The 922,746-nt window shown below is 51.3% G+C and carries 777 protein-coding genes, 17 tRNA genes, 6 rRNA genes, 1 other RNA gene, 7 pseudogenes and 2 riboswitches (2 of these 810 running past the window's edge); of the genes and pseudogenes, 324 read left to right on the plus strand and 484 right to left on the minus strand.

Annotated features, from left to right (window positions below; all coding sequences use genetic code 11):
• The 3 genes from N24_RS09495 to N24_RS09505 all read right to left on the minus strand — a co-directional run.
• Positions 1 to 910 carry the 5' portion of a hypothetical protein gene (locus N24_RS09495; protein WP_096456411.1) on the minus strand. It extends 1,223 nt beyond the left edge of the window, so 910 of the gene's 2,133 nt are visible here — the first part of the coding sequence; its start codon is at positions 908 to 910; its stop codon lies off the left edge, out of view.
• 14 nt (positions 911 to 924) lie between these two features.
• Entirely contained in the window at positions 925 to 1,158 is a 234-nt protein-coding gene (locus tag N24_RS09500; protein WP_096456413.1) for a hypothetical protein, read from the minus strand.
• A gap of 779 nt (positions 1,159 to 1,937) precedes the next feature.
• Positions 1,938 to 7,721 carry a hypothetical protein gene (locus tag N24_RS09505; protein WP_231910962.1) on the minus strand — a complete coding sequence of 1,928 codons (5,784 nt, stop codon included), beginning with the start codon at positions 7,719 to 7,721 and terminating at the stop codon, positions 1,938 to 1,940.
• Positions 7,722 to 8,144: 423 nt separating this feature from the next.
• Between N24_RS09505 and N24_RS09510 the strand changes: the two genes are divergently transcribed.
• Genes N24_RS09510 through N24_RS09520 form a run of 3 tightly spaced genes read left to right on the plus strand, consistent with a single transcriptional unit; the run spans position 8,145 to position 12,218 of the window.
• Positions 8,145 to 9,236: a DNA cytosine methyltransferase gene (locus N24_RS09510; RefSeq protein ID WP_197702389.1), complete on the plus strand. Its 1,092-nt coding sequence runs from the start codon at positions 8,145 to 8,147 to the stop codon at positions 9,234 to 9,236.
• 8 nt (positions 9,237 to 9,244) lie between these two features.
• Positions 9,245 to 10,318, plus strand: a complete 1,074-nt coding sequence (locus N24_RS09515) for a restriction endonuclease PLD domain-containing protein (protein ID WP_096456415.1) — start codon at positions 9,245 to 9,247, stop codon at positions 10,316 to 10,318.
• Between the two features lies 1 nt (position 10,319).
• Positions 10,320 to 12,218, plus strand: coding sequence for a Z1 domain-containing protein (locus N24_RS09520; protein WP_096456417.1), 1,899 nt, complete (start codon positions 10,320 to 10,322; stop codon positions 12,216 to 12,218).
• Between the two features lie 80 nt (positions 12,219 to 12,298).
• Here N24_RS09520 and N24_RS09525 read toward each other — a convergent pair whose 3' ends face one another.
• Both N24_RS09525 and N24_RS09530 read right to left on the minus strand, forming a co-directional pair.
• On the minus strand, positions 12,299 to 13,822 hold the full coding sequence (locus N24_RS09525) for a hypothetical protein (RefSeq protein WP_096456419.1): 1,524 nt from the start codon (positions 13,820 to 13,822) through the stop codon (positions 12,299 to 12,301).
• 227 nt (positions 13,823 to 14,049) lie between these two features.
• Positions 14,050 to 14,748 carry a G protein-coupled receptor family protein gene (locus tag N24_RS09530; RefSeq protein ID WP_096456422.1) on the minus strand — a complete coding sequence of 233 codons (699 nt, stop codon included), beginning with the start codon at positions 14,746 to 14,748 and terminating at the stop codon, positions 14,050 to 14,052.
• 338 nt (positions 14,749 to 15,086) lie between these two features.
• Between N24_RS09530 and N24_RS09535 the strand changes: the two genes are divergently transcribed.
• The gene (locus tag N24_RS09535) at positions 15,087 to 16,907 is read left to right on the plus strand and encodes a zinc-ribbon domain-containing protein (protein WP_096456424.1); all 1,821 of its coding nucleotides are present in this window, start codon (positions 15,087 to 15,089) and stop codon (positions 16,905 to 16,907) included.
• 62 nt (positions 16,908 to 16,969) lie between these two features.
• Here N24_RS09535 and N24_RS16605 read toward each other — a convergent pair whose 3' ends face one another.
• From N24_RS16605 to N24_RS09680, 29 genes are all read right to left on the minus strand, one after another.
• Complete coding sequence (locus N24_RS16605; protein WP_096456426.1) at positions 16,970 to 20,188, minus strand: type IV secretory system conjugative DNA transfer family protein; 3,219 nt, start codon at positions 20,186 to 20,188, stop codon at positions 16,970 to 16,972.
• Between the two features lie 103 nt (positions 20,189 to 20,291).
• Positions 20,292 to 22,817 (minus strand): hypothetical protein, encoded by a 2,526-nt coding sequence (locus N24_RS09545; protein ID WP_096456428.1) that lies wholly within the window; start codon positions 22,815 to 22,817, stop codon positions 20,292 to 20,294.
• Between the two features lie 140 nt (positions 22,818 to 22,957).
• Positions 22,958 to 24,745 (minus strand): AAA family ATPase, encoded by a 1,788-nt coding sequence (locus tag N24_RS09550; RefSeq protein WP_096456430.1) that lies wholly within the window; start codon positions 24,743 to 24,745, stop codon positions 22,958 to 22,960.
• Positions 24,746 to 24,816: 71 nt separating this feature from the next.
• A complete protein-coding gene (locus N24_RS09555) occupies positions 24,817 to 25,398 on the minus strand; it encodes an MFS transporter (RefSeq protein WP_096456432.1) in 582 nt (193 codons plus the stop codon).
• The gene (locus tag N24_RS09560) at positions 25,391 to 26,530 is read right to left on the minus strand and encodes a hypothetical protein (protein ID WP_197702390.1); all 1,140 of its coding nucleotides are present in this window, start codon (positions 26,528 to 26,530) and stop codon (positions 25,391 to 25,393) included. Before N24_RS09560 ends, N24_RS09555 begins: the two co-directional genes overlap by 8 nt.
• A 161-nt stretch (positions 26,531 to 26,691) precedes the next feature.
• The gene (locus N24_RS09565; RefSeq protein ID WP_096456434.1) at positions 26,692 to 27,537 is read right to left on the minus strand and encodes a hypothetical protein; all 846 of its coding nucleotides are present in this window, start codon (positions 27,535 to 27,537) and stop codon (positions 26,692 to 26,694) included.
• Positions 27,538 to 27,627: 90 nt separating this feature from the next.
• The gene (locus tag N24_RS09570) at positions 27,628 to 28,440 is read right to left on the minus strand and encodes a hypothetical protein (protein ID WP_096456436.1); all 813 of its coding nucleotides are present in this window, start codon (positions 28,438 to 28,440) and stop codon (positions 27,628 to 27,630) included.
• Positions 28,441 to 28,657: 217 nt separating this feature from the next.
• The gene (gene mobL, locus N24_RS09575) at positions 28,658 to 31,402 is read right to left on the minus strand and encodes a relaxase MobL (protein WP_096456438.1); all 2,745 of its coding nucleotides are present in this window, start codon (positions 31,400 to 31,402) and stop codon (positions 28,658 to 28,660) included.
• 93 nt (positions 31,403 to 31,495) lie between these two features.
• The gene (gene mobL / locus N24_RS09580; protein WP_096456440.1) at positions 31,496 to 32,104 is read right to left on the minus strand and encodes a relaxase MobL; all 609 of its coding nucleotides are present in this window, start codon (positions 32,102 to 32,104) and stop codon (positions 31,496 to 31,498) included.
• A gap of 88 nt (positions 32,105 to 32,192) precedes the next feature.
• Positions 32,193 to 33,446 (minus strand): hypothetical protein, encoded by a 1,254-nt coding sequence (locus N24_RS09585; RefSeq protein WP_096456442.1) that lies wholly within the window; start codon positions 33,444 to 33,446, stop codon positions 32,193 to 32,195.
• Positions 33,447 to 33,487: 41 nt separating this feature from the next.
• Positions 33,488 to 34,201: a hypothetical protein gene (locus N24_RS09590; protein WP_096456444.1), complete on the minus strand. Its 714-nt coding sequence runs from the start codon at positions 34,199 to 34,201 to the stop codon at positions 33,488 to 33,490.
• A 121-nt stretch (positions 34,202 to 34,322) separates the two neighbouring features.
• Positions 34,323 to 35,039 (minus strand): hypothetical protein, encoded by a 717-nt coding sequence (locus tag N24_RS09595; protein WP_096456446.1) that lies wholly within the window; start codon positions 35,037 to 35,039, stop codon positions 34,323 to 34,325.
• The gene (locus N24_RS09600) at positions 35,039 to 36,052 is read right to left on the minus strand and encodes a hypothetical protein (RefSeq protein ID WP_096456448.1); all 1,014 of its coding nucleotides are present in this window, start codon (positions 36,050 to 36,052) and stop codon (positions 35,039 to 35,041) included. Before N24_RS09600 ends, N24_RS09595 begins: the two co-directional genes overlap by 1 nt.
• A 129-nt stretch (positions 36,053 to 36,181) precedes the next feature.
• Positions 36,182 to 37,843 (minus strand): phage tail tip lysozyme, encoded by a 1,662-nt coding sequence (locus N24_RS09605; RefSeq protein WP_096456450.1) that lies wholly within the window; start codon positions 37,841 to 37,843, stop codon positions 36,182 to 36,184.
• Positions 37,844 to 37,871: 28 nt separating this feature from the next.
• Positions 37,872 to 39,275, minus strand: a complete 1,404-nt coding sequence (locus N24_RS09610; RefSeq protein WP_096456452.1) for a hypothetical protein — start codon at positions 39,273 to 39,275, stop codon at positions 37,872 to 37,874.
• A 236-nt stretch (positions 39,276 to 39,511) separates the two neighbouring features.
• Positions 39,512 to 39,871: a hypothetical protein gene (locus N24_RS09615; protein WP_011014646.1), complete on the minus strand. Its 360-nt coding sequence runs from the start codon at positions 39,869 to 39,871 to the stop codon at positions 39,512 to 39,514.
• Positions 39,872 to 40,110: 239 nt separating this feature from the next.
• The gene (locus tag N24_RS09620) at positions 40,111 to 44,736 is read right to left on the minus strand and encodes an ABC transporter permease (protein ID WP_096456454.1); all 4,626 of its coding nucleotides are present in this window, start codon (positions 44,734 to 44,736) and stop codon (positions 40,111 to 40,113) included.
• A 231-nt stretch (positions 44,737 to 44,967) separates the two neighbouring features.
• Entirely contained in the window at positions 44,968 to 45,789 is an 822-nt protein-coding gene (locus N24_RS09625; protein WP_096456456.1) for a hypothetical protein, read from the minus strand.
• A gap of 243 nt (positions 45,790 to 46,032) precedes the next feature.
• Complete coding sequence (locus N24_RS16365) at positions 46,033 to 46,872, minus strand: YPDG domain-containing protein (RefSeq protein WP_167382078.1); 840 nt, start codon at positions 46,870 to 46,872, stop codon at positions 46,033 to 46,035.
• A 194-nt stretch (positions 46,873 to 47,066) separates the two neighbouring features.
• On the minus strand, positions 47,067 to 49,496 hold the full coding sequence (locus N24_RS09635) for a hypothetical protein (protein ID WP_096456458.1): 2,430 nt from the start codon (positions 49,494 to 49,496) through the stop codon (positions 47,067 to 47,069).
• A 156-nt stretch (positions 49,497 to 49,652) separates the two neighbouring features.
• Positions 49,653 to 50,522: a hypothetical protein gene (locus N24_RS09640; protein ID WP_096456460.1), complete on the minus strand. Its 870-nt coding sequence runs from the start codon at positions 50,520 to 50,522 to the stop codon at positions 49,653 to 49,655.
• A 56-nt stretch (positions 50,523 to 50,578) separates the two neighbouring features.
• Positions 50,579 to 52,858 (minus strand): DNA topoisomerase, encoded by a 2,280-nt coding sequence (locus tag N24_RS09645; protein ID WP_096456462.1) that lies wholly within the window; start codon positions 52,856 to 52,858, stop codon positions 50,579 to 50,581.
• Positions 52,859 to 54,239: 1,381 nt separating this feature from the next.
• Positions 54,240 to 56,327, minus strand: a complete 2,088-nt coding sequence (locus N24_RS09650) for an AAA family ATPase (protein ID WP_231910963.1) — start codon at positions 56,325 to 56,327, stop codon at positions 54,240 to 54,242.
• 227 nt (positions 56,328 to 56,554) lie between these two features.
• Positions 56,555 to 57,334, minus strand: a complete 780-nt coding sequence (locus N24_RS09655) for a hypothetical protein (protein WP_096456464.1) — start codon at positions 57,332 to 57,334, stop codon at positions 56,555 to 56,557.
• Positions 57,335 to 57,561: 227 nt separating this feature from the next.
• Positions 57,562 to 59,385: an LGFP repeat-containing protein gene (locus N24_RS16610; RefSeq protein WP_231910964.1), complete on the minus strand. Its 1,824-nt coding sequence runs from the start codon at positions 59,383 to 59,385 to the stop codon at positions 57,562 to 57,564.
• Positions 59,386 to 59,513: 128 nt separating this feature from the next.
• Positions 59,514 to 59,807 carry a hypothetical protein gene (locus N24_RS09665; protein ID WP_096460030.1) on the minus strand — a complete coding sequence of 98 codons (294 nt, stop codon included), beginning with the start codon at positions 59,805 to 59,807 and terminating at the stop codon, positions 59,514 to 59,516.
• A gap of 81 nt (positions 59,808 to 59,888) precedes the next feature.
• Complete coding sequence (locus N24_RS09670) at positions 59,889 to 61,109, minus strand: hypothetical protein (RefSeq protein ID WP_096456466.1); 1,221 nt, start codon at positions 61,107 to 61,109, stop codon at positions 59,889 to 59,891.
• Positions 61,102 to 62,316 (minus strand): hypothetical protein, encoded by a 1,215-nt coding sequence (locus N24_RS09675; protein ID WP_096456468.1) that lies wholly within the window; start codon positions 62,314 to 62,316, stop codon positions 61,102 to 61,104. The genes N24_RS09670 and N24_RS09675 overlap by 8 nt, the downstream gene beginning before the upstream one ends.
• Before the next feature lie 5 nt (positions 62,317 to 62,321).
• Positions 62,322 to 62,654, minus strand: coding sequence for a hypothetical protein (locus N24_RS09680; RefSeq protein WP_096456470.1), 333 nt, complete (start codon positions 62,652 to 62,654; stop codon positions 62,322 to 62,324).
• 108 nt (positions 62,655 to 62,762) lie between these two features.
• Between N24_RS09680 and N24_RS09685 the strand changes: the two genes are divergently transcribed.
• Positions 62,763 to 63,401: a thermonuclease family protein gene (locus N24_RS09685; RefSeq protein WP_096456472.1), complete on the plus strand. Its 639-nt coding sequence runs from the start codon at positions 62,763 to 62,765 to the stop codon at positions 63,399 to 63,401.
• Between the two features lie 302 nt (positions 63,402 to 63,703).
• Here N24_RS09685 and N24_RS16265 read toward each other — a convergent pair whose 3' ends face one another.
• Positions 63,704 to 63,847 (minus strand): hypothetical protein, encoded by a 144-nt coding sequence (locus N24_RS16265; RefSeq protein WP_157736418.1) that lies wholly within the window; start codon positions 63,845 to 63,847, stop codon positions 63,704 to 63,706.
• A 175-nt stretch (positions 63,848 to 64,022) separates the two neighbouring features.
• Here N24_RS16265 and N24_RS09690 point away from each other — a divergent pair, with 175 nt between their 5' ends.
• The 21 genes from N24_RS09690 to N24_RS09785 all read left to right on the plus strand — a co-directional run bounded on the left by N24_RS09690 (position 64,023) and on the right by N24_RS09785 (position 79,829).
• Positions 64,023 to 64,589 carry a hypothetical protein gene (locus N24_RS09690; protein WP_096456474.1) on the plus strand — a complete coding sequence of 189 codons (567 nt, stop codon included), beginning with the start codon at positions 64,023 to 64,025 and terminating at the stop codon, positions 64,587 to 64,589.
• A gap of 98 nt (positions 64,590 to 64,687) precedes the next feature.
• The gene (locus tag N24_RS09695) at positions 64,688 to 66,148 is read left to right on the plus strand and encodes a hypothetical protein (RefSeq protein WP_096456476.1); all 1,461 of its coding nucleotides are present in this window, start codon (positions 64,688 to 64,690) and stop codon (positions 66,146 to 66,148) included.
• 26 nt (positions 66,149 to 66,174) lie between these two features.
• A complete protein-coding gene (locus tag N24_RS09700) occupies positions 66,175 to 66,636 on the plus strand; it encodes a hypothetical protein (protein ID WP_096456478.1) in 462 nt (153 codons plus the stop codon).
• Between the two features lie 130 nt (positions 66,637 to 66,766).
• Positions 66,767 to 67,909, plus strand: coding sequence for a hypothetical protein (locus N24_RS09705; protein ID WP_096456480.1), 1,143 nt, complete (start codon positions 66,767 to 66,769; stop codon positions 67,907 to 67,909).
• 199 nt (positions 67,910 to 68,108) lie between these two features.
• A complete protein-coding gene (locus N24_RS09710) occupies positions 68,109 to 69,539 on the plus strand; it encodes a hypothetical protein (protein WP_096456482.1) in 1,431 nt (476 codons plus the stop codon).
• 50 nt (positions 69,540 to 69,589) lie between these two features.
• Positions 69,590 to 70,183: a hypothetical protein gene (locus N24_RS09715; RefSeq protein WP_096456484.1), complete on the plus strand. Its 594-nt coding sequence runs from the start codon at positions 69,590 to 69,592 to the stop codon at positions 70,181 to 70,183.
• 64 nt (positions 70,184 to 70,247) lie between these two features.
• Complete coding sequence (locus tag N24_RS09720; RefSeq protein WP_096456486.1) at positions 70,248 to 70,646, plus strand: hypothetical protein; 399 nt, start codon at positions 70,248 to 70,250, stop codon at positions 70,644 to 70,646.
• Positions 70,643 to 70,879, plus strand: a complete 237-nt coding sequence (locus N24_RS09725; RefSeq protein WP_096456488.1) for a hypothetical protein — start codon at positions 70,643 to 70,645, stop codon at positions 70,877 to 70,879. The genes N24_RS09720 and N24_RS09725 overlap by 4 nt, the downstream gene beginning before the upstream one ends.
• A 519-nt stretch (positions 70,880 to 71,398) precedes the next feature.
• Positions 71,399 to 72,025, plus strand: a complete 627-nt coding sequence (locus N24_RS09730) for a single-stranded DNA-binding protein (RefSeq protein WP_096456490.1) — start codon at positions 71,399 to 71,401, stop codon at positions 72,023 to 72,025.
• Positions 72,026 to 72,119: 94 nt separating this feature from the next.
• Positions 72,120 to 72,329 carry a hypothetical protein gene (locus N24_RS16615; protein ID WP_231910965.1) on the plus strand — a complete coding sequence of 70 codons (210 nt, stop codon included), beginning with the start codon at positions 72,120 to 72,122 and terminating at the stop codon, positions 72,327 to 72,329.
• Positions 72,296 to 72,700, plus strand: coding sequence for a hypothetical protein (locus N24_RS09735; protein WP_231910966.1), 405 nt, complete (start codon positions 72,296 to 72,298; stop codon positions 72,698 to 72,700). Before N24_RS16615 ends, N24_RS09735 begins: the two co-directional genes overlap by 34 nt.
• 24 nt (positions 72,701 to 72,724) lie before the next feature.
• Positions 72,725 to 73,189, plus strand: a complete 465-nt coding sequence (locus N24_RS09740; RefSeq protein WP_096456492.1) for a hypothetical protein — start codon at positions 72,725 to 72,727, stop codon at positions 73,187 to 73,189.
• Positions 73,190 to 73,245: 56 nt separating this feature from the next.
• Entirely contained in the window at positions 73,246 to 73,764 is a 519-nt protein-coding gene (locus N24_RS09745) for a hypothetical protein (RefSeq protein WP_096456494.1), read from the plus strand.
• A 223-nt stretch (positions 73,765 to 73,987) separates the two neighbouring features.
• Positions 73,988 to 74,548, plus strand: coding sequence for a hypothetical protein (locus N24_RS09750; RefSeq protein ID WP_096456496.1), 561 nt, complete (start codon positions 73,988 to 73,990; stop codon positions 74,546 to 74,548).
• A gap of 117 nt (positions 74,549 to 74,665) precedes the next feature.
• Positions 74,666 to 74,938 carry a hypothetical protein gene (locus N24_RS09755; RefSeq protein WP_096456498.1) on the plus strand — a complete coding sequence of 91 codons (273 nt, stop codon included), beginning with the start codon at positions 74,666 to 74,668 and terminating at the stop codon, positions 74,936 to 74,938.
• A 13-nt stretch (positions 74,939 to 74,951) separates the two neighbouring features.
• A complete protein-coding gene (locus tag N24_RS09760) occupies positions 74,952 to 75,416 on the plus strand; it encodes a hypothetical protein (RefSeq protein WP_096456500.1) in 465 nt (154 codons plus the stop codon).
• Between the two features lie 56 nt (positions 75,417 to 75,472).
• Positions 75,473 to 76,045 carry a hypothetical protein gene (locus tag N24_RS09765; RefSeq protein ID WP_096456502.1) on the plus strand — a complete coding sequence of 191 codons (573 nt, stop codon included), beginning with the start codon at positions 75,473 to 75,475 and terminating at the stop codon, positions 76,043 to 76,045.
• A 216-nt stretch (positions 76,046 to 76,261) separates the two neighbouring features.
• Complete coding sequence (locus tag N24_RS09770; RefSeq protein ID WP_231910968.1) at positions 76,262 to 77,137, plus strand: trypsin-like serine protease; 876 nt, start codon at positions 76,262 to 76,264, stop codon at positions 77,135 to 77,137.
• Positions 77,138 to 77,205: 68 nt separating this feature from the next.
• Complete coding sequence (locus N24_RS09775; RefSeq protein WP_231910970.1) at positions 77,206 to 77,919, plus strand: Fic family protein; 714 nt, start codon at positions 77,206 to 77,208, stop codon at positions 77,917 to 77,919.
• A gap of 113 nt (positions 77,920 to 78,032) precedes the next feature.
• The gene (locus tag N24_RS16620) at positions 78,033 to 79,040 is read left to right on the plus strand and encodes a hypothetical protein (protein WP_231910972.1); all 1,008 of its coding nucleotides are present in this window, start codon (positions 78,033 to 78,035) and stop codon (positions 79,038 to 79,040) included.
• A 144-nt stretch (positions 79,041 to 79,184) separates the two neighbouring features.
• A complete protein-coding gene (locus N24_RS09785; RefSeq protein ID WP_096456506.1) occupies positions 79,185 to 79,829 on the plus strand; it encodes a hypothetical protein in 645 nt (214 codons plus the stop codon).
• A 44-nt stretch (positions 79,830 to 79,873) separates the two neighbouring features.
• Here N24_RS09785 and N24_RS16270 read toward each other — a convergent pair whose 3' ends face one another.
• Positions 79,874 to 80,032: a hypothetical protein gene (locus tag N24_RS16270; protein WP_157736419.1), complete on the minus strand. Its 159-nt coding sequence runs from the start codon at positions 80,030 to 80,032 to the stop codon at positions 79,874 to 79,876.
• Positions 80,033 to 80,194: 162 nt separating this feature from the next.
• On the opposite strand from N24_RS16270, the gene N24_RS09790 reads away from it, so the two are divergent.
• The 6 genes from N24_RS09790 (at position 80,195) to N24_RS09815 (ending at position 82,398) form a co-directional block, all read left to right on the plus strand.
• A complete protein-coding gene (locus N24_RS09790; RefSeq protein ID WP_096456508.1) occupies positions 80,195 to 80,560 on the plus strand; it encodes a hypothetical protein in 366 nt (121 codons plus the stop codon).
• Positions 80,561 to 80,631: 71 nt separating this feature from the next.
• Positions 80,632 to 80,907: a hypothetical protein gene (locus N24_RS09795; protein WP_096456510.1), complete on the plus strand. Its 276-nt coding sequence runs from the start codon at positions 80,632 to 80,634 to the stop codon at positions 80,905 to 80,907.
• Between the two features lie 28 nt (positions 80,908 to 80,935).
• On the plus strand, positions 80,936 to 81,196 hold the full coding sequence (locus N24_RS09800; protein WP_231910974.1) for a hypothetical protein: 261 nt from the start codon (positions 80,936 to 80,938) through the stop codon (positions 81,194 to 81,196).
• A 44-nt stretch (positions 81,197 to 81,240) separates the two neighbouring features.
• Positions 81,241 to 81,477: a hypothetical protein gene (locus N24_RS09805; RefSeq protein ID WP_096456512.1), complete on the plus strand. Its 237-nt coding sequence runs from the start codon at positions 81,241 to 81,243 to the stop codon at positions 81,475 to 81,477.
• A 40-nt stretch (positions 81,478 to 81,517) separates the two neighbouring features.
• Positions 81,518 to 81,754, plus strand: coding sequence for a hypothetical protein (locus tag N24_RS09810; RefSeq protein WP_096456514.1), 237 nt, complete (start codon positions 81,518 to 81,520; stop codon positions 81,752 to 81,754).
• A 368-nt stretch (positions 81,755 to 82,122) separates the two neighbouring features.
• The gene (locus tag N24_RS09815) at positions 82,123 to 82,398 is read left to right on the plus strand and encodes a hypothetical protein (RefSeq protein WP_096456516.1); all 276 of its coding nucleotides are present in this window, start codon (positions 82,123 to 82,125) and stop codon (positions 82,396 to 82,398) included.
• A gap of 63 nt (positions 82,399 to 82,461) precedes the next feature.
• On the opposite strand, the gene N24_RS09820 is transcribed toward N24_RS09815, so the two are convergent.
• The 9 genes and pseudogenes from N24_RS09820 to N24_RS09855 all read right to left on the minus strand — a co-directional run bounded on the left by N24_RS09820 (position 82,462) and on the right by N24_RS09855 (position 92,230).
• The gene (locus N24_RS09820; protein WP_096456518.1) at positions 82,462 to 83,622 is read right to left on the minus strand and encodes a tyrosine-type recombinase/integrase; all 1,161 of its coding nucleotides are present in this window, start codon (positions 83,620 to 83,622) and stop codon (positions 82,462 to 82,464) included.
• A gap of 876 nt (positions 83,623 to 84,498) precedes the next feature.
• Positions 84,499 to 85,696: pseudogene (locus N24_RS09825) on the minus strand (IS3 family transposase).
• A gap of 110 nt (positions 85,697 to 85,806) precedes the next feature.
• Positions 85,807 to 86,637, minus strand: coding sequence for an IS5-like element ISCgl6 family transposase (locus N24_RS09830; RefSeq protein ID WP_096456520.1), 831 nt, complete (start codon positions 86,635 to 86,637; stop codon positions 85,807 to 85,809).
• Between the two features lie 265 nt (positions 86,638 to 86,902).
• Positions 86,903 to 87,796 (minus strand): pentapeptide repeat-containing protein, encoded by an 894-nt coding sequence (locus tag N24_RS09835; RefSeq protein WP_053545074.1) that lies wholly within the window; start codon positions 87,794 to 87,796, stop codon positions 86,903 to 86,905.
• A 421-nt stretch (positions 87,797 to 88,217) separates the two neighbouring features.
• Positions 88,218 to 88,652, minus strand: coding sequence for a MepB family protein (locus N24_RS09840; protein ID WP_011014730.1), 435 nt, complete (start codon positions 88,650 to 88,652; stop codon positions 88,218 to 88,220).
• A 171-nt stretch (positions 88,653 to 88,823) separates the two neighbouring features.
• Positions 88,824 to 89,570, minus strand: a complete 747-nt coding sequence (locus N24_RS09845) for a hypothetical protein (protein WP_011014690.1) — start codon at positions 89,568 to 89,570, stop codon at positions 88,824 to 88,826.
• A complete protein-coding gene (locus tag N24_RS16625) occupies positions 89,567 to 90,529 on the minus strand; it encodes an LGFP repeat-containing protein (protein WP_231910976.1) in 963 nt (320 codons plus the stop codon). The genes N24_RS09845 and N24_RS16625 overlap by 4 nt, the downstream gene beginning before the upstream one ends.
• Positions 90,530 to 90,553: 24 nt before the next feature.
• Positions 90,554 to 91,462, minus strand: coding sequence for an LGFP repeat-containing protein (locus tag N24_RS16630; RefSeq protein WP_231910977.1), 909 nt, complete (start codon positions 91,460 to 91,462; stop codon positions 90,554 to 90,556).
• A 174-nt stretch (positions 91,463 to 91,636) separates the two neighbouring features.
• The gene (locus tag N24_RS09855; protein WP_227747653.1) at positions 91,637 to 92,230 is read right to left on the minus strand and encodes a hypothetical protein; all 594 of its coding nucleotides are present in this window, start codon (positions 92,228 to 92,230) and stop codon (positions 91,637 to 91,639) included.
• A gap of 830 nt (positions 92,231 to 93,060) precedes the next feature.
• Between N24_RS09855 and N24_RS09860 the strand changes: the two genes are divergently transcribed.
• Positions 93,061 to 93,276, plus strand: a complete 216-nt coding sequence (locus N24_RS09860) for a hypothetical protein (protein WP_096456522.1) — start codon at positions 93,061 to 93,063, stop codon at positions 93,274 to 93,276.
• A gap of 121 nt (positions 93,277 to 93,397) precedes the next feature.
• Here N24_RS09860 and N24_RS09865 read toward each other — a convergent pair whose 3' ends face one another.
• From N24_RS09865 to N24_RS09895, 7 genes and pseudogenes are all read right to left on the minus strand, one after another.
• Entirely contained in the window at positions 93,398 to 94,690 is a 1,293-nt protein-coding gene (locus tag N24_RS09865; protein WP_157736420.1) for a hypothetical protein, read from the minus strand.
• A gap of 794 nt (positions 94,691 to 95,484) precedes the next feature.
• A complete protein-coding gene (locus tag N24_RS16465) occupies positions 95,485 to 95,886 on the minus strand; it encodes a hypothetical protein (RefSeq protein WP_197702391.1) in 402 nt (133 codons plus the stop codon).
• A 421-nt stretch (positions 95,887 to 96,307) separates the two neighbouring features.
• A pseudogene (locus N24_RS16725) lies at positions 96,308 to 96,352 on the minus strand (hypothetical protein); the annotation flags it as partial.
• Complete coding sequence (locus tag N24_RS09875; protein WP_096456526.1) at positions 96,349 to 96,528, minus strand: hypothetical protein; 180 nt, start codon at positions 96,526 to 96,528, stop codon at positions 96,349 to 96,351. The gene N24_RS09875 and the pseudogene N24_RS16725, both read right to left, overlap by 4 nt.
• Positions 96,529 to 96,932: 404 nt before the next feature.
• A complete protein-coding gene (locus N24_RS09885; protein ID WP_167382079.1) occupies positions 96,933 to 98,648 on the minus strand; it encodes a hypothetical protein in 1,716 nt (571 codons plus the stop codon).
• Positions 98,539 to 99,948 carry a hypothetical protein gene (locus tag N24_RS09890; protein ID WP_096456530.1) on the minus strand — a complete coding sequence of 470 codons (1,410 nt, stop codon included), beginning with the start codon at positions 99,946 to 99,948 and terminating at the stop codon, positions 98,539 to 98,541. Before N24_RS09890 ends, N24_RS09885 begins: the two co-directional genes overlap by 110 nt.
• Before the next feature lie 592 nt (positions 99,949 to 100,540).
• A complete protein-coding gene (locus N24_RS09895) occupies positions 100,541 to 102,046 on the minus strand; it encodes an SLC13 family permease (RefSeq protein ID WP_096456532.1) in 1,506 nt (501 codons plus the stop codon).
• Between the two features lie 232 nt (positions 102,047 to 102,278).
• On the opposite strand from N24_RS09895, the gene N24_RS09900 reads away from it, so the two are divergent.
• The 8 genes from N24_RS09900 (at position 102,279) to msrB (ending at position 108,888) form a co-directional block, all read left to right on the plus strand.
• Entirely contained in the window at positions 102,279 to 103,193 is a 915-nt protein-coding gene (locus N24_RS09900; protein WP_096456534.1) for a LysR family transcriptional regulator, read from the plus strand.
• 102 nt (positions 103,194 to 103,295) lie between these two features.
• Positions 103,296 to 104,372 (plus strand): tartrate dehydrogenase, encoded by a 1,077-nt coding sequence (locus N24_RS09905; RefSeq protein WP_096456536.1) that lies wholly within the window; start codon positions 103,296 to 103,298, stop codon positions 104,370 to 104,372.
• Positions 104,372 to 105,499, plus strand: a complete 1,128-nt coding sequence (locus tag N24_RS09910; protein ID WP_096456538.1) for a glycerate kinase — start codon at positions 104,372 to 104,374, stop codon at positions 105,497 to 105,499. Before N24_RS09905 ends, N24_RS09910 begins: the two co-directional genes overlap by 1 nt.
• Positions 105,500 to 105,727: 228 nt before the next feature.
• Complete coding sequence (locus tag N24_RS09915; RefSeq protein WP_096456540.1) at positions 105,728 to 106,069, plus strand: hypothetical protein; 342 nt, start codon at positions 105,728 to 105,730, stop codon at positions 106,067 to 106,069.
• 52 nt (positions 106,070 to 106,121) lie between these two features.
• Complete coding sequence (locus N24_RS09920; RefSeq protein ID WP_096456542.1) at positions 106,122 to 106,460, plus strand: hypothetical protein; 339 nt, start codon at positions 106,122 to 106,124, stop codon at positions 106,458 to 106,460.
• A 38-nt stretch (positions 106,461 to 106,498) separates the two neighbouring features.
• The gene (locus N24_RS09925) at positions 106,499 to 107,197 is read left to right on the plus strand and encodes a pyrimidine reductase family protein (RefSeq protein ID WP_096456544.1); all 699 of its coding nucleotides are present in this window, start codon (positions 106,499 to 106,501) and stop codon (positions 107,195 to 107,197) included.
• A 45-nt stretch (positions 107,198 to 107,242) separates the two neighbouring features.
• Positions 107,243 to 108,481 carry an arabinofuranan 3-O-arabinosyltransferase gene (gene aftC, locus N24_RS09930; protein WP_197702392.1) on the plus strand — a complete coding sequence of 413 codons (1,239 nt, stop codon included), beginning with the start codon at positions 107,243 to 107,245 and terminating at the stop codon, positions 108,479 to 108,481.
• Entirely contained in the window at positions 108,478 to 108,888 is a 411-nt protein-coding gene (gene msrB, locus N24_RS09935; RefSeq protein WP_096456546.1) for a peptide-methionine (R)-S-oxide reductase MsrB, read from the plus strand. The genes aftC and msrB overlap by 4 nt, the downstream gene beginning before the upstream one ends.
• Positions 108,889 to 108,907: 19 nt before the next feature.
• Here msrB and N24_RS09940 read toward each other — a convergent pair whose 3' ends face one another.
• The gene (locus tag N24_RS09940) at positions 108,908 to 109,741 is read right to left on the minus strand and encodes an IS5 family transposase (RefSeq protein WP_096456548.1); all 834 of its coding nucleotides are present in this window, start codon (positions 109,739 to 109,741) and stop codon (positions 108,908 to 108,910) included.
• Positions 109,742 to 110,390: 649 nt separating this feature from the next.
• On the minus strand, positions 110,391 to 111,089 hold the full coding sequence (gene hemQ / locus N24_RS09950) for a hydrogen peroxide-dependent heme synthase (protein ID WP_096456552.1): 699 nt from the start codon (positions 111,087 to 111,089) through the stop codon (positions 110,391 to 110,393).
• 257 nt (positions 111,090 to 111,346) lie between these two features.
• Here hemQ and N24_RS09955 point away from each other — a divergent pair, with 257 nt between their 5' ends.
• Entirely contained in the window at positions 111,347 to 111,964 is a 618-nt protein-coding gene (locus N24_RS09955) for a DUF3000 domain-containing protein (RefSeq protein ID WP_167382080.1), read from the plus strand.
• 10 nt (positions 111,965 to 111,974) lie between these two features.
• Positions 111,975 to 113,183: a ribonuclease D gene (locus N24_RS09960; protein WP_096456557.1), complete on the plus strand. Its 1,209-nt coding sequence runs from the start codon at positions 111,975 to 111,977 to the stop codon at positions 113,181 to 113,183.
• Positions 113,184 to 113,189: 6 nt separating this feature from the next.
• Here N24_RS09960 and N24_RS09965 read toward each other — a convergent pair whose 3' ends face one another.
• The 7 genes from N24_RS09965 to dut form a co-directional block, all read right to left on the minus strand.
• Positions 113,190 to 113,450, minus strand: a complete 261-nt coding sequence (locus N24_RS09965; protein WP_157736421.1) for a hypothetical protein — start codon at positions 113,448 to 113,450, stop codon at positions 113,190 to 113,192.
• 5 nt (positions 113,451 to 113,455) lie between these two features.
• Positions 113,456 to 114,184: a hypothetical protein gene (locus N24_RS09970; RefSeq protein WP_096456561.1), complete on the minus strand. Its 729-nt coding sequence runs from the start codon at positions 114,182 to 114,184 to the stop codon at positions 113,456 to 113,458.
• A complete protein-coding gene (locus tag N24_RS09975; protein ID WP_096456563.1) occupies positions 114,181 to 114,855 on the minus strand; it encodes a hypothetical protein in 675 nt (224 codons plus the stop codon). The genes N24_RS09970 and N24_RS09975 overlap by 4 nt, the downstream gene beginning before the upstream one ends.
• Positions 114,856 to 115,195: 340 nt before the next feature.
• Positions 115,196 to 117,109 (minus strand): 1-deoxy-D-xylulose-5-phosphate synthase, encoded by a 1,914-nt coding sequence (dxs, locus tag N24_RS09980; RefSeq protein ID WP_096456565.1) that lies wholly within the window; start codon positions 117,107 to 117,109, stop codon positions 115,196 to 115,198.
• A gap of 190 nt (positions 117,110 to 117,299) precedes the next feature.
• Positions 117,300 to 118,538 (minus strand): class I SAM-dependent RNA methyltransferase, encoded by a 1,239-nt coding sequence (locus tag N24_RS09985; RefSeq protein WP_096456567.1) that lies wholly within the window; start codon positions 118,536 to 118,538, stop codon positions 117,300 to 117,302.
• Positions 118,539 to 118,621: 83 nt separating this feature from the next.
• Positions 118,622 to 119,458, minus strand: a complete 837-nt coding sequence (locus N24_RS09990) for a DUF3710 domain-containing protein (protein ID WP_096456569.1) — start codon at positions 119,456 to 119,458, stop codon at positions 118,622 to 118,624.
• A 97-nt stretch (positions 119,459 to 119,555) separates the two neighbouring features.
• On the minus strand, positions 119,556 to 120,005 hold the full coding sequence (gene dut, locus N24_RS09995; RefSeq protein WP_096456571.1) for a dUTP diphosphatase: 450 nt from the start codon (positions 120,003 to 120,005) through the stop codon (positions 119,556 to 119,558).
• 65 nt (positions 120,006 to 120,070) lie between these two features.
• Here dut and N24_RS10000 point away from each other — a divergent pair, with 65 nt between their 5' ends.
• A complete protein-coding gene (locus N24_RS10000) occupies positions 120,071 to 120,622 on the plus strand; it encodes a DUF3093 domain-containing protein (protein WP_096456573.1) in 552 nt (183 codons plus the stop codon).
• Positions 120,623 to 120,638: 16 nt separating this feature from the next.
• Here N24_RS10000 and N24_RS10005 read toward each other — a convergent pair.
• The 3 genes and pseudogenes from N24_RS10005 to N24_RS10015 all read right to left on the minus strand — a co-directional run.
• Positions 120,639 to 120,873 (minus strand): annotated as a pseudogene (locus tag N24_RS10005) (toxin-antitoxin system HicB family antitoxin); the annotation flags it as partial.
• A 186-nt stretch (positions 120,874 to 121,059) separates the two neighbouring features.
• Entirely contained in the window at positions 121,060 to 121,353 is a 294-nt protein-coding gene (locus N24_RS10010; RefSeq protein ID WP_003857344.1) for a DUF4193 domain-containing protein, read from the minus strand.
• A gap of 151 nt (positions 121,354 to 121,504) precedes the next feature.
• A complete protein-coding gene (locus N24_RS10015) occupies positions 121,505 to 122,347 on the minus strand; it encodes an inositol monophosphatase family protein (RefSeq protein ID WP_096456577.1) in 843 nt (280 codons plus the stop codon).
• Between the two features lie 69 nt (positions 122,348 to 122,416).
• Here N24_RS10015 and ppgK point away from each other — a divergent pair, with 69 nt between their 5' ends.
• Both ppgK and N24_RS10025 read left to right on the plus strand, forming a co-directional pair.
• The gene (ppgK, locus tag N24_RS10020) at positions 122,417 to 123,169 is read left to right on the plus strand and encodes a polyphosphate--glucose phosphotransferase (protein ID WP_096456579.1); all 753 of its coding nucleotides are present in this window, start codon (positions 122,417 to 122,419) and stop codon (positions 123,167 to 123,169) included.
• A 495-nt stretch (positions 123,170 to 123,664) separates the two neighbouring features.
• Entirely contained in the window at positions 123,665 to 125,161 is a 1,497-nt protein-coding gene (locus N24_RS10025) for an RNA polymerase sigma factor (protein WP_167382179.1), read from the plus strand.
• Between the two features lie 950 nt (positions 125,162 to 126,111).
• On the opposite strand, the gene N24_RS10030 is transcribed toward N24_RS10025, so the two are convergent.
• From N24_RS10030 to N24_RS10045, 4 genes are all read right to left on the minus strand, one after another.
• Positions 126,112 to 127,428 carry a DUF418 domain-containing protein gene (locus tag N24_RS10030; RefSeq protein ID WP_096456583.1) on the minus strand — a complete coding sequence of 439 codons (1,317 nt, stop codon included), beginning with the start codon at positions 127,426 to 127,428 and terminating at the stop codon, positions 126,112 to 126,114.
• Between the two features lie 88 nt (positions 127,429 to 127,516).
• Positions 127,517 to 128,020, minus strand: a complete 504-nt coding sequence (locus N24_RS10035; protein WP_096456585.1) for a hypothetical protein — start codon at positions 128,018 to 128,020, stop codon at positions 127,517 to 127,519.
• A 133-nt stretch (positions 128,021 to 128,153) separates the two neighbouring features.
• The gene (locus N24_RS10040) at positions 128,154 to 129,866 is read right to left on the minus strand and encodes a DEAD/DEAH box helicase (RefSeq protein WP_096456587.1); all 1,713 of its coding nucleotides are present in this window, start codon (positions 129,864 to 129,866) and stop codon (positions 128,154 to 128,156) included.
• The gene (locus N24_RS10045) at positions 129,863 to 130,102 is read right to left on the minus strand and encodes a DUF3039 domain-containing protein (RefSeq protein WP_003857359.1); all 240 of its coding nucleotides are present in this window, start codon (positions 130,100 to 130,102) and stop codon (positions 129,863 to 129,865) included. The genes N24_RS10040 and N24_RS10045 overlap by 4 nt, the downstream gene beginning before the upstream one ends.
• 57 nt (positions 130,103 to 130,159) lie before the next feature.
• Between N24_RS10045 and N24_RS10050 the strand changes: the two genes are divergently transcribed.
• The 6 genes from N24_RS10050 to galE all read left to right on the plus strand — a co-directional run bounded on the left by N24_RS10050 (position 130,160) and on the right by galE (position 135,862).
• Complete coding sequence (locus N24_RS10050; protein ID WP_096456589.1) at positions 130,160 to 130,663, plus strand: DUF3099 domain-containing protein; 504 nt, start codon at positions 130,160 to 130,162, stop codon at positions 130,661 to 130,663.
• Positions 130,650 to 132,185, plus strand: a complete 1,536-nt coding sequence (locus N24_RS10055; protein ID WP_096456591.1) for a DUF7782 domain-containing protein — start codon at positions 130,650 to 130,652, stop codon at positions 132,183 to 132,185. The genes N24_RS10050 and N24_RS10055 overlap by 14 nt, the downstream gene beginning before the upstream one ends.
• 18 nt (positions 132,186 to 132,203) lie before the next feature.
• Positions 132,204 to 132,638, plus strand: coding sequence for a D-aminoacyl-tRNA deacylase (dtd, locus tag N24_RS10060; protein WP_096456593.1), 435 nt, complete (start codon positions 132,204 to 132,206; stop codon positions 132,636 to 132,638).
• A gap of 126 nt (positions 132,639 to 132,764) precedes the next feature.
• The gene (locus tag N24_RS10065; protein WP_096456595.1) at positions 132,765 to 133,760 is read left to right on the plus strand and encodes a sigma-70 family RNA polymerase sigma factor; all 996 of its coding nucleotides are present in this window, start codon (positions 132,765 to 132,767) and stop codon (positions 133,758 to 133,760) included.
• Between the two features lie 425 nt (positions 133,761 to 134,185).
• Complete coding sequence (locus tag N24_RS10070; RefSeq protein ID WP_096456597.1) at positions 134,186 to 134,872, plus strand: metal-dependent transcriptional regulator; 687 nt, start codon at positions 134,186 to 134,188, stop codon at positions 134,870 to 134,872.
• Positions 134,873 to 134,878: 6 nt separating this feature from the next.
• Positions 134,879 to 135,862 carry a UDP-glucose 4-epimerase GalE gene (gene galE, locus N24_RS10075; RefSeq protein WP_096456599.1) on the plus strand — a complete coding sequence of 328 codons (984 nt, stop codon included), beginning with the start codon at positions 134,879 to 134,881 and terminating at the stop codon, positions 135,860 to 135,862.
• A 2-nt stretch (positions 135,863 to 135,864) separates the two neighbouring features.
• On the opposite strand, the gene N24_RS10080 is transcribed toward galE, so the two are convergent.
• Entirely contained in the window at positions 135,865 to 137,028 is a 1,164-nt protein-coding gene (locus tag N24_RS10080; protein WP_231910978.1) for a DUF4192 domain-containing protein, read from the minus strand.
• Between the two features lie 313 nt (positions 137,029 to 137,341).
• On the opposite strand from N24_RS10080, the gene N24_RS10085 reads away from it, so the two are divergent.
• From N24_RS10085 to N24_RS10095, 3 genes are all read left to right on the plus strand, one after another.
• Positions 137,342 to 138,301: a proteasome assembly chaperone family protein gene (locus N24_RS10085; RefSeq protein ID WP_096456601.1), complete on the plus strand. Its 960-nt coding sequence runs from the start codon at positions 137,342 to 137,344 to the stop codon at positions 138,299 to 138,301.
• Positions 138,302 to 138,432: 131 nt separating this feature from the next.
• Complete coding sequence (locus N24_RS10090; RefSeq protein WP_197702393.1) at positions 138,433 to 140,973, plus strand: DEAD/DEAH box helicase; 2,541 nt, start codon at positions 138,433 to 138,435, stop codon at positions 140,971 to 140,973.
• A 131-nt stretch (positions 140,974 to 141,104) separates the two neighbouring features.
• Positions 141,105 to 142,085, plus strand: coding sequence for a hydrogen peroxide-inducible genes activator (locus tag N24_RS10095; protein WP_096456607.1), 981 nt, complete (start codon positions 141,105 to 141,107; stop codon positions 142,083 to 142,085).
• An 83-nt stretch (positions 142,086 to 142,168) separates the two neighbouring features.
• Here the strand turns inward: N24_RS10095 and N24_RS16670 are convergent, their stop codons facing one another.
• Positions 142,169 to 143,248 carry a DUF2189 domain-containing protein gene (locus N24_RS16670; RefSeq protein WP_096456609.1) on the minus strand — a complete coding sequence of 360 codons (1,080 nt, stop codon included), beginning with the start codon at positions 143,246 to 143,248 and terminating at the stop codon, positions 142,169 to 142,171.
• Positions 143,249 to 143,373: 125 nt separating this feature from the next.
• Here N24_RS16670 and hrpA point away from each other — a divergent pair, with 125 nt between their 5' ends.
• Positions 143,374 to 147,282: an ATP-dependent RNA helicase HrpA gene (gene hrpA, locus N24_RS10105; protein WP_096456611.1), complete on the plus strand. Its 3,909-nt coding sequence runs from the start codon at positions 143,374 to 143,376 to the stop codon at positions 147,280 to 147,282.
• Between the two features lie 48 nt (positions 147,283 to 147,330).
• Here hrpA and nrdR read toward each other — a convergent pair whose 3' ends face one another.
• Together nrdR and N24_RS16640 are read right to left on the minus strand one after the other, a co-directional pair.
• The gene (gene nrdR / locus N24_RS10110; RefSeq protein ID WP_096456613.1) at positions 147,331 to 147,783 is read right to left on the minus strand and encodes a transcriptional regulator NrdR; all 453 of its coding nucleotides are present in this window, start codon (positions 147,781 to 147,783) and stop codon (positions 147,331 to 147,333) included.
• Positions 147,784 to 147,882: 99 nt separating this feature from the next.
• The gene (locus tag N24_RS16640; protein WP_231910980.1) at positions 147,883 to 148,305 is read right to left on the minus strand and encodes a hypothetical protein; all 423 of its coding nucleotides are present in this window, start codon (positions 148,303 to 148,305) and stop codon (positions 147,883 to 147,885) included.
• A 304-nt stretch (positions 148,306 to 148,609) separates the two neighbouring features.
• On the opposite strand from N24_RS16640, the gene lexA reads away from it, so the two are divergent.
• From lexA to N24_RS10130, 3 genes are all read left to right on the plus strand, one after another.
• Entirely contained in the window at positions 148,610 to 149,371 is a 762-nt protein-coding gene (gene lexA / locus N24_RS10120; RefSeq protein WP_096456615.1) for a transcriptional repressor LexA, read from the plus strand.
• A gap of 304 nt (positions 149,372 to 149,675) precedes the next feature.
• Positions 149,676 to 150,455, plus strand: a complete 780-nt coding sequence (locus N24_RS10125) for a DeoR/GlpR family DNA-binding transcription regulator (protein WP_096456617.1) — start codon at positions 149,676 to 149,678, stop codon at positions 150,453 to 150,455.
• Positions 150,452 to 151,417: a carbohydrate kinase family protein gene (locus tag N24_RS10130; protein ID WP_096456619.1), complete on the plus strand. Its 966-nt coding sequence runs from the start codon at positions 150,452 to 150,454 to the stop codon at positions 151,415 to 151,417. The genes N24_RS10125 and N24_RS10130 overlap by 4 nt, the downstream gene beginning before the upstream one ends.
• A gap of 88 nt (positions 151,418 to 151,505) precedes the next feature.
• Here N24_RS10130 and ptsP read toward each other — a convergent pair whose 3' ends face one another.
• Positions 151,506 to 153,203 (minus strand): phosphoenolpyruvate--protein phosphotransferase, encoded by a 1,698-nt coding sequence (ptsP, locus tag N24_RS10135; RefSeq protein ID WP_408607605.1) that lies wholly within the window; start codon positions 153,201 to 153,203, stop codon positions 151,506 to 151,508.
• Positions 153,204 to 153,637: 434 nt separating this feature from the next.
• On the opposite strand from ptsP, the gene N24_RS10140 reads away from it, so the two are divergent.
• The 4 genes from N24_RS10140 to N24_RS10155 all read left to right on the plus strand — a co-directional run bounded on the left by N24_RS10140 (position 153,638) and on the right by N24_RS10155 (position 157,919).
• Positions 153,638 to 154,432 (plus strand): DeoR/GlpR family DNA-binding transcription regulator, encoded by a 795-nt coding sequence (locus N24_RS10140; RefSeq protein WP_096456623.1) that lies wholly within the window; start codon positions 153,638 to 153,640, stop codon positions 154,430 to 154,432.
• Positions 154,429 to 155,421 carry a 1-phosphofructokinase gene (locus N24_RS10145; RefSeq protein WP_096456625.1) on the plus strand — a complete coding sequence of 331 codons (993 nt, stop codon included), beginning with the start codon at positions 154,429 to 154,431 and terminating at the stop codon, positions 155,419 to 155,421. Before N24_RS10140 ends, N24_RS10145 begins: the two co-directional genes overlap by 4 nt.
• On the plus strand, positions 155,414 to 157,477 hold the full coding sequence (locus tag N24_RS10150) for a fructose-specific PTS transporter subunit EIIC (protein ID WP_096456627.1): 2,064 nt from the start codon (positions 155,414 to 155,416) through the stop codon (positions 157,475 to 157,477). The genes N24_RS10145 and N24_RS10150 overlap by 8 nt, the downstream gene beginning before the upstream one ends.
• Before the next feature lie 172 nt (positions 157,478 to 157,649).
• The gene (locus N24_RS10155; protein ID WP_096456629.1) at positions 157,650 to 157,919 is read left to right on the plus strand and encodes an HPr family phosphocarrier protein; all 270 of its coding nucleotides are present in this window, start codon (positions 157,650 to 157,652) and stop codon (positions 157,917 to 157,919) included.
• Positions 157,920 to 158,857: 938 nt separating this feature from the next.
• Here the strand turns inward: N24_RS10155 and N24_RS10160 are convergent.
• The 3 genes from N24_RS10160 to hflX all read right to left on the minus strand — a co-directional run bounded on the left by N24_RS10160 (position 158,858) and on the right by hflX (position 162,335).
• On the minus strand, positions 158,858 to 159,385 hold the full coding sequence (locus tag N24_RS10160; protein WP_096456631.1) for a hypothetical protein: 528 nt from the start codon (positions 159,383 to 159,385) through the stop codon (positions 158,858 to 158,860).
• 78 nt (positions 159,386 to 159,463) lie between these two features.
• Entirely contained in the window at positions 159,464 to 160,753 is a 1,290-nt protein-coding gene (locus tag N24_RS10165; RefSeq protein ID WP_096456633.1) for a uracil-xanthine permease family protein, read from the minus strand.
• Positions 160,754 to 160,805: 52 nt separating this feature from the next.
• Positions 160,806 to 162,335, minus strand: a complete 1,530-nt coding sequence (gene hflX, locus N24_RS10170; RefSeq protein ID WP_167382081.1) for a GTPase HflX — start codon at positions 162,333 to 162,335, stop codon at positions 160,806 to 160,808.
• Positions 162,336 to 162,509: 174 nt separating this feature from the next.
• On the opposite strand from hflX, the gene N24_RS10175 reads away from it, so the two are divergent.
• Together N24_RS10175 and N24_RS10180 are read left to right on the plus strand one after the other, a co-directional pair.
• The gene (locus N24_RS10175) at positions 162,510 to 163,265 is read left to right on the plus strand and encodes a hypothetical protein (protein WP_096456635.1); all 756 of its coding nucleotides are present in this window, start codon (positions 162,510 to 162,512) and stop codon (positions 163,263 to 163,265) included.
• A 203-nt stretch (positions 163,266 to 163,468) separates the two neighbouring features.
• Positions 163,469 to 164,008: a hypothetical protein gene (locus tag N24_RS10180; RefSeq protein ID WP_096456637.1), complete on the plus strand. Its 540-nt coding sequence runs from the start codon at positions 163,469 to 163,471 to the stop codon at positions 164,006 to 164,008.
• Here the strand turns inward: N24_RS10180 and dapF are convergent.
• From dapF to N24_RS10195, 3 genes are read right to left on the minus strand one after another with little or no spacing between them, the layout of a single operon-like run.
• Positions 164,005 to 164,838: a diaminopimelate epimerase gene (gene dapF, locus N24_RS10185; RefSeq protein WP_096456639.1), complete on the minus strand. Its 834-nt coding sequence runs from the start codon at positions 164,836 to 164,838 to the stop codon at positions 164,005 to 164,007. The two genes, N24_RS10180 and dapF, sit on opposite strands and share 4 nt — an antisense overlap.
• Before the next feature lie 5 nt (positions 164,839 to 164,843).
• A complete protein-coding gene (gene miaA / locus N24_RS10190) occupies positions 164,844 to 165,752 on the minus strand; it encodes a tRNA (adenosine(37)-N6)-dimethylallyltransferase MiaA (RefSeq protein ID WP_096456641.1) in 909 nt (302 codons plus the stop codon).
• Positions 165,753 to 165,779: 27 nt separating this feature from the next.
• Entirely contained in the window at positions 165,780 to 166,391 is a 612-nt protein-coding gene (locus N24_RS10195) for a hypothetical protein (protein ID WP_231910984.1), read from the minus strand.
• 185 nt (positions 166,392 to 166,576) lie between these two features.
• On the opposite strand from N24_RS10195, the gene N24_RS10200 reads away from it, so the two are divergent.
• The 3 genes from N24_RS10200 (at position 166,577) to N24_RS10215 (ending at position 170,979) form a co-directional block, all read left to right on the plus strand.
• Positions 166,577 to 167,944, plus strand: a complete 1,368-nt coding sequence (locus N24_RS10200) for a DUF349 domain-containing protein (RefSeq protein WP_096456643.1) — start codon at positions 166,577 to 166,579, stop codon at positions 167,942 to 167,944.
• A complete protein-coding gene (locus tag N24_RS10205; RefSeq protein WP_096456645.1) occupies positions 167,945 to 168,970 on the plus strand; it encodes a GNAT family N-acetyltransferase in 1,026 nt (341 codons plus the stop codon).
• 1,193 nt (positions 168,971 to 170,163) lie between these two features.
• Positions 170,164 to 170,979 carry a class II glutamine amidotransferase gene (locus N24_RS10215; protein WP_096456649.1) on the plus strand — a complete coding sequence of 272 codons (816 nt, stop codon included), beginning with the start codon at positions 170,164 to 170,166 and terminating at the stop codon, positions 170,977 to 170,979.
• 88 nt (positions 170,980 to 171,067) lie between these two features.
• Here the strand turns inward: N24_RS10215 and N24_RS10220 are convergent, their stop codons facing one another.
• Positions 171,068 to 171,739: an Rv2732c family membrane protein gene (locus N24_RS10220; protein ID WP_096456651.1), complete on the minus strand. Its 672-nt coding sequence runs from the start codon at positions 171,737 to 171,739 to the stop codon at positions 171,068 to 171,070.
• An 80-nt stretch (positions 171,740 to 171,819) separates the two neighbouring features.
• Positions 171,820 to 173,400: a tRNA (N6-isopentenyl adenosine(37)-C2)-methylthiotransferase MiaB gene (gene miaB / locus N24_RS10225; RefSeq protein WP_096456653.1), complete on the minus strand. Its 1,581-nt coding sequence runs from the start codon at positions 173,398 to 173,400 to the stop codon at positions 171,820 to 171,822.
• Between the two features lie 352 nt (positions 173,401 to 173,752).
• Here miaB and gluA point away from each other — a divergent pair, with 352 nt between their 5' ends.
• The 4 genes from gluA to N24_RS10245 all read left to right on the plus strand — a co-directional run bounded on the left by gluA (position 173,753) and on the right by N24_RS10245 (position 177,250).
• Positions 173,753 to 174,481 carry a glutamate ABC transporter ATP-binding protein GluA gene (gluA, locus tag N24_RS10230; RefSeq protein ID WP_167382180.1) on the plus strand — a complete coding sequence of 243 codons (729 nt, stop codon included), beginning with the start codon at positions 173,753 to 173,755 and terminating at the stop codon, positions 174,479 to 174,481.
• A gap of 105 nt (positions 174,482 to 174,586) precedes the next feature.
• Positions 174,587 to 175,474, plus strand: coding sequence for a glutamate ABC transporter substrate-binding protein GluB (gluB, locus tag N24_RS10235; protein ID WP_096456657.1), 888 nt, complete (start codon positions 174,587 to 174,589; stop codon positions 175,472 to 175,474).
• Between the two features lie 142 nt (positions 175,475 to 175,616).
• A complete protein-coding gene (gene gluC, locus N24_RS10240; protein WP_096456659.1) occupies positions 175,617 to 176,303 on the plus strand; it encodes a glutamate ABC transporter permease GluC in 687 nt (228 codons plus the stop codon).
• Positions 176,304 to 176,428: 125 nt separating this feature from the next.
• Entirely contained in the window at positions 176,429 to 177,250 is an 822-nt protein-coding gene (locus N24_RS10245) for an amino acid ABC transporter permease (RefSeq protein ID WP_096460052.1), read from the plus strand.
• A 38-nt stretch (positions 177,251 to 177,288) separates the two neighbouring features.
• On the opposite strand, the gene recX is transcribed toward N24_RS10245, so the two are convergent.
• From recX to N24_RS10260, 3 genes are all read right to left on the minus strand, one after another.
• On the minus strand, positions 177,289 to 177,888 hold the full coding sequence (recX, locus tag N24_RS10250; protein WP_096456661.1) for a recombination regulator RecX: 600 nt from the start codon (positions 177,886 to 177,888) through the stop codon (positions 177,289 to 177,291).
• A gap of 86 nt (positions 177,889 to 177,974) precedes the next feature.
• Complete coding sequence (gene recA / locus N24_RS10255; protein ID WP_096456663.1) at positions 177,975 to 179,093, minus strand: recombinase RecA; 1,119 nt, start codon at positions 179,091 to 179,093, stop codon at positions 177,975 to 177,977.
• 271 nt (positions 179,094 to 179,364) lie between these two features.
• Positions 179,365 to 179,580 (minus strand): DUF3046 domain-containing protein, encoded by a 216-nt coding sequence (locus N24_RS10260; RefSeq protein WP_096460055.1) that lies wholly within the window; start codon positions 179,578 to 179,580, stop codon positions 179,365 to 179,367.
• Positions 179,581 to 179,774: 194 nt separating this feature from the next.
• Between N24_RS10260 and bioY the strand changes: the two genes are divergently transcribed.
• Genes bioY through N24_RS10275 form a run of 3 tightly spaced genes read left to right on the plus strand, consistent with a single transcriptional unit; the run spans position 179,775 to position 181,713 of the window.
• Positions 179,775 to 180,380, plus strand: a complete 606-nt coding sequence (bioY, locus tag N24_RS10265; protein ID WP_167382083.1) for a biotin transporter BioY — start codon at positions 179,775 to 179,777, stop codon at positions 180,378 to 180,380.
• 32 nt (positions 180,381 to 180,412) lie between these two features.
• A complete protein-coding gene (locus tag N24_RS10270; protein WP_096456667.1) occupies positions 180,413 to 181,105 on the plus strand; it encodes an energy-coupling factor ABC transporter ATP-binding protein in 693 nt (230 codons plus the stop codon).
• Positions 181,102 to 181,713, plus strand: coding sequence for an energy-coupling factor transporter transmembrane component T family protein (locus N24_RS10275; RefSeq protein ID WP_096456669.1), 612 nt, complete (start codon positions 181,102 to 181,104; stop codon positions 181,711 to 181,713). The genes N24_RS10270 and N24_RS10275 overlap by 4 nt, the downstream gene beginning before the upstream one ends.
• 78 nt (positions 181,714 to 181,791) lie before the next feature.
• On the opposite strand, the gene N24_RS10280 is transcribed toward N24_RS10275, so the two are convergent.
• The 4 genes from N24_RS10280 to pgsA form a co-directional block, all read right to left on the minus strand.
• Positions 181,792 to 182,622, minus strand: a complete 831-nt coding sequence (locus N24_RS10280) for a PspA/IM30 family protein (protein WP_096456671.1) — start codon at positions 182,620 to 182,622, stop codon at positions 181,792 to 181,794.
• Between the two features lie 242 nt (positions 182,623 to 182,864).
• Entirely contained in the window at positions 182,865 to 183,188 is a 324-nt protein-coding gene (locus N24_RS10285; protein ID WP_096456673.1) for a helix-turn-helix domain-containing protein, read from the minus strand.
• A gap of 57 nt (positions 183,189 to 183,245) precedes the next feature.
• On the minus strand, positions 183,246 to 183,752 hold the full coding sequence (locus N24_RS10290) for a CinA family protein (protein WP_096456675.1): 507 nt from the start codon (positions 183,750 to 183,752) through the stop codon (positions 183,246 to 183,248).
• 3 nt (positions 183,753 to 183,755) lie between these two features.
• Positions 183,756 to 184,361 (minus strand): CDP-diacylglycerol--glycerol-3-phosphate 3-phosphatidyltransferase, encoded by a 606-nt coding sequence (pgsA, locus tag N24_RS10295; protein WP_167382084.1) that lies wholly within the window; start codon positions 184,359 to 184,361, stop codon positions 183,756 to 183,758.
• A 212-nt stretch (positions 184,362 to 184,573) separates the two neighbouring features.
• On the opposite strand from pgsA, the gene N24_RS10300 reads away from it, so the two are divergent.
• Positions 184,574 to 184,861 carry a YciI family protein gene (locus tag N24_RS10300; RefSeq protein WP_096456679.1) on the plus strand — a complete coding sequence of 96 codons (288 nt, stop codon included), beginning with the start codon at positions 184,574 to 184,576 and terminating at the stop codon, positions 184,859 to 184,861.
• Between the two features lie 163 nt (positions 184,862 to 185,024).
• Here the strand turns inward: N24_RS10300 and N24_RS10305 are convergent, their stop codons facing one another.
• From N24_RS10305 to dapB, 7 genes are all read right to left on the minus strand, one after another.
• Positions 185,025 to 186,170, minus strand: a complete 1,146-nt coding sequence (locus tag N24_RS10305; protein ID WP_096456681.1) for a TerC family protein — start codon at positions 186,168 to 186,170, stop codon at positions 185,025 to 185,027.
• Between the two features lie 411 nt (positions 186,171 to 186,581).
• Positions 186,582 to 189,434, minus strand: a complete 2,853-nt coding sequence (locus tag N24_RS10310) for an FtsK/SpoIIIE family DNA translocase (protein ID WP_096456683.1) — start codon at positions 189,432 to 189,434, stop codon at positions 186,582 to 186,584.
• A gap of 200 nt (positions 189,435 to 189,634) precedes the next feature.
• On the minus strand, positions 189,635 to 190,270 hold the full coding sequence (locus N24_RS10315; protein ID WP_096456685.1) for a TIGR03085 family metal-binding protein: 636 nt from the start codon (positions 190,268 to 190,270) through the stop codon (positions 189,635 to 189,637).
• Positions 190,271 to 191,214: 944 nt separating this feature from the next.
• The gene (locus N24_RS10320; RefSeq protein ID WP_096456687.1) at positions 191,215 to 193,344 is read right to left on the minus strand and encodes a ribonuclease J; all 2,130 of its coding nucleotides are present in this window, start codon (positions 193,342 to 193,344) and stop codon (positions 191,215 to 191,217) included.
• Positions 193,345 to 193,346: 2 nt separating this feature from the next.
• Positions 193,347 to 194,252, minus strand: coding sequence for a 4-hydroxy-tetrahydrodipicolinate synthase (dapA, locus tag N24_RS10325; protein ID WP_096456689.1), 906 nt, complete (start codon positions 194,250 to 194,252; stop codon positions 193,347 to 193,349).
• Between the two features lie 190 nt (positions 194,253 to 194,442).
• Entirely contained in the window at positions 194,443 to 195,195 is a 753-nt protein-coding gene (gene thyX, locus N24_RS10330; RefSeq protein WP_096456691.1) for an FAD-dependent thymidylate synthase, read from the minus strand.
• Positions 195,196 to 195,246: 51 nt separating this feature from the next.
• On the minus strand, positions 195,247 to 195,993 hold the full coding sequence (gene dapB / locus N24_RS10335; protein ID WP_096456693.1) for a 4-hydroxy-tetrahydrodipicolinate reductase: 747 nt from the start codon (positions 195,991 to 195,993) through the stop codon (positions 195,247 to 195,249).
• A gap of 203 nt (positions 195,994 to 196,196) precedes the next feature.
• Here dapB and N24_RS10340 point away from each other — a divergent pair, with 203 nt between their 5' ends.
• Entirely contained in the window at positions 196,197 to 196,877 is a 681-nt protein-coding gene (locus N24_RS10340) for an AMIN-like domain-containing (lipo)protein (RefSeq protein ID WP_096456695.1), read from the plus strand.
• Positions 196,878 to 196,942: 65 nt separating this feature from the next.
• Here the strand turns inward: N24_RS10340 and N24_RS10345 are convergent, their stop codons facing one another.
• From N24_RS10345 to N24_RS10360, 4 genes are all read right to left on the minus strand, one after another.
• Positions 196,943 to 199,204 (minus strand): polyribonucleotide nucleotidyltransferase, encoded by a 2,262-nt coding sequence (locus tag N24_RS10345; protein WP_096456697.1) that lies wholly within the window; start codon positions 199,202 to 199,204, stop codon positions 196,943 to 196,945.
• A gap of 242 nt (positions 199,205 to 199,446) precedes the next feature.
• Entirely contained in the window at positions 199,447 to 199,716 is a 270-nt protein-coding gene (gene rpsO / locus N24_RS10350; RefSeq protein WP_003857482.1) for a 30S ribosomal protein S15, read from the minus strand.
• 158 nt (positions 199,717 to 199,874) lie between these two features.
• Positions 199,875 to 200,825 carry a nucleoside hydrolase gene (locus N24_RS10355; RefSeq protein ID WP_096456699.1) on the minus strand — a complete coding sequence of 317 codons (951 nt, stop codon included), beginning with the start codon at positions 200,823 to 200,825 and terminating at the stop codon, positions 199,875 to 199,877.
• 49 nt (positions 200,826 to 200,874) lie between these two features.
• Complete coding sequence (locus N24_RS10360) at positions 200,875 to 201,900, minus strand: bifunctional riboflavin kinase/FAD synthetase (RefSeq protein ID WP_096456701.1); 1,026 nt, start codon at positions 201,898 to 201,900, stop codon at positions 200,875 to 200,877.
• A gap of 31 nt (positions 201,901 to 201,931) precedes the next feature.
• On the opposite strand from N24_RS10360, the gene truB reads away from it, so the two are divergent.
• Entirely contained in the window at positions 201,932 to 202,825 is an 894-nt protein-coding gene (gene truB, locus N24_RS10365; RefSeq protein ID WP_096456703.1) for a tRNA pseudouridine(55) synthase TruB, read from the plus strand.
• Between the two features lie 18 nt (positions 202,826 to 202,843).
• Here the strand turns inward: truB and N24_RS10370 are convergent, their stop codons facing one another.
• From N24_RS10370 to rimP, 9 genes are all read right to left on the minus strand, one after another.
• On the minus strand, positions 202,844 to 203,497 hold the full coding sequence (locus N24_RS10370; RefSeq protein WP_096456706.1) for a 4'-phosphopantetheinyl transferase family protein: 654 nt from the start codon (positions 203,495 to 203,497) through the stop codon (positions 202,844 to 202,846).
• Entirely contained in the window at positions 203,487 to 204,293 is an 807-nt protein-coding gene (locus N24_RS10375; protein ID WP_096456708.1) for a metallophosphoesterase family protein, read from the minus strand. The genes N24_RS10370 and N24_RS10375 overlap by 11 nt, the downstream gene beginning before the upstream one ends.
• 82 nt (positions 204,294 to 204,375) lie before the next feature.
• Entirely contained in the window at positions 204,376 to 205,683 is a 1,308-nt protein-coding gene (locus tag N24_RS10380; protein WP_096456710.1) for an MATE family efflux transporter, read from the minus strand.
• On the minus strand, positions 205,676 to 206,674 hold the full coding sequence (locus tag N24_RS10385; RefSeq protein ID WP_096456712.1) for a DHH family phosphoesterase: 999 nt from the start codon (positions 206,672 to 206,674) through the stop codon (positions 205,676 to 205,678). The genes N24_RS10380 and N24_RS10385 overlap by 8 nt, the downstream gene beginning before the upstream one ends.
• Positions 206,675 to 206,678: 4 nt before the next feature.
• Positions 206,679 to 207,128, minus strand: coding sequence for a 30S ribosome-binding factor RbfA (gene rbfA, locus N24_RS10390; RefSeq protein WP_096456714.1), 450 nt, complete (start codon positions 207,126 to 207,128; stop codon positions 206,679 to 206,681).
• A gap of 207 nt (positions 207,129 to 207,335) precedes the next feature.
• Positions 207,336 to 210,296: a translation initiation factor IF-2 gene (gene infB / locus N24_RS10395; RefSeq protein WP_096456716.1), complete on the minus strand. Its 2,961-nt coding sequence runs from the start codon at positions 210,294 to 210,296 to the stop codon at positions 207,336 to 207,338.
• A 116-nt stretch (positions 210,297 to 210,412) separates the two neighbouring features.
• Entirely contained in the window at positions 210,413 to 210,751 is a 339-nt protein-coding gene (locus N24_RS10400) for a YlxR family protein (RefSeq protein ID WP_096456718.1), read from the minus strand.
• Between the two features lie 207 nt (positions 210,752 to 210,958).
• Positions 210,959 to 211,957 (minus strand): transcription termination factor NusA, encoded by a 999-nt coding sequence (gene nusA, locus N24_RS10405; protein ID WP_096456720.1) that lies wholly within the window; start codon positions 211,955 to 211,957, stop codon positions 210,959 to 210,961.
• Between the two features lie 33 nt (positions 211,958 to 211,990).
• Positions 211,991 to 212,527 carry a ribosome maturation factor RimP gene (rimP, locus tag N24_RS10410; protein ID WP_096456722.1) on the minus strand — a complete coding sequence of 179 codons (537 nt, stop codon included), beginning with the start codon at positions 212,525 to 212,527 and terminating at the stop codon, positions 211,991 to 211,993.
• Between the two features lie 54 nt (positions 212,528 to 212,581).
• Here rimP and N24_RS10415 point away from each other — a divergent pair, with 54 nt between their 5' ends.
• The 5 genes from N24_RS10415 to N24_RS10435 all read left to right on the plus strand — a co-directional run bounded on the left by N24_RS10415 (position 212,582) and on the right by N24_RS10435 (position 220,059).
• Complete coding sequence (locus tag N24_RS10415; RefSeq protein WP_096460058.1) at positions 212,582 to 213,403, plus strand: hypothetical protein; 822 nt, start codon at positions 212,582 to 212,584, stop codon at positions 213,401 to 213,403.
• Positions 213,404 to 214,564: 1,161 nt separating this feature from the next.
• Complete coding sequence (locus N24_RS10420; protein WP_096456724.1) at positions 214,565 to 216,166, plus strand: peptide ABC transporter substrate-binding protein; 1,602 nt, start codon at positions 214,565 to 214,567, stop codon at positions 216,164 to 216,166.
• Positions 216,167 to 216,375: 209 nt separating this feature from the next.
• On the plus strand, positions 216,376 to 217,302 hold the full coding sequence (locus tag N24_RS10425; RefSeq protein WP_096456726.1) for an ABC transporter permease: 927 nt from the start codon (positions 216,376 to 216,378) through the stop codon (positions 217,300 to 217,302).
• Positions 217,295 to 218,329 carry an ABC transporter permease gene (locus N24_RS10430; protein ID WP_096456728.1) on the plus strand — a complete coding sequence of 345 codons (1,035 nt, stop codon included), beginning with the start codon at positions 217,295 to 217,297 and terminating at the stop codon, positions 218,327 to 218,329. The genes N24_RS10425 and N24_RS10430 overlap by 8 nt, the downstream gene beginning before the upstream one ends.
• Complete coding sequence (locus tag N24_RS10435; RefSeq protein WP_096456730.1) at positions 218,326 to 220,059, plus strand: ABC transporter ATP-binding protein; 1,734 nt, start codon at positions 218,326 to 218,328, stop codon at positions 220,057 to 220,059. The genes N24_RS10430 and N24_RS10435 overlap by 4 nt, the downstream gene beginning before the upstream one ends.
• Before the next feature lie 81 nt (positions 220,060 to 220,140).
• Here N24_RS10435 and N24_RS10440 read toward each other — a convergent pair whose 3' ends face one another.
• Positions 220,141 to 221,907: a proline--tRNA ligase gene (locus N24_RS10440; RefSeq protein WP_096456732.1), complete on the minus strand. Its 1,767-nt coding sequence runs from the start codon at positions 221,905 to 221,907 to the stop codon at positions 220,141 to 220,143.
• A gap of 99 nt (positions 221,908 to 222,006) precedes the next feature.
• Between N24_RS10440 and yaaA the strand changes: the two genes are divergently transcribed.
• Complete coding sequence (yaaA, locus tag N24_RS10445) at positions 222,007 to 222,744, plus strand: peroxide stress protein YaaA (protein ID WP_096456734.1); 738 nt, start codon at positions 222,007 to 222,009, stop codon at positions 222,742 to 222,744.
• A 360-nt stretch (positions 222,745 to 223,104) separates the two neighbouring features.
• Here yaaA and N24_RS10450 read toward each other — a convergent pair whose 3' ends face one another.
• The 3 genes from N24_RS10450 to cobA form a co-directional block, all read right to left on the minus strand.
• A complete protein-coding gene (locus N24_RS10450) occupies positions 223,105 to 223,851 on the minus strand; it encodes a vWA domain-containing protein (RefSeq protein ID WP_096456736.1) in 747 nt (248 codons plus the stop codon).
• Positions 223,852 to 223,870: 19 nt separating this feature from the next.
• Positions 223,871 to 224,977 carry an ATP-binding protein gene (locus N24_RS10455; RefSeq protein ID WP_096456738.1) on the minus strand — a complete coding sequence of 369 codons (1,107 nt, stop codon included), beginning with the start codon at positions 224,975 to 224,977 and terminating at the stop codon, positions 223,871 to 223,873.
• 186 nt (positions 224,978 to 225,163) lie between these two features.
• Entirely contained in the window at positions 225,164 to 225,916 is a 753-nt protein-coding gene (gene cobA / locus N24_RS10460; RefSeq protein WP_096456740.1) for a uroporphyrinogen-III C-methyltransferase, read from the minus strand.
• A 55-nt stretch (positions 225,917 to 225,971) separates the two neighbouring features.
• On the opposite strand from cobA, the gene N24_RS10465 reads away from it, so the two are divergent.
• On the plus strand, positions 225,972 to 227,393 hold the full coding sequence (locus tag N24_RS10465) for a protein adenylyltransferase SelO (protein WP_096460061.1): 1,422 nt from the start codon (positions 225,972 to 225,974) through the stop codon (positions 227,391 to 227,393).
• A 12-nt stretch (positions 227,394 to 227,405) separates the two neighbouring features.
• Here N24_RS10465 and N24_RS10470 read toward each other — a convergent pair whose 3' ends face one another.
• On the minus strand, positions 227,406 to 228,308 hold the full coding sequence (locus N24_RS10470) for a VOC family protein (RefSeq protein ID WP_096456742.1): 903 nt from the start codon (positions 228,306 to 228,308) through the stop codon (positions 227,406 to 227,408).
• Positions 228,309 to 228,573: 265 nt separating this feature from the next.
• The gene (gene mqo, locus N24_RS10475; RefSeq protein WP_096456744.1) at positions 228,574 to 230,076 is read right to left on the minus strand and encodes a malate dehydrogenase (quinone); all 1,503 of its coding nucleotides are present in this window, start codon (positions 230,074 to 230,076) and stop codon (positions 228,574 to 228,576) included.
• A 387-nt stretch (positions 230,077 to 230,463) separates the two neighbouring features.
• On the opposite strand from mqo, the gene N24_RS10480 reads away from it, so the two are divergent.
• The 5 genes from N24_RS10480 to N24_RS10500 all read left to right on the plus strand — a co-directional run bounded on the left by N24_RS10480 (position 230,464) and on the right by N24_RS10500 (position 235,064).
• Positions 230,464 to 231,510, plus strand: coding sequence for an alpha/beta hydrolase (locus N24_RS10480; protein ID WP_096456746.1), 1,047 nt, complete (start codon positions 230,464 to 230,466; stop codon positions 231,508 to 231,510).
• Between the two features lie 117 nt (positions 231,511 to 231,627).
• Positions 231,628 to 233,025 (plus strand): mycothione reductase, encoded by a 1,398-nt coding sequence (gene mtr / locus N24_RS10485; RefSeq protein ID WP_096456748.1) that lies wholly within the window; start codon positions 231,628 to 231,630, stop codon positions 233,023 to 233,025.
• A gap of 418 nt (positions 233,026 to 233,443) precedes the next feature.
• Positions 233,444 to 233,791: a hypothetical protein gene (locus tag N24_RS10490; RefSeq protein ID WP_096456750.1), complete on the plus strand. Its 348-nt coding sequence runs from the start codon at positions 233,444 to 233,446 to the stop codon at positions 233,789 to 233,791.
• A gap of 55 nt (positions 233,792 to 233,846) precedes the next feature.
• The gene (locus N24_RS10495; protein ID WP_096456752.1) at positions 233,847 to 234,203 is read left to right on the plus strand and encodes a hypothetical protein; all 357 of its coding nucleotides are present in this window, start codon (positions 233,847 to 233,849) and stop codon (positions 234,201 to 234,203) included.
• Between the two features lie 129 nt (positions 234,204 to 234,332).
• Positions 234,333 to 235,064, plus strand: a complete 732-nt coding sequence (locus tag N24_RS10500) for a hypothetical protein (protein WP_167382085.1) — start codon at positions 234,333 to 234,335, stop codon at positions 235,062 to 235,064.
• Here N24_RS10500 and map read toward each other — a convergent pair.
• The 4 genes from map to N24_RS10520 all read right to left on the minus strand — a co-directional run bounded on the left by map (position 235,061) and on the right by N24_RS10520 (position 239,706).
• Entirely contained in the window at positions 235,061 to 235,936 is an 876-nt protein-coding gene (map, locus tag N24_RS10505; protein ID WP_197702394.1) for a type I methionyl aminopeptidase, read from the minus strand. The genes N24_RS10500 and map overlap by 4 nt on opposite strands.
• 61 nt (positions 235,937 to 235,997) lie before the next feature.
• Positions 235,998 to 237,890: a penicillin-binding transpeptidase domain-containing protein gene (locus tag N24_RS10510; protein WP_096456756.1), complete on the minus strand. Its 1,893-nt coding sequence runs from the start codon at positions 237,888 to 237,890 to the stop codon at positions 235,998 to 236,000.
• Between the two features lie 53 nt (positions 237,891 to 237,943).
• Positions 237,944 to 238,576 carry a LuxR C-terminal-related transcriptional regulator gene (locus N24_RS10515; protein WP_096456758.1) on the minus strand — a complete coding sequence of 211 codons (633 nt, stop codon included), beginning with the start codon at positions 238,574 to 238,576 and terminating at the stop codon, positions 237,944 to 237,946.
• Positions 238,573 to 239,706 carry a sensor histidine kinase gene (locus tag N24_RS10520; RefSeq protein ID WP_096456760.1) on the minus strand — a complete coding sequence of 378 codons (1,134 nt, stop codon included), beginning with the start codon at positions 239,704 to 239,706 and terminating at the stop codon, positions 238,573 to 238,575. Before N24_RS10520 ends, N24_RS10515 begins: the two co-directional genes overlap by 4 nt.
• Before the next feature lie 110 nt (positions 239,707 to 239,816).
• Between N24_RS10520 and N24_RS10525 the strand changes: the two genes are divergently transcribed.
• Complete coding sequence (locus tag N24_RS10525; protein WP_096456762.1) at positions 239,817 to 240,812, plus strand: ABC transporter permease family protein; 996 nt, start codon at positions 239,817 to 239,819, stop codon at positions 240,810 to 240,812.
• Positions 240,813 to 240,830: 18 nt separating this feature from the next.
• On the plus strand, positions 240,831 to 241,541 hold the full coding sequence (locus tag N24_RS10530) for an ABC transporter ATP-binding protein (protein WP_096456764.1): 711 nt from the start codon (positions 240,831 to 240,833) through the stop codon (positions 241,539 to 241,541).
• A gap of 896 nt (positions 241,542 to 242,437) precedes the next feature.
• Here N24_RS10530 and ispG read toward each other — a convergent pair.
• From ispG to dxr, 3 genes are all read right to left on the minus strand, one after another.
• Complete coding sequence (gene ispG / locus N24_RS10535) at positions 242,438 to 243,631, minus strand: flavodoxin-dependent (E)-4-hydroxy-3-methylbut-2-enyl-diphosphate synthase (RefSeq protein ID WP_096456766.1); 1,194 nt, start codon at positions 243,629 to 243,631, stop codon at positions 242,438 to 242,440.
• A 137-nt stretch (positions 243,632 to 243,768) separates the two neighbouring features.
• Complete coding sequence (locus tag N24_RS10540) at positions 243,769 to 244,983, minus strand: M50 family metallopeptidase (RefSeq protein ID WP_096456768.1); 1,215 nt, start codon at positions 244,981 to 244,983, stop codon at positions 243,769 to 243,771.
• 19 nt (positions 244,984 to 245,002) lie between these two features.
• Entirely contained in the window at positions 245,003 to 246,181 is a 1,179-nt protein-coding gene (dxr, locus tag N24_RS10545) for a 1-deoxy-D-xylulose-5-phosphate reductoisomerase (RefSeq protein ID WP_096456770.1), read from the minus strand.
• 253 nt (positions 246,182 to 246,434) lie between these two features.
• Between dxr and N24_RS10550 the strand changes: the two genes are divergently transcribed.
• The gene (locus N24_RS10550) at positions 246,435 to 246,878 is read left to right on the plus strand and encodes a DUF2631 domain-containing protein (RefSeq protein ID WP_096456772.1); all 444 of its coding nucleotides are present in this window, start codon (positions 246,435 to 246,437) and stop codon (positions 246,876 to 246,878) included.
• A gap of 191 nt (positions 246,879 to 247,069) precedes the next feature.
• Here the strand turns inward: N24_RS10550 and N24_RS10555 are convergent, their stop codons facing one another.
• From N24_RS10555 to rlmN, 3 genes are all read right to left on the minus strand, one after another.
• On the minus strand, positions 247,070 to 248,650 hold the full coding sequence (locus N24_RS10555) for a hypothetical protein (RefSeq protein WP_096456774.1): 1,581 nt from the start codon (positions 248,648 to 248,650) through the stop codon (positions 247,070 to 247,072).
• Between the two features lie 2 nt (positions 248,651 to 248,652).
• The gene (locus N24_RS10560) at positions 248,653 to 249,477 is read right to left on the minus strand and encodes an ABC transporter ATP-binding protein (RefSeq protein ID WP_096456776.1); all 825 of its coding nucleotides are present in this window, start codon (positions 249,475 to 249,477) and stop codon (positions 248,653 to 248,655) included.
• 172 nt (positions 249,478 to 249,649) lie between these two features.
• The gene (rlmN, locus tag N24_RS10565; protein WP_096456778.1) at positions 249,650 to 250,750 is read right to left on the minus strand and encodes a 23S rRNA (adenine(2503)-C(2))-methyltransferase RlmN; all 1,101 of its coding nucleotides are present in this window, start codon (positions 250,748 to 250,750) and stop codon (positions 249,650 to 249,652) included.
• Between the two features lie 92 nt (positions 250,751 to 250,842).
• Between rlmN and N24_RS16370 the strand changes: the two genes are divergently transcribed.
• Positions 250,843 to 251,343, plus strand: coding sequence for a LapA family protein (locus N24_RS16370; RefSeq protein ID WP_231910986.1), 501 nt, complete (start codon positions 250,843 to 250,845; stop codon positions 251,341 to 251,343).
• Positions 251,344 to 251,414: 71 nt separating this feature from the next.
• Here the strand turns inward: N24_RS16370 and N24_RS10575 are convergent, their stop codons facing one another.
• The 5 genes from N24_RS10575 to rpsB form a co-directional block, all read right to left on the minus strand.
• Positions 251,415 to 252,308, minus strand: coding sequence for a phosphatidate cytidylyltransferase (locus N24_RS10575; protein ID WP_167382086.1), 894 nt, complete (start codon positions 252,306 to 252,308; stop codon positions 251,415 to 251,417).
• Positions 252,309 to 252,495: 187 nt separating this feature from the next.
• Positions 252,496 to 253,053, minus strand: coding sequence for a ribosome recycling factor (gene frr / locus N24_RS10580; protein ID WP_096456780.1), 558 nt, complete (start codon positions 253,051 to 253,053; stop codon positions 252,496 to 252,498).
• Positions 253,054 to 253,132: 79 nt separating this feature from the next.
• On the minus strand, positions 253,133 to 253,864 hold the full coding sequence (gene pyrH, locus N24_RS10585; RefSeq protein WP_096456782.1) for a UMP kinase: 732 nt from the start codon (positions 253,862 to 253,864) through the stop codon (positions 253,133 to 253,135).
• A gap of 330 nt (positions 253,865 to 254,194) precedes the next feature.
• Positions 254,195 to 255,022, minus strand: coding sequence for a translation elongation factor Ts (gene tsf, locus N24_RS10590; RefSeq protein ID WP_096456784.1), 828 nt, complete (start codon positions 255,020 to 255,022; stop codon positions 254,195 to 254,197).
• 253 nt (positions 255,023 to 255,275) lie between these two features.
• A complete protein-coding gene (gene rpsB / locus N24_RS10595) occupies positions 255,276 to 256,064 on the minus strand; it encodes a 30S ribosomal protein S2 (protein ID WP_096456786.1) in 789 nt (262 codons plus the stop codon).
• Positions 256,065 to 256,437: 373 nt separating this feature from the next.
• Between rpsB and N24_RS10600 the strand changes: the two genes are divergently transcribed.
• Complete coding sequence (locus N24_RS10600; RefSeq protein WP_096456788.1) at positions 256,438 to 256,932, plus strand: M23 family metallopeptidase; 495 nt, start codon at positions 256,438 to 256,440, stop codon at positions 256,930 to 256,932.
• Here N24_RS10600 and N24_RS10605 read toward each other — a convergent pair.
• From N24_RS10605 to N24_RS10640, 8 genes are all read right to left on the minus strand, one after another.
• On the minus strand, positions 256,929 to 257,876 hold the full coding sequence (locus N24_RS10605) for a tyrosine recombinase XerC (RefSeq protein ID WP_096456790.1): 948 nt from the start codon (positions 257,874 to 257,876) through the stop codon (positions 256,929 to 256,931). The genes N24_RS10600 and N24_RS10605 overlap by 4 nt on opposite strands.
• Positions 257,877 to 258,050: 174 nt before the next feature.
• On the minus strand, positions 258,051 to 259,235 hold the full coding sequence (gene dprA, locus N24_RS10610) for a DNA-processing protein DprA (RefSeq protein ID WP_096456792.1): 1,185 nt from the start codon (positions 259,233 to 259,235) through the stop codon (positions 258,051 to 258,053).
• On the minus strand, positions 259,232 to 260,755 hold the full coding sequence (locus N24_RS10615; protein WP_096456795.1) for a YifB family Mg chelatase-like AAA ATPase: 1,524 nt from the start codon (positions 260,753 to 260,755) through the stop codon (positions 259,232 to 259,234). Before N24_RS10615 ends, dprA begins: the two co-directional genes overlap by 4 nt.
• Positions 260,742 to 261,110 carry a YraN family protein gene (locus N24_RS10620; RefSeq protein WP_096460073.1) on the minus strand — a complete coding sequence of 123 codons (369 nt, stop codon included), beginning with the start codon at positions 261,108 to 261,110 and terminating at the stop codon, positions 260,742 to 260,744. Before N24_RS10620 ends, N24_RS10615 begins: the two co-directional genes overlap by 14 nt.
• A 241-nt stretch (positions 261,111 to 261,351) precedes the next feature.
• Complete coding sequence (locus tag N24_RS10625; protein WP_003857573.1) at positions 261,352 to 261,657, minus strand: DUF2469 domain-containing protein; 306 nt, start codon at positions 261,655 to 261,657, stop codon at positions 261,352 to 261,354.
• Positions 261,654 to 262,322 carry a ribonuclease HII gene (locus tag N24_RS10630; protein ID WP_096456797.1) on the minus strand — a complete coding sequence of 223 codons (669 nt, stop codon included), beginning with the start codon at positions 262,320 to 262,322 and terminating at the stop codon, positions 261,654 to 261,656. Before N24_RS10630 ends, N24_RS10625 begins: the two co-directional genes overlap by 4 nt.
• A gap of 27 nt (positions 262,323 to 262,349) precedes the next feature.
• The gene (gene lepB, locus N24_RS10635; RefSeq protein ID WP_096456799.1) at positions 262,350 to 263,138 is read right to left on the minus strand and encodes a signal peptidase I; all 789 of its coding nucleotides are present in this window, start codon (positions 263,136 to 263,138) and stop codon (positions 262,350 to 262,352) included.
• Positions 263,139 to 263,273: 135 nt separating this feature from the next.
• On the minus strand, positions 263,274 to 264,686 hold the full coding sequence (locus tag N24_RS10640; RefSeq protein WP_096456801.1) for a S1C family serine protease: 1,413 nt from the start codon (positions 264,684 to 264,686) through the stop codon (positions 263,274 to 263,276).
• Between the two features lie 528 nt (positions 264,687 to 265,214).
• On the opposite strand from N24_RS10640, the gene N24_RS10645 reads away from it, so the two are divergent.
• Positions 265,215 to 266,177: an iron-siderophore ABC transporter substrate-binding protein gene (locus tag N24_RS10645; RefSeq protein WP_096456803.1), complete on the plus strand. Its 963-nt coding sequence runs from the start codon at positions 265,215 to 265,217 to the stop codon at positions 266,175 to 266,177.
• Between the two features lie 236 nt (positions 266,178 to 266,413).
• Here the strand turns inward: N24_RS10645 and rplS are convergent, their stop codons facing one another.
• A complete protein-coding gene (gene rplS, locus N24_RS10650) occupies positions 266,414 to 266,755 on the minus strand; it encodes a 50S ribosomal protein L19 (protein ID WP_096456805.1) in 342 nt (113 codons plus the stop codon).
• A gap of 269 nt (positions 266,756 to 267,024) precedes the next feature.
• Positions 267,025 to 267,137, plus strand: a riboswitch (TPP riboswitch).
• 1 nt (position 267,138) lies between these two features.
• On the opposite strand from rplS, the gene N24_RS10655 reads away from it, so the two are divergent.
• Genes N24_RS10655 through N24_RS10675 form a run of 5 tightly spaced genes read left to right on the plus strand, consistent with a single transcriptional unit; the run spans position 267,139 to position 271,002 of the window.
• Positions 267,139 to 267,804, plus strand: coding sequence for a thiamine phosphate synthase (locus N24_RS10655; RefSeq protein ID WP_096456807.1), 666 nt, complete (start codon positions 267,139 to 267,141; stop codon positions 267,802 to 267,804).
• Complete coding sequence (gene thiO / locus N24_RS10660) at positions 267,801 to 268,925, plus strand: glycine oxidase ThiO (protein ID WP_096456809.1); 1,125 nt, start codon at positions 267,801 to 267,803, stop codon at positions 268,923 to 268,925. The genes N24_RS10655 and thiO overlap by 4 nt, the downstream gene beginning before the upstream one ends.
• A gap of 17 nt (positions 268,926 to 268,942) precedes the next feature.
• Positions 268,943 to 269,140, plus strand: coding sequence for a sulfur carrier protein ThiS (thiS, locus tag N24_RS10665; RefSeq protein WP_096456811.1), 198 nt, complete (start codon positions 268,943 to 268,945; stop codon positions 269,138 to 269,140).
• A 1-nt stretch (position 269,141) separates the two neighbouring features.
• Complete coding sequence (locus N24_RS10670; protein ID WP_096456813.1) at positions 269,142 to 269,924, plus strand: thiazole synthase; 783 nt, start codon at positions 269,142 to 269,144, stop codon at positions 269,922 to 269,924.
• Position 269,925: 1 nt separating this feature from the next.
• Positions 269,926 to 271,002, plus strand: coding sequence for a ThiF family adenylyltransferase (locus N24_RS10675; RefSeq protein ID WP_096456815.1), 1,077 nt, complete (start codon positions 269,926 to 269,928; stop codon positions 271,000 to 271,002).
• A 538-nt stretch (positions 271,003 to 271,540) separates the two neighbouring features.
• Here N24_RS10675 and N24_RS10680 read toward each other — a convergent pair.
• The 7 genes from N24_RS10680 to trmD form a co-directional block, all read right to left on the minus strand.
• Positions 271,541 to 273,808 carry a Tex family protein gene (locus tag N24_RS10680; RefSeq protein WP_096456817.1) on the minus strand — a complete coding sequence of 756 codons (2,268 nt, stop codon included), beginning with the start codon at positions 273,806 to 273,808 and terminating at the stop codon, positions 271,541 to 271,543.
• Between the two features lie 10 nt (positions 273,809 to 273,818).
• On the minus strand, positions 273,819 to 274,796 hold the full coding sequence (locus N24_RS10685) for a LacI family DNA-binding transcriptional regulator (RefSeq protein WP_096456819.1): 978 nt from the start codon (positions 274,794 to 274,796) through the stop codon (positions 273,819 to 273,821).
• A 34-nt stretch (positions 274,797 to 274,830) separates the two neighbouring features.
• On the minus strand, positions 274,831 to 276,354 hold the full coding sequence (locus N24_RS10690) for an anion permease (protein ID WP_231910987.1): 1,524 nt from the start codon (positions 276,352 to 276,354) through the stop codon (positions 274,831 to 274,833).
• A 46-nt stretch (positions 276,355 to 276,400) separates the two neighbouring features.
• Positions 276,401 to 277,756, minus strand: coding sequence for a class-II fumarase/aspartase family protein (locus N24_RS10695; RefSeq protein WP_231910989.1), 1,356 nt, complete (start codon positions 277,754 to 277,756; stop codon positions 276,401 to 276,403).
• A gap of 485 nt (positions 277,757 to 278,241) precedes the next feature.
• Positions 278,242 to 278,613 carry a hypothetical protein gene (locus N24_RS10700; protein ID WP_197702395.1) on the minus strand — a complete coding sequence of 124 codons (372 nt, stop codon included), beginning with the start codon at positions 278,611 to 278,613 and terminating at the stop codon, positions 278,242 to 278,244.
• 21 nt (positions 278,614 to 278,634) lie between these two features.
• Complete coding sequence (locus N24_RS10705) at positions 278,635 to 279,327, minus strand: DedA family protein (protein ID WP_096456823.1); 693 nt, start codon at positions 279,325 to 279,327, stop codon at positions 278,635 to 278,637.
• A complete protein-coding gene (gene trmD / locus N24_RS10710) occupies positions 279,324 to 280,202 on the minus strand; it encodes a tRNA (guanosine(37)-N1)-methyltransferase TrmD (protein WP_096456825.1) in 879 nt (292 codons plus the stop codon). Before trmD ends, N24_RS10705 begins: the two co-directional genes overlap by 4 nt.
• Positions 280,203 to 280,229: 27 nt before the next feature.
• On the opposite strand from trmD, the gene N24_RS10715 reads away from it, so the two are divergent.
• Positions 280,230 to 280,850 carry a DUF4232 domain-containing protein gene (locus N24_RS10715; protein WP_096456827.1) on the plus strand — a complete coding sequence of 207 codons (621 nt, stop codon included), beginning with the start codon at positions 280,230 to 280,232 and terminating at the stop codon, positions 280,848 to 280,850.
• Between the two features lie 60 nt (positions 280,851 to 280,910).
• On the opposite strand, the gene rimM is transcribed toward N24_RS10715, so the two are convergent.
• Positions 280,911 to 281,426 (minus strand): ribosome maturation factor RimM, encoded by a 516-nt coding sequence (gene rimM / locus N24_RS10720; protein WP_096456829.1) that lies wholly within the window; start codon positions 281,424 to 281,426, stop codon positions 280,911 to 280,913.
• A 118-nt stretch (positions 281,427 to 281,544) separates the two neighbouring features.
• Between rimM and N24_RS10725 the strand changes: the two genes are divergently transcribed.
• Positions 281,545 to 281,880, plus strand: coding sequence for a cupin domain-containing protein (locus N24_RS10725; protein WP_096456831.1), 336 nt, complete (start codon positions 281,545 to 281,547; stop codon positions 281,878 to 281,880).
• 74 nt (positions 281,881 to 281,954) lie between these two features.
• On the opposite strand, the gene rpsP is transcribed toward N24_RS10725, so the two are convergent.
• Positions 281,955 to 282,458 carry a 30S ribosomal protein S16 gene (gene rpsP / locus N24_RS10730; protein ID WP_096456833.1) on the minus strand — a complete coding sequence of 168 codons (504 nt, stop codon included), beginning with the start codon at positions 282,456 to 282,458 and terminating at the stop codon, positions 281,955 to 281,957.
• Positions 282,459 to 282,773: 315 nt separating this feature from the next.
• Between rpsP and N24_RS10735 the strand changes: the two genes are divergently transcribed.
• A complete protein-coding gene (locus tag N24_RS10735) occupies positions 282,774 to 283,250 on the plus strand; it encodes an ankyrin repeat domain-containing protein (protein ID WP_096456835.1) in 477 nt (158 codons plus the stop codon).
• An 8-nt stretch (positions 283,251 to 283,258) separates the two neighbouring features.
• Here the strand turns inward: N24_RS10735 and N24_RS10740 are convergent, their stop codons facing one another.
• The 13 genes from N24_RS10740 to N24_RS10800 all read right to left on the minus strand — a co-directional run bounded on the left by N24_RS10740 (position 283,259) and on the right by N24_RS10800 (position 306,241).
• The gene (locus tag N24_RS10740) at positions 283,259 to 284,128 is read right to left on the minus strand and encodes an ABC transporter permease (protein WP_096456838.1); all 870 of its coding nucleotides are present in this window, start codon (positions 284,126 to 284,128) and stop codon (positions 283,259 to 283,261) included.
• Entirely contained in the window at positions 284,125 to 285,039 is a 915-nt protein-coding gene (locus tag N24_RS10745; protein ID WP_096456840.1) for an ABC transporter ATP-binding protein, read from the minus strand. Before N24_RS10745 ends, N24_RS10740 begins: the two co-directional genes overlap by 4 nt.
• An 86-nt stretch (positions 285,040 to 285,125) precedes the next feature.
• Complete coding sequence (ffh, locus tag N24_RS10750; protein WP_096456842.1) at positions 285,126 to 286,775, minus strand: signal recognition particle protein; 1,650 nt, start codon at positions 286,773 to 286,775, stop codon at positions 285,126 to 285,128.
• Positions 286,776 to 286,853: 78 nt separating this feature from the next.
• Positions 286,854 to 288,932, minus strand: a complete 2,079-nt coding sequence (locus tag N24_RS10755) for a [protein-PII] uridylyltransferase (protein WP_096456844.1) — start codon at positions 288,930 to 288,932, stop codon at positions 286,854 to 286,856.
• 5 nt (positions 288,933 to 288,937) lie between these two features.
• Complete coding sequence (glnK, locus tag N24_RS10760; RefSeq protein ID WP_059289479.1) at positions 288,938 to 289,276, minus strand: P-II family nitrogen regulator GlnK; 339 nt, start codon at positions 289,274 to 289,276, stop codon at positions 288,938 to 288,940.
• Between the two features lie 67 nt (positions 289,277 to 289,343).
• A complete protein-coding gene (locus N24_RS10765; protein WP_096456846.1) occupies positions 289,344 to 290,660 on the minus strand; it encodes an ammonium transporter in 1,317 nt (438 codons plus the stop codon).
• A 1,040-nt stretch (positions 290,661 to 291,700) separates the two neighbouring features.
• A complete protein-coding gene (locus N24_RS10770; RefSeq protein ID WP_231910990.1) occupies positions 291,701 to 293,581 on the minus strand; it encodes a choice-of-anchor L domain-containing protein in 1,881 nt (626 codons plus the stop codon).
• A gap of 369 nt (positions 293,582 to 293,950) precedes the next feature.
• Positions 293,951 to 295,657: a signal recognition particle-docking protein FtsY gene (ftsY, locus tag N24_RS10775; protein WP_096456848.1), complete on the minus strand. Its 1,707-nt coding sequence runs from the start codon at positions 295,655 to 295,657 to the stop codon at positions 293,951 to 293,953.
• Positions 295,658 to 296,118: 461 nt separating this feature from the next.
• Entirely contained in the window at positions 296,119 to 299,493 is a 3,375-nt protein-coding gene (locus N24_RS10780) for a hypothetical protein (protein ID WP_096456850.1), read from the minus strand.
• A gap of 153 nt (positions 299,494 to 299,646) precedes the next feature.
• Positions 299,647 to 303,120 carry a chromosome segregation protein SMC gene (gene smc / locus N24_RS10785; RefSeq protein WP_096456852.1) on the minus strand — a complete coding sequence of 1,158 codons (3,474 nt, stop codon included), beginning with the start codon at positions 303,118 to 303,120 and terminating at the stop codon, positions 299,647 to 299,649.
• Between the two features lie 14 nt (positions 303,121 to 303,134).
• Positions 303,135 to 303,419: an acylphosphatase gene (locus N24_RS10790; RefSeq protein ID WP_096456854.1), complete on the minus strand. Its 285-nt coding sequence runs from the start codon at positions 303,417 to 303,419 to the stop codon at positions 303,135 to 303,137.
• Between the two features lie 10 nt (positions 303,420 to 303,429).
• Positions 303,430 to 304,941, minus strand: coding sequence for an alpha/beta hydrolase family protein (locus N24_RS10795; protein ID WP_331713148.1), 1,512 nt, complete (start codon positions 304,939 to 304,941; stop codon positions 303,430 to 303,432).
• A gap of 418 nt (positions 304,942 to 305,359) precedes the next feature.
• Positions 305,360 to 306,241, minus strand: a complete 882-nt coding sequence (locus N24_RS10800) for a LysR family transcriptional regulator (protein WP_096456856.1) — start codon at positions 306,239 to 306,241, stop codon at positions 305,360 to 305,362.
• Positions 306,242 to 306,364: 123 nt separating this feature from the next.
• Here N24_RS10800 and N24_RS10805 point away from each other — a divergent pair.
• Both N24_RS10805 and N24_RS10810 read left to right on the plus strand, forming a co-directional pair.
• A pseudogene (locus N24_RS10805) lies at positions 306,365 to 307,165 on the plus strand (sulfite exporter TauE/SafE family protein).
• Positions 307,166 to 307,965: 800 nt separating this feature from the next.
• Positions 307,966 to 309,825 carry a tannase/feruloyl esterase family alpha/beta hydrolase gene (locus N24_RS10810; protein WP_157736423.1) on the plus strand — a complete coding sequence of 620 codons (1,860 nt, stop codon included), beginning with the start codon at positions 307,966 to 307,968 and terminating at the stop codon, positions 309,823 to 309,825.
• Positions 309,826 to 310,187: 362 nt separating this feature from the next.
• On the opposite strand, the gene N24_RS10815 is transcribed toward N24_RS10810, so the two are convergent.
• The 3 genes from N24_RS10815 to N24_RS10825 form a co-directional block, all read right to left on the minus strand.
• Complete coding sequence (locus tag N24_RS10815) at positions 310,188 to 311,192, minus strand: quinone oxidoreductase family protein (protein WP_096456860.1); 1,005 nt, start codon at positions 311,190 to 311,192, stop codon at positions 310,188 to 310,190.
• Positions 311,189 to 311,902 carry an NADPH-dependent F420 reductase gene (locus N24_RS10820; protein WP_096456862.1) on the minus strand — a complete coding sequence of 238 codons (714 nt, stop codon included), beginning with the start codon at positions 311,900 to 311,902 and terminating at the stop codon, positions 311,189 to 311,191. Before N24_RS10820 ends, N24_RS10815 begins: the two co-directional genes overlap by 4 nt.
• Before the next feature lie 179 nt (positions 311,903 to 312,081).
• Positions 312,082 to 312,858 carry an arginase family protein gene (locus tag N24_RS10825; protein WP_231910992.1) on the minus strand — a complete coding sequence of 259 codons (777 nt, stop codon included), beginning with the start codon at positions 312,856 to 312,858 and terminating at the stop codon, positions 312,082 to 312,084.
• 270 nt (positions 312,859 to 313,128) lie between these two features.
• Between N24_RS10825 and N24_RS10830 the strand changes: the two genes are divergently transcribed.
• A complete protein-coding gene (locus tag N24_RS10830) occupies positions 313,129 to 313,902 on the plus strand; it encodes an NADPH-dependent F420 reductase (protein WP_096456864.1) in 774 nt (257 codons plus the stop codon).
• 74 nt (positions 313,903 to 313,976) lie between these two features.
• Here N24_RS10830 and mutM read toward each other — a convergent pair whose 3' ends face one another.
• The 4 genes from mutM to N24_RS10850 all read right to left on the minus strand — a co-directional run bounded on the left by mutM (position 313,977) and on the right by N24_RS10850 (position 317,026).
• Entirely contained in the window at positions 313,977 to 314,837 is an 861-nt protein-coding gene (mutM, locus tag N24_RS10835; protein ID WP_096456866.1) for a bifunctional DNA-formamidopyrimidine glycosylase/DNA-(apurinic or apyrimidinic site) lyase, read from the minus strand.
• Positions 314,830 to 315,573, minus strand: coding sequence for a ribonuclease III (rnc, locus tag N24_RS10840; protein ID WP_096456868.1), 744 nt, complete (start codon positions 315,571 to 315,573; stop codon positions 314,830 to 314,832). Before rnc ends, mutM begins: the two co-directional genes overlap by 8 nt.
• Positions 315,570 to 316,106, minus strand: coding sequence for a YceD family protein (locus N24_RS10845; RefSeq protein WP_096456870.1), 537 nt, complete (start codon positions 316,104 to 316,106; stop codon positions 315,570 to 315,572). Before N24_RS10845 ends, rnc begins: the two co-directional genes overlap by 4 nt.
• Positions 316,107 to 316,210: 104 nt before the next feature.
• A complete protein-coding gene (locus tag N24_RS10850; protein ID WP_096456872.1) occupies positions 316,211 to 317,026 on the minus strand; it encodes a DivIVA domain-containing protein in 816 nt (271 codons plus the stop codon).
• A 218-nt stretch (positions 317,027 to 317,244) separates the two neighbouring features.
• Here N24_RS10850 and N24_RS10855 point away from each other — a divergent pair, with 218 nt between their 5' ends.
• Positions 317,245 to 318,879 carry an ATP-binding cassette domain-containing protein gene (locus N24_RS10855; RefSeq protein WP_096456874.1) on the plus strand — a complete coding sequence of 545 codons (1,635 nt, stop codon included), beginning with the start codon at positions 317,245 to 317,247 and terminating at the stop codon, positions 318,877 to 318,879.
• A gap of 17 nt (positions 318,880 to 318,896) precedes the next feature.
• A complete protein-coding gene (locus N24_RS10860) occupies positions 318,897 to 320,408 on the plus strand; it encodes an amino acid ABC transporter ATP-binding/permease protein (RefSeq protein ID WP_231910993.1) in 1,512 nt (503 codons plus the stop codon).
• A gap of 40 nt (positions 320,409 to 320,448) precedes the next feature.
• Here N24_RS10860 and gdhA read toward each other — a convergent pair whose 3' ends face one another.
• Positions 320,449 to 321,792, minus strand: a complete 1,344-nt coding sequence (gene gdhA, locus N24_RS10865) for an NADP-specific glutamate dehydrogenase (protein ID WP_096456878.1) — start codon at positions 321,790 to 321,792, stop codon at positions 320,449 to 320,451.
• A gap of 644 nt (positions 321,793 to 322,436) precedes the next feature.
• On the opposite strand from gdhA, the gene N24_RS10870 reads away from it, so the two are divergent.
• Entirely contained in the window at positions 322,437 to 323,546 is a 1,110-nt protein-coding gene (locus N24_RS10870) for a glycerate kinase (protein WP_096456880.1), read from the plus strand.
• On the opposite strand, the gene N24_RS10875 is transcribed toward N24_RS10870, so the two are convergent.
• On the minus strand, positions 323,543 to 323,941 hold the full coding sequence (locus tag N24_RS10875) for a hypothetical protein (protein ID WP_096456882.1): 399 nt from the start codon (positions 323,939 to 323,941) through the stop codon (positions 323,543 to 323,545). The two genes, N24_RS10870 and N24_RS10875, sit on opposite strands and share 4 nt — an antisense overlap.
• Positions 323,942 to 323,971: 30 nt before the next feature.
• Between N24_RS10875 and N24_RS10880 the strand changes: the two genes are divergently transcribed.
• Together N24_RS10880 and N24_RS10885 are read left to right on the plus strand one after the other, a co-directional pair.
• Positions 323,972 to 325,300: a DUF4921 family protein gene (locus N24_RS10880; RefSeq protein ID WP_096456884.1), complete on the plus strand. Its 1,329-nt coding sequence runs from the start codon at positions 323,972 to 323,974 to the stop codon at positions 325,298 to 325,300.
• 47 nt (positions 325,301 to 325,347) lie between these two features.
• Complete coding sequence (locus N24_RS10885; RefSeq protein WP_096456886.1) at positions 325,348 to 326,625, plus strand: amidohydrolase; 1,278 nt, start codon at positions 325,348 to 325,350, stop codon at positions 326,623 to 326,625.
• Between the two features lie 44 nt (positions 326,626 to 326,669).
• Here the strand turns inward: N24_RS10885 and glgP are convergent, their stop codons facing one another.
• The 16 genes from glgP to hisD form a co-directional block, all read right to left on the minus strand.
• Entirely contained in the window at positions 326,670 to 329,228 is a 2,559-nt protein-coding gene (gene glgP, locus N24_RS10890; protein WP_167382088.1) for an alpha-glucan family phosphorylase, read from the minus strand.
• A 40-nt stretch (positions 329,229 to 329,268) separates the two neighbouring features.
• Positions 329,269 to 330,171 carry a VOC family protein gene (locus N24_RS10895; RefSeq protein WP_096456888.1) on the minus strand — a complete coding sequence of 301 codons (903 nt, stop codon included), beginning with the start codon at positions 330,169 to 330,171 and terminating at the stop codon, positions 329,269 to 329,271.
• 306 nt (positions 330,172 to 330,477) lie between these two features.
• Positions 330,478 to 331,905, minus strand: a complete 1,428-nt coding sequence (gene pyk, locus N24_RS10900; protein ID WP_096456890.1) for a pyruvate kinase — start codon at positions 331,903 to 331,905, stop codon at positions 330,478 to 330,480.
• A 206-nt stretch (positions 331,906 to 332,111) separates the two neighbouring features.
• On the minus strand, positions 332,112 to 333,056 hold the full coding sequence (gene lgt / locus N24_RS10905; protein ID WP_096460091.1) for a prolipoprotein diacylglyceryl transferase: 945 nt from the start codon (positions 333,054 to 333,056) through the stop codon (positions 332,112 to 332,114).
• A gap of 111 nt (positions 333,057 to 333,167) precedes the next feature.
• Positions 333,168 to 333,953, minus strand: coding sequence for a beta/alpha barrel domain-containing protein (locus N24_RS10910; protein WP_096456892.1), 786 nt, complete (start codon positions 333,951 to 333,953; stop codon positions 333,168 to 333,170).
• Between the two features lie 79 nt (positions 333,954 to 334,032).
• Positions 334,033 to 334,692 carry a TIGR02234 family membrane protein gene (locus N24_RS10915; RefSeq protein ID WP_096456894.1) on the minus strand — a complete coding sequence of 220 codons (660 nt, stop codon included), beginning with the start codon at positions 334,690 to 334,692 and terminating at the stop codon, positions 334,033 to 334,035.
• Between the two features lie 28 nt (positions 334,693 to 334,720).
• Positions 334,721 to 335,077 carry a phosphoribosyl-AMP cyclohydrolase gene (gene hisI, locus N24_RS10920; protein ID WP_077312615.1) on the minus strand — a complete coding sequence of 119 codons (357 nt, stop codon included), beginning with the start codon at positions 335,075 to 335,077 and terminating at the stop codon, positions 334,721 to 334,723.
• Entirely contained in the window at positions 335,077 to 335,850 is a 774-nt protein-coding gene (gene hisF / locus N24_RS10925) for an imidazole glycerol phosphate synthase subunit HisF (protein ID WP_096456896.1), read from the minus strand. The genes hisI and hisF overlap by 1 nt, the downstream gene beginning before the upstream one ends.
• 1 nt (position 335,851) lies before the next feature.
• Entirely contained in the window at positions 335,852 to 336,679 is an 828-nt protein-coding gene (locus tag N24_RS10930; protein ID WP_096456898.1) for an inositol monophosphatase family protein, read from the minus strand.
• 3 nt (positions 336,680 to 336,682) lie between these two features.
• Complete coding sequence (priA, locus tag N24_RS10935; protein WP_096456900.1) at positions 336,683 to 337,423, minus strand: bifunctional 1-(5-phosphoribosyl)-5-((5-phosphoribosylamino)methylideneamino)imidazole-4-carboxamide isomerase/phosphoribosylanthranilate isomerase PriA; 741 nt, start codon at positions 337,421 to 337,423, stop codon at positions 336,683 to 336,685.
• An 18-nt stretch (positions 337,424 to 337,441) separates the two neighbouring features.
• Positions 337,442 to 338,077: an imidazole glycerol phosphate synthase subunit HisH gene (gene hisH, locus N24_RS10940; protein ID WP_096456902.1), complete on the minus strand. Its 636-nt coding sequence runs from the start codon at positions 338,075 to 338,077 to the stop codon at positions 337,442 to 337,444.
• Positions 338,078 to 338,592: 515 nt separating this feature from the next.
• Positions 338,593 to 339,861, minus strand: a complete 1,269-nt coding sequence (locus tag N24_RS10945) for an MFS transporter (RefSeq protein ID WP_167382090.1) — start codon at positions 339,859 to 339,861, stop codon at positions 338,593 to 338,595.
• Between the two features lie 49 nt (positions 339,862 to 339,910).
• Complete coding sequence (locus N24_RS10950) at positions 339,911 to 340,138, minus strand: hypothetical protein (RefSeq protein ID WP_096456906.1); 228 nt, start codon at positions 340,136 to 340,138, stop codon at positions 339,911 to 339,913.
• A 2-nt stretch (positions 340,139 to 340,140) separates the two neighbouring features.
• Positions 340,141 to 340,749: an imidazoleglycerol-phosphate dehydratase HisB gene (gene hisB, locus N24_RS10955; protein WP_096456908.1), complete on the minus strand. Its 609-nt coding sequence runs from the start codon at positions 340,747 to 340,749 to the stop codon at positions 340,141 to 340,143.
• Positions 340,750 to 340,766: 17 nt separating this feature from the next.
• The gene (locus tag N24_RS10960; RefSeq protein ID WP_096456910.1) at positions 340,767 to 341,867 is read right to left on the minus strand and encodes a histidinol-phosphate transaminase; all 1,101 of its coding nucleotides are present in this window, start codon (positions 341,865 to 341,867) and stop codon (positions 340,767 to 340,769) included.
• Between the two features lie 6 nt (positions 341,868 to 341,873).
• Positions 341,874 to 343,202 (minus strand): histidinol dehydrogenase, encoded by a 1,329-nt coding sequence (gene hisD, locus N24_RS10965; protein ID WP_096456912.1) that lies wholly within the window; start codon positions 343,200 to 343,202, stop codon positions 341,874 to 341,876.
• A gap of 258 nt (positions 343,203 to 343,460) precedes the next feature.
• Here hisD and N24_RS10970 point away from each other — a divergent pair, with 258 nt between their 5' ends.
• The gene (locus N24_RS10970) at positions 343,461 to 344,624 is read left to right on the plus strand and encodes a YbjN domain-containing protein (protein WP_096456914.1); all 1,164 of its coding nucleotides are present in this window, start codon (positions 343,461 to 343,463) and stop codon (positions 344,622 to 344,624) included.
• A gap of 386 nt (positions 344,625 to 345,010) precedes the next feature.
• Here the strand turns inward: N24_RS10970 and N24_RS10975 are convergent, their stop codons facing one another.
• Positions 345,011 to 345,613, minus strand: a complete 603-nt coding sequence (locus N24_RS10975; protein WP_096456916.1) for a hypothetical protein — start codon at positions 345,611 to 345,613, stop codon at positions 345,011 to 345,013.
• 68 nt (positions 345,614 to 345,681) lie between these two features.
• Positions 345,682 to 346,329, minus strand: a complete 648-nt coding sequence (locus N24_RS10980; protein WP_096456918.1) for a hypothetical protein — start codon at positions 346,327 to 346,329, stop codon at positions 345,682 to 345,684.
• 117 nt (positions 346,330 to 346,446) lie between these two features.
• Here N24_RS10980 and N24_RS10985 point away from each other — a divergent pair, with 117 nt between their 5' ends.
• From N24_RS10985 to N24_RS10995, 3 genes are all read left to right on the plus strand, one after another.
• Entirely contained in the window at positions 346,447 to 347,022 is a 576-nt protein-coding gene (locus tag N24_RS10985) for a TetR family transcriptional regulator (RefSeq protein ID WP_096456920.1), read from the plus strand.
• 6 nt (positions 347,023 to 347,028) lie between these two features.
• Complete coding sequence (gene glgX, locus N24_RS10990; protein ID WP_096456922.1) at positions 347,029 to 349,491, plus strand: glycogen debranching protein GlgX; 2,463 nt, start codon at positions 347,029 to 347,031, stop codon at positions 349,489 to 349,491.
• Positions 349,492 to 349,813: 322 nt separating this feature from the next.
• Positions 349,814 to 350,641: a class I SAM-dependent methyltransferase gene (locus tag N24_RS10995; RefSeq protein ID WP_096456924.1), complete on the plus strand. Its 828-nt coding sequence runs from the start codon at positions 349,814 to 349,816 to the stop codon at positions 350,639 to 350,641.
• Here N24_RS10995 and N24_RS11000 read toward each other — a convergent pair.
• Entirely contained in the window at positions 350,638 to 351,414 is a 777-nt protein-coding gene (locus N24_RS11000) for a TIM barrel protein (RefSeq protein WP_096456926.1), read from the minus strand. The genes N24_RS10995 and N24_RS11000 overlap by 4 nt on opposite strands.
• A gap of 2 nt (positions 351,415 to 351,416) precedes the next feature.
• Positions 351,417 to 352,451, minus strand: coding sequence for a Gfo/Idh/MocA family oxidoreductase (locus tag N24_RS11005; RefSeq protein WP_096456928.1), 1,035 nt, complete (start codon positions 352,449 to 352,451; stop codon positions 351,417 to 351,419).
• A 123-nt stretch (positions 352,452 to 352,574) separates the two neighbouring features.
• Here N24_RS11005 and N24_RS11010 point away from each other — a divergent pair, with 123 nt between their 5' ends.
• The 3 genes from N24_RS11010 to N24_RS11020 all read left to right on the plus strand — a co-directional run bounded on the left by N24_RS11010 (position 352,575) and on the right by N24_RS11020 (position 358,047).
• On the plus strand, positions 352,575 to 353,561 hold the full coding sequence (locus tag N24_RS11010) for a LacI family DNA-binding transcriptional regulator (protein ID WP_096456930.1): 987 nt from the start codon (positions 352,575 to 352,577) through the stop codon (positions 353,559 to 353,561).
• A 176-nt stretch (positions 353,562 to 353,737) separates the two neighbouring features.
• Positions 353,738 to 356,311, plus strand: a complete 2,574-nt coding sequence (locus N24_RS11015; protein WP_197702396.1) for an ABC transporter ATP-binding protein/permease — start codon at positions 353,738 to 353,740, stop codon at positions 356,309 to 356,311.
• Positions 356,308 to 358,047: an ABC transporter ATP-binding protein gene (locus N24_RS11020; protein WP_096456932.1), complete on the plus strand. Its 1,740-nt coding sequence runs from the start codon at positions 356,308 to 356,310 to the stop codon at positions 358,045 to 358,047. The genes N24_RS11015 and N24_RS11020 overlap by 4 nt, the downstream gene beginning before the upstream one ends.
• Positions 358,048 to 358,119: 72 nt before the next feature.
• Here N24_RS11020 and N24_RS11025 read toward each other — a convergent pair whose 3' ends face one another.
• Entirely contained in the window at positions 358,120 to 358,581 is a 462-nt protein-coding gene (locus N24_RS11025; RefSeq protein ID WP_408607595.1) for a winged helix-turn-helix transcriptional regulator, read from the minus strand.
• A 237-nt stretch (positions 358,582 to 358,818) separates the two neighbouring features.
• Here N24_RS11025 and N24_RS11030 point away from each other — a divergent pair, with 237 nt between their 5' ends.
• The 6 genes and pseudogenes from N24_RS11030 (at position 358,819) to N24_RS11050 (ending at position 366,413) form a co-directional block, all read left to right on the plus strand.
• Positions 358,819 to 360,228 carry an exonuclease domain-containing protein gene (locus N24_RS11030; protein WP_167382091.1) on the plus strand — a complete coding sequence of 470 codons (1,410 nt, stop codon included), beginning with the start codon at positions 358,819 to 358,821 and terminating at the stop codon, positions 360,226 to 360,228.
• Positions 360,229 to 360,322: 94 nt separating this feature from the next.
• Entirely contained in the window at positions 360,323 to 360,925 is a 603-nt protein-coding gene (locus N24_RS11035) for a hypothetical protein (RefSeq protein WP_231910995.1), read from the plus strand.
• A gap of 84 nt (positions 360,926 to 361,009) precedes the next feature.
• The gene (gene treY / locus N24_RS11040; protein WP_096456936.1) at positions 361,010 to 363,445 is read left to right on the plus strand and encodes a malto-oligosyltrehalose synthase; all 2,436 of its coding nucleotides are present in this window, start codon (positions 361,010 to 361,012) and stop codon (positions 363,443 to 363,445) included.
• Positions 363,446 to 363,488: 43 nt separating this feature from the next.
• Positions 363,489 to 364,514: a GTP pyrophosphokinase gene (locus tag N24_RS11045; RefSeq protein WP_096456938.1), complete on the plus strand. Its 1,026-nt coding sequence runs from the start codon at positions 363,489 to 363,491 to the stop codon at positions 364,512 to 364,514.
• A 140-nt stretch (positions 364,515 to 364,654) separates the two neighbouring features.
• Positions 364,655 to 364,786 (plus strand): hypothetical protein, encoded by a 132-nt coding sequence (locus N24_RS16675; RefSeq protein WP_003856460.1) that lies wholly within the window; start codon positions 364,655 to 364,657, stop codon positions 364,784 to 364,786.
• 579 nt (positions 364,787 to 365,365) lie between these two features.
• A pseudogene (locus N24_RS11050) lies at positions 365,366 to 366,413 on the plus strand (LLM class flavin-dependent oxidoreductase).
• Here the strand turns inward: N24_RS11050 and N24_RS11055 are convergent.
• From N24_RS11055 to N24_RS11065, 3 genes are read right to left on the minus strand one after another with little or no spacing between them, the layout of a single operon-like run.
• Positions 366,410 to 366,790, minus strand: coding sequence for an RNA-binding S4 domain-containing protein (locus tag N24_RS11055; protein WP_096456940.1), 381 nt, complete (start codon positions 366,788 to 366,790; stop codon positions 366,410 to 366,412). The pseudogene N24_RS11050 and the gene N24_RS11055 sit on opposite strands and share 4 nt — an antisense overlap.
• Before the next feature lie 9 nt (positions 366,791 to 366,799).
• Positions 366,800 to 367,033 (minus strand): hypothetical protein, encoded by a 234-nt coding sequence (locus N24_RS11060; RefSeq protein ID WP_096456942.1) that lies wholly within the window; start codon positions 367,031 to 367,033, stop codon positions 366,800 to 366,802.
• A gap of 30 nt (positions 367,034 to 367,063) precedes the next feature.
• The gene (locus N24_RS11065) at positions 367,064 to 367,717 is read right to left on the minus strand and encodes a YigZ family protein (protein WP_096456944.1); all 654 of its coding nucleotides are present in this window, start codon (positions 367,715 to 367,717) and stop codon (positions 367,064 to 367,066) included.
• A 54-nt stretch (positions 367,718 to 367,771) separates the two neighbouring features.
• Here N24_RS11065 and treZ point away from each other — a divergent pair, with 54 nt between their 5' ends.
• Entirely contained in the window at positions 367,772 to 369,496 is a 1,725-nt protein-coding gene (treZ, locus tag N24_RS11070) for a malto-oligosyltrehalose trehalohydrolase (protein WP_197702397.1), read from the plus strand.
• A gap of 235 nt (positions 369,497 to 369,731) precedes the next feature.
• Here the strand turns inward: treZ and ilvA are convergent, their stop codons facing one another.
• A complete protein-coding gene (gene ilvA, locus N24_RS11075; RefSeq protein ID WP_096456948.1) occupies positions 369,732 to 371,042 on the minus strand; it encodes a threonine ammonia-lyase IlvA in 1,311 nt (436 codons plus the stop codon).
• A 202-nt stretch (positions 371,043 to 371,244) separates the two neighbouring features.
• Here ilvA and N24_RS11080 point away from each other — a divergent pair, with 202 nt between their 5' ends.
• The gene (locus N24_RS11080; RefSeq protein ID WP_167382092.1) at positions 371,245 to 371,754 is read left to right on the plus strand and encodes a hypothetical protein; all 510 of its coding nucleotides are present in this window, start codon (positions 371,245 to 371,247) and stop codon (positions 371,752 to 371,754) included.
• A gap of 94 nt (positions 371,755 to 371,848) precedes the next feature.
• On the opposite strand, the gene N24_RS11085 is transcribed toward N24_RS11080, so the two are convergent.
• The gene (locus tag N24_RS11085; RefSeq protein ID WP_096456952.1) at positions 371,849 to 373,054 is read right to left on the minus strand and encodes a cobalamin-independent methionine synthase II family protein; all 1,206 of its coding nucleotides are present in this window, start codon (positions 373,052 to 373,054) and stop codon (positions 371,849 to 371,851) included.
• Between the two features lie 147 nt (positions 373,055 to 373,201).
• Positions 373,202 to 376,768 (minus strand): DNA polymerase III subunit alpha, encoded by a 3,567-nt coding sequence (gene dnaE, locus N24_RS11090; RefSeq protein ID WP_167382093.1) that lies wholly within the window; start codon positions 376,766 to 376,768, stop codon positions 373,202 to 373,204.
• A gap of 96 nt (positions 376,769 to 376,864) precedes the next feature.
• Here dnaE and rarD point away from each other — a divergent pair, with 96 nt between their 5' ends.
• From rarD to N24_RS11105, 3 genes are all read left to right on the plus strand, one after another.
• Positions 376,865 to 377,713, plus strand: coding sequence for an EamA family transporter RarD (gene rarD, locus N24_RS11095; RefSeq protein ID WP_096456956.1), 849 nt, complete (start codon positions 376,865 to 376,867; stop codon positions 377,711 to 377,713).
• A gap of 324 nt (positions 377,714 to 378,037) precedes the next feature.
• The gene (locus tag N24_RS11100) at positions 378,038 to 378,508 is read left to right on the plus strand and encodes a transporter substrate-binding domain-containing protein (protein ID WP_096456958.1); all 471 of its coding nucleotides are present in this window, start codon (positions 378,038 to 378,040) and stop codon (positions 378,506 to 378,508) included.
• A complete protein-coding gene (locus N24_RS11105) occupies positions 378,505 to 379,491 on the plus strand; it encodes a cation transporter (protein WP_096456960.1) in 987 nt (328 codons plus the stop codon). The genes N24_RS11100 and N24_RS11105 overlap by 4 nt, the downstream gene beginning before the upstream one ends.
• A gap of 34 nt (positions 379,492 to 379,525) precedes the next feature.
• Here N24_RS11105 and N24_RS11110 read toward each other — a convergent pair whose 3' ends face one another.
• From N24_RS11110 to lspA, 6 genes are all read right to left on the minus strand, one after another.
• Positions 379,526 to 380,413: an SDR family oxidoreductase gene (locus N24_RS11110; RefSeq protein WP_096460103.1), complete on the minus strand. Its 888-nt coding sequence runs from the start codon at positions 380,411 to 380,413 to the stop codon at positions 379,526 to 379,528.
• A gap of 149 nt (positions 380,414 to 380,562) precedes the next feature.
• On the minus strand, positions 380,563 to 383,235 hold the full coding sequence (locus N24_RS11115; protein WP_096456962.1) for an FAD/NAD(P)-binding protein: 2,673 nt from the start codon (positions 383,233 to 383,235) through the stop codon (positions 380,563 to 380,565).
• Positions 383,205 to 384,158, minus strand: a complete 954-nt coding sequence (locus N24_RS11120; RefSeq protein ID WP_096456964.1) for a pyridoxal-phosphate dependent enzyme — start codon at positions 384,156 to 384,158, stop codon at positions 383,205 to 383,207. Before N24_RS11120 ends, N24_RS11115 begins: the two co-directional genes overlap by 31 nt.
• A 105-nt stretch (positions 384,159 to 384,263) precedes the next feature.
• Positions 384,264 to 384,845 carry a hypothetical protein gene (locus tag N24_RS11125; protein ID WP_096456966.1) on the minus strand — a complete coding sequence of 194 codons (582 nt, stop codon included), beginning with the start codon at positions 384,843 to 384,845 and terminating at the stop codon, positions 384,264 to 384,266.
• Between the two features lie 3 nt (positions 384,846 to 384,848).
• A complete protein-coding gene (locus N24_RS11130) occupies positions 384,849 to 385,775 on the minus strand; it encodes an RluA family pseudouridine synthase (protein WP_096456968.1) in 927 nt (308 codons plus the stop codon).
• The gene (gene lspA, locus N24_RS11135; protein WP_096456970.1) at positions 385,775 to 386,356 is read right to left on the minus strand and encodes a signal peptidase II; all 582 of its coding nucleotides are present in this window, start codon (positions 386,354 to 386,356) and stop codon (positions 385,775 to 385,777) included. The genes N24_RS11130 and lspA overlap by 1 nt, the downstream gene beginning before the upstream one ends.
• A gap of 319 nt (positions 386,357 to 386,675) precedes the next feature.
• On the opposite strand from lspA, the gene N24_RS11140 reads away from it, so the two are divergent.
• Together N24_RS11140 and N24_RS11145 are read left to right on the plus strand one after the other, a co-directional pair.
• Complete coding sequence (locus tag N24_RS11140; protein WP_167382183.1) at positions 386,676 to 387,545, plus strand: hypothetical protein; 870 nt, start codon at positions 386,676 to 386,678, stop codon at positions 387,543 to 387,545.
• A 155-nt stretch (positions 387,546 to 387,700) separates the two neighbouring features.
• On the plus strand, positions 387,701 to 389,353 hold the full coding sequence (locus N24_RS11145; RefSeq protein ID WP_096456974.1) for an ABC-F family ATP-binding cassette domain-containing protein: 1,653 nt from the start codon (positions 387,701 to 387,703) through the stop codon (positions 389,351 to 389,353).
• Between the two features lie 3 nt (positions 389,354 to 389,356).
• On the opposite strand, the gene N24_RS11150 is transcribed toward N24_RS11145, so the two are convergent.
• Complete coding sequence (locus N24_RS11150) at positions 389,357 to 389,947, minus strand: hypothetical protein (RefSeq protein WP_096456977.1); 591 nt, start codon at positions 389,945 to 389,947, stop codon at positions 389,357 to 389,359.
• Between the two features lie 300 nt (positions 389,948 to 390,247).
• On the opposite strand from N24_RS11150, the gene N24_RS11155 reads away from it, so the two are divergent.
• Positions 390,248 to 391,225, plus strand: coding sequence for an asparaginase (locus N24_RS11155; protein ID WP_096456979.1), 978 nt, complete (start codon positions 390,248 to 390,250; stop codon positions 391,223 to 391,225).
• A gap of 503 nt (positions 391,226 to 391,728) precedes the next feature.
• Here N24_RS11155 and N24_RS11160 read toward each other — a convergent pair.
• From N24_RS11160 to N24_RS11285, 26 genes are all read right to left on the minus strand, one after another.
• Positions 391,729 to 393,129 (minus strand): DNA polymerase IV, encoded by a 1,401-nt coding sequence (locus N24_RS11160; protein WP_096456982.1) that lies wholly within the window; start codon positions 393,127 to 393,129, stop codon positions 391,729 to 391,731.
• A 65-nt stretch (positions 393,130 to 393,194) separates the two neighbouring features.
• A complete protein-coding gene (locus N24_RS11165; RefSeq protein WP_096460106.1) occupies positions 393,195 to 394,004 on the minus strand; it encodes an EamA family transporter in 810 nt (269 codons plus the stop codon).
• 135 nt (positions 394,005 to 394,139) lie between these two features.
• Complete coding sequence (locus N24_RS11170; RefSeq protein WP_096456985.1) at positions 394,140 to 395,156, minus strand: MerR family transcriptional regulator; 1,017 nt, start codon at positions 395,154 to 395,156, stop codon at positions 394,140 to 394,142.
• Positions 395,150 to 395,764 (minus strand): hypothetical protein, encoded by a 615-nt coding sequence (locus N24_RS11175; protein WP_096460109.1) that lies wholly within the window; start codon positions 395,762 to 395,764, stop codon positions 395,150 to 395,152. Before N24_RS11175 ends, N24_RS11170 begins: the two co-directional genes overlap by 7 nt.
• 105 nt (positions 395,765 to 395,869) lie before the next feature.
• Positions 395,870 to 399,034 carry an isoleucine--tRNA ligase gene (gene ileS, locus N24_RS11180; protein WP_096456988.1) on the minus strand — a complete coding sequence of 1,055 codons (3,165 nt, stop codon included), beginning with the start codon at positions 399,032 to 399,034 and terminating at the stop codon, positions 395,870 to 395,872.
• 301 nt (positions 399,035 to 399,335) lie between these two features.
• Positions 399,336 to 399,506: a hypothetical protein gene (locus N24_RS11185; protein ID WP_167381970.1), complete on the minus strand. Its 171-nt coding sequence runs from the start codon at positions 399,504 to 399,506 to the stop codon at positions 399,336 to 399,338.
• 118 nt (positions 399,507 to 399,624) lie between these two features.
• Entirely contained in the window at positions 399,625 to 400,713 is a 1,089-nt protein-coding gene (locus N24_RS11190) for a DivIVA domain-containing protein (protein ID WP_096456991.1), read from the minus strand.
• Positions 400,714 to 401,180: 467 nt separating this feature from the next.
• The gene (locus N24_RS11195; protein ID WP_096456994.1) at positions 401,181 to 401,468 is read right to left on the minus strand and encodes a YggT family protein; all 288 of its coding nucleotides are present in this window, start codon (positions 401,466 to 401,468) and stop codon (positions 401,181 to 401,183) included.
• Positions 401,469 to 401,708: 240 nt separating this feature from the next.
• Positions 401,709 to 402,167, minus strand: a complete 459-nt coding sequence (locus N24_RS11200; RefSeq protein ID WP_096456997.1) for a cell division protein SepF — start codon at positions 402,165 to 402,167, stop codon at positions 401,709 to 401,711.
• Positions 402,168 to 402,243: 76 nt separating this feature from the next.
• Positions 402,244 to 402,948: a YggS family pyridoxal phosphate-dependent enzyme gene (locus N24_RS11205; RefSeq protein ID WP_096457000.1), complete on the minus strand. Its 705-nt coding sequence runs from the start codon at positions 402,946 to 402,948 to the stop codon at positions 402,244 to 402,246.
• A 1-nt stretch (position 402,949) separates the two neighbouring features.
• Complete coding sequence (gene pgeF, locus N24_RS11210; RefSeq protein ID WP_096457002.1) at positions 402,950 to 403,690, minus strand: peptidoglycan editing factor PgeF; 741 nt, start codon at positions 403,688 to 403,690, stop codon at positions 402,950 to 402,952.
• Positions 403,691 to 403,717: 27 nt separating this feature from the next.
• Positions 403,718 to 405,016, minus strand: a complete 1,299-nt coding sequence (ftsZ, locus tag N24_RS11215) for a cell division protein FtsZ (protein WP_096457005.1) — start codon at positions 405,014 to 405,016, stop codon at positions 403,718 to 403,720.
• A gap of 249 nt (positions 405,017 to 405,265) precedes the next feature.
• Positions 405,266 to 405,934, minus strand: coding sequence for a cell division protein FtsQ (gene ftsQ / locus N24_RS11220; protein ID WP_096457009.1), 669 nt, complete (start codon positions 405,932 to 405,934; stop codon positions 405,266 to 405,268).
• 36 nt (positions 405,935 to 405,970) lie between these two features.
• The gene (gene murC, locus N24_RS11225; RefSeq protein ID WP_231911075.1) at positions 405,971 to 407,350 is read right to left on the minus strand and encodes a UDP-N-acetylmuramate--L-alanine ligase; all 1,380 of its coding nucleotides are present in this window, start codon (positions 407,348 to 407,350) and stop codon (positions 405,971 to 405,973) included.
• Between the two features lie 123 nt (positions 407,351 to 407,473).
• On the minus strand, positions 407,474 to 408,556 hold the full coding sequence (murG, locus tag N24_RS11230) for an undecaprenyldiphospho-muramoylpentapeptide beta-N-acetylglucosaminyltransferase (RefSeq protein ID WP_096457015.1): 1,083 nt from the start codon (positions 408,554 to 408,556) through the stop codon (positions 407,474 to 407,476).
• Positions 408,557 to 408,586: 30 nt separating this feature from the next.
• A complete protein-coding gene (locus N24_RS11235) occupies positions 408,587 to 410,197 on the minus strand; it encodes a peptidoglycan glycosyltransferase FtsW (RefSeq protein WP_231910997.1) in 1,611 nt (536 codons plus the stop codon).
• Positions 410,198 to 410,199: 2 nt separating this feature from the next.
• Positions 410,200 to 411,618 carry a UDP-N-acetylmuramoyl-L-alanine--D-glutamate ligase gene (gene murD / locus N24_RS11240; RefSeq protein WP_096457018.1) on the minus strand — a complete coding sequence of 473 codons (1,419 nt, stop codon included), beginning with the start codon at positions 411,616 to 411,618 and terminating at the stop codon, positions 410,200 to 410,202.
• Positions 411,619 to 411,625: 7 nt separating this feature from the next.
• Positions 411,626 to 412,726, minus strand: coding sequence for a phospho-N-acetylmuramoyl-pentapeptide-transferase (gene mraY / locus N24_RS11245; RefSeq protein WP_096457021.1), 1,101 nt, complete (start codon positions 412,724 to 412,726; stop codon positions 411,626 to 411,628).
• Positions 412,727 to 412,733: 7 nt separating this feature from the next.
• The gene (locus N24_RS11250; RefSeq protein ID WP_096457024.1) at positions 412,734 to 414,338 is read right to left on the minus strand and encodes a UDP-N-acetylmuramoyl-tripeptide--D-alanyl-D-alanine ligase; all 1,605 of its coding nucleotides are present in this window, start codon (positions 414,336 to 414,338) and stop codon (positions 412,734 to 412,736) included.
• Positions 414,339 to 414,347: 9 nt separating this feature from the next.
• The gene (locus N24_RS11255; RefSeq protein ID WP_096457027.1) at positions 414,348 to 415,913 is read right to left on the minus strand and encodes a UDP-N-acetylmuramoyl-L-alanyl-D-glutamate--2,6-diaminopimelate ligase; all 1,566 of its coding nucleotides are present in this window, start codon (positions 415,911 to 415,913) and stop codon (positions 414,348 to 414,350) included.
• Between the two features lie 124 nt (positions 415,914 to 416,037).
• On the minus strand, positions 416,038 to 417,993 hold the full coding sequence (locus tag N24_RS11260; RefSeq protein WP_096457030.1) for a peptidoglycan D,D-transpeptidase FtsI family protein: 1,956 nt from the start codon (positions 417,991 to 417,993) through the stop codon (positions 416,038 to 416,040).
• Positions 417,994 to 418,148: 155 nt separating this feature from the next.
• Positions 418,149 to 418,946 carry a hypothetical protein gene (locus N24_RS11265; RefSeq protein WP_096457033.1) on the minus strand — a complete coding sequence of 266 codons (798 nt, stop codon included), beginning with the start codon at positions 418,944 to 418,946 and terminating at the stop codon, positions 418,149 to 418,151.
• On the minus strand, positions 418,943 to 419,956 hold the full coding sequence (gene rsmH, locus N24_RS11270) for a 16S rRNA (cytosine(1402)-N(4))-methyltransferase RsmH (protein WP_096457036.1): 1,014 nt from the start codon (positions 419,954 to 419,956) through the stop codon (positions 418,943 to 418,945). The genes N24_RS11265 and rsmH overlap by 4 nt, the downstream gene beginning before the upstream one ends.
• A 246-nt stretch (positions 419,957 to 420,202) precedes the next feature.
• The gene (gene mraZ / locus N24_RS11275) at positions 420,203 to 420,634 is read right to left on the minus strand and encodes a division/cell wall cluster transcriptional repressor MraZ (protein WP_003856549.1); all 432 of its coding nucleotides are present in this window, start codon (positions 420,632 to 420,634) and stop codon (positions 420,203 to 420,205) included.
• Between the two features lie 1,233 nt (positions 420,635 to 421,867).
• Positions 421,868 to 422,260 carry a DUF3040 domain-containing protein gene (locus N24_RS11280; RefSeq protein WP_167382184.1) on the minus strand — a complete coding sequence of 131 codons (393 nt, stop codon included), beginning with the start codon at positions 422,258 to 422,260 and terminating at the stop codon, positions 421,868 to 421,870.
• 319 nt (positions 422,261 to 422,579) lie between these two features.
• Positions 422,580 to 423,005 carry an SAV_6107 family HEPN domain-containing protein gene (locus N24_RS11285; RefSeq protein WP_096457039.1) on the minus strand — a complete coding sequence of 142 codons (426 nt, stop codon included), beginning with the start codon at positions 423,003 to 423,005 and terminating at the stop codon, positions 422,580 to 422,582.
• A 212-nt stretch (positions 423,006 to 423,217) separates the two neighbouring features.
• On the opposite strand from N24_RS11285, the gene N24_RS11290 reads away from it, so the two are divergent.
• Positions 423,218 to 423,772, plus strand: coding sequence for a GNAT family N-acetyltransferase (locus tag N24_RS11290; RefSeq protein ID WP_096457042.1), 555 nt, complete (start codon positions 423,218 to 423,220; stop codon positions 423,770 to 423,772).
• A gap of 6 nt (positions 423,773 to 423,778) precedes the next feature.
• Here the strand turns inward: N24_RS11290 and metF are convergent, their stop codons facing one another.
• Positions 423,779 to 424,759, minus strand: coding sequence for a methylenetetrahydrofolate reductase [NAD(P)H] (gene metF / locus N24_RS11295; protein WP_096457045.1), 981 nt, complete (start codon positions 424,757 to 424,759; stop codon positions 423,779 to 423,781).
• A 110-nt stretch (positions 424,760 to 424,869) separates the two neighbouring features.
• Here metF and N24_RS11300 point away from each other — a divergent pair, with 110 nt between their 5' ends.
• Together N24_RS11300 and N24_RS11305 are read left to right on the plus strand one after the other, a co-directional pair.
• Positions 424,870 to 425,970 carry a polyprenyl synthetase family protein gene (locus N24_RS11300; RefSeq protein WP_167382094.1) on the plus strand — a complete coding sequence of 367 codons (1,101 nt, stop codon included), beginning with the start codon at positions 424,870 to 424,872 and terminating at the stop codon, positions 425,968 to 425,970.
• A 9-nt stretch (positions 425,971 to 425,979) separates the two neighbouring features.
• Positions 425,980 to 427,482, plus strand: coding sequence for an alpha-(1->6)-mannopyranosyltransferase A (locus tag N24_RS11305; protein WP_096460115.1), 1,503 nt, complete (start codon positions 425,980 to 425,982; stop codon positions 427,480 to 427,482).
• Positions 427,483 to 428,259: 777 nt separating this feature from the next.
• On the opposite strand, the gene N24_RS11310 is transcribed toward N24_RS11305, so the two are convergent.
• Complete coding sequence (locus N24_RS11310) at positions 428,260 to 428,631, minus strand: Rv2175c family DNA-binding protein (RefSeq protein ID WP_096457051.1); 372 nt, start codon at positions 428,629 to 428,631, stop codon at positions 428,260 to 428,262.
• A gap of 119 nt (positions 428,632 to 428,750) precedes the next feature.
• On the opposite strand from N24_RS11310, the gene pknB reads away from it, so the two are divergent.
• The 3 genes from pknB to N24_RS11325 all read left to right on the plus strand — a co-directional run bounded on the left by pknB (position 428,751) and on the right by N24_RS11325 (position 433,592).
• Entirely contained in the window at positions 428,751 to 430,943 is a 2,193-nt protein-coding gene (gene pknB / locus N24_RS11315) for a Stk1 family PASTA domain-containing Ser/Thr kinase (RefSeq protein WP_096457054.1), read from the plus strand.
• Positions 430,943 to 432,196: a glycosyltransferase 87 family protein gene (locus N24_RS11320; protein ID WP_096457058.1), complete on the plus strand. Its 1,254-nt coding sequence runs from the start codon at positions 430,943 to 430,945 to the stop codon at positions 432,194 to 432,196. The genes pknB and N24_RS11320 overlap by 1 nt, the downstream gene beginning before the upstream one ends.
• 154 nt (positions 432,197 to 432,350) lie before the next feature.
• Positions 432,351 to 433,592, plus strand: coding sequence for a glycosyltransferase family 87 protein (locus tag N24_RS11325; protein WP_096460119.1), 1,242 nt, complete (start codon positions 432,351 to 432,353; stop codon positions 433,590 to 433,592).
• 161 nt (positions 433,593 to 433,753) lie between these two features.
• On the opposite strand, the gene N24_RS11330 is transcribed toward N24_RS11325, so the two are convergent.
• A complete protein-coding gene (locus N24_RS11330; protein WP_167382095.1) occupies positions 433,754 to 435,142 on the minus strand; it encodes a class II 3-deoxy-7-phosphoheptulonate synthase in 1,389 nt (462 codons plus the stop codon).
• Between the two features lie 87 nt (positions 435,143 to 435,229).
• Positions 435,230 to 435,736, minus strand: coding sequence for a polyadenylate-specific 3'-exoribonuclease AS (locus N24_RS11335; RefSeq protein WP_096457064.1), 507 nt, complete (start codon positions 435,734 to 435,736; stop codon positions 435,230 to 435,232).
• A gap of 138 nt (positions 435,737 to 435,874) precedes the next feature.
• On the opposite strand from N24_RS11335, the gene N24_RS11340 reads away from it, so the two are divergent.
• Positions 435,875 to 438,307: a glycosyltransferase 87 family protein gene (locus tag N24_RS11340; protein ID WP_096457067.1), complete on the plus strand. Its 2,433-nt coding sequence runs from the start codon at positions 435,875 to 435,877 to the stop codon at positions 438,305 to 438,307.
• A gap of 86 nt (positions 438,308 to 438,393) precedes the next feature.
• Here the strand turns inward: N24_RS11340 and N24_RS11345 are convergent, their stop codons facing one another.
• The 13 genes from N24_RS11345 to ctaC form a co-directional block, all read right to left on the minus strand.
• The gene (locus N24_RS11345; RefSeq protein ID WP_096457070.1) at positions 438,394 to 438,573 is read right to left on the minus strand and encodes a hypothetical protein; all 180 of its coding nucleotides are present in this window, start codon (positions 438,571 to 438,573) and stop codon (positions 438,394 to 438,396) included.
• 138 nt (positions 438,574 to 438,711) lie between these two features.
• A complete protein-coding gene (locus N24_RS11350; protein WP_096457073.1) occupies positions 438,712 to 439,938 on the minus strand; it encodes an acyltransferase family protein in 1,227 nt (408 codons plus the stop codon).
• A 186-nt stretch (positions 439,939 to 440,124) separates the two neighbouring features.
• A complete protein-coding gene (locus N24_RS11355) occupies positions 440,125 to 440,862 on the minus strand; it encodes a lysophospholipid acyltransferase family protein (protein WP_096457076.1) in 738 nt (245 codons plus the stop codon).
• A gap of 137 nt (positions 440,863 to 440,999) precedes the next feature.
• Positions 441,000 to 441,971: an ROK family glucokinase gene (locus tag N24_RS11360; RefSeq protein WP_096457079.1), complete on the minus strand. Its 972-nt coding sequence runs from the start codon at positions 441,969 to 441,971 to the stop codon at positions 441,000 to 441,002.
• 79 nt (positions 441,972 to 442,050) lie between these two features.
• A complete protein-coding gene (pimB, locus tag N24_RS11365; protein ID WP_096457082.1) occupies positions 442,051 to 443,196 on the minus strand; it encodes a GDP-mannose-dependent monoacylated alpha-(1-6)-phosphatidylinositol monomannoside mannosyltransferase in 1,146 nt (381 codons plus the stop codon).
• Between the two features lie 24 nt (positions 443,197 to 443,220).
• Positions 443,221 to 444,240 (minus strand): C40 family peptidase, encoded by a 1,020-nt coding sequence (locus tag N24_RS11370; protein WP_096457085.1) that lies wholly within the window; start codon positions 444,238 to 444,240, stop codon positions 443,221 to 443,223.
• A 143-nt stretch (positions 444,241 to 444,383) separates the two neighbouring features.
• Entirely contained in the window at positions 444,384 to 445,016 is a 633-nt protein-coding gene (locus N24_RS11375; RefSeq protein ID WP_096457088.1) for a C40 family peptidase, read from the minus strand.
• An 11-nt stretch (positions 445,017 to 445,027) separates the two neighbouring features.
• Positions 445,028 to 445,182: riboswitch (cyclic di-AMP (ydaO/yuaA leader) on the minus strand.
• A 755-nt stretch (positions 445,183 to 445,937) separates the two neighbouring features.
• A complete protein-coding gene (gene qcrB / locus N24_RS11380; protein ID WP_096457090.1) occupies positions 445,938 to 447,557 on the minus strand; it encodes a cytochrome bc1 complex cytochrome b subunit in 1,620 nt (539 codons plus the stop codon).
• Positions 447,554 to 448,780, minus strand: a complete 1,227-nt coding sequence (gene qcrA, locus N24_RS11385; protein WP_096457093.1) for a cytochrome bc1 complex Rieske iron-sulfur subunit — start codon at positions 448,778 to 448,780, stop codon at positions 447,554 to 447,556. Before qcrA ends, qcrB begins: the two co-directional genes overlap by 4 nt.
• Positions 448,777 to 449,667: a cytochrome bc1 complex diheme cytochrome c subunit gene (qcrC, locus tag N24_RS11390; protein WP_197702398.1), complete on the minus strand. Its 891-nt coding sequence runs from the start codon at positions 449,665 to 449,667 to the stop codon at positions 448,777 to 448,779. The genes qcrA and qcrC overlap by 4 nt, the downstream gene beginning before the upstream one ends.
• A 71-nt stretch (positions 449,668 to 449,738) precedes the next feature.
• Positions 449,739 to 450,356, minus strand: a complete 618-nt coding sequence (gene ctaE, locus N24_RS11395) for an aa3-type cytochrome oxidase subunit III (protein WP_096460122.1) — start codon at positions 450,354 to 450,356, stop codon at positions 449,739 to 449,741.
• Positions 450,357 to 450,939: 583 nt separating this feature from the next.
• Positions 450,940 to 451,371, minus strand: coding sequence for an aa3-type cytochrome oxidase subunit IV (ctaF, locus tag N24_RS11405; protein ID WP_096457102.1), 432 nt, complete (start codon positions 451,369 to 451,371; stop codon positions 450,940 to 450,942).
• A gap of 18 nt (positions 451,372 to 451,389) precedes the next feature.
• Complete coding sequence (ctaC, locus tag N24_RS11410; RefSeq protein ID WP_096457106.1) at positions 451,390 to 452,469, minus strand: aa3-type cytochrome oxidase subunit II; 1,080 nt, start codon at positions 452,467 to 452,469, stop codon at positions 451,390 to 451,392.
• Between the two features lie 501 nt (positions 452,470 to 452,970).
• Between ctaC and asnB the strand changes: the two genes are divergently transcribed.
• Positions 452,971 to 454,893, plus strand: a complete 1,923-nt coding sequence (gene asnB, locus N24_RS11420; protein WP_096457112.1) for an asparagine synthase (glutamine-hydrolyzing) — start codon at positions 452,971 to 452,973, stop codon at positions 454,891 to 454,893.
• 552 nt (positions 454,894 to 455,445) lie between these two features.
• On the opposite strand, the gene N24_RS11425 is transcribed toward asnB, so the two are convergent.
• Complete coding sequence (locus N24_RS11425; RefSeq protein WP_096457115.1) at positions 455,446 to 455,790, minus strand: HesB/IscA family protein; 345 nt, start codon at positions 455,788 to 455,790, stop codon at positions 455,446 to 455,448.
• 345 nt (positions 455,791 to 456,135) lie between these two features.
• Between N24_RS11425 and N24_RS11430 the strand changes: the two genes are divergently transcribed.
• Positions 456,136 to 456,861: a DUF3043 domain-containing protein gene (locus N24_RS11430; RefSeq protein WP_197702399.1), complete on the plus strand. Its 726-nt coding sequence runs from the start codon at positions 456,136 to 456,138 to the stop codon at positions 456,859 to 456,861.
• Between the two features lie 296 nt (positions 456,862 to 457,157).
• Positions 457,158 to 458,228, plus strand: coding sequence for a nicotinate-nucleotide--dimethylbenzimidazole phosphoribosyltransferase (gene cobT, locus N24_RS11435; protein ID WP_096457120.1), 1,071 nt, complete (start codon positions 457,158 to 457,160; stop codon positions 458,226 to 458,228).
• 74 nt (positions 458,229 to 458,302) lie between these two features.
• Here cobT and N24_RS11440 read toward each other — a convergent pair whose 3' ends face one another.
• Positions 458,303 to 459,064 carry an SDR family NAD(P)-dependent oxidoreductase gene (locus N24_RS11440; RefSeq protein ID WP_096460125.1) on the minus strand — a complete coding sequence of 254 codons (762 nt, stop codon included), beginning with the start codon at positions 459,062 to 459,064 and terminating at the stop codon, positions 458,303 to 458,305.
• 138 nt (positions 459,065 to 459,202) lie between these two features.
• Entirely contained in the window at positions 459,203 to 460,306 is a 1,104-nt protein-coding gene (locus N24_RS11445) for a branched-chain amino acid aminotransferase (RefSeq protein WP_096457123.1), read from the minus strand.
• Between the two features lie 183 nt (positions 460,307 to 460,489).
• On the opposite strand from N24_RS11445, the gene N24_RS11450 reads away from it, so the two are divergent.
• Complete coding sequence (locus tag N24_RS11450; protein ID WP_096457128.1) at positions 460,490 to 462,031, plus strand: leucyl aminopeptidase; 1,542 nt, start codon at positions 460,490 to 460,492, stop codon at positions 462,029 to 462,031.
• A gap of 7 nt (positions 462,032 to 462,038) precedes the next feature.
• On the opposite strand, the gene N24_RS11455 is transcribed toward N24_RS11450, so the two are convergent.
• Positions 462,039 to 462,434 (minus strand): oxidoreductase, encoded by a 396-nt coding sequence (locus N24_RS11455; protein ID WP_096457130.1) that lies wholly within the window; start codon positions 462,432 to 462,434, stop codon positions 462,039 to 462,041.
• A 128-nt stretch (positions 462,435 to 462,562) separates the two neighbouring features.
• Between N24_RS11455 and sucB the strand changes: the two genes are divergently transcribed.
• The 6 genes from sucB (at position 462,563) to N24_RS11485 (ending at position 470,472) form a co-directional block, all read left to right on the plus strand.
• A complete protein-coding gene (gene sucB / locus N24_RS11460; RefSeq protein ID WP_096457133.1) occupies positions 462,563 to 464,593 on the plus strand; it encodes a 2-oxoglutarate dehydrogenase, E2 component, dihydrolipoamide succinyltransferase in 2,031 nt (676 codons plus the stop codon).
• Positions 464,594 to 464,718: 125 nt separating this feature from the next.
• Complete coding sequence (gene lipB, locus N24_RS11465; RefSeq protein ID WP_096457136.1) at positions 464,719 to 465,474, plus strand: lipoyl(octanoyl) transferase LipB; 756 nt, start codon at positions 464,719 to 464,721, stop codon at positions 465,472 to 465,474.
• 162 nt (positions 465,475 to 465,636) lie between these two features.
• Positions 465,637 to 466,683: a lipoyl synthase gene (gene lipA / locus N24_RS11470; protein WP_096457139.1), complete on the plus strand. Its 1,047-nt coding sequence runs from the start codon at positions 465,637 to 465,639 to the stop codon at positions 466,681 to 466,683.
• 106 nt (positions 466,684 to 466,789) lie between these two features.
• Positions 466,790 to 467,572, plus strand: coding sequence for a DUF4191 domain-containing protein (locus N24_RS11475; protein WP_096460128.1), 783 nt, complete (start codon positions 466,790 to 466,792; stop codon positions 467,570 to 467,572).
• Positions 467,573 to 467,770: 198 nt separating this feature from the next.
• Entirely contained in the window at positions 467,771 to 469,390 is a 1,620-nt protein-coding gene (locus N24_RS11480; RefSeq protein WP_096460131.1) for an aspartate:alanine exchanger family transporter, read from the plus strand.
• Positions 469,391 to 469,455: 65 nt separating this feature from the next.
• On the plus strand, positions 469,456 to 470,472 hold the full coding sequence (locus N24_RS11485) for a YdcF family protein (protein WP_096457142.1): 1,017 nt from the start codon (positions 469,456 to 469,458) through the stop codon (positions 470,470 to 470,472).
• Positions 470,473 to 470,573: 101 nt separating this feature from the next.
• Here N24_RS11485 and N24_RS11490 read toward each other — a convergent pair whose 3' ends face one another.
• Positions 470,574 to 471,047: an RDD family protein gene (locus N24_RS11490; protein ID WP_167382097.1), complete on the minus strand. Its 474-nt coding sequence runs from the start codon at positions 471,045 to 471,047 to the stop codon at positions 470,574 to 470,576.
• 283 nt (positions 471,048 to 471,330) lie between these two features.
• Here N24_RS11490 and glnA point away from each other — a divergent pair, with 283 nt between their 5' ends.
• Entirely contained in the window at positions 471,331 to 472,764 is a 1,434-nt protein-coding gene (gene glnA, locus N24_RS11495; RefSeq protein WP_096457148.1) for a type I glutamate--ammonia ligase, read from the plus strand.
• Positions 472,765 to 472,977: 213 nt separating this feature from the next.
• Here the strand turns inward: glnA and N24_RS11500 are convergent, their stop codons facing one another.
• From N24_RS11500 to N24_RS11510, 3 genes are all read right to left on the minus strand, one after another.
• Positions 472,978 to 473,145 carry a hypothetical protein gene (locus N24_RS11500; RefSeq protein WP_059289581.1) on the minus strand — a complete coding sequence of 56 codons (168 nt, stop codon included), beginning with the start codon at positions 473,143 to 473,145 and terminating at the stop codon, positions 472,978 to 472,980.
• 699 nt (positions 473,146 to 473,844) lie between these two features.
• On the minus strand, positions 473,845 to 474,246 hold the full coding sequence (locus N24_RS11505; protein ID WP_096457151.1) for a cupin domain-containing protein: 402 nt from the start codon (positions 474,244 to 474,246) through the stop codon (positions 473,845 to 473,847).
• Positions 474,243 to 474,779, minus strand: coding sequence for an NUDIX hydrolase (locus N24_RS11510; RefSeq protein ID WP_096457154.1), 537 nt, complete (start codon positions 474,777 to 474,779; stop codon positions 474,243 to 474,245). Before N24_RS11510 ends, N24_RS11505 begins: the two co-directional genes overlap by 4 nt.
• 112 nt (positions 474,780 to 474,891) lie before the next feature.
• On the opposite strand from N24_RS11510, the gene N24_RS11515 reads away from it, so the two are divergent.
• Positions 474,892 to 475,800: a TIGR03571 family LLM class oxidoreductase gene (locus N24_RS11515; protein ID WP_096457157.1), complete on the plus strand. Its 909-nt coding sequence runs from the start codon at positions 474,892 to 474,894 to the stop codon at positions 475,798 to 475,800.
• A 433-nt stretch (positions 475,801 to 476,233) separates the two neighbouring features.
• Here the strand turns inward: N24_RS11515 and thrC are convergent, their stop codons facing one another.
• Complete coding sequence (gene thrC / locus N24_RS11520; RefSeq protein ID WP_096457160.1) at positions 476,234 to 477,679, minus strand: threonine synthase; 1,446 nt, start codon at positions 477,677 to 477,679, stop codon at positions 476,234 to 476,236.
• A gap of 135 nt (positions 477,680 to 477,814) precedes the next feature.
• On the opposite strand from thrC, the gene N24_RS11525 reads away from it, so the two are divergent.
• The 3 genes from N24_RS11525 to N24_RS11535 all read left to right on the plus strand — a co-directional run bounded on the left by N24_RS11525 (position 477,815) and on the right by N24_RS11535 (position 480,749).
• Entirely contained in the window at positions 477,815 to 478,045 is a 231-nt protein-coding gene (locus N24_RS11525) for a hypothetical protein (RefSeq protein WP_096457163.1), read from the plus strand.
• A gap of 110 nt (positions 478,046 to 478,155) precedes the next feature.
• Entirely contained in the window at positions 478,156 to 479,481 is a 1,326-nt protein-coding gene (locus tag N24_RS11530) for an MFS transporter (protein ID WP_096457166.1), read from the plus strand.
• Positions 479,482 to 479,504: 23 nt separating this feature from the next.
• On the plus strand, positions 479,505 to 480,749 hold the full coding sequence (locus tag N24_RS11535) for an MFS transporter (RefSeq protein ID WP_231910998.1): 1,245 nt from the start codon (positions 479,505 to 479,507) through the stop codon (positions 480,747 to 480,749).
• A gap of 34 nt (positions 480,750 to 480,783) precedes the next feature.
• Here N24_RS11535 and N24_RS11540 read toward each other — a convergent pair whose 3' ends face one another.
• The 4 genes from N24_RS11540 to N24_RS11555 all read right to left on the minus strand — a co-directional run bounded on the left by N24_RS11540 (position 480,784) and on the right by N24_RS11555 (position 486,780).
• On the minus strand, positions 480,784 to 481,269 hold the full coding sequence (locus N24_RS11540) for a hypothetical protein (protein WP_096457172.1): 486 nt from the start codon (positions 481,267 to 481,269) through the stop codon (positions 480,784 to 480,786).
• Positions 481,270 to 481,404: 135 nt separating this feature from the next.
• Positions 481,405 to 482,067: a biliverdin-producing heme oxygenase gene (locus N24_RS11545; RefSeq protein WP_096457175.1), complete on the minus strand. Its 663-nt coding sequence runs from the start codon at positions 482,065 to 482,067 to the stop codon at positions 481,405 to 481,407.
• Between the two features lie 202 nt (positions 482,068 to 482,269).
• A complete protein-coding gene (locus N24_RS11550) occupies positions 482,270 to 485,407 on the minus strand; it encodes a bifunctional [glutamine synthetase] adenylyltransferase/[glutamine synthetase]-adenylyl-L-tyrosine phosphorylase (protein WP_096457178.1) in 3,138 nt (1,045 codons plus the stop codon).
• A gap of 32 nt (positions 485,408 to 485,439) precedes the next feature.
• Entirely contained in the window at positions 485,440 to 486,780 is a 1,341-nt protein-coding gene (locus N24_RS11555) for a glutamine synthetase family protein (RefSeq protein WP_096457181.1), read from the minus strand.
• Between the two features lie 195 nt (positions 486,781 to 486,975).
• Between N24_RS11555 and N24_RS11560 the strand changes: the two genes are divergently transcribed.
• On the plus strand, positions 486,976 to 488,073 hold the full coding sequence (locus N24_RS11560; protein ID WP_096457184.1) for a DUF2786 domain-containing protein: 1,098 nt from the start codon (positions 486,976 to 486,978) through the stop codon (positions 488,071 to 488,073).
• A 135-nt stretch (positions 488,074 to 488,208) separates the two neighbouring features.
• Positions 488,209 to 489,948: a CYTH and CHAD domain-containing protein gene (locus N24_RS11565; RefSeq protein WP_096457187.1), complete on the plus strand. Its 1,740-nt coding sequence runs from the start codon at positions 488,209 to 488,211 to the stop codon at positions 489,946 to 489,948.
• A 41-nt stretch (positions 489,949 to 489,989) separates the two neighbouring features.
• Here N24_RS11565 and N24_RS11570 read toward each other — a convergent pair whose 3' ends face one another.
• Positions 489,990 to 490,172: a hypothetical protein gene (locus N24_RS11570; RefSeq protein ID WP_096457190.1), complete on the minus strand. Its 183-nt coding sequence runs from the start codon at positions 490,170 to 490,172 to the stop codon at positions 489,990 to 489,992.
• Between the two features lie 139 nt (positions 490,173 to 490,311).
• On the opposite strand from N24_RS11570, the gene N24_RS11575 reads away from it, so the two are divergent.
• Positions 490,312 to 491,607 carry a galactokinase family protein gene (locus N24_RS11575; RefSeq protein ID WP_096457193.1) on the plus strand — a complete coding sequence of 432 codons (1,296 nt, stop codon included), beginning with the start codon at positions 490,312 to 490,314 and terminating at the stop codon, positions 491,605 to 491,607.
• Here the strand turns inward: N24_RS11575 and N24_RS11580 are convergent.
• The 5 genes from N24_RS11580 to N24_RS11600 all read right to left on the minus strand — a co-directional run bounded on the left by N24_RS11580 (position 491,604) and on the right by N24_RS11600 (position 497,020).
• Positions 491,604 to 493,013: a ribonuclease R family protein gene (locus N24_RS11580; RefSeq protein ID WP_167382098.1), complete on the minus strand. Its 1,410-nt coding sequence runs from the start codon at positions 493,011 to 493,013 to the stop codon at positions 491,604 to 491,606. The two genes, N24_RS11575 and N24_RS11580, sit on opposite strands and share 4 nt — an antisense overlap.
• Before the next feature lie 488 nt (positions 493,014 to 493,501).
• Positions 493,502 to 493,908, minus strand: an RNA gene (gene rnpB / locus N24_RS11585) — RNase P RNA component class A.
• A 49-nt stretch (positions 493,909 to 493,957) separates the two neighbouring features.
• Positions 493,958 to 495,106, minus strand: coding sequence for a bifunctional RNase H/acid phosphatase (locus tag N24_RS11590; RefSeq protein WP_096457199.1), 1,149 nt, complete (start codon positions 495,104 to 495,106; stop codon positions 493,958 to 493,960).
• A gap of 12 nt (positions 495,107 to 495,118) precedes the next feature.
• Positions 495,119 to 495,838: a zinc ribbon domain-containing protein gene (locus tag N24_RS11595; protein ID WP_096457203.1), complete on the minus strand. Its 720-nt coding sequence runs from the start codon at positions 495,836 to 495,838 to the stop codon at positions 495,119 to 495,121.
• Positions 495,839 to 495,868: 30 nt separating this feature from the next.
• On the minus strand, positions 495,869 to 497,020 hold the full coding sequence (locus tag N24_RS11600) for a Nif3-like dinuclear metal center hexameric protein (protein WP_096457206.1): 1,152 nt from the start codon (positions 497,018 to 497,020) through the stop codon (positions 495,869 to 495,871).
• 81 nt (positions 497,021 to 497,101) lie between these two features.
• Here N24_RS11600 and N24_RS11605 point away from each other — a divergent pair, with 81 nt between their 5' ends.
• Genes N24_RS11605 through N24_RS11615 form a run of 3 tightly spaced genes read left to right on the plus strand, consistent with a single transcriptional unit; the run spans position 497,102 to position 499,260 of the window.
• Positions 497,102 to 497,755, plus strand: a complete 654-nt coding sequence (locus N24_RS11605; RefSeq protein WP_096457208.1) for an HAD family hydrolase — start codon at positions 497,102 to 497,104, stop codon at positions 497,753 to 497,755.
• Positions 497,742 to 498,242 (plus strand): low molecular weight protein-tyrosine-phosphatase, encoded by a 501-nt coding sequence (locus N24_RS11610; RefSeq protein WP_096457211.1) that lies wholly within the window; start codon positions 497,742 to 497,744, stop codon positions 498,240 to 498,242. The genes N24_RS11605 and N24_RS11610 overlap by 14 nt, the downstream gene beginning before the upstream one ends.
• 34 nt (positions 498,243 to 498,276) lie before the next feature.
• A complete protein-coding gene (locus N24_RS11615) occupies positions 498,277 to 499,260 on the plus strand; it encodes an SURF1 family cytochrome oxidase biogenesis protein (protein ID WP_167382099.1) in 984 nt (327 codons plus the stop codon).
• A gap of 54 nt (positions 499,261 to 499,314) precedes the next feature.
• Here N24_RS11615 and N24_RS11620 read toward each other — a convergent pair whose 3' ends face one another.
• Entirely contained in the window at positions 499,315 to 499,707 is a 393-nt protein-coding gene (locus N24_RS11620; RefSeq protein WP_197702401.1) for an Lrp/AsnC family transcriptional regulator, read from the minus strand.
• Positions 499,708 to 499,902: 195 nt separating this feature from the next.
• Between N24_RS11620 and N24_RS11625 the strand changes: the two genes are divergently transcribed.
• Positions 499,903 to 500,538 (plus strand): LysE family translocator, encoded by a 636-nt coding sequence (locus N24_RS11625; RefSeq protein ID WP_096457217.1) that lies wholly within the window; start codon positions 499,903 to 499,905, stop codon positions 500,536 to 500,538.
• A 117-nt stretch (positions 500,539 to 500,655) separates the two neighbouring features.
• On the opposite strand, the gene N24_RS11630 is transcribed toward N24_RS11625, so the two are convergent.
• Positions 500,656 to 500,728, minus strand: a tRNA-Val gene (locus tag N24_RS11630).
• Positions 500,729 to 500,840: 112 nt separating this feature from the next.
• Positions 500,841 to 501,272 (minus strand): DUF3052 domain-containing protein, encoded by a 432-nt coding sequence (locus N24_RS11635; protein ID WP_096457220.1) that lies wholly within the window; start codon positions 501,270 to 501,272, stop codon positions 500,841 to 500,843.
• Between the two features lie 687 nt (positions 501,273 to 501,959).
• Between N24_RS11635 and aceE the strand changes: the two genes are divergently transcribed.
• Positions 501,960 to 504,728 carry a pyruvate dehydrogenase (acetyl-transferring), homodimeric type gene (aceE, locus tag N24_RS11645; RefSeq protein WP_096457223.1) on the plus strand — a complete coding sequence of 923 codons (2,769 nt, stop codon included), beginning with the start codon at positions 501,960 to 501,962 and terminating at the stop codon, positions 504,726 to 504,728.
• 71 nt (positions 504,729 to 504,799) lie between these two features.
• Here aceE and N24_RS11650 read toward each other — a convergent pair whose 3' ends face one another.
• Genes N24_RS11650 through N24_RS11660 form a run of 3 tightly spaced genes read right to left on the minus strand, consistent with a single transcriptional unit; the run spans position 504,800 to position 507,477 of the window.
• The gene (locus tag N24_RS11650) at positions 504,800 to 505,591 is read right to left on the minus strand and encodes an ABC transporter ATP-binding protein (protein ID WP_096457226.1); all 792 of its coding nucleotides are present in this window, start codon (positions 505,589 to 505,591) and stop codon (positions 504,800 to 504,802) included.
• A 3-nt stretch (positions 505,592 to 505,594) separates the two neighbouring features.
• A complete protein-coding gene (locus N24_RS11655; protein ID WP_096457229.1) occupies positions 505,595 to 506,488 on the minus strand; it encodes an ABC transporter permease in 894 nt (297 codons plus the stop codon).
• Positions 506,485 to 507,477, minus strand: coding sequence for an ABC transporter substrate-binding protein (locus N24_RS11660; protein WP_096457233.1), 993 nt, complete (start codon positions 507,475 to 507,477; stop codon positions 506,485 to 506,487). Before N24_RS11660 ends, N24_RS11655 begins: the two co-directional genes overlap by 4 nt.
• A 272-nt stretch (positions 507,478 to 507,749) precedes the next feature.
• Between N24_RS11660 and N24_RS16280 the strand changes: the two genes are divergently transcribed.
• Positions 507,750 to 508,541: a DUF1707 SHOCT-like domain-containing protein gene (locus N24_RS16280; RefSeq protein ID WP_157736424.1), complete on the plus strand. Its 792-nt coding sequence runs from the start codon at positions 507,750 to 507,752 to the stop codon at positions 508,539 to 508,541.
• 3 nt (positions 508,542 to 508,544) lie between these two features.
• Here N24_RS16280 and N24_RS11670 read toward each other — a convergent pair whose 3' ends face one another.
• Positions 508,545 to 509,513 carry an alpha/beta fold hydrolase gene (locus tag N24_RS11670; RefSeq protein WP_167382186.1) on the minus strand — a complete coding sequence of 323 codons (969 nt, stop codon included), beginning with the start codon at positions 509,511 to 509,513 and terminating at the stop codon, positions 508,545 to 508,547.
• A 93-nt stretch (positions 509,514 to 509,606) separates the two neighbouring features.
• Here N24_RS11670 and N24_RS11675 point away from each other — a divergent pair, with 93 nt between their 5' ends.
• Genes N24_RS11675 through N24_RS11685 form a run of 3 tightly spaced genes read left to right on the plus strand, consistent with a single transcriptional unit; the run spans position 509,607 to position 511,803 of the window.
• Positions 509,607 to 509,876: an acyl carrier protein gene (locus tag N24_RS11675; protein ID WP_096457239.1), complete on the plus strand. Its 270-nt coding sequence runs from the start codon at positions 509,607 to 509,609 to the stop codon at positions 509,874 to 509,876.
• Between the two features lie 36 nt (positions 509,877 to 509,912).
• A complete protein-coding gene (locus N24_RS11680) occupies positions 509,913 to 510,740 on the plus strand; it encodes an HAD-IIA family hydrolase (protein WP_096457242.1) in 828 nt (275 codons plus the stop codon).
• A gap of 25 nt (positions 510,741 to 510,765) precedes the next feature.
• Complete coding sequence (locus N24_RS11685) at positions 510,766 to 511,803, plus strand: App1 family protein (protein WP_096457246.1); 1,038 nt, start codon at positions 510,766 to 510,768, stop codon at positions 511,801 to 511,803.
• Between the two features lie 502 nt (positions 511,804 to 512,305).
• On the opposite strand, the gene N24_RS11690 is transcribed toward N24_RS11685, so the two are convergent.
• The 4 genes from N24_RS11690 to N24_RS11705 all read right to left on the minus strand — a co-directional run bounded on the left by N24_RS11690 (position 512,306) and on the right by N24_RS11705 (position 514,762).
• Positions 512,306 to 512,734, minus strand: coding sequence for a hypothetical protein (locus tag N24_RS11690; protein WP_096457249.1), 429 nt, complete (start codon positions 512,732 to 512,734; stop codon positions 512,306 to 512,308).
• 317 nt (positions 512,735 to 513,051) lie between these two features.
• A complete protein-coding gene (locus N24_RS11695; protein ID WP_167382100.1) occupies positions 513,052 to 513,861 on the minus strand; it encodes a serine hydrolase domain-containing protein in 810 nt (269 codons plus the stop codon).
• 81 nt (positions 513,862 to 513,942) lie between these two features.
• Positions 513,943 to 514,515 carry a DUF4274 domain-containing protein gene (locus N24_RS11700; RefSeq protein WP_231910999.1) on the minus strand — a complete coding sequence of 191 codons (573 nt, stop codon included), beginning with the start codon at positions 514,513 to 514,515 and terminating at the stop codon, positions 513,943 to 513,945.
• Between the two features lie 37 nt (positions 514,516 to 514,552).
• On the minus strand, positions 514,553 to 514,762 hold the full coding sequence (locus N24_RS11705) for a hypothetical protein (protein ID WP_096457259.1): 210 nt from the start codon (positions 514,760 to 514,762) through the stop codon (positions 514,553 to 514,555).
• Between the two features lie 24 nt (positions 514,763 to 514,786).
• Here N24_RS11705 and N24_RS16375 point away from each other — a divergent pair, with 24 nt between their 5' ends.
• Positions 514,787 to 515,596 (plus strand): hypothetical protein, encoded by an 810-nt coding sequence (locus tag N24_RS16375; protein ID WP_231911000.1) that lies wholly within the window; start codon positions 514,787 to 514,789, stop codon positions 515,594 to 515,596.
• On the opposite strand, the gene N24_RS16380 is transcribed toward N24_RS16375, so the two are convergent.
• Positions 515,593 to 517,107: a hypothetical protein gene (locus N24_RS16380; RefSeq protein ID WP_167382101.1), complete on the minus strand. Its 1,515-nt coding sequence runs from the start codon at positions 517,105 to 517,107 to the stop codon at positions 515,593 to 515,595. The genes N24_RS16375 and N24_RS16380 overlap by 4 nt on opposite strands.
• 163 nt (positions 517,108 to 517,270) lie before the next feature.
• Here N24_RS16380 and N24_RS11725 point away from each other — a divergent pair, with 163 nt between their 5' ends.
• Positions 517,271 to 518,518 (plus strand): MFS transporter, encoded by a 1,248-nt coding sequence (locus tag N24_RS11725; RefSeq protein WP_096457262.1) that lies wholly within the window; start codon positions 517,271 to 517,273, stop codon positions 518,516 to 518,518.
• A gap of 18 nt (positions 518,519 to 518,536) precedes the next feature.
• On the opposite strand, the gene N24_RS11730 is transcribed toward N24_RS11725, so the two are convergent.
• Positions 518,537 to 518,770, minus strand: a complete 234-nt coding sequence (locus N24_RS11730) for a hypothetical protein (protein WP_096457265.1) — start codon at positions 518,768 to 518,770, stop codon at positions 518,537 to 518,539.
• Positions 518,771 to 519,085: 315 nt separating this feature from the next.
• Between N24_RS11730 and N24_RS11735 the strand changes: the two genes are divergently transcribed.
• Complete coding sequence (locus N24_RS11735) at positions 519,086 to 519,412, plus strand: hypothetical protein (RefSeq protein WP_096457268.1); 327 nt, start codon at positions 519,086 to 519,088, stop codon at positions 519,410 to 519,412.
• A 65-nt stretch (positions 519,413 to 519,477) separates the two neighbouring features.
• On the opposite strand, the gene N24_RS11740 is transcribed toward N24_RS11735, so the two are convergent.
• Positions 519,478 to 519,551: transfer RNA gene (locus tag N24_RS11740), tRNA-Ile, on the minus strand.
• A 152-nt stretch (positions 519,552 to 519,703) separates the two neighbouring features.
• On the opposite strand from N24_RS11740, the gene N24_RS11745 reads away from it, so the two are divergent.
• The 5 genes from N24_RS11745 (at position 519,704) to N24_RS11765 (ending at position 523,836) form a co-directional block, all read left to right on the plus strand.
• Positions 519,704 to 521,254 carry an alkaline phosphatase D family protein gene (locus tag N24_RS11745; RefSeq protein WP_096457271.1) on the plus strand — a complete coding sequence of 517 codons (1,551 nt, stop codon included), beginning with the start codon at positions 519,704 to 519,706 and terminating at the stop codon, positions 521,252 to 521,254.
• 77 nt (positions 521,255 to 521,331) lie between these two features.
• Positions 521,332 to 521,404 (plus strand) — tRNA-Asn (locus N24_RS11750).
• Positions 521,405 to 521,534: 130 nt separating this feature from the next.
• A tRNA-Asn gene (locus N24_RS11755) sits at positions 521,535 to 521,607 on the plus strand.
• A 91-nt stretch (positions 521,608 to 521,698) separates the two neighbouring features.
• Positions 521,699 to 523,537, plus strand: a complete 1,839-nt coding sequence (locus tag N24_RS11760; protein ID WP_096457274.1) for a glycoside hydrolase family 15 protein — start codon at positions 521,699 to 521,701, stop codon at positions 523,535 to 523,537.
• Positions 523,538 to 523,593: 56 nt separating this feature from the next.
• Positions 523,594 to 523,836 carry a hypothetical protein gene (locus tag N24_RS11765; protein ID WP_096457277.1) on the plus strand — a complete coding sequence of 81 codons (243 nt, stop codon included), beginning with the start codon at positions 523,594 to 523,596 and terminating at the stop codon, positions 523,834 to 523,836.
• A gap of 2 nt (positions 523,837 to 523,838) precedes the next feature.
• Here the strand turns inward: N24_RS11765 and dnaG are convergent, their stop codons facing one another.
• Complete coding sequence (dnaG, locus tag N24_RS11770) at positions 523,839 to 525,740, minus strand: DNA primase (protein ID WP_096457280.1); 1,902 nt, start codon at positions 525,738 to 525,740, stop codon at positions 523,839 to 523,841.
• A gap of 52 nt (positions 525,741 to 525,792) precedes the next feature.
• Between dnaG and N24_RS11775 the strand changes: the two genes are divergently transcribed.
• Both N24_RS11775 and N24_RS11780 read left to right on the plus strand, forming a co-directional pair.
• On the plus strand, positions 525,793 to 526,266 hold the full coding sequence (locus N24_RS11775; protein WP_096457282.1) for a ribonuclease domain-containing protein: 474 nt from the start codon (positions 525,793 to 525,795) through the stop codon (positions 526,264 to 526,266).
• The gene (locus N24_RS11780; RefSeq protein WP_096457286.1) at positions 526,267 to 526,512 is read left to right on the plus strand and encodes a hypothetical protein; all 246 of its coding nucleotides are present in this window, start codon (positions 526,267 to 526,269) and stop codon (positions 526,510 to 526,512) included.
• A gap of 59 nt (positions 526,513 to 526,571) precedes the next feature.
• Here the strand turns inward: N24_RS11780 and glmS are convergent, their stop codons facing one another.
• The 5 genes from glmS to N24_RS11805 form a co-directional block, all read right to left on the minus strand.
• On the minus strand, positions 526,572 to 528,443 hold the full coding sequence (gene glmS / locus N24_RS11785) for a glutamine--fructose-6-phosphate transaminase (isomerizing) (protein ID WP_096457289.1): 1,872 nt from the start codon (positions 528,441 to 528,443) through the stop codon (positions 526,572 to 526,574).
• Positions 528,444 to 528,633: 190 nt separating this feature from the next.
• Positions 528,634 to 529,779: a mannitol-1-phosphate 5-dehydrogenase gene (locus tag N24_RS11790; RefSeq protein WP_096457292.1), complete on the minus strand. Its 1,146-nt coding sequence runs from the start codon at positions 529,777 to 529,779 to the stop codon at positions 528,634 to 528,636.
• Entirely contained in the window at positions 529,779 to 531,794 is a 2,016-nt protein-coding gene (locus N24_RS11795) for a PTS mannitol transporter subunit IICBA (RefSeq protein WP_096457295.1), read from the minus strand. The genes N24_RS11790 and N24_RS11795 overlap by 1 nt, the downstream gene beginning before the upstream one ends.
• A 342-nt stretch (positions 531,795 to 532,136) precedes the next feature.
• On the minus strand, positions 532,137 to 533,411 hold the full coding sequence (locus N24_RS11800; protein ID WP_096457298.1) for a deoxyguanosinetriphosphate triphosphohydrolase: 1,275 nt from the start codon (positions 533,409 to 533,411) through the stop codon (positions 532,137 to 532,139).
• Entirely contained in the window at positions 533,412 to 534,047 is a 636-nt protein-coding gene (locus N24_RS11805; protein ID WP_408607606.1) for a YdcF family protein, read from the minus strand. It lies immediately after the preceding gene.
• Between the two features lie 83 nt (positions 534,048 to 534,130).
• Between N24_RS11805 and N24_RS11810 the strand changes: the two genes are divergently transcribed.
• Positions 534,131 to 536,197 carry a TPM domain-containing protein gene (locus N24_RS11810; protein ID WP_096457306.1) on the plus strand — a complete coding sequence of 689 codons (2,067 nt, stop codon included), beginning with the start codon at positions 534,131 to 534,133 and terminating at the stop codon, positions 536,195 to 536,197.
• A gap of 317 nt (positions 536,198 to 536,514) precedes the next feature.
• Here the strand turns inward: N24_RS11810 and N24_RS11815 are convergent, their stop codons facing one another.
• The 3 genes from N24_RS11815 to N24_RS11825 form a co-directional block, all read right to left on the minus strand.
• Positions 536,515 to 537,003: a hypothetical protein gene (locus N24_RS11815; RefSeq protein ID WP_096457308.1), complete on the minus strand. Its 489-nt coding sequence runs from the start codon at positions 537,001 to 537,003 to the stop codon at positions 536,515 to 536,517.
• Positions 537,004 to 537,029: 26 nt separating this feature from the next.
• Positions 537,030 to 537,602, minus strand: a complete 573-nt coding sequence (locus N24_RS11820) for a hypothetical protein (protein ID WP_096457311.1) — start codon at positions 537,600 to 537,602, stop codon at positions 537,030 to 537,032.
• A gap of 122 nt (positions 537,603 to 537,724) precedes the next feature.
• A complete protein-coding gene (locus N24_RS11825; RefSeq protein ID WP_096457314.1) occupies positions 537,725 to 539,110 on the minus strand; it encodes a glycine--tRNA ligase in 1,386 nt (461 codons plus the stop codon).
• 238 nt (positions 539,111 to 539,348) lie between these two features.
• Between N24_RS11825 and N24_RS11830 the strand changes: the two genes are divergently transcribed.
• From N24_RS11830 to N24_RS11840, 3 genes are all read left to right on the plus strand, one after another.
• Complete coding sequence (locus tag N24_RS11830; RefSeq protein ID WP_096457317.1) at positions 539,349 to 539,720, plus strand: ArsR/SmtB family transcription factor; 372 nt, start codon at positions 539,349 to 539,351, stop codon at positions 539,718 to 539,720.
• 40 nt (positions 539,721 to 539,760) lie between these two features.
• Positions 539,761 to 540,195, plus strand: a complete 435-nt coding sequence (locus tag N24_RS11835; protein ID WP_096457320.1) for a Fur family transcriptional regulator — start codon at positions 539,761 to 539,763, stop codon at positions 540,193 to 540,195.
• A gap of 146 nt (positions 540,196 to 540,341) precedes the next feature.
• Positions 540,342 to 541,976 carry an HNH endonuclease signature motif containing protein gene (locus tag N24_RS11840; RefSeq protein ID WP_096457323.1) on the plus strand — a complete coding sequence of 545 codons (1,635 nt, stop codon included), beginning with the start codon at positions 540,342 to 540,344 and terminating at the stop codon, positions 541,974 to 541,976.
• 125 nt (positions 541,977 to 542,101) lie between these two features.
• Here the strand turns inward: N24_RS11840 and N24_RS11845 are convergent, their stop codons facing one another.
• The 11 genes from N24_RS11845 to hemW form a co-directional block, all read right to left on the minus strand.
• A complete protein-coding gene (locus N24_RS11845; RefSeq protein ID WP_096457326.1) occupies positions 542,102 to 543,175 on the minus strand; it encodes a VIT1/CCC1 transporter family protein in 1,074 nt (357 codons plus the stop codon).
• Complete coding sequence (locus tag N24_RS11850) at positions 543,175 to 543,906, minus strand: isoprenyl transferase (RefSeq protein WP_096460146.1); 732 nt, start codon at positions 543,904 to 543,906, stop codon at positions 543,175 to 543,177. Before N24_RS11850 ends, N24_RS11845 begins: the two co-directional genes overlap by 1 nt.
• Positions 543,907 to 544,002: 96 nt before the next feature.
• Positions 544,003 to 544,731 carry a DNA repair protein RecO gene (gene recO / locus N24_RS11855; protein ID WP_096457329.1) on the minus strand — a complete coding sequence of 243 codons (729 nt, stop codon included), beginning with the start codon at positions 544,729 to 544,731 and terminating at the stop codon, positions 544,003 to 544,005.
• A gap of 62 nt (positions 544,732 to 544,793) precedes the next feature.
• Positions 544,794 to 545,711, minus strand: a complete 918-nt coding sequence (gene era / locus N24_RS11860; RefSeq protein WP_096457332.1) for a GTPase Era — start codon at positions 545,709 to 545,711, stop codon at positions 544,794 to 544,796.
• 91 nt (positions 545,712 to 545,802) lie between these two features.
• Complete coding sequence (locus tag N24_RS11865; RefSeq protein WP_096457336.1) at positions 545,803 to 547,128, minus strand: hemolysin family protein; 1,326 nt, start codon at positions 547,126 to 547,128, stop codon at positions 545,803 to 545,805.
• A complete protein-coding gene (ybeY, locus tag N24_RS11870) occupies positions 547,129 to 547,704 on the minus strand; it encodes an rRNA maturation RNase YbeY (RefSeq protein WP_096457339.1) in 576 nt (191 codons plus the stop codon).
• Complete coding sequence (locus tag N24_RS11875; protein WP_231911076.1) at positions 547,701 to 548,678, minus strand: PhoH family protein; 978 nt, start codon at positions 548,676 to 548,678, stop codon at positions 547,701 to 547,703. Before N24_RS11875 ends, ybeY begins: the two co-directional genes overlap by 4 nt.
• Positions 548,679 to 548,782: 104 nt before the next feature.
• Positions 548,783 to 549,508, minus strand: coding sequence for a 16S rRNA (uracil(1498)-N(3))-methyltransferase (locus tag N24_RS11880; RefSeq protein ID WP_096457345.1), 726 nt, complete (start codon positions 549,506 to 549,508; stop codon positions 548,783 to 548,785).
• A complete protein-coding gene (gene dnaJ / locus N24_RS11885; protein WP_096457348.1) occupies positions 549,508 to 550,653 on the minus strand; it encodes a molecular chaperone DnaJ in 1,146 nt (381 codons plus the stop codon). The genes N24_RS11880 and dnaJ overlap by 1 nt, the downstream gene beginning before the upstream one ends.
• Positions 550,654 to 550,719: 66 nt before the next feature.
• Entirely contained in the window at positions 550,720 to 551,748 is a 1,029-nt protein-coding gene (hrcA, locus tag N24_RS11890) for a heat-inducible transcriptional repressor HrcA (protein WP_096457351.1), read from the minus strand.
• 21 nt (positions 551,749 to 551,769) lie between these two features.
• Complete coding sequence (gene hemW, locus N24_RS11895) at positions 551,770 to 552,912, minus strand: radical SAM family heme chaperone HemW (protein ID WP_096457354.1); 1,143 nt, start codon at positions 552,910 to 552,912, stop codon at positions 551,770 to 551,772.
• A gap of 86 nt (positions 552,913 to 552,998) precedes the next feature.
• Here hemW and N24_RS11900 point away from each other — a divergent pair, with 86 nt between their 5' ends.
• Complete coding sequence (locus N24_RS11900) at positions 552,999 to 553,517, plus strand: hypothetical protein (RefSeq protein ID WP_096457357.1); 519 nt, start codon at positions 552,999 to 553,001, stop codon at positions 553,515 to 553,517.
• Positions 553,518 to 553,815: 298 nt separating this feature from the next.
• Here N24_RS11900 and N24_RS11905 read toward each other — a convergent pair whose 3' ends face one another.
• From N24_RS11905 to N24_RS11915, 3 genes are all read right to left on the minus strand, one after another.
• The gene (locus N24_RS11905; protein ID WP_096457360.1) at positions 553,816 to 554,496 is read right to left on the minus strand and encodes a hypothetical protein; all 681 of its coding nucleotides are present in this window, start codon (positions 554,494 to 554,496) and stop codon (positions 553,816 to 553,818) included.
• A gap of 285 nt (positions 554,497 to 554,781) precedes the next feature.
• Positions 554,782 to 555,150 (minus strand): hypothetical protein, encoded by a 369-nt coding sequence (locus N24_RS11910; RefSeq protein ID WP_096457363.1) that lies wholly within the window; start codon positions 555,148 to 555,150, stop codon positions 554,782 to 554,784.
• Positions 555,147 to 556,994 (minus strand): AMP-dependent synthetase/ligase, encoded by a 1,848-nt coding sequence (locus tag N24_RS11915; RefSeq protein ID WP_096457366.1) that lies wholly within the window; start codon positions 556,992 to 556,994, stop codon positions 555,147 to 555,149. The genes N24_RS11910 and N24_RS11915 overlap by 4 nt, the downstream gene beginning before the upstream one ends.
• A 160-nt stretch (positions 556,995 to 557,154) precedes the next feature.
• Between N24_RS11915 and malQ the strand changes: the two genes are divergently transcribed.
• Entirely contained in the window at positions 557,155 to 559,278 is a 2,124-nt protein-coding gene (malQ, locus tag N24_RS11920) for a 4-alpha-glucanotransferase (RefSeq protein WP_096457369.1), read from the plus strand.
• A gap of 89 nt (positions 559,279 to 559,367) precedes the next feature.
• Entirely contained in the window at positions 559,368 to 561,236 is a 1,869-nt protein-coding gene (locus tag N24_RS11925; protein ID WP_096457372.1) for an ABC transporter ATP-binding protein, read from the plus strand.
• Between the two features lie 2 nt (positions 561,237 to 561,238).
• On the opposite strand, the gene N24_RS11930 is transcribed toward N24_RS11925, so the two are convergent.
• The 3 genes from N24_RS11930 to N24_RS11940 are packed head-to-tail and all read right to left on the minus strand — an operon-like array spanning position 561,239 to position 563,640.
• Positions 561,239 to 561,379: a hypothetical protein gene (locus N24_RS11930; RefSeq protein WP_096457375.1), complete on the minus strand. Its 141-nt coding sequence runs from the start codon at positions 561,377 to 561,379 to the stop codon at positions 561,239 to 561,241.
• Positions 561,372 to 561,578 (minus strand): hypothetical protein, encoded by a 207-nt coding sequence (locus N24_RS11935; protein ID WP_096457378.1) that lies wholly within the window; start codon positions 561,576 to 561,578, stop codon positions 561,372 to 561,374. The genes N24_RS11930 and N24_RS11935 overlap by 8 nt, the downstream gene beginning before the upstream one ends.
• Before the next feature lie 25 nt (positions 561,579 to 561,603).
• Complete coding sequence (locus N24_RS11940) at positions 561,604 to 563,640, minus strand: M3 family metallopeptidase (RefSeq protein WP_096457381.1); 2,037 nt, start codon at positions 563,638 to 563,640, stop codon at positions 561,604 to 561,606.
• A gap of 32 nt (positions 563,641 to 563,672) precedes the next feature.
• Here N24_RS11940 and N24_RS11945 point away from each other — a divergent pair, with 32 nt between their 5' ends.
• The 3 genes from N24_RS11945 to N24_RS11955 all read left to right on the plus strand — a co-directional run bounded on the left by N24_RS11945 (position 563,673) and on the right by N24_RS11955 (position 568,182).
• Positions 563,673 to 564,854, plus strand: a complete 1,182-nt coding sequence (locus N24_RS11945) for an alpha/beta fold hydrolase (protein WP_096457384.1) — start codon at positions 563,673 to 563,675, stop codon at positions 564,852 to 564,854.
• A 413-nt stretch (positions 564,855 to 565,267) separates the two neighbouring features.
• A complete protein-coding gene (gene treS / locus N24_RS11950; RefSeq protein ID WP_167382104.1) occupies positions 565,268 to 567,094 on the plus strand; it encodes a maltose alpha-D-glucosyltransferase in 1,827 nt (608 codons plus the stop codon).
• Positions 567,091 to 568,182, plus strand: a complete 1,092-nt coding sequence (locus N24_RS11955; protein WP_096457387.1) for a phosphotransferase — start codon at positions 567,091 to 567,093, stop codon at positions 568,180 to 568,182. The genes treS and N24_RS11955 overlap by 4 nt, the downstream gene beginning before the upstream one ends.
• A 21-nt stretch (positions 568,183 to 568,203) precedes the next feature.
• Here N24_RS11955 and idi read toward each other — a convergent pair whose 3' ends face one another.
• From idi to N24_RS11975, 4 genes are all read right to left on the minus strand, one after another.
• A complete protein-coding gene (gene idi / locus N24_RS11960; RefSeq protein ID WP_096457390.1) occupies positions 568,204 to 568,773 on the minus strand; it encodes an isopentenyl-diphosphate Delta-isomerase in 570 nt (189 codons plus the stop codon).
• Between the two features lie 26 nt (positions 568,774 to 568,799).
• On the minus strand, positions 568,800 to 570,452 hold the full coding sequence (locus N24_RS11965) for a hypothetical protein (RefSeq protein ID WP_096457393.1): 1,653 nt from the start codon (positions 570,450 to 570,452) through the stop codon (positions 568,800 to 568,802).
• The gene (locus N24_RS11970) at positions 570,449 to 571,015 is read right to left on the minus strand and encodes a DUF3558 family protein (protein ID WP_096457396.1); all 567 of its coding nucleotides are present in this window, start codon (positions 571,013 to 571,015) and stop codon (positions 570,449 to 570,451) included. Before N24_RS11970 ends, N24_RS11965 begins: the two co-directional genes overlap by 4 nt.
• Positions 571,016 to 571,127: 112 nt before the next feature.
• Complete coding sequence (locus N24_RS11975) at positions 571,128 to 571,652, minus strand: hypothetical protein (protein WP_096457399.1); 525 nt, start codon at positions 571,650 to 571,652, stop codon at positions 571,128 to 571,130.
• Positions 571,653 to 571,706: 54 nt separating this feature from the next.
• Here N24_RS11975 and N24_RS11980 point away from each other — a divergent pair, with 54 nt between their 5' ends.
• From N24_RS11980 to N24_RS11990, 3 genes are read left to right on the plus strand one after another with little or no spacing between them, the layout of a single operon-like run.
• Positions 571,707 to 572,813 carry a MalY/PatB family protein gene (locus N24_RS11980; protein WP_096457402.1) on the plus strand — a complete coding sequence of 369 codons (1,107 nt, stop codon included), beginning with the start codon at positions 571,707 to 571,709 and terminating at the stop codon, positions 572,811 to 572,813.
• Positions 572,814 to 572,818: 5 nt separating this feature from the next.
• On the plus strand, positions 572,819 to 574,099 hold the full coding sequence (gene brnQ / locus N24_RS11985; protein WP_096457405.1) for a branched-chain amino acid transport system II carrier protein: 1,281 nt from the start codon (positions 572,819 to 572,821) through the stop codon (positions 574,097 to 574,099).
• A 24-nt stretch (positions 574,100 to 574,123) separates the two neighbouring features.
• Positions 574,124 to 575,104: an LLM class flavin-dependent oxidoreductase gene (locus N24_RS11990; RefSeq protein WP_096457408.1), complete on the plus strand. Its 981-nt coding sequence runs from the start codon at positions 574,124 to 574,126 to the stop codon at positions 575,102 to 575,104.
• A gap of 390 nt (positions 575,105 to 575,494) precedes the next feature.
• On the opposite strand, the gene N24_RS11995 is transcribed toward N24_RS11990, so the two are convergent.
• The 3 genes from N24_RS11995 to N24_RS12005 all read right to left on the minus strand — a co-directional run bounded on the left by N24_RS11995 (position 575,495) and on the right by N24_RS12005 (position 578,979).
• Positions 575,495 to 577,342 (minus strand): BCCT family transporter, encoded by a 1,848-nt coding sequence (locus tag N24_RS11995; protein ID WP_096457411.1) that lies wholly within the window; start codon positions 577,340 to 577,342, stop codon positions 575,495 to 575,497.
• Between the two features lie 171 nt (positions 577,343 to 577,513).
• The gene (locus N24_RS12000) at positions 577,514 to 578,032 is read right to left on the minus strand and encodes a hypothetical protein (protein WP_096457414.1); all 519 of its coding nucleotides are present in this window, start codon (positions 578,030 to 578,032) and stop codon (positions 577,514 to 577,516) included.
• Positions 578,033 to 578,043: 11 nt separating this feature from the next.
• Positions 578,044 to 578,979, minus strand: a complete 936-nt coding sequence (locus tag N24_RS12005) for an AEC family transporter (protein ID WP_096457417.1) — start codon at positions 578,977 to 578,979, stop codon at positions 578,044 to 578,046.
• Between the two features lie 90 nt (positions 578,980 to 579,069).
• On the opposite strand from N24_RS12005, the gene N24_RS12010 reads away from it, so the two are divergent.
• Genes N24_RS12010 through N24_RS12030 form a run of 5 tightly spaced genes read left to right on the plus strand, consistent with a single transcriptional unit; the run spans position 579,070 to position 584,688 of the window.
• A complete protein-coding gene (locus N24_RS12010; protein WP_096457420.1) occupies positions 579,070 to 580,572 on the plus strand; it encodes an ABC transporter substrate-binding protein in 1,503 nt (500 codons plus the stop codon).
• Positions 580,569 to 581,549, plus strand: a complete 981-nt coding sequence (locus N24_RS12015) for an ABC transporter permease (RefSeq protein ID WP_096457423.1) — start codon at positions 580,569 to 580,571, stop codon at positions 581,547 to 581,549. Before N24_RS12010 ends, N24_RS12015 begins: the two co-directional genes overlap by 4 nt.
• Complete coding sequence (locus N24_RS12020) at positions 581,549 to 582,385, plus strand: ABC transporter permease (RefSeq protein WP_096457426.1); 837 nt, start codon at positions 581,549 to 581,551, stop codon at positions 582,383 to 582,385. The genes N24_RS12015 and N24_RS12020 overlap by 1 nt, the downstream gene beginning before the upstream one ends.
• Positions 582,378 to 583,814, plus strand: a complete 1,437-nt coding sequence (locus tag N24_RS12025; protein WP_096457429.1) for a dipeptide ABC transporter ATP-binding protein — start codon at positions 582,378 to 582,380, stop codon at positions 583,812 to 583,814. The genes N24_RS12020 and N24_RS12025 overlap by 8 nt, the downstream gene beginning before the upstream one ends.
• A gap of 52 nt (positions 583,815 to 583,866) precedes the next feature.
• The gene (locus tag N24_RS12030; RefSeq protein ID WP_096457432.1) at positions 583,867 to 584,688 is read left to right on the plus strand and encodes an SDR family NAD(P)-dependent oxidoreductase; all 822 of its coding nucleotides are present in this window, start codon (positions 583,867 to 583,869) and stop codon (positions 584,686 to 584,688) included.
• Between the two features lie 11 nt (positions 584,689 to 584,699).
• Here N24_RS12030 and N24_RS12035 read toward each other — a convergent pair whose 3' ends face one another.
• Positions 584,700 to 585,671: a LysR family transcriptional regulator gene (locus N24_RS12035; protein ID WP_096457435.1), complete on the minus strand. Its 972-nt coding sequence runs from the start codon at positions 585,669 to 585,671 to the stop codon at positions 584,700 to 584,702.
• 98 nt (positions 585,672 to 585,769) lie between these two features.
• Here N24_RS12035 and N24_RS12040 point away from each other — a divergent pair, with 98 nt between their 5' ends.
• From N24_RS12040 to N24_RS12050, 3 genes are read left to right on the plus strand one after another with little or no spacing between them, the layout of a single operon-like run.
• Entirely contained in the window at positions 585,770 to 587,068 is a 1,299-nt protein-coding gene (locus N24_RS12040; protein ID WP_096457438.1) for a CitMHS family transporter, read from the plus strand.
• A gap of 15 nt (positions 587,069 to 587,083) precedes the next feature.
• Positions 587,084 to 588,439 carry an acyclic terpene utilization AtuA family protein gene (locus N24_RS12045; protein WP_096457441.1) on the plus strand — a complete coding sequence of 452 codons (1,356 nt, stop codon included), beginning with the start codon at positions 587,084 to 587,086 and terminating at the stop codon, positions 588,437 to 588,439.
• The gene (locus tag N24_RS12050; protein WP_096457444.1) at positions 588,436 to 588,747 is read left to right on the plus strand and encodes an AtuA-related protein; all 312 of its coding nucleotides are present in this window, start codon (positions 588,436 to 588,438) and stop codon (positions 588,745 to 588,747) included. Before N24_RS12045 ends, N24_RS12050 begins: the two co-directional genes overlap by 4 nt.
• 14 nt (positions 588,748 to 588,761) lie before the next feature.
• On the opposite strand, the gene thpR is transcribed toward N24_RS12050, so the two are convergent.
• Positions 588,762 to 589,313, minus strand: coding sequence for an RNA 2',3'-cyclic phosphodiesterase (thpR, locus tag N24_RS12055; RefSeq protein ID WP_096457447.1), 552 nt, complete (start codon positions 589,311 to 589,313; stop codon positions 588,762 to 588,764).
• A 97-nt stretch (positions 589,314 to 589,410) separates the two neighbouring features.
• Here thpR and rbsK2 point away from each other — a divergent pair, with 97 nt between their 5' ends.
• Both rbsK2 and N24_RS12065 read left to right on the plus strand, forming a co-directional pair.
• Positions 589,411 to 590,316, plus strand: a complete 906-nt coding sequence (gene rbsK2, locus N24_RS12060; RefSeq protein WP_096457450.1) for a ribokinase RbsK2 — start codon at positions 589,411 to 589,413, stop codon at positions 590,314 to 590,316.
• Between the two features lie 223 nt (positions 590,317 to 590,539).
• On the plus strand, positions 590,540 to 591,910 hold the full coding sequence (locus tag N24_RS12065) for a PepSY-associated TM helix domain-containing protein (protein WP_096457453.1): 1,371 nt from the start codon (positions 590,540 to 590,542) through the stop codon (positions 591,908 to 591,910).
• A 286-nt stretch (positions 591,911 to 592,196) separates the two neighbouring features.
• On the opposite strand, the gene N24_RS12070 is transcribed toward N24_RS12065, so the two are convergent.
• Entirely contained in the window at positions 592,197 to 593,201 is a 1,005-nt protein-coding gene (locus N24_RS12070; protein WP_231911001.1) for a bile acid:sodium symporter family protein, read from the minus strand.
• Positions 593,202 to 593,357: 156 nt separating this feature from the next.
• Between N24_RS12070 and N24_RS12075 the strand changes: the two genes are divergently transcribed.
• On the plus strand, positions 593,358 to 594,125 hold the full coding sequence (locus N24_RS12075) for a D-hexose-6-phosphate mutarotase (RefSeq protein WP_096457456.1): 768 nt from the start codon (positions 593,358 to 593,360) through the stop codon (positions 594,123 to 594,125).
• Here N24_RS12075 and glcB read toward each other — a convergent pair.
• Positions 594,122 to 596,344 (minus strand): malate synthase G, encoded by a 2,223-nt coding sequence (gene glcB / locus N24_RS12080; RefSeq protein WP_096457459.1) that lies wholly within the window; start codon positions 596,342 to 596,344, stop codon positions 594,122 to 594,124. The genes N24_RS12075 and glcB overlap by 4 nt on opposite strands.
• A gap of 575 nt (positions 596,345 to 596,919) precedes the next feature.
• Here glcB and aceA point away from each other — a divergent pair.
• Positions 596,920 to 598,218: an isocitrate lyase gene (aceA, locus tag N24_RS12085; protein WP_096457462.1), complete on the plus strand. Its 1,299-nt coding sequence runs from the start codon at positions 596,920 to 596,922 to the stop codon at positions 598,216 to 598,218.
• A 216-nt stretch (positions 598,219 to 598,434) separates the two neighbouring features.
• Positions 598,435 to 599,010, plus strand: a complete 576-nt coding sequence (locus N24_RS12090; RefSeq protein WP_096457465.1) for a thiamine biosynthesis protein — start codon at positions 598,435 to 598,437, stop codon at positions 599,008 to 599,010.
• A gap of 53 nt (positions 599,011 to 599,063) precedes the next feature.
• Here the strand turns inward: N24_RS12090 and N24_RS12095 are convergent, their stop codons facing one another.
• On the minus strand, positions 599,064 to 599,654 hold the full coding sequence (locus N24_RS12095; RefSeq protein ID WP_167382106.1) for a metallophosphoesterase: 591 nt from the start codon (positions 599,652 to 599,654) through the stop codon (positions 599,064 to 599,066).
• Positions 599,655 to 599,826: 172 nt separating this feature from the next.
• Here N24_RS12095 and N24_RS12100 point away from each other — a divergent pair, with 172 nt between their 5' ends.
• Positions 599,827 to 601,728, plus strand: coding sequence for a BCCT family transporter (locus N24_RS12100; RefSeq protein ID WP_096457468.1), 1,902 nt, complete (start codon positions 599,827 to 599,829; stop codon positions 601,726 to 601,728).
• A 449-nt stretch (positions 601,729 to 602,177) separates the two neighbouring features.
• On the plus strand, positions 602,178 to 603,977 hold the full coding sequence (locus N24_RS12105; protein ID WP_096457471.1) for an IS30 family transposase: 1,800 nt from the start codon (positions 602,178 to 602,180) through the stop codon (positions 603,975 to 603,977).
• A 457-nt stretch (positions 603,978 to 604,434) separates the two neighbouring features.
• On the opposite strand, the gene N24_RS12110 is transcribed toward N24_RS12105, so the two are convergent.
• The gene (locus N24_RS12110; RefSeq protein ID WP_096457473.1) at positions 604,435 to 604,716 is read right to left on the minus strand and encodes a three-helix bundle dimerization domain-containing protein; all 282 of its coding nucleotides are present in this window, start codon (positions 604,714 to 604,716) and stop codon (positions 604,435 to 604,437) included.
• A 378-nt stretch (positions 604,717 to 605,094) separates the two neighbouring features.
• On the opposite strand from N24_RS12110, the gene N24_RS12115 reads away from it, so the two are divergent.
• The 3 genes from N24_RS12115 (at position 605,095) to N24_RS12125 (ending at position 608,259) form a co-directional block, all read left to right on the plus strand.
• Positions 605,095 to 606,117, plus strand: a complete 1,023-nt coding sequence (locus N24_RS12115; protein ID WP_096457476.1) for a hypothetical protein — start codon at positions 605,095 to 605,097, stop codon at positions 606,115 to 606,117.
• 109 nt (positions 606,118 to 606,226) lie between these two features.
• On the plus strand, positions 606,227 to 607,804 hold the full coding sequence (locus N24_RS12120) for a lamin tail domain-containing protein (protein WP_231911002.1): 1,578 nt from the start codon (positions 606,227 to 606,229) through the stop codon (positions 607,802 to 607,804).
• A gap of 68 nt (positions 607,805 to 607,872) precedes the next feature.
• The gene (locus tag N24_RS12125) at positions 607,873 to 608,259 is read left to right on the plus strand and encodes a hypothetical protein (RefSeq protein ID WP_096457482.1); all 387 of its coding nucleotides are present in this window, start codon (positions 607,873 to 607,875) and stop codon (positions 608,257 to 608,259) included.
• Between the two features lie 14 nt (positions 608,260 to 608,273).
• Here the strand turns inward: N24_RS12125 and N24_RS12130 are convergent, their stop codons facing one another.
• A complete protein-coding gene (locus tag N24_RS12130) occupies positions 608,274 to 608,786 on the minus strand; it encodes a CAP domain-containing protein (protein ID WP_096457485.1) in 513 nt (170 codons plus the stop codon).
• A gap of 1,341 nt (positions 608,787 to 610,127) precedes the next feature.
• On the opposite strand from N24_RS12130, the gene N24_RS12135 reads away from it, so the two are divergent.
• The 7 genes from N24_RS12135 to N24_RS16730 all read left to right on the plus strand — a co-directional run bounded on the left by N24_RS12135 (position 610,128) and on the right by N24_RS16730 (position 614,634).
• Positions 610,128 to 611,105, plus strand: a complete 978-nt coding sequence (locus N24_RS12135) for an NAD-dependent epimerase/dehydratase family protein (RefSeq protein WP_231911003.1) — start codon at positions 610,128 to 610,130, stop codon at positions 611,103 to 611,105.
• Positions 611,106 to 611,350: 245 nt separating this feature from the next.
• On the plus strand, positions 611,351 to 611,509 hold the full coding sequence (locus N24_RS16285; RefSeq protein WP_157736425.1) for a hypothetical protein: 159 nt from the start codon (positions 611,351 to 611,353) through the stop codon (positions 611,507 to 611,509).
• A 6-nt stretch (positions 611,510 to 611,515) separates the two neighbouring features.
• Complete coding sequence (locus tag N24_RS12140) at positions 611,516 to 611,995, plus strand: CinA family protein (RefSeq protein ID WP_096457488.1); 480 nt, start codon at positions 611,516 to 611,518, stop codon at positions 611,993 to 611,995.
• 27 nt (positions 611,996 to 612,022) lie between these two features.
• A complete protein-coding gene (locus N24_RS12145; RefSeq protein ID WP_096457491.1) occupies positions 612,023 to 613,234 on the plus strand; it encodes a zinc-dependent alcohol dehydrogenase in 1,212 nt (403 codons plus the stop codon).
• Between the two features lie 239 nt (positions 613,235 to 613,473).
• Positions 613,474 to 613,704 (plus strand): transposase, encoded by a 231-nt coding sequence (locus N24_RS12150; protein WP_096457494.1) that lies wholly within the window; start codon positions 613,474 to 613,476, stop codon positions 613,702 to 613,704.
• 354 nt (positions 613,705 to 614,058) lie between these two features.
• Complete coding sequence (locus tag N24_RS12160; protein ID WP_096457500.1) at positions 614,059 to 614,385, plus strand: DDE-type integrase/transposase/recombinase; 327 nt, start codon at positions 614,059 to 614,061, stop codon at positions 614,383 to 614,385.
• 108 nt (positions 614,386 to 614,493) lie between these two features.
• Complete coding sequence (locus N24_RS16730) at positions 614,494 to 614,634, plus strand: IS3 family transposase (RefSeq protein WP_408607607.1); 141 nt, start codon at positions 614,494 to 614,496, stop codon at positions 614,632 to 614,634.
• A gap of 255 nt (positions 614,635 to 614,889) precedes the next feature.
• Here the strand turns inward: N24_RS16730 and N24_RS12170 are convergent, their stop codons facing one another.
• The 4 genes from N24_RS12170 to lepA all read right to left on the minus strand — a co-directional run bounded on the left by N24_RS12170 (position 614,890) and on the right by lepA (position 619,981).
• Complete coding sequence (locus N24_RS12170; RefSeq protein ID WP_096457506.1) at positions 614,890 to 616,203, minus strand: TRAP transporter large permease; 1,314 nt, start codon at positions 616,201 to 616,203, stop codon at positions 614,890 to 614,892.
• A gap of 2 nt (positions 616,204 to 616,205) precedes the next feature.
• Positions 616,206 to 616,781 (minus strand): TRAP transporter small permease, encoded by a 576-nt coding sequence (locus N24_RS12175; RefSeq protein WP_167382107.1) that lies wholly within the window; start codon positions 616,779 to 616,781, stop codon positions 616,206 to 616,208.
• Positions 616,778 to 617,824 (minus strand): TRAP transporter substrate-binding protein, encoded by a 1,047-nt coding sequence (locus tag N24_RS12180; RefSeq protein ID WP_167382190.1) that lies wholly within the window; start codon positions 617,822 to 617,824, stop codon positions 616,778 to 616,780. Before N24_RS12180 ends, N24_RS12175 begins: the two co-directional genes overlap by 4 nt.
• A 309-nt stretch (positions 617,825 to 618,133) precedes the next feature.
• A complete protein-coding gene (gene lepA, locus N24_RS12185; RefSeq protein ID WP_096457509.1) occupies positions 618,134 to 619,981 on the minus strand; it encodes a translation elongation factor 4 in 1,848 nt (615 codons plus the stop codon).
• Positions 619,982 to 620,236: 255 nt separating this feature from the next.
• Between lepA and N24_RS12190 the strand changes: the two genes are divergently transcribed.
• A complete protein-coding gene (locus N24_RS12190) occupies positions 620,237 to 620,848 on the plus strand; it encodes a type II toxin-antitoxin system PemK/MazF family toxin (protein ID WP_096457512.1) in 612 nt (203 codons plus the stop codon).
• 198 nt (positions 620,849 to 621,046) lie between these two features.
• The gene (gene rpsT, locus N24_RS12195) at positions 621,047 to 621,310 is read left to right on the plus strand and encodes a 30S ribosomal protein S20 (protein WP_096457515.1); all 264 of its coding nucleotides are present in this window, start codon (positions 621,047 to 621,049) and stop codon (positions 621,308 to 621,310) included.
• A gap of 64 nt (positions 621,311 to 621,374) precedes the next feature.
• Here the strand turns inward: rpsT and N24_RS12200 are convergent, their stop codons facing one another.
• The 14 genes from N24_RS12200 to obgE all read right to left on the minus strand — a co-directional run bounded on the left by N24_RS12200 (position 621,375) and on the right by obgE (position 635,270).
• On the minus strand, positions 621,375 to 622,046 hold the full coding sequence (locus N24_RS12200; RefSeq protein ID WP_096457521.1) for a LysE family translocator: 672 nt from the start codon (positions 622,044 to 622,046) through the stop codon (positions 621,375 to 621,377).
• 4 nt (positions 622,047 to 622,050) lie between these two features.
• Complete coding sequence (locus tag N24_RS12205; RefSeq protein WP_096457524.1) at positions 622,051 to 622,452, minus strand: ankyrin repeat domain-containing protein; 402 nt, start codon at positions 622,450 to 622,452, stop codon at positions 622,051 to 622,053.
• Positions 622,453 to 622,483: 31 nt separating this feature from the next.
• Positions 622,484 to 623,479 carry a DNA polymerase III subunit delta gene (gene holA, locus N24_RS12210; RefSeq protein WP_096457527.1) on the minus strand — a complete coding sequence of 332 codons (996 nt, stop codon included), beginning with the start codon at positions 623,477 to 623,479 and terminating at the stop codon, positions 622,484 to 622,486.
• Between the two features lie 6 nt (positions 623,480 to 623,485).
• Positions 623,486 to 625,150, minus strand: a complete 1,665-nt coding sequence (locus tag N24_RS12215; protein ID WP_096457530.1) for a ComEC/Rec2 family competence protein — start codon at positions 625,148 to 625,150, stop codon at positions 623,486 to 623,488.
• Positions 625,147 to 625,797, minus strand: a complete 651-nt coding sequence (locus N24_RS12220) for a ComEA family DNA-binding protein (RefSeq protein WP_096457533.1) — start codon at positions 625,795 to 625,797, stop codon at positions 625,147 to 625,149. The genes N24_RS12215 and N24_RS12220 overlap by 4 nt, the downstream gene beginning before the upstream one ends.
• A 64-nt stretch (positions 625,798 to 625,861) precedes the next feature.
• Positions 625,862 to 626,686, minus strand: coding sequence for a DegV family protein (locus tag N24_RS12225; RefSeq protein WP_096457535.1), 825 nt, complete (start codon positions 626,684 to 626,686; stop codon positions 625,862 to 625,864).
• A 60-nt stretch (positions 626,687 to 626,746) separates the two neighbouring features.
• Positions 626,747 to 627,457 (minus strand): histidine phosphatase family protein, encoded by a 711-nt coding sequence (locus tag N24_RS12230; RefSeq protein ID WP_096457538.1) that lies wholly within the window; start codon positions 627,455 to 627,457, stop codon positions 626,747 to 626,749.
• Positions 627,458 to 627,468: 11 nt separating this feature from the next.
• Positions 627,469 to 627,942: a ribosome silencing factor gene (gene rsfS, locus N24_RS12235; RefSeq protein WP_096457541.1), complete on the minus strand. Its 474-nt coding sequence runs from the start codon at positions 627,940 to 627,942 to the stop codon at positions 627,469 to 627,471.
• Between the two features lie 149 nt (positions 627,943 to 628,091).
• The gene (gene nadD, locus N24_RS12240; RefSeq protein ID WP_096457544.1) at positions 628,092 to 628,754 is read right to left on the minus strand and encodes a nicotinate-nucleotide adenylyltransferase; all 663 of its coding nucleotides are present in this window, start codon (positions 628,752 to 628,754) and stop codon (positions 628,092 to 628,094) included.
• Between the two features lie 39 nt (positions 628,755 to 628,793).
• Complete coding sequence (locus N24_RS12245; protein ID WP_096457547.1) at positions 628,794 to 629,813, minus strand: PE-PPE domain-containing protein; 1,020 nt, start codon at positions 629,811 to 629,813, stop codon at positions 628,794 to 628,796.
• A gap of 291 nt (positions 629,814 to 630,104) precedes the next feature.
• Positions 630,105 to 631,403, minus strand: coding sequence for a glutamate-5-semialdehyde dehydrogenase (locus N24_RS12250; RefSeq protein WP_096457550.1), 1,299 nt, complete (start codon positions 631,401 to 631,403; stop codon positions 630,105 to 630,107).
• Positions 631,404 to 631,450: 47 nt separating this feature from the next.
• On the minus strand, positions 631,451 to 632,365 hold the full coding sequence (locus N24_RS12255) for a D-isomer specific 2-hydroxyacid dehydrogenase family protein (RefSeq protein ID WP_096457553.1): 915 nt from the start codon (positions 632,363 to 632,365) through the stop codon (positions 631,451 to 631,453).
• Between the two features lie 57 nt (positions 632,366 to 632,422).
• Positions 632,423 to 633,532 carry a glutamate 5-kinase gene (proB, locus tag N24_RS12260; protein ID WP_096460161.1) on the minus strand — a complete coding sequence of 370 codons (1,110 nt, stop codon included), beginning with the start codon at positions 633,530 to 633,532 and terminating at the stop codon, positions 632,423 to 632,425.
• Positions 633,533 to 633,761: 229 nt separating this feature from the next.
• Entirely contained in the window at positions 633,762 to 635,270 is a 1,509-nt protein-coding gene (obgE, locus tag N24_RS12265) for a GTPase ObgE (protein WP_096457556.1), read from the minus strand.
• 220 nt (positions 635,271 to 635,490) lie between these two features.
• On the opposite strand from obgE, the gene N24_RS12270 reads away from it, so the two are divergent.
• Positions 635,491 to 637,425: a solute carrier family 23 protein gene (locus tag N24_RS12270; RefSeq protein WP_167382108.1), complete on the plus strand. Its 1,935-nt coding sequence runs from the start codon at positions 635,491 to 635,493 to the stop codon at positions 637,423 to 637,425.
• 66 nt (positions 637,426 to 637,491) lie between these two features.
• Here the strand turns inward: N24_RS12270 and N24_RS12275 are convergent, their stop codons facing one another.
• On the minus strand, positions 637,492 to 638,409 hold the full coding sequence (locus N24_RS12275) for an aldo/keto reductase (protein ID WP_167382109.1): 918 nt from the start codon (positions 638,407 to 638,409) through the stop codon (positions 637,492 to 637,494).
• A gap of 78 nt (positions 638,410 to 638,487) precedes the next feature.
• Between N24_RS12275 and N24_RS12280 the strand changes: the two genes are divergently transcribed.
• A complete protein-coding gene (locus N24_RS12280) occupies positions 638,488 to 639,111 on the plus strand; it encodes a hypothetical protein (RefSeq protein WP_096457562.1) in 624 nt (207 codons plus the stop codon).
• 421 nt (positions 639,112 to 639,532) lie between these two features.
• Here the strand turns inward: N24_RS12280 and rpmA are convergent, their stop codons facing one another.
• The 3 genes from rpmA to N24_RS12295 all read right to left on the minus strand — a co-directional run bounded on the left by rpmA (position 639,533) and on the right by N24_RS12295 (position 643,407).
• Entirely contained in the window at positions 639,533 to 639,799 is a 267-nt protein-coding gene (gene rpmA, locus N24_RS12285) for a 50S ribosomal protein L27 (RefSeq protein ID WP_015651857.1), read from the minus strand.
• A gap of 49 nt (positions 639,800 to 639,848) precedes the next feature.
• On the minus strand, positions 639,849 to 640,154 hold the full coding sequence (gene rplU, locus N24_RS12290) for a 50S ribosomal protein L21 (protein WP_003859302.1): 306 nt from the start codon (positions 640,152 to 640,154) through the stop codon (positions 639,849 to 639,851).
• Between the two features lie 223 nt (positions 640,155 to 640,377).
• Entirely contained in the window at positions 640,378 to 643,407 is a 3,030-nt protein-coding gene (locus N24_RS12295; RefSeq protein WP_096457565.1) for a translation initiation factor IF-2 N-terminal domain-containing protein, read from the minus strand.
• A gap of 214 nt (positions 643,408 to 643,621) precedes the next feature.
• Between N24_RS12295 and N24_RS12300 the strand changes: the two genes are divergently transcribed.
• From N24_RS12300 to N24_RS12310, 3 genes are all read left to right on the plus strand, one after another.
• Positions 643,622 to 644,359, plus strand: coding sequence for a hypothetical protein (locus N24_RS12300; RefSeq protein WP_096457568.1), 738 nt, complete (start codon positions 643,622 to 643,624; stop codon positions 644,357 to 644,359).
• 78 nt (positions 644,360 to 644,437) lie between these two features.
• On the plus strand, positions 644,438 to 645,481 hold the full coding sequence (locus tag N24_RS12305) for a pirin family protein (protein ID WP_096457571.1): 1,044 nt from the start codon (positions 644,438 to 644,440) through the stop codon (positions 645,479 to 645,481).
• Positions 645,482 to 645,934, plus strand: coding sequence for a carboxymuconolactone decarboxylase family protein (locus tag N24_RS12310; protein ID WP_096457574.1), 453 nt, complete (start codon positions 645,482 to 645,484; stop codon positions 645,932 to 645,934). It abuts the gene before it with no gap.
• A gap of 57 nt (positions 645,935 to 645,991) precedes the next feature.
• Here N24_RS12310 and ndk read toward each other — a convergent pair whose 3' ends face one another.
• Positions 645,992 to 646,402 carry a nucleoside-diphosphate kinase gene (gene ndk / locus N24_RS12315; protein WP_003859294.1) on the minus strand — a complete coding sequence of 137 codons (411 nt, stop codon included), beginning with the start codon at positions 646,400 to 646,402 and terminating at the stop codon, positions 645,992 to 645,994.
• Positions 646,403 to 646,451: 49 nt separating this feature from the next.
• Positions 646,452 to 646,772, minus strand: coding sequence for a hypothetical protein (locus N24_RS12320; protein ID WP_096457576.1), 321 nt, complete (start codon positions 646,770 to 646,772; stop codon positions 646,452 to 646,454).
• A 76-nt stretch (positions 646,773 to 646,848) separates the two neighbouring features.
• Here N24_RS12320 and N24_RS12325 point away from each other — a divergent pair, with 76 nt between their 5' ends.
• Positions 646,849 to 647,193: a GNAT family N-acetyltransferase gene (locus N24_RS12325; RefSeq protein WP_096457579.1), complete on the plus strand. Its 345-nt coding sequence runs from the start codon at positions 646,849 to 646,851 to the stop codon at positions 647,191 to 647,193.
• 49 nt (positions 647,194 to 647,242) lie between these two features.
• Here N24_RS12325 and N24_RS12330 read toward each other — a convergent pair whose 3' ends face one another.
• From N24_RS12330 to N24_RS12345, 4 genes are read right to left on the minus strand one after another with little or no spacing between them, the layout of a single operon-like run.
• Entirely contained in the window at positions 647,243 to 647,668 is a 426-nt protein-coding gene (locus N24_RS12330; protein WP_096457582.1) for a DUF4233 domain-containing protein, read from the minus strand.
• Complete coding sequence (gene folC / locus N24_RS12335; RefSeq protein ID WP_167382110.1) at positions 647,665 to 649,188, minus strand: bifunctional tetrahydrofolate synthase/dihydrofolate synthase; 1,524 nt, start codon at positions 649,186 to 649,188, stop codon at positions 647,665 to 647,667. Before folC ends, N24_RS12330 begins: the two co-directional genes overlap by 4 nt.
• Complete coding sequence (locus tag N24_RS12340; protein WP_096457585.1) at positions 649,188 to 651,899, minus strand: valine--tRNA ligase; 2,712 nt, start codon at positions 651,897 to 651,899, stop codon at positions 649,188 to 649,190. Before N24_RS12340 ends, folC begins: the two co-directional genes overlap by 1 nt.
• Before the next feature lie 49 nt (positions 651,900 to 651,948).
• Positions 651,949 to 653,526, minus strand: a complete 1,578-nt coding sequence (locus N24_RS12345) for a peptide ABC transporter substrate-binding protein (RefSeq protein WP_096457587.1) — start codon at positions 653,524 to 653,526, stop codon at positions 651,949 to 651,951.
• 248 nt (positions 653,527 to 653,774) lie between these two features.
• Here N24_RS12345 and N24_RS12350 point away from each other — a divergent pair, with 248 nt between their 5' ends.
• On the plus strand, positions 653,775 to 655,229 hold the full coding sequence (locus tag N24_RS12350) for an Hsp70 family protein (protein ID WP_096457590.1): 1,455 nt from the start codon (positions 653,775 to 653,777) through the stop codon (positions 655,227 to 655,229).
• Positions 655,230 to 655,535: 306 nt separating this feature from the next.
• Here the strand turns inward: N24_RS12350 and N24_RS12355 are convergent, their stop codons facing one another.
• Entirely contained in the window at positions 655,536 to 656,123 is a 588-nt protein-coding gene (locus N24_RS12355; protein WP_096460169.1) for an LOG family protein, read from the minus strand.
• Between the two features lie 10 nt (positions 656,124 to 656,133).
• A complete protein-coding gene (locus N24_RS12360) occupies positions 656,134 to 657,120 on the minus strand; it encodes a malate dehydrogenase (protein WP_096457593.1) in 987 nt (328 codons plus the stop codon).
• Positions 657,121 to 657,430: 310 nt separating this feature from the next.
• On the opposite strand from N24_RS12360, the gene N24_RS12365 reads away from it, so the two are divergent.
• On the plus strand, positions 657,431 to 658,210 hold the full coding sequence (locus N24_RS12365; RefSeq protein WP_096457596.1) for a TetR/AcrR family transcriptional regulator: 780 nt from the start codon (positions 657,431 to 657,433) through the stop codon (positions 658,208 to 658,210).
• 7 nt (positions 658,211 to 658,217) lie between these two features.
• Here the strand turns inward: N24_RS12365 and N24_RS12370 are convergent, their stop codons facing one another.
• Positions 658,218 to 658,796 (minus strand): PadR family transcriptional regulator, encoded by a 579-nt coding sequence (locus tag N24_RS12370; protein ID WP_096457599.1) that lies wholly within the window; start codon positions 658,794 to 658,796, stop codon positions 658,218 to 658,220.
• 182 nt (positions 658,797 to 658,978) lie between these two features.
• Here N24_RS12370 and N24_RS12375 point away from each other — a divergent pair, with 182 nt between their 5' ends.
• Genes N24_RS12375 through N24_RS12385 form a run of 3 tightly spaced genes read left to right on the plus strand, consistent with a single transcriptional unit; the run spans position 658,979 to position 662,439 of the window.
• Positions 658,979 to 660,103: an aromatic ring-hydroxylating dioxygenase subunit alpha gene (locus N24_RS12375; protein ID WP_096457602.1), complete on the plus strand. Its 1,125-nt coding sequence runs from the start codon at positions 658,979 to 658,981 to the stop codon at positions 660,101 to 660,103.
• Positions 660,104 to 660,106: 3 nt separating this feature from the next.
• Complete coding sequence (locus tag N24_RS12380; protein ID WP_096457605.1) at positions 660,107 to 661,084, plus strand: PDR/VanB family oxidoreductase; 978 nt, start codon at positions 660,107 to 660,109, stop codon at positions 661,082 to 661,084.
• An 11-nt stretch (positions 661,085 to 661,095) separates the two neighbouring features.
• Complete coding sequence (locus N24_RS12385) at positions 661,096 to 662,439, plus strand: MFS transporter (protein ID WP_096457608.1); 1,344 nt, start codon at positions 661,096 to 661,098, stop codon at positions 662,437 to 662,439.
• Here N24_RS12385 and N24_RS12390 read toward each other — a convergent pair.
• Positions 662,425 to 663,357: an AEC family transporter gene (locus N24_RS12390; RefSeq protein WP_096457611.1), complete on the minus strand. Its 933-nt coding sequence runs from the start codon at positions 663,355 to 663,357 to the stop codon at positions 662,425 to 662,427. The genes N24_RS12385 and N24_RS12390 overlap by 15 nt on opposite strands.
• On the minus strand, positions 663,358 to 664,638 hold the full coding sequence (gene clpX, locus N24_RS12395; protein ID WP_096457614.1) for an ATP-dependent Clp protease ATP-binding subunit ClpX: 1,281 nt from the start codon (positions 664,636 to 664,638) through the stop codon (positions 663,358 to 663,360). It abuts the gene before it with no gap.
• A gap of 130 nt (positions 664,639 to 664,768) precedes the next feature.
• Here clpX and N24_RS12400 point away from each other — a divergent pair, with 130 nt between their 5' ends.
• Positions 664,769 to 665,857, plus strand: coding sequence for an SGNH/GDSL hydrolase family protein (locus tag N24_RS12400; RefSeq protein WP_096457617.1), 1,089 nt, complete (start codon positions 664,769 to 664,771; stop codon positions 665,855 to 665,857).
• Here the strand turns inward: N24_RS12400 and N24_RS12405 are convergent.
• Together N24_RS12405 and N24_RS12410 are read right to left on the minus strand one after the other, a co-directional pair.
• Positions 665,844 to 666,479, minus strand: a complete 636-nt coding sequence (locus tag N24_RS12405) for a CoA transferase subunit B (RefSeq protein ID WP_096457620.1) — start codon at positions 666,477 to 666,479, stop codon at positions 665,844 to 665,846. The genes N24_RS12400 and N24_RS12405 overlap by 14 nt on opposite strands.
• On the minus strand, positions 666,479 to 667,222 hold the full coding sequence (locus N24_RS12410) for a CoA transferase subunit A (protein WP_167382111.1): 744 nt from the start codon (positions 667,220 to 667,222) through the stop codon (positions 666,479 to 666,481). Before N24_RS12410 ends, N24_RS12405 begins: the two co-directional genes overlap by 1 nt.
• Before the next feature lie 73 nt (positions 667,223 to 667,295).
• On the opposite strand from N24_RS12410, the gene N24_RS12415 reads away from it, so the two are divergent.
• The 4 genes from N24_RS12415 to N24_RS12430 are packed head-to-tail and all read left to right on the plus strand — an operon-like array spanning position 667,296 to position 672,138.
• Positions 667,296 to 668,063, plus strand: coding sequence for an IclR family transcriptional regulator domain-containing protein (locus tag N24_RS12415; RefSeq protein ID WP_096457626.1), 768 nt, complete (start codon positions 667,296 to 667,298; stop codon positions 668,061 to 668,063).
• 16 nt (positions 668,064 to 668,079) lie between these two features.
• A complete protein-coding gene (locus tag N24_RS12420) occupies positions 668,080 to 669,306 on the plus strand; it encodes an acetyl-CoA C-acetyltransferase (protein ID WP_096457629.1) in 1,227 nt (408 codons plus the stop codon).
• A gap of 2 nt (positions 669,307 to 669,308) precedes the next feature.
• A complete protein-coding gene (pcaD, locus tag N24_RS12425) occupies positions 669,309 to 670,061 on the plus strand; it encodes a 3-oxoadipate enol-lactonase (RefSeq protein ID WP_096457632.1) in 753 nt (250 codons plus the stop codon).
• Positions 670,062 to 670,071: 10 nt separating this feature from the next.
• The gene (locus N24_RS12430; protein ID WP_096457635.1) at positions 670,072 to 672,138 is read left to right on the plus strand and encodes a helix-turn-helix transcriptional regulator; all 2,067 of its coding nucleotides are present in this window, start codon (positions 670,072 to 670,074) and stop codon (positions 672,136 to 672,138) included.
• On the opposite strand, the gene pcaC is transcribed toward N24_RS12430, so the two are convergent.
• From pcaC to catA, 8 genes are all read right to left on the minus strand, one after another.
• Positions 672,124 to 672,492 carry a 4-carboxymuconolactone decarboxylase gene (pcaC, locus tag N24_RS12435; protein ID WP_096457638.1) on the minus strand — a complete coding sequence of 123 codons (369 nt, stop codon included), beginning with the start codon at positions 672,490 to 672,492 and terminating at the stop codon, positions 672,124 to 672,126. The genes N24_RS12430 and pcaC overlap by 15 nt on opposite strands.
• A 3-nt stretch (positions 672,493 to 672,495) precedes the next feature.
• Positions 672,496 to 673,584, minus strand: a complete 1,089-nt coding sequence (pcaB, locus tag N24_RS12440) for a 3-carboxy-cis,cis-muconate cycloisomerase (RefSeq protein WP_096457640.1) — start codon at positions 673,582 to 673,584, stop codon at positions 672,496 to 672,498.
• Positions 673,585 to 673,592: 8 nt separating this feature from the next.
• Positions 673,593 to 674,207 carry a protocatechuate 3,4-dioxygenase subunit alpha gene (gene pcaG / locus N24_RS12445; RefSeq protein WP_096457643.1) on the minus strand — a complete coding sequence of 205 codons (615 nt, stop codon included), beginning with the start codon at positions 674,205 to 674,207 and terminating at the stop codon, positions 673,593 to 673,595.
• Positions 674,208 to 674,218: 11 nt separating this feature from the next.
• Entirely contained in the window at positions 674,219 to 674,911 is a 693-nt protein-coding gene (gene pcaH / locus N24_RS12450) for a protocatechuate 3,4-dioxygenase subunit beta (protein WP_096457646.1), read from the minus strand.
• 229 nt (positions 674,912 to 675,140) lie between these two features.
• Positions 675,141 to 676,304 (minus strand): HNH endonuclease signature motif containing protein, encoded by a 1,164-nt coding sequence (locus N24_RS12455; RefSeq protein WP_096457649.1) that lies wholly within the window; start codon positions 676,302 to 676,304, stop codon positions 675,141 to 675,143.
• A 166-nt stretch (positions 676,305 to 676,470) separates the two neighbouring features.
• Positions 676,471 to 676,764, minus strand: coding sequence for a muconolactone Delta-isomerase (gene catC, locus N24_RS12460; RefSeq protein WP_096457652.1), 294 nt, complete (start codon positions 676,762 to 676,764; stop codon positions 676,471 to 676,473).
• Between the two features lie 12 nt (positions 676,765 to 676,776).
• Positions 676,777 to 677,898 carry a muconate/chloromuconate family cycloisomerase gene (locus N24_RS12465; protein WP_096457655.1) on the minus strand — a complete coding sequence of 374 codons (1,122 nt, stop codon included), beginning with the start codon at positions 677,896 to 677,898 and terminating at the stop codon, positions 676,777 to 676,779.
• 74 nt (positions 677,899 to 677,972) lie between these two features.
• The gene (gene catA, locus N24_RS12470; RefSeq protein ID WP_096457658.1) at positions 677,973 to 678,830 is read right to left on the minus strand and encodes a catechol 1,2-dioxygenase; all 858 of its coding nucleotides are present in this window, start codon (positions 678,828 to 678,830) and stop codon (positions 677,973 to 677,975) included.
• 416 nt (positions 678,831 to 679,246) lie between these two features.
• Between catA and benA the strand changes: the two genes are divergently transcribed.
• The 7 genes from benA to N24_RS12505 all read left to right on the plus strand — a co-directional run bounded on the left by benA (position 679,247) and on the right by N24_RS12505 (position 689,210).
• Entirely contained in the window at positions 679,247 to 680,740 is a 1,494-nt protein-coding gene (benA, locus tag N24_RS12475; RefSeq protein WP_096457661.1) for a benzoate 1,2-dioxygenase large subunit, read from the plus strand.
• A 40-nt stretch (positions 680,741 to 680,780) separates the two neighbouring features.
• The gene (gene benB, locus N24_RS12480) at positions 680,781 to 681,287 is read left to right on the plus strand and encodes a benzoate 1,2-dioxygenase small subunit (RefSeq protein ID WP_096457664.1); all 507 of its coding nucleotides are present in this window, start codon (positions 680,781 to 680,783) and stop codon (positions 681,285 to 681,287) included.
• Positions 681,288 to 681,295: 8 nt separating this feature from the next.
• Positions 681,296 to 682,834 carry a benzoate 1,2-dioxygenase electron transfer component BenC gene (benC, locus tag N24_RS12485; RefSeq protein ID WP_096457667.1) on the plus strand — a complete coding sequence of 513 codons (1,539 nt, stop codon included), beginning with the start codon at positions 681,296 to 681,298 and terminating at the stop codon, positions 682,832 to 682,834.
• A complete protein-coding gene (locus N24_RS12490) occupies positions 682,831 to 683,661 on the plus strand; it encodes a 1,6-dihydroxycyclohexa-2,4-diene-1-carboxylate dehydrogenase (protein WP_096457669.1) in 831 nt (276 codons plus the stop codon). Before benC ends, N24_RS12490 begins: the two co-directional genes overlap by 4 nt.
• A 72-nt stretch (positions 683,662 to 683,733) precedes the next feature.
• On the plus strand, positions 683,734 to 686,421 hold the full coding sequence (locus N24_RS12495; protein ID WP_167382112.1) for a helix-turn-helix transcriptional regulator: 2,688 nt from the start codon (positions 683,734 to 683,736) through the stop codon (positions 686,419 to 686,421).
• A 146-nt stretch (positions 686,422 to 686,567) separates the two neighbouring features.
• A complete protein-coding gene (locus tag N24_RS12500) occupies positions 686,568 to 687,908 on the plus strand; it encodes an MFS transporter (protein WP_096457672.1) in 1,341 nt (446 codons plus the stop codon).
• 78 nt (positions 687,909 to 687,986) lie between these two features.
• Positions 687,987 to 689,210 carry a benzoate/H(+) symporter BenE family transporter gene (locus N24_RS12505; RefSeq protein WP_096457675.1) on the plus strand — a complete coding sequence of 408 codons (1,224 nt, stop codon included), beginning with the start codon at positions 687,987 to 687,989 and terminating at the stop codon, positions 689,208 to 689,210.
• On the opposite strand, the gene N24_RS12510 is transcribed toward N24_RS12505, so the two are convergent.
• The gene (locus N24_RS12510) at positions 689,207 to 690,685 is read right to left on the minus strand and encodes a PAS domain-containing sensor histidine kinase (protein ID WP_096457678.1); all 1,479 of its coding nucleotides are present in this window, start codon (positions 690,683 to 690,685) and stop codon (positions 689,207 to 689,209) included. The two genes, N24_RS12505 and N24_RS12510, sit on opposite strands and share 4 nt — an antisense overlap.
• A 156-nt stretch (positions 690,686 to 690,841) precedes the next feature.
• On the opposite strand from N24_RS12510, the gene N24_RS12515 reads away from it, so the two are divergent.
• From N24_RS12515 to N24_RS12540, 6 genes are read left to right on the plus strand one after another with little or no spacing between them, the layout of a single operon-like run.
• Positions 690,842 to 692,062, plus strand: coding sequence for an acyl-CoA dehydrogenase family protein (locus N24_RS12515; protein WP_096457681.1), 1,221 nt, complete (start codon positions 690,842 to 690,844; stop codon positions 692,060 to 692,062).
• A 28-nt stretch (positions 692,063 to 692,090) separates the two neighbouring features.
• Positions 692,091 to 692,453 carry a hypothetical protein gene (locus N24_RS12520; RefSeq protein WP_096457684.1) on the plus strand — a complete coding sequence of 121 codons (363 nt, stop codon included), beginning with the start codon at positions 692,091 to 692,093 and terminating at the stop codon, positions 692,451 to 692,453.
• Positions 692,454 to 692,509: 56 nt separating this feature from the next.
• Positions 692,510 to 693,787 carry an aromatic ring-hydroxylating oxygenase subunit alpha gene (locus N24_RS12525; protein ID WP_096457687.1) on the plus strand — a complete coding sequence of 426 codons (1,278 nt, stop codon included), beginning with the start codon at positions 692,510 to 692,512 and terminating at the stop codon, positions 693,785 to 693,787.
• Positions 693,780 to 694,304, plus strand: a complete 525-nt coding sequence (locus N24_RS12530; protein WP_096457690.1) for an aromatic-ring-hydroxylating dioxygenase subunit beta — start codon at positions 693,780 to 693,782, stop codon at positions 694,302 to 694,304. Before N24_RS12525 ends, N24_RS12530 begins: the two co-directional genes overlap by 8 nt.
• Positions 694,305 to 694,328: 24 nt before the next feature.
• Positions 694,329 to 695,078: an SDR family NAD(P)-dependent oxidoreductase gene (locus N24_RS12535; RefSeq protein WP_096457693.1), complete on the plus strand. Its 750-nt coding sequence runs from the start codon at positions 694,329 to 694,331 to the stop codon at positions 695,076 to 695,078.
• A gap of 34 nt (positions 695,079 to 695,112) precedes the next feature.
• Positions 695,113 to 696,060, plus strand: a complete 948-nt coding sequence (locus N24_RS12540) for a PDR/VanB family oxidoreductase (RefSeq protein WP_167382113.1) — start codon at positions 695,113 to 695,115, stop codon at positions 696,058 to 696,060.
• 399 nt (positions 696,061 to 696,459) lie between these two features.
• On the opposite strand, the gene N24_RS12545 is transcribed toward N24_RS12540, so the two are convergent.
• From N24_RS12545 to N24_RS12555, 3 genes are read right to left on the minus strand one after another with little or no spacing between them, the layout of a single operon-like run.
• A complete protein-coding gene (locus N24_RS12545) occupies positions 696,460 to 697,077 on the minus strand; it encodes a response regulator transcription factor (protein WP_197702402.1) in 618 nt (205 codons plus the stop codon).
• Between the two features lie 54 nt (positions 697,078 to 697,131).
• Positions 697,132 to 697,425, minus strand: coding sequence for a hypothetical protein (locus N24_RS12550; protein WP_096457698.1), 294 nt, complete (start codon positions 697,423 to 697,425; stop codon positions 697,132 to 697,134).
• Positions 697,419 to 698,747 (minus strand): amidase, encoded by a 1,329-nt coding sequence (locus N24_RS12555; RefSeq protein WP_096457701.1) that lies wholly within the window; start codon positions 698,745 to 698,747, stop codon positions 697,419 to 697,421. Before N24_RS12555 ends, N24_RS12550 begins: the two co-directional genes overlap by 7 nt.
• Before the next feature lie 231 nt (positions 698,748 to 698,978).
• Here N24_RS12555 and N24_RS12560 point away from each other — a divergent pair.
• From N24_RS12560 to N24_RS12585, 6 genes and pseudogenes are all read left to right on the plus strand, one after another.
• Positions 698,979 to 700,411 (plus strand): annotated as a pseudogene (locus tag N24_RS12560) (MFS transporter).
• 20 nt (positions 700,412 to 700,431) lie between these two features.
• Positions 700,432 to 701,619 carry a flavin reductase family protein gene (locus N24_RS12565; protein ID WP_096457704.1) on the plus strand — a complete coding sequence of 396 codons (1,188 nt, stop codon included), beginning with the start codon at positions 700,432 to 700,434 and terminating at the stop codon, positions 701,617 to 701,619.
• Positions 701,616 to 702,161, plus strand: a complete 546-nt coding sequence (locus N24_RS12570; RefSeq protein ID WP_096457707.1) for a nuclear transport factor 2 family protein — start codon at positions 701,616 to 701,618, stop codon at positions 702,159 to 702,161. Before N24_RS12565 ends, N24_RS12570 begins: the two co-directional genes overlap by 4 nt.
• Positions 702,162 to 702,374: 213 nt before the next feature.
• Positions 702,375 to 703,457: a TRAP transporter substrate-binding protein DctP gene (gene dctP / locus N24_RS12575; RefSeq protein WP_096457710.1), complete on the plus strand. Its 1,083-nt coding sequence runs from the start codon at positions 702,375 to 702,377 to the stop codon at positions 703,455 to 703,457.
• Positions 703,454 to 704,053 carry a TRAP transporter small permease gene (locus N24_RS12580; RefSeq protein WP_096457713.1) on the plus strand — a complete coding sequence of 200 codons (600 nt, stop codon included), beginning with the start codon at positions 703,454 to 703,456 and terminating at the stop codon, positions 704,051 to 704,053. Before dctP ends, N24_RS12580 begins: the two co-directional genes overlap by 4 nt.
• 4 nt (positions 704,054 to 704,057) lie before the next feature.
• Entirely contained in the window at positions 704,058 to 705,371 is a 1,314-nt protein-coding gene (locus N24_RS12585; RefSeq protein WP_096457716.1) for a TRAP transporter large permease subunit, read from the plus strand.
• Between the two features lie 55 nt (positions 705,372 to 705,426).
• On the opposite strand, the gene N24_RS12590 is transcribed toward N24_RS12585, so the two are convergent.
• The 5 genes from N24_RS12590 to N24_RS12610 all read right to left on the minus strand — a co-directional run bounded on the left by N24_RS12590 (position 705,427) and on the right by N24_RS12610 (position 709,422).
• Positions 705,427 to 706,053, minus strand: coding sequence for an ATP-dependent Clp protease proteolytic subunit (locus N24_RS12590; RefSeq protein ID WP_096457719.1), 627 nt, complete (start codon positions 706,051 to 706,053; stop codon positions 705,427 to 705,429).
• A 33-nt stretch (positions 706,054 to 706,086) separates the two neighbouring features.
• Positions 706,087 to 706,680 (minus strand): ATP-dependent Clp protease proteolytic subunit, encoded by a 594-nt coding sequence (locus N24_RS12595; RefSeq protein WP_003859220.1) that lies wholly within the window; start codon positions 706,678 to 706,680, stop codon positions 706,087 to 706,089.
• Between the two features lie 188 nt (positions 706,681 to 706,868).
• Positions 706,869 to 708,224, minus strand: a complete 1,356-nt coding sequence (gene tig / locus N24_RS12600; protein WP_096457722.1) for a trigger factor — start codon at positions 708,222 to 708,224, stop codon at positions 706,869 to 706,871.
• Between the two features lie 125 nt (positions 708,225 to 708,349).
• A tRNA-Pro gene (locus tag N24_RS12605) sits at positions 708,350 to 708,423 on the minus strand.
• A gap of 924 nt (positions 708,424 to 709,347) precedes the next feature.
• Positions 709,348 to 709,422, minus strand: a tRNA-Gly gene (locus N24_RS12610).
• 442 nt (positions 709,423 to 709,864) lie between these two features.
• Between N24_RS12610 and N24_RS12615 the strand changes: the two genes are divergently transcribed.
• Together N24_RS12615 and N24_RS12620 are read left to right on the plus strand one after the other, a co-directional pair.
• Positions 709,865 to 710,116 (plus strand): helix-turn-helix transcriptional regulator, encoded by a 252-nt coding sequence (locus N24_RS12615; protein ID WP_096457725.1) that lies wholly within the window; start codon positions 709,865 to 709,867, stop codon positions 710,114 to 710,116.
• A gap of 193 nt (positions 710,117 to 710,309) precedes the next feature.
• The gene (locus N24_RS12620) at positions 710,310 to 711,137 is read left to right on the plus strand and encodes a hypothetical protein (protein WP_096457728.1); all 828 of its coding nucleotides are present in this window, start codon (positions 710,310 to 710,312) and stop codon (positions 711,135 to 711,137) included.
• 78 nt (positions 711,138 to 711,215) lie between these two features.
• Here N24_RS12620 and N24_RS12625 read toward each other — a convergent pair whose 3' ends face one another.
• Positions 711,216 to 711,689, minus strand: a complete 474-nt coding sequence (locus N24_RS12625; protein ID WP_096460178.1) for a ribose-5-phosphate isomerase — start codon at positions 711,687 to 711,689, stop codon at positions 711,216 to 711,218.
• A 99-nt stretch (positions 711,690 to 711,788) separates the two neighbouring features.
• Positions 711,789 to 712,400, minus strand: a complete 612-nt coding sequence (locus N24_RS12630; protein WP_096457731.1) for a mycothiol-dependent nitroreductase Rv2466c family protein — start codon at positions 712,398 to 712,400, stop codon at positions 711,789 to 711,791.
• A 114-nt stretch (positions 712,401 to 712,514) separates the two neighbouring features.
• Between N24_RS12630 and pepN the strand changes: the two genes are divergently transcribed.
• Both pepN and N24_RS12640 read left to right on the plus strand, forming a co-directional pair.
• Entirely contained in the window at positions 712,515 to 715,118 is a 2,604-nt protein-coding gene (gene pepN, locus N24_RS12635; RefSeq protein WP_096457734.1) for an aminopeptidase N, read from the plus strand.
• Positions 715,119 to 715,483: 365 nt separating this feature from the next.
• On the plus strand, positions 715,484 to 716,566 hold the full coding sequence (locus N24_RS12640; protein WP_096457737.1) for a type I restriction enzyme HsdR N-terminal domain-containing protein: 1,083 nt from the start codon (positions 715,484 to 715,486) through the stop codon (positions 716,564 to 716,566).
• Positions 716,567 to 716,570: 4 nt separating this feature from the next.
• Here N24_RS12640 and N24_RS12645 read toward each other — a convergent pair whose 3' ends face one another.
• Positions 716,571 to 717,554, minus strand: coding sequence for a hypothetical protein (locus N24_RS12645; RefSeq protein ID WP_231911005.1), 984 nt, complete (start codon positions 717,552 to 717,554; stop codon positions 716,571 to 716,573).
• A gap of 231 nt (positions 717,555 to 717,785) precedes the next feature.
• On the opposite strand from N24_RS12645, the gene N24_RS12650 reads away from it, so the two are divergent.
• Together N24_RS12650 and N24_RS16385 are read left to right on the plus strand one after the other, a co-directional pair.
• The gene (locus N24_RS12650) at positions 717,786 to 718,454 is read left to right on the plus strand and encodes a hypothetical protein (protein ID WP_096457740.1); all 669 of its coding nucleotides are present in this window, start codon (positions 717,786 to 717,788) and stop codon (positions 718,452 to 718,454) included.
• A gap of 470 nt (positions 718,455 to 718,924) precedes the next feature.
• Positions 718,925 to 719,101: a hypothetical protein gene (locus N24_RS16385; protein ID WP_096457746.1), complete on the plus strand. Its 177-nt coding sequence runs from the start codon at positions 718,925 to 718,927 to the stop codon at positions 719,099 to 719,101.
• Here the strand turns inward: N24_RS16385 and crtI are convergent.
• The 8 genes from crtI to N24_RS12705 all read right to left on the minus strand — a co-directional run bounded on the left by crtI (position 719,093) and on the right by N24_RS12705 (position 729,185).
• The gene (crtI, locus tag N24_RS12670; RefSeq protein ID WP_167382114.1) at positions 719,093 to 720,613 is read right to left on the minus strand and encodes a phytoene desaturase family protein; all 1,521 of its coding nucleotides are present in this window, start codon (positions 720,611 to 720,613) and stop codon (positions 719,093 to 719,095) included. The genes N24_RS16385 and crtI overlap by 9 nt on opposite strands.
• The gene (locus tag N24_RS12675) at positions 720,610 to 721,434 is read right to left on the minus strand and encodes a phytoene/squalene synthase family protein (protein WP_096460185.1); all 825 of its coding nucleotides are present in this window, start codon (positions 721,432 to 721,434) and stop codon (positions 720,610 to 720,612) included. The genes crtI and N24_RS12675 overlap by 4 nt, the downstream gene beginning before the upstream one ends.
• Before the next feature lie 113 nt (positions 721,435 to 721,547).
• Positions 721,548 to 722,669, minus strand: a complete 1,122-nt coding sequence (locus N24_RS12680) for an MFS transporter (protein ID WP_096457751.1) — start codon at positions 722,667 to 722,669, stop codon at positions 721,548 to 721,550.
• Between the two features lie 71 nt (positions 722,670 to 722,740).
• Positions 722,741 to 723,976, minus strand: a complete 1,236-nt coding sequence (locus N24_RS12685; protein WP_096457754.1) for an alkylhydroperoxidase domain protein — start codon at positions 723,974 to 723,976, stop codon at positions 722,741 to 722,743.
• A 15-nt stretch (positions 723,977 to 723,991) separates the two neighbouring features.
• Entirely contained in the window at positions 723,992 to 725,635 is a 1,644-nt protein-coding gene (locus tag N24_RS12690; protein WP_096457757.1) for a dipeptide ABC transporter ATP-binding protein, read from the minus strand.
• A gap of 5 nt (positions 725,636 to 725,640) precedes the next feature.
• A complete protein-coding gene (locus N24_RS12695; RefSeq protein ID WP_096457760.1) occupies positions 725,641 to 726,525 on the minus strand; it encodes an ABC transporter permease in 885 nt (294 codons plus the stop codon).
• Between the two features lie 5 nt (positions 726,526 to 726,530).
• Positions 726,531 to 727,472, minus strand: coding sequence for an ABC transporter permease (locus tag N24_RS12700; protein ID WP_096457763.1), 942 nt, complete (start codon positions 727,470 to 727,472; stop codon positions 726,531 to 726,533).
• On the minus strand, positions 727,473 to 729,185 hold the full coding sequence (locus N24_RS12705) for a TIGR04028 family ABC transporter substrate-binding protein (RefSeq protein ID WP_096457766.1): 1,713 nt from the start codon (positions 729,183 to 729,185) through the stop codon (positions 727,473 to 727,475). It abuts the gene before it with no gap.
• A gap of 145 nt (positions 729,186 to 729,330) precedes the next feature.
• Between N24_RS12705 and N24_RS12710 the strand changes: the two genes are divergently transcribed.
• The 4 genes from N24_RS12710 (at position 729,331) to N24_RS12725 (ending at position 735,425) form a co-directional block, all read left to right on the plus strand.
• Positions 729,331 to 731,274 (plus strand): FAD/NAD(P)-binding protein, encoded by a 1,944-nt coding sequence (locus N24_RS12710; protein WP_096457769.1) that lies wholly within the window; start codon positions 729,331 to 729,333, stop codon positions 731,272 to 731,274.
• Between the two features lie 47 nt (positions 731,275 to 731,321).
• Complete coding sequence (locus N24_RS12715; RefSeq protein WP_096457772.1) at positions 731,322 to 732,692, plus strand: aspartate aminotransferase family protein; 1,371 nt, start codon at positions 731,322 to 731,324, stop codon at positions 732,690 to 732,692.
• Between the two features lie 167 nt (positions 732,693 to 732,859).
• Positions 732,860 to 734,503: an HNH endonuclease signature motif containing protein gene (locus N24_RS12720; protein ID WP_096457775.1), complete on the plus strand. Its 1,644-nt coding sequence runs from the start codon at positions 732,860 to 732,862 to the stop codon at positions 734,501 to 734,503.
• A 208-nt stretch (positions 734,504 to 734,711) separates the two neighbouring features.
• Positions 734,712 to 735,425 carry a DedA family protein gene (locus tag N24_RS12725; RefSeq protein WP_096457778.1) on the plus strand — a complete coding sequence of 238 codons (714 nt, stop codon included), beginning with the start codon at positions 734,712 to 734,714 and terminating at the stop codon, positions 735,423 to 735,425.
• Between the two features lie 12 nt (positions 735,426 to 735,437).
• On the opposite strand, the gene N24_RS12730 is transcribed toward N24_RS12725, so the two are convergent.
• On the minus strand, positions 735,438 to 736,148 hold the full coding sequence (locus N24_RS12730; protein WP_096457781.1) for an SDR family oxidoreductase: 711 nt from the start codon (positions 736,146 to 736,148) through the stop codon (positions 735,438 to 735,440).
• A gap of 132 nt (positions 736,149 to 736,280) precedes the next feature.
• Between N24_RS12730 and N24_RS12735 the strand changes: the two genes are divergently transcribed.
• The gene (locus tag N24_RS12735) at positions 736,281 to 737,021 is read left to right on the plus strand and encodes a TetR/AcrR family transcriptional regulator (protein WP_096457784.1); all 741 of its coding nucleotides are present in this window, start codon (positions 736,281 to 736,283) and stop codon (positions 737,019 to 737,021) included.
• Between the two features lie 3 nt (positions 737,022 to 737,024).
• Here the strand turns inward: N24_RS12735 and N24_RS12740 are convergent, their stop codons facing one another.
• Together N24_RS12740 and N24_RS12745 are read right to left on the minus strand one after the other, a co-directional pair.
• A complete protein-coding gene (locus tag N24_RS12740) occupies positions 737,025 to 738,185 on the minus strand; it encodes a cystathionine gamma-synthase (protein ID WP_096457787.1) in 1,161 nt (386 codons plus the stop codon).
• A 100-nt stretch (positions 738,186 to 738,285) separates the two neighbouring features.
• On the minus strand, positions 738,286 to 739,071 hold the full coding sequence (locus N24_RS12745) for an ABC transporter ATP-binding protein (RefSeq protein WP_331713133.1): 786 nt from the start codon (positions 739,069 to 739,071) through the stop codon (positions 738,286 to 738,288).
• Between the two features lie 60 nt (positions 739,072 to 739,131).
• Here N24_RS12745 and N24_RS12750 point away from each other — a divergent pair, with 60 nt between their 5' ends.
• Together N24_RS12750 and N24_RS12755 are read left to right on the plus strand one after the other, a co-directional pair.
• Positions 739,132 to 740,115 (plus strand): mechanosensitive ion channel family protein, encoded by a 984-nt coding sequence (locus N24_RS12750; RefSeq protein WP_096457793.1) that lies wholly within the window; start codon positions 739,132 to 739,134, stop codon positions 740,113 to 740,115.
• Between the two features lie 17 nt (positions 740,116 to 740,132).
• A complete protein-coding gene (locus N24_RS12755; protein ID WP_096457796.1) occupies positions 740,133 to 740,534 on the plus strand; it encodes a globin in 402 nt (133 codons plus the stop codon).
• Here N24_RS12755 and N24_RS12760 read toward each other — a convergent pair.
• From N24_RS12760 to N24_RS12780, 5 genes are all read right to left on the minus strand, one after another.
• A complete protein-coding gene (locus N24_RS12760) occupies positions 740,531 to 741,160 on the minus strand; it encodes a hypothetical protein (RefSeq protein ID WP_096457799.1) in 630 nt (209 codons plus the stop codon). The two genes, N24_RS12755 and N24_RS12760, sit on opposite strands and share 4 nt — an antisense overlap.
• Positions 741,160 to 741,624 (minus strand): acyl-CoA thioesterase, encoded by a 465-nt coding sequence (locus N24_RS12765; protein WP_096457802.1) that lies wholly within the window; start codon positions 741,622 to 741,624, stop codon positions 741,160 to 741,162. The genes N24_RS12760 and N24_RS12765 overlap by 1 nt, the downstream gene beginning before the upstream one ends.
• A 219-nt stretch (positions 741,625 to 741,843) precedes the next feature.
• Complete coding sequence (gene ettA / locus N24_RS12770) at positions 741,844 to 743,514, minus strand: energy-dependent translational throttle protein EttA (protein WP_096457805.1); 1,671 nt, start codon at positions 743,512 to 743,514, stop codon at positions 741,844 to 741,846.
• A gap of 185 nt (positions 743,515 to 743,699) precedes the next feature.
• Entirely contained in the window at positions 743,700 to 744,323 is a 624-nt protein-coding gene (locus tag N24_RS12775) for a single-stranded DNA-binding protein (protein ID WP_096457808.1), read from the minus strand.
• A gap of 177 nt (positions 744,324 to 744,500) precedes the next feature.
• Positions 744,501 to 746,675 (minus strand): cytochrome c oxidase assembly protein, encoded by a 2,175-nt coding sequence (locus N24_RS12780; RefSeq protein WP_096457811.1) that lies wholly within the window; start codon positions 746,673 to 746,675, stop codon positions 744,501 to 744,503.
• Positions 746,676 to 746,886: 211 nt separating this feature from the next.
• Between N24_RS12780 and N24_RS12785 the strand changes: the two genes are divergently transcribed.
• The 3 genes from N24_RS12785 (at position 746,887) to N24_RS12795 (ending at position 748,832) form a co-directional block, all read left to right on the plus strand.
• Positions 746,887 to 746,963 (plus strand) — tRNA-Arg (locus tag N24_RS12785).
• A 305-nt stretch (positions 746,964 to 747,268) separates the two neighbouring features.
• Positions 747,269 to 748,684: an alkaline phosphatase gene (locus N24_RS12790; protein WP_096457814.1), complete on the plus strand. Its 1,416-nt coding sequence runs from the start codon at positions 747,269 to 747,271 to the stop codon at positions 748,682 to 748,684.
• Positions 748,685 to 748,759: 75 nt separating this feature from the next.
• A tRNA-His gene (locus N24_RS12795) sits at positions 748,760 to 748,832 on the plus strand.
• A gap of 151 nt (positions 748,833 to 748,983) precedes the next feature.
• Here the strand turns inward: N24_RS12795 and N24_RS12800 are convergent.
• Both N24_RS12800 and N24_RS12805 read right to left on the minus strand, forming a co-directional pair.
• Entirely contained in the window at positions 748,984 to 749,253 is a 270-nt protein-coding gene (locus tag N24_RS12800) for a hypothetical protein (RefSeq protein ID WP_096457817.1), read from the minus strand.
• A gap of 182 nt (positions 749,254 to 749,435) precedes the next feature.
• Positions 749,436 to 750,344 (minus strand): helix-turn-helix domain-containing protein, encoded by a 909-nt coding sequence (locus N24_RS12805; protein WP_231911007.1) that lies wholly within the window; start codon positions 750,342 to 750,344, stop codon positions 749,436 to 749,438.
• Positions 750,345 to 750,485: 141 nt separating this feature from the next.
• On the opposite strand from N24_RS12805, the gene N24_RS12810 reads away from it, so the two are divergent.
• Together N24_RS12810 and N24_RS12815 are read left to right on the plus strand one after the other, a co-directional pair.
• Positions 750,486 to 751,931 carry an aldehyde dehydrogenase gene (locus N24_RS12810; RefSeq protein WP_096457820.1) on the plus strand — a complete coding sequence of 482 codons (1,446 nt, stop codon included), beginning with the start codon at positions 750,486 to 750,488 and terminating at the stop codon, positions 751,929 to 751,931.
• Between the two features lie 31 nt (positions 751,932 to 751,962).
• A complete protein-coding gene (locus tag N24_RS12815; RefSeq protein ID WP_096457823.1) occupies positions 751,963 to 753,063 on the plus strand; it encodes an NAD(P)-dependent alcohol dehydrogenase in 1,101 nt (366 codons plus the stop codon).
• Between the two features lie 61 nt (positions 753,064 to 753,124).
• Here the strand turns inward: N24_RS12815 and N24_RS12820 are convergent, their stop codons facing one another.
• Positions 753,125 to 753,466, minus strand: a complete 342-nt coding sequence (locus tag N24_RS12820; RefSeq protein WP_096457826.1) for a helix-turn-helix domain-containing protein — start codon at positions 753,464 to 753,466, stop codon at positions 753,125 to 753,127.
• 83 nt (positions 753,467 to 753,549) lie between these two features.
• A complete protein-coding gene (locus N24_RS12825; protein WP_096457829.1) occupies positions 753,550 to 753,966 on the minus strand; it encodes a hypothetical protein in 417 nt (138 codons plus the stop codon).
• Between the two features lie 121 nt (positions 753,967 to 754,087).
• Between N24_RS12825 and N24_RS12830 the strand changes: the two genes are divergently transcribed.
• Genes N24_RS12830 through larB form a run of 3 tightly spaced genes read left to right on the plus strand, consistent with a single transcriptional unit; the run spans position 754,088 to position 756,975 of the window.
• Complete coding sequence (locus N24_RS12830) at positions 754,088 to 755,416, plus strand: lactate racemase domain-containing protein (protein WP_096457832.1); 1,329 nt, start codon at positions 754,088 to 754,090, stop codon at positions 755,414 to 755,416.
• A 33-nt stretch (positions 755,417 to 755,449) separates the two neighbouring features.
• Positions 755,450 to 756,304: an ATP-dependent sacrificial sulfur transferase LarE gene (gene larE, locus N24_RS12835; RefSeq protein ID WP_096457836.1), complete on the plus strand. Its 855-nt coding sequence runs from the start codon at positions 755,450 to 755,452 to the stop codon at positions 756,302 to 756,304.
• Positions 756,304 to 756,975, plus strand: a complete 672-nt coding sequence (gene larB, locus N24_RS12840; RefSeq protein ID WP_096457840.1) for a nickel pincer cofactor biosynthesis protein LarB — start codon at positions 756,304 to 756,306, stop codon at positions 756,973 to 756,975. Before larE ends, larB begins: the two co-directional genes overlap by 1 nt.
• 91 nt (positions 756,976 to 757,066) lie before the next feature.
• Here larB and N24_RS12845 read toward each other — a convergent pair whose 3' ends face one another.
• Positions 757,067 to 757,447, minus strand: coding sequence for a VOC family protein (locus N24_RS12845; RefSeq protein ID WP_096457842.1), 381 nt, complete (start codon positions 757,445 to 757,447; stop codon positions 757,067 to 757,069).
• 81 nt (positions 757,448 to 757,528) lie between these two features.
• Positions 757,529 to 758,713: a nickel pincer cofactor biosynthesis protein LarC gene (gene larC / locus N24_RS12850; protein WP_096457845.1), complete on the minus strand. Its 1,185-nt coding sequence runs from the start codon at positions 758,711 to 758,713 to the stop codon at positions 757,529 to 757,531.
• A gap of 148 nt (positions 758,714 to 758,861) precedes the next feature.
• On the opposite strand from larC, the gene N24_RS12855 reads away from it, so the two are divergent.
• From N24_RS12855 to orn, 3 genes are all read left to right on the plus strand, one after another.
• A complete protein-coding gene (locus N24_RS12855; protein ID WP_096457848.1) occupies positions 758,862 to 759,614 on the plus strand; it encodes a hydroxypyruvate isomerase family protein in 753 nt (250 codons plus the stop codon).
• A 73-nt stretch (positions 759,615 to 759,687) separates the two neighbouring features.
• The gene (gene cmrA / locus N24_RS12860) at positions 759,688 to 760,488 is read left to right on the plus strand and encodes a mycolate reductase (RefSeq protein ID WP_096457851.1); all 801 of its coding nucleotides are present in this window, start codon (positions 759,688 to 759,690) and stop codon (positions 760,486 to 760,488) included.
• A 24-nt stretch (positions 760,489 to 760,512) separates the two neighbouring features.
• A complete protein-coding gene (orn, locus tag N24_RS12865; protein WP_096457854.1) occupies positions 760,513 to 761,148 on the plus strand; it encodes an oligoribonuclease in 636 nt (211 codons plus the stop codon).
• On the opposite strand, the gene N24_RS12870 is transcribed toward orn, so the two are convergent.
• Together N24_RS12870 and N24_RS12875 are read right to left on the minus strand one after the other, a co-directional pair.
• The gene (locus N24_RS12870; RefSeq protein WP_167382115.1) at positions 761,145 to 762,389 is read right to left on the minus strand and encodes an alpha/beta hydrolase; all 1,245 of its coding nucleotides are present in this window, start codon (positions 762,387 to 762,389) and stop codon (positions 761,145 to 761,147) included. The two genes, orn and N24_RS12870, sit on opposite strands and share 4 nt — an antisense overlap.
• A 187-nt stretch (positions 762,390 to 762,576) precedes the next feature.
• Positions 762,577 to 763,788: a L,D-transpeptidase gene (locus N24_RS12875; RefSeq protein ID WP_096457857.1), complete on the minus strand. Its 1,212-nt coding sequence runs from the start codon at positions 763,786 to 763,788 to the stop codon at positions 762,577 to 762,579.
• Positions 763,789 to 764,252: 464 nt separating this feature from the next.
• Between N24_RS12875 and N24_RS12880 the strand changes: the two genes are divergently transcribed.
• Both N24_RS12880 and N24_RS12885 read left to right on the plus strand, forming a co-directional pair.
• Positions 764,253 to 764,328, plus strand: a tRNA-Lys gene (locus tag N24_RS12880).
• 87 nt (positions 764,329 to 764,415) lie between these two features.
• Positions 764,416 to 764,488 (plus strand) — tRNA-Lys (locus N24_RS12885).
• 118 nt (positions 764,489 to 764,606) lie between these two features.
• Here N24_RS12885 and betT read toward each other — a convergent pair.
• The gene (gene betT, locus N24_RS12890) at positions 764,607 to 766,904 is read right to left on the minus strand and encodes a choline BCCT transporter BetT (RefSeq protein WP_096457860.1); all 2,298 of its coding nucleotides are present in this window, start codon (positions 766,902 to 766,904) and stop codon (positions 764,607 to 764,609) included.
• Positions 766,905 to 767,420: 516 nt separating this feature from the next.
• Here betT and N24_RS12895 point away from each other — a divergent pair.
• Together N24_RS12895 and N24_RS12900 are read left to right on the plus strand one after the other, a co-directional pair.
• Entirely contained in the window at positions 767,421 to 767,768 is a 348-nt protein-coding gene (locus N24_RS12895) for a hypothetical protein (RefSeq protein WP_096457863.1), read from the plus strand.
• On the plus strand, positions 767,769 to 767,963 hold the full coding sequence (locus N24_RS12900; RefSeq protein ID WP_096457866.1) for an SdpI family protein: 195 nt from the start codon (positions 767,769 to 767,771) through the stop codon (positions 767,961 to 767,963).
• Between the two features lie 249 nt (positions 767,964 to 768,212).
• Here N24_RS12900 and N24_RS12905 read toward each other — a convergent pair whose 3' ends face one another.
• Both N24_RS12905 and N24_RS12910 read right to left on the minus strand, forming a co-directional pair.
• Entirely contained in the window at positions 768,213 to 768,854 is a 642-nt protein-coding gene (locus N24_RS12905) for a hypothetical protein (RefSeq protein ID WP_231911012.1), read from the minus strand.
• A 41-nt stretch (positions 768,855 to 768,895) separates the two neighbouring features.
• Positions 768,896 to 770,137, minus strand: coding sequence for a glutaminase (locus tag N24_RS12910; protein WP_096457869.1), 1,242 nt, complete (start codon positions 770,135 to 770,137; stop codon positions 768,896 to 768,898).
• Positions 770,138 to 770,181: 44 nt separating this feature from the next.
• Here N24_RS12910 and N24_RS12915 point away from each other — a divergent pair, with 44 nt between their 5' ends.
• The 7 genes from N24_RS12915 (at position 770,182) to N24_RS12945 (ending at position 778,933) form a co-directional block, all read left to right on the plus strand.
• The gene (locus N24_RS12915; RefSeq protein WP_096457872.1) at positions 770,182 to 771,291 is read left to right on the plus strand and encodes a LacI family DNA-binding transcriptional regulator; all 1,110 of its coding nucleotides are present in this window, start codon (positions 770,182 to 770,184) and stop codon (positions 771,289 to 771,291) included.
• A 69-nt stretch (positions 771,292 to 771,360) separates the two neighbouring features.
• The gene (uxaC, locus tag N24_RS12920) at positions 771,361 to 772,779 is read left to right on the plus strand and encodes a glucuronate isomerase (RefSeq protein WP_096457875.1); all 1,419 of its coding nucleotides are present in this window, start codon (positions 771,361 to 771,363) and stop codon (positions 772,777 to 772,779) included.
• On the plus strand, positions 772,776 to 774,128 hold the full coding sequence (locus tag N24_RS12925) for a mannitol dehydrogenase family protein (protein ID WP_096457878.1): 1,353 nt from the start codon (positions 772,776 to 772,778) through the stop codon (positions 774,126 to 774,128). The genes uxaC and N24_RS12925 overlap by 4 nt, the downstream gene beginning before the upstream one ends.
• An 89-nt stretch (positions 774,129 to 774,217) precedes the next feature.
• Positions 774,218 to 776,323, plus strand: coding sequence for a cytidylate kinase family protein (locus tag N24_RS12930; RefSeq protein WP_096457881.1), 2,106 nt, complete (start codon positions 774,218 to 774,220; stop codon positions 776,321 to 776,323).
• A 153-nt stretch (positions 776,324 to 776,476) separates the two neighbouring features.
• Positions 776,477 to 776,980 carry a gluconokinase gene (locus N24_RS12935; RefSeq protein WP_096457884.1) on the plus strand — a complete coding sequence of 168 codons (504 nt, stop codon included), beginning with the start codon at positions 776,477 to 776,479 and terminating at the stop codon, positions 776,978 to 776,980.
• Between the two features lie 163 nt (positions 776,981 to 777,143).
• Complete coding sequence (locus tag N24_RS12940) at positions 777,144 to 778,304, plus strand: HNH endonuclease signature motif containing protein (RefSeq protein WP_096457887.1); 1,161 nt, start codon at positions 777,144 to 777,146, stop codon at positions 778,302 to 778,304.
• 68 nt (positions 778,305 to 778,372) lie between these two features.
• On the plus strand, positions 778,373 to 778,933 hold the full coding sequence (locus N24_RS12945; RefSeq protein WP_096457890.1) for an isochorismatase family protein: 561 nt from the start codon (positions 778,373 to 778,375) through the stop codon (positions 778,931 to 778,933).
• A 1-nt stretch (position 778,934) separates the two neighbouring features.
• Here N24_RS12945 and N24_RS12950 read toward each other — a convergent pair whose 3' ends face one another.
• Positions 778,935 to 779,210, minus strand: a complete 276-nt coding sequence (locus N24_RS12950; RefSeq protein ID WP_096457893.1) for a DUF3618 domain-containing protein — start codon at positions 779,208 to 779,210, stop codon at positions 778,935 to 778,937.
• Positions 779,211 to 779,380: 170 nt separating this feature from the next.
• On the opposite strand from N24_RS12950, the gene bcp reads away from it, so the two are divergent.
• Positions 779,381 to 779,857: a thioredoxin-dependent thiol peroxidase gene (gene bcp / locus N24_RS12955; RefSeq protein WP_096457896.1), complete on the plus strand. Its 477-nt coding sequence runs from the start codon at positions 779,381 to 779,383 to the stop codon at positions 779,855 to 779,857.
• A gap of 7 nt (positions 779,858 to 779,864) precedes the next feature.
• Positions 779,865 to 780,530: a TetR/AcrR family transcriptional regulator gene (locus tag N24_RS12960; RefSeq protein WP_167382116.1), complete on the plus strand. Its 666-nt coding sequence runs from the start codon at positions 779,865 to 779,867 to the stop codon at positions 780,528 to 780,530.
• On the opposite strand, the gene acpS is transcribed toward N24_RS12960, so the two are convergent.
• Both acpS and N24_RS12970 read right to left on the minus strand, forming a co-directional pair.
• The gene (acpS, locus tag N24_RS12965; protein ID WP_096457899.1) at positions 780,520 to 780,927 is read right to left on the minus strand and encodes a holo-ACP synthase AcpS; all 408 of its coding nucleotides are present in this window, start codon (positions 780,925 to 780,927) and stop codon (positions 780,520 to 780,522) included. The two genes, N24_RS12960 and acpS, sit on opposite strands and share 11 nt — an antisense overlap.
• 10 nt (positions 780,928 to 780,937) lie before the next feature.
• Complete coding sequence (locus tag N24_RS12970; RefSeq protein WP_096457902.1) at positions 780,938 to 782,374, minus strand: MDR family MFS transporter; 1,437 nt, start codon at positions 782,372 to 782,374, stop codon at positions 780,938 to 780,940.
• Between the two features lie 630 nt (positions 782,375 to 783,004).
• On the opposite strand from N24_RS12970, the pseudogene N24_RS12975 reads away from it, so the two are divergent.
• Both N24_RS12975 and N24_RS12980 read left to right on the plus strand, forming a co-directional pair.
• A pseudogene (locus N24_RS12975) lies at positions 783,005 to 783,340 on the plus strand (transposase); the annotation flags it as partial.
• Between the two features lie 790 nt (positions 783,341 to 784,130).
• Positions 784,131 to 785,357 carry a hypothetical protein gene (locus tag N24_RS12980; protein WP_096457904.1) on the plus strand — a complete coding sequence of 409 codons (1,227 nt, stop codon included), beginning with the start codon at positions 784,131 to 784,133 and terminating at the stop codon, positions 785,355 to 785,357.
• A gap of 201 nt (positions 785,358 to 785,558) precedes the next feature.
• On the opposite strand, the gene N24_RS12985 is transcribed toward N24_RS12980, so the two are convergent.
• The 3 genes from N24_RS12985 to N24_RS12995 all read right to left on the minus strand — a co-directional run bounded on the left by N24_RS12985 (position 785,559) and on the right by N24_RS12995 (position 796,211).
• Positions 785,559 to 794,537, minus strand: a complete 8,979-nt coding sequence (locus N24_RS12985; protein ID WP_096457907.1) for a type I polyketide synthase — start codon at positions 794,535 to 794,537, stop codon at positions 785,559 to 785,561.
• A 280-nt stretch (positions 794,538 to 794,817) separates the two neighbouring features.
• Complete coding sequence (locus N24_RS12990; protein WP_096460200.1) at positions 794,818 to 795,024, minus strand: hypothetical protein; 207 nt, start codon at positions 795,022 to 795,024, stop codon at positions 794,818 to 794,820.
• Positions 795,021 to 796,211 carry a PucR family transcriptional regulator gene (locus N24_RS12995; protein ID WP_096457910.1) on the minus strand — a complete coding sequence of 397 codons (1,191 nt, stop codon included), beginning with the start codon at positions 796,209 to 796,211 and terminating at the stop codon, positions 795,021 to 795,023. Before N24_RS12995 ends, N24_RS12990 begins: the two co-directional genes overlap by 4 nt.
• 176 nt (positions 796,212 to 796,387) lie before the next feature.
• Here N24_RS12995 and N24_RS13000 point away from each other — a divergent pair, with 176 nt between their 5' ends.
• Complete coding sequence (locus N24_RS13000; RefSeq protein ID WP_096457913.1) at positions 796,388 to 796,948, plus strand: M23 family metallopeptidase; 561 nt, start codon at positions 796,388 to 796,390, stop codon at positions 796,946 to 796,948.
• A gap of 343 nt (positions 796,949 to 797,291) precedes the next feature.
• Here N24_RS13000 and N24_RS13005 read toward each other — a convergent pair whose 3' ends face one another.
• A complete protein-coding gene (locus N24_RS13005) occupies positions 797,292 to 798,149 on the minus strand; it encodes a CPBP family intramembrane glutamic endopeptidase (protein WP_096457916.1) in 858 nt (285 codons plus the stop codon).
• 172 nt (positions 798,150 to 798,321) lie between these two features.
• Between N24_RS13005 and N24_RS13010 the strand changes: the two genes are divergently transcribed.
• Together N24_RS13010 and N24_RS13015 are read left to right on the plus strand one after the other, a co-directional pair.
• Entirely contained in the window at positions 798,322 to 799,377 is a 1,056-nt protein-coding gene (locus N24_RS13010; protein ID WP_157736426.1) for a sensor histidine kinase, read from the plus strand.
• Entirely contained in the window at positions 799,374 to 800,003 is a 630-nt protein-coding gene (locus N24_RS13015) for a response regulator (RefSeq protein ID WP_096457922.1), read from the plus strand. The genes N24_RS13010 and N24_RS13015 overlap by 4 nt, the downstream gene beginning before the upstream one ends.
• Before the next feature lie 48 nt (positions 800,004 to 800,051).
• On the opposite strand, the gene N24_RS13020 is transcribed toward N24_RS13015, so the two are convergent.
• Positions 800,052 to 800,133, minus strand: a tRNA-Leu gene (locus tag N24_RS13020).
• A gap of 111 nt (positions 800,134 to 800,244) precedes the next feature.
• On the opposite strand from N24_RS13020, the gene N24_RS13025 reads away from it, so the two are divergent.
• Both N24_RS13025 and N24_RS13030 read left to right on the plus strand, forming a co-directional pair.
• Positions 800,245 to 800,709, plus strand: a complete 465-nt coding sequence (locus N24_RS13025) for a hypothetical protein (RefSeq protein WP_096457925.1) — start codon at positions 800,245 to 800,247, stop codon at positions 800,707 to 800,709.
• A gap of 80 nt (positions 800,710 to 800,789) precedes the next feature.
• Positions 800,790 to 801,146 (plus strand): DUF3817 domain-containing protein, encoded by a 357-nt coding sequence (locus N24_RS13030; RefSeq protein ID WP_003857996.1) that lies wholly within the window; start codon positions 800,790 to 800,792, stop codon positions 801,144 to 801,146.
• Positions 801,147 to 801,219: 73 nt separating this feature from the next.
• On the opposite strand, the gene rdgB is transcribed toward N24_RS13030, so the two are convergent.
• From rdgB to murI, 6 genes are all read right to left on the minus strand, one after another.
• Positions 801,220 to 801,840 (minus strand): RdgB/HAM1 family non-canonical purine NTP pyrophosphatase, encoded by a 621-nt coding sequence (rdgB, locus tag N24_RS13035; RefSeq protein ID WP_011015172.1) that lies wholly within the window; start codon positions 801,838 to 801,840, stop codon positions 801,220 to 801,222.
• 26 nt (positions 801,841 to 801,866) lie between these two features.
• Positions 801,867 to 802,604: a ribonuclease PH gene (gene rph / locus N24_RS13040; RefSeq protein WP_096457928.1), complete on the minus strand. Its 738-nt coding sequence runs from the start codon at positions 802,602 to 802,604 to the stop codon at positions 801,867 to 801,869.
• Between the two features lie 167 nt (positions 802,605 to 802,771).
• A complete protein-coding gene (locus N24_RS13045) occupies positions 802,772 to 806,410 on the minus strand; it encodes an HtaA domain-containing protein (protein WP_167382117.1) in 3,639 nt (1,212 codons plus the stop codon).
• A gap of 130 nt (positions 806,411 to 806,540) precedes the next feature.
• Positions 806,541 to 807,041, minus strand: a complete 501-nt coding sequence (locus N24_RS13050) for a neocarzinostatin apoprotein domain-containing protein (RefSeq protein ID WP_096457933.1) — start codon at positions 807,039 to 807,041, stop codon at positions 806,541 to 806,543.
• 456 nt (positions 807,042 to 807,497) lie between these two features.
• Positions 807,498 to 808,265 (minus strand): 3',5'-cyclic adenosine monophosphate phosphodiesterase CpdA, encoded by a 768-nt coding sequence (gene cdpA / locus N24_RS13055; protein ID WP_096457936.1) that lies wholly within the window; start codon positions 808,263 to 808,265, stop codon positions 807,498 to 807,500.
• Positions 808,266 to 808,367: 102 nt separating this feature from the next.
• Positions 808,368 to 809,222 carry a glutamate racemase gene (gene murI / locus N24_RS13060; RefSeq protein ID WP_096457939.1) on the minus strand — a complete coding sequence of 285 codons (855 nt, stop codon included), beginning with the start codon at positions 809,220 to 809,222 and terminating at the stop codon, positions 808,368 to 808,370.
• 60 nt (positions 809,223 to 809,282) lie between these two features.
• Between murI and N24_RS13065 the strand changes: the two genes are divergently transcribed.
• Positions 809,283 to 809,936 (plus strand): hypothetical protein, encoded by a 654-nt coding sequence (locus N24_RS13065; protein WP_096457942.1) that lies wholly within the window; start codon positions 809,283 to 809,285, stop codon positions 809,934 to 809,936.
• A gap of 373 nt (positions 809,937 to 810,309) precedes the next feature.
• Here the strand turns inward: N24_RS13065 and N24_RS13070 are convergent, their stop codons facing one another.
• Genes N24_RS13070 through clpS form a run of 5 tightly spaced genes read right to left on the minus strand, consistent with a single transcriptional unit; the run spans position 810,310 to position 813,348 of the window.
• Positions 810,310 to 810,804, minus strand: coding sequence for a MarR family winged helix-turn-helix transcriptional regulator (locus tag N24_RS13070; protein WP_096457945.1), 495 nt, complete (start codon positions 810,802 to 810,804; stop codon positions 810,310 to 810,312).
• Positions 810,805 to 810,833: 29 nt separating this feature from the next.
• Positions 810,834 to 811,583, minus strand: coding sequence for a rhomboid family intramembrane serine protease (locus N24_RS13075; RefSeq protein ID WP_096457948.1), 750 nt, complete (start codon positions 811,581 to 811,583; stop codon positions 810,834 to 810,836).
• Positions 811,580 to 812,494 carry a P1 family peptidase gene (locus N24_RS13080; protein WP_096457951.1) on the minus strand — a complete coding sequence of 305 codons (915 nt, stop codon included), beginning with the start codon at positions 812,492 to 812,494 and terminating at the stop codon, positions 811,580 to 811,582. The genes N24_RS13075 and N24_RS13080 overlap by 4 nt, the downstream gene beginning before the upstream one ends.
• Complete coding sequence (locus N24_RS13085) at positions 812,494 to 813,033, minus strand: DUF2017 domain-containing protein (protein WP_096457954.1); 540 nt, start codon at positions 813,031 to 813,033, stop codon at positions 812,494 to 812,496. Before N24_RS13085 ends, N24_RS13080 begins: the two co-directional genes overlap by 1 nt.
• 12 nt (positions 813,034 to 813,045) lie before the next feature.
• Positions 813,046 to 813,348, minus strand: a complete 303-nt coding sequence (gene clpS / locus N24_RS13090) for an ATP-dependent Clp protease adapter ClpS (RefSeq protein WP_011897801.1) — start codon at positions 813,346 to 813,348, stop codon at positions 813,046 to 813,048.
• A 318-nt stretch (positions 813,349 to 813,666) separates the two neighbouring features.
• Between clpS and N24_RS13095 the strand changes: the two genes are divergently transcribed.
• From N24_RS13095 to N24_RS13105, 3 genes are all read left to right on the plus strand, one after another.
• A complete protein-coding gene (locus N24_RS13095) occupies positions 813,667 to 814,218 on the plus strand; it encodes a CAP domain-containing protein (protein ID WP_096457960.1) in 552 nt (183 codons plus the stop codon).
• On the plus strand, positions 814,215 to 815,555 hold the full coding sequence (locus tag N24_RS13100; protein WP_096457964.1) for a nicotinate phosphoribosyltransferase: 1,341 nt from the start codon (positions 814,215 to 814,217) through the stop codon (positions 815,553 to 815,555). Before N24_RS13095 ends, N24_RS13100 begins: the two co-directional genes overlap by 4 nt.
• A gap of 340 nt (positions 815,556 to 815,895) precedes the next feature.
• The gene (locus N24_RS13105) at positions 815,896 to 817,887 is read left to right on the plus strand and encodes an ATP-dependent DNA helicase (RefSeq protein ID WP_096457967.1); all 1,992 of its coding nucleotides are present in this window, start codon (positions 815,896 to 815,898) and stop codon (positions 817,885 to 817,887) included.
• 289 nt (positions 817,888 to 818,176) lie between these two features.
• Here the strand turns inward: N24_RS13105 and N24_RS13110 are convergent, their stop codons facing one another.
• The 8 genes from N24_RS13110 to nrdF all read right to left on the minus strand — a co-directional run bounded on the left by N24_RS13110 (position 818,177) and on the right by nrdF (position 826,580).
• Positions 818,177 to 819,043: a hypothetical protein gene (locus N24_RS13110; RefSeq protein WP_096457969.1), complete on the minus strand. Its 867-nt coding sequence runs from the start codon at positions 819,041 to 819,043 to the stop codon at positions 818,177 to 818,179.
• Positions 819,044 to 819,116: 73 nt separating this feature from the next.
• Positions 819,117 to 819,842, minus strand: coding sequence for an aminoacyl-tRNA hydrolase (locus N24_RS13115; protein ID WP_231911016.1), 726 nt, complete (start codon positions 819,840 to 819,842; stop codon positions 819,117 to 819,119).
• Positions 819,835 to 821,106, minus strand: a complete 1,272-nt coding sequence (gene serB, locus N24_RS13120; protein WP_231911079.1) for a phosphoserine phosphatase SerB — start codon at positions 821,104 to 821,106, stop codon at positions 819,835 to 819,837. The genes N24_RS13115 and serB overlap by 8 nt, the downstream gene beginning before the upstream one ends.
• A 292-nt stretch (positions 821,107 to 821,398) precedes the next feature.
• On the minus strand, positions 821,399 to 823,141 hold the full coding sequence (ctaD, locus tag N24_RS13125; protein ID WP_096457972.1) for an aa3-type cytochrome oxidase subunit I: 1,743 nt from the start codon (positions 823,139 to 823,141) through the stop codon (positions 821,399 to 821,401).
• A 726-nt stretch (positions 823,142 to 823,867) separates the two neighbouring features.
• Positions 823,868 to 824,233, minus strand: a complete 366-nt coding sequence (locus tag N24_RS16470) for a PIN domain-containing protein (protein WP_197702403.1) — start codon at positions 824,231 to 824,233, stop codon at positions 823,868 to 823,870.
• Between the two features lie 17 nt (positions 824,234 to 824,250).
• Positions 824,251 to 825,051 carry an ImmA/IrrE family metallo-endopeptidase gene (locus tag N24_RS13135; RefSeq protein WP_096457975.1) on the minus strand — a complete coding sequence of 267 codons (801 nt, stop codon included), beginning with the start codon at positions 825,049 to 825,051 and terminating at the stop codon, positions 824,251 to 824,253.
• Entirely contained in the window at positions 825,051 to 825,377 is a 327-nt protein-coding gene (locus N24_RS13140) for a helix-turn-helix domain-containing protein (protein WP_096457978.1), read from the minus strand. The genes N24_RS13135 and N24_RS13140 overlap by 1 nt, the downstream gene beginning before the upstream one ends.
• 198 nt (positions 825,378 to 825,575) lie before the next feature.
• Complete coding sequence (nrdF, locus tag N24_RS13145) at positions 825,576 to 826,580, minus strand: class 1b ribonucleoside-diphosphate reductase subunit beta (RefSeq protein WP_096457981.1); 1,005 nt, start codon at positions 826,578 to 826,580, stop codon at positions 825,576 to 825,578.
• A gap of 454 nt (positions 826,581 to 827,034) precedes the next feature.
• Between nrdF and N24_RS13150 the strand changes: the two genes are divergently transcribed.
• Entirely contained in the window at positions 827,035 to 827,523 is a 489-nt protein-coding gene (locus N24_RS13150; protein WP_096457984.1) for a ferritin, read from the plus strand.
• A gap of 193 nt (positions 827,524 to 827,716) precedes the next feature.
• Positions 827,717 to 828,469, plus strand: coding sequence for a FadR/GntR family transcriptional regulator (locus N24_RS13155; protein ID WP_096457987.1), 753 nt, complete (start codon positions 827,717 to 827,719; stop codon positions 828,467 to 828,469).
• Here N24_RS13155 and N24_RS13160 read toward each other — a convergent pair.
• The 6 genes from N24_RS13160 to ykgO form a co-directional block, all read right to left on the minus strand.
• The gene (locus N24_RS13160; RefSeq protein ID WP_167382118.1) at positions 828,466 to 829,125 is read right to left on the minus strand and encodes a metal-dependent transcriptional regulator; all 660 of its coding nucleotides are present in this window, start codon (positions 829,123 to 829,125) and stop codon (positions 828,466 to 828,468) included. The genes N24_RS13155 and N24_RS13160 overlap by 4 nt on opposite strands.
• Before the next feature lie 15 nt (positions 829,126 to 829,140).
• Positions 829,141 to 830,370: a sodium:proton exchanger gene (locus N24_RS13165; RefSeq protein WP_096457990.1), complete on the minus strand. Its 1,230-nt coding sequence runs from the start codon at positions 830,368 to 830,370 to the stop codon at positions 829,141 to 829,143.
• Between the two features lie 284 nt (positions 830,371 to 830,654).
• The gene (nrdE, locus tag N24_RS13170) at positions 830,655 to 832,760 is read right to left on the minus strand and encodes a class 1b ribonucleoside-diphosphate reductase subunit alpha (protein WP_167382194.1); all 2,106 of its coding nucleotides are present in this window, start codon (positions 832,758 to 832,760) and stop codon (positions 830,655 to 830,657) included.
• A gap of 100 nt (positions 832,761 to 832,860) precedes the next feature.
• A complete protein-coding gene (nrdI, locus tag N24_RS13175) occupies positions 832,861 to 833,307 on the minus strand; it encodes a class Ib ribonucleoside-diphosphate reductase assembly flavoprotein NrdI (protein WP_096457996.1) in 447 nt (148 codons plus the stop codon).
• 259 nt (positions 833,308 to 833,566) lie between these two features.
• Positions 833,567 to 833,800: a glutaredoxin-like protein NrdH gene (nrdH, locus tag N24_RS13180; RefSeq protein ID WP_096457999.1), complete on the minus strand. Its 234-nt coding sequence runs from the start codon at positions 833,798 to 833,800 to the stop codon at positions 833,567 to 833,569.
• Between the two features lie 586 nt (positions 833,801 to 834,386).
• Positions 834,387 to 834,509: a type B 50S ribosomal protein L36 gene (gene ykgO / locus N24_RS13185; protein ID WP_003857945.1), complete on the minus strand. Its 123-nt coding sequence runs from the start codon at positions 834,507 to 834,509 to the stop codon at positions 834,387 to 834,389.
• Positions 834,510 to 834,724: 215 nt separating this feature from the next.
• Here ykgO and nadE point away from each other — a divergent pair, with 215 nt between their 5' ends.
• On the plus strand, positions 834,725 to 835,558 hold the full coding sequence (nadE, locus tag N24_RS13190; RefSeq protein WP_096458002.1) for an ammonia-dependent NAD(+) synthetase: 834 nt from the start codon (positions 834,725 to 834,727) through the stop codon (positions 835,556 to 835,558).
• A gap of 52 nt (positions 835,559 to 835,610) precedes the next feature.
• On the opposite strand, the gene N24_RS13195 is transcribed toward nadE, so the two are convergent.
• Both N24_RS13195 and N24_RS13200 read right to left on the minus strand, forming a co-directional pair.
• Complete coding sequence (locus tag N24_RS13195) at positions 835,611 to 836,024, minus strand: pyridoxamine 5'-phosphate oxidase family protein (RefSeq protein ID WP_096458005.1); 414 nt, start codon at positions 836,022 to 836,024, stop codon at positions 835,611 to 835,613.
• Positions 836,025 to 836,109: 85 nt separating this feature from the next.
• A complete protein-coding gene (locus N24_RS13200; RefSeq protein ID WP_096458008.1) occupies positions 836,110 to 837,132 on the minus strand; it encodes an MDR family oxidoreductase in 1,023 nt (340 codons plus the stop codon).
• Between the two features lie 251 nt (positions 837,133 to 837,383).
• Here N24_RS13200 and N24_RS13205 point away from each other — a divergent pair, with 251 nt between their 5' ends.
• Positions 837,384 to 838,757 carry an MmgE/PrpD family protein gene (locus tag N24_RS13205; protein ID WP_096458011.1) on the plus strand — a complete coding sequence of 458 codons (1,374 nt, stop codon included), beginning with the start codon at positions 837,384 to 837,386 and terminating at the stop codon, positions 838,755 to 838,757.
• 22 nt (positions 838,758 to 838,779) lie between these two features.
• Positions 838,780 to 839,616, plus strand: a complete 837-nt coding sequence (locus tag N24_RS13210; RefSeq protein ID WP_003860265.1) for a phosphosulfolactate synthase — start codon at positions 838,780 to 838,782, stop codon at positions 839,614 to 839,616.
• Between the two features lie 46 nt (positions 839,617 to 839,662).
• Here N24_RS13210 and N24_RS13215 read toward each other — a convergent pair.
• From N24_RS13215 to pgm, 3 genes are all read right to left on the minus strand, one after another.
• Positions 839,663 to 839,735 (minus strand) — tRNA-Ala (locus tag N24_RS13215).
• A 645-nt stretch (positions 839,736 to 840,380) separates the two neighbouring features.
• The gene (locus N24_RS13225; RefSeq protein ID WP_167382119.1) at positions 840,381 to 841,106 is read right to left on the minus strand and encodes a DsbA family protein; all 726 of its coding nucleotides are present in this window, start codon (positions 841,104 to 841,106) and stop codon (positions 840,381 to 840,383) included.
• A 230-nt stretch (positions 841,107 to 841,336) separates the two neighbouring features.
• Complete coding sequence (gene pgm, locus N24_RS13230) at positions 841,337 to 843,001, minus strand: phosphoglucomutase (alpha-D-glucose-1,6-bisphosphate-dependent) (protein ID WP_096458021.1); 1,665 nt, start codon at positions 842,999 to 843,001, stop codon at positions 841,337 to 841,339.
• Positions 843,002 to 843,101: 100 nt separating this feature from the next.
• On the opposite strand from pgm, the gene N24_RS13235 reads away from it, so the two are divergent.
• The 3 genes from N24_RS13235 to N24_RS13245 are packed head-to-tail and all read left to right on the plus strand — an operon-like array spanning position 843,102 to position 844,521.
• A complete protein-coding gene (locus N24_RS13235; protein ID WP_096458024.1) occupies positions 843,102 to 843,392 on the plus strand; it encodes a fluoride efflux transporter family protein in 291 nt (96 codons plus the stop codon).
• Positions 843,389 to 843,715: a fluoride efflux transporter FluC gene (locus N24_RS13240; protein WP_096458027.1), complete on the plus strand. Its 327-nt coding sequence runs from the start codon at positions 843,389 to 843,391 to the stop codon at positions 843,713 to 843,715. The genes N24_RS13235 and N24_RS13240 overlap by 4 nt, the downstream gene beginning before the upstream one ends.
• Before the next feature lie 11 nt (positions 843,716 to 843,726).
• Positions 843,727 to 844,521, plus strand: a complete 795-nt coding sequence (locus tag N24_RS13245) for a putative hydro-lyase (RefSeq protein ID WP_096458030.1) — start codon at positions 843,727 to 843,729, stop codon at positions 844,519 to 844,521.
• Here the strand turns inward: N24_RS13245 and N24_RS13250 are convergent.
• The 8 genes from N24_RS13250 to N24_RS13285 all read right to left on the minus strand — a co-directional run bounded on the left by N24_RS13250 (position 844,518) and on the right by N24_RS13285 (position 856,955).
• A complete protein-coding gene (locus tag N24_RS13250) occupies positions 844,518 to 845,246 on the minus strand; it encodes a DUF1648 domain-containing protein (RefSeq protein WP_231911018.1) in 729 nt (242 codons plus the stop codon). The two genes, N24_RS13245 and N24_RS13250, sit on opposite strands and share 4 nt — an antisense overlap.
• Before the next feature lie 78 nt (positions 845,247 to 845,324).
• Positions 845,325 to 846,713 (minus strand): dicarboxylate/amino acid:cation symporter, encoded by a 1,389-nt coding sequence (locus tag N24_RS13255; protein ID WP_096458036.1) that lies wholly within the window; start codon positions 846,711 to 846,713, stop codon positions 845,325 to 845,327.
• Positions 846,714 to 847,384: 671 nt separating this feature from the next.
• On the minus strand, positions 847,385 to 849,946 hold the full coding sequence (locus N24_RS13260; protein WP_167382120.1) for an ABC transporter permease: 2,562 nt from the start codon (positions 849,944 to 849,946) through the stop codon (positions 847,385 to 847,387).
• On the minus strand, positions 849,946 to 850,800 hold the full coding sequence (locus tag N24_RS13265) for an ABC transporter ATP-binding protein (RefSeq protein WP_096458038.1): 855 nt from the start codon (positions 850,798 to 850,800) through the stop codon (positions 849,946 to 849,948). The genes N24_RS13260 and N24_RS13265 overlap by 1 nt, the downstream gene beginning before the upstream one ends.
• Before the next feature lie 181 nt (positions 850,801 to 850,981).
• On the minus strand, positions 850,982 to 852,643 hold the full coding sequence (locus tag N24_RS13270; RefSeq protein WP_096458041.1) for a (2,3-dihydroxybenzoyl)adenylate synthase: 1,662 nt from the start codon (positions 852,641 to 852,643) through the stop codon (positions 850,982 to 850,984).
• Between the two features lie 53 nt (positions 852,644 to 852,696).
• Entirely contained in the window at positions 852,697 to 854,499 is a 1,803-nt protein-coding gene (locus N24_RS13275) for an acetate--CoA ligase family protein (RefSeq protein ID WP_167382121.1), read from the minus strand.
• Between the two features lies 1 nt (position 854,500).
• Positions 854,501 to 856,027: an FAD-dependent monooxygenase gene (locus N24_RS13280; RefSeq protein ID WP_096460216.1), complete on the minus strand. Its 1,527-nt coding sequence runs from the start codon at positions 856,025 to 856,027 to the stop codon at positions 854,501 to 854,503.
• Positions 856,028 to 856,154: 127 nt separating this feature from the next.
• A complete protein-coding gene (locus N24_RS13285) occupies positions 856,155 to 856,955 on the minus strand; it encodes a PaaX family transcriptional regulator (RefSeq protein ID WP_096458047.1) in 801 nt (266 codons plus the stop codon).
• Between the two features lie 153 nt (positions 856,956 to 857,108).
• On the opposite strand from N24_RS13285, the gene N24_RS13290 reads away from it, so the two are divergent.
• Complete coding sequence (locus N24_RS13290; protein ID WP_096458050.1) at positions 857,109 to 858,470, plus strand: MFS transporter; 1,362 nt, start codon at positions 857,109 to 857,111, stop codon at positions 858,468 to 858,470.
• Between the two features lie 69 nt (positions 858,471 to 858,539).
• Here the strand turns inward: N24_RS13290 and N24_RS13295 are convergent, their stop codons facing one another.
• From N24_RS13295 to N24_RS13310, 4 genes are all read right to left on the minus strand, one after another.
• Positions 858,540 to 860,006 (minus strand): aldehyde dehydrogenase, encoded by a 1,467-nt coding sequence (locus tag N24_RS13295; protein WP_197702405.1) that lies wholly within the window; start codon positions 860,004 to 860,006, stop codon positions 858,540 to 858,542.
• 291 nt (positions 860,007 to 860,297) lie between these two features.
• A 5S ribosomal RNA gene (rrf, locus tag N24_RS13300) occupies positions 860,298 to 860,414 on the minus strand.
• Between the two features lie 121 nt (positions 860,415 to 860,535).
• Positions 860,536 to 863,628 (minus strand): 23S ribosomal RNA (locus tag N24_RS13305).
• Positions 863,629 to 864,051: 423 nt separating this feature from the next.
• A 16S ribosomal RNA gene (locus N24_RS13310) occupies positions 864,052 to 865,578 on the minus strand.
• Together the 16S, 23S and 5S rRNA genes form the textbook arrangement of a ribosomal RNA operon.
• A 786-nt stretch (positions 865,579 to 866,364) precedes the next feature.
• Between N24_RS13310 and N24_RS13325 the strand changes: the two genes are divergently transcribed.
• Genes N24_RS13325 through N24_RS13340 form a run of 4 tightly spaced genes read left to right on the plus strand, consistent with a single transcriptional unit; the run spans position 866,365 to position 870,314 of the window.
• A complete protein-coding gene (locus N24_RS13325; protein ID WP_096458053.1) occupies positions 866,365 to 867,207 on the plus strand; it encodes a sugar phosphate isomerase/epimerase family protein in 843 nt (280 codons plus the stop codon).
• A 12-nt stretch (positions 867,208 to 867,219) separates the two neighbouring features.
• On the plus strand, positions 867,220 to 868,245 hold the full coding sequence (locus N24_RS13330; RefSeq protein WP_096458056.1) for a Gfo/Idh/MocA family protein: 1,026 nt from the start codon (positions 867,220 to 867,222) through the stop codon (positions 868,243 to 868,245).
• A gap of 57 nt (positions 868,246 to 868,302) precedes the next feature.
• Positions 868,303 to 869,466, plus strand: a complete 1,164-nt coding sequence (locus tag N24_RS13335) for a Gfo/Idh/MocA family protein (protein ID WP_096458059.1) — start codon at positions 868,303 to 868,305, stop codon at positions 869,464 to 869,466.
• Positions 869,466 to 870,314 carry a sugar phosphate isomerase/epimerase family protein gene (locus N24_RS13340; protein WP_096458063.1) on the plus strand — a complete coding sequence of 283 codons (849 nt, stop codon included), beginning with the start codon at positions 869,466 to 869,468 and terminating at the stop codon, positions 870,312 to 870,314. The genes N24_RS13335 and N24_RS13340 overlap by 1 nt, the downstream gene beginning before the upstream one ends.
• A gap of 557 nt (positions 870,315 to 870,871) precedes the next feature.
• Here N24_RS13340 and N24_RS13345 read toward each other — a convergent pair.
• A complete protein-coding gene (locus N24_RS13345; protein ID WP_096458066.1) occupies positions 870,872 to 872,323 on the minus strand; it encodes an MFS transporter in 1,452 nt (483 codons plus the stop codon).
• A gap of 310 nt (positions 872,324 to 872,633) precedes the next feature.
• Here N24_RS13345 and N24_RS13350 point away from each other — a divergent pair, with 310 nt between their 5' ends.
• Positions 872,634 to 873,134 (plus strand): class I SAM-dependent methyltransferase, encoded by a 501-nt coding sequence (locus tag N24_RS13350; protein WP_231911019.1) that lies wholly within the window; start codon positions 872,634 to 872,636, stop codon positions 873,132 to 873,134.
• Between the two features lie 222 nt (positions 873,135 to 873,356).
• On the opposite strand, the gene rrf (N24_RS13355) is transcribed toward N24_RS13350, so the two are convergent.
• The 4 genes from rrf (N24_RS13355) to murA form a co-directional block, all read right to left on the minus strand.
• A 5S ribosomal RNA gene (rrf, locus tag N24_RS13355) occupies positions 873,357 to 873,473 on the minus strand.
• 124 nt (positions 873,474 to 873,597) lie between these two features.
• Positions 873,598 to 876,688: ribosomal RNA gene (locus N24_RS13360) — 23S ribosomal RNA — on the minus strand.
• Positions 876,689 to 877,113: 425 nt separating this feature from the next.
• Positions 877,114 to 878,641, minus strand: a 16S ribosomal RNA gene (locus tag N24_RS13365).
• A gap of 581 nt (positions 878,642 to 879,222) precedes the next feature.
• Entirely contained in the window at positions 879,223 to 880,479 is a 1,257-nt protein-coding gene (murA, locus tag N24_RS13375) for a UDP-N-acetylglucosamine 1-carboxyvinyltransferase (RefSeq protein ID WP_096458069.1), read from the minus strand.
• A gap of 60 nt (positions 880,480 to 880,539) precedes the next feature.
• Between murA and N24_RS13380 the strand changes: the two genes are divergently transcribed.
• The gene (locus N24_RS13380) at positions 880,540 to 881,112 is read left to right on the plus strand and encodes a cob(I)yrinic acid a,c-diamide adenosyltransferase (RefSeq protein ID WP_096458072.1); all 573 of its coding nucleotides are present in this window, start codon (positions 880,540 to 880,542) and stop codon (positions 881,110 to 881,112) included.
• A 50-nt stretch (positions 881,113 to 881,162) separates the two neighbouring features.
• On the opposite strand, the gene ramA is transcribed toward N24_RS13380, so the two are convergent.
• The gene (gene ramA, locus N24_RS13385) at positions 881,163 to 882,008 is read right to left on the minus strand and encodes an acetate metabolism transcriptional regulator RamA (RefSeq protein ID WP_096458073.1); all 846 of its coding nucleotides are present in this window, start codon (positions 882,006 to 882,008) and stop codon (positions 881,163 to 881,165) included.
• 666 nt (positions 882,009 to 882,674) lie between these two features.
• On the opposite strand from ramA, the gene cysK reads away from it, so the two are divergent.
• Together cysK and epsC are read left to right on the plus strand one after the other, a co-directional pair.
• Positions 882,675 to 883,610: a cysteine synthase A gene (gene cysK, locus N24_RS13395; protein ID WP_096458076.1), complete on the plus strand. Its 936-nt coding sequence runs from the start codon at positions 882,675 to 882,677 to the stop codon at positions 883,608 to 883,610.
• Between the two features lie 139 nt (positions 883,611 to 883,749).
• Positions 883,750 to 884,316 carry a serine O-acetyltransferase EpsC gene (gene epsC / locus N24_RS13400; protein WP_167382122.1) on the plus strand — a complete coding sequence of 189 codons (567 nt, stop codon included), beginning with the start codon at positions 883,750 to 883,752 and terminating at the stop codon, positions 884,314 to 884,316.
• A 367-nt stretch (positions 884,317 to 884,683) separates the two neighbouring features.
• On the opposite strand, the gene N24_RS13405 is transcribed toward epsC, so the two are convergent.
• From N24_RS13405 to N24_RS13480, 16 genes are all read right to left on the minus strand, one after another.
• Positions 884,684 to 884,974 carry a GNAT family N-acetyltransferase gene (locus N24_RS13405; protein WP_096458083.1) on the minus strand — a complete coding sequence of 97 codons (291 nt, stop codon included), beginning with the start codon at positions 884,972 to 884,974 and terminating at the stop codon, positions 884,684 to 884,686.
• 166 nt (positions 884,975 to 885,140) lie between these two features.
• Positions 885,141 to 885,216, minus strand: a tRNA-Phe gene (locus N24_RS13410).
• 32 nt (positions 885,217 to 885,248) lie between these two features.
• Positions 885,249 to 885,322 (minus strand) — tRNA-Asp (locus N24_RS13415).
• A gap of 120 nt (positions 885,323 to 885,442) precedes the next feature.
• Entirely contained in the window at positions 885,443 to 886,327 is an 885-nt protein-coding gene (gene sucD / locus N24_RS13420; RefSeq protein ID WP_096458086.1) for a succinate--CoA ligase subunit alpha, read from the minus strand.
• Positions 886,328 to 886,348: 21 nt separating this feature from the next.
• Positions 886,349 to 887,545, minus strand: coding sequence for an ADP-forming succinate--CoA ligase subunit beta (sucC, locus tag N24_RS13425; RefSeq protein WP_096458088.1), 1,197 nt, complete (start codon positions 887,543 to 887,545; stop codon positions 886,349 to 886,351).
• A 716-nt stretch (positions 887,546 to 888,261) separates the two neighbouring features.
• A tRNA-Asp gene (locus N24_RS13430) sits at positions 888,262 to 888,335 on the minus strand.
• 41 nt (positions 888,336 to 888,376) lie between these two features.
• A tRNA-Glu gene (locus N24_RS13435) sits at positions 888,377 to 888,449 on the minus strand.
• Between the two features lie 109 nt (positions 888,450 to 888,558).
• Positions 888,559 to 889,281: a DsbA family oxidoreductase gene (locus tag N24_RS13440; protein ID WP_096458092.1), complete on the minus strand. Its 723-nt coding sequence runs from the start codon at positions 889,279 to 889,281 to the stop codon at positions 888,559 to 888,561.
• A gap of 58 nt (positions 889,282 to 889,339) precedes the next feature.
• A complete protein-coding gene (locus tag N24_RS13445; RefSeq protein ID WP_096458095.1) occupies positions 889,340 to 890,164 on the minus strand; it encodes an alpha/beta hydrolase in 825 nt (274 codons plus the stop codon).
• A 10-nt stretch (positions 890,165 to 890,174) separates the two neighbouring features.
• Positions 890,175 to 891,116: a class C sortase gene (locus tag N24_RS13450; RefSeq protein ID WP_096458098.1), complete on the minus strand. Its 942-nt coding sequence runs from the start codon at positions 891,114 to 891,116 to the stop codon at positions 890,175 to 890,177.
• A complete protein-coding gene (locus N24_RS16390) occupies positions 891,113 to 892,744 on the minus strand; it encodes a SpaH/EbpB family LPXTG-anchored major pilin (RefSeq protein ID WP_096458101.1) in 1,632 nt (543 codons plus the stop codon). The genes N24_RS13450 and N24_RS16390 overlap by 4 nt, the downstream gene beginning before the upstream one ends.
• Positions 892,744 to 893,694: a class C sortase gene (locus N24_RS13460; protein ID WP_231911020.1), complete on the minus strand. Its 951-nt coding sequence runs from the start codon at positions 893,692 to 893,694 to the stop codon at positions 892,744 to 892,746. Before N24_RS13460 ends, N24_RS16390 begins: the two co-directional genes overlap by 1 nt.
• Before the next feature lie 78 nt (positions 893,695 to 893,772).
• Positions 893,773 to 895,248 (minus strand): SpaH/EbpB family LPXTG-anchored major pilin, encoded by a 1,476-nt coding sequence (locus N24_RS13465; RefSeq protein ID WP_096458104.1) that lies wholly within the window; start codon positions 895,246 to 895,248, stop codon positions 893,773 to 893,775.
• A gap of 79 nt (positions 895,249 to 895,327) precedes the next feature.
• Positions 895,328 to 900,136 carry a prealbumin-like fold domain-containing protein gene (locus N24_RS13470; RefSeq protein WP_231911021.1) on the minus strand — a complete coding sequence of 1,603 codons (4,809 nt, stop codon included), beginning with the start codon at positions 900,134 to 900,136 and terminating at the stop codon, positions 895,328 to 895,330.
• A gap of 679 nt (positions 900,137 to 900,815) precedes the next feature.
• A tRNA-Lys gene (locus N24_RS13475) sits at positions 900,816 to 900,888 on the minus strand.
• Between the two features lie 169 nt (positions 900,889 to 901,057).
• On the minus strand, positions 901,058 to 902,566 hold the full coding sequence (locus N24_RS13480; RefSeq protein WP_096458107.1) for an acetyl-CoA hydrolase/transferase family protein: 1,509 nt from the start codon (positions 902,564 to 902,566) through the stop codon (positions 901,058 to 901,060).
• Between the two features lie 563 nt (positions 902,567 to 903,129).
• Between N24_RS13480 and dusB the strand changes: the two genes are divergently transcribed.
• Both dusB and phoU read left to right on the plus strand, forming a co-directional pair.
• On the plus strand, positions 903,130 to 904,275 hold the full coding sequence (gene dusB, locus N24_RS13485; RefSeq protein ID WP_096458110.1) for a tRNA dihydrouridine synthase DusB: 1,146 nt from the start codon (positions 903,130 to 903,132) through the stop codon (positions 904,273 to 904,275).
• Positions 904,276 to 904,389: 114 nt separating this feature from the next.
• Positions 904,390 to 905,124 (plus strand): phosphate signaling complex protein PhoU, encoded by a 735-nt coding sequence (phoU, locus tag N24_RS13490; RefSeq protein ID WP_096458113.1) that lies wholly within the window; start codon positions 904,390 to 904,392, stop codon positions 905,122 to 905,124.
• Between the two features lie 782 nt (positions 905,125 to 905,906).
• Here the strand turns inward: phoU and pstB are convergent.
• The 5 genes from pstB to mshD form a co-directional block, all read right to left on the minus strand.
• Complete coding sequence (gene pstB / locus N24_RS13495) at positions 905,907 to 906,680, minus strand: phosphate ABC transporter ATP-binding protein PstB (RefSeq protein WP_066567834.1); 774 nt, start codon at positions 906,678 to 906,680, stop codon at positions 905,907 to 905,909.
• A gap of 38 nt (positions 906,681 to 906,718) precedes the next feature.
• Complete coding sequence (gene pstA, locus N24_RS13500) at positions 906,719 to 907,642, minus strand: phosphate ABC transporter permease PstA (RefSeq protein WP_096458116.1); 924 nt, start codon at positions 907,640 to 907,642, stop codon at positions 906,719 to 906,721.
• A 14-nt stretch (positions 907,643 to 907,656) separates the two neighbouring features.
• Positions 907,657 to 908,724, minus strand: a complete 1,068-nt coding sequence (pstC, locus tag N24_RS13505) for a phosphate ABC transporter permease subunit PstC (RefSeq protein WP_096458119.1) — start codon at positions 908,722 to 908,724, stop codon at positions 907,657 to 907,659.
• A 133-nt stretch (positions 908,725 to 908,857) separates the two neighbouring features.
• Positions 908,858 to 909,982, minus strand: a complete 1,125-nt coding sequence (gene pstS, locus N24_RS13510; protein ID WP_096458124.1) for a phosphate ABC transporter substrate-binding protein PstS — start codon at positions 909,980 to 909,982, stop codon at positions 908,858 to 908,860.
• A gap of 286 nt (positions 909,983 to 910,268) precedes the next feature.
• A complete protein-coding gene (gene mshD, locus N24_RS13515; protein ID WP_096458127.1) occupies positions 910,269 to 911,147 on the minus strand; it encodes a mycothiol synthase in 879 nt (292 codons plus the stop codon).
• Between the two features lie 59 nt (positions 911,148 to 911,206).
• Here mshD and N24_RS13520 point away from each other — a divergent pair, with 59 nt between their 5' ends.
• Entirely contained in the window at positions 911,207 to 911,992 is a 786-nt protein-coding gene (locus N24_RS13520) for an LmeA family phospholipid-binding protein (RefSeq protein WP_096458130.1), read from the plus strand.
• Positions 911,993 to 912,507: 515 nt separating this feature from the next.
• Here the strand turns inward: N24_RS13520 and N24_RS13525 are convergent.
• Entirely contained in the window at positions 912,508 to 913,626 is a 1,119-nt protein-coding gene (locus tag N24_RS13525; RefSeq protein WP_096458133.1) for a diacylglycerol/lipid kinase family protein, read from the minus strand.
• Here N24_RS13525 and N24_RS13530 point away from each other — a divergent pair.
• Complete coding sequence (locus tag N24_RS13530; protein ID WP_096458136.1) at positions 913,625 to 914,314, plus strand: FABP family protein; 690 nt, start codon at positions 913,625 to 913,627, stop codon at positions 914,312 to 914,314. The genes N24_RS13525 and N24_RS13530 overlap by 2 nt on opposite strands.
• Before the next feature lie 130 nt (positions 914,315 to 914,444).
• Here N24_RS13530 and N24_RS13535 read toward each other — a convergent pair whose 3' ends face one another.
• Positions 914,445 to 915,389 carry an aminodeoxychorismate lyase gene (locus tag N24_RS13535; protein ID WP_096458139.1) on the minus strand — a complete coding sequence of 315 codons (945 nt, stop codon included), beginning with the start codon at positions 915,387 to 915,389 and terminating at the stop codon, positions 914,445 to 914,447.
• An 89-nt stretch (positions 915,390 to 915,478) separates the two neighbouring features.
• Here N24_RS13535 and ygfZ point away from each other — a divergent pair, with 89 nt between their 5' ends.
• On the plus strand, positions 915,479 to 916,600 hold the full coding sequence (gene ygfZ, locus N24_RS13540; protein ID WP_096458142.1) for a CAF17-like 4Fe-4S cluster assembly/insertion protein YgfZ: 1,122 nt from the start codon (positions 915,479 to 915,481) through the stop codon (positions 916,598 to 916,600).
• 221 nt (positions 916,601 to 916,821) lie between these two features.
• The gene (locus N24_RS13545) at positions 916,822 to 917,037 is read left to right on the plus strand and encodes a DUF3073 domain-containing protein (protein WP_096458145.1); all 216 of its coding nucleotides are present in this window, start codon (positions 916,822 to 916,824) and stop codon (positions 917,035 to 917,037) included.
• Between the two features lie 649 nt (positions 917,038 to 917,686).
• Here N24_RS13545 and purM read toward each other — a convergent pair.
• From purM to N24_RS13565, 3 genes are all read right to left on the minus strand, one after another.
• Entirely contained in the window at positions 917,687 to 918,763 is a 1,077-nt protein-coding gene (purM, locus tag N24_RS13555) for a phosphoribosylformylglycinamidine cyclo-ligase (protein ID WP_096458151.1), read from the minus strand.
• A 61-nt stretch (positions 918,764 to 918,824) separates the two neighbouring features.
• Entirely contained in the window at positions 918,825 to 920,309 is a 1,485-nt protein-coding gene (gene purF / locus N24_RS13560; protein ID WP_167382195.1) for an amidophosphoribosyltransferase, read from the minus strand.
• Positions 920,310 to 920,433: 124 nt separating this feature from the next.
• Positions 920,434 to 920,811 (minus strand): sterol carrier family protein, encoded by a 378-nt coding sequence (locus N24_RS13565; RefSeq protein WP_096458157.1) that lies wholly within the window; start codon positions 920,809 to 920,811, stop codon positions 920,434 to 920,436.
• A gap of 37 nt (positions 920,812 to 920,848) precedes the next feature.
• On the opposite strand from N24_RS13565, the gene N24_RS13570 reads away from it, so the two are divergent.
• Positions 920,849 to 921,856: an acyl-CoA thioesterase gene (locus N24_RS13570; protein WP_096458160.1), complete on the plus strand. Its 1,008-nt coding sequence runs from the start codon at positions 920,849 to 920,851 to the stop codon at positions 921,854 to 921,856.
• A gap of 235 nt (positions 921,857 to 922,091) precedes the next feature.
• Here N24_RS13570 and trhA read toward each other — a convergent pair whose 3' ends face one another.
• Positions 922,092 to 922,746 carry the 3' portion of a PAQR family membrane homeostasis protein TrhA gene (gene trhA, locus N24_RS13580; RefSeq protein WP_096458167.1) on the minus strand. Its footprint extends 110 nt past the window's final position, so 655 of the gene's 765 nt are visible here — the last part of the coding sequence; the start codon falls outside the window, past its right edge — the gene reads right to left on this strand; it ends in the stop codon at positions 922,092 to 922,094.

The following is a 922,746-nucleotide window of genomic DNA, read 5'->3' on the forward strand; positions in this document are numbered from 1 at the left end:
GTTCCAGATCCTTGTTGATCTTGCGCTTCATATCCACATTGACACCGGTCATACGCGGACTCATACACCACATCACCGCAGCGGTCGTACATGCCGCCATCACAGTCTGGGTGTTGACACCTTTGCGTAGTGGCCCCATCGCAGCCTGTGCCATCTCTTGTGCAAAGTTATCATGAGCTGCATTGATCTTCCGCCTACGAGCAGCTGCATCTTTGGCATCCCGTGCTAGGTACGGATTATCACTTTTTGGTGGCTTCGCATACTTCTTTTCCGCTGCCTTGCGTTCCTTTTTGGCAATATCAATAGGGTCAAGACTCTGCGCATGGACTTCGCGCATATGTAGTTGCCCATCCACACCAGAAAGGTCAGCTTCATTATCGACCGCCTCTTGTGCACCACTGAGAGGCACACCAGCATCATCGACTAGTCGATCGCCATCGCTACGATCATCTTGCCCAGCACGCACCCAATGACTGGTATCAAATTCTTCAACGTCATTGAGATCATCAAAATCAGACGAAGCTGATTCACCAAAAATACTGCGCTGCTCACCGCCATCAACCTCATAGCTCTGTGTTATCTCAGATGGGTGAAGCTTTCGCCGAGGCAGCACATCACGCAGTGTTTCTGGTTCTGCAGGCTCACCATAAGCAACAGACTGTTGCTCCACACCAATAATAGAAGCCAAGTCGCTGCTACTCATGACATTTTTAGTTGGGTCATGCAGCTGCCCCAACGTCTTAGGCCGGGTTAATGACTGGGCCGAAGGTTCCTCGACACTAACCTCTTCTACCTGTTCACGCACCTGCGCACTTGCTTGTGTAGCAAGACTGATCTCTGCCTCTACGACCGCCTGGGCACGCCGAGCAACCTGCTCTTCTCGTACCTTATTGTTCTCATTCCCAGCCACTGTTCCCACACTCCTTAAAAGTCCATATCGTCAAACTGATTATTCTGAGCTGCTGCGCCTGTGCGTTCAAAGCGTCGCAACAATTCTGCGGCACCCATCCGTGCTGTTCGCACATGCGCCGGCACAGCAGCAGCTACTTCTTTGTCTGGTAGAGGTGACACAGGCTGCGCTGCAACCTCCGCCACGGGGTCAGAGACAACTACCTCACGTGCAACAGATCGACTCTGCTGTCGTGGTGTACTTTTCATGCTCTGACCCCGCGTTCCTTTTCTGCTGAAATCTACTGCCATTGTTTAGAGCTCAAACCCGCCATCCTGTTGTTGTGGTGGTTCCTGTTGGTTGTAACGGCTTGTATCAAATCGACCCATAAACTGATTGTTTGCACCACCGTTAGTAAATGGGTTTCCTGTACCTGGCTTCGGTGCAACCGGTGTAGGTGGAACAGAATTTTGTGGTACCGGATTATGCACAGGTGGAATATTCTGCTGCTGAGGCACAGCCGGTTGTTGCGCCCCCATTGCAGGTCCCTGATGTCCATAATTCCCGATTTTTCCACCCTGGTCGAATGGCTGACCAACGCCCCGGAAGTCCGTCTGAGCAGGTGAAACAGGCTGCTGTACTACAGGTGTAGCTGGTACCTCAGGTTGAGCTACAGGCGAGGTGGTAGGCAGCTGTTCATAATCAAACTGCCCAACTGCAACCCCAGATACCTCTGCTACATCAGCCACCGGTGCCGGCACCGCAGCTCCCGCACCGACCAACGCTGGTACACGCCGCTCAATACGGAAACCAGAGCGTTGCTGGACCCGCTCAAAGCTCGCCAATGACTGCTGTGCAGAGATCGACTGAATCTCTACATCAGGGATACCAAAACGTGCTGCATCCTCCATTGCCTTGATATTGGCTCGCACCACACGAGGAGCAAAGTCATAGGCATCACCGTCGTAGATGTTGACCTGCTGCTTTGCCATCTCACACAACAAATCAAAGCGATTCTTCTTATCGCCATAGGCAAGCTGATCAAGTGCTAGTGGCTTAATCTCAGTCGGCAGCTCATCGTGGCTGAGCACACGCATATAGCCCTGCTCATCAGAGAATTCTTCCGCGATCTTCTCCACCTGGTCAACGCCAACAGAAACACCCATGCCCTTGTCATCGGCGTACATCTCCATGTACTGCTGTACCCATTCATCCTTGGTGGCCTGAATAGGCTGGTGGTTGTCATCCTTGACCACCTCCCATTCATAGCGACCTTGCTCATTCTCGCTTCGACGCATCTTGTGACCTTGATAAAGATCACCCACGGGCCCATGAGAGTTTCTGCACGGTACAACGCATCAATGGGGTCATGCTTTGCCTGCAGAATTGACTGTTGCGCTGGTGCAGATGCAGCCATTGCTTCCTTGGTCAGACCTAGGTTGCGGCACAATGCCACCATTTCCTGTTCTTTTTTACCAGCCACACCGGTAAAGAGCACCTTGATGGCAGTTGCTTTCTGGGAACCCTCATAGTGGCTACGCAGTGCTTGCGCTGTTGGTTGACCTATATCCTTAAAGCCCTGCTCAGGGTCAGCGCCGATATAGGTGGCATATTCCTTCAGCTTGCCTGGTGAACCTTTCGCGCCCGTTTCAAAGCACTGTGCAACAGAAGACATATGGTTTTCCATGCCGTCAAAACGCAGGGTCACCAAACCATCACGGTTGGCAAAAGCCTGTGCATAGTGCTCGTTGAGATCATCCATGTGTGCACGGTTGACCTCTAGTAATTCTTCACGGCTAATCTCGCCGGCCTCGTACTCACGCTGGTAGCGGTTAAGCTCAGAGACAATGACCTTCATGTTCTCAGCCATTGCTGGATCATGATGCTGCGCTACCTGCACATCGAGACTGTCATGCAAGGTCAGCCCATAGAACATCGAGCCGTCCTCCATGCGCTTACCATCACCAAGATCGAGCATATTTGCCTCAACAGTCAGCCTCGACAGTGCTTCCTCATGCGCCTTTTTCGGCAGATTGCCGACTAGACCCACAGAGTCACCATCGAAGTCACCGTCAAAACTCTTCACCGACACTGGGTTAACTGCCACACCATGTAAATCTTCATTGATGACAACTCGCAAATAGCGCACACCACCATCGCGGATCACCGGATCACGCCACACCATCGCATAACCATTATCGAGGACACCCAACTCTCGTGCCATCGAAGAGTTCATGGCTACTTCATCAACTGCCAGGCGTGGGTCGCCTGTCCACACAGCAGTAGCGGAGTGTGACTGGCGTGCCGACATGAAGCCATCTTTGAACAGATTGTTCTTGGTCTCAATGCGGCTGGCAACAATATCATTAGCAATCCCGTCAAAGCTTGCCTGCACCTTTTTCTGTGCCTGATCGACAAACTTCTGTGACTCGCTCAGTCGCTTTTCCGCAGCACGGGGTAACGTGCCATGCTCAGCTTCCTCCTGGCGCAATGCATCAATCTTGGCTTGCTCTTCTGCCAACTTGTAGCACGTATCAAAAATGGACATGTATCGCGTGGTGTACTCATGTCGAGAGGTACTACCGTCCGCTAAATCTTCATCACTACGCAGATGCGGGCTGAGCAATGGCAGCTGATACATGCCTGGATTGTTGGGTGATTCTTCCAGCTGTGCGCCATTGCGCAGCTGCAGCTGAAAGGGAATCTCCATGACGCCACCTGCACGACTGATCTGCTCAACAAAAGCTTCTCGCACCTGTGCGCGATTAACACGATCGTTCAGGTTGCCGCCCTCATCGTAAATGCTCGGCATTTCGATGACATTGCGCTGCTCATTAGACTCACTGAGTCCCTCACGCAATTCACCATAGGGGGTGACATCAAGACCCGTGACCCGCAGATATTCCTGGAAGTTAGACAACGCAGAGACGTTGGTGCCATAAAAGTGCTCCATAATTTCATGGCATTCCTGAGCTTGGAGCACCCACGCTAGCTGTGAGGACGCTTTACGCCCCTGACCTTCACGAACAGCGTCTTCGTCATACACATTGGTTTTCGCATCAACAGCCATATGCGTGACGATGAAGTTGAGATCGCCAGATGCACCCGGCTGCACACGAGTAGAACCGTCATTGTTCCTAAACGTCACATCCTGTGGATCATTCATGAGCTCACGTGCCGTACCACCATTAAAACGAGAAATGGCAGAAAACGGACTCATGACAACCTCTAGATCGGGGTTGTCGCGGAAAAACGCCACCTCTGATTCCAGCCCTGCAGCACGTGCATCAGCATCACTCATCGCTGGATCAACAACAAGAGCGATCACGCCCTTATTACCGTGGAAGTCAGACAACTTATCACCGGCTACCAGTGGTCGCATCTTATCTTCCGTGTCGCGAATAACATGGGTATTCGCAAAATCAGCAGAGACAATAATGCCGTCTTCAAAATTCCAACCATGAAGCTGCGTCATAGCCGTACGTGCACCACCCGTAACAGCACTAGCCTGCATGATGTTCGAAAACGTCATGTTCTGACGATCATGGGGGTCAAAGCCCATCGCCCACGCCTCAGGATGTGCTGCAACAGGTACTCGATCAGCCGGGTCACCAGGGGTAATCATGCCATCAGCACCCACCTGCGCAGAGGGCAGCAAATAGCGTACTGAGCCCTGGTTTGCCGCCATACCGGTCATCATGGGATCAAAGAACCCTGCGCCGGCATCAACATCAAGCACAGAAATATTGCGCCCACCAGTCAGCACCAGTGCGTCACGAGAGTTATCGTTACGCGCATCAAAACCACGCTGCTGTGCCCGAATATCCTCCATCACATTGGCGCCATCACGAATTGAGTTGTCGTAACGCACACGCAAACTCGCAGTCTCAAGCAACGCAGCGCGCCACTCATCGCTCAAACCTTCTTCAGCACTACGCTCGAAAAAGTCCACTGGGAAGCGATTGTCATACAGTCGCTTATACGCACTGTTGATGCTGGTTGTAGCACCCACTCGGGAGCGTTCAGTAAACATCAAATCTTCTCGCACACGGTATGCTAACGCCTCTGACATCACCTGCTCATAGCCTTTGAGCTTGGTACGCTCTTCTAAACTCTTTGTCTCACTGGGTTTTTGTGGTACCACAGATGCGGTGTAACCAGGGGCGAACATATAGTTCTCGCTACCATTAAATTTGGTGACAATTTCACCATGCTCACCGCGAGTAAAAATCTGACCGATCTCGCCTTGCACATGGCGGGTGCGCTCACCGCGAACCTGCCCCTTACTATCTGTGACACGACTATCTTTCGCACCGACACGTCGCTGCGCAGACCACCGGACCACGCCGTTGTCATCAACAGCAATATCAACCACATCAGCACCGTTGCGAGAAATAGTCTCGGCAATAACGGTGCCGAATCGAGCCAACTGCGGGTCAAGATCCGGGTTGTTAATCATCTTCTGCGCAGTCTCAGGGTTAAATTTGAGCAGCTGCTGATTAATAACGTCATTATAAAATTCATCACCGCGCAGCTCATCGCCAGTAATCGAAGTTGCTCGCAACGCCGCGATAATATCGTCATGGTTTGACCACAAAGATTTAGCACTCGGCATGTGCTTCGCCACCGCCACCGGATCAAAACGCAAACCGGTAACCGGATCAGGCTCCACCGTTCCGACATAATCGTCAAGAACAAGTGCTGCGTGCGCACGCACACGATCCTCAACAGACGCAGCATTCATTGCTGAGGTCATCGCAGCGATCTGCTCATAATCACCATCGCGAATTGCAGCCATATAGTCGTCGCGATTGACACCAGGATTAAGCAGGTCGGTCTCTTCTCCACGCAGCATCGCCCAATAGTCCTGCTTTATCGCCATGAGCACATCGTCACCGGCAAAAGTTGGCGTGAAATCAGGATCTTCCGCATACTGTGCAGAAAGCGCAATCAGTTCTTCAACGCCAAGCTCCTCAGCCACACGTGCACGGGTGAGGGCAACACTGTCACTGAGCCATTTCAAGCCACTGTCCTCATCATCAAACCACTTTCCGGGACCAGCACCTCGATCACGTGCATCCTGAGCGATCGAAAGTCCTTCGCGCACCATAAAAGAGGAACGATTCTTAGTGAAATACGCATCCTGTGCCTGCTCCAACGCACGTGGATGGCGTTCATTAGGTACACCAACAAGACCCTTACCATCCTGTCGTTCAACCTCCCGACCGAGAGCAAATTTCACAAGATCGACAACTTCTGCCGGACTTGGCTCATAATCGGTAGCCGGTGTCCACGTTCCATCACCATTCTCCATGCGCTCACGAGCTCGCAGACGTTCTTCCGCTGTTTGTTCGGCGGAATACTTAATCACAGTGCCAGAATCATAGACACGACCCACCCACTGTTCATTGGCGCGAGTATCAGTGAGGCGAATATCAATACGGGTGCCCTCAATACGCACTTTGAGCTGCCCCGGCTCACGATCTGGCTCGATCCTAAAATCCACACCCTCATCGGACAGGTAGGTCAAAATAGCTTCCGAGCGTGCAATACCCTCGTCGGACATGACTTTATTGGGGTCAATTTTTTGGCTCGCAACATCTGCTGTATCAATCAACCCAGCACGCAACCAGGATGCTGCAGCTCGATATTCTTTCGCCGTCATAAACTGCCCAATATTAGGCAGTCGCATCTGGTCATTCTCGGTGATGGTACGCCAGGCAATAGCTTCGCCATTGACCCATTGAGTCAGCGGTCGCACACCACCTTTAGTGTCATCTTCTCGGTGAGTGCCCTCATAGACGTCATTATCCTGCAGATGAATGGTTGCTAGATCAAGATCCCTAATCATGCCAACGCTGTCCTCGGACAGCGACAGCAGCTTGGTTCCATGCACACGAACTACTTCACGGTCTGACCAGCGTGGATCATAAGGCGAAATAGGTAAACGACGACCACCCAGATCAGGACCCTCAGGCAAACCATTAGGTCCAATTGCAGCGCCGACCATCTTGTCGAAACGATGACGCAATGCCTGATAGCCCTTTGAGCTTTCACCATCGCGAGCAATCGCATTAAACATAGGTGCTGCGTGAGGCGCTACCTCAGCAAAGGCAGCATTGACAGAGGCGAAAAATGCCTGAGTACTCCCCCGCTGCTCTACTGGTTCGTAGGCTGCGAGATGCTCATCAACAAGCGCTCGGATCGCACGGCCATCAGAAGCACTAAGCTGCGACACCCCAGCATTAACGTGTGTACCCCAGGTACCAAACATCTCGACACCTTCATAGAAGGCGTATTCCTGAAAATAACTCTCCATCGGATCAATGTCAGGTAGCCCAGCACTTTCTGACTGACGGGCTGATTCTTGTGCAGACACCTGTTCTGCCTGCGCAGTAGCTTGGTCGCGTTCCTGGAAGATAGCTGCTTGTTCTTGTGCACGCTGTTCAGCTTCAACCTGTGCTTGTAACTGCTGCTGCACCAGCACATCATGTGATGTCTTAATAGAGATATAAGACTTTGAGTTAAGTATGTTTTGTCGTGTCACACCAGCAAACTGTGGTCGGTGCACACCGCCATGAGCTTGAGCATCAGCAGCAAAGGCATCATCGAAAGACGCAAACATGATGGCGCCATAGGTCGCTTCATCATTAAGGTCTAAGCCTTTATTATTTGCTGCGTGCTGGTTCGCAAAGGCACGTGCCAACTGATAGATACGCGCGGCATCCTGATCGCCCAGTGGAGACTTACCCCAGTGATCTTTTTGACCCCACTCTGAGCGCGCCATCTCAAGCGATCGCTCAAAAGCGTGTCGAAATAAAGTTTTGGACATAATAAAGTCCTCCCTTTTCTTTATTCTTTTGTCATATCACTAGTGGATATGCGGATGTGTGTTATTACATCCATAATCATACTCTAAAACTTAATTGTTTTTAAAGTACTTTTAGAACTAAAAATTAAAGTTGAAAACTTAGGTCTTCAGGTCACCGACAACCTCGCTTATGCCTAAAAATTTGTACTCACCCGCCCTTGCGCATTAGGATTCTCTCAGCTAAGACATGTTCACCACGGCACCTAAAAAGACACCATCTTGAGCCGCACATTCGTTCACTACATTCACTGAAAAATCTTGTTGACCACTGATAACTAACAAGAAGCGGCAAATATGTGCGGCTTGGCATAAACTGTGTCAATCGGTACCTGTGTAATAGACACACGGTAAACACGCACAAGATAAAACATTGCGAGATTTTTCATGAGTACAAAACCCACTATTGTGTCCACATTTTCTGGTTGTGGTGGTCTTGATCTTGGCCTCCAAGAGGTCGGCTTTGACCCCATTTGGGCCAACGACTTCTCAAAAGAAGCAGTCGAAACCTATAGGCACAACATCGGTGACCACATTGTTCACGGTGACATCACTGAGATTGATCCATTTACTGATGACACCATCCCTGACGGCGATCTTGTCACAGGTGGTTTCCCCTGCCAGGATTTCTCCATGATTTGGAAGCGCCCCGGACTCGACGGCAAGCGTGGCACCCTATACCAAAATTTTCGTGATTTTGTTGCAGCAAAAAAGCCTAAAGCCTTTATCGCAGAAAACGTCAAGGGACTCCTTACGGCGAACCAACACAAGGCTATTAAGACCATCATCGAAGACCTCGAAGCTGTAGAACCTGGCTACATCGTCAAGCCCCGCCTGTACAACTTCGCTGAGTACGGTGTCCCGCAATTCCGTGAACGTGTGCTCATTGTCGGCATTCGTCGTGATACTGGCTTTGACTTCAAACACCCCGCCCCCACCCACGGCCCTCGCGGTGACATGCCTTATAAGACTGCCGGCGAAGCGCTCACAGACGTTGAAAAAGTACCCTTCAACAACAACCACATGAAGATCATGCCTCGCACCATTGAAGTGCTTAAGCGCATCCCTGAGGGTGAGAACTTCACGGCTATCCCCAAGGATGACCCTTTCTACGTCAAGGGCATGATTAGCCACGTTTACCGTCGCTTGCACCGTGATGAGCCGTCCAAAACCCTTATCGCCGGTGGCGGCGGGGGTACATGGGGATACCATTATGAGGAAAATCGAGCATTGACCAACCGCGAGCGGGCTAGAATTCAATCGTTCCCCGATGACTTTGAGTTTTTGGGATCAAACACTGAAGTCCGCCGCCAAATCGGTAATGCGGTCCCTCCTGTGGGTATGCACGCTGTGGGTGAACGACTGATGAACTTGTACACCGGGAATTACACCCCCGTCGATCTAGAGGAACAGCACGCGTACTTGCAGACGCTCACCATTAAGGAACGTCTCGCGCTGGCTGATCAGGAAGCTGATTAAGTAGATATATGAAGCCCACCGTTAATGTTGTGTTCAATGCGCATCGACCTAACGATACGCAGCCGTTGGATAAGTTCTTTGATAAAGAACTCAAAGACACGCATCATCTCGATATAACGGTGGGCTATATCAGTGAGAAATCACTGCGGTATTTGCGCGATATTCTCGAAGAAAAGACCAACATCACCGCCAACCTCACGTGTGGAATGCACGCTTGTGAAGGCATGACTGCCCCGCAATTACATTACGCACGTGAATTACACACGTTCCTCAGTAACAACAATCGTGGCGGAGTTTTCGTACTTCCTCGCCTGCGATACCACGGTAAAATTTATCTTTTTCACCAACGCACAGCGCCAGATCCAAAAGCATATATCGGCAGTGCAAATCTCTCGGCCATCATTCCCGGCCACGCATCAACTTTCGAGACCGGTGTCATGCTTGACCCCGCGCCTACCGAACTCATCCAACATCTTCAACGTGATGTTGAGCCGCTTAAAGTACCCATCGACGAATATCACGTCCCCATTGTCGCTGATCAAAACGCCCTGATGCGGGGCGTGTCCAGGGCTGCACCAATGTCAACGTCCCATGTCGTTGCAGTCATGTCTAGCCCTGCTCAATACACCTTTGATCTTCCGCTAAAAGCCCACCCAAAAAGCAGCCTCAACGCTCACCTTGGCGGTGACGGTGGGCGAATGCAAAAAACCGGACGAAGACTTTCCCGCAAATGGTATGAGGGTGAGCTCATTGTTGATGAGAAATATCGCGATCTGCCTGGATACCCACAAAAAGGAGTGCCATTTACAGTCATCACTGATGATGGATGGACTTTTGAATGCAAGACCAGCGGTGACGGTGGTAAAAATCTTCGAAGTGTTGGCAGTCTTGAGACCTTCGGTGCCTGGATGAAGTCACGGCTTATCGACGCCGGTGCACTTGAGTTCGGTGAAACGGCCACCGAAAAAAACATCGAACGATTTGGACGATCCCATCTCACAATGAAGTACCACCCCGACTACAATGTCTGGTCATTCGATCTCAGCACTATTACGCCAATCCACCACACTGAACAGGACTAGTATGAGCGCACCATCACATCTTGAAATTTATACTCAAAGCATCAAAGACAATCCAGACCTCAATACCAAAGTCACACAAACTATCAACGCTTTCAACGAAACAGTTTTAGCGGACTACGATTATTTTGGTGATCGGCAGGTACTTCTTTACGGTGATGTCCAAAGTGGTAAAACGTCACACATGCTGGGTATTGTCGCTGACTGTTTAGACAAAAACTTCAACACAATTATCATTCTCACCTCGCCTAATATTCGTCTCGTACAACAAACCTATGACCGTGTATTCCAGTCTTTTTCCAACGTACTAGTGTGCGACAAAGATGACTTTAACGACTTCCGAGCTAATCAAAACCGAACCATTCCTCAAAAGTCAATCATCGTCATAGGAAAAATCCCGGCTGTGCTTGATAAGTGGATAGAGACTTTTGATCAAACACAAGCCCTTAGTGGGAACCCTGTACTCATCATTGATGATGAGGCGGACGCAACAAGCCTTAACACTAAAGTAAACAAAAACGAAGTATCCACCATCAATGACAACCTCAGAAGCATCCGTGAACTTGCTACTGGATGCGTCTATCTTCAGGTGACAGGCACACCCCAGGCTGTACTTCTACAAACCATCGAAAGCGGTTGGACTGCCGAACAAGCGCTGCATTTCGCTCCCGGTGATAAATACATCGGTGGATCACAATTTTTCAACGAATTCCCTAGCCCCTACACCCGACTATTCGCAAACACAGAACAAGATGAGCATCGCCACCTTATTGACGCTGTACACACATTTATGTTGACAGCAGCGATGTTCAAGATCAACGGTGAGACCCTGTGCAACATGCTGGTGCATCCCAGCCACACCGGTGCAATGCACGATGATTACAGCACCAATGTGAAAGCAATTATCGCAGATACATTCTCTCGTTTTGATGAGCTCGAAATTCAACAGTCTTTAAGACAGTCCTATGAGCAAATCTGCCAAACATATACCGAGGCACCGTCATTAAAGACCACCCTTGGCGTTGTGAAATTCATGGAAAAGGATTTCAACACCTACATCATTAACAGCAAAAATAAGACAGACGAATCTGATTGGGCTAGTGGTTACAACATTGTCATCGGTGGTAACTCCCTTGGACGTGGCTTAACATTCGACAACTTACAAACCGTTTTCTACGTGCGCGAATCCAAGCGACCACAGGCAGACACCCTGTGGCAGCACGCCCGCATGTTTGGCTACAAACGCCACAAAGACACCATGCGCGTGTTCATGCCGGCCACTATTGCTCAAACCTTCCAAGAGGTCTATCTCGGCAACGAAGCTATTAAAAATCAGCTCGATCATGGCACGCATATCAACGACATTCGAGTCATTTTAGGTGATGGTGTCGCACCTACTCGTGGCAATGTTCTCGACAAACGCAAAGTTGGAAAACTCAGCGGTGGTGTCAACTACTTTGCTGCTGATCCTAAAATCAAGAATCTCGAAGCGCTCGACAACAAACTCTTGGCCTACTTGGACAAGCACGGTGAGGACTCCACCATCGGTATGCGGGCGATGATCACCATTCTCAACGCCTTTACTGTAGACCCCAACGACCTCGATCTCGCTACATTCAAAGCCGCACTCCTTGACTTTGAGCGCAACCAACCTCATCTCACAGCGCGTATAGTGCTGCGAACAAACCGTAAGGTCAATCAGGGTACAGGTGCCCTGCTCTCCCCTACTGACCAAGCACTCAGCCGTGAAGAAGTCACACACCCATTATTGATCCTGTACCGCATTGAAGGTGTTAACGATGCTGCTGCGCAAAGAGGTGAACCTACATGGTCAAGCGATCCTATTTGGGTCCCAAACATTAAGCTGCCGGGTCAACGTCAATTCTGGCGCGTAGACAACTAAGTCTCACGCTATCACCAAAAACACACAAACACCGCTGTGGAATACTTTCCACAGCGGTGTTTGTTATCTCTCAACTACAACTAAACACCTTCAATGCGCCTAAAGGCTCGCGCGACTTCTTTATCAAAGTGACCTTGGGCAAGATCACGCCAATGCGGAAGCTTCACCAACATCATGCGGAATGCTCGGGTGGTCTTATATTTACCCATAGCAGACAGCGGATCATCGTCTGTACCAGATAGCGCCTCTTCCCCCTCAGCGTAGACACGCGACTGCTCCACCCCTGCCTGGGCACGCATAAGTGCAATATCTTCCTGCGACAACGCTTCGATCAGCACAGTGCCATCGACAGCATTAACCAAGCCGTTGTTAGCAGTCACCCGGAAATTCGGATCTTGAGCAAAGGCATGGACGCATTCATCATATGCGGCAGTGAGCTCATCTTCGAGTGAATCCTGCAGGATGCGGTCGAATTGATCAACCAGCATATCTCGTGACACCTTGCCTTCGGCATAACGCTTCAACTGCATGTCAGCGAGCTTATGTTCTGCATTCTCCTGATCATGGATGAACTCATCGTTGACCTCCGCTTCTTCTGCCAGAGACTTCTTTTCAATCTTCACGCCAGTAGCGACTGGAAAACCTTGTGAACTGTCTTCAAAATCATCATCAAAGTCGTCGTACTCTGATTCCATGAAGTCACGTGCGTTCATTACAGCTTCATTAGCCTCATCATAATCTGGCGCGTCATCGTACTCGTCTTTCGCAATCATCGTATCTACGATGTCCATGATTTCTGCCGAGTACACATCCATATCCAGGCGTGCAATATCTGAGTCATCAAGCCCAGTCGCCTTTTTGTAAATATCGACGGCACGCTGAGTACGAATCGACTGCGCCATACGCTTTTCCAGCATCGCCATAAAGTCCGGTGCATTTTGATTCACATCGAATTCATTGGCGCTCGACAGTGTTGGGATAGTCTGCAACGAGTATTCGCGACCCGGTTGGATAATCTGGTTAGCAAACAGCATGAAACTCATCGGCCAAATCGTTTCATTGCGTGACCACACCGGATACTGACCTGCACGGAAAACAACGGCATTCTGCGATGGCAGAGTATTTAGGTCATTATAAGACACCACCGGCTCTTTCTCAGTTGCAGACGTATACGACACTTTGCCCTCGGTGCGCATAACTAACTGAGCCAAGTCACGGGTCACTGTCTTTGAGTTCCTGCGTACAACATGCCGTTCACCTGACCAGTCCACCAACGTCTTAATCATTGTTTCGTCTGTGGATTTCAAGAAAATAATATTGGACGTGTTGTGGGTCGGGATCATATCGTCAGTGATGTAGAGATGGTCACGGTCGGCAATGCTGATGCATTGCACGGTGTCGCGACGAGAGAACTCTACAGAGACGATTTCGTTGTTTGCTGCCGGCACATCGAGGCGTGCCCGATCTGCTGGATCGAAGTTGTCTAAGATCTCTGGCGCCGGCGCTGTGACACCAGGTAGAAACACCCTATCCCCTCGTGCCAGCATCGCTTGAAGCTCTGCCGTGGTGACGATTCTGCGCTCGCCGGCAATTGTCTGCGTCATATTATAAACCCCTTCAATTAAATCAAGTAATTAATATACTAACTTAATTAAGTTTATTTTTTAAGATTTACTATGCTCTACGCAAACGCACCCAGAATCACCATAAGCACCGTTTCCAGACGCAGAAACTAATTGAGCATATTGTAAAATATAGCTATGCTGACAATGATTCCGCCACAACCATCTACACAGCTGGTAGATAGAAGCGTTGAGAAGTGCTTTAAGTGTTAGCGATTAAAGCGCCCACAAATATAACCAACAGCAAATCCAGCAAGAGCAGTTGTTGTTGCACTCTCGACAGGACGGGTGGCTATATCCTCGGCAGGACTATCGGGGCTATCAGCACTGCGCTCTTCAAGATCGCTATCATCTTTATCTTCGTCATGAAAATCAATGAGTATGCCATCAATAAAGTCATCCATGGTTGATGTGATGAAACTGGCGACTGCAATGAGCAGCAGCGCTACACACGTAATCCAAGCAGGTGTACCACTAGACGCATCAGGTGCGTTTGGAACGATGACTCCAAATGCAACACAGTAGACAACTCCAGGAATTAGTAGCCCATAAATAACAAATAGTACTGCATAAGCAATAGCAACACTGAGCCTAGAAGAAGTCTTGCTGACGTAAAGCGCCATGCGACGTGCAATATGCGCGAACTCATGGCGACCGTGCACTACTCTATACTTTGTTATCACCATGTAGATCACCAGGATTACTAAAGATATAATCATTGCACTGGAAGTTAGCCCTTCGGCCAATGGGAGTGGCGCAATCATCAAAGACAGCAACAGCGATCTAATTTTGCGAACGAATAATGTGCGTAACATGCTTCCTGCAATTTGCATATTGCTGGGATCATCTTTGGTTCTATCGCGTCCACCCTTGGGGTAGTGGTCTTCAATTCTATTGGTATTAGTCACTGGACTTTTTTCTCCTTGTGTAAATGTTCCCGAAAATAGTAGATTCATCCCGCTTTTAGGAACGGTAATTAACTCTGTCAATGAAACTGTGAAGTAAAAGCAGTTTCAATAAAAGCACATCTATACGTGCTCTCACTATCACTGTGCGCGCATCATAAAAACGCGCAAGCACTATATAAATATCAACAGTTTCTACACAATAATCAGAAAACAATAAATAAGCTGGTCACCGCAGCAACTCACCCCACCCGGCCCCCTTTTCCCTCGCTGACACCGGAGTCACCATAAACACCGTTTCCAGACACAGAAACTAATTGAGCATATTGTAAAATATAGCTATGCCAACAATGCTTATTGATACCCACCCACATCTTGCAGCACAACTTCTTGATCCTGATTTAGGCAAACTTCTTACCGCTGGCTCCAACAAAAAGGTCCAGTGGCAATGCCCTGAGCACGCTGATCATATCTGGACAGCCTCGGTGAATAACCGAACCAATGCGAAGAACCCGCGCTGCCCATATTGTGCCAGCACGCGAGTATTAGCTGGATTTAATGACCTTGCCACCACTCACCCACATCTCGCTGTGCAGCTGGTTGACCAAGATATTGCCCTCACCATTTCTGCTGGTTCTGGCAAAAAGCAACTGTGGCAGTGTGCAGTAAACCCCAAGCACCAGTGGTTGGCTACGCCAAATAATCGCACGAGTACTAAATCTGCGAGTTCGGGTTGTCCCTATTGCGCAAATCGAGCAGTCTTAGTCGGTGACAATGACTTTGCAACAACCCACCCCGAACTTGCAGCGCAGTTAGTAGATCAATCTGCAGCGACAACCTTTACAGCCGGCCACAACAAGCCTGTTGAGTGGATCTGTTGCAAACATGAGCCACCATTTATCTGGAAAACCTCACCAATTTTGCGTGTACGACAGAACACCCAGTGTCCTGTGTGCTCCGAACGAGCTGTGGCACCAACACTTAATGATCTTGCAACCACTCACCCTAAACTTGCCGAGCAAATCACAGACCCTCAACCAAACGGCATGAGTGCCACAACTATTATCCCAACCATCAGTAGGGGCTCCCATACGCAATTAACATGGCAATGTTCTAAAAATCATGACCATCAGTGGATCGCTACAGTGAAAGATCGAGTTCGCGGGACAGATTGCCCCACCTGCGCAAATACAGGGACATCACGTAAAGAAGCCGAGCTTGTTGAGGTCATCCGAGCATTGCTCCCAAACACTGATGTCCAGCAAGGTGCGCTCATTAATGGGCGTACTGGTAATCGAGGTGCATCGCCATCAACCGATGTACTCATACCGTCCAAAAATCTCGCTATCGAGTTCAACGGCCTGTACTGGCACTCTGAGCTTTTCCTCAAAGATAAGCATTATCATGCGAACAAATCGGCTCTCGCAGAACAAGCCGGCGTGCAGCTTATTCATGTGTGGGAGGACGACTGGAATCTTCGCCGCGACATTGTGATCCGCATGATCGCGCACAAGCTTCATGCAACCCATAATCTCGGCACCGTCCTACCAGCAGAAACCACTGACCCGCGTGTGTCCACCACAGCCTTTGCCCGCACACTCACACCAACTGCAGTCTCTGGTTCACATGCTGCTGCATTCTTGAACAGGAACCATATTCAGGGTGCTGTCTCGGCCACCAAGCATCTAGCCCTGTGCGATAACAACGGTGACATTCGAGCACTACTATCGGTGCGCTCACCAAAAAACAATGCCCGCATGTATCGCAAAAAAGGCACATGGGAGATCCAGCGCTATGCGACACTCGGTAACGTCCCTGGCGGTTTTACTAGGCTGCTAAAGTTTGCCGAACACACACTCAACGAACACGGCACAGTGCTCAAACAATGGATCTCGTTTTCTGCAGCAGATGTCTCTGACGGTGGTTTGTATCGAGCTGCCGGCTTTACTGCTGAGCAACAGCTTGCACCGGATTATCGCTATGTCGGTGGCGCAACAGGTTGGCGCCGAACACCCAAAGAAAGCTTCCAACGCAAGCGATTTAGAGACGACCCAGCGTTGCTGTGGAACGAATCTTGGACAGAGCACGAAGCAGCGCTCAACAACGAGCTGTACAGAATCTACGATGCCGGCAAAACCCGGTGGGTTAAAAATGTTGCTTGATTGTATACAACGAAAACAACCCCCTGAGGATAATCATCAGGGGGTTGTTCTGTTTCAACTCATTATGCTGCGCTTGCTGCATCCTGCTCGGCAGGAACCACAATCACTTCCCACAAATGCTCATCACACGCCTCTGTGGTTGAGCCATCTTTACGTGTCACTGTGAACACGTCCCGCTCACCTTGTGGGAACACGCCGTCAATCTCGCTGACCGTTCCCTTTGGGGTAAGCACCTTCATGCCCTCTTCTGCTTCGCCCATCGTGACCCATCCATCGGGTGTTGCGATCTTCGCCGTCAACGGCTGCGCATTACCTTGGAGAATCTTGTCTGAGGCTTCGCCATACACCTGCGTCAATTGCTGCAGTGTCTGCAGGATCAACGTAAATTGCTGTTCCTGACCCAAACCAATCGAAAGCATGGTTTCAAACCCTGCGATTCCGTGCCCTTCCGATTGCAAATTTCCCAACTCATCCAACATGAACCGAGTCTTATAATCCGGCTTCTGGTTCTCGCGTGTCATATACGACGAGTCAAAATTCAGATCCACTAGCTGTTTGATAAGAATCAAAATCAACTTCGCATATTTCATAAGATGCGGAGGCGTTACGAAAAACACTGCCTTAGGCTTCTCCGAATACCGCACACTCAGAGCCGACACCGCATCAACCATCGCATCAACCTGCTTGATCATGTCGTGACCAGGCATATTGATCTGCTCCTGCGTGAGCTGGTTAAGATTCAGTTTCTTCGTCTTAAACTGCACATGCCCTGGAACAAAGTCACCAGCATCGTTTTTCACCAGCTCAATCAGCAGACCATTCTTAATGATCTTCTCATCGGTCACCGGATCAGTAATAAACGCACGGCCTTTAAGGTTCGTTTGGTAGCCCTTGGTGAACTTGAAGAACAACGTCTTGATCAAAGTGCCAGAAGTGCCGTTGAGAATCCGCAAACGCAAGTACGCAGTATTACTCGGGAACGAATCCTTAATATAAAACCGCGCCCAACCCTCAACCGACAACGTGTCATCATGAACAAAATTCTTACCCAACGGCTTGGTGAACTTGGCGTCACTGTAGGCATCCCATTTCACCTGTGATCCAACCAAGTTGTAGCGCTTCACATAGGGGGCTGCAAAACGAACACCCATGCGCCGTGGAAACGACAATCCGGCCAAGTCAACATTCTGACTTAGTGTGCCTGAGGTTAACGTTGAAATTGTGGGGTCTGTAAAGAAGGACATCGCTGTAATCGCGATACCGTAGACCGACGCGATCATTTTTTCAGCGCCACCCATTGCTTTCAGGGCCTTATCTGCGTTGCCTACCAAAGTACGAACACTGGACTTTGGCAGACCGTCTGTGGCACTAAAGAACAAGGTGAGCATGTCTTTTTCTTTCTCACCCTCCCACAGAAACATTTCGTTCTCTTCGGCCTCTGTCACAGCATCCTGGAACATCATGGCTGCATTTTCATCAGTCTCTAAGTTACCGAATTCACCGGCACGTGCACGTTCATTAAGCCGCTCAACGGGGTTCTTCAGCTTCTTTGCCGAAAGCTGCACAAAGAGCTGGTAGCAGTTGTAGAGCGTTACTTTGCCCCACATCTGATCAATACGTGTATCGAGGACTTTGGCATCCCAATTCTCAGCTGCAGCCTGCTTGCGCATCTCGCGCTCCTCTTCCAAATAGAAGTCGATAAGACCATAGGCTGCACGCTTGAAGGCATTGTTGGCCGCATTCGGCCATACCGGATCATCGGCACCGTCCACCGGAAAGAACACCTCTGCGATATTTTCCACATAGGTTGCGCACTTCATCCCGTTACCTTCGCGAGCTGCTTCGGCTGCTAATCCCAACGGGTTATAAATATCAGTTTTCAGGTTGTTAATCAGGTTAAACTGAACAACCTGAAAACCGCGCTTAGACATCCGAACATAATTTTTCTTCAGCAACTCGCCTTTAGGGTCGTTGATACACATATTGTTCGGTCGAGTTTCCCGTGTCCACATGTCGATCATTGGCTCAATGTAGGTCTGACCCTTACCTGCACGAGTCATAGCCAGCACCAACGTGTTCACCGGAGCCTCATCGACGACATAGGCGCCAGCTGGTCGCTGCGGCTCATAATCGGGGAATTCCCAATCCTCATTGATGTGCTGCGCAACAGTATCCTGCTTACCAGTCTTGTCGCGATTACTACCGCCAGGGTTCCATTCAATCGTTGTCGGATTAAAAAACCGTCGCAGCTCAGGAAGGTTCGGCACGTCTGACTTATCAAAAATCGAGTGACTAAATTCGTTGTCAATCATCGGCAAACTCTTAGTCACCGGCTGTCCTGCATTGTCATAGAGCACCTCACCCTTTTCGGAGACAATTTCACCGGTGTCGTTGTCGATAATTGTCTCCTGCGCAAACTGTGTCACATCCACCTTTTTCAAACCCTTATTCGACAACATCACATGAGAAATCATGCTTGAGGGCTGGACTGGTGAGTGTGCACCGACATCAGGGAACAAGCTCAAATCGCGCACAATCTCCTGCGGAATAGCCAAACGCGCGTCATTAGTGTGCTGGTTAATATCCGTGGTGTCCACAGCAACATTCTGAGTCTCTAACTGACGCATCATAGCTGCACGTGACATCGCATACACACCTGTTGCAATAGCAATCACAAACATCACCCGAATAAGACTGGTGTGCCCAAATAACAGCCAGCTACCCACCGAATTATCAATAGGTTCTGGTGCATCAAAGCCATGTTCTGCGAACACACTAGCTACATAATCGGCGTACCACACTGGCTCTTTAGGCACGCTACGTGTACAGTCACCAAAATTATTGCCAAATTCATCAAGCGGTTGGTAGCACGTGGTGTGAGCACTACTGGTGCCAATTTGCTGTTCGACGGCAACGTAATAGGGCCTCACACCAAGCTCATCGAAAAGCTCTTCATCATAGGGTGAGCTAGTATTCATCATTGTCTGGACCAAAAGCCCGATGCCGCCCCAGACCAACCACATCACGATCAGTACAAACACACCCAAAATTGCAGCGCCCACCTCAACCCACATTGGTGAGCGCATTTCTCCAATTTCACCACGTGCTAATTGCTGCTCATTATGCACATCGCGGTTGCGGGCTTTATCTGTTACCCGCTGTTTTCGCAGCTGATCAAATGTGCGATCAGTCTGTTTCAGATCTTTGGTCCCACCACCTTTAAAGGTCTTGCCACCAGACACATTGTCATAGTCGCGTTTGCTTGAACCAAATAACGCCATTGTCCTTGCCTTTCTGTTGATTATTGCTATACAAATGCCCGCCACACAATTTCTTATGTGGCGGGCATCAACCTGACTACTTTGGAACCCACAATGCGATCTTTTAGAAGAACACTCCACCAGCGACCAAGCCGGCAATCAGCGCCGTAACAGCACTACCGACAATCATGAAAACGTAGCTTTGATCTTTCTGCTTCAAAGACTCAACAAAGCTCATCGAGTTCGCCTCAGCCTGATCCGAACGCTCACGCTCGGCAGCCATTTCAATCTCGTGTACTTCATTGTTTGCACGAATCTGTTCTTCCATACGCTTCAACGCCGCTTCAGCATCTAGGCGTGCGGTGGTAATTTCTCGCTCAGCACGTTCTTCCGATGCAGCGACAATAGTGTCGCGACGCTTAAGCTCTGCTGCAAACTCCTTCTCCTGGCGCTCAAGTGCCTGTCGCTGGGAGGCGATCATCTTGTCAGTCTCGACGCGGATACCCTCGATGCGCTCTTCGGCTTCCTTGGTTAGCTGTGCCACGCGATTATCCGCAGCAAGCTTCTGCTCATTCACCGATGCCAAACGCAGATCATCTTCGCGGTGATCAGCAATAAACTTGTCAAGGTCACCAATGAAACCGTCGAAAGTTGCTCGTTGCAGTTCCGCCTGGCGCTCCACAATGGGTCGCAGCTCGTCAATAATGCGAGATTCTGCAGCGTTAGCCCGTTCACCAGCACGTGCACGACGCAGTGTGTTCATGCGTGCTGTGTAATCCTCAATAGTGCGATCCCGCAGGCTCGTCAGCTCTCGACCTACTGCCTCAAGTGATGCAGTATGCCGTGGCATATGGCGGCGGTCGTACTCCACGCGCTGTTCTGCGATCTTTGCCATGACATATTCTTCACGGTTCGCCTCATACTCCTGCTGCAATTGCTGACGACGCTCTGACTCCACGCGCTGTTGATCACCAGCCATAACATCGCGGTCACGCTCAATGGCGCGGTAAACCTCGTAGAATTCGGAATCCTTATTATCCAGTCCAAGATCACGAGCGATCTCAAGATTAGAGCGATCGTTTAGAGCAATATACATCGCGCGTACTTCTTCATAATCACGCTGATGCTGGTCAAGCAGCTGACCATTAAATACCGTCACCAATGTACGAAGCTGATCACCTAACCACGGTGTAGTCTCCTGGAATTGCGGCATCGCTACCTGGAACGGTGCCCTAGTCAGAGCGTTATTGAAGTTTGCTTCATCGACATACAGCCCCAAGTCGTCATTAACATAACGTTTGGTGACAGCATCGCCCACTTGATCAGCGTCAAAGCTTCGGTCATCAGCTGCGTGCACCTGCGCCAATGCTGCCTGAGAATCCTGAACCGGATTGTAAGCCAGTGCTTGTGCAAGATCTTCTCGCAGAGCATTCAGCTCTGAACCAGTCTTTGCTTGCACGGACTCAGACACACCACGAATCAGCGCCTGGATCTGCTCATCAGACATACCGGCTACTGGTGCTGGTGCTACACCAGATGCACCAAAATCTGGCTCATCGTCACCGCCGAAAGGATCGTCTTCTACTACATCACCAAAAGGTGCCTCGTCATCGTCACCAAAAGGATCTGCATCGGCTACCGTTTCTGCAAGCGCCTCATCCGCGGACTCATCCTCAGGCTCGGTAGCCTCTACATCGTCAATACCAAAACCATCACTGAAATCCGGCGTATCCACCTGTTCTGCTAGTTCGGCATCATCAAGGCTCGCAATAACCACTGTGTCATGGGACTCCTGTGCATCAGCATCCACTACGTCTGCGCTGTGAAGCACCGGCTGTGGCGCTACATGATGCTTGCCCTGCAACTTGGTGAACACGTGCACAATATTGTCAATGATCTCTGCACTGCTCGGATAGGAGCCCGCATTAAGCTTTTCGCGAATGAGATCATCAGTGATAACTCCCGCTGCATTGACACCCTCAAGACCATAGGGCACGTCACCATCTTCGTCATCAATATCTACCTCCGAGGTCTCGTTCAATACCTCCAAGAACGTCGCGATAACCTCGAAATCAACCACGTCTTCGAGGTCAGTCGCACCACTAAGTACGTCACCAACCTCTGCAAAAATGTCACCGCGTGCCGAAGCGCTGTTTTTCGCTGGCACCTTGAACACCACCAGCTCACCCGTATCCGGTTCAATTGCAGCGACACCGTAGTGCCAGCGCGCCTTGTTGCGCAGCAGATCAAATTCATCCATACGATCAAAAGAGGCTTCATCTGGAATGACACCGAGTACATCATTATCGAGCAGTTCAGGCGTAACCACAGAATGAATATCATCGTTGATCACCAGATTGATGATCGTGCCCTTATCCTCATTGCTCTTTTCTTTGGCATTGAGCCCACCGAATTGTGGATCGTGAGTTGGTAGCAGCATGACTACCCAACCGGTCTCACCTGGCAAGGCGAATGCGTCATTGCGACGCATAACCTCGACTGCAGCACCTGGTTCGGTTTCCTGAATGACCGAAGCGAGTCGTTCTTCTTTGCGCAATGGCTTTAGTGCCGCATCGCCAGAAACAGCCCCCTCCCCCACTCCATGAGAGTTTTTCGCTTTGGTAAAGCGATTTTTCAATGAATCGAGCATAACCCCTGCTTTCCGCTGTATTTCGAGAATCTACATATGTCGAAAACTATTAAAGTCGCGTAATTAATATAACACTAATTACGCGACTTTAATATTGAGTTTCTTTGTGTTTATAACTTATTCAAGCGACCCCAGAGTAATTACCCCTCTACACGCTTAATCACCACACGTGCTGTAGACACACGGTTGGTCTTATTACGCATCTGACCATCGACATCAACGTAAATGTCACGCACCTCGGGGTAGGTATTAATAAAGGTTGCGACCTCGGTGACTACTTCCCGCTGCAAAGATCGCACCGCACCACGGGCACCACCGGACTCCGCACTTTCCTCCACCTGATCCACCAACAAGAACTCCATCACCTTGTGCGAACAGTGCATAACCACACCATGTCGTGCGTATACCTCACTAGCCACATCTTTGAGCTTTTTGGTGATAATCCTGTCCTGCGTCGTTTCCGATAGTGGTTGAAACGGCACAATCTCATCCACACGCCCAAGAAGTTCTGGTGGAAAGCCTTTATTTTTGATTGACGTATGAATGTTTTTAATAAAGTCTTTAATTGCTCGTCCATCACCTGTGTCATCAGTGGCGTAATTCGAAATAGTCTCGAAAATCTCAGAACCAGCGTTGGTTGTCATAACAATATAGGTATTAAGAAAACTCACCTCGCGGTTGTAATCATCAGATAATCGACCATCATCAAGTACTTGCAGCAAAAGCCGTGCAATAGCTCGGTCAGCCTTTTCTACTTCATCGAGCAGAACAATGGCATTACCCTGGTCTGCCACGCGGCGCGTGAGTTCAGACCTAAACAGATCTAGACTTGATTCCAAGGCAAATTCCGACATATCAAATCGAATAAGGCGCCCGGTATCATCACCAAACAGTACTCGTGCCAACTGCTTAACTAGCTCTGTTTTACCCACACCAGTGGGGCCAGTGAACAAAAAATTCGACAGTGGCCTGGACTTATCATGAAGATCGGCCACCACCAGCTGCAAACGACGTGCTACCACAGTCGTAGCGAGACTTTGCGCCATCACTTTCTCATCAAGCTTGTCTTTAATGCTCGTACCATCGACCTTGAAGGCAATATCCACACCAATAGCATCGTGGAGCACATCGCCCAGCAGATCCATATCCATCGGCTTGCCAGAGAGTCGATGCCAACCCACCATTGCATCAAGGACGCGAATTGATTTACGAGGCTGGACAGAACTCGGCATAAAACGCTCAGTGGTGGAGTAAATCTGCTCAAAAACGTGATCGTCATAAAACTGATCGCTTACACCATAACGATCCGCCATACCACGCAAAATCGCCACAGTGGTCTTCTGATCGGTCGGTGTTAGTCGAATTTCCTGCAAGCGCTCCGTCAATGCTTGGTTCGGCCTGATGTGCTCATGAAATTCTTCCAACGTGGTCGCAGCGATAACACGCACACCAAGCACGCCTGACATCGCCAAAATCGGCTTAATTGCCTCTACCGCAGCAGTAGACAGCTGCACAATTTGGTGAAACTCGTCAATAAAGAGCACCAGCTCATGACCCTCGTGCTTGCGATAAGCAATAGCGTCTTCAAACACACCTTTAATGCGTGCTGCCATCTGCGCCGGCGTGCTCAAATCCGCAACCATTTTCGCTACATCGACCTCGATATAGTTACGTTCTGGATCTTTCACCAGTGCTTGCTGCACCAACGTGGTTTTACCCGAACCCGCAGGACCAACGAGCATGACATTCGAGATCTCTGGTCGCATCAGCGCAGCCATAATCTTATTGACTTCTTCTTCGCGTCCAACAATCTCACGCACCGGTACGGCAACAGGTGCTGCATACGCGCTCAAATAGGGGTACTTGTCTTCATCAATCTCCCGATTAATCGACACACCTACCGACACACCTACCATACTCTGAGTCATGTCCCCACCTTTACAAAAAAGTTAATTGAGTTTAATAATCAATTAAATACTACACTTTATTAATTATTTTGTTAATGCAGATTATCCCCGTAAATATTGTCCCAGTGCGCAACAAAAGACTCCTCTGCCTGCTGCGCTGCACTCATGGCAGCACTCCATTGATCCAGAGACATATACACCCACGGCCCATCCATGTGCGGCGGGTACGCCTTCATGCGCATCAACCCAAAAGGGCCGACAATCATCGCAGCAGACGTGCCCAAGCACAGGCCAATAAGCACGCCGACAAAACCGCCAAAAATAAGACCTAGGGCCGGACCACCCACAATGAGTACACAGAGCGTAATAAATAGCGCCACCATGAGTTTTTTCATTGCCTCAAAGGGATACACCCGCTTCATGACCCATACATAGGGTTGTGACTCATCAGGTTGATAATGCACAAACTTAATCGTGTCTCCGCCACCACCACTATCGTCATCGCTGAAATTCACGAGCATCACCTCGGCTTCAATCTGACGTAAACCTACAGGTACATCCAACAACCGCGCTGTACCCGCATCAAGAGTGACCAGCTCAGTGCTGTCAAGCCCAAGACTGTGAAATTGCGCTTCGAGCTCAGCAATTTTTCGATCATCATGCGATTTAGACATCGCGAACACCTGCTGCCACGTCTATCTGGGCACCGTCTGCATCGACTGGGTTATCAGCGTCTCTCCGCTCCGAAATTCCGCTGGTTTTATTGACATAAGCCAACACCTCATCAACCGCAGAATTATCAACGACACTAACTTCTAGCGCATTCTTCTTGTGCGCAGCCTTCGCACGGTGGTTATCTTTCTTGCGCTGCACTTTCTCCTTGTGAGCAACCTGTTTCTGTGCAGCCAGCTCCGCGAGACGTGCTTGTTTTGCAGCCTTCTTCTCGGCACGCTGTGCAATGACAGCAGCTTTCCCTGACTGCTCTGCCACAAATTCCTGTGCTTTTCGCTTACGTTCTGCCTCTTTGTCGCGCTCAGCCTGAGTCTGCTTACGCTGTGCATCACGTTCTAGCTGTTTGGCTGCCCGAACTTTACGCTGAGATTCTTGCCTATGGTTCCACCACCCGGCGACATCGACGCCATCAGCTCGACCAATAATGAGGCGGTCTTTTTTACGAACACTTGCCTGTGCGACACCATGAGCCTGCACGGTGACATCAAGTTTGTCCGCCACAGCACACGCGCGACATTCACACCCGCGCAAGCCTGAACCATAATCCTCTAGCTGTGCGGGATTATTATGCAGCTCACGGCCAAGTTTGTGGTGATAGCGTCGTTGCGTTTCCACCAACATGTGCTGACGCAGTGACGCAATATAATTTCCAACTGCTGCTGCATCTGAGGCGACGGGCTTTTTAGCCTTCTTCGCTTCGGCTCGGGCCGCAATGTCTGCTGCAATATCGTTCTTGATACCCTCCCAGATCACCGAATCCATCTCCACAGGATCAGCTTCCTCATACACTGTGCCAGACATACGCTGCTCATAGCGCAACAGTGCGTAGACCACCATGACAATCACCGCCACAAAAATCGGCACGTACAACAACGGCAAACCGGCACCAATAATGAGCACCAATACGGCCAGCGCACTGAGAACCCCACTGACAATGATGTGTACTGTCCACCGGGACTCCGTTATTTCTGTGACTCGTACACGGTGATCGGCTGCATCCCGTGCTACTTCGCAGCGTGTGGTGCGATTCCAGGTGTGGAGAATAACCTCATTCTCCGGCGTTCCCATTTTCATAACTTATTATCTACTTTCCCAATCCGAAAATATACTAATTTACTCCCCTGTAATATTAATACTTTAAAAGTAGACTTTTAAATAGCGAGAAATGGACAACAACCCCGCTCCCAGCACAGCTGGAAACGGGGTTGTTGTTTCGCCTTGAGGTCTGAGGCCTACTAGACCTCGTAACCTTGGTCGTAGCTAGTGTCCACAGATCGCGACTCCTGAGGTAGCGCTACCTGTGCGATCTCAGCTCGCTGGGGCTGACCCAGATTCGCAAACTGCGGGATCTCGGTGCTGATCTCATTACTCACCTGGTTGGCACCAAACCCTGATGCAGATGTTCCAGCGTTGCTGTAGTCATCACCACCACCAAAGTAGTTTTGTGCCAGTCCTGCAAGACCGCCTGTTGCGCTACCAATGCCAGCACCGGTGAGACCACCAAGTGTCGAGTAACCAAGCCCGCCACCCTGAACGGCACCAGACAACGAGTCAGCGAGACCCTCGTGACCCGATTCGGCCAAACTATCGTGTATTTTATCGGCACCAAAGCCGGTCACACCGCTTGCCATCGCAGATTTCAGCACACCTGGACCACCATCTTTAAGATACGATCCCAGGCCACCGGCAATAGCGGAATATGCACTCGCCTTCATTGAGCCACCTTCGGCCTGAATCGCATCATTAGCAAGCTTGGTAAACACACCAGCACCTGCACCAGCGAGACCTTTGCCGACCATGTTGCGCGCTTTCGACGACAAACTCTGCCCGTCTTCAAAGTCGTTGTAGGCAAGCCCTGCACCTGCGGCTGCACCGGCAAGACCAGCGCCCATATTGCCATACCGACCCATGAAGCCACTATTCTCTGCAGAGTTCTGAGCAGTATTGTTTACCTGCCCGAAGCTCATCTGCTGGTTCTGAGCTTGCTGATTGTTCTGCGAATTGCCCAAAAACTTATCTTTCGCCCATCCCGCAGCAACAGGGGCGACTGTTCCTGCGACGGCCAGAAGTGGAATTGCCATTTTATTCTTCTCCCAAAATATCTAGTAAATGAGTCCCGAGACAAACACCCCAACAAATAAGTTTGCTGGGGTGTGTGTGTTAAAGAACTCTTAGAACGGTGGTTCGTTCTCAACCTGTGGTGCTACCGGCTGCTGAGCTGCCTGTGGCGCCAAAGCTGCGGCAACTGCCGGCGGCTGAGTGAAAGGGTTTCCGGCAGGTGCTTGCGGAACCTGAGCTGCGGCTGCAGCCTGCTGAGCAGTTGCCTGTGCTACCGCATCGGCATAGACCGGAGCGCCCGCATACGCTGGCTGCTGATTCTGCATAACTGGCTGCGGTGCCACCTGTGGTGCTTGAGCCTGGGTAGCTTGGGCTTGCGCAGCCTTCTGCGCTTCCGCTGCTTGGCGATTCATAGCCACAGCCATAAATTGCTGCTGCTGGATATTCATCGCGTCTGAGATGGGAACCCCGGATGGCTGCAAAGACTTAGTGTTCATGACCGGAGGAAGAGACTTGCCGTCCTTAGTCTTCGGGAACATGACATCTGCCTTGACCAACATGGAGTAACCGACCGTCTCACCGTCTTTACTCAAAAGCGGTGTCATCTGATTACGCCCCTGTGCAGCCACCGCCTGCATCGCCTGAATCTGCGCATCAGAATATGCAACGCCTGTGTTGCGCTGACCACCTTTAGTTTCAAGGTGGAGGTGAGGCATAGTCTGTGGCGCAAGATTCGCATTCGCACGAGTGCCATCAGCATCAATTGGGATCTGAGCTACCTGAACATCCGCAAAGTGAATAGTGTTACCCTTTTCGGTCACATGCTTGGCGCTGTCATAGACATTGACAACGAGATCTACACCCTTAGTGGACGCATTCGGGTTGATGACATTGCCATCTTTATCTTTACTTCGGAAATTCGCCATGATAAAAGCCCTTTCGCACTAGTTTGTTTGGGACTTTGTTTATGACTTCCCAAACAATTCTTATTAAGTATTAATGTGAAGCATAATCATCTTGTCAAATAAATGCAATACTTTTTTCGAAAACTTATGAAATTTATTTACACCTGTTTGAATAGATTTTTTAAACAAAAAAAGAACACATCGACTTAATACATGTCAAAGTTTTCTTTTTAATCAATTAACCTAAGCCACCATCCAGCACAGCCCGATCCACTGCATCGCGAATAAGTGGTTGTACCCGCTTATCCAGTGTGACTGTTCGACCTCGCTTGATCTGCACAGATTCTTGCTGCACACGTCGTTGCACCACCTCAAAAGCTGGCTGTACAGGTACCTGATCAATCTCTTGTTGTCGTTGCGCTGCTAATTCTTCTTCACGAAGAGCCTGCTCTTCTGCTGCACGCTGGGCACGCTGTCGCGCCTGCTCTTTGATCCTGGCAAGCATGGCGCTGCGTAAAATACCGGTGCGAGAAACCTCAATGCTCGTTGCTTCCATGCGTGAAATATCGGCATCCGCTACACCCAACTCTTCGACCACCGCCTCGGGCTCTTGCTGCGAGCTGATCATCCACTCCCGTGCACGCTCAAAGGCATACCGTCGCTGGGTGACAAGCTCTCCATAACTACGCACAATCGGTTGACTGACTTTTTGATCGCTAAACCAGTCATAATGTAGATCATGTAAATCAACCCCGCGCACCTGCTCAAAATCATGCTCCGGTCGGAACACCACCTGAAACCGGCCACGCAAATGATGCACCGGGTCATGAGTCTCACGCTCTGTACTATCACGTGACTCTTCCTCAAGATACGTGCGCACAGAATCAGATACATCAGCAGCCGGCAACTCAATTGTTTGCTGCTGTATATGTCGTTCATCTGCAACCTCTCCCCCAGCCTCGCGTGGATCTGCTGCGTCCATCAATACAGCATCCCCACCGACCTCTAAACGAGCTCCTAGCTGCGCCCATTCTCGACGCAGATCATCAATTTTTTGCCCATAGGTCACCATCATGCGCTCAATTCGACCATCTAAGACAGCACGTCCGGCTTTACCTTCAGCACCTGTGCGTGCAAGCAATCCACCGCCTGGTTGATCATAAAGTTGACGGCCTAAAGCCTCAGCAGCACGTTCATCGCTCATACGAGCCAACGAACGATCCGCACGCAGAGCACGCAGACCCACCACCTTTTTGCCGTAGTCTGCAACCTCAGCCCACTGTTTTTCCCACTGACCCACAGGTGGCGCAAAGGTTAAAAAGTGCTGGTACTTCGATTGGCACATTGCATGGTACTGCTCTTCGGCATCATAAAAACTCCACATCACCTGTGAGGTGGGATCTGCTAGACCTTGAGCATTAGCGTCCTCCCAGGATCGTTTTTTCGCAGCAAACTCATGGCGTTGTTCGCGGTGATGGTTCAACCGTGCAGAATACGAGCGCAAACGCAGCCCAAATTCCTCAATACTTGGCTCAGGCGCTTCCGCTTCTACTTCTTGTGTGCCACTACCACCCTGCTCGTCTAGATCCTTACTCTTTTTCCGTGCAATACCATCAAGCAAATCCTCATAGTCTTGACCCATGACAGTCAACATGGCTGTCGAGACATCGCGCTGCTCATCGGGGATCGCAGATAGGACACTGTAGACACCATTCATAGCCTGCTCAATGATCTTTTCCCGACCATTATCAATCAAACGCTGTGTGTCCTGCTTGCCTAAACCTTCTTTGACCCGGCGTTTTTGTGCATACTGATAAACCTGGGACATTGCTGCCGGCATGGGTGAATCTGATTCACCTAATCGCGCCTCCACCAACTCACGCACTAATCTATTCGGCTTATCCATTTCTTTGGCGTTGGTCGATGCGCGCCACAGGCGCTTATCCTCGGGCAAACAAGCGACTACAAATTGCGCAGCACTTTCTTGGGTAAGTTGATGAAACGCCCAGCGCTTGACATAACTGGTGACATTACGTTTTTCATACCCCACCGCTGCCGACAAGTGCGCCATATGCTGATGCTGATCAAGCCAGGCATCAATACCACGCCGCAGAACTGCTTTACCGGGTGCATTGATTTTGCCTTTTTGCGTGCCATCAGCTGCACGATTCCCATGACCGGCATCGACCAGAGTCAAGTGTGCGTGCACATGCTTCGTATCGACCTGGATCACGCCAACATAGCGTAGGTCATCATAATGGCGCTGCGCTAAACGATCGACACCGTGCATGACAGCCATCCGCAGCTTCATCTGATCGACCTGCCCGCGATAATCACCGGCACGCTTAATATCTAAATCCTCTGGAATAAGACCATGCTCTGCTAAATATTCTTGAGTAAAAGACAAAACCACTTTCATCACGGTGTGGCCGTCCTCGTAAAGCTCTTGCACATTGTTACTTGCTGCATGAAGATCATCGTGCGACAGTGAGACATCGCCGTAGCCAAAGGCCACACCGCCATTACCCTGAGCGCTCAGCATCAAATCATGTACGCGCTGCCCATCCTGGGTAGTAAATTCTGCGAGTTCCCTAGGGTGCACAGGTTGTGATGGGTTGGCGGTGTCGGGAGCTGTGTCCGCGCCCGCGCGCAGTGCTGCTCGCCGGGCGCTGCGTTCTTCACGACGTTGTTTCAAGGTGGTGCGGCGACCTTGCCGGCCACGACGAGGGCTCATTTCAGGCTGCTGGTCATAGCCTGTTTCGCTGTCCGTGGTGAGCTGCTCCACAGCGCTATCACGGGCCATATACCGCATGATGAAGTCATCTAGTTTGTTGCGCACAATCGGCGCCACTGTTTCTACCGCATCACTGCGTGCCATATAGCCAGAAATATATTTACCTGGTGATGATCCCCGAGAACCTTTACCATTTGCTTGTTTGATCGTGTATTCATTGCGCACGATAATGGCTTGTTTCAAACTCATTTTTCCCCACAGCTCTTTCGTTAACTACTACAACAACAGCGCCGCCACCAAAACGGTAACGACGCTGTTGCTTCTCCTGATGCCTCACCTTGCCTAAAGCACGACGTTGCGCGCCTCTTGATCCACAAGCCAGGCTTCAACACCACGTCTAAACAACACACGCTCGGTGTCCGTAATCTGCACCTGTGCGTTGCCACGTGCGTCATCGACACCAAAACCTGCATCGGCCATAATGATGTGCGCATACACATAGCTACGACTCACCTCGACAGATGCGACATAACGCACGTCCTCAAAAAACGTTCCCTCAAGCCCCATGAGCCCATTCATCACGGCTAAGCGTAATTCCATGAGATCAATGTCTGGATGAGTGTCCGCATAAATATCCTGACCAAAATAATTCAGGTCAAAGCCCATAACCCCATGCTCATGAAGATAGCTCTTATCAAAAACGACAATTGCCGAGATGACTGTATGCCCGCACGCAAACAGATCCTGAATATCTTCTGCAGCGGTTGCTACATCTTCATTACTGAGCGACGCGTCACCATAACCGAAGCACGAACCTCCGTCATCGGCTCTCAACCCTCGGGCTGCAATATTGTGCTGGATATGCTCATAGGGCTCTAGTTGTGTCTTGGTTGCACCGCGACCTTTGACCAGGCGCTGTTCAATCATGACCATAGCGTCATCGAGTTTCACTGTATTTCTCCTGTTGCCTTATGTGTGTATAGCTATGGAAAAATCGGCGCCACCAGCACAAACATGCTTAAAGTAGCGCCGATTCTCGTTATAGGTCTAGCCCGCGTTCTGCAATTTTTTCATCAAGCTCACGCTGCTCCACAGGCGTGGTGTCATATCCATGCTTTTGCTCGCGAATATATGCCTCACGCACAGATTCTTGAGTCTGGATCTTCTGTGCGACACGTCGGCTGGCTTCACGCTGTGCGGTCTTAGCGCGTGGCTCGCGATCAAAATCAAGCTCTGTCGCAGAAATCTCTGCAGCACTAATGCTCGCTGGTGCTTCTGCCTCAACGGTATCGACAACATCATCGGCATCAAGATCAATAACGTCATCGAATTCAAGCTCATCAAGATCATGAACAACATCGTCAATCTCTGCAGCACTAACAGTTGGTGCAGTATCAACCCCAGTCTCACGTTCGCTGTCCTGCTCAATTTCTCGCTCCACCACAGGCTCCTGGGTGCGAATCTTCTCGTTGTAGAACTCGGTGACTTCGCGCTCCCATTCACTCATACCAGCAGTGTCATCAAGATCATGGGTAAGGAACTGTTCAGCATCGAAGCTCTCTTCAGCACCAACAAGCACAGGCTCAGTCTGGAAGGAAATTCCAGCAAGTTTCGCCATCAACTGTGCCGCGCTCAGCGCTCGCTCCTGCTCAAGGCGCTGCGCATGTGCACTGACACCGGTACGGGTGCGGTTGGCATCAGCGAAAATATCCTTGCCCTCAATCTCTGCGCGAGAAATCGACTCAGATAGATCCGTGCCCGCCTCGCCCGCTTCACGCTGGCTACGGTAGTCCTCAAACATGCTGGTGAGCTCATAGCCAGAGGATTCTTGACTAAAATCCACACCATGAATCTCCGATAATCCCACAAGCACAATCGGTGGTGCATCCTGCGACTCTGGTGCCACGACAGTGACGTCGGCATTCATGGGCAACTCCCACGGCAGGCTCGTCATCATCTCGCGCGGTGGCTGGAAACCTTCTAGATACAGTCCTTTATCAATGAGATCTTTATGCTGCTGTGGACTGAATTTATAAAATCCACTAAAACGCTGTTGGTTTTCTGAATCAAACGTGATTTTTTGAATGTCGTACGGTAGCTGCGACAATGCGGTCACGCTGTCAATGGCACCCTCAACGTGCAATACCGGTTCATGCTGCGTGCCAATAAACTCAACTTCAACAACATCTGGGGTAAACACCGCGTATACCGGCGCATCAAGTTGTACTTTTTCACCTTGTTCAGCAACCCGCTGCGCTGCCGGTGAATTGGTGTTAAAACCTGCAAGCTTCATATCGTTTCTCTTTTCTCTACGTATCGTGATGGTCGCGTTAATTAGTAACGGACACTAATGCTGCGAGCTGCAACAACAGCGTCGTTGAGGGCGTCGTGTCGGTTCTTATCGTCTGACTCTTCTGACTCAGACTGCTCCTGGTGCGCCAGAGTCTCTTCGGCCTGTTCTGCCGAGTAGATGGCATCTAGTTTGCGCTGCTTCTGTGACTCTTTGGCCTGCTGCTTAAGTAGTTTCTTGCTTGCTCGGGCGCGCTTAGCTTCTTCACGGGAGACCTTTTCACGCCCCGCATACAACCCCTGTCGCAGAGTCATGGTAAAACGCCACAAGGCGCCGAAGATGAGATTAAGTACCTTCATCACAACAAGTGCCAGCACAATCATGAGGAAAAGCACCGGGATGACCCAGCTAAAGAGGAATCCATCAGTGGTGGAAACAATCACACCGGCAGAAGCGCCAATGCTAGAAATAACCAGACTTGGCAGCACTGATACCCCCCATGTGCCGATGATGGTGACCACAGTGCCAGCTGCAAGGATCGCTACCGGCCACACCGCGATGACAAAAACCAGGAAAGCAAACCAACCACCCAGTGAGCCGGTGAGGTTCCAGACCTTATCAACCCACGTAGGCCACCCACCGGTGCGCGCAGTGATCGGTTCCACCGTATCAACCGCCACCGCCTCTGCATTCTCAACCTGTACCACATCATGAGCGCGCTGCAATTGTCGCTGTTTCTTATTTTTCGCTCGTGCCATAGTGCTTATCCCAATTCCTTTTTAATACAAGTATGTTTGTCACTTTCTTTTTATAATATTAAAAGACAAAACCCCCAATAGCTAGTCACCGACTAACTATTGGGGGTTGCCCCAGAAACTTTTAACCTGAGTACTTCACACCACCGGGAACAGTGCGTGCTTCGAGGTTACGAATCTTGCCGTCAATCACGTCATAGGCAAGCCGTGATGTGGAGGTTGTTTCCGCCTCACCGCCAGATCGCTTCGACTTCATCGTCACCGTGGATACATAGCTGTACTCTGTGCCATTAATACGAGTGACCACAGATTCTAAGCTGCCAAAGCGGTTGGACAGATCCGCATCATAGGCGTAGTGCACTTCGCCAGTTGGGTCTGTGCGAGCAATACCTGCCATCTCACCAGGCATAAACACAGACATAAACTGTGATTCTTCATCCAAGTCATAAACACGCATCACCTGTTCACGCACGTCAAGGTAGTCGCGCACGCTGTCCCAGGTCAGCGCCATGGTCAAAAACTCCCGAACAACTGCGTCATCTGCAGCCTTATGTTCAGCATCCATACCGCCAGTAGCATCACGCACTACCTGCTCTAACTGACCATCGAGCTTACTGTTTAGCGCATCGCGCTCTTGCTGCAAGGCCATAATCTCGCCAGTTTGACGCTTTAGTACAGCACTGCGATCAGCAGAAGTACTGATAGCAACAATGATGACCACCACTGCCAAAATCAACGCAATAATCATGACAATATTTCGAACGAAAAAGCGCTTGACCTGATCAAGCATCGGCTCATCCTCAGTCACACCACTCTGGTTGTGTAGGTTTCGCGTCGTCATTATCGGTTCTCCTGTGCCTTGTTTAGCTCAGCGATTTCTAGCGCTCGCTGTAGTTCATCAACAAAAATATCTTCGCCCTCAAGCTCTCCGGCTTCACCGCCAGCACGCGCGGCACTCGCCTCGGCGTTTGTGCCATGAGCGCCAAATTCAGTTGGTGAAGTGGTTGCACCGATACGCTGATGTCCCTCATAGGTATGCGCCAACGCCAGCGAACTAAACACGCCGGTATTGATGTTGTAATCAGCTGTTACCCATGCCAACAGTGCACCGTCACGGTCTCCACCAGTCAAACGCGCCTCCCACATCACCACCACGTGCTCAGTATCAGACATCGACAGTGTGGGGATCACAGCCCATTCCCAGGACTCAGCACCCATGGGTGCCCAGGTGGGGCGATTATTATCTCCAACAACAACTTCTTGTGGCTGGTACCAACGACCTGCCGCCTGAAATTCACCTGTTGTACCAGCGGATACCGTGAATTTTGGCTTGAGCTCGTCAACAATTGCCTTAAACTGCTCGGTAGCCACATCATCATCGACACTGGTAATAATGCCGGCTAACTGATTCTGTAAATCAGCCACATTCTGTGCACGTGAGGCTGCTGCATCAAATTGACTAGCAAGAGTCTCTTTTTTAGGCATTGCCTCTGCAGTGTTTTTTAAGTCATTAACTTCATTACGCAGGGTAACAATCTGCTCATTGTTTGCGCTTACCTTGTCGTCAAAGCCACCTGAGGTGGTACTTATCCACAACGTTGTACCAATAAATACAGCGCCAGCAAGCACAGTGATCGCGATGCGACCCAAACCAAACAGCGGCTTTCGCTTACTTGCATCTTCTTGCGCTTTTGCTAGACGACGTTTACGGATTTGTTCTGCACGACGACGCAGATCATCACCGGTAATCTTCTCGAACGCTTGCTTTTCCTTATCGCTGCGCACTTCCCCATTGACGACCCCATCGACAGAGATGGGCTTAAGGTCATCCGACCCGCCATTATTCTCAGCCATATTAAACCCCTTTTAAAGTTACTAAGTTATTAAAGTTTCTAGAATATAAGTTATTACACAATAACGGGGCGCACAAGCGCCAACTAGCAGCTCATACGCCCCGTTAGACCAACCCAGCGTGAGAAAAACTTATCCCGAAGGAGTTGTCATCGTTGGGTTAGTCATCTCGCCAATTTCTTTGCCAGCAGGGATCTGCACACCGGAGAACACTGAGTTTGTCTCGGACTTGGTGTTGCGGAACACCTTGAAGTTCACACCCCAACCATCCAGGCTTAGGGTGTCCAACGCAGGCGAACGGTCATTCAACGATGCGTGACCAATAGCTGCATTAGGCTCTGAATTACCAGGGCCCAACATGTCCACAACAACCTCATTGCTGACATACATCGCCACGTGATTCGGTGCACCAAGGAGCACATCGCCAGGCAACAAATCGCTTTCTGACATAGTGGCAAGATTGCCGATTTCCTCCCAACGGCTCGATCCTGTGCCCACAACATACTCATACTGTGCTGCTGTTGGGCCTGCCGGGAACGTATCATCCGTACCCGACCAGCGAATAGCGGTGGCAACGCCACGGTCACAGGATGCGTAATACGGATCACCGGTCAGCACTTCATCATGGATATAGCGGTAAATATCGGTACCGTCATTGCCACGAGAATCAGCCAAATAAGGATGCGAAATCGTCACCATTGCTTCTGCTGCGGACGTGTTTCCACCTGAGGTGCGGTCCTCTTCAGGACAATCATTAAGAGCATCCTGCTCATCACGCGCCGTGGCTTTTGCTGCTGCACCATCAGCCATAGAGATCACAGACTCACCCAAGGTTGAGTTCTTTTGCCAACCACCCATCTGCGCGTACCACTTAGATGCTTGCTCTGCACGAATGGGTGCATTACCTGGGACATCTGCCGGACGCTCCCATTCACGCAGGAAATACTCGGACGCTGCGGTGGGGCTATTGCTACTGGCGTTTTTATTATCAACCATTTCCAAAAAAACCTTGCGATCGCTTTCATTGTCGCCACCAATAGCAAATGCAAGCTGCACGTCGATGTAATGCCAGTCTCGATTTCTATCGGCAGCAAAATCTAGCAACATCTGTGTGCGCCCTGCTGTCCACTGCCCAAGCCCAATACCCATCGGCTGAGGTTCAAAGTTCTTATCCCACGCAGCTCTCTTCCGGGGACCGATGGTATTTGGTTCATCAAAAATACCCTCCACCGAAGTCGGGTCGATACCTGATTCTGTCTCAAAGTTGCCCAAGATGCCGGCGATATTTTGATCATTCATCCCAAGATACGACAGCGCACCGTACACCAACTTCGCGTTCTCAGTCATATCACCTGCGTCAATGGTAAACGGGTTGGTCGTTACAGGTGTCTCACACAGCTCGATAATGCCGTCTTTTCGACCTGCCGGCACCACAATCATCGACACAATCAACGCAATAGTCGTCACCGACGACAACACCGAGCCTGTACCCGCCAGCATTGCGCCTGCACGTGCGGTGATCATGCCACCTGTAGCAGCAGAGATACCAGTACCGGCAGACAGGGCAAGCCCCATCATTCGTGTCCACAGGTTTTTAGCCAAATTACCCATAGAGCGAGCACCATTGGCTGCAAGTGCTGCAGTACCAAAACCTACACGTAGTGCACCATAACCTAAGCCTTGTGCAGCTGAGCGGGTCTTATCTTTTGCTTCATCAACAAACCCTGAGCCTCCCGAGTCACCATTATCAGGTGCATCGGGGGCATCATTTGGTTCTATAAAATCATTAGCCACAATGCACTCTCACAATCAATAAAAAAATCTAGAAACGGAATTCAACAGCGTCGGAACCTTGGGCAACCTGAGTATTTTCCACGGCCTGATCAAGCTGTGTTTCCGAGATCAACAGTTGTTGCAAAAGTTGTCGCTGGTAGCGCTGCTTTTCGTTGAAGTAGTCCTGGTATGCCTGTGCCAGATTGTTTTTCAGATCAATGAGCGGCTTTGCGCCTTCACTGAGCACATGATCTTCTAGGCGATCGCCATTGCTTAAGACCCACTCCATCTGGGTGGCATTCCACGTCTCTTTGGTTTGGTAAGCGTGATCAGTAATCCAGTCCATCGCGTCTTGTCCACCTGGAATAACACTGTCTAGATAACCGTCCAGTGTGGTGCGATTACGCCAATCAAAGTCATAACCGCCACCAAAAATATGATCGGTGACCAGGCGGTATGAATTGTATTGATAGCCCTCACTCATCAGATTATCCAGCGACGCAGCCATGAACGTCTTGTCCTCCCAACCTGGGACAGATTTCCCGGTGGGGTCCTCAGCGAGCTGCTTGGTAACATCGACACTTGCCAAACCTTCGATACGATCGCCGCGAATTGACTCATGCGGAATAGGCTCAATCAGCGACACGCGCTCACCCATAATGGTCGCGCTCGTAACGCCGAGCGCCTCCTTGTAATTCTCGATGCGACCAAGCAGTGCGTTCATACGTGAAAGTGACGTATCTAGTGCCTGTCGGTGACCCACCTCCGTATCTGTCATAGAGGTCTGCCAATACAACGCACGGAGATCAATCTGTTCGTCATTTAATGCCGGCAACGTCGCCAAAGTCTCTGCCGCTGGATTGAGCATGATGCGCCACTGGTCATGATCAATAAAGGAATCGTCATAGCCTTGAGCCTTCATATTCTCCGAGGTCAAGTTTGTACTATCGACTTCGACAAGCTCTTTCTTTGCACGCATTGTGATGTTGAGAACCTGCATATCAAAGCCCTCGGGGGCCTCAAGCATGAGCCCAATTCGACCATCACCAAAGCTATAAATGGAACCCACAGTTGCTTGAGAGACATCTGCTGCTTTGGGACTGGTGCCAAGGTCTTTCACACCGGTGACATAGGCAAAATAATCCTCAGCATTAGTGGACATATTGGCGGGAACAGCAAACTTAATAACAGCAAAAGCCCGTGTGCCCTCTACATTTTTCCAAAAGCCTGCGAGCTCGCTGACTTGGTTGGTTCGTGATGATCGAAACTCGACGTTGTACGTAGCTGTTTGAGAAAAATCAATGTTGCCGGCCTGCACTGCGTAAACAATTGTGCTGCCAAAAAGCAGTGACCCTGATACCACTGCTGCACCCGAAATAAGTGCTACCCGCTCGATCGTGTAGTGCTGCCCTAAACGAAAGCGACTGACAATACGATCGACTTTCTTCTGCATACCCTCTTTATTTGATGATGACTTTTTCTGCTTTGTTTTTCTCTGCACAGTATTTGTCATAGCTCTACCCCATTTCTTTAATGACAAACTTATTTTAACTATTTAAAGACTAATTAAATTTAACACAATTAAATAAACAAACATACTGCATTATTTAACTCAACTAACGCCCCCAAAACATACAAAAAGCACACCCTCAGACATCTGAGAATGTGCTTTTTGCGTGGCGCTAGATCTTAGCCACCTGTACCGAAACCGGTAACCGTATCGCCTGCACCAGACGCAAAGTTCAGCGCAAGTGTGATACCACCAACTAGGAACGCACCACCGACAATGATGAGCAAAATAGTGGTGAACCACTGAATCTGCTGACCACTCTGACCACCGAAGAGCTTGCGCATCACGTTGACAAAGCCCCAAATCACAGCAGCACCACCAACAAGTGCCAGCAGCGAACCACCAATAATCATGAGGTAGTCAGTCGAGTTTTCAAGGAACGACTGTAGATCCCAACTCTCACCCGTGGTGTACTGATCAGCACCATCCCAACCGGTGCCACCCTGTGCAACATAACTAACATTTCCAGGAATTGACATATTCACCCTACTTTCCACACTGTTCCCATAAGTAATAAACAACTTTTGTTACCAACCAATAATTTAGTCTGTTTCTTAATGGGTTTCAATTCCTTAAAACATTTATTACTTAAATAATCCTTAATATCTAACGGTCCCAGAAGAGAAGCAAAATACACCCTAATAAGACACAGGGAAACCCCTGAGAAACATCAATGTTTCTCAGGGGTTTCTTTACTTACTTAGTGGCTACCGGCTCATTACTGCTTCGAGCCAGTGTCACCGCCCTGTGGCTGTGACCCCTGATCACCGTGATCAGTCTTTTTTGCCTGCTGCTGTGTCTCGTTGCCGCCCATGCTTGCCATGCGGCTGCTTACCGCAGCTGATCGCATCGCTGCGTTCATCGCCTGACTGGTCGCAGAAGGCTTCTGGCTTCGCTGTCCACGAATGCCATTCTTGGCACTGACACCGCTACGCTGTGCACCTCCGCCGCCTTGGGTTGCTCCACCACGACCACCAGTGCGTCCGCTACCACCCATCGCGTCACGAACATTAGCACCCATCTGACCAGGCTGTCCGAAGCCTCGAACAGCTTGTGATGCCAGCGAGCCTGCGACGTTCGCACCCATAATCTGAGCTGATGACGGAGTACTTGTATTCGCTGTGTGTGCAGTATTGGCCTGGTTGTTCTGCACAAATGCCTGCGCATGTCCAGACTCTTGGTAGTGAGCCTGACCAGGTGCTACAGGTCCATGTGATGCGTTAACCACATGAGCAGCACCTGTAGAACCGGCAGCACCACCAGAAACAGCGTTACTGATAAATCCAGCACCTGTCGCAGCGTTACCCATTGCGCTTGAGACAGTGCCTGCGCCTTGTGCTGCGGAACTTGCTGCGCCCGCTGCACCGATCACACCTGCAACACCCGCAATGCCGGCTGCACCTTGTGCCATCTGACCAAAGCTTGCGCCAGAGGTACCTGCATCAGCATTAGTCACTGCATTCTGGATCTGACCAGGAACCTGTGACAAGTGCTGTGCCGCCTCAGTGAACTTACCGGCCACATCAACACCACCCATACCACCTGCTGCATAAGCACTGTTTACACTGTCGCCAACCTGCTGACCCATGGACGCCAGCTGAGTATTCAGTGCCGAGCCAGAAAGATCACCAAGCTGCTTACCAGCCTTTCCAACCGGTGCTTCAGTGGCCTGAGCATTAAGCGGCTCGACGCCACCGAGAGAACTAGCTGGTGCAAGACCCTGGGATGCTGCAACCTGAAGCGCTGCATCATTCACAGCCTGATCTGAACTCGACACAGACCCACCAGCGAGAGCACCCACTGGGGCACCACCCTGCAGCGCAGCCTCGCTCATATTCAGACCTGCACCAGAACCTGTCGCACTGTAATCAGCACCAGTGGTACCAACCGCACCCACAGCGCCAGAGACCTCTGCGCCGTAAGTGTCTGGAATCTTTGACAGACCAGACTCAGTGACACTGCTTGCCAGGGACTGATCATCCATGACATCAGCTGCCGTGGTAATGCCACTCGACTTCACACCAGATTTCTCCATCATGGTTCCTGACGAGCTCAGACCAGCCATCTTCGTCTCAGCTTCAGCAGCGCTCATTGGTGTGCCATCAGCATGAAGCGGGTTGCCCTGTGCATCGACGATCGCACCCTCACCGTCGAGGGTGGTTCCATCAGCACTGTACGCAGCATTGCTAAATGATGCCTGACCAGAGCCACCAACAGCACCGTCAACGAAATCAGCACTAGCATCCGCAGAAGCGGTTGTATCGCCATCTGCTACATAGTCACCATCGACCGTTCCTGAAGCAGAACCAGCTGTCGCATCGGCATCAACAGTAGCGTCGCCACCTGCTGCAAACGAGCCATCGCCGTCGCCGTCCATAATGCCCTCAGCTGCTTGATCAATGCCTTCCTTGGCGAGCCATCCAGCACCTGCAGCACCACCAACAATTCCAGCAGTAGCCAAACCGGTCTTAGCAAAGTCACCGAGCTTGCTTGAGCCAGATCCACCACCGTCAGCGCCGCCGCCTGAGCCAGAACCTGAATCAGATCCGCCATCATCACTACGAAGTAGTGCATGGGTGGCGCCAATACCGACACCAGTCGCAGCAGCACGACGCATCATGCCGTCACCAGAGGTAGCACCCGCAGAAGAAACCTGCGTATCGAGGAACCGGTTAACAACAGAGGTCACAGCCTCATCAACGCCAGATACCAGGGAGCTACGCACCTTCATCGCGATGATAGTGAAGACGATGACACCGAGCGAAGAGATCACCGTAATAACCAACGCTGCAACAGCCATGTTATTCGAGGCGCTCAAAGCCAAGCCAACAAGACCCATACCACCAGCAACCACCGCATCAGATTCAACATCACGAAGTGTCGATGCCAAAGGTTGCTCAAAAAGCGCCGGCACGGTCATGAGGAACTTGGTGATCAACTGGTACAAGAAAATGGTACCGATAATCTCAATGAACATCGCCACTGTGTACACAATGACCTTAGCGACACCGGCGATAAAGCCCATGGCTGCGAAAGGAACAGCGCCAATCAACGAAATAGAACGTCGAATCGAGTTAAACAGCATTGCTCCGGCATAACCGATACCAATAACAATAAAGCTACCCATGAGCGAGATCGCAGAGAACCAGTACACGATAGACATTGCACCAGTGCCGATGAGATTCACCGAGTTATGGGACGCACGTGAATAGGTGGAGGTTGATGTCGAGGCCGAGTAGACACCGGCGTCAGCAGGGTTGAAGGAGGTGTTGAGGTAGTTATACATCGTCAGCGGGGACAAGTTGCAATAACTGCGGTAGTCACCATCGAGAGCTGCGCCTAGATCACCTGGCAAGCCACCAACTAAGCCACCAAAAAGATCATCCCAAATTCCGCCAAGTCCACTCGCCGTAGAAACAACAGAATTAGTGCAACGTACAGTCGGATCAAGTGTCCTAAATCCGATTCCGCTATCACTGATCTGCGCACTTGCCAAGCCAGCCGAGTCATGAACCGCTAGCAGTGGATTTTTCGCCTCAGCAATGTCCTCTGCAGTCTTTTCCTTAATGGACGACTCAGTATTGTAATCGGTCACCCACGCCATCACATCTGACGCAGAAGTTGGATCATCCTTCGCCAAGTCCTCCATAGCACTTCGAATCGAAGTCTCAAAGCTACCCGAAGAGAGGCTCTCATTTTCAATATAACGAGTAAGCATATCCACAGTACGGCCAAAAATAGTCGTTGCTGAGTTTTGTGCAGCTGCGCCACCACCACCAACGATATTATTCATCTCCGAGGACTTAGGGTTAGACATCTTTGACATCCAGCCTGCATCTTCACCGTTTTGGAACTCTAAATCAATCGCTGCACCAGGTTCTTTAAAAGCACTGAAATAATAATTTGAGTTCGCATTAATTTCCAATGTTGTATTCCGTACCGTCCGCAATGATTGACCTGTCGGCGCCTGCTCATCCAGATCCCATGAGATCACATTGGCATTACCTACCTTCGACGGGATCTGTAAACGTGTATTCTCTGCCCACGACTGGAAATCAACATAGGTGGACAACACGATTTTTGTCGCGTTTGATCCCGCACCGGTCGAGCTACCAGCGCTCAACAAAGAATCGAGCGCGCCGGTGTAGGTCACACCAAGAAGTGGCAACCCAACAACACCATAAATAACCCGGATCGCGACCTTTTTAATTGCCGAACCCTTATCCATGCGGCGCATCATGAGAATACCCATCATGGTCAGGCCAAGTGAGACCGGGATAACCACAAGCCAACCAATGCTGACAGCCCAGTTATAGATCTGGGTAAAGAAGCTCGTCATGCCTTCAAATGGAGTACCTGCTGCGGTCTGTCCGCCTGCCATACCCTCAGTGAAAGTGGCATTAGTGTTCTGTGACGCCGGCGTCACAAGAAGGCGGAAGGGGTTAATAGTCGTCAAAACCTTTAGTACAGAGTTAAAGACAAGATCAATACCACCAGAAATCATGTACACAGCCATGATCGAGTAACCCATACCTTTACGCTGCGCCATATCAGTCGCAGAGTCTTGCGCTGCAGAACCATCGAGACCTAAGCCACTGAGTGTCGCGCCAAACAACGCATATTGGTAAGGACCCTTGTACGAATGCGTAGCCAAAGAGTCATAAGAATATGTCTTCTGGTTATTCGCATCACCAACACCGAAGAACCAACCAGAGTCTTCATTGTGCTTCGGATCTGAATAACCCAGCACGTCACCGCCATTAGCAGCCTTATTAAGAACACCACCCCACGCGCCAAGGCCAGCGTCCTCTACATCAGTGAACTCATTACCGTCACCTTCTTCAATACCTGCAGTTGCTGCACGGCCATTGGAGTAGAAGGACGCCATAGCAGAGGCCATGCGGTACATCGAGTAATCAGGCGCCTTGTCAAGGTTCTCCTCTTTGCGTGTTTCTTCGTTTTTTGCATCATAGAAACACTTAAGAACATCGTCAGCAGCCAAGCATTTCTCCACTATGTGAAGCTCGCCGAGATTCTCAGTAATGCACTTGAGCAACATTTCCGTGTCACCGTCACTGGGACAGATCGCTTCAAAAGCAACCTCGCCCATAGCACCAACGACCTGCGCGATAATTGCCGACGCAAAAGCGTCAGCCTCGCGCTCTTTGTTGCCAAATGCACCAAAACTAAAGCCCATGGCGACAATAAGTGTCAGCACAGCAACTATCACCCGGCGTTGCCAGGTTTTCCGCTGATGCTGCGCACGATCCATGCGTGCAATTTCTGCATCTACATCCAGACCATTGAGCTGAATGGTTTTTTGATCCAAGACCGCTGTGGTCACTTGCCCGCCACCCCCTCAATATTCGTTTTAAACAATTGCTTAAAAAGTTTCATTAATCCCCAATTCAAAGTTACTTTAGAATGGAATATAGAAACTTTAACACATTAAAATTGAATATTAAATGTTGTTTAAAGTCGAAATTGTGAATCCAGAATGACAGATATTTCCAGCTCACGACACAAAAACACCCTGTGCAGATTTAGCACAGGGTGTTTTTTATTCTAACGGGACTTAATTCTCACGTTCATAAAGAATTGGGCTTGATGGAACACCGTCAAAGAGTAGCCCGTAGCAAGTCTCGTCCGTACAGGTGACCCGAGAGAGCGACGAATCTATCTGAGCTTGTGTGAACCCATCTGCCAGAAGTTCCTTCGTCATATCCGAGGTGAACTCATCTAAATCATAACCATTTGAGAACATTGAGTTGCTCACCTCATAGGCCACAAGGTAATCGGCACCAGCTTGGAACTCATCGCTGAAAATCTCAACCGCTTTCTCCGCAGCAGAGTAACTAAAGCCCTTAGTAACCGCCTTATCTACCGCGCCTTTAGGTGAAGTAACATCGGCAATATCCTTGACATACAGACCAAGCATCGTGGAGAAGTCAACGTTATCGGCTACATAGTCGCTCACTTCTGAATCGTAGTCGCTAGCAAGCTTCGCTACTGCTTCAGGCCCCTTGGCATCGTCCAAACCCGTGCCATAAATCTGCTTCAGCACCACCTTGACACCATCTTCATTGTCTGCCCCAGCACCCATAGCAGCAATAGCAATGAGCTTCGATGAGACATGTCCATCAAAACGGTTGAGCGCTTCGAACGCAAGCGCAGACATACCCTCGCTGTCTGCACGAGCCTCTGCCTCAGTTGCGTCCTTGATGGTGTCAGCGGTGTACTTCGCAGACACAGAGCTATCAGAAGAGCCTGAATCACTGCTGCTTGAGGCAGATCCTGTACTGTCAGCGCCGTCAGCATCACCAGAGCAAGCTGCTAAGCCAAACATCAGCGTACTGACAGCCAGTACGGACAGGGCTTTAGTCTTAAACTTTTTCATGAGGAGTCAACTTTCTTTTATCAACGTTTGTTATGGTCATCTGCCACAATCGCTGTAGAAGTCTCCCCCTTGTGCACCTATGGCTTTTAGTATTTATAACCCAAACCATATTATTTCTTGCAACAGCGTGCAAGATCTACACAGCTCTATACCCCCGATCCCAGCGGTAAATCGCCACCACAAAAGCAAACACCGGCTCCACGTAATGCGAGAGCCGGGTAGCGCTTAAGTCTCAAGCAAAGATCAAGAACTCAGAGACGATCCGGCAGGACGAATGACATCCACAGGTTCAGGCTGATCCGTCACCTCGATGGAATAAGAGGCCGTCGCATATGTGCCGTCTGGATAAATTAATTCTACAGCAAACCATAGTTGACCAGTACGATCTTCCGATGCTGTGAAAGTAAGCTCACCGGTTTTCTCATCAATAACGACAATTGCACCCATCAACTCCGCATTGTCAATTGATCCATAACGATCACGAACAACCTTAGATCCCTGTGGGACTCCGCCAATCGCTCCTGTACCGTCCATCACCCTCAATGGAATCTTAATAGTCTGCCCTTTACGCACCCTCGGAATCTCTTCACTCTGGATGCTGTAATAAATATCATCTGCCACAGTGATCACTGAATGTGGTGTCACTATGTCACTAGAACCATCGGGGTAGATAGCCTTGACCGTCACTCGGTCAATGTAGGATCTGGTCATTTTTCCGGGGATAAAATAAATGACCTCTGAGCCAGCAAGAGTATGCCGAATCATACCTGTTCGTGAATCTACCCGAGAAGCAAGCAAACCATCATCAATGACATTGGTGAACGTATCACCATCAAGAACAAATTGAGTTCCTTCGGGTAATTCAGCGGAATTCTCAACGAACTGAAAAGCTGTGTTAGACAAACCCGTAGTATCCCACGGCGTACCAAGACGCGTTTCTAAGGGCTCATACTGTGGCTCATACTGAGCTGCCATAGATACATTGTCTTGTGCATTCGCAGCACCCGTGCCATTAACCGTTGCTCCGAATAGCAACGAACATGACAGTGCGACAGTGACCAACGTGCGTGAGCGTACCAACATACTTCTACACCACTTTCCAAATCAGAACTACTCTTTGCTCACTCATAATATAGGGACAGGATGCCCCAATATCTTTATGGTATCGAACTGATCCCCTTTCAGAAGCGTCTGCTGATCTGTTTTTTGTACGACACAAGAAAACACCGCCTCGATAATTCAAGACGGTGTTTTTTCCTCACCATGGTGACCAACAACTACCGCTTCGCCAGGCGCTTCTTTTCTACCTGTGCAAGTGCGTCGTCAAGATTCTTCGGCCCTGTTTTCGCAGCTAGTTCTTTCGCCTCCACATCATCAAGCTCCTTCATCTTGCGCGCAGCCTTCTCCTCAAAGCGCTCTTCGCGGTGCTCGGCCTTGGCCTGAATAGCCACCACATCCAAATCCGCTGTACCCACCATGGTCGTGCCACCGCCGTAGTGCTTATCTCGCTTGGATCGTCGCCTACCGCGCTGCGCTTCAATCTTGCGGCGCTGCTCCATATAAGGATTCACACCCAACGCAAGGTTGGTTTCAAACACCACATTGGTCGCACCTCGGCGCAAATAGCTCGCACCAGAATTCTGCGTTGTTACCAACCGCGCCAAGTCCATCGGAATCTGACTGTTAATCAGCGACTGATACATATCCACCGAGTCAACATTCATCGGGCCCAAAATGGTGTACGCAGCACGTTGGAACTGGTTGAAACCGACAGTGCCAAGCATGGCGTCCATCGAACTGTAGAGATAGGCCACTCGCCCACCACGCTCAGCCATGTAACCAAACTGATTCGCCAAATAATCCTGCACATCAACATCGACAATGCCATCAGCACCGTGGATAATAACCACATCACCTTGACCGAGCGTCTCCACGGCAAAACCAATGACGTTAACTAGCTGTGCCATCGCAACACCTGCGCCACGTCGCAGCAAACCAGAAAAATCATAGATCACGCGGCGTGCAGAGTTAACAGAGTCAATGCCATCTGCAGTGTGCTGATTAAACAAGTCACCGTGAGTATCGAGCAAATCTTTATAGGTCAATCGCAGCACAGAAATAGCTCGGAACATATCGGGGTCTTTCACACCCTCGAACTTCTGCCTCTCATACTCTTGATCAAGATAGGACACAAAGACAGAGAGCAGCGGGATCTGATCATGAGGAACCCCAACAAGTCGCAATTTGTCTCGGTTTTCACCAGCGTTAAGAGCCCACATACTCATGTCCACATAAAAATCTGTGATGATCTCTTTGAGCTTTCCACGCAATAGCGCCAGCTCAGAAGTCTTATCGCCCAGTGCTTGCTCGGTCATGAACACGATCTTGTCCATGTGTGTTGAATACAGCGACAGCTCATCTTCTTGCTTACCAAAAAGCTCAAACATGTTGAGATCACCGCTGGTCATGTCCACATGCGCGGTCATAGATTCTAACTTCGGCCCCATTTCATCAAGCTTGGCGCCATTGAGCACCAGATGCACCACGCGACGGTTGTTGAGCAACGCTGCCTGGGAGATCTTCGACCCCCACATATCAACCACACGTGGTCGATTCAGCAATGGCGAGGTGTTAATAGAATTATCTGCGCATACGACATGTCCAGACCAACGATCCACATCAAAAAGCACAGCGGAGTTGTTGACATCGCCACGCATGACACCGACGTATTCGCCGGCAACATCGTTAAGACCATTGGTGACCAAAGAATAAGAACCTGCAAATTCGGTCGAAGTAAAGTGGAACCCTTTACCTCGCTTTTTACTATTCTTGGTAAAAATCTGTGACAGCTCCTGGCGCTGCTCACCGTGGTGTGCAGCAATATCCATTCGCGATAAGTGCTCGATGAAACTGCGTCGAATCTTCTCTACAGTAGAATCCAAAATCTCAAGGCTTGGTCCGCGCAACAGCAGGCGGTTGTGCACAGTCAAATATGATGCACCGTCATCAAGTTCAGCAATCACTTCATCAAGATCAAGTCCACGTTTGACTGTCTTGCGACGATTCGACTTGGTGGAAGAATCTGCCAAGTCCGATTCCTCTGTCTTGGAAAGTCGGTCAGTGTTTTTTAGGTTGTCATCAATCCATGACTGCTTCATACGCTCCACCTGCTCAAAGAGCACAGCGGAAACACCCTCAGGAAGGTTACGCGGAATACGGTTCACTCCCCAGAAGGCACCGAATTCATCCTTGGCATCCTCATTGTGGAAAAACGACAAAATAGTGCCGATTTCATCATCCACCTCAAAATAATCTGAGTGGAAAACATAATGTTCCCGTGGCTTAATCACCATGAGGTGGCCATGATTTTCCATGGTGCCTAACGCTGCCTGCGCGTCCTTTTTCTGCTGGCGAGTCATCGTCTCGTCAGCAAGATCATCGCCAGACTCGTCCACATCATCCGTGGCAGCGCTGGTCGCACGATCGTCAAGGTCACCAAAACCAAATGATCCACTCAGGGTGCGCGCAGTGCGCGCAGGTACAGGTGTGGTTTCCTCGGGCGCGCGACCAATGATGCGAGCTCCCAGTGAGGGTGCTGGGAGTGGTGCTCCTGTGTCAGGTGTTGCATGAAGTGCATCAATCTCCGTAGCGGAGGTGTCTGCAGGTGTTTTCGACTGCTTTTTCTTGAGTCTGTTTAGAAGTTTCATCTATCCCCAATTCACTTTAAGAGAAATATATTAAACAAACTTTAACACAAAGAAAGTCTCTATTAAATGTCATTTCATTAGTGCAACCGCCACCCAGAAGACACGAAAAAGCAGGTTGTCGGATCTTCCGGCAACCTGCTTTAAAAAACGTCGCGACTACTTCTTCTTATGTCCGTAAATACTGCGCAACAGGTCATTAACCTCAAACCCGTTGAGTTGACGACACTGCTTGTACATCGCACTTGAGTTTTCTACCTCAGAGAGCAAAATCTCTTGTGCAGTATGCAGTGCGGCGTCATTCGGTGAATGCAGCGCCAAATACTGGTGAATTGAGCTGAATTTTCCACCTACGTCATAACGCAAAATATCAAGTGATTCCTCCATAAGCTTGGTGAGCTCAGGGTGTCGATACACCAGGTTCTGGTTTTTACGTTCGACGTTGGCGACCTGACTAAATACTGCTTGGGATTCCTTTGTCGTGATGAAATTCCACTGCGTGTCTGTTTCTACTTTTTGCCAAAAAGAATCTACGCGGTCAACAATCTGACTCCGATCGCCAGAGAACAACAACGCTGAGGCTGTACCCACAACCGAGTAGAAATAACCCACACTGCCATCCAAGTAGCGCACATAACCATCTTCATCGACACTTTTAATACCGACAAGCTGCATGAATGGGTATGGCGCAGTATCACGTCGTGTGGAAATTCTACGGTGTTGTTTCTGCAGATAGCCGAACAGAGCCGGCAGCTGCATAAACTTCATTTCCTTGGTTTTAGTCCACTGTCCGAAATAAGCAGCGAAACCAATGACCCACAACACAATGATGATTTTCAGCCACACCGGTGAGTGCTTGACCGGTGGTGTCATAATCACAGCTGCAGTGGAAATAAACACCACAAACCAAAACAGCAAAACTTTAACAGGGATAATGCCCAAGCTAAACGACTTGGTGGTAATCGGGATCTCATAATCCAGCACACTGCGCGCCAGGGATGGTGGAACTTTGTATTCTGCTTTTGCCATCTCACACCTTCTTTCTTCAATCTATCATTTGACTCTTGTGCTGCACATGCTCGGGGTTAGTCTCGCGGTGCCAGCTGGAAGCCGACAAAGGAGTTGCCGTTGTACTCGCCGCGCTGCAGCGATCCCCGAGCTGTGTACGGCTTCTTTGCCTTCGACATAGCATCGAAAGCAATCTCGCGACCTTCAAGCAGATCGGCGATCTCCTTGTCGGTGAACTTGTGACCACCCCATACGCGCTTGAAGCGAATCTTTTTACCCTCAACCTTCCACACACCCACCGCGTACACAGCTGGGTCTGCAGAGGCAATGCGATCAACCTGACCCTTAAACCCAAAGAAATTGATGGTCTTGCCGTCTTTGTTGAAGCTTTGATGCGCTAGCTTGCCGGTGACTGTCGTGATCTGCCCACCAATCATCGCATCGGTAATGGTGAGCTCCTCACCATTGAGCAACGCCTCACATTCAGCATCGCTAAATTCATGCCCGCAGTAGACCTTCTTAAAGCTCACCTGCTCGCCGTTCCAGATGCCGGAGTGCTTCGCAGTGGGGGTAAAAGTAGTAGTCATGAGTTTCTTTCCTAGTTCTTGGGGGATGTTTTTTGCGTTGCGGGTCATGGTGGCAATATCCTCTTCGACCCACTGTTTCACTGGCTCTAGTGCCTGCTCTGCGGTCTTTTCACCAGCAGCAACCGCAGCCATATCCGCATAAACGCGCTCGGTCAATTTGAGGTCGCCAATATGGGTGCCAGGAAGCAGCAGATAATTCAGTTGCCCTGCGTCAGTCATAGTGACTTTGCCGCGAGTTTCTTTGAGCAATGCTGACTTGCCGGCTGTGACCTCGGCATAAGTGCTCGTTCGTGTCGCACCGGTACCGACATCATGCTTATCGAGCTGTTTCATCAACCACGTCATCGACGGATGCGGTGGTCGCTGCGGAAAACCCTCAAACACCTCTGGCTCAGCACGGTTACCAATCCCCTGCTGTGCTGCATCACTGCCGGCAGCGGCATCATCAGTCTCGGCGTCTACGTCGAAAATACCCTTCCAACCCAAGGACTTCGGTACGTTCGCGGTACCGAGAAACGCTGGGTAATCCACGACGCGGCCTTTTTGGTGCTCATAGAGGTAATCCTCTGCCAGCATCGTGAGGTAGCTCTTAGCCAGCACTTCATAAATGCGCTGTCCGAGCACACCATAGGTGGTTTTCACCGCTGCAATACTGGCCGGCACATTAAATCCCGGACGGTTAGCACCGTGGGCACCCTTAGGCTTGACGTGGGTCGATCGTGGCTGCCTATGCGTAAGGTCAGCCGGATTCACACCGACCAGGCCGGCAATCTTATCTACCAGTGGCGCAAGTTCCTTAAACTGCTCAGGGGTAATCGTCTTATCCTCGGTACGCGGATAAGACACCACCTGTGCTTCATACATCTGCTGATAGGTCTTCAGCACGTTCTTTGCGCTAAAACCTTCTTTGGACAGCAATGCCGACAGGCTTGCCAAGTCAAGTAGACGTGGCGGCGCCGTCTTTTTCATGCTCTTCTCATAGCATTCGACAGCACTTGCTTTGTACTGCTGCGGTACCTCGTCGCGAGTCTTATAACGTGGCTCCTCGGGGTTGACGTAACTTACCCCGTGATCATCAGTGAAGCGGTTTTGATAAAAAGGAGTCTTTTTATAATCGTTGTACGCATCTAAGCCCTGCCCCACAATCGCAACCATGGCAGATTTCAGGCGCCCATTGCGCAAGACTGCACGCCGACCAGTGGCCTCCAACACTTTGGTGGCACCGCGAGTCCACTGCATCGACAGCAGATCAAAGCGTGATCGGAATTCCGCCTTAAGATAATTGGGCTCGTCATGCATGGAGGTCACATCGCGACGGTTGATAAACGCCTGCTGAATCGAGGCCGGCGCCTCATCAACAAATTCCATACGCTGAATCTTCTTGGTGTCTAACCCCAGCTCAGCGATAATCTCCCACGCCAACAGATCGCCTTCACCCGTGGGATCAATATCTGATCCGATCACAATGGTGTTGCAACTGCTCAAGGTTTTCTTAATGCGCGCAATCGTGTTGGCTGCGCCGTGCTTTTGCTCCCGTGACCACAAAAACTGCCTCTCGTCCCACGGCAGCTTAGCGAGATCCCAGTATCCACCGATTTCATCGGCATAGCTTGGCGGCACCATCTCTTCTGGTTCCACGAACTCATAAAGATGCCCACTGGCTGCAGCAATGACGTATTTCTCGCCGTTATAAGTACCAGAGGGTCCGCCGAGGGCTTTCGCAAAGTTTTTTGCAGCCGAAGCTTTCTCCGTCAAAATTCCAATTGTCAAAGTATTAACCTTTCTTACTTTTTTAATACTTTAACACGGTCAAGAAACTAATTGAATTAGTTATTTGGGTTATTCAACCACCCCAGCCGCATGGTCAGCGCCAACAACTCCCAACGAGCCACCATGACCGAATTTTCTGCTATCGCAGAACGGATTTATTTATAGGATTTGCACATAACTAGTGCCATCTAGGTCGCTCACTAAGTGAGACTGTAGTCCCACACGGTGAGATGACGGCTGAAAAACTGCACAAACGTGAATTTAATTCGAGCGTAACGTTACGTATCGTTACACTCCGTTACACAGCGTTACAGCACCAAAGATGCACGTCAAAGACCCTTTTATTATATTAAAGTTAATTATTAAAATAATATAAGCGTTACATTAAAGTTACATAAAAAATACACTGTGACCTGCATGAATGCAAAAGTGTAACGTTGTAACGATACTGTGCATGTTTTACGTACACGCGAGGGATCGCAATAATCCGTTATGGCTTTTACCTATCATCACCACCGTGCAGAGTAGTAGTGCTCATGTGCACGCTTATGGGGTGAAAAGTAGTAAAACGACATAGCATGATGCTCATATGCGCTTTTAAGTACTTATGTGTCCTATTTCACGTTTATGAGTTTTTACTCTTACTCTTCTGTCAATATTAAAGTTCCAAAAGTATCGTTACAACGTTACAAACCACAATTTTGTGACTATAGTTGCACGTCAAAGGATACTTTTAGGTGTAACTTTAGCTTTTTCGTATCGTTACACCGTAGCGCTACAAAACTACTGTTACAGCAGCTCAAGGCATGTTTTTGGGGTGTAACGATACTGTGGCTTTGTAACGTTACGTTCATAATTAAATTCATATATGTGTCTGTTATACGCACTTTCGTTCTATTTCGATAGCCAAGTAGTTACTGTGTTGATAATTAAAAACTTATGGGAATTTTGAGGTTCTGCACAGCGTCACTTTTTCCGGTATATTCGAAATCGTTGAAACTGTAGTCATAACACTGTTATGAGAATGTCAAAGGTGCACTAACAAGCCCCAGGGCATACATCAACCACTGCCCTACATCGTGCACGGCGGCGCCACGGTCTCTACGCACAGCAACAACTAAAGGCACTGTTTTTCATGCCCCTGTGCGTGTTTAAGCACCTCAACCATTGTGCACAGGCACAAACCAGCACAACACCACTCAAGCCGTTAAACAGACGCGAAAATACAACAGCGTCCTTCTTCTTAGGGGACACAAAAAAGCAGCTTGCTCCGGGGCACTTACACCCTCGAAACAAGCTGCTTTAATTCTTGGCGCTAATTGCTCAGCGCCACCATCACAGCAGTAGCAACGACCACCACTACCCCACACATCAACACCATCTAACGCGCGCCTCCACCAGTGCTGGGTAGATCGAAGTTACCGACCCGGTAATCCTGCTTGGAGACACACAGCACCACAGCATTAAGAAAACGCTTCGGGTCAGGAACACGCACCTGCCACGCCTCATCTGTCCGGGTGTTCCACAAAATACCGTCCTTCATCCCAGACATGACCAAATACATTGCCAGCTGCAAAAACATCGGATGGGTCAGCTCAGAAACGAATTTCAGCTCATAGAGCACATCCTTGTGCACCGCGTCTGCGACACCCGCAAAAGACATTGGCGTGCGCACTGCTTTACTCTGTACTGCCTCGCCGTCAAGGATCAGTGGAATCTGATTGCGTGAATCAGCATTCAGCCTCGTACCCAGTCGTGACACCAATGCCTTCTCTGCAGCAACCGGAATAGAGCTGCGCACCTGATCGACATACCGCATCTGCTCTGTAGACGCTGCTGTGACAATAAGGCAGTTACGCCATACGCTGTTGTTTTTCTTCACCAGGCGTTTGAGATTTTTCGCAAACGGTCTCGGGTACGCCGATAGTGCTGTATGGACGTTGTAGTCCTTGAAGAACACTGCCTCCTGAAAGTTTCCAACTGTGGGTGACAGATCAATAAGCCCGTCACTGCGATTGACCTCAATGGCTGCACCTTTGCCGTTGTCGAGACGCTTCACATCAAGCAGGTCAAAACATGCTTCGACATTCTCTGCGTACTTAAAATCAAAGGCTTCGGTCACAGAGATCGGGCGCTCATATTCACTAGGCGCCAACTCAGGTAGTTCTTTAAACACTGAGACAGGAATGAAACCCATGGTGCGCTCAATCTGTTGTTTCACCTCATCCACATCACCCTCGCTTTCTTCTGCCGACGCATGGACATCTACCTCAGGTGCAACCTCGGTATTGTTGTCCACCACACCCACAGCACGCCCTGCAGCCCAGTCCGCACCAGCCTCATACGCTGCTTGGAGAGAATCACTGCGTACAAAAACAACCTTGTTTTTGCCGCGTGATGCTGCCACCAAGAACACATTGCGCATGACTACGGGGTCAACATTGGGGTAACCAAGACGCATGTCCCAGAATTCTTCGTCATAGTCAAAGACCACGCAGGTATCGCGCTCTAGACCTTTACTGGAATCAAAGGTGGTAAACACCGCAGCATCATCTGGGTGTGCAATCTGGGAATCACCATCGCGAATAGAGGCGAACACAGTTTTCTTGTTGAACTTTGCCGGTGACTTCCTCTCCACGACATTAAGCGCATCCGACATCTGTCCATTGCGACTACCTAAGCACAGCAGGTTGCTCGGTTCAGTACTTTGAATCAGCACCACCGCTTCAGCAAAAGACTTGTATTCAATCTGCTGTGCGGTATTGACACCCACAATCGGTTTATTCCACGCATCAGACAATCCTGCTGCCATAGCCTCACCAATGCGAAACGACTGCGTAAACGGCGCATAGACTGGATCTTCACACAACTGTGCTGCAAATTCTTGTGGATCTAACGTGGTGTCAGATCGGACTTTCTGTTCCAAATCACCCACCATGACAATCTGCATGAGCGGGTTGACAGACTTAATGTTGCGCAGCAATTCTGCATAGTCCTCATTGATGTCCTGATACTCATCAATAACCATCAGGTCGTAGCTGGGGAACGTGCCAGAAATGTGCTTGAAGTTCTTGTTAAACTCCCGAATCGACTCGCTAATACCGCACTTAATGCCGGCCTTGAGTAGATGAGGATAGACAATGCCGTGATAGTTCTGCACCTTGGCACCACGAACACGCTGCTGTGCATCAATTTTCAACAACTTCGAATAGGTCAGATACAGCACCTCATGGTCTGCACCCATAATCGAGCACAGTCGTTGAATAGCAGTAGTTTTGCCCGAGCCCACGGTGGCATCAACAATGACGTCTTTGCCAGCAAGCACGTGATCAATCATGGCTTGCTGTTCGGCACTGAGTTGGACTTCGCCTGCACCGGTGCTCAACTGTGGCGGAGGTGCCACCTGCGTGCTGGTGTTGTACGCAGCGAGCATTGCTGCTGGATTATTTAGCGACATCATATTTGCCATAAACTTTCTCCCTAAATTAATGAGATATTAATGAGAGAAAATTATAACAATTACATTCTAATTCACCTAGACATTCAGACACAGCACAGCCCTTCCCGGAAAAACATCCCGAGAAGGGCTCGCTTTCATCCGATCTTTGAAAGGTGAGTGGTTTTGCTACAACTAAATACTCGCAATTTTCCATCCTTTCCTCAAGATTGAGCGTCCTACATCACGCTCGTCAATCCTTATATACTCCAACCTAAATCCTTGTACCACCACCGAGGTACTAAAGAATCCCCAAGAGTATCCTGATCAACGCCGTAGATAATCCCATCATTTACCTGACAGTTGACATATTGAGCTACAGCACCGGCCGGTAGTTCCAATGCAGAACCTTTAATAGTTGATTCTGTGAAGAAAAGGAAAACCTCTGCGCGAAAAACCTCAATAATTTGTATGAGACAGTTTCGGAAAATGAAGGAAGGTGCCCAATCTGAAGCTGGATCTGGTTTAGGAAAAGAGATCATACGAATTAAGAGTGATCCCTGGGCAATAAACTGAGTATTAGTCATTTCTATGGTGGTTGCGCAAGACACCGCAGTTAAATGGAATGCACTAGCAAAGATGCAGTCCGTAAAACGTAATTTCTCCAAATGGACGCTAGTTAGAATAAGCGGTTTGGTAAAGGAAATCCCCGTGAATTCAAGAGAGAAAGATCGTGAGGAGGACTCATTATGATTTTTTGAGAGCTGATAGATAATAAGGGAAACCGCTATTTCCTCTAATTCTTCGTGAAGATTCACATCAATTTCTTCACGTTTCAATAACCTGCTTGAGCTTTGTAAAATTTCAATCGCCAAGTAGATGATTCGTTGCGACAAAGGGAAACTAAATCCCGAAGGGTTCTCAACGTTAAAGAAGAAATCGTTTGACTCTCCCCGTAAGATTTGAACCACTGCCTGTAGCTGGTTCTTTGTGGGTTCTTGCAGCAGATTCTTTAACTTTAGTATTAATGCTTCATTCATTTTCTATCCCTCACTCAACTAAAAATACCCTCTTCTTCTATGCCTTCTCGTAGAAAATCTGGTAAAAAATCAATGATTCTTTCTCTCTTGTTTTAACGAATTCGTATTTTCCGCATAACTAAATCTCGCTTAATTAAGGGTTTGAACCAATGACAAAGTTCTCAGCTGTGGACCCACCGCTGAGAACTTTGATGATCTTCAGAACGAGAAACAAAGGTTATCCATAGTTACCGGTTAAAGATCCACCCGAATTTCTTCGTACTCCTCATACGCTCTGGGCAAAAGTTGGTAACGATCTCAGCATTTTTCTCACAAAATGCGTTCACTAAACCTAAATCTTCCGTATCACTTGCCCCATTTCTTCCGGGTGCACCTTTGAACCATTCTTGATTCACTGGAAGATAAATCTGGCGCAATGTGATTGGCGCGGCATACTCTTCGCAGTCAAGTACACAGCTTACAAAGTAAACAACAGTTTCCCATCCCTCGGCGCCCGGCTCAGTTGGGGTGAAATAAGTTGCTGTCGATGCATAGTAAGCAGCCTCCACCATATCGAGTCGAGTAATTCCGTGCTTATACCGAAGCTTATCTGCGCCAAAACCTACATCGGGTTTGTCATTTGGGTCCCAATATCCGCGACGAATTAGATAATCAATGTTGGTACCTGGGTTCTTTGGGTAAACAATATCTCCAGTAGGACTACCGCTGGCGAGTGTTTGCAGTTGACGATGAGGGTTTTGATTTACTGGGGCAAACTTCTCAGATTGACTATTCGAGAGGCTTCCGCTTCCCTCTCCACCCATGTACGCAAGACCGTCATCCGTTGCCCACAGAGATCCGTTTTCAAAGCGTTGAAGTAACGTCTCCTCAAATGGGTCTAAAGATACCCAGGGTAAGCCTAAGCCCTCGATACCACCGAGTTGCTTCCACAGGGCAACAGCTTCACCATTTAGCTCACGCGCCCCAATTCCCGCACCCCATAAAATCATGGAGTTTTCTCCAAAATCAACATGGTGTGCAACGCCCGGGACATAAGCTTCTTCATCTGCTTCAGGGAAGCCTAAACGACCCGTTTCCCGACCAAGTGCATCCCACACCCGCTGTGTAGCCAAATACATGAACCGAGTCTGACGATCATTTCGCCAGGAGATCGTTCCATTGGAGAAATTATTGTAAAAATACTCAGTACCGCTAGGTAGCTCATTAGTGATCGGGATGCCAATGGCATGATTCGAGCCGCCAAGTTCTTCGTAGCGCTGTTTAATATCGCCCCACACAGCACCGCCAGTCAATGGGTTGTAGTAGTTGTCACCACCTTGAAAAGTCTGTCGCTGAGTAAGGGGATAGTTTGTATCCATCGGACCAGAGGTTGGGTACCCCAATGGCCCTGATTCCCAGTTCAAGGTCCCCCACTGTCGCAAACCGTCCAAGGTCACTGCATAAGCGCCTGTGTCTGGGTGCCAATAGATGGCTCCACCAAAAAATTCACTTCTTTTACCAACACCGTCAGGATTGGTCAACTCGTTTGACTTCGGTGGTCCAAGCCATGACAACTGACCTCCAACCTGACGATAAGCGTCAAGAATCCGGCCACACACTGAAAAGCCCGTCGGCCACATAACTTCACACCCGGTGGTTGCCATCAGTCGTGCACCCTCGTTAAGTCGTGCTTCTGCGACTTCTACCTGGTCAGCTTTGTCCTTGCTTACCCCCTCCGGTAACTCGATGACATCTGAACGCATGTCCCCTGCAACGATGTCCCGCTTAGGTGGCGGGAGTTCCTCGACATTGTCTTCACTATCGTTGACTTGCTCGTGATACTCAACGACTACTTCTGGATGTGCTGTTTCGTAATCCTCAAGTTGTTCCTCAACTGTTGGAGCATTCCTATTGGGGACATAATCAACACCGTCATCAGCAAACTGCTCATCAGTGATTTCTTCTACAAGCTCAAATTGATCGTCCACCTGTGCTTGAGCCACCGGAGATGCAACCCCGATGGCCAGCAACATGACAGCGGAAACCCCCACCAATCTTCGTGTCAACCGCATATATCAAACCCTTACCTGTCGGAAAAATGTGTACAAACTGAGGATAGGCATAGATTTAATTAAAAGTTGGATGGAAGAAAAAATACATAATTTTTACCCAAAAAAAGGGGTGAAGATTATGTTGTACTTTAGGGCGCAATAGGTTCCCCGGTCGCCGGATCAACACCGTACACAGTCTTAAACATCTCCGGTGCCACTGCTGCCTGGTAGTTCAATGCGGCATTAAACGACGCCTCATCACCAGATTCACGGAAACGGTCAAGACCGTCACCAAGCAGTGAGAACATGGCTTCATTAAGCACTCCCAACTGCTTCTCCCGTGCCTCATCGCGCTCACGAAGACGCTTGACCTCAGCTGCCAAATTATGAATCTGCTTCTGCTGATCTTTGATGATCTCGCCAGCAGTTTTTCCCTGTGCCATAATCATTATTCCCCTTTTTAAGTCACTAACTTTATCTGTTTGATTCTTACTATATCTGCATCAGTATTAAGTCGAAAGCCTTCAGTCATCATTTCGCACCGCATGGAACTGTCTCCCGGCTGCATCTTTCTCTCGCTGCCACTCATGCTCCGATGACTTTTTCAATACAGCAAGCACTTTCTCATGCTTTTCACTGTGTAGATCAATATCTTCAACTGCTGAACCAGTCGCAATATCACCGATCATGAGACGTTCTGCGAAAAACGCACTGAGCAAATGCTCAAAAAAGAAATTGTCGCGTTCGTTTTGCACACTGCGTTTGTGCAAAAAGCCCAGCGTCTTGTTGATCTGTGCCATCTGCTGCGCCTGTTCATCAAGCGCGTCATTGACATTTTCCTGCCAGCCTACAGATCGGTGCTCATTGAGAATGTCGAGCACAAGCTGGTCATCGTCACTTAAAGACACTAATCCTCGGACATCTTCGTGATTCGCCAGCAGTGACACAATCCCGAGGTTCACCAAGACCCCGAAAGGAATGGGACCTCGAAACGCCACACCCTGCTGTGCAAGCTTCTTGTGCACATGATCCTGAAGCAACTCAGTCAACCTGGCACTCGTCCTGTGCACAGTGCGCAGTTGATCATCTATCTCAGTGCCATCACCATCACGCAACGTAATGCTTGAGCTAAAGGCTGCCGCACCTGCACCCGGTGTACATGCTGCTGCATCGGTGGTTGTGCGAGCATTACGTTGTCGTCGCGGTGCCTGTTTCACAGGTTTTTTGCCAGATCGCTTAGGCTCCTGTGCTAGTTGATGCTCTTTCACGGCATCTAGATCCGCAACTACATCAACAGCTGGCGCCCCCTGGGTCACCTCTGCAGATTCTGCAACCGCCTCATGCAACACAGGCGCCTGTGCTACCTCTGTGCCAACCTGAGCCTCTGGTTGCGCCCTCTCTCCGCCTGACACTGCTGACTGCTCCAACCATGTCTGGGCATCAGCAACACCCTGGTAAATATCGCGTAATCGCAGCATCTGCTGGAAAAGCTGCTCCTGCGCTCTTGTCACCGTGCCGGCAGCAACACCCTTATTAATTCGCTCCGTTACGGTCACCCATGAGCGCTCATAGGCTGGATGTGTGCTATCGCCAAGAAGCAGATTCCTTAAATTATCTGAACCTAAAGACAGCTTGTCCCACAGCTGTGACAGCACACTGTGTAACCGTGCATCTCCTGCAACAAGATCTGACCCATCAATACTTAAACGATCGGTCAACATGACAGTCGCCACGTTCTTAGTCATCTCCGCCACCCTCTCCCATCAGTGCAGCACTGAGCTCTGCAGCGAGCGCATCAACTTCTTTTTTAAGCCGTTCATTTTCTGCTTCTAATTCATGCTGCTGCTGAGCTTGGGATTCGCCCTCGGCAAGTGCCTTAGCGTAGATCTCATCAAGTTCCTTATTATGTGCCACCTGAGTCATCAGCCCCAAGCGTCGCAACACCACGCTGTGCTCAATACCGTTGAGCTGCATAAAAGACCGAATTGCCTGATCAATCGGTGTAATAGTCTCACCCACCAGACCATCGACTATCTCTACGCGCTCAACCTTGGGTGCCGGCTCTGGTGTTGGTTCTGGTGTTGGCTCTGGTGTTGGCTCTGGCGCAACAACTTGTTCATCAACAGCTACTACGCTGTCCGCATCATGAGCAGATAGTGTCGCAACCTGTTCATCAACGTTGTCTACTACAGCTATATCCTGATCCATCTCTACGTTCTCCTTCTCTGTTCCCCTGATGCTCTCTGTCTCTATGGCTGTCTTTATCATTTCAGTGACCCCATCATGAGGCTCGTTCTCCGGTGGTTGCTGGTAACGATTTTTAAGTTCTTCCAGCATGATCGCCCCATCAGCACCGACAAAGATGCTAAGATCCCGGTGACCATCTCGCATAGCCTGCTCATGCCTTATATGGCGGTGACCATCAACCTGCCCAAAAGCCAGCTCAAAATGCGTACCAAAAAACACTCCCTCCCCTACATCGGCCGCAGTCGCGCCAGCTGTATTCTCTTGCCCGTCACCATCTGTGTCAGTGTTCACTGCCGGTTGTGTTCGGATGGGTGGTCCTGGTCGCAGTGCATTGGGCGCAGGGAGTCTGGGTCGAAAAGATCGCACCGCTGTCGCGGTGCCGGTGGAATCACGGGGATCGTCTACCGACTCTTCGTGACTGTCCTCTTGTGCAGACTCATCTGTACTTGTCGCAGTGTCGTCAGCACCGGCCTCAGCGACATGGTTCTCACTGCTCAACTCACCTAGCGGGCCAGCGTCACAGGGTTCCTCCTCAGCAAAAGGGTCCTCATCAAACTCGTCCTCATCATCAAGATCGGCAGCATAGTCATAAGGCTCGACTGACCCTTGCACTTCAGCTTCAGCCTCTAATGCAGCTAATTCATCGGTTAAGGCTGCTTCCTCAAGGGCAGCATCCTCCAACGCTTCTCGCTCCTGCTCATCCATCGGGTTTAACCCAGACCATCAAAATCATCGGAGAGATAGGAGTCGCCGCGAGTCATACCGATAATGGTGTCGAAACCACTAGTCACAACTGTCGTGTTGTTCGCCAACTCACGAGCAAATGAGCTGAGCTGGTCAACGATCTGATTAAGACGGTTGTCCAACAGTGAATTCGGAATGACGTGCACACCGTTATCACGATCAATTTTCTCTCTGATCGCCTCTTCTGCATACGCGCTCAGCGAGATGCCTTTTCGATCTGCCCAATAGATTGCCCGCTGGTGGGTGTCTGAATCAAAGCGCAGTGTGGCACGTACATGAACCTTTTTCCCGTCTGCCATGTCTACCCCTATTCTCTGAAAATCCATTAATGTTAATGATTAAGTTAGTCTATTTCATAGTTGATTAACTTATCCACTACCCAGACCTCTACGAGAAAGTTCCCCAGAATGTCACTATCTTTTAGTTTTCGTAAAATTGCACTCTCTGCCACCACTATGCTTGGCGCTGTCGCAATCTCTGCCTGTGCGCTAGTAACTCAAGCACCCCCTATTAACGCAGCCCCGGTTACCGGCAGCAGCTCATTAAGTTCTACTCTCGACCTGGGCACCACCACCCCTACCAGCATCGACACAGTAAAACTCACTCAGCAAGCACGAAATCAAGCAGCGCCACGCGTTGCAGCCAGCCTGGTGCGCGTAGTAGACGGCGACACCATTGTCGTGAACTATCAGGGCGCTCAAAAAACTGTCCGCATGATTGGTATTGATTCTCCCGAAACCAAGCATCCGACCAAGCCTGTCGGCTTCTATGGACCAGAATCTTCACAGAATCTCACCACTATGCTGCGTGGTGCCACCATCACACTAGAATTTGATTCCACCCAAGCCCGCGAAGATCAGTACGGTCGTCTGCTTGCTTATGTCTGGTACACCAAGGGCGATAGCGGTCTCAAGCTTGCCAATTTAGAACAAATTGCCTCAGGCTCAGCTGCTGAATATAGCTTTGACACCCGCTACAACCATCGTAATATTTTCCTGCGTGCACAGACTCTCGCCAAGGCAAACAACCTAGGCATGTGGGGTTAAAACACACCTGCCCACACCAACCACAAACCCCCAGCAACTACCGCAATACGGTACAAGCTGCTGGGGGTTTTACCCTGCCAAAGGCAGGGTCGGGTCAACATGCGCGAGGAGTTTAACAGCGCATGTTAGCCAATCGCGTTCATGAGCTTGACAAAGAAGTTGAGCAAGCCATTGGCGTTATCCAAAAAGGTGCCGAGTCCATCGGAGCTAAGAACACCTTCGAGCTTTGAGCTAAGTCCATCCATTGTGTAACAACCTTTCTTGAGAATTTAAGAGAGAAAAAACAACAAAACAACGCCTGACTAGGCGCTAAATGCTTCGCCGTAACCTTCGACACCAAGTTCGGTAGAGATCAGACCACCAAGGTCAAGCAGATCCCCAAAACCAAGCGCCTGCGAGATCGCACTGGCACTAAGCAAACCTTCCAGCACTGCACTAAGCATCATCACCACAAACTTTCACAGTAGTTTTTGTTAGTAACTTTGTTGATTAAGTTTCAACAAAGTTTACTATATACTAAAGTGCAAACCAAAGACGAGGAAAGTATGTCTGTTTGTTTGTCCCCAGATTATTCACACTCGTTATATCTCCCGAGAATGTCCTAGAAAGGAACTCGATCTCATGTCCTATTCGCTGATTATTTCTAAAGCAGCAACCCACTCCATGCCTTTTGATGAGGCTGAACTCCTAGAGCTTGTCGATGAACTGCACTCAACCACCACCGTGAAGAAGCCGGTTGTTGTGCCACTCCCTGATGATTTTTCCTACACCGTTGATAGCGCTCTGCGACTACATGATTTGGGCGTTGACCAGGAACTTACTGACTGGATTACTGCACAAGTCGCCGCAGCCTATCCAAACCAGATCGTCTCCGAGATCGCTGCTGCCCCAGATCCACAGGCAAAGACCTTGTTTTCCGCCAATGTGCATAACACCCGGTCTTTTGGCACTTTTTGGACTGAGCACCCTATTACCCAGCTCCAATACAAGCGCTGCTACCAAATTGTCATCGAGAAATTCACAGGTGTCTATCGGCCGCTCCCTGTTGATGACTACCGCTACGTGCCACCTGTTGCACCATCCTTGCCACAGCCGGTCTACCACGAAGCCATCCACCTCGATAAGTCTGACACGACAGATCACGGTACTCGTGCAGCCAAGCACGCAACGATCAACCGTCGCGTCTAACCTCCCAACACGCCACAGATAACCCATTGTCTGTGGCGTGTTGTTGTATACCGACTTTTTCCCTTAACCATCCCACTACATCTAAGAAGTACTCCATCATGTCCTACACCGAATCCACCCCACCACCTGTACCCAGCATGAACCCAAGCGAATTTGCTCTCGCATCACAAGAACTCACTACCACCACAACCCCTAGCCCCACACAGGTCGCTATTGCGGCCCAGGAAAAAATTCGCCAGCGCAAGCTCAAAGAGCTTAAAGCAAAAAAGCGCACAGACACGACAGCTGAGCCACTTCTACCTGCTCCTGTGCTGCATACACGCCCACTCCCCTCACCGAATCCACCGCGACCATCTGCACCGGCGCCTACCACTGGACACTGGGAACTTCTTATTGTCAGGTCACAACAAAAGAAAATGATCGCAGCCAACCCCTTTCTCAAATTCCTTCATCTCGGTAAAGCCTTCAACGTAAAAGACCTAGGACTTACCTGCGATCGCACCGCTGATGTTGATCTTTCACGGTTGGGCAAGCTCAATCCGCCCAGCTCACTTGTCCTTGAACTAGCAACAGCACTGAAACTACATCCGTTCCTCTCTGTCGCACTCTCCTCGCACAGTGCAGTTAACGCTCGTCGCAACCAGCTGGAGCTTACCCTGCACAACTATGATGCTCAGGGCACAGCATTAGGTCACAGCGTGACTATGACCCAGCTACCCGAGGTTATTAACCGCGCCGCTGTTGAGCCCTATATCAAGCCCAAGGGGACAGGTAACGATCCGCTTGATCAAAGCCTCGGCCACCGTGCCCCAACACGTAGTGATGTGCAAGAAGCACTTGCCCAAGAAAACAACGACGACGTGGTAGACATCGACGGTTACCTTCTCCCCTTTGACCCTGAGTCTGGTTCACCAATAACCACCTCGCTTAATGCGCACAATAGGGATCTTCTGCAAGCCCAGCATGAGCTTGCCTATATTCCAGAAATCACCACCATCACATCATGGCTCGATCACCTGGACCCCATCATGCACGCACACCGCAGCCTGGCGCTTTCAGTTTTCCCACCAGATCTCCTGCGTGCTGCCATCGCCGATCTCTCTAACTGCACAACAGATCCTCATAATTATCTTGACCCCGAGGAACTTCTTCCTACAGAAATCACCACCTGGTTGGATCATCTTTTCGATGCGGACGCAGCTGATCTAACAGCGTGTCCACAGCTGGCACCCCCTACCGTGCGCAGCCGCCAACACGCCAAAGCCATATCAACCATCACCGTGACCTCCATCATGGACGCGCTTATCACCAAGATTCTCGACGACTATGACGACGATCTACTGCCCTCACTACCAGAGTTTCTCACTCTGTTGCGTGATGCCGTAGCCAGGCTCGCAGCACAGATTAAGCAGCAGCGCGGTGAAGTTCTCCCCCAACGCAGTGGTCTGCAACATGCTAGCGACTTTGGCCTGCTGTCCTCCATCTCCGATGCCTTGCATGAATATGCACTTGCCATCGACTTTGGGCTGATTTATCCCACTGAACTTATTACCGAGTAAACCCACCCCTAGAAAGGTTGTTACCCATGTCTCGTATTACTACTGCACCCGTCCACAAGCCCTACATCATCGCAAGTGAAATCAAAGGTGTCTCCCATGTCCATGACACCTTTGGTGGCAAGTGGCAGGCGACGCTACATACCCTAAGAGCTGGCGAATCCTGGCCAAAACCATCGCGGTTTACTGTGCCGGAATCAACCTCCATCTGGTTTATTGCAGTAGCAACCCACCCACGTAACCCACAGGCACGCAAAGGTACCCTACTTGGTCGCGGTGGTCTTTACGAGCTCAAAGACACTGATCTGAACTTTCTCACAGAGCGACAGGATTTGCTCGCCACATCTACCTCTCGTGACTCAGAGGATCACCGTTTACGGTTTGATTCGCGCACTGATGCGGCAGCATTTTTCCATGCTAACGCCCGCCACATCAACAAGCTTTTTCATCCGGCACTAGGTCATGCTCGCTACGATCGCATAGTTATGTAAGCACGGCGTTCAGGCTGCGAACTGATGGTCATCTACTACACCCCTCCGGGTGTAGTATCACGATAACAACACCCCCACAATCTCAGCCGGTCTCCCATACATGACTGTGGGATTGATTAGAGTCTCTTTCATGATGCTCTACCAACACACCACGCGCGGGCTGATCATTAGTGACGCGATCATCGCGAAAATCAGCCAAGTCAACCAACTCCTGCTACTAAGACCCACGCTGTTGCAAGACGACGATATGCACCACGCGACACTAAGTCGCGACACCCCAGCGATTCGCAGTCGCCGTCGCTCCTATCGCGACAATAAAACCGCCTATGCGACCACGAGCACCATCCGAAACCGTGAGACCTTTTTCAGTACGTCTGATATTGAGTTCGCCATACTCATGATCCAGGACGTACAAGAATCTCTCGTATCTTTTGATCCCACCTTGGCTCAGGATATGAAATCAAGAACCAACGCAGTCATTTCTGCACTCAATGAGCTGCGCGATCCTCTGAGCGCCTTCTACCTAGCCCATGAATACGGCGACATCATCAGTGATGGTGCTTATGAGTTTGATCATGCTGCTATTAATGCGCAGCACAGCCTCAGCGAACTCGTTGCCGGTCTACATAATTATGACCAGCTCATGTTCCCACAGGAAACCGCGCCGTTGATGAGTGAATCCAATGGGATTCAGCTGGCTCAGTACTATAAGTCCACCAAACTCGATGAGTCTCAACTGACGGTAGAACCTGATGAGCCTGGTATCAGCATTATGTGGCACGCCCATGATTTCACCTGGTCATGCCTAGTGCGTTATGACGATATGAACCGTTACCCAGATCATTTCAGCATCTCTTTCAAAGACATGCTGATCCCTGAACAGATCTACACATTCCACTTCACCCCACGTGAAGCGATGCAACTGCGCAAGGTACTTTTTAATGCCATCGCTGCCTACAAATCCCAAACATGGGGTGATGAGAACACTGATCTCACCAAGGCTGAACTCGAATTTGGTGGTACCACCATGACGTTTCGTGCTGGTCTCTCACAGCTTAGTGTCACCGGCCCCCCTGATCACCGCCAGGTGTTCTGCTTGTCGTCCTCTGGTCGTGAGGATCACAACACCCCACCAAATATGCGAGACGGACATGTCATTGATATTGCGGTTACTCAATTGTCCACCCTGCGTAACCTCATTCGGGTGCTGTGCACCACTCACCCAGATCATTCACCAGCACTGCTGCCTTATGGTCAGCAGTACACCATCTAACATGCTCTAGCTCGACCCCAGAAAACACCCCATCACAATGTTTGTGATGGGGTGTTTTTGCATATGTGGAGGTACTTACCAAAGACCACAATCATATTCATTTTATTAGTAAGAAACAGTTTTAAGCATTATTATTAAAGTAATTAATACTGTTTCTTTTTTTATACCTTAAAATACTAGAAAGTAATGCAAAAAACTCATGCTACATACTCCCCGCACCCACCGCGCACTCGGACTTGCTGCGCTCACTGCTAGTGCTCTCCTGCTGAGCTCGTGCTCTACTACCACTGATCTTCTTAATACTGATCCTGTGGCACAAACTGTCACTGACGCCGGTGGCTCTGCCCTTAATCCCACCGCAGCCCATGTACTCACCATTACTAACGCAACTGCAATGACGCTTGGTGAGCTACCAGAACATACTGATGCTGCCTCTGATGCTGACACCACAGAATCAACCACCATGGCCCAAAGTGCTCTTAAGCGTATTTATGGTCTCGAAATTTCTGCCGATGGCACCCTCATTGCCGTCGCAGCACCATTAACATCACGCAATAGTAGTTCTGAGCAGCCCACCCCAGCTGCACTAGCTGATCCAGAAAACAATACCGAGCTCACCACAGCTCATATTCTTGAACTTGACCCGACCACAGGAACTGCGACACCGCGTCAAGATGTTGCCCTACCCGAAGATTTTCAGACCATGGCCGGTTCGTTTAGCCAAATCCGCAATGGTTGGGGTATTACCCAGCTTATTGGGCAAGACCCAGACAACCGTAAAGAATCCATCCGTTCTGCTGATACCTGGACGGTCACCGGCTCTACCAATCTCACGGGATTCAACACCGACGCCACCGCTGACTCTGATGTCGCTGCCTACACAATGCCGGCGACCGATCCAGCAGTCGGGATCTGTGCCCTAGAGTCACACTCTGATGCCCCACTCGATGAACACCGTGACCTCAGCGCCAGCGCCTTGCGCACCGCTTCAGTGTTGTCAAGCTCTGGTTCAGCCACCCTCAAGCTGCATGACCCCATGGTCATGGCAACCACTAGCACCATCCAGGCACGTGCCTATGTCGATGGCGAAGTCATCAACCAGCACGAGATCGGTGATCTCCGCGAACAGCTGGGCATCAACATCGAAGAATCTGAAAGCAATCAAGCAGAATCTGATGCACAGGCAGCCGCTGATCACCCGCTCGCAGCCTTAGGCTTAAGCAATCCCACCAGCTCAGCGCTGGTACCAGGGCTTGCCGAGCTTGATTGTCTCAGTGCTGATCAGGCTGCGACCTGGCACAACCGAGACGCCAGCATCGGTACTGGCAAGCCGGGTGTGATTGCTGTCATTAATGCTGAGATGGCTGATGACTACGCCATGCAGCTGTTGAGCTCAGGTGCCACCACTGCCGAAACACAACTTGCCCAGCTGCCGGATGAAACCGCGTTTGTGCTCATTGACCCCTCTTCTGGTGCGGTCACTGATCTGTTCTTTATCCAAAGCCTCAACACTGATCTACCGGCACCAGCATCCCAGATTAACTCTATTGCTGTTGATCAGCGCGACCCCAACATCATCTACGCCACCTTTGCTGATGATGACCACCTCTACCAGATGCTGCTGGGTTAGTAACGCAACCCGGCAACCCAGCATCAACCTTCTTAAGAAATACCCTCATCATGACTTTTCTTCACCCTAACGCCACGTTTCACCCACCCACCCTTGATCGACTTACTGATCTAGGTCTTGATCCCGAGCAGCTCGTTGCTGAGCTACCCACCATTGTCTACGAGGTCCAACCACACAATGTCTTTGTTTTACAGTTCGCAGCAGTTGACGTGCGTGTCTACCAAGAAGGCGATGCCCTCTTTATTCGCAGCGCAGAGCTGATCAACCCTGAGTTGCGAAAACGACAGCGCAATGAACTACTCAAAAGTATTCTTGACCAATCTGCACCCCGCGTCCGTGATGACATCAGTGGTCGCACCACGATCTTTCTCAAAAACAAGAGTGTCGTCACCCAAGGTCGCGGACCTATTACAGTGATTCCGCATAACCCTGATGAAGCTAGCGCCAAAGCTGCTGCCACCAAACATAAGAGCACTCTACCTGGTACCGCCTCTAGGCACCCTTATGTCAATATGACACTCAGTGAGATGTTGAAACAGGGCTTTACACTCACACCACTAGAGTTCCCACTCTGTGCTGTTGATGATCCCAAAGACTCTGGTCGCACCATGCACGTCATTAATGTTCGTGAGCACAGTGTGTAGGTTTTAAGGCGCGGTATAACCGCACCAGCATTCAATCCATTCCTAGAAAAGGACTTAACTTATCATGACCACCTTCGCTCTCATTGCCAGCCCCAACAATGTTGATCCCACAGCCGCGTCCCCACTAGCCATTGAGATACATACCGACGAGGACAGCGGTTATCCGTTAGACCTCATTCTCACAGACCATTTGGTTCCTGCTGTGGTCTACGGAGATATGGTTATCTACACCAAAACCCTGTTGGCACAGACCCCACCGGATACTGTGCCCACTGCCGAAGTTTTTTTCGACAAACTAAAAAAGCTTATTGCTCAAGGTCGCACCCGTGACCGCGTATACAGCGACACCTACAGCCAGCTTGTTATTGCCGGCCACAATCGCACTGTGTTGACTGACAGCTCAGAGTTCTATGACGAGTTTTACCAGTTCATCGAAGCCGCACCTGGGGTGATCTTGAAATGATCTTCTCTGCCACAGCACAACCTGTACTAGAATCCACAGACATTTTCTCTGTACTCGCCCTCGGTGTTGTGGCACTGATCTGTGGTATCCCTATTTTTCTTGCTCTCGAAAAAGGCGCTGAGCTTGATGATCTTGTAGCAGCTCTGCTTATCTCCGTACTCTTGGGTTTTGTGACCTTTACCTTTGTGCTCCCCAAGCTCGTTGATCTGGGATGCACCTTGTGCCAGCTGTAAAACATAAGTCCGTAACTTTTAGTCCCAATCCTTGTTCAGTCCTGGAAAACCACCCATGTATTGACTCACCACCATTCCGTCACTGTGACGGGACAACTCACCCTAACCCCACACCTTGTGCGCTCTCTGTTGCGCGTATGGTGTGGGTTTTTTTCATAAATACTGTTGCTGGATGTGCAAAAGACCAATGACAGCGAAGCTGCATTCGGAAAAACAGGCGAAGCCTTAAAAGCTTTAAAAAATGGACAAACTCAACGACAGCGAAGCTGCGTTCGGGAGCAACCATGAGAGACAACAAGAAACTCTCAAACAATAAGAGCTAGGTCAGATACCTAGTTCTACAGGATCTAAAGAGTCAGAAGACTTCTAAAAGATCTAAAAGACTTTAAAAACCAACGACAGCATAGCTGCGTTCGGAAAAACTCTCGAAAGACTACACAGCCAACAGCTTAAAAAATAAGCACTGCGGGTCTTAACACTTAATCCTTCATTCACTCATACCATTAAGGGGTATTTACCATGTCTGCTAATCCTTCCAACAACTTCAACGTCATCGGTCGTCTCGCTGCTGATCCAAAGATCTTCTCCAACCCAGATGGCTCCCGCAACATTCAGATCACCCTGTACGCCACCAACAACTTTGCTAACCGCAATGGTGTCTATGAGGACTCCATCGTTCCGCTTACCCAGTTCTACTCCGCATCCAAGGAGGGTAACGGAATCTACACCCACCTTAAGGAGGGTGACCAGGTTGCAGTCAACGGCTACATCCACCAGGATCAGTTCATTGACAAGACCACTGGCGCTAAGCGCTACGAGTTGAACCTGTCCATCGACTCCATCCAGCCACTCGAAACCAAGTCTGCTGCTGACGCTCGCCGTGCTCGCAAGCAGGTCGTTGAGGCAAACAAGGCTCAGGCTGCTGCACAGCAGGCCCCTGCACCAGTTCAGCAGTTCGCTGCTCAGGACGCACCTCAGTACGCAGGCAACCCTTTCGCTGGTCTGGCTCAGACCCAGGGACCAGTTGCAGCCCAGGTCGCACCGCAGCCACAGTACGTTAACGACCCTTACGTACAGCCACAGGCCGGTTTTGTTGCGCCTGCACCAGTCGCCCCACAGGTTGAAATTGACCCACGCTTCATCTAAGAAGCACCCCTAAAGAAACCCCCACCACCCAGTATCTGCTGGTGGATGGGGGTTTCTTTTTTCTCGCCCACTATTAATCCAGAAGGATTCCTACATGTCTACGACCACTATCAATATCATCATTAACAATGGCGCCGCACCGGACCCAGTTGATCTCAATCGCGCAAAAATTCATGATCACCTACCCCTCACCGCCTCTGATTCAGAGCTAACCCACTCCCCCACAAATCAGCTCTCTATCACGATGATCCAGCGACAGTCTTGCGCACCATGGTTATTCCTGCAGACCTGCACGTCGCTATGAAGCGTCTAGCTAAAAAGCACAACCTCACGGCCACGGAGATCTCGCGCATCCTTCTACAGCGCTATATCGACCGCAATATTAACCGCATAGAGCAAAACCAGGCCGAATCCGACATGGCTGAAGTCTTTGCCAGCCAACCAACCAATGCAACCGCAATGATCCCTGTACCTGGAACCAGCTTCAAGCAAATATTTATCAAGCACAGCACTGGTTTCTGGAAAAACATTGATCATGATCTTGTCGATCTCGACGCCTCAGAGACCCCGCGTGTACGCGACCACAGCGTTTTACCACAACCTCGACTCCACAGAGCGTTGTTATCAGATGCTGATATGGCTCGCCTTGCAGCACAACTGACCGACAAACACTAAAGCCTCCACAACAAGGACATCATCATGACTACTCGTACCGTATCTACTTCTGCACCCCATGTCACTGTCAACATCAATACCTCACACGGAAGAAAACGTACTGTTGCTAATGGTGCCAGAAGCACTAATGCAAAGCGTGGCAAGCGCTGCATCTCGTTCCGTGTGGAGCCAGAGTTATTCGATGAATTCAAAGCAACCTGCATGGACAACGACATTCCCATGACCAAGGCATTTGAAAACGAACTTCGCATCTGGATTGATGAGCACAATACTGGTGCAGCAAAGAAAAGAAATACCCACCGCACCTACGTACAAGCACCCGTTGGCACTGTCGCCGCAAGTTCCATCCCTGGTCTCGGACTTTTCACCGTGTTCAAGAAGGGCTCTGATCAGATGTGGTACGACCTGGAAAGCAGCCCGCTGATCGCACAAGAGCCCATGTCAAATATGGACATGCATCGTAACAGCTCTTTTGAGCTGCACCTGTAGATCTCTTTCCCGACCACACACAGCTCTCACCACCTCCTAGAAAGGACGGTTTCACCATGTCTAACAAACGCGACCACCTCACCGTCATCCCCGGCCTTGAGTCACGCACCCATCGCACTCGCAGTACACAACCGCCAACTACGCTGCCAGCACCACAGCTGACTATCATTACTGCACCAGACAAGCATCAACCACAGCTTCGGGTCGTTAAGACTAACGCAGCTGACACTCGACCATCTTCTGTGCAGCCCTCACCGATCAACTACAGCTTTACTGATCCTGTACTTCGCGATGCTCACTATGCATTCCAGCACAGCGAACGTGCCAGACCAACAATCCTGGACTCACACTGGGTTCGTCGCGCACAAGAAGAATTCGACACTGAGCATAATGCCGCCTATGTCCGTGCCGCAGACCAGCTTTTATCCCCTTTTGATGCCTACATGCTCGACAACGGCGATGTTTACACCAAGACCACACGTGCCATCAGTGCTGCTGAACAAGAAGAAATACTTGAACACTTGCACGAGCACCACATCTGTTGGGACGAAGAGGCTGAGTTCCTACTGCGCTAAAGGTTGCTACTGGTTTCAGGTGTGTGGGTAGGCACACCCCACCCAGGTGAGCGGGGCTGAGGGTGTGCATAACACAGCGAAGCTGTGTTCGGCTGAATGCTCGAACACAGCTTTTTTGTGTACCCCAACTGCTATACACAGCCCTTATCCATAAGGCCGGCTAAAATCTATCAACAGAAAACCTGGCGCTTAATCGCCCACTCTTGTGCAAGAAAGTACACCTATGCCCAACGATTTTTACGATGTCGAACACATCATTTCCGAAAAACCTTTTTGCTCCATTTTTTTCCAGCTCCCCGCTGCAGCACTGAAACCTACTATCAGTAAAGCAGCTACCAATCGCGATCTCGATCACTTGAGCACCGAACAGATCGCTGAGAACCTACAGCGCTACCTCGACACCTACAGTGTCATGTCTCACCAGCGTGTCACCATTGAAGAAGTCACTCATGTGCGCAATCCTCATGAGCCTGATTATGAATTTTCACCACAGTATGGTTCGCATATTTCGCTGATCGGTGAGTCTTATGCTGTTGACACAGCTACTAACGAGCCTTATGCCACCGACTTTGAGGGTCATCCTCTCGCGCTATATTTTGAAATGAGTTTGGCACCCGAGCTACACGGCGTGATCCATAAGTTCTTCCCTGGTTTTGACCTCGGTGGCGAGTATCTGCCGGAGGATTCTCGCGACATTCACACCGAGCTCAATGACTTGCTTGATTCTGATGATCTTGTCGGCAAAGACATTACTATCCAAATTGATCGCTTCAACAAAGACTAGGCTGCTCTAGCTGCATCAACTTGACCCACCCCAGCACCCCATGAGGCACCTGCTTCATGGGGTGTTTTGCTATGCCACAACACTTCCCTAAAAAACCTCAGAAAGGCTCTCCCCATTATGTCTGCCCCACTGACCATCCATGATCTGCTGTCCACCAATTCCCAGCGCAACCTCAAGTGGTTGACCTGCACTGTCTTAAACAGCCCAGATCTCGCCGAACCCTGCATCACTGTGTCTGTCAACCACACTGAGGGTATGTCCCTGGTCTCTTTCGAGGGTGGTCACGGGCTTGCTGAAATTGCGAATACCCAGCTGGTACCAGAGCTTGATCTACCAAGGTTTAACCCTTTTAATGCCCTTGCTATCTACCTTGAAGCCACCAACAACTAAGAAAGTATCACCCATGACGGATAACTCCACCTCAGATAAGTCCACCGACCACCCAAAAGCCAACCTGGATTACAGCTTCGATCCGCTCCCCGACGAGCCCTATGCCTATGGTTTTGAGTTGGTTGAATCAGATTCGGCAGACACCGATACCCCAGAAACTGTCGCTGTGGCACTTAGAACCCGTGAGGATGCCTTCAACTGGGTCAACACCCAACGCGCCGATAACAAGCCTGATGAAATCCGCATCAACAACCCAATTCGCCCCGAGCGCATTGCTGAGTTTGTCCACGAATTGATCATGAATTACGGCATCACAGCCTGCATGGAGGATCTGGCTACGCTTATTAAGCGCGACAAGCTCACCCAGCTGGAAGCAGAAAACGCTATCACTGCCTGGCACAACCTCACCAAAGAATCCCTTGATCAGATCATCGGGGTGTTCTATCACTATGTAGAAAAGGGCTCTACTAGTGACTAAATTCGCACCCTCCATACAACATGCTGCTCAAAACACTAGAAAGAAGAAACACCATCATGTCTGACAACACTCAGAACAACCCCTTTTCCGTGCGCTACGCACATCCCGATCATCAGCTTGCCCTGAGTGAACTCATTGATACTGCCGATCTACCCGCCCCAACCGGCTATGTGAAAAACCCATGGGGTAGAGATAGCGCACCTATCGCCGAGTGGCGACGCGAGCGCATTACCCAGTGGCAGCGCACCGAGATCATTGTCAATCAACGCGATGATGACGATCTCATTCACGTTAGCCTCCCGAAGCTCGGCCAAAACATTCAGCTCAACACCGACGATATTCTTGCCCTCGTCGCAGCGTGCGTCACACCCACAGCCAATGATATTGAGGCAACTATCGAAGAGAACCTGCACTCATATCCCCCCAATACGGTCATCATGTTTAACGCAGATGATCTAGATGATGCCCTCGGACTCGTTGTTGCAGTCAAAGACGCAAGCTGGGAACACTCACCGCGCGCTGTCTGGCGCACTAACACCGATCATGGGGCTCTTGACGAGACTGAACTCGCGCGGCTCATTCTCAAATTCGGTGGCAGCTTCGATGACTACGGCGTGCTGCAACATTAAACAGACTCACTAAGCACCGCTTTCTCTACCGCCTCCACTCCACCAGCTCTCTCCTCTATCCCCTCTCTCTCTCTTCGTCCTCAACCCCAGTTCATACAGATGTTCTCTGTGTGAGCTGGGGTTTTCTGCATCTCCCACTTGTTTTTTCTCCACCACTCCACACACACCTTCAAAGAAGAAAGTTCGAAAGATTCTATGAAAAGCCGTAAAAAAATCATGTCTACCCTCACCACTGTCTGCGCCGTACTCGGTATAGTTGCAGCTTATCCATTCCACGCCTCTGCTGTCATCGGCGGCTCTGTCCCATCAACTGATTCCGTTGCCAACGCTGTCGCAAAAATCGGACCAGGCGCATTGAACTGCAGCGGTGTCATGATCTCACCATCATGGGTACTCACAGCACGCCACTGTGTCGATGACATCAACATTCTTGGCGACATCGACACCATCACGCCTATTACTCCAGGTATTCATCGCAATGAAGGTAACTATATGGGTGAGGTTTACCGCGCACCGTCCGGTGATCTAGCGCTCATTAATATCAACGGCGTGCACAAGGGCACCATTGCGCAGCTCCCCACACAAGAATATCCACTGGGAACCGCTGCACAGTCAGTCGGTTTTGGTGGCGGTGGTGTCAATATCCGCACTGCTGAATCTGTCAACATGATTCTCACCGACATCTACAGTGAAAGGTCAGGAAAATTCCATCACGGTGTCGGTCGATCGCACTATCTGCTCTTTGATTATGACAGCGCGGAAACTGGTCGAATCCACAAGGGTGATTCTGGTGGCCCCATCTTCATCGGTGACGAGGTTGTGGGCATTATGTCTCACGGTACAATAAATAAGAACGATAGATCTTTTGATGACGAATCCGGCGCTGATGTATTTGCCTCCCTTGAGTGGATTCTTGACACCACCGGCATCACGGTCACAGACACTGCCGAAGATAGTGACGATGCTGACCAGGAGGAAGGATCTGCATCAAATACTTCACTTGTGCTTACTGATAACGGACCGTCACACATTGGTAGCAACACTTCTTCTGCACTCATCGGATTGTCCTCAGAAGCACTGTTTTCTTCTTAATACGGAGTGCACCGTGATAACTAACTGTTGAATTGAAAGTTAACGCCCGCCACCTAGAATGAATGGGCATGAATAGTTTCAGAACGTCAATCATCACTGCCGCAGACCTAAGCGAAGTCATCTATACATCTGGACGTGTCTTTGACAATCTCCGAAGCTCCCGTCTAGATACCGCAGAATTCCTCCGAACAGGAGACACCTCCGGCATTAACAGTCGTGCAGATCTTGCACTATTAGAGGACTTACGCGACGCGGCTACGTTCATTATCAATGATCCGCGTTCAGTATTAAGTGCCAAGTATCTGTGTGCTATTAATGCCACCATCATTCGCAGTGGCGCCCTTAATCCAGGACAACTACGAGCTGAACATCAAAATATCGGAGTCAGTACTGTCTATGGGCGCCACGAACCACCTGCACTAACAACGACAAGCCTTGATCGGCTGCTCAGTAAACCATACCCGTCAAGTACGCCATTAGAAGAGCGAGCAATCTCTACATTTGTCAACATTGCTCGTGCTCAACCCTTTGAGGACGGCAACAAACGAACCGCACTGTTCGCAGCAAACTCCATGCTGATAGCGTACGCGTCAGATTATGTGCTTACCGCACCTGTCTCTGACAATGACCCCACCATCACCAAGAATTTCACGGATAATCTTGCTCGCGCTTATATCTTCAACGACGACACACCTGTTATCGCTGACATGCAACAATTCGGGCTTATCGACCGTGAACACGGGAAACATCCGCGTCAAACATCAAAAGGATATGAGTTTTAAGCCCTAAATCTCGCAACATACACAGCTCTACAACCCTCGCACCACATCTGGTGTGGGGGTTGTGCATTTTTTAAACCCACCTCCATCCGCACCACAATAAAGGATTCATCATTATGAGCCACAGCGCTCTCCTCATAGCTAAAGATGCCACCATCGGTCTCCGTCTCAATATGAACGGCAACCGCAACTCTGTCAAAGCTTTTCTCAAATACGCCGAATATGCACAACTACCATCCATCAACGCCGATGATAAGTGGATTTCACCATTCATCACGATGCTGCAGAATTTCTTCCGTGACAACAACGATGCCATCCGTCTGGAAACTGTCGATCCACAGCATTTAGGCGACAAGACCGACTACGACAATGGCATTTACGTGCTCGAAGATTACGAGATCGTTGATCGAATTAATTCCCCTGCCGACACGTCGCCAGAACACCGAATTCACGACAGGTTACTCAGCATCGACAGTACGCAACCACTCGTTAATCAACTCGGTGATTTTCTTTTCGGCATGGACACACCTATTACGAGCATCAAGATCGGCGATCAGGTATTCCTACCGCGACTTTTCCCATCTTATGAGTACCCTGGCCGCTATCGCATCCACACTGTGCTGGGATTCGCCGACAACGATCCGTTTAACCCATTAACCAGCAATAAGCGATTTAAGGGTAGACCTTATGTCGATATGTTTAACAACCAGGACAATGCTGTTAATCCACAGTCCTACATCACCACCGACACTGTGCGCGTGCTCAGCTACCCCATCTACGTCATTTCTTTTGCACCAGCTAATGATCTCCACGGGGCAGGTGGTTTCGACTGGCTACCCGCGACCACCATGAACGACGGGACCGAAGCCCTCGATACGTTTTACCGTCACGTGAAAGATTCGCGCGACGAGGGTGGATCGCATATTGTGCGCCTGCTTCGCATTACTGACCCCAACATCACAGCCGACATGCAGCCTAAAGATGTTACTGACTATATCGACGCAGACATCGACCGCTGGGAATCCAAGGAACATGCGCTCAAGCAGTTTGTCCCACCTAACGCGGATGCTGATCGCGTACCTACCGGTGGTGCCGACGAGCACATTACCCACCCCTACCGCTAATAACTGTGCAGCGTAGCTGCACACGGATTCACCTGCGCTGTGGATGCACCCCAACACCACAACACCGCCCCTAGTGCCATAAATGCTAGGGGTGTTTTTTTCATACCCACAACACCGTTCTTCTCTAGAAAGAGACTCGATACTATGCCTCATAACCCCATCGAACTTCACACTAATGATGTACTCGATGCTCTCGACATTGACGCCATCTGCGACGATGTGTTTCTCTACACCGACTTCGAGCACACCCCAGGTCAGCTTGATCGCTTCGAGCAACTCGCCTTCACAAAAATCTACGACATGCTGGAAACAGCTGCTGAAAAATTCCCAGATGTAGCAATTAATGACACTTTAAGCACTGGCAACCACGCTGCTGAACAGTACTTTCTTGCCAATCCCGGCAACATCATCGTGCTGACCAGCTTCGCGCTCAATCAGACCGATCTCCGCGACCTCATTATCTCACCGTGCATTAAGTACACAGCACATGCACGAGCACTCATGCGTGCGGTGACACGAACATTGTGCACTGCAAACAACCCTGTAGAACGCGCGACTATCTTCCCTGTGTCTGTCGCTAATGCCTTAAGCATCGAAGCGCTGTGTTCCGAATATCATGCGTTCCGCACCAAGCAGGTGCTCAACACTGCTGCACTCATCAATCCTGATAACACTCTTATACCCATGTTGTTGAGCAAAGCGTATGAGGCATACGCCTGGTACAAGGGTGTCGAATCCGCACAACGAGGTAGCAACCTAGCTCGTGAGTACTACGCAGGACTTATCTGAAAATTCACTACTCAACTCTGGCCCCAACTAACCCGTTCACACACCTAGCCCAGAAAGGCTCGAACACCCATGATCGTTGAGGTAGCTCCGAGACCGAAGAGATCAGCCTCATTGATGATGATTTCCCTGATCTCGATGAGGACGATAACACCGTGCTCATCGCCGAAGACATCCGTGATATGGATGACTATGGCGAAGATCATCCTGATCTTTAAAGCTCACTGTTAAGCCCGCAGCGAGCTTATCGCTACACCCACCTTTTTAACCGCCTGTGCAACTAACCCTGTTGTGCAGGCGGTTTTCTCTATCTACACCAACAACTCCACAACACTATCCGGTCCAAATCTAGAAAAGAGACAACCTCCATGACCTCCCCCACCACGTTAAAGCCCTGGTCTATTCGCGGACCCATCGACGGTGAATACACCATGCTTGAGGCATATCCGTTTCAGTATGTAGCAAATACTCGCCCGGCCATCATGCTCTACGCACTCGATGAAAACGGTGTACCGGAACAATATGCCGACCTCACCATCAACCTTGCCGATGTAGAGCTCAAGCAACTTAACCACGTCATCATTAACCCAGATCTGCACGCTGATGTTACCGAACTGTGCATTAGCGCCGGCCTGCTGCGACCTGGTGTTCTAGGCCAGCACCAGGTCGGTAGTACCACCGCCAAGGTCTACCGGCTCACTGAGCGTGCTGCTGGCTGGCTACAGCTGTTTTAGCAGCTACCTGTGCCTACCTGTGCCTAATCCCCTTCCACCCACACTCACCCCAAAACAAGAAAGTAGTCATCATGCCTCAGTACACCATCACGATCACCGACGAGCAGAAAGCTGTTCTAAAAAGCCTCACCAACCCTCATATTGCTGCTGCTGAACACGGCGCTATCACCGCAATCGAGATTCATGACGACCATGATGTTGTTGTCTATCACGTTCAACCAGACGGCACACTAACTTACGAGCGCCTTGTTGAAGGCTTCCATTACGGCTGGACACGTTTTGACAGCGAAGGTTTTGAGATCGACGCCGACAACAACCGCGTTGTAGACGGGCTCCGCGACGAATAGTTAACAACATCAACACAGAAAGGTCGCTATGTGTACAGCACATAAATCCACCATCAGCATCCCCACCGACCAGCTCAGCCCCGCGATGCGGCGGATATTTCACGCAACAAGCTTCTTGGGTTCGCTTATCAAACCGCTGTTTATCATCACAGCAGCACTGCTGCTGGTCGTAGCACTCACCCCTGAGCGCGTCCATGAAATGCTGGTGCTCAACATTCTTGCCTTTTCTGCCGGCTACGCGATACTACGCAGTATTCGCGGTCTACGCCGACTTATGCGGCGCGACTAGCTCGCCAGCCAACCACACAAACCCAACAAGAAAGAAACACCACTATGGCGACATACCAAGTCAGTTTCATTGCTCTCGCAGAATCAATAATTGAAGTCGAAGCAGACAGCCCTGAGGAAGCACTCGACCGAGCCAACGAAGAATTTGACTACCCTGACGTTAATATCGGAAACAACTTTGAGCTCCACGACTGGGAGGCACGCGCGGACGTTGACTGGCTAGACACTCACTCCACCGCGCAGCAACGCCTCAAAGAGCACGTCGTCAAAGTCGAAGACTGAACTCGAACACCACATATCGCCTTAAGAAAGGACACTAATAGTGGCGACCCACCGCGTCCATTTTGTCGCAACTGCATCCACCTACATTGACGTTGAGGCAGATTCCCCCGAAGATGCTGTAGAAAAAGCATATGAACTCTCCGGCGATCTACCCGGCCTCATCGCCGACAACGAATTCGATCTGGGTGAATGGGAGCCTCAGGCTAACGTCCGGTGGCCCGATAACTCTGTCTCTCGCGAGCAACGCCTCAAAGAAGGTGTTGATCTGCTCGATTAAACAAACTACAAACACACCCCCTCGTGCTTCTGCTGTTTTCACAGCTGCGCGAGGGGGTTATTTTTTTTGGGTGACCGCACGGCTGGCGGTGGCGTCAGGTGAAAAAAGATGAGGGCACACAACGCCTGCGCGTGCATAAGGTGGCTATCCCTTGCTGCTGTGTGGGACAGCAGCCGGGAGTGGGTGTGAAGATCAAGGGTTCAAGGTTATCTGTTCTGGCTAAGGTTTACCGTTTAGCACTAACGTGCTAACACTACTGAAGGTACATGCACGTGCGTGTCATATACCTTTGCTACCTTAAGCACAGACAACAACCACAAGCTCTTGTTTATCTATTAAAAACACTCAACCACAAAGGAAAAACCATCATGTTCGTTGCATTTATGATCCCCATCGTTATGGCGCTCGGTGCCATGGCTATTATTACTCTCTTCGGCCAAAACCCATCCCAGCGCCGCAAGCGTGCTCAGCAGCAAGCTAAAGATCGCTATGAGGGGGCTATTCGATCTGGTCAGTTCATTGACCACTGCAGCTGCCCGCGCTGCCGACGCAACTGCCGTCGCCGGCACAAGAAGCTCAAAGGCTTCAGCGGATACCCCGATGAAATTCTCAAAAAGTATCCGGTGAAATACCTTTCCCGTTAACAACACCCAACAACAGCGTTAGAAAAAAATGCCTGTGGTTGGGTGTTTTTTTTTGGAATTTAATCAAGCACTTTTACGTGCCACACGCTTTGCCAATTCCCCATCGCGCTCACCTGAGTGCTGATAACGCAGTGCTGCACTCGGCGTTGAGTGCCCAAGCCGTGCCATCACCTCCTTGAGGGTTGCGCCAACCTGTGCATATTTCGTACCGGAGTAGTGACGCATCGAGTGGACGGTCGCTGTACTGTGAATGCTTTTTCGCGCTCGATCCCAGTTGTGCTTAAAGGTGTGATACGGCATCGGATCTTCCGGGTCCCCAATAGCACTCCACAACCGCTGACCCACGTCAACGCTGTCCACATATGCTGCAATAGTCACTGCATCCTCACCGTAGATATACAAGCTACGCACGCCTGCGGCACTCTTAGGTGGACCTTCTACTCGACCGTGATACTTAGTATGAGTAATACTCCGGGAGATTCTTATTCGAACACAATCTACTTCTCCCTCGCGATTAAAGTAGACATCCACATCAGTGGTGCGCAACGCTACAATTTCGCCATATCGCAGCCCACCAGCAATGGCAACTACAGCGATCACAAAGTACTTCACCGGTAATGCGGCAATAATCGCATCAAGCTCTGCACTCGTCGGCACATCAACATCTTTGCCTGTGCTGGCACTACCCCCGCCACGTACTTTGCACGGATTCGTCGGGATGATGCCATCTTCTACAGCAGTATTCATCACAGACTTCATCAACGTATAGTTTCGTGCCATCGCGGTGAGTTTGCCGTCCTGGATCGTATCGCTATACCACTCACGAACATCAGCGACAGTAATTTCAAAGAGCCCATAATCAGCCCAATAACTTAGTCGATCTGATGTTATATAACGTAAGTATTCATCCTTCACCCCTTGAGTAAGCTTCTTACCTCGGGCATTTGTCCGGGTTTCTATCCACCTCGATGCATAACTGAAGAAGGACTCCATCATGCGTTCTTCAGCCTCAAGCTGTGCCCGCTTAAACTTTTCCCGCATCTCAAAATCCATCCACGTGCCATTGATAATGGCCGTGCGCTCAGAGGCCAAGAACTCATCAGCCTCACCCTTGGTACCGAAAGTATGCGGAGCCGAATATCGCCTACCCTCGTGCATGAAGCGTGCTCTGTACCGACCAGAGCGCAACTTCTCGATCTCTCCCCAATTCCTCGATCGTGACATATATCACAAACCCTCTTCCAATTTCCCGCATAGTTTTCAGGTTAAGAAATGTCATTCAGTGAAGGTGTCAGAGTAGTCACTTAGTGTCACTACCAGTCACTTTAGACATTTCACCCTGCTGGCAGAGGGTGATTTTAGCACCTTTGTTCACACTTGTCACTGCCGTTTATGCGTATAAAAGACAAACAGAAGCCATCGCTCACCCTCTCGCCCGCGTGGGGTGAGCGTGGGGTGAGTGGATTCATTTCTGGTCATTATTGGGCGCTTTCTGCTAAAATGAAGCCATCGCCACCTCGCGTTTTGTGAGGTCACCAGGTCGCTACAGCTGGTTCGAACCCAGCTAGGACCACTTGTTTAGCACCTGCTTGCAGGGGTTTTATTCATTTATAGGGTCAAAAAACATGCGTTTGTGGGGTGAAAGGATTCATTACAGGTACTTTTAAGCACCTCCTGGTCACTCCCGCTAGTTTTATTCACGATCCGCGTCCAGCTGCGACAAACCGCACTATAGGGGCACCTTTGATGCGTCTCCGCTGTGCATAATTTTTTGCAAGATGCCCCTCCTGGCCCTTTTCTGTCATGCATAATATGCAGAGGTTTTTTCCCACCCCACAAACCCAGCTATGAGGTTTACCCCTGGAAATGTGTACCTACAAAGGGGCAATGCCGCGGGCTAAAACAACATTTGTGCACACATATATCTGTGATTAATAGCGCCCGCTCACCCCTGCCCCACAGGTTCCCCGGCTCACTTTTTTGACCCTCACCCCAAGGCAAACCCTGAGTCAAAAAACAGTTCCCACAGATCCACTACGCGCCCCAAAACAGCACTCTCACACGGGCCCGACCCCTTGAAAGTAGACACAGGGGATTTAATCAGGAAGCAGACTTCAGAATAGCAGAACCCTGGACCTCAAACACCGCAGGCGCCACATAGCCACACCAAGAATGTCTGCGCACCGTGTTGTACTAGGTCACACCACCGAAATACCTCCCGACGGCACACCAACTGATTAGCAAACGTCTTGGAATCCTGCAGCACTTCCCGCTTGAGCGCGGCATTAAACGACTCCGCTAGCGAATTATCCGCACTGGTACCAACAGCACCCATCGACTGACGAACACCCAACTTTTTACAAGTGTCCTGAAACGCCTGCGAGGTGTACACACTGCCGTGATCCGAATGAAAAACAGCACCCTGTAGACTGCCTCGCTGACTCTTCGCCATCATCAACGCCTCCTGCACCAATGACGTGCGCATATGATCCGCAAAGGCAAAACCCACCAACCGTGCTAAGAATAGCAATCAATGACCGTCGTCAAATACATATTCGACCCATCAGCAATCGGCAGATAAGTAATATCCCCGACGTAAACTTCATTGGCAGCCAAAGCGTTGAATTGACGCTTCACCAAGTCCGGGAACACCGGCTTGACAGCTGCTGGGATTGTGGTGATGACCTTGCGTTTCTTCGTAAAACCAACAAGCTTCATCGAAGACATCACTCGAGCGACTCGCTTGTGGTTAACCGGAGTTGTTGTACCTGGCCCGTCATTAAGCTCGGCCGTAATACGTTTCGCACCATAACAGCCGCGTTCTTTAGTGAAGATGGACTTGATCTTCGCTCCCAGGACTGCGTCGCTGAGCAGGAGTTTCTTCCTCGTCAGAGCAGTCTTTTTCCATTTGTAATACGAGGAACGGTTAATTTTCAACACTTCGCATAACCGCTTAACTTCAGTAGGTTTTTCGCACGTCGTCAACAAACCAGAAGCGGGTCATAAGTCTTGCCTCTTGCCGGGAAAATATTTAGCAGCCTTGCGCAAAATGTCGCGTTCTTCACGCAGTAGTGCGTTTTCCTTCTTTAGCTGTCTGATTTGTTCAGCTTCCGACATTGCTGTTGCTTCTTTGGTGTTGGTTGAGGCATGCGCACCGTATTTATTGATCGAAGTATTTCAGGGTTACTCGGTTGATGCCGAGATCGTTGGCGATCTGTTGGAGTGAGGCCCCATCGGAGTTCTCGTACAAAGCAACGGCGTCGCGTTTGAACTCCTCGGAGTAGGTCTTGGTTGGCATGATAGGTAGGTTACCTTTCTGTCCCAGAATGTTGGGATGTTAGGTGTCTACCAAACAGGGGTCAGGTCCTATTTGTCATAAACTTTCTCCTTAGAGATTGCGCGGATAGATTAAGGTCTGTGGCCCGGTCGGGTGTCCCAGCGGTAACTAGTCCAGGCCTGTTTGATAAGCCGACGCAGAATAATCACCGCGTTGGCTAAAGCGATAAACGCTTCCACAACCCGGGTACAACGTTCGGTGCAGATACTAAGTTTCTTAAAACCCCGGTTATGCCAAGAGTTAGTACGCTCCACCACCCACCGAGTCCCAGCCTGCAGCGGCTCATCTTTAATGCTGATCACCCAGCTATAACCAAATTCGCTGAGTAGCCTGCGGGTTTTCTTCGAGTCATACCCAGCATCGAGATGCACCGTGATCTGATCGGGAAGAGAGCCCCCAAACCGGCCGAGCGTGTCCAAGGTTGCAGCTAACAACGGTAAATCATGCCGATTGGCTCCGGCGACCACGCACCCGATCGGGATTCCATGTCCATCGACCATTAACGAGCGTTTGGTGCCTTTTTCCCGGTCAACCGGGAATCTGCCGGCTACCTCTCCGCCGCAGGGAGCTTTAACAATGCAGCCATCAACATTTAAGTTTTCTAGGTCTAACCCGATGAAACGGTCGTAGGACTCCAGACAGATCTGTTCTAAATTCTTGAAAATCCCGGCAGTGATCCACTCGTCTCGGCGGGTGCGTATCGTGGTGGCTGAGCAGGTGGAATCGGAAATCTTGATATAGGAGACACCGAGGACAAGCACTGCGATGAGTTTGTCGACGATGATCCGGTCAGCAATGCGTGCACGGTGGCACCCTAGTGGGTGGGTGATGATAACCGGTGGGATTAAGGCGGAGAACTGGCGCCAGAGGGGGTCGATGATAGATGATGGAAGGGCAGGCACGAGTACTCCTGGGGTGTTTACGTTTTCTTGGTCGAATTCGTATTTACCAGGCCTCGTGCTTGTTCTATTTCATGACCCCTATGTTTTCCCTTTTATCCACCTATCCGCGCAATCTCTTAAATTTAATCACCTATTAATTAGAGAAAATTCTAGCAATCAAATTCGCATTTCTATACAGGTGCGAACACGACAAAGCCCTCCCCGGAACTTAGTCCGAGAAGGGCTTTGTCGTGTTCTCAAATGCTGTCAAAACTGAATGATTATGCTACGAACAATAGCGATCGGCAACAAACTGCACCTCACCCCACTTCGTCGAAATAGTCTCATAATCACTGTAACGTTTTCGCTCTAAAAGCGACCCATCTGGAAACACAGTCTCATGATCTACAACCGCCTCGGAGAGATTAATAGCATCATCGGACCCCTCCAAATTCGCCCCTTTTAGATTACATCCCCGGAAGATGGCGTCCGAAGCGTTCTTAAACACACACCGACTCCCTTGTAAATCAGCATTCCCAAAGAAGGCATTAGTGATGTCCGCAGAAATATCAGCAAAATTTATCACCGCTTCACGAAACCGACTATGCGACAAATCACCCGAAATTACAGTATCGCCCAACTGAGCGCCAATAAAGCTGCAGTAGGAAAGATCGCAATTCGTTAATCGTGCATATTGCCATGAACACTCACCGAAATTTGCACCAGAAAAACAACAATCCGACACATTCACCGAATCTGTTTTTAAGGCATATAGCCGAAGACTGACCTCAACTTCAAACGACGGGGTCTTGTCCAAAGGAGCATGGAAAACATGTGTTGATGGTACCGCCTGTGCCTCAAACCTTTCGGGGGATTCATCAGACGCGCGCCCTAACCTCCGCCCCAGTTGCTCAAATATTTGCCGTCCTACAGTAATCTCAGACCAACCGTATTTCCGTGGAAAATCTGATTCGACAAACATATGCGTAACAACAATGTCACACAGTGACTGAACGATACTCGCTCCATAAGTTGTACCCGTTGCTGCAGCGCGATCCATGGATCTAAACGCATGTTGAACTGTGGCAGAGCGGATCGCGCTGTTATCGCTACTTAAACCCGCAATCAAGGGAGCAAAAATATCGCCTTCAAGAAGGAAAGCTTCATCAGTCTTGTTCATCCCAGTCCATGCCTTTCTTCTGGTTCATGTGGGGAAGTGCTTTCCTCATACCTGCTTTCTAAAAGCCCTCAAGCTTCAAGCCTTAAGCCCTAAAAAAGAACTATTCTCAGGAGCTTTCCGTGTACTAACTCGCGTTGTTCATACCGCAGGAGCTTTCACAACAATACCGTGCCCAAAAACGCTAAAGTGTGTGACCAAAATTTTTGGAGTTCCTGCACTAAACGCTCATGTGCATGCAGTGAGACGTGATCGCCAATGAAATCTGGGCTGCGCTCAGCGCGTTGTTTCCTGCTATATAAACCTCAGATAGCCCACCGGCAGAACAGACCTAGGTTTACTAACGATGTCAGCAGTTCTTGCAGAAAACTTCCGGGGTCGCAACATCGTCGCCACCCTACACTGGGGTGAGCACGACGTGATCTCAATACTCCTCGAATGCACTCGATTGTGCTCGCTGCATGGCCCTGGCCTGCGAATTGAGCCCTTCGCACCAGGAGGGGTAAACACGAAATCCACGTTTACCCGGCTGTCCGTCTGCTGCGGTAATCCCCAATTCTGCAAGATGACCAGCGGAAAACCTAAACACTCCGCGCCGAACATCGTTCCTCACAAAGACAAGAAGACCAGCATTCATCCCGTCGTCACTAAACGGCTGGGTCTGCCCTCCCACGCCTCGCTGCCAAAAGGCAACAAAGGCACCCGGCTTCGACGGCGTGTTCCGGCCAGTCCGGACATGCCACTCATGACCTTCAACCTGTGCTAATCCTGATTCATAATCACTGTTCTGTGGCTCAGGGGCGACCGAAACAGTTATGCCCAGCTCGGTCGACCACATCTCCAACGCGCTAAATCCCATGAGCTCAACTTATCAACTTCAGCCGCAGGAAGCCTACTGCCTCCTCTCGCCTCCTTCCGCAATACTCCCTAGATCTTGTTTAACCGTCAGGAGTTGGAGGGTATATCCGGCTACTGAACGACAACACTTTTAAACGACGGCGCTTGCGACTATTACCTTTGACCCGGCGCACTAATCAATTTTGAAAACGCGCACCATTAGGTAATCTCTCGATAAATAGTGTTTGGCCAGTAACAGACTCAAAAGCTTCTGCAAACTTGTTAAATCGTCAAAACAGCCGTTGACAAAGCTCTCCCACCACCGCAACTCTGCATCATGACTCCAATAAAATTCCTCAACCGGCATTTGATAGGCATAACGTTCAGCTGTAGAAGGCCCCAGCATCATCCAACTCGTCGCTAATGCTGACTCCCACAATTCAAGATCTGTCTTTTCGAAAACCGAGCTAATAGGACTAGGCGAACCAGGACTCAGTGCACAATATCCCACAAGCTCACAACGTCCAGCCGACTGCGCCCACTCCTGATCAGGATCAACAATCAGCGCACGCCCAACCTTGACATCAATTCCGGTGTGCTGCACAAAGAACTCTAACCATTCCTGTAACTCAGATACAGTGAGCACATCCGGTAGATCAGCTACTAAGGATCTTATATTGGACGAGAAAAGTGACCACTTTTCAGCAACGATCGCTTGAAAAAGACACTGCCGAACAGCTCCGGCTATGCGCTGATTAGTAAATACATTACCTGGGAATGGTAGTGAACTACCGTCCCTTTTTGTCACTCTAGAAAATGCATTCCACTTTCCCATGATGTTGATGAGTAGAAAATCTAGACTTAGCGATGGCCCGATAAAGCGAAATCCGGAAGTTTTATAGCCTCTAGTGTAGATGCACAGTTGATGGGGTTCTGTCATATGCGAAGCTTATTATAAAGATTCACATGATCAGGACATTGGGAAATTTCCGGCTCGTGTTCGATTCCACCAGGTGGGGTTGAATTACACCATGCTGAAATTACCCCCTTGGGTCTGTTCGAATTTGCTCCAGTGAAAGTATGAGGATTGTAAATAATAGTCACCCATTGCGGAGCGTGCATTTCTTTACATCCTGAGTTCTTATTGAATGTATAAGTTCTGCAATCTAGAAAGTACACCGTTTTCTCGAACTTGTAATAGCTGGTTCCTGGCGATGAGCCATAATCAATCACCGCTTTATCTACTACGGCCTCAGCCATAGCGTGGTTGGCGAAGTTGTGTTTGCAATAGTTTTTTAAATATCCCCAGCCTTCATTCCTGTAACGGTCATAATGCCCTTTTCTCACGACAAATCTGAACTCGGTGGGGAAACCTCGCGAACTATACTCTTTTTTGATCGGGCCACCATTCTTTTCAATGTTGTTTTCAGTTTTTCTCTGCTCATCTAAATTGGGAAGATTCTTGCAATCCACGTATTGTGCACGCTGGGAAAACAGGGTCATCTCTTGGCTCGATGAGGATGAGCCGCTACTTCCAATTGGGAGGAAATCCTCCAAACTTCTTTCTTCATCGTCAGGAATCCATGTCAGTGCATCACCTGAGCCTAAAACAACACCTCTGGTGAATTCTTGTTCGAGTGACTCATTTAATGATGTCAATGATGGTATCGGCCACCCTAAAGGAGTATCGGTATTTTGGTATTGCAGCCACAGGGAGTAAACATCACCATACAGCTCTCTGGCGCCTAGGATTCCATTCCACGCAATCACCCCGCGCTCCGCAAAATTCACCACATGGAATAGACCAGAAACCTCAGGTGTTTCATCTGCTTCAGGAAAACCTAAACGACCCGTCTCCCGACCCAACGCATCCCACACCCGCTGCGTAGCCAAATACATAAACCGTGTCTGACGATCATTTCGCTACGAAATTGTTCCATTGGAGAAATTATTGTAAAAATACTCAGTACCGCTAGGTAGCTCATTAGTGATCGGGATGCCAATGGCATGATTCGAGCCGCCAAGTTCTTCGTAGCGCTGTTTAATATCGCCCCACACAGCACCGCCAGTCAATGGGTTGTAGTAGTTGTCACCACCTTGAAAAGTCTGTCGCTGAGTAAGGGGATAGTTTGTATCCATCGGACCAGAGGTTGGGTACCCCAATGGCCCTGATTCCCAGTTCAAGGTCCCCCACTGTCGCAAACCGTCCAAGGTCACTGCATAAGCGCCTGTGTCTGGGTGCCAATAGATGGCTCCACCAAAAAATTCACTTCTTTTGCCAACACCGTCGGGATTGGTCAACTCGTTTGACTTCGGTGGCCCAAGCCATGACAACTGACCTCCAACCTGGCGATAGGTGTCAAGAATTCGGCCACAAACTGAGAAGCCCGTTGGCCACATAACCTCACACCCGGTGGTTGCCATCAGTCGTGCACCCTCGTTAAGTCGCGCTTCCGCAACTTCTAGCTGGTCAGCTTTCTCCTTGCTTACCCCCTCCGGTAACTCGATAACATCTGAACGCATGTCCCCTGCAACTATGTCCCGCTTAGGCAGCGGGAGTTCCTCGACATTATCTTTACTATCGTTGACTTGCTCGTGATACTCAACGACTACTTCTGGATGTGCTGTTTCGTAATCCTCAAGTTGTTCCTCAACTGTTGGAGCATTCCTATTGGGAACATAATCAACACCGTCATCAGCAAACTGCTCATCAGTGATTTCTTCTACAAGCTCAAATTGATCTTCCACCTGTGCTTGAGCCACCGGAGATGCAACCCCGATGGCCAGCAACATAACAGCAGAAACCCCCACTAGTCTTCGTACCAACCGCATATATCAAACCTTTACCTGTCGGAAAAATGTGTACAAGCTGAGGATAAGCATAAATTCGCTTAAGAGCTGGATGAAAGAGGAAACGCTCCTCTTTTCTACCCGAAAAAGGGTGTAAGGATTGCACTGCTTAAGTGACATTAGGCCCTCCCGGGCAAATCCTTATTCGAACACAGTCTACAAATCCGCTGCGATCAAAATAAACATCGACATCGGTGGTTCGTAGCGCAACGATTTCACCGAATCGAAGTGCGCCGGCAGCAGCAACAATAGCCAAACAAAAGTACTTACTCGGCAGTGCACCAATGTTCGCTTCAAGCTCGGCATCGGTTGGGGGATCAACCTTTTTCCTGTTTTGGTATTACCCCCGCCACGTACTTTGCACGGATTCGTCGGAATGATGCCATCCTCTACCGCAGTCTCCATGACAGACTTCATCATGCTGTAACTCCGTGCCATTGAGGTCAATTTCCCATCCTGAATGGTGTCGCTATACCACTCACGGACATCAGCGACGGTGATTGCGCAGAGCGCATAATCAGCCCAATAACTTAGTCGATCTGATTTTATATAACGAAAGTAATCATCTTTCACCCCTTGGCTAAGTTTCTTTCCTTGGGCATTTGTCCGGGTTTCTATCCACCTCGATGCATAACTAAAGAAGGTCTCCATCATGCGTTCTTCAGCCTCAAGCTGTGCCCGCTCAAACCTCTCCCGCATCTCAAAATCCATCCATGTGCCATTGATGATGGCTGTGCGTTCAGAGGCCAAGAACTCTTACGCCTCACCCTTGGTACCGAAAGTGTACGGGGCAGAGTATCGCCTACCCTCGTGCATGAAGCGTGCCCTGTACCTCTCCGAGCGCAACTTTTCGATCTCTCCTCAATTCCTCGATCGTGACATATATCACAAACCCTCTTCCATTTTTCCGCATAGTTTTCAGGTTGAGAAATGTCATTCAGTGAAGGTGTCAAAGTAGTCACTTAGTGTCACTACCAGTCACTTTAGACATTTTTCCCTGCTGGTCGAGGGTGATTTTAGCATCCTTGTTCACATTTGTCATTGTCGTTTATGCGTATAAAAGACAAACAGAAGCCATCGCTCACCCTCTCGCCCGCGTGGGGTGAACGTGGGGTGAGTGGATTCATTTCTGGTCATTCTTGGGCGCTTCCTGCTAAAATGAAGCCATCGCGACCTCGCGTTTTATGAAGGCACCAGGGCGCTACGGCTGGTTCGAACCCAGCTAGGACCACAATTAAACCCCCTGGGAACAGGGGGTTTTCTGCTTTCTAAATCGTGGTACGAGGGGTGTCGTGGTACCTGCGTGGTACTCGTGAATTGCTTGCTAACCTGCACGGCGGTTGCGCACCCTAAGGGTGGCGCTTCCTGACACTCCTAGGTATCCTGAGAGTAATCGTGCTGAAGATGGCCGTGGCGTGGATATCCCCCACGCAACTCGGCCATTGGAGCGGGGACGGGGCGTGATGGGATGACACGTCTAATGAGTTGATTAGTCACTACGGGACAGCCCCCGGGCCGGGACACCGATAGGTCCCGGTAGTACCCCCTTGACGGGTGGGGAGGTGCCGGAGGTATCTCTCATGGCTTCTTTAACCACCCCTGCTTCCGTTTTTACTGCAGATGATCTGCTCAGGACTTTCCGCCGCGACGAAGTGTGTGATCGTCTGGGTGTCTCTCTTCAATCCTTGGATCGTAGGTTTGCCCGTGGCGAGCTGAAAACTGTTTCTGGCACTCGCGGCAAGAGTCGAACGACCCTGATCACCGATGGTTCTCTACCACTACATCTACGGCGGTAAATGGTAGTCATGACTGCATGAGAAAACCCCGCAGTGTTGGAACACTACGGGGATGATAAGACAGATGCGGGGCCTAATCCCCTACTACGTAGAAAACTATAGGGACGTATTAGGTTGGAAGTTAGTCCTCGTCCGTGACCGTATGGTGGGTACCTTGTGAGGCCGTCGTCTGGGTACCATTTGATCCGTCCTTCGGTGCCAGTGCCACAGGCTTCCGCCCGGCCTGATCACCTCGGGATACTTCGCCAAGCTCGCCGTCGATGTAGACACGCTGGCCCACACCACGACGAATCTCCTGTGCCTCATCCTCCTCAAATTGAGCAAGGAAGGCATCCATAGATCCCAAACGCACCTCTGCGCTACGACTGTCTTGGAACCTTCGCTGTTGAGCCGCTGCTTGTCTAAACAAATATGCCGCCAGGGCGCCCGCTCCCAGGCTGAAGAACAACCGAACTGTGGCACGTACAACATCTGCAAGGGTGGCATCTGCTCCCAATCCCTGAGTTCCAGCGATGAACAGCAAAATCACGGTAAGCAGGGTTACCACTGAAGCTGCGATAGTGAAACTATTCCACAGCTTTTTGGCTTCATCGGCCTGTTCCCGGAACATTCGTGACATTGCCGCCTCTGCGACGTAACCGGATATAGTCTGTGTCTTCTCCACCATCGCATCAAGCTCGTCCTTCTGACGCTTGATATCGGCCATGATTGCCTCGAGCTGCGTCTGCGCTGTCGACTTTTGCTTTTCAATTTCGGAGTTGTACTGGTTCTGTAGGGTCACGATTTGATCGTCAATGCGCTTACGACCGGCCTCGACACCCTCGTCTATCTCATCCTTAAAGCTCTCAGCGACTTCCTCGATCAGGCTGCGTAGATCCGCCAACGCCTCCTTACTGTCCTGTTTGTTCTGTTCCAGCTGCTCTCGGAGTTCTTCTTCCTTCGCGGTGAGGCTGTGAACTACAACCTGGCTCTTTTCTAGAAAGCTCTGCACGCGTGCACGTTCTGCGATGTCTGCTTCTCGAACTGCGCTACTTAGATCAATCGGGAGGAAAGCTAGGTTGTACAAAGATGTCAAGAGGCTATCTGCCGCTTTGTTAGCATCGCTCAGTTCTTGGTCATAATCGTTTTCATCATCCCAGGTGATCTGCTGGAGGTGCCCCGTCATGGCAAGCAATGACGTCCGTAACTCGTCCAGGAATGAGCTACTCACCGTCTCCTTATCTGCAAGGTTCAAGTAAAGCCTCGTAGTCCGAATAACAATGTCAATCCGGCGTAGAAAATCGCTGGCCAGCTCCGGTAAACCCACGTACGCTGGGTCAAACTTTTCCGACAGCTCATTCAACCACGCTTCGACCGTCTCAAGGTCCTCCCACAGCGGATGCTGATCAAATATATCCGTCGCACTATCACTCAATTTGGACTCCATCGCTTCCCTAAAATACTGTCGGCGCAGGCATGACTTTCACACTGTCGATTAGCTTAACGGGGTGATCCGAGCACACCTATTAATCTGCACACCATTGACTTGCTGCAGCGCTATATAGCTCCAGCGCTCGGGAGGAGGACACCACACAGGAATTGAGAAAAGGTGGTGGGGAGGCATGATCTATTATCCGCAGTAGGGCATAAGGGCTCGACCCCGGGGCAATGAACACAGGGGTAGACCCGTCGTTGGCTTGTTAAGACGGTGCCCTATTGGGATCCATCCCTACCTGATTTAAGCTTTACGGGTCAATAATATCGCGGGCTAAGGGGTCGCTAAGCACAGCGAACGATGTCGCGGTGTACCTAAGTTTCACCTCACCGGCAGGGCTTATATCCTCCGTCACTGCTACATCGACAGAAAACCAACATGCCGGTGCGGAGCATAGCTATGCTCGCGACGGGGATATGTTTCGCGCTGATTTTAACTACCTCGCCGCCCTCGCTCTCCAGTTGCCAAGCACTGATCTCACTGGCGGTCAGAAGTATTCCGCGGATAGTGGTCGGCTCGAGCTCGAGCTCTCGGGACGCGATAAGGTCACCAATTCGAGCAAGTTCCGCGGTGGAGAAACGCATACACAGGCGTGGCTGTCGCGGCTGGGGCCAGGTAAGATCCGGTTCGAACCTCGCCTTCACCAGACCCGTTGAGAAATCCCGCAGCGTTGCGGCAACACGCGGACCGTACTCGCTAATGCGGTTCAAGTAGTCGCTGGTGTCAGCATCTGGTCAGAGGCGACGCCCATCATTGAGTAATTCCAACGCGCGCTTCATTGCAGTGTCGACAAGTTGGGGTTCGGAATTGTCATCACCGAATAGACCTACTTGGTCGTCGGGTACGATCTCATCTGCAGGTGAAGTTGCTGAAATAATCTGCAGAATAAGACTTCCCGGCAATGCTGATCCATTCGAGTTCAACCGAGTCATCGACACAATATCGGCTTGCGATTGCCCACGCAGCGATGTGTGCCCTCGCACCGCGAGGCCTGTGGTAAGCACAAGACGTTGAAAGTTGCGGAGCGCGTCAGCGATACTGTCGATAGCACCTGAGTGGATCGTGATTCCAGGCCCAGTCAAGCGTAGGGCCCCCGAGGACGCATCGCGGCGCAGCAGGTCATGCTCACCACGCAACTCTCAATAGCCATGTGCGCAAGATCATTTGCATGCCGCCGTCAACTTCTCCTTGAATGTCGGCCTTGAACTGCTCCCAATCAGATGTCATGGAAACCATCCACGGTCACTTCGAAGTAACCACGCTGCGACACAGCGTCGGTCTGTTGCGGAAGGGCATCCTTTGCACCGCTGCGTTTGCGCATCCAAAAGTCGTCCCAGTATCCGCGCATCGACACGTAAGATTGATGCTCGGCTGAGTTCGATCGGTCCGCCTCAGGAAATACGTGCCACTGACAGTAACGAGTGTCGCCACGCAGACCCGTTCTGAAGCGAACTTCGTTTTTTCCGAACATCTGAAAGATGAGCCAGCCGGGGAGGTCGGTGACTTGGTTAACAAGAGCATCTCACACCAGTAAACAAGATCGATGTCATCCGGATTTATCTTATTGGTGAGGAAGCTCCCGCCGATCCATACGCACATCATAGGAACAACTGAGCGGATGCCGCCGTTGCCGACTCAAAATGATGCCAGATCTCGCTACGAGTCATCGACTCAGCGAACCTGGGATCATCGATATAGTTTGCCTTGATCTCATCCAAGGAGGCACTGAACCGGCCAAGCGGGAGCAGGCCAGTCTGCTCGTCAAGTGCAGGTAACACCCAGTTACCTCCCTGTGATTCATAGTTTCTAAAACATTATGTTCTATCTGAAACTGCTTGTCAGCGAGATGTTCCTGCTCGTCGAGATTTAGTCATATACCTAGTATTAAGCTGGCGCTTCCCCAGGGCCGTCCATAAAGAGGTCGCTGCCGGTATGGGGATGAAGGTGTATTTCGCTGATCCTCACTCACCCCGGCAACGCGGAACTAACTAGAACACCAATCGGTTATTGCGCCAGTATTTCCTGTAGAGAACATTGATGAAAGGCTTCAGCCAGGCTGATCTGAATTAGGTGACCGACAGGCTCAACAACCGTCCCTGGAAAATTTTTAGATTTCGCACTCTCGCTGAGCAGTACGAAGTAATATTGCTTTGACGAATTGAACCCAAGTCGTAACAAACTATCAACCCCGCGACGCCCGTTCTTCAGCATCTGCAGCGATCTTGAACAGGTTGGTGTGCGGGACATCGTCTTCTCCAAAGTGGTACCGGCGAACAAGGAGGTCGCGGAGGATATCCAAGCCGAGTGCTCCGCCTTGAGTTCGGAGCTTCCAGTTCCTAGCGACGCTGACGGTCTGAATGAAGAGATTGTTCTCGAGATGTTCAAGGATGAACTCCACGGGCAGCCGAAGCTCCGACTCCTCCTCGGGACGCGTGGCGAGCTCTCGCATTTGCTGCGGGGTGATTGACATCGGGTCGATTGCTTCCCGCTGTACTCTCCAGTTAAGGCCGACGTTCACAAAGGTCACCAAGATCTGCCAGTCGAGCCATCCATCAGCCTGAAGCCGATCGATTTCCTTGCGTCCCCGCGGATCCTCGAGGAAGGCTGCGAGCGATAGGCTCCAACTCTCAGCCGTTCGGTATCGCTGCTCGATGCGTTCAAGTGACTCTGCTCGGTTGTAATCCGGACCTTCGCGAGTCGATGCTGCAAGCGACTCATGACTGGATGGTGTGAACGCGTCCGAGGACGATGGCCGCGTGGCTCCTGCGCACCGCTCATAGTGCTCCTTACTCAGAAAATCGGCCGACTCGTTATACGGGCGCCCCATCAGCACCTTGTGGGAGATCCCGTCGCGGCCCAGCGAGTCGAGGAGTGCCATCAGGTCTTCCCTTGGACGTGCGTGCACCTCGCCAAGAAGCCGGATGCTCATGGAGATGATTGATCGGGAGATCTCATCAAGATCACCGGTGGATTCAGACCAGTTGATCTGCACCGAGACTTCGTCGCCATCATTGTCGAACAGCACGTCATTGCTGGCGTGGGAGGCACCGCGAGTCGTATCTATCCTGATGCTGGTTGTCGCTCGGAGAATTACCGGATGGAAGCGTGCGGCGTCTGCGAGGAAGACCTGGAAGGCAGCGACGAGTCCCTCTGCTGTCAGGACCGAGGCATGGTCGTTGTCGAACTTGAAGACCCACCGTACGCCGAGGGCTTCGAAGTCGATCGTGCGTGTGTGTCCGAGGTCAGCCAGAACTGGCCCGGTGAACTGCTCACGCGCGAACTCCTGAAACCGTTCCTCGTCCAAGAGCATCGCTGCGTCAGGATGTAACGCTTGCTCCGAGAGAAGTTCGTATCTGTCCGTGGTCGGATGCGCGTGGCGAAACAAGGGCTCAACATCGGGCCAGAAGGTGCGGACGGCGAGGTACTCGATCAGTTCGTTCGTATGGTGGTGCTCGAGGTCTGGGTGGCTGGAGAGGTCGAACGGGTTTGTGGCGTGCGAGTTGTGGGCGAGGAGGGCTATCTCTGTCAGGGCGGCCGCATCGACCCAGCAGCCCGCCATCTGGGCGGCACGGGCGGCCTGGAAGATTGCCTTGGGGATCTGCGTCTTGACGTCGTCGTCAGGGCTCTGGTTCGCCATCATCGCGGCGCCACACGCGTACATCTTCGCCGCGTAGGTCAAGCCCAGATCAAGGTAGATCTTGGCGATGTATCGCGAGACAAGCACCGCGCCGTACATCAGGTCTCCGTGGAACCACCGGGCCTTGGCTGTGTGCAGCTCGGCGAGCGCCTCAAGGGGCTGACCGGCCCCCTCGAACGCGATCGCGCGATCGCGGCATCGTTCGGCGATGGCGGCATCTCCCTGCACTTCTGCGGTTCGGGCATCGAGCGCGTCTCGCACTTTCGCGTAACTCGGATGGGCTGAGACCGCTCGCTGAGTATGGACGTGCTCGTGGCAAGAGATCGACGAGGTCGTCGAGGAATCGCATCGCGGTGTCCAAATCGATCAGACTATCCGCGAAGGATGAGTCGACTTGTACCGAATCCAGCTTCACGCCGGCATGAGCCGCCACGTCGACCCTGGGCGGGCGGAATCCGTTCTCCTCTGCCCTTTCCCACTTGGGCTGCAAATGGAGGGAGGCGAGCGTACCTGTCAACGACGCGGATCGAACTGGATAGGTCGCTCTGTCCACTGCCGTTAGCTCTGCGGCGATGTGCTCGTGAAGCCTCTCCCTCGCCTCTGCGATTTCGGTCGCAGAGGCGGTCGCCACTCCCGCTACCCACATATTTCCCCAGTAGGCCACAAGCGTGACGGCATCGTCAAAGATGTTCGTGTGGATGTTCGATAGGGCGTAGTTCACGGCGCGGCGGATAAGGTCCTCGCTTGTTCCGGCGATACCCATGCCCCGGAAGCGGGCGACTGCGATCTCGTAGCAGGCGCGGAAAACGATGTCATCGTCAGCGGCCCTGTCGAGGAACGCACCCATGAAGTCCAGCCATTCTGGGAGATCCGCGTTGGCGACCTCATCCCATGTTGCGAACCGGAGGGCCTCTGTAATCTCCCCTTGTGTCGCAGGCGTGAGTGCTACCGGACCACCATTGCGACGCAGAGCATCTCGGAGTTCCCCATACCACTCCGGGGTGACGTCCTCGGGCTCAGGCACCATGGCAGCGGGCACGCGGAGGTAGTGCTGTGCTACCCAGACCAGGTCGGGCTCAGCGAGGATCGTGGCTACCTTCATCCCGCTGTATACGTCCAGCGTGACACCGTAAGTGGTCCGCGCAATCTCCTGGACCTTATGGGTGGTGGCTTCGGAAATCGAGTGCACGCTAAAAAACGCTACAAGTTCAACGGGTGCCGCGGCGGCCGCGCAGATTCCTGCGAGGTCATCTAGGATTTTTTTCTTCAGGCCTGTCTTCTGTACCGTGCACGCGATGACCATAGGTGAGGTGGAAGCAGAAGCGGAAAACCCAGCCGCATTCGGCAGCTCATCGGGAATACGCGTCGCGTAACTCTCTGCGTCTCGTTGCTGGTCTCCGCCGGCGCTGACGGGGCCATTCGCGACGAGGATGTTAGCACTAATCCGCTTCCGCGCGATTCGCGTTGCAATGATCTCGAACGTATGGTGCTCGTTGCGCTCGCTGAGTTGACCGAGGCAAAAGGAGATGTACGTCTCAAGTTCGGGTACCATACTGTTCATAGACCAATCTTCTCAGGTCCTGACCGCTTTGGCCATCAACGCTCCCTGTGCACGTGGTTATTTTAGCGACCGCGATCACTGCGTTAACCCCGCTATGGGTGTGCTTAATGTGGCCTCGTTAGAAACCCTTGATGGAGAGTTCCAGTGCTGGAGCTACCGAGTGACTCCATTCAATAACACCGGGCCGAACCGCCGAAGAGCTATTTTTGCGTCTATGTCCAGCATACTTGGACCTGAACGCTAGGTTTGAGCAATGGCAACAGCGGCGGAGACGCTACGGACGATACTCAGTAAGTCTGAGTTCGGTATTTTGGGGGTGCTCTCTGAGAGCACCCCCGCTTTCCGTCCGTAAAGTCGCGACCGCCTTAGGCGTGTCGCCAACGACTATCTATAAAACGTTGGCCACGTTGCCGGAAGCGGGGTTCAACACCTCCCGACAACCGGGATGGGCAACCCTATGGCAGCTCGCTGTCTAGAACCCAGCTAGGACCACAACTAAACCCCCTGTAAACAGGGGGTTTTCGTCGTTTCATGACTATCTATAGCTTCTTCAGCTTTTCAAGGGATGAAGGTTCCAGCTCCTCGATTAGCGTCACCCAATTCCAACCATGGTTGCCACAGTTGGGAGGAAAAATACGATGAGAGCTCCCCCGATGATGTCAAAGCTAATTCCGGTGCGGATCATTCGAGCAATGGATACGCAGCCCGAACCGTAGACGATGGCGTTCTGCGGTGTGGAAATCGGAAGCATGAACCCAAATGAAGCACCGAATGTAGCCGCCATAGCTGGGATAACTGGATCAATACCGGCCGCTATGGCAAGTGGAACCACGATGGGAACGGTAACTGCTGCCGCTGCGGTATTACTCGTAGTTTCAGAAATTAGGATGGCTAACAACACTGCCATTCCAGTAATAACAACAGCACTTGAAACTCCAAGCATGCTGTTAAGCCCGGATCCGATCGATTCTGCGAGGCCCGAATTTCCGAGCATCGCTCCGAAAATCATGCCGCAACCAAACAAGATGATTGTCCCCCAGTCAATCTTTGCGGCATCCGACCAATCTAGGGTGTACTTCAGCTTCTTTGACTCTACTGGGAGGAGGAATAGAAGGACAGCGCCGAGGACTGCGACAATACCTTCGTTTAGGCGTTCATCAACAGCTTCATAGATTGCAGAGTCGACGCCAACAAAGATGCCGAGGATCGCAGGGAAGATCCACAAAAATACGGTTATTGAGAATGCGATGATTGTGTTTATTTCTGCACGTGACATGCGCCCTTGTTGCTTCTTATGCTCGGTAACGAATTCTGCGACTCCTTCAATACGTCGCGTTTCTGGACGGTTAACTATAAAAAGGATCACCGTCAAGGCCACCATCATGCAAATGCAGATCGGCAGTGCCGTCATGACCCATTGCCCGAAGGAAATACGTATACCAGTTGCTTCTTCAATGAGTCCGCGCCCAATCAAGTTTGGTGGGGCGCCAACTGGGGTCAAGAGACCACCGATGGACGCGCCATAAGCCAGCATCAACATCAACGCTGCACCTACTCGTAAGCGAAGTGGATCGAAGTCTTCTTTTACGATCCCTTTGTCCTGCATAAGTTGCGCAATTACGGTCAAAATTCCCAGCGCAGTCGGCAGGAGCATAGCTACTGTCGCAGTGTTGGATACAAAGGCTGAAAGCACACAGGTAATACCGCCAAAAGCCAAGATAATGCGAACTGTTGAGTTCCCAACTCCCGGCAGGCCAAGCACAAAGAATGCCAGTCGTTGCGCAACGCCATGTTTAAGCATGGCTTGCGCCAGAATAAATGCTCCAATGAACGTGAAAATTGTGGTTGATCCGAATGGCGCTAAAACTTCAGAAGCAGGTGCCGCACCAATGACTACCAAAAGCCCAACGCCGAACAATCCGGTAACCGGAATCGGAAGAGTCTCACAGAGCCACAGCAAAATCACACCAACTAAGACAGCTGCGATTTTCTGCTGAGTGGGGTCCATCCCTTCCGGAATGATCATCATGGCCAGGAATCCAAGTGGAGCGAGGATAAATCCTGAGACCCGACGGATGGTTTCAAACTTCTCTTCCATTGGCGAAAGCCGCTGTTGTTCCAAGCTTCTGTAAGTTCCTCCACGAAGAAGAACCTCGGCGACGTTAGTTCGAATTGACCGCGCGCTCGATGAGGCCACAGTCGAAATCTTGTTGGGCATTTTCATGCCTCCCTCCTGATAGTTGCTACTATCAGCATGTGATGTGATCTGGGTTACGTCCAAGACAAATTCTCACTACCACCCATAGGACGTTCCTATGTCAGGAGTACACGTGGATATACGGCAGCTAACTTATTTTCTCGGGGTTATTGATCATGGGGGTTTTAGTCGCGCGGCAGATGCACTGCACGTCGCCCAACCGTCGCTTTCACAGTCCATTCGCTCACTTGAGCGCAGGCTCGGTGTGGAGCTTTTCCATCGAACAGGTCGACGGGCTGAGCTGACTAGCGCTGGAGAACGTTTAGTTCTTCCAGCTCGGCAAGTATTGCGGGACCTTGATGTCGCACGACGCGCTGTATCCTCTGTTCGTGCTCTAGAGTCAGGAACTGTGGAATTGGCTGCCATGCCTAGTCCCGGCGTGGAGCCACTAACCGGACTCATTAGAGATTTTCATGCTCGGTATCCGGGAATGATGGTCAACGTTGCAGGTGTTTTCACGCCGTCCGAGACTGTTGAAGCAGTCCGTTCGGGAACTGCAGAAATAGGCTTGCTCGGATCGTCTGGCCAACCGCAAACTGCAGATCTAGATGTTTGTCAGCTGGAGTCGCAACCTTTAGTGCTAATTTCTCCACCTGGCACTGAAACCGACTCGGAAACCATCGAAAGAAGAAGTCTCAACGGGCTGCGCTTCGTCATCTCCCCTCGAGGTTCATTAATGCGCCAGCTCATCGACAACGCGCTTGTGCATGACTCCGCAACAAGTGTCATTGCCGAAATGGAGCATCGCACTTCCCTACTTCCCCTAGTGCGCTCTGGGATAGGACATACAGTCATGCCGGATTCATGGAGGGAAATTGCACAAAGCAGTGGTTGCGTAGTTCGCAGAATTGTTCCCGAAGTCAATCTGGATATTTTCGCCGTCAGTCGCAGGGGTGAACTGACTCCTGGTGGACAGGCGTTGATGGCATTGATTCACAGTCGGGCTCTTGGCTCCCATACCGTGAGCGATTCAAGCTCGAAGACATAGGCCGTTCCTATGTGGGGTGGTGGAAATTGGTCTTGGACTTCCCTTGAACGCCAAATTTAAATGGGGTGTGTCACATTCACTCTAGGAGCAAGGGAAATTCACATGACTTCTCAAGTATTCGAAATTGCGTCCATTCCAGCTGACGGTGTTGGTCATGAAGTTGTCGAAGCTGGACGCGATGTCCTCGACGCTTTGGCGAAGAACTCAGGTGGCGCATTCGCATTCGATTGGAAAGATTTCGATTGGGGCAGCGAGTACTACGCCCGACATGGTCGCATGATGCCAGAAGATGGTCTTGATCAATTGAAAGACCTCGACGCCATCTTCTTCGGTGCTGTGGGGTGGCCAACAGTTCCAGATCACGTGAGCCTGTGGGGTTTACGAATCGCCATTTGTCAGGGATTTGATCAGTGGGCAAATATCCGTCCAGTGAACTTCCTTCCGAATGTTGCATCCCCCATTGTCGATGCCCACGAACGAAACCTTGATTGGATCGTGGTTCGAGAAAACTCCGAAGGCGAATATTCCGGATTTGGTGGCCGCAACTTTTCGGGACGTGCAGGTCTTGGCGAGGTTGCTACCCAATCTGCAGTGTTCACTGAAGTTGGATGCGAAAGAATTTTCCGCTACTCCTTTGACCTGGCTCGAACCCGTCCACGGAAGAAACTGTCAAAGGTGACAAAGTCGAATGCACAGCAATTTGGAATGGTGCTGTGGGATGACGTATTCGATCGCGTCGCACAGGAGTATCCAGATGTGGAGACCGAGTCAGTGCTCGTGGATGCAATGGCAGCAAAGTTTGTTCTCAAGCCAGAAGACCTCGATGTTGTGGTCGCTTCCAATCTGCATGCGGACATCTTGTCTGATTTGGGTTCCGCAATGGCTGGTTCATTGGGGCTTGCTGCAAGTGCAAACCTCAACCCAGAGCGTCGCTTCCCTTCGATGTTTGAGCCTGTGCATGGTTCTGCGCCAGATATCGCAGGCCAGGGAATCGCAAACCCTGTGGGACAGATCGGTTCTGCTGCCCTCATGCTCGATCACTTCGGGCTCAACGACGAAGCAAATCGAGTGCGCAATGCAATTGAGAAGACTTGCGCAGAAGGTATCAAGAGCCGCGAGGTTGGCGGTTCGTCCTCCACTCGCGATGTCACTTCCGCCATCATCGACAACTTGAGCTAATGGCTACCGTTCTTATCTGCTGCGACAAGTTTAAAGGTTCGGCAACTTCCGTAGCAGTATCCGAAGCTCTAGGTCAAGGTCTGATAAGAGCCGGTCATACTGTTCTTACTGCACCGCTCGCCGACGGTGGTGACGGCACTTTAGAAGCCTTCGACTCTCTTGGGTACAAGCGGGAATCATCTTTAGCCACAGGTTCTGGCGGGCTCAAGTTTGAAACCCAGTTTTCTTTAAATGGTCAGACTGCGGTTATTGAGATTGCCCGAATTTGTGGATTAGATTTGGTTGCACCAGAAGGCGGACTCCCCTCGGCACAATCTGCCCGTCAGGCTGGTACTTGGGGTGTTGGCGAGGTGATCAAATCAGCGCTTGAAAAAGGAGCTCAGCGGATCATCATTGGGCTTGGTGGCAGCGCGACCACTGATGCCGGCTTCGGAATGGCTCAGGCTCTTGGCGTGGAATTCTTCGATTCAAACGGATCGCAGGTCGCCCAAGTCGGCAATATCGGATTGGTTCAAGGAATAAGTCTGGACCACTTAGATCCTCGTCTAGAAAAGGCCAAGTTCATTGTCGCATCAGATGTACGCAATCCGCTGTGTGGTGTCGATGGCGCTGCCAAAATTTATGGCGCACAAAAAGGGTTATCCGCTGAAGATACGCCTGGTGTCGATGCAGCAATACGGAACTTTGCCAATGTGTTTGAACAAGCTCTCGGGCTCACCACCCTTGCACAAACAGCTGGAGCGGGCGCAGCGGGGGGCTTGGGTTTCATGGCAATGGCGTTGTTGTCTGCAGAGATGCGCTCCGGCGTGGACATGATTCTTAATGAAACCGGGGGTGAAAAGATGCTTGCACAGGCAGATTTAGTCATCACTGGAGAAGGACGCATTGATACACAGACCCTCAGCGGGAAAGCTCCTACTGGAATCGCCAAACGGGCACGTGCAAAAGGAATTCCAGTACTGGCGGTTTGTGGGCAGAACCTATTGGATCCAGCAATCTCAAATGAGCTATTTGAAGACATCTACAGCCTTACCGATTTCGAATCTGACATCAATGAATGCATTCGAAACCCGCTCCCAATTTTGGAAGGTATCGGTTTTAACATCGCCAAACATCATCTGAGTTAGCGATATTTCAGCAAACCGATTGCTATTCGATGAGCCAGACAGCGCTCTGATCTTTCATCCGAGAGATCAGAGCGCTGTCTTATTCCTAAGAAATGGCCTGCAGCGGGGAGTACTCCCCGCTTTTGCGGTACTTCCATTTTGCCTGCTTTACGGTGAAGTTCATCAGCTACAAAGCACATGCCAGATAGCTGAAAAGGAAACCACTCCCCTCCTCGGAAAGTAGGAACCATGTCTTCATTCACACGTCGTCTCACTATCACTGCGGTAACCGTTGCAATAGCCGCTACTTCTCTCCTCGCAGCCACAACACCAGCATCAGCCGCCTGCCTCGATGCAAATGGTCAGCAGATTGGACCACTCCGAGTACATGCTTCAAGTGAAAATACCAGCCGCGTAAATGATTGCGAGAAAGTTAATCTCGGTACCTTCTGGGAAGGGACCAACGGCGAGCCGGGGAACTTCGGCATCTTCAATTTCAAATATGCCAACAACAAATACTTCGTCGTAGGAATCAATGACATCACTGGTCTTGGATCCTCTGACCAGAATCCCCTAGGAACCTTCGGATAGTCGAAATAGAAGCCTCACCCTTTTCAAATCCCCTCCTCGGAAAGCAGGAACCATGTCTTCATTCACACGTCGTCTCCCTGTCACCGCAGTTACTGCAGTACTTGCCTCGTCCACCCTTCTCGCTGCGGCAACACCTGCTTCAGTTAAATGCGTGCACCCTCACTCAGAACACGTGGGCCCATTGCATGTTTATGGATCTAGTGAAAACTCAGATCGATTTGATGTGTGCGGGAAGATTGATTTCGGAACCCATTGGGAAGGCACTGGAATCCACACTGGCCAGTTTGGGTTATTTAATGTTAAGTATGCAGACAATAAGTTTTTCGTTGTCACCATTGATGATGCCGGCCTAGGCTCCTCCAACCAGAACCCCACTGGTACCTTTGGATAACACCAATCCGTGTGAACAAGCTGGCCTAGACTTGAAACATGGTCGACATCTTGGAACTCATCGGTCCCCTACCTTCTGTGTCTACGCCAGAGTTAAGGGCAATTGTCGTGACTGCCATTAATGGTTCTACCACTATTAATGGCACGTCTGGTCAGCTTGGAAATTCCACGGATACGGAACTTCTGTTGGCGCTTCGCAGGTGGTCGGATGTGGTGTTGGTGGGGTCGAGCACGGTGAAGGCTGAAAATTATGGCGGTGTGAAGGTTTCGCCTGAAATCCAGAAGCAACGCCAGGAGTTGGGTCAGGAAGCGATTCCGCCGATTGCGGTGATGTCAGGGTCGTTGAATTTTGATGTGGATACTCGCTTTTTCCTTGAGGCCGAAGTGCCGCCGATCATCATCACGGATAATTCCGATCAAACAAAGCAGCAGAGGTTGGTGGATGCTGGGGCTCAGGTTATTGAGGTGGAGACGTTGACGGCGGAGGTGGGCGTCGAAAAGCTTAGGTCTTTGGGTTACGCCCGCATTGATTGTGAGGGCGGTGCGACGTTGTATGGGCAGATGTTGGCCGCCGATCTTGTTGATGTGTGGCATCACACGATTGATCCGACGTTGTCGGGCAGCGTGGAACGCCCCACGGTGAAGGGCGGCGATGCTGCGCCGCGTCGATTCGCGTTGGAGCACGTCTTTGTCGATGATGACAGCACGTTATTCTTGCGGTATAAGCGCGCCAAGTGAGTGTTGGTCTCTCCGGATCTACTGGGTATTCGCTAGATTAGTCACGTGAGTTTCTCCCCGGTAGCACCTTCTATATCAGCCCCCACGCCGCGCCGTAGCAGGTTCGATGGCATCGGCAACGCAGTCGCATGGCCGTTGGCCATTTTATTAATGGCGCACCGCTTCTTCGTGCTTGCGATTAACGGCGCGGTCACCGACGATTTCACGACAGTTTATAGTGCTTTACGACGTTTCGTTGAAGGTGTTCCGGTCTACAACGAGGTCTACCACTTCGTCGATCCGCACTACCTTTATAACCCCGGCGCCACTCTCCTGTTGGCACCATTGGGATATATCACCCATTTCACGTTGGCACGGTGGATGTTTATTGCGGTAAACCTCGTGGCGATCGCCTTGGCTTTAGGGCTTTTAACCAGGCTGTCTGGGTGGGCGTTGCGCAGCATGGTGTGGCCCATTGCGATCGCGTTGGCGATGTTGACGGAAACTGTGCAAAACACGTTGATCTTCTCCAACATCAACGGAATTTTGCTGCTCATGCTCGCTATATTCCTCTGGTGTGTGGTGCACAAAAAGCCCTGGCTGGGTGGCCTGATCATCGGTTTAGCCATCCTGGTCAAGCCCATGTTCTTGCCACTGCTTTTCCTACCACTGGTGAAAAAGCAATGGGGAGCATTGATTCTCGGCGTCCTGACCCCAGTCCTGTTTAATGTCGCAGGTTGGTTTTTGGTTCCTGGAGCCTCCGAATACATCACCCGCACCATGCCGTATCTCGGTGAAACCCGCGATTTTGCCAACAGCTCACTTCCAGGCCTAGCCATTTATTTTGGTATGCCTACCTGGCTCGAAACAACATGGTTCTTAATCTTTGGAGCAATGGTTGGTCTAGCGGTCCTAGCCCTTTTGCGATTTCGCAACACTGAGCCCTACTTCTGGGCTGCAACCACCAGCGGCGTCCTTTTGACTGGCGTGTTCTTCCTGTCCTCTTTGGGGCAAATGTACTACTCCATGATGATTTTCCCCATGATCTTCACCCTGCTTGGAAGCCGTTCCGTATTCCACAACTGGGTCGCATGGGTTGCCGCTTACTTCTTCCTCTCCCCCGATGCCTTCACCTCACAACGCCTGCCCGACCTGGCCCGCTGGATGGAATTTTTCAGAGCCACCATCGGTTGGGGACTATTGATAGTGGTTACATTTGTCTCGGCACTAATCTGGTTCATTATCGATATCCGAGCTAAAAGAACCCCTACCCCACAGCCTGAACAATTTGAGAGGACAGCATGACAGACTTCAAACTCATCAGCGATGACCAGTGGCGCGAGCGCCTCACCCCACAGGAATTCCATGTCCTCCGCGAAGCCGGCACGGAACCACCACATGTTGGTGAATACACCAACACCACCACAGAAGGTGTGTACTCATGTCGTGCTTGTGGTGAAGAACTCTTCCGCTCAACTGAGAAATTCGAGTCCCACTGCGGTTGGCCTTCCTTCTTCTCCCCACTTGCCGGAGACAAAATCATTGAGAAAGTCGATCTCTCTCTTGGCATGCGCCGAGTCGAAGTACTGTGTGCCAACTGCGGTTCCCACATGGGCCACGTTTTTGAAGGCGAAGGCTACGACACCCCGACCGATCTTCGCTACTGCATCAACTCCATTAGCTTGACGTTGGAAGAAAAGCCGGTTTCCTAAGAGATTGCGCGGATAGGTGTCATGGTCGGCGGGCAGGCCGGGTATCCCAACGATAGCTGGTCCAGGCCTGCCGGATGAGCCGACGCACGATGATGACCGCGTTCGCCAACGCGATAAACGCCTCCACGACCCGGGCCCGCCGCTCAGTACAAAGTGCCAGTTTCTTGAAGCCACGGTTATGCCACGAATTCGTCCGCTCCACCCCCCACCGGCCCCCAGCCTGCAAGAGCTCACCCTTGGTACTGATCACCCCGTCACAACCAAGTTCTTCCAGCAGGCTCCTCGTCTTCTTCGAGTCATAACCAGCATCCAGATGCACCGTGATCGCCTCAGGCAGATCGAACCCGAACCGGCCGAGCTTGTCCAGGGTGGGGCGCAGCAACGGCGAGTCATGCAGGTTAGCTCCCGCCACCACGCACCCGATCGGGATACCTGTGCCGTCGACCATCAAAGAGCGTTTGGTTCCTTGTTTTCCCCGGTCAACCGGGGAACGGCCCGCGACTTCCCCGCCACAGGGGGCTTTGACAATACACCCGTCGACGCTTAAGTTGTCCAGCTCGAGTCCGATGATCCGGTCGTAGAACTCCAGGCAGATCTGCTCCAGCGTGTGGAAGATGCCGGTGGTGATCCACTCATCCCAGCGGGTGCGCAGCGTGGTCGCTGAACACGTGGAATCGGAGATCTTGATGTAGGAGGCGCCGAGGACGAGAACCTGGATGAGCTTGTCGAAGATGATCCGGTCAGCGATCCGTGGACGGTGGCATCCCAGCGGGTGGGTGTCGATGATCGGTGGGATCAGCGCGACGAATTGGTCCCAGATAGGTTCGATGATGGATGATGGGACGGCAGGCACGAGTGCTCCTGAGATATTTTACGTTTTCTTGGTCGAATCCGTATGTACCAGGTCTCGTGCCTGCCCTCGTTTATCACCTCACCGCAACCGCCCTATCCGCGCAATCTCTAAGCCACCCTTTTGCAAAGAGCCTTAGCTTAAAGCGCTGGGGCTCTTTTGTTTTGCCTTAAATCAACAAGTGGTGTGTGGGCCGCGGGGTGAGAGTGTGGTTTCTAAGCTCTTTATGCGCCGGGCTGCCTTACGGCCAAACCAGGAAACCCAGGATTTAAATTTGAGCGGAAAGTGGGCACCCTGGTTTGGTCGAGCTTAAATTTTCGCCTCAAACCTCAAAAGTCACACCTCCCCAGAAAAGCTTCTAAGAGGTTTTCGGGGGCTCGTCCATACAAATGCTCATATGGAAAACTCGAGGCCTTAAACAAGCGATAAATGCCTCAAGCGGTTTCAGACTTTAGGCGGTGCCAAAAGTCACCAAACACACGTGACAAGAATCTTGAAAAGTCCGAAACTTTGGCACGTATGTTTGGTTCGTACGACCTCCAACCAGACCTCCAACCAGACAGGCGTGACAAAATTTCCCCAAAATCGAAAATCTTGTCACGCCTGTCCGGATCTATTCTGGATCTACAAGAAGCCACCCACGGGCAGTTATTTAAGGAAGCACCTTAATTAGATCTGCAATGTCAACTCGCTGACCAGAGATAAACGGAAGCTCATCACGGACGTGGAGGCGAGCTTCGGTGTAGCGCATCTTGTGCATCAAATCTACAATGCGGTGCAATTCATCAGCCTCGAACGCAAGAACCCACTCGTAGTCACCCAAAGCGAATGCTGGCACAGTGTTTGCACGGACATCTGGGTAATCAGCACCAGCCTTGCCGTGTTCGCGAAGAATTCGGGAGCGCTTCAAAGGCTCCAAGAGGTACCAGTCATAGCTGCGCACGAATGGGTAGACAGTAATCCAATCCTTTGGTTCCTCACCCATGATGAATGACGGCAGGTGAGCCTTGTTGAACTCGGCTGGACGGTGGAGAGCGTTTCCGATCCAAAAGACCTCAGATACCTGACCCAGAATGGTGGTGCGGCGGAAATCAGAAAATGCTTTTTGCAGATCGCTGAATTCTTCGGCATGCCACCAGATCATGTAATCCGCGTCGGCGCGCAAACCAGAAGCGTCGTAGATACCGCGGACAACAACCTTGCCTTCTGCCTCAAGGTCAGCAAAAAACTTAGCAGCCTGCTCGGTGACTTCTGTGCGATCATCATCGAGTGCTCCAGGGATAGCACGGAACACCGCCCACTGAGAGTAGCGCTGCATCTTGTTGAGCTGTTTAATATCGAGCTCGCTCACAGGTTGACTTCCTTTCGTGGATCCACGCCAGTTTCAGTGGCCAGACCCTCTAGCGAATGAATCGTAGTGCTGTTTTACCGGCATGTTCCAACAAAACGCGCACCCAACTATCCATCATAAGTTTGATCGATGGTTTTTGGGAAAACACCCCCTGCAATATCCCCCTGTATAAGGAGAAGAAGATGCATTAACGGACAAACATTAAATAAACGGCGCGCCTCCCCAGAAGTTCCCCAACAATTAGTAAATTGCAGTTTGTGATCGATTCCGAAGCGACCTCCCAGCACAAGACCTCAGCCACCCCGGCAGAGGGTACTCCCGCGGAGTTTTCCGAAGCGGTTGAGTCTATGCACAGAGCGCGCCTGCGCCCAGAACTTACTTTGGGCACAATCAGGCCGCCTCAGCGTCTGGCACCGTTTTCGCATGCCATTGGACTCGAAGTCGGAACTCCTGATGAGACTGAAAATGTCTCCACGAACAGCGAAGGTGATTCCTTTGGGCGTCTGATTTTGCTTCATGATCCAGGTGCCGAAGAAACCTGGGAAGGAGCTATGAGACTTGTCGCCTATATTCAGGCAGACATGGATCATGCGGTAGCGTCCGACCCGCTTCTTCCAGAAGTGGCGTGGCAGTGGCTCAATGAAGGTTTAGAACAGGCAGGTGCGGGATTCACCAATCTTGGTGGAACCGTTACCTCGACAACGTCTGTGCGATTCGGTGAAATCGGCGGTCCTCCAAGTGCATATCAAGTAGAAATGCGCGCTTCTTGGACTGCTACTGGCACTGACCTGACTGCACATGTCGAAGCTTTTGCTGCTGTGCTTTCTTCTGTTGCGGGGCTTCCCCCTGAAGGTGTTACTGAACTACGAAGGTAGATTGGACACTATGGTTTCCGATCTTCTTCAACCCCGCGATGGCATTCCGCCGCTGCTTTCTACTCCTGGCGAGTTTTCTGCCGCCGCAGATGTACTAGCTAGCGGTACTGGCCCTTTCGCCATTGATACGGAACGCGCGTCCGGTTTTAGGTATGATGACCGGGCCTTTTTGATCCAAATCCGGCGTCGTGGCAGCGGAACTCTTCTTTTCGATCCAGAACAGTTCCGCCCTGAATTAACTCACGCATTAAAGCCGGTGCTTAATGGCCAAGAGTGGATTATTCATGCCGCAAGCACCGATTTACCGAGCCTCGCGTGGCTGGATCTTCACCCCGGATTGCTCTTTGACACAGAACTTGCCGGCAGACTAGCTGGATTTGATCACGTCAACCTAGCTGCCATGGTGGAACAGATTTTTGATCTCCACTTACTTAAAGGCCACGGTTCCGAGGACTGGTCCAAGCGCCCCCTGCCTGAATCCTGGCTTAACTATGCCGCACTTGATGTGGAAATGCTCTTAGAGCTTGCCGATGTCATGGCAGAAATTTTGGATAACCAAGGAAAACTCCCTTGGGCAGAGCAAGAATTCGAGCACATCGTCGAGCAATTTGCCACGGTATCCGAACCTGCACAAACCTCCTGGCAGGACCTCAAAGGTTTATCCACGCTCAAACGACCGGACCAGCTGGTCGTGGCCAGAGAAATGTGGATGGAACGTGACTCCTATGCAGCATCCCGCGATCTAGCACCAGGCAAAGTGCTATCCAACAAAGTGATTGTAGAAGTCGCCCGCGTGCTCCCCCGCACCCCCGCAGAGTTGGCACACGTCAAAGGATTCCCCGGAAGATCTCAAGGTGCGACCAAACGCTGGTTCCGCATTATCACCCGGGCACTAAAATCACCTCGACGCAATTGGCCTAAGCCACCGCAGCGCAAAGACGGCATCCCGGATCGGCGCGCGTGGGCATCCTACTACCCCGAGGAGCACGAAGTGCTCCAAGAGATTAAAGCGCTTATCGACGACCTAGCCGCCGACATCAACGTTCCCGGCGAGAATATCCTCCAGCCTTCAACCCTGCGAGTAGTCGTATGGATGGCCAAACACACCGGCGAGATCCATAATGCAGAAACACTCAACGCAGTGCTGCGCGACTACGGTGCCCGCCAGTGGCAGATTGATCAAGTGTTTCCAATTCTCTCTGCCACATTGCTGGACTGATCTGCGCTAGAATTTTCCACTCTCAATCAGTTTGCGGTTGCGCTCTAAATCAATCGCCTGGAAGCGATAATAATCCTCCAACGGGATACGCGGAGTAAAAGGATCCTTAATAGCATCAGGGCCACCAACGATATACAGCAAAGAATCACCCTCATAAAAACTCGGATCATTCCACCGAATGCCATAGGTATTTTCCAACCACTGCGAAACTAGACGGGTATTAAAGAAATCCACAATGCGCTCTTGACCACGATGATCAAAGGGCAATACTTTCAGGAAATCTGCTGACGCTTCAGGATCCTCATCATACTTGCGAAATGACGGCCCCAGATCAAAAGCTTACGCAAACCCAAATCACAATACGCTGGATAATCTTTAAGGATATACTCTGGAATTTCTGCCTTTAACGGAACATCCAATCCCTCATAACCAGGCAACCCACGTGCCCCGATTTCATACCTCCACCATTCCAGACCTGGAACATAAGATCTATCATCCGTAAAGCGAGACGCCATTGTTGTTGAGAAAACACCAACTCCCAACCTATCGCCATACCAACGCGCTCCATGTTCAATTCGTGGCTCGCGCAGTTGATAGCGAATGTGAATCTGAGCAATCCCTAGCGGATCATCAAGTGGAGGACAGCCATCCCTCTCAGCGACAGAACAATACAGCCCTTTGCCCACTTCAATATCACGCGACTCAGCCGTGGAATCAAAAGTCATGGCAATCCACCCAGGCAATGCAACGTCAACAAAAAAGAAGCGCTTGACGTAATTCTGCGGTTGCAAAATCTTTAACCAATCCGATGGAGAAGACTTTCCACTATAGAACTCACGAAACTGAAGCTCAGGACGCTCATCCTCAAAAAATGGATTCCGGCCTGGAATACTATTCCAATAGCTGGGATACGTTGACATCAGCCACCGCACATCATCCAACGTGGAACGGATAAACAATATTTGCCGACCAGCTGGGTATGAATCAAAACTAAAAGTCATTTAGGCCTCACATCACCATCAATAATCACAAAACGACCCGTGAGAAATTCAGGGTCTTGCAAATCAATACCCATCTCCATGCACAACGCATATAGCTTTTCGTGATCAAATTTTTTCCAACCACGGCCTTCAAATGAGGGTTCCCCAGGAAACTCGTAGTCAATATAATTGTGGAAGCATGAATTAAACTTGCCGCGAAAACGTTGCACCCAGCGCTCACGAAGTTGACCACCAACACGGAAGTCAAAATGCCGAAAACTAACTATTGGTGCTTCATTATCCAAAAAGTATTTGATCTGTATAGCCTCAGTTCTTCGCGCTACCCCACCATCTCTTAATGCATTATGAAGAGGCCCCGGAATTCTTGGTTCTTCAATAGGTGCGCTGAAACACCATTGAGGGTTCTTTGTTTCAGAAATAACATAAGTACTTTGCAATGATGTTTCTTGGAAGCCCTCCAACCATGTCTTAGGTGATCCCAGCTGAGGAGTCATCACAGGCGGAACAACATTACGTGGATCCACAGACTGCGCAAAAGACCACCAGGCCTCTACAGCTTCATCCAAGCTCCATTTCACCAATTCAAAAGACGGATCAAAATGACCATCCGTACCTTCAAGAAGAATCGGCTTGAGACCTTTAGGAACCTTATATGTCTCGTGTGATTTCAAAATTTCAGGACGTTACCAGCATTTATCAGAAAGCGCTGAGTATTAATTTATTAGCGATTGCATGGGCTAATCACACATCAGGCTTGAGATAGTGAAGAGATCTTTGTAAACCTCACCTCAATCCCAGCGAATCCACAAACACTGACTGGTGACATCAGCAGCACCCCGATTGATGCCGATGGGTATCGGATAGGGATTCCATCTGGTTGCCACAGCAGATACCCTTCCGCGAGATGTGGTGTCTGAGATCGCGAATGAGCAAGCCACCTGTGTAGCCGAAGCCCGCAGCTAAGGCTGCAGGCTTCGGTGGAGGGGCGCGTCGATAAGCGTGCTTGTGCTTTTAATCTTCTCCGAACAATGAATCCAGCCATCCAACGACGGTAGTTTCAATACCATCGGCGTCAAGGCCATAATCAGCGAGCACTTCGTTGCGGGAAGCGTGGTCCAGGTACTTCTGGGGTACTGCGATTTGTCGGCGAGGAGTATCCACTTCAGAAGCATTAAGCGCGTCAGAGAGCAAGGAACCCACGCCGCCGTGGATGACGCCGTCTTCGATGGTGATCACTAGATCGTGATCATCAGAAAGTGCTACCAAAGATTGTGGGATGGGGACGATCCAGCGGGGGTCGACAACCGTGACATTCACGCCGTGCTGTTTAATCCTGGAAGCAACCTCAAGTGCAACAGTTGCGCGCTCGCCTACCGCTATGATGAGAACTGATGGCGCATCATCGGTTGATTCAACATCAGTGGCGTCTTCATATGCGAGGACATCCACGCCGTCTTCCAAGGTGTCGATTGCAACAATTGGGGTTGGCAAGTCGCCTTTGGGGAAACGCACGACTGTGGGGCCATCATCAATGGAAATAGCTTCATTGAGCAGCTCACGCAACGAGTCCTCATCTCGTGGTGCCGCCACCTGCACACCTGGGACGATCGAGGTTAGAGCCATATCCCACACACCGTTGTGGCTGGCACCATCTGAGCCTGTAATACCTGAACGGTCAAGTACCAAAGTAACCGGCTGGTTGAGCATGCCTACATCCATGAGCAGCTGATCAAACGCGCGGTTTAAGAAGGTGGAGTAAATAGCCACCACCGGGTGCTTTCCACCCAACGCTAAACCAGCAGCCGAGGTCACTGCATGTTGTTCGGCGATTCCGACGTCAAAGAAACGATCAGGGAAATTCGCTTCGAATTTGGACAGACCTGTAGGGCCTGCCATCGCGGCGGTAATGGCCACCACGTTTTCATTCTGTGCGCCGATTTTGACAAGCTCATCACTGAACACAGAAGTCCAACCAGGCTTCGATTGAGACTTTGGAGCACCCGTAAGTGGATCTATAACACCTGTGGAGTGCATCAATTCATCCAAATCCTGCTCAGCTGGCGCGTAACCACGGCCCTTTTCAGTGACCATGTGCACAATGATGGGACCGTCATAGTCATGGGCGTATTTCAGCGCATTGTCTACGGCTTTTTGGTTGTGTCCATCTACTGGGCCAACGTATTTCATACCCAGTTCAGGGAACATCTCAGTGGGAATGACAGTGCTCTTCACACCTTCTTTGAACGCGTGAAGCGCTTCAAAAGTACGCTCCCCTACCCATCCCATGGATTTCAGAGACGTCTTGCCTTTTTCCATGAATCGGTCATAGAAAGGCTGCATCCTTAAGCCAGCGAGGTTTTCTGCGAACCCGCCGATTGTTGGTGAATAACTGCGGCCATTGTCATTGACAACGACGACAACTTTGCGGTCTTTAGCAGCAGCAATATTGTTCAACGCTTCCCAGCACATGCCGCCTGTTAAAGCACCATCGCCGACAACCGCGACAACGCTGTGCTCGGTATCGCCATCCAACTGCTTGGCTTTAGACAAGCCATCCGCATAGGACAAAGCAGCTGAAGCGTGTGAAGACTCAGTCCAATCATGCTCACTTTCCGCACGGCAGGTGTAACCAGAAAGCCCATCTTTTTGACGCAAAGAATCAAAATCCTTAGCGCGACCCGTCAAGATCTTATGCACATAAGACTGATGAGAAGTATCAAAAATGATTGGATCGTGAGGCGAATCAAAGACCCGATGAAGGCCAATGGTTAATTCCACTACGCCTAAATTTGGGCCAAGGTGGCCACCAGTTGCTGCGACTTTATCGACGAGGAAAGATCGGATCTCTTTGGCAAGTGTGTCCAAATCCTCATCATTAAGGGCTTTTAAGTCAGCAGGTGTTGAAATACTGTTCAGAATTCCCATTGGCGTGAGTCAAACACCTTTGCTTCTCGGATGCGGACGGATGTTCAATTGTGTCTGGCTGGCGACACTATTTATGTGCAATTAGCACGATTAGTGCCGATGACACTTTTTGTGCAGGTGACGAAACAAAAACGCACCTGCGTTGTTGGAGCTATATTACTCTGTGACGCGCACCAAGGCTTAATCCGCCTTAGGAAACGCGGACAAATACACCAATTGTCTCAAAGTGGTGAGTGCCAGGGAACGCATTAAACACCGCCAATTGATCCAATTCGTAGCCGTTTACCTTCCAATCGGCAACATCGCGTGCAAAGGTCGCTGGGTCACATCCGATATGGATAACCAGCTGAGGCTTGGACTCCGCAATGTTTTTTAATACATCACTACCTGCACCAGTGCGTGGAGGATCCAACACAACCACATGAGGTGAAGGCAACTGAGAAGCCATGCCCTCAACCCGACCAGTGTGGAAAGTAACTGGCAATCCTGCCAACGCCTCTTCACCTGCTTCTGCCGAACCTGGGGAAAGTTCTACAGAATGGACATGCGCTTTTAGCTTGTCGACGATAACCGGCGCGAACAGGCCGACACCGCCGTACAGGTCCCAGGCAACAGGGCCACGCTTATCGACGTCCACCAGCTCCAGTCCGTTTAATGCTTCGGCGATGAACTCTGAATACGCTGCAGGAGCCTTGGTGTGCGCCTGCCAGAAGGAAGACACTGGGAACTTCCAGGTGTAATCACCGACGGTTTGTTGAACCTCGCCGGTACCTTCCAGCACTTTGAGGACGGTTTCCGTGCGTCGACCACGAGGCGCTTTGCGAGATTCCACGATGTGGCGCTGTCCGGCATCATCAATCGCGGCAATGATTTCCACACCAGGAGTGAAAAGGCGCGCGCCCTCCCCGACCAAGCCTTCAAGAAGTTCTGGCACTACCTGAGAACAGGCAACATCAGTGACCAACTCATTGGACTTAAGTTTGCGGAACCCGGCGCGACCAGAAGCATCCACGCCAAGGCGAACGCGAGTACGCCATCCAGCAGTTGGAGCTAAATCATGAAGCTCAAAGGTTGGAAGTTCATCAATTCCACCGATTCGCTCCAGCTGATCACGAAGCACTCGGGATTTGATGTCAAGTTCTACGGTTGGGTTGAGCTCTGCGTAGTCACAGCAGCCTGCTCCTGCAGCAGCTGCAGGACAGCGGGAATCCACGCGGTCAGGAGATGGTGTGATGACATTGACCACGCCACCTCGTGCCCATTTCTTTTTCAGCTGTGCGATTTCTACCTCGACGACATCCCCTGGGATGCCGCCTTGGACAAAGATAACTCGGCCATCGTGGTGTGCGATGCCTTCACCGCCGTGAGCTGGCCTAAGCACCTCAACGGAAATGATGTCGCCTTTGGCGAGTTCGACGGTGTCAGTCATTTAAGTGTAGTCCTCGTTTCACTTGAAAAATCCTGTCCAATGAGCTTTTGGTGAGCTTTTAGGACAGCGCAAAGAGTTTAACCTTACTCTGGGTTAGCGGAATTACCTTGATTTGGGTTCTGAGCAGGCGCAACGTTTCCACTTTGGGCGTTTTTCTGTTGCGCTGCGCGCTGTGCCATTGCTTGTTGAACTTGTTCAGCTAATTGCTTAGGTAAGGCCACCGGAAGTGGACTTCCAGCAAGGATCGGGGCATCACCACGGTTGACAAAAGTGCGGGCGATGACTTCTCGGCCAAGATCACGCATGTCATCTGCGCGGTCAGCTGGGCTGATCATGGTCATGCGCAGCATCCACCGTGGGCCATCCACACCTGCGATGCGGATTTGGCGGTCATTTGCTTCGCCTACTACTTCCCTGCCCCACGGCCCCTTTTCAACGCGCACTGTCAGGCCATCACGGCGCATGCCCTCTGCGATCTCTTTGGTGGCTTCGCGCCATTGTCCAGCAGAGGTTGGAGCGGCAAAAGCTACTGGGGTGATCCGACCGTACTGGGTGACAACGTGGAGCATCCGTGGGCCTTGCTCGCCCATTTCCACTTGGACTTCGGAGTTTTGTGGAAGAGGAACCTGAATGGAACCAAGATCTAGGACGCCTTTGGCAAAGTCAGAGAAATCAAAGTCCTGGATATCTACTGAACCTGCATCAAAAGGACCGGTTTCGCCGTTAATGGCATCGTGTTCCGGGTCGGGTTCTCCAACTGACGGATCTACCTCAACTTCTGGTTGCTCACCTAAGTTGCGGAGTGCTTCCGGTACTGAACTAGTTTCAGGGGCTACAGGTGCTGCTGGGGCATCCTGAACGTTTTCTTCAGGAGTTGTTTCAGCTGATTCTTTTTTCTTACCAAAAGGCCATAGAGCCATGAGTTACTTTTCCGTCCTTTGCTTTCGCGTTTCTAATCCGTTCCAGTCTAGGAGGATTGTGTATTCCTGCCACCCAATTTAAGTAGTTGGGGTGGATTTACGCTGTTTTTCCGGTGGAACCGTAGCCCTGATCGCCACGGACGGTGTCGTCGAGTTCTTCTACTTCTTCAAAATCAACAAGCTCCACCTTTTGGATCACCAGCTGTGCGATGCGATCTCCCCTGGTAATCGTGATGGGCTTTTCTGGATCCAGGTTAATCAAGCACACTTTGATTTCTCCGCGGTAATCCGCATCAATGGTTCCAGGTGCGTTGACAATGCTTAGTCCTTCGCGTGCAGCGAGTCCCGAACGGGGGTGAACCAACCCAACAGTTCCTAATGGCAATGCAATAGCAACACCGGTGCCAACGATTTCACGCTGCCCCGGTGCAATAACCGTGCTTATCGTGGCGTGGAGATCTACTCCGGCATCCCCACGGTGGGCACGCTTTGGAAGCGGGAGGTCTTTATCAAGGCGGACAAGTTTGATAGGTGCTAAATCAGTCACAGTTTTTAGCGTACCTACCCTGCGGGAAATGATCTTAAATGACCCGTGGGATAGGATTACCTATTGTGACTGATTCCCGACAACCTGATTCTGCATCTTCTGCTCCCTCTGGCAATGGCGCTGATGGAGTAACCACAATCTATAGGGAACGCCAGTGGGTGCCTTGGTATTGGTGGCTAGCAATGGCGTTTGTTGTCGCCTTGCTTACTGCACAATTTGGCCTCAACCGAAATGAATATTGGATCTATATTCCAGCGGTGTTGTTATCGGTCATTGGTGTGTGGGTACTGGTCACCATGTCTAATACGGTGATTGCCGTGGAACAAGACGCTGATGGCACCAGGTGGTTAATCGCAGGTCAAGCAAACTTACCTTCTGATGTTGTCTCACGCTCCCTGGCGGTACCTGCAACAGCCAAACGCAACGCCATGGGTCGACAGCTTGACCCGGCAGCGTTTGTGGTCTCACACGGTTGGGTGCCAGAAATGGTGATGTTGGTGCTGGACGATCCCGAGGATTCCACCCCATATTGGTTAGTTGGTTGCAAGAATCCAGAAGCTTTATTGCGCGCTTTTGTTCCTGAACAAGCTGACGCCGCACTTGCAGATTTCCATTAGGCAGCCGCAAGTTTCTAATTTTTTGGTGCAGCGAAGTAGAAGTCCGAACATTAACCGAGCGGAACCGGAGCTTTCTCCCCGTTCTGCTCCAAATCTTCGATTACTTCAGCAACAAGATGAAGCAGTCCTGATTCTGCTTTCTGGCGATCAGATGCGAGCCAAGATAACGATGGAAATTCAGCCACAGTGGCTACGTATTCCTGATCTTCTTCAGACCAGAACACTTTGTAAGTGTATTTGTTGACATCCATGTGAGCTACTCTTGCTCTCAACTTTTTAAGATGATTAGCTTTTCCGTTAGCACCTTGAATACTAATGCATAAAATTGCGCTTAGATCAAAAGAACTAACGCAACGACCATAGGCAGCAAGAAACCCCGTTTACCGGATCATTGGTAGACGGGGTTAGGTAACTCTGGACTAATTACGCACCCAGATTTATGCACAGTCAAGGCAGATGATGGATCCATCTGGCTCAACGTGTGACTTGCGGTTGTTGCGCTGCACAAGGAAGCAGCTTGCGCAGGTAAATTCATCCGCACGGCGAGGAACCACGTCTACGTTTAGTTCTTCACCGGAGAGATCAACGTTGGGGATCTCAAAGGACTCGACGATTTCACCGTCATCGTCCATGTCACTATTGGCGTTTTCTACAGCCTTCAAACCTTCGAGAGAGTCAGTCTCTAGTTCGTCTTCTACGCGGCGACGTGGTGCGTCGTAATCGGTAGCCATCTTTAGTTCCTCCCGAGTGGGTGTCGTTCACTAGCCGTGCACAAACGCATTTTGCGTTGTGCAGCTTCATGCGCGCATAGTAAAGGAGTTTTTCCCTCTTGTCATACTGCCAGGTCAGAGGCACAAAATTCGGGGCAACTTTGATGGCTTGTTAACGGTCTAAAGCGTTAAACGCACCAAGGACCTCAAAATGAGCGTGCGCATCATCGAAAACACCGGGGGCTGCCGCGAAACAAATCTCTCCTGATGATCCTGGAATTGACAGCCCTGGGGCGCGCACAAATGCTCCAGCTTCAGAGGCAATGAGGCTGCCTGCGGCAAAGTCCCAACAGTTCAGGCCATGTTCGTAGTAAATATCTACCTGCCCATCGGCAAGATGGCATAGATCTAAAGCGGCGCTGCCCATGCGTCGAATATCCCGCACTGTGGGCAAAATTTTGGTTAATAGATCGGCTTGGAGGGAGCGTCGTAAAGCGGAATAGCTAAACCCGGTGGCAACCAGGGACTCGCTGACCACGGTGGCTGCTGAGGCCTTGAGCGGCACGATTTCATCGCGCTCAGGCAGATATTTGCTTGCGCCTTCATGGCGCGCGGCGGTGTACAGCACTCCGGTGACCACGTTGATCACCGCGCCTGCCACGACCTCACCGTCGATCGCCGCAGCGATCGAGACGGCATATTGAGGCAGGTCATAAAGGAAGTTGACGGTGCCGTCAATGGGGTCAACAATCCAGGTCACCCCGCTTATCGACGCCGTCCCCGTCCCTTCCTCACCAATCAGCCCATCTTTAGGCCGAAGTTCCTGCAACCTATTGGCGATAAAATCTTCCGCCAAAGTGTCCACCACAGTCACTGGGTCCACTGTCGAACTTTTGGTGTTGGTGTAGTCCCACAAATTATCAAGCTCGCCGCGCTTATCCCTGATACGTGCAGCAGTCAGCGTGGCGGTCTCGGCGGCAATCGCGCGCAACTCATTAAAAGATTGTTGTTCCATATCCCCATCATGGTTGTTTTTTTAAAAACTTGCCTGCCAAAAGCGAAAGTGATTTGTACACTTGGGCGCATGACTGAGACTGGATTTGGAATTGATATCGGTGGCTCCGGCATCAAAGGTGCCCGGGTTAACCTTAAGACCGGTGAGTTTATAGATGATCGCATCAAAATCGCCACCCCGAAACCAGCAACCCCCGAAGCTGTCGCCGAAGTAGTCGCAGAGATTATTTCGCAAGCAGACTGGGATGGCCCAGTCGGAATCACCTTGCCTTCTGTCGTTCGTGAGCAAATCGCACTCTCGGCAGCCAATATTGATAAATCATGGATCGGCACCGATGTGCACGAACTTTTTGATCGCCATCTTGGTGGCCGAGAAATCACCGTCCTCAACGATGCAGATGCCGCTGGAATCGCCGAAGCAACCTTCGGAGACCCCGTAGCCCGCGAAGGCGCATCCATTCTGCTTACCTTGGGCACGGGAATCGGATCCGCTTTTCTCATCGATGGACAATTGTTCCCCAACACCGAACTTGGTCACATGATTGTCGACGGTGAAGAAGCCGAACATCTAGCCTCAGCCGCAGTTAAAGAAAACAACGATCTGTCATGGAAGAAGTGGTCCAAACGCCTCAACAAAGTGTTGAAAGAGTATGAGAAACTCTTCTCCCCTTCCGTTTTTATCATCGGAGGTGGAATTTCCAGAAAACACGAAAAGTGGCTTCCACTCCTTGACATTGAAACTGCAGTTGTCCCAGCACAACTACGAAATCGAGCCGGAATTGTAGGAGCCGCAATGGCCGTGAATAAACACCTCGCACCTTAAACGACACATCGGTGATTTTTGCCCCAGGTCTTGATTCACAGCGCGCCTTGCTGTAGGAAAAACAGGCCTTTTGTGACATCAGCGTAGTTGTTCAACTATAATGGAACGCTGATCGTGGACAAGAGTTAACCATGAGATTGATTCACCCCCTTTAAGCCTCCAAAAAAGTAGTTGACTCAACGCATTTCGGATTTTTAAAAGCATTTAAAAGCCGAGAGCAAATGAGACTTTCCAGGAGAAGGCACCAGGGACATGAACAATTGATCGGCTGACCAATTTCATGGAGATGCACCCTAAGTTTTGGGGATACTTTTCGGCGTTTCTGGGGAACAAATACGTTTCTCTATTGTTGTATATAGGTATTCGCACTTAAAAACATCTCTATGGAAAGAAGCTAGGCGGAAAGGGCGTTAGGTATTTGCCATTGAATCCTCAGCATCACTCGGATCAGTCGGAGATGTCGATGAAAATGCACCAGGAGCCGTGGAGAGCAGCATGGTAGAAAACAACGTAGCAAAAAAGACGGTCGCGAAAAAGACCGCACGAAAGACCGCGCGCAAAGCAGCCCCGCGCGTGGCAACCCCATTGGGAGCAGCACCAGAGTCTCCTATCTCAGCCACCCCTGCGCGCAGCATCGATGGCACCTCAGTTGCTGACACTCCGGTAGAGGCAACCGAAGCCGTAGAGGCCACCACCCCTGCAGCAAAAGCCCCTGCCAAAAAGGTTGCGAAAAAGACTGCAAAGAAAACGGCACGCAAGGCACCTGCTAAGAAAACTGCAGCCAAGAAGGTAGCAGCTCCTAAGGCAGCACCTGAGACCGCTAAGGATGAAGAAGCACCTATCGACGACGATGAGGACAACCTCATTCAAGACGAACAGGACTTCGACGGCGATGAAGACTTCGTTGACGGCCTTGGCGATGACGAAGAGGAAGAAGACGGCGTCGAACCCCTCGGAGAAGAGGAAGACGACGAAGAGGAAGACGGCTCATCTGTTTGGGATGAGGACGAATCCGCGACCCTTCGCCAGGCCCGCAAGGACGCTGAGCTCACCGCTTCCGCTGACTCCGTTCGCGCTTACCTCAAGCAAATCGGTAAAGTTGCCCTGCTTAACGCTGAACAAGAAGTCTCCCTAGCAAAGCGCATCGAAGCCGGCCTCTACGCAACCCACCGCATGGAGGAAATGGAAGAAGCTTTCGCCGCTGGAGACAAGGATGCAAAGCTGACTCCAGCCGTCAAACGTGACCTGCGCGCCATTGCTCGCGATGGACGCAAGGCCAAGAACCACCTGCTTGAAGCCAACCTTCGTCTGGTTGTCTCCCTGGCTAAGCGCTACACCGGCCGCGGCATGGCATTCCTTGACCTTATCCAGGAAGGCAACCTCGGTCTGATTCGTGCCGTGGAGAAATTCGACTACTCCAAGGGTTACAAGTTCTCCACCTACGCAACTTGGTGGATCCGTCAGGCCATCACTCGTGCCATGGCAGACCAAGCACGAACCATCCGTATTCCAGTCCACATGGTTGAAGTGATCAACAAACTTGGTCGCATCCAGCGTGAACTACTCCAGGAACTCGGACGCGAACCCACCCCACAGGAACTGTCCAAAGAAATGGACATCTCCGAAGAAAAGGTTCTGGAGATCCAGCAGTACGCCCGCGAACCCATCTCGCTGGACCAGACCATCGGCGATGAAGGCGATAGCCAACTCGGCGACTTCATCGAAGACTCCGAAGCCGTCGTGGCAGTCGATGCGGTTTCCTTCACCTTGCTGCAAGACCAACTGCAAGATGTTCTGGAGACCCTCTCCGAACGTGAAGCCGGCGTAGTGAAACTCCGCTTCGGCCTGACTGACGGAATGCCACGCACTTTAGACGAAATCGGTCAAGTCTACGGTGTTACCCGTGAACGTATCCGCCAGATTGAGTCCAAGACGATGTCTAAGCTGCGCCACCCATCGCGCTCCCAGGTTCTGCGCGATTACCTGGACTAGTTTCCAGTAGAGCTTTAAAAAAACCGGACCGAAATCATTTCCATTTAAGGAGAAGATTTCGGTCCGGTTTTCTTATTGCAGGAGGCTATGAGTTGCCTGCGTTGGAAGAAGTGGATATTCGCACGTCATTTAAGCCACCTTTCACAACTGATCCTTAGGTTCCGTGGCGCATCGCTTCGTGTTGCTTCGGTGCAGTCGTGGACAAATCACTTACCCACTGTGCGATGCGAGTAATTTGTTCAGGGCCATGCATGGATACCGCAATATGCGACCAAATCCATAGGATGATCAAAAATACTTGGTCGCCAGATCAAATATGTGGACCTGCAAAACGTCATATATGACCAAAACCAGATCGCCCACAAGTGTCCTTGGTCTCCAGATGAACTGCGGTGAAAAACTGCTCAAACAGCTCAGAAAAAGTGGCCCTCTAAAACCGCCTCTCACGGCCTTTAAGACCTCAATTGATACAAACACTCATTGGATAAAATCAACGCCTTAAACAAGCGATAAACACGTTGGCTTCTTAAGTACGATTTCACGGTACCGAGTTCGCAACAGCAATACCGCAAGCTCAATTTCGCAACTCCAATTTCCCTCGGTTTTGGATGATTTTCCTAGTGGTCTCGAACTTAAGAAATTGAGCACAAGGGATTGGAAGTGCGGTCTCGAACTTAAAGAGGACTCAAGGTGGAGCTGCATAAGTACTACAGGACGACTTCACGGTGACGACTTCTCGTACTCAACTTCTTAATAGGCGACTTCGCTACAAAATCAGCCCAAGGCCTACTGAAGTCGTATGACGTGAAGTTGAGTACGTGAAGTCGCCTGTTAAGCAGTCGCACTTAAGAACCCGCCAGGTGGCATTGCCTCAGGGACAAACGTTTAAGATGCGGTCGACACCCTGATTGAGCCAGAACTCAGAAACTTACTTTTATCCACTACCCCGCCTAGTCCCCTTGAGAATATTTATCCGATGCTTTCCCCAAAGGTTCAGTTCCTGGAATCTGCTGATAGGAAGATGGAAGTTGTTTGGGCACGTAAGGGTCCTGTAACCCCTTTTTGCCGTAGGCCATGTACCTGTGTACTGCTTCGAATGGTCCACGTTTTCCGGCTACTTCCAAGCCGTATGCAGCAAGAAGGGTTACCAGCCATACGCAGATTGCCACACCTGCTCCTGCAAGTATGCCTCCGCCTTGACCGATTCCGAGTGTGAAGGTTTGTGCGAAGATAAGAAATAGTATGGACTGTCCAACATATCCGCTCATTGAGCGAGCGCCCAGTGCTGCGATCATTTTGACAGGTAGGGGTAATGCAGCATTTCCTTCGTTGATTTTTCGTTGCAGGGGTTGAACTAATAGCGCTACTGCGGCAACAATTCCAGGTCCTGTCAGCGCACCAATGGCTTGATTAAGTCCGCTGAAGACGGTAGCTGTTTGGGAAGAAAACACCCCAATTTCGGCTAGTCCCCATGGAATTCCAACGAGCACTGCAATGGCAATGAATACCCATGTTGCAATCCATAGTGGTTTTCTAAATTCATCGACACGGGAGAGCACTCGGTGGCGTGCAGCAATGTAGCCAACAATCATCACAGGCATGAGCATGAGCATTTCCACTGGTACTGCTCCTATTTGCAGTGGCACAGAAAGTAAACCAACACCTAAGTATCCCCAGTAGGACGAAGTTGCACCTCCGAGAATTGCTGTTGATTGATCTGCTGAGAAATCTACAACCAGTGGAAGTATTACCCCGAGTCCAATTCCAAAAAGGGCATAGACAACGGCCATGACCCCGGCAATCCACCACAGTGCTTTGTCTTTAAGTGTCATCAGGAGAGCAAATGTCATGCCAGCAACACCGTAGAAGAACATGATGTCGCCCCAAAAGAGAAATATCATGTGGATGATTCCGAATAGGGCCAGGAATCCATAGCGTCGAAGCAACACTCCCCTGGCTGAAGTGTCTGGATATTGGCGCCGCCAGAGGCTGTAGACAATCATGCCCACGCCGTATCCAAGCAGAGTGGAAAACATCGGCAGGCCACGGACATGGATAAACATTGTGGCTATGACAGCGTAGATTTTCTCAAAAATGGAGTCATGGACAATGCCGCCAATGGAACGCGCTGTGGCTGTACTGGGCGCGGTGATCCAGGCGGTTGAAACGTTGGCCATTGCGATTCCTAAGAGCGCGAGACCTCGGGCCACGTCGGGAGAGAGGATCCTGGTCTTTTGCGCGCTACGCACCGCTACTTGTTTAGACATGCTTTCCTTTAGGTTTAGATCTAATTGTCAAAAGAAAATCCTGTGGCATTCATCAGCTGCCACAGGATTTCATGAAAAGTGTTTGAGTCTAATTGAAGAGGTCTTCAACACATTGCTGTTGCGCGGCAGGATCCACAAGTGTTGCACATTCTTGAAGACCGGAATTACTCAGCACAACAACAAAAATAATAAAGATAGCTGCAGTAATAAGCAGGGTCAGGATCGATAAAATCAGACCCGTGATGGCAAAGCCCTTGCGCTTGTTTGGGCCGTTGATGTTTTTTGCTTTAACCAACGCGATGATGGAAACAATGATGCCGGCGATAGCAATGACCGGAGCTATTACCGCAGAAACAACGGCGACAAGAGCTACCAGTGATGCGATACCCAAACCAAGCGCCCATGCAGCTGCCGTGTTTTTCGGCGCGTTCAGTGGTGAGTTTTCAAAACCACCGGTGTATCCGGTGTTGTAGGGATCTTGAAAACCCGGTTGCTGAGCTGCATACGGTGAACCTTGGTTGGCATCAAAGGGAATGTTTGCGCCATCGCCTTGGTTGTTGGGTTCACCGTAAGGGTAGTTCGGAGTGGTCATTGTCTGGCCTTTCCAGGAAGTTGTGGACAATTTTCATTGCACAAAGCTATGTATTTTTACGCCCAAACCACCATACCCCCAACATCCGTTTGGGACATTGGGGGTATGGATATTGCAACGAAAATGTTATCCGCTACCACTTCCGCAGGTAGTCAATGCGGGCGCGTAATTGTTCCGCGCTACAAAGTGCGGTTGGCGGACCACCGCAGTGCTTGCGCGCTTCTGTATGAATTGCGCCGTGTGGGCGTCCAGTTCGACCCGAGGTGATAGACACAATGGTGTTGAGTTCCTTGCGTAGGCGTGGGATCTCATCACTAGCTACCTCTTGCACGGGTTTTTCGTGGATTTCTGCTTCACGTTGTTTTTGTTTTTCCAACTCTTTGCGGCGGCGTTCTTCTGCGTCGCGTGCATCGAGTTGTTCTTCCTGGCGTTTCCGGAGTAGTTCGCGCATCTGTTCTGCATCAAGCAGCCCAGGAAGACCAAGGTAGTCTGCTTCCTCGGCAGATCCAGAGAAGGTGCCAGTTCCGTAGGTGGAGCCGTCATAGATCAAGGAATCTAGTTCGGCATCAGCACCCAAGGATTCATATTTAGGCAGGTCATCTGGTTCTGATTCTTTGCGGTTTGCCTCTTGAAGAAGCTCATCATCCCACCCTTCTTTGGGGCGATGAGGTTTACCCAGGACGTGATCGCGAGACACTTCAAGTTTTTCTGCCAGTTCTAGAAGCACTGGAACGGACGGCAAAAAGACTGATGCTGTTTCACCGGGCATGCGTGATCGCACGAAACGACCAATTGCCTGGGCAAAAAACAGTGGCGTGGAGGCAGAGGTTGCATAGACACCAACGGCAAGGCGTGGGACGTCCACACCTTCTGACACCATTCGTACAGCCACCATCCATTCATCGGTGGATGCAGAGAACTCATCGATGCGTTCTGATGCCCCAGCCTCATCGGACAAAATCACCGCGACTGGCGTGGAAGATAGCGTGCCTAAAATTTTCGCGTAGGCACGTGCTGTTTTTGTATCAGAAGCGATGACTAGACCGCCTGCATCAGGGATGTTTTGTCGCAGCTGCATCAGCCTGGTGTGGGCTGCTGACAAGACAGCAGGGATCCAGTCACCTTTGGGATCAAGTGCGGTTCGCCATGCTTTGGCTGTTTGTTCCGCGTTGAGCGGTTCGCCGAGCCGTGCTGCGTATTCCTCGCCAGCGCTGTCGCGCCACCGTGCTTCACCTGAATATGCGAGGAAGACAACAGGGCGGACTACTCCATCTGCAAGTGCTTCTGAGTAGCCGTAGGTGTGGTCCGATTTGGATACCAGGTGGCCTTCTTCGTCTTCTTGATAGCGCACAAAAGGAATTTGTGAATCATCGGAACGAAATGGCGTACCAGTAAGCGCTAGGCGGTGTTCGGCATCGCGATATGCCTGGCTGATGCCGTCACCCCAGCTTTTGGCGTCACCACCATGGTGGATCTCATCTAAGATCACCAAAGTTCGGCGTGCCATGGCCAGCTGATAGTGCTTGAACGGGTGCATGGACACCTGGGCGTATGTCACACAGATGCCATCATAAGCAGGGTTGATGCTGCCGGAGTTTTTAAACTCTGGGTCTAATGCCAGTCCCACTCGTGCAGCAGATTGTGACCACTGGACTTTTAGGTGTTCAGTGGGCACAACCACGATGATGCGATCAACTGTGCGCGATGCTTTTAACTCCGTGGCTACGCGCAACGCAAACGTAGTTTTACCTGCACCGGGGGTTGCCACGGCCAGGAAGTCACGGGGTTTTTCAGCAAGAAATTTATCCAGAGCTGCGCGCTGCCACGCTCTTAGATTAGAACTCACTTCTTACGCATACCCTTAAAAATTCTCTCGCAGTCCGGGCACACTGGTGAGCCGGGCTTGGCTTGTTTGGTGACAGGGAAGGTTTCGCCGCATAGGGCAACAACCATGCGACCACTAACGGCGGACTCCACGATTTGGTCCTTCTTCACGTAGTGGAAGAACTTCGGGGTGTCGTCGCTTGTCGCGTTATCTTCCCTGACATCGGGACGTTCAATGGTCTTTGTTGTTGTTCTCACTTAAACCATCATGCCCCAGATTCCTCTGTTGTCACTAAACGGACTACCCTGTTCGGTATGAACCAGCGAAAAGACCGACATAACCGGCCTGCCGGCGAGTCGGAGCATTCGCCTAAAAGACGATTGACGAAGTTGTTCCATCGCAATGACGTGTTGCTGATTACTGATAAAAAGCGCACCCCTATGCAGGACATGCGCCATCGGCGGCGTATTTACAACGTTATCCAGGCGCTTCGTATCCCACTTTTGATTTTGGCTGGTGTGTCGTGGATTGTGTGGCATGCATGGCTTTTGGCACTGATCATATTTGTCATCTCAGTACCCCTTCCGTGGGTGGCTGTGGTGATTGCTAATGGGCATGGCTCCCCACGCGATCCGCGGGAGAAGAACGTGTACAAGCCGGGTTTGATCCGGGAGATGAATGAACGCGCGCAGCTTGAGGCACAGCAAGCGAAACAGTTAGAAAACCATTCGCGCGAGGTAGATATTAAGCGCGATTTTGATGGGTTAATCATCGATGCTCAAGAAGATGAAGATAAAGGCACCAATGACAAAAACTAGAACTCCCCTTACCGTTGCAGCTTCAGAGTTGAAGAAACTTTTCCGCCGCATTGGCTACACCACCACGGGCATTAACAATGTGTTGGGCCCTGATTTCACCGCGGCCATGCACGCCGGTCAGCCAGCTGCTGTGCGCTTCCACCTCGATTCCTTGCCGGAATCGGATTTAAACCTCGCCCTACGGGCGTTTGTGCTGCGCGACGAGGTGCGCGTCGATAAGCTTGCTGGTTTGCTCGGGGAAAGCTTAAAGATGCTTGTCGACGCCTCCCTCGTTGAAATCTCCGGTGACTTCGCTCAAGTGTTGATTGATATTCGCCCGCATTTGATCGCTGGGCGGCAGCAGTGGGTATTTTCTGATGCTGATGCATCCATGACTCAGCATGTTCCAGGCCCCGATCATGTGCTGGGTGTCGGTGCCGCTAGCCTTTCCCTTTTGCAGGCAACGCCCACCTCCCCCACGGGTTCCGTGCTTGATCTGGGTACGGGGTCAGGAATTCAGGTGCTTGGCCAAGCTGGTGCGGCGAAGGAAATTATCGCAACTGATGTCCACCCCCGTGCGCTAGATTTCGCCGAGGCGACACTTGTTGATTCCGATATCCCCACTGAATTGTTAGAGGGCAGCTGGTTCGAGCCTGTTCAAGGGCGTCACTTTGACCGAATCATTGCTAATCCACCATTTGTCGTTGGCCCTCCAGAAATTGGTCATGTGTACCGCGATTCTGGAATGGATCTCGATGGCGCGACTGCGTTAGTAGTAAAAGAGGCATGCGCTCACCTCAACCCCGGTGGCACTGCTCACCTACTTGGCGCGTGGGTGCATTCTGCCGATCAATCGTGGCAACAGCGAGTGGCGCAATGGCTCCCGGATTCCGGCTATGTTGCCTGGATTATTCAACGCGATGCTGTAAGCCCTGCCCAATATGTAGGCACCTGGCTCAGCGATGAATCTTTGGATCTGCGCAGTCCAGAGGCTGCAGCACGCACAAATGCCTGGCTTAAGCACTTTGACCAGGCACACGTAAATGGTGTGGGATTTGGCTTCATCGCTATCCAGCGCCTTGATGAAGATGACGCAGATAAAAATTCAGATATTTTGGCTGAGTCCATGCCTCAATACTTTGAAGATCCACTGGGTCCAGAAATTGAGGAATACTTCACCAGAACTGCTTGGCTGCGTGAACAAACCCGAAGTTCCATTCTTAGTGCACGCTACAAAGTTCGACCTGGTGTAGCTCGAGAAGAAATCAGTTTGGCAGATGCTGAAGAAGGTATGGGTTTTAGCCCCGTCACCCTTCGCCTCACCCGCACAGATGGTCCCCGCTGGTCACATGATGTCGATAATCACGTCGCTGCTATCGTTGCCGGTCTTAATCCTGATGGACTACCCCTTGAAGAAATCCTAGAAATGTATGCCATGGCCCAAGGGATTGAAGGCGAATCCCTCCATAACGGTGCTATTGCAGCTTTAGTCGACCTTATTCGCCATGGTCTGGTGTTACCTGCCGACCTCCTAGATTCTTGAGAGGAACAGCGATAAAAAGTGAAAGCAGTTTTAACGCGCGTGAGTTCTGCCAGCGTGAGCGTGGACGGCGAAATAGTAGGTGCTATTGACTGCCCTGATACTGGCGGAGTCCTCGTACTGGTTGGGGTTGGCGCAGCAGATAGCGACAACGCATGGGAAACCATGGTGAGAAAAATTGCAGAGTTGCGCATCTTGGAGGATGAAAAATCTGTCAGTGATGTCAACGCTCCGGTTCTCCTTGTTAGCCAATTCACCTTGCATGGTCGCACTGCCAAAGGTCGACGCCCATCGTGGTCCGATGCTGCCGCAGGAGAAGTGGCAGAACCAGTCATTGAAAAGATCGCCCATGGGCTTCGCGAACGCGGAATAACCGTCGAGCAAGGTCAATTCGGTGCAATGATGAAAGTCACATCGGTTAATGAAGGCCCCTTCACGGTTTTAGTTGAGTGCTAGTAGGTAAAGCCCACAAACTGGAAACTCCCCAATATGGGGGTGTATAGAATAGGGTAAATCCACTCGGGAACTTTTTCTGCAGGCAGCTCGTTGAACCTCTTGAACCGCGAAATTAGGAGGCCAGTTATGACAGCACCGTCCACGCAGGATCTCACAGCGACTGATCGTGAGGTAGATCCCGGCAGCAGGAGAGGCCAAACCAACGATAATCCTTCACAGGACCTTGTTCGCGTTTACCTCAACGGCATCGGCAAAACTGCACTGCTTACCGCAGAAGATGAAGTTGAGCTCGCTCAGACCATTGAAGTTGGTCTTTACGCGGAGCACCTTCTGAAACACTCCGAAGAGCCACTCACCCGCGCCATGAAGCGCGATCTTAAAGTTCTTGCCAAAGACGGCAAGAAGGCTCGTTCCCACCTCCTCGAGGCAAACCTGCGTCTGGTTGTATCCCTAGCAAAGCGCTACACGGGTCGAGGAATGCCGCTTTTGGATCTCATCCAAGAAGGCAACCTTGGACTTATCCGCGCTATGGAAAAGTTTGACTACTCCAAGGGCTTTAAGTTCTCCACGTATGCAACCTGGTGGATCCGCCAGGCAATTACCCGTGGCATGGCTGACCAATCACGCACCATCCGCCTACCGGTCCATTTGGTAGAGCAGGTCAATAAACTTTCCCGCATTAAGCGTGAGATGTACCAGCACCTTGGACGTGAAGCCACCAATGAAGAGCTCGCCGAGGAATCCGGTATTGAAGAGTCCAAGATTGAAATGTTGCTTCGCCAATCCCGTGATCCAGTAAGCCTGGACATGCCTGTTGGTGCAGATGAAGAAGCCCCTTTGGGTGACTTCATTGAAGATTCCGAAGCAACAGATGCTGAATCTGCAGTGGTTGCCTCCATGCGCCACTCCGACATCCGCGCAGTCTTGAACACCCTTGAGCCTCGCGAACAAGATGTCATCCGCCTGCGCTACGGCCTTGATGACGGCGTGCCGCGCACCCTTGATCAAATTGGACGCCGCTTTGGCCTCTCCCGTGAGCGTGTGCGTCAAATTGAGCGTGAAGTAATGAGCAAACTCCGTGATGGCGATCGTGCATCACGACTACGTGAGTACGCGCAGTAAAATGCCCTTTTTCACCCAAAACGCCGAAGCCACCACTGTTGGCCTCGGCGTTTTCTCACTGTGGCATCATTTCAACTTCTAGCGTCAGATGACATATCAGGTAACTTTAGTTATTATTCGCTAGACTTTGATACGTTCAGCTGAAGTAAACCATTAGATGTAGGAAAGATTTCTTTCTTACGAACAACAAACGCCAGTTTCAGTACTGTCGACGAAGATCATTACTCGGCAAAAGGCCTCACGGTTGCTTGCCAACGTATGTGAGTCTCGGACTATTTAAAGTCGGTAGACTAGATGCAAGTGTGTTCTCTGTCGAGCTCGTTCTCAAAAATGTTTATATATTTTAGAGACAATGCATTGAAGTAGTTTTCTCCTGCTGGCAGCGGCATCAATTGAGTTTGGATTAACAAGGAAGGCAGCCTCCTGTGAAGGATCTGGTCGATACCACCGAAATGTATCTGCGCACCATCTACGAGTTAGAAGAAGAGGGCATCATCCCTTTGCGCGCTCGCATCGCAGAACGCCTCGAGCAGTCCGGCCCAACTGTCAGCCAGACTGTCGCCCGTATGGAACGCGACGGCCTCGTGCACGTAAGCCCCGACCGCAGTCTCGAAATGACCCCAGAGGGACGTTCCCTAGCTATCGCTGTGATGCGCAAGCACCGCCTAGCTGAGCGCCTACTCACCGACATCATCGGCCTAGACATCCACAAAGTTCATGATGAGGCATGCCGCTGGGAGCATGTCATGAGCGATGAGGTGGAACGTCGCCTCGTTGAGGTTTTAGATGATGTGGAGCGCTCCCCTTTTGGCAACCCCATTCCTGGCCTTTCCGAAATCGGCCTTGATCACGATGCAGAGCCTGATTCCGGTGTTCGCGCAATCGATCTACCCGTCGGTGAAAATCTGAAAGCCCGTATCGTGCAGCTCAACGAAATTCTGCAGGTAGACCAAGAGCAGTTCCAGGCACTGAGCAATGCCGGTGTGGAAATTGGCACTGAAGTAGACATCATCAACGAGCAAGGCCGTGTTGTCATCACCCACAATGGTGCAACCGTGGAACTTATTGATGATCTGGCACATGCAGTTCGCGTAGAAAAGGTTGAAGGCTAATACACGATGAAGCTTTTGGTTACCGGCGGCGCAGGCTATGTAGGCAGTGTCGCAGCTGCTGTTCTTCTAGAACATGGACACGATGTCACAATCATTGACAATTTCAGCACCGGCAACCGAGAAGCAGTTCCCACTGATGCTCGCCTTGTTGAAGGCGATGTGAGCGACGTTGTAGACAATGTTCTTGCTGAAGGCGGCTTCGAAGGCGTCGTCCACTTCGCCGCCCGGTCACTAGTGGGTGAATCAGTAGAAAAACCAGATGAGTACTGGCATGACAATGTAGTCACAGCATTAACCTTGTTGGATGCCATGCGGAAACACGAAGTAAATAATCTCGTGTTTTCCTCCACGGCAGCCACCTACGGTGAACCTGATGTTGTACCGATCACCGAGGACATGCCCACCAACCCCACCAACGCGTATGGTGCCACAAAGCTGTCCATTGATTACGCCATCACCTCTTACGCCAAAGCATTTGGTCTTGCTGCCACCAGCCTGCGCTATTTCAATGTCGCAGGTGCCTACGGCAGCATTGGCGAAAATCGTGAAATCGAAACACACCTCATTCCCCTTGTTTTGCAGGTTGCTACCGGACACCGCGAGAAAATCTTCATGTTTGGAGATGATTGGCCAACTCCCGATGGAACCGCGGTCCGTGACTACATCCATATCCTGGATCTAGCCAAGGCCCACGTTTTAGCACTGGAATCCAACAAAGCTGGCGAACACCGCATTTTTAATCTCGGTTCCGGTGATGGCTACAGTGTGAAACAAGTTGTTGAGATGTGCCGTGCAGTCACAGGACACCCCATCCCGGCAGAAGTTGCACCACGTCGAGCAGGAGATCCCGCTACGTTGATTGCGTCTTCAGAAAAAGCGAAGAAGGAACTGGGCTGGACTCCACAGCACACTGATCTCCGCACCATCGTCGAAGACGCTTGGGCGTTTACCTCCCAACTTGGCGATAAGGCGCACGCTGCGAAAAAGTAGCCTTAGCTTTGTGGCTTTGACTCATCGTTTACCTCTGTGACTGATGCTGGCACGTGATAGTCCCGTAACTGCTGGTTGCCACGGAGGCAGGCGTCGATAAGCTTTGTTGATTGCCCGTTAAATAGCCCCTCGCGCAGCAGGTTGCTTAAGTTGTGCCGAGGTGTAGTTTGAATTGACACCTCCAAGGCTGGTGCTGCTTTCATCGCCAGCCCCATCGCAATGACTGACAACGCGTACAGACTTAGTGCATTTGAACGCAGCTCGCCATTAAATGTGCAGGCCGTCGCGCGGAGCAACAGCGCGGACTCTCTAGGGAAATCGACACAAAGATGCAAAATAGCGTCGCGTAAAAAGCTTTTGGACATATATGTGGCTGCAGTGTGCAGGATATCTGTTTCCTTCAACAACTCATCAAAGTTTTCCGCGCCTGAAGATGCATCAAAATAATTAGCTTTCACGAACTCCAAGGCGTGGGTGAAAACGTCCAAGGATGTTAGAAAATGTTGGCCTGAATCATCTGCGTTTATTTTGTGCTCAATTGTTTCTGCAAGCTCATAAGCTTCCTTTTTCATCTTTTTCAATCGGGCGGCAGATAAATGTGGGTTCTTTTGCTCAAATAGAGCATATGCTTCAAACCGGCTTAGTTCTGGAAGTTGTCCTTCCTGCAGCATCCTTTTCGTCGCCACAGCAGAAGTAATAGGTGAAATACGCCCATATTCCCACTCAGAAATTCCATGATCATCAGCTTCTAAAGCCTCAGGTTCTGGGCCAAAACATAACATGTACGGTTCACTGCTGATGATTTCCTTGGTATACCAACATCCCGTGATGTTGATGGTTCCTCGCTCTGCGGATTCATAGAGCTGATCTAAGGTGTCGTCCAACACGTGTGGAGGCAATGCTTTAGAAATAATAAAAGCAAAAATAAGTGTGGGCTTGAAAGAATCCATTGCTTTGGCCACATCAGGCAAAAGCCGAATATCTCCAATGTCTAGGCGCATCACGGGCCCTAGTGTGAGAGTTGTTTCCTCGCCTTCGTTGAACATGCACGCAAAGACGATAGATTCGCTTGGGTAAAACCCTAAGATTCCGGGAATATTTGCCAGCAATTGGCCGGGGGTGTGAAGGATAGTTGTTGGTTCATTTCGGTGTGCTTTAGCTGTCATGCTGCACAGTATGGCGAAGTTTTTTTATTACGTCGCGCTCACTGATCTGGAATTCGAGTAAACCTGTGGATAGATTAGTTTATCCACAGGCACCTTATTCAATTACAGAAAACCTACAGGTAGATGAGGTTCCCGTTTTATGAAATTAGTGGACCAAAGTAGGTTGAAAGTTTAGACTTGGCAAAACTCATGAACAACAGTGTAATTCGTAGGGATTATTTTCTTAACGGCTCATGTTGTAGTGAACAGTTGCCGATGGAAAAACATTTAAGTGGTAGCTCGGTTATAGCTCGTAGCGTTAAAAGGAGGAAGAATGTCGGATAGCAATGCTCGTATGTACGAACTTGAGTACCCGTCACCGGAGGTGAGTGGACAATCGGCCGGCGGCCCAACGCTCATCGTTGCCCTCCAAGGCTATGCTGACGCAGGACATGCAGTGGAATCTAGTTCTTCCCATCTGATGGATGCTCTAGACCACCGCCTGATCGCCTCATTTAATAATGATGAACTGATTGATTACCGCTCACGTCGCCCCATGGTTGTTATTGAGCACAATGAAGTAACCAGCATGGATGAACTCAATCTTGGTCTACATGTGGTGCGAGATAACAACAACACTCCGTTTCTCATGCTCTCTGGCCCTGAACCAGACCTACGCTGGGGTGACTTTAGCAACGCAGTGGTAGATCTCGTAGAAAAATTTGGCGTGGAAAACACCATTTGCCTTTACGGTGCTCCGATGACGGTTCCGCACACCCGTCCAACGGTTGTCACCGCACATGGCAATTCAGCGGATCGCCTAAAAAACCAGGTATCGCTTGATGCGCGGCTTAATGTTCCAGGCTCTGCCTCTTTAATGTTGGAGAAGAAATTAAAGGACAAGGGAAAAAATGTTTCGGGTTACACCGTCCATGTTCCTCATTATGTAGCCGCCTCCCCTTATCCTGCTGCCACATTGAAGTTGCTGCAGTCAATTGCTGAGTCAGCTGATCTCAACCTTCCATTGCTCTCTTTGGAACGTGATGCAGAAAAGGTGCACCGTCAGCTGATGGAGCAGACTGAAGAGTCTTCAGAGATTCAACGTGTTGTCAGTGCGTTGGAACAGCAATATGACGAGGAGTTGGAGCGTTACCGCAACAAGCACCCTCAGGCTGTTCTTCCGGGTGAATCTGATCTACCCAGTGGTGATGAGATTGGTGCGGAGTTTGAAAAATTCTTAGCTGACCTTGATAGCCAAGGCGACACAGGCCCACAGGACTCCCCCGAGGCTTAAGCGCTAGCGCCTCGTAAAGCGATATTTAGCCAGTACTTTGTTTGACGGTTTGCTCCGTTTAGCCAAGGTGCTGGCTATTTTTTATACCTTCCTACCCCCGGTGTCCCAGGCGTTAGCTAGTGTGGTTGATTGTGAACCTTTCTGAGATGCTTCCTGATCTTTCCGATGTCCCCGAGAGCTTGATGGATGAGTCCATTTTTGACAGCTTTTTAAGTTGGACCCGCGAGCGTGGGATCTCTTTGTATCCTGCTCAGGAAGAGGCGGCGTTAGGGATTTTGGCGGGTGACAATGTCATTTTGGCCACCCCTACTGGGTCGGGTAAATCCATGGTTGCCATTGCTGCACACTTTATCGCCATGGCCCGAAACCAACGTAGTTTTTATACTGCTCCTATTAAGGCGTTGGTAAGTGAGAAGTTCTTTGCTCTATGTGAGATTTTTGGTGCAGAAAACGTCGGCATGATGACAGGTGATGCAACAGTCAACGGCAAAGCACCAATTATTTGTGCCACTGCTGAAATCGTTGCCAATATTGCTTTGCGTGATGGTTCAGCCGCCGCTATTGATCAAGTGGTCATGGATGAGTTTCACTACTATTCAGAACCGGACCGCGGTTGGGCCTGGCAAGTCCCACTCTTAGAACTGTCCGGGGCACAGTTTTTGCTCATGTCTGCAACGCTTGGTGATACTGAGTGGCTGGAAAAAGACCTTCAGCAGCGCACTGGTCGCACCGCCAATTTTGTGGGTGGTACTGAACGTCCAGTCCCGTTGGAGTTTTCCTATGTTTATACCCCAGTTCATGAAACTATCGAGGAGCTGCTGAAAGATTCTAAAGCTCCCGTCTATGTTGTTCACTTCACCCAACGTGATGCCATTGAACGGGCTCAAGCTCTGACATCGTTGACTGTGGTGAATAAGGAAGAAAAAGAACGGATCGCAGCGGAGATCGGGGATTTCCGATTTAGCACCACGTTTGGAAAAACACTGTCCAAGCTTTTGCGTCGAGGCATTGGTGTGCACCATGCTGGCATGCTGCCGAAGTACCGTCGATTGGTGGAAAAGCTTTCACAAACTGGCCTGCTGAAAGTTATTTGTGGCACAGATACCCTGGGAGTGGGAATTAACGTGCCCATTCGTACAGTCCTTTTAACTGGTTTGGTGAAATTCGATGGGTCCAGAGAACGTGTATTAAAATCGCGGGAATTCCATCAGATTGCGGGTCGTGCCGGACGTGCTGGCTATGACACCATCGGCACCGTAGTTATTCAGGCGCCTGAGCACGAAATTGAAAACCACCGATTGCGCGAAAAAGCAGGACAAGATCCAAAGAAACTGAAGAAGCTGCGGCTCAAAGCAACTCGTCCGGGCGAAGTAACATGGACTAAGAAAACCTATGAGCGCCTAACTACGGCGGAACCAGAACAGCTCACCAGCTATTTCAAAGTCACTAACTCTATGCTTCTCAATGTCATTGCGCGTCCAGGTGATGGCTATCAGCACATGAAGCATCTGTTGCGCACCAACCATGACACCCGCACCAAGCAAAATAAGGATATTCTTACCGCGGTTGAATTGCTGAAGGGGCTTATCAACGCAGGCATCGTGGAAAAAGTTGTTGATGGGCCCGATGAAACAGGTCGCATCTATGCGTTGACTGAAGACTTGCAGCGCGACTTTGCCCTCAACCAACCTCTTGCACCTTTTGCCTTGGCAGCTCTTACATTGTTGGACAAGGAATCAGACACATATACCCTCGATGTGATCAGTGTGTTTGAAGCGATCTTGGAAGATCCTCGTCAGATTTTGTTGGCGCAGCAAAAAGCACGGCGTGGCGAAGAAATTGAGGCGCTAAAAGCAGAAGGCGTCGATTACAACGAACGCATGGCCATTATTGAAGATGTCACCTGGCCTAAACCTTTAGAAGAAGAGCTGGAAAGTGCCTTTGAAACTTTCCGTGAAGGCCACCCGTGGGCAAAAGAATTTGATATTAAGCCCAAATCGGTGGTCCGTGACATGATCGAACACGGCATGACCTTTTCTGATCTTGTAGCTACTTACGGTGTTGCCCGTTCTGAGGGAGTTGCCTTGCGCTATCTCACCGATGCCTGGCGTACCTTGCAGCATTCATTGCCCTCTGAAGCCAGTACTGAAGAGCTCGACGATGTGGTGGTGTGGCTTGGTGAGTTGATCAAACAAGTCGACTCTTCCTTGGTTGATGAATGGGCTCAAATGGCAGATCCAGACGCACCGATTAGTAAAGAAGCTTTGGAACGGGAACTCGCCTTTGGTGTGGAAGATCCTACTGCCCTGACAGCTAATCGCAGAGCGTTTACCATCATGGTGCGCAATGCCATGTTCCGACTAGTTGAGCTTTTTGCTTATGAAAAAGAAGAACAGCTTGCCCAGATGACGGACTATCTGGAAGATGTTCCTGATTTTGGGGCTGCAATGGATGATTACTTTGATGAATATGCTGATCTTGATACCGGTCCAGCGGCACGAGGACCTGAGTATTTCAAAGTTGAGCACACTGGTCGTTTGTGGCAGGTACGCCAAGTGATCAAGGATCCCGAGGGAGATAATTCCTTTGCTTTTGATGCAACGATTGATCTCGATGCCTCAGACGATGCAGGTGAAGTGCGTTTTGCAACACTATCGATTGATCACAACTAGGAGGTGGCGTCGATAAGCGAAGCACGCTGGATGCCTGATTTGAGCGGTTTTACCTATGGCGCTTGTGCGCCATCCACCTATCCCAGCGCTTTCATTATCACTTTCTTGAATGCACCGTTATAGTTATAGGCATGAGCAATAAAGAGTACCGGCCCACACTCGCCCAGCTTCGCACCTTTGTCACCATCGCAGAATGCAAGCACTTTGGTACTGCTGCCACCAAGTTGTCCATCTCTCAGCCCTCATTATCTCAGGCGCTCGTCGCGCTCGAGACAGGCCTGGGAGTTCAGCTCATTGAACGCTCGACGCGCAAAGTGATTGTTACACCGGCCGGGGAAAAACTCCTCCCCTTCGCTAAATCCACTCTGGACGCTGCGGAATCTTTCCTGTCCCACGCTCGCGGTGCTAATGGTTCCCTCACCGGACCGTTGACGGTTGGAATTATTCCTACGGCTGCGCCCTATATCCTTCCTTCAATGCTGTCTATCGTGGACAATGAATACCCCGACCTTGAGCCACACATTGTTGAAGATCAAACCAAACACCTTCTCGGTTTGTTGCGTGATGGCGCGATTGATGTAGCAATGATGGCGCTGCCTTCTGAAGCTCCAGGCATGAAGGAAATACCACTTTATGATGAGGACTTCATCGTAGTGACCTCCAGCGATCACCCATTTGCTGGACGTCAAGATTTAGAATTGGCAGCGCTCGAAGAGTTGGACCTGCTCCTTCTTGATGATGGCCACTGCTTGCATGACCAAATTGTTGATCTATGTCGCCGGGCTGATATCAACCCGATTAGTTCAGCAACCGCAGTTACACGTGCATCAAGCCTGACAACTGTCATGCAGCTTGTTGTCGCCGGCCTTGGTTCCACACTGGTTCCAGTGAGTGCAATCCCGTGGGAATGCACGCGCCCCGGGCTTGCCACCGCTAACTTCAATTCCGATGTCACAGCTAACCGACGCATGGGTCTTGTCTACCGAACCTCATCATCGCGTGCTGAGGAGTTCGAACAGTTTGCCCTAATCTTGCAGCGTGCTTTCCAAGATGCCCTTGCCCATGCGGTCTCAACGGGAATCACCTTGAAACAAACGTCAGTTGTTGCATAACAAAACCACTGTGTAGGTTATACAAAAGCCCTGGTGCTCCACTTGTTTACATGGAGAACCAGGGCTTTTTAAATTTTTGAGCTTTAGGCCTGTTCGACCGGAATATTTCCACCACTCATTTGGCGGTAGATATGGACGGTGGCAAGCATAAGTGCAGGTACCAAAATAACCAGCGCAAGACCTAAGGTGATCACACCGATTATGGCAGTGACAATCCCGCTGACAAAGGAGTACAGCAACAACATGGGATAGTTACGAAGTGCATCTTTAAACCCAGTGCGAGCTGCGCTTCCAGCAGTGTGATGACCATCAGCCGTGTAGTAAATCCAGTAGGAATACAATGGGTTGATCAAAAACAGCAGGAAGAACAGAATAAAGAACATTCCCAATGCGCCATTGTTTACCTCAACTGCACTAACAGTTTCATCAACAACAACCATTTCTCCAGTAAGCATGGTGACGGCAATACCAACGATTCCTCCGATAACGCCGAGGACAATCATCAAAATTACGGTCTGGCCCACATTGATCGGCCGGAAGAAGTCTGCATACCGAACCTTGTTGCCATCGACTGTTAAAAGTGCGCCACGCATAACGCAAATACTGATAGCAAATCCAACGACGGCAGAAATCACATTGATGATAATCTCACCTGTCGAGATGCCAGACGTTGCCGACGCAGCGGTAGGATCCAGACTATATGCCAAATACCCTCCGATACCACTGAGAATAACTACGGCTAGACCAAGCACTACCGTACCCAGAATCCACACCACAGGATTGGCAAATGTTGCCTTAAATCCAAAGCGAATTGCACGCATCAGATCGACTTTGCCACTGCCGGGTTCTAGTAAACCCCCACCTTGTTGTTGCGAAGCACCATAGCCCTGGTAGGAGTTTTGGTATGGATAGGGCTCACCATAGCCCTGCCCAGAACCTTGCCCTGAGTTATAACCATTGTTGTATCCCTGGAAACCTCCCGGCGCGTCTTCTGGATGTGACGTCGGCCCATATGGTGTTGGGGCGTCGTCCCCAGAGGGGTTATTCCCAGAATGCTTATCCCCAGAAGAGTTATTCCAGTTTTCCCAGGATTTATCCCAAGACTGCTCGTTGGAGTTGTCTTCGCCGTCATTATTGGCGTTCGTGTGGTCGTCGCGGCTCATTGTTGTTTCGTCGCCCTCCCTATTGTGTACGTTTCGTCCTTGGTTTCGCACTCCACCCTACCTGGGTACCGAAGGGTGTATTTACTTGGACTTTAAACAAAGACAAGTAGAATTGATTTTTAGTCATGACTACTTCTGAAACCGCCCCATCAAAGGCTTCCCTGTATGAACTTTTAGAGGGTGTCTCCCTCTCAAATGAGCGCGCCTTCCGGCGCAGATTGTCCAAGGCTCGCTCGCCCAAAGCGCTCAGCGCCATTAAGGCTGATATTGATAAGGCGCGCCTGCTTATCGACGAAAAGACCCAGTTAATTCCGCCTATCACCTACCCAGAAAACCTCCCCGTGAGTTCGCGCCGGGATGATATCGCTGAAGCTATCCGTGATAACCAAGTAGTTATTATTGCTGGTGAAACTGGTTCTGGTAAAACTACGCAGATCCCAAAGATCTGTTTGGAACTTGGCCGTGGCCGACGTGGGCTGATTGGCCACACGCAGCCTCGTCGATTAGCAGCTCGTACCGTCGCTGAGCGCATTGCTGATGAGTTGGGGCAAGACATCGGTGAATCAGTTGGTTATGCCATTCGTTTTGATGATCGCGTATCGCCACGCACGTCGGTTAAGTTAATGACCGATGGCATTTTGCTCGCAGAGATGCAGCGCGATCGGTTCCTCAATGCTTATGACACCATCATCATTGATGAGGCTCACGAACGATCACTCAACATTGACTTCATTTTGGGATATTTGCGTCAATTGTTACCCAAGCGTCCTGATCTTAAAGTCATCATCACTTCAGCAACCATCGATCCTGAACGTTTCGCCGAGCATTTTGCTGATGCTTCTGGACAACCAGCGCCCATCATCGAGGTTTCGGGACGAACATTTCCCGTGGAGATTCGCTATCGCCCGCTAGAGGTTTTAGATGGCGACAAAATCATCGACACCGATCCACTCGATGGTTTGTGCTCAGCTTTGGAAGAGCTCATGGCCGAAGGTGACGGCGATATCCTATGTTTCTTCGCCGGTGAACGCGATATCCGTGACGCGATGGAAGCGATTGAAGCCCGCCGATGGAAAGGTGTGGAGGTCACTCCCCTGTTTGGCAGGCTTTCCAACCAGGAACAGCACCGAGTATTCAGCCCACATTCTGGTCGTCGCATTGTATTGTCCACAAATATTGCAGAAACATCCCTGACGGTTCCTGGCATCCACTATGTGGTGGATACTGGTACAGCACGTATCTCCCGGTATTCGGTACGCACCAAGGTTCAGCGTTTGCCCATCGAGGCAATCTCTCAAGCCAGCGCCAACCAGCGCTCTGGTAGGTGTGGACGTGTCGCCGACGGTATTGCAATCCGCCTTTATTCAGAAGACGATTTCAACTCACGTCCCGAGTTCACCGATCCCGAAATTCTTCGCACCAACCTAGCCAGCGTGATTTTGCGCATGGCATCGTTGCGCTTAGGCGATATCAATGACTTCCCCTTCGTCCAAGCACCCGAACAGCGCTCCATTAGAGATGGCATCTTGTTGCTCCATGAACTGGGAGCATTAACAGATGGAGCTCAAGCTGATGGCTCACCACAGCTGACCCAGATTGGCAAGGATCTAGCAAATATTCCTGTGGATCCACGCATGGCCCGCATGCTTGTTGAGGCCAACACCCTAGGATGTCTGCATTCAGTCATGGTGATTGTGGCAGCTTTAACAATCCAAGATGTTCGCGAACGTCCTTTAGAGTTCCAGGCTCAAGCTGACCAAGCACACGCCAGGTTTAAAGATCCGAATTCTGATTTCTTAAGTTTCCTCAAGCTTTGGGAATACATCGCAGATCAACGTGATCAAAGCAGCGGTAATGCATTCCGCAAACAGATGAAGAAGGAATTTCTCCACTACATGCGCATCCGCGAGTGGTGGGATTTGGTTCGGCAGTTAGAACAAATCGGGCAACAGCTGGGTTGGGCTAAAAAAGAACAAGTTGCAGGCACCGCGAGCCCCGATATTATCCACCAATCACTCCTTACCGGTTTGCTCTCCCAAATCGGTTCACGTGATGGTGAAAGTAAGGAGTTTTCTGGCGCCCGCGGCACCAAGTTCCTTATTTTCCCAGGTTCCGCCCTAACTAAGAAGCCACCACAGTTCGTTATGGCTGGTCAATTAGTTGAAACGTCCCAGTTGTGGGCCAGGGATGTTGCCAAGATTGAGCCAGAGTGGGTAGAAAAAGTCGCGGGTGCTTTACTGAAGCACCAATATTCTGAACCATACTGGTCGGCCAAGCGCGGTGCTGGAATGGTGCACCGCAAATCAACCCTGTACGGCGTAACAATCGTTGCTGACAAGGTGGTTCCTTATCACACGGTTGATCCGGTAGCTGCTCGTGACATGTTTATTCGCCATGCCCTTATTGAAGGTGACTGGTCCACGCACCACCGGTTTTACCATGACAATGTGGCAAAGCTTGAAGCTATTGGTGAGCTTGAAGCCAAAGCACGTCGACGCGGCATCGTTGTTGATGAAGACACCTTGTTTGACTTCTACGACGCCAAACTTCCAGCTAATGCCACCACCTCCCGCAACTTTGATTCCTGGTGGAAGAAAACCTCCCACAATACCCCAGACTTACTGGATTTCGATCCAGAGAATCTGGTCAATAAGGACGCAGATGCGGTCAGTGAGGAAGCCTTCCCGGATAAATGGATCAAGGGAAGCTTAGTTTTTGATCTCAGTTACCATTTCGAGCCTGGTCACCCAGAAGATGGCGTAACAGTTCTTGTTCCGATTCCGGTGCTCGGCGGTCTAGACACGGAAGGGTTCGACTGGCTAGTTCCAGGGCTCAGGCTTGATCTAGTGACAGAGCTTATTCGCTCAATGCCTAAAGCTTTGCGACGCACCGTCGTTCCCGCCCCAGATTTCGCCGAGCGCGCCCTACCGTTGCTTCGCCCATATATGACACCACTAACCACCCAACTTGCTGATGCTCTGCATTCTTTAGGTGGCCAAGGGATCAACGCTTCAGATTTTCATCCGGAAAAACTTCCTGATCACCTTCGTATTTCTTATGCTGCTATTGATCGTCGCGGAAAAATCATCGATAGGGATCGTGATCTAGAGGCTCTTAAAAAGCGTCGGGCTAATCAAATTCGATCCTCAGTATCCAGTGTGGCTAAGGCATCTGAACAGGACGAAGCAGCTCAATGGACCCCGGATTCATTAGGAACCATTGCTGAAGAAATCGAAACCACAGTTGATGGGCAGTCTGTCACTGCATTCCCCGCACTAGTTGTCTCCCCCACTGGTGTGTCGGTGAAAGTGATGCCTACCAAGGCCGCGGCGGATGCCTCAATGATCACCGCCACGTTGACGCTGTTAATGCGTGAAATTGAGGTTTCCACCAAACAAATGGTCAAGGGGTTGCCACTCCAGCAGCGTGTTGCGGTAGATAACTACCCTCATGGCGGTGCAGATGGTTTAGTTTCCGATGCGCGTGTCGCAGCCATCCGGGATTTAATGTTTGCCCACGGTGGTGCTGTTCGATCTCCTGAAGAGTTCGAGGTCCTTTTATCTAAGGTTAAACCGGAGACTGCCGGTGTTGTGCGACGCACTGTGGTTACTCTTGCCCCAGCACTCGTCCAATATGCCCAGGTAGTTTCAGAACTGGAAACGTGGTCTGGGCCAGCAATCGACGATATGACTGCCCAGTTAGATTTCCTTCTTCCGGAACGAGCAATCAGCATTCACGGTATTAGTCGGTTGCAGCACTTGCCACGCTACCTTCATGCCCTCTTGATCCGTTTGGAAGAAATGAATCAAAACCCTGATCGGGACGCCGACCGCCAAGATGAAGTGAATTTCGTTGAGGAGCAACTAGAAAAGCAGCTTAAGAAGCTTCCCGCTCAGCGGGCACACACGAAGGAAGCAAAAGATGTTGCCTGGCAAATCCAAGAGTTGAGGGTGAGCCTGTTTGCACAGCGTCTGGGAACTCCCCGGCCTGTGTCACCACAAAGGATCCAAAAAGCGATTGCAAAGCTTCGGTAAAAATTGACCCCAACGGTGACGGTGAGCTAGCCAAGTTCGGCACCTTGGCTAGTCTCTCCCTCTGCGACGCATAAGTCGGATCTCTTTTTCGAAATCATCTGCGCTTTCAAATGATTTATATACAGATGCGAAGCGAAGATACGCTACTTCATCTAGTTCTCTAAGTGGGTCAAGGATTGCTAGTCCAATATCGTTTGCTCGAACTTGGGAGCTTCCGCTGCTACGTACGGCTTCTTCCACTTGTTGCGCAAGCCGCTTAAGGGCATCATCTGATACGTCTCGCCCCTGGCAAGCTCGCCGAACACCAGTGACAACTTTCTCCCTACTAAAGGGTTCTGTAACGCCATTCCTTTTAACCACCAGGAGCACAGCTTTTTCGATCGTGGTAAACCGCCCTTGGCATTCGCTGCACTCTCGACGTCTACGAATCGAGCTTCCAGCATCGATCACACGTGAGTCGATAACTTTGGAATGATCATGTTGGCAAAATGGGCAATACACTTATGGCTCCTCATCTTTCACTTCAGGCATTTCCATTTAATCCTTGAAGTGAACTGGCGGTTAGTCCATTAGTTTATGCCAGCAGCGCGTCGTTTTGGATTATCGGTCCAGGCTGACTCCGACTACTTGTGTTTCATAGAAAGTCTGCGTTGCTTCTTCCTCGCCTGACTGGGACAGCACAATCCCTGCAAAAATTACGAGCCCAAATAACCCACCACCTGCCCATTGCTTTAGTGATTCTTTAATCGAACGCGCGTGAGGATTATGGTTCTGCGTAGAACCTGTAAAGTGCTCACGTAGATGTTGCTGTGATATTGGATAATTTTTCCGCCCATGTGGCAGAATTCGAAGACTTTCGGGGCGACAGAACCTATCACTATTCGAACAGTCAATCGTTCGAACATGACGTTTCTTAACTCGCTCTACAGACGGCACTTCTTGCATCCAAACCGCAGCAGATGGCACCACAACCCCCTGACGTCGTGCACCCGATTCCAGCCCGTTAGCAGCATAAATAGTCATCTCAACTCTCCAACCGTATTTTCTTGCCCACATCATAACGCTCGACCAGGACACCTTCGAACACTCATACCGTTCACATGTTCGAGTGATTTCCCATGTTCGATTTATAGCACCCCATTCGAACATTTGTCTAGAGTTGGGTGAAAATCGTCGAACACTCGTACCATTTCCGCAGGAAAACATGTATGGTTAGAAATTAGAGAAACTGACAAAGGTTCGAATAGCTCAGCTTCATCGCAATGCGGTGAACGTAGCCGAAGTTTTAGGCGTCACCCCAGGTGTGCAAAAGAAAGGGAAAAGGGAGATGGCAATCGAAAAGAAGCCAGCAGGAGCGCGAGGCAGTCGTGGTAGCCGTACTGCCAAGACGTTGCCAAATGGCAAACCAGACCCAGCTGGCCTATCTGACAGGCAGCGCAGAATTTTAGAAGTAATCCGAGATGCTGTGGTTCTAAGAGGTTATCCACCAAGCATTCGAGAAATCGGTGATGCAGCAGGACTCCAGTCCACATCGTCTGTTGCTTACCAGCTTAAAGAGTTGGAAAAGAAGGGATTTCTTCGCAGGGATCCCAATAAACCACGTGCTGTAGATGTTCGTCATCTTCCAGAAACTGAAGGCCGTGGCCCTAAAGCAAGTGCTGCTAACAAAAACAAGCAAAACCAAAGCACTTCCCCAGATCCTGAGTTGTCGGGACAGACTGCCTTCATTCCAGTCGTTGGAAAGATTGCTGCCGGAAGCCCGATCATGGCTGAGCAAAACATTGAAGAGTACTACCCACTTCCAGCCGAGATCGTTGGAGATGGTGAACTGTTCATGCTCCAAGTAGTCGGTGAGTCCATGCGAGATGCGGGCATCCTTACCGGTGACTGGGTTGTTGTTCGCTCTCAACCAGTAGCAGAGCAGGGCGAGTTTGTAGCGGCCATGATTGACGGTGAAGCTACCGTGAAGGAGTTCCATAAGGATTCCTCTGGTGTCTGGCTGTTGCCACATAATGATACTTTTGCGCCGATTCCTGCTGAAAACGCAGAAATCATGGGCAAGGTTGTTTCCGTGATGCGCAAGCTATAGATCAGCTTTTAGCCATCCCGCCTTGAGATGTGTTCTCACATCACGAGGCGGGATTTCTGTTATTTAGCCACATTCGGGGGTAATCGGGCAAATAAGTTTTTCTTAATCTAAAAAGTGACTTTACCTGTGGGTTTTCGGAGTTTTGTCGTCAGATTTTGAAAAAATCCTGCCCGATTTTTTGATTGTTTACCGATTTCACACCTCCACTTGCAACCAAATGAGGCTTTTGCGCGTTGTTCAGTGAGACAATAGGTTAGAAATTCGGACATATTTAGTAAATAGGCTTTTTGCTTTAAGGAGTGGCATGTACGCAGAGGAGCGCCGTCGTCAGATTGCGTCATTGACGGCAGTAGAGGGACGTGTAAATGTCACAGAATTAGCCGGCCGCTTCGATGTCACCGCTGAAACCATCCGGCGCGATTTGGCGGTCTTGGATCGCGAAGGAATTGTCCACCGCGTACACGGTGGAGCTGTTGCCACTCAATCCTTCCAAACTACAGAGTTAAGTTTGGATACCCGTTTCAGGTCTGCATCTTCGGCGAAGTATTCGATCGCAAAGGCAGCAATGCAGTTCTTACCAGCCGAGCATGGAGGACTGTTCCTTGACGCCGGTACAACTGTCACTGCTCTAGCAGATCTTATTTCAGAACATCCCAGTGCAAAGCAATGGTCGATTGTGACTAACTGTTTACCAATCGCATTGAATTTGGCCAATGCAGGACTAGACGATGTTCAGCTACTAGGCGGCAGTGTTCGAGCAATCACGCAGGCAGTTGTTGGTGATACTGCATTGCGCACTCTAGCGTTGATGCGTGCTGATGTGGTGTTTATCGGTACCAATGCATTGACTCTAGATCATGGGTTGTCTACGGCTGATTCCCAAGAAGCAGCAATGAAGTCAGCAATGATTACCAACGCAAATAATGTTGTGGTGTTGTGTGACTCCACAAAGATGGGCACCGACTACCTCGTGAGCTTTGGTGCCATTAGTGATATTGACGTAGTGGTGACAGATTCCGGTGCACCTGCAAGTTTTGTTGAGCAGTTGCGTGATCGTGACATTGAAGTTGTGATTGCAGAATGATTCTTACTGTCACGGCTAGTCCATACCTGTTGAGTACTAATGAGCTCAACGGTGAAATCGAAATTGGCGAAGCAAATAAGATTAAGCAAGTCTCTACTGTTGCTGGTGGATTTGGCACAGGTGTAGCCGCCACATTGTTTTATGGTGGCAATGAAACATTTGCGGTGTTCCCTGCTCCGGAGATTTCGCACTATATGCGATTGGTAACTTTTGCTGGTTTGCCGCATGAGATTATCCCCGTGGCTGGTCCTATCCCGATGCATATCACCATGCGGGATGGGGATGGAAATGAAACCAAATTTAAAGATTCACCGATGCCGCTGGATGTTTCTCAGTTGGCAATCCTTCGGGATCTAGTGGTTCGCCGCGCTGAGGATGCTGCGTGGGTTTTGCTCGGCGGCAATCTTCCTTCCATTGCTCCGGCTGCCTGGTTTGTTGATGTGGTGAGATCTCTTCGTCTTTATCATCCTCACGTCAAAGTCGCTATTGCTGCTACTGGGGCTGCGTTGCGTGCTGTTATCCGCCAATTAGCTGCAACATCACCAGATGCACTTATTGTTGCGGCGGAAGAAATTGAAAAAGCTACCGGATTGGAAGCTAAGGCATTGCGATCCCCTTGGGCTGAGGGTGATCTCTCCCCTGCCGTCGAGGCTGCAAGAGCGTTGATTGACAGGGGCGTCGTTGAAGTATTGGTTACCAACAAACGTACTGAATCATTGTATGTTTCTGCCTCTACTTCACTTTTAGCTAGCTACGACAGCACACCAGGAAAGCAGGGTGTGAATTGGCGGGAATCGTTTACGGCAGGTTTCCTCGCAGCTTCCAATGGCGGTAAGACCACGACAGAAAGTCTCATTAACGCTGTTGCGTATGCGAATGCAGAGGGTAGTGAATGGGATAACTACATCCCTACCCCAGATAAGCTTCGCACGGAACATGTGGTGATTAAGCAATTGTCTTAAGGAAACCCCATGTACACGGAAAACTGCCTCGGACTCAACGTAAACGAAAGAGTCCGAGGCAGTTTTTCACGCCTTGTTTAGGCTCACATTAGCTAGCGGCTTCGATAACTTCACGCACAGCTGCGCGAGCTTCGGTTGCGCCTTCGGCGTCAAGTGCTGCTTCTGCTGCCTTCTTGCAGGTTTCCAGTGTGACTTCCGCCAACTGCGCACCCACTGCTGCAAGAGCAGTGGAAGCTGCAGAAAGTGAATTCACACCGAGACCAGTCAGTACGGTGGCAAGCAGTGGATCTGCTGCTGCCTCACCACAAACTCCGACTGGGGTATCAAAGCGCGCACCCTCATCGCAGGTGTGCTTGATCAGGCGCAAAACTGCTGGCTGCCATGGATCGGTCAGGTAGGCCAATTCTGGAGACATACGATCGGCTGCCATGGTGTATTGGGTCAAGTCATTGGTACCAATGGAGACGAAATCTAGGTGTGGCATGATCTTATCCGCCATAAGTGATGCGGCAGGAACTTCGATCATCGCACCGGCGATCAGTCCGCGTTCGCGGCAAAGGTCTGCAAACCACTTGGCTTCATAGGCGGTGGCAACCATAGGAGCCATGACCCACGTGGGGGCTTCATCGCCACGGCCAAGGTCGTTACTTGCTTTGGCAATTGCATCAAGTTGGCGGGTGAGTAGATCAACGTGGCCACGTGCAATGCGAAGTCCACGAACGCCTAGCGCTGGGTTCATTTCATCTGCCATTGAGGCAAATGGCACTGGCTTATCGGAACCTGCATCAAGTGATCGAACAACGACCTTTGATTCAGGGAATGCTTCCAGCACCTTCGAGTAGACTGCTGCTTGCTCATCTACGGTTGGCTCTTCAGTTGCTGATAGGAAGCACAGCTCGGTGCGGAAAAGGCCAATGCCTTCTGCTTCCGTCTTGGCTGCCTGCTGTGCAGAGTTGCCATCTTGAACATTGGCAAGAAGTTGAACGCGGTGTCCGTCTTTGGTTTCCGCTGGGCCTTCCCACTCCGCAATGCGGGCTGCTTGTTCTAAGGACTCTGCCACGAGCTTGGTGGCCTCAGCTTCGTCGGCGTTGCGGTCAATGGTGCCGAGGCTGCCGTCGATAAGCACTTTTTCCCCGGACTTGATGTCCTTGATGCCAGCGCCGGTAGCAACGATGCAAGGAACGTTGAGTTGGCGGGCAATGATGGCGGTGTGGCTTGTTGGGCCACCAAGTTCTGTGACAAGTCCCACAAAGAGATCTGTATCAAGTGCTGCGGTATCCGCTGGGGAGAGGTCATCGGCGAATAGGATTACCTGGCCGGATACATCAGGAAGACCTGGCTCTTCATCGCCACGTAGCTCTGCGATGACGCGGTCGCGGATATCACGAAGGTCTGTGGTGCGCTCTGCGATCAAGCCACCTGCGGCTTCAAACATGGAAATGAATTTGGTGGTGGCAGCAACAACCGCGTACTCGGCTGGGTGTCCACCCTTGATGCCCTTGCTTACAGCTTTGCGCCAGCCTCGGTCATTGACCATGCCGGAGGTTGCTTTAAGAACTTCTGCTGCTGGGCCTTCTGCAGCTTCGGAGCGTTCAAGCAGGCGGGAAGAAACCGTGCCTGCTGCAACATCGAAACGCTCTTGTTCTGCTTCGCGCTTATCTTCGGCGATTACTTCGCCTGCTTGGGGCAGTTCGGGTCGTGGAGTAATCCACACCGCACTTGCATAACGGACTCCACCGACAACGCCGGTGCCCTTCAAAACAGTGTCATGATTCACATCATCCACAGTAGTCACCCATCTTCACAATATTTGAGTTAATTTCCTCAAGATCACCACAAAATCAACAGTTGTGCAACTATTCAAACATTTGGTTATTGACAAACAGACACATATCAACATAGCGTGGTGTTAAACGATCATCATATTTCAAAGGTTGAGACCATGATCACAAACTAAAGTTACTCCAGCTTGTGGCGGTAATTTTAACGAGATCCAATCTCTTCCCCATCCTAGTGATTCACGCCACATCGTGTGGTTTTTCTCAGTAACTAGGTGAAATTTTGCAGTTTAACCAGGCTTTTTAAAAATTTCATACGGTTCCCCCACAAACGGAACCAAAACAACACAGGTCAAAAACCAGTTTTCGCAGTGGAATTTCTTTTCACAGGTTCAACAACAGGTCCAACATTCCTAAAACACTGAAATTTAACGAGGTGCACATGGTCAGCCAAACGGAAAGGCAGCAAGCAATTGTTGCTCTGCTGGCACCCACTGGGGCTGTGTCTGTTGGAGATCTAGCCGAGCATTTTCAGGTCACTACTGAAACTGTCAGGCGTGATCTTCGAATCATGGAGTCTTTAGGGCTTTTACAAAGGGTGCACGGTGGTGCAATCGTCCCAGAGCCGATGGGTACTTCTCCCCCTTTGCTTAAACCAGCTTTGGTCGAAGGATTGCCGCCAGAGCCACAGATGCTCGAACTCGCTGAAGTGGCAGTTTCTCTTATTCCACCTACGGCACGCAGTATTTTTCTCGATTCTGGGTTAGCGTGCTTAGCCATTGCCACGGTGGTGGGAGATCCTCCAGAGGATGCTCGGTGGACTGTAGTAACTAGTTCTCCCGGCGCGGTCATTGCCCTGTCCAGTACAGATGCCGCAGCTGCTGTGATTTTGAACGGACAAGTGCATGGCAAGAGTTCGTCCATCATTGGTCCTACTGCGGTGGATATGATTTCCCAATTGCGTGCTGATATCGCCTTTGTGGAAGTCGATGCAATTCAATCCGATACCGGATTGTGCACCTTTTGCCCAGAGACCATTCCCATCAAACAAGCCATGATCAAAAATGCTGCTTTTACCGTTGCTGTTCTCAGCCCGAGATCACACCATGATCAACAACAGCATCGGTTGAAACATCGTTTTGCTACCTTGGCTGAATTTGATGCGCTTGTCACCGACGACAACATGTTAGATTTTCCAGTTTTGCCCGACCACAACTTTCAGGTGGTAACCCCATGATCATCACATTCACCCCAAATCCGAGTATTGATTCCACGTTGGCTCTTGGTGAAGAGCTTTCCCGTGGATCAGTACAACGACTCGATTCGGTCACCGCAGTAGCCGGCGGCAAAGGAATTAACGTCGCGCACGCTGTGTTGCTGGCTGGTTTCGAAACCCTGGCGGTCTTCCCCGCTGGCAAACTCGATCCTTTTGTTCCACTCGTCCGCGATATTGGATTGCCGGTGGAAACCGTTGTAAACAACAACAATGTGCGCACCAACACCACCGTCACCGAACCCGACGGCACCACAACCAAACTCAACGGCCCGGGTGCGCCCCTGAGCGAAGCAAAGCTGAAAAGCCTTGAAAAAGTGCTTATCGACGCGCTCCGCCCCGAAGTCAGCTGGGTTGTCCTCGCGGGCTCGCTGCCCCCAGGGGCACCTGTTGACTGGTATGCACGCTTGACTGCGCTCATCCATGAGGCACGCGCTGATGTTCGGGTGGCAGTCGACACCTCTGATAAACCATTGTTGGAGTTGGGTAAGAACCTGGATAAACCTGGTGCTGCCCCAAACTTGATTAAACCTAATGGCCTGGAGCTAGGTCAGCTGGCTAACGCTGATGGTGAAGAACTTGAAGCCAGTGCTGCTGCAGGTGATTATGATGCGATCATTGCGGCTGCGGAAGTACTTGTTGAACGTGGCATCGAGCAGGTGCTTGTCACCTTAGGTGCTGCTGGAGCAGTGTTAGTCAACGCAGAGGGTGCGTGGACTGCTACTTCTCCAAAGATTGATGTTGTATCCACTGTTGGTGCTGGGGACTGCGCTTTGGCTGGTTTTGTCATGGCGCGTTCAAAGAAGCAAACAGTCGAAGAAAGCTTGCTTAATGCGGTGTCTTATGGTTCGACTGCTGCTTCTCTTCCTGGCACCACCATTCCTCGTCCTGACCAAATCATCACTGCTGGTGCAACGGTCACCCAAGTTAAAGGTCTGAAAGAACATGAGTAATGTAATAAATTCCTCGCTTGTCCGGCTGGATGTCGATTTCGGTGACTCCACCACCGATGTCATCAACAATCTAGCCACAGTTGTTTTTGATGCTGGTCGCGCTTCATCGGCCGAAGCTCTTGCCAAAGATGCCCTAGCTCGTGAAGAAAAGTCAGGCACCGGAGTTCCAGGTCAGGTGGCTATCCCCCACTGCCGTTCTGAGGCAGTATCGGAGCCAACCTTGGGCTTTGCTCGATTGAGCAAGGCTGTGGACTTTAGTGGTCCTGATGGCGATGCCAACCTGGTGTTTTTGATTGCTGCCCCTGCAGGTGGTGGCAAAGAGCACTTGAAGATTTTGTCCAAACTTGCCCGTTCATTGGTGAAAAAAGACTTCATCAAAGCTTTGCAAGAAGCAACGACCGAACAAGAAATTGTTGATGTCGTTGACGCAGTGCTTAATCCTGCACCTAAAGCTGCTGAGCCAGCAGCTCCGGCGGTGGCAGCAAGTGCTGAGAGTGGGGCGGCGTCGACAAGCGTTACCAGAATCGTGGCAATCACCGCGTGCCCGACTGGAATCGCGCACACCTACATGGCTGCGGATTCTTTGACGCAAAATGCGCAAGGCCGCGATGACGTTGAGCTTTTTGTTGAAACGCAGGGTTCCTCTGCTGTCACACCAGTTGATCCGAAGATTATTGAGGCTGCTGACGCCGTCATCTTCGCCACCGACGTGGGTGTGAAAGACCGTGAGCGTTTTGCTGGCAAGCCCGTTATTGAATCAGGCGTGAAGCGCGCGATTAATGAACCAGCCAAAATGATCGATGAAGCCATCGCCGCATCAAAGAACCCTAATGCCCGCAAGGTATCAGGGTCTGGTGTTGCTGCATCGGCAGAAACCACCGGGGAAAAGCTAGGTTGGGGCAAGCGCATCCAACAGGCCGTAATGACCGGTGTGTCCTACATGGTGCCATTTGTCGCAGCTGGTGGTTTGCTTCTAGCTCTGGGCTTTGCGTTCGGTGGCTACGACATGGCTAATGGTTGGCAAGCGATCGCCACCCAATTCTCGCTGACCAACCTGCCTGGTAACACCGTTGACGTTGACGGCGCCGCCATGACCTTTGAGCGCTCCGGATTCCTGCTCTACTTTGGTGCCGTGCTGTTTGCTACCGGTCAAGCTGCCATGGGATTCATCGTGGCTGCACTTTCTGGCTACACCGCATACGCCCTTGCTGGACGCCCCGGAATTGCACCAGGATTTGTCGGCGGCGCTATCTCTGTCACCATCGGCGCAGGCTTCATCGGTGGTCTAGTCACCGGTATCCTCGCAGGACTTATTGCGCTGTGGATTGGCTCCTGGAAGGTACCGCGCGTAGTGCAATCACTCATGCCAGTGGTCATCATTCCGCTACTGACATCCCTTGTGGTTGGCCTTGTCATGTTCCTTCTACTCGGACGCCCACTGGCAGCCATCATGACTGGCCTGCAAGACTGGCTATCATCAATGTCTGGATCTTCCGCAGTACTGCTTGGAATCATCTTAGGACTTATGATGTGCTTCGACCTCGGTGGTCCAGTAAACAAGGCCGCATACCTATTTGGTACCGCAGGCCTATCCACCGGCGATCAAGCATCCATGGAAATCATGGCAGCGATCATGGCAGCCGGTATGGTTCCACCAATCGCAATGTCTATCGCAACCATCCTGCGCAAGAAACTCTTTACCCCCGCAGAACAAGAAAACGGCAAATCCTCCTGGCTCCTTGGCCTGGCATTCGTCTCCGAAGGTGCCATCCCATTCGCCGCTGCCGACCCACTACGCGTGATCCCAGCAATGATGGCCGGCGGTGCAACAACCGGTGCAATCTCAATGGCATTAAACGTAGGATCCCGAGCGCCACACGGTGGTATCTTCGTGGTCTGGGCTATCGAACCATGGTGGGGCTGGCTCATCGCCCTAGCCGCAGGCACAATTGTATCCACCATCATGGTCATTGCCCTGAAACAATTCTGGCCCAACAAAGCCATCGCAGCCGAGGTAGCAAAGCAAGAAGCAGCCGAGGCCGCCGTAACCGCATAACCCTGATGTCTGGTCGGACATTGTTTTTGCTTCCGGTATCGTGGCACAACGGACAATGTCTTACTAGTATGTAGTGAGATCCACATTAAATCCCCGCCTCTGCGGGGGTTTACTAACAAATCGTTGTGGCTTTGTTTAAACAAAGCCACAACAACACGAAAGGACACTTTCCATGGCTTCCAAGACTGTAACCGTCGGTTCCTCCGTTGGCCTTCACGCACGTCCAGCATCCATCATCGCTGAAGCAGCTGCTGAGTACGACGATGAAATCTTGCTGACCCTGGTTGGCTCCGATGATGACGAAGAAACCGACGCATCCTCTTCCCTCATGATCATGGCACTCGGCGCAGAGCACGGCAACGAAGTTACCGTCACCTCCGACAACGCTGAAGCTGTAGAAAAGATCGCTGCACTTATTGAGCAGGATCTCGACGCAGAGTAAAAATCACCAATGGTGACTGCTTAAAGCATTTTAAGCAAAGCGGTGGCATATCCAGACCGGGTATGCCACCGCTTCTGTATTTTTAGGGGGATTCGGGCATGTTCGAGGGTGACTTCACGTGGCTGGCTGTGGGGATTTCTCGGATTTCCTAATGTTGCCGGGTGCTCGGCGGGTTGAGGGGGGTTAGGATTCAACATAAATCGTCCCGAACGTGAGTTTCCTGGTGAATTGGCACGCTTTTGGCTCTGAAAAACGTACCAATTCACCATTTTTCGACACTGCCCTCTTCAAAATGGTGAATCCTTGCCCTGGAACCTTTACGCCCCCTTTCAGAAATCACATCAGCCCCAAGAGTCCCAAAAGTGTCCCCCTCTAGAAGCGCTTCTAAAGACCTAACTTTCCCAATCCCAGGTAAGAAGTCAACCAGCAAAACCAATCCCCTATGTTGATGTGTTAAACATATTGAGAAAACGTGTTGATTTTACTCCCCATAATTTGCATGTGATCTTTAAATAGTCCGTCAAGACAGTCCCCCCTTTGCCACCCTGGCCAGAGTTGTTAGGATCCACCACAAATCTGATCCCGAGACTTGTGGTAGATTCTTGCATTTCCAAGGCCTAATCATGCACGAATCCACCACAGATCCGAAGAATCCCGTCAATCGTGGTGAATCCTTGCCCTGGAACCTTTACGCAACCTTTCAGAAATCACATTAGCCCCAAGAGTCTCAAAACTGGCCCCTCCCAGAAGCGCTTCTAAGGACTCAAACTCAGCTCACCCATACTTTGGCTTAACTGAGCAATTCCAACCCGCCACAGCGCCTTCTACAGCAAAAGGCATCCACCGCCCGACAACCCAGGTATCCCAGAAGAATCCCACACAAAAATCCCCCTCATTTCCCAACAAGGAAACAAAGGGGATTTTTCACAGCGCTAGGATTACGCAGTTTTCACTGGTGCTTGGCACACCTGTACATAAACTTCCGTTCGCAACTGATCGCACGCATCCGCAGTGGCAACACCTTCAATGTATTCTTCCCATCCCACAACGTTGGTAGGCAAGGTGCATCCAAGGTCTTCGACTTCATCTAAAACTTCGTCCCAGAAGCTTTCTACTCCATCGAAGGGGCCGTTGTGTCGGCTGTGCATGGTTTTCATGTCGCGGAAATGGTGGAGAGCAACATCATCGATATCGCCACCAGATTGGCTGAGCGCTCCTCGGCGTAGGGTTTCAGCTTGGTTCGGGCTCACGGGGAAGCCGATCAAGATGTCTACGGTGTCGGAGACATCGCCGAAGTAATAAGCGCGGGCTGGACCTTTGGGTTCAATACCTTCTAGGCGGAGAAATTTCTTAATCTCGGCGTAGCCACGCTTAAAGAGTTCTGGGAGATCCTCAGAGGAAAGGATCACCCGGATGCCCACAACATCGTGGGCAGGGATCTTCTCAAACTGGGTATCAACGATCAATGTAGTTTTCCTAAACAGAAATGAACACGTCCCGTACGCGGTAACCGTACGGGCCTAACTGCTTAATTAAGCAGCGTACTAGAACTTAGCGTTCTTGCCTTCCCCAATGGAGAGGTAGAGGCGTTTCATGATTGGGTACAGGACAATGATGCCCACAGAGCCCCATGCGATGCCTTCTAGGGTGACACCGAAAACTGTGAGGGTGAGGTTACCAATACCTGCAACCAATGCAACGGCAGCCATGGTCAAATTCACTGGATTGTTGAAGTTGACTTGGTTGTCTTGCCAGATACGAATGCCGAGCATACCGATTAGGCCATAAAGAACCAAACATGCCCCACCTAACACGCCTGTTGGGATGGTGAAGATCAAGGCGCCGAATTTCGGGATGAATGCTAATGCGATGGCGGTGAACGCTGCCACCCAATAGGCTGCGGTGGAATACACACGCGTTGCTGCCATCACGCCAATGTTTTCTGCGTAGGTCGTGGTACCAGAACCACCGAAACCTCCGGCAAGTGTGGTGCCTAAACCGTCTGCGATCAATGCATCGCCAGCTAGGTCGTCGAGGTTTTCCCCTGTCATTTCCGATACGGCCTTGACGTGTCCAACGTTTTCAGCGATTAGCACGATGATGACAGGCAAGGTGACCAAAATGGCAGAGAGTTGGAATTCTGGTTTGTGGAATTGCGGTAGGCCAATCCATGCAGCTTCACGGATGGTGTCTGCTGCTCCTTCGGAAAGATTTCCGGTTAGTGCTGCAAACACCCAGCCGATAACAACGCCAATCAAAATACCTAATCGGGCAACCATTCCCCGACCCGCCACCGTGGCGATCAAAATGGCAAATAGGGTTACTGCCGCCACGACAGGCTGACTGGCAAAGTTACCTGCAGCTGTTGGAGCGAGATTCAACCCGATCAGTGCCACGATCGCACCTGTGACAGCGGGAGGCATTACGGCATCGATGACTCGCCTACCGGCTGCTTTAACTGCAAAACCAATGGCAATGAGTACAAGACCAGCGATTAGAATGCCACCAATTTGCACCCCGATACCGTGCACTTGAGTTGCCGTTAAAGGTGCAATGAAAGCAAAAGAACTACCCAGGTAGGAGGGTAGTCGATTTTTGGTAATCAAAAGGAACAGAATTGTTCCTACACCAGAGAACAACAATGTGGTGTTTACTGGAAATCCGGTGAGTGTGGGAACCAGGAGCGTAGCGCCAAACATGGCGATTACGTGCTGCATACCGATTCCAATTGTGCGTCCCCAGCTCAGTCGCTCTTTGGGAGCAACTACCGCGCCGGGTGCGATCTTTTTGCCGTCTCCGTGGACGGTCCATCCCCATGTTGAAGTCACGAACACTAATTATCGACTCCCAAGGGGTCTCTTGGGAAATCGACAATCAAATCTTTTACTATGTGGACGTTGGTTCTACAACATAATTGTGGAGCTCTTTGGCTAATTGGCTTGGGATTCGCACATCCATAATTGTTCCGTCTTCTGCGTATTCTTCGCTTAGTACGGTGCCGTATTGGTGTAGACGAGATACGATTTCGCCACGGGTAAAGGGGATCTTGAGCAGCAAATGTTCATCGCGTGAATTAAGGAATAGCTCAATTCGAGCCTCCAATTCCTTAATTCCTTCGCCGGTCAGCGCAGAGACGAACACCACATCATCAACAGCATGACGCAGTTCCGCCAGCGTCAACGGATCAGCTTGGTCAATTTTGTTCACCACGATAATTTCCGGTGGCGGCACAGCTCCAGTCGAGCGGACAATATCGCTGATAACTGTGTTCACCGCCTCGATCTGCTTGAGCGGGAAAGGATCAGAGCCGTCAACCACATGCAGCATTAGATCTGCCTCCACGACTTCTTCAAGCGTGGATTTAAACGCCTCCACCAAAGAAGTTGGCAGGTGTCTAACGAAGCCAACGGTGTCGGTAAAGACTACGTGTCGGCCGTCGGCAAGCTCCGCTTTTCTCGTCGTTGGATCCAGCGTGGCAAAAAGCGCATTCTCCACCAGCACGCCCGCACCGGTCATCGCATTAATCAGCGAGGATTTACCGGCGTTGGTATATCCGGCGATCGCGATCTGCGGCACCATCGAGCCAGCGCGTTGCGCTCTTTTAATGCTTCTCGACGTATCCAGCCCCGCCAATTCCCTACGCAGCCGGGCCATATCTGACCGAAGCCTACGGCGATCAGCCTCAATTTTGGTTTCACCGGGACCACGCAGGCCAACGCCACCGTTGGAACCTGCACGTCCACCTGCCTGGCGGGAGAGATTTCCACCCCAACCACGTACTCGGCTAATCAGGTACTCCATCTGAGCCAAGGCCACTTGGGCTTTACCTTCACGTGATTTTGCGTGCTGAGCAAAGATATCCAAAATCAACATGGTTCGGTCAATGACCTTAATATTGAGCTCTCGCTCCAAGGCCACTAACTGTGATGGGCTTAGCTCACCATCACACACCACGGTATCGGCACCGGTGGCTTCAATGATTTCTTTTAATTCCCGAACCTTTCCGGAGCCAATGTAGGTTCCTGGATCTGGCTTATCGCGTTTTTGGTACAGCGATTCAATTACTTCAGCACCTGCAGTATCTGCCAGTGCGGCAAGCTCAGCCAAGCTGGCATCAATTTCTGCGGTAGTCCCTTCGGTCCACACGCCTACTAAAATAACGCGCTCAAGGCGAAGCTTTCGGTACTCAACTTCGTATCCATCTGCTGATTCTTCAGCGTGGATTTCTGTTTCCCTACGACGCAGTGCATCACGGGCTTCTAGGTCTAGATCACCAATTGATGGTTCTTCAGCTCGGATAAACCCAGAGAGGTCAAAACCCGAGGTGTCCTCTGAGCCACCGCGCGTGGTGTTTTTGTGACCACGAAATGCTTGGGCGAGGAGTTCATCATGACTTAAATTTTTCTTTTCATCCATTGTTTATCTATTGTTTCACGTCTGCTGCCTGCTCGGCTAGGTGTTGTTCAACGCCGATAGCGATCAAAGCTGCATAAACACCATTGCTACGCCCTGTATTCCCCAAACGTGGGGGCTATTTCTCACGGAGGCGAAAAGTGACTATTGCCTGTTAAGAGGGTTAGAATAATCGCCATGACTAGCGATCTGAAGACAATCGGTATGGATTTTACAAAGTGGCAAGATGCGGTAGAAGCTGCAATTGCCTCTGAGCGTCTCGAGGTAACTGGCGAGGTTCGAGGCGGCCAGCTTATTCAATTCTCGGATGATTCCGGCGCTCAAATTAATATTCTTGCCGTTGAGCCTTTTGCTACCTTCGCTGGATTCAACTCAGCCACCATCGCTTATGGCCATGTCAGCATGATCAATGATGTGCTGGCATTAGTTGATATCATCGATCCTTTTGGCACCCCGGTAGCTACGATTACCTGCAACCTTGCGCAAGGTCCACTTTTAGTTGATGAGCCTGTGCAGCGCTGGCAGCAGCTGCGTATCACAGCTCTTGGCGTTAATGTGCAAACCCATGACAACGCTGATGCCTACATCCGCAATGGTGGCGAAACCGTAGGAATGCTAGTTTCTGAAGGCGCAGAAAAGATCGCTAGTGGCAGCGGCGCGGTTATCCCAGATGCATCTGCGGAGTTTTCAGCTCGTGTCCTTGCCTCGGAATACCGCACAAACTCATTGACTGGACAGCGATTCATCCACGCCACCGTGGACGGTCTGTTTGCTTTTGATGTGTGCCTTCCCGATGCCCCAGAATTGCCTGCCCGTGATTCTGTCCTCTCAGGTACCGTCATGCTCACTGCTGCTGTTATCCCTACCGAAGTAACGGGCTGTGGTGGTTCCGGTGGCTGTGGCTCTGGAGGCTGTGGCTGCGGCGGACACTAAAATCTTTAGCAACTTGGGGGATCTCACAAATTAGAGGTTCCCCATTTTGTATTCGTCCAGCCCTCAAAATTGACTCAACGTTTCCAAGTATCTAGATTAAAACTTTCGCATAAGATACTGGTGCAATCGTTTACGTAAGCTACTAAGGTGATCTGTACGCAAGACACACGCGCCGACGTGGTGGGAGGAGTGATTGTAGGAAAATGGGAGAACAACTTCCGTTTGCTAATGGCTCGCGCTCCTCAAAGCTGCCGCTTTTTGTCATCGGAATATGCTGTCTTTTGCTCATCCTCTGGCTCAAACTTCCCGGGATACTGCTTGCAACGATCATTGCAGTCGCAACCTTCAGCGTCATGCGAATGCGAACCTCCACACCTGAAGTTTCTTCGCTACGCACCTCGATTCGTTTGTCATCTGAAGACATCACTGATGTACAAAACGAATGGCAACAGTTTTTAAACTCACCAGATGCTGACGCACTTGCTGATCGGACCATGGCCAGGCCGGCGTTAGCTGATCCTGATTGTGGTGATGCAGCTATTGAAAAATTCCACTATGAAATCAGCAATGCCAACAGGTTCCTCGGCAGACTTGAAGCCCGCTTGCACCAAAATCTCTTAGTCAGCGAACTTGAAACACTGCTCAAAGTCACTGATGAACGCGCATTAGAACTGCGCGAAACCTGGTTGGATGCCCGCAAAGCGGCCCTGAAACTCGGGCCGAACTATAAACGTGGCGCTTAAATCTCCACTTCGCCAAGCGCGATAATTTTACTTGGGCCCGTCAAGGTGGAACCGTCGTCGAAAATTTGCACTTCCACTTCCCCACCTGGCACTTTAACCCGCACTGTTCCCTCACCTAAACCTGCATCTGCCAAAGCAGCACACGCGGCAGCAACAGTGCCGGTCCCACAGGAACGGGTCTCCCCCACGCCGCGTTCCCACACGCGCATCGATACGGAATCTTCTTCTAGTTCAGTCACGATTTCTACGTTCACACCATGGGGGAAGAAATCTTGATCAAATGCGGGAGCACGCAATTCCATCTCAGCCAGCGATGCTGCGCTTAGACCAGGCACCACACACGCAAGGTGAGGATTGCCCATATCCACACCAAGTCCTGCAAATACTTGACCATCAATATCGCAGGTAGATAGCCCGGTAACCTCAGGAGTGCCCATGTCTACTCGAACTTCGGCTGCATGTTGATCTGCCTCCAAAATATCAACATGGCGCTCTCCTGCACGGGTGCCGATATCAAAACTTTTCGCATCCACTAAGCCTCGCGAATACAGCCAATGGGCAAAAAGCCGCACGCCATTTCCACACATTTCTGCCAATGAGCCATCCGCATTGCGGTAGTCCATGAACCATAAATCTGGATCGACGGTCGAATCTTCAATTGCTGCCGCTTTAACCACACGTAAAATTCCATCCGCGCCGATTCCCGCCCGGCGATCACATAGCTGCACGACCTGTTCGGGTGTTAAGTCGATTTGTGCTTGCTCATCAGGAATGATGATGAAGTCATTTTCAGTGGCATGGCCTTTGGCAAAAGGGATGGTTAAATTCACCCTCGCTATTCTAGACCCAAAATCTCTACAGCTTGCACCGTGGTATCTCCAGACGCATCAATCCACTGCACACGGTGATCTCTGTTGAACCAACTGCGTTGTCGCCTGACATAACGTCGTGTGCCCGTTACCGTGCGTTCTTGGGCTTCCTCCCAGGTCAATTTCCCTGCCATAGCGGAAAGCACCTGGGCATAGCCAATAGCGCGTCCAGCAGTGGAATCTGAAATCAGGCCGTGCTCGGCAACAAGCTGTTCTACCTCAGCTACAAAACCACGCTCGAACATCAAAGCAGTACGTTGTTCTATTCGTGGATTAAGCCATTCTGGGGTGGTTTTTAAACCAATTATTTTAGTCCCCCACCGAGGGGGTGCATCCTTAGGCGGCTGGCTTGCTTGGAATGGTTTGCCGGTCAATTCGATGACTTCCAAGGCGCGGACGGTGCGCCGTGGATCATTATCTTCAATAATTGCTGCCGCAGCCGGGTCAATTTGGGCAAGCTCTGCGTGCAACGCCGAGATGCCAATTTCTGCCAGCCGTTGTTCAAAGCGGGCCCGCACGCCCGGATCTGTGGGAGGGAATTGCCAATCATCAACCAGAGACTGCACATACAACATGGATCCACCCACCAAGATAGGTGTTTTACCGCGCGCTAAAATATCTTCCACATCAGCTACTGCATCTTCTTGGTACTTAGCCACAGACGCAGTCTCCGTGACTTCAAGGACATCTAATTGGTGGTGCTTGATACCTTCACGTTCACTGAGCGTAAGTTTTGCTGTACCAATGTCCATGCCTTTATACAGCTGCATGGAATCCACGTTGACTACTTCCCCGTCAAGCTTGTGCGCTAGAGCAATGCCCAGGGCTGATTTTCCAGATGCAGTTGGACCTACCACTGCAATGGGGGTTATCACGATTAAAATCTCCTTGACGTTCGTGAGTTAAAAAGTCCAACGCGCAACGTAGCGTCCCACGCCATGTGTATCGTCTGTATCAATAAGCTGTGTGCTTTTTGCTTGCGACACCAGTGCTGCAAGATCGAGCCATAGTTGGGGTTCGCGGAGGGAGGCGTCGATAAGCATTTCCTTGCTTGGTACGTGCTCAAGCTCGCCGCTCAACAGCGATTGGCACCAGCCATCAATTTTTTGCGCGCCGGGTATAAGCGCGGACGGTGCGCGGGCTGTTAGGCCGGTGGGGCCGTCGAGGGCGAGGACGGTTACCGCCTCGAGGCCAATAACTTCCAATCGGTCGCGCACGCCGTCAACGCGCTGCTCAAACGAGCCCAAAGCAACCCGCTGCAGGATCTCTGGCAAATAATTTCCATCGGAAACCTGCACGCTCGGAGCACCCCAGGCTCTCAAATTTCCGGCGTGCTGGGTAAACCACGCCTGATCGCGGGAGCCCACCAAATTAATTGAGCGACTATTGCCAGCTAATTCCTCTTCAAACACTAAACGCAATGCCTTTAAAAGACGCGCTCCAGCGGTATCTCGAGGAGCTAGTTGAGGCACCAGCGCCGGGCTTCCAGGCATAATAACAAGCGTTGCATTCACAAACTACACCCTATCCTCATGGGTAAAATTACTGGGCAAACACCTCTGCTGAGCAAGGTTTTTGATGATAGTGCACCCTATCTGGCTGACACCTACAATGCCACGCGGTATGTTTAATAAACGTAATTCGAGTTTCGGCGGCCGTGTCGCGCGGCCAGGACGCCCCAATGCTTTAAGGACCCACCATGACTGAGAACCAGACTCCCAGCTCCACCTCTGCACCAAAGCCGGGACCTCGCCCTGGCCAGGGCCCACGCCCAGGACCCCGACCAGGGGCTCAGGCCGCTGCAAAAAAGGCAGCGGTTCCAACTCCGTCACCGATCGTGAAAACCACCAACGATCCAGCAAAATTCGGTCGAGTTGAGGCAGATGGTTCAGCGTATGTCACCACTTCTGCGGGTGAACGTTTGATTGGTTCTTGGCAGGCTGGAACTCCAGAAGAAGGCCTTGCACATTACGGTGCCCGCTTTGATGATCTAGCCACCGAAGTTGAGCTCATGGAGCAGCGTCTTGTTTCCCACCCAGATGATGCCACCTCTATCCGCACTAAAGCCGAAGAGCTTAAAGCCACGCTGCCTACCATCGCAGCTATTGGTGATTTGGACGCTGTCGAAGAGCGTTTGAACAAGATCATCAACAATTCTGAAGAAGCTAACGAGCGTGCCAAAGAGCAAAAAGCTAAAAACCGCGAACGTGCGATTGCACGCAAAGAAGAACTCGCTGGTGAGGCCGAGGATCTAGCAGAAAACTCCTCTGACTGGAAGGTTGCCGGCGATCGTATCCGCGCCATCTTGGATGAATGGAAATCAATCCACGGCATCGACCGCAAAACCGATGATGAGCTGTGGAAGCGTTACTCCCGCGCGCGTGATTCCTTCAACCGCCGCCGCGGAGCACACTTCGCTGAGCTAGACCGCACCCGCGCAACAGCCCGCAAGCTGAAAGAAGCCCTGGTTGAGCGCGCAAATGCCCTCAAGGAATCCACCGAGTGGAACGACACCGCCCGCGCATTCCGCGATTTGATGACCGAGTGGAAAGCCGCTGGACGTGCACCACGCGAAATCGACGACAAACTGTGGGCAGCCTTCAAGGACGCTCAGGACTACTTCTTTGACAAGCGCAACGCCGTAGCCAAGGAACGCGACCAAGAATTCGAAGCAAACGCTAACGCAAAGCAGCAGCTTCTAAACGAATACGACTCTCAGATTAACCCCGAGCAAGACCTTGAGGGTGCACGCAACAAGCTCCGCGAACTGCAAGAAAAGTGGGAGGAAATCGGCTTTGTTCCACGCGGAGTAGTCCGTGAATTCGAAGAAAAGATCGGCGCTCTAGAAAAGCGCGTTTCCGCTGCCGAGGAGTCCCAGTGGCGCCGCACCGACCCAGAAGCTCAAGCTCGCGCTGATCAATTCTCCGCCAAGGTGGCAGAATTCAACGCTCAAGCCGACGCAGCTCAGGCCAAGGGCAACACCAAAAAGGCCGAGAAACTGCGCGCACAAGCAGCTCAGTGGGAAGAGTGGGCTCGCGCCGCACACGAGGCAGTTGACCACCTGTAAATGAAGTTTTCCAAATTAGCGGACCAGATTTTCGGCCAAGAACCCGACGATCAGGTCCGCTCCTTTGTGTTCATGTCCAACCTTGAGGCACAAGAAATCGCCAACACCATGGATGTTTCCGTGTCCGTGGAGCGTATTCACGCCGATTTAGCAGGCAACACCGAACTCGCTTCAGAGCTGTACTTCCTCCCCGATGAATGGGACGAAGCCCAAGGCTGGGTGAAAATTAACTATCCGCTTATCGACGACACCGCCTCAGCCAGCCTCGACGTTGTCTTAGATGCCACATTCCAGCCCCTACCGGGCCAGCCATTTGAGGGCGAGGCAATAACGCTTATCGACGCCTTCCTCCATCACGGCGAACAAACCGCCAGCAAGCCACCCTGGAATCGAAACACGATCCACACCTCCCACATGCATCCGCCAGGAGCAAATGGAGATTGTGACTACTGCGCTGTTTTAGAGTCTCGCGGATATACCCTTGCCCACGAAGAAATCCAACAAACTCTACCCCTTCAGGATCGAGAGTGGTCTGCTGGCGATTTATCAGTTTTCGACGTCGTGGGCACCGAATTTCCCCACCACTTGATGCCAAGCATTGTGTCGCTGCAACACCGCGCAGCCCTTGATGTTCCTCATGGGTCGTTGAGTACTTCACCTGCGCAATGGGATGAAGTGCGATTACATCAGCAATCTGAAAGGATCCTTAAAACAGGAACGAAACTTTTCACTGTTCTTTTTGCCTGTAGCTCAACGGTTGTTGCAATGTCATCAATTGCCATTCCACCAGGTTCCAACCCAGACATTGCAGAACAAGGACTCACCATCGTACACCCTGACTTTCGGGGCCGTGGTCTTGGAATGGCGGTAAAAGTAGCGGGGTTGTCATTGCTGGCCAAGCACCACCCGGACATCAAACGTGTGGCTACCTCAAATGCCATAGACAACCACGCTATGTTGGCAATCAACCGCGCACTAGGAGCCACTGAGATCTGCCGTACCACTTTGTGGGAGAAAAAACTCTAGTGCTTAAGAGCTTGCGTGGTGTGTCTCTTCAGCGTTTGATTGCGTGCCCGATTGTTATTAAAACGATGAGCGTGAGAATCCCAAGCTGAATGGGATTAACGCTCGCGCCGAACAGTAACTCGGTTCCCATCACAATGGCGGAAAGCCCGGCTTGGGTCGAATTAGTGCCGAAATAGCTGTTTGCCGCGCGTGGTTTTAGGTGGTCGTGTGCTTGGTCGTGTCCTTGGCGGCATAAGACCAAACCAGGAGACCCAGAAATCACGTTTTCGACGTTTGTGGGTCTCCTGGTTTGGTGTATCGCGTTCATTACCAAACACAGAGACCCAACATCTAAGTTTTTGAAGATTCTGGGTCTCCTGGTTTGGTCGCACTCAAATTTCGGCCTCTAACCCTAAAGGTCACACCTCCCCAGAAGCCCGTTTAAGGGGTTTTCAAGGTCAAGCGCATACCAAAGCTCATCTAAGAAAACTCGAGGCCTTAAACAAGCGATAAACGCCTATCGCGTATTTTCATGGCTTCAGTGTTCAGCTTCTTGGCAAACTAGCGACGATTCCTCAAACAGATTGATCTGCTCTACTGATCAAACTTCCCAGAAGCTCCTATTGATCCACCGAAGTTAAGATCGAAAAGTGTGTATTTTTTTCGCTGGGAATGCAACGGATGGAGAGTTTGTCACCCTTGCCAAAAATTTCCACTGGTCAGAGAGCCAATAAGTTCTTCCTCTAGTGAGTTTGATCCAAGTCGGGTCAAACACGTGTCCAGCTCAAATGCCATAGACAACAGCTGCGGTGAAGAAGGCGGAGAAAGTGTAAAAGTTGAACTCTCTGCTTAAACTCGGTGCCCAACCACTGCTGCACCAACACCTTGCCACAACACGGCCACAGCGATAAGGGGCGCACCCGCGGTGGATTTATTAATAGTCGACATGCCCCTTCGCAATCTACTCCCCTTGCACCAACTCCGACGCAGCGTGTCACCCTACCCCGACGCCCAACGGGTATGTCGAGTTATTTGCGGCTTTGTCTATTCGCAAAAGACAAATCTAGAGATCAGCTACTCGTAACATGTTCATTTCTTCCATGGCATGCCCCTCTAAGACGAAAACAGGTGCCCGCCAGGGTTCCGGAAGTCAGAGGAAAGTGGGAAACTTAAGGCATCAGACACTATTTATAAAGTAAGGGAAGTGAGGGGCCATGTGCCGACTCTTCGGTTTGAGCGCCGAACAGCAACGCGTTCGCGCAACATTCTGGCTTCTCGACGCCCCGGACAGCCTCATACTCCAATCCCACCGCAACCCGGACGGAACTGGCCTTGGGACCTTCGATATTGATGGACAGCCCCGGGTGGAGAAAGAGCCGATCGCAGCCTACCAGGACACCGCCTTCGCATATGAGGCAAAGCAACGCCATAGTAGTACTTTCCTGGCCCACCTGAGATACGGCACCGGTGCGCCCGTGGAAATGCGCAATACCCACCCCTTCGAAATGGACCGACGGCTATTTGCCCATAACGGAGTCGTCGGTGATCTGCCGTTACTCCGGGAGTATCTGGGAGCGGATCTGGCATTGGTGCGGGGTGAGACAGATTCCGAGCTTATTTTCCCCTTGATCACCAGAGAAACCAGACGGGCGGGTGGAAACGTCGTAGAGGGGATAAGTCAGGCTCTGTTTTGGCTATCGGAGAATGTTCCGGTCTATGCCTTGAACTTGATCATCACCTCGGCGCATGAAATGTGGGCGGTGCGTTGGCCTGAAACCCATGAATTGTTTCTTCTCGACCAGCGCAAACAACCAGCCCCCATTGAACAACGCACCAGCCATGGCATGCGGATCAACTCCCCAGAGCTTGGCTTCCATCCTCCGGTGGTGATCGCCAGTGAGATGCTAGATCCTTCCCTCGACTGGCACCTGATCTCCTCTGGCGAGCTAATTCACGTGGGTGCCGATCTAACAATCAACCAGATCCCGGTGGTCGACGGCCCACCCCGTCGGACACTGCTGATGAAGTAAAACTGATAAGAACAAACTCATGCTGGAAGAACGAAAAGCGGTTGATTACTTAGAAAATGATCAACCGCTGTTGGTTTCAAAAAGCTTTTTAAGCCTGCTCCCCTTGTTCGTTTTGTTCGCGCTCGCGGCGGCGAGCAATGCGCGCGCGGCGATCGTCGACAAGCAAAGGATTGCTTTCTGGGCTGCTTTGCTGTTGTTCAAGCAACGCGCGCTGTGTCGCTGCAACGCCGTCGAGGTCAGGGTTTTCTGCACGCATTTCCGCGATCTCCACTTGGCGGTCACTGCGTGCCAAAATCACTGACGATAATCCCCACACGGCCAAAATTGCAGCAATAACCCCAAGCATCATGCCTAAATTGACGAAGGTAACTTGGGTGCTGGTGCTGGTTTGGCGCATCCAAATGGCAAACACAGCAAAAACGAGGGTGACGCAAGAAAAGATCCATGCAATCCAGGCCATCCAGGTGCGTTTTAGCACCACGGTTCCTAAGGAAAATAGCAACACTCCAATGGTGCCTAGCCAGTAAAAACCGTACTCACCAAGGGTAATTCCTGCATCACTTGCAACATCTGACAAGGTGAGAACTTGCCAGCCCATGACCCCGCGGATGTGTGGGAGGAAAAGTGCAATGACAAAAAGCACAATTCCTGCGATGAGATACCACTTCTTATCACCAAGCTCGAGAGTTTTTGCGGCATCTTTTTCTAATGCCGCAAGCTCTTTTCCGCTTAGTTCTTGATCACTCACGTTGTTGTTCATCTCCTCGTTGGCGCCGATTTGTTGGTGCCGTTTGTCTAACGGACACCTTGGTCGACCCTTTTCATCCTAGCCTGCAGTTTTTAGTTAATGGAGCAGCAGGAAGATTCTGTGGCAGGAGCCACTTTAGGGGCGCCGATTTTTGGCAGACCCAAACCAACACCGATCGGTGCAGTAGTTGGTACTTGTCCAACTGCGGAGTTATCCCCTGCTTTGGTACGGCGGTGAGTTTCTACCCCGCTATCAGCGATGAGGAAGAATGGCTTTGCTTCAGTTACCGTGACGGTGACAAAGTCGCCTGGACGGATCTCGCCGTCGATGTTTCCTTCAGGAGCAAAGTGCACGAGGCGTCCATCACGAGCACGACCGCTCATGCGTTTAGTGGCATCATTTTTACGCCCACCGCCTGCTTGGACCAACAATTCCACGGTGGAACCAATCAGTTTTTGGTTTTCTTCTTCACAGACCTGCTCTTGAACAGCCATGAGGCGTTCGTAGCGTTCCTGGACTACTTCTTTTGGTAGCTGGTTTTCGTATTCGGCAGCTGGTGTACCAGGGCGTGGGCTGTATTGGAACGTATACGCAGAAGTAAAGCGTGCTTTCTTGACAACGTCGAGCGTTGCTTGGAAATCTTCCTCGGTTTCTCCAGGGAATCCGACGATAATATCGGTGGTGATTGAAGCGTGAGGGATCTTCGCACGAACCTCATCCAAGATGGCAAGGAACTTCTTGGAGCGGTAGGAACGACGCATTTCTTTCAACACTTTGTCTGATCCTGACTGCAAAGGCATGTGCAGTTGCGGGCAGATATTAGGTGTCTCTGCCATGGCATCGATGACATCAGAAGTAAATTCCGCTGGGTGTGGGCTGGTAAACCGAACCCGTTCAAGGCCTTCGATATCGCCACACGCACGCAGCAGCTTGGAAAACGCGCTGCGATCACGCTCTAGTTCAGGATCAACAAAGTTCACGCCGTAAGCATTGACGTTTTGTCCAAGCAGCGTTACTTCAGTAACCCCTTGATCGACCAGGGCTTGTACTTCAGCCAAGATATCGCCTGGACGGCGGTCTTGTTCTTTGCCGCGAAGCGAGGGGACGATACAAAATGTGCAGGTGTTGTTGCAGCCAACGGAGACAGAGACCCATCCCGCATACGCCGATTCACGCTTTGCAGGCAGAACTGAGGGGAACTGCTCTAAGGAATCAACAATTTCCACTTCGGCTTGAGCATTGTGCTCTGCACGCTGGAGCAACGTTGGCAAGGAGCCAATATTGTGGGTTCCAAATACAACATCAACCCACGGTGCCTTTTTAACAACGGTGTCTTTATCTTTTTGCGCCAAGCAGCCACCCACGGCAATCTGCATGCCAGGGTTCTTTTCTTTTACGCTGCGCAGGTTTCCCAAAGTGCCATACAGTCGCATGTCGGCGTTTTCACGCACCGCACAGGTATTAAACACAACAAGATCGGGAGTTGCGTCCTCTGCGGCGGCAACATATCCGGCCTCTTCAAGCAGTCCGGATAAGCGCTCAGAGTCGTGGACATTCATTTGACAGCCAAAGGTCTTGACCTCGTAGGTACGAGCAGATCCCTCCGCAGGTGTTGCGTGGGTGGCTTGACCGGGATGTTGATTTGCCTTTACGTGGTTCAATTGCTGCGTCACGGTTGCTTATTGTATCCCTGTTGCGCGAGCTGACATAAACGAGTTTTCCACGTACCTCAATACATCTGCATTCGCTTCTATTTTTCGGATGATTTTTAGTATCTGGGGAAGGCTTAACTAGATGTAACTTGGCTAAATTCGCACGCTTATTTAACACACAGTATCTATCAATCAATAGGTAAAATTCGGACAAATTCGGGAACTACCCCCAAGGCTTGCCCCCGATCGACCTGGGAAAATAGTGATAAATGTAGAACTATTTGTTTCAAAATGGACTCATTCACACAATTGCGAACATTCTGGCCACATTCTGCTTTATGCTAATCGTATGACGCAGACCACAAATTCCCCGATGATCAAAATGACGGGAGTGCAAAAATACTTCGGCGACTTTCACGCTCTTACGGACATCGATCTAGAGGTCCCACGAGGACAGGTCGTCGTAGTGCTCGGCCCTTCAGGATCGGGCAAGTCAACTCTTTGTCGCACAATCAACCGTCTTGAAACCATTGAGGAAGGCACCATCGAAATTGATGGAAAGGTGCTTCCGGAAGAAGGTAAAGGCCTAGCATCCCTCCGCGCCGATGTCGGAATGGTATTCCAATCCTTCAACCTTTTCCCACACCTCACTATCAAAGACAACGTCACTCTCGCACCCATCAAGGTACGAAAGATGAAAAAGTCTGAAGCCTCAAAGCTTGCGATGACTTTGTTGGAACGCGTCGGCATCGCAAACCAGGCTGATAAATACCCGGCCCAGCTTTCAGGTGGCCAGCAGCAGCGCGTGGCCATCGCCCGCGCACTTGCGATGAACCCAAAGATCATGCTTTTCGACGAACCCACCTCTGCCCTTGACCCCGAAATGGTCAACGAAGTGTTGGACGTCATGGCAAGCCTTGCTAAGGAAGGCATGACGATGGTGTGTGTTACCCACGAGATGGGATTCGCACGCAAAGCAGCCGATCGCGTGTTGTTTATGGCGGACGGCCTCATTGTTGAAGACACGGATCCAGACTCCTTCTTCACAAGCCCTAAGTCTGATCGTGCAAAGGACTTCTTGGGCAAAATTCTTGCCCACTAAACCTTCAATGCACTTTTAGTTCTAAGAACCACCTTCTTATCAGCCCGTATATCCGCTGGCTTTCACACAGCGATTGCAACTTTTTACTTAAATTAAGGAGACAACATGTCTGCAAAGCGTACTTTTACCCGTATCGGCGCAATTCTTGGAGCATCCACCCTCGCCGGAGTTACCCTCGTAGCCTGTGGTGATTCCGGAGGCAGCGATGGATTCCTCGCATCTATCGAAAACGGTTCCGTTAATGTCGGTACCAAATACGATCAGCCTGGTCTTGGTCTTCGAAACCCAGACAACTCCATGAGTGGTCTCGATGTGGATGTTGCTGAGTACGTGGTCAACTCCATTGCAGATGACAACGGATGGGATCACCCAACCATTGAATGGCGTGAAACACCATCTGCTCAGCGCGAAACCCTCATCCAAAACGGTGAGGTAGACATCATCGCGGCAACCTACTCCATTAACGCTGGACGTTCAGAGTCCGTCAACTTCGGTGGCCCCTACCTACTCACCCACCAGGCTTTGCTTGTTCGCCAAGATGACGAGCGCATCGAAACCCTCGAAGACCTGGACAACGGTTTGATCCTGTGCTCCGTTTCCGGATCCACACCAGCTCAAAAGGTTAAGGATGTCCTCCCAGGCGTCCAGCTGCAGGAATATGACACCTACTCTTCCTGTGTTGAAGCACTTTCTCAGGGCAACGTTGATGCACTGACCACCGACGCAACCATCCTCTTCGGCTACTCCCAGCAGTACGAAGGTGACTTCCGCGTGGTGGAAATGGAGCAGGACGGCGAGCCATTCACCAACGAATACTATGGCATCGGCTTGAAGAAGGATGACCAGGAAGGCACTGACGCTATCAACGCCGCACTCGAGCGTATGTACGCAGACGGCACCTTCCAGCGCCTTCTTACTGAGAACCTTGGTGAAGACTCCGTCGTTGTTGAAGAAGGAACCCCAGGAGATCTTTCCTTCCTCGACGCAAGCTAATGTGACGGCTTTAAACAGCCAGCTTCAAAACGTGCGTGGCGCTTAAAACCCCCAAAGCGCCACGCACGACCCTTTTAGGTTCATCAACTTTCCCATCCTTAAAACATACTTAAAACATCCTTAAAACAAGGAGCACCACCACATGAGCACATTGTGGGCGGATTTGGGTCCGTCGCTACTTTCAGCTTTTTGGGTGACCATCAAACTCACCGTTTTCTCAGCCATCGGCGCGATGATTCTCGGTACCATCCTCACAGCTATGAGGGTCTCCCCCGTTAAGATTCTGCGCACCCTATCCACGACGTACATCAATACAGTCAGAAATACCCCACTTACTCTTGTGGTGCTATTTTGCTCCTTTGGCCTTTACCAAAACTTAGGTATGACGCTGGCGAGCCGGGAAAGCTCCACATTCTTGATGGACAACAACTTCCGGTTGGCCGTCCTTGGATTCATTTTGTACACCTCCACGTTCGTGGCTGAATCCTTGCGCTCCGGTATTAATACTGTCCACTTTGGTCAAGCAGAAGCCGCACGCTCGTTGGGATTAGGTTTCGGAGACACGTTCCGTTCGATCATTTTCCCTCAGGCTGTACGTGCAGCAATCGTTCCACTTGGCAATACCCTTATCGCACTGACCAAGAACACCACCATTGCTTCTGTCATTGGTGTTGGCGAAGCATCATTGCTGATGAAATCGACCATTGAAAATCATGCCAATATGCTCTTCGTAGTTTTCGCCATCTTCGCCGTTGGATTCATGATTCTCACCCTGCCCATGGGTCTTGGCTTGGGCAAACTCTCTGAGCGTTTGGCGGTGAAGAAATAATGGCTAATACAGTTCGCGCAACAGTTCTCTACGATGCACCTGGACCTAAAGGTCGTCGCTTCAACCTAATCATCACGATCGTTACCGTGATTGCTGGTTTGGCAGTTCTATTTTGGGTTGGTTCGATCCTTTCGGAAAACGGTCAGCTTGATGCCAACAAGTGGACTCCATTTATCAACTCCCAAACCTGGACCACCTACATCCTTCCCGGTTTGTGGGGCACACTGAAATCAGCAGTGTTCTCCGTGATCTTGGCACTGGTCATGGGTACCGCGCTGGGTCTTGGGCGTATCTCTGAGATCCGGGTGCTGCGCTGGTTCTGCGCCATCATCATTGAGACTTTCCGAGCGATCCCCGTTCTGATTCTCATGATTTTTGCTTATCAGATGTTCGCACAATACAACATCGTGCCGTCACGCCAACTGGCATTCGCCGCCGTCGTTTTCGGTCTGACTATGTATAACGGTTCCGTGATTGCAGAGATTTTGCGTTCAGGCATTGCTTCTTTGCCTAAAGGCCAACGGGAAGCAGCTATCGCATTGGGTATGTCTTCTAGGCAAACCACCTGGTCGATTCTTCTGCCACAGGCTGTGGCTGCGATGCTCCCGGCGCTGATTTCTCAGATGGTTATTGCACTGAAGGACTCTGCACTTGGTTACCAGATCGGCTACATCGAAGTTGTTCGTTCCGGTATTCAGTCCGCCTCTGTCAACCGCAACTACCTAGCTGCACTGTTCGTTGTTGCGTTGATTATGATCCTTCTGAACTTCTCACTTACCGCATTAGCATCACGCATCGAACGCCAATTGCGCGCAGGTAGAGCAAGAAGGAATATCGTGGCGAAGGTTCCTGAACAGCCTGATCAGGGCCTAGATACCAAGGACAACGTCAACATTGACTGGCAGGATCCCGATTATAAGGATCTCAAAACCCCTGGAGTTCAATAACCCCAAAGCCTCTACCCCGGATATTTCCTATCCGGGGTTTAGCTTTTCAAATCTTCGATTCGTTCATCAAGCGCCTCTCGCGCAAGATCCATCGACATCCCCGCCGGAAACCCTCGACGCGCCAGCGCACCAACCACACGTCGAAGCGCCTTGTCATAATCCGCACGGTCCTGCGGAATCTTCTTTTCCGACCGCGCTTTCTTTACAGCCACCGCACGCGCTGTGTCCCGCTCATCGGCGCTGTCGATTTGCTCCAGGGCCGCAGCACGAATTTGCTTATCGACGCCTTTTTCCTGCAGTTCGCGGTCCAGCGCACGCGAAGACTTACCTCGCCTAGCAGCGCGTTGCCGAACCCATTCAGTGGCGAAAGCTTCATCATCAAGCAGTTTGGACCTGGTGAGATCTTCAATGACCTCACTGATGATGTCATCTTCAAACTCCAGAGCTTTAAGCCGGTTGCTCAGTTCATTAACTGATCGTGCGCGCTGATCTAGCAGTAGTAAAGCACGTCTGCGTACGGCTGCTTTCTTTTCTTCTTTTTCGTGATCAAAGAAGTCTGATTCGCCCCGTGCATGAGCTCGTTCAAAGTTGTCGAGTGCTTTTTTAAGTTTTTCAATCTTCTCTGCTTGGGAGTTCATCACCGTTGTGCCCTTCACTTAAAAAAGCAGGAACAAGCCACCTGGTTTAAGTGTGTGGATTGTTCCTGCTTTGCTCAAACGAGTGCTTAGTCTTCGCCGTCTGCCTCATCATCGAAGTCAACGTTTGGCACAAGTTCTACTGGGTCATCAGTAAGTTCATCTGATACTGCAGCGTATTTACCCACTCCCAGCTTCTTGAAGATCTTGTCTTCGAGTTCATCAGTAAGATCAGGATTTTCCTTGAGGGAAAGACGAACCTTTTCTTTACCTTGTCCAAGCTGATCGCCTTCATAGGTAAACCATGAACCGGACTTCTTTACAATGCCGTTGTCTACAGCCAGGTCAATCACGGAGGATTCACGGGAAATGCCTTCGCCATACATGATGTCGAATTCAGCGATCTTAAACGGTGGAGACACCTTGTTCTTGACGACCTTCAAACGGGTGCGGTTACCAATGGCATCCTGCCCATCCTTCAATGTCTGGATTCGGCGAATATCACAACGAACAGATGCGTAGAATTTCAGAGCTTTACCACCGGTGGTGGTTTCTGGGGATCCGAACATCACGCCGATCTTTTCACGCAGCTGGTTAATAAAGATCGCGGTGGTGCCTGAGTTATACAGTGCGCCAGTCATCTTTCGAAGCGCCTGGCTCATCAGACGTGCTTGAAGACCGACATGGCTGTCACCCATTTCGCCTTCAATTTCAGCCTTTGGTGTCAGTGCTGCCACGGAGTCAATCACGATGATGTCGATTGCGCCGGAACGAACCAACATGTCAGCGATTTCCAATGCTTGCTCACCTGTATCTGGCTGTGACACCAACAGCGCATCAGTATCCACCCCCAGCTTGCGGGCATAATCTGGATCCAAAGCGTGCTCGGCGTCAATGAATGCAGCAATACCACCGGCTTTTTGCGCTTGAGCAATAGCGTGCAGCGCAACAGTGGTCTTACCTGATGATTCTGGGCCATAAACCTCAACGATTCGACCACGTGGGAACCCGCCAATTCCCAGTGCGATATCAATAGCTGTATTTCCCGATGAGATGGTTTGAATCGGTGGACGATTCTCATCACCTAGACGCATAACAGCGCCCTTACCGAAATCCTTTTCAATCAACGCTAGAGCGGCATCAAGTGCCTTCTGGCGGTCATCACCTTTAACAGCACTCGCTTTTGATGTTGTCTTCTTTGCAGCCATTTTAATTCCTCTTAATTTTTAATCGTTGGGTGGATGAAAATTCCTACGGTTGCATCACTTCAGCGCTGATGAATCCAGCACCGTAGTAATACCCCCTACTTAGTTAGACTTGAAGTTTCCGGATTTGGATCCCGATTTTTCCGTATTTTCATCTGTTCTTTAGTTGATGCCCGTTACTGTAGTTGAACCCTGAGACATAACCTGTTTAAAAAGCAGTATACACGCACAACTGTTCGAAATTCGAATTTTATCGGGTTGGACTTCAACCCCATTAAAACCGAGGCTCATCCCTACCTAGTCGACGCTCCTCGGGGACACTGAAATCAATGCACAATTGTTCCCATACATCACGCAGATCAACCCCAGTATCCACCGCAATATCTGCAGTTACACCCAGAGCACCAATCACGTGCGAGTGTGCAATCCATTCCCCTTTGGCTTCGCCGAATTCATCTTCAACGAGTTGTCGAAACTCCGATAAACGCATGGAGACGATAATACAGTGCATATGAGTCAGTGGACATCTTCCATCAACGCTTTCAAATTCGAACGTCGCCGCATATTCCTGGTACCACAACCCATCTCGACCAATACTAAAAGCCACCAAACAATAACCCAGGTGAACGCTGTTCAAAACCGTAGACTTGCTTGTTGAACACTGTTCAGGTGTATGATTCTTCCATGCCTACATCCTCTACTCCTGCAGCTGTGACACCACAGAAGAAGCAGTCTTCACGCAAACAACTTCAAGACGTCGCGCTGATTGCGGTTTTTGCAGCACTGATCATTGTGCTTGCATTTGTCTCCATTCCCGTCGGCACAGCAGGTGTGCCCATTGTTTTACAAAACGCATCCATCGTATTGGCAGGTTTAGTCCTTGGCGGTCGTCGTGGTTTCCTCACCGCCCTGTTGTTTTTGGCACTGGGATTAATTGGCCTACCTGTCCTCGCAGGTGGACGCACCACCTTGGCTGCCCTCGCGGGACCTACAGCCGGTTACATTGTGGGTTACCTTATTTCACCACTTGTCGCAGGCCTTATCGCCTATCTAGCACCTAAAAAGCGTGGCGCAGGAATGTTCATCGTCTTGGGTCTTGCTGGTATCGCAGGTCTAATCACCCAATACGCCAGTGGCATCGTGGGTCTTGTGCTTCGCGCAGGTCTAAGCTTTAGTGAAGCAACACTCGCCCAAGGAGCCTTTGTGCTGCCAGACTTGGCCAAGATCGCAGTCATGATTGTGATCGCCGCCGGAGTTCATGTGGCATTCCCTGATATCCGTAAGAAATAGATTCATCCCATTTTTCCTAAGAATTGCAGTTCATGTCCGAGATCATTTTTGACAACACCGAAGTACGCTACGATGACACGATCGTCTTAGAGCCTCTATCGTTAAGGCTGACTGAACAACGCATTGGCGTGATCGGGGCAAATGGCGGTGGAAAATCTACGCTCATCAGAATGATCAATGGTCTCGGTGAACCAACCACAGGGCGTGTTCTGGTTGATGGCCTTGATGTGGCACGTTCGGGACGGGACGTACGAAAAAAGGTTGGTTTTGTCTTCTCAGATGCTGAAAACCAGATCGTGATGCCCACTGTGCGTGAAGATATTGCTTTTTCTTTACGCCGACACAAAATGCCACGCGCTGAAAAAGCACACCGCGTTGATGAGATGATGGCGCGGTTTAACTTAAGCGACCACGCCGATCAATCACCACACACCCTATCCGGTGGTCAAAAGCAGCTATTGGCTCTGGCAGCCGTATTGATTCTAGAACCCGAAGTAATCATCGCGGACGAGCCCACTACCCTGCTTGATCTGCGCAATAGGCTGGTGATCAAAGAGGTGTTTAGCAAGCTCGAACAACAATTGATTGTCGTGAGCCATGACTTGGATTTCCTTAGTGATTTCGAGCGAGTTATTTGCATCGACGATCATAAGATCGCGGCCGATGGTCTCCCTCAGGAAGTCATGGATTTTTATGTTTCACTCATGAGGGAACCTGCGAAATGAACAGTATTCCTTTAGGTTTTTACGTCGACAAGCAAACCGTCGTTCATTCTTTTCCTGCCTTGTGGAAATTCCCTGTCCTGCTTATTTTCATCATCGGTGGTTCGATTGCAGCATCCACCCCGATTCATGGGCTGATTTTGGTGGGAATTGCTGTGGTGTTTTATGTCCTGGCAAAAATTCCGCTGAAAGTCGCATGGGATCAGTGTTGGCCGGTGCTGCCGATTTTGCTTCTGCTTGGCGCATTTCAGTGGTGGCAGCGCGGTTTTGATTTCGCAGCAACCACGGTTCTCACGCTGTTTTCTGCGGTGATGGCTGCCATGTTGCTGACACTGACTACCCGACTTGAGGCGCTGATGGATGCCGTTGAGCGGATGTTGCAGCCATTTTCACGTTTTGGGCTACCGGTTGAAACCATCACGCTTGCAATCTCTTTAACAATTCGGCTTATTCCACTACAGCTTGCGACAGTTAGGGAAGTTCTTGATGCTCGTAAAGCTCGCGGAGCTGGATTTTCCATTGCAGCATTCGGAACACCAGTGTTAATCAGATCAATTAAACGGGCACGCAATATCGGCGATGCGCTTCTAGCCCGTGGCGCTGGGGATTAACTTTTTACATAGCAAACACAAAGCGGGGCTCGTACTTTTTTAAGAAAGTACGAGCCCCGCTTTTAGTTGCTTAACAGTTTAAGCCTCGCCGCGTAGTTCACGCATGCGCTGTGCCACAGCATCATCGGTGACGTTAGTTTCTGCTGCTGGAGCTTCAATGGACTCCTGCTTGTTTCCGGCGGTCAAGGAACCTCCAGCCATCTCAGCACGAATCTGCTCTAGTCGGGAGTGACCTGCAAGCTGAACACCTGCCTGCTCAACTTCAGCCATGCGACCCTGAACAGAGTTCTGAGCAAGCTCAGCCTGTCCAAGAGCATTTGCGTAACGACGCTCGATCTTCTCACGAACCTGATCCAGGTTAGGAGTGCTGCCGGAGGTCAAAGAATCCATAGACTTCAAGGACTCGGAGACCTTCTCCTGCATCTTGGCTTGCTCCAGCTGGCTCAGCAGCTTGGTGCGCTCTGCCACCTTCTGCTGCAACGCCATGGAGTTGCGCTCGACGGCCTTCTTTGCCTGATCAGCCTGCTGCAAAGCCTGATCATGCAGCTGCTTGGTATCTTCTACGGATTGCTCTGCAGTAACAAGTTGTGCTGCAAATGCTTCAGCTGCATTTTCGTACTCTGTAGCCTTCTGAGCATCGCCTTCAGAACGAGCCTTATCAGCCAACTGGATAGCCTGACGAGTATTGCCCTGCAGCTTCTCGATCTCAGCCAAGCGACGGTTCAGCTGCATCTCAAGCTGACGCTGGTTACCGATAACAGCAGCTGCCTGCTGGGAGAGCTCCTGATGCTGGCGCTGGGCATCTTCGATGGCCTGCTGGATCTGCACCTTTGGATCCGCGTTCTCCTCAATCTTGGAGTCGAACAACGCCATCAGGTACTTCCACGCCTTGGAAAATGGATTAGCCATGTTGAAAAGTGAGCCTTCCTAAATATCTGAAACAGGTAATTCCGCTGTGTTCACTAAAGTATTCATTTATACGATCAATATTCTTTGACGCTTCGTATTCCGGCGCAACCGCCTTCATACGTTGAGGATTTTAACGAAAAGAAGTTAGCGCAACCTCGACGCCGTCCATATTAGCGCCATAAGGGAAACAATGGGCGTCGAAAAGCATTCTTTTAATGCTTTTCACCTCCAAAGATTTCCCACTAGACGCGAGCGAGGTCTTCCTGCGCCTGTTGCAATGCCATGGAGCCTGCGGCTTCAATCAACACATCCGCAACACTGGCACCCAACGCGTGGCACACTGATGCAAGAAGCTCAGACGATACCTCTTTACGTCCACGCTCCAGCTCGGAGAGGTACCCGGGGGAAACACGTGATGCTTCTGCAAGCTCACGCAAAGTAACGCCCTTATCAGCACGGAAGGAGCGCAGTGCTGCACCGAGTGCTTCACGAAGAAGTGGCTCGGGAGCTTTCCGTGGGGCTGCTTCTGAAATCGGCTTATCTAGAAGGGTTGTATATGTAACCATCGTTAGGTTCAACTCCCTTTCCCTTAAATTTGTTCCCAGTTTACCTAGAAACTTGAGTCAGTGTGACTCAATGTAATCAATCAGCAGGCGAAAGCTTTGCTGTACAGCAGATTCTCTGATGTGGTGTCGTCCCAATTCAGCCAATATTACCTGTTGTTTACCTTCAAACGCACGATACGTCTCAATTGTTCCCGCATCCGGTCCAGCCAGCCCAATCCACACTTCACCAACGGCATGCCCATCTTGCCCACTGGGACCTGCGACCCCAGTTAAAGAGATCGCCCAATCAGACCGACAACGTGTGGCTGCCCCCTGTGCCATCGCCGCGGCGCATTGAGGGGAAACCACGCCGTGCGCGTCGATAAGCTCTTGAGACACACCTGCAAGTTCAACTTTTAGTTCGGTAGCATATGTAACCAATCCGCCTTTAAGAACTGCAGATGCCCCTGGAACTTCTGCGATTGTCGCGCTGGCAAGACCTGCGGTTAAAGATTCACAAAACGCCACAGTTTCGCCGCGGCGCTTAAGCAGCTCGACCACCTGGCTCGCCAAATTTTCCGACATCAGCTAGCTTTCCGCTGGCTTTCGTGAATCCACCAAATACTGAATACCGGTAACAACCGTGACGATCAGGGCCGCATACATAACGATCTCGCTTGGAATATCCATCCAGCTGGGGAAAGGACACAGATAAAGCGCAACTGCAAGAGTTTGCAAAGCTGTTTTTAGTTTTCCTCCACGTGATGCTGGCACCACATTTCCTGAACGCAGCTGGAAAAAACGCCAGATTGTGATACCGAATTCACGCAACACAATTAAGGCGGTGACCCACCACGGCAAAATGCCGATGATATTGAAGCAGACAAAAGCGGTTGTCATCAGTGCTTTATCTGCAATCGGGTCTGCAATTTTCCCGAAATCAGTGACAATTCCTCGGGCCCTGGCAATATCACCGTCCAACTTGTCAGTAATCATTAGCAAGATGAAAACAACTAGCGCCCACCAGGCAAAAGCATTGTTTTCTATTTGTCCTTCAAGCGTTAACCACGCGAACAAAGGGATAACAATGATGCGCAAGCTGGTTAAGAAATTGGGGAGGTTCCAGTTGGAAGGCTTGACCGCTTGGTTGCTTGAATCTTGTGCGCCATTTACGCCTGCTGATACATCACTCACGGTATTCCACCCTACCTGCACCCAATTTGAGGGATACGACTAGTAATGAGTTCTTGAAAGGAATTCGGGTCAAAGGTTCTTCTTAAACGTCTTGTTTAGCGTCTACTCTATTCCTAAAACTTCTGTTTCGGGCAACCAGTTTCATGGTAGATCAGAATTAAACTGAGATAATTCCGGCCGATAACCAGAAACAACGCCTAAACTTATCTGTCATGACTTATTTTGCCGTTCTCTACAGTTACAACCCCGACAGCGAAAAGATCGCAGAGGTCCGTCCCGTCCACCGTGAGTTCATTGCCACCCTGCATGAAGAAGGCAAGATTATCGGATCCGGCCCCTTCGTCGATGGTGAAGGCGGCGCTCTGATCGTTATTAGGTTGCCGGAAGGATCCAATTTGGCTGATGCGGAAACCTTGATGAATCAAGATCCATTCCACATGCAGAATGTTTTAGATCGCCGTGTTATTCGCACGTGGAATCCTGTGACTAAGGATTTCTAAGGCCAAGACGGCTGCAGAAAGCTTCTGACTTAAAGTTCGAATGAAAAAGGTCGGTGCTGCTAATTGATATCAATTAACAGCACCGACCCTTTTAATGTGCAGCTACCTAATTAATCGGGGCAACTTTTCTTCTATGATCTCGCAACCCGACCAATCCGCAATACTATTTTTTCTCAGCGGCATTTCCTTCAGCCGCAGAACCTTTAGTGGCGATACCTTCAGGTGAAGAATTTGTCACGGAAGCTTCTGATTCCTCGCCAGTCTCCCAGCTGTCACCCTGATGCTTTGCGGTATTCCACTTCGGAGGGATACCGCCCTGGTTTTCATCACGCTTGTTCTTAATAACGGATGCAACAACAGTAATGACCAAGACACCAACGATGAAGACGAGGGAGAACACCGTAGGCACTTCAGGGACACTCACTGCTTCGCCACCATTGATAAAGGGCAGTTTGTTCTCGTGCAGTGCGTGCAGTCCAAGCTTTGCACCAATGAACAGCAAGATAAGACCCAGGCCATAAGGCAAGTACACAAGACGATCAAGCAGGCCATCAAGCAAGAAGTACATTTGGCGAAGACCCAGAAGAGCAAAGGCGTTGGTGGTGAACACAATATATGGCTCAGTGGTAATACCGTAGATTGCTGGGATGGAGTCCAAGGCGAACATCAGGTCGACCATGCCAATGGAAACCAAAGCAACAAACAGTGGAGTCAGGTGAAGCTTGCCGCCAGCACGGTGGGTGAGCTTATCGCTGTGGTATCCCTCGGTAACCGGAATGACCTTACGCAGAGCCTTAATGATGAACATATCGTTAGGATCAGTCTCTGGGGTGTCACGGATTTCATCCCACAGCAGCTTCACTGCGGTGTAGATCAACCAGATTGAGAAGATGTAGAAAACATCGGACCATGCTTCAATGACCGCTGCACCCAGCAAAATAAATGCGAGGCGGAAGATCAGTGCCAATGCGATACCAATCAGAAGGACCTTCTGCTGGTACTTGCGGGGAATCTTGAAAGCTCCCATGATGAGGGCGAAGATGAAGAGGTTATCAACACTCAGTGCCTTCTCGGTGACATAACCTGTGAAGAATTCAATGCCGTGTTGGTGTGGGTTTCCTGGTTCTCCCCACACAAACCAAAGGAAGACGCCGAAAACGCAGGCTAGAGCTACGTAGAAAAGACTCCACAATGCTGATTCTTTGATTGTGGGCTCATGTGGGGTGCGAACGTGAGAGTAAAAATCAAAGATGAAGAAGCCGGCAATCACCGCAATCGTGATTAGCCAGGTGACTAAGTTTACTTCCATGACAAAAAGAACCTCCGGTTCTTGGTTAGACAATTTAAGAACCGGAGGTCTCCCCCACCCTTGCTTTAAAAAACAAAATGGGCCAGTGTGACCGGGAAATCGCAACCTAAGACAAATACGTCTTAAATTTTTCCGTGTTGACGATCAACGCTGCTTGTGGGGTACTCCCCTCCAATACCGGAAAACTATAACCCAAATGGTTTCTAATAGCCACCCCGGGGCCACGGATTGTTGCGAAACAGTTTCTCAATCCGCGGGATAAGCAGCTCAGCCCGCGGGATAAGCAGCTCAGCCCGCAGGATAAGCAGCGCAGCAACCCACGCCACAACCGGCAATGACCGGGCATCTTCACAAACTGCAGAAAATCATCCGCAGCCTGATAGATACCCGGTCATTTAAAAACTAGAAACTTTAGAAAACCCCTTTGGAGGGATCTGCTTGTACCACGGTGGTATCTGAGGCAGCTTCTTCGGTTTCAGCCTGGCTGTCGTCTTCCCATGATTCTTCCTTGGGTGCGTCTGCTGGGTCTGCACCTTTAAGCATCCACAGGATGGTTTCTAGCTCTTCAGGTTTGACCAGAACCTCACGCGCCTTGGATCCTTCAGAAGGTCCAACTACGCCGCGGGTTTCCATCAAGTCCATCAAGCGACCAGCCTTGGCAAAACCAATGCGAAGTTTTCGCTGAAGCATTGAGGTGGATCCCATCTGAGAGGTCACCACCAGCTCAACTGCTTCAAGAAGATCTTCTAAGTCGTTTCCGATATCAGCATCAATCTTCTTGGCTTCAGAGGCCTTTTCTTCTGTAACACCCTCGGTGTATTCAGGTTGGCGCTGGGCCTTGGCCATATCCACGACGGCTTGGATTTCTTCGTCGGTAACAAAGGCACCCTGAATGCGTTGTGGTTTTCCGGCACCTTGAGGGATAAACAATGCATCGCCCATACCGATTAGTTTCTCTGCACCACCTTGGTCCAAGATAACCCGGGAGTCAGTCAAGGATGAGGTTGCAAACGCTAGTCGAGATGGAACGTTGGTCTTGATCAAACCTGTAACAACATCTACCGATGGTCGCTGGGTTGCAAGTACTAAGTGAATACCAGCAGCACGCGCCTTCTGGGTGATTCGCACGATGGATTCTTCAATTTCCTTCGGCGCAGTCATCATAAGGTCGGCAAGCTCGTCAACCACACACACGATGTATGGATAGGCACGATATTCACGCTTGGATCCAGGCGGGGTTTCAATCTCACCAGATTTGATCTTGCGGTTGAAGTCCTTGATGTGGCGCACACGGGTTTGCTTCATGTCCATGTAGCGCTGTTCCATCTCTTCAACCAACCACTGCAATGCCGCTGCGGCTTTCTTAGGCTGAGTGATGATCGGGGTAATCAGGTGTGGAATGCCTTCATAAGGTGTGAGTTCCACCATCTTTGGATCCACCAGAATCAGGCGAACTTCTTCCGGACGTGCTCGAGTCAGCAGTGACACCAACAGCGAGTTCACAAATGCCGACTTACCGGAACCGGTAGAACCTGCAACCAACAAGTGAGGCATCTTCTGCACAGAGTAAGACACGAAGTCACCTTCGATATCCTTACCCAAACCAATCAGCATGGAATCTTTATTGTCCACGGTGGCTGGCGCATTGAGAACGTCACCGAGTCGAACCATCTCACGATCAGAGTTTGGCACCTCAATACCAACTGCAGATTTGCCAGGAATTGGAGTCAGAAGACGCACATTTTCAGTAGCAACAGCGTAGGCAATATTGGACTGAAGGTTAGTGATCTTAGAAACCTTCACGCCAGGCCCCAATTCAATCTCGTAACGAGTCACTGTAGGTCCGCGAGAGAATCCGGTGACAGTCGCATTGACATTGAATTCGGTAAAGACATCAGTAATCGCCTCAATGATGCGATCGTTTGTCTCTGAGTGCTGCTTGGAAGGCTCACCTGGGATCAACAAATTAGCACTGGGGAGTTCATAGGAACTATCACCATCGCTGACAACCTCAACAGGTGCCGCGGGGGTCGGAGCAGGCGCAGCAGCAGGCTTCTTCTCCACGACCGGATCCTTACCCGATCGCGCGAGAATCGCCTGGCGCATGCTTTCCCTCGATGCTGCAACCGCATCAGGCGCCGGCTTTAGATCCACATCAGTTACCGCTGGGAACTCATCGGTTTCGCTAACGCTTGGCTTCTTCAAGATGCTTGTCGACGCCTCCCTCTGCTCCACTGGCGGCTGCACAGGGGCTTGGGGCTTAGGCTCCTCCACCGGATACTTATCCAGCGACGCCGCCGGGCGGCGCGCTGGAGCTGGTGTCACAGGAGGTGGGGTGCGTCGAGGTGCAGGCTTAGGTAGAGACCTGCTTGGAGTCCTACTTGGTGTCCTTCCACTAGCCCTAGATTCCAACTCTCGTTCTACGTGACCGTATAGGTCATCGTCTTCGTCATCGTAATCATCGTCATCTCGATCAAAACCACCGAATCCAAAGAAGCCGCCCACGAACTCAATAAATTCACGGATGGAAATACCTGTGGTTTTCAGCGCTCCCCAAAACAGCAAAAGCAGCAAAATCGGTATAGCCAAATATACTGAGAAACCAATTTCTAACGGCGTGCCAATCCAGGCGCCAATCGCTCCACCAGCAGTTTTGCGGCCTTCCCATTCAGCGGGGTTGCCAGCAAAAAGATGAATCAAAGCCAGCATGCACACGATGATCACAGCCACACCGACCACGACCCGCCCTTGAGCTTGTCGCTCGGGGGTGTATCGAAGCATCAAAGCTATCGCTCCACCGATGAGTCCGACGGGCAAAATCCAGGCACCGGCACCGATGGCTAGGTGAACGATGTCGGCGATAAAGTTACCGATCGGCCCACCGATTCCAAGCCACACTGCCGCACCAAGAACAATCGCCACGCCAATCAGGCTTAAGGCAACGCCATCGGCGTGTTCGTCAATATAGGCAGATGCTCTCCTGCCTGATTGCTCTTCGAAATCCTCGTCAAACTCTACTTCAGGTTCAGGCGTTTTACTCCGCGATTTTCGTGCAGCGGGTTTCGTTGCCATCTCCTCCTCAAAATCATCAAAATCGTCGATTGCATCTTCACCGCGGCGACGACCAAGATCACCAATGGAACGAGTCATCTTACCCAGGCCACTTGCCGTGGCACCAAACAAAGTTCCGATTCCTGAACCAACAGCACGAAACGCACTGCCGGTTCGCTCTTCGGAGGTATCAGCAGCGCGCCGTGCAGTCATCGATGTTGTAAACACAGCGGTATCGGCCCGGCCACCTCGCGATGAACCGGTCGATGGTTTACTCCGCCGAGTCGTCGAGGTGGTTTTTGACCCCGTCGATCTTCCCCGCTTGGGTGCGCCGTTTCTGACAGTCATGGCCCTAACTCTAGTCCCTTAAACAACTCTATTCACAGAAGCACCACGCACTTCGGTCAAATTTTCTATAAACTTCCCCGAACAACACCATCTTGGTTGCCTTCAAAGGTCAATTTCACGATGTCGCGCCCCGACAACCACAACAGCAGCTCCCCTACCCCACCGCTGATTCGGCACACATTTTCACCATCTGCCGAAACACCTCGACCTTCATGCAGCACAATTCGCGGAAAACCTTTCGGCACAAGAACCACAGGCCGAGGAGACTTGATCATTCGTGGCGCAAGCAACTTGAGCAGCCGATGCAGCTCTTTTCCATGTTCATGATCTAACGGGCGAACTTCTACCTCATCCGCTGAATTCAACGCACCGCGAAGCACATCTTCATGATGAATAAAATGCTCCATGCTGTTTCCCAAAGAATCAAGGACACGCCATGGATTCAACCCCTGCGGTCCAGCAGCCCATGCTTGCACTATTTCTTCATAAGGACGATCGAGCGCTTCATCGAACTGTGCTTTAGCAGGATCTTGTTTTCCAGGAAGCAGCGAACGTAGGGCCGCACCGGGCTTTTGCTCACGAACATACAGGTGCGCAGCCAACTCTTTGGTGGTCCAGTCCCCACATAGAGTTGGAGCATCAGGACCTTTTTCCAATAGTGTTTCTTTAAGTGCCACGCGTTCAGTTTGTGCAAGATTCATGCAACCAAGACTAGAGCAAAGGCATCAATCGGTGTCCGAAACGCCTTAGAAGCGATTCTTGAAGATCACTTTTCTAAACTTCTTTTTTCATTTTTTACTCACCGCTAAACCAGGTGACTAAGCTTGCATATCATTAACTCGGCAAACCCGACTCACGCGCTGTTGATTACGGCGCCAATCTGGTCTCTTTTTGCTTGCACCAAACATAGGTGACAAGATTCTCGATTTTCACGAATCCTTGGCACGCCTGTCCGGTTTAGCCGGTTTAGCGCAGAATAAACCAAACATACGTGCCAAAATTTTGCAATTTCTAGATTTCTGGTCACGTATGTTTGGACTGGTGTGGGTGATGGAAATTTTGGTGGCTGACCCTAAAAATCTTAAGGCTTCAAAATCGCTTCTACGGGCTTTTCATAGCTCCCCCTACACCATTGCTCTTCGCAGATTTTCGACGCCTTAAAACGCCTCTGAACGCCTATCGCTTGTTTAAGGCCTCGGATTTTTCTGGATGAGCTTATGTATGCGCTTGACCTTGAAAACCCGCTAGAAGCGCTTCTGGGGAGGTATGACTTTTCAGGTGTCGCACCAAAATGTGAGGGCGACCAGACCAGGAGACCCAGAATCTTCAAAAACTTAAATGGTGGGTCTCTGTGTTTGGTATTGACGGCGATCCACCAAACCAGGAGACCCACAAACGTCAAAAACGTGATTTCTGGGTCTCCTAGTTTGGTCCTATGCAGCCAAGCACACGATCACCTAAATCCACTCAGGGCAAACAGTTATTTCGGCACTAATTTGACCCAGGTCAGGACTGATGTCTAAGGGTTTGGTCGTGTAGTTGCGCAGCACCGACAGCTAGTGCCGAAAGGTGCGTGCAAACGCGTGGAGCCCACGGCACCGGTGGTGGGTGCTGTGGGCTCGTGGCGTCGAAAAGCGAAATGCTTTTACAGGGACTCGCGTGACGCGCGTACTTCGTCGTCGTCGATGTGCCTGGTCTCTGCCGTCATTGGGATAACGGTAGGCATGATGACTGGCTGGCGCTTCCACTTTTGCTCGACAAAGCGAGAAAGCTTGCGACGCATCTGCTGGACCATGCGGTAAGGATCGTTCTCGCCTTCGGCTGCAAGATCATTCATGGTGGTTTCGGCTAGCTCAGTAACCTCACCCATCATGGACTTAGCATCCTCGGAGAAACCGCTGGTCTGCACTGTTGGACGCTCTAGTAAGCGGCCAGTGCGGTTGTCGATGACCGCGGTGATCGAGATCAGACCGCCCTCACCAAGTGATGTACGGTCGGCCAGAATATCGGCGTCGATATCACCCATGGTGACACCGTCGACGTAAAGGTTACCGACTGGAATCTGGCCAACAACCTGGGCCCGACCATTAACCAGATCAACAACAACACCGTTTTGTGCAAGCACAACGTTATCGCGGTTAACGCCGGTAGAAATAGCCAGTTCCTTGTTGGCACGCAGGTGACGCCACTCGCCGTGAACAGGCATCGCGTTCTTAGGACGTGCAGCGTTGTACAGGAACAACAACTCGCCGGAGTAACCGTGACCTGAGGTGTGAACCTTAGCATCTCGACCGGTAACAACAGTGGCGCCAATCTGGGCCAGCATGTTGATAACACCGAATACTGCTTCCTCATTACCTGGAACCAGGGAGGATGACAGAATAATCAAGTCTCCATCACGGACTGTGATCTGGCGGTGCTCACGGCGTGCCATACGAGACAGCGCAGCCATAGGCTCGCCCTGGGTACCCGTGGTGATCAACATGACCTTGTGAGGAGCCATGCGGGAAGCATCATCCATAGAGATAATGGTTCCGCGAGGTGCTTTCAAGTAACCGAGTTTTTCAGCGATCTCCATGTTGCGGATCATGGAACGACCATTGAAGGCAACCTTACGGTTTGCGGCAACTGCGGCATCCACTGCTGCTTGCACGCGGTAAACATTAGATGCAAACGATGCAAGGATAACGCGCTGCTTTGCATCTCCAACCAAACGCTTCAGGGTTGGCGCGACATCGGCCTCAGAACCAGAAACACCAGGGGTGGTGGCGTTGGTGGAATCACACAGCATCAAATCCACGCCCTCGTCACCAAAGCGGGACAGTGCAGGAAGATCCGTTGGGCGTCCATCAGGTGGGGTTTGATCCAGCTTGATGTCACCGGTGTGGATGACCAATCCAGCAGGGGTCTTAATAGCTAGACCCAAGCAGTCTGGAATGGAGTGGTTGACAGCCCAGAAACGAATGTTGAAAGGTCCGCGATCCTCACTGGACTTTTCATTGACTTCAATCAACTTTGGACGCTGGCGGTGTTCTTTACACTTCGCAGCAATCAACGCCAAGGTGAAACGGGAAGCCAAAATTGGGATGTCATGGCGCAGCTTCAGCAGCCATGGGATAGCACCAATGTGGTCTTCGTGTCCGTGAGTAACCACCAAAGCATCCACGCGGTGCAGGTGATCTTCAATTGGTCCGAAGTCAGGAAGAATGAGATCAACACCTGGCTCGCCTGAAGATGGGAAAAGCACACCACAGTCCACGATGAGCAGACGGTTGTTGTACTCAAATACGGTCATGTTGCGACCGATTTCAGAAATACCACCCAGTGCGTAAATACGCAGGCCATTAGACGGTGCCTTTGGTGGCTCTGGCAGACGCTGAGTTAGATCTGCACCTTGCATGGATTTCACAACATTGCGACGTCCGCCACCACGGTTTCCACGGTTACCGCGGTTTCCACCGTTGTTGTTGGAACCCTCGTTAGCGTTTCCGGATCCACGACGTCCACGTCCTCCACGACGATTATTGGAGGAACGGTTGCGGTTGTTGTTACCTGACTTGGCATCACCAGACTCTTTGGCCTGTGAGCCTTGGGCCTGGGAACCTTGGGAAGAATCCCGATTGTCGTTTCCGGCGGTCTCAGCTTTTACAGTGCTCTGGTTAGAAGAAGCATCGGGTGCCTGAAAGACAGGGGTCTCCACATGGTTTTCCTGACCAGCCTCTGGTGGGCCCGCCTTGCGGGTAACCTTCCGGCCGCGATTTCGGGAATCATTCATATTTATAGAACTCCAGCTTTTTTCATATCTTCTCGGAGCGCCTCAATTTCCTGCTCATTTGGAGCAATAATTGGAAGTCGAGGGTCTCCTACGTTAATGCCCTGCAGGCGCAGAGCAGCTTTTGCCATGCTGACTCCACCCAAGCGACCTTGAGCAGCTACCAGCGATGATAGTTTGGCGTTGATTTCCCGCGCACGGACGAGGTCGCCTTCCTCGAAGCTTGTGTACAACTCACGTAATGCCGTGGGGGCTGCATGTCCAATAACGGAAATGAAACCTGATCCGCCCAAAGCAAGCCAAACAAGGTTTAAAGGATCATCGCCTGAATACCAAGCAAGTCCTGTTTCTTTGATCAATGGTGTGGCTGCAACGAGGTCACCCTTGGCGTCCTTGACCGCCATAATTGTAGGTAATTCACTCAGGCGTCTAATGGTATCAGACTCAATCTGAATACCCGAGCGTCCTGGGATGTCATACAAACAAATAGGAACCTCAGTTGCATTAGCAATCGCACCAAAGTGCGCCAGCAAACCTTCCTGGCTTGGCTTGGAGTAATAAGGAGTGACAACTAAAAGGCCATCCGCACCAGCAGATGCCGCAGCCTCTGCCAACTCGATGGAGGTACGCGTGTTGTTGGTTCCAACACCAGCGATGAGCTTCGCCCGATCCCCAACTTCTTCACGAACAGCCTTGAGCAGTTCTAGTTTTTCAGCAGCGGTTGTCGTTGGGGATTCACCAGTGGTGCCCGCGAGAACCAAAGAATCCAGACCTTTATCCACCAGATAAGCCGCGAGTTCGCGACCAGCGGCGATATCAATATCTCCGGATTCCGTGAATGGAGTAACCATTGCTACTCCAACGGTGCCGAAGTGCTCTACTCCGGTCTTAGCTGTTAAACCTGTGCTCATAGAGTCCAAGGTTACCTTCTTCCCTCATTTGGGGGTTAAACAACCCCGCGAAAAACTGAAATAACTGTCGCCTGCTTTACTTCTCATTTAAAGAAGACCTACAGAGGCGAACGATGTTTACTCATAGTTGTCCAGTTAAAAATGTTGACTTAACTATATGAATTTTTGCGCTCTTGGGTGCGAGCTTTTGTTAAAAGTCCATGACATATGGGCTTGTTGCCATCTGTGAACCATCTGCAAGTGTTTCAATTTCAAAATCACTAAACACGGTCGGTGCCGCTACCTGCAGCTTTCTTAAACATTCTACAGCTACTTCTCGGATTTCTACGTCTGCATGTTCGCTCGCACGCATGCCAATGAAATGTCTCCAAGTACGGAAATTTCCCGAGACTACGATTCGGGACTCAGTGGCATTGGGCAGCACTGCTCGCGCGGCTTGGCGAGCTTGCTTCTTTCGCAACAACGCATTGGGCTCATCCCCCAATTTTTCTTCCAAAGCATCAAGAAGTTCGTTGAATGCAAAACGAGACTCATCCATCGCGTGCATAAATAATTCACGCAACTGAGGGTCTTGATCAATAAGCTCAGGCACAACAACTTCCAATTGCCCACTATGAACAAAACGTTGGGATAGTTGGGAGAAGGAAAAGTGCCTATGGCGAACCAATTCGTGTGTAGCTGACCTGGAAATACCACGAATATACATTGTTGCGTGAGCGTGCTCTAGTAGTGCAGTATGCCCCACTTCCATGACGTGGCGAAGATAAGCTGCATTTGATGCAGTCCTCGGATTGGGTTTATCAAAAGTTTCATAACAAGCTCGGCCGGCAAACTCAATGAGTGCTTCTGAACCCTCTGCATCAGTTGACCATTCCACATCCGCAGGTGGAGTAAAAGAACTGCATGCAATCAACTCCACATTTAACTTAACTTGCTCGGCCACAGCCTACTAACGCTCCTTTTGAAAATTTTCGCTCACACAACTGACGGTGTTTTAAAGGTCGAGGTAGTGCTCAAGACCCACTACTAAACCTGGGTGCTGAGAAATACTACGGACACCAACCAGGACTCCTGGTGCGAAAGAATTGCGATCATAAGAATCTTGCTTAATGGTCAAGGTCTGGCCCTGGGTTCCAAAAATCACTTGTTCATGTGCCACCATTCCGGACATACGAACTGCATGCACAGGGATTCCGTCTACATCAGCTCCACGGGAGCCCTCAAGTGCCTGTTCAGTAGCGTCTGGCTGAGCATCCATTCCAGCTTCTTTACGAGCCTGTGCAATACCTTGCGCGGTGTGAATAGCAGTACCGGAAGGAGCGTCAAGCTTGTTCGGGTGATGCAGTTCAATAACCTCGGCGGATTCAAAGAATCGTGCTGCTTGCTTGGAAAAGACCATGGTTAACACGGCAGAGATAGCAAAATTGGGAGCAATCAGTACTCCCACATTTTCTTTATCGGCCAGCCATGACTGCACTTGGTTCAGGCGTTCATCATCAAAACCAGTGGTTCCTACCACGGCAGAAATGCCGTTGTTGATGCAAAATTCCAAATTGCCCATCACAGCGCTTGGTGTCGTGAAATCGACAACAACTTCTGCGCCTTTTTCTACTAGGAGGTCGAGCTGATCATCTACACCGATTTCAGCGACGAGTTCAAGATCATCTGCTTCATTGACTGCTGCCACGATAGTTTGACCAACGCGGCCCTTGGCTCCTAAAACGCCAACCTTGATTCCCATGATTCTCCTTAATGTTCTTTAGAGATACGTTTCTTTGATGTAAGAGTGTAAGACTTTCGCAAACGCTCACCAGTCTAGACGTTGGTGTTCTCACGCTGCTGATATCCATGCTTTAATCAACGAAAAGTTTCTTTTGCTAACGATTGATCATCGTTTTGACTCTTTTTAGCATTTACGTTGGCATACAGAACTAGGTTTGAATTATGAGACTTAAGTTGCCAACCATCGCCCGTTCCACTGGTATTTCTGTGGCGCTTCTAGTTTCCACGTCCCTGGCGCTAAGCGCGTGTGATGGAGGTAGTAGTGGGACCACGTCTTCGTCGAGTTCCGCCACCGTTGTTACAGAAACTGAAACTGCAGATCCTGTAACCGCCACACCTTCACCTTCTGAAAGTGCCCCCTCTCCCACCACTGCTGTAGATACCCCCACTAGTACTGCTCTCCCACCGTTGGGCTCTCCGACATTGGATCAGAAGCAACAAGATCCTGATGGTGAATTCGATATGTCTATTACCGGCATACGTGTGGCAGAGCATGAAAGTTTCACCAGGGTTGTTGTAGATATCGCTGGGGATAGCAAACCTGGATGGTGGGTGGATTGGACCACGGAGCCAGTGCAGCAAGCTTCTGGCCTTCCCGTTGATGTTACTGGTGATTCCTTCTTGGACCTTAATATCGAAGGAATTGGATATCCAGATCAGGTCGATGTCCCTGGTGTTGACAGCGGGTCTTTCGGGGGTGCAGGAATAGTGGAAGATATCAACCTAACCAGCATTTTTGAAGCCAGGGCTCAGATTTTAATTGGTGTATCAGGTGCACCCCGTAGCTATTCAGTGTCGCTGCTCCAAGAACCAACCAGAGTCGTTGTAGACATCGTCCACTAGTTGCATAAAGAAAAGTTGGCGCTAAAAACCAGTCTGGTTTTTAGCGCCAACTTAGCTATAGCTCTTTAGTCCTCGTCCACCACTGGGACAAGGGAAATCTTGCCACGGTTGTCGATATCAGCGATTTCAACCTGGATCTTCTCGCCGACCTTGACTACATCGTCGACCTTTTCCACTCGCTTGCCGTTGCCGAGCTTGGAGATGTGGACCAAGCCATCGCGTCCTGGAAGCAGGGAAACAAAGGCACCGAATGCGGTGGTCTTGACAACGGTTCCTAAGAAACGCTCGCCGACCTTTGGCAGTTGTGGGTTTGCCAAGGCATTGATCTTTTCGATCGCTGCTTCTGCGGATGGGCCATCGGCAGCTGAGATAAACACGGTGCCGTCATCTTCGATGGAGATGTTTGCGCCGGTCTCTTCGGTCAACGCGTTGATGTTCTTGCCCTTAGGTCCGATCAGTTCACCGATCTTTGCCACTGGGATCTTCACGGTGGTGATGCGTGGAGCGTGCTTGCTCATTTCATCTGGACCGTTGATGACATCAGCCATGGTGTTCAAGATGGTCAGGCGTGCATCGCGTGCCTGCTCCAGAGCATCAGAAAGCACCTTGGATGGGATGCCGTCAAGCTTGGTGTCTAGCTGCAGTGCGGTAATGAAATCTGCGGTGCCGGCAACCTTGAAGTCCATATCACCGAATGCGTCTTCTGCACCGAGAATATCGGTCAGTGCAACGTATTCAGTCTTGCCGTCGATTTCGCCGGAGACTAGTCCCATTGCGATACCTGCAACTGGTGCTTTTAGTGGCACACCAGCGTTGTACAGGGACAAGGTGGATGCGCACACAGAACCCATGGAGGTGGATCCGTTGGAGCCCAAAGCTTCAGAAACCTGGCGGATTGCGTATGGGAATTCCTCGCGAGAAGGAATAACTGGCAGCACAGCACGCTCTGCAAGTGCACCATGGCCGATTTCACGGCGCTTTGGTGAACCCACACGACCGGTCTCACCGGTGGAGTATGGAGGGAAGTTGTAGTGGTGCATGTAGCGCTTCGCTTCACCTGGAGCCAGGGAGTCGATTTGCTGTTCCATCTTCAACATATCCAAGGTGGTGACACCCAAGATCTGAGTTTCACCACGCTCGAAGAGGGAGGAGCCGTGAGCACGTGGAATAAGTTCAACTTCAACTGCCAGATCACGGATGTCGGTGACACCACGGCCGTCAATGCGGAAATGATCGGTCAGGATCATGCGACGCACGATGGCTTTCATGACAGCGTTGTATGCTGCACGGATTTCCTTGGACGCCTCAGCTGCTGAATCGTAGGAAGATTCAAACTTTGGCAGCAGATCAGCTTCGATCTCTTCCATGTATGCGTTGGTGGCGTCGTCGCGTTCCTGCTTTGCCTTGATGGTCAGCAAAGATGCTAGCTTCTTGGACACCTTGCGCTCCACTGCGGAGTACACCTCGTCGGTGTATGGCGGGAACAGAGGGAATTCCTTGGCTGCAGTGCCAACACGCTGTGCCAGACCTTCCTGCGCACGGCAGAGAATGTCAATGAATGGCTTAGCTGCTTCAAGGCCTTCAGAAACAATTTTCTCGGTTGGTGCTGGTGCACCGCCCTTGACGCGGTTGACAACGTTTTCAGAAGCGCCAGCTTCAACCATCATCACTGCAACGTCAGAGAAGGTCTTGTTGCCGCGCTTGCGCTCAACAAGACGTCCTGCCACGACAATTTCAAAGACAGACTGCTCGTGCTGAGCGTGGGTTGGGAATGCTACCCACTGGCCTTCTGGGTGCTTGTCATCAACAACCAGTGCCATGCGTACGCCACCAACAGCACCAGATACTGGCAGCCCGGAAATGCGGGTTGCTGCTGATGCACCGTTGATTGCTACAACATCGTAGTAGTCTTCTGGGTTCATGGACATAACCGTGACAACGATCTGAACCTCGTTGCGCAGACCTTTAACAAAGGTTGGGCGCAGCGGGCGGTCGATCAAACGGCAAGCCAAAATAGCTTCTGTGGATGGGCGGCCCTCACGTCGGAAGAAAGAGCCTGGGATGCGACCAGCTGCGTACATACGCTCTTCAACATCCACGGTCAGTGGGAAGAAGTCAAAGCCCTCGCGTGGCTGGTTGGATGCGGTGGTGGTTGCCAACAGCATCGTGTCATCGTCGAGGTAGGTGGTCACTGCACCATCTGCCTGGCGGGCAAGTTGGCCGGTTTCAAAACGGATGGTGCGGGTTCCGAAGTCACCATTGTCGATCGTTGCGACTGCCTCAATTAGGCCAAATTCGGTGTCTTCGAAGTACTTTACATCGCTCATATGCGAGTAGGTCTCCTCATGTTTAGTTCTGCTCGGCGATCATCGGTGTCGCCGCGAAGATTTCTGCGGTCTAGAACGCTAAAAATCCTACCAGCTCTAAGCAATTTTCCCCACTATCAGTTTTTACGCAACCTAACCTAGGTTTTATTCATCGAAATTTCTGCACCCAAACAATAGAAAAACCCACTGCTTAAAGCACGTAGCAAAAAGCAGCGGGTTTAAAAAGACTGGAAAAACCAGGCTTATCGACGCAGGCCGAGGCGTGCGATCAGATCACGGTAGCGATCAACGTTGTTGTCAGCCAGGTACTTCAGCAGACCACGACGACGACCAACAAGAAGAAGCAGACCACGACGGGAGTGGTGATCGTGCTTGTGGAACTTGAGGTGCTCGGTGAGGTTGTTGATGCGGTTGGTCAGAAGCGCGATCTGTGCTTCTGGGGAACCGGTGTCGGTCTCGTGGAGGCCGAACTCAGAAAGGATGGACTTCTTCTGCTCAGAAGTTAAAGCCATGGTGTCTCCTAAAAGTTATTTCAGTCCGCATGAAAATTTTCACTCTTCTTCACTAGGTAATACCCAGTAGAAGCGTGTACTTTCGCAACTGCTGCGGACCGCAGTCACAAAACCACCTTGGAAGCTTAACAGCACCAAAGATGGTTTGACAAAAATCGCTAAGCTTTGGCTGCAACTCGGCCGATGCGAGTCATGAATTCGTTCAAGAATCGATCGACATCCACCGCCACAGCTGCTCTGGAGGTGCGCACTGAGTCGTTGAGTCGGACTTCATCACCGATGGTTCGGCCTCGGGTTTCACCTTCGATATCTACTTTGAGGTTAATTGGCAGCAAGGTGACCAGGCTTGGATCAACAGCAACACCCACTGCTAGTGGATCATGCAGACCGCAACCACCTAAGTGAGGTGCTGTAGTTTCATATGCCTTGATGTAGTAGTCGGTCATGTCGGCAAGTGCGATTGCTGCTGGTGTTCCAAGTTCACGCCACTGTGCGGTGTGCTTTTTGGTCAGCAAGGTCTGGAGGGTGACGTCGAGACCAACCATGGTGACATCAGTACCGGAACGGAATAGATCATTTGCGGCGTCTGGGTCTTGGTTAATATTTGCCTCTGCCCACGGGCTGACGTTTCCAGGAACGGTTAGTGCTCCACCCATGATGACAACGTGAGCTTTGGAAGCAAAGGTTTCATCTTTGGCAATCGCAGCTGACAGGTTTGTCATCGGGCCGGTTGCAATGATGATCAAATCATCGCCGTAGGTATTGACAGAATCGATGAGGAAATCTACTGCACCTGGTTGCGCCGTGGACTTACCTGCTGGAATTTCAACTTCACCGATACCGTTTTGGCCGTGGATGAATGCGGAGATCTCTAGAACTTCAAAACCATCTTTGGTCTGGGCGTGTGGTTCACCTAGATAGACAGGTACTTCTGGGGCACCAAAGAGGTCTAGTAGAGCCAAGTCATTGTTTGCACCAGTTTCAAGCAAGACGTTTCCGTAGGTGGTAGTCACACCAATGAGCTCGAGCTCTGGTGAGCCAAGTGCATACGCAAGTGCTAGTGCATCGTCGATGCCGGTATCAATATCTAAAATCGCTTTTTTGCTCATGTGTTTTAAACCTTTCATATCAAGAAAATAGTAGGCTCCGGTGCGCGCCTTAAGCGCCTGGCTGGGTGTCGGCGTCGAGAAGCTCTTTGTCTTTTGCCAGTATTTCACGCGCTGCCAGCACGTCACGGGCCATCGCTTCTAAAAGCTCATCAACTCCGTTGAACTTGACCATGTCGCGCAAATGGCCGACAAATTCCACCATCACGTGATGGCCGTACAGATCGGCTTCTTCATCGAGGATGAAAGCTTCAACGCTGCGGCGTTCATCGCCGAAAGTGGGATTGGTGCCAACTGAAATCGCAGTGGGATAACGCACCCCTGGAACCATGGTGCCATCAATTTCACGGGAGATCTCCTTATCGATCTCCCGATCATCAGTGATGGTGAACCAACCTGCATAAACTCCATCGGCGGGCAGCGCGACAGACGTTGGAAGATACAGATTTGCGGTGGGATAGCCTAATTCTTTTCCGCCTCGTCCAGCACCTCGGACAACTTCACCGCGTACTGAATAACGGCGGCCAAGCGCCCAATTCGCACGCTCTACCTCGCCGCTATCTAAAAAGTCACGCACCAAAGTGGAGCAAATCCGTAAATCATCATCATGAAGCAATGGGGCGATTGTGACCTCGACGCCATATTTTTCACCGAGTTCACGCATGGTTGATTCAGTGCCTGCACCGTTAAACCCAAAAGTGAAGTTCTCCCCCACCACCACAGACCGCGCATGCAGTTTGTTGATGATCATCGTTTGGAAATAGTCTTCTGGACTTAACCCGGCTAGTTCCCTGGTGAAATCAATAACCAGTGCTGCGTCAATGCCACGTTCTGCTGCTAAATTGAGCCGAAAATCCAGCGGCGCCAAACGCGTTGGTTCTTTACCTGGCAAAAACACAGCTATCGGATGCGGATCAAAAGTCACCATCACGCACGGCACACCAAGTTCTTGGGCTTGCTTTTTGGCCTGCCCAATCAAACTTTGATGCCCTCGGTGGAGTCCATCAAAAACACCAATGGTTACTACTGATCCTTCAAGATCAGCCGGAACACTATCTAGTCCACTCCAAATATCCACCGTTTCAGACTACGGCATAGACTCAATGGACATGAACGCTCCCGCCCCTAAACCAGGACTCGTGATTGTAGACAAGCCCGCCGGAATGACCTCACATGATGTGGTCTCCAAACTACGCCGCGCTTTTTCTACCCGGAAAGTCGGCCACGCTGGCACCCTTGACCCCCTGGCAACCGGCGTATTAGTTGTCGGAATCGAGCGCGGCACCAGGTTCTTAGCGCACATGGTCGCCTCCACCAAGGCCTATGACGCCACAATTAGGCTCGGCGCCGCCACCACAACCGATGATGCTGAGGGAACTGAGATTTCCAACGCAGATGCCTCCAGGCTTGACCACGCTGCAATCCTCACCGAAATCGCCGCGCTCACCGGTGATATCATGCAAAAACCCACCAAAGTATCAGCCATTAAAATCGACGGAAAGCGCGCCCACGAACGCGTCCGTGACGGCGAAGACATAGACATCCCCGCCCGGCCTGTAACGGTGAGCACCTTTGAGGTTTTGGATCACCGGGTAGAGGGACAATTTTATGACTTAGATGTGCGCGTCCACTGCTCATCCGGCACCTACATCCGCGCGCTTGCACGCGACCTCGGCAACGCATTGCACGTCGGCGGGCACCTAACCGCGCTTAGGCGCACAGAAGTCGGGCCTTTTACGCTTGCCGACGCCACCCCCCTCTCCGAACTCCAAGAACACCCCACACTCTCCCTCAACCTCGATCAAGCCCTCACCCGCAGCTACCCCACCTTAGAAATCACCGAATCCGAAGGAATCGACCTTTCCATGGGCAAGTGGCTTGAACCTCGCGGACTCAAAGGTGTCCACGCTGCGGTAACACCATCCGGCAAGGCCATCGCGTTGATTGAAGAAAAAGGTAAACGCCTAGCCACCGTATTCGTCGCGCATCCAAATACGCTGTAGAAAGGAATTCGAGCGCTTTTAGGTGACTGCCGTGGCAGCAATAACATAGCCGTCGCGCAGCACCCACTTGCCAGAAATAAACGGCACGGGTGTTGGTCGAACCAACAGGTAAGACACAAAAGTGCCGTCATCCCGAAGATCGATCTCGGCTTGTTCAAAACCAAGCCACCGGTGCGTTAATGGGAACCACGCTTTGTACGTAGCTTCCTTTGCACAAAACAGCAGCCGATCAGCACAATGAATGCCACGTTCTTCTAAGCGTTTTAACTGAGGGATCTCCCCAACCCTTGCAATCGAGCCTAAAACATCCTTGGGCAAAGGTTCTGCAGGTTCGGCATCCAACCCCATGGAACGGACCAAAAGTCGAGGTGCGACGACCGCTGCCCTAAAACCATCCGTATGAGTTAAAGAACCAGATACCGACGACGGCCACAACGGCATCCCACGTTCCCCACGCAAAATAGGATCGCCACTATCACGCCCCAGCGCTTGCAATGCTTGATGTGCACACCAGCGAGCATCACCAAATTCAGCTTTTCTAATGTCCACCGAGTGCGCAACCAATGCTTTTTCCAAAGGATGCAGCTGATGGAAATGATCTAAATTAACAGCATCGCCCGTAGTCATGAAAGAAAACTTGGCTGAATTGGGGAACAATGACTCATCCAGCATGGTCCACCTCCATCACTGGATACGGCCAAACATGTTTCTTTGACCACTGCTCCCATTCACGGGGATACCCCAAGGACACCTCAATGTGCTTTACTCCATTGACATTGGTGACTCCGGGAATATGCAAGTGCCCATAAATTACTGCTTCCGCGTTATAGCGCTCAGCCCAGCCTCGCGTATGCCGGGTTCCACACCATAGTGCTAATTCTTGCCAGCGCATCTGAAAGGTTGGTTCAACCACCAAAGGCCAATGGTTGATCAAAATGGTTGGACCATTGATCTTGCTCAACCGTTTAATGGAATATGCCAAACGATCCCAACACCACGCACGGATATCTACAAACGGAGCGATGGAAAACTCATCTGTCATCATCACCTGGCGATCACGGGCAGCCTGAATGGCTTGCTCCACCGTAAAACCCGGGCGCCGGAAGGAATAGTCATACAACGTAAATAGCGGAACGATAGTTACTCCACCAAACGTCAGGTACGGATCTTCCGGAGTCAGCACATCGATCTTGCGACAGCCTTCAACTAACTCTGAATACTTGTCACGTCCCTGATAGCGATCCGCTGAACGCGAAAACAATTCATGGTTTCCAGGAACCCAAATTACCTTGGCAAAACGCCTACGCAACCGCGCTAAAATTTCGAGCACCAATTCAGTACGCTCCGCCACATCACCTGCAACAATGAGCCAATCAGAAGGGTCTCTCGGCTGAATGTTCTCTATAGGATCAGCGTTAGCTTTCACTGCAGCATGGAGATCAGAAACCGCCCACAGTGTTGTGGTCACCTGTCACCTCCACATAGTTTTGCCAAAAGTCTTTGTCCATTATGCCTGCAGTTCAGCACATATGGTTTACCACGCGCCGATTTTAATGAGCCCATTTCATTGATTGGAACCGCCAAATCACGGCAAACAAGCGGATCAGGATAAACGCCAACAACCCGCACCACACGCCAGTTAAACCAGCATCAACTGCATAAGAAATCCAGACACCTGGCAAAAATCCTAAAACGACCGCCAATACCGAAGCATTTCTTAAAAACACAGCGTCTGAGGCACCCAACAGCACACCGTCGATAGCAAAGACAATGCCACCCAAAATAATCATCGCCACCATGATCCACCATGGCGAACTAATTGCTTCTAGCACTGCAGTGTCTTGAGTAAAAATTCGCGGAATCCACGAGTGAAGGATTAAGAAGATGATGCCCAACCCAGCAGCGAACACAAGTGAATACTTGATTACTTGATTACCCACGCGCCTGGCTATACGTGCAGACCCAGCTCCTAGGGCAGCGCCTGTGAGGGTTTGTGCTGCAATAGCCAAAGAATCTAAAACAAGCGTGATGAAATTCCACAATTGCAGCAACACTTGGTGTGCTGCCAACGACGCAGTTCCAAACCGTGCAGCCACGGCAGCAGCTGAAAGGAAAGCAACCTGGAAAGACAACGATCGCATAATCAGGTCACGTCCAAGCACTAACTGGTTTTTCATTACTTTCCAGTCTGGCGCCCACGACCCTTGATGGTGTTTTAGTAATGCACCGAGAAAAAGTGCAGCGGTAATTGCTTCTGCAACGAGATTGGCCCATGCAGACCCAACAAGGCCAAATTTGGCCACAAAAATAGGGATCATAATCGCTCCGGGAATCACACCACTGAGTGTGAAATACAACGGCAATTTGGTGTTTTGGATACCACGAAGCCAGCCATTTCCAGCCATGATTATGAGCACCAAAGGCACTGCGAAAGCCGCGACCCGTAACCAATGAGCTGCCTCTGAAGCTACCTGCTCATCACCGCTTAGCCACATCGCAAATGTCGGAGCACCAATTAGCATCACCGTTAAAATTCCAAGCCCCACAAATAACGCGACCCAGGTAGCCTGCACACCTTCCGCAATCGCACCAGCCCTATTACCCGTGCCAAAAATTCTGGATGATCTTGCGGTAGTGCCATAGGACAAAAATGTCAGCTGTGTGGTTACTTGAGCTTGAATTGTGGTTGCAGCACCCAAAGCTGCCAATTCGAAACCACCTAAGGTGCCAACAACCGCTGTATCTAATAAAAGATACAGCGGCATTGCAGCGAGCACGCCTAATGCAGGAAAAGCAAGACCAAAAATTTGCTTCGCTGAAACCTCCGGTACTGCGCCCTCAAAACTTTTCTCAGACATCAATATGCGCCGAGCTTCTAAGCGACTCCCCCAATGTGACAGTAGCTTCGATCAACGTATCTAAAGCTTCGATTTCTGAACCGCGTGCGGTGTATCCTGCAGCCGGAATGTGCCCTCCACCACCGAGGTGCACAGCTAAAGAAGCAACACTTAAATGAGATGAACGCAAAGACACGGTATAGACGCCGCGTTCATATTCCTTAAACACTGCCCCGAAGTCAGCTCCATCTACAGCCCGGACCATTTCGATTAATCCCTCAACCACTGCCCGCGAACGACCGTTAATTGTGTCAAAATCTGCGATGAGAACAGCCAAGGTATATGGCCCTGCTTCTTTAAGCTCAATCTTGGACACGATCTGACCGACAAGACGCAGATCATCAACTGATGTTTGATCCAGTAATTCAGCAGAGATCGACCGAATGTCTAGGCCAAACTCCATCAGTTCTTTAGCCATATCGTGCATTACAGGGCGACCCCACCTGAAGCACCCAGTATCGGTTAAAAGACCTGCATAAAGGCCATGTGCGATGTCGGGCGTAATTTGAATCGACATCGCATCAAACCAGTCATACAAAATCGTGGTGGTGGATTCTGCGTCCACATCGATTAAGTTAATAGTGCCAAAACCAGGATTTGTCGCATGATGGTCAACCACCAACACCTTATCGCTGTTATCAACGATGAAGCTTTCAAATGCTCCAGTGCGCTCAATCGAACCACAATCAACAACGATGTAAAGGTCTGCATCCGGCAAAGTCTCACCGAAGATGATCTCAGCCGCACCCGGGATGGTCAGCAAATTTTCCGTCATCGGGTCAACCTGACCGATTGCTCCAAAAACTTCTTTGCCTAATTGCTTGAGCGCTGCCACAGTGGAAGCCACACTGCCAATTGCATCAGCATCTGGGCGCAAATGTCCTATAACACCAATGGTGTGGGCAGTTTCAACCAGATCTGAGGCTGCATGAAATTGACTATTATCCGGCACGAGGTTATTCCTCAGATTCGGACTTGGTGGACGTCTTGTATGGATCAGCATCTCCAGCCGGAACTGCGCCTTCACGCAATTTGGCAAGCTCTTCATCGCGTTTGCGTGCTCGCTCAAGCAATGCTTCCATGTGTGCAGATGCCTCAGGGACAGTATCTACGTTGTAGGTCAGGTTGGGTGTGAAGCGAACACCTAATTGCTGTCCGACAATCTTCCTGAGCTGGCCACGGGCGCGGTGCAGTGCCTCTGCTGCTGCTTCTAAATCTGGTTCTTCATCAATGGAAGCTCCACGAACGGTGTAGAACACCTTTGCGTCATGTAGATCACCGGTCATGGTCACATCTGTGATTGTGACATACTCCAGTCGGCGGTCCTTGATATCGCGTTCGATTGCGCTGGCCACGATAGTTTGAATTCGTTTTGCCATTCGAGCTGCGCGGGCGTTGTCAGCCATGGTGGACCACTCCTAATCTTCACAGAGTTTAGATAATTCTTTTGGAATTCTACCCTGAATTGGAAAAAATTTTCTTTAATGTTCATACCCTGTAGTTCTTCTTAAAAGCAGAAAGAACTAACGGGTGGGCAAAGGGGCTGGCTTTCCAATGGAAAACCAGCCCCAACTGCGATACCCGGAGCTAGTTAAACCCTGGGTAAAGAATGCTTAAGCTTCGCGTGGAACCTCAACCATTTCATAGACCTCGATCTTGTCATCGACAGAGATGTCTGGGTAGGACAAAACCATACCGCACTCGTAGCCTGCAGAGACTTCGGTGACATCGTCTTTTTCACGACGCAAGGACTCGATCTTTGCATTTTCTGCAATGACGTTGCCATCGCGAGTAATGCGGACGGTGGCGTTGCGGCGCACCTTTCCATCTTCAACCATGCAACCTGCGATGAGGCCAACAGCGGATGCCTTGAAGATCGCGCGGATCTCAGCATGACCAATGACGCGCTCTTCGTAGATTGGCTTGAGCATGCCCTTTAGAGCTGCCTCAACCTCTTCGATAGCACGGTAGATGATCGTGTAGTAACGAACATCGACGCCTTCTGCGTTAGCTTCCTCAGTCGCCTTGCCTTCAGCGCGAACGTTGAAAGCAATGATGACTGCGTCAGATGCTGCTGCAAGGGTGACGTTGGTCTGGGTAACTGCACCCACACCGCGGTCGATGATGTTGAGCTGGACTTCATCATCCATCTCAATCTTCAGCAGGGCTTCTTCCAGTGCTTCCACGGAACCTGCGTTGTCGCCCTTAAGGATGAGGTTAAGGGTGCTGTGTTCCTTAAGAACTGCATCCAGATCCTCGAGGGAAACGCGCTTGCGGGAGCGTGCTGCCAAAGCGTTGCGCTTGCGGGCATTGCGCTGGTTAGCAATCTGACGTGCAATGCGGTCATCTTCAACAACCAAGAGGTTGTCGCCGGCACCTGGGACACCATTGAGACCCTGTACCTGGACAGGGCGGGATGGCCCTGCTTCTTCCACATCGCGACCGTACTCATCCACCATGCGGCGGACGCGTCCGTAGGTATCACCTGCAACGATGGAATCACCGATGCGCAGGGTACCGCGCTGGACGATAACGGTAGCCACTGGTCCACGACCGCGGTCGAGGTGAGCTTCAATAGCAACACCCTGTGCGTCCATTTCTGGGTTAGCAACAAGATCTAGCTCAGCATCTGCGGTCAGGCAGATGGAGGCAAGCAGATCATCGATGTGCAGTCCCTGCTTTGCAGAGATGTCAACGAAGATGGTGTCGCCGCCGTACTCTTCAGGGATCAATCCATATTCGGTCAGCTGACCACGGATCTTCTCTGGAGAAGCCTCTGGCTTATCAATCTTGTTCACTGCAACCACGATTGGCACTTCAGCGGCCTTAGCGTGGTTGATTGCTTCCACAGTCTGAGGCATAACGCCGTCGTCTGCTGCAACAACCAAAACTGCGATGTCTGTGGACTTAGCACCACGGGCACGCATTGCGGTGAAGGCCTCGTGACCTGGGGTATCCAGGAAGGTGATGGTGCGTTCGACGTCTTCAACATTGACCTTGACCTGGTATGCGCCAATGCCCTGGGTAATGCCGCCGGCCTCGTCAGAACCAACATTGGCCTTACGGATTGTGTCCAGCAAGCGGGTCTTACCGTGGTCAACGTGACCCATGACGGTAACCACTGGAGGACGCTTAGCCAGGTCGGTCTCATCGCCTTCGTCTTCACCGAATTGCAGATCGAAGCTTTCGAGCAGCTCACGGTCTTCATCTTCTGGGGAGACAACCTGAACCTTGTAGTTCATTTCCTCACCGAGCAGCTGCAATGTTTCATCAGAAACTGAAGCAGTTGCGGTGACCATTTCACCCAGGTTGAACAAAGCCTGAACCAATGCTGCTGCATCTGCGCCGATCTTCTCAGCGAAGTCAGACAAAGAAGCACCACGCGCGAGGCGGATGGTTGCACCCTTACCGTCTGGCAAACGAACGCCACCAATGACGTTCGGTGCCTGCATTGATTCGTACTCGTTACGCTTCTGACGCTTCGACTTACGTCCCTTACGTGGAGCACCACCTGGACGTCCGAATGCACCTGCGGTACCGCCACGACGACCGCCACGACCTGCACCGCCGCCAGTTCCGCCACCGCGGTTGAATCCGCCTGCGCCGCCGGCTTGACCGCCACGACCGCCCTTGCCAGGTGCCTTAGCAGGCATCTGTCCTGGGGTTGGAGGCATCATTGCTGGTGATGGACGACGTCCGCCACCTTGACGTTCCTGTGATGGAGCTCCTTGAGCACCCTGTGCGGATCCACCTTGAGGACGTGGTCCTCCCTGTGGGCGTCCGCCACCCTGTGGGCGTGGTCCACCGGAGCCAGCACCTTGGCGTTGTCCGCCACGGTTGCCTTGTCCGCCACCTTGACCATCACGCTGTCCACCTGGGCGTCCGCCACCCTGTGGGCGAGGTCCACCTCCTGGACGTGGGCCGCCACCTGGGCGTGGAGCTGGACGCTCACCGCCACCAGTGGAAAATGGGTTGTTTGCTACACGTGGTGCGCGTGCACCTGGTTTAGGTGCAGGTTTACCCATTGGGCGTGGCATGCCACTTGGGCGTGGTGCCTCAGCGCCTGGCTTTGCAGGTTCTGCCTTCTTTGCGGCATCGCCTGGGGTTGGGCCAGAAAATGATGGCTTCGCCGCTGGTTCAGGCTTCTTTGCACCTGGTTTTGGTGCATTACCTGGCTTAGGCGCTGCAGCAGCTGGGCTCGGTGTTGCGCCTGGCTTAGCACCGGCTGGAGTTGCAGGTGTAGCAGGCTTCTTTGCACCTGGCTTTGGTGCAGCAGATGCTGGGGTTGGTGCAGATTTAGCAGCTGGTTTTGGTGCAGCGCCTGGCTTAGGTGCTGCCGCAGCTGGTTTTGGTGCAGATGCTGCAGGCTTGGTTGCTGCAGGCTTCGCAGCGGTGTCGGACTTATCCGAACCGCTCGAACCGTAGTGCTCCTGCATCCTCTTCACAACTGGGGGTTCAATTGTGGATGATGCGGTTTTAACAAACTCGCCTTTTTCCTTAAGGGTGGCAAGTAGTTCCTTGCTGGTAATACCGAGTTGCTTAGCAAGCTCATGTACACGTAGCTTTCCGGGCACTTCTCTCCTCTAGTTTTTGCCAGAGGATCGAAGGCCTTTATAAGAAAAGTAACCTTGACCTCTAGCGTTGATTATTGACGTTCATCGCTGATGCTTCATCGTGTGCTCATCAGTGTTCAGTCTTCCTTACAAATATCGGGTCCGGCGTTTTCCGCCAGGTACGTGCGTACGTGACCTGTATCCACTGGTGTGGACACCCTCAGCGCACGGCCAAAGGCACGACGCTGTTCAGCAAGGTCCAGTGCGTCGATGGAAGGGGTCAACCATGCTCCTCTCCCAGGCATCCGACGCTTCGGATCTGGGAGGATTACTCCTGGAAATTCCAAGGATGAAACCACACGGAGCAATTCGCGGTCAGGCTTACGCTCCCTTGTGGCAATGCAAGTACGGATCCGAATTGAAGTGCTGCTAGAAAAATGTCCAGATGAAGCTTCAACTGCATCGTCATGGACCATCTGCTGCGTTCAATTCCTTTCACCGGTGTTGTTTAACCAGAACGTGAATACACGTCCTCCACAGCCCGCACATGGGCCTTGAACAATATTACGCTACTTTGCCCCAAAATTGGAACCTGCAACTAATCATAAAGTTGCTATACGGCCCCGATTACAGCCCAAGAGTGCGAAAACCGACGTGAGAATCTCACGTCGGTTTAAAAGTCTTTAATCGATATCGGAATGAATATCGATCTTCCAGCCGGTGAGGCGTGCTGCCAATCGAGCATTCTGACCTTCTTTACCGATTGCTAGTGATAGCTGGTAATCAGGCACTGTTACCCGGGCAGTTTGGGCTTCTAGGTCTGTGACTTCAACGTTGACAACCTTAGATGGTGCCAGCGCATTTCCAACGAAGGTGGCTGGGTCTTCAGAGTAATCAATAATGTCGATCTTCTCGCCACCAAGCTCGCGCATGATATTGGACACACGTTGACCGCGTGGTCCGATACATGCTCCCTTTGCGTTGAGGTTTTTCACCTTGGCTTGGACTGCCACCTTGGAGCGGTGGCCGGCTTCGCGGGAGATCGCCACGATTTCTACAGAACCATCGGCAACTTCTGGGATTTCCAGTTCAAACAGTCGGCGTACCAGCTCAGGGTGGGTACGGGACAGGTTGATCTGGATGTCGGTGTTTCCTTTACCAACGCCAACAACGTAGCACTTTACGCGGTCGCCGTGCTTGAGTTTTTCACCTGGGATCTGCTCTGCTGGCAGCAACACACCATCTTGGTTGTCAGCTTCGGTACCGAGCTGGACAATGATAATTCCGCGTTCCGCTGCGTGTGCATCAGCTTGAACGATGCCTGAAACTACGGTGCCTTCATAATCTGCATACGCGTCAAAAGCTCGGCTTGCTTCTGCTTCGCGCAGTGCTTTAACGATGGCATCGCGTACTGCGCGGGCGCTGACACGGCCGAAGTTTGATGGGGTGTCATCGTATTCGGAAAGTAGCTCGCCGTTTTCATCAAATTCTGAGACGATAACTTCCACTGAGCCGGTGGTGGGATCGATGTCCACGCGTGCTTTCAGGTTCTCAGACGCTTCATTTTCGCGATTGTCCATGTAGGAGTGCAAAAGTGCGGAGGCGATGGTGCGCATCAAATCATGAACAGGGATACCTTTTTCAGATTCGATGGCTTTTAAAGCCTGGACATCAATATTCACTTGTCTTCCTCTCAAGCTTCCACCACGTACTGTTTACGCGGTGGCTTCGTCGAATGTGCTTTCTGCGATGGCGATTTCATCCTGCGCAGGTTTAGCGAATTCAATTTCTACCACTGCACGAGGCGATTGTGCTAATTCCAAAGTTGTGACCTCGAGCAACTTTTTATTTCTTTCGATCAAAACAACGGCAGTTTCAGCGTCGTTAAGCGCCCCGATGCGCGCTACCCGCTTTTTGCCATCTTGATCTAGCGCAACCAAGCGACCACGGTTTCTGCGCCAGTGTCGCGGCAAAGTTAGAGGGGTGTCCACGCCCGGCGTGGACACTTCAAGCGTGTAGCCGGCACCGAAGTTGAGCTCACCACGCTGCTCGGCGGCGTCGAAAAGCTCTCCAATTTCTTGGCTGAGCACTTCCAATTGGTCAAGATCTGGACGTGAATCTGAATCCACCTTGATTGCGACTGCAGATTTAGGACCCGCTTTGGTGACCTTGAGTCCCTCTAAATCAAATTTGTGGGAAGCCACCAGTGGGTCAATAAGCGCGGAAAGTGTTTCTGGGGTTGGAAAAGCCATAAAGACAAGGATAACCTGCCGGTGTGAATGCTTGGGCTATTACACTGTGAACCCATGCGTAGGCGTATCTCTGTTGTCCTTGGTTTTTCACTTCTCACAGCCTCATTAACGGCGTGTACTCCGTCACCCAAACCGAATGAAACCTTGGCTCAGATGTATCAAGATGCGCTTTTTGATTCCCAAGCACTCGCTACATCCCAGCCGGAACTTGCATCACTGCGCACTGAGCAGGCTGAAGAATTGTTGGCTGAAATTCATCGGATTTGCGGGTTTGACGATGAGGGCACTGTTCCCGCTTCGTGCGAGGTTGAGGTACCAGCGGTTGCGATCCTCCCGGCCGATGATCCAGAACAATATTTCAGCGATAGTCAAGTAAAAATCCTTGACAATCTGGATGATATTCCGAAAGATTCCGTCACGCTGGTCATCGAGCAGTTTATTGAACAATCCAGCTTCGTACAGGGAGCGGACACCCCTGCGCTCCCCGACCTGGACCTTAGTGATGAAGAGTTCGCCACTGCTCAAGATTTGGCTGACCGTGAATTTTCTGCGGCGTGGTCACTGGGGGTTGCTTTGAGCCAAGCTCCTGAATATCAGGACGCGATTGAAACGGCCATCGATAACCATCACGAGCGCGCTTCCCTACTGCAAACCATTACCGATCTTGATACGTTCGCCGAACCCGGTTATATCAGCGAGCTACCTGCACCAACTGACCAGGCATCCGCGTTAGAGACCGTAGACGCCGTGCAAAGCAACATGCTTCAGGCCTGGCACGCAGCGGCAAGCGCTGCAACCACCGATTCCTGGCGCGTACTGTGTGCGCAAATGGCCGGCGCCACAGCGCGCGACATATCGCTTATCGACGCCTCCTAGCCGTTTCATCTACGTCACGCTAAGCACTTACCGACTGTCACAACCATCGCCTAACCTTCTTAACATTAGGCCCTACAACTCCGGATTTGTCTTCAAAATTCCAGATTCGGACCAGTTAAGGTTGACAGAATACAACGGTAGCTAGCGTTTTTGGGCGATTTGACTGGGGCATTTTCTAAAACTCCCACAAGCGACCAAATCCATAGGTCATCCGAGGGATCTTGGTCTCCAGTGCAAGTTTGCTCGCCTGGATTCTGACGTGAGCGACCAAAATCTTGGCTTCCAGAGTATTTTTTGGTCGCCAGGTGAAATACGGTGAAAATCAGCGCAAAGGTTTAAGAAAAAGTGACCTCGTAAATTCGCCCCTCACGGCCTTTCGGGCCTCAAGTGGTATAAATACTCACCGGACAACTTCGAGGCCTTAAACAGGCCGTGAACCTTCTCACGCATACAGTGGTTTCTTAATGTTGATTTCAGTCGGTTCTAGGTGATGTTCCTAGCTGCATTGAACTCATGGTCTCGAACTTAAAGCGCAAACTAGTCCCAGCCCAAGGCTGCAAAATTATGTTCTTATGGGGCGACTTCTTATGGGGCGACTTCGCTTTGAAATCAGCCCAGCGCAGTTTGATGTCGACCACGTGAAATCGCCAGTGCATCAATACCCATGACTTGGCCAAAATCTTGGAAGTGATTGATCCCCCCGCTCGAGAAAGAACCGGAGTCTAAACAAAATAAGACTTCTAGACATTGCTCAATGTGCCAGAAAACCTACTTTGCCTAATTTACTTCCACTTGCGTAATTTCCACCACTTTTGGCAATTCACCGCACCGCGAGGCGGACATTTCTCCGACCAGGCGCGCAAACGATTTCAGTTCGACTTTCCCGAGTACACATTCTGTTTACACTCTTTTGGGGGTGCACTGGATAACGATTCATCTCACAAATTTCGATCAATCTATAGAAAGAAATTTGCAAAATTGGCATAAACTCCCAGCTCGTTCAAAAAAACCTTGCAAGATAGTTAATTTTCCCTCACAAAAATTTAGGACTTAGATCTCCCTACGGTTTTGTTGTGACTCACATCGCACATAGTATTTCAATCACCGGATCCCACTCGGTCAATGGACCCAGGGGAATATTCATAACAACGGAGGTCAATCATGACTTTGAAGAAGTCTCTCGCCGTAACAACGGCGGCTGCACTTGCTCTAAGCCTTGCTGCCTGCTCATCTGATTCCTCATCAGATGGCTCTGCATCAGGTGGAGACGGTGGCGGCGACAACTACGTCCTCGTCAACGGCACCGAGCCTCAAAACCCACTCGTTCCTGGCAACACCAACGAAGTAGGTGGCGGCCGCATCGTCGATAGCCTTTTCGCAGGGCTGGTCTACTACAACATTGATGGTTCCCCAGTTAACGATGTTGCTGAGTCCATCGAGCTTGAAGGTGACAAGACCTACCGAATCACCATCAAAGAAGGACAAACCTTCACCGACGGAACCCCTGTTACGGCCGATAGCTTCGTCAATGCATGGAACTACAACGTAGCTAACTCCACCTTGTCTGCTTACTTCTTTGAATCCATTCTTGGATACGAGGAAGGCGTGGAGTCCATGGAAGGCCTCAAGGTTGTTGATGACACCACCTTTACCGTGGAGCTAACCCAACCAGAATCTGACTTCCCGCTGCGCTTGGGATACTCCGCATTCTTCCCACTTCCTGACTCTGCGCTCGAAGACATGGATGCATTCGGTGAGAACCCTGTGGGCAACGGTCCATACAAGTTGCTTGAGTGGAACCACAACCAAGATGCCACCATCGTGCCAAACGAGGATTATGACGGTGGCCGTGTAGCACAAAATGATGGCGTGAAGTTCATCTTCTACCCTACCTTCGATTCTGCTTACGCTGATCTGCTCTCCGACAACCTCGATGTCCTAGACACAATCCCAGACTCAGCTTTCTCTTCCTTTGAAGATGAGCTATCGGGACGCTCCATTAACCAGCCTTCAGCTGTGTTCCAATCCTTCACCATCCCAGAGCGTCTAGAGCACTTCTCCGGTGAGGAAGGCGCGTTGCGTCGACAAGCAATTTCTTTGGCAATCAACCGCGATGAGATCACTCAGACCATCTTCGAAGGCACCCGCACCCCTGCAACCGACTTCACCTCCCCGGTTATTGACGGCCACTCAGATTCACTTGAAGGTGCGGACGTACTGACCTACGACCCAGAGCGCGCCAAAGAGCTGTGGGCACAGGCTGACGAAATCAGCCCATGGTCCGGCGAGTTCTCTATCTCCTACAACGCCGATGGCGGCCACCAGGCATGGGTTGATGCAACTGCTAACTCAATCCGCAATACCTTAGGCATTGATGCGATTGGTAACCCATACCCAGACTTTAAGTCCCTGCGCGATGACATCACCAACCGCACCATCAACGGCGCATTCCGCACCGGTTGGCAAGCAGACTACCCATCATTGAGCAACTTCCTTGGACCGTTGTATGCAACCGGTGCAGGCTCCAACGATGGTGACTACTCCAACCCTGATTTCGACGCCAAGCTCGTTGAGGCTGCAAACGCTTCCGATGTAGATGCAGCAACCCCGCTGTACAACGAAGCACAGGAAATCCTGCTTAAGGATCTCCCTGCTATCCCAACCTGGTATCAAAACGCTGTGGGAGGCTACTCCGCCAACGTAGACAACGTGGAATTCCAGTGGAACTCACAACCTGCCTACTACCAGATCACTAAGAACTAGTAGCTCCGCAGATTCACACTCGCTCACTTGTTAGAGCATGAAAGAAAGGCCCAGGTTATGGATTCTCTCAAACCTGGGCCTTTCATATTCACCTCCTGCATCACCTTTTCTTACAGTCTTTAGAAAATAACTTCATCCGGCGCTTAATCTCTTGTTTTAAGCGCCTAGCACTAATAATCTATCCCCCAGCAAGCAAGGACACCCCGCTTATGCTTCGTTACGTCGGGCGACGTTTGCTCCAAATGATTCCGGTCTTTTTCGGAGCAACCCTGCTGATATACGCCCTCGTGTTCCTTATGCCAGGTGACCCAGTCCAGGCATTGGGAGGTGACCGTGGCCTAACCGAAGCTGCGGCAGAGAAAATCCGTCAAGAATACAATCTTGATAAACCGTTCATTGTCCAATATCTCCTCTACATCAAGGGCATCTTCGTCCTTGACTTTGGCACCACATTCTCTGGACAACCGGTGATCGATGTGATGGCCCGGGCATTCCCCGTCACCATCAAACTTGCCATCATGGCCTTGTTGTTCGAGGCAATCCTGGGCATCATTTTTGGTGTCATCGCAGGAATCCGCCGTGGTGGAATCTTCGATTCCACCGTGCTGGTTCTCTCCCTGGTTGTTATCGCAGTGCCAACCTTCGTTATCGGTTTCGTGCTGCAATTCCTAGTCGGTGTGAAATGGGGACTACTCCCCGTCACAGTCGGTTCCAATACCTCAATCAAGGCATTGTTGATGCCCGCCATCGTCCTGGGCGCGGTTTCATTCGCTTATGTTTTGCGCCTCACACGACAATCAGTAAGTGAAAACCTCCGAGCTGATTATGTCCGAACGGCACGAGCAAAAGGCATGTCAGGCTTCAACGTCATGAACCGCCACGTGCTTCGAAACTCACTGATTCCTGTTGCTACCTTCCTTGGCGCTGACCTTGGCGCACTCATGGGTGGCGCGATTGTCACCGAAGGTATCTTCGGCATCAACGGTGTCGGTGGCACGCTTTATCAGGCCATTTTGAAAGGTGAACCCACCACGGTTGTGTCTATCGTGACCGTGCTAGTCATCGTCTACATTATCGCCAACCTTGTCGTGGACTTGATCTACGCCGTTCTCGATCCGAGGATCCGCTATGCCTAATAATGAATTCCACACCAACCATTCGTTGGGCCAAGACGACCAAACTCCAGATCAGGCCCATTTCTTCCCACAAGGACGCGGCGAAGCCCTCGTACGCCCTGGCCAAGAACACTTCATCGCCACCACTGATGAAACTGGTCTAGGCGCTGTCGATGCAGTTGCTGATGATTCTGCACCCACCTCCATGTGGGGCGAAGCCTGGCGAGACCTACGCCGACGCCCTCTGTTTTGGGTATCCGCACTGCTGATCCTTCTGGCACTGCTATTAGCTGCAGTTCCACAGCTTTTCACCTCAACTGATCCTCAATACTGCGTGCTTGCTAATTCACTCGATGGCCCACAGTCTGGTCATCCTTTTGGATTTGATCGTCAAGGTTGCGATATTTTCGCGCGCACAGTTTATGGTGCTCGTGCATCGGTTGCCGTGGGTGTCTTAACCACATTGTTGGTGGTCTTAATCGGCACTGTTTTCGGAGCATTAGCTGGATTCTTCGGTGGCATCATGGACACCATCTTGTCCCGCATCACCGATATGTTCTTTGCCATCCCACTAGTTCTGGCAGCCATCGTTGTGATGCAGATGTTCAAAGAACACCGCACCATCATCACCGTGGTGCTAGTCCTCGGACTTTTTGGCTGGACAAATATTGCACGCATTACGCGCGGTGCTGTCATGACTGCGAAAAACGAAGAATACGTCACCTCAGCTCGTGCACTTGGTGCATCCAAAGCAAAGATGCTGTTGTCCCACATCATGCCAAATGCGGCAGCACCCATCATTGTGTATGCCACTGTGGCGTTGGGTACCTTCATCGTGGCCGAGGCAACACTGTCCTTCCTTGGTATTGGTCTTCCGCCTTCAATTGTTTCTTGGGGCGCAGATATTGCGAAGGCCCAAACATCACTTCGCACCCAACCAATGGTGCTGTTCTACCCCGCAATGGCACTGGCACTGACCGTTTTGAGCTTCATCATGATGGGCGATGTCGTCCGCGACGCTCTGGATCCTAAGTCGAGGAAGCGATGAGTAACAACACCCAACCAATCCCTAACCACGCCGGTGAACAACCTTTGTTGGAACTAAAGGACCTAAAAATCTCCTTCACCTCCTCTACCGGTGTTGTCGATGCTGTCCGTGGCGCGAATCTCACCATCTACCCTGGCCAATCTGTAGCCATCGTGGGTGAATCCGGTTCTGGTAAATCCACCACCGCTATGTCCATCATCGGGCTGCTTCCTGGCACAGGAAAGGTGACGGAAGGTTCCATCACCTTTGATGGAAATGACATCACCGGCTTGAGCAACAAGCAGATGGAAAAGTACCGAGGCTCCGAAATCGGTCTTGTCCCCCAAGATCCCATGACAAACCTCAATCCAGTGTGGAGGATCGGCACCCAAGTCAAGGAATCACTGCGAGCTAACAACGTGGTTCCGGGCTCTGAGATGGACAAGCGCGTAGCAGAAGTCCTGGCAGAAGCAGGACTGCCCGATGCAGAACGACGCGCAAAGCAGTACCCACATGAATTTTCTGGCGGTATGCGCCAGCGTGCATTGATCGCAATCGGTTTGGCTGCCCGCCCGAAGCTACTGATTGCTGATGAACCAACCTCTGCACTTGATGTCACGGTGCAGCGTCAGATCCTTGATCACCTGGAAACATTAACCAAAGACCTTGGCACCGCGGTGCTGTTTATTACCCACGACTTGGGTCTTGCTGCTGAACGCGCTGAACACCTCGTGGTGATGCACCGTGGACGCATCGTGGAGTCTGGACCATCGCTTAAGATTCTGCGTAATCCGCAGCACCCATATACCCAACGTCTGGTTAAGGCTGCACCTTCGCTTGCTTCTGCACGTATCCAAAGCGCCCAGGAACAAGGCATTGAGTCTGCAGAACTCCTTACCGCCACTGCGATTGCAGAAGGCACCATTCCAGAGATGGATGAAAAAGTCATTGAGGTCAAAAACCTCACTCGCGAATTTGATATTCGTGGTGCCCGAGGCGACAAGAAGAAGCTGAAGGCTGTTGATGATGTGTCCTTCTTCGTGCGAAAAGGCACCACCACCGCATTGGTCGGTGAATCCGGCTCTGGTAAATCAACCGTAGCCAACATGGTGCTCAACCTCCTTGAGCCAACCAGTGGACAAGTGCTCTACAACGGCACTGACCTCACCACATTGAGCAATAAGGAAATCTTCCAAATGCGGCGCAAGCTGCAGGTGGTGTTCCAAAACCCTTATGGCTCACTTGATCCGATGTACTCCATCTACCGGTGTATTGAAGAACCATTGACCATCCACAAGGTTGGCGGAGACCGTAAAGCACGAGAAGCTCGTGTAGCCGAACTTCTTGATATGGTGTCCATGCCCAGGTCCACCATGCGCCGCTACCCCAACGAACTTTCTGGTGGTCAGCGCCAGCGCATCGCTATTGCACGTGCACTGGCTCTTAATCCAGAAGTAATTGTTTTGGATGAGGCAGTGTCCGCGCTGGATGTATTGGTGCAAAACCAGATCCTCACTCTGCTTGCAGAACTACAGCAGGAACTGAAGCTGACCTACCTGTTCATCACTCATGACTTGGCGGTTGTTCGACAAACCGCCGACGATGTTGTGGTGATGCAAAAAGGCAGAGTCGTTGAAAAAGGTCGCACCGACGACATCTTTAATGATCCTCAGCAGCAGTACACCCGCGATTTGATCAATGCTGTCCCTGGATTGGGCATTGAATTAGGCACTGGAGAAAACCTGGTTTAACCAAGTCTTCCGCAAAACACCTCTGCCCCGGCCCAAGACCTTAAAAATCTTGAACCGGGGCAGAATTTTACTCAAAAGAAATTACTTGCGAGCCTGTGCAACCATCTCGACGATCTGAGAAACAGCTTGATCTGCATCTAGTTCAGTCTTCTCACCACCGCGGACGCGAAGCTCAACTTTGCCTTCGGCGTAGCCACGGCCCAGGATCAAGGCGAATGGCATACCCAAAAGTTCGGCGTCTTTAAACTTCACGCCGGGGCTAACTTTGGGTCGGTCGTCGAAAAGCACTTCGATGCCTGCGGCAGACAGCTCTTCCGCAAAGCGTTCTGCTGCCTCGATGGCTGCGGCGTCTTTGTTCGCCGCAACAACATGGACCTGGTACGGGGCAACTTCCACGGACCAGTTGAGGCCTGCTTCGTCGTGGCGCTGCTCTGCCAAAACGGCGAGCAGGCGGGTCACGCCCAGACCGTAGGAACCCATGGTTGGGATGGCGCGCTTGCCGTTTTCGTCGAGGATCTGAACGTCGAAAGCTTCGGTGTACTTGCGGCCTAGCTGGAAGATGTGGCCGATTTCGATACCACGAGCAAGGGTCAGGGTGCCTTCGCCTTCTGGGGCTGGATCGCCTTCTTTGATTTCCGCTGCTTCTATGAAGCCGTCTGGGGTGAAGTCACGACCGGCAACCAGACCAATGACGTGGCGTTCTTTTTCATCGGCGCCAGTGATCCAGGAGGTGCCGGTGACAACGCGAGGATCAGCAAGGACTTTCACACCATTTTTCGCAAGACCTACTGGCCCGACGTAACCCTTGACCAGGAATGGGTTCTTCGCAAAGTCAGATTCCACAGCAAGCTCAACTTCAGCTGGCTCCAGGGATGCCTCGAGGCGCTTCATGTCGACTTCGCGGTCACCTGGTAGCAAAATTCCGGTGAGCTCTGCTTCTTCTGCACCTGGCTGACGAACCTTGACAACGATGCACTTGAGGGTGTCAGCTGCAGTGACCTCACGGCCATCAATTTTCACGTCGATGGAGTTTGCCCACTCAACCAAAGCATCGATGGTTTCAGAAACTGGGGTTTCGTAAACAACTGCTTCCGGCAGGCCTTCGATTTCGCGCTCAACACCTGGCTGTGTAACAACAGCTTCAACGTTGGCAGCGTAGTTTCCGGAGGTGGAGCGCACGAAGGTGTCTTCGCCGTTTTCAGAAATAGCGAGGAATTCCTCAGAAGCCGATCCACCCATGGCACCTGAAGTTGCCTGGCAGATCGCGTATTCCAGACCAAGGCGGTCAAAGATACGCTGGTAGGCTGCGCGGTGGTTTGCATAAGACTGCTCCAAACCAGCGTCAGTCATGTCGAAGGAATAAGAATCCTTCATCACAAACTCACGACCACGAAGCACACCCGCGCGTGGGCGTTCTTCATCGCGGTACTTGGTTTGGATTTGGTACAAGGTGACAGGGAAATCCTTGTAGGAGCTGTACAGATCCTTCACCGTTGCGGCGAACATTTCCTCATGTGTTGGGCCGAGAAGGTAATCAGCACCCTTGCGGTCTTTCAGACGGAACAAAGAATCGCCATACTCTGTCCACCGCTGCGTGGTTTCATAAGGTTCGCGTGGGAGCAATGCTGGGAACAGCAATTCCTGTCCACCGATCGCATCCATTTCCTCACGCACAACAGTTTCAATGTTGCGCAGGGCGCGTAAACCGAGTGGCAACCAGGAGTACACACCTGGGGCAACACGGCGGATATATCCTGCACGGACAAGCAGCTTGTGGCTTGGTACTTCTGCATCTGCAGGGTCTTCGCGCAGGGTGCGCAAAAACAGCGTGGAAAGACGTGTGATCATGAGTGACAAATATACCCTCTCAACTTGGCTTCAACTGCCCTGCCCCCTTAAATATGCCCCTTAAATATGTAAGCAGGCTTTTAAAGTATCCTCTGATGCATGCTTATTGTGTTGCCTCCTTCTGAAACAAAGACCCCCGGTGGACAGGGAGCGCCTCTTGATTTTCACAGTTTAAGTTTCCCGACGCTGAACGATGCACGTCAAGCAATTCTTGCTGACCTGCAGAATTTGGACGTTGATCAAGCGCTAAAAGTTTTAGGCATTTCAGAAAAACTGCGTGCCGAGGCCGAAGCTAACCGCGTTTTGGATCAAAGCCCAACCATGCCAGCAATTTTTCGGTATTCCGGTGTGCTTTACGACGCCCTTGATGCCTCCACCTTGCCAGAAAAAGCACTAGGTCGCCTCGCCATCGGCTCGGCACTTTTCGGGCTCGTGCACGCAACCGATCCAATCCCCCACTACCGCCTGTCTGGCGGCACAAAACTTCCCACCAAAACAGGCGAGCTGCCCACGATGAAGGCGCGTTGGGGCACCAGCATCAGCGAAGCGCTTATCGACGTCAACCAGCTCGTGATTGATCTCCGCAGCGGGACCTACCAACAATTGGGGCGCCTAAAAGACGCAGTAACCGTCCGAGTGGAATCAGTCCTTGAAGACGGCACCCGCAAAGTAGTCAGCCACTTTAATAAACACTACAAAGGTGAACTTGCCCGCGTGCTCGCACAATCAGAAAAAGAAGCTCACAGTGCGGCAGATGTCATGGCGATCGCCCAAGAGGCAGGCCTTGTGGTGGAATACAACCCCAACCACAAAGAAACCCTCACGATGGTTGTTTAACCTGGATTCAGAGGACTAATAGCAACTGTCACCTGAGGGTCATGGTTCGTATTTGACGATCTAGTTGGGGGCAGTGTCTTAAAACCGTCTTATTCGACCAAATACATAGGCAAACACACAGGTTCTTGGTCGCCAGATCAAATGTGCAGGCCGGGATAACACCATATTCGACCAAAACGTTCTCTAGATATGCTGCTTTGGTCTCTAGGCAAAAAGAACCGCAAACCTTGAAAAGCGTTTGGAAAAAGTAACTTCACTGATACGCCACTCAAGAAGTACCCACTAGAATTGTCGGCCCTCTTAAACGGGCCGATAAGCAATTGTGAAAGTTGTGTCGTAAGCCTTTGGTAGCCAGCAATTTTAAGCGTTAATCACCATCTTGATGTGCTCGGAGTTAAGATCACGCAACCTTACACACACCCCACCAAGCATCTCAGCTAGAACCCCGGCGCGCTCTTTACGAACCTTTAGTCTGCCTTCACAGTCGATGACTACATTTCCAGACAGCTGGGATTTCACCAATGTTTCTGCCGCGGTAGCGATACCTGCTTCGCCTGCATCGGAGGTGTCTTGTCCGTCTGTCATCACCATGAGGATTGCTCTACGCCCTGGTTCTTTACGGCGTTCCCTGGCCATGAGGTCTTTGGCCATAAGTAATCCTTCTGCCAAGGGTGTGCGCCCACCCATGGGCATATCCTTTAACTTCTGCTGTGCTTGTTCCACAGAGTTTGTCGGATTTAGTACCAAAGTGGGCTTGTTGCCGTTGACCGCGATGACCGCAACCTTGTCGCGGCGCTGGTAGGCGTCGTTAAGCATGGATGTTATAGTCCCGGTTACCGCGCGCACCCTGGAACGCGCAGCCATGGACCCCGATGTGTCGACGACGAAAACAATGAGGTTGGCTTCGCGGCCACGGCGCAGGGATCCGCGCAGGTCATCTGGTCTGAAATCGACGACACCTTCAACGATGTTTGCACCGCGTTCGGTAGCTGCCATCAGTGTGCCCACCAAGTTGATGCCGTGTCCGCCTTTCTTAGGACGGACATCAGCACCCTGGCGGGAATACGCCTTGGAACGCCTGCCTGGAGTGGAATTCTCCTCTCCCATGGACTGCAAGCGAAGATGCCTAGGAGCGAAAGGGCTCGCCGGATCCGGCAGTACCTACCTTTCCAGTTGTCTGAGCTTTGGCTTGCGTGGTGCCTTGCATGCCATCTTCCTCAGTCGGGTTATCGGTATCGGTAAAAGCTTCTGCTCCGGTTTCCTCATCAGTGATCTTGGCTGCAGGTCCTTTATCTTCATTGTCTTTGAAGAAATCTCGAGCTTCCTGCAGGGTCTCTTGAAGTTTGCGCTCTTCCATTTCTGGGGCATCAAAAGGATTGCGACGACGACGGTGTGGCAATGCTAAACGTGCAGCGATTTCTACATCATCTTCATTAACCACATCTCTGCCCGACCACGCCGCATGGGCCAAGGCAGTTCGGGTAATCACCAAATCAGCTCGCATGCCATCTACCTCAATGCGGGCACACAACCATGCGATCTGTGAAAGGATCCCATCTGGCAATTCCACGTTTGGCAGCAAGTCTTTTGCGGCCGCGATGCGCTTCGAGGTGTCCTCATCTTGAGTTGCCCACTGCTCCATGAACTGCTCAGGGGCATTTTCATACGCTAACCTGCGCCGAATAATTTCAACGCGAACCTCAGGATCAGTAGACGCTGCCACATCTACGGCCAACCCAAAGCGGTCCAAAAGCTGTGGGCGAAGCTCTCCTTCTTCCGGGTTCATCGTGCCAACCAACACGAAGTTGGCTGGTGACGAATGCGAAATACCATCACGCTCAATGCTCACACGACCGCTGGCTGCTGCATCAAGGAGTGCGTCTACAAGGTGATCAGCTAAGAGGTTGACCTCATCCACGTACAAAACTCCACCATCGGCCTGTGCAAGCAATCCAGGCTGATATTCTGCACGACCGGTGGTAAGGACGGTTTCCATATTCAAAGAACCCACCACGCGGTCTTCTGTGGAACCCAACGGCAGGTTGACCAAAGGGGCATCACCTAAAAGCCCAGCAAAGGCACGCACCGTTGTGGTTTTCGCCGTGCCTTTTTCACCTCTAATAACCACGCCACCGATGCGTGGGGAAATTGCAGTAAGAATCAATGCAAGCCGAAGTTCATCTTGTCCAACGACTGCAGAAAATGGGTAGCGAATCACCTTTTGTGATGTCATGACAGTCTCCTAATTTTGTTGGTGCACTATTGGTGCGCCATTGGTGTGATCAGGCACACCTACCATTGGAGACCTTAACGGGTTTAACTACATATCTCAGGTTTTTTCCATAGACAACGAAGAAATCCCTGGACGACTGTCTACAAAAGTGCTCAACTACCCCCGAATTAACGCAGCCTCTGGAACTTAGAGGCCGGCTACTTGTCCGATCACATACACAGCGGGTGGTTTAATTCCTTGGGTAATCATCTCTTCTCTCAAACTGCCCAAAGTGCATCGCAAGGATCGCTGGGCATCAGTTGTGCCTTCTTGAATAACAGCGGCAGGAGTATCTGCGGCAAGACCACCATCGATTAAAGCCTGAGCAATTAAGCCCGCGTTTTTTACACCCATGATGATCGACAGTGTTCCACCTGATTTAGCTAAAGCTGACCAGTCCACCAAAGACTTCGGGTGGCCGGGAGGCAAGTGGCCTGAAACTACTGTGAAGGAATGCACCACACCTCGGTTGGTGATTGGAATTCCTGCTACTGCTGGAACAGAAACAGCACTGGTAACGCCGGGGATTACTTCGCATTCGATACCGTTACTCGACAAATACTCCAACTCTTCAAACCCACGACCGAATACATAAGGGTCCCCACCTTTTAATCGCACGACTTTAAGACCTTGTCGTGCATATTCAACCAACATCTCATTGGTTCGTTCTTGGGTGACCTGCTTGCCGTAAGGAAGTTTGGAAACGTCCACAACCGTCTTAGTGCTAACATCACACAGCTTCTCCAGTTCAGCGGTTGGGCCCAAATGATCAGCCAAAATAACATCGGCTTCTTGTAGGCGTTTCATTCCGCGCACCGTAATTAAGTCCCAAGCACCAGGTCCCCCGCCAATTAAAGAGACTGGTTGGATAGCTGATGGGGTTTTTGGGGAAGATGTCATGTCCAATCATCCTAGTCGCAACATTTACCAAGACTTGAATACTAGGCTGAAAACCATGAGTACCGCACCGTTTAAACTTGACGCCCAATTCGCATCAGAGTTACCCGAAATGGCGGCACCCTGGCACGGAGAGGACGCCCCCGATCCGGAACTAGTGATATTAAATGAGGATCTTGCCCACTTACTAGGTCTTGATCCTGGCTGGCTTCGCTCCGAAGATGGCATCCAGTTTCTACTTGGCTTAAATCCCGAACCTTTAACTAAGTCGGTTGCCCAAGCCTATTCCGGGCATCAATTCGGACAGTTTGTGCCAAGCCTTGGAGACGGACGCGCTTTACTTCTCGGTGAAGCACATTCTACAGACGGAGTTTTACGCGATATCCACCTCAAAGGCGCAGGTAGAACGCAATTTTCCCGTGGTGCTGATGGACGAGCTACACTTGGCCCCATCCTTCGCGAGTACATCATCTCTGAAGCAATGCACGCACTAGGAGTACCAACAACTAGATCACTCGCGGTATTGACAACTGGTCGAAAAATTCAACGCGGAACTGTTGTTCCTGGAGCTATTTTGGTGCGAGTTGCAACCAGTCACATCCGTGTTGGTTCCTTCCAATACTCAAATATTGCCGGTGGCATTGAACTTTCAACTCAGCTAGCAAATTACGCCATCACACGACACTTTCCTGAGTTAGCACAAAGTTTGGAGAATCCAACACCAGAGTTATACGTATCGTTTTTCAGGTCAGTGCTAAAGCGCCAAGCCTCCACAGTTGCCAAATGGACTCGTCTGGGTTTTGTGCATGGTGTGCTTAACACCGACAACACGCTGATCTCTGGTGAAACAATCGATTACGGCCCGTGTGCCTTTATGGAACGTTTTAGAAAAGACGCCAAATTCAGCTCAATCGACAACCATGGCCGATACAAATTTGAAAACCAACCGTTGATTCTTGGTTGGAATATGGCTCGCTTGGTGGAAACTTTGCTGCCACTACTTGGCCCAACTCCCGATGAAGCAATGACGGCCGCACACGAAGCTCTGGGAGAATTTGATGATTTATGTTCCGCAGCAATCCGCCAGGAATTTGGCCAAGCATTGGGGCTAGATCCAGATCTAGAGATTATCGACGACTTCCAAGAGCTGCTGTACCGCCACAATCCAGATATCACCACCTTGTTACGCTCACTTACCGACAACACAGCCCCACCTGCAGGTTTTGAATCTTTTGCACACACCTGGAAATCCCTCAACCCCGATACTGAGGCGATGAGCAAAGTGAACCCCATTTTCATCCCTCGCAATCACCTTGTAGAAGATGCACTTGCCAATGCTGTTGACGGCGATTTTGAAAAATTCCACGAACTACTGGCAGCGGTAACTGATCCATTCAACCCGACAGCCGGATCGAATGAGCTTCGACTACCCAGCACAGAGGGATTCGAGGAAGACTATATGACTTTCTGTGGCACCTAAAAGTGGTGAGGTTTAGAACTTCTCTATCTCAATCTTCTTCATGCTGAGGAGCTTTTCAAATGCGCCAGGAGAAGCCATAAGTTCTTCCATATTGTCAGGCACAATTTGCCAACTCACTCCGAATTTATCTTTCAACCAACCACAGGCTTCAGCTGTTGGGTCTGCCGACAGTGCATCCCACATTGCATCAAGTTCTTCTTGACCATGTGACTCATACATCAAAGAGACACCCTCATTAAACGAGAAATCTTGGTCCACACCGGAATCCATTGCAAAGATCCATTGCCCGTCTAGCTGGAACTGAGAAAACATCAACGCTTCAGCAGTCGCCGGGCCTGTGGGTTGACCGTATACCGCCCGATCACCAAGGCGTGAATGCGGAAAAACATCCACATAGTATTCCTGCGCTTCAGCAGCCTTATTTTGCGCAGCACCACCAAAAAGCAACATGGGAATAACCGATGGCCCCGGTTCTGACTCAGAGCTACTAAGCATCAGCTGCCAACTGACCCCATATTTATCCTGTACCCATCCGTAATATTCAGAAAATGGATACTTATCTACGGGCATTAATGCTGTGCCACCATCTAAAAGTCTCTCCCACACTACATCCAGATGTTTTCGCGCATGAGGATCCCTTACTGCATCAAAATTCATCATCAGACTGATTGATGCATTCGGAGTAAATTCTTCGCCAGCATTGATCAAGATAATCCTAAAACCCGCTATAGCAAGATCAACGGTGAGAGTCTTTCCTGCAAAAGGTTCCTGGAAATCGAATAATCCAGTTTCTGGGTATGTCACCGTGCTGAGGACTTCCACTCCACCGGGAAAGTCCGAAAACGCGTTGAGGTAAAAGTCAGCTGCTTGATCTGCTGTGCCTTGGCACCAAATATTGGGGATGATCTTTTGCATACCCCCGAGAGTAGATCAAGACAGCATTTCAGCTTCGCGCTGAGGCACATAATCGCAGGCCTAGACACCTTAACGAGCAGAAATCCACCTCAACACCAAAGTAGTGCATGTCACATTTTTATTTAGCCGGAAGGTAAACAAAAACACCCTCATGTACCTTGGAAACCCTTTAAGGCGGAGATTGCCTTTAAGGACTTTAAGGGCTTTTAGGATAGGCCCAAGCATGGGCACATGAGGGTGTCTTTAAACGAAACGCTTTAAAACTTTAAGCTTCTTCGAGCTTCAGCGTCTTCTGAGTGCGCTCCCACTGCTGCGCAAACAGTTCTGGCTCATCAGCAAGTTTCTTGCCATAGGAAGGGATCATGTCCTTCAGCTTGTCGCCCCACTCGATCATACGATCACCGAAGCAACGCTCAAGCAGTTCGATCATTGCCGAAGGTGCGATGGATGCTCCTGGGGAAGCACCGAGCAGACCTGCGATGGTGCCTTCGGAGTTGTTGATCAAGGTGGTGCCGAATTCTAGGGAACCAAACTTAGGGAATCCCGCAGGTTTAATAACCTGAACACGCTGTCCTGCAACGATGGTCTCCCAATCGCCGTTTTGTGCCTCTGGCATGTACTCGCGTAGAGCATCCATACGCTTGTCCTGGTCCTTGAGAACTTCAGTGATCAGGTACTTGGTCAGGTCAAATTCCTGAGCAGCAACACCAAGGTAGGAAGGAATGTTGTCTGGGCGAATGGACTTGAACAGATCCAGGTAGGAGCCTTCCTTCAGGAACTTAGGAGTCCAACCACCGTAAGGTCCGAAGAGGAGACCCTTTTCCCCCTCGATAACGCGGGTATCAAGGTGAGGAACAGACATTGGAGGAGCACCCACGGATGCCTTGCCGTAAACCTTAGCGGCGTGCTGTTCGATCAGTTCCTCGTTAGTGCAACGAAGCCATAGGCCGGATACTGGGAATCCAGCAAAGCCCTTGACCTGTGGGATGCCAGCGCTGCGAAGCAGATCAAGTGCGTATCCGCCAGCTCCGACAAACACGAAGTTTGCTTTGATGGTCTTGGTGTCACCGGTGTGCACATTTTTGACCGTTACAATCCACTTTGCGCCATCAGCTTTCACGCTTTTGACTTCGTGGCCGTAGCGAATCTCAGTACCTTCAACCTCGGCAGCATCAAGATACTGCTTGGTCTGCGCACCATAGTTGATGTCAGTGCCTTCGTCGATCCATGAAATGGCCACTGGGTTGGAGAAATCTCGACCCTTCGCCATCAAGGGAAGCTTCTCGGCGAAAGTTGCCTCGTCGTCAGCGTAGGTCATTCCCTGGAAAAGTGGGTGATCCTTCAAAGCTTCATAGCGTGCCTTGATGTAAGCGACCTGATCTGCACCCTGTCCAAAGGACACGTGAGGGACGGGGTTGATGAACTCACGTGGATCAGAAAGCACGCCTTCATCAACAAGGTGGGACCAGAATTGACGTGAGACCTGGAATTTTTCATTGATTCCTACGGCCTTACCAATTTCAACTTTGCCTTTAACCTCTGGCGTGTAGTTCAGCTCACACAGAGCAGAGTGGCCGGTGCCGGCGTTGTTCCACGGGGAGGACGACTCTTGAGCCGGTCCATCCAAACGCTCGAAGACGATTTGAGACCAGCTTGGCTCCAGCTGACGCAGCATTGCACCCAGAGTGGAGCTCATGATACCGGCGCCGATGAGGACGACATCTGCCTCATCGGTAATCCTCGGTGCGTTCTTCGGGGAATCTGACATGTTCAACTTCCTTTTATCTCCGCGAGTTGTCTGCCGAACAGCACTACAAGGCGCCATTTCATAAATGACCGCCAGCACTTTTGCGCAAGTGTTGGCCACATTTTTGACTGACGCTTGGGGCGTAACCCTTCTTGTTTCTTACAAGAAAGCGTGGGTACACATTGTCCGTGAGTAAACAGTGTACGCCTGCTACCTCGAGCTAAAGAAACAAGGACGCGATATTCCCCTTTCTCAAGCAAATTCCTCCCCCGCACTACCCCCTCCCCCAATTTGCAAAGATAGTAAATGTGAAATTCGCAAACATGAACACCGCTGGAGAATTTTCATGATGCGAACAATCATCGCTTCCCCTCCCATCTTTTCACTGTTCGACATATCGTTAACACCATGAACCATTCGCAGTCTTCATCTACACACCAGTTCTGGCAGCCAGATCTCCTTGGCAAAGGTTATGAATTCCACACAATTGAGCTTGGTGCTGATCCTGATCATGAAACAGATGTTGTTGCCACCCTGGTTCGCTACAATCCTGATTCCTCATCTAAAGAATCATTTGGATCCAGACCTGCATTAATGTGGGTGCACGGCATGACTGACTATTTTTTCCACACCGAGTTTGCCGAGTTTTTCCATAAGGCTGGTTTTGCTGTCTACGCCGTTGATTTAAGAAAATGTGGGCGTTCGTACCGTCCAGGTCAGCAATGGCATTACACCTCTGATCTCGCTCATTACTTTCCAGACCTCACGGCAGCGACGGAAATAATTTCTAAAAACCATCCGCATGTCATTCCAGTTGCCCATTCCACAGGTGGACTTATCGTTCCTTTATGGATGTCAGAAATGCGGCGCAGTAGTCCTAAAGTTGTCCAAAATATTCCAGCACTTGTTTTAAACAGCCCTTGGTTGGACATGATGTATCCGCCACTGCTTATCAAGCTCATCACGCCTGGAGTAAAAATATTGGGCAAACGCTTACCTAAAATGCTCATCCCGGGTGGTGGATTAGGGACCTATGGCAAGTCGATCCATAAAGATTTCTACGGGGAGTGGAATTTCAACACGGAGTTGAAACCTGTTGAGGGTCATAGAAAAAGCATTGGATGGCTACGCGCAATCATGGCCGGCCAAAAAGATGTTCACAACGACCGGGTGAATGTCGGTGTAGATGTACTAGCCCTGTGTTCTGAAAAGTCTTGGTTAAAGTCTGAGTATTCAGAAGAAACTGATATCTCTGATGCAGTGCTGGATGTGCAACACATCCAAAAATGGGCGCCTCACTTAAGTAACCCCGAATCAAGGGTGACGGTTAAGAAGATTCCCGGTGCACGCCACGATGTTTTTCTTTCTAAAAAAGCTACGCGTGACCAGGCGTTTAGCATTCTAAAGAATTGGCTTGATTCCCGGGTGCCAGATTTAGCACCTGGTAAAAAATAAACTAAAACCATAGGTGGGAAGCTTTTCATAGTCTTTAACGTTGAGGTGTATGAGTTTCCTCGAAAGTCACCTATTAATTATCTCAAGCCCACATCTTTTTCTTTAGGAGCCCAATTCATGTCTGAGCAGCAAGCACCGATCAAACATTATGATCTCATCATCATCGGCACTGGTTCGGGAAACTCAATTCCTGGCCCGGAGTTTGATGACAAATCTATTGCGATCGTGGAAAAAGGTGCTTTCGGCGGAACCTGCCTTAACGTGGGCTGCATCCCCACGAAAATGTATGTTTATGCTGCCGATATTGCTCAAGAGATCCAGGAGTCGGCACGGCTTGGCATTGATGCATCGCTCAACGGAGTTGATTGGCCTTCCATTGTTAGCCGCGTCTTCGACAAGCGCATTGACCCCATCGCACAAGGTGGCGAAGCTTATCGACGTGGCCCCGAAACTCCAAATATCGATGTGTATGACATGCATGCCACTTTTGTCGACGCGAAGACAATCTCTACCGGTATTGCGGGTCAAGAACAGCTCATCAGTGGCACAGACATTGTGATTGCAACTGGTTCACGTCCATACATCCCCGAAGCAATTGCTGAATCTGGCGTGCGCTACTACACCAATGAAGACATCATGCGCTTGACCGAGCAGCCACAATCCATCGTGATTGTTGGTGGTGGATTCATCGCGCTGGAATTTGCCCATGTTTTTGACGCGCTGGGCACAAAGGTGACCATCCTTAACCGTTCTGATGTGCTGCTACGTGATGCAGATGCTGATATCTCTGCCAAAATTCTTGAACTTTCTAAGAAGCGTTTCGACGTCCGCCTCAACACTTCAGTCACAGACGTCAGTGAGACACACAACGGTGGTGTCCGAATTTCGGTGAACTCCTCGAACGATATCGAGGCAGACATTTTGCTTGTCGCCACTGGGCGCACCCCAAATGGCGATCAGATGAATCTGTCTGCAGCAGGAATCGACATGGATGGTCGCCAGATCGAGGTCGATGAGTTTGGGCGCACCTCTGCTCAAGGTGTGTGGGCACTAGGCGATGTATCATCTCCCTACAAACTCAAGCATGTTGCCAATGCCGAAATGCGTGCGGTTAAGCACAATCTTGCCCACCCGGAAGATCTACAAAAGATGCCTCATGACTTCGTGCCTTCTGCTGTATTTACCAATCCACAGATTGCACAGGTTGGTATGACAGAATCCCAAGCACGTGAAGCCGGGTTGAATATCACAGTGAAAATTCAGAATTACTCTGATGTTGCCTATGGCTGGGCCATGGAAGATACCGATGGATTCGTCAAGCTCATTGCTGATAAAGACACCGGAAAACTCGTTGGTGCACACATCATCGGCGCTCAGGCATCCACTCTCATCCAACAGCTGATTACGGTAATGGCATTTGGTATTGACGCCCGAGAAGCAGCGTCTCAACAGTATTGGATTCACCCAGCCCTTCCTGAGGTGATTGAAAATGCGTTACTGGGGCTGGATTTTTAACACCTACGCGAACGTAACTTTTGAATACAGAAAATTTTCCATGTCAAATTAATACTTAAGAATTGATCACTAAATTAAGGACTTTTTAAGATTAATTTGAGATAGGTAGCATTTACCCAGGTCACACCTACCCCCAACTAGCACCCCCAAACATTGAGACTAAAAGAAAGACATATAGAATTTCGGGTATTAGATTAACTTCTTCAAAGTGTAGGAAATCTAAGAACTTCGATTGAGATTTGTCGTTGTCTGAATATGCTGAATCTAGTCAGGCTGCTTCAAGTCAAGATCATTAAATGCGCTTTTTTGCTGAAAGCCATCTTGAAATGCCTTAGGCTTTTAGTTGCTAGAACTTGACAATCCCTCTGTTTCTTTCATTAGGAGCAGAAAACCCGACTACTCCTAAAGGACTTTTCTCATGCGTTCTCTCCGTACCGCAGCAGTTGCAGGCCTTACTGCAGTTGCCCTTTCTGTAGGTTCCGCAGCTGTGGCAACCGCAGCTGAATCCGAGCAAAATCTCTCTTCCGGCTTCGCAGCCCTTTCCTCTGGTGGCGCAGCCGCCGTAGGTGAGGACTGGGATGCAGACCAGCCCGTCAAAGGTGGAGACATCTTTGGTGAAGAGCACGAGCGTGATAATGAAAACACTCCAGCGTGGGCTAAGAACATGTACGATCTAACCGTCCTGGGTGGCATCGCTTCCCTTCTCGGCGTGATCGTATTCCCTGCTTACAACTACCTGGTTTACACCGGTGTTATCAAGGGCTAAAGCGCCCTAACTCTACCTTCATCAATAGCTTGGCTTTACTGAAAGGCTTTTCATCATGCGTAAATTCCGCAACACTGCAATTGCACTAGTTTCTGCAGCTGCAATCACCTTGGGCGGCGTTACCGCTGCTGCCGCTCAGGAAGACACCACTCCTCCTGCAGAGACCGAGACCTCTTCCCTTTCCGGTTCCTCAGGCTCTTCATGGGCTGACTACCACAACGAGTACGAAGGCGACAAAGAGGGCTACGGAATCGACGGCTTCGGTTCTTCCCGCGATGATTCCGGAGAAGAAGTTCCACGTTGGTTGGAGACCTGGGGCAAGGTATTTGATGCTTTGACCGTTACCTCCGTTCTTGGTCTTGTTGTCTTCCCTGTTGTTAACTTCCTGAAGTACAACGGCGTCATCAAGTAATCTGCAATTTCCTGTCAAATTGCTAAAGGCATTAACCACATGTGGTTAATGCCTTTTTTGATTGCGTAGAGTAGAAAGGTACGTCTACTTCCATATCTTTAGTTTGCGAAAGCGATCAGCCCGATACCTGTGTCCGGATTTCTCACTCCCCCAGCTACACCCCATATTCGCACTGCTACGGCCAGCATCGCTACTGCCGTAGCTGTAGCGCTGTCTGTTTTTGCCGCCGCATTAATCCCTGGAAGTGTGCTTTATTCTGTCTTGACTGCTGGAGGCGTTGCACTGGGTGCGGCCTCTGGCATTGCGGCACTTCGTCATCGTGGGGGACTTCGACTGTTTCAATGGCTCTCGGCTCTGGGAGGCATCATAATCTTATTGCTTGGAATTGTTGTCGCGATTGCCAAAGTTGGGGCTTCAGCAAAATTGGCCACGATGGGGCTTATGGCATCGTATTACCTCATGCCCTCTGCTGCACTTGCGTGTTATATCGGAGGTATTGGTCAATTGCCTGCCAAGTGGATGGCGCCAGCTTTTATGTCAACGGCTGGTGCAGGAGCTGCTGGGTGGTTTTCCTTAGGTGCGGATACCGGGTTTGTTCGTTTTCTCATCGTCCTTGCCGCAGCATTTTCACTAATCGGGTGTGTGTTAACGGTGAGGGAATGCGTCGTAACGCAGCCACGCCCAGTAGCTGCATGGCTGCTGGCCCTAGCTGCCTTGTTGCTTGGGGCGATGATGCTTTATACCTTAAGCATTGTGTTTCTTCCGGGCCTGGTATGGCTTCAGCCCACGATGGTCGCTTGGACGCTGATGGCGGCCGGAGTGTGTGCGACTATCGCGGGCATGTTACCTCGACGTTTTTAGACGGAATCATCCGGCAGGGTCAGAATTTCATTGCCGTCTTCTGTGATGACAATGGTGTGTTCAAACTGAGCGGAGAATTTGCGGTCGACGTTTTGGACGGTCCAATCATCTTCCCAAATCTCATAGTCCAGTGATCCAAGGTTGATCATTGGCTCGATGGTCAGTGTCATTCCTGGAACAAGCAGGTCACGGTATTGGGTGTTGTCGTAGTGCAGAACAACCAAACCATTGTGGAAGGTTGGTCCAATGCCATGTCCGGTGAAATCACGGACCACATTGTAGCCAAAACGCTTGGCATAAGATTCGATCACACGACCAATAACGTTGATTTCGCGGCCTGGTTTTGCAGCACGAATAGCTCGCATCATGGCTTCTTCGGTGCGCTCAACTAAAAGGCGGTGTTCTTCTGAAACATCTCCGGCAAGAAATGTTGCATTGCAATCGCCGTGAACACCGTGTTTGAAAGCCGTGACATCAATGTTGACGATATCGCCATCTTCAATAACGGTGGAATCAGGAATGCCGTGGCAGACGATCTCATTTAAAGAGATGCATGATGATTTGGTGAATCCTCGGTAGCCAAGGTCAGATGGGTATGCACCCATATCACAGGTGTATTCATGCACGATGCAATCAATTTCATCAGTGGTCACGCCGGGTTTTACAGCTTCACCGGCGATCTTCAAAGAGTTGGCTGCAATGCGGGACGTTTCCCGCATTTTCTCAATGATTTCAGGGGTTTGGACAAAAGGCTCACCGATGGCTTCTTGGACTTCGTCCTTCCACACATATTCTGGACGTTCAATATGTGCAGGTACTTCCCTAATTGGGGTTGGAATTCCAGGTACAAGAGGCGCGCGCAATTTCGACATGTCCACCATGCTAGTCCCCAACCCTGTCGGTCGGTAAAACGGGTTGGGAGCGACCTATATTTCAGCCTGCGATTTGTGGTTCTGGCACACCCGCTAACACTCCCTCATCTGTGCTCATCGCTATATTCCCGCTGGCTCGCAGTTCATCATATTTAACAAAGAATTCATCAGTAACAGCTGCAGCAGCTTCAGAGCCGCCACCCAGTACTACCAGTGTGGCAAAGGCAATGTCATCTTCGCGGTATCCGGTGAACCACGCGTGTGAGCCTTCATTGATTTCAGCTTCACCAGTCTTTGCGTAAATCTGGCCGCCAGTTTGGCGCATGCCTCGAGCGGTGCCGTCATTGACCACTGATTTCATCATGCGTTGCACATTAGCTAGCACTTGAGGATCCAAGGGTGGAACTTCTTCGCTAGCTACAGTTTCATGCCCAGAGATCAACGTTGGTGTAGGTACTGTGCCTGTTGCAGCAGTTGATGCCACAACTGCCATACCGAATGGGCTAGCTAGATCGAGGCCCTGTCCGTATCCAGATTCGGTGCGATCTAGCACAATGTCACCTTCCGGTACTGATCCGGTCATGGTGTCAAGGCCGGGGATTTGGTAGTCAATACCAAGGCCGAATTGTTTTGCTACATCTTTAAGCTGTCCAGGTTCTAAGTTGGTAGAAATATCAGCAAACGTGGTGTTGCAGGAATTGGCAAAAGCATCATCTAGGGAGGTATTTCCTAGGGAGAAGCTGTTGTAGTTTGTCACGATACGTCCATAAAGATTCATGGTTCCAGGACATGGAACAATGCTGTCTGGGGTCAGATCTTCATGCATTAACCCGGCTGCTGCGGTAATGATCTTGAATGTTGATCCCGGCGGGTATTGGCCCATGAGTGCCACATCGCCGTCTTTATCAGCTTCATCTGTTTGTGCCACGGCAAGGATTTCTCCAGTGGATGGGCGCATGACCACCATCATTGCTTTCATTTCGGCGCGCAGATCTACTGCTTGTTCTGCAGCTCTTTGCACATTGTGATCCAAACTGATGCGCACGCTGGGTGCAAGTTCCGGGGCGTCGTAGGCGATATCATCAATGACTGCACCGTTTGAGGTCACAATGGAGGCTCGCCAACCGTTTGAGCCTTCCAGTTCCTCATCCACGATGCGGGCGACGCGGGCGACAATATCTGGGGCAAAACCTGGATCAGTGGCCACCATCGATGCTTCTTCATTAAAAGTCAGACCAGGAAGTCCTGCTAAGTCCTGTTCCATGCGTGCGCCTAAGTTGGCGTCAACAGTTGTCAATGAATAGGTAGAGTCCCCCAAGTTGCTTAAGACATCATCGACATCAAGGGTGTTGACGTTTTCATCATTTGCATGCGCTGCGTCTAAGTATTCGGCTACGCGTTTGACCACCACATCAGCATCCCCTGTGCTTGGATCAACCAAAATGCGGAAGATGCTTCCCGGCGCGAGTACTGGCGCACCGTCAGAAGAAATGACGTTTGCGCGTTGAGCTTCAATGGCTCGTAATTCCAGGTGTTGGTTGGCACCTAGCTTGGGATGCACGAGTGAAGGTTCCCAGCGCACCGTCCATTCGTTGCGCATTTTGGTCAGCGTCATGGCGGAATCGTAGGTTACTTCGCGGTCTCGGGGTAATTTCCACACCACAGAGAAATTCGCAGTGGCGATGGTGTCCCTGGAGTCCACTGAATTTAAAGTGAGTTCGACGCTTTCTGCTTGCAGTCCGTTGAAGCTGGTGCTTAGCATTTCAGTGGCTAGATCAGCTTGGTCGGTGATATCCGCAATGGTGTCTAAATCTTGCTCCGCCCATGCATCTAAAAACTCTTGTGCAATAGGATCTGCGGTATCGGGGCGTGGCGTGCACGCGGTCAGGCTTCCTCCAGCTATTGCCACCGTCATGCACAATGCCACTACTGACCTGCGCTGCGCCTTGTTCATGGAGTGAAGATTAGCAGCGTAGCCAGCACTGTTCGGTTACCAACACGATCGGTTTATATAATTCCGCGCTGTCGTGCTTCTGCGACTGCAGCTGTCCTTGATGTGACATCTAGTTTGTTAAACACATGCCCCATGTGGCTTTTGACTGTTGCTTCAGTGAGAAAGAGTTTCTTGCCGATTTCTCGGTTGCTTTCACCTTGGGCCACTAATGACAGCACTTCAATTTCTCTGGCACTTAATGCTGTCATGGGGTTGTTCATCCGGCCCATGATTTTGCTTGCTACTTGTTTAGACAGCACGGATTCGCCTCGGGCGGCGTCTCTAACGCCGGCAACAAGATCTTCAGGGGAACTATCCTTTAACAAATATCCCACTGCCCCAGCAGAGACAGCACCTACTACATCACCATCGGTGGAATAGTTGGTGACCACGAGAACTTGTGGTGGGTTGTCGAGTGCTCGGATCATCCGTGTTGCTTCTACCCCACCTGCAGCGTGGTCTCCTGGTTGATCACCAAACCGAAGATCCATCAACACCACATCAATTCCGCCCTGTGCTGCTGCAGCTAAGGCTTCATCGGGAGTAGCCACCATGCCTGCGATCTCGAAGTCTGGTTCGCTGGCTAACAGTGAGGCTAAACCCGCACGGACAACAGGATGATCATCGGCAAGTAGGATTCGGATCATTGGTTTTGGCTCCTTGTGGGATAAGGGAATCTGGCGGAAATTCCAGTCCCAGACCCAATAGTAGATTCAATAATTAGTCGTCCGCCAAGCCCTTCTGCCCGGCGTTGTGCGGTGGGTAGCCCCACGGATTGTCGTCGCATTACCTCAGCAACATCAAAGCCTTGACCATTATCTAGAACATCAAGCAGCACCTGATCATCTTGGTATGTCAAGGTCACTTTGGCCTGCTCAGCTTTTGAATGTCGCACGACATTTCCCACCAACGTTTGCGCGACTCGAAGGATCTCTGCTTCCATATGATCAGGCAACACCCGCGGGTTACCATCAACTTCAAAACTGATGTGTTGTCCCATCGGAGTCGTCGAGGTCAACCTAGCCAGCGCCACCGGCAAATCAGCCCCAATCAGTGGTGTCGGTTGAAGCGCGGCAATGATATTTCGCGTTTCCGCCAAATTCTCCGCAGTGGTTTGCCTGGCCAATTGAATATGGCTTAACGCTTGTGGATCATCAACACGTTTTTCTGCCGCATGCAACAGCATTTGAATTGAAGACAGCCCCTGGGCCACTGTGTCGTGTATCTCGCCCGCTATGCGGGCGCGTTCTGCCTGCTCACCGGCGCTTTTCGACGCCCGGATCGCCGAGGCCCGCGCGTCGACAAGCTCCTTTAAGGTTTGTGTTAATAACTGAAAGCACGTACCCAACACCCATGCCACCAGCGCTCCCAGGATTGGTCCGGTGACAACGCCAATGGAAAAACCTAAGTGCATAGCTAAAGTGACCACAGCTATTGCTGTCAGCACCGCAATGAGGATGGCCGATTTTAACGGCGTGGTGATCATGACGCACAAAAAGAACATTGGAAAGACCAAATATGCAGGCTCTGGGCCATCCCAGATCAGGCTGGCCCACAAGATGCTTAGTACTATCAACCATCCCATGCGGTGCGTGCGAAACGGCGAAGTGGGAATAACACCAGCAACATAAACCACGCTGTAGCAGGCAACAAGCACCCACACACCCCAATGGCTTGCACGCCAACACACCAACACCAGCAAAATAGCAACCAGAAAATGCAAACCCCAGGTTAAGGCGTGTTCGATCCGGGCAATTGTCAACTGGGTAGTTTTCACGCCCCCACCATAATTCACAACAGTAGGAGGAGGAATCCGACTTTGGTCGTACTCCAAGAATCGACCACAGCCCGATTAATTTCCCCCTCATCCCCGCGAGACTTATAAGTATGTTTCAAGGACTCAAAGAACTCACCGCCGCAAAAGGCCGCACGCTGCTGATTACCGTTACCGTCGGGCTCATCGCCGTGCTGGTCACCTTCCTGTCCGCTCTCACCGCGGGACTCGGACACCAATCTGTCTCCGCGCTGAAAGACCTTGCTGGGGATAGGGATTTAATCCTCGCCGACTCTGGCTCCACCACACTATCGGCATCTACGCTTTCTGACACAGCCGTTGCAGAATTAGACGCCGAAGGCGCAGACATGCTGTGGCAGGTGCGCGACCGAGTTGGCGATACACCCGTGATGCTGCTCAACTCCCCCGAACTTTCCCCAGGAGAAATCTCACTTCCTGCCGAAATGGATCCAACAGCGGCAACCACACAATTCCACGCCACCAGCATTGTCGACACCGCAAATGATCTCTACCTTGATCACCTGCCCGTCGTATTGATGAACACCTCCGATCTTTCCCACCTCGCCCAAATCCGCGGCGTCCAAGGCCCAGCCGGTGCTTTCCTAGATTCCTCGGACTCCACAGACTCCTCGGACCCCGAAGCGCTTCCCGCAGACACCATTGCACTTTCTGGATCCGATCGATGGAATGCTTCCGCCTCCTATGAAGGCGAACAGATGTCATTAAACCTCATGGTCATCATGCTGTATGTCATCTCCGCGTTGGTACTTGGAGCATTCTTCACCGTATGGACAATTCAACGCCTCCGCGGAATCGCCATCTCCAGCGCACTAGGAGCAGCGCGCCGGGTTCTAATCGCAGATGCACTTGGTCAAGCCGTCATTGTTCTTGCCATAGGAATCATCGTGGGCACATCAATCACTATTCTGTCTGCTCTCGGAATGGGCGACGCGATGCCAGTCGTCATTGATTCCTCCACCACCTTGCTCCCCGCCCTGATTTTGGCTGCCGCTGGCCTCATCGGTGCAGCTATCTCACTTGCCCCCATCCTGCGCGTAGAGCCACGATCTGCGCTCATGACCGCCTAATTTATTAAGGAGTTCCCAATGTCTTTGCATGTTAGAAACCTCAACCTCACCATCGCAGACGGATCCACATCCCGCACCTTATTGAACAATGTCTCCTTCGACGTTGAACCTGGCGAAGTAGTCGGCATCACCGGCCCATCGGGGTCTGGCAAGTCCACCTTGCTCGGCGTGCTCGGCTGCCTCCAGCGCGCCGACTCGGGCACCGCGACCCTCGGCGAGATCGATTTGCTCGCCCCTCAAAGAGGCAAGGAACAAGCTGCTTTACGACGCCAACACCTAGGCATTGTCTTCCAACAGCCAAACCTACTGCCAGCCTTGACTGTCCTGGACCAATTGTTGCTCATCCCCCGGTTAGGAAAAATCCTTCCCCCAAGCCCACGCCAACGCACTCAACACAAAAACACAGCCCTTGAACTTCTCAGTGCCGTCGGCCTCGGCGATCTCACCCGACGCAAAGTCAGCGAACTATCCGGTGGTCAGCAAGCCCGCGTCAACCTGGCACGCGCGCTAATGAACTCACCTCAACTACTCCTCGTCGATGAACCCACCGCCGCCCTCGACCAACATTCCGCCGGTGAAGTCACCGACCTCATCATCAAAATGGCCCACGAGTTCAATGCCCCAACCTTGTACGTCAGCCACGACCTCGAGCAGGTCAAAGCACTCGACCGAAGCATCCAACTAGTTGATGGCTGCCTGCAAAACCCTGCGCTTCAAACGGCGGGGTAAGGAATCGGCAATCTTCTCCTGGTTTTTACCTAGCGACCAAAAGCCTCTCGTCTGAGCAGATTTTGGTCGCTTTTGCCGTTTTCCAGGCCTTCAAAATTGTTCTGGTGACCAAGGGTATTTTGGACAACATATGGATTTGGTCAATTGCGACGGTGTTACTCGGGTTTTGAGCGGTACCGAGAGAAACCAAACATACGTGCCAAGAAATTCAATTTTCAGGAAATCTTGTCATGTATGTTTGGCGCATCGCTCTCCAAACCGAACATACGTGTCAAAGTTTTGGATTTCCGAGAATTCTTGGCACGTATGTTTGGCTTTCCATTGTTTGGTTTTTCATGACAACCACAGTGAAACCCGGCTTGGGTCGAAATAGCTGTTTGCCTCGTATGGATTCAAGTGTTTGTTTGCTTGATCGTGCCCTTGGCGGCATAAGACCAAACCAGGAGACCCAGAAATCACGTTTTCAAAGATTGTGGGTCTCCCAGTTTGGTGGATCTCGCTCAATACCAAACACAGAGACCCAACATTTAAGTTTTTGAAGATTGTGGGTCTCCTGGTTTGGTCGCTCTCAAATTTCAGCCCTTACCCTGAAAAGTCATACCTCCCCAGAAGCGCTTCTCACGGGTTTTCAAGGTCAAGCGCATACATAAACTCATCTAGAAAACTAGAGGCCTTAAACAAGCGATAAACGCCTAACGCGTATTTTCATGCCATCTGTTTTTGGGCTTCCTGGCAGATTAGTGCCGAAATTCTCACCCATGCCAACAATCTGCATTGGTCGAAGAGTCAATATGATCAGCACACCCCGTGAAAATCTCATCTACCCCACTGACCACACACGGCAGAAAGGCACTCGACCTCCCACAGAGATCGAGTGCCTTTAAGCCAAGCGAGGATTACTTAGTAACCTTTACTTCTGCTTTCATGCCTGATGCACTTGCTGCAGCTAGGACTTCAGGGTCCATTTCTTCTGCGATGCGCATTGCTTCTTCAATCAGGGTTTCCACGATCTGTGATTCAGGGACAGTCTTGATCACTTCGCCCTTAACAAAGATCTGGCCCTTGCCGTTACCGGATGCCACGCCGAGGTCAGCATCGCGGGCTTCACCAGGACCGTTAACAACGCAACCCATGACAGCCACACGAAGTGGAACTTCCATGCCGTCGAGAGCTTCGGTCACTTCTTCAGCTAGTGAGTACACATCAACCTGGGCACGACCACAGGAAGGGCACGAAACGATTTCAAGCTTGCGTGGACGCAGGTTCAGCGACTGCAGAATCTGGTCACCAACCTTGATTTCTTCCACTGGGTCAGCAGATAGTGATACGCGGATGGTGTCGCCGATACCTTGAGACAGCAAAGCGCCGAAAGCCACAGAGGATTTGATTGTTCCCATGAACTTAGGGCCCGCTTCGGTGACACCGAGGTGCAATGGGTAATCGCTTTGCTCTGCTAGCTGGCGATATGCCTCCACCATGAGCACAGGATCCGAGTGCTTTACTGAAATGGCGATATCGCCAAAACCGTGTTCCTCGAATAGGCCGGCTTCCCACATTGCAGACTCAACAAGAGCTTCTGGGGTTGCCTTGCCGTTGTACTTTTCCAAGATGCGTTTATCCAAGGAGCCACCGTTGACACCTATACGAATTGGAATTCCGGCATCGCCTGCAGCTTTTGCTACTTCTTTAACGCGGCCATCAAATTCTTTGATGTTTCCGGGGTTCACACGAACAGCGGCGCAACCTGCATCAATGGCTGCGAAAATGTACTTGGGCTGGAAGTGAATATCTGCGATCACTGGGATCGGAGACTTCTTTGCAATGATGGGCAGTGCTTCCGCATCCACGGTTTTTGGGCAGGCAACGCGGACAATGTCACAACCGGTGGCTGTCAGCTGTGCGATTTGTTGCAGAGTGCCGTTGATGTCGTGGGTTTTGGTGGTGGTCATGGACTGGACGGAAATTGGGTGATCCGAGCCAACGCCCACTTTGCCGACCATGAGTTGGCGTGTCTTGCGACGTGGAGCCAGCACAGGAGGTGGGGTCGGAGGAAGGCCAAGGCCAATGGGCAGGCCAGTTGGGGTAGACAAGTTACATACTCCTAGAAAAGGAAGCGACACATAATTTCTGTGTGCCTCCGGAAAATGTTCTGGGTTAAGTCAGTTATGGCAAAATTGTATCACCGTCACCTTGGATAACATCGGCGCCTGGTGTTCCATTCCGCTAATTAGCCAAAGAGTCGGATGGGATTGACCACATCGGCGACAATAACAAGGCCACCAACGGTCATCAGGACCGCTGCGACTGCCACCGTCACGGGCATAAGTTTGGTGTAGTCTGCGGGTCCGCCAGCTGGCTTTCCGCGAAGTTTGCGGAAGAAGTCGCGGATTTTTTCATACAGCACAACTGCAATATGCCCACCATCAAGTGGTGGTAATGGCACGAGGTTAAACAGGGCAAGGAAGAAGTTTAGGCTGGCCAGCATCATCATGAACATGTCCCACATGGACCGTTCGACAAATTCACCACCGATTCGTGAGGCCCCCACCACGCTCATTGGGCTTTCCACATCACGATCTGCACCGAAGATGGATGCCACAACACCGGGGATTTTCGCAGGGAAAGATTTAAGTCCTTCCCAAGTGGCGCTGATCATGTCGCCGGTAAAACGTGCAGTTGCTCCCACACCCTCAATGGGGCCGTATTTTTTGTACACGTCGGTTGGTGGAAGGCTGGACATTCCAACGGCGCCGACTGTTACTTCAGAACCGTCAGCAGCTAAACGGGTAACAGATTCCACCTGGAGGTCGACGTCGAAAAGCATTCCGTCCCGCTCGATGGACAGCGTTGCCGTTTCGCCTGGAAGTTCGAGGATCGCATTGCGTATGGCGGTGAAGTTTTCCATCTCTTGGCCGTTAACGGCCAAAATCTTATCGCCGTGCTTGATGCCGGCTTCCGCAGCAGGTCCCAAACCGGTACATGTGGATAGCTCGTCCGCCGAAATCTGGGTCTGCGGAACGCACTGAACCGTATCAACAGTCGCCGTAGTATCCAGATCTGGATTCGGAATTCCCGAGGTCACGGCCACGCCATACAGCACCACAAAACCAACGATCACGTTCATGATCACACCGCCAGACAGCACAATGATGCGCTGCCACCAGGGCTTGAGATACATCGCCCGCGGCAGATCTTCCGGGGCAAGCTCATCTTGGGCGGTCATGCCTGCGATATCGCAAAATCCACCCACCGGAATCGCCTTGAGACCATACACGGTCTCACCGCGTTGTTTAGCAAACACCGTCGGCCCGAAACCGATGAAAAAGCGCCGCACTTTCATGCCGAAAATGCGCGCTGTGATGAAATGTCCCCACTCATGAAGCGCGATGGTTACAGCGATGCCGAGGAAAAACAGTACGACACCCAAAAGATAGGCTGCCACGAGGCGGAAGCTCCTTAGCTTACAAGTTGGTTGCCAACCGGTTAATCAAAGCGTTCGCACGCGCGCGTGCTTCAGATTCGGTGGCCAAAATATCGTCGACGTGTGATGCTACACCAGCAAACTGGGAAGCTCCTTGTAAGACCTCGTCGACCACATCGACAATCTGTGGAAACTTAATTCGCCCGCGCAAAAACGCCTCAGCTGCCTCCTCGTTGGCGGCGTTATACACCGCCGGGTAGGTGCCTTTTTGCTTTGCGACGTGCCTAGCCAGGCTTACCGCAGGGAATGCGGCATCATCCACTGGCTCGAAAGTCCAGGTATGGGCTTCGGTGAAATCCAGCGCTGGCTGGGCTTTAGGCACACGATGTGGCCAATCAAGCGCCAACGCAATAGGTAGTTTCATTGACGGTGGTGATGCCTGCGCGATGGTGGCCCCATCAGTAAAAGTAATCATCGAGTGAATAATCGACTGCGGATGCACCGTCACATCAATTAAGTCCGCATCGGTATCAAACAACAGTGTTGCTTCGATTAACTCCAGGCCTTTATTAATAAGGGTCGCGGAATTTAAGGTATTCATCTGCCCCATCGCCCACGTTGGGTGCGCTGCTGCCTGCTGCGGAGTCACCTCCCACATTTGCTCCCTACTCCATCCCCTAAAAGGACCACCCGAAGCAGTCAGCACAATCCGTGACACCTCATCGCGCGTACCCGAGCGCAAGCATTGCGCCATCGCTGAATGCTCAGAATCCACAGGAATAATCTGCCCAGGTTTTGCCTTCGACGTAACATACTCACCGCCAGCCACCAGGGATTCCTTATTAGCCAGCGCCAAAAATGCGCCAGTATCCAAAGTTGCAAGCGTTGCAGCAAGTCCCAATGAACCAACCAAAGCGTTCAACACAGTATCCGCGGGTACCGTTTCCACCAAGGTTTTTGCAGCATCAACACCAGAGATAACCTCTCCTCCGAGTGCGTGCGAAATCTCTGCAGCCGCTGCTTCATCAGCAACCGCAACCCGGTCTGGTTTTAAGCCCAAAGCCTGAGCTTGCGCCACCACCAACTCAGGTTGCGATCCACCTGCAGCAATTCCAACAACATCAAATTTGTCAGGATTATCAGCAACAACTTCCAGCGCCTGAGTTCCAATCGAACCAGTGCTTCCCAAAATAAGGATTTTCTTAGTCACAACTTCCATTCTTACACTTGTTAGCTCATTCCACCGCACCTTGCCTACTACACCCATTTGGGGCAATCCAAACGTATAGGTTTCATGTAATGCCTGCACGATGAATACAAAAGCGCAGTTGGCAAACTCACATATAGCGTGGTTTTTTCGCTTGACCGCGCAAAATATGAGAACATAGGGGAAGTTAAACCAAGTTCTGTAGGTGCTTGTTGAAATGTGCTTTAAGTAGCGTTATTTCAACTTGCGAATAAAGGAGTAAAACGTGGCTGGTTCCTCCCACACGATTGAGCCTGAGATCTACCGCGGTGTATCCACCCTTGATGAGCCTTCGGCTGCATGGGGATGGCACGGTCTCAAGCGCAACACCATCCAACTCGCTGGCTGGATTTCTGTTCTTTTCATGCTTGGATACAATTTCGGTAACCACAAGGGCCACGTTGAAACCATCTGGCTGCTTGTCCTCACCGTATTGTTGGTCATCGGTCTGCTGATCCACCTGTTCGAGCCAAAGCTCTCCCAGGTTCGCACCGTTACCTCCCGCAACAAGCCTGTCGGCCACGTCGAGCCAGACTGGACCTACGACCAGGCAACCCTCACCGGCACCTGGGGTAACCTCACTGACTCCCAGCTTCGCTCCGTCAACATTGAGCCAAGCCGTGTCGCTCACCTGCGTGCTGCAGACTCTGCGAAAGAACTAGACAACTAGTCTTTTAAGAAAGAATGTGGGTGCACCGATTTTTATCGGTGCACCCACATTCTTTTTTCCGCCCACAGGAGATCGCATGCATTCCCGGGCCTTACATGTTGAGCAGCCTCCGCGATCTGGATAAAGCCACCCCTATTCTTTCTCAAAAAGGGTGGCTTTACTTATTTCCCTACAAAGAACTCAGCGCTTTCCTACTTCACATGAGTTTTCACTTTGTCGAAAATCTCAGGCAGATTCTTCTCCACCTTTGCGATGCACATTTTCGCCGTCGCCACATATACGGCAGCCGGAAGGATAACTGCTAAGACTTCAGCCAAAACAACCATCCACATTTGCCCAGAAACAAGACCGAAAACTCCCAATGCGATTGTCGGGATCGTTGGAATCCACCCCAAAAATAACGCTGCAAATGCCCCTATAAACGCTGCACCCGAATATCCACTGCGATCTCCCCAAGGATTAGTTCCAGGTTTCGATGTCGGATACGGATTAAACGTCGATACAAACAACGCCACCGCAGCACCGGAGATAAAGATCCCCAACCCAATAAAGCTCAGCAGCACTGCCGTAGTTTTATTTTCTGCCAACACTATTGTGAGGATTATATAGGCGACCAAGGAGATGCCTCCAGGCAGCATGGACGCCCAATGCCTTGGTAGAAGAATGGTTTTGGCCTTCACACCAGAAACAATATTTAGCCAAGAAGCTGGCCCATCATAACCGAAATCATTTGTGGCAATTGAACCTGCAAATACCGCCATCATGATCAGCCCGACATAGATCATGAAGAATTCAACGGTGAAGCTTTGGAAAATAAACAAGAGCCCGAGCATAGGAAACACAATGAGCGATCCCAATAACCTGGAGTCTTTAACAAGGTAACGCAGCGATCTAGAAAAGATTGCTCCACCAACAGACCATGGCACGCCCGGAATGAATAGTGCTTTCTTTCCGTCATCGGTAGTCTTTTTGGCGTTTTTACCACGACCACCTTGATCAAGTGGCGCAGTTAAAGCTTGGTTAATCAACCTCAACCACAGCCACACCCCTGCGGTAACATAACCCAACGCCAAAACCGTTAAGATGCCGGCTTCTAGCCACAATCCCGCGGCAAAGGCTTCCGCAGCTCCTGCCCCAGCGGCTAAAGGTGTCCACTTGGTATAAGTTCCGATGACATTAATTCGACTCATCGCATCAGCCCCGATTAACAGGTTGTATCCAAGTATGAACACGATGAAAACAACGGAAGTAAGTACTGTTTTGCGATCTTTACTCACGCTTGATGACGATCCCGATGCTACGGCGCCCAAAAGTTCACCCAACAACAAAGTCGTAATCAATGAGACCAGCATCATCACCACGAGGATGGGCCAAGAACTCGGTGGCATAAATATAGCCGCCACAATTGTTGTTACCAGCGTGCACACTACCGCGGTTATGCCGCGCGACTGCATAAGCGTGCTGATGGCAAAACCTGGCAATAATTGCTTTGCTTCAAGAGGCATCGTGGCAAAAACGCGAGGGTCTAGTTGCCCCTCCCCCGACGGCCACATGAAAGCTACAACGCAATACGCCAACATACCGATGGTGACAATTCCAGCAAGAATTCCAAACTGATCTTGTTCAAGGCTAAACCCTAAAAGCAAGCTAAAACCAATAAGACCAAAGAAGCTATAAATCGAAATCATCAACATCATCACTAGTGACGCACGATTTCCTTTAATAGTCCTGCCCCACAACATCAATTGCAGTTTCAACAGTGTCTTTGTCATGGTTATCCCTGATCCTCTGCCAGTCCCAGCCAAGACAGAGATCCTTCTTGAAGCGCTCCGCCTCCGACCACATCAACAAAGACATCAGTTAAGGAACTGCCCTGACGCACATCATCGACGTGTCCAGCCACTTCCACCACACCCTTGTTGATGATGGCCACGTGATCACATAACCCTTCAACTAATTCCATGACGTGAGAACTTAAGACCACGGTGCCCCCGGCCTGCGCGAAATTCCTCAAGATTTGTTGAATTAACCGACCAGAGACGGGATCCACAGCCTCTAATGGTTCATCAAGAATAAGCACCTTTGGGTTATGAATCAGCGCCTGCGCCAACAAGATCTTCTTTGTCATACCAGCGGAATAATCCACAATCCGCTTACCAGCAGCATCTTCAAGTCCCAGCGCATTGAGTAATTCATTGCTGCGTTGATCAACTAGCTGTTCATCAAGTCCACGTATCGCCCCGACGTAAACAAGAAGTTCCTTACCAGTTAGCCGATCAAAAATAGGCAAGCCATCAGCAAGAAGTCCCATTTCTTTTTTCGCATGATTCGGTTCCTCCCAGACATTAAAGCCAGAAATCCACGCAGAACCCCTATTTGGACGAAGCAAACCAGTTGCCATGGAGAGCATGGTGGTTTTACCTGCACCGTTGGGCCCGACAATGCCATAAATGGCCCCTTTAGGGATGTCGAGGTTGATATTGTCCACGACAATGGCATCGCCGTAAGACTTAGTTAAGCCTCTGACAGCCAGTGCTTGCGTCGTCGGATCAATCGGGCAGATTCGTGGAGTACCTTGTGGGTTGTCCGGATCAGTCATGTGCGGTGAGCTTCCTTCGGTTCACGGATAAACGATTGATGGCGTTGAAAAACACCAATAATACATGCGACGCTACCAGTGACCGCCTAATAATTCAGGTTTGCCTGACCAAAGCAAAAAGCTCGTCGTTTCTGAAAAATTCAAAAACAACGAGCTTTTCAAGAGAGCTACCCTAAGCAGATTCCTCCGCAGCAAGCTGACCACAAGCCGCAGCGATTTCTTGTCCCTTAGTATCTCGAACAGTACAAGGAACGCCCTTGGCAATGACGCGACGGACGAACTCATCCTGTCGAGCCTTAGGCGCTGCATCCCACTTTGATCCAGGAGTTGGGTTTAGTGGAATAAGGTTCACGTGGACTCGAGAGCCCAATGCCTTGTGTAGTTTTTCACCCAGCATATCTGCGCGCCAATCCTGATCATTGACATCACGAATTAGTGCGTACTCAATAGATACTCGTCGACCAGACTTATCCGCATAGTAACGAGCAGCATCAAGAACTTCTGCAACAGGCCAACGGTTATTAACCGGCACGAGGGTATCACGCAGCTCATCGTCTGGGGTGTGCAAAGAAACAGCGAGGGTCACAGACATGTCTTCGTCGGCAAGCTTCCTGATTGCTGGAGCTAAGCCAACCGTGGAGACCGTTACGCTGCGCTGGGAAATGCCAAAGCCCGCAGGGCTTGGCTGAGTAATCTGCCGAACAGCAGAAACCACGCGCTTGTAGTTAGCCAAAGGCTCGCCCATGCCCATGAAGACAATGTTTGAAAGGCGTCCACCTTCGGCTTGCATCGTCGCCGCAGCGTTGCGTACCTGGTCAACGATCTCACCAATGGACAAGTTGCGGTCCAACCCGCCTTGACCAGTTGCACAGAATGGGCAAGCCATACCACAACCGGCCTGTGAAGAAATACACAAAGTGGAACGATCTGCATAGCGCATGAGAACTGATTCAAGCAGGGTGCCATCATGAAGTTTCCACAACGTCTTTTGCGTTTGATCATCATCAGTTTCTACGACGCGCAGCGGCTCCATCAAGGTAGGAAAAAGTGCTTCCTTAACCTCTTCACGAGCCGCCTCAGGCAAGTCAGTCATTGTAAGCGGATCAGCTTCGAGACGACCGTAATAGTGACGAGCAATCTGATTGAGTCGGAATTTGGGCAGGCCGATCTCTTTGAGAGCCTCAATACGAGCCTCATCAGTGAGATCCGCAAAATGGGTAGGCGGCATGCCACGCTTGGGTGCAGTAAATACCAGTGGTACAGGTGTAGCCATAATGTCCCTATTCTTTCAGATGTTATGTAATTGTTGAACTTTTTGGGCGGTTTTCGGTGGCGAAGTAGCGGTTCTACGAGTTCAATGGCTGTATGAGCAATAGACCAGTGGATCCATACGAGACCGACCCAAACAACCTTCCCACCGGTTTAAACCCAGCATACGAGGGTAACAGTGATTTAAACCAACATGGGAATGTGGAAATTCCCGACGAGCATCAGGTGACAGCAAACACACCTGACGTTCGGAAAGAACCTGCTTACTCTGAGCCGGAATCCGGCGCTGAACGCGAGCGAGAGGCGACGCGAAACACTAAAACCTCTGCCCCTGCTGTAACTCCAAAACGAACTCTGGCTGGAGGCACATGGGTGGCGCTGATCCTCGGTGCCATTCTTTTGATTGTGCTGCTAGTTTTCATCCTGCAGAACCAAACCAACGTAGAGCTTAATCTTTTTGCATGGTCTTTCCAATTCCCCGCTGGAATCGGTTTCCTCCTTGCAGCAATTACCGGAGCCTTGATCATGGCACTGGTTGGTGGCGTGCGCATGTTTGAATACAGACGCCAGTTAAGGAAAATTCGAAAGGCTCTTTAAACCTAAGAAACTCAAAAGGCGTTGTATACAGGAGATAATTATTCCTCTCCGTACACAACGCCTTTTAACTGTTAAGCAGGATACGAACTGCTGATCACGCTTAGAATCAACCAAGTCACCATCGCTGCTGGGAGCATGCCATCTAACCGGTCCATAAGTCCGCCGTGCCCTGGCAAAAGATTCGACATATCTTTAATCCCCAAGTCACGTTTGAATTGTGACTCAACTAGATCCCCAAGCGTTGCACACACAACAAGGGCAAAACCAAGAATGACACCGATCCACCAATGATGATTCAACAAGAAATGAACGCACAGCGCTCCGATGACCGCTCCTAAGAAAACTGAGCCGGCAAAACCTTCCCAAGATTTCTTTGGACTAACCAACGGTGCCATGGGGTGAGAACCAAAAAATACACCCGCTATATAGCCACCGACATCAGATGCCACCACACACAGCATAAACGTCAAGATGAAATAGGTGCCGGGTACAGAATTGTTCTCCATCAAGGACAGCATTGCCGCGAAACTTCCAAAGAGCGGAATCCAGGTGAGAACGAAGATTCCCACCGAAGTATCCCTCAGATAGTTCCTAGCCTCTTTATCCGCACCGTTGTAAAAAATCCTGAAATACATCAGCACCAACACTGTGGCAACAAATGAAGCCAAAATTCCCATCGTGCCAAATGGCCACGACAGCCAGATAATAGCTTGGCCGCCAATGATCATGATGGGCAACGGCAGGTGATATCCGCTCTCCTTCAACCGGCTGCCGACTTCCCAAGTAGCAGCCGCCATGAACCCCGCAACAAGAATGTACCAACCCCAAGGGCTGAGGACGATTCCAAGAAGAACTAAGACTCCCAGCCCAACACCGACAGCAACAGCAGCCTTTAAATCTCTACCAGCGTTATTTTTGGGTTTGGGCATCCTCATGGACCGGTGGTGTTGCTCCGGTTCATTCATGGGTTCTCCTTGAAGTTCTAAACAATGTCACTGTTGATCGTGCCAGCATTTGTGAAAAAATTCTTCCAAACACACACTTGAACAAAAGAAAGCGTCGTTTCACCGCCCAATCGACGTTGAAACGACGTATTTTCCAATGCCGTGGCTTTACCTTGGCTTTAGCATGGCGTTGTTGAAGATAAAGGTCTTAGACCTCCATCAGTTCCTTTTCCTTGCGGGCAACGACTTCGTCGATTTGAGAAACAAAGCCGGCAGTAACTTTATCGAGCTCTTTTTCTGCTGCCTGCACTTCATCTTCACCAGCATCGCCATCTTTTTGCAGCTTCTTTAGCTGGTCCATGCCCTTGCGACGGACGTTTCGGATAGCAATCTTGCCGTCTTCACCTTTGCCTTTAGCAAGCTTAACCATGTCTTTACGACGCTCCTCAGTAAGCTGAGGGATTGTCACACGCAAAACCTGTCCATCATTGGTGGGGTTAACTCCAAGGTCAGAGTTACGAATTGCATTTTCAATGTCTTGCATCGCCGACATCTCATAAGGCTTAATTAGCAGCATACGAGGCTCAGGAACAGAAATGCTCGACATCTGAGTGATCGGAGTTGGAACACCGTAGTATTCAGCCATCACACCGTTAAACATTGCCGGGTTTGCGCGTCCGGTACGGATTGTAGTCAAGTCTTCGCGGGTGTGCTCGACTGTAGCGGTCATACGCTCTTCTGCCTCGAACAGAATTTCATCAATCATATTTTCACTCCTGTGTTTTTCAACAGCGTGGATAAACATAACAGTCTAGGATCCCACGCTGCTTATTAGACTAAATGTATCAGGACTCAACTAGAGTGCCGATACGCTCTCCGTTTACGGCGCGTGCAATGTTTCCTTCGGTGAGAAGATTGAACACCAAAATAGGCATCTTATTATCCATACAAAGGCTAAATGCCGTTGCATCAGCAACCTTCAGCCCCTTCTCGATTACTTCCTTTGGAGTGATCTCCGTATAAAGCTCTGCATCTGGGTTGGTGCGAGGATCATCGCTGTAGACCCCATCGACAGCTTTTGCCATTAACAAGACATCGCAACCGATTTCCAGAGCACGTTGCGCTGCAGTGGTATCAGTGGAGAAGAATGGCATACCCATGCCAGCACCGAAGATGACAACACGTCCCTTTTCCAAGTGACGCTCAGCGCGCAGTGGCAAATAGGGCTCTGCAACCTGAGCCATGTTGATTGCTGTTTGAACGCGGCAATCAACACCGTGCTGGCCGAGGAAATCCTGCAGTGCCAAACAGTTCATTACAGTTCCAAGCATGCCCATGTAGTCAGAGCGAGCACGATCCATTCCACGCTGCTGAAGTTCAGCACCTCGGAAGAAGTTTCCACCACCGATTACCACGGCGATTTCTGCTCCACCTTTAGCCACTTCGGCGATTTGGCGTGCAACATTGTCTACAACATCAGGATCAACGCCAACTTTGCCACCACCAAACATCTCACCTCCGAGCTTTAACATCACTCGTTTGTATCCAGTACGGGGTTGTTCACTCGAGGTGGTCACCGTGGGGTTCTCCTTCAGTAGGGGTTTTGCCAACCGCATTTAACTTCGGCCACGGGGTACTCCCGACAGTCTTGGCATACTAAAACCACCAAGACCGGAAAATCAGGGCACCCCTATTCCTGGGATTCGATCTTACATCGACCCGTGTAATGATTGCGGAAAGACTGGGGATTTTGCGTAAAGAGTTTTAAATAAACTGCTGTGCGCAGAATGAAGCCCCACGCATCATTGTTGATACGTGGGGCACATTCTTCAAACTTTTAAGACTTTCAAAGTCTTTTTGAAGCGCGTGTGGGATCTCTTAAAAACCACAGGCACTGTCAAAAGGCCTTAAGCCTGGCCAACTTCGAAGCGAGCGAAAGAGGTGACATTAACGCCAGCCTCATCGAGAAGAGCCTTAACAGTCTTCTTGTTATCAGCAACAGAAGCCTGCTCAAGCAGAACGTTTTCCTTGTAGAAGCCGTTCAGACGACCCTCAACGATCTTAGGGATAGCCTGCTCTGGCTTGCCCTCTTCGCGAGTGATCTGCTCAGCGATGGAACGCTCCTTCTCGATAACCTCGGCAGGAACATCCTCACGGGTAAGGTAAGAAGCCTTCAGTGCAGCGATCTGCATTGCAGCCTGACGTGCAGCTGCCTCAGCCTCTTCGCCTTCACCTTCGAAAGCAACCAGAACGCCAACTGCTGGTGGCAGGTCAGCGGAACGCTGGTGGAGGTAAACAGCGGTCTTGTCACCCTCAAGGGTAACTGCGCGACGAAGCTCAAGCTTCTCGCCGATCTTTGCGGAGAACTCCTGCAGTGCAGCATCTGCGGACTGTCCATCGACGTCTACAGCTGCGAGCTCTTCCTGGGAATTAGCCTTTGCAGCTGCAGCTGCTTCAGCAACCTTGGCAGCAAAGTCCTTGAACTCAGCGTTCTTAGCAACGAAGTCAGTCTCAGAGTTGACTTCGATCATGGTGTTGCCGGAAACAGCAACGAGGCCTTCGGTAGCGTTGCGCTCTGCACGCTTTCCGACGTCCTTTGCGCCCTTGATGCGCAGGATCTCAACAGCCTTGTCGAAGTCGCCTGCGGACTCCTCCAGTGCCTTCTTGCAGTCGAGCATGCCGGAACCGGTGAGTTCGCGGAGCTTCTTAACATCCGCAGCGGTGTAGTTCGCCATTACGGGGCGATCCTCCTTATGTATGGATAATTAATGCTTTACAAGCTTAGGTTAGGGGCATTTCGATGGATACGATGCCCCTACCCGCCCGTCTAAAAAGTGATCGTACATGCATTTGGCCGATCACGTGGTAAATAGGCGGGGCGCTGCCCAAAAAGCCCCCACGGCGATGAAATTTTAAAAGTCAAAGTTCCATTGTCGTGGGGGCTTAATGTAAGTCAGCTATCTGCAAAATTTGCAGTGCGGAGAGTTTTTACTCAGCTGCTGCTTCTTCAGCCTCAGCTGCTGGTGCTTCCTCTGCCTCTGGCTTTGCATCGCCAGCTGCCTCCTTAGCAGCAGCAAGCTGACGCTCTTCGCGTGCCTTCTTGCCCTCTTCCACTGCGGTGGAGATAACGCGGGAAAGCAGAGCGGTGGAGCGAATTGCGTCGTCGTTACCAGGCACTGGGAAATCAACAACGTCTGGGTCACAGTTGGTGTCCAAGATGGCAACAACTGGGATGTTCAGCTTGTGAGCCTCAGCGACAGCGATGTGCTCCTTGTTGGTATCAATGATCCACAGTGCAGAAGGCACGCGGGACATCTCAGCGATACCACCGAGGACGCGCTCCAGCTTGGTGCGCTCACGGGTCAGCATGAGGATTTCGCGCTTGGTGCGACCATCGTAGCCGTTTTCTGCAGCATCCATAGCCTGCAGTTCCTTCATGCGGCTCAGGCGCTTGGAAACGGTCTGGAAGTTGGTCAGCATGCCGCCGAGCCAACGGTGGTTCACGTAAGGCATGCCAACGCGGTCAGCCTCGACCTGAACAGCTTCCTGAGCCTGCTTCTTGGTGCCAACGAACAAAACGGTGCCACCGTGAGCGACGGTTTCCTTGACGAACTCGAAAGCCTGATCAATGTAGGTCAGGGTCTGCTGCAGGTCAATGATGTAGATGCCGTTGCGCTCGGTGAAGATGAAACGGCGCATCTTTGGGTTCCAACGGCGGGTCTGGTGGCCAAAGTGCACACCAGCATCGAGAAGCTCTCGCATGGTTACGACTGCCATGTTAAGCCCCTTTCTAAAGTCTAAGGGTTTCGGTTTTTAAAAATTTGTGCAGGTTTTTATCCTGCACCCTAGCGATGGTTTCCCAGCTCAACACCCTAAAACTTGAGGAAGTTTTTGGGACCTCGTTGCTCCGGAGTTAAATCAGAAATTTAACGCCACCGCGCGTAGTCAGAGGCAAAAACTGAACTTTATTTTCTAACAAAGCACAATTCGGACACACTGCTGCGGACAAGTTTACATACTTTGACCTGCATTCCCAAACCTTAACTTTGCACCTGTGGATAGATCCCCAAAATGTCAGCCACAACAACCCCTACTGCCCCACGATCCACAGACTTTCAAGCCGCCATGGACGGTGATCTAGAGCTTGGCGATGCTTGTAAATATGCGCCTGAGACTACTTTGGATAATTTCCCTTTCGCTAGTTTTCACCCTTTCGCTTTCACCGGTGATCGCACATGCCTATGTAAACCCCGCAACTGGCCAAGATCACGCTGGTTTGATTCTGCGTCGCTTCGACAAGCCTGAGAAAAATTGGTTACCAGGTCACCGTGGTGTGGATCTTCCATTAGAAATCGGAGACAACGTTCTGTCTAGCAATGCTGGAACTATCGCCTTTGTGGGCATCGTCGTTGGCACTCCGACTGTTTCCATCGATCATGATGACGGATTACGGACCACCTATCAGCCAGTTCACGCCCATCTTGCAGTCGGAGACAGGGTGGAAAAAGGTGATGTAATTGGAAAACTTGGGCATCCCACCACTGCTTATCCCGGACTTCAATGGGGTGCAAAGATAGGCGAAGTGTATATCAACCCAATTTCTCTACTCCCCAGACCAACTATTCGACTTAAACCAATCTACTAAGCCCGTGGGTGCGCTTTATTAAATGCTTCGAGTAGCCTCTTGTTGCTCACGTGGGTATAAATCTGTGTCGTTTGCATAGAAGAGTGCCCCAATAACTCTTGCACCTGCCTCAGATCAGCCCCGCCATCGAGCAGATGAGTTGCAGCGGTGTGTCGCAACGAGTGTGGTGATAAATGATCAACACCCGAAACTTTTGCCGCCCTATCGACAATTCTTCTGACCTGGCGCGCGTTAATTCTTTTTCCGCGAACCCCCACAAAAAGAGCACTGTCTTCTTTAGCCATTGCGGCTCGAACATCTAGCCACTTCGCCAGTGAGTCTCGTGCAGCATCACCAAAGGGAACAACTCGTTCTTTATTTCCCTTTCCCAAAATGCGCACCATTTGGCGATCATGGTCCACATCACCCAAATCAATCCCACAAAGCTCAGCGACGCGCATTCCCGTGGCATACAGCAACTCCAAAATAGCGGAATCCCTCAAGAACTCTTCCTCGCTGGATGAGGCAGCATTTTCGACGAAATCCCCGGCCTGCTGCTCCCCTAAAATCTTTGGCAATTCCCGATTGATCTTCGGAGATACAAGACGAGCGGCCTCATCAACTTTGAGATACCCATTTTTCTGGGCCCACGAAGAAAACGCTTTTACGGATGCGGTCCTTCGTGCAAGGGTTGCGCGTGATCGTCCTTCATCTACTGCAATCCCCAACCATTCACGCAACTTGGGCAAGGTAAATCGGTCAATATCTCCTACCACCTCAGCCATTGCGTAAAGATCCGATCGATACCCGCGGATTGTCGCAGCTGACCTTCCGACCACGAGGTCGAGATGTTCACAGAAATCGTCGATAAGCGTGTGCATTCTAGTGGCATGCACGTCCTTAGAAATACCAGAAGGCGACACGTTCCACCCGGAACGTGTCGCCTTCTTTTTTGACTCACCCATAGTGCTAACCCTAGCGCGATGTTGCTCTACTTTCGTAGAGCCACATTGCTAAACAGTTTTCAAGGAACCAGCCCGAACCTTGAAGAACTATACTTAGGCTTGCCTCACACACACTATCTTTCGGTTGATGCCAATGCAACCTTTTTGAGAAGTTTTTTAAATAATGTCCAGGTTTTATTGCATTTCAGTGTTCCGAAACCATAGGGTTCCATCCCTTCTGACGATCCCTCGCTTTTGCAAGTCTATAAGCAGAAAAATTGTCAACTGCAAGGTCAGACCAGCTTCTGTAGCGGTTGCTGCAGCTTCTTTTCCCACATCACGATCATCCAAAGCGTCATATACTCTCAACTCATTTCTGGTTAGCCCCTGTATCGGGGTGGCTGCGAAATTTAATTCATACTGGGCTTGACTATCCATTGCGCCCACTGCCCCGAGTAACGACCTCACATCATCAGCACTTGTGACCATTTGGGCACTTCCATTACGAATCCGCTCATGACAACCAAGAGAACCTGCGTTGTTAACAGGGCCAGGAACTGCCATAGCTACCCGCCCTAATCCCTCACACCAGCTCAACGTATTCAATGCTCCAGATCGCCAGGCAGCTTCGATCACGACGGTTCCTTGGGATAGTGCTGCGACCAAACGATTTCTGGTAAGGAATCGGTGTCGTTGTGGCGGGGTACCCGGAGGATATTCACTAACCATCACTCCCTTTTCTGCTCTGACAATGCTATTAAAAAGATCCCGATTGCGACTGGGGTAAGGTCGATCCAAGCCACAGGCGGCTACCGCAATTGTTGATCCTTTAGCACGTAGAGCTTCGCTATGAGCAACACTGTCGACCCCTAGTGCACCACCTGAAACGATTGTCCACTGATGCGTTGCTAAGGCGTGAGTAAACTCCCGAGTTACCTCAGCCCCATAGTGACTAATTGCCCTCGTTCCAACGATGGTGACCGATTGAGCTGCAAGTTGCCTTAAGTTTCCACCTCTAACCCATAACGCATGCGGTGGTAGAGCATCATCTTGATAGGTACGGACATGATCGCTCATACCCGAGGCAGCGAAGCCAAATGCATGGTCAAATTCTTCCTTAGGCCATTCTTTATCCTCGGGAGTGATCAATCGACCCCCTAACCGTGTGATGGTTTCTAAGTCTTCTTTGGCAGTATCAACCAATGCCCTTGACTCCGTTGCTTTAAGGAGTCCCTCCCCAAGCCACGTCTGCCGTTGTTTAATCCCAAATGCGATCTTTTCAGGGTCATATCCATCTTTAAGAAGGTTTTGCAGGTAAATGTTGGGGCCTTCCACAACTTTTGAAAGATACGCCCATGCAAGCAACCGAGAGTCAGTCATGCTGCCACCTCGCTATAGGCACTACCTCGTAGTTCCATTGCCCGTGCAATATGATCAAGGTTTGGTTGCTGCTGTCCGTCTAAATCACACAACGTCCAGCCGAGTTTGATGGCACGATCACAACCGCGTTGCGAAATTGAACCTTCCGCAAGAAAAGCCCCGAGATACACCATGGCTTCTTCGGTGGCGGCAAAATTTCTACGCAAGAAGTGGGGATCAACATGGGCATTTACTACATCACCCAACCCTGCCTTTTTCCACCTAAAGGATGCACGCTCGCGCGCTAGCGCAACACGATCAGCTATCGACGCTGAAGCCTCTACATCATCGCTACGTAACACTGCGCCCTTTGAGTGGGTTGCAACAACCATGTCTAAGCGATCACGAAGCGGGCCAGAAAGATTGTTGAGATACGTTGCACGGACAGATCCTGAACACACACATTCTTGAGCTTGTTCAGCCCCACACTTACATGGATTGGCTGCGAGGATGAGTTGAAACTGCGCAGGGAACGTGACGTCATGCCTAGAACGAATGATTCGGATGGAACCGTATTCCAACGGAGTTCTCAAAGAATCAAGGATTGATGCTGGAATTTCGCTTACTTCATCAAGGAATAACACGCCGTGATGTGCCAAACTAATCGCGCCGGGCAAAGGCGAACCAGACCCTCCTCCCAAAAGTGCTGCTTTACTAACATTGTGATGCGGAGAGATAAAAGGCGCACGAGAAATAGGCCCAGAAAACGTCCTTCCCACCACTGAATGCACTACTGTTGCTTCGATCATTTGTTGTGGTGTGAGCTTTGGAAGCAAACTGGGTAAACGTTCTGCGATCATTGATTTTCCAGATCCAGGCGGCCCGATCATAAGCATGTGATGTCCGCCCGCTGCTGCCACCTCAGCTGCAAACCGAGCTTCTGGTTGCCCTACCACGTCACGCATATCTGGAAGCTTTGTATTATTTTCTGGTTTAAAGAATCCAGCTTGTGGCAGTGATTCCTCACCTTCAAGCCATCTGATTACTTGATCAATAGAATTCGCTAGAAATACCGAGGGTTGATCAACTAGTCCGGCTTCAGGTGCGTTGGCCTCCGGGATCACAATGTTTTCAATCCCCTCCTCCTGCGCGGCAAGGAGTGCTGGCAAAACACCCGTTACGGGCAACAAGGTTCCATCAAGGGCTACCTCACCGAGAAAAAGTGTTTGCTGTGCGTGAAACCGAGCTTTGGGATCAAGGCTTTGAGACACCAATACTGCAACTGTCATAGCAAGATCACACTGTGATCCTTGCTTACGCATAGAAGCAGGTGAAAGGTTGATGATCACTTTGGTTTTTGGCCACTTCAATCCGCTGTTATTAACTGCGGTTTTAATCCGATCTCTAGACTCTGAGATCGCCGTATCAGCCAAACCAACAACATAGGTACCGGGAAGACCCGGGCCGACATTGGCTTCAACTCGTACTATTTTTGCTTGGACACCTAGTTGTGCCGTGGACATTGTTCTACCGAGCGCCATGGTCAACATCCTCGTAAATAGTGATCTCAGGGCTTCCCGTTTGTGGATCCAGCACCACCGTGACGACATCAAAACGCAACGGAGTAAAAGGTTTCCCTTCTAACCATTTCATCGCAGCTTTCCGCATACGCGTGATTTTCCGGTGATCAATCGCATCAGCTTCGCCGAAATCACTGCCACGCCGAGTTTTTACCTCAGCAAAGATGACGATCCCAGTTCTTGATCGAAGGATAAGATCTATCTCCCCGACCGAATATCTAACGTTGCGGCCAAGAAGTGTGGCACCATCATCGAGGTAACGCTGCAGCGTTAGGTCCTCACCAAATGCGCCTAAGTATTGCTTTTGCGTCTTCATATCTCCCCCAAAACGTTGAATAGTTTGTTTCATCTGTGCTTCCAGATTCAACGTGGTTTAAACAACGCCCTCAAGGAGCCACTACTCCAAGCTGTGGATAACCCTTGCAAGCCACTAGTTATCCACAGGCTCAATACTTCTGGGGTTGACAAAAGGCGCATTCATCGTCGAATGCGCCTAATCGAAAATTCTTAAGTGCTGTGAGAATCTCACATCACAGAAAGCTCCCCCTACCAGGGCCTTATTCAGGCATGATGATATCCGGCTTATCTAATTCCTCAATATTGACATCCTTGTAGGTGATGACTCGGACGTAGCGAACAAAGCGTGCTGATCGGTACATATCCCACACCCAAGCATCGGACATGCGAACTTCGTAGTAAACGTCATTTCCGCTGTTGTGAGGGATCAGCTGCACAGCATTTGCTAGATAAAAACGACGTTCGGTTTCTACAACATAGGAAAATTGGCTTACTACATCGCGATATTCGCGGTACAGAGAAAGCTCAACCTCTGCTTCGTAGTTGTCGAGTTCTTCAGCGCTCATGCTCCACCTTCCGTCGTGTGTTTATCTGCAGCTTGTAACCATTCTTGGTGTGCCTTGGCCACATTCGCATAACTATATCTGTGCTCGGGGCTCGCACCGTGGTGGCGCACCGCATCCATGTGGATCTTCGTACTGTATCCTTTGTGGATTTCCAACCCATAGTGGGGATACTTGGTAGCCAATTCGGCCATGATGTCATCGCGAGTTTGTTTGGCAAGGACACTTGCTGCGGCGATACAACGTGCGGAAGCATCTCCGCCGATAATCGGCAGATACGGGGCGGTGAAACCAGGAACTTTCATGGCATCGGTAAGAATGTAACCGGGTCGCGTTTCTAGTGCAGCAACGGCGCGTCGCATGCCAGAAATATTGGCATGCTGGATGCCAAAACGGTCAATGTCTTGCGCGGATATGAGGATGACTGACCAAGCTACTGCATGCTTTTTGATTAATGGCATGAGTTTTTCGCGAGTGGTGGCACTGAGTTTTTTGGAATCTGTCAGCGCCGATAATTCTTCGATAGGTTTGTCTGGAAGAATGCAGGCCGCAATAGAGATTGGGCCGCAGCAAGCACCGCGTCCAGCTTCGTCTACACCGGCAACGGGCCCTAGCCCGTTGCGTGACAAGGTGACCTCAAAGGTCCGTAGATGCTTTAAGCGTCGCATGGAGGGAGGCGTCGAAAAGCGAAATTTTTAGCCTTGGATGGCAGGATCATCGACCCCGCCGATTCGGCTAAATGGCAGCACAATGGCTTGAACTTTGCCCTTGATGTTTTCCTCCGGGATGGTGCCTTGGTACTCATCGCCCAGATGGTAGCGGGAATCCATGGAATTGGTGCGGTTGTCGCCCATCATGAAATAGTTGCCCTCAGGAACGGTGATCGGCCCGAAATAGTTTCCTCCGCACTCAGCGGAGCCAGAGGTTTCATCGATTGGGAATTGAGCAGGTTGAAGCGTGTAGCTATCATCTACTTCCTTACCGTCGACCATGATTCCAGGGTCTCCTTCTTGGCAGGAAACAGTCTGACCACCGGTAGCGATAATGCGCTTGACCAGGTCATTTTCATCCGGCGCGACAAGCCCCACGTAGGAACCCAAATTCTGCAACCCCCGGATGACCGAGTTGTCCGAACGCTGGGTGGTAAACCCTACGTTCCACGAATCAGTTCCCTTGAAAACGATGACGTCTCCTGGTTCTGGATCGCTGAAATAGTAGGAAACTTTCTCCACCAAAATGCGATCACCCGTGCACCCCTCACATCCGTGCAAGGTTGGCTCCATCGATCCACTGGGGATCATATACATCCGTCCAACGAATGTCTGTAGGACGAAAATCAACGCGAGGGTCAGCACGACCACCACCGGGATTTCGATGTACCACGGTGTTGGCTTTGATTCCTTTTTCGACTTTCTAGCACGTCGACCGAACCGACCGCCCTGGTTGGAATCGTCAGAATTAGATGCACTAGATAAATCAGTCACGGAAGTTCACTTTAGCAGTATTACTTTAGAGCTGATTAGACCTATGTAAATGCAATGAAAAAGTCGGCTAAGACAGCACATAATTTTTCCGTGCTGTCTTCTCCATCCAATGATGGGCCTATAAAAGGGCGGAACCTATTTAAGACGGAACGTAGAGACAATTCCCTCCAACACTGTGGTTAGTTCATATTCACCGTTGAGCTGAGTCAACAGCACTAATGTTCCAGTTTGCTCGTAATCTTGTGTGGCCAACACGATGAGAGTTGTGCCATCGCAGTCATATTCGTTGAACGGGCCACGATAGTATCCGTCATCCCAGGTATCAGTGGTTAATAGGTCACAGCTTTGGTTGAAACTGAATTGGTCCAATGCTGCCTCAGGAGCCGTACCTGCATCAGTTGCCAGCATCCAGATTCCAGATGCACTGAATGTTTCCCAAAACGCGCCCAAATCAGGTGCTGCTGCTACAGAGTTCCAGAATCTTCCTTGTGGGTCGGTCCAGGCTTCCCCGTCGATTTGTGCCCATTCGACTGGCACTGACACGGCAATAGTTGATTCATTATCCGTAATTTCCACGGATTGGCCACTATATTCACCGACAGCTGCGGCCGCAGCGGGGTCCTGTCCCCCAAAGACATTTTCGGCAGTAACCGCTAATTCTCTGCCATTAATTTGGCCCTCAAGTAGCACTTCCGCACTTGGCCGAAGAACTTCAACATCAATGGTGCCATCGACTCCTTGGGTGTCTAGAACTTGGCAATAGCTACCTAGGTTTCCGCCGTCACCAACACTTACACCGCCAAGTTTAAGAATCAGATCACCAGGCTCTATTCCTGCCTTATCTGCGGGACCGCCCGCTTCCACCGAAGACACCCACACGCCGAAAAATTGAGGGTCGCCACTGTCCCATGCTTGCGCATTAATTCCAATTGATGAGACACGTTTGCCATCGATCATGTCCTGAATAACGTCTTTTACGACGTCTCTATGGATGGCAAAACTGTAGTCAAGTGAATCATCACCGGCATAATTAACGCCTAAGACTTTGGCATCGGCAGTAATCAGTGGACCTCCAGAATTTCCACCACGGATACGTGCATCATGTTCGATAACATGTTCCAAAGAAGCCCATTGGGTATCAAATTCAAAGTCAGACTTTGACACAATTCCCCTGGTCAACGTGAAATCATCAGCGTATCCCACTGGAAATCCAGCCGAGTACACATCCAGACCTGTAGTGATGTTTCCTTCGAACCACTCGAAGTGAGGGAGGTCTTTTGCACTTAGTTGTACAACAGCGAGGTCCAAGCATTCAGATGCACCAAGCACTCGCATGCTTGCTTTGTCATCACCATCTGCACCGTACAATCCATCCAAACGGCCAGCACCAACCACCACGTGATTATTTGTAATGGCAATTCCTGACGGATCAATAATAAACCCAGATCCTTGCCAAGCAGATTCTGAAGGATCAAGCGTACCTGGCTCAATAAATGTACCTTGACCTGTGATTTTCACTGTCGCATCTGCCAACGAATCAAAAGTCACAGCATGTTGACTCGCAGCTATTACTCCATCACCGCCATTGCTTGCGGCTTCTAGCGATTCATCGGTCCCGGTTGACGTGGAACAACTTGCGGCCAATAAAGCCAAGACGCTAAGCACCGAACAGCTCGCGTAACTAAACCTTCGGGGAAATATTTTAAGAACCATGATGGGCTCCTTTGTTTGCACCCTGGATCACACGCATATCCAAAGGTGGGTAAATAGGTGCAAGACATTGACCAATCTAAAAAAGTTACAAATGAGGACTCAAACCCTAAGTGCAAAGCCTTTTATGCAAAACCCTTTAACTGACCCTTAAACCAACCCTTTAACTAACCCAGCCCAAAATTCCTACAAAGCACCCAACGATTCACAAAACTTTTTCCTGGAGTAAGTTTCTCCAATTTTACTACTTTTTACCTGGAAAATACATCAACATCATTAGGTATTTCAAGCCAGCACGCACGCTCTACCCAATCGCACACGCTTGCCCGTTTGACAAATATTTTTAGGCTTGGCTAACTTTTCTTTATGCCTAAATCTACGCGGGTGACCCCCACGAGCATCGCACAAGCAAAACTCTCTCGTCGTGCTTTTCTCGGAACGTTGCTGGGGACTACAACGCTCGCTATTGCTGCATGCTCACAAACATCACAATCATCTGAAACATCCCAAGGTCAAACATCGTCAGCTGCAGACAGTCCTTCTGAAGATCAGCGCATTGTCGCTCTCAACACGGGACAATTGGATAACTTGCTGTTGCTAGGAATTACCCCAGTTGGAGTTGCAGCAGCTAAAAATGCCGACCTTATTCCGCAGTTCCTCAGGGATCGTTTCGGTGCAGAGATGGATCTAGATAGCATTGCAGATTGTGGTTTTCGCCAAGATCCAGATATTGAAGCCATTGCAAATCTAAATCCCACTTTGATCTGCGCAAATTCTCGATCCGATGAAGCACTGCTGACCAAACTGCGCGCCATCGCCCCTGTGGTAACCGGCGAAGGTGGTGGTGAAAACTGGAAGCAGGATCTTCTCACCATTGCAGAAGCAGCAAACGTGAAAGACAAAGCCGAAAGTCTCCTGCAAGAGTACGAAGACACCGCAGCTGAGATTGCAGCAAACCAGCCCAGCACGCCACCATCAGTGTCTTTCCTCCGCACAAAGGATGATGCATTCCAGATGTATGGGGCTGAGTCAATGGCAGGTACCGTTGCTGGGGATTGTGGATTCGCTCGCCCAGAAGCCCAACAATTCACCGATCAGGCTGGACAAGACTTATCCGCTGAGCTCATTGCCGAAGCAGACGCCGACTGGTTGTTCTACGGAGTGCAAGACGGAAAATCCAGCCCAGAAGACACCCCTTTGTGGCCCTCACTGAAAGCAGTTCAATCTGGTCAAGCTATCGCCGTGGATTATGATTCCTGGTACATGAACGCCTCACTGGTTTCAGCTGGCATTATTCTTGATGGATTAAAAACTAACGTCGCAGTTTAAGCAGTTAAGCAGCTAAGCAGTTTAAGCAGTTTAAGCAGTTAAGCAGTTAAGCAACTAAGCAGCTAAGCAGCTTAAACCGTTTAAGTACTTCAATTAGCTTAGATCAGACCGCCGGACACACAATGTGTCCGGCTCACATCTCTATCAAAAGCAGAAAACCCCCAACCATTCACTAAAAGTGAACGATCAGGGGCTAGTCCAAAAGCTAGCAAGTAGCTATAGACCAAACGCTAAAATTAGCGCTTCTCCTTAATACGTGCAGCCTTACCGCGCAGTTCGCGCAGGTAGTACAGCTTCGCACGACGAACATCGCCACGACGGACGACCTCGATCTTCTCGATGTTTGGGGAGTGTACTGGGAAGGTACGCTCAACACCGATACCGAAGGAAACCTTACGTACGGTGAAGGTTTCGCGAACTCCGCCGCCTTGGCGACGAATGACAACACCCTTGAAGAGCTGGGTACGGGTGTTGGTGCCTTCGATAACCTTTACGTGAACGTCGAGGGTATCGCCTGCACGGAATGCAGGAACGTCATCGCGCAGGGATGCTGCGTCAATCTTGTCCAGAATGTTCATTTAAACAATCCTTTTGCTAGTAGGGAAAGAGGACCCTGGCGGCACTTTCCCAGTTTTGGGACGCTCGGCCGGTTCGTATCCGTTTCAATTTTCGAAGCTGTTACTTTCAACCCAACCGAAATCGGGTTTGCACAGTCAACTGGAATATTCTTTCACATCCCCTACCCTATTTTCAAACCTGAATTCCACCCCCCTCATTCGGGTGCCGATTTTCAACGAAGTTTTATCTAATCGTTGACAAAAGTATGTTGTCAGGCTTGACTGGTTGCACATTACCCCACGGGTGCCCAAAGCATTGGGCTGAGATTGTGCGCTGTTGCTGCGCGGGACCGTTCGAACCTGTCTGGTTAGAACCAGCGAAGGAAGCGAGGACTGATTGACCCGTGTATAAAAATCGTTTTGACCTGCGTTGTTATGTCGTAACTGGTGCTGGTTCCGTTGAGGAGATCGTGCACACCGCGTCGCAAGCCGCCTTAGGTGGTGCGGGTGTTATCCAGGTACGTTCAAAACCGATTTCGCCAGAGGCGATGAGAGAGCTAGCGGCCAAGGTCGCGGTCGAGGTTGCGCGGTGCAACCCTAAAACGCGTGTGCTTATCGACGACCACCTCGACGTTGCTATTTCCTTAATGCGTGAGGGTTTACCGATTCACGGTGTGCATCTTGGACAAGATGATGTCTCGGTTTTTCAAGCTCGTGAGTTGTTAGGTTCTGATGCGATTATTGGATTGACTACTGGCACAGCAGAGCTGGTGACTGCAGCTAATGAGGCTGCCCATGTGTTGGATTACATCGGTGCTGGCCCGTTTAGAAAAACCCCAACGAAGGACTCTGGTCGCCCACCCATTGGTCTTGATGGCTATCCCCCATTGGTGAAGTTGTCGGCGCTGCCGGTCGTGGCTATCGGTGATGTCACCCCTGATGATGTCCGCGATCTCAGCGCTACCGGCGTGGCGGGTGTTGCGATGGTTCGGGCCTTTTCACAATCTGATAATCCGCAAAAAGTCGCGCATGAAGTGCTGGAAAATTTTGAGGCGGGAAGGGCCTTATGACTAAGAGCGCAATTGTCATTGGTGGCGGAATCATCGGCTTGACCACATGTTTTGAATTCCAAGAGGCGGGTTTTCAAGTCACGTTGATTGATCCTGATCCAATTTCTGGGGCAACCCACCATGCTGGCGGAATGTTAGCCCCTACTGCTGAGGTGCAGTATCAGCAGCAGGATTTGATTCAGTTGATGAAAGAATCGGCAAGGCTTTATCCCGATTTGCTCGAGCGGGTCTCCAAATACACAGACCTTCCCACCGGCTACCGCACAGAGGGCACGCTGTTGGTGGGTGCGGATCGCACGGATGGTCTGCATGTTGCTGAGCTCATCAAATACATGCACTTGATGGATCTTCCCGTGGATTTTTTAACTACTCGTCAGGCTAGATCCGCGGAACCAGCATTGTCACCCCGAATTTCCAAAGTGGTCAACATTGATGGTGATCACCAGGTTGCTCCTCGTTTGTATGCCCGGGCGTTATTGGACGCAATTCTGCAGCGGGGTGCAGAGCACATCGCCGACACTGTGATCTCTATTGATGGCCACGACCCCTGCTTGACCGTAACCATGGGTTCGGGGGTGAGGGTGGCGTCGAAAAGCGTTGTTGTTTTAGCGGCAGGCCTAGGCGCCGCACGCATTCCTGGGTGGTTTGAGGGCGCAAACCCGCTGCAGTTGCGGCCGGTGTACGGCGATATTATTCGCGTTCGGGTGCCGGAGAAGTTGCAGCCGATGGTGAGCAAAGTGATTCGCGGATTTGTGGAGGATCGGCAGGTTTATATCATTCCCCGCGATGATGGCACGTTAGCTATTGGTGCGACCAGCCGTGAAGACCACCCGCATCCTAAAACTGGCTCGGTTTATGATCTCCTCCGCGATGCCACCCGTCTGGTTCCAGGTATTGAGGAAACTGAATTCCTCGAAGTCACTTGTGGTGCCCGCCCGGGAACTCCCGATGATATTCCATATTTGGGATGGGTGGGTTCCAACGTCATTGTGTCAACAGGCTATTTCCGCCACGGCATTTTACTGGCGGCTCTCGGTGCGCGCGCTGCCGTAGATCTGGCCACCAAGAAGCCCGTGTTCCCCACTCTTGATGTGTGCGATCCTTTTCGCCACCGCACTTAAAAAGGACTTTCTTTAAGATGATCAATTTTACTTTCAATGGCACCTCTATGCATTGTGCGGAGCTTTCCGTGGAGCAATTGGTAAAACAAGAAATCGGCCATGACACCGGAGTCGCAGTGGCTATCAATGCGGCTGTGGTCCCCAGGTCACAGTGGTCACGCATGATCAGCAATGAAGATTCCGTCGAAATTCTCACCGCAATCCAGGGAGGTTAAAATGCTGCACATTGCTGATAGAACTTTTGATTCTCACCTCATCATGGGCACCGGTGGCGCAACCTCACAGGCGTTGCTGGAGGAATCCCTTGTTGCCAGTGGAACCCAATTGACCACCGTGGCGATGCGCCGCCATCAAGCCAGCGCTGAAGGTGGCGAATCCATTTTTGACATGCTGCGCCGTTTAGGAATCGCCCTTTTACCCAATACAGCAGGCTGTCGCACTGCCCGCGATGCGGTACTCACCGCCCAACTTGCCCGAGAAGCACTTGGCACAAACTGGGTAAAAGTGGAGGTCATCGCCGATGAACACACACTATTGCCAGACACTGTTGAGCTTTTAGATGCCTGTGAACTCCTCGTCCAGGATGGCTTCACTGTCCTTGCTTATACCTCTGACGATCCCATCACCGCTAGCCGTTTAGAAGACTGTGGCGTTGCAGCTGTCATGCCGTTGGGCTCCCCCATCGGAACCGGACTTGGAATACTCAACCCACACAACATTGAATTAATCTGCAGTCGAGCAAGCGTGCCCGTCATTCTCGATGCCGGTGTCGGCACTGCCTCAGATGCCACCCTAGCCATGGAACTAGGCTGCGACGGAGTGCTGCTAGCCTCTGCGATTAACCGCGCACAAAATCCAGTAGCAATGGCTGAAGCAATGTTCCGCGCTGTTGAAGCTGGCCGATTAGCCGCCCAAGCCGGAAGAATCCCCCAACGCCAACACGCTGTTGCATCCTCTAGTTTCGAGGGTCTCGCGTCTTGGGCTGAGCAGGTGCTTTAAAATGTCACAACTTCCAGATATTGAACTTCATCGAACTGCCCGACAGCTAGCATTGCCTGGCTATGGCATCGAACAACAAACAATACTGCATAATGCCCACGTTCTCGTCATTGGCGCAGGCGGTTTGGGCTGCCCAGCCATGCAGTCGCTCGCCTCAGCAGGTGTTGGAACCATCACGGTTATCGATGATGACACAGTAGATATTTCCAATATCCACCGTCAGATCCTGTTCGGGGCAAGTGATGTCGGGCAGTCTAAAGTCTCCGTTGCAGCCAGGTGCCTCAAAGAGCTCCAACCAAGCATCACCGTCAACGCCCTGAATCAGCGAATCACTCCAGAAAACGCCTGCGCACTGGTCGCTTCAGTCGATCTTGTCCTAGACGGATCCGATTCATTCAGCACCAAGTACCTCGTATCCGACGCCGCTGAAATCACCGGAACCCCACTTATTTGGGCAACTGTGCTGCGTTTTCACGGCGAACTCGCACTCTTCCACTCAGGGCCTAACAACCGCGGCGTCGGTCTTCGCGACGTCTTCCCCGAACAACCATCAGCAGATTTCGTCCCCGATTGCGCCACCGCTGGAGTCCTCGGCGCCACCACCGCGACCATCGGAGCACTCATGGCCACACATGCCATCGGATTTCTCACAAAGATCGGCGACGTCCAACCAGGAGTCCTCCTTTCCTACGACGCATTCCCCGCCACCACACGCAGCTTCCGCGTCTCCGCCGACCCCGCGCGCCCACTGGTCACCGAGCTCCGCAGCTCCTACGAGGCAGCAAGGCCCGAAACAACAACGCTTATCGACGCCACCCTCAACCATCTCCTCACCGCCCTCGACATCCGCGAACCTCATGAAGTCCTCCTCAAAGACCTCCCCGAGGGCGCAACCTCACTCAAACTGCCCTTAAGCCAGATCAACTCCGAAGACGATGTGGTGGAAGCTCTTTCAGGTCTTGACCAGGACATTTTGGTTTATTGTGCCTCCGGAAAACGCAGCGCCGACTTCATAACCAAGTACTCCCACCTAGGCCATAGGTTCATAAATCTGCCTGGTGGAGTCAACGCGTTGTAGCCTGCCCGGCAGCTTTATAACCAAACATACGTGCCAAACTTTCAGGTTTTTCAAGATTCTTGGCACCGATGTTTGGTGTCTTTCGGCACTGCTTAAAGCCAGAAACTACGTGAGGCGTTTATCGCCCGCTTAAGGCCCCAAGATTTTCGCACAAGTATTTGTATGGATCAGGCTCTAAAAACCTCTTAGAAGCGCTGCTGGGGAGGTGTGACCTTTAGGGTTAGAGGCCGAAATTTGAGAGCGACCAAACCAGGAGACCCAGAATCTTCAAAAACTTAAATGTTGGGTCTCTGTGTTTGGTAATGAGCTCGATCCACCAAACCAGGAGACCCACAAACGTCGAAAAAGTGATTTCTGGGTCTCCTGGTTTGGTCTTATGCCGTCTTATGCTGCCAAGCACGCGAACAGCTATTTCAGCACTAATTTGACCCAAGCCGGGTCTTAGAAGCGCGTCTGGGGAGGCATGACTTTGGGGTCCAAGGCCAAACCAGTGTGCCCACAATCTTCAAAAATCGATTTACTGAGCACGCCAGTTTGGTTAGCCACCGAGGCCGGCGCGTCGTAAAGCATCTGCCATGGAACCACCTGCGGGCTTGGAGGAGCGCTGCTGCTTTTTCGCTGGTCGGTGTTCTTTCTTTTTCTGTGGTGCTGGGGCACCTGGCTCATCGGTCATGCGCAGCGAGAGTCCAATGCGTTTGCGGTCCACATCGACTTCCATGACTTTTACCTTCACCACTTGACCCGAGCGGACGACTTCGTGTGGGTTGGAGATGAACTTGTCGCTCATTGCGGAAACGTGCACGAGGCCGTCTTGGTGAACTCCGACATCCACGAAGGCTCCAAAGGCTGCAACGTTGGTGACGGTGCCTTCGAGGATCATGCCGGGTTTGAGGTCGGAAATTTTCTCAATGCCCTCTTTGAAGCTGGCTGTTTTGAACTCGGGGCGTGGGTCTCGGCCGGGTTTGTCCAGCTCAGAGATGATGTCGGTGACGGTTGGGATGCCAAATCGTTCATCCGCGAAATCGGCAGGATTCAGTTTTGACAGCACGGCTGTGTTTCCAATCAACCCTGTCACATCCAATCCGGTTGCTTTCGCGATTTCGCGGACAACGGGATAGGCCTCGGGGTGAACAGCAGATGCATCAAGTGGATCGGTGGATCCTGAAATGCGGAGGAAGCCGGCACATTGTTCAAAAGCTTTTGGTCCGAGGCGGGGAACCTTGTTGAGTTCCTTGCGGGAGGAAAAGCCACCGTTTTCGTTGCGGTAAGCCACAATATTATTTGCCAAGGTGGAGGTCACTCCAGCAACTCGGGTGAGCAGCGGAGCAGATGCGGTGTTGAGGTTGACACCGACTGCGTTCACGGCGTCTTCGACAACTCCGTCGAGGGTTTTAGCCAGCGCAATCTGGTTAACGTCATGTTGGTATTGGCCCACACCAATGGCTTTCGGTTCAATTTTTACAAGCTCAGCCAATGGATCCTGGAGGCGCCTCGCAATGGATACTGCGCCGCGGAGGGAGACGTCCATGTCGGGGAATTCTTCGGCTGCGATCGGTGATGCCGAGTACACAGATGCGCCCGATTCGGAAACCACCACGGGAGTTGGTCGCGTGCCACCCGCAGCTTTGATCATGTCTGCCACTTCGCCGGCTAGTTTTTCCGTTTCCCTCGAAGCAGTTCCGTTTCCAATCGCCATGAGTTCCACACCGTGGGTCGCGCACAGGTTGGCCAGCTCAGATACGGCTTCTTTCCAGCGGTTTTGGGGCTGGTGTGGGTACACAATCGTAGTGGCAACATCCTTGCCGGTGGAATCCACCACGGCTACTTTTACGCCATTTCTAAATCCTGGGTCCAGACCGATAGTGGATCGCTGGCCAGCAGGTGCTGCAAGAAGTACGTCACGCAGGTTGGTGGCAAAAACATCCAGTGCGCCTTCTTCTGCTTTTTCTTTCAGACGCATGCGCACATCCAGCCCGGAGGAGACATAGAGCTTGGTGCGCCATCCCCAACGAACAGCCTCGGCCAACCAACTGGAGGTTTGGGTATCCAGGGAAAAGCGATCGGCAATTAAACCTTCATAGATGGAGTCGTCGCCCGCATCCAGATTAAGGCTGAGCACACCTTCGTTTTCACCGCGCAGCAGAGCCAAAATTCGGTGGGATGGCAATGAGGCAAAAGGTTCAGAGAATTCGAAATAGTCCTTGAATTTCGCACCTTCTTGTTCCTTGCCTTCAACTACCGACGCGGACATGGAACCTGTGCGATACATCTGTTCGCGCACTTCACCGACCAAATCAGCATCAAGCGCAAAGCGATCAATCAAGATCGCGCGGGCGCCATCCAACACTTTCTTGGCATCCTCGAAGCCCTCAGTCTGATAGGCAGCGGCCTCGGCTGAGGCGTCGAGGGACGGGGCGTCGATAAGCTTATCGACGAGCTCCTCCAGGCCCGCCTCCCTAGCGGTATCAGCCTTCGTCTTGCGCCGTTTTTTGAACGGCAGGTACAGATCCTCCAGGCGCGCTTTGGTATCGCATCCTAAAATCAGCGAGCGTAAATCATCGGTGAGTTTGCCTTGTTCCTCAATCGCGGCGAGGATGCTTTGTTTGCGATCCTCCAGCTCACGGAGGTAACTGAGGCGTTCTTCCAGGTCACGCAGTTGGGTATCATCGAGTCCCCCAGTGATTTCCTTGCGGTACCTGGCGATGAACGGAACGGTGTTTCCTTCATCCAAGAGCTTGATGGCGGCCTCGACTTGTTCATCTTTGACGCCGAGTTCGAGAGCAATCGTTCGAGAAATTGATGACATTTAGGCGATTCTACCCGGAATGTGTGCTCGACCCCCGAAGGATCACCTGTCCCTGTAAAACCACATCGCCGGTGGGAAGTTCAGGATTTTCAATCAGATCCACCAACAAGCGCACGGCCTCTTTCCCCATCTCCTCATGCGGTGGAACAAACGTGGTGATCCCAGCGCCGACGAAGCTGTACCACTCAGGATCGTCATAACCACCAATCACCACATCGTGGGGAACGCTGACATTCAGATGAGCAAAAGCACGCATCACCCCAGCCATTAGCCGAGGTGACGCCACAATCAAAGCGTCGGGAAGGCCGTTATTAAACACCACCTGAGCCATCTCTTCACCAGATTCGACAGAATAGTGGCCAAAGTGGAATGTCACCTCAGCCCCATATATCGACGCCGCATGACTAATACCGCGCATCCGTTCCTGCGTGGTGGAAAGTGATTCCTCACCCACCAAAGCAGCAATGTTCATTCCGCTGCCGCCCAGCACCGACTCGGTCAGCTGAAAAAACCCAGCCTCATCATCACACGACACCCGAGGGAAATCAGGACCCAATTCACCACGAGTCAACTGCACAATGGGGATTCCTTCAGAGGCAATCGAGCCGACCACTGGAACGTGGATAATTCCTGCAGCTTGAATCGAAATCAACGATTCCATCACCACGTCCTGCGCCTGCACACTATTGGCCTCCGCAACCAGCATTTGGTAGCCAGCAGCTTTCAGATCCTGCTGAATAGTTTGCAGCGATTCCGAATAATACTCATTGGACAAATCCGGAACAATGACCCCCACCAAGGCACTGCGATGTTCCCGCAATGCCTTGGCCAGCTGGTTTGGCACATAGTTCAGCTCTTTAGCCGCCGCCTGAACTTTCTCCCGCGTTTGCGGTGACACATACCCCTTGCCGGATAGGGCCCTCGAGGCTGTGGCGTAACCGACGCCAGCTAGCTCAGCCACTTCCTTGAGGCTCGATTTTGCTGACATCGCCACACGCCCTTACCTTTGCCGTTGATTTCGATTACCAGAGTCCGATGACATTCATCCACAAACCACCGATAACCAACCAGATTGTAATCGATACCGCACCAGCAATTGCCGAGGTCCGCCACCACTCACCCACCGTGATGTAGTTCAAACCGAACAGTGTTGGGGAAGGACCACCAGAATACTGAGTGAGTGAAGAGAACAAATTGGAGGTGTACGCCAACACCAGGGCCGCCATCAACGGAGGCGCACCAATCGCAATCGCAGCACCCAGGAAGGCCAAGTACATGGCGGAAATATGTGCCGTTGCCGAAGCGAAGAAATAGTGGCTAAAGAAGTAGATCAACACTAGGACAACCAGCGCGACAACCCAGTTCATACCACCCAAACTGGATGCAATCACCTCAGAAATCCAGGCGATGAATCCGTACTGCGACAACGCTGTTGCCATCATGTACAGCACCGCGAACCACACCATGGTGTCCCACGCAGTCTTTTCTTGAATGATGTCCTCCCACGTCAATACGTGAGCCACCAGCAAGATAATGACACCAACAAATGCTGTGGTGGTTGCAGAGATTCCCAAAACCAAATCGCCAACTGTCCAGAGCAGCAGCAACACTACAAAGGTTCCCGACAGCACCTTCTCACCATAAGTGAACCCACCCAATTGCTTAAGTTCATCAGAAGCCATCGTCTTGACCTCAGAGGTGTCCTTCAACTCAGGTGGATAAATCTTGTACACCACCCACGGCACAACAATGAGCGCCACTAAACCAGGCACAATCGCACCCACAGCCCAGTTGGTCCACGTGATATTGACATCCATCTGCGACGCCAACGATGCGATCAAAGGGTTTCCAGCCATTGCGGTTAAGAACATCGCGCACGTAATCGCATTGACTTGTCCCACATTCAGTGCAAGAAACGCACCAGCCCTGCGACGAGTCGGGCCAGGAGTCGAATCATAAGTCAAGGCCACCGACTTCATAATCGGCGCCATGATGCCGCCACCTCGCGCTGTTGCCGACGGAATCGCAGGAGCCAAGACCAAGTCCGCAAGCGCCAAACCATAGGTCACACCCAGCATTTTTCCGCCGACTTTAGACACAAAGAACAACGCTATTCGACGTCCAAGCCCCGTCTTGATGAATCCACGCGAAATCAGGAACGCCATCACAATCAGCCAAATGGTGCCGTTACTGAAACCAATGAGGCCATACACCGCGCCGGGATCATCAGAAGACGCAGTCAACGGCACCAAACCAGTCAACACCGCGGTGATCATGCCGATAATTGTCACGGCACCCATTGGCATTGGCTTGAGAATAATCGCCACAATCGTCGCGATGAACAGGCCAAACATCCGCCACGCTTGATCCGTGAGTGCTTCAGGGTGCGGGGCAAACCACATAACAACCACAATCAACGCTGGAATTCCCAACTTGATTAGAAGATTGCTCCAATGGGACCTGGCAGGTGCAGAAACACCTTGAGATTGGCTGTCGGTTGGTGAGTTTTCCTTGCTGACATTCTGGTTCTTAATCGGCGTACTCATCGTGCGCAAACTCCTGAACGATTCGAGTTGTTACAGTTTTGGGTTGTTAAAGTTGGGCATTCCAGGCAGCTACAGCTGCATTCACCATGGCTAAAGCTTCGCCGACATAGTCTGCAGGCTGCACAAAACTCTTCGGCAACAAGTCTTCGACCCCATGTTGAGCGGCAATTTTCGGCAGTTCTTCTGCCAGCGTGGTGTGCTCTTCGCGAGCCTTCGTGGATGCTTCATAGACCAAGTCATGAGCTTTCTCACGCCCCAGAGCAGGAGCTAGTTGAATCATCTGAGCTTCCGCCATGATCAATCCACCATCAAAAGCCAAGTTCGAGGACATACGATCTGTATCCACTCGCATTCCTTCAGCCACCACAATGGCTTCATCGAGTGCAGAGCCAGCTAGATTGGCCAACGTTGGAATGACAATCCATTCTCCCTGCCACTCTCCTGCGGCTCGTTCATGTCCCGATTCCTGAAGCCGTGGCAAAGTGGAGGTCAAGGCACCCGCCACCACTGAAATACCAATCATGAGCTCGGAAGAAATCGGGTTGACTTTCTGAGGCATCGTGGAGGATGCACCCCGATGGGAGTTGTAAGGCTCAAAAACTTCGCCGATTTCAGTTCGGGAAAGATCCACGATGTTTCGGCCAAATTTTGCCATCGATCCACACAGCGTTGAGCACACCCATCCGAAGTCCCCAAGCACATCGCGTTCCACATGCCATGACACCACCGGGTCCTTCAGATCCAACAGGCGAGCCATCTCTGCACGAACCGCTGCCGCTTGTTCGCCTTGTGCTGCGTTGTTTCCACCAGCACCAAACAGCGAAATGACTCGCACACGCTCGAGAGCTTCCCCAAGACGTTCCCTCTGCCTGCGGATTTGATCCAAAAAGGTAGCGAGTGTTGCTCCAAACGTGGTGGGAATTGCCTGCTGAGCATGGGTACGTCCCGGCATCACTGTGTCTTTGTGCTCTTCAGCCCGAGCTGCCAGTGCATTCCCCAGACGCATAATCTGTTTATCAAGGGCATTCAAAGAGGCAGTCATTTGCAACACCAGTCCGGTGTCCATGATGTCTTGGGTCGTAGCGCCGTAGTGGACTCGACCGTTGAGGCCTTCCGGAAGGTGACTTGCGATTTGTCTTACCAAGCCAAGGATGGGGTAACCGACATTTTTGGCATCTTCCCACAGCTTCTCGCGGTCAATGTTGGAAAGGACTGCCGCCTGGTTGATCTGTGCAGCATCGTCTTCAGTGATCACGCCATGGTGGGCTTGCGCAGTTGCGAGTGATCTCTCCGCGGCCAACCAGCTTTCGATTGTGGCATCTGAAGAAAAGATTTCTAGTTGAGTGTCATTTCCTGCGTACTGCCAAAGTTGGGAGAATGGGGCTTTGTCAGTGGGATACATCTTGAGCTCCTAGCACCTATGGGCTTGTGTGGAATCGTTTCCACCTGCCATATGAAATCGTATCCACAAAGGTATGATGATCGCTATTCTTAGGCCTGAAAAGTAGGAAAACTCACACTTGCCCCACGTGGCGTTTTAGGAGCTTGGATTCGAGAAACGTACCCAAGGGTCGACCCAGTCGAGTTATCCCCTTAAGCGGGCATACAAAACATCATCATTTCCGCATACAATGGGCAATTTTGACACCTGTGAGATCCCTGATCGAGAATCCGACCAGATAGCATGCCCGAAGCTCTAAATCGAACGAATTTTTGCATACATCCTCGGCTTTCGTGCAAATTCTCGACTGATTTCGGGTCCCCACCCAAATCGGTCGGATTTTTGCATCTCACCATCCCCCCGGCGCGGATCCAGCATTTTGCGCAGTGCCCCTCCCGAAAAACACTTCCAACAGGATTGCGGGTCGACTAACTAAACGTGGAAAACTAACTCCGATGCTGCCACGCGCATGATGCATTAACGCCGGGTTCGGTTGTACCTTCAAGGGAAGTTCCATACCAGTAGATCCCCTGAGGCAGCGCCCCCACCACCTTTTTGGTGAGTTCTTTAAGCTCCAGGTCAGAGGTGCCGTTAATTACTACGCGATGAAGTACTTCCACGATTGGTGGGTGGCCCTCTAGCTGGGAGAACTGGGTGACCAGCATGTTGTCGGGTTCGCAGGTGAGGTCGACAATCTGGGAGTGGATTTCAGACGCTGAGAATCCAGAGTCGCCCAATGTCGCTGGTAGGTTTTCTAGCACTTTGTCCCATTCGCTGGGGACGATGAGGATATTGAGGTCGGTTGAAACTTCTCGCATGGTCATATTCCTTTCAACCATTTATTTGGCAAATTGCTTCCGTGCCCTAAAAAACATCAATGCCAGCAGCACCAGAGTGATCCACAGCATGTAGCGGTTGACCACGTTAACAATGTCTAGAACCTGTTCGCCGAAGGTGTAGCCCAACCAGATGAACAGTCCGTTGATCGCCAGGACACAGATCGCGTTCCAGGCCATTACCAGCCAGAACCTGATTTTCAGCAGGCCTGCCACTGCGTTAAGGATGGTTCCGGGCACAGGTCCTGGCAGGTATCCGAATGGAATAAGGCCGATTACCCAGGCGTAGAGTTTGGAGGATTCAGAATCGATGGCCTTTTTGAACATGCGGTGAAAGCGTGGCATGTATTGGAGGGACATGTCGATAAATTCCATGCCCCAGCGTTTACCCATCAGCCAATAAACGGGCATGAATTTCAGCGCGCCAACCAACGTGCACAGCCAATAGACCCACCAAATACCGTTATCAACTGATGCATTGGCACCGCCGACCACGGAGCTGGTGTAACCGCCCACAATTAAGGTGTAGGCCAACGGTTGGGTGAGCATCCAGGCTCGCAGCGGGATCATGCACAGGGAGAAAATGCCCATGGCGATTAACGCGATGAACAAAATGATGTCGCCGCGTTCAGGGTTGCTGAGAAATTTTGGGAGTTCTGGTTCGGATTTTGCAGGTTGTGGGGGCGTTTCTGTCATTTATCCAGTCCCAATACTTTAAGGTCGGTGGAATCAAGGAGGGTGGCGTCGATAAGCTCAGGCCTAATTGCCTGGGTGCGCAACAGCGCCTGATCACGTCGCCAGCGATCTACCTTGGCGTGGTTTCCGGACAAGAGTACCTCAGGCACTTCGAGCCCGCGCCAGGTGCGGGGCTTGGTGTATGAGGGGCCTTCTAAAAGGCCGTCGGAGAAGCTGTCTTCTTCGTGGCTGCGACGATTGCCCAGCACGCCCGGGATCAGACGCACCACGGCCTCAGCTATAACCAGCACCGCTACTTCCCCGCCGATCAGCACGTAGTCGCCGATGGATACTTCACGCACCCGGTAGCGGTTCGTGGCATCATCGATAACGCGCTGGTCAATGCCCTCATAGCGCCCACATGCGAACACAATGTGCTCCTCATTTGACCACGCTTGCGCGTCGGCCTGAGTAAAAGGCTTGCCGGCCGGCGTGGGCACAAGCAGCAGCGGCAGGTCACGGTTTTCTTCTGCCTCATAAATTCGCTTTTCGACGCCACCCAGCTCATCATGACGCGCATTTTTCAAGTGCGGCGCAGCCGAGTCCAACTCCACACCAGCAACATGGCCTGCAGCGACATCATCAAGCGCTGGTCCCCAGACCTCTGGCTTCATCACCATTCCGGGACCGCCACCATACGGGGTGTCATCAACCGCTTTGTGTCCGCCGGTCGCCCAATTCCGAAGATCATGAACACCGACCTCTAAAATGCCATCTTCGATCGCCTTACCCAAAAGCGCATGACGCAACGGATCAAGGTACTCAGGGAAAATGGTTACGACATCAAGACGTAAACGGTGGGAATCAAGATTTTCAGAGCTAGTCACGGACTTCAATCTACCAAGAGGTCTACCCTTGAAGGCATGAAGCCTCACACATTAATGCACCAAGCTTTAGCGATCGGCAGCATAAGTGGGCTCTTGATGCTCAGCGCATGTGCCAATTCTGGTTCCGGCTCTTCTCCTTCTGAAGGTGTTTCAGAGACGGTCACGGAAACGGTGACAGAAACTGATCCGGCGCCAGCCACTGATCCTGGATCGGAAACCACTACTGAAATTGCCCAAAACACTCAATGTGCAACCTCTGATCTTGATATTTCCACAGGTCAGCAACAAGGCGCTGCAGGAAGCATTCTCTTGGACATCAATTTCACCAATGCAGGTTCACAAGAATGCACCCTTCAAGGATTTCCTGGCATAAGTTTTGTCGGGATGGACAATGGCACGCAAATCGGTGCGCCAGCAGCCAGAGAGAATTCGAATACTCCAGTGATCACCCTTGAACCAGGCGAAAGCACTTACGCCAGTATCAGAATCTCCCGGGCGGAAAACTACGACGCCGCCGAGTGCTCCTTAGAACCAGTCGACGGCATACGCATCTACCCTCCTGGTGAAACAGCAGCCGCATACCTTCCACTGGATGGCATTAATGGCTGTGACAACGATGCACTCGAGCTGCTATCAGTCAAAGCAGTTGGAGATTAGAGCAGCAGGTTTTAAGCATAGACCTGAACTTTGCATCCGAATGTCCATTTAGCACTTAAGCTATAAGTCTAATAAACCTTCAGGTGGGGTGATTGTCGCAGTTCCCTCTTCCAGGTCTACCTCGGGGACAATGGCATGTACAAAAGGAATGAGCACGTCTTTTCCTGAATCCAACGTGACCTCTAGGATTTCTCCTGCAGGACCGTGCATCACACCAGTTACCTCACCAATGTCTTCGCCGTTATGAATGATGCGCAGGCCTTCTAGTTCGTGATCATAAAAGCCTTCGTCGTCATCATCAGCTTCTAAAGGAGCTGCGAAAAATCGAGTGCCTCGTAAAGAATCCGCGGCGGTACGATCTGGAACTTTAGCAAATTTCACCAATAGTCGCCCTTGATGCGCACGTGCAGAATCAATGGTCAGCGCGTGTTCTTTTCCAGATTGTTTACCTTTTAATACTTCCCCCACTGCGAAACGGATTTCTGGATCATCAGTGCTTAGTTCCACAACGACTTCGCCCCTGATGCCGTGGGACTTCACAACTTTTCCGATCTGCAGTTCCTGCTCTGTGCTCATGAAAAGAAAGTTTATGTCACAGCCCTAATCTCTCCTACATGCCATCAATTAATACGGAAAAAATAGTTTTTATTAGAATGGAATTATTGCCTTAACCCCTAGGAAGAAAGCCAAGCTGATGAGTACTTTCAACATTCTCCACGACGCGCCTGCACCACAACCAGACAAAAACCGTCCTGGTGTTAAACGAATCCTTCAAGGCGACGGAGCCAACCTCATTGCTTTTACATTCAGCCCTGGCCAATCACTACCTGATCACCGTGCAGCTCACCCGATCACTGTTACGGCATTTTCTGGCCAGCTCACCTTCGGTGTTGGTGATGAAACTTATGAACTCTTACCGGGGGCCGTGGTGCATTTGGAAGCAGGGATCACTCACCGAGTGGACTGTCCACAGGATGCAGAAGGCAATGCGGTGATGCTCCTTACGATGCTTACTGGTGAAAAACACTAGATAAATAGAAAAATCCACCTGCTCATGATTTCTCATGATTAGGTGGATTTTAAAAAAGAAGTGCGAAAGTTGGCTTATGCCTCTTCTGCAGCAGCTTCCTCAGCTGGAGCCTCTTCGGACTCTGCTTCTGCAGCGGCAGCCTTTTCAGCAGCAGCCTTCTCAGCTGCTTCCTTAGCTTCCTTGTCCTCGCGAGCCTTCTTCTTCTTTTCGGTGATAGCCTCAGCGGTTGGGCCGTTGTTAGCCTCAGCAAGAGCCTGGTTGAACAGCTCAAGCTTGGATGGCTTAGGCTCTGCAACCTTCAGGGTACCCTCTGCACCCTCGATGCCCTTGAACTTCTGCCAGTCGCCGGTCACCTTGAGCAGCGCTGCAACGGAGTCGGTTGGCTGTGCGCCAACGGACAGCCAGTACTGTGCACGCTCGGAGTTGATCTTGATTACGGAAGGCTCAGCCTTTGGCTCGTAGATACCGATGTTCTCGATAACCTTACCGTCGCGCTTGGTGCGTGCGTCAGCGATGACAACACGGTAGTGCGGGGTACGGATCTTACCAAGGCGCTGGAGCTTGATCTTTACAGCCATGTGAATTTTCCTCACTAGGTCACTGGGCAGTACTGCCACTCACCGTGTGCTGGTGAGCCGGTTCAGCCCTTCTTGTTTAACCTGCGTGTGACTCCTCCGGACGACCGGGGTCGTTGGCGGCATTACGCAGGAAAGTCTATAAAATGTTGTTGCACGCATTTAAGCGCACACAACCTGAACCATATTAGCGGTAGGTGAAGAAAAAATAAAATTACTTGTTCTCTATTCGGCTATTTCACTCTTTTTAGCGTGTAGCTAAAAACCATCCTTTCACCTATTACGCTCCTGCTGCCTAGAAGGGTAGATTGAGATACTGTGCTTCCCATTGCCTCCGGTAATGATGACCGGAACTTAATTCACTATGTCGACGGTGGCCGATTTGATGAAATCATGCTGACTGGCGACCTCACCGGTTTAAACAATTTTCTGACAAATGCTGGCCCCAATGCCAGAGATGATCATGATCTGACAGTGCTCATGCGAGCTGCTGAAGCTGGCAACTTGATGGTTGTTGCGCGCCTGCTTGATTTGGGTGCGAACCCGCGTCTTGCCGATCCCAAAGGCAAAACCGCATTGCACTTCGCCGCAATCGCCGGGGATGACGGCATTGTTGAATGTTTGATTGATGCAGGTGCCAACGTCAACGCCGCAGATACTTTTGGACGGACTCCCCTGTGGAGTGCTGCAGCCCATCATTTACCTGATTCCGCAGTTGTTGATGTGTTGCTACGTGCCGGCGCCAATACTAAATTGCGCGATATCAACGGTGTCAGTCCTGAAGATATGCTCTAAATTTTTTTTCAACGCACAACACTTTTCATCTTGAATGCTGCAATCAAGCCGAAAAGTACACCCCATGCTGCAACGATTCCTACCGCAAGCCACACGGTCATTGCTTGGCCTAATATTTCCAATTTGATGCCGTAGCCGTACTGCAGTTCATTTAATACTTCCGGGGGAAATAAAGTATTTTCCAACGCCGGTGCTGCTATTACTTGTCGGATCAACATTGCCGCGGGTGAAAATGGGAGAAAATTCAATACATGCACCACGGTTGTCGGCAATGCAATTGGTGGGATGTATGCTCCTGCGAGAAATCCTGCCAACGTACCAACCAAACTTGAAAGCGCAGACATTCCACCTTGGGATTTCACCAGGGTGATCAAAAACGCCGCGATCGCTGCAAACGTTAAGCAGATCACAAACAGCACAATCACTAATTTAAGTACTCCCAGCAGCGTGACGCTCAAGTGACCCAAGGCCGCTATACCGATGCTGCCGACGATGAACTCGATAAGCAAAATTGTCATCGCCACAATAACTGCGGCAAGAATATAAGAGATGGTCAACGTAGTGCGCGAAATCGGTGCAACAAGGAAGTCTTTGATACCTCCTCGTGTTCGGTCCTCAACTAATACGCCAAGTGCTGCTTGAGGAACGGTAATGGCCGATGTTACGAGAATTCCCGAAAAGGCCCAGTTGAATACGAATCCTTCTACTTCGTTTCTCGCCGATTCTGGGAGATCCACCGATAAGCTATCTATCTGCAGTTTTCCTAGAAACAGCACATAAAGACCAAGGAGAATTATCGCACCGAGAATGGAAAACAACACGGCCATTTTATCCCGGAAGAAGCATCTAAGATGTCTACGAACTAGCACTGTAATCATGATTTTCCCCGCCCTGCATCCCGCACTGAATCCCGCCCTGCCGTAACCGCTAGAAATACATCGTCCATTGAGCCGTGCCGTATCTCAACATCTAAAACGTTCTCGGTTTGCCGTGCTATCTCCACTGCCAAATGCGCTGCTTCAAGCCCATCTGCTAATCGGAGTCGAAGCCTGTCCCCATCAACTTCTGGTTCAAAACGAACAAGCTCATGCGAGAGTTGCTCAGGATTATCTGTTCTTAGAGTTAATACGGTTGTGGTGTAGCGCGAGCGCAGCTCCATGGGAGTTCCAGACGCTACTTCTTGGCCGTGGTCAATAATGAGGACAGAATCTGCTAATTCAGTTTCTTCCATGTAGTGCGTGGTCAAAAAGACGGTAAGCCCCACATCGTTGCGTAAGGAATTAATGGTGTCCCACACTTGACGCCGGGATCTAGGGTCTAGTCCTGCTGTTGGTTCATCCAAAAACAAGATATCGGGAGAATGCAGCAGTGCTCGTGCAATATCGGTCCGGCGTTTCTCACCACCGGATAAGACACCGTATTTACGGTTGGCAAATCCTTCCATGCCGATATGTTCAATGATCTCGTCAATCCGCTGTGGGTCTACCTCAGGGTATAAGCTTCCTCGAGTTTCAAGGTTTTCTTTCGCGCTTAAAAGCGGATCAAGTACAGACTGTTGGAATACAACCCCCAGTTTTGATGAGTCCACGTTCCCGCCTTGTAGCGTGATCTCACCTAAGGTTGGTTGTTCAATCCCAATGAGGCAAGAAATGGTTGTGGTTTTGCCAGCACCGTTTTCACCTAGAAAGGCGAAGATCTCCCCTTGTTCTACGTCAAAACTTAAGTGATCAACTGCTGTAGTAGTGTCATAGCGTTTAACGAGGTCCCGCACTTGCAAGATTGGTGGCATAGAACAATTTGTACCAAAAACAACTAGTCGGTGCATCACCATAAAAGGCGATGCACCGACTAGTTCTAGCTCAGGTCCTAAACGTGCTACTTCTTGCCAGAGTTCCCAAAGTCCAAGTTGTTGAGGTCGATATTTTCCATACCCTTTGGCAGCTTCGGCATTCCAGGCATACCTGGCAGTCCGCCACCACGGCCGCCAAGTCCACCTGCTCCACCAAGCTGCTTTTGCAGTTCTGCTAAGTCAGGCATCCCTGCGCCACCCATGCCTGGCATTCCCGGCATGCCACCCATCGGCATCTTTGGCTGGGTTGGCCCCTTCTTGGCTGGTTTACGCTTGCCGTTTTTCCCCTTACGGCCCTTGGCTTGTTTCTTTGTAGCGCTGCGGGTTCCAGGTCCCATGCCGAACTGGCCGGCCATTTGCCCCATCATCTTTCGGGCTTCAAAGAATCGTTCAACCAGTTTGTTTACTTCAGAAACAGTGACACCAGAACCGTTGGCGATGCGCTTTCTACGAGACGCGTTGAGGATCTTCGGGTTGTCTCGCTCTGCAGGAGTCATACCGCGAATGATGGCCTGAATGCGGTCGAGTTGTTTTTCATCGACCATGTCAGCCATTTGTGACATCTGCTTGCCGCCAGGAAGCATCTTCAAGATGTTTCCGATTGGTCCCATGCGGCGGATCATCAGCATCTGGTCGAGGAAGTCTTCCAAGGTGAGCTCGCCGGTGCCCAACTTCTGGGCAGCTGCCTCAGCCTTTTCCTGGTCCATGACGGCTTCGGCCTGCTCGATAAGTGACAATACGTCACCCATGCCCAGGATTCGGCTGGCCATACGCTCAGGGTGGAAGACATCGAAATCGTCGAGTTTTTCACCGGTGGAGGCAAACATGATCGGCTTGCCAGTAACTTCACGGATGGAAAGTGCAGCACCACCACGTGCGTCACCATCGAGCTTGGTCAGAACAACACCAGTGAAATCGACGCCGTCACGGAAGGCTTCCGCGGTATCAACGGCGTCTTGACCAATCATGGAGTCAATGACAAAGAGCACTTCATCAGGATTGATGGCTTCACGGATGTTGCGTGCCTGGGTCATCAGGGTTTCATCAATACCCAAACGGCCCGCGGTATCCACGATCACGATGTCATGCTGGGTGCGCTTTGCTTCTTCAATGCCTGCGCGCGCTACCTCAACTGGGTCACCGTGGGAGGTACCCATTTCATGCTCGAGGGAATCAATGCTGGTGCCTGGGTCTGGTGCGAAAGTTTTAACTCCAGCACGTTCACCAACAATTTGCAGCTGTTGCACTGCACCTGGGCGTTGAAGGTCACAGGCAACCAGCATTGGGGTGTGCCCCTGCTTAGCTAAGTGCTTTGACAATTTACCGGCAAGGGTGGTTTTACCAGCACCTTGCAGACCAGCCAGCATGATGACGGTCGGTGGGTTTTTCGCCAGCGAAAGTCGGCGCGTTTCGCCACCGAGGATCTGCACGAGCTCCTCGTTGACGATCTTGATTACTTGCTGCGCCGGGTTGAGTGCCTGAGAAACTTCTGCCCCGACGGCGCGTTCCTTAATACGATTAATAAAGGCACGGACAACCGTTAATGAAACGTCAGCTTCCAGCAGCGCGAGACGAATCTCACGAGTGGTTGCATTGATGTCTGCCTCGGTGAGCTTTCCTTTGCCGCGGAGGCCGGAAAGCGCGCTATTCAACCGATCGGACAGTGACTCAAACACGAATGAACTCCCAGTAGGTTCTAGAGTGCGGGGTTGCTAATCCCTATATGCTAGCTGGTTGCCCCGGCTTAGGTCACGTCAGCTACCTGCCAAGGCTTTAACAACGGATCGTTCCACCACTGCTCTATCAAATCCTGGCTTTAAAGCAGCCTGGATAATTAGGGTTGCGCCGCGGGTGACTGCGTTGATCCATTGCGCATTGGGCAGTGTTCTGAGCAGGGCAAAAATAGCTCCTGTTCGGACTTCGGTGCGCACTTCAAGGGTATTTCCGTGCCAAAACGTCGCTGTTAGACCAGGCGCGGGCGTAGGAACTTCGGAAAATACCCCCGATTGAAATGCTTGGAGGAAGTGTTGGGGATCGAAATCTTGAGGACCGTTGGCTCGCACATCAAATTCTGCACTCCAGCTCCCATTGGCAAGCATGCGTGCTGCAGTAATGGTCCAACCCTTTGCGTAGATGACTCCCAAAATTCGATTCAGGTCGTCTCCATGCCACTGCACCGTGTACACACCTTCGCGCTCTACTAAACCAATCTCACTGCGAGGAGCGATCAGTGGCGCCACCGGCCGGATATCCGTGAGGCGGTCACGCGCTCGCTTGCACACAATCCGCAAAGCATGCTCCAAACGGCTGGTCCACACCCCTGGCCCTGTCGCTTTCGCATCAGCCTCAGTGAGCACTTCGAGCAAATTTAAAGTAACTAAGTCATATCGCACAGCATCAAGCAGCTTATCGACGGCCTCCTCCGAGTAGGGATCAAGGCGGGCGGCAATTTTTGCCACCGTAGTGTGCTCGGCGACCAGCGTTTGCACGCTGGCTCGATCGCGAAGGTTAAGCCCCATTCGACTTGCTGCTCGCGCAACCATTTCAGCACCTACCTGTTCATGCGGGCGCGGGTAACCTTTACCGATATCGTGATACAACGCGCCCAACACCAAAAGGTCTGGCCTGGCAACAGCGACGGTTTCTAAAGCACAACCAGCCACGGTGTTAAGACTGTGCTCGTCAATGGTGGAGACATGACTTGGTTCACGTGGCATCAGCCCTTTGATGCGGTCCCATTCCGGAACAAAACGCGACCACAATCCATGTCGGTCCATACTTTTGACCACCTTGCGCGAGTTTTCCGGACTGGAGAGAATACGGAAGAAATCACCGGTGGCATTTGCTGGCCAGGGTTCTGGAAGCATCGGGCATTCGCTCAACCTGACCCACGTAGATTCCAGAACTGGAAGTCCAGTGGTTGCTGCGGCTGCTGCCACTCGTAGTGGAAGTGCTGGATCACTAAGATCAGGTTTTTTAGACAAGGCGATGGTGCCATTGGCGTCGACGACATCAAGATCGAGGGGGCGTCGAGAAGCATTTCTAAACGCCAAGCCACTGCGGCGTGGCAAAATGCCCCGGGCGGTGGCTAATGCGGTGGTCAGGCCGTCGTCTATGGCGCGGGCGGCATCGGCGATCTCCCGGCCAAGGTGATACCGGTCGACAAAACCTAAGTCCATGGCCACATCGACGGCGAACTCGGGATCCAAAACGTCGCGGGAACGGCGCGCGTGGACATGAAGTAGGGTGCGGGCGTCGAGAAGCAATTGGTGTTGCGCGTCTAGCTGCGGAACATTGCACAGGTGCCCCAAAGCCAATGCTTTGATTAATTCGAAATCGCGAAGCCCTCCCCTGCCGTGCTTGAGATCCGGCTTTGTCATAGCCACCACAGGCCCAGAGCGGCGCCAGCGCGCAATCGCAGTATCGACGACGGCATCAAAATTTTTATTAAGCTCTTGACGCCACTTATCCACGATGCGCCGACGCGTAGTCGAGCACAGCTCTTCGTCTCCTGCGATAAACCGCAGATCAAGCATGGCAAGTGCGGCTGTGGAATCCGCGGAAATCATGGCCACGCATTCATCCGGGGTGCGCACTGAATAGTCAAGCCTCTTTTTTGCATCCCAAATTGGATACCATAAATCCTCCACACCATCGGGCGTTTTCCCAGGTGGATGGATCAAAATGAGATCCAAATCGGAATAAGGCGTAAGTTCTGACCTGGCCAACGATCCAGTGGCAGCAAGTGCAGTACCTGCTGGTAAATCCAAAGAGCCCAGCAACGCCAGGACTTCTTTTTCGGAATCTTGGCGCAGCTGAGCGGGATTATTCATAAGTATTAAAGAGCTGCTTCGCCACGCTCACCAGTGCGCACTCGCACTAGCTCTTCAATGTTGGTCATCCACACTTTGCCGTCGCCGACTTTGCCGGTGCGTGCGGTCTCGACGATAACGTTGATGACTTCCTCAGCCTGAGCATCGGAGATAATAACTTCGATCTTGACTTTCGGTACGAAATCAACGGCATACTCGGCCCCGCGATAAACCTCGGTGTGGCCTTTTTGCTGACCGAAGCCTTGGGTTTCAGTGACAGTCATGCCCTGCACACCTGCTTGCTCGAGGGCATCTTTAATGTCGGTGAGGGTAAACGGCTTGACAATAGCGGTGATGAGTTTCATGATCGTCTCCTTCAAAAAGACTATCGGAACGGTTTTTCGGAACGGTTTGAGGTATTTTCAAATAAACTTATCGAATTTCCGGACCCACAGTGTCATAAGCAGACTCTGCGTGTTCGTGAGTGTCAATTCCTTGCTGCTCCACTTCATCATCAACGCGCCATCCGATGGTGGCTTTCAGCGCGAACGCGATAACCGCGGTGATCACACCTGCAAAAACCACTGCGACTAAAGCGATGACGATCTGGACAATAAAGAGTTTAAATCCATCCATGCCACCACCACTAAACCAACCAGCATCAGTGGCAAGAAGACCAACCCCGACCGTTCCCCACAGACCCGCAACAAGGTGAACGCCAACGACATCCAAGGAATCATCAAAGCCGAAACGGTACTTAAGCCCAACGCCTAGGCACGCCAAAACTCCACCGATTGCGCCAAGAATTAAGGAGGTCACCGGAGTCAGTGCGCCCGCTGCTGGAGTAATAGCCACAAGACCTGCAACAACACCAGATGCAGCACCCAGCGACGTGGCATGTCCATCGCGGAATTTTTCCGTAGCCAACCAACCGAGCATCGCAGCTGCAGTAGCCGCCGTCGTGTTAACCCAGGCCAAACCAGCAAGGCCATCAGCAGCAAACGCCGAGCCACCATTGAATCCAAACCAGCCAAACCACAACAGCGCAGCGCCAAGCATCACCATAGGCAGGTTGTGTGGCCTAGCAATTGCCTTGCCAAACGTCTTTCGCTTGCCGACGATCACCGCCAACACTAACGCCGCTGTACCAGCAGAAATGTGCACAACGGTTCCACCTGCGAAATCGATCGGCGCAATATTTGCTTCCTCACCATTTGAACCAAACATCCATGAAGCAAAACCGGAAACATTGTGGCTAAGAAGTCCACCACCCCACACCATGTGCGCCAATGGGAAATACACCAAGGTGACCCACGCACCACTGAAGATTAGCCACGTGGAAAACTTCACACGCTCTGCCAAAGCACCAGAGATCAAGGCTGTGGAGATGACCGCAAAGGTGAGCTGGAATCCAATATCAATGATGTTGGGATACCCTGCTGCACCCTCGATGTAGTTTCCTTCTGCATCAACGATGGAATCTCTAAGGCCGAAGAACTCAAAAGGGTTTGCAAAGATTCCTGCGATTGATTGAGTTCCATAAGACATCGACCATCCCCAAAGGAGATAAATAACGGCAACGACGCCCAATGCACCAAAGGACATCATCATCATGTTGAGTACGGACTTTTGACGTGACATTCCGCCATAAAAAAGGGCTAGCGCCGGTGTCATTAACAGCACTAGCGAGGCGGACATGAGCATCCATGCTGAATTGCCGGAGACTGCTGCAATTTGATCTGCACCCATAGCGTGGACGACCTCCTTTGAGTTTAACTTTTGTGTGGAGTTCAAGGAGTGCCTTTTGGGATTGACACCCCTTGAACCAGCTCTAACTATAGACCTACAGAAACTAATTTCGATAGTTCTATAGAATAAGAAACGGGCGCCCTGCCAGCATTTTCTATAGTTTAACAGGTAGTTTAAAGGATTGTTAAGTGCATCACAGTTGCTTTCAATGGTTAGAAATAACCCTCGACGGCCCACACCTTGGAGCCAATGAGGTGCGTGTGAAGCCTGAGAAAGATTGACGATCAAAGCGTAGACCCCGTCAGGTACTGGCAGGACGACTTGAGCGCTGGAACCAAACCAGGAGACCCAACATTCACGTTTTTGAAGATTCTGGGTCGCCTGGTTTGGTGAATCGCTCTCAACACCAAACACAGAGACCCAACATTTAAGGTTTTGAAGTTTCCGGGTCGCCTGGTTTGGCCGCTCTTAAATTTCGCCCCCAACCTGCAAAGATCATACCTCCCCAGGGGCGCTTCTAACGGGCTGTCGAGGTCAAGTGCATACCAAAGCTCATCCAGTAAAACTCGAGGCCTTAAACAAGCGATAAATGCTACCGCGTATTGTCACGGCATCAGGCTGCGAGTTCCCAAACTAGCGCGGTAATCAGCAGCGCGTTAGTTGGGTTTCCTGAGTTGGACCAAATTAGCACCGAGAAATGTCCCCCCATGCTAAAAATCTGCACTGATCAGAGAGTCAATATGATTTCCTCTAGCGGGATTGACCCAAGTCTGGTTTAACAGGCACTTTAAAGGATTGTTAAGCGTGTCACAGTCACTATTGGTAGCCTCAAAACAACTCCAGACAGTTGCCCTGGGCTAATCAAGTGGGTGCGAAAGCTGGGGTTAACTGTTGGAAATTCACCCCACCACTACGAAGATTGATGTCTGCCGGAGTTACCCCATAATCTTAGGGTTGAACCTTTAAGAGGACCCTGCCTAAAAACTGACTCTGACGCCCCCGATAATTCAGGGGACGTCAGAAGTGATTAAATTCAGGTCTTATTCGGAGTAAATGCCGCCCTCTACTAAGGCGATTGCGCTGTCATAAACCGCATCCCCGGTATCTGCAATAGCAATATGCACATCAACAGGAACGCCTGGGGTCACCGGCACGGCACATCGGAGATCTTTAGTTAGCCCATCGAACGCGGTGTTATATCCCACAGCACCAAATTGGTTGTCAATGTAATACTCCGTATTGGTTAAATGATTGACCGTATTAACTGAGATTGGCTCATCCGTCTCAGGTACAACTGCACAGTTTTGTCCATTGACAAAAATTGCCATCACATCGTTGTAATTCGAGTTCACATATTCTGGATACTCTTCAGATGCAAAGGCATACTCGATAAACAACGTGGTGCCAGTCGGAACTACAGTCACCTGATACGAAGCTGCATCCCAAGTCAGTCCTCCTGAAAGCTCCGACAAAGCATCGGATCCTGGGTTCCCAAGGTTAGTTGATGCAAAATGACCGGGCAGCCCCACAGCATCATTAATATTTCCAGTACTCAGGACCCAAGCAGGCTTGTTCTCAACAAGTCCATCGAGGAAGCCCCACTGCTCTGGAGAACCAGTAGCGTTTCCCTCCTGCAACACCACTCCATTTCCGGCCAGATCAGGAGTTGGGTCAACCCCAGGATCCGGCAATTTGTCAGCACACAAGTCATCCAACTTGAAGAGCTCAAATTCCTCTTCGAGGAACGCATGCTCCCAGCTAACATCTATTCCAAGCAAGTCAACCGAAGCTTCCAACCCTACTTCTGGGGTTACTCCGGCACTTGCAGTACATTTCACTGTTAATGGGGTAAGCGTTGCATCGAGTTTCACCCACCCTGCTACCTCAGCATAAATACCCACCAAGCCATAAAACTTAGAAGTTAAATTAGGAACAATTTCCGCTTTAGCTTCCGCAGAAGCCTTAAGGTTAATATCGCCTAGACCATCGACATCCAAGTCAGGTTCATTTATTCCCGTGAATGAACCATCTGAGTAACTAAGACCAGCCTTGTGGCTCACCTCTACCTTGGGACTATAAGAGAACTCGCCAGCCGCCCCTGCGGAAAGATTTAGATCCAAAGTTCCCGTCGTAATCAGGCGCACCGGAATGTGACCAACAGTAAATAGGTGCGTGGCTTCAACTTCAGCCAGTGTTCGATTCCATCCGACTGTAACTTCCTGACCAGTACCAATACGAAACTCGGATTCAATGAAAGGTGTCGCAGTAACATCAAAGCTTTCTAGCTTAAATTTTTTAATTTCGTACCCCAGCGCGGCCTCGATACCGATATTTCCAGCTACATGGATATCAACTCCGTCAACGTTCTCATCCAGCTCAAAGCCCTTTTGGTAAGTCGCTGTCACTTCCCCATCGCTAAAGTAGTCGACAGTTGGTTCAGTAATGGACACACCCGGTTCTGGAATCAAGTCAAAGCTCACCAGCTCAGGGGTTGGTAGCTGATACCCTCCTGAATCCTCAACGATGTCAGTCAAAGTCGCAGGTCCGGTCACTATCAACGTAGTGTCACCTGCTTGATCACTGATTGAAATAATCTTCAGCAAAGCGCCTTCGGGAAGAAAATCAGTCGGGGCAACTGACAGGACGGAACCTACCTCCAATAAACTTTCCTCAACGTTTTGATCCGATACTTCGAGACTGCCATAAGGATTCGAACTACCATCCACATTGGCGTTTTCGAATAGCTCTCGAGCTTCTTCCTCATCAACAGCACGCGCAAGCGGGTTAACTACAATCTCCTCGGGATTCGTTGGCGGAGTTACAGATGAAGACCCCACCGCACTTCCAATACTTCCCAGCAATTCTGCAAAAAAGAGCCCCAATAATCCCAACAGGGAAATAATACTTTGGAAGAACTTCACCAGTTTCCCCCTACTTTGAGCCGGGAAAAACGAATGTCAAAGTCGCGCACGCTTACACTTCTTTCTTTCAAGAAAACCTAATTACATGGAGAACTTTTCGAAAAGCAGACTAATCACCCATGAAAATCTTTAGATTTATTTACAAGAAATTTGGTTTTTAGCTGTCAGTTTTCGATGGCTAAACGTTAGCAGATTTGATTTGTTATTTTCTCGTTATTTCTTGTTATTTTTGAAACGCAAAGAAAGAATTCATTCCTTGGTTAAATTTCTTTAACCTTTATCGATCTCAATACAAAAGCATGGGCTGGTCTCGCCGAAATTTCTTTCAGCGAGACCAGCCCATGCTTTTGAAAGCTTAAAAACTTTAGGCTATCCCAACAAAGCGTCGACGAAGCCCTCCACTTCAAACGGAGCCAAATCGTCGGCACCTTCACCAAGGCCGACTAGTTTCACTGGAACACCAAGCTCTTCTTGGACCTGGAAAACGATTCCGCCCTTGGCTGTACCGTCCAACTTGGTCAAGACCACGCCTGTGATATCAACAACTTCACGGAAAATACGCGCCTGCTGCATACCATTTTGGCCAACTGTGGCATCAAGGACCAGCAGGACTTCATCCACTACTGCCTTCTTCTCCACCACGCGCTTTACTTTGCCCAACTGATCCATCAGACCAGCCGACGTATGCAAACGACCCGCAGTATCCACCAGCACCACGTCTGCTTGGCGTTCCACACCCTTGGCTACAGCATCAAATGCGATCGATGCAGGATCTGCGCCCTCAGCACCACGTACCGTTTCTGCACCAACACGACGACCCCAAGTCTCTAATTGATCAGCTGCAGCAGCACGGAAAGTATCCGCTGCACCCAAAATTACCTTGTGCCCCATGGATACCAACACGCGAGCAAGCTTGCCTGTGGTGGTGGTCTTGCCAGTACCATTCACGCCAACTACCAAGACAACAGCTGGCTTACCTTCATAAGGCATGGCCTTAATGGAACGGTCAAGGTCGGGGCGGCAGGCGTCGATAAGCGATGCACGCAACATGGCACGCGCCTCGGCCTCGCTGCTGACGCCGTGTGCTGCGATCTTGTCGCGCAACTCGTCCACCACGCGAGCAGTCACCTTGGCACCAAGATCGGCCTTGATCAGCATCGCCTCGATGTCTTCCCAGGCATCTTCATCCAAATCGCCTGCAGACAAAATTCCCAGAACCGATTTGCCAAACACATTCTGGGACCGAGACAGACGCCCACGCAGCTTGCCGATACGACCCGCAGCCGGTGCGATTTCATCCAAAGGCTCTGGCGCAGGTTCTGGCTCTACATCAGGAACCGGAGTTTCTTCCAACGCGGCTTCAGCAGATTCCACAGCAACTTGGGCAGCCTCTGCAGCCTCAATGGCTTCGGCAACCTCTTCAGGTTCTGCTTCAGGTTCTACTTCAGGCTCCACGATAGGTTCTGCCACTGGCTCCGCTACTGGCTCGACAGCAACTTCTTCTACCTCAGGACTGATCTCTGATTCTGGAGCTGTTGCTTCAACTGGTGCCTCTGTAACCTCAGGCTCTTGCACCTTTGGTGTTTCAACGACCTCTTCAGAAGATTCTGGCTCGGGATTTGCAGGAGTTTCAGGATCTACAGGTGTTGTGGGAACTTCTGGGGTATCTGGAACTTCTGGTGCTTCTGGGGTTTCCGGAACCTCAGGAGCCTCTTCGACGTTTTCTTGGGCAGCAAAAGCATCCGTCGACTGTTCTGGAGCTTTTTCTTCTTCAGCAACTGCCGGCGGAATGACTACAGGTGGAACCACCGGTGCTGCCTCGGCTTGCGGTTTATTAAGATCCTGACCATCTCGCAAGACCGGTTCTTCCGCCTGCTTAGCAGGGGCGAAGTTGAAACCACCTTGAGCTTGGTAATTTCCTGACTTCTCCTGCTGGGTTAATTCCTTCTTTTCTTCTTCGGGTTTTTCAAAACTAACGGTCTTAGATTTCGCTCGTTGGTTTCCCACGATCAACAAAATGATGATCGCAAGAACCACGAGGACTACTAGTCCAATGATCCAAAAAGTCGCATCCATACCCTCTATAGTGGCAGGTTTCCCCACGTTGCACACAGGTACCCCACGTTAAATGTGGTGAAACTCTTGTGTTTTGGGGATCGCGGGTGAATAAATGAGATGCTTGCTACCGAGTCGGGTCTAGAATTTCTCAGATTTTACCAGGTCAAACGGCTAGGCTTCCCCAGTGGCGATTTAAGCCACCCAATTCCACGGAACAGGTGCTTGTATGGGCAAGACAGTTCTGGGGTGTTAGAGACGATTCTGTGAAGTCACTTCTCTCGGGGCTTGAGGTTTTAGTTTCAAGATTCAAAGATGTACCAAACATGGGTGACAAGGAACTCCATTTTGAGGAAACTTTGGCACGTATGTTTGGTTTAAAGAAAGTAAAACCAGACACCCGTGACAAAATTTTCACATTTCTGAATATCTTGCCACGCCTGTCTGGTTTCTCAGTCGTTCACGGCGAGGTCATCCCCGACCTAGTCAACGAGTCCTGGGTTTCGAGCTCCCAACACCATTGCTTCTGCTGAGATCAAGTCACCGGTAACGAGGTCTGGCACGAGATCTGCAATCTTGCCCCAACCGCTAGCTGCACGATCGAGAGTTCTGGTCTTGCCGATCAGTTCGTGTGCATGCAAGCGGGAAGACAATGCGAATACCAACGACACAACTGGGGTAAGAGCCCACATGTTTTCTGGATTGTCGGTGTTTACGCCGTCAAGTTTGTCAAAGCGGATGCGTGCTGAAGAATACAGCTGGCGTTGGGTTCCACGCATGGCACGAAGAAGCTCAACGGCAGTCTTAATCAAGCCTTCAGTCTGGAGAACTTCACGTAACGCATCGCGCTTCTTGAAGGTTTCAAACACCGCCATGAGGCGGGTGTTGTCTTCCATCAGTGGACCAGGAACGATGTCGGCGTTGCTAAAGAATATTTCCAGCAGTGCTTTTTGCTGAGCTTCATTCATACCAGCAATCGCGACGGTGGATTGGTCAATGCAGGCGGCATCCAAGGTGGAGTCGCGGCCTGTGGCAAGGGTGGACAAAATGTTCTTGCCGGCGACTTGTTCCAGTTGGTTGAGGATCGGCAACAGTGGTGTGCGGTTGCCTAGTTCCTCTGCTTCTTTGAATGCGCTTGGTAGTGCACCCAGGAGTTGTAGGGTTCCGATCCATGCGGTGCGGTGGATTTCCGTTGCTGGTGATTCAGTGGTGAAAGGTGAGGCAGCCAGTCCAGAGGAAATGACTTTTCCGGGCAGTGCTTGTGCTGGAACCAGGGATGCAGATAGTCCCTTGAGGGCTGCTGCTGGTGAGGAGCGCAAGGCTGCGTGAACCACGGGCAGGTGCTCGGTGTTGCCCTGTTCAGTCCAGATGTGAGAGACATCCCACAGTGCTGGCACCACTGCATCACTGATTGGTGGTTCTTCTACTTCCCCACCAAAGAATGCAGATAGTTGTGCATATTCTTCAGACTGTGCCGAGTAGTAGCCGTCTTGTTCGACGGTAACAGCTGCTTTACCTGGTGAAAGAGGTGTGACAGAGGTGGTGAAAGGATCTGCAGTGTGTAGTTGCACGATCAGGTTGCCTGCACCAACAAGGGTCTCGGGTAGTTCTAATTCCGGACCTGTCACCGCAAGTTCCACAGCGCTTACCCACGGTGCAGTTTGTGGCCACACCCATGCAGCTAGTTGACGGCCAGCGGCAAGGTCTTCAAAGACAAGCTTTCCGTCAACAACCGAGATGCTGGAGAAGTTTTCTGTCTTATCAATAACTGCGATGGTGACTGAGACACGTCGATCGACTTTGCGGTCGGTCCATTCGAATTCGATGGATCCGCGTGGCATGACAAAGGTGCTAGCTGCGATTTCTTTCATGCTAGCGATCCAGGTGCGGCCATTGTCAGGAGTGGTCATCTTCACGGTACGAAGAGGTGATCCGTGGTGGTTGCGCACACTGACCTTTGGGTCGCCAACGTCCACGCCTGTGCGGATGCGCAGCTCGCCGTCACCATCGAGATCTCGTGGGCCGCATACGCTGCGGGTAACTCGCCAGGTTGGTGGTTCGGTGGTCAGTGGCAGCTCAATGGCAATTTGTGGTGGCACAAAGCGCAGGGGCATTTGGTCACCTTCATCGGTGGTGACCACAAATGAGGCGTTGGGATCTGTTGCACCGACGGTAACCAGGCGTGGTTCTGCGGTGAAGTGTTTTTCGCCAGAACGCACGCGCAGGCTTGCTTCACTTAGGCCAGTGGTGGTTGGGATGCGGAATGATGCACCGGATGCTACTTCGAATTCGGTGGTCATGCCTTCGACGATGGCGAATTCGTGTCGGAAGGATTCGTTACGCGGTCCACGCAGACGAACTAAGTACTCACCCACCCATGGGGCGTCGTAGATTTCTGGGTCGAAGATGGCAAAGAGTCCACCATCTGCCGGGACTTCTAATGGTTCTGGTTCTGCGATTTCTTCACCGGCAGCACCAACACCCGCAAACGCTGAGATAGACAGCATCCAGGTTTCATCTTGTCCGCTTAGAGTCGGTGGGAATTCTGCGATCAACGATTGCGCATATACGGGAAGTCCAGAAATGGAACGCACATGGGAAACTAGTTCTGCTGGGTGGTGGAAGGCTACGCGTCGACGTGGGTCAATGCACCTAACTTCCTTGTTTACCTTCAGTGAGGATAGTCCGCGGGCATCTACTCGGGAGCAGACCCATGAGGTCCAGCCTTCAACGGCAAAGCTTTCTATAACCGGTACAGGCTGGCCGGTAACCATGTCTTCAAGTTGTGCTTCGGCTGGTGCAAGCACGTAGATCTCTTGGTGGTGGAGGGAAACTTTGTCGGTGAGGTTTTCGCCACGCTTGGAAAAGACCAGTACTGGATCATTAAAGTCAACGACTGGAACGACCCACGTAATTTGGTTTGCGGTGTCGGTAACGGTGGTTTCACGAACCTGGCGCTCGAGGGTGACGTCTAAAGCTTCGGAGTAGCCAGAGGTATCGCCCCACGCCCTGCGAGTAGAGAAAATCCGGGTGGTGCCTTCAAGGCTGACTCGCCAGTTAATTTCATCATCGCTCACGCGCTGTTCTGGCAGACGAAGGCAGACTTTGCGGCGCTCTGCATCCAAGATGAGGCGGGGGCGAAGTTCACGCAGAGCCACACCCACGGAGTTTTCGCGGTCTTCTGTACCAACTGGGCGTTCTCTAAGTTCAGCTACCACCAGTTCATCAATCATGGCCGGCAGAGTGGATTCACGTTGGCGATCTGACCAAGAGGTGGGGTGTGTGGTGGCAAACTCGATGAGTTCTTGAACTCCCTTGATGAGGGTTTCTGCCCACTGCGGTGCCAGACGCAGTGTTGCATCGAACATGAACGGGTACTCATTGGTGCCGCGTTCAACTTCACTTAGCACGGCAGCAACTTCATAGTTGCTGATACCTGCATGAACTGACAGAAGTTCCAGCGCGGATTCAACACCAGCAGGAACAGTAAGGCCCACTTGGGCAAAGAGCTTTTCTACAAGACCTTCGATGACCTGCGTGTGCTCTGCACTTAAACCCAATCCTCCGATGTATTCACCAAAGAAATCTGCTGGGTTGCTGATCCGTGATGCCCGTGACACCAAAGTGGTCACCGTCAGGCATGGGGTCATTTCAAAGAGTTCTTCCAGGTTTGCCCCTGCACCGACCTGGCGGGACAAAAAGGTGCCGTAGAAACGGTGGATTCTTTCAAGCTCATCGTGTCGAAGCTGGATGAGTGGAAAGTACTCTACCCCTGCAAGACGCTGGTTCAGATCCAGCTCAGTTTGTGATGCCCATCCGAGCAATGAATCTGTCATGTCTGCGATGCCAGCCGGCATGTATACACTCTCCCCGCGCAAAAATGCGTTTTCCTCTAGAACTATTGTGATGTTTAAACACACTACCCCACGTTTGTCCCTTAAACATCTGAGGCTAACCTGCGGTGTGAGCGGCAACATCATCCATGCTCAGCACCAGTTTTCATCACGTGATTACTGGGCTGAGATGGTTGATTCCATAGCTGATGCTGGCTCCATGCGTTGGGAGATAACTCTGGTCACACCATCTCCACGCATGGTCACACCGTAAAGCACGTTGGCCACATCCATGGTGGGCTTTTGGTGGGTGATCACAATCAGCTGGGAGTCGCGGCGCAGCTCTTCAAACAGTGCAATAAGGCGTCGCAGGTTGACATCATCTAGTGCTGCTTCCACCTCATCCATGACGTAGAAAGGGCTGGGGCGTGCGCGGAAAATCGCCACCAGCATGGCAAGCGCCGTGAGTGATTTTTCACCACCTGATAGCAACGACAGTCGCTTCACACGTTTACCTGGTGGGCGGGCTTCAACTTCAATGCCGGTGGCTAACAAGTCATCAGGTTCGGTGAGAATGAGTTTGCCTTCACCACCTGGAAAGAGGGTGTTGAATACGCGTGGGAATTCTGCTTCCACGTCATTCCAGGCATCGGTGAACAGCTGCAGAATCTTCGCATCGACTTCTTCAATCACGCCACTTAAATCAGCGCGTGCTTGTTCCACATCGGCTAATTGTGTGGAGAGGAACTCATAGCGTTCTTCCAGTGCTTTGAATTCTTCCAAGGCCAGGGGGTTTACTTTGCCTAATGCTGCCAGATCCTTTTCGGCCTGTTTGAGGCGTGCGCGTTGGAATTTTTCATCAAAATCCTCATTGGGTGTGTAATCGCGCAACAGCTCTGCCACGGGAATGCCCAATTGCTCGGTAATTTTTGCCACTGCTTCTTCCATGCGGACTTGTGCTTGGCTGCGGGCAAGTTCCATGGAATGCGCATTGTCGCTAAGACGGTTTAAGTGCTGGCGGGCGGCATTAACAGCGTCTTTTGCGCGCGCTAAATGGGTGGTCAGCAGTGCTTTGTCGCGGTTTTGCTGGTCGCGTTCCACAGCGGCTTGGGCAAGGGCAGCTGAAACGCGCTCAGCTACATCGCGGGCACCGCTGTGCACGGCTGCAGCTAATTGGGTGCGCCTGCGCCTAGTTTCCATTGCTTGTTCATGGCGCAGCTTTGCCTGGCGTTCATGTTCAGCTTGGCGTCGCAAACTATCACCTTTGCCGCGCTGTTGCCCGGCGCGCTCTTCGGCGGTGCGTTGAGCAAGACGAGCTTCCATTTCCATGGCGCGGATTTGTTGCAGTTCGGCATTGGCCTGGTCGCGGGCGGTGGTTGACGGCTCGTCGGCGTCTTGTTCGTCTTCAACGCGGGAGAGGCGATCAACAATTTCTTCTAGTTGTTCGCGTAGTTCTTCCCGGCGTTGTTCGGCGGCGTGTAGGCGGCCCACATGCCGGACGCGCTCGGATTCAGCGGCTTCATGTTGTTTATCTAGGCGCGCCAAGTCACGGATGATGGAATCTCTGGTCAAATCTAATTCGCGCAGGGCTGCGGTGCGCGCGGCAACATCCACGCGGGTGTTTTCCGCAGCCTGGAGGGCGCCGTCAAACGTACCGGCAATATCGTCTAGTGCAGCAGAGACTTCAGCAAGCTTGGTTTCCGCTTCTTCAATTTGAGCAGCGATTTCCACGGTGGACGTTTCTGTACCGACCTGAATCCACCCAGCGCCGATCAGCACACCATTGCGGTCAACGGCGCGAAGACGTGGATCATCGGCGATTGTTTGACGGCCGATGGAGGGGGCGTCGACAAGCACAACGTCGGCAAGCAGCCGGTTAACCGGGCCGGCAATCGCCGGATCCAGATCAACATGGTCAAGCAGCCAGCTTGCGCCTGCAGGAATATTGGCGTCCAAACGCCATGCGCCGCCCGCCTGCGCGCCGTCAACGATGATGGTGCGCGCAACGCCGGCGTCGAGAAGCTTGTCGACGAGCCCTTCCGCAACCTCGCCAGCCAGCGCCTCGGCATGCGCGCCTAGCGCCGCAGCGAGAGCCTTATCGACGTTTCGTTGCGGCCGAACCAGCGTGGCCAATTGTGGATAATCCACCACATCAGCTGCATCTGAGCGTGGCTTGTTTTGATTCAGCGTTTCAATCCGCGACTGCAACCGAGAGACTTCTTTTTCTAAAGTGCTACGCTGCGCGCGGAGTTCTTCAAGGCGTGTTTCTGCCGCTTCAGCCTCATGTTTTGCCTGATTAAGGGCATCTTCTAGCGGCTGGCGATCAGTCTCAATCCCCTGCTTGCGCTCATCAGTTAAGCGACGTTCGCGCTCCACATCCAAAATGCGACCGATGAATTCTTCCAGCTGCTCGCTTAACCTTTCGGCTTCTTCTTCAGCAGCCGCGTGCTGGGTGCGCAACGATTCCTCAGATGCCAGAAGGCGCACAACACCTTCACGACGATCCGAAATCGCCCTTACCTGCGCTAAGTGTTCACGCTCTGCCTCGCGTGCCTGACTTGCCTTTTCTTCTGCATCTTCCTGAATAGAATTAAGCCGCTCAGAAGCCATCTCAACGGCCATTTCAAGTTCTTCAAGTTCCTTGTCAGCAACGTCTGCTCGACGCAGCAACTCATCAGGATCTTGACCCGCATACGGCACATCAGCCGCCGCTGAACTTGCACGGTCTGCAGCAATACGCATCGTTGCCGACACCCGCTCAGCCAGGGACGACAAATCAAACCACAACTGCTGCGCTGCCTCAGCCTTTGGAGTAATCTCCGCCAGCTCCATCTCCACTTCCGCCTGAGTGGTTGTGGCTTCTTCTAATTGTTCCTGCGCTGCTTCGGCCTGCTCACGAATCATTTTTTCGCGCTCAGTAGATGTCTCCAGCTTTTCCGACAGCTTCACGATCTCAAAACCAGCGATCTGAAAACGAGCATCACGCAAATCAGCCTGCACCGTTGCTGCTCGCTGCGCAGCCTCAGCTTGTCTAGCCAACGGCTTTAACTGCTTGGCCAACTCATGGGTTAAATCCTGCAAGCGATCAAGATTGACCTGCATTCCCTGAAGTTTGCGCTGTGCTTTTTCTTTCCTGCGTCGGTGTTTGAGCACACCCGCAGCTTCTTCGATATAGGCACGGCGTTCTTCTGGACGAGATTCCAAAATCTCAGCAAGCTTGCCCTGGCCAACCATGATGTGCATTTCACGGCCAATACCAGAATCCGACAACAGCTCCTGAATATCCATCAACCGAGCTTTCGCCCCATTGATTTCATATTCACTAGCCCCATCACGGAACATCCGCCTGGTCACCGACACCTCGGTGTATTCAATGGGCAGCGCACCATCAGTGTTATCGATAGTCAGCGTCACTTCTGCACGACCCAACGGCTTACGATCTCCCGCACCAGCAAAAATGACATCTTCCATTTTGCCGCCACGCAAGGTCTTTGCAGAACCTTCACCCATCACCCAGGCCAGAGCATCAACCACATTGGATTTGCCTGAACCATTCGGACCCACCACAGCACAAATGCCTGGCTCAAATTTCAGGGTCGTCGCAGACGCGAAAGACTTAAACCCCTTGAGCGTCAACGATTTCAAATACATAACGGGGTTAAAGTCTAGCGTTCCACAAAGCCTTCGACACCACGCGGCTCGCCCCATTGCTCAATAACTGTGTCCACATGACCAGGTCGACGGTATGAACTGGGGTTTTCCTGCAACCTCCGCAACAATTCCTGGCACTGCGTTTCTGGTCCTTCGGCAACCACACATACCCTGCCATCATTTAAATTAGTGGCCGAACCTGCCAATTTGAGTTCTCTTGCCTGCGAAGTAGTCCACCACCGAAAACCCACGCCCTGGACATGACCATGAACAAAAGCAGTCAGACGAACTTTCTCCATTGTGTTTCTCCTAATCTGTCTTTTTAGCCCGAAGCTTTAAAAACGATGTTGCCGGTGCTGGTGGTTCAATTTCTTCAAACCAACCAGGCTCCATCCCATGATCGCTTAAATACTTCAAGGCACGCTCGATAGTAGAACGCTGCTGCTCCAATGCTTTCAAAATCGGCGATGAACTATCCGAAACATTTTTCAGCCTCGTGTGTTCCCGCACGATCTGGCGTTCGGCCTCTGCGAATTCTTCCCACACCTCATGAGTTCTATCTATCTCATGACGCTGCCATAAGATAGCCAAGCTCAGCTTTTGCACCACTCGTGCTTCGATCTCCTCAGTTGCATTTACTGAGCTCAACGCCCCAACCGTCAAGCTGCCACCGCCCACAGTTAGAAGTGTTCCCGCGGTAACCAAACCACCCATCATTCCACCAGGGCCAAACGCTGCGAGTGCCGAAGTAATCGTCGCTGCTCCCGCTACAGCAGGTGCAGCCGCCATCGCTAAACCGCCTGTTGCTGCAGTTAGTGCTGCAGCGCCCACACCAAATGCTCCCCACCTACGCCAGTTATTCTTCGTACTTCCAGAAACCACCCCCACAGCTGTTTGCAGAGCATCGAAAATATCCGCTCCTACTGTGGAACCCAATTGGGTTTCCGCGGTGAAATCGCGCAATGCTTCCCTTTGCACCTTTTCTGGGACTTCAATTTCAAACGGCAACAACAGATTCTGGCCCACGATCTCGATAAGCCGTTCAAATGCCTGTTCCTTAGCCATAAATGGACTTAGACCTGGTACAGGCACTGCTACGTCTGCATCGCCGTTATCAAAATCTAAACGTGCAATTTCCTGCGGAATCGGACGCCCATCTTTGGCATTTTTAGTTTTGATCTCTTCAATCAGACGATCTTGAGTTTCTCTCAGTGCGTACTCATACCGTGTGGCTTCATCCCCTTTAAGCCTTTGTAAAACAAGGAAACAATAACGCAACGCCTGCAGAACGAAAATCTCTGCATCATTCAACGGGATCTGAAGATTCTTCTCCGCGAGCACTATTTCTTTGCTGCGCGATCCAAAAAGCCCAAACCCAATTGCTTCTGCTACTGCATCATTAGCACAGTATTCCCGTGAAGAATGTCCAGGTCCTGGAACCAACGATGTTTTTACACGGAAATCCAACACCCACGGAACAGCCACAGAAACTCCACGTTTTGCCGCCACAGGATCTGAACCACTCCAAAAGTTCACCCACCATGCCACATTGCTTAACGGCGTACGCAGCAGCTTAAACAAATCATCTACATTGAACTGCCCATTAGCCAAGGGACTACCGATGGTGACAAAGCCTTTCACCTTGAGCTCAGGCGGTAAACGCCTCAGTAAATCTGCAGCAATCACCGACCCAAGACTATGCCCCAACAACACAATCTCGCCCTGTTCTGGGAGCTGCTCCAAAATACGACGATGCACTTGAGCTCTGATCTGCTGATTGTTTAAGAAATTCCTAGCCTGGGCAAACAACGGTAACTCCACGCTTCGAGATACCACCGCTTCAGGAAACGCACCACCTGCTCCCCTATTGTGCCTGCCCAACCTGGTTTCCATCGCAGCTGTTCGACGTTCAAACTCAAGTAACTCCACACCATGCAACGTCATGTGTTTTTGTACCGGTGGCACAGCATAACTGTGCTGTGCATCTGCGTTTTCCGAAAGCTCATCGGCATAAACAGGGTTTAACACTGTGACATCATCCAAGCTTGGGTATCCAATTCTGGCCAAGCCTTGAGAGAGATGATCTTTCCACTCTTGTTTCAGGTCTCCCCGACCCACCCCGTGCAAATAAACAAGAGTTGGTGCTGTTGTCACAGTATCCCTACTTTCCACCGTTCGAGTTAATGCTTAATCAACGGTTAACAGGGTCTTTTAGTTCCGTTCGGAATCACTGCTGCGTTTAAGAAAAGTGGGTTGTGCCCTTATAACTTTCGTCCCGGAAGCTCAACAGAGCATCCACAAACGATTGCTCCATCTCAGTTGATGTCCTTCCCTCCTTGGTTAACAGCAGTGCCTTCCGTTTGGCCCATGATTGCTCTATAACGTGCACGTTCTTTGGGCGCGCACCTAATCTTCTTGCAGTTCCATGTGGAAGAATCGCAGCTCCTGCACCAGTGCTCACCACCGCATACACTGCACTCAACGTGGGCAAACGAACACGATAATTAGGAGTATGTCCACGCTGATTAAGGTGGCCATCAATATAGGACTGAAGCGGGATTTCTGCTGATAAGCCAATCATCGGACCTTGCAAAGCTGCTTCTAAAGTTTTAGCTGTAGCACTGACTATAACCAGCGGATCTGCCCAAAGCGGGTGCGATTTTAGACCTGTGTGAGATTCCAAGACAGAAACAACTCCTAAATCAGCCACGCCTTCGCGGACTTGTCGCGCAACCTCACTGCTAGGTTTCTCTTCCAAATCAACGTTGAGCTCCGGATACTTAGTAAGTGTTGCTGCAAGAAACTCTGTCAATGAATCCACCGCTGAAGTATTAGTCACCAATTTGATGCGCATTTGTTGATGTCCTTGAAACGCATCAGTAAGAAGATCTGCTTGTTCTAAAAGTTTCCGGCTTTGGGCCACAATTGCTCCACTGGTGTCAGTCGGAAGCACTCCGCTCCGCGTTCTGTGCAGAAGGTTCACCCCAAACCTCTTCTCCAACGCGGTAATCCTGGAACTGGCGGCCGATAGAGAAAGGCCCACTGCCTGGGCACCGTCTGTAATCGACCCTCCATCGATGGTGGCAATCAGCAGTTCGATGTCTCGCAGGTCGATTCTCACTTGACGCACCTTTCGCAATTTCGAAGTTAGCTTCTAATTTTAGCAAGCGAAGCGGTCGATGTTGCTGACAGAATTTCCCCTAGCAACTTTTTTCTAAGGCTTTGGAGGAAAATCAATATGCCAGTGGATTGGTCACAAATTGTAGAACTAGGTGCCATCTTTACTGCTGGTTTCCTCGCCGGAGGCATCAACGTCATTGTCGGAGCAGGAACTTTAGTATCTTTTCCCATTCTCGTCTTCCTTGGTTTCCCACCTATGACTGCGACCATTGCCAACACCATTGGCATCGTTCCTGGAAGTATCTCAGGAGTTCTTGCCTATAGAAATGAGTTATACGCTCAGAGAAAAACAATTAGGTTTCTCCTACCGGCATCTATCATCGGCGGAATTACAGGTGCATCGTTGCTGCTGCATTTTTCTGCGGATGTTTTTACAGCTGTGATTCCCTGGCTGATCGGAATCGGTACTGCATTGGTTATGGCAGGCCCTGCTATTAAAAAACGTGTTGTGAAAACTCCAGCCGACGCATCTCCCTCATTTAAAGGTCTACCGTTTCCAAGCCGAATCGCTTTCATCACCTCGATACTTGGAGCTCTCCTTTTGGGTACGTATGGAGGCTACTTCAGTGCTGCTCAGTGAATTCTCCTCATCGCATTACTAGGCATCACGTCAACCCTGCACATGCAAGAACTCAACGCAATTAAAAATCTCACAGTTGCAGCAGTCAATCTCATCGCAGCAGGTGTGTTTATCGTCGTTTCTCCCGAGTTGATCTCATGGTCGACTGTTTTAACAATTGCTGTTGGGTCAGCTCTGGGTGGATACATCGGCGGACGGTACGCCCGCCGGCTTAGTCCCGGTATGTTTAGAGCATTTGTCGCCATTGTGGGAATTGCTACTGTTGTTGCATTAACGCTTAAATAGGCCAATTTTGCCACATTGTGCCAACTAGGAAATCACTGATTATCGGATACCAGGTGTTCGCTCATCTCTTCCTTAGCTTTCTAACGACGACCTAGTGGTTACCTTGCCAAATCCGAGATAAAAAGTGCGAAGAAAATCCATAGCCACTAATCAACTACCTCCACCTTGCAAGAGGAATTGAGTAGCAAACTTCAGGAAATCACAATTCATAGATAGGCTTATTCTCTTTACACGATCAACTACATCGCGGCCCGAAGAGCACCAGCACCCAATGCAACCGCCAACCTGGTCAAAGGCTCTCACATCTAGCCTCACCAGTATTCGAACATTCTGTGATCCTAGTGCGACCCAAATCATCGAAAGACCCACCAAAATCATTTTGAGTTTCAGAAAATTAAAGCGTGAATACAACCCTTCTTCGCAATCGGATCAAATATTATTCACTACGGTCTGAAGCTAATGATTTCGAAATTTGCATACTTACTCCTAAATGCAACTCGTTCAGCCCACACATTTACCCATGTAATACGCAAGAATCCAGCACGTAACCCAAGGAAGTCCCTAAGAAACGACCACCAACCGGGGAATAATGTTCACATTACGAACAGGTGTACGTAGTCACTTATTTATGTAACATGTCTCAAAGTTGAATCAAATGAGATGTAAATCACTAGCCGTAAAGGCTTGGCGTATGCACTTTAAACGTTCAACATCAAAATGCTCTTAGCTCTTACCACTCCCACAGGAAGTAATTCTACGTGTATCCCCATAAACCTCTACGAGCACTGCTTCGATCCACTATGGCTGCAGCAGTCGTTGCTGCAACGTTGTTAGTCGCGAGTTGCTCCACATCAACTGTTGAATCGCCATCTCCAATCTCATCTTCAACCTCCCCTGCCAGCATTGATAACCAAAAGTGTGAGAAATTAGTCGGTTTCACAATTGCCCCCGAAGCAATTGGATCCGCCGATATGCCCTCTGGCAAGGCAATTATCACTGAAGCCATAAGCATGTCCGCAGCTTCTGCAGGTACCACATCAGACGGGTCAGCTGTGGATAACCCCGGAAATTCCACCTCTATTAAAACTCCGGCTGTCCCTGACCATTGCCAAGTCACAGGAAGCATTGATCCTTTAACTAACGAGGCTCAACCGATAGGTTTTCGTCTCAGTCTTCCACTCGAATGGAATGGTAACGCTATTCAATTGGGTGGCGGTGGATTCAACGGCACGTTCCGTGACACTGCAGGGTATATCTCCGGACAGCATTCCACGGGTAGCACCCTCACCCCTTTAATGCGCGGATACGCAACCATCAATACGGACTCAGGACACGCCATTGCCAACAGCCCAAGCAGCACATCTTCATCACCAACATCCCAGGCAGATGCGACCTTCGATTTTGCTCTTAATGACGAAATGTTCCAGAACTTCGCTACAGATGCATATAAAAAAGCAAAAGATGCGAGTGCAGCGGTAATTGAAGAGTTCTACTCACATCCAGCGGAAAAGTGGATGTGGTTCGGCAGCTCCGAGGGTGGACGTGAAGGAATGCTGATGGCGCAACAGTTCCCGGATGATTTCGACGGAATATTTGCCCAAAACCCAGTAATTGGCTGGTCAGGACTTTTCACAAACTTTATTAACACCGTCCAAGCTGTAGAGAAAAATGATAAAGCAGGTGCATTCGATAAAGGGGATATTCTTCTTGTTGCCCAAAAAACCACTGAAACATGTGATGAGCTTGATGGAATCGAAGACGGAGTAGTAAGCAACTATCTCGCCTGTAACGATGCAATGACACCAGTGCTCGATGAACTTCGCTGCACTGATGATTCTCAACAAAATTGTTTGTCTGACGATCAAATGAATGTCTTGAGTGTTGTGTTTACCGAAACTGAATTGACCCCAGACCTACCAAGTGGAATGCAGAGCTATCCGGCATTCTTATTTGGAGGTGAAATGTGGTCACTTGCAGATAAGATTGGCGACGACCCAAGTCTTTCTTATGGAGATAAAGACTACGCCAACTATCTTAAATATGGTGTCGGAGCAGGAAAATTTGTTTTCTCTGATGATTCCAACGTCGATGTTGTCAATGATTTAGACCTTAATAAAATACCTAACGAAGTGGCCAGAGTATCTTCACAGATGGATACTCTCAATCCAGATCTGAGCGAATTTGAGGCCAATGGAGGCAAGCTAATTCTTCACGAATGCACAAGCGACTTCGCCCAGAGCCCAGCAATGGGGATGAACTACTATGAAAGTGTTCAAGACACTGTTGGATCTGACAACATTGATAACTTCTTCCGCTTCTTCGTTTCTCCAGGATTGGACCACGGCTGCGGAGGAACTATAGATCCTGACTCTATTGACGAAAATGGGACAACAACCTTGGGCGCTCAAACCAGCGATGGGACGAAAAACGGAGTTCCACGAAATGCAGACTGGGTCACCATACTTGAGGATTGGGTATTGAATGGAGAGGAACCCGGAACTGAGATAGTAGTCACCGCAAATTCTCCGGCAGATCCATTCGAGGTTCTCGCAAGTCGCCCAATCTGTGCATACCCCGCCTACCCTCATTACGAGCAAGGTGACGCTAGTAAGGCGGAATCTTATTTCTGCCGAGTGGGTAAGAATTCAATCCGTGGTTAGTACTGTTTATCGCCAAGCATAATAGAAAAATTTGACCAGAAGTCAAAACAACAGTTTGACCGAACATTCAGGAATCCCAAGCGTAGTAGCTATTGTGCCGATCCAAGTTCTCAAGAACTTGGATCGGCGCTCCAACTTGGAATCTCATTTTGTGCAGTACCTTAACACTGTGTCATGTCGCACGTTTGTACTCAATCAAGAATGAAAGAAAGATTCACACTTGCTATATCTATAATGACCCACGTGCGCCTCGGAGATTACAAAGCCCAACACCATTAAAGTGCACTGGTAATTTACTCCAAGTAGAGCAAGCTAAGTAAAGGCACCATCAATAAGTCAAGAATTTTTCAATCCAGAACACCTTAATCGATCATCGCCACTATCGAACCGACAGCTCTCCGCGAGATTAACCGTGCATATCCTTCCTCGAAGTTAGCCAACGTAACCGTCGAATCAATTCGTGGCTTTAAAAGCCCACGTTCTGCTAAATCAGCAATGGCAGCAAGCCCCTCACTTACCCAGGATTCAGACTCATCATTTACTGAATAGCCTAAGATCCGCTTGTCGCCGGCGATAAGGTCAAGAAGATCAACCTGAGGAGTATTACCTGCAGTAAATCCAATGGACACCAGCGTTCCTTGACGGCTAAGGCTTCGCTGAAGTTCAGGAAATAATGGTCCACCAACCGGGTCTAGCACAAGTGTGACACCCAAACTGTCCGTAAGTTCACTGACTTTTTCCACAACGTTGTCCGTTGATAAATCAATGGTGATAATCCCGCTGTCGCGTAAGTACTCGGCTTTCTTTTCAGTTGACACAACTGCAATGGGCTTTGCTCCAAGTGCGCTTACAGTTTGCACAAGCGCATTACCTACGCCTCCTGTTGCGCCAGTAATAAGCACATTTTGTCCTGCGCTTACACCTCCAGCCCGCTGAATAGCGCCATATGCAGTCAGGAAGTTTATCCCGAACGCTCCCGCCTCTGACCATTTGAGATTGGCGGAAATTGGGGTGACAAGACCGTCTGGAATCAGGGCGTATTCAGCAAACATTCCATCTTCGGTAATCCCAAACGTATTGCCACCAATTGCGCTTACCCGTGTTCCAGCGGGATACCGCTCACTTGTCACGATAGTGCCGGCACCATCGTTACCTTGGATTAATGGCACTGGAGTATGCCCAAATCCACCTTTGCGGATCGTGTTGGATAGTTGATTAATGCTTGCGGCTTTTACACGAATTAGTGAATATCCTGGACGCCACTTTGGTACAGGAACGTCGGCAATGTCCATTATTGGTTCACTACCTACTTCACGGGTGACAAGTGCGCGCATCAGTTCTGGAACGTTTTCTTGTACTTGGGTCACTGGTCGCGGTATCGCTTTGCTTCAGCTAGTCGAGCTGAAAGGAGATCTCGGTTGACTGGCTTTCCCTCGCCTGGATCAAAATTCCCATCCAGAGTTGGGCGAGCGTCTGGGTTGCCGAAATACGGCACGCTATGCGCTGCGGTGTCACGCTGGAATCTCCAACCTTCAGACAAAGGCGCAGCATCAAGTGCGTCATAGCCGATGGCATTAAGGAATTCAGTAACCTTTTGCTTTGCTTCCTTGTCATCACCTGCAATAGCAAGGACGGATCGATCGGGATCTCCCGCTGGACGGTTTAAAGATCCAAGGTGCAGGTAGAAAATATTAGAAAATGCCTTGACTACCTTTGACTCTGGCAAGTGAGCCTGAAGGAGCTCACTGGTTGTTGTGGACTCATCATCTAGCTCAGGAATCTGTTCATCTCGATCTGGGTAGTAATTGTTCGTATCAATGACAACTTTCCCCTTTAGCGGTTCAACTGGAACAGTCTTGTACGCATGAAGCGGCATCGTAACGATAACGATATCACCCGCGGTTGCTGCTTCCTCGGGAGTGCCTGCACGGGCTCGGTCACCTAGTTCATCAACCAAGTCTGTAAGTGTGTCTGGGCCCCGGCAGTTACTCAGCACCACGTCATATCCTGCGGCTACAGCCAGGCGTGCAAGGGTGCTACCAATTAGGCCAGCTCCGATTAATCCAATTGTGGTCATGATAATGCCTTTCCTATTTCTTAATGGCTTCAGCATTAATTGCGTTGTGAGTCAGGGTTGACATTTGGGATCAACGGCAATCCCTCGAGTAGTCCTTGGAGTGCAAGTACATCGCGAGGGATAAACTCAGCGATGGTCAGGCCCACGACGTCAGCTTCCTGAGATAAATCGGCAATGATTCATTGCACCTGCGCCGTTGTCAATCCACCTGGTACCTTGCCAAGCCCCAATGCTGCTTCATCGCTATCAACGGTGTCGACATCTAAGTGGATCGCGATCTTGGAGGCACCGGTGGATTTCAGCCAATCGACTAATCCCTGGGTAGAATCACGTAGATCGTCTGGGCTAAATGCTCGTATCCCCCATTTATCAACATTGACGTATGCATCTTCTTCCCACGCATGAAGCCCAGCTATAGCAACTCTCGATGAATCAACAGTTGCCGGCAGAGTTGCCGTAATTTCTTGATCACCGTGCCCGATAAGCGTACTAAGTGCCATCGCATGATATCCGTTGTAGTTAGTCTCTGTGGTATCTGAATCTGGGTGAGAATCGATCCAAATAACGGCGAGGTCATCACCATACTTCGCTGCTAATTGCGAAAATGGGGCAACACTGACAGAGCACTCACCTCCAAGGGTAAGCACTCGCTCAGCGTCATGTTTATCCAGTGCTTTAAGCGCGTTTCCTAAGGATTCAAACACAGTTGAGCGTGATTCAATGCCTCCCATTACTCCCTCATCATCAACGTCTGGCACTGAAACAACCTCAGTTGGGCCAGCATGCGGAGGAAGGATTGCATCTAGTATTTTTGCCCCTGTTTCATATCCACGTCGAGCAAAAGAATATGAATACTCAGGTAGAAGTACAGAGATATTGTCTCGGCCTGCACCTTGCCATTGCGGCCAGACAAGCCTCAGAGTACGGGAGTTATCGACCTTTGAAAAAGGGTGCATCTCAATCCTTTCGCCTCAACATTTATACGAAAACCATCATACTACGATATTTTTAAAACTAAACACATCTTATTATCTTGCCGTCACCCTCCCAGGCGAAAGCGCACTAACCCGAGCAAATGAACATAAATACAAACGCGCTGACATCACCGTTTATGCCAACAACCACATAAGTACTACAATTTTCGTAGTACGCAGTAAATCGTACATCAGAGCCTGGGGCTTCGGTCTCACATCAACACCCGCACACCCGAAAGAACTGGAGCAAGTATGACAACGGTCGGCATTATTGGCAGTGGAAACATCGGAGGTGCCCTGGCACGCATGGCGGTTGCTGCTGGATACGATGTAATTGTTAGTAATTCCCGCGGTCCGGAATCCCTCACAGATCAGGTGGCAAGCCTTGGAAAGCGGGCTCGCGCTGCAACCCCTGAAGAGGCAGCGCGTGAAGGAGATCTCGTTGTCGCTGCAGTTGGGTTCCGCCATCACACAGAACTACCAGTCGAGGCTTTGGCAGGTAAGACGGTCATCGATACGATGAATTATTTCCCGGAGTTTGACGGTGTATACCCTGAACTCGATGCACGCGAAATTACCAGCAGTGAGCTTGTGCAGAAGCATCTCTCACAATCACATGTCGTCAAAGTACTCAACAATCTCGATTCCATACGTTTGGAAACTGCAGCACAGCCTGCGGGATCACCTGCACGTTCTGCCCTGTCCATCAGTGCAAACGATAAAGCAGCACAAGCTGAAGCTGCAGCATTTACCCATGCCATCGGTTATGACACAGTAGAAAACGGCACTCTTGCTGACAGCTGGAGACATGAGGCCGGCACCCCTGTAAACGTACTCCCCTATATTGAACCTGCCACCAAAAAGATCAGCGAAGAAGAATTCTGGTCAACATGGCTCAACCAAGCTTCTCCTGTCACTGTTCCTGCAGACTGTGTACGCGATCTGCTTAACCAGGCTAATCGCACAGGTCGTGTCGGTGGCGCCTCGGCTGACTGGCTACAGCTTATTCCTGGGGAACCTGCCTAAACTGTTTTTGAGTTTCATTCCAGCTCAACAAATAGTTGGAGATTATGTTCAGGTGCACTAATCGGACACATTTTCTAACGCTGCTTTTGGCAATTCGGACAGAAGTGAGATCCGCGGTTCATGAAGTTCTCGCGGATGATTGGAGTGCCACAGCGCGCACAGGGCTCCCCTGTTTGGCCATAAGCATTAAGTGATAACGCAAAATAGCCGGAGTTGCCATTGACGTTGACATAGAGTGCATCAAACGATGTTCCACCTTGAGCTAAAGCTTTGATCATCACTTCTTTGCCAGCGTGAAGAAGTTCTTCCAAACGGGCAAGGGAAAGTCGATCGGCACGCTGAAGTGGGTGGATTTGTGCTTGCCACAACATTTCATCGGCGTAGATATTTCCGATGCCAGAGACGATTTCTTGGTTGAGCAGTAGCCGTTTGATCTCTGTTTTCCGGGACTTCAGGTTCCGTGCAACCGCAGAGAAATCAAAAGAGTCATCCAATAAATCGGTAGCGATATGGGAGACGCGTTGGGGTACGCCGTCGACCAGCTCACCGAGCCACCAATATCCAAAAGTGCGTTGATCAACAAACCAAACTTCATCGCCACTATCTAGCTCAACTTTGGCCCGAAGGTGCGGACTAATTGGTGCGTCGGGTTCTTTGATGAGCATTTGGCCACTCATCCCGAGGTGAACCAGAAGGCCTAGATCGGGAGGGGTGTCGCCGGAGGGTTCGTCGATAAGCTCAAGCCAAAGGAATTTGCCGCGTCGCTTGGCGGCGCTGACCTTGAGTCCTACGATGTTGGCCTCGATTTCGGGGCCGCCGCCTAGTTGATTGCGGGCAGCACGCGGGTGGAGCACGGAGGCGGATACGATGGTGTGTCCAACCATGTGGTTTTCCAAACCGCGGCGCACCACCTCAACTTCAGGCAGTTCAGGCACGGGACTCCCGAAGCTTTCGGAAGGCCTGGTGTGCTGCTTCTTGTTCAGCCAGCTTCTTGTTCGGGCCTTCTCCCCGACCCATTTCTTCGCCTTCAAGCGTCACTATGGCAGTGAAAATTAGATCATGATCCGGACCAATTGAGGTGGCAGAATACTCAGCCATGGGGCGCTTGCGCTGGGCAAGTTCCTCTTGCAGGGTGGTCTTCCAGTCCTGGTGAATTCCGCGCGCTGAAGCATTCTCGATCTTGTAAGCGAACAGGCGAAGGACAACATCGCGGGCAATTTCAAAACCGTGCTGGCGGAAAATCGCACCAAGCAATGCCTCGGTAGTATCAGCAAGAATGGAATCTTTACTGCGACCGTCGGTGAGCAATTCACCTTTGCCAAGCAGAATGTGATCGCCAAGTTCGATTTCGCGGGCGATATCCGCCAGTCCGTAGCGGCTCACAATCGACGCACGCATTTTAGATACATCGGATTCCGGGCTGCTGGGGTATCGCTCATAGAGCTTATTGGCCACAGACAGACCTAAAACGGCGTCGCCGAGGAACTCCAGACGCTCATTGTTGGGAAGCATGCCATTTTCATTGGCAAATGAGCGGTGGGTTAAAGCGAGGACTAATAAGTCGCGCTGAATATCCACACCAAGGCGGTCCAACAAAGGCTGATGATCTACCGCATCAAAAGCCTCATTAAGCGCATCGACCCCAGTTAGCCTGTTCTTCTTCCTGCTCACAGGAACTTCTCCAGTCCTGCCCAGCGAGGATCAACTTTCTCCTCGTTGTCAACCTCTTCAGAAATACCGTCTGGCGCCGGTGTTTCGTCATCTTGGCATTCGCCGTACCCAAGCTCTTCGCAGACAGGGTTGAACGGCAAGGTAAGGCCGGCTTCATCAATGACAGACTGAAGCAGATCAATCTGATCTTGATTGACCATGGGCAGCTCATCCTCGTCATCAGCTGCGTCTTCGCCTGTGACAAAGTCTGGATCGGCTGCGAAAACTTCAGAGATGTGCAAAGTCTTAGTTGGGGTGAGCTCACGAAGGCACCTAGAGCACTGGCCTTGAAGCTGTGCTTCAACGTCTGCTTCTACGGCAAGCCCGCCCCCAAGTGGGATAATTTGGGCCTCAACAACAACTTTTCCGCCCTCAGGAATCGCAATCATTTCCGGACCAATGCGGGTGGGGCTCGGCCCCGATTGGGTGAGCGTTTCCGGAAGGGCACTTCCACGAAGGAGTGCGGCGACATCAAAAATAAATGGAGAGTTCATGACCAAGATGATCCTACTCGTACCTCACCATAACTACATACATCAGATGAGGATCGATTGATGGGGAAACTAATTAATATAACTGAGCTAAACGGCTTGACTGTTTAGTAATCACGGTCGTCGCGGTCATAATCCCGGTCGTAGTCGCGTCCGTATTCCCTGTCGTAGCTTCGCTCGTAGTCACGGTCGTAATCTCCGCGTGCTGCAGGTTGCTCTTCGCGTGGTTCCCTGCCGGTGGCTCCTGCACCTCGGCGCAATGCGGAACGATCAGCTGTTACAGAACGCAGCGTGGTGGATAGTGAGGTTTCAAATTCAGCAAGCTTCGAGTCCACGTATTCATCGCATTCATTGCGCAACTTGTTGGAATCAGCATGTGCTGCATCAACAATACGATGTGCTTCTTCCATAGAGCGACGAACCACTTCCGCTTCACTGACCAGGCGTTCTTGCTCGGCTTGGCCTTCTGCGACTGCCCGGCGGTAGGCATCATTGCCGGAATTAACCAGGCGCTCAGATTCAGCTTGCGCGCGCTCAGTCACGCTATTTGCTTCTCGACGCGCATCCCCAACAATTCGATCCGCCGTGTCATTAGCTTTACCGACGACAGATTGGGCATGCTTGGTGGCATCTTCCACCATGGCGTCTGATTCTTCGGTGGCACGGGCAAGAAGGTTTCGTGCCTCATTTTCGGCGTCATCAACAATGGCGATAGCTTTTTCTTCAGCTTCACGGATAACGCCATCACGGTGGTCTAACACATCTTGCGCATCATCAAGTTCCACTGGCAGCGCATCGCGCAAATCATCTAACAGCGCGAGCACTTCCTGACGTGGAACCACGCAGTTTCCGGTCATGGGAACGCCGTATGCGCGTTGAACGGCTTGAACTAAATCATCCAGTGCTTCGAAGACCTTGTACATGCGGTTAATCGTACTGAAAACCTAGACCGCTTGCGTGTGGCGCGCCTAGTTCCAGCTGGGTATTTTTTACCAAACCAGCATGTAAAGCACCATTTAGATCATATTCGAAAACTTTTCCGATCAGCCCCGGGGGAAGGCCGTGTCCCAGCCTCAAGCTAGCCTTAGTTCTTGAAGAATCAAGGTGGATTTAGCACAAGTGCGGAAAGGTTGTGGTGGATATGCGTTCACTGCTTCGTGATATCCCTGCAGTGGGTTGGCTATTGACTGCACTAATTGTGGCGCGGATGGTAGTAATTACCCTGGTCATTATCGGTTTTGGGCTGCTTATCGACGCCCCCTCGCCCACTCAATCAGCGCCTTTTTGGTGGGTGCTCGCTGGTGCCATCACAGCAGCTGCACTGCTGTGGGCGGAGGCTGTTTTACCCCAGCGTCTTCGAGCGAGAACTGAAAGCGTATGGCGTAAACAATTAGCACGTAAGAACTTAGGTCTTTCATCCACGGGCCACGATGACGCGCACATAATCACCTTGGCTACAGAGGCAACAACGAAAGCCTCAACATATACCGTGCTATTTTTAGGCCCATTTTTTGCAGCGTTCTTAGCACCAATTGCGGTGATCATCGTGATTGGGCTAGCTCTGTCATGGTCGATTGCTGGACTCTTAAGTATCGGATTGTGCATCATTCCGTTTGTCATTTCCTGGGCTCAGCGCATGCTCAAAGGAGCTGGTGCTGGATATGGTCGAGCTGCTGGGCAACTAGCTGGAGTCTTTTTAGAATCGGTGCGCACGTTGGGTACCACGATGATGCTCAACGCCACCGGTTCTCGGCGCCGCTTGATTGAACACCGGGCTGAAAAAATGCGATCGCAAGTGATGTCGTTGTTGTACCGAAATCAACTGATGATTTTGGTCACCGACGGTGTTTTTGGCATTGCCACCACTACTGTTGCCGTAGTTTTAGCTGTTGCCAGCTACTCCACGGAAACATTGACGCTTGGCCAAGCCATTGCGCTTGTTTTACTCGCACGTCTGCTGATTGATCCCATCAACCGAATGGGTCGGACTTTTTATACTGGCATGGCCGGCAAGCCGTCTTTGATAGCAATCAATAAAGCTCTTGCCACTCCCCCTGCAGTTACTGCTGCACCATCAACTAACAATTCTGTGCTGGTTGATGGTGACCTCAACATTAGTAATCTCACCATCAGCCGCGGCGACACAGAGATAATCAACGGAATTTCTTTTGCTGTTTCTAAGGGCTCACATGTAGCCATTGTGGGGCCAAGTGGTGCTGGAAAATCTTCACTCGCCCTTGCACTATCAGGTCTTTTAGATTTTGAGGGCACCATTTCTATTGGTGGACATGATTGCACCATGGATGATCTACGCGCCTCGATTAGTTTCGTTCCGCAATCCCCCACCTTGTTTAGCGGAACCATTGCGTCCAATATCGATCTCGCCAACACCGGGGTGGACTCCGCAGAAATCCACAGCCTCCTTCTCGGAGACGAACTTCCTGCTGATCTTGCAGTTGGCGAAACCGGAAAAGGCGTATCTGGCGGACAAGCTGCACGTATTTCCATTGCCCGGGGACTTATGAAGAACTCTCGGATAGTCGTTTTTGATGAAGCCACAGCACAACTCGACTACGCAAATGCCAAGCAAGTACGCAAATCAGCTAAATCCCTTGACTGCACATTGCTTGAGATCACCCACAGACCTTCAGAAGCCCTCGACGCCGATATCATTGTGGTCTTAGAAAACGGATCCATCACCATGATCGATACTCCCGAACAAGTATCTGCACACAATGCGTTTTTCCGCCAAGCAGTATTGGAGGAACAACATTGATCACCAGGCTTTTAAAGTTGGCCTCTACGGTATGGGTCGAGCTCAGTGCCTCCTCACTATTGCGTTTAGGCAATCAACTTTTCACTGCAGCTTTACTCCTTGTTCCCGTCTGGATCCTTCTCTACCGTCCAGACGTCTCCCTTATCGCTATCGCCGCCATCATGGCGTTCATCGCCATCATCGGAGCTGCATGCCGATGGGGTGAGCAAGTATGCGGCCACCGCGCCGCCTTTGGGCTGCTTGCCCACATGCGCGTGATGCTTTACGACGCCATCATCCGCAAAGGTAGCCCCGCAACGCCTAATGGCAGTGGCTCCATCATGTCGGTTGCTACCCGCGACATTAACTCCATTGAAGTATTTTTTGCGCATACTATTGGCCCCGCGATCACTGCGGTGATCCTCAGTGTGGCAGGTGTGGCAACGCTGACCATGCTTGATCCTGTGGCGGGGCTAATTGGCTTAATCGGCATCATTATCGCGTGGTTAATCCCACTGATTGGAAAGAATTCAACCAACAACGAAGCCACACAACGTGGTAACATTGCCCAGCATTTAACTGAAGACGCATCAGGGCGTTTAGAGATCAACTCTCATAGTGCCATTGAGGTTCGACTAAAAGCCCTGGGTGACAAAGAACAAGGCTTGCACCACGAGGTCACCCAACAAGGCTTGATCGTAGGATTGCGACAGGGATTAGCCTTGTTGTGGCCATGGATTTCCGCAGCCCTCATGGTGGTCTTAGTTCCTGATTCTGGTGTTTTAGCCGCCGCTATTATCGTGGCTTTATCCCCATCATTAGATGCAGTGGAAGGTTTCGCCCGCACGATGCCCACTGCGTTAAATAGTGCCCGGCGCTACTTCTCTATCATTGATGCACCAATTGTCATTGCAGAACCCACAAATCCACAGCCACTACCGCAAGGACCACTTGGTATCTGCATCGAAAACGTTAATGTAGGCAAAACAGGTTCGGTTTCTTTAAAAATTGCAGCCGGTGAACATATTGGCATCACCGGCCCCAGCGGTAGTGGCAAATCCACGCTGGCCAAAATGATCGTCAAACTCGCCAAACCAGATTCAGGCACCATCACCATCGCCGGCGTAGATATCGCAGATGTTTCTTCTACCGAACTGCGAGAAGCTATCACTATGGTGGAACAACGGTCAGTGCTTTTTAGAGGCAGCGTTTTAGATAATTTGCGGGTGGGCAATCCGGAGCTGTCTGAAGAAGAAGCTACAAAGGTGTTGAGGCGGGCGTCGATAAGCGAGCTACCTTTGGACAAGGACGCGCTAAAGCTATCTGGCGGGCAGCAACAACGGCTCTGCCTGGCGCGTGCTTTGGCACGCAACCCGAGGGTGTTGATTGTCGATGAAGCCACCAGCCATCAAGATGCACTGCATCAGTCTGAACTTGCCACGATGTTGTCCTCGTTGACCGATACCACCGTGATTATCATTGCCCACCGCAAAGCAGCGCTTAGCCACGTGGATCGTGTGATTGAGCTGCAGAATGTGCAAAATCCCTGACCTACACATGAGATCAGGGATTTTAAGTGACTCAGGGTGATTAAATAACGCCCTGTGCAAGCATTGCGTCGGCAACCTTCTTGAAGCCAGCAATGTTTGCGCCCACGACGTAATCGTTCTCGTGGCCATATTCTGCTGCGGTTTCAGCACAGGTCTTGAAGATGTTCTTCATGATCACCTGCAGGCGCTCGTCGGTGTACTCGAAGCTCCAGGAATCGCGGGAAGCGTTCTGCTGCATCTCAAGTGCAGAGGTTGCCACACCACCGGCGTTTGCTGCCTTGCCAGGTCCGAAGCGGATATCGCGCTCGCGGAAGACCTCAACAGCTTCAGGGGTGGAAGGCATGTTTGCGCCTTCAGCGACGAAGCGGCAGCCGTTGTCTGCAAGGGTCTTTGCGTTCTCACCGTCAAGCTCGTTTTGAGTTGCACAAGGAAGTGCAATGTCACACTTGAGATCCCAGATGGAACCATCGGTGTGGTAGGTTGCGCCTTCGACCTCTTCTGCGTACACGGATACGCGGGCACGACGCTCTTCCTTAATTTCGCGGAGCTTAGCCACATCGACGCCGTTCGGGGTATGGACCCAGCCGCTGGAGTCAGAGAAAGCAATGACTGTTGCGCCCAGTTCCTGCGCCTTTTCAATGGCATAGGTTGCCACGTTTCCGGAACCAGAAACGATGACCTTCTGGCCTTCGATGGACTCGCCCTTTGCCTTGATCATTTCATGGACAAAGTAGACGCAGCCGTAGCCGGTTGCTTCAGTACGGACCAGGGATCCACCCCAGGTCAGACCCTTACCAGTCAAGACACCGGACTCGTGCTGGTTTGCCAGACGGCGGTAGTGTCCGAACAGGAAGCCGATCTCACGGCCACCAACTCCGATATCACCTGCAGGAACGTCGCGGTATTCACCAATGTGGCGGTGCAGCTCAGTCATGAAAGACTGGCAGAATCGCATGATTTCCAGCTCTGATTTGCCCTTAGGGTCAAAGTCAGATCCACCCTTACCGCCACCGATTGGCAAGCCGGTCAGGGAGTTCTTAAAGATCTGTTCAAAACCAAGGAACTTAACAATGCCAAGGTTGACTGAAGGGTGGAAACGCAGACCACCCTTGTATGGACCAAGTGCAGAGTTGAACTGCACACGGAAACCACGGTTGACCTGGACCTGGCCTTCATCGTCTACCCAAGGTACACGGAAGATGAGCTGGCGTTCTGGCTCGCACAGGCGCTGGATGAGGCCATAATCAGCGTAATGAGGGTCCTTCTCCAGGACGATCTTCAATGATTCCAAAACTTCCGCCACTGCCTGGTGAAATTCAGGCTCTCCGGCGTTGCGCTTCAGAAGCATGTCGTAATAGTTCGAGACCTGCTCATCAACTGTCATGATTTCCTCGTTCCCATCTCGGCTGTACATACCCGCACATTTTTAAGGTCTTGTTCATCACAGGCACTGCTGTTAAAACACCATTGTTTATCCTAGGTGCTTTCCCACGCATTTGGGCTATGAAAAAAATAATCTCGACACTTTGAAAATCTGCATGTACATCAACCGGCTTGTCATACCTAACGGTTAATAGTTTTAAACTACGGGTGCCCTAAAGAGCAACTTTTTGCTTTGAGACTTAACTCACTGCAGGCATTTAGGCTGGTAAATGCTCACGTTCAATTATGACAGCGTGCCACTGATATGACCACAAAGATTCAAAATTGGTGAAAAATTTCTTTAGGTTTATCAATTTTGTCACACCAAAAAGGCCGGTAACTGCACAAAAACATCACGTGCATTAAATTCATCCGCTCGTCAATTAATACCAGTTGCCGAACTGGTTATATAACCTACCCTCTCCAGCTAGCCCTGCGACAGCGGAGAGGCCGCCATTTTTGAAAGGAGTTTTGCTCCGCGGTCTTAGTTTTCTACTCCCACTCACCACAGATCACATGAAGATAAAAAGCCACCATTAGGATGAGAGAGTCAAAGACACACGCATTTACACCACAACAACTAGTCACGCTGTATGAAAGGCAACAATGACCAATCCCGCACTCAGCCCGTCGATTATTATCGCCCCTGATTCCTTCAAAGGAACTGCCACCGCATCTGAAGCTGCAACGTATTTAGGTGAAGGCGTTTTAGAAGTGCTCCCCGAGGCTTCTATTACTTTGGCACCCATGGCTGATGGTGGCGAAGGAACCTCGGCAGTTTTCGACGGTGAGGTCATAACATTACCCACGACCAACGCCGCAGGACTTCTCACCGAAGCCAGTTACACGTTCGACCCATCAACTAATACTGCATATATTGACATCGCCGCAGCCTCCGGCTTACCGGCTGTTGCCGACAATCCAGTTCCCACCACCGGAGACACCTACGGAACCGGTGTTCTTATAGCCGACGCTGTTACCCGCGGCGCAACCCGTATCGCACTTGGGCTTGGCGGCTCGGCCACCACTGATGCTGGTTCAGGAATTTTAATCGCACTTGGAGCAGTCCCACGTAACAAAGCGGGATACGCTCTGCGCACCGGCGGCGCCGACCTGATCAACCTCGACTACATCGACACCGCAGAGCTGAATATCCCAGCAGCAGCCGTCGAATGGATCCTTTTAACCGATGTCGACGCCCCAGCCACCGGCCCACACGGTGCCGCCAGGGTATTCGGCCCCCAAAAAGGTGCTACAGAAAAAGATATTTTGCTTCTCGACGCCGCCCTTGGCCACACCTGCGCCCAATTACAAGTTGATGGCACAAAGCCAGGAATGGGCGCAGCGGGTGGCATCGCGATTGGATTGACATGGCTGTCCACCCTCATGCACGGAAACGGCGAACACATTCACATCCTGCCCGGCGCGCCATTGATTGCCAGGTCCAACGGTATTGAAGCAGCACTGCCAGACACCGATCTTCTCATTACTGGTGAAGGCAAGCTTGATTCGCAATCGTTTACCGGGAAGGTCGTGGGCACTTTGCACGCGTTGGCGCAATCTCATGGTGTCGATCTTGCAGTAGCAGCCGGAGGAGTGGAATCAGGTATTCCAGATGATTTCTTGGCTGTGGAAATGATTAAATCCTCCGACGTTGCAGCACAATTACGTGATGCTGGGCGGAGGATCGCTGAAGACTACTTGTCAAAAAACTAGCGCAGGATTTCAACTGCCCAGGGATATACGGCAGGAACTTCATAGGCCAATTCTTGCTCAAGGAGGAAGGCATCCTTGGGCAGATCCGCTGGCGGGGTGAGAAGACGTGCAAAAATCATGGTGATTTGGTTGACGGATCCTTTTACCCCGTCGACTTCAATCAGGTAACGATTCACCGATGACTCTTCAAGTTCAGCATCTTCATGTTCATCGCGGTATGTCTGGCGGAGTTGTTCCTCAACGGCTTGTGGTACTTCGACTGCTGGATCATGAACGACAACGCCATGTTCCATCAGACCTTTATCAATCAAGAGGTTGGATACCACGGAAAATCGTCCCGCTAATGCGATGGAATCAGCGTCTGGGACTAACACATCAAATTGAATCTTCGGCATAACTCCACAGTAGACAATAGCCTTGAGGGTATGACTAGCCCCCATTCTTTTTCAGCCACCCCCATTCGCACAATGGCAGATGGCACGATTAAACAAATTCACCCTTTCACGGGCACGGAAGTGTGGACTGTCCCAGGTCGTGGAAATCGACCGCTGTTACATAACGCTTCAACAAGTATCGAACTGTCAGCGAAGGATCACACCTCCTACTGCGCATTTTGCTCTGACAACATGCTCTCCACTCCTCCAGAAAAATCGAGAATAGTTATTGGCGATAACGGTGAATTCGACATTATTCGTGGAGTATTACCGGATGAACTTGCCGCTACGACTCCAGAATTCCGACGAGTGCCTAACCTTTTTGAAATCGTTTCCTTTGACTATTGGCACCATAACTTTGGATTCGACATGGATGCTGAAACCGCGATGCGCATGTCGCAGTATTTAGCCACTCCTCAGGGTCGCGATCATGTGCTCGCGATTGTTCGGACAAGGATTGCAGCTGCTGGTGATGATCCCAGCACGATGACCGAAAGCGAGTTGTTAGAAAAAGCACCAGGTTATTTTGCAGGTGGTCATGACGTGATCATTGGGCGTCGCCATTTTGTAGACAACGCAACGACCACAGACCAGCTAGCTTCATCTGGAACGTTGACGTTGAGCGAGCACGAAGCCTTTATTCGTTTAACAGTCGACGGCATCGACGAACTTTATCGGCGCAACCGCTATGTTCCCTATGTGGTGGCGTTTCAAAACTGGTTGAAACCAGCGGGCGCTTCTTTTGACCATCTGCACAAACAATTGGTCGCCATTGATGAACGCGGACGGCTTATTGCTGATGAACTGCATCATCTGCGCCGAAACCCCAATATGTACAACGAATTAGCTGTAGATTACGCCGGGTACCACAATCTGATAATCGCTGAAAATGACCACGCTGTAGCGTTCGCCGGTTTTGGGCACCGTTACCCCACCATTGAGATTTATTCTAAATCTCCAACCCCAGAGCCTTGGTTGCACACTGATGAAGAGCTTAAATCCATGAGCGACCTGATTCACGCTTGCCATGCAGCAACCGGTGCAGATGTTCCCTGCAATGAGGAATGGGTCCACAAACCAATCGATGTTGATATGCCCATGCCGTGGCATGTGATGATCAAATGGCGGGTATCTACAATCGCAGGCTTTGAAGGTGGGACCAAGGTGTATTTGAATACGTTGTCTCCGCACAATGTTCGTGATCGAGTAGTCAAAGAAATGTATCGTTTACGCGATGAAGAAGAAATCGCACCAAATCTGCGCATTGCAATGGAATGCGCAGTGGAGCGCAACAGTTTGAAATACAATCCTTTGCTGTAGTGCGGTGTTATTTAGTGTGGCGATTCGGGTGCTCTACTATCTAATCCATGAGCCGCATTTCAGAACTTCTAAGCAATCATGGTGTTGATCTGTCGTGGCAGGAAGCTGCATATCAAGACTTCCACGAGCATCCCGAGCTTTCTGGCTTTGAATCAGAAACGGCGGATCGCATCCAAAAACACCTCAAACGTTTTGATTGCGAGGTGATTCCAAATGTCGGCGGTTACGGGATTTTGGCTGTTTTCCGAAACAGTAACAACAGCACAGACGTAAAAGATTCAGGGCCTGTTGCACTGATGCGCGCTGATTTTGATGGCCTGCCCGTCAAAGAACTTACCGGCGTGCCTTTTGCATCAACGAGGATGCGCCCGCATGAAGGCTCCAATGTTCATGTCATGCATGCTTGTGGCCACGATGTGCACGTCACCGCACTGTTGGGTGCATGTGCCATTCTGGATCAGCGTAGAGATGCATGGGAAGGTACCTTTATTGCACTATTCCAGCCATCTGAGGAAAACTCCCAAGGTGCTAACAAAATGGTTGCTGGAGGTTTAGTTGATTTAATTCCTCGCCCTGATGTGTGCTTTGGTCAGCACGTTGTCCCAGGAGCTGCCGGCACAGTGATGAGTATGCCCGGTGGTGCTTTGGCTGCGTGTGATTCCATTGAGATCCGTATTCAGGGGCGAAGCGCCCACGGATCGATGCCCCATAATTCCATTGATCCCACATTTGTAGCGGCAATGATTGTTGTTCGGCTTCAAGGCATCGTTGGACGAGAGGTTTCTCCGGAAGATTTTGCAGTGATTTCAGTGGGCACATTGCATTCCGGAAACACCAACAACACCATTCCAGCGCAAGCTCGATTGGTGTTGAACTGTCGTTTTTACAATGACAAGGTCAAACACAAGGTCTACCGCGCGATCGAACGGGTAGTTCGCGCAGAATGCATGGCATCAGGAATCGAAGAAGAACCAGTAATTGAATACTTTGCTCATGGTGATCTCACCGACAACACACCGGCGGTATTTGAAACTATCCGGCCTGTCTTTGATGAGGTCTTTGGTGCAGACTCGATTGATGCCTACCGCTGGACTGCGTCTGAGGATTTCCCTTCAATCCCCAAAGCGTTCAATAGCCCCTACCTGTACTGGACTATTGGCGTAACCCCCCGCGGGCTGTGGGAACAAGCGGTTGAAAATGATCGGGTGGCACTTGATGTTCCAGCCAACCACATGGGTAATTTCTTACCGGACTATGAACCAACAATGCATGCTGCAACTCGAGCGGCTGCAGCTGCGCTGCTGACCTACCTGGGTAAAAACTAAAAAAATTTCCTGGCCACACCAAGATAGGTGGCCAGGAAATTTTCTTATTGCTGAATGTAGGTAATCAACCGGGTTTCTGCGGGACTGACCAGCATCTTGTTGTGTGGCACCACGCGAGCGGTAACACCGTATTCACCTGGTAGATCGGTTGTGATGGTGGCTGAGTACGTGCCATCACCACGTGGATCGAGAACAATAATCTCAGGGTCTTTGATCTCACCATCTGATCCAAGCGGGCCGAAAAGGGCCTGAGTTTGGAACTCGTCGTCGACAAGCGAACCGGAATCAACGCGGACGCTGACCTTGATCTCCTGCGCCGTGATGGCGCTCTCGCTGATGTTCAGGTCTGTGATCTGAACCCCGGCCCACTCGGTCTTGATGTACTCAAGCCAGGCCGCATATTCCGCGGCTTTGGCAGGATCAGCAATCAGTTGTGCCTGGTGCTTGGTTGGGCGGTAGTACTGCATGGTGTAGTCACGAACCATGCGGGTGGATGTGATCATCGGTGACAGCGTGGTCCATGATTCACGGACCAAATCAAGCCACTGCTGCGGGATACCGTTTTTGTCCCGCTTGTAAAACAGCGGTGCTACTTCATTTTCAAGCAGGTCATACAGCGCCTGGGATTCCAAGTAATCACGGTGCTCTAGATCTGGGGACTCCACAGTGGGGATTGTCCAACCAGTGGTTTCCTTAGGCATTTCATCCCACCAGCCATCAGAAATGGACAGGGTCAAACCACCGTTCATCACGGCCTTCATGCCAGAAGTACCTGAAGCTTCCTGAGGACGAACCGGGTTATTCAACCACACATCTGCACCAGAGATGAGGTAGCTGGCCAGATTGATGTCATAGTCAGGGAGGAAGAGGAAACGATCACGGATTCCGGCGTCATCAGAGAACTGGACGATTTCCTGCATGAGCTTCTTGCCACCCATATCGTGCGGGTGCGCTTTACCAGCGATGACAAACTGCACTGGGCGGTCCTTGTTCAGCAAAATTGACCGCAGCCGCTCTGGGTTGCGCAGCATTAACGTTAGACGCTTGTAGGTGGATACACGGCGCGCAAAACCGATGGTGAGCACGTTTGGGTCAAGAACGCGTGAGGTCCATGCAAGTTCTGCCTCAGTGTGTCCGCGGTGTGCCCATGATTTAGCTGTTGCAGCTCGGGCGACATCAACTAGGTCAGCGCGGAATTTATTGCGCACTTTCCACAGCTTCTCCGATTTCACCGCCTGTGGGTTTTCCCAGGTGTCAGTAACGGCTAGATCCGCTCCCCCAGCGACCCGGCCAATGAGCTCCTTCATCTCAGGCTTGACCCATGTCGGCAGGTGAACACCGTTGGTGACGTGCCCGATGGGCACCTCACGGGGCTCATATCCGGGGTACAGGCCAGCAAACATGGCCCGGCTTACTTCACCATGAAGCTTTGCGACGCCATTGGCGTGCTGACTTGCCCGAAGACCCATGTGTGCCATGTTGAAGCGATAAGGATCAGATTCACGACCCAACTCCAAAGCCTTCTCAATTGGAACGCCAACGCACAGCTGCTGATCTTCTGGCTGGCCTTCACCTAGGTAGCGGCGCACCATCTCCATATCAAAGCGGTCAATACCTGCTGGGACTGGCGTGTGGGTGGTGAAAATATTAGATGCGCGGACCTGCTCAAAAGCAGCTGGGTAATCCATTCCATCTGCAATACGCTCACGGATACGCTCTAAGGTAAGGAAACCTGCGTGGCCTTCATTAAGGTGTGCAACTGAAGGGCGCTTGATTCCACGAGCATCACAGAATGCATTGACAGCACGTACACCACCAACACCAAGAACTAGTTCCTGCTTGATGCGGTGTTCATTGTCTCCGCCGTACAGGCGGTCGGTAACACTGCGTAGTTCTTCTGGGTTTGCGTCAATATTGGTATCAAGAAGCAGCAATGGGATTCGCCCGACGTTAGCCACCCACAAAGCAATTTCTACTTTTTGTGCACCAGGGTACGTCAGAGAAACAGTAATTTGTTTTCCGTTTTCATCTGTTACCGCTTCAATGGGAAGCTGTGCTGGATCATGGTATTTGTATTCTTCCTGCTGCCAGCCATCACCAGACAGTGACTGGGTGAAGTAACCATGAGTGTAGAGCAAACCAACACCAATCAGTGGCACACCCAAATCTGATGCTGACTTCATGTGATCGCCAGCAAGAACACCCAACCCGCCGGAGTAAATCGGGAGGCTTGGGTGGATACCAAATTCCATGGAGAAGTATGCGACTAGAGGATCCCCCGCAGCTTCAGCATTATCCGTGGTGTTTTGGTACCACAGCTGATCACTGAGGTATTCACTGAGGTTTTGCTCTTCATCATTGACCCGCCCCAAATACTCATCATCACAGCTGAGAAATTGCAGACGAGACGCAGGTGCCTGAAGGAGCATCTGCTTTGGATCTTCATCAAGCTGTTCCCACAACGTTGGATCAATATCGCGGAACAGCTGTTTGGTTTCCTCCCGCCAAGACCAACGCAGGTTATGCGCGAGTTTTACAAGAGGCTGGAGAGGGTTAGGAAGTTCATTTTTAAACTGGACTATGCCTGATGGTTTCACAGCCATAAACCTAGCCTGAGATTGAGCTTCCTGCTACCGGAATGAGCTAACGATTTAGAAGTTCATCGGTAGAAACACCTGGAAGTGACACCGTAATGTGCGTTCCCCACGGATCCAGGGTGGTTACTGAGGTTCCGTTGTCGGAAAAATCCTGCCCCTTTAGGCGCTCAACCAACATGTCAAGGTCTTCCCTACCTGGAACAATAACTGCCACATCTGCAAGGCCTAGGGTTGCTGCACGAGGGCCTGCACCAGCGGAGTTCCACGTGTTCATTGCCACATGGTGGTGGTATCCGCCTGCAGAGGCGAAAAGTGCATTAGGGATTGAAGTGGTGGCATCAAAACCGATCTTGTCCACGTAGAATTCACGTGCTCTTTCTACGTTTCCCACCTGCAGGTGAACGTGGCCGATGCTGGCCGGCAAAATGGCAGTGTTGTTCAAAATGGTTTCAGTTAAGTGACTCTGCAGGTATTGGTTTGGGTCAAGGTAGATAGTGTCCATGCGTACGTCACCGTTATCTGCATATTTCCATGCACTGCGAGGGCGATCGACATAAAGCTCAATGCCATTACCTTCTGGGTCGGTGAAGTAAAAAGCTTCAGACACTAAGTGATCAGAAGATCCCACAAAGCGGGAGCGTGGCTCCTGTGCCGCGCGGTATACGGTAGCCGCCAAGCTTGCTTGGGTGTCAAAGAGGAATGCAGTGTGGTAAAGGCCAGCTTGACGTGGATCAACTGCTGGAAGACCAGGTGTGGAGATCAGTCGAAGAAGTGGGGTGCCATTGCGGCCAAGTACTCGGTGGACTTCCTTGCCATGGACTTTTTCCTCCATTGGCTCCAAAGAAAGAATGGCCGAGTAGTAGCTGGACATCCCTTCGAGGTCTCCTACACGCAGGCTAACTGCGTCCATGAAAGTAGCGCTGTTAATGCTTTGTTCAAGAAGTGGCATTGTTTTTCATCCTTTTGTAATCGCTGTTGTGTTTTGCTGTTGACACCATCATGCACCAATTTACTTTCCGTGTCAAGTAAATTGTTTTAAGTGCGCGACAACCAGGAGAAATACACCCTCCACTACGTCTTCACGCATGGGTTAAAAGACATTTTGCGGCCCGCATCGATGAGGTACTTCCCATGAGCGATTTCCATACGTACGCCGGACACCCAATGGCATTATCCGCACTCCCCGACCCCTTGAAATAAGAAAATGCGCTGACATCAATCTAGATGTCAGCGCATTTTTAACCCTAAAGAGTTTTTAAGGCTTTGCGATCCTCGTATCATCACCCAAGAGGTGAACGTGAATCATGTTGGTATTACCGGTTACTCCAGGAGGTGAACCTGCAACAACAACCATCATGTCGCCCTTGTTGTACTCCGGCATGGCCAAAAGCGCACGGTCAACTTCACGCATCATGTCGTCAGTATCACTGACTGGTGGGCACAGGAATGTGGTTGCGCCCCATGTCAGTGCCAACTCTGAACGAACGGCCTGGTTTGGAGTAAACACCAATAGCGGAAGATGGCTGTGCAAACGTGCCAAACGCTTAGCAGTGTCACCAGAAGTGGTAAACGCTACTAGCGCTCGTGCGTTGAGGCGCTCTGCGATATCGCGTGCAGAGTAGGAAATCACGCCACGCTTGGTGCGTGGAATGTGAGTCAGGTCGGGAACGCGACCATCAGTCTCTGCGAAGCGCACAATTCGAGCCATTGTGCGAACAACGTTGTGAGGATCCTTACCCACGGATGTTTCACCGGACAGCATGACTGCATCTGCACCGTCAAGTACGGCATTAGCCACGTCGGAGGCTTCTGCACGGGTTGGGCGGGAGTTCTCAATCATTGAGTCCAGCATCTGGGTTGCCACGATCACTGGCTTTGCGTTTTCACGAGCAATTTGGATTGCGCGCTTTTGCACCAGTGGAACTTCTTCCAGTGGAACCTCAACACCAAGGTCACCACGTGCAACCATGATGGCATCGAATGCTAGAACAATTGGCTCCAGGGATGCGACGGCCTCTGGCTTCTCCAGCTTGGCGATGACAGGGACACGACGGCCTTCTTCATCCATGATCTTGTGAACTAGTTCCGCGTCGGCCGGGGAACGCACAAAGGACAGTGCAATGAAGTCAACGCCCAGCTTCAACGCGAAGCGCAGGTCGCGGATGTCTTTTTCAGACAATGCAGGAACAGAGATATCCATGCCAGGCAGAGATACGCCCTTGTTATTCGAAACTGGTCCACCTTCAACGACTTCACAGATAACGTCGTTGCCTTCTACTGCAACGCAAACGAGTCCCACCTTGCCATCATCAACCAGCAGACGGTCGCCTGGCTTGGCATCTTTAGCGAGGTTTTTGTAGGTGGTGGACACACGGTCGTGTGTTCCTTCTACGTCGTCGACGGTGATTCGAACAGTTTCACCGTTCTCCCACACGGTTGCGCCGTCAGTGAAACGGCCAAGACGGATCTTTGGTCCTTGGAGGTCAGCGAGAATACCGACTGCACGGCCGGTCTTTTCTGTTGCCTCACGAACCCACTTGTAGTTTTGCTCATGGTCTGGGTGATCGCCGTGGGAGAAGTTGAGGCGAGCAACATCCATGCCATCTTCTACCAAACGCAGAATTCCTTCTGCACTAGCCACGGCTGGGCCTAGGGTACATACAATCTTAGTTCGTCTATCCACGCACCTAAGCCTAGTACGTCACCACCCCACAAGCCACAGGTATTACCTTTAATTTCCGGCGAGACAACTCACTAAAAGCACGAACAGACATGCTTTTATGCGTTTGACGTGCCTAAACCAGAAAAGACCGGGCACCCGCAAAGCGAACCGGGCACACGGTTTTCAATCTAAAGTATCTGACAAGCCAAAGCTTTTATGGTCAAATACTATCGCCTAGGTGGCGTTTCACTATCGTCATCTTTTCCTGCTACAGCAACCGTTTTGTCGCCATCTTCTCCACTTTGCGCTTGAGCTTGAAAATAAGTGGGATCAACAACTTCCGGGGTTTCTCTACCCTTTTTCAAAATGAAGAACACGATAACTGCACCGGCGAAAACCACTGCAGAAACAATGGTGTTGATACGGATGCCTCCAATGAGAGTCGCCTCATCCACCCTCATCTGTTCAATCCAGAAACGGCCCAAGGTATAGCCCGCAACATAAAGTGCAAAGACCCGACCGTGGCCGAGTTTAAAGCGTTTGTCCGCCCACATCAACAAGGCGAAGATCAGTAGGTTCCAGAGCAATTCATACAGGAAAGTTGGGTGCACGGTTGCCATGATTTCACCGGTAGAAGTTCCTGACACCGGTGAGAATTTTCCGTTTTCATCTACACGGTAGTAAATTTCCAAAGCCCAAGGCACTGTGGTTTCAGCACCATACAGTTCCTGGTTAAACCAGTTTCCAAGGCGACCTATTCCTTGAGCCAAAATAACACCGGGTGCCACCGCATCTGCAAATGGTGCCAGGGGAAGTTTCTTGTATCGGAAATATGCTGCTACAGCCAAGCCACCAAGAATGACAGCACCCCAGATACCCAGTCCACCATTGGTAATTTTTAGAGCATCAACCGGATTACAGGTATCGCAGAAATACTTTTGGTTATCAGTTATTACGTGATAAATACGGCCGCCAATGATTCCCGCAGGAACAGCAACGATCGCAACATCAAGTACCATTTCAGGGTTTCCGCCACGCGCAGCGTACCGCTTTCGAGTAAGCCAAATGGCAACAATGATGCCAGCGATAATGCACATTGCATAAGCCCTAATGGGAATAGGACCCAAGTACCACACACCTTGCGGTGGAGATGGAATAGCGGCCAAGGTCATGACATCCACAACGTATACCTAACAGTCAGGCGACAAGTAATGCCCCTTAATCTAGCAAGAGCCCATACATCCACGCCTGCTGCCCCATTTGTGGACGGCATTAAGACTCCACTACCTCGATGGGCACGCTGGATGCATACCTGCGGTCACCAGAGATTTAGCCGTTGCCAACTCTGTATGCGGCACAAAAATGGCGTCTGCTGAATACCGCGCGAAAGCCATTAATTCTTTTGCAGTGCTACAGCCACCCAATGCAATGCGAGCAACTTCTTTTGGCATGAACTTACAAATTCCTGAAAACGCTTCAGGCAAAGAAAGCGTTCCGGTATAACCAGTGATATCGATCGCTACTACGGATGCACCTGCATCAACCGCACGATGTGCCTCTTCATGGTTGCGCACCGAAACAATGGCTGTCATCCCTAAAGATTCTGTGCGATCAACGAGTGATTCCAAGCGTGCCTGTTCCATCGCCCACACGGGCAGCTGAAGAGCATCAATACCCATGACGCGTGCTTCGTGGATTTGATAAGGATCAATAATTGGATCGTGAAGCAAAATCGGAATATCTACTTCAGTTTTAATATCTTTAATATCGCGTGCCGCGGAATCAAAATGCCCTCTACGCACGGTGTAGGCAAGCATAGATGCACCAAAACTTGCCACCTGCGCAGCATAATCCACATGATCTGAATGGTCCGACCAGTTTGATGTGAAACGATCAAAGGCGACTACAACATTACATCCAGATGAGAAAAAGACTGAAGCAATATCGAAAGCCGCCGTTAGACCTGCAGAACGAGATTTAGTTTTCACTTCTTGGAAACCAAGCGTTGCTTCTCGAGCGGAAATTTCCGCAGCTATTTCCATCAGCATGCGGTTCTCTGTTGCAACCATGCCCCAACCTCCTTCCAACCAATGCTGTGTTTAAGGTTATCCCGAACACACATGGCGAAAGAAATCAGGGGGCTACTACCTAGCTATGACCTGGTGATTCTTTTGATTTTGAACCCTTCTCAGTGAAGTCGATGTCTTCATCAAGTGCGTCCCACATCACACGTCCTGAGTCTGGCTCTTGCTCTAAATCGGTGTGGATTTTTTCCGCACGAGCCTGTTTGCGTTCATACTGATTGCTCTTAGCGGTGTCTTCTCCTGGACGCATTGCAAGGACAATGCCACCAACAAGCGCCAAGGCACAACCAATCATGGCCACCACGGCTGCCAACGGATGAGCAGTGATATTGGTAATTTCTGCCCAATCTGACAGCAATGTACCTGAGTTAGCTTTTTGATTTGCCACACCTGATGTCAGCAGCGTGCGCGCACGCTCAGCATCTGGATCTTGGGTAAGCAATGAAAGTGGTGACAGACTTGCTCCGATGGCGATCAGCGCTGCGATACCACCGACGATACGCCGACCAAAACTGCGTAACACCAAGGCAGCAGCGAATGCCGCAAGCAGCGCAAGAGCCAACGCCATGATTTCTGTTGACCAGGTTGCACCCACGATTGATTGGGTAACACTTCCTGATTTGTCATCGAAAGCCTCGATGGTGATCCAGTTCATGCGTGAGCTGATCCAGACAACCAGGGCGCCAGCTCCAATTCCTAAGGCTGACAGCACGCGTGGCTTCATAAGAATTCTTCCTTAATCGTTGTTGCTTTTACAGCAAAACGTCATTGTCGAAACATGTGTGGGCACCAGTGTGGCAGGCTCCCCCAGTTTGTTTCACGGTCAGAAGAACAGTATCGCCATCACAGTCGAGGGCAACGCCTGTTACTTCTTGGACGTTTCCAGAGGTTAAACCTTTGATCCAGTATTCATTGCGCGAACGGGAAAAATAAGTTCCCTGCCGTGTCGCCAGTGTATACGCAAGTGCGTGGGTATCCATCCAGGCCATCATGAGGACTTCCTTGGTGCCTTCCGCCTGCACGATTGCCGGCACGAGGCCGGCGTCGTTAAGCTTTAAACGCTTTTCGACGTCCCAATCCAGCTTAAAATCTTTCGGATTATCCCCCATTACCGCACCTCAAATCCAGCGTTTTTAATGGCACCTTTGACTTCTGCGATGGTGACTTCGCGGAAATGGAAGATGGTGGCAGCAAGGACCGCATTGGCTCCGGCTTCTACAGCTGGTGGGAAATGTTCAGCCTTGCCAGCTCCACCAGAAGCAATGACTGGAATGGACACTGCTGCGCGGACTTTTTCTAGCAGTTCAAGATCGAAGCCGTTTTTGGTGCCGTCGCCGTCCATGGAGTTCAGCAAGATCTCTCCGACTCCAAGCTCTTCGCCACGTTTTGCCCATTCAATGGCATCAAGTTCAGCCGATTTGGAACCACCGTGAGTGGTGACCTCAAATCCAGAAGGCTGCGGAGTACCACCTTCCGGCACACGCCTGGCGTCAACAGACAGCACAATGCATTGAGCGCCAAAGCGTTGGGAAAGCTCAGACAAAAGCTCAGGGCGTGCAATCGCAGAGGTATTCACCGAGACTTTGTCTGCGCCAGCACGAAGCAATTGATCAACGTCTTCTTCGCTGCGTACACCGCCACCAACGGTAAGAGGAATAAACACCTGATCAGCAGTACGACGCACCACATCAAGCATGGTGCCACGACCGTGCTTGGAGGCGGTGACATCAAGGAAGGTTAATTCATCGGCACCTTCCTCGTCGTAACGCTTTGCCAATTCCACTGGATCGCCAGCATCGCGGAGGTTTTCAAAGTTGACGCCTTTAACCACCCGTCCGTTGTCCACGTCCAGGCAAGGGATAACTCGAATTGCCACGCCCATATTAAAAGTGCTCCTCATTAGGTGACTGTCCATGACCTGCTTCTGCATGCATGGACCGAACTTTTTCAATCTTACTTAACAGCACATCGTGGGCCTTTTTTGTTCCTGCTACTACACCTTTACCAGGCACCCACGGCCCACCTTCTGTGTCTGTCACGTGCGCTCCAGCTGCGCGCATCAGCATGACGCCTGCTGCGTTGTCCCACACATGCGGACTAAAAGAAACACAAGCTCCAAAAATACCCTGTGCGGTAAAAGCTAAATCCACACCCACTGATCCGGTGATGCGAGGACGGAGATAACTTTCGGTCAGCTCAGTGAGTAAATCACGGCGCAGTTCTGCTGGAAAAGCGGTGTTTCGGGGTGAGGCCATTGAGCTAAACCCAATGTGAGACACCAAGCTGGATTGTTCTTGGAGTGGTTCTTGGGGTTGACCATTAATCATTAACGGTGAACCTTCATAGGCACTTAATCGCTTGCCCAGCATTGGCATGGACGTTACGCCAAGAACCGGCTGGTCATCCACAAGCAATGACACCAAAATCGCACTCATGGGGTTGGACGCTGCAAAGTTAGCAGTGCCATCGATGGGATCAATAACCCACCGTGTTCCAGACGTTGCTCCCCCGCCCTCTTCGCCGATGACATCGATGCCTGTCATCATGTTGAGCATCTGGCGCATATGGGATTCGATGGCCATATCCACCTCTGTGGCAAAATCCCCAGGGGATTTCAAAAGCGCAGGTGCAGCGCCGAAACCTTGGGTAAACAAGGCTTCGGCATCATCGACAACGGCCTCAGCTATGGCCAACATCCCACGGGCATCCATAAATTAACCGAGCTTCTCCACAGCGCTTAGTGCTTCTGCGAGGGTGAACTTGTGCTCGTACAAAGCTTTTCCAATGATGACAGAGTCAATGCCCTCATCTTGATACTTAGCCAACTCTAGAACGTCTTCCAGCACCGAGATGCCTCCTGAAGCAACAATTGGTGCATCGGTTGCAGCAGCAACCTCGCGCAACAATTCCACATTCGGTCCACTCAAGGTGCCGTCCTTGGACACATCTGTCACCACAAAACGGGAGCAGCCCTGAGAATCAAGGCGTTCTAGAACTTCCCAGAGATCTCCACCATCGGAAACCCACCCATTGCCACGGGTGCGCCACTCGCCATCTTCCAAACGCACAGCGATATCAACAGCAATCTTCTCGCCATACCGCTTAATTGCAGAAGCAATCCACTCTGGCTTTTCCAACGCTGCCGTACCGATGTTTACTCGGCGTGCGCCGGTTGCCAAAGCGCGCTCTAGGGATTCATCATCACGAATACCGCCAGTAAGCTCGACATCAACATCAAGCTTGCCGACGATTTCCGCCATCATCTCATGGTTTGATCCACGGTTAAACGCAGCATCAAGATCAACAAAGTGCAGCCACTGTGCACCCTGCTCCTGCCATTTCAACGCAGACTCCAACGGGGTGCCATAGGACTTCTCAGTGCCGGCTTCACCCTGATCCAAACGAACTGCTTGTCCGTTAACCACATCAACTGCAGGAAGAATTGTAAAAGTCATGGTTATTGATCCTATCTGTTAGATGTAGTTGATCCAGTTTCGCAGTAGCTGTGCTCCTGCATCACCAGATTTTTCGGGGTGGAATTGGGTTGCCCACAACGCACCATTTTCCACAGCGGCCACGAAACGATCGTTTTCATGGGTTGCCCACACGACCTGTGGCGGAGTAGTGAGATCATCGGTTTCTAACGTCCACTTGCGCACGCCATATGAGTGCACAAAGTAGAAACGATCTTCAGGGGAAAGCCCCTCAAACATTGGTGAGTTGGTGGGCATTTCCAAGGTGTTCCACCCCATGTGCGGCAGGATGTCAGCCTGGAGGCGTTCAACTTTTCCTGACCACTCGCCACAACCAGCAGATTTAATGCCGTGCTCTTCGCCTTCTTCAAAAAGGATCTGCATACCGACGCAAATACCCATCACTGGACGACCACCCGCTAGGCGTTGACCAATGATGCGATGTCCATAAACGTTTTTTAGCCCCTTCATGCAGGCGTCGAAAGCTCCAACACCTGGAACCAGCAAGCCATCTGCGCTGGTGCAGATTTCTGGGTCTGAGGTCACGATAACTTCTGCACCAGCTCGCTCTAATGCGCGTTGAGCTGATCGTAAATTTCCGGATCCATAGTCGAGAAGGGCGACAGTTTTGGTCATGCGGATAGTTTAAGGCACGCGGTTTCCGAATCAAGCACCGCAGTCGAGTTTCTTTCTCCCAACTTTCACAATGTTGTGCCAGCTGGGATTTTTCAGCAAACGCCTTTTACAGGCCGTTTAAGCTCCGCAAAATTCCAGATGGGTATTTGTATCATCTGGGAGCTACAAAGTCCGTACACGCGAATCTGTGAGGTCACTTTTCTAGCGGCAATCTTTAAGTTTTGCACCCCATTTCACCGGGAGACCAAGCACACCTCTAGAAACTAGATTCTTGGTCAAATACGACGTTAACTCGGCCTACAAATTTGATCTAGAGACCAATAACCTTGGAATCAACTATGGATTTGGTCGTTTATGCCGGTTTTAAGGTTTTAAGGCGCTGTCCCCGAAACTTGGCCTCCCAATCAAGGCAATGTACATAAGACAACAAGATTTCCGAAATTTAAGCACCTTTTTGCCAATATCTTGTGGTCTTATGTACGCAGAGGCAGGCTTGGGATCCGTCGAAAAGCGTTTTAGCGGTCTTTGCGCCTGTTGCGCAGCCCTTGCACTGCACGCCGAGCTACTGGAACTTGGCGCAAACGTGCGCGGGTGTTGTTGTATTCGGTGATGCGGTGGTGCCCGATGATCCGATCGGCTGTGGTCAGAATAATTCCGAACAAAATCACCGCGGCTCCGGCACCAAAAGCACCACTGTAAGCAAGCGAGGCGGCGACGATGCCAAGGAGGAAACTTCCGATTCCTGTGCCCGAATCAAAAGCAATGTTCCAGATGGCGGACGCTTCGGAGACTTTAGAGCGAGGAAGGCGGAAGAACATTGACAGCAAAGCTTCGTTTTGCACCATGCCGAAACCGCCACCGAACATCACTGCGCCAATGATCAAAAGCCACACGGACCAGCCTTGGAAAATTGTTGCAGTGATTAATGCGACGCCTAAGAAACCAATGATCTGAGCAGGGATCATCGTGGTGCCAGGCATGCCGCGGCGGTCGGCGATCACGCCGGATAGGTAGCGGAACACCATTGAAGAACCACCGGTAATGGACAAAATGATTCCCGCTAGTGCTGCACCTAATCCTGGGTCTAGCTCGATAACCGCAGCTGGAAGGAATGAAGATACCGCACCGAATGTCATGGACAAGGTGGTGACAGCTAGTGAAGGAATAAGCACTAATTTCCAGGTGGAGACAGAACGCTCTTGCTCGGTCACCTTAGGTTGTTGCTTTGCTGCTGCCTTCACCTTTGGGATACGCAGGCACATCACGGCCGCAACCAGCGCGATAGCGGCACCTAAAATGTAGACCACGTTGTAGCCAAATTGATCGCCTAACGCCAGGCCGGTAGGTAGGAACAGCATCTGGGACAGGCCGATAAATACGCCTAGCATTCCAGAGGCTTTGCCTAAGAAACGCACGGGCACAAGTTCTGCCACAAGGGCGGATTCCGCAACTGTTAAAGCACCAAATCCAATGCCTCGAAGTGCAGAGACCAGCAGCACTGGGATTGGTTCAACGCTAAACACATAGCCGATTGCTGGCACACCGAGCATGAAGGCGGCAAAAGCCATCACTGGTGTGTAGCCAATTTTTCGAAGTGCAGCAGGTGTAAAAATTTGGGTCAAGACCGTGGCTGCCATGAAGATACCGGTGGTGGCACCTGCGACAGCGCTCGATCCCCCATTGTTTAACACTGCTAACGGCACCACAGGAAGCAGTAAAGACCAGCTGCCGAAAGCCGCAGCGACCGCCACCAGGACAGCCACAAACCCTGGGCTTTTCCACATGCTGGGAAGTTGCTCAATTTCAGCGCGTGTTAAAGCCCGTGTGTCCAAATTAGGTCATCTCTCCCAACATCCATAAAATTCCTGCAGCTGCTGCGGCCACTGCAATTAGGCCGGCAACAACCATGAGGATTTTGTTTTCTGATTTATATGCAGACCAGGCACCGCCGACACAAAGCCCGGCGATGAGGAACAGACCGTAGATAAACCATCGGTTTCCTGCGTCTGGTGCGTTCTGCACAGCCGCAGTGACCATATCAGACATGGGAGAAGAATTCATGATTAGAGTGCTCCCTTAGTGGATGGGATTCCTGTTTGACGAGGATCCATTTCCACCGCACCACGCAATGCGCGAGCAACAGCCTTGTACTCAGCCTCAGTGATGTGGTGAGGATCACGACCATAGTGGCAAATCACGTGCAGGGTAATTCGAGAATTCAAAGCCAACGTTTCAAAGAAATGCTCATTGATCACCGTGGCATAATGTCCACCGATTACTGAGGTGATCATGTGCTCTGGTTCGCCGGAGATAACAAAGTATGGGCGTCCAGAAATATCCACCACGGATTCCACCAACGCCTCATCCATGGGCAGCTGGCAGGATGCGAAACGGCGAATGCCTTTCTTGTCTCCTACTGCTTCAAGCAACGCCTGTCCCAGCACAATCGCGGTATCTTCTACCGTGTGGTGGGCATCAATTTCGATGTCACCTTTGGCGTGAACTTTCAGATCAAAGCTTCCGTGCACACCAAAAGCGGTCAGCATGTGATCGAAAAATGGCAGGCCAGTATCAATGTCAACCTTGCCGGAACCGTCCAGGTTTATTTCAACAGTGATGTCGGATTCACTAGTCGTGCGGGTTGCGCGCCCAATGCGTGGTGCAACAGTCATGAAAAATTTCTTCTCTCTTAAAATTTCAGGGTGACGATCTCAGCGGCTGCATCCAAAAACGCGTCGTTTTCTTCAGGCACACCAATGGTGGTGCGCAAGTGCCCCGCGATTCCCACATCACGAATCAGCACTCCCCTATCCAAGAATGCTTGCCATGCTGCATGTTGATCGGTGAAATCTCCAAAAAACACAAAGTTTGATTCACTTGGCACCACAGCATAGCCCAGTTCCTCAAGGCGTGCGGCCACGCGAATACGCTCCAAAGACAGCTTTTCGACGGTTCCCAGCGTGTCAGCCGAGTGACGCAGCGCGACGATTGCGGCTGCTTGGCTCAGCGCTGAAAGATGATACGGAAGGCGAACCAACATCACGGCATCAATAAACGCTGGGTTGGCCACGAAGTAGCCAAGGCGACCACCGGCAAAGTCAAAGGCCTTACTCATCGTCCGAGACACCACAAGCTTGGTTGGATACTTATCCAGCAAAGTGGTGGCTGAAGGTGATGGGGAAAATTCCGCGTAGGCTTCATCGACAATCACGATGCCTGGGGCAACCTCGATGAGGCGTTCAATATCGTCCAGTGAGGTCACATCACCGGTTGGATTATTGGGGGTGGTGACAAAGACGATGTCAGGTTGCTTGCCTTGAATCTCTTCAATGGCCAGATCAATATCGATGCGGAAATCAGCACCACGAGGCACGGAAATAAACTCAGTGTGCGTGCCCTTTGCCAAAATGGGGTGCATGGAATAGCTCGGCTGGAATCCCATGGCAGTACGCCCTGGACCACCGAAGGCTTGAAGGAGCTGCTGCAAGATTTCATTGGAGCCATTAGCTGCCCACAAGTTATCGCGGGTTACTGCAACACCGGTTTGCTTGGTGATGTACTCAGCCAACGCATCACGCAACTCAACGGCATCACGTTCTGGATAGCGATTTAACTCAGCGGCGATCTTATCCACCGTGGACACCAGATCAGTAATCAACGCTTCTGAGGGTGGATAAGGGTTTTCATTGGTGTTGAGCCGAATATCAACGTTTAGCTGTGGCGCACCATAGGCCTGTTCACCGCGTAGTTCTTCACGCAGTGGTAGATCGCTCAAAGTAATCTTTGTCATTGTGTTTTAAGCCTCGTCGGTGGTGGGGAGATTTTCAAAGCGAGCACGGATGGCTTCACCGTGCGCAGGAAGATCTTCAGCGTTAGCAAAATTAATTACTACTTCAGAGACATCTTTCAGCGCGGCCTCATCGTATTCAATAAGGTTGACTGGCCGCAGGAACGTGTGGGTGGATAATCCTGCAGAAAAACGAGCAGTTCCAGAAGTAGGCAGCACGTGGTTAGAACCTGCGGAATAATCACCAAGCGGTACCGGCGAGAAATCACCAACAAAGATGGCGCCAGCATTGGTGATTTGTTCAGCTACTGCTCGGGCATTTTCCGTGTGAATTTCTAGGTGCTCTGCCGCGTATTGATCGGCAACTTGAATACCCACGGAGATGTCGTCGACAAGCACAATGCCGCTTTGCGCACCGCGCAAGGCTTCCGCAACACGCTCAGCGTTGCGCGTAATGGAATACCGTGCCTCGATTTCGCGGTTGACATCTTGAGCTAGCTGCTCAGAATCGGTGATCAATACAGATGCCGCCATCACGTCATGTTCAGCCTGGCTAATCAGATCGTAGGCAATATTGACGGCATTCGCGGATCCATCTGCCAAGACCGCGATCTCTGTTGGGCCAGCTTCAGAATCAGTTCCGACCACTCCCCTGACCAGGCGTTTGGCAGCGGTGACAAAAATATTTCCAGGACCAGTGACCATATCCACAGGTTCCAAATCAGCTGCCTCATCACCGTAAGCAAGCAGCGCGACAGCTTGAGCGCCACCGACTGCCCACACCTCATCAACACCCAAAATGGAACAAGCAGCCAAAATGGTCGGGTGTGGCCAACCACCATGATCTGCCTGAGGAGGAGATGCCAAAACTAAGGTATTTACTCCTGCTTCCTGAGCTGGGACCACATTCATAATCACGCTTGATGGGTACACCGCGTTTCCGCCTGGGGCATACAGCCCAACGCGGTCAATTGGCATGAAACGCTCGGTTACAGTACCACCTGGAGAAAGTTGCGTGGTGTGCTCTTTCGGGCGCTGTTCAGAGTGCACCTTGCGGACCCGCACAATGGATTCTTCAATCGCCTCTCGGACCAAAGGATCCAAAGCCTTTTCTGCTTCAGCAATAACCTCAGCTGGCACCCGCACCGAAGCGGGGCGGATATGATCAAACTTCTCGCCATAGTCCAACGCAGCATCGGCACCGCGCTTTTGGACGTCTTCAACAACCGGCTGCACCATAGGCAGCACCGACCACACGTCAGTGCCTCCACGTGGCAGTGCACGTCGGATGTCGCTCTTGGATGGTGTGTGACCGCGCAGGTCAGTGACATTCAACATGGCGAAAAGATCTCCCTTAAAAGGTTGAATCGAAATATTTCGAGTAAACTACCCAAATCCGCGAGGCTTAAACCTTAAGTTGTTAAGCCCACACGATTACCTATTGTATTCCTCACGTAACAAGTTTCTGATTTGGGTACAGCAGAGCTCAATTGAATTAGACTTGAAACTTAAATTGACCTCTACAGATTTCACTGAATTTAACCAATTTTTGTGCTTGTAGGTTGCTTGTAGATAAGACTTGTAGATAAGAAAGGAATGGATTTCTCACCTGTGAACGATCGAAACGTCCCAGCACCCAACACCGCCATTCCGTTCCCCGTTGATCTGAATCGAGTCACGGAAACCATAGATGAGTTGGGCTACCATTTCCTAAGCTCTGACGATCGTGTCATCGTGCCATGGTCAGATCACCGCGTATCTATGTATTTCAGCCATGAGTCAGGTCAGATGCTCACGGTGCTTGGCCGATTACGCATGAGCCTAGATATGTTCGCTATTAATGACGCAGCACGAGCAGTGACACAGTGGAATGCTGAACGCATCGGACCTACTGCACTGCTCCACCTGGGCAATGACGGCGAAGTAGAACTGAAATTCCGCACCACCATCTGCATTGATGAAGGCTTAAGTGTCCAGCAACTCCGCCAATTTTTAACCCTTTCCTTAGATACCACAGCAATGGCTGTTACCTACATCTTGGAGCGTTTCTCTGAGCTATCCTTCAGTGGCGCAGGCAGCGATGAATTAAGCGATGAACAAGACCAATCTGATCTCGTTGAAAAAATCAGCGGGCTGTACGTTCCAACCCCGGTAGAAAGCCTGATTGAATCTCTAACCGACATAGAGTGGGAAGAAAGTGACATGTCAGACGAGGATTCAGAAGAAGATTACCTAGATGATGACACAGACATCGAATGGGAAACCGACGATGACTACTTTCAACCAGATCCCGAAGACGAATCCTTCGATGATTCCGACATTCCCCACGAAGTAACGCTCGACCGCATCCGCGAACAATTACACGATATCGGTGTGATGAAAACTAGTGGCGAGGACGATTTCATTGTTGCCTGGATTAATGAAATCTTCCTTGGGTTTTTCGTTGATAACGGCCCTACCCTCTTGGTCAAAGGTCATTGGGACCCCAACATGGATGCCACTAGAGATTTCATGAAACTATTCATGATGTGCAATCAGTGGAATGAAAATTCACTAACAACCAAAGCGTTTTGCCACACCGATGATCAGGGCTTGCAAGTAAGAGTTGAGTTCGCAGTCTCAGTCGCTGAGGGACTCAATGATGACCAACTACAACACAATATTGCTTTATCCATCCACCACATTTTGCAGGCAGTAGACTCAATCAGCAAAGAAGCCACCGGAAAATCTGTTGTGGAGTGGCCAGAAAAAGATAATTAACCAAACTCGGTATTTATTCTGTTTCAAAAGTGCTGCGGTAGAGATTTGTATGGGTGCGTCCACCGGCTGCGCTGGCATCGATCGAGCACATCCTAATGAACACAAAAGAGCACTAAATATTCGTTACTACAGCAGGCGATTTAAGGGGTTTAAGTTCCTGGAATGAGTCTTGGTGTGGCAGGGTGCTGTTTGGGCGCTTAAAAGCCATTCTAGGAAGGGTCAGTTTTGGGACTATTGGGATGGATGTGAAACTTGGAAGTTTCCTGATCAAATTTTCACCACAAGCGTGAGGTCCGACCATGCTACAAATTGAGCGTGAATGCACCACCAAAACCGCCACCAGACCAGAGCTTTACAAACCTAAACAACAGTTGTGCACGTCAGGATTAATCAGTCTCGAGTGCTTCTTCCGGCGTGACAAAAGCTGCGCACCAGTACATACACACAGCTAAAAATGGTGCCACGGCAAGTGCAATACCTGGCGAAATTGCAGGCGCTACCTGGAAGGACTCACCAACAGCGGTGGCATAATCCGAAGGTGATCCATGCAGCAAAGTAGATGAATAGCTGCCGAAAATAAGAAAGGCCACCGCCCCTGAAGCGGATACGATTCCCAACCAAATAAGCATCAAAGGCCCACGGCTCTGAGGCGACCGGAGGAATACCACCAACGCGATTGCCGCTGCCAGCACTCCCGTGGCAATGACAAACCACGCGTATCCGGTAAAAGAGGTATTACTTTCCACGGCAATGGATGCTGTTTCAGCATCTTCTACAAATGCTGTGTAAGTGGGTCGAAGGAGCCCCCATATGACTCCTGCGATTGCGTACACAGCCAAAGTGATTGCTAAAACACCTGCGTAAACCCCCACCGATTTGTTTATTTTCTTTCGAGGGGTGAGTTTTTGCGGTGTGGCAGACCCGTCATCTTCTGTGTATCCGTCATAAGGATTATGGTCGGAGGCGATGCCGGAGTCGGGGTATGTCATGGCAATAAAGGATACCTACGTTGGCTGTTACTTTTACAACCTGCAGGTAGAAACCTTACGGGTAAATTCTAGTCGCAGAACTTCCACTGGCCGCCTTCATTAAGGAAGCGCTGAGTTGCAGAGTCAGTGTTTCCACCTGCGGTAGCAACCACCCATGCGGATGCTTCCTGTCCGTTAACTACTACGTCACTGACGGAATCAACTGTTCCAGTGCCCTCGCCTCCCAAAGGAATGTCTGGGATGGTGTTGAGATCTAGCTGTGCTGAGTTGGCGCCACTTGCTTCCAATACACGGCTACACGTGTTGTTGATGGTGTATGCCAATGAGGAACGCAATGTGTTGGTGTCGGCGTATCCGCGAACCAGGGCCTCGATTGCGGCTGCTTCTTCTGGAGTTGCGGTCTGTCCGTTTTCTACAGGTGCTGCCTCGGCAAACGTCACTGGGTTTTCAGAAATTTCTTGAGCCAGTGCATCAAGCTGAGCTTGCTGTTCTTGATCAATGGTTGCAGTTTCAGAAGGTGCTGCTTCCTCTGACGTTGTTTCTACTGCTTCTTCTGTAGTGGTGGCGCTGGAGGAGGTAGCTGAACTTGTCGTTGTTGCTGCGGTCGTGGAGGCTGCTTCGGTATCGGAAGAATCGCTTCCACAGGCGCTCAATAAAAGTGGTGTAACCATGAGTGCTGCGAATGCAACCTTCTTGGAAGAAAAACGAATAGACAAAATTCTGCTCCTGATAAATCATCGACATACTCCGGAAAGTTTTAAAAATTCCGGGGGTTTCACGCAGATTACCCTAACAAAGTAATCTTCCTGCGAGCCAGACATCGGGCTGTCATTATGCTGGCAATTGTGCAGTTATCAAAAGAATCAATCATTGGTGCCGCGGTTTCCATTCTGAGTGAGTTCGGCCTGTCAGATATGACAATGCGCCGCGTCGCAAAGCAATTAAATGTCGCGCCCGGGGCACTATATTGGCATTTTAAAAACAAGCAGGAGCTTATCGACGCCACATCCCGGCACATATTGGCGCCTATTTTAGGGCGCGACGACGAGCAGCAAGCACGCATTTCCGCGCAAGAAAATTGCGCAGAAATGCGAGCGTTGATGATGAATATGAAAGACGGTGCTGAAGTAGTTAGTGCGGCGCTGAGTAGTCAACAACTGCGCACGGAACTAGAGGCAATAATTTCTCAGTCACTGGATGTTCCTGATGAGGTCGGTGCTTTCACGTTGCTGCATTTCGTGGTCGGTGCGGTGTTAACTGAACAAACACAGCTTCAAATGCACGAGCTCACCGCTGGCGCGGAAAGCGACACTGAGCAAAATTCCAGCGATGTGGACTTTGAAGAAAGATTTAATAAAGGTGTCGAGACCATTCTGGCGGGTCTTGAGGCGCTAAGGCATATAAGATGACGTTCCATGACATCATCAATTGAGCACACACACCAAGTTTGGCCTGGACATGCCTATCCTTTGGGTTCAACATATGACGGTGCTGGCACGAACTTTGCGATCTTCTCTGTTGTCGCCGACCGCGTTGAGCTGTGTTTATTAGATGCAGACAATAATGAAACCCGTATTCCACTCGAGGAACGCGATGCCCATATTTGGCATTGTTATCTCCCTGGCGTGCAACCTGGTCAGCGTTATGGCTTCCGTGTGCACGGCCCGTGGAATCCAGATGAGGGCAAGAGGTGTGATCCAAGCAAACTTCTTGTTGACCCCTATGCTCGTGCTTTCGATGGAGAATTTGATGGACATCCATCTTTGTTCTCGTATGACATCACCAACCCTGATGACCCCAACGGACGCAACACCGAAGACAGCCTTGATCACACAATGAAATCTGTTGTGGTGAATCCGTTCTTTGATTGGGGCAATGACCGTCCACCACGTATCCCGTACAACGAAACCGTCATCTATGAAGCCCATGTCAAAGGCATGACGATGACCCACCCGGATGTCCCAGAAGAACTCCGCGGCACCTATGCAGGTCTTGCTCACCCGGCGATCATTCAGTACTTAAGCGATTTGGGTGTGACAGCCATTGAACTCATGCCTGTGCACCAATTCCTCCAAGATGACCGTTTAAGAGAACTCGGTTTACGAAACTATTGGGGTTATAACTCTTTCGGTTTCTTTGCGCCATACAACGATTACGCTGCCAACAAGAACCCAGGTGGTGCGGTCGCTGAATTCAAGGGATTAGTGCGCAGCTACCATGAAGCTGGCCTCGAGGTGATCTTGGATGTGGTGTACAACCACACTGCCGAGGGCAACCATATGGGCCCCACTATTGCGTTTCGTGGCATTGACAATGAGGCCTACTACCGTTTGGTGGAAGGCGATCGTCGCCACTACATGGACTACACCGGTACAGGTAACTCCCTGAATGTTCGTGATCCACATTCACTACAGCTCATCATGGATTCCTTGCGGTACTGGGTTACCGAAATGCATGTCGATGGCTTCCGCTTCGATCTGGCATCTACCTTGGCTCGTGAATTTGATGATGTTGATCGCTTGGCAACATTTTTCGATTTGGTCCAACAAGATCCAGTGGTCTCCCAAGTTAAACTCATCGCCGAGCCATGGGATGTCGGTGAAGGTGGCTACCAGGTGGGTAATTTCCCTCCACTGTGGACAGAATGGAACGGTAAATACCGCGACACCGTCCGTGATTTTTGGCGCGGTGAGCCAGCAACCTTAGGTGAATTTGCCTCACGCCTTACCGGATCTTCCGACCTTTATGCCAACAACGGCAGGCGCCCGACTGCATCGATTAATTTTGTGACCGCTCATGATGGCTTCACTTTGAATGATTTAGTGAGCTACAACGAAAAGCACAATATGGACAACGGTGAAGAAGGCCGCGACGGCGAATCCCACAACCGATCATGGAACTGTGGCGTCGAAGGCCCAACCGATGACCCTGAAATTTTGCAGCTTCGAGCACAGCAACGCAGAAACTTCCTCACCACGTTGCTGCTCTCTCAAGGCACGCCGATGATTTCCCATGGCGATGAAATGGCTCGTACCCAAAACGGCAACAATAACGTGTACTGCCAAGACAACGAGTTGGCGTGGGTCAATTGGGAACAAGCAGAAGAAAATGCAGACCTCGTGAGCTTTACTCGACGACTTCTTCGCATTCGTGCCAACCACCCAGTATTTAGGCGTCGGCAGTTCCTCGCCGGCGGACCTCTGGGTAGTGATGTTCGCGATCGTGACATCGCCTGGCTAGTCCCCAACGGAACGTTGATGACTCAGGATGACTGGGATTTTGCTTTCGGTAAATCCCTACAGGTGTTCTTCAACGGCGATGCTATTGAAGAGCCAGACCAGCGAGGCCAAAAGATTCGCGATGACTCCTTCATTTTGATGTTCAACGCGCACTTTGAACCGATTTGCTTCACGCTTCCACCTGAGCACTTCGGTATGAAATGGAAGCTGCTTGTCGATACCACCGAAGCTGTCGGCTACCCACTCGAAGATCTCACCATCGAAGCTGGCGGCACGATCACCGTTCCGGCACGCTCCACCATGTTGTTGCGTCAGGTAGAAGCCCCTGACTACACCAAGCTCGATGAAAAAATCGCAGCGGAAAAGGCGGAACAAGAACTCGCAGCAGCGAAGGAAGCAGCAGACGCAGAAGAATCACTTCGCCAATCTGCTGAGCGCGTAGCTGCCGAAGAAACCGAGTTGGCACAACGACACGGTGCTGTAGAAGACACAGAAGATGTGGATACACAGGATCCGACGGACGATAGTGTTCCCGAGGAAGCTACTGAGGACACAGAAATTGACGAGCCTGCAGAGACTACCGAACCGACAGCATCGGCAGCCGAGGAAGATTCTTCGACAGAAGTAGAAGAGAAATAGTTTTACCTAACGGTGCCACAGAGGATTCTGTGGCACCGATTCCTTTTGGGAAGGAAGGGGTGCCTTTTCGCTAGGACAAGAATGTGCGAAATTTCATTAGATTTTACTTATGGTGAATCCTCACGTTTTTCGGCGTCTAAAGCGTTCCAATTCACCATGTTTGGCCGATTCCATCTAAAAAATGGTGGATCCGCACACTCTGCAACAACAGAGCAGGTCTAACGCCAATGGCTGGTAGCTCCCGACCCTCTTCTTAACCTTGAGGCAAATGTCACGCATTAAACACGGGTTTCGCCGTATTTAATGCGGTAAGGTTTACCTTATGACCACAAAACCTCTCATCCCAGAGTCAGATCAATCGGCAGACCACGCAGGTGGGCACTGGATTCTTGCCAGACTTGGAAAGAAAGTCCTTCGACCAGGTGGTCGAGAAACCACTGATTTCTTGCTCAAGAACCTCCCCCTAACAGGATCTACTGTCGTTGAATTCGCCCCAGGTCTTGGTGTCACCGCACGTGAGATTCTCAATGCCAGACCTAGTAGGTACATCGGAGTCGATAGTGACCCAGATGCGTGTGCAAATGTCCGTGCGATTTTGCCAGCTGGCCCTCACGAGGTCCGGAATAACAACGCCACCGATACCGAGCTCGAAGAAGAATCGGTTGACGTAGTTATCGGTGAAGCCATGCTGACCATGCAAACAGACAAACATAAGCTGGAAATCATGCGAGAAGCTGCGCGGATCCTCAAATCTGGCGGGCTATACGGCATTCACGAGTTGTCACTTACCCCGGATGGTATTTCCGACGAGGTCAAAGACGATATCCGCAAGGCATTGGCTCGCTCCATTAAAGTTAACGCTCGCCCCATCACTGATCCCGAATGGGCGGGATTGGCCCGGGAAGCAGGCTTCGAGGTCATCAACATCTACCAGGCAGATATGGCACTGCTTTCACTGAAGCGCAATCTTAAAGATGAGGGCTTAAGTGGTGTGGCAAAGATTTTAAGCAATGTGATCCGACAGCCAGACTTGCGCAAACGAGTACTGGGGATGCGCAAAACTTTTAGGGCACACAAAGAAAATTTGGGTGCGGTGGGAATCATCTTGCAGAAGAAATCCACGGATGCTGGCGTCGACAAGCAATCTTAGGCGCGAAATGCCTGCCTGAATGCGTCGAGCGCCGCTGCCGAGTCCCCGGAGGCGAAAGCCTCCATGCCCACAACTCCGTGGTACCCCATCGCCTCAAGGGCTTGCGCGATACCGTGATAGTTGATTTCGCCTGTTCCCGGTTCCATGCGGCCGGGAACATCGGCGACTTGGATTTCACCGATATAAGGCTGCGCGGCGCGGAGAAGTTCGATGAGGTTCCCTTCACCGATTTGGGCATGGTAGAGGTCGAGGTTGAGGCGAAGATTCGGGTGGTTTACCGCCCTAACCAGGGCTAAGGTGTCTGCCGCGTGAGCAAAAGGAGTACCTGGATGGTCGACCGCGAGATTGAGGTTTTCAAGCACAAACACCCGACCAACCTCCTGCCCTAGCTCAGCGATCTCCCGCAACGTATCAGCAGCGTAAAGCCACATATCAGGAGTAACCACTTCAACGGGGCGTACCGGAAGGCCAGTGGGGCCAAGTCCTGTCCCATGAAGATTCAGGCGTGGGCAATCTAGCTTTTCCGCAGCTTTTACAGACTCCCGGGCTGTAGCTAAAAGCTCCGCGCGACCATCAGGAGTAATCAAATCCCCTCGAAGATACCCGGTCATCGAGGAAAACTGTGCACCAGTTTTAGCTAGTACATCAAGATCTTTAGAGGACCAATCCCAAATTTCCACCAAGAAACCCTGACGGGAGATTTCTTTAACCCGATCTTCAAACGGTAAATCCTGGTAAATCATTTCTGCACAGGCAGCGAGCTGGAAAGTCATTTTTATACCTCAACATTTTCAGTAATGCTATCTAGCCGGATAGTGTCGCCGGTTTCTACGCTGCGGATCGCCGCGAGTGCGATATGGAGTGCGCGCCGTGCCGCATGACCTGGAACCTGGGATGGAGAGTTTGTGCGGATCGAATCAACAAACGCCTGAAATTCTGCACGGTAGGCATCAGCCAGCAAATCAGTATCAGCCCGTGAAGTATCAACCGCTACTCCCGAAGCACCATAGAAAGTCATGTTGGTCGCACGCACATCACCGGCTGTAACCATGCCTTTTGATCCAAATACTTCACCGCGCACGTCGTACCCATAGGCTGCACTGAAACTTGCTTCAGCCGTGCCGATCGCACCATTATCAAATCGAATGGTCACCACTGCTGTATCCAAAAATCCTGATTCTGCAGCTTCTGGAACCACAAGGCAATCTGCATGCGCAGTTACTTCCACTGGCTTCGCCCCCGGGTTTAAGAAACATAGGGCATCAAAATCGTGAATCAGTGTTTCCAAGAAGATCGTCCACTGAGGAACTTTGTAGGGATCTGCCAAAAATGGGCCGGGATCGCGGGTGAGCGAGCGAAGCAGCTGAGGGGTACCAAGGTCGCCTGCATCAATACGATCACGTGCGGCTGCAAATCCAGGGGCGAAACGTCGGTTAAATCCGACCTGCAACACGATGTCTGCGGCTTGTGCTGCTTCTATCGCCCGGTCAGCGTCTTCTAGGGTTACGGCCATTGGCTTTTCGACGAATACATGCTTGCCTGCCCCTGCCGCTTTGACCACAAGGTCTGCATGAGTACGAGCAGGGGTTGCGATTAACACCCCGTCAATATCTTCTCGGGACAGTACTTCCTCTGGTGTGGAATGCGCCGTTGCACCAAGTTCCTGTGCAAGAGTGTGGGCGTTTGGGGTTGGGTCAACGACTGCTACCAGCTCTGCCCCGATGACGTGATGGGATACCAAGCGTGCATGGTTGGAACCGATTCGCCCCGCGCCAATGAGGGCAAGTTTGATTGTGTGATTGTGGGTCATGGTGTGCCTTCCAGAATGGACTAGAACGTTCTACTATAACGTTCTAGTTGATCCTAGATACCTCCAGTTCTTTTCGTCAAGAGGTTTACTGTAAAGATGTAAGAAGAAAGAAAAGGGGTAGGCATGGCTTCAAAACGCCCAACCATGGCTGATGTAGCAAAAGCTTCTGGAGTTTCCACTGCTTTGGTGTCCATTGTGTTCCGCGGCGCTCCCGGCGCGAGCGAAGCAACGCGACTTTTAGTGAAGGAAAAAGCAGCCGAACTGGGGTATACCCCTGACCGCCGAGCCCAAAAACTTCGACAACACCACTCTGGTCTGATTGGTGTGGCATTTGAAATTGATCAAGCGTTCCATGGGGATATCGTCGAAAAGCTTTATCCGGCGGCTAAGGCGCACGGATTTGAACTTCAGCTCAGCGCCATCACGCCCACCCGCCCGGAAAAAGACGCGGTCGACGCGTTAATTAAAGAGCGCTGCGAAGCAGTAATTCTCCTTGGTTCTAGGATGTCGCCGCAAGAACTTGAGGTGTTTGCAAAGCAGCTTCCCGTTCAAGTCATCGCACGTGAATCAGGAACGCCTCAAGCAAGTTCGGTTCACGTCGATGATGCCGTTGGCGCGCAATTAGCACTTGATCATTTAATCGAGTTGGGGCACAAAAACATCATCTATATCGACGGTGGTGACGCTGCCGGAACGCAACTGCGATCAAAAGTTTTCAAAGACCATATTGATTCTTTTTCAGGAACCTGCCACATCATCGCTGGTGGAAGTAATGAAGCTGCAGGCGCACGCGCTATGTCAGACATACTCGATGCAGGAACAGACGCCACAGCGATTATCGCGTTTAATGACCGAGTCGCCCTAGGGGTTCTTGATGTCTTATGGCAACGTGGCGTCAAAGTTCCTGAAGAAATATCTGTTGTCGGTTACGACAACTCTCGCTTGGCCAGCCTGGAACACATTAGCCTGACAACGATCGCTCAAGATTCTGAAGCACTTGCCGAAAAGGCACTGGAGATTGCCCTAAAGCAGATCAAAGACCATGAGCAAAGCACTGAAGTTCTAGCACCCCAATTAATTAAACGAGGCACCACCGGACGGAAAAACTAAAACATCACAACAAAGCTTTTGACCAGTGGAAATGATTGCCCAGAACCACAAAAAATGTTAGTGTTGCCTTACCTTAATTAATGAGTATTTCTTTTACTCGCTGTTGTCTACCTGTCGTCTACCTCTAACGCCTGATCGAAAAGTGGTGCACGGCAGGTAGCTGGGAAGGACAACACATGGCAAAGCGTGGAATCAACGGTGCCATCATGCGTGCCTATGGTGCACAAGATCACGACGCAGAAGTCATTAGAACTCATCTCATCTCACCTGGATATCTCCGGGTGTATTTTCACTCTGACACGTTGTTGGAAGACGATATTGTCGCACCAGCTGCAGCTCTTCGGTTTTGGTTCCCAGATCCGCAGCGTGAAGATTTTGAGCACCAGCGTGGTTACACCATCGTCGAAGGAGATGCCACCACTGGAATCTTTGCTATTGACTTTGTTCTCCATGAGCCTTCAGGCCCTGCTTCTTCCTGGGCAAAAACCGCTCAGCCGGGGATGACTGTGAAGGTAACGCCTTTTGGTTCAACACGCTTTGATCTTCCCGATCACCTGCCAGCCGGATATTTACTCATTGGAGATTCAGCTTCAATCCCTGCTATCAATGGCATTTTAAAAACTGTTCCTCCAGAAATCCCCATTGAGCTTTATTTAGAAGAACACCTTGAAACAGATCAACTTATTCCATTAGTTGAGCATCCACGAGCACGTGTTCACTGGGTACCACGACAGGGTGAAGCATCTCTTGCTGCCTCTATTGAATCGCGTGACTGGTCTAATTGGTATGTGTGGGCCACCCCGGAATCCGGTTCCCTCAAGCAGCTTCGTGCGAGGCTTAAAGGAGAATTTGGGTTTCCGCGCAGTGAAACACATGCGCAAGCCTATTGGTATTACGGTCGTGCATTTGGCTCCAATCGCTCTAAAGCACAACCTGAAGTAGTGCCGGAAGATCGCACAACAATAAAGCCTGTTGCATCGGCTGCACCTGTAACCGAGGTATCACAGGGCACGTGGCGTTCCCAAGCGGGAACCCGCCTTATTGCACCGTTGAAATCCACGTTGATTATTGCTGGTGTTGCCCAAGTGCTCATCACATTGATCCAGCTTGTCCCTTACGTATTACTGGTCGAGCTTGCTCGTTTATTGCTCACCGGTGCTGAATCATCTGCTCTGTGGACAGTTGGTCAATGGGCTATCGGCGTGATGGTTGGTGGAGCAATTCTAGCGTCATTGCTGATATGGTGGCTGCACTCAATTGATGCCCGGTTTTCCAGAGATCTTCGCCAGCGTTTGCTAAAAAAGATGTCTAGACTGCCGTTGGGTTGGTTCAATTCCCATGGTTCCGGACGCGTGAAACAGTTAGTCCAAGATGACACGTTATCGCTGCATTTTCTGGTCACCCATGCAGTCCCCGATGCTGTTGCTGCTGCGACCGCACCGATTGCGGTCTTAATCTATCTTTTTGTTGTTGACTGGCGTATCGCGTTAGTGCTGTTTGTGCCTGTGTTGGCCTACATTTTTGGCATGGCCGTGATGATTGCTCAGTCTGGATCAAAAACCTCACAGGCCATGAAATGGTCTGAGCAGATGAACGTGGAAGCAGGTGCTTATATTGAAGGTCAACCAGTAATTCGTATCTTTGGTGGTGCTGCCGCTTCTACGTTCCGGACCAAACTGGGTCAATACATTGAGTTTTTGCGTTCGTGGCAGCAGCCAATGATTGGGCAAAAGACATTCATTGATCTTGTGACAAGGCCCGGAACCTTCCTTTTCCTCATCAGCTTGATGGGCACTGTGCTAATTACTACTGGTGCGATGTCCCCCATTGATATCCTTCCTTTCCTCTTCCTGGGAACCACATTTGGGGCACGACTTTTAGGTGTGGGCTATGGCCTCAGCGGGTTACGCGCCGGTTTGCTTGCCGCGCGCAATATCCAAAACACCTTGGATGAGACAGAATTAGATACCCCACCTGCCACCAACGAGGACACACAACAATCCACCGCACAAGGCCTTGTGGAATTTAAGGAAGTGAATTTCTCCTACCGCTACGGCATTCCCGTGCTGGAAAATATCAATCTCACGCTGCGCCCAGGTAGCGTGACAGCACTTGTCGGAGCATCTGGTTCTGGTAAATCAACCCTTGCTGCACTACTTGCTCGTTTTTACGATGTGGATTCTGGAGCAATCCTCATCAACGGCAAAGATATCCGCACGATGAGCCCCGATGAGCTTTATACCCATGTCGGATTTGTGTTCCAACAAACCCAACTCATCCAAGGAACAGTGCGTGACAATATTGCCCTCGCCGATCCGGATGCCTCCTTTGAGCGCATTGAGCACGCTGCCCGCGCTGCCCAGATTCATGAACGCATCATGCGCATGCCCAAAGGATACGACACCGACATCAACGCTGACGCTGCTCTTTCTGGTGGCGAAAAACAACGACTCACCATTGCACGAGCACTGCTAGCAAACACACCCATTCTCGTCCTTGATGAGGCCACAGCGTTTGCTGATCCAGAATCCGAGTACCTCGTCCAACAAGCACTCAACAAACTCATTGCTGGTCGCACGGTTGTTGTCATTGCACACCGCCTGCACACGATTACTAGCGTCGATAATATTGTGGTCCTTGACCAGGGAAAAATCGCTGAATCTGGAACTCACGGGGAACTTCTTCAAGCCGATGGACGCTATCGCCAACTGTGGAACGCCAATCAAGACCACAGGGAGCATCACTCATGATCCGCGCCATCCTTGCTTTATTACCTGAAGGCAGCAACACTCGCCTTTCCTGGCACCTTGTTTTAACTGCCCTAAGTGTGCTGTGCAGAGCACTAAGCGCTGTGCTCCTTGTGCCACTAGTGTCCGCTCTTTTTAGCACCGAACCCCAACAAGCGTGGCTGTGGCTTGGGGCTATCACAACAGTGACGGTCTTAGGGTGGATTGTGGATTGGGCTGCTGCGCGCCACGCCTATCAAATAGGTTTTGGCATTTTAGATAATGGTCAGCGCAGCCTGGCAGACACAATCACCATCATCCAGCTGAACTGGTTTGATGCTAAAAATACCTCCACTACCCGTCAAGCGATTGCCGCAACTGGGCCTGATTTAGTTGGCGTGATTGTCTATTTTGTTACTCCCTTAATCAGCGCGATCCTCTTGCCTCTCATCATCGCTGTGGCACTTGTTCCTTTTGCTTGGCAGCTCGGAGCCGCAGCGTTAATTGGCATTCTTGCATTGCTCGGGACTTTTTGGTTGTCTCAACAGCTCACCCGTCAGGCGGTCCGCGCCGCGATGAACACCAACAATCAATTGACTGAACGGGTTTTAGAGTTTGCACGCACTCAACAAGCTTTGAGGGCAGCGCGCCGAGTAGAGCTGGAAAGCAGCCTTGCAGGTCAAGCTCTTGGCAAGGCACATTCTTCGACGATGAAGAATTTGACCATGCAGGTTCCTGGCCAAATTCTTTTTAGTCTAGTCAGCCAACTCACGTTGGTGGTTTTGGCTGGTTTGACGGTCTACCTCACATTGACACATCAGTTGACTGTGCCCGTAGCCATTGCCCTGCTTGTTGTTGCGGTTCGCTACCTTGAATCGTTTACCGTTTTTGCCGAGCTCTCCCCTGGTGTGGAAGCAGTAACGACAACCTTGCGCAATATCCGTGAAGTACTTGAGGCACCCCGTGATCCGGAGGGGGACGGCACAACTGATGTCGCCAAAGCACCAAGCATTGAGCTTCGGGATGTTAGTTTTAACTATGGTTCTGATGCATCCGGCCAGGTACTTGAGCATTTTAACCTGCAGATTCAGCCAGGAAGCACCACCGCGATTGTCGGACCTTCAGGTTCGGGTAAATCAACCGTGCTATCGCTAATCGCAGGTCTACAACAGCCAAGTTCCGGTGATGTTCTTGTCAACGGACAAACACTGCACACGTTATCTTCCGATGCGCGCCGCAACCTTGTCAGCGTAGTGTTCCAAGAGCCTTACCTATTTGATGGCAGTCTGAAAAGCAATGTGTTAATTGGTCAGCCAGACGCCACAGACCTCCAAGTGAACGAGGCTAGCCAGCTAGCGCGGGTTGATCGCATTATCCATCGCCTACCGGATGGCTGGGATAGCCGCGCTGGTGAAGGTGGTGTTAGCTTGTCTGGTGGCGAGCGTCAACGCCTGTCCATTGCCCGCGCATTGATTAAACCCGCCCCCATTTTGCTTGTCGACGAAGCCACAAGCGCGCTTGATCCCGAAAACGAAGCAGCAGTGGCAGCAGCGTTAAGTGATGATCCCATCCCTCGCACTCGCGTCATGGTGGCACATCGTTTAAGCAGCATCAGCGCGGCGGATCGGGTTATTTTCCTCGACAAGGGAAAGATTATCGAAGACGGCTCAATCCCAGACCTTTTAGCACAGCAGGGCAGGTTCGCTGATTTTTGGACGCAACACCACTCCGCCGAGCAATGGCAGCTGGGCGCGCGCTAAGAGTAGCGCGCACAGCTTTTTGCTTTTCGACGCCTTCCCTCACCCTGCGATCAGGAAAGTTTTTAAATAATGTTATGCCGAGCGGTACGCCTCGACTTGCTCAATGTTTTCTACCGCCCAGAAATACATGGCACGGCATGGTTCAATGACTGAAGCACCAAGATCAGTGAGCTGATAATCAACACGCGGTGGGACAACTGCGTGGGAGGTGCGGGTGACTAGGCCATCCTCCACCAAAACTCCAAGGCGTTGGGTCAGCATTTTCGGTGTAATACCTTGAACCTGGTCTTTGATCTCTCCGTTGCGCTGGGGACCGTTTTCCAAGCTGAGCAGGATGAGCACAGCCCACTTGTCACTGATGGTGTCAAGCAGGTTACGGCTAGGGCAGTTCTTCTTAAACGGTGTTACTGAATCAAGCTGGGGTGACTTCCGCTTTGCATCACGAATATTTGTGACGGTGGCTTCCCTATTGCTACCAGCCATATCAATCTGTGCAACGTTGGTTGCATTGGCTGATTCAAACTCTGCGTTCATTGAAAAAGCTCTTTCATCCTAAATAATTGAAGCGGTCCGATTGTTGTATTCCCCACCATGGTGATGGAGCAACCGAAGTTCTTAATTTAAGTTCCTGATACTTAATGCGTCGTTATTTTAAGTCCCGGCGTTACAGGTGGATTTCTTCAAAGTCCCGCAAAGTCCCGGTGCGCTTAAGCGATGTCCACCCCACCTAGTAGGGTGGAGTCCATTGATTCAGATCGAAAGGACTTACCTGTGATCGCGGCACACGGCGCATCCCTTACTGTGGATGATTCCTCCCTTATTATCACCTATTCACCACTTCTAGCTGCTCTTTCGCAGTCTGGCACGCAGATGGAAACTGTAGATATTTCTGCTGTTTCCGGTGTATCTGTACAAGATCCCACGGCATACACCCAAGGGAGCTTAACCCTAGAGGGTGTGGGCAAGTCCATTTCTTTCTCCCCGAATAGTGCCAAGGATTTGGCAGCATTAGTAGATGATATTAATGCCATTTTGAAAGGTGAAAAACCCAAAAATATTGGGGCTAATACCTCTGATAGCTCTGATGCTCCAGCAGCCACTGCTGTTGCGGGCTTGGATTTTGTTGGCTTTGATGTCGAAACAGCTAACGATGACTGGGGGTCAATCTGCCAGATTGGTTTAGTGAAATACAAAGATGGTTTAGAAGAAACTTCAGTGTCGTGGCTGTGTAGCCCTCCAGAGAGTCTGAATTTCTTCAATGAGATCAACATTGGTATCCACGGTATCACTCCGGAGATGGTGGCTGATCAGCCACGTTTTGCTGATTTGGTGCCACAGATGGTGGATTTCGTTGGTGATCTTCCGTTGGTGGCTCATAATGCGCAATTTGATTTCACAGCGCTTTCCCGTGCGTGTGCTGCCTCAGGGATTGATGTGCCTGAGATGATCTATGGTTGTTCACTTACCTTGGCTCGGAATGAAAAGCTGCAGGTGGAAAACCACAAGCTACCAACTGTGGCAAGCCATTTGGGGTTTGAGCTGAAAAACCACCATGATGCCACTGAGGATGCCAGGGCATGTGCGGCCATTGCTATTGCTCTGGCTAGGCGCCATAGCTTTGAAGGCAGCTTTGTTGATTTCGTTCATAGCCGTGGGTTCACCATGGGGACTGTGGATAACGCTCGGGTGTATCCGGTTCTTAAAGACCGTTCAGGGGCAAATGTGGCGTTGCAGCGTCGCAATTTTGGTCTGGATGCCGGCAAGAAACCAGAGGTGGAACAACCGGCAGTGGATCACGCGTGGGAATCTCCCAAAGCTGAACCAAAGAAGCAATCTGGACGTCGTGCTCCTTGGGACAAGGTGGCTACACCAGATGTGATTCCTGATCCCAACCCAGATGCGGATCCATCGAGCCTTCTTTATGGTCACAACGTCACGCTCACTGGTGATTTCGAGCCTTATGAAAAAGGTGCGTTATGGCAAAGGATTGCGGATCAAGGCGCAACAATTGGCAAGAATGTGACAAAGAAGACCACCATTTTGGTCGCTGGTCCGTGGGCAACTATCACGAGCAAACAAAAACGTGCCGAAGAGCTGAAAGAAAAAGGCCAGGATATTCAGATCTGGGATGAAAAACAGCTGTTCACGGCTCTTGGGTTAGATGAACAACCCCCGTTTTAGAAAAATTTTGGTGCAAATGGGAACCAAACAGTAGTTTTTCCAGTCCAACCCTTTTAAGAGCCTAAAAAATCTTAAAAAGGGGGAAGACATGAATATGTCCATTAGACCGACAAAGATTCAGCCACGCCTACACAATCAACGCTGGGTGCACTCATCACGACTTAGTACTGATGGTTTCTGTGACACCCCAGCGGTGCTGAATCTTTCCCACGATCTGTGCATGGGTTTGCACAGTGGACGAGCCACTTTAAGCTATCGCGCATTAGCCGAGATTGGTCTATCCACCAGGCAGGCGTGGGATCAGGCCGCACGCAATTTGATTAAGTGTGCAACAACGCCAGAAGGTATTCGTTTTGACTTGCGCGATGCCGGGGTGACAACCAATATCTCTTCTCCAGGTCTACAAGTTCGTGTTCCTGGTGCACCGATTACGGCATGGTTGGCTCATCCTCAAACTTTTACTTTATTAAACAGCCATTTGGAACTACGCCTAGGTTCCAATCCTTTGTATATCGCACCTTCTACAAATACATTGATCGCCATTCCTTCAGGCCACCCGGTACTACCGGATATTCAGCGGTGGGCGCGAAGCTTGCTGGAAGAAAGTGGTGTGGAGGGGATCGTCGACAAGCTGCTTGTCTATAGGCACGGCTTCCCTGCCCTGTTCGCGCCAGCTCGTGTGGCACTTGCTGCTTAATGCTTTTCCCACGCCACTTCGGCGTGAACACTATGATCAAGGGCGTACCATACGATTTTGCATAACTTCTAAGGATGTTTCACCATGGCACGGCCAATTTCCGCCACATACAGGCTTCAAATGCGAGGACCTCAAGCAGATAGCGCCGGGCGTTCTTTCGATTTCGCGCAGGCTAAAGCGCAGCTTCCCTATTTAAAAAAGCTCGGGATTAGCCACCTGTATCTCTCGCCGATTTTTACCTCCATGCCGGATTCAAATCATGGCTACGATGTGATTGATCCCACCACGATTAATGAAGAACTTGGTGGTATGGAGGGTTTTCGGGAGTTGGCGGAGGCCACCAAAGAACTGGGCATGGGAATCATCATTGATATTGTGCCGAACCACTTGGGGGTGGCGGTTCCGCATTTAAATCCCTGGTGGTGGGATGTTCTCAAGTATGGGAAAGACTCTGATTTTGAGTTCTACTTTGATATTGATTGGCACGAAGACAATGGTTCTGGTGGAAAGCTGGGCATGCCAATTCTGGGTGCGGAAGGCGATGAAGACAAGCTAGAATTCGCCGAGCTAAACGGCGAGAAAGTACTAAAATACTACGACAACTTATTCCCCCTTGCCCCTGGTACCGCAGAAGGAACACCACAACAGGCATACGAGCGCCAGCATTATCGACTGCAGTTTTGGCGCGATGGGGTCATCAACTACCGTCGCTTCTTCTCAGTTAATACTTTGGCCGGCATTAGGCAAGAAGATCCCATGGTCTTTGAACACACCCACCGCCTACTGCGCGAGTTGGTCGCAGAAGACCTCATTGATGGCGTGCGTGTGGACCACCCCGATGGACTTTCTGATCCTTTTGGCTACCTGCATAGACTCCGTGACTTGATTGGCCCGGATCGTTGGCTAATCATTGAGAAAATCCTCGGTGTCGATGAACCCCTAGATCCTCGTTTGGCCGTTGATGGCACCACTGGATATGACGCGCTCCGTGAACTAGATGGAGTGTTTATTTCTAGGGAATCAGAAGATAAATTCTCCATGATTGCCCTTAACCACAGCGGATCTACCTGGGATGAGCGAACCTTAAATTCCACGGAAGAAAACCTCAAACGCGAGGTGGCACAGCAAGAACTCGGTGCGGAAATCCTAAGACTCGCCCGCGCAATGCGCCGCGATAATTTCTCCACCGCAGGCACCCACGTCACCGAAGACAAACTCAGCGAAACCATCATCGAGCTCATCGCTGCCATGCCGGTCTACCGCGCAGACTATATCTCCCTATCCCGCACTACTGCCACGGTTATCGCCGAAATGTCCAAACGATTCCCCACCCGGCGCGATGCACTAGACCTGATCGCTGCTGCGCTTCTTGGCAACGGCGAGGCAAAAATCCGGTTTGCTCAAGTGTGCGGTGCCGTCATGGCAAAAGGCGTAGAAGACACCACCTTCTACCGCGCCTCACGCCTGGTTGCACTCCAAGAAGTAGGTGGCGCGCCGGGAAGGTTCGGGGTGTCAGCAGCAGAGTTTCACCTTTTGCAAGAAGAACGCAGCCTGCTGTGGCCACGCACCATGACCACGTTGTCCACCCACGACACCAAACGCGGCGAAGACACCCGAGCACGCATCATCGAGCTCACTGAAATCCCTGATTTATATTCAGAGCTAGTCAACCGGGTCTCCGCTGTGCTTCCCGCACCTGATGGCGCCACCGGCAACTTCCTGCTCCAAAACCTCCTCGGCATCTGGCCTGCAGACGGCTCCATCACGGACACCGTGCGCACACGGTTTAGGGACTACGCCTTAAAAGCCATCCGCGAGGCGTCCACAAAAACCACGTGGGTGGACCCCAACGAGTCCTTCGAGGCTGCGGTCTGCGATTGGATAGAGGCGCTTTTCGACGGACCCTCCACCTCATTAATCACCGACTTTGTCTCCTACCTGCACCGAGGCTCCGTGCAAGTCTCCTTGGGCAGGAAACTGTTGCAAATGGTTGGTGCAGGTATTCCTGATACCTACCAAGGCACCGAATTTTTAGAGGATTCCCTCGTAGACCCTGATAATCGTCGCTTTGTTGATTACACCGCCAGGGAGCAACTGCTTGAGCGTCTTCAAACCTGGGATTGGACAGCTGTTAATTCGGTAGATGAACTAGTTGAAAACGCAGATCTTGCCAAGCTCACGGTAGTTCATAAAGCTTTGGGTCTGCGTGCTGAATTCCCCGAAAGTTTTGTCGGTGGTGATCACCAGGCTGTGTTCGGCGAAGGTCGTGCAGAATCCCACATCATGGGTATCGCCCGAGGTACAGACCGAAACCGCTTAAATATCCTTGCACTTGCCACCCGACGCCCACTCATCCTGGAAGATCGCGGCGGTTGGCACGACACCACCGTCACACTTCCTGCGGGACAATGGGAGGACCGCCTGACTGGAAAACAATTCAGCGGAGTTGTGGCAGCTGCTGACCTTTTTGCACATCTGCCAGTATCTTTGTTGGTTTTGGTCACAGATATTGAGTTTTGATCCCTGCTTCAGAAAGTTGATGGCACTACCATGAACGATCGTTATGTCTGACAACACTCTTGCCCAATTTGGCAATTACTACCACGAATTCCGTCGCGCCTACCCAATGGCCGACGTTGAATTCCGCCTAGCTATTGAAGAGTTGCTCACAGATGGTGGTGTCACCTTTGATCGTGTGACCACGCGCATCAAAGAATGGTCCAGCCTCAAAGCCAAAGCCCGTAAACGACGCGACGATGGCTCGTTGATCTACCCCGATCCGCGCAAAGATATCCATGACATGATCGGCGTGCGGATCACTACCTACCATTCCACGGAAATCCCAGTGGCATTAAAAGTCCTCCAAGACTCCTTTATCGTCCACAAATCCGTGGACAAAGCAGCCGAAACCCGCATCTCTGGAGGATTCGGTTACGGCTCCCACCATTTAATTCTAGAAGTCGATGACAACGCCGATGACCTGCAGGAATACAAAGGCCATGTCTTTGAGGTTCAAGTCCGCACCGTCCTGCAACACGCATGGGCGGAATTTGAACACGATATCCGCTACAAACGCGCCGATGTGGCCAACCCGAAAGATTTCAGCGCCGAAGTTGATCGCATGTTCACCCTCGCGGCGGGCCTGATTGAACTAGCTGACCAACAATTCGACCAAATCGCAGCGCTCAAGGAAACCAGCCGTGTAACCGATGAATCTGTCGAGCTCACCGCAGAAACACTTCCAGGTGTGCTCGCAATGCTCATTGGCAACCGATTCCCGCGCCCGCGATCCACCAACTACCGATTCCTCGAAGATATCTTGGTGGCCAATTCGATTACGTCTGTGGCTCAGCTCCGTGAACTTCTAAACCCAGCAGATATTGAAGTCCTGCTCAAAGTAATGAACTACCGCTTCCACCCAGGCCAGATCCGCATCATTGACGATCTACTGCTGAAGCGTTTCGGCCAATCCCATATCGATGCCACTGTGTCTACCGATTCCCAACCACTCAACGCCAAAAGACGCAGGCAGCTCAAACGGAAGCTTGAGCTTATGACCCAGGCACACCTTGTGGAACCACCAAGCTAACGTGAGGCTGCCTGAGTTAGATCGCTTAAAGTTAGCCCCGGCTAAAACTCGCGGAGTTTCACAACCTACAATGCTGTAAAACAACTGTTACGCTAGTGCAGCAGATCATTTTGTACATCCCAAGCAAGGAGCCAAATATTATGGGGTCATCCATCACGGACTTCCCGATGCTCGCAGACTTCCTCCACGTGTGGGGCCTGACCGTCGCTGATTTCTTCCGCCCAATGGGCATCAATTTCCCACCAGCTGACTGGAGCTTGAGCTCTATCTAGGCAATTCCTTGACTTACAGTCTGCGAAATTAAAGATGCTTAAGACACTTTAAATGGCAGTGGCACCACCGGTAATTTTTACTGGTGGTGCTTTTTACTATCACTGTTTGTAGGCCGTTTAAGCGACACGATTTTCGGAAACGAGTATTTATACCACTTCAGGTTCCAAAGGCTCTTAGAAACGATTTTGGAAGGGCACTTTTTACAGGCCCAAACTTAAGATTTTGAGCAATGCCAGTAGTAGCCAAACACACGTGACAAGAATATTGGAAAACTCGAATTTTCGTCACCGGAGTTTGGTTTGGTTTGGTTTGGCTCGATGCAAACCAAACATACGTGCCAATATTTCGTGTAAATGGAAAATCTTGGCACGCCTGTTTGGTTCGCCTCTGGTTCACCTAAGACCCACCGCGCGATCAAGGCCAATCTAGCTATAACGACGAGGGTGCGGTGAATTTCCTATAGGCAGGGTTGCGATTCGCGTGTCCATCGCACTGAAAACCTTGCGGGAATACCATCAAGCCCATATTGTTGATATATCTACAAACACTTTATTGACACTTCCACACGTTGAGGACACATGAAGAACATCTCTTTCGGCCTGGACACATTCGGCGACAATGCAATCGACCTTGAGGGCAACCCAGTATCGCCTGCACAAACCATCCGCAACATCATTGATGAAGCAAAAATGGCAGAGAAAGTTGGTGTAGATATCATCGGCATCGGTGAACACCACCGTGAGGAGTACGCCGTTTCTGCCCCTTGACATCGTGATGACTGCCATTCTTGCATCGACGCAACGGCTTAAAGTCACGTCCTCTGTCACCGTGTTGTCCTCTGATGATCCGGTGCGCTTATTCGAACGTTATTCCACCATGAACGCACTTTCTCATGGCCGCGCAGAAATCACCCTTGGGCGTGGGTCTTTCATTGAGTCTTTCCCACTGTTTGGTTTTGACCTTCAGGATTATGAGAAGCTGTTTAGCGAGCGCTTGGATTTGTTTGCCAAAATTCTGGAGGCAGATAGTCGCGGCCAGGGTGTGACCTGGCATGGTGAAACTCGATCTGCGTTAGAAAACCAGATGCTGTACCCACCAACTGAGAATGGTATTCAGGCATGGGTGGCTGTTGGTGGCAGCCCTGAATCAGTTGTGCGTGCAGCCAAGTATCGTTTCCCCTTGATGTTGGCGATCATTGGTGGTGCTCCTGAGCGTTTCCGCCCTTATGTGGATCTGTACAAGCGAGCCAATGAACAGTTTGGACAGCCTCAAAAACCCATCGGTGTGCATTCCCCAGGTCTGATCGCAGAAACTGATGAAGAAGCACGTGAATTAGCCTTGAATGATTGGTTGGAACTTCAGCGCAAGCTTGGTGCTGAGCGCGGTTGGGCTCCTGCGGATGTAACCCAATTTGAGCGTGAGATCGACCACGGTTCGCTCTACATTGGCTGCCCTGAAACGGTTGCGAAGAAGATTGCGAGCACCATTTCGGTGCTCGATCTTGATCGTTTTACCATGAAATACGCCAGTGGCAAAACACCTCACGAGCACTTGCTGAAGTCCATCGAGCTGTATGGCACTGAGGTTATTCCAATGGTCAAGGATATTTTGTCCAAAAAGGCCTAACGCATACCTCTAAACTGTTCCATTTCGCGCCGTTCTTTCTTGGTAGGCCTTCCGGCTCCACGGTCACGGCGCGGAATGGATGCGAATACTTCCATTGGTGGTGGCGGTGGGGTGTGGTCCACGTAGCAGGTTTTGGCAATGGGTGCGCCGACGCGTTTGCTAATTGTCCGAAGCACTTCCACATCTAATTCGCGGTGGTTTACCCAGACTCGAACGCGGTCACCTGGAACTACCTGTTGGGCCGGTTTCACTACGTTGTTGTTGAGTTTTACGTGCCCCGCTTTGCAGGCTGCTGCTGCATCTGAGCGGGTTTTATACAAACGAACTGCCCACACCCATGCGTCGATGCGGACAGGTTTTCCGTCAAGATCTGACATAGAAATCTTCTAGTAGTTGTCTTTTTGGTTAATGATCTTCTGGACTTTGTTGTAGTAATAAAAGCCACCGACCACGGCGACGATCAATCCAAGTGCCATGAAAAATGGTGAACCAAGGAGCAGCCACAATGCGGCACCACCAACAAGACCACCACCTACGCTAATAACTGCGTTTCGGGAACTCTTACGTACTTCTTGTTTGCGCTTTTCAATGGGGTTGCGGGGAAATGGTTGCATGCTCATAGTTGACCAGTGTAGTTCCCTTAGAGTGCGCTAGTCACTCGGGGATTCCACCCACATGTGCCCGGACTCTTTCAAATCAATTTCTGTGCCCATCATGGACGACAATTGAGATTCAACCGCCACGCGTTCCCCAGGTAATAATGCCAATGTATAAGTCACTTCTGCACCGTATTCAGTATCAGTGATAATCACACCCATCCCACGCAGGTTTGCCTCGATGCGTCCGGCATCGGAATGCGGCAGATTGATGGTGAAAATCTCCCGAATTGAACGCGTGGTCTGTAAAACCTGTGGTAAAAGCTCTGTGACTGCATTGGTATAGGCGTTTACTAATCCGCCGGTGCCCAGTTTTATGCCACCAAAATATCGCACGACTACTGCGGCGATATCTTTCATTCCAGACCCGCGCAGTGCTTCCAACATGGGTTTACCTGCGGTTCCTGAAGGCTCACCGTCGTCTGAGGACCGCTCGACATCATTGGAGCCATCGACGTGGAAAATAAATGCGCTGCAATGATGACGCGCATCCGGATAGAGATCTTTGATGGAGTGAATAAATTCCCGAGCCTGCTCTTCATCTTGCACGCGCGTGATGTAGGTCAAGAATTTGGATCGTTTGATCTCTAATTCGTGTTCAAAGACTTGACCTGCTTGAGGAAGTTGGTATTGCGTGAGATGTGCCATAGCATCTCATATCTTAGCCCGCCGATCGCAGACATTTTCACTACCCTGGTGGCCATGTTGACCTCGCGAAACTTTTCGGTCTGGGCTCCCCTGCCCCAAGACGTACAACTTGTCCTCAACGGCGAAACCTTTCCCATGACAAAAACGGAAGGCAGCTGGTGGCGCGCGGAGATTGCGCCTCAAGCAGGCGATCGTTACGGCTTTTCGCTTTTCGACGGCTCCTCCTGGTCCAAACCCCTCCCCGATCCCCGATCCACTTCCCAACCAGACGGCGTGCATGGTCTAAGTGAAATCTCGGATGATTCCTATTTGTGGGGTGATCAGCAGTGGACTGGTCGAATCCTCCCAGGATCGGTGTTGTACGAGCTACATGTGGGCACGTTTAGTGAACATGGAACGTTTGAGGGAGTCGTCGAAAAGCTTTCTTATCTGCGTGACCTCGGCGTGACCGCCATCGAGCTTTTACCCGTGCAGCCCTTTGGCGGCAACCGAAATTGGGGCTACGACGGGGTGCTCTGGCACGCCGTCCATGCAGGCTACGGCGGTCCGACGGGCCTTAAAAAGCTTATCGACGCCTCCCACCAGGCCGGCATCGCCATTTATTTAGACGTCGTCTACAACCACTTCGGCCCTGACGGCAACTACAACGGGCAATTTGGCCCCTACACCGCCAGTGGCAGCACCGGCTGGGGTGACGTGGTCAATATCAACGGCTCCGATTCTGATGAAGTACGACGCTATATCCTTGATGCCGCACGCCAGTGGTTTGAGGAATTCCACGTCGATGGGCTACGCCTTGACGCCGTGCACTCCCTCGATGATCGGGGTGCCTACTCGCTTCTGGAACAACTGCATATCCTGGCGGAAGAAGTCTCAGCCCAAACCGGCATCCCGCGATCGCTGATTGCAGAATCTGACCTTAACGACCCACAATTAATCACCTCCCGCGATGCCGGTGGGTATGGTCTTGATGCACAATGGGTCGACGATATCCACCATGCCGTGCACGCTTTAGTCTCAGGTGAACGCAACGGTTATTACTGTGATTTCGGTTCCGTTGAAACCCTGGCTAAAACACTAAGGGAAGTTTTTGCGCATACCGGAAATTACTCCACGTTCCGCGAACGCAACCACGGCCGACCTGTGCGTCTCGATGTCACCCCCGCATCCCGCTTTGTCACCTATACAACCACCCATGATCAAACTGGAAACCGAGCCATCGGTGATCGCCCATCGATGACTCTTAGCCCCGAGCAGCAAGTCTTAAAAGCAGCCATCATCTATAGCTCCCCTTACACACCAATGCTGTTTATGGGCGAAGAGTTCGGCGCCACCACACCCTTTGCCTTCTTCTGCTCCCACACCGACCCTGAACTCAACCGATTGACCTCAGAGGGACGAAAACGTGAATTCGCCCGCCTTGGATGGAATGCCGACGAGATCCCCGCCCCCCACCTGGAATCCACGTTTACATCATCGAAACTCAATTGGGAGCTCACCGATGATCAACGCCGCATCAAAGATGCCTACAAGCAGTTGTTGCACCTGCGGCACACCCTGAATTTCGCCCAACCCAATTTACTCAACCTAGACATCGAACACGGCGACAATTGGTTATCGATGGCCAATGGTCAAGGCAGACTACTTGCCAATTTCTCAGATAAAGACGTCGAGGTGCCTTTTGGTGGTGAGTTGATTTACAGCTTCACCTCCCCCACAGTTACGGCTACGTCAACCTCACTTCAACCATGGGGTTTTGCGATTTTACGCCGCGAGTAGCTCAAAACCAGTTGCCATGATCAGCTTTCGTTTACGGATATGTGAATTGCACTTGCAGCAGAACAAACCTAGATGCTCATCAATGGCGCAAAACCAAAAACTGGGCACTGTGGTTTAACGGCGGCTTAGCCTCTCACTCGGATTAAGAAGAGTCAGCCACTATTGGTTCACATTTTTGCTTCCCTCATAGGAAAGGGCCACCTTGAGATCAAAGTGGCCCTTTCCTAATTCAGGTTTAAGTTAAGTATTCGTATTCTGGAGTGCCTGGTTCAAGGCGACGGGAATCAATAGCAGATAACTCCATGCGACCAAGCAGTGGTTCCAATCCAGATGCTTCACTCAGCTGAATGCCTACCAACGCAGTACCAGTTTCACGATTATTGCGCTTGAGGTATTCAAACAGCGTGATGTCATCATCAGGTCCCAAGATATCTTCGAGGAAATGACGCAACTGACCTGGCTTTTGCGGGAAGTTAACCAAGAAATAGTGCTTCAACCCACGATGCACCAAGGAACGCTCAGCGATCTCTGCATAGCGCAACACATCGTTGTTGCCACCAGAGATAATGCACACCACGACCGAGCCTGGGGCAAAGGACATTTCCTTTAACCCCGCAATCGACAACGCGCCAGCAGGTTCTGCGATGATGCCTTCATTTTGATACAAATCAAGCATCTCAGTGCACACCGCGCCCTCAGTAGCGCTCATCATGTGTACACGACCCTGGTTTTTTTCCACGATGTGGTAGTTCAGGTCGCCGACTCGCTTAACAGCTGCGCCATCAACAAAAGGATCAACAGTCTCTAGAGTTACTGGCCCGCCCTCACGAAGTGCAGCCTGCATGGACGCAGCACCAGCTGGTTCAATACCCACAACAGCGGTACGAGGTGCCATATCCGCCATGTAGCTGACAACACCAGCGAGAAGTCCGCCACCGCCAACTGGAACCATGACATGATCAGCACTTTTACCCAGTGCCGTTAATTGCGACAAGATTTCAGCTGCAACTGTTCCCTGTCCCACAATGGTGTTACGCGCATCAAACGGTTCAATCAGCGTCGCACCGGTGCTTTCCGCATCCTCATGTGCGGCAGCTGAAGCCTCATCAAAGTTGTTTCCTGTCACCACCAATGTGACAAACTCGCCACCATGAACCATGATGCGATCACGCTTTTGTTTAGGTGTTTGAACCGGAACATAGATACGACCCTGAACACCAAGTGATTTGCACACATATGCAACGCCCTGGGCATGGTTTCCTGCAGACGCTGCAACGACACCCGCATCACGTTGTTCTTGGGTCAGCTGCACACCTGAGTTCAATGCTCCACGGATCTTGTAGGAACGGACATCCTGCAAATCTTCCCGCTTGAGGTAGATTTCCGCACCGGTTTCTTCTGACAACCGAGGACAATACTGCAACGGTGTTGGTGCAATGACGGAGGAAATTCGTGCCTGCGCCAATTGAATGTCGGCGGCACGAATCAGCTCCGCTCCGCTAGCCATCACTCCTGGACTTTTCTCAGACACGTATGTTTCACTCATGGTTGCCTAGTGTAATCGCCTTAAAGTTATGCACCTACTTTGGCATAGGTTTTATTACAATATGACTTTTCAAAAGATTGTTTTCTAGCCAATACTGTGGTTGTGGCATTACACTTTCCTCGAGTTGAGGGTAGTTCATACTATCCGCATACGTATCACATGTCCTCAAATTGACCGCATTAATATTGCCAGGAGAAAAGATTTGTCTCTGCGTCGAAGTACTTTGACCCTTGTTACAGCAAGTGCTGTGGCATTGTCCGTTTTCACCCCAGTTGCCCAGGCTCAGTCCTCTGACGCACTTACTCAGCTTTCTGACAACATCACCTCTTCTCAGATCCTTGATGAAGATGGCAACCCCGTAGACGGCAATGAACAATGGCCAGGCAGCGCTGAAGGCAGCTCTATGCTCAGCAGTGGCGACATCCCTGCTGCACCGAGCTTTGGCTCATCTGGAAAAGATACCTCTGACGAGGATGATGAACTCACCGAAGAGCAGCAACAGTTCCTTGATCGTGTCTCTGAAATTCCAGTAATTGGCTCTGTTGTGTCTCCACCAGAGTGGTTAGCTCTTCCCCTAGCTGTTATTCAAGGCTTGGTTGCGGTGGCTAGCTTGGCAACAACTGCAGCATCTTTCATGGTGACCGTTGATCCTGCATCCAGGCAGACTGTGCGCGACATCCTAGCTCAAATGGGCATCAATGTAGATGCCTAGTTTTTCAATATAAAGAAGCTGGTGTTCATTTAGAATTTTCTAAATGAACACCAGCTTCTTTTGCTGCTTTGACTAGCAACCCTCGGCTACTAGATTAGAACAGCTCCTTGGAAGCAATGCGAGCGCCCTCTACAAGGGACTCCAACTTCGCCCATGCGATCTGAGAATGCAGACGTCCACCCAGGCCACAGTCGGTAGAAGCTACAACATTTTCAGGGCCAACCAGCTTGGCAAACTGAACAATACGGTCAGCTACTAGGCGTGGGTGCTCAACTGCGTTGATTGAGTGAGAAACCACACCTGGGTAGATCAAAGAGCCTTCAGGAAGCTTGTTTTCTTCCCATACGCGCCACTCATGAGCATGGCGAGGTGATGCACCTTCGAAGGAGAAACCGCCAACTTCTGCACGCAGAATTTCACCAATGATGTCACCGAATGGAATGTCAGTAACGTGTGGTCCATGCCAGGAGCCCCAGCAGATGTGCAGACGAGTCTGTTCCTTAGGCAGTCCCTTGACAGCGCTGTTAATCGCATCGATGCGCTTGCCAATCCAGTCCAGGTAATCCTTAACGCTTGGCTCTGGGTTGATCTGATCCCAAGCCTCTGCCAGATCAGGTGCATCAAGCTGAACAGTCAGACCAGCGTCGGTGATGATCTTGTATTCCTGGGAAAGGGCATCTGCACAAGCTGCAACGACCTCGTCATCAGTCTCGTAGTACTTGTTGGTCAAACGTGCAGCAGATCCTGGGGACAGAGCTGCAACGAAGCCATCTTTCGCGCCCGCTGCCTCCATGCCCTTCTTGAGCAAATCAACATCGGTTTGGGTTTCCTCTTGACCGATGTAGGTAATTGGGCCGGTAAATTCTGGGTTTCCTACGGATGCGCGACCAGTGAAAATACCTGATACTGGATCTTCATATGCCTCACGGAACAATTCGCGATCACGACGATCAGAGAAGCTGGTCAGCTTAATGTTGCCAGGAGTGGAACGGACTGCTTCCTGGCTTGCCCAACGATCAGTGTCGGTCATGGTCAGTCCACCCAGGCGGGTGAAGGAGTAATTCCACCAAGCACCAAAATCGACTGCGCCGGAAGTGACGTGTCCGTATTCACCCTCGTTGAGGATATCGATACCCAAATCAACCTGACGCTTAATCACGTCATCCACAGAAGACTGCAGAATCTGGAAGAATTCCTCTTCACCAATTTCACCCTTTGAACGCTTGATGTTTGCGTCAAGCAGTTCCGGCGTACGGGGCAAGGAACCCACGTGAGTGGTTCTGATGTGGTTGTGGCTCATTAAAAATCCAATCTAAAAGTCGAATGAAAGTATCAAACTCTCATTCGACTCTAACTGTGTTGGTGCAATCTACGTCCACCACACCCAGATTTTTATTCATCACAAGGTTTTTTACCCCTTCATGGGGTAATCCCTGTGTGATGCACACTAACCGAGAATGCCCGGACCCATCGTTGCCTTCAAATCTCCCATCAAACTTGCAGATCGATTAACTCTTAAGTGATCACCCAAAATCATCACAGTGGAATTATCACCGTCAATGAGGTTGAGATACACATCAGAGTCACCCTTGTTGTCCACCAACACCTGCTTCAACTTGGCGATATTAGACATCGTGCACTGATCTGTACGCATCGATAGTCGAAGTGGCAAACCTTGGCCATTTCCAGGACCAAGTTCGGGGACGCGAAGATCATCACAAAACAAGCTCATACGATCATCTCGGATAGAGATGTGCGCCTTAGCCAGGATGATGTTGTCTTCCACAATCATCGAGCCAACAATGGAATACACCTTGTTGAACACCAACAGTTCCACGGAAGCACCGTTGTGATCTTCAATGGTGACAATTGCCCAAGGGGAACCATCCTTTTTAGAGAATCGACGATCCACACCGGAGATAATGCCACCGACGGTAACTTCTGCACCGTGTTTCAGTTCACCTGCCACAATGGTGGTCAACGCTGTATCTACCTGAGCTGCAATAGCGTCTTCGTACCCGTCTAGTGGGTGCCCGGAAACATACAGACCAAGCATTTCTCGCTCAAGAGCAAGTTCGTGCTTACGGTCCCATTCCTCATCTGGAACGGTGATTTGGAAGAAGCTGGCGACATCCTCGTTAGAGTCAGAGTCAAAGGCTGCGAACAGGTCAAATTGTCCCTTATCCGCGGCTTTCTTCGTGGCGATAACAGAATCTACGGCATCTTCAAAGACCAACATAAGGCCTTTTCGTGGATGTCCTAATGAATCAAAAGCTCCGGCTTTAATCAGTGATTCCGTAATGCGCTTGTTGCAGGGCAAGGTGTCAATTTTGTCCAAGTAGTCGGAGAAGTCCTTGAACAACCCTTTTTCTTCGCGGGTTTCCAAAATGGAATCCACAACTTCTGCACCGACATTTCGAATAGCTCCCAGGCCATAGCGAATATCGGTTCCTACGGGAAGGAAGTTCAATGTTGACTCATTGATATCAGGTGAAAGAACGCGAATACCTAAGTGGCGGCAGTCGGCAAGATAGATAGCTGACTTGTCCTTGTTATCACCCACAGAGGTCAACAGTGCAGCCATATATTCTGGCGCGTAGTGAGCCTTGAGGTACGCAGTCCAGAACGACACCAAACCATAACCTGCAGCGTGAGACTTGTTAAACGCATATCCTGCGAATGGCAGGATGGTATCCCACAAGGTTTTGATTGCTTCAGCGGAATAGCCATTGGCTTTCATGCCGGCTTCGAAGTTGGCGAACTCCTTTTCCAGCACTTCTGGCTTTTTCTTACCCATGGCTTTACGGAAACCATCTGCCTGACCAGCAGTGTAATTTGCGACCTTTTGAGAAATCTTCATGATCTGCTCCTGGTACACAATCAGACCATAGGTTTCGCCGAGGATTTCTTCCAGTGCTTCTTCAAGCTCCGGGTGGATGGGAATAATGGGTTTCCTACCGTTTTTACGGTCTGCGTAGTCCCAGTGTGCATTCACACCCATAGGTCCTGGTCGATACAGTGCAAGCGCGGCAACAATGTCATTGAAGCCGGTAGGCTGCATTCGTTTCAGCAGCTCCTGCATGCCACCACTATCGAGCTGGAACACGCCGAGGGTTTCACCGCGTCCAAGAAGTTTGTAGGTTTCTTCATCTTCGATGGCGAGGTTTTCCAGATCAAGAATTTCACCGTCACGGTTTGCCTTGATGTTTTCAATGGCATCACCAATGACGGTAAGGTTTCGAAGACCTAGGAAGTCCATCTTCAACAGGCCGATAGCTTCACATGCTGGATAGTCCCATCCAGTAATCAACGCACCATCTGCGGGGCGTTTCCACATGGGGATACAGTCCAGTAGAGGAACTGAGGACATAATGACGGCACATGCATGCACACCGGACTGGCGCACGACACCTTCTAGGCCTCGTGCGGTTTCATAGATGCGTTTTACATCTGGATCAGTTTCAATGAGCTGTCGCACAGCACCGGCTTCGTTGTACCGCGGGTGTTCTGGATCGGTGATTCCAGACAAAGGAATGTCCTTTGCCATGATGGCAGGTGGAAGCTCTTTAATGACGCGGTCAGCAACTTGGTAACCTGGTTGTCCCATTTGCACACGAGCGGAGTCTTTAAGCGCCTGCTTCGTTTTCACGGTACCGAAAGTGATCACCTGGGCGATCTTGTCTTCACCCCAGCGGTCTGCCGCATAACGGATCATTTCTCCACGGCGACGATCATCGAAGTCGATATCAATATCGGGAGCAGATGGTCGTTCCGGGTTGAGGAATCGCTCGAACAGCAAACCATGTTCCATCGGGTCAATGTTGGTGATCGTTAGCGCATAAGCAACCAACGCGCCCGCCGCAGAACCACGACCAGGTCCCACACGGATACCAACGGAGCGAGCATGCTTGATCAGCTCAGCAACGATAAGGAAGTAGGAAGGGTATCCCTTCATATCAATCACCGAGATCTCATACTCAGCGCGTTCAATATAGTCCTGAGGTACTTGCTGGCCTGGGAAGCGGTCTTCCAAACCGGCCATCACTTCATGGTGCAGCCACGTGGTTGGGGTATAGCCTTCTGGCACATCCGCAATCGGCATGCGGTCGTGCGAGTGCTCTTCCCAGATTTCGCTGTAATCCTGCACGCGTTCTGCAATCCACAGTGTGTTATCGCAGCCGTCAGGAACCATATCGTCCCACAGCGCACGCATTTGCTCTGCGGACTTCACGTAATAGCCGGTTCCTCCGAATTTGAAACGGTCTTCGTCGTGAAGCGTTTTGCCAGTTTGCACGCACAACATCGCCTCGTGGGCTTGAGCCTGTGATTCCAGCACGTAGTGGCAGTCATTGGTGACAAGTGGTGGCAAGTTGAGCTTGCGGCCGATCTCTAGCAATTCACTGCGCACTCGGGTTTCAATATCTAAGCCGTGGTCCATCAGCTCAAGGAAGTAATTGTCCCGGCCATAGATGTCTTGCCACATCGCAGCTGCTTCAAGTGCTTCATCAAATTGGCCCAATCGCAGGCGTGTTTGCACATCACCCGATGGGCAGCCTGTGGTGGCAATGATTCCTTCGGCGTGTTCCGCGATGATATCGGCATCCATGCGTGACCATTTACCCAACTGACCTTCATAAGATGCCATTGAAGACAGGTAGAAGAGATTTCTTAAACCTGTGGTGTTTTCTGCAAGCATGGTTTGGTGCAGATACGCACCCGAACCAGATACATCGTCTGATTTTTGGTGTGGTTCACCCCAACGCACACGCTCTTTTTTAAAGCGAGACTCGGGTGCCATATAGGTTTCAATGCCAATGATGGGCTTGATACCCATTTCTGTCATCTTGCGATAAAACGGGTTAGAGCCATACATATTGCCGTGATCAGTAATACCAACCGCAGGCATACCTTGGGCTTTAACCTCATCGGCCAACATGTCGATCTTGGCCATTCCATCAAGCATGGAAAACTCGGTGTGATTATGAAGATGTACAAATGAGGAGTGCTTGGCCATGTGGGACAGTCTAGCCATCTCCTTACACCAGTGAAACTCCCCTTAAACTGGGCAACTGAACTCGGTTTTCCACACCTAGGTATAAGGTGACATTTTATGATCTACGGCGTTATTGCTTACTTGGGTTGGGGAATGTTCCCCGCATTTTTCCCACTCCTCCTCCCAGCAGGACCGATTGAGATTCTGGCACATCGAATCCTGTGGACCGCCGTATTGATGACCATCATTACCACCATTACTAAAGGATGGAAAGAGCTTAGAAATGCCGACTGTGGCACTTGGCTGCGGATCGTATCGGCGTCGGTGTTTATCGCCGGTAACTGGTTGTTCTATGTCATCGCCGTTAACTCCGGTCATGTCACCGAAGCAGCCTTGGGCTATTTTATTAACCCCTTGGTTAGCGTGGTGTTCGGCATTGCATTTTTCAAAGAACAATTACGAAAATTTCAGATCAGTGCCGTATTAATCGCCCTTGGTGGTGTGTTAGTACTGACATTTTTAAGCGGCCAGCCCCCATACTTAGCGCTGAGTTTGGCGTTAACGTTCGGTATTTACGGCGCATTGAAAAAGCAAGTAAATATGTCTGCGGTGGGTTCACTCACAGCGGAAACTCTGGTATTGCTTCCTATTGCTGCGGGATACTTGGTGTGGCTCGAGGTATCTGGCGGGGGCACGTTCTTTAACAATGGTGGTGGACACAGTGCTTTGTTGATGAGTTCTGGTTTAGTCACAGCAATTCCGCTGTTGATGTTCGCGCTGGCAGCAAAGGCAATTCCGCTATCAACAGTGGGCATGCTGCAATATCTCACCCCAACGATGCAGATGCTGTGGGCTCTATTTGTGGTTAATGAGACAGTGGAACCAATGCGTTGGTTTGGATTCGTTTTCATTTGGATCGCAGTTACTATTTACATCACAGATAGCCTACTTAAGAATCGACAATAGCAGTGTCAATAAATATCCACGTTTATTAGGATCTATGCGCATTTTGAAACCACACCAATAAAAATTGGAACCTCGTTTACGCCTAAGAAGCTAAAGAGGCGTTCCCCTTGAAATCGAAAATCCATGACGCCCGAATCTCGAATCTGTGTGAAAATTCCAAAGTGCGAGAAAACCGAACCACACGTCCGAGCGTGAAAATACTATATCAGCCCCGAAAGTATATACTAGTTTATGAAAGAATTAGCTTTCGACATACTTGATTTATACCGCTGAAATCCTTTTCAGTGACTTAGCTTGGCTTTTTGAGAATTCGAGGTTCCCACAATGACTAAGTCCAACTTTCGGAGAGCCTTTTATGTAACAATTTGCTCTGCATTTCTCTACTCCTGCGCTTCCTTCCCTGTAGATTCGGAAGGCACTTTGGATCGTGCTCGCGGCGATGAACTCGTAGTTGGAATATCGGAAAACAAACCTTGGACACAGACTAGCGGAACTGGTAGATATTCAGGCATAGAAGTCGATCTTATTGAAGGCTTCGCAGACACAATCGATGCCGATGTGAAATGGCTTAATGCCCCAGAATCAGTACTGGCCGAGAAAATCGAAGATGGCCAGCTTGATCTAATTATTGGGGGGTTATCTTCTTCATCTCCTTGGTCTTCTCATATGGCACTGACTCGCCCTTACCACAAAGTCGATGGAGAAGAAAAAGTTATGGGTATTAGGCGAGGAGAAAATGATCTCATGATGGCTTTGGAACGGTATCTCGCTCACGAGTTTGGTGAAATCAGATGAATTCAGAAGGCAAAGACACCCGATTTTCCAGGCGCAACGAGATGCCCGAGAAACAACGAGCGGCGCTGCGTAAGGCGATCAAGTTGGAATGGGCAACGATCGTATGGGTTCTTTTTTCGATCGTTTTGGTAGGTGTTGTCGCTGGTCAATCGCAGGCCATGCGAAGTGCATGGATTGAAGACATACTTTCTTTAGTACCACCTATCGCATTTCTTTTAGCCTCCCGGATTAGCAAAGCTGTGGCAACCAGAAAACATCCATACGGCAAGCACCGGTCGATTGCTATCGGCCACCAAGCTGCAGCAATGGCCCTCCTTATCATGGGAAGCCTTTTAATTTATGAAGCGGTATCTGCACTGATCAAGGGAGAAAGGCCACCGTTGGGTTTAGTTGTTTTATTTGGCCATGACGTATGGTCAGGTTGGTTAATGATCGGGGTTATGATCTCCGTGTCAATCCCGATGGTGGTTATAGGGCGAGTAAAAATACACTTAGCTAAAGATCTTCACGACAAACTGCTCTATGCAGACGCGGATATGGCCAAGGCTGACTGGGGCACAGCAGTCGCTAGCACAATAGGCGTGCTCGGAATAGGGCTGGGTTTTTGGTGGGCGGACGCAGCTGCAGCTCTAGTAATATCAGCTTCAATTCTCAGAGATGGCGTGATAAATATGAAAGCTGCTATATCTGACTTGGGTGATGGACGAGCCATGACTTATGACAATTCCGCCACTCACCCTTTAAATGATGAGGTAGAAAAGACTGCCCTGGAAATGCATTGGGTCAAACACACTCGCGCTAGGATACGCGACCAAGGCCGCTTTTTCCACACAGAGCTATTTGTCGAACCAGTAGAAGGATACGCACCTACTCCGGAAGAAATAACTTCTCTAGTTAAGCGAATCCAAGACCTGGACTGGAAGCTGCAAGATGTCGTAGTTTCCATCGTCGAAAAAACCGACCGGCTTCAGGCCCCATCCTAAAACTTAACTGAGAAAGTTATTCCGCTTATACGGACTATGGGGTAGGCGTCCCACCAGTTACTCCCAGGGTTTCTCCTACCACATAGCTGGCTTCATCAGAAGCGAGAAAAACGTACGCACCCGCCAACTCAACAGGGTGACCCGCTCTTCCAATCGGAGCCTGCTTGCCAAATCCTTCTATTTTCTCTTGGGGCTGACCATGGCTGGGTTGCAACGGCGTCCAGAAAGGACCTGGGGCTACAGAATTCACCCGAATGCCATCGCCTATCAGACTACTTGCCAAGCCCTTTGACAAATTGTTCAATGCCGCCTTAGTCATAGCGTAATCCAATAGGGTTTCCGAAGGTTGGTACGCCTGAATCGACGATGTAAAGATTATCGATGATCCGGGCTTCAGATGAGGTATAGCTGCTTTGGTAACTCGGAAACTACCATAGAGGTTAACCTGCAAAGTCTGGTCGAAGTTTTCGTCGGTAATATCCGTCAAACCAGGTGCCCACACCTGACGTGACGCATTGTTGACCAAGATGTCTAGGCCACCTAAAGCGTTCACCGTCTCTTGGACCAGCGAGCGACAATATTCTGGATCACGGAGATCACCAGGGAAAGAAAAAGCTTTTTGACCTGTTTCCTCGATTGCTTGGAGCACTCTGTCAGCATCGGCTTGTTCTTCGGGCAAGTAAGCGATCGCAACATCTGCCCCCTCGCGAGCGTAAGCAATTGCTACGGCAGCTCCGATCCCAGAATCGCCACCAGTGATAAGAGCCTTGCGACCCTTAAGCCTTCCATTCCCTTGATAACTGGAGAGGCCAATATCAGCTTCGGGGGAAAGTTTTATATCGAGGCCTGGTTCCGGCTGGCGTTGCTTTGGGGGGTCGACTTTCGGGAATAGCGTACGTGGATCATTTAGCAATGAAATCACGCCTTTCTCTACGTTGTCCTCGAACAAATTACCGTACCTCTCCCACGATAAAGGATCCTTATTAGGATTTCGAGGATTATTGTATAAATTCTCGAAAATAATCCAAGCGCGGGAAAGGAATCCGCACGTCAGCAGGGGCACTGAAAAAATTAGCGAATGGTTATGTCTAAATCCGCATCAATATCGTCTAACTGCCCCTCCGGCCACACTACATTTTTCGCCAACGGGATTTGGTGCGATGCACTTTCCAAGATGTGCATGAAATATCCTGCAGTGTTAGGAATTCCGATGATATCTCCTGGTTTAACTCCTCTCGGGAAGCGGATCCGTCGGCGTAAAATCAGCTCGTCTTCGATGCAGTAGGCACCCACTAGATATGCTTCGATTTCTTCACCTGCATCACCGCTAGTGATATGCAGGGGATCAATGAGAAAATCATCGGATGTAGTCCGGCACTGCGTTCGGTTCATAGCCAGCCCCACTAAAGGCAACCCGTCACTACGGGTTTTCACAAAAGCAACTTCAGCAAGAGTGACGCCACACCCATCTAGTAGACTTCGACCAGGCTCTAGGTGTAACCGCAATCCCCGGTCAATGAGCATCTGAGCTACCCCCTTAGAAAGCACGTCTTTCAACCAATTACCGCGCACTGGGGTCTGATAGAACGGGTACGTATTAGATAACGGATCATCTTTCCACGTAAAGGATTTAGCATACCCGGCTGAAGTCGCAGATTTAGCGGATTGATAACGGATCCAATCTTCCTCAGATTCAATGTAACTCATAGGGACCCCTCCGCCGAGGTCAATAAACTGAGGGGAATGCCCGCATTCTCTGAGAGAATCGACGAGTTGGCAACATTCCTGCAGAGCCAGAGCACGGTCTTTTGCAGCATAGCCATGAAGATGAACGTGAAGACCCACAATATCCACGCCGGGTGTCACCTCGGTAAGTCGATTACCCCAGTCTGTGGCTCGCTCACCAAATCTAGTTGGAGGTAAGACTCCAGGATCTGGAGCTACTCGAGGCGCAACTCGTGCAACGCGGTCACCAACCAACGCCGCAATGCGATCTAATTCATCACGCGAATCCACAGAGATGATCACGCCATTTTCGATCGCTAATGTCAATAGTCTGTCCGGTTTGATAGCTGCGGATAGAATGATCCGCTCTCCTGGGACTCCACGATTAAGCACCTGAGATAATTCTCGTTCACTGGCTACATCTACACCATGACCGGCGTCTTTAACGGCATCGACGAAGGTAAGACCCTTATTCGCTTTGCGGGCAAAAAATATTCGAGTATCCACCCCCATCTCAATGCCGGCGTCGACCAACTCATTTATATTACGAGGCATAGAACCTGAATGGAGCACATTCACAGGACTCCCAAATTCTTCAATCAGGTGGCGGCATGTGGCCGGATCTGAAGTGAGCTTTTCCGCCCAGGGTTCCAACCGCGCCGGAAGCGGTGGAATACCATGCACCTTATTGGGATACGTACTCGCGTCGCGGACAACTCGCCGAGCCCACTTCGGGATTATGTCATGCAACGACCGCGACAATGTGTCATTACCCAAAACCACATCTTCCGTCATCCGTCCGACTGCAGCTAAATGTTGTTGCCCTTTAACTGTGCCGTCAGCCCCTACATCTAACCCCCGGGTCCCAGGACGAATTCTGGCATATCCCTCTTTTACCAAATTGTGCACCAATGTGCCTGGCACTACTCCCGGTGGGGGAATAACTGCGTCTATCACCACGGTTATTTCAAGTTCACGAACCAAATCTGCCAGTGGTTCCTGACCACGATGCAGGTGAGTGATGTCTACCACTCCGGATTTTACGAGTTCTTGGAGGTATTCAAAACTTTCGGGTGGTGGGCCGAAGGCTAGTCTTTCCATTTCCCGGGCTAAGTGATCAAACCCCTTCAAGCTGTCACGCCCTTCGTAGGAAGCGCGTTCCACGATGCTTGGGTACAGCTCCCGCCAAGTGGCCCCCATTCCCCATTCTTCATCTTTTTTCCCAGCTCGTTCCTGAATTTGGGAGGAAACCTCTTTTAGAACTGTACTAAGTTCGGAAAGATCCTTGGCGGACCGAATCTCTTCCGAACCCTCATTTAAGAGGTCCTCTAAATATAAGTCAGTCACGTCGGGCTTCGGTATCATTAGTTTCCCTGTGCGGGTTATTGGAATGAATACGGCCGGTGAGCATACTCGAGTGATGTCGATGAAAGTGAGAGCTGCCCCACGCACCAACACTCTGTCTGTGGACTTGATCCCGTCTAGATTATTAGCAGGATAAGGAGATGCGATCAGGCGTACTGACTCGGGGAAATCTTCTTGCGATAAGGATCCAGGCCAATCGTGTGCATGTCCAGTAGCTAAAAGAATTTCATCAAACGCTTGTTCCTGCACTAACCAACGTTCACTCGTTTTACCGCAGGGTTTGATTGTGTCTACATGTTTAGTGTGCATCGTAAGAGAACACCCGTGAGGTACATATTCAAGAAGCGCATCCCAAGATTCTTCCAGGAACTCCCCTACTAATCGTCGAGGTGGGAAAGATGAATCTACATTGTGTTTTTGTAGCCATTGACTGAAGTCGCTGAACTGTGTGGTAATCGTGGAAGATCGTACATTTATCAGCCATTCTTCAGGCTGATCAGGTTGATATGCCACACCAAGACCATCATTAAAAACATGAAGATCAATGCTGGCTCCTCTCTCCCTAGCAAGAGCGAGTAATTCTTCAGCAGCCCACAACCCGCGCGGCCCGCCACCAATGATAGCTACCTTGAACAAAGGTTTTCCTCCACCCATTCGTCGTTATAAATCGTATCTAAATACTTATTTCCATCATCATGAAGAATTACTACTACATTGCTGCCCGCAGGGATGTCGGGGCATAATATCTCCATAGCAGCGAGGACGGCCCCACCAGACGCTCCGGGCAAGATGGCTTCTGTCTTAGCCATCTTTCGGGCTGCTTCAACTGAAGTCTTATCATCAATACGAAAAACCCTGTGGGGCGATAAATGTTTTGATAATTCCGGGACCATGCCCGCACCGAATCCTGGTAAATGGCGTGGGCCAGCATTTCCATCGAACAGAACTGACCCCACCGCATCAACTGCTATAACCTGAGTGGACAACCCGTGTGCAGCTACATACCCTAAACAACCCCCAACCGTTCCCGTGGTGCTTACCGCCACCAGAAGATAATCAGGGGCACCGCCAAGTTGTTCGACGATTTCAGTCATTGTTCCTTGTTCGTGTGCCTGAAAAGCCGCTGTGTTTGAATATTGGTCAAGACAGATCGCTTCAGACATCTGAGCACATAGCTGCGCAACACGTTTTCTTCGTGCTACTAGCCAATCTCCAGTTTCGTAATCCGGTTCTGTAATCTCATGCACTATGGTTCCCAGTGCCTTCATGTGCGCTATTGTGTTGCGGTTAGCACGCGGATCTACAACGCAATGGAAAGTCCAGCCGCCTAGGACCGCTTCTCGAGACAAGGCGATCCCTAGATTACCCGAACTTGACTCCACTACGGTGTCACCCGGGCGGAGATCGCTGGCAAGTACCATTGCATGAGCCGTACGGTCTTTAGCGCTCCCACCCGGGTTATAAGACTCCATCTTCGCCCACAAGTTGATAGTCGTGTTTGCATTGAATCGGCCCAACCTGACGAGGGGGGTTTTTCCGATCAACTCATCTGTGCTTTGAAATGGACCACTGTTCATGAAGCGAGCCTAGCAATCTTCCGGCCTCCTCGCCCGATCGAAACACGCTCCTCTGTTCTACTAGTTTTTAGAAAAGATGGTCGCTGGGGCATCTGGAATTCTTTTCTAAAAACTAGTACCCGAAGTATCGACTGGTCGAATACCGAAACTGCCCCACGCCGCGTCAGGTGGCAGGGTTTCGATGCTGTAAACCAATGGGCTTTCTGCCAAGGGTCGTACCTTTTCTGGCGTATCCCATACCACTACCCCGTTGAGTTCGCGTGGCGCGCGGACGTTGCCGATTCCGGATAACTGGGCGTCGACAAGCATTATTTGGCGGTCAAAGACGTCCTTGCGGGTTTCGCCGGCGATGGGTTCAGGCAAGTCCATGGCGGGTGCAGAAAGCATAATCATGGCGTTGACGCGGCCGATTCCTTCGAGGAGATCAGAGGCCTCGGCCGTTGGAAGTGATTGCGCGAAAGTCACCAGTGAATAGGCTTTTTCGCCGTCTTCGGCACGATCCAAGGAATCCGATGCACGCTGGAGATACTCCGCAGAGGTTTCCGAACTGTCTTGGCCAAGCATATCGCCGTTTAACTGCATGGGTTTCGCAGTGCGGTCGCTAAAGCTTAGGACCGCAACCACGATGATTAACGCCAGGATTGCAAAAAGCGCGACGATGCGCCGACCTTTATCAAAACCATCCATTATTTAAGCTCGAAGCACATCTAATGCATGCTGTAGATCTTGTGGATATGGGGATTCAATTTCCATCCATCGACCATCAGCGGGGTGATTAAAACCTAAAGACACTGCGTGGAGCCACTGGCGGTTGAGGCCAAGTCGCTTAGACAGCGCAGGATCGGAGCCATACATCGGATCGCCACAACATGGGTGATGCAAGGCAGAAAAGTGCACGCGGATCTGGTGGGTACGGCCTGTTTCCAAATGGATTTTCACTAAGGTTGCTTCTTGGAAAGCTTCCAGTGTTTCATAGTGCGTGACTGCATGTTTGCCCTCAGTAGTCACAGCAAAACGCCACCCAGCTGAAGGGTGTCGCCCAATTGGAGCTTCAATAGTACCTGTTAGAGGATCGGGGTGGCCTTGAACAAGCGCGTGGTAGGTTTTATCCACTGTGCGGTCCCGGAAAGCGCGCTTGAGTACGGTGTATCCACGTTCAGAGGCAGCAACAACCATCACACCTGAGGTGCCCACGTCGAGGCGTTGCACAATGCCTTTGCGCTCTGGTGGGCCAGAGGTGGAAATCCGAAAACCTGCAGCTGCAAGACCCCCAACCACCGTTGGGCCTTCCCATCCGACTGTGGGGTGTGCAGCCACTCCGACAGGTTTATTTACTGCGATGACATCATCATCGGAGTACAAAATATCTAGACCGGGAACGATTTCTTCTTTTGGCATCAACGGTGCTGCGGGTTCAGGCAGCAAAACATCCAGCATCGTATCGGCAACAAGCCTGTCGCTTTTTCCTACTACTGCCCCATCGACACTGACGTCTCCGGCGGTAGCTAGCTCGGCAGCCACGGTGCGGGAAATGCCTAATAATTTGGACAGCGCTGCATCAACACGCATGCCTGCTAATCCTTCTGGAACTGGAAGAGTTCTGCTTTGCCTATTCATTAAGCCACTTCCTTTTCTTCAGCTGCTTTAGCCACTCGAGCTGCTTCGCGATCTTCCAAGACCATGCCGATTAAAAACACCACCACACCACATGTGATCGAAGCATCAGCGATGTTAAATACAGCAAAATCCCCTACCGAAATGTAATCAACCACGTGTCCAAAGAAGAAAGACGGATCGCGGAAAAGCCGATCCAGCAGGTTACCTAATGCACCACCAGCAACAAGAGCTAGTCCGGCAGCAACCCACTTGTGTTTGATGCGTGGTGCATAAATGGCGATGCCCACAACAAAGCTTAACTGGATGCAGGTGAAGATCCAGGTGCTGTTTTCTCCACCCATGGAAAACGCTGCTCCAGGGTTAAACAGGAGGTAGAAGCGGAACCAATTACCAATGATGGGAACTGGAACGCCAGGTTCCAACCAATTCAGCATAATTTGCTTAACTATTTGGTCTAGGGACGCGATCACCACAACGATGGCGGCCATCAAGGCAACCACCTGTTTAACGGTTGTCCTCTTTTCTTTCTTTCTCATGGGGGTCAAGTTTGCCCCTGCATCCTTTGAGGTCACGTTGACCATCTTTCCCCATTAGCGGTAGAAACTTCCACCCAGCCACACTTAAGGGGCTTTTCGACGCTACCCCGCGCCTCAAGAACACCGCATCGAGGGTGCTTTAGCGCAGCAAAAATTAGGCTATTTCAATTGTTCTTGACAGCTAAACTTTGCATTTGTTCTTTTTTACGCCGATGCCGATAGGTTTAAAGACGTGCTTAAAAGATCCTCCCGCAAAAGATTTTCTCGACATGCCCTAGCCTCCACCTTGGCTCTGACAACTGCGCTCGCGCTTAGCGCGTGTAATTCTTCATCAGAACCTGATTCACCTGAGGTCGAACAAGCAGTGGGCTTGGCTGTTGATGCACCACGAGTGGTGGTTCTAGATCCAGGTTCTGGCAACCTGCAGCGTCTGGAATACCAAGACATCTCTTCAGAGGGTGCTGCTGCTTCCCAAGAGCAAACCATCAACATTGCTCAAGGTTTTGCCCAATCAATCGGCGATGCCGCAAGTGTTGATACCCAAGCACCAGCAGGTGGAGATGTCACTACTTTCCACCTTCCGGTAACGGCGTCGACCACCGAGGCTGAATTTAGCGATCAGGAAACCGTCAGCGCTTCTCGGGATATTTCTTTAACCGTGGGCAAACCTACATTTACTGATTTAACGCAAGTTGAAGACGTCAATTCTACTGAGGGCTTTACTCTTGGAGTTCGCGCAACAGATAGTGGCCAGCACACCACGTTAAGTTTCGCTGCACCTGTTGATGCCACTGATAACGGCCGGATGCTCATGGAGCAGTATCTGCTTACCTACACATCCTTGCCTATCGTTTTCCCCGCCGAAGACCTCGGTGTCGGAGCACGGTGGTCTGTAGATAGCAGAGTGACCGGTGAATCCACCTTGCTGCAAACAGTGACCTACACCTTAAACAGCATTGAGGGCAGCACAGTAAATCTTGACGTCGAGGTGTCACAACGCCCAAGCATGGGTGCTTTAGAAATCACCGACGACGAAACTTCAGACTCCGCTGAGCAGCTGACAGTTCTTAACTCCAATACCACCTCGGTGGGAAATCTGGTGGTAGATCTCAAGCAACCGCTGCCCACCGCAGGGCAAGTTTCTTGGACCACCCGCGTTATCTATGGCGGTTCTAATGAGCAGGTCCGCGTGGTGCAAGATACTACGTCCTCAATTAGCTTCGGGGATGAGTAACTGAAAAAAGGTTGCCAACTATGCCGTCGGTAGCGCATACTGGTCGGCATGGATCTTCAATAATCAAACCCCAAAGCGTTATTTTTTAGTTTTGCGCACTAGGCACCAGAGTTTTTTTAGGTGGCCTTGCGTTTTGTTATTGAAGGATTTTATTTATGCGCACTTTTGCCAACTATATTGCCATTGACGGCCTCAGCTTTTCCTACCCCAATACACACGTCCTCACCGATATTTCCCTGACCGTATCAAAAGGGGAAATTGCAGGCCTAATAGGTGAAAACGGTGTGGGAAAGTCCACACTTTTAAGCCTTATCGCAGGTGTAATCGAACCTGATCAAGGCACTATTTACCTGCCTGAAAACACTGGTTTTATCGCCCAGGAAACAGATTTACCTTTTGACCAACCCGTGCAATCGCTTATCGACGCCGCCGTCGCCCCAGTCCGCGCCGTCGATGCCGCCATTGCGGAGCTATCCACGCAACTGAGTGATGAATCTTTAAGCGCGGAGCAACAAGCAAAGGTAGCAACAGATTTCGACGCTGCACTAGGTGCCGCCGAAGAACTTGGGCTGTGGGAATTAGATGCCCGCATTGAAACCGTGGTCGCAGGTTTAGGCCTTGCAGATGTAGAACGCAGCACTGCCATTGGTGAGCTTTCCGGTGGTCAACGCCGCCGTTTTGCCCTTGCTGCACTGCTGATGGAACCACACGAAGCGTTGATCTTCGATGAACCCACCAACCACCTTGATGATTCCGCCGTAGACTTCCTCATTTCGGAAATCTCACGCTTCAAAGGCCCAATTCTGATTGCCAGCCACGACCGTTTCTTCCTCGATGCGGTATGCACAGAATTGATAGATCTTGACCCTGCGTTAGGCCCAGAAGGTGGTGCTGGTGAAGAGGTCAAACAAGCAGTCTCCTTCGGTGGTGGCTTTTCCGAGTACATCAAAGAACGCGAATTACGGCGCACTCGCTGGTCACAACTTTATTTGGCTCAAGAAACAGAGCGTGCAAAATTGGAAGATGCCACCGGTATGGAAGAATCCGATATTTTCCACCGCTCCACGTCCAAGTCAGAATCTAAAATCACTGAGAAGTTCTACGCCGATAGAGCAGCCAAAACTCAAGGCAACCGTGTCCGTTCTGCCAAAAATAGGTTGAAAGAACTCGAACGCTATGAAATCCCCGCCCCACCGAAACCATTGGAGTTTCAAGGTATTCCTGATTTCACCCGTCATGGGCACGGCGAAACACTAGAAGTCCGTGGCGTTGCCGTGGAAAACAGGCTTCAACCCTTGACTTTCCGCATTGATCCCGGTGATCACATCCTGGTTGAAGGCCCTAACGGCGTCGGCAAATCAACCTTACTCAGCGTTTTAGCAGGCACACTGGAACCCACTGAGGGAGAATTAATCATCCCCGAAGGCTTAAAGATTGCTCGGTTAAAACAAGACGATCAATGGACTGACAAGCAATTAGACACACCCGTCGATGAGCTTTTCGCGACCCTGTCCAAAGGTCCGGTCGAGCTTAGCCTGGTGGAAATGGGGCTGTTGAGGAAGGCGTCGCAAAGCAGCCCGCTTCGGGCCCTATCCCTTGGCCAACGCCGGCGCGTCTCGCTCGGCCTAATCCTGGCAAGCCCGCCAGATCTTTTGCTTCTCGACGAACCCACCAACCACCTCTCCCTCGCGCTAAGCGAGGAACTTGAGGCTGCAATGGAAAAATTCCCCGGCCGCGTTATTCTGGCCAGCCATGATAGGTGGATCAGAAAACGATGGACGGGGAAGAAAATCAGCCTGAGTTTTTAAACTCTACTGAACAGGAGCCTCTTCAACTACGGCGCCTTCTTCTGCTGGAACATCTTCAATGCCAGCAGAGGAAGCATCAGTGCCAACACACATTGGAGGAACTTGCTCAGGAGCAACAGTGTTGGTGATCAAAATACATGCCCAGTCCTGAGATAGCTGCCAGTTGCCGTCAGTGTTAACGAACTCCACGCCCTCAGCTTCCTGCTCCGCGCGATCCGGAAGCTGGAACATCACAGTGGTGAGCACCTCTGAGGTTGGGTCATAGCCCGGAAGAACCGAACCGACAACCTGGAACTCAGCGCCGGACTCCACCTTGGCTTGAGTCATGGTCTCAAACAGCTCAGGAGCATTCTCTGAACCCTGAACAGTCTTGATCTTTTCCTCAATAGGAGCCTCAGGGTCTGTTGCTACAGCCAAGATAGCGTTGAGTTCCTCAGCAGTTGGATACTGGGATGCCACATCAGAAGATGCCGAAGCGCTCGATGAAGCGGTGGTGGATGAATCCGAAGAGGAATCGTCACTGCTTGAACACGCGCTAAGAGTCAGCGCTGCTGCGACAGTAAAAGTTACTGCGGTTGCCTTGAAAAGCTTCACGATGAAAATGATCCTTTGCTCTAATCTCTGGTCGCCAAAAATCTGTCGCCTTTCACTTACAGCCTTAAAACAAGGCTTATAAGCGACGGATGATCTCGTGCCTCATCCCCACACTAAACGCACCCAAGTCTACTAGGGGTAGATACGGGGTAAAACGTTAAGTCGTGCGACAATCTCGATGACTTTCCCAACAAAGGGTACACGTGATTCATTTGTTACCAACATCCCGACGCGTGAAAAGACCCTGGCAATCCACTGCTATGCACATAACAACTGCAGCTAGTTGATACGCTAGAGCGCATGTCGAAGCAGCACTCCACACCATCAAACAATGATGAAGAACACACTTCCCCTACCCAAAAGGTTGCGGTAATTACCACCGGCGGAACCATCGCTTGCACTTCCGATGCCAATGGGCATTTGCTTCCTACCGTCAGCGGCGCAGAACTACTCGCCCCCATCGCCCCGCGGTTTAATGGAGCGCAGATCGCTTTTGAAATCTACGAAATCAACCGCCTCGATTCTTCTTCCATGACGTTTGAGGATCTAGACACCATCATCGCCACCGTGCACAAAGTGCTCGAAGACCCAAACGTTGTTGGCGTAGTAGTCACCCACGGAACAGACTCCATGGAAGAATCCGCCATCGCAGTAGATACATTCCTCAATGATCCTCGCCCAGTCATTTTCACCGGCGCACAAAAACCCTTCGACCACCCAGAGTCAGACGGCCCCAACAACCTTTTCGAAGCATGCCTTATCGCATCCGACCCTTCCGCCAGAGGAATCGGCGCTCTTATCGTCTTTGGTCACGCTGTCATCCCCGCTCGCGGCTGCGTGAAGTGGCATACCTCCGATGAATTAGCATTTGCCTCCAACGGCCCTGAAGAGCCAGAACGTCCCGATGCGCTACCAGTAGCTAAATTGGCAGACGTATCCGTAGAAATCATCCCTGCCTACCCCGGCGCGACAGGCACGATGGTTGAAGCGGCACTTGCTGCTGGCGCTCAAGGACTAGTTGTTGAAGCAATGGGATCCGGCAACGTTGGCTCCCGCATGGGCGATGCGCTTGGTAAAGCACTTGACGCCGGAATCCCTGTGGTCATGAGCACCAGGGTTCCACGCGGTGAGGTGTCCGGCGTATATGGCGGTGCAGGTGGTGGCGCTACCCTAGCCGCTAAGGGTGTCGTGGGATCTAGGTACTTCCGTGCAGGTCAGGCACGTATTCTTCTCGCTGCTGCCATCGCCACGGGCGTTCATCCAGCGACGCTGTTTTAAAAGGGTTTTGGTGGTTGGATCGACTTGGTATTTGTAGGCTCCAGGTCTGTCATTATCAAAGTCAAACATACGTGACAAAAATTCTGATTTTTGAGATTTTTTGGCATGTGTGTTCGGTTTGACTCTCAGTGTAAAACCAAACATACGGCCAAGAATCTGCGAAAATAGAAAATCTTGTCCTCTCTATCTGGTCCGAGTGTGGTCTGAGTGCCCTGTCTGCGCGAAGACCAAACCAGGAGACCCAGTTTCCTGATTTTTCGGGATCCTGGGTCTCCTGGTTTGGTTTATCGCGCTCGACACCAGACACAGGGACCCAGCATTCGGTTTTTTGACGATTCTGGGTCTCCTGGTTTGGTCGGTCTCGAATTCGGACCTCCAACCCAAAAGGTAATACCTCCCTAGCAGCGCTTCTAAGGGGTTTTCAGCACCTCACGCATACAAATACTCATTCGAAAATTTGGGAGCGTTAAACAGGCGATAAAGCACTCTCGGCATTCCAGGTCTTAATCGTCTTGCTCTGCCTCACCGTTTTCTGCAAACCAGTCAGCCCAATCCAAACTATCGAGCGGATCTGCTGGTTGTAGCTCTGGATCATCCATGGCAAAGCTCTTGGTTCGTCCTCTTGTTGTGCTGCGTGTTTCAAAACGTACTGATACCACCCCGTGGCCTGCGCCTTGCACCCACCCGTGCCCGAAATCTGGGTGATAGACATCTTGGGTGGCTCGCCATATGGTCGATACTTCTTCGGAATGTACTTCTATGGTGGAATTATTTACAGCTGAAGATTGCACCCCCGCTTCGTAATCAGTATCTGGAGCAGGCGGGCTGATGATCTGGCGGTCCAGTTCCGGAAACAAGATGTCCTGGCGGGATTCTTCCAATCCGGAGAAACTGACTCCAACTAGTCGAATAGGGCCAACTTCTCCTGGGTAGCGGGCGAGTCGGAAGGCGGTTGCTTCCAAAGTTTCATAATCATCGGTGGCGTAAGACAAGGTGTAGGAGCGAGATTCGATTCGAAAATCTGCCATGCGAAGTTTCACACTGACGGTTCTGGCCCCTCTGCCATCTTTGAGAAGTCGGCGGTGAGCACCTTCGGCAGATCGGATAATTGCTGCATCTACTTGTTGGCGGGTAGTTAAATCCTTTTCATAGGTGTGTTCTTGGGAGATTTGTTTCGCCTCGGCGCGGGGTTCAACCGGGCGGTCGTCGATTCCTCGGGCAAGGTTCCACAGTGAAATTCCGATGGTTGTACCGAGACTGATTTCTACTTCTTTTTGGGTTAGTGCAGCTAGATCACCGATTGTCTCTACTCCCATGGTGGCAAGCTTTGCTCCGGTAACTGGACCTACTCCCCACAAGGCACCAACTGGAAGTGGGTCTAGAAGATCGTGTTGTTGGTCTACCGGCACCACAAACACGCCATCTGGTTTTGCTCTGCCGGACCCGATTTTGGCAATTTGTTTACCCGAACCAGCCCCTACCGACGAGGGCAGACCTGTGGCTTCTTTGATTTCTGCGCGCAGCTCTTCTGCCCACTGACGGACTTCTTCTGGAGTGGCACCAATTAGTGCTTCTGGTTCCATAAAGCCTTCATCGATGCTTAGTCGTTCAACTATTCCTGCGCGTTTTTCTATTATTTGAAACACCCGGCGCGATGCGGCGGAGTACACAACGTGTCGTGGTGACACCACCACTGCGCCAAACCCAACCCGGGCTTTTGCTTGGTGCATGGGCATGGCGGATTTCGCCCCAAATTTTCGGGCCTCATAGGATGCGCCAGCAACAACACCTCTGCCGGAGACACCGCCGACTAAGACAGGGCGTCCTCTTAATGTTGGTCGGGTGAGCTGCTCACAGGATGCGAAGAAGGCATCCATGTCGATGTGCAGAACCCAGCGTTGCATGCCTTTTATGGTAGTTGACCAGCTGGTTAAAAGGTTAATCGAACAGGTCAACGATTAAGGAACGGTTAGGAGGGGCGTCGCAAAGCAACCGCAATGACAACCAGCACAATGCCGACTAGCTCAGCCACTGACAGCATCTGGCCCAGCGCAAGCGCTCCCATGAGCGTGGCGCTGATCGGCAAAATGGCCAGGAGCAGCGCGAAGTAGGATCGACCTGCCATGCGAAGCACAATCTGGTCGAGTCCATAAGGGATTACCGCCGAGAGCACGCCTAGGCCAAGAGCCAATCCGATCACCTCAATTAGAGAAAGTTCCGTAGCACCAAGCCCTGGCCACCACCATATCGCCAGCGGTAGGGAGAGTACTGCTGCCCACGTAAAACCAACCGCCATGCCTGTTTTGCTGGACGAAGCATCGCCTGCAATCCGGTTTCCCGCGATGATATACATAGCCCACAATAGTGCTGCCGCCAGCGCAAACATCACGCCTATGCTGTTGTCCGACCACTGCGCGCCACTGATAACCAGCACGCCGATACCCGCAAGAAGCAACGCTGCCCAATCCCGCACAGTTTTACTTCCCAACGCCGCTACTGCGATGGGCCCTAGAAACTCAATAGCAACTGCTGTGCCCATCGGGATACGTGCGATCGCCTCATAAAAAGTGATATTCATAGCCAACGTGGACACCCCATACACTGCGGCATAAAAACCAGTCTGGCCAATAAAACTTCGCACCGCAGGCCGATACAGGACAAGCAGGATCGCTGCCGCCGCTGCCACCCGCATCCACGCAACCAGTGCTGGCGGGAAACTTTCAAACAGTCCCACAGCAAGGGCAGCACCGGCATACAAAGACACACCGTTAACCACCATCAAAATGGGGGCTAGCACAGGGTTTCTTCTCTTTGGGCCCCTTAGGTTCTCTTGCCCACGGGCAACAGCATCATCATTCACATAACGACACCTTACTTCAGACCCATCAGACTTCAGGCTTTAAGACTTTAGGCTTTAAGACTTCCATCTCCGAGCTTTCAAAATCGCCGCCACGGTATACGCCACGGTGGGATTTTCATCATCGACAAGCTGCACAATCAACTTTCGCGCTGGTGCTATGTCAAACTCTGCCAACGCTTGCGCAATCCGGCCACGCACCGGAGACATCGTCTCCTCGTCTTCTAGTGCGCGCTCAAATTTCCCCATCACCTCGACCTGCACGGACTGATCAAAACCAGCCAGCAATTCAGCTGCATCAACATCCCTGACACCGGTTAGAACCATGGACACCAACTGTTCTACCGCAAGTTCATCACGTGCTTTCCCCAACGCCAGCGCAGCTTCAGCTCTCACAGAAGGATCTACGTCGTGCAAAGCCTGCCGAAGCCACTGCCCGGTAGCGCCCGTTGACGGAGCGCTTGCTATAACCCGCGACACAATCCTTACCGCCCGAAGCCGCACCGCCACATCCTTTGAGCGCAGGCCCCGTGCCGCCAATGCAACAGCTTCCTCACCCCGCTGCACAACGGCCCACGACAGCGCACCTTCCGCATTCAGGTCAGCCTCCCCCAGTGCTGATTCCACCAATGTTTCTGGCGCCACATCTTCCCTGCCCGACACCGAATCAAAGGCCACGGCTTGACGTTGCGTCGGATCTCCCGATCTCAACCGATGTAGGATTTGCACTGCATCCAGCGCAGATTCCCAATCCGATACCTGCGCATCTCGGACTGCTTTCAACCTCGCCAGAAGCTCCCTTTCCATAGAAATCCTGGCAGAGGTCTTGGCGATCATCTCCGAAACAACTGCCTGCGGATCAAATTCCGGATCATCAAGCGCTTCGCCAACCTGCTTTAAACTAAGCCCTAAGCTGCGCAAACCTTCAATGTGAAGAATCCTACGCACATCAGATTCCGCATATTCCCGATATCCAGACGCCGTCTGCTCCGGGGTAACCAAACCCAACTTTTCGTAATGCCGCAACATGCGCGCACTCACTCCACTGAGCTTGGATACCTCACCGATCAGCATGCACCCATATTATCCACGCGCCGCGCTTCCTCCAGGTCCGCCATAAAATCAGAGTCCGGATCCGCAATAAGCTTGGCGGTGGCCACCGCATGCGGGCTCGTTAAAGCGCCTAAAAGCTCGCTTATCGACGCCTCCCTCCCCTCCAATTCCGCCATCGCCCGACTTAAACTCCGCTGAATTTCCAGAGTGCCTTTATCCAGTTCTTGAAATAGGTGGCCTGCAAGCCAAGCAGTGTCTTCTTCTGGCACAAGACCAACAAAAGTACGCCATGCAGTCTGGGCAGTATCGTCTCGGTGTAAAAGCCCTGGCCGTGCTTTTAATTCCTGCCACGAATCCGCAACTTTCAATTTGGACAGTGTGTGTAATGCTTGGCTGGCACCAAATGGTCGATCATTAGGATTTGTGTCTAGATCCGCGACCACTCTGTCAAGGATTTCGCGAGCTGGCATGCGGGTTAACGCCCAGGTAATCATGTCGCGCACAAAGAAGTCTTGTTCCACCCCGCTGCGCTGAACCAAGATGTCGATCGCACTGGTATCAGCAGTTGTTCCTGCTGAAAGTGCCGCTTGTAAACGAATAGATGCATTGGAATGTTCAAAGTTGTTCATGGCTTCCATTCAAAACCTTGACACTGTGTCAAGTGCAACTGGCACCGAAAAACCCCGTCAATGTTTTTCATTGACGGGGCTTTACAAGCTGTTATTTAGAACTTGTTAGTTCTTAGTAACTTTCGCGGTGACACCTGCAACGATGTCATGGGTTTCGCCATCCAAAGCATCAGTGGTGATCTCAAAGGAGGTGGCCAACACTTCAGCTGCGATGTGATCAGCGTGAGTGGTGATCCACTCCTTCTTGTCCTCAGGAACACTGATGACAACAGAGATACGGTCTGATACTTCAAAGCCGGAGTTCTTTCGCGCATCCTGCAGACCGCGGATTGCATCTGCTGCCCAGCCTTCTGCTTCGAGTTCTTCCGTGACGTTCATGTCCAAAACCACAAGGCCGTCCACACCGTCGATCTGTGCGGTGGAATCAGGGTTTGCTGCAACAAGACGCTCGGTGAATTCACCATCATTGAGCTGGATACCATCAGCAACAACCACGTCGCCTTCGCGAGTATAATTTCCAGACTTCACTGCCTTGATCACACGCTGTACGTCCTTGCCCAAGCGAGGTCCCGCGACCTTAGCGTTGACAACGACCTCAAAGGTTCCCACTGCATCCACATCAGAGGTCAGCTCGACATTTTTCACATTGACTTCATCACGGATGATGGAAGCAAAGTCTGCCAGACGATCTGCATCTGGAAGGGCAACAGTTAGACCTGGTAGGGGCAGGCGGTTGCGCAGCTTGTGAGACTTACGCACAGAAGACGCCGCTGAGCAGACACCACGGATCTCATCCATAGTGCGAACCAATTCTGCATCTGCTGGGAAAGAATCTGCAGATGGGAAGTCGGTCAAGTGCACGGAGCGCTCGCCGGTTAGTCCACGCCAGATTACTTCGGTGGTCATTGGCAGCAGTGGAGCTGCTACGCGGGTGAGAGTTTCCAGCACGGTGTAGAGGGTGTTGAAGGCCTCTGGGTGTGCTTCGTCGCCTGCCCAGAAACGTTCACGGGAGCGTCGTACGTACCAGTTGGTCAAGGCGTCACAGAAGTTGCGTACCAGGTCGCATGCTTTGGCAATGTCAGTGCTGTCCAGTGCAGCCTGGGTATCAGCTACCAAGTCGTGGAGCTTTGCCAAGATGTAGCGATCTAGGACGTCGGTGGAATCGACAGACCAGGTTGCCTTCTTGGAGGTGTACAGCTGCAGGAAGGAGTATGCGTTCCACATTGGAAGCTGAGCTTGGCGCACACCTTCGCGGATGCCCTTTTCGGTGACAATCAGGTTGCCGCCGCGCAGGATTGGAGAGCTCACGAGGAACCAACGCATGGCATCGGAACCATCACGGTCGAAGACTTCGTTGACGTTTGGGTAATTGCCCTTGGACTTGGACATCTTTAGTCCGTCATCGCCTAAGACAATGCCGTGAGCGACAACCTTCTTGAAGGCTGGGCGGTCAAACAGTGCGGTGGACAGCACGTGGAGCAGGTAGAACCAACCACGGGTTTGTCCGATGTACTCCACGATGAAGTCTGCTGGTGCGTGGGTGTCAAACCATTCTTTGTTCTCGAATGGGTAATGCACCTGTGCAAATGGCATGGAACCAGAGTCGAACCACACATCCAACACGTCGGTGACGCGTCGCATGGTGGACTTGCCGGTTGGATCGTCTGGGTTTGGACGAGTTAGTTCATCAATGTCTGGGCGGTGCAGGGACTTTGGACGCACGCCGAAGTCAGCCTCAAGCTCATCGAGTGAGCCGTAGACATCCACGCGTGGGTATTCATCGTTGTCGGACACCCATGCTGGGATTGGTGATCCCCAGTAACGGGAACGGGAGATGTTCCAGTCGCGGGCACCTTCAAGCCACTTGCCAAATTGGCCGTCGCGGATGTGTGCTGGCATCCACTCGATATCCTGGTTGACCTCAACCATGCGGTCACGGATCTCGGTGACGTTGACAAACCATGATGGCAGAGCCATGTAGATCAGCGGTTCACCGGATCGCCATGAGTGTGGGTAGGAGTGCTCGATGGTCTGGTGGCGAACCACACGACCTGCAGCCTTAAGGTCCTTGATGATGTCCTTATTGGCATCGAACACCAACTGTCCTTGGTACTCAGGGACAAGGCTGGTGAATTTACCATCCATATCAACAGGAATGACAGGTTCGATACCTGCAGCATTACAGGTGTTCATATCGTCTTCACCGAAAGCTGGCGCCTGGTGGACGATACCGGTGCCGTCTTCGGTGGTGACGTATTCTGCCCCCAAGATTTGGAACGCATTCGCGTGATCACGGAAGTAACCGAAAATTGGCTCGTAGGTCAGTCCGACCAGTCCAGAACCAGGATGCTCAGAAACCACCACTGCCTCAGCGCCCAACTCCTTGGAGTAGGCACCGATGAGGTCCTTGGCCAAAAGAACACGCTTGCCGACGAATTCCGCCTCACCGTCTTCAGCAACCTCAACCAATGCGTAGGTCACGCTTGGATTAACTGCCAATGCAAGGTTGGAAGGAAGGGTCCACGGGGTGGTCGTCCATGCCAGTGCAAGTGCTCCAACAAGATCAGGGTTAGCGTCGGTTCCCTCAACAGTGCCAGTCACTGGGAAAGTGACGGTCAAGGTTGGGTCTTGGCGCAACTTGTAGGAGTCATCCAGGCGGGTTTCCTGGTTAGACAACGGGGTGTGCTCTGCCCAGGAATAAGGCAACACGCGGAAGCCCTGGTAGATCAGGCCCTTGTCGTAAAGTTCCTTAAATGCCCAGATCACGGACTCCATGTAGGAAAGGTCCATGGTCTTGTAGCCGTTTTCAAAGTCAACCCAACGAGCTTGGCGGGTGACGTATTCTTCCCACTCCTTGGTGTATTGCAACACCGAGGTAGCGCAGTATTCGTTGAACTTGGCAAGTCCCATGGCTTCGATCTCGCCTTTGTCCTTGATGCCAAGCTGTTTTTCTGCCTCAAGCTCGGCAGGAAGACCGTGGGTGTCCCAACCAAATACGCGGGGAACCCTGTAACCGCGCATGGTTTGGTACCTAGGAACAATGTCTTTGACGTAGCCGGTCAGCAAGTGACCATAGTGTGGAAGACCGTTAGCAAAAGGAGGGCCATCGTAGAAAACGTAGTCTTCTGCGCCTTCACGCTGATCGATACTGGCCTGGAAAGTATCGTCCTGCTTCCAGTAGTTCAGGACATTTTCTTCCATTTCTGGAAATTTGGAAGACCCACCAGATAAATCAACCTGTGGGTAAACTCCGCCAACGGCTTCAGACATGTGTACTTCGTCCCATCCTTCACGCAAGTGACATTAATTATTGCTCTACTTGCGGGGACGCCCTTAAAAAATCCGGACGCGGTACCACCCAGCTTGAGCTAGAAAAACTAGCTCCACTTCGTTGACTAAAGGTCTATCACGGTCCCACCCGTTCGGTTCTACTAAACACCTACTTGAAATTTTTCGTTGGTGTGGTTCTTCCGAAAAGCTCCCCGGTGATTGCCGGATCATAACCTCTGCCGTTTTAGGTTAGTGTGTCAACAAATGTTGCGCAACATTGTTGCAACGTACAACATATCGCTCACCGCGCTTTGTGTTTATTCCACATATCGATGCCAAAACAGATTAGTCCAGCCACCACCACGACTATGAGCAGCACAGTCCACGTATGAGATGGTTCGATCACGGTGATCACTAGCAAAATGAAACCGATGAAGGAAAGAATCAAAGCAGCAAAAAACACCAGAGTCACATTTCCTTGAAGTGCTGTGTATGTGGAAGGTTCAAACAAGAAAACTCCCAGATCCGGATACTTAAAAGTAGGTAATCCGGACCCGGGAGCCGGGTTAAAAGATTATTAATCTTTCTTTTTACTCACCAGATGGCTTGTTGCTGCTCGGTGCAGAAGATCCACGTGCGTTGAGCTCTTCCAGCTGTCCCTCAAGCAGGGACTTCAGGCGAGTGCGGTACTCACGCTCGAAGGTCTGCAGCTCTGCGATCCGGGTCTCCAGAGCATTTTGCTGCTCCTTGACTGCTGCCATGGTTTCAGTGTGCTTGCGCTCTGCATCTGCCTGAAGGGCGTTTGCCTTGTCTTCAGCCTGACGGATCTGTGCTTCTGCACGAGAGGTCGATGCGGCCAAGGTAGCTGCGGACTTCTTCTCAGCTTCAGAAACAAGGTTCTTCGCCTTGGTGTCGGCTTCGCTAACCAGGGTGTTGGCGCGTGCTTCAGCATCAGCGATCTGCTTTTCAGCGTTTGCGCGTGCTTCTTCCAAGGTGCGGTTGGAGGTGCTGTTTGCTTCTTCGATCTGCTTTTCAGCTGCTTCACGAGCCTCATCCAACATAGACTTGGACTCCGAACGTGCCTCAGAGGTAAGGCGATCAGCCATTTCCTGTGCAAGGCCCAATACCTTGGCTGCCTGCATGTGAGTATCCACATTTGCGGCACCTGTGGCCACAGCTGCACCAGCTCCAGCTCCGGCTGCACCCACTGCTGCTGCCTTGGTGTTGTTGGAAGAAGCTGCGTTCTTAGCTTCTGCCTTTGCCTTCTCAGCTTCATCACGAGCTGCCTTGGCATCTGCCTGGGCACGCTGCAGTTGATCCTGAGCCGACTTTGCATCGTTTTGAGCCTTCTGGGTGGCCTTGGACGCCTCATCAAGCTTGGATGCGTATTCAGAGCGAAGCTTCTGCTCGATCTCCTTGCGCAATGCTGCCTCATCGACAGACTTTGTAGCTACCGCTGCACCCGCAGTTGAGGAACCAGCAGCAGAAGAGCCGTCAGCGATCTGCGCTTCTAGTTCTTCGACCTGCTGCTTAAGGTCATCATTTTCCTCTTGGAACTGTACGAGGGTGTCCTCGACGAGGTCTAAGAACTGATCAACCTCGTCTTCGTTGTAGCCACGCTTGCCGATAGGCGGCTTGTTAAAAGCGACGTTATGCACATCAGCTGGAGTCAACGGCATTTGCGGATTCCCTTCGATTTAACGGTGGCCCCAGGCAGGGCCGGGACTCAGCCACAAGAATCTCTCATGACTGGAATTTCCATTTATCATACTGTTCTTCACACGTCATTGTAGCCAGCAGTCGTTTTTTATCTGGCATACGCGCCGAAATCTCTACAGAGAATTTCAAAAACCTGCACATTTCCACACACCGAAGTGCGTCAAAAGTTTCATGCCGATGACTGTGAAGCGAACGTGGCCTACCCTACCCTTCACAATTACAGATATGTCATTTGAATTGCGCGTTTGCGAAATTTTGGCCCCTAAATGACGCACCCCAAAACGCCCTTACCTATATCAATTCGTTACCAACGTTATCCTTGTCACACTTTTTTAAAGCATGCTTTTCGACGCCCCAATGCGGGTGTGCGAAAAGGGGGTAGATGCAGAAAAACCCGCCTCATTCCGGGGCGGGCTCTACAACTAACTTAGGCAAACGCTCTAATGACTTGCTGCAAGATCGAGAGGATAAAAAAGAGAACCAGAACAGACAAGTCAAGGCGCACATTACCCAATGGCAGTGGCGGGATGATCCGACGCAATAACTTCACTGGCGGATCAGTGACCATAAAAATAGGCTCCGCGATGAAATAGAACCACTTTGGTGGCGCGAACGATCTGGAAAAGGACTGAATCATCTCAATCACGATGCGTGCGACAAGCACCCACGTGTAAATACCGATGATCCAGGCGATCAATAATGCAATGTTACCCACGAAGAAACAGCCTAACTGAAGTTTAGGGAGGATGAAATTGAAGATGGCGCCACGACCCGTGACACTTTCATAGTAGACGCAAAAACCCGTCCCAGACCTTGGAAAAGTACACGGAAGGCCTGTGACGGGTTTAAGGGTTTTTACACTTTAGGATTTTACGATCACGCTGCACATGAGGCGCTGAAGCTTAAGAATTCAGCGCTGTAGTGACCCAGTAAATCCACACCACTTTTGGTGTGTTTAACGGATACGTGCGGCGCGCTCGAGTTCGGAGGTGCTGATATTAGACAGCTCTGGAACGACAGCGAAGGTGAGGCTGTCGATCTTTTGCATCTTGCCACGCAAAGCAAAGCACAGTCCTGCTGCAAAATCGACAATGCGACGTGCTTCCTCACGAGACAAAAGGCTCATGTCAAACACCACTGCGTCACCATCACGGAACGCTGCGCCGATAACCTGAGCATCTTCAAAAGAATGCAGCTCTACTGGAACAATCGTGGACTGGTATGAGCGAGGAGCTGGGGTTGGCGCTACTGGAGCTGGTGCTTCTGGCGCGTAGCCGTAGTCACGCTCACGGTATTCAGGTGCGTACGCAGCAGTGCCCTCGTAACGTGGTTCGTCTGCATAGTAAGCATCCTCGTGCTCTGCTTCGTATGGAGCAAGTCCGAAGAATTCTTTAGTCTTCTTGAGCATGGACATGGCAGTTTCCCTTCACCTGGAATGTCTTAATTTTCATGTGCAGCTGGGGCGCTCGTCACACCCTTAACTTGATTTTCTACGCTAGCGGTCGGTTCCCAAGAATTTCAGTTCCGACACGCACGATTGTCGAGCCGTGTTTAATCGCCGCGACGAGATCTCCAGACATACCTGCTGAAAATTCCAAAGACCTGTCAAAGTGTTCTTCTAAACCTGAAAGTACGTCCCTTGCCTGGGAAAAGGCATTTTCTGCGTCCCACCCGAGTGGAGGAACACACATGAGTCCTTCAAAGCGTAGATGGAGGCTGTTGCTAATTGTTTCAGCAAGTTGATTGACCTGGTCTAATGGAGTTCCACCACGGCTGGGATCACCATCCAGACTCAGTTGAATAAAACACGGAAGCACTTTTGAGGTACGGTCGCCTCGTTCTAGGGCAAGCCCCACTCCCCTATTGAGTGCTTCTGCAATTTTTTCGCTATCCACAGAGTGCACCGCCGCTGCCCACCGTGCAATTGAGTTGGCCTTTTTTGATTGGATTTGGCCAATCATATGAAAATCCATCTCAGGTAATTCTAGAGCTTTGGCGCGTGCTTCTTGTTCCCTGTTTTCTCCCACAGCGGTTACACCGAGATCATGGAGGATCTTGATGTCTTCAACTGGATGAAATTTGGTCACCGGCAATAGACGTACACTGCCTGCGGCACGGTTGAACTCGTTGAGGGTCGCGTCGATACGCGTTTGTACCTGCTGCAGCCTAGCCTGCAGCTCTTCGCGGCGCTCCATTTTAAGCCTCCTTCGGTAGCCAGACCACACCGGCTTGGCGTCCGGTGGTGCCTTCACGGCGATAGGAAAATAGATCTTCATCCTCAATGGTGCAGCGAGGATCCGAATCGATCAGCTGCACACCCAGGCTGAGCATCTGTCGTAACAGACCAGCCCGGATATCTAGACCTGTCGTGCCCTTGGTCGTGCGAGCAATTGAACCTGGAAGCTTAGCTTCCACATCGCGCGCCATGGCCTCAGGTACCTCATAGTGCGCACCTGAGGCCGCAGCACCCATGAGCGCATGAATTTTACTGGGTGTGGCACCTAACTCCACCATCGTGGCAATCGTCTTCGCCACGATGCCGTTGCGCGCGCCCATGCGACCAGCATGCACAGCCGCGATAACACCCGCATCCGTATCGGACAACAGCACTGGGACGCAATCAGCCACCAAAACAGCCAGCGCCAAACCACGCTGAGTAGTAACCAATGCATCAGTTGCTTCTACAGCTTGGCCATCAGCTGGTGCTTGATCAATAACGGTGACGGTATTGGAGTGAATCTGCTCCATATAGACCACGTTGTTGTGCGGTAGTTCGATGATATCTGCAAGTCGGGCACGGTTTGCTGCCACAGCTTGAGGATCATCACCAACATGATCGCCCAGATTGAAGGAAGCGTACGGAGATTGCGAAACCCCGCCGGCACGGGTTGTAAAAACCTTGCGGACGGGGCGAGTGCGAGGGTCAAGACTATCCATAACAGATCAGTCTATTCACCTTCTTAATTACTGGAGGAAGCTGGGTACATCCAGGTCGTCTCCACGGTCATCGCGACGGTCATCCCTGCGATCGTCACGGCGGTCGTCGCGACGCTCATCCCTGCGATCGTAGCCACGATCCTCACGGCGGTAATCACGCTCACCACCGGTGAACAGACCACCGCCGGAACGAGTCTCTTCGATGCGATGACGCGCACCTGCGGAACGAGACAAGTAAGGATCATTGTCCTCACGAGCTCCACCGAAGATGCTCTCCTTCTCAGGAGGAAGAGTTGCGTTTGAAGCAGGAGCCTGAGGAGCTGGCTCATGAGCTGGAGCTGCTTGCACACCTGCACGGCGGTTTTCAGCCGCAGTAGCACGTGCTGCATCAAAACCAGTTGCAATCACGGTGACGCGGACTTCATCGCCCAAGTTGTCATCGATGATGGTACCGAAAATGAGGTTGACATCTTCATCGGCGCGTTCACGCACCATGGAAGCTGCTGCATTGACTTCCATAAGACCCAAGTCAGATCCACCAGCAAACGACAGCAGAACTCCAGTGGCACCGTCCATGGTTGCCTCGAGAAGTGGGGAGTTTATTGCCTGCTCAGTTGCAGTTACAACGCGGTTGTCTCCACGTGCAGAACCAACACCCATCAGTGCAGAACCGGCTTCAGACATAACGGAGCGAACGTCGGCGAAGTCCACGTTGATCACACCAGGGATGGTGATCAGGTTGGTTATACCCTGAACACCGTTGTGGAGGACCTCATCTGCTGCGCGGAAAGCTTCCATCATGGACAGGTTGGCATCGCCTAGTTCAAGTAGGCGATCGTTTGGAATAACGATAAGGGTGTCGCAGACTTCCTTGAGCGCTGCGATGCCCTCTTCTGCCTGGCGGGTACGGCGACGACCTTCGAATTCAAAAGGCCTGGTAACAACACCGATGGTCAACGCGCCCATCTTCTTAGCAATGCCCGCGACTACTGGCGCAGCACCAGTTCCGGTGCCACCGCCTTCACCCGCGGTAACGAAGACCATGTCAGCACCCTTGATGGTTTCTTCGATTTCGTTTTTGTGGTCTTCTGCAGAGGTACGGCCAACTTCTGGGTTCGCGCCTGCACCAAGACCACGGGTAGCTTCACGTCCAATGTCGAGCTTTACGTCGGCATCAGAGAACATGAGAGCCTGCGAGTCGGTGTTCACCGCGATGAACTCCACGCCTTTGAGGCCTTCTTCAATCATGCGGTTGACGGCGTTGACTCCGCCGCCGCCCACGCCGACGACCTTAATCTTGGCGAGGTAGTTGTTCGGTGAGGTCATTGTCGATGTCTCGCCTTTCGAAGAGTTGATACTAAAAATTTGTTGCTTCTATCTTAATTCCAGATGAGGTCTCATCTGATGAGTGCCTATCTAAAAATTCTTAATTCGACTGACATATATCTTGTGCGAAAAACACGTCAATGTGTCGGACATTTACGGCGGCGTGTCGCCACCCTCAACCTTTACTTTAGGGTTGTTGAGGTGGGCAAACGCAAGACGCAAAAACGAACCAGAACTATTTAAGCCACTTTAGCGGACGGTTACCATTGACGGTGAGCTGATGTTCCAATGTTGGCCTTCACGCTTTAAAACCGTTGACATTGCTACTGCCTTATCGTGGTTGTTTTCGGAAGATCCCCAGTAGATTTCGCGCCCATCGTTAAGTTTGAGCGAAATATCAAACTGATCTGGAGCATCGACTATCTGGATATTTTCGACCATCTGCGCATCTTGCAGTTTTATAGCATTGATGACCTCAATAACAGCCGGAAACACCTCAGTGTTTTGCTCGTCGGTTCCAGAAACCTCAACTGTGCCCACAGGTGGGGTGCCAATCAATATTTCTTTACCCTCGGAATCAAAAATATGATCACCATCGGAGCGTTTCACAAATACAGCAGGCTCACGCTCCACTAAATCCACGGTGACGGTGCTTGGCAGAGTTCGATTAACTGTCACAGACTTTACCCACGGCAAACCCACAATATTGTGTCCTGCCGAGGTGGCATCGATGCGTAGCAGGTTTTCGCCTTCCACGATCCCCGATACTTCAACTACTTGATCAGGATCCGTGCGCGTGGCGCCTGTAACTTCTATTGTTCCCACTTTGAGGATAGGAACAAACCAGGCGACAACACCTAAAATCGCTGCTACCGCAACCACCACGCCTACAACAATGGCGATGACTTTTTTGTTCACGCGAGTCCTGCCTTTGTTTTCGCTCAACACCAAAAATTAGTCTTGGAGTCGGTTTAAAATCTCTGGTGCAAGCATCGTCACAGATCCTGCTCCCATGGTTAACACGATGTCATGTGGTCCAGCGATTTCCGCCACACGGTCTGGGACTGCAGAATAATTTGGCTCATATACTGCAGGAATCGTCATGGCATCAGTGATGATCTCTGAGGACACACCATCTACTGGTTGCTCACGCGCGCCGAAAATCTCAAGCACGACAGCAGCATCTGCTAGTGACAACGCTTCGGCGAATTCTTGCTGGAACTCCAGGGTGCGCGAATACAAGTGAGGTTGAAAAGCCACAATGACACGTCCTTGACCTGCAGTTTCCACGCGGGATCGCGCAGCCTTTAACACCGCGGTGACTTCCGTTGGGTGGTGCGCATAATCATCAAACACCGTTGCTCCGTTGTAGACACCTCCTGTTACCGTGCCGTGGTATTCAAAGCGGCGTCGCACACCTGAGAAATCAGACAAACCTTCAACAAGCTTGTCGACGTCGCCACCCACCAGGTATCCAGCCAGCAGCGCGGCTGCACCGTTGAGCACCATATGATCGCCAGGGATCTGCAGGATAACGGACACCTCTTTGCCATCAATGTTGATGGTCGCACGTGTGCCTTCAGCAACAACGTGAGAATCAACAATCGTGGCCAGAGCTGGAATCTCAGGATGCGCCTCTGCTGCTTCAAAAGTGCCGTAACCTACGGTTTTAATTCCCTTCCGCACTGCCCGCTCCCCTAGTTCGGCTGCATGGGGATCATCAAGACACACCACCAGTTTTCCATCTGGGGTGATCCGTCCTGCGAAATCATCAAAGACCTGGAAATAAGCCTCATGTGTTTTGAAGTAGTCAAGGTGATCGGGCTCCACATTGGTGACCACAGCAATTTTGGGTGAATACCGCAACAACGATGCATCGGATTCATCTGCTTCTGCGATAAACACATCACCAGTTCCATGGTGCGCATTTGTTCCGGCTTTGTTGAGCTGGCCACCAATAGCAAAACTTGGATCCATTCCCGCTGCCTGCATGGCAACCACTGCCATGGATGTGGTGGACGTTTTGCCATGGGTACCTGCAATTAGAACCTGGGTGTAGCCGTCCATCAGTTCGCCGAGCAAATCAGATCGACGGATAACTGGAATGCCTTCTTCATGCGCGCGCACCAGCTCGGGGTTATCTTGAGGGATAGCAGCGAAAGAAGTAACCACCACGGTGGGTAATTGGCCAGAAAGTTCAAGGTTTTCTGCTGCGTGTCCAACTGCAATTTTCGCGCCGACTGCACGAAGTGGAAGTAGCGTCCTAGAATCCTTGGCATCAGAACCGGTGACAGTTTTCCCGCGAGCTAAGAGCACCCTGGCAACGCCAGACATTCCGGCACCACCAATGCCGATGAGGTGGACGCGAGACAAATCAATATCTTGTGCGAAATCCAAATGTGGAGTGGTCACCTTTAACTATTCCTTTGCGTTTAAACTGATCGATTTTTAGTTGTGTTAGCCGTTGATAGTTGCAGCAATCATGTCTGCAATAACCGTGGAGGCATTTCCAACACCGGAAGACTTGGCCGCTGCTGCCATCTTCTGATGTGTGGATGGATTGAGAAGAATATCGCGGGAGGCGTCGACAAGTGTAGTAGCGGTAAATGCTGCATCGTCGATCTGGCGCGCACCACCTGCTTCAATGACTGCCTGAGCATTTAATGCTTGTTCACCGTTGCCGTGCGGCAACGGTACATAAACCGCAGGGATGCCGGCAGCAGTGACTTCCGCAACGGTCATGGCACCAGAACGGCACACAATCAGATCTGCAACTGCATACGCTGCTTGCATATCATCGATAAATGCAACCGGGACATAACCCGGCTTTGCATTAGGCAACTCATTTTTCTTGCCCACGGCGTGTAAAACTTGGAAACCCTGGTCAAGCAGTTCATCGATCGCTTCGGCTACAGCCTTATTCATGCTCACAGATCCCTGCGACCCACCAGTGACAAAAATGGCGCTGCGCTTTGCATCTAGCCCCCAGGTTTCTCGTGCCCGAAGCACAGCTGATTCATCCTGCCCGCCGCTTAGCGATGCGCGAATTGGAATGCCCACCACATCGCCGTCCATGCCTGAACCTGCAACCGCGTTTAATCCAACCCCGCCAAGCTTCACGCCCAATTTATTTGCCATGCCAGCTCGTGCATTTGCTTCATGAACAAAAAAGGGCAACTTGAGCGACCTGGCTGCCATATACGCAGGTGCGGAAACATAACCACCAAACCCGATGACAGCTTGAGCTTCAGAATCTTTTAATGCTTTGCGAGCTTGGCCAAGCGCTTTGGCCACCCGAAATGGAAGCTTCAACAAATCCATATTGGGTTTGCGCGGAACTGGAACTGGTTCAATCAGTCGCAGCTCAAAACCCCGATCCGGAACCAACGAAGTTTCCAAACCACGGGCGGTGCCAAGGGCAACCACCGTTGCATTATGGCTATCCCGCAGTGCCTCAGCCACTGCTAATGCCGGCTCAATATGCCCTGCTGTTCCACCACCTGCAACGACAACCCGAATAGGTTTTTTAGGGTTCGTCATCTTCTTCGTAGTTCTCCTGACTTCACACGTCTATCTGCGGTTGCGGTTGTCACGCCAATCATCACGTTGACTGCGACTTCCTTGCTTTCCGGATCCTGTTCCGGGTGCTCGGCTGCGATCTTGTGGACGCTCGGCGCGCCCTGAGCCCTGACTATTTCGTCCTCTGACGCTACCAGCAGCACGTCGCGGAGCTTCCGATTGTACTCCAGTGCGTTTATTACGTGGCGCCTGTGCACGACGTGCAGTCACTGGATCACCAAAGCGTTCACGAGTCTCACGCTGTGGATTTGGCTTCGGCTTTGCTGTCTTACGATTCTTTGAACGCACTTTTGCATTACTCGTGGTCAATTCACTGGATGGCTCGCGAAGACCCAACAGGCGATCAATTGCTGGTCGACCATAAGAGGCCATTGCCGAGACTGTTTCCGGTTCATGGCGGGCACAACTAATAAGCAAGCCCATCGACGCCAACGTAATAATCGCAGAAGTACCACCCGCAGAGATCATCGGAAGCTGAATTCCTGTCACTGGCAGCAATCCCACCACATAGCCAATATTGATAAATGCCTGGGAAACAACCGCAGCGGTCAAGGTTGCCGCCATAAGACCTAGAAATGGGTCGTGGCTTTTCTTTGCTGTGCGCAAACCAAAGTACAAAAGACCTGCGAACAGCGCGATTACCAGTGCTCCGCCCCACAGCCCCAGCTCTTCGCCAATGATGGCAAAGATAAAGTCATTTTTAGCTTCTGGCAGGTAGAACCATTTTGCACGTGACTGCCCCAATCCAACGCCAAGACCTGATCCATCCGCAAGGGATAGGAATCCTTGGTATGACTGGAACGCAATGCCGCGGACGTCATGGAAGTTTCCAAACAGTGCGTCGAAATACACTTCAAAACGACTCGATCGGAAGCCACCTCCCAACGCCAAAACTGCTAGACCTGCAATGATAAGCACACCTGCGATGGCAATCCAGCCCATGGCGATGCCAGCAAAAAACAGCATGAATAGCACCACAAGCACAAAGGACATCGCCATTCCGGCGTCGCCTTCCATGAAGATCAAAAATGCCATGAATGCGCCAACGGCACCAAAGCGCATCAAATGATTGTTAAACCAATGCTGAACTGGTCCTTTACCTGCTAAATAGTGCGCACCCCACACCGCGATGGCTACCTTGGCAATTTCAGAAGGCTGAAACTGCACAGGCCCTAAAGCGATCCACGATTGGGAACCCACTTCTTCTTTACCGGTACCAATACCTGGGATTTGCACCGCCAGCAGCAAACCGATGGAGATGACCAACAAAACATTAGACAGATTTCTTATTGTTTGTGGGCGCATCATCAGCGCCACCCACATGGCAAAGAACCCCAAGACAATCATGATGCCCTGGCGCACCGCGGTGCCCCATACTGAACCGCCGTCCCTTAAAGACCACGTCATCGATGAGGAATACACCATGACTACACCGAGGCAGGACAAAATAACCACGATGCACATGATCATGATGTAGTCAGTTAGAGGGCGTGCTAAAAGGTCATTCCACGCACCGGAAATACGCTCCCGAATTCCTAATCCTGTCCTAGTTTTAGCACCAGTTTGCGGACGTGCGGGTTTTTTGGCGGCTCCGGTGGTCATGATCAGCCTTTCTTTTCCGATTGCCCTTTGATTGTGCCAATTATGCTGTGCGCAAAGAGATCGCCACGCTGACCCATACCTTTGAACATGTCCAAAGATGCCGCTGCTGGCGCCAGCAACACGGTGTCCCCATCTGTGGCGACGCGGAATGCTTCTGTAACAATCTCATCCATCGCTTGTTTTGGATCGGTGGATTCTGTCACAAACACCGCAGCATCCGGCGCATATTCATTCAAGGCTGCAACAACTTCTGCACGGTCAACACCAAGGACTAATGCAGCCTTGATCCGGTGCGCATGTTTATGCACAAGCGGTTTAATATCTGCGCCTTTTAGCTGACCGCCAACAACCCAAATAACGCTGTCATGTCCAGCAAGCGCAGAATCAGCGGCATGCGGGTTGGTGGCTTTCGAGTTATCGATAAACTTCACGCCATCAACCTCAGCTACTACCTGGCCTCGGTGCCCAGCAACCTCGAAAGTATCCAATGCACGCGCAATCGCCTCAGGGGCAACACCTTGAGAGCGCGCCACCGCAGCTGCAGCTAGAGCGTCCAAAACGCCGGCCGGGCCAGCGGGATTGATGCCATCAGCGGGGGCAAGCACCACATTATCGCCGTAGGCATTATCGACGAGATCCCCCGCCACCACACCCAGTTGTCCCTTATCTGGCGAAGCAGTAGTAAACCCAACCAGCTCCTCGAGTCCTGCTTCGTCAGCAAGTTCTACTAAGTACTCGTCATCTGCTCCGATGATGGCAACCTTGCCTTTGAGCACTGCTGTTTTAGCCAAGGCGTATTCACGCATGGAACCATGCCAGTCAATATGATCCTCGGCAAGGTTCAACACGACACCAGCATCCGGGGTAAAGGTTGGCGCCCAGTGCAATTGGAAGCTTGATAGCTCTGCAACGAGTACATCAATGCGGTTTTTTGCCACCAAAGCTTCAGCGACAGGAACACCAATGTTACCCACGGCCTTGGCGGTGAATCCGCCTTCATTCATCATCGCAGCCAGCATTGCCGTCGTCGTGGTTTTACCGTTAGTTCCAGTAACCGCAAGCCACGTATGTGGCGTGCCAAAAACACCAGCCTGGTCCAGGCGCCAAGCAAGCTCAACATCGCCGATAACCTCAAGGCCCTGGCGGTGGGCGTCGACAAGCAAAGGGCTTGTTGGGCGCCAGCCCGGTGAGGTAACGACGATCGAAAACGAATCTAATTCCGCCTGGGCTTGCGCTGTGCTGATATCTGCAACATCTACCACCTCAATGAGCATGTGGCGCGCGGTCTCATTGTCATCAGCGACAACGACATCACAGTGCAACTCACTGAGCATCTTTGCAATAGACAGCCCCGACACACCAGCGCCCGCAACCAAAATGCGCCCCTGAAGCGATGTGGGCAAATGAGAAAGAGAAACCATGAAAGATCTATACCTCCGCTAAGTGGAGCCAGTCGCTATAAAACACGCCAACACCAGCCAAAACCGCCATGATAGCTATCAGCCAAAAACGAATAGTGACAGTTGTTTCTGCCCAGCCTAAAGCTTCAAAGTGGTGGTGGATCGGAGCCATCTTAAATACGCGCTTTCCTCGAGTTTTAAACACACCAATTTGAATAGCAACAGATGCGATCTCGATAACAAACAAAGCGCCGATGATAACCATGAGCAATTCCGTGCGGCTAACCACAGACAATCCGGCAACCAAACCACCCAATGCCAACGAACCGGTATCGCCCATGAAAATCTTTGCTGGAGCTGCATTCCACCACAAAAATCCCAGCGTGGCACCAAGCCCTGCAGCACAGAGCACAGACAAATCAAGCGGATCCCGCACCGTGTAGCAGCCAGCCTCTACCGCGGTATCACACGAGTTTCTAAACTGCCAGAACGTAATCAACGTATATGCACCCATGACAAATGCAGAAGTACCCGCAGCAAGCCCATCAAGACCGTCGGTGATATTGACAGCATTCGACCATGCACTAACCACAACGTAGATAAAGATCAGGAAGACAATAATTCCGAAGATGCTGCCACCAAAACCAAGATCAATGGTGTCAATATCACGAATAAACGACAGATGAGTGGACGCCGGAGTCAGCCCATTTTCATCCGGGAACTGCAACACCAAGAAACCAAAAATCAACGCAATCGCCAGCTGCGACACCAACTTGGCCGTCTTGTTCAAGCCTAAGTTTCGGTTCATGTACAGCTTGATGAAATCATCAGCGAAACCAGTAGCACCAAGCCCCAACATCAAGCCCAACACAAGCAAGCCGGAGACTGTGAATCCACCAACGCCCTGGACCATGGCCAAGATATTGGTAAACACATAGGCCACGACAATGCCCGCGATAATAGCAATGCCACCCATGGTTGGAGTACCACGCTTACGCAAATGGGACTGCAAGCCTTCCTCACGGATCTCCTGCCCCAATTGACGATTTGTAAAATAGCGGATCAACACCGGGGTGAGAAAGATCGATACAAGGAACGCAACGGTTCCACTGATCATAATCTGCTGCATTGTTTTTCTACTGTCCTTCCACATTCCGGCGAGAATCGCCGTTTGCCGAGCTACTGGTGGTGCTCTGGTTTTGGCTCTGGCTTGGGTTTTGGCTCTGGCTTAGGTTTGGTGCCATGTTGTGCAAAGCTTCTGCAACCCGCCACAAACGATCCGCATTAGACGCCTTTACCAGCACTACATCATCGCGCTTTATACGCCTGCCAAGCAACTCAACAGCGCTCTCCACATCCGGCACGACGCTTGTCTGTACACCCAGATCTGCTGCTGATTGAGCAAGAGCTGCACAGTTGGGATTTTCTCCCACTGTGATCAACTGCGAAACATTGTATTTCGCTAACTCACTACCAAGTTCAGCATGTGCCTGTGTGGCGTCTTCACCCAACTCACCCATCTGCCCCAGCACCGCCCAACCAGTCGAATCAGGACGACCACTCACGGTATAAGCAAGTGCGGCAATTCCAGCACGCATAGAATCAGGGTTAGCGTTATAGGAATCATTGATCACTGTCACACCATCTGCACGAGTTTGCACATCCATGCGATGAGCCGATGTTGCAGAGTGAGATTCCAAACCAGCCACTACTACATCAGGGGCAACACCTGCCTCAACCGCAATGGCAGCTGCCGCAAGTGCATTAGCAACCTGATGTTGTCCGAAAACCTGCAAGGTAACCGGCCACGAACCATCTTTGGTGTTCAAAGTAAAACTAGCGCGAGCAACAGCATCTAAAGAGATATCAGATGCCCAATAGTCGGGATTGTGCACCGGGGAGCCATTCGCTGGGGCTTTAGTTGGGGCATTGGTTGAAAACCACACAACGCGTGCCTGGGTGCGCGATGCCATCTGTGCCACAAAAGGATCATCAGCATTAAGTACTGCTACCCCACCTGCATTGGCAGCGGGCAGTGCTTCAATGATTTCACCCTTAGCTTGGGCGATATTATCCCGTGAACCAAACTCTCCTAGGTGAGCACTGCCCACGTTAAGTACAGCTGCAATTTTTGGTGGAGCAATCTCAGTCAAGTGCTTAATATGCCCGATACCGCGAGCTGACATCTCTGCAACCAAATACTTGGTATCAGCTGTACAGCGCAAAACGGTATGAGGAAGTCCAAGCTCATTGTTAAAAGACCCTGGAGGGGCAACCGTTGGCCCATCTTGGCTAAGAATCGTTGCAATAAAATCCTTAGTCGACGTCTTTCCAGCAGATCCGGTAAGGGCTACAACGTTGAGCTGAAAACCTGCGACACATACGTCTACTACATTGCGTGCGAGCTTAGATAATGCAGCAACGACAGCTGCGCCATGGCCGTTAGGATCATGCACATAGATATCAGCGTTGGAGTCCTCCACGACAACAGATGGCACCACGATCGCAGGGGCGTCAACCTCACGGGCAGCTAAAACCGCAACAGCTCCTTTTTCAATCGCAGCAGCAGCAAACTCATGTCCATCCACGCGAGCACCCGGAAGTGCTAAAAATAGGCCACCTGGTGTTAAAGACCTCGAATCAAATTCCACGCTTGAGTACACAGGGGTGTCCGCCTGGGCGCCACCAGTTAACGTGCCGCCAACAATATCAGCGATCTCCCCAAGGGTCATTGTGATCATAGTTGTGGCCTATCCTTTATCCGTTGTCTGAGCATCCGTTTTGTGAGAAAGCTTGTTGTGCAAAGCCTCTCGAACTTGCTCACGGTCATCAAAATGGTGAGTTACACCAGCAACCAGCTGCCCCACTTCATGGCCTTTTCCAGCTACTACAATGCCATCTCCTGGCTGCGCCCACTGGACAAGCACACGAATTGCCTCTGCGCGATCACCAATCTCTAGCACTTCAACCTCACGCGGGGATTCTGCAGCCCCATCATGCGCACCTTGGGTTACAGCGGCACGGATGGTTGCTGGATCTTCAGACCGAGGATTGTCATCAGTGACAATAACCAGGTCAGCGCGTTGTGCTGACAATTGTCCCATGGGTCCCCGCTTAGTGGCATCTCGGTCACCGCCGGCGCCAATAACTACACCGAGTCGACCATCGATTTGTGCTCGCAACGTGTCTAGAACTGCTGCCACCGCAGCTGGCTTATGGGCATAATCCACCACGGCAAGGAAATCTTGTCCCTCATCGATGCGTTCCATGCGACCTGGAACGTGGACCTTAGACATACCTCTAGCAAAGGCCGAAGCATCCACTCCTACGCGTGTGGCAGCGGCAAAAGCGAGTGTAGCGTTTGCAATATTGAACGCACCTGGAAGGGCGAGTTCTACAGAATAAGACTCATTTTCGGGAGTGACAATGTGGAATTGCTGTGCACCAGAGTCACCAACAGAAATATCTACTGCACGGAAATCTGCTTCTTGGCCCTGGGTAGACACCGTTTGCGCATTCGCAGCCTCTTCGGCCATGCGCACACCCCAAGAATCGTCAATGCACACCACATGCTTTTGAGCAGCTAATGGTGAATCAGCACGGAAGAACAATGCTTTAGCATCAAAGTAATCTTCCATCGTGGGGTGGAAATCGAGGTGATCCTGAGACAAGTTGGTAAATGCAGCCACATCAAAATCAGATCCGGCAACGCGCCCCAAAGACAACGCATGGCTGGAAACTTCCATCACCACGTGGGATACGCCGTGATCACGCATGCGAGCGAATAAAGCCTGCAGTGTGGGTGCTTCCGGAGTGGTGAGTTTTGTTGGAACTGCCTCTCCATCGATGCGGGTACCAGTGGTGCCAATCAGACCCACCTTATGTCCGGCTTCTATGAGACCTTTTTCTAGAAGATAGCTAGTTGTAGTCTTCCCAGATGTTCCAGTCACACCAATGAGTGTGAAATCTTTCGAAGGCTCACCGTAAATCAAAGACGATGCTTGACCTAGAACTTCTCGGATATTTCCTACGACCACTACAGGACGGGTTTCTCCCGCCTCGCGGAGGATTTCAAACCCTGCTTCATCTGTCAAAATTGCAACAGCGTTTGCTGCACCATCTTTGTGCGCAAACTGAGCACCATGGGTACGCGTTCCAGGCACAGCTGCAAAGACAGCCTCACGCTCTGGGAAATTGGAGGAGTCTAAACCGATCGCAGAAAGGGAAAGATCTGCTGCGGTATCAGCGGCATCAGCAGAATCTCCAACAAGAGTGCCACCAATTATTTTGGTGAGATCCAGCAAGGTTATTGCCATGATTGTCTCCTCCACAGGTCGAGTAATAAAAGTTTTAAAGACGGGCACTTGGGTGATGCCCTTAAAGTTCACGCAGGTTCTAAATGTTGATTATGAAATTCTACAAAAGTCATTGCCTTAAGCTCTATTGAGCTTGAAGAACAATGGGCTCCGTTTCTGCTGATAGCGGAATATTGTCACGGTTGAGTAACCACGTAGCGATATCTTTGAACAGTGGTGCTGCTGTTTGTCCACCACCGCCGTGTACGCCTCGCTCTGGTTCATCGAGCATGATGGCAACCACAAATCGTGGATCATCTGCGGGAGCGATGCCAGCGAAAGTAATCCAGTATTGGGAGTTTGAATACGCGCCGGTATTTGGATCTACTTTCTGAGCTGTACCTGTTTTACCGGAGATTTGGTATCCCTCAATTGCAGCATCCGGTGCTGTACCCTGCTGGACACCCGTTGGGTCAACCTGGGTGACTGACCTAAACATATCCACGGTGGTTCGTGCAGCTTCAGCGCTTACTACTTGAACAGTATCTGGTTCTGGTTGTTCCAAAACTGTTCCATCAGAGTCGGTAACACTCTTAATGATCCGAGGCTCAATACGCTCACCATCATTAGCCAGGGCTTGGTAGATGCCAGCCATTTGCAGTGTGGTGATAGACATACCTTGACCGATTGGAAGGTTGGCAAATGTGCCACCAGACCATTGTTCCCGGGCAGGTAACAAACCTTGAGACTCACTCGGAAGCTCAATGCCGGTTGATTGGCCAACACCAAATCGCTCTAGGTATTCAGCAAATTTGTCCTCGCCAAGCCGCTCAGCAAGCATCAGGGTGCCAACATTTGAAGACTTACCAAACACGCCCGCAGTGGTATAAGGCACCACGCCGTGCTCCCATGCGTCCCGGACTGAAACTCCGGCCATTTCAATACTGCCCGGAACTTGCAGCACCTCGTCTGGGGTAGACAGTCCTTCTTGGATAACTCCGGCGGCCGTGATTACTTTAGCCACAGAACCAGGTTCAAAGGGGTGAGTCACAGAAGGGTTATCAAAGCTTTTTCCCTGCTCAATTTGCTTTCCGGTGTCCTCATTGGGGTTGATGGTATCGGTATTTGCCATCGCCAATACTTCAGCTGTTTTAGCATCAAGAACCACTGCTGAAGCATTTTCAGCCCCAGAGTTTGCTTTCGCTTGCTCCAATGCCTGTTGGACATAAGTTTGGAGGTCAAGATCAATCGTGAGTTCAACATTGGCGCCGTCAATCGCAGGGATCTGATCTCTTAACGTGCCGGGAATTGCCTGTCCCAAAATTGACATGTCTTGCGTAGAACGACCATTGTTGCCAGCAAGTAATGAATCATTGGATGCCTCAAAACCAAACTGGCCTTCACCATCCATGCTGATGCGGCCAATAATGTTCTCACCGATTGCACCGTTAGGGTACTGACGGATGTCTTGATGATCCGCAGCCACGCTTGGCATTTCATCGGTAATTTCTGATGCTACATCTGGATCCACATTGCGAACCAAAACCTCATACTGACTGTCAGCATTCAGCTTGTCCAAGATCTCCTCAGAAGAAATCCCAGTCACATCTTGATCATGAGATTTGATGATCTCTGGGATGCGATCTGCAATATTTTGAATGCGTTCTTCTACCTTGTCGGACAAGATTGTCTCCCGCTGTTCAGCGGAGGCAAAAACATACTCATTGCCCTCTTCAATAGTGACATAGCTAGCCACATTTTCTGGATCTGTTTCGTCAGCAGCCAGACGCAGGGCCAGATCAGTTCCGGTGCGTAACTCTTCCCGCATGATATTGGGCGAAACTGTGAGGGATCGTGCCTGCATGGTGTACGCAAGCTGATTTCCTTCACGGTCCATAATTGTCCCGCGTCGTGCAGGATCAACATAAACACGTGTGCGCTGCTCTGAAGCATTCAGAGACAGCTCCGGTCCCCACACAACTTGAACCCAACCAAGCCGGATGATTAAAACTCCAGCCAGCACCAAGGCAATGGCAGTAACCATGTTGACGCGTCGTTTGTGCGCGCCACCGTTTGATGAAGATTGAGGTCGATAGGTCACGCCATCTTCTTGAGGCATGCCTTTAGACTTGCGGCTTCTGCGGCTAAGTTCGCGCTCCCTGGCAGCCCTTCTACTTTCGTCCTGATATGCCGAACGGCGGGACGTGTCTTCACGTCCCGCTCGATCGCCTCGACTTCTGCCATTGCTGGGGAAAGTCACTGCCCTGCGCCACCTGCTTGTCCTGTGGTAGCCGCATAAGGAACAGGGTTACTCTGATACGGCGGAGCTGCTGCTTCTTGTGGAATTGCCTGAAGGTTTTCAGTCACTGCATTAGTTTCATCAGGGTTACTTGATGCCCGATTAGGTCGGGTCTGTTGTCCGTTGATGTCAACTATAGGGCGTGTGTCTGGGTTAGCTGCACGCTCTTCTACAATCTCACCGTTTTCTTGAACAGCAAGCACGCCTGGTTCAACTGGTGAGACTAGCCCCATCGCGGTAGCATTCGCTGCCAGCGTGGATGCAGAGCGAGCATCTTCAACATCGCGGTTAAGCGATTCAATGCGGTTGCTCAAATCCGTCTCGGTTGCCTGCAACTCTTGAAGCTGGAATGTCTGCTGCGTTGACGTACCGGATAGTCCCATCGTTGCGCCAACACCAATGCACAGCAAGATGACCACCAGCACCGATAGTTGAATTACTTTAGGATCAGCACGCTTAGCCTCCACACGACGGCCACGCACAGACATCACCTGCTGGGATCCCAGCTTGTGCTGCATCAAGCGCTTACGCGTTGGCTGCGCGCCCGGGTTTACTAGGGCCCGGGTGGTGTGGCGTCGTTCCGGCGCCGCTTCACGGCGAGGTTGTGTGCTTATCGACGCACCCCTCCCCGACGCCTCCGCTGTGGAGAAATCTCTACTCACCGACACCCGACGGCCATATCTGGGGTCGGTGTCAGCAACACGACGATCTCGAATCTTTCCCGACTCTGTGCGGGAACCATTTGTCATTGTCATGAGAGGTCTCCTGAGTTGTTAGCGATTCTTTCGATTGCTCTCACCTTCACAGGTGCAGCACGGGGGTTTTCTTCTATTTCAGCTTCTGAGGCTGTTTCGGCCCCACGGGTAACCTGCTTAAACTGCGGTGCAGTTCCAGGAAGATCCACAGGCAAACCGGGAGGTGTTTTCGAGGTAGTTAGATCCGTAAAGAATTTCTTTACCAGCTTGTCTTCATGGGACTGATAGCTCATAAAGACAGCACGCCCACCTACGTTGAGTGCATCAGTAATTTGCGGAAGCACGTTCTTTAAAGAATCAAGCTCGTTGTTCACCTCAACGCGCAACGCCTGGAATGTACGTTTGGCTGGGTGCCCTCCGGTGCGTCGGGTAGCTGCCGGAATGGTGTCGTACAAAAGCTCCACCAAACGAGCCGAGGTGGTAAATGGTTCTTTCTCACGCTCTTTAAGAACCGCTGACGCGATCTTTCCTGCGAAACGCTCATCACCATAGGTCTTTAGGATCCGTGCGATATCGCCGTGAGAGTACGTGTTCAAGATATCCGCAGCAGTAATGCCTTGAGTTGGATCCATACGCATATCAAGTGGTGCATCAGTACGGTAAGCAAAACCACGCTCCACCTGATCTAGCTGCATGGAAGAAACTCCCAGATCAAAAAGTGCGCCTGAGATTCCATGAGTCCTAGCAAGATCAATGATTGCGCCCTCGGCGGATTCTAAAACCTCGCTAAGTCCGTCGAAACGCGTTTGAACGCCGATGAAGCGCTCCCCGAAAGGCGCGAGCCGCTGGCGAGCATCTGTTAAGGCATTGTGGTCTCGGTCAAGCCCGATCAAGCGTGCTTTTGGAAACGTTTTAAGGAAAAACTCAGCGTGACCACCGGCACCAAGGGTCGCATCAACAATGACCGCGTTGTCTCCCATTGCTTCCACGTGCGTTGCGATCAATGCTGCCATTCGATCACGCATTACGGGAACGTGTCCGTGGTTGCCATCCAAGGAAAAATCTTCCATGTGCGTGTTCCCCCCTTTTCCTGCCGGCCTAGATGTCCAATGTCTTGTACTTATGTTTGTGGATAAAAAAACTGCGCGACAATGTTTTAGCCACTTATCACGCAGTCCATTTCCACAAATCACGGAGTGCGTACAGGGCCCCACTCGAAAAGTCTCGATCTGGTATCGGGGAAGTACACCAGAGCTACTTCTCGAGCAGAGTCCATACACGCGCTCCCTGCCAAATTAGGCAGTATTGCTCGTTTCCTAGAGCAATCCACCAAGGACATCATCTTCAGCTGCTGAGAAGGCAGCCTCCGTCTCTTCCTGATACGCGGCCCAGGCTTGAGCGTCCCAAATCTCCAGAAAATCCACCGAACCAATCACGACACACTCTTTGGTCAGCCCCGCATACGTGCGATGCGCCGCCGATAAAGTAATGCGCCCTTGGCCATCTGGTCGTTGTTCATCCGCGCTTGCTGCAAGGTTTCGAATAAACGCACGTGCCTCAGGGTTTGTCCGTGAAACTGCAGCTGCCTTGCGAGCCCTAGCTGCAAATTCTTCTTTCGGATAAACCGCGAGACTGTGATCTTGACCTTTTGTCACCATCAATCCCCCCGCAAGGTCCTCACGGAACTTTGCCGGAAGAGTCAGCCTGCCTTTGTCATCGAGTTTCGGGGTGTAGGTACCAAGGAACATCCTTGAAGTCCCCTTTCCCAGCTACTCAGTGGCTTAAACAGAACCAACAATTCAGTTTGTCTCTGAGGGTGCGAAGCAGTCTCTCATGCAAGACCACCACGCACCGCTGCAGCCCACAATACCCCACTTTCCCCCACCTGAATCAAGTGTTGCATCCATATTCCCCCACCGGCAGACAATCAACGCAGGTCATAGGCATAAAAAGAAAGTGGGGGTTGTTTTCGTGTCGCCCCCAAAACTCAACAACATTTTTCACACCACCCACTTAAGGCCATTTTTGCAGCACCTTCACCTCACTCACCTTTCGACTCATTTCCATCAATCTTCCAGGGGAAATGGCAGCAAACAAGCCAAAAACTCTTAATCTTCTTATCAAACTCTTAGAATTTTGGATCCTAGAAATTTGCCTCAATAGCAAGTGGGGGAAGGTGGGGACTCTCGGTGGGAGGAAGTGGGGATTGATCCTAACCGCCCCGGCCCCGAAGTATCAGCCGGATTTCATGACACCAAGGCCATCAACTTTCCTCACAACGCGAGGTTTTAACTATCGCCTTCTGCGACCAGGTAAGTATTTGCGTCATCCGTTTACGCGCCGTGGGCGCCGTGGGTTAGAAACGACTTTAATGAGGTCACTCTTGACCCCCATCGCCAGGTCGTACGCCTCACTTCACCTGGTGACCAAGAATGCTTATCCCCGAAAAGCTTCTGGTCATACAGAACGTTTTCCAGCCCTCCCAACTAGCCCTGGTGACCAAAAACCGTTAATACCCTCATGGGTTTGGCCATATACGACGGTTCTTAAAAACTCCCCACAAGATCCTGCCCCAAGTTGACACACAACCACCACATCCCCAGGTGGCGGTGCACACACCGACTGCACCACCAACTTCCACCCACATCGGGATAGATGTTCAACCGGAGGGTAAAGCGACCTAGATTAGCTAAGTAACTCAAGGATCCATGTTGGGCGAACACTTCCGTTTACCAACCCCCGATGCGTATTCGACAACAAGATGTTCTGATTTTGGCCACCTTTTCCGATCTTGATGCTGAATTTAGGCAGGCATGGAACACGGAAATATGAAGTTGCCCTTTGCCAGGATTGGGATGACTTTCATGTAATGCGCGCAGATTTAGCTATCCATAGAGAAGTGAGGAGCCACAGCCGATTAAAGCTGTAGCCCCTCACTGAATTACCCAACGGTGTTGGGAGAAGTCTTATTTAGTTACTTTCTACTTATTTCCCTCAAATCGACGACGGAAGTTTTCCTCCATCTTATCCCCGATTGTGGAATTTCCTGGCTGGCGATTCTTCGCATTGGAGGTGCGAGAGGCGACGGTGATCTTATTTGATCCATCTCCGCGCAACATCCACACTCCCGAGCCAAACATGACCAAGAATCCGATAATTCCGAGCGCAACGAACCACAATGTTTGCTGGCTTAATGCGACGCCGGCAACAAGAAATACAAGTCCGAGTACGAAAAGTGCGATTCCCCTGAGGGTTAATCCACCGCCTGTTAGGCCATTGTTACTTGCAACCGCTTTTCCAAATTTCGGATCATCTGCCATGAGCGCCTGCTCAATTTCGCGCAGTGCCCGTTGCTCCTGCTCTGAAAGTGACACGATGTCCTCCCGGTGGTTGTGTTGAGACATTTTTTCTTCTATGCCTTATTAACGCCCAGAATATCCAGATTGTTCCCCGTTATGCCAATAACGATTGAATCGAGGGGGTTACCCCTACTTCCCGTAGGCTCCGTTTTTGACACGGTGCCGTATCTCAGAGACCGCCAGCTGAGACAAATCAGTAAAAAGTGCAGCATGAACAGTGTTTTAAGTGGATGTAATAAGTTCCGAAACACCCACCACCACTACCCCCGTTTGGAGCCCCGCCAGGATTTCAGTAGACGAAGATCACAGAAGTCTCGGGCGTCAAGATCGGCCCTTAGGCAGCATCCACGCTTGAACCGAATCCCTGTTGTGCCTCTTCCAGGAATTGAGCAACACGTGACATAAATTGATCCAGTTGAGCCGGCGTGAGTGAAATCTGCAGCCCACTGTTCGCCCTTGACCTAATCATCGAAAACTGAGATAGCTCGTCTGCCCAAGCTGCGGCTTCCTCACCAACCATATGCAATTGATCCCACGCACTTTTAGGCTTGCGCTTTCGTGCTGCTACCGCACTTCCGGCGACTACCGCACCAGCGGTTCGAAGTGCGGATTGATATGACATCTCTAAAGCAAGCAAAAGATCGCCTTCGCCACGGTAACTATGGGCTTGTTCCAAAAGAATATTGGCTTTGGAGAGGAACTGAGCCCGCTTACCTCCCTGTCGTTCAAACCTCGTTGTTGCTGAAATTACGTCACCCATTGCGTCCCTCTCCTTTCGAACCTCATTTTGATTAAGCTTTCGCTTCTCTTGTTATGGGTCACTTTAAAGGTTGGGGTGGACACGCTCCCACAATATTCGAACAAATTTTCTAATTGGAAAGTCTTAGTCTTAACCGGCACGACAAGATAGCTTTAGAGAGTTTTCTGACGGATCCCCAAACAGCTGCCTTAACTTCTGGTTTGATGGTGAGCGTGTCACCAATCATTCGAAAGCTAAGTATCCCCGAATTCACCATCAATGCACCGGTATTGGTGGATGTTTATATCCAAGCGATGAATTACGACAAAGCTATACGGGATACCCGAATTGAAGTGTGGCGCAGAAACTCTCAGAATCCTGGTTTTACGGCAGTGACGGCACTCGTGGATGATCAGGTCGTTGGCGTGGCTTATGGGTTTAACGGCAGTCCGGACCATTGGTGGCAACATCAACTTCGTCGAGGACTTCGGCAGCTAGGCGGCCCTACAGAGACAGAATTTCACATCATAAGTGATTATTTTGAGGTCGCCGAAGTTCACGTACATCCTGATTTCCAAGGGCACGGTATTGGGCGAAGGATGATGCACGAACTCTTACAGGACAAAGCAAGCTCCTACGCTATTTTGTCCACGCCTGAGATTGAGGATGAAGCCAATAAGGCGTTCAGCCTTTATCGCTCTCTTGGGTTCACAGATCTACTGAGGCATTTTAGGTTTGACGGCGACCAACGCCCGTTTGCAGTATTGGTCGCCTCTCTCCCGCTTTAGAAGAATTTAGCGTACTGCGTCTTGTCCATGCTCGGCTCCCCAAGCCGGAGCCATGCCTAAGTTGTAGAGCACTTCTTGGGTTGCTCGGGTGAAGTTGAGAGTCATAAAGTGCAGGTCTTCTGCACCTTCTGCAATCAAGCGTTCAGCCATGTTCGTGGAATATTCAATTCCCACTTTTCGAATTTCGTCCTTGTTGGCTTCTTCGTTGCCATTTGCAGCACGAACAAGAGCTTCCTCAAGATTGCTTGGCAGTTGTGCACCGGACAGTTCGACCTGTCGACGCACTGAACGCAAGCTTGTAATCGGCATGATGCCCGGAATAATTGGTTTAGCTCCGTGAATCGGGTCAGCTGCGACCAATCGATCTCGAAGTCGAAGATAGTCCTCCACATCGAAAAACATTTGTGTGATGGAATACTGCGCACCTCCACGAAGCTTCGCCAACGTGTATTTAGTGTCTTCTTCTAAAGTTTTAGCGCGGAAGTGCCCCTCAGGAAAAGACGCAATGCCAAGATCAAACTGCTCAAACTCGGGGGTGGCTTTAATTAAGTCGATCAACTCCGAGGCGTAATTCAAACCACCTTCCGTACTGACCCAATCACCTAAAGGATCTCCTGGCGGATCGCCTCTAAGAGCAAGCAGGTTGGTCAAACCAAGCTCGAGGTACTCTTGCAGAATTGCCTTCATCTCATCACGAGTGTGATTAACCAAGGTCAAATGCACCAAGGTTGTGAGTGGTTGTTGAGCTAAACGTCGAGCGATACGTGAAGTACGCTCGCGGGTTGACCCTCCAGCGCCATAAGTTACCGAAACAAATGATGCTCCAAGATCATGAAAAACTTCCGCTGCACGATAAAGTCGCTCTTCAGCAGCGTCATCACGTGGGGGCATAAACTCGACAGAAAAAGGCACTCGACCGGGGGAAGGTCGTTTCAAAACGTCGCTAATTGCCCATTGGGATGAGGCCGGGATGTTCGTTGTGGACATGCCTGGGTATCTTAGTGTGATAGCAGTGTTTTGTTGGGACTGCCTCTGGCATTTATTCACCTTCAACAAAACCCGACCCGCATCCACCTATTCGATTGAAGGACGTCTCCTTGAGCACTTTCGATGCCCATGACCTTGACCTCGACACATTCCCGGAGGTCGTGCGCGATCGACTCACGCAGTTCCTCGATGCTCAAGCTACAACAATTGCAGGTATCGGAGATCCCGTAACGGAGGCGGTCTCCCACCTTCGCAGTTTTGTACTTAACGGCGGGAAGCGGATTCGCCCTTTGTACGCATGGGCTGGGTTCCTGGCCGCGCAAGGGTTAGAAAATAGTGGGGAAAAGATTGAGGCAGTGTTAGATGCTGCTTCGAGCCTCGAGTTCATCCAGGCGTGTGCCTTGATTCACGATGATTTTATTGATTCTTCTGACACCCGGCGCGGTGCGCCCACTGTGCACCGTGCCGTTGAGGCAAACCACCGTGCACATAATCTCGAAGGAGATTCTGAGCACTTCGGCGAATCTGTTTCTATTTTGGCTGGTGATATGGCTTTGGTGTGGGCTGAGGACATGCTTCAAGATTCCGGTTTGAGCGCAGAAGCGTTGGCTCGTACGCGAGATGCCTGGCGTGGCATGCGCACTGAGGTTATCGGCGGCCAGCTGCTTGATATTTATCTAGAGGCGCATGCTAATGAAGCAGTTGAGCTTGCTGACTCAGTTAACCGCTTTAAAACAGCCGCCTACACCATCGCGCGCCCATTACACCTCGGCGCCTCCATTGCTGGAGGCTCGCAAGAGCTTATCGACGCCCTCCTCCACTATGGCCATGACATCGGTATCGCATTCCAGTTACGTGATGATCTGCTGGGAGTGTTCGGCGATCCAAAGGTCACTGGTAAACCAGCTGGTGATGATATTCGCGAAGGCAAACGTACGGTGCTTCTTGCTCTTGCGCTTCAACGTGCAGATAAGAATTCTCCTGAGGCCGCAGCGGCTATCCGTGCAGGCATTGGAAAGGTATCAACACCTGAAGATATCGCTGTTATTGCAAAGCACATTCGCGCAACAGGTGCAGAAGAAGAAGTGGAACAGCGGATTACCCAACTTACTGAATCTGGTTTGGCTCATCTCGATGATGTAGAAATCCCTGATGAAGTTCGCACTCAGTTGCGTGCTTTGGCAATCCGCTCAACCGAACGCCGAATGTAGTCCATGCGCATGACTTATTTTCAACGGTTTACTAACCCGGTAGTTCTTGGTGGGCTAGCGGGCCTGTTGCTCATGTTGGGTTCTTTCGGCGGCGGCGCAATTAGGTACCGCGGCGGAGTGCTTGATGCTTTGGGCTTAGACTTCATTGCTTTTGGCCATGCACAGGGTGTGTCCAACACCGTGTTGTTTATTGGGCAGCTGCTTCTTATCGGCGCGTGGGTGCATCTTGGCCGGCGTTTGTTTAAAAACGAAGACTCCCCAAGCAACAACTTAGGTCTTGTTAGGCGCACGCTATATGCCATGGTGGTGCCATTAATTTTTGCGGCTCCAATGATGTCACGGGATGTGTATTCCTACCTCATGCAAGGAGCAATGCTTCGTGATGGCTTTGATCCTTATACAGAAGGTGCTGCTGTAAACCCTGGCCCTATGTTGCTTGAGGTTTCACACGATTGGCGTAACACCACAACCCCTTATGGTCCGTTGCATTTATGGATCGGCGACATGATTACCTCGGTGGTTGGCGATAATGTCACCGCCGGAGTCATCGCGTATAAAGTTTTGTCGATTATCGGGCTTGCCGCAATTGCGTGGAGCGTTGTCCGAATTGCTCAGCATTTTGGAGCCAATCCAGCAATTGCATTATGGATTGGTGTTGCGAACCCGGTGATGATCATCCACATGATCGGTGGCATGCACAACGAATCCCTCATGGTCGGTTTGGTCAGTATCGGTCTACTGCTGGTTCTCAAAAAGCGCTTTGCTTCAGGCGTGGCACTCATCGCGGTTGCAGTAGCACTGAAAGCGACAGCTGCTATTGCGCTTCCATTTGTTGTCTGGATCGGAATGCATCATTTTGCTGGATTTTTGGCGACTAAAAAGGCTCAAAACTCCCCTACATTGAGTCAACAAATTCTGGGATTTTTGGTCTCAGGATCTGCAGGTGTTGCTATCACTGGCATTGTGGTCAGCATCATCACGTGGATGTCTGGTGCTTCATGGGGTTGGATCAGTGAGATTAGTGGTAACAGCAAAGTTATTAACCCACTGGCGTTCCCTTCTTTGGTGGCCAGTGTGATCACCATGGTTTCGGAAGTGTTTATCGACGATTTCAACTACAACGCAGTTGTTAATGTCATGCGCACTATTTCCATGGTCATCATGCTGGGTGGATTAGCAGTGTGCTGGTGGCTGTTCCGTCAAAATGAACGCAGGGCGATCGCAGGCACAGCAGCTGCCTACGCGGTAGCCTTCGTCTTCAACTCGGTTACATTGCCGTGGTATTACGCTAGTTTGATTTCTTTGCTTGGAACCTTCAAGCCACCAATGTGGTTGATTCGTGGTTCTGCCGGAGCTTCAGTCTTTATTGCTTTGATGTTTACCGGCAGTGGAAATCATCAGTTGTACAACATCGTCACGGTCATTGTTTCAGCACTTATCGCATGGTTGGCCACAGTCGTGATCTTTGACGATACGACAACAAGCAGTAAGCAAGTAACAAAGCAGGCTTAGAACCGAACTTCTTATCCACCATCTTTAACGAGCCGCTTAAGTGACCGAGACCCACGAGTTCTCAGTGTTTGTGCCTTACTCCAACCAACTTCCATAATGATGCTTGCTCCTTCACAATGGGCCATCTGGGTTTTCAGCAAACGCCTTTTATAGGCCGTTTAAGAGCTCCAAAATTCCAGATGGGTATTTGTATCACCTGGGAGCTGGGAAGCCCTTACACGCAATTCTGTGAGGTCACTTTTCTAGCGGGAATTTTTAAGTTTTGCACCTCACTTCGCCTAAAGACCAAGCACCCCTCGAGAAACTCGATTCTTGGTCAAATACGACGTTATCCCGGCCTGTACATTTGAACTAGCGACCAAGACCCCCTGGAAACACCTATGGATTTGGTCGTAGGCGCTGGTTTCAAGACTGAGCCCCACCTAGATCGCTAAAGCCAATCACTTCCCAAGGCGACAATCACTATTTAGTCGCCTATATCTCCGACAATCGAAGCTAATTTAAGGAAACCAAGAAGTAGCAATGTAAGTAGGCGCCAAGATCACGTTGTCGGACCCTTTTCTCGGTGGTTTGTGCCCCACATCATCTGGAGACCAAGCACCCCTGGAAACACCTATGGATTTGGTCGCGCTCCAACCAGATCACCAAACAGGCATATCAAAACTAACCACGATCCTCACTCTTTGGCACATAAGTTTGGTTAGAAAGAGCTAAACCGGACTGGGAGAACAAGAATTCTTGTCCTCCCAGTCCGGTTTTTGGACATCAAGCCCGATATTAGAAGGCCATCGCCTGTGCGCGACGCATGACTTCTCGTGCTAGTTGACCATGAAGAGCATCGATGGGTCGACCTGGAAGGCTGTCGTCTTCGGTGAAGAGGAACGCCAAGATTTCATCATCACTGAAACCGCCATCAGACAGCAACGCGATGACTCCAGGAACGAAACGGTTCGTGCTTTCTTTCTTCGTGCTAAAGAAGGCTTCTGGGATGTAGCGGACACCATCGCGGCGGACCACGATGAGTTTGTGGTCATTGACCAGGTCCATCACCTTGGTGACAACAACTCCAAGGCGTTCTGCTGCCTCTGGGAGGGTCAGCAATGGCTCATTGTCGGGCAGGGTGAAAGGGGATTCATTGTTGGAACTCACAGTTTTAATTTAGCTGGTTCGCGCTCTAATTGAGAATCTTTAGTCCATTAAACCTTCTTAACCTTGAAGAACAGGATGTCACTACCACTTTTTGTGGTGATTCCGACATACTGGAACGCATGGCAAACTTGAAGGTCGGTGACGTTTTAGAGGACAGGTATCGGATTGAAACTCCGATTGCCCGGGGTGGCATGTCTACCGTGTACAGGTGCCTTGATCTTCGTTTGGGACGTTCCATGGCGTTGAAAGTCATGGAAGAGGACTTTGTGGATGATCCCATTTTCCGTCAGCGTTTCCGGAGGGAAGCTCGGTCAATGGCGCAGCTTAATCACCCAAATTTGGTCAATGTGTATGATTTCTCCGCTACTGGTGGCCTGGTGTATTTGGTCATGGAGTTGATCACTGGGGGTACGCTTCGTGAGTTGCTCGCGGAACGTGGTCCCATGCCCCCGCATGCGGCTGTGGGGGTTATGCGTGGGATGCTCACAGGGCTTGCGGCGGCACACCGTGCGGGCATGGTGCATCGTGATATTAAGCCTGACAATGTGTTGATCAATAGTGATCATCAAGTGAAACTGTCTGATTTTGGTTTGGTTCGGGCGGCTCATGCAGGTCAGTCGCAGGATAACCAGATAGTAGGAACTGTGGCCTATTTGTCGCCGGAGCAAGTTGAGGGTGGAGAAATTGGGCCGGCTAGCGATGTTTATTCAGCTGGCATCGTGTTGTTTGAGTTGCTTACTGGCACGACACCGTTTTCGGGCACGGATGATTTAGACCATGCTTACGCCCGCCTGACGGAAGTCGTGCCGGCACCGAGTTCGCTTATCGACGGCGTCCCCTCGCTTATCGATGAGCTTGTCGCCACTGCAACGTCTATTGATCCCGAGGATCGTTTTGATGATTCTGGTGAGTTCCTCACTGCGTTGGAGGATGTGGCTAAAGAGCTAGATTTGCCGGCGTTTAGAGTTCCAGTGCCTATTAATTCTGCAGCCAACCGCGCGAATGCGCAGGTTCCGGATTCTCAACCAACGGATATGTTTACCACCCATATTCCGAAAACTACTGAAGCTGATCACACTGCGGTGATTCCGGCTGCTAATGAGACATCAATTCTGCCTGTTCAAGGTGCGCAGCCTCTCCCTGAAACTGCTTATGCTCCTGAGTTACCTCCGGAAGCAGCACTGCACATTGAAGATCAGGAACTCACCCAACCCGATGAGCCTGATATCAATCCGGTGAGTAATCGTTCCAAGTTGAAGCTAACGTTGTGGTCAATTTTCGTGGTGATCGTTATCGCTGCCGTTGCCATTGGTGGCTGGTGGTTTGGTTCTGGTCGCTATGGGGAGATTCCTCAGGTTTTGGGTATGGATGAAGTCCAGGCGGTCTCTGTTGTTGAAGAGGCCGGGTTTGTGGCTGTGTCCCAGCCTCAGTATGACAATGATGTTCCAACTGGTTCGATCATTGGAACTGATCCTTCTTTTGGTGAGCGCCTTCCTCGCGGCGAGGATGTTTCCGTCCTCGTCTCTCAAGGGCGTCCCGTGGTGCCAGATCTTAGCGAGGATAGATCTGTAAGCACCGTTCGCGAAGAGTTGGAACAGCACACTTTTGTATGGGTCGATGGACCTGGTGAATATTCGGATGATGTTCCAGAAGGACAAGTTGTTTCACTGACACCGGCTTCAGGCACGCAGCTCAATGTGGGCGAGACTGTTCAGATTCATTTGAGCAGAGGCCCTGCGCCGGTAGAAATTCCGGATGTTTCCGGCATGGGTGTCGATCAAGCAACGAGAGTTTTGGAACGCGCAGGGCTTACTGTTGAACGCACTGAAGAAGGTTTTGATGCCGATACTGCCAATGGAGATGTCTACGCAACATCGCCACAGGTATCTACTGAAGTAAAGCGAGGCACCTCAGTTGTGCTTCAGGTTTCTAATGCTATTTCGGTCCCAGATGTGGTGGGCATGACCCAGGACGAAGCGACCGCGGCGCTTGCGGAAGAAGGATTGGTCGTGGCGTCGACAAGCGTTATTCCCGGTGAGGCAGCAAGCTCTGCTGACACCGTCGTGAGCGTGGAGCCGGAATCCGGAAGCCGAGTTGATCCAGCTCATCCGCAGGTCAGCCTTGGTCTGGCGGGGGAAATTCAAGTTCCAAGCGTGGTTGGACGTAAAGTAAGCGATGCTCGTAGCATCTTGGAAGACGCTGGCTTAACGCTGGTGACGGATGCTGACGATGATGATCGTATTTATAGTCAATCCCCTCGTGCGCGCAGCGATGTCTCGGTAGGGGGAGAAGTTACAGTAAGGGCGTTCTAGTGCTTCACCGGCGTACCCCGCTCACCCAGCCTGATCAGTGGCGAAAACCCGCTCTCATCGTGGCCATTTTGGCTGTGGTGGGAGTGTTGCTGTCGCATTGGTTTGCGTGGCCTTTAACTTGGCCGCTTGGGCTACGCCTGCCCGTCGATGTGGAAGTGTACTGGCAGGGCGCGCGCGAATTTTGGACCACCGATCATCTTTATGAAATTCGGTATGACACCACCGATGACAATCTCCCGTTTACCTATCCCCCATTCGGTGCGCTGGTTTTCACTCCTCTGTGGTGGCTGCACGACGTGTTCGGGCTCCTTGTCGCAGAACGCATATTCGCACTAGTCACGCTTTTAACCACCTACGCCATCGCCGCATTCTTGCTTCGCCTTGCAGGTGTTCGTGACCGCCTCTGGGAGTTCGTTGCGTTCGCCGCGCTGTTGGTGTCCGCACCGGTGTATTTCACACTCAATATTGGCCAAATCAACGTCATCCTCATGGCTTTGACGCTTTTCGACGTCGCACTCCCCCACAACACGCGCCATTCAGGCGCGCTCAAGTATGTGCCACTCGGCGTCCTCACGGGCATTGCCGCAGCTATCAAAATCACTCCTTTGGTGTTCGGGCTTTACTTCCTCATCCTGTGGGCAGTAACCAAATCGCCACGCGGACTTTTCGGCATGATCGGTGGCTTCCTCGGTGCTTCTGGACTGGCGTTTTTGTTCCGCCCATCCATCAGCATCCAGTACTTCACCGATGTGCTCTTTACTGCCGAACGAATCGGCGACCTCCACTTCGCCCGCAACGTATCAATCCGTGCGGTTCTTGAGCGGCTCCCAGAACTTGGCTCGGCGATGAATATCATCTGGCTGGCAGCTGTTGCACTAGTCATCGTTGCTGTTGGACTTGCCTGCTACCGGGTTCTAAGTTCAGGTTTAAGCAGCGCCAACCGACTATTGGCCGTATCTTTGGTCTCTTTGATCGCTTTATTGTGCTCACCGGTTAGCTGGTACCACCACTGGGTATGGCTTGGGCCTTTATGTGTTGCCCTGTGGCTAACCAAGCATCGCTGGTTGTCTATTTGGGGTGTATTTGCGCTGACCTTTGGGTCATTCCACAATTTTGTGCCTTCAGACAACGATATTGAATTAAGTTGGCCGTGGTGGATTCAGATCCTCGCTGCCCACTACCTCATCTTTTCCGCAGCGGTCATTGCCATGATATCTGCCATAGACAGCACTTCCTCATCGGCCAATAAGTAGTATCACAACTTCGTGCTCTATGATTGAACCTTTGTCTAAACACCTCAAGTGTTTGAAATGAAGGAAAGGATTCTTGGTTTTGACCAATCGCGAGACAGTACAAACTGTTCCGTCCGATCCGTCCGGCGCTACATCTGATCCTTTAACCACCAAGATCGGCAACATTAATCTTGGCACTAAAGATCTGCTGACATTGATTTCCGTTTTAGGAATTGCCGCCGGATTAGTGGCCAACAAGATTTTGATTGAGCGCTTTAATTGGCGCATCGACGCCGCAGTCTACCGCGAAGGCGCACGGGCACTGGTCGAGGGGCGTTCTCTATATGCTCAGCCCTTTGATATGGGTGATATTTCCCTCCCCTTTATCTATCCGCCCATCGGTGCCATCTTGTTTGCACCGTGGGGATATTTCGATTTCTTAACCGTTGAGCTCGTGGGCAACCTCATGGTGGTCAGCTCCTCCCTGCTTTTGTTGTTGTGCCTATATCTAGTCACCAACGCTGTCCTTGAAGGTCGTGACAGGCTGCTCGCTTTCACCATTGCAGCTATTTCCTGGCCCATCATGCTCTTTGCAGAGCCAGTACTACTGAATGCTGATCTAGGGCAGATCAACATCTTGATCATGGCCTTGGTGGTTTTTGATCTCCTCCCCATCAAACGCAGGATTCCACGAGGTGTCCTCATTGGGCTTGCAGCATCCATCAAAATCACGCCCCTGGCAATGCTGCTGTATTTCCTCGTGAAGAAGGATTTCCGAGGCATCATCAACGCCGTTATTTCACTGTGTGCGTTCACCGCGATCGGTGCAGTGTTAGCGTGGGAAAACACCAAAGAGTTTTTCACCACCACCTTGCTGAACCTAAACGCTGATGGTGAATCTGGCGTCGACACCACCTTCCAGTCCAACAGCTCCCTGCAAGCAATGCTCTATCGGTGGTGGACCTCAAAAGCAGATGCAGAAGCCTCATCGATTCCTTCAATCTTGTGGATCGTATTATCTGTCATAGCTATCTGTGCCGTGGCGTATCTGATGAAGCAACTATTCGTGCGGGGCCTTAACGTAGAAGCGGTCATGGTTAATGCCATGCTCATGCTGCTGATCTCCCCCATTTCCTGGTCCCACCACTGGGTGTGGCTTCCACTATGGGCTGTTGTGTTTTTCCTCCGCTACCGCCAACACCCATTCCGCCCCAAGTTCTTACTGGTAAGTGGCCTCATTTTGAGCATTATGTTGCTGATGCTTCCACCAAAGTGGTGGTTTGGCCGCGACGGTGTGAATGTTTTCGAGCTCAACATCTGGGAAAAGGTGCTGATCAATGACTGGACCTGGTTATCCATTGGTCTCATGATCACACTGAGCATTGGGCTGAAGGCCTTTCCCAAAATAATTAAGTGAATTTGCACCGTGTGTACATAAGACAACAAGATATTGCCAAAAAGGCGCCCAAATTTCAGAAATCTTGTTGTCTAATGTACGCGTGGCACTAGACAAAGGTGTGGGGCAGACAACGGTTCGTCGTCTGCCCACACCTCTATCTGGAGTTGGTACCCCAAAAACTAGTTGCGCAGCATTTCAGCTACAAGGAAGGCTAGCTCCAAAGACTGCTGAGTGTTCAGGCGTGGATCGCACGCTGATTCATAGCGGCCTGGAAGATCCACATCAGTAATGTCTTCTGCACCACCGAGACACTCAGTGACATCTTCACCAGTGAACTCAATGTGGATACCACCTGGGTGAGTACCCAGCGCGCGGTGGACTTCGAAGAAGCCCTGAACCTCATCAATGACCTTGTCAAAGTGACGAGTCTTGTAGCCATTAGATGCAGTGAAGGTATTTCCGTGCATCGGGTCGGACTGCCAAATAACCTTGTGTCCTGATGCTTCAACAGCCTGGATAACACCAGGAAGGACGGATCGGACTTTGTCATGGCCCATGCGAGCAACAATGGTCAAACGACCCGGCTCGAAGTTTGGATCAAGCTTGTCGGCATAAGCGACTGCCTCTTCTGGAGTAATTCCAGGACCGATCTTGATTCCAATGGGGTTTGAAATCATCGACGCAAAGTTCACATGGAAATCATCCATGCCACGGGTACGCTCACCGATCCACAGCTGGTGTGCTGAAAGATCATAGAGTTCCTGATTACCCTCTTCATCGGTTGCAAGACGCAGCATGGAACGCTCATAATCCACCAGCAATGCTTCATGCGAGCAGTAAATATTTGCGGCACGCAGTGACTCATCGGACACGCCACACGCTTCCATGAAACGCAAACCTGCATCAATTTCCCGAGCCAGTGCCTCATAACGAGCACCTGCTGGGGAATTAGCAACGAACTCACGGTTCCATTCACTCAAGCGGTAAAGATCTGCAGTACCAGAGCTAGTAAGAGCTCGCACCAGGTTCATGGCAGCGGAAGCATTTGCGTATGCACGAATCATGCGTGCCGGATCATGTCGGCGTGCTTCAGGAGTTGCTTCCACACCGTTGACGATATCGCCGCGGTAATTTGGCAAACCATTTCCATCAAGATCTGATGAACGAGGCTTTGCATACTGTCCAGCAATGCGAGCCATCTTAACCACTGGTGTGGATGCACCGTAGGTCAACACAACTGCCATCTGAAGCAAGGTCTTGATGTTGGCACGAATATGTGGCTCTGTGTTTGACTCAAAGGTCTCAGCGCAGTCACCACCCTGCAATAAAAATGCCTTACCGTTTGCTACATCGGCGAGCTTTTGCTTTAGCTCAACAACCTCAGGTGCAACGACAATAGGCGGTACTGACTCAAGGATCTTGCGCACATTTTCTGCCTGCGCACGGTCCCAGGTCGGTTGCTGCTTAGCATCACGGGAAACGGTGTCCTCGAACTGCTGCTGCATGCCCTCTGGCAATGGTGGCAAATCAGGGAGAACTTCTTTAGGGATATCAACTGTCCAACTCACACCCCTATTCATAGCACGATATCGCCGTATTAAGGAATGGAATTACGTATAGGTTTTCTCCCAACCTATGGAATCAGCATGGTTGGCTTAGATCACGCTATTTCTTTTCCCCAAAGGTAGCGTAGCCATGCACACTTTGAACTTAGCTAAATTATGACGAGCATCAACCAACGCATCGTGATTACCTACCGGCAGCTCCGGCAAGGTGGGACATCCCGCCATTTCCCAATACTGACGAAGCTCACGGGTAAACCGTGGGATCTCCCTGGGAAGACCAGCCATATCCCCCCACATTTGTGCCAACAGCACGTGATCATAGGCTCCCACCCACGCCCATAATTCAGGTTTGGATCCCGCAGAGGTTAAAAACTCATACACTTCACGTTTAATGGTGTCCGCTGACTTCCACACCTTGGACGAAGGATTGGGCAGCTTGTCTAATACATTAGTGCGGACCCACGCATTAGCCTTTGCAGAATCAAACCCGGTGCACACCGCGTAATATTCTCGGCCATCTTCTGCCACGATTCCAATAGAGACCAATTCGATCGTGCGCCCATCTTCGATGAACTCAGTATCGTAAAAATAACGCACTACTAATTAGTCCTTCTCAGTGTTGAAAACGTGGATTCATAGTTCATCGTAGCTAAAAGGGCGAACGCAACGTCACAGCAGGGCATCTCGCGCAACGCAGTTCCTTAAAAATCACTGGATACCGATACACTACATGGCATGCACGGTGAAAAACTTGTGGAAGACTCTCGGGAAAACCCCAGCTATTTCCAATGGCGCGATGTTGCGTCAAATTCGACATTGAAGAAAGCGCTTGTAATCCTTGCAACTGCTGCACTGCTTCTTACATTGTGGCCATCCATTTTCAACGTTCGGGCCATCGAATCATTTGTTTTCTTCTTCCACATTGACACCGATGTTTATCGCGCTGGTGCCCAAGCCTTCTTGCGCGGTGAAAACCTGTACACGCAGGACTATCAGGTAGGAGGCATCCAACTTCCCTTTACCTACCCGCCAATCTCAGCAGCACTTTTTGTCCCCCTAGCGCTTTTACCTAGCAACATTGCTGGAATCGCACTGACACTTATCTCCAGTGTGTTGTTGTGGTGGAGCGTGGCAATTGTTCTAAGAAGAACGTTTAAAAGTCTCTCCGATGCTGATTCACGGTTTGTGTCTTACCTGATCTTGCCTGTGGCATTATCCACCGAGCCTGTATTTCAAACCCTTCAGTTTGGCCAAGTAAACATCATTTTGATGGCACTTGTCCTCATGGATACCTTCACAAAGAAGCCATGGCTACCACGCGGTTTTTGGATTGGCTTAGCAGCGTCGATCAAACTCACCCCCGCTGTGTTTGGTCTCTATTTCCTGGTGAAGAAAGATTGGAAGAGCGCTGGAGTCGCCATAGCATCCGGTGTGGGATTCTCCGCCCTGGCTTTTGCGCTGTTGCCATCGAGTTCCAAAATTTATTGGACCGAAACTCTTAACGATCCATCGCGCATTGGCAATTTGTCTTATATTGCTAACCAATCGATGCGAGGGGCGCTTAGCCGTTTGATGCATGAACACCAGGGGCTCGTCGAAAAGCTATGGCTGGTGGCAGTCGTGTTGTGCCTTGCAGGAATTGCTGTGGCAATGTGGCGCGTGGTGCGCGCTGGAAACCCTTATGGTGCCGTGATGCTGAACTCCCTCATTGCGCTGCTGTGCTCCCCAGTTTCGTGGTCGCATCACTGGGTTTGGCTGATCCCACTTGCTCTTGGATTAGGCGCAAGTGCGTGGAACCAGCGGCATTCTGCGCCTTCTACTGCGGCAACTGCCGGGGTACTTGCCCTGCTGACGACGATTCCGATGTTCATCACCACGTTCTGGAACATGCCTTATGATTCAGAGTCGTATCCGTTTTGGCCGATATTCCTGCAACCATCAGGCAATGCATATGTTGTTGTGTCCATCGCCATTGTGATTGTGGCTTTGATAAATCCACGTATTTTCGGAAGCATTCACGCCGACGCTCAAAGCACATCCACGCGGACACCATCCCCTGCCCTGCTAGTTGTGCTGAGCATTACTATCTTCTATCTGTTTGCCAACGTATGGTTTAAAGGAAACAATCAAAATGAATCGTTAAGGCAATATCCTGTACAAACGATTGAAGGGCGTGGATTAACTGACCTCGGGGAGTTGATTTTCAAATTTGCCACGACGTCGGATCCGTTAGTTCCTCTCTGGGTTGTTGGTGTGCTTAATGCTACGGCGCTGGCAGTAACTGTAAGAATACTCATGCAACGCTATGGTGGCCGCCAACAATCTTGGATGATTAACCTCAGCATTCTCGCTGTGTCACTGATGATGTTTTCTGTACAAGATGCCTTGCAGTTTGGCTCACTCACTGTGGTTGCTCTTGCACTAATTACTGTAGATTTACTGGGTAACAATGTGATCCTTCGGCGTGGATTCCTCACTGGCGTTGCAGCTGGATTATTCGGGTGGCCGATTTTAATCCTCGTCGGTTTCCTTATTCACCGCCGTTTCGCTGCAACCATCACGGCCGCGGGTACCGCAATTGTGTTGTGGATCGCGGGAATTCTGCTTAACCCCGATCCTTTCAATCTAAATCTGCTGCGTCAGTGGTTCAGTGGCCGCGATGGTCGAGATAATATTTCTATCTACGCATTCCTGGCACGCTGGGTGTCGGAATCTCCAAGCGTGATGATCGTATGGGCGATCATCGGCCTTGTTATTGGTGCATGGGCAATCCATCGCAGTTGGGTTCGAAACAACACCAACCTGTCTGTAGCTTTAAGCATTGCGCTTCCACTGCTGGTGTTACCTACGGTCGAACTGCATCAACTAGTTTTGCTTCTTCCCCTTATTACCGTATTGGTTACTCAGGGACGCCTTGTCTACGTTTACTTACTTGCGTTTATTTCCCTTGTCTCTTGGACCCCACAGCATCTATCGTATGCCAACGTGTTCCCGCTAAATGACCCAGAACCCCAAGGATATGTAGCGCACTATGGTTGGTACTTACTGGTTGAACCAATGGCTCTTGCTCCTGCGGCAATTATTCTCGGCGTGTTTATTGCATGCGGATTCATACAAGGAAATTCTCCTGCAAAGTCCACTGAAACTCCACTGCAACCGAGCCAATAGCGGCAAGGAATAACTTAGAGTAAGTCAGGACCCAAGCATTTAAGCTTGGGTCCTGAATTTTTTGCTGGTCTGCTTGCGCTAAATCCCTACTCTTTATCCTGCTTAGCGCTTTGTTTAGAACCAATTGGTACGAAAATAGCCAAAGCTACGGCGATGAGAATAATTGGAGCGATAACTTCACGAGACCAATCAAGTGCGGCTACAACCACATAAAAAACGATGAGTAGTGCGACAATAAGCAACCGGATGCGCATGACCTTATTCACTGAAGCGATGATCCTTTACTATTCAAAAGCCCTTGTAGATTTTTCACAACTTCAAAGCCCAGTGCTTCCCACCAGACGGCGGTTCAACCATAAACTCGGACACAACCGATTCACGCTAACTATAAAACTTGGCTTCTTTTATATACCGTACGCTTTACTGCTTGCAGAAGCACTCTCCGGTTGATCAACCTTGACGGGACGTTCCTCAACAAGTGCCGGCAGCTTAGGTGGAACAAGGCTCCATCCCAATCCTGGGACTTTGGAAAGCAGATACGTGAGATAACCGCCCAGCATTGCGCACGCGAAGGCTATAACCATCCATGTATTGGTGTGGTGCCACATGCTTTCGGAAAGGTTGTCGATGGTCATGAAATTCCAGCGCAGTCCAAATCCGAAGATCAGGGACAACCCAAGTGCATGACCAATATAGATAGGCAGCGTGTGCTTGCCGATGAGTTTGAGCAAATCACCAAGCGGTTTGATGCGCGCAATCCATACGCACATGACAATTCCGGCTGGCAACGAAATTACTCGAATGATCATGGCGGGCAAATGATCCATATCGAATCCCGTGAGGTTTCCACCTAAGGCATGGGCGTAGCTGTCTCGGAGATTCATCAGCCATAGCATTGTGGCGCCGTGATGTTGGGCGTCTCTCAACGCGTTGGAGATAACTCCCAATGCCAATCCTGCAACATAAAGAACCGCGGAAAAGACGATGGCTTTGGGCTTGGTCGCAGATTCAGCAAACCGGGTAATCAGTGGGCGGAAATATGCGCCAATCAAAAATGCTGGCAAATAAATGATGGACTTGCGTAAGATTTCAATTTCACTGAACGCCGGCATGAAGAGCCACAATGATGCCACCAAGACAGCGATTGCCCAACCTGGAAGTTTCTTGGTCGCCCATAGGAACAGGTTGAACATCACCAGGAAGTACAGGAACCAGTACATATTGGTTGCCCACACGATGGAATCGCTGTACCACTCAAATGAGGCTGGTTCCCTACCAGTGAATATTGTGCCTTCAAGTCTGTGGAGGTAAAGGTTAACCGGTGTCCACAAAAGGTAGGGCACTAGATAAAACCACAAGCGTCCACGGAAAAGCTCACCAAAGCTTTGATCTAGGACTTTGACCGCAAAGAATCCGCTGACCATGAAAAATAGCGGCATGCGCAAAGGGTCAAGCAGAGAATTCAGGTGGGAGGCCAAGGTGTCTTGTCCACCGGGAATTGCTAAAGATACGTGGAGGAGGACAACACCAAGGATGGAGATTCCCTTGGCAATATCTGGCCAATCCATGCGTGTCTTGTTTTGGGGAGCCGTCACTTGTTGAGGTGCTGGGGTATCATTTCCAGTTTTCACGGTGACGGATAACTCCTATAAGACGGTGTGCTGTGAGTATGCTTCCACCATCCGGCTTGTCTAGCGGTGTAAAAGATTAACGTTTAGTTAAATCTTGAAGTCTAACCGCTTCCACAATACCGATCTGTTGCCTATTTGCGAAAAACTCTCACGGTGTTTCCAAGGTCTTTAGCAGGAATTGCGGTCTTACTGTGAGGGTGCTGTTCCCTCTGGATATCCTTTTCCAGCTTCCAAAGAATCTTTTACATCCTTTGAATACGCATCAACATAAGGCTGACCGGTGAGGTCTGCCAGGATAAACATCACATGATCAGTCAGTTTGCGTGCTGCCTCAAGGGAGCCTGCTTCAAGGCCATGTTCTTTCACAAACGCTAAAGGATCAATGGCGTGGCCCACTTTGATTTTTACTTTTGCTGGGCGTGGCACCCAACTTCCAATAGGGTTTGCATCCCTACTACCAATCATGGCGATGGGCACAATTGGTTTTCCAGTTTCCATTGCGACAAATGCCATTCCAGTTTTGCCTTTGTAAATCCGGCCATCTGGTGAGCGCGATCCTTCAGGGTAAATACCAAAGAGATCTCCCCTATCTAAAACTGCCTTGGCCGTATTCATCAGCGAATCCCTGGCATTATCAGCGGTACGGTCCAGCGGAACCTGCCCTACTGAGGTAAAAAACCACTTCTGTAATTTGCCTTTAACACCAGGGGATGTGAAGTACTCAGACTTCGCCGGAAATGTCAGCTGCCGTGGACACAGTAGTGGAAAATAAAATGAATCCATTACTGCTTGATGGTTGGATGCCATGATCGCGGCGCCCTGATCTGGGATATTTTCTTTGCCTTCAATTTCTGGGCGGTTATACACACGCAAAAATGGGCCAATCAGCACATACTTGAAAAACCGATACCAGTTGTTGTCCATGATGTTTGGGTTTACCCCTTCTTCGCGCTTTGCTGTAGGAACTTCTAAGAATACGTTACCTAGGCCTTGTATTTTGCGATGAAGCACCCAGAAATTTCAAAAAAGGGGTAGTACTTTTGATCAAAGTTTGATCAAAGTTATGTTGTTTCTAGAACTGCACGCCTAGCCAAGTCTGCCACGCCAATCATGCCAGCATCTCCGCCTAGTTGCGCTGTGGCAACATGTGCCAACGGCCGGTATCCGGCACCAACTATTCTGGAGGAATAATGATTAACTGCCTGGTCGAGGTATAAACTCGAGTCCTTTGACAGGCCACCGCCGATCAAGATCATGCCTGGATCGAGCACATCGGCGATTATCGCTAGGGTTTCCCCCAACCATTCACTAAAGTCCTCGAGCACAGCGATGCCTAAAGGATCTTCCTTTTTAGCGGCAGCGGTAATCATCTTGCCCGTGATTGCTTGAGGATCAGTTTTGATCTGGTCAAAAAGTTCACTGTTGGTATATGAACCATGCGACGCCAACTCACGAGCCGTATAAACCAGCGCGGTGCCAGAACAATAACGCTCCAAGCAGCCTTCTTTACCGCATGAACACGCACGTCCGCCGCGCACAACACGCAAATGCCCAAACTCCGGTGCAGTGCCAAATGCACCACGGTAGATTTCACCTTTTTCGATTAAGGCTGCACCAATTCCAGTTCCAAGCGCCAACAACACCCAGTTATCTGCACCCTGAGCTGCACCAAAGCGGTGCTCACCCCATGCAGCAGAGTTGGCGTCATGTTCTAAGCGGACAGGAAGACCTAGCAATTCCTCAAGTTGTGACCGCACTGGTTCATCACGCCACGGAAGGTGCGGAGCAAACCTAATAACTTCACAGTCTGGATCTAAAAACCCTGCAACTGCAAGACCAACGGCATCAACTGGGTGCGTGGCTTTAAGTTGCTCAACCAGGTCAAAAATTCCCTGTTCCATCGCCTGCGTCGTGCGCGGCGACGGTGCCGACAAGCTGGCAACGATGCGCCCGGATTCGTCGACAAGCCCTGCGCGCATGTTGGTGCCGCCGATGTCAAAGCCCACCGCAAAACTGGCCGGTTTTTGTGGCATAAGAGTGCCCCTCGCGTTCTACACAGGATTTAGGTGAAATTAATCTTTCAAAGTATAGCGAGGAACCCCCTGCCAACCATCATCGTGTCTCACTCTGCAAGATCTTAGTCAACCGCTCCCCCATGATCTCCCACGACCATTTCGCCTCCACATGCGCGCGACCAGCAGCGCCCATCGCGGCGCGGCGGATAGGGTCGTCGAGAAGCTCAATTAGGATTTCAGAGAGCTTTTCGACGTCCGACCCCTCCACAACCACCCCAGTTTCCGGAGTCACGGTCTCAGGCGCGCCGCCAGAGGCGCCGGCGATCACCGGCACCCCACTTGCTTGGGCCTCGAGGTAAACGATGCCCAAGCCTTCCACATCAAGTCCGCCTCCACGGGTGCGAGCGGGCATCGCGAAAATATCAGCCGCAGCTAAAGTATCGATCATGTCCTGATAATCAAGACGCCCCAAGAATTGAACATTGTCAGTCACATCATCAGCGAGCCGCTTCAAAGTCGGTTCATATCGGCCACTTCCAACGATAAGCAACTGGGCATCTGGGCGAACACTTATAACCTTGGGCATCGCCTTGATCAAGGCATCTTGGCCTTTCCTCGGCACGAGCCTAGAGATGCACACAATCACCGGGGTCGTATCGGCTAAACCCAGCTTTTTTCTGTGGGCGGCGCGCAGTTCTACGGATGCCGGGGTAAAAGTGTCAATATCTACCCCGGACGGCAAATGCTCAAAGGATGGATGAGCTCCAAAAGCACTGCGGAAACGGCGCAACGTGTAATCAGAAATATAAGTTATTACATCTACTTCTGCACCAATTTTGCGCAAAGATTGCCTCGCCCCAGGAAGCATCGACCAGCCAACCTCATGACCATGCGTGGAAGCAATAATCTTACTTGCGCCAGCTTGTCTAGCCTTAGCTGTCATCAGTGCCAACGGAGCAGCAGCACCGAACCACACATTATCGATGTCTCGTTCCCGAATAATCTCTGCCATTGCATAAGCAGTAGTTGGTGTGGGGAGCATGACCGACCTAGGCCACCTCAGTACCTCATAGTCCAAGGTTGCATCATAAGCATGGGCTTCTTCAGCATTTTGAGTAGAAGCAAAAACAACCATCGAAGCTGGATCTTGCGTAGCGATAAAATCCCGGAGGTAACTTTGAATACCCCCTACGCGGGGCGGAAAATCATTGGTCACAACGAGAGTTCTTCGGGGTGCTGACACAAAAATTCTCCTGACAAGCGTGTTTTAGTACCGGCGGGCTCCATAAAAAGGTGCTGAATCAACAGATACCACCTGAACGGGAATTCCGTAGTCTGAAGCATGAACTATCTTACCGTCGCCGATATACAACCCCACGTGGGTTGCTCCCGGGTAATAACCAATGACATCACCCGGCTGTAGCTCATCACGACTAACTGGAGTTCCACCTGCCATCTGAGCTTGCGACGTGCGTGGCAAAGTCTTACCCATCTGCTGATAAGCCCAATAAATTAAGCCCGAGCAATCAAACTCATTGGGTCCGATAGCGCCCCAGCCATAGGGGCTACCCAACTTAGACAGAGCAGCTTCCACGGCCCCTGAAGTCTTAGAAGAAATGCCCAAAAGCTCCGTGAGATCAACCTCCAAGGGACCATTCTTGGCTGTCCACAGCTCCCGCTCCTCCGCCGTCAAGGCATCGACACGATCCCGAATTTCCGTTTTGCGGGCGTCTAATTGCTCCCTTTCAGCTTCCAGTTCAGCCTGCCGAACTTTTAGCTGACCCAATTGAAATTCTGCCTCCGCCTTGGTGCGGTTAGCTTGATACACCGCATCAGCAGACTTCTTGGTTTCTGCATTAAGGGATTCCACCACATCACTGGTGGACTTAGTCAATGTTGAAAGATAGCTCATTCGATCAATGACATTTTGCGGATCTTCCGCCGATACCGCAATACTTAGAGGATCTGTTACGGTGCCACGATATTTAGCTTGTGCAATGCGGTTGATCTCAGACCGATATGCTTCTACATTCTGCGAAGCGGTCTCAGCAGCAGCACGGAACTCTCCAGCGCGTTCCTGAACCTCCGCAATTGTTGCTTCCCGAGCTTCAATATCAATCTCAAGCTGCTTAACCGCTTCATTCTGCGCAGAGGTTTCCTGGGAAACAAGGTCAATATCTTTGATCAGCTGATCAACTTCCTCAGCGCCAGCAGAATGTGGAAAAACCAACAAGGATCCAACCAGCAGGCTTGATGCCATGATGCTGCCCCAACGGCGACCAAACATCTTCCAAATCCCCTATCAACCTCACTCAAACAACTTCACTACTGTAGCCCGATAACAAGTGCGTTACCCAGGAAGAAAGAAAGCAAGCCACTCTCTACTTCTTAGGTGAGAGTGGCTTGCTTGATATCTGAACTCTTTGCAGCTTAGAAACGAACTGCAGAGTGGAATGGCATGTAATCCAAGGAATGCTCAGACAGCGGAGTGCTGCTGTTGAGGGCGTGGATCACAGTTCCATGGCCAGAGTAGATTCCCACGTGGGTCGCGCCAGAGTAAAACGCAACGATATCGCCAGCCTGAAGGTCAGAGTAAGCAACTGGGGTACCCTGTGCAGCTTGTGCCTGAGAGGTACGTGGGATGGACTTTCCAACCTGGCTGTATGCCCAGGAGGTCAGGCCGGAGCAGTCGAAAGCGTTAGGGCCAGCAGCACCCCAACCGTATGGTGCACCAATCTTGGTACGAGCTGCATCTACAATTGCCTGACCCGCGCTTGCAGGGGCTGCCTGAGCTTCTGCTGCAGGAGCATCAATAACGGCGGCGTAAGCAGTTGGTGCGGCCTGGCTGCTGAGGGAAGGAATCCACTGATCGATTCCTGGGATGTTGTTCAGACCTGGGGTGGTCTCGATGCCAGCGACGTCGATGCTGAATCCAGTATTAGGAACAACAACTTCAGCAGCCTGTGCTGGGGTGGCAATAGCTGCGGTAGCTCCAAGCGCAACTGCTGATGCTGCTACTGCATTACGAGTTGCGTTTGAATTGTTGCGACGGTGCTTACCCACTGATGAAACTCCAAATCTTCCTGTTTGCTGACCGAGTTAGCTGTCGGGTTCGGAGCGGAAGGCTCCTATCCCCACTCCTTCTCTTTTTCAAAAGAACCCTCGTGGGAAACTCACCCCAGGAACACATTTGGTTCCCCGGCTCGCTACATTGTTCAGATGGATGGATCTAAACTATGCTTGCGATTAAGCGTCTATTTGTTTCTGTAATGCGGGATGATGTTTTCAATCCGTCCCGCAAGGTCTCAACTAGGTTACGAAATTGCAACAAGCCTTGTCTAGCCCGCCTACAACAATCGAGCGTTATTAAACTGTTATCGACGGTTGATTTGACCGAGATCAAAAAAGCGAACTCATGCCCCTACCCCTAAGGGTAAACCATTAAAGCCCTAAAAAGTGCCAATACGCTTGCGTTTCAGCAAGCTCACAGCGAATCAAACGATTTCTCTCGCAGCAAAAAACCGACCGCCCAAACGCGACAATCCCACTATGTGACATTATTCACAAGTGGCGTCTTATGCTCTGGGATTTGAACATATGACAACAAAACTCAGAGAACAAACCCTGCCATTTTTGAAACCGTGCACAAGTTGGAGTCACCGTTTGAGCAACGAGGCTAGGATGCTCGTATTTAAAGGGACCCACCTTCCAGTGTGTTGTCATCAACTAGCAACGCCACAAGGACTCCTGAAAGCCGCTTCGAGCCCCGATGAATAAGTATGCTCCCCCCTGCGCCTCCACGGCATCCGCCAGGCACTAGATAGACCTATTAGTGCTTCTAATTGGATGTTGGCTGAGATTTCAAATGACTACGTTAGATCTCATAGGGAACCAAATTCCGACAAGGAATTGGCATAGAAAAACTCCCTGTTGCTAAAACCAAAGGTTTTAGCAACAGGGAGTTTTTGTAAGGAATGCTAGAAACTAGTTCTTGCCTTCATTCCTGTCACGCTCGATGTTTGCCTCGTTGAGTGCGCGGAGAGTCTCTGCTTCCTCAAGGTGGTTAGCGTGCTCGATTTCCTTCGCCTTAGCCACAATATCTTCTGGGTCTGGGCCGAAGAATCCACCACGGGTTTCCACTGCGGAGTAACCAAGCTGGTTCATCTGCTTAGGAACAGCGGCGCCAGCGTATGGCAATGGAATTGGGTGTCCATGATCATCTACAGGGCCAAGCGGCTGGTGAACTTCAATGAATGCACCATTTGGCATCTGCTTGATAACACCGGTTTCAATACCGTGTTCAAGGACTTCGCGGTCAGAGCGCTGCAGGCCAATGCACAGGCGGTAGGTGATGAAGTATGCAATAGCTGGTCCAAGGATTAGGCCGATACGACCAATCCAGGTCATAGCATTCAGTGACACATGGAACTGCATTGCGTAAACATCGTTACCACCGGAAACGGTCAACAGGATGTAGAAGACCAGAGCCATAACACCGAGTGAGGTGCGAACTGGAACGTCACGTGGACGCTGCAGCAGGTTGTGGTGTGCATCGTCACCGGTGAACTTACGCTCAATAAATGGGTAGGTGACAAGCAGGACAACCAAGATACCCAGCATTACAGCAACCCAGAACACTGCTGGAATGGTGTAGTTGCCCAGGTAGAGCTCCCATGCAGGCATGACACGAGCAGCACCATCTGTCCACAGCATGTAGACGTCAGGCTGAGAACCAGCAGACACCTGTGAAGGGTTGTATGGGCCAAGGTTCCAAATTGCGTTAATGGTGGTAACGCCAGCAAGCAGTGCGAGGAATCCGAAGACGATCAGACCGAAAGCAACAGCCTTAACTGCGAACAGCGGCATGATTCGGATACCAATGACGTTGTTCTCAGTACGACCAGCGCCTGGGAATTGGGTGTGCTTCTGGTACCAAACGAGAGCGAGGTGAGCTGCGATCAGGCCGAGCAAAATTGCCGGGATGATCAACACGTGTGCAATGTAGAAACGGTCCAGCATCAAATCAGATGGGAAGTCTCCACCGAAGATCAGCCAGTGCATCCAGGTACCGATGATCGGCAGACCAACGATAATCGCGGACATGATTCGAAGACCGACACCAGAGAGCAGGTCGTCAGGCAGGGAGTAACCCATGAAGCCTTCAGCCATACCCAAGATGATCAGCACAACACCGATGATCCAGTTAGCTTCACGTGGGCGACGGAACGCACCGGTGAAGAAGATACGGAGCATGTGAACCAGCATGGACACGACGAACAGCAATGCAGCCCAGTGGTGCATCTGGCGGATGAATAGACCACCACGAACTTCGAAGGAAATATCCAACGCAGTTGCATACGCACGAGACATCTCCACACCATTAAGTGGGAGGTAGCCGCCGTCGTAAATGACCTTCGTGATTGAAGGGTCAAAGAACAGGGTCAGGTAGACACCGGTAAGAAGCAGGACGATAAAGCTGTAAAGAGCAATCTCGCCAAGCATGAAGGACCAGTGGGTCGGGAAGACCTTGTTGATCTGGCGGCGGATACCCGACGCCATGGTGTAACGGGAATCAAGATTGTTTCCCACGGTAGCTAGACTCATGACTTACGCTCCCAGAATGCAGGGCCAACTGGCTCAATGAAGTTACCAGCGGCGATGAGGTAACCCTCTTCATCAACTGTGATCGGCAGCTGTGGCAAAGCACGTGCAGCTGGTCCGAAGACTGGCTTGCCGTAGTGCAATGCGTCGAACTGCGACTGGTGACATGGGCACAGAATACGGTTTGTCTGAGCCTCGTACAAGGAGGTTGGGCAACCGATGTGCGTACAAATCTTGGAGTATGCGTAGTAGTCACCGTAGTGGAAGGACTCCTGGCCTTCGCGTTCGATGACCTTCTCAGCGTCAGAGGTGCGCAGGCGGATCAACATAACTGCGTTACGTGGACCGTGAACGGAGTGCATCTGGTGCTCGTAAACATCCTTTGCAGGATCGTACTCAGCACCGTCGTTAACCATTTCAGCTGGAAGTGGGAAAACGGTTTCCATGGAAGCAGCAGCCAAGTCTTCTGGGCGCATACGAACCAGGCGTGAAACGCCGGTGGTGGACCAGTGCTCACCAGTTGCATCGGTGTGAGACTCAGCAATAGCTGCGGTGTCGCGTCCAAGGTAAACCTTGACGTTGTTTTCAGTCAGGGTCCAACCAGAGGTCCACAGGGTGCCGTCACCTTGAACATCCATTGGGCCTTCTTTTGGCTTCCAAGGATTCTTGATCATGCCACCCATTGGGGCGATGATGGTCAGGCCAGCAAGCACTGCTCCACCGCCAGCAAGTCCCATGATCAGCTTACGACGACCAAGGGTCGAGGTCTGCCAGGAATCGTTGAGCAACGCAACGATCGTGCGGCGGTCAACTTCTTCAGAAGGACCATCGTGACGACGCTGAACCGCGATCTCTTCTGGAATGAACTTTTTAACATAAAGAACAACTGCGAAACCTAGGGACAGGATGCACAGACCAGAAGTAATACCCAGCATTGGGGTGTACAGGGTGTAGGCCAGAAGACCTTCGTCACCGTGTGCCTTGTACTCCCAAGGCCAGAAGATGTAGGTAGCCAAGAATCCAAGGCCACCAATGATGCCGAGCGTTAGCCAGAAAGCGACCAGGCGTGCTGCGCGCTTCTCAGCTGGGTCGTTAGGAATTGGGAAACGTTCCTTGCGGTATGCAATGGTAACGTCATCCAATTCAGTACCAAGACGTGCAAGATCCTCATTGCTCATCGCGTTGAGTTCTTGGGTGGTGTATTGCTTTTCGTTGTTGTTACTCATGAACGCGATCCAATCCACATAGCGGCGGCCACGAGGACCAAAATGCCGAATACCCACATGAACAGACCCTCAGCTACAGGGCCCAAGCTTCCGAGGGAGTAACCACCAGGTGATGGGGTCTCCTTGGTGGACTTAATGAATGCGATGATGTCCTTCTTCTCGTCTGCAGAAAGCTGACGATCAGAGAACTTAGGCATGTTCTGAGGACCGGTTAGCATAGCCTGGTAGATTTCCTGCTCATTTGCAGCGTCCAGGTTAGGTGCGTACTTACCGGATGAAAGCGCACCGCCACGGCCAGTGAAGTTGTGGCAGGATGCACAGTTCAGGCGGAACAGATCTCCGCCGCGAGCGACGTCGGCGGAGTTAATCTGTCCGTCGTAGTTTTCGCCACGGAGTTCTTCCATAGCTAGGGTGCCGTCCTCGTTGTACACGAGTCCTGGGCCACCACCGTTGGCTGCAACGTATGCAGCAATTGCAAGGGTCTGAGCCTCGGTGTAACGAGGTGCCTTGCGTTCAGCCTGAGCCTCGTTACGCAGCATAGGCATACGGCCGGAGTGTACCTGGAAGTACACAGCGCCTTCGCCAACGCCAACGAGGGAAGGACCGCGGTCCTGAACACCTTGGAGGTTTACGCCGTGGCAGGTGATGCAGGCGACATCGTAAAGGTCTTTACCCTCGGAGATAAGAGCCTGATCGTCGCGCTGCGCGGTAGCAACTTGAGCATCTGGAGTGATCGCGGTTGCGAGGATTCCTGCTCCGCTCAGTCCAATGGTCAAAGCCAATGCACCAGCAACGGTGCGCCGGACCTTGCGGCGATTCTTGACCTTCTTAGCAGAGGGTTTAGCCATGCCTGTTCCCTCTGGGGTCTGCGGGTTGGTTTCCATCATTTCCCTTTGAATCTCGACTGTGGAAGTGAAGGGCATCAGGAATCTCAACTTGGTTGAGGATTCCCTGCTGCCTACTGAATGAAGTAAATAGTGATGAAGAGGCCGATCCAGACCACGTCAACGAAGTGCCAGTAGTAGGACACCACCATTGCTGCGGTTGCCTGTGCTGGGGTGAACTTCGACTTCTGGATTCGAAGAAGAATCACGACGAAGCCGATAACACCCGCGATCACGTGCAGTGCGTGGAAACCGGTTGTAATAAAGAATGCCGATCCGTAAACACTGCTCTGGATTGTTAGTCCGTGATGCACGAGAGTGATGTACTCGTAGCCCTGGCCGATCACGAAGATTGATCCGAGGATAATCGTGACCAAGAACCACTTGCGGAGGCCGTAAACGTCACCCCTTTCAGCCGCAAAGACTCCGAACTGGCAAGTAACTGAGGATGAGACCAGAATGACTGTAATCAACAGTGCGTAAGGCACGTTGAGGTAGTCTGTCTGCTCTCCCCAAGATCCATTTGCCAATCCGTTCGCACGGGACACGAAGTACATCGCGAATAGTCCGGCGAAGAACATTAATTCCTGAGACAGGAACACAATGGTGCCGACACTGACCATATTCGGACGGTTCAGTGCCGCAACACGTTGTGGTGCTGCCATACCTGTATTTCCAACTGCGCTCGTCACGTTATCTAGTATGGCTGTTTGGTTGGCCAAAGTCACTTCAAGCCCCCCGTTTCAATTGAAAGTTTGAACTCGTCTTTTAGTGGCAATTCCGCACCCATTGGCGAACTTTATTTTTGACTTGTCAGGAACTTTTCGTAGACCATTTACGACCGTTACATAATTGCAGGTTAAAGGGTTCACAGGGAGCTCCAATATCTCAAGCGCGATCCCGATGCCTCCTGAACGCTTTATTGAAGTACACTCTTTTCCTTTTTCGCAGGACTTTGCTTGAGAGACACGTCACAGGGTTTTATACCCCTACGAGACCCCACATACAACTTTCGGTTGAACCCGATCAAAAGGCGTTTTTGCAGCTTAATGCGATTGACCTCGCCACAATCCCCCACGTTTTCATTTTTGGAAACTTTTCTTTACACCATGGGAACTTTTTCCATTTCCAGGGTTTTTGAATTTCTAAAGCTGAAAACCCATTTGGATACTAGGGTTTCGTCACGGTGATCAAACTATAAAGAAAGCTGTGAAGACAGCAAAACGCTCAGGCATGTCGAGTAACCGACAAACCTGAGCGTTTCCACTTTTAGTACTAGTGCTTTTCCTTAGGCACTCCGTACTGAAGGTTAAGCTTGGTGGCTGTGAAAATCAGTAGGAGGAGTCCCACTGCAATCATCCAGTAGTGGAAGTACACCAAACCGAACGCGAGGAATCCTACAGCACCAGACATAGCCGCTGGCCAAATGGAGCTTGGGCTGAAGAAACCAAGGGTTCCAGCCTTATCGGCTACCTCTGCCTCTTCCCAATCCTCTGGAAGAACGTCTACGCGCACTTCAGTGAAGTGTAGGTACACTCCGAGCATCAAGGTCAGACCAGCTGAGAGCACCAGTGCAACAGAGCCGACCCATTCAACACCCTGCACGCTACCGGCATCGTTAACGTGCATCGTTGCGAAGATGTAGATTACGGCCATGCCGACCATGAATACGGTCAGGCCGTACATCAGTTTTGCTGAAGACTTCATTTGTTATTGCACCCCTTCTTATACGTTGCTCTGTGTGTTTTCGCCGTCGCGGGTTGCGTCGCGCTGAGAAACGAATGGGCTGGTGGAAGTAGCGTAAGGTGCTTCGCCAATGTGCTCAAGTGCTTGAGCGTTGGTTGCCTCTGGGTTGGAGTCGCGGAAGCTGATGTACTCAGCAAAGGAATCGCGGTCAACAACGCGGAGTTCGAAGTTCATCATTGCGTGGTAGGTACCGCACATTTCTGCACAGCGACCAACGAATGCGCCTTCCTCGGTGATCTCTTCGATCTGGAATACTCGCTGAGACTTGTTCGCCTCAGGGTGAGCATAAGCATCGCGCTTGAAGAGGAACTCTGGAACCCAGAAGGAGTGTGCAACGTCAGCAGATGCGAGGTTGAACTCGATTGGAGTATTCGAAGGGAGAACCAAGACTGGGATCTCGTCAGTGGTACCTAGGGTTTCAATCTGGTTGAAGTGTAGGTAAGAGATATCAGACTTGGAGTTACCGTGAATTGGGTTATCTCCAGCAGGGTCCTTCTTGGAAGCCTCGGCCGCTGCCTGACGCTCCTCGTCAACTCCCTGGTACTCGCTACCGCCCGGTGCTAGTGCACTGTCGATCTCGGAGTAACCGAACTTCCAGTTCCACTGGTACGCGGTGACGTCCACAGTGACCTCTGGGCTCTTATCCAACGCGGTGACCTTGTCCTGGGTCTGCACGGTGAAGAAGAACAGCACCATGACGATGATGATCGGAACGATCGTCAGGACGAGTTCTAGCGGAACGTTGTACTGAAGCTGCTTAGGGAATTCTCCCTCGCCGCGCTTTTCAGCCTTCTTGGCGTTCCAAGAGAAGATTGCAGTGAGGAAAAGACCCCACATGATAATTCCGATGATCCAGGCAGCAACCCAGACCCATGACCAGAAGTTACCCATGGCCACTGCTTCAGGGGTAATGCCATCAGGCCAACCCATACGTAGGAAATCTCCAAGCACACCGCCAGGAGGGGCGACTTCACAGCCTGCCATGGCGAGGCCACCTAAGCCCAAGACACCGCCAAGCAGGGCCTTGCGCTTTAAACCACGCTTATTTTGCTGTTCCACGTGTGTTCTGCCTTCCTGTCCACACAAAAACCAGAGACCTTACGGTCATTTCTATCTTCGCAGAATAGCCTATTTGCCAGCCGATTCCATATCTTGCGTTTGGTGGAAATATCTTCATGGATTTTATTTAAAGAGGCGTCAAATGTCTTTTAACTGCAACAATATGTCCGAACCCTCTGGTGGAATACCTAAAGTGTAGGCATTATATGTATGCCACGTCACAGACCATCAACCTTTTGATTGCCCTTGAAAAACCCCCACCCCTACCCCCTACGGGGCTGCAAGGTGCATGTATTGCGAAATCAATAATGTTTTAAGAATTCTTTGCGGTTTCTTCCAGAGTCGGGGGACGCGTGTCCGATTCGATTCCTTCAAAGAATTTTGGCGTGCCCTTTTCACCTCCGATGTAACTTCGCCGTATCGTTACTAGGGATTCAACAAATGCGGTGCCACGATCTTGTCGTTCGCTTGGCACCTTTATTTCAGGAGGATTTTTCATTCATGTGCGGCCTTCTTGGCATATTGACTGCAAACGGGAACGCTGAAGCATTCGTTCCTGCTCTCGAGCGGGCCTTGCCATGCATGCGCCACCGTGGCCCTGATGACGCCGGCACATGGCACGATGCCGATGCTGCTTTTGGCTTCAACCGTCTCTCCATCATCGATATCGCCCATTCACATCAGCCACTTCGCTGGGGTCCTGCTAATGAACCAGACCGTTACGCCATGACCTTTAACGGTGAGATCTACAACTATGTGGAGCTTCGCAAAGAGCTTGCTGATTTGGGCTACACCTTTAACACTTCTGGCGATGGTGAACCTATTGTCGTTGGATTCCACCACTGGGGTGAATCTGTCGTTGAACATTTGCGAGGCATGTTCGGTATTGCCATTTGGGATACCAAGGAAAAGTCACTGTTTTTAGCTCGTGACCAGTTCGGTATCAAGCCTTTGTTCTATGCCACCACTGAGCACGGAACTGTGTTTTCCTCCGAGAAAAAGACCATTTTAGAAATGGCTACGGAGATGAATCTAGACCTGAAGCTTGATAAACGCACTATTGAGCACTACGTTGACCTCCAGTATGTCCCTGAGCCAGAGACCCTTCATGCTCAGATTTCACGGCTTGAGTCTGGTTGCACCGCAACTGTTCGCCCCGGAGGAAAGCTGGAACAAAAGCGCTACTTCAAGCCACAGTTCCCTGTGCAGAAGGTAGTAAAAGGTCAAGAACAGGACCTTTTCGATCGCATTGCCAAAGTGTTGGAGGATAGCGTCGAAAAGCATATGCGCGCCGACGTGACCGTGGGCTCGTTCCTTTCCGGCGGCATTGACTCAACCGCTATTGCTGCGCTTGCAAAGCGCCACAACCCTAACCTGCTCACCTTTACCACCGGCTTTGAGCGCGAAGGCTACTCCGAGGTCGATGTGGCTGCAGAATCAGCAGAGGCGATTGGTGCAGAGCACATCGTGAAGATCGTATCTCCTGAGGAGTACGCCGATGCGATTCCAAAGATCATGTGGTACCTGGATGATCCAGTGGCAGACCCCTCGTTGGTTCCCTTGTACTTTGTTGCTGCAGAAGCCCGCAAACACGTCAAGGTAGTGTTGTCTGGTGAAGGCGCAGATGAGCTTTTCGGTGGATACACCATCTACAAGGAACCACTGTCGCTTGCACCGTTTGAAAAAATCCCTACTCCCCTACGCAAAGGGCTAGGCCGCCTCAGCAAGGTTCTTCCAGATGGAATGAAGGGCAAATCACTCCTCGAACGTGGCTCCATGACCATGGAAGAGCGCTATTACGGCAATGCGCGTTCCTTCAACTTCGAGCAAATGCAACGCGTAATTCCTTGGGCGAAACGCGAATGGGACCACCGCGAAGTAACAGCCCCAATTTACGCTCAGTCTCGTAACTTCGATCCAGTTGCTCGCATGCAGCACCTAGATCTATTTACCTGGATGCGTGGCGATATCTTAGTCAAGGCCGACAAAATCAACATGGCAAACTCCCTTGAGCTGCGCGTTCCCTTCCTAGACAAGGAAGTTTTCAAGGTTGCAGAGACAATTCCTTATGATCTGAAAATCGCAAACGGCACCACAAAGTACGCACTGCGCAAGGCACTTGAGCAGATCGTCCCGCCCCATGTCCTCCACCGCAAAAAACTCGGTTTCCCCGTCCCAATGCGCCACTGGCTTGCAGGCGATGAACTGTTTGGTTGGGCACAAGACACCATCAAGGAGTCTGGAACCGACGAGATCTTCAACAAACAGGCTGTACTGGACATGCTGAAGGAACACCGCGATGGTGTTTCCGATCATTCCCGTCGCCTGTGGACAGTTCTGTCCTTCATGGTGTGGCATGGCATTTTTGTGGAAAACCGCATTGATCCACAGATTGAAGATCGCTCTTACCCAGTCGAGCTTTAACCGCACTTGTGAAAAATCCCCTTGCATGCCCGTATCGAATACGGTCGAATGCAGGGGGATTTTGGCATTCTTTGTCGGTTTGCAGAATGGATACTTTCTCCACTCAGGAGGTAGGCGCTTACTCTATACCGATCGTGTGGTCTCCTTTTGAGCACCGGACTTTTAAAGGCCAAACATACATGACAAGATTTCGAGTTTTCGGGAATCCTTGTCACACCAGTCTGGTTTGGGAAGAGGTAAAGCAAACATTCGTGCCAATAATTTGTGTTTTTCAGAATTCTTGGCACGTGTGTTTGGTCGCATCATAAATTGGCTAAAACCTAACTCAGTGGCGTGAAAAAAGAACCCTCACAGAATCGTTTCTAACGACCTTTTGGGCTCCAGGTAATACAAATTACTCATTCTTGAAATCCAGTCGCTTAAACAGCCCACAAACGACGGCAACCAAAATCCACAATGCACTAACCCCACAATGCACAAAAGGCCCACCCCGAAGACATTTTCCTCGGGATGAGCCTTGTCCAGATTAAGCCAGATTATGACTGTGTGGATTTAGTTGAAGGAGTCACCACATGCGCAGGAGCTGCCAGCATTTGGGTTGTCGATGGTAAAGCCCTGCTGCTCAATGGTGTCAGCGAAGTCAATCTGAGCGCCAAGCAGGTATGGGGTGCTCATCTTGTCCACAACAAGGCGAACGCCACCGACGACATCTACCTTGTCGCCGTCCAGGGTGCGGTCATCGAAGTAAAGCTGGTAGCGCAGACCAGAGCAGCCACCTGGCTGAACAGCAATTCGCAGTGAGAGGTCATCGCGACCTTCCTGGTCAATGAGAGCCTTAGCCTTGGACGCTGCGGACTCGGTCAAGATAACGCCAGTATTGGTTGATGGAGCGGTCATCGCTTTAGTCTCCTTAACTTTTGGCCAATCCTGCACTTGTGAAAAGTTGAATTGACCTAGACTTCTTAAACATCGTTTGTGGCTTGCAGTGTACTCCCCTTTTTACACACACCCAGCAAGCAAAGCTGAATTAGCTGAAAGGAAAGCACATTGGATGTTTCCCAGCCTACTCACTGTACTTAGATCAGTAAACCCGGAAATACCCGTATTTAATTATTGGTTTTACCTGGTTGGTTCAAAAACATTCACTTTTAAACCTTGCAGATGGTCGTTCTGTTTCGTTTCAACCACATAGACCACACCCCTATTCCCGATTTCAGTAGTTTTCCTTGTAGCCTATTGGGTGTGAAACTTCCTTGGGATAAAAATAAGAATACCGAAGGGGCTGACGCTGCAGGCCAAGACGCCAGCTCCACCCCTGAACCAACAACCGCTGAGGCCGAATCCGCTGCGCAGAAATTGCCAAAGGGATACACAGCACCGAAGGGCCGTCCCACCCCAAAGCGTCGTGAGGTTGAGCTAGAACGTGGTGTCGTTGGCGGGCAGTCTTTGGCTCCTTCCGACACTTATTCTCAGCAGCGCCAAAAACGCAAAGAACTCAAGGCTTCTATGTCTAAGGAAGAATTCAAGGCATACAAGCAAAAGGAACGCGATGCCCGCATCAAGCGCCAGCGTGAAACTCAAGCTGCAATGGATCGCGGCGAGGAAGCCTACTTGATGGATCGCGATAAGGGCGAGGTGCGTCGCTTTGCTCGCGACTGGGTAGATTCCCGCAGGTTCTTGTCCAACTTCGTTATGCCAGTGGCCATTGCGTTGCTTGTGGTGATGTTGATCGGTAACTTCAATCCGCAGTTCGCCGCGACTTCTTCCATGGTCGCTATGGTTTTGATGCTGGGCTTCCTCGTTGAGGGCATCACAACGGGTCGCCGCGTTAACAAAGCTGCTCGCGCCAAGTTCCCGGGTACCACTGAGACTGGTTTTGGTCTGGGCTACTACGCCTATTCGCGTTCCGTACAGCCACGCAAATGGCGTACCCCTCGTGCGCGTGTAGAAATCGGCGCTGACGTGTAAACCCTCCACGCTTTAGTTCTTGACGGGTCCAGGTCTGATAAATCTGTTTATGCAGAGTTATTTATCGGATCGGGTCCCGTTTTCTTTTCAGGAACGGTCTGGCCTCGCGTTTAGGGGAAGTAAACAAAAGGGGTTCGTCGATAAGCAAAGCGCGCCTAGGGCGCAAGCTTTAATTGCTTTTCGACGCTCCCCTCCCCCAAAATGCGCGCCTTTCCCCGAGGGTTGCGTTCCTCTGGTTCCGTCTGCCACTAGAGTTGAAATCGTTTTAAAGTAACAGTCGGTTGAAGGAGTTGTTAATGGTTCCAGCAGAGCTTTTTGCGCGAGTGGAATTTCCAGATCATAAAGTCCTGGCCCAGGCGAAGGATTTTCATGACTCCCTCACCAAGCCACCTGGATCTTTGGGCAAGTTGGAAGAAATTGGGTGTTTCATCGCAGCGTGCCAAGGACACATCCCACCTCGACCACTCAACAACTCCAAAATCGTTGTATTCGCAGGTGACCACGGTATTGCCGCCAAAGGTGTATCCGCTTACCCTTCTACCGTCTCTGTGCAGCTGGCGAACAATATTTCCCACGGCGGAGCAGCAATCAACGTTCTAGCACGTGCTGCTGGGGCTTCCGTCCGCATGGTAGATACATCTTTAGATCATGAGGCTTGGGGTGATGAACGGGTCTCGCGGTCTTCTGGATCAATCGACGTAGAAGATGCCATGACCCAGGAACAAGTTGAACGGGCCCTAGAAATTGGCAAACGCATTGCTGATCAAGAAGTAGATGCCGGCGCCGACATCTTAATCCCAGGCGATTTAGGCATCGGCAACACCACTGTCGCTGCCGCACTCGTGGGCACATTCACATTGGCGGAACCAGTCGTTGTTGTCGGCCGTGGATCTGGAATCGATGACGAAACCTGGAAGACAAAAGTGTCAGCCATCCGTGACGCAATGTTCCGCGTTCGGGATCTTCGCCAAGACCCCATTGAGATAGCCCGAAAAATCTCCTCGCCAGATTTAGCTGCCATGGCTGGTTTCATTGCACAAGCAGCTGTGCGGCGCACCCCTGTGCTTCTCGACGGCGTCACCGTCACAGCTGCAGCTTTGTTAGCAAACAAACTAGCCCCAGGTGCCAGGCGTTGGTTTATTGCAGGACATCGCTCTACCGAACCAGCCCACTCGATTGCTTTAGATGCCCTCGCTTTAGACCCGATCTTAGAGTTCAGTATGTCGCTTGGTGAAGGCTCTGGTGCCGCCGCAGCATTGCCCTTGGTCAAAGTTGCAGTTGAATTGATGAACGATGTTTCTACCAGGTCGGATGCAGGAGTTGATGGTCCCCTATCTGCTGCGGTAGAGGAAGCAGCGGCGGAATAGCCGGGTACCTTTTCACCTAGTAATGCCAGTGATTCCGGCTATTCGGTTATTCCGATTACTCAGCCGCTATCAACCTAAACCTGATCCCGTGGTGTGATTCGCATGCGGTCGATGTTCATGTGCTTTGGCAGGCTGGCTACCCAGCGCACGGATTCAGCGATATCTTCTGCAGTCAGGTTCAGCACGTCATCGTAGACTGCTTCTGCACGCTTCTTATCTCCACCAAAACGAACGAGCGAGAATTCCTCAGTGGCAACGCGACCGGGGTCGATTTCAGACACACGGAGGGTCTGTTGGTGGGTTTCTAGGCGCAGAACGCGGTTGAATGCTGCGACACCAAACTTGGCTGCGTTGTATCCAGCGCCACCGACATAAGGATTTTCACCTGCGATCGAGCCGATGTTGATCACATGACCGTCGCGTGCGATAAGGCCGTCCATTAGCGCCTTGGTTACCCGCAAAGTACCCAGCACGTTGGTTTCATACATCCAGGTCCAATCATCAATATTGGCATCCTTAATGCTGTCTAGTCCCTTTGCACCTCCGGCGTTGTTAACCAAAAGGTCTACTTCTCCGACGGTAGCTGCCAGGGCATCGACTGATTCCTGGTCGGTTACATCCAACGCAACTGCGGTGCCTCCGATCTCTTGGGCTAATGCTTGTAGACGCTCTAAACGACGTGCTGCAACGATAACTTTCCAACCATCCGCTGCTAATGCGCGGGCTGAAGCTGCTCCGATTCCACTTGATCCACCAGTTACAACTGCAACTTTTTGCCCGTTTTCAGCCACTGAATTCTCCTTTAAACAGATGTGATTTGATGCACGAACCAGCATGCCACTAGCTATGGACATCCCCCACCCCTGAAGCCACCCCCGACCGACAAACCAGCAGCAAGCGCAATAAAAACCCATAAGAAAACCCCGTTGCAATCACCCAAAAGTGAGCGCAACGGGGTTTACTAATCAGTTCTATTAACCAACTAGTGGGTGAAGCCATCCGTTTTGGTCTTCAACGTTTCCTTGTTGAATTCCAGTGAGGGTCTCACGAAGCTTCATCGTGATCTCACCAACTTCGTTGTTGTTTACTTCGAAGCTGCCGTGTGCAGACTTCACGGTGCCAACTGGAGTAATTACGGCTGCGGTACCGCACGCAAATGCTTCAGCCATCGCTCCAGACTTTGCGTCCTCTTCCCACTCAGTTGTGGTGATCCTGCGCTCTTCAACCTCATAGCCTAAATCTTTGGCTACTTGAAGCAAGGATTTACGGGTAACACCTGGTAGCAAAGAGCCGGAAAGTTCAGGGGTAACTAGTTTGACCTGATCGCCATTGCGGTAGATGAATCCGAGGTTCATTCCACCCATTTCTTCGATGTACTTGTGCTCGATTGCATCAAGCCACACAACCTGATCGCATCCCTTTTCAGCTGCCTGAGCTTGGGCAAGCAAAGAAGCAGCGTAGTTACCAGCGAACTTCGCGGCACCAGTTCCTCCAGGAGCAGCACGAACGTAGTCTTCGCTGAGCCACACCGATACGGGCTTGATTCCACCAGTAAAGTACGCTCCTACTGGCGATGCAATAACAAGGAATTTGTATGCATCCGCTGGGCTAACACCCAGACCAACTTCAGTAGAGATCATAAATGGGCGCAGATACAAAGAAGCTTCACCACCGTATTCAGGGACCCAATCTTGATCCACGTCTACCAGCAGTTCTATAGCTTTAATGAAATCTTCGGTCGGTAATTCAGGCATTGCCATTCGAGCTGCAGAACGCTGCATACGCTCGGCGTTTTCATCAGGACGGAATGTCTTGATGGAGCCATCCGCATGGCGGTAGGCCTTGATTCCCTCAAAAATTGCCTGTCCGTAGTGCAACACGGTCGTGGCAGGATCCATAGGAATCGGAGCATATGGCACTAATTGGGCGTTGTGCCAACCTTCCGCCTCAGTCCAGTCGATGGTCACCATGTGGTCGGTGAAGAACTTACCGAACTTCGGTGCGGCAAGAATTTCTTTCAGACGATCAGGTGACGTCGGATTTTCGGTATGGGTTACTGTGAACTCTAATGACGTCATGGATTTCAAGGTACACCTGCTAGATGACAGATACAGTAGTCAGCCCCATTTTATTGAGACAAAGCAACATTTTTGTCTCACCTTTTTGGGAAATGGCTAGGCTTGGTAGAAGTTAGTTTCTATTTTTGCGACCTCCGCCCATCAATGCGGTGGCGCACCTTTAACGAAAGGATCCAGCTTTCAATGGCAAAAAATGCTTACAGCACAACAGCCCCCACCAAAGTTTCCAAGGATGCAACACTTCCAGTTCGTGGATCCGTGGCTGAGCTCAAGCTTGATAAGAAGCTTCCAAAAAAGATTGATGCCATTATCGTTCCGATTTTTGAAGGCGAAGATGCCATTGAGCTTGCAGGTGGCGAGATTCTTGATTTCATTTTCAGCACCGAGCAGCAAGCAGACATCCTGACTCAGTTGGAGGCTGTCGGCGCGAAGGCAAAGGCCAATACCGTAACCAGGATTCCAGGAACCGGCGCCGCACCGGTCATTGCGGTTGGCTTGGGTAAGGCCGATTTGCTTGACGACGAAACCCTCCGGCGAGCTACCGGCACTGCCGCCCGCTCCCTCAACGGTTTTAAAAACATTGCTACCACCATCGGCGATTTGGGACTTGCTGCAGCCGTTACTGGCTTTGGTCTTGGTTCCTATTCCTTTGAAGGTCTGCGCAAAGAAAACGAAGACAAAGAAGACAAAGCCACCACAATTACGTTTATCAGCACCAGCAAAGACGATAAAGATACCTTCGTCGAAGCTCAGATCATCGTAGAGTCAGTTCTTCTTGCTCGAGATTTCGTCAACACTCCTTCATCACACCTCTACCCTGAGTCATACTCCGTGATGGCTGCCAACGAGGCATCTAAGCACGGTTTGAAGACCACCATCTTGGATGAAAAGCAGCTAGAAGATGAAGGATTCGGCGGCATTCTTGCCGTAGGAAATGGTTCTTCCCGTAAACCTCGGCTGCTGCGCATTGATTGGGCCCCTCGCAAAGCTAAAAAGTCCATTGCACTCGTAGGCAAGGGAATCACCTTTGATACTGGTGGAATTTCTATCAAGCCGGGTGCAAGCATGGAAAACATGATTTCCGATATGGGCGGTTCAGCATCCGTGTTGGCCACAATCATCGCAGCGGCTCGTTTAAACCTTCCCATCAATGTCTCGGCATTCTTGCCAATGGCGGAGAATATGCCGTCTGGTGATGCTTTCCGTCCGGGTGACGTCATCACTCACTACGGCGGAATCACGTCCGAAATCTTAAACACCGATGCCGAGGGCCGACTCATCCTTGCCGATGCTATCGCTTATGCATCTGAAAATAACCCCGATTACCTTATCGACGCAGCTACCCTCACTGGTGCTCAATTAGTCGCCTTAGGCTTGCGTACCTCTGGAGTGATGGGCACTGATGAGTTCCGTGATGCTGTCGCGAAGACTGGTCGTGAAGTAGGTGAGCAAGCTTGGGCTATGCCACTTCCCGAAGAGCTCGATGAACAAGTCAAGTCTCCTGTCGCTGACCTGCGCAATGTCACCAATTCCCGTTTTGCTGGCATGTCAGCTGCAGGTCGCTACCTGCAGGAATTTGTCGGTGAAAACATTGAATGGGCCCACGTGGATATCGCCGGCCCAGCGTTCAATACTGCTGGTGAATTCGGGTACACCCCCAAGCGCGCTACCGGACAGCCAGTGCGCACGTTCATTCAGGTTGTGAAAGACCTTTCTGAAAGCTAACTTCTAGCTAAAGATCAGGATTCTCGCCGCGTTCAAACTTTGCGCGGCGAGCTTTTTGTTCTTCACGTTTTCTCAATATGCGTTCATATTCAATGCGTTCTCGCATTCTTTGGGGGTAACCGGTTTCTTCGACATCGTAAACCGGGACGCCTAGCTTTTTGGCAATTACGTCAATGCCTTTAGGACCGCCAATCCTTCGGCGGACGAAAACTCCATGAGCGTCGACCAAAACTACTGACATTTCATTGACCAGCGTTTCTGGTTCAACAAACGCCTCTACGAATGGCTTTTCGCGTGCCCATTGCATCAAAAATTCTAAGTCGTGCGGGCGCACAGTATCTCCCGGACCACGTGGTGGGCGCAGGTTTGAGCGAGGAGTTTTACGACCAAATAAATTGAACACAAGCCCATTGTAGGGGGCAACTGTTTAGCTTGATATGACCCGAACACCACACATCACAAACTGAATCGGTATCCTTTGGGGTATTAGTTTCCGTTTTAACGACACGACTTGCGAGGAGTCTTAAAATAATGGCGTTCTCCGTAGAGATGCCCGAGCTGGGCGAATCAGTAACCGAAGGCACGATCACCCAGTGGTTGAAGTCTGTTGGTGACACCGTTGAGGTTGATGAGCCGTTGCTCGAGGTCTCAACTGACAAGGTCGACACTGAGATTCCTTCTCCTGTCGCTGGTGTCATTCTAGAAATCAAAGCCGAAGAAGATGACACCGTTGACGTCGGTGGTGTCATTGCAATTATCGGCGATGCTGATGAATCTCCTTCCAGCGATACCCCTGCTAAGGAAGAGGCTCCTGCAGAAGAAGCACCTGCCAAGGAAGAGCCAAAGAAGGAAGCAGCTCCAGCATCAAGCGGAGCAGCAACCGATGTAGAAATGCCAGAACTCGGTGAGTCCGTCACCGAAGGCACCATTACCCAGTGGCTCAAGGCAGTCGGCGACACCGTTGAGGTTGACGAACCACTTCTTGAGGTTTCCACCGACAAGGTCGACACCGAAATCCCATCCCCTGTAGCAGGCACCATCGTGGAGATCCTCGCAGACGAAGACGACACCGTCGACGTCGGCGCAGTCATCGCGCGCATCGGTGATGCTAACGCAGCCCCAGAAGCAGAAGAAGCACCTGCTAAGGAAGAGGCTCCTGCAGAAGAAGCACCTGCCAAGGAAGAGCCAAAGAAGGAAGCAGCTCCAGCATCAAGCGGAGCAGCAACCGATGTAGAAATGCCAGAACTCGGTGAGTCCGTCACCGAAGGCACCATTACCCAGTGGCTCAAGGCAGTCGGCGACACCGTTGAGGTTGACGAACCACTTCTTGAGGTTTCCACCGACAAGGTCGACACCGAAATCCCATCCCCTGTAGCAGGCACCATCGTGGAGATCCTCGCAGACGAAGACGACACCGTCGACGTCGGCGCAGTCATCGCGCGCATCGGTGATGCTAACGCAGCCCCAGAAGCAGAAGAAGCACCTGCTAAGGAAGAGGCTCCTGCACAAGAAGCACCTGCAAAGCAGGAAGCTCCAGCAGCTGAACCTGCCAAGGAAGAGCCAAAGAAGGAAGCAGCTCCAGCGAAGGCGGAGCCAAAGAAGGAGCCAGCTCCAGCAGCTGCATCCGCTTCGGGCGATAACGTTCCTTACGTAACCCCACTGGTTCGTAAGCTCGCAGAAAAGCACGGCGTTGATTTGAACACCGTTTCAGGCACCGGCATCGGCGGACGTATCCGCAAGCAAGATGTGTTGGCTGCAGCTAACGGTGAGACCGCACCAGCTCAGTCTGCTGCACCTGTTTCTGCTGCATCCACCAAGTCTGTTGATCCAGAAAAGGCCAAGCTGCGCGGCACCACTCAGAAGGTCAACCGTATTCGTGAGATCACCGCGAAGAAGACTGTTGAAGCTCTGCAGATTTCTGCTCAACTCACCCAGCTGCACGAGGTTGATATGACCCGTGTCGCGGAGCTGCGTAAGAAGAACAAGCCTGCGTTCATCGAAAAGCACGGCGTGAACCTGACCTACCTGCCATTCTTCGTCAAGGCAGTTGTTGAGGCTTTGGTTTCTCATCCAAACGTCAATGCGTCTTACAACGCTAAGACAAAGGAGATGACCTACCACTCCTCCGTCAACGTCTCCATTGCTGTGGACACCCCAGCTGGCCTGTTGACTCCTGTCATCCACGACGCTCAGGATCTTTCCCTACCTGAGATCGCGAAGGCGATTGTCGACCTGGCTGATCGTTCACGCAACAACAAGCTGAAGCCAAGCGATCTGTCTGGTGGCACTTTCACCATTACCAACATTGGTTCTGAAGGTGCGCTATCTGATACCCCAATTTTGGTTCCACCACAGGCTGGAATCTTGGGCACCGGCGCTATTGTTAAGCGTCCAGTTGTTATCACTGAGGATGGCATTGATTCCATTGCAATCCGTCAGATGGTCTTCTTGCCACTGACCTACGACCACCAGGTTGTAGACGGCGCTGATGCTGGTCGCTTCTTGACCACCATCAAGGATCGTCTTGAGACCGCTAACTTTGAAGGCGACCTAGAGCTCTAGGATTGTTTTAAAGATTAGATAATCAAAACCGCTGTTCCTTCATCATGAAGGAGCAGCGGTTTTGTCATCTCATGCCAGCAGTGTGTGACTTATCAACAGCTTTAGGGCTAGGGTGGATATTTATCATGACTGCACCACGAGATCCTTTCTTCCCCGCAGATCTTTCCATCCGCGATTCTTCAGAACCTATCGAAATTCAGCGTTTGGGTTTGATCGATTATCAAGAGGCTTGGGACTACCAAGCAGAGTTGGCCACACGCCGGGCTAATAATGAAATACCTGATCAGTTGCTTATTCTGGAGCATCCTTCGGTCTATACCGCAGGTAAGCGCACTCAGCCTGAAGATCTCCCCACCAATGGCCTACCGGTAATTAAGGCTGACCGTGGCGGGCGTATCACGTGGCACGGGCCCGGACAGTTGGTTATTTACCCAATCATCAAATTGGCCGCTCCCATCGACGTGGTGGATTACGTACGACGCCTCGAAGAAGCACTCATCCAGGTAGTTGGTGATATGGGTGTTGCAGGAGCCGGGCGTATCGATGGTCGTTCTGGTGTGTGGGTGCCTGCTCATGATGGTTGGGTTGATAGCAAAGTTGCCGCGATTGGAATTCGCATTACTCGCGGTGTGGCTATGCATGGCGTGGCAATAAACTGCAATAACACTCTTGATTTCTACGAACATATTGTTCCGTGCGGTATTGCTGATGCTGGTTTAACGACATTGTCGCGTGAACTGCAACGAGATGTTTCAGTCGAGGAATTAATTGACCCATCTATCCAAGCGTTGGATGACGCTTTGGCTGGTCGGCTCATTGTTTCTGACCATTCATTCGGCAGCGCACCAGATCCAACGAAGATTCTCCCTAAACGGGGGTAGTGCACGGAATTTTGCCGGTGGGCCTCCTCGTTGAACCACAGTAGAGCCGCTGGCAGAATCGACGGCAATGAAGGTGGCAAAGTAGACAGCCGTGGTGCGTCGAAAAGCCAAAATGTTTTCCCGATAAAAGCTCACTAAATTGAAAGATGTAAGGTTGCATTTGTGACTATCGCACCTGAAGGACGACGACTGCTAAGAGTCGAGGCTCGAAATTCGGAGACCCCGATTGAGACTAAGCCTCGATGGATTAGAAACCAGGTCAAAAACGGACCTGAATATCAGGACATGAAGGAACGTGTTGCTGGTGCTTCTTTGCACACTGTGTGCCAGGAAGCTGGTTGCCCCAATATTCATGAGTGTTGGGAATCCCGTGAGGCCACCTTCCTCATCGGTGGAGCGAACTGTTCCCGTCGCTGTGATTTCTGCATGATTAACTCTGCCCGCCCTGAGCCTCTTGACCGTGGCGAGCCACTGCGTGTCGCGGAGTCTGTTCGTGAAATGCAGCTGAATTACTCCACCATCACTGGCGTGACCCGTGATGATCTAGATGATGAAGGCGCTTGGTTGTACGCCGAGGTGGTTCGTAAAATTCACGAGCTTAACCCAAATACTGGTGTAGAAAACCTTGTTCCTGATTTCTCTGGCAAGAAGGATTTGCTGCAGGAAGTTTTTGAATCCCGCCCTGAAGTTTTTGCCCACAACGTGGAAACCGTGCCGCGCATTTTTAAGCGCATCCGCCCAGCATTCCGCTATGAGCGTTCGCTTGATGTGATTCGCCAGGCTCGTGATTTCGGATTGGTCACCAAGTCCAACCTAATTTTGGGCATGGGTGAAACCAAGGAAGAAATCACCGAAGCACTGCAGGATCTGCATGATGCTGGCTGTGACATCATCACCATTACTCAGTACCTGCGTCCTGGACCTTTGTTCCACCCCATCGAGCGTTGGGTGAAGCCTGAGGAGTTCCTCGAGCACGCTGATGCAGCCAAGGAGATGGGCTTTGCAGCAGTTATGTCTGGCCCGTTGGTTCGCTCCTCTTACCGTGCAGGTCGCTTGTACGCTCAGGCCATGGAGTTCCGTGGCGAGGAAATCCCAGCTCACTTGGCTCACTTGAAGGACACTTCTGGTGGCTCTACAGCGCAGGAAGCTTCTTCACTTCTCGAGCGTTATGGCGCTTCCAAAGACACCCCTGTGGTGGCTTTCAACTAAGCCAACGTCGATCTTAACCGCCGCATTCAGCCACTGAATGTGGCGGTTTTCGTCGAAAAGCACGCTCATTTTCGCGGTTACCTCACAATCGCCTATTGTTGAATACATGGCAGACGCGAAGAAGCAGGCGGATAAGACCGCCAAGAAGCAGGTAAAAGCAGCTAAGAAGGCGCAGCGCAAGCAGACTCGCTCACAGATGTGGCAAGTCTTTAATATGCAACGCAAGCAGGATAAGGCTCTTATTCCGCTGATGTTGCTTGCTGTTCTCGGTATCCCACTGGTGTTGTTCCTCCTGGGTCTAATCTGGGGTGGCCAGTGGTGGATGCTTCCAATCGGCATTGCTGCAGGTGTTGTTGCCGCAATGTTTATTTTCACCCGTCGTGTTGAACGCGATGTGTACAAGCGAGCTGAAGGTCAGCAAGGTGCAGCTGGTTGGGCTGTGGAAAACCTTCGTTCTGGTGTTGGTATGACCTGGCGTACCAAAACCGCTGTTGCAGTAACCACTCAGATGGATGCTGTACACCGCGTTATTGGTTTGCCGGGTGTTGTCTTGGTTGGTGAGGGTTCTCCGCATCGCCTGAAGCCCATGCTTGCTCAGCAGAAGAAGCGCCTAAACCGTGTGGCTCCTGGCGTCCCGGTTCATGAAATCATCACGGGTAATGGGGAAGGCCAAACCCCTATCGCGAAGCTTCAGCGTGAGCTGGTTAAGCTTCCTCGCAACTACCGGAAAAATGAGGTTGCTTCCCTAGCTGCTCGTATTGAGGCAATGGATAACGTCGGTAATGCTCCTGGCGGTTCGCTTCCTAAGGGTCCTTTGCCTAAGGGTGCCAGCATGTCGGGCATGAACCGTCGTGCGCGCCGTCAGGCAGAACGTAAGGGCGAAGCTTAAGACACTTACTTAAGGTTCACTGCTTTCGCGTCAGCGCCGAAGTTTTTAAATAATCGCACTCCATCATTAGAAGGTGGTGTGCGATTTTTTATGCGTGACTGAAACTGATTGCGCTAGATCCTCTGCAAGAGTTTTGACGTGCTCAGTTCCACATTATTTTCCTCAGAGAAGAAGCTAGCTTCATGAGACTATTAAGTGGTGAGCCTACTTGTAGAAAATCAGTTACTTGCGTTGGTTGTCATCATGACTCTCGGCCTACTGATAGGTCGGATCAAAATCTTCGGATTCCATCTTGGCGTCGCAGCGGTTTTATTTGTTGGTCTAGCACTATCTACCATTGAGCCTGATATTTCAGTCCCGGCGCTGTTGTACGTTGTTGGGCTGTCGCTGTTTGTCTACACCATTGGACTTGAAGCAGGCCCTGGATTTTTCACATCAATGAAAACCACAGGTTTGCGCAATAATGCGCTAGCTTTAGGTGCAATTATCGCCACCACAGTGCTCGCCTGGGCGCTGATCTCCGTTTTTAACATCGATGCCGCCTCCGGCGCCGGCATGCTCACCGGTGCACTCACCAACACCCCAGCCATGGCTGCGGTTGTCGACGCGCTGCCTTCGCTTATCGACGACACCGGCCAGCTACACATCATCGCCGAGCTGCCTGTCGTCGCCTACTCCCTGGCGTACCCCCTGGGTGTGCTCATCGTTATCGTCTCCATCGCTATCTTCAGCGCTATCTTCAAAGTTGATCACGGTAAGGAAGCTGAAGCAGCTGGCGTTGCTGTCCAAGAGCTTAAAGGCAAAAGAATTCGAGTAACCAACGCTGACCTTCCTGCATTGGAGAACATTCCTCTCCTGCTTGACCTGCATGTGATTGTCTCCCGCGTTGAACGTGAAGGAGAACAATTCATTCCACTTTATGGTGAGCACGCTAAGGTCGGCGATGTGCTTACTGTGGTGGGTGTTGATGAAGAACTCACTCGTGCAGAAGCTGCAATTGGAGAATTAATTGATGGCGATCCCTACAGCGATGTCGAGCTTGATTACCGACGGATTTTTGTATCCAACCCTGAAGTGGTGGGCACTCCCCTCTCCAAGCTTCAGCCGTTGTTTAAAGACATGCTCATTACCCGAATCAGGCGCGGTGATACAGACTTGGTGGCATCTCCGGAGATGACTTTGCAGCTTGGTGACAGAGTCCGCGTTGTTGCACCTGCTGAAAAAATTGGTCAAGCAACCCGGATCTTGGGAGATTCCTACAAAAAGCTTTCGGACTTCAATCTTTTGCCGCTTGCTGCTGGTCTCATGCTGGGAGTGTTGGTGGGCATGGTGGAATTTCCGCTACCAGGTGGAAGTTCGCTGAAATTAGGTAACGCCGGTGGTCCCCTGGTTGTGGCCCTTTTACTGGGCATGGTCAGTCGCACCGGCAAGTTTGTGTGGCAGATTCCCTACGGTGCCAACTTAGCGCTACGCCAACTAGGCATTGCACTGTTTCTCGCTGCAATTGGTACCTCTGCTGGTGCTGGTTTCCGCTCAGCTATTAGTGATCCCCAATCGCTAACCATCATCGGTTTTGGCGCATTAATCACACTCTTTATCTCTACCAGTGTGCTGTTTATCGGACACAAGCTGATGAAGATTCCATTCGGGGAAACTGCCGGCATTCTCGCTGGCGCCCAAACCCACCCTGCCGTATTGAGCTATGTTTCAGATTCTTCCCGCAATGAGTTACCTGCCATGGGCTATACATCGGTCTATCCATTGGCCATGATTGCAAAAATTTTGGCTGCACAGACGCTTCTGTTCCTACTGATTTAAATGTTCGTGTCAGCATTCAACTCATAAGCTCACCAGGCTGAAAAGTAGCGCTTAGTTTTATAGCTGTGCTAGTTCAGCCCCTGTACTTTTTCTTTGGATTTTCTTTACTCATCCTCGCCGGCGGTATTTTTGCTGTGATTAAAGAACCCCGTCGACTCTATTCGATGGCGTTCGTGCTCTTAGGCGCATTTTTCACATTCTTATCGCTCCTAGTGTGGGCAGCAGAATTTTCTTGGGCTGGAAATCTTCCACAACTGATTCTGATTACGCTGCTAGCTATTCCGCTGTTGGGTTATCCCCTACTGACATTGTTCTTGCTCAGTAATGGGGTGCTTATGGTGCGCCGGGAATCCCGAACGGGTGGAAATCTACTGTCCCTCTTGTTCGGTGTGGTGATGTTACTTGCCCCATTGTTGCCTGTGCTTTTAGGAGTCGCACATGTTCCGGCCGCTGGAATTAATGCTGTCACATTGACTGGGGTGGGACTTGCGCTATACCTCGGTGGTATTTTCCTTGTGTTTCTTTGTTCTGCGTGGGTTTACCGCTCTATTCCACCACGCAAAACGGCTGACTACGTGATTATTCTTGGTTCTGGAGTCATTGGGTCTACTGTTCCACCGCTGCTCGCTGCTCGTCTAAATAAGGCCATCGAACTAGCTGGTGATCATGCCATGCTCATACCGTCAGGAGGCAAAGGCAGTGATGAGGACTTGGCGGAAGGCGTGGCTATGGCACGCTATTTAGAAGAATATGGAATTCCCCCAAAGCGCATCATTGTTGAAGACCGCGCCACCACCACCAAAGAAAACCTACTTTTCAGCATGAAGCTCATTGAAGAAAAGTCCAATGTGCTTGTAGCAACGAGTGACTATCACGTATTTCGGACAGCGTTGCTCACCCGCGATTTAGGGATAGATGCCACTGTCCGTGGTGGCCGCACCGCGTTTTATTACGTACCGAGTGCTTTTATCCGGGAATTCATCGCGGTGTGTCGTGATAATTTCAAGCTGTTTGCCGTTGTCCCAGGACTGTGGATCGTCCTCAATGTGTTGATCCTTGTCTCAGGGATTATTGGTTCTTAAAGCGGCCACCGCGTGATCAATGCCGAGCTCACCGTGGCTTCTCACCTTAGAAAAAATTTAAGCGCCGAATCGATAATCGATCGGCGCTTTTTAAATGGTTCTTAACCTCGAATAACGGCAGTTCCTGTTGCTTTATCGTGCAATCCGCGTCCATCAGCGTCCACCATCACAGCAGGAAGAATCAAAATGGTTAACAGTGGCCTAATGAGTGCACGCCACCATCCCACGCGTTCTTCAGCATCGATGCGGGCTAGCCCCATGCCGAGTACTGCATGTCCAGGCGTACGCGCAAAGATCCAGCCGGTGAGCCAACCAAGAATCACGAAGATAATCAGTGTGCTTGTTGCAACATCACCAAGCGCATCCGTGAAGTTTGACAGCACGATGGCAATAACCCAGGACACAATCCAGTCGACGCACACTCCGCCGATTCGGCGAGCAACTGATGCTAGAGATCCCGCCCCTTCTTTGGGGAGGCCGATTTTTTCGCCTGGCCACCTGCCTGGTGCATCAGGATCATCAAAATCTGCTGGAATTTCCGGTCCGTCAAGCCAACTTCTCTTCGGCTTTGCCATTTTTACAATCAAATCCAAACATGTAGAGGGGCGGATAGTGCAGTCTTAAGGCTTTTGCTTTTCGACGTCGCAAAGCGCTATTTCCTACCTTTAAGATCTTAATGCATTGCTGCTCAATAACTATTTTTCAAAAAAGTTTTGATAGATCGACAGGTAATGCTTTATACTGACAACGTCGCAAGGACTACATTTGCAGCCAAGTCTACTACTTGATCTTCAAAGGTCAGCAATTGTGAACAAAGCTACAAATACACCGTTCCGCCCATGTCAATGAGGAGTCACCGTGGCGTTTAAAACCCCGGAAGAAATTGTCAAGTTCATCAAAGATGAAAACGTCGAGTTCGTAGACGTTCGATTCACCGATCTTCCCGGCATCGAGCAGCACTTCAGCATCCCCGCTGCAAGCTTCGACGAAGATGCCATCGAAGAAGGTCTAGCATTCGACGGATCCTCGATCCGCGGATTTACCACCATCGACGAATCTGACATGAATCTCCTGCCAGACCTCGGGACCGCCACCCTTGACCCATTCCGCAAGGCAAAGACTTTGAACATTAAGTTCTTTGTCCACGACCCTTTCACCCGCGAGGCTTTCTCCCGCGACCCACGCAACGTGGCCCGCAAGGCAGAACAGTACTTGGCCTCCACCGGCATTGCAGACACCTGCAACTTCGGCGCTGAAGCAGAGTTCTACCTCTTTGATTCCGTCCGCTACTCCACCGAAATGAACGCTGGTTTCTACCACGTTGACACCGAAGAGGGCTGGTGGAACCGTGGCAACGAAACCAACCTCGATGGAACCCCAAACTTGGGTGCAAAGAACCGTGTTAAGGGTGGTTACTTCCCAGTAGCACCATACGATCAGACCGTTGACGTTCGCGATGATATGGTGCGCAACCTGGCTAGTGCAGGTTTCGACCTTGAGCGCTTCCACCACGAAGTCGGTGGCGGACAGCAAGAAATCAACTACCGCTTCAACACCATGCTTCACGCGGCAGATGATATCCAGACCTTCAAGTACATCATCAAGAACACCGCTCGCCTCCACGGTAAGGCTGCAACCTTCATGCCTAAGCCTTTGGCTGGCGACAACGGTTCCGGTATGCACGCCCACCAGTCCCTCTGGAAGGACGGCAAGCCACTGTTCCACGACGAGTCCGGCTACGCTGGTCTATCTGACATCGCTCGTTACTACATCGGCGGCATCCTGCACCACGCAGGCGCAGTATTGGCGTTCACCAACGCAACCCTCAACTCCTACCACCGCTTGGTTCCTGGCTTCGAGGCTCCAATCAACTTGGTGTACTCACAGCGCAACCGTTCTGCTGCTGTTCGTATCCCAATCACCGGATCCAACCCGAAGGCAAAGCGCATCGAATTCCGCGCTCCAGACCCATCAGGCAACCCATACTTGGGCTTCGCTGCCATGATGATGGCTGGCCTCGACGGCATCAAGAACCGCATCGAGCCACACGCTCCAGTGGACAAGGACCTCTACGAACTTCCTCCAGAGGAAGCAGCATCCATCCCACAGGCGCCTACCTCCCTGGAAGCATCCCTCAAGGCACTTGCTGAAGACACTGACTTCCTCACCGAGTCCGATGTCTTTACCGAAGATCTCATCGAGGCATACATCCAGTACAAGTACGACAATGAGATCACTCCAGTTCGTCTGCGCCCAACCCCGCAGGAATTTGAAATGTACTTCGACTGCTAAATCTTGCAGCTGATCTACTAAGCAGTGCCCCTTGGTTCTTTTGAACTGAGGGGCATTGGCAATTTTGCACCCAATCAGCTCAATCGCGTTTGCGAGGGCTAGTTATCACGATACCGATTGCTCAAGTCTGCACTCGCTAATCGGCATTTTCGACACACAAAAGCGCCGCTCCCCCATTTTTCTAGTGCGGGGACCGGCGCTTTTAAAAGTTTGTTAAATGCCAATTAGCTCTGAAGCGACAACGTCTGAAAGTGAAATTGTTCCGTGTGGTTCACCTCGGAAAAGGAGAAGGTGATCTGCGTTGATTATTACTTCCAGCTGACGTTCGAGGGTGAATGTCTCCCAGACCTTCATCTCGTTCGGGCGAATGCGTAAACCCATTTTCCTTCTCCTTCCGAAACTGTTTCAAACCTAGAAACTTGTGGTTTAAATCACTTAAATTATTTTCTGCGGTATAGATCATTTTAGGGGGTAATTTCCCAATTAGCTAAGCAAGGGGCAAGAATCACTACATATCAGCCCCGGAAATCACCCCTGATCAGGTGAGATGTGAGGGTTTGCTCATATTTGAAACCCGAAAACAATAATCTAAACCAAACATAACGGGGGTACTGTTTTCTTTTGAAGAGCAAAAACCACCCTCGGATCACTGAACAGGATCGAGGGTGGCGTCGAAAAGCAATTTAATCCTGGCAGCATGGTACTCACGTTTATGGGCTGTTTAAGCGGCTGAATTTTGGGAATGAGTATTTGTATCAAGTAGCCTCCACGAAAGCCGTAAAGGCGATTCTGTAAGGCCATTGTTTTGCGCTCTGTTCTCAGGCCTTGCACCCAACTTCACCTGGCAACCAAAACAGCTCAGGTAAAAGACATTCTTGGTCTTAAATGCCATTATCCAGACGAACAAAATTGTCCTGGCGACCAAAGAATTTAGATCACGCTATGGATTTGGTCGTACAGGTCGGTATTTGCCAACTACCCCAGTCATATCGCATCTAGTCATCCACGCCCCGGGCTTTTACGCAAGAAAAACCACCCGCGATTCACTAAATGAGATCGAGGGTGGCGTCGAAAAGCTATTTAAGCCTGCAGCGTCGCACTCACGCTACGGTAGTGCTCCGGGTCAACGGGTTCTTCCCAATCGACGGTCTCGCCGTCGATGCCCTTGAGATTGACCACTACGTGCGTCATGGGCGCATCTGCGACAGCACCGTGCCAGTGACGTACTCCAGCGGCAGCGAACACAACATCGCCTGGCTCCAGCAGCTGAGCTGGCTCGCCTTCTGCCTCGTAAATGCCAAGGCCAGAAAGCACAATGATGTTCTGCCCGACTGGGTGGGTGTGCCAATTGGTGTGCCCACCTGCTTCAAAAGACACGTTGGCGGTTTCGATCTGCACGTTGTCATCCAGCTTGGCCAAATGGACAATGCCGGTAAACCACTGCGCGGGAGCTGGATTACCTAAGGGAAACTCGATGCTCATTGCTTGTTCCTTTTCTCATATCCCATGCGTGGTTTGAAGCCTTGGGGGTGTTTTAGTTGCGCAACTGCATCAGCGATAACCATGCGGAAACGTTGATTAGTAACCGGCATGTTGGAAATGGGGAACCAAGCTACCTCTGTGTTTTCATCATCGCCAATCACCGGCACATCTGTTTCTCCTGAGACAACACAGCGCACAGCGGTATCCATGTAGCTAGACACATCCCCGTTTTCACAAGTAACAGGCCCGACCGCTCCCACTCCCAGCAATGCCTCTACCTGCACGTCCAAGCCGGTTTCTTCCTTCACCTCGCGCACAGCAGCAACGTGGGGTTGCTCATTTGGATCAACAATTCCCGTCGGAGGGGTCCACTCTCCCGTATCAGCGCGTTTGACCAACAACACATCTGGAACCACGTGGAAGGGCGCACCTGGAGGAACATCACGGATAATCACAGCTGTCACTCCCGGCAGCCACAAAGGATCCGTGCCGATTTTTTCCCGCAACTTCACAATGAATTCTGGAACCGCCATGCAGCTTTAACCCTCTCCGCTTGTCACTTTTAATCGTTATGTCTTAAAGGGTACGCCAGGCATGGGACAGGCATCAGCCAGACATGAACCGTCACCGGTTAGGGTAGGTTTCATGGTCTTTAATAAAGCATTTGACGCGCTTCGCTCCCCTAAAATCACCTTAGGGCTGATGACTCCTATTGGCCCTGAATTGGGTAGAAGCGACATGGTTCCTGTCGAGCGCAGCATTGAAATAGCCGCTCAGGCTGAAGCTTTGGGTTTTAGTGGCGTATGGGTTCGTGATGTTCCTTTAGCTGTGCCGCAAGGTCTCACCGTGGCTAATAAACAAGCTACGTATTTAGACGATCCTTTTCTCATGCTTGGTGCGATGGCAGCGGAAACATCGACCATTGCTCTTGGAACTGCGGCAACAGTCCTGCCCCTTCGCCATCCTTTACATGTCGCCAAATCGGCCCTCACCCTAGATCGCCTCAGTAAGGGCCGATTCGTTTTAGGGATTGGTTCAGGTGATCGACCCGAAGAGTTTGAGATTTTTGGCAAGAACTTAGATGATCGTCGCGCAGATATTCAAGCAGGATGGACTACGCTGCGTGCCGCTTTATCGCCCGATCCCGCAGAACGAGCCAGCTTGGCTTATGCTCCAACCACCCCGCCTGAAGCTCAGATCCCCATGATTGCTGTGGGTTCTGCCCGTCAAACAGTTCAGTGGATAGCCCGTAACGCCGATGGCTGGGCCACCTATTACCGTCCCGCCGAAGCGCAAGTTGGTCGGCTCGACCTGTGGGATAAAGCCCGTGGAAACACCCGCCCATTGCTTATTTCTTCTATGGGCTTAGACCTCACCGAGAACAACACGCACGAAGAAATCACATTGGGCGTCAAGATCGGAAGCCAAGAACTCATCGAACACCTACACCGGCTCAGCAATCTTGGAATCGACCACGTCATCTTCAACATCCAACGCCGCCCAGCTGGCGAAGTGCTCAGCCAAATCGCAGAAGAAGTCCTCCCGCACCTATAAAATTGCTTTTCGACGCCACCCTCCGGCACAACAGCTATGGTGAGCTCATATCGAACGATCACCCATAGTCACCAGCAAAACGCGGCTGTTTGCCCCGTGTGGATTTAGGTGTTCGTGCCCTTGGCGGCATAAGACCAAACCAGGAGACCCAACATCCGGTTTTTTGAAGATTGTGGGTCTCCTAGTTAGGTGTATCGCACTCAATACCAAACACACAGACCCAACATTTAAGTTTTTAATGATTCTGGGTCTCCTGGTTTGGTCAGACACTCATTCTTGCTCTAGAGCTTAAAAGTCATACCTCCCCAGAAGCGCTTTTAACGGGTTTTCAAGGTCAAGCGCATACCAAATAAACAAGCGATAAGCCAGAACATCATGATCGACAAAGGCCCGCCTTTCAACATTTAAAAAGTCGGGCCTTTACTTTGCGGTCTTACTTCACTGCAGTGTTCGCAATCGCATCAACAATGAATTGCTTCACGGCTTCAGCATCATTTGGAAGATCAGAAACTTTGAATGGAGCATCCATGATGGCTGCAAAACGCTCTGGTGTTTCCGGTGCCTTACCAATAGCTTCAACAATGGTGTCGGCAAATTTTACGGGAAGCGCTGTTTCCAACACGATAATGGGAGTGTCGATCTCATCGCGCCATTGACGAGCCACCTTCACACCATCAGCGGTGTGAGGATCGATCAGCACACCAAGGCGTGAGTGGACATCTGCGATGGTTTCAATGCGGTCAGCATGAGTGGATCGACCTGATGCGAAACCATATTCCGAGGCAGCTTTTTCAAAGTCGGCATCATCAGCTAGGGAGAATCCACCTTGGCGCACCTGGGTGCCAAAGAGATCGTTGACTCGAGTTGCATCACGGCCAAGCAGGTCGAACACGAAGCGCTCAAAGTTGGATGCACGAGAAATATCCATTGATGGCGATGAGGTCTCGTGGGTGTCCGCTGAGCTACGCACGCGGTAGTCTCCAGTACGGAAGAATTCATCCAGTACATCGTTTTCGTTGGTGGCAACGATCAATCGATCAATGGGAAGACCCATTTGGCGAGCGATGTGGCCTGCACAAATATCACCGAAGTTGCCGGTTGGGACAGAAAAGCTTACCTTTTGATCGTTGCTGGTGGTGGTGCGAATCCAGGAAGATACGTAGTAAACAACCTGAGCCATAAGGCGTGCCCAGTTAATCGAGTTCACGGCACCGATACGGTTGTCTTTCTTAAATTCCGCGTCAGCAGAAACGGCTTTTACTACATCTTGGCAGTCATCAAAGACACCGTCGAGCGCGATGTTGAAGATATTTGGATCATCCAGACCAAACATCTGTGCCTGTTGGAACGGGGTCATTCGCCCTGCCGGGGTGAGCATGAAAACACGGATTCCTTCGCGTCCACGCATCGCGTATTCCGCGGATGAACCGGTATCACCCGAAGTTGCACCCAGGATATTGATGGTTTCATCACGGCGGCGAAGCTCGTATTCAAAGAGTTCACCCAAAAGCTGCATGGCCATATCTTTAAACGCCGCGGTCGGCCCCTCAGACAGATGTCCAAGGAAGATATTGTCTTCTAATTCAGTAACAGGAACGATTTCTTCGCTGTTGAACTTAGGGTGTGTGTATGCGCGGGCAGTAATTGCCTTGATGTCTTCTACTGGGATGTCATCAACAAACAGTGAAATAACTTCAGCTGCCAGCGCTGCGTAGCCTTCATTGGCTAGTACTTCACGCCATGCGCTTAGCTGATCGTCAGTTAGTTGAGGGTATGTTGCAGGCAGGTATAGGCCACCGTCTGGTGCTAGCCCTCCAAGCAAAATATCGCTGAAGCGGGCAGGGGTACGGCTGGCATCACGCGTCGAAATGTAGTCCACGGCTATAACCCTATCCCAAGGGGTGACACAATACTCCCCCGCACCGTCCCAAATTACTGAAAAAGGTGACTTCGCCCACCCGATCCCTTAAAGTGTTTCTGATCACTTCAACTGATGGTTTTAGGATGTGCCTTTATGACTGCTCCCGATTATCCCTCCCACAACACGGTCGAGCGTGGCCAAGACTTAAAACCTTCCAAGAATCTCACCGCTATTGAAATTCTTAATCCGGAGCCGGTATCCAAATGGAATTTGTACGTTTTGATCGGATGCGCTGCCCTTGTGGTGTTATTAATTTTGCTCGGCCCCTGGTTATACCCCTATGTAGAAGACTTCACTTCAACTGCGTGGGAGCAGTTTAAGTAAAGGGTGATTTTTACCCGCTGAGCTGTTATTTATCTAAAACATCACATTTACCCACGGATTGGGAATCAAAGTCCCCCTATTTCTCTGTGAGAGGGCTACCCTGTTCCTCTGTGAAGAACAATGATCAACGGCCTTCGCCAAGACCGCACCCACGAGAGAAAGTCACTACCCGCGCCCTTATAGTTTGGGCAGCAGCCTGTCTTGTGTATATGGCAGCCATTACCAGCCGCACCAGCTTTGGTGTGGCTGGAGTGGAGGCCATTGACCGCTTTCAGGTAGACGCCACCCGCATTGCTGTATTCACCTCTGTTCAGGTTGGCGTTTATGCTTTTTCTCAGATTCCGATGGGAATTTTGATTGATAAGTTTGGCCCACGGAAACTTCTTGCCGTCGGTGCTTTATTAATGGGCGCAGGGCAGCTTATTTTAGGCTTCACTGACAGCTACGCAATTGCCATCATCGCCCGAGTATTCATCGGAGCTGGAGATGCATCCATCTTCTTATCGGTGATGCGCATTTTGCCATTCTGGTTCCCGCTTAAACACACCCCAATTTTCACGCAGCTGACTACGTGTTTAGGCCAATTGGGTCAATTTCTCTCCGCTGTCCCCTTCATGGCATTGCTCGGTACTCAGGGGTGGACTGTTGCCTTTGTCAGCTTGGGCTCCATTGTTGGCCTGCTTGCTATCGCTGCATTGGTGGCTGTTCGCGATAGCCCTGATCCACAACAAAAACCAACCACTACCCACACCGATGATGAAAAGCCTAGTTTGGGCGCGAGCTTGAAGCTGATCGTGAAAAACCCAATTCCGTGGCAGGGCTTTTTTATTCACTATGTGTTGATGGTGTGGCAAACAGTTTTTGCCCTGATGTGGGGTGTCCCGCTGATGACACTGGGCATGGGGCTATCATCTGCAACTGCAGGGTTAGTGCTGAGTATCAATACTGTGTGCATGGTGATTTCAGCACCGATCATTGGCATCATTTCAGCTCGTCTTGGCTATAGGCGTGATGTTGTAGCTGTTGCTTTGTCCTTTGTTCAAGCAGCAGTGTGGATGGTGTTTTTAAGTTCTGATGCGCCACGCGGCATGATGGCTATTATCGTGGTCAATATTGTCATGGGGTTGACCACCGCTGCATCGGGTTACGGTTTTGATACTGTGCGTGAGCAGCTTGATCGTCGTATTTTGGCCGCTGGAACTGGCCTTGCCAACATGGGTGGATTTTTGTCCTCCATGGTTGCGGCACAGGTGATGGGCTTCCTGCTGGACCACAGCGCGCATGGTAACACCTATACTTGGGGGGATTTCCGATTCGGCTTCCTCGCAATTCTTGTCACGTGGGCAATCGGAGTCATGGGCTTTGTTGTAGCCCGACTCAAGGGTGGACCGGGCCGTAGATTACTTACTCGGATTAGGTCGACCAAGGATTTATAAAGATCAGGACAAAACCTGTGGGCGTGGAAAAAGTTTCTGGCAAGGCACTTGTTGTCTGGCTAACGGCAATGTGCGTATATATTGTGGCGATCGCCGGTCGTACATCTTTTGGCGTCGCCGGGGTTCATGCCATTGACCGTTTCGATATCGACGCCTCCAGGTTGGCTGTTTTTACCTCAGTCCAGGTCGGTGTATATGCCCTTGCTCAAATTCCCATGGGCATGCTGGTTGATAGGTTTGGCGCACGCAAACTACTTTTAGCAGGGGCGTTAATTCTCGCTGCAGGGCAACTTATCTTAGGTTTTAGCGATTCTTATATCATTGCCATTTTTGCCCGAGTACTAATCGGTGTCGGCGACTCTTCCGCATTTTTGTCTGTCATGCGGATCCTACCCAACTGGTTCCCACTTTCATGGACTCCTGTGCTGCAACAACTCACGGGAGCTTTTGGGTTTATTGGGCAGTTTTTCTCCGCAGTGCCGTTTTTACACATGCTCAACACCGCCGGGTGGACTATTTCATTCATGTCGCTTGGTGCCGCGGGAATCATCGTGGCGATAGCCGCAGCCGTTTTCGTGCGTGACTCCCCGACCGGCGGTGAGCCGGTCAAGCGTGGGGAGGCGTCGATAAGCATTGCTTTTCGGCTTAAATCTGTGCTCACAAGCTTATATTGCTGGCAGGGTGTATTTAATCACTGGGTGAGCATGGGGCCGGTGATGGTGTTTTTGCTGCTGTGGGGCACGCCAACGTTGACGCTTGGGCTGGAGATGAGTAGCGCAGAAGTAAGCACAGTGCTGACCATTTTTGCCCTCGCCACGGTCATTACCGGCCCGCTTTCAGGAATCGTATCATCGCGTTTAGGGCCGCGACGTGGTCTGATTGGATTTATAACACCACTGATTCAGGCAGCTTTATGGATTGTTTTGTTCATGTTCGCAGATCGGATTTCGAACCCGCTCATTTTCGTCAGCGTCATAATGTTTCTGATTTCGTTCAGCTCCCCGGTGGCGAACTTCGGTTTTGATACCATCCGCGAAAAGCTTGATCGCCGCATCATGGTCGCTGGCACGGGCATGGCCAATATGGGCGCTTATCTGTGCGCCATGTTGGCCACGCAGCTCATCGGTTTCCTGCTTGATTTAAATGCCGACGGCCACGCCTATACCTGGTCAAATTTCCAGGTGGCGTGGCTTGGTCTCGCCGCTGCGTGGTTGGCGGGAATGATCGGGCTTGCGGTCTGCCTAAATCTGCAGCGCCGACGCGCCTAAATTGCTTGTCGACGCAAAAACCCGACCGTAACCTTTAAAATCGTGGTCCGCGAGGCCCTGATCCAAATGGTCCAAAGGGACCAAAAGGTCCATCATTGCGGCCACGAGAACCTCGAGGTCTAAAATCACCGTACTGGCGTCCAACCTGGCCAAGGCCATTCATAACATCTTCAACGAAGCCTGTAACTCCGTCACGGATATCATTAATCACCTCATCATTGATCTGACTCTTTGACCGTGACCGGTAATCTTCAGTGCTGTCATCATCGATAAGATCGTCTGCGTAGATGGGGCCTTCTGCGCGAGAACCTCGTGGTTCATCGAGCTCAATTTCGGCCTCATCAAAAGCATCAAACACATCATCAAAATGAAGGTCACCATCAAATTCGATGTTGATGACACTGCCTTCAAAGTTGAGTTTCTCATCTGGGTCAACGCCCAACTGATGTGCGTAGCCGATGACCGCTGAGAGTTCCGCGAATGTTGCATCTGATAAATCGATAGACAATTTGATTGCCATGGTGGACTTCCTTACTTGGGAGGTGGTGCCTTAAATGATCTACTTCCGACACTACGTCCCATTTCAAAGCCCGTAAACCACTTAAGGGCAAAGATCAGGGAACTCCCCGACTCTTTGCCCAGACTTCACTACGATTTAAGCTAGTGCCTCAAAAACAAGCTGGTTAAAGCGGAAGGCATCAGAAGCCTCATCCAGCAATGCCGAACGCTCTACCGAGGTTAGTTCAAGTGCATCAAGTGCAGTGCGGTAGTTGTCCTTGTATGGCTTCAACTTGCCCAGATCCTCAAAACGGTAGAAGCTCAACGCATCATCTTCCACCCCGTACTCACGGTTGACCATGCGCGCAATAACTTGGCCACCTGAAAGATCACCGAGGTAACGAACATAGTGATGAGCAACAAGGCGTGGGAAATCCTTAGCTGCTCCAATTTCTTCCAAACGCTCAACGTATGAAGCAGTAGCTTCGGTAGCGACAACGCCTTCACGCCAATTCGCGCCCTCGTGCAATTTATCCAGATCGGCTTCCAAAGTTTCCTTGCGCTCTAGGCGAGGATCAAACAAGCTCGCAGCACGAGAATCCTCAGAGCACGCACGGGCAGCAGCTTCCAAAGCGGTGTAGAACAACCAAGATTGTTCCTGCAACTTAATAAAAGCCTGCGCATTCAGCTTTCCGGTGAGCAGGTCATTCATAAATGTTGAATGCTCGGCGTCTTCATGAGCCTGCGCGGTGTGGGTGCGCAGCTCCTCCGAAAGGGAGAGGTTTTCAACATCGTTGTTGTTCAGAATTGAACTTGTCATGGTTTGTCCTTTTGTAAGCTAGCTTCATGCAACCGTGGTGTTATCCCAGTCATCACAAAGCGCCAAAATAAAATGCTTGCAGATTTTTCTGGAAGTCTGCACGCTAACAAAAGCATAACTTAGGCTACCCACACCTACATATAGTTCCTTAGTTGGAACCTTTCTTCACAACTTTGTCGCTTTCACTACCCACCATGGTTGCCTAAATTTCACGCTGTTCCATGGAATCCACACCCCAAAACACCTCATCAACAACCTGCCGGCTCTTTCGGGTCACTTTCAAATAGTTTTCCAAATACTCCTGATACTCACTTGGATCCCAACCCGAAGCACCGGCTACCTGCGCAAGCGCTGGACCTGGCGTAGGCAATTGATCCATCCTTTTACCCCTGACCAGGACAAGAGCATTTCTAGCAGCCGTGGCGGTAAGCCATGCTTCCCTCAAGGTGTTCACCTGCACTGGATTAATAATCTGATGCTGCTCCAAGACCTCAAGCACCTCCAACGTAGAAGTGTTATGCAGCTCTGGAATCTCATGTGCATGCATCATAGTGAGCAATTGCACCGTCCATTCAATATCCGACAGCGCTCCCCTACCCAACTTGGTATGAGTATTTCGATCAGCACCGCGAGGAAGACGTTCATTATCCACACGAGCCTTCATGCGACGCACTTCCCTCAACTGAGCCGGAGATGCCCCATCTGTGGGATAACGGAAACGATCGATCGATTCCAAAAACTTCCTACCAAGTTCTCGGTCACCCGCCACCCAAGCAGCACGCAACAAAGCTTGAATTTCCCAGGTCTCGCCCCACTTCTCATAATAATTAACGTAGGATTCCACGGTACGAACGATCGCTCCTGAACGCCCTTCAGGACGCAATCCCAGATCAACCTCCAAAGGTGGATCCCCAGATGGCTTGGCAAGCCTTGACCGCATGGAATCACACACAGCAATCGACCACGTTATGGCATCGTGTTCATCTACTCCTGCCACTGGTTCGCACACAAACATGACATCAGCATCAGATCCATACCCCAGCTCTGCACCACCTAATCGACCCATGCCAATCACCGAAATATTCGCCTGTGGCTGATCAGGTTTTTGAGGATCGTTCAACGCCGCGCGAATCTCTGCATCCAAAGCAGCATCTAAGACAGCATCCCACACGAGAGATAATCCTTGGCATACCTCCTGAACGCTCAACATATCCAGCAGATCTGCCGAAGCGATACGGGCAAGTTCTTGACGACGCAGCGACCGTGCCGCCTGAATCGCCCGATCAGGTGACTCATGCCTAGACACCGTTGCCTTGATCGCCTTACTTACCTGAGTCGGAGCAGTAGCCAACAACTTTGGCCCAGACGCAGCATCACCAAGCTGTTTCACAAAATCCGGAGTGGAAATAATCAACTCTGAAATATAGGGAGAATTACCCAAAATCCTCATCAAACGCTGCCCCACCACGCCTTCGTCACGCAGCATGCGCAAAAACCAACTGCGATCATATGCAGCATCAGAAAGCTTGCGATAATTCAACAACCCTGCATCTGGATCCGCCGTTTGAGACAACCACTCCATCAACGTCGGAAGCAACATAGCCTGGATCTTTGCTTTACGGCTAGCCCCAGAGGCAAGTGCCGTCAGATGCTCATAAGCTCGCGCCGGGTGCATGTATCCCAACGCAGCCAACTGCAATTTCGCTGCATCTGGAGACAACCTGATGGCATCGGCGCTTAAATTAACAACAGAGTTCAGCAGCGGGCGGTAAAACAGCTGACTATGCAGTGATTGAATTTGCAAACGAACCTTGCGTAAATGCCGTTCCATCGCGCGAGCTGAGCTTTGCTCCCGGGAACCAGTAAACCCAGAAGCACGAGCAAGCCACCGCATGTTCATGCGATCATCAGATTTAGGCAATAGGTGTGTACGTTTGATTCGCTCCAATTGCAGTCGGTGTTCCAAAAGGCGCAAGAACTCATACGACTCAATCAGATTATGCCCGTCCTCACGGCCAACGTAACCCTGATCAACCAACGCATGTAGGGCATCGACCGTGGAACGGACACGCAAGGTTTCATCAATACGCCCATGAACCATCTGCAGAAGTTGGACGGCAAACTCGACGTCTCGAAGTCCACCACGCCCCAGTTTCAGCTCTCTATCCCGCAGATCTTCTGGAACATTATCTAAAACACGCCTACGCATAGCTTGAACATCGGTAACAAAGGATTCCCTTTGGCTTGCCGACCAGATCAACGGAGTCAGTGCATCCACATACTCTTGCCCCAAGGCGATATCGCCAGTCATGGGACGGGCTTTAAGCAGCGCCTGAAATTCCCACGTTTCAGCCCAACGTTTGTAGTAGGCCATATGAGATTCAAGGGAACGCACCAGTGCGCCACTTTTGCCTTCGGGCCGAAGTGCCGCATCAACCTCAAAGAAAGAGTTACTACCGATTCGGATCAATTCAGCAGCCGTACGCGTTGCTTTAGAATTAGCAGGCTGTGCCACAAAAACAACATCAACGTCTGAAATATAGTTCAGTTCCTGCGCACCACATTTACCCATCGCAATGACGGAAAGTGCGGAATCAACCGGCTTTTCCCCATAAACATTGGCAATTGCCACAGCTAAAGCTGCAGTTAACGCAGCATCGGCCAAATTACTAAGCTGCATGGTGACAGTACTAAAAGCAACTGGATCGCCACCTTTGTTACGCATATCTGTGGGAAATGTACCAGCCAGATCATGTGCTGCGATCCTGGTAAGCAGAGTCCGATAAGTCCACTTCAACACCCGTTCAGCTTCAGGTCCGGTCATGTCCGCCACGTAAAAGCCGGCGGTTGCCAAATCCTCTTGGGCGAGGTTGTGAGCATCTGTGTAATCCTCAACCTGCAATATTGCAGGTTTTGCCTGCACAGAAGCCAATAATTCCTGAAACATTTCTTCGCGAGTAGGTGCATCCAGAGTCAGCAACTTCCACTGTTGCGGATTAGCTACCAAATGATCGCCTACTGCTGCAGAACCTCCCAACAGGGCAATGAGTCGGATACGAAGATGCTCGTCCTCCCGAATAGCTTGGTCAAGCTCTTGCTTCGCCTGGTCACTGATAGCTTCAAGAGCTTGATACAGACGAACAAGGAGATTAAGCGCAACATCTGGATCACCCGCTCCAGAAAGAGCCCACATGAGATCTAAAGACTCAACATTGCGCCAACCTAGCAGTTCAAGGTCTGCTTGCGCGTGCTCTGATTTCAGCGACAGGGACCCCACTTTGGGCAATGGGTCTCTGACAAAGCCCACAACTTTTCGTTCGCTTCGCAACGGTCCTGACATGACTTGACCTCCTCTGCTGGATTCCCGGGGAACTAATAATCAAGGTTGTTTCGAAGTTCCCAAGGCGTGATCTGTTCTTGGTAGTCACGCCATTCACGCCACTTATTGCGCAGGAAAAACTCGAATACATGCTCGCCCAGAATATCCGCCACCAACTCGGACTTTTCCATTTGGCGCAGGGCTTGATCAAGACTGCTTGGCAGGTCGTTGTAGCCCATCGCCCGGCGTTCTCTGAAACTCAAGTTAGAGATATCATCCTCAGCCGGATCGTCCAGCTCATAGCCTTCTTTAATCCCTTTGAGACCAGCGCCAAGCATGACAGAAAACGCGAGATAAGGATTACACGCGGTATCAGGCAGTCGGATTTCCACCCGGCGCGATTCTTCCTTGTTCAACCGATACGTAGGCACGCGCACCAACGCAGACCTGTTGGACACTCCCCAAGTTGCGGCAGTTGGCGCTTCGTTTCCATAAACAATGCGCTTATAGGAATTGACCCACTGATTAGTTACTGCCGTGAACTCTGGTGCGTGGTACAAGATTCCAGCAATAAATTGCTTTGCCGTTTTAGACAACATGAACTGATCATCCGGGTCATGGAAGGCGTTGGTGTCTCCTTCAAACAACGACATGTGCGTGTGCATGGCAGAACCCGCATGCTCTTGGAAAGGCTTAGGCATAAATGATGCGCCCACGCCCTGATCTCTGGCTACCTGTTTCATGATGTAACGAAACGTCATGATGTTGTCTGCCATGGTCAAAGCATCTGCATGGCGTAAATCTATTTCCTGTTGGCCGGGGGCAGTCTCATGGTGAGAAAATTCCACGGGGATGCCTAGCTCTTCCAAAGCAACCATTGCGTTTCGACGGAAATTCGGCGCCTCATTGAAGGTCGCTTGGTCGAAATATCCACCGTTATCAGTGGGCACCGGGGGCAGCCCGTCGGTGCGCAAACTTTGAACAAGATAGAACTCAATTTCAGGTGAGATCATGCATGTTAAACCCTCATCGGCTGCCAATTGCACTTGCCTTCGCAGCACTTGCCGCGGGTCCGAAAAGGAAGGTTGCCCATCGGGCATGGTGACGTCACAGAACAAGCGCGCTGCTTGAAGTTTAGATACTCCGGCTTCTAAAGGAAGCACCTGAAATGTAGAAGGATCCGGTCGAGCAATCGTGTCTGCTTCTGAAATACGTGCATACCCTTCAATCGCTGACCCATCAAAACCGATTCCTTCTTCCAGGGCTGACTCCAATTCAGCAGGAGCCACAACCACTGATTTCAAGTGGCCAAGAATGTCAGTGAACCAGAGACGCACAAACCTAATGTCACGTTCTTCTATGGCACTGAGTACAAATTCCTGTTCGCTGTTCATGAAAACTAATTTACGCAGCGATGGGACAAAGACTGTGCATTTGCCACTTTTCAAAGGGGTACGGGGGTAGATTTTTTAAATGTTTCACGTGGTCATTGCGTTTTTTATCACACCGGGGGTATGTCATGTCCACACCTAGTGGTTCACTAAGAACCGCACAGCAATTAGAACACTTACACGAATAAGGACCACGTAATGACCATTTCCCCTTTCTCCCACGATGTTTCCGAAGCTCAAGACTCCTACCGCAGGCAGTTGGAGGAAAATATCATCAGTCACCTCCGCTTTTGTGCACAAAGAGGCTGGACCCCAGTTGATCTCCGCCATGAGTTTTCCGCAGATATTGACCCACTACTATTCCTGGCACTTCCTGAAATCGCCTATTCTTGCTCGGAAGATATGTACTCACTATGGATGGAGGGTACGCGACCTGCTGCAACAAATTTCCTCCCTGTGGGAACTTTGGAGAAAATTCTTATTGCACTCCCCCAACTTGGCACCTTGCCTGATTGGGACATGCTCGCAGAACTCCACGCGGTAGCTAATGATCCTTCCACACAGTTAACTCCCGAACAGTCCAAAGCACACCACCGCATAACCGCACTTTTAAAGAAGGCAGAATCAACCAATTTTGAGGAAGAAGCAGAAGCCCTCATCCTCAAAGCTGAGACACTTCGACAGCAATATCGCATCGAGTCTCTTCTCATAGATTCTTACAACCAGGACGCTAAGGATTCTTCTACTCCAATCCGGGCAACTCGCGTATATCTAGAAGCGCCCTGGATTAGACATCAATTCAAGTTACTTAATTGCGTAGCACGAGTGCATTCCTGTGAGGGCTTGCTGGTCACCAAATCTGGGATCTGCACGATTTTTGGCGAACCAGACGATGTCGCTCATGTGGTTGACCTCTTTAATAGCCTGAACCGGCAAAGGGCCCATTTCATGAAAACATCATCTGGTGCACGCCAAGCACAATTGAATGGTGAAACAAGCTCGTATCGGCGCAGTTTCATGATTGCCTACGCATATCAGATAACCCAACTACTAATCATCGCTAAAGAAGAGGCCCTGAGTGATTTGGCTGATCATGCACCCTTAGCTCATAACGCTATCGTCCCTGTTTTGGAAGATAGGGGGATCAGGGCACAAGTCGCGCTAAAAGATACGTTCCCCAACATAAGGAATATGACCTTCCGTTCAACCAATAGTCGTGGTTTTACTGACGGAGTCATTGCGGCCAACAATTCTCATTTGGGCGGGGAGAAAGCCAGTTTGGCCGACCCCTTCTAGGCCAGGTGAATTTGCCTATTCGCGCGTAACATGAGGTGGGCAAATAGGTTACAGATTTTCGCCACTAGAAAACCTGTAACCACCACCGAAAACCCACCCCACAGCTGGTTTAGTTTTTAAAAGGATGGATAGAAAATGCAACAGCATCTAGAAGTGGAAACTAAGTTTTCCGTCAGTGACTCAACTCAGATTCCACAACTTGACGCTATCGCAGGGGTTGATCATATTGATCGCACCGAAATCCATCACTTAAGTGCCGTCTATTTTGACACCGCTGATCTGCGTCTCACCCGAGCTAAAATCACGCTCAGGCGACGCACCGGCGGTGTTGATGCAGGCTGGCACATTAAATTTCCCGGAAAAATTGGTCGACGAGAAGTCCAGGCACCGCTTGATGGACAAGGTGCCACCGAAACTACTCCCCCACAAGAGCTTTTAGGGCATATCCGCGCACTTATCCAAGGAAGAGCACTCACCCCAATTGCCCAGGTGGATAATGAACGCCACATGTTCTATCTAGCAGATGCTAATAATTCAATCATCGCTGAGTTCTGCGACGATCATGTATCCACCATTTCCCACCTACCCGGTGGTGTACGCAAGCAGTGGAGAGAATGGGAATTCGAACTCAGCGATGGACATCTCGAAGAAGAAGTCGTGTCAGAGCTGCTTCATTCTGCCCAAGCTGTTCTAACTTCGGCAGGCGCATTTGTCTCCAATAGCCCCTCCAAGCTGGTGTCTGCATTAGATGACTCCGTCAATAATGTGCCAGCCCCTCCAGAAATGGCACAGTTAGACAAATCAGATCCAGCTCGCGGAGTGCTAAAAGCAATCGCAACCAATGCTGCAAAAATTACTGAATACGACCCACGCGTTCGCGCAGATGAATACGACTCTGTGCATCAAATGCGTGTAGCCACCCGTGAGCTCCGCAGTCACCTGCAGACCTTCGAAGGAGTTCTAGGAGGTGACAACTACCGACTTCTAGAAAAAGAACTAAAGGTTCTAGCTAATATTCTCGGACGCGCGCGGGATGCAGAAGTGGTAGAAGAACGTCTCAGTGCGCTGATCGATACTGAAATAGGTGATTCTATTGATCAAGACACCAAAGCTGAATTGCTCGAGGATTTAAGTGCGGAATACCGTCGTGAGCACAGTCGAGTCGTTCGAGCTCTAGATAATGATCGCTACACCGATCTCCTACAAGCACTGGAAGATCTCCTTGTTAATCCACCCCTGATAACTGAAGCAGATCAATCCCAACTCGAAGATGCCAGCGAAGCAAGTGAGATTACAGAGCCAACAGGCACAGACACCGAAGAGTTAGATAAGGAGTACTCCCCCGGCTCCCACGGTTCCCACGCACCGGAAGCAGGTGTAGAAAACCTTAATCGGCCAAAGAAAATCGATGCCACCTCTGTTCTTCTCCATCACCTTGATAAGGCGCACACCAAACTCATTCGATCGGAAAAGAAAGCTCGTTCACAGTGGGATGATCAAAGCGTTGCGCTTGAAACACGTGAAGAAAACTTCCACAACATGCGTAAAGCTGCAAAAAGGCTGCGCTACAGTGCAGAGGCCGTGGGCAAGGCAACCAATGTGGACACCAAGAAGCTATACAAAGCGTGCAGCCGGCTTCAAACAATCCTTGGAGACTATCAAGATGCCATCACATCCCGAGACGAACTACTTCGTCGGGCACAAATAGCACGCCGTCAAGGACGTGACACATTCGGATACGGAGTGTTATATCAGCACGAACAAGCACTATCGCGGGAATACCTCAGTGGTTACCGGGAAGCCTTTAAAGCTGTGGAGAAAGCCTACGAGAAAATGATTAAAGACACTAAAAAACGTTCGAAAAAGAACAAATGAAAATGGGGGCCACACCAGGAATCCCCGGTAGCCCCAATTTTCTAATCCTCTTCCTCATCCCAACGATCTGCAGCATGAGTTCGCGCTGATGCAATGCTGATCGCATGGCGTGCTTCTTCTTCAGTGTCATAAGGCCCCATACGGTTTTCAAAACCAGGGGTCTTTCCCTGTGACACTTCACCTGTAGACAGGTCGTAATACCATTTGTAGTCTTCAACAGCCATGTCGACTCAACTCCAATCACAAGCCAAATAGTTTTTTTAAGTGTGTGGCACCCCACTATAGGCCTCAAGGAGTTTCCGCACCGGCTAGAGTGGTTCTGTTATTTATTTGTGACTTCTATTTGGGGAGGCTTTTCTTTTCATGGCCATTTGGCAGCCAACTTTCACCGGCCCACACGGCGCTCAAGTTGGATCATCCTCCACTGACCTCCTCGAAGCATGCGTTGCCTTCCACCGCGAACATTTTCACACCAACCCCACAGGAGCAGCAACAGCGCCGGGAACGTGGTCATTAATTGGTGAGCATTCTGATTATGCCGGTGGCGTCGTGCTGGCAGCGAACACCAATTGGCGAACAGCAGTAGCGGTAAATAAAAACCGAAAAGATGAGATCAACGTGCACGTTGTTGATGAAAAGGGAGGCGTCGAAAAGCATTTTATAAGCACTGCTGACGTTGCAGCGCGCGCACAAGCCCATATGAAATCCCATGATGATTTGGGCCGCCAGACTACCCCGCCCCAGCCTGAGGGCGGGATTGCTGCTCGCTTGGGCGGCATTGCGTGGACGATGATCCACAAGCAAATGCTGTCGCGTGACACCAAGGGCTTAGACATCACTGTCCTAAGCACTATTCCTGCAGGAGTGGGATTGGGAGAAAATTCTGCCATGGATGTCGCCTTAGCGTTGGCTTTGCACCGAGAAAATATTGAAGAAGCACCGGTGAAAGCACGGATTGCAGAAATTTGTTCGCACTCCGCATTCATGTTCAGCGAAGCTTCGGTGTTGCGTGCGCGGCACACCGTGGCCTTACGCGGCGAACACGGACGAATTGCGGTGGTTGATTACTCTGATGGCTCTGTAACGCAGGCGCCACATCCAGTAAGTCGTTCAGCAGGTTTATCTGCCTTCATTGTGGCAGCTGACACCACTACTGATTCGACTATTTTCCGTAATATTTATGCACGTCACGCCTTTATTGATGAAGCAACTCGAGCCTTCAGCGTGGAATCTTTACGGCTACTTCCAGATGCGTCAACTCGTGTTGTGGAATGGCTCCAGGCAGTTATCGACGTCACCGGTAGAACTGATTTACCACAAGTGGAACAAGCTCAAAGTTGGCTCAACTTGTGGGAAAATGAGACCCGGCGCGCGCAACTTACAGCCAATGCGCTGCGTTCTCGAAGGTTAAATGAGTTTTCCGCACTGCTTGAAGAATCTCACGAGGATATCGCAGAAACACTGCTTATCCCCGCTGCTGATCAGGCATTGGCCAAATTGTGTATCGAACGAGGCGCGTTTGCTGCGCGATCAAGTTCTGCACGCGGTGTCATCGCTTTGGTGGATGCTAAACATGCGCACAATTTTGCCGCTGATTTAAGCGATGATGGCTTGTTTGTGGTGCCACTGGGACATGGAGATGTTGCCGTACCTGCCTAATCAGCAGGCCAAGTAAATAACACTTCACGCTTTTTCACATCTGCAGTAACCAGGGTGACTTCTTGGTTTGTGCCTTGTTCAGGAGCACCAAGACATTTAGCTAACACTGGTGGTCGATGAACAAAGAGCCGGGATGAATTCTTTTCCTCATCACTAGAGATCACCACTGCGTTGAAGTTTTGTCCCTCCCAGTATTTCAGTACGGTCGCTTCTGTGAGGTCCAAGCACGCATTGTCTACTTGGCTGGCCAGAATGGACGAATATTTCATGGTTTCTAACACGTGCTCTTCCACTCGAGTTACCCATTCAGGAACATCGGTACTGTTTGCGATCGCCAAACAATGTTCAGTGGCAAACCGATCGATCAGCCTACGCAATGGGGCGGTGACGTGGGCGTAGTATCCACCCACGCCGGCGTGAACTTCAGGATCACCATTTTGTACGCTGGCGTAGCCTGAGCCACGTAAAAGTTTTTGGGCTTCGCGTTGAATCGCCATCCCTTTGGGCGTATTCGGGTCCACGCTTTGCAGGAACTCACCGATTGGCATATCAGCTGGAACCTCAAACCCGAGAGCGTGCGCTTCGGATCGAAATGTTGCTTCAGATTCTTTAGTCGCCGGGGCCAGAGTACGAAGTAAACCATGTCCAGCTTTAACCATCATCTCCCCTGCCACCATTCCTGTGAGCAGAGAAATCTCGGAGTTGTAATCCATAATCCGCGGGCGTGGCTCAATAATAATCTCATAGTGTTCGCCGGCATCATCATTGGGCACTTTCACCACCCGCTGGCTCGGAAGAGAAAGATTCACGGCCTGGCGCCGTAGCGCGCTTTCCTGCCTCAGCCTTCCCACCTCGGGCAATAAGCTTATCGACGGATGCAACCGACCATTCTCCGCATCTTGTTGAGCCTGTTCATAATCCAAACGAGCCCGAGATTTCACCACTCCACGCCGCACCTGCGCATCTGTGACTTCACCCCGCTCATCCAAGTCAATCGACCACACAACCGCAGCACGAGTCTGCCCTTCCAAAAGACTTGCTAAATCCTCCGACAATTCCTCTGGATGCAAACGCGCAGGAGCATCTGGCAGGTAGATTGTTTGACCTCGCTGCAGGGAGATCTTTTCTAGTTCGCTGCCTGGCTCAACAAATGCTGCAACATCAGCAATGGCATAGTGAACTCGGAAGCCACCATCTGTTTTCTCAATGAACACTGCTTGGTCCAGATCACGAGAACCTACTGGATCGATGGTGACAAACGGCATGTCTAGTAAATCTTCCCGTTGATCTGCATATCGGTCCACGCTTTGTGCAGCTTGAGTATCGATATGAGAATCAAACCCTCGTTCCACCCCAAATTCTTGGGCTACTGGATCAAAATCAAGGACTGCCGCATAGAGCTTCATGCACTCCAATTGTTCCACAGGACAAACACATCTGCTGGCGGCTTCGGGATTGCGGTGGATATGGACAGATTTTTCCCCTTGCCGGACTGCTTTGGCCTAAACCGTAAAGGCAATTGTCATCCACCCCTGTTGCCGCCGAGCGAAGGGCGTGGATTTGAACAGTCCACGGCAGCCACCAAACTAGGAGACCCAGAAATAACGTTTTCGACGTTTGTGGGTCTCCTGGTTTGGTGTATCGAGCTGAATACCAAACACAGAGACCCAACATTTAAGTTTTTAAAGATTCTGGGTCTCCTGGTTTGGTCGCTCTCAAATTTAAGCCCTTGCCCTGAAAGGTCACACCTCCCCAGAAGCGCGTCTAAGACGTTTTCAAGTTCAAGCACATACAAATACTCATTTGAAAATCTCGAAGCCTTAAACAAGCGATAATTCACTTAGCCGGGAATACACGACCTAATCACCGACAGTCGATTCTTTAAAAAAAGGGGCGAATGAGCCAATCTATAAGCCGGATTCTGTACCAACAACTGGCGGTGATCATCCATCTCGTCACAGTCATCGCTGACTGCCTCTAGCAGCTACCTGCAGGCTTGGCGAGCAGCCTTCAACACCTGCACAGACATACCTTAAAAGGTACGTCCTCATGCCTTGCTCCCAGTGGGGTTTACCTGGCCAAACCAGTCACCTGATCTGCCGGTGCGCTCTTACCGCACCCTTTCACCCTTACCACCAGCAAAAACTAATGGCGGTCTACTTTCTGTTGCACTTTCCCGCGGATTGCTCCGGGTTGTTGTTAACAACCACCGTGCTCTGTGGAGTCCGGACTTTCCTCGGCCGACGCTTGGGAGGGATTTCTCCCTCTTAGTTCGTCGAACGCAATCACCCGATCAGCTCATTCGCAACGCATTACTTTACACGGGCTGTGTGGAAAATCTTAAAACCCCTCAGGCTTGCAGGTGTGAGGTGTCGTTGAACAGGCGCATGCAGGTTGGGCCGTCTGGGTAAAACTCGGCAATTGATAATGAAGCCAAGTCAAGGTGTGCCTTCTGGAAGAAGGATGCACCTGAGTCCAAAGCTTGCCTGAGAATAATTTTGATCGGGGTGACATGGCTGACCACCAATACATTTGCTGCGCCGTAGTCGCGTTGGATGCTTTCGCGCGCTTTTTTCACTCGGCGGCTAACGGTCTGTAACGACTCCCCTCCTGGTGGTGCGACTGAGGTATCGCCAAGCCATTTGGTGTGTAGTTCAGGGTCTTGTTCGTGGGCTTCCGCAAATGTTTTTCCATCCCACAGTCCGAAATCGGTTTCGATGAGATCATCGATCACCCGTACTTTGAGCCCCAGTGCTTGGGCTGCGGCTTCGGCTGTTTGCATGGTGCGTGTCAGTGGTGAACTAACAATCGCGTCAATACCACCGGTTTGGGCAAGGCGTGCTGCAGCTGCTGCTGCCTGCTTTTCACCAAGTTCCGACAGTGGTGGGTTGGATCGACCTGAATAAAGCCTTGCTGCGGACATGGCGGTTTGTCCATGGCGAAGCAGCAGCAACCGGGTGGGGTTAGTGGTCGCGCCATTCCAATTTGTGGGTTTAGTTTCAGTGCAATTGAGGTCTTCCGCCTCGGAGTCATCAGAAGCACCCGATTCCTCAGCCCGCTCTGAAGTTGCCACAATGCCTTCTGGTTTTCCTGCGGCAGCGGCGTCCATCGCTACGTTGGAAAGAGCATCCGCTCGCTTGTTTTTTTCACGGGGAATCCATGTGTAAGTGACGTCGCCGATGGCGGCTGCAAGATCACGTGCCTCGATGGCTAGGACTTTCATGTCGGGGTGTTTAATCTTCCACCGGCCTGACATTTGTTCAACAACAAGTTTGGAATCCATGAAGACATCTACGGCAGTGGCACCGAGTTCTCGGGCTGCTTTAAGACCTTCGAGTAGTCCACGGTATTCGGCAACATTGTTGGTGGCTTTTGTGCCTACGACATAGGCGATTTCTCGCAGGACTTCGGCTTTGTTGTCGGAGTACACCACGGTGCCGGATCCGGCTACGCCGGGATTTCCGCGGGATCCGCCGTCGGCCTCGATCACTAATTTCACTTGGGGGTCTTTCTAGGAGATGTCAGTGATGAGGTAGGAACCACATTCTGGGCATTGTGGCACCTCATCTTTTGGTGTGTTGCGGATTTCAGAGATTCCAGAGGCTGGCAGCACCATGGCGCATCCACCGCAGGAGCGTCCGTTAAACAGTGCTGCTCCGACACCGTTTTCAAGGCGTTGGGCTTGGAACTCAGCTACGACGTCTGCTGGAAGTTGTTCCTCCAATCGCGCGATAACCACGGCTGGGTCTTCCACGGTTGGGGCAGCTGACTGTGCTTGTTCTACCGCAGCGCGTGCTTCTTCGACTTTACGCTCGGTGTCTTTAACGCGAGATTGGGCAAGGTCACGGTTGTTACGCAGTGCGTGGATTTCATTGTGTGCTTCCTGCAATTCGCTCATTAGGTCAGCGATGCGGGATTTCGCAGTGTAGACATCATGGTTAAGATCGCGGCGACGATCCTCATCGGTTTCTGCACCAAGTGCGTCCTGGCTGTCCTTCTTGCGACGACGAAGCTTGCGCTCATCTGATTGGATGCGCAGGATCTCATTTTCCATATCATCTACTGCCATTTGCGCAGCTGATGCGGCATCGCGATTGCGGGAGAGTTCAGCAACGGCCTTTTCCACGGCTTCTTGCTCAGGTGTAGTTTTTGGAACTGCGTTTGCGTCCTGGGTGCGCACGGCGTTGGCCAGCTGCAGCAATGTTTTATGCAGGGTGTGGTCCAGCTTCATTGAAGTTCTCCTTTTTAGTTCTCAAAATTTCTAAGACTGTGCTCGCGCAGACCGCGCAGACATTGTCCATGGGTCTGTGCGGATCGAAATCACATCAACCTCAATCTGTGGGACTTTTGCTTGCAAGATTTCCTGGGCTTGTGCAGTCCACGGAAATTCACTGGCCCAGTGTGCAGTATCAATTACTGCAGGACCACCATCACGCAGATATTCATCGACTGGATGGTGGCGCAGATCAGAGGTGACATAAACGTCCACTCCGAGCTTAATCACATCGCTTAAGAAACTGTCACCCGACCCTGATGAAACAGCAACACGGGAAACCATTTGATCAGGATCCCCGGTCGCGCGAACTCCCCATGCAGTTTCCGGCAAGTTGTTAGCTACCTGTTGCACAAACTCTGACAACCGCATCGGCTGCGGCAGCTCCCCGACACGCCCCAAACCGGTGGCATCTTCCCAACTTTCCGCAGAGTGCATCTCCACGATGTCAAAGGCAGGCTCCTCATATGGATGGGCCTCCCACAGCACCGACGTAAGTCGCGCGCGCAGGTTGCGCGGTGCAACAAACTCTATGCGCAGCTCAAGGGATTTAAAAAGCTTATCGACGTCCCCCTCCGTCGGATTCGCCCCCTCCACCGGCCTAAACTGTCCTGTTCCTTCAATCTCAAAGGCGCATTCTCTATAAGCACCAATTGCACCGGCACCGGCGTCGAAAAGCATCTTTTTTAGGTGCGCTGCATCCTTGGGTAAAACGTGCACGCCCCATTTGTCCATGTCGCCTAAAAGCCGTGGCGCGATGGGGCGCCCGGCTGTGATTCCAACGAGCTCGGCGAGTTTATCGTTAACGCCAGGACGTGCGGAATCGGCATTGGTGTGCGCAGAAAACAGCGCAACGCCACCGCGAATCAGCGTGTGAATGACCTTTCCTTTGGGTTCATCTGCAGCTACAGAAGTGACCCCACGCAGCAGCAAAGGATGGTGAATAATCAGCATGTCCAATCCGAGCTCAACTGCCTTTTCGGCAACGGCCTGGGTGCAATCTAGCGCTAAACCAATTTTGCGGACAGGTTCTGCTGGATCACCGCAGATCAGCCCTACTTTGTCCCAACTTTCAGCCAGTGCTGGTGGGTAGGCTTCATCTAAAATGCGGCGAATATCGCCAACAGTTACATCACTCACGCATTAACTCCCCTGGTCGGTACTGCATGTTCCATTCCCAAGTCTAGCCATGACGTAAAAACTTCTGGCAAGGTTAATGGGGTGACTACGCTTTCTAAAACTCTGCTCTTTGATCTCGACGGAACCCTCGTCGATTCTTTCCCCGGTATTCGCACCTCATTCCTGCACACCCTGCACGAAAAGAACTGGGAAATTCCCACTGAGGAACGCATCAACCAGGTACCAGGACCTCCGATGGAATGGACGTTCCAAGACCTAGGCATGACGGCAGACCAAGCCCAAGATGCCTTGCGCACATACCTTGATCATTACGGTCAAGTGGGTTGGGATCTTTCCGAAGCCTTCCCCGGTATGCGGGATCTGTTGCTTCGCTTGAAAGATCAAGGCTTCCGTCTGTGCACCGCGACCTCCAAAGGTGAATTTTTTGCAGAAAAAGTGCTGCGCAAATTCGACATGTTCGATCTCTTTGAATTCCTCGGTGCTGCATCTGACAACGGCAACCGCCGGAGCAAATCCGCAGTAATCAAGCACGTCTTAGACAATGTGGGATTGGAAAACCCTGCAGATATTTTGATGATCGGTGATCGATCACACGATATTGAAGGTTCCGCTGAGTTTGGGATTGATTGCGTTGCCGTAACCTGGGGCTATGGCAACGCATCTGAATGGAGCGCAGCCAAATACACCGTGAGCACTGCGGAGGAATTGGAAAGGATTATCCATGACTGGGCCTAATACTTCATTACCTGTAGAAGTCGTTTTCGTGTGCACCGGAAATATCTGCCGATCCCCCATGGCGGAAATTATCGCTAAAGCCAAAGCCACCGAAGCTGGTTTGGAAGACAACGTAATTTTCTCCTCATGTGGCATGGGCAACTGGCATGTTGGGCAACCAGCGGACAAACGCGCGCTCGCTGAGTTAAAAGCAGCCGGATACAACGGTGATGCCCACAGAGCAGCACAGCTTGGCCCTGAACACATGAGAGCTGATCTTTTTGTCGCGCTTGATTCCGGTCACGCTAGTGAGCTTGCGGCCACCGGAGTGCCAAACGACAAGATCCGGCTCATGCGGTCTTTCGATCCAGATTCCAATCCCAACGATGATGTAGCTGACCCGTATTACGGCACCTCACAGGACTTTATGCTTACCCGGGAAAATATCGAAGACGCTATGCCTGGGCTTTTAGAGTGGGTTAGAGATCACATCCGCTCTCATTCTTAGGTCTTTGAGTCAAAAAGTCCTAAGGTAGACAAGTGTGGACAGCAAGGTAAATGACCCAACCGGGCACAATGAGCACGACGTGAGCACCCGCTATTCCGGAGGCTCACGGTCAGGAACCAAAGCCAAAGGATGGAAAACATTTCTATCCCCTGGTTGGATCATCTCTGCCTTGCTCATTGTCACGTTCTCTTACGCAGCGATTTCCATGCTTGCTCCGTGGCAGCTGCATAAAGATGACGATATCGTCGCGCGCAATGCGCAAATCACCGAAGCTTTCGAGCGCGATGTCGTCCCCTACGCAGAGCTTTTCGACGCCTCCGGCGAAATTCCTTCAACACAAGAATTCTTCCGAGTATCGCTTACGGGACATTATCTTCCAGACAGCGAAGTTCTGCTGCGCCTTCGACCCGTCGATTCTGGCCCTGCCTTCCAATCTTTAACTCCATTTGAGCTAGAAGATGGCCGAGTTGTCCTCGTTAATCGCGGTTATGAATCATCAGAAGGCACCATCGTCCCAGAAATCGAACCAGCTCCTTCCACACCGGTCACCATCACCGGCTTTGCCCGCAAAAACGAAGGGGTGCCTTCCACAGCCCCGATGGAAGATAGTGGATACAGCCAGGTCTATGGCATCAGCACCGAACAAATCAGTGAGATCACTGGCCTAGGCCTTGGCACTGATTATGTCCAAGTTGCTGAAGGCGAACCAGGTGTCCTAAACGCCATGCCACTTCCTCAAATGGACCGAGGAAACCACCTGTCCTACGGCTTCCAATGGATCGCCTTTGGCATCATGGCACCGCTGGGACTTGGCTACTTTGTATGGGCTGAAATGCGTGAACGACGTCGCGACAAAGCAGAACGTGCACAAATGGCCGAACTCAGCACTTCTGAACCTGTCGTGGAAACCCCAGAGCCAACTATCACTCCGACTGCATCCAAACGCCGATCCCGTTACGGCGACCAGCACCGCAATCACTATGAAAAAATAGCCAAGCGGAACGAAGATCGTTTCTAATCTTCATTCATACACCTGCCACCTTCCATTGGGTGGCAGGTGCTTTTTCTTGGGCTACAACGGTGCATGATGAGTAACAATATTTTTCATTATTAAAGTTGAGGTGAGTCGCTGCACTCCAGGCAGTTTGCTCAACTGGGTATCGTAAATCTCTTGAAAATGCTGCAAGGATCGAGCGGCCACATAGAGTTGATAGTCCGGTTCACCAAACAAGCGTTGGGCTTGCACGATGTTCGATGTTTGAGTAACTGCTTCTTCAAACAATTCCACCGTATTTGCATCCCCATGTTTCATGGTCACAAACACCAACGCTTCAAAAGGCAACCCCAAATGCTTTAGATCAAGGTCTGCTTTAAAGCCACGAATAACTCCACTTGCTTCCAAATCCCGAAATCGACGATGGCATGCAGACAAACTTAGACCCACTTTTGCGGCGATCTCTGTCATCGTTGCTCGGCCGTCTTTTTTTAAGCTGCACAAGAATATCCTTGTCAATCTTATCCATGTGCAAGATTCTCCCACGAATTCCTGGAATCAGCACAATATTTGATAGCACTTTTCGGAAGTTTTCGAAAAACGTTTTAAAGCTGTAATGAGAATGGCTCATTACAAAAGAACTTTTTTAAAGAGCCAGAAACTTAGATGGACTGGGGATTAGTCGTCGCATTTATGGGAGTTTCCATCGTTCTCTCACTCACACCGGGAGTGGATTGGGCGTACATCATCGCCTCTGGCATCAAAGGCAGATCCAGCATGCTTCCCGCCGTCGCAGGAGTTCTAGCAGGGCATGCAACCGCGACAATAATTGTCGCAGCGGGAGTGGCTGCAATTGTCGCTACCTCTGACATGTTCATGCTGGCACTCACAATTGCTGGAGCTATCTACATGGTGTGGTTGGGAATACAAACCTTAAGACAGCGACCAGAGACAAATGTAGGTAGCACTAAAAGTTTTGACCCCACCTCGAAGAGGAAAACATTTTCTAAAGGCCTAGGCATCAATCTGCTGAATCCAAAAACCTATCTGTTCTTCTTAGCCCTACTGCCACAATTTACGAGCCCCACAAGCTCTTTACCAATCGGTGTGCAAATTCTTTTACTCGGCACAATTCATCTCGCCTTTTGTGCCACTATCTACCTTGCAGTCGGTTTCGGCGCCAGCACAGTGCTTGCCAAACGTCCACGCGTGGCAAATATCGTCAGAATTGCTTCCGGCATTATTTTAGTTTCTTTAGGACTGATCCTGCTTTTCGAGCAGATCATCGTCGCTATAAATTAATAACCCGTCCGACTAAAAGGACAAGGCATCAACTTCCGTCGGCGATTTCGCCGCCGCCGGGTACAGATGCCACGAATATGACGAAACCCCCTCTCAATTGAGAGGGGGTTTTCATTGTGCGCCCTGACGGGCTCGAACCGCCGACCTGCTGGGTGTAAACCAGCTGCTCTTCCAGCTGAGCTAAAGGCGCTCACGTGCTTTTTAAGAACCACCTTGGTGGCCTCGAAAGCAACGAGTGAAATACTAACACACAATCTTCAAAGAAATAAAATCGCTGGTCAGAAGATGGAAATTAGCGATTCTTATGACTTCTTGTTTCCACGCTGAACAAGGCAAGATCCCTGCCAAGCGCCGAGACGTTCCGCCTTGGTCTGCACCAGTCCTGCCAATTGAGCAGATTCGGAGATAACTCCTGGAGCTAGAGCCCCTTCTTTGCCAATCCCAGGGGTCAATACCCAAACTCGACCATTTTCAGCGAGGGAGCGGATGGAATCCACAAGTCCGTCGACGAGATCGCCGTCATCCTCGCGCCACCAGAGCAGCACGACATCGCACAGCTCGTCGGTTTCTTCATCGAGCAGTTCCTCACCGATTGCATCTTCGATGGACTCGCTGATCAGCGTGTCGGAATCTTCATCCCACCCAATTTCTTGGACGATATGACCCGATTGAATGCCGAGTAGTTGAGCATAATCCTGGGCACCCTGCTTGACTGCGCCCGGAGCGTCGGCCACTTTAATAATCCTCCTCATGTAGGCCCCAAAATTGTTACAGCTCCATGTTTTCAATATGGGACTGCGGGGCTATTGATATATCCGAATTGCACATTACCGCCCAACAGGCACTAAGAACCACCTTTCCTAGGATTTTTTTCCATTTCCTCCCCCATTTCGCTGTGATACATAAGTATCTCCTCGACCCCAACTATGAAAAGGAAAAGTTTTCGAAGTTAGATTTCCCATCCAATACATCAAAATGATTCGCCCAACCTTGTAAAAAATCGCAGAAATCTCACCGCAAGAATTCATCAAAAAGGACATCAGACCTGTAGTTTTATGCGTTTTAAATCGATCATGAGAGAAACATCACACTACCCTCAAACTTTTTAGAGAATATCTTTGCAAAACTTTGCAAAGGGTAATGAACTTGCAGCTAGTTTCCGTAGAAATGTTCTTTAAAAAATCCACAACAATTGCCAGGAAGCGCTCCAATTGAGCGTTCACCCAAATGGCAACGACTGCCCAACTGCCCTAGCGAGTCACTCAGTAAAACAAAACTTCGGTCTTGCGTATCCTTGTTAATAACTTATGCGTTAACTCGTTTGCGCCTTTTGGTGTGCCAGAATTTAGGTACGACCAAGGTTGAGGCCGGGAAACCGGGACGTATAAACGAAACAAAACATTCCAACAGGAGGTGTGGAAATGGCCGATCAAGCAAAACTTGGTGGCAAGCCCTCAGATGACTCTAACTTCGCGATGATCCGCGATGGCGTGGCATCTTATTTGAACGACTCTGATCCGGAGGAGACCAACGAGTGGATGGATTCCCTCGATGGACTACTCCAGGAGTCTTCTCCAGAACGTGCTCGTTACCTCATGCTTCGTTTGCTTGAGCGTGCATCTGCAAAGCGCGTATCTCTCCCCCCAATGACGTCTACCGATTACGTCAACACCATTCCAACCTCAATGGAACCTGATTTCCCAGGTGATGAGGAAATGGAAAAGCGCTACCGTCGTTGGATCCGCTGGAACGCAGCAATCATGGTTCACCGTGCGCAGCGTCCAGGCATTGGTGTTGGTGGACACATCTCCACTTATGCGGGTGCAGCCCCACTTTATGAAGTTGGATTCAACCACTTCTTCCGCGGCAAGGATCACCCAGGTGGAGGCGACCAGGTCTTCTTCCAGGGTCACGCATCACCAGGTATGTACGCACGCGCATTCATGGAGGGTCGTCTTTCCGAGGACGATCTAGATGGCTTCCGCCAGGAAGTGTCCCGCGAACAAGGTGGTATTCCTTCTTACCCACACCCACACGGAATGAAAGACTTCTGGGAGTTCCCAACCGTGTCCATGGGTCTTGGCCCAATGGATGCCATCTACCAGGCACGTTTCAACCGTTACCTCCACAACCGTGGCATCAAGGACACCTCCGACCAGCACGTCTGGGCATTCCTTGGTGATGGCGAAATGGATGAGCCAGAATCACGTGGCCTTATCCAGCAAGCCGCACTGAACAATCTGGACAACCTGACCTTCGTGGTCAACTGTAACCTGCAGCGTCTCGACGGACCTGTTCGCGGTAACACCAAGATCATTCAGGAACTCGAGTCCTTCTTCCGCGGCGCAGGTTGGTCTGTGATCAAGGTCGTTTGGGGTCGCGAGTGGGATGAACTTCTGGAAAAGGACCAAGATGGTGCACTTGTTGAGATCATGAACAACACCTCCGACGGTGATTACCAGACCTTCAAGGCTAACGACGGCGCATACGTTCGTGAGCACTTCTTCGGACGTGACCCACGCACTGCAAAGCTCGTTGAGAACATGACCGATGAGGAAATCTGGAAACTCCCACGTGGTGGACACGATTACCGCAAGGTCTACGCAGCTTACAAGCGCGCTCTAGAGACCAAGGATCGCCCAACCGTGATTCTTGCTCACACCATTAAGGGCTACGGACTTGGCCACAACTTCGAGGGCCGTAACGCAACCCACCAGATGAAGAAGCTCACGCTTGATGATCTGAAGCTGTTCCGCGACAAGCAGGGCATCCCAATCACTGATGAGCAACTGGAGAAGGATCCTTACCTTCCTCCTTACTACCACCCAGGTGAAGACGCTCCTGAAATTAAGTACATGAAGGAACGTCGTGCAGCACTTGGTGGTTACCTGCCTGAACGTCGCGAGAACTACGAACCTCTTCAGGTTCCACCACTGGACAAGCTTCGTTCAGTACGTAAGGGTTCTGGTAAGCAGCAGATTGCTACCACCATGGCAACAGTGCGTACCTTCAAGGAATTGATGCGCGATAAGGGTCTGGCAGATCGCTTAGTCCCAATCATTCCTGATGAAGCACGTACCTTCGGTTTGGACTCCTGGTTCCCAACCCTGAAGATCTACAACCCGCACGGTCAAAACTACGTGCCAGTTGACCACGATCTGATGCTCTCCTACCGTGAAGCTGCCGAAGGCCAGATCCTGCACGAAGGCATCAACGAGGCCGGTTCCATGGCATCGTTTATTGCTGCAGGTACTTCTTACGCCACCCACGGCAAGGCCATGGTTCCGATTTACATCTTCTACTCGATGTTCGGATTCCAGCGCACCGGTGACTCCATCTGGGCAGCAGCCGATCAAATGGCACGTGGCTTCCTGCTGGGTGCTACTGCAGGCCGCACCACCCTGACCGGTGAAGGCCTCCAGCACATGGATGGACACTCACCTGTCTTGGCTTCCACCAACCCAGGCGTAGAGACCTATGACCCAGCGTTCTCCTACGAGATCGCTCACCTGGTTCACCGTGGAATTGACCGCATGTATGGACCAGATAAGGGTGAAGATGTCATCTACTACATCACCATCTACAACGAGCCAACTCCTCAGCCAGCTGAGCCAGAAGGACTAGACGTAGAAGGCCTACACAAGGGCATCTACCTGTACTCCCGTGGTGAAGGTACTGGGCATGAAGCAAATATCTTGGCTTCTGGTGTCGGTATGCAGTGGGCGCTCAAGGCACAAGAAATCCTCGAGGCAGATTACGGAGTTCGTGCCAACATTTACTCCGCTACCTCATGGGTTAACCTTGCTCGCGATGGTGCTGCACGCAACAAGGAGCTGCTGCGCAACCCAGGTTCTGATGTCGGAGAGGCATTTGTCACCACCCAGCTAAAGCAGACTTCCGGCCCATACGTTGCCGTTTCTGACTTCTCCACTGATCTGCCAAACCAGATCCGTGAATGGGTTCCAGGCGACTACACCGTGCTTGGTGCAGACGGATTCGGATTCTCCGATACCCGCCCTGCAGCTCGTCGTTTCTTCAACATCGATGCTGAGTCTGTCGTCGTTGCCGTGCTGAATTCCCTGGCACGCGAAGGCAAGATCGACGTCTCCGTAGCTGCTCAGGCTGCGAAGAAGTTCAAGCTAGACGATCCAACTAGCGTTTCCGTGGATCCAAACGCTCCTGAGGAATAAACCACCTAAGGATAGATAAATCCCGCCGCCGGACGTTAGTCTGGCGGCGGGATTCGTCGTAAAGCAAGCTTTTAGCCGAGGAACGCCTTGTCGGACAATGTTGCGCCCTTGATGTTGGCAAATTCCTGCAGCAAATCACGCACCGTCAACTTCGACTTCGTTGCTTGATCTGCTTCATAGACAATCTTTCCTTCATGCATCATGATCAACCGGTTGCCCAGGCGAATCGCCTGTTCCATGTTGTGGGTAACCATGAGAGTGGTCAAATTGCCGTCGGCCACAATCTTTTCAGTCAAGGTCGTAACCAGCTCGGCACGCTGCGGATCAAGCGCTGCGGTGTGCTCGTCCAACAACATGATCTTCGGCTGTGTGAAACCAGCCATGAGCAGTGACAACGCCTGGCGCTGACCACCTGAAAGCAACCCGACCTTGGCAGTAAGCCTGTTTTCCAAGCCTAACTCGAGGCGCTCAAGCTCTTGTTTGAATAATTCGCGACGCTTTGAAGACAGCGCAAGCCCCAAGCCTCGACGCTTACCGCGCAGCAAGGCGATCGCCAGGTTTTCTTCAATGGTGAGATTTGGAGCAGTACCTGCTAAAGGGTCCTGGAAAACTCGGCCAATGTAGCGGGCACGCTTGTGCTCCGACATTTTATTGACCTTGTTTCCATCGATGGAGATCGTGCCGGAATCCACAATCAACCGGCCTGAGACCGCATTCAGCATGGTGGATTTTCCGGCACCGTTGGAGCCGATGACAGTGACAAAATCTCCTTCCGCCATCTCCAACTTAAGGCTCTGCAAAGCTCGACGCTCATTGACAGTGCCTGGGAAAAATGTTTTAGAAATTCCGTTGATGGATAACATTTTTTAAGCCTCCACTCCCACTGGTTGAGCCTTTGGTTTAGGTGCTTTGGAGAACTTAGCGCGCCACCTAGGCAACAGCATGGCAACCACCACCAAGATCGCTGAAATTGCTTTCATATCGTTGGGGTCTAATCCAAGGCGCAGCGCGGCGAAGATGATGAGTCGGTATGCGATTGCACCAACAATCACTGCAAGAACCGCCAACCACACGCGACGTTGACCGAAAATTGCTTGACCCAAGATAACCGAGGCAAGGCCGATAACAATGAGGCCAATGCCCATCGAAATATCTGCAAAGCCCTGGTACTGGGCGATAAGAGCACCAGCAAGACCGACAAAACCATTAGACAAGGAGATGGTAAGAATTTTGGTGAAATCAGTTGACACGCCAAAGGACTGCACCATCGGACCATTGTCACCAGTCGACCGCAACGACAAACCAATGTCGGTGTTGAGGAACCAGATTACAATAAGCCCTAAAATAGCCACCGCCACAGCCAAAATAGCTGGTCCTGCCCACGTACCTAAAAGACCAGCATCACGAAGCGGAGTGAAAAGGTTATCGGTGCGCAACAGCGGCACGTTGGCACCGCCCATAATGCGCAAGTTCACCGACCACAACGCAATCATGGTCAAAATACCGGCAAGCAAACCATCGATTTTGCCCTTGGTGTGCAGCAAACCCGTGATCATGCCAGCTAAAAAGCCCGTGAAAAATCCAGCAACAGTAGCCAAAATCGGATGCCAGCCAGACATCAGAGCCATGGCTGCGGTAGCCGCACCGGTGGTGAGGCTACCGTCAACGGTGAGGTCGGGGAAATTGAGCACACGGAACGTCAAATAGACACCCAGTGCGACAACTCCGTATAAAAGTCCGAACTCAAAAGCGCCGATCATACGCGGTCGGCCTTATCCAAAATCTCTTGAGGAATCTCTACCCCCTGGCGCTCAGCAGCGTCCTCATTGATCACATAAGTGAACTCAGTTGCAGTCTCCACAGGCATGGTTGCTGGGTCCTCACCGTCTTGCAGAATACGCAGAGCCATTTCACCGGTCTGGCGGCCAAGCTCGGTGTAATCAATACCCAACGTTGCTAGCGCGCCACCTTCAACGGTGCCAGCTTCAGCAGCAATCACAGGGATCTGCTTTTGCTCTGCAACCTGGACAAGGGAAGAGATGCCGGAAACCACCATGTTGTCAGTTGGTACGTAGATGACATCAACATCGCCCAAGGCCTCAACAGCCTGCTGAATTTCATTGACGGTGGTGACAGTCTGGGTCTTTACTGAAAGTCCCAGTGGCTCTGCTGCCTTGGTGACTTCATCAACCTGGACCTGGGAGTTAACCTCACCAGATGCGTACACAATGCCGATGGATTCAGCATCAGGAACCAACTGCTGCAAAAGCTCTAGCTGCTGCTCGATTGGTGCGATATCGGAAGTACCGGTGACATTGCCACCTGGAGCTTCATTGGAATCAACCAGCTCAGCGGAAACTGCATCAGTGACAGCGGTGAACAGCACTGGAATGTTGGTGATGTTTTGTGCCGTCGCCTGGGCTGCAGGGGTAGCCACAGCCAACACCAGATCCAGGTTGTCAGACGCAAACTGCTGAGAAATAGTTAGTGCAGTACCCTGCTCACCGTTGGCATTTTGCTCATCAAAGGTGACGTCAACGCCCGCCTCTTCAAAAGCTTCCTTGAATCCTGCGGTTGCTGCATCAAGCGCAGGGTGCTGAACGAGCTGGTTAATGCCAACCCGGTAGGAATCGCCACTAGCAGAATCATTGGATGCAGCGCTATCGCTAGAATCGCTTGAGCACGATGCCAATGCCAAAGCACCTACGGTAAAGATGCTTGCGAGTACCTTCGAACGAGAAGAAAACATGGCACATCTCCTTAAAAGTGTTAAGTGTTAAAAGGGGCAGACAGCGTCAGCACATGTCTCGATTCAGATCCATATGTGAATTGCCTCATGGTTGAACTTACTTGTTCAACCAGTCATATGCGCAATTTCTCCAGCGCACCCAAGCCAAACGGGTGCACCATTTAAAATCAACTGTGCTACGTAGGGGTGTTTTACCTTGTCGATTCAATTCATATGGTTTAGAAAAGAACTTTCCCCCATTATGAATTTCACGGACTAGAGTAGGGAGCACCATGAACGTTTCCTCAAATAAACCCAGTGACTCTGACCGCGAATACCTTCAATCAGAACTCACCCGGCTCGTTGGCCAGGGACGACTCGATTTAGATACGTACCAAAATGTGGTTGACACTGTTTGGTCTACGGATGATCTAGGCGAGTTGATGAGGATCCGTGCCCGCTATCTTGGAGGACCTCAATTACCTCCACAAACCCCACCCCAGCATTATGGGCAACCAAGCTACGGCCAGTCTGGAGTGGGCTACCAAAATCTCCCCCAGCAGCAACCGGGCTACTACCCCACTCCGCATGAAACACACATGCAGCAGCCTCCGATGCACCAGCCACCTACCAGACCACAGCAATATCAGCCGGGTCCACAAGGGGGAATTCCGGTAGGTGGGCACTTGCCGCAAAATGGCCCTGAATATAGCCCAGAGCCTGAAACTTCAACGATGGGTTCTATCCAAAAATCTGGAGAATGGCTTGTTCCTGCCTATTCTGCCTACAAGCTCAATGGTGCTGATTTATTCCTAGACATCCGTCACGCTACTGCCGCGGCACCAATTATTACCTTTGATGTAAATATGACCATGGCATCCATGACGCTCATTGTTCCACCGGGTGTTCATGTTGAAGTACAAATGTCGTCCAAGAATTGGTCAGATTTTAAAGTACAGACGTCTAATCCCATCCCCGGTGCTCCACGCGTGATCATCACTGGTGTGTCCAGAGCTTCTGGGTTGAAGGTGTTAACCAAACACCCGAATGAGCCTTTCGGGTTTTGGCAGAAAATGTTTGAGTAACTCCTAGGTTTGATCAATCACATCCAAAATATTGCCAATCGCGTTGTTTAAAATTCCCGGAGCTTCTAAGGGGAGCATATGCCCTGCTCCTTCGGCGATTTGAAGCCGAGCTCCAGGCCAAACCTCACAGATCCTATCGGCTTGTCCGATTGGTGTGACATCATCTAATTCACCGGCTAACACATAGCCATTGAGGCCTTCCAAAGCAGGAGCTGCATCAAGCTCTTCGTGTTCTTGGAGGTCGTCGAAAAAACCCACAAAGGTATCCAGCGGAGTTTCGTGAATCATCGCTGCGTGAAAATTAATGACTTCATCATTGGTGTCACGTTGGAATACCGCAGTAGCTAAGGTGGGCGCTAGAAATTTGGTGGCGTATTGGCGAAATTTCTGTGCATCGTTGGGGGCTGCTTCAACGACGTTTTTCACGTTGTCAGCAATCGGTGATGCCAACACCTGCGGAAGTCCCTGTGTGGATAGGGATTCAATCGATGTTGCCACAAGAACCATTCCGACGATTCTTTGCCGAAGTTCAGCATCTGCACGTTTCACCAGGTTGAGTGCAGTAAGCCCTCCTAAAGAATGTCCCACCAAAATCAGCAGGCCCGTTGGGGCGTGTTCGTGGATGGCTGCAAGTACATCATTTGCGGTGCCTTCGATGGTGCAGAGCTCCGGGCGAACCCCGCCGGTGGCGCCGTGGCCGCGGGCGTCGATAAGCACGCTTCTAACCTGCGGATAGTGGGCCTGCAAGTAATCTACCTGCATGTAATACACCTCAGCGGCGAGGGTAAAACCGTGGATAAACACGACAGTTGCGGTGGCGTTTTCTTCCGGTCCAACCATATAGGTGTGGATGTTGATGCCATCGGATTCCACAACCGTATGCTTATCCACGTGTTTTAGACCTGGCGTGCGGTTTTTGCTGTATTCCAACCCGCGTTCTAAAAGAAGCCTTCGACGACCATTCGGTGTCATTGTTAATCGTGCTTTGTGGGCCGTTCCCCGCAGTCGACCGCGTTGTTTATCCATAAGTCATAGCCTACAAGTGCTTTGAGGTAGTTTGGGGTAATGGATTTAAACGACCTGAACACTACTGAAGCCCCAAATGTTTTTTCTCAACTGGCTCAAATTTTGCAGAATGTAGATGGCGTAGCTGCAGAAAGTGTTTCACCAGAGTCCCGCTTTGTTGATGATCTAGCGATAAGTTCACTTAATTACATCGAATTAATTGTCAACGTAGAAGATGCCTTTGGTGTTCGCATTGAAGATGCCGATGCCAAAGATTTCACCACCGTGCAGGATCTGATTGATTTTATTAACACAAACAAGGTTGATTAGCCGGAAATTATTTCTGAAAAAAGGAACAATGGTGTTATGACAGTAAACATTTCGTATCTGACCGACATGGATGGCGTCCTTATCAAAGAGGGCGAGATGATCCCAGGTGCAGATCGTTTTCTTCAGTCTCTCACCGCGAACAATGTGGAGTTTATGGTTTTAACCAACAACTCCATTTTCACTCCTCGAGATCTATCAGCGCGTCTGCGCACCTCAGGTTTGGAGATTCCTCCAGAGCGCATTTGGACCTCTGCAACTGCCACGGCTCATTTTTTGAAAAGCCAAGTCAAAGAAGGCACCGCGTATGTTGTCGGCGAGTCCGGTTTAACCACCGCGCTGCATACCGCCGGCTGGATTTTAACCGATTCAAATCCCGAGTTTGTTGTCTTAGGTGAAACCCGCACCTATTCCTTCGAAGCGATCACCACTGCTATTAACTTGATTCTGGGCGGTGCGCGTTTCATTTGCACCAACCCTGATGTCACCGGGCCGTCACCAAGCGGCATTTTGCCAGCAACAGGATCCGTGGCCGCGCTTATTACAGCTGCAACTGGGGCAGAACCGTATTACATCGGTAAGCCAAATCCTGTCATGATGCGCAGTGCGTTGAACACCATCGGTGCGCACTCCGAACACACTGTCATGATTGGTGACCGCATGGATACTGATGTGAAGTCTGGTCTGGAAGCCGGACTGCGGACCATTCTTGTTCGAAGCGGAATTTCCGATGACGCCGAGATCCGTCGCTACCCCTTCCGCCCAACTCACGTGATCAATTCCATAGCTGACCTTGCAGATCGCTGGGATGACCCCTTCAACGACGGTGCATTTTTTGTTGATGATCAGCAGCAGCCCTCGGAGTAAGCCAACAATGTCTACTCTGTAAATCATGGCATTTGCAGACATTGTGCGCAGCATCGAAAACCGCAGCAACACCGCAGCCCTAAAATGGTCCACTAAAAAGGGCTGGCAGCCCGAAGTCACCGGTTTTTCCGGCTACGGCTCCGGGCGTCGGGTGCGCGTGCTTGCGCGTGTGCTCATGTCCAACCCCGAAAAATTGCTTATCGACGCCCCCTCCCACTCAATTACCCAACGAGCACAGCGTGGCTGGCGACAATTCTTCACCATCCAAGTCCCAAATCTCCCAGTCACTGTCACCGTGGGTGAAAAGACAATCGCCTCTGTCACCAACCACAACGGCTACGTCGACTTGTTGGTAGAAGACCACGGTTTAAAACCCGGCTGGCATACCGTTAGTATCCAAGCCGAAGGCTCTAAACCTACAGACGCCCGAGTTTTAATCGTCGACGATTCCGCACGCATAGGACTTATTTCTGACATCGATGACACCATCATGGTCACCTGGTTACCCCGCGCCCTCCTTGCAGCCTGGAACTCCTGGGTACTACACACCAACACCCGCAAGCCTGTCCCAGGAATGAACCGCTTCTACGAGGCCTTACTCAAAGATCACCCCGAAGCCCCCGTGTTCTACCTTTCCACCGGCGCATGGAATACCTTTGAAACCCTCCAAAGCTTCATCAACAAGCACAAACTCCCCGACGGACCAATGCTGCTCACCGACTGGGGTCCCACCCCAACCGGTCTTTTCCGCTCAGGGCAAGAACACAAAAAGGTCCAATTGCGCAACCTCTTTATCGAATACCCCGACATGAAATGGATCCTCGTCGGCGACGATGGCCAACACGATCCCCTCATTTTTAGCGAAGCAGTAGAAGAACACCCCAACCGCATCGCAGGCGTCGCGATCCGACAACTCTCTCCCAGTGAACACGTGCTTTCCCACGGCACTACAGCCTCATTATCTACAATCACCACCAACGGCGGCCAAGGTGTACCAGTTGTTCATGGCAAAGATGGCTATGAACTGCTCAAACGCTACGAAACAAACCCTTTCGTTTCATGATTTAGAGATTCTGAAGATCTTCTTGTGGCTATCTTTGAGCGATACGAGGCGTTTATCGCGCATTTAAGGCGTCGAGTTTTTCAAACGTACATTCCCCTGGGATGGTGCATAAGAGTGCGTTAAACGGCCGTACAGCGACTCGGAATTTTTGGGGCTCACACTGATTTTTCTACGTAACCAAACATACGTGCCAAGAAATCCAGATTTTGTAGATCTTTGGCACTCCAGTCTGGTCCACACCTGGTCCACACCTTCCAAAACCAAACATACGTGCCAAGAAAACTGGAATTCCCGAAATCTTGTCACCCATGTTTGGTCGCGTGCTGGTCGCGTGCTGCAAAGTGCAACTCCCACGCGTAATGCAGCAGAGTCGAAACCGACGCGCACACGATCCCAGACCTGCACAAACAGACCAAAGCCCGTGGGGCCTCCCTCTTCCTCTAGAGAGGCCCCACGGGCTGGTCTACTAAAACCCCATGAGAGCTAATGAAGCGTTAACTTTTTAGTCAACGATTCGCAGCTCAACTTCAAACCGGTGCTCATCCGCCAGAGATTCCAGCACGCCTCGAAGTTTATCGAGTTCATGTGGAGTTCCGGTGATCACCTCTCGGCATTCAGTGAGGCCGAGTTCAAATGGATCACGGCGCCAGGCAGTGAACCATCGTGCGGTGAGCGGGTCCTTGTTGGAGCCAGATAGCTCCGAAGGACTCGGAATACACACAACCATTGCAGATTCCACAGTCTGACGTAGTTCTTTAGGCATTCCGCTGATCTCAAGAACAGCGGTGTGCATTGGTCGAGATACATCTTCAAAAGATTCTGCTACGGAGGTTTTTAGTTGGGGCAACCCCATGTCCTCCCAGAAGTCTGCCGTGAGCAAATCCGCCTGATGACGGGTCCGGGTGGGCACGGTTAATGCATTGTTCGTCATGTTCGGTTTCCTTCGGCAACACTTAACTTTCTCCAGAAACCGCAAACATTTAGAAAACAATTGCGGTATCTAAAGGAAGTAAGACGAGGTTCGTCTTCCCCAACGGCCTCTGCGTGCGTCTAAATTCCTTCGATGACTACAACCGCGATTGTGGTTCAGTTTGAGCACCCCGGCAACCCTCAACTTCAGCTTTAACCCCCATTTACTAAAGCTAAAGTTAAGGTTTAAACTTGATAACATTTCAGACGTTTTCGCATTTCACAGAGATAACATCTGTAACATTAGGCATCATCAAGCACTATAATTGCGTCAAAAGTTTATGAATTTAACTCAGCCCAAACCTGATCATTGAACTTCGTCCACAACGGTTTTGCCCATGGTCCAAAATCCCGGTCGGTTAAAACAACCCCGACTTGACCTGAGTCTGGAACCGTCCACAAAAATGTTCCTGACTGACCAAAATGCCCAACAGTATTTTCTGGCATTGAATTACCGGTCCAATGTGGCGATTTCTGCCCCTTGATTTCAAAGCCCAACCCCCACGGGCATGGCTTTTGCATTCCATAACCGGGAACAGTGCCAATCAATTCAGGGAACTGTACTTGGAAGGCCTCTGAAAGCGTCTCTGAGGAAATCAATGTTGGTGCAATGAGTTCTTGTCCAAACTTAGTCAGATCAGCCACCGTGCTTCGAGCTTCATGCCCCGCAGACCCCCACAATTCAGAATTTTCCATCCCCAATGGGATAAAGACAGCCTCTCGAAGATATTCCGCAAATGGCATTTCAGCTTCCGCCGCAACAGCATCAGCCAAAATATCCATACCTGCGGAAGAATAAATACGACGCTCCCCCACACCCTTTTCGGCAACTGGCTTATCAAAAGCCACACCAGAAGCATGGGAAAGCAGGTGCCTCACCGTGGATCCTTCCGGCCCCATCGGAGAATCAAGCTCGAAAACTCCCTCCTCGATAGCTACCAAGAAACCATAAGTGGCCAGGAGTTTTGTTACACTCATGAGTTCAAAAACACGATCGACGTCACCGAAAGTTTGCACGGCGCCATCGGAGATGACACTGGCCGAAACGTTGTCGACAGGCCAAGATTCAAGCGTCTTAAAACTCTGCATGAGTCCAGACCTTAGCAACTAATCTGTTAAACCCCTGGCAACACAACGGAGTGTGTTAAGAAATTTCTTCTACACCTTTTTCTAAAGTTCTGGTTGGAGGAAAGCCTCTTCAAAATTCTTGAGTGCAAATTTGGTCTTCCCGGCACAGATTTTACGTTGGCGCTCCGTCAATGCCTCGTCGTCGAGGTTGAAAAATCCCGTGTCAAAGCGGTTAGCACCCCTGGGGTAGGTCTGTTTGCGGAGCCCTTCGACCAGAGTGGTGCAGTAGTCCATGATTCTGCCGAATTCCACTGGGTCGTTCTCTTCGGTGCTGGCGTACAGCTCGGCGATCGCTGATTCTTCGTCGGAATAATGGATTTGGGCGGTGTCATCGATGTCCCAAAACAGGCGAAGAGCTAGCGCTCGGTCGCATTTGGGGTGCCTGACAACTGCGAGGGGAACCGCGAAGCCGTCATCCCAGTTGTATTCGTTGATAATTTCCCACAGTGCGGTTTCATCTGAGAGGTCTGCGATTGCGGCAGGCAGGTTGGCTTGGGTCATGGCGGGGATCCTCCATTTTTCCGCAGCGTTTTCTAGGCGAGCGTAGCTAGTTGATGAGGGGTGGCGTCGATAAGCGTGACCGGGCAGGGTCGGTGAGATGATCGAGGTAGCCATCGGGATCAATGACGTTTCATAAGGCTTCACTGTTTGTTCAGGATCGGGTGTAGCGATGAAACTCCGTCAGCTGCGGGCTAAGCGGTAGCTTTGCGTGACCGCACAGCAATGGTCCGAATTCTGCTGCCCAATCCGCTTGCTCGGAAGAAATTCTGAGGGCGTCCAAGGTGTCTGTGATTGACACGGTTTCGGTGGCGGCCTCGATGACTTGGGCCCAGGCATCACCGAAAGGGACCGTATAACTCATGAGTTTTATTGTATTCTGACATGCGTGAATAACGCTCCCGAATGGCTCGTTACCCAAGATAATTCCGAGGATCTAGGTTTTGCGTTCGATTGCCTCATCGTTGGTGCAATCACTCTTGATGAACTCAAAGAATGGATTTATCGAGTCATCGTGGAAATGGATGAATTCCCCGACTATTTGATCGACATCACCGATGTCAGTCATAAGTTCAATCTTATTCGCGGCTACCAGGATATTGTTGGTTTTTGGCCTTACTCGACACTAAAACGCACCGAAGAAGCTGCATTGGTGGGAATTGCTTACGCCCGTTTCCCTGATACCCGCGACGATTCCATCAGCCGTGGCAAAGCACGATCAGCGTTGGAGAAATCCACGGGCCTTCAAGAGCGTTTCGCGCGTCATTTTCCTGCAATTTCCATACCTGTCGATACGGGTGATGCTGCAGACATTCTCGTATCAGGTTGGTGGCTTTCAGGTTCTAAAAAGAAGATCCTGACTGCAGCGGAAATCCAGACCTTATTTATCAACCGATTGGCAACAGGCCCATTGAGCACTCAATTGGAAACTGATACCGGGTTGAAACTACAGGTGGCGACCAATCGAGAGCGTATGAAGATCACTCTCATTGAACCTAATGGCACATCAGGACATGCCACAGACACCCAAGCCGGCAAGGGTTCAAGGGGTGGCTTCCTCCTGGACAATGGTCAAGAAGAAGAATACGACGATGTCGACACCGTCACAATCCCCAATGCGCTCAAGGTCATCGCTTACATTCTTACCCACGGAACTCCACCTCAAGAAGGCTGGAAGGTAGACGTGTTGGGGCGTTAGTCCTCGATGAGTTCTTCACCCACCACGATCGCCTGCTGTATTTCTTCTGAGCTAGCTCCTGCTGCTTCGCATAGTTTTTCCAGCGCAACAACGATATCTTCCCGCTCCCCTGCATCAATGAAATTCTTCTTTGCGGCGAGCTGGTTGATGCTTGCGATGAAGCTACGCAGGGTTTCTTGTAACGGAGCGTGGTCTGGGGCCTTTGTTGAGGTTCTGATAGTTCGAAGGGTCTCTTTGTAAATATTTCCAGCCTTTTTCGCAGCAGACGTCGGAATATGGGGATTTTCGCCCCAGTGTCTCAGCGGATTGTCAATATTTTCCGCCAACCACCCCGGCTTCCGCGGACCGCGGATATCCACCCACGCAGGCACCCGGCGCTTCATCAACTCTTTTCCTGCTTGAGCAACATCCGCAGGTACTGAATTCATCAATAATGCGTCCAACGCAGGCATTTGTTCTTGCGTTCGTTTACCTGGCCACTGCTGTGCGCTCCAGCCGAAAAGATCCTGCAGCCTTAAAGTGTGTAACTCTTTGAGCTTCAAAAGATCCTGGGCGTTTTGGATGATTCCAGGTTTGCCCCACAGTTGTAGCGCACGCAGTCCCGGAAAGTCTTCCGCAATCTGTGCGATATCCAAATGTTCAATCTCACTAATTTGCAGCAATCGTAGATTGTCCACACCAGTAATCCGTGGCAACTTCTTTTTTGCGACTATGTCCAATTCAGCACCGTCACGGGGTGTGGCAATACGAAGTTCCTGCGTGGGGTCTTCAGCGTGGATCGTGAGTTGCTCAATTGTATGTGGAAGATGGACCTCCCCGACACTTGCAAGGTCAACAGTTAAATCTTTCAATTGGCTTTGCCTAAGGTCGAGCGTGGCGCGGCGCGAAAAATCAGGCAGAGACAGCACTACAAGATTTGGTAGCGCTCGGACTAGCGACTCTACAGTTTCTACAGACGCAGGTATTCCCCTCATAGTTAACGTGTATAGCCCCGCGATCTGGGAAAACTGCAAAATATCAAAATCAGGTTCAAAATGGGCTTGCGATGCAAAAAATGAATGCGTCGACGTGTGTAGTTGAACAGGGTCACCAGCCACCGTAGTGGGAGTTGTTGAAGCCCACGTTGCTCCATCCAATTGAACTATCCGGGCAGATTGAGGTGTAACTACCGGCTCTTGGTTGAAACGCAAGCTATAAGTGTGAACTTGAGCTCGGGTATTCCACTGTTCACCAACCCTCGTGTCCACAGGTGCACGCAACTCACCATGATCAACTTTCACTGTCCCAGGTGGAGGCGGTCCGGTAACCCGATATACATAGGGTCGATTTTCTCCCAATAGTGGCGCGTGGAAGAGTTCACCAGCCATAGGCTTCTGCTCCCCGAACCAATTCAGAGCAACGACTATGTTTCCACCACGCCCCTGCCCTAGAAATTGCCAAGCCACCCATTTCTCAATGCGTGGTTCAAAGCATGCGAAATAGTCACCTGCAGAAAACCCTCGGACGCTCATTCCCCCAAAACTACTACGCTGACCACAAACACACCGTCACCCCTATCAATCTCACATTAGGTAAGACTAACCTTAAGTCTTGCAGGTGAGTGCGTCCCTTTTATTAAGCTGCGCCTCTCTCATTCCACGCTATATACCTTGAACATCCACAAAAGGAATGCCAATGACCGAAAAGACACAGCTCGACACCTCTCCACGGGCTGATGCAAAACAACAACCAACTGCGCAGATCCCGCTTCTTCTCACAACAGTGTTCTTGGCTTATCTCGGCCAAATGACTCTCAATCCGATCATCGCTCCCCTTGCTAGAGAAGTAGGTCTTGCTGAGTGGCAAATCGGCATCACCATCAGCACTGCGGCAATCATGGTTGTGTTAAGCAGCCAATTCTGGGGCCGTCGTTCACAGTCTTGGGGGCGCAAACCAGTATTGATCGCAGCTCTTGGCCTTGCCACTTTCGCGATGTTCGGCTTTTCCGCCATCGCCGGATTGGGTATGCAAAGTCTCATCCCCGCCGGAGTATTGTTTGCACTCTTTATTCTTCTTCGCGGTGTCGGATTCGGATCAGCGATTGCTGCAATCCCTCCAACGGCTCAGGCATATATTGCTGATGTCACCGAAGATGAAGCAGCACGCACAAAAGGGATGGCAGGGGTCGGCGCTGTTCAGGGAGTATCAATGATCGGTGGCGCACTCGTTGGCGGGCTTCTGGCTGGGTTCGGACTAATCTGGTCCATCCTTGCAGTACCACTGATGTTGACTGTTGCCCTGGTGCTGGTTATTTTCCGGCTCCAGCGCGAACCAAAGCATCAGCTGATCCCAGAACCAGTCAAGGTTAAAGTCAGCGATCCGCGCGTATGGCCGTTCCTACTTGCTGGATTCGGAATGTTCACCGCACTTGGGTTCATGCAGGTTCTCATCGGATTTATCATCCAAGACCGCTTCTTTCTTACTGCAGAAATCACCGGTGTTGTTACTGGCGGTTCCCTGCTTGCAGCAGGCATTGGCATGGTGGTGGCCCAAGCCGTGATTGTTCCCCGAAGTGGTTGGTCACCAGGAACTCTGCTGCGCGTTGGAACTATTACCGCAGTGGTTGGCTTCCTTCTATTGATCCCCAACTTTGGCATGGGGATTCTGATCCTCGCGATCTTTTTAATCGGACTTGGGCTGGGCATAGCGATGCCGGGGTACACAGCAGGACCAACGTTGTTTATGCACCGCGATGAACAAGGAAGTCTTGCCGGACTCATCGGCGCAACAAACGGTCTTACCTTTATCATTGCGCCAACGGCCAGCACCTTGCTTTATGGAACCTGGCAGCCACTTCCGATCGTTGTCGGAACGGCCATTATGGCTCTAGTAGCTCTTTTCGTGATGATTCATCCACGATTCCACAAAGCCATGCAGCAATAAGCAGCTGATCAGGAAAACCTAATCAGGAAGGATGTCATAGCCCATCCAGGAGGAAAGCACGAATGGCATCACTGCTGACATTCCTGCAAAACTGATGACTGTCCCCACAGGATTAGCAATAAATCCTTGAATAACGCTTTGAGTCGATTGGATGACTGGTGGCGTTGCTTCAGCCGCATCTGCGGCAGCTGGTGACAAAGCACTTACGCCAACAGCGGTAGCGATGGCAATGGACAAAATTTTCTTGCGCATGATCGTCTCCTAGGTTGAGTGCGCTTGTGGGCGCGACGATACCAAAACGAATACTTAATGTCAGTAGGCAAGCATATTTTTCTCCTCAGAATTCGCGCTGAGTAACACTGAGTAACACTGAGTAACACTGATCAAATAAAGCCGTCCTCTGCACACTCCTGCGACTACATTGAAACCCAGGAAGACGAGGCCAACATAAAACCAAAACACTTCACGGGCCTGAAAGGTCTGGAAAGGTGTGAAAAGAAGAAGCACTTGCGTGGCCACAATCGAACAGAACAAGCAGCCAGATGATCTCACAGGAAGTCCCCACAGATGAACACCTCACCGCGTATTGCCGTCATCCTTACCCAAGTCGCCACCGCCCCTGCGACTTTGAAAGATGTGAAGGCCTTCACCAACCTCGGCCTGTCGGAGATCAGGGACCGCATCGTTTCGGGGCAACCCGCGGTGGTCGAAGAGATGTTCTCGAACGCTTGGTACGACGAGCGCGCAGAGCAGTTACTCACGTTGCTAACAAAGTGGCAGGATGAGGGTATTGCGTTTGAAGTTCGGGAGGTCGCTGAGGACGGGGACCTTGCAGACGGAGCGATGATTTCTGTGGAGGTGCTGCAGAATATCATCGAAGCAGGCCGCCAATAAGTGAACCGGTGAGGAAAAACCCCGCTCACAGCGTATGTAAGCGGGGGTAAAACATTCAACATTCGTGGGGCCACCGGGGCTCGAACCCGGGACCAATGGATTATGAGTCCACGGCTCTAACCGACTGAGCTATAGCCCCTACCGCTGCATGTGTATGCAACGAGAAACAGTATAACTAGGTCCACTTCTGAATTTGAATTAAGCCCTCCTCAATTTTCAATTCCTGCTGCATTCCACACAAAAGTAGCGCATGATCTAGGGCATACTCTTATACATTTCCAAGGGGATTCGATGCCGCATTTAAATAGACGTCAGTTCTTGCAATCTACTGCCCTTTCCGCAGGCATTGCCACATTTTTATCCCACACCGCCGGTGCCACGGAGCGTCAGTTTCAGCACGGTGTCGCCTCGGGAGATCCCACCTCAAATTCTGTTGTTTTGTGGACGCGTCTTACCCCCACCCCCGAGGCTATTCCGGGCAGTGGCCTCGGCCCTGATTCTTTAGTTACGTGGCAGATATCCACAGTTTCTGATTTCTCCAGCATCATGCAGGCGGGAACCATAATCACCTCCGCGCGCAGCGATCACACTGTCCATATTCACGCCACCGGACTTAGCCCATCTACCCGCTATTTTTATCGTTTCATCTCGCACACGGGAGAAATCTCACCGATCGGGCAAACTCAAACAACTTTGCTTGTCGACGCTCCCCTCCCGCACCTTCGCTTTGTCTTCGCCTCGTGTGCCAATTGGGAGGCAGGATTTTTTGCCGCCTACGGCGACATAGCTAGACGTGCGCAGGCAGGTGAATTCGACGTATTAGTCTTTTTAGGCGATTACATCTACGAATACGCAACTGGCATGTTTGCAGGAAAAGATGGAGTGGTGCGCCAGCATCATCCAGCTCATGAGACGATCACCCTAGATCACTACCGCAGCCGGTACGGGCACTATCGCACGGATACTCATCTGCAAGCAGCTCACGCAGCACTGCCATGGATTGTTATGTGGGACGATCATGAATCAGCTAATGATGCGCACCGCGAAGGGGCACAAAATCACTCTGCGGATGAAGGATCGTGGGCTGATCGTAAAGATGCCGCCCGGCAGGCATTTTTGGAGTGGATGCCCATCCGTCAAGAAAGCACCTTGTATCGCACATTCAATTTTGGTGATCTTGCCACCTTATCGCTGTTAGATCTGCGTAGTTTTAGAGATGCTCCCCCATCTTTCGAGCAGTGGATTCACGGTATCCGCGCTGACACGATGATGGGTTCAGAGCAATTCCGCTGGTTGAAAACAAACGTGGAAGCTTCCACAACGACATGGAATATCATCGGCAGTTCCGTGATGTTCGCCCCCATGGCTGTCACCGGCCAACCACTGTTTCAGATACCGGAACCAATACCTGCAAATATGGATCAATGGGATGGATATTCACTGGAAAGAAATCGTCTCTTAGAGGTACTTGCTGGAACTTCTACCCCAACAATTTTCCTTTCCGGCGATATTCATTCGGAATGGGCAAACTCGATCCGTATAAACAGCCAGGAAATAGGCGTAGAAGCCGTATGCAGCTCAATTACCTCAGCTAATGTCAATGATTTCGCGTCACTTCCTGAAGACAATCCTCTATCTCTTCAAGCCGAGCAAGTAATTAGATCAAACAGTTCGCATGTGCGACACGTTGACCTAGACGCGCATGGTTACGCGACCATGTACCTAACCCAAGAGTCAGTGCAATTTGTGTGGCATCGCGTGGCCGATCTTTCACGATCAGATTCTGCAGTTTCGCCAGCCATTGCACTTGAGTGGAAACCAGGCCTAGGATTCACCTCTTGACCTGCTGATTTGCAAGTTTTGAAAGCTTGAAGATATAGTTACATCTCGTTGCAAGGAAGTGTTTCCTTAAAGCGTATTCCTCCATAGCTCAGTTGGCAGAGCATTCGACTGTTAATCGAAGGGTCACTGGTTCGAGCCCAGTTGGAGGAGCAAAACAAAGCCCGCCATTTCGGCGGGCTTTTTCGTTGCCCCATAGCGTTACGATCCCCCAATTTTGTAACTTCCACTTCACTGGCTATGATAAATATTCGTTGCAAGGAAGTGTTTCCTTAATACTTATTCCTCCATAGCTCAGTTGGCAGAGCATTCGACTGTTAATCGAAGGGTCACTGGTTCGAGCCCAGTTGGAGGAGCAAATTAATTCCCACCATTTTTTTAAAAAATGGTGGGAATTTTGCGTTGAGGGTCACGTCGAAAAGCAATTTTTTGGTCTACGCTGGCTGCATGAACATTCCTGGTGCTACGACACAGACCAACATCCCTCTGGACACACTTCTTGAGGATTACGCGCTACTGTCAGACACTCACACCGGCGCTCTGCTGTCCAACATGGGCAGTTTGGACTGGTTGTGCCTGCCTCGTTTTGATTCCCAAGCCATGTTCACCAGGCTGCTTGGTGATCGCGAGCACGGACACTGGAGTTTGCGTGTCCCAGGTGGTGAGGTGATCAGCCAAAACTACCTCGGCGATTCCTTCGTGGTGCAGACCGTGTGGCGCTCAGAGACCGGTACTGCCCGGGTTGTTGATTTCATGCCGATTCACGGTCAAGAACAACCCGATATCACCGACCTGGTGCGCTCTGTGCACTGCGTGGAAGGCGAAGTGGATGTGGAATCGATCCTGCGCCTGCGTTTTGATTACGGCGAGTCCACCCCATATTTCCGCACGAGCACAGTCGATGACATCAGCATCGTGCAGGCAGTCGCCGGTCCCAACGCCGTGTATGTTCGAGGCCCTGAAATGCCACACCGTTCAGCGAAAGATTGTCACAGTGGCAATTTTCATTTAACCGCGGGTGAATCCTTAGAGTGGGTTCTAACTTGGGCACCTTCATTTGAGCCGCACCCACCTATGCCTGATTACACCCGCTCTTTGGAGAGCACCTTGAACTTCTGGGCATCATGGGTTGATGAGCTCCCCCACCAGCGCCTCTACGACGCTGAAGTCCGCCGCTCCATGCTCGTACTGCGCGCCTTGACCGATCTACAAACCGGTGGCATCGTGGCCGCACCGACCACCTCACTACCAGAAGATTTCGGTGGTATCCGCAACTGGGATTACCGATATGTGTGGCTGCGTGACTCTGCGCTAACCATTGAAGCCCTCGTTGAATACGGTTTTTCCCAAGCCGCACTGCAGTGGCGCACCTGGTTGCTGCGCGCGATTGCCGGTGATCCAGAAAACCTCCGCATCATGTACGGCCTCGGCGGGGAACGCCACCTGCCTGAACGCGAACTCCACCACCTGCGAGGTTACGAAAATTCCAGGCCTGTTCGCGTTGGCAACGGTGCAGCCGAACAGTACCAGGCCGATGTGGTTGGTGAAGTCATGGTTGCGTTGGAAACTATCCGTCGCGCCGGGTGTGCTGAGGATGAGTTTTCGTGGGGCATGCAAAAAGCCATCCTTGAATTCCAGGAAGCCAACTTTGATCGCAAGGATCAAGGCATTTGGGAAATGCGCTCGGAACCACAATTTTTCACCCACGGGCGCGCCATGATGTGGGCGGGTTTTGACCGTGGCATCAAGGCCGTCGAGGAATACGACCTTGACGGTCCCGTCGAGCGCTGGCGTGAACTCCGCGCACAGCTACGCGAAGAAATTATGGAGCACGGCTACAACGAAGACATCCAATCGTTTACCCAGTGCTACGACAACACCCAGGTCGATGCCTCGTTGTTGCAGCTCGCTCAAATCGGCTTCATTGGGTTCAACGATCCAAAAATGCTCAGCACCGTAGCACGCATTGAACAAGAGCTTCTCGACGACCACGGCTTCCTTCATCGGTACCACACCGACGGATCTGACGGCCTCACCGGCGACGAATACCCCTTCCTCATCTGTTCATTCTGGCTGGTTGAACAATACGCTCGTTCCAACCGATTGGAAGAAGCCAAAGAGAAAATGGATGCTATCTTAGCTGTCCAAAGCCCTTTGGGATTGCTGGCAGAAGAGTACTCCACCCAGCATGGCCGACTAGCCGGAAACTATCCTCAGGCGTTTTCTCACATCGGTTTGATTAGTGCTGCACGAGCCATAAATTTCGAAGAAGCACGAAACAGGTAGAGTTTAAGGTGTCATTCTTGGTACACGTTTTTTAAATTAGGGAGAAGTATCCACACATGATCCAGTTAGTGATAGGCGCTGCAGCAGGCTATGTGCTTGGCACCAAAGCTGGTCGCAAGCGTTACCACCAGATCAAAAAGGGATATGAGGCTGCGATCAACTCTCCCGCTACCAAAGCGGCGGTGAACGCAACCCGCAAAGCAATTGCCAACAAGCTTGATCCTCAGCCACGCATGAAGGAAGTTAAAAACCTACGCACCAACGACGGTCACGAGGTCTTAGAACCAGACCAGGACTAGTCCTATCCCCTAAACGCGCGGGCTAACAGTTCCCGGCGCGCCTGCTCGAGTGCGACCAGATCGGAAAATAAAGAGTTGTAGGCTTGTTCATCTTCCGAGGGGCGCATTCTTTGTAGCTGCCCTTTCAAAATGGCAATCTGGTTGCCCACACGGGTTTCCTGCAGCCTAGAAAGCACGCCATCGGTGTAGGATTCAATATCTTGAGCCTCTACTTCGATAGGTTCCATCGCAAGCTCTGATACTAACGATGTGCCCAAGATGTCTGTCATGTTCTCAGATACAGCAGGCAGCCAATCTTTTCCATCTAAAGCTCGTTCGCAACCACCGGCTGCACCGATAGCATCGCGAACCATTCTGTACGCAGGATTAGTAAAACTATCGGTGGGCAGTCCATCAAAATATGACCCAGCAAGCTCAGGGTGCTGTAGTGCGATTTTAAGAGACTCCCGCTCCTGCCACAGCACAGGATTTCTCGGGTTCGGCAGTGCCATCGTGGGTCGCTTGCTTTGATCTTCTAAAGGCTGATCAAAGCGCTGCGCACGAATAGGCTTTTTATCCCGCTTGGGTCGACGTGCTTCCGCATGGACTTGGCGTAGTACTTCTGCAGGGTCGGACCACCCTACCCAACCAGAAAGTAACCTAGCGTATTCAGATTGCAGGGTTTTATCCCGAATATCAGCAACAATCGGCACAGCGCGACGCAGTGCAGCCAACCGGCCTTCGACGGTATCCAGGGTGTATTCGCTGATGATGGATTGGATAACGAACTCAAACATCGGGATACGCCGTGCCACTAGATCACGCACCGCTGCATCGCCACGTTCTAGGCGTAAATCGCACGGATCCATACCGTTTGGGGCAACAGAGACAAACGACTGCCCAGTGAACTTCTGATCACCCTCAAAGGCGCGCATGGCAGCCTTTTGTCCCGCTTCATCACCATCGAAGGTGTAGATCAATTCACCACGGAAATAGTTATCATCCAACATCAACCGACGCAGCATCTGGAGGTGCTCTTCACCGAATGCTGTTCCACATGATGCCACCGCTGTTTCAATACCAGCAGCATGCATGGCCATCACATCGGTGTATCCTTCCACCACAACAGCCTGGTGGCCGGCAGCAATAGCCTTTTTCGCCGTATCTAATCCGAACAACACCTTCGACTTCTTGTACAACAAAGTTTCAGGCGTATTCATGTACTTGCCCATTTTGTCATCGTCGAAAAGCTTACGCGCTCCAAAACCAATCACATCACCAGAAAGGTTCTTGATCGGCCATAACAACCGGCGTTGGAATTGATCAATGGGGCCACGCTTGCCCATTTTGGATAAACCTGCTGCTTCTAGTTCTTTAAACTCAAAGCCTTTTTTTAACAGGTGTTTGGTCAACGTATCCCAACCCGCAGGGGCATAACCGCATTCAAAGTGATAAATATGTTGCTGGCCAAATCCGCGTTGGAGTAAAAATTCGCGGGCAGGCTGGGCTTCAGGAGTTTCTAATTGTTCGCGATAAAACTGGTGGGCTGCCTTGTTCGCCAAAATCAGACGCTGGCGGGTTCCTGGTTCTTCTCGACGTCCTGGACCACCACCTTGATAATTGATTTGATAGCCGATTTTCTCAGCACAAACCTCAACTGCCTCGGGGAATGAAATGTGTTCCATTTCCATGAGGAAGGAAAACACATCACCACCCTTGCCTGTAGAAAAGCAATGGTAGTAACCACGATTAGGACGTACGTGGAACGAGGGTGTTTTTTCATCTTTAAAGGGAGAAAGCCCCTTGAGCGAATCTGCTCCAGCTGATTTCAGCTGCACATAATCACCCACGATCTCCTCGATCGGGGTGCGCTCGCGGATCGCCTGAATATCACTTTCCGGAATACGTCCCTTTGCCATGACCATAACTCTAGTCCGTCCTCTCCGTGCCTCAATTCAGTGTGCCAATATTGGTTACATGCAAAACAGCAAAAAGACCCTCGGAGGAGTCCTCGGAGTCATAGTTGTGCTCGCTGCAGCGTGGTTTGGCATTGATCTTTCAAACTCAGGCCAAACATCAAGCAGTGCCTCTTCTACTAGCTCTAACATTCCAACTTCTGAGTCCATTTCCAGCAACACTTCTGCTGATGGTGAAACCTGCTCTTTAAGTGAGCTACCTGCAGAAGCTGAAGAAGTAGTTGATGATATCCTTGCTGGCGGTCCTTTTGACTATCCAGACAACGACGGTGTGCGTTTTGGCAATTACGAAGGAACCTTGCCCAAAGAGTCCAGCAACTATTACCGCGAATACACTGTAGAAACTCCTGGGCTGAATCACCGCGGTCCACTGCGCATTGTTACTGGTGGATCTGAACCCGAAGACCCTGATGTCTGGTACTACACCTCAGATCACTACGAATCCTTTTGTGCGATTACTGATGCGGAGAACTAGATGAACATCGTTTTACAAGGACGATTTTTAACCCGTCAGGATTTCTTCGACCTGTTGGGTGCAGCCTCCTGGGGTGTTGACCGCAAACCGCCAACCAATTTGGACGGCATGGTTGATTTAATTCGTGAAACCGGATTGACCAAAATCACGATCAAGGGTCAATGGCTAATCACTGCTACTGAAACCAACAGAATTGAAGAAGTCTGCGATGACTTCCACGTCGAGCTTCGTTTCAACCATCGCTAAAAACAACACAAGTGCCGCCCCCTTGGGGGCGGCACTTGGCGTCGACAAGCAAAAATCTTTTATTCGACGGTAACGGACTTTGCCAGGTTACGTGGCTGGTCCACGTTGAAGCCCTTCGCGGTTGCCACAGCACACGCGAAGATCTGCAGTGGAACCGTGGACAGCAATGGCTGCATCAACGTTGGGGACTGTGGAATGCGGATGATGAAGTTCGCGTAATCATTAACCGCCTCATCGCCTTCCTCAGCAATCACGATGGTGACAGCGCCACGAGCGCGGATCTCCTGAATGTTGGAGACCACCTTGGAGTGCAGGGAATCACGGCCGCGAGGTGAAGGCACAATGACGAAGACCGGCTGGCCTTCCTCAACCAACGCGATTGGGCCGTGCTTGAGCTCACCTGCTGCGAAACCTTCAGCGTGCAGGTATGCGATCTCCTTGAGCTTCAGCGCACCTTCAAGGGCAACTGGGTATCCAACGTGGCGACCCAGGAACAGAACAGACTTAGCATCAGCCATATCCTGGCCAAGCTTCTTGATCTGCTCTTCGGAATCAATAACAGCCTGGATCTTCTCAGGCATCTCACGAAGGCTTTCTAGAACAGTTGCAACTTCATCTGCAAACTGGTTGCCTCGAAGCTGAGCCAAGTACAAGCCAAGCAGGTAAGACGCGGTGATCTGCGCCAAGAACGCCTTGGTGGAAGCCACTGCGATCTCAGGTCCTGCGTAGGTGTACAGGGATGCATCTGCTTCACGCGGAAGAGTGGAACCAACAGTGTTACAAATAGCAACAACCTTGGCACCCTGCTCACGTGCGTGGCGAACAGCCATGAGGGTATCCATGGTCTCACCAGACTGAGACAACGCTACGACCAGGGTCTTTTCATTGACGATTGGATCGCGGTAACGGAACTCATGCGCCAGCTCAACCTCGGTTGGGATACGGCACCAGTGCTCAATTGCGTAACGTGCAACCTGACCTGCATAAGCTGCGGTACCACAAGCAACAACGATGATCTTGTCCACGCTGCGCAAGGTGGCTTCATCAATACGAAGCTCATCAAGGACCAGCTTGCCGTCCTCATCCAAACGACCCAAGAGGGTGTCACGCACTGCAGCTGGCTGATCGTGGATTTCCTTATCCATGAAGGAATCAAAGCCACCCTTTTCAGCAGCAGCGGCATCCCACTCCACGTCGAAAGGCTTTCCGGCTGCTTCAGAGCCATCGAAGTTGGTGATCTGGTAATCATCAGCAGTGATGGTCACGATCTGGTCATTGCCCATCTCAACAGCCTTGCGGGTGTAATCGATGAAGCCAGAAACATCGGAGCCGAGGAAGTTTTCACCCTCGCCCAAGCCGATAACCAAAGGAGAGTTGCGGCGCGCTGCAACAATACGATCATCATGATCAGCATGGATAGCCAGCAGGGTGAATGCACCCTCAAGACGCTGGCCAGTAAGCTGCATAGCCTTGGTCAAATCACCATTAGCCTGGGTGTTGTAGATCTCTGCGAGCAATGTTGCTGCAACTTCAGTGTCAGTTGCAGAAACAAAGTTGTAGCCCTTAGCTGAAAGCTCTGAGCGCAGCTCTGCAAAGTTTTCAATAATACCGTTGTGTACGACAGCCAACTTGCCGCCATCAACAACATGTGGGTGTGCATTTGCATCGGTTGGTCCACCATGGGTAGCCCAACGGGTGTGACCAATTCCCAGAATGGAATCTGCCAGCGGTGCGCGTGCGATCTCTGCATCAAGCGCTGCGACCTTTCCAGCCTTCTTTCGGTAGCTGATTTCACCGTTCGCATGAACAGCTACACCTGCGGAATCATAACCGCGGTATTCAAGTCGGCGCAGTCCTTCTAAAACGACGTCAAGCGCAAAGTAATCACGGGAGTCGCCCGCCTGGCCAATATATCCAACAATTCCACACATGGGCACGACTTTACAACAACTTTTTCTCGATCACTTAATGAAACAGATTTAACAATTCACGCAGCGCCCTGACCTGGGAGGACAATAATTAGGTTGCAGTACATAATGTGGGTGTAAACCAAAAACGCACTCCCTAAAGGAGTGCGAATTTACGGTTGTTGGCAGCTTCTTTTACGAAAGCTTGAGAGCCTTAGGCATGCGCAAAAACTTCAGACAACTCACCAAACAGCGGATGATCGGCAGCAACACCAGTCAGCTCAGTGACTAACGCATCCATTGCTTCACGGTTTCCCCGTGCTTGGGAAAGACGCGCTTGCAAATCAGCAGCCTCTGCATCACCTTCCACATCAAACGCTAATGCTGCTGCAACGGCAGACACCAGATTGCTTGGGTTATGTCCGTGTTCTGCCAGTTCTGCAGCGGGGCCGATGAATCGCTCATTGGCGGAAATCTTACGGATTGGCGCACGTCCAACACGATCGACCGTGTCAGGCAATGAGGGGTTCGCGAAACGATGCAGGATCTTATCCACATAGGCCTGCTGAACCTCCGGTTCAAAACCGAACTTTTCGACGAGCAACTGCTTCGTCTCCCCCAGCACCGCGGCGACTTTAGCGTGTACATCCGCGTCTTCCAACGCATCAGAAATCTTATTGATACCTGCCTGGTAGCCGAAGTAGGCGGTAGCTGCGTGACCGGTGTTTACCGTAAACAGCTTGCGGGTGATGTACGGTGCCAGATCCTCTACCCAGGTAATACCTGGAATATTGGGAACGTTTTCTCCGAACGGCGTAGATTCCACTGCCCACTCGTAGTACGTCTCAACTGTTACATCGAGACCTTGCCCTGGGGCTTGATTAGGCACAATCCGATCCACAGCAGTATTGGCAAACACTGCGATCTGATCTACCTCCGGAAACTCAGCACGGATTGCATCTGCGAGACCATCGGTGGCGTTAATGGCGTTTTCACAAGCCATAACTGCAACCTTGTTTGTGTTTCCAGACTCCAGGCGAGCTTTAAGCCCCTTCGCAATGGTAGGTGCGATAATTTTCAGCACGGTTGGACCAACAGCGGTAGTGATCACATCGGCGTCCACAATATGAGCCTGCAATCCCTCCAGGTCTGACCCCGAGTTCACGCCAGAAAAACCCGAAACCTCAATGTCACGAGGTTCTTGGCCAACCTCATGAACGGTGTAGGTGTCCTCCGAGTTCAAAGACTCAATCAACGCATCCGCGACATCAGCGAAAACAATGTCATAGCCTGCTTCGTGAAGCAGCACTCCAACAAATCCGCGCCCGATGTTTCCGGCACCAAAATGCAGTGCTTTCATTAGCTGTTTACCTTTCCGAAGATCTCTAAGACTTCTTCAGCAGTGGTGGCTTGTTCCAATTGAGCAACTGACTGCTTGTTTCCAAAAATTTTAGCGATCTTTGACAACAAACCGAGGTGAGAACCATCTGCACCTGCGATACCAACGACGAACTTGGCAGGCTTTCCACCCCAATCGATTGGCTCGTCATAGCGGATAAAGGAAATAGCCGAGCCGTGGATAGCGTCCTTAGCTTCATTGGTGCCATGAGGAATCGCTAGCCCATTACCCATGAAGGTGGACACAGACTTCTCACGTTCATGCATGGCATCAACATAAGCCTGATCAACAGCACCTGCAGCGACAAGAATCTGGCCGGCCTCATCAATGGAAGCATCACGATCTGTTGCCTTGCCGCCTAGAACAATATTGTCCACGGTCAAGATCTTGTTGCTTTCAGCATCTGCAGTTTCTTCCGTAGCTGTTGCTGCCGGAGCAGTAGCCACCGCAGTGGCACCAGCAGCAGCGGGAACTGCTGCACTTGGAGTATCGGCATTAGCTGAACCACCAGTGCGTTGCTCACGAATCATGTCCACAATTTCGTCATATCGTGGCGAAGCCATGAAGTTGTCCACTGCTACGTGCACGGCTGAAGGCGTAGGCTGCTTTGCGCGATTAAGAAGATCCTCATGAACCACGAGCAGATCGTATTCATCCTTAAGGTTATTGATCGCAGAGTTGGTGACCACGATATCGCCAGCGAAACCAGCATCCTTAATCTTGTTGCGCAATACTGAAGCACCCATTGCTGAAGAACCCATACCAGCATCACAAGCGAAGACAATCTTGTTGATCTGTGGGGCATCAGCAGCATTTGCGGTCAAAGCACCAGCAACAGAAGACTTCTTGCCCTTCATGGCTTCCATCTTTGCTGTTGCCTCTGCAATGTCCTCTTCGCTTTGCTTGGAGAACTTCAAAATCGCACCAGCAATAACGAAGGAAACAATCGCTGCACCGGCCACACCACAGGTAACCGCAAGGTAAGAATCAGAAGCGGTAGATGCATATACGGCGATGATGGAACCTGGGGCTGCTGGAGAACGCAGACCTGCACCCATGATGGTGTTGATAAACACACCGGTCATACCGCCACCAATAGCTGCAACGAGCAGTGCTGGCTTCATCAAAACATATGGGAAGTAAATTTCGTGGATACCACCGAAGAAGTGAATAATCGCAGCACCGGGGGCAGTTGCACGGGCAGCGCCACTTCCGAAGAAGATATAAGCAAGCAGAATACCCAAACCTGGTCCTGGGTTAGCTTCCAGCAGGTAGAGCACAGACTTACCGGTTTCTACCGCCTGGTCAGCTGCAAGTGGGGTAAGTACACCGTGGTTAATCGCGTTGTTGAGGAACAAAACCTTGGCAGGTTCAATCAACACAGAGGTCAAAAACAGCAGGTTGTTGCGGATGAGGAACTCCACGGCTGCACCAGCAAGTTCCATGAAAATGTTCATCACTGGGGTAAGCAAGAACATCGATGCTACGGCACCGATCGCGGCGAAGATACCAGCAGAGAAGTTATCCACCAGCATTTCAAAGCCCGGCTTAATCTTGCCAGCCCACAAGCCGTCAATCTTCTTCATCAACCAAGCAAATAAAGGACCGCAAATCATTGCTCCAAGGAACATTGGCGAACCACTGCCATCTTCACCAATAAACACAGGTGAAGACGTACCGAGGATGACACCCATGGTGGCAATTGCACCGACGACACCACCGCGAGTGTCGTAGATCAAACGACCACCGGTGTAAGCAATCAGAATGGGCAGAAGGTAGGTAACCATCGGGCCGACGAGGCTGCCGATTTTTTCATTTGGAAAGAAACCATCCGGGATGAACAGCGCCGTGATCAGACCCCAAGCAATGAAGGCACCGATATTCGGCATAATCATTGAAGATAGGAAAGTTCCGAACTTCTGGACTGCTACCCGTGCACCACCCTTCTGGGGTTGTGCTTCAGTAATTGTTGACATGTCCCCAAACTCTTTCTCTTGAGTAGACAACTATTTATGTTTGTCTTCAAGCTAACCCCACTAGAGCCAGGTATGTCCACAAATGAATCACAGAAATCGGAAATGTTTCCAACTCGAAACCCACAAAGTTGGTGGTATCTTTTCGTAAAAATGGGAGTAAACCCACATTGACTGTGATTAGCCACACTAATGATGTGAGTTTTTAGGGGGCAGGAAAATTTTACCCCCGGGGTTAACAAATGAGGCGCGTCCGAGATCCTGGCGGAGGATTTGAGATCAATATGACCGTGAAAGTTAGAAAATTTTATTCATCTGTTGAAAACCGGCAAACACTAGACACCACTATCCCAGAAATCCTGAAATGTCAGCAGCATGCCTGGCAAGACGCTCCAAGCGTGACTCCGTCATGGATGCAATTTGATCCACCACTACTCGTACTCGGGCTGCATCTGAGTCCGCTTCAACAAACCACTGTCGATACATCGGATCCAATGAGCCTGGCGCGCCCAACACAAGGTAATCAAACACCCTGAAGATTCGATCACGTTGGCGGTCTTGTCTAGCTAGATGCCCCGGATCATCCATGACGTAGAGAACAGCTAAAGTTTTCAGAAGTTTTACTTCGCGGGCAGCGGTTTCAGGAATAATCAGATCTCCGTGCATGCGTCCCACGTCGAAACCTTGGTGATGTTTTTTGGTGGCTGCGATTGTTGATCCGACGTATCGTCCCACTAATTCCGAAGTCATGGCTTTAAGTGCGGCGTAGGAGCGAAGTGAAAAATCGAAATCTGCAGCAGCTGCCACAACGGGGAGTTCTCTTAAGGTGGCTGCACCTTCAATAAGCTCTGCTGGGCTTCCTCCGAACGCCAGTGCGCCTTTTTCTGCCAGAGCAACCAACTCAACTAAATCCCATAAGACTTTTAGATCGATTCGACCGGAGACAATGCCATCTTCAACGTCGTGTACTGAATACGCAATATCATCGGAAAAGTCCATGACCTGGGCTTCAATAGGTGGGCGAAGATCGTCATGACCTTGCCTAATCCAGGAAAGAATTTCAGCATCCTCGTCATAAGCACTGTACTTTTTGTTCACGGTGCCATCCGCGTTGGTCTTTGCCCACGGATATTTACAGGCCGCATCAAGAGCGGCTCTGGAAAGGTTTAGCCCAAAGCTTTCATCGTTTTCGGAAATTACTTTTGGTTCTAGCCTCGTCAAGATGCGTAACGTTTGTGCATTTCCTTCAAAACCACCGCATGCTGCTGCTACTTCATTGAGTGCATTTTCACCATTGTGCCCGTACGGGGGATGACCAATGTCATGGCACAGCCCTGCCAGATCGCACAAGTCAGGATCAAGATCAAGACCGGCACCAATACCGCGGGCAATTTGAGCAACTTCAAGCGAGTGGGTTAAACGCGTGCGTGGAGTATCGCCATCATTCGGACCAACCACTTGGGTTTTATCAGCGAGGCGGCGTAGCGCCGCTGAGTGCAGCACGCGAGCCCGGTCACGGGCGAATGCGCTGCGGGTATCTCGCGCGCTAGTGTGCAGCTGGCTGGACTTTAAAGGCTCAGGGTGGCGTCGACAAGCATCTGCGTCGGTATAGGGGTACATCTACTTTTTCAGCCTCCGAAGCTGCTCATGGCGCGCACGACGTGACGGGCGCAGCAGGCCTTGGATAGAACGCAACATTTCTTCCACCATATCGGCTGCCCTTGCACCAAACAGACGCGCCACGTCTTGGACCACTACCCCGCCCCATTCATGGGTCAATGTCAAAAAATACACTTTCGACGGAAACTTCGCGGGACTATAGGGAGTTGGAGAAGGCTGAGCATCAAAACCGATACTCCGCGCAATGCGAATTGCACGGTAAGAGTGATTGGGATCAGTCACAATGAGCACCCGGCCGACAGTTTGTGGATCAAGCGCTTTAAATGAGGATGCGGTGTCGTTGCCTTTTGCAGAAACAAAAATCAGATCTGGATCAACGCCTTCCTTCACCAAATATTCCCGCGCTACTTCAGCTTCCGTGAACCTATCACCAGGAAGTTTGCCACCGACAGTAAAAACATGCTGAATCTCATGCAACCGCCACAACTTTGCCGTGTGCCGCAACCGCGCCGCAAACTGTCTAGAAGGCACACCATCATATTGTGCGGTGCCCAACACCAAAATGGAATCAATCTTGTGCCTATCATTGCGAGTGGAACGCAGTGAATAGCCGACAACTCGAATGACTGGCTGCATGATTGCAGCTACCAGCAAACTCTTGGCCAAAAATCTTCTCACATTTACTAGTGTGCCAGCAGTAGTCGTCTAAGGTGGGGGCCATGAACTTTAGTCTGGTGCAACTTCAGAAAAACGTCCGCCGCGTCAGCGTATCCGTGGCCATTGGTGCTGGTGTCATTCTAGCTAGCAGCCCATTTCTCGCTGTTCAAACAGCCCACGCTAGTCAAACTTTCGTTGTAGCCGAAGCCCCAGATTTTTATCAAGAAAATGTTACTGATTACACCGGACAGATTTCCTCTTCAGACAAAGCTGACATTCAAGCAGCAATCGATGAGGTCAAAGCTTCTGAACAAAAAGTCATCTTCGTTGTCTTTTTGACTTCCTTCGATGGCGTCGATCCAAACACCTGGACCCAACAGGCTCTCCAGGCCAATGGTGACGGAAACGTTTTGATCTATGCCCTGTCAACCTCCGAGCGACTGTACGGTATTCAAGGTGGTTCGCAGTGGACTGATGAGCAATTAGATGCCGCAAATAACGCAGCATTCCAAGCGCTCTCCCAAGAAGATTGGGCAGGATCAGCGCTCGCGCTTGCTGAATCAGTTGGCTCAAGTTCTGGTTCAAGCTCTAGTCCAGGATCTGGCACTTCTGGCGCGTGGCTAGCTGCTGCAGGTGCTGGAACCATCGCTGCCGGAGGTGGCATCTGGGCATATTCCCGAAGCCGCAAGAACAAAACCAGCGCAGCAACCTTGAAAGATGCCCGCGAGATCGATCCGCGTGACACCAACCGCTTAATGCAGCTTCCCATGGAAACCCTTGAGCACCTAGCGCAAGAAGAACTTACCTCCACTGATGAGTCCATTCGGCGCGCCAAAGATGAGCTGGCTATTGCCACCGCGGAATTCGGACCAGAACGTACCCGCAGTTTCACCCGCGCGATGAATAACTCCACCGGAACGCTGCAAAAAGCTTTTGAAATTCAACAGCGCTTAAATGATTCCATCCCAGAATCCGACGCAGAGCGCCGATCCATGCTGGTAGAGATCATTTCTTCCTGCGGACAAGCAGATGACGCACTTGATGCAGAAGCCGAAAACTTCGCCGACATGCGCAACCTGTTGATTAACGCTGGCAGCAAGCTTGATGAATTTACTCAAAAGACCGTTGACTTGCGCACGCGTCTTCCACAAGCCCAAAGCACCCTCGAGGGTCTACGCAGCCGCTACTCCCCCGAAGTTCTAGAAAGCATCAACGACAACGTCGACCTCGCCAGCGCCTCACTCGACGAAGCCGAAAAGATGCTGCCCCAAGCGCACGAGCTCGAGTCTAAGCCCGCAGGCCAACAGGGAGGGCTTATCGACGCCATCCACCTCATCGAGCACGCCATCACCACAGCCGACAAACTCCTCGAGGGCGTTGAACACGGTGATGAAAACATCTCCACAGCAAAAGCAAACGTCGCCGACCTCATCAAAGAAATCTCAGATGAAATAGGCGAAGCAGCCCAACTCAAACAAGCAGCAGCCGCTGACGGCACACGCGCCGATTGGGCAGCCCTTGATGATGCTGTCCGAGCAGCCAGTGCCGCGCTAACCACCGCTGAAGCCGACGCTGAAAAAGACCCGCTGGGAACCTACACCGAACTAGTCGACGTCGATTCAGACCTAGACACCCAACTCGACGCCGTCCGAGCAACCGCCGCCGATCAAGCCCGCCAACTACGCGTATTTGATCAACAACTGCAATCAGCTAGCAAACAGATCCAAAAGGCAGAAGACCTCATCTCCACACGCGGACGCATCGTAAAGTCCGAAGCCCGCACCCACCTGGCCAACGCACACAAACTCTTCGCGATGGCGCAGCAAAACCGCACCCGCGACACTCGCGCAGGTATTGATTATGGACGCCAAGCCACAGTCGCTGCCCAACGAGCCAGCAAATCCGCACAATCCGATATCTCTACCTACAACAACCGCCACAATTCAGGAGGCGGAACAACAGGCGCGATCGTCACAGGCATGGTTATTAATTCCATCCTCAACAGTGGCCGTGGCGGTGGCTTCGGTGGTGGCGGCTTTGGTGGCGGTGGATTTAGTGGAGGTAGTCGTGGCGGCGGAGGTTTCAGCGGCGGCGGTGGAGGTGGCGGATTCCGCGGAGGCCGATTCTAATCACTAAGTGAAAGTATGTGCGAATATCCACCACAAACCCTTGGCGCCAGAGGTTTGTGGTGGATATTCCCCGCCTGGGAGTGTTAGATGCAAATTTTTGACCGATTTGCATGGGCTGAGGCTCGTTTGTGGTGAGAATTTGATCAGGGCGCATTCAAGTTTCACATCTGCCCCACTAGCCTCAAAACTGACCCCTCCTAGAATCGCTTTTAAGGGGCTAAACAGACGTGCCCCATACATTGACTCAATTCGGAAATTTCGATCCTTTAAATGAGTGCGAGGTGGGCCTGGAGGTGGGCGTCGAAAAGCAAAATCTTTTAAATTCGAGGCCGTCGCACGGCCGAGTCGACAAGGACGCACGCCCAGCTTAAAAACACAGCGTCAACGAAAGGGAGCGCATCATTGTCAGCTGCGCCGACGATGAATTCTACTTTTCCGCTGGTCATTGGACGTAAGCGAGCAACCTCCACCCCATTGTTGATGATTGCGCGCTCTTTGCGCCAGGGGGAAACCCGTTTGAGTAAATAGGTTCGCGGACCACAAACAGCAGTTAATTCTCCGACTGAAAATGAACTCTGCGTCATGGTATAAACTTCGCCGCCGGATAAGGTCGCGCGACACCGAAACCGCATTGTGCTGGGGGTTGACTCGATGAGCAGCCGCTCCCGATCTACATAAAGTACATCGGAACGGACATCTGCTATGACCTCGCCGGACTCATCAAAAAGCTCATTTCCAAGCCACACCCAGGTCTCTTCTGTATGGCTACCAAAGATGCCTGCTTTGGGGCGCCGGGCGTCTACCATTTTTTTAAGTCCTTACTTCTAGGCTTCTAGCTGAAAGTCAGGAAAATGATAATTGGCGTCAAAACAATCAAAAATAAGGTGAGCCCCCAGCTAGATCCCAGCATGCGGGATTCTAATGTCTTGCGTGCAATCCAGGACAAGAAAATTTCCTGCTCTTTGGCTACCTTCGCGTCTTCTTCAAATTCTAGAATCGCGCGACGCATACCATTATTCAAACCAGTAAACTGGGCAACTTTCTGCTCTTGGGCATCATCAATAATCCAGTTATTTTTCTCTTCATTAATAGCAGCCATCTCGGTGCCATCCATGTCGATATCAATGCGCTTGGATTTAGTGAATGTCTTCTCACCAGCATTCGCACTAAACGTACGTCCATCTGGAAGTTTCGCAGACGCAGTTCCTTCAATATCGAAAGACAGCTCCCACTTTTGATCATCAACTTCCGCGATGGTTTCAAATGCTTTACTGGGAACCTCACCGAAAGTGGCTAAAACTTCTTCATCAGCGCCACGAAGTAGGTTGATAAAAAGTTTCCCTTCCTTTTTGAAACGCTTGCCCCAGGACGTATAGGAGGTCACAATCAGATCCTTCGAAGTCATGCGAACAGAATAGCACCGGCCTATTAAAGCCGGTGCTATTTGTTGCTGTGATTAGATTATCGCTTTAGCTCTGTGAGGCTGGTTGAGTAACCGGCTTTAGCAACCGCTTTTAGCAACCGGCTTTAGCAACCGAGGAGGCGCTGAGCTAAGTAACCCTGCAGCTCATCCAGTGGAACACGAACCTGCTCCATCGTGTCGCGCTCACGCACAGTCACAGCATTGTCCTCGAGAGAATCGAAGTCAACGGTGACACAGAATGGGGTACCAATCTCATCCTGACGGCGGTAACGGCGACCAATTGCACCGGAAGTATCGTAATCAACGTTCCAGAACTCACGCAGCTGCGCTGCGAGCTTTTCAGCCAAAGGCGTCAAAGTATCCTTCTTTGACAGAGGCAAGACCGCAACCTTCACCGGCGCAAGTCGGCGGTCAAGCTTCAAGACAACACGCTTATCGACGCCACCCTTTGAGTTTGGTGCCTCGTCCTCGTAATAAGCATCCATCAGGAACATCATCATTGCGCGACCAAGACCTGCAGCAGGCTCAATTACGTAAGGAATCCAACGCTCATTGGTCTCCTGATCAAAGTAGGACAGGTCTTCGCCGGAGCCCTCAGAGTGCACACGCAAATCGTAATCAGTACGGTTTGCAATGCCCTCGAGCTCGCCCCACTTGCTGTTAGCGAAGTTGAAAGCGTACTCAATATCAACAGTGCGCTTGGAGTAGTGAGACAGCTTCTCCTGGGGGTGCTCGTACAGACGCAGGTTCTCAGGCTTAATACCTAGATTGATGTACCACTGGTGGCGAGTATCAATCCAGTACTGGTGCCACTCTTCATCCTCGCCAGGCTTAACGAAGAACTCCATCTCCATCTGCTCAAATTCACGAGTACGGAAAATGAAGTTGCCCGGAGTGATCTCATTACGGAAAGACTTACCGATGTTTGCAATACCGAATGGTGGCTTCATACGCGCGGTGTTCATCACGTTCTTGAAGTTCACGAAAATACCCTGAGCCGTTTCAGGACGCAGGTAGTGCAAACCCTCTTCATCATCCACAGGACCCAAGAAGGTCTTCAGCAGACCAGAAAAAGCCTTTGGCTCAGTCCAGTTACCTGGCTGGCCAGTCTCTGGATCATTGATGTCAGCCAAACCATTTACTGGTGGGTGGCCATGCTTTTCCTCATAAGCTTCCAACAGGTGATCCGCACGGTAACGCTTATGAGTGTGTAGGGATTCAACCAGTGGATCAGTGAAGACCTCAACGTGACCAGAAGTAACCCACACCTGGCGAGGAAGAATCACAGAAGTATCTACACCCACTACATCAGGGCGGTTGGTGACCATGGAACGCCACCACTGGCGCTTGATGTTTTCCTTCAGCTCGACACCCAACGGGCCGTAGTCCCACGCAGAGCGGGTACCGCCGTAGATCTCACCACAGGGGTACACCAGTCCACGTCGTTTACACAGGTTAACCACGGTGTCGATGATCGATTGCTGAGCCACGTCGGATGCTCTCCTCCACGTCGAATGAAAAAATAACCGTCCCTTTTAGGACATACCCAGTCAATCCTAGCCCAACAATCCCCAAGGTTGCCCCTCACCCCTATTAACCCCGATTAAAACCAATAATCTAATTCCTATAACTATTTTTCCATTTCCCTCAAAAGCCTTTCACAGACCAGGTAAAATAGCATGCGTGCTAGATCTAATTCTGATCTATTAGGACGGAAGGAATTCTCCCGTGATTCACAATTCAAATCGGAATTTTGTCATTTCAACAGAAGGCTCCGAATCCTCCGCATCGGCTGCGCTGCTTGAGCTTTCGTCAGCCAAGAACATCAAAACCATCAGCTCACTGATCAGGGCACTAGATTCCCCTTTAAGGATCGAAATCATTCTCGCCCTAAATGAACGTCCACACTATGTGCACGAGCTGGTCAAGCTAGTAAAAAGCTCACAGCCCCTAGTGAGCCAGCACCTCAAAGTGCTGAAATCAGCCGGAATTGTCGATGCTGAACGCCAAGGCCGGCAAATGACATATTCACTTGCCCAGCCACTCGTTCTAGACATTCTTCTCCTAGCACTCAACGCGGGAGTTGACACACCTGAGTAGACTAACCGTGTACATTTTGTGTCTTTGAGGAGGATCACCGGTGGGTATCAATCGCATCAGCCAAGGCTCTGCACCGAAGCTGGGAGTGCGAAGCACCAGGCAGCGAAAAGCGGTAATCGACGTTTTAGAGGTAATCGATAACTTCGCATCCGCCAAGGAAATCCACCAGGAACTTTCCTCCAGAGAGCACAACGTTGGATTGACCACGGTGTATCGCACCCTACAATCCCTTGCTGACATTGGCGCGGTTGATGTCCTTACCGTCACCGGCGGTGAAACTCTCTACCGCCAGTGCCATGCCGAAGGCCATCACCACCACCTCGTTTGCACAAACTGCGGACGCACCGTCGAAATCGACGGCGGCCCGGTTGAAACATGGGCACAAGAAATAGCTTCCAAGAACGGTTTTAGCCTAAGCAGCCACGAGGCTGAAATATTTGGATTATGTGGCGAATGCCAACAAAGAGAACAATAAGGTACTCCCCCATTTTTTAGCTGTCGAACATGTGATTGTTTGACAGCTTTCCCATTTCGATAATCAGCCTTGCGTTCGAACACATGGGCGGGTAGGGTAGGTGATAACAACAAAACGGGGACCCACAGGGAAAGAAGGGGGACACCATGAGCATTAGCACCCACGTCAACGCAATCACCACCGCACTACACGCCATCGATAATCACCTGGCAGCACTACTAGACGCTGACGGTGTCACCCTCGAGCACTACACACCCCTCGAGCCAGACCTTGTAGCACTCGAACACGCCATCAACCACCACGCCACCATCGCAGCCCAAACCACAGCACTAGCAGAACGCACCAACGCCGCCCACACCATCGGCTCCACCCACCTCATCGACTACCTCACCACCACCTTCGGCCTATCAAAAAAAGGCGCCCACCACCGCATCACCCTCGCCCACACCCTCTACCCCACCACAGGCAAAACCAGCAGTAACAACGGTGGCAGTGAAAGCAGCTCAGGAGACAACGGCGACTCAGGTGATTCAGGGGATTCCGGTGGTGATGACCCCGACCCAGAACCCAACCCAGGGAACACCGGTACAGGCAATGACACTGATGGCAATGACCAGCCCGATGGCGGCTCAGGTGGCTCAGGTGGCTCAGATGGCAAGTCGCAGATCAGCGCGGAAAAACACGCCATCATCACCGAAGAACTCACCCACCTCAACCCCAACACCACACCCACCTACGACCAACTGCGCCACCAAGCACTCACCCACGCCATCTGGCGCACCCCAGAAGACCTACGCACCTGGCTACGCAACCAAATACGCACAGCTAACAACGCTCGCCCCGATCCCATCACCGCGATGAGCAAACGCTACCTGGCATTGAGTAAACCCGATGCCAACAACATGGTCCGCATCAGCGGCCTGATCCCTGCTACCACCGCAGCACTAATCGCAGCGAACACCGCACCCTTAACCAAACGCGGCAACCTGGTCGATACCCCACCCGCAGACGACACCCGCAGCCGTGGACAACGCCATGCTGACGCACTGCACCACATCATGGAGATCTACAACCAAGGCATTGTCACCCCAGCACGCGGTGGCACAGCCAGCATCATCATCTCCATGACCACCGATGACATCAACGACATCAACACCACCGACCCCACCAACAGTAATGGTGGTAGCAGCCCACTGAACAAGCTGTACCCCACCAACACCGGCTACGCACTCAACCTGGCAGAAATCATGAATCTGATCGCTACGAAATACGACTTCGCTGTGCTGCTTGATGGACCAACCGGGCAAGCGTTGAATGTTAACCGGATGCAACGCTCAGCGAATCTCATGCAGCGGATTGCGTTGTTCGCCTCAGAGTTAGTGTGTAGTGCCCCGCATTGTGATCGCCCGCAGTTAGAGTGCGAGGTTCATCATCTTGACCCGTGGGTTAAAGGTGGGTTGACCAACCTGGTGAACTTAACCCAGCAGTGTTATAACCATCATCCCCGTATTGATGATTCACGCAGTGGGGTCAATGGGAAAGGCTATATGGACCGCGATCCTGATACAGGTCGGGCAGCGCATTATCCTGCGGATGGTTCAGGTCCGGTGTGTAACCGCTCTGCTGCATCAGATAGTTCAGGTGGTGCGTGGGCGAGACGTAAACACCACGGCCCACCACCACACCACCAACCACCACACCACCCACCACCGGATCCACCAGGACCACCAGACGATGTACCGGGTGATGTGTCTAGTCCTGCTGTCGATACCCTGTTTTAGCCTGTTCCTGTTACCAGCCGCTGTAGTGTGCCTGGTACCGGGCACACACCCCTGCCCACAGCCCAAGGCACCGCAGCCCGAAACCCGGGCCACCGACAAGGCAAACGTCGACAAGCAAGCAGCTTTTAAAGAATCAAGCCGAACAGGAGCCCGAGAACGTAGGTGACCAAAGCAGCACCATAGCCAATGGAAAGCTGGCGAATAGCTCTGATCCCAGGGGGCTTACCAGACAACAGGCCGGTTGTTGCTCCCGTCGCCATCAGTGAGATTCCGACCAAGATCAGCGACACCACTGCACCTGCCAGGCCTGACATGCCGAAAACATAAGGGATGATCGGCAGGAAAGCACCAATCGCGAACGCAAAGAAACTGAAGGCGGCCGCCGACCGAGCCGATCCAGCGCTTTGGGCTTCGGTACTGCCTAAAACGTTGTCGCCGATTCGTTTCTGCTGGGTGATTTTGTTAAATACGCGTGTGGCTTTGGCTTGGGCCTCTTCTTCGCTCATGCCACGGGCACGGTAGACCAGCTCCAGTTCATTCGATTCGACGTCCAATGAATGCAGGGCTTCGCGGGCTTTGGGGTCTGGGAGGGAGGCGTCGAGAAGCTCTGTTTGGGAGCGGACGGAGATGTACTCTCCTGCCGCCATGGACAGGGCGCCGGATAGGAGTCCTGATATGCCGGTGATCAGCACGATCTGAGCAGACACGCCGGTTGCCATTACACCCATGACCAGCGCCAAGTTAGAGACAAGGCCGTCATTGATACCAAACACTGCTGCGCGGAAATTACCACTCATGTTTTCGCGGCCACGGCTCGCCAGTCCTCTGATGACTTCGGCATGGATGCGTTCGTCGGCGCTGATTTGTCGGGAGGCGTCGGCGTCGTTGTCATAAGGACTGCGGGCCTCTGCGGACTGCATGAGGGCAAGGGTGAACACCGAGCCGAATCGCCGGGCAAGGAAACCAAGAAGCCGAGTTTTGATGTCTGGCTTTGGTGGGTTTTCAGCATGGACGCCGAGCTTTTCGATCCAGTAATCGGCGTGGCGGTGTTCGGCGTCGGCAAGCGTTAAAAGGATCTCTTGCTCCTCGCCGCTTCGGCGCCTAGCGAGGTCGCGGTAGGCGGCTGCTTCTGCTTGCTCATTAGCCAAATACCCACGCCAACGCTTAATTTGTGCTGGTGTGGGCTGGTTAGTGGACATTATGCACTTCCGAATCTGCGATCCCTTTTTGCATATTCTAAGACCGCGTCGAACAAATCTTGTTGGGTGAAATCCGGGAACAGCTTATCTTGATAGACCATCTCGGCGTACGCGGACTGCCAGAGCAGGAAGTTTGAGGTGCGCTTCTCGCCAGAAGGACGCAGGAAAAGGTCCACATCGGGCATGTCTGGTTCGTCGAGGAAATTCGGGAAAGTTTTCTCGTTGATCTGCTCAGGACGCAGGGTACCTTCGGCTGCTTGGCGTGCAATTTCACGCGCTGCATCGATGATCTCTGCGCGGCCCCCATAGTTAACACACATGGCAAGCGTCATGGTGGTGTTGTCTTTGGTTAGTTCTTCAGCCGCTTCAAGCTCACGAATCACCGAACGCCACAAACGAGGGCGTCGCCCAGCCCACCTAACTCGGACGCCTTTTTCGTGCAGGCCATCTCGCTGCCGACGTAAAACATCACGATTAAAGCCCATGAGGAAACGCACCTCATCAGTCGAACGGCGCCAATTTTCAGTGGAAAATGCGTACGCCGACAGATAGGGAATACCAAGCTCAATGCAGGCATCAACGACATCAAGGAGGACCGCTTCACCGCGTTTATGGCCTTCGGTGCGTTTCATGCCACGGTCCGTAGCCCAACGTCCATTTCCGTCCATAACAAGCGCAATGTGCTTAGGTAGGAATTCAGCAGGGATTTGGGGTACTTGAAATTCGCTCACCTTAATCATTCTGCCATGCACGCAATTACAAGATGCCATTTAGGCCAAGTGCAAGTTCTTGGGTCCAGCGCAAAATCGCAGCCTGGTCTAAATTTCTTAGGCTTGATCTAAAACAGCAAGCGTAGGCAGCTTACGTTCAACATGCCATTGCAAATGCGCTGTGGTGAGTCGGTGGATAGTGCTTTGCTGTTCCGGGTGTTCCTGCGGAATGCGCGCTTTTTGACCATTTGCCACCAACCACATCATATGCAGTGCTTCCGGGGGGACTTCGGCGCTTCCCGGTGGGCGACAATACAGACACACTGCCCCGCCGGCACCAGGGTGGAATGCGTTATGTGGCCCAGGGCGCCCACAGGCTGCACAGTCAAACAGGCTTGGTGCCCAACCCGCGTGGTTCATGGCGCGCAGCATGAACTCATCCAGATCAAGAATTGGTTCAGGTGAATCCTGGATGTTTTTCAACGCCCGGGTGGTCTCTTCAAACAGATGTGGGTCTTCTTCCACCCCAGCAAGTTGGGTGGCTATTTCCAAAATGGCAGAAGCACAGGAGTACCGGGTGAAGTCTTCAATAATCCCTGACGCATAGTAGCCAACGGTGTCAGCTCCAGAGATAGTGGAAAGTTTCTGACCGGGATAAAGCTGGACGTCTAATTCCACAAAGAGTTGAAGGCGCGACCCAAACCGAGATTTGGATCGGCGGACCCCTTTAGCTACTCCGCGGACGATGCCGTGGTTTCGGGTAAGGAGCACAATGATCCGGTCGGCTTCTCCGAAATCGTAGGTTTTCACCACGAGCGCGCGGTCGCGAAAACTCTCCCTACGCATTAGTAGCCTGCATTAATAGCCTGCACCGCCCACACTAAAACCTAAAAGCCCTTCTCTAAAACCTAAAAGCCTAAACGGTTAAGGGCCTTCGGATCCGACTGCCAGTTTTTTAGGACCTTGATGCGAAGATCTAGGAAGACATTTTGTCCAAGGATCTTGATGATGTCTTGGCGTGAGGTATGGATGATGCGTCCGAGGCGTTGCCCTTTGTGGCCGACGATGATGTCTTTTTGTCCGGTGCGTTCCACGTAGATGATGGCATGGACGGCTAGGACACCGTTGCGTTCTGGGTCAGGAAGAATCTCATCTACTTCGACTGCGACGGAGTGTGGTAGTTCGTTTTTCAGGCCAGAAAGAGCGGCTTCGCGGATTGCTTCGGCGATGCGGGTCTCGGTGTCTTCGTCGGTGAGGTGGTCATCTGGGTAGAACTTCGGGCCTTCTGGAAGCAATTCGGTGATGACTTTGATTAGCGTGTCAACGTTTTCGCCGGAGGTGGAGGACACAGGGACTACTTCGCTGTTGCCACCGAGGAGTTCATGTACTGCCATGAGCTGTGCTGCAACCAAGTCGCGGGAGACGCTGTCCGCTTTGGTGATGATGCCCAAGATTGGGGTTTTGGGTGCTACTTTTCGGACGGCTTCGAGGATCCAGCGGTCACCGGGGCCAATTTTTTCGTTGGCTGGGATGGTAAATCCGATGAGATCAACGTCAGCGTAGGTGTCTTTGACTGCTTCGTTGAGGCGTTCACCAAGTAAGGTGCGTGGGCGGTGCAGACCGGGGGTGTCAACGACAATAATTTGTGCGTTGTCGCGGTGAACCAGTCCGCGGATTGGGTGGCGGGTGGTTTCTGGCTGGTTAGCTGTGATCGCGATTTTCTCGCCGACCAGCGCGTTTGTCAGGGTGGACTTGCCTGTGTTGGGGCGGCCGACGAAGCTGACAAAGCCAGAGCGGAAGCCTTCGGGGGTGTTGGTGAAGCTCATAAATCCTCTTTAAAAGATTGGGATGATCGAACCGGCATCAAAAGCCAGTTTCCTTGGACGTTTCAGCATAGTCCCAAAACCTCAATAAAAACTAACCAGCTTCCGGCTCCGAAACTTGCTCAGCCACCTCCACTACTGCGGAGTGCATGCGCAGACGTCCGCGTCGGTTCTTTTCTCCTTCAGCGGTCAGGGTGAGCCCGCAGGTTTCTACAGTGGCGCCCGGCAGAGGGACACGTCCTAGTTCATAGGCGATGAGTCCACCAACTGTATCTACTTGGTCTTCGATTTCTTCGCCGAATTCGATTTCTAAATCTAGTTCTTCTTCGATGTGTTCTTTGAGGTCTTCCAAGGAGAGGCGGGAGACCACGCGGTAGGTGCGTTCCCCGATTTGCTCGATGGGTGCTACTTCGCGGGCATCGTATTCATCGGCGATTTCTCCGACGATCTCTTCCAAAATATCTTCAATGGAGATCAGTCCCGCAACACCGCCATATTCATCGATCAGGATGGCTATGTGTTTGTGGTCTTCTTGCATTTCCTGCAGCAAGGCATCTAAGGATTTGGAGTCTGGAACGAAGGTTGCTTCGCGCATGACTTCATCGACCAGCACAGATTTTCCGCCGTCGGTGGCGTAGTAAGTTTTTTGGACTAGGTCTTTAAGATAAACCACGCCGACGATATCATCGACGTTTTCGCCAATGACCGGGATGCGGGAATGCCCAGAGCGCACGCATAGTGCTGTTGCTTGGCCTGCTGTTTTGCCGGATTCGATCCAGATCATTTCAGGTCGTGGCACCATTACTTGTCGCACCGTGGTGGAGGCTAGATCGAACACTGATTGGATCATGCGGCGTTCTTCAAGTTCCACGATGCCGTGTTCTTGCGCGATGTCGACCATTTCGCGCAGTTCCACCTCTGTTGCATATGGGCCATTGCGGAAACCCGGGCCGGGTGCAATCACATTGCCAATCCAGATCAATGCGCGGGCAATTGGGCCCAGGATCTTTGCCAGCCCACTTAAAACTACTGCAGAGCGCAGCATTACTGAGTAGGGATTTTTTCGACCCACGGTGCGCCCAAAAACGCCGACCACTGCGAAGGTCAATAGGGAAACCATGATGATCGCGATGACAATTCCCCATGCCCAGCTATCCATCACATTAACGGCGATAGCTCCGGCGAAAACTGCAGCTGAAGCATCCAGCAAGGTGCGCAGCATAATGAGCATATTGATGTGGAGGGCCCGTTGATCAATAACGCGCAGCAAGGATGCGGAACCTGATTGTTCATCCTTGTGCATCTGTTCAACGCGGGCGCGTGAAACTGTTGATAGCGCAGATTCCACTGCGCCTAATAAACCGGAGAAGAGCAACGCGACGATGGTGGCGATGCTCAACCATATAACGGAGGATTCCACCTATGAATCAGCTCCATCGGCGTTCATCTGTTCATCTAAGGTGAGACGATCAGCTGCGGTGGGGAATGCGCCTGGGCCAGATGGTTTAGGTTGGTAGGTTACACCGCGGGCTTCTACGTTGTCGTACCAATCGGCAAGCAGTTCATTTTGAAGGGCGAACATTTCTCGCTCTTCGGCTGGATCGACGTGGTCGTAGCCCAACAGATGCAAGCTACCGTGAACGGTCAGTAAAGCCAGTTCATGAGCTAGGCCGTGCCCAGCTTTTGTTGCTTGCTTTGCTGCAAATTCAGGGCACAGCACGATATCACCCAACATGGCAGGTCCAGGCGTTGCTCCATCAGGTCGGGAATAACCGGGGGTGAGCTCATCCATAGGGAAACTCATCACGTCGGTTGGGCCTTCCAGATCAAGCCATTTTACGTGCAGGTCAGCGATGGTATCGGAGTCCACGATGTGGATGGATGCTTCTGCATCGGGGTGGATGTCCATTTCACCGAGTGCGAAGGAGAGGACATCAATGAGCATTTCTTCATTGACGCCGTCGTATCCCGATTCGTTGAATACTTCAATACTCATGGCCGTGCCTCCTGGCGTTTGCGTTTGAGCTCACGTTCTTCATAGTCTTCATACGCATCCACGATATGTCCCACCAGCTGGTGGCGGACCACGTCGGATGAGGTCAGTTCGGAGAAATGTACATCGTCTACTCCGCGCAGGATGTGTCGCACCAAACGCAAACCGGATTTTTGGCCACCCGGTAGGTCGACCTGGGTGATATCGCCGGTGACCACCATTTTGGAGCCAAAGCCCAGGCGGGTGAGGAACATTTTCATCTGCGCTGGCGTGGTGTTTTGGGCTTCATCCAAAATCACAAACGCATCATTGAGGGTGCGTCCACGCATATAGGCCAGTGGGGCCACTTCCACGATTCCGGCTTCCATCAGTTTTGGAATCACTTCTGGTTCCACCATGTCCCGCAGCGCGTCATGGAGTGGGCGCAGGTAGGGGTCGATTTTCTCATTCAGGGTGCCCGGCAAAAAGCCGAGCTTCTCCCCTGCTTCCACGGCCGGGCGGGTGAGAATAATCCGGCTTACCTGCTTGGCTTGGAGCGCTTGCACCGCTTTGGCCATGGCGAGGTAAGTTTTACCGGAACCAGCTGGGCCTAAACCAAAGACAATCGTGTTGGTATCAATGGCATCCACATAGTGTTTTTGCCCCAAAGTTTTCGGGCGGATCACTTTGCCGCGTCGGGCCAGGATATCGCCGGTGAGGATTTCCGAGACGGTTTGTGGCGTTTCCACATTGATCATGCTAATCACATTTTTTACCGTGTCCGGGCTGATTACATGTCCACGACGGGCAATGGCCTGCAGTTCTTCGAAGATTTTCGTGGCGCGTGAAACTTCGTGGGCAGGTCCGGTGAGTTCCACGCGGGTGCCTCGCACGTGAATATCGCAATCGATTTGATTGTCCAAAACACGCAGGTTTTCGTCATTGATACCTAAAACGGTTTGCGCAAGCGTGCGCTCTAGGTTGAGGACAGTGGTGATCACTTCAGTGCGGGTTTTTCGCGGGGCAGTCACAGTGCTTGTTCGGCCTGCTTTCGGGAAGATTAGCGGGAGATTCAACTAACAGTTTGTATTTTTAAGAAATATTACCAGCGCTTCGAAAGTACGCCGATCGCAGCAAGTGCCACCATGCCAGCCGATGCGGTTCGAAGCACTTCGGGCCCCAGTTTCACAGTGTGCGCGCCAGCGGCTGCAAATCGAGAAATTTCCGACGGTGCCACCCCACCTTCCGGCCCGATGATCACGACCACGTTGCCGGAAAAATCCAGGTCTCTGATCGCTGCAGTGGCTTCTTCATGCAAGATGATGGCCAGGTCTGCTTCTTTAATAAGCTTTTCGACGCCATCCTCCCCCACTACGCCACTGATTTCAGGGATGGTTGCGCGCCGCGACTGCTTAGCAGCTGCTTCCGCAGCTGCCTGCCACTTTGCCAGTGCTTTTGCCTCTTTACCGCCCCATTTAGCCACGCAGCGAGATGCTTGCCACGCCACGATTTTATCGGCGCCACCCTGGGTGAGCAGATCGATGGTCAGTTCCGATCGCTCCGATTTAGGGATCGCTTGGACGATGGTGACGTGCGGATTCGGGGTGGGAATTTCAGATACGGAATCCACCACTGCGTGCAGGGTGTCTTTGCCGCTCAAGGCGGTGACTGTGCAGGTGCGCGCTGTGCCCCGGCCGTCGATAAGCGAAATCTTTTCGCCTACCTGGATGCGCTTGACCGTAACGGCATGACGGCCTTCCGGCCCGCGGAGCTCGGTGGTTTCTCCGGGGCCGGCGACCGTGTCAGAGATAAATACTGGCAGAGACATTATTTGCGGAACTTGTTGCGCAGCTTGTCAAAGAAACCTTCAGATTCGCCTTCGCGGTGCACGGCAGCATTGTCGCTGCGGTGGTTGCGGATCTCCTCAAGCAGTTCGCGGGTGCGGTCATCCAAATCGGTGGGCACGAAAAGATCCACATGAGCCATGAGGTCGCCGTGGCCTTCAGCACGCAGCTTCGGCATGCCTTCGCCGTCGAGCGTAATCACATCATTGGGCTGAGTACCAGCAGGAATGGTGATCTTAACCTCTTCACCGGTCAAGGATTCCACATCCAAATCCGTGCCGAGGGCTGCATCGATCATTGGCACCCTGATGCTGGCATGCAGGTTATCACCGTCGCGGGTAAACACGGCGTGGGGACGGACCATGACCTCGATGTAGAGATCACCTGCCGGTCCACCACCTGCGCCAACCTCACCCTGGCCTGCCATGCGGATGCGCATGCCGGATTGAATACCAGCAGGAATGTTGGCCACCACGTCACGGCGGGCACGCACACGTCCATCCCCTGCACATTCGGTGCAAGGATCTGGAATGATTTCACCGGTTCCATCACAGGTGTGGCATGGGCGCGAGGTCATAACATTGCCCAAGAAACTGCGCTGCACTTCCTGGATTTCACCAGCACCATTACAGGTGCCACAGGTGACAGGCTTCTTATCGGATGCAGAACCTGAACCATGGCACTTGGTGCACAGCACAGCAGTGTCCAAAGTCAGGTCCTTCTTTGCGCCCTTGTAAGCCTCCTCCAAGGTGATGGACGTACGCCACAGGGTGTCGCTTCCTGGCTGCACGCGGGAACGTGGTCCGCGGGATCCACCGGCGCCTCCGCCAAAGAAAGCATCAAAGATATCGCCTAGGCCACCGCTACCACCGAAACCTCCACCGAAGCCACCGGCACCTGCGCCACCGCCTTGCTCCATGGGATCACCACCCATGTCAACGATGCGACGCTTATCTGGGTCAGTGAGTACCTCATGTGCAACTGAAGCTTCGCGGAACTTCTCCGCTGCTTCCTCACCTGAATTAACATCTGGGTGATACTTGCGGGCAAGTTTTCGGTACGCCTTTTTGATCTCCGAATCGGTTGCATTGCGATCGACGCCGAGAATGCCGTAATAGTCACGTGCCACGGTGGGTGATACTTCCTTTAGCTTCTAAACAAATTAATCAAAACAATTGGCCTACTATACCCGCATCTATTCGCCAGCGAGCACACGACCAACATACTTAGCAACGGCGGACACCTTAGAAATTGTTCCCGAGTAGTCCATATAAGTGGGGCCAACCACACCCAATGCACCCAAAGCGCTGCCCTGTGAACCATAGCCGGTCGTGATCACGGTTGCGCTGCGCAGCTCAATATCTTCATTTTCGCCGCCGATGTGTACCCGAACCTGGTTGAGATCGGTGACGTTGGACAGCAGTTTCAACATCACCACCTGCTCTTCTAAGGCTTCTAACACCATTGGCAAGCTGGCTGAGGTTTCACGGTCAAGCCGAGTGAGGTTAGATGTTCCGGCCAAGATGAGGCGGTCGGAGGGTTGATCGACAAGGGTGTTGACCAAAACATCGCAGCATCTGCGCATGGCATCGCGAATATCTGATGGGGCTTGGGTTGCCAGTTCCTCCAACGCATCAGAGGCAGCTGACAGAGTTTTCTCCCCCAGCGCACCGTTGAGCAGGTCTCGCAAGACATTTACTTCTTCAGCAGCAAGTGGCTCTTCTAGTTCCACGTTGCGCTGGTCCACCCGGCCTGTATCGGTGATTAACACCAACAGCAACCGCATGGCTGATAGTGGTACTACTTCACAGTGCTTTACGCGCGCAGTTTTCAACGTGGGCAACTGCACCACTGCTGCCTGGTGAGTCAGCTGAGATAAAAGCTGCACTGACCTACGCAGTACATCTTCTAAGTCCACTCCCCCTTCGAGGAATCCCAAAATGGCACGACGCTCCGCCAAAGACAGCGGTTTGATGTCATGGATGGAATCGACAAACAGTCGGTAGCCCTTTTCCGTTGGGACACGGCCCGAGCTTGCATGTTCTTGGACGATGTAGCCATCAGATTCCAGCACCGACATATCATTGCGGATCGTCGCAGAACTCACGTTGAGCTTATGGCGCTCAAGAAGTGACTTCGATCCGACAGGTTCCTGAGACGCAATATAATCAGCGACGATGGCCCGCAACACTTCGTATCTACGTCTCTCCGTTGCACTTGCCATGCTTGATACCTTACTAAATCTTTAGTCTTCTTCACTAAGCAAAATATCGGCAACGATGCCATCAGCTAGCAAACGTCCTGCATCTGTCACAGCAACATTGCCCGTTTCAGTAATATGCAGCAGCCCACCAGCAATATGGCGATCAATAACAGGACGCGCACTAGGCGCAAACAGGACCAATGGCACGCCTTGTTTTAACCGTAGCCCAAGCATCACGCGTTCAGTGTGGTGATCTTGCGCCGTTAAAAGTTCCGTTTCTTTAATCGGCAGTTCACCAGCTGCGATCTGTGCGGCATAACGCGCAGGGTGCTTCGTGTTATAAAACCGACGATCCCCAATATGGGAATGGGCACCTGGGCCCGCTCCCCACCAATCGCCGTCAACCCAATAGCCCATGTTGTGCTTGCATTCCCCGCCGGGCTTCGCCCAGTTGGACACCTCGTACCAATCGAAACCAGCTGAGCGCAGGCGAGCGTCGATAAGCTCAAAACGATCAGCGTAGACATCCTCATCCGGCGCTGGCAGCTCGCCCTTGCGCACCTTGCGCGCCATGGCCGTGCCGTCCTCCACAATCAGAGAATACGCAGAAACATGATCCACGTTGGCCTCTAAAACTGCATCCAAAGTTTTGCGCACATCATCATCGGTTTCCGTCGGCGTGCCATAAATCATATCCAAATTCACATGATCAAACCCCGCCTGACGTGCCTCTTTGGCCGCCGCAACAGGGCGGCCCGGGGTGTGCGAGCGATCCAGGACCTTCAAAACGCTTGACGACGCCGACTGCATCCCCAGCGAAATCCTGTTGTATCCCGCTTTGCGAAGGTGCTCAAAAAACTCCGGCGACGTGGATTCCGGATTAGACTCCGTAGTCACTTCCGCACCTTCAGCAATGCCGAAAGTATTACGCACCGCACGTAAAACCCTGGCCAAACCATCCGCCCCAAGCAACGACGGGGTACCCCCACCAATAAAGATAGTTTCAGCCTGCTGCGGATCATCTAATGACGCCACAGCCATTTCCAGCTCAACTTCCAAAGCGTCCATATAGGTGTCCGGGCCTGCGGTGCTGCCCAATTCACCTGCAGTGTAGGTGTTGAAATCACAGTAACCGCACCTGGTAGAACAAAACGGCACATGAATATACACACCAAAAACTGACATGGCCTAAAGCCTAGTACCTGCCCCCTATACATGATTAATTTAAGCTAAACATAGCCTTTTGATAGGAAACGGGTAAAGTGCAGGATATGAAACGGAAGATGGTCGCAACAGCGCTGGCAACAGCGCTTCTTTTGGGATCCGCGCCATCACATGCTTCGAATGCTTCGCAAACTGAACCCAGCACCGTCGCAGAATCCGTAGCGCTTGACCCCACCAAGGAAATCAAGGTTTCCACCCCAGACCTCTGGGCTGATATTGAGGCAAAACCAGGCGATGTCGTGCGCATTCCATACCTCGGGAACCATATTTACAACGACCTTAAAGTCAAAGCAGCTGAACCCTTCCAAGATTTCCGCGCACTCATCCAACTAGACAACAGCATTGTTGTTGCAGTGCCTAAGAACTTAAATGGTGTTGCATCTGTTGCCCCAGTTTTCACCGTGTCTGATAGCTACGGCGAACTGGACACTTTCACCATCACCGTGACAGTTGAGCCCACGCGGCCAAGTGATGAAGAAAGCCGCTCGGCCTTGTTTGATGTCATTTCTCAAATCGCTTACCGCATGCCACACTTGCCTTTCGTGGCGGAATTGCTGAAATACTAAATTTTCCTGGCTATTAGACGGCGATTTAAGGGCCTGAAATTTCCCACATGAGCCCTTGTATGGGTTGGGCCTGTTTGGACGCTTGAGAGCGATTCTAGAGGCTGTCCATTTTGAGACCAGTGAGACTGGAGTGAAAGCTGGAAGTTTGCTGATCAACTTTCCGTTCCGAACTGATGGCAGTTCATGAAAATCGAACGGATATTTGCATAGAAGACAATGGTTCGTGCAAATATTCGATCTGATTTTCGAACTCGCCGTTGGCGGAACGAATATTTGCAAATTCTTGCGGCTAAGAAGTTTAGGACACCGCGTTGCGCTTTTGCGCAAGCTTGTCTGCAACCCGGGCCACCACGGCGTCGACACGCGCCCGCTCGAGGAGGAATCGCGGAGGATTACTACCCCGCATGGTGCGCACATACGCCGGATTGGCGGTTCCCACGGCATTGATCCACGCGCTGGTAGCGCTTTCAATAACAGCTGCTACCCGGCCATAAAGCAGTGGCAAAGATAGAGAATCGAGATCGTTTGCCACTTTATCGGTCTCCGCCAGCACCCATTCCACTGTGGCTTCCAGGCGTTTAACCACAGCGTCCGTGCGGGCATTTAAAGCTAAAGATAAATCACGAACATCTACCAACCCGGCATCGATATCAAAGTCACGCTCAAGTTCAAAGGCAGTGAGGCGTTCAGGCTTTTCCACGTCCACTTCCACCAGAGCCCTTGCGCTTACCGTTCCTTGACGGATTCCAGTGGTCAATGCGTGACGAAGGCCGGCAAGTTCGGCAACAACGGTGCGTGAGTCATCGCGAGCTTCCGTGATGATCTCATCGAACTCGGCAAGGCAGTCTTCCACCAGCTCTAGGTCCCAGTCGGACACTGCCTCCATGATGTGTTCGATGTATTCGGCAACTTCATCGCCGATATTGTAGATCTCCTGGGTCAGCTCTCGGTGGCGTAGCTGTGCGGTTGTACTGCTCATCGCGTTCCAACACACCTTCCTTTTCTTGCTTTCGTAGCCTAACCAGCTTTACTCTCAGCTGTTTTCCAGCTAGCTTTCGCACCAAACACGTCAGGAGTCACATGGTTAACAACCATGCTTTTCAGGCCCTTTAGTGCATTTACACACCTTGAGACCCTCAAGTAACACTTGAGAGTTTCTCTTAACGGATACTGACTTTATGTGAAACAGCTTGGAATGGTGTGACGGCACGCCGGTGTGTCGCAATTTTAAGAAAGTGAGCTAGAACCTACCGCCCTTTTCCTTCTACCACGGCAGCGCAGGCAACCCCATTGCATCGACTAGCTCATTAAGAATCTGTTGAGGCTCACCTCGTGATGACTCATCTGAAAGCCTGGACAAATATTTATCCACCACTTTCAATGCCGCAGGCTGGCTAATGCAGTCGACCACATATTGCGGATTATCTTGAGCAAACAGCCACTCTGGATCACCGAAAGTCAGACCCGGATTAGAGCCCAATGTAAAGAACTCTTCATCCCCTTCTGCTCCAATCGCTGCAATGTAGGCGAAATCTTCCATGATCCCTAGCGCAAAAAGTGTTGGCGGCTCTCCAACCTCCGTGCGAGACCACGCTTTCCCATCCCAATCAAATTGGGTCTCTGTGGTGCTCATCGGTTGTAGATGTGGTCAATGGCGTCTGCATAACGACGGACAACAACGTTGCGCTTAACCTTCAACGTTGGGGTGAGCTCATCAGCTTCTTCTGTGAGATCACGATCAAGGATGTAGAACTTCTTAATCGCTTCTGAATGAGACACCGTGGCGTTAGCGTTGTTTACCGCATCCTGGATCTCTGCGCGCAGTGCTGGTTCCGTGGCGATCTCTGCAACCGTCCGTGATTCAGGAATATTGTGGTTCAGCTTCCAGCGCTTCAACATATCTGGATCTAAAGTGACCAACAGCCCCACGAAAGGCTTGCCATCTCCCACGACCATTGCTTGGCTCACCAGTGGATGGGCACGAACAATATCTTCCATTGGGCCAGGGGAAACATTCTTTCCACCAGCCGTAACAATGAGATCCTTCTTTCGGCCGGTAATCACCAAATGTCCGGATTCAAGCAGCTCACCTAAATCGCCGGTGTTAAACCATCCATCTTCCAAAGCTTCTGCAGTTGCTTCTGGATTGTTCCAATATCCCTGGAACAACATGTCACCTTTAAGCATAATTTCGCCATCATCATTGATCTTGATGGTCATGCCACCCAAAGGCTTTCCAACGGTGCCAATTTTTTGATCAACGAAATCAACGGCAGCAGCAGCTGCGGTTTCTGTCAGCCCATAGCCTTCATAGATCGGCAAACCAATACCGCGGAAGAAGTGAAGCAGTTCTTGCCCCATTGCTGAACCACCAGTGATCGCATACTGCACGTCACCACCAACAGCGGCACGGATTTTGGAGTAGACCAACTTATCGAACACCTTGTGCGCCATCGCCAATGGTTTGCTTGGACCTTCTGCAGTGTCCAATGCCATGGAGTACTCAATTGCAGCTTTCTCAGCTCGCTCAAACATGGCGCGTTTGATCGGGCCACCATCACTTGCATTAGAGGCGGCAGCATTGCGCACCTTTTCAAATACTCGCGGCACACCCAGGATCAAATTGGGGCGAGAGCGCTGCAGCTCCAATGTCAGAGTGCTGAAATCTGACCAGTGCGACTGGGTTGCACCGGTAACAGCAAAGGCCAAGTGCACAGCACGAGCAAGAACGTGTGCCAACGGCAAGAATGTGAGCAACCGAGTGCCTGGCATTGCGATCGCACCGACTTCATTGGTGATCAACGCACGTACCTCAGCCAACCAGTTGTAGTGGGTCAGCTCGCAGCCTTTAGGCCGGCCTGTCGTTCCGGAAGTATACACCAATGAAGCCAAGTCTGAGGACTTCGTGGCTTTAATGCGCTCCCACACAAGATCATCAGAAAGTTCACGGCCCTCGAACTTTAAGGTTTCCAATGCAGAGGAATTGATCTCCAAAATGCGTCGCAGCTGAGACGGTGATCCTTTAATTGCAGGCGTGCCATCTTCACCAAGCACCAGGTTCTTCATCAAATCTGTGTGATCAGGAGTTTCTGTGATGGCTAAAACTGCGCCGGAATCCTCAATAATCCACTCAATTTGGGACAGTGAGGAAGAGCTGTAGATTGGCACACTCACCGCACCGGCAGCCCAGATTGCGAAATCAAGCACCGCCCACTCATAGCGAGTATTAGCCAGCAATGCCACACGATCGCCTTGCTCCACCCCAACCGACAAGATGCCCTTTGCTACTGCAAAAACTTCATCTTGGAATTCTTTAGCGGTGACATTTACCCACTCAAAGTTGGCGGGTTTACTAAAAAGAACTCCATATGGTCTCGCCTTGATCTGATCGAGCAAAGCTGTCAAACAAGTTTCAGATTCGCCGATGGTGTATTGAGCAGGTTCAGTGTATTCCTGCAGTGTATTAGATGAAGTCATGGTGAAAGTCAGACCTTTCTTCTATTCGGCATTACATGTGCTGATCAGGGGTATATAAACCACTCTAAATGGTGCATTTTCATGTATTTTCTTAATCCAATCTACCCCTAAGCTACCGATATGCTGTGTCCACACGCTATTGGTGGCATGATATTGGTTTGTGACTGCTCGCGGATTTTTGAATGAACTCGCCGACCTCTACGGCGTAGCCACTTCCTACACTGATTACAAAGGTGCCCACGTTGAAGTCAGCAATGACACACTAGTGAAAATCCTGCGTGCACTGGGTGCGGATTTGGAGCCTGATACCGATCTTCCCTCTGAGGACATCCTCCAGCGGGAAATCACCCGCTTCCATGACCGGGAGTTTTCTCGCGCGCTGCCACCTTCCGTGGTTGCTATCCAAGGCGATGAACGGGTTTTCCCCGTGCACGTGCACCATGGTGCTCCTGCCCATGTACATATTGAATTAGAAGATGGCACCACCAGGGATGTAACCCAGGTAGAAAATTGGACTCCTCCACGTGAGATCGAGGGAGTTTACTGGGGTGAGGCTTCTTTTAAGCTTCCTGCTGATTTGCCGTTGGGATGGCACAAACTGCATTTGTCTTCTAACGACCATGCATCTGAATGTGGTTTGATCATCACTCCAGCACGACTATCTACTGCCGATAAATACCTTGAGTCCCCTCGCAGTGGTGTGATGGCGCAGATCTATTCGGTACGTTCCACGTTGTCGTGGGGCATGGGTGATTTCAATGATCTGGGAAACTTGGCCAGTGTTGTTGCTCAAGATGGCGCTGATTTCTTGCTGATTAATCCCATGCATGCAGCAGAACCGTTGCCCCCTACTGAGGATTCTCCATATCTTCCCACCACCAGGCGGTTTATTAACCCGATCTATATTCGCATTGAGGATATTCCGGAGTTCAACCAGCTTGATGTTGACCTGCGTGATGATGTCGCGGAACTGGCTGAAGAGTTCCGGGAACGCAATCTCACCTCAGAAATTCTTGAACGCAACGAGATCTATGCGGCAAAGCTTCAGGTATTGCATGCGATTTTTGAAATGCCAAGGTCTAGTACGCGCGAAGCTGATTTCGTTGACTTTGTGCAGCGTGAAGGTCAAGGACTAATTGATTTTGCTACCTGGTGTGCAGATCGTGAGATTGCGCAATCAGAATCAGCTCATGGCACAGTGCCTGATCGCGATGAACTGACCATGTTTTATATGTGGCTGCAGTGGCTGTGCGATGAGCAATTAGCAGCCGCGCAGAAACGTGCGATTGATGCCGGCATGTCCATTGGCATCATGGCTGATTTGGCTGTTGGAGTACATCCAGGTGGCGCAGACGCACAAAATCTCCAGCACGTGCTTGCACCTGAAGCTTCCGTGGGAGCACCACCAGATGGTTACAACCAGCAAGGTCAAGACTGGTCCCAGCCACCATGGCATCCGATCCGCCTGGCAGAAGAAGGCTACATCCCGTGGCGTAATTTGTTACGCACGGTGCTTCGTCATTCCGGTGGCATCCGTGTGGATCATGTCCTTGGTTTGTTTAGGCTTTTTGTGATGCCTCGCATGCAGTCCCCTGCAACTGGTACTTATATCCGTTTCGATCATGAGGCGTTAGTCGGAATTCTTGCGTTGGAAGCAGAACTCGCTGACGCTGTAGTCATTGGCGAGGATTTGGGTACTTTCGAACCTTGGGTCCAAGATGCTTTAGCCCAGCGTGGCATCATGGGCACCTCTATTTTGTGGTTTGAGCATTCGCCAAGCCAGCCAGGGCCAAGAAGGCAAGACGAATATCGTCCTCTAGCGCTAACCTCTGTGACCACCCATGATCTACCTCCCACTGCAGGCTATTTGGAAGGCGAGCACATTGCGTTGCGTGAGCGACTCGGTGTGCTCACCGCTGATCCTGCGGAAGAAGACGCTGAAGATCTGCAGTGGCAGGCAGAGATCCTTGATGTTGTGGCAGCCACGAATGCCCTTCCGGCCCGCGAATACGTAGGTCTTGAACGAGATCAACGTGGCGAGTTGGATGAGTTAATGGAAGGGCTTCACACCTTCGTCGCCCACACCCCATCAGCTTTAACGTGTGTCTCCCTCGTGGACATGGTGGGTGAAAAGCAAGCGCAGAACCAGCCGGGCACCACCAAGGATCTTTATCCCAACTGGTGCATTCCGCTGTGTGATGGCAATGGCACCCCGGTGCTTATTGAATCCTTGCGTGATAATGAGCTCTATCACCGGATAGCTCAAGCGAGCAGGCGAGATTAGGTTTACTTCGGTTGTGGTGGCTCCCAATGTGATGAACAATGGTCATTCCTAAATCATTTAGAGCTTCATAGAAGAGAGCCACCACCCTAATGCGACTTCTTGGTCGAATTTTAAAAACCACGTCTGCGCTTTGGCCTTACTATCTCGGCATTATTGTCGTATCCATTGTGATCGCGGCACTGTCGTTGCTGTCACCTTTTATCCTTCGTGAAGCAACAGATTCCATTGTCGCGGCGGTAACAGGCACCAACACCGTCGATGCAGTAACCCGCACCATCATTTTCTTAAGCCTCGCCCTGTTTGCTGCGAGTCTCCTCAACACCGTGATGACCAATATTGGTGGCTATATCGGCGATGTCATGGCATCTCGCATGCGCCAAATCTTATCTACTCGCTATTACGCAAAGCTGTTAGCGCTGCCCCAAAAGTATTTTGATAATCAGGTCACCGGCACCATCATCGCCCGCCTTGATCGATCAATCAACGGCATCACGCAGTTCATGCAGAGCTTTTCCAACAACTTCTTCCCCATGCTCATCACCATGGTGGCAGTTTTAATTATTTCTGCGATCTACTACTGGCCGCTAGCCATTTTGCTCGCGATGCTGTTCCCGATTTACATGTGGTTAACGGCATTAACGTCGAAACGCTGGCAGAAATATGAGGGTGAGAAGAACCACGAAATCGATGTGGCTAATGGCCGTTTCGCTGAGGTTGTCGGCCAGGTCAAGGTAGTGAAATCCTTTGTGGCTGAAACACGCGAACTGGCAGACTTCGGTGGGCGCTACGGCAAAACAGTTGCCATCACAAGGCCGCAATCGGGTTGGTGGCACCGCATGGACACGCTGCGGGGTGCCGCACTAAACATCATCTTCTTAGCCATCCATTTGCTCATTTTTTATCGCACCCTGCACGGCCATTTCAGCATCGGCGATATGGTCATGCTCATCCAGCTAGTCACCATGGCACAACAACCGGTGTACATGATGAGCTACATCGTCGATTCCGCACAGCGCGCCATCGCCGGCTCCCGCGACTACTTCGAGGTAATGGCACAGCCAGTCGAGCCCACCGCTAATAAATTGCTTGTCGACGCCACCCTCTCCTCAAACACCCCACGCCTCCAGGTGGAGTCACCGGATGCGCTGCCTGCGGGAGAACCAGCAATGGAATTTAGTAACGTCTCCTTCGCCTATGAGGAAGGCAAACCGGTTATATCTGATGTTTCGATCACTGCTCGTCATGGCGAGCGCATCGCCTTGGTCGGTGAATCCGGAGGTGGAAAGTCCACGCTGGTTAATTTGCTGTTGGGACTGTATAAACCAGACAGCGGCAACCTTTCCGTCTGCGGCGTCGACGTCGCAGACCTTACCTCTGAACAACTCCGCGCCTCGGTGGGTGTTGTGTTCCAAGATGCCAGCTTATTTTCTGGATCAATCGCAGAAAACATTGCCTATGGACGCCCCGATGCCACACGCGAAGAAATCATCGCTGTGGCGAAGAAGGCCAATGCTCATGAGTTCATCTCAGCCTTCCCTGACGGCTACGACACAGTCGTGGGTGAACGAGGCCTTAAACTTTCCGGTGGTCAAAAACAGCGCGTCTCTGTTGCCCGTGCAATGTTAAAAGATGCCCCGCTGCTTGTTCTTGATGAAGCCACCTCTGCACTGGACACCAAATCGGAACAAGCAGTCCAGGCAGGTCTTGAGCAATTGATGGAAAACCGCACGACATTGATGATTGCCCACCGTCTATCCACCATCGCGGGTGTGGATACCATCGTGACCATTCACAATGGCCGCGTTGAAGAAGTTGGTTCTCCTGCAGAACTAGCAGTTTCTGGCGGTATTTATTCTGAGCTGCTGCGCCTGACTAACTCCACAGCCGAAGCGGACCGAAAGCGACTGCGCGCCTTCGGTTTCACTGGTGACGCCCCGGTGGAGGACGAGGAACTGTAGAGCTAGATCAAAGAAACAAGCCACGCAATAATAACGATGACCAGCAAAACTACTAGCGCTTGAGTGACCCGTGATTGAGGGTATTTACGCTTGCGCTTGGGTAGCTCTTGGTCTCTTTTGCGGAGCTCTTCTGGGTTAGCCATGGTGAGGTTTCTGTCCCTTTCCGGAAGATTTTGGTGTTCCAATTCGCTGCACCCAGGCTCCGAGGATGTCAACAATGCGGAGCAGAATTATTGCTAGCAATGAGCACACTACTACTGATCCCAGGATGACAATCGGTGACTGGATCCACAGTGGGGATGTTGTGAGGAACTGAGAGATCCAGTCGAGGAATGCAGTCATGGGTTATTAGCCTACACCGGGTTGTTTAGATTGCCCCAGCCAGACCACGACGGCGCAGAAGTGGGCCGAGGTCTTTGGAGCGGCCGCGCAGTTTCTCGAAGGCTTGGCTGTAGTCGGAAGCGGCACCACGGGATAAGACCAGGTCACGGAATTTCTTTCCGGTAGCTCGTGCAGCTTCGAGGGACGCAACATCGCCAGCAGCGCCCTCTTCGCGGAACCAGTCAAAGCCGTCGGCGTCGAGTGCTTCTGCCCACAGGTAAGAGTAGTAGCCTGCCGAGTAGCCGCCGGCGAAGATGTGGTTGAAGTAGGTGGAGCGGTACCGTGGAGCGATATTGTCCACGTCAAGACCTGCAGCAGCAAGAGCGTCGGCTTCGAATTGATCGATGTCGTCAACAGCGGCAGCTTCTGATTCAGTCAGTGAATGCCAAGCGAGGTCGATAATTGAGGCAGCCAAGTACTCGCTAGTGGCAAAGCCTTGTCCGAATTGTCGGGATGCTTCCACTGCTTCTAGCAAGGAGTCTGGGATGATCTCGCCGGTGTCTACGTGGCGGGCATAGTTACGAACGACGGCTGGGTCGAATGCCCAGTTTTCGTTGATTTGTGAGGGGAATTCAACGTAGTCACGAGGTACAGAGGTGCCGGAGAAGCTTGGGTAACGCACCTTGGATAGCAAGCCGTGGAGGCCGTGGCCGAATTCGTGGAAGATGGTGGTTACTTCATCAAGGCTCAGCAGTGCTTCGCCGGTGGTGGGTTTGGTTATACCCATGACGTTGACTACCACTGGTTTGGTGCCAAGGAGTTCGGACTGATCGACAAAGCTGGACATCCAGGCGCCACCACGCTTGGATGGGCGGCCATAGTAGTCAGTGAGGATCAGGCCGATGCCGGAGCCGTCGGAATCTGAAACTTCCCACACGTCCACACCGTCTGCGTAGCCGCGCAGATCCGGGCGAGGCTCCACGGTGATTCCGTAAAGTCGGTTGGCTGCAAAAAATACGCCATCGCGGAGCACTTGGTTGAGTGGGAAATAGTTACGCAGCTCGGTTTCGTCCAAGGCGTAGTCGCGGGCGCGGACTTTTGCTTCCCAGAAGCTCCAGTCAGCGGCCCCAACTTTTTCACCGTGTGTTTCTGCTTCTTCTGCAGAGAGTTTGTATTCTGCTTTTGCGTTAGCAGAAGCTGCCGGGGCGAGATCATAAAGAAGGGCGCGGACGGCGTCGACGTCGTCGGCGGTTTCTTCTTCGATCACGTAGTCTGCGTGGGTGTTATATCCCAAAAGTGCAGCGCGCTCTGCACGAAGGCGTACGGTTTCTAAAAGCACGTCTTTGTTGAGGTTGGCGCCGCGCTGAAGAGATGCCTCATAAAGTTTCGCGCGCGAGGAGGCTTCAGTTAAGACAGACTGCTCTGATTGCACGGAAGGCAGCTCCAATGGAACCACGTAGCCATCTTTTCCAATTGTTGCTGCATAATCAGCGGCTGCGGAAATACGAGCATCGCTAAAACCTGCAAGTTCTGATTCTTCAAAGTTCACCGCAAGGTCACGGGTATCTTGAAGTAAGTTGCGTCCAAACTGTTCTGACAGCGCCGATAGGCGCTGGTTGATGGTGCTCAGCCGGGCTTTGCCGGTGGCGTCAAGGGCTGCACCGCGGCGTCGAAAAGCGCGCTTGGTGTGGGCAAGCAGGCGTTGCGATTCCTCGTCTGCCGGAGCGCTGACGGCCTCAATTCGAGCGAAAAGCTCGGCGTTGTGGAAGATGGCATCGGAATGCGCGGACAACTTCGGAGCGATCGTAGCTGCGATTTCATCCATTTCCGGGGAAGAATCAGTGCCCTGCAAATTGAAAAACACCGCCGCGACACGATTGAGCGCAAGCCCTGCGGACTCCAGCGCTTCAACGGTGTTCTCCCAGGTAGGGGCGTCAGGGTTCGCAGCAATCGCCGCGATTTCTGCATCGTGTTCGGCTAAAGCGATCTCGAATGCCGGCAGGAAATCTGCCACATCAATCGCCGCGAAATCAGGCAGCTGGTAAGGCAAAGTGCTGGGTTTAAGCAGGTGTTCAACAGTCATAGTGACCGATACTAGTTGCTAGAGTTTTGAACATGTCTGCCACCTCGTCCGTCACCGTATCTTGCCCGGCGGGAACCATTACTGGAACGCGCCATTATTTTCAGTCAATTCCCTACGCCAAGGCTCAGCCGTTTGCCGATTCGGAAAAGCTGGAGCCGTTGCGCATCGATGCCACCGGCAAGCATGAGGGTCTGTATTTAACGTTGAGCACTCCGGAGGCTCGATTTGGTGCGGACGCCCCGGTGATCGTGTATATCCACGGTGGAGGATATGACAGCGGCACACGTTTTGATCCCCGCACCGACCCCACCATCTTCCGTGAGCAGGGCTTTGTAGTGGTGTCCATTGATTACCGCGTGGGCTTAGAAGGGTTCGCGCGCTTCCACGACGATGAAACCAACAGGTACCGCGGCATCGATGATTGCGTGCTCGCGCTGGAATGGGTTCAAAAAAACATCGAGCATTTCGGCGGCGACCCCACCAACGTCACCCTCATCGGGCAGTCCGCCGGCGCCGGCATTGCGCTCTGGCTCACCCGCCTCGACCACTATAAAGGCGCTTTTCGACGCCTCGTTGCACTCTCCCCCAGCTTCCCCCGCCAGCACTTTAGCGCCCGAAAAGGAGCTTTACGACGCGCCCTCGGCAAACCAGTCACCCGAGCCGCTCTGGCGAACATCAAACCCACGCGCTTAGAAAAAAGCTATCGACGCTTCAGCCGCCGCTTCTTCAACGACCTCCCCTTAGGTCCCACCCCATACGACCCAGATGAACTAGCCGATATCGACCTGATTATCTCCTCCACCCGCGATGAAATGTATGAACACAGCATCGGACGGTGGTTTGATCGTCAAGGCTTTGGGGCCAAGTTGGCTACCCGGCTGCTCCACGTTGAAAACCCCGATGCCTACATCAACGCAGCCAAAAAGATTGACGATCGCATTGTTGGACGCATGATTGGTGATTCCCTGATCCGGCGTTTCGTTGCCCAAACCGAAAAAGGCTGGTGGATCGAATTCCCAGGTAAACACTGTGAAGATCTCACACAGATCTTCACCGAAGATTCCCCAGCCCACCACATCATCGCCGACTTTGCCCGTGGCGCCACCCCATCGTGGCCTCAGTATTCAGAAGAAAACCGCGCAGCACTTTCATTGGTTTCTGGTGAAGCACGTGTAGTCTACGACCCCTTAAAAATGGTGCGCCTGGCGTTTTAGTTGTTTGGGGTACTGAATTTGTGAACGGTGCCTTCTTTTTGAGCTATCTGACTGGAGCAACCGCCACGCACCGTCGCATTTGACCAAAGCGTGCCTCGGAGTAAGGAGTCTTGGTCGCCAGATCAAATTTGAAGGCGGGGATCCCGGCGTATTCGACCAAAATTTCATCTCCGCGATCTGTTTTGGTCGCCAGGTAAAGTGCGGTGAAATCTGCTTGAAGGCTTCAAGAAAAAGTGACCCCACAGATTCGCGTTTAAGAGCCTTTGAGGTCCCAGGTGATACAAACACTCATCCGGAAAATATGTGGCTTTAAATCAGCTGCAAACACGTCATCGAGGCAATGCCCTGAATGGGGACGAAACTTAAGGCGCTAACTACTGCAATCTCACAGCCAATTCTCTATTCTGGCAGGCATGACTGATACCTCACCGTTGAATGCTCAGCCGGGTTCGGAGTTTCACTCAGATCTTCACGCTGATCCCGCTCCACGCCCGATCCTTGATGCCCATGGATTAATTGTTGAGCATGAATCAGAGGAGTTCGCCGTCCCCACTCCTGCGCCGGGTGAGCAACCATGGGAGAAGAAAAACCGCGAATGGTACAAAGATGCAGTCTTCTATGAGGTGTTGGTGCGCGCATTCTACGATCCAGAAGGCAATGGTGTTGGGTCGCTTAAAGGTCTGACGGAAAAATTAGATTACATCCAGTGGCTGGGTGTGGACTGCATTTGGATCCCACCGTTTTATGATTCCCCATTGCGTGACGGTGGTTATGATATCCGCAATTTCCGCGAAATCCTGCCTGAGTTTGGCACGGTTGATGATTTCGTAGAGCTCGTTGACCAGGCACACCGCCGAGGCTTGCGTGTGATCACCGATCTAGTCATGAACCACACCTCGGACCAGCACCCTTGGTTCCAGGAATCCCGGCGCGACCCCACTGGACCTTACGGTGATTTCTACGTGTGGGGTGATGATCCTCAGTTGTACAGTGAAGCCCGCATCATTTTCATTGATACGGAAGAATCCAACTGGACTTTTGATCCAGTGCGTAAACAGTACTTTTGGCACCGTTTCTTCTCCCATCAACCGGATCTCAACTATGACAACCCTGCGGTTCAAGAAGCAATGCTGGATGTGTTGCGGTTCTGGCTAGATCTGGGTCTTGATGGCTTCCGCCTTGATGCTGTGCCGTATCTTTTTGAACGCGAAGGCACCAACGGGGAAAACCTTAAAGAGACACATGATTTCCTCAAGCTCTGCCGGTCTGTCATTGAGAAGGAATACCCAGGCCGCATCCTCTTGGCAGAGGCCAACCAATGGCCACAAGATGTAGTGGAATACTTTGGTGAAAAAGAAAAAGGCGATGAATGCCATATGGCGTTCCATTTCCCTTTAATGCCACGTATTTTCATGGGTGTTCGACAAGGATCGCGCACTCCAATCAGTGAGATCCTGGCCAATACCCCAGAAATACCAAAGACTGCACAATGGGGAATTTTCCTGCGTAACCACGATGAACTCACCTTGGAGATGGTCTCTGATGATGAGCGCAGTTACATGTATTCCCAATTCGCTTCAGAACCCCGCATGCGTGCCAATGTGGGAATCCGCAGGCGTTTGTCCCCGCTGCTGGAAGGAGACCGAAACCAATTAGAGCTCCTTCATGGTTTACTCCTGTCCCTTCCAGGATCACCGGTGCTGTACTACGGCGATGAAATCGGTATGGGCGATAACATCTGGTTGCAAGACCGCGATGGTGTGCGCACACCCATGCAATGGTCCAATGACCGCAACGGTGGTTTTTCTAAGGCAGACCCTGAGCGCCTCTACTTGCCAGCAATCCAAAACGATCAATATGGCTATGCTCAAGTTAACGTTGAAAGCCAACTAAACCGAGAAAACTCACTTTTGCGTTGGTTGCGGAACCAGATCCTCATCCGCAAGCAATATCATGCCTTTGGTGCTGGCACCTACCGCGAAGTGGACTCCACCAATGAATCAGTGCTGACATTTTTAAGAGAGCACAAAGGCCAAACAATTTTGTGTGTGAACAATATGAGCAAACATCCTCAAGCAGTTTCACTGGATTTACGAGAGTTTGCCGGGCAGACTCCCCGCGAAGTTTCCGGCGGGCAGCTCTTCCCGACCATTGCAGAACGGGAATGGGTGGTCACTTTGGCTCCTCATGGCTTCTTCTGGTTTGATCTCACTGCTGATGAAGAGGACGGTCTGGAATGAGCATTGGCCAACACATCATCAACGAACGTTTCTATGGCGCGAAATCCCAAACAATCCACGACGTAGATATCGTCCTATCGCAAGAGTGCGGTGAAAATACCCTAGCTGTGGTGCGCATTAATAATGTGCTCTACCAACTCCTCGTCAACGATGATGGCAAAGATGTCCTCGACCACCATGTCGAGGAAGTTGGGGCTAGCTTTGGTACGTGGGCAGGGGATGCGGATTTTCCAATCGGTCCTTTTAAAGAACTTGGTGCACAACAATCCAATAGCTCATTTATCACCGCTGATAAACAGGCAATCGTTAAGTATTTCCGCAAGCTGGAACCAGGACTGAATCCAGATGTGGAACTGCTCTCCCAAATTTCTTCATGCACCAATATCGCGCCAATTCTAGGTTTCTCCACCGCCACCATCGACGGACGCAGCTACACCTTGGTCATGGCCCAGCAGTACATTCCGGGGCAAGACGCGTGGGAGTATGCGCTGACCACTACTAATGCAAGCTTCGCTGACGATGCAGAAAAGATCGGTCAAGCCACCCGCAATGTTCACACTGCTCTTGCGCAAGCGTTTCCAACCTCTGTGGTATCTGCACAAACTCTAGGTGATGGTTTAACCACCCGCCTTGACTCTCTTATCCATCAAGCCCCTGAACTAGCCAAGTTCAAAGCACCAGCACGTAGTCTTTATCAATCTTTAGAAGGCGATGCACATATCCAACGCATCCACGGCGACCTGCATTTGGGGCAGCTGATTAAAACATCCGATCGCTATATCCTCATTGATTTTGAAGGCGAGCCAGCCCGTCCCCTCCACCAGCGACGCCTCCCTGATTCACCTTTGCGCGACCTAGCAGGCATCATCCGATCCATTGACTATGCAGCCAATTTCGATGGCGAGTTCACCCAATGGGCTAATGAGGCAACCGCTCTCTTTTTGGCTGGTTACGGATCCATTGAAAATGAGGAACTACTCAACGCTTACATCCTGGACAAAGCGCTTTATGAAGTGGCCTATGAAATAAACAACCGCCCCGACTGGGTGAAAATCCCACTCGAAGCGGTTGAGCGAATCCTGGATTAAAGCCCTTCCTAGATTAAAAACCTACTCAGCGTCAAAGGCTTCCAGGATGGCTTGGCGCAGCTCAGGGGCACTGAGCTGATCTACCAGCCACGGAGAAAACACAAATGGGGTGGCGTCAACGGCGTCGAAAAGCTTTTGGGGCTCGACCCACTCAAACTCCTCAACCTCGTCGTCTAGCGGTTCCACGAACTCCCCCACCGCTAAACGAACGAGGTGAACCGGGCACAGCTCCCACTCCACAATGCCTGAGGCATCCTCTGCGCGGTACTGATAATCAGGAAGAATCTCTTGAATATCCAAGAAGGAATCCACCTCCAGCCCCAGCTCATCAACGCCACGACGACGAATCGCATCCGCATTCGTCTCATCCGGGCCAGGGTGCCCACACATGGAGTTGGTCCACACACCAGGCCACGTCTTCTTCGACAACGCACGACGCGTCACCAACAATTCACCCCGCGGATTCAAAATATATGTCGAAAACGCAAAATGCAGAGGCGTGTCCTTAGTGTGCACCGTAGCTTTCGGCGCAGTACCAATAGCGTTACCCTCGGAATCAGCTAGTACAACCAGTTCAACCTCAGTAGTCATGCCCCAAGTTTAGCCACATTCAGCCATTATCCTCGCACCCAGTCACCAATCACACCCGGAACAACGGGCCCCCGATCGCCCAACAGAGCCGCAATATTGCGATCTTCCTCCACCGCCGAGGTCACCGACTTCACCTTTCCAGTATTTTTCTGCCCAGCGCCGGCGCCTCCCGCGCCTCCCATGGGCATCATAGGCATCACGCCTCGACCGAAATTGCTTGTCGACGCCTTCCCACCCCCTGCACCAGCCATCCCCATTCCAGCACCCGACTGTGAACTAGATCCAACAGAAGGTCCCGTCTGGCGAGTATTTTTACTTTGAGAACCCGCAGTTCCCACACCAGTTACTCCACCAGCACCACCCATCATCGGAGCTACACCGCCACCAACAGCAGACGCCCCATGAGTACGCGCCCCTATCAAAGAATCAGATTTAATCCCCGAACCCGCAGGACTCATACGACCACTGTTGGTACTGCCAATCATTCCTGGGGCTGGTCCACCAATCATGCCAGCCTGCGAACCGAAGCCAGAACCGCCTGAAATAGATTGCGACATCGGCGAAACCGACGATGCTGACATTCCCGCACCACCCGATAAGTTCTGCCCCGCCGATGCAGCTGCAGTCAACATATCCCCAATATCGATGCCCTCGACTTGATCCGCAACGGTGGCAAAACTGCCCGCCCCAACCTGAGCTGCAGCATCCTGTACAGCACTGGCTAACTGCGAAGCACCTGCCGGAGTCAACCCAGCAGCAGACCACGCCTTACCACTTCCAGCAATATCACCCATCCCCAAGGCAATGTCACCAGCAGCCCCATTAGCACCCTTCATCTGCATCAAATTGCTCACCGGCGGAACACCAGTCAACACATCCGCCTGGAAAGTAGCTTGAAACGACGCCAAAAATGCCCGCTCCGCCGCAGCTCTTTTAATCGGATCCAAAATCGCCTTAATCGACGTCGCAGCCATAAACACCTGCATCCGATGCCCCATATAAATCCTGTTCAACGTCCCCACCGACGCACCCATCATCCGAGCATTCGCAGCAAACGTCGCCCCCGCAGCCGACACCTCATTAATCCGAGCAGCAGCCTGCTCGAACGTATCCCCCGCGTTCTCTGCCAACAGATCGCCCGCAATCGACGACAACGTAGCAGACACATCACTGATAGCCGACGCCATAGAATTCCACGATCCCTGCGCCTCCAGAACCGCCCCCGAGTTGGTTCCGGAAAACTGACTACACAATGCATCCAACGACATCGAAGGACGAACAACTGGCGGATTAAACACGAAGGATTCAAACCTAGGTGTCGGCCGCGCCGGAAACATTACCGACTCTTCTACAACCTTGCCACCGGTATCAGCAATATCCATACCCCTGGCAAATAGCTCATCTTGTCCAGACAAAGCCTCCCCCGAAGCCCGCAAAGCAGCCGATAGCCACTCGATCTGTTCCGCATAGGAAGTCAGCACAGTGTTAGCTGCACCAACTCCCCCATTGATAACTCGACTATGCCCGGTACCTAGTTGGTCAAGGCCGGAGACAGTGGAAAAGGCGCTTAAGTAGCCGACTTTTCCAGATACTAATGCTGTACTACTGACTGCCTCAGCCTCTGAAGCTAGTTTTGAAACTGCATTCGATAACGACGACAAGTTTATTTTCAATGTCATTTATTTCCCTCAATTTCTTCCAACAGATTGTCCAAAGTTTGAACTGCACCAGGACACAATATTTCTGGCTCCCAGACTTCCCCTGTTTCAAAATAAGTGACTGTTAGCCTCCCCCAGTCATAATCATTGGCGGCTTCGCATTGTCGAGCATTCAACGAAACCTGTTGCACGTAAATATCTGGATTCTTTTTGGTACCCCAATCAATAGTTTCGAGAGATAATGCACGGACATACTCCCGATCCACGGTGTCGGTCGCAACCATCCAAATTCCGGGAAGATCCAGTGTGTTTGACTGACGGAATGTACAACCGGAGGCCAACGTGCCCAGATCAGTGTCTTGATCAACTAGTTCGATCAATCCTGCATTTTCGAACTGTTCCTGCGTGAGTACTTCGCACGGATGAAATTGGCTGGCAAGTACGTCGTTGCTCGGCTCTATTGATGAAGCTTCCTCAGATGTGGCGGCTTCGGTAACGGTCACGGTTACTGGAGTGGTTGAGCCACCCGAGCAACCGGTAACAGCTAACGTGGTGCCGCATATGAGCAGCCATGTTCGTCGCATGAAAATACCCCGAATCGTTTGTAGTCATGACGAGTGCTTTAAAAGCCACTCATTATCGTTAGACTGCAAAAGTTCGGGGTAGGTTCCCTAAAATTCAAAATATTTTTTGAAATTATGCCAAGGTGTTCAAATTGCCTGTATAGATGACGTTTCCAATTTGAAACTCTGCTGACGATAAAGACCCGTTGGAGGTATTAAACGTGTATTGCAGGTTTGTTGTGGCGCCGGAACCGAGTGGAAGGTCAAGTGGGATGTTGTCGTCACTTGAGAGGGATTCGATGTTGGTTCGGTTGCCGTTGTAATCGTTGATTTGCAGCGTGGGCTGTTCGATTGCGTCGGCAGGCAGTGGTGCTTCGTTTAAGTTTTTGACTGCGATGTAAATTATCGATCCGCCGTTGGTGCCGTAGCCGGTTCCTTGGAAGATGAATTCAACGTTGAGGCCGGGGTCTTGAATTTTGGTTTCACCGCTCGGCACTGTAATTGGAGCGACTTGTTCGGCTTGGAAAACCGGGGTTGATGAGGTGGTTACTTCAATAGTTTCATCGGGGGAAACGCTTGCTTGGCTATCAGCGCTTTCGCCCGAACAGCCTGCAAGAAGGGCGACTGCTAACAGTGCTGGGATTGTCCTCAACTTCACTTCGGGCTCCTTTGTAGTAATAGGTTCTTAGGAAAGTTTACTAGCCTAGAGCGTATGCGATTTCCTGAACTCGAAGAATTGAAGAATCGCCGGACCTTGAAGTGGACCCGGTTTCCAGAAGACGTGCTTCCTTTGTGGGTGGCGGAAAGTGATTTCGGTACCTGCCCGCCGTTGAAGGAGGCATTGGCAGACGCCGTTGAACGTGAGGTTTTTGGATATCCACCAGATGCGACCGGCCTCAATGAAGCACTGGCTGGTTTCTATGATCGACGTTATGGTTTCGCCCCAAAGCCTGAGAATGTGTTTGCGATCCCTGATGTGGTTCGTGGGCTCAAGCTTGCCATTGAGCACTTCACCAAGCCTGGTTCGGCAATTATTGTGCCGTTGCCTGCTTATCCGCCGTTTATTGAGTTGCCTAAGGTGACTGGTCGTCAGGCGATTTACATTGATGCGCACAAGTACGACCTGAAGGAAATTGAAAAGGCTTTTGCTGAGGGTGCAGGATCACTGTTGTTCTGTAATCCTCACAACCCACTGGGCACGGTGTTTTCTGAAGATTACATCCGTGAGCTCACCGATATTGCGGCGAAGTATGATGCCCGCATTATCGTTGATGAAATTCATGCTCCTTTGGTTTATGAAGGCACACATGTGGTTGCTGCTGGTGTGTCTGAAAATGCTGCAAACACCTGCATCACTATTACTGCAACGTCCAAAGCTTGGAATACCGCTGGTTTGAAATGCGCCCAGATCTTCTTCAGCAATGATGCGGATGTAAAGGCCTGGAAGAAGCTATCTGACATTACTCGTGATGGTGTGTCCATCCTCGGTTTGATCGCAGCGGAAACGGTGTACAACGAGGGTGAGGAATTTCTCAATGAATCTTTAGAAATCCTCAAGAGTAACCGGGACTTTGCAGCCGCTGAGCTGGAGAAACTTGGTGTGAAAGTCTATGCTCCGGATTCCACTTATTTGATGTGGTTGGACTTTAGTGGAACCAAGATTGAAGAGGCTCCTTCTAAGATTTTGCGTGAGGAGGGTAAGGTCATGCTGAATGACGGCGCAGCTTTTGGTGGTTTCAAGACTTGTGCTCGTCTTAACTTTGCTTGTTCCCGTGAAACCCTTGAGGAGGGGCTGCGCCGTATCGCCAGCGTTTTATAAACCTTATGAGTAAAAAGTCTGTCCTGATCACTTCTTTGATGCTATTTTCCATGTTCTTTGGAGCTGGAAATCTCATCTTCCCGCCGATGCTTGGCTTATCGGCAGGAACCAACTATCTACCCGCTATTTTAGGATTTCTAGCAACTAGCGTTTTGCTTCCGGTGCTAGCAATTATCGCGGTGGTGTTGTCGGGAGAAAACGTCAAGGACATGGCTTCTCGTGGCGGAAAGATCTTTGGTCTTATCTTCCCGATTGCTGCCTATTTGGCCATCGGCGCGTTTTACGCGCTGCCGAGGACTGGGGCGGTGAGCTATTCGACGGCGGTGGGCGTCGATAATGCGCTTTATTCTGGGATTTTCAACTTCGTATTCTTTGCTGTTGCGCTTGCGTTGTCGTGGAATCCCAATGGTATTGCGGATAAGTTAGGTAAATGGCTTACCCCGGCGCTGCTTCTTTTGATTGTTGTGTTGGTTGCGCTGTCGATGGCTACGCTGAGTGGAACTCCCGGTGAGCCAAACAGTGCTTATGCCGAGCAACCTGCGGGTGCGGGGCTGCTTGAGGGCTACATGACGATGGATGCGATCGCTGCGCTGGCCTTCGGCATCGTGGTGATTTCTGCGTTTAAGTACCAAAAAGTAAAAAAGGTCCGCACCGCAACCGTCGCGTCTGCGTTTATTGCCGGTATCTTGTTGGCGTTGGTTTACCTTGGTCTTGGCTCAATCGGTCAAGTAGTTACTGGTGAGTTCGCAGACGGCACAGCCATTTTGAACCATGCTGCTGCATCTACGATGGGTGAAGTCGGCCGGATCATCTTCGTGGCCATTTTGATCCTTGCATGTATGACAACAGCTGTTGGTTTGATCAGTGCAACATCGGAATTTTTCAATTCTTTGCTGCCCGGCATCAGCTATCACGTGTGGGCTATTGTGTTTTCACTCATCTCCTTCGGCGTAGCCACCATGGGACTAGATGTTGTTTTGGCTGTCGCAGCTCCTGTCATCAGCTTTATTTATCCTTCGGCAATCACGTTGGTCTTCCTGACTTTGATTGAACCGTTGCTGTTCCGCTTCAAGTGGACTTACCTGCTGGGAATCTGGACCGCGGTTGTTTGGGCATTGTTTATGTCCTTCCCATCCCTTGAGACTTATATCGAGTGGGCACCACTGCACAGCATGTCTTTGGGTTGGGTCATCCCAGTATTAGTAACCTCTGCAATCGGGTTGGTTATTGATGGGAACAAGAAACGTTCCCGAACTGTTGCAAAGAAGGAATCTGTTTCCGTCTAACCATTTTTGGTCAGGAGTCTTTGCATGTCTGTCCCACTTTCACTGATTGATTTTGCCACCATTTTTGACGGCGAAAGGCCTGGTGACAGCTTCAAACGGTCGGTGGCGTTGGCGCAAAAAGCTGAAGCGTTAGGCTTTAAGCGTATTTGGTATGCAGAACACCACAATATGGAAAGCATTTCCTCTGCTGCCCCCGCTGTTCTTATTTCCCACATCGGTGCCCACACCAACACCATCCGTCTCGGTGCTGGTGGCGTGATGTTGCCTAACCACTCCCCTTATGTCATTGCAGAGCAATTCGGCACCCTAGCTGAGCTTTATCCAGACCGCATCGACCTAGGATTGGGCCGTGCCCCCGGCACGGACATGAACACCCTGCGTGCTTTACGACGCGACCCTCAATCTGCCGAAAACTTCCCGTCCGACGTTGTCGAGCTGAACTCTTACCTCACCGGCCGTTCCCGTCTCCCAGGGGTTAACGCTATTCCAGGCAAGGGAACCAACGTACCGCTATACATCTTGGGTTCATCCCTTTTTGGTGCACAATTGGCAGCGCAGTTGGGTATGCCTTATTCTTTCGCATCTCACTTCGCACCAACTCACCTCGAGCATGCAGTGCAAACCTACCGGGATAGCTACCAACCTTCAGAGCAACACCCTGAGCCTTATGTCATTGCGGCTGTCAATGTCACCGCTGCTGATTCCACCGAGCAAGCCCACGATGATTTCTACAAAGTTGCGCGTGCACGTGTGAAGAACATGGCATTGCGTGGTCGACAAGTTACTGATGAGCAACTTGATGAACTCATGGATTCACCTGCTGCTCGCCAAATTGTCGACATGCTTCGCTACACCGCCGTGGGCACTGGATCCGAAGTCAAGGAATACCTAGAAGGTTTCGTCAAGACGGCACAGGCTGATGAACTGATGATCTCCCTGCAATCCCCCAACACTGACGCCACCACCCGCAATATGGAGATTCTTGCAGATACGTGGATTAAATAGTTTCGGTTTTTCAGCTCGCCCAGCCTTGTTCGGGCGGTCGATTTTAAAAAGCCAAACTGGCGTGACAAGATTTTCGGTTTCGTCGATTCCTTGGCACGCCTGTCCGGTATAAGGGTGTAAGGGACCGTAAACCAAACATACGTGCCAAGGATTCCGAAAATCCCGAATCCTTGTCACGTATGTTTGGTTTGCCGAAAAATTGGCTTGGAGCCTTCAAAAAAAGTGACCCCACAGAATCGCTTTTAAGCGCCTTTGGAACCCGAAGTGATACATCGACTCATTCTGGAAATCGAGTGGCTTAAAAGCGCTTCTAGGGAGGACGGCGCTAAATGGGCGCCCACCTAAAAACCTGGCTAAATGGTGTGGAGGTGGGCGTCGAAAAGCAATCTTTTAAATGTTGTACTCTTCCCGGGACTGGGGGCGGGTTTGCTCGACGATCTTGAAACGGGATTCCATCTCTTGGGCTTCCTCCGGATCGTCGACTACATCACCAACCACACCGAGGTCGCCTTCGATGACCACGTTTCCTGGGATGACAATGTTGCCGTCCTCGTCGTGTTCAAGGGCAGGCATCGGCAAGGGATTGCCCTCTTCGTCATAGCCGGGGGCTGGCTGAGAGGAATGTTCTTCAAGTTTTTCTGGTGTGTCAGTCTTTTCCCACTGGCGGGTCTGCACGCGACGAACTGCTGCGGCGTCCTCACTCATGCCTTTGAGCAGGGAGAACATCATGACAAATTGCACGAGGAAGAACGGGAACGCCACGATGATGACCACTTCTTGCAGCGTAGCAATGCCAGATGCTGGAGAAATGATCAGCAGGGAACCTGCGACAGCGCCGATGGTGCAGGCCCACATCACTCGATAACTGGTAGGTGTTTGGTTTTCTTCACCGGTGGCAAACATATCATTGACCAGCGCTGCGGAGTCGATGGAAGTGATAAAGAAAATCACGATGACTGCCAGCGCAAATGCGGAGACAATTCCAGTAAGTGGGTACTCTTGCAGCACGTTGAACAGCGCTGCAGGAACGTCACCTTCAACAACAGTTGGTTGGGTTAAGTAGCCTGGGTTGTTCAACTCCACTTCGATGCCAGCGCGGCCAAAGATGGAGAACCAAATGACGCCAAAGATTGCTGGCAGGGCGAGAACGCCACCAATGAATTCACGCACAGTGCGTCCACGAGAAATACGCGCCACGAACATGCCTACATATGGCGACCAACAGATAGTCCATGCCCAATAGAACACCGTCCATTTGCCTTGCCAACCTGGGTTGTCCTGGAAAGAGTCAGTCCAAAACATCAAGTTGGGCATCCACGAGGCATAAATTCCGAAAGATTCAACAAGGAAGCGCAGCAGCGTGAGAGTTGGGCCAGTGAACAAGATGAAAAACATCAACGCAACAGCCATCGCAATGTTGATGTTAGACAGCAACTTAATGCCCTTATCCAAACCGGAAGCAACGGAAATACACGCCACGGCGGTGATGATCAAAATAATCAGAAGCTGAACCCACGACACCTGCGGGGTGCTCCACAATTTGTTCATACCTGCGTTGATCTGCAGCACACCAAGGCCCACGGACACAGCAATACCAAAGGTGGTGCCCACGATGGCAAGCACGTCAATCAGCTTGCCTGGTGTGGAGTAAATGTGCTTGCCCAAGATTGGGGAAAACACAGAGGACAGACGTGGAGGCAGCTTGCGTTTGTAGATGAAGTATCCCAACGCCAGTCCTGGGAGCGCCATGATCACCCACATGTGAATGCCAAAGTGGTAGAAGGTATACGCAAACGCCTGCACAATTGCGGCTTCACTCATGGATTCTTCATTAGCCATTGGCACGTTAAACGCATGGTTGATTGGTTCGGCGACACCCCAGAACATCAAGACTGCACCAACACCACCAGCAAAAAGCATGCAGAACCAGACGATGATGCTGTGTTCTGGGTCTTCGTCGTCATCGCCAAGTTTTACTCGACCATACCGGGACGCAAAAATACCGATGAGGAAGATGAGAACGAGGGATACACCACCGATATACATCCATCCAAGGTTTTCCAACAACCAACCGGCAACGGCAGAAAAGCTCGTTCGAGCTTTCTCACCAAGCACAATTGTGGCGATGACGAACACCACGATGAAACCAACAGAAATAGAGAAAATGAACGGATCTGATTTAAGACCCCTCTTATTTTTCCCTTCAGGCTCGGTTGTGATAGCTATATTTGAGCTCATCTCATTCTTCCGATCAGTGGATATTTACGAATCTGAAAGAGTACCGAGAATTTCCTAGTTTTTCCCCTTTAATGGAAAATTCTTAGAGGAAACTTAACTAAAGTCTTACCCCATAGAATATTTGGGAGGTTGTTCATTCCGCAAAAAGTTGGAAAAGTTGCCACCACACATTTAAAGCCGTCCCAAACGATCCAGGTTTAACTCAGGATTTTTGGTTAGTAAAATCTCCGCCAACTCAAACGGCTGAGGTGCTGCACCACGCGGAAAATTCACAATATACGGCTGCACCGAATGCACACCTGTCACATTTGCGCGTTCCTCAATGTGGTTTGGCAACAGCGCCGCAAACGAACCCGATTTCTGATCGGACCACAATTGGACAGTATTCAGATCCTCAAACGCGAAGCTCACTCCGCTTCTGGGGATCCGCACGTGTTCATCGACGATTAAAACAGCTTTTCGACGCCGCCCCCACACCACGCACATCGACGCGATCGCGGCCGCTATGCCGCAGCCAGGCAGCATTACTGCCAATGAATACAAGGTGTGCATAGTACCTTCGGCGTCTTGCAACTCATTTAGGAAAAACAGTAAAAATGGCGTGCACATGAGAACAAAAAGGATGCACGTAACCATCGCTTTAGATCTCACCAGCGCCGGCACTCCGGTGCGCACTTTTACTGCGTTCATGATCACCAATGCTAACCCGAAGAACCAAAAATAATGGAGACCGCCACCAACACGGGGAAGGAAATTAGTGTGGTCACTACCCCTGTATCCCTCGCCATGGATTCTGCAGTTCTAAAACGCAACGCATAGGTGTAGACATTTTGTGCTGTTGGGAGAGCACCAAGAATTACCGCAGACAGCAATGCAGTGCCTTCCATGCCAAAAGCCCACGCCAGAAGTCCTGCAACAATTGGGTGCAAGACATTTTTAAACAGTGCAGCTAAAAACACATCCCGGCGCGACACTTGCCCTTTTTCTAAAACCTTGCTCTTTGACAGGGACAGACCAAAAACAACCAAGGCCAACGGAACGGATGCATTAGCCACCATTTCAACTGGCTGTGCGATCACAACTGGCATAGTCATAGAAGTCAGTGATACTGCGATACCTGCGATTGCTGCCAGCACCATGGTGTTTGTTAATGGGGTGACAACAAGGTTACGGACTAAGTTGGTGGATTTTTTCTTTGTCAGCATCTCCATGATGGTCATGGTGATCGGCGCATAGAACGCTACTTGGAACAAAATCACGGGGATCACCACGGTGAAATCATCCAGAATGTAGGCAGCCAGCGGGATACCCAGGTTTCCTGCGTTGGCATAGGAGGCCGCCAACATGCCGATCACTGACACAGCTGTGGTCCGTTTAATCACAAACCGCATGAGTAGGAAGAATAAGAAACCCACTATTAATGCGGACAGTGCGATTACCACGAAGTTGAGGGAGAAAATCGTTGAGGTATCTGATTTGGTCACTCGGTCAAACAGCAATGCTGGGGTGGCCACATAGTAGACAAAGAGGCTCAACGGTTTTTGCGCATTAGCACCCAGGGTGTCTCTTCTGCCAAGAATCCAGCCAATTCCAATCACGATGAACACCACCGTGAAACCCATGAGCACCTGTTGCATGATCGTTATTGTGCCATGTTGTAGGCGCTGCCCCTCACATGCCCCGTTTCCATTTAGTTTCCCGGGTCACACCGACTACTCTCAGAACCCATGAAGATCACGCGCGGACTTGTGCTATCGCTACTGTTGGCAAGCAGTATTGTGGTTTCGTCATGCTCTGCTGGATCGACTGCGTATCAAAGCCCACCTGCTGTTGATCAATCATCCATTGTTATCGCGACCACGGCGGCCGCAGCATCGCTAGATTTCACCAACGCGTCTGGTGCTGCTATCCCCCAGGCCATGATGTCGAATATTTATGAAGGCTTGGTAAAAATCGATGCCAATGGTGATATCCAACCACTGCTAGCTACTTCTTGGGAGATTTCAGAAGACCGCACGCAGTATATTTTTCAGTTGCGGGAAGGTGTGCATTTTTCAAATGGGGATCCTTTCAATGCGGCTTCGGCTAAGTTTTCCATTGACCGGGTTAAAACTAAATGGACCAATGGGCTTAAAAGTGGCATGGATGTGGTGGATTCCACGGAAGTGTTAGATGAGCATACTTTAAGAGTCACTTTGTCCAGGCCTTCTAATCAGTGGCTGTGGAACATGGGGACTGCGATTGGTGCGATGATGACCGAAGGGGGCGTCGATAAGCTTGCAACTGATCCCGTTGGCACCGGCCCGTATACGGTGACACACTGGGCGCCGGGGCGGGCGATCGGGTTCGGCGCGCGTGCCAATTATTGGGGGCAAAAGCCGCTTAACGACGCCGCAACCATCCGCTACTTCAGCGATGCGACGGCCTCAACCAATGCGCTGCAAAGCGGAGACGTGGATGTTATTTGGGCTATGCAAGCCCCAGAACAGCTATCTACGCTGCAGGATTTCACCGTGGAAGTAGGCACGACCAATGGTGAGATGTTGCTGTCGATGAATAATCAACGTGCCCCTTTTGATGATGTGCGCGTGCGCCAAGCTGTCATGTTTGCCATTGATCGCCAGGCCATCATTGATACGGCTTTGGAGGGCTATGGCACAGACACTGGTGGCGCACCGGTTCCGCCCACAGACCCGTGGTATGAAAAATCGACGATGTATCCGTTTGATCCTGATCGTGCGCGGGAGCTGTTGAAAGAAGCAGGTGCAGAAGGTGTTCGGGTAACCATGTCCATTCCTTCCCTGCCCTATGCGCAAGCAGCCTCAGAAATTTTGTATTCGCAGCTTAGAGATGTTGGGTTTGATCCTGTTATTGAATCAACCGAATTCCCCGCTGTGTGGTTGGCGCAGGTGATGGGACAAAAAGACTACGACATGTCATTAATTGCGCATGTCGAACCCCGAGACATCCCAACACTTTTCAGCCCGAACTACTACTTAGGTTTTGAAGACGCTGAAACCCAAGAACTTCTCGCTGCTGCCGATAGCTCACCAAATGAAGTGGAATTGATGCAACAAGCAGTTGATCGGATCATGGACAAGGCAGTTGCAGACAATTTGATGAATGTGGCAAATATTGTGGTGACATCTCCTGACATCACTGGAGTTGATCCCAACGTGGTCTCTGGTGCGCTGGAGTTGTCGGTGATTGGAAGGGAGACCCAGCCATGATCAAAACCATTGCGTGGACCTTGGTTCGCTATGGCCTGACGTTTTTCATCGCCAGCGTGATCATTTTTGTACTGATCCGGGTTATCCCTGGTGATCCCGCTGCGGTGTCCTTAGGTATTACTGCAACACCTGAGGCGATCGCTGCGCTGCAATCACAGTTGGGCACTGATCAACCGCTTATCAATCAGTACTTTTCTTGGGTGAGCGGAATGCTGAGTGGAAACTTTGGCACCTCTTTAAGTTCTGGGCAAGACCTCTCCCCACTCATTCTTGATCGCATGCAGGTCAGTCTTATTTTGGTCATCTGCTCAATCGTGTTGTCGCTGTTGATCGCCGTTCCATTGGGGATCCTTTCAGCCCGGCGCGGTGGCCTGATCATCTCCGGTATTAGCCAACTCGGTATCGCGATCCCTAGTTTCCTCGCAGGTATTTTGCTGGTTGCAGTCTTTGCCGTTGGTTGGGGCTGGTTGCCCGCAAATGGTTGGATTCCGCCATCAGAAGATTTTGGTGGGTTTTTAGCCAGGCTGATTCTTCCTGTGTTGGCGCTGTCTGCTGTCCAGGCCGCAATTTTGACCCGCTATGTGCGTTCTGCGGTCATTGATGTGTTGGGCGAAGATTTCATGCGTACCGCCAGGTCAAAAGGCATGAGCTTTAACCGCGCACTTTTAGTCCATGGTTTGAGAAACGCGGCCCTTCCCGTACTAACTGTCACTGGGTTGCAGCTAACTACTTTGGTGATCGGTGCAGTTGTCATCGAGCAAGTTTTTGTTATCCCCGGAATTGGGTCGATGCTGCTGGAATCAGTATCAAACCGCGATCTCGTCGCTGTGCAATCCATAGTGATGGTGCTGGTGGCGTTTACCTTACTGGTGAATCTGATCGTGGATTTGTTGTACCAAGTGGTGGATCCACGAATCGGGGCGCATTCTTCGGATATGGGGTTTGCTGACCGTACAGTCTCGGGGAGCGTGATCTAATGAAACTCAAAACGCTTACAGAGTTGCCGCTGTCGGGAAAAGTCGGTGGAATTATTGTCGCCGTAGTTTTCTTTCTTGCCGCGCTGTCTTTTATATGGACGCCGTTTGATCCTGTGCAGGTCTTTCCCGCCGAGCGCCTTCAAGGTAGTTCGCTGCGGCATTTGATGGGTACGGATCGTTATGGTCGTGATGTGTTGTCCCAAATCATGGTGGGATCACGCATTACATTGTTGGTGGGCATCATAGCGGTGGCTATCGCGGCATTAATTGGCACGCCTTTGGGTATTGCTGCAGCTATGCGCCGAGGCATGGTGGAAACCTTTGTCATGCGTGGCGCTGATTTAATGTTGGCATTCCCCGCATTGCTGTTGGCTATTATTTCCGGTGCGGTTTTTGGTGCTTCTACTTGGTCGGCGATGATTGCCATTGGTATTGCAGGTATTCCTAGTTTCGCCCGCGTTGCTCGCGCTGGCACATTGCAGGTAACAAGCCAAGATTTCATCGCTGCAGCGAAGCTGTCCAAAGTTAGCGCCCCGATGATTGCAGTTCGGCATATTCTTCCCAACATCACCAGCATTCTTATCGTGCAGGCGTCAATTGCGTTTGCTCTTGCGATTTTGGCCGAAGCCGCCTTGAGCTTTTTAGGTTTGGGTACTACTCCCCCAGATCCAAGTTGGGGCCGGATGCTTCAAACCGCACAAGCCTCAATTGGTGTCACCCCGATGCTTGCAGTGTGGCCAGGTTTGGCGATCGCACTTACGGTTTTAGGTTTTAATCTTTTCGGCGATGGCCTCCGCGATGCCATTGATCCAAAGCGGGAGGTTGGCCGTGCTTAAAGTTTCCGATCTCAACGTGGGCAACAACTTTGTTCACAACGTATCTTTCGACATCAATCCCGGCGAACGAGTCGGCCTCATCGGCGAATCCGGCAGCGGAAAATCACTCACTGCGCTGTCAATAATGGGTCTGAGCGATCTGCCCACAACTGGCCAGATCACCTTCAACGGCGCACCTTCGGCGAGCTTCCGCGGCCAGCGCATCGCCATGATTTTCCAGGAACCCATGAGCGCACTAAATCCCCTCATGCGCGTGGGCCGACAAATCGAAGAGATGATGACGGTGCACGGGGCAAGCAAAAAAGACGCGCGCACACGCTTAAAAAAATTGCTTCTCGACGTCTCCCTCCCCGAACGAGTATCTCGCTCCTTCCCGCACGAGCTTTCCGGTGGGCAACGCCAACGGGCTTTAATCGCCATGGCTCTAGCCAACGACCCCGATCTTCTTATCTGCGATGAACCCACCACCGCACTTGATGTCACAGTGCAAAAACAAATCGTTGACCTGCTGCTACGTCTAACCAAAGAACGCGGCACCGCACTCTTGTTTATCACTCACGATCTAGGTCTTGTATCCCAAACCTGCGAAAAACTACTGGTGATGAAATCCGGTGAAATCGTCGAACGTGGATCCACCCACTCCGTGCTGCACGATCCAAAGCACCCGTATACGCAACAACTTCTGCAGGCATCCATCCTGGACAAACCAAAAATTGTAGAAAACTACGGACCTGCCGTGATCACGGTGAACGAAGTCTCCCGGCGCTTTAAAAAGAACACTGCCTTAAATTCAGTGTCTTTAAAAGTATGTAAAGGCGAGCGTCTTGGCATTGTCGGTGGATCAGGATCTGGCAAAACCACGCTGCTTAAATTGCTTGCAGGACTGGATAAACCAACTACCGGCACAGTCAAAGTAACCGGTGGCGTACAGATGGTCTTTCAAGATCCTCAATCAAGTCTGAACCCACGGATGAAAATCAGAGACATCATTGCTGAACCCCTGCTTGGTTGGACACCAGCAGACAAGTCAGCACGGGTAGAAGAAGTAATTACCCACGTCGGACTAAGCACCGATGTGTTAGAACGCTACCCCCACGAATTTTCCGGAGGGCAGCGTCAACGCATTTCCATCGCCCGGGCACTAGCACCCAAGCCCGATATTTTGCTTGCCGACGAACCCGTATCCGCCCTTGACGTTTCCGTACGTAAGCAAGTATTAAATCTCCTCCACCACCTAGTCGAAGAATATGGCATAACCTTAGTCTTCGTCTCCCACGATCTGGCTGTGGTTAGACACGTGTGCACATCTGTCTTAGTGATGGACCAAGGAGAGATCATCGAACAAGGTCGCGTGGATGTGGTTTATGATTCTCCGCAGACTCAGTACACAAAAGTCCTGCTCGACGCCGTACCGCGCATAGGTGTTTAGGCTTTTAGTGTACTGACCAGACGCAACATCTCATTTCGTGTTGAATGGTGGGATGACAACAGCGCAGGCCTGGCTCATCACCGGTACCAGCAGCGGGCTGGGGCTTGCTCTAACCAAGGAGGCTCTGGCTGCTGGTCACCACGTTGTGGCCACCACACGGAAAGGCACTTTGCCCATTGAGGATCCTCGCCTTACCGTGATCCGACTTAATCCCGCAGACAGGGAAGAATGCCGGCGCGCCGTGGAAGAGGCCTACCGGGTAACCGGACGTCTGGATGTTCTGGTTAACAATGCTGGTTACGGACTCGTGGGCGCTGTGGAGGAAATAAGTGAAACTGAGGCCCGCGACATTCTGGACGTTGACCTACTGGGGCCGTTGTGGATGACCCAAGCAGCACTACCTATCATGCGAGGTCAAGGACACGGACACATTGTCCAGATCTCCTCGACAGGTGGCGTAGGGGCCATGCCATTTCTTAGTCTTTACAACGCTGCCAAGTGGGGACTCGAGGGATTTAGCGAAGCACTAGCTGCCGAGGTGCAGCCCATGGGTATCCGAGTTACTCTCGCCGAGATCAGCGCGATGGACACCCAGTGGGCAACATCAGGAATGAAGTTCAGCAATCCAAATAGCGACTATGACGAATTGCGCGAACAGGTCCTTGGTACCGCAGCTGTTCCATGGCCTAGTGAACCGGGAGCAACTGGCGGAGGCACTGCACCAGACGACATCGCGCGCAGCATCCTCACACACGTTGCGGCAGACAGCGGACCTTTACGTCTTGTCTTGGGAGATGGCGCGGCCGAGCAGATCACAACGGTGCTCGAACGTAGGAAACACGATTACTCTACTCAACCTGGATTCCAGAACTGAGCCTGCCATTCTCACAAATGCTCACATACATCTAAGCCGTGCCAGAGTGTTCGTGGTGGCAGCCTTAGATCTTGTGGATCAATCCTGCTGAGCAATTCTTTGAATGCGATTGCTGGTTTGCTCAACGTTTTCTCTTTTGGAGTCACCAGGCCGATTGTCCTTGTGATTGGCACACCAGTGAATGGTTTAAATACCAATCCCTGCACGTTCATAAGTGGCAGCACAAAGCCCGGTGCGGCTGAGAGCCCAATTCCTGCTGCACACATACCAGCCACAGAGCTCACTGACCTCGCGGTGACTATTTGCGATGGTTGAATATCGTTACCGTAAAGCGCCCGATCCACGATCCTTCTGACAGAACTTGATTCACCAAAAGAGACAAACGGTTCTTCTCGCAGCTGCGCCCAAGAAACTTCTTCTTGTTGTGCAAAATTGTGCTCTGACGGAACGATGCAAAAGAATTCTTCAGTGGCTAGCGGTTCCAGATCAAAACGATTCGATTGATCTCTTACGTAGTCTGCGTCGATGGCAGTAATTGATAAATCAATCGTGCCTTCCACCGCCCGAGATAACACTTCCTCCGCAGTGAAATCTGTAACTTCTACGCGAACATCAGGAAACTGGGCTCTAAATTTCACAATCAAAGACGGTAAGAAAGTCGCCGCCAGAGAAGGCAGTGTTGCAATTCTCAACACTCCGTTAACTCCACGTACATAGTCTTGAAAGTAGTTGGTTTCCCTTTTATGAAACTCAAGGATATTTCGAGCCATTTGGACAAACTGCACACCTTCATCGGTGAGTGAAAAGTGCCTGGTAGTGCGATCAAAAAGCTTCACTCCCACGTGCCGCTCCACCAAGGAGGCTGTCCGGCTTAAATTCGATTGTGATTGGTTTAAAAACTCCGCCGCGCGAGAAAATCCACCATGTTCAGCAATCGCAGTAATGATGCGTAATTGATCCAAAGTAATTCTATCTATCCGCATAACTCATAAATCTATGCCTTATTAATGTTTGACTCAACTATGTGGCGTGAAACATACTCAAATCAAGAAATAATTTGAATCACATAAAAGGAGGTTTGATGATTGCCACGCTCGGTTTCCTCACCGTAGGCATTTTTCTTGCCCTAACGCTTTTCACGAGAGTTTCCGTTCTCATCAGCCTTGTTCTCGTCCCCATCGTCTTTGCCATCATCGGCGGATTCACACCTGAACTTGGGGACATGATTGGTGATGGACTTATCCAAGTTGCTCCCGTCGCCATCATGATTACTTTTGCAGTCCTGTACTTCAGCCTCATGGTCGATGTTGGGCTATTTGACCCCCTCATCAACAAAGTTGTCGGCTGGGCAAAAGGTGATCCGGTCAAAATCGCGATCGGAACCGCAATCGTCACGATGGCCGTCGCTCTAGATGGCGATGGAGCCTCCACCTTCCTAATCACCATCTCCGCGTTCCTACCGATTTATAATCGAATCGGCATGAGGCCTTTAGCTCTCACAGGAATCGTTGCACTTGGTGCTGGTGTCATGAACCTGATCCCTTGGGGTGGCCCCACCGCCCGAGCAATGGCAGCCTTGGATCTTTTAAGCTCAGATATTTTCCTCCCAATGTTGCCCGCCATGATCGGAGGCATGATTTGGGTAATCATCGCAGCCTTCATCATTGGCCGAATTGAACGGAAACGAATCGGATCTGACGGCGTCACAGTGTCATTTGATGAACAAGCAATTAAGGCCGAGCGCGAGCATGCAGGCACACCAATGTGGAAGACAATTATCAACCTTGCTCTTACAATTGGCCTGGTAATCATCTTGCTCTTCCAGCTTTTCCCACTCCATGTTTCGTTCATCATTGCCTTCGTTATCGCACTGATTATCAACCGCCCTTCGTGGACATCTCAGCAAGAACTGCTGTCTAAACATGGTGGAAATGTCGTTCTAGTCGTCTCAATGATTTTCGCCGCAGGTGTCTTCACCGGAATTCTTCGAGGCACCGGGATGATCGAAGCAATGGCACTACAAATCGTGGACTGGATCCCTGACAGTGCCGGTGGTTTCCTACCCATTTTGGTAGCAGTCGCTTCCATGCCGTTGAGCTTGGTATTTACCCCTGATGCTTTTTACTTTGGTGTCGTACCAGTCTTCGCCGAAGCAACCATGGCAATGGGAGGAGATCCTGCAGAAATTGGTCGTGCAGCAATCGTGGGACAGATGACTACCGGTTTCCCTCTAAGTCCGCTGACTGCATCCACCTTCATCCTCATCGGCATGGCAAAAGTGTCACTGGGTGATCACCAAAGGTTCATTTTTGGATGGGCTTTTGGAACCTCCATAGTAATGGCCATCATCGCAGTTTTAACTGGTGCAATCTCAATTTAGGTTTTAAGGAAAGTTATGAACAAAACCATCAAACTTGGCGCAGGAGCAGGGTTCTCCGGTGACCGTATTGATCCAGCTCAACAACTCGTCGAGCATGCTGACCTCGATTACCTAATATTTGAGTGCTTGGGAGAAAGAACAGTTGCTGCAGGTGAACTTCGCCGTAGAAGTGATAAGGACAGCGGGTTTGACCCTTTGCTTGAAGCCCGCATGCGTGCGTGTTTACCTGGAGCACTTGAGCATGGGACGCGGATAATCACCAACGCTGGCGCCGCTAATCCACGCGCAGCAGCTGCCTTGGTTTTCAAAGTAGCGCAAGATCTAAAACTTCCTCGTGCAATTACGATTGCCGTCATTGAAGGTGACTCTGTTCTACCCCAGGTTGTGCATACTAACCCTCTAATCTGGGAGACCAATTCTTCAGTTTCCGACTCTGATGGAGATCCTGTTTCAGCACATGCCTATGTGGGCATTGAGGCGTTACTTCCGGCTCTTGCTTCTGGGGCAGACGTTATTATTGCCGGTCGAGTAGCTGATCCATCTTTGTACTTGGCACCAATGGTCCACGAATTTGGATGGTCAGTAGATGATTATCATCTGCTGGGGGCAGGCACTGCCATTGGCCATCTTCTTGAATGCGCTGGCCAATTGACTGGCGGCTACTACGCTGACCCAATTAAAAAGCCCGTACCAAATATGGCAGGGTTGGGTTTTCCTTACGCAGAAGTCGCTGAAGATGGAACTGCTGTGTTTAAAAAGCTACAGTCTGCCGGTGGTATTTTGACCGTTCAAACCTGTACAGAGCAGTTACTCTACGAGGTGTCTGATCCATCTGCTTATATCACTCCCGATGTGGTGGCTGATTTCAGTAACATCCAACTCACTCAAGTTGCTGCGGAGTCGGTAGCAATCCGCGGAGGAACCGGGCATCCTCGCACCGAAACACTAAAAGTCACATTAGGCTATCAATCCGGGTGGATGGGGGAAGGACAAATTTCTTATTCAGGTCCGCGAGCTTTTGAACGTGCCCAACTTGCAGCAGAGATTGTTGTTGAGCGACTAGTACAGATCCATAAGATTCCACAAGATGTACTCAATGTAGAACTCATTGGCGCAGGCTCAGCTTTTCGAGGACTCTCAGCTTTTCCAGCTGATCCCCTAGAGATCAGAGTCCGAGTAGCAGGCATTGTAGAAAGCCAAGAACGTGCAGCAAAAATCGGATGGGAAGTTGAAAGCTTGTATACCAACGGTCCCGCTGCAGGCGGTGGGGCGCGCCAATACACCAAAGAACTACTGAGTATCCGCTCGGCGCTTCTTCCCCGCGATCTTGTGTCCCTTTCTACTGAAATCTTGGAGGTTCCGACATCATGATCTGCCTTGATGACCTAGCCAACACCCGAACCGGAGATAAAGGCGACACCCTGATTCTTGGGGTATTTCCACACAACACCACGGCGTTTCACCACTTAGTCCACTACCTCAATTGCAGTACTGTTGCAATACATTTTGGTGTCTCTGAACACGTAGTTACTCGAGAAATTATTGATTCGGTGGAATCTATGGTTTTCAAAATCGAAGGCATCTTAGGAGGCGGTGTCACAGGTTCACCAGTACTTGATGGCCATGGAAAAACGCTGAGCTATCACGCGCTTGGCATCCCGCTTCCGACATTGGCATAGCTATCCCATCACAGCTACACCAACGCAGATGCTAAAGCGATCGTGCCCACTGTTGTATACAGTGGGCCTCCGCTTCTACCCTTCCCTGGTTCTGAAGAAACCAGCTCAATGTCTTTAACCGGCCATTCAGGGCCTTCGTACACCGATAACGCGTGCACAAGATCTGGAATAGTTGGATCCCATTCTCTGCTTCGTTGGCGCATAGAAGGTTTTGCCACTGTGAGGTGAGCTCTTTGGCGTCGGCGTTCTTCCGGGTCGATGAGACAATCAGCCATGAGCCGCCTTAGCTCTTTGGTGTCCCCGCCAACTCCCATCCACAGATTCTTTCGATTAAATGATCCTGCGCCTTTAACTCTGATGGTGAATTCTTCATTGATTCGCGCTGCTGTGGAGAGGTGTTCAATGAGATCTTCGACTGCCCCATCTGGCAATTCGCCATAAAAAGCCAGAGTGATATGCCAGTTGTCAGGATCTGACCACCGCAAGTCATCCTTGTAGGGACGTAAAGCGTTGACCAGGTGTTCAGTAACTTCAATTGGTGGTGAAATAGAAGCGAACAGTCTCATGACGCCATAATAGCCACCTTCGTCAAGGTTGGACGTAGAATGGATTAACCTCTCATGAAATCGTTTGCATCTCGTCTCCTCTTCCAAGGATGTCCCAATGAATAATCGCATCGTTGTCGTCGGTTCAATCAACGCTGATTTAAATGTCCTAGTCGATCGACACCCCGCCCCTGGTGAAACAATTTTAGGCAGCGGTGGCAACATAACTGCTGGTGGCAAGGGAGCAAATCAAGCTGTTGCGGCCGCACTCCAAGGTGCTGATGTCGCTTTTATCGGCGCTGTGGGCAATGATCCTTACGCGCAGCCTGCTTTAGAATTCCTCCGCTCTTCAGGTGTTGATCTCTCAGCTGTTACCGAAGCAGATGAAACCACTGGGCTTGCTGTGATCACTGTTTCTAAAGACGGGGAAAATAATATCGTTGTTATCCCCGGCGCGAATGCGCTGGTCAATTGTGATTATGTAAGTAGTCATTCCGATCTTCTTGCACATGCCGGCATCGTATTGTTGCAGGGTGAAATTCCTGCCGATGGTTTCAAAGAGGCCGTTCACCACACCATGGGCCGAGTCGTGGTCAACCTTGCCCCTGTTATTGAGGTGGAGAAATCAGCACTGCTGGAAGCCGACCCGATTATTGCCAATGAACATGAGGCTGGTCTTATTTTGGACCAGCTTGATGCAAGCATCGACTCCACAGATCCACACGACTTGGCGCAAGCACTACTTGATGCCGGCTTCGCCTCAGTTGTTATGACGTTAGGATCTGCGGGCGCTTTGGTTGCTGATTCCACCGGAATCACCGATATTGCGACACCAAAAGTGCAGGCAGTTGACACCACAGGTGCTGGTGACGCTTTTGCGGGAGCGTTCTGCGCCCGCTTAATCAAGGGAGATTCGCTTGTCGACGCCGCCCAGCACGCAGCACGCGTCGGCGCCTTCTCGGTGCAAACCGCCGGAGCGCAGGCGTCCTATCCGGACGCTGGCGCCACACTCCCTACTGTGTAAAAACTTGAGTGTTTAGGAAGAAGTAATGTGTAGGAGGATGTCATCGGTTAAGATGCGTTCCTCCGACACTTCGAAAATCTGGTTCAGGTATTCCACCTGAGCATCAAAATCATGTGCATTCATCATTGCTGATCATCATAGACCTGTTGTCACCCGAATTCACCAATTCTGTCTTTTCTGCTGCTGTGGGAACTGTTTACCGCTTGCACTCGACTATTAGTTCATGACTTTTACTCGTACAAGCGTTGCGCCTTCTCAAGCACTGCGCTTGCTGCATCGGCTTCATTTTTTCGCCGGCGTAATTTGTGCACCGCTGATCCTGATCGCGGCACTAACTGGGCTTGTTTATTCCTTTGCCCCCACGATTGAAAATCTTTCTAACCAAAAACTTCTGACTGTAGAAGTCGAGGACACAAGGTTGCCAGTCAGCGAGCTTGTTGACATCGCCCAACAACACCACCCCGATTTACCTGTAACCGGCGTTCGCATCGGCGATGAAACATCTACAACCCGCGTTCTGTTTGCCGATGACCAGCTTCCAGAATCAACGGTCCATGCTGTATTCATCAACCCTTATAGTGGCGAGATCACCGGTGACACCACCCAATATGGAAGTTCTGCAGCCTTGCCGTTTAGACACTGGATTTCTCAAGGTCACCGCATGTTATGGCTTGGTGAACCAGGGCGAATCTATTCAGAGCTTGCCGCTAGTTGGTTAGGTGTTCTAGCCATGGGCGGTTTTGCTTTGCTGTGGTTGCGGCAAAGAAAACCCCGGCGTGTGCAAGCAATGCTGCGCACTGGTGGTAGTGGCCGAGTAAAAACGTATCGCCGTCATGCAGCCCTGGGCACTATCGCTGGTTTAGGTTTTATCTTTCTCACGTTCACCGGTCTAACCTGGTCGTCTTATGCCGGAGCTAATATTTCTACGCTGCGCGCGGAACTGAATTGGACTCAACCTGCCCTGGATACTTCACTAACATCTAATTCAGCATCAATTGCTCATGATGAACACGCAGGCCACCACATGCCGATGGCAGCCAGCATTTCCGAATCTGAGTCCATTGATCTCGTTGCCTCTACTGCCCTAGAGAATCTTCGTACTCCTTTGACCATCACTCCCCCAAGTGAATCAGGCCAAGCCTGGACAGCTGCGGAAAACCGCCAGTCTTTTCGTTTTACAACCGATGCAATTGCCATCAATGGTGAAACCGGCGCATTAACCAACCGTCTTAATTCCGCCGATTGGCCTCTTGCAGCTCAAGCTAGTGCGTGGTTGATCCAACTTCACATGGGAACACTTCTCGGATTTGGCAATCAGGTTGTACTCGCTGCACTGGCAATCTCAATCACCATCATGATTTGTCTGGGATATTCCCTGCTGTGGCAACGTCGCCCTCGTAGCGGCTGGCCAGCTGCACCTCGTCGAGTAGTACTTCAACACCCCACAAAAGGAACACTAATTTTAGGTGCTGCACTACTTGCCTATTGTGTGTTGGCTCCCCTGTTTGCAGTTTCCCTCATTGCTTTTATAGTGATTAGCCTGTGCATCCACTTTGTGCGCACTGCAAGAAAACCCCAAGACTCAGCACTTTAGACATTTATCGCTTGTTTAAGCCCTCGGGTTTTTCACATGACCTTTTATATGAAGCAGCCCCTGAAAACCTCTTAAAAGCGCTTCTGGGGAGGTATGACTTTTCAGGTGTCGCACCAAAATATGAGAGCGACCAAACCAGGAGACCCAGAATCTTCAAAAACTTAAATGTTGGGTCTCTGTGTTTGGTATTCAGCTCGATACACCAAACCAGGAGACCCACAAACGTCGAAAACGTGATTTCTGGGTCTCCTGGTTTGGTCTTAGCAGGCACTCTAAGCCCAGGCGACTACTGAGAGACCTCGACTGTGTCTTTGTTCTTCGCAGAGACTTTTGTTTCCTCTGGCATCGGACGGTTGCGGACCAATCCAACGTAGATCGCGCCGGTGATGTTATGAACCACTGCTGCTACTGCACCAGGTAGTGCTGCTTCTGGTGTAAAGAATCGACCGGCCATGCCAGATGCAAGACCTGCAGACTGGGTTCCAATTTCAATTGCCATGGTGCGGTTGGCTGCTTCGGGGAATTTGAAGAGGCGTCCGGTGAGATATCCCAGTACGTAGCCAAGAACGTTGTGGACAATAACAGCAACGAACACGATCAGTCCGACAGTCACAAGACGTTCTGCGTTTGCTGCCACTGCGCCGAAAACAACACCTCCGATGCCCAAGATGGAAAGGTAAGGAAGGATCGGCAAGATCATATCGATCCATTTGTTTAAGAACACACGCAGAACTAGGCCAATGATCACTGGCAGGAGAACTGTTTGGACCAGTGTCCACGCCATGCCTGCTCCGTCGACTGCGGTTTCCGTGCCAGCCAACATCAGCATGAGGAATGGGGTCATGATTGGGGAAACAATTGTCGATACTGAGGTCATGGTGACTGACAGTGCAACATCACCTCGGGATAAAAACGCGATGACGTTGGAGGATGTTCCACCAGGGACAGATCCCAGCATGAGTAGACCAACGGCCAAGGCTGGGTTGAGGTTGAAGATCTTTGCCACCAAAATAGCCAGTGCTGGCATGATGACAAACTGCGCTACTACACCGATCAAGACGGGCAATGGGCGTTTGAGCACCATCTGAAAATCAGGCACCGTGAGGGTCAAGCCCATGGTGAACATGATGATCGTGAGGAAAATATTGATGTAGTTTGTCAGCGGAATAAATGGTTCCGGGAAGACAAATGCGATGATCGCGCCAAGCAAAATAAAGCTTGGGAATGCGTAAACAATGATGGCCGCTGAGCGGCCTTCTTTCTTTTCTTCTTTAATTCCTGTGTCTGACACGGGGACGACTCCAAAAAACTTCAAAACTAAAACTGGTTGGTCGTGCTGGTGGTGGGCACAGAAAAATTTTTCGCTGGTGTGCGAATGTTCATACCTTAACGCAGAGGTGATCGAAATGGCACAACGTGGGTGTATTCAGGCCTAGACTTTTAAAGCATGACTACGTTTATTACTTCAGGTGGCTTGGAGTTCTCCCCTGCCGGTGCGCATATTGTTCATGCTGATTCACCAGAAGGTGAACTCCTCTATTTAAGTTCTGCGACAAAATTTGGTGAAGGCAACGCCATTCGTGGTGGTGTACCGCTTATTGCCCCATGGTTTGGCGGTTTGCTTGGTTTGGAGCCTTCGCATGGTTGGGCTCGACGTTCTGCCTGGGATGTCACCGATGAAAATGGTCAAATTCATGCATCTTATGGTCGGGATGGGTTATTGCTAGATGTTCGGTCAAGCAGCACCAAGGTTGGTTTTGAGATCACCATGCGGTTGCGCAACGACACCGATGAGGCCCGCACTGTGCAGTTGGCTTTCCACCCTTATTTCAAGGTTGAGGATGTGGAAAAGATCGAAGTCCGTGGCCTGGATGGTGTGGATATTTTAGATCGCCTCAACGATGAAGTAGAAACCCAAGATGGTGCCATTACTTTTGAGGGCGAGTTCGACCGCATTGCGCTGGGCACTCCGGTTGTGCGGATTTTTGATACCGAACGCATCATCACTATTGAAGGCGATGGGCACGATTCGACTGTGGTGTGGAATCCAGGCGAAAGTCGCGCCTCCTCCATGGCCGATATTGGCGATGGTGAATGGCGCGACTTTGTGTGCGTTGAGCCGGCGCTTTTAGGTGCTGATCAACAGGGAGTGAGGGTGGCTCCGGGACAGTCAGTCACCGTTGGGATGCAGGTAAGCGTCGAAAAGCGTTCTTAGTTTTTTGCTTTGAACTCGCGGCGGCGCGCGTGCAAGATGGGCTCGGTGTAGCCGGATGGGGACTTGGTGCCTTCAAAAATCAAGTCCTTGGCGGCCTGGAAGGCAATTGAGGCGTCGTAGTTCGGCGCCATATTGCGGTAGGCTTCGTCCCCGGCGTTTTGCTTGTCGACGACCACTGCCATTCGTTCCAGCGACTCTAGAACTTGCTCCTTGGACACAACATCATGGCGGATCCAGTTGGCCAGCATCTGTGAGGAAATACGCAGTGTTGCGCGGTCTTCCATCAAATCGATGTCGTGGATATCTGGAACCTTAGAGCAGCCAACACCTTGCTCAACCCAGCGCACAACATATCCGAGGATGGACTGGCAGTTGTTGTCCAGTTCTTCCTTCTTTTCCTCCGCAGACCAATTGGTGTTAGGAGCGGTTGGAATGGTCAAAATGTTGCGTAAGTTGTCGCGTCGACCAGCAGCGCGAAGCTCATCTTGAACCTTGAACACATCGACCAAGTGGTAGTGCGTTGCGTGCAGGGTTGCTCCGGTTGGTGATGGAACCCATGCGGTATTAGCGCCTTCACGAGGTTGACCAATCTTCTTCTCCAGCATCTCAGCCATGAGTTCCGTCATAGCCCACATGCCCTTACCGATCTGAGCCTTGCCTGGCAGACCACGCTGAATACCTGCATCAACGTTGTTGTCCTCATAGGCTTGCTTCCACGGTGCAGTTTGCATATCGGCCTTGCGAACCATTGCTCCTGCTTCCATGGAGGTGTGGATCTCATCACCAGTACGATCCAGGAATCCGGTGTTGATGAAGGCCAGTCGATCAGCGGCTTCCATGATGCAGGCATCAAGGTTAACGGAGGTTCGACGTTCCTCATCCATCACACCAATCTTTAAGGTGTGGCGTGGCAGGTCAAGCAGATCCTCGACACGTCCGAACAGTTCATTGGTGAACGCAACTTCTTCAGGTCCGTGCTGCTTTGGCTTCACGATGTAGATGGAGCCAGAGCGGGAATTGCGCATCTTGTTTTGTGGTGCAATTCCAGGGATCGCACATACAGAGGTGATCACAGCGTCCATGATGCCTTCGTAGATTTCCTCGCCGTCAATCAAGATTGATGGGTTTTGCATGAGGTGACCAACGTTGCGGACAAACAGTAAGGAACGTCCGTGAAGAACTAGCTCGGTACCATTGCGGCCAATGTAAACGCGGTCCTTATTCAGCTCACGAGTGAAAGTACGTCCATTTTTGGACATCTCTTCTTTCAGCTCACCGGTGTTAAGACCGAACCAGTTGGCGTAGCCGAGAGTCTTGTCATCAGCATCAACGGCGGCGACGGAGTCTTCGAAATCCATGATGGTGGTGATCGCAGATTCCAAGACGATGTCCTTCAGACCAGTCTTGTCAGCTTTACCGATCGGGTGGACTGGATCGATCTGCAACTCAATGTGCAGGCCGTTGGTCTCCAGGAGGATTGCTTCTGGGTCGAGGAAGTTTCCGGTGAATCCGCGGTAGGAATCACGGTTGACCAGTCGGTGCACATCGTCGCCGATATGTGCCGCCAATTTTCCGTCGGTGATGTTGTACTTTTCTACATCCGCGTGAGAAGCACCCTCCAATGGGACAACGCTGTCTAGGAACTTGCGACCCCATTCGATAACTTTTTGTCCACGAACTGGGTTGTATTCCTTGCCCTTTTCAGCACCATCTGTCTCTGGAATGGCGTTGGTGCCGTACAACGCATCGTAGAGTGAGCCCCAACGAGCATTAGCTGCGTTCAATGCGAAACGTGCGTTCAGGATTGGAACGACCAGCTGTGGTCCTGCGGTTCGAGAGATCTCCGAATCAATATTTTGGGTACGGATTTCTGCAGCCTCAGGTGCCTCGACCAAGTATCCGATTTCTTTGAGGAATTCCTCATAAGCGTCTTGGTCGATGGTTCCGGGATTGTTGCGGTGGTACTCGTCGATAAGCGTTTGAAGCTCGTCGCGGCGAGCAAGCAGCTCGCGGTTACGTGGAGTGAGATCCCGGGCGATGCTGGCGAATCCGGACCAGAACTTTTCTGCATCCACACCCACGCGAGGGAGTACCGCTTCGGTCACAAAGTCATAGAGGACTTTCGCAACCTGCATTCCACCGGCTTCGACGCGCACGGTGTTGTCAGCGTTGTCAGCATTGTCAGTGGTCTGAGCAGACAACAGTTGCTGTTCAGTCATTGAAGGCTCCTTTGAAGCATGGGTTTTAAAGATGACCTGTGCCAAACCAGAGTGGAGAACTTCTCTCTTGTTCGGCTACGCCTGGTTTTGAAACGTCTTAGACGGTTCTAGGAACCATTTTTCTACTTTGAGTTTCAACCCTTATCGGGATTGGCGATGTGATCAGACTAAGTGATCACCGTCACCAACAAAAGGGGTTTGCGAACTTTACTAACCCACTACCCCCGTTCAACCCCGAACTTTATCCAGGTCACACCATTCATTAACGCCAAAAAGTGCCGTGCCTGCATTTTCCCATTTCAGAACGTTTTCCCAGTACAACCGTACTAGTCAACACTTTGCTCACTTTTTATGTGAAGCAGAATATTTGCAAAGTTAACAACAGGGGTGACTACCCCCGCACAAAACTTAAAAACCCAAACCGATTGACGGAACAATGCCCGATGAAGCAATGTGTGAACCACGCCACCACACAAACCGATGCACATCACGTCGAATAAGTGAAAGTGCAATAGCTCATAGGTTGTGGTCGGCACCGCCCCATTGCGAATCTGCACTCGAAGGAAGTGACTTTGATGTCAAACGTTGGAAAGCCACGTACCGCACAGGAAATCCAGCAGGATTGGGATACCAACCCTCGCTGGAACGGCATCACCCGCGACTACACCGCAGATCAGGTAGCTGATCTACAGGGTTCCGTCATTGAGGAACACACTCTTGCCCGCCGTGGCTCCGAGATCCTCTGGGATGCAGTCACCCAGGAAGGTGACGGATACATCAACGCCCTCGGCGCACTCACCGGTAACCAGGCTGTTCAGCAGGTCCGTGCAGGTCTGAAGGCTGTCTACCTTTCCGGTTGGCAGGTTGCAGGTGACGCAAACCTTTCTGGCCACACCTACCCTGACCAGTCTCTCTACCCAGCTAACTCTGTTCCAAACGTTGTTCGCCGCATCAACAACGCACTTCTGCGCTCTGATGAAATCGCCCGCGTTGAAGGTGACACCTCCGTTGACAACTGGCTCGTTCCAATCGTTGCCGACGGCGAGGCTGGCTTCGGTGGCGCACTCAACGTCTACGAACTCCAAAAGGCAATGATCGCAGCAGGTGCTGCAGGTACCCACTGGGAAGACCAGCTCGCTTCCGAAAAGAAGTGTGGACACCTCGGCGGCAAGGTTTTGATCCCAACCCAGCAGCACATCCGCACCCTGAACTCTGCCCGCCTAGCGGCAGACGTTGCTAACACCCCAACCGTTGTTATTGCACGTACCGACGCAGAGGCAGCAACCCTGATCACCTCTGATATCGATGAGCGCGATCAACCATTCATCACCGGTGAGCGCACCGCTGAAGGCTACTACCACGTCCAAAATGGTCTCGAGCCATGTATCGCACGTGCAAAGTCCTACGCACCATACGCTGACATGATCTGGATGGAAACCGGCACCCCAGACCTCGAGTTGGCAAAGCAGTTCGCTGAAGGTGTTCGCTCTGAATTCCCAGACCAGCTTCTGTCCTACAACTGCTCCCCTTCCTTCAACTGGTCTGCACACCTCGAGGCAGATGAGATTGCTAAGTTCCAGAAGGAACTCGGCGCGATGGGCTTCAAGTTCCAGTTCATCACCCTCGCAGGATTCCACTCCCTGAACTACGGCATGTTCGACCTGGCTTACGGCTACGCTCGCGAGGGCATGACCTCCTTCGTTGACCTGCAGAACCGTGAGTTCAAGGCAGCTGAAGAGCGCGGCTTCACCGCTGTTAAGCACCAGCGCGAGGTTGGCGCAGGCTACTTCGACCAGATCGCCACCACCGTTGATCCAAACTCTTCTACCACCGCACTGAAGGGTTCTACTGAGGAATTCCAGTTCCAGAGCTAAAGCTCGCCATGTGACATTTCTTAAAAGGCTCTCGACATCTACACCCAAGATGTCGGGAGCTTTTCACTGTTAATTTCTCGCTGCTATAAAGCAGTAGGTTTCCCGATTCCTCTCATTAGGTGCCCCCAATCGAAGACATGGACTGCACATATTTCGGATTAGTCCATAAACTACTTCTTTAGGGTAGAGCTTTAAGTCATCCACGAAAGGACATCCATGTCTATTTCCCGCACCGTCTTTGGCATCGCAGCCACCGCAGCCCTGTCTGCAGCTCTTGTTGCTTGTTCTCCTCCGAACGAGAATGATTCTCCGGTCGAGCGTTCACATGAGATCATGACCACCTCTCAAAGCCCAAGCACCACCAGCAGCACCTCCACTTCGTCTGAAGCAACCACTACTCCTGCAGCTCCTGTAGAAGAAAATGTAGAGATCACTGTTTCCCCAGCTGCGCTGGTTGACGGTGAGCAGGTTACTTTTGATATCACCGGACTTGATCCAGAAGGTGGCTACTACGCAGCTATTTGTGCTGCCGCAGCTGCTCCAGGAAACCCAGTCCCAGTGTGCACTGGTGAAACCGCAGATTTCACCTCCCAGGCATGGTTGAGCAACTCCCAGCCCGGCGCGACCACTGAGATCGCTGAAGATGGCACCGCAACTGTTGAGTTGCAGGCAACCGCTACCGGCGAAGGCTTAGACTGCACTGTTCAAGAATGTGTGGCAAAGGTTTTTGGTGACCACACTGAAGGCTTCCGCGATGTAGCCCAGACCCCGGTTACTTTCGCTGCTGCTTAAGGTTCAGCAATGACGGCGTGTCTACCAAGGTAGATGCGCCTTTTGCTTTTCTTTTAGATTTTTTCGGCTAAAGATTCCCACATTTTCCTTTGCACGAGCTCAAGCGGTGCAGGTTTCAGCCCCCATGCATCAACCCCAACATCAACTTGCCCGGGCCTGGTCATGGGAAACTGTGAGTGCAAATGACCATGCGCCAATAATGGAACGCGCAGCCGTAAATCATCAAAGCGCGATTCCATTCCCGGATGGTCTTGGCCCGGCCTGGGAAAGTGTGAAAGATACACATCTTCCCCATCCCATTTCATTCGTTGAAACGCCTGAACAGAATCAAAAATTTCCAAAAATCGTGGCTGGCGCTTATATGCATGACGATACATCGGATGGCAAGAATCGTGGTTTCCAGGAATAAGATGCTTTACGACGCCGCCCAGCCGCTCAGCAATTAAGGCCAACGCGCGCTCTTCGGCGCGCTGCGCCCCAGAGGACAAATCACCCAACAGCCACAGCACATCACCCGGGCGAATCAAGTTTTCAAAGTTCCCTAGAATTTCCTCATCATGATCGTTTGGATCATCAAAACCACGCATCTCTGCTACAAATTTGTGACCCAAATGAAGATCCGAACTAAACCAGATGTCAGTCATATGGGCCAGTCTAGCGTTGCGATTGATGCGCTATCCAGGAATACTAGTGAGTTTGAAAGCTTATAATACAAACACAGGAATATTTCGCTCAACTCTTATTTAAAAAGACTTAAACAAAATTTCTTGCCCATCAGCACCGCTATATTAATGGTGCCCAATGGAGAGGACTCACATGTCCACCACTACTAACAAAGATTTTCCTGAACCACCCGAACCAATAGAAGAACCAAACTATCCTCACGACACACACCCAGGTCTTGTTCCTGGAATCTCTGTCGATGATCAACGTAATAAATTCGGACTCGACAAGATAGTTTTCGGAATCACAGCTGTTTTGGTTTTGGCGTTTATTGCCTGGGGTATTTCTAGCCCCGAATCTGTGTCATCGACGTCGTCGACCATGTTTAGTTGGGCCATGACCAACACCGCTTGGTTGCTTAACTTTGTCATGCTGATTGGCATTGGCACGATGGTTTACGTCGCCTTTTCTAGGTACGGCCGCATCAAGCTTGGAACCGATGAGGATGAACCTGAGTTTTCACGGTTCTCCTGGATCGCCATGATGTTCGGTGCCGGCATTGGTGTGGGTATCTTCTTCTTCGGCCCCTCTGAACCACTGTGGCATTATCTAAGCCCTCCTCCTCACACTGTTGAAGGATCAACCCCTGAGTCTTTGCATCAAGCACTTGCTCAATCCCACTTCCACTGGGGTCTGTCAGCGTGGGGTCTATATGCGCTGGTTGGTGGCGCTTTGGCCTATTCCAGCTATCGCCGTGGCCGAGTCACCCTGATCAGCTCGACCTTCCGTTCTCTATTTGGAGAGAAAACTGAAGGTATTGCAGGACGCCTCATTGACATCATGGCCATCATTGCCACCCTTTTTGGTACAGCCGCCACTTTAGGGTTGTCCGCCATTCAGGTGGGTCAGGGCGTACAAATTATCTCCGGCGCTTCGGCGATGACCAACAATATTCTCATTGTCATCATTGCGATTCTCACCGTATGTTTCATCATTTCAGCAGTATCAGGTGTGTCAAAGGGTATTCGTTATTTATCCAATATCAATATCTCTTTAACTCTCGGCCTCATTTTGTTTGTGTTCATCACCGGCCCAACCCTGTTCCTGCTCAATTTGATTCCATCAAGTGTGCTGGAATACGGAAGCCAATTCCTATCCATGGCTGGTAAATCCCTGTCCTGGGGTGAAGAAACCATCGAATTCCAGGCCAGCTGGACTGCCTTCTACTGGGCATGGTGGATTGCCTGGACCCCGTTCGTTGGCATGTTTATCGCCCGCATTTCCAGAGGCCGCACCCTACGCGAGTTCGCGTTAATCACCATGGCTGTTCCTTCATTCATTTTGATTCTGGCATTTACCATTTTTGGTGGCGCTGCAATTTCAATGAACCGCGAAAACGTAGCTGGATTTGATGGAAGTTCCTCGAAGGAACAGGCGCTGTTTGATATGTTCAGCAACCTTCCTCTATATTCCATCACCCCGTTCATTTTGATCTTTGTGCTGGCAGTCTTCTTTGTTACATCCGCCGACTCCGCTTCAGTGGTGATGGGCACGATGAGTTCTCGAGGAAACCCGGCACCAAATAAACTGATCGTAGTGTTCTGGGGTCTATGCATGATGGGTATTGCAGTAGTCATGCTCCTAGCAGGCGGTGAATCAGCACTGACCGGATTGCAAAACCTCACCATTTTGATCGCCATTCCATTTGCCCTGGTGTTGATCTTCATGGCCATTGCCTTTATTAAGGATCTATCCACTGACCCTGCTGCAATCCGCCACACTTACGCTAAGGCAGCAATTTCAAATGCGGTCGTTCGTGGTTTGGAAGAACACGGCGATGACTTTGAACTATCCATTGAACCTGCTGAAGAGGGACGCGGCGCTGGCGCTTCCTTTGACTCGACCGCTGACCACATTACTGAGTGGTATCAGCGCACAGATGAAGAAGGAAATGACGTCGATTATGACTTCTCCACCGGAGAATGGGCTGATGGTTGGACTCCAAATTCTGCAGAGGACAACACATCTGATCCAGACTCAGACAGCAAGAGTTAAACATTAACTAATGGCCGGGAACTTCATCACGTAGTTCCCGGCCATTACTTATTTAAAAAGCCCGATAACCTAACTTTCACAATTTTGCTTAGTCCCCCAGTTCCTGACCATTCGCCAAGACGTGGCCTTGCCTCCATGACGTGCTCTTTAAGTGCGACTTCTTAACAGGCGACTTCACATGGTGCGACTTCACTGGGTGATGGGCCGATTCCGTAGCGATGTCGCCTGTTAAGAAGTTGAGCACGTGAAGTCGACCTGTAGAAGTTCTGAAGCTACACCCTGGTTACTTTAACTTCGAGATCACACATTCAATATCGCAAGCTCAATTTCTTAAGTTCGAAACCGCTAGGAAAGTCACCAAAAACCGCGGGAAATTGAGCTTAAGAAATTGAGTTCAGGCGACATCAGGTGGTGGTTGCGACACCCTCTTCCTAAAGGAGTGTCCACCAATGACCAGCAGAGAACAACCCACAACCCAGGAGGCGGTCCGCCGAGTAGCCGACGGGCAGCGAGTAAAAGACGTAGCACTCGATCTTGGAATCCACCCATCCACGATCTACCTAGCGCTCAAGCGCCACGGCCTGCCCGTGGACAAGACCGCACCCCACCGCGTCCTGAACCCACAAACCAATCGGCACATCCCGAAAAACACCGAACACCCCACAACCACAGAAGCAGTCGCGAGGGTCAAACGCGGTGAACGAGTCAAAAACGTAGCGAAAGAACTAGGAATCCACCCATCCACGATCTACCTAGCGCTTAAGCGCCACAACCTACCGGTCGGTAAAAACGCACCCCACCGCGTCCTGAACCCACAAACCAATCGGCATATCCCTAACACCACGGAACGCCCTGCCACGACAGAAGCCGTTACTCGGGTCAACCGTGGTGAACGAGTGGTTACTGTGGCCAAGGAACTTGGGCTTCACCCGTCAACGATCTACACCGCGATCAAACGCCGCGAAGAAGTAACCGATACCCCCACACCACCAGGTAAGAAAGGAGAAGGTAATCACAGATGCAGCGACACACCCGCACCTACCACCACGACAACGCAATCACGGTGTACAACGACAGAAGTGCCTGATTCATCATGTTGTTCTAATGATTCTGTGTCGTCGCGTACTGCTGATCACGTTGTTGCTGATTTCAGTCTGGTTCCTGATACACGAGTAAAAACAGGCCGCGGGGTGCGGTTAAGCAGTACCGATCGGCTGGTGATCGCCCAAGGGATTAAAGAGGGGTTATCCACCCGGCAGATCGGGACAAAACTCGGCCGTCACCATAGTGTGATCGCACGAGAAATCAACCGTGGATCCACCACCTACCTAGATCCAGACACCCAAGAGATCAAGCAGTTGGTGTATAACCCACAAACCGCTCACTACCACGCCCAGCAACAAGCACGACGACCAAAGGAAAGGAAACTTGATCGCCCGGGCCGGTTACGGGATGTGGTGGTGGAGTATTTATTGCGATATTTTTCCCCGAAGCGTGTTGAACAACGCCTTCTTCTGGACTATCCCGATGATAAGAGCATGCATATTTCCCACGAGGCGATCTATCAAAGTTTGTATGTCCAAGGACGTGGTAGCTTGCGTGAGATCATTGAAGAAGAACTACGCCAACGCGGAATGAATACCAACAAGGTGTTAATCCGTGGTGGGAAAACCCGTCGCCCCCGGTCCAAGATCGCTGGGTTACGCAATAGGCGTGGCTGGGTTGTCGGTGCAGAAATCACCACGCGCCCACCTGAGGCTGATGATCGTCGGGTTCCAGGGCATTGGGAAGGTGATTTAGTGATCGGTGCAGGGGGTCAATCAGCGTTGTTGACACTGGTGGAGCGATCAAGTCGGTTTACGTTGTTAAAGCATTTACCTGATGATCATGCCTCGTCCACGGTTGTTGGTGCATTACAGGAAATGATTGCGTCGATGCCGGGGAAGTTTTCCACGATTACTTGGGATCAGGGATCGGAAATGGCTAGTGCTCGTAAAGTTATTGATCCTGCAGAATGTGGGATTTATTTTTGTGATCCTCATTCACCGTGGCAGCGTCCGACCAATGAGAATACAAATGGTGAGATCCGGCGGAGGTTTTATCCAAAGGGCACTGATTTCCGTGAGGTAACCCCGGAGCATGTCGCGTGGGTTCAAGATGAATTAAACGACACACCGAGGTTGGTGTTAGGCGCGATGACGCCGTATGAGAAAATGAATGAAGTATTAACTGTCGCAACCACCCAATGACAGCGCCTTCAAGGTATTGAGCACGAGAAATCGACACCGTGAAATCGAACTTAAGAAACCAAGGCATTCACAGCCCGTTTAAGGCCTCCAATTTTCTTACATAAGTGTTTGTATCAACAGGGTTCCCAAAGGCCGGGAGGGGCGATTCTGTGGGGCCACTTTTTCTGGGCCCTTTGGGTAGTTTTTCACCGCACTCGATCTGGTGACCAAAGCAGCCATCGGGAAGGCCGGTCTTGGTCAAATGTGACGTTATCCGGACCGGCAAATTTGATCTAGCGACCAAGATCTCCTTGTTTCACCTATGGATTTGGTTTTCTAGGACAGTCGGAACTTACACATCTTGGCTGTGCGTGTAGAAGTCGGCAGGAACAAACTCCCCAGATCCGGATAAAAAACTAGTGGCCGGGAAACACATCGTGTGTTTCCCGGCCACTAGTTATTAAGACGAGCAGTTTATTTAAGCTGCCATGCCACGGTTGAGGGCAATGAAGTCAAGTAGGTCGGCGTTGACGTTGCCGGCGATCTGCTGAAGTGCAGCGGTTGCTTCGCGGGCGATGAAGATTTTGCTGAAGACGGTGATCTTGGCGTCGCGGTTTGCTGCGACACTGTCCAAAATAGCGTCTACTCGGGCAGGATCGACCAGGCCATCAAAGCGAGCGTGGAGATCCTCGCGGACACTCCATAGAGCGTCCTGCTCGGCTGGACGAATCGTGGTGATCTGAGAAGCCTTAGTAGCCATTGTCGTTTTCCTTTCTGTATCCGAGGGAGTTAATTATCAAACCCCCGGCTGTTAACCTGACGTTAACCTTAATTCACTTTCTAGTAATCTACAATCACCCTAGGCAAAAAGTAATGGGATCGCCCCCACTAATTTCAATTCACCCCCACGATTGGCGCGAACATTCCCCATCAAAGCGTGATTTTGGATTTACATAACCGCAGGTCAGAACATATCTACGGGGGCAAAAAGTAGCGTAAGCCATGTTTTTAAAAGCAAGTGTCTCAAATCACCCCCAAGGTGTGAATAAAACTCAGTTCCGAAGGTTTATCCCTACTGAACTGCGCATTTGCCTATGCTTGGAGACCAGAGACAAGCTGAGAAAGATAGGGGCCGGCCATGAATGATTTCGAGACAACCTTCGATCGGATCTCTAAAGAGCAGGATCCAACATCTAGAAGCCGTGTAGAACAGTTCATTGTGGAAACTGTGCGGGCACTGCCCAACCTGACCACAAAACAAGGTGCATCTTTGGCTATCCAACTGCTTGATGCACTGCAGCTCGCCGACACCTCAGGAAGTGCATCAGGAGCTACATCGGGATCGAAGGGGGTGGCGTCGAAAAGCAATCCCTGCCCACTTCCTGACACCTTCGATGCGCTGACCAGCCTGATTGCCCAGCTCGATGTGCGCAGCGACTCGGAGTGGCGCTCTTTTGGGTTTCAACCAACTGAAACCGCGCACCCACTTCTAATCGCCATCCCTGAGATTGAGGTCTTTTATCAGCACACTGATGTCGAAGCGTCCAGCGAAGGAGCCGTTGCCCCTGATTTCCAAGAAAATCAGGCGATGTGGCGTAGACGCCTAGGATCTGTCACCGAACCAAACCTGATCTATAAGGAATTTTCCGGCCCCGGCAAAGCACAACGCGCCGTCGAAATGCTGGGGAATCTGTGGAAAATTGGAATTGTGGTGTCCCGCGACACCGAAAGCCGACTAGGACTCACCCGCGTTGAATACACCCCCACCCCTGGCGAGGTTCCGGTTCCAATGATGTCGGAAAAGAACTGCTGGTACAGCATTCGAGTCTCAGAAACTCTGGGCGAAAACCAAGTTCCGGAAATTGTGCGATGCGTGGCGGAAATTTTCTGCGGCTACCTTCCACAAATGTGGCCGAAGACCCCGATCAAAGCAGGCAAACTCAGAATCCAAGAGTCTGAAGCTGCGGCCTATATTGCGCTGGCTAGGCTTGATCTTTCCCCACGCACAGGCAACACCACCTGGACAAACAGCTACATTTCACCTCGTCCACTCTCGCCCGCTTTCAGGTGGGATGTGGTCTTAGAAGCATCACATCAACTTGAAAACCTGCTGCGTGGAGACACCGGTCCAGTGACTGCCACACAACAAGCAACTGGTTAATCAAGAATTCACACACAGCTCATGTGTTGATAACTACGTGCCATTAGGTTTTCTGTGTTCAAGAAAATGTTCAAGAAAATGAATCACAGAAAACCTGAAAGTAGTTGACGTGAAAAAGCGAAACGTCTTGCTGGCTCCGGTAGTTGCATCTGTTGTGTGCGGCACCATCGCCACCAGCATTGTTCCAACACATGCTGCACCGACTGATAAGTCACCGATCGTTATTAATGAGGTCGAGTCCAACGGTGATCCAATCGGAGATTTCGTTGAGTTGGCAAACACGGACAACAACAACTCCATCGATATCTCTGGTTGGACTTTGGTGGACGAAAAAGATGAAAACGCTGTTGTTTTGCCAGAAGGAACTGAAATTGAGTCCGGCGGATACTTTGTTATCTACACCGACGCCGAAAATTATCAATCGACCAACAACACCTATGGTGGCACAGACCATTTCGGTCTAGGCAAAGATGACACTGTAACTTTGCGTAACGCTGCGGGTGAGACTGTGGATTCTTATTCGTGGAAAGATCTGGGTAAACACGCAGAGCACACTTATGGCCGCGTCCCCGATATGGTTGGCGAGTTCGCTGAAACAGGTGCGTCCACCCCAGGTGCTAAAAATATTGCAGCTTCGGGCTCGGAAGAGCCAGGTCTGGTTACCAACGCCCAGCTCCCTTTCCACGATGTGAAGATTTCCCCTGTGCACCTCGGTGGAGATTTCACTGGTGAAGACATGTCGGGTGTCGATTTCGATGCGTCAGGAACAGCATGGATCGCCAACAATGACATCGGCAAAATCTACTCCCTTGCACACGACCCTGCTGATAATTCTTATGAGCTCAGTGGTCAGTGGGAAACTGCCTACCCAGAAGGTGGCGGACAACCAGATGCTGAGGGAATTGTCGCAGCTAAAAACGGTGATATTTATCTATCCACTGAACGCGACAATGCTAATAAGAATGTCTCGCGCCCATCCATTTTGAAATTTGCTAATCCCACTGGCAAAGACGGCGTACAAACGGCTGTTGCAGAGTGGAATCTTTCGGAGTTCACCGGCGATATCCAACCTAATGGTGGCCTTGAAGCTATCGCGCAGCTAGAAGACAATATCTTCGTTGTTGGCGTCGAGGAAACAGGCGACCTCCTCGTGGTCGACCTTTCTGCACAGGATCCTGTGTTGCTCCAACGATATGAGTCCGCGTTCGAAGGCGTCATGGCCCTTGATTACAACGCAGCAAGCAAAAAGCTCAGCGTCTTATGTGATGAAGCGTGCGACGGCATGTCTGAAGTTCTTGACTGGGATGGATCTTCATTGTCCAAGTCGGATGATTTGATCTATGAACGCCCAGTCCAACTAGGTAATTGGGCTAACGAGGGCTTTTGTACGTTCACCACTGAACTGGCGTGTGAAAAGGGTGGCACTGTCACTGCTACGAGCTACCTTTGGGCAGATGACGCCTCCTCAAACGAGGGTACTTCTCTTAATTCCGCTCAGATCATCGACGGTGAATGCGACAACACACAGCCTCAAGGCAGCTCGTCCAATGAGTTTATCTCTGGCAGCGTCGCAGGCTCGCTTGCCACTTCAGTTTTGGCAGTTGTCGGCATTGCAGGAGCCCTAGGTGGATTTATCCAACAATTGCTCGCAGCGTTCCCTATGCTCCAGCAGTTTTTCCGCGCCTAACTATTTCCCCGCGGGGTTTGGCCTTATGATTAGCTAAAACCACTTCTCCGCAGTGAAAGCTAGTCGCCTTGCCCCCATCTTTTTTCAAGCGCTTCCGCAAATCCGAACCGGATCTTTTGGCCCTGCCTCCCCAGATCCGGGACGTTGTCGCGGAGGTGCTTGATGTATTTATGGCGGAATCTTTAGTTATTATCAACATCGATCAGCACAGCGCCACCATGCTTATCGACGCCGCCAGCCACCTTAACCCCACCCGCTTCACCGGACCCAAGGGCCGCCCGCTCAGCGTCATTCCTATTGATGATCCCCGAGCTCGCCCCACACTTCACCCCGATCACGGGTGGATGATCCCACTTAGCCCTCCCGTTGTTGAGGAGCTTGTGGACAATGGTTTAGAACCGGGAGAAAAAGAATTAGAGAGCATCAACGTAGCTTTCATTGTTGATGCTCTCTAGCAGGTTTCCGCTATTTACAGTGCGCGGAACACTACTGTGTAGCTTCCATCTGGGCGGGCTACAACTCCCACACCACCGCGGGTGATTCCCTGCTGCAACATATTGTTCTTGTGCGATGGCGATCCATCCCACAAGGTAACTGCACGTTCTGGGCTGCTGCAGTACGCGACGTTTTCATAGAAGTTTCCGCCAGCTGGATGTCCTGCTGGTGCACCGGAATCAGTGAGGCTTTGTGCCCATGAATGCGCGCCGGCAGCTAGGTTGGCATCTGCTGCCACTGCCCCCAAACCGTGTTGCGCACGATACAGATTGATTTGGTTCAATACCGCAGTTTCTACTGCTGAAGAATTACCTGCGGCAGCTGGTTGTGCAAATACAGGGGCGATAGCTGGAGTTACGCCAAGATCGCTTGATCCCATGGCTGATACTGGTGAAGCGGAGACTGCTTGAAGGCTGGCTAGAGCGATTGCAGCTGTGCTTGCAAGAATTCCGACTCTTTTAAAGGCTGAGACTTTAAAGAAAGTCATGGCACCTCTTCCTAAGTATTCTTATCTGAGATTTCGCTTAACAAAGCGGGACAAGCCTAAGAATAGCTTAAGATTAGGAACTTAGCTAACTTTCTTATAATAAGTTAGATTGCAGAATATATAAATGTATTTTAATCAGGAAACCCCAGACAGGAAGAATTTTCATTCCGTCTTTAACGCTCAACGTAGGAGAATCTAAAGTAATAAAAAATTAAGCGTCGTACTGACTACGTCGACTCTGAAAGATTTTTACTTAACTTTTACTAAGCAATCGCTGCTAAAATTTTTACACTAAAAATAAAAAATCTGCTCACTTTGAGATTCATTTAGTCTCTTACGTGACCCACCAGGATTAAGCCCTGCTTGGCAGGCACCGGCTACCCTACAACCCGGGACACGAAGGAGACTTGCCGATCATCGTTCTAAAGTCTATTCAACATAGGGCTCACATAAGAAAGTTGAGGTGTACGACACGAAGAATGAACAGGTGTTACTCCAGCAGATCCTCAGCGATCTCAGCACCAATGAATCGACACTGCATAACGTTCGCCTACTAAGCACAGCCCCCGCCACACAAAACAACAGTATCTACGAGCCATACGGATCCCCACGATGAGGAACGAAAACGCACACAGCTTTTCCGACACGACACCAAATTTCTGATCCCTCTTCCGGTTTGTGGACCACCCTCATCACCCTATTCTCATAGACGTTTAGGTGAGAGCGTTGAAAAATCAACCGCTCCCCCAGGATAAACGCCCCACCACCTAGTCAGTTCTGGGTGCTTAAACAAAGACACTCTGGGTAGAAGCATCCGCAATCGACGTAAAGATCACTCTTAAACAAATTGTCCACATCATGTCAACGAAATAGCCGCCCCTGAATCCTATACGCTGGGCTTATTTTATTAGCAGCTCAAGGTTCGTCTTATTTTAATGCTGTAGGTCCTACTGAATGGGTGCCCCTCAAACCGTTGCAGGCCGGGTAGCACCTGAACCCGTCCTAGATTCCGACATACTCCCAAATGCTAACTACGAGAAAATGCTCAGATATTTTCGCCACCTCACGGCTGGGTAAGAATGCTAAATCTTCGGATTCTTGGAGTACCCAAACGCTTGGGATATGTAGATGCATTCCGGTGGGTGCCGAGCCCATACTCAATACGGTGGGGCTGCCGTCCTACCACTCGAAGGACGACTTCGCGAAGCGTCACAATAGTAATTAATCAGTTTTACCCAGAAAGCGGAGGCACTCGTAACAACAGCATTACGTGTAGGCTAGGCCACACTCGACCGCACGACCTAGATTCCACAACAGATTAATTATGTTTAGGAGACCACTATGCGAGTCGTTATTATTGGAGCCACAGGCAACCACGGTACTGCTGTGCTCAAAGCGTTGCAGTCCACCCATGAAGTTACACACATTACCGGTATCGCTCGGCGTCTTCCTGATGCTAACTTCAAACCTTACGCTGGCTGCGAGTGGGAAACTGTGGATATCGCTGCAGCCAGTACTGCTACCGACGCAATCATTGAATTAACCGACATACTCCAAGGAACTGACGCGGTAATTCATTTAGCCTGGTTAATTCAGCCGAACAAGCGCCGAGAACTTCTCAGCCGAGTAAATGTGAAGGGCACCCGACGCGTCGCCGAGGCTATAGCTGCTGCTGGAGTGCCACGCCTGGTGGTCGCTAGCTCCGTAGGGGCTCATGCTCCTGATCACAGCCGTAAAGATAAAGAAAACCCGCCTCTGCGGGAAGAGAATTGGCCCGCCACCGGCATAGCATCGACTCACTACAGCTGCGACAAGGCTGGTACGGTAGCTGCGAATGCTGGCTGTATTGATATGGCCATGCAAGCACCCATGATGGATAGCTCCGGTGCGGTGAAGGGATTAGGTTGGCAACCACAGCACAGTGTGGCCGATGCTTTGCGCGAATTGTTTAACGCTCTGTGTAGTGGCCAAAGGGCTTCGTTTCTACCGCTGCGCCCCCGTGAACGGGTCCCTGTCGCCCCCTCGGGTGACATTCCCAATGAGATGTCGCAAGAAGAGCCTCTTCAGCTGCAACTTACCAACCACTTGACCGGGGCAACCGCAGCCACGGACCGAGTGGCACATGACTACGTAGACACCCCAATGTTCGCGACAGTCTCGGCTTTGGCCGTGGAAATCCAGACGAAACGAGAATCTTTAAAAAATTTTATCCAACGATCAACTCTCAAGCAGATGTCATACCGACAGGCCGTCGCAGACGACGCTGAAAAGATAGGAAGGTTAAAGGACAACGAGCGGGTGGCAAGTCGCCCTCCCTGACGATGCGGCTCGAGACCGAGCTGACGCGCAGTGCAGTAATCGTTAAAAGGCGGGTGGGAAACTGTAATTAAGTCCTCGGAAAAACGCAGATGGACCGCACGCCTTTCGCGAAGTTCCGCGATAACATCCCCGATCGACTCACAGTTTTAGATGAGGTACACACTTATGCACGTTCCCGAGCTTTATTAAAAACACATGAGGTCTACAAAGATCAAACAATCCACCCTCAAGAATAGGAGCTAGAGATGACTGACCCAAAGAAAAGGGCAAAAGGAGAGAACCTCGATCCTACGGAACCAAAAAACGGCGATATAAATACCGAGGGTCCGAAAAATAATGCGGAGACTGTGGAGGAATGGGAATATGAGTCTTTTCCAGCCAGTGATCCTCCTCAGAACTATTGATCAGCTATGACTCTTACTAACGTTGCCACACAGATTTCCGAATTGGCCACCCATCATGGTTTTACTGTTGCCGTTGCAGAATCGTTGACCGGTGGAAAAATCACTAGCCGACTTAGTGCTGCTCCGGATTCCTCTCGATGGTTGGCTGGAGGCATAGTTTGCTATGAAACTCGGATCAAATATGAGGTGCTTGGGGTGCCCGAAGGAACCCCAGTTATAACAGAAGCAGCGGTGAATGCCATGGTCACTGGTATTGCTGATCTGATGACTGCGGATGCGACCGTTGCTGTCTCGGGTGCAGGCGGGCCAAGTGACCAAGAAGGAAAACCCCCAGGCACAACGTGGATAGCAGTCATGGTCCGTGATGCTATTCACACTGAGCTACACCATTTCCGCGGTGAACCAGAGGAGATTCTCCACGCAACCGAAGAGCATGCCCTGCACCTGTTGTACAACAAATTAGTCGAGGCCTGCTCGACTATTTGACCAACACTTCCCTACCTAAGGAGAAAAATGAAAGCGTTGACCTGGCAAGGAAAACGAAAAGTAAGTGTAGAAACCGTACCCGATCCAGAGCTTAAAACCTCCACGGATGCCATTATCGAAGTGACGTCCACTGCTATCTGCGGTTCAGACCTTCATCTTTATGAAGTACTTGGGCCTTTCATGGATCCTGGCGACATCATCGGACATGAACCAATGGGAAGAGTTGTCGAAGCAGGGTCAGCTACCCACCTAAAGGAAGGGGATCGTGTAGTCATTCCCTTCACGATCTCTTGTGGCACCTGCTGGATGTGTAAACGCGGATTGTACTCGCAATGCGAAACGACCCAGGTGACCGAACACGGTTCTGGAGCGAAACTCTTCGGTTACTCCCGTCTGTATGGTTCTGTACCGGGTGCGCAGGCACAATACCTGAGAGTTCCACACGCTGATTTCGGCCCCATCAAAGTCGGTGAGGAACTACCTGACCACCGCTACCTCTTCCTAAGTGATGTTTTGCCGACTGCATGGCAAGGTGTGAAGTACGCCGGTGTCCGCGAAGGTGACACACTTGCTGTCTACGGTCTAGGCCCAGTGGGACAAATGGCAGCACGCATCGGTCGGCATTTGGGCGCCCGGGTATTCGGTATCGATCCGGTCCCTGAACGTCGTGCAATGGCGGCCCGTCACGGTATCGAGGTGTTCGATTTTAATGAAGACACAAATGACGCTATCCGAGACACCACTGACGGGCGTGGTCCAGACTGTGTCGTAGATGCCGTGGGTATGGAAGCTCACGGTTCCTCTGTAGGCAAACTTGCCCATCAAGCTATCGGTGTGCTGCCCGATGCACTCGGTCGGAAAATGATGGAACACGGCGGATTGGACCGCCTCTCGGCTGTGCATTCAGCTATCGATTTGGTACGCCGTGGCGGAACTATCTCACTCTCCGGTGTCTACGGTGGACAGGCTAGCCCGATGCCAATGCTCACTCTCTTTGATAAACAAATTCAACTGCGTATGGGCCAGTGCAACGTAAAAAGATGGATCGATGACCTCCTACCGCTAGTAGAAGATTCATCCGATCCTCTAGGGGTAGATGACCTGGTCACACACCGCGTACCTCTTGTAGATGCACCGTCGGCTTATGAGAAGTTCCAAAAAAAGCACGACGGATGCATCAAGGTTGTGCTAGATCCACACTCCATCGAAGAGGCCACCGTGGATTCACCCCTCGACTAACCAAGACACTGCCATGTATGCGGTCGCCCCAGAAAAACTTATCGTTATCTAGAGAGGAGCTTTAACCGCAGGTCATGTTTAACAGCAAAAGGCGACAGTAATATTTCGTTCACTCCGTGTTCCCCGTCTCACTGACGGAATTCCTATAAAATTTTCCTGTGTCATGAGGCGGGTATAACAGTCGAGGCGGGGGTGCGCCCGTATGGTGATTTGAGACAGGGGCTAGGAGAATTAGTTCCATGTCGAATCGCCGTATCTTCACTGAAGAGTTCAAAGCAGGGGCTGTACAACTCGTCGTATCATCCGGGCGCTCCATCAAAGATGTAGCCACCGAGTTAGGCATCCAAGAAGCAACATTGGGTGCGTGGGTAAGCCTGGAAAACTTAAACACCCCGATGCTGGTGTGGATGAACCAGGCCCTGTTGAGTGAGCGAAATACAAGGCTTTGCAGGCTGAGAATGCTGCGTTGAAACGAGAGAATGAGTTTCTGGGAAAAGCCAGAGCTTTCTTTGCAGCGAAGCACCTGTATAGGATTTCGATGCGTTCATCGAGCAAGATAAGGCCGTCTTTTCTATCACATGAATGTGATAGGAAACTGGGCGTATCCGCAGTCGTCGTATTATTGCTGCCCAAAGCCTGCGGGTCTAACGCCAACTGCTAAAAGACACGTGTATTTCAGGGACGAGGTCGTCCAGGAGTTTAAAGACAGCAACCAGATGGCTGGTAGGGATCAGCAGACCATGGTGCTGTACCAGCGGGGTGTCAAAGTTTCTGTTGGGATCGTGGGATCAATTATGAACGAATGAGGAGTGCGTGCCAGATGGATGCGTGCCTGGAAGAACACCACGGGCAGTGACCCCGCAGCACGAACCGAGCACATCCACAATCATATGCTCGACAGCCACAGGAAACGAGACTTCACCGCCGACGTACCTGGGGCCAGGCTTGTCGATGACATCACCTGCCTAAAGACGGGTTCGGGGTGGCTGTACTTGGCTACCGTGATTGATTTGGCTACGCGAATGGTGGTGGGGTGGTCGATGGATTCCACTATGCCCACACCGTTGGTGATTAACGCGCTAGGTATGGCAGGTGATCATGGGCATCTTCATCCTGAGGATGCAATTTTTCACTCGGATCAAGGATCGTAATACACTTCCGGAGAATTTCAGAAGTGATGTGCGGCAACAAGATCACCGAGTCGATGGGAGTGAGCGGGGTGTATTGGGATAATGCAGTAGCGGAGTATTTCTTCTCTTCTGAAAACCGAAATGTATCACCATTGTGGCTGTAAGAATCACCTTTCGGCCAGGGCCACGGTGATGGAATATATCGCGGGTTGGTGCAACCGGCGCCGTCCTTATAGCAATAACCAGGGGCTGTTGCCCGCTGGTGCTTGACCGCATATCAGCAACAGTATGGGCTAGCAGCAGCGTAAGAGAAAAACTCAATCAAGCTGTCTCAAAAACTTGACGAGTGCAGTCTCCAACTAGGAGAACATATAGTGCAAATATTTGATATTAAAATAATAAGCATCGCATAGTTTTCTATCACTTTGACTAATCTTGCTTAACTTTTACTAAGCAAAAAACCGCCACAGCCCTGCTCTACCAAATAGAGAAAAGCTGTAACGGTTTTAAGGTTTAAGGAAACTTCTAACCTGCCATTAATCCCATGGTTGTCGGGAGCCACACAGAAATCTGAGGAACAAACACAACGATGAACAAGGCGATAATAATGGCTGCAAGATACGGCCACAGGCGCCTGATCACCGTTTCGACGCGAAGTCCTGCTACCTGCGAACCAACAAACAAGACGTTGCCAACCGGTGGTGTAATAACACCCACGGAAAGGTTCATCACCACCATCGCACCGAAGTGGATAGGATCAACGCCTAGTTCAGTGACAACAGGTAGGAAGATAGGAACGAAGATCAAAATTGCTGGGGTCGGATCCATCACTGTGCCAATGAGTAGCAAGATGAACATCATGATCAGCAAAATGACGACCTTGGAATCAGAAACTGAAAGCAACGCTTCAGCAATCATCTGAGGAATCTTGGCAAATGCCATCACCCAAGACAATGCAGCAGACACGGCAATCAGCAACATGACAATCGAGGTTGTGCGGGTAGCTTTCAGCAAAATCTCCGCCAAATCCCCCACTTTGATCGTGCGGTAGATAAAGCCCAAGACCAGGCAATATACCACCGCAATTGCTGCAGACTCGGTTGGGGTAAACCAGCCCAGCAAGATACCGCCCACCACAATGACAATCATGAGCAAGGATGGGACTGCACGCCACAGCACCACGAGTGCTTGCTTGAAGGTTGGGTGTACCTGATCACGCTTGTAGTTTTCTTTACGTGCCAGCCATGTGCCCACAATGACACAGGCCAAAATCCACAACAGTCCAGGTCCGACACCTGCCATGAATAATGCGGCAATGGAGGTTGAAGACACCAAGGAGTACACAATGAAGGTATTCGATGGCGGAATCAGCATTCCTGCAGGGGCGGAAGCCACGTTCACTGCAGCGGAGTACGCGCGGGAGTAACCTTCCTCTTTCATCTTTGGTGTCATCACGGTACCGACAGCAGATGCTGCGGCCACTGCTGCACCTGAAACTGCACCGAAAAGACCATTAGCGGCGATGTTTGTGTTCGCCATGGAGGCAGGCATGCGGCCGACAAGCACCTTGGCGGCGTCGATAAGCCTTGTTGCAATACCACCGGAGTTCATCAGCGATCCGGCTAAGACGAAGAAAGGAATCGCTAAAAGCGTAAATGAGTTCGTACCGGTAAACATGCGCTGGGCAACGGCCTGCGCGGCGTTTTCCGGACCAAGAACAGCCATCGCTGCAATCAAAGATGGCAAACCAATGGCGATGGCAACGGGTACTGATGCGATGATAAGTACCACAATGCCGATGACAAGAATTAATGCTGCTACAGCTGCTGGTGACAACATAATTAGTTCTTCCCTTCCGCTGAGCCTGCTACTGCAGCCGAAGGATCATGGCCTTCGAGCTCGTCTAAGTCACGGGGTTCTTCTGACTCATCAACTTCTGGATATGGATCTTCTTTTCCGCTAGCCACAGAGATCAGATCGATAATGGCAAAAAGCGCGATAAAGATTCCGGCAATCGGAATAACCACGTAGACCCAACCAATAGTTAATGGCAGTGCAGTTAGCTGCTGGTTCCATGCGATTGATGCAGCGAGATATCCGCCCCAAATCATGCCAAGCAGGGCAAATAGAACAACCAAGAGCTGCACAATTACCTGCAACACACGCTGCGTTTTAAGCGGTAGCTTGCGGGCTAGGAAATCCACCGCAATGTGTCCGCGTTCGCCGAAGAGGAACGCACTACCAATAAACGAAAGCCACACAAATAACAGTTTGGATAGTTCTTCAGACCACGTGGATGGGTTGTGTAAAACCTGGCGGCTAAACACCTGCCACACTGTCACGCAGACCAGCACCGCAAACAAAATAGTGCTAGCAAATCCCAATGCTTTGGTGATTCCTGATTTGAGTGTCATCATGATGCAGCACCTCCAGCGGTATCAAAACTACGCACATCGTCATAAAGCTTGCGCTGGAAGTCTGTGGTTAGGAATTCATCTTTGATCGGAGCCAAAGCTTCGGCAAAGGCCTCCGCATCAACGTCGATAAATTCCGCTCCTGCAGCTTTAGCCTTTTCAATCACTGCATCGGTTTCTGAATTCCACAAATCTGTGTGTTCAGTCATGGCAGCATCCCATTCTTTCAGGAACAGCTCACGATCTGGCTCGCTCATGGCTTCAAGCAAATCGTGGCGCATGATCATATAGTCCAAACCAACAAGGTGATTGGTGTTGCTGTTGTATGGTGCTACCTCAAAGTGGTTCTGGGTAACATAGCTGATTTCATTGTTTTCAGCACCATCCAAAACGCCAGACTGCATCGCGGTGTATACCTCACCGTAGGACAGCGGGGTTGCCGATCCACCCATCAGCTCAATCATGCGGATATGCATGGCAGATTCCTGCACACGGATTTTCTTTCCAGCCAAGTCAGCTGGGGTTTTCACTGGTGCATCTGTGGTGTAGAGGTTTCGTGTGCCTTGGGTAAAGCCACCGATAACCGAAATATTGTCTGATTCATTAAGACTCTGGAACAGCGGTTCCATCAGGTCTTGATCCCGAATCACCCTCATTTGATGCTCGATGCTGCCAAATGTGGTGGGCATATTAAGAACTTGGAAGTCCTTGTTCATGTTTTCCAGCTGTGTACCGGACACAATCGCCATCTCGATTGCACCGGATTTCACAAACTGCAGGACTTCCTGTTGTGAACCCAATTGCTCGTTCGGGAAAACTTCAATCTTCCATCGGCCATCGGTTGCTTCTTCAAAACGCTCCGACAGGTGGTCCAACGCAATAAAGCTTGGGTGGGATTCAGATTGGTTTAACGCCAATTTGATGTAGGTAGTTTTATCCTCGGCTCCGACGGTATCAAGGTCTAATCCGCCGAGGTCAGCGCATGACGCGAGAGTTAAACTCAAGGTCGCGATGATTCCGGCGGCAGCAGGTGCTCTTCTTCGCATGTGGTGTCTCCAGTTCACATCACGGTCAACGAAAGCAACCATGATTCATTTTTCACATGGCTCTACCCCGGAAAAGGGATCACCATTGTGTGCAACCTTAACAGTGAGACCTACAAGTGACCTAGTGCACGTATTACCTTTAACCCCTCATTCAGGGGTATTAAACAAATCTTCCGCCTTGAAAAACTTTCGCTTTTCGACGCTTCCCCCTACCGGACGCCCCAGTTCTTGCACCTGCAGAGCGGTTGTATGAAAAAAATGGTGTCCGGTGAGCGTGAACTCACCGGACACCATTTTTTAAGGTGTAGCTTATCCTTCGTCGGTAGATAGTGCTGCGACGAATGCTTCCTGAGGAACCTCAACGGATCCAATGTTCTTCATGCGCTTCTTACCGGCCTTCTGCTTCTCCAAAAGCTTGCGCTTTCGAGAAATATCGCCACCGTAGCACTTAGCCAAAACGTCCTTGCGCAACGCACGGATATTCTCACGTGCAATAACCTTGGAACCAATGGCAGCCTGCACCGGCACCTCAAACTGCTGACGTGGAATGAGTTCTTTCAGTTTCACCGTCATCTTATTGCCATACCACTGCGCATTATCACGGTGGACAATCGCAGAGAATGCATCCACTGGTTCGCCCTGGAGCAAGATATCAACCTTGACCAGATCAGCTGTTTGCTCTCCAGCTTCCTCGTAGTTCAAGGAAGCGTATCCCTTGGTGCGAGACTTCAACATATCGAAGAAATCGAAGATGATCTCACCCAGTGGCATGGTGTATCGAAGTTCCACGCGGTCTTCAGACAGGTAGTCCATGCCACCCATTTGTCCACGCTTTGTCTGACACAGCTCCATTGTTGGTCCCACAAATTCACTAGGAACAATGATGGTGACCTTCACAATTGGCTCATACACTTCGCTGAGCTTTCCGCCTGGCCAATCGGATGGGTTGTGTACGCGGTGTTCTTTGCCTGCTTCATCAACAACTCTGTAGTTCACCGAAGGTGCAGTAGAAATCAGATCAAGCCCGAACTCGCGCTCGAGACGGTCACGGGTAATTTCCATGTGCAACAGACCGAGGAACCCACAGCGGAAACCAAAGCCCAAAGCGACCGACGTTTCGGGTTCGTACGTGAGGGAGGCGTCGTTAAGCTGGAGCTTTTCGAGCGCATCGCGCAAGTCGGGGAAATCCGCTTGGGAAATTGGGAACAAGCCCGAATAAACCATCGGTGTTGGTTCCTGGTAGCCGCGAAGTGGGTCTTCAGCGCCATGGATTGCCCAGGTAACCGTGTCACCAACTTTGGACTGGCGAACATCCTTCACACCGGTGATGAGGTAGCCCACTTCACCGGGGCCAAGCCCTTCACACTTTTTAGGAGTCGGGCTAACAATGCCGATTTCTAGCAACTCATGCGTGGCGCCAGTAGACATCATCTTGATCTTTTGGCGTGGTGTCAACTTGCCGTCCATCATGCGGATGTATGTGACCACACCGCGGTAGGTGTCATAGACCGAATCGAAAATCATGGCGCGTGCTGGAGCATCATCTTCAAAATCGGAGGTTGGTGCTGGAATCAGCTCTACAACTTTATCCAATAGCTCCGGTACACCCATGCCGGTTTTACCAGATACTCGCAAGACATCTTCTGGTTCGCAGCCAACGATGTTTGCAATTTCTAATGCGTACTTTTCTGGGTCAGCCGCTGGCAAATCAATCTTGTTGAGCACAGGAATGATCTCCAGATCATTTTCCATAGCCAGGTACAAGTTAGCCAACGTCTGGGCTTCAATGCCCTGAGCTGCATCAACAAGCAGGATTGCGCCTTCACACGCTTCCAAAGCTCGGGAGACCTCATACGTGAAGTCAACGTGGCCCGGCGTATCAATCATCTGCATAACGATTTGCTGGCCCTCAAACTCACCACTTCGAGGAATCCATGGCAGGCGAACGTTTTGGGCCTTAATAGTGATGCCACGTTCACGTTCGATGTCCATGTTGTCCAGGTACTGATCACGCATATCGCGGGCATCCACAACATTAGATAGCTGCAGGATACGATCAGCGAGCGTAGATTTACCGTGGTCAATGTGAGCAATGATGCAGAAGTTACGAATCCTGGATGGATCCGTAAATGTTTTTTCTGCAAATTTCTCTGCCATATGCGTCAGGGGTCCCTTCAATTAAATAACGGTGTCCTACTCTACCTGAGCAAACCAAAACAATTAAACAGCCCTAAACCGCCGGGCAATCAGGAATTTCTCCTTGATTCTCTAACCCCCTAAACTACCCCCTTTTGATGTAACGCATGACTCAATCTTGCGATATTAGCTAATGAAACAGAAAATGAAATCAGCATTATTTGCTGGGTCTTTTCTTTTAACAAGATCCACGGCCGATACAAAAGGTGAGAACACATGAGCTCTACGCTCGCACGGAAGGCTTCAGGCGACAGTTCCGATAGAAATAAGCCTGGTTTGTTTAAACGTGCGCTTCGATTTCTCACCCACCCGCCACGCAAACAAGTAGATAACAGTCTTGCTGATCTCCGCGAAGGGTTAGGTCTTGGCATCGGGGATTCTGCCACTAGCTCCAACCCCGGCAGCGACCAAGCGGCACTGCATGAAACAACGGAAATCTCTGTTGTTCCAACAGAATCAATGGCGCGCTTAATTTTCTACGCCCCCGATATGGATGGCCAGGCAGATCCCGGTGAAGTTGTATGGATTTGGGCTCCAGCGGATGGCCCTTCGCTACCACCTCGTGAACGCGCCATCGTTGTTGTAGGTAGAAACCGAAACGCCATCCTCGGACTACTAATTTCCTGCAACCCCGAACACCGGTCCCATGAGGATTGGATCGATATTGGATCTGGAGGTTGGGATCCACGAGGGCGTCAAAGTTGGGTCCGCCTGGATCGAGTACTCGAAGTGTCTGAACTTGGCATCAGACGACAAGGAACTGTCATCCCGCAGGGCCGATTTGAGCGCATTGCCAACCGCCTTCGAAACGACTTTGACTGGGCCTAAACCACATTTGGAATTAGGCACCACAACTGATATTCTTGAACGCTGTTGTCCATCTTTAATGTGAGCAGTTAAGTGACATGCGGACAGGACCTTGGGTTCGTTGCACTTTCTGCCAAGTAAGTTTTTCTAACTGCGGGAGAAGCACTTATTGGTGGGTTTGTACACAACTTTAACTAGAAAGTTCAAGAGGTATTTGCGATGGCAAACATCAAGTCTCAGATCAAGCGTAACAAGACCAACGAGAAGGCTCGTCTGCGTAACCAGGCAATCCGCTCCGCAGTCCGCACCGAGATCCGCAAGTTCAATGCAGCTATCGAAGCTGGCGACAAGGATGCAGCTCAGGCTCAGCTCCGCGTAGCTTCCCGCGCACTGGACAAGGCAGTAACCAAGGGTGTCTACCACATCAACAACGCTGCTAACAAGAAGTCCAACATGGCTGGCGCATTCAACAAGCTCGGCTAATTTTTTGGTCTTTTAAAGCTAGGGGCCTTACCAATCACTGATGGGTAAGGCCCCTAGCTTTTGCTTAACCCAACAAACCGGTCAGTCCTTCATAAATTAAGGTTATTCCGACAACGAGGAAAACCACGCCGGCGAGAAGATCAAACCACGGCCCGGCGCGCAGCATTGTTTTACGCACTCGTTCTGTAGAAACAATGACGCAGACAACCGAAAACGTGACAAAGGTTTGTACCAAGATGGCAGCAATGATCCCCACTGCTAACAAAGGCGAGGGGTGTGCTGGCATCAGTGGTGCCAAAATAGCAGCGAAATACATCACTACCTTTGGGTTCGATAAATTGGTGGCCAACCCTTGCCTGTAGACCTGCTTGCGGGTTCCAAGTGCTTCAACAGCATCCGGGATAGGTCGGGCGTGTGCGTTGAAGCGGAACTGGTGGGCGTCGAAAAGCTCTTTTATGGCTGCGCGAAGCAGCTTGAAGCCCATGAAGCTTAGGTATGTGCCGCCGACTAGCTGGATGATGCTAAGAATCGACGGATAGGTGGTTAGAAGCGCTGCCGCGCCGACGACAGTCAGCGTTACCCACACCGTTAAGCCAGTGACGATCCCTGCAACACCTGCAATGGCGTGTGCTCTAGATCGTGTAGCTAAACGAAGAAGGAAAAAGGTATCCGGCCCCGGCGATAAACTACCTACTAAATTAAGCAGTACGAGGGTTGAAAAAGCGGTCCACTCCACTGGCCTATGACTCGAAGCGTTCTACAAGGTCCTCGCGGCCAAACATCTTGGCGGTATCAATGGCGCTTGGGGTTCCAGCTTTCGGATCAGCTCCAGCTGCAAGCAATGCCTCGATAACGGCGTCTTCCTTTTTGAAAATCGCACCAGCCAGTGGGGTCTGATTGCGGTTGTTCACGCGGTTTACATCAGCACCACGATCAATCAAAGCCTGAACAACCTCAACGTGTCCGGCATATGCAGCAAGCATCAATAAAGTGTTGCCGTCTTGATTGGAAAGATTAACGTCAACACCGTTGTCGACATACGCACCTAAGGTGGCAGCGGAGTTTGCACCCCCTTCACGTGCTAGTCCAAAGATCTTAGTTACCAATTCTTGAACATCATCAGGCAGTTGTGGATCAGTCATGCTGGCTTATCTTACTCCCCGCGCGAAAACGTTAACGCCTTGCCAGCTCTGCCACTTTTCGCACTGCTGCTTCAATGGCAAATTCTGGGTCACCGCTTTGTCCTTTCACTGCGGCATCCAGGTCAGCCATCAAAATCACGGCTTCACTAACGGAATCTCCAGACCAATTTCTAGCAACTTTCGCTGTTTTCTCCACGACAAAAGGAGGCATGCCCAATTCTTTAGCCAGTTCAAACCCGTTGATTCGACCCCTGGTGGAATAGAGCCTGGCTATTTGCCCTACCTTCATGCTCAGCGCTGCTGCCAGTGCGACAGGGCTTGTGCCTAATTGCAATGCCCGTCTCGTACTAGCCACAGCTTTTGATACCTGCCCTGCACAGGCAGAATCAGCGATATCAAAGCCTGAAACCTCAGCAACCCCAACGTAGTAGTCACGGACTTTTTCTACAGTCACATTGCCTTGCGTATCATCCACCAATTGGGATACTGCTGAAGCAAGTTCCCGAAGATCAGATCCCACACCTTCTAACAGAGCATGGACAACATCGGGAGTGACCGCAACCTTATGGTTTTTAAACTCCTGCTTCACCCATGCTGGACGGTCGCGATCTTTCAGCTTTTCTGCACCATGCACCACAGCGATCTTTTCTAGCTTTTTCACCATGGATTTAGACCGTCCACCACCAGAGTGCATCACGATCAAATAGGTGCCCGGCCCTGGGTTTACAGCTGCAGAAAGCGTTAGATCTACAGCATCTTGACCAGCTTGATCCATGTTGGTCAGGACCACCACCCGGTCTTCGGCAAACAACGAAGGGCTCAGTGCATCTAGCAATTCACCTTGCGTAATCTCACTAGCTTTCAAGGTGGAAACTTGCAAAGAATCTGGATTAGCCATAGATTCGCGGATATCCTGCACGATTTTTAAGCGTGCACGTTCAGCAAGGAACTCATCATCGCCGAGAATAAGATGAACTGAAGGTTGAACTGAAATAGGTGCAGATGCCACGAGACCATCGTGCCACAAGTTGTCTTAAAACCTCCCGTCCGCTGCATGTTGCGTGCCGTCAATGTGGATACTTACCTCGCCATCTCGGTAGGGGTACAACACCGGAACACCTTCGGATGTCACAATAGGTCTCTGAGACATGCTTCCCTTAGGGTCTTTAACAATGATCAACTCTGTGCCTTTGTCCACGTCGGGGATTTCTGATTCCTCAGAAATAATGACAAAGCGCATATGTGTTGGATCCATCTGCTCAGGAAGTCTCCCGTGCCACATCCCAAAAAGGAAAAAGAGTGCGCAGCAAATTAAAAGGGTGCGGATAAAGCCTTTGTGGATAATGACCACCACCCATAGTGCCGCCACACTTGCCCATGCAATGCCTAGCCATCCTGCATTGATCTCAACGGTGGAATTGGGCAGTTGCTGGCACCACGTTGCTACCTGGTGAATCCACCACGTAAACGGTTCAATTATTTTTAGAAGCACGTATTCCACCGGCCAGGGCAAAAGACTTGCCAACACCGCCACAAGGCCGAGCAAAGTAATCGGCGGTACGGCAATATCGACTAAAACATTGGCCAACACGGACACCAAGGAAACCTGCCTGGCCATCAACGCAATAATCGGAATGGTGACAAGATCCGCAGCAATAGATACCGCCAACGCTCGGACCACAATATCGGGAACTCTCCACCTCGCTAACGGTGGACCAAGAGCCAGGTACAACAATGGGTTAAGCACCACGATGCCTGCTGTTGCAGCACACGACAGCAAAAAGCCATATTGCACGGCCAGATTTGAATCATAGAAAAGCAGAAAGATCACTGCCAAGCACAAACCATGCATTGGTTCCATTCGTGAAGAGTTAATGATGGCTAACAGCCCCACTATGCCGGTGACAGAGGCGCGTAAAACACTCGGTTCAAAACCAACCAGGGAAACAAAGATAACCAACGCGGAAAGTGAAGCAGCCACTCTGGTCCTTGGACCTGCGGTAAGAAAGTATGACAGCACCACCACTGAAGAGACAACGATTGCCACATTGCTGCCACTGACAGCAGAAAGATGTGACAGACCAGTGTCAATATATGTTTGGGATTCAATAGTTCCTTGAAGCCTGGTATCTCCCAACACCATGCCTGGAATTAAGCCGCGAGAGGACTCCCCCACGCTTGTTTCAACTGACTGTGCAAACCCATCGCGCACCTGATTCACCCATGCGCTATATCCAGTGGCAGGTGAGAGTAACTCAATATCAGTTGTAGAGATCGTGAGATCACCAATGCCTGCAAAACTATCAGGGCTTTCTCGCCCCGACACTGCAATCACCGATGCCTTTTCAATGCTGAGATCACCTGAGTAAAACACAGGGATGAGCGCTGGAAAACCTTCTACTTTAAAGCTGATGAGTTGATCTCCGCTGTCTAAAATTTTGATGTTTTCAGCCGTCCCCACCCATGTATCAGGCCGAACAAACTCTTGGGCACTGTTCATCCTTAGCGCAGCTATAGCTACTCCCCCAAGACTTACAGCACCAATGACAAGTCCCTGACCCCAGTGCTTAAAGGCCACTGCTACCATCACTGCGACAACAATGATTCCCAATGCCAACACGTGAAGCGCACTAATAATCAGCGCTGCTACCGCTATCCACATCACCGCGGCAACCGGGACTAATCGCAGCTCAGTCATAGCGACACCAATGCAGCAATCTGTTCAAATTTCGAAGGCCCAATACCTTTAACCTGAAGCAAATCTTCCACGGAGCTAAAACCACCGTTGCTATCACGAAACTCCACGATCGCCTGTGCTGTCTTCTCCCCCACCCCTGGCAAAGTAATCAAATCAGCAACCGTGGCGGAATTTAACGACACCAAACCAGCACTACTTGCTCCTGGTGCCACCTCAGGTGCTGGCGCCTCGCCGATTGCTAAAACATGGATCTGGGTGCCGTCGATAAGCAATTGTGCCAAGTTCAATGCCGTCAGATCAGCGTCTGGCAAGGCACCTGCAATACCCAACGCATCAGCAACCCGGGAGCCTTCAGCAAGTGTTACCAACCCCGGTTTCTCCACGTGCCCCACCACCGACACCACAATGTGCGAACTTGGGGCAGGCGTGTGATAGGTCTCCGCCAACGCAGCCATGGTGGGTGGATTCACCGGTTTCTCACGTGTAAAAAACCAACCAGCCAAACCCAGCATGACAACGATGCACACCACAAGAGCATGCTTGGTAGAAATTTGAAACCGCGGCGTTGGATAACCCACACGCAACAGGTCTTCCTCTCCCGTGGGCTGGGTCAGACCTTTAAGTCGCGCTGCTATATCCGGCTTCATGCAGCACAGGCTAGACCTCGCACACAGAATAAAGCGAGCGCAACCTACTTCGCGCTGTGGATAACTATCTCGCGCCAGGTCTAGCTGTGGACAACTCAGGAGCCTGGTTGGCAAACACCGCAGAAACTGATACAGCGCCTGGCCCAGAGTGCACGGCAAGAGTGGGGTCGATGTCCACGCTTATAAAACTGGATCCCTCCGGCAGGGAGGCTTTCAGTAAATCTTCCAACTGCTTTGCTGCTTCCCTGGCCTCATTTTGACCAATGGCTACAAAAACAGGTTCACCGTCTGCTCTGATTTGAGCCAATTCCACTAACTTGGCAAACGCTTTAGATTGGGTCCGTGTTTTAGCCGCAATCTCCATGCGTCCCTCTTTAAACCGCATGATGGGGCGGGTAGCCAGCGCAGTGGATACCATCGCCGTTGCGGTGGAAATCCGGCCTGATTTCCAAATTTCATCAATGCGGTGGAGGTAAATCCAAGTTTCAGAGCGTTGCAGAGTATCCACGGCAATGTCATAGCATTCCTGCAATGAAGCGCCGTCTTTAGCCAAGCGTGCAGCAGCCATGGCGGCCGCCCCCACCGCCATGCCCAGCGAACTGGTATCCACGACACGCACAGCGTCATCAGCAAAAACTGCGGCAGCTGTTACCGCCGCAGACCAGGTAGAAGAAAGCTCTTTGGAAATGTGCAAAGCTAGCACGCCTTCATCACCACCACGCTCAAGCTGGCGGGCGTAACTTGCAGCAAGTTCCAGTGAAGACAGTCCTGAGGTGCTGCGTTCTTCACCGTTATTCATCACATGCAAATTAATGACGGTGATATCAAGGTCGTCGGCCACATGCGCAGGTAGGCATGCGGAGGAATCAACAATTACACGTACTGGCATCGCTTTTCTCCCTCCACATTCCTATTGCTTTTATTGTGACTTATTGTGACCTATTGCGACTTATTGCGTAACACCCATGTTCCAGCCGTCGAGATACCACTGGGCATTCTCCACATTGTTGCCATCAAATCGAGGGCTGCTGGAAACTGACGCAGACAATTTCAGATCATCTTCAGGGTTTTCACTACCTGCATAATAGCGAGGACGCGCTGTCAATTGCGCCCAACAGGTATTCCCAAGACCAGAAAACATGGGGTATTGATCATAGGAAAGATCAAGCAGATTCGAGGTTAACGCATTGATCGTGCCACCATGAGCCACGATCAACACAGTTCCTTGATCCCAATCATTAAGGGAGACCATCAGCTCATCAACCACTTGCCGTGCCCGGCGCGCGACATCCACACGTGACTCGCCGCCAGGTGGCGCCCACTGCGGGTCGTGGCGCCATTGCGCACGCGCACCAGGATAGGCCGCGTCCACCTCAGTGTGGGTTTTTGCTTGCCACTCACCCAAGTGCGTTTCCCGGAGACGCTTATCGACGCGCACCTCCGCACCAATCAGCGCCGCAACCGCGCTCGCGGTATTGAAAGCGCGGGAAAGATCGGAGCTGAACACATGGGTGATGTTGTGTTGGACTAGTACAGAAGCTGCACTGGCCGCCTGTTGAAAGCCCAGGTCAGACAGCTCTGTGTCCAATTGTCCCTGCATGCGGGACGTGGCGTTGTATTCAGTCTGCCCATGTCGGAGCAGAATCAGGCGACGAGTCACAGGACTACCTCTTAATCGTCCTCGTAGCCAGGCTCGTATTCAGCCGGCAAAGGTGGGAGTTCATCAATGCTATCGATGTTGCGAATATCCGCCTCATCAGACCAGGAGGACTCGCGTTTGAAGGTTTCAATGCCGTCAATTTCAATCAATGGGCAATCGCGGTACAAACGATCCAGACCGTAGAACTCACGCTCGGTCTGACGCTGGACGTGGATCACGATCAAACCGTAGTCAAGCAGAACCCAACGGTTTTCGCGGTTTCCTTCCCGTCGCTTTGGTTCAAAACCAGCCTTAGTCATCTCATCTTCGATTTCTTCGACGATGGCACCAACCTGGCGTTCATTGTCAGCGGATGCTACAACGAAGCAATCGGTGATTGCCATCATGTCAGAAACATCGATGACTGCGATGTCATCAGCCTTCTTTTCATCCGCTGCTTTCGCCGCGATAGTCGCGATGCGGATCGACTCTTCAAGTGCAGACACAAAATTCCTTACAACAGCTCATGTGGTTTTCACCTAAAATTTTTAGGCCTCAACCGACACCGCGGAGAGATTCCGCAATATCAACGTCTCCCAGTTTTCCACGAAGCAGGGCAATTCACCTACTTTTGGGATGAAGTTGAAACTTTTGACTAGCTTTCAACCTTGTTTTGGCGCCGTGGATCCATATCCAAATCAGATCCTTCAGGCCGATAAAGCTGGCGCTTGGCTATGTATTGCACCACCCCATCAGGGACAAGATACCAAACAGGGCGCTCGTTGCTTGCTCGCTCGCGGCAATCTGTCGAAGAAATAGCCATGGCCGGGATATCTACCAAAGAGACGCGGTCTTGATGCATTTCGGGAATGATCTGTCCGTCTAGCTCATATCCTGGTCTGGTTACTCCAACAAAGTGAGCAAGTTCAAAGGTTTTTTCCCAGTCCCGCCAGGTAACGATCTGTGCCAAAGCATCAGCACCGGTAATAAAGTACAGCGAAGCATCCGGGTACTGCTTGCTTAAGTCTTGGAGAGTATCAACGGTGTAGGTATCGCCACCACGATCGATATCTACCCGAGAGACAGTGAATCGAGGATTTGAGGCGGTAGCAATCACCGTCATTAGATAACGATCCTCAGCAGGACTTACCTTTTTGTTGGCTTTTTGCCATGGCTGTCCAGTGGGTACATACACCACGAGATCAAGATCAAAGCGGTCTGCTACTTCAGAACCTGCAACAAGGTGACCATTATGAATAGGGTCAAATGTGCCACCCATGATGCCGATTCGAGCCCGGCGCTTCACCTTTGTAGTCATGAGTGGACAGTATAGTGTTTACACCTTGCAGAACTGGGCTTAGGCTTGCTCAATCCAGGAGGCGACTTCATCGAAAATCTCATCATCCCAAGGCTGGGTGGTGACAAAATACTGAAGATGCACCCGGCCCGCTCTGGAATTTCCACTGCTAATTGTCGCAGCAGCTACAGAAGAACCAGCTGCAGAAAACTGTTCAAAAGAACGATCACACACAATATCCCCGGGTAGGCAATAGCTAATTTTCTGTGAGGTTTCCTCAACTGGGTCAATCGAGCTTGCTAACCCACCTGTTGTTACCTCATGTCCAATCAAGGAAGGATCATCCGGTTGCTGTGCTGGGTTTGCGATATGCAGGGTGCCGACATATTGATCTCTGGTGATTAGTTCTTCTTCATAACCATTAACAACCATCACACCTTGGGAATACCCGCCCAACAAATACTTTGGTGTGCACCCTGTTTCAGCCTCAAAATGGTCGATTGCGCTCATCAGGTTGTCACGTCCACTTGAAACCGAAGTTCCTAGTGCAATAGCGCTGCTTCCTTCAGATGACAGTGGAAAAGAGGCTGGATATTCCGCATTGTTCAGGCCCATGACATAGACGTCCTTCATCAAGGACTCTCCTGTATTTTCCATGTGGTGTTTTTCCAAACGGCCAAAGAAGCTTCTGAAGTTTCGTTCTTCAAACCCGTTTGAGGTCCATGGTGCTTCCTCGCTGTAGCGTGCTGGGCGAATTTGTAAGTTCTGTTCGCTGCCCCGCGCCACAACAGCTAGGACAGATGGGCATTCTCCGAATTGTGGTGGATCAAAAACTTCCTCGTAAAGGTCCGGGGTTAGATCAGGGTGTATCGAAATGTGACTTTGGTCGAGGGGATCCAACAGACGTTTAATAAACGATTCGTGGGATTCGGGAAACAGCAGATTCCACAAATCACTAGACCCAGTTGATGAACCACTAGAAAGCCCGCTGCTCTGCGCGAAAGCAAGTGGAGCATGTACAACCAGGGCTACGATAATGCCAATGCTTGCGATCAGCCCTCGGAATCTTTTAACGGACATGAACGCTCCCCCTTTACCAGCAATCTTTAACTTATACGATCAAAGATTACATCGGATACCAGCCAAGCAAGTGCAATTGGGGTGGTGTCTTCGGATGGGAAAGGGCTTATCGCTTGTCTAAGGCCTTGAGATTTTCAGATGAATGTTTACCAGGCCAAGAAAACCTTCTGGAGTGGTAGGACTTTTACAAGTTGGGGCCAAAATCTCGGCCCACCCAAACCAGGAGACCCAGAATCTTCAAAACCTTAAATACTGGGTCCCTGTGTTTGCTCGTGCCACCTATGACCTTACTTAAGGCCTAATTTGACCAGTACCTTGAAGAATCCACTTGGTGGAGGTTAGTTCAGGCAACGCCATTGGACCCCTGGCGTGTAGTTTCTGGGTGGAAATTCCGATTTCTGCGCCCATTCCGTACTGTTCACCATCGGTGTAGGCCGTGGATGCGTTAATCATCACGGCTGCGGCATCGACGCGGTCGGCAAAGCGTTGTGCGGTTTCAATGTTTTGGGTGGCGATCGCTTCGGTGTGCTTGGTGCTGTACTTAGCGATGTGTGCAAGTGCTCCATCAACGCCATCGACAACAGCCACGGCAATGTCGAAGGAAAGATACTCGGAATCCCAGTCAGTTTCGGTTGCTTCTACAACATCGGTTGCTCCGAACGCTTCTAGTTCAGCAACACGTCCGTGAATGGTCACGCCTGCGTCCTGGAGCGCACGGACTACGGCGAGCTTGTCGGAATCGCTGAGGGAGGCGTCGAGAAGCGCTGTTTCGGTGGCGTTGCAGACGCTGCAGCGGCGGGTCTTGCCGTTGATGAGCATGGCGATTGCCTGATCAAGTTTGGCTTCAGCATCAACGTAGAAGTGACAGTTTCCGGTGCCGGTTTCAATGGTGGGCACAGTTGCGCCAGTAACCACTGCGTTGATAAGGCCTGCGCCTCCGCGAGGAATAACCACGTCGACTAAGCCACGCGCGGTGATGAGGTCTTGGACGGAGTCACGTGTTGCGCAAGGAAGTAGTTGCACAGTTTCGCGGGGCAGCTCGAAGCGTTCGAGGACGTCCTGCAAGATTTCTACCAGTTTGGTGTTGGAATGCACGGCGGTGGAAGATCCACGCAGCAACGCTACATTGCCAGATTTAAGTGCCAGTCCGAAAGCATCAACGGTGACGTTGGGGCGGGCTTCATAAACCATGCCCATCACGCCTAGTGGGACGCGCACCTGCTTCATTTGGATGCCGTTTTCCATAACGTGGCCACGCAGCACTTCACCGACAGGATCATTAAGTCCTGCGACTTGGCGTAAACCACCAGCAATGCCTTCAATGCGGGACTCATCTAAGGCAAGGCGATCAATTATGGATTCTTCCATGCCGTTACTGCGCCCTGCCTCGATGTCTAATGCGTTGGCGGCAATGATTTCCGCACTGCGTGCAACGAGCTCATCTGCTGCTGCACGCAAGATAGCGTTCTTCGGTCCAGTGCCCAAGACTGCGATATCGGGAACGATGTTTTTCGCTGCTGTTGCTTTAGCTAGAACTTCATTGCGCTCGTTGTCACGTATCTGGGCATCAGTTAGGGTCGTTGAACTCATGGTTGCCCACTATACAGACCCTTGTGGCCGATCACACCATGAATTGTTTAGTAGCCGGCCACCACATCAACTTCGGTGGCCATCTCTTTACCAGCTTCAAACAGCTCAATATTGCGCAGAGTTAACTCGCCCGTCAACGCACGAATCCGCTCACCTGTGTTGGCAGTATGAGGTGTGATAACAACATTGTCCATCTCCCACAGTGGGTGTCCATCAGGGAGTGGTTCAGGATCAGTAACATCAAGCGCTGCCCCACCAATGGTGCCGTTATTTAATGCTTCGACAAGATCATCAGTATTGATCAGCGGTCCGCGGCCGACGTTGACTACTACCGCACTGGGCTTCATCTTGGCCAAGGTCTGCGCATTAACAATCTGATACGTACGATCAGTCAACGGCAAGATGAGCACAAACACATCGGCTTCGGCCCACACATGATCGGCATCATCCATGGCAAAGGTTTCATCTGCACCTTCGACCGGGCGACCTGAGTTATTTACCGCGATGGTTTTCACATTAAACGGCTTAAGCATCTCAATTAACCGCACACCAATGCCACCGGCACCTAAAATGGCAACTGTTTTATTGTCATGCAGCCACAGCTTCTTATCTTCTACCTCAGCGCGCACGTCCCAGGTTTTAGACAACCGGGTCGCAGCATGCACATGAAGCTGCGCCAAAATTAAACCAATCGTGGATTCCGCAACTGTATCGGCATAAAGTCCCGCCGCATTTGCCCACCGTGCTTTGTCATTAACCACACCGCGCTTAACCAGCGCATCAATGCCGGCCATGGAAGCCTGCACAAACTTAATGTTGTCTGGAAGATCCGGGAACTCTGGGGCAGATCCGTTAAAGAAAATGAAGTCTGCATCTTTAATATCTTCAACACGCTCGTGTCCGCCGCCCTCGATGACAGCGGTCGTGGACTCCCACAAATGTGGATACATCACAAACTTCATCTTCAAACTCCTAAAAAATTGCTTGTCGACGCCTCCCGCCACCGGCAGGGCCGCGCTTTACGCGCGGCTGGCGTAGTTGGACAGGTAATCTGCATGCACTACGGGCCGCTGCAGTCCATCTGGAAGGTCTTGCGTTTGCATACCAACCATTGACTGCAAGGTATCAGAATCATAGGACACTTCGCCTCGCCCAATGATTTGCCCTGCGGGTCCCAAGATCTCCACGATCTCGCCTTGCTGAAAATCACCGATGATTTCCGTAATGCCCACTGCCAACAAAGACTTTCCGCCAGAGGTCACTGCTTCTACTGCGCCGTCATCCAGGCGAATCTTTCCTGCAGTATCTGCTGCATAAAGCGCCCAGAACTTCCACGCCGAAAGGCGGTTTTCTTTCGGATGGAACACCGTGCCCACATGAGCATGCTCCAAGGCGGGTCCGATATTGGCGGCTGACGTCAGCAAAACGGGCACGCCACTTCTCGATGCTAAACGTGCAGCTGACACCTTTGATGCCATGCCACCAGTGCCTACTTTTCCGCCGTCACCAGCAATGACTCCTTTCAAGTCATTGCCATCGCGAACTTCGGAGATGAATTTAGCGGTCGGGTCGCTTGGATTTTTATCAAAGAGTCCATCCACGTCACTGAGCAGCACCAAAGCATCAGCTGATACCAAGTGAGCCACAATGGCGGCAAGGCGATCGTTATCGCCAAAGTTCACACCCGTGGTTGCCACCGTGTCGTTTTCATTAACGATCGGCACTGCTCCAAGCATGCGCAACTTGTCGATGGTGCGCTGTGCATTTCTCGCACGATCTCGTTTGCCAGCATCTGCAGCGGTGAGCAAGACCTGGCCGATTGGTCGGCCATACCTGGCAAATGATCGTCCCCACTGGTGCATGAGGTGGACTTGCCCAACAGCAGCCGCTGCCTGTTTTACAGCCAAATCAGTGGGCCTGGTGGACAATCCAAGTGGAGCCATGCCGGCGGCAACGGCACCCGAGGACACAACGATGAGGTCGGATCCAGCTTCCATGCGGGCCTGCAACGCATTGACAATCGTGTTGATTCGGTTGGGGTCAACGGTGTGGCCGTCTTCATCGTTTGTCAACGATGATGAACCAATTTTCACCACCACTCGCTTTGCATTGGTGATGCGCTCACGCATTCCGGATTCATGTCCGTATGCGGCGCTGTCTTTGGTGTCCGGATCCACTGCCGGGAAGCTTGCACCGATGCTTGCTTCCTGGCTGTAGGGGGTGACAGGAAGCCCTGTCACCGGCGCCATTTGAGTTGGCGTTGGGAGATTATCCCGGAGTCGAACGCTTTCTGGTGTGTTCTGCGTGTCATTCATAGCGATACCATCGTATACACGCAGCCACTAACAATGTCGCGTTTTATCCTTCCCAACGTTCGCGAGAGGCCTCTTGGCCATCGCCGTAATCCAACTCATCGATAAGGCCACGACGTACCTGAGATGCACGTTTACGCTCTGCTGCAGAGATTCGAGAGGTTTGTTCAAGGCGCACATCTGTACCGCGACCAGTCAAGATTGGATCGTCTCCAGCTGTGGTCATTGGTTCCCATTCAAAACTAATGCCACCGATAGTGACATTGGCACCAACGTGTGCACCGGCTTTGCGCAGGCCGTCTTCGATGCCCAATTTAGCCAAACGGTCTGCCAGGTAGCCCACTGCTTCGTCGTTTTCAAAGTCGGTCTGCAAAATCCACCGCTCTGGCTTTTCACCAGTAATGATGAATCCGCCAGGAACCTCTGGATCAGGATTGATCTGGAACTGCCCCTTAGTGCGGTGATCCACAGCCTTTGGCTTGATGATCACAGATTCAGCCAGCTTTTCCTTCGGGCGCTTCTTTCGAGCGTCTTGCACGATTTCCAGCAGCTTGTACTTCAAAGGATCCAAACCCTTGCGTGCTACAGCGGAAATGATAAAGACAGGCCACCCGAATTGCTTTTCAATGTCTTCTTTCAAAAACTCAGCAAGCTCTTCAGCTTCAGGAACGTCAGCTTTGTTGAGCACGACGATGCGTGGGCGCTGCCCTAGATCACCAAGTCCGGTGTCCTCATCTAAAGCGGACTGGTAGGCAGCAAGTTCTGCTTCCAATGCCTCAATATCAGAGATGGGGTCGCGACCTGGATCCATGGTTGCTGTATCGACAACATGGACCAGCACTGAGGTGCGCTCAATGTGGCGTAAGAAGTCTAGGCCCAAACCTTTGCCCTCTGACGCACCTGGGATCAAACCAGGAACATCAGCCATCGTGAAGGTTTCATGGCCAACATTAACCACACCCAGGTTGGGCTGAAGAGTGGTAAATGGATAATCACCAATCTTTGGCTTTGCCGCAGACATCACGGAGATCAACGATGATTTACCGGCAGATGGGAATCCCACTAGCCCAACATCTGCCATGGACTTCAGCTCAAGGACCAAGTCATGGGCTTCACCGGGCTCACCAATGAGAGCAAAGCCAGGAGCTTTACGTGCTTTGGACGCAAGTGCTGCGTTGCCCAAGCCACCATTACCACCGGCAGCGGCAATGAACTTCATGCCCACAGTTGTTAGATCCGCCAAGGTTTCTCCCTTGGAATCAACAACCACGGTTCCCGGAGGAACTTCTAACACAAGATCCTTGCCACGGGCACCGTTGCGGTGATCGCCAGCGCCGTTAGCTCCGCGCTCGGCTTTTACGTGGGGGTGGAAGTGGAAATCCAGCAAGGTGTGCACCTGGGAAGAAACTTCCAAGATGATGTCTCCACCATGTCCACCGTTGCCGCCGTCGGGACCACCAAGTGGCTTGAATTTTTCTCGGTGCACCGAGACACAACCATTGCCGCCGTCACCTGCGGCGAGGTGTAGCACAACGCGGTCAATAAATCGGTTCATAAATCGGTGTCACTCCTGATCAAAATAAAACGGGCGCCGACTTGAGAAAAATTCTAATGGAATGTGGGCGCCAAGGTTCTTCGATCCTACCAGTGACAACACCATTGTGAATAACTGAAAACCAACGATCCTATCTGATTATTTTGTGCAGTGTCGGAAAAAGAGGACAATACTGTTGGATAAATTTCATATCGAGGACGAAGGGACACCCCCGAACGCCGTGACAACAGCGACCACGAACCGGACCAAACACCCGGTCGATCAATTGCCACCCGCCCCCAAACTAGCAGCTCTAGGTCTACAACACGTGCTTGCATTCTATGCAGGCGCGGTCATTGTTCCACTGCTTATCGCGCAGTCGTTGAACCTGGATACTGCAACAACAATTCACCTGATTAATGCCGATTTGCTCACGTGTGGCATCGCCACCTTGATTCAGTCAGTGGGTATTGGTCGCCACATCGGTGTACGACTGCCGATTGTTCAAGGTGTCACCACCACTGCTGTTGCTCCCATCATCGCCATTGGTTTAGGCGTTACCGATGGTGAAGGTGGCGTGGCGTCACTGCCCGCCATCTATGGTGCCGTGATTGTGTCCGGTATTTTCACCTTCTTCGCTGCACCGGTGTTTGCTCGTTTCCTCAAATTCTTCCCACCGGTTGTTACTGGCACAGTGCTGCTGGTCATGGGTGCTTCTCTGTTGTCGGTTTCTGCCAATGACTTTGTGAACTACGCAGAAGGAATCCCTGCTGCCAGGGATCTGGCTTATGGTTTTGGCACCTTGGCTGTCATCATTTTGGCCCAGCGTTTCTTCAGAGGCTTCATGGGCACTTTGGCTGTGCTCATCGGTTTGGTAGGTGGCACCGCGATTGCCTTGCTGTTGGGTGATGCAAACTTGGATGAAGTGGGTAATGCTCAAGCTTTTGATATCACCACCCCGTTTTATTTTGGTGTTCCTGAGTTCAACGCCGTTGCCATTTTCTCCATGATTATCGTCATGATCATCACCATGGTTGAGACCACCGGTGACGTATTTGCAACGGGGGAAATCGTCGGCAAGCGGACTCGCCGCAATGATGTCACCCGCGCACTGCGCGCTGACGGCCTGTCCACCCTGATTGGTGGCGTCATGAACTCCTTCCCTTACACCTGCTTCGCGCAAAACGTAGGACTGGTGCGCATCACCGGTGTGAAATCGCGTTGGGTAGCAGCAGCTGCAGCTGGCTTCATGATCATCCTCGGTGTGCTTCCAAAAGCCGGTGCCATCGTTGCATCCATTCCTTCACCTGTTCTTGGTGGCGCTTCCCTTGCACTGTTTGCCAATGTTGCGTGGGTAGGCATTCAAACCATTGCTAAATCTGATCTGACCGACGGCCGTAACTCCGTGATCGTCACCTCTGCGCTTGGACTTGCCATGCTGGTGTCCTTCCGCCCAGAAGTAGCCCAAGCATTCCCAGAGTGGGCACGAATTTTCGTCTCCTCTGGCATGTCCGTGGGTGCTATCACCGCGATCTTGCTCAACTTGCTGTTCTTCCACGTTGGACGCCAAACTGGTGGCCAAGTTGCCACCTCGAAATCCGGCAAACGCATCACCTTGGACGTAGTTAATGATATGGGCCGCGCTGAATTCGTTGACACTTTCGCGCCGCTGTTTAACAGCAAAACCTGGCCTTTGGAAACAGCATGGGAATCACGCCCCTTTGCCAACGTCACCGAACTACGCGAAGCAATTCAGGTCGCAGTACTTACCGCGCCACTTGAAGACCGTGAAGCACTCATCCACGACTACCCTGACATGGCCCAACTTCTTCTAGCCACCGAAGAAGAAGCCGCCACCATCTCACAAGACCGCGGTTCCCTTGGCTTGGTTGACCTTGATGATGTCGATCAAGAAAAACTCATCACCGTCACCGAGCAATACCGCGAGCGCTTCCACATGCCATACGTTGCCTACTTTGACACCATGGACACCGTAGACACCGTTGTCGCCGCGGGCCTTCGCCGCCTCGATAACTCAGACGAACAAGAACACCGCCAAGCACTTTCAGAGATCATCGAAATCGCCAATGATCGTTTTGATATTTTGCTTGCCGACGCCAACCCCGCCCGCTCAGCGTTCGACCGCAAATTCACCGAGACCGATTTCCTCGGCTAAATCTTTTTAACAACGGCTTAGGGGCCGTCAACTTTCTATTAAAAGTTGACGGCCCCTTACTCTTTTCTAATTCAGATCATTGGGGTGCGAGCCACCACGTGCATTGCGCTCAAGAGCAGTAATTGCAGCCATCTCCTCATCGCTGAGCAAGAAATCAAAAACATCAAAGTTTTCCACCATGCGACTCTTCGTCACAGTCTTAGGGAAAACGATGAAACCATTTTGCAGATGCCAACGAATAACCACCTGGGCTGGAGTTTTACCATGCTTCTTAGCTGCTGCAGCGATTGGTTCCTCAGCACCTAGATCATAACGACCCTGCCCCAACGGTCCCCACGATTCCACTGCAATTCCCGCAGCCAAACTTGCCTCTACCGCATCGCGCTGCTGCAGCGCTGGGTGCAATTCAATCTGGTTAATCGCAGGCACAGTAGTGGCCTCCGCCAAAAGCTTTTCTAAATGTTCTGGCAGGAAGTTACACACGCCAATGGAACGAGCACGATCACCAAGCTTTTCCAATGACTTCCACGCAGCAACGTAGTTGTCATTCTTTGGTGCCGGCCAGTGCACCAAATACAGATCAACATAGTCAAGGCCAAGCTTTTGCAAGGACTCCTCAAAAGCTGCCTCTACATCGAGCTGGCGGTCATTCCACAACTTAGTGGTAATAAACAGCTCTTCACGAGGAATCCCAGACTTAGCAATAGCTTTACCCACGCCTTCCTCATTGCCGTAAATCGCAGCAGTATCAATGTGGCGGTACCCCACCTCTAGGGCTTCAGTAACCACTCGCTCCGCCTCATCGGCATCAACCTTAAACACACCAAAGCCAAGCTGTGGAATGGTCTTGCCGTCATTCAACGTAACCACAGGAACGCCTTCAAGCTTAGATTGCTTATTCTTCTGATCCATCAAAGACTGCATCAACTTATCGCGCTCTTCCTCTGGTGAACCAAAAAATTGGCCAGTGCCCACAACAGACATGTTTTCTCCTACGTACTCGTTGATGTGATTGGGGATGAATTCGATAGCCCAGACTACGCGTATCTACACTTAGATACCATGAGCTACGACTTTGTCCTGTTTGAAACCGATGGCGATCCCGGCAGCGCCCGCATTTCCAAAACTCCCCTGACCGAACGCATTGATTTCGCCACACCATCCACCACCCCTGTGTTGGAGTCACTAGCAGCTGGCTTAGCTGAAACAGCTCCCGAAAACGTCAAATTAGAAGACGATGCGATCCACCTCTCTGGCGATCGCTGCCTCTACGTGGTTACCAACTACAACTCAGCAGAAGAAGCAGCGCAATGGCTTACCTCGATCGCCTTCGATTACGGACTGGGTCTTGCCGATATGAATGCAGATACCATCTTGCTATTCGGCGATGAAGACTCCGATGCCGTCGTGCAAATCGACGATTGGTTCTCCCCTGCGTTCTCCGCCTACGGGCTCCCCCATTTATTGGTAGAGGTCATGCGGCTGAAAGATTCCAAGACTCCGTATCTCCGAGTGACCCTTGCTGCTGATGATTCCAAATTCATCCAAACCTTGTACGAAATTGACAACAAGCAGTGGTTGGTTGAATCGTCTTCCTCCTCAGGCACCGAGGAAACCCACGTGAAGACCATTAATGATGTGTTGGAGCTTATTGAATCGTGGTTTAACAAGGAGACTGCTGTCTAAAAGTGGCCCTTCATCGTGCGATGACGATGGATCACAGCGACATTGAGGCCTAGGGGAAAATATTTGCGAATATCTACCACAAACCAATGAATTTTAAAGGTTTGTGGTGAGTATTTGCATAATACGCCCGGAGTCATGCAAATTTTTGACCGATTCCGATGGCGAAGTGCACGTTTGTGGTGAGTTCTTGACCAGTAGACTTTCAGCTTTCACACCTGTCCCACCTGCCTCAAAATGAACAGCCTCTAGAAGCCCTTTTAACGGGTCAAACAAGTCGCTCCCATACTAAGAGTCATTTGAGCTAGCTCGACCCCTCAAATCGCCTCTCCTGGCTTTTTTAAAAATCCACACAAAAAACTGCCCCTCACCTTTCCACAAGGAAAAGCAAGGGGCAGTTTTAAACTCGTTGAGTGAGTGTGACTTAAGCGTCAACAGCCTCGGTCTCGACGATGTTCACCAGGCGACGGTTGCGCTTGGTGGAGAACTGGACAGCGCCAGTCTTCAGTGCGAACAAAGTGTCGTCGCCACCGCGACCGACGTTCTCACCTGGGTGGAACTTGGTTCCGCGCTGACGGATCAGGATCTCGCCTGCGGAAACCTGCTGGCCACCGAATCGCTTAACGCCAAGGCGCTTGGACTCGGAATCACGACCGTTGCTGGAGCTTGATGCACCCTTCTTGTGTGCCATGTGGTAATTCCCTCCTTCAAAAGGAAAAACTCATAGAAAGCCCGGAGGCTTACTTGATTCCGGTGACCTTCAAAACGGTCAGGGGCTGACGGTGTCCCTGGCGCTTCTTGTATCCGGTCTTGTTCTTGTACTTCAGGATCTTGATCTTCGGGCCCTTGGTGTGCTCGACGATCTCGGTGTTGACGCTCACGGAAGCGAGCTTGTCAGCGGCGGTGGTTACATCGGCGCCATCGACGAGCAGAACCGGGGTGAGAGCCACGGATGCACCCGGCTCACCCTCGATCTTCTCGACCTTAACGAGGTCACCTTCGGCAACCTTGTACTGCTTTCCGCCGGTCTTGACGATCGCGTACATAGAGGGCTACCCCTTATCTGATTCTCGGCTCAGGTACTCGGATGATGAGTCCCTGATTGGACTTACGTTTACAATTGCGTTTTAGACATGCGGAGCCAAAATGACCTCACGTCATGCACACATTCGCCTGAAATGGGCAATTGGGCATTACTGACATTGCCTAAAACAGCGACTGTCCAAGATTACCCCTAAAGGCGGCTCTAACACAAACCGCCCTTATACCCTAGCTACGTGGTGTGCGTCGGGTGGCCCGTCGGCGACGGCCTGGGTTGGTTTGCTCACTTGCAGCTACCTTGCCTTGTGGCTGCTTCTTCGGCGTTTGGTTTTTAGCTGTAGCTTTCTTCTCTTCTACAGCCTTTGAGGTCACACGCACGGCACGACGACGCTTCCGACGGCTTTCAGGCTGATCAAACTCCACCTGCGGGGTGTCCACATGTTCCACCACATCCTGCACCACCGGTTCAGGGGTGTCCACTAGTTGGCGTCGTACAGCACGTCGACGGCGCCTTGTTGAAGGCAAGCTGGACGGTGCACCGGAGCTCACCTCGCTTGGTCGGTTACGACGAGGTGCTTTCCTAGCAGCAGCCTTAGGCTCTTCAACTTCTTCCACTGCTGGTGCGAAGTCTTCCGGCTTTGGTGCGTGATCGGAGCGGGAGTTGCCACGGGTCTTGCGACGCCTGCGAGGGCTTGCCTCAAATTCTGCAAGGGCCTTTTCGTAGCTACCGGAAGAAGCAGGCTCCAAATCCGAAACATAGGATGATCCGGATGGTTCATCTGGATCTTCTTCCTGGGCAGTGTCTACTGCAGCAGCGGCAATCGCTGCGATATCGGTAGCGCTGTCAGCTTCTTGAGCATTTTTTGCTTTTCGACGAGCTCTCCTGCGTGGCCCTTCTTCGGGAGCAACGGTGGATTTAGCAAGGATGCGCTCAGGTTCATCCAGGTTGTCATTAACAACATCATCGAGGTCGGCATCGTCTAATACGATTACTGATGCTGCTAGCTCTTCAAATTCTTGATCCAGATCGTGGTCGTCGCTTTCCACGAGGTCGCGCATGGCAACAACCATGGGGTGCTCTGCAGCTTTTTTAGGGCTGTTTTGAGTCCGCTGGTTGTGGCGGCGGCTGCGCTCTTCAGCCTTTGCTTCAACACGTTCATCTACGTGGTCTACCGGATCGTCGTGAACAACAATGCCTCGGCCTTCACAGTGCTCACATGGCGTGGAGAAAGTTTCCAGCAGTCCAGTGCCAATGCGTTTGCGGGTCATTTGCACAAGACCAAGTGAGGTTACTTCAGAAACCTGGTGGCGGGTGCGGTCATTTTCTAAAGCTTCGTTGAGGCGACGCAGAACCAGTTCTTGGTTTTCTGGCAGCACCATGTCGATGAAGTCGACCACGATCATTCCGCCAAGATCACGAAGTCGCATTTGGCGCACGATTTCTTCGGCCGCTTCTATGTTATTAAGCGTGACGGTTTCTTCCAGGTTGCCACCACCTTTACCGGTGTAGCGGCCCGTGTTGACGTCGATCACCGTCATGGCTTCAGTGCGGTCAATGATCAGTGATCCACCAGACGGCAGATTCACTTTTCGTGACAGCGCTTCTTGCAACTGAGTATTAAGGTCAAATGCTTCAAACGCATCCTTGCCGTCAAATTCAGCGCGATCGAAGTGTTCAACACGGGATACCAAATCAGGAGCTACTGATTGGATGTAGGCGCGCACGGTGTTCCAAGCGCGGTCGCCATCGACGATCAATGAGGTGAAATCTTCATTGAAGAGGTCGCGAATCACCTTTACCAGCATGTCTGGTTCTTCATACATGGTGATCGGCTTGGAACCGCGAGATTTCTTTTCTTTCGCGGTGCGTTCCTTGATTTGCTCCCAGAGGGTGTGCAGGCGGTTGACGTCGGCTGCAATATTTTCTTCTGATACACCTTCAGCAGCGGTTCGGATGATGGTGCCACCTTGGGCCGGTACAACGCGACCAAGGATTTCCTTGAGGCGTTTACGCTCAGGTCCAGGCAGTTTGCGGGAGATTCCAGCGCTGCGTCCACCGGGCACATACACCAGGTAGCGGCCAGCCAGCGAAATCTGAGTGGTTAGGCGTGCACCCTTGTGCCCCAGAGGATCCTTGGATACCTGCACTAGAACTTGGTCGCCAGCTTTCAGTGCCTGCTCGATGCGGCGTCCGCGTCCGCCAAGTCCTGCGGCTTTCCAATCTACTTCGCCGGCGTACAGCACACCGTTGCGGCCTTTTCCAATGTCAATGAATGCAGCTTCCATGCTGGGAAGGACGTTTTGCACGCGTCCCAAATAAATATTTCCCACCATCGACATCTGCGCATCAGAAGTGACAAATTGCTCGACCAGCTGATCATCTTCAAGCACACCCACCTGGGTCACCAGACCTGGGTGATCGTGGCGTTGACGTTCGCGCACAATCATGCGACGCTCCATCGATTCGCGTCGCTCCAGGAATTCCTGGGTACTCACCACATGGCGCTTCTTTTTGTTTTCTTCGCGCATTTCCGAACGGCGACGACGTTGCGCCTCCAAACGAGTTGATCCCTTAATACCAACGGGTTCGTTGACCTCTTCAACTTCGCTTGTCGACGCCTCCCCACTCACTTCGGTGACGGTCTCCGGTTCAGCTCCACGTCCGCGGCCAGTTCCGCGACGGCCACGGCGCTTACGCGCCGAGCGTTCGCGGGCCTGTTCATCGTCGGTGTCGTGCACGTTTTCGGTTGGAACTACAGCAGGGGCCACGAAAATTGGGGTATACACGGCTGGTTCAGCTGGTGCCGGCGTGATCTCTGGAATGACATCTTTAAGGAGCTCTGCGTGTTCTTCTTCGCGGGCTGCAGTTTCGAAATCTGTTGATTGTGCTGCTTCGGCTAGTTCGCGTTCAACTTTTTCTTCGATTTGGTGGATTTCATTTTCCACATTCTTTTCCACGCGTCGACGAATCCGCTCTACAGGTTCGACGTCGGGGACGGCAGAAGGTTCAGCTTCGCGCACTGGTTGGGACAGGGCGTCGAGAAGCTTTTCTACTTCCTCTTTGCTCAGGTTGGACTGCGCTACCTTGACCAGGCCGATGCCGTCTAGGGCTACCACAACGTCTTTAGAGGCCATTCCCAATTGTTTAGCCAGCTGATGAACTCGGGTTTTTTCCTTTAATGAATCCCGATCGAATTCCGCAGCTAACACAGCTGAGGGAGAGATTTCAGCTTCAACTGCCTTGTTATTTTTTGGCACGGCTCCACTCCTATTTTCTTATCTCCGCGATTGAGTACTCCACCCGGGCGCTGCTAGGGACAAAATCTCCTAACGCCGCCGCGCAGGTGCGTGCATCAATCTAAAATTGTGTTGTCAAAAATTTTCCGACCCGTAAATTATATTCGGCAGGCCTGCTGCCATTCTTCCACAAGTCATAGGCCAACCTTGCATTCATTGACTAGTGTCGGCGAATATGAACGAAATAGAGAAACGGATCGGTGCCCAGTCCCCAGCGCTGTGGAAGTTTTTACCACTGATCACCCTTGCTGCAGTTACTCGTGTGTCCTTTGAAGTGGAACCGTGGGCAGCAATCCCGCTTCTTATTTTGACTGTTGCTTCTGTGCTTTTGCCGTTTCCGATTTCAAAAAATAAAGGCCTGCGTGATATCGACGCCTGGAAGATCCACACCACGCAGGGAGATAAGAGGCGAGCTGCACAGCACTTGATCATTCCCGCAACGGCGTTGGCTATCGATATAGTTGAGCTGCCTTCATTGATTAATGCCCCTCCAATTGCAACCGCAGCAGTGTTAGGTGGCATCTACGGTGCGTCCATAGCCGTTGGTGCTTACAGAGCGCACCGACTTCCCTATATTCACGCTAAGGAACGTTTAGCTGAACTTACCCAAAGCGCTTCTTTAGATGGTCTACGCTCGGATGATCTAGAGGTCCTTGAACATCCAGAATCCCGCGATTTGGTGCGGTGCTTACTTGCCCATGGTGCCGTGGATGGAACACGAGTGATGGCCAGGCAGGTGGCGCGTGTACTGGACACAAAAGTGGCCGATGTACATCAGGTGGCTCGATCATTAGAACAGCACGGCCTGGTGAGCCGCTCGACGATTATGTCCGGCGGGGACCCTTCAAAAGTATTCATCGAGGTCTCTTTAAAAGGGCTTTCTGCAATCAAGGCGCTTGAATCCGGCCGCTAGGTTGTTGACACATCAACATAAATCTTGGCTATACTTGAGGGCAGATTTCCTCAGCCCAGGAGAAGCCCGGAGAATCCCATGTCCAATGCAGAAACACACCCCGTTGAATATCAAATAACTAACCACGCACCCGGCACCGCACTCAATCCACAGTGTGAAGACGGTGCAAACGTTGAAATCATCACCTCCCGCGAAGTCCCACTCGGTGGACCACGCGCCATGACGGTGCGCCGCACACTCCCCCAACGCCAACGATCACTGATCGGTGCTTGGTGCTTTGTTGATCACTACGGCCCTGATGATGTCTCCCTAACCGGCGGCATGGATGTAGCTTCCCACCCACACACTGGTCTGCAAACTGTCACCTGGCTTTTTGAAGGCGAGGTAACCCACCATGATTCCGGCGGAAACCACGCCGTGGTCCTACCTGGTGAGGTCAACCTCATGACAGCCGGTGCCGGCATTTGCCACACTGAAGTATCAACTTCTTCCACCACCACGTTGCATGGCGTGCAACTTTGGACGGTTCTTCCTGACAAGGACCGACAAGGTCCACGCCGCTTTGACCACTTCGCACCTGAAGAAATTGGAGTAGAAGGTGGCACCGCACGTGTCTTTTTAGGCTCACTGTTTGGACAATCGTCACCTGTGCATACTTTTAGCCCACTCGTTGGTGCAGAAATCCACGTCAACCCAGGTGAAACAGTCACTTTTGATATCGATCCCACCTTTGAACACGGTCTGCTCGTAGATTCCGGCGAGGTCCAATTAGAAGGTGTTACCGTCGAGCCCACTCAGCTGGCCTACACCGGCATCAACGAAACCCAGTTGAGAATCCGCAATACCGGCACCACCCCAGCACGTACTGTGCTGCTCGGTGGGGAACCCTTCGAAGAAGACATCGTGATGTGGTGGAACTTCATCGGCCGCAGCCACGACGAAATTGAAGAGTACCGTAAGCAATGGCAGGCAGAATCCGAACGTTTTGGTGTCACCCACGGATATATCAGCCACAGCCGTGATGGACTAACCAGACTTCCAGCACCAGAACTTCCCAACGCTGCCATTAAGGCACGTAAGAATCCCGCACCAACTGCACGACCAGAAACGAGAATTGATTAAATGCGCTCTGCTCACGGCCCCTACATCGATAAATTTTTCCCCGAGCCTTATAAAAACATGCTCGAAGTGACCAAAACCCTGCGGAAAATTTATCCCGAGGTTGACCTGCCAACCTCTTTGATTGAGTTGGTTAACGTCCGTGTTTCACAGATCAATGGTTGTGGCACCTGTCTTAGTTTGCATGTCCCTGCTGCACGCCGAGCCGGAGTTCCAGAAAAGAAACTCGACGCCCTAGCAGCGTGGCACATGGTTGATGAGTTCACCGTAGAGGAAAAGGCTGCGTTGCAGTTGGCAGAATCTTTAACTCTGTTGGAATCTCGGGAAGGCCATCTTGCTGCACGCACAGCATGCAGCGTTTTTGCAGAGGAACAAGTAGCTGCCTTGGAGTGGGCTATCGTGGCGATCAATGCATTCAACCGCATTTCCATTGCTAGTGGTCACCCACTGCTTTAGTATCCAGGCAGCAAAAAACTCCCGGCCATGGTGGTCGGGAGTATTTTTTAACCAGAATTACAGGTTAGGGAACCAGATGGAGATCTCGCGCTCAGCGGACTCTGGGGAATCAGAGCCGTGAACAACGTTTTCACCAACAGTTAGTGCGAAATCGCCACGGATGGTGCCTGGGGTTGCCTTAGCAACTGGGTCGGTGCCACCAGCAAGCTGACGCCATGCATCGATTGCACGCTCGCCCTCAACGATTCCCGCGATCAAAGGTGCGGAGGTGATGAACTCAACGAGCTCACCGAAGAAAGGCTTGTCAGCGTGCTCTTCGTAGTGCTTTTCAGCGGTCTCACGGTCTGCAACACGCAGATCCAGAGCAGCAAGCTTGAGGCCCTTGCGCTCAATACGTGCGATGATTTCGCCGACGTGTCCGTTGGTTACGCCGTCTGGCTTGATAAGGATGAGAGTACGTTCAGTCATGTTGGGTGATTCTACCCAATGGTGTTCAGCTTCGCGCACTTAAGTCGACTTAGAGTTTCCTCACAGCATCCGCGACTGATTCATTGGACGATCCCCTACTCCACAGCTGGGCCTGACGAATCGCAGCTGCTTCCTGCCCACGTGATTTCAGCTCTTTTAATTGCTCTACTTGATCTTGTGTAAACACCACTGGTTGATCGACAAGTTTCGTGGACACCCGATTATTTAAACCCACAAACAAAGCGATTGCCGCCACCACAATTGCCACAATGGGGATTACTGTCGGTGATCCCGCAATTCGGGTGATCACCGCGACGACGCAGAATAATGCAGCTGCAGAAAATGCCAGGCCAGACTTAGGGTTTCGCATAGTTATCAACGCTACGACGACTTGCCCGCCACCGCTACCTCAGCCAAGGACATAAGATCTCCGTATCCTTTGAGGCATGACTCTAAAAGATAAGTATGGCACCGAAGTAGCTGTAACCAACAACCAGGACAAACACCAATTTGAGATCAGCTACCCAGAAGACGCGGTGACAGCTGGGTTTGCTGCATACCTGGATAACAATGATTCCCGCATTTTCTACCACACCGTTGTGGGCGATGAATTCAGCGGAAAAGGCCTGGCATCCATTCTTGTGGCAGAAGCCCTTGAAGCCACTAAAGAAGCTGGTTTGACTGTCGTTCCGGTATGTCCATTTGTCAAAGGCTTTGTGGAGAAGAATGGATTTGAAGGTTACCGTAAACCAAATCTTGAGGATCTTGAGCTGGTAAAGAGCCAGGCGTAGGTGGCTTTAGTCGTCGAAAAGCAAAAAGGCCCTAAAAGGGCCCAAATGCTTAGCTGTGCTGCGTGGTAAGCAGCCCGCGTTTCATGCGATCAATCAAATTTGAGCGCAGGTAGAACAGGTACGCCCACACGATGATGAAGATGATCGCCGCAATCCCCATGGAGGGGTGTACGAAAAAGCCTGCGAGGGCTAGCACTTGCAGCACAATATTCATCGGAATCGACCAGCTGAACCGTTGCAGGAATGCAGCCACAAGGTGGGCAAGGGCAACGGCAGAGACATAAACCCAGTTGAATGTAGTCCAGTAAATGCCGTTGTCCACGCGCAGAATCACAGTGAGTACCAAAGCCAGGGTGATGGCTTCCATCATCAACGTGCCGGCCATGACCCCGCGGATTCCCTTCATGGGGTCTTTGAGGGGGTCGTGTCCTTTGCCTAGTGGTCCGTACTCAATTGATTCTTCACGCTTGCTCATGCGGGTTCCTTTCCAAACAGCGTGCGCGCATCGCCGGCAGTGACAATTGAACCGGTGATCACAACACCTGATCCGGACTGTACATCGGTGTCTTCTGCTAGTTCAATAGCAAGTTCTACTGCTCCGGCAAGATCTTCTTGGACGTGCACACGCTCATCGCCGTAGATCTCTCGAGCATATTCAGCTAGATCGTATGCGTCCAATGCTCGCTCTGAGGTGGTCTGGGTGCAGACAACTTCATGCAGGTATGGCTCCAAAGATTCCAAAATGCCGCGGGCATCTTTGTCGCCAAGCACACCGATGACGCCGATGAGGCGACGGAATTCAAAGTCACGGTCGAGAGCTGCACCAAGTGCTGCGGCGCCGTGAGGGTTGTGGGCTGCATCAATAAACACGGTCGGTGCGGAACGCAGTCGTTCCAAACGTCCTGGCGATTGGACCTGTGCGAAGCCTTCGCGCACGGTATCGATATCAAGCGGGCGTCCGGCAGAAGCTCCGAAGAACGCTTCTACTGCTGCAAGTGCAACTGCTGCGTTGTCTGCTTGGTGGGCACCAGACAGCGGGAGGAAGATATCGGTGTATTCGCCGCCCAGCCCTTTGAGGCTCAGCTGCTGGCCACCAACCGCGATGGCTGATTCCATAACTCCGAATTCCATATTCAAACGCGCAACCGCGGCATCCACGTCAACAGCCTGCTGCAAAATGACGTTCATGGCTTCTGGTTCCTGCTTGCCCACGATAACCACATTGCCATCTGGCTCTGTGCCATCTTCGGAAGCAGGACGTGCCTTGATGATGCCAGCTTTTTCACCCGCGATTTCCGCAATGGTGTTGCCCAAGCGATCAACGTGATCCATGCCCACTGGGGTGATTACTGAAACATCAGCGTTGATCACGTTGGTGGCATCCCAGCGTCCGCCAAGACCAACCTCGACGACTGCAACATCAACAGGGGCATCAGCAAAACCAGCATAAGCAAGGGCAACGAGTGCCTCGAACTTGCTCATCTTTGGCCCGCCCTCGGCCTCTGACCAGGCGTCGGTCATCTCCATGTAAGGCTTGATTTCCTCGTAGATTCGCACGAAATCACGAGGGTGAATTGGCTTGCCATCAATGGCAATACGCTCTGTTACCAGCTGAAGGTGCGGGCTGGTGGTCCGGCCTGTGCGGCGGTGGAAAGCGCGCAGCAAAGACTCGATCATGCGGGTGGTTGAGGTTTTACCGTTGGTTCCAGCCACGTGAATTGCAGGGAAAGAATTCTGTGGTTGGCCCATCAGATCCATCATGTAGCTCATACGTCGGAAGGTGGGATCAATTTTGGTTTCCAACCAGCGTTGATCCAACTCTGCTTCCACCTGGGCAAGACGCAATAGATCTTCTTGGGTGATCTCTTGCGAGGCAGGTTCTTCTACTTCGCCTGCAAGATCGATGGGCAAAGACAGTCCGGTCTCGCCCAAGGTGACATCTCCCAAAGTGATGTCCTCGTTTTCGGAATCAAAAATTCCGTCATTGTTAGCCACTAGGCCAATTCCTCCAGACGCTTATTAATGCGTGCTACTTCTTCTGCTGCGATCTGTGCACGTACCCGGATCTTTTCCACCACTGCATCAGGAGCCTTAGACAAGAATGCTTCATTGCCTAGTTTCTTAGCGGTCGTCTCCACTTCCTTCTGTGCATTGGCCAGATCCTTTTCTAAGCGCTTGCGCTCAGCTGCCACATCGACAGTGCCGGAAGTATCCAGCTCAACGGTAATCGTTGCTTGGCTCAAACGGATCTCAATGCTGGCGGATGCTGCGAAATCGTCTTCAGGTGCGTCAATGCGGACCAAGGAACGCACGGAATCTTCCCAATCCTGCAGATCACAGGCAGCGAAATCTAGGCGAGCTGGAACCTTCTGAGAAGGCTTAACGCCCTGGTCAGCGCGGAAGCGACGAACCTCTGTAACAAGCTTTTCGACGTCGCCCATGCGCCTAGCAGCATCTGCGTCCACGGCGACTCCGCCGTTGGTGTCGGCTGCGGTTGGCCATGCGGAAACCACAATTGAGGTGCGTTCTGTGAGAGCCTGCCACAGCACTTCAGTGACGAAAGGCATGGCTGGGTGCAGCAAACGCAACAGTGCATCGAGCACATGGCCGAGAACCTTTTGGGTGTTTTCACCCTGTGCAGATGTGCCCTCACGAGGAATCTGGACCTTGGCAATTTCCAAGTACCAGTCACAGAACTCATTCCATGCGAATTGGTAGAGCTCCTCATTTGCCTTGGCAAATTGGTAGTTATCTAGGTACGCATCAACGTCCAAGCGCACCTGCTCCAGGCGGTCCACGATCCACCTGTCAGCATCGGTGAGTTCTTCACGTGCTGGCAAACCTTCAGATACAGCACCGTTCATCAGCGCAAACTTGGTTGCGTTGAACAGCTTGGTGGCAAAGTTGCGGGAGCTTTGTGCAGAATCCTCACCGACAGGAAGGTCCACCCCTGGGTTAGCGCCACGGGCAAGAGTGAAGCGCAAGGCATCAGCACCGTAGTTTTCCACCCAATCCATAGGGTCAATGCCGTTACCCAAAGACTTAGACATCTTGCGGCCGTGCTCATCGCGGACCAGGCCGTGCAGGAAGAGGTCAGTGAAAGGAATCTGTGGGCGGCCATCTTTGCCTTCCCCAAGTAGTTCTGGGGTTTCCTTCGCTGCAAAAGTGCCAAACATCATCATGCGGGCAACCCAGAAGAACAAAATGTCATAGGCGGTAACCAGCACGGATGTTGGGTAGAACTTCTCTAGCTCAGGGGTCTTTTCTGGCCAACCCATGGTGGAAAATGGCCAGAGTGCAGAAGAGAACCAGGTATCTAGAACATCAGGGTCCTGGACGTATCCTTCAGGTGCTTGCTCATCAGGTCCGACGCAGATGATTTCATCATTTGGTCCGTACCAAATTGGGATGCGGTGTCCCCACCACAGCTGACGGGAAATAGTCCAGTCATGCATGTTGTCGACCCACTCAAAGTAGCGGGGCTCCAAAGACTTCGGGTGGATGGTGGTATCGCCTTCGCGTACCGCATCGCCGGACATCTTGGCCAGCTCTTCTACCTTGACAAACCACTGCAAAGACAGGCGAGGCTCAATGGCTTCACCGGAACGCTCGGAGTGTCCAACGGAGTGAACATAAGGACGGATTTCTTTAACAATGCGTCCCTGTGCTGCAAGCTCCTCACGGACCTTCACGCGTGCTTCTTCGCGGGTGAGGCCATCAAATTGGGTGCCGGTATCCGCGATACGTCCGGTCTTGTCCATGATGGTGGGCATGTCTAGGTTGTGGCGCAAGCCCAATGCGTAGTCATTAGGGTCGTGTGCCGGGGTGATCTTCACGGCACCGGAACCAAACTCAGGATCAACGTAATCGTCGGCAACAACCTTAAGGCTTAGGTCATCGCGGAATGGATGTGGCAGGGTCTGGCCAACCAAGTCTTTGTAGCGCTCATCATCTGGGTGCACGGCAACAGCGACGTCACCGAGCATGGTTTCCACACGGGTGGTGGCAACAATGACATGTGGCTCATCATCATTGAGTGAGCCGTAGCGGATGGATACTAATTCGCCTTCGACATCTTTGTAGACAACTTCGATGTCTGAAACGGCGGTTTCCAGCACGGGCGACCAGTTGACTAGGCGGTTGGCCTGGTAGATGAGGCCGGCGTCGAAAAGCTTTTTGAAAATCGTTTGGACGGCGCGGGACAGCCCCTCATCTAAGGTGAAGCGTTCGCGGGACCAGTCCACGGAGTCGCCGATGGCGCGCATCTGCTCACCGATCTTGCCACCATATTCTTGCTTCCATTCCCAGACCTTCGCGATGAATTCTTCGCGGTCATAGTCATAGCGAGTCTTGCCTTCAGTTTCCTTCAGCATCGCCTCGACCTTGGTTTGGGTCGCAATACCAGCATGATCCATGCCCGGAAGCCACAAAACCTCAAAACCCTGCATGCGCTTGCGGCGGGCTAGAGCATCCATCAAGGTGTGGTCAAGCGCATGGCCCATGTGCAGCTGGCCGGTCACGTTTGGTGGGGGCAGAACAATGGAGTATCCCGGCTTATCGCTGGCGGGGTCGGCAGTGAAGTAACCGGCATCTACCCAGCCCTGGTACAACTTCGCTTCCACAGCTTTAGGATCCCAGGACTTAGGCAGTTTGTCTGCGCGGTTCTGGCTGGTTTTCGCATTATTCTGGTCAGTCACGCAGACCATCTTAACCCTTGTACTTGGTTATCAAGTAGCCGGATTTAAGTAAGTGAGGTTATTGCTTTGTGATAGCCCAATAAACAGGAATGGCCTTCCAGTTCACTGAGACATTATCTACTGCCTCTGAATAGCCGCCCACCACGTTTGGGTACCACAATGGGATGGCTGGGAGATCACGAAGAAGCATCTCTTGGGCCTGTTCATAAGCCTTGAAGGTGTCTTCTTTTGTGGGTGCTGCCGCCGCGTCTTTGATCAGCTGATCAAATTCTGGATTTTCGTACTTTGAATCATTGGATGCCACACCGGTGGTGTAGTTAGGTCCCAGGAAATTGCCGATGCTTGGATAATCAGCAAACCACGCAGTGCGGTAGGCCCCATCAAGTCCAGTGGTGCGGTAAGTATCGCGGAAGGATTTGAAATCTGGGAACGGATTTCCAATCGCAGAAATTCCTAGTTCATTGCTGATGCTGTTTGCTACTGCATCGACCCATTCCCTGTTGGGCACATCCGCGTTGTAGCTAATTTGCAATTCACCTTCAAAAGGCTCGATCTTTTCTGCTTCCTCCCACAGCTCGCGCGCCTTATCTGGTTGGAACAACAAAACATCGTTGCCTTCTAGGTCATCGCGCCAGCCCTCCAAAACGGGTACGGTGAAATCAAGCGCAGGAGTGTAGGTGCCATTGAAGATTTCTTGGGCGATTTCTTCACGGTTAATCGCCATCGAAATTGCTTGTCGACGCAAACCTCCCTGTTCCCCTTCAAAGTTCGGCGATTCCATACGAATCGATAGTTCCAAATACGATGCTGCTGGCTGATTGATCGATCGACCTGACAACTCATCTTCATAGGTTGTGTATGCCGACGGTGGAATCAGATCCAACACATCCAAGTTTCCGGCCAAAAGATCTGAATAGGCTGCATCGTTTTGCGCATAGAACACATATTTCAGGCCATCGTTTTGTGCCATCCGTGGGCCATCGTAGTGTTCATTGACCACTACTTTAAGCTCGGCGTTGTGATCCCATTGTTCCAATTTGTATGGGCCAGACGACACCGGGTTCTCACCAAACGCATCAATATCGTCACGTGCCGATGCTGGCATTGGGGCAAATCCGTAGTAGCCAATGCGTTGGGTGAATTCAGAATCCGGCTGTTCCAATTCAATGGTGAACGTGCGATCATCTAACACTTCAAGGCCATCGAGGCTTTCTACGCCGTCGGCATAACCTTTGATCGGTGAGAAGAAGGAGGTGTTGAGCAGTCCGTTTGCCACAACAAAATTCCAGGAAGCAACAAAATCATTCGCTGTGATTGCCGATCCATCGCTGAACTTTATGCCCTCCCGCAAAGTGACTTTATACGTGGTATCCGATTCCTGATCAATTGATTCCGCCAAATCATTTTGAGCAACCCCGGCTTCATCGAAATAGACAAGGCCGGAGTACAGCATGTCCACTACGCGCCCGCCACCGTTTTCATTGGTATCCCCCGGGATGAGGCCACGCTGAGGTTCCGTTCCGTTTACTGATACGTAATTCACATCTGCTGTATCACCAGTTGTGGAACATGATGCCAGCCCAAAGGTGAGAGTGGATGCCACCACCGCCGCGATGACTTGTTTGGTTATGCGCAATTTAAAACTCCTTGTGTTTCCCACTGCTGTTTGCAGCGACTAGTGCAGCCTTTTGGGTATGGCCGATAGATCAAGACAACAAGAAAATTTAATCAGTGAAGCACAGCACTTTCACAATGATTGGTGAGTTAAATCTCTTAACTACCCCCGGCAGTGGATTGAACATGTAAAACAAATACTTTTGGGGGGTATATCTAATTTGGTTTCATTCCACTGCACGAGGTGAAAATCCTGCTAGGGTCAGGTTCATGCGCTTTGGACTTGACCTGGGAACCACCCGCACTATTGCTGCCGCAGTTGACCGCGGGAACTACCCCATTGTCACTGTGGAAGACCACGTGGGTGACACCCATGACTTCATCCCTTCGGTCGTTGCACTCAAAGCAGATCAAATCGTCGCTGGATGGGATGCCATCAAAGTCGGGCAAGATCACCCATCGTTTCTTCGCTCCTTCAAGCGTTTGCTGTCCGAGCCCAATGTCACCGAAGCCTCACCCGTGATGTTAGGCGATGACACCCGCACTTTAGGCGAGGTGTTACACGCTTTTGCAGAAAATGTTGTATCCCATTTGCGCGCATTCCAAGAGCAGCTGGGTGACACCTCACCAATTGAGTTGGTCATTGGCGTGCCAGCTAATGCCCACAGCGCACAGAGGCTTTTAACCATGTCGGCTTTCAGCGCCACCGGCGTGACCGTAGTAGGTCTAGTCAACGAACCCAGCGCTGCAGCCTTCGAATACACCCACCGCCACGCACGCACGCTCAACTCCAAACGCCAAGCAATCGTGGTCTACGACTTGGGTGGTGGAACCTTCGATTCCTCCTTGATCCGTATCGATGGAGCACACCACGAGGTTATTTCCTCCATCGGCATTTCCCGCCTAGGCGGCGATGATTTCGATGAAATCCTCCTCCAATGCGCACTTAAGGCCGCAGGCAGGGAACATGATGCGTTTGGCAAACGCGCTAAAAATACGCTTCTCGACGAATCCCGCAACGCCAAAGAAGCCTTGGTTCCGCAATCACGCAGATTGATTTTAGAAATCGGCGACGATGACATCACCGTGCCTGTCTCTGATTTCTACGAAGCAGCTACGCCACTTATCGAAAAATCTCTAGCTGTCATGGAACCACTCATCGGCGCCGAAGACCTCAAAGACTCAGATATTGCAGGAATCTACCTCGTCGGTGGAGCCTCGTCACTTCCGTTAGTTTCCAGGCTGCTTAGGGAACGCTTCGGACGCCGAGTCCACCGCTCCCCTTTCCCATCAGGCTCTACTGCTGTGGGACTTGCTATCGCTGCGGATCCCTCTTCAGGTTTCCACCTTCGAGACCGCGTAGCACGTGGCATCGGAGTTTTTAGAGAACATGATTCCGGACGAGCCGTAAGCTTCGACCCACTCATTGCACCCAATACTGATTCTGCAACGGTGGTCACCCGCCGATACAAGGCTGTACACAACATTGGCTGGTTCCGCTTTGTGGAATACTCCACGGTTGCCGAAGACGGCAGCCCAGGTGACATTTCCCTCCTTAGCGAAATCAAGATTCCTTTTGACACCACGATCACTGACGTTGAAAACACCGCGATCTCCTATTTTGATGGCCCTGAAGTTGAAGAAACCATCACCGTCAACGACAACGGTGTAGCCTCAATTCGCATCAAAGTCCACGGTGGCACAACCGTCGAGCACACCATCTAACCCGACCAATGCGGCGCTTGTTTATGTATGCACTTGACCTTGAAAACCCGTGAGACGGGCTTCTGGGGAGGTATGACTTTTAAGCTTTAGAGCCACAATTTCGACCCGACCAAACCAGGAGACCCAGAATCTTCAAAAACTTAAATGTTGGGTCTCTGTGTCTGGTATTGAGCGCGATACACCAAACCAGGAGACCCACAAACGTCGAAAACGATGTTTCTGGGTCTCCTGGTTTGGTCCTATGCCGGTCTTATGCCACCAAGCACGCGAACAGCTATTTCGGCGCTAAGGCGACTCGCAATTAAATCACCACTTTGGTGCAGGTGGCGTCCAATTCTGCATTGCTTTCAAAAGCTCGTGAGGATCAGATTCCACGATGAGGCAGTCAAAGAAGTCGCGTTTGATGAAACCGCGCTGAGTCATTTGCTCAAGCATTTCTAATAGTGGCTGCCAGAAACCGTCGACATCATAAAGTGCGACAGGTTTGTGGTGAATACCTAATTGCTGCCAGGTCCAGACTTCAAAAAGTTCTTCCAAGGTGCCTGCTCCACCTGGCATGGCAATGAATCCGTCACCCAGCTCCGCCATGCGGCGTTTGCGGATATGCATATCTGGAACAATTTCCAGTTCGGTGAGCTTTTCATGGCCTAGCTCACCGTTCATCAACGATTCAGTGATAACACCGAATGCTTCGCCGCCGGATTCTAGAAAGGCATCGGCAACGACGCCCATCAGCCCTACTTTTCCGCCACCATAAACAAGGTCAATGCCATGTTCAACGGCGGTTTTTGCCAGTACCTGCGCGGACTGTGTGTACAGCGAGGAGCTGCCTAGCGCCGAGCCCGTGAAAACGGTGACGCGTTGGAGGGTTGGGGCGTCGAAAAGCGAAGTCATGCGTTCAAGATTAGAGCAAGTCGCGCACTGCTTCACGCTCGGCCTGCAGTTCCTTCACGTTCGCATCAATCCGTGCGCGTTGGAAATCGGAGATCTCGAGGCCTTCGACAATCTCCCATTCGCCGTTGCGGGACACCGTTGGCAAACCAACAATAATGCCTTCTGGAATGCCATAAGCACCTGTTGATGGAATGGCGGCTGTTGCCCACTGCTCAGTTCCCTGGACCCAATCACGCATGTGATCAATAGCCGAGGACGCTGCAGATGCTGCAGAGGACTTTCCGCGGACCTCAATAATTTCCGCGCCGCGGTTAGCCACGCGTGGAATAAACTCCTCGACATACCAATCGTGGTCAACAAGGTCAGCGACCTTCTCCCCACCAACGGTTGCATAAGTAATGTCCGGGAACTGGGTTGCGGAGTGATTACCCCACACCACCATGTTCTCGAATTCCGCAGATCCGCGACCAAGCTTTGTAGCCAATTGGGAAATGGCACGGTTGTGGTCAAGGCGCATCATGGCGTTGAAGCGGGATGAAGGAACGTCGGGCGCTGCTGCTGAAGCAATCAACGCATTAGTGTTAGCTGGGTTTCCGACAACAAGCACACGGATATCATCTGCTGCGTGGTCATTGATCGCTTTACCCTGTGGTCCGAAAATTTTTCCGTTGTTAGCCAGGAGGTCCGCGCGCTCTTCTCCCTTGCCACGAGGTTTTGCACCAACCAGGAAGGCCGCATTTGCGCCATCGAATGCCTCATTGGCATCTGCGGTAATGGTGATGTTGCGCAACAGTGGGAATGCGGAATCTAAAAGTTCCATTGCAACACCCTCTGCCCCACCAAGAGCTTGAGGAATTTCGAGCAATTTGAGTTCTACAGGAGTATCAATTCCGAAAACGTCACCGTTTGCAATACGCCACAACAGTGAATAGGAAATCTGACCAGCTGCGCCGGTGACAGTTACTTTTTTGGTGGAGATGTTCTGCGGGGAATTCATCAACAATCCTCAATCCTTGTAGGGGGTCCACTAAGACTCCATGCTATCCCGACCAAAAGATAACAGCCACCAGTTTTAGGTGATCTTGGCGATACCTAGAAATCACCCCCGAATTGCCCCAATATGTACCCCTTACCTGCGAAATATCGATTCCTGCGGAAGAATCAGCGCGGTGTACAAGCAATTTCACGCGATTTCGGGCACCATTTATAGATGTTAGGTGGGATTTCCTGATGGTGTGATCTTTAATTTTTGCACTATCACTATCACGTATTCTTGTTTTTAAGTACCCGGAAGGAATTGATCGATTATGGCGACATCGGATCGAGATGCCGAAAATCTATACCCGAACGGTAGCGACTACACAGAATCCGACTCTGGACATTCCGCCACTCCTGAAGAAGTAGTAGCCACAGCTTTGACCTTTTTCGCCGAACAAGGGTTCAGCGAAACAAAGCTGGAAAGAATTGCCAAGGCATCAGGCATGTCCAAGCGCATGATCCACTACCACTTTGGCGATAAAAAAGGCCTGTATATAAAGACCGTGGCCCACGCGTTAAATTTGCTTCGCCCAGAAGCTGAGGCCATGCAACTTGATTCCGCTGTGCCGGTCGATGGTGTCCGCAAAATTGTTGAAGCTGTTTACACCTGCATCACTAAGCATCCAGAGGCCGTGCGCCTTTTATTGATGGAGAATTTGCAAGCTCAAGATGGAGTAGATTCCACAGCTGCATATTCAGATGAGTCCAACGTACTGCTTAATTTAGACAAGCTTTTAATGTTGGGCCAAGATGCTGGCGCGTTCCGTCCGGGAATTTCAGCGGAGGACGTCCTGGTTTTGATCAGTTCCCTTGCTTACTATCGCGTGTCCAACAAAAAGACGTTGAAAAACCTTTACGCTCTTGATCTAGAATCTGAGGCAAATATTGAGGGCATGAAGCGCATTGTTGTGGATACCGTGTTGGCGTTTTTGACCTCAAATATCCAAAACACCGGCAATTCTAGCTACCTGGTGGTTGGTGGCAAGACCACCGAACCAGAAGCAGATGACAGCGTGTACAGCTTTGACACGGATGTCTTTGAAAACTAGGGGCCCACTAAATTTCCCCTAGCAGTGCCAATCCCTTTTCCGCCCATTCAATTTCTGCCCGCGCCCGGATAATCTGCCCTTCATAGGCGAACACCTTGAATGCCACGATGCGTTCATGCTCACTTTGAGGTGAACGTGCAAGGCGTCTAGCCAGAGTTGGATGGGTTTTGGCTTTGAGTTCCTCAATCATTGATTCGGATTGAATTTTTACTTGTTCAAAGTGAGCGATGTGTGCCCTTAAATGTCGGCGTGCATCATCTTGCGAACCAACTTCAAAATAGGCAGCCTTTAGCCGAGCGGGGTCCCTGGTGGGGCCATAAACAATCGGGTCTTGCCATGCTTTTCTTAGCGCTTCCCACCCTTTTTCACTCAGGGCGTATTCCGTTTTCGTAGCTCCTTTAGAGCCCCACGGAACTTCAGATCCCACCAGCAGTTCTTCCGACTCCATTTTTCTCAGCTCTGGGTAGATCTGCGAATCAGATCCGCTCCACACAAAGCCCACCGAGGCCCCAAATCGTTGAGAGGCTTCATATCCGGTCAAAGGGCCAGAGCTTAACAGAGCTAGTAATGCTGATCGTAGAGTCACGTGCTCATTGTCCCATATTCACCTCACAACTGGGTTCAAATACCCGCAGCTCAGAGGCCTTAGGTGACACTTTCTCAAAATTACCTATTGACAGTGAGCTGGAACACATGCAAAATATGATCTACGCCATAAACTAACTAAGAGTTTAGGTATTTGATTATATAGTTCTTTAGGAGCCGATCATGACACTGTCAGAGCGCACAGTCACCACCACCGCCAAAATCCTTCCGCATCCACTCAATGCTTGGTACGTTGCAGCATGGGACCATGAACTCACCACCAAAAAGCCCATAGCCAGGACAATCGCCAATAAACCACTAGCTATGTACCGCACCAAAGATGGCCGCGCTGTTGCTTTAGCTGATGCCTGCTGGCACCGTCTCGCCCCACTATCCAAGGGAAAGCTCGTTGGAAATGATGGAATTCAGTGCCCTTACCACGGGCTGGAGTACAACTCCGCTGGCCGATGCATGAAGATGCCAGCACAAGAAACCCTCAACCCTTCAGCAGCAGTCAATTCCTACCCAGTGGTTGAAGCACACCGATTTGTCTGGGTATGGCTCGGTGATCCCACGTTGGCAGACCCCACCAAGGTGCCAGACATGCACCAGATGAGTCACCCTGAGTGGGCTGGCGATGGACGCACCATTTCCGCAGAGTGCAATTACCAACTCGTTCTGGACAACCTCATGGATCTAACCCATGAAGAGTTCGTGCATTCCTCCAGCATCGGCCAAGACGAACTCAGCGAATCAGAGTTCATAGTCACCCACACTGAAGATTCCGTCACTGTCACACGATGGATGCACAACATTGATGCACCACCATTTTGGCAAAAGAACATGAATGATAAATTCCCTGGATTTGAGGGCAAAGTGGATCGCTGGCAGATCATCCACTACTACTACCCTTCAACTATTTGCATTGATGTTGGGGTGGCAAAAGCTGGAACTGGAGCACCAGAAGGAGATCGCAGCCAGGGAGTCAATGGGTATGTCATGAATACCATCACCCCCGATTCTGATCGTTCCTCCCATTACTTCTGGGCGTTTATGCGCAACTACCGCTTAGAAAGCCAAACGATAACCACCCAACTTCGTGATGGCGTATCGGGAGTGTTCAAAGAAGATGAGGAAATGTTAACGGCTCAACAAGATGCCATTGACGCCAACACGGACTATGAGTTCTACAACTTAAATATCGATGCCGGTGGCATGTGGGTGCGCAGAATTTTGGAAGAAGCCCTGGCCAAGGAAGGCCGCCTGGACATCCCCACTACGTTCCCTCGATCAGCACGGGAGGTGTAGATCATGAAATCCGAGTGGCAAAAAGCCGTCATCACATCGAGTGAAATCATTGCTGAGAACATTCGACGAATAGAACTATCCCCGAAATTTGCGGTTCCGGTGAAACCCGGCGAACATCTCAAGATCATGGTGCCCCTAAAAACAAAACAGGAAAAGAGATCGTATTCCATCGTTGATGCTCATCACGATGGGTCGACTCTAGCCCTGAGCGTACTTAAAACCAGAAACTCCCGTGGTGGTTCTGAGTTTATGCATACGCTTCGACCAGGAGATGAAGTTACAGTCTCCAGGCCGTCTCAGGATTTTCCTCTCCGCGTGGGCGCACCTGAATATGTACTTGTCGCCGGTGGTATTGGAATAACAGCAATCCGCGGCATGGCATCACTTTTGAAAAAATTGGGAGCAAACTACCGTATCCATTTCGCAGCACGCAGCCTTGATGCCATGGCGTATAAAGATGAGCTTGTGGCAGAGCATGGCGAAAACCTGCACCTTCACCTAGATTCTGAGGGCACCACCATTGATGTCCCTGCGTTGATTAACTCTTTAAACCCACATACTGAGCTTTATATGTGTGGTCCCATCCGGTTGATGGACGCTATCCGACGCGCGTGGAATCAACGAGGACTTGATCCCACCAATCTACGTTTTGAAACTTTCGGAAACAGCGGTTGGTATCTTTCAGAATCTTTCCAGGTAAACGTCCCAGAACTTGGTCTGCACGCCACCGTGAATAAGGATGAAAGCATGCTGGAGGCCTTGCAAAAAGCCGGGGCCGCTATGATGTTTGATTGCCGAAAAGGCGAATGTGGTTTGTGCCAAGTCCGCATCCTAGACGTTGATGGGAAAGTTGATCACCGTGATGTGTTTTTCTCAGATCGTCAAAAAGAATCCGATGCCAAGGCCTGTGCCTGCGTATCCCGAGTAGTTTCCTCCCCCACTTCTTCCCCGACCTCGACCATTACGGTCGCTCTCTCCTAAAGGAGCCTGGCATGGATATCCGCCAAACAATCAACGACACTTCGATGTCGACTTATCAGTGGTTCATTGTGTTTATCGCGGTGCTGCTTAATGCACTGGATGGTTTTGATGTCCTCGCTATGTCCTTTACCGCCAACGCCGTCACTGAAGAATTCGGCCTTAGTGGCAGCCAACTTGGTGTGCTTCTCAGCTCTGCCCTTTTCGGTATGACTGCCGGATCTTTGATTTTTGGACCAATCGGTGACCGCTTCGGTCGTAAAAACGCGCTGATGATTGCTTTGCTCTTCAACGTGGTGGGACTATTTTTGTCCTCTACTGCTCAGTCAGCAGGCCAGCTTGGTGTGTGGCGTTTGATCACGGGCCTTGGCATCGGCGGTATCCTTGCCTGCATCACCGTGGTGATCAGTGAATTCTCCAACAACAAAAACCGCGGCATGGCAATGTCCATTTACGCTGCAGGTTACGGCGTTGGAGCCTCGGTGGGCGGATTCGGTGCAGCGCAGCTGATCCCAACGTTTGGGTGGCGTTCCGTTTTTGCAGCGGGTGCTATTGCAACTGGTGTAGCCATGATTGTCACTTTCTTCTTCATGCCTGAATCCGTGGATTGGTTAAGCACTCGCCGCCCTGCGGGCGCTCGCGAAAAAGTCAACAACATCGCACGCCGCTTGGGCAAGGTTGGCACGTTTGAGTTTCCAGGCGAGCAAAGCTTGTCGACGAAAAAAGCCGGTGTTCAATCTTATGTTGCCCTGATGAACAAAGATAACCGCGCCACCACGATCAAGTTGTGGGCTGCGTTTGGCATCGTGATGTTCGGCTTCTACTTTGCCAACACCTGGACTCCGAAGCTGTTGGTTGAAATGGGCATGTCTGAGCAGCAAGGCATCATCGGTGGTTTGATGCTGTCGATGGGTGGTGCCTTTGGTTCCTTGCTCTATGGCTTCCTCACCACCAAGTTCAGTGCTCGCAACACATTGATGGTGTTCATGGTGCTTGCGGGTGCCACCTTGATCATGTTCATCACCTCCACGTCTGTTCCATCCATCGCGTTTGCCAGCGGTGTGGTCGTGGGAATGCTCATCAATGGTTGCGTGGCTGGTCTGTACACTATTTCCCCACAGCTCTACTCCGCGGAGGTTCGTACCACTGGTGTGGGTGCGGCGATCGGTATGGGTCGTGTCGGTGCTATCTCAGCTCCGCTTCTGGTGGGTAGCTTGTTGGATTCGGGTTGGTCACCAACTCAGCTGTATGTCGGAGTTGCGGTGATCGTTGTGGCCGGTGCAACCTCGTTGATTGGTATGCGCACTCAGGCGGCAACGGTCGTCGAAAAGCAGCCTGAAGCTTTAGCGACCAAATAAGGCCGCGATTCCTAGCATGCCGACGAGCGCTAGGAAGGTGGTTAAAAAGACGGTATCGCGGGCGAGTATCTCGCCTTTGCGGTACGTCGCCGCGTAGTTGTACACGTTTTGTGCGGCGGGCAAAGCAGCCAAAATAACAGCGGCGTAGAGATAATCACCGTCCAAACCAAAGGCCTTAGCGATTAAAAATGTAATGGCTGGCATGCCGACGATTTTCATCGCGGTTGCAGTCAAAACGCTAGGGCGATCAGGTTTGGAAGACAGCACGTTGGTTGATGGCAATGATGCACCGAAGCTCATCAAAATGAGCGGAATGGATGCACCACCCAAAATGATAGTGGGTTCCATGACTGCTGCAGGCAGCTGAATTTCCAAAAGGCACACCACCAACCCGGCGATAGATGCCAACACAATTGGGCTAAGCAGTGAACCTTTCACTGCGGCCCAAATTTTTTGTCCCCGACTACCTGCAACATCACCTGATGTTAAAGCCGCCAAGATAAGTGGTGCGAAGATCACCATTTGCATAACCAAAATCGGGGCCACGTATGCGCCGGTGCCCAGCACATAAATTGATACCGGCAGGCCAATATTGTTGGAATTCACATAGGCTGATGCCGCTGCCCCGGTTGCCGTAGTAGCAATATCTTTTTTGAAGAAAACCGCCGAAATCACGCAATACACAGCTGCAGTAACCAGAGTGGCCACAAAGGTCACCACGATAACCGGCGAGATCAATTCGCTCGGATCTGATTGCGCGACAACATTAAACAACAACGCTGGGGTTGCCGCATAAAATGCAATGCGGTTTAACACTAAGCGCTGTTTGTCATCGGTGATAACCCCCAGCTTTGCCAGGAGAAATCCAACTCCGATGACCGACAGGATAATGGCAAAGCCGGTGATCACTCCCGCCAATTAAGCGGTCTTTTCTTCTGCTACGGATTCCAGCATCTCTGGTTCGGCTTCACCCCGAGCCACTGCCCCGGAAATAATCACCTCAGCGACATCTTCCCTATCAGGCAGGTCATACATGATCGGCACGAGGATTTCTTCCATGATGGCGCGCAGACCACGCGCTCCTGTCTTGCGTTCAAGGGCTTGGTTAGCGATTTCCTCCAACGCGTCATCAGTAAATGTCAGTACAGCCCCATCCATTTCAAACAGGCGCTGGTACTGCTTCACTAACGAGTTGCGTGGTTCGGTGAGCACCTTGACGAGGGATTTTTGATCCAGGTTGGATACGGTAGCCACCACGGGCAGACGGCCGATGAATTCTGGGATGAGCCCAAATTTCACGAGGTCTTCCGGCCGGACATCTTTAAAGATATCCACGATGTCGGCTTCTTCCTTCTTGGAAGCTACCTCAACACCAAAACCTAAGCCCTTCTTACCGTTGCGGTCTGCGATGACTTTTTCCAGACCAGCAAAAGCTCCGGCGACAATGAACAAAATATTCGTGGTGTCTAATTGAATGAAATCTTGGTTGGGGTGCTTGCGGCCGCCCTGTGGTGGGATCGCAGCAACGGTGCCTTCCAAAATTTTCAGCAACGCCTGCTGCACGCCTTCACCGGATACGTCACGGGTGATGGAGGGATTTTCAGATTTCCTGGAAATCTTATCCACCTCATCGATGTAAATGATGCCGCGTTGGGCACGCTCCACATCGAAATCAGCAGCTTGCAGGAGCTTCAGCAGAATATTTTCTACATCTTCACCCACATAGCCAGCCTCTGTCAGTGAGGTGGCATCGGCGATAGCAAACGGAACATCGAGTAGTTTTGCCAAAGTCTGTGCCAGGAAAGTCTTGCCTGAACCTGTTGGTCCAAGCATCAAAATATTGGACTTCACTAACTCAGTTTCTGGCTCATCGTTGCGGCGGCGCCCAACAGTTTCCGACGCACGAAGACGCTTGTAGTGGTTGTACACCGCAACAGACAGGATACGTTTCGCCGGATCCTGCCCAATGACATACGTATCAAGGAAGGCAGAAATCTCCGATGGCTTGGGGAGCTCATTGCGCTCCTGTTCATCAGGTTGAACCTGCCCGAGCTCTTCTTCAATAATCTCGTTGCACAGCTCGATGCATTCATCACAAATGTATACGGCACCACCTGCGATGAGTTTTTTTACCTGCTTTTGGCTCTTTCCGCAGAAGGAACATTTGAGCAGATCGGCGCTTTCCTGCATACGTGCCATTAGACTGTGAGACCCGCTTCCACGATTGAAAAGATTTACTGCGTACAACTCTAACCAACAATATTGGCAATGGGTTGTTCCATCTTAGCGTTTTACCTGTGATCCGTGCTTGAGCGGTACGCTTAAGCCAATGAATCCCGAGTTTATTCACGGCGCTGTAGAAATCGAAACCACTGCCTTAGGCCTTCGACCGCTGCGGCTCCGCAAGGATCTGGTTGACCGTTTTTGTGATACCCAGTTTAGCGCGATGCAGCGCCAGCCGTCAGGCGTGCGGATTGTTTGCCGCACCACGGCTACATCAATTTCACTGACTACCTTCTCCACGCGCGTGGTCTATCTGGATTCAGGCAGGCCGGGTGGCAAGATTGATGTGCTTATCGACGCCGCCCCCGCACTTTCCACGCCAACGTCCGGGGGCGATACCACGGAAGTAGATTTCCTCACCGGCGCCACACAGCGGCGCACCGAAGGCCCACAAATACTTACGGTGGATGGACTCTCCGAAGCCGAGAAATTAGTCGAGTTCTGGCTGCCTCACAATGAAGAAATTGAGATTCTTTCACTAGAGGCCAATGCCGAACTTCATCCTGTAAAAGATGATCGGCCGATGTGGGTTAATTACGGCAGCTCGATTAGCCAGGGATCTAATGCCACATCCCCGTCGAAGATTTGGCCAGCGTTGGCTGCACAAGAGAAAAATATGAGTCTGCTCAATTTAGGCTTCGGTGGAAGCGCCATGCTTGATTCATTTATGGCCAGGATGATCAGGGATACTCCCGCTGATCTCATCACCGCCGAAATCGGTATCAATATTGTCAACGGGGATGTGATGCGGCGGCGAGGTTTAGAGTCAGCTATTGATGGATTTATCAGCACCATCAGAGATGGACATACCGAAACCCCAATTAAAATTATCTCGCCGTTTTATTGCCCGATTCATGAAAAAACTCCAGGTCCCGGCGCGTTTGATACCGCTTCTTTTGGTAGCGGGCAGATCAAGTTTTTGGCCACAGGTGAACCCGATGATCTAGGGCGTTTAACCCTGGAGATGGTGCGTGAGGTGTTGGAGGGGTTCGTCGAAAAGCAAAAAGACCCGCACCTTTCCTACATTGATGGTGCGAGTCTCTACCAGGTAGGCGATGCGCCGTTGCCGGATAATTTGCATCCGGACGAGGCATCGCATGCCTTGATTGCGCAGCGCTTAATTAAGCAACTTTGAAATCAGCTTCGGTGATTTCGCGCAGTTCTTCCACGGTGACGCCATCGGCGCACTCGATCAGGGTGAGTCCTTCGTTGGGATCCACAGAGAACACTGCGTGGGTGGTGACAATCATGTCCACGCACTTCGCGCCAGTTAGTGGCAGGCGGCAAGCTTCGAGGATCTTCGGCTCGCCCTTTTTGGTGACGTGATCGGTCATGGCGATGATCTTGGATGCGCCGTGAACCAGGTCCATTGCGCCACCCATGCCCTTAACTAGCTTGCCCGGAATCATCCAGTTGGCCAGGTCGCCGTATTGGGAGACTTCCATTACACCCAAGACAGCAACGTCAACGGCGCGGGAACGAATCATGGCGAAGGAATCCGAGGAGGAGAAGTAGGAAGCACCTGGTGCAACCGTGATGGTTTCCTTGCCCGCATTGATCAGCTCTGGGTCGAGCTGCTCTTCAGTTGGGTAAGGGCCAACGCCGAGCACTCCGTTTTCAGAGTGCAAAATTACCTCTAGTCCCTCTGGCAGGTAGCCGGGGATTAAGGTGGGCATGCCGATGCCAAGGTTGACGTACTGGCCGTCTTCTAGTTCTTGGGCAACGCGGGCTGCCATTTGGTTATGATCCCAAGTCATTATTTAGACACCGTCCTGTTTTCGATACCGGTTTCTTGTGGTCCAACATGGACGACACGGTTTACGTAAATTCCTGGCAGATCAATTTCATCTGGGTGGAGCTCATCAACCAGGTGCTCGACCTGGGCGATGGTGATCTTGCCACTCATGGCTGCATCTGGGTTGAAGTTCTGCGCGGTCTTGCGGAACACCAAGTTGCCAAAGCGGTCTGCCTTGTGTGCGTGAACCAGGGCGAAGTCAGCGCGGATGCCCTCTTCCATGACATATAGCTGGCCGTTGAACTCGCGGGTTTCCTTAGGCTTGGAAACAACCGCAACGGTGCCGTCGGTGTTGTAGCGCTGCGGCAAGCCACCTTCTGCGACCTGCGTGCCTACACCTGCGGTGGTGAAAAATGCTGGAATGCCAGCGCCACCTGCACGGAGGCGTTCTGCCAATGTGCCCTGTGGGGTGAACTCAACGGTGAGTTCGCCTTCTAGGTACTGACGTGCATATTCCTTGTTGGATCCAAGGTAAGAGCCAATGGACTTGGAGATTTTTTTGTCCAACAGCAGGAGTCCAAGGCCAAAGCCGTCGGTGCCTAGGTTGTTGGAAATGATGGTCAAATCGCCTGCGCCTTGTTCGCGCAGGGCAAGGATCAATGCAGTGGGAATGCCCACGAGGCCGAAGCCACCGACGGCGATGGAAGCACCGTCTGGGATATCGGCCACCGCTTCAGCAGTGGAAGAAATGGTCTTGTTAATCATGTGAGACATGCTAACGTAATGTTCATAATAAGCACAAGGGTTCGTAATGCGAACAAAAAGAGGAGTTGATGGGATGGTCGAACAATCACCAGATTTTGTCCAATCATTTGCCCGCGGCCTATCTGTGATCCGAAGTTTTAGCGCAGACAATCCGTCCCAAACTTTGTCAGAAGTAGCCAGCCAAACTGGACTGTCACGGGCCACCGCTAGGCGCTTCCTCCACACCCTGACAGACCTTGGGTACGCGGTAAATATTGATTCCAAATTCCAGCTCACACCACGTGTCTTAGAACTGGGATCAAGCTATCTATCTGCATTATCCCTGCCTGCGATAGCACAGCCTCGCCTGGAAGTACTCTCCCGCCAGGTGGGAGAATCCAGTTCCATGTCAGTACTGGATGGCACCGACATCATCTACGTATGCCGTGTTCCAGTGCGTCGAATTATGACGGTGAATATCACCATCGGCACCCGCTTCCCGGCATACGCAACTTCAATGGGGCGCGTCATCTTGGCTAGCCTGCCCGAGGATGAATTGGATGAGATCCTCGCCACGGCACCCCCGGAACAGCTAACCACCCGGTCACTAACCTCCATCGCTTCGATCCGAGAAGAGATCGTAGCTACCCGCGAAAGGGGGTGGGCATTGGTGGATCAGGAGCTCGAGCCAGGATTACGATCGCTGGCGGCTCCCATCACAGATGCTTCAGGTGTTGTGGTTGCGGCCATCAATGTTTCAACCCAATCGGCGTCACATTCAGTGGAGGATATTCGCAAGCAGATGTTGCCGCAGCTGCTTGAAACTGCACAAGCTATTTCTACTGACCTTTTGTCTCTCTAGCATTTTAAGGAAAATCATGAATCCTCAAGACATCGTCATCTGTTCCCCACTGCGCACCCCAGTTGGTGCTTATGGTGGATCATTCACCGGAATTCCCGTCCAAGATCTTGCCACCACCGTGATCAACGCGATTGTTGATGCCACCGGCATTACCGGCGACGATGTAGACGACCTCATCCTTGGCCAAGCTTCCCCCAACGGTGCTGCTCCTGCGTTAGGTCGCGTTGTTGCATTGGACTCCAAACTGGGACAAAACGTTCCTGGCATGCAGCTTGACCGCCGTTGTGGTTCCGGCCTGCAGGCCATTGTCACCGCTGCCTCCCATGTGGCTTCCGGCGCGGCTGACCTGATCATCGCCGGTGGTGCAGAATCCATGAGCCGCACCGAATACACCGTCTCTGGCGATATCCGCTGGGGTGTAAAAGGTGGCGATATGCAGCTGCGCGATCGTCTCGCAGAAGCACGTGAAACCGCTGGTGGACGCAACCACCCAATCCCTGGTGGCATGATCGAAACCGCTGAGAACCTGCGCCGCGAATACCAAATTTCCCGCGAGGAGCAGGATCAAATCTCCGCAGCTTCCCAACAGCGTTGGGGCAAAGCAGCAGATGCAGGGCTTTTCGACGACGAGATCGTGCCAGTTACCGTTCCTGCCAAAAAGCGCGGCCAGGAGCCAACCATTGTCTCCCGTGACGAGCATGGTCGACCAGGAACGACCGTCGAAAAGCTTGCCTCCCTGCGCCCAATCATGGGCCGCCAAGATGATGAGGCAACCGTGACCGCCGGCAACGCTTCTGGTCAAAATGATGGCGCTGCCGCAGTAATCGTGACAACTCGTGCCAACGCAGAGGCAAAGGGCCTGCGCCCAGTCATGCGTCTGGCCGGATGGTCTGTGGCTGCAGTTCCACCAGAGACCATGGGTATTGGACCAGTTCCAGCAACCAAGAAGGTCCTTGATCGTTTGGGACTAACCTTGGACGATATCGGAGCAATCGAGCTGAATGAAGCTTTCGCAGCTCAGGCGTTGTCTGTGCTGAAGGAATGGGGAATCTCTTGGGAAGACGAGCGCGTCAACCCACTTGGTTCCGGTATTTCCATGGGCCACCCAGTTGGTGCAACCGGAGCTCGCATGGCGGTAACCTTGGCTCACCGCATGCAACGTGAAAACACCCAGTACGGCCTGGCAACCATGTGCATCGGTGGCGGCCAGGGTCTTGCAGCTGTATTTGAGAAGGAGAACTAAACATGGCAATTTTGCACAGCGTTTCCTACGGATCATCCAACAACACATTGGTGTTTATTGGATCTTTGGGATCCACCACCGACATGTGGCTGCCACAGCTTGATGCGTTGCACAAGGACTTCCGTGTCATCGCCGTTGATCACCGCGGACATGGACTTTCTGAAGTTGTTCACGGCACCCCAACTGTTGCAGATCTCGCTCAAGACGTGCTGGATACCCTCGATGATCTGGGTGTCACCACTTTTGGCGTGATTGGTTTGTCCCTTGGTGGTGCGGTGGCTCAGTACTTGGCTGCTACTTCTGATCGCGTAACCAAGGCTGCATTTATGTGCACGGCTGCGAAATTCGGCGAGCCTCAGGGCTGGTGGGACCGTGCTGCTGCGTGCCGTGAAAACGGCACCGCATCCCTGTCTGAAGCCGTGATCCAGCGTTGGTTCTCCCCTTCCTGGCTGGAGAACAACCCTGCATCCCGCGAACACTTTGAAGCCATGGTTGCAGGTACCCCTTCTGAAGGTTATGCGCTGTGCTGCGAAGCCCTAGCCACCTGGGATTTCACCAACCGTCTTGGAGAGATCACCGTTCCAGTGCTCACCATAGCCGGTGCAGATGACCCTTCCACGCCTCCAGAAACCTTGCAGATCATCGCCGACGGCGTTGCAAACGGGCGCGCAGAAGTACTAAGCCCCGCTGCACACGTGCCCACTATCGAGCGCCCATCTGAGGTAAATGAACTGCTAGCGCAACATTTCGCTTAATGTTATAAGCATGTTTACAACTAGTCTCCTGCCCCGTCGCCAGTTGTTGCTTCGGCGTTTACTCGCTGAATTCACCACTGATCGCCGGGGCAGGTTTCTTGTTGTCACCGGACCTCACGGGGTTAATAAGGAGCATTTCACCCGGGAGTTCGCCGCCGAGTTGGGGGAATTTGAGGTCAACCATCTTCTCAAAAAACGTCCGCGGCTAAGCATCGTCGTGGTCGATGATGTGCATTTAGCTGATCCCGACGATATCCAAAAAACACTCAATTTGGTGCACACCAAGGGCCTGATCGTGTTGGCCTCTGCCCCGCACCGGATCCCAGGCGCCACGGATTTGCTGGCGCTGCCACCACTGACGGTCGCGGAAACCGCGCTGCTTGCGCGCCAAATCGTCGGCCACTGCACGCCAACCACCGCCCACCGCCTCAACGACGCTGCAGGTGGGTTGCCACAACTTATCAGAGAGCTTCTCGACGCCACCCCCATCGATCACTGGTCCACCGACCGCCCTACCTTAACCGTGCCAGAACACTGGATGACCACGATCGACATTAAAGATCCAGTGCTTCGGGAAGTTGCATCGCACCCATTCTTTGATGGCTGCCCCGTTGGAGAACTCAATGCCGATAAGTTTGTCGAAGACGGGACGTTGATTCACGAAAACGGTGTCTTAAGATTCCGCAGCCCAGAAGAACGAACCCTAGTCAGAGCATCCACCCCGCCGTCGATGGCTAAAAACCCGCGGGAGTGGGAAACAACGGAAGGGGGCGTCGATAAGCTTATTGCCGCTGGAAACCTGCCACTTGCCCGGCTGCATGTGGAGGAACTACCCCAGGCCGAAGAGCAGCGCGCCTTTTTGGCGCTGTATGGCGGGCAATCTTTTGAGGCGGCGTCAACCTCACCGTTTTACGGTCTAGCCACCTGGGATCCGGACACCATGCGCGGCAACCCGACGTTTGACATGTTTGCCGATGCCTTAGACACCGGCCATTTTGAAGCAACGCCGCGCCCAGATGCCCCAGCAGAAGCCCAAATCCATGATTTCATCAGCGGCTGGTTGGCCTTAGTTTATGATGATCCGCTAACCGCCCGCCGTTTGCTGTCCAGACGCGGCCCCTCCGATTTGGTGGGCTTGTGGCAATCCGCATTCCTTGCACGCGCACACTATGTTTTAGGTGAATTCCAACAAGCCTCCGCCGTGGTAGAACGGGGCCTTGCCACCGGCGATCGCACCGGAGCTTCCCTGCTTGAGCCAGTCCACCTCTGGACCGGCGCCCAAGTAGCAGCCATGTCCGGGCGCACAGAATTAGCCAACCACTATTTGCAGCGCCTCACTGTTCCAGATGATGCATTTCTCATCCAAAAACTCAGTGCATCCATGGGCAAACTCATCACCGCATCCATGACCTCTGACACGCGTGCCGCCTCATTAGCGGGCGATCGCATGGCCTCGGTTGTGTACACCACCAATACCCAACAGCCCGGTTTTTGGGCATGGGAAGATATGTACGCAATCTCTCTAATCCGCACCGGACGCATCGATGCTGCCGCCGCTGTGATGGATGGGATCCCCGACTCCACCATCCCATCGCTTCGGGCACGAAACTTAGTGCCGCAGGCAAATATCGAAATCCAACGAGGCTCCACTGCGCGCGGAGTAAAAATGCTCTCAGAAGCCGTCGATCTGATCTCCTCGGTCAACATGCCAGCTTATGAAGCCCGCATCCTTTTCGAATACGGCCTCGTCCTTCGACGCATGGGCAGGCGCAGCCAAGCCGCAGAAATGTTTACGCACGCTGAAGAAGTATTCACCGCCATGGGAGCAGTCAGCCTCGCTGCACGATGCCACGGTGAAAGAAAAGTCGCCGGAGTTGGTGGACCACGCAGATCAGCGCAGGGTCTTACCCCTCAAGAAGAGCAAATCACTGCGCTGGTCGTGGACGGATACTCCAACCAAGAAGTCGCCCGCGAGCTTTCCTTATCCGCCAAAACGGTGGAATATCACCTCACTCGGGTGTATAAAAAGCTCGGGGTTCCCTCCCGTGGAGCGCTCCGGGAATTACTTAAGGTCTGATACCGCGTTGTTCAGCAACTTGAAACCGTGGTTTGAGTTCGGCACACCCGCATACACCGCGGTGTGCAAAATGACCTCACCAATGGTTTCCTGATCCACACCAGCGCGCAGGGCAGCACGAATGTGCATATCCAACTCGCCGTCGTTGCCCACGGCAGTCAAAATAGCGATGGTCAACAAACGACGCTGCGTGTGATCCAGACCGGGACGCTCCCAAATATCACCCCACGCCGTGCGAGTGATGAAATCCTGGAACTTCTCGGTCACCTCAGTGGTGTTGTCCACTGCACGATCCACGTGTGCATCGCCCAAAACTGCGCGACGGTTTTTCATGCCGGTTTCATAACGATCCATTAGTTAAAGTCCTTTTCCGTAGATTTCTAGTGCTCGTTCTGCCAAATCTTGCGCATGCCCGGTTGATCCCTCAACTCGGCTTGCCATCACATCAACATTGACGGTGATGCCATCAATGCTGGTAGATGCCCTGCTTACTGCAGAATGAGTCACTGCTGCCAACTCGCGCAGCGTTGCCCACTCCGCGTGCCAGCTGCCGGTGCCGCGTTGTAAACGGCAGTCGAGGGCGTCGAAAAGCGTTGCTAGAAGCCCAGGTGCCCGGCGCGCGTAGCCGTCACACGCAATGGCCGCCGCTGGGTTGGCCTTGTGAGGCATCGCGGAGCTGCCACCGGGTGATTTCTCCCGCAGCTCGCCGACCTCCGTTTGCGAATAAAACACCACGTCACCAGCGATTTTGCGCACGACACCAGCAGCCGTAGCCAGAGCTGATGCAATCGCCGTAACCGGGGTGCGGTCAGAATGCCACACCCACTGCGGATCAGAAAGGCCCAGTTCGCTAGCGAGTTTTGCCTGGATCTCAAAACCGCGCGGATGCACAGCGGTCATATTTCCGCTGGCCCCGCCGTACGACACCGGAAACTCCAGCGCCTCCAACGCACGCTGCGCATTAACCACTGCAACCAACCAGCCGCCGGTCAGCGCGCCAAACGTGGTCGGCGTAGCGATCTGCCCCAACGTACGCCCCATGATCGGCGTGGCTTTATGCTCGTCGGTGAGCCCGGCCAGGTCAGCGCCGAGCTTTTTAAGCTTGTCGACGACCCCCTCCACTCCCTCTTTCATACACAACATCAACGCAGAATCAATGATGTCCTGACTTGTTGCACCAATGTGAATACCTGCTGGGTTGATCGCTTTGAGATCTTTCACCAGCGGAATAAGCGGATTCCCGCCTTCTGCTGCTCGCCTGGACAAATCTTCTACATCCAGTTGATAAGAATCAATGGTGGCCTTAGCCGTTGCCGCGTGTTCAGGAGCTGCTGCAACCGCCAAAGCGACCTCCACGACAAGAAGATTGTTTAGAAACGTCTCGTCGGAGAGGCAGCTGAGGGGTTCTCCGCTCCCAGCAAGGTCGGAGTATAAGGATCGGGTCATAGGTTTATTTAGAGTCCAAAGAATGGGGTTTCGTTTTCTTCAGCTTGGACGATGATGTCAAAGCGGAAGCCGTCATCTGTCTTTTTCGCAACCAGCAGATCACGACGCTCAGCAGGAACCACAGCCAGAACTGGGTCCGTGCTCAGATCGGTATCTGGCAGGTATGCGCGAGTGTACAGACGTTCTAGAATGCCACGTGCGAAAAGACCAACCTTGAAGTGCGGTGCCTCATCATCAAATGCACCGGGAACCAAGGTAGTAAACGTTGCTTCGCCCTGCTCGTTGGCCATTGCGCGGCCCAATCCACGGAAACCATCAACGGTTGCAGCTTCCTTGCGGTTCGGATCCAAATCGGAGTTGTGCACTCCTTCTGGATCTGCCTGCCACAGCTCAAACATGGCATCTGCAATTGGGTCGCCATTGCCATCAACTGCGGAAACAGTGAAGGAGATAGCTCCTTCAGAACCTGGCTCCACAAGGTGCTCTGCGCCCTCGAGGGTCAGACCAATGTGAACATAAGGGCCCACAGTCTGTGAAGGAGTAATGCCGAACTCTGCTTCATTTTGATCGACGATATTCGACTGCTCGTAGCGGAACTCGCCATTTTTCCCTGTATCAATCATTGAAAAACCCTTTACTCAAATGGGGTGGCGTTGCGGCCACGAAGGACGATGTCGAACTTGTAACCAAGCGCAAAGTTTTCACGAGTCTCGTCATAATCAAATGTTGCGATCATGCGCTCACGTGCACCCTTGGGCACCGCATTGTAAATCGGATCCTGGAAGAACAGTGGATCGTTAGGGAAATACATCTGCGTAACCAGACGCTCAGTGAACTGACGTCCATACAAGGAGAAGTGAATATGCGCTGGGCGCCATGCGTTGTGGTGGTTACCCCAAGGGTAGTTACCTGGCATGACAGTCCAGAAGTGGTAGTGGCCGTCCTTGTCGGTCAATGTACGTGCCACACCGTTGAAGTGTGGGTCCAGCGGTGCTGGCCACGAGTCGTTCTTGTGGCGGTAGCGTCCAGCTGCGTTAGCCTGCCAAGCTTCAACCAAAGTGTGTGGAACTGGCTTGCCATCGAATCCGAGGACACGACCGTGGACGAAGATGCGCTGGCCGATTGCCTCGCCACCGTTGACCTTGGTCATGTCGTTGTCGGTTTCACCCAGATCGCGGTCACCGAAGACAGGTCCCGTGGACTCGCCGAGTCGGCTGGGGACCATGATGAGATCGTTGCTGGGGTTGCGTTTGATGGTGGTCCGGTACTCCGGGAAGTGCAGTGGGGAGTATTCGCCTCCCGTCGGGGCGAAGTGTGGGATGTCCATGCGAGACCTTTCTAACGGCTAGTGATGTAGATCTCAAACTAGGGGCGATTGAGGTCATTGACAAGTAGTTCGAAAAGCGAACATGTCATATTGCGCGTTTAGATTCACTGCCAGCGCAAACCCCGATCCTCAGGGGTTAACTAGGGGTGTGCATAAGGGATCACCCGCCCAATACTTTGGGTGAACTGCGGAAAGCTAATTCACGCCCAGTTTCCGACCCCTACCCCCGCTAATCGTCCAACACTTCCAGTGAGCTGCGGAACTTCTCAAATGATTTTTCCATTCGCGCCGCCAAGGTTTGACCCCATTGTCCGGTTGGCATTTCTTGCGCCAAGGGCCCCACCGGCTCCGTGACCACAGTGCGGTTACACGGTCCAATCCAAGCAACCCTACCCATCGAATCTATGGCAGCACGGACTCGCTTATCAGTTTTCATGTTGTGGTGATGCGCGCACAGACACTGCAGGTTCCACGCCGCAGTCACCCCACCCTCCTCGCCAAAGGGAATCACATGGTCAATCTGACAATTATCAGCAGACACCGTGCAACCCGGATGCCGGCAAGTCCCATCCCGGCCCATGACATACAGGCGCAATTCGGGGCTAGGGGTATATCCATTTTCCACCCGGGTAGCAACGGCATCTAAGTCAATTACCTTGGAGGTAGTTTTACCAACCTTGCACGATTCCTCCTGAGTAAGAAAACCCACCCCCGGAATCCACGAGACCCCTCCAACCAATGGCGTGTACACCGCACTAACCACCTTGACCTGGGTGCGCCCCTCAATAAACCTCACCAACGCCTGAGCGAGGTCTTCCCCCTTTTGCTTAACCTTTTCCAAGGCCTTATGAAACAGCTTTCCAGTAATTCCGCCAATATTTCCGCTGATATAGGTACGCCCATCTACATGGCGAAACGTTAAAGTGCCATCATTTCCCTTTGGCCCACGCTTCTTACCAGTGAAGGTAGTATCCAACTCCTTGATCCAGCGAGTAATCAATCCAGCCAATGCAGAAGCCTCCATGAGGGCCTGCCCCGGCACGCGCGGAGTGAGCTTTTCCGCGATACGACGATCAAGCTCATCCCACAGTTCTGGCTTTGCTTGCTTTACCGCTTGCATAATTCTGGCCAAATATGGAACACGCACATGAAAATGCGTCTCTACCACCACCCGTAGAATTGGCAACTTTTCCAATGCCCAGATGGCATTAATTGCTTGCCCAATAAAGTGCTTGGACTCCCCGGTAATGGTTTTAAGCTCCATGATCAATGTACTGGCATCAGCCTCAGGGTTTGCAATGAGCAAACTCCATCGCTGGATTTCCATTTGAGCCATCTCATAGTTGATCCGACTCTCTGGGCTATTTGGGTCCTGATGGCTAAAGTAGGTCATTTTAAAAGCCCCCTAGTGTTGTAAACTCCCCTGACTTAGCTCATTACCTAACACCTTATTTCAAACATGCTACACAAACAAGTGTTCTAACGAAAATTTGTTCTAATCGTTACCGGAAAGAAAAACCGCCTTACCCAAACTGCAGGTAACGCGGTTTCTTAGCTAATTAACCTTTGAGGTAATACTCCAAAGCATTAGGATGTTTTGCCAACGGAGTGATCTTCACATTCATGTATTTGAACATCGGGAAGCCACTCAAAATTGTGTGCAACTCATCATGATCATCAACATCAAAGATGGAGTAGTTTGCGTACTCGCCGACCACCCGCCAGATTGCCTTCATAATGCCGCGGGATTGTAAATCCCCGGAGTAGGCCTTTTCCTTGGCCTGAAAATCAGCCATGACATCGGCATCCATGGAATCAGGAAACTCAACATCCATGCGTGCTAGAAAAAGCATCAGTTTTTCTCCTTATTTACGGGTATAGAAATTGACCTTGTCCATGTCTACATCAACACCTAAACCTGGACCCTGCGGCACAGTAAGTTGCCCATCCTTGTATTCGAAGTCTTGGACAATATAGGTGTCTTTAAGCAGCTGTGGCCCAAAAAGCTCAGTGCCATAGGAAATAGCCTTGGTTGCTGCTGCAAATTGGAGAGATGCCGCAGTACCAATTGGCCCCTCGAGGCTGGTTGCTCCGTGACAGGCAAGTCCACCGGCCTCAGCGATAGCTGCAATCTTCTTGGATTCCAGCAATCCTCCATGCTTGGTGGTCTTCAGCGCGATTACATCCGCAGCTTGGGCTTTCACTACAGCCAAAGCTTCTGCAGGGGTCCACACGGATTCATCCGCCATCACGGAAACGTTGGTGCGTCGAGTAATTTCACGCAGGGTCTCCAGGTCATCGGCGGGCGTAGGCTGCTCGAAAAGCTCCACGCCAGCCTCAGCCAAGCGTGGCAAGTACTGCAATGCCGTACGACGATCCCAGCGGGCATTGATGTCAATGCGGATGGATACTCGGTCGCCAACTTCACGGGCCAGTTCAGCTACGCGGCGGGTATCTTCGGCTGGATCACCGGCGCCCATCTTCAGCTTGAACGAGCGGTTTCCGAACTCCTCAATGCGCTCTTCGATTTCCGCCACAGCCACATCTAGTGGCAACACGCCAAGCGCCCAGGTGACATCCACCTTGTCACGCACGGTGCCGCCAAGCAGGTCGCGGACAGGCACATTAAGGCTGCGGGCCCAGGCATCATGCATTGCGACGTCAACAGCCGCCTTGGCATAACGTGCCCGCGCAACTACCCGCTCAAGGTCTGTCATAATTCCTGCCAGCTCAGAGACAGCACGTCCGATGAGCACTGGGGCGAGGTAGCCGTCGATAAGCGCCTTCATGGTTTCCACCGACTCGCCACCCCACCATGGGCCGCCGGGTACGACACCTTCACCGTAGCCGATGACACCGTTTTCTAGGTGCACGCTGACCAGCAAGATGTGCTGTTCAGTGGAAGTTGTAGTGGCAAATCCATGTGGGCGAATGAGAGGGACATCAAGGATGCGGGTCTCAACTTTTTGAATTATCAGATCAGACATGTATTGAGCTTTCTAAATAAGTGGGAAAAGTCCCGCCACAAAAGTGGTCGGGACTCATTCTGACTAGATTAGACCTAGTCTTCCTTATCCAGGACGAATGGGTAGGTAACGTGGTTACCGTCCTCGGCGGTCTCTGGGTGCAGAATCAGTTCTGGCTTCACAGCGGTTGCAACGTCGTTCTCGACCCACTTGCCACCCTCGAAGTAAAGCTGGGTGGTAATGGTGCGGTAGCCCGGGTGGGAAACGCGCAGGTGGAGGTGAGCTGGACGCCATGGGTGTCCACCGTAGGACTCGATGAACCAACCGGTTGGGCCGTCGTGAGGGATCTGGTAAGGCGCAGGCTGCAGGGTCTTGATCTTGTAGCGGCCCTCCTCATCGGTAACGATGGTGCCACGCAGGTTCCACTCTGGGATTCCAGGCGCGAACTGGGAGTAGTAGCCATCCTCGTCTGCGTGCCAGAGCTCAACTTCTGCTCCACCAAGACCGTTGCCATCAAGGTCAGTAACCTGGCCTTCGAAGAACAGTGGGGTGCATGCGCGGTCCTTGTCACGCATTGGCATCTCAGCATCCCAAGGAAGCTTAGGAGAGTTCTCTACGTAGTAAGGGCCTTCGATGGAACCCTTGGTGCCGGTGTAGTCATGGCGGTTGTAGTTGATCTCTTCGATCTCGTGCTCAACGAAGACATCCAGCCACAGTGGCCACTCGCCGTATTCTCCAACGTCGATCATCCACTGCTTGAGCACTGCGTACTCTTCGTAGGTGACCTCGTGCTTGTGTGCAACCTGAGCGATAGCAGCAAGCAGATCTACGTAGATTGCATTTGCACGCTCCTTTGAAGTGTCAGAGGAAACGCGGTTTGCCTTGAACTTGTCGGTTGCCTTATTGCCCGAATCGTGGGCGGTTGGATCAACGGCCTGTTCAGCTGAAGTCATTTCATGCTCCTTGAGACTTTGGGGGTGATGTGGGGGTGCGAGCTCGGTTATCACTGCGCTTGTTTTCAGCTGTGATCCGCTGAACTCGATAACAACACTGTGGCTTGAATCATTTGATCCGTCAACCTCCTAAATTCTTTAAAAACGATAAAGGATCCTTAAAATCCATAAGTTTTTCCCCATAATCCCACTTCAAAGCACTTGATAGCCACATCAATTACATGATGCGAACAGAAACCCCCGAGCAAACCCTAGGAATTCCCCTAATGTGATTCACTTCATTGTTAGTGCATTGTTGGTGATACGCCATCGACACCGCGAATAAACCCGCAAATGTCACAATCCGCTTCAAAGCAAAAATAAAAACGACATCACGGTGGCAAAACCAACTTCTTATCACTCTCTTGGAGGTTCACATGTCCACACCAGTCTCAAATTTGGAAAGCGTTCAGAAGACTCTGGACCATGCACTTGAGGACCGTCCGGACGAGGGCATCGTGCGCGTCAACCGCAACATCTTCACCGATCCCGAGATCTTCGAGCTCGAGATGCGCCACATCTTCGAAGGCAACTGGATCTACCTGGCACACGAGTCTCAGATCCCTAACCCTGGCGACTACTTCACCACCTACATAGGTCGCCAGCCCATCATGATCACTCGTTCCAAGGACGGCACACTTAACTGCCTGATCAATGCGTGTTCTCACCGTGGCGCCATGCTGTGCCGCCGCAAGACCGATAACCGCACCACCTTGACCTGCCCATTCCACGGCTGGACCTTCAGCAACGACGGCGCACTTCTTAAAGTCAAGGATGAAAAAGACGGCGCATATCCAGAAAACTTCCGCACCGACGGCTCCCACGACCTGCGTCGAGTTCCTAAGTTCGAGTCCTACCGTGGCTTCCTCTTCGGATCCCTCAATGATGATGTTGTACCTCTAGAAGAGCACCTTGGTGACACCCGCACCGTCATCGACATGCTGGTAGACCAGTCCCCAGATGGACTTGAGGTTCTGCGTGGATCTTCCACCTACACCTACGACGGCAACTGGAAACTGCAGACCGAAAACGGTGCAGACGGCTACCACGTGTCCTCCACTCACTGGAACTACGCTGCCACCACTTCCCGCCGTGGCACCGGTGAATCCGCCAACGAAACCAAGGCAATGGATGCAGGTACCTGGGGCAAGCAGGGTGGTGGATACTTCTCCTACCCATACGGCCACATGCTTTTGTGGATGTGGTGGGGCAACCCAGAAGACCGCCCACTGTTCGATCGCCGCGATGAGCTCAAGCAGAAGTTCGGCGAGGAAAAGGGCGAGTTCATGGTTGGTGCATCACGCAACCTGTGCCTCTACCCCAACGTGTACCTGATGGATCAGTTCTCCTCCCAGATCCGCCACTTCCGCCCAATCTCTGTTGATCAAACCGAAGTCACCATCTACTGCATCGCACCTAAGGGTGAATCTGCTGAGGCACGTGCAAACCGCATTCGCCAGTACGAGGACTTCTTCAACGCAACCGGCATGGCGACCCCAGATGACTTGGAAGAGTTCCGCTCCTGCCAGAAGACCTACCAGGCAACTTCATTCCCATGGAACGACATGACCCGTGGATTGGGCCACCAGGTTGAGGGACCAAACGAGGTTGCCAAGGGACTGGGCATGAATGAAGTGCTTTCCTCCGGTGCTCGCACCGAAGATGAGGGCTTGTACCCAATTCAGCACAGCTACTGGCACGAAGCATTGCAAGAAGCTGTGAACAAGCAGTCCATCAAGGACAAGGAATTGGCTGATAACCAGGCTTCTTCGCTGGCTACCGTCGCTGCTGCAAAGAAGCGCGAAGAGGCAAAGGCCGCTGCGAAGTCCGACGCCGGAGAGCCACGCCGCCGTCGTCGCACCCGCGGCTAGAGACGTCGACAAGCAAAAATCTTTTTAAGGAGAACCCCTCATGACCACTGCACTTTCTACTATCACTCGCGCTGAGATCGAAGACTTCCTTTACTATGAGGCGCGCCTGCTCGACGACCGCAAATTCGAAGAGTGGATCGAATGCTACCGCGAAGACGCCGAATTCTGGATGCCAGCTTGGGATGACAACGGTGAGCTCACCGAAGACCCACAGTCTGAAATCTCGCTCATCTACTACCCAAACCGTGGTGGACTAGAAGACCGCGTGTTCCGTATCCGCACCGAGCGTTCCTCTGCAACCTCACTGCCTGAGCCACGCACCGGCCACAACACCAACAACGTGGAAATCCTGGAGCGTCGTGACGGTGAAGTAGACATCCGTTACAACTGGATCACCTTCTACTACCGCTACAACACCACCGATACCTATTTCGGCACCACTTTCCTCACTCTTGATGTAAGCGGCGAAGCCCCAAAGATCGTGAAGAAGAAGGTCGTTTTACACAACGACTACATTCACCACGTTGTTGATATCTACCACGTCTAGGAGGCACCATGACCCACCAAGTTGCACTAGCCTTTGAAGACGGCATTACCCGATTCATTGATTGCGAAGAAGATCAAACCGTTGCTGATGCCGCCTACCAGGCACGCATCAACATTCCTTTCGACTGCCGCGATGGCGCCTGCGGAACCTGCAAAGCGTTCTGCGAATCAGGTGACTTCGACGAGGGCGAATACATCGATGATGCTTTGTCCGAAGATGAAGCAGCCGACGGCTACTGCCTGCCGTGCCAGATGACCCCTAAGACGGACCTCATCTTGCAGATCGCTACCACCTCCGTGCTGGCAAAAACCGGCGCAGCCACATTCGATGGCGAGTTGAAGGAGATCAACCACTACTCCGATTCCACCATCGGCATTGAGATCGAGCTGGAAAACCGTAAGGATCTAGCGTTCCTACCTGGCCAGTACATGAACATCCAGGTCCCAGGAAGCGATCAAACCCGCTCCTACTCCTTCTCATCTGCGCAAGATTCCGATAACGTGCAGTTCCTGATCAAGGTAACCCCAGGTGGCCTCATGACCACCTACCTCACCGAGCAGGCAAAGGTTGGCGACAAGCTCACCCTGACCGGCCCCATGGGTTCCTTCTTCCTGCGTGAACCTGTCCGCCCGATTCTTCTTCTGGCTGGCGGTACCGGACTTGCACCAATCCTGGCGATCTTGGAGAAGCTATCCCGCGATGAGCTCCTGGATGTACCAATCCGTCTGGTTTATGGCGCGAACTTCACCCACGATTTGGTGGAATTGGATCGCCTTGATGCATTCAAGGACAAGTTCGACTTCGATTACATCACCGTGCTGTCAGATAAGGACACCGAGCACCCACGCAAAGGCTTCGTTCCAGCTCACCTGACCGGCGAGTACGAACCAGATGAGGACACGGACGTCTACCTCTGTGGACCTCCTCCAATGGTTGAAGCTGTGCGCCAGTTCCTTGGCACCTTGGACAGCCCACCGCTTGACTTCTACTACGAGAAGTTCACCTCTGCGGCAGCTCCAGCAGCTGAAAAACCTGAAGTCACTGTTGAATCCGGTGAGGTTGCAGAAGACTTCACCATGGTTGAGGTCTCTACTCCTGGCATGTCCTCTGGTGAGATCCACTCTTCTGCAACTCAGCTCAACGCCCGCATGGCGCTTGAACTTGGTGCATTAGAGTTGGCTATCAACAAGCTCGGCGATCGCGATATCGAGCGTTTCCGCAACCTGGCCAACACTGCGAACTCCTTCATCGATGGCGACAAGCTTCTCGACGCAGTGAAGTTCACTGAGGCCAACGCTGATTTCCACGAGTTCCTGTTCCGCCGCGCAAACAACGATGCGCTGCTTGCGGCATACCAGAACCTCGAGGTTGTCAAAGAGATGAAGGATACCCTCCCGGGCGCCGAATGGATTGATCCGGCAATTGCCACTGAGCACTTAGCGCTTGTCGACGCCGTCTCCCAGAAGGATCTAGATACCGCGCGCACTATCATTCGTGAGCACGCGGGTCACGGCATTGACACCATGGCAAAGGCTTGCGAGAAATGAGCGCGCCAGTAGGACAAGGCGTTGCAGGTCGCCCTACCCATGTCACCCCTGAACGTTTCTTTGGGCAAGGCGTTGTGGTGACCGGTGCCGCCCAAGGTATCGGAATGGCCGTTGCACACCGCATCGCCTATGAAGACGGCAACCTACTGTTGGTTGATCGCTCTCCTTTAGTGCATGAGGTGGCTGAGGAACTTCGTGAGGCTGGAGCTGGAACCGTTGATTCCTTTGAGGCTGACTTGGAAACTTTCGAAGGCGCAACCAGCGCTTTGGAGTTTGCATCTTCGAAACTAAAGAATCTCGATGTGGTCATCAACAACGTTGGTGGCACCATCTGGGCTAAGCCTTATCAGGAGTACTCGGAGGAAGAAATCCGTAAGGAAATCAACCGCAGTCTCTTCCCTACCTTGTGGATGTGCCGGTCGGCACTGCCCATTTTGATTCAAAACGGCGGCGGAACGATCGTGAATGTTTCTTCCATTGCAACTGGTGGCATCAACCGTGTTCCTTACGCTGCTGCTAAGGGCGGTGTCAACGGCATTGTCTCGGCACTGGCTAAGGAAGCTGCTCCGCATAATGTGCGCGTTGTGGCAACGGCCCCAGGTGGCACGCTTGCACCAGAACGTGCTGTCAAGCGTGGTCCTGGACCTGAGAGCGAGCAGGAAGAAAAGTGGTATCAGCAAATTGTTGATCAAACCATTGATTCCAGCTTGATGAAGCGCTACGGCACTTTGGAAGAGCAGGCCGCTCCGATCTGTTTCCTCGCATCTGAGGAAGCGTCCTACATCACTGGCTCGGTCATGCCAGTGGGTGGAGGTGACCAGGGTTAACCCTTGGCCACTCTTAGGGACTTGTATCTGTTTTTGCAGGTACAAGTCCCTTTCTTAGTTTAAGATTGGTTCATGGTCGCTTCAGTTTCCTTTACCCCGTCATCATCCCAAACCTTCCAACCACGAGCATCGATCATCGTGCAAGAAGTCAGCACACAGATCAAAAAGCTTGAATCTGGCGAAGGAAAACTTTTCCACATCAGTGGCCAGCCCGGCGCGGGTAAAACTGAATTCGGCATGCAGCTCATTGAAGAGCTTCAAGGGTGGACGGTCGTGCGTGTTGCTTCACTTTCTTGGCTGAAAAATAGCCCGCGCAACCTCTTAGGCCACGTGGCACACAAATTAGGTGCTCATTCCGCCAACTCGATTCGCGGGGTGATCGACCGCCTTGACGCTGCCACGGTGGTCATTGTTGATGACGTGCACTGGGCTGATGTGGAATCCATGCAAAAACTCATCGAGTATTCCATGCGCATGGTCTCTGGGCGTTTCGCACTGATCATGATTGGCCTTGATGAGGAAGAATTAGTCTTCCACGATGAAGTGGTATCGCTGCCGTCGATCGCCGATTCCACCTATGTGCTTCCTCCGATGAGCATTGAAGAAATCCGCCAGCTTGCCCTCACTGATGTTCGCGGACGAATCAGTGCAACCACGGCCACAGATATCCAACGAATCACCGGTGGCGTCTACGGCAGGGTAAAAGAAGTCCTCCATGCAGAATCTCCCGACCACTGGAGAATGCCGAATCCGAATATCCCCATCCCTCAGAGTTGGCATGCAAACCTCATCAGACGTATGTCCAGCAAGGATTTCTGGCCCGTACTTCTGGCGGTAGCCATTCTTCCCGCCGGCGGCTCCATCGATCTAGTTAAACTTTTAGGCAACGACCCCACGGGCACGCTTTGCGACGACGCCGTCCGCAGCGGCCTGCTCCGCGTGCTGCCGTCTGACGGTCCGCCCCAAGTAGATTTGGTCCTGCCCATCGACCGCGCTGTACTTCAAGCACGCACACCTTTAAATACCCTGGCCGAACTACACCACAAGGCTGCTTTATATTACAAGCAATGGAATCAGACTGATGCTCAACTCCAGCATGAAGCCTTCGCTGCCATCGATCCAAACGATCCCGCAGTCAAGGCTCTTGCGCAACGTGGATACGCCTTGGGACGAACCGGCCACTGGATGGAATCAGCACACGCGCTTTCTTTAGCTGCCAACCGCACAGCACACAGTGAAGAAGCAAATAAGTACCTATTGGAATCTATCGATTCGCTCATCGCCGCTGCCGACCTACCACAAGCACGATCCAAAGCTTCCACGCTTGATCTTGGCGAAACCGGCATCCAACAAGACTCCATGCTTGGCTATTTAGCTATTCACGAAGGTCGGCGCCTTGAAGCTCGAAACCTCCTGCAGCGCGCAGCTGATGAAATTTTGGCGCAACACCCAATCGACCCCATCAACGGCCCGCGCATGGCTCAAAGAAAAGTTCTGTTCAATTTGGTTGATTGGCAACCCGAAGAACTCCTCTTGTGGGCCAAACGCGCAGTTGCCTGGACCGATGAAGATGCGGGTGAAAAAATTGAAGCCCAAGCAATTTCCCTCATCGGCCAATCAATCCTTGATGGAAAACTCCCCGAAGACATCCCCATCCCAGGTGAAACCACGCTGCACGCCCAGCGACGCCACATGGCTATGGGATGGTTGGCTATGGTCCACGACGACCCCGTAACAGCGCGCCAAAAACTAGAACGTCGCACCTCCATCAACGGATCAGAGCGCATTAGTTTGTGGCAAGACGGCTGGCTGGCACGTTCCCTGTTGCTCTTGGGTGAATGGGAAGAAGCTGCACGCACAGTGGAAATTGGTTTAGCCCGTGCCGAGCAGTTTGGTATTCGATTCCTTGAGCCACTTCTGCTGTGGACTGGAGCAACTGTTGCCACTGCCCGCGGAAATGACGATCTAGCGCGAAATTACATGCGCCGATTATCTAATGACCAAGACTCCTTCATTGTTCAATCCATGCCGTCTGCGATGTGTCGCATGTGGGTGCATCGACACCGAAACGAAATCCCCGGCGCGATTGTGGCCGGTGAGCAATTGGAAAAACTCTCAGCGCAAAAGCACGTCAACGCCCCTGGTTTTTGGCCCTGGCAAGATATCCATGCAACGCACCTGATTCGACTTGGTGAAATCGAACGCGCGGAAACTCTAGTTGACACCACACTCGAGGAACTTGAAGGATCCGACATCATGTCGGCCCACGCCAAAATTGCGGTCCCGCACGCCATGCTGATGATTCACCACGGCGATGTAAAACAAGGATTTAAGCGTTTCGACGAGGCCCTCGAAATGCTCGATCCCCTCACCCTGCCCCACTATCGAGCACGCATTTGTTTTGAGTACGGACAAGCCCTTCGACGCCAAGGCCAGCGCCGTCGCGCCGATGAACAATTCGCACGTGCTTCATCACTTTTCCAAGACATGGGGGCCACTGCGATGGTTACTTTGGCCAACCGTGAACGCCGCGTCGGTGGACTAGGGCAACGCACTGAACAATCAGGTGGACTTACTCCCCAAGAATATGAAATTGCACAATTAGTTGCCTCTGGACATGCAAACCGAGAGGTTGCACAAGAGCTTTTCCTTTCGCCGAAAACTGTGGAATATCACCTCACCCGGGTGTATAAGAAGCTTGGAATACGCAATCGAATGGAACTTGCTGAAGCATTGAAGAAGTACTCCCGTGACGCCTAGCAGCGGATATATCACCGGACAAGTACCCCCTAGAACTCTTTAGGGCTATCCCTAGTTTCACGTTATTTCGCCACGGGTTTAAATGTGAATCACATCACCAGCAGGTGAATGAACGTGATTACTTCACAGGCTCAAGGAGAACTACTGTGGCTACCCAAATTTCTGGCGGCTGGCAAAGCGCCAAACACCGCACCACCGTTTATATGGTCCTCGTGGTCGTGGGCATTTCCATTCTTTTTGACGGCTACGACCTCGTGATCTACGGCGCGGTGCTGTCCACTCTACTAGGAGATCCAACCCAGATCGGTGCTCTCAGCCCAGCTGTAGCCGGCACCCTTGGATCCTACGCAATGATCGGCGTCATGATTGGCGCACTGTCCGCAGGCGCTGTTGGTGACCGCCTTGGACGTCGCAAAGTTATGCTCACCGCGATCGCATGGTTCTCCGTCGGAATGGCACTGACTGCTCTGACAAGTTCCATCGCGCTCTTCGGATTCCTCCGGTTCCTCACCGGACTGGGAGTGGGCATGATCGTTGCCACCGGTGGCGCAATCATCGCGGAGTTCGCACCAGCAAATAGGCGCAACCTGTTCAACGCAATTGTCTACTCCGGTGTCCCAGCTGGTGGTGTCATGGCATCCATCCTGGCTCTTGTTCTTGAAGATGCCATCGGCTGGCGCGGACTCTTCCTCATCGGCGGCTCCCCACTCCTGTTCCTGCTCCCAATGGCATACTTCTTCCTGCCAGAATCCCCACGCTGGCTGACCTCACGTGGCCGTGTTGCAGACGCCAAAGCCCTCTGCGCACGCTATGGGCTGCCGACAGAGGAGTTTGTCGTCGAAAAGCAGCAGGCAACAAAGGGCACCGGGTTCGCTGGAATTTTCTCCTCCAAGTACCTGGTGGGCACCATCTTGATCGGCGCAATGAGCTTCATCGGACTGCTGTCCACCTACGGACTGAACACCTGGTTGCCAAAGATCATGGAATCTAACGGCGCAACCGCGCATGATTCCCTCTACTCCTTGCTCTTCCTCAACGGCGGCGCAGTCTTCGGCGGACTCATCGCATCCTGGTTCGCAGACCGCATCGGAGCGAAAACCGTCATCACCTCCACCTTCGCACTCGCTGCAATCTGCCTCGGCGTACTGCCAAACATCTCCTCCTGGCCACTTATGTACACCGCAATCGCATTCGCTGGCATCGGTGTTCTGGGCACGCAAGTCCTCACCTACGGCCTGACCTCGAACTTCTTCGGAACCGAGTGCCGCGCAGCTGGTGTGGCATGGTGTGCAGGCTTCGGACGTCTCGGCGGAATCGTTGGACCAGCAATCGGTGGCCTTATCATCGGCGCCGGATTCGGACCTAGCTCCGCATTCCTCATCTTCGCTGCTGCCGGCGCAATCGGCGCAGTCTGCACCGCACTGATCCCACGTTCACCTGCAGAAATCGAAGCCAAGATTGTGCAAGAACCACTCGCACGTGTCTAACACCCACTAACCGATTTCAAGGAAGCTTCGGCTTCCTTTTTCGGCATTTCTACCAGCCCTAGTGAAAGGTAAAAGACATTGGCAAGCTCAGTATTATTAGCTGTTGAAAAACCAGAACTACCACGCCCCAGTTTGGCTGAAATCAAACGAGACTTAGGCCCTCAAGAAATTGGCAACGGGTTAGTTGCGTTGATTTTCTCCGCATCCGGCCCCATCGCCGTGATCCTTGCCGCCGCAGCAGCTGGAAACCTCACCCCTGATCAAACCTCCTCCTGGATCTTCGGCGCATTCCTAGGCAACGGGCTGCTCACACTATGGCTGACCTACATGTACCGCAGCCCGCAAGCATACTTCTGGACCATCCCCGGAACAGTCATAGTTGGTGACTCCTTAACCCACCTAAGCTTCGCTGAAGTAATCGGAGCATACCTAGTAACCGGTGTCGTGGTATTTGCCTTGGGGTGGACCGGACTCATCGGCAAAATCATGGCGGTACTTCCACCAACGATCGTCATGGCAATGGTCGCAGGCATTTTCCTCCGCTTTGGACTTGACCTCATCGATGCCAGCGTCACCGACCCTTTGATTTCGCTGCCCATGATCGCCGTGTTCGTAGCACTGAGCATCAGCCCACGAATCGCTAGCATTGCCCCACCCGTTGCCGTATCCGCTGTAATCGGAGTGATCGTAGCGATTGCATCAGGGAGACTAGCACCAGGAATCTTAGACAACGGCGTGATTTCAAAGCCAGTATTTACAGCACCAGAATTCTCCTTAGCCGCCATCATGGAATTAGTAGTGCCCCTGGCAATTACCGTGGTGATCGTACAAAACGGCCAAGGTGTGGCCGTCCTCAAAGCAGCAGGACATCGTCCTGGAGTAAACCTCGCCGCCGCAGCATCTGGACTTTGGTCACTGCCCATGGCACTAATCGGCAACATCACCACCTGCTTAACTGGCCCCACAAACGCATTAATCGTGGCAGGAGCCAAGTCCCATAGACACTACACAGCAGCAATGGTCACCGCTGTAGGCGCCATATTAGTTGGGTTGTTCTCCCCCACCTTCGTCGGCTTCATGCTGGCGATGCCCGTGTCATTCATTGCAGCACTCGCAGGAATCGCGATGCTTACACCACTAAAAAATGCCTTCATTGCAGGATTCTCAGGAACCTATTCCACCGGTGCTTTAGTGTGCTTTTTAGTCACGGTGTCAGAAATCAGCATCATTGGCATCACCGCTCCATTCTGGGGCATTGTTTTTGGATGCCTCGTTGGATGGTTACTCGATCGCGCTCGTTAGGAGTTTTGGTGAACTAGTGGCAGCGTAATCCTGATTTTAGTTCCACGAGGTTCATTAGGCTCATAAGTAATGTGACCTCCGTGGCGCTGAACAATATGTTCAGAAATAATCAACCCAATGCCAGAGCCATCCTCCTTTGAGCTAAATGCTCCTGCTGCCAACAGATCAGCAGGAACCCCATCCATCCCCCGGCCTCGATCACAAACAAGAATGGACACCGTGTCACCATCACTTTCGGTGCGTAACTCCATCAGTTTGTCTTCTGTTGTAGGCAAAACGACCTCTTCGAGGGCATTCATACAAATATTGATGATCACCTGACCAATAAGCACGCTCTCCCCCTCGACTAAGAGCTCTCCTGGAAGCAGATCATCATGAATGATCACACCTTTTTCTTCCGCTCTCAGTCGAGCAAAGTACAAGCTTTCCTCCACCTCCCGGGTCAAATCAAACACCGACGTAGTGCTCTCAATTCTGCGGACATAGCGTTTGACCGATGTGACAATCTCAGAAGCCCGCACCAGCTGTTTTCTAGCCTGCTCAATGCCGTACGTTACCTCCGGCAACTCCTGATCCTTGGGAATCCTTTTCAGCACACCACTTAGATAATTCGTCGCGGCAGCAAGAGGCTGTCCTAACTCATGCGCAAGGATCATCGCCATATCCCCCATGGCGTTGTATCTGCTTAAATACTGCAAATTAGCCATCTGATGAGCGTTTCGCTTTTCCCACTCCACCTTGTCAGAGATATCCCTAACAGTAAGTACACGAAACGTCTTTCCGGTATCAACAACGTTGTCTAAAAAGCCAGCTAACCAGCGCAAAGTACCATACTTGTTGCTTACTTTGATCCGGACATCTAAAGATCCATCCGGCTTTTCCATCTGCAATTTGGCTTCTTCAGAATCTAGATCTACATCAGTTTCCCCGAGTTCACGAAGATTCTTATTGAGAATTTCCGAAACTGAAAAACCAAACAGACTCGCTGCCAAAGGCGACGCATCTTCAACCTTATTTTCGCTATTAAGCAGCAAAATTCCCGACGATGTATGCCGCATGAGCCTATCCATCGTTTCTTCAACCCACGTGGAAGGCTCCGGCGGTGCTTCAGTACCACCAAGAATGCGAAACTTAACCACCAGAACTTTTCCGACTTCTTCAAGCTCATACACAGTCGCCGTTGCTTCAGTTAGAAAGTCCACCCCATTTCGGTCGCGGTATTTCCAAAACCTACGATTAGACCCCTCCACAACAGCAGTCTGCAACCAAGCAATACCCATCTCGCGCCGATAGTTAGGGTCTTGAGAACTCATATGATGCGCCTTCAGCGCCCGCAGTTCATCAACTGAATACTTAAAGGCTTCACATGCTTTTTCGTTGGCCCAAAGAATGTTCTTGGACTGCAACTCGTGCACAAGCCATCCGAGGTCCGAACTATTAGCCATGGTTTGGAAGGTTTCGTCGATAAGCGTCATGGCATCACTATAAGCACTCCCGTGGCGTTACCGGACCGTATTTGCACAGCAATATTTCCCCTACCTGCAGATTTGCGAAAACCGCTAAAGAAATCCTTAACCGTGACGCAGGTTTCTCCAATACCGACTGTGTGAGAAGCAGCATAATCTCCAATTATGTCAACATCCATAAAAACAACCAGCCAACCCCACGCAGGAGGACAATTGTTACTCGACAGAGTCGATCTCACAATTACCGCCGAACCTCCCGGTGCATCCCGGGACGCAGCATTCGACCACGCACTAGAAGTACTTCGCCAGCGCCGTGATGAATTCCGCGAACTCGGATACGTGCCCAAGGAATACATCAACCTTCTAAAAAAAGCTGGTATATACAGGGCATCCACCCCAGCCACATTCGGTGGAGAACCACAGCCACCAGCAGAGTTCCTCGAACAAATCGAAGAGATCTCCACCATCGATCCAGCAACCGGTTGGGTAGCCAGCTTCGGTTCCGCCCTCACCTACTTCTCCGCACTGCCATACAGCACTCAAGAAAAACTATATAAAAAGGGCATTGACCTCACCTTCGCCGGTGGCATGTTCCCCATGGTGGAAGCCGAAAAAGTGGAAGGTGGATACATTGCAAGTGGTCAATGGATGTTCGCTAGTGGTTGCGCCGGAGCAGATATCTTAGGCATCGGGCTTAAAGGTGGTCCCGAAACTGAAGGGAAACCAGTCACTGCCCTAGTCCACCCCGACGATGTGGAAATAGTAGAAAACTGGGATGTCGCCGGAATGCGGTCCACAGGATCAAACAATGTGGTGGTCAAAGACCTTTTCATTCCAGAGGAATACACCTTCATCAGGGGAGGTACCCCAACGATTGAAGAACCACTCACCCGATACCCAGCTTTAGCTTATGCCGCACAAGTCCTCGCAGTCACCACACTCGGTGCTGGTCGAGGTGCATTGGACTATATCCGCGACCAAGGTGCAGGCACAAAATCAGTAACCGGAGGGGCAGCAAAAGGCAACCGCAGCGTCTACAAATTAGGGCTTGCCCACGCTGAAGCAGAACTGCGATCCGCACGATCTTACTTCTATGAAACCACCAGAGACGTCTGGCAAAAGGCAGTCGATGACACTCCAATTACCACCGAAGACATCGTCTATCTACGAATCGCCGCCACCCATGCGGCACAAGCTGGGCGTAAAGCAGTACTTGCAGCATTTGATCTGGCTGGCACGGGCGCTATTTACAATTCCCACCCACTACAGCGCTTCCTACAAGACGGCCTTGTCCCAGCACAGCACGCCATGCTGCAAGAAAACACCTTAGAAGCAAGTGGTGCCCTACTCATGGGCTTTGAAGCCGGCATTCCTAGCTTCCCCTGATCACTCACATTTTAAAAGGAGATTTCCTATGTCTGACACTCCCTTAAGAACGCTATTCTGCCTGGGAAACAATCAAAATTTCTTTGACCTACCCAAGGCCGATATCGGACCAGTGTGGATCGCCACCCAGACATTTCTCACCCAACTGCGTGACCTCGATGGCGTATCCATCATCGGAACCTTCGACGATGACTCCCACATGGTTGGTCCCTCAGACGGTTGGCCTTGGACTTTTTACGTCCTAGCCGACGTCAAAGACCAACCCACAGTCAAAGAAGCCTGCAACCTTCTCCGCACAATCATGGTCGGTGAACACGCCCTGTGGCGTTACTTCAAAATCGAAGCACGCATGGGCCGAGAATTAACCATCCGCGACGACGTTGCTATCTAATTGCCGTCTTTTGATTGCAGGCATCTCGTCTGAACACAAAACTGAAAGGACTCACCATGACCACCACAACCAGCAACCGCACCCGATTCTCAGATCTGGTAGAAGATGACCGGGTAGCCGGTCAGCTTTACACCGACCCAGAAATCTTCAAAGAGGAAATGGAAAAAATTTTCTACAAAACCTGGGTCTGGGTTGCACATGAAAGTGAAATTCCTGAAGCCGGATCATTTAAAACGACGTGGGTTGGCGACCAACCAGTCATTGTGAACCGTGACCGAAAAGGAAATTTCAACACCTTGCTAAACCGCTGCCGCCACCGCGGAGCAACCGTGTGCGACCAGCGAAAAGGCAAAGCAAATGGATTCACCTGCCCGTACCACAACTGGTCATACACACACGATGGAAGACTTCGTGGCGTTCCCTACCCTGACGGCTATGAAGGTGTGTTGAAAAAAGAAGAGCTAGGTCTGCAGACTCTACGCACTGAAAGCTACCTAGGCATGATCTTTGCGACCTTCAATGAAGAGATCGAACCTCTAGAAGATCACCTCGGCGATGCAAAGATCTGGATGGAACGATTCCTCAAGCAAACCAACGGATTTCCTTGCAAGGTCATCGGAGCACATAAATTCCGCTTCAAGGGCAACTGGAAAATCCAGCTTGAAAACACCACGGACGGTTACCACTTCCCCATGGTGCACAAGTCATGGATGGCTTCTGTCGATGCTGAAACTGCAGACATGATGTCATTCATGGACGATCCAGAAGCAGTAACTCATGCGCTAGGAAACGGACACAGCGTTGGCATCATGGCCACCGCCCACGTCGACCTAGATGAAGATGACGGCACCGAAGAAATTCAACCCCGATTCAACCACCTCGTAAAAGAACTAGAAGAAGCTGGCGAAAGCCCCGAGCGAATCCGACGATTCATGCGCTCAATGCACGGCTGTGGATTCAACCTCAACATGTTCCCCAATATCGCCATGTCCTCCTCGTTCTTCCGCGTCCTAATCCCCATCTCTGTCGATGAAACCGAAATCTGGCACATGGCCATCGGCATGGACGGCGGCCCAGAAAGCATCAACCAGGAAAGGCTTCGCATTCACGAGCATTTCCAAGGACCATTCGGATTCGGAAGTCCTGATGATGCCGAAGGCTGGGACCGAGTACAAATCGGTGCCGGAGGCAACCCGAAGATGCCAATCCTGATCAACCGCGGACTTGAACGCGAATACACCACCGAAGAAAACTGGCCTACCTCCCATGTCACCGATGAAACAGGCATGCGCGAGGCATACTACAAGTGGAAGAAGCTGATGAGCAATGACTAATACCACCCTCCAATCCGAACTGACCAACACCAGCTTCCTTAATGATGACCGCGTACTACGCGCCATCCAGCTGATCTGGCACGAAGCTGCCCTCTTGGACCGTAAAGACTACCCACAATGGGAAGAACTCTTCACCGACGACGGTCTCTACATCGTGCCCATCGACCGGGAAACCGAAGACTTCCACAGATCGTTGAACATGATTTACGACGATAAGCGCATGCGCAAACTACGCGTCGAGCGCATGATGCAGGGCTACGCCCCATCTGCTGTTGCAGCAGCAATCACCACACGAGTGATTTCTCGTTTTGAAGTTCTAGCTGTGTCAGATGAAGAAGTAACCATCAGTTCTGCACAAATTATTACCGCCTACAAGCGTCACAACACTGATGTGCTTGGCGCAGACCTCACCCACCGAATCAGGTTTGCTGAAGATGGATCAGGGAAAATCGTGCAGAAAGTTGCACGCATGATCAACAGCGAAGACGCCATCAACGCCGCTGGGTTCTTCATCTAAAGAGCTCTAAAGTTAAGGAAACTAATGACTGAAAATACCCAGAAAATTGCGCTGGTAACAGGTGCAGCTGGTGGTTTAGGCAGCTACATCACGAAAAAACTCCATGCAGATGGACACAAGGTCGTAGTAACTGGTCTTTCAGTAGAACCCCTGAAAGCACTTGCTTCAGAGCTGTCTTCTGATGGAAGCACGGCAATGCCACTGCAGCTTGACGTGTCACACAAAGACAATTTCTTAAACGCACTCGACCACGTACAAGATGTTTGGGGTACACCATCCATTTTGGTAAACAACGCCGCAGTTACCCGAGCAGCAAATGTCCTTGAGCTCAACACCGAGGATTTTGATGAAGTACTCACTACCAACGTGAACAGTATCTTCTTCGGCTGCCAAGTCTTCGGCAAAGCAATGGCCGAACAGGGTTACGGACGCATAGTTAACCAAGCATCCCTTGCCGGCCATAACGGTGGTACCGCCACTGGTGCCCACTATGCAGCATCAAAAGGCGCAATCTTGACCACTACCAAGATCTTCGCCCGTGAATTTGCAGGATCAGGCGTGACAGTCAATGCCATTTCGCCCGGTCCGCATGATGTGGACATCGTCCACAAAACAGTGTCAGACCGTTTAGACCAAATCATTGAAGGAATCCCCGTCAAGCAACTGGGAAACCCCCAATTCATTGCCAACACGGTCTCCCTGCTTACCCAACCGGAGGCAAGCTTTGTCACCGGCGCTTGCTGGGATATCAACGGCGGTCTCTACCTGCGCTAACCCCCTTTACACCATCTGAACATAAGGAAACGCTATGTCTATGAACGAAGTGATTGTCACAGATATCGTCCACGAAACACCGACGATCATCTCAATCTATCTGGCAAAGCCAGACGGCACCCCCATCGGACACTACGTTCCCGGCGCGCACATTGATGTAGAAGGTCCCACTGCTGTAACTAGGCAATACTCTTTATGCGGGCGCCCAGATGGTGACAATGCCTATGTTGTAGCAGTAAAAAGAGAACCAAGCTCTCGCGGCGGATCTGAAGCTTTGCACCAGCTCAAAGTGGGAGACCGCCTCAAAATTTCGGAACCACGAAACCTCATCGAAATAGCAGAAGACGCACAGCACCATATTCTCATTGCTGGAGGTATTGGCATCACGCCAATGCACAGCATGGCCAGATACATGGATGTAAGAAACATTAGTTTTGAGCTTCATTACTTCGCATCCAGCGAAGAAGAAGCAGCTTTCTTGCCTATTCTACGAGAAAAATGTCCCGAAAAATTGCACGCCCACCTCGGGATCTCCCGCGATCAGCAAACTGAAGTGCTTAAAAAGTTGGTGTCTAATGCTCCCGATGGAAGCCACGCCTACCTGTGTGGCCCAGATGGATTCATGGATAAGGTAACTGAAATTTTATCTACAGGATTTTCCAGTGATGAAATCCATTCAGAAAACTTCCATGCCGCAGAGATCGACAACTCCGGAAACACTTCTTTCACAGTAGAACTGGAGGGTGAAGAATACGATATTCCAACTAATCGAAGCATCGTAGAAGTCCTCAACGAAAACGGTGCAGGCATAGATACCTCATGTGAAGAAGGTATCTGCGGCACCTGCATCATGACTGTCCTCGAAGGTGTCCCCGAACATCGCGACAACGTTTTAACTCCTTCAGAACGAGAAGCGAATGAAACAATGGCTGTTTGTGTATCTCGTACAAAGGAACCAAAGCTAGTACTCGATTACTTCTAGTCCAACTAATTAAACCGGGTTTCCACTCTATTTGGGAACCCGGTTTGTTGTTTCTCCTTATATATAAGGATGCCCCAGCGCGATGGCTCTATACATGCAGTACATCTTTTGGGTACAGCAGATTCCGGACTTAGCTCGATGTGGCGTGAGGATGATCCTAGCTCCTAGCAAGTAGATCTACGGGCTTTTGCTCCCGGATGAGGACATTTGCGCACTAATATGACCCAAGTCGGGAAAATGTGCCTGACGCATTTTTCGGTTAGGGCTCCGGTTTTCACAATGATGTAGGAAGAGGCGCTATTTCTGCGCTATTCAGACCCAAGTCCGGTTCTTTATATACGAAGGTGGGCTGCGTGAACATGAAGTCCACGCAGCCCACCTTCTGGGTTTTAAGACGCTTTAAATTTCCACCCCAAACCTTAAAACATCTCTAACAAAGGTACCGACACTATCAGCATCAGTCTTCGACTTAATTCGAGTGCGATGGACATCAACCGTCTTTACGCTCATTCCCAATCGTCTCCCAATGTTTTGGCTAGGAAGGCCTTCTACGACTAGTCGAAGGACCTCTTTTTCGCGAGTGGTTAACAACGCAATTTTATCCCGAACTTCAGCAGCCAAACTGTATTCAACAAACCGACGTTCAGCCGATTCAATACCAAGCTGCACTGCATCTAGGAGCCGCTGAGAATCATACGGTTTCTCTAGAAAATCCTGGGCACCAGCCTTAATCGTGTCAACAGACATCCGGATATCTCCGTGTGCTGACACGAAAATAACTACTGCATGTGGCGAAAGCTCATTGAGTTTTTCCTGGAGACGGATCCCGCTCATCGATGGCATACGAACATCTAGGATCAAGCACGCCGGCTTGGACTCATCGAATGCATCGAGTAGTTCTTGTGCACTATGGCAAATTACGCTCTCGATGCTTGCACTATCCAAAAGCCAGGCAACTGATTCGCATACTTCAGAATCATCGTCAACGATGTAAACGATGGGATCGATCTTGTCCATAGATTGAAAATCTTTCCCTACCTGTTGTTTAATCATCACGTTCATAAGCAATCATCAGTCCCACGCAGCTTCAGCTACCCAGTAGTTCATGCCAAATGCACTCACATGATGCTCCCAAGGCGTTGTCCTGCGTAGTTCGGGCTCTTCTAAACGGACGGATTCATCTGCATACTCCGGTCCATCTGCTTCCACTGTCCAGTGGACCCAGTTAACCTCACGTCCATGCTCATCATGGACAAAGAGGTCTACATGGTGCCAGCCATAATTAAAAGTGTCCTCATAGCACGTCAAGAACATGCGGTGGTGAGTAACGGGACGGGGTGGAATTGGTTTTTCTACAGTTACCATTTCATCTCCTTAAGAGTAGAAGTTGTTTGAGTATTTGAAAACGAAGGAAGTTCACGCAACAGTGGTTCCAGAAAGTTCCCCAGACGCAGTAAGGTCAGTTCATTGTGCTTATTACCAATCAGTTGAATCCCAAGCGGCAGTCCTGTGGAGGTTAAAGCTCCCGGAACAGTGACAACGGGAAGGCCTAAAAGCTGCCAGGGGCGACTTAATTCGGGAGACCCCGTGCCGTCCTCAAAACGTGGAGCTTGTCCATGCGAGGCTGGCCCAATAATTACCGAATTACCGTTGAAGAGCTTCGAAAACGCATGGTAGGAAGCTTCTTTCCTGAACAGGGCTTCGTTATATGACTGTTCGGTTACCGTGTCGCCTTCTTCAAGCAGCTGCTGCAACTGAGGACTTAGCTGCTTCTTCTTTTCTTTCAACAACGCACCAAGTGAATGTGCAGCCTCATAGCTCATGACGACTTTATGATCATCTACCAAAGATCTGACATGATCATCCCAGTTCATTCTGTGAAGATGAATGTCACGTTCAAAAAGGATGCGCTTTACAGCTCTCAGCAATTCCGACATGGCTGGGTCAAGGTTAAGAAGGCCAGAACCATCCCAGATGTAGATGTTTAGACTTTTGGGATCAACAGATTGTTCCTCTACTCTCCTTGAGAAGTGTCGGTAAATATAGTCCAAATCTTCAACGCTTCGAGCCATTAGACCAAGCGAATCCAAAGACTCACTCATGCCATGAACTCCCCTGAGGGAAGTACTTCCATGGGTTAAAACTAAGCCTGCGACGCCACAAAAAGATGCAGGTCGGGTAAGCGATCCAGCTGTCTGGGTGCCTAGAGCACACTGAATAGTCCCAGCACCGACTGCTGCTGCTGATCCGCTCGAAGATCCGCCCGGAGTATGTTCAGCGCTATAGGGATTAGTGGTTGGACCTGGGGCGAAATACCCATATTCAGTCGTGACAGTCTTTCCCTGTACTACTGCCCCCAGTTCTCGTAATCGTCGCACACAGTCAGCATCAGTGTCGTGGATTGTAGTATCCGCAGTAATTGACCCACATCTGGTAGGTAGTCCTCGTACATCGATGATGTCTTTAACTCCAAGGGAGACGCCTTGGAGGGGGCTATTAGATGCAACTGAAGAATGGGCCTCTAGTTCAGCTGAAACTTCGGTCAATTCAACCCATGCCTTTAGACGAGGCTCGTAGCGGTGAATTTCATGTCGGGATTTAAGCACCAATTCATCAACGGTCGTCTCTCCCGCGTTTATGTCGCTGACCGTTTCGGAGATTGATCGTGATCGAAAAGTTGTAACCATATGTTCTCCCTCTAAGCAATGTCCGAGACAACTGAAGCCAGCGCACTTTATGTGCAATAGACCACTTCCTCGGCACTCTGTGTTTCATGTTAAGGCGGCCAGGCGGGAGATGACAGTCGCTAGGGGTAAAGGTTTCCCCAGTACCAATGTAAGCAAGATCACCCCTACCTTGAAAACACAGGCATAAAACCACTGTCTAGACCATCCGGCCATCATCGAAAAGGAGTCATCGTGGCATTAAAAACCAAGATAGGAGCAGGGGAGCGTGAACTGACTAGCTCCCCTGCACTTACACAAGACGACAATAGAAAACGCCTTCGCAGAGCATGGGTCGTCGTTTTCCTTCTTGTCCTTTTTCAAATTATTGCTTTCGCCGATAAAGCTGTGTTGGGACTTGTTTCCACTGATGCGATGGCAGAACTCGGACTGACCCCAACACAATTTGGAATGATTGGCAGTTCTTTCTTTCTGCTCTACTCAATCGTTTCAATCGTGACAGGGGTAATCGCTTCCCGAGTTTCTGTTCATTGGATCGTTCTGACCTTGGGAATCATTTGGGCGGTAATGCAATTTCCTATGCTGCTCGGCGGTGGCGCTGCGATCCTTTTGGCTACCCGAATAATTTTGGGTGGCGCCGAGGGGCCGGCAACAGCAATGTCTCTTACTTCTGCTCACACGTGGTTCCTGCCAAAAGAGCGCGCTTTACCTTCAAGTCTTATCGCCGCTGGTTCCACAATGGGGCCCATCATCGCTGCACCAGTTCTTACACTTGTCATTACAGCCTGGGGTTGGCGTTGGGCTTTCGGTGTTTTGGGTATTGCTGGCCTTGTGTGGTGTATTTCCTGGCTTCTCTTCGGAGGCAGCGGTCCATTTTTAAATAAGAAAGATCGAAAAGCAGACACCCCTCAGTCTGTCAGCACTGTCAGTTCTGAAAAGGTATCGGTAGATGATCAGCCTAGTTTTCCAATTTGGCAAGTGCTCCTTAGTCTTTCGTTCCTCGTCGCACTTATCGGTGCTGCCTCTAACTTTTTCGTCCAAGGTTTTCTCACCACATGGCTTCCCCAATATTTAGAGACAGTAATTGGGCTCCCTTTGCCGCAAGTCGGTGCGGTTACCACCTTTCCTTGGATTATCGGAGCTGTAGTTTTGCTCATGCTGGGCGCCATTGGAGACCGAATGATGCGGCGCGGTGCGACAGCTCGAGCATCAATCGCTGCCCTTTTCGGGCTCTCCACACTGGTAGCCGGCATTTCCTTCCTGCTTGTCACGGTAACTTCAGGAACTGTTTCTGTTGCTTTCTTGGCTCTTGCAGGTGGATGCAGTCTGGTGTTTCCTATGTCCGCTACTGCAGTCAGTTACTGCGTGGGAGTCAAACAACGGCCAATCATTATGGCGACTCTTGGTGGATTAGCAGCTACTGGAGCAATCATATCGCCAACACTCGTAGGCGGCCTGATGACTAAAGCTGGCTACGTTGCACCTGCCAAGGGTGTAAGTCCTTCTCCAGAAATGGTTACTGCGATGACCGATGGTGTTCACAACGCTTTCATTATCACCGGACTTTTTCTCATCGTGGTGGCATCCTGTGCATCCTTTTCCTTCGTCCCGAACAGACAGTGAAACGCTTGCGTGCCCTTCATGAACAGAGTTCTTCCGCTAATTAACGTCTCATAGGAGTTTTAACATGAGTACTAATACCTCTACCCCGCAAAAATTTGATCCTAAGACATTTAGAAATGTCATGGGCCATTATCCAACTGGAGTGGCAATTGTTACCGGCCGCGCCAACAATGGAGATCTACTTGCAATGGTCGTGGGAACATTTTCTTCTGTTTCACTCGATCCACCGTTGGTGTCATTTATGCCGATGAAGTCCTCTAAGACTTTCGCTCGTATGCGTGAATGCAGCTCTTTATGCATCAATATTGTTGGTGGCGAACAAGAAGAAGAGATGCTGGGTATTGCTCGACGATGGGAAAACAAACTCGATGGAGTCGACTGGTACATGTCCCCTTCCGGCGATCCAGTACTGAAAAATGCCATCGCATGGATCGATACGTCAATCAGCAGCATCATCGAAGCGGGAGATCATTGGATCACCCTTTGTGAAGTCCACGATATGGAAATCACCAACCCCGTGTCACCGCTACTGTTTTTCCAAGGCGGCTACGGCAGTTTCGTAGGAACTTCTCTCATCGCTCGTCTTAGCCACGAGATTCTGCCGGCTATTCACGCAGCGCACAGTGCTGGAAATTCACTTGACACTCTTGCACAAACAATCGGCTGCGAGGTGTCCGTGTTCGCCGCGGTTAGTGAGGATGAGTTCGCCACGGTGTTTCACGCTTTGGCTCCGGGTGCTACAGAGGAACAAAGCTTCGCTTCCCGTCTTCCGATTGTTCCTCCCATCGGAGATACGTACATGTTTAACAAATCAGCTGAGGTCCAAGAAAGATGGTTCCGCAAACTTAATGATCCCTCCGAGGAAATCCTTGAAACACACCGGAAACGCCTTAACTTAGTTAAAGAAAACATGTATCTGATTGCGCATCTACCTGACGAAGGCAGTTCCGCATACGAACAGATGGTGAAGGCATCCAAAGAATACAAGAACGCACGGCTTACACCTGCGGATGAAAGAGCAATCCATCAGCTCATTGGATCTACCACTGTTGATTACAAGCAACGAGAGTTGCTGGACGATAAACGCTACAACATTGGCTCGATCGTCTTCCCAGTCAAAGACCCTAATGGCGATTTCACAATGACTCTTCGTATTGGGCAACTTCCTCAAAATGTTCGGGGTTCCACAGTTACCCATTGGATCGATCTGTGTAGAGAAATCGTCAAAGAAATTGAAAGGACAAATTCATGAGCAACATTGAAAACTTAGTTTCCCGCATTGAGGTTCTAGAGGCCGAGGCAGCGATCCGCAGGATCCAAGCACGCTACATGATGTTGTGTGACACTCCTTGCCCAGTTTTTCCAGCTGTTACTGACCAAGAAAGAATTGAACTGGTCCTTGAGCTGTATACCGACGATGCCGTTTGGGAAGGCGTGGGTGAGTACTACGATAACCAATTCGGTCGCGCCGAAGGCAAAGACGAAATTCGAGCTCACTTTAATAGGTTTTGGAATGCTGACCAAGATCCAAAGCGAATTCTCAATGCCCATTACCTAACCTCTGAACAGATCTTCGTAGATGGCGATACTGCGGAAGGCACTTGGATCCATATGCAACCTTGGCTTTATGCAGATGGCACCGCACTTTTGCGATCAAGCAGACTGTTTAATGCGTTTCGTAAAGAAGGCGATGCCTGGTTGATCACACGCACTCGAACCGAGAATGTGTTTGTCGCGGACCTACCTAACAATTTCGCGCAGAGCTACCCCACCACATCGGTTTTGTTTAAGTAACGACATACAGAAGTACATTTCAGAGCAGTCGCGGCTACCCCCTCGACTGCTCTTTTCTTGCGCTTCCAAAACCACCTTCTTACTGCGCAAATAGATCAAACCTCCCCAGCTTTGAACTAAGGGAATTCCCTATATAGCACCACCCCCTAGGCGCATAACATGACATATCACACACCTTGATAATTGTTGAGGTGGTTATCACAGGAGAATGCCATGTTAAAGAAAACCATGAAAAGTCTCCCGACTTTACTTACTTTTTCACTGCTGCTCACGGGGTGTGCTGTCTCGACCAATGACAACTCTGATGACACAGTGACAATCTCTGTCGCTAGTGGATTTGCCCGCAACCATTCAAACAACGATGGGTTGTGGATGTTCGTCGACAAGCTTGAAGAAAACGCCCCGTGGATCAACATTGACTTTAAGGGCGGCCCTGAAGTCATGGCTTCCAATCTTTTGATTGAAGGTGTAGCCGCCGGAGTCTTTGACATTGGGGTACTGCCGGGCGATTACTACGTTGATCAGATTCCAGCTATGGAGCTAGCCCGGTTTACGCCATACACGCCAATGGAGGAGCGCGAAAACGGAGTACTTGAAACTTATGATGAGATTCACCGAGATCAGCTGGGTATTACCTATCTAGGTCGTGCAGTTGCTGGGATGCCACAGGTGATTCTTTCCCGCCGTGAAATTACTGATCTTGATCTCCACGGAGACTCATATCGTACTTCCTCTGCGACGTCTAACATGGTGATCACGCTCGGCGGAGTTCCCGTGGATTTGCCTGGTAATGAGGTATATACCGCATTGGAACGCAATGTGGTTTCGGGAGCAACCTGGGCATCTGTTGGCCCGTCAAGCTTAGGTCTTGAGGGTGTTGTTTCATATGATGTTGCACCGCGATTCTACGAATCGGTGGCCAATATCGTGATGAATGAGCGTTCGTGGGATCAGCTAGACCAGCGAACCCAGGACGCCCTCGTAGACACCATCGCTGAGGTCGAACCGGATATTTTCGCCCACTATCTATCCAAAACTATCGAGGAAACCGAGCAGTGGCATGCCGCGGGAGTTCAAGAAGCACGACTTTCTGAAGATGATTCCCGTACGCTGCTGGAACTTGCATACGTAGACGCGTGGGAAGACTTAGATTGGGATCGCATTTTATCTACGTCGCCAGCTGCTGCGCGCTTAAGGGATGCCTATGACACCAACGATAGCGAGCTGACTTTCGATCGTGTCCCTGGCGGTTCTTTCATCTCTGATACCACCGATCTCGTGGAGGAACTCAAATGACAAACAATCAAGATGACATCTCTGCTGAATCAGGTTTGGAGAATCTCCCGGATTCAGCGAACGAGACCACTACCCTTTCAACGAGATTGTGGTGGCCGGAAAAATCCCTTGAATTGGTGGCTGGAATTCTGCTCATCATTCTCACTTTGTTTGTCACAGTGACGGTATTGATGAGATATTCCGGACATGGAGTTTTGGGAGCAGTAGAAATATCTGCATTATCCATGGTCATTATCACAGCTCTGGTTGTTCCAGCAGCGACGGCATCTGATGACAACTTCAAGGTTGAAATCGTCGACATGCTCAACCGACCAAAGTGGGTTTATGCAGCAGCAGTCTTGGGTGCGGTTGTCCAATTAATTGTTAGCCTCTTTCTTACTTTCAGTTCCTTAGAGCTTCTTATCTATGACTGGAATACCAAAACCACGATGGCCGGAGAACTTTCACTCCCCCGCTATTGGCTGTCACTCATCGTCTTCATCGCGTTTGCCGTCTTGCTACACGCAGCAACCGTGTTTCTTATTCGCCTTGTGAAAACGAGGAAGACGGAATCCACCGCAGACCTCGCTGATCTAGCCAACACCGAAAAGGATTAAAACCATGGAATGGTATATTTTCCTGCCAATTTACATTCTGGCGCTCATCGCCGTGCTGCTGCTCAGGATTCCTGTGGCATTCGGCATTTTTGGTGTAGGCATTGTGTCCACACTGCTGATATTTGGGGACATCGAGACAACTTCACGCCTGATTAGTCTGAGTGTCTTAAGCTCTGTCAATAGTTTTACTTTTACCGCAATTCCACTGTTTATCCTCATGGGTGAAGTACTCTTCCGTTCGCGCATCGCTCAAGATGCCATTGTGGAAATTTCCAAAATGCTTCATCGAGTACCTGGGCGACTTCCCATGGTTGCCGTGGCCGGTGGTAGTGCGTTCGGGTTGCTTTCCGGATCCTCTCTAGCCAATACTGCTTTGCTTAGCCGTACGTTGCTTCCCCAGATGAAGAAAGCTGGATACAGTACTCAGCTTTCTGCTGGTTCAATTCTTGCAGCTGGTGGTCTTGCTATGGTTTTCCCACCCAGCGCTCTTGCCATTCTTTGGGGTGGCGTGGCCAACGTATCTATCGGCCCATTGTTGATTGCTGGCATTGTTCCGGGCGTCATGATGGCTATCGGCTACGTCATTCTCATTTTGTGGCACAGCAAGAGAAAGGGTGATCCAGGTGCTGCGACTTCTGAAGAAAAACGCCCAGTAACTGACACTCTTCGTGGTATTGCAAAGAACCTCCTTCTTCCTGGAATTCTAGCTTTAGCAGTGCTCATCATTATTTTCGCTGGTATTGCAACACCGACGGAAGCAGCTGCTTTTGGAGCTGTCGCAGCAATTATTCTTGCTTTTGCAGCTGGACGTTTTAGTTTTCGTGATCTCCTCAACGCAGGCATGAGTAGCGTGCGTATCACCGGAACCATCTTCATCCTTGTCATGGCATCGACTCTTTATGCCCAGGTCATGGCTTATATGGGTGCTACCACTGGCCTTGTTGCATGGGTTTCTTCCAGCATTGCTAATGGAGCAATCATGTTGTTCTTGATTGTGTTTCTCTTAGTACTGTTGAGTTGCTTCATTGACCAGGCATCCATCATGTTGATCACGGCCCCGCTGTTGATGCCCATTGCGTTGCAATTTGGTTGGGATCCGGTGTGGTTCTCAATCATCGTATTGGTTACGTTGCAGATCGGTAATATTTCGCCACCGTTTGGAATGAGTTTGTTTGTCATGAAGTCCACCGCACCGTGGATTCCAATGTTGACTCTTTATCGGGCCGCTATACCTTGGATCATCTCGGATTTCACAGTAATTTTGATCCTCTGTGTTTTCCCATCCATTGTTCTTTTCTTGCCACAATTAATGGCTTGATTCCGAGCATAAAAAAATTGCCCCTGCACTCATGCGGGGGCAATTTTTTGTGTGTTTAGCGCTTGAGCTTGCGGTAGTCGAAGACCTGGTCAACGATGCCGTACTCTACTGCTTCTTCAGCGGTGAGGATCTTATCGCGGTCGGTGTCGATGCGGATCTGCTCTGCGGTCTTGCCAGTGTGCTCTGCCAGAGTGGTTTCCATCAGGCGGCGCATGCGCTCGATCTCTGCGGCCTGGATCTCCAGGTCAGAAACTTGGCCCTGGGTGCCTTGGGTTGCTGGCTGGTGGATCAGCACGCGGGAGTTCGGAAGAACTGCACGCTTACCTGGTGCACCTGCTGCAAGAAGAACAGCAGCAGCAGAGGCAGCCTGGCCGAGGCAGACGGTTTGGACGTCGGGGCGGACGTACTGCATGGTGTCATAAATTGCCATCAATGCGGTGAAGGATCCACCTGGTGAGTTGATGTACAAGGTGATATCGCGGTCAGGGTCCATGCCTTCGAGGACAAGGAGCTGCGCCATGATGTCGTTTGCAGAGGTGTCATCAACCTGGGTACCCAGGAAGATAATGCGCTCTTCAAACAGTTTTGCGTATGGGTTGGTTTCTTTAGTGCCGTATGCGGACTGCTCGATAAAAGAAGGCAGCACGTAACGGGAAGTTGGCATTTGGAATCCGTTGCTCATTATTTTTTTCTCTCCTTTAAAGTTTCCGTGTGCCTAGTTGCTGATTGGGCCTTCAGCCAAGGTAATCACGTGGTCTACTAGTCCGTAATCCTTAGCTTCCTGTGCGGTGAACCAGCGGTCACGGTCGGAATCCTTGGAGATCTGCTCGAAAGTCTGGCCGGTGTGCTCAGCGATAAGCTGTGCCATTTCACGCTTGGTTGCTGCGAACTGCTCAGCCTGAATTGCGATATCTGCTGCGGTACCACCAACACCTGCGGAAGGCTGGTGCATCATAATGCGTGCGTGTGGCAATGCGAATCGCTTGCCCTTGGTGCCACCGGAAAGCAGGAACTGGCCCATGGATGCTGCAAGTCCCATGCCGTAGGTTGCAATATCGCATGGGGAGTACTTCATGGTGTCATAAATTGCCATGCCTGCGGTGACGGAGCCACCTGGGGAGTTGATGTATAGGGAGATGTCCCTGGTTGGGTCCTCGGCGGACAGTAGCAGAATCTGAGCGCACAGCTTGTTTGCGATCTCATCGTCTACCTGGCTTCCCAGGAAAATGATGCGCTCACTCAGGAGGCGATCAAAAACGTCATTTCCAAATCCAGGCCCGCCCTGGGCTGCCATACGAATATCGCTCATGAAAACAGTCAACTCCTACATTCTTAATTGTTGCGTATGTTCATTAGGTTCAATGTCACTAGACTACCCGCGTATTTCCGCGAAACCGCCTCTGTTCGCTATCAGCGTTTTAACCGCCTTAAAACGCAAAAAAATAACGCTTTTCGACGCGCCCCTGGGCGTCGAAAAGCGTTACTTCTTTTTTATTTCTAGGACTCAGACTCGGTCTCAGCCTCAGCTACTTCTTCTTCACCGAAGTACTGCTTAGGGTCAATCTCGTTGCCCTCGGAATCCTTAACGTTTACGCGGCAGATTGCCTGTGCAAGAGCCTTGCCGCGGCGAACGTCTGCGAACAGGTTAGCGATCTGGCCGGACTGCTGCAGCTGACCGATGAACTGGTTAGGGTCCATTCCGTAAGACTGTGCGGTGAACAGGATGTGGTCGGTGAGCTCCTGCTGGGAAACCTCAGGCTCCTCAACCTCTGCGAGAGTATCGAGGAACAGCTGGGTGCGAACAGCCTTCTCAGCATCTTCGACGTTCTTTTGATCGAACTCTTCACGAGTGGTGCCCTGAGCCTCAAGGAGGGAGTTCAGTGCAGCGTCGTCGTGTGCAAGCTCACCTAGGAGCTGGTGCAGCTGGGAGTGAGCCTGCTCATCAACGATGGACTGTGGCAGTGCGAAATCAGCTTCGCCCAGTGCAGCTGCAAGAACCTCGTCACGGATTGCGGCAGCCTGCTCGTTCTTCTGCTTAGCTTCAACATCAGAAACGGTGGACTCACGGAGCTCTTCGATGGTGTCGAACTCAGAAGCCAGCTGTGCGAACTCGTCATCTAGCTCAGGAAGCTCACGCTGCTTGGTAGCGGTGATCTCAACGCTGATCTGTGCTTCCTTGCCCTTGTACTCACCGTTTGCCAGCTCGGAGGTGAACTCTACGGTTTCATCCTTCTTAGCGCCGGTCAGTGCCTTGTCCAGGCCATCGATCAGATCGTCAGATCCGATTTCGTAGGACAGACCTTCGGTGGTTGCCTCTTCAATCTTCTCACCGTCAATGCTTGCGGTGATGTTGATGGTGACGAACTCACCCTTCTTCAGCTTGTGGTTGTGATCCTTCAAGGTGGAGAAACGAGTGCGCAGGGTCTCAAGCTCTGCGTCGACTGCTTCATCGTCAGCCTTGATAGCTGGAACCTCAACAGAGATCTCTTCGAACTTAGGAAGATCGAACTCTGGGCGAACGTCAACCTCAGCAACGAACTCAACGAGCTCGCCATCTTCAATCTTGGTGACCTCAACGTTAGGCTGACCAATTGCCTTGATGCCCTCAGACTCAATAGCCTGTGCGTAGCGGTTAGGAAGCATGTCGTTGACAACCTGCTCCAAAACTGGGCCGCGACCAAAGCGGGCGTCAATAAGCTGACGTGGAGCCTTGCCCTTACGGAAACCAGGAATCTGGACTTGCTGCGCTAGAGCGGCGTAGGCCTGGTCGATCTCTGGCTTCAGTTCAGAAAATGGAACCTCAACGGTGATCTTTGAACGGGTGTCGCTCAGCTTCTCGACGGAACTCTTCACGAGTAAATCTCCTGGATGATCGGGAATCGGGAAAGGGAAAGTACTTATAGATACTACAAAAACAAGCCCGGTTTCCGACGATTATGCGATTTCTCGCGTCGTCCGAAACCGAGCTCGTCCTCAAGTCGGGGCGACAGGATTTGAACCTGCGACCCCCTGCTCCCAAAGCAGGTGCGCTACCAAACTGCGCCACGCCCCGTTATTCAATTTGACCCAATGAATACTAACACACTGTGTTGCCAGAACAAATTCAGTTAGAAACTAACTAGTTTCTGTTCTGAACTCCTGTGCGCTGTGCCCCTTGGTTCGATTAAGAACTTTACACACAACCATCTCAAAAGACGAAATCGTTCCCATAGCTGCAGGTAGATGCACATTTTTAAAGAACCGATGGGCTAACTTTAAGTGTTCAATTGCTTTCCAACGCCCCTAAATAAAGCTCCACAAAGCAAACAGCTCCACTTCTGACTCATAAGCGAATTTTTCGGCGCAGCCATAAACCAGACACACCGACTGGAGGCAGCAGCTACCTTTCCTGAAAGCTCACTACTCAATTTCGGCTAGCTATCCATCTCGCTGAGATTGTTGCAACAAGTATCAATACTGACTTTCACAGTCCATTACCGCTTTGTCTTCAACCTTCAGGATTCATTAGGGACACCAGCGGTTTACAACGATCCGGGTGAGGCAACCTCTCAAAACCGTCATATTCGACCAAATCCATAGGGATACCAACGGCCCTTGGTCTCAAGTGCAAGTTTGCTGACCCGGATACCGACACATCCGACCAAAACGTGGTCTGGCATAAGTGCTCTTGGTCTCTAGATGAAGTCAGCTGCAAAAACTGATCTTGAGTCTAGAAAAAGCGACCCTACAGATTCGTGTGTAAGGCCCTCATGATCACCACTTGATACAAACACTCATGCGGAATGTTCAACCGCTTAAACAGCCCATAAACGCCGTGGCTGAAAAATTCTGCAACGGCTGCCCGTCTCTAGGTTTTTGAAACTCCCCCACCCAATAACTGCGGACAATCACACCAATCAAGGAAGTTTTGACCCCCTCGGAAAAGAAAGAAAAAACTCACTCAATCTTTTACAAGCGATTGAGTGAGTTTGTTAATTGGAGGGAATGACGGGAATCGAACCCGCGTCATCAGCTTGGAAGGCTGAGGTAATAGCCATTATACGACATTCCCAGAGGTGAACTTTTCAAGAACTCTTGTTTGGTTCGAGGAAAAGCATAGCGCACATTGTTGATTATTGAAAAATCGGCAGGCCAGAACGGAATTCTCAAAGGGTTTTCGAACACCACCCCTGGGTCCGACTCACCCTAAGTTTCAAAAGTCCCTGAAGCAATCCAAGTTATTAATACAAAGGTTAAACCGCCAGCAAACCTATAAAAATCGGCCAATCGTCCACTTAACTGCAAGTTCCCCCGATGCCACCTGAGAATGCTGAGAAATGCTTAAGAGAATTTCATTACAGCCACCCACAATGGCCTTCATAAATACATTATATTGACATTATATAGGGAGGTCACCAACCAGTTCTCCACATTGTGGTGGAAATTTAGTTAGCCCATGAAAACCTTAGAATAGTTTCGACAAGTTGCACTTCTTTGAAGTACTCTAGCTAACCATGAAGCCAAAAATTATCGATGCGGATTCAGGCCGAGAGCTTTGGACCGCAATTGAATGCGCAGCGTTTTCCGGTACTGCTCGCGGCACTTTCACCAGCTATGCAGGCCGTGGTCGCGCACCTAAGCCGATTGCAAAACTCCATGGACTTACTCTGTGGGATTCTCAAACCATCATTGAATGGGTAGATGATCGCGCAGCAGGTAACAAGGGGCTAATCAGCACTGAGAAAGACGCTGAAGCTTCCCAGTAAGCAATTGTTGTTTGCACGAACTTAAAAGCCACGAAAGCACATGCTTTCGTGGCTTTAGTCATATCTCAAAGTTGTCCTTGCTATTAGGGAACTTTCATCAACAGTGATCCGTTATTTCAGTAGTCAAGGAGAACATGGTGGTTAAGGGTTTACCCCTAACCCATCCGATTATTTTAGTGAGTTGAAGAATTCCGTGGAAGCACTACTTCTTATTGCAATTGTCATTGGTGGTGGCGTTTTTGTTGCCTCAAAGATGGGATCCAATAACAGCAAGAAGCAGGAGGAGGCCAAGTTTGCAGACGCTCAGGCTGATGCGCGTCGTTGGATTGAGCGGCTGGGCTCTCAGGTTTTAACAATCGCAGGTAATGATGCAGCCTCAACCCAGGCAATTGCTGATGCTTCCGAGCGTTATACTGCTGCGTCGTCGCAGATTTCTTCAGCCACTACCCCACGTCAAGCAGAGTTGGCTCGTGAGTCAGCGCTTGAAGGCTTGCACTATATGAACGCTGCTCGTGAAATCATGGGCATGACTGCAGGTCCAGAGCTTCCTCCGCTTGAAGGCCAACGCAATGCTGGTCGAGTTACGGAAAAGCGCACCATTGAGCAAGAAGGTCGCCAGATTACTGCTTCGCCGGTTGCTACAGATGAGACTCCGAACTACTACCCTGGCGGTAATGTTGCTGGTCGCCCAGTTCCTGCTGGTTGGTACTCCGAGCCTTGGTGGGCAAGCGCCCTTCGTTCCGGTTTGTGGACTGCGGGTTCAGTGATGATGTTCTCTGCACTGTTTAGCGGAATGTCAGGCGTTGGTTACTCCGCTGCTGCTTTTGAAAATGGCTACGGCGAAGGCTATGAAGATGGTCTTGCAGCCGCAGGTGAAGGTGGCGACATGGGAGACGCTGGCGGAGATATGGGCGATGCCGGAGCCGACATGGGTGACGCTGGTGGCGATGGCGGAGGATTCTTTGATGGTTTCTTCGGTGGCGACGGCGGAGATGGCGGCGGATTCGATTTCGACTTCTAACCCGAACAGCTAAATAAATACAAGTGGGCGGTGAGTCATTCTGTATAAGAAAGACTCACCGCCCACTTGCTGCTTTAACTATTCGTTTGGAACTACTGGCGCAATTCCCGTGCGCTCGTAATCTGCAAGAATGTCAATGCGACGCTGGTGGCGTTCCGCGTTGCTCCATTCTTGCTCGAGGAAAGCATCAACAATTTCGAGTGCTTCTTCAGTGGAATGCATACGTCCACCGATACCAATGAGGTTTGCATTGTTGTGTTCACGGGCAAGACGTGCGGTTTCAACGGACCAAGCAAGTGCACAGCGGGCACCCTTGACCTTGTTTGCCGCAATTTGCTCACCGTTTCCGGAGCCACCCAATACGATGCCAAGTGATCCGGGGTCGTTTACTGTACGGCTTGCTGCTTCAATGCAGAAAGCTGGGTAGTCATCTTCAGCATCATAGGTGTGGGCTCCGCAGTCGATCACCTCATGGCCATGGGCCTTAAGGTGTTCTGCGATTGCATTTTTAGTTTCGAAACCAGCGTGGTCTGCTCCAAGGTATACGCGCATGATGGTTAGTTTACTGTAGGTATTTTCCATCAGGCGTATACCCGAGCTTTTCCCCAATTCAGGGGGAAGCGCTCACGGAAGCAATTCCTGTATTACCGCCTAGTTAAACTCAGGACTTTCTGTGCGAGACCGCTTGATTTCAAAGAAGTGGGGGTAGCTTGCCAACTTGAAGGAGGCGTCGAAAAGCTCTCCTGCTTCCTCGCCGCGTGGGATGCGGGTGAGTACTGGGCCGAAGAATGCGGTGTCGCCGAGCTTGACCACTGGGGTGCCAACCTCATCGCCTACTTCATCCATTGCAGTCTGGTGGAAGGCACGAAGTGCGTCATCCCACTTAGTGGAGTCTGCTACTTCAAGAAGTGGAGCATCAAGTCCAACTTCTTCTAATGCCTCAGCGATGATCTCGTTGTATGAACCATCCGTGGCGCCACGGCCATCATTGTGGATACGGGTACCCATCGCGGTGTAAAGATCGCCCAACTTATCAGCGTGATCGGTCGCAACAGCTGCGAATACACGCGCTGGTCCCCACGCAGACTTCATGCGCTCCAGGTAGTCCGCTGGAAGATCGCGTCCATCATTGAGTACGGAAAGGCTCATTGGAACCCACTGGACTTCAATATCACGAACCTTTTCGACTTCCTTGATCCAGCGAGAAGTAATCCAACAGAAAGGGCAGGTGGTATCAAACCAGAAAGTTACTTTGTCAGCCATGTGTTTTCCTCTTTTCTTTAAAGTTTCTAGCAATCCACACTAGGCGCGAACTATCGTGGTGTCATCGCGCACCTTCCAAGGGTAGCGCCCCCTCAATTTTCAAGGAGCTTTAAATTGACATCCATTAATCTCACCCGGCAAGAAGCTCAGGATCGTTCGAGGTTATTAAGTGTAGAAAACTATGACATTGCACTTGATCTCAACAACGGCGATGAGTTTTTTAGTTCCTCCACGGTTGTCAGCTTCACTGTGAGGGAGGCTGGAGATACTTTTATTGATCTTCGGGCGTCCAGTGTTGAGGAAGTCCGGCTGGATAATGTGTCTATCAAAAATGAGGCTCTTACACTGGGCAAGACTGGCTATGACGAGACCTATGGTATTGCTCTAAAGGGGTTGACTCCTGGCGAGCACAAGCTGCGGGTCACGGCCACTATTCCTTATTCTCGCACTGGTGAAGGCCTGCACCGCATGGTGGATCCTGCGGATAATGAGGTGTATTTGTACACCCAGTTTGAAACGGCCGACGCTAAACGCATGTTTGCTTGCTTCGACCAGCCGGATCTCAAGGCCACCTATGATTTGAATATCAAGACTCCTAAGGGTTGGAAGATTATTTCCAACTCAGAGCAGCAGGTTTCTACTCAGCATGCTGATTACGATACGCACGTGTCTCGTGTTGATTATCCACTGTCTACTTATTTGATTGCTGTGTGTGCGGGCCGCTACCACGAGGTACGTGATGTCTGGAACGGCACGTTGACTCATCATCCAGAGACTCCAGCAGGCCAGCCAACTGAGCTTTCTGTGCCACTTGGTTTGTACTGCCGTCGCTCCTTGGCTAAAAATCTTGATGCGGAGCGCCTGTTCACTGAGACCAAGCAGGGCTTTGATTGGTATCACCGCAACTTTGGTGTGGCCTACCCGTTTGGCAAGTACGATCAGATTTTCGTCCCTGAATTTAACGCCGGCGCGATGGAAAACGCTGGTGCTGTGACTATTCGTGATGAATACGTCTTTGCCTCCAAGGCCACCCATTACCGCTATGAGCGTCGTGCAGAAACTATCCTCCACGAACTCGCACACATGTGGTTCGGCGATTTGGTCACGATGCAGTGGTGGGATGACCTCTGGCTGAATGAATCCTTTGCCACCTGGTCAGCTGTGATTTCCCAGGCTGAGGAAACTGAATACGACAGCGCGTGGGTGACTTTTGCCAATGTGGAGAAATCCTGGGCTTACCAGCAGGATCAGCTGCCATCTACTCACCCGGTCTTTTCTGATGGCTACGATATTGAAACCGTCGATCAGAACTTTGACGGCATCACGTATGCAAAGGGCGCGTCGGTGCTCAAGCAGCTGCAGGCCTATGTTGGGCGCGAGGAGTTTTTGGCTGGCGTGCGCAGGCACTTTGCCAATCATGCGTGGGGAAATGCCACCTTCGACGATCTGCTCGGCGCGCTTGAGCAGTCCTCCGGGCGCGATTTATCAGATTGGGCAAACCAGTGGCTGAAAACCACCGGCATCAACACCCTCGGCGCGGAATTCACCACTGACAACGGCAAGTACACGTCGTTCGCAGTCACCCAGACCGGCGCCGAGCCGGGCGCAGGTGAGCTGCGAACCCACCGCATCGCGGTGGGGCTTTATAAGCTTATCGACGGATCCCTCGACCGCTACGCACGAGTAGAACTTGACTGCAGTGGCGCGTCGACAAGCGTAGAAGAGATCATCGGACTTGAGCAGGCTGACTTCGTGCTGGTTAACGACGATGACCTGACGTACGCGCTGCTCGATTTGGATGAAGCGTCGCGCAACTTTGTCATTGACAATATCGATAAATTCAGCGATCCGATGCCTCGCACCCTGGTGTGGTCCGCCGCGTGGGAAATGACCCGCGCTGGCCAAATGAAGGCCCGCGATTTCATTGCGCTGGTCGCCCGCGGTGCTGCTGCCGAAACTGAAATCGCCGTGCTCGAGCGCATTCTCATGCAGGCAACTTCTGCGCTGAAGAACTACGCCGACCCAGCTTGGGCCAAGGAAACCGGAAATAATTTGCTTGCCGACGCCTTCCTCCACGGTGCCCGCACCGCCGACGCCGATTCGGACACCCAGCTGGCATTCATCCAAGCGCTGGCCAAGACCACGCTAAACGATGCCGCAGCTGAATACTTCCGCGATATTCTTGCCGGCAACATTAACGGTCTGACCGTGGATCCCGATCTGCGTTGGTGGGCGCTGACCGCTCTGATTGCTAGAGGCGATGTCGAGGATGCTGAAGAAGCAATTGCCACCGAGCTTTCTCGCGATAATTCCAGTGCCTCTTATCTAGCATCGCTTCGTGCAGGTGCTGCAATCAACACCGAAGCAGTAAAAGAATCTGCATACAAGGAAGTCACCGCGCTGGATAGTGGCTTGTCCAACCTGGAACTACGCCACAAGATTGAAGGCTTAACCTTCACTGGGTCTTCTGACATTTTGCAGGCATACAACGAGCCGTACTTTAAGATCCTCGACGATGTCTGGGCGAACTTCTCCGGCGAAATGGCACAGCAGATCATCCTCGGGCTGTTCCCTGCATGGGACGTTTCGAAAGAAGGCCTCCAACGTGCCGATCGCTTCCTTGAAGATGACCACGTTGCAGGCATCAAACGAATTGTCTCTGAATCCCGCGACCGCACCGCCCGCGCGCTACGCAACCGGGAGGCGGACGCTTCGTAGCTATTAGTTTCTTCCCTAGCAATCCTGGCATGTTAACTGCACACGTAACATGCCAGGATTTTTCACACCACTATTTCCACCATCGCCTATTTGTTCTATTAAAAATTGGAATTCTCCGAACTTTTTAAGAACAGTGAATTACTCTGCTTTAAGAAGCTCAAGTAGAGAATATTTCTAAAATAAACTTAGGAATTATTTAATTGAGGCTTAATTAAATAGACTAAAAGTGATTGAAATCTAAGGTTATATTTACATTAAAATAGTCTAACACTAATGTTCGAAACGCTAACGTTAAACGTCCACCGATACTGATACATTCCTTTGGAGATCTAAATTGATCGCACTACAACCCAAAGGAGTTTTTCATGTCTATCGAGCAAGCAATCACCTCGCTCGCTGCGCGAGTTCGGGAACTGAAACCCATCATCGAAACTGAAGAAGCTACGAAAACTGCGCTGATCATCCCTTTTATCAGTAATGTTCTGGGATACGATGTCACTGATCCACGTGAAGTCATTCCGGAATATACGGCTGACATTGGAGTCAAAAAGGGTGAGAAGGTCGACTTCGCTATTAAAACCGGTGACGATTTCCATTTCCTCATTGAATGTAAAAAGGTCGGCTCACCACTAAGCCTCGACCACGCAAATCAACTCGTCCGCTATTTCAATGTCACAGACACCGAATTCGCCATTCTAACTAACGGCGAGGTCTACCAATTCTATGGACAGCTTGATGCAGCCAACCGCATGGATGAGAAACCATTCATGACCTTGGATCTAAATAACATCGATGCTAGGCAGTTCCCACACCTAGAAATGTGTACTCGTAAGCATTTCAACCCACAAGCTTTGGCGGCAAATGCGGAGGAACTCAAGTACATCGCTGAACTGAAGAAGGTCATCGCAAACCAATTCCAAGAACCTGATGCGGAAATCGTCAAGATGCTTGCTGCCACCGTCACTACAAAACGTATGACCGCTCAGAATCTGGAATTCTTCACCCGTCTGGTTAATACTGCATCGTCTCAGTTTCTCAAAGACGAAGTCAATCGCAGACTTCGCTCTGCCCAAGTTTTTGATGATCCTGTGCAAGCACAAGAAGCCCAGTCAGAGTCAACAACAGATGAAGAAACTATCGATGAAGTCATCTCCGATATTGTGACGACTGAAGAGGAAATCCACGGTCATTCAATTGTCCGAGCGATTTGTTGCTCCGAAGTTCCCGCTCAAGAAATCACGATGCGTGATGCAAAATCCTATTGCGCAATTCTCTTCCAAGACAACAACCGTAAACCCATCGCTCGCTTCTACTTTGATCGAAAGATTCCTCGCATCGGCATTTTCAACCCTGACGGCGAACAAGAACAGTTTGATCTAGAATCCATCGAGGATATTTACAATCATGCAGATCTTCTACGCTCCCGCGTCGCAGCGTTGAACGCTTAATGACTCATACCTTGTCCTGCAGACGGTATGCCACAGTCAGGCATACCTCTGCAGTCCACTTGCTGGTATTAGCAAGAAACGCCCACAGCTGCTGATCGTTCAAACCAGCAGGTAAATCAATGCGAGCTTCAGCGAAAATACCGGACCGCGCGCCGTTTTCGATCTCTTCAGTAAACACCGTCACCAGCATGTGTTCTCTCGAGTACAGGTTGCATAGAGCAAGAAGCTGCTCTAGTTGCTTCTTGTTTTTAATTTTCACGCCTGTCCCAGAAGACACAGCTAAGGTCTGTCGATCGCTACCGTTGTTTCCATCGGTCAACCACGCGCTGACACGTTGGCCCATGTGTTGGTATTCAACAAACCCCTCCCCCAATTTGAGTTCATCCGCACCCAGTGATTCATACTGCTGGTGAATGCGTTCAAGGGTAACCAGCGGGGTTGGTTCGTCGATCAGCCCGAAAGGATTACCCTCAACTAGTTGTTCTTTGGAAAATTCAAAGTCAACAGCAGGAGGTGTCACGTTAAATTCAGTGCGTTCTGGGGCAAATTTCGGCCAGGTCTGTTCACACCAAGAAACAAAAGTCTCGGCAACTTCAGTCATGCAATAGTGCACAAACTCCGCTGACTGCTCCCAGGTAGCGCCCACACCTGAGAAAAAGAATTCACGACCCCGCACAGTCAAGTTCTTTGGATCAACTTCATCTAAAACAACCTGCAGGTCCCGCGTTGGCCTATTGAAGTCATTGACTGCCCTTAAGTACTCTGCCTGTTTCTTCGCTGGGACATAGGCGTGCCACATAAAGTCAGCAACAATACATAGAGTGACCTCATCCAAGTTGAAGTTCACCGTTAACCCCGGACGGCGAATAATCAACTCCATGCCTTTATCGGTTACAGCCATGTCGTGGTTATATCCCAAGGTCATCAATGCCATCTGCACTGGTTTCATCCGCATAGATTGCAGCGCACTATCAAGGTTTTCAGCCATTGCGACAGCTACTTTCTTAATGTTTTGGTTGCAGAGCGCACCTGAAAACAGGTACTTAAAATAGCTCAATTTTTATAGTTACCAGAGATTAACATCAGAAATTGGCGTGCGTTTGATGAAGAAAAACAATTCTTATTCCCTTACCTTTTCGGGGGTAAAACTTTCCAGCGAAGTGTCAGTAGTTGCGTTAGAGTGCTCAACAACAATCCCTTCCTAGAAAGTGAATACTTCGTGTCTACGCTTCCAGCTGTTTTTCAAAGCGAACTTTTCCCTGAGGTATCTGGCGTAAAAGAGTTCCGTGGCTTAACTTATGTGTTCTTTGATCAATTCACTTTGCCCACCGCGACGCAGTTGGAACAAGCAACAGACGCAGGTTGGTCACTGATCACTTGGGGATGGTGGAACACGGACACAGATTTAGAAGATGTTGATTTGGAAGATATCACCTTCGAAGACGACAGCTGGCCAAAACTTTCCGAATCTTCTAAAACAGAATCACTAAGCTCTTTTGATTTGAACTTCGATGGTCTTTCTGATGGCGAGCGCGAACCACAGCCCATCGAAAGTGTTGATTCTCTTGATGAAATCTTTGCTGAAGAAGGAGACTGGGGGCTCGTGGCAATCAGCTGCCCCAATTGGCAAGTCCCTGCCGCATGCGAATGGCTTGGTTGCATGAATGTTGGTGAACCATTTGAAATGGCACATGTTCTTAAAGCCTGGCAGGATGGATGGGGTGTGCAGGCTCTAGCTTTTGGTGGTGAAGAAGATGATGCGGATCTTCTACTTCGAGTACCTGAAGAAAATGAAGAACTACTGGAGGCTTTCGCAATTGCTTCTGATCAGGTAATTACTTACAACCATGAAGAGTTAGGTTCGTTGGCAAGCCTTTGGTTTGACTAGCATGTGTTGGTTACTTCTCTGCATATTTTCAATTGGACTTCTGGTTCTAATAATCTGGGGAGTAATTGATGGTTTCTTGCGCGAGTTTTTTCTATGGGCTTCACCTTTCGCGCCCTTCAGTACCGCATTTGTGGCAGCTCTTGCTGGAATCATCGCATGGCGAAACTACAAGCACCGCCGAATCTCAGATAATCGAGCCGAGTGGTGGCGTCGTACGCAATACGCGATCGATCTCATCACATCCGATGATGATCGAATCGGCCGCAGTACAGGTTTGGCATTACTTTCACATCTAATAGAAGACTCAGAACCCACTACTCGAGACCTCGAATTAATTCGAGAGGTGACTCGCAAGCTAATGGAGGAAATTCTCACAAAAGAAGATAGACAGTCCAATGAAAAAGAAGAAGCAACCAGTTCACATATCTCACATATACTGAAAAGACGAAAGAAGAACAGGAGGCAGTGGTATGTCGCGGAAAAACCCAAATCCTAAATCAGTAATGCTGCGTTCTCGTGACAACAAAACCGTCGAAATACGTGATGCTCGTGACCGGGCCTTCATCAAGCAGGCTGACGACCTCATCGTAAAGATCGACAAGCTGCTTGATATCAAAAATGCAAGACTAAAACATAAGTTACGTTAAAGTCCGATCCACGCTGTTGTCCCCGCGCAGGCGTTTCAGCACGTTTTCTGCAGAGATCAAACACATGGGCACTCCCACCCCTGGGACTGTGGTGGCACCTGCGTAATACAGACCGTCCACTTTTCGGGATTTGTTGGAGCCTCTAAAAAATGCTGACTGCGCCAATGTGTGTGATGGGCCAATGGAACCGCCACGCCAGGAGTTGTATCTGTCGGCGAAATCGGCGGGGCCGATGGTGCGTTGGACAACGATGCGGCTTTCCAGATCGTCGATTCCAGCCCATCGCCCGAGTTGAGCCACCGCTGCTTGTGCGATTCGGCCCACTAGTTCGGATTCTTTTCCGTAGGCAGAGCCGTGACCAATGGATACATCGGCAGGTACTGGAACGAGGATGAAGAGGTTTTCGTGGCCAGCTGGTGCTACGTCAGCATCCGTGGCGGAGGTTTTGGAAATGTAGATGGATTCAGAGGCAGGGAATTCTGATGTGGAGCCGTCGAAAACTTTGCGGAAATCTTCGTCCCAGTCGGAGGAAAACAGCAAGGTGTGGTGCAGTAATTCTGGAAGTTCTCCCTTCACGCCTGCCAACACCAGGACAGTGCTTAAGCCTGGTTGTTTATTCTTCCAGCTCGTCTCAGGCTTTTCGCGCAACGAAGCAGGTAGGAGTTGGGTTTCAGTGTGATGTTGATCGGCGCAGCTGACCACAATATCTGCGTCGATGAATTCAGAACCAACCTGAACGCCTGTGACGTTTCGGCCTTGGGTGGTGATCGCGGTGACGGGGGTGCCGAGGTGGAGGACGGCGTCGTCGATAAGCGAAATCAGTGCGTTGATGAAGACGGTGAAGCCGCCGCGGGGATAGTTGACGCCCTGGACGAGGTCGGTGTGGCTCATGAGGTGATAGAGCGCGGGGGTGTGCGAAGGGTCAGAGGACAAAAATACTGCCGGGTAGCTTAGGATTTGGCGCAGTTTTGTATCGCGGAATTGGGTGTTGACCTTCACTTTTAGCGAGGTCGATAGGTTTGCCAGAAGTTTTGGCAATAGGCGCAGCACACCGGGGCTTAAGTACGGGATGAAGTTAGTGAAGTTGGTGTAGAGGAATCCGTCGATGGCCAGGTTGTATACCTGAGTGGCGGAATCGATGTAGGCGCGCAGTTTGGCGCCGGCACCGGGTTCGCGGGATTCAAAAAGTTCTGCCATCGCATCGATATCGGAGGTGACATCGAGGTGTTCGCCGTGGTCGTCGATGACGCGGTAGGCGGGTTCAAGTGGCACGAGGTCGAGGTGGTCGTCGATGGAGGTGCCGCAGAGCTTAAAGAAGTGGGACATGGCGTCGGGCATGAGGTACCAGCTGGGGCCGGTGTCCCAGCGGAAGCCGTCGAGTTCGAAGGTCCCGGCGCGGCCGCCGAGGTGCTCGTTTTGTTCGACGAGGTGGACTTCATATCCTTCGCGTAAGAGCAGTGCGGTGGTGGCTAGTCCTGCTACTCCCCCACCGATGACCACTGCTTTTGTCATTTTCGAAACACTTCTTTCCACATTGCTTTGGTTGCCAGGCTGGCTTTTTTCGTTTTTGCCACACTGATCCGCCCGTTTTTTAAGTCTTCGAGGGACGCGGATTCCAGATTGTCCACGAGGCAGCCATAGAGGTCGGTCGCGGCGCGCACACCGGCTCGCGCGCCAAATGGCAGCAGCGGGATGCTTAATCTGGCGGCATCTAAATCAGCGCGGATATCTAAGACAATTTCATCGCGCATGCTTTCAGTAAACACCGGCAGATACGACCTACCCAGGTCTTCTTTATCCTCGGCTAAATCCCGAAGGAAATTTACTTTCTGAAATGCCGCGCCCAAACGCCTAGCCCCGTGTTCCATAGCTTCACGGTCCTTGGCGCTAGCTTTAGAATCTTGCAGGAAAATTTTCAAGCACATCAGTCCAATGACCTCAGCGGAGCCGTAAATGTATTCATCCAATTGGGTTGGATCATAAGTGGTTTGGGAAAGATCGCGGCGCATCGAATTAAAAAACGCCACGATATGGGCTTTTTCAAAACCGCATTTACGTGCAGTGTTGCCAAACGCGTGGATTACGGGATCGGTATGAAAAGGCGTATCCAGGCTGAGCAGAACTTGGTGTTCGTAATTATCTAAAATTTCTGCCACCGCTTCTGGAGTACATCCGGCGGCTGCAGCGGCGCCATCAACAATCTCATCTGCCACCCGCACCATGCCGTACAGCGCTTCAATATCGTGGCGAGTTTTCGGCGACAACAGCCTTGATGCCAGCGTAAAACTCGTGGAATAGTGTGCGATCACCGTGGCCGTCGCCTTTGAGCTCATCGCATCAAAACGGCCCAAAAAATCTCGCTGATCAGCCACACTCGTCTCCTTCACAGGAGAACTTTACCGCGCCAAATCAAGAAAACCGAAAGAGCTGCTTTTCGACGCCTCCCTCAACCCCGCGCCAAGCGCTGCGGGTTGCGCCACTGGGCCACCGCAACGAAAACCAACGCGACCGCGGTAACCCAAAAAGCATTTGAGCCGATGGCCAAATAGATCGGCAAAAAGGTCACCGGTGCTGCAGCTGACCCAAAGAATCTAAACGCCTGCACGGTAGACAGCAACGATGATCCACCAGGACTGCCGATTACTGCCAAGTTCACCGTAGCTTGAATTCCTTGTGCCGCTGCCACAGAAAATGCCCACAGCACTGCCACCAGAACAACCCATGGAGCAATGGGCAACAAGGTCATGGCTGCGGCACCGATGATCGCGCTGACCACGAGGACTGCACGGACACCAAATTTATCGGCCATATCGCCGATTTTTCGGGACGCGAAAAATGCAGCCAAACCACCACACATGACCACCAAGCCACGGGCAGCGGCATCCAGATTGAATTGTTCACCCACGTGCAACGAGGTCATGAAACCCACACCAATGATGCCGATGCCCACCGCAAAACCTGACATCATATGAATTATGGTTGGCCCCCATTGCACCTTGCCTCCAACGTTTTGCTTTGATGCTGAAGGAGGAGGCACAACTGGTAGCCGGGCAATCAGAATGAACAACGATGCTGTGGCCGTGACCAAAAATGTCAACCGCCAGGAAATAACAGAAGAAAGCCCCGCGATCAATGGAGCTGACAGCATTCCCAATGACTGCATCGCAGCATATGTTCCCAAGGCTTTGCCCAAAGCATTCGCTGGGACCAACTCGCGCAACATAATTTGCAGCACTGGAGTGGTAAAAGCATTAGCCACACCGATCGTGGCATAGGCCGCTAGGAACAATCCCCACGACGGGGTGATCAACAACAACAAAGCTAAAGGTAACGTGACAATATAGGCAGCGCGAACAACCTTGTGCGGATGTATCTTTCTAGTCAGTCGCCCAGAAAACAGCATCATGGTGGCAAATGGTAAAAGGTATGCCGTCATGGTCGACGCCGCTTGGCTCACACTGATATCAAAAGTGTCTGAAAACTCCGGCAACACCACTGATAGTGCTTGACCGGTAAAAGGCCCGACAAAGCCTCCGACCAAAATGGCCGCCATTTGCAGTTTCTTCATAGTGTCCTAATCTATGCCTAAACCCCCTGCCAAAACCCTTTCGGGTTAAAAACAGGGGGTATCTATGCGCTTTAGAGGAAACGCTTTGGCACTTCGGGTTCACCGAGCGACAGCATGAGGCGGTTCGCCCAGTTGAAGAATGCCACCGAGTTGATCAGATCCACGATCTGTAGGTCGGTGTATCCCACTCCACGCAGCTTGGTGATGCATCCTTGGTTGAACGCGGAAGGAGTAGAACTTAGAGCGCGGGATGCATCGCGGATGACATTCCACTGATCAGAGCCTAGTTCTGCATCAATGCTTCCCAACAGCGCATTAACATCATCAGCACGACCGGATTCTTCCTGTGCACGGCCAGCATGCACAGATGCGCAGTAAACGCAGCCGTTGTAGCGCGAGGTTACAGTCGCTCCGAGTTCGCGCTCTGCTCGGCCCAGCCCTTCACCGTCGGTGTTGAAGAAAATATCCAAGTCAGTCAGGGTGCGCGCCTTCAGTGCTGCTGGATCACGTGCCAGCAGACGGAAGTATGGCATATCAGCACGCTGAGGTTGGATTAATGAATCCAGCTGTTCCTCAGTCAGATCAGCCTTTTCAACTGGTGGCACCCATGGCTTCCAACCTAGGGAGTGGTTAACAAAGGCTTCTGGGCGATTGAGCTCTTCATAAGTTAGGATCTCAAATCCATTGTTGGACAGTTCCCACGAAGCCTCAGGGATGCTCAGGCGAGGAGCCTTAACCTGAATGTCTTCGCCTTTCAACGTGCGCAGACCATAAGCAACGCGCAGTTGGAATGCAAGGAAGGAAATAAGCTGAGCCAACGATACTGTGTCATCGGCGCTCCACCCTGCTGCAGAAAGTCGACCCAACACCTCTGGTCGGGAATCACGTGGGTGGAAAACCAACAGGTGTGCGTAATCAAAGGCAGCTGCGAGACGCTCGCCTAATTTGCTGGCATCGTTGCGAACAGATCCACCTGGTTCGGATTCGGACTCTAGGCCAGGCTCGCGGTAGGTTCCGTATGGTCCTGAAGACAAGCCGTGATCGATGGCATCGGAAACAGCGTTGGCCAGGGTGGTTGGGGCATCGTCGAGAAGCAAATCTTGGTAGAGATCTACAGCTGGCGCGAATTGGTGAAGACCCGCAACATAGGTTGCTACAGCATAGCGCTCGCCGAAGCTGAATGTGCCTGGGTTTACTGGTTCAAGCAGAGCTTCGAAGCTCTTTTGTGCATTGTCGCGAGCTTGGGGACGGTTGTCACGCAGCTGTGGGAGGTCCTCCCCAACGAGCATGTCGATTAGATCTGACATCTTTAAAAAATGCTCCTAAAGTCCAAGATTAAGTTCGCCACCACGATAGCGCGAACCTGGGATTGCGTCGATAAGACGACGGGTGAATTCTGTTTGCGGATTGTTAAAGACTTCTGAGGTTTTTCCAAGTTCAACCTGTTGACCTCGGCTCATCACCGAGACTGTGTCAGAGATTTCACGAACCACAGCCAGGTCGTGGGAAATAAACACATAGGTCAAGCCTAGCTCTCTTTGCAGATCATCGAGCAGACGCAGAATTTGTGCTTGCACTGTCACATCTAAAGCTGACACCGCTTCATCAAAAACCACCAGCTCTGGTTCCAAGATCATGGCTCTAGCAATGGCAACGCGCTGGCGCTGACCGCCGGAAAGCTCACGTGGACGTCGAGATGCCAATGCTGGATCGAGTGCCACCAGTTTTAGATACTGCTCAACTTTTTTAGCAGCTTCCTGCTTGGAGACCTTGGTGAAATTGCGCAAAGGCTCAGCAATGGTCGCACCGATAGTCTGCCGGGGATCAAGTGAAGAATATGGGTTTTGGTAAACCAACTGCACTTGCTGGCGAAGCTGTCGTTTTTCAGCAGCAGAAAGTTTGGTGATATCCGTACCCGCCACCGAAATAGCACCTGAGGTTGGTGTGTTAAACATCGCAATTGCGCGACCCAAAGTGGTTTTGCCAGATCCGGATTCACCCACAATCGCATGAGTGGTTCCGGGCAACACCTCAAAGGAAATATCATCCGCTGCAACGAAAGGTTCTTCCTTGCCGCGCTGATATTCCTTGCGGAATTTATCCACCACCAACAGCGGGCCCTTGGCCGCTGCAACCTCCGGATCTACCGCCGGAACTCGCGCGGGGATCTCGCCGATGGTGAGGGAGGGCGCGTCGGCAAGCAGCTTTTTAGAATATTCATGCCGCGGATCCGTCAAGACCGAAGCCGCGTAACCACTTTCACGCACCTCGCCTTTTTGCATGACGACGATTCGATCCGCCCGGTCACCGGCCACCGCCAAATCATGCGTGATGAACAAAATACCCAAGCCCAATTCCCGCTGCATTTCTTCCAGCAGGTCGAGAATAACTTTCTGCACGGTCACATCCAGCGCAGACGTTGGTTCATCCGCAATAATCAGCTCCGGCTCAAGCGCAATGGCTGCAGCGATCAGCGCACGCTGCTTCATACCACCTGACAGCTCATGCGGATACTGATCATAACGAACCTCAGGGTTATCAATACCCACGCGCTCTAGAAGCTTGATTACCTGCTGTTTGCGCTGCTCAGCAGTGCCTCGCTTGTGGATAGCCAGGCCCTCCCCCACTGAAGCACCAATGGTTTTCACCGGGTTCAGGGAATTATTTGGGTCCTGAGGAATCAGGCCAATCTTGGTGCCACGCACGTTTTTCCACTCACGCGGACTTAAACCAATAAGAGACTGACCTTTAAAAGAAATCCGGCCAGAATCCACCTCAGCGTTATCTGCCAACAAACCAATCACAGCTTGCGCGGTGGTTGATTTACCCGAACCAGACTCACCCACGATCGCAGTAATCTGCCCAGGGTGAACTTCCAAACTGACATTATTAACAGCGTGAACGAGACCTTTAGCGGTTTGATAAGAAACCACCAGATCGTCAATTTCCAACAATGGAGTAGTCATTTTTTCTAGCCCTCCTTCTGAATGATGCGGCTTAAATAGTTGGCAGACATCACCACAGCGATGATGACAAAGCCTGGAAGGACAGTCAGCCACCAGGAGGTAGCCATGTAATCGCGCGCATCAGAAATCAGCAGACCCCACTCTGGAGTTGGAGCTGGCGCACCATAGCCCAAAAAGCCCAACACAGACAGCTGCAAAATAGCCGAACCAAACTGCAGTGCAGCAAGCGCAAGAACTGGGGTGAGTGAGTTGGGCAGAATGTGGCGGAACAACACCTGCGCCTGGGTACCACCAGAACCATAGGCTGCCTCCACGAAATCAGACCCAGCAACAGTCATCACTTGGGAACGAGCCAAGCGGGCAAAAGTAGCAACTGAAGTAATACCAACAGCGATCGCAGCGTTCATCGTGCCAAAGCCCAACAAAATAATGACAGTCAAGCTCAGCAGCAATGCAGGAATAGACAACAGTACGTCGACGAAACGCATTAATACTGTGTCCAACCATCCACGTTGTGCACCTGCGAGCAACCCGATCAAGGTTCCCACAATCAGGCCAACCAGCACGGCAATCAATGCGCCCAACAGAGTTTCCCGGGCGCCGTATACAACACGGCTATACAGGTCACGTCCCACAGAATCCGTGCCAAACCAATGGGTTCCGCTTGGGCTCAGCAGGGCCACATCATCGCCGCTAAATGGATCCTGGGAGGTAAATAGACTTGGGATAAGCGCCATCAGCACAGCGATGACCAAAACCACAATGGAAATCACCGCAGCAGGTTTAGTCCACGGGTTTCCTAAACCTTTACGCTTGCGCGCCGGGTCAGCTGATCCAGTTCGCGGATTAGCTGCCACTGGTTTCTTAGGTGAAATAGGAGGGTTACTCATGGTATTTATGCCCTTTCTCTGCGACGCAGACGGGCATCGAGGACTGGGTACAACAGATCCACGATGAGGTTGATCAAAACATAAACAGCAGCGGCGATCACGACGATGGCCAGCATCACTGGCATATCGCGGTTGGCCACAGCATTAACAGTCATCTGGCCTAAACCTGCACGGCCGAACACAGCTTCAGTGACCACGGCACCGCCAACAAGTTCACCGAACAAAATACCGGCGATAGTCAGCGTTGGCAGGAGCGCATTGCGCAACACGTTGCGGAAGAAGATCCACATTTCACCTGCACCGCGTGCTCGAACGGCTGCGATGAAAGGTTGTTTTTTTACTTCTTCAATGGAACGAATCAGCACCTGTGCAAGTGGCGCGGTAATCGGAATGGACAACGTGATGGTGGGCAAGATCAACCCTTGCGCCGGGGTGGTGCCAATGACTGGAACCCATCCAAGGCGGAAGGACACGATCTGAATCAACATGATGCCCAACCAGAAGCTTGGAAGGGAGACAAAAAATGGGGGCAATGCTTGGAAGAATCCCTTGATCCAAGCAAAGCGATCCATGGTGGCCAAGATGGAAATAACCAGTGCCAAAATGGCAGCCAAAATAAACGCCAAGATGGCCAACGTGAGGGTGCCAGGCATTGCTTCTGCCAATTGGGTAGCCACAGCGGTACCGGTTTGTACCGAGTAGCCGAAATCTCCAACCAGGAATCCAGTTAGTGTGGTGAAGTACTGGGAAATCAGGGATTCATCGGCACCGTAGGATTCCCGGATTTGTGCGATTTGTTCCGGTGAGAGACCCAGGTCTGGGCTGGAATAACGTGCAGTCACAGCATCGCCAGGAAGGGCAGAAAGCATGATGAATGCGAGAGTAAAAGTGACCAACAAAACCACAATGGCCTGGCCGATTCTGCGCAGGATCTGCGAGGTAGTCATTTAGTCCTCCTCACTGGAATGGTCGATGTATGTTTCATAAAAGCTTGGGCGGCCAATAACCTCGGGGCTAAATCCCTTGACATAAGGCTGCACACCGTAAACCACGGGTTCTTCAAACAGTGGCAACGCATATGCTTGCTCAGTGATGTAGTCCTGTGCGGCGGCAGAGGCTGCTGCGCGGTCGGCTTCATTTGGGCTCGAGGCAATAGCCATGAGGAGTTCTTCCAAATGAGGATCCCCGATATCTGCGGTGTCTCCATCCATGGTCATGTTCAGCAGTTCATTGCGGTTGGTGGAGTACAGCATGGATTTCAAAACGTCATAGTCTGCACGTCCAACCATGGAGTGGCGGACCTGGATTTTGTCTGGGTCTTTAGAGTCAGCGTCCTGTGCTGCTTGATCACCTGGGTTGAGGTTAACTTTGATGCCGATATCACCAAGTTGTTCTTGAACCATGGTCACCACTTCGCGGGAGCGTGGCTGTGGGAGGGCTTCGTTGAAGGTGAGTTCTAAAAGCTCGCCATCTTTGCGGCGCATGCCGTCAGAGTCCACAGTCCAGCCGGCTTCATCTAAAAGTGCGGTGGCTTTATCTAGGTCATAGATGTAGGCATCAACTTGTTCTTTGTAACCAAGCGCATTTTGCCCCAACACTGAGGTAGCTAGTGGGTAGGACTCACTAAACAGCACGCGCATGATCTTCTCGCGGTCGATGGCGTGGATGAGCGCTTGGCGGACTCGAATATCTGACAATTTGTCATTTTTGAAACGGAAGTAAAAGCCGTTGTTCACACCATTGGTGGCGGCAGAAACGATAGAAATGCCTTCATCTTTAAGGTGTGCTTCAACAGGCGCTTCGATTTGGCGGGCAATATCGGCTTGGCCTGCAACGATCGCGCCGATGCGAACAGATTCTTCGCCAGCTAGCACGTAGTTAACGGCATCAAGTTTTGCGCGGCCTTGGTGTTCACGGGCAGGTGGTGCCCAATCGTAATCCTCACGGGCAGTTAACGTGAGGTTGGTGCCCAAAGTTTCATCGGTGATGACAAAAGGGCCGGAGCCGATGATGTTTTTAGCATTGCCAGGCGCAAATTCTTCATTGGCAAAATCCAAAGTGGAATCGGCATAAAGTCCAGCGTTGAATGAGCTGGTGGCCTGAGCGAAACCAGGAGCAGGTTCAGAGAAGTGGAAGCGGACGGTATCCTCATCGATAACTTCGCCGTGGTCATAGTTGGTGATTTGCTCTGAGATGGTCAGGCGTCGATCTTTATCGCCTAGTCCATAAAGGTCAAAGTTTTTCACCACATTTTCAGCGGTCAGCGGGGTGCCGTCGGAGTACGTCACGTCGGTGCGGATGTTGAAGGTGAACTCTGTTGCATCTTCATTAACTTCCGGCAGATCGGTGGCGATCCATGGGCTAAGTTCTAAGGTTTCTGGATCCTGGTAGAGCAAGCGGTCTGCAATGTTGTTGACCACGCTGCCGTTGGGATAAAAACCTGCTGATGGTGGATAAAGGGTGCGGAAGAACTGTGGTTCCAGGTAGGTGAGGGTGTTGTCCTCACCTTGTGCTGGTTGGGCAGTGCATCCAGTAAGCATGGCTAAACCGGCCAGTGTGGCGGCTGCTGCGGTGAGCAACCGGCGGGTTTTCAAGCGTGGTGTGTTCTCGCGTGGTTTGTTCTCGGGAGAGCCGAGACCGTGCCTGTGCTTTTTAAACACTAGGCTTACCTCCAGTGAATATTTAAGTTACTTTACGTGTCAGCTAATTTATGCCCCAGAACTTAACACACTTTTAGACTAAGCGGTACATTGGTTTAGACTAATCTGTCTAAATCGCACCAATAATCACTACGCAGGAGTTTTTGTGAGCACGAACGATAAGCAAGTGGCCATCATCGGCGTAGGCCCCAGGGGCATTTCAGTATTGGAAAGGATTTCAGCAGCTCTCAATACTGTTTCAAGGCCACAACAGGGGCTTACCATTCACCTTGTCGAAGACTCTCAAATGGGCGCGGGCAACGTGTGGCGCACCGATCAAACCAGGACACTGTGTATGAATACGCTCGCTGGTGCGGTGACATTATTCACAGAGCCAGGCTCAACTGTTAGTGCCCCTGTTGTGGAAGGACCACTGCAGTTTGATTGGATCCGACTTCTTCGTGGGGATGAAGATCTAAGCGGCATCCCGGAAAAAGCGATTGAACTGTTTCGAACCTATCCCCCGGCAGCATCTGTAGCTGAGGATTTTAAAGAAGAATTAGCAGCTACTGTTATCCAGTCCAACCCTTCACGTGCTTTGTATGGAGCATATTTACGCTGGGCATTTGATGTTGCATTGCAGTTGTTGCCTGACTGGGTTCAGGTGGAACAGCACCATGCGCGTGCGATTGGTATTCGTGAAGACGGCGACCGCGATGTTATTACCTTAGATAATTCAGAAATGATTTCTGCCGATTCCACGGTGTTGGCGGTCGGTTGGCAAACTCCTGCTTTTAACGCTGAGGAACAATCCATCCTCGCAGCTTTAGAAGAGCACCCTGATCTGGCCTGGGTGAAGCCTGGAAACCCGGTGGAACAAGATGCCAGCCTTATTCCTGCTGGTGAGCAGGTACTTGTGCGTGGTTTAGGCATGGGCTTTTTTGACATCATGGCGCTGACCACAATTAATCGCGGGGGCATTTTCCACGAGGATCCCACCACGCGATCAGGTCTGCGCTATGAGGCTTCCGGTCAAGAACCGCACTTTGTGATTTCCTCCGGACGCGGCTACCCTTACCTGCCCAAATCTGATTACAAATCACTGCCCCCTGGCGCGAAACTAGCGCGTCTTAAGGCTGTGATCTCGGCAATTACTGCACAAAATCGCGGTGTCGCATCCATCAACTACGATACTGAGGTGTGGCCAGCAGTTGCTCGCGACGCCTACGAAGCCTATTACGAAACCCTCAACCGCGTTAGCCCAGAATCGATTCGCACGAGTCTGGATAAAATTGTGGAAGTAATTGATGAGGTGGACGTCGATAAGCTTCCTAAAGCACTCGCTGCGCACACTGATGACGTCTTTAACCTGCATGATTGGGAATTTCCGCTTGCGGGAATTAATGAAAGCGTCGAGGCACTGACCGCGCGCATCGCAGACGGCATGGCGCGCGATATTCGCCATGCCGTCGCGGCGTGGGACAGCCCGCTCAAATCGGCACTCTGGTCCATTTCAGCGTCGCGCAAACCCAGCTCCATCCTGGGCGCGGAAGGCCGCCTCACCTTCGAATCGCGCCGCAACCGCTTCGCTGCCGTCATGGCGATCGGCCAAATGGTCGGCTCCGGACCACCGCTTTTCCGCACCCGCGAACTTCTAGCGCTTGTCGACGCCGGCCTCGCTCACTTCGCCGGCGCCCGCCCCCGGCTCAGCGTTAGCGACGGGAAATGGCAAATCATCTCGCCCACCACCGGCGATACGCCGCTTCAGGCACGAGTGCTTGTCGACGCCTGGATGCACAACCCCGACGTACGTCGCAGCGCCGACCCGCTGGCACTCTCACTAGAAGACGCAGATCGGGTGCGACCATTCAACGACTATTCCATCGACGGCACAGCAGCGCCCACCGGCTCCCCTGAAGTTGATCCCGCCACCCGCCTGCTGGTTCACCCCAATGGAAATCTTGATCCACGCGTCCATCTGATTGGTATCCCCACGTATGGACAACTGCCTGATACCACCATTTCCCCCATGCCTGGAACCAACCCACTCATGCTGCAAGAAACGGACAAAACAGCCGTTCACGTGCTAAAGCAGATCGGGTTGATCTAGGGTGAGGCGAGGAAATAATCTTTTTTATATTTTTGGAGTGAATTGATTTGGCACTAACCGGCTATACCAATATTGATGGCGATTTCGTTGAATTTGGCTCTGCGCAGGCTAAGGAAGAAGAAAAACGGGCATACGATCAAGACCGAGCACACGTTTTCCACTCCTGGTCCGCGCAAGACAAAATCAACCCCAAAGTCTGGGCGGCAGCCGAAGGATCCACGCTCTATGACTTCGATGGCAATGCGTTTGTCGATATGGGATCCCAACTTGTCTCAGCTAACTTAGGCCACAACAATCCACGTCTCGTTGAAGCAATCCAGCGTCAAGCAGCACGATTAACCAACATCAACCCGGCTTTCGGCAACGATGTGCGCTCTGAAGTAGCAGCTCAGATTATTGAGATGACGCGTGGCGATTTCTCCCACGTATTCTTCACCAACGGTGGTGCCGACGCCATCGAGCATTCCATCCGCATGGCGCGCCTACACACCGGACGCAACAAAGTACTTTCCGCATACCGCAGCTACCACGGCGCAACCGGATCCGCCATGATGCTCACCGGCGAACACCGCCGCCTAGGCAACCCCACCACCGACCCAGATATCTACCACTTCTGGGCCCCATTCCTGCACCACTCAGCATTCTTCGCCACCTCGGAAGTAGAAGAATGCGAGCGTGCACTTAAGCACCTAGAAGATGTCATCGCGTTTGAAGGTGCTGGCATGATCGCAGCGATCGTGCTGGAACCCGTCGTTGGATCCTCTGGAATTATCGTGCCACCAGCAGGCTACCTCAACGGTGTACGCGACTTGTGCGACAAACATGGCATCTTGTTTATCGCCGACGAAGTCATGGTTGGATTTGGCCGCACCGGAAAGCTCTTTGCCTACGAACACGCCGGTGAAGATTTCCAACCAGACATGATTACCTTCGCCAAAGGTGTTAACGCAGGTTACGCCCCACTTGGTGGCGTGATCATGACCAAGGGCATCCGCGACACCTTCGGATCCCAGGCCTACTCTGGCGGACTAACCTACTCTGGCCATCCACTCGCCGTTGCTCCTGCCAAAGCCGCGTTGGAGATTTACGCAGAAGGTGAAGTCATTCCTCGAGTAGCAAGACTTGGCTCTGAAGTAATTGAGCCTCGCCTGCGCGAACTGACAAATAGTCTTGGTGTAGTTGCTGATGTTCGCGGTATCGGATTCTTCTGGGCAGTAGAATTCGACGCCGATGCAGACACTGTGGCCGCTGGTGCTGCTGCATTTAAGGAACACGGTGTGTGGCCAATGATTTCCGGTAACCGCTTCCACATTGCACCACCGCTGACCACAACAGAAGAAGAATTGACTGCGCTCCTAGATGCTGTTGAAGCCGCAGCTAAAGCTATCGATCGAACCTTAGCGGGAGCATTGTTCTAAGTTTTTTGCTGGAAGCACCTGTCTTTGATGTGAAGGACAGGTGCTTTTTGGGCGGTTTCCAGTGTTTGAACAAGTGTTTGCATATCACCCTTGCATTCGAACACATGGGCGGGTAGGGTAGGTGATAACAACAAAACGGGGACCCACAGGGAAAGAAGGGGGACACCATGAGCATCAGCACCCACGTCAACGCAATCACCACCGCACTACACGCCATCGATAATCACCTGGCAGCACTACTAGACGCTGACGGTGTCACCCTCGAGCACTACACACCCCTCGAGCCAGACCTTGTAACACTCGAACACGCCATCAACCACCACGCCACCATCGCCGCCCAAACCACAGCACTAGCAGAACGCACCAACGCCGCCCACACCATCGGCTCTACCCACCTCATCGACTACCTCACCACCACCTTCGGCCTATCAAAAAAAGGCGCCCACCACCGCATCACCCTCGCCCACACCCTCTACCCCACCACAGGAAAAACCAGCAGTGACAACGGTGGCAGTGAAAGCAGCTCAGGAGACAACGGCGACTCGGGTGATTCAGGTGATTCCGGGGATTCCGGTGGTGATGACCCCGACCCAGAACCCAACCCAGGGAACACCGGTACAGGCAATGACACTGATGGCAATGACCAGCCCGATGGCGGCTCAGGTGGCTCAGGTACGTCACGTGGCAAGTCGCAGATCAGCGCGGAAAAACACGCCATCATCACCGAAGAACTCACCCACCTCAACCCAAACACCACACCCAGCTACGACCAACTGCGCCACCAAGCACTCACCCACGCCATCTGGCGCACCCCAGAAGACCTACGCACCTGGCTACGCAACCAAATACGCACAGCTAATAACGCCCACCCCGATCCCATCACCGCGATGAGCAAACGCTACCTGGCATTTAGTAAACCCGATGCCAACAACATGGTCCGCATCAGCGGCCTGATCCCTGCTACCACCGCAGCACTAATCGCAGCGAACACCGCACCCTTAACCAAACGCGGCAACCTGGTCGATACCCCACCCGCAGATGATACCCGCAGCCGTGGACAACGCCATGCTGACGCACTGCACCACATCATGGAGATCTACAACCAAGGCATTGTCACCCCAGCACGCGGTGGCACAGCCAGCATCATCATCTCCATGACCACCGATGACATCAACGACATCAACACCACCGACCCCACCAACAGTAATGGTGGTAGCAGCCCACTGAACAAGCTGTACCCCACCAACACCGGGTACTCGTTGAATCTGGCAGAGATCATGAATCTGATCGCTGCGAAATACGACTTCGCTGTGCTGCTTGATGGACCAACCGGGCAAGCGTTGAATGTTAACCGGATGCAACGCTCAGCGAATCTCATGCAGCGAATTGCGTTGTTCGCCTCAGAGTTAGTGTGTAGTGCCCCGCATTGTGATCGCCCGCAGTTAGAGTGCGAGGTTCATCATCTTGACCCGTGGGTTAAAGGTGGGTTGACCAACCTGGTGAACTTAACCCAGCAGTGTTATAACCATCATCCCCGTATTGATGATTCACGCAGTGGGGTCAATGGGAAAGGCTATATGGACCGCGATCCTGATACAGGTCGGGCAGCGCATTATCCTGCGGATGGTTCAGGTCCGGTGTGTAACCGCTCTGCTGCATCAGATAGTTCAGGTGGTGCGTGGGCGAGACGTAAACACCACGGCCAACCACCACACCACCAACCACCACACCACCAACCACCGCCGAACCCGCCTGATCCACCAGGACCACCGGAAGATGTGTCTAGTCCTGCTGTCGATACCCTGTTTTAGCCTGTGCCTGTTACCAGCCGCTGTAGTGTGCCTGGTACCGGGCACACACCCCTGCCCACAGCCCAAGGCACCAGACCCCAGCCACCAACAACCCAGACGTCGACAAGCAAGCCCCTCATGTGGCTCCGACCCTGAATAAACCCCTATTTTTCTAAAAGTCACACTTTGCCATGTAGAAATTCAGCCGATCAAGAGTATTCTGTCGACCATGGTTTTTACTCTCGCGGACTCCGTCTCCCAGGTTGCGCTCGGCCCAGCCTGGCTAGACCCCATGGAGCTTCTTTCCGGCTCCGGCCCATTCGGTGGCTTCATCCTGCCGGCAATGCTCGCCATTGTCTTTATCGAATCAGGTCTACTCTTCCCGCTGCTCCCCGGCGACTCCCTGCTCTTTACTGGTGGCCTGCTGGCTAATCAGGCTGACCCTTTTGCCCCGCTGTGGCTGGTGTTGGTTCTATGCCCAATCGCTGCGATTCTGGGTGATCAGGTCGGCTACTGGATTGGTCATAAATTCCACCCGAGGCTGGTCAATCGTCCTGATGGTCGGATTTTCAAGCAGGAATACCTCAAGCAAACTGAGGAGTTCTTTGAAAAGCACGGCCCCGTGACCATTATTTTGTGCCGTTTCGTGCCGATCGTGCGCACCTACGCGCCGCTGGTCGCTGGCATGGCGGGTATGCGTTACCGCACGTTCATCATCTACAACATCATCGGTGGTATTTTGTGGGGTTCCGGTGTGGTTGCGTTGGGTGCAGCGCTGGGCCAGTTCGACTTTGTTCGGAACAACATTGATCTGATCTTCTTGCTGATTGTCTTTGTTTCGATCGTTCCTGGTTTGGTCGGCATGGCCCGCAAGCTGGCTGATGGCCGCAAGCAGTCCGCAGCTTCTGAACCGTCTGAAACTGTCGCGGCCCCTAAGAATTAATCTTTTAGGTTCTTAGTCTTTTCGGTCCGCCAGCTCGATCCGTGGTCGCACGTCCACGTTGGTGATCTGAGTTGTTTCGCCAGCGTCAATCACAAATCTGATTGCGTTGGCGATTTCTTTTGGCTCAATGTAGATCTCAGGTCGGAAGTCAGTTCCTTGCGAATCCATAAGTCCTCGCAGCATGGGGGTGTCGGTGGGGCCGGGGCTCACGGTGCTGACTCGGATGCCGTTGTTGGCTTCTTCTTTGCGGAAGGCGTCGGCAAGCCCGCGCAGTGCGTGTTTGCTGGCCGCATAAATGGTGTTGCCGGGGTGGGGGCCGTTGCCGGCGCCGGAGTTAATGTAAATCACGCAGCCAGATGCCGCGCGAAGTGCGGGCAGAAGTTGGCGGCTCAGCTCGGCTGGGACGATGACGTTGAGGTCCAGGTGCGCGTGCCACTCAGCCACACTGCCCGCCTCCACGGTCGTATCACGGGCCACCGCCGCAGCATGCACCAGCGTATCCACGCGGTCAAGGTTTTTTAGCTTGTCGACGCCTCCCTTCTCCAACACATCCGTCACGATGTCAGACTCCACCGCTTCTACTCCGTCGATCTCCGCCAGTGTGGCTAGGTGCTCCGGATTTCGTCCCACTGCGTAGACAATATGATCGCGCACGAGGTCTTTGACGATCTCAATTCCCATGCCTCCGGTCGCTCCAGTAACCACTGCAATCCTGTTTTTCATCCTCAACCTTTCGTATGAATTTTCAATGTAAAACCCATAATAGATATTTTGAATAAGGGTTTTAGTTGACATGTCTAGTATTTCACTGAAAACGCTGGTTGTATTGCATAAAAAAGCGTAATCTCAATTAACATGCCTAGTGAAAATATGAAACCAGCCACAACGCCTAATCTATCCTCTAAATCAACCGGTCGTAGGCCAGGTCGCCCCACCCAAAGAATCCTGTCCGTCGAATCCATTGTGGAACGCACCCTCCAAATTGCGGGCCGCGAAGGATTCGGTGCTGTAACCATGAACCGCCTTGCCCGGGATATGGGAGTAACCCCCCGCGCGCTGTATAACCACGTATTGAATCGTCAAGAAATCATCGACCGAGTATGGGTGCGCATCATCAACGATGTCCAGGTACCTGATCTCGATGCCGGTAATTGGCGAGATTCGATCCATACGTTGTGGGGCTCCTTGCGCGACCAATTCCGGAAAACCCCACGAGTACTCCTGGTCGCGCTCGATGAACAAATCACCTCTCAAGGCACTTCCCCGCTGCGCATCGCTGGCTCAGAAAAGTCCCTGAAGTTTTTGACCGACATCGGTTTGAGCATCAAGGAAGCAACCATCATCGGCGAAATGATGATGGCCGATGTCTTCAGCTTCGCCCTAACCTCTGACTACAACTTTGACAACCGCGACGAAGAAGACAAAGCTAGCGTCTTCCACCCAGTCCCAGAGCTTTGGCTAGAGCAAAACCCAGAGGTAGAAGCCCCACTGACCCGTAAAGCAGCTGAAGAGTCCGTCAAAACTTCTGACGAACTCTTCAACCACATGGTGGAGGCACGCATTGCTTATATTGAAAAGCTGCTTGCCGCCAAATAATTGCTAAAGATTATTGAGAGCCTGCTCGACATCTGCGAGCAGATCTTCTATATCTTCAATACCAATGGAGATACGCACCAAGTCACGTGGGACTTCAAGCTGAGATCCCGCAGCTGACTGGTGGGTCATGGTGGCAGGGTGCTCGAGTAGAGATTCCACACCGCCAAGGGATTCAGCCAAACAGATCAACTTGGTGGAGGTACAGAACTTCTTAGCTGCTTCTTCGCCGCCAGCAAAACGCACCGAAATCATGCCACCAAAGCGCTTCATCTGCTTCGCTGCAACTTCGTGGCCAGGGTGATCCTTCAAGCCTGGGTACAAAACGGTGGAAACCTCAGGACGGGAATCTAGGAATTCCGCAACCTTTTCCGCATTGTCGCAGTGGCGATCCATACGCACAGCCAATGTCTTCAAACCACGAGCAGTCAGGTAGGCATCAAAAACAGATGGGATTGGGCCGATGCCGCTTTGCATAAACAGCAGCTCTTCATCCATCTCCTGATCATTGGTGACAACAAGGCCACCGACCACATCGGAGTGACCACCAATGTATTTGGTGGTGGAGTGCAGCACTGCGTGCGCACCCAACTTCAGTGGCTGCTGCAGGTATGGGGATGCAAAGGTGTTGTCCACGACCAGCTTGGCGTCTGTGCCTTCAGTCAGTTTTGCCACTGCCTCAATATCGGTGATACCCAGTGCTGGGTTGGTTGGAGTTTCCACCCAGATCAGCTTGGTGTTCTCCTTAATCGCTGCCTTAACCTCGTCCACAACGGAGGTATCAACCACGGTGTATTCAATGCCCCATGCGGTGAACACGGTGTCGATCAGGCGATAAGTTCCGCCGTAAGCATCATTGCCGAGAACAATATGATCACCTGGCTTGAGCAGCACGCGGAACAAGATGTCCGTTGCAGCCATGCCGGAAGAAAAAGCACGGCCGTATTTTGCACCTTCAAGGGCCGCGACAGTTTGCTCTAATGCCACAATGGTCGGGTTGCCCACACGCGTGTACTCGTAGCCCTTGCGCAGCTCATTTGGAGCATTCTGAGCAAAGGTAGTCGACGCATAAATAGGGGTGTTGATCGAACCATAGTAGTCGTCTGGCTCATACCCAGCGTGAATTGAAGCAGTGGAGAAACCCTGGGTGTTTGGGTCAAAAGACAAGGTAGATCAACTCCTGAACTTAAAATGTTGCGCCCGTAACGGGCCGGCCTTCTGGCAATGATAGACCAAGCTGTTCATTTTTGTGCAAAACGGGGTGAGTTTAATGCAGCCCCTCAAAGGCAAACCACCGACCACGAACTGTCTCCAGCGCAACGGACATGTCATATAACGCACCCAAATTGTCGGGTGTCATGACCTCTTCAACTGTTCCAGCTGCCAGCACACGGGCGTCTTTGATCATCAAGATATTTGTGGTGGAGGCAGCAATTTCTTCGACGTGGTGGGTAATCATCACGGTGGTGAGCTCCGGCATAGAGGCTCGCAGCGTATCGATGACACCCAGCAGAGTTTCACGTCCCGGCAGGTCAAGGCCGGTGGTGGGTTCGTCGAGAAGCAGCAACGCGGGTGAGATGACAAGCGCACGTGCAATTAACGTTCGTGCTTTTTCGCCCTGGCTCATATCTACCCAGAAGCGATCGGCGCGCGAAGCCATACCCACTAGCTCGATCATTTCAGTGCATTTGGCCAGCTGCTCATCAGTGGCAGTCCACCTTGGCAGCACACCGTTAGACGCAGTTAACCCCGACAGCACAATTTCATGGGCAGGCATATTGCTAAATTTTTGTTTCGGATCCACCAGGCCGATTGTTTTGCGCAGCTCGCGGGTATCTACACGGCCGAAACGATGCCCCAAAATATCTACGGTGCCTTCCGAGGGGTACAGCAAGGTGGCTGCAATCTTTAACATGGTGGTTTTACCTGCGCCATTTGGTCCAAGTACGGCCCAATGCGAGCCGGTGGGAATATCAAGGGAGATGTCGTCGAGAAGCAATTTTTCCCCACGCCGGACGGTAACGTTGGACATTGTTAAGGCTAGTTTGGACATGCTGGCCATTTTATGTCTTGAGGTAGAAAATCCTAAGAACCGGTACTACCCTCGTGGCCAATGGTTACCGCTAGTACAAACACAGAAAATCTTGTCCAAGATGTGTCCAGTTGGTGGGATAACCCACTCACTCAGGATTGGCTGATCGATAAGCCAATTTCTATCGCAATCACTTTGGTAGTCGCGTTTTTCGCCCATTGGCTGCTGCGAAAACTCATTACTAAAGCAGTGGAACGTGGTGTGAAAACCCCGCCCAAAGCTGAGATGCCCCGAATTTTTGGCAGGGGAGGTGCCAAAAAGGAAGAAATTCCACCTGAGGTTGTGATCATGCGCAAAACTCAGGAACAACGCAGGCAGGCACGCATTAGAACTTTGGGCGCTGTCGGTAAGTCAGCTGTCGCCATTTTTGTATGGACCTGGGCTGCGCTGACGATTTTGGATAAGCTCGGCCTCAATGTCGCACCGCTGATCGCATCGGCAGGTGTTGCCGGTGTCGCCCTTGGTTTTGGTGCGCAATCGCTGGTCAAAGACTTTCTCAGTGGTATTTTCATGCTCATCGAGGACCAATACGGAGTAGGCGACACCATTGATGTCGGCGACGGCATCATTGGCGACGTGGAAGATATCAGCCTGCGCACCACCACTTTGCGCGATATGGATGGCACGGTGTGGTACGTGCGAAACGGCGAAATTTTGCGCGTGGGCAATTTCTCAAATGAATACGCCATCGCACGATTTGAGGTTCCCGTTGGTCTATCCAACGACAGCGAACGCGCATGGGAAGTCATTGAACAGTCCTTCTTAGATGCCGTAAAGCAAGACGCCATCAAAGACGCCGTGATCGAAGTACCAAAAATGAAAGGTATCTCCGCTTTCGAACCAGACCACATGACCTTCCGCGGTGTGGTGAAAACTCTGCCTGGCTATCAGTGGGAAGTTCAACGCTACGTGTATGCCCGCGTGCTTTCCGATATGCAGCGAGAAGGAATCACCACCCCATACCCTCACGGCATGGGAGCAGTGGTTAAACAGGCAGACAGCTAAGGCCTAGACTAGGGGGTATGACCACCCCAGAAAATTTCTATGACTCTGTGGGCGGTGAGGAAACGTTTTCCCTCATCGTCCACCGTTTTTATGAGCAAGTCCCCAACGATGATATTTTGGGACCCATGTATCCGCCAGATGATTTCGAAGGTGCGGAACAGCGCTTAAAAATGTTCCTCATGCAGTATTGGGGCGGCCCGAAAGACTATCAGGAACAACGCGGACATCCCCGCCTACGCATGCGGCATGCCCACTACCCCATCGGGGTAACTGCGGCGGAACGCTGGCTGGAACTTATGTCCAATGCACTCGATGGTGTGGAATTAACCCCCGAGCAGCGCGAAGCTATTTGGGAACATATGCTGCGCGCAGCCGACATGTTGATTAATTCCAACCCAGACCCGCACACACAGGATTAGAAAACGCTAAGACCCAAACCTGAAGAATGATAAACGCTGCCATATGGGGCATCCACGCGGGTCCACCGGCCATTGACTGACACCCGCAGATGCCTAGGAACATCATTCGGCGCCTCAAAGCCGGGGATCAAACCAAGCGAGGTGCAGGTAAACACCGTGCGCATAGGGATTCCGGCCTTCTTGCCGTTACCTTCGGCGGAAATAACTTCCTGGTCCATCAACGATGCCGGTGGACCCAGCGGGCCGGAAAATTGTCGAGCCAACGCCTGGCCCTGATCAGCCAAGGTGCGCACCACGTGGGTGGGGAGTTCGTCGACAAGCGTAAAGCCGGTGGCCGGCGGCAAGGAGCCAGGCCAGCTGGCGTCGCGGGAGGTGCCGACCTCTTCCCTATTTTCGGTGAGTGCCTGCAACAAATCCTTCGCGCCCACCGCAGCGCCATCCCGACCAGCCACGCCAAACACCCGGCGCGACGCCGTCACATTAAACGGCGTAGTAACAAAAACATCAACGATCTCAGGGGTCAGCTGACGAAAACGTGCACTGGCCAAATCATCCAAACCAACTGCACGTGCAATAAGCGCCTGCAAACCGCGGGCGCCAGAGCTAATAGAAAGTGTCTCCACCACTACTTTTCAAGTGCTTCCTGCGACTGCACCTCATCGGTTGCAACCGCTGTCAAAACCTTACGCTCCACCTTGCTGATCGAGCGAGGCGCAGCAGTTTGAATATTGACCGCCACCTGCACGCAATCAACCACGCAGCACACGCGACCATTGCGGTCCTTGACTTCCTGGCGAGTGCTAAACGACGTGTTACCCAGCTTGGTTACCTGCGTTTCCACCACAGCCTTTGTGGTATCAGGCAAAATTGCGCGCAAATAATCAACCTCAAGGTGGCGGACGAAAACGGCAGGGATTTCATAACCGCGCTCACGGAACTGATCCTCTGCGAAAGTCAGGCGAGCTTCCTGAGCGATCTCGATGAACGCCGCATTGTTGACGTGCCCAAAACGATCAAAATCCGACCAACGCAGATCCACCTCCGTGACATGGAGGTTGCTTTGGGAGTTGTCTTCATTGTTGGCTGCCATGGGGGTTGCCTAGCCTCTTTCTTTGTTACTGTCTGTTTGCTCACTGCTGCAAAACAAGCGTCTCGGAAGCATTCTACCGATACAACAAAGCTGAGCACATTTAGCGATTTTAACCTGGAGTTTCTTCCCCTTTAAAGCTGCTTCGTGGCAGGAGAACACCAAATAAAAAACCTGCTGCTCTCATTGTGAAAAATAAGAACAGCAGGTTTTCTAAAATTTTTAGCGAGTCAGCTTGCGGTGAGTGACACGAGAAGGACGTGCGGCATCGGCACCGAGGCGCTCAACCTTGTTCTTCTCGTAGTCTTCGAAGTTGCCTTCAAACCAGTACCACTGGCCTTCTGCAATGTTGCCTTCCCACGCAAGGATGTGGGTACAGGTGCGGTCCAGGAACCAACGGTCGTGGGAAATAACCACTGCACAGCCAGGGAAGTTCTGGAGCGCGTTTTCCAAAGAACCGAGGGTTTCCACATCGAGGTCGTTTGTAGGCTCATCGAGCAGGATCAGGTTTCCGCCCTGCTTCAAGGTCAGTGCCAGGTTGAGGCGGTTGCGCTCACCACCGGACAAAACCTTGGATGGCTTTTGCTGATCTGCACCCTTGAAGCCGAACGCAGATAGGTATGCACGTGATGGCATTTCGTTCTGGCCAACAATGATGTAGTCCAGTCCGTCGGAAACGACTTCCCATACGGTCTTTTCTGGATCAATGTTTTCACGGCCCTGATCCACGTAGGACAGCTGGACGGTATCGCCGATTTCGACCTTGCCTGCATCTGGCTGCTCAAGGCCAACGATGGTCTTGAACAAGGTGGACTTACCCACACCGTTTGGTCCAATGACACCGACGATGCCGTTACGAGGCAAGGTGAAGGAAAGATCCTTGATCAGCACGCGGCCGTCGAAGCCCTTCTCCAGGTCCTTGACCTCCACGACCTTGTTGCCCAGGCGTGGTGGGGTTGGGATCTGGATTTCTTCGAAGTCGAGTTTGCGGTACTTCTCAGCTTCCGCAACCATCTCGTCGTAACGCTGCAGACGAGCCTTGTTTTTAGCCTGGCGGGCCTTTGCACCGGAACGAACCCAAGCGAGCTCATCCTTCAGACGCTTTTGCAGCTTCTGGTCCTTCTTGCCAGCAACTTCAAGACGCTCGGCCTTCTTCTCCAGGTAAGTGGAGTAGTTGCCTTCATAAGGGTGCAGCTGGCCACGGTCAACTTCACAGATCCACTGTGCGACGTGATCGAGGAAGTAACGATCGTGTGTGACGGCAAGGACAGCGCCCTTGTAGTCAGCCAGGTGCTTCTCCAGCCACAACACTGACTCAGCGTCGAGGTGGTTAGTAGGCTCATCAAGAAGCAGAAGATCAGGCTCTGAAAGCAGCAGCTTAGCCAGGGCAACGCGGCGACGCTCACCACCAGAAAGGTGGGTTACTGGCTCATCTCCTGGAGGGCAGCGCAGTGCATCCAGTGCCTGCTCGATCTTGGAATCAATCTCCCACGCATCAGCTGCGTCGAGAGCTTCCTGGAGAACGCCCATTTCTTCCATGAGCTCATCGGTGTAGTTGGTTGCCATTTCTTCTGCAATGGCTTCAAAACGCTGCTTCTTTTCGAAGATCTCTCCAAGACCCTCTTCAACGTTTTGGCGAACCGTCTTTTCTTCGTTTAGCGGTGGTTCCTGCAGCAGGATGCCCACGGTTGCGCCTGGATCCAGGAATGCTTCACCGTTGGAAGGCTGATCCAACCCTGCCATGATCTTCAGAATTGAAGATTTACCGGCACCGTTGGGTCCGACGACACCAATCTTGGCGCCTGGGTAGAAGGACATGTAGACATTGTCCAAGATGACTTTGTCACCGATTGCCTTACGCACGTTCTTCATCGTGTAGATGAACTCGCCCAATGTAACCCCTTTTAAATGCGTATTTGCGTTTAAGTACTCAGCAGACAAGATTACATGAGCAACGCCAATTTAGGGACCTTACGCAGGCTAGAACGTCCTTAGAGCAATTCACGAATACAGATAGGAGGAGCAGGAAATCATTCCCCTGCCGCCTCCCCTGCTGTCTCTACTGGAAAATTCAGGCACTAAAACGGTGCGTCTTCGTCTGTTTTTTGTGAGGCCCCTCTTGAGGCACCTCCTGAGGCACCTACCATGGCAAGCTCTTTCTCCTTTTCTGGTTCCTTGTTCTCCTCCTTGTTCTCCGCCTCTGAAGAAGATTCCGTCACCTCCGCAGTTTCCGCCTTTGCTTTAAGTTTTGCATCTACATTTGGATAATGTTCAAAATCAGCGTTGGGGATTTCCACGCCCTCCGGAACATTTTGTACGTTGGGGCGGGTCTCTTGAAATCCCACGATGTAGTGATTCATATCAATGCCGATTGATGTGGCACGCATCCTGATTTCTTGGCGTTTTTCTACCTTGTCAGAATTGGGATCCGAAGATTGGACTTCCCATTCGTTGGTGTACAGAAAGCCTTGGACGATGACAGCAACGCCAGGTTTGAGTGAAATATGGGAATTTATGCCGAGTCTGCCCCAGGCTTCGACGTTGATAAAAACTTTGTCCACGTTATGCCATTTGTCGCCTTGTCGGTACGACCTGGAGCTTGCCACACGGATCCTTAAGACCCCATCGAGTTTGTCTTTTCTGTCGACATATACGGAATCACTAACGATGCGTCCAGCGATGGTTACGGGTGTGTTGATCATTTTCTTTTCCTTTTCTTGCTTGTCCGGGAAGTGCTTTCACCAGGCAGTCTGGCAGTGATCAACGGTTGCGTAAAGCGCGAAAAAGCCCGCCTGTGGATAACTTGCGCCCTGACCAATTAGGCGAGCGAGTTATCCACAGCGGGCGGGCTTAAGGGGTGCGGGAAGGCGTCGAAAAGCTTATGCTTTTGGCCCGGAGTCTGCAGGCCCTGGATCTTTAGGCTCGAACGTTTCCTGGTAGTAATCGCCGTGCAAGTCGTGCCCTTCATTCATGCGGGCAAGCATTTTGTTGTATTCCTCTGCGTCGGCGTAACCAGTGGCTTCGGCTTGGGCTTCGTATTTTTTCTCCACGATTCTTTCCTCACGGAACCAACCACGGAAGAGGTAACCAAAGACAATAATCAGCGGGAATGAACCCGACGCCCATGCGATTCCGCCACCAACAAGCTGGTCATAGGCCAGATCAACGTCCCATGGCAGGTTGAGCTTGCTGTAGAAATCTTCTGCCAAAATCACTTGCAGTTGCATGAGGTATACGCCGAAGAAGAGGTGGAACGGCATCGAGAAGGTCAGCCACGCAAGGCGGGAAACGTGTGTGCGCTCCTCCGGTTTGGGGTCTGGGCCAATCATTTCCCAGTAGTAAAGGTAGCCGGAAATCACGAACACAAAGTTCATGATCAGGTGTCCGGCGTGCTCAGAGACCATGATGTCGTACAGCGGGGTCAGATACAGCGCGTAGAAAATGATGATGAACTGAATGGTGTTTACCGCTGGGTGCATGATGAACTTCAGCAACGGATTATCTGTCAGCACCGCTGCCCATTCATGTAGGCCTGGGCGTCCAGCTTCACCGGGCGATGTGGCTTCCATGATCAACGTCAGTGGCGCGCCAAGCACCAAAAATACGGGGATGACCATGGACAACAGCATGTGCGCGACCATATGCATGGAAAACGTCGCCGGCATATTCATGCCGATGCCGGAAGAAACGGTGACCACCAGGGTGGCACAGCCCAGCATCCACCAGAAGGTGCGCAGGTGGTTCCACTTTTTTGCTTGTCGACGCAACCCCACAAGGCCACAGATATAGAACGCCACTAACAAAATGCCGATTGTGCCCAGCATTAAATCAAAGCGCCACATGGTAAACACGTTGAATAAGGTTGGTTCTTTTTCCAAGGAATAGCCCATTTCCAACGCCATAACAGATAAATCTTGAAGTTCTGGCGTCGGTGGCGGAGTACGGCCCATGGAAATCGCAATGCCGGTCACCGCTGCCATCGCGATCACCTCAACAATGGCAACGCGTGTAAATAACGCCGAATCTTTCGGGTTTTTCTCAAGCTTTGGGATGGTCAGAGTGCGGTGCGCCAGGCCAAACATGCCAACGACAACAACGCCGATGGCTTTAGCAAGAACCAGCAGGCCGTAAGTGGTGGTAAACAAATCAGAAAAATCCATACGCAACAACGCATTAACAATTCCTGAGATCGCCATACCGATCACGGCATAGGTGGCAACTATGGAATACCGCTTAACTGCAATATCAGTATTTGGGCCGATCCTGCGAGCATGCGCAATCAACGCCATCAAACCGCCCACCCACAACAACATCAGCACCAAGTGCCACAACAGTGAGTTGGTTCCATAATCATGATCGCCACCTGCAGCCGAGTGCCCCTCTAGCCCGAGTGGCACTGTCATCACAATCGCACCGGCAAACAACAATGGCTGCGACATCCATGAACGACAAAACAGTCCCGCTATTCCAGTTATAAACGCAAAACCAGCTACCCAGGCCCACGCTTTTGCCAGCGCAATTTGCTCAAAAGCAACCGCTATATTCTGAGGCTTTAATGCGTCGGTAAACGGTTGCCCCGAAAGATCAGACATCACCAACGGGATCATCACAAGCGCCACAAGCCCAAAACAAATAGCAGCAAAAGAACCAGTTCGAGCAGCAATCAACCCATCGACTGACAAGTACGAACGGTTGAGGTACGTGGCCGGCGTAGCACCATCCTCAGCGCTTCGTTTTATCTCCCGCGGACTAATAAAAAACGTCGTTGCCATAAAACTACCCACAGACAATGCAGCAACAATCCAGCCGACTGCACGCAGAAACGGCAAACCTGCAGTAGTGACAGGACCTGGATCAGGAATACCCAAAGCTGCCAGGGACTCAGAAAGGAAACCCCACGCCAAAATAGCTCCGACTAAACCAGCCACAAAAGCAAACAACACATAAAAAGGCCAAGTGATTTTAACCTTGCTGCTTTTCGCTTGTGACGCTTGTGATTGTGACGCTGGAGAAGTTACTCCACCAGAATTCTCGGCAACGACCTGCTCATCCATGCCCCCTAATCTAACCTCCCTACCTTAAAGTTCCCTAGTTGAGTGATCCCGGTAATAGCCGAACACGGGTGTACGGTAAAGTTCCAATCCGAAGCATATTTGTGGGACTTCACACAATTGAGCATTTCTTGTCAATTGTTGGGGTTTCTATATAAAGTGTTTCGAGGAGCTTTTCGCACTGCATTCGCTGTTGCTGAATAAGTTTCTTTTCGCCTCCATAGCTCAGTGGATTAGAGCAACCGGCTTCTACCCGGTTGGTCGCGGGTTCGAATCCTGCTGGGGGCACCAAAATAAGCCCCTGACCTCGCATAATGCGATAAAGGTCAGGGGCTTTAATGCTTTGCATATAGCTTTCTGCACACTTTCTGCACACTTTCTGCACACTTTCGCGCAGGAAGCCCAATAAGTCTTCAAGAGTTAACCTCAAAGTATCCAAGACTTAACTTATTTCTCTTATCTTATGAATTGACCGAGTGAAATCTCGGAAAATCTCGTGGTTTTCATACCAAGCTTGCTTCATTTTTACCCCCCTTTCCAATGAAGCCCTGTGAAGCCCTGAATTCCACAGTCGAACTTAAATAAGGAAATAACAGATGTCTTTTAAGCGTCGTTCGCTTGCAATTACTTGCGCAATCACCTCAAGCATTGTTCTCGCTGGAGTTTCCGGCACTGCCGCAGCTTCGTCCTCCTACGTTTCCGGCTCCTCAGGACTGTTTTCCTCGTCTTCCGATGCTGCACCTGCGCCTCAGAATGCGCCAAAGAACATCATCTACATGATCGGTGACGGCATGGGCTTCAACCACGTCGCAGCAACCAACCTGTATGAGACCGGCCAGACCAAGTACCAGGTTGCTGGTGAGCCAGGAGCTGTTGCCCCAGTAGAAGGCGGCGCACCTGTTCAGGCTTATGAGAGCGCTGAGTGGACTCAGCTTTCACAGTCCACCTACCAGGATGGAAACTCTTATGATCCTGAGCGCGCATGGGCTGACCACAACTACGTCAACGAGAACTTCACTGACTCCGCAGCTGCAGGAACCGCAATGGCTACCGGTGTGAAAACCACCAACGGCATGATCGGTGTGAACTCCGCAAATGAGACTCTAAAGAACACTTCTGAGTACGCGATTGAAAAGGGTAAGGCTGCTGGTGTTGTTTCATCGGTGCCGTTCAACCACGCAACCCCTGCTGCTTGGGCTGCTCACAATGCCAACCGCAATGATCTCCACGCAATGGCAGATGAGATGATCGGCAGTGACCTGAACGTCATCATGGGCGCTGGCCACCCATTCTTCGACAACAACGGTAACCCAATCACCGAAGCTGATGAAGACTACATGCAGGCTTCCCAGTACGAGCGCCTAGCAAATGGTGAAACTGACTTCACCTTCATCGAAGAGGACGCTGACTTTGAAGCTTTGGCTAACGGCCAGGTTGAAAGCAACAAGTACTTCGGACTCGCCCAGGTCGAAGATACACTTCAGCACGACCGCGACGGCGAATCTGTTACTCCTTACGATGTCCCTCAAAACGATGTCGTTGACCTTGCCACCATGTCCAAGGCTGCGCTAAACGTTCTTAACCAGGACGAAGACGGCTTCCACGTCATGATTGAGGGCGGCGCCATCGACTGGGCAGGCCACGCAAACGACATTGCCCGTGACATCGAAGAAGTTCAAGCGTTCAACTCTGCTGTAGAAACCGTCATCCAGTGGGTCGAAGAAAACTCTTCCTGGGATGAAACCCTCGTGATTGTCACCGCCGACCACGAGACCGGCTACATGACCGGCCCAGACGATAACCCAAACTGGTCCGCAATGACCGGCGCTGCAGGAATCGTGCCAAACCACGGCTGGCACTCCGGCAACCACACCAACCAGCTAGTTCCAATTTTCGTTCGTGGCGCAGGAGTCTCTGATATCGTCGCTGCCGCTGATGAGGTCGATCCAGTTCGTGGCAACTACATCGACAACGTTGAGATCGCTAACCTCACCCTCAACAAGTGGTGGTAATACCCACTTGACCAGCCGTTTTGATTAAAGCAGTGCGGTGCATTAACATAATCCGTGCTGCTTAACGCGGTAATGGTGGCTGTAGTTCAGCTGGTAGAGCACCAGGTTGTGATCCTGGGTGTCGCGGGTTCGAGCCCCGTCAGCCACCCCTAATAAAACCCCCTGGCTTTGGGTAACAAAGTCAGGGGGTTCTTTTGCTTTTCGACGCCTCCCGCCGCGCAACCGGTTAAGGAACGCTGATCATCTTGTTCGAAGCGCCCGTCACGGTTCCTCCTGAATCTTCACTACTGATTGGCCGTTCATGTATCCAGTGGCGTCAAAACAGCAATCTTCCAGTCATCGCCAGTACGGACGAGCTGGTACATTTTCCGCTCAACCGGTGCTCCGCCGTGGTGATTCCAGGTGACATCAGCCCAGATACTATGTCTAGTTGCTGCGACTACCTCCACGACTGCCTCGGCGACCGTGACTCCTTCATACTGGCCGAAAGCGCCAGCAAAGAACTCTTCGGTCTGGTTGGAATCGGTTACTGCGATAGCGTGTTCAGGGAATTCGATCAGCGCAGGCACCGCGTAATACTCGGATATCGCCTTTGCGTCTCGATTGAGTAGGTCACGGGTGTATCCGTCAAAAAAAACTTGCGGGCAATGTTGTACTCACTCATAGGTCCGACGTTACGCCCAAATCTTAACGCAACGGCAAATCTCAAAAATTTTGCTTTTCGACGCACCCCTCCACCCCACATGCGTCGTCAAGCAGCGCCTTTAAGGTGATCCCGCCGAAAGACAGCTGGCGGAACTCCATACTTTGCGCGAAACAGCCGTGTTAGATGCGCTTGGCTTGAAATGCCGTGGCGCATGCCGATGGCTAAAACTGTGAGGTTTTTGAGTCGAGGATCCTGAAGATCTCGGTGTACTTCCTCTAAACGCAGGTTCCGTATTAATTCCGCTACTCCGTATTCTTCCCCTTCAAATAATCTATGAAGGGTCCTAACAGAAAGTCGATGCGCTCGAGCAACGGTAGCGACCGAAAGTTGTGCAGAGCCCAGGTTGTCTCGGATATAGGAGTAAATGGCAACGCGGAGTGCTTCATCCGGTGCATATGGGGTGGCTTTTTCGTAGACAAGACCTGCGAGCAGATCAATCGCGGCATGACCTAAAAATTGTGAAGATTCCTGACCCTGGATTCCATCATGTATCGAAGTTTCAATTAATTGGGTAAGCACCGCACCGGCACCAGGGGTCGGGAAGTGTTGGCGGAATGCATTGTTTAAGGTCCGGTTCGGAAGCGACAGTTGTTCTCGCGCCACTGTCATGACTGCACAATTCCACTGCCCTTCAAAATGGAGTTGGTATGGAACCGCCGTATCGTAAATGGCTATTTCCCCTGGTCTAAGTTGTATATCTGCTTCACCATTTCGGCTTAACACCATGGTCCCTGATTGCAGTGCGCATACTTTTACGGGGGCGCTTTCAGCGTGTGCAATTGCTGATGTTGTTCGAAGCAGCGACTGCGGGTTGCCCGCTATGTGGAATGTTGCCACTTCACCAATTAATGCCTGGCTTAGATCTCCTTGGGCACTTTTATCAGCCGCCCTTAAATCAAGCCCAAATACCGATTCCATTTGTATCGTCCACTGGGCAGATTCAGCTTCATCCATTTTCCACTGCCCTCCAATCGAAGCTTCATGGCGTAAATCGTCAAAAACTCAGGCACATTCAGTCAAACAACAAGTGATTCCAAACACAATAATAGGTCATGTGTTAAGTGTCGCCCATTGTAAGTGTGAAAGGTAGTCTCCATGAATCTTGTCTACGACAAGTTCTTTATCGGTGGTAAGTGGATAGCTCCGGCGAGCGATCAAGTCATCACGCCTATTAATCCCAGTACAGAGCAAACTATCGGGCAAGTACCTGATGCTGTAGAAGCTGATATTGATAACGCAGTCTCAGCTGCACGAACTGCTTTCGATGATCCAAGTGTGTGGTCTGGGTGGGAACCAACAGAACGCGCCAAAGTCATGCACAAGCTTGCCGATGAAATCGATGCTCGAGCTGCAGATTTCCAAACTCGTGTGAGCTCACAAAACGGCATGCCTGTGTCTGTGGCTGCTCAACTAGAAACTGGATACCCCAGTGCAATTCTGAGGTATTACGCCGACCTTGTCAGCACAACATCATTCTCAGAAATCCGGCCAGGCATGTTCGGCGGTGAGATTGAGGTTCGTCGACAAGCAATCGGCGTGGTGGCGGCAATTGTGCCGTGGAATTTCCCCCAAGCATTGACCATGTTTAAACTCGCGCCAGCATTGGCCACTGGCTGCACCATTGTGATCAAGCCGTCTCCAGAAACTGTGTTGGATGCATACCTTCTGGCTGAAGCCGTGGAAGCTGCCGGCGTACCTGACGGTGTAGTCAACATCGTTCCCGGCGGACGTGAGCCTGGCGCCTATTTGGTTGCTCACCCGCAGGTCAACAAGGTGGCTTTTACTGGTTCGACAGCTGCTGGACAAAAAATCGGCGAGGTATGTGGACGTTTGCTGCGCCCGGCAACCTTGGAGCTTGGTGGTAAATCGGCAGCCATTGTGCTTGATGATGCTGATCTGGATCTCGCCAAAATCGGAGAAGGTCTATTCACTTCTACCCTGCTTAATAACGGGCAGACCTGTTTCCTTGGAACCCGAATTCTTGCCCCACTGTCACGGTATAAGGAAGTCGTCGACGCATTTACTGCTTTTGCTGGCAGCCTGCAAGTTGGGCCTGTGTCCTCCCCTGAGACTCAAATCGGCCCAATGGCAACTGCCCGTCAGCGTGAGCGTGTGGAATCCTACATTTCTCAAGGAAAATCCTCCGGTGCTCGCATCACAGTTGGTGGCAGCCGCCCTCAGGATCTTGACGCTGGATTCTTCATCGAACCAACAGTATTTGCAGATGTAGACAACACCGCAAAAATAGCTCAAGAAGAAATCTTCGGCCCCGTACTCTCTGTCATTTCTTACAAAGACGATGAGCACGCCATCCAATTAGCCAACAATTCCGATTTCGGCCTCGGAGGAACCGTGTGGACTAGTGATCCAGAGAGAGGCGCCGCATTGGCGCGCCGGGTGCAGACCGGAACAATTGGCATTAACCGCTACATCCCCGATCCAGCCGCGCCATTTGGCGGTGTGAAAAACAGCGGCCTTGGCAGAGAATTAGGCCCTGAAGGCTTGGCGGCGTACCAAGAAACCCAAACCATCTACCTGTAGCCCAAACTACATCCATATATAAGGAGCAAAAATGAAAACCCTTGCTGCAATTGTTCGTGCCACGGAACAACCGTTTGAAATCGCAACTGTTGATCTGGATGCGCCCAAACCAGATGAGGTTCAAGTCCGCGTTATTGCTGCGGGAGTGTGCCACACCGACGCCATTGTTCGTGATCAGATCTACCCAACGTTTCTTCCTGCTGTATTTGGTCACGAAGGCGCAGGCATTGTTGTTGCCGTAGGTTCAGCGGTCACATCAGTAAAACCCGATGACAAGGTTGTTTTAGGGTTCAATTCTTGTGGGCAATGTCTGAAATGCCTGGGTGGCAAACCTGCATATTGTGAAAACTTTTACGCCCGCAACTTTGCCTGCACCCGCGATGATGGATCGACTGCATTTTCCCAAGATGGCGAACAAGTAGGTTCCCATTTCTTCGGCCAATCCACGTTTGCCAACTACACCAATGTCTCCGCTCGCAGCGTAGTCAAAATCGATGACGATGTTCCTTTGGAACTGCTGGGGCCTCTCGGCTGTGGCTTGTCCACCGGAGCTGGTGCGATCCTAAACTCGCTCGGCGTTGGAGCAGGAGATACCGTAGCAATTTTTGGCACTGGAGCTGTCGGTTCCGCGGCGATTATGGCAGCAGCCGCGACTGGAGCGACCACGATCATTGCTGTTGATATCCACAATTCCCGCCTTGAGATGGCCAAAGAACTTGGGGCGACCCACACGATCAATTCCAAGGACGAGGATCCTGCGGAGAAAATCAAGGAACTAACTGGTGACGGCGTACAGTTCGCGCTGGATACAACCGGCGTGGTTGCTGTGACCAGGCAGGCGGCAGATTCTCTTGCGATCAACGGCACTGTCGGGCTTGTCGGCGCGCCTGCACCTGGTGCTGAAGCCACGTTTGAGGTGGGTGCATCTCTTGTGCGGGGTTGGAAATTCCAAACGATCGTTGAAGGCGACGCCATTCCGCAAGATTTCATCCCCCGCCTGGTTCACATGTGGCGTCAGGGCAAATTCCCCATCGAGAAGCTGGTACGCACCTATCCGCTGGAGAAAATCAATGATGCCTTCGCAGATTCCGCCAGCGGCGAAGTGATTAAGCCAATCGTGACCTTCAGTTAAAAGCAAAAAGATTTTGCTTTTCGACGCCACCCTCCATCCGTAATGGCTATGCCGTTTGGCATTAAGTGGCGTCCGCTAGACCTTCCTGTTCTGCTTCGATGGGGAGAGTCACGGTGCTTCCGTCGGCTCGTTTAACAGTGAGCTCAAGGCTGCCGCCGAGAGCCTCAACGTACTTCTGAATGGTAGACACGCGAGCCGAGGTGAGGTGGCCATTCTCCATTTGGGAAATTCGGTTCTGTCCAACCCCAATCTTTCTTGCAAGAGACTCTTGGGTTAGACCAGAATCCTCGCGGAGGGTACGGAGTCGATAAGCCTTAGCGTCGGCGTACATGCCGGCTTTGATTCTATCGATGTTTTCGCGATTGCCGGGGCGACGTCGACGCAGGTAGTTAAGTGAAGTCATGAGATTCTCCTGTTACGATTTATGCCGCATTCATTTTTAAGAAGGAACAGTAAGAGCAAAAGATTTTGCTTTTCGACGCCACCCTACTCCGCCCGAGCGATGCGATGTTTCTTCCAGAAATCAATGCCCCACAGGGAAATTTTGCACATCCACATCATTCGGTCGGCGTATCTTTCTGAGGTGTGCCCCTGTAGCCGTGGATCATCCTCGGGCATGGTTGCCATCGAAAAGATGGCATAAAACCACACGACCGCATTCAGTAAAACCGCCAACGGCAAACCCGTTCCAAAGCCCAACCATGAGGGGAAGGCCGCCAGCATGGTCACGGGAATCCAATGAAGATACCCAGCAACAGGATTGTTGAGGAAAAACTGGTGGGCACCCCAAGGCCCTGCCCACACTGCGATCATATAGGCGCGTGATTTGGTTCGAGGTATAGCAACTCCCTCGGTTTCCTCATCGGTCATATTAAATGGGCCGGTAGGTACATAACCAAACATATACGCACTCTATCGCAGTGTGGAAGTTGGCCTTGGGCGTCGACAAGCATTTTTCTTTTTAATCCTTGCAACAAACTGCAACTACTTGCCAAGTGACTTGCCCCTGAGGACACTTGTGTTTATGAGCCAAAAGACTATTACCCTCCCGATCCCTGAAGGTCTTGCAGAATCCGCAGCGCTGTTGGGCGGTCCTACTGAAGTACTTAGCGACGAACAAGCACGTCAGTTCATTTTGGATGAAGTGGCAAAACTCGATGTCGATGGCAAAACGGTGTGCATGCCAATTCCTGACGGCACCCGCTCTGGCCCTCATGGCTTGATGATCCAGGCAGCTTATGATGCGATTGCCGATCGTGCGAAATCAATCACCATTCTCATCGCGCTCGGCACGCACGCTGCCATGGACGAGCCTTCGATCGCAAAGCTATTGGGTGTACCTTCTGGCACCATCGAACAACGCTTCCCCAAAGCCCAAGTGATTAACCACGATTGGCACAACCCAGAAGCCATTGTTTCTTTAGGCACCATCGAAGCGGCAGAGATTTCTAGGCTGACCAGTGGACTGCTGGAAGATCGCGACATGGACGTACAGATCAATAAATTGGTCGCAGAAGCCGATGTCAACTTAGTTGTTGGCCCCATTTTTCCGCACGAGGTGGTGGGTTTTTCTGGTGGCAACAAATACTTCTTCCCAGGATGCTCAGTGCATGATGTAATTGATATCTCCCACTGGGTGGGAGCGCTCATTACCGCTTCAGAGATCATCGGCACCCTAGGTATCACTCCGGTTCGCCAGCTGATTAACTCCTCTTCTGCGTTGATCCCTGGTGAAAAACTTGCTGTCACTTATGTCTCCACCACCGGCGATGATGATCAACCAGTCCTGCACTCAGTGGCAGTGGGCACCACTGAATCTGCGTGGGCAGCCAACGCCAACGTTGCATCATCCACCCACATCAAATGGTTGGATGCTCCCTACAAGCGCATTGTGTCCAAAATTCCAGAAATGTATGAAGACCTCTGGACTGGCGCAAAAGGTGTCTACAAAATGGAGCCCGTCTGTGCCGATGGTGGCGAGGTAATTGTTTATGCACCACACATCACTGAGATTTCTGAGATGCACCAAGGTCTAGCTGATATCGGCTACCACTGCATCGAATACTTCACCAAACAGTGGGACAAGTTCAAAGACCACCCCTGGGGCGAAATCGCGCACTCCACCCACGTTCGCGGCCTAGGCACCTTTGATCCAGAAACCGGTGAGGAAAAACTCCGCATCAACGTCACGTTGGCATCACAGGTTTCCCCAGAGGTCTGCGCTGCATACAACATTGGATACGCCGACCCGGACTCCTTCGATTGGGACGCTCTTGACGCTGATCCAGATACGTTGGTTGTTGAACACGCTGGTGAGATTTTGCACCGGCTCGAGTCCCAACGCTCTGTTTAACCTCACAAACTTTTTCAAGGAAAGCTCTTTTTCATGACGCTTTTAATCCCCGACGGGGAAGCCCAAAGGTTGATAGATGACGTCGCAAAGCATTTGCCGAGTGCTGGACGCCTGGGCGTCGCCTACTCCGGCGGCGTGGACTCGGCGGTGTTGCTGGCTATTTCGCAGTATGTGCTGGGCGCAGATCGCACGCTGGCTATTACTGCGGTTTCGCCGTCGTTGGCGTCGCGGGAACGAGCACTAGCTGCGGACACGGCGGAATATATTGGCGCGCGCACCATTGAAATTGTGACAAACGAGCAGGCAATCGCTGGTTACAAAGCCAATGATGTGGATCGCTGTTACTTCTGCAAAAACGAAATGTTTAACCGCATTGATGAATCCGTCATCGAGAAATATGACCTGGCAGCGGTGGCCTACGGCGAAAATGCTGACGACACCCAACGCATTGACCGGCCCGGCGCGCGAGCAGCCACCGAACACAATGTGTTGCGTCCACTATCCGAGGCTGGTTTAACCAAGGCAGATGTGCGCCTGGTAGCCCGTGCGTTTGGGCTGCCTGTTGCTGATAAACCTGCAGCACCTTGCCTTGCGTCACGTATTCCACACGGTCATGAGGTGACAGAGGAAAAACTCCAACAAATTGAGGCTGTGGAACTGGAACTCTACCGCCTTGGCTTCAGCGATTCCCGTGTGCGCCACCACGGCGACATCGCACGCATCGAGCTTCTGACCACTGAAATGTCACGCGCAGCCGAGCCACATATCGCCCAAGCTATCCACGCTTGTGCCACCGAAGCTGGTTTCCGCTTCGCTGCAATTGACCTAAAAGGTATTCAATCCGGCGCGCTAACTTTGTCCATCATGAACGCGAGAGGCAGCCTGTAATTTTGGAAGAACGGATTAAGAAAATCGGTGACTTCGCACACCTAGATGTCGATCGCGCAAGCCGCCGCGGGTATGCCGAGGCAATCTACTGCGAATCGAAAACTGTTGAGCAGGTGGTCGCCATCGCTGATGGTGTGCGCGATGCCGGGCACACCACCTTGTTTACGCGCGCATCAAAAGAGCAAGCAGAAGCTGTCATTTCCACACTGGGTGATGTTTTCTACGACGCCGATGCTGGTTTCCTTGCTTACCCGGCCACTCCCCCAGCCTCGACTGGCGTAAGCGTACTAGTTGTTGCAGCTGGCACCTCAGATCTCCCCCAAGCAAAGGAAGCATTGCACACCGCTTCCTATTTAGGACGCTCCACCTCACTGATTGTCGATGTTGGAGTGGCGGGTATCCACCGCCTGCTTTCCTACGAAGAACAACTCCGCGCCGCAGGAGTTATCATCGTTGCCGCAGGTATGGATGGTGCACTGCCCGGTGTCGTCGCAGGGTTAGTGTCCGCACCTGTCGTTGCACTACCTACCTCTGTCGGTTACGGCGCAGGCGCTGGAGGAATTGCACCACTACTAACCATGCTCAACGCCTGCGCGCCGGGAGTTGGAGTGGTCAACATTGACAACGGTTATGGAGCAGGACACCTAGCTGCGCAGATTGCCGCGAGGTAATTTTCTCCTAGAAGGTGGGCTCAGTGCATCATGGAATTTTTCATTAGTCGATGTTCGCACTTTCGAAGAACCATTCCCGCCTGGTAGGTATTTACTGTGTTGCGATCCACCAAAAGTTGCCCGAAGCGTCCTTAACCCCACCGCGTAGATCGTCGTCCTCGTTCTTGCGGGCAGGTTCTTGGATAACGGACGCTCCTGCCTTAATAGCCCGCGCGAAGACGCTTCGGACATCCTGAACATACAGGTGCACATGTGCAGGAGCCGAGACGGCATCGGTAGCGCTTCCACCAATCATCACAACGCTGTCATCAATCCTGACTTCGGCATGCATCAATGTCCCGTCAGGGTGGTTGAATCGTCGCAGTAGGACCCCGTCGAAAGCCTCCTCAAGGAACGCAATCACTTCTTCTGCATTGCTGCAGATCAAATAAGGGCTAAGCGACGGGTATGAAACAGGCTTCCATTCGTTCATATCTTCAGGCTATGCAAAAAGCGCAGTCCCGCGTAGCCACAAATTAGGAGCAGTCGCCCTGTTGCTTGTTACTCGGTGAAGTTACTCGGTGATGCCTTGAGGGATTCTTGCTATAATTTCCCTCTCTGAAATTCCCAAAGCCACCGCTGCAGAATGAATGTCTTCAAACTCGGGCTGCGCACTGATGTCGTGGCCATTGCGCGAACCGATCTTGATGTTGATGGCGTGACCCTCCACTTCAACCTGCTCGAATCGGCGGTCCAGCCCTTCCCTATCAACAGTCCATGACCTGATTCCAAACGTGGTGGTGCTTGCAAACAGTGCGGTCTTGACTGCTTCCACATCGGAGTTATTCACCAGTGCTGACACGGTATGGGCTGGGCGGCCCTTCTTCATCAAGATTGGGGTCAGCCATGCATCTACTGCGCCAGCTGCAAGGAGCCTCTCGATTACTCCGGGCCACAGCCGTGGATCTTGATCATCAACGTTGGCTTCCAATTGCACGAGAGTGCGGGTGTCTGGGTTATTCCTAGAGGTGTCGAACAAAATTGCGCGCACCACATTTGGACGGCCTTCTGTATCTTTCGTTCCTGCGCCAATGCCAACTTCATTGATGATGCCACCTGGGAAGGGTCCATCTTGGGTCGCAAAGTGGCGGATCAACGCCACACCGGTTGGGGTGGCTAATTCACCGACAGGTTCAGTGCTCTCCATAAGCGCTCCAGTTTGGGTGGGCCAACCTTTTACCAGCTCTGCCACTGCTGGAACTGGCACTGGAATGTCTCCGTGAGCTGCCTTAATGCGACCGAATCCCAAAGCTATTGGAGACGCAGCGATCAACCCTGGGTTAAGTTGCCTTACTGCTTCGCACACGCCCACGATGTCTGCGATGGAATCCCAAGCACCCACTTCGTGGAAGTGGATTTTCTCCGGGTCGATGCCGTGAACTTTGCCTTCAGCAATAGCGATGAGTTCAAAAACTCCCAAGGCATTTTCCTTGGTTTGCTCGGGGATATCAGCATTGGTGAGAAGTTCTTTAATGGTGCTTAAGTGACGGTGATGGTGATGCTCATGTTGTGCTACCACATGTAATTTGATGCCGCGTTGTCCTTGGCGCACAACCTCTTCGGTGCTCAACAAAACGTCACCTGGAATGACGGCTTCTACAACCTGTTGGATCTTTTCTAGTTCTGCACCTGCATCAATAAGTGCCCCGAGCAACATATCCCCTGCAACACCGGCGGTTGCATCGATCCACAATCCCATTATTCTCGCTTCTTTAAATCATTGAAAAGTTCGGCTCAGAAAACGTTTATCAGTCCAGCTTAGACCCATCGTAGGGGTAGAAGAATCAGCCCCGTGTCGCACCCAATTATTAGAATCGAGGCACACAACTTTGAAGGAGCTTTTCACTATGTCTCGATTCGCCGCCAACCTATCATTGACTTTTACTGAACTAGATTTCCTGGATCGTTTTGACGCTGCCGCGAAGCATGCTTTCAGCGCCGTAGAGTTCCAATACCCCTATGATGTCGATGCACAAGAGATCAAAAGGCGTGCTGATTCCGCAGGTCTGCCCATTGAACTCTTCAATGCCCCACCTGGGGATACGTTCGGCATTGCAGCGCTGGCACCCCCAGAAGAGTTTCAACAATCAATCACGCAGGCTATTGAATACGCAAAAGTTCTCAAACCAAAAAAGCTCCACATCATGGCCGGAATCGCTGAAGTTACCTCAGATACCACCGCGCGCTATGTGGAAAATATTCGTTGGGCAGCGCAGCAACTAGAAGAGATAGATGTTCTGGTGGTCATTGAACCCATTAATCAGTATTCGGTGCCTGGCTACTTCCTGCACAACTTAGATCATGCTTATTGGCTGGTCGAGACCATTAATCACCCCAATGTGAAGATCCTGTTCGATATTTTCCACATCCAGCAGATTCATGGCAATCTCACCCGGAGGCTTCGTGAAGTCAATGACGCAGGGCTTTTGGGGCATGTGCAAGTGGCTTCGGTTCCTGATCGACATGAACCAGGTACTGGTGAAGTCAATGAAGTTCACGTTTTCCAGCAGTTGGACGAACTGGGATATGACGGTGTTATCGCTGGTGAATACCTCCCCGAAGGTGAAACAACAGCTGGGTTGGGCTGGTTGGAGCTCTAGGTCGCAAGTGGTGTCGCACCCATGACGTACCATTAATCACGAACGTTTTAAAGAAGCCACGAAGGAGCCTGACATGGCGTTACCACTACCCAGCAAGAGTGCTCGTGCACTTGTTACTGGGGCAAGCCAAGGCATTGGCCTCGCCATTGCGCGTGATTTAGCGCGGTATGGCCACAACCTAATTTTGGTTGCTCGCCGCGAGGAGGTCTTACAGGAGATCGCCGCTGACTTAGAAAACAAGCATGGTGTGATCGTTGAAGTCCGTCCGGTGGATTTGAGTGATGAAGCAGCCCGAAAGGTGTTGATCGATGAGATCAAAACGCGGGAAATCAACATCATTATCAACTCCGCTGGTATCGCAAGCTTTGGGCCTTTCAAAGACCAGGATTGGTCTTATGAGACTGCGCAGTTCTCACTCAACGCCACTGCTGTTTTTGAGCTCACCCATGCGGTGCTAGGTGGCATGCTGGAGCGTGGCACTGGCGCAATCTGCAATGTCGGATCTGCGGCAGGTAACGTGCCAATTCCAAACAACGCAACGTATGTGCTCACCAAGGCAGGTGTGAACGCATTCACCGAGGCCTTGCACTATGAGCTTCGTGGAACTGGTGTGGCCTGTACTTTGCTGGCTCCTGGCCCTGTACGGGAAGCCGAAATCCCTGAATCTGAGCAGTCAATCGTGGATAAGGTTGTGCCTGATTTCTTGTGGACGACCTATGAATCCTGCTCCGCAGAAACCCTACGTGCGTTGTCTAAGAATCAACGTCGCGTGGTTCCAGGTCCTTTGTCCAAGGCCATGAACTTGGTCTCCTCCGTCGCTCCAACCGCTGTGCTCTCCCCTCTAATGGGCTGGGTTTATAAGAAGATGGGTTAAGTTTTTAAAGTGTCTGAAAACAATATGCCAACAGTCGCAGCTCGCGATGACCGCCTGGTCTGGGTTGACCTGGAAATGACAGGACTGGACTTGGAGCGCCACGTCATCGTTGAGGTAGCAGCACTGGTTACTGATGCCAACCTCAACGTCTTGGGCGAAGGTGTAGATCTAGTTGTTCACGCAACTGAAGATGAGCTTGCGCAGATGGATGACTTTGTCACCAACATGCATGATTCATCTGGGTTGACTGAGCAGATCCGCACGTCCACGGTCACGTTGAAAGAAGCCGAAGATGCTGTCTTAGCGTTGATTGAAGAGCATTGCGATCCAGCACATCCTGCACCTTTGGCTGGAAATTCCATTGCCACTGACCGCGCTTTTATCCGTGAACAAATGCCGCGCCTTGATAATGCTTTGCATTACCGAATGGTCGATGTGTCCTCGGTGAAAGAATTGGCACGTCGCTGGTACCCACGCGTGTATTACAAGCAGCCGGAAAAGGGCTTGGCGCACCGCGCGTTGGCTGACATTGTGGAATCAATCCGCGAGTTGGATTATTACCGCCGCTCGTTCTTTGTCGCCGAACCAGGTCCAACCTCTGATCAGTGTGCAGAAGATGCGCAGGCAGCGGTGGATCGTTTCGCGCCCTACTTTGATTAAAGGGTTCTTAAAAGCCTGGTGAGTTCAGTGAGCATATGCACCCGCCACCAGGCCCAATCGTGGCCGCCATGCACGCCGCGTACTCGGACTTCGCGGATATCGCCGGAAAGATCCTCGGCGAGCTGATGCGACAAACGCAACATTTCGCCCTCATATTTTCCTGCCTGCAGGTGGATGGAACTCCACTGCTCAGCGGTGGAAAGGGCATCGGCAACGTTGAAGCGCCACAGACTTGGTGATTGCGCGATAGCGTGGCCAACTTCGCCGTCGGCAAGCGCAAGTGCCCACAGCGATGCAAGGCCCCCGAAGCTTGCACCGGTGACAATGGTGTCTTCGCCGCGCGCGGAGACGTTGTAGTTGGCGCGGACGTGCGGGAGGATGGCGTCGATAAGCACATCAACCTGCCCACCTGGCACGCCGACGCTATCCCAGCGGCGCTCGACATCGACGGAGTCAAGCATGAGAAGGCTGACTGGCGGCAGCACGCCCAGCGCGATTGCCGCATCGACTTGCGCAGGCAGATTCATGCCGTTGTTCCAGTGCTGGCCGTCAAAAAGGATCAGCAGCGGCGCTTTGACCGGCGCCTCATAAAACCAAAAATGCTCGCCGGCTACAGTTTCCTCCGCGACTTTTACGCTTGTCGACGCCGCAACCCAGCAGTCCGGCAACGCATCAGGGCCTTCCACGAGCGAGGAATCCATGATCTGCCCCATCGCGCGGGTATCCAAACGGCCTCCCGACATGGCGGCTTTGCGGATATGCATCCGATCACCAGCCTCACGCCACGGAGGAACACCCTCGCCTTCCCACGCATTTACGGTGTAGCTTGCCCGCCAATCCGAAGGCATGCGCAGGCTTAAAATCCACAAATCTGAGCCTTCAAGGCGAGTCATCTCAGAATCTTCGATGCTTTCATGATCGAAGATGCCATTAATCCACAGCAGGACAGCGTTTGCACCCGGGCACTCGACAATCCAGGTGTACATGCACACATCAGGATTACCGTCTGGATCATCATCGATGATCGGATTGGGTTTCGCCAAAGCTGACACAGCCATGTCACCACAGCGCCTGGCCGAGCGTTCTCCACCTTCACGGACCGCTTCACTCCATGAAATTTCCATGGGGCTTTGAATGCGCACGTGGCGTTTGGGGTTGTGTGATGGCACGGTTGGCGACAACTCCACATGAGCGGACCCATTGCGGTCCACCCACGTTTTCGTCTGCCGGAACGGTGGCATCTAGTTTCCCCTTGGCCTGGTCATAACATGTATTTCGCTTTAAACGTGCACAACCGGCAGGCATACTCCGCGCTTTCTTGCCACGAAGACGACCGCCGGTTTTAAAAACAGGTTGTAAGTCTAGTTCAGACGATTAATGCAGGCAATATTAATAACCACCTGTTGAATTTACCTGCGGGTTTAGCGACTACCACGCCGAGGTTTCATCAGCATTACCCTGACTCCACTCAGACCATGGAATGTTCCAATCACCTAATCCATCGTAGCCACTCAAAGTCTGACCAATTGTGTTTTGAACAGTCACAATATCGCCACGCTTAACGGTTTCCTGGAACCATTGAGCATTTTCCGTAGACACATTGATGCAACCATGCGAAGTGTTGTAACTACCCTGCGCTCCCACTGACCACGGTGCGGCATGAACATAGATTCCGGAATAAGACATCTGGGTCGCATACTGCACGGGAGTACGGTAGCCACCTTCTTCATAACCAAGACCGAACGTGGTGGAGTCCATGATCATCGACTCATTGCGATCACCAATGATGTAGGTGCCGTTGGGGGTTGCCCACTCTGCAGTATCGCGGCCAAATGAAACCGGCATGGTGCGCAACAATTCACCATTTTTGTACACGCTCATGGTCTTGGTGGCGTCATCAGCAACTGCCTCAACCCGGTCACCGATGGTGAAGTTAGTGGCATTGTCATTTTCGCCCCAGACTCCACCGCCAAGATCCTTGCCGTAAATATCGGCCTCGACAGTAACTTCCGTGCCTGGCTCCCAGTACTCTGCTGGACGCCAGCGAAGTTCACTGTTATTCAGCCAATAGAATCCACCTTCAACCTCTGGAGAGGTGGTCACAGTGATGGCATCCTGAGCAGCCTGACGGTCCTCCACTGGGGTTCCGAAGCGGAAGCCAATGGTCTGCCCCACTCCGACCACTGAGTCAGCCAAGGGAGATAATGCAACATTCGTGGTAGCTGCTGGGGTTGCCGTATTAAACACGACGGTGGATGATTCCCCATTTTTATCGGTAGCTTTCACTGTGTAGGTGCGGTTATATCCGAGAGTTTCCGCAGTAGTCCAGCTACGGCCATCCTCAGAAAGCTCCGACTCAACCTCGTAGCCTTCTTCATTAGTCATGGACACCTTCTGAAGGCCATCACCCATTGACTTAACAATGATGGGCTCTGAAGGATCTACATCTTCCGCCTCATCATCGACAGACACCACTGGCGCCTGCAGTTCAACTTCTTCAACTTCAGCATCTGCCTGGGAAGATTGATCCCGAGCATCACTTCGTTCAATTGTGCAACCCGTAAGCGCCAGTGAACCAATTGTCAGCACCGCAAGGAATGCCCCTGCAACTGCCCCGCGCTTAACACGAAAAACTCGCACCTAAATACGCCCTTCTGGCAAAACGCCACAATTTAAAAAGCGTCAGCACCTACAGCTTCCGCAGGAACCAACCTGACGAGAGAACTTATGAAACTGACAAAACCTAAAACAACACGCTACCAGCACAAACGATGGAACTTAAAACAATATTCCTGCAATATTCCATGAGTAATCAAATCGTTAGAAGAACGACATCAATACACAACATTTCCAAGTTTCTTTAAGTAACTACTTCAATCATCCGCATGCTATCTCGCGTCGTTACGTCCAAAACGCTCGAGCGAATGTTTTGTGAGCAAATCGTTACCATTAGATAAATCTTCTACATGCGACTGCGTTTCCCTTCAGCACTCACAGGAACCGCATTGACGTGCAGATTTTACTTTGAATCCACTTACCTGTTATATTTTTCTTCGTTGCAAACGAGACCGCAAACAAAACTGTAGGCGAGTCCACAGCACAATGCGTCATTAGCTCAATTGGCAGAGCATCTGACTCTTAATCAGAGGGTTCGGGGTTCGATTCCCTGATGACGCACCAAGTTAGTAAACTTCCCACATCCCAATCGGGGTTACAGTTTGCTTCTTGACTGCCTGTGAGAGTATCTTTACTAGGCAGAACAAAAATGCGTCATTAGCTCAATTGGCAGAGCATCTGACTCTTAATCAGAGGGTTCGGGGTTCGATTCCCTGATGACGCACAACATAAAGCGCGGAGCATTTTATTAGAATGTTCCGCGCTTTTCTTCTTCCCGAATGCATCCTTTCGACGCAAGAAATGACCTGCACACAAGTTGCGTGCAGGCCTACTTAGCCGAATTAGGGACGGTCCGACTTACCGGTTTCTAATTGCTGTTGCCCTGTGACAATTTCTTCTTCTTGCTCTGCCAGTGCAGGTTCAGCCACTGGTGGCTGTGGTGGAGTCAAGAATGATGGGTTGTCCATATTGAACGTGAGAGTCAAGAATGTCATGTGGGTTTCATAACGATCAATGACGTCATCAATGACCTGCTGCTTACTAAGACCCATGAGGTCATAGCCCTCAGTACCAGTCTGGTTGAACACCTCTAACCTGTAGTAGCTATCTTCTGTCTGAGCTCGACGGCCACCGAACGAAGGAATAGGTGTTGGCACAGGAGCAACAAAGTATTGGAATCTACGCTGGTTTTCGATATTTACCAGCAAGACATGAGTTGGAATATTTGATGCCGGATCGAAATCACTGAGCAATTCAGTTTCATATCCAAGACGGGTGAATTCCTTGTGCACATCTTGCAGCGCGGGTTCCACGGTAGTTCGGACGAACTTTTCTACCTGGTCTCGGCTTGGGTAGGAACGCATACTTGCCAAACGCTGACGCCAAGTCTTTTCTGGTGCGCTACCACCGTCTGTGGCAACGTGCTGGTTGTGCAGGCGCCTACCTTCCATTTCAGCTCGCTCCATGCGTAGAACTTTAAGGAAGGAAGCCATGACCAGATACGCAATGATGGTGACCGGAAGTGCGAAGATCAACGTGGCATATTCCATGGTTGTCACACCACCTGCCAACAACATCGCGATGGTAAGAATCGCTGTAATTACAGCCCAGAGGATGCGTAGCCATTTTGCGCCATCCTGTGCAGGGTCTGGGATCGAGGAGGAGAAGTTAGCCATCACCATCGCACCCGAGTTTGCTGAGGTGAGATAGAACAGCAAGCCAGACAATGTTGCAAGACCAACCAGGAAGGTTGCGCCTGGGAACATTTCTAGCAGGGTATACCAACCTTGTTCAGGTGATTCCATAGCAAGTTGAGCAAACGCATCGTTGCCATTTAGAACTTCGTACAGCGCAGAGTTACCGAAAGTGGTGACGATGAGAAAATCGCACAGCACTGGAACAGTAATTGCAGCGATGACGAACTCTCTAAGCGTGCGACCACGGGAGATGCGTGCAAGGAACATACCAACAAATGGTCCCCAAGCCAGCCAGAATGCCCAGAAGAAGAGAGTCCAGCCTGCCATCCAATCAGATCCACCCTCTTGATAGACCATGGTCTGCAAGGAGCGTTCTGGAAGAGTGTTGATAAACCTGCCGATATTTTCCACCATGCCGTTAAGAAGGAAGGAAGTTTGGCCGGTAACAATGATGTACAAGATCATTGCGCCTGCACTCCACAGGTTTAATTCTGAAATTAGGCGAATACCTTTATCCACACCTGAGGTACACGCGGCAATCGTGATGACAACAGCAACGATCACCAAGGCGATCTGGAGACCTAAGCCGTCAGGGAAACCGAAGAGAGTGGAGAAACCAACCGATAGCAAGACAACACCGATGCCCATTGAGGTAGCAACGCCCATCACGGTGCCCACAAGCGTGACAATATCAATTGCGTCACCGGCTTTACCGCGGACTCGTTTACCTAACAGTGGGTAAAGAGCTGCGCGTACGGACAGTGGCATTCCCCAGCGGTAAGCAAAGTATCCCATCGCCATACCGAGCAAGGAATACATTGCCCAACCACCGATGCCGTAGTGGAACATTGTCCACACCACTGCGTCTCGTGCTGCAGCAGCAGATTCAGGTTCAGCATCAGGAGGAGTCACGTATTGAGTAATTGGGCCTGTGACCGAGTAGAACAGCATGTCAATGCCAACACCTGCAGCAAAGAGCATGGACACCCAGGTGAACAGACTGTAGTGAGGCCTGGAGTGATCCGGACCTAAGCGAACTTTGCCGGTTCGGGATAAAGCCACCCACAACACGAAGGAAATAACAATGAATACGGTTAGGACGTAGTACCAGCCAAGGCTTTCACCGATGAAACCCACAAGGCTTTCCATCGTTTCAAACGCATGATCAGGTGCCATCATGGCCCAAATAGAAAAGGCGAGAATAATTACAGCGCTGATTCCAAGAACAAACCAGTTGACCTTGGCATCACCAAATACCTGGGCGCCTTTTGATAGTTCTTCACGCGAGACCGGAGGGCGATTTTGACGCTTCTCCTCTTCCTTTGGCGATCGTTGGCGTCCGCCAAGTTCGTCGCGCTTCACAGATTCTCGGAGCGCTTGAGTGTTTACATCCTGCTTTGGCTTTTCGCCGAATTCAGGATTACCCTGCGAATTGTCGCTCACTCATAACTCCTTCCCTATTCATTCCATGTTCAGTTGCGTCCGACTTTTAAAAAAGCCAGAACCCGCAATTGGGCAAGCATCAGATATACATCGAGCACGCCCCATTGCGTTGGGTGATGAAAACTTCATCAACGGTGTCGTCTTGGCTATGTCTGCGCCGTCTTCTTCGGCTGCCGCTGCGATAGTCAAAACCGAAGAATTTCAAACTCCAGACAGAGTGGGGCACAAAATGCCATCACATTCTCTGCTTTAGATCTTGGGTTTTAATCAGCAAAATCTCTCAAGACAACATGGTATTACGTTATAGGTTTATTGGCGCATAGCAAATAGGGCATCAATAATGCCTTCGCAATAACCTCAACCAAGTGTCGCTAGTATCACTAATGAAGTACACCTAGTGCACTATTTTTGATGAAATAGCAACAATTCAGTTACGTTTACATTCGATTAAAAATTCTAGCCAGTAACATCACAATCATAAGATTTTCCTACACATCATGATTCAGTTGAGGCAAGATGAATCTCCTGAAAACTCCACTATGGGACCTCTCAGATATTGAGAACCTTGATCAGCATCAAAACTATATTCGTTTGCGTCTTTTTCAAGATGACTTCATCGCTGAGTGCAGTCTCTATGAGCTGCTTTGGTTCTTTGGAATCAAAGATGCATCAACCCTTCATAAGCAGTTCAAGGTATGGAACAAAGTTGAGGCTCTCGAATGGATACAAGAAGGCAGTATTTATCAAGAAACACTGCCATTCGCAGATTACTGGGACGTAACGCGAGTCCAATTAACATCTACAAACCATCCCCAACCTGATTCGGTGGATGGTGTCTATATTTTTGGAAGCAAAAAGAAGTGAGTGCTCAGGCCAAATTTTTGGATTGGGATCAGATCTACTGAACTTCTTAAATCGGATGAAGCGTGGTTCGTGGGACATAAGGCTGCCGCATCCTACCTGATGATCGGTGCAGCCTGGATGCTTATTTTTCTTTCCATTGGAGGACTCAAGTCCACCCAGACTGCAAAAAACTGTTTAACCCGACCCACGCGTTAGCGTTCATCGCTTGTTTAAGGCCTCGAGTTTTTCTGGATGAGCAATTGTATGCACGAGCCCTTGAAAACCCGTTAGAAGCGCTTCTGGGGAGGTATGACTTTTCAGGTGTCGCACCAGATTGTGAGAGCGACCAAACCAGGAAACCCAGAATCTTCAAAAACTTACATGTTGGGTCTCCTAGTTTGGTCTTATGCCGCCAACCACACGGGAAACAGCTATTTTCGGCACTAATTTGACCCAAGCCGGGGTTTAAGCTGCCAGGCCTTCTTCAAGTTTGGTGCGTTGAGCTTCGAATACGCTGGCGGTTTCTTCGGGTGTGGTTTCAAGGCCTGCCACAATGAGGTGATGGTTTCCTAGTTGTTGGATCATCATCACGGTGGATCCTTGGTTGTCTGGGGAGACTTCGATGTTGAGTGTGAATCCGGCGGCTCCGTCTGGCACGGAATCTAGTTGCTCGAATGTGTAGGTGGTGTTGGTGGAATCGACAACAGCATCGGTGCAGGCGTCGGCGATGTCGGCGTAGAGGTCCATTGGTGAGGTGTCGTTGTCATCGGGTGTGGAATATAGAGCAATACCCACTTGGCTTTCTCCAGAAGATAGCGCTCGGGAGGCGCTAGCCACGGTTGGGACTTCTACGCCTTCAACGGCTTGGAGTGCTTCGCCGCATGTGCCGTCGATTTCGGAGGCCCCATTAACTACAGTCAGGTTAATGGGTTGGCTGCTCAGCGAAGTGTCGTTGGCTTCTACTGCATTGTCTAGCCCTGATTCGGATGCGTTAATCAGCAGGTTGTGTAGGGGCTCGGCTTCGAGTGGTGCGGCGGCTGGTTCGGAGCTGCACGCACTTAAGCTCCACGCTGCAATGAGAGTGGTAACCATCAGCTTCTTTTTCACGGAAAATCTCCTTAATTTTATTTAAGTACTAAAACTACCGGTCATGTTCGCTGCGTGCAGATGGTGCCGTCGGAGAATGTGAAATCGGGCAGTACGTCATCCGGGTCGAGGATGGATACTTCAAAGCCTGCGTCGCGGATACGTTTGAGGCCTTCTTTGATCATGCGGATAGCTACGGGGTGGAAGCTGAGAACGCGGGTGAGATCGAGGACAACCTCTTTGCCTTCAAAGTTGTGTTCAACGATGGCGTGGAGGAAGCTTTCGCTGGCGGAGAAGTTCATGGCACCTTGCATTTGGATGAAGGTGGTGTCGCCTTCTTTGGTAATCGATCGTACTGCGTGGCCGGATACCTGCTCGGTGGACATGAGGTGGAGGCCCATGTCGTCGGAAAGCCGTTTGAAAATGTCTACGCCGCGCACGCTGTTGCCTTTGGGGTTAAGCCGTGGGGAGAATGTGGCGATTCCCAATTGGCCTGGCAGGATTCCGATCAGGCCACCGGCGACTCCTGATTTGGCGGGGATTCCTACGGTGGACAGCCACTGACCAGCTTCGTCGTACATGCCCGCTGAGGCCATAACGGAAAGAGTTAGGCGGCAGACGCGGGCGTCGAGAAGCTTCTTTCCGGTGATGGGATGCGTGCCACCGGCGGCAAGCGTTGCCGTCATGACTGCTAGATCGCGCGCGGTTACTTTGATGGCGCATTGGAGGGTGTAGCTTAAAACGGCGTCGTGGGCTTCGTCTTCAATGACACCGTAATTGCGCAGCATGTGTGCGATGGAGAGGTTGCGGTCGGCGACGCTGATTTCAGATTCGGCGAGGACTCGGTCGATGGTTAGTTCGCGGCCGGCTAGTTCGGAGAAATATTGGCGCAGTTTTTCCACGCGGTCTTCCACTGAGGATTCTGAGCCGTTGATTAATTGGTTAATCGCGATGGCACCGGCGTTGATCATGGGGTTCATGGGTCGGTTTTCACCGTCGAGGGAGAGTTCGTTGAAGGCTTCGCCGGAGGGTTCTAGTGCGACGGCTGACGATACTTTGTCCAAGCCACATTCTTGAAGTGCTAATGCGTAGGCAAAGGGTTTGGAAATACTTTGCATGGTGAATTCGGTGTCATCATCACCAGCGCTGTAGATGCGTCCATCGACGGTGCATATCGCTACTGCCAGTGGGTTTGGGTCGGCAGTGTGTAATTCTGGGATGTAGTCAGCTACCTCGCCGGAGGTGTTGTTTCGGACATTGTCCAAAATTTCGCGCAGGTACTCAGGAATGGGCATCGTCAGCATGAACGCCAGCCTAATGATTTCTTTTGCGCTATATACTCATTTTCATGACAGATTCGGGGGATTCAAAGGCCACCATCTATGATGTAGCAAAAGTCGCTGGCGTTTCCCCTTCCACTGTGTCCAGGGCGTTTTCGCAGCCTGGGCGTGTGAGTTTTTCTACCGCTGAGAAGATCCGTCAGGCAGCTCTTCAGGTAGGTTACGGCCGGCATGTGGAAACGCCCGCTTTTCAGCGCCAGAACACCGGCATCATCGCCATGGTTGCAGCGGATGCCTCCAACCCGTTCTTTTTGGAAATTTTCCGGGGCGCGCAGCATGCTGCAAGCACGCAGGGCTATACGGTTGCGCTTGTCGACGCCCGGGAGTCTGCGATCAAGTCCAGGCAGGTGCTGGACAAGATTGTGCCACACGCCGATGGCTTATTATTGGCGGCTTCTCGGATGGATTCGGGAGAAATCCAAAAGGTCGCTAGAGAAATCCCCACTGTATTAATGAGCCGTGAGGTGCAAGGAATCCCCAGTGTGATGGTGGATAACTATGACGGGGCAGCAAAAGCCGTTGTGCATTTGGTTGATCAGGGGTGCAAGTCCATCACCTATATTGCAGGTCCTAATAAATCGTGGGCGGATGCCACGCGCTGGCGCGGGCTCGTTGATGCAGCAAGCTCGCTGGCGGTGGCCGCTGATGCGAAGAGGGGGGCGTCGACAAGCGCTATTTCGATCTCGCGGAGTGTCACGGTGCAGCCAGGTAGGATGCGTCATTTGTTAAAACCTAAGGTGAAGACGCTGTCGGTGGAGTCGCCGGATTTTGTCGGTGGGCGGCGTGCATTTGAGCTGTGGGCGAAGGATCCTACGGATGCGGTGATTTGCTTCAACGACTTGGTGGCGCTGGGATTTATGCAGCAAGCGAGGCTTTCTGGCGTGCGGGTGCCTCAAGATGTTGCGGTCGTGGGTTTTGATAATACGGAGATTTCGGTGCTGAGCACACCCTCGCTGACTACGGTGGCAGGACCGCTTCGGGCGGTTGGTCGAGTGGCAACCGCCAATCTGATCGCACTGCTCAAAGGCATGAAAGCACCTTTGATGGCTAAACCACGTGAGCTGCCCACGCGTCTCATTGTGCGGGAATCGTCGCTAAAGGCTTCTCCTGATTCTTGATTGGGATCTTCTGTTGCAACAATTGGCAACAAGTAGATATCGCTGAGTGTGACGGGTGATCATAAAGCTATGACTACTTCACATGCATCACACCCCGATCGGTTGCTGCCAGCTGATCCCGGTACTCGTGACATCGCCCGTCGACTCCTCGCGCACGTTGAAGATTTACCCATCATCTCCCCACATGGTCACTTGGAAGCGTCCATGTTTGTTAAAGATGAAGCGTTTCCTGATCCAACTAGCTTGTTGATCAGCCCTGATCACTACCTCACCCGCATGATGCACTCCGCAGGCGTTGACTTGGCTGATCTGCGTGTCGGTGGACATGAAGGCAAAAGCCCGCGCGAGGCTTGGCGTATTTTCCTTGCCCACTGGGATCTTTATGCAGGTACTGCCACTGGCTACTGGGTGGAGCAGGAATTCGAACACGTCTTTGGCATCAACGCTGAGCGCCTAAGTGTGGGCACTCCGGAAAATGCGGATGCCATCTTTGATGAGCTCTCCGATATCTTGGCTAAGCCAGATTTCCGTCCTCGCGCGCTAGCTGAGCAATTCAACCTAGAAGTGCTGGCCACCACTGATGATCCACTTGATGATCTAGCAGACCACAAAGCACTGGCTGACGATCCAACCTTCTCCCCTCGCGTGCTGCCAACCTTCCGCCCAGATGCGTACACCAAGATGTACAACGCTGGCTGGGCTGAAAAAACCACCAAGCTTATCGACGTAGCAGGTGACGGCAAATCCGGCTGGGAGGGCTACCTCCAGGCGATGCGCAACCGCCGCCAGTACTTCATCGAGCACGGTGCAACCTCCGCAGACCACGGCCTGCACGATACCGACACCACCCCACTTAGCCACGAAGACGCACAAAAGATCCTGGACAAGGGACTAGCAGGAACCGCAACCTTGGCGGAAATGCGTGCTTTCGAAGCAAACACCACCTACCGTTTCGCAGAAATGTGCCAGGACGATGGTTTGGTCATGACCATCCACCCAGGTGTGTACCGCAACCACTCTGCTTCTGCGCAAAAGAAATTCGGTGCTGATATCGGAGCAGACATTCCATTCCAGATGGAATTTACCAACGGTCTGCGCCCACTGCTGAGTGATTTCGGTGAAAATAAAGACTTCCACTTTGTCATGTTCACCATCGATGAGTCCGTGTACTCACGCGAAGTCGCCCCACTAGCTGGCTACTACCCCGCTGCGTATGTTGGTGCACCTTGGTGGTTCATCGATGAGATTGATGCGATGAACCGCTTCCGCGCTGCCACCACAGGCACCACCGGTTTCTCCCGTTACTCCGGCTTCATTGACGATACCCGCGCATACTGCTCGATCCCTGCACGCCACAACACCTCCCGCCGAGTAGAAGCAAACTACCTGGCACGACTGGTAGCAGAGCACCGCCTCACGGAAAGCCGCGCAGCTGAAATCATTGTGGACCTAATCGATGCTTCCCCAAGGAGGGTTTTCAAACTATGAGCACACCACTAAACCGCAAAAACGCATCCTGCCCAGACGCCCCTCCAGTTCGTCTCGTTCACCTAGGTCTTGGTGCTTTCCACCGCGCACACCAGGTGTGGTACACCCAAAAAGCTGATCCAGACTGGGGTTATGCTTCCTTTACTGGCCGCAGCGCCCGGATGTCTGATGCGTTAACTCCGCAGGATGGTTTGTACACGTTGGTCACCCGCTCTGGCGAAGGCGATTCACCTGAGTTGATCTCCTCTCTCGTTGAGGCACAGCCTGCCGCAAATGTGGAACGCCTCGTTGAGCTGATGGCTGATCCACAGGTCGCAGTGGTTACCTTGACCATCACCGAGGCTGGCTACCACTTGGCTGCAGATGGATCCTTAGATGAGGCTAATGAGGATGTTGCAGCGGATTTGAAAGCGCTTGCCGGAGATTCACTAGAGCTGAAGACCGCCGCTGGCAAATTGGTTAAGGGCCTAGCAGCACGAAAAGCTGCTGAAGCTGGCGGAATAGCGATCATGAGCTGCGATAACATTGCAGACAACGGTGCGTTGACTGCTGGATCTGTATTGGGGCTTGCCTCCAAGGTGTCTGAAGATTTGGCTGGGTGGATCGAGGAAAACGTCACGTTCCCTTCCACCTCCATTGACCGCATCACCCCAGCTACAGAAGATTCTTTGATCGCAGACGTCGAGAAGCAAACCGGTTTCCACGACAATGCCCCTGCGGTTACTGAACCTTTCGCTTCATGGATCATCGAAGGCGAATTCCCAGCTGGACGTCCTAATTGGGAGAACGCTGGCGTGGAGTTCGTCTCTGACATCGAGCAGTTTGAGCGCCGTAAGCTGTGGCTTCTCAACGGCTCCCACTCCCTCATGGCTTATCTTGGTCAGCTGCGCGGGCATGCAACCGTTGCAGATGCAATCAATGATTCTGTTGTGCGTTCCCATGTGGAAGCGCTGTGGGATGAGGCAGCAAACCACCTCACCGCCGAAGGCCTTAATGTTCCTGGCTACCGCCAAAGTCTGATCGAGCGTTTCGAAAACCCTCGCATCGTGCACAACTTGGCGCAGATCGCCATCGATGGAGCCACGAAGCAGCGCATGCGCGCCGTCCCAATCCTCAAGGCCGAACTCGCAGCCGGCCGCCCCGGAAATGGTGCCGCGCTGTCGATTGCAGCGTGGATCGCCTACGTCCTAGGCACCGAGGAAGTCCGCGACACCCGCGCGTCCGAAATCAACGAGGCAAAATTGCTTGACGACGCCCCCCTCGCTCTTCTAAACCTTCTCGATTCCGAGCTCGCTTCGAACGATGACGTGGCAACCCACATCACCAACCTCGTTGCGGAACTCTCTTAAATCGCTACACCTTATTTTTAACGTGCCACCTGCCGGCCAATTGAATTCTCCGGGACTTGGCACAACCATCTAAAAACTTGGAGATTCACGTGACTACCCCAGTCAAGGAGCGAACGGCAGGTGGTACCCTGCCCAACCACCGCGTACTCACCTATGCGTTTGGCGATATAGCCAACAACCTCATGTTCAGCATGACCTCGATGTTCATCATGGTGTACATGACAGACATCGTTGGTATTTCAGCGGCAGTAGCCGGCACGATCTACGGTGTAACAAAGATCTGGGCAGGTGCAGCTGACCTAATCGCTGGACAAACAGTGGACCGTTTCCAAACCAAGTGGGGACGCCTGCGACCATGGATCTTGTTCGGTTCCACCCCACTGGCCATTGTGTTTGTGCTGCTGTTTAGTACTCCGGCAGGTTTAAGCGGTGCCGCTGCCATCGCCTGGATTTTCCTGCTTGATGCCCTATTCCAGCTGGCATATTCCTTTGTCAACATTCCATACGGTTCTTTGTCAGCATCTATGACCCAAGATCCTGTGGATCGTTCAAAGCTGTCTGGCGCACGTTCCATCACTTCATCACTGGCTAGCGTGTTGCTGTCTGCCGTCGTGGCACCACAGTTCGCAGATACTGCTGCAGATAATATGCGGTTGAAATTCACCATCACTTGTTTGGTGCTCGGTGTCATTGCAGTGTGTTTGTACCTGATTTGTTTTGCCAACTCCCGTGAGGTTGTTCCTCGCCCCGAAGGCAAGATTTCCTTCAAATCCACCTTCAAGATGATTGGCCAAAACCGCCCACTGATCATCTTGTGTGCCAGCACGTTCTTCCTGCTCAGCGCGATGTTTACCAACAACGCTGTGGCGATGTACTACACCCGCGATGTTCTGGGCAATGCTTCATGGTTTACCTGGTTGATGGGTGCACAAACTGTCGGCTCAATTTTGGTGGCGACACTTATTCCTTCCATCACGGTGCGCATTGGCAAGCGCAATGGCTTTATGATGGCTGCTTGTTTTGTCATCGTCGGTTACCTGTTGATGTTCATTATCCCTTCAGGCCAGCTCCTTCCAGCAGTGGTGACCTGGTTCTTGCTGGGTATCGGTATCGGTTGCACCAACGCACTGATCTTCTCCATGGAAGCCGACACCGTGGATTACGGTGAATGGAATTCAAGCATCCGTGCAGAGGGTGGCACATACTCCGTGGTGTCCTTCATCCGTAAGTGTGGCCAAGGTATTGGTGGTTGGATCGGCGGTGCTGTGATCGCAGCGTTCGGTTACACCTCCATGGCTGGTGGCGCGCAAAGTGTTGAAGCAGTGCAAGGTATCCGTATCGCAACCGGTGCAATCCCTGCAGGTTTTGCCATCGTCGCGTTGATCATCATCATTGCTTACCGGCTTGATGCTGGCAGGCACGCCGAAATCATCGACGACCTCAACGAACGCCGTATGCAAAATGCCGTTGCTGGCCGCCACGGAGTAACCTCCGATCAGGTTCAAATCGCCGAAATTGGCGATGGCCGCAACACCATAATCCGCCCCATTCATGAGGATCACCCACCAATCATCACTGTGTTTGGACAGCGTGGTTCAGGTGCATCAGATATCGCACCAATGATTGCCAAGCGACTGGGCGTTACGTATATCAATCAAGTATTTAGCTCAGACACTCTCGCGCAGGTAGATAAGAAGGCGCTGATCTCTGACAGCAGTTTCAACCGTTGGCTACGCACGGTCTCCTACGGTTCTACCCAAGATGCAGATATGGCTGCAGCGTCCAACCTGGCGGCGAACTCCGCGCTGGCAAGAAAGAACACCGCAGAAGTACTTGAAGCTGTCGCTGATGGTGGCGTGATGCTGGGCCGAAATGGCGCCCTAGTCTTAGGGCCGGTCGTTGGAACCCTGCACGTTAAATTCATTGCGCCTTTGAACAAGCGCATTGAACGCGTCATGTACAAAACTGGGCTCTCTGAATCCGCTGCCGCTGAGCAGTGCGCGTTGGAAGACCGACTGCGTCAAGAGATGTCCTACGCGCTGTATCAGTGGAATCCTAGCCGTGATGAGGACTATGACCTCGTGATCAATACCGGGTCAATGACCTACGAGCAGATCGTTGATTTAGTCGCTGAGACCTACGCCCGGAAGTATCCGCTCCAGGCCAGAATCATTCCAAACGACAAGAATGTTTAATCCCTAAAGTCCCCGTGATGTGATCATTTACACCACGGGGACTGTGCTTTAGATCTTACAAAATCACCCACAAAAGGTTATGATAGTACCAATAAGTTTTGTGGTGATTTCCTGCACCGTGCAGTCGAGATACCACCAGAGAAAGGATCAGACATGTCAGCAGCCGAAGGCCTGCACATTGTCGTCATGGGCGTTTCCGGTTGCGGCAAATCCTCAGTAGGCGAAGCCCTTGCCGCAGAGCTTGGAATCGAATACAAAGACGGCGACGAGCTTCACCCCCAGGAAAACATCGACAAAATGGCCTCCGGCCAAGCGCTTGACGACGACGACCGCGCATGGTGGCTAGTCCAGGTTGGCAAGTGGCTCCGCGACCGACCCAATGGCGTCATTGCGTGTTCCGCACTCAAGCGCTCCTACCGCGACCTACTGCGCACCAAGTGCCCAGGCACCATTTTTGTCCATCTCCACGGCGACTACGATCTCCTTCTTTCCCGAATGAAGGCGCGCGAAGATCACTTCATGCCATCCACCTTGCTGGATTCCCAATTTGCCACTCTCGAACCATTGGAAAGCGATGAAGATGGCAAAGTCTTCGACGTTGTCCACAGCATCGAAGAGCTAGCTGCAGCATCAGCTGAATGGATCCGCAACAAGTAAAACCCTAAAGCCCATATTAGAACAGGGATTTGCGTCCAATTCAGTGTTCTAATATGGTTTTTCTTCAAATCTAACAATCGAATAACTGTTCGAACAAAAAGGTTGTAGGTGTCCACCCCATAAGGCACCATGGCAGTAGAACACATGACATCCAGGGGGAATCATGATCCAAGAAATCTACTTCAGCCACAACAACCCACACGACCCATACGCCCACTACACCACCGACATCAACCGCGACACCCACCAACTCTGGGTCACACTCACCACCGACTCAGACAACATGGACGCAGACTCCTTTATCACCGAAGTCATCCGCATCACCGGCTTCTCCCGCCACGAAGTCAACAACGGCCTTAACGCTATGGCCGCCATGACCAACCTCCCACACTTGCGTGCTATCCAAGAACGCTACTTCTTCCTCAGCATCCGCTACCTTTCCTCCATCATGGTCGCCGTCGCCAAAGCAGACCCTACCCTATGGGAAGAACTCGACCTACGCATCACCGACGCTTTAACCCCAGTCACCAACGGCGAAGTCATGATCCAATCCTCCACACTGGCAAAACGTATTGCCACCTGGATCAAAGAACTCGACCCAGACCACGCCAACACCACCCCACAGACTGAGGACTACGTCAAAGTCACCACCACCGATGACGCCACCTATGTCCGCATCAAAATCAGCGGCCATGACCGCCACCTACTCAATGACTTACTGAACAAGCTTGCCGAGCAAGACGTGGATCTGCCTGAAGCATTCATGGCGTTTATCACCAGCCAAACGGACGTGAAGATCACCAAGTATCTCTATAGCCCTCATCATCATCCTGAGCAGCTGTGGTCCCCAGATGACGGTGATATTGATCCTGAGGCCTATGCTCATGCGACCTTGGTGTGCACTAAGGATCTGGATGAGGTGGCAGAGCGCACGGAGAAGTCCTACACCCCGAGTGAGAAGATGAAAGCCCTAATCAGGGCGAGGGATGGGCATTGCCGCTTCCCAGGGTGCTGTGTACCAGCCAGTAAGTGCCAAGTCGACCACATCATCCCGTGGGATCAAGGTGGCCCCACAGCAGAGTGGAACCTGCAGTTGTTGTGCCAGCGGCATCACAATATGAAAACCGATCACCGCTATGAAGCTGAGGCTAATGGGATGGCCGAGATTAAGTGGATCGGGCCGATGGATGTCCCAGCGATCACCAGACCTGCGGGACCTTTGGTGAAAGAGATGCCGAGAGGGATCTGGGGCCAGTTGCTGCGTGATCGTATGCAGGCAAGGTTTGAACGCCTCCGCGACCACGCACTCAACAAAGAAGACTAGAGGCCCGGGATTGTCCAAAGCTAGACTTTAGGGAGCAACATGCACTCATTCCACGAAAGGGTCCCAACATGGCACGCGCTCTGATTCTGGTTGATGTTCAAAAAGATTTCTGCCCTGGTGGCAGCCTAGCCACAGAACGAGGCGATGAAGTAGCCGGAAAAATCGGTGCGTACCAGCTCTCTCACGGGGCTGAATACGATGTCGTCGTGGTTACCCAAGATTGGCACATCGACCCAGGTGAGCACTTCTCTGAAACCCCGGACTTTAAAAACTCCTGGCCGATTCACTGCGTTGCAGATTCCGCTGGCGCAGCGATGCATGAGCGCATCCACACTGACAGCATCGATGAATACTTCCGCAAAGGCCACTACACCGCTGCCTATTCCGGATTTGAAGGCACTGCGGCGGGAGAAGAACTACTTCTAGGTCCGTGGTTGAAAAACAAAGATGTGACAGACCTAGATATCGTAGGTATTGCAACGGATCATTGCGTACGCGCCACTGCCCTGGATGCTTTGAAAGAAGGTTTCAAGGTACGCATTCTTACATCGATGTGCTCGGCAGTGGACTTTAATGCCGGGGACCGCGCGTTAGAAGAACTACATGAGGCTGGGGCGGTCCTGGTTTAACCTAGCGCTCGGAAAGCAGGCGCTGGATTTCCTTCAGATCGTTGGCCTTTTTGCGGCCGCGCACAATGCTGAAAACAACTGCGCCGACAACTACTGCAGCTACTCCCAGAAGTACCTTTTGGACATTAGGTTCCTGAAGCTTTTCGGTTGCCTGGTTCTTAGCATCATCGACCAAGTTGGCTGGCTTGCTGCGGTCCGCTAGCTCGTCGAGGGTGGAAGCCAACTGACGGCGGGTGCGCTCAATATCGCGCTGGATGTCTTCAATGTTGCGTGCCACTGGGCTACTCCTGATTGGTGTATCTGTGATCATCTAAAAATTAACGCGTCATGAAAACCCGTTACTGGGAGTCCATATTACTGAACACTTGCCCGCAAGGTGCACCAGTCCCCAAAATCACCCTATATGCAAGGTATCTACATCCTAAGCCACCGGCTATTGTTGAATACATGACTGAAGCGAAACGCCTTGACGTTGGAGATACCCCACCCGCATTTTCCCTACCGAATGATTCGGGTTCGACCACCTCACTTAGTGATTTCGCCGGAAAACAAGTTCTGGTGTACTTCTACCCCAAAGCCAACACGCCAGGTTGCACCAAGGAAGCATGCGATTTCCGTGATTCTTTGAGCAGCCTTAATGATTTAGACATCGCAGTTGTTGGCATTTCGCCGGATCCGGTGGACAAGCTCGTGAAGTTCCGTGAGGACCATGACTTAAACTTCCCTCTTCTATCCGATGAGGACAAGTCTGTGATGACTGCGTGGGGTGCGTTTGGTGAGAAAAAGAATTACGGCAAAATTGTTCAGGGTGTAATTCGTTCCACATTCCTCATCAATGCTGATGGCACCGTTGGTTTAGCCAAGTACAATGTTCGTGCAACTGGACACGTTGAGCGCATCGTCCGAGAGATCACTGCAGCATAAGAATTTTATGACATCCGAAAAGGACTCCGAGCACATGGAAGTAGCGGGCACTGAAATTTTAATGCCCCGCCGCCGTCCTGCACAGCAGCGCAGTCGTGAAAGATTCAATCGAATCCTCACCGCTGCGCGTTCAGTGCTGGTCGATTTAGGCTTTGAGTCCTTTACTTTCGATGAAGTCGCTAAGCGTGCTGAGGTTCCGATCGGCACGCTGTATCAGTTTTTTGCCAATAAGTATGTGCTTATCTGCGAGCTTGACCGCGTGGATAATGCGGAAGCTGTCGCAGAGTTAAAGAAATTTTCCGATCAAGTTCCTGCGTTGCAGTGGCCAGATATCCTCGATGAGTTCATTGAGCACTTGGCAAGATTATGGCGCGATGATCCATCTCGGCGGGCCGTGTGGCATGCCATCCAGTCGACTCCCGCCACGCGCGCAACAGCTGCCGCCACGGAAAAGGAGATGCTGGAAATAATCGCGGAAGTGATGCGCCCGCTTGCTCGTGGAGCAGGTTATGAGGAGCGCATGTCACTTGCTGGACTGCTGGTTCATACCGTGAGTTCCCTGCTCAACTATGCCGTGCGTGATGTAAACACCTCCGAAGAAGCGTTTGAAAGCATCGTTGAAGAAATCAAAAGAATGCTGATTTCTTATCTCTTCTCTGTGGCTACTGGCTAGTCAACACGCACGTCGCCACGGCATAGTCGCCGTCGTGGCTGATGCTCAAACTGGTGGAAAATTCCCCAATGGATTCCCGCACAACCTGCGCGAGGCCGGGGGCTAATTCTATGGCGACCCGCCCCCACGCGTCGGCGCGCACTTCGATGTCGCGCCACACCACGGCTTCTTCCGCGATCACGGGCGGCTGCCCATAAATGGCCTGTGACCAGGCCTTAATAAAAGATTCTTTTGCCGCCCAGCGCCCTGCCAAATGCTCGGCGTAGCGGCTTCCCTCGCGTTCATTTGCTTTTCGACGCTCCCCTGCGGAAAACACCTCCACGAAAGAACTTCCCGGCTGTGCAAGCTGCTCTGCGAACGCCGAAATGTGAACGAGGTCTGTTCCGATGCTGATCATGCGATCAAGCTTAGCGGGCTGGCCTTTTAATGAAGAAGCTCACAATCAGTGCAAAAACCGCGAGGCACGCTGAGGCAAAGAATGCTGAATTGGCGCCGTTGGCGAGGGCGGTTTGTTGGGTGGCGCCGTCGATAAGCATGTTTTTGCTGACGGTGGAATAAACCGCAATCATAACCGCGGTGCCTGCAGCGCCGGCGAGCTGTTGGAGGGTGTTGAGGATCGCGGAGCCGTGGCCGTAGAGGTTGTCGGGGACGGAGGCGAGCGCGACTGTCATCAGTGGAGTGAACAGCAGCGCAAGGCCGATGGAGAACACGATGTGTACGCCGATGATGAACCACACGTTGGCGAACTCATCGACGGTGGACAGTGCAAACAGGGAGATCACAACGAGTGACATACCGCCGATCACGAGTCCGCGCGGTCCGTGGCGATCATAAATCCGACCCACAAATGGCGACAGCACACCTTCCAAAAGTCCACCCGGCAACAGCACTAGACCTGCCACCAAAGCGGTGACCATCAACGATCCCTGCAGGTAGAGCGGCAGCGTATTCATCACACCGAGCAGTGCGCCGAACAGTGTCAAAAGCACGATCAGCGGGACGGTGTACTCGCGGATTGCCAAAGGCCGCAGATCCAACAGCGCCTTATCCTCCAAGGAATTCTGACGCCACACAAACGCAACCAGCGCGATGATGCCGACAGCCAACACGATCAACGCATTTTTGCCGCCTTCCAAAATGTCGCCAATGGAACTTAAACCATAGACAAGGCCACCGAACGCCACAGCGGAAATCAGGAAGGAAATAACATCCAAAGGAGTCTTTTTAGGCTCGTTAATGTTGGTCAAACGCAGCGCACCGATCAGAGCTGCCACAAACACCAACGGAACCATCACCCAGAAAATAGCGTGCCACGAGGAAAAATTAAGCACCAAACCAGCAACACTTGGCCCAAGCGCAGGACCAACAGCCATAACCACTGCAATCAAACCCATGACAGCACCGCGACGCTCTGGAGGTACCACGGTCATCGCAACCGTCATCAGCAGCGGCATGATCACAGCAGTACCAATCGCCTGAGCAACGCGGGCTGCCAACATAATCGCAAAAGTAGGTGCCAACGCAGCGGTCACTGTACCGATCAGGAAGATCACCGTGGCGAAAATAAACACACTACGAGTAGTAAAGCGTTCCAACATCCAACCAGTAGCTGGAAGTACCACTGCCATGGTCAGCATAAAACCGGTAAGCAGCCACTGCGCAGTATTAGCCTCAATATCAAAATCTGCCATGATCGACGGCAACGCGACTGCCAGTGTGGTTTCATTCAACATCATGACAAAAGCTGTAAAAACTAATACAGCCAAAATGATGACAACATTTCTCGGGATCCCAACCGATTCTGGGGTGGGATTACTGGAGGTGGGGTTGCTGGAGGAAGACAAGGCTCCAGCTCCTTTCTCGAATTAAAGGGCGCTATCGCGAGGTAAATGCATACCGCCCCGGTTCCTGCGACGTGCAGAAAACGGGGGCGGATAGTTGCTTAGCAAACTCTAGCAACAATTAGCGTATGCGCATGTTCTTGTGTGTGATTTCACTGGTAGGAGCGTTTGTGAGGTTTTGTGGGGTTAGGAAACCTTAGCGTGATCCAAGAATATGGATCTATTGCATTAATGAAGCTTTGAAACTCGAAGATTCAAATACGGAAAGAATAATTATCAAGCAGCGGGATGAACGGCCAGGACCTCTCCCCGGCCGGTTTAGCAAGGCACAATACCAAAAGAGAACAAAACGAGAATGCTGCAGAAGTGGCCACTTCAGATCATCATTCCTACCCCCAAATGAGATCAATGAGCTCAGTAAGACCGGTTGCAATTGTCACTACAATTCCGAGTCCAAAAGCCCTTGATCCTACCGAGTTATTGTTATGAATAGTTGGATCGAATCCTACATTCAAGGAACTATAAATATCACCAGTAATACTAATTATCCTAAAGAACTCACTTGACTTGTCACTTTTGTTAAGTGCCAGCACGCTAACCACAACAAAGTAACTTAATGAAACAACTGAATCTAAACTAGCGTGGCTTGCGTATCAGGCGATTATTGATTGTTACCAGATGGGTAATAAGCGTGAAGCGAAGAAGAAAATGCGCGCCATTATTGATCAGCTACGCGTGTTGAAGGGGCCGAATAAGGAACTAGTCCAGTTGGGTCGTAGTTTGTTTAAACGCCTTGGTGATGTGTTGGCCTATTTTGATGTGGGTGTGTCCAACGGTCCGGTTGAAGCGATCAACGGACGATTGGAGCATTTGCGTGGGATTGCTCTAGGTTTCCGTAATCTGAACCACTACATTCTGCGATGCCTTATCCATTCTGGGCAGTTGGTCCATAAGATCAATGCACTCTAAATCCGGAAGAGCCGCTTACCCTCCAAACACCATTTCGAGGCGGCACGTGGTTAAGAAGCTTCCCGATCGATAACGTTGGAGTATCAATTGCTTGTTGCTCGCTAAGTAGCTGATATTAGGATGAAGTATGAGTTTGGATCACAGCTTGCAAGCAATAGGAGCCTATCCGGATAACGGTAAGCATCGGTAGTTTCCCAAGACGATTGAAGCTCCATGAGATGGTCAAGTAATCTTTACCTCTTGCAAGCTATGTCAGGACTATTACTATCGGCCTTAACCCGGACAGACTACTGACTCTCAAGGGTAGATGGAGCAGTAAGTTCGTCCTTAGGGCGTTCTCGATCGTTAAGCTAGAGTTCCTGCCTTCTTGAGGCGAAATCATAACAAGCCTTGGAGCCAATGCTCAAAAGCAATGGTTGGGGATCTTAGTGAAGACACGGGGATTCTACTGGGCACCACTTAAAGATGCCGGAATACTTTTTCCATCGTTGTTCATTGTAGCGCAGATTTTCGCGCCCTTACCCTCGTGGCCACCAGCAAAAGGCGAATATCTATTACTCAACCTGGAGCTGTGTCTAAGCGAGGAAATGAAAATTCATCGCTAAATAATCACCGTTGGGGGTACGGAACTCACCTTCAGCCAAGAATATATGGACTTAATCAAGATATAGAATTGACAACAGCCAGATTCCGACGCTAAAATACCGCGATTTACTTAAAACTATTTCTCATCGCCTACCATTAAGGCATGGTACACCAAAGCGGAGCGGTAGTAGGACATACTCCCAAAATGATGAACTTCAACTTAGCCATCGGGCTTATTTCAATTCTATCATTAGGAGGAATTTGGGGGGTTTTCGTAGTATTCCTTTTGCTAAGTGGAGTGGAAGTTAATGGATTCGGATGGCCAAATGAATCTCTTTCGCCCTCACAGATCTTAGATACTGCCCGGGCAACAGGCACCATATCTGCCTTGTTCGGCGGAATCTTCGCAATGTTATATTCATACAGGAAGCAAAGAATTTCAGAAGCTGAAAGCTTAAGATCTGATGCATCTTCTTTGGCTGAGCGTTACCGGGCCGCATGTGAGCAAATTGGAAGTGAAAATGCATCAGTTCAACTTGCGGGCATTTACGCCTTAAGCTGGCTTGCCGATGAATGGGTAGGGCATCGACAACAGTGTGTTGATGTATTGTGCGCCTATCTTCGCTTGACTGGTTCCGCCAACAATATGACTTCAGAAGTCCCTGTGCGTACTGTCCTGAATCTAATTGAATCGCACACCTCAGTGCTAAATCCGGAGTTTACAAGTTGGTCTGATTTGACGATTGATTTAACCGGGGCATCTCTACCAGATTTTTCCTGGAATCAGGTAAAAATTCAGAAGCTCATTCTAGACCGGGCTGAGTTTGAAGAAGAAGTGAATCTCATATTCGAATTCGATAATAGTTCAGTCTCAATACGCGATGTCACCATTGCGGCGAACCTCTTTATTGCAAGCACGGGCAAAGGACGTATCTCCTTAATGAGAAGTGGTGTTATGGCGGGAGCAGAGGTCCAAATCTCACCAAGTTTAGAAACACAGCTAAATTGTATGGCCGTTCGAATAGAGGATGATTGCCTTATTAGAATTAATCTGGGTGCCTCTGGAACCGAAGGTCAAATTGACTTTAGTCATGCACATATCATCGGCCGTCTTTCATTTTTTGGTGACGGACGAGAGTATGAAACAGGAACCATTCTATTGCAAGATGCGATCACTTCAGGCAAAGGGCTAGTAGGCTTCCAAAAAGACCTCTTTTTTGAAGCTGACGAAGGGTTTTATTATGTTCCAGTATCTTCTCCTGATGGGACTTCCTATTCCAAGTTTCGCAAAATAACTGATAGAAGACGAAGTGTTTTCCGTCCAGATTCCCAGTATTTAAAAAATTGCAAACTTGCTACCTTTGAGGTCAGTTCAATTGAGCCTGTTCCTAAGTGGCATGGGGCTGAACTAGAACCAAAAAGCAATGCCTAACTACGTAATAACTGCAGTTTGGAAACCTTCCAACATCCCCTCACTGGTGACGCAGCTGCCATCAGCTAGAAGTTAAACCACCTTCTCTTTCCAGAGGCTTCCACCTATAAGGACGAACCTATGTCGGGCAAACCAAAAAGCCCCTCACACGACATCCCAACAAGGGACACCGCTTGAAGGGCTCAACCCCGCAATAACCAACTAGCCTTCGGCGCGAAGAACACCATCAACTAGGCGGGCGCGGGAATCCAGGAGGACTGAAGCTTCAACTTCCTTAGCTGCATCACCGTGGACACCAAGGTTGCGCTCAACTGGGCGTTCGTACAGTACGCCACCGTGCATGCCGGCGACGATGGTGCGAAGACCTGCTTCTTCACGAGCAATCGCGGAGGCACGCCATGCGTCAGCAGCCTCAGCACCACGAGCCACACGAACTGCCTCGTAGAAAGCATCTGGGTGAACAATCGCAACCAGAGCAGACACGTGTCCGAATCCAAGTGAGGTAACAAGACCTGCCTTTGGAGCCTTTACACGAAGATCCAGTGGCTTGCGCAGCCAGACCAAGTGGGAGTGCTTGGCCAGTACTGGGTCAACGCAGTCAAGTGCGCGGTTGGCTGGCACCAGTCCGGAACGAAGAACCTGGGTGAGGCCAATCATCTGGAATGCTGCTGCACCACCCTTTGCGTGTCCGGTGAGTGTCTTCTGGGAGATCACGTACATCGGGTTGCCGTCTGCACGACCGATAGCAGATGCAATGCGCTCGTGCAGGTCAGACTCGTTTGGATCATTCGCATTGGTGGAGGTGTCGTGCTTGGAGATAATCGAGATCTCATCAGCGGCAACACCAACAGAACGCAGTGCTACTGCAAGGCGGGATTCCACTCCATCGCGGGCAGCGCCAAGGGCACCAAGTCCTGGAGCTGGAATGGAGGTGTGTGCACCGTCTGCGAAGGATTCAGCGAATCCGATGACACCGAGTACTGGTAGTCCCAGGTCAGCTGCAAGTGATGCGCGTGCCAGAAGGACGGTTCCGCCACCTTCGGATTCGATGAATCCACCGCGGCGACGGTCGTTGGCGCGGGAGAAGAAGCGGTGTTCAATTCCCTTCCCTTCCATTTCTGCGGAATCAGCGGTTGCAGCCATGTCGCCGAAGCCGGTGATGCCTTCAACAGATAGAGCATCAAAGCCACCTGCAACAACGAAGTCGGACTTGCCGATGCGGATCTTGTCCAGAGCTTCTTCCACAGAAACAGCTGCGGTTGCACAAGCTGCCACTGGGTGAATCATCTGACCGTAGCCACCGACGTAGGACTGCATGACGTGAGCTGCAACAACGTTGGGCAGTGCTTCCTGCAAGACGTCGTTGGCGCGTGGCTCTGCCAGAATGCGGTCCACGTAGATGCCGCGGAGGGATTCCATGCCGCCCATGCCGGTGCCCTGGGTGGAGGACACGCGAGCTGGGTGAACAGCTGCAAGCAGTTCCGCTGGGGTGAAACCAGCAGAGAGGAATGCATCGACAGTACAGACAATGTTCCACAGCGCGACGGTGTCCAAGTTGTCCACCATGTCTGCTGGGATTCCCCATACAGCTGGGTTGAAGTCCTTTGGCACCTGACCACCAACAAAGCGGGTCATAGCCATGCGGCGAGGCACACGGATCGCAGAACCTGCCTTGCGGGTAACCTTCCACTCCCCTGCTGCTTCATCGAAGGATGCAAAGGTGAGTTCTGGCTCAGAGTCGACGTAGGTCAGTGCCTCTTCGCGGGATCCCACATTGAAGGTGAGGTCATGGTCGAGGTAGACGGTGGTCAGCTCTGGTGCGAAGTTATCGATCATGCCGTATTCAGGCATGTCGTTGTACTTGCGCACGCCAACGCGTGCCATTACTTCATCGTGGTAGCGGTCGAAGATGTCTTCTTCAGCCACTGCCTCGTCGGAGTCGTCGTACCAGCCTGGTTTTGGATCTTCATCCCAGTGGATTAGTCCCATGGTCCATGCCAGTTCGATGACACCTGCGGCGGTGAGGGAACCGTTGAGTTCGGCGTCGAAACGCGTACGAGCAGAACCCAATGGTCCGAGCTCGCCGGCTCCGACGATAACAACCATCTCATCGAGGTCTTGGGTGACTTGACCTGCAAAGTCGGGGGTGGTTTGAACCACTGGCCTGTAAGGAGTTGGCAGTGCTGCCACGGTGCGTGGAGTCTCAACGACTGGCGCGTTTGCTGCCTTGGCTGCTTCCGCGCGTGCCATTTCTGCCAGGTTCAGGTCAGACTCACCAAGTCCGCCAGTGAAGTCGACCGTGATTGGAGCAGAAGCTGCCTGCTCACGGACATCAGAAGTCGCCTGGGACAGCAGCTTCTCTGCGATTTCTTGCGTTGAGTAGGTTTCCACGCCTGCTTCTTCGGCTGCCTTGACCAAAGGATCGTTACCACCCATCAGGCCAGTGCCGCGAACCCAACCGATGTGTGCGTGCACGAGGGAGGTGTTAGCTCCCCATGCAGCTTGCTCCGCGTTCCAACGGGTAACCACGGCGTCAAGAGCTGCCTTGGATTCACCGTATGCGCCGTCGCCGCCAAAGCGTCCACGGTTTGGTGAACCTGGAATGACCACGTGCAAGCGGTGTCCAACGTTGCTAGCAGAACCCAGTGGTGCAAGGCCTGCGATGAGGCGCTCGACCGACCAGAGCAGAAGACGCATCTGGGATTCTGCCTGTGGGCCTGCATCTGCCATAGATCCGGAAACGCGTGGTGCCGCGAATGGGAACAGCAAGGTTGGCACCAATGTTGGCTTGACCAGCTTGGATGCACCGTTGACTGTGGTGGTTTGCTCGGATCCAACCCAGTTGATGATGGCATCGATATCTGAGAAAGAGCTTAAATTAGCTGGAACAACCCAGAGAGCTGCTGTACCACGTGCGGAACGTGCGTAGAGATCCTTGTAGAACTCCAGGCGGTCATGGCCCAGGTTGGAGGTCGTGGCGATAACAGTTGCACCGCCAGCAAGAAGCTTTTCGACGACCGCCGCCGCGATCGAGTTCGGCGATCCACCGGTTACGACTGCAACATCGTCGGCGTAATCCAAAGAGCCAAGATCGCGGGCCTGAGCTGCGAGATCATCAAGACCAAAGAATTCAGCTTGTGCTGCAACAGCTTCGCCACTACCAGTGACATCGATGTCAGTTGCCGCAAGCTCACCAAGAGCAACGCGGGTGAGATCCTCACGTGCAGAAGCCCAACGGTCATCGAGCAGAACAACCTTGTTTTCATCAAAGCTTGGTGCAACTTGGCGTGGCCAATCAGAACCTAGTTCCTTGGAGACCAACTCGTAGAGGTCTTCCTCTGCGGTGTCATCTAGGGAAATGGTTGCTGGCTTATCAAGTCCAAGCTGGGTCAAGATGGTGCGGGCTGCCTGAGCAAGCACGCCGTCTTGTCCGGTTACTTGTTCTGCGAATTCTCCAAGAGCTGCGGAATCAACCACTCCGCCTGCTGCGCCGCCTGCTGAAGGCAGGGAGACCGCAACGCCGTTGCGCGAGGCTACGGCCTGGACGGCGGCGTCGATAAGCGAATCAAGTTCTGCTGCAGACGCTGGGTTTGCCGGGGACAGTGAGGCCAGATCTCCGCCGCGCAGGGATGCGCCTTCGCGGGCGCCGATCACAACTTCAGCGACCACGTGGTCAGCCCAGCCTTGGCCCAATTCCCACGTACCGGTGACGCGCTCTGCGATATAACCCGGGCGCTTACCGGTAGGACCAGTGAGGCGACGCAGGGCATCAGCTGCAGCATCAGAGAGCACAGGGCCAAATGCCTTGTAGCCCTTCGCCATCTTGGACACGGTGACTTTTAGATCACCAAGCTCAGCATCGGCTGCGCCGTCAATTGCGCCGAGGCCGAACTCCACACCAAGATCGAGCAGCAGCTGGTTGCGGCGCGAGGACACGCCTTCAACCAGGGTTTCGATGGAATCGGTTGCACCCATCTGATCTGGGCGAACCTTGGTCCAGATAGCGATGAGCATTTCAGTGGCATCGGAAGGTGTAAAGCTGATGTCATCTGGGCGAGGGCCGCCGGTGGCAACAACAGGGGCTGCGACCGGGGCTGCTGGGGTTTCTGCTACAGGTGCCTCAGGGGCTTCTGCAGGGGTTTCCGCTACTACTTCACGCACAACCTCATCGGTAGCGAACACAACTGGGCGATCACGCTCAATGTTCAACACCTCAATGGTGGCGTCTGCGTACTGAGGAAGGCGCAGGGTTTGGCCCATCATGTTGGCAAGCGTTGGAGCTGAACCAACACCAACCTCCACGAAACGCTCAACTTCAAGGCCCTTGATCAACAGATCCTGGGTCTCAATCCAGCGCACAGGTGATGCGAACTGCCATGCAAGCAACTCAATGAGCAAGGTGCGGGCAAGTTTTTGCCTATCGGCAGAGGCAGCGGCGAAATCAGCCAAGATCTCATTGACATAGGTGGACTCCACCACTTCTGCCATGGATGCCACGAACTCTTCGGTGAGCTCGAATGGGCGTGCCACCAAGTTTGGAATGTAGCGGCCAACCAGCACGTCGAGATCCAGCTCAGCTGGGATCAAAGAATCCAGGTGCTCACGGAACGCGCCCACACCATCACGCAGCTTGGAGGAGTGGAATGGCACGTCAATGCCAGGGATCATGATGAAGGCGCGCTGACCTGGTGCACGATCTTCCACATCGGCGCGAAGAGCTGCAAGACCAGCCTGGGTTCCAGCAACTGCGTACTGCAAGCCAGCCAGGTTATAGTTCACGATCTCCAGGAATTCACCGGAAGCTTGCGAAATGGACGCCACATAATCAAAGACGTTGTCTGCAGTTAGACCCATCTTGTTGGGGCGAAGTGCAGCAAGCCCATAGTTGGACAGGCCGTTTTCATCGCGGTCCACCAAGCGGTGCATGGTGAGGCCACGGCGGTAGACGATCTCCAGAACTGATTCCAAAGACAGCACACCAGCGTAAGCAGCCAGCGCGTTGTATTCACCAACAGAGTGTCCAGCAAAGTATGCACGCTGGTTCAACGCATGTGCTTCACGCATTTCAGCGATCTGGGCTACACCTAAGGTTGCCATGCCCACCTGGGTGAACTGGGTGAGATACAAAACGCCATCAGGGTGGAAGAACTTCTCGCCTGCCACAGTGACTTCACGAGGGTTGTTTTCCACGATCTCCACGATGGAGAAGCCCAGCTTGCTGCGGGTGTGTGCATCGGCGCGGTCCCAAATAGCGCGAGCTGCCTGGGAATTGCGGCGTGCCTCCATACCCATACCCTGGGACTGAATGCCCTGGCCTGGGAATGCGTAGAACGTCGATGGAGCTGCCACAACTGCAGTGGCGGTAAGCACCAAGTTGCCGTTGACGGTTGCGCTAACAGTGCGGACCTCACCCATTCCTGGGCGGTTGTCTACTGCGGAGCGCTCAACGTTGAACTCAATTTCTTCACCTGGAAGAACTGGTGCCAGCATGGTGGCGGTGTATTCCACGATCTTGGCTGCAGGGGTTTGAGTCTGCTCATCGTTGAATGCTGCACCGGCGATCAGTTCACCGATGGCAGAAGTCCACATGCCGTGAACGATCACACCTGGCAAACCAGCCAGGGAGCCAGCAACATCAGAGACGTGAATTGGGTTGCGGTCACCAGAGATCACAGCGAAAGGACGCATGGATTCAGGTGCCACCACGGTTGCCACTGCGCGAGCCGAACGTGGGGTGTCCACGGTGGTAGGCAGCGCGGAGGTGTTGGTGCGTGCGACAGCGTTACCCTTGCGTCCACGGATGGCAAAACGCTCAGCCAACGTAGCAATCAGGGTGCCTTCTGCGTCGGCGATTTCTGCGCGCACGATCACGAGGCGGCCAAGATCGGTGTCTACAACTTCATCAGCAGTTGCAGTGACCTTCAGTGCGCCGTCGGTTGGGATATCGGCCTTGAGCACAATGTGGTGCTCGAGGTGAACCAAAGACAGCATGCCTTCCACAACAGATGCGGAATCAGTGCCTGGGATAATCGCGGACTTCACGGCAGCGAACACTGCTGGCCATGCGCGACCAACCAACACATCAGGTGCGGTGTGCGCTGGAACAACGGATGCTGGCAGGTAGCCTGCGGTGACGTTGTTGTAATCAGCGATAACGCCTGCATCAAGGGAAGTTTCCCAGGTAGCGGTGCCGTTGTTCACGGTTGCCAGGGTGCCGCCAGCTGCGATGCGGGTCAGTTCACCCATTGCGGCTTCAGCGTCTTCTTGGGTTACCAGCGGTACAGCGCTTGGCAGTGCATCAATTGGGCTGGTGAAACGGATCTTCAACTCAGCGGTGGTGCCAAATGCGGTGGATCCAGCCAAAGGCACGGTCAGCATTGCATGCTCGGCGTCTTCATAGACCAAGTTGGAGCCTGTTGGGCCGTGGAATGCTTCAAATTCAGAGCGGGACCACTTATCAGCATCGCCGAGGCTGTGGATTACCGATGGGATGTTACGACCAGCCCAGAACGTGCCCGGTGAGGAAAGTACCTTGCCCATGATGTCGCGGGAGCGGGAATCATGCTCGGTGATGCGCTCGATGGTGGCATCAACAAAGCGATCCAAGAGCTCCGCTACTGGCTCATTGGCCTTGGTAATACCAGCAACAGCAACAACACCAGGGATGATAGCCACCTGATCAGCGGTGTAGCGATCATCGTGGGACTGCCACAGGGAGTCCGAGCGCCACCAGCGGCGCACGTCCTTATCGATCACAGGCACAAAGTTCACAGGCTTGCCCGGCGTACGGCACAGGCTCAAGAACCACGCGACATCAGCCGGGGTGAGCAGGTCGGTTGCGGCATTCGGGTAAGCAGCAAGAAGCTTATCGACGCCCCCCTCCACCGTGACACTAGGCTCAAATTGGCCATGATCTTGTTCAATCAAACGCGCCTCGGCACGCTCCAACATCTGAGCAAAGCGAACCTTCCAAGAAGGATCAACCCACTGACCATCAACAGGGCCAGACAGTTCAAGGTAGCGGTTTAGCCACTGCTCATAGGTCATTTCGCCTAAGTCACCGAAGTACACCTTGGCGGTCTTGCCAATGGCGTCGATGATTTCATCCCGGCGCGCCTGCACGGCAGCATCATCACCTGCGACCTCATCAAGAAGGCGTCCAGCCTTAGCAAAGGAGTTGTCGATCTCGTGGATATCTGCACCAAGCTGGGAACGACCAGAAGCCATGCCGTTCTTGGCACCACCGGCAGGAACCCATCCATCAGAGCCTTGTGTTGCAACAAGAAGTTCTTTAACAGCCTGGGAGGTGGTTGCTTCCTTGGTTGCCATGGCAGCGGTACCGACCAAAATGCCGTCAACTGGCATTGCTGGCAGACCATAAGAAGTAGACCAGGAACCGGTGACATAATCAGCAGCGCGCTCAGCAGTACCAATACCACCACCGACACACAAGACCACGTTGTCTAGTGCGCGGACCTTGCCGTAAGTAGCGATCAGCAGCTCATCGAGGTCTTCCCACGAGTGGTGTCCACCTGCGACACCGCCCTCGATCTGGATGATGATGGGAAGTTCTGGAATTTCTTTAGCAATCGCAAGTACTGCGTCAACCTGCTTGATGGCACCTGGCTTGAACGCAATCCATGGGAAGCCATCACGCATAAGTTCCTTGACCAATGCAACGGCTTCATCCTTTTCAGGAATACCAGCGGTGATCACAATGCCGTCGATGGGTGCACCGTTGGCGCGGGCCTTAGGAACAAGGCGCTTGCCACCGATCTGCATCTTCCACAGGTATGGATCTAGGAACATGGAGTTGAACTGGGCGTTAATGCCTGGTTCAAGCATGTCGGTGAGCTGTGCGATATGGGTTTCGAGAATTTCTGGGGTGACTTGTCCACCACCAGCAAGTTCAGCCCAGTGTCCACCGTTGGCCGCAGCCGCAACAATTGCTGGATCAACAGTGGTTGGGGTCATGCCAGCCAGCATCATTGGGGTGCGGCCGGTGAGCTCAGTGAACTTGGTAACCAGGCGTGGGGTGCCGTCAACGTGCTCAACGCGAGGTGCAAATTCCTGGTAATCCACAGGAAGTTCTGGTGCCATGCCCGCATCAAAGATCTTGGCCTGGCCTGTGGCATCTCCGACATAGAAGGAATCAGCGCCACGGCCTTCGAGGATGCTTGCAGTAAGTTTTACTACTCCGCCATCTGGTCCGACATCGAGGAACCAGCGAGCACCGGCCTCATATGCTTCATTAACGCGTGCTACCCAATCAACAGGGTTTACCAGCACATCGGCTGCGATCTCGCGGGTAAGTTCTACATCTAAACCAGCGGTGGTTGCCCATGCAACGGTTTGTTCCACTGCCATGTTCATTGCTGGGTGGTGGAAAGCAGACTGAACGTTCAGCGCAGAAATACGAGGGTTAAATGCAGCACCACCGCGCAGTTTATCTTCGATGGCCTTCTTGTCTTGTGCAGCCATCTTTTCAATTGCTTTGACCACGCGTGCATTGTCATCTGGGCGGCCGACCAAAACATAGGAATCACGTGAATTGCGCAGACCGATAACCGGGCGGATCTCCGCAGGTACGTCGGTGCAGGCCGCGTCGATAGCTTGCCGAAGCTGTTCGCGGGTAATACCTGCAATGGCCAGCATCGGCATGTTATCGCCCTGAGCAATCAGGCCAGTCATGCGTGCGGTGCGGGTGATCGCTGCACCGATCAACTGTGCAATGGCAACAAGTTCATCAGCACGAGTTGGGTCTTTGAGCAGGTGCACACCCAGCACCCCCTGGGAATGGCCGATGTTTGATACAGCCTGATCCACATCCAGGCGCTGCGCCTCAAGGGAATCCAAGGTAGCGATCTGGGAAACAAAGATACCTGGCACACTTACTGCAGACTGCGCAGTATCGAAAGCTGGCCCTTCGGAGTCATTAGCCCACGCCACTGGATCAAAACCAAATGGAAGGGTGCCAATGAGATCATCAGCAACTGGTGCAAGCAATGCGTTTGCACGCTCGACGATTTCCCCAACATTTGTTCCTGCGCCTGCAGCAACGGCAGCGCGAAGGGTTTTCAACCAGTCATATCCTTGGCCGGCGAAAGCGAAGGCAAAAGGCTCCTGGCCAAAGCGGTTAATCAGTCGGCTGGCCCCGAAGTTCCTGCTCAATTCGGTCACGTGAGAACTCGCTCCTTGTATAACTCAGCCGGGATGAACACGTCGTGCGAATCCTGACCGGAAGTTTCGGTTATTACACTTTTAAAGAAAATGGCACGCCTGTGAACCACCAGGGTGACATTGGATAGAAAACAATATGCCACAAATCATGAGGAAAACGTCATCTTTTGCGGGCGTGGCATTTTCCGCTTCTCTTATCGTGCCATTTATCCCCTTGCAAACAAAACTTTCATGCCCCTAAAAACCTCAGCAGCACACTAGGGAAACACGCAGGTTAGAACTAGCCCAACAGGTCTGAAACCATGGCCCGAGCAGCCTCCAGCCGAGCACTCTTATTGTGTTGTTGTTCACCTTCTGTTTGCTTGAGGGAAATTCTCACACCTTCCATTGGAAGGAACACTTGGCAGGCATGATCCGGTATAACCTCAGCTTCAGCAACAATGCCTCGTTCATCCATCCAGGCATCAAAATCCCGTGAAATACTCACCACTGACCATCCCTTCCCAACACTTCCAAAGCCCAGGACACCTCGATGATAGTTGAGGCATCTTCCAAATAGCAGCCTGTTAATTCTTCAAAACGCCGCAACCGATAGCGCAGCGTATTCACATGGACCGGAATGCTGCGTGCAGCTGCAGGAATATTCATCTGGTTCCCCAAATACGCACGCAAAGACTCAACTATCTCATGAGCGAACTCCCCTGACTCTTTCAACGGCTCAATGTATTTCTGCACAAGAATTTCACTGACCCGGGGATTTGAGTGGATAGCCAACTTCCACGACAAATCCTGCGCCGTTGACACCGAGTTGAGCCCCAAGTTATTCGCTGCCTTTAAAACAAGCGATGCATCTTCATAGGAATCAGCCAGCCGAGACAACACCTCTGCCCTACCCAGCCCGACAGCAAAACCGGGACCTTCGACGCTGGTTTTTGGCTCACCAATGACAATCCCCACGATCACACTGGGCTGCACCGACGTTAAAACCCTCACCCCAGCGTGCTTCGCCCACTTTCCAATCTGCCCCTCTGCATGCGCATGATCAGAAGATGCCGCAGCCAGTGCTCGAAGAGGAGTTACAGAGGGCACGTCATACATCGCAGCACCCCACAGCAATTCCGACATAGCAGAGCCCTGCGACACGGCCTTACCAATCCACTCTGAGCGTCTCACAGAATCAGCAATCGCCTGCGCGACCTCATGATCGCGGTACACGCTGGTTGCTCTGGTGGAAAAGGCATCATTGACCGCCCACATCAAGGTGGACCACCGCAGCATCCTGCCGGGATCAATATTGTATTCCGGCCCCAACTGCACCAAATGCTCCAGAATTTCCCCCAGGGACATTCTAAAACCATGCAGCACGCTACCCAGGGGCACGTTTTGCGCTATGCGTTCGTCGGCAAGCATTAAAGCCTCAGGCAAATTTGCCGCTTCAGGCTCGGTGCCCGCGTTAATCACGCGAATAATCAAGGCCATATTGCGTATCGACGATTGCCTCACCGATTCCGCATCCACCCCTTCATAGCCCGGGATTTCAGCCAGCAATTTCGTGGCAGTGCGCTTCGCGATATCCGGTGCATCAGCCTCGAGCCGAGCAAGCAATTCTTGCCACCGCTCGGCCCGCACATCCGCTACAGATCCATCCGAGGTGACGGAACTAACATTCTCCATGGAATCCCAGGGTAGCGGGGATCATTGCACCATGCGACACCCTTACCATGACCCATTTGATAGCACGAAAACTTGTCGAACATCGGGGGTACCCCCTATCGTTGTCACAACTTGATAACGGACTGGTTAATAAATGGCCAAACTAAGCCGTTTTAGCCTCCACGAAAAGGATTCTCATGCTAAACATCGCACGCAACCGCACCATGAAGCGTCGACTAGCAATCGCTGCTATCGTCGCCGGCGCTGCTACCGCCGCTACCGTGGCACCAGCATCCGCGCAAACTGACTTTTCAGCACTATCCTCCGGTGTAACCAACGCAGTCAACAACACCGTCGCAGAAGTCACCGGCACCACCGTTGCCCGCCCCGCAAACGGAACCTTCACATCCGGATTCGGCCCACGCTGGGGAACCTTCCACAACGGCATCGACATCGCCAACGCCATCGGCACCCCAATCTACGCCGTCATGGATGGCACTGTGATCAGCTCCGGCCCAGCATCCGGATACGGCCAATGGATCCGCATCCAACACGACGACGGATCCATCTCCATCTACGGACACATGGAATACCTTTACGTCTCCGTCGGCGAACGCGTAAGCGCTGGACAAGAAATCGCAGGAATGGGCAACCAAGGATTCTCCACCGGATCCCACCTCCACTTCGAGATCCACCCAGATGGCGTCACCCCAGTTGATCCACAAGCATGGCTGGCAAACCACGGCATCTACGTTTAATCAAGCTTTGCTTTCACAATTTTGCCGCCACCATTTACAGGCTGTTTAAGCGGTCGAACATTCCGCATGAGTGTTTGTATCAATCAGGGTCTGTGAGGGGTTGAGAGGCGAATCTGTGAGGTCGCTTTTTCTGGGCTCAAGATCAGTTTTTGCAGCTGACTTCTTCTAGCGACCAAGAATGCTTATGTCAGACCGCATTTTGGTCGTATGTGCCGGTATCCGGGTCAGCAAACTTGCACTTGAGACCAAGGATCGTTGGTCTCCCTATGGATTTGGTCGAATATGACGGTTTCGAATGGTTGCCCCAACCAGATCGCTAAAAATGATCGTTGCCTGGATTCATTTAAGAACTAGCAAGTTTAAGGTGTCGACGCCGGTAATCAATCATGACCACTACAGCCATGAAGATATCCAAGATCACTGTAATAATGGCAATCATCCAACTTGATGCCGTGTTGTTCAGGTCTGCAAGGCCAAACGATCCCAGAATGAAGATCAACATGTTGTTGGCGATATGAAGTCCAGTTGTCGCTTCAATTCCTCCGGTGTACCACACAGTTATTCCCGCACTCAGCGCGAAAACACCAATGGAAATTAAGCCGGGAAGCTCATAATCGTGTCCCCACACAAAAAACGGCATTGGGGCAAGAATGGGCAGCACCGGAGATTTGAAGAAGGTTCCCACGAGCTGCCCCAGATAGGATCTAAAAATTAGTTCCTCAGCCCAACACTGAACTGGTATCAGCACCAATGCAATGCACAAAATCCATAGTCCTTGGGTTGTGATCGTGAATCGGGCTTCGTCATCAAAAATTGCGAACAACACATTGCCTGGGAGTAAAACCACCACTCCGACTCCCAATGCCCGCCACATAATTGGCCATCGGAATTTCGCTTCAGATGAAAAGAGCGAACCTAGTGGCCTGCCTTTAGCTAGTTTCACACCAATCAAAATTGGTACCGCCAGTACGCTGATAAGCCCTAAAGAAAAAGCTAGATCTACTGGCTTATTCATATTTAGCTCTTCATTGAGCATGGGTAGTCCCCACCGAAGTTCGACAATGACGGCCACAATGAAGACAAAAGCAATAAGTACTATTGCGGCAACCACCATGAGCAAAAGTTCACGAAGCAAAGCCCACAATCGAGATCTGCGTTTGGGATTAAATCTTGCTACCTGCCTAAAAAATGAATGACTCATGCAACTTACTGTGCTTGCCTTCTAACACCTCCGGTATCAGGCATAAGGCCAAAGGATTTGTACTTTCGGCCGACACCGCCTTGCCACAGTGGTTGCTAGCATGACGACTGTGTATCAATTAGGCGGCAAATCCAAATTCTGGATCGTAGTGGCGTGCTGGATCTTTGGATTAGTGGCTACTCTTTTACTCACACCTGACATATTCGATTGGCAAGATTTAGACAAAGTTTCAGACGATTTCCTATCGGCACGCATCGCTTACCTACTCCTACATTTAGCCATCGGACTAATCGCATTGGCGTTGCTTCCCTTTGCGCTTTCTCACCAAAGTCATGCCGTTATCATCACGCTGACTATTTTCGTTGGCAGTTTTTCCATGCTGGGGTTGGGTGCAGGTTTAGTAGTGTTCTTCATCAGCGTGTCTTCACTTGAGCTGTGGCCAAGTATTCGCGCCGTTGTTGCAGCTAGTTTGGCGGGACTTGCTGATCTTATTCTTCTTCCGGGAGAGCAATTCCAACTCTGGAGTCCATTGGGAATCTTAGTTGTGATTGGGGTGGCGTTTGTGCCTGCAAGAAGGTGGGGGCGGCGTCGAAAAGCAATAGAAGCCCGGCAGGCTGACATCCGCAGCGCAGAACGTTTAAGAATAGCCCGCGACATGCACGACACCTTATCGCACAGGCTAAGCCTGATCGGTGTCTATGCAGGGGCGCTCGAAGTTCGCAAAGATCTTGACCCGGAAACCCAACAGCAGCAAATCAAACAAATTCGAATTCAAGCAGAAGACGCAGTCACTGATTTGCGACGCACACTGAAACTACTTCGAGAAGAACCAACAACAACTGACCCTCGCGCAGGGATCGACGTACTTATTGATCAAGCTCGAGCTGCAGGAAGCGACATCACGCTGAAATATGTCCATATTAAAGGAGAAGATCTTAACTCTTTAGACACCATGGCAAGCCACTGTGTGTACCGCACCGTCCAAGAGGCACTAACCAATGCGCGCAAACATGCATCAGACTCACCGATCAAGATCCTCATCCAAGCCGATGATGCCAAGCTACACATCCACATTGTTACCCTAAATCCCGGAGCCACGACCCATTTAGCAAAAGGATCCGGTCTCATTGGACTTGCCGAACGAGCAGAGCTGGCCGGAGGAACCCTCATGATCCACAGCTCGCCAGACTTTCACGTCCACCTTCAACTCCCTTGGAAAACCACATGATCTCTGTACTTATCGTTGATGATGAACCACTCATGCGCGCAGGCATTACCCTCATCGTGGAATCTGACCCCACTATTAAAGTCACAGCGGAAGCTGAAAATGGTCGTGAAGCACTAGAACAACTGACAATTCATAACATTGATGTTGTATTACTAGATATCCGCATGCCCGTGATGGACGGATTGGAAACATTAAAAACCATCAGCGAAGAAGTGTCCCCACCCGCAGTAATCATGCTCACCGCAACTGAAACTGATGAATCCATCGTGACATCACTATCACTCGGGGCTCTCGGGTTTTTGCTAAAAACAACACCACCAGCCGCACTTATTTCTTCCATCCATAGCGCAGCTACATCTCAACCTGTCTTAAGCCAGGAAGTAATCAGCAATCTTTTAGAGCTGCACCACGTGCCACAACCAACAGCTTTGGATTCACTAAGCCCCCGAGAACACGACATCACACGGCTGATTGCACGAGGACTCACCAACGAGGAAATATGCCACCAACTGTTCCTCTCGCTCTCCACCGTGAAAACTCACATCGGGCGAATAATGAACAAGCTGAAAGTAAGCAACCGAGTACAAATCGCTGTCACTTACGTTAATTCCACAAGACGGGGATAAAAAAGAAACTGTAGGTCATCTTTATTGATGACCTACAGTTTCTATTTGTGCGCCTGGAGAGACTTGAACTCTCACGTCCTAGGACACTGGAACCTAAATCCAGCGCGTCTGCCAATTCCGCCACAAGCGCTTGGTGCGGGTTTTACTATACATGGAGAAGGGTAAAAATTACTAATGCGGGTGACCAACTACACCGTGAAAAAATTCGCTTCTGGTAAATCAGCAGGTAGAATAGCAATCTATGAGCAAGCCAGGGCCAGCCGGGGTTAAAGAAAAGAAGACCGTCAAGTTAAGTCACATTGTCTTTCTTCTCATTTGTTTCATCGCAGCTTGCGCATTGGCATGGTGGCAGTGGTCTAGATTTCAGTCCGGATCTGGAACTTTCCAAAACTTAGGTTATGCCTTCCAGTGGCCACTCATCGGTGGATTCCTCATCTATGCATACCGTAAGTATTTACAGTATGAGAATGAGTCCATTGAGTTAGAAAACATGGAAGCCAAAATGATGGCGGAGCAAGGCAAAACACCAGTTGCGCAATCAGAGCAGGAAGATAGCTTCGTTCAGCTCTCTCACCGTCCGAGCTTGGTGGAAGATGACAGTGTCAAGGAAATCGACGAATCCTTCCTGCCGTCTCGCCCGACAATGGATGTGGAAGAATTCAACAGGTTGAATGATCCGCATGCACGGAGACGTCGAAAAGCCTAAACCTGGAACTTTTCCGGGCCCGCGCCCGACTGCTTTGCTGAAGCCCTATCCCGCTATTTTATTTTTGAAGGAAGAGTTGCGTGTCTACCACCACCCCAATCCACCCCGAGCGTAAGAAACGCGTTCGTCAGGCCCTCACCATGTTCTCCATCGCTGCGTGGGTGACTGGTGTGTTTTTGCTGGCGCTGGTGGCGGAGATGATCATGAAGTACATAATTGGCATGGATCTTCCTGAGTGGGCACGATTCGTTCCGATTGCACATGGATGGGTTTACATTGTTTTCTTGATGACCACCCTGAACCTGGGTCTGAAGGCGCGTTGGAATCCGACTCGTTGGGTGACCACCGCTATCGCAGGTGTGGTTCCGCTGCTGTCGTTTTTTGTTGAGCACAACCGCCGCAAGGAAGTTACTCAGACATTCCAGCTGAACTCATAGTTAAATACACAAAACCTCCCCGTCCGATCACTGCGTGTGATCTGGCGGGGGGGTTTTAGTTTTCCTTAAGGCCTTAGCTAGCCGCAGCTACCTGTGCGATCTTCTCAACCAATCCGCGCAGCGCTTGACCTCGATGGGACAAAGCATCCTTTTCCTCTGCGGAAAGTTCAGCGGAGCTGCGTCCTTGTCCATCGATTTCCTCTGCTGGAATGAACAGTGGATCGTATCCGAAACCGTTTTCGCCCTTAGGTCCGCGTAGGAGTTGGCCTTCCCAACGGCCTTCCTGAACAAATTCTTGGCCGTCCGGAAGTGCAAGCACGCATACGGACACGAAGGCTGCGTTGCGGCGCTCGTCGGGAACATGTTCCATTTGGGCAAGAAGCAGCTCGTTGTTGGCGGTGTCGTTGCCGTGTGCGCCAGACCAGCGGGCGGACAAAACGCCGGGCATTCCGTTGAGTTCTTCAACAGCGATGCCGGAATCATCGGCGATCGTGGCGATGCCTGTGTGGGTTACCCCGGCGCGCGCTTTGATCTGTGCGTTGTCGGCAAAAGTGCGGCCGTCTTCGATCGGCTCGTCGTATGCCTCGACGTCACGCAGAGCCAGCAGTTCAACGGAATCTAGGCCTGCTTGATCCAAAATCCGCTGGAGTTCTTTGAGTTTCTTTGCGTTGTTGGATGCAAGAAGAAGTTTCATCCGGTGTCCTTAACTCTGTTGTGGTTTTAGATTCCCAGTGCAGCTTTTTGGGCAGCAACCAATTCGCGGCAGCCCTTTTCTGCGTAATCCAGCATGTCATTAAGCTGTGCGCGGGTGAAGGTGGTTTCTTCGCCGGTGCCTTGAATTTCCACGAACTCACCGTGCTCAGTCATGACAACGTTGAGGTCAACATCAGCGCGGGAATCTTCTTCATATGGCAGGTCAAGGCAGACATTGCCATCAATAAGACCAACGGAAACGGCAGCTACGGGGGCAAGAAGTGGGCTGCCTGGAACAACGCCACGTTCCTGCAAAACCTTGATGGCATCAGCCAGCGCCACATATGCACCAGTGATAGATGCCGTACGGGTACCGCCGTCCGCCTGAAGCACATCGCAGTCAATAGCAATGGTGTTTTCACCCAGCTGGGAAAGATCCACAGCCGCGCGCAAAGAACGACCAATTAAACGAGAAATTTCATGAGTACGGCCCTTGACTTTGCCAGCCATAGATTCACGACGGTTACGCTCCGCAGTCGCAGCCGGAAGCATTGCATACTCTGCGGTCAACCAGCCTTCACCGGAATCACGCTTGAAACGAGGCACGCCCAATTCCACGGAAGCAGTGCACATGACGCGGGTGTTACCGAATTCAACAAGCACGCTGCCTGCAGGGTTTGAAGTAAATCCACGGGTGATTTTAACGGCGCGCATCTGATCCTGGGCGCGGCCATCAAAACGAGAAAAGCTGGAAGAAGAAGTCATGGAATACAGGTTACCTTCCAGGCTAAGGCGCTCGCGCACCAAGATGCTTTTCGACGCCCCACCCCACCCACACAGCAAAGCGCGCTAGGAATTTAAGGACATCTCATCCCTAAAAAACCCTAGCGCGCCTTACCACCCGTGGTAGCAGTGTGCCCCAAAGCTAGAAACTAGCTACTAAACAACCCTCCAAACCACAAACCAAGAAGTGCTGACAACCCACCAAAGATTCGGCTCACGATCTTGATCAACGTATCAAAAGCAGAACCAACACTCGATCCAGGAACACCAGGATCCTGTAGATCTGGATCTTGAGGATCTTGCGGATCAGGGTCCTGTGCATCCTGGCCAGCAATAGTTAAGTAAGACCATCCCAACACATGAGCAGAACCAGCCTTATCAGCCTCATACACAGCCACCTGGTTTTCACCACCACGACCAGCAGGAACAATCACAGTTACCGTGCCATCAACACCCACAGTCATCCGATCAAAGCTAAACGTGGTTGGGAACAACACCACATCCACGTCCTCACCAGCAGGTAAACCACCAATCGTGATCTCCTGACCAGCCTCTACCTCCGCTGGAACAACAAGCTCACCCTTATTACCAGCGTTCAGATCACTAGCCTGCGGCACACCTGGCTGCTCACCAGAATCAGATGCGTTAGTGAAATCAACATCAAAGCTCATCGGAGCCTTCTTCGAATCACCCGCACCACCAGAGGAATACCAGTAAGAAGACAAGTTGGTATCAAAGTGGAAATCCAGGAAGCCCTGCGGCCATGCACCCCAACCAGCACCCGTAGTTACCTGTGGCGTGACATCTGCTGGAATATCAGCAAGCACACCGTCATAATCAGGGGTGATGGTCACGACACCTTCAGGATCAATGCTCACACCACTAAACGTTGCGATCGTGACATCGTCATACAGATCAGTCAGCGGGGTCTTCTCATTCGGGTTCGACATCTCCACTTCATAACCAGTCAGATCACCAGTCAGCACACCCATACCAGCTGCCGAGACCTCAAGATGAGGATCAGTAATGGTAAATGGAACCAGGCCATCGTAGAAGTTGATACTAAACGAGCCATCCCAATCCACTGTTGCAGACCCATCCGGGTTAATAGCAGCGTTACCGCCACCGAACTCGACAAGCTGATCAATAGTTGCATCACTAACATGTGCTGCTCGTGAGGCATAATCAGGTTCGGTGTCGGTGGTGCCATCACTGTGGATGATGCGCACATCACCATCAGTGGACTCATACGTCAAAGCGGATCCATCAGACACACCAGCAGAAAGATAGTTGGAATCACCAAACGGTGGTCGAGATTGAACTTCCTCACTAATACCCCAACGCAGCACCACATCATCAATGCTTAAGCCATCATCTGGGATCTCAGTAGCAGGACGTACTGTCAAAACAGCTTCCCTGGACATGGTGGTACCAGCAGCATTGGTAGCAACAGCACGCAACCTCGTTCCAGACTGGTCAACTGCTGTATCAGTCACCGTTAAGGAGGTCAGTCCTTCTGCTGTGGTGACGTGGAAGTTGTTGTCAGTGTTAATGCGGGTCCAGAAACCGTTGCTGCGGTATTCCCAGTACACGTCTTCTACTTCTGGGTGAGCAGTAAACGCTGCCTGGAAGACACCAGGTGTTCCCGCAACAACATCCTTAGATGCTGGCTGGGTAGCTACCTTAGGTGCATAGTTGACAGTCAGCGTTGCTTCATCAGAAGCAACAGTACCGATATCACCGGTGAACGTAGCGCGGTAAACACTTCCGTTATCAGCACCGGAGGCTGTAATTGTTAAGCTCTCGCCGGTTGCACCGTCAATATCAGAGAATGCTGATTCACCTGGTTTCTTTACCTGCCATTGCTGCGCCCACTGACCTGTGCCGCCTTCAGCACGCGCGGTGAACGTGACCTCCTGGGAAGATCCTGCTCCTAGTTCAATAACATGAGATTCAGGCTGCTCAGCAATCGACGGTGTTACGCCATCAAGCGACCACTTTTGGATTGCCATATTCGATGTTCCAGGACCTTTAACCTGCGTATACACGTTACCGTTACGATCTACACCAGCTGCGTCTCCGGAAAAGTCAAGCGACTTAATATCAGCAAAATACTTACCATTAGAAAATACGCGTACCGCAAGGGCAGACGGTTCGAAAACGTAATCCAGACTATTTACGGTATCGCTAAAACTAGGTCCGGTTGAGGTACTAACTCCTTCAATAGAAAAAGGCTCAGTATGGACAATCTGTCCGTCTTCGATATCAATGTAGGAATAAACGTTTGCCCAACCCGAAGCAGATAGAAACAGGCTTCCATCTGCAGCTTTTCCAACTGAACTATATTCATATTCTATTCCTGGCCAAGGAGAAATTGGGTTCACTCCCTCAATAGGTTCAACCCTCAACTCATTGCTCTCAAAAAGCAGACGTAAATACGGCATTCTTTGTGACTGCCCGTTACTGTCGATATAGCTACCACTTGTCAACAGCAGCATAGAACCATCCCGGAAAAATCCAAATTTATTGAAGTTAAGTACGGATCCAGGCCGTGGAGTTAACCAGTTCTCACTCTTGTCAAGATCAGTCGATCCCACAGGCATTGCTTCCATTAGTGCCGCAAAAAGGTCATACTGCACGGCTGTACTGGTCTCAATATCAATGAACTCGAGCTTCGAGCTATACGATGCTCGCCCTTCTTTGGGGACTCTATAGTTTTCTAACAAAACTAAGTTTTGTCGCCCCTCGTCCCAATTCAGATAAACACCCTCTTGTCCTTCAGCTTCGTATTCATAAACTTTCGAATACGAATACTTGGAATCAGAGGAATCAAAAGAAATCTTGATAATTTCGAATGTCGTAGATTCTCCTGCTTTGACAGATTGGTAGTAAAGCTCGCCAGTTGTTGGATCAAAGGCTACTTCGGATGTAATTCCAAAAGAACCACCCCGAATGGGCGCCTCTATGGTTCCTAACACGCTTAAGTCATCAGCATCCAGTGCTGTTACTTTGTAAGTCGTTTCACTGGCACCAGGATTAATTCGCTCTAAGACGTGAACAATATCTCTGCCGCGTTCTGGAAAGACCTGAGCCCGATTATTCGCACCATTATCCCAGACTTTTGAGGGCGAAAAAAGAGGAGTTCCAGATTCAATAAATTCTGATGAAACGTCCGGGAGCCCTCCAGGACCCATGTAACTAAAACTCAGATCGTCAAATCTCACGCCTTCTCCATAAAGCGGGAAGTTTGAGGTATTAAAAGTCGTAATACCCGACCATGTTGTCGTAGTGCCATCAGTCTCTATTTCAGCGTTTGAAATATCTAAGGCAGCAATTGGTTCTTCAACTAGAATGACATCTTCAAAAGTGTCGCGATCTTTTCCTATATATGTACCGTAGATATACTGCTCATCTGGGGAGATCCGGATGATCAAATCTTGAAACTTGGAATCCAAAAGAAACGAATTGTCTTCTTCAATGAACCAGGATTGAAAATGGGCAACACCACCTAATCTGAGCTCTAAGCTGTTATCCTCAGGATCAAAGTAACCACCATTTGCAGGCCAAACGATTTCTGAAAGTGGTTCATCCAGCCATTCCGCGCCTGCCGAAAGTTGCGAGCCACCTCGACCGTGAAGACCAACACCAATATAATTTCGCCAAGACTGCTTAATGCCCCATGTTGCTGAGCCTTCACTCAGCTCTACTCGTTGATCGTCGACATCGAAGTAATCGGCTTCTTGAGCCAAAGAGGTTGGATTAAAGCTGAAAAGCAAAATGCTTACCATTACCAGAAGTGCAACAGTTTTCTTAACTAGGCTTTTAAAACTATTCATTTTTCCCTTTTGACATGTAAAAGTTGGCTTCTCAAGGTCTAATTCTCGAAAAGCCAACTCTTTGCTAGCAAACTATATTTGGCTAGTTCAAATTGAATGGAGCGCTGTAAGCAACTGGGATTCCACCGCCGCTTACCAAGTGCTCTGCCACCGTAATATTTGCAGATTCAGGTGCACTTAGATTGACATAGTCAGGCTGCCCAGGAAGACCTGGGAAACCAATCAGTTTTCCTAGTTTTCCATGCGCATTAATATCGTTGTTAACGAGAGTGACGGAGGCGTTGATCTCGCCACTAGAATCAGCCTGTGCATCTACTTGTACAGTTTCAGCACACGCAGGTGCTCCAGTAGGAGCAATTCCCTCTACCGTGCAGAGTCCCAGCCTGTAGTCGGTATCCTGCTCCAACCCAGTTACCTTTACCTGGACAGTTTGACCGCTAGAATAAGTGGTCTGATTTGGAGTGACCGAAACCACTGGAGCCGTTTGTGCAAATGCCGGTGCTGCGGTAAGAAGCGCGGATCCGAAAAATGCCGCACCGAGTAGAGCAGAGATTGCCCGCTTTGGAGCAATTGAAACAGTCATGCTTTATCTCCTTAAAGAGAAATTGGTGGCCGAAATGGCCCAGACTTTACGTATTTCTACGTACTGAGTTCCGCAATTCTGGAGGTCTCTTCGTTGGATTCCAGTAACTGAGAACATTATTGAGGTTAGCTTTACCTTTGTAGGAAAGCTAGTAACTGTAAAGATTTCATCACTTTTGCATATATTTAAGTGTTCAAACTTGCAAAAAATCCTATATTTAACCTGGCAGTTTCACTTGACGCTTCTTATAAAATACCCCCGGGGTCTAAACATAAGAATAGCCCCTTTCGGGGCTAAATAATCCATCTACCAGGTATTTAAATCAGCTCAACGCAGTGAACTTAATGCAATTTGAAGGCGCAACAATTAACAGAACCTTAAAGCAAGTTGAATAATCGGCAAGAAGCCACCACCCAGACTTACTCCAGTAGAGTCCTTAAATTTAGAACATTTGTATTAAAAATCTACAACCATCCCCGGGCGAGCAAGTTCAATTGGACCATCAAAGTGTTCCCCAGCTGCTGCCACTGTTGCATCCGCATCAATCCATGGTGGAACATGAGTGATAATCAGTTTCTTTACGCCAGCTGCTGCCGCAATTCTTCCGGCGTCTTGGCCACACATATGCATTCCTGGTGCTTTGTCATCGCAAGAGGTGCCCCAAGTTGCCTCGCACAAGAAAATGTCAACGTTGCGGGCGGCGTCGATAAGCGCTTCGGTGTACGCGCTGTCACCGGAATACGTAATTGAGGCGCCGGTGCGGTGCTCTTCTACGCGAAGCGCGTAGGTCTCAATGGGATGCACAACGCGGAACGGCGTGACCGTGAAATTATCAATGAGCTCTGGCTTGCGCTCTTCCCAGGCGTCGAAAGCAAAAGTATCTGACATATCATCAATGCCATCAGGCTCATCGGAGCTCAAACGACCAAGCCTGTTGGGGGTATCTTCAGGTCCAAACAAAAGATTGCGGCTCTTGGCGGCCAGCGTTGGGTGGAACCTGCGCCACACCATCAAGGACGCAAAATCAGCGCAGTGATCGGTGTGCAAATGGGAGAAAATAACATGCGCATCAGCAGGATCTTGAATTTCTTGAACTGCTGCAAGGACACCTGGGCCCATGTCCATAATCACGGCAGGGGCGTCCGGAGAAGTTAACAGATATCCGGATGCGGGGTTACCTGGAGCGGGCACGCTACCAGAGCTTCCTAGGATGGTCAGTCTCATAAGGATACTGTGCCATGCAATTGAAGATCTCGTGAACTTTTAGGCCAAAATGTGAATATCTAACTACCCCTCCCCATTTCGAGGTAGATCACACACCTGGGATTATCCTTCGTTTTGCCTCACTTGGGACACAATTGGCCCTAAGAATCGGCGGCTTAATTGCGCAAAGATGTCTGGATCGCCTGTCGATTCAAAGCTGTAGGTGGGTTCTGGATGCATTTCAGGATCAGCCAAAAGATCCTGCTGGCTCAAGATACGCAAAACATCTTTGGCTGTTTCTTCGGCACTAGACACGAGGCTGACGTGATCCCCCATTGCTAACTGGATAACACCAGAAAGAAGTGGATAGTGAGTACATCCAAGCACCAAAGTATCCACGCCTTCTGCCTGCAAAGGTTCCAAATAATCCTCCGCAATATTAAGGATCTGCCTACCACTAGTGATTCCGCGTTCCACAAAATCCACAAACCGCGGGCATGCCACCGCACTGACCTCAATAGAAGGACTAGCCGAAAAAAGATCCTGATAAGCACCGGAGTTAATTGTTCCAACCGTGCCAATCACCCCCACTTTGCCATTGCGGGTAGACGCCACGGCACGCCTTACTGCAGGAAGAATGACCTCCACTACCGGCACACTGTATCGTTCACGAGCATCACGAAGAAACGCCGCAGATGCCGTGTTGCACGCAATGACGATCATTTTGCATCCACGCTCTACCAACTCATCAGCAATCCGAATCGCATGCTCCCGGACCTTAGCAATCGGCAACGGACCATACGGACCATTAGCAGTATCACCGATATAAATAATGGATTCATGTGGCAATTGATCAATGATCGTGCGCGCCACGGTAAGCCCGCCAACTCCAGAATCAAAAATTCCAATCGGTGCATCAGCACCTGGGATGGGGCGTTCAATCATAGATCCACTGAAATCAGTCACGGTTGCCATCATAAGCCACGTCGCGTGGCTTCCCTTTTTATCTACTGTTATCTACGGAAAATATGCCACAATGTGGCAATGGCTGATTCTCCTGATCAAGAAACCAGACGATTTGCTGCAGTGCGTGCCTCCTCCGAAACCGTTGGGTCCCCCACACAGGTTCCCGCTAAACACCCCCGCAACAGCAGCATCATTGGTCTGATTTTGATCCTCATCGCCATCATTGTTCTTGCTGGGATTTTGCTAATTAACAGTCTAAGTAGTTCTTCTGATGATTCCTCGGATGCTGCGGAGAGCTCTGTTGCAAGCGATACTCCCAGTGTTACCCCTAGTGATACCTCAGAGGCCGAAGATTCTGCAGGTTCTGCGGAGTCAGCGGAACAGCCCACTGAAACAACAGCCCCCAGCGCTACACAAGCTGCAGGTAATCGTCCTGCTCAACCGTCTCTACCCGCCGATGCCTCGCCTGCAAATGCAGCTGCTCAAGCAAACACAGATGCAGGTGATCTCAATAACGTCTACACAGGTTCAGCGTCTACCTCAACAGAGTTCGCTCAAGCAGTCCGAGATGCTTTTGTAAACCACTATCTAGAAACCGATGAACTTTCCGGCCAGGTAACAGCTACAAGCCCAGTTACCGGTGGTAACTACACCATGAACTGCACGGACAACGGAGAATACGTCACATGTACCGGTGGAAACAATGCGGTTGTGTATATTTCTTAAGATTTCTCTACATCGCGACGTTCAGTTTTAGGGTGCCTTAAAACAAGCCATTTAAGCGCCCCAATTTCTGGAATGAGTATTTGTATTACCCGGTGCTCAAAAGGCGCTTAAAAACGATTCTGTGAGGGCACTTTTTCAAGGCACCGCAGCCAGATTCTAGATCACACCAACAGAAACCAAACTGGCGTGCCAAGGATTCCCGAAAACCCGAAATCTTGTCACCATAGTTTGGTGAGCAGCTCCGCAAACCGAACTGGTGTGCCAAAGAATTTGAAAAATCGAAAATCTTGGCACACCAGTCTGGTTTTGAAAAAGGCCACCGCGCGATCACAGCTGGACTAGCTATCAAGCTGGCCACACACCGATCTAGCCTTTAAACCCTCGGCAACTTGTTGGACATATCTAAGCGATGCACGATCTTCTTCATCGCTGAGCCCAAGTATTTAAGTTCTTCTGCGGTGAGATCATCAAACACTAATCGGCGAACTTCTTTGACGTGTCCTGGGGCTGTTTCTTGAACTTTCTCCCAGCCTGTGTCTGTGAGGACTGCAACGGTGGCGCGGCCATCATCGGGATCAGGAACGCGTTTTACCCACCCGGCTTTTTCTAGGCGAGTAACCACGCGGGAAAGGTGCGAGAGAGTCATATCGGAAAGTTCAGCAAGTTCACTCATGCGAACGCGCCTGTCTGGTGCCATGGAAATCTGCGCCATGGTGAAGTACTCAAAGTGGCTTAAACCTGCTGCGTCTTTGAGTTGAGCATCCAAGCGAGCAGGTAGACCGATTCGCATTGTCCACACATCGAGCCATACATCTTGCTGCTCGTCGGTTAGCCAAATGTCCTGGGATTCGGGTTTGTCACTTGTCATGTCAATTAATTGTAGTCGCTGGGCGGGATTTACAAGCCTCTTTGGCGTTGTTGCTTTTGTAATTTCTTTTGCTGTTTCTTCGCTTTTAGAGCTGCGGGATCATCAGAAGTGATAAACGCACCTGCGCCGATTCCTCCGAGGGCGCCGAAAAGATGCCCTTGCCATGACACACCCATTTGGGTTGGAAGAAGCCCCCAAAATAGTCCAGAGTAAATAAACGCTAACACCACTCCGAGCAGGAATTGTTTAATGTCTTTGTTAAATATTCCCCGGACAATGAGGTATCCAAGCCAACCGTAAATTAGCCCGGAAGCACCGATGTGGTTGGTTCCGATACCGCCGAAGAACCAGGTACCCAGACCACCGATCAAGCCTGCAATGATGGTGACTTCCCAAAACACGCGCTTGCCGCTCATGCCTATCAGGAAGCTGAATATAAAACCTGGAACTGTATTTCCAATGAGGTGGCTAAAGCTTCCATGCAGCAGCGGTGAGGTGAAAATTCCCCACAATGCGCTGGTGTCTAAAGGGTGAATGCCAAAGCTGGTTAATTGAAAACCCGTGAGAAACGCCACCGCGATGGATAGTAAATGCACCACCCAAATGACCACGACGTATCCCACCGCGATACTCAGCCCAGTGCGCACGGAGGATTTGTTTTTCAGCTGCTGGTTCAAGCTGGCGTTTGGCTTATTCCATGGCTGCACCGGCCCACCTGTTGGTTGATACATGCCGGAGCTGCCAAAATTAGTGTTGTTATACGGGCTGTTGTAACTCATGGTAGAAGTTCCCTGAAGCTTTTGAGCCCAAGTCCAGGACTCGCGGAAAGTATGGCGTCGATAATAGCGTCCTGCACGCAATCGGCCGCATGTGCGCACAGTTCTGCCAGGTCAACTGGGGTAACACCGCTGCCATCACCGGAGGACATGGCAAAGAATGTGTCACCATCCATCGGGGAATGCGCAGGCCTTACCGCACGCGCCAAACCATCATGGGCCACCAGCGCCAAGCGCTTTGCTTGGGCTTTTGTCACAGGCGCGTCAGTTGCCACCACGCCGATGGTCGTGTTGAGGGTTTCTGCCGCGCTTTTTAGCTTTTCGACGCCCACCCCCTTTATTTCGGGCCTCCCAAACAGCGCACCAGTCTCTAGATCAACAACCTCACCTACCGGATTTGCCACCACCCCTGCTGCAACCGTGTATTTTCCAACCCGGCGCGAACTCTGCCCAAATCCACCGCGTAATCTTCCTGCGGTTGCTCCCGTCCCCGCCCCGACACTTCCCGAACCATTGTGCGTTCCAGCGAAAGCATTTTCTACTGCTTGTTCCCCATCAGCAGCAGTCGGCCGATTTTTTGGATCCCCCACCAACAAATCAAAAATCACAGCGCCTGGAACAATCGGCACGATAGGACCTTCGGGGCGCACGGGAAAACCAATACCGCGTTTTTCCAGGGCTGTCATAACTCCATCAGCGGCTGCCAATCCAAACGCCGAACCACCACACAACACCACGGCATGTGCTTGCTGAACAGAATTGTGTGGCTCTAAAAGATCCGTTTCTCTAGTGCCTGGGCCACCACCACGCACATCAACCCCCGCAAATGCACCGTTAGGTGCAATGACCACCGAGCAACCTGTATCCCCCTTGCTCACGTGGCCTAAAAGGAAGCCGGGGACGTCGATAAGCATTAGTTCATCATAGCTTCCAGCAAGGATTCCTGATTATAAGCAAGCCACTGCACTAAATTTTCCCGATCTTCTTCGGCGGCTTCCCCACCGCGCACATCGCCTGATGCCACGTACAGGCGAATGTCATTGAGTGCTGCTAACCACGCATGCGCTTCCTCCTCAGAAGCCGACACCGCCACATTGCCATCAGGGCCAAGCGCATCATTGATCACGCGGAGATTTTCCAGCTTCGCACGGGTGATATCGCCCTCATGCAGCGAACGAAGGAAAGAATTATCCCCGTCATACTCCTCATCGCCCTCATGCTGAAAATCAGGCAACAACCGAGCCAACGCAGGATCAGTGGGTGCTTCCTTATGCCCACTAGTCATCCCAGTCATCTCAGCCAACGGATCCTTAGGCACAGACTGCGCCCGCTGAATCAACGCCTCACTTACCGCCGCCGATAAATCCCCCAGCACTTCCCGCTCCATCGGATCAAAAACCACCGAATAACGGACCTGGCGCATAAGGCCCTTTTTCTTCTTCCACTGCTGCATAACGATAACTTCCTAACCTGCCTGCTGCATTGTTGCCCACAGCCCTGCGGTGTGGAGTTTCTTCACATCACCCTCCACCTTGTCTTTCTCACCAGAACTCACCACAGCTTTGCCCTCAGTATGAACCTGCATCATCAACTCAGTGGCACGTTTCTTACTGAAGCCCAACACCGTTTGAAAAACATAGGTGACATAGCTCATGAGATTGACCGGATCATCCCACACGATGCACAACCACGGCAGGTTCTCACTAGACAACGTGTGCACATCAAGCTCAACGTCGGGCGTGGCAAGCGGCGCAGAAGGCGATGACATATTAGAGATTTCTTTCACGCTTTCCGCAGCCTTCACTGCCGGTGGGTAGTGAATTGGGTTTTGCCTATTCATGACAAATAGCCTAGTCAACAACCAAGTGTTGGCGCAGAGTAGTCGCACTTTTCCCGCGAAAAATTACGTCATAGGTGATACATCACCCAACTATTTATCCTCTAACCTGCAAGAATGCTGCAATAACCGACATCGCATTTCACTATTCATTCTGATAGCCTTTTTCCTGAAAATGCACTAAACATTTAATTTTGTTGACCTATCAATGCTGGTTTGAAGCACAAACCAGAGCGGAAGGACCATCTGATGGAAGGCCTCGCAGCACAAGCGCGTGCCCTGCTGGAAAAATGGGGTGTTGCGCCAACGCATGCCCAATTCATTGAGTCCATCGCAAAGGCCATCCCCATTTTGTCCATCCTGCTGACTCTCATCGTCACGTTGAATGGCATCTCCACGGGTAAAGCCCCTGAGTCTCCCGCGCTGTCTCAGGTGCGGACGGATGTTGTAAACAAGATCAATAATGTGCGCGGTGGCGAAGGGCTCTTGATCCTTACAGCGGACCTCAACCTGCACACTGCTGCCCAGGAAATTGCAGAAAGAAATGCAGAAGCTGGCACTGAGGAAGAAGTTCCAGACCCTGAAGGAAATTTGGTAGTTCTCCAGCAAAATCTCCCCTACGCTGACGCCAATGCCGACACCATCGTTGATAGGTTCTTGGCCTCACCAGCACATGCGGAACTCTTACTCGCCAATGACTACGAAGCCGTCGGAGTTGGTGTTGCATACAAAGGTGATCACGCGTGGGTAGTGGTGCAGTTCACTGTGCCTGCACTCGAGTCCGTAGAATCAACAGAGTGAATACCAATCCTTCAGAATTTTCCCCCACCAGATCCACAGCTCTATTAACTGATAAATACGAGCTGACCATGCTTCAAGCAGCACTTGCAGACGGCTCAGCCGAACGCCCCTCCACATTTGAGGTCTTTAGCCGCCGCCTTCCAAACGAGCGTCGCTACGGCGTCGTTGCAGGAACTGCCCGTGTCTTGAAAGCAATCCGTGACTTTGTATTCACAGAGGAACAACTCGCCGATCTTGATTTCTTAGATGACCGCACCCGCGAATACCTACGCAACTACCGCTTCACCGGCCAAGTAGATGGTTACCGCGAAGGCGAAATTTACTTCCCACAATCCCCTCTACTGACAGTCCGCGGCACCTTTGCCGAATGCGTCATCTTAGAAACCGTCATCCTATCCATCATGAATGCGGATTCTGCCGTAGCATCCGCAGCAGCCCGCATGGTTACCGCAGCAGACGGACGCCCCATCATTGAGATGGGATCACGCCGCACCCACGAATACGCAGCCGTGACCGCATCCCGTGCAGCTTACCTCGCAGGTTTTTCCACCACCTCCAACCTTGAAGCGGCCTACCGCTACGGCATCCCAGCGTCTGGTACCTCGGCTCACGCCTGGACTCTTTTGCACATCAACGACGATGGCACCCCCAACGAAGCAGCAGCTTTTAAAGCACAAATTGATTCCCTCGGCGTTGACACCACCTTGCTTGTCGATACCTACGACATCACCCAAGGTGTAAAAACAGCCATCGAAGTAGCAGGCCCAGACCTAGGTGGCGTCCGCATCGACTCCGGTGACCTCGGTGTCCTTGCCCGCAAAGTCCGCAAACAGCTCGATGATCTCAATGCCCACAACACCAAGATCGTGGTCTCCTCCGACCTGGATGAATTCGCCATCGCAGGTCTTCGCGGCGAACCAGTTGACGTCTTCGGTGTAGGCACATCCGTAGTCACCGGCTCTGGCGCACCAACAGCAGGGTTGGTATACAAAATCGTCGAAGTTTCAGGACACCCCGTAGCTAAACGCTCCCGCAACAAAGAAAGCTATGGCGGCGGCAAAAAGGCAGTGCGCACCCACCGCGCATCAGGTACCGCCATCGAAGAAATCGTCTACCCATTTGATGCAGAAGCACCAGATACCGGCAAGCTCGACACCTTGAACCTGACCATCCCATTGATGCGAGATGGAGAAATCGTTCCAGGTCTACCAACCCTGGAAGATTCCCGCGCATACCTAGCCAAGCAGCTGGTGTCTTTGCCATGGGAAGGCTTGGCGCTCTCACGTGATGAGCCTGTACTACACACTCGCTTCGTGGGTTTCCCACCAGTGGCATAGTGTAAACCTGCTTTACCTGCTTTACCTTGGGGTAGGTGAAGCAGGTTCAACTGGTTTTTATAGCGGCAGTTTCCTAGTACCGTCATATTCGACCAAATCCATAGTCGTTTTAAAGATCCTTGGTCACCAGCGCTGGTTTGCGTGTCCGAAAACCGGTGTAGGAGACCAAAACCTGGCTCCGAAAAGTCCTTTTTGGTCACCAGAGAAAGTGGCCCTGCGAAAATCGTCCGGTCGCGTTAAAAGCACGAAACAAAAGCGTGAATGCCACACTCTAAACCTGGATATGCACCTAGAACTCACGGCTTAGGCTTTCGCCACCGATCTGGATAGACTTTGAACAATGTCTGCGCCTGAATCCCCCACCCCAGATCCGTTGAATGCTTCCACCGAAGAATTGTTATCCGCTGCCGTTGAAGCATTAGGTGGCGCTCGTCGTGCTGGTCAGGAAGCAATGGCAAAAGCTGTCACTAAAGCTTTTGACAATAAGCGGCATTTGGCGGTGCAGGCTGGTACGGGTACGGGTAAATCTCTGGCTTATCTTGTGCCGGCGATTCGTCATGCGCAGAAATCAGATTCCCCTGTTGTTGTCTCTACTGCAACGATTGCGTTGCAGCGCCAGTTGGTTAATCGGGATCTTCCTCGTTTGGTCGATGCGTTGGAACCGCTGATGGAGCGGCGCCCTACCTTTGCGATCATGAAGGGCCGATCCAACTATTTGTGCATGAATAAGGTGGCTCGGCAAGAAGAACTCAACCAGGAAGATGCCCTGATTGAGCAGGAAGATATCTCTTGGCTGGGTAAGCACATTGTGCGTCTTAATGAGTGGGCAAATGAGACGGAAACTGGTGACCGCGATGATTTGGATCCAGGCGTGCCAGATCTTGCGTGGAAGCAGGTTAGCGTCACGGCAAGAGAATGCATTGGTGCATCTCGCTGCCCGCATGGTGAGGATTGTTTTGCAGAGGTCGCTCGGGCGAAAGCCAAGGAAGCTGATGTGGTTGTCACCAACCATGCTTTATTAGCCATTGACGCTTTAGCCGATATTTCAGTCCTTCCTGATCACGATGTGGTGGTCATTGATGAGGCTCATGAATTAGATGGTCGTATCACTGCGGTGGCTTCTGCAGAGATCACCGTGAATTCCCTCAACTTGGCTGCTCGTCGTGCCGCTAAATTGGATTCCGATAAGCGGGAAGAACGCGTCCAGGAAATCGCTGGTGATTTGGAAACACTGTTGCAAACCATGCAGCCTGGTCGGTGGAATGACAGGGATGAGGGATCCAAAGGCACGTTGGTGGCTCTGAAGGATGCGTTGTGGGCGTTGCGAGCTCAGATCGCGGGAGCCCCTGAAGGCGAGGCTGCCAATGATCCGGAGCGTTTTGCCGAGCGTCAGAACCTCAGCAACCACTTGATGGAAATCCACGACGCTATCGTGCGTATTTTGGAGGTGTTTGCGGAGGAGGATCCCTCCAAGCAGTACGACGTGGTGTGGCATAACCATGACGATCGACGCGGAGATTCCCTTAACGTCGCTCCACTTTCCGTAGCTGGGTTGTTGCATGAGAAGCTGTTTGCGGAAAACACCGTTGTGCTTGCCAGCGCCACGTTGACCATCGGTGGAAACTTCAATGCGATGGCTGCCAGCTGGGGTCTTCCTAAAGGCTCATGGGATTCCCTCGATGCGGGCACACCATTTGATCCTGCCAAATCCGGCATCTTATACACCGCTCGTCATCTTCCCGATCCCGGACGCGATGGATTGCCCGAGGAAACCCTTGATGAAATCTACGAATTAATTACTGCGGCGGGCGGGCGAACGTTGGGGCTCTTTTCGTCGAAACGCGCTGCAGAGCAAGCCACCAAGGCGATGCGCTTGCGCCTGCCGTTCGATGTGCTCTGCCAGGGCGATGACAATACTGCGGCGCTGGTGAAGAAATTTGCCGACAGCGAAAACACCTGCCTTTTTGGCACCCTCACGCTGTGGCAGGGGGTCGATGTTCCCGGCCGTTCGCTGTCATTGGTGCTCATTGACCGCATCCCATTCCCCCGCCCCGACGATCCGCTTCTGCAAGCCCGCAAAGAGGCAGCAGACGCCGAAGGTCGCAACGGTTTCATGGAGGTTGCTGCCACCCACGCAGCACTTTTAATGGCGCAGGGCGCAGGGCGGTTGTTAAGGCACGTCGGCGACCGCGGCGTGGTTGCAGTGCTAGACCATCGCTTATCGACGAAACGTTACGGCGGGTTCCTTCGCTCCTCCATGCCTCGCTTTTGGGAAACCACCAACCCTGACACGGTGCGCGCGGCCCTGAAACGGTTGGTCGCTGCCAAATAAGTGTCGGGTGTGACAGACGTGTGAGCAACTTTTTAAAAACCAAACAGGCGTGCCAAGATTCTCGGTTTTTCAGAATTCTTGGCACGCCTGTCTGTTTTGAGGAGAGGTAAACCAAACATACGTGCCAAAGATTCGGGGTTTTCAAGATTCTTGTCACGTATGTTTGGTCGAGTCCCAATAATGGCTCCAACCCGTAAAAGTCATACCCCCCGAGGAGCGTTTCTAAGAGGTTTTCACGGCTTCGTCCATACATATGTTCATTTGGAAAACTCGAGGCTTTAAATCGGCTCTACTGGCGCTGCATGATTGGCCCACCAATGGAGTTCTGGAATGCATATGCGTAAAGCAGGTAGGTCAATGGCGTGGTAACCAAAACACCGATCACGATCGCCCCACCGAGGAAATTCAACGCAAAAGCAGCAAGCAGGAGCAAGATTGTTACACCGATATTTTTAGAAACCGCTTTCCAGCTGGCAGAAAACGCATCCCCAACAGTGACATCACGGAGTTGGAATGCAGCAGGAACCGCGAACACCAATACGACAGCCGCTACGATACCTGGGATAACCAGCAACAATGTACCGATCATGGTCACGATAGCCACCAAAATATAAATTCCTAGCGCCTTGCCCAGGCCCTGGAATTTAAAGAAACTTTGCACATTAATCTGCTCGCCACGAACAACGCGTGCCGCGTTTCGATAGCAGTTTAGTGTCCACACGAAACTGATGACGAACATTAGTGCCATCACAATAAACCCAACAATGCTCATTCCACCTAGGCTTGCCATGATGGCTGCTTCTGAATCAGCTGTCGATGCAGCGATGACACCAAACATTGGGATAAACCACACCAGCATCAGAAGGAACGTGATTGCATAAAACACGAGGGTGGCTAGAACCCATGCCTGCCAGGTCGCCACAAAGCCCTTCCAGGCCTGCCCAAAAACAACACCTAGGTCAAAGGGACGCCACTGCACTTCTTGGATAGAAGGCTGTGGTGTATCAGATGAAATTGGGGTGTTATAAGCGCCATAGCCTTGATGGAAAGGCTGTCCGTAGGGTTGGCCATAATTTTGCTCACCAGACGGGTTACCAAATTGGGAATTCCAGTTATTCTCATCGCCGGGGTTTTGCGATCCATAAGGGCTTGTCATCACAACGTCCTTTTACTTGTAGGCAGTAGACAAACCCCACGTTACAAGGGACGTTGGATAACTGCCTGCTATGTTATGGAATCGCAACAACCGTAACGGTGTTTGGTGCGACCTCTGTGAAGCCGCCATCGTGAACCGGAACAGCACCCGGGGTATCAATGAGGCGCATGAATTCTTCTTTTGACACTTCCCTGACGTGGAGTGCGAAATTATCACTTTCCCATTGTTGGACCCACTCAAAAGGTCGGTGAGCAGCCAACAGCATAGAAGCATGTCCGACCTGCGCAGCGGCCTTTCCAAGTGTCATTTCCAAAGAACCATCGATGTAGATTGTGGGGAAATCATCAACGATCGGGTTGGGATCATCAAGAGGCAGTTCCGTGCCAGAAATCTGCAATTTCTTAATATCTGCAGGGACATCCACCACCGCGCTGGGAACGAATGCACGTACTTGTGCGGCATCGTCTTCGACCGTGACGCCGGGCAAATTTTGCACCCGATCCCACGCTGCGTTACGAGCGCGACGCGCCACTTTTCTAATCAAATGGCCGTACCAGCGTTCGAGTGCTGCCCGAAACTCCGGGTCGCTTGCCACACGCTCATCAAGACACAGCTTGACCACACTTCGGGCTGCAGCTTCCAAAACATCAGTGCGCCTAGGCGGGTTCTGCTTTGGAATGTGCAATGCAATTTGCATGGCCTGCACGGTGGCAGGATCCGAAGGATCCTCGCTATGTGGCCCGTCGCTGACTCGGGCCTTGAGGAGGAGGTGGGCGTCGAAAAGCGAATTTTTAGGCATTGTTGGTCAGTGGGACGCGGTGGAACGTGCCATCTTCCTGGTCGGCGAGATCGATCTCATCGCGAGAAATACCCATGATGTGGAGCACCTCATCCAAGAATGGGTGGTTCACGGAAGTATCTGCGATCTCCTTCAGAGCAGGCTTCGCATTGAAAGCAACGCCCAAACCAGCAGCAGAGAGCATATCGATGTCATTTGCGCCGTCGCCAACAGCAACTGTTTGATACATCTTCAAACCGGAATCGGCAGCGAACTCACGCAAGAACTCAGCTTTTGCTGCGCGGTCCACAATCTTGCCGGTGACATTGCCAGTCAGCTTGCCATCAACGATTTCCAACGTGTTGGCGCGGACATAATCCAGCTCCAACTCCTCTGCCAATCCTTCCAAAACCTGGATGAACCCGCCGGAAACCACAGCTGTTTGATAGCCCATGCGGTTGAGGGTACGAATCGTGGTTCGTGCGCCCGGGGTCAACTCGATGGCGGCTGCGACCTCATCAATAACCGAGGCATCCAAACCAGCCAACGCCTTCACACGTTCGCGCAAAGACTCCTCAAAATCAAGCTCTCCACGCATGGCACGCTCAGTAACCGCAGCCACTTCAGCTTCCTTGCCTGCGTGCGCAGCAAGCATCTCAATAACTTCACCAGTAATCAACGTGGAGTCGCAGTCAAAGCACACCAAACGCTTCGACCTACGCAACAAACCAGAACGCTCAATCGCGATATCGACCTTCAGCTCAGAGGTCAAAGAAGCAAGCGCCTTACGGATTGCCTCACCACCGCCAGGGCTTACATCTGGAACAGTCACCTTCAACTCAAGACCAGTAACTGGATAATCAGAAATACCGCGAATGGTATCAATGTTGGCATCATAATCGGCCAGCGTCTGACCAATGCGGGAAATATCCAATGCATCAACCGGATCACCCAACACGACTACAACGTGGGATGAACGAGGACGCGAAGACTGCACAGTTTCCTGCATCTCCACCACCACCGACTGACCATGGACCTTCAACGTATCAGTCAGGCCCGTGGTAACAGTGTCCACTCGATCAGGAGCGATACCAACAAACGCCGCGAGATTTAAAAAGCCACGGAACATTGACTGCTCAACATCCAACACCTGGACCTTGTTGGCAGACAGCACCCTAAAGAAAGCAGCGGTAACTCCGGGGCGGTCTTTGCCACTCACCGTAATCACCGACGGAAGATAACCTTCACGCAAAGCAACCTGCTGGCCGGCATCCAGCTCAGCAATTTCTGGAGATTCATTCTGGATCAGTTCAGTCACGGCAACAATTGTCTCACGTTCACGGGCGGAACACGACATTGGATATCTCATAGTACTTCAGAACCGGCGTGGAGAGTAGAAGATCTATAAACCTAAACAATAAAGTTGGCGATATCTATGCTCCTCCGTGCAGACGAGGACATACAAGGCATTCATGCAATTCACGATATAGGGCCATTGAAACTCGCAGTTCAGTAAACGACTTCGACCCCGTAGATTATCTATACGGGGTCGAGGTAGTCAGAAGAGCTTGGGTAGGCTAGGTCACTTCAGCGGGGGTAGGATTTTGAGTGATTTCAGCACGCTCATCCCGCTTAGTGGTGTGTGCCTCTGCACGCATACGTTCAATCATGTGCGGATAGTGCAGCTCGAACGCTGGGCGCTCGGAGCGAATACGAGGCAGAGATGCGAAGTTGTGGCGTGGAGGAGGGCAGGAGGTTGCCCACTCCAGGGAGTTGCCGTAACCCCATGGATCATCAACGGTAACGAGCTCACCGTAGCGCCAAGACTTGAATACGTTCCAAACGAATGGAATGACAGACAGGCCAAGCAGGAAGGAGAAGACGGTGGAGATCTGGTTGTAGATGGTGAAACCATCAGAATCCAGGTAGTCAGCGTAACGACGTGGCATACCCATGTTGCCCACCCAGTGCTGGATGAGGAAGGTTCCGTGGAAACCGATGAAGGTCAACCAGAAGTGGATCTTGCCAAGACGCTCGTCAAGCATACGGCCGGTCATCTTCGGGAACCAGAAGTAGACACCTGCACAAGATGCGAATACCACGGTACCGAACAAGGTGTAGTGGAAGTGCGCGATCAGGAAGTAGGAGTCAGCCAAGTGGAAGTCCAGTGGTGGGGACGCCAGCATAATGCCGGTTAGACCACCGAAGAGGAAGGTTGCCATGAAGCCAACAGACCAAATCATTGGGGTTTCCCAAGTGATGTGACCCTTCCACATGGTTCCAACCCAGTTGAAGAACTTAACGCCAGTAGGCACGGAAATCAGGAACGTCATGAAGGAGAAGAACGGCAGCAAGACCGCACCGGTGACGAACATGTGGTGTGCCCACACAGCCATGGAAAGTGCACCAATGGACAAGGTTGCGAAGACCAGGCCTACGTAACCGAACATTGGCTTACGGGAGAACACTGGGATGATCTCAGAAACAATGCCGAAGAACGGCAGAGCCAAGACGTAAACCTCAGGGTGTCCGAAGAACCAGAACAGGTGCTGCCACAGCAGGGAGCCACCGTTAGCTGGATCGTAGAGGTGTCCACCAAGCTTGCGGTCGTACAGAACACCCATCGCAGCAGCGAGCAGCAGTGGGAAGATCAGCAGAGCAAGAACGGAAACAACGAAAATGTTCCAGGTGAAAATTGGCAGACGGAACATGGTCATACCTGGAGCGCGAAGACACAGGATGGTGGTGAGCATGTTAATTGCGGAAGCAACAGAACCAATACCAGTTGCACCAACACCAACGATCCACATGTCAGATCCAAGACCTGGGGAGTGAATTGCGTCAGACAGCGGGGAGTACATGGTCCAACCGAAGTCAGCAGCACCACCCGGGGTCAGGAAGCCAGTCAGCATCGCGACACCACCAACGGTGGTGATCCAGAAACCAAAGGCGTTCAAACGTGGGAAAGCTACGTCAGGCGCACCGATCTGCAGTGGCAAAACGTAGTTAGCGAAACCCCAAACAATTGGAGTTCCGTACAGCAGCAACATCACAGTTCCGTGCATGGTGAACAGCTGGTTGAACTGCTCATTAGACAGGAACTGGAGACCTGGGGTGAAAAGCTCCGCTCGGATAAGCAGGGCCATCAAGCCACCGAGGAAGAAGAAGCTGAAGGACATAATGATGTACATAATGCCCAGCTGCTTGTGGTCGGTGGTGGTCATCATCATCCATGCTTTGCTGCCCTTGCGTGCATGGCCTGTCGGCTCGGGCCTCTGCGGGGCGACGTGCCCGTCGACCCTAGGCGCCACAGCGGTCATAGGTTCCTCCTGACTACGGGACGATCCATTCGGATTACCGATCGTCCTTTAACAACACTGCCTGATCTTAAGCCACAGGCAGGATCCGATGCCAACCCAAAAAGGCCGGTATGCAGCTAACTGTATCCCCTTTTCACGCCCAAAAAAAATGTTTTTCAAACAATTAGTGGGGTTGCCACTAGGTTCGGTCACTTATGGGCAGTACGTTTCAGCCAAAGGTGTGAAGGGGTTCACATTCTGGTGTACATTTCACCAGGACGGCCTACCCCCACCATCAACCCCTGTCACAGTTTTCACAATTCCCCCCGGCGGGGTTCAATCGAATGGTTGAGACGCGCATTCCAGAGATGTTTTCTTCTTCAACTCAAACGAGTACTGAAAGAAGTTTAAGACGCGTGACGCTCCCCTTTCCCGGATTGCTATCTTGTGAAATCTTCCTGACTTAAGCAATCAACTGATATGAACTAACTAGTTTTCACTGACTTGCTAGTCCCCTATGCTCCAGCAGTCCAATTTCACTAGCTCAGTCTGCTGAATCGGCAAAAGCCCGTCATCCAGGCTTCTCAATCTCTGATACAGGTTCTGCATCGCTCCCCCATTTGGCACATACCCTCCCCTGACGGCAGCTCTCAATACAGATACCGTGTTCACCATCCTAAGTTCCCCAACTTCAGGCTGTTGACGCTTCAATCTCTGCAGTCTCACCTTCTCCGCCCACGCCAATTGCTACCCCTCACTGTCATCAATCAAAATCGTGACCGATGCGCCGCTCTCCGCTTTCACAACGGCATGAGAAATCACCATTAGCTCTCCCAGATCTTTACCGGATCGCCGTCGCTCAACCATGGGTTTCCCCGCTATGCGATTCACCACACGGGCAAGTTGAGGAGTCTCGTCATCTGCCAGAACTTCCAGCAAATGATTAGGAATTTTTCCAAGAACCCGCTCCACCGCATCAAATCGAGCATCCACCTTCGACTTCCGAAGCATTTCCTCTTTTACTGTTTCAGGAATAGAAATCGGCCCCAGAGTTTGGAACAGTAACCGCTCTTTGTTGAGAGAAAAGAAATTCAACCCGGGACCTGCATCCATGATGGGACATGGATTCATTATCTATTCCCATCGAAATCAGCGCCCAATTCAGGCAAATCATCAAATTCGATTGCATCTAAATCAAGAGAGCGTGGAAAAATACCCTCATTATCAAATTCAGCTAGAACATCATTTTCAGAACGTCCTTGCAAGGTCGCGATAACTTGGATGTTCAGTACGCCTTCCATGTACCCACGCACAGCACGAGCAACCAAACCTTGAGGTGCTCGACGTTTACTTGATTCGAGTTGAAGTGCTGCGTAAAAATCTCGCCACCCAAACTTCGTCGCAAGGAAGGGCGTCGAAAGCCTCATCCATTCCGATTTTGTTTCATCTCCAATGAACCCTGCTTCACGTAAGGCAATCGCCGCAATTGGTGGCGAGACCAAGAAGTGCTGCACAACTTGAGATAGGTGAGATTCCTCAACATGTCCAATTTCGCCAAGGAACTGTTTCAGACCTTGTTGAGGAATGAGCAGATGCCTCGCAAAAGCATCCGCACGTGTTTCTAAAGGTTTTCGTTCCGCTAGATTCTCCGAATGATCGGCAAATACTAAATGCGCCAACTCGTGTGCGAGAGTACTCCGCTGCCGCATTGGACGATTAGTCTTCGCGACACCAACAAACACACGCTCCCGCAACGGATCGGTCATCGCCAGACCATGCTCATCTTCATCAGCATCAATGACAGCTACATCATGGCCCGTGGTCTGGTTAATTAACGAGATAAGATCCCCAAGAGCCCCTTGGCCTAATCCGTGCTTGTCCCTAAAATTCTCGGCTGCGTTTCGCCCTTGAACCTCCATGGAAAGATCCATCACTGCTCCGGGATTGCTTGATCATCTAAGTATGCATCGATTTCCATAAAATGAAGCAACTGCTGCCGCATTTTTTCCATGTTTGAACCGTTGGTTCCACGTGCCGCACAACGAACACGATCGGCCACCGCAGACCCGGTCAACTCAGCAACGGTACATCCAAGTGCATCTGCAATCAGGAGGATTTCAGGCATTTTTGCAGATCGGTCACCACGAATAATCCGATTCAAAGTTGGCTGAGAAATTCCGGTCTTCTCTGCCAACTCACGCTGAGACATATTAATACCGGTCCGGACACTTTCTATAGTGCTGGTTAGCTGACTCATAACCCACCTTCTGAATCAAATTTCATAAGTTGATTCAACTTATCACCGCTGCCCAACTTCATCAATGACGCTTAGACCGTTCCCAAGGCCCTAAAATCCGGAAGGTTTAGCATCAGCCATTATGACAAAACACCTGATAACCACGATCGCGGTTATCAGGTGTTTTGCTGTTTAAGCACTCCAGCCTAGAAATCCAGCCTAGAAATCCCAGTCATCATCTTGGGTGTTTTCAGCCTTGCCAATCACGTATGAGGAACCAGAGCCAGAGAAGAAGTCATGGTTTTCATCGGCGTTTGGTGATAGCGCAGACAAAATATTTGGAGATACCTTGGTTTCATCCGCCGGGAAGAGGCCTTCATAACCAAGGTTGTTCAACGCCTTGTTTGCGTTGTAGCGCAGGAATCGCTTGACATCCTCGGTCCAGCCCAGATCATCGTAGAGATCTTCGGTGTACTGAGTTTCATTGTCGTAGAGATCGTAAAGCAGGTCGAAGGTGTATTCCTTGAGCTCTGCTTGGCGCTCCGGAGTTTCCAGTGCGACAGCCTTTTGGTATTTGTAACCAATATAGTAGCCGTGAACTGCTTCATCACGAATGATCAGGCGGATCACGTCAGCCGTGTTGGTTAGCTTGGAGTGGCTTGACCAATACATTGGGAGGTAGAAGCCGGAGTAGAACAGGAAGGACTCCAGGATTACGGAGGCAATCTTGCGCTTTAATGGATCTTCACCTTCGTAGTAAGACAGGATGATCTTTGCCTTACGCTGCAGGTTTTCGTTTTCCTCGGACCAACGGAAAGCGTCATTGATTTCCGGGGTGGATGCCAAAGTCATGAAAATGTTGGAGTAGCTTTTCGCGTGCACAGATTCCATGAACGCGATGTTGGTCAGCACTGCTTCTTCGTGCATGGATTCTGCATCAGGAAGCAAAGACACTGCACCGACAGTGCCTTGAATGGTGTCAAGCAGGGTCAGGCCGGTGAACACGCGCATGGTGGCAGCCTTTTCCACATCATTTAGGGTGCCCCAGCTCTTAATGTCATTGGACACTGGGACCTTTTCAGGAAGCCAGAAGTTGCCGGTCAAACGATCCCAAACCTCGAGATCTTTGGAATCTGGGATGGAGTTCCAGTTGATCGCCTTTACAGGTGCAACGTGCTCTTTCAAATAAGCGTCGTGAACACTGAGATCAGAATCAGCAGCCATTAGGTGCGCTCTTCCCTTCTAAAAAATTTTTTGCTTTTCGACGCCACAATGCAGCGCGATTTCAGATCGCCAGCTTACCCCAATCCAAGCCCCACCAATTCCGCACCCCGTGGCTACCGTTTTTGGTCAAGGCCGCTAGCTTTAGGAAGCAATTCCACTCAAAAGTTTTGTGAACTTAGTCACACTATTTTGAAGGTCGTACAGAACCGCTCACGTCAGACTACCCTTTATCAACCCCCTGCAATGTCGCCTAAATCTCACCACTTATTAGCCCAAATTATCACCACTAGCTCGTCATTTAGAGAAACCCTTTAATGTGAACCAGATCTCAAAATGCCCTATTAGGCCCCTTTGAAATCGGTGGAATAGTTAGCCAATCCAAACCCCAAAAATGCGGTTTATGCTGGGCTAACCTACGCTGACAGCACTGATGAAGTTGTGTACGTTTAAGGCCATGACAATCAACGAGAAGATCGCATCAGCTTTCAACAACCAAGTGACCGCCGAGCTTGAAGCTTCCATGGTGTACCTTCAGCTCTCCTACGTTCTAGACGATCTGGGCCTGGTCGGCATGCGCGACTGGATGAAGGCACAGAGCAAGGAAGAACTCGAGCACGCTCACAAGTTTGCTCAGCACCTCCTCGACCGTGACTACACCCCACAGATTGGTGACATCGCACCACCTAAGCTCGATGTCTCCTCCGCACTCGAAGCATTCGAGGCTTCCCTGGCACACGAGCAGAAGATCTCCGGCCTCATCCGCGAGCTCGCTGCCATCCAGGACGCTGAGAAGGACTACGATTCCCGCGCACTGATCGACTGGTTCCTAAACGAGCAAATCGAAGAGGAAGCAACCGTCGGCGAGATCATCGACCGCCTCCGCATCGCAGGTGACTCCGGTTCCGGAATCCTGCGCATCGATAGCGAGCTCGGCTCCCGTTAAATCGCTTTACACTAATGCCCCACTCCCCCAACAAAGGGGAGTGGGGCATTTTTTATTCTTTAAAAGTTCACACAAATGGTGCTCTTTTGGTAAAAACAAGGCGATTTACTCGAAAGCCTTGGTTAAAACAGTAATAATGGTAATCACATTATTTTTGATCATTCCATTTAAGCCAGCTTATTAAAGAGGCAACATGCCCCCAACAACCGAAAGCGCTATGAACAATCCTCTAGGTTCTGCCCCCACCCCAGCCAAGCCACTCCTCGACAGTGTTTTAGATGAACTCGGTCAAGATATCGTCAGTGGCAAGGTTGCTGTTGGCGAAACGTTCAAACTGATGGATATCGGTGAACGTTTTGGAATTTCCCGCACCGTGGCCCGTGAAGCCATGCGAGCCCTAGAACAACTTGGTCTTGTCGCATCATCGCGTCGCATCGGTATTACTGTGTTGCCACCTGAAGAATGGGCTGTGTTTGATAAGTCTATTATCCGCTGGCGTTTAAATGATGAAGGCCAGCGCGAAGGCCAATTGCGCTCACTAACTGAGCTGCGTATCGCCATTGAGCCGATTGCTGCACGCAGTGTCGCTCTTCATGCATCAACTGCCGAGCTGGAAAAGATTCGTGCACTTGCTACAGAGATGCGTGAATTGGGCGAATCAGGCCAGGGTGCATCCCAACGCTTCTTGGAAGCAGACATCACTTTCCATGAGCTGATCCTGCGTTATTGCCACAATGAGATGTTCGCTGCATTGATTCCGTCGATAAGCGCTGTTCTTACCGGCCGCACCGAGCACGGCCTGCAGCCTGACCGCCCGGCGCGGGAGGCGCTAGACAACCACGATAAGCTTGCCGACGCTCTCCTCAGCCGTGACGCCGACGCCGCAGAAACTGCGTCCCGCAATATCCTCAACGAGGTGCGCAGCGCGCTTGGATCGCTGAACTAATGTGATACGCGCACTGCGTTTGCAACTGCTAGTGGGATGTCTTGGATGGCGTCTTCAATCTGCAAACGCAGGGTAGCGATATCGCCTATTACTTCCACAATCGTAATTGTCGCGCCAACGGAAATGCCGACGCCGGTGAGATACCGAACAACCGACGGATTTCCGTCCTTTACCCGCGTGACGGTCGCAGAAGTACCCTTTTCTAAATCCAACAGCATAAGCCCCTCATTAGCGCTCATCTCTCCAGATTCATCCGGGATTGGATCGCCGTGGGGATCAATCGTGGGAAAACCTACAGCTTGGAACATTTTCTCCAGTACTCGGGGAGAAACCGCATGCTCCAGCAAGTCGGCCTCGCCGTGTAATTCATGAGCGCCAAGGCCTAGTTTTTCTGAAAGATACGTTTCAATAATTCGACGCCGTCTAATGACATTTACTGCAATTTCCCGGCCCGATGGCGTTAATTCAATATCACCGTAGGGACGGTAATTAACGAACCCTTCAAGGCTGAGCTTCTTAAGCGTCGCCGACACTGTCGAAGCAGTAACTCCAATTACTTCAGCGAGTTTTCCTGTTGTGGGTTCCTCATCCCACTCCTCCGCACGGAACAGTGCCGTGAGATAGTCCTCCACAACATTTGAAACACCCCACTGCATTTAAAGCTCCACCTCTTAATTAACGGTCGTTTCTTGGTAAGTCTTATCGACGACCGGTTCAGATTCTACATCGTCCACCATTGTCCGCCTCAACGTTGCGAGAGTCGGCACAATATGTGTGCGGTTGATCCACAACAATCCCACCGCAATCACAATATGAACAGCACTCAGTACTAAACGTTCCTGCGTACCAGTGATAAAGAACTGCAGGCTGAAAAGGCCCAACAACGCTGCCGCTGATGCCCAATGGAAACGCAGTCCGATGATGATGGCGACACCTAACAGTGTCTGGGAAATAGTCAGCGTGAATTCTTCAACCTGACGTGCATCCAACGCCATGTTGGCAGAACCTCCACCAAACAGGTGAGCCACAGGAATCGAACCAACCAGCAATGACCACTGGTTGATCTTTGACGCGATCAAGGTACCAATTGCCATCGCACCCATGCCACGCAAAGCAAAGAGCACAGCAACAATAAATTCCGGTGCTTCCGATGCCAATGGTGCAAGCCACTGAACCAAAAGATAAGAATCAATACCCAAGTTGGAACCAGACTCAACCAAGGAATTCGCAAAAGGCTCAGCCGAAATCAAAATCACAATCGCCGAAATAACAAACAACAAAGTCACGGTGATCCGACGTGTTTTTGTAGGCAACTCAGCCAAGTTGGCAGCAACAGAAACAAACTCTGGTTCTTCTTCAGCTTCTGCTTTAGACGCCACCACCAAGTGAACAATAAAAATCACAATCAACAAAACACCAAAGAACAACGGAATGCTGCCACCCAGTGGAATAAAGATGGACAACACTGTGAGCAAAAGCAGCACCGCCACATCACGCCTAGTATCTTGTGGAAGTTTTAGTACTCGCTTCCGCCTGGCATAAAGAGCAACCAAGACAACCAACGGCCAACCAAATCCCAGCAACAGACGGTTCGACCCATTCATATTGGCCGATGCATACTGTGCCATCTCAGGATCCGTACCTGACACAAAGGCGTAGTAGAGATCCACCGCATACTCAGGCAGCACGGCAACCAACGCCAAAAGCGCCACTGCCAATGCACCAGAAATATCTTTACGTACAGCTTCTGCTGCCCAGGCCAACACAAATGAAGCAGCAACCACTGCAGTACCAAAGATCACCATGGTGACAACGGGTGATGCTGAAAGACCAGAAAATCTCACACCGACGGCGGGTGCTGCCAACATAGCGCATATAGCTAATGGAATTTTAGGAAACACTGGGACTTCACTCCTTCGAGGTCATGCTCGAAGGTCTCGCTCACCTAGGTTAAAGGCACGTGGGCCGGGTGCACAGACTCAGTGCACCAGTATGTCGACGACCACGCTTTGTCGAGCTACTCCCCTTCAGCAGATGACATCGTGTCAGCTGGTCTTCGTGTGTGTCTACGGACAACCAGTTGTTTGATGACTAAAACACCCAGGTCACATCTAATTTCCCAGAGGCAAAAATTCAAAAATCCCCCAACCTTTTGCAGGTCAGGGGGGATTTTCTTATAAAGCTTTTACAGCATGCAGCTGACGCAACCGTCAACTTCAGTGCCTTCCAAAGCTACCTGGCGCAGACGAATGTAATACAAGGTCTTAATGCCCTTGCGCCATGCGTAAATCTGCGCACGGTTGATATCACGAGTGGTGGCAGTGTCCTTGAAGAACAAGGTCAAAGACAGACCCTGATCAACGTACTTGGTTGCCACAGCGTAGGTGTCAATGATCTTCTCGTAGCCGATCTCATAGGCATCCTCGAAGTACTCCAGGTTGTCATTGTCCATGTGTGGAGCTGGGTAGTACACACGACCAATCTTGCCTTCCTTGCGGATTTCAATCTTGGACGCGATGGGGTGGATCGAGGAGGTGGAGTTGTTGATGTAGGAGATCGAACCAGTTGGTGGAACTGCCTGCAGGTTACGGTTGAACAGACCGTGTTCCTGAACGTCTGCCTTGAGCGCTGCCCAATCTTCAACGGTTGGGGTGTGAATGTTGGACTTAGCGAAAAGTTCCTTGACCTTGTCGGTCTTTGGTGCGAACTCTGCTGCATCGAAATCATCAAAGTACTCACCGGTGGCGTACTTGGAGTTCTCGAAGTTCTTAAAACGCTCACCGCGTTCACGAGCGATCTTGTTGGATGCGCGCAGGCACTGGTATAGCACAGCAGCGAAGTATGCGTTGGTGAAGTCCAGCGCCTCTTCGGAGCCGTAGTGCATGTGCTCGCGACCAAAGTATCCATGCAGGTTCATCTGTCCAAGACCAATAGCGTGCGCTGCATCGTTGCCCTTGCGGATGGAAGGAACGGAATCGATGCTGGTCTGCTCAGACACTGCAGTCAAACCACGGATCGCGGTTTCGATGGTCTTTTCAAAGTTTGGTGAATCCATGGCCATTGCAACGTTGAGGGATCCCAAGTTACAAGAAATGTCTTCGCCGACTTCTGCGTAAGTAAGGTCATCGTTGAATACAGATGGGGTGGAAACCTGAAGGATCTCAGAGCACAGGTTGGAGTGAGTGATGCGGCCTTCAATAGGGTTCGCTGCATTCACGGTGTCTTCATACATGATGTATGGGTAACCGGACTCAAACTGGATTTCTGCCAGGGTCTGGAAGAACTGACGCGCGTTGATCTTGGACTTGCGGATGCGGTCATCATCAACCATCTCGTCGTAGTGCTCAGTGATGGAGACGTCTGCGAAAGGCTTTCCGTAAATGCGCTCCACATCGTATGGGGAGAACAAGTACATGTCATCGTTGCGCTTAGCTAGCTCGAAAGTGACGTCCGGGATAACAACACCCAAGGACAGGGTCTTGATGCGGATCTTCTCGTCAGCATTCTCACGCTTGGTGTCTAGGAAGGACAAGATATCTGGGTGGTGCGCGTTAAGGTACACAGCACCGGCACCCTGGCGAGCACCCAACTGGTTGGCGTAGGAGAAGGCATCTTCTAGAAGCTTCATCACAGGGATGACACCGGAAGACTGGTTTTCAATCTTCTTAATTGGTGCGCCGGACTCACGAAGGTTAGACAAAAGCAATGCCACGCCACCGCCACGCTTGGACAGCTGAAGAGCAGAGTTGATGGAACGTCCAATAGATTCCATGTTGTCTTCAATACGCAGCAGGAAGCAAGATACTGGCTCGCCGCGCTGTGCCTTACCGGAGTTCAGGAAGGTTGGGGTTGCTGGCTGGAAACGGCCAGACATGATCTCATCAACCAAGTTTTCAGCTAGTGGGCGGTCGCCATCAGCAAGGGTCAGGGCAACCATGCATACGCGGTCTTCGAAACGCTCAAGGTAGCGACGTCCGTCGAAAGTCTTCAGGGTGTAGGAGGTGTAGTACTTGTATGCACCGAGGAAGGACTGGAAGCGGAACTTGAATGCATATGCACGCTTGAATAGTTCCTTGATGAATTGGAAGTCGTACTTGTCCAACACGATTGGATCGTAGTACTTGTTATCAACCAGGTAGTCGATCTTTTCCTGAAGATTATGGAAAAAAACGGTGTTCTGGTTGACGTGCTGCAGGAAGTACTGGTTTGCAGCCTCGCGGTCCTTATCAAACTGGATCTTGCCGTTGTCATCGTAAAGGTTGAGCAACGCGTTGAGAGCGTGGAAGTCCATTTGGTCTCCGCGTGGCACGACGGTGGTTCCCGATGCAGTCAAAGGAGTGTCCCTTTCAAAAGAGGTGAAAACAGTGTGGTGTTTAATTTAGTTTTTAGGTTTATCTCGATGTAACTGGTTCTTGTGGTTCCAGTCCAAGAGCTTGGGCATTGTGGATTAGTCCTCCACGAAGGATACTCACATCCTCTTCGTTGCCCATCAACTCGAAACGGTAGACATAGGGCACTTTACATTTCTTAGAAATGATCTCGCCGGCCAGCCCGAAATCAGCGCCGAAGTTGGAGTTTCCACCTGCTACGACAGCTTTGATAAAGCTTCGGTTGTGTTCATCGTTAAGGAATCTAATGACTTGCGGTGGCACGGGCCTAGAGTTTTCACCTGTCATAGATACCCCACCGCCGTAGGTCGGTGTGATCAATACATATGGCTCATTGACTTTCAATGGCTCCTCGCCTCTTGTGAGGGGGATGCGCACGTTTGGAAAGTCCAGCTTTTGTACGAAACGATGCGTGTTGTCGGTGGCCGAGGAAAAATACACGATGAGCATCCTCGAACTCACTTCCCTTCTAAATACCGCTTGTGTGCAAGTGTAGTGCGCTTACACATGCCAACGTGATTTCCATAGCTGCGGAAAAACACATTGAGTTTTTCTTCTCCACAAGTTTCAAAGCCATACATTGGTGAAAATAGTGGAGAAATACGAAACGCCGCCAAATAGTAGGCGACGAACATGGGGAAGGCCACAATTACTGTGGCATTAAATGGCGCACATGTTCGATTGAACACAGTGTGCCACAAGGCGTACTTTAAGCTGCTGCAGTAGCCATTTCACGGATGCGCTCTGGGCGGAATCCGGACCAGTGAGAGCCGTCTGCAACAACGACCGGAGCCTGCAGGTAACCCAACGCAAGGACATACTCACGTGCTTCTTCATCAAGGCTGATATCAATGAGATCGTACTCAAGACCAGCGCGGTCAAGGGCCTTCTTGGTGGCGTTGCACTGGACGCAAGCTGGCTTGGTGTAAACGGTGATTGCCATTTTTGGACCTTCCCTTTTCGGTGTTAGCGGATAACGCTAACGCCTCATCTCACTTTTTTAGATCTGTTTTTAAAGTCTTTGTATCGCTCAAAGCGACACCACAGACACTATACTTTGTGGTGAATTAGTGCAACTAGCACTATATATAGTAGTTACACGGTGAGTATTCCCAGGATGGCAGTTCTTCAGCCACCACATGTAGCGATGAGCCACCGATTCAAACCCTCGTCCTGTAACTACATTCTTGTCATTTACCCAGCTCGCCACTGAAAACCCAAGGCGCCCGTTATAAAATCGTTATAAAAGTGTTGACTACAAGAAGTATGAAAATTCACACCTTCAGCCAACCTAGCCGGCCCCACCACTTCAACAGTCCGGCAATCCAACCGCTCAAGAAGCGTCACATGAACAAAGCGGATATACCGGGCAAAAAGAAAAATGCCCGACCATCAACAACGGGCAACAGGAATTAGAACAAAGATTTGAATCACTATAATCTTGCACACAAAAACAACCAGGCACCGAACCTTCCAAAAGAAAGGGACGATGCCTGGTTATGTGTATAAACCGTGATTAATCGAAAAGATTAACCCTGGCGAGCCTTGAAACGTGGCTCCTTCTTGTTGATCACGTAGACTTTGCCACGGCGACGCACGACCTGGGCGCCCGGCTTGTTCTTCAGCGACCGAAGGGAATTGCGTACCTTCATTCGGGCGCTCCTTTCTCTCATGCGCTATTTAAGGCTATTTTTCAGCGGCTAGATGAGCAAATAAAATTAGCACGTCTAACCAGCTATGACACGAGGAACTATCTTAACCGACAGCCGCGCTAAACTCCAAACCATTGTGTAGCACTGCTCAAGTTCCGGGCTTTTGAAAACTCGTGGAAAACACTAAACAGACATATTTGCCTAGGATGAAGTGCATGACATCGACTCAAACTGAGATCATTAATGAACTGAAAGTTAGCCCCGAAATTAACGCTGCATCGGAAGTGGATACTCGTGTACAGTTCCTGGTCGACTACCTGCGGGTATCTAAGGCAAAGGGCTTTGTTCTTGGCATTTCAGGTGGGCAGGATTCCACTCTTGCGGGACGGCTTGCCCAGTTGGCAGTAGAGCGCATTCGTGCGGAAGAAAACAGCGAAGATTATGTTTTTTACGCAGTTCGTTTGCCGTACGCAATCCAGGCTGATGAGGACGATGCTCAGGTTGCTTTAGAGTTCATCGCGCCGGATAAACAGGTAACCATCAACGTCAAAGATGCAACAGATGCTACTGATGCCACCGTGGCTGCCGCATTAGAAATCCCGGAGCTTAGCGATTTCAACCGGGGCAATATTAAAGCTCGCCAACGCATGATTGCCCAGTACGCCATTGCCGGCCAGCTTGGCTTGTTGGTTATTGGAACGGATCACGCTGCAGAAAATGTCACTGGGTTTTTTACTAAATTCGGTGACGGTGCGGCCGATCTGCTCCCTTTAGCGGGTCTGAGCAAGCGTCAAGGCGCAGCCATTTTGCAGCATTTAGGGGCTCCGGAAAGCACGTGGTTGAAGGTCCCCACCGCTGACCTGGAGGAAGATCGCCCAGCCCTTCCAGATGAGGAAGCGCTAGGCGTGAGCTATTCAGATATTGATAATTATCTGGAAAATAAGGAAAATGTCAGCGAGCAAGCACAGCAACGCATCGAGCACCTGTGGAAAATTGGTCAGCACAAGCGCCACCTGCCTGCTACCCCGCAGGATAAATGGTGGCGATAAAAGGTGCGGGAGGGAGGCGTCGATAAGCAAAATGCTTTTCGACGCCAGCCGGCTAGTAGCGCTCCGGCTCCTCCCCTAACGCGAATTCGCGGCCGGTAACCTCGTTAGGCGTAATGCGCACGTAATTATACTTCAGCGTTGGAATCCACGGCTTCAGATCAAGGGTATCGGCGTAGGCGATCTCATCGATTTTGCGCACAATTTCCGCAGTTCCACGAACAACCACAGACCAGGCCATACCGTCTTTGACCTCATCGGCTTCAAACAACACATCATGGTTGAGGTTTATGCTAAAAAGTTTGTTGCCCTCGGCGGTTCTGAGGTAAATCACACCTTTATCAACGATGAAGTTGACGGGGAAAATATCCATATCATCGCTGCGACGAACCACAACACGACCCAGGGAAACCGACTGCAAGCGCTCCAAGGCTTCCTGTTCATTGAGGATGTTGACTGGGTTGTCCATTGTTATCTCCACTCCCACAGAAAAACTACGAAAAGGGTTATCCGGTACTAACCAGCCTAGTCCTCAATTGCACCTCTTGAGCGGCTTAATGCACCCGCACTGCAGTACGACCATGCAGCTTTCCAGCCATTAAATCCTCGCCAGCCTGCGCCACATCTTTGACATCAATGACAGTGGTCATATCATCTAGCACCGCGGTATCAAGATGTTCCGACAGTAACGCCCACGCACGTCGACGCAGCTCACGGGGTGCATCGACAGAGTTAATGCCCACCAAATGCACACCGCGAAGAATAAACGGCAACACTGTTCCCGGCAGATCCGGTCCCTGTGCCATTCCGCACGCCGTGACAATTCCGCCCCATTTTGTCTGCGCAATCGCATTGACAAGTGTGTGGGATCCCACTGAATCCACTACACCCGCCCAACGCCCCTTCTGCAGCGGCCGACCCTTTTCAGAAAGCTCCGCGCGATCAATGATGTCGCTTGCGCCCAAGCTGGTCAGGTATTCGGCATGCGCTTCTCGACGCCCCGTTACCGCAACCGTCGTATACCCCAACTTATTCAGCAGGTGAAGTGCAATCGAACCCACACCACCAGTTGAACCGGTTACCAGAATCTCCCCATCCTCCGGCTTGACCCCCTGATCCACCAAAGCATTCACTGACAGCGCAGCCGTGAAACCTGCAGTTCCCAACGCACCTACCTGCTGCGCGGAGAAGTTAAATGGAATGTGCAGCAATGGTTCAGACGGCACTTTCAATCGCTGCGTGAAACCTCCATGCCGGTTCTCCCCCAAACCAGCGCCATTCAGCACCACTTCATCACCACGACCAAAGCGAGGATCAGCACTTTCAATCACAGTGCCCACCACATCGATACCCGGGATCAGCGGCACAGTGCGCACCACTCCCTTATCACCCTTCAGGGCCATCGCATCCTTGTAATTCAAGCTGGACCAACCAACCTCAATTAGAACGTCGCCTTCTCCCAAAAAGGATGGATCAGAGAAAGTGTCCTGGTAGGAGGTAGTGAAATTTCCATCCTCATCCTGGCTGAGAACAACGCTATTGATCGGGCCTTCAGAAAATATGTGAGCTGGAGTCATAGCCCCCGAGTGTAATGAAAATTGTTCGACCGGGGTATGGGATTTTGGGCCGGGAATCTGAGGTGGAAGCTTCCGGGAGGCAGGCGCTTAACGGGAGGATTGGCACACAGATAAACAAACGCTAACAAAAATCTATTACACATAGAAGAGTTCTATGACTTAATCCACAATGTGATGCAAATCATTGACCTTCACCCCGGACCAAGCGCTTAATGAAGGCAAGCCTAACTTAACTAGTAGATAGGATTGCAATGACCGAATCGCAAGATCTCGCCGCATTCGTGGAAGCTGCCAAACTCGATGATGCAAGCCCCGAAGCCGTAGAGCAATTGAAAATCAGAGTGCTAGACACCGTAGGCGTTGCCATTGGCGCACTGGATGCCGAACCGATTGTCGCCATTCGAGGACTCCTGGAAGACCTCGGGGGAACTGAACAGTCAACACTCATTGGCGGTGGCAAGACCACTCCGGAACGTGCAGCATTTTTCAACAGCGCATTAAGCCGCTACCTCGACTTCATGGACGCCTACCTAGCAAAAGGCGAAACCAACCACCCCTCAGACAACTTCGGCGCAGTGCTCGCTGCAGCCGAAAGCGTTGGTGCTTCAGGAAAAGACCTTCTCACCGCATTCGCCGTGGCCTACCAGGTACACACCAGACTTTCAGATGTCGCACCAGTTCGCGCCAAAGGTTTCGACCACACCACTCAAGGAGCTTTCGCAGCGGGCGCGTCGGCTGCCAAAGCGCTGGGCTTACCAGCAGATCAAATCGCCAACGCACTGGCCATCGCAGGAACAGCCAATGTTGCACTTCGTGTCACTCGCACTGGAAACTTGAGCCACTGGAAAGGTCTTGCATACCCACACGTATCCAAAGAAGGAACCTGGGCAGCACTGCTGGCAAGCCGGGGTATTACCGGACCGGAAGAAGTCTTCGAAGGCAACAAGGGATTCAAAGAGTCCGTCTCTGGTCCTTTCGAGATCGATTGGTCCAAGGAAGACTTGGAAAGCGTTAAGCGGACCATCATCAAGAAACACAACGCGGAAATTCACTCGCAGTCAGCACTTGATGCAGCCCAAGAAATTCGTGCACAAGAAGGCTTCAATGTGGACAACATTGAAAAGATTCACCTGACTACTTTCGACGTCGCCTACTCCATCATTGGTGGCGGCGAAGAAGGCGACAAACAGCTTATTCGCACCAAAGAAGAAGCCGATCACTCACTGCCGTGGATGCTCGCTGTAGTTCTGCTGGATGGTCAACTTAATCCCGAACAGTACGAACCATCACGCATCGTTGCTGATGATGTACAAACCTTGATGAAGAAGATCGAAATCACACCGTCAGATGAATTCTCTGATCGCTTCCCTGACCACATGCCAGCTGACCTAGAAGTCACACTCACTGATGGCACGGTGTTCAAAGCTTCACAAGATAGCTACTTGGGCTTCCATGACAATCCTCTGGATTGGGACAACGCGCGCAAAAAGTTCGACGCCCTAGTTACGCCTTTTACGGACGAAGCACTGCGCGAGGAAATCGCCACGATCATTCACGAGCTCGATAGCCGTCAAGTCTCTGAACTCACAGAAGCCCTAGCCAAAGTCTCCACCGCCCGAAGCTAAAACTTTTTGAAAGGAGCTCATCATGAGCAACGCAGTACCCCACAACGTTTCCTTCAACTTTGTTCCCCGCGCTTACCGTCCAGAAAAGCCCCGCACTTTCGGCATGACAGAAATTCGTGCACCGTACTACTCCACCTTTGGCACCCGACACCTCCAGGATGTCTTCGATGTCGCAGGCCAATGGGTGGACGGCATCAAATGGGCAGGTGGTTCCTTCTCCCTGGTACCGACCGAGCAGGTGCGTGCTTTTAGCGACATCGCTCACGAAAACAATGCTTATGTTTCTTCCGGTGGCTGGATCGAAACTGTGCTCCGCTACGGCGACGACGCAGTTGATCATTACTTAAAGGAAGCCAAGGAAGTAGGCTTCGATGTTATTGAAATTTCCACCGGATTCATCATGCTCAACACTTCAGGTCTTCAGCGCTTGGTAGAAAAGGTGGTCAAGGCTGGACTCAAAGCAAAACCTGAACTGGGTCTTCAGATTGGTTCTGGTGGTGACTCCGGTGAGGCTGAACTTGCAGCTGAAGGAAAGAAAGACATCGGCGACCTGGTTGACCGCGGCAAGAAAGCCCTCGACGCGGGTGCTTCCATCATCATGATCGAATCCGAGGGCATCACCGAAAACGTCACCGAGTGGGATACCGGCGCTGCCGCATCCATTATTAACGGACTCGGATTAGAAAACGTTATGTTCGAAGCCGCCGACGGCCCCGTCTTTGAGTGGTACGTCAAAAACTACGGCAACGAATGCAACCTGTTCGTAGACCACAGCCAGATCCTTCAGCTTGAAGGGCTTCGTCAAAACATCTGGGGCAACAAGAGCACCTGGGGACGAGTAATCAACCCCGCGCCTTAACTCCAATTGAAAAAAGCCACTGATTTTTATCAGCGGCTTTTCTTTGTGGAGCTAACGGGATTCGAACCCGTGACCCCCACACTGCCAGTGTGGTGCGCTACCAGCTGCGCCATAGCCCCGTTTTTCAACTCCTGTTACTCTAGCCGAGCGATGTTCAAATAACCAAATCGCCCACATTGATACACGAATTAAAGCAAAAATCCCCCTGACCGCCCACAATAAGTAGAAAGTCAGGGATCTGATTCCTCCCAACTCTTACAATTTTGCTTGCTCTCCTAGAAGCAACCAACTGGGCTTTAATTACCGTCATTTACAGGCCGTTTAAGCGACCGAAATTTCCATGTGCGAATCTGTGGGTCCACTTTTCTAACCCTAAACCTTTAAGTTGTGGACTTCACTTCATCTGGCGACCAAAAACGCTTATTCCGAAGTTTGTTTTGGCCACATATGCCGGCATCTATGCCTCCAAATTTACTCTGACGGCCAAGAACCTCTGTAGCTTCCATAGATTTGGTCGTATATGCCGGTTTTGGGGAGTTGCCCTAACTAGGTCGTTAAAAACTAACCCCTGTTGCAGTCCGGGAACCGCTATTAGTCCCTCTGAATCCCGAAGTTCACGAACAAATTCCCAGTTCATATACATTTCTTTAAGGAAAGCAGGCTGCAGCTGTGAAAGGCACCTAAAACTCTCCACAGAAAAATCCCCCTGACCACCCACATCACATGGGCAGTCAGGGGGATTTATTTCCTGCTATATCAGTTCTTTAGGAAGCTAGAACAGTGGTGATCCAGTCAGAGATGTTGCCTTCAACATCCTTGCCGTCTTGGAGGACGCGTGGTGAGGACAGGCTGCCGGTTTCTTCGGTGAGCTGCTCGCCGTTTGCGGTAGCAAGATCGTATGCGCGCTGGATGTTGTCGCCGTTGCGGATTGCATCAACTACGGAGGAGTCTGCACCGAGTGCTTCGACACCGTCTGCGAAGTCTTCATCGGACCACTGGTTGTAGATCTCGGACTGGTCTTCCATGAGGAAAGCGCGGAAGTTCCAGTAGAGGGTTGCATCGTTGGAGTCAGCTACAGAAAGTGCGGCTGCCAGTGCGTGGGTGGAGTGTCCGTCGATGTTGTCGCGGTCGAGGAAGTTCAGTGGCTTGATTTCGACGATGAGGTTGCCGTCTTCGATTTGGGTTTTCATGTCACCATCGGTGGCGATGGAAAGCTCAGAGCAGTGAGGGCAGGAGAAGTCCTCAAAGAGCTGTACTGTCTTTGCATCGTCGGAGGCGTTTGCGGAGGTCAGTGTGATGGAGTCGGATCCTACTTCCATGGCCAGGGAAGTGTCGACGTAGTCGCGGTCACCGAGTTTCGCAGCCTTTGCTCCCTGGCCTTGAACCACGATGAAACCAACGACGACAATTGCGATGACGACGATGGCTACTAGTGCCCAGAGGAAGTTTTTGCTTCCACCCTGGTTTGGATTCTGAACTTTGTTGCTCACTTGTTGCCTTACTTTGATCTATTGTTTCCCAAACGCCCCGCGGAAAACGGGTGTTTTAAAAAGTCCAACGCTGCATATCGCTTTTGGGCAGCATCGGCTACTTCTTCGACCTTAAACCATGCGCACTTTATTTGACACGTCCACTAGTTGCTCGAGACGAGATTCACAGGAGATCTTTCTAGTTCTTGTGAATCTTGTCAGCGATACCCCAGCCTTTGATACCCCAGCCTTTATTGCCCTAGTACTTCACTGACTAAGGCTTGGGCTTCTTTTTGTACCTGCGCTAGGTGTTCTGCGCCCTTGAATGATTCGGCGTAGATTTTGTATTTATCTTCCGTGCCGGATGGGCGTGCTGCGAACCAGGCGTTTTCGGTGGTGACTTTCAATCCACCGATTGCTGCGCCATTTCCGGGGGCTTCGGTGAGCTTAGCGGTGATTGCTTCGCCGGCTAGTTCGGTGGCGGTGACCTGTTCTGGGGACAGTGCCTTCAGAATTGCCTTTTGTTCGCGGTTGGCTTCTGCATCGGTGCGGGCGTAGGCAGGTGCACCGAATTCTTCGGCTAGTCCTGCATAACGCTGGGATGGGGTCTTGCCGGTTACGGCGATGATCTCAGCTGCTAGAAGATCCAAAATGATGCCGTCCTTGTCGGTGGACCAGGTGGTGCCGTCCATGCGGAGGAAGGATGCGCCTGCGGATTCTTCGCCACCGAATCCGATTTCGCCGGAGATCAAACCTGGGACAAACCACTTGAATCCGACTGGAACCTCAACAAGGGTGCGGCCAAGCTGTGCCACAACGCGGTCAATCATGGAGGAGCTGACCAGGGTCTTGCCTACTGCGGTGTCGGCGGACCAGCCTGGGCGGTGAGCAAAGAGGTACTCAATTGCTACGGCGAGGTAGTGGTTGGGGTTCATCAGGCCAGCGTCTGGGGTGACAATGCCGTGGCGGTCGGCATCGGCATCGTTGCCGGTTGCCACATCGTATTTGTCACGGTTGTCAATCAATGAGGCCATGGCGTGTGGGCTGGAGCAGTCCATGCGGATTTTACCGTCGGTGTCCAGTGTCATGAAGCGGAAGGTGGCATCTACGTGTGGGTTGACCACGGTCAGATCTAGACCGTGAGTTTCTGCGATCGCGCCCCAGTAGTCCACGGAAGCACCACCCATGGGGTCTGCACCGATGCGCACGCCTGCTTTGCGAATGGCTTCGATATCGACCACGTTGGGCAGATCAGCGATGTAGTTTCCCTTGAAGTCATAAGGGGTCGCCCGCTCATCGAGTACGCCTGTAACTGGTACGCGTTTTACATCGGCAAGGCCACCGCGGAGAAGCTCATTGGCACGGTTTGCGATCCAATCTGTGGCATCTGTATCAGCAGGACCACCGTTAGATGGGTTGTATTTGAAGCCACCATCACGCGGAGGGTTGTGGGATGGGGTGATCACAATGCCATCAGCAAAGGGGCGTGAAGGTCCTGCGGCGCCAAGGATGATGCCGTCGTTGTGGCGCAGGATCGCATGCGAGACTGCCGGTGTCGGGGTGTAGCGGCCGGCGGCGTCGACAAGCACTTCTACCTCGTTGGCAATGAGGACCTCAAGCGCGCTGATCATCGCAGGCTCGGACAGCGCGTGCGTATCGCGTCCGATGAACAGCGGCCCGACCCAGTTTTTAGGCTGCTGATTACGGTAATCAACGATTGCCTGGGTGGTGGCCAGGATATGGCCCTCATTGAACGCGCTATCCAGCGCGGAGCCACGGTGCCCGGAGGTGCCGAAAGCGACCTGCTGGTCTGGGTTATTGACATCGGGCTTGCGGGTGAAATAAGCGGTGACAAGCTCTGCGATGTCAATGAGATCTTCCGGTTGGGCTAGTTGCCCGGCGCGTTCGTGTGCCATGGTTGCTCCTTAGAAAAATTATTGCTTGCTATTCATCTTCCCCTCAAAAGCATTTGTGCGCAGTAGAAGCGAGAAACTTCACGGAGTAGGGTCTTTTAACGTGCATAAATTGATCCAAGGATTAGGCGTTGGCATAGGTGCCTCGCTGGGGGTCTGTGCGCGCCTTGCGCTGACTTTATGGCTCGGCGATTCCGCCTTGCCCATCCTGGGGATCAATATTGTGGGCGCGTTTCTAATGGGCTGGTTGCGCCCCAACGCGTTCTGGGGCACAGGTTTTCTGGGCGGCTTCACCACCTTCTCAGCCATGATGCTTAACGACGCCTCCTTCTACTTCTTCACCGCTTCGGGCTGCATTCTTGCCTGGTTGGCTGGGGATCGGTTGGCTAAATGATCTTCCTGTACGCAGCTTTCGGCGGTTTCTTTGGTGGCTTTTTGCGCTGGACGCTGGCGCAATTATTCCCAGGTAAAAGAGCGACTTTGACAGCTAATACCTTGGCATGTTTTGTTGGTGGGTTTGTCGTCTCATTAGAACTACCCCACCTCTATACCGCTTTGTTAATCGCAGGTTTTTGCGGCGCTTTGTCCACGTGGTCCACATTGGCTAAAGAGCTCGGTCAGCTAATTAATGACAAGAAATGGTGGCCGATGTTGGGCTATCTCAGTCTGACTTTTGCGCTTGGCTATTTGGCTGTTTTTCTAGGGATGCGGTTCTAAAATATTAAAGCATGAATCGTTCAACAATCTCACCCATTGAAGCTCGGCGTGAATTTCGACGTGGCTTAATCGAACCCACTTCTGGCTGGTCTGCAGGTTTCGCCCAAGCCAACCTGATTTCCCTGCCACAAGATTTGGCATATGATTTCTTGCTGTTCGCACAGCGCAATCCCAAGCCCTGCCCTATTTTGGAAGTCTTAGACGCCGGTGAAACCTTTGGTGGGATTTTTGGGTCAAACTCTGCGGAAGCAGACATCCGCACCGATGCACCCCAATATCGTATTTATGAACACGGCGAGCTTATCGATTCCCCTTCCAACGCAATTGACTATTGGCGCGATGACCTAGTCAGTTTCCTCATTGGTTGTTCTTTTACTTTTGAACACCCCATGGTCCAAGCAGGAGTGCCCGTGCGCCACCTTTCCGCAGGACGAAATGTCCCCATGTATGAAACCTCACTCCCCTGCCGACCAGCCGGTTCTTTGTCTGGAAATCTCGTGGTTTCACTGCGCATGATCCCAGCTTCTCAGGTTGCCGATGCCGTTCGCATTACCTCTAGGTACCCTGCAGTCCACGGAGCTCCCATCCACATCGGTGATCCTTCTCTAATTGGAATCTCCGATATTAACGCCCCAGATTTTGGTGATGCTCCCCTCTCCGAACCAGGCGACATCCCCGTGTTTTGGGCCTGCGGAGTTACACCTCAAGCAATGGTGATGTCTTCTAAACCACCGCTCGCGATCACTCACGCACCCGGCCACATGTTGATCACCGACGCCCCAGATTTAGGTTTCCAGGTGCCTTAAAGAAAGGCTACGAGTGCCACGATAATCAGTGGCACCGCAATTAGTGAGACAGCTAAGACTTTGCCCCAGGTATGGGCAATATTGAAGGTGTAATTCATGCCCATGCCTGTATCCACCAGAATCCGGTTATCGTCGGGATCATTGTAGAAAATTCCCCACATCTTCCCATCCCGGGCAGGCATGGGGTATTTCTTTGCCAAACTAGTCGTTGTTTTCCCGAGCACCACCAATAGAACAATCGTGGCAGCAATGATTCCAATGAGTCCGATGACAAATCCTCCCCGCAATGGATGTGGACGGAACTCGTTGAGGATCATCACCAAAATCAGAGTGTTGAGCACAAACATATACCAGCCGATATGTGTGTTGGTGGCCTTATAGGTCTCCCACTGCCGGTGTGCTTCATTAGCGGTTTTTGCCCCGCCACGCTGCGTAATCGCTTGAGACTGCATGATCAATAACGCCTGCATGCCCAATATTGTAAGCACCATAATTCCCGGCCCAATTAGGAAAAATGAGAGGAACGTACCCACTGATTTCGGCGACCAATTATCCGCTTCCCCCGAACCATTCCAATGCACAGGCATCGGATCTGGCAACGACGGGTAATACACAATCAAACCGATCCCCACCAACACCACAGTCACTGCAATCGTAGCGATCAGCCACGTCCAATTGAAAGGCAGCTTGGGCAGGTTAGGCAATTCTTCGGCGCGAGTGTTCACGATGGCCACCATAGCAATAAGTAAAGTGCCTTCACCCCATGTTGGGTGAAGGCACTTTACGGTATAAGAATGTTTAGGTTATGAACGAACCTCTGCAGGCTCAGCTTCTTGCTCGGAGACGGTTGCTTTATCAACAGCAGCGCCGCCCTTTTCTGCAGCATCCCAGACATCCTGCTCCAGAATGCCTTCGCGCTTAGCAACGATCGCAGGAACCAGAGCCTGGCCAGTCACGTTGGTTGCAGTACGACCCATATCAATGATTGGTTCGATCGCCAGCAACAGACCAACACCAGCAAGTGGCAGACCCAAGGTAGACAGAGTCAAGGTCAGCATGACGGTTGCGCCGGTGGTACCTGCAGTTGCAGCAGAACCCAAAACGGACACGATCATAATCAGTACGTAATCCATGATGCTTAAGTCAATGCCGTAGAACTGTGCCACGAAGATAGCGGCAACAGCTGGGTAGACAGCAGCGCAGCCGTCCATCTTGCTGGTCGCACCCAGTGGGATAGCAAAGGAAGCGTACGCAGATGGAACACCCAAGGACTGCTCAGTAACGCGCTGGGTAACTGGCATAACGCCCATGGAGGAACGGGTAACAAAGCCAAGGCTTGTGACAGGCCAAACGCGCTTGAAGAATCCAAGAACAGGAATTCCATTGAGCTTCAGCACGACTGGGTAGATAACGAACATGACGATTGCCAGACCAACGTAGATCGCAAGAACAAACTTGCCCAATGAGCCAAGCGCAGACCAACCATACGTTGCAACAGCATTACCGATCAGCGCAGCGGAACCAATTGGAGCCAGGCGAATGATCCACCACAGCACGATCTGGATGATCTTGAGGAAGGACTCGGTGAACTTCAAGAAAGGCTCAGCGGACTTGCCAGCCTTCAGAGCGGCAACACCAATCGCGATGGAGATCACCAGGATCTGCAGCACGTTGAAGGACAGGTTCACTCCAGAGCTCTCGCTGTAAGAACCAGACAGTCCCAAAATATTCGCTGGAATAATGGACTGGATAAAGCCAAGCCAGCTGCCCACACGAGAAGGATCAGCAGCGTTGGAAGCATCAACAGTGGATCCCACACCCGGCTGCATAATCAGACCAACGGCAATACCTGCGAGCACTGAGAAGAATGCCGTAATGGCAAACCACACAAGAGTTGATACTGCGAGACGAGCAGCGTTAGCAACCTCACGCAGCTTCGCCACGCTGGTAACTACCGCAGCGAACACTAGCGGTGGAACCATAACCTTAAGTAAGGAAACATAAGCAGAACCGACGCCACTAAGTAGACCAGTAAGCCAGCTAGCTTCACCGTCTGCAGCGCCAGTGTCCATTCCGCGGGCAACTAGTCCGAGGATAAGACCAATAATGAGGCCGGCGATGACCTGGGCACCAAAGCCTGTCAGCCAGCGAGGAAGGCCGAAGCGTCCCTTTTGTGCAGTCGCGTTAGCCACGGGTAGCACTCCTTGAGTTGAGCGGTTGAATTGAATTCATTAACTGTAACGCTCTAGACAGAATTTTATTGCATTAGTGTGATCAAACTAACCGATGTTGTCTATTTTAAATAGACAACTTAGTACAGAAGTTAAGCGAAAGCCCAGCTCAGCGTCATTTCATAAAGATAGACAAATAAGTCTATCCCCCAAGTTCTTAATTGCAGAACACGCCATTGATCTTGAAGCGTTTATCGCTTGTTTAAGGGCTCGAGATCTTCGCATGACCTTTTATATGAAGCAGCCCCTGAAAACCTCTTAAAAGCGCTTCTGGGGAGGTATGACTTTTAGGGTTCGGCGCCAAAATTTAAACCCGACCAAACCAGGAGACCCAGAATCTTCAAAATCTTAAATGTTGGGTCTCTGTGTTTGGTATTGACAGCGATACACCAAACCAGGAGACCCACAAACGTCGAAAACGTGATTTCTGGGTCTCTGTGTTTGGTCTTATGCCACCAAGGACACGACCAAGCACACGAACACCTAAACCCACACGAGGCAAACAGCTATTTCAGCACTAATGTGGCTCAAGTCGGATCCCACCGCGAATGTCCCACCCCACATACCTCTTGACACAAAGATGGGGCCTTCCACAACATTTGGAAGGCCCCATCTTTTACTAAGCACGAACGCTAGTCCGTGATTGCATCCAACGGTGGTGTTCTGGACGCCTTAACGGCAGGCCATAGTGCGGCAACAACTCCCACTACGGCAGAACCAACAAGCATCAACAAAACCTGATCCCATGGGACTGAGACTGGGGCATCAAGGCCTTCGCCTGACATCACTGTTACAAACGCCCAGCCCAATCCAAGACCAATGGCAATACCAATCACGGCACCATAGATTGCGATCTGCACCGATTCGAGGGTGATCATGGTTCGGATCTGTCCCCTCTTCACACCAACTGCGCGGAGCATTCCGATTTCTTGGCGGCGTTCAATGACGTTCAATGCAAGAGTGTTGATGATGCCGATGACCGCAACGATCACGGACAGCGCGAGCAATGCGTACAAGATGTTCATCATCGTATCGATTATGGCGACAGTTTCACCCGCGTATTCAGTTGCCGATTTCACTGAAATAACAATGTAATCAGCCACTGCCTCTTCCAGGTTGGTGCGCAGCTGCTCTTGATCAAAGCCTTCTTCGCCGTCAACCAGCATCATCTGTGGCACGCCTTGGTCAGCAACAGGAGTATCTGCAAAGGAGCTGTCGGAAATCATCATATTGCCAACTGCGTCATTTCCCGTGAAGGTACCAAGCAGTTCTACCTCGCCTATTTGCTGTCCCGCAGCTTCCAAAGACAAAGTATCGCCGACTTCCCAACCATTTTGCTCTGCAAAGGCCTGGGTAGCCACGAAACCGGGGTTGCTTAAGTCCAGGGAACCATCGATGCTTTCGGTGCTGATGACTTTGCTCAAGTCACCGTCGCCGGTAAAGCTAAGAGCTTGTCCGAACTGGCTGTATGACGCTTGTCCCTCGACTGATGCTGAGTTCATGGAAACCATCACAACATCGGCTACGCCTTCAGCATCTCGGACATCGTTTACTGATTCCTTCGGCATGGTGATGGCACCATTGGTTGGTCCCTGCAGGATGTAATCAGCGGTGTATTGCTCTTCCATCATGTCGGACACAGCGTCTTTCATTGTCGCTGACAACATGCCAATGGCAGTCACGAGTGCAATACCCAGGGTCAACGCGAATGCGGTGGTTGCTGTACGGCGTGGATTTCGTTTGGAGTTGGTTGCCGCCAAACTTCCCACGCTGGCAAAAGGTGCACCTAGGATCCTGCCCAATCCACCCACAACTGGCATGGATAGCGCTGGAGAGAAGAAGAATGTGCCGACGATGACAAACAGTGCACCTGCACCAACCAGGATGGAACGGGTTCCGGTGGAGGAATCTGTCATCATTGCGCCAGCGACGGCAAAAATAATTCCTAATGCCAAGATGATGCCACCGGTGATGGTGCGTCCCATCATGGAACGCACGGTGGTGGTTTCCATGTTGCGCATTGCTTCCACAGGTTTTACTTCACCTGCACGTCGTGCCGGAGCCCACGCGCTGATAATCGTGACCACTGTGCCCAATACAAGTGCGGTGATTACTGCACTTGGTGTCAGCCCAACGCTAGAGCCCATCGGCATGCCAAAGTTGTTGAGCACTGCCGAAATAATGGCGACAAGTCCCATGCCACCAAGCACACCCAGCGCTGAGCCAAAGAGTCCAACGATACTTGCTTCGAGCACGACAGATCTGGTGATTTGTCCAGGTGATGCACCCAATGCGCGCAGTAAGGCAAATTCACGCATGCGCTGCGCCACGATCATGGAGAAGGTGTTGGCAATGATGAATGTGCCAACGAGCAACGCAATCAGGCCGAAGGCAACGAGGAAGTACTGCACGAAGCTTAGGGCTTGCGTGATCATTCCTGTGGCTTGTTCGACTAATGCTTCGCCAGTTTCTACATCAAAATTAGGGCCTAGTTCGGAGGAGAGGGCGTCGACAAGCGCCTGTGGCGTGGTGCCTTCTGCAGCCGACAAGGTTACGCCGGGGACGGTAACCCCGTCGGTGTAGCGCTCCAGGTAGCCGTCCTCGGACATCATGAGGTTCAGTGCGCTTGCTGAATCCGTTTCGGTGCTGGTCAGGCCTGTAATGGAGACGTTGTAGCGGCCGCTGGAATCAACGACGAGGATGGAATCACCTACACCTAGACCATTGGCTTCGGCTCCTGCTTGGGAGGCAAGCACTTCTTCAGTGCCGGTTGGCGCATCGCCTTCAACTAGCTCCGGGGCTTTCGCCACCGCCTGCTCAGCGTCATAATAAATGCTTAAGCTGGAACCGCCTGTAGTTTGAATGGCTTTGGAATCACCATCGGCTAACACGACAGATTGTGATGCATTGATATTGACGTTGCTCACACGCTCATCCGCACGCAAAGACTCCACTGTCTCAACGGGGACACCTTGAACATCGGATTCAGCGCTTGCTGAAACAACCACGTCCACGCCGTCGAAGCTGCTGGAAATGGCCTCATCAAACGTCGAGGACAACGCATTGGTAAACATCATGGCACCTGAAACAAACGAGGTACCAAGCACAACAGCTAAAACTGTAAGAAACAGCCTAACTTTGTGCGCGCCAATATTGCGCAGACTGATTCTGCGCATTGTGGAACGGGAATTCATTAGGCAATATCCTCAATTCCGTTCATCGTGGCCAAGATGTCTTCGATGGTGGGATCAAACAGCTCATTGACAATGCGACCATCCGCCAAGAAAATCACACGATCTGCATAAGAAGCTGCTTTAGCATCGTGGGTCACGATCACGACTGTTTGATCATCCTGATCCACAGCGGTGCGCAAAATATCTAGTACTTCCTTGGAAGAGTTGGAATCCAAGTTACCGGTTGGTTCATCACCGAAAATGATTTCTGGGCGTGAGACCAATGCGCGAGCACACGCCACACGCTGCTGCTGACCACCCGAGAGTTCTGCAGGACGGTGCTTCAGGCGTTCCGTCAACCCCAGGCGCGAAGTGATCTCATCAAACCACGCCTGATCAATCTTTCGACCAGCAATATCAGTGGGAAGCGTAATGTTTTCCGATGCAGTCAACGTAGGAACCAGGTTGAACGACTGGAAGATAAAGCCCAAACGATCACGACGCAACGACGTCATCTCTTTATCCTTCAGAACGGAAAGATCCGTATCCCCGATAAACGCAGAACCCCCGGTGGCAGCGTCAAGGCCAGCCATGCAGTGCATCAACGTTGATTTGCCAGAACCTGAAGGGCCCATGATGGCGGTAAATTTGTTCTTTTCAAATTCCACATTAACGTGATCCAGCGCGGTAACGGTGGTATCACCTTGGCCATATGCCTTGTAGAGACTTACTGCGCGTGCAGCAGCTTCACCGGTCTTGTGGTTTACAGGATGGGTGGAGCCAATGTCAGTTTCTGGTGTAAAAGAAGAGTCCCAGTTTTCTTTTGCACCATTATCTGAATTGTTGGCAGGTGTGCTCGCGGCAGGGTTACTCATGAACTACGACGCTTTCCTTAAAATCATTTGTGAAAATGTCAGACTACTCAACACAGCAGCCCAGGTACTCCTGCCAGGGTACCGGAGCCATGCGACATATAAATCAGGGAAGACCCCCAATACCGCAGCGCCCTGAGTAAAGTCTCAGGCGTCATAGTGCTTTTCGACGCCACCCTCCTCTTTAGTCCACCTGTGCAGCCACAAAATCACGCAATGCCTTCTTATCGATCTTGTCGATCTTGGTCATCGGAATGTGATCAACCACGATGATTTTGGCGGGGTGTTTAAATCTGGCAACGCCAAACGCATCAAGATGTTCAGTAGTCTCAGAAACTGTTAAGGTTGTGCGCCCGGAAAGCTCTACGACAAGGCAGACATCTTCGTGCAAAACCGGATGGGACATAGCCACAACAGCGGCCCTTGAGACACCGTCAATGTAGTAGATGAATGATTCGATTTCCTCCGCCGAGATCTTTTCACCACCGCGGTTAATAATGTCTTTGTTTCGACCATGCACCACAATATTTCCGTCTGGGCGGCGGTGAATGACATCGCCGGAGGCATACCAACCATCGTGGAATGATTTTTCATTAGCTTCCGGGTTGGCGAAGTATCCTCGTGGGGTATATGGCCCGCGAGTTAAAATTTCACCTTCTTCACCCGGCGCGACATCTTCGAAGTGCTCATTGACCACTCGGACTTCATCTGCTGGGGAGATCGGGCGACCCTGGGTGGTGTTGATGACCACCTCGGAATCATCCAGCCTGGTCATATTGATTAAGCCTTCGGCCATACCGAACACTTGCTGTAGTTGGGCACCCAGCAGGCTGTTTACTTTAATGGCCAAAGAATCTGGCATCCGCGATCCACCCACCTGCAGGGTTTTCAGGCTGGTTAGATCCCCTGTGTGTTCTTGTTGCTGGTAGTCAATCCACGACTGTGCAACCGCAGGGACTAATGCGGTATGGGTTACCCCATACTTTTTAATAATTGGGAACACTTTCTGTGGATTCGGGCTTGCTGTTATCACCGTTTTAGCACCCGATAGTAAAGCGCCCAACACACCTGGGCAGGCCAAAGGAAAATTGTGGCTAATGGGCATGACCGCTAGGAACACATCTTGGTGTGTGAATTGGTTGATTTTTAGCGATGCTTTGGCGTTGTACACATAGTCGTTGTGTGTACGCACGATTAGTTTGGGCACTCCCGTGGTGCCGCCAGAAAGCAGAAATAGTGCGGGTTGATCTGCGGGTGGGTCAAGGGCATCGAAACGCTGGCGAAGGGGTTCCACCTCGTTGGGGTGCGGCGCAGCCAGCAACTCTTTGAGGTTTAGTTGCCCTGGGTTGGGGTCACCATCGATGATCACCATCTCCAGGTTGGGTACTTCTTGTGAAAGCTTTTCGCCCAGTTCACGGTGATCAAATCCACGCACCACATCGGCACTGATATAGGCCCGTGCGCCTGACGATGATGCCAGGGTTTTAAGTTCAAAATGTCGGTGGCTTGGCAACGCTAAGACTGGAAGAATACCGGCCCGTAGCATTCCCAACAGCAGCACGATAAATGATGCTGTGTTAGGCAATGCGATTATTGCTCGGTCACCGGGTTGAAAACCAAGCTGTAATAAACGGGCAGCTGTTGCATCTGCACGTTGGGTAAGTTGTGCAAAGGTGAGGTTAATTCCATGATCAGGATCAACAAGCGCGATTCGTTGGGGGAAGTTGTCGGCAACGGCAAAGATCTGTTCACCAAGGCTCCGGTTTTCCCAATAACCTGCTGCTAGATATTCCTTTTCTAGCTCTACAGGCCAGCGAGTGATACCAGATTCAATTTCCGCCAACATTGCCCCTCAATCTCCTTACATTGTCGAGCTCTTTCACTCATATGTCATGGGTTTTAATTCCTGTATATGATTTCGGCGGTACCGAATTTCAATCCTTGCGCTGTCACCGATACCGGTTTGAGCGTGATGTGATCAATGTCTTCATTATCCGCAATTTTTTGACCCAGCGTTGCCAAAATTTCTGCCAATTCAGCTGGATTTACCTTGGAGTGGCCTTCTGCGTCATGGAGCAACTGCGATCCAGAAATTGTTCGAATAACACGATCAGCATCTGCTTCAGACACCTCATGAAGGTGGATCACCGGCTGGGACACTAGCTCAGCGGTGCCTGCCAGATTACAGGTAACAACTGGCCCAAAAACAGGGTCGCGGTGTGCGCCAAGTACTAGTTGTACATCGGATGCCGGGATTGGTTGGGGGGAGGCGTCGAAAAGCGAAGATGCTAGTGTGCTGCTTGCCGCAACCTGGGGCTGCGCGGAGGCCCACTGCGCATGCCCATCCCTGGCCAAGGCTTTGACTCCGCGTGCCACGGCGGTTGGCCCAAGCACCATGGGGATGCGTTTTGCGCGGGCATCGGCGATGACTTTGTCCGTTGAGCTAGTTATCGAATCTGTTCCCAGTACGACTGGAAGCTTTCCCAAAGCGCCGGATTCTTCCACTGCGGTGGGCAAATGCACCAACGATTCCACGATGCTGTACACACCCAGTGCACTGACCCCTGGATCATTGATCACAGCTTTCATGACTTCCCAGAAGTTAATTGCCGGACGTCCAGTATCCACTGGGTTGTGCTGGAAAGTCATCGGTGGCAGCAGCGATTCAACCTGGTCGATTGTCTCTTGCCTAAGCTGCGTGAATCGGGTTGCGGCATTGAGCAAGTGATCATGCATGATCAACCCTGTGCCGGCTTGACCAGTTAGCAACGCAATTCCAGGATCACGCTGCGGTGCAAGACGTTGGTGCTCTAGCGCAATCGCCATTTCCACCATTTCTTGTTCATCTTCAGCAATTACCGCACCTGCTTGCTCCAAAACAGAACGCGTTGCATGCCAGGAAGTAGCCAAAGATCCGGTGTGGCGCTCGGCGAATTCCTTAATGTCATGCTTGCCGATCACCATGGCAACAACTGGTTTCTTCTCCACGGCGCGGCGCACCGCGGAAACAAGCCGGGGGCCATCTGGAATGGTCTCCAGGTGCAAAATGATGACGTTGGTGTTGTCATCCTCAGCTAAATAATCAACGATGTCGGCAGAGGTAACCCCTACTCCACCGCCGATTCCCACACCTGCGCTGATGCCAACGCCGCTGCGCTGCAGGCGGAAACACGTTGCATGGTTAACACCGCCAGAGGCTGAAACCACGCCAATATTTCCGCTAGGGATCTCTGCTACACCAGGCACAAAGCTTGCGTGCAAGCCAATCCCAGGAACAAAGTACCCGGAAGTATTTGGCCCCAGAATGATAATTCCGGTTTCTTTAGCTGCTTGCTGCATCTCCTCTTCATACTGATAGCCCTCGCCTTGAGCTTCCGCGAAACCACCAGCGCACAGCAATGCAGCCTTGACGCCACCTTTCGCGCAATCAGCCAACGACGCGGCCGTTGCCCCAGCTGGGATGCACAAAATTGCTAAATCAATTGGATGACCTGCAGCTGTCGATGCTTCCTCAACGCTGGTATACATCCCTTCGCCACCGCGTGGATTGATCAAAAACACCGGCGCATCGTAGCTAGACATTGCCTGCGCCATGACAGATCCCAGTTTTCCAGGGCTTGTGGATGCACCAATGATCGCCACACTTGATGGCTTCATCAGTGGCTGAAGTTGTTGTGTCATCGATATATTTGCAGTGGTCATCTTAGATCTCTCCCTGGGCAACAGCATCCGCACGTCCGGACAAAACAGCAGTTATTGCGGCATCTTCATCCGCTTGCTCAACAAGCACGACGGTTAGCTTGCGCCCAAAGCGCGCTGCCTCCGCAAGCAGGCGACGGTTGAGCGCATCGCCTCCATGAATCACGACGGTTCCAGCCGCAGGAAGCTTGTCGACGCTTTCCTCCACCGACCCCTCTGCCTCCGGGGCTGAAATAACCGTGATCCCTTCTGCATCGAGTGCAATATTGGCAACACCAGAAACCAGTTCTTTGTCTTTTAATTGCAGCACGCGATTAGGAAATGTGGTGCCAGCAATATCAAGTGAGGATTCCTCCACATCAGCACCATGCTTTGCCTGCCATGCAGCTTCAGTATTGGCCACTAACTCCGGATCTCGTTGAGCAATTCGATCTCTATTGATGGAGCGAGAGAAAAAGTGGAAGGTAAATTGCGCGGGATCCAAGTTGTCATAGTAGGTTCCAAAGTGCTCCCACCAGCTCAAACTTGGCCTAGCGGCATTTTGTACCTTGGCCACTGAGGGTTTACGTGCATCTTGGTAAGCCTGCAAAGCTGCTGGAATGTTCTCTGGCTGTTTGGCTACTTCTTGAGCCAAGATGATGGCGTCTTCCATAGCCATCTTGGTGCCAGATCCCACAGAGAAGTGAGCGGTATGAATGGCATCGCCTAAGAAAGCAACATTTCCACTAAACCAGTTTTCCGTAGCTCGAGTTTGGAAGTTGGCCCACCGAGAGTTGTTGACAACAATCTCGTGCCCATCAAGCTCTTCAGCAAACAGGGCTTCAATATATGCCTTCGATTTCATATCTGATGGGCCAGGGGGCTGCGTGACATCGAATTCATCAAGGCCCGCTGCACGCCACGTTGCTTCATCGGCTTCAACAATGAAGGTGGATAGCTCATTGCTGATGGGATAGGCGTGGACTGCGAAGTTTCCGTGTTCGCTTTTGCGATGCAAAAACGTCAAACCGTCAAAGATACGAGTGGTGGCAAACCAAATGAACTTCGCTTCTGCCTGCACAACCTCATGGCCTAAAACGTCCTCGCCGATTTCACGCCGGGTTAAAGAGTTTGTGCCGTTGGCTGCAACAATGAGATCAAAACCATCAAGCTCTGTATGGGAAGCAATGTTGGTTCCAAACTTTAGCTCCACTCCCGCTTCAGTGGCTTTTGATTGAAGTGCACGGAGGAGATCCTTGCGGTGAATTGCAGACATTCCATTGCCGGCAAAAGAGTGTTTCTCCCCTTTGTTCCACACCTCAATGGCATCCCAGTGCCGTCCCTTTTCACGCAGCACATCATCCAAAACTGGATCCGCTTCTGTGATACGACGCAGGGTGGCATCTGAGAAAACAACGCCAAATCCAAAAACGTCTTCTTCGCGGTTTCGTTCAAACAGGACTACTTCTGCGGTTGGTAGGTAGCGCTTGAGCAAAGTTGCGGCGAACAGGCCTCCTGGGCCGCCACCAATGCAGGCAATTCGAATGTTCATATCGGTCATCTTTCTTTTAGCCTTTGATTGTTTAAATCACCCAGCTAATCGGTAGGTGATCTAAGCCACCACCCAAATATAACAACCGATCTAAGTTTCGTCCATACTTTGTTACAAGTAATCTTTGCTATTCACCCCCAAACAGCACATCACCAACCGCCTCCATGGCCATTGGACCTAAATCACGGTGCATCTCCGTGAGGTAGGAAAACGCTTCATCGCCATACCAATCCTCAGGCAATAGAGCTCTTGGCATAATCGGATCCTGATAGATGAAAGAGCGGTATTCATTAACCATGCCCACACGCTTGACCAGTGCCTGCTCGGCAGTTAGAGATTCCACCCCTACCGCTAACTCCCCCTTCCAATGCTCAATGAAATTTTTATAAACTTCTGAAATTCCCGCTAAATCCCAACATGTTTCAGCCAAACGCTTGTCCTCATCAAGCGATCCACTCCACAAATTGGCAACAAAAACCACCCCATCGCCACTCCCGTATTTGGAGCGAATTTTCTCTCTAACGTCACGCGGACAGATCCACGTATTAGCGTTGAGCTGGGCAAATCCTTCCCACCGCAAGCCATTACCCAGCAGTTTGGTTTCCACCCTCCCCAACACATTGGGATCAAACATGACGGTAGTCCACCTACCTACCCAAATAGGTTGAGCTTTAGAAAAAATACGTTCACGACCGTCTTCCAGAATTTTCATTAACCGATCAGTGGCCTGATAAGAAATCTCCCGGCCATGGCGTTGCGTTTCAAACCAGCCCTCTTTACGCATCCGCGAAAGAGTCACCCTCGCAGTTGCGGGCTCAACATCAAAAAGCTCCAAGAGTTGGGTAAGTTGCCCCACCCGAATACTTCCCCCCATATAGCGAACATAGTCACCAAAAAGGTCCATAACCAGATCTTTAGGTTTAGCCATCAATTGAAAATCCTTTACTCTAAAGCCCTTTTCCTATCGAGGGGTTGTGAAACATTTGAATTTCTGATTTCATCATTCATGTTACATGTTGTTCTTATCACAGCTGTTGTGTGATTAGAGCTACCTCATTACACAATCCTGCTTGGAGTCCCCATGAACGCATCTTCTGAGAATACGACACAGATCGCCCCAACTAATCATTCCAAACCCACCAAATCAGCGGCGTGGGTTATCATCCTTTGTTTCACCGCGATTATCTTTGACGGCTATGACCTCGTGGTCTACGGCGCCGTCGTGCCTTCGCTTTTGGCTTATGAAGCGTGGGGCCTTACTCCTGTAGAAACCGGAGCGTATGGCAGTTACGCACTGGCAGGCATGTTTATTGGTGCCATTTTGGTCGGTTACCTCACCGATATCATCGGACGAAGGAAAGTATTGCTTTACTGCATCACTGCCTTCTCACTACTCATGTTGTTGTCTGCGCTTGCACCCACCCCGTTCATCTTCGGTGCAAGCCGCTTCTTGGCGGGACTTGGCCTAGGTGGTGTGATCCCCACTGCAATCGCCATTACCGTTGAGTTTTCCAAACCACACCGCAGGAACTTCAACAACGCGCTGATGTTCTCCGGCTACGCATTCGGTGGCGTTATGGCATCACTTCTAGCCATGGCGTTGTTGGAACACATTGGATTCCGAGGCATGCTGGCAATTGGTGTGCTCCCCGTTGTAACCATTGTTCCCCTCATCTTCTTCCTCCTCCCAGAATCCCCCGCGTACCTCCGAAACCGAGGTCGGATCAGCGAAGCAGAACAAATTGAAGCAAGCTATGGGCTCACTCGTGAAGCGCCCGCGGGTGAGAAAGCAGCCGAAACGGTACGTCGAGAAGCCAAAAAAGGTCGCCTGTCAACCATGTTTAGCGGCGCTACGGCGCTTGCGACAATCCTCTTTTGCCTCGCTGGAATCGCAGGCCAGACCCTAGTCTATGGCCTCAATACCTGGATGCCCCAGCTACTTATTCTCGCTGATTATTCACTAGCATCCTCACTGAGTTTCTTGCTCACCGTCAACATTGGTGCAGTGGTCGGCGTGGTAATTACTTCCTATCTGGCCGACCGATTTGGCCCGCGGATCATCACATTCTTTTCGTTTGTGTCTTCTGGCCTGGCGCTTTTGACCATGGCAACAGGCGTTGTACCGCTTGTTGGAATGTATCTGCTGGTGGCGATCGTTGGCTTCGGATCAATTGGTGCTCAAATCCTGCTCAACGGGTTTGTGGCAACCTACTACGACAATGAGACCCGCGCCTCTGCCCTGGGATTGACGTTGGGTGTGGGACGTATCGGAGCAGTGCTGGCCATTTCAGGCGGTGGTGTACTGATCGCCGCTGGCTACTCCACCTTTATTAACTTCTCAGTCTGGTCCCTCGCAGCTGTTGTGGGAATGCTCGCCGTGACTTTGGTGCCACGCGTTAAAGCCACAAAAGATTCCAAGAAACTGGATCTGGCTTATCACTAAACAACAAAACTCCCCTTGGTGTTTTTCTTTGAAAACACCAAGGGGAGTTTTTTACATATTTCCTGCTACTTACAGCGGGTACTGTTGCTTTGGATCTTCAATGGTAATCCATTTTTCTTCCGTGAACTCGCGAATAACGGTTCTGCCATCAAAGCGGCCATAACCACTGTTTTTCATACCGCCATAGGGAGCATTTGCATCGTTTTGCACAGTTGCGCCATTGATATGAACATGGCCTGCCTCAATAGCCATCGCTGCTTGCAAGGTACGGAAAGAATCAGTGCCATGGACAGCTGCTGCTAAACCGTATTCAGTATCGTTGGCCAGGCGGATCGCCTCATCGTAGCCTTTCACACGGATCACTGTGGTAATCGGTGAAAATGTCTCTTCGTGGTAAATCTGCATATCTGGGGTGACCTTATCAATCACCGAGGGGCGGTGCGCCGCACGGTCTGCATGTCCTCCCACTGCGATCTCGGCGCCCTTTGACACGGCATCATCGATCATGGCGTTAATGCGATCACCGTTTCCGGGCTGATAAACGTATCCAATTTTCACTGATGGGTCTTTGACGGGATCGCCAGTCTTAAGTTCTGCCACGCGGGCGTTAAACTTCTCGATGAACTCATCTGCAATCGATTCATCAATAATGATGCGTTCTGTGGACATACAAATTTGTCCCTGATACATGAAGGCGCCAAACACAGCGGCGTTAACGGCACCATCAACATCTGCATCGTCAAGGATCACCAACGGGGCTTTTCCACCAAGTTCCAGCAGAGCTGGCTTTAAGTTCCTACCCGCTTTTTCTGCAATAATGCGACCAACTCTGGTGGAACCGGTGAAGTTCACGCGCCTGACGGCAGGGTGTTCAATAATCGCATCTACAACTGCATCAGAGTCTTCTGGACGGTTGGTAATAAAGTTGGCGACACCCGCAGGCAAACCCGCATCGATCAAGACTTCAACCAGCATTTGATGGGTCCGAGGGCTACCTTCTGAAGCCCTAAAAACAACCGTGTTGCCACAGACCAACGGGTATGCCAGACCACGCATGCCCAAAACTCCAGGCGCATTCCACGGAGCCATACTCAGCACCACACCAGCTGGCTGTCGCACCGTCATCGATAACACACCACGATCATTAGGCATCGTTTCACCAAGAAGCTGCGATGCCAAACCAGCTGCCTCACGCAAAGCCTGCGTGGTGAGGAAGACATTAAACCCAGCCCAGTCAGGCGACGCGGAAACTTCCCTACTCATTGTCGCGATAAATTCCTCTGCGCGTTCCTCTAAAAGATCCGCGGCCTTAAGCAAAATCCGACGACGCTCAGTAGGTCCCGTCTGCGCCCAGCCAGGAAAAGCCTTCGACGCCGATTCGACTGCCTCAATGGCATCCTCAACTGAAGCAGCTGCGCCTTGAGTAACGACATGACCATCCTGCGCATGCAGGCGATCAAATATCTCCCCAGTCGACGCTGCGCGCTTCTCATTGTCGATAATCAATTGTGATTGCATAGGCTGATCATTAGACACCGTTTGCTCCCCTTTCAAAGGAAAAGATCTAACACTTCAAAGAATCCACCCGATCCTAGCGTTAGATCACAAAAGTTGCCATGACGTCATATTTAACACAAATGCAAGAGGTAGGCTCTAAAACGCCGAACACGCTCAAGAATCGTGTTGATCCAGGTGTCACATAACCAGCTTTTTGCTTGTCGACGCCCCACCCCACCGGGCCCGAAGGCCCCTTAAAACACAAAAAAGAGGTGTGGTACGCAACATCATCGTTGCGTACCACACCTCTACTATTTTTGTTAAGTTTTTGGTCGGCGGTAACCTACTCTCCCACACCCTCCCGAGTGCAGTACCATCAGCGTAACCAGGCTTAGCTTCCGGGTTCGGAAAGGGACCGGGCGTTTCCCTGCTACTATCACCACCGACACAACCACACACCAAACCAACCAACAGGCTGGTTGTGTTGTGTCAGACACTGCATAATGGACGCGAACACCACATGTTCAATTTTTCGTTACGTTGCGTTTAGGAACAACCCCACACGGGGTGTTTGTTGTTATCGGTACATTAGTACCAGTCACCTCCACACCTCACAGTGCTTCCAGATCTGGCCTATCAACCCCATAATCTACAGGGAACCTCAAACGAAACCTCATCTCGAAACAGGCTTCCCGCTTAGATGCTTTCAGCGGTTATCCCTCCCGTACGTAGCCAACCAGCCCTGCTCCTGGCGGAACAACTGGCACACCAGAGGTACGTCCGTCCCGGTCCTCTCGTACTAGGGACAGCCTTCCTTCAAGTTTCAACGCGCGCGGCGGATAGAGACCGAACTGTCTCACGACGTTCTAAACCCAGCTCGCGTGCCGCTTTAATGGGCGAACAGCCCAACCCTTGGGACCTACTCCAGCCCCAGGATGCGACGAGCCGACATCGAGGTGCCAAACCATCCCGTCGATATGGACTCTTGGGGAAGATCAGCCTGTTATCCCCGGGGTACCTTTTATCCGTTGAGCGACACCACAACCACAAGTAGGTGCCGGATCACTAGTCCCGACTTTCGTCCCTGCTCCACCTGTCAGTGTCACAGTCAAGCTCCCTTGTGCACTTACACTCACCACCTGATTACCAACCAAGCTGAGGAAACCTTTGGGCGCCTCCGTTACATTTTGGGAGGCAACCGCCCCAGTTAAACTACCCACCAGGCACTGTCCCCAACCCAGATCATGGGCCAAGGTTAGACATCCAATCCGATCAGAGTGGTATTTCACCAACGACTCACACACAACTAGCGTCACATGATCACAGTCTCCCACCTATCCTACACAAACCGAATCAAACACCAATACCAAGCTATAGTGAAGGTCCCGGGGTCTTTTCGTCCTGCCGCGCGTAACGAGCATCTTTACTCGTACTGCAATTTCACCGGGCCTGTGGTTGAGACAGCAGGGAAGTCGTTACGCCATTCGTGCAGGTCGGAACTTACCCGACAAGGAATTTCGCTACCTTAGGATGGTTATAGTTACCACCGCCGTTTACTGGGGCTTAAATTCTCAGCTTCGCAAAGTAAACTTCACTAACCGGTCCTCTTAACCTTCCAGCACCGGGCAGGCGTCAGTCCGTATACATCAACTTCAACGTCTTCGCACGGACCTGTGTTTTTAGTAAACAGTCGCTTCCCTCTATTCTCTGCGACCACCACCAGCAAAAAAGATGCATGATCTTCCCACCAGTAGTGGCCCCCCTTCTCCCGAAGTTATGGGGGCATTTTGCCGAGTTCCTTAACCACAGTTCACCCGAACGCCTTAGTATTCTCTACCTGACTACCTGTGTCGGTTTAGGGTACGGGCCGAATACCACCATCGCTAGAGGCTTTTCTCGACAGCACAGGATCACCCACTTCACCCAAAAAGGGCTCCGCATCACGCCTCACACAAAAACAGTGCGGATTTGACCTACACTGCGTGCCACACGCTTACACCACAATCCAATAAGTGGCTAGGCTACCTCCCTGCGTCACCCCATCACTTAGCTACTACCAGATCAGGTCCCACGCAACCACACACCACCACAATCAAAGAAAGTGACAGGTGCTTATGGGTGGTTAGTATCACTGATTCACCATGGTCGCTGATACTCGGGTACGGGAATATCAACCCGTTATCCATCGACTACGCCTGTCGGCCTCGCCTTAGGCCCCGACTCACCCTGGGAAGATTAACTTGACCCAGGAACCCTTAGTCATCCGGCGGATACGTTTCTCACGCATCAATCGTTACTCATGCCTGCATTCTCACTCGCACACACTCCACCCAAGGTCACCCTCAAGCTTCACCGTAGTGCACGACGCTCCCCTACCCAACAATCCACAAGGGATCATTGCCGCGGCTTCGGCGGTGTACTTAAGCCCCACTACATTGTCGGCGCGGAATCACTCGACCAGTGAGCTATTACGCACTCTTTCAAGGATGGCTGCTTCTAAGCCAACCTCCTGGCTGTCTTCGCGACCCCACCTCCTTTTCCACTTAGCACACCCTTAGGGGCCTTAGCCGGCGATCTGGGCTGTTTCCCTCTCGACTACGAAGCTTATCCCCCGCAGTCTCACTGCTGCACTCTCACTTACCGGCATTCGGAGTTTGGCTGATGTCGCTAAGATGATAGTCCCGCTAAACCATCCAGTAGCTCTACCTCCGGCAAGAAACACACAACGCTGCACCTAAATGCATTTCGGGGAGAACCAGCTATCACGGAGTTTGATTGGCCTTTCACCCCTACCCACAACTCATCCCCTCAGTTTTCAACCTAAGTGGGTTCGCGCCTCCACAACCTCTTACAGCTGCTTCACACTGGCCATGGGTAGATCACTCCGCTTCGGGTCCAAGACATGCCACTAAAAAAATCACCCTCGTTAGGATTCGGTTTCCCTACGGCTACCCCACACGGGTTAACCTCGCGACATGCCGCTGACTCGCAGGCTCATTCTTCAAAAGGCACGCCATCACACACCAAAGGTGCGCTCTGACGGATTGTCAGCACACGGTTTCAGGTACTATTTCACTCCCCTCCCGGGGTACTTTTCACCATTCCCTCACGGTACTAATCCGCTATCGGTCATATCAAGTATTCAGGCTTACCGGGTGGTCCCGGCTAATTCACAGCAGATTCCACGAGCCCGCTGCTACTCGGGGTATCAACAACCACACACACCACCATGGCCTTCATGTACAGGACTCTCACCTTCTACGGTAGGCGTTCCCACACCACTTCCACTAACCACGCGATATATGCCCACATCCGGCAGAATATGGATGTTGTTGCCCCACAACCACCTACATGCAACCCCTGCCGGGTATCACACACATAAGTTTTAGCCATCATCCACGTTCGCTCGCCACTACTAACGGAATCACAATTGTTTTCTTCTCCTACGGGTACTGAGATGTTTCACTTCCCCGTGTCAACCCCCACACCAGCTATATATTCACTGATGGGTAACCACACATTACTGCAGCTGGGTTTCCCCATTCGGACATCCTCGGATCAACGCTTAGTTGGCAACTCCCCGAGGCATAACGCAGCCTCTCACGTCCTTCATCGGCTTGATATGCCAAGGCATCCACCGTGTGCCCTAAAAAACAACAAACACAAAAAACCAACCACCACCACAATAAACAACAACGTGCTCATCTCATGGCGTTTGGCGCGTTCGGTCACACAACAAAATAAACAAAAAAATAAAGATGCTCGCGTCCACTATACAGTTCTCACACAACACACCACCCACACCACAACCAACACCACAAAGGCAATTGATTAAGCTGTGAATGCTCGATGTTAGAAACAACCCACACACACCACACACAGTGTGGCGCTTGCGATGTCATTCCAGACACCCAACAGCATGCCATCTAATTCAGCCAGAAGTATTGTTTCTGGTTTTTGTCACCCCAGGGGGTCATCTCCACCCGATTAAATAAGTGTTGGTGGCAACCACATCCGGGTTCCAACACCAACAACCACACACCCAAACAACTGCTCTAGTGGTGGTTTATATAAAGCTCCTTAGAAAGGAGGTGATCCAGCCGCACCTTCCGGTACGGCTACCTTGTTACGACTTCGTCCCAATCGCCGATCCCACCTTCGACAGCTCCCCCCAAAAAAGGTTGGGCCACTGGCTTCGGGTGTTACCAACTTTCATGACGTGACGGGCGGTGTGTACAAGGCCCGGGAACGTATTCACCGCAGCGTTGCTGATCTGCGATTACTAGCGACTCCGACTTCATGGGGTCGAGTTGCAGACCCCAATCCGAACTGAGGCCGGCTTTAAGAGATTAGCTCCACCTCACGGTGTGGCAACTCGCTGTACCGACCATTGTAGCATGTGTGAAGCCCTGGACATAAGGGGCATGATGATTTGACGTCATCCCCACCTTCCTCCGAGTTAACCCCGGCAGTCTCTCATGAGTACCCACCAAATGTGCTGGCAACATAAGACAAGGGTTGCGCTCGTTGCGGGACTTAACCCAACATCTCACGACACGAGCTGACGACAACCATGCACCACCTGTGAACCGACCACAAGGGAAAACGTATCTCTACGCCGATCCGGTCCATGTCAAGCCCAGGTAAGGTTCTTCGCGTTGCATCGAATTAATCCACATGCTCCGCCGCTTGTGCGGGCCCCCGTCAATTCCTTTGAGTTTTAGCCTTGCGGCCGTACTCCCCAGGCGGGGCGCTTAATGCGTTAGCTGCGGCACAGAAGTCGTGGAAGACCCCTACACCTAGCGCCCACCGTTTACGGCATGGACTACCAGGGTATCTAATCCTGTTCGCTACCCATGCTTTCGCTCCTCAGCGTCAGTTACTGCCCAGAGACCTGCCTTCGCCATCGGTGTTCCTCCTGATATCTGCGCATTTCACCGCTACACCAGGAATTCCAGTCTCCCCTACAGCACTCAAGTTATGCCCGTATCGCCTGCACGCCCGAAGTTAAGCCCCGGGATTTCACAGACGACGCGACAAACCACCTACGAGCTCTTTACGCCCAGTAATTCCGGACAACGCTCGCACCCTACGTATTACCGCGGCTGCTGGCACGTAGTTAGCCGGTGCTTCTTCTCAAGGTACCGTCACCCACAAGTGGGCTTCGTCCCAAGCGAAAGGAGTTTACAACCCGAAGGCCTTCATCCCCCACGCGGCGTCGCTGCATCAGGCTTGCGCCCATTGTGCAATATTCCCCACTGCTGCCTCCCGTAGGAGTCTGGGCCGTGTCTCAGTCCCAATGTGGCCGTACACCCTCTCAGGCCGGCTACCCGTCGACGCCTTGGTAGGCCATTACCCCACCAACAAGCTGATAGGCCGCAGGCTCATCCCACACCGCAAAAGCTTTCCACACCACCCCTACAGTGATGTGAGTATTCGGTATTAGACCCAGTTTCCCAGGCTTATCCCAAAGTGCAGGGCAGATCACCCACGTGTTACTCACCCGTTCGCCACTCATCCACCCCAGCAAGCTAGGGCTTCAGCGTTCGACTTGCATGTGTTAAGCACGCCGCCAGCGTTCGTCCTGAGCCAGGATCAAACTCTCCACAAAAAAACATGAAAAATGCTTAAGGCTTGTGAAAAGCCCAACACCTGACAAAAACAACAACACCCCCACCAACCACACCAAAGCATGGCCAGAAAAAAGAGGGTGTTACTGGCATTATCAAAATAAATAATGATGTGTGTGGGTTTCTTCCCTTGACGGGGAACAAGACCACCCACACGATAATCATGCCAACAATAGTTTTATTGTTTACAGTGATGGATAATTTTGGCGATCCACCACCCGGCATGACCCACCACCTCACAAAAATATGTGAAATGGTAGTGACAAAAATAAAATAAATGGCACACTATTGAGTTCTCAAACAACACACGCACACCCCAAAACACACAACGTTTTTTGTTGGTTGATGTCTTGTTGGCAGCTTGTTCAACGTTACTTCATCTTGATGATGTTCACCAAATCGGTGATGTTCTTCAAAAATGGAAGGTTTGTTGATGTTTTGCCAGCGTTTGTTTTCCTAGATCCGCCACACAATCCACACTGTGGTGGGGCGTTGTTGGTCGCGCTGACTTCAATTAAGTTACACACCCTTTAATCAACCCGCAAACACACAGGTCAACACGCTATTCAACCACACACTACCCGCAGTCCGCCCGACAACCTTGCTCGAGCGTGGGGAGGGCGGCGTCGAAAAGCGCCTTTATTGTAGGTGTGATCTTTGGGGGGAAGTATTTAATGATCCTACCAATACCGCTTTTTGGTATGTAAAGTGATCTGGGACGCAGATTTGAACCGTCGAAACTCACATCACATGAAGCGAGGGCTACCTTGTTTACTATTACTGGATTTGCCGATGAGATCGCGCATGATCTCGATGAACAGATTTCCCTTCTATCGAAATTGAACATCAACCATGTGGAGTTCCGCAGCGCATGGGGAACCAAAATTCTTGATCTCAATGAACAACAACTAACGGACGCTAAATCTAAGCTCGACGCAGCGGGAATTTCGCTTTCTGCTGTTGGCTCCGATTTGGGCAAAATCAATATCACTGATCCTTTTGAGGATCATTTGGCACGCGCTACCCACGGTATTGAGGTAGCGAAGTTTTTTAATGCGAAATATATCCGCATGTTTTCCTTCTTTATCCCAGAAGGAGACAACCCGGAGGATTACCGTGAAGAAGTCCTCTCCAGAACTCGCGCAATGGTTGAGCTTGCTGAAGCCGGTGGCATCATCTTGCTTCATGAAAACGAGAAGGGAATCTACGGCGATTCCCCTCAACGGGTAAAAGACCTAGTCACAAGCATTGATTCGCCTACTTACCGTGCTATCTACGATGCCGCCAACTATGTGCAAACTGGATTTAAACCATTCGATGAAGCCTGGCCCCTGGTTAAAAATTATGTGGATTATGTCCATGTCAAAGACGCCACTATTCCGGACACCGATCACCCACTTGGAATTATCAAGCCAGCCGGCCAGGGCGATGGACAATACCCCGAGCTTTTATCTGCACTTAACCAGCAGGGATACAACGGCTTTGTTTCCATCGAACCTCATCTAGGTGATTTCGATGAGTTTGGTGGGCTATGCGGACCAGAACTATGGAGTAGTGCACACAAAGCACTGGTAGAAATCCTGGACACGCTCGGCGCAGATTACGACTAAGGACAATTGATTATGACAAATGCAGCAATTGTCGGCTGCGGCGATGTTGCGATTGTTCACGCAGAAGCATTAGCAGCTTTAGGCGAAGAACTGGGCATTAACTTTGTCGCCGTAGTGGACAAAGACCTTTCCATTGCACAAGACTTTGCAGACCACGTTGGTGTGGAAGCCTACGAAAGCTTGCCAGATTTGTTGGCTAAACACCCTGTGGACGTTGTGCACATCACCACTCCCCACGATCAACACATTGATTTGGCCATTGAGGCGTTAAGCCAAGGGGTGCATGTGATCGTCGAAAAGCCTTTGGCTAATGAGTTGGCACAAGCCCAGCGTCTCATTGACTACCTTGAGGCCCAGCGACAGTCCCAGGCCCAGGTTCGTGCTCCAAAAATCGGTGTGTGCTACCAGAATCGCTACAACGTGTCTTCGCAGGAACTGCGTCGACTACTAGATTCTGGGGAACTCGGAACCATAAATGGTGCATATGCATCTGTCGTATGGACTAGAACTCCAGGGTATTACACCCAAAAACCGTGGCGTGGCCAGCAGGCTCACTCCGGTGGCGGCCTGTTAATGAACCAAGCAATTCACACTCTAGATCTCTTGCAGTGGTTCTTAGGCCCAGCCGAATCAGTCAAAGGCACAGTTTCTACAGATAAATACGCAGATGTTATCGATGTTGAAGACACTGCCCACGCATATATCGGCCATGAATCGGGAGTTCATACAAGCTTCTACGGAACACTCACCAATTCCCGCCACCGCCATGTAGAAATTGAGCTTGACTGCGAAAACGCACTGGTAGAACTACGGGACGGCTTGGTGGTCAACTGGGCTGATGGCCGGGTTGAGCACTTCCAAGAACGCACCCAGGAGACAGAAGGCAGAAGCTATTGGGGTGTAAGCCATGAGCTTTTCATTCGAGATTTCTACGAAAAACTGCACGATGAAGAACCATTTTGGATTGGCCCGGAAGAAGCCATGTCCTCATTAAAGATTGCAAAAGAAATCTACAGCTCTTCACTCTCAAGAAAATAACTTCTAAGAAAATAACTTCTAAGAAGTTAACCCGCCAATTCAACCAAGGAGAATCACATGAACAAGAAAATCCGACTGGGTATCATCGGCCTCGGCGCTGAAGGAGCAATGTATGCAAACTTCCTTCGCGATGGCCGCGTTGACAATATGGAAATCGGGGCGATTTGTGACATCCTTCCAGAAAAGAAAGAACAAGCCGGAGAATACGGTGTCCCTTTCTACGCTGATTACAAAGAACTTGTTACCTCGGGTGATGTTGATGCCATTGTTACGACTGTCCCCCACTACCTCCACCCGGAAATTGGGATTTTCGCGCTGGAAAACAATGTGCACGCGCTCGTAGAAAAGCCAGTTGGCGTGTACACCAAGCAGGCTAAGGAACTGATCGAGTTTGCAAAAACCAAACCTGAGTTGAAGTTCGGCGTATTTTTCAACCAGCGCACCAACCAGCTGTACAAGGATCTAAAATCCATCATGGATTCCGGTGAACTGGGCAAACTACGCCACACTTCTTGGATTATCACCACATGGTGGCGCCCGCAGGGTTACTACAACCAGTCAGATTGGCGTGCAACATGGGGCGGTGAAGGCGGTGGCGTGCTGGTGAATCAGGCACCTCACCAGCTCGATCTGTGGCAATGGATCTGCGGAACTCCCGAGAAAGTATTTGCACGCAATTCCTATGGCTTCCGACGTGACATTGCAGTTGAAGATGAAGTCCACGCACTGGTGTCCTTCCCCGATGGCGCATCCGGTGCTTTTATCACCTGTACCCACGACATGATTGGTACCGATCGCCTGGAAATCCTATGCGATAAGGGCAAGATCGTCGTTGATGACTCCAAGAAGGTCACCATTTCACGCCTTGTTGATAATGAGGAAGTTTTATCGCAAAACATGGACATGGAAGATGTCCGCAAATTGTTCACCGGCCAGTTAGACATGACCAAGTACCTCTCCGTGGAAACTAAAGCGTACGAATCCGTGTGGGGCGAACAACACTGCGAGGTCATGCGCAACTTTGCTGCCGCCATCCACGGCGAAGAAGAACTCTTAGCACCAGGCAGCGACGGTATTTACGGCGTTGCCTTGGCAAACGGAATCCACCTTTCTTCTTGGACTGGCGAGGAAGTGGACTTGGTTAACTTTGATGAGCAAACCTACCTCAATGAGCTCAACAAACGCATCGAGGCAGAAGGAAAATTTGAGGTGCGTAACTAATGGCAAATATTGGCGTGCAAATGATGATGCTTAAGGATCAGGTCGCCGAACAAGGCATGTACCCAGTCCTTGAAAAGCTCAAGGAACTCAACATCGCTTCAGTTGAGGTATCCCAAATCCCCATGAATGAGGAAAACACCGCAGCCCTTGAGCGAGGTATTTCGGAGTTAGGCATTGAAGTCGGAGCGTTATCGGTGGCATATGGACCATCCGCGGCACCAGGCGTAGATAACCTCGAGACCGACTTTGACAAGATTGTGGCAGACTGCAAGCGTCTCGGAGTCAAATTCACCCGCATCGGCATGATGCCTTTTCAAGCCATGACGTCAAAAGAAGCCACTGAAGCCTGGGCTGCCGAGGTTGAACCGTACGCGGCACGTTTGGCAGCAGAAGGTATCACACTGTGCTACCACAATCATCACGTTGACCTGCACAAATTCGGAAATGAACGCATCTTCGACATCGTTCGACGCGTAGCCCCTTCCCTCTACTTCGAAGTAGATCTCCACTGGGTTCAACGAGGCGGCATGGCACCCTTGGACATGCTCAAGGAATACGCCGGTGTCTGTAAACTCATCCACGTTAAAGATTTCCGAGTCACCGAACTCCCCCAGGAAGCGATGGATCTTTTCACCGCCGGAGACTTTATCAAAGGCTATGAGAAATTTGTCAACATCGTGGAGTTCGCCGAAGTCGGCCAAGGAAACATGAACTGGCCAAAGCTACTCCCCGCCGCACAAGCAGCAGGTGCTGAATACTACTTCATCGAACAGGACATGACCTACGGTCGCGACCCCTTCGATTGCATCAAGGATTCCCGCGAATACTTAGACTCTATAGGCTGGTAGGGCAATTAAAGGAGGCAGTTACTGCCTCCTTTAATTTGCTTTTCGACGCCTCCCTCCTCCACCAACCCTTCTGGCTGGTGGAGGATCATTCATTTAAACACCATGGGTCAGACACCATGGTCAGACATCGTGGGGCACGTTCTAAAGCCGTCATATACGGCCAAATCCATAGGCGCTTTAAGGATCCTTGGTCACCAGAACAAGTTTGATCGACCGAATACCTGCATATTTGACCAAAACCCGGCACAAAATAAGCGCTCTTGGTTGCGCGATCAAATAAGAGACAAATCTGAAAAGAAGATCTAGGAAAAGTGCCCCCTTCAGAATCGCTTGTAAGGCTTTCAAAGATTCCACCTGTTACAAATACTCATGTGGAAAACTCGGTTGCTTAAACGGCCTGTAACAGCATCAATCCAAAACCAACTGCCCAGTTTATTTATGCGATTAACAAAAACCTCATCAGTAACCGGGACTATTTAAACAGGCAAAAACCTCCCGGGTGCTTCGATGGATAACACCCAAGAGGTTTTGTCACATGACGTTATTTAGGCTAGACCTTATACCACTGTCGCATCACGCCTGGAAGCGAGAATCGCAACGTTTTGATCAACAGTCTTCTTCTTTAGCGGGTACAAGAAGAGCAAAGCCAATGAAACCACAATCAAGCCGACACCAGGGATAACATTAGCTAGGAAGTACACACCATCAACTGCAGACTGCGGTTGGGCAAGTCCCTGAGATGCAACCTCAGAATCAAATCCCACCCACGCTAAAGATGCACCGATCAGGAATCCAGCAAGAGCCTGACCAAGCTTGCGTGCCCAGGAGTACACCGCATAAACAGTTCCATCGTCACGGTGTCCTGTGCGTACTTCTTGATAATCAATCACATCTGTAATGAATGCCCAGATCAAGAAGTTGAAAACGTTGACACAAAACATCGCTACCGCATAGAAGCTAATCCATACCGCGGCACTTTCAATCTTCAAGAAATATGCCACTAAGAAAATGACACCAGCGGCAAAGGTTACGGTTATCCCGACTTCAGCCTTGCCAAACTTCTTTGCCAACCATGGTGACAAAACAATGAGAATTAGTGATGGAACCAAAGCAACAAAGGAAGCAGGAGACTGCAAACGACCATCATGGAAGTACTCAAGGAAAAGGTATCCCAGCATTCCTCCCACATACATGAAAGCAAGAAGCAGAACCAATGCTGCAACGATTAGTGCGAGCAGCGCCCGGTTGCTTAAGACAGTTGCGAGCATTTTACCTAGTCCAACAGATTGCTTTGGCACATCCTGGTTTTCAATAACTCTTTCCTCCACGAGGAAGTACAAACCTGCGTAACAAAAGACCGCGAGGATTGAACAGACCACTGCCGCCCACATCATCCGTTCACCGGAGATAACAGATACACCTGCAGCGTTGGTGACATAAACGATCAGTGGAAGCAGGCTCGAGATAACGATGTTCGCAAGATTACCTCCGGTCGAGCGCCATGCTGAAAGATGGGAACGATCATCAGGATTCGCAGAAATCACTGACGCCATAGAGCCGTAAGGAATATTAATCGCGCTATAGCAGAAAGATCCCCACAAGAAATAGGTAGCAGTCATCCAGACGACCTTCGCTGCATAAGAATCGAAATCAGCAACAAAAGACATATACATCAGTGCTGACGCGATAGCGACGGGAATAGCTATCCATTTCACCCATCGCTTGAATTTGAAGCCCGCTTTAGCGTTGGGGAAACGGTCGACAATAATTCCCATTGCAACGTCCGTAAATGCGTCAAAAATACGTGCAACCAACAACAAGGTGCCTACGTGCCCGGGATGAATACCAACGACATTGGTATAAAACAGCATAAAAAATGTCGACTGCAAAATAAACGTGAAGTCATTTCCAAAGTCGCCGAACATGTAGCCGAGTTTGTCGCGGAAGCCGAATGGTCGCACTTCTCGTTCGACTGTTGTGGGTGCAGCTGCACCAATAGTGTTGGTCATCTGTATCTCCAATTTGCACAGAATCTGAATAGGTTAACTTGAAATGAACTGAACCATGGTATTGGTGATACATGCTACCAATCAAGACACTCTGTAATCCACCACACAATCAAAAAGGGGTAGTGATTTAAACTACGAGCAAAAAGTGCAAATAAGGTAACTTCAATCGATGACTAAACATGTGATCTAAACACTTGGGGTACCTGCAAAAATAGAATCGGCTCCCACTCGACCACGAATGCTCGTTAAGCATTGCAAAGAAGTCCGTTGACAAATACGGGGGTAGAGAACACAGAACAAAGTGACCAGCATGCCCCGAAATGATCACATTAAAGGCAGTACCCTAAACAGCATAAATACCTGGAATCACAACAACGCCTACCATCCCTGGCTACTGAAGAAATTAGGCAATAAGAGATCGCTTCTCGACGTCGGCTCCGGCGACCACACATTCACGTCACTAGCCGCAGCACAGGTACCAGGACGACGGGTAACCGTGGTCGACCCATTGATCAACACCACGTTTGAAAAATTCCAAAGCGCACAATCCTACGATGCGATTACATTCATCGCTTCCCTCCATCACATGGAAACCACATCTGCTCTTCGGAAAGCGGACGATCGACTGAACCCCGGAGGCAAACTACTCATCGTAGGCCTATCCAAGAACAAAACGCCCCTTGATTGGTTTATCGCTACAATTCAATCTCTATTTGCTCGACCGATCGGCCTTATGTTTAAGGAGGAAAAGAACTACAAATTCCCTACAAAAGAACCTACTGAAAGCTTCAAAGAATCCACCCGATCCTAGCGTTAGATCACAAGCGATTTACTGCCTGGCTGCCATATTAGGCGTGGGCTCTACTTCCGATATCTATTGGAGTGGACAAAGCCTTAAACAAGCATAGAAACGCAAAAAGGGAGTGGTACGTGCACTTGTGTGTGCATGTACCACTCCCTTGTGGAAATAAATATAGCCCCTAGGAACACACTGTTGTGTTTCTAGGGGCTACATATTATTTGTTAAGTTTTTGGTCGGCGGTAACCTACTCTCCCACACCCTCCCGAGTGCAGTACCATCAGCGTAACCAGGCTTAGCTTCCGGGTTCGGAAAGGGACCGGGCGTTTCCCTGCTACTATCACCACCGACACAACCACACACCAAACCAACCACACAGGCTGGTTGTGTTGTGTCAGACACTGCATAATGGACGCGAACACACATTTTTATATGCTCATTTGTTACGTTGCGTTAGAACAACCCCCAAAAGGGGTGTTTGTTGTTATCGGTACATTAGTACCAGTCACCTCCACACCTCACAGTGCTTCCAGATCTGGCCTATCAACCCCATAATCTACAGGGAACCTCAAACGAAACCTCATCTCGAAACAGGCTTCCCGCTTAGATGCTTTCAGCGGTTATCCCTCCCGTACGTAGCCAACCAGCCCTGCTCCTGGCGGAACAACTGGCACACCAGAGGTACGTCCGTCCCGGTCCTCTCGTACTAGGGACAGCCTTCCTTCAAGTTTCAACGCGCGCGGCGGATAGAGACCGAACTGTCTCACGACGTTCTAAACCCAGCTCGCGTGCCGCTTTAATGGGCGAACAGCCCAACCCTTGGGACCTACTCCAGCCCCAGGATGCGACGAGCCGACATCGAGGTGCCAAACCATCCCGTCGATATGGACTCTTGGGGAAGATCAGCCTGTTATCCCCGGGGTACCTTTTATCCGTTGAGCGACACCACAACCACAAGTAGGTGCCGGATCACTAGTCCCGACTTTCGTCCCTGCTCCACCTGTCAGTGTCACAGTCAAGCTCCCTTGTGCACTTACACTCACCACCTGATTACCAACCAAGCTGAGGAAACCTTTGGGCGCCTCCGTTACATTTTGGGAGGCAACCGCCCCAGTTAAACTACCCACCAGGCACTGTCCCCAACCCAGATCATGGGCCAAGGTTAGACATCCAATCCGATCAGAGTGGTATTTCACCAACGACTCACACACAACTAGCGTCACATGATCACAGTCTCCCACCTATCCTACACAAACCGAATCAAACACCAATACCAAGCTATAGTGAAGGTCCCGGGGTCTTTTCGTCCTGCCGCGCGTAACGAGCATCTTTACTCGTACTGCAATTTCACCGGGCCTGTGGTTGAGACAGCAGGGAAGTCGTTACGCCATTCGTGCAGGTCGGAACTTACCCGACAAGGAATTTCGCTACCTTAGGATGGTTATAGTTACCACCGCCGTTTACTGGGGCTTAAATTCTCAGCTTCGCAAAGTAAACTTCACTAACCGGTCCTCTTAACCTTCCAGCACCGGGCAGGCGTCAGTCCGTATACATCAACTTCAACGTCTTCGCACGGACCTGTGTTTTTAGTAAACAGTCGCTTCCCTCTATTCTCTGCGACCACCACCAGCAAAAAAGATGCATGATCTTCCCACCAGTAGTGGCCCCCCTTCTCCCGAAGTTATGGGGGCATTTTGCCGAGTTCCTTAACCACAGTTCACCCGAACGCCTTAGTATTCTCTACCTGACTACCTGTGTCGGTTTAGGGTACGGGCCGAATACCACCATCGCTAGAGGCTTTTCTCGACAGCACAGGATCACCCACTTCACCCAAAAAGGGCTCCGCATCACGCCTCACACAAAAACAGTGCGGATTTGACCTACACTGCGTGCCACACGCTTACACCACAATCCAATAAGTGGCTAGGCTACCTCCCTGCGTCACCCCATCACTTAGCTACTACCAGATCAGGTCCCACGCAACCACACACCACCACAATCAAAGAAAGTGACAGGTGCTTATGGGTGGTTAGTATCACTGATTCACCATGGTCGCTGATACTCGGGTACGGGAATATCAACCCGTTATCCATCGACTACGCCTGTCGGCCTCGCCTTAGGCCCCGACTCACCCTGGGAAGATTAACTTGACCCAGGAACCCTTAGTCATCCGGCGGATACGTTTCTCACGCATCAATCGTTACTCATGCCTGCATTCTCACTCGCACACACTCCACCCAAGGTCACCCTCAAGCTTCACCGTAGTGCACGACGCTCCCCTACCCAACAATCCACAAGGGATCATTGCCGCGGCTTCGGCGGTGTACTTAAGCCCCACTACATTGTCGGCGCGGAATCACTCGACCAGTGAGCTATTACGCACTCTTTCAAGGATGGCTGCTTCTAAGCCAACCTCCTGGCTGTCTTCGCGACCCCACCTCCTTTTCCACTTAGCACACCCTTAGGGGCCTTAGCCGGCGATCTGGGCTGTTTCCCTCTCGACTACGAAGCTTATCCCCCGCAGTCTCACTGCTGCACTCTCACTTACCGGCATTCGGAGTTTGGCTGATGTCGCTAAGATGATAGTCCCGCTAAACCATCCAGTAGCTCTACCTCCGGCAAGAAACACACAACGCTGCACCTAAATGCATTTCGGGGAGAACCAGCTATCACGGAGTTTGATTGGCCTTTCACCCCTACCCACAACTCATCCCCTCAGTTTTCAACCTAAGTGGGTTCGCGCCTCCACAACCTCTTACAGCTGCTTCACACTGGCCATGGGTAGATCACTCCGCTTCGGGTCCAAGACATGCCACTAAAAATCACCCTCGTTAGGATTCGGTTTCCCTACGGCTACCCCACACGGGTTAACCTCGCGACATGCCGCTGACTCGCAGGCTCATTCTTCAAAAGGCACGCCATCACACACCAAAGGTGCGCTCTGACGGATTGTCAGCACACGGTTTCAGGTACTATTTCACTCCCCTCCCGGGGTACTTTTCACCATTCCCTCACGGTACTAATCCGCTATCGGTCATATCAAGTATTCAGGCTTACCGGGTGGTCCCGGCTAATTCACAGCAGATTCCACGAGCCCGCTGCTACTCGGGGTATCAACAACCACACACACCACCATGGCCTTCATGTACAGGACTCTCACCTTCTACGGTAGGCGTTCCCACACCACTTCCACTAACCACGCGATATATGCCCACATCCGGCAGAATATGGATGTTGTTGCCCCACAACCACCTACATGCAACCCCTGCCGGGTATCACACACATAAGTTTTAGCCATCATCCACGTTCGCTCGCCACTACTAACGGAATCACAATTGTTTTCTTCTCCTACGGGTACTGAGATGTTTCACTTCCCCGTGTCAACCCCCACACCAGCTATATATTCACTGATGGGTAACCACACATTACTGCAGCTGGGTTTCCCCATTCGGACATCCTCGGATCAACGCTTAGTTGGCAACTCCCCGAGGCATAACGCAGCCTCTCACGTCCTTCATCGGCTTGATATGCCAAGGCATCCACCGTGTGCCCTCAAAAACAACAAACACAAAAAAACCAACCACCACCACAATAAACAACAACGTGCTCATCTCATGGCGTTTGGCGCGTTCGGTCACACAACAAAATAAACAAAAAAATAAAGATGCTCGCGTCCACTATACAGTTCTCACACAACACACCACCCACACCACAACCAACACCACAAAGGCAATTGATTAAGCTGTGAATGCTCGATGTTAGAAACAACCCACACACACCACACACAGTGTGGTGCTTGCGATGTCATTCCAGACACCCAACAGCATGCCATTTAGTTCAGCCAGAAGTATTGTTTCTGGTTTTTGTCACCCACGGGGTCATCTCCACCCGATTAAATAAGTGTGTTGATGGCAACCACATCCGGGTTCCAACACCAACACCCCACCATAAAAGCACTGCCTTTATGCGGGGTTTATATAAAGCTCCTTAGAAAGGAGGTGATCCAGCCGCACCTTCCGGTACGGCTACCTTGTTACGACTTCGTCCCAATCGCCGATCCCACCTTCGACAGCTCCCCCCACAAGGGTTGGGCCACTGGCTTCGGGTGTTACCAACTTTCATGACGTGACGGGCGGTGTGTACAAGGCCCGGGAACGTATTCACCGCAGCGTTGCTGATCTGCGATTACTAGCGACTCCGACTTCATGGGGTCGAGTTGCAGACCCCAATCCGAACTGAGGCCGGCTTTAAGAGATTAGCTCCACCTCACGGTGTGGCAACTCGCTGTACCGACCATTGTAGCATGTGTGAAGCCCTGGACATAAGGGGCATGATGATTTGACGTCATCCCCACCTTCCTCCGAGTTAACCCCGGCAGTCTCTCATGAGTACCCACCAAATGTGCTGGCAACATAAGACAAGGGTTGCGCTCGTTGCGGGACTTAACCCAACATCTCACGACACGAGCTGACGACAACCATGCACCACCTGTGAACCGACCACAAGGGAAAACGTATCTCTACGCCGATCCGGTCCATGTCAAGCCCAGGTAAGGTTCTTCGCGTTGCATCGAATTAATCCACATGCTCCGCCGCTTGTGCGGGCCCCCGTCAATTCCTTTGAGTTTTAGCCTTGCGGCCGTACTCCCCAGGCGGGGCGCTTAATGCGTTAGCTGCGGCACAGAAGTCGTGGAAGACCCCTACACCTAGCGCCCACCGTTTACGGCATGGACTACCAGGGTATCTAATCCTGTTCGCTACCCATGCTTTCGCTCCTCAGCGTCAGTTACTGCCCAGAGACCTGCCTTCGCCATCGGTGTTCCTCCTGATATCTGCGCATTTCACCGCTACACCAGGAATTCCAGTCTCCCCTACAGCACTCAAGTTATGCCCGTATCGCCTGCACGCCCGAAGTTAAGCCCCGGGATTTCACAGACGACGCGACAAACCACCTACGAGCTCTTTACGCCCAGTAATTCCGGACAACGCTCGCACCCTACGTATTACCGCGGCTGCTGGCACGTAGTTAGCCGGTGCTTCTTCTCAAGGTACCGTCACCCACAAGTGGGCTTCGTCCCAAGCGAAAGGAGTTTACAACCCGAAGGCCTTCATCCCCCACGCGGCGTCGCTGCATCAGGCTTGCGCCCATTGTGCAATATTCCCCACTGCTGCCTCCCGTAGGAGTCTGGGCCGTGTCTCAGTCCCAATGTGGCCGTACACCCTCTCAGGCCGGCTACCCGTCGACGCCTTGGTAGGCCATTACCCCACCAACAAGCTGATAGGCCGCAGGCTCATCCCACACCGCAAAAGCTTTCCACACCACCCCTACAGTGATGTGAGTATTCGGTATTAGACCCAGTTTCCCAGGCTTATCCCAAAGTGCAGGGCAGATCACCCACGTGTTACTCACCCGTTCGCCACTCATCCACCAAATGCAAGCATCTAGTTTCAGCGTTCGACTTGCATGTGTTAAGCACGCCGCCAGCGTTCGTCCTGAGCCAGGATCAAACTCTCCACAAAAAAACAAGAAAATGTCTCTTAAGGCTTGTGAAAAGCCCAACACCTGACAAAAACAACAACACCCCCACCAACCACACCAAAGCATGGCCAGAAAAAAGAGGGTGTTACTGGCATTATCAAAAAATATAATGATGTGTGTGGGTTTCTTCCCTTGACGGGGAACAAGACCACCCACACGATAATCATGCCAACAATAGTTTTATTGTTTACAGTGATGGATAATTTTGGCGATCCACCACCCGGCATGACCCACCACAACCCCTATGGATTATGGTAGTGACAAAAATAAAATAAATGGCACACTATTGAGTTCTCAAACAACACACGCACACTGAAGAGACAAAGAAGAAATTTAGTACTTCTTGCTCCCCTGCAGCTTGTACGACTCTACTCTAAAAGTTAATCAGAATGCAACTTAAGTGAATTCTTCAAAACAATTTTCTAAAGTCTTTCAGCGTTTCTTCGTGATAGCTTTCTAAGCTCGGTCCGTCTCGCTGACTTGAATTAATCTACACAGCGCCCCAACTAAGCACAAACCCCCAGCTCAACACTTGTTTCACTGGGGGCGAGATTGAGTGCAGTTAAGAAGCAACCCTTTCGATGGTTGCTCCTAGCTTCTGCAGGTTTTCCACAAAGTTGGGATATCCACGATCAATGTGGAATACATCGTGAACTTCCGTGACTCCGTCAGCACACAGTGCTGCGAGGACGAGTCCTGCTCCTGCACGAATATCTGAGGACCAGACTGAAGTGGAAGAAAGCTGTTCGATTCCTCTGATAACAACATGGTGTCCATCAACGTTTGCGTCTGCGCCAAGTCGAAGCATTTCATCGACGAAGCGGAACCGGGATTCAAAGACATTTTCTGTAATAACCGAAGTGCCTTTAGATACAGCATTAATCCCAATAGCCATTGGCTGCAGGTCGGTAGGAAAACCTGGGAACGGAAGGGTTTGATAGTCAGTTGCTTCTGGCTGTTTATCCATTTGGACGCGGAATCCGTTTTCGTAGGATTCCACTTTGGCTCCAGCAATCTTCAGTTTTTCAAGCGGAAGATGAAGGTACTTTGGTGCAATTCCACCGACTGTAATATCTCCACGCGTCATTGCTGCGGCATAAGCCCAGGTGCCAGCAACGATGCGGTCGCCAATGACTTCGTGCTCAGTTGGGGTGAGTTTTTCTACGCCTTCGATGGTGATGGTTGGACTTCCTTCACCTTCAATGTTGGCGCCCATTGATCGAAGCATGCGGCAAAGATCCACAATTTCTGGTTCCCTGGCTGCGTTATCTAAGACTGTGCGTCCCTCTGCCATGACTGACGCAGTAAGAATATTTTCTGTCGCACCTACAGATGGGAAATCGAGGGTGATGTTTGCACCAACAAGCTTCTCAGCTTCTGCTACAACAGCACCGTGAGAAATACGTGTGGTGGCACCGAGTTTTTCCAAACCGCTTTGGTGCATATCTAGAGGACGTGAACCAATGGCGTCACCACCGGGAAGTGAAACGACAGCCCGTCCACATCGTGCAGTCAAAGGACCCAGCACGCAAACAGATGCGCGGAATTGGGTAACTGCTGGGAAATCGGCATTCGAGCTGAGTTCAGCTGGAGTAGTGATGGTTACTGTCGAACCATCAATGGTTACTTCACAGCCCAGACCCACGAGGACATCGCGCATCAGGGGAACATCGAGGATCTCGGGGCAATTGGTTAAAGTTGTGGTTCCTTCAGCAAGTAGCGCTGCAGCCATCAACTTCAAAACGCTGTTTTTTGCTCCATCGACTTTTACGGCTCCCTGTAGCCGTGCTCCACCAGTGACTAAAAACTTGTCTTTCACGTGCCCCACCTTATCTATGTTCTTAAGCATTGTGCGTAACGACAGCTAAAGTTTGAGGTTATGGCCGTACATTTAACAAAGATTTACACGCGCACCGGAGACGATGGAACCACTGGACTCTCCAATTTTGAACGTGTTGCCAAAGATGATGCACGTTTGATTGCTTTCGCTGATGCGGATGAAGCCAACTGCGCTATCGGTCAGGTGCTAGCCTTGGGCAACCCGAGCGATGAAATGGCATCATTATTGCGCACTATTCAAAATGAACTTTTTGATCTCGGAGCAGACTTATCTACTCCAATTGAGAAAGATCCGAAGTATCCGCCCTTGCGGGTCTTGCCGGAATATATCGAGCGTCTGGAAAAGGAGTGCGATAAATGGAACGAAAATGTGCCAGCCTTGGATTCTTTTATCTTGCCAGGTGGAACTCCAGCGGCAGCGCTCTTACATACAGCGAGGGTGATTACGCGTCGCGCGGAACGAGCAGCCTGGATTGCAGTGCGGGAATTTCCGAACACCACCTCTACCCTGCCTGCCAAATATTTGAATAGGCTGAGCGATTTGCTGTTTATTCTTTCACGCGTTGCCAATGATGGAGATGATGTGAAATGGGTTCCGGGCGGAAAAAGATAAACCACCCTCGGGCCGGTTTGGGCCGGAGGGTGGCGTCGATAAGCAAATTTTTAAGGCAAAGCGCCAATCCGGCGCGCGGCATTGACTGCCTCGTAGCGCGTGTGGGCGCCGAGCTTGCGCATGACTGAACGCAGGTAGCTCTTCACGGTCTCCGCGCCGATGCCCATTTCCTCGGCGGCTTCGACGTTGGTGTGACCGAGCGCGACGCAGGCCAGCACATCAAGCTCGCGAGCAGAAAGCTTTGTGGTCTGCTTGATGCGGACCGGGGTGACCATCTGATCACACAGTTCCTCTAAGTCGCGGCGAAGGTCTTCGTCGGTGACCCGGTTTGCAAGCATGCGCAGCTTCGAATGGGTGGAACGCACCTGCTCCCACTCGGCGCCATTCATCACGCGGTTGGCTTTCAAGGATCCGCGACCATCTGGGACTCCATTGCGGCGCAGCGCGGAGTTAATCGCAAGATTTTGCTCCAGTGTGCGGGCAGTCATGGTGACTTCTTCAATAACAGTGTCTCCAAGACGCACGGCCGAGTGCACGCCTACGTACAAAACGCCACGAATTTCACGGTGCACAATAACCGGGACAGCCACGATGGAATGAAGGCCTTCATCCTGAATCGCGGAGTCTTTCTCATGAGAAATGACATTTGCCCTGGTGTAATCACTCACACCGACCGGACGACGAGTTGCCACAACGCGTCCACCAACACCCACGCCTGGCTCAATAATCAGGTTCTGCAGTGCCGGGGTGCGCAACCCAACCCACTGAGTTATCTGCAGCCGATTATCCTGCAAGACAGTGGCGAACATGGTGACAGGGATGCCTGTTGCGGTTTTCAGCGATGTCAGCGCCGAACGAATAGCATCTTCGTCATCTTTAATCCGCTGGGTATCCACCTTCAGATTTCCTCCTGCTTTACACCCGTGCTGGTACACCCATTAAGCGAACCACGGGTAACAATCATTCGACAAGGGTACAGTGTACCTCCCCTTTGGGGGTGAACATAGTCGAGGCAAATCATCAATATGTTGACACTTGCGCCCATTTTCGTTGATTTTCGGGGGTATTCAATTAAGTTCCCTACCCCTTAAGCACTACCCCCGGCGATCAAGTTACCCCCGAATAGGTACTTAATGTGCAGTTCACAACGGTTTTAAAGGAAATCACAAATCGTTGTCCGGTTTTTCATCCCCAAATACACCCACTACCCCCATTCGCGGTAACGACACGATTCAAGTTTGCTAAAAATAGTGTCCTAGAACACTTTTTTTGGTTCGAAAAACATGAAATTATTAGACGCGACTGCCAAATCTTTAAGATTTTTCCACCAACAGGCTTTTTAAAAAATGCTTTTCGACGCCACACCCCAACCATCAAGCGCCGTTAAAAATATTCATCCCTAGGACTAGGTTCTACCTGCAAAAACATTCGGTCTAGAAATACTGAACAGAACTGTCTATTTCTTGGCTAGCTTTTTGTGTACACTCAAATCGCAGGGGCTACTTTCCTTTTATGGCAGTCCAACAAAAGTTAAAGCAATTACTGATTGGAGCACTCCCCACATGGGTAACGTGTACAACAACATCACCGAGACCATCGGCCGCACCCCACTGGTGAAGCTGAACAAGCTCACCGAAGGCCTGGACGCAACCATCCTGGTCAAGCTGGAATCCTTCAACCCAGCAAACTCCGTGAAGGACCGCATCGGTCTGGCCATCATTGAAGCAGCAGAGCAGTCCGGTGACCTGAAGCCAGGTGGCACCATCGTTGAAGCAACCTCCGGCAACACCGGTATCGCACTCGCAATGGTTGGCGCTGCACGTGGTTACAACGTTGTCCTCACCATGCCAGAGACCATGTCCAACGAGCGTCGCGTCCTGCTCCGCGCTTACGGTGCAGAAATTGTTCTCACCCCAGGTGCAGCTGGCATGCAGGGTGCAAAGGACAAGGCAGACGAGATCGTCGCTGAGCGCGAAAACGCAATCCTTGCTCGCCAGTTCGAGAACGAGGCAAACCCAAAGGTTCACCGCGAAACCACCGTTCAGGAAATCCTCGAAGACACCGACGGCAACGTTGACATCTTCGTCGCAGGTTTCGGTACCGGCGGAACCGTAACTGGCGTTGGCCAGGTTCTGAAGGAAAAGAACCCAAATGTTGAGATCTACACTGTTGAGCCAGAGGCTTCCCCACTGCTTACCACCGGCAAGGCTGGCCCACACAAGATCCAGGGCATCGGCGCAAACTTCATCCCTGAGGTCCTAGACCGCAAGGTTCTCGATGACGTGCTCACCGTCTCCAACGAAGACGCAATCGCTTACTCCCGCAAGCTTGCTGTTGACGAAGGCATCCTCGGCGGCATCTCCACCGGTGCAAACATCAAGGCTGCGCTGGACTTGGCAGCAAAGCCAGAGAACGCTGGCAAGACCATCGTCACCATCGTCTGCGACTTCGGTGAGCGCTACGTCTCCACCGTTTTGTACGAAGACATCCGCGACTAATCCCTGCGGTTGTTAACCACCTAAGCTTCATGCTTGGGTGGTTTTTTGATATCTAGGGCTTGCGTCTGGCTTTTCTTGGATGAATATTTCTCACACGAGTTTCCACTTGCCCAATAGACGCGCTGTTAGACTTGCCAGCATGCTCTCGACTCTAAAAATGATCCGTGAAGATCTTGCAAACGCCCGTGAACACGATCCAGCAGCCCGAGGCGATTTAGAAAACGCCATAGTTTATTCCGGCCTCCACGCCATTTGGGCACACCGAGTCGCACACAGCTGGTGGAAATCCGGTTTCCGGGGTCCAGCCCGCGTATTATCCCAATTCACCCGATTCCTCACCGGCATTGAAATTCACCCCGGTGCCACGATCGGTAGACGCTTCTTTATTGACCACGGCATGGGAATCGTCATCGGTGAAACCGCAGAGATCGGCGAAGGCGTCATGCTCTATCACGGTGTAACCCTAGGCGGACAGGTTCTCACACAAACTAAGCGCCACCCGACACTCTGCGACAACGTCACAGTAGGTGCCGGCGCAAAAATCTTAGGTCCAATTACCATCGGCGAAGGCTCCGCTATCGGTGCTAACGCAGTTGTCACCAAAGATGTACCAGCTGAACACATCGCAGTTGGAATTCCAGCAGTAGCACGACCACGCGGTAAGTCTGAGAAAATTAAACTAGTAGATCCCGATTACTACATTTAAAGAAAATATTGGCGCCCTACCTGATGTTTGAGGTAGGGCGCTGTTTTTATTTGGTGAGTTTTTTTAGATTTTGAGCCGATTAAGGGGCTGCGCCATTAACAGCAAAGGGTTTCAACCGTTTTTTCTGTTATGCCGTTGTTCCGATGTCCCGATGTACATAAGACCACAAGATTTCCTGATTTCGGCCACCTTTTTGCCAATATCTTGTGGTCTTATGTACACACGGAAGGCAGGCACCGAAGGCAGGCGCGAAATACAGGCCCGGAAAGCAGACACCGAACGCAGGCGCATCTCAAAACCTATTTCCGCGACTGTATTGCACGGAAGTAGCTCACTGAGCCTTCGGATGGGATTTAGACAAGAAAGGCTAGTTTTTTAAATCCTTATACTCAGGGTTCTTCTTAATAAAACCCGCCACGGCAGAGCACGCATCATGGATGCGGATGCCGTTTTCACGGGCATCATCTAAAGCAAACTTAATCAGGGGTGCAGAAAGCCCTTGTCCGCGGAATTCAGGCTTGATGACAGTGTGGTTAAAGTTTCGGAAATCAGGTCCATCCAAGTAGCTTGCAAACCCTGCGGGAGTGCCGTCTACGTTGAGAACAAAGCGCTTCTGCCCTTCATTATGGACAATTTCAATGTTCTGGTTCTCGCTCATGCGTGTGCTCCTAGGTATGTTTTCCAGGCTTCTTAAATCACCGGATTACTGGAAAGGGCTCCCCGACAAAAATAAACCGTCATCCACCGGGGCTACTTCTCCTTTATACCTTTTGAACACAAAGACACCCGGTTTTATTTCCTAGGGAAATAAAACCGGGTGTAGATGGTGGCCAGAGCCGGGATCGAACCGGCGACCTTTCACTTTTCAGGCGAACGCTCTACCGACTGAGCTATCTGGCCAGGGGCTGCTCTACAGTATAGACCAACTCCTGCGACCCTGACGGGACTTGAACCCGCGACCTCCGCCGTGACAGGGCGGCGCGCTAACCAACTGCGCCACAGGGCCTTAAAGCCATGCACTGTTCAGTGTTTGTCACACTGTCCTGCGCACAGATGAATACTCTACACAGGCCTTATGATTAGCCACAAATCCGCAGGTTAAAACTAAGATCTGTGGCTATTTAAACTACAAAGCAGCAACAACCTCACGCATCAGCTTCGCAGTTTCGCTTGGGGTTGTCCCTACCCTTACCCCCACGGCTTCCAATGCTTGTTTCTTCGCGGCAGCTGTTCCTTCTGAACCCGTTACGATAGCGCCGGCATGGCCCATTGTTTTTCCTTCGGGAGCTGTAAAGCCTGCCACATAGCCCACCACAGGTTTGGTTACGTGCTTTGAAATGAAATCTGCTGCGCGCTCCTCCGCGTCGCCACCAATCTCGCCGATCATCACGATTGCTTTGGTCTCAGGGTCGGCCTCAAAAGCCTCCAGCGCGTCAATGTGCGTTGTTCCAATGATTGGGTCGCCACCGATGCCGATGGCTGTGGAAATGCCGATATCCGACAGCTCATACATCATCTGATATGTCAGCGTTCCCGACTTAGAGATCAAGCCAATGGGGCCTGAACCTGCGATATTGGCTGGTGTGATTCCTGCGAGTGATTCACCTGGGGTGATAATGCCTGGGCAATTCGGGCCAATGATGCGGGTGTGCCCCACTTTCTTGGCATAGGCCCACGCTTCGGATGCATCGCGGACAGGGATTCCTTCGGTGATGATCACACACAGTGGGATGTGGGCGTCGATCGCTTCAATGATCGCGGATTTAGCAAACGCCGGAGGAACGAAAATCACCGTGACATTTGCACCGGTTGCCGCCATGGCTTCCTGGACGGTGCCAAAGACAGGCAGATCGGTGTCATTGATTCTCACAGTTTGTCCAGCTTTGCGCGGGTTGGTGCCACCAACCAACTTCGCACCAGAAGCTAGGATTCGTCGCGCATGCTCTGAACCTTCCGATCCTGTAATGCCTTGGATGATGATGCGTGAGTCAGAATTGAGGAAAATAGACATGGTTAAACAGGTGCTCCTAAATTAGTTCGCGGTTGCAAATTGACCGTGCTGGGAAAGATTGGCCAAATGCGCCGCATAGTCAGCCGCGGCATCCATGCCATCAACAACTGTGACCAGTGGGTGATCATATTCCGCCAGGATTCGACGGCCCTCCACCACGTTGTTTCCATCCAGGCGAACCACCAGGGGCTTGGTAGCTTGATCGCCAAGAACATCCAATGCCCCGACGATGCCCTTTGCCACAACATCGCATGCTGTGATGCCACCAAAAACATTCACAAATACGCTGCGTACCTGGCTATCACCAAGGATTACATCCAAACCAGCTGCCATGGATTCAGCTGAAGCGCCACCACCAATATCAAGGAAGTTCGCGGGACGTTGTCCGCCGTGACGCTCACCAGCTGCTGCAACAATATCTAGCGTGGACATCACGAGCCCCGCACCGTTGCCGATGATTCCAACCGAACCATCCAATTTCACATAGTTCAGATCATTCTTCTTGGCTTTCAACTCCAAAATGTCCAAACCGCCAGCCGATTCCGCCAGTGCCCCACGGTTTTCATGGCGGAAATCAGCGTTGTCATCCAACGTAATTTTTCCATCCAAAGCGATCACATCACCGTCATCCGTGAGCACCAATGGATTTACTTCAACAAGTGTTGCTTCCTCTTCGTAGTACACCTGCCAAATCTTCATCAGCACCGGAATAACTTTCTCCGCCACGTCAGCTTCAAAACCGGCTTCTGAAACAATCTCTCGAGCTTTTGCCTCATCAATTCCGGTTAGCGGATCTACCTCTACCTTGGCCAAGGCTTCAGGCTTTTCCTTAGCCAAAATTTCAATTTCCATGCCACCCTCGACAGAGCACATGGCCAGATACGAACGATTCGCGCGATCCAACAAAATGGAGAAATAATATTCCTCTGCGATATCAGCGCCCTGCGCCACCATCACCTGATTAACAGCATGACCTTTAATATCCATGCCCAAAATCGCATTCGCCGCTTCAAAAGCCTGAGCCGACGTAGGTGCCACTCGGACGCCGCCCGCCTTTCCGCGTCCGCCCACCTTAACTTGAGCCTTGACGACGGTCAGTCCCCCTATTTCCTCCGCCGCCTTCCTCGCAGTCTCAGGTGTTGATGCCACAATGCCCCGCAGCACTGGCACACCATGGGCTTCAAAGAGATCTCGAGCTTGGTATTCAAAAAGATCCACCGTTAATTCCATTTCCGGCCCGCATTTAGAGCCTTCTATATCTCTAACAAGTTGCCCCACAGAACGTGTTTCAACTCACCAATATGATCGTATTGTGAAGTCTAACACTGTAAACTTTGCAAATTGCAACAAAAATGGATCTGCCGTGCTCACCCCACATCACTTGGGAACTTTTCCGCAGGTTTCCCCAAACCCACGCGGTCAATTACTCACCCGACAGAGGCCTCAAACGACTTACCTAGATTGATCTCGGCGCCCAATACGCCGACTTCTCGACATACGACTTCAGTCAGTTTTCAACCCACCATCGCTTACAGCCCGTTTAAGCCACTGGAAATCAAGAATGAGCATTTACATCACCAGCCACCGCAAAGGCCTTTAGAAGCGATCCTGTGAGGCCACTTTTTCTGGCCCCAGAATCTGGTTTTTGAGCTCATTTCACCTGACGACCAAGACCGCTTATTCCAAACGAGGTTTTGGTCGAATACGACGCTATCCCGGCCTACAAAATTGATCTGGTGACCAAGGACCCCGAACATGCCTATGGATTTGGTCCCAGATGACGGTTTTAGGAACGGCCCTAGCCAAATCCAAATAATCTGGGTGTCGAAACCCCATAAACCCCGAAAAGTACACACTCCAAAAATCAAAGAAACAAAAACAGAGGCTGTACATTTTCTTAAAGAAAAAGTACAACCTCTGTTATCACATTGCTGCGACCCTGACGGGACTTGAACCCGCGACCTCCGCCGTGACAGGGCGGCGCGCTAACCAACTGCGCCACAGGGCCTCATATGCAGCATTTAACTGCTACTTCCTTTGGGGAAGTAGTACTCCCAACGGGATTCGAACCCGTGTCGCTGCCGTGAAAGGGCAGTGTCCTAGGCCCCTAGACGATGGGAGCTCGTCGCTCTCGGCGACTGGATATGAATATACGTGACTTTTTTCAATCTGCAAAATCGCACTCTGACCTGCAGGTTTATAAAGCCACTTAGACGTCCATGTTGTGTTGTTTAGTTGCAGGTGCCGTCGATTGAGCAGCTTTGGCCGTCGATGACTTCAAATGGGCTGGATGGGTTGTCGGCTGCCCACTCTTCGTAGGCCTTTTCGATGGTGCCGGTGAACACTTCTGGTTGTTGCGCGCCGTTGATGGCGTATTTGCGGTCGAAGACGAAGAAGGGGACGCCTTGGACACCGAGTTGGCGGGCTTCGAAGATGTCTTGTTGGACGTCGTTGGTGTAGGCGTCGGATTCGAGTGCTTCGCGGGTGGCATTGGCATCTAGGCCTTCCTCTGCAGCAATCTCGACCAAGACATCAATGTCATCGATGTTTTTGCCGTCAACGAAGTGGGCTTTGAAAAGGTGCTGTGCCGCTTCTTGTTGTTTTCCGTGTGCTTTTGCAATGTGGGTGAGGCGGTGAGCGTTGATGGTGTTGGCTGCGATGGTGTCTTCAGGGTTCATCTCAAGGCCGGTGGCTTGCGCCATTGCTTGGACTTGGGAGTTCATTTGGCGGGCTTGCTCGATGCTCATGCCTTTGACCTCAGCGAGATGCTCGGTGGTTGAGCGCAATGGATGTGTTTCTAGGCCTGGAGCAAGTTCAAAGCTTTTGTATTCCACTTCGATGCGTCCGGCCTGGTCAAATCTGCTGAGAGCGTCATCGAGGCGTTTCTTGCCGATGTAGCAGAAGGGGCACACGATGTCGCTCCACACTTCGATTTTCATTTTTGAAACAGCCATATCTGTACCAACCTTGTTTGTTTGCTTTTAAGGACTCCCCTATCGCAACCACGATTGGCTACAAACTATTTCTTTTGATGATTTTCGTGACGGTTTCAACCATGGTGGTAAATCCTGGTTCTTCGATGGGGAAATGTCCGCAGTCTTTGAGCATCACTACTTCGGTTGGTCCTTTGATGCGTGCTAGGGTGCGCAGGCTTAATTCGACGGGTGTGAGGCTGTCGTGTTCGGGGTGCATGAGGGTGACCGGAGTGGTGCCAAATTTTGCTTTGTGCTGGAAGAAGGATGCTAAAAATCCCCAGGTTATTTTTGATCCTCCGCTGTGTTCATCGGCTGCGCACAGTTTTCCCAATGCGGGGCTGCGGCTGATTTTGTTGAAGTTCAGCACCCGGGTCATTGGTAGTTCGCGGTTGCGCAGCGGGCCTTGGATAAGTCTGGTCAAAGGCGAGAATCTAAACAGTGCCCGGCGCGTTGGCTGATCGGAGGGGTTAAGCAGGCATGTTGCGATCACGTGGGTCACCAGTCCGGTGCGGTGCGCTGCTTCCGCGCACAGTAATCCGCCGGTGCCTGCGCCAATGAGGATGAGGGGGCGGTCGTCGTGTTCGGAAGAGATGAAGGCTTCCAAAAGGCGCAGCCAGTCGTCGTAAAGCGGGGTTTTAGGCAGGTCTATCGCGGCGAGGTCCGCGCCTGGAATGGCCGCGACGAGGGGCCAGAGGGCGCCGCTGTGCGTGCCTAGGCCATGGACGACGATGACGCGGACGGGCGCTTTTCGACGCTTCCTTGCAATGTGCACCCTTTCCGATGCCCATTCCCACCAGGTGTGTTCTGGTTGAATACCTGTACGATGCGAAAGCGGTAGGAAGGCCTCGTATGGGTTACTCATGCACCCAACCTTACAAAACCTCTTTTGGTGTGTCCTTTTTCTTTTTCTTCGCCGGCTTAAACAACACAAACGCAACCAACGCGGAACCTGCGATAAAGATGAGCAGCCACCAGGGGAAACCTGCGGTAATGCCGTCACCACCGATGATTTGATCACCCGAATTTTCAGGAGCAGGGATTCTTTCTGCGTGAACGAGCAAGCGGTGGCTATTCACACCGACCGGCGTGCAGGTAAATAACGTCACCCAATCCTCGCCGTCAATGATGGTCAAAGAATCCGTCTCATTGGGCAGGACTGTTTCAAGTTCGCGGACTTGGTAGTAGTGATCTTCACCCAACACGGAAATCCAGAAGGTATCCCCCACTTCAGCTTTGTGGAGGCCGGTAAAAAGCTTGGCGTGGGGCAAACCGCTATGAGCGGTCATCACCGCACGGGTGGATGGGCCACCAATTGGCAGCGAAGTTCCATACATGTGGCCTGCACCTTTACTGATCACCTCATTGGTGGTGCCGTGATAAATCGGCAACGATATATCCACCCCCGGATAGTTCACGGTTCCGATGGCATCCGTGCCGTTTAGTCGCAGCATCTCCTCATAGGCTTTGTAAAGATCACTCCCCAAGGCAGCATCTTCAGCTTCTGAAAGATAAGGATCCGTCAAGGGACCTGGATCAAGCTGATCATTATAGGTATAGGCCACATCTAATTTGTGTTGGCGTTCCTCGGGTGAGGTATTTTCCACCTGCTTTACGTAGCCAGAAATCTCCGCATTGTGGCTCAGCGAATTCACCCAGTCCGCCGCATCGGGGTACAACAACAAACCAATACCAACCATGGCTAAAAATTGCAGCACAATATTGCTTAAAAGACGCTGCTTCTGTTTACGGGTTCGGGGCTGTTTTTGTAGACGGTGTTTAGGCCCTTGACTGGCTTCCTTTTCAAGTACAGTCACTGGTTATCCTGCACTTTTCGACGCGTGACCAACACGAATCCAATCCCAATAAGCACCAATCCAAGGAGTACGATTCCTGTAATTTGCACACCAGTTTCTGCAAGGGACTGTTTACCGCTTGTCCCCGGTTGCTGTGCGGCTACTCCTTCGGTGGATTGGCCGTCTTGGCTGGGTTGGCTGGCTTCGCTGCTATCGCTGGATCCGTTAGATCCGCTGCTGTCGCTGGATCCTCCGCTTGATCCCCCTGCAAAGCCTAGAAATGGGATAAACGGGATGATTCCAACAATAATCTTGTCGATTAATCCCTCTTCAATTTTATCTGGCGCACGCTGCACCAAATAAACAACCTCTTCAGGTTCGTCAGTGCTGTAAACGTGTCCGAATTGTGGACGGTCATTAACTAAAAACCAACCGTCTGGAATTTTTGTCGGCACAACCCAATAGCGGCGGAATTTTTCGGAGTTCTCCGGAATATCCAAACCATTCGCGAAGCCAGAAAACCTCAAGCCATCAATAACAACACGACCATCTGGTCCGGTAAACCACTCAGAAACACCATCAATTTCCACAGGATTTATCCCCGCACGCGCGTCTTGCTCACTGAGGAACAGACGCACACCGGTATCAGCGATGCGCTCAGCAGGATTGTCTACTTCATGCACCACAATCGTCAAGGGCCCACCCTTGGTCTCTGCCGTATCAGCAACACCGCGACGATTCTTAATTGCTTCCTTGCTGGGATACAACTCAACGGTGTTTTCATGTATCCCAGCGCGGAGCACTTCAGTGCTCAGCTCAACTTCCACTTGTGCGGTGGGATGCTTTTCGACGACTCCCTCTAACTTTCGCAACCCTTTATCCAAGAAATTTATCGTGTAGGAATTGCTTTGATCATCAAACACCACGGTGTAATCCACGTCTTGCTCAAGTGCTGGGCAATCAGAGCAATCAAAACCAACCGTGACTTTTCCATTTGGCCGCAGCTGCGGGGCGATAGTGTGCACAATCTGATAGCCATCAATATCTGCAAGCATCGGGATACTTGAATGGGAAGTCCAAAAGATGGTGTCACCACGTTTTACAACATGGTCATCCCGAACATCCAAAGTAATACCGGCCAGGGCATCTTTGGGATACACGTGCACAGTAGATAAAGAAGAATTTTGGGTTGCCGGATTAGTTAACGGCAAGGCCACCAAAAAGGGAGCACTACCTACAAATCCTGGCTGAATATCTGTTTCCTGAACAAGGTATAACCCAGCACTGAGCGGTGATAATGAGCCATCACCAAAAGAATTAGTTTTTACAGTTGCCTGTGGGCTTTTCCCTTTGATCGATTCGAGTGCTTCATCAACACTAAGCTGCGCAATCGCGCGCTGTCCCTCATTTGTCAAAGGATCAAACCCTGACACCACAGTGGCTTTAAACGTTGCACCTGCAACAGGGGTTAATCCGTTGGTATCTTGCGGCAACCCATTAGCTGCAAAGGACAATCCATGCGGAGATTCAAACTTATGGATTTCGATGGCATAATCTGCGTCATCTGCGTGCGCCGGAACAGCAAAAACCGCTGAAACAACAGCCAAGACAAAAACCATAGCGATAGGAAAGAGTCTTCTCACAGACATTATTTCTCCGCCCTTTTTGAGTATCGGCGCTTAAGCGCATGTTTAGGTTGCTTCTTCACAGGCCGGAAGATTAACCAGCCAACAAATGCGGAGCCCGCAAGAAACTGCACAGCCCACCACGGAAAACCAGCCAGAACTCCATCACCAGCGATAACAGTTTCTGTGTTTTGTGGTGGTGTGGGAATTCTTTGTGCATGAACTAAAAATCGATGACTATTAATACCAATGGGTGAACACGTAAGCAGGGTTATCCAATCCTCGCCATCGACGATCTTCAACGATGAGGTTTGCTCCGGCAACACCTCTTCAATTGACCGCACCTGGTAATACAGTTGTTCCCCCATCACCGATACATAAAACACATCATCGATCTGGGCGTCGAGAAGCTTCGTAAAAAGTGAGGCATGGACCAAACCTGAATGACTTGTCATCACCGAGTGCGTTGAGGCACCCCCGACCGGAAGCGAACTTCCGTAGAGGTGTCCAACGCCCTTGGAAAGGACATCATCCGTCGTGCCATGATAAATAGGAAGCGAAATACCAAGATCCGCATACACCACCTCACCGATGGTGTCGCTATCCTCCACGCTTAGTTCCCCAAGATAAGACTGGTAACTATCATCGCGTGAAAAAGCATCATCTAAAGAAGTAGCGGCAAAAGGATCCCGCAACACACCTTGAGGAATATGAGTGTTGTACTCCCTGGCACTGCTCAATGCATCCATCTTGGATTGCGCGGGCATCTGCTCAACTTGGCGGGCATAACCAGACACTTCCGCATTATGGTTACGCGTGGCAAACCAATCTGCAGCATCCGGGTACAACAACACCGCCAACCCGAGCATTGCAACAAGCTGCAAACATAAAGAAACCGTGAATTTTCCTTTGCTGCGCTTTTTTAGTCCAGACAAAGGGGTGCCTTTAGGCACGGTATCTAATTGTTGAACCATGACAGGACACCCCTTTCTTGGTGGAAAAATAGTTTTGTTACCTGCGCTTCTGTATCAAGCGCAGGTAACAAGGTTGGTTTATGCAGACTCGTTGTTACGACGCATACGTGCGAAGAACAAAACCAGTCCAAGAATTGCAATACCCAAGATGGTCAGCATCGCAGTACCGGTACCACCAGTCAGTGGCAGCTGGAAACCGTTACCAGAGTTGGATGCGTTGGTGACATCCAAAGTCAGGGTGAGATCCTCGCCATTAACGGTGAATGAGACAGGCTGAGCAAGCAGCTGGTGTCCAGCAGGAGCCTTGGTCTCTACAAGCCAGTACTTCTGCTCTTCATCTGTGGTTTTACCGTTGGCAAAGTTGCTGTCACGCAGTCCTGCAATCTTTACCTCACCGTTTTCACCGGTGATCCACAATCCGTTTGTGTTGCTTTCAGTGGTGAGGTAGCCGTCACCCTTCGCTTTAGCTGATTCTTCGGTCAGGTACACGCGGAACTCAGCGCCTGGAAGAAGGGTGCCCTTCTCATCCTTCTTGATAACAGTGATGTCACCGTAACGGATTTCAGGCTTTCCACCCTCGTCGGTGTTATAGACAGAATCGCCACCGTGATCGATGACTGCGGTGTTATCAATAACACCAGACTTGTGAACGACAGTGTCAAGGGTGACAACAACTTGATCAGCATCTGGCAAAGCAGCAGCAAGCTTTACGCGACCTGATTCCTCAAAAGTGATGGTAACGAGGGTTTCACCTTCGGCAGCAGGAGCAACAGTTACCTTGTAGTCAGTGCCTTTAACCAGACCAGCAGGGGCAGTGACGTTAACGTCTGCTTCGGTGGTGGAGAGCTCAGCGTCGATAAGCGTATCGCGGATCTCGAACTTGGTGATTGGCTCGAATTTACCGTCTAGGTGGTTGCGAACCTGAGGGTTGTCCGCATTAATTGTCCAGGTAACAACATTGCCAGTGACAAAATCATCTGCGTTTTCAACAGTCTTGGTAGCAGAGACAACATCGTTCTTGGGGTAGACGTAAATATTGCTCAACCAAGCAGTACCTTCTGGGTTGGTCTGTGGCACAGCAACCAAGAAGTCATTTGCAGCAACAACACCAGCAGGGGTGTTGGTCTCACGGATCAGGTAGAGGCCCCGAGCAAGATCTTTGAACTCAACAACACCATTTGAATCAGTTTTGGTAGGTCCAGCAACAGGAGTTGGATCGTTTCCAATTTTGGTCTTTGCGGCTTCTAGATCAAAGCCTGCAATTTCCTGTTGCCACTCTTCAGTGCCAGCGGTTTTTTCCAAAGGAACTGAGTAGGCTTCAAATTCCACGCCTTCGATGCGATCACCAGCAGGATCTTGTTCCGTGCCGTTGGACTCAACACCAGCAGCAGCACCTTGTTCAACTTTGGTGATGATGATGTTGGAGGTCTCAGGCATTGCATTTACAGCAGGGTCTTCCTGAGCCATCGCTGGGCTTGCAGTGAAAGCAAGGGAAGCAGCAGCAAGCAAGGCGCCTGCTTTGAGGAAGAATTTCCTCGTCTTTGAGGTAGTCATTGATTTCCCTTTCTAAGGAAACATGAGAGTTTTAGATATGTGATTGAAGGAAACGTTCTGGAAACTCGGCCAAACTTAACTATTCACGTCGCCTCCAAACAAAAATTCCGATGCCAGCAAGAACCAACAAAACCGAACCGGCAATGGTGATCGCCTCCAGGTACTTGCCACCTGACAGTGGCAAAGTAATCGTGGTGACATCCTTGACAAGCATGAGATAACCGGTCGGGTTCACACATGCGGTAGGCCGCTCGCCGACGTTGTCTCCGGGGATACAGCGCTCTTGCCAATCAGTGAAAGAACCATCAGGGCTGACATCAAGTTGGCCGCGCCCATACATGGCTCCACCTGCAGATGGAGATTCTCCTTCTGCATCTGGCCACACAGTAAATGCGATTGGTTCTGCCAAGAGTTGAACTCCTGGCACCGCACGTTTTTGTTTGCCGTCTCTATTTATCTGGTGCGTTGGTGCTTTTGTCTCAACCAGCCAATATTCTCCTGCTTCGAGGTTTTCAGAACGCCAACGACCTGTTTGTCCACCAGCAGTCGACGCACCAAGGTCGTCGATATTGCCTTGCTCATAAATCAGCGCACACAGTGGCAACTCATTATCTGGATTCTCGTTGTTCCACTGCTTAATCGCCGCAAGGGTTCCAGAGTTTTCCCCCCAATCAGCGTTGGTTGCATCGCTAATCCACGTAGATCCATCCCAGCCCGTGCTTGGGTTGTACTCTGCGCGGCACAGCTTGACTGATGGCAATTCAGAGGGCTGACCATTGTTATTGTCACGGATCTCGAATTTGTGGCCGACCATATTCCACATACCGGTTTTATCAAAGCCATAATCGCTGTTCGCTACGTCGCCATACTCATTGAGGTTAACCTGATCCACACCAGGGCCCTGAGCATCTTTACGGATAGTGAAGTAGTTCGCTTGGAGCTCATGGGTTACTTGACAGTTAATCGGGAAGTTTGGATCCATACCCGAAGCATTAGGATCGCCTACTACCTGTCCGGTAACGCAGACCGCTGGGTTTTGAGAAGCAGTCGCCGTAACGTAGTTGGTGAACTTCGAGCCCATTGTTGGAGTTTGCTCAATGTCAGAGTCATTTTTCGGCCAGGTGCCTGGAATTTGTTTCTTGTTGCCCGCTTCTACTGCAAACCACAATTCCACGCGCTCTGCATTCTTAGGCACAGCAAGAGGTTGTGTTTCAAGAATCCAGCGCTCACCGTTGAATGTTGGAACTAATGAATCGTCAGTTCCGGGATAAGCCGCTTGACCGGGTTCTAGGATATCCGCGTTGATTGTAGAGTCCCCTGTCGCATCGAGCGAGTTGTTTTGAGCGTCAAAGAAGTACACTCCTCGGCTCAATGCACCACCTGGAACTGCGGCGTCAGGAGCAAAACCTGCAGTCTTAAACACATTGGTCAGATCATCAGTGATCACCAAGTTGTCGATCGTTGTCTGTGGAGTCAACTTCTCGGCAACAAGGCGGTAGTGAGCATTGCCACCTTCGTGAAGTCGCGCCCCACTTGCAGGCTTGGAGTCCTTATAGATAGTCCACGCATTGACAGGATGAATGACGCAATAAACACCCTCTTCTACCTCAGAGGTACAAAATTTCGGTAGAACAACATCGGCTTTAGCGAGGAAGTTCTGCACATAGAAACCCGCATTGTTTTCAGCGCTTCGACGTGTCTCGATGTTCATCGAATTTGGCTTTACCTTTACCTGGTAACTCACCGTAGATTTGCCACTTGCAGGGACAGAGCCTTTGATATGCAATTGCGTATCTGTGGTTGCCCATTCAGCTTCCAGATTTTCTCCATCGACAGTAACCTCAGGCTTATCCAAAAGCTTATTACCTTCCGCATCAACAAAGAATGCGTCATCTACAACATCTGCTAGGTAATCAATGTGATCAACCTGCGCAGGAAGAGTACCTGTGGAGTTATCAAAAACCAGATCATATTTAATAATCTGCTCCTCATTAACGGCTTCACCGGACGCCGGGTTCGATGTTTTAGACACAATCAATTGCTCACGCTGCGGCGAGTTAGTAAAAATGCACACCAGGTTGGAACCTGGAGTAACTGCTGCAGGTTTCTCTGAGCCTGAAAGTGCGAACTGCAAGTTTGTACCTTCGCCGTGGGCAAAAGCTTCTCCAAGGTTTCCGTTCACTTCTTGTGGATAGCACGCCCATGTCGTGGTGTAATCTTCTTTATTTGCATTGACGAAAGTCTCACTCGCTTTGAAAGTTCCATTCAGCGTGGTCACAAAAGGACCCACTTGTTCCTTTTGCATACCGGTTGCGCCACCAGTGGTTGTCACACTGGCAAATTGGTCGCGTGTACTGCCAGCAGAACGTTCCGCATTGAGCTGGAATTGATCATCAGCATTAACGCGGTCACCGGTTAGCTCTTTTTTAACTGTGACAGTGGTTGGTTTAGCGCATCCAGCCAGATCCACCAACGATCTACCAGTGAAATTTCGTGATCCTGTTGTATTCAGGCTCGGTAAATCAACCAAACTATTCCTATTGTTACCTGATTGCTGGATGATGGCTCGACCATTGGCCGTGTAGGTCACACCGTTGATTCCTGAGTTTCCGTTAACTCCGCCACGCACAGAAGAAGCTTGACCTGTTCCAGTGATTGTTTGCACCTCCGGTAAGGAATGCGCACTTGGTTCATTGAGGAAATCTTGACTATTGACAGAACCAGAAACGGAGTAACCATTGTGATTGGATACGATAAATTGAATGTTATTTTGCGCATCGAAAGAGAAGTCTCCGTTCATGGAATCTCCAAAGTCGCTGGGCTTTTGCACATCGATATGTTTAACTTCACCAGTGCGCGCGCCATTTCCATGTGAATAGCGGTACAGGTGGAATCGAATAGCCCCGCTTTCAGGGGAATTTGAATAGTAGGCGTAATAGAACTCTTCACGGCCCTGATAGACAGTTGCATCACCAGACACAACTGTTCCTGTAGTTGGAGACAGCAAATCCATGTTGAACACCGGGTACGGTGCACGATCTACAGAAGGATCAAAACGATACACCGTGGTATTACGCATTGATGTATTATCCGAGTTGCCAATTTGACCAGTGAAATAAAAAATTCCAGTTGGGGTAACACCTAAAGCATTCGGCGTCTGATTTGGTTCAACCAAGGCAGAAAGGCTCGAATTAGAAACTGTATTCGTTGAACTATTAATACTGGTTTCAGCAGAGTTATAACTAAGCTGAAGAATCCGAGCTCCATTTGAATTTATTCGCTCGAGCGAGAAATACGTAGTTCCCGGGTCCACACACACCTGTGAAGATGAGGCACGACTAGACACTAGTAAATCAGGTAGCTCTAGGTGCCCGTTTTGAAAACTTCCGGAAGACTCTACAGGTGAAGTACTCCTCCATGTATATCCATTTATCGAACCAGCGGGTATGACACGATAACGGGCCGCTGGATCGATCTGATGTGAAACTTGTTTAGTCCCATCAAATTCTCGAAGGCTATCTAGCTTAAAATGGCCAGGTCGTGGATCTTGGTCCATTGATGTTGGATGGCATGGAGCCTCAGCGCAGTCGGTGACATAATAATCGCCGATCCAGCTCCAACCTGAACGTTGTTGGACCCTAACGGTTGCGTTGCCTACAGGACTATTGCCGGGCCCTAAGACCGACCACGACATCGTAGATGCAGTTTGCAAAGGAAGTTCACCAAGGTAGCGTGCACCCGCACCCCCCACTGAAGAGGTAGAGATAGAAGACTCATTTCGCCAGCTATAACCAACAGGAGAATCCGCAGGTGTAACCGTATAGCTCAAAGACCGAGAGACTTTTTCAATGTCAAAGCCTGAAGCGGTTGGTTTATAAAGCATTGAGACTTTGAAAGATCCAGGTTCAGGATCCATATCCATAGATACTGGCGCGCACGGTGCTTCAACACAATCACGAATCCTCAGTTCTTTGGTTTGCGAGGTTCCACCAGCACTTAATTCGACAATACCTCCACCAACAGGCATACCATTGTGGGTAACCTTCCACGTCAATGAAGCACCTTCACCTACTTCCAGGGGCGTAGGAAATAGGTACCCAGGTTGAGATCTAGGCCATTGACTAGTCGGCATCGTGTTTGAATTACTAGACATCTCACTCCACGAATTTGTGGGAGTTACCCACTCGTATCCGGCAGGCGCATCTTCCGACAAAGGCCTAATCGCAAACACTTCACCGTGTTCAATTGCTGCGCTGCCTGTACCAATTTTTCGTTCAGCAATTGCGAACTTTCCAGGATTTGGGTCTTGATCCCAATACCCATCACAATTTCCGTCATCAGCAACGCAGTCTTTAACTGTCCACGGAGTTCCCCACGAAACGGTCTCCCAGATCAGCCACCGAGTTGAGGTACGAGGGCCTTTGACCTCAACGGTAGCTCCGCCGACATAGTCATCTCCGGCTTTTACTTCCCACTTGATGTGAGGTTCGTCGAGAGTAAACGGAATATCACCTGATGTGGTTGCCATCAGTGAATTAAGGAGTCCGTTGGTTTCTGCCAAGAGTCCATCAAGAGCGTTAACTTCAACAGCATCTGCTGGATCTACAGAATCCGTGGTTTCTAGTTCGCTAACTTCCGGATCAACTAGATCGTCAACTTGTGGTTCATCAGTAGAGGTTTCAACGTCGGAATTGTCAACGTTATCGATTGGCATCACATCTTGTAGTTCATCAGATATGACCAATGGATCGGAATTATCAATCGATGGAACCGCACCTGCCGAAAAAGGTGACATGACAACTAACAGCGAGGCAAACCCTGCTGCACACATTGCTTTCATGCGGGTTTGCGCTCGGCCGAAACGTCCGAACAACGCCGTAACCTCCACTTTTACATTTTTATCTCTATCTACGCAGAAGATATCAACAGGATTTCCGAAACGTCAAAACAGGTATTTCTAAGAAATTTCAGGGTGTCACAACTGCTATCACAGTTTCTTAGAAACATTCATTGATAGGAGTGACGTATTCAACCCGCCATTACCCCCTCTCAATTACCCCCTCCCTGTACCTTTGAAACAAATTCGCAACCCCTCAAACCGACCCGACAAATAGGAACCCCCTGACGGTGCAAAAGAGGATTAAGTCCATGAGTCAATACTTTTGAGCTGGCACTTCATGCTCCATCAAGTCCACCCCTAGCCCCACACCCGAGCTAACTTACCCCTTTCAATCCCACCCAAGCCCCTAAAAAAGACCACACCCATCATCCCGGGTAATGGAATATATTTATCCATGTCTATTACTTTCACATCAACCGTGATCATAAAGTAAACGGCTTAGAATATTCTTAGATTTCTCTCATAAACCCAGTGACTAACTTCACTTCCTAGAAACGCCACAGGCATGGAATCGGATTTACTACCCGCAGTAATAGGCCAGGCTGATGGAGTTGGACTTATGGGGATGCGTCGAAAAGCAAAAGCCCTTCCCCCGTACGACCATGCCCCTTACCGGAATGTAAAAATCCCCCGTTTCAAGTCAAACTTGAAACGGGGGATAAATATGTGGGCCCATTGGGACTCGAACCCAAGACCTGCGGATTAAAAGTCCGTAGCTCTACCAACTGAGCTATAGGCCCAACTCTGACTATATTAGTACATGGAACCGCACATAATAAAATCGGCCTCGAATATCGATAAAAATATGTGCTGAACTGGGCTAATGTACTGCGGTTAAGGATAAGAAAATGCCGCCACCTCAAATCAGTTTCAAGGTGACGGCATGTTCTATTTAAACCTGAAGTTTAATTAGCCCTTCATGGAGCCATTCTTAGCCAGGTTGATGTGGAAATCAAAGGCGGTTGCAAGGTCATGAGGGGTCTGCATGAACTTGTTGTCGCCGGAGGTTGCGCGCTCGTAGTACTCCTCGAGCAGTGGACGGTAATCAGGGTGTGCCAGGCCAATCATCTTGGCAACACGCTCACGTGGAGCAAGACCACGAAGGTCCGCGTAACCGTACTCAGAGATAACAACCATGACATCGTGCTCGGTGTGGTCGATGTGGGATGCGAAAGGAACGATCGCGGAGATAGCGCCGCCCTTTGCCTCTGAAGGGGTGATGAAGCTGGAGATATAGCCGTTACGGGTGAAGTCGCCAGATCCGCCGATACCGTTCATGACGCGGGAGCCAGAAACGTTGGTGGAGTTAACGTTGCCGTAGATATCAGCCTCAATGAGGCCGTTGGTGGCAATAAGGCCAACACGACGGATGACCTCTGGGTGGTTAGAGATCTGCTGTGGGCGCAGGATGATGGACTCGCGGTAACGCTTAGCCTCGTTGTTCATCTTCTCTGCATACTCAGGAGACAAGGAGAAGGAAGTTGCAGAAGCAACAGTCATCTTGCCAGCATCGATCAAGTCAACCATGCCGTCCTGGATAACTTCGGTGTAGGCCTGGATGTTTTCAAACTTGGAATCCAGCAGGCCTGCCATCACAGCGTTAGGAACGTTACCCACACCGGACTGCATGACGTAGCCGTCGTAGGACAGGCGACCTGCAGCAACTTCACTTTCCAGGAAGTCAAGGAAGTTTCCAGCGATCTTCTGGGAAATGTCATCGACTGGCTTAAATGGTGCGTTGCGGTCTGCAATGTCGGTTTCAACAATTGCAACGACCTTGTCAGTGTCGAACTCGATGTATGGAACACCGATGCGATCGCCTGGCTTGCTGATTGGAACTGCAACACGGTTTGGCAAGGCAGGTACAGACCAAATGTCGTGCATGCCCTCAAGGTTTTCGGACTGCCAAGAGTTGACCTCGAGGATGACCTTCTTAGCCGAATTTAGCCATTCAACGTTGTTACCAACAGAGGAAGAAGGAATCAGGTGTCCATCTTCAGTAATGCGGGTGACTTCGATGACTGCAACGTCAAGGTTGCCGAAGAAGCCCTGCTCTACCTGCAGGCCAGCGTGAGAAAGGTGGATATCAGAGTATCCCATCTTTCCTTCGTTGATCTTATTACGCATGATTGGGTCAGATGCGTAAGGCATGCGCCAGCGAACTGCATCAGCTTCAGCCAAAACACCATCACAGTCTGGTGCGGTAGAAGCGCCGGTGAACAGATCAATCGCGTAGTCATTGCCTGCGCCGTGTGCTTCCTTAGCGCGGTTAGCAATAGCGGTTGGCAGCGCCTTTGGGTAGCCAGCGCCAGTAAAGCCGGACATACCGACCTTGTCACCGTGGTTAACAAACTGGGCCGCTTCATCGGCGGACATGATCTTAGAACGCAGCTTTGCTGAAGCAATGCGATCAGACATTGAATACCTCCTCAGGTAATCGGACTTTTTAAACCGTTTCCGCACCTTTACCCCCGAGCGAACGCAAGCGCTTTATCCCAGGCAGAAATAATGCGGACCGATAAAAGTCCGACGAAATTCGTTAACGCAGTTCACACCACCACTTCAAGGTATGACCAACTAATTCAGCTAAGTCACTTCCTGTTGAAGTTTATGATGTACCCCACTTAGATGTTGTGTCCCCAAGGATAAACCATCATGGCAGGAAATGCCCGAACGGTGTCCGTGACGTGGGATTTCAGGGCTTGGTTTTACCCCCATTTTTGCATGACACACGTTTAGGCTTCTGTTTAAACTCCCGCAGAGAATCCGGCCTGGGCTCCTGCTTGAAACTTTGTTGGGATCCAAGTTTGACTCAGGCTTTAGATCCAGCTGTGGCTCGCTCTTTGGCTCGCTCTTTGGCCCGCGTTAACAAGCTTCTTAAAAAACTGCTTCGCTTTGAACCGTCACACCACATTCGGGCAATAGTCATGTTCCGCTCACATTTATTTTGTTCACACCGAATTCAGGGAGACAATAGATAGGTGACTTTGAAAATCGGCCCCTTTGATCTTGCTTCCCCCGTTGTCTTAGCTCCCATGGCTGGGGTGACAAACGTTGCTTTCCGCACGCTGTGCCGCGAACAGGAAATGCAGCGTACTGGAACAATTTCTGGGCTGTATGTCTGTGAGATGGTCACTGCTCGTGCACTTGTGGAGCGCAATGAGAAAACCATGCACATGACCACGTTTGCACCGGATGAAAATCCACGCAGCCTGCAGCTTTATACCGTGGACCCTAAGTACACCTATGAGGCTGCCAAAATGATCGTTGATGAAAATTTGGCTGATCATATTGATATGAATTTCGGCTGCCCTGTTCCCAAGGTGACGCGCAGGGGTGGTGGTTCTGCAATTCCATATAAGCGCCGTCTGTTTGAAAACATTGTCTCCGCTGCGGTTAAAGCCACCGAAGGTACCGATATTCCGGTTACCGTGAAGTTCCGCGTTGGAATTGATGATGAGCACCATACGCACTTGGATGCTGGCAGGATCGCAGTGGAGTCCGGCGCAAAGTCAGTGGCCCTTCATGCTCGTACTGCGGCTCAGCGTTATTCCGGTGAAGCTGATTGGAACGAGATTGCTCGCCTTAAAGAGCATCTTGCTGATACTGGCATCCCTGTCTTGGGAAATGGCGATATTTTCGCAGCGTCGGACGCAACCCGAATGATGGAACAAACAGGTTGCGACGGCGTTGTGGTTGGCCGTGGCTGTTTAGGTAGGCCATGGCTATTTGCAGAGCTTTCCGCAGCAGTTCGTGGCGAAGAGATCCCAGAAGAACCAACCTTCGGTGAAGTCACAACGATCATTTTGCGTCATGCTGAACTTCTCATGCAGCATGACGGCGAAACCAAGGGGCTGCGCGATCTGCGCAAGCACATGGGCTGGTACCTGCGTGGTTTCCCTGTTGGTGGCGAATTCCGCTCAAATCTTGCAAAGGTCTCTACCTACTCAGAGCTCGAAGATTTGTTGGCACCGTGGGCTGATTCAACCGCCAAAGCTGAGGATGCCGATGGTGCACGCGGACGCCAAGGAGCACCAGCTAAAGTCGCTCTCCCCGATGGTTGGTTGGATGATCCAGAGGATGACACTGTCCCAGTGGGTGCAGAAATGGAAAACTCCGGCGGATAACTCGAGCGAAACCTGCCTCATCAAATAGTTGGCTCTCCCCCATTATTAGGTGATTCAACCTTAATTTCGTGTCTAAAGCCTGCAGAATACAAAGGGCAGTCTTATAGTGTTGCCATGCGTACCGCGTATAGACAGCAATTGGACGAATTCGCACACGACCTCATTATTCTGTGTGATGTAACTAAGGAGTGCATGGAAAAGGCCACTGATGCCCTCCTACGCACCTCTTTAGCCTCGGCTGAAAGCGCTTTGAGTAATGCCGATAAATTAGACGAGCTCCGCGCTAGGTGTGAATCCCAGGCGGTTGAGCTTTTAGCCTTAGAAACTCCTGTGGCGCGCGATTTACGCCAGGTTGTGTCCTCCATCTATATCGTGGAGGAAATCACCCGTATGGGCGCGCTAGCCATGCATGTGGCCAATTCCGTGCGCCGGCGCTACCCAGAGCCCGTTATCCCTGAGGAAATGCGTGGCTACTTTAAGGAAATGGCGCGCCTGACGGGTGAAATGACTGATCGGATCCGCCAAATTCTCATCGATCCGGAACCGGATCTCGCGTTAGAAATGGCTGAAAATGATGACGCGGTGGATGATCTGCACCAACACATCATGCGGGTACTCACCATGCGCCCGTGGTCCCATGGCACTAAAAGCGCTGTTGACCTAACTTTGCTGTCACGGTTCTACGAACGCTACGCCGATCACACCGTTAATGTGGCAGGTCGCATCATTTACCTTTCCACCGGGCTGCACCCAGAGGAATACATGGCCAAGCGCGAACAGCAAGAAGCTGAGGCCGACATGGAAAAGCGGTGGGCAGAGCTGGAACGGCAGTTCCGCACGGGGATTTAAAAAATTGCTTTTCGACACCTCCCTCCCCCACCAATAACATCATCCCTGGCCCTATCTACAGAAGAAGTAGCGGTTGCCCGATTGCGCCGGTTCTTAGCGATCTGATTGAGATGGAACACCCCCTTTGCTTAAACTGCCTTGGTCGCTAGATGAAGTGATCTCACCAGAAATACTCTAACCAGTGCAAATTTTGGCATGAGGACAATTTCGGCACTATTTCGGCTCAACTCGGGAAACCCGACAACTGACGCCATGAAAATGAGCCATAGGCGTTTATCGCTTGTTTAAGGCCTCGGGCTTTTCTGGATGAGTATTTGCATGCACTTGACCTTGAAAACCCGTGAGAAGCGCTGCTGGGGAGGTATGACTTTTTAGGGTAGCGGCTTAAATTTGAGAGCGACCAAACCAGGAGACCCAGAATCTTCAAAAACTTAAATGTTGGGTCTCTGTGTTTGGTATTGAGGGAGATACACCAAACACAGAGACCCACAAACGTCGAAAAAGTGATTTCTGGGTCTCCTGGTTTGGTCTTATGCCGTCTTATGCAGCCAAGCGCACGACCAAGCGCACGAACGCCTAAATCCACATGGAGCAAACAGCAATTTCGGCACTAATTTGACCCAAGTCGGATCTTGGATCGATGTTTAAGCGATGTACGTTTTACCAAAATCTTGGTGTCGAAAGTACACGCGGACGAATAGCCCAAAAATTACTAATGGAGCGTCACCGTAGTGACGCTCCTTTAGCTTCTCTTTAAGGGATGAACTAAGTATACCCTAAATTTATCCGAAACGACCAGAAATATAATCTTCGGTTTCTTTTTGGTCTGGGTTTTCAAAAATCTTCTTAGTTGCGCCGATTTCAACCAAACGTCCTGGTTTGCCGGTGGCTTCCAGTGAATAGAACGCAGTTTGATCGGATACGCGCGCAGCTTGCTGCATGTTGTGAGTCACGATAACGATGGTGAACTCTTCTTTCAGCTCATGGATCAGATCCTCAACAGCCAAGGTTGAGATCGGATCAAGAGCGGAGCAAGGTTCGTCCATGAGCAGGATTTCTGGTTCCACAGCAATTGCTCGAGCAATGCAAAGGCGCTGCTGCTGTCCACCGGAAAGTCCTCCACCTGGCTTGTCTAGGCGGTCTTTTACTTCTTCCCACAGGTTTGCGCCACGAAGTGACTTCTCTGCGACTTCCTTAAGCTTCTTCTTGTTCTTCTCACCGGAAAGCTTCAGGCCTGCAACCACGTTGTCTTCGATGGACATGGTTGGGAATGGGTTGGCCTTCTGGAAGACCATGCCGATGGTGTTGCGTACTGCTACTGGATCTACCTTGGAGCCGTAGATGTTTTCACCGTCGAGAAGGATTTCACCTTTTACATATGCGCCTGGGGTTACTTCGTGCATGCGGTTGATGGATCGAAGCACGGTGGATTTGCCGCAACCGGATGGTCCGATGAATGCGGTGACAGAACGCGCAGGAACCTCAAGGTTAACGTTTTGGACTGCGTGGAAATCACCGTAGAAGATGTTGACATCATTGAGCTTGAGCTTGGACATCGCTTGTTGATACTCCTGTTTAAACTTTGCTGAGTTGATTATTGCTTGACTGAGAACTTGGCGGAGATGATTCGCGCGCCAATGTTGAGGACGGCAATGATAAGCACCAGGGTTAGGGCTGCGCCCCATAGTTTGTCTAGTGTTGCTGGTGCGGTGCCGGCTTTGTACATATCAAGCATCATCAGTGGAAGTGAGGCCTGAGGTCCAGAGAATGGATTCCAGTTGATTGCTTGTGAAGAACCAACGAGAACTAGGACTGGTGCGGATTCTCCCATGACGCGGGCTACGGCCAGCATGACACCGGTGACGATGCCGGACAAAGCGGTTGGGAGCACAATTTTGGCGATGGTCTTCCATTTCGGAACACCCAGTGCGTAGGATGCCTCGCGGAGGTCTTGAGGAACAACGCGGAGCATTTCTTCGGTGTTTCGGATGATCACTGGAACCATCAAAATCACCAGTGATAGTGATACTGCGAATCCGGAGCGGTCAAAGCCAAAGAGCACGATCCACAGGGAGTACACGAACAGTGCTGCCACGATTGATGGGACACCTGTGAGGATGTCCACCATGAAGGTGGTCAGGCGACCGAGGCGGTTGCCGTTGGAGTATTCCACCAAGTAGATCGCGGTGAAAATTCCGATTGGGATGGAGATCAATGAGGTGACGATCGCCTGCATGAAGGTACCGATCATCGCGTGAGCAGCGCCACCGCCAGGCAGCATCAACATGACGCCAGCCTGAGAGGTCTGCCACCACTCGGTAGTGAGGATCGGGCTAATGCCGCGGGAGATTACCGTCCACAGCACCCATACCAACGGAACAGCGGCGATAAGCATGGCACCGTAAATAACGATGGTGGCAACCGTGTTGGTGGATTTACGTCGGGAGGAGATATCGGTAAAAGCTGAGCTCTTCTTTAGTGGCTCGTCCATGCGCGGAGTTGCAACAGTGTTAGTCATGATTTTTCCCCTTTTTACTTTCCGCGGTTAACCATGGAACGAGCACCAGCGTTGACGATGAAGGTTAGGGCGAACAGCACAAGGCCTGCGGAGATGTATGCTCCAGCGCGGGTGTTGTCGTTGAATTCTGGTGCCGCGTTGGCAATGGCGGTTGCGAAGGTGGTGCCGCCGTCGAAAAGCGAAAAGCGGAACGCCGAGGATGGCGAAACAACCATGTAAAGCGCCATGGTTTCACCCAGTGCGCGACCAAGGCCAAGCATTGCGCCGGAGATGTAGCCGGACATGCCGAAAGGCAAGACGGTGAGGCGAACAACTTCCCAGCGGGTGGCGCCAAGTGCAAGAGCGGATTCGATGTGGCCCTTTGGTGTCTGGACAAACACTTCGCGTGCGGTTGCGGCGATGACCGGGAGGATCATCACTGCTAGGACGATGCCACCGGTGAGCATGTTGCGGCCTGTGGCAAACGATGGTGAGTTTTGATAGGTGGCGAAGAGGAAGAAGCTTCCGCCCCAGCTTTCAATCCAGGTGTAGAAGCCGGATAAAGCTGGTCCAAGTACCTGCCAGCCCCAGAGACCGTAAACGATTGAAGGGACTGCTGCCAACATGTCAACCATGTAACCTAGTGGTTTAACCAGGCGTTTTGGTGAGTAGTTGGATAAGAAGATGGCAATTCCAAGCGCAATTGGCATTGCAATAACCAGCGCGATAACGGAGATCAGCAAGGTTGCTGCCAGTAGATTTGGAATACCGAAGTACATTGCATCAATGTCTGTGGTGTTCCATGCGCCAGTGTAGGTAAAGAAGCCACCAAAGCCTTCAGCGTTGCGCATCAAGGCGGGAACGGCACGCCAGATGAGGAAAGCTGCAATGGCTAAAATAATGGCAGTAATGATTGCTGCGGATGCAGTGGATAGGAACTCGAAGATACGGTCGCCGGGGCGTTTAACGCTTCCGCCGCCTTCTGCGACAATTTTCTTAGAAGGCTTGGTCTGTGAGGAGTTCGCATTGACGGCAACTGGATGTGCCTCAACTTTGGATGCGTCCAAAGTCTGTAACTCCGATACTGACTCATTAGTGGCCATTGGTGGTTTATTTCCTTAACTGGCGTGGTGATAAAAAATCTTCTTCAGCCCAATCGGGTGCCCTCCCTGTTGGATTAGGGTGGGCACCCGATTTGGCTAAAAGTGCAGCTACGGTGGCAGCTACATTGCTCTGCTACTGAATAGCGTCAACTGCTGCAACGAGGCGGTCGTAGTGCTCGCCGGTTACTGGGATGTAGCCGAGTGCTTCAAGCTGCTCATCCTGGGAGTTCAGTGCAACGGTCAGGAAGTCCTTGACCTGGTCGCGAGTGGTCTCGTCGTAACCTGCGGAGCAGACGATTTCGTAGGTGGTAAGAACCAGTGGGTATGCGCCGGCTTCGTTCATAGCGAACATGGCGTCGGTGTCAACAACCATGTTGTGGCCCTCGGTCAGGAAGTCGAGTGCACCAAGTGCAACGCCAACGGACTCAGAGTTGAGCTCAACTGGGCCGGAACCGAAGTCAATGTTGGCAATGCCCAGGCCTGCCTGGGTAGCGAAGCCGGACTCGACGTAGGTGATTGCGCCTTCGATGCTTGCGGTTTCAGAGGCAACACCGTTGGAGCCCTGTGCACCGGAGCCAACCTCGGTAGGGAACTGCTGGCCTTCAGTGTCCCAGATGTCGGTAGCTGCGCCAAGGAACTTCTGGAAGTTGTCAGAGGTACCAGACTCTTCGGAGCGGTACAGAACGGAGATGTCCTGGTCTGGAAGCTCAGTGCCCTCGTTCTGAGCTGCAATTGCTTCATCGTTCCAGTTCGTGATCTCGCCCTTGAAGATCTGGGCGATGGTGTTGGTGTCAAGGTTGAGGGAATCTACACCAGGAAGGTTGTAAGCAATAGCGACTGGGCCGATGACGAATGGCAGGTGCCATGCTTCATTGCCTTCACAACGCTCGGTAGCTTCTGCAGCCTGATCGTCCTTCATTGCGGAGTCAGATCCACCGAAAGCAACCTGGCCGGCAACGAAGTTGGTGCGGCCGGAGCCGGAACCTGAAGGGGTGTAAGCAAGGGATGCACCGCTGACTGCCTCGGAGTACTTGATACCGAAGTAGTCCATTGCGGACTGCTGGGAAGATGCACCTTCAGCAACGAGCTGACCGGTTACACCGGAAAGGCCCTCTACAGCTGCGGAGTCAGAAGATCCGGTAGAAGCTGCAGAAGTGGAGTCAGAGGATCCGGTTGAGTCAGAGCAAGCTACAAGTGCGAAGGAGCCTGCGGTAACTGCGCCCACGAGGGCGATGGAGCGCTTGAGAGTGAGGTTCACGGGGAAGCCTTTCCAGTTTTTAATGAAGACATCGTCTGAGCAGATCCTGTAGGCGGGCTAGTTTCCCTCCGGATTGCTCACGATCTAAAAACCTAAGACCTGGAAATGACTAACTAAGGCCATATTGGTTAACAAACTGTGAACTCTGGGATAGCGTTCGGCAAATTTTGCCACCTCACACATCTCAATTGCGCTATTTAGAGACTCCAGTCACAAAAATCGGCTATTCTCAGAACTTTACAGACGAGAATCACCGATTTTCACAGAACTTTAACATCTGACTTTTTTATTTTTCATAAACCACGTGGCGTTCAGCAACTGTGAAGCCGAGTTTTTCATATGCGGCAACTGCCGGAGCATTGTCTGCCTCTACATAAAGGATGACTTTTCGGGCACCTTGTCCACGCATATGATGCAGTCCAAGTCGCATAAGAGGATCACCCAATCCACGGCCACGGTAAGCAGAAGCCAGTCCCACAACGTAGATTTCTTGTAGTTCCACGCTGTGTTGCTTCACCCAATGGAAACCAACAATTTCTTCACCATCCCACAGGAACAACACATCAGAGTCTTGATACCAATCAGCCTTTTGAGCCTGAGCAAGCCGGTGAGTGTTCCAACCACCTTGTTCTGGGTGCCAATCAAAAGCCTCGTTGTTGGCTTGCAACCACTTTGCCTCCGCTGCGGATTTCTCCATTGGTGCATTGGCCAAACTGCTGTGGGTAATGCCCTCTGGGTCCTTGTATACAGCCGATTCTTCCAATGCAGGGCCTTCAATAGCCATGACTAAAAGCTCGCGTGTCTTTTTCATCCGCAGTGTAGAAGCCAAGGCTTGCGCAGCTTGGGTATTGCCATGAGCCCAGATAGAAGAGGTGGGGGTGGCGTCGATAAGTGCTTTGCCGATGCCCTGGCGCCTGTGCGCCGGGTGGACAGCGAGCTCCGTGGTTTCATCGTCCGTGGCCGCGAGGCCCACAATTTTTTCATTGAGGGTAACAATGAGATGCGAATGTCCAAGCCCAGGTTCTGCAAGGCCACGGACAAATTGCTCAGAAAGTGCATCCACGCCATCAACGGCGCGTACCTCTTTCAACAGCAGTATTGCCTGCTCACGCAGGTCACGATCCAACGCGATTTGTGTGCTTTTAATGCGATCGGGAGTAGTCATGCACCCAGGTTAGCCCCAACTTTGAATCTCTTGCAGGAACGTGGGGTAAAGATATAGATGTGGAAAAATCCAAAAAACGAGTATTAACCATCGCAGTATCGACAATCGGAGCCGTTGCGGTTGCAGGCAGCGCTTTTTGGATCGTGGATTCTTCCATCGCAGCGCACGCCGAACGCAACCTATCCAATGCCGTGGCAGAGTCTGCAGATCTAGACAACTCCCCGCGCGTATTCTTAGGCGGTTCCATCTACACCACCTCCCTACTTACCGGCGAACTCGACTCAGTCAGCATCGACATGCTTGACGTAGACATCCCCGGAGTCGGCATGGTCAACGCCCGCACCGAAGTAAAAAAGGTAGAAGTCACACGCGAACAAGTAATGTCTGGCGATCTAAACGGTGCAAACGCTGAAACATTCACGCGTTCCTTACGCATGGATGGAGTCGCCATCGGCGCACAGCTCGGCATCACAGACCTCGACATCTCCCACCCCATCGACATCTCCCCCTCCGGCGGCCTGGCCTCCGAAGCGCTACTCACCGGCACCCCACCCGGCGCGAAAGACCCCATCAGCGTGCTGGTCACCCTCCGCCTAGTCGGCTCCGAATTCCAGATGCTGCCCTATAAGCTTATCGACGCCCCCTCCGGCCTCACCCTCGACGACGTAGCTTCAGCCTTCACCTGGAAAATCGACACCTTGCAATTACCCCTCGCAGATCGCGCCATGGCGGTCTATCTTGCCGGTGGCTCCATCCACTTCCAATCAGAAGCCCGCAACGTGCAGCTCACCACCCGCGAACTCTCCCCACTAGCTGCGCCAGAAGAAGATTCCGACGGCTCCTAACGCATTGAGGGGGATATTGAATGTGTGATCTCGAAGTTAAAGCAACCACGAAATAGCTTCAGGAGTTCTACATTGCGACTTCACGGTGGCGACTTCACTAGGAAAAAGGGACATCACCGACCGAAGTCGACCATGTGAAGTCGCCCATCAACCTGGCTTTGTTTGTGTGGCTCGGGATTGAGGGGCTAATAGCAGTTAGCAGGTTGGGGCAGCTCCCCGAAACCGTCAAATACGACCAAATCCATAGGCAGTTCAAAGATCCTTGGTCACCAGTGCAAGTTTGCTGACCCGGATAGCGTCGTATTCGACCAAAACCTCCTTTGAAGAAAGCGTTCTTGGTCGTCAGGTGAAGTAGTGCGCAAAACCGACAAAAGGAGCCGGAAAAAGTGACCCCACAGATTCGCGTGTAAAGCCCTAACAGACCTCGGTTGATACAAATACTCACGTGGAAATCTCAGGCGCTTAAACGGGGTATCTGGCGGGGATGAAGAACATTAAGGAATCTCGCGCTTGAGCTAAATCCCAAAGGTGCGCACTCTAAGAAAATCTCGAACATGCTTTAACAGGTGAAAAACCCAATTCATCTCAGGAGGCGCCGGATGAGTTTTCGGTGCATAAACTTTTAAAGCGTGTGCGACAGATTCCAACACCACTTTCGTTGGCTTTCCTTCATATTCCCCATCGACCTGGAAACGCTGATCGCTGGCACAGGTTAAGGTCACTTTTTCTGCATCATCAAACGCGATGGTGCGTTTAGCGATCAAACTTTCCAGTTTCCTCCCGTGCCCCACTCCGATCAGGTGCATCATGGCCGCTACTCCCCCGAATCCCCTGACTTTTGTGAGTCCAAAAAGCCCAAGGCCAGTATCAAAAGAATTCCTGGGATTTGTCACTACCGGCAACGGGCCCACAAATGTCCAGGGATTGGTATTGGAGGCGAGCAGCATGGGCACGTCGTCCTTTTGTAGCTGATTTCCTTCGCTATCGACTGCCTCGACTGTGATTTTCGGTGGTTTAATTTGAGTTTTCACCCATGCCCGCAGACTGACCTGCAGATACAACAGCGGTGATGCAGCAAACCCCCGAGAGCGAGCCCTCTCCATCCGCGCAATCACATCCGCGTCGATGCCAAATCCAGCGTTTACTGCGAACCAGCGCGTTGGCTGATCATCGCCTTTCCATGTACCCAGCGTGATGGTTCTGGTGTGATTCTTCCTGATCAATTCCACCAAAGCATCAGCGGCGGAATATGGATCTGTTGGATAGCCTAAAGCTCGCGCAAATACATTGGCAGAGCCGGTTGGAAGCACCGCGATGGCTGGTAAATCTTCAAGGTTTCGAAAATCACCTTCCGCCGACCCAAGTAATCCATTTATCACTTCATTGACTGTGCCATCCCCACCGGCGGGGATAATCACATCGAAATCATCCGTAGTTAAGCCTGCGACAATTTCCTCAGCATGGCCTCCGTAGTGCGTAAACCTCGCTTCAAGGCGCAAACCTTCAATCGCCATCAACTCAGGCACCACACGGCGGAAGAGTTCCTGCGTCTGCGTGGTGGACTCAGGGTTTGCGATCAGAAGAACATGCACGTTGTCTAATGGTAGTGGCAAAACGCTAGTCTTGAGTGTCATGAGCGAAAATTCCACCCCTAATAATCCAGTAGTCCCAGGTGCAGGCGCAGACGGCCCATCGCTGTCCGATTCTGCAAGCATCAGCGGATCCGACGCAGTAAACCTCGCTGCCGAACAATCCAAGAGCACCGCTCACCGCAACATCCCAGGACTCGGCGACCTCCCAATTCCTGATGACACCGCAAACCTCCGCGAAGGTCCCAACCTTCACGATGGTCTCCTAGCGCTGCTTCCTCTCGTGGGCGTATGGCGTGGCGAGGGCCAAGCGGACACCGCAGAAGAAGGCCAGTACGCATTCGGTCAGCAGATCACCTTTGCTCACGACGGCGAAAACTACCTCTCCTATGAATCCCGCATGTGGAAACTCGACGAAGAAGGCAACGCCACCGGAGTTGATCAGCGTGAATCCGGTTTCTGGCGCATCAACCTCAAAGATGAAATTGAGTTCGTGTGCACCCACGCTGGCGGAGTCGCGGAAATCTACTACGGCCAACCACTCAATGAGCGCGCTTGGGAATTAGAATCAGCTTCCACCATGGTCACGGCCACTGGCCCTGGAACCCTGGGACCAGGAAAGCGTCTTTACGGGCTACTTCCAACTAATGAATTGGGTTGGGTTGACGAGCGTTTGGTTGGCGACGAGCTTAAACCACGCATGTCTGCTCAGCTCACCCGCGTAATCGGCTAAAATTCGGTGTCTTTTTGGGGAGGGCACATTTACAACTGAAGCCCCAAAACAAACCTGGCGTGTCAAGATTTTCAAAGAATAGGGAATCTTGACACGCCAGTTTTCAGGCCCACAAGAGGACTAAAACCTCTTACCCCAGCGCTTTGTTGATCAGCGCCTTGATTTCTTTTTCATTATCCGGCCTGCGTAATTTGTGCCCGTCTAGTCTTCGTACCCGCACTGGCCCTCGCACGGACGATACCAACCACACGCTGTCGGCGCCGAAGAGATCGTCCACTGTTAGATCTTTTTCTTTACATCGCCAGCCTTTTTCCGTGGCGTGTGCAAATAGTGCTGCTTGGGTGGTTCCGGGGAGGATGTCTCCGCCTGGAGATGGGGTACGGATTTTGTCACCTTTGAAACTCACCACGGTGGAGGTGGCGCCTTCTAAAACGCGGTCGCCGTCGATAAAGATTACATCGTCAAATCCGTTTGCTTTGGCGTAGCGTAGGGCGGCCATATTTGCTGCGTAGGCTAATGTTTTAGCTCCAACGGTCAGCCATGGTGCAGGGGTTTGTTCCACTTTGGATAGCTCGCCTCTGGTGGCTTTGGCGATTCCAGGGAGGCCGGTGTCGATAGAATATCCCCTCGAACTGGTCATGACCGATACACCTTGCTCGCGCTGCACAAGTTTTTCTTCGGAGATCGGTGTGATGGTTAGCCACCCGGAGGCTAGGCCGGTGGAGGATCGTCCTCGGCTGAGTGTCCACGTGCATGAGGCATCGCCAGCGTTTGGGTGGGCATACCAGGATTCGATGCCCATTTGGGTGGCTTTTTCCCAGTCTTCCAAAATGGGTTCTGGTAGTCCTAAGAGTGCTGCTGAAGCTTTGAATCGTTCTCCATGTCGGCGCACATTACAACCGTGACCGTCGCGAATAAGCAGTGTTTCAAAGATGCCGTCTCCGCGGGTTAATGCGGCATCATCCCAGAACACCATGGGTAGGTTGGGGTTTTGCTGGCGGATGGACCCACCGTAGGGTTCGACAATTAAGATCACCGGCGTCGGTGCAGACATGGGACGAGGTTCAAGCGCCATAATGCCTGATTATGCACGGTTGTTCCCCTTCTCGCCCACTGGTACTAACCACTTGGGTAAAAATGAGGAATAACCCTTCGTGTCAGATTGTGGGTACTATCGAAGACGTGGCTAACGAACAAATCGAGGTCGCGAACAACACTGATCAAATTCCTGCAGGTTACAGCTCTCCTCTTCTTTCTAGAAGTGGTGCGGCGGAAGCTCAGGGTGCTGCTGCTCAGGCAGGTACTGAAGGTGTTGCGTGGCATTACGGTTCCCCTCTCGTCGAGCAACGCATCTTCGAAACTGGCACGGGTTTAGTTGACCGTTCCAATCGCAAGGTGATTAAAGTCGATGGACCCGATGCCCCCACGTTCCTCAATAATATTTTGTCCCAAAAGGTTGATTCGGTCGAAAACGGCTTTAGTGCCGCCGCCCTGGATTTGGATGCGCAGGGCCGAATTCAACACACAATGCATATCACTGTCGTAGACGGTGTTTTCTACCTTGACACGTCCGCAGCGGAATTCGATACCCTCTTAAGCTTCCTGACCAAGATGATTTTCTGGTCGGAAGTCACCGTTGAAGAAGCCGACCTGGCGATCATCACATTGCTCGGCCAAGAGATTGCCCTCCCGGACGCGGTCTTTGCCCGCAGGGTTGATTGGAATGGGCCAACGCGTATCGACGTCGCCATCCGGCGTGAAAACCTAAAGGAGGGCGTCGACAAGCTTCTCGAAGCCGGCGCAAAGCTAACCGGACTCATGGCCTACACGGCCGAGCGCGTGAAAGCTCTAGAGCCCGCTGCGGGCGTTGATTTGGACGATAAGACCATCCCGCATGAAATCCCCCATTGGATTGGCCGTGGCGAGCATCTAGGCGCCGTGCATTTGACCAAGGGATGCTACCGCGGGCAGGAAACTGTTGCGCGTGTGGACAACCTTGGACGCTCCCCGCGTGTGCTCGTTCTACTCCACCTTGATGGATCGGCCCCAATCGATCCAGTCACTGGTGCGGAGATCAAAGCGGGCGCTCGTACCGTTGGTCGGTTAGGCACCGTTGTTCATGATGCCGATTTCGGTCCGATCGCTCTTGGGTTGGTCAAACGAAGCGCTGTGGACAAAGAACTCCACATCGATGACGTCTCCGTAAACGTAGATCGCGATCTCCTTCCAGTCGAGGAAAACGAGCAACGCGGACGGGCTGCCATCAATAAGCTCAAGGGTCTTTAACTAAAGCGATTTATAGCAACATTTAGGCGATTTTTAATTGATATGAAAATCGCCTACTTTGGCATTTTATTTTCACTAACGCGCAGGTCAAAGGTAAGTTGCAGAAATTTTCCGAAGAACACGCTATTGTGTCTATCAGGAATACAGTTAAAACATCTTGAAAAGCCCATGGGCCATCCAAATTCCCAGGATCGGCCCGCTCACTCCAAGGGGGTCAGGCAATGGGTCGCGGTCGCGCGAAGGCAAAACAGACCAAAGTTGCTCGCCAGTTGAAGTACAGCTCTCCAGACATGGACCTAGATTCACTGCAGCGGGAGCTGGCCAGCCAGTCTCCCAGGCGTTCCTACTCCGATGCCCCTGATGATGAGGATCAGTACGCAGACTATGCGGACTGGGATGAGGACGACACCGACAATCGTGCCTACGGCACAAACTGATTTCGTGTGTCTTTGACCCCTCTGGCAACTCCTCTGGTGTTGTCATGGGTCAAAAACCTCAACCCCATCATCTAGGTGGCTTTTGCGACCGTTTCAAGGTGTCACATTCACCTCCGGCGGTCCATTATCCCGTTCAACCACTACCGTAGAAGACGGCGCAAGGTTTGACGCGGACAAGTCCCAGGAGTACTTTCCCTCTGTGTTCCCGCACTCCTAGGATTTCAGCCCGTGGCAGATCTAGTGCCGTCTTTTGCGTGCCTGGGGTTTGTTGGGTTTGCGGAAACTTGCGGAGACTTGCGAGGCACCTACCGTAGCTTGCAAAAATTAGTTCAAAGTAGCAAATTTGAAGTAAAAACTGATCGAGAATTTGCACTACCGCGGTCCTTTAATGCAAATATTCGTTCGATTTTGGGCATCACAAGTGCTACCCAGACCGATCCTTGATCAGCTAACTCACAGGCATAAAAATGCACCTAAACATGCATAATTCACGATGCTTTATTTGGCTCTCTAAGGGCTTCAAATCCCCTTTTGTACATCGAAGTATCATTGGCTAATCTCAAGCCCTTAGAACGCCTAATATCCACTGCATTAAAAAAGCCAGCCCACACATCAATCGTGCAAGGCTGGCCATCTTTAGAAAAGTAGCTTAGTAGCCTGGGTGCTCACCGTTTAGGATCACACGTGGCTCTCCGTCTTCACCGTTGCGCACGGTGCCTAGCTCCCAGCAATCAATGTGACGTGCGGTGAGCATAGCTAGGGCGCGGTCGCGGTCTTTTTCAGCGACGACAGCAACCATGCCGACACCCATGTTGAAGGTCTTTTCCATTTCTTCGCGTGGAACTTTACCCACGGAGGAAATGGTGCGGAAGATCTGCCCTGGGGTCCAGGTGGAGCGTGACATCTCTGCAACGAGTCCTTCTGGAACAACGCGCTCAAGGTTGCCAGCAAGTCCGCCACCGGTGACGTGGCAGAAGGTGTGTACTTCGCACTCTGCGATGAGGGCTAGGCAGTCTTTGGCGTAGATGCGGGTTGGCTCGAGTAGTTCTTCGCCGAGGGTGCGGCCGAGTTCTTCGATGTGTCCGTCGAGTGCCAGACCTGCTTTTTCTAACAAGACGTGGCGGGCTAGGGAGTAACCATTGGAGTGCAGTCCGGAAGATGCCATACCGATTAGGACGTCACCTGCGCGAACGCGGTCTGGCCCAAGAAGTTCATCGGCTTCGACGACACCGACTGCTGTTGCAGAGACATCGTAGTGGTCTGGTTCCATCACACCTGGGTGTTCTGCGGTTTCGCCACCAAGAAGTGCACATCCTGCTTGGACGCAGCCTTCTGCGATTCCGGAGACAATTTCAGCAACGTGCTCTGGAACGACTTTTCCGATAGCAATGTAGTCCTGCAGAAATAGTGGCTCTGCACCGGTGACAACCAGGTCATCTACACACATGGCAACAAGGTCGATGCCGATGGTGTCGTGCTTGTCCATCATCTGCGCGATAACAAGTTTGGTGCCCACGCCGTCGGAACCTGCTGCGAGGATTGGCTTCTTGTATTTTCCGAGTTCAAAGAGACCAGCGAAGCCTCCGAGATTGCCAAGAACTTCTGGGCGGGTGGCACGCTTGGCCATTGGTGCAAAAAGTTCGACGGCACGATCGCCGGCTTCGATATCGACTCCTGCGGCTGCGTATGAAACGCCTTCGGCGGTGGTGTCCTGGTGATCACTCATCGTGTACTTCGCTTCTCCTGCTTTAGGTTTTTTTAAAAAATGCTTAGTTTAAATACTGATCTTAACGTGAGGCGCTTGCCTGCATCTTGCGGACCAGATCTGCGTTGCTGTTTCCTTGTGGCAGTCCCATGGGGTATTTGCCGTCGAAGCAGGCAATGCAGAGTTCGTTGGCTGGTTGCTCGGTTGCTGCAACCATGGAGTCGATGGAGACATATCCTAGGGAGTCTGCACCGATTGCCGATCGCACTGCTTCCACCATTTCTGCTTCGTTGTCGCTGGTTACAGCGTTGGCAATGAGTTCGCCTGGGGTGGCAAAGTCGATGCCGTAGAAGCAGGGCCATTTCACTGGTGGGGAGGCAATGCGTACGTGTACTTCGGCGGCTCCTGCTTCACGCAGCATGCGGATCACGGCACGTTGGGTGTTGCCGCGAACAATGGAGTCGTCTACTACCACGAGGCGTTTTCCGGCGATGACTTCTCGCAGTGGGTTGAGCTTGAGGCGGATACCTAATTGGCGCAGGGTGTCTGATGGTTGGATGAAGGTGCGTCCAACGTAGGCGTTTTTCACCATGCCTTGGCCGAATGGAATTCCGGATGCTTGGGCAAAGCCGACTGCTGCTGGGGTTCCTGATTCTGGGGTTGGGATAACTAGATCGCCTACTGCTGGTGCTTCTTCAGCGAGCTTGCGTCCGATTTCCAGGCGGGCTTCGTTAACGTTTCTCCCCTTGATCACGGAGTCTGGACGGGCCAGGTAAACGTATTCGAAGACGCAACCTTTGCGTGTTGTTTCGGCGAATCGTGTGGATTTCAGGCCGGATTCGTCGATAGCAATTAGTTCACCTGGCTCAACCTCGCGTACGTGGGAGGCGCCAACGATGTCGAGCGCGGCGGTTTCGGATGCTACAACCCAACCGCGGGCTAGCCGGCCGATGGAAAGTGGCCGGATACCATAAGGGTCGCGCGCTGCATACAGGGTGTGTCCGTCGGTGAAGGTCAGGCAGTAGGCGCCTTTGACATCTGGAAGTAGTTGCTTGGCGGAATCAAAAAGGGTGTTTCCATCGCCTACGCCATATGCCAGCAACGCGGTCAGGACATCGGTATCGGAGGGTTTCTTTTCCGGATCAACGAGACCAAACTCAGTGGCTTTTTCTAAAAGCTCAATGTGGTTAATCAGGTTGCCGTTGTGTCCGAGTGCGATATCTGTGCCATCTGGCGCCATGCGGAACATGGGCTGGGCGTTTTCCCACGTGTTTCCACCGGCGGTGGTGTACCGGGTGTGCCCGATGGCGATATTGCCGCGAAGGGATTCGAGGATTGGCTCGTCAAAAACTTGGGATACGAGGCCTAAATCTTTGAAGACAAGGATTTGCTCGCCATCACCTACTGCAATGCCCGCGGCTTCTTGGCCACGGTGTTGGAGGGCGAATAGGCCGAAGTAGGTGAGTTTGGAAACTTCCTCACCAGGTGCCCAGACACCGAAGACGCCACATTCTTCCTGTGGTGCTTGTTCGTTGAGATCATCGTACGGGTGGTTAACCTGGGTCATCCCAGCGGAATGCTCGGCGTTTACCTTGTTTACCATTGAACCAGGGAGCGTGTGCTGATCAAGTAATGCCACGGGTCAAATCGTAGTCTCTTGGCTGCCCAGAAACTAATACGGCTAACGAAAGCTAAATTTTCACTATTGGTAACCAGCCGGCAATCTCTTTGGCTCGGGTACCTGATGCGCTAATTTTGCCGCTTTCTAATTCCGCGTCGAAGGTGGTTTTCCCTGTTGCTAGGCGCAACCAGGTCTTCGCATCAGTCTCCACCACGTTGGGTGGTGTGCCGCGTGTATGTTTCGGCCCCTCTATGCATTGCACTGCAACAAATGGGGGTACCCGCACCTCCACACTGTTTCCCGGCGCGTCTTGTGCCAGGAGTCGGACGCTCAGGCGAGTTGCGGCAGCAAGTGCCGCCCTACCAGGCTTTTCGACGCCTTCCTCCCCCTCAATCCAGTCTTTGATGGCTACAACTGCCTGGCGGGTTTCCAATGGATCAATCCTCATGAAGCATCAGCCTAGTACGAACCGTTAAAGTGTCCATATGTCTGAGAACTCACACGAGAATCCCCACCGCTCGCCAGAAGTTGTGCTCCGTTTCATGGCGGCCCCTACCGATGTGTTGATGGCTGGTAGCCATGGTGTCGGTGGTGGCCGTGTCCTGGAATGGATCGATAAGGCGGCTTATGCCTGTGCCACGCAGTGGTCAGGAACATACTGTGTCACGGCTTATGTGGGGCATATTCACTTCACGCGCCCTATTCCTTCTGGACACATGGTTGAGGTGCGTTCTCGTATTGCGATGACTGGTCGTTCTTCAATGCACATTGTCAATGAAGTGCTCTCTGCTGATCCTCGTGATGGTAAATACACCCGTGCATGTGACTGCCTGGTCATTTTCGTAGCTAAAGATACCGCTACTGGTCGCGCTACTGCAGTTCCTACTTTTACTCCAAAGAATGAAGAAGAGCAGCGCGTGTTGGAGGCTGCTAATTCTCGTATCGGTTTGCGCAAGGCCATTGAAGCTGAGATGGAAAAGCAAACCTATGTGGGCCCTTCTGAAGCACCTCGTTTGATCACTCGATTCTTGGCTAAGCCCACCGATATTAACTGGGGTGGCAAGGTTCATGGTGGTACTGCTATGGAGTGGATTGATGAGGCTGGTGCTGCGTGCACGATGGAGTGGTCGGGTAATCACACTGTTGCGGTGTATGCCGGTGGTATTCGTTTTTATCAGCCCATTCAGATCGGTGATCTCATCGAGGTTGATGCTCGCATGATGCGCACTGATAAGCGTTCCATGCAGATGTCTATTCACGTGCGTGCTGGTGATGCTCACCGAGGTCGCGCAGAGCTAGAAACCGCGATTCATGCAACCGTAACTTACCTCGGTATTGATATCGATGGCGAGCCGTTGCCTGCTCCGCAGTTTGAGCCTCGTACGCCGGAAGATATTCAGCTTGCTGAGCATGCCAATATTTTGAGGGATTTGCGTGCTGATTACACCCCGATGCCTCTGTTCCCCCGCCGTGTTCCTCGCCAGATTGATTAAGTGAAAGAATGTGTGAAAATCCACCACAAGACCGTGGTGGATTTTCCCGCTTCATAGCTACTTGGGGTGGCGAGTTCAGGGGGTGAAAATTTGATCAGTAAACTTCCACGCTTCACATCTGCCCCGCTGACCCCAAAATCAACACCGCCTAGAATCGCCCTGAAGAGCTCAATGAAGCCCCAACCATACAAAAGCTCTCCAACCCTTTAAATCGGCGTCTACAGCCAACTTATCTTTAATTCACCACCACCATCCACACTGCCACGAGGTGGACGATAGCGGCGATGATTGTAGCGAGGTGGAAGTGCTCGTGATATCCCATCCACTTAGCGTTTCTGCCAGGCCATTTAAATCCGTAGACCAATGCCCCAACGCTGTAGATGATGCCACCGGCGAAAAGCAGCCAGACCACGGTGTGGCCTGCCCCAGACCACAGTTGGGGTATTAGGGGAACAATCAACCAGCCAAGTACTAAATACACCAGCACGCCGAGCCATCGTGGGTGATTGATCCACACCATGTTCATGATCACGCTGGCAATGGCCCCAACCCACGCGATGCCAAGCATCCATAATGCGGTGCGCAGTTCCAGCACAATGAGACACAGCGGTGTATATGTAGCTGCAATAAATACAGCGATGGTTGAATGATCTGCTCTTCGCCACCACGCAACGGTGTGTAAACGGCGCCAAGGACCTCGGTGGTAGGCAGCTGATACAGAGAATAAACCCAGCATGGCCAATGCGTATATGGTGACGCCTAGCGCCTGCCACCACACTAATTCCATCCAGGCATAGGTGGATAGCACTGAGCCAGTCACGATGCTTAAGATTGCGGCAATTTGGTGAAAAAGTCCACGGGTGACCGGCCTTTCACCGCGATCAAAAACA

Origin of the sequence: Corynebacterium suranareeae (assembly GCF_002355155.1) — a bacterium.
GTDB classification, from domain to species: Bacteria; Actinomycetota; Actinomycetes; order Mycobacteriales; family Mycobacteriaceae; genus Corynebacterium; species Corynebacterium suranareeae.

Excerpts from the sequence above, each read along its gene's own strand:
- N24_RS09500 (WP_096456413.1), bottom strand. The coding sequence starts at position 1,158 with ATGAAAAGTACACCACGACAGCAGAGTCGATCTGTTGCACGTGAGGTA.
- N24_RS09505 (WP_231910962.1), bottom strand. The coding sequence starts at position 7,721 with ATGTCCAAAACTTTATTTCGACACGCTTTTGAGCGATCGCTTGAGATG.
- N24_RS09510 (WP_197702389.1), top strand. The coding sequence starts at position 8,145 with ATGAGTACAAAACCCACTATTGTGTCCACATTTTCTGGTTGTGGTGGT.
- N24_RS09515 (WP_096456415.1), top strand. The coding sequence starts at position 9,245 with ATGAAGCCCACCGTTAATGTTGTGTTCAATGCGCATCGACCTAACGAT.
- N24_RS09520 (WP_096456417.1), top strand. The coding sequence starts at position 10,320 with ATGAGCGCACCATCACATCTTGAAATTTATACTCAAAGCATCAAAGAC.
- N24_RS09525 (WP_096456419.1), bottom strand. The coding sequence starts at position 13,822 with ATGACGCAGACAATTGCCGGCGAGCGCAGAATCGTCACCACGGCAGAG.
- N24_RS09535 (WP_096456424.1), top strand. The coding sequence starts at position 15,087 with ATGCCAACAATGCTTATTGATACCCACCCACATCTTGCAGCACAACTT.
- N24_RS16605 (WP_096456426.1), bottom strand. The coding sequence starts at position 20,188 with ATGGCGTTATTTGGTTCAAGCAAACGCGACTATGACAATGTGTCTGGT.
- N24_RS09545 (WP_096456428.1), bottom strand. The coding sequence starts at position 22,817 with ATGCTCGATTCATTGAAAAATCGCTTTACCAAAGCGAAAAACTCTCAT.
- N24_RS09550 (WP_096456430.1), bottom strand. The coding sequence starts at position 24,745 with ATGACTCAGAGTATGGTAGGTGTGTCGGTAGGTGTGTCGATTAATCGG.
- N24_RS09555 (WP_096456432.1), bottom strand. The coding sequence starts at position 25,398 with ATGTCTAAATCGCATGATGATCGAAAAATTGCTGAGCTCGAAGCGCAA.
- N24_RS09560 (WP_197702390.1), bottom strand. The coding sequence starts at position 26,530 with ATGAAAATGGGAACGCCGGAGAATGAGGTTATTCTCCACACCTGGAAT.
- N24_RS09565 (WP_096456434.1), bottom strand. The coding sequence starts at position 27,537 with ATGGCAATTCCACTTCTGGCCGTCGCAGGAACAGTCGCCCCTGTTGCT.
- N24_RS09570 (WP_096456436.1), bottom strand. The coding sequence starts at position 28,440 with ATGGCGAATTTCCGAAGTAAAGATAAAGATGGCAATGTCATCAACCCG.
- mobL (WP_096456438.1), bottom strand. The coding sequence starts at position 31,402 with ATGAGTTTGAAACAAGCCATTATCGTGCGCAATGAATACACGATCAAA.
- N24_RS09585 (WP_096456442.1), bottom strand. The coding sequence starts at position 33,446 with ATGAAGCTTGCAGGTTTTAACACCAATTCACCGGCAGCGCAGCGGGTT.
- N24_RS09590 (WP_096456444.1), bottom strand. The coding sequence starts at position 34,201 with ATGGCACGAGCGAAAAATAAGAAACAGCGACAATTGCAGCGCGCTCAT.
- N24_RS09595 (WP_096456446.1), bottom strand. The coding sequence starts at position 35,039 with ATGACGACGCGAAACCTACACAACCAGAGTGGTGTGACTGAGGATGAG.
- N24_RS09600 (WP_096456448.1), bottom strand. The coding sequence starts at position 36,052 with ATGGCTGAGAATAATGGCGGGTCGGATGACCTTAAGCCCATCTCTGTC.
- N24_RS09610 (WP_096456452.1), bottom strand. The coding sequence starts at position 39,275 with ATGCAGAAGAAAGTCGATCGTATTGTCAGTCGCTTTCGTTTAGGGCAG.
- N24_RS09615 (WP_011014646.1), bottom strand. The coding sequence starts at position 39,871 with ATGTCAATTCCTGGAAATGTTAGTTATGTTGCACAGGGTGGCACCGGT.
- N24_RS09625 (WP_096456456.1), bottom strand. The coding sequence starts at position 45,789 with ATGAAAAAGTTTAAGACTAAAGCCCTGTCCGTACTGGCTGTCAGTACG.
- N24_RS16365 (WP_167382078.1), bottom strand. The coding sequence starts at position 46,872 with ATGTTGGTACGCTCACGCACGTTGGTCACTGTCGCACTGTCATGTTCG.
- N24_RS09635 (WP_096456458.1), bottom strand. The coding sequence starts at position 49,496 with ATGAAACTTCTAAACAGACTCAAGAAAAAGCAGTCGAAAACACCTGCA.
- N24_RS09640 (WP_096456460.1), bottom strand. The coding sequence starts at position 50,522 with ATGGCAAAAGCAGAATACAAAGTTCCACCATCCCTGGCGCGCAGTGTG.
- N24_RS09650 (WP_231910963.1), bottom strand. The coding sequence starts at position 56,327 with ATGGCAAATATGATGTCGCTAAATAATCCAGCAGCAATGCTCGCTGCG.
- N24_RS09655 (WP_096456464.1), bottom strand. The coding sequence starts at position 57,334 with ATGAATGAAGCATTAATACTAAAGTTAAAGAATCTGCTGCAAGAACCC.
- N24_RS16610 (WP_231910964.1), bottom strand. The coding sequence starts at position 59,385 with ATGCGGTTGACACGAAGATTGGTGGGGGTTTCCGCTGTCATGTTGCTG.
- N24_RS09665 (WP_096460030.1), bottom strand. The coding sequence starts at position 59,807 with ATGGCACAGGGAAAAACTGCTGGCGAGATCATCAAAGATCAGCAGAAG.
- N24_RS09670 (WP_096456466.1), bottom strand. The coding sequence starts at position 61,109 with ATGACTAAGAACGTGGCGACTGTCATGTTGACCGATCGTTTAAGTATT.
- N24_RS09675 (WP_096456468.1), bottom strand. The coding sequence starts at position 62,316 with ATGGATGAGCAGGAGCGAGAAGCGTTGGAGGATGCTGCCCTTGAGGAA.
- N24_RS09680 (WP_096456470.1), bottom strand. The coding sequence starts at position 62,654 with ATGGCAGACGGGAAAAAGGTTCATGTACGTGCCACACTGCGCTTTGAT.
- N24_RS09685 (WP_096456472.1), top strand. The coding sequence starts at position 62,763 with ATGTCACTATCTTTTAGTTTTCGTAAAATTGCACTCTCTGCCACCACT.
- N24_RS16265 (WP_157736418.1), bottom strand. The coding sequence starts at position 63,847 with ATGATGCTTAGTGCAGTGCTGGAAGGTTTGCTTAGTGCCAGTGCGATC.
- N24_RS09690 (WP_096456474.1), top strand. The coding sequence starts at position 64,023 with ATGTCCTATTCGCTGATTATTTCTAAAGCAGCAACCCACTCCATGCCT.
- N24_RS09695 (WP_096456476.1), top strand. The coding sequence starts at position 64,688 with ATGTCCTACACCGAATCCACCCCACCACCTGTACCCAGCATGAACCCA.
- N24_RS09700 (WP_096456478.1), top strand. The coding sequence starts at position 66,175 with ATGTCTCGTATTACTACTGCACCCGTCCACAAGCCCTACATCATCGCA.
- N24_RS09705 (WP_096456480.1), top strand. The coding sequence starts at position 66,767 with ATGATGCTCTACCAACACACCACGCGCGGGCTGATCATTAGTGACGCG.
- N24_RS09710 (WP_096456482.1), top strand. The coding sequence starts at position 68,109 with ATGCTACATACTCCCCGCACCCACCGCGCACTCGGACTTGCTGCGCTC.
- N24_RS09715 (WP_096456484.1), top strand. The coding sequence starts at position 69,590 with ATGACTTTTCTTCACCCTAACGCCACGTTTCACCCACCCACCCTTGAT.
- N24_RS09720 (WP_096456486.1), top strand. The coding sequence starts at position 70,248 with ATGACCACCTTCGCTCTCATTGCCAGCCCCAACAATGTTGATCCCACA.
- N24_RS09725 (WP_096456488.1), top strand. The coding sequence starts at position 70,643 with ATGATCTTCTCTGCCACAGCACAACCTGTACTAGAATCCACAGACATT.
- N24_RS09730 (WP_096456490.1), top strand. The coding sequence starts at position 71,399 with ATGTCTGCTAATCCTTCCAACAACTTCAACGTCATCGGTCGTCTCGCT.
- N24_RS16615 (WP_231910965.1), top strand. The coding sequence starts at position 72,120 with ATGTCTACGACCACTATCAATATCATCATTAACAATGGCGCCGCACCG.
- N24_RS09735 (WP_231910966.1), top strand. The coding sequence starts at position 72,296 with ATGGTTATTCCTGCAGACCTGCACGTCGCTATGAAGCGTCTAGCTAAA.
- N24_RS09740 (WP_096456492.1), top strand. The coding sequence starts at position 72,725 with ATGACTACTCGTACCGTATCTACTTCTGCACCCCATGTCACTGTCAAC.
- N24_RS09745 (WP_096456494.1), top strand. The coding sequence starts at position 73,246 with ATGTCTAACAAACGCGACCACCTCACCGTCATCCCCGGCCTTGAGTCA.
- N24_RS09750 (WP_096456496.1), top strand. The coding sequence starts at position 73,988 with ATGCCCAACGATTTTTACGATGTCGAACACATCATTTCCGAAAAACCT.
- N24_RS09755 (WP_096456498.1), top strand. The coding sequence starts at position 74,666 with ATGTCTGCCCCACTGACCATCCATGATCTGCTGTCCACCAATTCCCAG.
- N24_RS09760 (WP_096456500.1), top strand. The coding sequence starts at position 74,952 with ATGACGGATAACTCCACCTCAGATAAGTCCACCGACCACCCAAAAGCC.
- N24_RS09765 (WP_096456502.1), top strand. The coding sequence starts at position 75,473 with ATGTCTGACAACACTCAGAACAACCCCTTTTCCGTGCGCTACGCACAT.
- N24_RS09770 (WP_231910968.1), top strand. The coding sequence starts at position 76,262 with ATGTCTACCCTCACCACTGTCTGCGCCGTACTCGGTATAGTTGCAGCT.
- N24_RS09775 (WP_231910970.1), top strand. The coding sequence starts at position 77,206 with ATGAATAGTTTCAGAACGTCAATCATCACTGCCGCAGACCTAAGCGAA.
- N24_RS16620 (WP_231910972.1), top strand. The coding sequence starts at position 78,033 with ATGAGCCACAGCGCTCTCCTCATAGCTAAAGATGCCACCATCGGTCTC.
- N24_RS09785 (WP_096456506.1), top strand. The coding sequence starts at position 79,185 with ATGCCTCATAACCCCATCGAACTTCACACTAATGATGTACTCGATGCT.
- N24_RS16270 (WP_157736419.1), bottom strand. The coding sequence starts at position 80,032 with ATGATCTTCGCCATAGTCATCCATATCACGGATGTCTTCGGCGATGAG.
- N24_RS09790 (WP_096456508.1), top strand. The coding sequence starts at position 80,195 with ATGACCTCCCCCACCACGTTAAAGCCCTGGTCTATTCGCGGACCCATC.
- N24_RS09795 (WP_096456510.1), top strand. The coding sequence starts at position 80,632 with ATGCCTCAGTACACCATCACGATCACCGACGAGCAGAAAGCTGTTCTA.
- N24_RS09800 (WP_231910974.1), top strand. The coding sequence starts at position 80,936 with ATGTGTACAGCACATAAATCCACCATCAGCATCCCCACCGACCAGCTC.
- N24_RS09805 (WP_096456512.1), top strand. The coding sequence starts at position 81,241 with ATGGCGACATACCAAGTCAGTTTCATTGCTCTCGCAGAATCAATAATT.
- N24_RS09815 (WP_096456516.1), top strand. The coding sequence starts at position 82,123 with ATGTTCGTTGCATTTATGATCCCCATCGTTATGGCGCTCGGTGCCATG.
- N24_RS09820 (WP_096456518.1), bottom strand. The coding sequence starts at position 83,622 with ATGTCACGATCGAGGAATTGGGGAGAGATCGAGAAGTTGCGCTCTGGT.
- N24_RS09835 (WP_053545074.1), bottom strand. The coding sequence starts at position 87,796 with ATGAACAAGACTGATGAAGCTTTCCTTCTTGAAGGCGATATTTTTGCT.
- N24_RS09840 (WP_011014730.1), bottom strand. The coding sequence starts at position 88,652 with ATGGGATTTAGCGCGTTGGAGATGTGGTCGACCGAGCTGGGCATAACT.
- N24_RS09845 (WP_011014690.1), bottom strand. The coding sequence starts at position 89,570 with ATGACAGAACCCCATCAACTGTGCATCTACACTAGAGGCTATAAAACT.
- N24_RS16625 (WP_231910976.1), bottom strand. The coding sequence starts at position 90,529 with ATGTATTTGGCTACGCAGCGGGTGTGGGATGCGTTGGGTCGGGAGACG.
- N24_RS16630 (WP_231910977.1), bottom strand. The coding sequence starts at position 91,462 with ATGCGGTTGGTACGAAGACTAGTGGGGGTTTCTGCTGTTATGTTGCTG.
- N24_RS09860 (WP_096456522.1), top strand. The coding sequence starts at position 93,061 with ATGGCTTCTTTAACCACCCCTGCTTCCGTTTTTACTGCAGATGATCTG.
- N24_RS09890 (WP_096456530.1), bottom strand. The coding sequence starts at position 99,948 with ATGAACAGTATGGTACCCGAACTTGAGACGTACATCTCCTTTTGCCTC.
- N24_RS09895 (WP_096456532.1), bottom strand. The coding sequence starts at position 102,046 with ATGGAAGAGAAGTTTGAAACCATCCGTCGGGTCTCAGGATTTATCCTC.
- N24_RS09905 (WP_096456536.1), top strand. The coding sequence starts at position 103,296 with ATGACTTCTCAAGTATTCGAAATTGCGTCCATTCCAGCTGACGGTGTT.
- N24_RS09910 (WP_096456538.1), top strand. The coding sequence starts at position 104,372 with ATGGCTACCGTTCTTATCTGCTGCGACAAGTTTAAAGGTTCGGCAACT.
- N24_RS09915 (WP_096456540.1), top strand. The coding sequence starts at position 105,728 with ATGTCTTCATTCACACGTCGTCTCACTATCACTGCGGTAACCGTTGCA.
- N24_RS09920 (WP_096456542.1), top strand. The coding sequence starts at position 106,122 with ATGTCTTCATTCACACGTCGTCTCCCTGTCACCGCAGTTACTGCAGTA.
- N24_RS09925 (WP_096456544.1), top strand. The coding sequence starts at position 106,499 with ATGGTCGACATCTTGGAACTCATCGGTCCCCTACCTTCTGTGTCTACG.
- msrB (WP_096456546.1), top strand. The coding sequence starts at position 108,478 with ATGACAGACTTCAAACTCATCAGCGATGACCAGTGGCGCGAGCGCCTC.
- N24_RS09960 (WP_096456557.1), top strand. The coding sequence starts at position 111,975 with ATGGTTTCCGATCTTCTTCAACCCCGCGATGGCATTCCGCCGCTGCTT.
- N24_RS09970 (WP_096456561.1), bottom strand. The coding sequence starts at position 114,184 with ATGACTTTTAGTTTTGATTCATACCCAGCTGGTCGGCAAATATTGTTT.
- dxs (WP_096456565.1), bottom strand. The coding sequence starts at position 117,109 with ATGGGAATTCTGAACAGTATTTCAACACCTGCTGACTTAAAAGCCCTT.
- N24_RS09985 (WP_096456567.1), bottom strand. The coding sequence starts at position 118,538 with ATGACTGACACCGTCGAACTCGCCAAAGGCGACATCATTTCCGTTGAG.
- N24_RS09990 (WP_096456569.1), bottom strand. The coding sequence starts at position 119,458 with ATGGCTCTATGGCCTTTTGGTAAGAAAAAAGAATCAGCTGAAACAACT.
- N24_RS10010 (WP_003857344.1), bottom strand. The coding sequence starts at position 121,353 with ATGGCTACCGATTACGACGCACCACGTCGCCGCGTAGAAGACGAACTA.
- N24_RS10015 (WP_096456577.1), bottom strand. The coding sequence starts at position 122,347 with ATGGAACAACAATCTTTTAATGAGTTGCGCGCGATTGCCGCCGAGACC.
- ppgK (WP_096456579.1), top strand. The coding sequence starts at position 122,417 with ATGACTGAGACTGGATTTGGAATTGATATCGGTGGCTCCGGCATCAAA.
- N24_RS10025 (WP_167382179.1), top strand. The coding sequence starts at position 123,665 with ATGGTAGAAAACAACGTAGCAAAAAAGACGGTCGCGAAAAAGACCGCA.
- N24_RS10030 (WP_096456583.1), bottom strand. The coding sequence starts at position 127,428 with ATGTCTAAACAAGTAGCGGTGCGTAGCGCGCAAAAGACCAGGATCCTC.
- N24_RS10035 (WP_096456585.1), bottom strand. The coding sequence starts at position 128,020 with ATGACCACTCCGAACTACCCTTACGGTGAACCCAACAACCAAGGCGAT.
- N24_RS10050 (WP_096456589.1), top strand. The coding sequence starts at position 130,160 with ATGAACCAGCGAAAAGACCGACATAACCGGCCTGCCGGCGAGTCGGAG.
- N24_RS10055 (WP_096456591.1), top strand. The coding sequence starts at position 130,650 with ATGACAAAAACTAGAACTCCCCTTACCGTTGCAGCTTCAGAGTTGAAG.
- N24_RS10065 (WP_096456595.1), top strand. The coding sequence starts at position 132,765 with ATGACAGCACCGTCCACGCAGGATCTCACAGCGACTGATCGTGAGGTA.
- galE (WP_096456599.1), top strand. The coding sequence starts at position 134,879 with ATGAAGCTTTTGGTTACCGGCGGCGCAGGCTATGTAGGCAGTGTCGCA.
- N24_RS10080 (WP_231910978.1), bottom strand. The coding sequence starts at position 137,028 with ATGACAGCTAAAGCACACCGAAATGAACCAACAACTATCCTTCACACC.
- N24_RS10085 (WP_096456601.1), top strand. The coding sequence starts at position 137,342 with ATGTCGGATAGCAATGCTCGTATGTACGAACTTGAGTACCCGTCACCG.
- N24_RS10095 (WP_096456607.1), top strand. The coding sequence starts at position 141,105 with ATGAGCAATAAAGAGTACCGGCCCACACTCGCCCAGCTTCGCACCTTT.
- N24_RS16670 (WP_096456609.1), bottom strand. The coding sequence starts at position 143,248 with ATGAGCCGCGACGACCACACGAACGCCAATAATGACGGCGAAGACAAC.
- hrpA (WP_096456611.1), top strand. The coding sequence starts at position 143,374 with ATGACTACTTCTGAAACCGCCCCATCAAAGGCTTCCCTGTATGAACTT.
- N24_RS16640 (WP_231910980.1), bottom strand. The coding sequence starts at position 148,305 with ATGACTATTTATGCTGCTAACGGGCTGGAATCGGGTGCACGACGTCAG.
- lexA (WP_096456615.1), top strand. The coding sequence starts at position 148,610 with ATGGCAATCGAAAAGAAGCCAGCAGGAGCGCGAGGCAGTCGTGGTAGC.
- N24_RS10125 (WP_096456617.1), top strand. The coding sequence starts at position 149,676 with ATGTACGCAGAGGAGCGCCGTCGTCAGATTGCGTCATTGACGGCAGTA.
- N24_RS10130 (WP_096456619.1), top strand. The coding sequence starts at position 150,452 with ATGATTCTTACTGTCACGGCTAGTCCATACCTGTTGAGTACTAATGAG.
- N24_RS10140 (WP_096456623.1), top strand. The coding sequence starts at position 153,638 with ATGGTCAGCCAAACGGAAAGGCAGCAAGCAATTGTTGCTCTGCTGGCA.
- N24_RS10145 (WP_096456625.1), top strand. The coding sequence starts at position 154,429 with ATGATCATCACATTCACCCCAAATCCGAGTATTGATTCCACGTTGGCT.
- N24_RS10150 (WP_096456627.1), top strand. The coding sequence starts at position 155,414 with ATGAGTAATGTAATAAATTCCTCGCTTGTCCGGCTGGATGTCGATTTC.
- N24_RS10155 (WP_096456629.1), top strand. The coding sequence starts at position 157,650 with ATGGCTTCCAAGACTGTAACCGTCGGTTCCTCCGTTGGCCTTCACGCA.
- hflX (WP_167382081.1), bottom strand. The coding sequence starts at position 162,335 with ATGGATGAAAAGAAAAATTTAAGTCATGATGAACTCCTCGCCCAAGCA.
- N24_RS10175 (WP_096456635.1), top strand. The coding sequence starts at position 162,510 with ATGACTAGCGATCTGAAGACAATCGGTATGGATTTTACAAAGTGGCAA.
- N24_RS10180 (WP_096456637.1), top strand. The coding sequence starts at position 163,469 with ATGGGAGAACAACTTCCGTTTGCTAATGGCTCGCGCTCCTCAAAGCTG.
- N24_RS10200 (WP_096456643.1), top strand. The coding sequence starts at position 166,577 with ATGACTGAGAACCAGACTCCCAGCTCCACCTCTGCACCAAAGCCGGGA.
- N24_RS10205 (WP_096456645.1), top strand. The coding sequence starts at position 167,945 with ATGAAGTTTTCCAAATTAGCGGACCAGATTTTCGGCCAAGAACCCGAC.
- N24_RS10215 (WP_096456649.1), top strand. The coding sequence starts at position 170,164 with ATGTGCCGACTCTTCGGTTTGAGCGCCGAACAGCAACGCGTTCGCGCA.
- N24_RS10220 (WP_096456651.1), bottom strand. The coding sequence starts at position 171,739 with ATGAACAACAACGTGAGTGATCAAGAACTAAGCGGAAAAGAGCTTGCG.
- gluA (WP_167382180.1), top strand. The coding sequence starts at position 173,753 with ATGATCAAAATGACGGGAGTGCAAAAATACTTCGGCGACTTTCACGCT.
- gluB (WP_096456657.1), top strand. The coding sequence starts at position 174,587 with ATGTCTGCAAAGCGTACTTTTACCCGTATCGGCGCAATTCTTGGAGCA.
- gluC (WP_096456659.1), top strand. The coding sequence starts at position 175,617 with ATGAGCACATTGTGGGCGGATTTGGGTCCGTCGCTACTTTCAGCTTTT.
- recX (WP_096456661.1), bottom strand. The coding sequence starts at position 177,888 with ATGAACTCCCAAGCAGAGAAGATTGAAAAACTTAAAAAAGCACTCGAC.
- recA (WP_096456663.1), bottom strand. The coding sequence starts at position 179,093 with ATGGCTGCAAAGAAGACAACATCAAAAGCGAGTGCTGTTAAAGGTGAT.
- N24_RS10260 (WP_096460055.1), bottom strand. The coding sequence starts at position 179,580 with ATGCGTTTATCGGAGTTTCGACAACTCGTTGAAGATGAATTCGGCGAA.
- bioY (WP_167382083.1), top strand. The coding sequence starts at position 179,775 with ATGCCTACATCCTCTACTCCTGCAGCTGTGACACCACAGAAGAAGCAG.
- N24_RS10270 (WP_096456667.1), top strand. The coding sequence starts at position 180,413 with ATGTCCGAGATCATTTTTGACAACACCGAAGTACGCTACGATGACACG.
- N24_RS10275 (WP_096456669.1), top strand. The coding sequence starts at position 181,102 with ATGAACAGTATTCCTTTAGGTTTTTACGTCGACAAGCAAACCGTCGTT.
- N24_RS10280 (WP_096456671.1), bottom strand. The coding sequence starts at position 182,622 with ATGGCTAATCCATTTTCCAAGGCGTGGAAGTACCTGATGGCGTTGTTC.
- N24_RS10285 (WP_096456673.1), bottom strand. The coding sequence starts at position 183,188 with ATGGTTACATATACAACCCTTCTAGATAAGCCGATTTCAGAAGCAGCC.
- N24_RS10290 (WP_096456675.1), bottom strand. The coding sequence starts at position 183,752 with ATGTCGGAAAATTTGGCGAGCCAGGTGGTCGAGCTGCTTAAGCGCCGC.
- N24_RS10300 (WP_096456679.1), top strand. The coding sequence starts at position 184,574 with ATGACTTATTTTGCCGTTCTCTACAGTTACAACCCCGACAGCGAAAAG.
- N24_RS10305 (WP_096456681.1), bottom strand. The coding sequence starts at position 186,170 with ATGGAAGTAAACTTAGTCACCTGGCTAATCACGATTGCGGTGATTGCC.
- N24_RS10310 (WP_096456683.1), bottom strand. The coding sequence starts at position 189,434 with ATGACTGCACGGCGCGCTGCTGATACCTCCGAAGAGCGAACCGGCAGT.
- N24_RS10315 (WP_096456685.1), bottom strand. The coding sequence starts at position 190,270 with ATGAATCTTGCACAAACTGAACGCGTGGCACTTAAAGAAACACTATTG.
- N24_RS10320 (WP_096456687.1), bottom strand. The coding sequence starts at position 193,344 with ATGAATGATTCCCGAAATCGCGGCCGGAAGGTTACCCGCAAGGCGGGC.
- dapA (WP_096456689.1), bottom strand. The coding sequence starts at position 194,252 with ATGAGCACAGGTTTAACAGCTAAGACCGGAGTAGAGCACTTCGGCACC.
- dapB (WP_096456693.1), bottom strand. The coding sequence starts at position 195,993 with ATGGGAATCAAGGTTGGCGTTTTAGGAGCCAAGGGCCGCGTTGGTCAA.
- N24_RS10340 (WP_096456695.1), top strand. The coding sequence starts at position 196,197 with ATGAGACTTAAGTTGCCAACCATCGCCCGTTCCACTGGTATTTCTGTG.
- N24_RS10345 (WP_096456697.1), bottom strand. The coding sequence starts at position 199,204 with ATGAGCGATGTAAAGTACTTCGAAGACACCGAATTTGGCCTAATTGAG.
- rpsO (WP_003857482.1), bottom strand. The coding sequence starts at position 199,716 with ATGGCTTTAACTTCTGAGCAGAAGAAGTCCATCCTTTCTGAGTTCGGC.
- N24_RS10355 (WP_096456699.1), bottom strand. The coding sequence starts at position 200,825 with ATGAGCAAAAAAGCGATTTTAGATATTGATACCGGCATCGACGATGCA.
- truB (WP_096456703.1), top strand. The coding sequence starts at position 201,932 with ATGAACGCTCCCGCCCCTAAACCAGGACTCGTGATTGTAGACAAGCCC.
- N24_RS10370 (WP_096456706.1), bottom strand. The coding sequence starts at position 203,497 with ATGCTGGATGAGTCATTGTTCCCCAATTCAGCCAAGTTTTCTTTCATG.
- N24_RS10380 (WP_096456710.1), bottom strand. The coding sequence starts at position 205,683 with ATGTCTGAGAAAAGTTTTGAGGGCGCAGTACCGGAGGTTTCAGCGAAG.
- rbfA (WP_096456714.1), bottom strand. The coding sequence starts at position 207,128 with ATGGCTGACAACGCCCGCGCAGCTCGAATGGCAAAACGAATTCAAACT.
- N24_RS10400 (WP_096456718.1), bottom strand. The coding sequence starts at position 210,751 with ATGGTCCATGACGATGCAGTTGAAGCTTCATCTGGACATTTTTCTAGC.
- rimP (WP_096456722.1), bottom strand. The coding sequence starts at position 212,527 with ATGGCTTTTCCAACCCCAGAAACACTTTCCGCGCTTATTGACCCACTG.
- N24_RS10415 (WP_096460058.1), top strand. The coding sequence starts at position 212,582 with ATGCGTAGGCGTATCTCTGTTGTCCTTGGTTTTTCACTTCTCACAGCC.
- N24_RS10420 (WP_096456724.1), top strand. The coding sequence starts at position 214,565 with ATGACTTTGAAGAAGTCTCTCGCCGTAACAACGGCGGCTGCACTTGCT.
- N24_RS10425 (WP_096456726.1), top strand. The coding sequence starts at position 216,376 with ATGCTTCGTTACGTCGGGCGACGTTTGCTCCAAATGATTCCGGTCTTT.
- N24_RS10430 (WP_096456728.1), top strand. The coding sequence starts at position 217,295 with ATGCCTAATAATGAATTCCACACCAACCATTCGTTGGGCCAAGACGAC.
- N24_RS10435 (WP_096456730.1), top strand. The coding sequence starts at position 218,326 with ATGAGTAACAACACCCAACCAATCCCTAACCACGCCGGTGAACAACCT.
- N24_RS10440 (WP_096456732.1), bottom strand. The coding sequence starts at position 221,907 with ATGATCACACGTCTTTCCACGCTGTTTTTGCGCACCCTGCGCGAAGAC.
- yaaA (WP_096456734.1), top strand. The coding sequence starts at position 222,007 with ATGCTTATTGTGTTGCCTCCTTCTGAAACAAAGACCCCCGGTGGACAG.
- N24_RS10450 (WP_096456736.1), bottom strand. The coding sequence starts at position 223,851 with ATGGGAGAGGAGAATTCCACTCCAGGCAGGCGTTCCAAGGCGTATTCC.
- N24_RS10455 (WP_096456738.1), bottom strand. The coding sequence starts at position 224,977 with ATGACATCACAAAAGGTGATTCGCTACCCATTTTCTGCAGTCGTTGGA.
- cobA (WP_096456740.1), bottom strand. The coding sequence starts at position 225,916 with ATGACATCTTCCCCAAAAACCCCATCAGCTATCCAACCAGTCTCTTTA.
- N24_RS10465 (WP_096460061.1), top strand. The coding sequence starts at position 225,972 with ATGAGTACCGCACCGTTTAAACTTGACGCCCAATTCGCATCAGAGTTA.
- N24_RS10470 (WP_096456742.1), bottom strand. The coding sequence starts at position 228,308 with ATGCAAAAGATCATCCCCAATATTTGGTGCCAAGGCACAGCAGATCAA.
- mqo (WP_096456744.1), bottom strand. The coding sequence starts at position 230,076 with ATGTCAGATTCCCCGAAGAACGCACCGAGGATTACCGATGAGGCAGAT.
- N24_RS10480 (WP_096456746.1), top strand. The coding sequence starts at position 230,464 with ATGAACCATTCGCAGTCTTCATCTACACACCAGTTCTGGCAGCCAGAT.
- mtr (WP_096456748.1), top strand. The coding sequence starts at position 231,628 with ATGTCTGAGCAGCAAGCACCGATCAAACATTATGATCTCATCATCATC.
- N24_RS10490 (WP_096456750.1), top strand. The coding sequence starts at position 233,444 with ATGCGTTCTCTCCGTACCGCAGCAGTTGCAGGCCTTACTGCAGTTGCC.
- N24_RS10495 (WP_096456752.1), top strand. The coding sequence starts at position 233,847 with ATGCGTAAATTCCGCAACACTGCAATTGCACTAGTTTCTGCAGCTGCA.
- map (WP_197702394.1), bottom strand. The coding sequence starts at position 235,936 with ATGTCGAAATTGCGCGCGCCTCTTGTACCTGGAATTCCAACCCCAATT.
- N24_RS10510 (WP_096456756.1), bottom strand. The coding sequence starts at position 237,890 with ATGAACAAGGCGCAGCGCAGGTCAGTAGTGGCATTGTGCATGACGGTG.
- N24_RS10515 (WP_096456758.1), bottom strand. The coding sequence starts at position 238,576 with ATGATCCGAATCCTACTTGCCGATGATCATCCTGTTGTCCGTGCGGGT.
- N24_RS10525 (WP_096456762.1), top strand. The coding sequence starts at position 239,817 with ATGTTTCAAGGACTCAAAGAACTCACCGCCGCAAAAGGCCGCACGCTG.
- N24_RS10530 (WP_096456764.1), top strand. The coding sequence starts at position 240,831 with ATGTCTTTGCATGTTAGAAACCTCAACCTCACCATCGCAGACGGATCC.
- dxr (WP_096456770.1), bottom strand. The coding sequence starts at position 246,181 with ATGGAAGTTGTGACTAAGAAAATCCTTATTTTGGGAAGCACTGGTTCG.
- N24_RS10555 (WP_096456774.1), bottom strand. The coding sequence starts at position 248,650 with ATGACAAAGACACTGTTGAAACTGCAATTGATGTTGTGGGGCAGGACT.
- N24_RS10560 (WP_096456776.1), bottom strand. The coding sequence starts at position 249,477 with ATGACTGATCCGGACAACCCACAAGGTACTCCACGAATCTGCCCGATT.
- rlmN (WP_096456778.1), bottom strand. The coding sequence starts at position 250,750 with ATGGCTACACCTGTACCACTGGTATTTACTGCACCCAAGCGTGGCATG.
- N24_RS16370 (WP_231910986.1), top strand. The coding sequence starts at position 250,843 with ATGAGCAATAGACCAGTGGATCCATACGAGACCGACCCAAACAACCTT.
- N24_RS10575 (WP_167382086.1), bottom strand. The coding sequence starts at position 252,308 with ATGAATGAACCGGAGCAACACCACCGGTCCATGAGGATGCCCAAACCC.
- frr (WP_096456780.1), bottom strand. The coding sequence starts at position 253,053 with ATGATTGATGAAATTCTGTTCGAGGCAGAAGAGCGTATGACCGCTACA.
- tsf (WP_096456784.1), bottom strand. The coding sequence starts at position 255,022 with ATGGCGAACTACACCGCTGCGGATGTTAAGAAGCTCCGCGAACTCACC.
- rpsB (WP_096456786.1), bottom strand. The coding sequence starts at position 256,064 with ATGGCAGTCGTAACCATGCGAGAGCTTCTCGATGCTGGTGTGCACTTT.
- N24_RS10600 (WP_096456788.1), top strand. The coding sequence starts at position 256,438 with ATGCTTGTAAATATGCGCCTGAGACTACTTTGGATAATTTCCCTTTCG.
- N24_RS10605 (WP_096456790.1), bottom strand. The coding sequence starts at position 257,876 with ATGGGTGAGTCAAAAAAGAAGGCGACACGTTCCGGGTGGAACGTGTCG.
- dprA (WP_096456792.1), bottom strand. The coding sequence starts at position 259,235 with ATGACTGACTCTCGGTTGCTTGCATGGGCGTATCTTTCAAAAGTTGTG.
- N24_RS10615 (WP_096456795.1), bottom strand. The coding sequence starts at position 260,755 with ATGGCGCTCGGTAGAACAATGTCCACGGCACAACTAGGTGTCCAAGCA.
- N24_RS10620 (WP_096460073.1), bottom strand. The coding sequence starts at position 261,110 with ATGAAGACGCAAAAGCAATACTTAGGCGCATTTGGTGAGGACCTAACG.
- N24_RS10625 (WP_003857573.1), bottom strand. The coding sequence starts at position 261,657 with ATGAGCGCTGAAGAACTCGACAACTACGAAGCAGAGGTTGAGCTTTCT.
- N24_RS10630 (WP_096456797.1), bottom strand. The coding sequence starts at position 262,322 with ATGCGACGCTTAAAGCATCTACGGACCTTTGAGGTCACCTTGTCACGC.
- N24_RS10645 (WP_096456803.1), top strand. The coding sequence starts at position 265,215 with ATGCCTAAATCTACGCGGGTGACCCCCACGAGCATCGCACAAGCAAAA.
- rplS (WP_096456805.1), bottom strand. The coding sequence starts at position 266,755 with ATGAACATTCTGGACAAGATTGACGCAGCATCCCTGCGCGATGACGTT.
- thiO (WP_096456809.1), top strand. The coding sequence starts at position 267,801 with ATGACTAAGAGCGCAATTGTCATTGGTGGCGGAATCATCGGCTTGACC.
- thiS (WP_096456811.1), top strand. The coding sequence starts at position 268,943 with ATGATCAATTTTACTTTCAATGGCACCTCTATGCATTGTGCGGAGCTT.
- N24_RS10670 (WP_096456813.1), top strand. The coding sequence starts at position 269,142 with ATGCTGCACATTGCTGATAGAACTTTTGATTCTCACCTCATCATGGGC.
- N24_RS10675 (WP_096456815.1), top strand. The coding sequence starts at position 269,926 with ATGTCACAACTTCCAGATATTGAACTTCATCGAACTGCCCGACAGCTA.
- N24_RS10680 (WP_096456817.1), bottom strand. The coding sequence starts at position 273,808 with ATGTCATCAATTTCTCGAACGATTGCTCTCGAACTCGGCGTCAAAGAT.
- N24_RS10685 (WP_096456819.1), bottom strand. The coding sequence starts at position 274,796 with ATGTCAGCAAAATCGAGCCTCAAGGAAGTGGCTGAGCTAGCTGGCGTC.
- N24_RS10690 (WP_231910987.1), bottom strand. The coding sequence starts at position 276,354 with ATGAGTACGCCGATTAAGAACCAGAATGTCAGCAAGGAAAACTCACCA.
- N24_RS10695 (WP_231910989.1), bottom strand. The coding sequence starts at position 277,756 with ATGTATCCCACTGACAAAGCCCCATTCTCCCAACTTTGGCAGTACGCA.
- N24_RS10700 (WP_197702395.1), bottom strand. The coding sequence starts at position 278,613 with ATGCGAGAAGTTTCAACCGACCTCAATATCCTCATCGTCCCCAGCGAA.
- N24_RS10705 (WP_096456823.1), bottom strand. The coding sequence starts at position 279,327 with ATGACAGAAACGCCCCCACAACCTGCAAAATCCGAACCAGAACTCCCA.
- N24_RS10715 (WP_096456827.1), top strand. The coding sequence starts at position 280,230 with ATGAAGCCTCACACATTAATGCACCAAGCTTTAGCGATCGGCAGCATA.
- rimM (WP_096456829.1), bottom strand. The coding sequence starts at position 281,426 with ATGAGCACAGAGCAGGAACTGCAGATCGGAAAAGTTGTGAAGTCCCAC.
- N24_RS10725 (WP_096456831.1), top strand. The coding sequence starts at position 281,545 with ATGAGTACTTTCAACATTCTCCACGACGCGCCTGCACCACAACCAGAC.
- rpsP (WP_096456833.1), bottom strand. The coding sequence starts at position 282,458 with ATGGCTGTAAAGATCAAGCTCCAGCGCCTTGGTAAGATCCGTACCCCG.
- N24_RS10740 (WP_096456838.1), bottom strand. The coding sequence starts at position 284,128 with ATGATTACAGTGCTAGTTCGTAGACATCTTAGATGCTTCTTCCGGGAT.
- N24_RS10745 (WP_096456840.1), bottom strand. The coding sequence starts at position 285,039 with ATGCCACCAATCTTGCAAGTGCGGGACCTCGTTAAACGCTATGACACT.
- N24_RS10755 (WP_096456844.1), bottom strand. The coding sequence starts at position 288,932 with ATGAATAATCCCGCTCAGCTGCGCCAAGATTCCGAAAAAGAAGTCCTG.
- glnK (WP_059289479.1), bottom strand. The coding sequence starts at position 289,276 with ATGAAACTCATCACCGCTATTGTCAAGCCGTTTACCCTCACCGACATT.
- N24_RS10765 (WP_096456846.1), bottom strand. The coding sequence starts at position 290,660 with ATGGGTGCAGATCAAATTGCAGCAGTCTCCGGCAATTCAGCATGGATG.
- ftsY (WP_096456848.1), bottom strand. The coding sequence starts at position 295,657 with ATGGATGCGACTTTTTGGATCATTGGACTAGTAGTCCTCGTGGTTCTT.
- N24_RS10780 (WP_096456850.1), bottom strand. The coding sequence starts at position 299,493 with ATGCCGGCTGGCATCGCAGACATGACAGATTCATTGCTCGGATGGGCA.
- smc (WP_096456852.1), bottom strand. The coding sequence starts at position 303,120 with ATGTATTTGAAATCGTTGACGCTCAAGGGGTTTAAGTCTTTCGCGTCT.
- N24_RS10790 (WP_096456854.1), bottom strand. The coding sequence starts at position 303,419 with ATGGAGAAAGTTCGTCTGACTGCTTTTGTTCATGGTCATGTCCAGGGC.
- N24_RS10810 (WP_157736423.1), top strand. The coding sequence starts at position 307,966 with ATGGCTGCAGCAGTCGTTGCTGCAACGTTGTTAGTCGCGAGTTGCTCC.
- N24_RS10820 (WP_096456862.1), bottom strand. The coding sequence starts at position 311,902 with ATGACCACAATTGGATTAATCGGAGCTGGCCTAATTGGTAGCACCCTT.
- N24_RS10825 (WP_231910992.1), bottom strand. The coding sequence starts at position 312,858 with ATGCACCCTTTTTCAAAGGTCGATAACTCCCGTACTCTGAGGCTTGTC.
- N24_RS10830 (WP_096456864.1), top strand. The coding sequence starts at position 313,129 with ATGACAACGGTCGGCATTATTGGCAGTGGAAACATCGGAGGTGCCCTG.
- N24_RS10845 (WP_096456870.1), bottom strand. The coding sequence starts at position 316,106 with ATGAACTCTCCATTTATTTTTGATGTCGCCGCACTCCTTCGTGGAAGT.
- N24_RS10850 (WP_096456872.1), bottom strand. The coding sequence starts at position 317,026 with ATGTACAAGGTCTTCGAAGCACTGGATGATTTAGTTCAAGCCGTTCAA.
- N24_RS10855 (WP_096456874.1), top strand. The coding sequence starts at position 317,245 with ATGCGTTCACTGCTTCGTGATATCCCTGCAGTGGGTTGGCTATTGACT.
- gdhA (WP_096456878.1), bottom strand. The coding sequence starts at position 321,792 with ATGACAGTTGATGAGCAGGTCTCGAACTATTACGACATGCTTCTGAAG.
- N24_RS10870 (WP_096456880.1), top strand. The coding sequence starts at position 322,437 with ATGACCAATCCCGCACTCAGCCCGTCGATTATTATCGCCCCTGATTCC.
- N24_RS10875 (WP_096456882.1), bottom strand. The coding sequence starts at position 323,941 with ATGCCGAAGATTCAATTTGATGTGTTAGTCCCAGACGCTGATTCCATC.
- N24_RS10880 (WP_096456884.1), top strand. The coding sequence starts at position 323,972 with ATGACTAGCCCCCATTCTTTTTCAGCCACCCCCATTCGCACAATGGCA.
- N24_RS10885 (WP_096456886.1), top strand. The coding sequence starts at position 325,348 with ATGAGCCGCATTTCAGAACTTCTAAGCAATCATGGTGTTGATCTGTCG.
- glgP (WP_167382088.1), bottom strand. The coding sequence starts at position 329,228 with ATGGCTGTGAAACCATCAGGCATAGTCCAGTTTAAAAATGAACTTCCT.
- N24_RS10895 (WP_096456888.1), bottom strand. The coding sequence starts at position 330,171 with ATGCCACTTCTTGAACAAAGCATTAACAGCGCTACTTTCATGGACGCA.
- lgt (WP_096460091.1), bottom strand. The coding sequence starts at position 333,056 with ATGACCTTGGCCGCTATTCCATCTCCACCGCAAGGTGTGTGGTACTTG.
- N24_RS10910 (WP_096456892.1), bottom strand. The coding sequence starts at position 333,953 with ATGGTTGCAACAGAGAACCGCATGCTGATGGAAATAGCTGCGGAAATT.
- N24_RS10915 (WP_096456894.1), bottom strand. The coding sequence starts at position 334,692 with ATGAAGCCACGCGTGCTGTCAGCCTTAGGAATTGGAGCTGGCGCCCTG.
- hisI (WP_077312615.1), bottom strand. The coding sequence starts at position 335,077 with ATGGGGGATAATCCGAAAGATTTTAAGCTGGATTGGGACGTCGAAAAG.
- hisF (WP_096456896.1), bottom strand. The coding sequence starts at position 335,850 with ATGGGCGTGGCAATTCGAGTTATCCCTTGCCTGGACGTGGACAACGGA.
- N24_RS10930 (WP_096456898.1), bottom strand. The coding sequence starts at position 336,679 with ATGGATGCCCGTGGGATGTTGGCCATAGCTGAGGCCGTTGTCGATGAT.
- priA (WP_096456900.1), bottom strand. The coding sequence starts at position 337,423 with ATGACTTTTACAATTCTTCCTGCAGTTGATGTGGTTAACGGACAAGCA.
- hisH (WP_096456902.1), bottom strand. The coding sequence starts at position 338,077 with ATGACCAAAACTGTCGCCCTTCTCGACTATGGATCCGGAAATTTACGA.
- N24_RS10945 (WP_167382090.1), bottom strand. The coding sequence starts at position 339,861 with ATGTGGAAAAGCCCAGGGTTTGTGGCTGTCCTGGTGGCGGTCGCTGCG.
- N24_RS10950 (WP_096456906.1), bottom strand. The coding sequence starts at position 340,138 with ATGAATTCTTCTCCCATGTCTGATATGGTCACTGCGGCTGTGCAGAAC.
- hisB (WP_096456908.1), bottom strand. The coding sequence starts at position 340,749 with ATGACTGTTGCACCACGCATTGGGCGCGCAACCCGCACGACTAGTGAA.
- N24_RS10960 (WP_096456910.1), bottom strand. The coding sequence starts at position 341,867 with ATGACAAAGATTACTTTGAGCGATCTACCACTGCGTGAAGAACTACGC.
- hisD (WP_096456912.1), bottom strand. The coding sequence starts at position 343,202 with ATGTTGAATGTCACTGACCTGCGCGGTCACACACCATCCAAGAGCGAC.
- N24_RS10970 (WP_096456914.1), top strand. The coding sequence starts at position 343,461 with ATGGATTTCTCACCTGTGAACGATCGAAACGTCCCAGCACCCAACACC.
- N24_RS10975 (WP_096456916.1), bottom strand. The coding sequence starts at position 345,613 with ATGACATACCCCGACTCCGGCATCGCCTCCGACCATAATCCTTATGAC.
- N24_RS10985 (WP_096456920.1), top strand. The coding sequence starts at position 346,447 with ATGCTGGCAATTGTGCAGTTATCAAAAGAATCAATCATTGGTGCCGCG.
- glgX (WP_096456922.1), top strand. The coding sequence starts at position 347,029 with ATGACATCATCAATTGAGCACACACACCAAGTTTGGCCTGGACATGCC.
- N24_RS10995 (WP_096456924.1), top strand. The coding sequence starts at position 349,814 with ATGACCACAAAACCTCTCATCCCAGAGTCAGATCAATCGGCAGACCAC.
- N24_RS11000 (WP_096456926.1), bottom strand. The coding sequence starts at position 351,414 with ATGACTTTCCAGCTCGCTGCCTGTGCAGAAATGATTTACCAGGATTTA.
- N24_RS11005 (WP_096456928.1), bottom strand. The coding sequence starts at position 352,451 with ATGACCCACAATCACACAATCAAACTTGCCCTCATTGGCGCGGGGCGA.
- N24_RS11010 (WP_096456930.1), top strand. The coding sequence starts at position 352,575 with ATGGCTTCAAAACGCCCAACCATGGCTGATGTAGCAAAAGCTTCTGGA.
- N24_RS11015 (WP_197702396.1), top strand. The coding sequence starts at position 353,738 with ATGGCAAAGCGTGGAATCAACGGTGCCATCATGCGTGCCTATGGTGCA.
- N24_RS11020 (WP_096456932.1), top strand. The coding sequence starts at position 356,308 with ATGATCCGCGCCATCCTTGCTTTATTACCTGAAGGCAGCAACACTCGC.
- N24_RS11025 (WP_408607595.1), bottom strand. The coding sequence starts at position 358,581 with ATGAACGCAGAGTTTGAATCAGCCAATGCAACCAACGTTGCACAGATT.
- N24_RS11035 (WP_231910995.1), top strand. The coding sequence starts at position 360,323 with ATGTCCATTAGACCGACAAAGATTCAGCCACGCCTACACAATCAACGC.
- treY (WP_096456936.1), top strand. The coding sequence starts at position 361,010 with ATGGCACGGCCAATTTCCGCCACATACAGGCTTCAAATGCGAGGACCT.
- N24_RS11045 (WP_096456938.1), top strand. The coding sequence starts at position 363,489 with ATGTCTGACAACACTCTTGCCCAATTTGGCAATTACTACCACGAATTC.
- N24_RS16675 (WP_003856460.1), top strand. The coding sequence starts at position 364,655 with ATGGGGTCATCCATCACGGACTTCCCGATGCTCGCAGACTTCCTCCAC.
- N24_RS11055 (WP_096456940.1), bottom strand. The coding sequence starts at position 366,790 with ATGTCAGATCTTGACGGAAAACCTGTCCGCATCGACGCATGGGTGTGG.
- N24_RS11060 (WP_096456942.1), bottom strand. The coding sequence starts at position 367,033 with ATGAGCATGCAACCATTTCCCCGCAACCCCATTGAAAAGCGCAAACAA.
- N24_RS11065 (WP_096456944.1), bottom strand. The coding sequence starts at position 367,717 with ATGGCACATCTCACGCAATACCAACTTCCTCAAGCAGGTCAAGTCTTT.
- treZ (WP_197702397.1), top strand. The coding sequence starts at position 367,772 with ATGTTGACCTCGCGAAACTTTTCGGTCTGGGCTCCCCTGCCCCAAGAC.
- ilvA (WP_096456948.1), bottom strand. The coding sequence starts at position 371,042 with ATGAGTGAAACATACGTGTCTGAGAAAAGTCCAGGAGTGATGGCTAGC.
- N24_RS11085 (WP_096456952.1), bottom strand. The coding sequence starts at position 373,054 with ATGAGCCACAACCACATCAGAACCACTCACGTGGGTTCCTTGCCCCGT.
- dnaE (WP_167382093.1), bottom strand. The coding sequence starts at position 376,768 with ATGGCCAAGCACTCCTCATTTGTACATCTTCATAATCACACCGAGTTT.
- rarD (WP_096456956.1), top strand. The coding sequence starts at position 376,865 with ATGATCTACGGCGTTATTGCTTACTTGGGTTGGGGAATGTTCCCCGCA.
- N24_RS11100 (WP_096456958.1), top strand. The coding sequence starts at position 378,038 with ATGACTAAGTCCAACTTTCGGAGAGCCTTTTATGTAACAATTTGCTCT.
- N24_RS11105 (WP_096456960.1), top strand. The coding sequence starts at position 378,505 with ATGAATTCAGAAGGCAAAGACACCCGATTTTCCAGGCGCAACGAGATG.
- N24_RS11115 (WP_096456962.1), bottom strand. The coding sequence starts at position 383,235 with ATGGGTGGAGGAAAACCTTTGTTCAAGGTAGCTATCATTGGTGGCGGG.
- N24_RS11120 (WP_096456964.1), bottom strand. The coding sequence starts at position 384,158 with ATGAACAGTGGTCCATTTCAAAGCACAGATGAGTTGATCGGAAAAACC.
- N24_RS11125 (WP_096456966.1), bottom strand. The coding sequence starts at position 384,845 with ATGGATGGTTTTGATAAAGGTCGGCGCATCGTCGCGCTTTTTGCAATC.
- N24_RS11130 (WP_096456968.1), bottom strand. The coding sequence starts at position 385,775 with ATGAATAGGCAAAGCAGAACTCTTCCAGTTCCAGAAGGATTAGCAGGC.
- lspA (WP_096456970.1), bottom strand. The coding sequence starts at position 386,356 with ATGGTCAACGTGACCTCAAAGGATGCAGGGGCAAACTTGACCCCCATG.
- N24_RS11145 (WP_096456974.1), top strand. The coding sequence starts at position 387,701 with ATGCGCACTTTTGCCAACTATATTGCCATTGACGGCCTCAGCTTTTCC.
- N24_RS11155 (WP_096456979.1), top strand. The coding sequence starts at position 390,248 with ATGTCGAAGCAGCACTCCACACCATCAAACAATGATGAAGAACACACT.
- N24_RS11160 (WP_096456982.1), bottom strand. The coding sequence starts at position 393,129 with ATGCAACGCTGGGTTCTGCACATCGACATGGATGCCTTCTTCGCATCC.
- N24_RS11165 (WP_096460106.1), bottom strand. The coding sequence starts at position 394,004 with ATGGTGGTTAACGGTGTGTCTTTGTATGCCGGTGCTGCCCTTGCTGTG.
- N24_RS11170 (WP_096456985.1), bottom strand. The coding sequence starts at position 395,156 with ATGCTGATCGGTGAGGTATCCAAGCTCAGTGGAGTGAGTGCGCGCATG.
- N24_RS11175 (WP_096460109.1), bottom strand. The coding sequence starts at position 395,764 with ATGAACAACTTTGAACATTCCAATGCATCTATTCGTTTACAAGCGGCA.
- ileS (WP_096456988.1), bottom strand. The coding sequence starts at position 399,034 with ATGTCTGAAGCCGTTGGCGGAGTTTACCCACAGGTTGATTTATCTGGT.
- N24_RS11190 (WP_096456991.1), bottom strand. The coding sequence starts at position 400,713 with ATGCCGTTGACTCCAGCTGATGTGCATAACGTCGCTTTTAACAAGCCG.
- N24_RS11200 (WP_096456997.1), bottom strand. The coding sequence starts at position 402,167 with ATGTCCATGCTCAAGAAGACTAAAGAATTCTTCGGACTTGCTCCATAC.
- N24_RS11205 (WP_096457000.1), bottom strand. The coding sequence starts at position 402,948 with ATGGAGCGCCGCGAAGAGCTGCAGGCTAGGCTGCAGCAGGTACAAACG.
- pgeF (WP_096457002.1), bottom strand. The coding sequence starts at position 403,690 with ATGGATAGTCTTGACCCTCGCACTCGCCCCGTCCGCAAGGTTTTTACA.
- ftsZ (WP_096457005.1), bottom strand. The coding sequence starts at position 405,016 with ATGACCTCACCGAACAACTACCTCGCCAAGATTAAGGTCGTCGGCGTG.
- murC (WP_231911075.1), bottom strand. The coding sequence starts at position 407,350 with ATGTCTGGCGTTGCCAGGGTGCTCTTAGCTCGCGGGAAAACTGTCACC.
- murG (WP_096457015.1), bottom strand. The coding sequence starts at position 408,556 with ATGACGAACCCTAAAAAACCTATTCGGGTTGTCGTTGCAGGTGGTGGA.
- N24_RS11235 (WP_231910997.1), bottom strand. The coding sequence starts at position 410,197 with ATGACCACCGGAGCCGCCAAAAAACCCGCACGTCCGCAAACTGGTGCT.
- murD (WP_096457018.1), bottom strand. The coding sequence starts at position 411,618 with ATGGTTTCTCTTTCTCATTTGCCCACATCGCTTCAGGGGCGCATTTTG.
- mraY (WP_096457021.1), bottom strand. The coding sequence starts at position 412,726 with ATGCAGCAGATTATGATCAGTGGAACCGTTGCGTTCCTTGTATCGATC.
- N24_RS11250 (WP_096457024.1), bottom strand. The coding sequence starts at position 414,338 with ATGATCACAATGACCCTTGGGGAGATCGCTGATATTGTTGGCGGCACG.
- N24_RS11255 (WP_096457027.1), bottom strand. The coding sequence starts at position 415,913 with ATGGCAATAACCTTGCTGGATCTCACCAAAATAATTGGTGGCACTCTT.
- N24_RS11265 (WP_096457033.1), bottom strand. The coding sequence starts at position 418,946 with ATGACAATGACAAATGGTTCCCGCACAGAGTCGGGAAAGATTCGAGAT.
- rsmH (WP_096457036.1), bottom strand. The coding sequence starts at position 419,956 with ATGGAAGATTTTTCCTTGGATGGCAACCACGGACACGTTCCCGTAATG.
- mraZ (WP_003856549.1), bottom strand. The coding sequence starts at position 420,634 with ATGTTCCTTGGTACCTACACCCCGAAACTCGATGACAAAGGCAGGCTG.
- N24_RS11285 (WP_096457039.1), bottom strand. The coding sequence starts at position 423,005 with ATGGGTGACGTAATTTCAGCAACAACGAGGTTTGAACGACAGGGAGGT.
- metF (WP_096457045.1), bottom strand. The coding sequence starts at position 424,759 with ATGTCCACAACGAACATCCCGGCCTCATCCCAATGGGCAATTAGCGAC.
- N24_RS11305 (WP_096460115.1), top strand. The coding sequence starts at position 425,980 with ATGACTTATTTTCAACGGTTTACTAACCCGGTAGTTCTTGGTGGGCTA.
- pknB (WP_096457054.1), top strand. The coding sequence starts at position 428,751 with ATGGCAAACTTGAAGGTCGGTGACGTTTTAGAGGACAGGTATCGGATT.
- N24_RS11340 (WP_096457067.1), top strand. The coding sequence starts at position 435,875 with ATGCACGGTGAAAAACTTGTGGAAGACTCTCGGGAAAACCCCAGCTAT.
- N24_RS11355 (WP_096457076.1), bottom strand. The coding sequence starts at position 440,862 with ATGGACAACAACTGGTATCGGTTTTTCAAGTATGTGCTGATTGGCCCA.
- N24_RS11360 (WP_096457079.1), bottom strand. The coding sequence starts at position 441,971 with ATGCCACAAAAACCGGCCAGTTTTGCGGTGGGCTTTGACATCGGCGGC.
- N24_RS11370 (WP_096457085.1), bottom strand. The coding sequence starts at position 444,240 with ATGTTTGGTCGCCGTTGGGGCAGCATCATGGCATCAAGCCTGCTGGTT.
- qcrB (WP_096457090.1), bottom strand. The coding sequence starts at position 447,557 with ATGAGTCTAGCTACCGTGGGAAACAATCTTGATTCCCGTTACACCATG.
- qcrA (WP_096457093.1), bottom strand. The coding sequence starts at position 448,780 with ATGAGTAACAACAACGAAAAGCAATACACCACCCAAGAACTCAACGCG.
- qcrC (WP_197702398.1), bottom strand. The coding sequence starts at position 449,667 with ATGATGGAAACCAACCCGCAGACCCCAGAGGGAACAGGCATGGCTAAA.
- ctaF (WP_096457102.1), bottom strand. The coding sequence starts at position 451,371 with ATGAAGTCTTCAGCAAAACTGATGTACGGCCTGACCGTATTCATGGTC.
- asnB (WP_096457112.1), top strand. The coding sequence starts at position 452,971 with ATGTGCGGCCTTCTTGGCATATTGACTGCAAACGGGAACGCTGAAGCA.
- N24_RS11425 (WP_096457115.1), bottom strand. The coding sequence starts at position 455,790 with ATGACCGCTCCATCAACCAATACTGGCGTTATCTTGACCGAGTCCGCA.
- cobT (WP_096457120.1), top strand. The coding sequence starts at position 457,158 with ATGGTTCCAGCAGAGCTTTTTGCGCGAGTGGAATTTCCAGATCATAAA.
- N24_RS11440 (WP_096460125.1), bottom strand. The coding sequence starts at position 459,064 with ATGCTGGTTCGTGCATCAAATCACATCTGTTTAAAGGAGAATTCAGTG.
- N24_RS11445 (WP_096457123.1), bottom strand. The coding sequence starts at position 460,306 with ATGACGTCATTAGAGTTCACAGTAACCCATACCGAAAATCCGACGTCA.
- N24_RS11450 (WP_096457128.1), top strand. The coding sequence starts at position 460,490 with ATGGCAAAAAATGCTTACAGCACAACAGCCCCCACCAAAGTTTCCAAG.
- sucB (WP_096457133.1), top strand. The coding sequence starts at position 462,563 with ATGGCGTTCTCCGTAGAGATGCCCGAGCTGGGCGAATCAGTAACCGAA.
- lipB (WP_096457136.1), top strand. The coding sequence starts at position 464,719 with ATGACTGCACCACGAGATCCTTTCTTCCCCGCAGATCTTTCCATCCGC.
- N24_RS11475 (WP_096460128.1), top strand. The coding sequence starts at position 466,790 with ATGGCAGACGCGAAGAAGCAGGCGGATAAGACCGCCAAGAAGCAGGTA.
- N24_RS11490 (WP_167382097.1), bottom strand. The coding sequence starts at position 471,047 with ATGGCAAAGCCGAAGAGAAGTTGGCTTGACGGACCGGAAATTCCAGCA.
- N24_RS11500 (WP_059289581.1), bottom strand. The coding sequence starts at position 473,145 with ATGGGTTTACGCATTCGCCCGAACGAGATGAAGGTCTGGGAGACATTC.
- N24_RS11505 (WP_096457151.1), bottom strand. The coding sequence starts at position 474,246 with ATGAGCATCGAGTTTCCCTTAGGTAATCCAGCTCCCGCGCAGTGGTTT.
- N24_RS11510 (WP_096457154.1), bottom strand. The coding sequence starts at position 474,779 with ATGGCGGTTCCAGAATTCATTGTGAAGTTGCGGGAAAAAATCGGCACG.
- N24_RS11515 (WP_096457157.1), top strand. The coding sequence starts at position 474,892 with ATGGTCTTTAATAAAGCATTTGACGCGCTTCGCTCCCCTAAAATCACC.
- N24_RS11525 (WP_096457163.1), top strand. The coding sequence starts at position 477,815 with ATGACTGCTCCCGATTATCCCTCCCACAACACGGTCGAGCGTGGCCAA.
- N24_RS11540 (WP_096457172.1), bottom strand. The coding sequence starts at position 481,269 with ATGGCAATCAAATTGTCTATCGATTTATCAGATGCAACATTCGCGGAA.
- N24_RS11545 (WP_096457175.1), bottom strand. The coding sequence starts at position 482,067 with ATGACAAGTTCAATTCTGAACAACAACGATGTTGAAAACCTCTCCCTT.
- N24_RS11550 (WP_096457178.1), bottom strand. The coding sequence starts at position 485,407 with ATGTCAGGACCGTTGCGAAGCGAACGAAAAGTTGTGGGCTTTGTCAGA.
- N24_RS11555 (WP_096457181.1), bottom strand. The coding sequence starts at position 486,780 with ATGAACAGCGAACAGGAATTTGTACTCAGTGCCATAGAAGAACGTGAC.
- N24_RS11560 (WP_096457184.1), top strand. The coding sequence starts at position 486,976 with ATGACCATTTCCCCTTTCTCCCACGATGTTTCCGAAGCTCAAGACTCC.
- N24_RS11565 (WP_096457187.1), top strand. The coding sequence starts at position 488,209 with ATGCAACAGCATCTAGAAGTGGAAACTAAGTTTTCCGTCAGTGACTCA.
- N24_RS11570 (WP_096457190.1), bottom strand. The coding sequence starts at position 490,172 with ATGGCTGTTGAAGACTACAAATGGTATTACGACCTGTCTACAGGTGAA.
- N24_RS11575 (WP_096457193.1), top strand. The coding sequence starts at position 490,312 with ATGGCCATTTGGCAGCCAACTTTCACCGGCCCACACGGCGCTCAAGTT.
- N24_RS11580 (WP_167382098.1), bottom strand. The coding sequence starts at position 493,013 with ATGAAGCTCTATGCGGCAGTCCTTGATTTTGATCCAGTAGCCCAAGAA.
- N24_RS11595 (WP_096457203.1), bottom strand. The coding sequence starts at position 495,838 with ATGAAGCTGGACCACACCCTGCATAAAACATTGCTGCAGCTGGCCAAC.
- N24_RS11610 (WP_096457211.1), top strand. The coding sequence starts at position 497,742 with ATGACTGGGCCTAATACTTCATTACCTGTAGAAGTCGTTTTCGTGTGC.
- N24_RS11620 (WP_197702401.1), bottom strand. The coding sequence starts at position 499,707 with ATGACAGAGATCGCCGCAAAAGTGGGTCTAAGTTTGTCTGCATGCCAT.
- N24_RS11625 (WP_096457217.1), top strand. The coding sequence starts at position 499,903 with ATGGACTGGGGATTAGTCGTCGCATTTATGGGAGTTTCCATCGTTCTC.
- aceE (WP_096457223.1), top strand. The coding sequence starts at position 501,960 with ATGGCCGATCAAGCAAAACTTGGTGGCAAGCCCTCAGATGACTCTAAC.
- N24_RS11650 (WP_096457226.1), bottom strand. The coding sequence starts at position 505,591 with ATGTTATCCATCAACGGAATTTCTAAAACATTTTTCCCAGGCACTGTC.
- N24_RS11655 (WP_096457229.1), bottom strand. The coding sequence starts at position 506,488 with ATGATCGGCGCTTTTGAGTTCGGACTTTTATACGGAGTTGTCGCACTG.
- N24_RS11660 (WP_096457233.1), bottom strand. The coding sequence starts at position 507,477 with ATGTTTTCTTCTCGTTCGAAGGTACTCGCAAGCATCTTTACCGTAGGT.
- N24_RS16280 (WP_157736424.1), top strand. The coding sequence starts at position 507,750 with ATGAACGTTTCCTCAAATAAACCCAGTGACTCTGACCGCGAATACCTT.
- N24_RS11670 (WP_167382186.1), bottom strand. The coding sequence starts at position 509,513 with ATGACACCGAATGGTCGTCGAAGGCTTCTTTTAGAACGCGGGTTGGAA.
- N24_RS11675 (WP_096457239.1), top strand. The coding sequence starts at position 509,607 with ATGGATTTAAACGACCTGAACACTACTGAAGCCCCAAATGTTTTTTCT.
- N24_RS11680 (WP_096457242.1), top strand. The coding sequence starts at position 509,913 with ATGACAGTAAACATTTCGTATCTGACCGACATGGATGGCGTCCTTATC.
- N24_RS11685 (WP_096457246.1), top strand. The coding sequence starts at position 510,766 with ATGGCATTTGCAGACATTGTGCGCAGCATCGAAAACCGCAGCAACACC.
- N24_RS11690 (WP_096457249.1), bottom strand. The coding sequence starts at position 512,734 with ATGACGAACAATGCATTAACCGTGCCCACCCGGACCCGTCATCAGGCG.
- N24_RS11695 (WP_167382100.1), bottom strand. The coding sequence starts at position 513,861 with ATGCAGAGTTTTAAGACGCTTGAATCTTGGCCTGTCGACAACGTTTCG.
- N24_RS11700 (WP_231910999.1), bottom strand. The coding sequence starts at position 514,515 with ATGGCTACCTCGATCATCTCACCGACCCTGCCCGGTCACGCTTATCGA.
- N24_RS11705 (WP_096457259.1), bottom strand. The coding sequence starts at position 514,762 with ATGAGTTATACGGTCCCTTTCGGTGATGCCTGGGCCCAAGTCATCGAG.
- N24_RS16380 (WP_167382101.1), bottom strand. The coding sequence starts at position 517,107 with ATGAGCGTCCGAGGGTTTTCTGCAGGTGACTATTTCGCATGCTTTGAA.
- N24_RS11725 (WP_096457262.1), top strand. The coding sequence starts at position 517,271 with ATGACCGAAAAGACACAGCTCGACACCTCTCCACGGGCTGATGCAAAA.
- N24_RS11730 (WP_096457265.1), bottom strand. The coding sequence starts at position 518,770 with ATGCGCAAGAAAATTTTGTCCATTGCCATCGCTACCGCTGTTGGCGTA.
- N24_RS11735 (WP_096457268.1), top strand. The coding sequence starts at position 519,086 with ATGAACACCTCACCGCGTATTGCCGTCATCCTTACCCAAGTCGCCACC.
- N24_RS11745 (WP_096457271.1), top strand. The coding sequence starts at position 519,704 with ATGCCGCATTTAAATAGACGTCAGTTCTTGCAATCTACTGCCCTTTCC.
- N24_RS11760 (WP_096457274.1), top strand. The coding sequence starts at position 521,699 with ATGAACATTCCTGGTGCTACGACACAGACCAACATCCCTCTGGACACA.
- N24_RS11765 (WP_096457277.1), top strand. The coding sequence starts at position 523,594 with ATGATCCAGTTAGTGATAGGCGCTGCAGCAGGCTATGTGCTTGGCACC.
- dnaG (WP_096457280.1), bottom strand. The coding sequence starts at position 525,740 with ATGGTCATGGCAAAGGGACGTATTCCGGAAAGTGATATTCAGGCGATC.
- N24_RS11775 (WP_096457282.1), top strand. The coding sequence starts at position 525,793 with ATGCAAAACAGCAAAAAGACCCTCGGAGGAGTCCTCGGAGTCATAGTT.
- N24_RS11780 (WP_096457286.1), top strand. The coding sequence starts at position 526,267 with ATGAACATCGTTTTACAAGGACGATTTTTAACCCGTCAGGATTTCTTC.
- glmS (WP_096457289.1), bottom strand. The coding sequence starts at position 528,443 with ATGTGTGGAATTGTTGGATATATTGGCCAGGCGGGCGACTCCCGTGAT.
- N24_RS11790 (WP_096457292.1), bottom strand. The coding sequence starts at position 529,779 with ATGAAAGCACTGCATTTTGGTGCCGGAAACATCGGGCGCGGATTTGTT.
- N24_RS11795 (WP_096457295.1), bottom strand. The coding sequence starts at position 531,794 with ATGTCAACAATTACTGAAGCACAACCCCAGAAGGGTGGTGCACGGGTA.
- N24_RS11800 (WP_096457298.1), bottom strand. The coding sequence starts at position 533,411 with ATGTACCCCTATACCGACGCAGATGCTTGTCGACGCCACCCTGAGCCT.
- N24_RS11805 (WP_408607606.1), bottom strand. The coding sequence starts at position 534,047 with ATGCAGCCAGTCATTCGAGTTGTCGGCTATTCACTGCGTTCCACTCGC.
- N24_RS11810 (WP_096457306.1), top strand. The coding sequence starts at position 534,131 with ATGAACTTTAGTCTGGTGCAACTTCAGAAAAACGTCCGCCGCGTCAGC.
- N24_RS11815 (WP_096457308.1), bottom strand. The coding sequence starts at position 537,003 with ATGGTAGACGCCCGGCGCCCCAAAGCAGGCATCTTTGGTAGCCATACA.
- N24_RS11820 (WP_096457311.1), bottom strand. The coding sequence starts at position 537,602 with ATGACTTCGAAGGATCTGATTGTGACCTCCTATACGTCCTGGGGCAAG.
- N24_RS11840 (WP_096457323.1), top strand. The coding sequence starts at position 540,342 with ATGAGCATTAGCACCCACGTCAACGCAATCACCACCGCACTACACGCC.
- N24_RS11845 (WP_096457326.1), bottom strand. The coding sequence starts at position 543,175 with ATGTCCACTAACCAGCCCACACCAGCACAAATTAAGCGTTGGCGTGGG.
- recO (WP_096457329.1), bottom strand. The coding sequence starts at position 544,731 with ATGCGTAGGGAGAGTTTTCGCGACCGCGCGCTCGTGGTGAAAACCTAC.
- era (WP_096457332.1), bottom strand. The coding sequence starts at position 545,711 with ATGAGCTTCACCAACACCCCCGAAGGCTTCCGCTCTGGCTTTGTCAGC.
- ybeY (WP_096457339.1), bottom strand. The coding sequence starts at position 547,704 with ATGAGTATTGAAGTATTCAACGAATCGGGATACGACGGCGTCAATGAA.
- N24_RS11880 (WP_096457345.1), bottom strand. The coding sequence starts at position 549,508 with ATGTCTCTGCCAGTATTTATCTCTGACACGGTCGCCGGCCCCGGAGAA.
- hrcA (WP_096457351.1), bottom strand. The coding sequence starts at position 551,748 with ATGGCAAGTGCAACGGAGAGACGTAGATACGAAGTGTTGCGGGCCATC.
- hemW (WP_096457354.1), bottom strand. The coding sequence starts at position 552,912 with ATGTCAGTTTTTGGTGTGTATATTCATGTGCCGTTTTGTTCTACCAGG.
- N24_RS11900 (WP_096457357.1), top strand. The coding sequence starts at position 552,999 with ATGAAACGGAAGATGGTCGCAACAGCGCTGGCAACAGCGCTTCTTTTG.
- N24_RS11905 (WP_096457360.1), bottom strand. The coding sequence starts at position 554,496 with ATGAGCAGTACAACCGCACAGCTACGCCACCGAGAGCTGACCCAGGAG.
- N24_RS11910 (WP_096457363.1), bottom strand. The coding sequence starts at position 555,150 with ATGAGCACCACAGAGACCCAATTTGATTGGGATGGGAAAGCGTGGTCT.
- N24_RS11915 (WP_096457366.1), bottom strand. The coding sequence starts at position 556,994 with ATGACTTCATCTAATACACTGCAGGAATACACTGAACCTGCTCAATAC.
- N24_RS11925 (WP_096457372.1), top strand. The coding sequence starts at position 559,368 with ATGCGACTTCTTGGTCGAATTTTAAAAACCACGTCTGCGCTTTGGCCT.
- N24_RS11930 (WP_096457375.1), bottom strand. The coding sequence starts at position 561,379 with ATGGCTAACCCAGAAGAGCTCCGCAAAAGAGACCAAGAGCTACCCAAG.
- N24_RS11935 (WP_096457378.1), bottom strand. The coding sequence starts at position 561,578 with ATGACTGCATTCCTCGACTGGATCTCTCAGTTCCTCACAACATCCCCA.
- N24_RS11940 (WP_096457381.1), bottom strand. The coding sequence starts at position 563,640 with ATGACTGTTGAACACCTGCTTAAACCCAGCACTTTGCCTTACCAGCTG.
- N24_RS11945 (WP_096457384.1), top strand. The coding sequence starts at position 563,673 with ATGTCTGCCACCTCGTCCGTCACCGTATCTTGCCCGGCGGGAACCATT.
- treS (WP_167382104.1), top strand. The coding sequence starts at position 565,268 with ATGACTGATACCTCACCGTTGAATGCTCAGCCGGGTTCGGAGTTTCAC.
- N24_RS11955 (WP_096457387.1), top strand. The coding sequence starts at position 567,091 with ATGAGCATTGGCCAACACATCATCAACGAACGTTTCTATGGCGCGAAA.
- idi (WP_096457390.1), bottom strand. The coding sequence starts at position 568,773 with ATGACTACTGAGGTTGAACTGGTTGTACTAGCTGATTCCGAGGGTAAC.
- N24_RS11965 (WP_096457393.1), bottom strand. The coding sequence starts at position 570,452 with ATGACATTGAAAATAAACTTGTCGTCGTTATCGAATGCAGTTTCAAAA.
- N24_RS11970 (WP_096457396.1), bottom strand. The coding sequence starts at position 571,015 with ATGCGACGAACATGGCTGCTCATATGCGGCACCACGTTAGCTGTTACC.
- N24_RS11980 (WP_096457402.1), top strand. The coding sequence starts at position 571,707 with ATGCGATTTCCTGAACTCGAAGAATTGAAGAATCGCCGGACCTTGAAG.
- brnQ (WP_096457405.1), top strand. The coding sequence starts at position 572,819 with ATGAGTAAAAAGTCTGTCCTGATCACTTCTTTGATGCTATTTTCCATG.
- N24_RS11990 (WP_096457408.1), top strand. The coding sequence starts at position 574,124 with ATGTCTGTCCCACTTTCACTGATTGATTTTGCCACCATTTTTGACGGC.
- N24_RS11995 (WP_096457411.1), bottom strand. The coding sequence starts at position 577,342 with ATGAGCTCAAATATAGCTATCACAACCGAGCCTGAAGGGAAAAATAAG.
- N24_RS12000 (WP_096457414.1), bottom strand. The coding sequence starts at position 578,032 with ATGAACGCAGTAAAAGTGCGCACCGGAGTGCCGGCGCTGGTGAGATCT.
- N24_RS12005 (WP_096457417.1), bottom strand. The coding sequence starts at position 578,979 with ATGCAACAGGTGCTCATGGGTTTCACGGTGGTGTTCATCGTGATTGGA.
- N24_RS12010 (WP_096457420.1), top strand. The coding sequence starts at position 579,070 with ATGAAGATCACGCGCGGACTTGTGCTATCGCTACTGTTGGCAAGCAGT.
- N24_RS12015 (WP_096457423.1), top strand. The coding sequence starts at position 580,569 with ATGATCAAAACCATTGCGTGGACCTTGGTTCGCTATGGCCTGACGTTT.
- N24_RS12020 (WP_096457426.1), top strand. The coding sequence starts at position 581,549 with ATGAAACTCAAAACGCTTACAGAGTTGCCGCTGTCGGGAAAAGTCGGT.
- N24_RS12030 (WP_096457432.1), top strand. The coding sequence starts at position 583,867 with ATGACAACAGCGCAGGCCTGGCTCATCACCGGTACCAGCAGCGGGCTG.
- N24_RS12035 (WP_096457435.1), bottom strand. The coding sequence starts at position 585,671 with ATGCGGATAGATAGAATTACTTTGGATCAATTACGCATCATTACTGCG.
- N24_RS12040 (WP_096457438.1), top strand. The coding sequence starts at position 585,770 with ATGATTGCCACGCTCGGTTTCCTCACCGTAGGCATTTTTCTTGCCCTA.
- N24_RS12045 (WP_096457441.1), top strand. The coding sequence starts at position 587,084 with ATGAACAAAACCATCAAACTTGGCGCAGGAGCAGGGTTCTCCGGTGAC.
- N24_RS12050 (WP_096457444.1), top strand. The coding sequence starts at position 588,436 with ATGATCTGCCTTGATGACCTAGCCAACACCCGAACCGGAGATAAAGGC.
- thpR (WP_096457447.1), bottom strand. The coding sequence starts at position 589,313 with ATGAGACTGTTCGCTTCTATTTCACCACCAATTGAAGTTACTGAACAC.
- rbsK2 (WP_096457450.1), top strand. The coding sequence starts at position 589,411 with ATGAATAATCGCATCGTTGTCGTCGGTTCAATCAACGCTGATTTAAAT.
- N24_RS12065 (WP_096457453.1), top strand. The coding sequence starts at position 590,540 with ATGACTTTTACTCGTACAAGCGTTGCGCCTTCTCAAGCACTGCGCTTG.
- N24_RS12075 (WP_096457456.1), top strand. The coding sequence starts at position 593,358 with ATGACTACGTTTATTACTTCAGGTGGCTTGGAGTTCTCCCCTGCCGGT.
- glcB (WP_096457459.1), bottom strand. The coding sequence starts at position 596,344 with ATGACTGAACAGCAACTGTTGTCTGCTCAGACCACTGACAATGCTGAC.
- aceA (WP_096457462.1), top strand. The coding sequence starts at position 596,920 with ATGTCAAACGTTGGAAAGCCACGTACCGCACAGGAAATCCAGCAGGAT.
- N24_RS12090 (WP_096457465.1), top strand. The coding sequence starts at position 598,435 with ATGTCTATTTCCCGCACCGTCTTTGGCATCGCAGCCACCGCAGCCCTG.
- N24_RS12095 (WP_167382106.1), bottom strand. The coding sequence starts at position 599,654 with ATGACTGACATCTGGTTTAGTTCGGATCTTCATTTGGGTCACAAATTT.
- N24_RS12100 (WP_096457468.1), top strand. The coding sequence starts at position 599,827 with ATGTCCACCACTACTAACAAAGATTTTCCTGAACCACCCGAACCAATA.
- N24_RS12105 (WP_096457471.1), top strand. The coding sequence starts at position 602,178 with ATGACCAGCAGAGAACAACCCACAACCCAGGAGGCGGTCCGCCGAGTA.
- N24_RS12110 (WP_096457473.1), bottom strand. The coding sequence starts at position 604,716 with ATGGCTACTAAGGCTTCTCAGATCACCACGATTCGTCCAGCCGAGCAG.
- N24_RS12115 (WP_096457476.1), top strand. The coding sequence starts at position 605,095 with ATGAATGATTTCGAGACAACCTTCGATCGGATCTCTAAAGAGCAGGAT.
- N24_RS12130 (WP_096457485.1), bottom strand. The coding sequence starts at position 608,786 with ATGACTTTCTTTAAAGTCTCAGCCTTTAAAAGAGTCGGAATTCTTGCA.
- N24_RS12135 (WP_231911003.1), top strand. The coding sequence starts at position 610,128 with ATGCGAGTCGTTATTATTGGAGCCACAGGCAACCACGGTACTGCTGTG.
- N24_RS16285 (WP_157736425.1), top strand. The coding sequence starts at position 611,351 with ATGACTGACCCAAAGAAAAGGGCAAAAGGAGAGAACCTCGATCCTACG.
- N24_RS12140 (WP_096457488.1), top strand. The coding sequence starts at position 611,516 with ATGACTCTTACTAACGTTGCCACACAGATTTCCGAATTGGCCACCCAT.
- N24_RS12145 (WP_096457491.1), top strand. The coding sequence starts at position 612,023 with ATGAAAGCGTTGACCTGGCAAGGAAAACGAAAAGTAAGTGTAGAAACC.
- N24_RS12150 (WP_096457494.1), top strand. The coding sequence starts at position 613,474 with ATGTCGAATCGCCGTATCTTCACTGAAGAGTTCAAAGCAGGGGCTGTA.
- N24_RS12160 (WP_096457500.1), top strand. The coding sequence starts at position 614,059 with ATGCGTGCCTGGAAGAACACCACGGGCAGTGACCCCGCAGCACGAACC.
- N24_RS12170 (WP_096457506.1), bottom strand. The coding sequence starts at position 616,203 with ATGTTGTCACCAGCAGCTGTAGCAGCATTAATTCTTGTCATCGGCATT.
- N24_RS12175 (WP_167382107.1), bottom strand. The coding sequence starts at position 616,781 with ATGATGACACTCAAATCAGGAATCACCAAAGCATTGGGATTTGCTAGC.
- N24_RS12180 (WP_167382190.1), bottom strand. The coding sequence starts at position 617,824 with ATGCGAAGAAGAGCACCTGCTGCCGCCGGAATCATCGCGACCTTGAGT.
- lepA (WP_096457509.1), bottom strand. The coding sequence starts at position 619,981 with ATGGCAGAGAAATTTGCAGAAAAAACATTTACGGATCCATCCAGGATT.
- N24_RS12190 (WP_096457512.1), top strand. The coding sequence starts at position 620,237 with ATGAGCTCTACGCTCGCACGGAAGGCTTCAGGCGACAGTTCCGATAGA.
- rpsT (WP_096457515.1), top strand. The coding sequence starts at position 621,047 with ATGGCAAACATCAAGTCTCAGATCAAGCGTAACAAGACCAACGAGAAG.
- N24_RS12205 (WP_096457524.1), bottom strand. The coding sequence starts at position 622,452 with ATGACTGATCCACAACTGCCTGATGATGTTCAAGAATTGGTAACTAAG.
- N24_RS12215 (WP_096457530.1), bottom strand. The coding sequence starts at position 625,150 with ATGACTGAGCTGCGATTAGTCCCGGTTGCCGCGGTGATGTGGATAGCG.
- N24_RS12220 (WP_096457533.1), bottom strand. The coding sequence starts at position 625,797 with ATGAAGCCGGATATAGCAGCGCGACTTAAAGGTCTGACCCAGCCCACG.
- N24_RS12225 (WP_096457535.1), bottom strand. The coding sequence starts at position 626,686 with ATGCCAGTACGTGTAATTGTTGATTCCTCCGCATGCCTACCTGCGCAT.
- nadD (WP_096457544.1), bottom strand. The coding sequence starts at position 628,754 with ATGACTACAAAGGTGAAGCGCCGGGCTCGAATCGGCATCATGGGTGGC.
- N24_RS12245 (WP_096457547.1), bottom strand. The coding sequence starts at position 629,813 with ATGTCCGTTAAAAGATTCCGAGGGCTGATCGCAAGCATTGGCATTATC.
- N24_RS12250 (WP_096457550.1), bottom strand. The coding sequence starts at position 631,403 with ATGAGTTCAACGACCCTAACTGATGCCCAGATACGTGACAACGAGCGC.
- N24_RS12255 (WP_096457553.1), bottom strand. The coding sequence starts at position 632,365 with ATGAAGTTTGTGATGTATCCACATTTGTGGGAGTCCACGACCGCTGTC.
- proB (WP_096460161.1), bottom strand. The coding sequence starts at position 633,532 with ATGCGTGAGCGCATCACCAATGCAAAGCGAGTGGTGGTGAAAATTGGT.
- obgE (WP_096457556.1), bottom strand. The coding sequence starts at position 635,270 with ATGAACCGATTTATTGACCGCGTTGTGCTACACCTCGCCGCAGGTGAC.
- N24_RS12275 (WP_167382109.1), bottom strand. The coding sequence starts at position 638,409 with ATGTCTGTTGTGGGCACTGGCCAATTTTTTGGTTCACCAGAGGAAGAG.
- N24_RS12280 (WP_096457562.1), top strand. The coding sequence starts at position 638,488 with ATGAGCTACGACTTTGTCCTGTTTGAAACCGATGGCGATCCCGGCAGC.
- rpmA (WP_015651857.1), bottom strand. The coding sequence starts at position 639,799 with ATGGCACACAAGAAGGGTGCATCAAGCTCCAGCAACGGTCGTGATTCC.
- rplU (WP_003859302.1), bottom strand. The coding sequence starts at position 640,154 with ATGTACGCGATCGTCAAGACCGGCGGAAAGCAGTACAAGGTTGCCGAA.
- N24_RS12300 (WP_096457568.1), top strand. The coding sequence starts at position 643,622 with ATGAACGAAATAGAGAAACGGATCGGTGCCCAGTCCCCAGCGCTGTGG.
- N24_RS12305 (WP_096457571.1), top strand. The coding sequence starts at position 644,438 with ATGTCCAATGCAGAAACACACCCCGTTGAATATCAAATAACTAACCAC.
- N24_RS12310 (WP_096457574.1), top strand. The coding sequence starts at position 645,482 with ATGCGCTCTGCTCACGGCCCCTACATCGATAAATTTTTCCCCGAGCCT.
- ndk (WP_003859294.1), bottom strand. The coding sequence starts at position 646,402 with ATGACTGAACGTACTCTCATCCTTATCAAGCCAGACGGCGTAACCAAC.
- N24_RS12320 (WP_096457576.1), bottom strand. The coding sequence starts at position 646,772 with ATGCGAAACCCTAAGTCTGGCCTGGCATTTTCTGCAGCTGCATTATTC.
- N24_RS12325 (WP_096457579.1), top strand. The coding sequence starts at position 646,849 with ATGACTCTAAAAGATAAGTATGGCACCGAAGTAGCTGTAACCAACAAC.
- N24_RS12330 (WP_096457582.1), bottom strand. The coding sequence starts at position 647,668 with ATGAGCAAGCGTGAAGAATCAATTGAGTACGGACCACTAGGCAAAGGA.
- N24_RS12340 (WP_096457585.1), bottom strand. The coding sequence starts at position 651,899 with ATGGTCTGCGTGACTGACCAGAATAATGCGAAAACCAGCCAGAACCGC.
- N24_RS12350 (WP_096457590.1), top strand. The coding sequence starts at position 653,775 with ATGCGCTTTGGACTTGACCTGGGAACCACCCGCACTATTGCTGCCGCA.
- N24_RS12355 (WP_096460169.1), bottom strand. The coding sequence starts at position 656,123 with ATGACTTCGCTTTTCGACGCCCCAACCCTCCAACGCGTCACCGTTTTC.
- N24_RS12360 (WP_096457593.1), bottom strand. The coding sequence starts at position 657,120 with ATGAATTCCCCGCAGAACATCTCCACCAAAAAAGTAACTGTCACCGGC.
- N24_RS12365 (WP_096457596.1), top strand. The coding sequence starts at position 657,431 with ATGGCGACATCGGATCGAGATGCCGAAAATCTATACCCGAACGGTAGC.
- N24_RS12375 (WP_096457602.1), top strand. The coding sequence starts at position 658,979 with ATGACACTGTCAGAGCGCACAGTCACCACCACCGCCAAAATCCTTCCG.
- N24_RS12380 (WP_096457605.1), top strand. The coding sequence starts at position 660,107 with ATGAAATCCGAGTGGCAAAAAGCCGTCATCACATCGAGTGAAATCATT.
- N24_RS12385 (WP_096457608.1), top strand. The coding sequence starts at position 661,096 with ATGGATATCCGCCAAACAATCAACGACACTTCGATGTCGACTTATCAG.
- clpX (WP_096457614.1), bottom strand. The coding sequence starts at position 664,638 with ATGGCACGTATGCAGGAAAGCGCCGATCTGCTCAAATGTTCCTTCTGC.
- N24_RS12400 (WP_096457617.1), top strand. The coding sequence starts at position 664,769 with ATGAATCCCGAGTTTATTCACGGCGCTGTAGAAATCGAAACCACTGCC.
- N24_RS12405 (WP_096457620.1), bottom strand. The coding sequence starts at position 666,479 with ATGACTTGGGATCATAACCAAATGGCAGCCCGCGTTGCCCAAGAACTA.
- N24_RS12410 (WP_167382111.1), bottom strand. The coding sequence starts at position 667,222 with ATGATTAACAAGACCATTTCTTCCACTGCTGAAGCGGTGGCCGATATC.
- N24_RS12415 (WP_096457626.1), top strand. The coding sequence starts at position 667,296 with ATGGTCGAACAATCACCAGATTTTGTCCAATCATTTGCCCGCGGCCTA.
- N24_RS12420 (WP_096457629.1), top strand. The coding sequence starts at position 668,080 with ATGAATCCTCAAGACATCGTCATCTGTTCCCCACTGCGCACCCCAGTT.
- pcaD (WP_096457632.1), top strand. The coding sequence starts at position 669,309 with ATGGCAATTTTGCACAGCGTTTCCTACGGATCATCCAACAACACATTG.
- N24_RS12430 (WP_096457635.1), top strand. The coding sequence starts at position 670,072 with ATGTTTACAACTAGTCTCCTGCCCCGTCGCCAGTTGTTGCTTCGGCGT.
- pcaC (WP_096457638.1), bottom strand. The coding sequence starts at position 672,492 with ATGGATCGTTATGAAACCGGCATGAAAAACCGTCGCGCAGTTTTGGGC.
- pcaB (WP_096457640.1), bottom strand. The coding sequence starts at position 673,584 with ATGACCCGATCCTTATACTCCGACCTTGCTGGGAGCGGAGAACCCCTC.
- pcaG (WP_096457643.1), bottom strand. The coding sequence starts at position 674,207 with ATGATTGATACAGGGAAAAATGGCGAGTTCCGCTACGAGCAGTCGAAT.
- pcaH (WP_096457646.1), bottom strand. The coding sequence starts at position 674,911 with ATGGACATCCCACACTTCGCCCCGACGGGAGGCGAATACTCCCCACTG.
- N24_RS12455 (WP_096457649.1), bottom strand. The coding sequence starts at position 676,304 with ATGACCTACTTTAGCCATCAGGACCCAAATAGCCCAGAGAGTCGGATC.
- catC (WP_096457652.1), bottom strand. The coding sequence starts at position 676,764 with ATGCTTTTTCTAGCACGCATGGATGTTGAGTTTCCTGATTCCATGGAT.
- N24_RS12465 (WP_096457655.1), bottom strand. The coding sequence starts at position 677,898 with ATGTCTGATCTGATAATTCAAAAAGTTGAGACCCGCATCCTTGATGTC.
- catA (WP_096457658.1), bottom strand. The coding sequence starts at position 678,830 with ATGACTTCAGCTGAACAGGCCGTTGATCCAACCGCCCACGATTCGGGC.
- benA (WP_096457661.1), top strand. The coding sequence starts at position 679,247 with ATGTCCACACCAGTCTCAAATTTGGAAAGCGTTCAGAAGACTCTGGAC.
- benB (WP_096457664.1), top strand. The coding sequence starts at position 680,781 with ATGACCACTGCACTTTCTACTATCACTCGCGCTGAGATCGAAGACTTC.
- benC (WP_096457667.1), top strand. The coding sequence starts at position 681,296 with ATGACCCACCAAGTTGCACTAGCCTTTGAAGACGGCATTACCCGATTC.
- N24_RS12490 (WP_096457669.1), top strand. The coding sequence starts at position 682,831 with ATGAGCGCGCCAGTAGGACAAGGCGTTGCAGGTCGCCCTACCCATGTC.
- N24_RS12495 (WP_167382112.1), top strand. The coding sequence starts at position 683,734 with ATGGTCGCTTCAGTTTCCTTTACCCCGTCATCATCCCAAACCTTCCAA.
- N24_RS12510 (WP_096457678.1), bottom strand. The coding sequence starts at position 690,685 with ATGACGCTTATCGACGAAACCTTCCAAACCATGGCTAATAGTTCGGAC.
- N24_RS12515 (WP_096457681.1), top strand. The coding sequence starts at position 690,842 with ATGTCAACATCCATAAAAACAACCAGCCAACCCCACGCAGGAGGACAA.
- N24_RS12520 (WP_096457684.1), top strand. The coding sequence starts at position 692,091 with ATGTCTGACACTCCCTTAAGAACGCTATTCTGCCTGGGAAACAATCAA.
- N24_RS12525 (WP_096457687.1), top strand. The coding sequence starts at position 692,510 with ATGACCACCACAACCAGCAACCGCACCCGATTCTCAGATCTGGTAGAA.
- N24_RS12530 (WP_096457690.1), top strand. The coding sequence starts at position 693,780 with ATGACTAATACCACCCTCCAATCCGAACTGACCAACACCAGCTTCCTT.
- N24_RS12535 (WP_096457693.1), top strand. The coding sequence starts at position 694,329 with ATGACTGAAAATACCCAGAAAATTGCGCTGGTAACAGGTGCAGCTGGT.
- N24_RS12540 (WP_167382113.1), top strand. The coding sequence starts at position 695,113 with ATGTCTATGAACGAAGTGATTGTCACAGATATCGTCCACGAAACACCG.
- N24_RS12545 (WP_197702402.1), bottom strand. The coding sequence starts at position 697,077 with ATGGACAAGATCGATCCCATCGTTTACATCGTTGACGATGATTCTGAA.
- N24_RS12550 (WP_096457698.1), bottom strand. The coding sequence starts at position 697,425 with ATGGTAACTGTAGAAAAACCAATTCCACCCCGTCCCGTTACTCACCAC.
- N24_RS12555 (WP_096457701.1), bottom strand. The coding sequence starts at position 698,747 with ATGGTTACAACTTTTCGATCACGATCAATCTCCGAAACGGTCAGCGAC.
- N24_RS12565 (WP_096457704.1), top strand. The coding sequence starts at position 700,432 with ATGAGTACTAATACCTCTACCCCGCAAAAATTTGATCCTAAGACATTT.
- N24_RS12570 (WP_096457707.1), top strand. The coding sequence starts at position 701,616 with ATGAGCAACATTGAAAACTTAGTTTCCCGCATTGAGGTTCTAGAGGCC.
- dctP (WP_096457710.1), top strand. The coding sequence starts at position 702,375 with ATGTTAAAGAAAACCATGAAAAGTCTCCCGACTTTACTTACTTTTTCA.
- N24_RS12580 (WP_096457713.1), top strand. The coding sequence starts at position 703,454 with ATGACAAACAATCAAGATGACATCTCTGCTGAATCAGGTTTGGAGAAT.
- N24_RS12585 (WP_096457716.1), top strand. The coding sequence starts at position 704,058 with ATGGAATGGTATATTTTCCTGCCAATTTACATTCTGGCGCTCATCGCC.
- N24_RS12590 (WP_096457719.1), bottom strand. The coding sequence starts at position 706,053 with ATGAGCAACGGATTCCAAATGCCAACTTCCCGTTACGTGCTGCCTTCT.
- N24_RS12595 (WP_003859220.1), bottom strand. The coding sequence starts at position 706,680 with ATGAGCGATATTCGTATGGCAGCCCAGGGCGGGCCTGGATTTGGAAAT.
- N24_RS12615 (WP_096457725.1), top strand. The coding sequence starts at position 709,865 with ATGAAGCCAAAAATTATCGATGCGGATTCAGGCCGAGAGCTTTGGACC.
- N24_RS12625 (WP_096460178.1), bottom strand. The coding sequence starts at position 711,689 with ATGCGCGTATACCTTGGAGCAGACCACGCTGGTTTCGAAACTAAAAAT.
- N24_RS12630 (WP_096457731.1), bottom strand. The coding sequence starts at position 712,400 with ATGGCTGACAAAGTAACTTTCTGGTTTGATACCACCTGCCCTTTCTGT.
- N24_RS12640 (WP_096457737.1), top strand. The coding sequence starts at position 715,484 with ATGTCTATCGAGCAAGCAATCACCTCGCTCGCTGCGCGAGTTCGGGAA.
- N24_RS12645 (WP_231911005.1), bottom strand. The coding sequence starts at position 717,554 with ATGGCTGAAAACCTTGATAGTGCGCTGCAATCTATGCGGATGAAACCA.
- N24_RS16385 (WP_096457746.1), top strand. The coding sequence starts at position 718,925 with ATGTCGCGGAAAAACCCAAATCCTAAATCAGTAATGCTGCGTTCTCGT.
- crtI (WP_167382114.1), bottom strand. The coding sequence starts at position 720,613 with ATGACAAAAGCAGTGGTCATCGGTGGGGGAGTAGCAGGACTAGCCACC.
- N24_RS12675 (WP_096460185.1), bottom strand. The coding sequence starts at position 721,434 with ATGAGCTCAAAGGCGACGGCCACGGTGATCGCACACTATTCCACGAGT.
- N24_RS12680 (WP_096457751.1), bottom strand. The coding sequence starts at position 722,669 with ATGAAGAAACTGCAAATGGCGGCCATTTTGGTCGGAGGCTTTGTCGGG.
- N24_RS12685 (WP_096457754.1), bottom strand. The coding sequence starts at position 723,976 with ATGTCAGATCTAATCGACATGCTCGTTGGGGAGGACCTCCCACAGCTG.
- N24_RS12690 (WP_096457757.1), bottom strand. The coding sequence starts at position 725,635 with ATGACTACTCCATTGTTGGAAATTGACGATCTGGTGGTTTCTTATCAA.
- N24_RS12695 (WP_096457760.1), bottom strand. The coding sequence starts at position 726,525 with ATGAGTAACCCTCCTATTTCACCTAAGAAACCAGTGGCAGCTAATCCG.
- N24_RS12700 (WP_096457763.1), bottom strand. The coding sequence starts at position 727,472 with ATGACTACCTCGCAGATCCTGCGCAGAATCGGCCAGGCCATTGTGGTT.
- N24_RS12720 (WP_096457775.1), top strand. The coding sequence starts at position 732,860 with ATGAGCATCAGCACCCACGTCAACGCAATCACCACCGCACTACACGCC.
- N24_RS12725 (WP_096457778.1), top strand. The coding sequence starts at position 734,712 with ATGGTTTTTACTCTCGCGGACTCCGTCTCCCAGGTTGCGCTCGGCCCA.
- N24_RS12730 (WP_096457781.1), bottom strand. The coding sequence starts at position 736,148 with ATGAAAAACAGGATTGCAGTGGTTACTGGAGCGACCGGAGGCATGGGA.
- N24_RS12735 (WP_096457784.1), top strand. The coding sequence starts at position 736,281 with ATGCCTAGTGAAAATATGAAACCAGCCACAACGCCTAATCTATCCTCT.
- N24_RS12745 (WP_331713133.1), bottom strand. The coding sequence starts at position 739,071 with ATGTCCAAACTAGCCTTAACAATGTCCAACGTTACCGTCCGGCGTGGG.
- N24_RS12750 (WP_096457793.1), top strand. The coding sequence starts at position 739,132 with ATGGTTACCGCTAGTACAAACACAGAAAATCTTGTCCAAGATGTGTCC.
- N24_RS12755 (WP_096457796.1), top strand. The coding sequence starts at position 740,133 with ATGACCACCCCAGAAAATTTCTATGACTCTGTGGGCGGTGAGGAAACG.
- N24_RS12765 (WP_096457802.1), bottom strand. The coding sequence starts at position 741,624 with ATGGCAGCCAACAATGAAGACAACTCCCAAAGCAACCTCCATGTCACG.
- N24_RS12775 (WP_096457808.1), bottom strand. The coding sequence starts at position 744,323 with ATGATCAACACACCCGTAACCATCGCTGGACGCATCGTTAGTGATTCC.
- N24_RS12780 (WP_096457811.1), bottom strand. The coding sequence starts at position 746,675 with ATGGATGAGCAGGTCGTTGCCGAGAATTCTGGTGGAGTAACTTCTCCA.
- N24_RS12790 (WP_096457814.1), top strand. The coding sequence starts at position 747,269 with ATGTCTTTTAAGCGTCGTTCGCTTGCAATTACTTGCGCAATCACCTCA.
- N24_RS12805 (WP_231911007.1), bottom strand. The coding sequence starts at position 750,344 with ATGGATGAAGCTGAATCTGCCCAGTGGACGATACAAATGGAATCGGTA.
- N24_RS12810 (WP_096457820.1), top strand. The coding sequence starts at position 750,486 with ATGAATCTTGTCTACGACAAGTTCTTTATCGGTGGTAAGTGGATAGCT.
- N24_RS12815 (WP_096457823.1), top strand. The coding sequence starts at position 751,963 with ATGAAAACCCTTGCTGCAATTGTTCGTGCCACGGAACAACCGTTTGAA.
- N24_RS12820 (WP_096457826.1), bottom strand. The coding sequence starts at position 753,466 with ATGACTTCACTTAACTACCTGCGTCGACGTCGCCCCGGCAATCGCGAA.
- N24_RS12825 (WP_096457829.1), bottom strand. The coding sequence starts at position 753,966 with ATGTTTGGTTATGTACCTACCGGCCCATTTAATATGACCGATGAGGAA.
- N24_RS12830 (WP_096457832.1), top strand. The coding sequence starts at position 754,088 with ATGAGCCAAAAGACTATTACCCTCCCGATCCCTGAAGGTCTTGCAGAA.
- larE (WP_096457836.1), top strand. The coding sequence starts at position 755,450 with ATGACGCTTTTAATCCCCGACGGGGAAGCCCAAAGGTTGATAGATGAC.
- N24_RS12845 (WP_096457842.1), bottom strand. The coding sequence starts at position 757,447 with ATGAACGAATGGAAGCCTGTTTCATACCCGTCGCTTAGCCCTTATTTG.
- larC (WP_096457845.1), bottom strand. The coding sequence starts at position 758,713 with ATGGGATTGTGGATCGATGCAACCGCCGGTGTTGCAGGGGATATGTTG.
- N24_RS12855 (WP_096457848.1), top strand. The coding sequence starts at position 758,862 with ATGTCTCGATTCGCCGCCAACCTATCATTGACTTTTACTGAACTAGAT.
- cmrA (WP_096457851.1), top strand. The coding sequence starts at position 759,688 with ATGGCGTTACCACTACCCAGCAAGAGTGCTCGTGCACTTGTTACTGGG.
- orn (WP_096457854.1), top strand. The coding sequence starts at position 760,513 with ATGCCAACAGTCGCAGCTCGCGATGACCGCCTGGTCTGGGTTGACCTG.
- N24_RS12870 (WP_167382115.1), bottom strand. The coding sequence starts at position 762,389 with ATGCCACCGTTCCGGCAGACGAAAACGTGGGTGGACCGCAATGGGTCC.
- N24_RS12895 (WP_096457863.1), top strand. The coding sequence starts at position 767,421 with ATGAATCTCCTGAAAACTCCACTATGGGACCTCTCAGATATTGAGAAC.
- N24_RS12910 (WP_096457869.1), bottom strand. The coding sequence starts at position 770,137 with ATGCTGACGATGCCCATTCCTGAGTACCTGCGCGAAATTTTGGACAAT.
- N24_RS12915 (WP_096457872.1), top strand. The coding sequence starts at position 770,182 with ATGACAGATTCGGGGGATTCAAAGGCCACCATCTATGATGTAGCAAAA.
- uxaC (WP_096457875.1), top strand. The coding sequence starts at position 771,361 with ATGACTACTTCACATGCATCACACCCCGATCGGTTGCTGCCAGCTGAT.
- N24_RS12925 (WP_096457878.1), top strand. The coding sequence starts at position 772,776 with ATGAGCACACCACTAAACCGCAAAAACGCATCCTGCCCAGACGCCCCT.
- N24_RS12935 (WP_096457884.1), top strand. The coding sequence starts at position 776,477 with ATGTCAGCAGCCGAAGGCCTGCACATTGTCGTCATGGGCGTTTCCGGT.
- N24_RS12940 (WP_096457887.1), top strand. The coding sequence starts at position 777,144 with ATGATCCAAGAAATCTACTTCAGCCACAACAACCCACACGACCCATAC.
- N24_RS12945 (WP_096457890.1), top strand. The coding sequence starts at position 778,373 with ATGGCACGCGCTCTGATTCTGGTTGATGTTCAAAAAGATTTCTGCCCT.
- bcp (WP_096457896.1), top strand. The coding sequence starts at position 779,381 with ATGACTGAAGCGAAACGCCTTGACGTTGGAGATACCCCACCCGCATTT.
- N24_RS12960 (WP_167382116.1), top strand. The coding sequence starts at position 779,865 with ATGACATCCGAAAAGGACTCCGAGCACATGGAAGTAGCGGGCACTGAA.
- acpS (WP_096457899.1), bottom strand. The coding sequence starts at position 780,927 with ATGATCAGCATCGGAACAGACCTCGTTCACATTTCGGCGTTCGCAGAG.
- N24_RS12980 (WP_096457904.1), top strand. The coding sequence starts at position 784,131 with ATGATGAACTTCAACTTAGCCATCGGGCTTATTTCAATTCTATCATTA.
- N24_RS12995 (WP_096457910.1), bottom strand. The coding sequence starts at position 796,211 with ATGGAGAATGTTAGTTCCGTCACCTCGGATGGATCTGTAGCGGATGTG.
- N24_RS13000 (WP_096457913.1), top strand. The coding sequence starts at position 796,388 with ATGCTAAACATCGCACGCAACCGCACCATGAAGCGTCGACTAGCAATC.
- N24_RS13005 (WP_096457916.1), bottom strand. The coding sequence starts at position 798,149 with ATGAGTCATTCATTTTTTAGGCAGGTAGCAAGATTTAATCCCAAACGC.
- N24_RS13015 (WP_096457922.1), top strand. The coding sequence starts at position 799,374 with ATGATCTCTGTACTTATCGTTGATGATGAACCACTCATGCGCGCAGGC.
- N24_RS13025 (WP_096457925.1), top strand. The coding sequence starts at position 800,245 with ATGAGCAAGCCAGGGCCAGCCGGGGTTAAAGAAAAGAAGACCGTCAAG.
- rdgB (WP_011015172.1), bottom strand. The coding sequence starts at position 801,840 with ATGAAACTTCTTCTTGCATCCAACAACGCAAAGAAACTCAAAGAACTC.
- rph (WP_096457928.1), bottom strand. The coding sequence starts at position 802,604 with ATGACTTCTTCTTCCAGCTTTTCTCGTTTTGATGGCCGCGCCCAGGAT.
- N24_RS13045 (WP_167382117.1), bottom strand. The coding sequence starts at position 806,410 with ATGGTAAGCATTTTGCTTTTCAGCTTTAATCCAACCTCTTTGGCTCAA.
- N24_RS13050 (WP_096457933.1), bottom strand. The coding sequence starts at position 807,041 with ATGACTGTTTCAATTGCTCCAAAGCGGGCAATCTCTGCTCTACTCGGT.
- cdpA (WP_096457936.1), bottom strand. The coding sequence starts at position 808,265 with ATGAGACTGACCATCCTAGGAAGCTCTGGTAGCGTGCCCGCTCCAGGT.
- murI (WP_096457939.1), bottom strand. The coding sequence starts at position 809,222 with ATGATGGCAACCGTGACTGATTTCAGTGGATCTATGATTGAACGCCCC.
- N24_RS13070 (WP_096457945.1), bottom strand. The coding sequence starts at position 810,804 with ATGACAAGTGACAAACCCGAATCCCAGGACATTTGGCTAACCGACGAG.
- N24_RS13075 (WP_096457948.1), bottom strand. The coding sequence starts at position 811,583 with ATGAGTTACAACAGCCCGTATAACAACACTAATTTTGGCAGCTCCGGC.
- N24_RS13080 (WP_096457951.1), bottom strand. The coding sequence starts at position 812,494 with ATGCTTATCGACGTCCCCGGCTTCCTTTTAGGCCACGTGAGCAAGGGG.
- N24_RS13085 (WP_096457954.1), bottom strand. The coding sequence starts at position 813,033 with ATGCAGCAGTGGAAGAAGAAAAAGGGCCTTATGCGCCAGGTCCGTTAT.
- clpS (WP_011897801.1), bottom strand. The coding sequence starts at position 813,348 with ATGTCATCGCCTTCTGCGCCGCTTGCCACGCCCGACGTTGAGCTTGAT.
- N24_RS13095 (WP_096457960.1), top strand. The coding sequence starts at position 813,667 with ATGGAAGGCCTCGCAGCACAAGCGCGTGCCCTGCTGGAAAAATGGGGT.
- N24_RS13105 (WP_096457967.1), top strand. The coding sequence starts at position 815,896 with ATGTCTGCGCCTGAATCCCCCACCCCAGATCCGTTGAATGCTTCCACC.
- N24_RS13110 (WP_096457969.1), bottom strand. The coding sequence starts at position 819,043 with ATGACAAGCCCTTATGGATCGCAAAACCCCGGCGATGAGAATAACTGG.
- N24_RS13115 (WP_231911016.1), bottom strand. The coding sequence starts at position 819,842 with ATGCCTAAAAATTCGCTTTTCGACGCCCACCTCCTCCTCAAGGCCCGA.
- ctaD (WP_096457972.1), bottom strand. The coding sequence starts at position 823,141 with ATGACCGCTGTGGCGCCTAGGGTCGACGGGCACGTCGCCCCGCAGAGG.
- N24_RS16470 (WP_197702403.1), bottom strand. The coding sequence starts at position 824,233 with ATGGATGCAGGTCCCGGGTTGAATTTCTTTTCTCTCAACAAAGAGCGG.
- N24_RS13135 (WP_096457975.1), bottom strand. The coding sequence starts at position 825,051 with ATGGATCTTTCCATGGAGGTTCAAGGGCGAAACGCAGCCGAGAATTTT.
- N24_RS13140 (WP_096457978.1), bottom strand. The coding sequence starts at position 825,377 with ATGAGTCAGCTAACCAGCACTATAGAAAGTGTCCGGACCGGTATTAAT.
- nrdF (WP_096457981.1), bottom strand. The coding sequence starts at position 826,580 with ATGGCTGCTGATTCTGATCTCAGTGTTCACGACGCTTATTTGAAAGAG.
- N24_RS13150 (WP_096457984.1), top strand. The coding sequence starts at position 827,035 with ATGACAATCAACGAGAAGATCGCATCAGCTTTCAACAACCAAGTGACC.
- N24_RS13155 (WP_096457987.1), top strand. The coding sequence starts at position 827,717 with ATGCCCCCAACAACCGAAAGCGCTATGAACAATCCTCTAGGTTCTGCC.
- N24_RS13160 (WP_167382118.1), bottom strand. The coding sequence starts at position 829,125 with ATGCAGTGGGGTGTTTCAAATGTTGTGGAGGACTATCTCACGGCACTG.
- nrdE (WP_167382194.1), bottom strand. The coding sequence starts at position 832,760 with ATGGACTTCCACGCTCTCAACGCGTTGCTCAACCTTTACGATGACAAC.
- nrdI (WP_096457996.1), bottom strand. The coding sequence starts at position 833,307 with ATGCTCATCGTGTATTTTTCCTCGGCCACCGACAACACGCATCGTTTC.
- nrdH (WP_096457999.1), bottom strand. The coding sequence starts at position 833,800 with ATGGCAATCACCGTTTACACCAAGCCAGCTTGCGTCCAGTGCAACGCC.
- ykgO (WP_003857945.1), bottom strand. The coding sequence starts at position 834,509 with ATGAAGGTACGCAATTCCCTTCGGTCGCTGAAGAACAAGCCGGGCGCC.
- nadE (WP_096458002.1), top strand. The coding sequence starts at position 834,725 with ATGACATCGACTCAAACTGAGATCATTAATGAACTGAAAGTTAGCCCC.
- N24_RS13195 (WP_096458005.1), bottom strand. The coding sequence starts at position 836,024 with ATGGACAACCCAGTCAACATCCTCAATGAACAGGAAGCCTTGGAGCGC.
- N24_RS13200 (WP_096458008.1), bottom strand. The coding sequence starts at position 837,132 with ATGACTCCAGCTCACATATTTTCTGAAGGCCCGATCAATAGCGTTGTT.
- N24_RS13205 (WP_096458011.1), top strand. The coding sequence starts at position 837,384 with ATGACCGAATCGCAAGATCTCGCCGCATTCGTGGAAGCTGCCAAACTC.
- N24_RS13210 (WP_003860265.1), top strand. The coding sequence starts at position 838,780 with ATGAGCAACGCAGTACCCCACAACGTTTCCTTCAACTTTGTTCCCCGC.
- pgm (WP_096458021.1), bottom strand. The coding sequence starts at position 843,001 with ATGGCACACGAACGCGCCGGGCAACTAGCCCAACCGGAAGATCTCATT.
- N24_RS13240 (WP_096458027.1), top strand. The coding sequence starts at position 843,389 with ATGATCTTCCTGTACGCAGCTTTCGGCGGTTTCTTTGGTGGCTTTTTG.
- N24_RS13245 (WP_096458030.1), top strand. The coding sequence starts at position 843,727 with ATGAATCGTTCAACAATCTCACCCATTGAAGCTCGGCGTGAATTTCGA.
- N24_RS13260 (WP_167382120.1), bottom strand. The coding sequence starts at position 849,946 with ATGAATTCCCGTTCCACAATGCGCAGAATCAGTCTGCGCAATATTGGC.
- N24_RS13265 (WP_096458038.1), bottom strand. The coding sequence starts at position 850,800 with ATGAGTAACCCTGCCGCGAGCACACCTGCCAACAATTCAGATAATGGT.
- N24_RS13270 (WP_096458041.1), bottom strand. The coding sequence starts at position 852,643 with ATGTTGGCGGAAATTGAATCTGGTATCACTCGCTGGCCTGTAGAGCTA.
- N24_RS13275 (WP_167382121.1), bottom strand. The coding sequence starts at position 854,499 with ATGACCACTGCAAATATATCGATGACACAACAACTTCAGCCACTGATG.
- N24_RS13280 (WP_096460216.1), bottom strand. The coding sequence starts at position 856,027 with ATGAACATTCGAATTGCCTGCATTGGTGGCGGCCCAGGAGGCCTGTTC.
- N24_RS13285 (WP_096458047.1), bottom strand. The coding sequence starts at position 856,955 with ATGGCTAAACCTAAAGATCTGGTTATGGACCTTTTTGGTGACTATGTT.
- N24_RS13290 (WP_096458050.1), top strand. The coding sequence starts at position 857,109 with ATGAACGCATCTTCTGAGAATACGACACAGATCGCCCCAACTAATCAT.
- N24_RS13330 (WP_096458056.1), top strand. The coding sequence starts at position 867,220 with ATGACAAATGCAGCAATTGTCGGCTGCGGCGATGTTGCGATTGTTCAC.
- N24_RS13335 (WP_096458059.1), top strand. The coding sequence starts at position 868,303 with ATGAACAAGAAAATCCGACTGGGTATCATCGGCCTCGGCGCTGAAGGA.
- N24_RS13340 (WP_096458063.1), top strand. The coding sequence starts at position 869,466 with ATGGCAAATATTGGCGTGCAAATGATGATGCTTAAGGATCAGGTCGCC.
- N24_RS13345 (WP_096458066.1), bottom strand. The coding sequence starts at position 872,323 with ATGACCAACACTATTGGTGCAGCTGCACCCACAACAGTCGAACGAGAA.
- N24_RS13350 (WP_231911019.1), top strand. The coding sequence starts at position 872,634 with ATGCCCCGAAATGATCACATTAAAGGCAGTACCCTAAACAGCATAAAT.
- N24_RS13380 (WP_096458072.1), top strand. The coding sequence starts at position 880,540 with ATGGCCGTACATTTAACAAAGATTTACACGCGCACCGGAGACGATGGA.
- cysK (WP_096458076.1), top strand. The coding sequence starts at position 882,675 with ATGGGTAACGTGTACAACAACATCACCGAGACCATCGGCCGCACCCCA.
- epsC (WP_167382122.1), top strand. The coding sequence starts at position 883,750 with ATGCTCTCGACTCTAAAAATGATCCGTGAAGATCTTGCAAACGCCCGT.
- N24_RS13405 (WP_096458083.1), bottom strand. The coding sequence starts at position 884,974 with ATGAGCGAGAACCAGAACATTGAAATTGTCCATAATGAAGGGCAGAAG.
- sucD (WP_096458086.1), bottom strand. The coding sequence starts at position 886,327 with ATGTCTATTTTCCTCAATTCTGACTCACGCATCATCATCCAAGGCATT.
- N24_RS13440 (WP_096458092.1), bottom strand. The coding sequence starts at position 889,281 with ATGGCTGTTTCAAAAATGAAAATCGAAGTGTGGAGCGACATCGTGTGC.
- N24_RS13445 (WP_096458095.1), bottom strand. The coding sequence starts at position 890,164 with ATGAGTAACCCATACGAGGCCTTCCTACCGCTTTCGCATCGTACAGGT.
- N24_RS16390 (WP_096458101.1), bottom strand. The coding sequence starts at position 892,744 with ATGTCTGTGAGAAGACTCTTTCCTATCGCTATGGTTTTTGTCTTGGCT.
- N24_RS13460 (WP_231911020.1), bottom strand. The coding sequence starts at position 893,694 with ATGGTTCAACAATTAGATACCGTGCCTAAAGGCACCCCTTTGTCTGGA.
- N24_RS13465 (WP_096458104.1), bottom strand. The coding sequence starts at position 895,248 with ATGACTACCTCAAAGACGAGGAAATTCTTCCTCAAAGCAGGCGCCTTG.
- N24_RS13480 (WP_096458107.1), bottom strand. The coding sequence starts at position 902,566 with ATGTCTGATCGCATTGCTTCAGCAAAGCTGCGTTCTAAGATCATGTCC.
- phoU (WP_096458113.1), top strand. The coding sequence starts at position 904,390 with ATGCGTACCGCGTATAGACAGCAATTGGACGAATTCGCACACGACCTC.
- pstB (WP_066567834.1), bottom strand. The coding sequence starts at position 906,680 with ATGTCCAAGCTCAAGCTCAATGATGTCAACATCTTCTACGGTGATTTC.
- pstA (WP_096458116.1), bottom strand. The coding sequence starts at position 907,642 with ATGACTAACACTGTTGCAACTCCGCGCATGGACGAGCCACTAAAGAAG.
- pstC (WP_096458119.1), bottom strand. The coding sequence starts at position 908,724 with ATGGCCACTAATGAGTCAGTATCGGAGTTACAGACTTTGGACGCATCC.
- mshD (WP_096458127.1), bottom strand. The coding sequence starts at position 911,147 with ATGACTACTCCCGATCGCATTAAAAGCACACAAATCGCGTTGGATCGT.
- N24_RS13530 (WP_096458136.1), top strand. The coding sequence starts at position 913,625 with ATGAGCGAAAATTCCACCCCTAATAATCCAGTAGTCCCAGGTGCAGGC.
- N24_RS13525 (WP_096458133.1), bottom strand. The coding sequence starts at position 913,626 with ATGACACTCAAGACTAGCGTTTTGCCACTACCATTAGACAACGTGCAT.
- N24_RS13535 (WP_096458139.1), bottom strand. The coding sequence starts at position 915,389 with ATGGCGCTTGAACCTCGTCCCATGTCTGCACCGACGCCGGTGATCTTA.
- N24_RS13545 (WP_096458145.1), top strand. The coding sequence starts at position 916,822 with ATGGGTCGCGGTCGCGCGAAGGCAAAACAGACCAAAGTTGCTCGCCAG.
- purM (WP_096458151.1), bottom strand. The coding sequence starts at position 918,763 with ATGAGTGATCACCAGGACACCACCGCCGAAGGCGTTTCATACGCAGCC.
- purF (WP_167382195.1), bottom strand. The coding sequence starts at position 920,309 with ATGACCCAGGTTAACCACCCGTACGATGATCTCAACGAACAAGCACCA.
- N24_RS13565 (WP_096458157.1), bottom strand. The coding sequence starts at position 920,811 with ATGAGGATTGATCCATTGGAAACCCGCCAGGCAGTTGTAGCCATCAAA.
- N24_RS13570 (WP_096458160.1), top strand. The coding sequence starts at position 920,849 with ATGTCTGAGAACTCACACGAGAATCCCCACCGCTCGCCAGAAGTTGTG.